Source organism: Arthrobacter sp. BI5 (assembly GCF_056680065.1).
In genome coordinates this window covers 1,418,084-2,332,832 of sequence record NZ_CM155264.1, presented here as the reverse complement: position 1 = coordinate 2,332,832, position 914,749 = coordinate 1,418,084, and the positions used below count along the sequence as shown (strand labels likewise).

The window sequence follows — 914,749 nt, the reverse complement described above, 5'->3', positions numbered from 1 at the left end:
ACGCCCGCGACTGGTCCATCAGCCGCAACCGCTACTGGGGCAGTCCCATACCGGTATGGCAGTCCAGCGACCCGGACTACCCGCGCACCGACGTCTACGGCTCACTGGCCGAGATCGAAGCCGACTTCGGCCGGCTCCCGCTGAACAAGGCCGGCCAGGTGGACCTGCACCGGCCGTTCATCGACGAACTCACCCGCCCCAACCCGGACGACCCCCGCACCCCGGAGGAGGGCCAGTCCGTGATGCGGCGCGTCGAGGACGTGCTGGACGTCTGGTTCGACTCCGGCTCCATGCCGTACGGCCAGGTGCACTACCCGTTCCAGAACGAGGAATGGTTCGATACCCACAACCCGGCGGACTTCATCGTCGAGTACATCGGCCAGACCCGCGGCTGGTTCTACATGCTGCACATCCTCTCCACCGCGCTGTTCGACCGGCCGGCGTTCCGCAACGTCATCAGCCACGGCATCGTGCTGGGCTCCGACGGACAGAAGATGTCCAAGAGCCTGCGCAACTACCCGGACGTCTCCGAGGTCCTGGACCGCGACGGCTCCGACGCGATGCGCTGGTTCCTGATGTCCAGCCCGATCCTGCGTGGCGGCAACCTCGTGGTCACCGAACAGGGCATCCGCGACGGTGTACGCCAGGTCATCCTGCCGTTGTGGAACGTCTACAGCTTCTTCACGCTGTACACCAACGCCGCTGACAGCGGTAACGGCTACGACGCGAAGCTGCGCTACGAGGGCTACGCCGACACCTTGGATCAGTACCTGATGGCCAATACCGGGGACCTGGTCCGGAACATGACCGAGCAGCTGGACAGCTATGACATCTCCGGGGCCTGTGACGAACTGCGCGGCTACCTGGACATGCTCACCAACTGGTACGTCCGCCGCAGCCGCCAGCGCTTCTTCGACGAGAACGTCGACGCCTTCGACGCGCTCTACACCGCGCTGGAGACGGTCTGCCGGGTCGCGGCGCCGCTGCTGCCGCTGATCTCGGAGGAAATCTGGCGCGGCCTCACCGGCGGACGCTCCGTGCACCTGGCTGACTGGCCGGATGCCGGACTGTTCCCGGCCAACGCCGGACTCGTCGAGGCGATGGACCGGGTTCAGCAGATCTGCTCCACCGGCTCATCGCTGCGCAAGGCCGCCAACCTCCGCGTGCGCCTGCCACTGCAGGAACTCACGGTCGTGGCACCCGGCGCAGACGCGCTGGAAGGATTTGCCGCCGTCGTCGCCGATGAACTGAACCTGCGCTCGGTCCGCCTGCTCGACGCAGAGAGCGCCTCCCCGGAGGAGTTCGGCATCGAACAGAAGCTCGTGGTGAACGCCCGGGCCGCCGGGCCGCGGCTGGGCAAAAACGTCCAGCAGGCCATCAAGGGCTCCAAGTCCGGTGACTGGTCCGTGGACGATGCCGGGGTGGTCACCGCCGGCGGCCTCGCGCTCGAGCCGCAGGAGTACACCCTGGAGACCGTCGTGGCCGAGGCCGCGCAGGGCGAGGGCTCGCGTGCGGCGGCGGTGCTGCCTGGCGGCGGCTTCGTGGTGCTCAACACCGAGGTCACCCCGGCGCTGGAGGCCGAAGGCACCGCGCGTGACCTGGTCCGTGCCATCCAGCAGGCCCGCAAGGACGCCGGGCTGAATGTCAGCGACCGGATCCGCACGACCGTCACCGCGGCGCAGGACACCGTCGAGGCGCTGCTGGCCCACGCCGATCTGGTCAAGACCGAGACCCTGACACTGCAGCTGGACACCGTTCCGGCCGAGGTCAAGGAACCTCAGGTCAGCGTCGAAAAAGTAACCGTTGAAGTAGGGGCATAATCCATGACCGACGAATTTTCCGTAGAGAGCGTCTACGCCGAGCTGCTGGGCCGGGCGCCGGAAAACAAGATGGAGCCGCGGCTGGCGCCGCTGCACCGGGCCATGGACATCCTGGGGGAGCCGAACAAGGCGTTCCCGATCATCCACATCACCGGCACCAACGGCAAGACCTCCACGGCCCGGATGATCGAGGCCGGCCTGCGCGCCCACGGGCTGAGCACCGGCCGGTATACGAGCCCGCACCTGTCCAAGGTCACCGAGCGGATCAGCATCGACGGCGAACCGGTGCCGGATGAGACCTTCGTCCGGATCTGGGACGAGATCCGCCCGTACCTGGAAATCGTGGACAGCGAACTCGTCGCCGAAGGCCAGCCCCGGCTGACCTACTTCGAGTGCCTGACCATCCTGGGCTTCGCGATTTTCGCGGACCAGCCGGTCAACGTTGCCGTGATCGAGGTAGGCCTGGGCGGCATCACCGACGCGACCAACGTCGGCGACGGCCAGGTCGCCGTGGTCACCCCGATCTCGCTGGACCACACGGAGCTGCTTGGCGAGACCACCGAGGATATCGCCTACGAAAAGGCCGGCATCATCAAGCCCGGCGGTTTCCTGATCAGCGCCGCCCAGCCCGTCGACGCGGCCCAGGTGCTGCTGGAAAAGGCCAAGGAAGTGAACGTGCCGTTCCGCTTCGAGGGCGTGGAGTTCGGCGTCGAATCCCGCACCGTCGCCGTCGGCGGCCAGATGGTGAACATCCAGGGCATCGCGGGACGCTACGAGGACCTGCTGCTGCCCCTGCACGGCGCACATCAGGCGGAGAACGCCGCCGTCGCGGTCGCTGCCCTGGAAGCCTTCTTCGGCGCCGAAAAGCCGCTCGACGCCGAGGTGCTGCAGGAAGCTTTCGCGTCCGTCAGCTCGCCGGGCCGGCTGGAGGTGCTCCGGACCGCGCCGACCATCATCGTGGACGCCGCGCACAACCCGGAGGGCGTCCGGGTCTCCGCCGAGGCCATCCACGAGGCGTTCAGCTTCAGCAAGCTGGTGGTGGTGGTGGGTGTCCTGAAGGAAAAGGACGCCGAGGAAATCCTCCGCCAGCTCAAGGAGTCCCTGGGCGATCTCGCCTCGGACTACTGCTTCACCCAGTCCAACTCGCCCCGCGCCGTTCCGGCCGAGGACCTGGCGGAACTTGCCTTGGACCTGGGCTTCGGCGAGGACAACATCCACGTCGCTGAGAAACTCGACGACGCCCTCGAGTGGGCCGTGGAGCGGGCCGAGTCCAACGACGACCTGGCCGGCGGGATCCTCGTCACCGGGTCCATCACGCTCGTGGCCGAGGCCCGGATCCTGCTCGGAAAGACCGAGGCGTAACCGATGGCTAAACTCACCAAGGCCCAGCGCGAATGGCGCCCGGGCATGCCCAAAAAGCGCCGTTCCACCAAGGTCATGTTCGCCTCCACGGTGTTGCTGCTGGAGGCCTTCGTGGCGCTCTTCGGCACCCTGGCGGTCTTTGGCCTCCGCCGCGGGGAGCTGCCGCCGCTGCTGGTTTTCGGCGTCGGCATCGGCCTGAGCGTGGTGCTCGCGCTGACCTGCGCCGTCCTGACGAAGCCGTGGGGTGTGGCCCTGGGCTGGATCCTGCAGCTGCTGCTGATCCTCACCGGCTTTGTGGAGCCCACGATGTTCGTGGTGGGCGGCCTGTTCGCAATCACCTGGTGGTACGGCATTCGTACCGGCATCCGGATCGACCGGGAGTCGGCCCAGCGCGAACGCGAGCAGGCGGCCTGGGAAGCCGCGAACCCCGAAGGCCAGAGCAACTAGACTTGTCCCGAACCCCAACCAACACATTGGAGCACTTGTGAGCACTGAGCGCACCCTAGTCCTGATCAAGCCTGACGGCGTCGCCCGCAACCTGACCGGCAGCATCATCGCCCGGATCGAAGCCAAGGGCTACACCCTGGCCGAGTTGAAGAAGGTCAACGCCACCCGCGAGCTCCTCGAGCAGCACTACGAAGAGCACGTCGGCAAGCCGTTCTACGAGCCGCTGGTCGAGTTCATGCTCAGCGGCCCGGTCGTTGCGGCGATCTTCGAAGGCCACCGCGTGATCGAGGGTTTCCGCTCGCTCGCCGGCACCACCGACCCGACGACGGCGGCCCCCGGCACCATCCGCGGTGACTTTGGCCGCGACTGGGGCGTCAAGGTCCAGCAGAACCTGGTCCACGGCTCCGACTCGGCCGAGTCCGCCGAACGCGAGATCAGCATCTGGTTCTAACCCGCCCGGCGCCCTCACCGAGGTGACAGATAAGGCCAATGTTCGCGACGAACATTGGCCTTAGCTGTCACCTCGCGGCGGTTAACCGGGGTCTGCCGGCTCAGTAGCCGGAGGTTCCGATGAACACCTGGATGAAGGCGAAGAAGATGGTGGCGACGACGGCGACGTAGAGCAGCGCGGTCAGGATCCAGCCGGAGTCGGCCAGGATGCGGGTGGCCGCGGCGGGCATCCGGATGACGCCGTGGCTGACGTTGCGGACGGTCACCCAGACGAACAGCGGGATCATGGCGGCCCAGACGATCATGCAGAACGGGCAGAGAATGTGGATGGAGTACAGCGCCTGGGACCAGAGCCACACGACAAACGCGAAGCCCAACGTCACACCGGCCTGCAGCCCGAGCCAGTACCAGCGGGCAAAGCTGGCCCCGGCAAGGATGCCCATCGCCGTGGTGATGACGACGGCGAACGCGACGATCCCGATGAACATGTTGGGGAATCCAAAGACCGAGCTCTGCCAGGTCTGCATCACCTGCCCGCAGGAAATCCACGGGTTCACATCACAGACCGTGACGTGGCTGGGATCCTTCAGGACCTCCAGCTTCTCCAGCACCAGCGTGCCGGACGCGAGCCAGCCGACCACGCCGGTGATCAGCAGCAGCCAGGCAAACGGCCGGTCACGCGTCATCAGCGGCAGCGGGCGCTCCGCAGCGGCCGCGCCGGCGCCGCGCTCGTGGGCGGTCACGTCGTCGGGGGCGTGGGAGATGCTGGGCATGGGATTTCAGTCCTTTGCGTCGGGGTGCTCTTGGGCCGATTCTATCGCCGGAGGCTGGATGTACCCGGGTAGGCCTCAAGCCGTCACAAGTGATTCGGTCCACGACGCGGACCGGATGACCTGCTTAGCCCTGCTTTCGCGGCTCCTGTGAGACAATGAACCTGGCTGGGACGCGATCCACATTCGGGTTTCAGTCCGGCGACTTTGTTTTCAAGACCGCCAATGATGAGCAGGGCATACTTCGGATCCCTCGATCCGGCCTATCCCGCAATGCCATTGGACGGCACCTGGTTGTGACATATGGGATCAACGGGTTCAAGACAAGCTTGCCGGCCTTCCAGGGCTGCCGCACCCCACTGCCGGTGCGAACCTGGAGGTATTCAATTGACTTCTGTCAATGCCCGCGGGTGTTGACAAATATTTGCCCCCACGGGTGCCGGATGTGGCGGTACATCAGGGGCAGGAGTGTCGCCACATATGGATAATGACCAGCTAGCAGCCGGTAACAACGAAGCACTCGTTACCGAGGAAGCACCGGAAACCGCCGCCGCAACGGAGGCTCCCAAGAAAGCCACCAGGACCCGCCGCAAGGCGGCCCCCAAGGCGGAAGCCGCAGAGACGGCAGCCACGTTCGACGTCGTCACTGAAGCCGGCTCCGTCACGGACGGCACCGACGCCGCCCCGGAAGCCAAGGCCCCGGCCCGCCGGAGCCGGTCGCGCAAGAAGACCGACGACGACGTCCCCGCCGCAACCGGGGAAACCACCTCGGACATTGCGGCCGCCGAGAATGCGCCTGTTGAGGCGCCCGCGGAGCCGGCGGCAGCGGAAGCCGCACCGGAAAAGCCGGTCCGCCGCCGCGCGTCCCGCGCCAAAGCTGCCCCGGCAGCTGTGCAGAACGAAGAAGCTGTGCAGGCCGAAAAGGCTGTGCAGCACGAAGCCGCACCCGCCGCCGAAGCAGTCGCCCCAGCCGCCGCAGCCGCGCCGGCCGCCGCCGAATCCCCGGCAGCAGAGTCCGATGAAACCGCGGCCGAGGCCGGCGCGGAAGCCCCCGCGCTGTTCCTCGCACCCGGCGCTGTCACCTCGATGATCTTCCAGGCCCCGGACCTGAGCACCGTCGTGCGCCCGGCCCCGGTGGTGGCCGAGGAAACCGAAGAAGAAGACGAAGAGGAAGCCGAGGGCGACGACGCCGGAAGCCGCCGTCGCCGCCGCAGCCGGGGACGCCGCGGCCGCAGCCGCACCGGCGAAGCTGATACCGACACCGAAGGCGCTGACGAGAGCACCGAGGAACCCGGCGAGGATGCCGAAGGCACCCTCGAAGCGGGCGTGACCTCGCGCCGGCGCCGCCGTCGCCGCCGTGGCGACCAGGACCTTGAACTGACCGGCGGCGGGGACGACGATCCGCCCAACACGGTGACGCGCGTCCGGGCCCCGCGCGCGGCCAGCGAGGCCCCGGTCAACAACCGTGTCACCTCCGTCAAGGGCTCCACCCGCCTGGAGGCCAAGAAGCAGCGCCGCCGCGAGTCCCGCGACACCGGCCGCCGCCGCACCGTCATCACCGAGGCCGAGTTCCTGGCCCGCCGCGAGTCCGTGGACCGCCAGATGATCGTCAGGCAGCGCGACGACAGAATCCAGATCGGCGTCCTGGAAGACGGTGTGCTGGCCGAGCATTTCGTCTCCAAGACCCAGCAGGATTCCCTGATCGGCAACGTCTACCTGGGCAAGGTCCAGAACGTGCTGCCCTCCATGGAAGCCGCATTCGTCGACATCGGACGCGGCCGCAACGCCGTGCTGTACGCCGGCGAAGTCAACTGGGACGCCGTCAACCTCGAAGGCAAGCAGCGCCGGATCGAAAACGCGCTCAAATCCGGTGACTCCGTGCTCGTCCAGGTCACCAAGGACCCGGTCGGCCACAAGGGTGCCCGGCTGACCAGCCAGATCTCGCTGCCCGGCCGCTACCTCGTGTACGTGCCCGGGGGTTCCATGACCGGCATCTCCCGCAAGCTGCCCGACGTCGAGCGCAACCGTCTCAAGCGGATCCTCAAGGACCGCCTGCCGGAGGACGCCGGCGTGATCGTCCGCACCGCGGCCGAGGGCGCCTCGGAGGAGGAACTGACGCATGACATCAACCGTCTGCGCGCGCAGTGGGAAGGCATCGAGAGCCAGTCCACGTCCACCAAGATCCTCGCCCCGGAGCTGCTCTACGGCGAACCGGACCTGACCATCAAGGTGGTCCGCGACGTCTTCAACGAGGACTTCTCCAAGCTGATCGTCTCCGGTGAGGAAGCCTGGGACACCATCGAGGCCTACGTCACCTATGTGGCTCCGGACCTGGTGGGCCGGCTCGAGAAGTGGACCAAGGACACGGACATCTTCGCTGCCTGGCGCATCGACGAGCAGATCCACAAGGCCCTGGACCGCAAGGTCTTCCTGCCCTCCGGCGGCTCCCTCGTGATTGACCGCACCGAAGCCATGACCGTGGTGGACGTCAACACCGGCAAGTTCACCGGCAGCGGCGGCAACCTCGAGGAAACCGTCACCAAGAACAACCTGGAAGCGGCCGAGGAAGTCGTCCGGCAGCTGCGGTTGCGCGACATCGGCGGCATCATCGTGATCGACTTCATCGACATGGTGCTGGAATCCAACCGCGACCTCGTGCTGCGCCGCATGGTGGAGTGCCTGGGCCGGGACCGGACCAAGCACCAGGTCGCCGAGGTGACCTCGCTGGGGCTCGTGCAGATGACCCGCAAGCGGATGGGCACCGGGCTTCTGGAGGTCTTCGGCGAACAGTGCGAGGCCTGCGCCGGCCGCGGCATCGTCACCCACGACGAGCCGGTCGAACACCGCCGCGCCAACACCGTCGCCGCGGAACACCACGTCCCGCGGACCGAGCACCAGCCCGCCGCCCGCACTGAGCGCAAGCGCCGCCGCGGCAAGGGCGGCCAGGGAGCCGGCGAGTCCATGCCGGCCGCACCCGCCCCGGCGCACGCCGAGCCCACCGAGGCTGAGCGCCACGCCAAGGCAGAAGCGACCCGCGCCGCGCTGGCCAACATCGCCGCCGCCGCGCACGCCGCCCACCTGCACGACGGCGACGCGACAGCAGCGCCCGACGCCGAAACCCGGCAGGCCGCCCTCGATGCGGCCGTGGAGCTGGCTTCGACGGAGGAGGCAGCCGGGCGTCCCGCCGCAGTGCTGACCTTCGGCGGCGAGCAGGTAGCCCTGCCGTTCGTCGAGCACGCGGAGGAGACCCCGCAGCCCGCGCTGACCCTGGACCTGCTCACCGAGGCATTCGCCAACCTGGGCGACGCCGAGGCCGGCAAGCCTGCCGCAGCGGCCCCGGCCGCTGCGGACACCGTAGTGGCGGAAACCGTAGCGCCGGAACCGGCTGCACGGGCCGCGGAGCTCCCGGCGGCGGAACCCGCCGCACCGGTTGCAGCGGCACCGCCCCGCGCCACCCGCGGCCGTGGCCGTGCCCAGACGGCACGGATCCAGCCGCCGAGTGTCCGGAACCGGGAGGCGCAGGCCACCTTCCGGCAGGAAGCGCCCAAGGCACCCGCGGCTCAGGCCCAGGCACCACAGGCACCCGTCCGCCGGGAAGCTGCCAAGGCACCCGCGGCGCAGGCACCCGCAGCACAGGCTCCCGCAGCACCGGCCCGCCAGGCTGCGGCAGTGGAGAGCTCCGCACCCCGCCGGGTGCGCCGGAACCGAAGCGCCAGCCGCGCCCAGGGAGCCGCCAATGAGACGTCCGTGCAGCAGCGCGCGGCCACTCCGTCGGCAGCAGCCGGATCCGTCCATGAAGCCAAGGCCCCGGAGCCGGCGAAGGAAGCCGCGAAGCCCGCGGCCAACGAGCCGGTCATCCTCGGCGTCGGCGTCCCGGCGTCGGAGCTCTAAGACCCAGCAGACACCACGGCCCGCGGGTATCGTGCGGAATCGACGTAACATCGGTCGGTCCGGGCGGTACCCGCGAGCCCGTTAACGGGCGTCCGCCAGGGGGCGCCGTCACGGAAGGTGCGGACGGGGGAGTTGCCGGCGGGGAACGCTAGGCTGGGGGACTGACACGGGGTGCCGCGCATCGAGCCGGCTGAGATCCAGACCCGTTGAACCTGTCCGGTTAGCACCGGCGAAGGGATGTCTCTTGTCTTCATCGACCCAGCCTGCATCTACCCAGCCACTATCAACCCAGCCGCAACCCACCCGGCCGGCCGCAACCCGCCCGGCATCCATCCTGCAGTCCGCCTTCCCGGACACAGGGCGCACCGACCCCGCCGCGGCCACACTGCCGCGGATTCCGCGGGTGCTGGCGATCGCTGGTTCGGACCCCTCCGGCGGCGCCGGCATCCAGGCGGATTTGAAGAGCATCGCCGCGAACGGCGGCTACGGGATGGCCGCCATCACGGCGCTGACGGCCCAGAACACCCGGGGCGTCCGCTCCGTCCACGTGCCGCCGGCATCGTTCCTGACCGCCCAGCTGGAGGCGGTCAGCGACGACATCACCATCGACGCGGTCAAGATCGGCATGCTCGGCGACGCTGCGGTGATCGAGGCCGTCCGGGCGTGGCTCCAGAAGGCCCGTCCCGCCGTCGTGGTCCTGGACCCCGTGATGGTGGCCACCAGCGGCGACCGGCTGCTGCAGGAATCCGCCGAGGCGGCCCTGCGCTCCCTGCTCCCGCTGGCCGACCTCATCACCCCGAACCTGGCCGAACTGGCCATGCTGCTGGACGAACCGCCCGCCGCGGACTGGGCCGGGGCGCTGGAACAAGGCAAGCGGCTTGCCGCCCTGGCCGGCACCACGGTGCTGGTCAAGGGCGGCCACCTCGGCGACATCAACCAGGACAGCGAAGAAGGCAGCCATGACGACGGCGGCGGCTGTCCGGACGCGCTGGTGAACACCGGGGGACTGCTCGGGCAGGAAACGGTGGTCGTGCCGGGCGAGCGGATCGCCACCCGCAACAGCCACGGCACCGGCTGCTCCCTGTCCTCGGCGCTGGCCACGGTGCAGGCGCGTGCGGGGGACTGGGAGGCGGCGCTGCGTGAGGTCAAGCCCTGGCTGCTGGGTGCGCTGCGGGAAGCCGGCCGCCTCGACGTCGGATCCGGCAACGGTCCCGTGCACCATTTCCACCACCTGCAGCCGGCCGCACCGGCCCCGACACAACTGCCCGACGAGGGTGGCTTTGCAGCGGCCCTCGCCGGGCACGCGGCGGCCGGACTGGACGCGATCTACAGCCTGGACTTCATCCGCAGGCTTGCCGACGGCAGTTTGCCGGAGCAGGAGTTCGCCTATTACCTCAGCCAGGACGCCCTCTACCTGAACGGCTACTCCCGGGTGCTGTCCCGCGCCGCCGCCCTCGCGCCGTCGGAAGCCGAACAGCTCTTCTGGTCCCGTTCGGCGCAGCAGTGCCTCGAAGTCGAATCCGAACTGCACCGGAACTGGCTGGCCGGCCGCGCAGCCGCAACCCGGCCGGGACCGGTCACCAAGGCCTACGTGGACCACCTCCACGCGGCGTCGCTCGCCGGCAGCTACGGCGTGCTGGTCGCGGCGGCGCTGCCGTGTTTCTGGCTCTACGCCGAGGTCGGCGCCACGCTGCATGGCGAATTCCTCGCTGCGGGCGCCCCGACGGCGCATCCCTACGCGGAGTGGCTGCGCACCTACGCGGACGAGGCCTTCGCGGAGGCGACCCGGCAGGCGATCAGGTACACCGACGCGGCGGGCCGCGGGGCCTCCGAGGCGGAGCGACGCGCCATGGCAGAAGCCTTCGAGCACTCCTGCCGGTATGAGGTGGAATTCTTCGACGCGCCGAGGCTGCACGCCTGAGCCGGCCCGGGCGATGCAGCCGGTAACATGATGGGGCGCGGTTCCGGAAGGTCGCTGCGGCACCACCTCCTGGGCCCCCTGGCCCACGGTGTGGTGCCTGTCACGCACTACTCGCCGGGACCAGCCTCGTTTGCGACCGAAGGCAAAATTAGCGTAGTCTAGATCTTCGGTGCTTACGCCAACACTTGGGTTATGACCCTGAGGAACAGTTCACCCGCCCTGCGGGCAGGACTTTCCACGGGATAGCTCATGGGTTCCCCCGGGGAATCCACCGGCGTTGAGGCACAGCGTGAGCCGGTCCGAACACTTCGGCCCCAGGTTCCGCACGCAAATCTAGTAATAAACGTCGAGAGAAGTGAGTTCCCCAGTGGTGTACGCGATTGTCCGCGCAGGCGGCCGCCAAGAGAAGGTTTCCGTTGGAGACTTCGTTACCCTGAACCGCGTCCCCGGTGGAGCCGGCAGCACCTTTGAGCTGCCCGCACTGCTCCTGGTGGACGGTGACAAGGTCACGTCTGCAGCCAAGGACCTGGCCAAGGTAACGGTTACGGCTGAGATCCTCGAAGACCTCCGTGGTCCGAAGATCGTCATCCAGAAGTTCAAGAACAAGACCGGTTACAAGAAGCGCCAGGGTCACCGTCAGGAACTGACCAAGGTCAAGATCACCGGTATCAAGTAACTCTTCGTTACTGATCTGGTTCCAACAGTTTCCCCAGAATTTTTGAAAGCAGGCATTTCAAATGGCACATAAAAAAGGCGCGAGCTCCACTCGCAACGGTCGTGACTCCAACGCCCAGTACCTTGGCGTCAAGCGCTTCGGCGGCCAGGTAGTTTCCGCAGGCGAGATCATCGTCCGCCAGCGTGGCACCCACTTCCACCCGGGCGCCGGCGTTGGCCGCGGCGGCGACGACACCCTGTTCGCACTGACCCCCGGTGCCGTCGAGTTCGGCACCCGCCGTGGTCGTCGCGTTGTGAACATCGTGGCTGCTGCAGCTGCAGAGTAACAACAAGTTCTAAATCGGTGGGGCGGGCCAATAGGTCCGCTCCACCGGTGTTTTAACCGCATTACAATCATCTTGGGCCCCCTGCGGACCCGAGGAACAGCACTGAGGAGATCCACGTGGCGAGCTTTGTAGACCGGGTAGTACTGCATGTATCCGGCGGTACCGGCGGCCACGGCTGTGTCTCCGTCCACCGCGAGAAGTTCAAGCCCCTCGGCGGTCCCGACGGCGGCAACGGCGGCAACGGCGGCGACGTCATCCTGCGCGTGGATCCCCAGACCACCACGCTGCTCGACTACCACCACGCCCCGCACCGGCACGCCACCAACGGCGGCCCCGGCATGGGCGACTGGCGCGGCGGCAAAAACGGCGAGACCCTGGTCCTTCCGGTTCCCGAGGGCACCGTCGTCAAGAGCAAGGACGGCACGGTCCTCGCCGACATGGTGGGCGAAGGCACCGAGTTCATCGCCGCGGCCGGCGGCCTGGGCGGCCTCGGCAACGCCGCCCTGTCCTCGCAGAAGCGCCGCGCCCCCGGCTTCGCGCTGCTCGGCATCGAGGGCGACTCCAGCGACATCGTCCTGGAACTGAAGTCCATCGCGGATATCGCCCTGGTCGGCTTCCCCTCCGCCGGCAAATCCAGCCTGATCGCGGCGATGTCGGCCGCGCGCCCCAAGATCGCCGACTATCCCTTCACCACCCTGATCCCCAACCTCGGCGTCGTGCAGGCCGGCGACGTCCGGTTCACCATCGCCGACGTCCCGGGCCTGATCGAAGGCGCCAGCGAGGGCAAGGGCCTGGGCCACCACTTCCTGCGCCACGTCGAACGCTGCGCCGCGCTGGTGCACGTGCTGGACTGCGGCACGCTGGAATCGGACCGCGACCCGCTCTCCGACCTGGCCGTGATCGAGGCCGAGCTCGAAAAGTACGCCGTGGACATGAGCTACGCCGGCTCCGACGGCGAAGTCGTGCCGCTGAACCACCGCCCGCGCCTCATCGCCCTGAACAAGGTCGACCTGCCGGACGGCAAGGACATGGCCGAATTCGTCCGCCCGGAACTGGAAAAGCGCGGCTACAAGGTCTTCGAAATCTCCGCGACCAGCCACGAGGGACTCCGTCAGCTGGGCTTCGCCATGGCCGAGATCGTCAAGGCCGCCCGCGACGCGGTGGCCGCGACGCCGCCCAAGGTCCAGGCCCCCGTGCTGCGTCCGCGCGCCGTCAACGAGAGCGGCTTCACGATCCGCCGCGAAGAGAAAAACCTGGAGCCGCTGTTCCGCGTCCTCGGCGACAAGCCCGTGCGCTGGGTCAAGCAGACCGACTTCACCAACGAGGAAGCCATCGGCTACCTCGCCGACCGCCTGGCCAAGCTGGGCGTCGAAAACGAACTGTTCAAACAGGGCGCCAAGCCCGGCGACACGGTCGTCATCGGCGAGGACGACGGCGTCGTCTTCGACTGGGAGCCGACCATGATGGCCGGCGCCGAGCTGCTGGCCTCCCCGCGCGGCACCGACGTGCGCTTCGCCGACATCGGCGACCGCCCCACGCGCGGCCAGAAGCGCGAGGACCAGCAGGAACGCCGCGACGCCAAGGCCGCGGCCCGGGCCGAGCTGGAGGCCGAGCGCAAGGCCGGCATCTGGACCGAATCGGTCAGTGCCCGCCGCGCCGCGCAGCCGCTCAAGGAGAGTGGACTCGGCGAAGCCGATGACGAGTAACGCCGTCGTCGACCCCGGAGCCGCAGCCGCGCCCAGTCGCGCCCTGCTCTCCGGCGCCCGCCGGATCGTGGTCAAGGTGGGGTCCTCCTCGCTGACGTCCATCAAGGGCGGCATCGCCGAGGAAGCCCTCACCGACCTCGCCGACGCCCTCGCGCACAAGCGCAACGAGGGCACCGAGATTATCCTCGTCTCCTCCGGGGCCATCGCCGCCGGGCTGGCCCCGCTGGGTCTGGACAAACGCCCCCGCGACCTCGCCACCCAGCAGGCGGCCGCGAGCGTCGGCCAGGGGCTGCTGATGGCCCGCTACACCCACGCGTTCGGCGCGCACGGCGTCACGGTGAGCCAGGTGCTGCTGACCGCGGACGACTTCATGCGCCGCAGCCAGCACACCAACGCCTTCCGCGCACTGGACCGGCTGCTGAACCTCGGCGTGGTCCCGGTGGTCAATGAAAACGACACCGTCGCGACCCACGAGATCCGCTTCGGCGACAACGACCGGCTCGCGGCCCTGGTGGCGCACCTGGTCCGCGCCGACGCCCTCGTCCTGCTGTCCGACGTCGATTCGCTCTACGACGGGCCGCCCTCGCACGGGGCCAAGCGGATCCCGCACGTCGCCGGCCCGCAGGACCTCGACGGCGTCTCGATCGGCAGTACCGGCAAGGCCGGGGTGGGCACCGGCGGCATGGTTACCAAGGTCGAGGCCGCGTCCATCGCCGCCGGATCCGGGATCCACGCCCTCGTGACCTCCACCGCGAACGCCGCCGCAGCGCTGGCGGGGGAGGACGTGGGAACCTGGTTCTCCGTCAACGGCTCCCGCAAACCGATCCGGCTGCTTTGGCTCGCTCACCTGGCGTCCGTCCAGGGAACGCTGGTGCTCGACGACGGCGCCGTCCGCGCCGTGCGGGACCGCCACACCTCGCTGCTGCCCGCCGGGATTTCCGCGGTGCACGGCGACTTCGAAGCCGGCGACGCCGTCGAGATGGTTGGCACCGACGGGACCGTGATTGCCCGCGGCCTGGTGAACTACGGCGCCGCCGAACTGCCGCAGATGCTGGGCCGTTCCACCCGCGAACTGGGCAAGGCGCTGGGCCGCGGCTATGACCGTGAAGTTGTTCATGTTGACGACCTGGTGCTGGTCTAAGCCCTTCACTCGCCTAAACTTGGAGCATGACTGAGGCCCTGATTTCGCACCCCGACCTGCCGGTTTCCGACGCCCCCGCCGCGGGCGGCCTGCCGCCGGCCGCGACGGACACCGAAGCCGCCGTGCATGCCATCGCCGACCGGTCCCGGACCGCGTCGCGTCGGATGGCCCGCGCCAACCGGGCCTGGAAGGACCGCGGACTGCGCGCCGTCGGCGCCGCCCTGCTGGAGCACCAGGACCGGATCCTGGCCGCCAACGCCAAGGACGTCGACGCCGGCCGCGCCAACGGCACCTCGGCGGCGCTGCTGGACCGCCTCACCCTCACCGAAGCCCGCGTGCAAGCCTTGGCCGCCGCGCTGGAAAACCTTGCCAACCTGCCGGACCCGGTAGGCAACGTGGTCCGCGGCCAGACCCTCCCGAACGGGCTGCGGCTGCGCCAGGTCAACGTGCCGATGGGCGTGGTCGCAGCGATCTACGAGGCGCGCCCCAACGTCACCGTGGACATCGCCGGACTGGCCCTCAAGAGCGGCAACGCCGTGATCCTGCGCGGCGGAAGCGCCGCCGCCGCCACCAACGAGGCACTTGTCGGCATCCTGCGCGACGCCCTGGACTCCGTCGGCCTGCCCGCCGACGCCGTGCAGAGCGTGGACGAGTACGGCCGTGACGGTGCGAACGTCCTGATGCGTGCCCGGGGCCGCGTCGACGTCCTGATTCCGCGCGGCGGACGCGAGTTGATCCAGACCGTGGTCACGAACTCCTCGGTGCCGGTCATCGAAACCGGGGAGGGCAACGTGCACATCTTCCTCGACGCCTCGGCGGACGAAGAGATGGCCGTCGAGATCCTGCTCAATGCCAAAACCCAGCGCCCCAGCGTCTGCAACACCGTGGAGACGTTGCTGGTCCATTCCGGATCCACCGTACTGCCTGCTGTCGCCGCCGCCCTGCGCGCCGCCGGCGTCACCCTGCACACGGACGAGCGGATCCGCGCCGCGCTGCCGGCCGCCGTGGACTCGGTGCCCGCCACCGAGGCGGACTGGGCCACCGAATACATGGACCTGGACCTGGCGGTCGCCATGGTGGACAGCCTCGACGAGGCCGTCCAGCACATCCGCACCTGGTCCACCGGGCACACCGAGGCCATCCTGACCAACGACCTGGCCAACGCGGAGCGTTTCATCGCGGAGGTGGACTCGGCCGCCGTGATCGTGAACGCCTCCACGCGCTTCACTGACGGCGGGGAGTTGGGCCTCGGCGCCGAGGTAGGGATTTCGACCCAGAAGCTGCACGCCCGGGGCCCGATGGGGTTGACCGAGCTCACCACCACGAAGTGGATCGTGCAGGGCGAAGGCCAGGTTCGGGCCTAGCAACGCGGTAACATGGAACGGAAGCCAGGAACGGCGGGTACCCCCGCCGTCGTAAATTTTTGAACTCACTAGGGGAGAACATGCTGTTTCAGCAGATCGCCACATCCATTGCCACAGCCGGCGAACACGAGGAACTCGCGCCGCTCATTGCGCCGCCGTTCGTTATTGGCGGCTCCATGTTCGTGATCCTGCTGGTCCTGATGTTCATCACGCTCTCCTACGGCAACCTCGGCAAGCGCCACGAGGCCGTCGAGGAGCACGCGGACCCGCACCGCCAGCACCCGAACAAGCACGACCACGGCCAAGGCCACTAATATTTCCGCCACAGTGAAGCAGCACGGCGCGAAGCGCCGCCTGCGGCTGGGTGTGATGGGCGGCACCTTTGATCCGATTCATCACGGCCACCTCGTCGCGGCCAGTGAGGTCGCGGCGAAGTTCGGCCTTGACGAAGTGGTGTTCGTTCCCACCGGGCAGCCCTGGCAGAAGAGCAGCCGTAAGGTCAGCGAGGCCGAGCACCGCTACCTCATGACCGTCATCGCCACCGCATCGAATCCGCGCTTCACCGTGAGCCGGGTCGACGTCGACCGTCCCGGCCCCACCTACACCATCGACACCCTCCGGGACCTGCGTACCCTGCGGCCGGAAGCCGACCTGTTCTTCATCACCGGCGCCGACGCGCTCGCGCAGATTCTGTCCTGGAAGGACATCGACGAGCTGTGGTCGCTGGCGCACTTTGTCGGCGTGACCCGTCCCGGGCATGTCCTGGACGGCATGGGCAGGGATGACGTGAGCCTGCTTGAGGTCCCCGCCATGGCCATTTCGTCCACCGATTGCCGGGCCCGCGTCGCCGCCGGAAACCCCGTCTGGTATCTCGTGCCCGACGGCGTGGTCCAGTACATCGCCAAGTACGACCTCTATGACGGCCAGCCCGATCCCGCGGCGGACTACCAGGGGTCACGGCCCGCCCTCGAGACAAACCAAACCGCCAGCACCGAATGAGCCTTCAATGAGTCAGGAACAGCCTCCCATCCGCAGCCGCCGCGAATTGCGTCAGGCCAGAGATGAACGCCAGCAAGTGACGCCGGACGCCGGCACCACAGGTGCCGGCGCAGGTCAGGCTGCCCGCGCCCAGGACGGCCCGGCTCCCGGCTCCCGGCCGGCCGGCGCGGATCCCGCCACGTCCGGGCGTCCGGAGGAACCGACCGAGGCCGAGACCACCGGCCGGCGCCGCATCCCGGGTCCGGTGGACACTGTCCGGACCACGTCCGCCGCCGAACGGTCCTCCCAGATCCGGGCCCGCGACCGCGCCGCCCTGCGCACCATCAAAGAACTCGCGGAAAAAGAAGGCCAGCTTTCACCCGGCGGAGCGCCCACGCGCCGCCAGCTCCGGCTACAGCAGCTGGCCGAAGAGACCGCGCCCGCCACCTCGGCCAATCCGATCGTGCCGATGCCGTCGCCGCGGACCCGCTCTCACCCGGTGGTAGGGACAGCGGCCAAGCGGCCCGCCGGCCAGGACAGCCCGGCAGGGGCAGCCGCCACCGCGGAGACGGAGGAAGCGCCGCCCCAGGGCGTCAGCGCGCCGGGCCCGGGCGGCAAACTGCCGGAGGGGATGAGCGTCGAGCAGGCCCTCGCCGCGCGCGAGCTCCTCGCCGAGCAGGCCCGCAACCAGGTCGCGAAGATGGAACACATCGCCGCCACGGACCCGGACGCCGTCAACCCGGAAATACTGGCCGAGCAGATTGCCCTGGCCGAACGCGCCGCCGTCCTGAACCGGCGGGCGGCCGCGAAGCAAAAGCTGGCGGCGCAGAACAGCCAGCCGTCCCAGCCCCGCAGCGAACCCCAGAAGAACGCCCCCTCGACCGCCAGCAACCTGGCCATGGTCACCCCGCTGGAATTTGTCGAGGTCCCCGGCGTGGAGCGGCCGGTCATGAAGCGCCCTGCCACGTCGTACGTCCCGCTGGTGACCAACTCCAGCCCCAAGGTCCAGCCGCCGCGCACCCCGCGCCGTCCAGGCCCGTCCCGGAAGCGGGACGCCGGTCCGGAGGGCAGTCGCGCCGGTGTGCTGGCCCGAGCCGAGGCGGCCGCGCAGGCCGCAACGGTCCGCCGCCCGGCCGCGGCAGCCGGCCCGGAAAACGCCGGGTCCGCCGTGGCGGAGGAGGACTTCGCCGCACGTCCGCCGGTCGCTGCCAACTCCGCGTACGGGTTGGATCCGCTGGACGCCGCTACTGCGGGCCTCGGCCGGGCGCGGCGCCTGCGCGCCCTCCAGCTCGGTGTCCTGGCCCTCGGAGTCCTTGCGCTCATTGCCGGCATCATCCTGATCATCACGGGGTTGGCCAACTAGCCCCTGCGCTGCAGCCGCCAGCGGGCCACCCGGCCGCCGGGGCCGCGTCCCGGCGGAACAGCCTTCCCGACCACACAGCTTTTCCAGACCAACAACTTTTACTTTCAACAGTTTTCACTTTCAACAAGGAGTCCCGTGACTGCAACCGATTCATCCATCGCCACAGCCCGCCACGCAGCCCGCGCTGCCGCGGAAAAACTGGCCGACGACATTGTGGCCCTCGACGTGAGCGAGCGGCTTGCCCTGGCGGACGTCTTCCTGATCGCCTCCGCGCCGTCCGAGCGCCAGGTGAACGCCATCGTCGACGGCATCGAGGATGAACTCTCCAAGTTCGACCTCAAGCCCGTACGCCGCGAAGGCCGCTCCGGCGGACGCTGGGTGCTGCTGGACTACGCCGACGTCGTCATCCACGTCCAGCACGAGGAAGACCGCGTGTTCTACGCCCTGGAGCGCCTCTGGAAGGACTGCCCCGTGGTGGACCTGCAGCTTGGCGACGACGCCTCGGCCAAGGCAACCGCCGCCACCGACACCGAGTAGGCGGCGCGGCTCCAGCCGGCGCAAAACCCTGAATATGCCCGATTTGGAATTTTCAGAAGTGCTGATCTAAGATATTTGAGTTGCTTCGGAGAGAACGAGTTCGGAGCAGCGAAAATTCGGGGCTGTGGCGCAGCTGGTAGCGCACCTGCATGGCATGCAGGGGGTCAGGGGTTCGAGTCCCCTCAGCTCCACCGGAGAATCCGCCGGAATCGCAAGATTCCGGCGGATTCTTTTATTCCCCTCCGCGGCAGTACCCCGCCCCTGAAGGGCCGGAGCGACACACCGCGCGCCGATTAGCGTCGGCGGCAAATGTAGATTAAGCTAATCAGGTTGCTTGATCGAACCGGCATTCCAAGGGTTTGATCAACGACAGTCTGGGGCTGTGGCGCAGCTGGTAGCGCACCTGCATGGCATGCAGGGGGTCAGGGGTTCGAGTCCCCTCAGCTCCACCGGACGAGGTCCCGCTCACTGAGCGGGGCCTCGCTTTGTTTCCGCTGAATGAGGATGGACGCCGTGAACGAGACCTTGCGGCCAGCTCTGCGGTTCGCCGACGTCGTGGTCATCGGCGCCGGACAGGCCGGACTTTCCGCCGCCTACCATCTGCAGCGCCGCGGGTTCGTCCCGGCGGGGACGAACAGCGGTCCGGCCAGCGCCGCTGTGACCGGCGCCGACGCTCCGCTGACTTACGTGGTGCTCGACGCCGAGGACGGACCCGGAGGTGCCTGGCGGCACCGCTGGAAAAGCCTCCTGATGGCCACCGTCAACGGCATCAGCGACCTGCCGGGCATCCCGCAGCCGGAGGGCGACCCTGAGGAGGCCAGCTCGAGCTTCCTGAGCCGGTACTTTGCCGGCTACGAAGCCCGGCTGGGCCTGGCCGTCGAACGGCCGGTGAAAGTCCGCTCCGTCAACCGGGAGGACAACAACCCGGCCGGACGCCTCCGCGTCGCCACCTCCCGCGGCGCCTGGTCCGCCCGGGCCGTGATCAACGCGACCGGTACCTGGACGCGCCCCTTCTGGCCCATCTACCCCGGGCAGACCAGCTTCCGCGGCCGGCAACTGCACGTGGCGGACTACGTCTCCGCGGAGGAATTCCGCGGGCAGCACGTGATCGTGGTGGGCGGCGGCATTTCTGCCGTGGGCCTGCTGGACGAAATCTCCAAGGTCACCAGCACCACCTGGTTCACCCGCCGGGAACCGCTCTGGCGCGACGCCCCCTTCGACCGGCAGGCCGGCCACGACGCCGTCGCCCTCGTCGAGGAACGGGTGCGGCAGGGGCTGCCGCCGCAGAGCGTCGTCGCCGTGACGGGACTGATCCGGACGCCGGCCCTGCGCGCTGCCGCCGCGCGCGGCGTGCTCCAGCGCCACCCGATGTTCACCGGCATTGAACCCGGGGGAGTGCGGCTGGCGGACGGCAGTTTCCTGGCCGCCGACGTCATCCTCTGGGCCACCGGCTTCCGGGCGGAGCTGGAGCACCTCGCGCCGCTGCATCTCCGCGGTCCAGGCGGCGGCATCGCCATGGACGGCACCCGCGTCGCCGCGGAGCCGCGGGTCCACCTCGTGGGCTATGGCCCGTCGTCATCCACCATCGGGGCCAACCGGGCGGGCCGGGCCGCCGTCGCCGGGATCGTCCAACTGCTGGCCGGTCCGGGATAACGTAAAGCGGTGCACCAATCCCCGGGCCCGCTCAGTGACGGCCCGACAAGAACCCGACGAGAAAGGGCGGCAACCCGCGCGTGGCGGACAACAAGCTCGAATCCCTCTTTTCCCGGCTCCGCAGATTCCCCGACGTCGAGGCGGCCAACCTGCAGGCCTGGGACGCCACCGACCGGTTGTTGCTGGACACCGCTGCCGAGCTGCGCTCCGCCGGCCGGCTGGCGCCCGCCGGACGGACCGCCGTCGTGGGCGACCGCTACGGCGCCCTGACCCTCGGCATGCTCGCGCTCGGGTGGCAGGGCGCCGGCGCTGAGGGCGGCCCGGTGCGGGTGCATGAGGACCTGATTACCGGCGAACGCGCGCTGCGCAATAACGCCGAGGCCACCGGGTTGAACGCCGGATTCGAACAGCTCCCGCTGGCCGAAGCCCTCGACGGTGCGTCCCTCGTCCTGCTCCAGCTGCCCCGGTCACTCGCCGAGCTGGAAGAGATCGCCGACGCCGTCGCCCGGCGCGCCGCACCGGACGTCGTTCTGCTGGCCGGCGGCAGGGTCAAACACATGAGCCTGGGGATGAACGCCATGCTGGAGCGGCACTTCGGCGAGGTGCAACCCCAGCTGGCCCGGCAAAAGTCACGCATCCTGCTGGCCCGGGCCGCGAAACCGGCGGCCGGCGCCCCGCCGTTCCCGGTCACGGAGTGGAACGCCGGGCTGGGGCTGACGGTCTGCGCGCGGGGAGCCGTGTTTGCCGGCACCGGGCTGGACATCGGAACCCGGTTCCTGCTGGACTTCCTGCCGGAGATACCCAGCGTCGGGCACGCCGTCGACCTCGGGTGCGGCACCGGGATCCTGGCCGCGCTCTACGCCCGCAGCCACCCGAACGCCCGGGTCACGGCCACCGACAGGTCCGCGGCCGCCGTCGAGTCCGCCGCGGCCACGGCCCGCGCCAATGGCCTCAAGGGGCAAATCGAGGTCCTGCACGACGACGCCATGAGCACCCTGCCGGACGCCAGCGCCGAACTGGTCCTGCTCAACCCGCCCTTCCACCTCGGGGCCGCGGTGCACGCCGGGGCCGGAATCAAACTGATCGAAGCAGCGGCCAGGGTCCTGGCCCCGGGCGGCGAACTCTGGACGGTGTTCAACAGCCACCTGCAGTACCGGCCCGCACTGGAACGGCTGGTCGGCCCCACCCCTGAGGTGGGCCGCAACCCCAAATTCACCGTCACCGCGAGTGTCCGCCAGCCGCGGCGCTCAGCCCCGCAAAGCTAGGCCGGGGCAGGCCGGGTCCGGCTGTAGGCCACCCGGGCGAAATCTATCCGACTATGACGGCGGAGGGTGGGTGCTGGCGGCCGCGCGTAACGTACCATTTCTGACATCAGCAGTGCTTAGCCGAAGACGTTTAGAGGTATCAGTGACTGAGATCCGCACACCCTCGCCGCGGCGCGGCACAAACCTCCCACGGATGGGGGATTTCAACCTCACGGTCATCCTGGACGCGATCCGGCGCGCCCCGGGCGGGCTCAGCCGGGTGGAACTCGCGCAGCTCGTCGGGCTCTCGCCGCAGACCATCTCCAATATTTCCCGCCGGCTACTGGACCAGAACCTGATCGTCGAGGCGGGCAAAGAGGGCAGCGGACCCGGTAAGCCGCGCACCATGCTCCGGCTCAACCCGGCCGGGATGTACGCCGTCGGCGTCCACCTCGATCCCGCCGTCCTCACGTTCGTCCTGCTGGACCTCGTCGGCGCCGTCGTCAAGCACTCACGGCTCAAGACGCCCTCGGGCACGGACCCGGGCTCCATCATTGACACGATCGCTGCGGAGATCAAGCAGCTGATAGAGGACTCCGGGGTGGACCGTGCCAAGGTCGCAGGGCTGGGCATTGCCTCGCCGGGGCCGATCGACCTGGAGGAAGGCGCCGTGGTGGACCCGCCGCTGCTGCCGGGCTGGGAACGCGTTCCGCTGCGCGACGCCCTCGCCGAGGCCACCGGGCTGTCCACGCTCCTGGACAAGGACGTCACGGCCGCCGCCGTCGCCGAAACCTGGGCCGGCGGCCCCAGCGGCGCCGGCAGCTTCGTCTTTATGTACATGGGCACCGGGATCGGCTGCGGGGTGGTCCTCAACGACGAGGTGGTCCGCGGCACCTCCGGCAATGCCGGGGAAATCGGGCATATCATCGTGGACCCCGACGGGCTGCCCTGCGACTGCGGCCAGCGCGGCTGCGTCAAGTCCTCGGCCATCCCGAAGGTCCTCGTAGCGCAGGCCGAGGCTGCCGGCGTGCTGGACGGCTCCCGCGCGGATCGGAGCGCCCCCGCGGTGCAGGAGAGCTTCGCGGAACTCTGCGCACTGGCATACGGTGGCAGCGAGGAGGCGCTGGATATCCTCCGCAAATCCGCCGTGCTGGTCAGCCGGGCCATCTCCGCCGTTACCAACGTCCTGGATGTGGACCGCATCGTCTTCGGCGGTCCGTTCTGGACCTGCCTCGCGCCGGCCTACCTCGAACAGATTCCCGGCCTGGTCCGGGACAACAGCGCCACCCGGAAAATCCACGGCATCGAGGTAGTGGGCACCGGCGTGGGCGAGGACGTCGGCGCCGTCGGGGCCGCCTGCCTGGTCCTGGAGCACACGCTGGCGCCCCGCTCCCAGCGCCTCCTGCTGGAGGGCTAGCTAACCGCCACCGGCGTCAGTCGATGTCCTCAATGACGGTCCCGAACGGGATGGTGTCATCCAAATGGGCCTGGTGGTCGTGCGGGTGGACCACCACGCGGACCCCGTGCAATTTGTCCGCGGCCGACTGCATCAGGATGGGCCGGACGGTGTTGATGACGCTCTCGCTCTTGCCCGCGAGATACTCCTGGTAACTGGCTGGAAGCTGGATCATGCCCTCAGGATAGACCTGCGGCAGGGACAAAAGGGAGGCCCCATTTTGTCGAAGAATCTTCTGCAACAGGGCTTTCGGCGGTGTAAAGGCGCGTCTTAATTCGACAGATAACTTGAATGCCGCTCCGGGGGCCCCTAGAGTCGTAGACAAGTTACTCCGGTAACGTGTCAGCGATCCTCCGCTGCAGGCCGGCCAAAGGAATAATTTCACCGAAATATTCCCCTGGCCGCCAAGGAGGGTGTGGGTGCCCCCATGTGGGCCTGACATTTGCTCACGGACAGCTTCGAAGCACGCGTAACAGTCGCGACTGCGTCCTGCTGAAGTTCCCTCCGTGTTCCCCAAACTCAACTCATTGGCGGCAGCGCCGGCCGGTTTCCGGCCCGCTGGCGGCAATGGCTCACAGCCAAGGACGCAAATGTCTCCACCAAGCCTTATTGACGCACATCCAAATCTCGCCGGCGCGGCCCCCGTCGCCCTGTCCTACGAGCTTTTCCCGCCGCGCTCGCCCGCTGCCGCGGAGTCGCTCTGGACCACGATCGGCGAGCTGGAAGCCACCAGCCCCGACTACGTCTCCGTGACGTACGGTGCGAGCGGCTCCAACCGCAGCACCGCCGTCGAACTCATCAACCGGCTGGTGCAGGAAACCCAGCTGCGCCCGCTGGCGCACCTGACCTGCGTCGGCAACACCCCGCAGGAACTCGCCGAGGTGATCGGCGAACTGCTCGACGTCGGGGTGCGCGGCATCCTGGCCCTGCGCGGTGACCAGCCCAGGGACGGAGGCGTCCCGGCGGAAGGTTCCCTGCGCTACGCGCAGGACCTGATCGAACTCATCCGCCGCGTTGAACAGCGCCGCTCGGCGCTGCTGTGCGCCGGTAAAGTCGCCGTCGGCGTCGCCGCCTACCCCACCCGGCACCCCGAGTCGCCGAGTGAGGCGCATGACATCGAGGTGCTGCTCGCCAAGCAGCGCTCCGGCGCCGACTTTGCCATCACCCAGGTGTTTTTCCACACCGGGCAGTACGCGCGGCTGTTGAGCCAGGCGCGCCGGGCGGGCGTCACCATCCCGATCATCCCGGGGGTCATGCCGCTCACCAGCGTCCGCCGGCTCACCCGGCTGGGCGAACTGACCGGCGTCGAACCGGCCCCCGAGCTGATGGAACGGCTCGCCGCCGCGGACACCGACGCCGAACGCAACCGGATCGGGGTCAGGGCCACCGTGGACCTCGCCACCGCTGCCCTGGACGCCGGCGCGCCCGGCCTCCACCTGTACACCTTCAATGAGCACGCCAGTGCCCTGGATGTGCTGGACAAGCTCGCCCTGCCGCGGCCGCGGAGCGGCAGCCGGCACGGGAGCTACCAGCGCCCGGCCGCCCGCCGGCAGCTCGCCAGCTGACACCGGCGCCAACACGACTTTCCTGCACACTGCACCACCAACTCTTAGGACTTCCCATGACTGAACAGAACACCGCTGTGCCCACTCCGTTCCCGGCCGCCTCGATCCTCGGCTACCCGCGCATCGGCCGCCGCCGCGAACTCAAGAAGGCCGTCGAGGCCTACTGGGCCGGCACGATCGACGCCGCCGCCCTGGAATCCGCCGCCAAGGAGATCCAGCTCGGCACGGCCAAGCGGCTCCAGGGCCTCGGCCTGACCGACGCCGCCGCCGTTCCCGGTACCTTCTCCTTCTACGACCAGGTGCTCGACGCCGCCGCCCACCTCGGCGCCGTACCGGCCCGCTTCGGCAACCTCCTCAACGCCGACGGCAAGCTCGACATCGACGGGTACTTCACCCTGGCCCGCGGCACCACGGACCAGCAGCCGCTGGAAATGACCAAGTGGTTCGACACCAACTACCACTACCTCGTCCCGGAGATCGGCCCGGAGACCAGCTTCGCGCTGACGTCCACCCGGATCGTCGAGGAATTCGAGTACGCCCTGGCCAACGGGGTGGAGACCCGCCCGTACATCGTTGGCCCGGTGACGTTCCTGCTGCTGAGCAAGGCCTCCGACGACGCCCCGGCCGGCTTCAGCCCGCTGTCCCGCCTCGAGGACATCCTGCCCGTCTACACTGCGCTGCTGCAGAGGCTGGCCGCCGCCGGGGCCAGCTGGGTCCAGCTCGACGAGCCCGCCCTCGTGGTGGATCAGGACACCCCGGCCGTGGAAATCCAGGCGGCCGTCGCCCGCGCCTACGGGGAGCTCTCTGCCGCCGCGGACCGCCCGCAGCTGTTCGTCTCCACCCCGTACGGCGCGCTGGACGGCCAGCTCGGGACCCTCGCCGCCACCGGAATCGACGCCCTGCACCTGGACGTCTTCAAGGGCGGGGTCCCGTCCGCCGCGGCCCTCGCCGCGCTGGGCAACAAGACCCTGGTTGCCGGCGTCGTGGACGGCCACAACATCTGGCGCAACGACCTGGCCGCCTCGGCGGCGAAGATCTCCGAACTGAAGAAATCCGTCGCCAGCCTTGCCGTCAGCACCTCCACCTCCACGCAGCACGTCCCGCACGACGCCGAGGAGGAAGTCCAGCTCCCGGCCCAGCTGCGCAGCTGGCTCGCCTTCGCCGACCAGAAGGTCACCGAGGTTGTCACCCTCGCCGGTCTGCTGACCGACCCGGCAGCCGTCCGGCCGGCCATCGAGGAGGCCACCCGCATCATCGCCTCCCGAGCCGGGGCCGACGGCGTCCGCCGCGCCGAGGTCCGCGCCCGCACCGCGGCCCTGACCGCCGCCGACTTCAGCCGCTCCGCCTACGCGGTCCGCGAGGCCGCGCAGGCCGGGGCGCTGCAGCTGCCGCCGCTGCCCACCACCACCATCGGCTCCTTCCCGCAGACCGCCGAGATCCGCACCGCCCGGGCCCGCGCCAACAAGGGCGAGCTCAGCACCGAACAGTACGAACAGCTGATGAAGGACGAGATCAAGCGCGTCGTGGAGCTGCAGGAGGAGCTCGGCTTCGACGTGCTGGTCCACGGCGAGCCCGAGCGCAACGACATGGTGCAGTACTTCGCCGAAAACCTGGAAGGCTTCGACGTCACCGTGCACGGCTGGGTCCAGTCCTACGGCTCGCGCTGCACCCGGCCCTCCATCCTGTGGGGCGACGTCACGCGCAGCGCCCCGATCACGGTGGAATGGGCCAAGTACGCGCAGTCGCTGACCAGCAAGCCGATGAAGGGCATGCTCACCGGGCCGGTCACCATCCTGGCGTGGTCCTTCGTCCGCGACGACCAGCCCCTCGGCGAGACCGCCAACCAGGTAGCCCTGGCACTCCGCGACGAAATCGCGGAGCTGGAAGCCGCCGGCATCAAGATCATCCAGGTCGACGAGCCCGCCCTGCGCGAACTGCTGCCGCTGCGCCGGGCCGACCAGGCCGCCTACCTGGACTGGTCCGTAAAGTCCTTCCGGCTCGCCACCGCCGGCGCCGCCGACTCCACCCAGGTCCACACCCACCTGTGCTACTCGGAGTTCGGCGCCATCATCGACGCGATCGACGGCCTCGACGCCGACGTGACCTCGATCGAGGCAGCCCGCTCCCGGATGGAAGTGGTACACGACCTCGAGTCCCACGGCTTCGGCCGCGGCGTGGGCCCGGGCGTCTACGACATCCACTCGCCGCGCGTCCCGGGCGAGCAGGAAGTCACCGAACTGCTCAGCACCGCGGTCAGGCACGTCCCGTCCCGCCAGCTCTGGGTCAACCCGGACTGCGGCCTGAAGACCCGCGGCTACGCCGAGACCGAGGAGTCCCTGCGCAACCTCGTCACAGCCACCAGGACGGTCCGCGCCGGACTGCTCGAAGCGGCCCGGTAGCACCGGCTGAACAGTAGTACCGCCCGAACTAACGACGCCGGCCGGCCACCTCGCAAGGTGACCGGCCGGCGTCGTACTTGCTGCGTGTCCCAGGAACGCAGTCGATCAGGATTCCCAGAGGATTTCGTCGTCGACGACGCCGTCCTCGTCCGCGGACGCCACCAGGACCTCGTCGGTGAAGTGCGCGCCCAGGGTGAAGTCGAGCACGAAGTAGCGCTCCGGCTGGCCCGGGTAAATGCCCACGTGGCCGAGCTTCAGCGCCTTGAGGAAAACCTGGTGGGTCAACTGGGCCTTGTCCGTGACGCCAAAAACCTGCTGCAGGTGCTCGGGCTTGATGGCGTTGCAGTGGAAGCGGAGGTACTCCTGCGGGCTGGTGCCGTCCTGCTCCAGTTCCTCGGCGATCATTTCGCGGACCTGGTCCACGAGTTCGGGCAGGAAGCGCAGCCGGTAGTCAACCTTGTGCATGGCCGCCTCGTCAAAGTGGTCATGCGCGTTGACATTCAGGTCAAGCTCCAGGGGCTGACCCGCCAGTTCATGCTTGGCGGCGAAATTATGGTCACGCCCGTGGTTGAGCTCGATCTCTCCAAAGTGCTGGCTCGCTACCTTGCTCATGTCTTCAACATAGTCCTGAATAGTGGTCCGTTCCAGCATCGCCGGGGATTTATCCGATACCGGGCCGGCTGTGGAGCGGGGGACCGGTACATTGATCGGATGCAAACAGTTGCCGCCACCGTCGCCCGTGCCCGTGAAGTTTTTGACAGCGGAACCACCCGTCCGCTGGCGTGGCGGCTGGAGCAACTGCGCAGCCTGCGGCGGATGCTCATCGAGCGGCGGCGGGAGTTCGCCGCCGCGCTGGCGGACGACCTGGGCAAACATGAAACCGAGGCGCAGCTGACGGAAATCGGTTTTGTCACGGCCGAAGCGGCGCACCTGGAGAAGCACCTCGAAGGCTGGCTGCGGCCGCGCCCGGTGTCCGTTCCGGTGGCTGTCCAGCCGGCCAAGGCCTGGACCGAGCTCACCCCGCTGGGAGTGGTGCTGGTGATCGGGCCCTGGAACTACCCGCTGCAGCTGCTGCTCGCACCGCTGGCCGGCGCGCTCGCCGCCGGCAACACCGTGGTGCTCAAGCCCAGCGAACACGCCCCGGCCACCTCCGCCGCCCTGGCCCGCTGGATTCCGGAGTACCTGCCCGGCGCGGCCGAGGTTGTTGAAGGCGGGATCCCCGAGACCACGGCGCTGCTGGGCCTGCGCTTCGACCACATCTTCTTCACCGGCGGCGAGGCGGCCGCCAAGGTGGTGCTCCGCGCCGCGGCCGAGCACCTGACGCCGGTGACCCTGGAGCTGGGCGGCAAGTCCCCGGCCTACGTGGACTCCTCCACGGACCTGGCCAAGGCCGCCAAACGGATCGCCTGGGGCAGGTTTATGAACGCCGGGCAGACCTGTGTGGCACCGGATTACATCCTCGCCACGGAGGAGGTCCTGGTACCGCTGGAACGCGAGCTGGTCAAGGCCATCGCGGCGCTGTTCGGAAGCGACTCGGCGCAGAGTGCGTCTTACGGACGGATCGTCAACGACCGGCACTTCGACCGGGTCGCCGCGCTCGCGGACGGCAGCACCGTGGTCCACGGCGGCGAGCGCGACGCCGCCAGCCGGCACTTTGCCCCGACGCTGCTGCGGCCCGCGCCGGGGGACGCGGTGATGGGGGAGGAGATCTTCGGCCCGCTGCTGCCGCTGGTGCCGGTCAGCGGCAGGGATGAGGCAATCCGGACCATCAACGCCGGTGGCAAGCCGCTGGCGTTGTACGTGTTCAGCAACGACGCCGGGACGCGCCGGGCGTTCTCCGAACAGACCTCCTCGGGGGCGCTGTGCTTCGACGTCCCGGCCGCGCACCTGAGCGTCCCCGGCCTGCCGTTTGGCGGGGTCGGCAACAGCGGCATGGGCGCTTACCACGGCGAGCACTCGCTGCGGACCTTCTCGCACGAACGCTCCACCCTGTCCAAGCCGCACTGGCCGGACACCCTGGAATTGATCTACCCGCCCTACACCAAGGCCAAGCACCGGATCATCAGCGCCCTGGTGGCACCGGCCGGGAAGCTCGCCGGCAGGAAGAACCGGAAGAAGCGCGGCGAGGCCTAAGGCTCAGTCCGGGCGCGGGGTGCCGAGCTTGTGCAGCGTGTCCGCCAGCAGCTCCACGAACAGCTGGACCTGCGCCGTCTGTTGCTCCTTGGGCAGCAGGGCGAAGACGTTGCGGGCCAGCCGGATCTCGGGGACATCCAGCACCACCACGCCGGCGGGCCGGTGCAGCAGGGCCAGCTCCGGGACCAGCGCCGCACCCAGCCCGGCAGCGGCCATCTCCAGGCTGGCGTGGAAATCGTCGCTGTAGGCCACCACCCGCGGGTGCAGGTTGCAGCTGGCGAAGAGCCGCTCAATCACCGTGGCGTCACTGGTGCCGGGGTGGTGCATGATCCACGGCATGTCGGACAGGTGGTCCGCCGCCACCTGGGAGCCCGGGCCAATACCCCAGGCCGCGGGCAGCACCACCCGGAAGTCGTCGTCGCCGATCCACTGCCGGTTCACCGTGTGCGGCCACGCGAGGCCGGACTGGCCCACCTGGTAGACCAGCGCGACGTCGAGTTCGCCGCCGGTGCGCAGACCCTGGATGGTCTGGCCCGGCTCGGCCACCCAGACCCGCAGCTCGATGCCCAGGTTCTTCCACGCCGGGTTCTGCAGGATCCGGGGGAGGACGTAGGTGGCCAGGCTCGGGAAGATGCCCAGCCGGAGCTCCTGGCTGGCACTGTCATGGGTCCGGGCGGCCGCCGCCATCAGCGCGTCAATGTCGGTGAGGACCTTGGCCGCGTGCCGGGTCATCACGACGGCGGCTTCCGTGGGATGGACGCTGCGGGCAGACCGCTGGAACAGGTCCACCCCGGTGTCGCGCTCCAGCGCCGACATCTGCTGCGACACCGCCGAGGCCGTGTAGCCCAACCGGGTGGCGGCCGCCGCGAACGAGCCCAGCCGGACCACTTCCACGAGCGTTCGCAGATGCACGGGGTTGATCACGGGGTTGCCCTTCGGTGGTTACGGTGAGGCGGGACCGAAATCCCGCTTCATTCTGGCACATTGGGTTCCAGGCAACGGCTGGGAAATCGCACTCATCCGGTTGCCCCGCGGTTACGAATTGCCCATAAGACGATCCACCAGGACGATTCAGGCGAAGCAACAGGAGCAGACCAGTGCAGCAAGCAGCAAGCATCCCGGACGGGCGGCGTGTCGCCGTGATCGGCAGCGGGGTGGCCGGCCTGACCGCCGCCTACGTCCTGAACCAGCGGGACCAGGTGACTGTCTTCGAGGCGGACGAGCGGCTCGGCGGGCACGCCCACACGCACGACGTCCGCCAGGGCGACGGCTCCACGCTGGGCATCGACACCGGCTTCATCGTCCACAACAACCGCACCTATCCCACCTTGCTGCGGCTCTTCAACGAACTGGGCGTGCAGACCCAGGACTCGGAAATGAGCATGTCCATCCGCTGCGACGGCTGCGGACTCGAGTATGCGGGCGCCCGGGCCGGCGCGCGGGGCATCATCCCGAGGCCCTCCACCCTGCTGCGCGGCCGCTACCTGCTGATGCTGCTGGAGGTCACCCGCTTTTACCGCCGGGCCCGCGCCCTGCTCGCCGAGGCGGAAGCGGCGGAGGCCGGTGCCGGCGACGGCGCCGATACGGCCGAGCTGACCCTTGGCGAGTTCCTGGACCGGGAGAAGTTCAGCAGTTACTTCATCGTGCACTTCATGACCCCGGTGGTCAGCGCCGTCTGGTCCTGCGACCCGACCACCGCGCTGGCCTACCCGGCCCGCTACCTCTTCACCTTCCTCGGCCACCACGGGCTCCTCGGCGTCAAGGGCTCCCCGCAGTGGCGCACCGTCACAGGCGGCTCACGCAGTTACGTGGACAAGCTCGCCGCGACGCTGCCGGACATCCGCCTGTCCAGCCCGGTCACCGGGGTCCGCCGCCACGCCGGCGGGGTGGAGGTCAGCGCCGGGGAGCGCACTGAGCAGTTCGACGCCGTCGTGATCGCCACCCACCCGGCGCAGGCGCTGCAGATGCTCCAGGACGCCTCGGCCGCCGAACGGGAGGCCCTGGCAGGCATGCCTTACTCGGTCAACCACACGGTCTTCCACCGCGACGACGCCGTGCTGCCGGCCAGCGACAACGCCAAGGCCTCCTGGAACTACCGGCTGCCCTCCTGCGACGCCCGCCCGGACCGGGTCCTGGTCAGCTATGACATGACCCGGCTGCAGCGGCTGGAACCGGCGGACGGCAAGCGCTACATTGTCAGCCTCGGCGAATCCGAACTGATTGGGGACGGGACCGTGCTGGAACAGATGGTGTACGAGCACCCGCAGTACACCCCGGACTCGCTGCGCGCCCAGCAGCAGATCCTGGGCCTTGGCGACGGCAGCCTCGCCTTTGCCGGTGCCTACCACGGCTGGGGTTTCCATGAGGACGGCGCCCTGTCCGGCGTCCGCGCCGCGGCCAGGCTGGGACGCGAGTGGGAACCGGCCAGTGCGCCGCGGCAGCAGGCGACGGAACTACAGGCGTCCCTGGAGGGTGCATGAGCAGCGGCGCAGCCATCTACCGCACCTCGATAGCCCACGTGCGGCGCACCCCGCTGCACAACGCCTTCACCTACCGCAGTTACAGCTGGTACGTCGACGTCGATGCCCTGCCGCAGCTGCCGCGCTGGCTTGCCCCGTTGGCCGGCTTCTCCGCGGCTGACCATCTGGGCGAACCGGATAGCACGCTGCGCAGCAACGTGGAGCGCTACCTCGCCACCCACGGCATCGCGCTCGACGGCGGCCGGATCACCATGCTCGCCAGCGCGCGTGTGCTGGGCCACGTCTTCAACCCGCTCAGCCTGTTCTGGTGCCACGATGCCGCCGGCGGGCTGCGCTGCGTCGTCGCCGAGGTCCACAACACCTACGGCGAACGGCACTGCTACCTGCTGGAGACCGATAACGCCGGCCGGGCCACCGTGCCCAAGGCGTTCTACGTCTCGCCGTTCAACGACGTCGACGGCCAGTACCGGATGAAACTCCCCGAACCCGCCGACCGGCTCGCCGTCTCGATTGTCCTGGAGCGGGAGGGGCAGAAGCCCTTCATCGCCACCATGGACGGCGTCCGCCGCGAAGCCACCGTGCCGAACATCCTGGCCGCGGCGCTCGCCGTCCCGCTGGCGCCGCTGCGGGTCGCCGCACAGATCCGCTGGCAGGGCATCAAACTTTGGGCACGCCGTTTGCCCGTCATCAAAAGACCACACCACCCCTCACAGGAGGCAGTCCAGTGACCATGACCGAAGCCACCGGATCACAGGCTGCGCAGACGAACACCGCGCAGACGAACCCGGCACCCGCGAACCAGGCACCCACGCATCCGGCCGTACCGTACACGGTTCCGCAGCCGCCCGCAGTCATCGATGCCACGGTGTGGCCCAGCATCGCCACCGTGCCCTCAAGCCTCAAGGCCAGGCTCGCGGGGAAAGCCGCGGACACGATCTTCCGTACCGCCGTGCGCAGCCTCCCGTTGGAGGTCCGCTACCCCGACGGCACCGTGCTGGGGAAGGCCGCGTCCGGCCCGGCCGACGCCGGCCAGGCGTTTCCGGTGATGACAATGAACCGTCCGGAAGCCTTCGCCGCCCGGCTCGGCGACGGCGGCCTGATCGGCCTGGGGGAGTCCTACATGGCCGGCGACTGGGACGCGGACGATCTGACCGCGGTCATGGAGGTCTTCGCCGCCCGGGTGGGAACGCTGGTGCCCGAGCCGCTGCAGAAACTGCGCGGCCTCTACCTGCCCCGCACGCCGCGCACCGAACGGAACACAGAGCAGAACACGCGCTCCAACATCTCGCGGCACTACGACTTGTCCAACGAGCTCTTCGCGACCTTCCTGGACAGCACCATGACCTACTCCAGCGCCCTCTTCCCGGAGAGCGGCGACGCCCTGCGCCACGTCGCCTGGGACGGGCTGGCAGCAGCCCAGCAGGCCAAAATCGACCGGCTGCTGGACAAGGCCGGCGTCACGGCGGGAACCCGGGTGCTGGAAATCGGCACCGGCTGGGGTGAGCTTGCCCTCCGTGCCGCGGCCCGCGGTGCCACCGTCTACTCGGTGACGCTGTCCAGCGAGCAGCAGGAGCTGGCCCGGCAGCGGGTGGCCGAGGCAGGCTACGCCGACGCCGTGACCATCGAACTGAAGGACTACCGGGCGGTGGAGGGCGAGTTCGACGCCGTCGTCTCGGTCGAGATGATCGAAGCGGTCGGCTACGAGTACTGGGCCACCTACTTCCAGACGATCGAGCGGGTCCTGGCCCCCGGCGGGAAGGTTGCCATCCAGGCGATCACGATCGGCCACGACCGGCTGATCGCCACCCGGACCAGCTACACCTGGGTACACAAGTACATCTTCCCGGGCGGCGTCATCCCCTCGGTCCGGGCGATCGAGGAGATCACCGAGAAGCAGACGGGACTGCGCGTCCGCGAACGCCTGGCCATGGGCGAGCACTATGCCCAGACCCTACGCCTCTGGGAGGAGCGTTTTATGGCCCGCGCGGCAGAGGTGCGCGGCCTCGGATTCGACGAGGTCTTCCAGCGGATGTGGCTGTTCTACCTGTGCTACTCCCGGGCGGGCTTCGAGACCGGCTACCTGGACGTGCAGCAGATCGTGCTGGACAAAGCATCCACCAAGGCAGCAGGCAGGGCATCCAGCAAGGCTTCCAGCGGGCGGAGCGCAGCATGACGGCGGCTCTGGCACCCACCATCGCGGAGGTCCTGCGACCGGTGGTCGGCGGGGAGCTCCCCGTCCGGCTGGTCGCCTGGGACGGCAGCGAAGCCGGTCCGGCCGGCGCCCCCGTGGTGCGGCTCAACTCGCCGGACGCCATCCGCCGGCTGCTCTGGGCACCGGGGGAGCTGGGCGCCGCGCAGGCGTACGTTACCGGCGAGCTGGACGTCGACGGCGACCTCAACTCCGCGCTCGAGCACCTCTGGAAGGTGGTCCGGGACCGCGGACTGTCCGGCATCCGTCCCACCCCGGCCGTGCTGGCCGGCGTCGCCCGGATCGCCAAGGCCGCCGGAGCCCTGGGCGCGCCGCCCGAACCCCCCGCCAGCCAGGCCCGGGTGAAGGGACGGCTCCATAGCCTGGTCCGCGACCGCGCCGCCATCAGCCACCACTACGACCTCAGTAACGATTTCTACGCGCTGATCCTTGACCCGCAGATGGCGTATTCCAGCGGCTACTGGACAAATGAGACAGAAAACGGCGGCGCCACCGAAGGCTACGGCCTCGAGGACGCCCAGCGGGACAAACTGGACCTCGTCTGCCGCAAGATCGGGCTGAAGCCCGGGATGCGGCTCCTCGACGTCGGCTGCGGCTGGGGCTCGCTGAGCCTGCACGCGGCCCAGTATTACGGCGTCGACGTCGTCGGCGTGACCCTCTCCGTCGAGCAGAAGGCGTTCATCGACGCCCGGATCAAGGAACGCGGCCTCGAGGGCCGGGTTGAAATCCGGGTCCAGGACTACCGCGAAATCCCGGACGGGCCGTTTGACGCCGTGGCCTCCCTCGAAATGGGCGAGCACGTGGGACAGCGCAACTACCCCGTCTACGCCGCCGCCCTATTCCACAACGTGGTCCCCGGCGGGAGCGTCCTGGTGCAGCAAATGTCCCGGCGCGGCAAGCACCCCGGGGGAGGCCCGTTCATCGAGTCGTTTATCGCCCCGGACATGCACATGCGTCCGGTGGGGCAGACGCTGGGGTTCCTGGAGGATGCGGGCCTGGAAGTCGAGGCGGTCGAGGCGATGCGGCGGCATTACGTCCGCACCTTGGAGGCCTGGTACGACCGGTTCGAGCAGAACCACGACGCCGCCGTCGGGATGATGGGCGAGGAAATTGCCCGCGTCTGGCGGCTGTACCTGGTCGGTGCCCTGCGCAGTTTCGCCGAGGGCCGGATGGGAGTGGAACAAATCCTCTGTAGCCGCCCCGGGTAACAGCTCAGCCGGTGAAGGACTTGCCGAGGACCTTCGCGAACATCCCGCGCTGCTGGGTCACGCCGCTGCAGCCGCTGGACGCGTTGCTGCCCGGTTCGGGCCGGCTGGATGGGCCGCAGGGGGTGTCCCGGTTCAGCGACCACATGGACATCCGTCCGATGCCCCTCTGCGCGGCGAAGCTATTCAGTCCTGCCGCGTCCTCGAGGGTGAAGACCTGGCCTTTCACGTCGTTCACCCCGATCATGGGGGTCAGTCCGATCCGGTTCCACGCGGCCGCGTCGTCGAGGGGCTTCCCGGCCTTCCCGTACAGCGACCGCAGCGTCAGCTGGGTGGACTCGGCCGCGCTCTTGGCCGCGGTGAGCATGGTTTGGCCCGGCCCCAGCGGCTCGAAGTCCATCACCATGATGTTGACCCCGGCGAGGTCGACTCCGCCGTCCAGCATGGCCGTCACCGCCGCTTCGCCGTCCGGCGTCAGCCCCTGCATCGACACCGGAAGGGTCATCCACACCTTCAACGGGTTACCGGCCGGACGTGCCGCCTGAAGCCGCGCGACGGCGGCGGCACGCCGCTGTGCGGCCGACCGGTCCGCGAGGCCCTCGCCTTCGACGTCGAAGTCCACGACGTCCAGGCCGTACCTGGTGATCACCGAGGTGTAAGCCTTCAGCAGCGACGCACCGTCGGTGCAGACCCCGGCCAGCTCCTTGCCCAGCTGTCCTCCGAAGGAAACGGCGACGTCGTTGCCGGCCTTGCGGTACGAGCCAATCTGCCCGTCTACCCCCAGCCTCGCCCCGGCCTGGTCAAGGGTGTGGACGCCGTCCCAGGACGGTTCGCAGGGTTGCTGCGGGTGGGCGCCGATGAAGGACAGCATGGTGGTGACGGTGCCGTGCGGCGGCAGGTCCTTCAGCCGCACGGCCGGGGTCAGCGTGACATCGAGGTATCCGCCGAACCACGGCGGGTTGGGGACGGTCTTGCTCATCCCTTCCTCCTGGCCGTAGTCGCCCGGCGGCGGGGCGGTGCAGGAGGCCACAGCCATGACGACGGCAGCGGCCGCCAGGAACCCGGCCCAGCGTCCGGCCGCGCGCGGATCCAGATGTCGATGTCGCATAAATGCTTATTATGTCTGCCGGCCGGGAGGGCCGCCATGGCTTGGGCGGATCCTCCCGGCCGCAAGGCCGCGGGTCACAAGTGCGCCAATTGATCCGCCGTCGCCGGGGCGAGAACGGGCGCCAGCTGCGGGCGGCCCGCCGGCAGCAGGACACTGTTGGTGCGTTCGGGCCGGTACCAGCCGACGGCGGTGCCGCGCAGGGCCAGGATCGCGGACCCGAACACGACGTACGCGCGCAGCGGCTCGTAGATGAGCCGGTAGATGGGAACCATCAACAGGTGCATGGGGCTCTCCCGGACCATCACGATCGCCACAACCGAGATGATCATGTGGGTCCCGGCGACGAACGCCGAGAACAGCGCCACCGCCTGCCATTCCCCGTGGGCCAGGCTGTTGACGGCGACGATTACCGTCAGGGGCATAAAGACCAGCGGCACAACGACTGAGATCAGGGCGTACGGCATGGTGAGCAGGCCGAGGGCTCCGTACCGGGGGTTGAAGAGCATGGACCGGTGCTTGTAAAGCGTCTGGATGTTGCCGTACGTCCAGCGGAGCCGCTGCTTGAACAAACCCCGGAGGGTCATGGGCGCTTCGGTCCAGGCCACGGCGGAATTCTCCTGGACGATGCTGTAGCCGAGTTTTTGCAGCGACAGCGTCAGGTCCGCGTCCTCAGCGAGGGTGTCGTGGGAGTAGCCGCCGGCCTCCAGGAGTGCTTCCCGCCGCCACGCCGCGCAGGCGCCAGGGACGATTGAGATGGCCCCCATCAGGCCCTCCGCCATCCGGGTGACACAGATGCCGGAGAGGTACTCCAGACTTTGCCAGGCCGTCAGCAGGTTGCGGCGGTTCCCGACTTTCACGTGCCCCGCGACAGCACCGACGATCTTGCCGTGCCTTGGTGCCAGGAAGTGGCGGGCAAACATCTTGATCGTTTGCGGTTCGAAGAGCGTGTCGCCGTCAAGGGTGACCACGATTTCGCCGCGCGACTGGGCAATTCCGTGGTTACTCGCGGCCGACTTTCCGCCGTTGGGCTGGTCGATGACGCGCAGGTCCGACCAAGTCTTGGCGTATTCGGTAAGGACCGCCAGGGTGCCGTCGGTGGAACCGTCATTGACGGCGACCACTTCCATGCGCGGATAGTCGCTGGCCCTGAGTGCGTCCAATGTTTTGGCCACCACCAGTTCCTCATTGAAGACCGGCAGGACCACGCTGACAAAGGGCCAGTCTTCCTCCTTGACCTCGGCCCAGAGGCGTTTCTTCTGGCGGTTGTTGTTGATCACAGCCAGCACCACATACAGGAAGGTGAGGATGGTCAGCGAGCCGATGCCGAACCAGAACAGCCACGTGAGCACCACGTTTGGCGTGACCAGATAGGAAGTCATCGCAGCCAGGGTCGCATCGTCTTCGACGGCGTCCTTGACGTTGTTCTGGGGGACGTATTCCGGCGGCAGCAGAGGCTGGACCGTGGTGAAGGTGTAACCCTGCGCCTTTGCCATCGGGATAAAGGTCTTCAGCATTTCAATGGTGGCGCTGCGGTCACCGCCGCCGTCGTGCACCAGAACGATGTGTCCCTGGCCGTCCAGTTTCTGCGCCTTGATCGGAACGCCGGGGGCGTAGGACCAGTCCCGGGTATCAAAGTCCATATTGATGTGCAGGAATCCCAGCTGCTGGGACTGCAACAGGGCCAACGAGTTGTTTCCGGGGTCTCCAGTGGGAATCCGGAACAACCGGGTCGCGTAACTGTCCGAAGCGCGCATGACCCGGTCTGCGCCGATGATCTGCTGGCGGTTGAACAGGTCATCGTGGGCCCAGAAATCAATGTGCGACATGGTGTGGTTTCCGACCATATGACCTTCCTTGGTCATGCGGCGGAAAATATCCGGGTATTTGACGATGTTGTCGCCGACGGTGAAGAACGTCGCCGGCACGCCTTCCTTGGACAGCAGGTCCAGGATTTGCGGCGTGTTGCGCGGGTCGGGCCCGTCATCAAAGGTCAGCATCAGGGTGTGGTCAGCCGGTTTCCCAAACGTTTCCATGGCGTACGGGCTATTGCCGATCAGCTCAATTTCCTCCGGAGTTGCTTCCCTCCAGATGGTGCTGCTGAAGGGATCCTTGAGCAGAACTTTGCCGTTCCGGCGTTCAATGACGGCGATCCGGTCGAAGGCGAAGCCCCCTTCAGGTCCGATTCTGGGAATGTTCCGCAGGTCCTGGGAGGACAACAGCTTGCGCGGGTATTCCACGGCCTGGTTTTCCGGGGCTTTCCACACCGGAGCGCTGGCCGCCGGCAGGATCCAAACGACCGACAGGACAATTAACAGAATGGCGGCCACAATGGCCACGAGGATTCTGCGCCAACGTTTTCCACTTGGGTCAAAGAAGACCGGTGCAGTGCCGGAAAGGGGGGATGATTTAGTCATGGATTGCCTCGCCAGGGAATCGTGTATCTGAAGTCCTGACGGGAGTCAGGGCGAGAGCGCCAACGCTGTTTTCCGGGGCTCGAGGCCGGAACTGGCGGTCGATTCGCAGGAGGAGAAACCGGCGCTCATCTGATCCCGCCCCCTGAAGCCGCACGAGCCGCCGGACTCCGGCGTACCCCTTATGTCTTTCGAGGTTAGGAGCGGCGGATGGGGTCACACACGCGTAGAAAACACCCCGTTTTTCGGGTGGTTCTACTTGCTTTGCCGGGTCAACTACCACGTGCGACGGCCGCTCGTGCGAGTACGGCCGGGAGGGGCCGGGGCCGCGTTCGTTACCGCGGGGCCGCTTAGCCGGGCGGGAATCTGAAACCCGTTCAACGTGCCGCTATCGCGCCGGCCGGGGCCAAGGGTAGCGTTCAGGTACAGGGGCCGAATCAGCGGAGGCGGATAGAGAATGCGCAGACAACTCGGAGTGGCCGCGGGCCTGCTGTCGGTCCTCCTGGCTGCCGCCGCCTGCGAAGCTGCGCCGCCCGCGCCGGATCCTTTGCCCTCGGAGCGGGCAGCTGCCCCGGACACGTACGTCACCGCCTACACGTGGTACGACAACACCCCCGAGGGCTCCCCGGACATCAGCCACCCGGTGCTGCACAAGCGTGCCGGCGGGGCCGGAACCTATGCCGATCCGGTGACGATAGCGGTCGGGCATTCCTTGGAGACCGGCAAGGACGTCCTTGATTTCCCGGCGGGCACCCGGATCTACCTGCCGGACGTCCGGCGCTACTTCATCGTGGAGGACACCTGCGGGGACGGTCCTGCCCCGGAGGAGGGACCGTGCCACGCGCAGGCGGCCAGGCATGGCGGTGCGTCCACCTGGCTGGACATCTGGATCGGCGGGGAGGGGGAGGACGAGTCGTTCGCCCGGCGCTGCGCGGAGCAGGTCACCGGCGTGCGGGCGGCCATTTTCCACCCGGCCGACAACTACGTCGTCGCCTCCGGTTATGGCGTGATCCACGACGGCAGGTGTGACAGCGGTTACGGCAACCAGCTCCACACCGCCTCGCCGGAGCCCTAGCAGCCGTCGGGGCAGGGCCGCTGGGTGGATTCTCCAGCGTCTTGAATTCTTTTGGACAGTGGCGACTCGCCGGTAATTGGCCTCTTGTAATACTGCGAGGTAACGTTTAGGTCACCGGTTGGCGCACACGCCCAAATGGATCGTTTCAAACGTTCTTGCGTGTGGTAAGCCCCCAGGCCGGAGCGCCCTGCGTTCCGCATACCGTGACCAACTCCGGGCAGGGTACGTCCCTACGGGTCTGCCCGTTTCCGCACTCCCACGAATAGGCTTTATTTTCCATGCGCAGAAACAGTCTGCTGGCCGCCGGCATGCTCTCGGTCCTCCTCGCCACGTCGGCGTGTGGCGCCGGTACCGGCGCCACGAACTCATCCGCACAGTCTTCAGGCACTGCCGGCGCCGGCGTTGAGGCCAGCACCGGGCTCGACACGTCTGCCGAGATCGGCACCTCGCAGCGGGCAGCGGCAGAGAAGGCAAAGGCCGCAGCCGTGGCCGCCAAGAAGGCGAAGGCCGACGCCACGGCGAAGGCCGCCGCGAAGGCGAAAGCCGCAGCCGCAGCAGCCGCCAAGAAGGCTGCCGCCGCCAAGGCGCCGGCAGCGCCCCAGGTGCCGGTGGCTGTCCCCGCACCCGCGGCGCCGACGAAGGCTCCCGCGCTTCCCGCCGCCCCGAAGCCGGCCCCGGCGCCGGTGGTGCCGGCGTCGTCCTCCGAGCGGATCGTCCACACCGTCTACACGACGGCCTACACCTGGTACGACAACACCCCGGCCGGCTCAACCACCATCAGCCATCCGGTGCTGCACAAGACTGCCGGCGGAACCGGTACCTACAATGACCCGATCACCATCGCGGTAGGCCATTCCCTCGCCACCGGCAAGGACGTGCTGGACTTCCCGGCCGGCACGCGGATCTACCTTCCGGATGTGCGCCGCTACTTCATCGTCGAGGACAGCTGCGGCGACGGCGACGATCCCCAGGGCGGCCCGTGCCACCAGGGTACGAATGTGTTCGGCACCAGCTCCACCGTCTGGATCGACATGTGGATCGGCGGCCAGAGCACCACCGCTGACGGTGCCGACAGCTGCGCCAGCAAGGTGACCAGCATGCGCACCGCAGTCTTCAACCCGGCCAGCAACTACGTTGTGGCACCGGGCGCAGGCGTCATCCATGACGGCAAGTGCGACGCCGGTTACGGCAACACGCTCCTGAAGAACTAGGGAACGCGCGGCCGGCTTCCGGCTGCAATCGGAAGCCCTGCGGGGGCTGGCGGAACAGCGCCGGCCCCCGTTTTGCGTCCCCGGGCGCCGGCCCCGTCCGGCGCCGGAGGCCCAAAGACCCTGTTCTCCGGGCAGGGACGAAGCAGAATTGGACGGAGTAGTTGCACCCACAAGGGGAGGGCGCCATGCGTCGCACAGGACCATCCGTCAGGGCAGTCTCGGCAGTGTTTTGCGTCGCCACTGCGCTGGCCGCTTGCTCCGCGCCAAGCAACCCCACCGCCAGTTCCGGGACGGCCGGGCCGACGTCCACGCCGGCCGCCTCGGCCGTCAAATCAACGGCAGGCTTGAAACCTGCCGCCCAGGCGTCGGCCAGACCGCCCGCGCAGGCGGACTGGAAGACCTACACGACGCCGGACGGTAAGTTCATGTTCGACTACCCGCCGGACTGGACGGTGAAGGACCGGGCCCGTGAGGCAGCGCCCGGGGGAGTCTTTATTGAAGTCCTCACCGGCGCCGGAAAGTCGGTCGCAACCCTGCGGACCAACATTGTGACCAAGCCGAACTGCACCCAGAAGTTTCCGTATTCCCTGATGGACTCGCAGGAGCTGCCGGCTCTTGCCCAGAACGGGGTGAAACCGCGGTTTGTTTTTGAGGGCCGGGACGACCATGAGTCCTACCCCTCCAGGCCAGCACCGCTGTCCTACGGCATCACCTCGGCGCCCCTGCCCACCGGACCCAGCGCCTGCCCCATCTTCCAGTTCTTCAACTGGCCGCCGGGCGTGGCGTCCTTCAGCGGCGTGCACACGCCACTGATCACGGCACCCGGTGACACGCCCGACGTCGACACCCCGGAGTCCTATTCGGGAACCGACGAGTACGAGGAGATCCGGCAGACGATCACCTCGCTCCGCCCGGCGGACTGACTGCCCCCCCCACGTCCGGCTGCCTTGGCGCGTCTGACCCCGCCCCACGCTGGGGCGCCTGGCCCATCCTCACTCTTGACTTGCCGCCTGCCCGCCGCTGTGCCATCGCCCACTACATGTAGTGCTTCGCGCCACCCCGTGCCCCCTGGGGAGGGAACCGCGACACGCCGTCCAGAACGCGACACGCGGGGCGGTTAATTGTGGCTAACTACTCCACAGGGTGTGGATTTCGTCCGCGAAAACGGCTGAAATCCGGACATTTTGAAGGCCCCCGGCTGTGGATTAAAGGTGGGTTAAATGACATACTTGTAATACATCATCTTGGGGTCCGCACGGGACTCTTGCACTACATGTAGTATCGACATACAGTTCGAGCGGAGCGGTTGCAGATCGCAGGGCGAGGCCAGTAACGGATAAGGATTCCTGTTCCGCGTAGGCCCCACCGGACACGAACCACAGACTTCAACTAAGGGGACTCAGGACATGACCGTTACGGTTTACACGAAGCCGGCTTGCGTGCAGTGCAACGCCACCTACCGCGCTCTCGACAAGAAGGGCATCGCCTACCAGAGCGTCGACATCTCCCAGGATGCCGAGGCCCTTGAGCGCCTCAAGTCCCTGGGCTACATGCAGGCCCCGGTCGTCGTCACCGACCAGGACCACTGGTCCGGGTTCCGCCCGGACAAGATCGAAGAACTGGCACAGGCCGCCGCCGTCGCGGTTGCCTGAAACGCTCCACAAGGCACCACCACGTCGGATGAGGTGACTCCCATGGCACTGGCAACCGCCAGCCCGCCGCCGGCCGCAGATCCCGGGAACCGGGATGACCGGACGGCAGACGCCGTCCGGACCACGGCCAGCCACCTCATCTACTTCTCCTCCACCTCCGAGAACACCAAACGCTTCGTCGCGAAGCTGGGTCTCGACGCCGACCGCATCCCCCTCCACGCGAGGGAACCGGCGCTGCTGGCGACCGAGCCCTACGTGCTGGTGCTTCCCACCTACGGCGGGACCGGGGGAGAGGGATCCGTTCCGAAGCAGGTCATCCGCTTTCTGAACGATCCGAGGAACCGGCAACAGCTCCGTGGAGTGATCGGGGCGGGCAACACGAACTTTGGGGACAACTACTGCATGGCCGGCGACATCGTCGCCGCCAAATGCCAGGTCCCGCACCTATATCGTTTCGAACTCATGGGGACGCCGGAAGACGTCAGCCGAGTACAACAAGGATTGGAAGAATTTTGGACACGACTGTCGCAGACACCGAAGTGACCGGGGCGGGCTCAGCCGCCGCCGGGAACATCGCCGGGAACACCGCCGTCGAGAAGCACACCGTCCCCGGCGAGAAGCCGGCCATGCCGGCCGCCTACCAGGGCCTGGGCTACCACGAGCTCAACGCCATGCTGAACCTCTACGGCCCCAACGGCGAGATCCAGTTCGAGGCCGACCGCGAGGCTGCCCACCAGTACTTCCTGCAGCACGTGAACAACAACACCGTGTTCTTCCACGACCTCGAGGAAAAACTCGACTACCTCGTCAAGAACGAGTACTACGAGCGCGAAACCCTCGACCAGTACACGATGAACTTCATCCGCGAGCTCTTCAACCGCGCGTACAAGAAGAAGTTCCGCTTCGAGACCTTCCTTGGCGCGTTCAAGTTCTACACCTCTTACACGCTCAAGACGTTCGACGGAAAGCGCTTCCTGGAACGCTACGAGGACCGCGTCTGCATGGTGGCCCTGCACCTGGCCCGCGGCGACGAGCAGCTCGCCACCGCGATGGTGGACGAGATCATCGAAGGCCGCTTCCAGCCGGCCACCCCGACGTTCCTGAACGCCGGCAAGAAGCAGCGCGGCGAGCTGGTCTCCTGCTTCCTGCTCCGCATCGAAGACAACATGGAGTCGATCGGCCGGTCCATCAACTCCGCCCTGCAGCTGTCCAAGCGCGGCGGCGGCGTGGCGTTCGCGCTGACCAACATCCGCGAAGTCGGCGCGCCGATCAAGCAGATCGAGAACCAGTCCTCCGGCGTCATCCCCGTGATGAAGCTCCTCGAGGACAGCTTCTCCTACGCCAACCAGCTCGGCGCCCGCCAGGGTGCCGGTGCGGTGTACCTGCACGCGCACCACCCGGACATCTACCGCTTCCTGGACACCAAGCGCGAGAACGCGGACGAGAAGATCCGCATCAAGACCCTCTCGCTCGGCGTCGTCATCCCGGACATCACCTTCGAGCTCGCCAAGAAGGACGAGGACATGTACCTGTTCTCGCCGTACGACGTCGAAAAGGTCTACGGCATGCCGTTCTCCGACGTCTCGGTCACCGAGAAGTACTACGAGATGGTGGACGATTCCCGGATCAAGAAGACCAAGATCAAGGCGCGCGAGTTCTTCCAGACCCTCGCCGAGATCCAGTTCGAATCCGGCTACCCGTACATCATGTTCGAGGACACCGTAAACCGGGAAAACCCGATCGACGGCAAGATCATCATGTCCAACCTGTGCTCCGAGATCCTCCAGGTCTCCCAGCCCACGACGTACCACGATGACCTGTCCTACGACACCACCGGCAAGGACATCTCCTGCAACCTGGGCTCGCTGAACATCGCGAAGGCCATGGACTCGCCGGACTTCGGCCTGACCATCGAGACGGCCATCCGTTCGCTCTCGGCCGTGTCCGACATGTCCAACATCACCTCGGTTCCCTCGATCGCCCGCGGCAACGACCAGAGCCACGCGATCGGCCTGGGCCAGATGAACCTGCACGGCTACCTGGCCCGCGAGAGGGTCCACTACGGTTCCGAAGAGGGCCTGGACTTCACCAACATCTACTTCTACACGGTGGTGTTCCACGCGGTCCGGGCCTCCAACAAGCTGGCCATCCAGACCGGCCAGACCTTCGGCGGCTTCGAGAAGTCCAAGTACGCGTCCGGTGAGTTCTTCGACAAGTACACGGACCGGGAATGGGTCCCGCAGACGGCCAAGGTCGCGGAGCTGTTCAAGAACATCCACATCCCCACCCAGGATGACTGGCGCGAGCTGAAGGCCTCCGTCATGGAGCACGGCATCTACAACCAGAACCTGCAGGCCGTCCCGCCGACCGGCTCGATCTCCTACATCAACAACTCCACCTCCTCGATCCACCCGGTGGCGTCCAAGATTGAGATCCGCAAGGAAGGCAAGCTGGGCCGCGTCTACTACCCGGCGCCGTACCTGACCAACGACAACCTGGAGTACTACCAGGACGCGTACGAGATCGGCTACGAGAAGATCATCGACACCTACGCCGCTGCCACGCAGCACGTGGACCAGGGCCTGTCCCTGACGCTGTTCTTCAAGGACACCGCCACCACGCGTGACATCAACAAGGCTCAGATCTACGCCTGGCGCAAGGGCATCAAGACCATCTACTACATCCGTCTCCGCCAGCTCGCGCTGGAAGGGACCGAGGTGGACAACTGCGTTTCATGCATGCTGTAACCAGCTCCTGAAGGCTTGAGTACGACGGCGGGCGCCCGCCCGCCGTCGTACGCTTTAACTTAGAGAACTACCCAACATTGAGGGGATGACATGACCGAAAAGGTCAAGCTGCTGAGCCACGTCGAGGCGATCAACTGGAACCGGATCCAGGACGAGAAGGACGTTGACGTCTGGAACCGCCTGGTCAACAACTTCTGGCTGCCGGAGAAGGTGCCGCTGTCCAATGACGTGCAGTCGTGGGCGACGCTGACTCCGGACGAGCAGCAGCTCACCATGCGCGTGTTCACCGGCCTGACCCTGCTGGACACCATCCAGGGCACCGTCGGCGCCGTCTCGCTGATCCCGGACGCCGTCACCCCGCACGAAGAGGCCGTCTACACGAACATCGCGTTCATGGAGTCCGTGCACGCCAAGAGCTACTCCTCCATCTTCTCCACGCTGGCCTCCACCAAGGAGATCGACGAGGCGTTCCGCTGGTCCACCGAGAACGAGAACCTTCAGAAGAAGGCCCAGATCGTCATGGACTACTACCAGGGCGACGACCCTCTGAAGCGCAAGGTGGCCTCCACGCTGCTCGAGAGTTTCCTCTTCTACTCCGGCTTCTACCTGCCGATGTACTGGTCCTCGCGGGCCAAGCTGACGAACACGGCCGACCTGATCCGCCTGATCATCCGCGACGAGGCCGTGCACGGCTACTACATCGGCTACAAGTTCCAGAAGGGCCTGGAGAAGGTCTCCGAGGAAAAGCGCCAGGAGATCAAGGACTACACCTTCGAGCTGCTCTTCGAGCTGTACGAAAACGAAGTCCAGTACACGCACGACCTCTACGACTCCGTCGGCCTGGCCGAGGACGTCAAGAAGTTCCTGCACTACAACGCCAACAAGGCGCTGATGAACCTGGGCTACGAGGCCATGTTCCCGGCCTCCGTCACCGACGTGAACCCGGCGATCCTCTCGGCCCTGTCGCCGAACGCGGACGAGAACCACGACTTCTTCTCGGGGTCGGGTTCGTCGTATGTGATTGGCAAGGCTGTTAACACTGAGGATGACGACTGGGATTTCTAATTCCCTGTGAGACGTAAAGCGGGCCCTGCACGGTAAATCGTGCAGGGCCCGATTTGTGAGCACTCAGCAGCCCGTGGCTCGACGACGACCGCGCAGGGAGTTGCGTTCAGCGGCGTTTTAGAAGCGCATGCATCGGGCACGCCGGTCGAGCGGTTCTATGCCGACAACGGGCGATGCCATACGGACGGCAGCCAACAAGGGACCCCGGCACAACCACCGCCCATGCTGGTGTCTGGTTCTCCGCGCCGCCCGTGGCTGGCCTAGGATGACGGCTAGGCGGTGCTGCTCGAGCAAGCCGTGATGAAGGAGTCGAGATTCTTGGTAGTTCCGCAGCCCGGAGCCAAACCGTTGACGTCGCTCCCGGGCGTGTCCCTGCGGCGCGTGGGCCCCACGGTGATCATTATCCTCGCGGTGGCCTACGCCCTGTATTGGCTCCTGGTCCGTCCCGCGGGGGAACCTGCCGCCGGATACGTCGGCCAGCTCTTCGGCGGGGAGTCGATCCTGCTGCTCTCGATCGCCTTGGTCCTGATCAGCACCCTTCCGCAGGTGGAGCAGGTGTTCGGCGGGATTGACCACGCCGCCATCTGGCACCGGCGTGCCGCGATCACCGGGACTGTCCTCCTGCTTCCGCACATCGAGCTGGCGGCCAACCCGGAGGCGACCAGCGTGGGGAAGACCCTTGCCGTCATCGGGATCTCCGGGCTCGCGGCCCTGGTGGCCTGGGCCATCCTGCCGCGCTGGCGAACCATGGTCCCCGCGCGGGTGCGTGACCTGGTCCTTGGCCTCGGAAGCGCCCGGCCGGTCCGCCTGGTGGGCCGCCTGCTGGGTGGTTACGAGCGCTGGCGTGGCTTCCACCGGTTGACGGGAATATTCGTTGCGGCCGGGTTCTTCCACGGACTGCTGGACGCCAGCGCGTTCGACGCCGCCCCCGGGCTACGGTGGAGTTTCGTGGCCATCGGCGGCATCGGGCTGGCGTTCTACGGCTACCGGGAGCTCCTGGCGCGCCGCTTCCTGCCGCACCACGACTACCAGGTGGACCAAGTCAAAACGGTGGCCCCGGATCTGGTGGAGTTGAGCCTTGCGCCGCTCGGCAAGCCGCTGGACTTCCGGCCCGGCCAGTTCGCCATGATCTACCTGGAAACCAAGCAGGGCTGGCAACGCCATCCCTTTTCCATGTCCGGTTCGGCCCGGGACCAGCACCTGCGTATCACCGTCAAGGCGCTTGGGGACCACACAACAAGGCTTCCTGACGTGGTGCAGCCCGGAATGCCGGCGGTGGTGGGCGGCCCCTATGGCCGGTTCGACAGGCACAAGGGAACGGAACACCAGGTCTGGATTGCCGCCGGTGTGGGAATCACACCGTTCCTGAGCTGGCTGCGGTCCTTGGAGGGGGACCTGCGGGAGTCAGTCCACTTTTTTGTCACGTCGGCAGGGCCATCCCCGTTCGCCGCGGAAATCACATCCATCGCGAAAGAGTACCCGAGCCTGACCGTGCACCTGGTGGACACCGCCGTCGACGGCCGGTTGACGCCCGAGCAGGTGCTTGCCGCCGTAGACACCCCGCTCCGGAAGCTCTCGGTCTTCATGGGTGGGCCGGATCCCATGCTCCGGCAGTTCCGGAGGGCCTTCCGTTCTGCAGGAGTCCGCACAGTCAACATCCACCGCGAGTACTTCCGGTGGCGCTGAGTTGGTCCGCCCGGACGAATGGGGTTGTCTGCCCATTCAGCGGCGACGGGTCACCTCACGCCGTCGCTGCTCAGTATCCGGCGACCGCGTGCGGGACGTAGGGGCTTTCCAGTTCCGCCTTTTCCTCGGTGGTGAGCGTCAGTTCCAGGGAGGCGACGGCATCGGTAAGATGTGCCGGCTTGCTCGCGCCGACAATCGGCGCGCTGACCACACTGTTGGAGCGGACCCAGGCCAGGGCGACTTGGGCGCGGGGCACGCCGCGGCGTTCGGCAATGACGCGCACGGCTTCGGCCACTGCCCTGTCGCTTTCCTCCGTGGTGTAAAGCGTCTTGCCGAACTCGTCCTTCTCCGAGCGGTTGGTTTTCTCGTCCCAGTCCCGTGTGAGCTTCCCCCGCGCTAGCGGACTCCACGGCAGCACCCCGACCTTCTGGTCCGCGCAGAGGGGGAACATTTCGCGTTCCTCCTCCCGATAGACCAGGTTGTAGTGGTCCTGCATGGTGACGAAACGGGTCCATCCGTTTAATTGCTGAAGGTAGAGCGCTTTGCTGAACTGCCAGGCGGCCATCGAGGATGCTCCGATATAGCGGACTTTGCCAGCTTTGACGAGGTCGTGAAGGGCTTCCAGAGTCTCCTCGATCGGCGTGGCGGGATCCCAACGGTGAATCTGGTACAGGTCCACGTAGTCCGTTGCCAGCCGGGTCAGGCTGGCATCGAGTTCAGCGAAGATGGCCTTGCGGGACAGGCCCCGCCCATTGGGTCCCTGCCGCATCGTGCCGTGCACCTTCGTGGCGATAACGGTTTCATCCCGGCGGGTGAAATCGGCCAGGGCCCGGCCTATGATTTCCTCGCTGGAACCGTTGGAGTACACGTTGGCAGTGTCAAAAAAATTGATGCCCGCCTCCACGGCCTGGCGGATCAGCGGCCGGCTCTGGTCCTCCGGCAGCGTCCAGGGATGCGGGCCCCGGCCAGGGTCCCCGTAGGTCATGCATCCCAGTGCCAGCGGGGAGATGTCCATGCCGGTGTTGCCGAGTTTGATGTATTCCATGTTCGTCCTCCGTCAAACAGTCCCGGGCCCGGCTGCGGCCCTTGCCCCCACGCTATGTGAAGAACGGCCAACTGTGTGCACGCATGGAGTCCCGGCCGATCCCACCGCAGCTTGATTCGGTCCGCCGGCCCTTGTCTAAGCAGATCGGAATCTCACACTGGTGCCGGTGGTCCGGTGGCCTACTTCCGGGGCACGCCGGCGGCGGACTCCGCTGCCGCCAGGGCCGAGCCGAACGCCGCCACGGCGGACCGGTACTCCACTGTGTTGCCTCCGGTCTTCGCCTGTTCGGCCTTCCGTCTCGCCCGGATCATGGCCGCAGTGGCAGGCAGCGCAGGATCTGACATCGCGGGAAAATCGAACTGCAGTTTCGGGTCCACCTCATACGCCAGCCACCGGTTGTCGAGAAGTTTGTGCTGTTCAGCAACGGAGCTGAAGGCCCGTGAGTCAACCAGCGACAGCCTGGACAGGCTCCCGGAGGCCAAACCAGCTGCCTCCTCCGCCTGCCAGGTGCCCTCACGCTGGCGTTGCAGTGCCTGGGCGGCACCCAGCCCCCGGGGGTCCTTGAGACGGTGCTTTAGCACCATGTTGTTCTCGTAAATCCGGATTTCCTCCGGGGTCATGCTGTCGAGCTCCAAGGCACTTATGCTGACCACATCGGCCGGGCCTCTCCGACTGGCGATACTGCTAACCGGGATGGGAAACAGGAACTTGCCCAGCAGAAAGCCTGCGACCAGCATTCCTACGACAGCCCAGTCCGGCGTTGCTGAGCCTGCGGACCCGGCAATGAAGAAGGCGCTCAAGTTGGTTATGGCCTGGCCTGTGGTGAATGTCAGCCGCGTTTTTCCGAGGCGCCGCACCCTTCGGTGCGTGGTGAGCTGCCGGTAGTGAAACGATCGGGCCTTGTCGATCCAACCGCGTGTTCGGGTCACCAGCTGTGGGCTTTCAGTCATGCCCAGAGAATACAGTGGAGCCCAGACGTCACCAGCCGCCACGCGTCGGCGAATGTCCTTTCCGGGCATCCTCTGGCATGGCCATTTCGGCCCGCAGCCCCAGGAGTCGGATGGGACGGCCCGCTTCGATTGCGGCTGCGAGGTCCAGGGCCCGCGCGAGGACTTCGTCCTGGTCGGATGTTTCGGGAATCTTCCTTGCGTGGGTCTTAGTCAGGAACGGCGCGAACCGAACCTTCAGGGTCAACCCAATGACGGGTCGTCCTTCGGCCGCAACATCCTCGAGGACACGCGCTGTCAGTTCCCTGACGGCGTCGTCCACCTCGGCCGGCTCGGTCAGGTCGCGCTGGAAGGTGGTTTCCCGGCTGTGCCCGCGGGCAACCCACGGGGTGTCGTCCACAACGCTGGCGCCGTCGCCGCGTCCGAGCTCCGCGTACCAGGGCCCCATTCGGGGGCCGAACTCGGGGACCAGGTCCCGGGGGTCGCAGGCGGCAAGTTCGGCAACTGTGTCAATGCCGAGTTTGGCCAGCCGGGCCGACACTTTGGTTCCGATGCCCCACAGCTCCTTGGTGGGCCGGTTGCCCATGACCTCGAGCCAGTTCGCGGCCGTGAGACGGAAGACGCCGGCCGGCTTGCCGAAACCGGTGGCGACCTTGGCCCGGACCAGGGTGTCGCCGATGCCCACGCTGCAATGCAGCTGCGTTCGCTCCAGGACAGCGGCCTGCACCTGCCGGGCGTAGGTTTCTGGATCCTCTGACTCAATGCCGACAAAGGCTTCGTCCCAACCGAGCACCTGTACGGTGGCGCCGGGCTGCGCGTGCAGGGTAGTCATCACGGTTTCCGACGCCGCGAGGTAAGCCTCCTGATCGACGGGCAGGATCACGGCGTCGGGCACTTTCCGGGCTGCGACGCGTAAGGGCATTCCGGAACCCACACCGAACGCCCGGGCCTCATACGATGCGGTGGACACCACAGCCCGTTCCGTTGGGTCGCCCCGACCGCCGACAATGATCGGTTTGCCCGCAAGTTCCGGCCGCCGGAGCACTTCGACCGCCGCGATGAATTGGTCGAGATCAACATGCAGCACCCACCGGATTCCGCTCACGCCACCAGTCTGCCCTAAACCTCCCGGACAGGCATCGGTTCTCCACCGGCAGAGCCCGCCGGCGAGGCAGCGTTTTCCCTGTCATTGCGCTCCCGGCGGGCGTAGCATCGGCCTGTGTCGGCCCTGTCCGCGGGACCCGTCCGCCCGGCTGGCCACCGCAACTCAAGGAGTCCGCCATGTCCGTCCTGGTCAATAGCATTGTGACCGGCCTGACCCGGGAACAATACGCAGAAATCGCTGCCGCCCTCAGCGACAGGCTCAAGGCAGCCCCCGGATTCAGAGCCCACTACGCCTGGGAGAACGAGGGAGGGATGACCGTCGTGGAGTTCTGGGACAGCGCCTCCCAGCACGATGACTGGTTCGACAACAACGTCAGGCCGCACCTGCCCATGGAGGTCCACCCGGAGAAACACGAACTGGTGAACAAGGTGACGGCGTAGGGACCGTCAACTGTGGGGGAGCTGCGGGACGACGGCGGGCTAGCATGGGTCCCACTACGTCCCACCAGGAGGGTGAATGCCGTACGTCGTTGACTTTGAGAATGTTTCCACTGTCGGCGTGGAATCGTCGCAATTTGCCGAGGCTCTCGCCGGGCTGCGGGCAAATGAAGCACGCTATTACCGGAACAAGTACGGCCACGTCTTCACCGTTAGCCCGGCGAGCGAGGCCCAGGACGTCGTCGACCGGGTCAGCCGCATCCTCCGGGAGGAGCGTGACATCGTCATTGGCTCCCGGCCGCTGGAGGTGACGGCGTTCGAGGTGGACGAGCTGCAGATGGCCTACGTGTTTTACGAATCGGGGCTGGCCATCAACGTGATGTATGGACCCGCAAGCGGGAAGCGGGCTGTCGGCTTCAAGCTGTCCGAAGGCATGGACATTCCGGAAGAACTCGCGGAGCGCTTCAAGTTCGCGCGCCAAAAATCCAAGCTGGCGGGCGTAATCCGGGGGTCCTACTTCGTGATCAAAGGCGAGTACTGACGGCGGGGCCCATCGGCCCTATCCTCACCCCTCCATCAGTCCCTAGCGTGGATCGCGCCGGTACCGCCGTCGAGGCGGGCCGCCGGCGCTTTCGAAAGAGCTGGGGAACCATGTGCGCTGAACGGATATATGCCCCTCGAAGAAGCCTTGCACTTTCTGCGGCGCTTGCACTTCTCCTCGGCGGCTGCGCGCCGGGGGGTGCGTCGCCGTCAGCCCAGTCGTCGTCGCCGACGCCAGGGTCGGGCAATCCGGCCTGTGACCTCATCACGCCGGAGATAGCGGCCACAGTGGATCCGAGCCTTGCCGGCTCCGGGCAGGTCCAGGCAGGCAACCTGGCAGCGAAGCCCGCATACCAGTGTGGCTACATGAGCAAGTCCGAGAAGGGCCTGGCCGCCCTCACCGCCACGCTGACCTCACCCGCATCGGCTGCCGACCTCGCCGAGACGAAGAATTCCCCGGACTGCTCGCCAGTTGAGGGTATTGGCGACTTCGCGTGCTTCCAGTGGACCGGGTGGTTCCGCGGCGAGGCTGGCGGGGCATCGGCCAACACGGTCCTCAAGGCGGTCCGCGGCAACGAGTCCCTCGACCTGCGCATTGTGGCCATGCCGCCGCTGTCTTCCGAAATCCCCGTCCCGGATGGCAATGCCGCTGCCCGCGCGCTCGCCCATGCGGCCGTCGACGCCGGGTGGGGCAACGGCAGCCCGCTCACCGTTCCGTCCGCGCCGCGCGTCGGCCCCCAGACCACCACCAACAACCCGGCCTGCGCCCTGGTCAGCGCGGAAGAGGTCAGGCAGGCGTTCGGCGCGAGGACCCAGGCGAAGGTCCTTCCGGGCGAGGGCAACTGCCGGTACACCTTCGGCGCCCTGGGCACGCCCGGACCGGACTCGCTGATCTTCTCCACCGAAATCCATCCGGGCGGCGCGTCATCGATGTTCGGGCTGCCGGGCGGCGAGGAGATCCAGGATGTCGGGGACAGAGCAGTCTTCATCGTCCGGTCGGAGCCTGCCGGACCGAAGTCCCTCCGGCCCGCCGGGGATGTACCGATCACGATCATGTCCCTGATGGTGGCCCGTGGCCGGAACATGGCGATCTTCACCGCGCAGATCCTGCTGTCCCCGACCGGCGCCACAGCCGGGCAGACCAAAGACAAGTTCGTTGCCCTCGTCAAACAGGCCGATTTCTGAGCTGTGACCCGGCGGACCTGTGATCCCGCACGGGTGACCCACGGCCCGCGATCGGCCTCCCTCAGCGAACTGCTGTCCGCGGCCCTGCCGGAACCCGGGACAGGAAGCCCTCAACCACCTCGGCGAACTTGTCGGGACGTTCAATCTGCGGCATGTGCCCCGTCTTCGCAAAGACATGCGCCTCGGCATGGGGCAACGCCGCCGTCGCCGCCGCCAGATGGCTGTGCGGGAGGATGTGGTCGTGGTCGCCCCAGACCACCAGCGTGGGGATGCCCATCTGCCCCACGGCCCCGAGGAGGCTGCTGCGCCATTCGGCCCTGACACCGGAAATAGTGCCCAGGTCGCGGGCGACGTCAACGAGCGTTTGCCGGTGGGCGGCCCGTTGCGACAAGGCAAAGGCATGGCCTATGCGAGCGTCGGTCACCAGAGTTTTATCGTAGAAGAGCGACTGGACGGTGCGGCGGGATGCCGTCGGATCCGGGCGCAGGAGCAGTGCCGCCAGCGGCCTGACCGCGAGCAGGCGCAGCACCAGCGCAACCTCTTTGCCGAACCCGGCGCTGTTGGCCAGAACCAGCGCGGAGACGCGGTGCGGGTGATCGGCGGCGAGCTTCATGGCGACGGCGCCGCCGAGCGAATTGCCCATCACGGGAAGCGGCCCGTGTACCCCCACGGCGTCGAGGAAGGCGGGTAGCGTTCCCGCCAGCGCGGCCAGCGTCGTCGGCCCGGTGAGCCGGTCCGAGTACGCGAAGCCGGGCAGGTCCACGCTGATGACGGTGTACCGTGCCGCGAGCCGCTCATGCTGCTCGTTCCAGTCCTCGAGGCTCTGGCCGATGCCGTGCAGGAGCAGTACCGGCTCTCCGTTGCCGGTCTTCCGGTAGCGCAGGCGCGTGCCGCCGACGTCGACGTGCCCGGAGCCGGGAAGCGCGAGCGGGTCCGGAGCCGCCGCCGTCGTATCCCGTCCGGACGCCCGCACCTGCTGCCCGCGCCGCCCGAACCGGACGTGGTCGGTGAGCCGGCCGGCCCTGAGCAGGGCGAAGTCGCGCAGGTAGTTCTGGTGCAGCCGCCAGGGCGAGCCGGCGCCCTGTCGGGGCAGCCGGTCGGCGTCGCGCAGGATGTAGCCGGCCTTCAGATCGATCAGGGACGTCAGTTCGGCGTCCGCGACGCCGGCGGGAGCTTTTGGCGCTACCCACTGCAGGTTCCGGCGGTCCAGGTGCTTCAGCAGCCGGCAGATGTAGCCCGCCACCAGATCCGCCTTCAGGGTCCAGGAAGCGTTGGTGTAGCCAATCGTGAGCGCAAAGTTGGGCACGCCGTCGAGCATCATTCCTTTGTATGTAAGGGTCTTGCCGACGTCCACGGGCTCGCCGTCCACGGTGAGGCTCATTCCGCCGATCACGAGCAGGTTCAGTCCGGTTGCCGTGACGATCACGTCGGCCGGGATCGATGTGCCCGAGGCCAGGTCAATGCCGTGCGGGGTGATCCGCGAGATGGTGTCGGTCACGATGTCGGCAGTGCCTGCGCTGATGGCGCGGTAAAGGTCCCCGTTGGGGATCGCGCAGAGCCGCTGGTCCCAGGGTTCATAGGACGGTGCCAGGTGCGTGTCCACCGCGAAGCCCGCCGGCAGTTTGGCGACGGCTGACTTGCGGAGGATGGCCTTCATGGTTTCCGGCCGGCGCCGGCTGAGCTGGTAGGTAAACATCGAGAAGAGGATGTTCTTTGCCCGGACGACGTCGTATGCCAGTTGCGCGGGCAGCTTGCCACGGAGCCGGTCGGCCAGGTGGTCCCGGGATGGCACCGGGGCGATGTAGGTGGGGGAGCGCTGGAGCATGGTGACCTTGGCCGCCGACGTTGCCATGGAGGGCACGAGGGTCACTGCGGTGGCCCCGCTGCCGACGACGACCACCTGTTTCCCCTCGTAATCGAGGTCGGCGGGCCAGTGCTGCGGGTGGACGATCGTTCCGGCGAAGCTGCCGGCCCCTTCGATGGCCGGGGTGAACCCCTCGTCGTAGCGGTAGTAGCCGGAGCACACCGACAGGAACGAGCAGGTAAAGGTCACCGTCGCATCCGGACCGGATACCGCAGCGTCCTGCCGGTATTCGCCGTCGGCGGTGGTGACGGCCGTAACCGTCCACAGCGCAGTGTCGCTGGACCAGTCGGCCGAGATCACCCGGTGGTGCAGCCGGATCCGCGGCGCGAGGCCCTCGTCCGCGACGGTCGCCTCGACGTATTCGCGGATCGAATCGCCGTCGGCGATGGCCTTGGCGCCGGCCCAGGGCCGGAACGAGTAGCCGAGCGTGTACATGTCGCTGTCGGAGCGGATGCCCGGGTACCGGAAGAGATCCCAAGTGCCTCCGACCGCCCCGCGGGACTCCAGGATCGTAAAACTCTTTCCGGGGAGTTCGCGCTGCAGCCGGGCCGCAAAACCGACGCCGCTCAGCCCTGCTCCGACAATCAACACATCCACGTGTTCGCTCATGTGGCCAAACTATCGACTTAAAGTTGAGAGAGTCAACACGGTGTTGAGAAAGCGGGCTAGGATGGGGGCATGGCTCAAAGGGGACGACGCACCGCAAGGGTTTCGGGGGATGAACGCCAGGACGCGATCCTCATTACCGCCGGGGCCCTCCTCGGCGAGCGGGCCTTCGACGAGATCTCCATTGAGGAGCTGGCCCGCGGCGCGGGCATCTCGCGCCCCACCTTTTATTTCTACTTCTCCTCCAAGGATGACGTGCTGCTGGCCCTGCTGGACCGGGTGATCACCGAGGTGGAGCACCGGGTCGGTGAGCTGCCGCGGGACTTCGAAAGTGACCCCGTGGAGGCCTGGACCCGGTCTATCGGAGTGTTCGTCGACGTGTTCGTCGCCCACCGCGGCGTCGCCACCGCCGCCATCGCGGCGCAGGCCCGCAACAATGAGGTGCGCGCGCTCTGGTCCAAGTCAATGGAGTCATGGGTCGACTTCTCCAGCGACGTGATCCGCGCCGAACAGGCCCGGGGGGCCGCCCCGGAGGGGATCGACGCCCACGACCTGGCGGTGAGCCTCAACCTGATGAACGAGCGGGTGATCACCGCGGTCCTGAACCAGGAGAGTCCTGCCATCGCGGAGTCCCGCGCCCTGGACGTGTTGTCAACCATCTGGATCCGCAGCATCTACGGGTCCGTCAACCCCGGCCGCGGGTAACGCCCGCGCGCCCAAAGGAAGGACTCCCATGCCCGCAATCAAGACGGTGACCGTGCTCGGCACCGGAGTGCTTGGCTCGCAGATCGCCTACCAGGCCGCCTTCCACGGCTTCGCTGTCACCGCCTATGACCTCGACGACGACGCCCTTGAGCAGGCGCGGGACCGGTTCGCCAAGCTCGCCGGCATCTACCGGGCGGCGAACATCGCCGGCGCCACGGACGGCAAAGCCGAGTCCGCCCTCGGCAACCTCCGCCTGACCGACGACCTCGCGGACGCCGTCGCCGACGCCGACCTGGTGATCGAGGCCGTTCCCGAACTGCTGCAGCTCAAGCGCGACCTTTACCGCAAGCTCGCGGAGCTGGCCCCGGCCAGGACCATTTTCGCCACCAACTCGTCCACGTTGCTGCCGAGCGACCTCAAGGAGTCCACCGGACGTCCCGACCGCTTCCTCGCCATCCATTACGCCAACAACATCTGGGCGCAGAACATCGCCGAGGTGATGGGCACCGGCGACACCGACGCGCAAGTGTTCGACGCCGTCGTCGAGTTCGCGCGGAACAGCGGGCTGGAGCCGATCGAAATCAAGAAGGAGAAGGCCGGCTACGTCCTGAACTCCCTGCTGGTCCCGTTGCTGAACGCGGCCGCCGGGCTCCTGCTGCAGGGCGTTGCCAGCCCGGAAACAATCGACAAGACGTGGCGCATCGCCACCGGAGCGCCCAGCGGGCCGTTCCAAATATTCGACGTCGTTGGCCTGGCCACCGCGTACAACATCGCTGCGTCCTCGCCGGATGCCGGCTCGCAGGCGTTCGCCGGGTACCTGAAGGAGCACTACATCGACAAGGGCAAGCTCGGCGTCGCCACCGGCGAGGGCTTCTACACGTACTGAGTCCCGGCGCGCTGCCCAGGTGTCAGCCGCGGCCGTCCGTGTCCAGGACCGTGACCTCGAGGGGCATGCGGCTCGCCCGGCGGAGCCGGCCGGCCAGCACGTTGCGCACCCCACGGGTCACCATGGTGGTCTTCGTCAGATACCGGAACTCGGCAGCGTCCGATGTTACGAGATCCAGGAGCGGGCGTGCGGCGTCGTCGGCGGTCTGCCCCCATAATCCGACGACCACCTGCAACGCGCCCAGCCGATGGTCGTACCCGGGCTGGGACGTGATGTGACCCAGCAGGTCCGTCATCACCAGGCCCGGATTCATTCCGTGCACCCGGACCCCGGTGCCTTTGGTCTCAAGCCGCAGCGTCTCGGTGAACTGCCGGACCCAGCGCTTGCTCGACGCGTAAGCATTCTGCAGTGCGACCGGACCATTGTCGCCTTGGCCATAGACGTTCACCAGGTCGCCGTGGCCTTGGCCGAGAAACACTGGCAACGCGACTCTGGAACCGTGAAACGTGCCGAATATGTTTGTACGCACAACGCGCGTGAAGTCGTCCACGGGCGTTGATGCTGTGGGTCCGAAGACCCCGGAGATTCCGGCGTTATTGACCCAGATGTCGAGCGAACCGCGGCTTAGGGCCTCGTCGCGGAGGGCCTCGACATCGGCCAGCTCGGCGGTGTCGCAGCGGCGTCCGGACGCTGCGATCCCTTGCCCGCGCAACCGCTCGACGGCAGCGTCCACATCGTCGCCGGATCTGGACGCCAGGACCACGGTCACCCCCTGCATCCCCAACGCCCTGGCCATGGCAAACCCGAGCCCGCGTGTCGAACCGGTCACGACCGCGATGCGCCCGCGCAGAGCCTCCCGTTGTGAAGTCCTGGTCACGGCTTGGGCGGCTTCGTCATGGCCTTGGGCGGCGGCGGAAAAGGTGCGGCAGGGTAGAGCCGGGCCACCTGCTGCATGTACTTCGCCCACTGCGGGCCGGCCAGCATGTAACCGTCGATGTTCCGATAGAACTTGCCGTTGATGGTGACGTTCTGGCCTGGCCGCTTCTGTCCGCCCAAAGTGTCGCCGAAGAAGGAGGCGGTGGCAACGCCGGTGGTGTAGCCGACCACCCAGGTCGCCCCGTTGTTGTTGGAGGTGCCCGTCTTGGCCGCCACTGGCACCCGGTCCTGGACCTTGGGTTCGATGTAGATCCCGGACCCGCGTTCCAGCACGTCCTGGAGCACGGCGTTCACACCGCGGGCGACCTGGGGCTTGACCGCGCTGCGGCAATTGGCGGCCTGGGCCGGCAGCTCCCGTCCGGCCGCATCGGTCACGGCCGTGATGGCAATCGGGGCGCAATACTTGCCGTCCGCCGCGAAGGTGGCAAACGCGTTGGCCAGGTGCAGCGGGGCCACACCGATGGCACCGAGCAGGTTGCCCAGCTGGTGCATGTTCACCCGGGCGTTGTCCACACCGCTGTGGAGGCCCACTGCGTCCACCATCTTCTGGATCCCGCAGAAGTCCAGCAGGGCGGCCTCAGCGAAGGTCGCCGTGTTGATGGAGTTGTAGAGCCCGTAGTTGACAGGCATCTTGCGGTAGTAGCCCAGATCGTTGTTCTGCAGGTCGTCAGCGGCGCCGAGGGCCCTCTCCGCCGAGTTGTAGGCCCCAAGGATCTTGCCGCAGCTGGACTTCCACGGGAAGTCCAGCGGGTATTTCCGCCGGGAAGCGTCCACCTCGGCGACCATGGACTTGCCCTCATTGAGCCACTCCGCGAACGTGAACGGTTTCATCGTGGACCCTGGCTGGAACCCGCCGGCGCCGTTCAGGTCCTTGCCGTTGGCGTCCTTGGCGTCGACGTTGAAGTTCAGCTGGGTGTCGAACTTCCCGCGGGCGGGAAGGAACACGGTGTTTTGCGCCATGGCGAGGATCCGGCCCGAGCCCGGCCGGATGGTTACCAGCGATGCACCCCACTTGTCCGGGTTGGCGCCCGCCGTGGCGTTGACCTGTTCCTGCGCGGCCGCCTGCAGCCTGCTGTCCAGGGTGGTGGTGATGGTCAGGCCGCCGCGGTACAGCCTTCTTTCCCGGTCCATGGCGTCGGCACCGTACGCCGCGTTGTTGAGGATCAGGTGGGAGACGTAGTCGCAGAAGTACGGCGCCATCTCCGCCACGGAGCAGCCCTGCTTTGCAGTCGCGATTTTTAGCTTGACGCCGCTGGCGACGGCGGCGTCGTGGGCAGCTTTGGTGATCTTTTTCTCGCTGAGCATCTTGTCCAGGACCTGGTTGCGGCGCGCGGTGGAGTTGTCCGGGTGGACGGCGGGGTCGTAGAAGCTGGGGCTGTTGACCAGCCCGGCGAGCAGGGCGGCCTGCGGCAGGGTGAGGTTTTTGGCGGTGGTGCTGAAGAAGTGCCGGGCCGCGGCCTCAATGCCGTACGCGTCCCGGTTGAAGAACACGATGTTGAGGTAGCCCTCAAGGATCTGGTCCTTGGTGTACTTTTTCTCCAGCTCGAGGGCGAGCTTCATCTCGCGCACCTTGTCGCCGATGCTCTTCTGCCCGCTGAGGACGACCTGGTTGCTCCGGTCCGCCGACAACAGGGACTCATTGATCACGTTCGTAACGTACTGCTGGGTCAGGGTGGAGGCGCCTTGCCTGCCGCCGCCGGTCAGGTTGGAGGTGAGGGCCCGGAGAATCCCTTGCGGGTCGACGCCGGCATGCCCGTAAAAGCGGCTGTCCTCGATGGCGACGATCGCGTCCTTGATGTACGGAGACATCTGGTCCAGCGGGACCCTGACCCGGTTCTCCGCGAAGAAGGTGGCGATCAGTTTCCCGTCGGCGCTCAGCAATTTTGTTGACTGCGACGGCGGATTAACAGCCAGTTCGCCCGGGAGGTTGTTGAAGAAGGTGATTGATCTGCTGACGGCAACGCCCGCGGCCGCGACGCCGGGGACCAACAGACTGGCGGCCAGAACACCGCAGAGGGCGCTCACTGTCAAGAACCCGAGGACCCTACGAAAGGCCGCGGCCAGCCGAAATCCGATTCTTCTTTTCGTCGCCATTTTCTGTCCAGCTATCAGGCCCAAAAACTGAGCCCAGAATATGCCGGGACTCCGCCGAAGGACCAGTGCCGGAGTGCCCTGCTGAGCTTGCCCGCTGCGGGGCCCAGCTGAGAGGCCCGGCTGGGAGGCCCGGCTGGGAGGCTCAGAGATGCGTAGCCTTCGCCGGCGGGCCCCTGCCGCTTCCGGGTATTGGTTCCTTGTGAGAGTGTGAGTTCTGATGAAACGGATCGGTTTTCTCTCCTTCGGCCACTGGGGTGACGTCCCCGGCTCCCGCGTACGCACCGCACGGGAGGCCCTTCTGCAGGCGATCGACCTGGCCGTGGCCGCGGAGGAAGTCGGCGTCGACGGAGCGTTCTTCCGCGTCCACCACTTTGCCGAGCAGCAGGCGTCCCCGTTCCCGCTGCTCGCCGCGATTGCCGCCCGCACATCCCGCATCGAGCTTGGCACCGGTGTCATCGATATGCGGTATGAAAACCCGCTCTATATGGCTGAGCAGGCGGCCGCCGTCGACCTCATCAGTGGCGGCCGGCTGCAGTTGGGGATCAGCCGTGGTTCGCCCGAATCGGTGCTGGCCGGGTACGAGGCGTTCGGTTACCGTCCGGCCCAGGGCGAGTCCGACGCGGACCTGGCCCGGCGGCACACGGAGCGCTTCCGGACCGCCATCTCCGGCGCCGGCCTTGCCCGCCCCAATCCGCAGTTTGGTGGGAACGCCGGGCCGGTCCCGATCCAGCCGCGCTCGGCAACGCTCCCGGAGCGGATCTGGTGGGGCGCGGGAAGCCGGGCCACCGCGCGGTGGACAGGACAGCAGGGCATGAACCTGATGTCTTCCACCCTATTGACGGAGGACACCGGCATTCCCTTCGACCAGCTCCAAGCGGAGCAGATTGCCGGCTTCCGGGAGGCGTGGACGGCGGCCGGCCACGCGCACACCCCGCGGGTGTCCGTGTCACGCAGCATCATTCCCTTGACCGACGACGAATCGCGGCACTACTTCGGGCTGCGTGCCCAGGCGGATGCCCGGGATCAGGTGGGGTACCTCGACGGCGGGTTGGCCAGGTTCGGGCGCAGCTACATCGGCGAACCAGGACAGCTGGTGCAGGAGCTCGCCCGGGACGCTGCCGTGGCCGCGGCGGATACCCTGCTCGTCACCGTCCCGAACCAGCTTGGCGTGGACTTCAATGTCCGGCTGCTCGAGGCGATCTCCCGCGAGCTGCGCCCCGCCCTGGGCTGGGACTGACGCGCACCTCCGGCTGACACGGGCATTTATCCATGCAAGGATCGGCTATGCCCCAGCGCCTGATGCTGCTAGATACCGCGTCGTTGTATTTCCGTGCCTTTTACGGCGTCCCGGACACGATCCGCCGCGCCGACGGCACGCCGGTGAACGCCGTTCGCGGCCTGCTCGACATGATCGCGCGGCTCACCACCGACTACCACGCGACGCATCTCATCGCGTGCTGGGACGATGACTGGCGTCCGCAATGGCGGGTCGAGCGGCTTCCGGGCTATAAGTTGCATCGGGTCGCCGAGGCCGTAGCGGGCGGCCCCGACGTCGAAGTGGTGCCGGATGCGCTGACCGCACAGATCCCCATGATCCGCAGGGTGCTCGGTCTTGCGGGCATCGCCGTCGTCGGAGCTGCCGAACACGAGGCCGACGACGTCGTCGGCACCTACGCCAGCCACGCCGGGCACCCGGTGGACGTGGTGACGGGGGACCGCGACCTCTTCCAGGTCGTCGACGACGCCCGGCAGGTGCGGGTGATCTACACCGCGCGCGGCATGAGGAACCTCGAGGTGGTGACCGAAGCGGTCATTGTCGGCAAGTACCGGGTGCTGCCGGAGCAGTACGCCGATTACGCGACGCTTCGCGGTGATAGCTCCGACGGGCTGCCCGGAGTGGCCGGTATTGGCGACAAGACCGCCGCATCGCTGCTTGCCGAATACGGCACGCTTGGCGGCCTGCTCACCGCAGCGACTGACGCGGGCAACGCGCTGTCATCGTCCGTCCGTGCCAAGCTCGAGGCAGCCGCGGACTATCTCTCGGTCGCGCCCGACGTCGTCAAGGTCGTCCGGGACCTCAAATTGCCGACGCTCGAAGAGGCGGGTGCGGAGCTGCAGCCCGTCACTGGCGATGCCCGGGCCGAGCTCGAAGCTCTTGCCGCCGAGTGGAACCTGGGCAGCTCGGCTAGACGACTCCTCGAAGCGTTCGAGCTGCACGGCTAAGTTTTCCTCACGGGGATGTGGCTCGGTGGCTTTTATTTTCCCGGCCACTGTCCGCGTGCATCAGCTTGCCTGCACCGCGGCGAGGTTGGCTGTCCCAGATGGCGAAGGCGAGGAAGCCTTCGCAGCCCGGGTGGCTGCCGGCGCCGTTACGCCGCCGCGACCACGTCCCAGTCCGGAAAGGGAACTACGGTTGGTTCGTCCCGGGCGGTGAAGTGGTACCAGTCCGGGAATGGGTCCGGGGGCAGTTCCGTGTCAAGGTACCCGCCGGCATCCGGAAGGCCCGGGTCGGGATACACGCCGGCGTCCGGAAGGCCCGGGTCGGGATACGGGTCGGGATGCGGGTCGGGGTAGCCGCCGGGGTCCGGCGACAGGACTTGGTTCAGCTCAACTGGGGCCGTGGTGTTGCCCGGCGGCGGAATGTTGTCGGTGAGGGGGAAGTCAGCGGGCCAGTGGGGTGGTTCCCAGTCTTGTTGTTCGCTGGCGTAGGTGCGGCCTGTGGGTGAGACCCAGCCCGGCGGTTTGGTGGTGGTGGCGGGGGTGGGGGTCCAGGCGGTGGTGTGTTTGAGGCCGTGGTGTTTGCGGCAGTGCTGGCCCAGGTTGCTGATCCCGGTGGCCCCGCCGTCGGCCCAGGCCAGGAGGTGGTCCGCTTCGTTATCCAGCGACGGGTTGTTGCAGCCCGGGAACGAGCACTTCCCGTCCCGCAGCCGTAACCATTGCCGCATCGCTTTGGGGAGCCGGTAGCTGGTCCGGCCGATCTCCAGCGGCGCCCCGTTGCGCGGGTCGGTCAGGACCCGGTAGAACGACCCGTCCCCCTCGGCGACCAGGCGCCGGGCCATCGAGGGCGGGATCGGCCCGTACCCGTCCAGCACCGCCGGCTCCTCGGTCACACCCAGCAGGGACAGCACCGGGACGGTGATGAGGACCTGCGCCCGCGGAACCGGCACACACCCGGACAAGCCAACACCCACGCCGCCGATGGCGTCCGCGTCGGCGTCGGCGCCGGCGCCCGTGGTGGTTGCCCCGTCGCCGGAGCCGGTGACGGCGGCGCTGCCGGTGCCAGCGCCCTTGCCGGTGCCGTCCCCGCCGGTATTGTCCTCGTCGCCGCGGGTGCTGGTGGCGGGGAGGTTGTTGGTCAGGAGCAGGGCCGCGGCGACGTCGGCGCGGAGCTGGGCCAGGGTCCGGGTCTCGGCCGGGCCCTGCAGCGCCCGGGCCGCCGTCGTGGCCCGTTCCCAGATTCCCGCGGCCGTGTGCGCGGGCAGGTACGCGTGGAACCAGGCCATGCCGTCCCGGTCCGGGCAGAACTCGAGCCGCCGGTCCGCCGCGCCTTTCACGTGCCGTGCTTCGATGCTGACCGGGTGGTGGCGTTCGCGCCAGGTGCGCGCTTTCGCCCGGAACCGGCCCGGCACCAGTTCCCCTGCCGGGCAGCCGCGGGCCGGGTTTGGCGCGTCCGGGTCCAGGAAATGCGCTTCCAGCGCCGCGGCCCCGGCCGCATCCAGGTTCGCGGCCTCATCGACCATGATCCGGGCGTGCTGCCACGACAGCTCACCGCCCTGCAAGGCCGCCAGGGTCAGCGGCAGCACCTCCGTCAGGGCCAGGGAATCGCAGATCAGCGCCCCCGCGCTGCGTTCGCTGACCGTGAGGACGCAGGCGATTTCCGCGACCGTGGACATCTCCTGGACAGTGGCGTCCTGCAGGTTCGCCGCCGGCCGCGCCAGGGCCTCGGAGGAGCGCACGTAGCCGGCGGTCAGCAAACCCTTCAACGCCGCGAGCCGGGACTCAGCGCGGGCCACCTCCGCCAACCCGTCCAGGCACGCCTCCGACACCTCACGCAACGGATCGGCCCCATCACCGGTACCGATGCCCTCCATCAGGGCAGCCAACGCAGCAGAAGACGCCGCGACGGCCGCCGCCGCCGCACCGATCTCCGCACTCAAAGCCGCCCCGCTTTTCATACCCACAGCCTAAATGAGGCCACCGACAGAAAAGCGAACCAACCCCGGCGGTGCCGGGCGCACCCACAAGCACCGTAAACACGGTAAACACTGCGCAACCAACAAGCAGGAACAGCGCGGGCGCGGGCAAGGAGAGCCAGTGGAGCGCGGGGAGCAGCGCCGGACACGGCAGCGCCGGACACGGCAGCGCCGTCGGCCGCCACCGCCGCCGCGCCGATGTCCGCACCCCTCCCCGCACCCGTCCCCGCACGCAATGCCACTCCGCTTTTCATAACCCAAGACTAGAAGCGGCCACCGACATTTATTGCGGTGCTGAAACCCAGCAGGCAAACCTGTCCGGGGCCGTGGGTTTTCCGCTCGCTAGTGCGGCCGGTTCCATCAATTTCCGCGGCCGCGAAATCAGTCGGCCCATTCTTATACTCACGACTGCGTCCAACGGATCTTCCGTGCTCGGGGGCACAACTGGTAAGCCGTAATTCACATCGTGATTGGTTCGAACCTTCCGGGAGCCCCCCTCATGGCCGAGACGTGCATTGGCACCGACCGCGGGAACATGCCTGTTTACCTCGCCATCCCGGCCGGCGCCGGGCCCTGGCCGGGCGTCGTCGTCATCCATGACGCGCTTGGCTTGAGCCGGGACACTCGGGAACAGGCCGAATGGCTGGCCGGCGAAGGGTTTCTCGCGGTGGCACCGGATTTGTTCTACTGGGGCAGCAGGTCGGCCTGCCTGTGGTCCCTCATTCGGGGCTGGCGGCCGCTGGGCGACCTTGATCTCGCCAGGGCATGGCTGGCGGCACGTGGCGACTGCACGGGCCGGGTCGGAGTGATCGGCTTCTGCATGGGCGGAGGCCTTGCCCTTATGCTCGCCCCGGATCATGACTTCGCTGCGGCCAGCGTGAACTACGGCGGACTCGACGACGCAACTGCGAGAGCGATGCCGCGTGCGTGTCCGATCGTTGCGAGCTATGGCGCCGAGGACCGCTGGCCGGGAGTGCGGAAAGTGCCGGCACGGCTGGAACCGTTGCTGACTGCCGCCGGCATAGACCATGACATCAAGGCCTACCCAGGGGCGGGACACGGATTCCTGAATCAGCACCGAGAATCGGATCTGACATTCGGAGACAGGCTGCTCGCGAAACTGGCCGCGGCGGGCTATCACGAGCCCTCGGCCCAGGACGCCCGCCGACGGATCCTTGCGTTCTTTCGGAAGCACCTCAGTCCTGAAGGGGAGAACCAACAATGAAAAACCGTACATCGAGGCGACTTGCCATGGCCGGGGGAGCTGCCGCCGGTATCACCGCCTACCTGGCGTTTGCGCGGCCGCGCTTGCTGCGTGCCGGCGCTACGGACGACGAAGTTCAGGGACCTTATTCGGGTTCCGGAGTCATTCCGGACGGTATCCGTAGCGCGACCATGGCTGTGACGATTGATGCACCCCGCTCACGGGTGTGGCCTTGGCTGGTACAGATGGGAACCGACCGGGCCGGCTGGTACAGCTGGGATCGTCTGGATAACTTCGGGCGCCGCAGCGCAAGGACAATTCATCCGGAATGGCAGGAAATCGCCGTCGGGGACCGGCTTGCGGCCAAACCGGACGGCAGCCAGTGGTGGGAAATCGCGGCGCTGGATCACGAGCGGTTTCTGGGTCTACGCATGTCACTGGATCTGCGCGGGCGTCCGTTCGACCCGGCAGGAACAAGGCCGCGGCACTTCACCGACTCGCTCTGGGGCTTTGAGCTCAAAGACACCGCTGACGGGCGCAGCCGGGTGGTCGTCAGCGGGTACTGGTCGTTCCGGCCGAAATGGCTTCAGCCGCTGCTAAGTGTGCTCCTGCTGGAGCCCTCGCACGGGGTCATGCAGACCCGCCAATTCTCAAATCTGAAACGCCTCGCCTTATGAGAAAGCGACTGAGCCGCCTCCGCCAACGGCTTCTCCGCCCCCGGAGCTGCCTCCGCCGGCCGGCCCGGCTCCTCCGAAGCCGCCCCCACCGCCCCCACCGCCCCCACCGCCGGAGCCGAAACCAGCGCCGCCCCCGCCGCTGCCGAGTAAACTCCGGGTTAGCGCCTCGCCGTCGGCCATCAGGTCCGCCACGGCAGCCAAGAGGTGGCCGTCCGCGACGGGCACGCCCTCCAGGGCGGCGGCGACGACGGCGCGCCGGATCAGTTCGCGGGCGAACGATGCGGTGGTGCCCTCGGTACGGCCCGCTGCCTCCTCAAGTGCAGCCGTTCCGAAGGGAATCCCGCGCGAATACAGCTCGAGCAGCGCCACCCGCTCCGCCTGCGCGGGCAGCGGAATCTCCACCGCCAGGTCAACCCGCCCTGGGCGCTGCGCGAGCGCGCGCTCCAGCATGTCCACCCGGTTGGTGGTGAGGACGAACGCGACGTCCGCGTCACTGGCCAGGCCGTCCATCGCGTCGAGCACCTCGAAGAGCAGCGGCTGCGGGCCGTGGCCGAAGCTCCGGTCCTCGGCAATGAGATCACAGTCCTCCAGCACGACGATGGACGGCTGCAGCGCCCTCGCCATGGTGGCCGCCTCGGAGATCCGGGCAAGCGACCCGCCGGACAACAGGATGGCGGTGGCACCGTCGCTGCGGCTCAGCAGATAACGCACGGTGTGGGTTTTTCCGGTGCCGGGCGGCCCGTACAGCAGGATCCCGCGCTTGAGGTGCTGCCCGTACCGGTTGAGGGTGTCCCGGTGCTCCGCAATGCCAAGGGCGTGGTCCGACACCTTCTGCAGCAGGCCTTCCGGCAGGATGACCTCGGACGCGGCCAGCGCCGGCCGGGCGTGGAAGGTCACGCCCGCCGCACTGGGGCCGTACTCGCCCATGACCAGGGAGATCACCTGCCCCTTCAAGATGCTGTGGTGCTGCATCCGGCGCCGGAACTCGGCGAGGAAGTTGGCAGCAGCCTCCGTGTCACCGGCCAGGACTTCCAGGGACGCTGTTTGCCGGCCGTAGCGCGGGTTGGCGTCGCGCTGCAGCACCGCGATCGGACGGCCGCCGTGGTGGAACAGCCACAGCCCCAGCGCCACGGCCTGCCGCAGCTCATCCGGGCCTACGGCCAGGTTGGCGTAGTCGGGCTGGGCAAGCGGGAACTGTGGAAAGACCTGCGCCTGCTGCAGCATGTCACTCAGGGAATGATGGTGGCGCTGGTCGCCGCCGCCGATGCCCACCAGCCGGTGCTCCGGGTCCTCGCCCGCGAGTCCCGCCATCTGGATGTCGGCATCCACGAACCGGTGCGGCGGGATCTGCTCCACCACTACGGCCACCGTCCCGGCCGGCACGCCGAGGTGGTCACTCAGCGTCGTCAGCAGCTGTGTCCCGGATGGCACCCGGTGCTGCCCTGCCTGGGCCAGCTGCACCAGCTGTGCGAAATCATCGATGAACTTCCCCAAATTTTCATCCATGCGCAGACCCTACCAGCCCGCCGGAGACCCGCCCCCGGCTACCGGCCGTTGCGGTCGATCGCCTGGCCCAGGATGCGTGCCCCCGCCGGGAAGGACCCCGGGTTGGGCCCGGCGTAATTGAGCCGGATGAAGGGCCCGGCGGGTTCGGCGGGAAACCATTCCGTACCGGCGGCAATCAGCAACCCTGCGCGCTCGCAGTCGGCGCTGAGCTGCTCGACGTCGGTCCCGTCGGGCAGGCGGGCCCAGAGGTTCAGGCCGCCCTTGGGCACCAGCGTCAGGTGGGCCTGCGGGGCGTGCTCGCGCAGGCTCGTGATCAGCAGGTCGCGGCGGGACTGGAGCTGGTGCCGGACGCTGCGCAGGTGCGTCTGCCAGGCGGGCTGGGTGACGACATCCAGTGCCGCGGCCTGCAGCAGGCCGCTGACGTACATTGACTCCGCCCCGCGGTCCGCGAGGATGCGTTCCCTCGCCGGACCGCGCGCGATCACCGCGGCAACCCGGATGGCCGGCGACACGCTCTTCGTCAGGGTCCGCAGGTACACCACATGGCCGGAATCGTCCCGGGCGGCGACGGGGGAGGGGTCCGAGGTGATGCCGAAGTCATGGGCCCAGTCATCCTCCACGAGGAACGCACCGTGCCGGCGCACAATCTCCAGGACCTCTGCGCCGCGCCGGGGCGTCCACTGCGCCCCGGTGGGGTTGGCGTAGTTGGCCTGCGCGTAGAACAGCCGCGCCCCGGTTTCCTCGAAGGCGCGGTCCAACTCGTCCGGGTCCGGGCCGTCCGGGCCGCTCGGAACGGGGACCACGCGCACGCCCGCCTGGGCGGCGGCGAGAATGGCGCCCCAATAGCTGGGGGACTCCATCAGCAGCGGCTGACCGCTGCCCACCAGCGCCCGGAAGATCGAGCTGAGCCCGCTTTGGCTTCCCGGCAGTACGACGACGTCGCTCGCTGCCGGCGCGGTGACGCCGGCGGCCGTCGAGGTGCCCAACTCGTGCGCGAACCAGGATTGCAGCTCCGGGAGCCCTGCTCCCGGAGCGCGGGACAGTGCCGCCTCGCCTCTCGCCGCCCTGGTCAGGGCGGCCCGGACCAGCCGCTCGGGCAACAGCTCGCGGGCAGGGTAGCCGGAGTGCAGGGCGATCACGTCGTTCGAGGCGCTGCGCATGGCGGTCGACGCCGAACGCAGCGGTGCGTGCGGCGTCCGAAGGGCCGCTGTCTGCCAGCCGTAGTCCGAGGGCCGCGCCGTCGGAACGGCCCGCACGAAGGTCCCGACGCCGGGCCGGCTCTCGATGAGCCCCTGCGTGGTGAGAGCCTGCAGGGCCTTTTGTACCGTAACGGGACTGGCCTGGTGCTCGGCCACCAGCGACCGCGTGGACGGCAGCTGCGATCCGGGGGCGGCCCGTGCAATCCAGTCCCACAACTGCTCGACGATCCGCGAACTGCTATCGTTGTTCATGAGAGACAATAATAGCGCTACTGTGATTTTCCGCCCGGTGATACCGCCCCGCCTCGCCGCGGACGTACCCGGCGACCGACCCGGCGACCGACCCGGTGGCAGGCCCGGTGGCCTTTCCGGCCGGCCGGCCGGCGGCCTCTGGTGGGGCCTGGCCGGCGTCGCGGCCTTCTCCTTCACCGTTCCCTTCACCCGGGTCGCCGTAGCCGGGCTGTCGCCGCTGTTCATCGGCTCCGGCCGGGCGGTCGTGGCCGCAGTCCTCGCGGCCCTCGCCCTCACGCTCACCCGGCAGCGCTTCCCGGTGGGGCCGCAATGGGCGCGGCTCGCCGTGGTCGCCGGCGGCATCGTCGTTGGCTTTCCGCTGCTCACCTCCTTCGCCCTCACCAGCGCTCCCGCCAGCCACGGGGCCGTTGTAATTGCCCTGCTCCCGGCGGCTACCGCAACCGCCGCCGTTCTGCGCGGCCATGAGCGTCCGCCCAGGGCTTTCTGGCTCGCCTCGGCTGCCGGCGCAGCCGCAGCCGTCGGGTTCGCCTTTGCGCGGCCGGGAGGTTTCGGGCAGCCGCAGTGGGCGGATCTGCTGCTCCTCGGCGCCGTCGCCGCCGCAGCCATCGGCTACGCCGAGGGCGGCCTGCTCGCCCGCGAGCTGGGCGCCTGGCAGACCGTGTCCTGGGCACTGGTTATCGCGGCGCCGCTGATGTTCGTCCTGGCCGGCGTAGCGGTGGCCCAGCAGCCGCCGTCGGGCACGCCGGCGCAGTGGGCCGCTTTCGCCTATCTCGGCGTCATCAGCATGTTCTTCGGATTCTTCGCCTGGTACCGTGGGCTCGCCATCGGCCCCATGACCCGGGTCAGCCAGATCCAGCTCATCCAGCCCGTGCTGAGCATCGCCTGGGCGGCGCTGCTCCTGGGCGAGCCGCTGACGCAGACCACCCTGCTGGGCGGCGCCGCGGTCATCGCCTGCGCCGGCCTCGCGGTCCGCACCCGGCTGCGGCCGCCGCCGGCACAGCCTTGACGCTTCCAGCTCCCTCCACTTCCCGCACCTCACCGCACTGCCCATCCATGAAAAAAGGACCACCCCATGTACATCCCAGCGCACTTCGCGGCCGGCCCCGGCGCCGTCCAGGACCTCCTGGCCGCCCCGGCGGCCGCGAACCTGGTCACGATGACCGCGAACGGCATGCTCGCGACCCTGCTGCCGCTGCTCTACGACCCGTCCGGCGGCGGGCACGGCACACTGCAGGGCCACCTGGCGCGGAACAACACGCAGTGGTCCGAACCCGCGATCGGCGAGGCGCTGGCCATCGTGCAGGGCGCCGATGCGTATATTTCCCCGTCCTGGTACGCCTCCAAGGCCGAACACGGACGCGTCGTCCCTACCTGGAACTACTCCACGGCGCATGTCTACGGCACGCTGGTGATCCACGACGACCCGGCCTGGCTCGCCGGCCATGTCAGGCGGCTGACGGACCTCAACGAACGCCGTTCGGAGCAGCCCTGGTCCGTGGATGATGCGCCGGAGCGCTACATCGCTGGCCAGTTGCGCGCCATCGTCGGCGTCGAACTGCGGATCAGCAGGATCGAAGCGAAAACCAAACTCAGCCAAAACCGCCCGGACCGGGACATCGACGGCGTCGTGGCCGGGCTCGCGGCGAGCGGGCAACAAGCCAGTGCGGACGACGTCGAACGCGCCCGCCCGGGGCGGTGCCCGGCCACGGGACAGTAGGCCGGGGCAGTAGGCCGGGCCAGCAGGCGGCAGTCTGCGTCAGCGGGCAGTCCGGCGCCGATCCCGTTAGCGGGCGTCGCTGGGATAGCTGAGCCCGATTTGGCTTCGGACTGCGTCCAGCGCCGCCATGACCTGGACACTCTCGCGCGGGGAGAGGATGTCGTTGGCGACGGCACCGGCGGCAATGAGCCGCTCGGTTTCCCACGCCTGGTACTGCATGCCGCGGCCGGTGACCGGCTCGTCAAACCGCTCGAGGACGTTGCCGCCGTCGTCGTAGCGGGTGAAGCCGGTGGGCGTGTACCAGACCGGGTCGATTTCGATGCTGCCTTCGGTCCCGATCACCGCGGCGCGGTTAGGCCCGGCGGTGTCCAGGGCGCAGTGCAGCACTGCCTGCTCGCCGTCACCGTATTCGAAGATCATGGCGGTCTGGCGGTCGACGCCGGTGGCCGTCATGCTGGCGGCGGCCTGGATCCGCACCGGCGCCCCGAACACGTCGAAGGCGAAAGACACGGGGTAGATCCCCAGGTCCAGGAGGGCGCCGCCGCCCAGCGCGGGGTCGTTAAGCCGGTGTTCCGGGTCTTTGGGCAGGTTCTGGTTGTGGTCCGCGATCACGGTCCGGACCTCGCCCAGGGCGCCCGCAGCAATCAGTTCCCGGATCCGGACCATGTGCGGCAGGTAGCGCGTCCACATCGCCTCGAGGGCCACCAGGCCCTTGGAAGCGGCGAGGTCCACGATGTCCTGCGCCTGCCAGGCGTTCATGGCGAACGGCTTCTCCACCAGCACGTGCTTGCCGGCGTTCAGGGCCAGCAGCGCGTTCTCATAGTGGAAGGGGTGCGGTGAGGAGATGTAGACCACATCGACGTCGGGGTCGGCCACCAGCGCTTCGTAGCTGCCGTGGGCTGCGGGCAGTTGGAACTTCCGGGCGAATTCGCGGGCCGTTGCGAGGTCCCGGGAGCCCACCGCCTGGACGGTAAAGCCGTGCTCCAGCAGGTCCGACGTCTGCAGTCCGGCAATAAAGCCGGTGCCGAGGATTCCCCAGCGGATGCCGCTTCCCGGGCCCTCGGGGCAATCGGGGGAGGCGGTGGTGGGGGTGTCTGACATCGTGGGTTCCCTTCGGCCAAGCGCAGATGGTGTGAGCCGACGGCAGCGGCGCTTGTCCCAGGGACGTCGCAGGTTACTGCCGGCGTGTTGTCGACCGTACCGTATGGGCGCCGGTTTGGTGCAGAGCGTCTCCACCGGAGTAACCGGCTCCGCGGGCCGGCGGGAAAAGCGGCCGGCAGGTGGGGCAGGAAACGGCGCCGAACGGCGCGCCGTCGTCGGGAGCCAGGGCTGCCCGTTCAAGATCCAGACGCAATCGCAGCGCCCAGCCCAGCAACGCGAGGGAGGCGAGTGAGACGGCCGGCTGGATCACGGTGCCCAGCACCGCAGGGGCCGCCCAGCTGAACAGGTAGGCGAGGAGGCTGTCCGGGCCGGGGGAGGTGCCCAGGGCCAGCCCGGCGAGTCCGAGTACCGGCCACCGGGTAACACACAGCGTGGCCTCTGCGCCGATCGGGGCCCGGACATAGCTGCCGACGAGGAGGCCGGCCAGCAGCGACCCCGCGGCGATGGCTGGGACGGACCACCAGGCGGCCCAAGGCGTACCGGCCCAGGCCGCGCCTGCCCCGGCCGCGCCGTTCGCGGCGACGAGGGCAGCCGCGGCGGCAACGGCGGTGATCCCGGCAGCCACCATTCGTGGGCGCTGCCAGCCGCGCAGCGAACGCCAGTCGCGGCGCAGCCACGCCAGCCTGGCCGGGCGTCCCAGCCGGCCCGCGCCGGCCGGCTGGTCCTCAGCCCTGGTGTGCCGCGGCATGCTGGTCCGCCTTTCCCCGCGTCCGGAGTGCTGTCCAGCCGATGACGACGGCAACCAGCGCGATGGCCAGGAAGCCGAGCCCGGAATAGCCGGCCGCGGCAAGGACCGGACCCGCAAGGGCGCCGCCGAGGGCCCCGGCGGCGTTCATGCCCAGGTCGGACATGCCCTGGATGGCCGGCCGCTCCTGCCCGGAGACGGACTCGGCCACCATGGCGGAGCCCGCGACCACCGAGGCGGACCAGCCCAGGCCCAACAGGATGAGGCTGACCGTCACGGCCGTGCGGGAATCCGCGGCGAAACCGGCGATCAGGAGGGAGGCCAGCAGCATCGCCTGGCCCAGCAGCACCACGGGCAGCCGTCCGGCCTTGTCGGCTAGCCAGCCGAAGACGGGGGAGAGGGCGTACATTCCGGCGATGTGCAGGCTGATGGTGAAGCCCACGATCGTCAGGCTTGCGCCGTGCTCGCGCAGATGGATCGGGGTCATGGACATCAGCGCCACCATCGTGGCGTGGCTAAGTGCCACCACGACGACGGCGTACCGGGCCCGGGCGTTGCGGCGAAGGATCCGCAGTCCGGACTGCGGAGGGGCGGTTTCCCCTGGCCGGTCCCCGCTTTTCAGCGCCTCCAGCAACGGGTCCGGCCGGAGTCCGGCCAGATATACGGCGGCGGCGGCCAGCTGGGCGGCCACCGAAAAAGCAAAAGCCCCGGTCATGGGCGGCAGGCCGAGGGCGGCGCCGACGGTTTCCCCGGGGCCGAAGAGATTGGGGCCCAGCACGGCCCCGATGGTGGTGGACCAGACGACCACGGAGAGGTCGCGGGCCCGGGAACCGGGCCGGGCAAGGTCAGTGGCGGCAAAGCGGGCCTGCAGGTTGACGGCGGAACCCGAGCCCAGCAGCATCAACCCCAGCAGGAGCAGCGGGAAGACCGCGAGCGCCGCGGAACTGATCGCGATGACCGCGCCGGCACCGGCGATGAGGGCACCGGTGGATAGCGACACCCGGCGTCCCCGGGCGAGCGCCAGCCGGGCCAGCGGTATCGCGGCGAGGGCCGCGCCGAGGGTGCTCATGGTTGCGGCCGTGCCGGCCCAGGCCGGCGAGCCGGACAGCTGGGCCGCCAGCAGCGAACCAAGGGACAGGGTTGCGCCCATGCCGATGCCGCCCAGTATCTGGCCGCCGACCAGCACGGAGAGCACCTTCCGCTGCGAAGCGCGGTCAGGAAGGTGCTCCCGTACGGGAGCGGGCCTGAGCGGCATCATCGCCCGGCGGGGCGCAGGCACTGCGGCACCCCGGCCGGTCGAGGAGGGATCACTTGCAGGTGCAGCGCTGTTCGGCGGGCACGTTGGCCATGACGGACTCTACGTGCTCGCCGCAGCCGGCCCAGGTGATCTTTCCACAGCTATTGCAACGAACGGAACTGCACATTGTTTTCTCCTTTGGTGGGTACTGCTGGTCGGGTAGTGCTGGTACTGCCGGGGTGGTCTGTGACGGTCAGGACGCGGGGGCGGCGGCCATCTTGGCCCGCACGTCTTCCATGTCCAGGCCCTTGACGGCGGTGATGAGTTCATCGAGTCCGCTGGCGTTCATGGCGCCGGGCTGGGAGAAGACGAGGATACCCTCGCGGAAAGCCATCAGGGTAGGGATCGAGGTGATGCGTGCCGCCGCGGAGAGCCCGGGCTCGGCCTCCGTGTCCACCTTCGCGAAGACTACGTCGGGGTGGGCCTCGGACGCCTTGCTGAACGTGGGGGCAAACATGCGGCAAGGACCGCACCAGGCTGCCCAGAAGTCCACCAGCACGATGTCGTTGCCGGAAATGGTGTCGTTGAAGGTCTTTTCAGAAATGTCGATGGTTGCCATGCATCGAATATATACCCCCGGGGGTATTGCGTGCAAGCGTGACTGCCGGGCCGGGCCGGCAAGGGGTTGGGCTTGCAAAAATACCCGGGGGGGTATCATGATGAAAGGGTCAAGTTTCCGCCCGGAGCTCCCGGCAGCCTGAAAGGAAAGCAGTATGAAAAGCATTTCTGTTGATGACCTGGCGGCACTCGTGCCCGGTGTTCCCATCATCGACGTGCGGGAAGCCGAGGAGTATGCCGAGGCCAGCGTTCCCGGCACGAAGAACCTCCCGCTGTCGGCGCTGCCGCAGACCCTTGGCGACGTTCCGATCGGCCGCACCGTCTACGTCATGTGCGCCTCCGGCGGACGCAGCGTCCGGGCCACCGCCTTCCTGGCGGAGCAGGGCTACGACGCAGTCAATGTCATGGGAGGCATCACGGAGTGGTACCGCAACGGCCATCCGGTCACCTACAGCGGCGGGGGCAACTGAGCATGTCGTCCGCCATTAGCCTGCCCGGGGTAAAGCCGGGCCCCGACGCCGCGATGCGCCGCACCATCAACCGGCTCAAGCGAGCCCAGGGTCAACTCGGCGCGCTGATCGCCGCCGTCGAATCCGGATCCGACTGCCGGAGTGTCGTCACACAGCTTTCGGCTGTCCGCGGCGCCCTGGATAAGGCCGGTTTCGAACTGATCTCCTCCGCCATGCGCGAGTGCATCGCCGACGTGCCGGAGGGCATGGAGGGCGCGGCTGCCGATGACGCGGCCGGCCAGAAGCTCACCCTGGAAGAAATCCGGGGCCTCTTCCTGCGCCTGACCTGACGCCCCGTGGCCTGCGCGGCGACCGAGCCGCTCAAGGCTCAGGGGCGCCCCGGCGCATCACCGCCAATTTGAACCTTAATACCCCTGGGGGTATATTAGTAGTGGCTGGATCGGCCACATGCCCCCACCGAACGCCTCCCGAAAGGTGCACACCCATGGACATTACCGCCCAGGAGCTCAACGAACAGCTCAAGAACGGCAGCAACGCCCAGATCGTGGACGTTCGCGAATCCGCCGAAGTCGCCGACGTCATGATCGCGGGCGCGCAGCACATCCCGCTGGGCGAACTGCCCGCACGGTTGGGCGAACTGGACAAGACCCGTCCCGTCGTCGCCGTCTGCCGCAGCGGCCGCCGCAGCGCGGCCGCCGCCGACCAGCTCGCTTCGGCCGGCTTCACCTCCTACACGATGACCGGCGGAATGCTCGACTGGTCCGCCGCCGGGCTTCCCGCCGGCTGACACTCCCATAAACTGCCCGGGCGGCGCCTCCCCCCACTGTGCCGCCCGGGCCTCCACCTGTCCTGATTGCGCCCTTAAAGGGCTCCAGGCAGGTGGTCGGCGGCTTCCCGCACCCGCGCGCTGCCGCCAGAACTGCCCAAGCTATACCGAAAGAGACTATGACTACCTCAAACAAGACCACTACGGTCGAGTCCGCACCCCAGTCCATTGACGCCTCCACCCTGAAAGCCTGGGAGGACAACCACGATGACCTGATGGTGATTGACGTACGCAGCGGTGCCGAGTTTGATTCGATGCACATCAAGGGCTCGTACCATGTCCCGCTCTCCATGCTGAGCGAACACACCGAGGAATTTGCCGCCAAGATGGGCACCCGCGTTGTTCTGGTGTGCCAGTCCGGAAACCGGGCCGAGCAGGCCCGGAAGTACCTGGACGCAGTCGGCCTGGGCAGCGCGAGCGTGCTGGCCGGAGGCGTTCCCGCCTACGCCGCCGCCGGCGGCAACGTGGTGAAGGGCCGCAACACCTGGGCCCTGGAACGCCAGGTCCGCATGACGGCCGGATCCTTGGTCCTGGCCGGCGTCGTCGGAAGCAAGCTGCTCTCGCCGAAACTGGGTCTGCTTGCCGGCGGCATCGGAGCCGGCCTGACCTTCTCGGCTGCGACGAACAGCTGCGCCATGGGCCAGATGCTCTCCAAGATGCCTTGGAACCGTTCCGCCAACGAGCCCACCGCCCACCAGGCGCTGCAGAACCTGGGCTCCAAGGCATGATCCTCACCGCGGCGGCGTTCGGGCTGATCGTCGGCGGCCTGCTGGGCCTGGTTGGAGGCGGCGGGTCCATTCTCGCCGTCCCCGCCCTCGTCTATGGGGTGGGGCTCCCGCTGGCTGCGGCGATCCCGACGTCGCTGGTCGTTGTCGGTGCCTCGTCCGCCGTCGCGGTGCTGCCCCGCCTGCGGGGCGGAGTGAACTGGCGGCTTGCCCTCATCATTGGCGCCGCCGGCACGGCAACCGCCTACTTGGGCGCGTACGTGAACCGGCTGCTCGACCCGAAAGTGCTGCTGCTGGCGTTTGCCGCCATCATGGTCTTCGCCGGCATCCGGATGATGCTTCCGTCCAAGGCATCCGGCGGGTCCTGCGCCCTGCCCGGCGGCGGCGTCAACTGGCGCAGCTGCCTGCCCAAGGCCATTGCGACCGGCGCCGTCGTGGGCTTCCTGACCGGGCTCCTCGGCGTCGGCGGCGGCTTCCTGATCGTCCCGGCTCTGACCCTGGTCCTGGGCCTGCCGATGGCGGTGACCGTCGGTACCTCGCTGGTCATCATCGTGATCAACTCGATTGCCGGCTTCGCCGCGCACCTCGGTGATCTGCAGATCGACTGGGCCGTCACGGCAGCGTTCGCGGGGGCAGCCATGGTTGCCTCCCTGGTCGCGGGCCGGCTCGGCACCAGGATCCCGGACAAGGTGCTCAAACGCGGTTTCGGCGTCCTGGTCCTGCTGGTCGCCGCCTATGTGACGGTGCAGGCACTCCTCTCCTAAGCAGGGGACGGCCGGAATGGAAAAGCACGGACAAAAAGCGCCGGAGGACATGTCCTCCGGCGCTTTTCCGTGGCCCGGGTCCCGGTCACCCCGGCCGGGAAGGGTATCTTGGGGACCTAGGGGGAGCGCATGGAAGAGATCCTGATCGCAGACGGAAAAGCGAGGCTCGCATTGTGCGGGTCCTACTTTCACTTGGCCTGGACACCGGGGGCGCAGGTGGACGCCGGAGACGCTGCCGAGTCCATTGAAGCGATGCGGGGCCTCAGCGGCGGCAGGGAGCTACCGCTGCTGGTTGAGATCGCCGGTGTGACCATGAGTGCTGCGGCGAGGGGTGCGTACGAACGAGCCGAGGCCGTGTCCGCGGTGGCCCTGCTGGGCTCCAGCGTGGTGGACACCGTCGTGGCGGCGGCACTGCGCCCCCACGACTTTTGCCCGCACGCGTATTTCACCTCACGCACAGAGGCCCTGGCATGGCTGGAGGCCTTCCAGGTTCCGGAGTTGGCCGCGGGGGAGGAACCGGGCCTGCGCCACGCGTAGCCTGGCTGCCCCTGCCCCTGCCCCTGCTCCTGCCCTCTGCACCCTGCACCCTGCCCCCTGCGCCCTGCACCGGACGCGCCGGCCACGGTACAAGGACCCTTGATTGACCCGGCCGCCGGGAGGATCGTGGGGCGTGTGGCACAACGCCGTGCCCGGAAGACGCAGGTACGGAGGCGCGATGGCAGCCGCAGCAACGTTTCGAATCGTAGTCGGAGTGGACGGCTCGGACTCCTCGCTCGCAGCCCTTGACTGGGCCCTCGAGGAGGCGCGCCTGCGGTCCGGCCAGGTCCACCTGGTGAGCGCCTGGCATTATCCCGTCATCGGGGACGCAGCCGGCCGGGGGCCGGACCGGGACGCCTTCGGCGAGCACGCGCGGCAGGCCCACACAGACGCGCTGCGGCACGCGGCCGGTGCCGGCGTCGACGTCAACGGCGAGGTGACTGAAGGCCATCCTGCGGACGTGCTGCTCCGGGCCGCCGCCGGCGCCGACCTCCTGGTGGTTGGATCGCGCGGCCATGGCGGCTTCACCGGAATGTTGCTTGGCTCGGTATCAAACCATGCCGTCCACCACGCCCCGTGCCCGGTGCTGGTGGTCCGCACGGATGCGGGTCCGGCGCAAGGCTGAAAAAACGTGGCCGCGCCGCAGGGGCTGTCCACCGCACAGGCAGCCCGGTTGCTGGAGACTGCCGGCCCCAACACCGTCCCGCTGCAGCGGACGGGGCTGGCGCTGCGGCTGCTGCGGAAACTATGGGCGCCCGTCCCGTGGATGCTGGAGGCAACCATTGTCCTGGAGTTCGTGCTGGGCAAATGGCTGGACGCGCTGATCATCCTGATGGTCCTGAGCCTGAACACGGCGCTGGGCATCGTCCAGGAGCGCCGCGCGGAGGCTGCCGTCGAGCTGCTGCGCAGCCGGCTGGAGATCAATGCGCGGGTGCTGCGGGACGGGGCCTGGACTGTGATCCCGGCATCCCGCCTGGTCCCCGGCGACGCTGTCCACCTCCGGGTCGGCGATTTCGTGCCCGCCGACGTCGTGGTCCAGGACGGCACCATGACGGTGGACCAGTCCACCCTCACCGGCGAGTCCGTTCCCGTTACCCGGGACCCGGGCAGCACCGTCTACGCCGGCGCCACGGTGGTCCGCGGAGAAGCCAGCGGCACCGTGGCCGCGACCGGCGCCGCCACCTACTTCGGCAAAACCGCGGAGCTGGTGGGCGGCTCCGCGCCCGCCGCCCACCTGGAATACGTGGTGTTGCGGATTGTGCGGGTGTTCATTGCCGTGGACCTGGTCCTGGCCGTGGCGGGCACCGCCGGGCTGGCCGCCGCCGGCTCCACCAGCACAGACGTGATCTCCTACGCGGTAATACTGCTGCTGGCGTCGGTGCCGGTGGCCATGCCGGCCGCCTTCGCCCTGGCCGGCGCCCTCGGCGCGAAGCACCTTGCGTCGCTGGGGATCCTGACGACCCGGCTCACGGCCCTGCAGGACGCCGCGTCGATGAGCGTCCTGTGCATCGACAAAACGGGCACGCTGACCGAAAACAAGCTCGCGGTCGCCGCCGTCGCACCCAGCGGGGCGGTCGGCCGGGACGAGCTCCTGCAGTGGGCTGCCGCGGTCTCCGACGCCGCCACGCAGGACCCCCTGGACCTGGCGATCCTCGCGGCGGCCGGTGAATCCGTGCGGGCCGGTGAACCCGCGGGGGCGGGTGAACCCGCGGGGGCCGGGGACAGGCTGAGCTTCACCCCGTTCGACCCCGCGACCAAGCGTTCCCAGGCAACGGTGGCCAGGGACGGCAGGACCGTCCGGGTCACCAAGGGTGCCCCGCACGTCATCGCGGCCATGGCCGGGACCCGGCCGCCGGCGGAACTGGAGGCCCTGGCCTCCGGCGGCGCCCGGGTCCTCGCCGTCGCTCTCTACGACGGGACCTGGCGCCTGCTCGGGCTCATTGCCCTCGCCGACCGGGTGCGGCCTGAAGCCGCCGGTCTCCTGGCCGGCTCGCCGGACTCGGAATCCGGGTCATCATGGTCACCGGGGACAGCGCTGCCACAGCCGCCGCCGTCGCCGCGGACGTGGGGCTCAACGGCGACGTGGTCCGGGCGGAGGACCTCGCGGCGCTGGGCCGCGAAGATGGAGGGCCGGCTGTTATTGCCCAGGTCCTGCCCCAGGACAAGCACCGGATCGTGCAGCTGCTCCAGCAGGCGGGCCACGTGGTGGGCATGACCGGGGACGGTGTCAATGATGCCCCGGCGCTGCGCCAGGCCGAGGTGGGGATCGCCATGGAAGCCGCGACGGACGTGGCAAAGTCCGCGGCCGGGGTGGTCCTGGTCCGCGGGGGATTGAACGACATTGTGGGTTTGGTCGAGGAAAGCAGGAGGATCCACCAGCGCTCGCTGACCTACGCCCTGAACGTCAGCGTGAAGAAACTGGAGGTGCCTTTGTTGCTGACCGCCGGGGTGCTCTCCTTCGGCCAGCTCGTGTTCACGCCGTTGCTGATGGCGCTGCTGCTGCTCGCCAATGACGTGGTGAGCATGATGCTCACCACGGACAACGCCCGCTTCTCGCAGCGCCCTGACACGTGGCACGTGGGCCGGACCATCGCCGGCGCCCTGGTCGTCGCCGTGCCCATGCTCGGCGCGTCGCTGGCCTTGCTCTGGGCGTCCGGGCAGCTTTGGCCCGGGGGCGGCATCGACCAGGTCCGGACCGTCATCTTCCTGACCCTGGTCTTCAGCAGCCAGGTCACCAGCTACGTTGTGCGCACGGCGCTCCCGGCGTGGAAAGACCGGCCCTCCGGGCTGCTGCTGGCGGCGTCGGTGCTGGACGTGGCCGGCGCCTCTGCGCTGGCGCTGTGGGGTGTGCTGATGGCGCCGGTTCCAGGCGCCCTGCTGTTGCTCATCGCTGCGGCGACGTTCACCGGCGGATTCATCGCCGACCGTCTCAAGGTGCCGGCCTTCCGGAGGTTGCGGCTGCACACCGGAGGGGCCGGCTGAACGCTGCCATTGCAGGCTCCCGGGGGCACAACAGTGGCGGCGGGCCGGGGTGTTTCCCTGCCCGCCGCCACGTGTTGTTGCTGCGGTTACTGCGTTAGTGCGGTTTTTGCGTTGTGTCCGCGGCTGGTGGTGTTAGCTGGCCGGGACGGTTTCCTTGGCCTGCTGGGCCGACTGCTGTTGTGCGTTCCACGCGGCGTAGCTGCCGTCGAGTTCGACGACGTCGTAGCCGGCGCGGCGCAGGGCGCTGGCCGCGACGGAGTTCCGGACGCCGCTTTGGCAGTAGGACACGATGGTGCCCTCGGCGGGGAGTTCGTCCAGGTGCCACATGACGCGGCCGCCGCTGAGCTGGTAGGAGCCGGGGATGTGGCCGGCGGAGTGCTCGGTGCGGTTGCGGACGTCCAGGACCATCGCGGCGTCGAAACCGTCGAGTTCCTCGGGCTGGATCAGCTTCGGCACGGAGACGGGCAGGCCTTCGAGGCCGGTGACGTAGCCGGCGACCTTGTCGATGCCGACGCGGACCAGGTGGTCCCACATTTCCTGCGCGGCGGCCTGGTCCGGGGCCAGGAGCACCAGCGGGTTGGTGTCGGTTTCCGGGTTCACGACCCAGGCGCCGAAGCTGGCGGTGGATTTGCCGGCCGGGACGTTCACGGAGCCGGTGACGGTGCCTTCGTGGACCTCGTTGTTCGGGCGGGTGTCCACGAAGATGACCTTGTCCGCGGCGAGGTCGGCGGCGACGTCGGCGGTGGCGAGTTCGGCCAGGGGTGCGCGTTCGCCCATCACGGCCGGGCCTTCCCGGTTTTCACGCTTCATCCGGGCGAAGTAGGCGTGCGCGTCGGGCTGGCCGTCGAGGAGTTCATCGATGAAGCCCTGCTCGTCGTTCGCGGCCAGGTACGGACCCCACCAGGCGTAGAGGCGTTCGTAGCCGACCGTGGAGGACGGGATCGCGCCCAGGGCCTTGCCGCAGGCGCTGCCGGCGCCGTGGCCGGGGTGGACCTGGACGTGGTCCGGCAGGGTCAGGAACTTATCGCGCAGGCTCGCGAAGAGCTGCTTCGCACCGGCGAACCGGGTATCAACCCCGCCGGCAGCCTCATCCAGCAGGTCCGGGCGGCCCAGGTCGCCGGAGAAGACGAAGTCACCCGAAAGCAGGTAGCCGGGGGCGTCGGCGAACGCGCCGTCGGTGATCAAAAAGGACAGGTGCTCCGGGGTGTGCCCGGGAGTGTGGAGGGCCTTGACCGTGATGTTGCCCAGCTTGATCTCATCGTTGTCGTTCAGCCGCCCGGCGTCGAACCCGTACTGCCAGTCCGCTCCGCCCTCGCCCGAAACATACGCGGCAGCGCCCGTCGCGGCGGCCAGTTCCCGGGTCCCGGACAGGAAGTCCGCGTGGATGTGCGTCTCGGTCACCGCGACGATCTTCATCCCGTTCGCGGCAGCAAGATCCCGGTACACGGCAATATCACGCCGGGGATCAACCACCAGCGCCTCGCCCTTGGCCTGGCAACCAATGAAATAGCTCGCCTGGGCAAGGTCTTCGTCGTAAATGCGCTCAATAAGCATTCGGGGAACTCCTTCTTGCGGTGGACGGGGAAGGGATTCCTTCCTCCTCTGCACTCAACAATAATACCCCCGGGGGTATCTTGCAAACGGGACGGGGGGACTCCCGGCCAGGAACAAATACGGTGCGAAAATTTGGCTTGCCCGGCCCTCAGTTCCTCATCCGGAGCTGCTGGCTCCGCCGTCGTCTGCCGCCTCGCGCAGCCCGCCGTCCTCTGCCGCCTCGCGCAGCCCGCCGTCGTCTGCCGCCTCGCGCAGCCCGCCCAGGCGGCCAAGCTGGAGCGGGGTCGAATCATTGCCCGGCAGCGGGTCGCCGTGCCGGTGGATGATCTTCCAGTCCCCGTCCTCGCGCCGGAAGATCGTGGTGACCCGGAGTTCGTAGGGCAGCGGAGCGGCTCCGCCGACCGAGGCGGTGGTGTGCTCGATTCCCACCAGGTACGCCAGATCGCCGCTGGTTCCGGCGGACAGAATCTCGTAGTCCCAGAAGGCGCAGTTCGAAAAACGCGAGGCCAGGGCGTCGAAGGCCGCCGCCGCGGCGTCCGGGCCGATCCTGGTCGCCACCGCGCCGAAGAGGGTCACCGGCTCATGCTGCGACCAGAGGGCTTTGCGGGGTGCGGCGTCGCCGTTGTGCAGGGCCGTTTCGGCCGCCTTCAAACCCGGCAGCACGGCCGCCAGGAACGCGTTGACATCATCCACGGTGAGCCCTCCATCCGTCCCGGAGTCAATTATCGAACGACCCGATCTGCCGGGCAATGGCCCGCGGGTAGCCCGCGGGTGGCACGCTACGGCGGCCAGGCCGCACGGCAATGCAAGTAGTCATCCAGACCGGCCCAAGTAGCACCCAAGTAGAACCGCGGAGAAAGCGGGCACCCCCCTCCAGAAGTCGGGTAGGCCCCACTCGCGCGCTCGTCCTGAAGCGCTTCTAGGCTCCTCAGTACTGGGACGGGAACGTCAGCTAAAAGGTCAGAAATGGGTCTCAACCATGCGCGAAAAAGCAGAATCTCGGGTTTTGTCCGGCCATTTTCCGCGGCGTCGCCATGGACTAACAGCAGGGTTGCCGTACCGCCGGCCACAAGGTGCGGCAGGAAGCGGCGACGCTGACTCCCGGCGGGGCCCGTGGGTTCAACGCGCGGGCGCTGCCCTGCTCTCGACGGCGCTCACCTTTGCCGGCCTGTCCCTGGGCGGTGCCGCCGCAGCCGACGTCGGGACGATCGCCCACGATGTGTTCCGGACCGGATGGGACAACAATGAGACGGCTCTTACGCCGTCCTCGGTCGCGTCGTCGAACTTTGGAAAACTCTTCTCCACCGCCGTCGACGGGCAGGTCTACGCCCAGCCGCTCGTGGTGGGCGGCACTGTGATCGCCGCGACGGAGAACAACAACGTATACGGGTTGAACGGCTCTACCGGCGCGGTGAATTGGCAGCGCAATCTCGGACCGGCCTGGCCGGCGTCGACGCTCAGCTGCGGTGACCTTACGCCCAACATCGGCATCACCTCCACTCCGGTCTTCGACCCGGCAACCAACAGCGTCTTCCTGCTCGCGAAGAAGAACGACGGAACGAGTGCCCGGCTGCCGCATTGGTACATGCACTCACTGGACCGGGTCACGGGCGCCGAACGTCCCGGATTCCCCGTCCTGATCAGCGGAGCGCCGACGAACGACCCGACCCGACCCTTCAACGCCATGACCGCCATGCAGCGCCCGGGGCTGCTGCTGATGAACGGCGTGGTGTACGCGGGCTTCGCCAGCCACTGCGACTACGCGCCCTTCGTCGGCTACGTCGTCGGTGTGTCCACGGCCGGCCGGCAGACCACCATGTGGGCCACTGAATCCGGTAACAGCAACGCCGAGGGCGGGATCTGGCAGTCCGGCGGAGGCCTGGTCTCGGACGGGGCCGGGCAGATCCTGTTTGCCACCGGCAACGGCATTTCGCCCAAACCCGGACCGGGCAAGTCGCCGCCTGCCACCCTCGCCGAGTCGGTGGTCAGGCTGACGGTCGGAACCGACGGAAACCTCAAGCCCACCGACTTCTTCAGCCCCGCCAACAACGCAAAGCTGGACCAGGACGATGCCGACCTGGGGTCCGGCGCACCCATCGCCATCCCCAACGGCTACGGGACGACGGCGCACCCGCGCCTGCTGGTCCACGCGGGCAAGGACGGGCGCGTGTACCTGATGGACCGGGACAACCTGGGCGGCATGGGGCAGGGACCCGGCGGCGGGGACGCCGTCCTGGACGAAGCAGGCCCATACAGCGGCGTCTGGGGGAGGCCCGCGTTCCTGGGTACCACCAACGGCGGGTACATCTACACCGTTGAGAACAAGGGCTACCTCCGCGCACACAAGCTGCTGCCCACCAGCACCGGAGGCATGCAGCTCGCTTCCGTAGGCACGTCCGTCGGCACCTTCGGGTACACCTCCGGTGCTCCTTCAGTGACCTCCAACGGCACGAACGCGTCCTCGGCGCTCGTCTGGGTGGTGTATTCCACCGGCCCCACCGGCGTCGGCGCTGAGCTCCGCGCCTACCGGGCCCTCCCGGACAGCAACGGGAAGCTCCAGCAGGTGTTCACCGCGCCGCTGGGTACCGCGTCCAAGTTCTCTTCGGTGGCCACTGACAACGGCCGGGTCTACGTGGGAACGCGGGACGGGCACGTGCTTGGCTTCGGCGCGCCGACCACCTCCGCCGTCGGGGCGACCAACACCGACCTGGGCACAGCCGCGGTCGGGGCCACGGGCAAGGGCACCGTGACGATCACCGCGACCAGGGCCGTGACCATTAGCACCATCACCAGCGCCGCACCGTTCGGGATCGGAACCCTCACCCTGCCGCGGGCGCTGGCCAAAGGTGCCAGCATGACCGTCCCTGTGACCTTTTCGCCCACGGCGCCGGGCCAGGTTGACGGCGCGCTGACCGTGAAAACATCCGACGGCGAGACGGACCTCCTCGGTATCCACGGCGTCGGCACCAAGGACGGCCTGGGAGCGACGCCGGCCACGATCGCCTTCACCGACGTCCCCACCCAGACCAGCAGCCGCCAGACGGTCAACGTCGTCAACACCGGCACAACCGTCGTCACGGTCACCGGCGTCACGCTGCCGGCCAACGCCGCTCTCAAGGTCGACCCGACGACGGTGCCGGCCGTGGGACAGAAGATCCAGCCCCTCACCTCGGTGCCGGTGTCCATTACCTTCAGCCCGACGACGGCGAGCCCGGTCACCGATAGGCTGCTCGTCTCCAGTGACCGCGGGTCCCTCACCGTGCCGCTCACGGCAACGGCAGTTTCGGGCGCGGCGCACCTGCAACTGCCGCCATCGCTGGACTTTGGCGACGTCGCGGTGGGCGCGTCAGCCACCTGGGACTTCACGATCGTCAACTCCGGCAATATCCCGATGACCATCACCAAGGCCAAGGCTCCGCAGGGGGTCTTCTCCACCACCACGCCGATCTCCGAGGGCCTGGTCATCCCACCGGGTGAATCCGCGTACCAGAGCGTCACGTTCAAGCCGACCGCGGCCGGACAGGCCGGAACCGTGGACACCTACTACCTGCTCACGGCGAACGACGGCCAGGGCGAACAGAAGGTGATGCTCACCGGCAGGGGAGTGGACGACCCGATTGGGCTCAAGGCCTACCAGCTCAACGCCGGAGACCCGCGGTCGGTCCTGGGCAGGTCACTCACCCTTGAGTACCCGGTAGCCGGAGGCAAGTGCCAGGACTACGTCCGCGGAGTGATCTGCTGGTCGCCGGCAACCGGAGCCCACGTGGTCACGGGCGGAATCTACGACCGCTACAAGGCCCTGGGCGGCGCCGCCGGAGTCCTACGCTTCCCGACGACCGACGAAAAGGTCACCCCCGACACCGTGGGGCGGTACAACCACTTCTCCGGCGGCGGCGGAGGCGGCAGCTCGATCTACTGGTCGCCGAAGACCGGGGCGCACGCGGTCATGGGCGGCATCCGGTCCCGGTGGGCAGCCCTGGGCTGGGAGAAGGGGAAGCTGGGCTACCCGGTCACGGACGAGATGGTCACCCCTGACAGGATAGGGCGGTACAACCACTTCTCCGGCGGCGGCGGAAGCGGCAGTTCAATCTACTGGTCGCCGAAGACCGGGGCGCACGCCGTGATGGGCGGGATCCGTGCCAAGTGGGCCGCCCAGGGCTGGGAGAGAGGGAAGCTGGGCTACCCGGTCACGGACGAGCTGGTCACCCCTGACAAGGTGGGGCGGTACAACCACTTCTCCGGCGGCGGCGGAAGCGGCAGTTCGATCTACTGGTCGCCCGCCACGGGGGCGCACTCGGTGATGGGAGCGATCCGGTCCCGGTGGGCGTCGCTGGGCTGGGAGCGGGGACGGCTGGGCTACCCGATCTCGGACGAGTACTGGGTGAGCGTGGGCCGGGCCTCGAACTTCCAGCGCGGGAAGCTGACCTGGTATTCGGCCACCGGCGCGGTGATCGGCTAACACCGAAGCTGCCGCCGGAGGGCACGGCGGCGCCGGCGGGGACGGCGACGCCGGATCGGCGGCTTAGGCGGGAGTGGCCGGCGCAGGTCAGAATGGAGCCATGAGCGAGGCCGGTGACTTCATTGATGCGGCGCTGCAGCGTGAAAGTTCCTGGCAGCGGGCCGAGGAGGCCCAGGCCCGTTACGGTCCGGAGCTGGGGAGCTACGGAGCCTCCGTCGGTGCTGTCCGCGGCACCGTCCGGGATGCGCTCCGCCGCTACCGGCGCCTGGGCCATGACGACGTCACCGCGCTCAGCTCGGAATTGTGGGCGGTGCCCGTCTTCGAGCGCCGGCTCGCCGCCGTCGTCCTGCTGCAGTCGTCCCTGGCACTGCTGGACAACTCCGACCTGACCCGGATCGAGGGTTTCCTGCGGACGGCGCGCCTGCGCGAGCTGGCCGATCCGCTGGCCATCGACGTCGTCGGGCCGCTGGTAGCGCGGCTGGACCGTCAACACCGCGACCGCGCAGAGGCCGTGATGGGTCGCTGGCTGAGGGACCCGGATGAATGGCTGCGGCGGGCCGCCGTGCTGGCCCCGTTGCGCGGACTGCGGTCCGGCGACGGCGACTGGGACCGCTTTCTCCGGCACGCCGGGACCTCCCTGGCCGACCGTTCGGGAGGCACGAAGGGCAGCTCCGGCAGCAGCCCGGACGGCGCCAGCGGACTGGTCGGGGAGGCATTGTCCCGCGTGCTCGCCGAAGCGCGCTCGCCGAAGCAGGCAGGTCCCGAGCGGTGGTTTTAGCTAAACGGGTCGTAGGCCTCTCACCGGCAGCCTCGGCGCACGCCAAGCTGGGGCGGTGAACAGCTTCCTCGGAGCCGCCAGGGCCTCGCATCTGCGTTTCGTTATCGCCGCAGGGCTTATGCTCGCCGGCTGCGCGGGAGGGCAGGGCGCAGGGCCGGACGGCCCCCCGGCTTCTTCAGCCCCGCGCTCGTCCCCGAGCGGGGCCGGGTCCCCGACGGCGGCCGAGAGCCGGAACTACTCGGACGCACAGCTGCAGTCGCTGCTCAAAGGTGTGAAGCACCCCAGCGGCGCGCAGCTGCAGGTCGAGGATCCTCGCGCCTTGGTGTCCGGGGCAAAGGGTGACTACCAGGACGCGTCGGACCCTAAACGCCGAATTACCCCGCGCGAGTGCGAACTCTTCGACAGCTACCGCATGCTCAATGCGGCCACTGGCACGCTGGCTGGCGGAATGCTGATTCCGGTCAGCCGGGCAGACCAAGAGGCCATGATGACGACTGGCGCCTTCCGCTACCTCGACGTCATCCATCCCGCATCCCAAACCGACCGGTCAGAGTTCCGGCAGCGGCTCGAGGCCTACAGCTCCTGCAACACTGTGAGGGAAATCTCCTTGCTGCCCGGCAAGCTGCAGATGGCCATTGTCCGGCTTCCCGCGAAGGTCAACGCGGACCGGGGGTTCGCGGTGTCGCAGCTCACCTCCGACGGGGCGCGGATTGGCATGATCTGCGTCGGCGGCACCAAAGCGGGGGTGGACGTCATCTACCGCCAGACCGTCAACGGCAACGCCGCGGACTCGCTCGACTTCAACGCCGCCGCCCGGGAAGGCGCCGACGTCGTCAACCAGGTGCTGGGCAAACTGCCCTAAGGCTCCGGCCTGCGTTCCACGACGGCATACGCCTTGCCGTCGAGGAACTGCCAGTCGGTCACCACCATAAAACCAAGCGCGTCCACGCGGTCGTTCAGGACGTGGATGTCGAAACCTCCGTCGCGCGGTTCGGCATCCCACGTCGCCACATGGATTTCCTTCCCCTCGAGGACCAGCAGCTCCGTATTGACATCGAAATCCTCCTGCGGCTGATCACTTAGCTGGCAGATGGCGACACAGTGGCTGTTCATGGTGGGGCCTCCGTTGGGATCGCTGGATGCCTTCATCCTATGCGTGGCAGCCAGAAGGACCCTACCGGTTTTTTGCCGCCGGCAGCAGCCCCCCGTTATCTGAATGTGACATTCCTGCCCGCTGCCGTTACGGTGGATAGGTGCCTGTTTGTATCCGATACGGGCGCTCCCGAGCCGATTTGCCTAACTCTGCCGCGGCCCGGGATCCGAATGCAACCATCTGGCAGAGACGGGGAAACCACATTTGACCTGCACTTTCCGCAGGTCTTGGGGTGAAGCCGCGCAGCGCCCGCTTTGACGGGCCCGCGGCCGGGTGCCTCCCATCCGAATCCGACAGCTCACCTCGCAGGCATTGGGAGAGGCTACATCCATGACTTCAAGCATTACTTCTGCGCGCCATCGGTCCGACGCAACCGCCGGACGGAGCTCAGCATTTTCGGTCAAGTCGGGCACCATCGGCCGCCAGGCCGCCGTTCTTTTTGCCGCCTCCGGCCTTGTCCTCACGAGCGGCATGGCAGCCAACGCCGCCGTTGCGCCGGTCGAGCGCGACTCCGCACCGGCCTCCTCGGTTGACGTTGGGAGCAAGGTATCGACGCCCGTCACCGCTGATTCCGCCGTTCAGATCAGCTTTGACCGCCCGGCAGTCGCGACCACCCCGGCGCCCGTGATCGAGCAGCCCAAGCCCGTCGCCGCACCGGCAGTTGCCGCGCCGGCCGTCGCCGCGGCGCCCGCCGCAGCGCAGCCCGCCGTTGCGCAGCCTGCCGTTGCGCCGGCACCGGCAGCTCCCACCATCACCGTTCAGGCGAAGTCTGCCGCGGCACCTGCCCCGGCAGCCGGCGGAGTCAACGCCACGATGCTCTCGGCCGCCTACAGCCAGATCGGCATCACGCAGGACTGCACCGCCATGGTTGAGAAGGCCCTCGGCGCAGCCGGCATCCGCGTGGGCGACCTCGGTCCCCAGCAGTTCATGAACTACGGCAAGGTTGTGGGCACCCCGCAGCCCGGCGACATGGTCGTCCAGTCCGGCCACGTCGCCATCTACGCCGGCGGTGGCCAGGTCATCAGCGGTGGCATGAACGGCAGCAACCAGACGATCAAGCACCCGCTGTCCTGGCTGACGGCCACCGGCGGCGTGACCTTCGTCCGCGCCGGCGCGTAACACCCGCCTCAGCACCTCTTCCGAAAGCCGGCGACCGGCTGCCACCAGGGCAGCCGGTCGCCGGCTTTTGCATGTCGGCGACGGGCCCGGCCGTCTTAACGCCTGCTGCTGCGCCCTAGCCGGTGTAGCGCAGCAGGACCACGCCGTTGCCGAACGCCCGGGTTTCCGCGAGCGTGAGCCGGGTCCTGTCCTCCGACGGCTTGAACAGCGGCTTGCCGTGACCGATCAGGACGGGGTGGATGTAGATCCAGTATTCGTCGATGAGCCCAAGCCGGCGGAAGGTATCGGCCAGCTCGGCCCCGCCCAGTGCCAGGTCGCCGCCGGGCTGCGCCTTCAGCGCCCGAACGTCTTCCGCGACGACGTCGCGTACCACCGTGGTGTTCCAGTCGGCCCGCTCCAGTGTCCTGGAATAAACGATTTTCGGCATGTCCCGCCAGATTTTGGCAAATTCCACCATGGCCGGCGTGCTGGACGGATCCTGGTCGGCTGTCGGCCAGAAGCCGGCCATCAGGTCGTAGGTGACCCGGCCGTCCAGGAAAGCCCCCATGGAGGCGAGCTGCTCGTTGAAGTGGCTGTGCAGTTCTTCGTCCACCAGGTGCCAGTCAATCTCGCCGTTCGGGCCCTCGAAGAAGCCATCGAGGGACACCTGCAGGGCCAGGATGATCTTCCGCATGGCCAGAGCGTACGCCGGGCGGTCCACCGCGGGGTAGTGCTCTCCGTGGTCCGGGGGGGTGGGGCAGGCGGTCACCGGCAGCATCCTGCCGTTTGGGGCGGTCACGCTCGCGGCGGGGGAACGACCGAAGCATTTCGGCAGGATCTTGCCGAATTGAGTCCAATGCTGCATGATGGGGAGAGTTCCGCAGGCCAACCGGCAAGATGATGCCGGTATTGCAGGAGCATAACGGAGAGAAAGGACGCCGGATGGGCGACGTGGCGGCAATTGCCGAGGGAATCCGACGGGCCCGGAAGGATGCCGGACTGACCCAGGAGCAGTTGGCGCAACTGGCCGGCACGTCCGAGCGCACAGTCCGCGCCATTGAAACGGGAACCGGCAACCCCTCGCTGCAGTCCGTCGTGGCGATCGCCAACGTGCTGGGCCTGAAACTCGCGGTCGGCTAATGCCCGCCGAACTCCAGGACCTGAGGTTCGTCCGGGCGGCGGACGTCTACAAGGACGGTCACCTGGCCGGCCACCTCGCACGGACCGGCACCGGGGGAGTGCGGTTCAGCTACCGGCCCGACTATCTCGCCGGCGGGCGCCCCGCCGTCGCCATTTCCCTGCCGCCGTCCGAGGCAGCGGTGGAAACGCCCGCTGGGGCGCTGCCCGCCTTCTTCGCCGGCCTCCTCCCCGAGGGGCACCGGCTCACCGTGCTGAAGACCGCCACGAAGACCAGTTTCAACGACGAACTGACCCTGCTCCTGGCGGTCGGGGCCGATGTACCCGGGGACGTCCAGGTTGTTCCGGCCGGCGAGCCCCCGGCCGAGCCCGCGGCCCTGGCCGACACCTCACGGCCGGAGGAACTGGATTTCTCGCTCCTGGCCAACACCGTCGACCTGCACGGCATCCCGGGGGTCCAGCGGAAGACCAGCGCTTCGATGCTGACCACGCCGCTGGCCCTGCGCGGGCACCGCTACCTGCTCAAGCTTGATCCGCCGGAACATCCGCACCTGGTCGAAAACGAGGCGGCCCACCTGAAAGGTGCGAAGGCGCTGAAGATCCCCGTCGCGAAAAGCTCCGTCATCGCCGACCGGAACGGCCTGCCCGGGCTCCTGGTCGAACGCTTCGACCGGGTCAAAACGGCCGACGGCGCCTGGCGCCGGCTGCCGCTCGAAGACGGCACCCAGGTGCTGGGCCTTCCGCCGGCCTCCAAGTACGGGGTGGGCTCCGAGGAGGTGGCTACTGCCCTGGCCGGGATGTGCAAGGCTCCGGTGGTTGCCAGCCGCAACCTGTATCTGCAGTTCGTGTTCGCGTGGCTGACCGGAAACGGCGACCTGCACGCCAAGAACCTGGCTATCCTGGGCGGTGCCGACGGATTCGTGATGGCCCCGGTCTATGACGTCCCGTGCACCTTGCTCTACGGCGACGAGACCCTGGCCCTGCCCGTCGCCGGCAAGACCAGGAACCTCAAGGCCAGGCACTGGGCGGAGTTCGCGGACAGCCTCGGGCTGCCGCAGCGGGCCGCGGCAGCAGCCAACCGGACCGCATTGGCGGCAGCCGGTGCGATCGAGCTCGAAAAGCTGCCGTTCTCCGGCTCCCCGCTGCGCGGGGCACAACGGGAACTGCGGTTCAGGCGCCAGGAACTGGGCGCCTGAGCGTCGCTGTCTCCTCGGATCCAGCCAAGGCGGCCTGCTATTCCGGGGCCTTGGCGAAGGAAGCCGCACTAAGGAATTCGACTCCGACGAAAGGCTCTCCGCCCTCTACCCAGGCGTCGTGTCCCGGCGGGATGGTGTAGGAATCGCCGGCGGCAATATCGATGCGGCCGCCGTCGGTGGTTTCCACCGTCAGCTTGCCGGACACGCAGAATCCGACGTGGTTGTTCTGGCAGGAATCCGTCCGCACCACGGGTTTGATGCAGTCGGACCAGCGCCAGCCCGGCTCGAAGCTGAACCGGCCGATGGTGTAGTCGCCGACAGACACGATGTCGATCTCGCTCTTGTCCGGACGGCGCTTCTCATCCGGCGTGTTGTGGGACTTCACCTGCAGCTGGGTAACAAGGTTGGTGGCCATTGCACTCCCTCTTTTCGATCAGGGAATTTAACTGCTTACGCGGCTAAGCCTCCTCGCATGGTCCGCGGTTGTCGATACACATTTCCTAGAAGCTGGACGAGCTGCCCGAGCCGGAAAAGCTGCCGCCGCTGCCGCCGTATCCCGTTGTGCTGCCGCCCCGGGCGGTGCTGACGCTGCCGACGCCGCTGGTGAAACCGGTGTTGAACGTGGGGACGGAGAAAAAGTAGTAGGAGGGATACACCGTGCCCAGGATGCTGGGCTCGTAGCTGCGCCGCTGCTTCTTTCCGGCCCCGGACTGGGCGTCCTCCATCCCTTTGCGCATGAGCTTGGCTTCGCGCTCGTTGCGGGCGTAGCCGGCGATCACCGTGTCCGCGTGGCTCTTGAGCAGCTCGGAGAGTTCGGTCCGGGCGTCGCGCAGCCGGTCCAGGGCGGTCTCCGGGCTGATGCTGCCCTCGGACAGTTCAGCGGTCCAGCGTTCGATGTCCCGCTGGCTGCGGTCCCGGAAAGCCCGCAGCGACGCCGCTGTCGCGGAACCGCCTTCGCCGTGGCTCTTTCCGAGCATGCCTTCGATGCCGGCCAGGTCGTTGCGGAAGGGCGCGAGCTGCCGGTCCCACGCCGTCGCCCAGATGGACCCGCGGTTCAGCAGCGCATTCGTGTCCGAGATGACATCGTCGAGGGCGTCGAGCTCGGCGGCGGCGTCGGCGTACTTGCGGGCCAGCGCCAGGCTGGACCGGCGGCCCAGCTGGCGCCGTGTCAAGGCATGCACCTGGTTGGAGAGCTCCGTCGCGGCGTTGTAGCGGCTCAGGAAAGTCCGGTGCTTTTCCAGCACCGTGCTGCCGTAGCGCGAGGACTCCGGGATGGTGCCGGCATTGAGTTCGGTGACCTGCAGGTCCATGCTCACGTTGGCGTAGTTTGCGTCCCCGCGGGCGATCTCCCGGCGGGCGCCGACCCGGGTCCGCCAGCGCACGAGCAGCCAGCCGCCCACACCGGCCACAGCGGCCCCTGCGGCGCTCCAGGCAGTGACGAGGAACGCGGTGGAGCGGTACCAGGGCTGGTTGATCAGCTCGGCGCCGCGGCGGATGCCGGCAATCGTCCCGTCCGTCCACTGGGCATCGCGCAACAGTTCCTTGGCGGCGTCCTGGATGTCGGCGCGCTGTTCGAGGGACACCTTCCGGTCCTCGCCCATGTACGTTCCGACGTGCCGGCCCACCGGGTCCAGCGCAAAGATGAACAGGCCGTCCGCCCACTTCTGCCCGTCCTGGCTGATCCAGTCCGGGTGCTCCGCGCGGGCGAAGCGCAGTACCTCTTCATTGAGGTTGTCGGCCGCGTTGCCGTTGTACGTATAGACGGCCACCCTGGTGGGCTGGTAGAAATCGATGTTTTCGACGGCGGGGAGCAGGGTGTTGCGGTCCAGGACCCCGGCCCGGTCCTCCACGACGACGGCGGCCGGCGGGACGGCGAGCGCCGCCGGCGCGCCGGCCAGCAGGAGGCCCGCCAGGCCGAGCAACAGCAGCAGGGTGCCCGCCAGTTTGGGGCCGATATTTGTGTGCATGGTGCCCATCGTCTGAGAGTAACGTCTGTTGCCAGCGTGCAAGACCCACGGAACTGCTGAAAGGGCCTAAAGACACCATGACGGCCCGGTGCGGCCCGGCCATACTGACGGCATGAGGCATCCGCCGAAGGACCCCGGACCGCCGGCAGCGGCCCACGACGGTGCCCCGGCTGGGCAGGGGCCAGAGCCGGTTCCGGCGGCAGAGCCGGGCCCCGGACGGCGGCGGCCGGACCGGGTCCTGCTGGGCATCGTGGCGGCGATCGCGGTGTTGGTGGTCGTGGCGCTTAGCGTGGTGTTCCTCCGCGGCGAACCGCAACCCCTGGATGAGTCTTCCCCGGCCGGAGTGGTGCAGCGCTACAGCAGGGCGTTCATCGACTCGGACACCGCCGCTGCGGAAGCCTACCTCACCGAAAACGCCCGCTCCCGGTGCGCCAATTACTATGGCAACCCCGAGGCCAGCCGGGTGGTCCTGGTCTCCACGACCGAGCGGGACGATACCGCCACGGTCCGGATCTCCATAGTGCACGCTGCGCCGGACGGGCCTTTCGGACCCACCGAATACAGTGAGGAGGCCGTCATCGGACTCGTAAAGGTCAACGGCCAATGGCTGATCAACGAGCTGCCGTACAACCTGCAGACGTGCACCGGCGGGGTGCTGAAGAAGTGAGCAATACCGCAGTGCACGCCGGCCCGGTGACCGGGTCCGCTCAGGCGAAGGTCCGCCGCCTGATTGTCTTCGTCCTGCTTTTCGCCCTGGTGATGATCGCCGCCAACGGCCTCAGCGGGCTGGTAGAGCGGCTTTTGCGCGCCGGCCAGGTGCTCGCCGGTGAGGGCATCGCGGGACTGGCACTGTCGCTGGCGTTCACCCTGATCGGCGGTCCGCTCGCGGCGCTGCTCTGGTGGCTTGTCTGGCGCCGGCTGGACGAGCCGGCTGAACGCGCGGCCCCGTCGTGGGGTCTTTACGTCGCGGCGGTCTATACGTATTCCGTCATTATGTCCGTCACTGCCCTGCTGGCGGTCGTGGCGTCGTTCGTCGGCCGGGGAGATCCGGAATGGCGTTCGCCGCTGGCCGTCGGGCTGGTCTGGGCGCTGGTCTGGATCTGGCACCGCTGGATGTGGCGCCACCCGGTGCGGGGCCCGCTCGAGCTCGCGAACGTGCCGGCCGTGATCGGCACCTACTTCGGGCTGGGCCTTGGCGTGGGCGCCGCGGTCACGGCGCTGGGGGGCCTGCTCGACATCGCGATCCGCGGTTCCCAGGAGTTCACCTCGGTCCTCGATCCGTGGTGGCAGTCCACGGTGCGGGACCTGATGTGGGCGGCCGGGGGAGCCCTGGTCTGGTGGTGGCACTGGTTCCACGGGGGTGCACGCAGGCTGCGGGGCGGGTTCGCGGACGTGGGGTTGATCGTCGTCGGGGTGCTGGCGGCCGGTTTGTTGGCCCTGGGCGGGGCCGGCACGGTCCTGTTCGTGCTGCTCAGGCTGGCTTTTGACCGGCAGGACCCGCTGACCGAACTGCTCGCCCCGCTGGGTGCCGCCATGGCCGCAGCCGCCATCGGCTCGCTGGTCTGGCGCTATTACCGCACGGCCGCGGTGGGTCGTTCCGAACGGACCCGGCAGGCGGGCGTGCTGGTGACATCGGGCGTGGCGCTGGCAGCGGCCGCCAGCGGCGTTGGCGTGATCGTGAATGCGGCGCTGTCCATTGCGGTGTCGCCGCTGGCCGGCGGGAACGCCCGGACCCTGCTGCTCGGCGGCATCAGTTCCCTCGCCGTGGGCGGCTGCGTCTGGTGGCTGGCGTGGCGGCCGGCACGGCAGCACCGGCAGGAGGCCGCAGTCCCGACGGGGCGGCGCGTTTACCTCATCGCGGTCTTTGGCCTCAGCGCTGTGGTGGCCCTGGTGGCATTGCTGGTGATCGGTTACCGGTTGTTCGAGTTCTTCCTGGGCGACGTGACGGGCGGCAGCCTGGTGGACCGGATCCGAGCGCCGCTCGGCCTGCTGGTGGCCACGGGCCTGGCCGCCGGGTACCACTTCGCCGTCTGGCGGCAGGACCGGTCCCGGCAACCTGCCGTCATTGGCCGGAAACGCACGATCGGGCACGTGATCCTGGTGGCCGGCTCCGACCCGGAACCGCTGCGCCGGAGAATCGAGGAACTGACCGGCGCCGGGGTCACCGTCTGGAGCCGGGCCGACGTCGGCCTCCCCGTGCCGGCGGGTAGTGTGCCCGCCGCCCCTGCCGCGACCGCTGCCGCTGCCGGGGCCGTGCCCGCGGCCGCGGCCGGGCTGGATCCGGCGGGCCGCTTGGCCGATGCCCTGTCCGGTGTGGCCGGCAAACGCGTCCTCGTCATCACCGGACCGGACGACAGCGTGGAGGTCATTCCACTCCGCGGCTGAGTCGTCTCCTCCTGGGCGGCGAGACCGCCCAGCACGCGAGATGACAGCTCGCGCCGGTGTTTCCAGCAAACATCGGCGTGAACTGTCATCTGGGCACACACTTCGGTCAGGACAGGCCGAATTCCCGGCGGTAGGAGCGGACGGCGCTGTGCACGGTGGGAAAGAAGTGGTCCGGGCCGAACCGGCTGCTGACGCCGAAGCGGATCAGCCGGTCCTTGATGGGCCCCTTCATCTCGGCGAAGACCAGGCTGATGCCTTTCCGGGCGAGTTCGTCATCGAGTTCCACGAGGTCATCGAGGGCAGTGGTGTCGAGATCTGTAATGGCCTCCGAGGCCACTACCACCCACCGCACCGGAGCGGGGGCCCGCGCCACGAGCGTGCGGATGTGCTCGGCAAACACGGCTCCGTTGGCGAAAAACAGCGGGGCGTCGAAACGGGCAATGACGAGGCCCGGCACCCGGTGGCCTTCCGGGTGACGGTTGAGGTCGTGGTACCCGGGCATGTCGTCGACGCTGGCCAGTTCCGTGCGGTACGGGTCCCAGGCCCGCAGGACGAAGGCGATCAGGGACAGGGCGATCGCGACCACCACACCCTCCAGGACGCCGACGAAGGCGACGCCGAGGAAGGTTGCGAGGAGCAGCCCGGCTTCGGTCCGGCTCATCCGGATGAGCCGGAGGAGCGTCCGGACGTCAACGATCGAGAACGCGGCAACAATAACCACGGCGGCCAGGGTGCTGGAGGGCAGGAACGCCGTGACCCCGGGCGCGGCGAGCATGAACAGCACCACCAGGGCAGCCGCGATCACGCCGCTGAGGGGGCTCCGCGCCCCGGCTTCGAGCGCGATGGGGGTGCGGGAAGTGCTGCCGGAGACCGGAAAACCGCCGAACAGTCCGCAGGCCGCGTTGGCGAAGCCGAGCGCACCCATTTCCTGGTCTCCTGCGACGTGGGCGCCGCGCCGGCGCGCGAGGCTGGTCGAGAGCACCGAGGTGTCCGCGAAGGCGATCAACGCGATGCCGGCCGCCGGGCCCAGCAAGGCCAGGATTTCCTCCGGCCGGACGCTGCCCAGGGCGGCTGCCGGGGGTCCGGCCGGGAGCGCGCCCACCACCGGAACGGCCGCGCTCAGCCCGGCCGCCGCGGTGGCGGCCATGGACGCGAGCACGGCCAGCAGCACGCCGGGCACCTTCCACGGCAGGGCCCGGCAGGCGAGGATGACCGCGACGGTGCCGGCGCCGAACAGCAGTGCCACCGGATTCGCGGTGCCCTGGAGCAGTGACCGCGCTGCTCCGGCGAGGCTGCCGGCGAGTGAACCGGCGTCGGCCGGAATGCCAAGCAGCTTGGGCAACTGGCTGGCGATCACCACTAGAGCGATGCCGTTGAGATAGCCGACCCGGATGGGCTTAGACAGCAGGCCGGTGACAAAACCGAGTTTGAGGAACCGGCCAACGATCAGCATCGCCCCGATGAGCAGGGACAGCACCCCGGCCAGGGCCACGGCGTGACCGGGGTTCCCGGCAGCCAGGGGCACGATCGCCGCCGCGATCATCGGCGCCAGGGACGAGTCCGGGCCCACGATCAACACCCGTGACGGTCCGAAGACGGCGTACACCAGCAGGGGGATCACCGAGGCGTACAGGCCGGTGACGGCCGGCAGGCCGGATGCTTCGGCGTAGGCCATACCGGCCGGGATCAGGGCGGCGCTCAGGGCAGCCCCCGCGGCCAGGTCGGACTTCAGCCAGGAACGCCGGTAGCCAAGGACAATCCTGAGCCCGGGTGGGATGCTTCCGCTCCAGCGGCGGCGCACGGAGCCCCGCTCAATTCCGGGTTGCCGGCGGGCTGGCGGGTTCCATGCTCGATTCTACGTCCGCCGGCCGGATGGACTCCCGCCTAGAGGCAAGCGGGCTGGTAGGCAGGGTCCGCCGGCTGGCCGGCAGGTCGCCCCAGCGCATTGGAGACGAGGCGCTGAACCACCGGGTCGTTGGGCGCCTGGTCGTGCTCGATCAGGTCGGCGGGGCACTTGTCCTGGACGGTGATGTTGGTGACCTGCTGCGCAGGCCCTGCCAGGAACTGGCTCTGGTACGGCGTCACCACCTCGTCATGCGTGGTTGAGATGACCGTGTAGGCCGGGCCCGCCACGGTGTCGCCGATGGAGTTGAGCGTGGCCAGGAACGCTGAGCCCGCCTGCTGGTCCGCACAGGCCTGGCAGTTGGAGCCGCCCAGTGAGGTGGCCGGCGGCACGGAGTCCGGCGCCGGGGTAATCAGCCCGGCCGTGCCGTGGTTGGACGGGGCGATGCCGACCAGATGGTTGACTTTGTCCTCGCCGTTCAGGAAGCCCAGGTAGTACCGCGGCATCATGCCGCCCTGGCTGTGTCCCACCAGGTCTGCTTTGGGCGCGCCGGTCGCGGCCAGCACGGCGTCGACGAAAGGGGCGAGTTCCGCAGCGGAATCGGCGATCGGGCCGGTAGCGTCGATGCCGTTCGTGGAACCGTAGTTCAGGGCGTAGACGCAGTAGCCCTCACTCTTGAGGACTGGCGCCAGGCTCGCCCAGTTTTTGGCCATACTCTCGAAGGTCCCCGGGACCAGAATCACCGGGAAAGGGTGCGCCGTCGTGGGCTTGCATGACCAGTCGTTGGCTCCGGGAGGGGACACATCGACGGTGTCGGCGTTGGCCGTGGGCGAAGCCGCCAGGGAGCCGCAAAGGAGGGCAATCGCGCCCACCGCCGCGGAGGCGGCGCGCTTGGTGCGGGCTGATGTGTTGTGCTGGGACACGGAAATACCTCTTCGGTCGGGCCCCTCGCCACTGAGGGGTCGGTGTGGACGAACGTGGGTAAGGGATCCGTTCCCCACTGTGATCCGGCTCACGTTCTTCATTTCACGCTAGGGAAGTTTTCCCTGTGGGCGGATAGTTCTGCACGTTTGTGCAGGCGTTTCTGGGCGCGCGGGGCTACTTCCCGGTAACCCGTGGGGCAAAGTTGCACGGATTCGCGTTTCCGGAGCGCCCGGTAGGCGGGTTCAGCGTTTGGCGTTGCCGGAGTCCGGCGGTCGGGCGAACGACTTGGCGGCCCGCGATCCGGCGACCGCGCTGGCGGCCATGGTGACCAGCGCCCCCAAGAGCAGGGCGGCGTCTTCTCCCGGCAGCAGCACGTGGAGTTGCGTGCCGATGCTGGCAGCTGCCACCGGCACGCCGAGCTGCGCTGCCGAGAGGACCCCCAGGGGCAGGGGGAGGCCCACTGCCCGCAGGCCGGCGTGGAGCAGGACTGCACCGATCCCCAGCGACAGCCCCAGCACCACCATGTCCGGGTGGCCGGCGAGGTCGCGCAGGTTCAGGGACGCGCCCAGCCAGACAAAGAAGACCGGACCGAGGAAGCCGTCGCTGACGGCGAAGAGTTGGCGGGCCAGGCGTCTCGGTTCGCCGACGGCAGCCACCACCAGGCCGAACGAGAAGCCGGCCAACATGACAGAAACGTGGCCAAAGTTGGCCAGCGCCGCCAGCGCGAAGAGCAGGGCCAGCTGGATCCGCAGCTCGAGGGCGAATTTCCGTTGCTCGGAGAGACGGTGCATGCGCTGGCGGGTGCCGCTGCGTTCCAGCGAGCGTAGCGCGAAGAAGAGCGCGACGGCGACTGTCCCTACCGCGAGCGCCCCGACGGCGGCGCGGCCGGCATTCGGCGGGTCCACGGCCAGTGGCAACGCGACGATGCAGGCGATGTCGGCGATGGCCACCTGTGCCGTCATGGCGGTCACCTGGGGTCCGCCCAGGCGCAACGAGTCGACAATCGGAAGGACCAGCGCTGCGGAGGAGGAAGCCAGCAGCACCACGTAGAGCGGGGCATGGCCGGTGCCGAGTGCCAGGCCCATGCCGGTTCCAACCACCACGGCCGCGCCGGCCGCCAGCGCTGCCCGGGTCAGGCCCTTCCCCAGCGCGGTGCGGATCAAGGAGTCCCTCACGGGCACATGCGTCCCGGCGACGAACATCACCAGCGCGAAGCCGATGTTCGCCAGCAGGGTGAAGGTGTGGTCATCCGGATCGACCCATGCGAACCCCGTCCGCCCGATCACCACGCCCGCCAGCAATTCGCCCAGGACCACCGGCAGGCGCCAGCGCACCGGCAGGGCGAGCAGGGGGCCGGCCAGGGCGACGACGGCGATCAGTGCCAGGGACAGGAAGCTCACCGCGCGCCGGTCCCGGCCGCGGGCAGGATGATCCGCATGAGCGTTCCTTCGGCGCCGGTCCGGGCCACTTCCACCGTGCCGCCCGCGGCCATGGCGATTTCGCGCACCAGGGACAGCCCGATGCCGAAGCTCCGCTCACCCTTGGCCCCGTCCGGGCCGGCGGTCCTGACGAACCGGTCGAAGATCCGGTCCTGGTCCACGCCGGTGATCCCGGGACCGGTATCCGCGACGCTGATGACGGCCTGGTGCTCCTGCGCAGCCGTGGAAATCGTGACGCGGCCGCCGGGCGGCGTGTGGGCCAGCGCGTTGTCCGCCAGCGCCAGCACCGCCCGGCGCAGGGCGTTCGGCTCAATCCTGGCCCGCGGCCGGGCCGTGGCGGCAAAGTCCAGCACGACGTCGTTAGCGGACGCCAGTTGCTGCAGGCTCTCGGCGACGGACGCTGCGATGTCGGCCAGCTCCACTGGCTCGGCCCCGGCATCCGGGCCGGCCGCGGTCGCGGCCAGCAACAGTTCGTTCACGATTCCGGTCAGCGTGGCCGCATCCTCGCGGATCCTGGCCAGGTTGCGGCCCGACGCGGAGTCCGGGACGACGTCGCGCTGCGCAAGCTGAATCCGGGTGTCCAGGATGGCCAGCGGCGTGCGCAGCTCATGGCTGGCATCCTGGACAAACCGGCGCTGCCGGGCCAGCGCCTCTCCCAGCGGGCGGATGGCGCTGCGGGCGCTGAGCCAGCCGACGAGGCCGGCCAATGCGATGCCTGCCGCTCCGGCAATAATCATTGCCTCCAGCAGATCCTTGGAATCCAGGTAGGCGTAGGTCCCGGCGGCTGCGGGGGGCGGCAACTCCGGCTGGGCTAGTTTGTTCATCAGGTAGCCGGCGGCGACGGCGAGCAGGCAGAGCACCATCACCGCGCACGCGGCGGTGACGCGCACCGCCACTTTCAGCGAGGCCGACCGGAGGGTGGACTGATCCGGCGTGCCGCCCGGCAGCGATTCCTTAGTCATGGGCTCCCTTAGTCACGCGCGTCACCGATCTGGTAGCCGACGCCGTGGACGGTGCGGATCACCGACCTGGAAATTTTCCGGCGCAGGTGGTGGACGTAAGTATCGATCACGCCGGGCTGGTCCGTGGGCTGGAAGAAGCCGGCGAGCAGTTCGTCGCGGGTGAAGACCCGGCCGGGGTCCGCGGCGAGGGCAGCAAGCAGGTCGGCCTCTTTCGCCGTCAGGGACACCAGGGCGCCGTAAACGGAGCGGACCGAACGCGACGCCGGGTCCAGCTCCCAGTCGCCGAGGCTCACGGTCGCGGCGGGCGCGGGGTAGGTGCGGGTCAGGGCGCGCAACCGCGCGGCCAGTTCGCCGGCGTCGAACGGCTTGGTCACATAGTCATTGGCGCCCGCGTCCAGTCCGCGTACTTTCTCGTCCGGGGCGCCCAGCGCCGTCAGGACCAGGATTGGGGTGAAGATGCCCCTGGACCGCAGGGCGGCGATCAGGGCAATCCCGTCCAGCACGGGCAGCCCGCGGTCGATCACCATCACGTCCCAGGCCCCGGTCAGCCCCAGGTGGAGCCCGTCCTGCCCGTTCGCGACCAGCCGGACCCGGTAGTCCGGCTCCAGCAGGTCGGCGATGAGCGGGCCCAGGACGGGGTCGTCTTCGACGAGCAGCAGGGACGGCCGGTCAGCGGGTGTCATGCCGCCTATTCTTCCGCGGCTGGTTCCCCGGCCGGTATGCGGCGGGCCGTGTCGTGGCCGGTTCCGTCGGCGTCGGCCCCGGCCCCGGCCCGGTTGCTGCGCCGGCGCCTGAGGAATTGGATCACGCCGGGCACGACGGAGACGAGGACCATCACCACGGCGATGACGTCGATGTTTCTGGCGATGATCTCGTAGTGTCCCAGCCAGGTGCCCAGCAGCACGACGGAGGTCGCCCAGGCCAGGGCGCCGACGATGTTCCAGAGGGTGAACGACCGGTAGCCGTAGCGGCCGATGCCGGCGGTCAGCGGCGCAAACGTCCTGACCATCGGCACGAAGCGGGCCAGCACAACCGCGGCGCCGCCGTGGCGGCGGAAGAAGTCCTCTGTGGTGGCCAGGTGGGCCGTCTTGAGCACCCTGGCATCGTCTTTGAACCAGCGCCGGCCGAACGTGCGTCCCAGCATGTAGCCAACCTGGTCCCCGGCGATAGCGGCCGCGGTGACGACGCCGATCAGTACCGGCAGCGTCAGCTGCAGCTGCTGGTGCAGGAGCCCGGCCGTAAAGAGCAACGAATCGCCCGGCAGGAACGGGAACAGGACCCCGGATTCGACGAACACCATGGCGGCGATGACGCCCAGCGCGGCCGGACCGAGGCCCGCGAGCAGGCTGGCCGGATCCAGCAGGGAGGGGGTTCCGGCCGCGGCCGCCAGGGCCGGGACCAGTCCCGAAGACAGGATGCTGTGCACGGTCATTTCCTTAGGGTTGGCTCGAACGTAGGAGTGCGCCGGCAGGCAGGCGTTCCACCAGCCGGGGCGCGAAACGGTTCCACGCTCCGGCGAGCAGGACCACCGCGGCACCCGCGGCCAGGAAGCTGGCCGCGACGTCGGTGGGGTAGTGGACGCCGACATAGAGCCTCGACCAGGCCACGACCAGCGCCATGGCCGCCCCGGCGACGGCGGCTGCCTTGGACCAGCGGGTTCCCCGGGCCAGGAAATACAGCGCGAAGGCGAGGGCCACGGCGAAGGAGACGTGGCCCGAGGGGAAACTGTTGGAGCCGGTCTCCGGGGCGAGCGGATCGAAGAGCAGTTTCGGGTCCGGCCGTTGCCGGCCGATCAGGAGCTTGAAGGCTTCACTGGCCACCCAGCCGGAGCAGGCCGCCAAACCGAAAGCCACGGCCGTGACCAGGTCGCTGCGGACCAGCCAGAGGTAGAGGGCGACGGCACCGACCAGCACCAACCCGGCCACCGGGCCAAAGAGCACGTTAATGCCCATCGCCACGGCCGTCAGCGCCGCGGCGTGCTGCCGGCTCAGGCTCTGGTCCACGCCCAGCTCGGCCGCGGTATCGTCGGGTACCAGCTGCACCGTCAGGCCCAGCACGATGACGGCGGCGCAGAGCAGGACCCCGGCTAGCAGCCAGTGTCTCGGCTGGGGGAGGGGCCGGAAGCGTGGCGGGGCGGCAGGGCGCGCCCCGCCACGGCGGGATGCTGCACTGCGGTGGTCAGGGGCGGGTCCAGCCAATGGAATCCTTCGGCGTCGGGTGGTGACGCGGAAACGCGTCCTCACCCACTCTTCCCGGGGCCCGTTAAGAAACGCTTAAGAACCGGCCCGTTCGACGGGCGGCGGAGAGCAGCCAGGCAACATACCCAGCCAGGCGGCGGTCAGGCCGGCGCTGCCTCGCCCGGCATCCCCGGGGCGTCCTGGCCGTACTCCGCGGTGATGAGGATGGGGAGGTGGTCGGAGGCGCCGCGCGGCAGCGTCTCGACCTTTTCGATCATCAGGCCCTGGGACGTGGCGAAGTCGAAGTGGCCCTTGAAGACCTTGTACCGGGTGTAGGTCCGCCGGTCGCTGAGCGAGAGCTCGTAGCCGGCGTCCTTCATCTGCTCGGTGAGGTACTTGGTGAAGAACGGGTAGTTGAAGTCGCCCACCATCAGCGTCATCAGCCCGCCGCCCATGCTCAGCAGTTCGGCGTGCGCGGCGTGGATCTGGTTCCGGCGTAGAGAGTTCGACGCCGTCAGGGGCGCCGCGTGGAAAGACGCGATGACCAGGTCGTGGTCCGTCTCGTTGTCGACCACGCGGGTGCCGATGAGGCGCTCATGGGCCGGTGCGAGCACCCGGTCGTGCAGGGACTTCTTCAGCGCAAAGGTCTTGGTCTCGTACGCGGTGAAACGGTCCTTGCGGTAGTAAATTGCCAGGCCGAGCCGGTTGCCCCGCGTGGCGTCGGCGAGGTGAAGGTCGCCGATGCTGTCGGGCAGGTCTTCCGTATCGCACTCCTGGAGGCAGAGCGCATCAATCCCGTAGCCGCTGGCCAAAGCCTCCAGTTCGCCGCTGGCCTTGTGTTTGCGGAGGTTGTAGCTGATAACTCGGATCAGGGGGAGCACCTCTTCGCGCAATAGTCGGGGTAAAGCTGCTCCCGAGTCTACCCAGTCCGGCGGATCGGACGGGAACAATGCGGGCCGGGAAGTGCCCGCGCCGCGGCCGGCGGCCCCGCCGCAACCGCAGGCTGAAGCGGCGGCGGCCGCAGGCGATAGGGTAAGTGGGATTCTCTGAACGATGCGGCGAAAGGGTCGACGTTGACTGCTGAACTACCGGTGCTGGCCGAAGGCGATTTCTACTACCAGGTGCTGGGGGAGGGACGGTTCCGCTCCACCATCCACGCCCAGGGCGCCTGGAACGCGCACGAGCAGCATATGGCGCCGGCGTCGGGCATCATGGCTGACTGCCTGGCCCGGCACGAGCCGCGGGAGGACATGCGGATGGCGCGGATCAGCTACGAGATCCTCGGTCTTATCCCCGGCGGCGAGTTCGAAGTCATCACCACCACGCTGCGCCCCGGACGGACCATCGAACTGCTGCAGGCCGAACTCGTCGCCGGCGGCCGCGTGGCGATCCGGGCGACGGCCTGGCGGATGATCACCTCCGACACCTCCGCCGTGGCCGCCTTCGAAGACCCCCGCATCCCCGCGCCGGAGGACTGCGAGCCGTACGACGCCGCCACCGTCTGGCCGGGCGGGTACATCGCGTCGCTCACCATGCGGATCGCCGAGGGCCACCGCGCCGGCTCCGGCACCGTCTGGCTGCACACCGACCACCCGCTCACGGACCGGGCGGACAGCGGCGACCTGGCCCGGCTGATCGGCCTGGTGGATACGGCCAATGGGATTGCCGCGCGGGTTCCGCCGGGCAAGGACAGCTACGCCTTCCCCAACCTGGACCTGCAGATCCACATGTACCGGCGGCCGGAGGGGGAATGGCTGGGCCTGGACAACGAGGTCTCGTTCGGCACGGACGGCATCGGCCTGACCTCCACGGTGCTGCACGACCTGCAGGGTCCCTTTGGGCGGGCCGAGCAGATCCTGACGCTGCGCAAGAGCTAATAGCCGGTCGGCGCAGAGGCCGGACGGTCCGGCGGGTCAGTGGAAGACGAGCCAGCCGACGGTCGTGGCCAGGCCGGTCAGGAACGCGCCCCACGCGATGTCCGCCACGACGATCGCCAGCGGCCAGTTCTTCAGCGTGGCGGCGTTGGTGAGGTCGTAAGTGGCGTACGCGAACCCGCCGAGTGCGGCGCCGTAGCCCAGCGCGGTGAGCCAGCTGCCGCCGTCGAGCGCAGGGCGGAGCGCGAAAAAGACAATCCCGGCGATGTACAGCACGTAGAACACCACGGCGTACCCTAGATGGGGCTTGTCCGCCATCAGGTGGCCCAGGTGCCGGCGGTAGAACTTGTTCATCGACTTGAGCCAGACGGCGTCGATGGCGGCGAAAGCAGCGGCTACCACCAGGAATTGCAGAATGAGCATAAGGGAGCATAACAACATGCAGCAGGCCGCGGCCGGACCCCGGACCTTGACGGTGTTCCGGCAGGAGCACTCGCTCGGCGCCGCGGCGGACCTGGACCTCGCCCTGGCGCTGCTGCAGCGGGTGAAGACCGGAGCGTTGGGGCCCATGCTGCGGCTCTACCGGCCCGCGCCGACCGTGGCGTTCGGCCAGCGCGACACGCACCTGCCCGGTTTCGACGCCGCGGCGCAGGCCTGCCGGGAGCTGGGTTTCGAGCCGCTGGTCCGGAAGGCCGGCGGCCGGGCCGCGGCGTACCACGAGGGGACCCTGGTGATCGACCATCTGGAGCCGCACGCGGACGCGATCGCGGGCGCGAAGGGACGGTTCTCCTTCTTCGGCGAGCTGCTGGCGCAGGCACTGCGCGACGCCGGCGTGGACGCGGCCGCCGGGGAGATCCCCGGCGAGTACTGCCCGGGGGAGTTCAGCGTTCACGGGCAGGATCCGCGGGTACCGCAGCATCGGATCAAACTCATCGGCACCGCCCAGCGCGTGGTCTCTGGCGGCTGGCTGTTCAGTTCGGTGATCATCGTGGAGAACTCCGCGCCGATCAGGGCCGTGCTCAAGGCCAGCTACGCGGCCCTGGGCCTGGAGTGGGACCCGGCGACGGCGGGGGCCGCCGATGACCTGGTGCCGGGCATGGATGTAGCGGCTGTCGAAGCGGCCGTGCTGGGCGCCTACGGCCGGTACGCCTCTCTCAGCGAGGGCGACTTCGCAGCCCTGCAGGCCTAGCCGGGGAGTCAGCCGGCGGCACGCGCAGCGAAGATCTGCTCGCGCAGGATGTCGGCGTGCCCGCAGTGCTGGGCGAGTTCCCGCAGCATGTGCAGGTAGACCCATCTCAGTGGCAGCGGTCCGCGGCGGTTGCCGGTGACCAGGTCGTCCACTCGCAGCAACGCGGTCCGGCCGCGTGACTCCGCGCAGGCCTGCCGGTACGCGGCCTGGACGCTTGCGATGGTGTCCCCGTAGTCCAGGACGAAGGACTCGTCCGGGGTCGCCGGTATGCCGATCTCCTGCCGGCTCCGGCGCGTGACGGCTTCGTCGAACCAGACTTTTTCCACGAACGTGGCGTGTTTGACCAGTCCCAGCAGCGTCGTGCGCGAGGGGACCAGCGAGGCCCGGGCCTCCTGCTCGCTCAGCCCGTCAAGGCAGCCGTGCAGGGCGGCCCGGTGCTCGTCGAGGAAGGCCTCGAACTGCGCCTTCAGGTCTGCCGCGAAGATGCCGGGATTCATGCTGGGGAAAGCGCTCATGGGCCCACAGCCTAATACGGGGGAGCCGGAAGCCTGCCGTTTCGCGCCGGGCAGGCCGGCCCCGCCGACGGCTGGCCCCGTCCGCAACTCCGGACGGGGCCAGCAACAAGGGGCAGGGATGGCCGGGCGGCCCCGGTGGTTAGTGTCCCCGAGTGATCCATTCCTGCAGCTGCGGCGCCTCGGCGCCGATCGTCGTCGAATCACCGTGGCCGGTGCGCACCACCGTGTCTGCGGGCAGCGTCAGCAGCCGGGACTTGATGGATTCGATGATGGTCGGGAAGTCGCTGAAGGACCGGCCGGTGGCGCCCGGGCCGCCCTGGAACAGCGTGTCGCCGGTGAAGACGGTGCCTTCACTCTCCAGCTGGAAGCTGACGGAGCCGGGGGAGTGGCCCGGCGTGTGGAGGGCCACCAGCCGCCCGCCGGCGACGTCGAACGTATCGCCGTCGGCGATGTCGTGGTCCGGCTCGGTGCCCGGGAAGACGCGCTCCCACAGCATCCAGTCCTCCCGGTTCAGGTAGACCGGGGCGTTGACCAGGCCGCGGAATTCGCCCACCGCGGCAATGTGGTCGTCATGGCCGTGGGTGAGCAGGATGGCGGTGACTTTCCGGCCGGCGACGGCGGCCGCGATGGCGGCGGCGTCGTGGGCCGGATCGATCACCACGCATTCGGAGTCATTGCCGACGATCCAGACGTTGTTGTCCACGTCCCAAGTGCCGCCGTCGAGCGAGAACGTGCCCGAGGTGACCAGCTGCTCGACCCGCAGGCCGGTGCCGGAACCGCCGCTCACAGCTCGACCACCGAGCGGAGCACGGCGCCGGAGTGCATCTTCCCGAACGCTTCCTCGATCTGGTCGATCGTGATCCGTTCCGTGACGAAGGCGTCCAAGTCCAGCCGGCCCTGCCGGTAGAGGTCGATCAGCATGGGGAAGTCGCGGGACGGCAGGCAGTCGCCGTACCAGGAGGACTTCAGCGAGCCGCCGCGGCCAAACACGTCCAGCAGCGGCAGTTCCAGGGTCATCTCCGGGCTGGGGACGCCCACCAGCACCACGGTGCCGGCAAGGTCGCGGGCGTAGAACGCCTGCTTGTACGTCTCCGGCCGGCCCACGGCGTCGATCACGACGTCGGCGCCGAAGCCGCCGGTCAGCTCGCGGATCGCTTCCACCGGGTCGACGGCGGAGGAGTCCACTGTGTGCGTGGCGCCGAGTTCCTTGGCGCGTTCGAGCTTCTTCGCGTCGATGTCCACCGCGATCACGGTGGTGGCGCCGGCGAGCGCCGCACCGGCCACGGCCGCCACACCCACGCCGCCGCAGCCGATCACGGCGACGGAATCGCCGCGCTGAACGTCACCGGTATTGATGGCGGCGCCGAGTCCCGCCATAACGCCGCAGCCGAGCAGGCCGATTGCGGCAGGGTCGGCGTCGGGGTCGACTTTGGTGCACTGGCCGGCGGCGACGAGGGTCTTTTCGGCGAACGCGCCGATGCCGAGCGCGGCGGTGAGTTCGGTGCCGTCCGCCAGCGTCATCTTCTGCGTGGCGTTGTGCGTGTTGAAGCAGTACTGCGGCTCGCCGCGGCGGCAGGCCCGGCACTCGCCGCAGACGGCGCGCCAGTTCAGCACCACCCGGTCCCCGGGGGCCACCTCGGTGACGTCGGGGCCGACGGCGCTGACCACGCCGGTCGCCTCGTGGCCCAGCAGGAACGGGAAGTCGTCGTTGATGGCGCCCTGCTTGTAGTGCAGGTCGGTGTGGCAGACGCCGCAGGTGAGGATATCCACCAGGGCCTCGCCGGGTCCGGGGTCCGGGACCAGGATGGTTTCCAGGGTGACGGGTGCGTCCTTGGAACGGACTACTGCGCCTTTGACTTCGTGGACCATGGGGGTGGCTCCTTTCATCACCGCTGCCTGGCGGAAGCGGCACGGCGCGGGCTCCTGGGGTTAGCCGGGAGTCCGCGCCGCAAGTGGTGTGGGGGTGTCCTGAAAAGGTGGCTTAGGCCGCGAGGCGGCTCTTGACCTCGGCCGCGGAAGGGTTGGTGGCGGCGGTGCCGTCCGGGAAGAGCACGGTGGGGACCGTGCGGTTGCCTCCGTTGAGCTGCTCCACGAGTTCGGCGGTGCCTTCGACTTCCTCGATGTTGATCTCGGTGTAGCCGATGCCCTGGGCGTCCAGCTGCTTCTTCAGCCGGTTGCAGTAGCCGCACCAGGTGGTCGAGAACATGGTGATGGTGCCGGAATCGGGGGTGAAATCCACGAAGGTCTCCTCAAAGCTGGTTGACGGCGCTGGTTGACGGTGATGGGTGGCAGCGCCGGTTGCCGATATAAGTCGTACGTCACTGTCAATAACCGTAACCCGAAGCCCGCTATTCCCGCAGGGTCCCGGGGCGCGGGGCTGTTTAATGGCCCTGCTCATCGGCGCTATTCCCTGCCGCTGCCTCCTGGCGCTATTCCCGGTGGACGGCCTCCGGTGGCATGCTGGTGCCATGTGTGGACGCTACGTGATGGCCCGGGCCGTCGGGGACCTGCTGGCCGAGTTCGATGCCGAACTGGAAGAAGAGATCGTGATTCCGCCCTCTTGGAACGTCGCGCCGACCGCCGACGTGCCGATCCTGCTGGAGCGGCTGGTGGATGGCGAGCCCGTGCGGCAGCTTCACGTTGCCCGCTGGGGACTGGTGCCATCCTGGGCCAAGGACCCCGGCATCGGCTCGAAAATGATCAACGCGCGCAGCGAGAGCGTGCTGGAGAAGCCGGCCTTCCGCAAGGCTACCCGCGCCCGGCGCTGCGCCGTGCCGGCGGACGGCTACTACGAGTGGAAGGGCGAGGGCCGCGGCAAGCAGCCGTACTACGTGCACCCGAAGGACGGCAGCCCGGTGGTCTTTGCGGGGCTCTACGAATGGTGGAAGGACCCGTCCAAGGCCGAGGGGGACCCGGAGCGCTGGCTGCTCTCGACGTCGATCCTCACCACCGACTCGCCGCCGGAGGGCTACGCGGACGGCATGCTGGCGGAACTGACGGCCCTGCACGACCGCGTCCCGCTCCCGATGGACCGCAGGACCATGGAGACCTGGCTGGACCCGCAGGCCGACGACGCTGCCGCCCTCGTGGGGCTGGTCCGGGCAGGCGCGCACGACGTCGCCGAGGGCTGGCGGATCGACGCCGTCGGCACCGCCGTCGGGAATGTCAGGAACGATTCCCCGGAGCTGATCGAACCGGTCGGCAGCCTCTTCTAGGGGAAGCGCGCGGAGCGTGACCCGAGGGAAAGCGTCTGCCTAGACCGTGACCTTGCCGCCGGCGTCGACCGTCCAGGTGGGGTTGAAGGCGACCTCCCAGCGGAAGCCGTCCGGATCGGCGAAGTAGCCGGTGTACCCGCCCCAGGGTTGGGTCTTGGGCGCGGCCACGACGGCGGCCCCGGCGGCCTCCGCCTGCCCCATGACCGCGTCCACCGCGTCGGCGCTGCCCACGTTGTGGCTGAGCGTAATGCAGGGAACGCCGGCGGGGGCGTCAGTGGCCGCCTCGGCCTGCATCTGCCCGGCGTCCCAGAGCGAGAGGATGAGGCCGTGGTTGGCCTGCAGGAAGATGACCTCGCCGGGAACCTCGCGGTGGACCGGCCAGCCGAGGCCCTGAACGTAGAAGCGGCGCGAGGCGTCAACACTGCGGACACCCAAGGAGATGAAGTCGACTCGTGGTTGCATCTTTCGATACTGTCATGGACATGTCCACACATCACCGTGACGCCAAAGACGCCCAGGCCGACAAGGAACAGCTCGCCGCCGTGCGGGTGGCCGTCGACGAGGTGGATGAGCAGATTGTCGCGCTGATCGGCCGCCGTGAACGGCTGATCCGCATCGCCGGAACGCTCAAGGCGGACAGCGCCGAGGTCCGCGCTCCCGGCCGTGTGGAGCGGGTCCTGGAGCACGTCAAGGCGACGGCGGAGCAGAAGGACATCGACACCGACATCGTCGAACAGACCTACAAGGCCATGATCGACGCGTTCATCAGGCTCGAGTTGGATGTGTACAAGGCCACCAGCTAGGGCTGGGCTTCACAGCTAATCCGCTAGAGCGACTCTTCGACCGGCACATTGGCCTGGTAGTCCCGGCCCTCGCAGTCGCTGTATGCCGTCATCAGATGGCCCTTGGTCAACCCCATTACAGTGCTGAGTGGAAAGTTACCGGTGATGGTGTTGCCGGAGTGCTCCACACCCTTGAGGTCAAAGTTCTCCTCCGTGCCGTCATGGCTGAAGCAGAAAAAGGACACGGCCTCGCCGTTCATGAACTCGATTTCCATCCGGCGCTGGTGCGAGTGGTCCGGAGTGGCCGCCACGAGGCCCACCACGTAGGCACCGGAACTCGGAATATTCCCGTCTATATCGAACTTCGCCACCAAGGTTGAATCCTTGGCGGCGATGCTTACGTGCTTCAGGAGTGCGCTGTGGGAGCTCATAGCTCAATCCTGCTACCTGTGCCTGCGTCCGTCCACCCCCATCTAGGTTTTGTCCCGGGCCCGGCGTAGACTTGAATTGTTCGAAGATATATTCGAATATCCACCAGGAACCTTCCTTCAAGAAGCACAAGGTCCTTGGTTCGGATCAGCGCGTACGGGAGGCAGCATGGGGATGTTCAGCGAGTCGGTGGACGTCGCCTGCGCCCCGGAAGGCCAGCCGCAGTCCCTGGACTGGGCCGGGCGGCACTACGACGTCTGCGCAGAACCGCTCCGCTGGTTTGAACGGCGCCAGTGGTGGGCCGAGGAACAGCGGGCGCCGCTGGGCGGCGGCGCCGGGCTGGTGGACCACGAGATCTGGCGGGTCCAGGTCCGGGACGAACGCAACCCTGAGCGGACACTCACCCTTGACCTGAGCCGGCATCTGGTCAGCGGCCGCTGGCGGCTGTTGCGGATCCATGACGCCCTGCACCCCCTCCGGAAGCCTGAATCGGCATGAGCTTTACCCATCTGCACGTATCCACGGCGTTCAGCGCCCACTACGGGGTGTCCTGGCCGGAGGAACTGGCCGCTGCCGCCGCCGCGGACGGGGCCACGGCGCTCGCCTGCACGGACCGCGACGGGCTTTACGGCACGGTCAAGCACCTGTTGGCCTGCATGGCGGCCGGGCTGGACCCGGTCGTGGGGGTGGACCTGGCGGTCTTTGACGACGACGGCGACCACCGCACCCAGCTCGGCGGGCGCGTCGTGGTGCTGGCTCACGGGCAGAACCGCGGCGCCGGCTACCGGGCGCTCTGCCGGCTGGTCTCCGATGCCCACGCCCGCACCACGGGCAAGGCCGGCGGAACGGTGCCAGTCGCCGTGACCAGGGCGGAACTGGCCTCCCGCGCCCTCGATCCCCAGACCCTGGAACCGGTCCTGACCGTGCTGATCGGCCCGGACTCCGACGTCGGCCGGTCCATGGGCGGCCGGCGTTACCTCCGCCCCCGCACGCTCTTCAAACGCTGGCTGGACGCCATGCCGGCCGGGACCCTGGCCGCCGAGGTCGTCTCCCAGCTCAGCCCGCCCGGCGAACCGCTGAGCACGGCCCACGCGGTGCGGATGCTCAAACTTGCCGCCGAACACGCAGTCCCCGCAGTGCTGAGCAACGCCGTGCGGTATTGCGCCGAGGACGGGGCCGCGACGGCGGATGTGCTGGACTCTGCCCGGACGCTGAAATCCCTGCCGGAGCTCTCAGCCGCACCGCTGCTGCAACCCAACGGGCAGGGCTGGCTGAAATCCGCCGCGCAGATGCAGCGGCTAGGCCAGGAAATCATGCACGCCGCCGGCTACGGCGCCGCGGACCTCAAAAGCCTGCTGGCACACACCGAGGCGCTCGCGGACCGCTGCCGGATGGACCCGGTCGCGGACATGGGCTGGAAGCAGCCGGTGGTGCCGGAAGCCGCGGTGATCGGGATCGCGGGGGACCCGCTGGTGGAGCTCACGCAGCGCTGCGAGGCCGGCATCAACCGGCGCTTCCCCGGGATCAGCGGGAAGCCCGCCGAAGAACTGCGCGCCCGGCTGGAGCACGAACTGCGGATCATCGACAGCCTGGGTTTCGCCTCCTATTTCCTCACCGTCGCCGAGGTGTCCCGGATGATCCTGGACATGGGGGTCCGGGCGGCCGCCCGCGGCTCGGGCGCCTCCAGCCTGGTCAATTACCTGATCGATGTCAGCCAGGTCAACCCCTTGCAGCACGACCTGATCTTCGAACGCTTCCTCTCCCGGGACCGGGCCACCCTGCCGGACATCGACATCGACGTCGAAAGCGCCGAACGGCACAACGTCTACCGGAAGATTTTTGAGCGCTTCGGCTCCGAACGCGTCACCCTGATGAGCATGCAGAACGGCTATCGGGCCCGCGGCGCGGTCCGCGACGCCGGCCTGGCCCTGGGCATGGACGGCGGCGACATCGACGAGATCGCCAAGCAGCTGTGGCGGTTTTCAGCCCGGAACTTCCGCGAGGCCCTGGTGGAGAAACCCGAGTTGAAGGAGTTCGCCGGCCGGGTGGAGCAGCGGGACTTCACCGAAAACCAGCAGCTGGACCTGCTGGTGGACCTGACCGAGCGGCTGGACCGGCTGCCGCGCCACATCTCGATGCACCCCTGCGGGGTCATCCTGGGCGATGCGACCCTGCTGGACCGCACCCCCGTGCAGCCCAGCGGCCTGGGCCTGCCGATGAGCCAGTTCGACAAGCACGACATGGATCCGATGGGCATGCTCAAACTCGACGTCCTGGGCGTGCGCATGCAAAGCGCCATGGCCTTCGCCGTCCGCGAGGTGATCCGGCTGCATCCGTCCAAGGCCGAGGTGGTGGCGGCCGGCCGGCACCCTGGAGGTCCGGACGGCTCCGGACCGGACTACATCGCCGCGGACGGGACGATCGACCTTAATGCCGTCCCGCTCGACGACGAACCCACCTATGAGCTGATCCGCAGCACCCACACCCTGGGCTGCTTCCAGATCGAGTCCCCGGGCCAGCGGGAACTGATCGGCAAGCTGGCGCCCCGGGAATTCAACGACCTCATCATCGACATCTCGCTGTTCCGGCCCGGGCCGATGAAGTCGGACATGGTCCGGCCCTTCCTAGAACACCGGCACGGCTTCGCGCCGGAGGTCTACCCGCACCCGGACCTCAAACCGGTACTCCAGGAGACCCACGGCGTCACCGTCTTCCACGAGCAGATCCTCAAGACCTTCGACGTGATGACCGGTTGCGGGCTGGCCCGGGCCGACGAATTCCGGCGTGCCCTCGGCAACGAGGTACTGGAAGGCAAGGTGGAGGAATTCTTCCGCCGCGAGGCCAAGGCCCGGAACTACACGCCCGGGGTGGTGGACAAGGTTTGGGGAACCCTGAAGGCCTTCGGCAGCTTCGGCTTCTGCAAGGCCCACGGTGCCGCCTTCGCCGTGCCCACGTACCAGTCGGCCTGGCTCAAGACCCACCACCCCGAAGCCTTCCTGGCCGGACTCTGGGAACACGACCCCGGCATGTACCCCAAGCGGCTGCTGGTGGCCGAGGCCCGGCGGCTGGGGATCCCCATCCTGCCGCTGGACATCAACCGCAGCCAGGCCGAGTACCGGGTGGAACGCGTGGAGACCGGCCCGGACCGGGGCAAGCTGGGCATCCGGCTGAGCGTCAACGGGATCTTCGGGCTCTCCGGCGCCGAGCTGAAGCGGATCGTCGCCGGCCAGCCCTACGACTCGCTCGCGGACCTCCGGGCCCGCGCCCGGCTCAGCAAGCCGAGCATCCAGCGGCTCGCCCAACTGGGCGCCTTCGATTCGCTGCACCGGGCCTCCGGAGGGACCGCCAACCGGGCCGACCTGGTCCAGCACCTGCAGCAGTTGCAGGCCAGGCCGCAGCGCAAGGGTGCCGAGGTCATCGAGGGACAGCTGGCCTTGCCGCTGGGCGACGTCGAGCTCAAAAACCTCAAGGGCGGGCTGCCGGCCCCCACCCTTGTGGAAACCGTCCGCGCTGAACTGGACCTGATGGCTCTGGACGTCAGCGGGCACCTGATGGCCAGCCACCGGCCCCTGCTGGAGCGGCTGGGGGTCACGACGGCGGACAAGCTGCTGGGACTGCGCAACGGCACCGAAGTGCTGGTCGCCGGGGTGCGGGTGGCTACCCAGACACCGCCGATGCGCGGCGGCCGCCGGGTGGTGTTCATCAGCATCGATGACGGCACCGGCTGCGTGGACTCGGTCTTCTTCCATGAGGCCCAGGAACAGTCCGGGCCGCTGCTGTTCGGTACCAGGCTGCTGCTGATCCGCGGAACCACCCGGCGGACCGGCCCGCGGGGCATCAGCATCAGCGCCTCGATGGCCTGGGACCTCAGCCGCACCGGGACGCTGCCTTTCCCCGCGCCCGCCGCCGGGACGGCGGCTGCTGCCGGGGCGGCCGCCGGCGAAGCTGCAGCCCCCGCCCCGGCCGGGCCGGAGCTTCCGGTCCCGGGTCCGCTGGACGGGATCCGCCGGACCCTGGCCATCACCGGGTTCTCCGGCTGAACGCCGGCAAAACGGCGACAAAACGGTGGCTGAACGGCAGCAAAGGGGCGGCTGCGCGGCGGCGGGTTGCGTTGGTTGGCCTCTCCGGAACCCGATAGCATGGATGAGGCTGGCTGTGGTCCCCGTACGCCACAAGCTACGAAGCCTTAACTTTGAATAGGAGACACCCGTGTCAGATGCCCAGCAGATCACCCTTCTCGTCGACGGCGAAGAGACCAAGGTGACTACCGGGACCACCGGCGCGGAACTCTTTTTTGAGCGCCGCGACGTCGTGGTGGCCCGCGTCAACGGCGAGCTGAAAGACCTGGACCAGCCGCTGCCCGAGGGTGCCACGATTGAAGGCGTCACCATCGGCTCACCGGACGGCCTGAACGTGCTGCGCCACTCCACCGCCCACGTGATGGCCCAGGCCGTGCAGCAGCTGCGCCCCGACGCCAAGCTCGGCATCGGCCCGTACATCACCGACGGTTTCTACTTCGACTTCGACGTCGAGGAGCCGTTCACCCCGGAAGACCTGCGCCAGCTGGAAAAGATGATGCAAAAGATCATCAACCAGAACCAGAAGTTCGTCCGCCGGGTGGTCTCCGAGGACGAGGCGCGCCAGGCCATGAAGGACGAGCCGTACAAGCTGGAACTGATCGGGCTCAAGGGCGCCGGTTCCGACGCGGACGGCTCCAGCGTTGAGGTGGGCGGCGGCGAGCTGAGCATCTACGACAACGTGGAGCGCAAGGAAGGCACCGTCCTCTGGTGCGACCTGTGCCGTGGTCCGCACCTGCCCAACACCAAGCTGATCTCCAACGCCTTCGCCCTGACCCGCTCCTCGGCGGCCTACTGGCGCGGCAGCGAGAAGAACAAGCAGTTGCAGCGCATCTACGGCACCGCCTGGCCCACCAAGGAAGCCCTCAAGGCCTACCAGGAGCGGATCGCCGAGGCCGAGCGCCGCGACCACCGCAAGCTCGGGGCCGAGCTGGACCTCTTCTCCTTCCCGGACGAGCTGGGCTCCGGCCTGCCGGTGTTCCACCCCAAGGGCGGCATCATCCGCAAGGCCATGGAGGACTACTCCCGCCAGCGCCACGTCGACGCGGGCTACGAATTCGTCTACACCCCCCACATCACCAAGGGCCACCTCTACGAGGTCTCCGGCCACCTGGACTGGTACCGCGACGGCATGTTCCCGCCGATGCACATCGACGCGGAGTTGAACGAGGACGGCACCGTGCGCAAGCCCGGCCAGGATTACTACCTGAAGCCGATGAACTGCCCGATGCACAACCTGATCTTCCGCTCCCGGGGGCGCTCCTACCGGGAACTGCCGCTGCGTCTCTTCGAATTCGGCTCGGTGTACCGCTACGAGAAGTCCGGCGTGGTGCACGGCCTCACCCGCGTCCGGGGCATGACCCAGGACGACGCCCACATCTACTGCACCCGCGAGCAGATGAAGGACGAGCTGACCAAGACCCTCAACTTCGTCCTCGGACTCCTCAAGGACTACGGGCTGGAGGACTTCTACCTGGAACTGTCCACCAAGGACCCGGAGAAGTTTGTGGGTTCGGACGAGGTCTGGGAGGAAGCCACCCAGACCCTCGCCGAGGTTGCCCAGGAATCCGGCCTGGAGCTGGTCCCGGACCCGGGTGGAGCCGCGTTCTACGGCCCCAAGATCTCGGTCCAGGCCCGCGACGCCATCGGCCGGACCTGGCAGATGTCCACGATCCAGCTGGACTTCAACCTGCCGGAACGCTTCGAGCTTGAGTTCCAGGCCGCGGACGGCACCCGCCAGCGCCCGGTCATGATCCACCGTGCGCTCTTCGGCTCGATCGAACGCTTCATGGGCGTCCTGACCGAGCACTACGCCGGGGCCTTCCCGGCCTGGCTCGCCCCGGTCCAGGTGGTCGGGATCCCCGTGGCCGAGGCGTTCAACGACTACATGTTCGACGTCGTCGACCAGCTCAAGGCCGCCGGGATCCGCGCGGAGGTGGACATCTCCTCGGACCGCTTCCCGAAGAAGATCCGCACCGCCAGCAAGGACAAGATCCCGTTCGTGCTGATCGCCGGCGGGGACGACGCCGAGGCCGGCGCCGTGTCCTTCCGCTTCCGTGACGGCAGCCAGGACAACGGCGTGCCCGTTGCCGAGGCTGTCCGGCGGATCGTCGACGCCGTCCGCAACCGGGCCAGCTAGGGGAGCAGCACGTGCAGGAGACCACAGGCGCTGTCCCGGGATACCCGGGCGATGACGGCGTAACCGACGACTTTGGCCTGGCCGGGGTGCCGGACGCCTTCCAGCGCCTGTGGACTCCGCACCGCATGGCGTACATCAAGGGCGGCCAGCACCAGTTCAAGAACCCGGATGACTGCCCGTTCTGCGTCGCGCCCGAACGGGAGGACGACGATTCGCTGATCGTCTACCGCGGACGGTTCTGCTACGTCGTGCTCAACCTCTTCCCTTACAACCCGGGCCACCTCCTGGTCTGCCCCTACCGGCACATCCCGGACTACACCGACCTGACCGTCGAGGAGACCGCGGAGTTCGCCGAGCTGACCCAGACGGCCATGCGGGTGCTGCGCAAGGTCGCCAACCCCACCGGCTTCAACTTGGGCATGAACCAGGGCGTCACCGGCGGGGCCGGCATCGCGGGCCACCTGCACCAGCATGTGGTGCCGCGCTGGGGCGGGGACGGGAACTTCTTCCCGATCATCGCGCAGACCAAGGCGATCACCCAGACCCTCGGCGAGGTCCGCCAGCAGGTCGCCGAGGCGTGGCCCCAGGGCAACGGCCAGGGCGGCGGCGCGGCCGACACCACGGGAACCATGGCGTCCGGGGCAGCGGATGCTGAATAAGCACGCCCGCGGTTTCTTCACCGCCTTGTTTTCGCCGCTTGCCCGCTGGCTGCTGCGGGTGGGTGTCTCGCCCGACGCCGTCACCATCATCGGTACCGCCGGGGTGGTGGTCGGCGCCCTCGTGTTCTACCCCCTGGGCCAGCTCTGGTGGGGAACGCTGTTCATCACCGCGTTCATCTTCTCCGACGTCATCGACGGCATCATGGCCCGGATGCAGGAACGCGGCGGGCGCTGGGGCAACTTCCTGGACTCCACCCTGGACCGGGTCGCCGACGGCGCCCTGTTCGCCGGCGTCGCCATCTGGTTCTTCACCGGCGGCGCCGATACCCCCATTGCAATCGCCGCCGTCGTCTGCCTGGTCCTGGGCATGGTGGTGTCCTACGCGCGGGCCAAGGCCGAGGCGCTCGGCTACCACGCGAACGTGGGCATCGCCGAGCGCGCCGAACGGCTGGTGTCCGTCCTGGTGGTCACCGGCTTCACCGGGCTCGGACTGCCGACCGTGGTGCTGTTCGCGACCCTCTGCCTGCTCGCGCTGGCCAGCTTCGTGACGGTCGTGCAGCGCATCGCCTCAGTGCACCGCCAGTCCCTGGAAGAGACCGCGGGCAGTCCCGCCGAGCCGGCTGCCTGAGCGGTGTAACCGGAATTCAACCGGGCCGCAGCGGGGGACTAGTATTAGCTTTACCGGCCAATGGTTCCCGGTAATCCGGTGTGTGCGGGCCGCTGCATGCGAGATTGTCAGCTGCGTGCCGTCCGCGCCCCGGTGAGGTCATCTATCTACCCATAGGGGTTTTTGTGTCTACACCTGATGTAAGCAGCGAAGCCGGCGCGTCCGCCAAGAACGTAACGGGCAGCAGCCGCGTCAAGCGCGGCATGGCGGAGATGCTCAAGGGCGGCGTCATCATGGACGTCGTCAACGTCGAGCAGGCCCGCATCGCCGAGGATGCCGGTGCCGTGGCCGTGATGGCGCTGGAACGCGTTCCCGCCGACATCCGCGCCCAGGGCGGCGTGTCCCGGATGAGCGACCCGGACATGATCGACAAGATCATCGACGCCGTCTCCGTGCCGGTCATGGCGAAGGCCCGGATCGGCCACTTCGTCGAGGCGCAGGTCCTGCAGTCCCTCGGCGTAGACTACATCGACGAGTCCGAGGTCCTGACCCCGGCCGACTACACCAACCACATCGACAAGTGGAACTTCACGGTTCCGTTCGTCTGCGGTGCCACCAACCTCGGCGAAGCGCTGCGCCGCATCAACGAGGGCGCGGCCATGATCCGCTCCAAGGGTGAGGCCGGCACCGGCGACGTCTCGAACGCCACCACCCACATGCGCCAGATCCGGGCCGAAATCCTGAAGCTGGCCTCCCTGCCCGAGGACGAGCTCTACGTCGCCGCCAAGGAACTGCAGGCCCCGTACGAACTGGTCAAGGAAGTTGCCTCCACCGGCAAGCTCCCGGTGGTGCTGTTCACCGCCGGCGGCATCGCCACCCCGGCGGACGCCGCGATGATGATGCAGCTCGGCGCCGACGGCGTCTTTGTCGGCTCCGGCATCTTCAAGTCCGGCAACCCGGCGCAGCGCGCCGCCGCCGTCGTGAAGGCCACCACCTTCTTCGACGACCCGGACGTCATCGCCAAGGCCTCCCGCGGCCTGGGCGAAGCCATGGTCGGCATCAACGTGGATGAGATCCCGCAGCCGCACCGCCTCGCCGAGCGCGGCTGGTAACCTTCGCGCCCTGGGGGCACAGGACGGCGCTGATCCTCCGCGTGCTATTCCCCGCGCCCTGTTGGCAGCCGAGCTGCTGGTCGGGGCGCGGGGCCCCTTTTACGCACGCTGCCGGATCACACCGCCCCGCGCCTTGCGCTTCTGATTGAACGACGGCGGCGAGTCACCCTTCCTGGGTGACTCGCCGCCGTCGTTTGCGTTCTGCTGGTTTTACTCGAGGCCGCGGCGCTTGAGCAGTGGTTCGAGTTCGGCGTCGCGGCCTCGGAAGGCGCGGAAGGACGCGAGCGGGTCGCGGCTGTTGCCCCGGGAGAGCAGCTCGGCGCGGAAGAAGTCGCCGTTGGCCCGGGTCAGGCCGCCGTTTTCCTTGAACCATTCCACCGTTTCGGCGTCGAGCACCTCGCTCCAGATGTAGGAATAGTAGCCCGCGGCATACCAGCCGCCGGCGAAGATGTGCTGGAAGTAGCCGGTGCGGTAGCGCGGCGGGATCAGGCTGTGCGCCACCCCCGCCGCTGCCAGGGCCTTGGCCTCGAACTCCAGCACGTCCTCGGGGATTTCCGAGCCGTCGAGGACATGCCAGGCGAGGTCCAGCAGTGCCGCGCCAAGGTACTCGGTGGTGCCGAAGCCCTCGCCCCAGAGCGCTGCGTCGTTGAGCTTGTCCACGGCTTCCTGCGGCAGCGGTTCTCCGGTGGCGTGGTGCTTGGCGTAGTTCGCCAGCACTTCCGGCCACATGATCCACATCTCGTTGACCTGCGAGGGGTACTCGACGAAGTCGCGGGGCACGGAGGTGCCGGCGAACCGCGGGTAGGTGACCGAGGAGAAGAGGCCGTGCAGGGCGTGGCCGAATTCGTGGAACGTGGTCCGCAGTTCGTCCAGGGTCAGCAGTGTGGGCTCACCGGCGGGCGGCTTGGAGATGTTGAGGTTGTTGATCACTACAGGCCGGGTGTTCAACAGTCCGGACTGCTCCACGAGGGAATTCATCCACGCCCCGCCGCGCTTTGAGTCCCGGGTGTAGTAGTCGCCCAGGAACAGGCCCAGGTCCGTGCCGTCGGAGTTCTTGACCTCCCAGACCCGGACGTCCGGGTGGTAGCCGGCCAGATCGGTGCGCTCATGGAACGTGATCCCGTACAGGGCGGTGGCGGCGAAGAAGACGCCGTCCTTCAGGACCCGGTCCAGCTCGAAGTAGGGCCGCAGTGCCTGCTCGTCTACGGAATACCGCTCACGCTTCACCTTGGCCGAGTAGTAGGCCCAGTCCCAGGCCTCCAGCGGGTGGCCGGCCACCTCCGCCAGCGCCTCGGCCTCGGCGTCGGCATTCCGGACGGCGGCCGGCGCGAGCCGGTTCATCATGGCCTGCACGGCCTCGAAGTCGGGGGCGGTCTGCTGGTCCACGCTGAGCTCGGCGAAGTTGGCGAAGCCCAGCAGGCCGGCCTTCTCGGCGCGGAGCCGGACCATGTCCTTGACCAGGTCCAGCACGTCGAGGCTGCCGCCGCCGCTGCCGCGGCCGATCGAGGCCTCGTAGAGCCGCCGCCGCACCTCCCGGTTCTCCAGGGCGGCCATGGCGGGCTGGTTGCTGGGCTGGATCAGGGTGAGCAGGTACTTGCCGTCATGCCCGGCGGTGCGCGCGGCTTCGGCGGCGCTGGCGACGTCGTCCGCGGGCAGGCCCGCGAGCTCGGCGGCGTCGTCCAGCAGCAGTGACGCGGACTTCATGCCCTCCTTGACCCGCTGGCCGAACTCGGTACCCAGCGTGGAGAGTTCGGCGTTGATAGCTTTGAGCCGCTCCTGGCCGGCCTCGTCGAGCTGGATGCCGGACTGGCGGAACTCCTTGAGGTATTCCTCCACCAGTCGGGCGGATTCCGCGTCGAGCCGGTCGGTGTTGATGGCGGCGAAGCGCTCGAACAAGCCCCGGTTCAGGTACACGGCATCCTGGTGGGCCGAGAAAGCGGGGGAGAGCCGGGTCTCCAGCTCACGGATGGCGTCCGAGGCGTCCGCGGAGACCAGGGTAAAGAACGACGCCGCGGCCCGCTGCAGCAGCTGACCTGAGCGTTCCATCGCCAGCGCCGTGTTTTCGAAGGTCGCCGGCTCCGGGTCCGCCACAATCGCCTGGATCTCGGCCAGGTGCTCGGCGAGGCCGGCCTCTACGGCTTCGGAGTAGTGCTGGACTTCGATGTCCGCGAAAGGCGGCAGTCCGTATGGCAGGGTGCTGGGGCTCAAGAGGGGATTGGTCATGAAACAACTCTTTCATGCAATAGGCCGGTTCTCAATGAACTGCTAAGCGTGTTGTGATCCCCGCCACCGTAAGATTACGGGATGCGAACCATTCATCCCGCGCTGCGCGGACGGCTGCTCGCCGGGTCAGCCGCGGTTTTCCTCGCCGCTTCCGTGGTCTCCTGCGGCGTCGGCGCCGGCCCGGACAGCAACGCCGGGGCTTCCTCGGCGTCGGCGGGCACTTCTGCCGGGTCCACCGCCGGCAGCAGCGCCGGGTCCACGGCGGGGAACCCGGGGGCCACTCCGGACACGTCGCCCTCCGCCACCCCCACCCCGACGCCGACGCCGGGGAAGGGCCCCGCCTGCAAGGAAGTCCGCTGCACCTCGGTGCTGGTCACCGGGGACATGCTGGTCCACGCCCAGCTCTGGGAGCAGGCCCGCGCCGACGCCCTCGCCACCGGCGCCAAGGGGCTGGACTTCGAGCCGCTGCTGGCGGGCCAGCGCAAGTACATCGAAAAGAGCGACCTCGCGGTCTGCCACCAGGAAACGCCGGTATCCGGACCGACCGGCCCGTTCTCCGCCTACCCGTCGTTCAACGTGCCGCCGCAGATCATCACCGCTGCCCAGCAGGTCGGCTACCAGGCGTGCACCACCGCCAGTAACCACACCATTGACCAAGGCACCGCGGGGCTGGTCCGCACCCTGGACGCACTCGATGCGGCCGGACTGCAGCACACCGGCTCCTATCGCAGCGAAGCCGACTCCCGCGGGGTGATGATCCTGAATACCGCCGCCGCGAAGGTCGCCGTGATCGAGGGCGCCTACGGTTTGAACGGGCAGGCCCCGGAACACGCCTGGCAGGTGGACATGCTCGATCCTGCCGCGATGATTGCCAAGGCCCGCAAGGCGAGGGCGCTCGGCGCGGACATCGTGCTGGGCGTGATGCATGCCGGCGACGAGTACGCCAGCGCGCCGAACGAGCAGCAGCGCAGCGTGGCGCATGCGCTGGTGGACAGCGGCCAGTTCACCATGATCTATGGCCACCACACCCACTCGGTGCTCCCGATCGAACGCTACAAGGGGACCTGGATCGTGTACGGGCTGGGCAACGGCGTCACCGAACTCTCGCCCTGGTACGTGGTGAACAACGAGGGGCTGCTGGTCCGGGCGCAGTTCAGCCAGGACGCTGCAGGCAAGTGGTCCGCCTCGGACCTGGCCTGGGCGCCGTCCGTCATTGTGCGCGACCCCTACCGGTGGTGCTCGGTCGCCTCTGACGCGCCGCAGGGACCCTGCGCCGGTGCCGCCGCGGACGCCGCCACCCGGCTGCGGACGCGGACCGTGGTGGAATCGATGGGCGCCGCCGCGGCGGGCGCCCACGAACTGCTGATCACGAAGGAGCGGTAGCCCTGGACACGCTGAGCGAACGACGGCGGAGCCTCGCCGTGCGCGGCGCCGAACTGGCCGTCTTTGAATACGGCCGGCAGCCCGGCCCGGACGTGCCGACGCTGCTGCTGGTACACGGTTATCCCGACGACCACCGGGTGTTCCTGCCCGTCATCCGGGAGCTGGCGGCGACGCATCACATGGTCGCCTATGACACGCGGAACGCGGGCGCGTCCGCCGTCGTCGGAAGTCCCGGCGACTTCACCCTGGCCACACTGGTGGACGACCTCTTTGCGGTGCTGGCGGCGGCCGGAGCCGCCGGGGTGCATCTGGTGGGCCACGACTGGGGGTCCATCCAGGGCTGGGCCGCCGTGCAGGACCCGCGCGCCGCGGGAATGATCCGCCGCTACACCAGCGTCTCCGGGCCGGACCTGGGGCATTTCTCGCGCTGGGTGCGCTCCCGGCTCCGCAACCCCCGGTCCTGGCGGCAACTGGCCGGGCAGCTGCTGCGCAGCTGGTACATCGCGGCGTTCCTGGTCCCGGTGCTGCCCGAGGCTGCCTGGCGGCTGTTCCTGACCCGGCGTTACGAACGGGGCGCAAAGCGCAGCGTCGGCAACGACCCCATCCGCGGGCTGGCCCTCTACCGCAGCAACTTCCGCGGCCGACGGGACCGGCCAGCACCGCGGACCGCACGGGTGCGGGTCACCATGCCGGTGCTGGTGGTGGTCCCGGTGCGGGACCCCTTCCTGTCCCCGCACCTGGTGGACGGGCTCGAGGCGTGGGTGGATGACCTGAGCGTGGTGCGAGTGGACGGCGGCCACTGGTGGCCGGCGACGCGCCGGGCGGAGTTCGCCGAGCTGCTCCGGAAGAGCGAGGCCGGCGCATGACGACGGCGGCGCCCACCGTCCACCTGTTCTCAGTCCGGCAGGCCGTCCGAAAGGCTGCGGGCCATAAACACGCTGTTGGGATCCGGCTGGTAGCCGGCAAAAGGCGGGCACGGGACGAATCCGTGCCGGGCGTAGAGGCGCCGCGCCGGGGCGAAAAACTCCTGCGATCCGGTTTCCAGGCACACGCGTCCGTAGGCGCGGTGCCGGGCCTCGTCCAGGATCCCGGCCAGCAGGAGCGCGGCGACGCCCCGGCCGCGGGCGTGCTGCGCGGTGCGCATCGACTTGATTTCGCCCTCGCCATCGCCGAGGTCCTTCAGCGCCCCGCAGCCCAGCAGCACCCCGGTGTCGAGCCCAGCAGCGCCCGGCGCAGCGCTGTCGCGGGCGGTCCAGAAAGTGATCTCCGGTCCGGCCAGCGCGTCCGGGTCCAGGGCGTGCACGCTCTCGGCCGGTGAGGTCGCGAACATGTCCGCGAGGTGTTCGTCCAGCAGGCGCCGGACGTCCGGGCGGGCGGGGTTGTCGCGGGCAATGACGATCATGGAATCATCCGAGAGCATGTAGCAGCGGGTCAGCGGGGACGGCGGGCCGCGTGCTCGCGGGCCAGGACGGCGTAGGAGTCATCCGGGGTGCCGGGTGAGAAGCTGCCGTACTTGCGCTCTACGGCGGTCTTGATCAGGAAGTCCGCCAGCGCCGGGTTTTTCGGCAGCAGCGAGCCGTGCAGGTAGCTGGCCACGATGTTGCGGTAGCGGGCACCTTCCTGGCCATCGGTGCTGTTGTTGCCGGTGCCCTTCGCCGTCGTACCCAGCGGTGCGACGCCGGGGCCCAGGGTGGTCTGGCCGCTGTGGTTTTCGTAACCGAGCACCGTGCCGAACTCGGGGGAGGACACCGAGACGTTGCCGATCAGCCGTTCGTCCGTGCCGTGTGTCTCCACGTCCAAGATGCCGATGCCCGGGATGACGGAGCCGGTCCTGGTCTTGAAGAATTTGCCGAACAGCTGGTACAGCCCGCAGATCACCAGCATCGGCGTGCCGTCCTCGGCGAGCTCCTTGAGGACAGTTTCGCGGGAGAGCAGGTCATCCTGGATCACCAACTGGCCGCTGTCCTGGCCGCCGCCGCCCACGATCAAGTCAACGTCGGCGGGGAACTCGTCGCCGACGTTGTATTCAAGCAGTTCCGAGGTGTAGCCGTGCCAGCGCAGGCGCTGGGCCAGGACCAGGGCGTTGCCCCAGTCGCCGTAGATGTTCATGTCCCGCGGGTAGAGCTGGACCACGCGGATGGTGCCCTTGCCGGGGTCGGCGGACCCCTCGGGCGGCAGTTCGTGCCCGAAGGAGAGCCCGTGCGGGGTTTCGGGGGATGCCGGAGTCATGAGACCACCTCCACTGTGGTGATTTTGGACAGCTCGCGGCGGATGGCCAGCATGGCCGTGTAGGTGCAGAAAATCCGCTTCGGCTTGTCCTTGGCCCCGCGGATAAAGGCGGCCAGGGCCGGGGCGATGTCCGTGTCGACAGCGCCGATTGCGACGTCGTCGTACTGCAGCCGCAGTGCCATGTCGTAGGCACGCGAACCGGAGAGCTGGTCCACGCCGCCGTCACGGAGGGTGTCGAATTCGACGTCCCAGAGCCAGGACATGTCCCGGCCGTCGGCGTAGTTGTCGTTGATGGCGATCATCGTGGCGTAGCCGGCGGCCGGGAAGGACTTCAGGCCCAGCCGGAAGCCGCTGGGGTTTTTGACCAGGACCAGTTCCAGCGGAAGCCCGTCGACTACAAGGCTCTCGCCGCGGCCGAACGCCGGGGCCACGTTGGCCAGGGCCTTGAGCAGGCCGGCGTGGTCGGTGCCCGTACCGCGGGCGCCCGTGATGGCGCGGGCCAGGGTCAGCGCCGCCGCCGCGTTGAAGATGTTGTAGACGCCGCGGAGTTTCATCCCGGTGCCAACCGTGGCGCCGTCGTACTCAAAGTCGGCGTCGTCCGCGCCCACCCGACGCAGGACGACGTCGGCCGCCGGTTTGGCCGGTGCCGGAGGCACCGGACTGCCCGGCGCGGCGCGCATCTCGTCGTCGTTGGGGAACGTGCTGAGCAGCGAATCGTCGAGGCCGAAATAGCGGACCTCGGGGCCGCCGGCCGTGGCTGTTTCGAGCGTGTCCGCGATGCGGGCGACGCGCGGGTCCTCGCGGTTCAGGACGACGGTCCCGGTGGTCTTGGCGGCGATGTGCTGCAGCAGTTCGGCGGTCTTGTCGATCTCGCCGAAGCGGTCCAGCTGGTCGCGCAGCACGTTCAGCAGCAGGCAGTAGCGCGGCGGGACCTTGTTGACGAAGTGCACCGCGTGCGCCTCGTCCAGTTCCAGGACAGCGACGTCGGCATCGAGCCGGCCCCGCCAGTCCACCTCGCCGAGCAGCGCGGCGGCCACGCCCCGGGTGAAGTTGCTGCCGGTGCGGTTGGTGAAGACCTTCAGGCCCTGGCTTTCCAGCAGCTCCACCACCATCTTCGTGGTGGTCGTCTTGCCGTTCGTGCCGCTGACGACGGCGACGCCCAGCGGCAGCGTGGACAGCGTCCGTTGCATAAAGCCGGGGTCTAATTTTTCGACCACCAGGCCGGGGAGCGCAGAGCCTCCGCCCCGGAGCCGGGAGACCCGGCGGACGAACTTGCCGAGCGGAACGCTGAAGTAGAGCATGCTTTGTAATATATCCCAGCGGCGGCATGGAACCCGGCCCGGCGGCACTCCCCGGTGCGGCCCCCGGCAGCCCGGCGCATTATGCTGGCGGGATGACCACCCCCCTTTCTTTGCCTGGCTCCCGCGTGGGATCCGGCCTCCGGATCGGCGTCCTGGCACTCCAGGGCGACTTCCGTGAACACCTGCACGTAGTGGAGGCCGCCGGCGCCGCCGGCATCGGCGTCCGCCGCCCCGCCGAGCTGGACGGCCTGAACGGGCTCATCATCCCGGGCGGGGAGTCGACGACGATCGACAAGCTCGCCAGGATCTTCGAGCTCCGCGACCCGCTGCGCGAGAGCATCCGCGCCGGGCTGCCCGTCTACGGTTCCTGCGCCGGCATGATCCTGCTGGCCAACGAGATCGCCGACCCCGCCACCGACCTGGCCGGGAACCCGCAGCAGACCTTCGGCGGCCTCGACATCACGGTCCGCCGCAACGCTTTCGGCCGGCAGCGCGAATCGTTCGAAACCGACCTTGATTTCAAGGGCCTGGAGTTCAGCGCGGGCGAGTCCGGCGTCGACCCGGTCCACGCTGTGTTCATCCGCGGACCGTGGGTGGAACGCGTCGGCGCGGGCATCGAAGTCCTGGCAAAGGTGGAACCATCCAGGGCCGGCCACCCGGAATCCCTCGACGGGACGGCTAGAATTGTTGCTGTGCGTTCCGGCAAGCTGCTGGCCACCTCCTTCCACCCGGAAGTAACGGGGGAGAAGCGCGTGCATGAACTGTTTATTCGAATGATCAGAGGAGAAGCGTAAAGCATGTCAGGCCACTCCAAATGGGCGACGACCAAGCATAAAAAGGCCATCCTGGACAGCCGCCGGGCCAAGTCGTTCGCCAAGCTGATCAAGAACATCGAAGTTGCCGCGCGCATGGGCGGCCCCGACCTCGCCGGTAACCCGAGCCTCGAACTCGCCGTCACCAAGGCCAAAAAGACCTCGGTCCCCGCCGACAACATCGACCGCGCCATCAAGCGCGGCGCCGGCCTCACCGGCGAAGTCGTGGACTACACCGAGATCATGTACGAGTGCCGCGGCCCGCAGGGCTCGGCCCTCCTGATCGAGTGCCTCACGGACAACAAGAACCGCGCCGCCTCCGAGGTCCGGCTCGCTATCTCCCGCAACGGCGGCACCATCGCCGATCCCGGTTCGGTCAGCTACCTCTTCTCCCGCAAGGGCGTCGTGTCGCTGCCGAAGAACGGCCTGACCGAGGACGATGTGCTGATGGCGGTCCTCGACGCCGGCGCCGAGGAAGTCAAGGACAACGGCGAGAGCTTCGAGATCCACTCCGAACCGACCGACCTGCAGGCCATCCGGGATGCGCTCAAGGAAGCCGGAATCGACTACGACACCGACGAGGCCGAGTTCGTGCCCTCCATGCAGGTGCCGCTGGACCTCGACGCCGCCAAGAAGTTCATGAAGCTCGTGGATGCCCTCGAAGAGCTCGACGACGTGCAGAACGTCTACAGCAACGCCGACCTCAGCGACGAAGTGCAGGCCGCACTGGAAGCCGAGTGACCCTTCGCGTCCTCGGCGTCGATCCGGGCCTCACCCGCTGCGGGATCGGCGTCGTGGACGTCGAGAAGAACCGGCGCGCCACCATGGTGGCCTTCGGCGTGGTCGGTACCTCTCCGGAGGAGAGCCTGGACCAGCGGCTGCTCGTCATTGCCACCTCGATCGATGACTGGCTGGACCGGTACAACCCGCAGGTCCTCGCAGTCGAACGCGTCTTCTCCCAGCTCAACGTCAGCACGGTCATGGGCGTCGCCCAGGCCTCCGGCGTGGTGATCGCCGCAGCCGCGCGGCGCGGCATCCCGGTGGCGTTGCACACGCCGTCGGAGGTCAAAGCCGCCGTGACCGGCAGCGGCACGTCCAACAAGGACGCCGTCACGAAGCTCGTCACCAAGATCCTGCGCCTGGACGCACCGCCGCGGCCCGCCGACGCCGCCGATGCGCTGGCCCTGGCCATCACGCACGCGTGGCGGGCCGGCAGTGGTGCCGCGGTGGCCACCACAGGGCCGGGCAGCCAATCCCTCACCCCGGCCCAGCGCGCCTGGGCCGACGCGGAGGCCAAAGCGCGCCGCGCGCGCTGAATGTCCGGGGCGCTTGCTAGGGTATTCGTAGATATGTTCGGATAGCCGGCTGCAAACCCAGCCGTAAACCCAGGAGCCAGGCCTTGATCAGTTTTCTCCGCGGAACCGTAGCGCATGTTGGCCTGTCCTCGGCAGTGATCGACCTCAACGGCGCCGGTATGAGCGTCAACGCGACGCCGCAGACCCTCAGCAAACTCCGCGTCGGGGATGAAGGCAAGCTCTTCACTTCCCTGATCGTGCGCGAAGACTCGCTGACCCTCTTCGGCTTCTCCAGCGACGACGAACGCGAGGTCTTTGACGTGCTGCTCAGCGTCAGCGGCGTCGGTCCGCGTCTGGCGCTGGCGGTCCTGGCCGTCCACGAACCCGAAGCGATCCGCGTCGCCGCGCACTCGGGCGACGGCAAGGCCTTCACCAAGGTGCCCGGCATTGGACCCAAGGTGGCCGGCCGGATCGTGCTGGAACTGGCCGGAAAGCTGGTCCCGCGCGGCACCCCCGCAGGTTCCGCGCCGGCCGTGTCCGCCGAAGCCGTGTGGAAGCCGCAGGTGGTTGCCGCCATGACCAGCCTGGGCTGGTCCGAGAAGGACGCCACCGCCAGCATCGACAAGTCGCTGGCCGATTCGCCCGAACTGGCCGAGCAGGGTAACGTCGCGGAAATCCTGCGCGCCACACTCCGCTGGCTGGGCCAGGACGGCGCCCGCGCCGGAAACCGGGTAGGCGCCCGTGGCTGAGCCGTCCCTGGTGGCCGGGGGAGAGGAGCCCGAGGAGCGGGTGATCGAGGCCGCCCTCCGGCCGAAGAACCTGCACGATTTCGTGGGCCAGCACCGGGTCCGCAAGCAGCTCTCGCTGGTGCTGGAGGCGTCCCGGATGCGCGGCCGCAGCGCGGACCACGTGCTGCTGTCCGGCCCGCCCGGCCTGGGCAAGACCACGCTGTCCATGATTATTGCCGCCGAAATGAACGCCCCGCTGCGGATCAGCAGCGGCCCGGCGATCCAGCACGCCGGGGACCTGGCCGCCATCCTGTCCTCGTTGTCCGAGGGCGAGGTCCTCTTCCTCGACGAGATCCACCGGATGTCGCGGCCCGCCGAAGAAATGCTTTACATGGCGATGGAGGACTTCCGCGTCGACATCGTCGTCGGCAAGGGCGCCGGGGCCACCGCGATCCCGCTGGAGCTGCCGCCGTTCACCCTGGTCGGCGCCACCACCCGCGCCGGGCTGCTGCCCGGGCCGCTGCGGGACAGGTTCGGCTTCACCGGGCACCTCGAGTTCTACTCCGTCGAGGAGCTCGAGCTGGTGCTGCGCCGCTCGGCGGGGCTGCTGGACCTGAAGGTCAACTCGGCCGGGTTCAGTGAGATTGCCGGCCGCTCCCGGGGCACGCCCCGCATCGCGAACCGCCTGTTGCGCCGTGTCCGGGACTGGGCGCTGGTGCACGGCGTCGAACAGATCGACGCGCGGGCGGCCTCGGCGGCGCTCGACATGTACGAGGTGGACAAGCGCGGCCTCGACCGCCTGGACCGCGCCGTCCTTGAAGCGTTGATCACCAAGTTCGGCGGCGGACCGGTGGGCCTGTCCACCCTGGCGATCGCCGTCGGCGAGGAAACCGAAACGGTGGAAACCGTCGCCGAACCCTACCTGGTCCGGGAGGGCCTGCTGGGCCGGACGCCCCGCGGCCGGATCGCCCTCGCCCCGGCCTGGACGCATCTGGGCTTCGCGGTGCCAGCCGGGGTATTCGGCCAGGATCCGCTGGACCTGTTCCAGGCCGGCGCTGCCGACGGCGGACCGGCCGGCTTCGGTGCGGAGGCTGAGGGCGAAGTCGATCCGGAATGGATCCGTAATAGTCAATAGCACTCGCTAGTGACCTTTTCCCTTTAGACTGGTATGACGCTCGGCACGTTCGGGCCTTTGTTTCCGTGTGCGGCTACCGCTAGCCGCTGCTGGCCGGGCATGATTTTCTGCCAGGTTTACTGCCGGGGTCCACACCAGGCGGCCCCGGAACGGAACGGACGTTGCTGTGAAACCAGCTTGCAAGTACAGAACGGAACTTTCCCCTTGGATCCAATGACTATTCTCCTGTTCGTCATGCTCGGCGTGTTCGTCTTCATGATGTTCCGCCGCAACAAGAAGACGCAGCAGCAGCAGGCGGAGCTCCAGTCGAAGTTCGGCACCGGCGTTGACGTTATGACCAGCTTTGGCCTCTTCGGCCGCATCGTTGAGATCGACGAGGCCGAGAACAAGGTTGTCCTGGAACTCTCCCCGGGCAACACCGCCACCGTGCACCGCCAGGCCGTCACCAAGATCGTCGAGCCGGTTGTCGCCGCCGAAGAGCCCACGGTGGTTCCCGACGACGCCTCCTCGCTGACCCTCGGCAAGAGCGATGCCACCGTCGACGGCGTCGACCGCACCGCCACCGCCGGTGACGTGCAGCGCACCGAAACGCCGGACGAAACCCTGCGCCGCCTGAACGACGAGGGCAAGAAAGACAGCTAGTCTGCCTCCTGAGCTATCCCGCGAAGCTACGGTGCGCGGGCATCCGCCGGTGCAGGCCTGACAGGCTGCACCGGCGGTTCCTCCGTCAACAATAGAAAGATCGACAATGGCACGAACTGGCCCCAAAAACTCAGCCCTCAGGGTGCTGGTCTGGCTTGGCGTTATTCTCGCCGTCCTGACGGCCGTCCTCGCGGGCGGCACGATGGCCGGGCAGGCGAGCTGGGCTCCGAAGCTTGCCCTGGACCTTGAAGGCGGCACCCAGATGATCCTGGCGCCCAAGGTGGCGGGCGGTTCGGACATTAACGAAGAACAGCTCAACCAGGCCGTGGCGATCATCCGCCAGCGCGTGGACGGCTCCGGCGTCGCGGAAGCCGAGATCAGCACGCAGTCCGGCCGCAACGTCGTCGTCAGCCTCCCGGGAACTCCGTCCAAGGAGACGCGCAAGCTGATCCAGGCGTCCGCCGACATGAACTTCCGCCCGGTCATCCAGGCCGGCGCCGGCGCGGCTGTCCCGGTCGCGTCCCGGACCCCTGAGGCGAAGCTGCCCAAGCCGACCGCCGCGCCGAAGAACAGCAGCGATGAGAACTGGGTTACCGCGGACGTCTACAAGAAGTTCGAGGCGCTGGACTGCGACAACCCGTCCCAGGACAAGCAGGAACGCTCCGATCCGGCCAAGCCGCTGGTGACCTGCGAGCCCGCCGCCGACGGCCGTCCCGCGATCAAGTACATCCTCGGGCCGGTGGAGGTCAAGGGTTCCAACATCAAGTCCTCCTCCTTCCAGCTGCAGCGCGGTGCGCAAGGCGCGGTGACCAATGAGTGGGCCGTTGACATCCAGTTCGACGAGGAGGGAACCGCCAAGTTCAAGACGATCACCGAACGGCTGAACAAGTTCTACGTCGACGCCGGGGGCGAGACCGGATCGGACCCCAAGGCGCAGTTCGCCATTGTGCTCGATGACCAGGTCATCTCCGCGCCGCGGTCCCAGGCTGTCATCACCGACGGCCGTCCGCAGATCACCGGCGGTTTCACCGAGCAGTCCGCGAAGGCGCTCTCCGACCAGCTGCGCTTCGGTGCGCTGCCGATCAGCTTCGACATCCAGAGCGAACAGCAAATCTCGGCGACCCTCGGCGGCGAGCAGCTCCGGATGGGCATGCTGGCCGGCCTGATCGGCCTGCTGCTGGTGGTGGTCTACTCGCTGTTCCAGTACCGCGCCCTCGGCTTCGTCACCGTCGCCTCGCTTGTCGTCGCCGGTGCGCTGACCTACCTGGCCATCGCGATCCTGGGCTGGACGGAAAACTACCGTCTCTCGCTGGCCGGCGTGGCCGGCATCATCGTGGCCATCGGCCAGACGGCGGACTCGTTCATCGTCTACTTCGAACGCATCCGTGACGAACTCCGGGAGGGCCGCGGCCTGGTCTCGGCCGTGGAGAACGGCTGGAAGCGCGCCAAGCGGACCGTCCTGGCCTCCAAGGCCGTCAACCTGCTGGCCGCGCTGGTGCTCTACTTCGTAGCGGTGGGCAACGTCCGCGGCTTCGCGTTCACCCTGGGCCTGACCGCGATCGCCGACTTGATCGTCGTGTTTATGTTCACCCATCCGACCCTGCAGCTGCTGGCCCGCACCAAGTTCTTCGGTGAAGGCCACAAGTTCTCGGGCCTGGACCCGAAGCGGCTCGGTGCCGTGCCCCTGTACCGGGGTGCCGGACGGATCCGCACCCCGGAGGACAAGCCGGTGGTGGCCCCCCGCGCCAAGAACACCGGCGCCGCGGCCGAGGCCGAACGCCGCATGACCATTGCAGAACGACGCCTCGCGGAAAGGCAGGAACAGCTTGCCGGTTCCTCCAAGAGCACGTCCAAGGAGGGCAAGTAAATGGCCAGCTTCGCTACGTTCGGTAACGAGCTTTACACGGGCAAGCGCTCATACGACTTCGTCGGATCCAAGAAGATCTGGTTCCTGATCGCCGCTGTCGCTGTTGCGCTGTCCATCCTGCTGCCGGTCGCCAAGGGCGGCTTCAACCTGGGCATCGAGTTCCGCGGCGGGTCCGAGTTCACGGTGTCCAACGTCAAGGACCGCGACGCCGCCCTCGGTGAAAAGGCCGTCGATAACGTCGTCCCCGGCAGCCTGCCGCGCGTCGCCAACGTCGCCGGCAACACCATGCGCATCCAGACGGACAAGCTCAGCGACGATGAGACGCTCCGGATCAAGGAAGGCCTCACCAAGGCCTACGGCGTGACCGATAACGAGGTGACGTCCACCTTCGTGGGCCCGACCTGGGGCGCGGACGTGACCAAGCAGGCGCTGCTCGGCCTGGCGATCTTCGTCGGCCTCGCCGCGGTGCTGATGGCGCTGTACTTCCGGACCTGGAAGATGTCGCTGTCCGCCCTGGCCGGCATGGTGGTGACAATGTTCATCACCGCCGGGGTGTACTCGCTGAGCGACTTCGAGGTGACCCCCTCGGCCATCATCGGCTTCCTCACGGTGCTCAGCTACTCGCTGTACGACACCGTGGTGGTCTTCGACAAGATCCGGGAAAACACCGCGGACCTGCAGGCCTCCACCCGGCGCACCTTCGCCGAGGAGGTCAACCTCGCCGTCAACCAGACCCTGGTGCGTTCCATCAACACCATGATGGTGGCCATCCTGCCGGTCGGCGCCATCCTCTTCATCGGGGCCGGCCTGCTCGGCGCGGGAACGCTGCGCGACCTCTCGCTGGCGTTGTTCGTGGGCATCCTGATCGGTACCGCCGCGACCATCTTCGTGGCGGCCCCGCTCTATGCCTGGTTGCGCCAGGGTGAGCCGGACTTGATCAAGCAGGCCAAGCGTGTGCAGCAGCGCCGCTCGGAGAATACCGCCAAGGCGGCACCCGCCACGGCCTAGCCGAAGAGGCCCCGCCGCAGCCGCCCGACGGGCCGGCGAACGTCCCTGCGACGTTCGCCGGCCCGTCGGACGTTGGCCGCCGGTTATCGAAGTATCCGGCTCCGGGAATAGACTTGAATAATTAACGGGTTTGAGAGGTGCTTCATTGGAAGAACGTTCGACGCCGGTGCCTGCAGCCCCGGCGGATAAGGCTACCGCCCAGGGGTCACAGACTGGTGTGGTGGCTGCCGGACGCCCGGACGCCGCAGTGCCCGTCGATAACTCCGGAACCCGGCCCACCTTTCCGGGACGCCGCGAACGCACCCGCTCCCGGCTGGCGCGGCTGACGGGCCGCGGAACGCCGGCCTATTCGCCCATCCTGGAGCCGCTGCTGCGCACCGTGCGCGCCAACAACCCCAAGGATGACTTCGAACTGATCCAGCGGGCGTTCGTCGTCGCCGAACGCTGCCACCGCGGACAAAAGCGCAAGAGCGGCGACCCCTACATCACGCACCCCGTGGCCGTGGCCACCATCCTCGCCGAGCTGGGACTGAGCGGGACGACCCTGGCGGCCGCGCTGCTGCACGATACCGTCGAGGACACCTCGTACACGCTGGAGGATCTCAAGGGCGAATTCGGGCCCGAAGTCGCCATGCTGGTCGACGGCGTGACCAAGCTGGACAAGGTCAGCTTCGGCGAAGCCGCCCAGTCCGAGACCGTGCGCAAAATGGTCGTCGCTATGGCCAAAGACATCCGCGTCCTGATGATCAAGCTCGCCGACCGGCTGCACAACGCCCGCACCTGGCGTTTCGTCTCGGCCGAGTCCTCGGCCCGCAAGGCCCGGGAAACCCTGGAAATCTTCGCGCCGCTGGCCCACCGGCTCGGCATGAACACGATCAAATGGGAACTCGAGGACCTCTCCTTCGCAGCGCTGTATCCCAAGGTCTACGAGGAAATCGTCCGGATGGTGGGGGACCGGACCCCCGAGCGGGAGAAGAACCTCGCCGTGATCCGCAACCAGATCACCGAGGATCTGCGCGCGGCCAAGATCAAGGCCACCATCACCGGCCGACCCAAGCACTACTACTCCATCTACCAGAAGATGATCGTCCGGGATAAGGACTTCGACGACATCAACGACCTGATGGGTGTCCGTGTGCTCGTCGACTCGGTGCGGGACTGTTACGCCGCCCTCGGTGCCATGCACTCGCGCTGGAACCCGCTTCCCGGCCGGTTCAAGGACTACATCGCGATGCCCAAGTTCAACATGTATCAGTCGCTGCACACCACGGTGATCGGCCCGGGCGGCAAGCCGGTGGAGATCCAGATCAGGACCCACGAGATGCACCGGCGCGCCGAATACGGCGTCGCGGCGCACTGGAAGTACAAGGACCAGCCCAACCGCACCGCGGCAGGGCCGGGCAGCCCGCGGGACGGCGACATGGGCTGGCTCCGCTCCCTCGTGGACTGGCAGCAGGAGACCTCTGATCCTGGTGAGTTCCTCGACTCGCTGCGCTTCGAGATCAATGCCCGCGAGGTGTTCGTGTTCACGCCCAAGGGCGAGGTCATGGCCCTGCCGGCAGGTTCGACGCCGGTGGACTTCGCCTACGCGGTGCACACCGAGGTGGGTCACCGGACCATCGGTGCGCGCGTCAACGGCAAACTGGTCCCGCTAAACAGTGAACTGAACCACGGCGACTGGGTTGAGATCTTCACCTCCAAGGCCGAAGGCGCCGGCCCTAGCCAGGACTGGCAGCACTTCGTCAAGAGCGCCCGGGCGCGCAACAAGATCCGGCAGTGGTTCAGCAAGGAACGCCGCGAAGAAGCGATCGACCGCGGCAAGGAGCTGCTGACCAAGGCGATGCGCAAGCAGAACCTTCCGCTGCAGCGCCTGATGACACACGACGCCCTCGCCGCGATCGCCGAGGACTTCAAGTACACGGACATTTCCGGGCTCTACGCGGGCGTGGGCGACGGCCACACGTCGGCACAGTCCGTGATGGAGCGGCTGGTCGAAAGCCTCGGCGGCAACGACACCCCCGAGGATGACCTCACCGAGGTTTCCATCCCGGCCCAGGTCAGCAAAGCCCGGTACTCCGACTCGGGAGTTGTGGTCCGCGGCGTCGACGACGTCTGGGTGAAACTGGCTCGCTGCTGCACCCCGGTGCCGCCGGATCCCATCCTGGGCTTCGTCACACGGGGCTCCGGCGTCTCGGTACACCGGACCGACTGCACCAACGTGTCCGGCCTGATGGACCAGCCGGACCGGATTGTCGACGTCGAGTGGGCGCCGACCCAGTCCAGCGTGTTCCTGGTCGAAATCCAGGTCGAGGCGCTGGACCGGAAGTCGTTGCTCTCCGACGTCACCCGTGTCCTGTCCGAGAACCACGTCAACATCCTGGCCGCCAGCGTGCACACCTCCACCGACCGGGTGGCGATCTCCAAGTTCGCCTTCGAGATGGGCGATCCGAAGTATCTGAGTCACGTGCTCAGCGCCGTCCGGCGGATCGACGGTGTCTTCGACGTGTACCGCACCACCGGGAACCGCCGCCGCAACTAGCCCTCGGGCCCAGGCAACCCTGCCGTGCGCCGCCGGCATTCGTGCCCCGTGCCCGATCCGGGCCCGTCCAGCAGGGCAGCCAGTTTGGCGAGGGCTGACCTCTTGTGCGGCATCCGAGGCGTCGCGTCGACCGCGCGGATGAGCAGCCGCAGCCGGACGTCCAGTTCCGGTGCGGCCAGGAGGGCTGCCAGCGCCGGCAGGGCACGGTCGGGCTCCACGTGGAGGGCGATGTCGACCGCTGTCCGCAGCGGACTGGAAACCATCAGCCCGCCCAGACTGACGACGTCGAACGGGCCCAGCCGCACCTCGTGGAAACTGCAGCCGCGGACGGCGCGGAGGCTCGAAATCCGCCGGCTGGCATCCACCAGCAGGGCCATCCGGTCCGGCTCGCCGGCGCAGCCGTAGATCCAGGCGGCTGTCATCCGTCCCGCCACCACGCGTTGCCGGAGGGGCGACGGAAGGGTGCACGCCGCCGCGCGCGCCCGCAGCTGCGGCGTGGACGCGGCGCCGGGAGGCAGGTACGCGCGCTGCGAGAGCTGCGTCAGCACGCCGTCGGACGCCATGGCCTGCAGCTCCGGCCAGGAGAAGAGCGACCCCGGAGAGTACAGCACGGGCGCGCCGCCGTGCCCGCCGGGAGGGGGACCAACGCTCGGCGGAATGACGCTCGGTGGCCCGTTGGGCGGGGGACTGGCGGTTGGGGGACTGGCAGCGGGGTGGCCTGGGGGCAGGGTCATTCAGCCATCGTGCCGCCCGGCCCCGGACACGGAACAGGCCCCGCACCGGTCATGTGGATAACCGGGTCGGGGCCTGTTCTGGGATGCGGCGGTTAGGAGAGTTCGCTGGCGGAACGCTCCAGCTGCTCCAGCCATGCCTGGCGAGCCTCCAGGGCTTCCTGGGCGGCCTTGATCTTGCGCTCGTCGCCGGCTTTCTCCGCCTTGGCGAGGTCTTCCTTGAGGCCGGCGATGGCCGCTTCCAGCTGCGTCAGGGCGCTGTTGGTGCGGGCCTTGGTTTCCGGGTTGGAGCGCTTCCAGTTTTCGTCCTCGGCGTGGCGGACGGCGTCCTCCACCTTCCGCAGACCGGCTTCGATCCGCCCCATGTCCGCCCGGGGAACCTTGCCGGCTTCCTCCCAGCGGTCCCGGATGGACTGCAGTGCCTTCTTGGCCGCTGTGAGGTCCTTGATCGGAAGCAGCTCGTTGGCCTCTACCAGCAGCGCCTCCTTGACCTTGAGGTTGGCGCCGTACTCCTGGTCGATCTCCTCGTTGGCCGCCTGGCGGTTCGTGAAGAAAACATCCTGCGCGGCCCGGAAACGTGCCCACAGGGCGTCGTCATCCTTGCGGCTGGCACGCGGCGAGGCTTTCCACTGGTCCATCAGGCGGCGGTACTCGCCGGCGGCGAAGCCCCAGTCGGTCGACGAGGACAGTGCCTCCGCCTCGCTGATCAGCTTCTCTTTGGCGGCCTTGGCGGCCGAGTTGTTGCTGTCCAGCTGGGAGAAGTAGGCCCGGCGGTGGCGGTCAAAGACGGTGCGGGCGGCGCGGAACCGCTTCCAGAGCGCGTCCTCGTTGCTCCGGCCGAGCCGGACACCGCTCTTCTGTGCGGTCTTCCAGCTCTCGAAGAGCTCGTTCATCCGCGCGCTGGAAGTCTTCCACTGGATCTGCGCCGGGTCGTGGCCGGCGATTTCCTCGGCCTCGGCCACGATCGCTTCGCGGGCAGCGAGTTCGGCGGCGCGGACGGCGTCGTGCTCGGCCTTCTCCGTCTTCTCCAGCTCGGTGATCTGGCCGGACAGCGTGTCCAGGCGTCCCTCGGCGGCGCGGAGGTCGCCCACCATGTTCCGCTCGGCCAGCACTTCACGCAGGTGCGTGACGGTCTTCTGCATATCCGTGGCCGGAGCCTTGGAAGCGACGCGCTGCTCAAGCAGCACGATCTGGGCAACGACGTCGTCGTACTTGCGGGCGAAGTAGCCCAACGCCTCGTCGTCGCTGACACCGGGGTACTGGCCGACAGGGTGTTCCCCGCCGTCGATGGTCAGGAACACGTGGCCGTCGCCCTCGACGCGGCCCCAGCGTGCTGCCTCGGCGAGCGAGGTAGCGCTGGAAGCCGTGGCGGCGGCCGGCGCGGCAACGGACGGTGACGCCTTGGGGCGTGCGGCGAAGGCGGCGGGCGACGGGGCCGGGCGTGGTGCGGGTGCAGCAGCCGGCGCCGGGGCCGGCGCCGGCTCGGCCTCAGCTGCCGGGGCGGCGGCAGGTTCGTCGGTCGCCTGGGGTTCCGCCTCAGCCTCCGGGCTGGCGTCGGCCGGCGCAGCGGTGGGCTCGCTCGCCGCGCCGTTCACCGTAACCTCGGCTTCGGTCTCGTTGGCAGCTGCTGCCACTGTTTCGTCGGATTTCTGACTGTCTGTCACCGCTAGAAGTCTTTCGCTTGGAGGGAAATACCGGCACCGCGGCCGCGAGGGCCCCGGCTGGTTACTTCAGAGAGAACGAGTCTATCGTGACTGGTTCCACAGGTGCGCCGTCGGTGGCGCTGGCGCCGGGTTTGACACCGGCCGCCGCAATCTTGCTGACCACATCCAGCCCGGACGTGACCTTGCCGACCACTGTGTAGCCGCCGGCAGCGTCCGCCGGGATCACCGTGTCCTTGTAGACGATGAAGAACTGTGTCCCGTTGCCGTACGCGTTGCCGCCGGTCCGTGCCACGGCGATGGTTCCGGCCGGGTACTTGTTGTCAGCCGGGGTGTTCTCCAGCGGGCCCCAGGTATATGCGGGATCGCCGGTGCCGTCCCCGTTCTTGGAACCGCACTGCAGCACGCCGAAGGACTCGGCGGTGGTGAGCCGGTGGCAGGTGAGGCCCTTGTAGAAGTTCTGGTCCGCGAGCGATTTGAAGACGGCGGCCGCCTGCGGCGCCTTGCTGCCGTCGAGTTCGACGCCCAGGCTGCCGCGGTTCAGGGCCAGGGTGCCCTTGAAGGTCTTGCCCGCCGCGGTTTCAGGCTTGGGGATGTTCGCCCCGTTGGTTTCGGCGGGGGCTGGCGTGGCGGAAGCCGACGGGCTCTCCAGCCCGGCCTCCGCGGCCTTAAATTCGTCCTCGCTCGGGTTGCTGGAAAACACCGTCAGCTGCAATATAACGGCGAGGACCAGGGCGGCCGCACCACCGGCGGTCGCGAGGATATTGTCGCGCTTGCGGCGTTTGTCCTGCTCCCGGCGGAGCTCACGCTTTGCCTCCATTTGCTGGACGCGCCGCTTGGCTTCGCGGGCGCTCCGTGAACTGGCCGCCAAAAGTCCTCCTGGTTGTAGGGCCGCAGACCGGGCCGCGGCATCGCCGCCGGACCGGGTGCAACACGCAAGCTGCCGGCAGCTCCGCCCGCCGCGCGCATTACAGATGCACGCGGCAAAAAGCATAAACTGGCTGCCGCACACAGTTTATGCACGACTGGCCGGTCTGCGCGCGACGCCGCGGCCGTTGTACCGCCGTCGTTATCAGAGGAGAAAATTCCACCATGGCACGCACCGCCTCCCTGTCCGGATTCCCCGAGTGGCTTCCCGAAGAGCGGCTGGTGGAGCTGCATGTGCTGGACACGCTGCGGCGCACCTTTGAACTGCACGGCTTCTCCTCGATCGAAACCCGTGCCGTGGAAACCGTGGGCCAGCTGCTCCGCAAGGGCGAAATCGACAAAGAGGTCTACGGCCTCAGCCGGCTGCAGGACGACGACGACGCCGGCGCGGCCGCGACTAACACCGCCGCCTCGCACAAGGCCGATCCGCACGCCCTGGCCCTGCACTTCGACCTCACCGTGCCCTTTGCCCGCTATGTGGTGGAGAACGCCGGCTACCTGGCGTTCCCGTTCCGCCGCTACCAGATCCAGAAGGTCTGGCGCGGAGAGCGTCCGCAGGAGGGCCGGGCCCGCGAATTCACGCAGGCGGACATCGACATCGTCGGCGACGGCGAACTGCCGTTCCGCTACGACGTCGAAATCGCGCTGGTGATCGCAGAGGCGCTGGGCGCCCTGCCGATTCCGGACTTCCTGCTCCGGGTCAACAACCGCAAGCTGGCCGAGGGTTTCTACAACGGCATCGGCCTGACCGACACCGCCGGGGTGCTGCGCAGCATCGACAAGCTGGAGAAGATCGGCCCGGCCCGGGTGGCCGAGCTGCTCAAGTCCGAGCTCGGCGCCACCGAGGAACAGGCCCAGGCTGCCCTCAAGCTGGCCGGAATCCGCACCGGGGACACCTCGTTTGTGCAGCAGGTCCGGGCGCTGGGCGTGAGCAACGAGCTGCTGGAGGAAGGCTTGAACGAGCTGGAGCAGGTCATCGCCGCCGCCGTCCAGCGCGCCCCGGGCAAGGTGGTTGCGGACCTCAGCATCGCCCGCGGCCTGGACTACTACACCGGGACCGTTGTCGAAACCGTCCTGGTAGGCCACGAGCAGCTCGGCTCGATCTGCTCCGGCGGCCGCTACGACGCGCTGGCCAGCAAGGGCAACCGGAAGTTCCCCGGCGTCGGGCTCTCGATCGGCGTCACCCGGCTGGTGTCCCGGATCCTCAGCCAGGAGCTGGCCAAGGCATCCCGGGCGGTGCCGACCGCGGTGCTGGTGGCGCTCACCAACGACGAGAGCTGGGGCGCGGCGCAGGACGTCGCCGCGCAGCTGCGCGCGCGCGGGATCGCCACCGAGGTGGCGGCGAAGGCCGAGAAGTTCGGCAAGCAGATCAAGTTCGCGGACCGCCGCGGCATCCCGTTCGTCTGGTTCACCGACGACGACGGCAAACACCAGGTCAAGGACATCCGCACCGGCGAACAGGCCGACGCCGATCCGGCCAGCTGGTCGCCGGCCGAAGAGGACCTGCACGTGCGGGTCATCCGGGCCTGAGCGGGCTCTGCTTCAGCCCCGGCCGGACCTTGTTACGCCGGCGTCGCTAGGCCGGCGTCTGATGGGATTTCCGGCGCCGCAGGACCAGGAAGCGCCCGGCGATCCCGGCTACGAGCACGGCCGCCATGCCCAGCACCGAGGCGGGCGGCAGTGTGAGGGCCAGGACCACGCAGCCGGCAAAGCCGAGGGCATTGAGCCAGCGCGGCGCCAGCCGGCGGCGGCCGGTCAGGGTGAAGGCCGCGGCATTCGCCACGGCGTAGTAGACCAATACGCCGAAGCTGGAGAAACCCACCACCGTCAGCACGTTCGTGGTCAGCAGCAGCACGATCACGGCGGCCGCGACGGTCAGCTCGGCCACGTACGGGACGGTGTGCGCCCCGCCGACCCGGGCCAGCGGAGCGGGCAGGTCGCGCTCCCGTGCCATCGCCATGGTGGTCCGGCCCACGCCGGTAATCAGCGCCAGCAGCGCGCCGAGGCAAGCGGCGGCTGATCCCGCCTGCACCACCGGGCTGCCGGCCTGCAGCGCCGAGTTGGTCACCGTGTCCAGCAGCGGCGCGGAGGAACCGGCCAGCAGGCCGGCCGGCAGGTGCCACTGCAGCAGGGCCGCGAGTCCGAGGTAGATCACGAAGGACCCGCCGAGAGCGGCCAGGATGGCCCGCGGGATGGTGGTGGCGGGGTCCTTGACCTCCTCGCCCAGGGTGGCGATCCGGGCGTACCCGGCGAAGGCAAAGAACATCAGCCCGGCCGCGGGCAGCACGCCCCAGGCGTTTCCGGTGCCACCCGGAATCGCTCCGAACGCCCCGCCCATTGCCGCGGGGGCGCCTGCCGGGTGCGGGCCGATGAGCGAGGCTGCCGCTACAAACGCGAGGGTGGCCAGCACCACGGCAAGCAGGATCCTGGTCAGCAGGGCCGTCCGGGTGATACCGAGCAGGTTCACGCCGGTCAACACCACGACGGCGGCCACCGCCACCGGGGTGGCGAAGCCCGGCGCGACGTAGTGCCCGAAGGTCAGTGCCATCGCCGCGCAGGAGGCCGTTTTGCCCGTCACGAACCCCCAACCGGCGATGAACCCCGGCCATTCGCCCAGTTGCCGGCGGCCGTACACGTAGGTGCCGCCGCTGGAGGGATACCGGGAAGCCAGCTGCGCCGAGGCCACGGCATTGCAGTAGGCCACCAGGCCGGCCACGGCCACCGCGACGGTCAGCAGCGGCCCGGCGAGGGCCGCGGCGGGGGAGAAGACCACGAACACGCCCGCACCCAGCATCGAGCCCAGGCCGATCGCGGTGGAATCAAGGACGCCCAGGCGGCGCTGCAGCTGCTTGGGGGTCGGCGGAGGGCTTGCCATGGCGGGTGGGGCCTTTCCAACGGGTAAACTCGAACGGGACCGTTCCCGTAGCGGTCCTATTTAACACCACCCTGTTTTCCTTCTGAAAGGCGAGCTGTGCTGCGCACACACGACCTCGGATCCCTTCGCTCCGAGCACATTGGACAAACCGTAACCCTCGCCGGCTGGGTCGGCCGGCGTCGTGACCACGGTGGTGTCGCATTCGTGGACCTGCGCGACGCTTCGGGCGTCGCCCAGGTGGTTGTCCGCGAAGAAGAGGTCTTTCACGGCCTGCGCAACGAGTTCGTGCTGCAGGTGATCGGCACCGTCTCCAAGCGGCCCGAGGGCAATGAGAACCCGGCGCTGGCCACCGGCGAGATCGAGGTCATGGCCGAGAAGGTCACCATCCTCAACACCTCCGACCCGCTGCCGTTCCAGATTGACGAGCACGTTGAAGTCGGCGAGGAAGCCCGCCTCAAGCACCGCTACCTGGACCTGCGCCGCCCCGGCCCCGCCCGCAACCTGCGCCTGCGCTCCGAGGCCAACCGGGTGGCCCGCGAGCTGCTGCACCAGGACGGCTACGTCGAGATCGAGACGCCCACGCTGACCCGTTCGACGCCGGAAGGCGCCCGCGACTTCGTCGTCCCCGCGCGCCTCGCGCCGGGTTCCTGGTACGCGCTGCCGCAGTCGCCGCAGCTGTTCAAGCAGCTCCTGCAGGTCGGCGGCTTCGAGAAGTACTACCAGATCGCCCGCTGCTACCGTGACGAGGACTTCCGCGCGGACCGCCAGCCGGAGTTCACCCAGCTCGACATCGAAGCCAGCTTCGTGGAGCAGGATGACATCATCGGCCTCGGCGAGAGCATCGTGAAGGCGCTGTGGAAGCTGATCGACGTCGAGATCCCCACCCCGATCCAGCGCATCACCTACAACGACGCGATGGCCCGCTACGGCTCGGACAAGCCGGACCTGCGCTTCGGCCTGGAGCTGACCGAGCTCACCGAGTTCTTCAAGGACACCAACTTCGGCGTCTTCAAGGCCCCCTACGTCGGCGCCGTGGTGATGCCCGGCGGCGCCTCGCAGGCCCGCCGGGCCCTCGACGCCTGGCAGGAATGGGCGAAGCAGCGCGGTGCCAAGGGCCTGGCCTACGTCCTGTTCAAGGAGGACGGCGAACTTGCCGGGCCCGTGGCCAAGAATCTGACCGAGACTGAACGCGCCGGCCTCGCCGACGCCGTCGGCGCCAAGCCGGGCGACTGCATCTTCTTCGCCGCCGGCGAGAAGACCCCGTCCCGTGCCCTGCTCGGCGCCGCCCGGGTTGAGATCGGCCACCGCACCGGCCTGATCAACCCGAGTGACTGGGCGTTCTGCTGGGTGGTTGACGCGCCGATGTTCGAACCGGCGGCAGCGGCCGTCGCGTCCGGCGACGTCACTGTCGGCGGCGGCAAGTGGACGGCCGTGCACCACGCCTTCACCTCGCCCAAGCCGGAATTCATGGACAGCTTCGACACCGATCCGGAAACGGCGCTGGCCTACGCCTACGACATTGTCTGCAACGGCAACGAAATCGGCGGCGGCTCCATCCGTATCCACCAGGGCGACATCCAGGAGCGCGTCTTCAAGGTCATGGGCCTCTCCCACGAGGATGCCCAGGAGAAGTTCGGCTTCCTGCTGGAGGGCTTCAAGTTCGGCGCGCCCCCGCACGGCGGCATCGCGTTCGGCTGGGACCGTGTGGTCTCGCTGCTCGCCGGCGTGGACTCGATCCGCGACGTCATCGCGTTCCCGAAGTCCGGCGGCGGCTACGACCCGCTGACCCAGGCGCCCGCGCCCATCACCGCGCAGCAGCGCAAGGAAGCCGGCGTCGACTTCAAGCCGCAGGACAAGAAGGACGACGGCACCAAGTAGCCTGAGGTGATCAGGAGCAGCGGCTCTCCGGGAAACCGGGGGGCCGTTGCTGTCGGCTGAAGACCTCGTGATCCGTGGCAGGAAGGTATACCCCCGTTGGAACCGCAATCCGGGCCCGCGTTGGAGGCGCAGATGGATACCGCGTGGCCCGCCGCCGAACGTGAGGACTCCGGCGGCTGGGTGCTCCGCGCCGCCTCGGGCGTGACGCAGCGCGCCAACTCCGTCTGGCCCTTGGAGCCGGGAGCCGACGGCCCCGCACAGCTCGCTGCGCTCCGGCACGCCCGGCTCTGGTACCAGGCCCGACGGCTGCCGCTGATCTTCCAGGTCTTCGACGACCATCGCTCTGCGCCGCTGAACGCAGTGCTCGACGCCGAGGGGTTCACCCGCCAGTCGGAGACCCTGATCATGGCCCGGGACGGCGGAGGTTCTGCAGCTCGTCCCCGCGGCGTCGAGATCTCGACGGAGCCCTCGCCGGAGTGGCTTCGGCTCTGGTGGAGCGTTGACGGCCGCGGCGACGACGCCGCCCTCGCGGTGGCCCGCGGCATCCTGACGGGCTGCCCCTCGCTGTACGCCCTGGTGCGGGACGACGACGGCGTCGCGGCCGCCGTCGGACGGCTAGCCTTGCCTGTCTCGGAACCTGGCGGCCCCCAGTGGGGCGGACTGTACTGCATGGCGACCCGTCCCGACGCCCGGCGGCGCGGCCATGCCAGCGCGGTGCTGCAGGCGCTGCTGGACGAGGGGACACGCCGGGGCCTTGCCGGGTACTGGCTGCTCGTCACGGCGGGCAACACCGGGGCGCAGGAACTCTACGCCCGCGCCGGCTTCGAGGAGTCCGGCCGCTACCTGTACCGGCAGGAGCGGCCCAAGCGGCACCTGACCGGCTGCTGAGCGCGCGAGAGGATTCAGCGCCAAGCTCTTACGCCGGCGGGTCCGTGACCACGATCCGCACCGCGCACAGGTCCCACGCGGCCTTCTTGAGCACTGCCGCGCGCGGGTCGGGGACGTCCAGGAACGGCAGCCGGACCAGGGCCGCGTAGCGCTTGAGCACCGGTTCGGCCAGCACCTGCCCGGCCAGCGTGCGGTCCCCGCCCGGGACGAGATATTCGACACCCTGGTCCTCGAAGATACGGGCGGCATGGTCGGCCACGGCTTCCACCAGGGCATCGGCCTGGTTGGCGCGGCGCCGGGCAAAGCGCTGCTGCGACCAGCCGCCGGCGGCGGTCCGGGACTGCACGTGCCGCGTGCCGGTCTTGGAAGCCAGGACCCGTCCCTCGGACACCACCGCCACCGAGTACCCGCCGCGGCGCACCAGGACCACGCCAACCCGGCGCGGCTGCGACGCCAGCGACGCCAGCCGGGCCACGGAATCATCGCCGCGGCCCGGGCGTCCGCCGTCCGGCCACGGCGGCTGCAGCAGCGCCGCGGCGCCATCGACGGCCAGCAGGCGCAGGCCGTCGTCGTCCGGTTCTTCCCGCAGCTCCCCGTGGCTCGCCCGGAACCGTTCCACCCAGCCCGGCAGGCGGTCGCCGGAGACGAACGCCACACGGGTGTCGGGGCTGGCCATGGCAGGGATCTCCGTTGTGAGGTTCAGGGGGAGCGCCGCCGTGTCAGGACGGGCAGGAACTAGAAGTAGCCTATCTATGTGGATGATCTCTTTGGCGCAGGGCAGGACAACGCGTCCGCAAACAACGACGTCGACGCCGAAGAGTCCGGCGGCGGCAGCTCCTCGAGCGGCACACCGGGCCGCTCCGCGCCGCGCAGTCCACTGGCCGTCCGGATGCGGCCGCGCAGCCTGGACGACGTGGTGGGCCAGCAGCACCTCCTGGGCCACGGCTCGCCGCTGCGGCAGCTCGCGGCCGGCAGCGACGCCACCGGACCGGCCGGGCCAAGCTCCCTGATTCTCTGGGGACCCCCCGGCACCGGCAAGACCACCCTCGCGCACGTCATCGCCAAGGGCCCGGGCCGGAAGTTCGTTGAGCTCTCCGCCATCACCGCCGGCGTGAAGGACGTCCGGCGCGTCATGGACGAGGCGCTTACCGCGCGTGACCTGTACAAGACCACCACCGTGCTGTTCCTGGACGAAATCCACCGCTTCAACAAGGCCCAGCAGGACGCGCTGCTGCCGGGCGTCGAGAACCGCTGGGTGGTCCTGGTCGCGGCCACCACGGAAAACCCTTCGTTCTCGGTGGTGTCGCCGCTGCTGTCCCGTTCGCTGCTGCTGACGCTCAAGCCGCTCACCGACGCCGACGTCGAGGGGCTGCTGCGGCGGGCCGCCGAGGACGCCCGCGGCCTGGGCGGCAAAGTGGAGCTCAACGAGGAAGCACTCGCCCACCTGGTCCGGCTTTCCGGCGGGGACGCGCGCCGTGCCCTGACGGCGCTGGAGGCGGCGGCCGGCGTCGCGTTCGGGGACGCGGACGACGGGCCCGCAGGGGACGCTCCCGTCACGATCGAACTCAAACACACCGAACGGGCCCTCGACGTCGCCTCGGTACGCTACGACCGCGCCGGCGACCAGCACTACGACGTCGCCAGCGCCTTCATCAAGTCCATTCGCGGCTCCGACGTCGACGCCGCGCTGCACTATCTGGCCCGGATGCTGGAGGCGGGGGAGGACCCCCGGTTCGTAGCACGGAGGATCGTTATCTCCGCCGCCGAGGACGTCGGCATGGCCGACCCGACCGCACTGCAGACCGCGGTGGCCGCCGCCCAGGCGGTGCAGCTGATCGGCATGCCCGAGGGCCGCATCATCCTGGCCGAGGCTGTAGTCCACCTCGCCACCGCACCGAAGTCCAACGCAGCGTATATGGGGATCAACCAGGCGATCGCCGACGTCCGCGCCGGCCTCGGCAACGGCATCCCGGCGCACCTGCGGGACGCGCACTACCCCGGGTCCAAGCAGCTGGGCCACGGCAAGGGCTACAAGTACGCGCACGACGCGCCCCATGCGGTGGCCACCCAGCAGTACCCGCCGGACGACCTCGTCGGCCGGAACTACTACGAACCCACCGGCAACGGCGCCGAACGCGACATCTCCACCCGGCTGGAACGGCTGCGGAAGATCATCCGGGGCAAGTGATCCTCTGGTAGGATGGATCGTTGTCTGGCAAGGCACGGACGCACAATCCACCAGTTCCCAGCGGTTCACGCTGATTTGATGGGTTCGCCCTGTGCCCAGTAGCAAAAGGCAGCGGTTGGCCGATGCTCTCCATCGTGGAGGCCAGTAACACTGACACACCGCAGATATTGGAAGGACACAAGTGGCTAACAACACTCGTGCTCGCCGTACCGCACGCCTCTCGCGTGCACTCGGCATCGCTCTGACCCCCAAGGCCGCCAAGTACATGGAGCGCCGCCCGTACGGCCCCGGTGAGCATGGCCGTGCCCGCAAGAAGCAGGACTCCGACTACGCCGTACGTCTGCGCGAAAAGCAGCGTCTGCGCGCCCAGTACGGCATCCGCGAAGCCCAGATGACCCGTGCCTTCGAAGAAGCACGCCGCACCAAGGGCCTGACCGGTGAAAACCTGATCGAACTGCTCGAAATGCGTCTCGACGCCCTCGTGCTGCGTGCCGGCTTCGCCCGCACCATCGCCCAGGCCCGCCAGTTGGTTGTGCACCGCCACATCCTGGTTGACGGCATCCGCGTTGACCGCCCGTCTTTCCGCGTCGGTGAGGGCCAGCTGGTCCACGTCCACAGCCGCAGCGAGACCATGCCTCCGTTCCAGGTGGCAGCAGCCGGCGCGCACCGCGACGTGCTGCCGATGGTTCCGGCCTACCTGGACGTCAAGCTTGACGCCCTGCAGGCCCGCCTGGTCCGTCGCCCCAAGCGCTCCGAGATCCCCGTGACCTGCGAAGAGCAGCTCGTCGTGGAATTCTACGCACGCTAGATCCAGAGCGACACCTTACAAAGAAGCCCGTGGCAAGCGCCGCGGGCTTCTTTGTATGTAAGGTACTTGGGGGAGTTCTCCGCGTGCCGCGCCTGCGGCCGGAGAACCATGCAGGAATCCACGTAGTTTCAAGGAGATGAACGTCTATGTCTGGTGGCGATATTGCCGGCCTGATCGCGGCCGGAGTGTTTGCACTCCTGGTCCTGCTACTCGCCGTACCGATCCTCAAGCTCGGCGGTGTTTTCGACGAGGTCCGCAGCACCATCCGCTCGATCAGCGACGGCGCCACCCCGCTCATGGATGAGGTCACCGCCACCGTCTCCACCACCAACCAGCAGCTGAAGAAGGTCGACGGGATCGCCTCCAACGTCTCGGACGCCTCCGCCAACATCTCGGCGCTGTCTTCGCTGGTTGCCGCCACCGTCGGCTCCCCGCTGATCAAGGTCGCCGCGTTCAGCTACGGCGTGCGGTCCGCCTTCTCGGCCCGCAAAAAGCCCGCCACCGGCCGCCGCAGCCGCTGAACCAACTGAGCACGCTGACAGGAGCTGACATGAACAGAATCATCTGGATGGGCATCGGCGTCGCGATCGGCGTCATCGCCTTCCGCAAACTCACCGAGGCGCAGTCAAACCTGGGCCCCGAGGGCCTGAACCGTGCCGTCGGCCGGCTCGCCGACGGCGTCTACGACTTCGCCGACGCCGTCCGCGTGGGCATGCACGAGCGGGAATCCGAACTCCGCTCTGCCCTCGGGGTGGACGCCGGCGTCGAGACGGGCCTCGCCGGCCGGGGTGTAGTCCGGCGCTAGCCGGGAGAGAATTAGTAGATGGCGGTGCCCATGACGGCCCGCCGGCACGGCCGCAGGCCGGAACCAGACCGTTCCGCGGACCAGACGCGCGAACCACATACGCAGTGAATATTGAAGGGTAAGAAACCAGGTTATGAAGTCGCAGGAGATCACCAAGCGCTGGATCGACTTTTTCGTCAGCAAGGGCCACACGGCGGTTCCGTCCGCCTCCCTGGTCTCCAGCGACCCGTCCCTGCTGTTCACAGTGGCCGGCATGGTGCCCTTCATCCCGTACCTGACCGCGCGGGAGGAGGCCCCCTACTCCCGGGCCACCAGCGTGCAGAAGTGCATCCGCACGGGCGACATCGAGGAAGTCGGCAAGACCGCCCGGCACGGCACCTTCTTCCAGATGTGCGGCAACTTCTCCTTTGGCGACTACTTCAAAGAAGACGCCATCAAGTTCGCCTGGGAGCTGCTCACCACCGGCGTCGACGACGGCGGCTACGGCCTGCCGCCCGAACGGCTCTGGGTCACCGTCTATGAAGAGGACGACGAGGCCAAGGAACTCTGGCTGAAGAACACCGGCGTCCCGGCCGAGCGGATCCAGCGGATGGGCAAAGCGGACAACTACTGGTCCACCGGACAGCCCGGCCCCGCCGGCCCCTGCTCCGAGATCTACTACGACCGCGGCCCGGCCTACGGCATTGAAGGCGGCCCGCTGGCCGACGAGACCCGGTACATCGAAATCTGGAACCTCGTGTTCATGCAGTACCAGATCGACAACGTCCGCTCCAAGGTGGACTTCGACATCACCGGCGAGCTGCCGAAGAAGAACATCGACACCGGCCTCGGCATGGAGCGCCTCGCGATGATCCTGCAGGGCGTCGAAAACATGTACGAGACGGACCAGGTCCGCCCGGTGATCGACAAGGCCGCCGCGCTTTCCGGCAAGGAATACACCTCCGCGGAAACCCCGGAGGACCCGCACCACACGGACGACGTCCGGATGCGCGTGGTGGCCGACCACATCCGTTCGGCCCTGATGCTGATCGCCGACGGCGTCACCCCCTCCAACGAAGGCCGCGGCTACGTGCTGCGCCGCCTGATCCGCCGGGCCGTGCGCTCGATGCGCCTGCTCGGCGTCGAGAAAGCCTGCCTGCCCGAACTGCTGCCCGCCTCCCGCGACGCCATGAAGGGTGTCTACCCGGTCGTGGAGACCGACTTCGACCGGATCAGCCGGATCGCCTACGCCGAAGAAAAGGCCTTCCTGCGCACCATCGCCTCCGGCACCGCACGGCTCGAGGACGCCGTGAAGGAATCCAAGGCCGCAGGCCAGCCGCTCTCCGGCGCGGACGCCTTCGCCCTGCACGACACCTACGGCTTCCCGATCGACCTCACCCTGGAAATGGCCGAGGAAGCCGGACTCAAGGTCGACGAGCCCGAATTCCGCAAGCTCATGCTGGAACAGCGCCAGCGCGCCCAGGCCGACGCCAAGGGCAAAAAGGGCGCCCACGCGGACCTCTCCGCCTTCCAGGAGCTGCTGGCCGCGGGGGAGACCGTCTTCACCGGCTACACCGAGCTCGCCGGCGAATCGAAGGTGCGCGGCATCCTCGCCGGCGGCCGGAAGGTTTCCCAGGCGTCCACCGGCGAGGAAATCGAACTCGTGCTGGCAGAGACGCCGTTCTACGCCGAAGCAGGCGGCCAGGCAGCGGACACCGGGCTCATCACCGGTGACGGCTTCGTCGTCGAAGTCCTGGACGTGCAGCGCCCGATCAAGGGCCTGAGCGTGCACAAGGCAATCGTCCGCGAAGGTGAAATCGGCGCCGACTCCCTGGTCCAGGCTGCCGTGGACCGGGAACGCCGCCACGCCGCCGAGCAGGCGCACACCGGCACGCACATTGTGCACGCGGCACTGCACCAGATCCTTGGCCCGGAGGCGCTGCAGCGCGGCTCGTTCAACAAGGCCGGCTACCTCCGCTTCGACTTCGCCTGGGGCGAAGGCCTCAGCGCCGCGACGCGCTCCGAAATCGAGGAAGTTTCCAACATCGCGATCCGGAACAACTTCCAGGTCGAGACCAAGGTCATGGGCCTCGCCGAAGCCAAGGCCCTCGGTGCGATGGCCCTGTTCGGTGAGAACTACGGCAACGAGGTGCGCGTCGTCGAGATCGACGGCGCCTGGTCCCGTGAGCTCTGCGGCGGCACGCACGTGTCCAACACCTCCCTGATCGGGAGCCTGTCCCTGCTGGGCGAGCAGTCCGTGGGTTCGGGAAACCGCCGCGTGGAGGCCTTCGTCGGCATGGACGCGTTCCGCCACCTTGCCGCCGAGCGCGCCCTGGTGACCGAACTCACCGAGATGCTTAAGGTCCCCTCCGGCCTGCTGACCGAACGGATCGCCAGCACGCTGAACAAGCTGAAGACGGCCGAGAAGGAACTCGAGCGGCTGCGCAAGGAGCAGCTCACGGCTGCCGCCGCGCAGCTAGTGGGCACCGCCAAGGACGCCGCCGGCGTCAAGGTCATCGCCCACGACGCCGGCATGGTCAGCGGCGCCGACGACCTCCGCGGCCTCGCCCTGGACCTGCGGACCCGCCTCGGTTCCGAGCCGGCAGCCGTCGCTGTCGCCGGGGTCAGCAATGACCGCCCGGTCATCCTGATCGCCACCAACGACGCTGCCCGCGCGGCCGGCGTCAAAGCCGGGGCACTGGTCCGGCTCGCGGCCGGTATCCTCGGCGGCGGCGGCGGCGGCAAGGACGACGTTGCCCAGGGCGGCGGCACGGACGCCGCGAAGGTCGGCGCGGCGCTCTCCGCCGTCGTGGACGCCATTACGAGGCGTTAGACCGGAACCACGGATGACTGAATCGGCCGTGCCCGGCGTCTACCCCCAGGGCGTAAAACTCGGGGTAGACGTCGGCACCGTCCGGGTGGGCGTCGCGGTCTGTGACCGTGACGGCATCCTGGCCACGCCGCTGCGGACGCTGGACCGGAACGTGAAGAAGAACACCGACGTCCGCGTCCTCGCGAAACTCGCGGCCGAACTCGACGTGGTGGAAATTTTTGTCGGCCTGCCGCGCACCATGAAAGGCGAGGAGCACGCTTCCGCTCGAATGGCCACCGAGTATGCAAAGCTACTGGTCAGTACACTATTGGAGGCCGGATCCGGCATTCCGGTCAGGTTGGTTGACGAGCGGCTGAGCACGGTGACAGCCCACCGCAACCTGCATCAGGCTGGCATGAGCAGCAGGGACCACCGTAAAGTAGTGGATCAGGTTGCGGCCGCAGGTATCCTGCAGCACGCGATCGACATGCAAAAGGCCAGGGGAACGGATGTAGGAAGCCGCGTCAGCGCGGACCTCCCTCCGGGGCCACCCGGCAACGGCGCTCAGGCCGTTCCGGAAGTACACACGCATTCTGCACAACGCATTCTGCCCAAAATGGAAGGCTACAGTGAGCCCGGTCAACAATGACGACTCCTCTGGTGTTGCCAATAGCGGCGCTGGCCGACCGCTGACGCGCAAAGAGATCCGGGCCCAGGAAAAGTTCCTGGCCACCCAGGGTCACGACATAATCCCGCCGCAGGCCTTCGAGACCGGCCAGGAGGTCCCGGCCGCGCCGGAGGCACCCCGCGAGCCCGCTGACGCCGCGCCGGAAGCGCCCCGCGAACCCGCTGACGCCGCCCCGGCGCAGCCGCGGACCGCGCCGACTGTGCATGAAGATCCCGTTCACGCAGCACCTGTCCACGCAGACCCCGTTCGCCCGGCGGCGCAGCACGAGGAACCGGTGGTTGAACACCCGGTCCACGAGGAGCCGGTTCATCAGGAACCCGCCCAGGAAGAGCCGGTCCACGGACACCCCCTGCACGACGGACCGGTCCACGAGTACGCCGGCGGGATGTCCCGCGAGGAGACCCTGCGGCGCGCCGACGAGCTGCAGTACGGCCGGCGCCTTCAGGACGGGGCGGATTTCCACCCGGGCTACGCGTCCCACCCCGACGATGATGCCCACGATGGCTACGACGACGAGCCCGGGCGTGACCTGATCGCCGGCGCCGCCGCCCTCCCCACCACCAAGGGCCCATCCAAGAAGGTCCGCCGGCGCCGCCGTTTCCTCGCCCTCGTTCTGACGCTGGCCGTTTTTGTGGTCGCCATCGTCGTTGGCGCCCAGGTGATTAAGCCGCTGCTCGGCGGCGACAAGATGGCCGATTACCCCGGGCCGGGAACCGGGTCCGTGACGATCACCGTTCCGCCCGGCGCGGGTCCCCGGTCCGTTGCCGCCGACATGGAGGCCCAGAAAGTCATTGCGAACGCGGACTCGTTCGTCAAGCAGTTCGCCGCCTCGGGCGGAGCCCTGAGCCCGGGAACCTTTACGCTGCGCAAGGAAATGAACAACGCGGATGCCGTGGCTGTCCTGTTGAACAAGGACCAGGACAAGGTCATGTACTTCGCCCTGAGCGCAGGCCTGAGGATCGGTGAATCCCTCCAGGCCATTTCCGAGGGCACCGGAATCCCGGTGGCCGACCTGAAGAAGCTCAGCGACTCCCCGAAGCAGTTCGGCGTGCCGGCCAAGGCCAAAAACCTGGAAGGGTTCCTGTTCCCGGGCGAATACCGCTTCCCGCTCGGGACGTCCGGCAAAGACATCCTGGCGAAACTCGTCGGCACCACGCTGGAGGAACTCAAGGCACAGGGCGTTACGGATCCCGGCAAGCAGTACGACGCCCTCACGGTCGCCAGCATCGTCCAGGCCGAAGGCGGCCAGGCCGAATACGGAGACGTGGCCGGCGCCATCTACAACCGGCTCAAGCCCAACAACACCGAGACCAACGGCCTGATCCAGTCCGACGCCACGGTGACCTACGGGCTGGGGATCCGCAGCTTCCACATTGACGAGGACCAAAAAGCGGACAAGTCGAACCGGTACAACACCTACGCCAACCCCGGATTGCCGGCCGGGCCCATCGGGTCCCCGGGCAAACGGGCCATCGACGCCGCCGCCAAGCCCAAGAAGAATGACTACCTGTACTGGGTCACCATCAACCTGGACACCAAGGAGACGAAGTTCTCCAAGACCCTGGCGGAGCACAACGGCTACGTGGCCAAGTACAACGCCTGGTGTGAGGCCAACCCCGGACGATGCGTGTGACGCTGCGGGCCGCCGTGCTCGGGCATCCCATCAGCCACTCGAAGTCCCCGGCACTGCACCGCGCCGCCTATGCGCAGCTCGGCATCGAACTGGCCTATGAGGCCATCGACGTGACCGAGGCCGCGCTGCCGGCGTTCATGGCCGGGGTGCGTCGCGATGCCAGCTGGCGCGGCCTGTCCGTGACGATGCCGCTCAAGGCCGCGATGGCCGCCGAGATGGACGAAGTCCGCGGCGTCGCCCGGCAGTTGGGCGTCATCAACACCGTGGCCTTCGAACGGCCGGGCGCCGCCGCCGGTGCGCCGGTCCGCCTGGTCGGCTACAACACCGACGTCGCCGGGATCGTCAACGCGCTCCGGTACGCCGGCGCCGTTTCCGAACCATCCGCCGTCATCCTCGGCGGCGGCGGGACGGCCGCGGCCGCTGTTGCCGCGCTCAAGGAACTCGGTGCCTCCGATGCCGCCGTTTACGTCCGCGACGTCGGCCGCGCCGCCGAAGCCCGGGCGGCGGCCGCCGCCGTGGGTCTTGCCCTGCAGGTCCTGCCGCTGGCGGCGGCAGCACCGGCGGTAACCACCGCCGACGTCGTAATCTCCACCCTGCCGCCGCGCGCCGCCGACGGCCTCGCGGAGGAACTCGCCGCAGCAGTGGGGCCGTACGGCGGCACAGTCGCCGGGGTGCTCCTGGACGTAGCCTACGATCCCTGGCCGAGCCGGATCGCCGCCGTCTGGACGGACGCGGGCGGCCGGGTGGTCCCCGGCCTCGAAATGCTGCTCTACCAGGCGGTCGAGCAGGTACGCCATTTCACCGGCCTCAAAGGCCCCGTGCCGGCGGAGGTCATAGATGTGATGTGTGACGCAGTCGGGGCGCCCCGACGGGTGTTCTAAGGGCCTTGCATGGCAGGATGGATTTTATGTTGCGTTGGTTGACTGCCGGAGAATCCCATGGTCCGGCCTTGGTCGGAATTATCGAAGGCGTCCCCGCCGGTGTTGAGCTCACCAGCGACCGGATCGTCGAGGCACTGGCACGCCGGCGCCTCGGCTACGGCCGCGGTGCGCGGATGAAGTTCGAACAGGACGCGGTAACGGTCCTGGGCGGCGTCCGCCACGGACTGACCCAGGGCGGCCCGGTCGCCATCCAGGTCGGGAACACCGAATGGCCCAAGTGGGAGCAGATCATGTCCGCTGACCCGGTGGCCCCTGAAGTACTGGCCGACCAGGCCCGCAACGCACCCCTCACCCGGCCGCGGCCGGGCCATGCCGACTTCACCGGCATGCAGAAGTACGGCTTCGACGAAGCGCGGCCGGTCCTGGAGCGCGCCAGCGCCCGCGAGACCGCCACCCGGGTGGCCCTGGGCGCCGTCGCCGCCGCATTCCTGAAGCAACTCGGAATCGAACTGGTCTCGCACACCGTCTCGATCGCCAGCGTTGCCGTCCCGGAAGGCCGGCCGCTGCCGGTGCCGGAGAACGTGCTGGCCCTCGACGCCGACCCGCTGCGCTGCTTCGACCGCGAAACCTCCGACGCCATGGTCGCCGAGGTGGACGCCGCGCACAAGGAAGGCGAAACCCTCGGGGGCGTCGTCGAAGTCCTCGCCTACGGCCTGCCGCCGGGGCTGGGCAGCTACGTACACTGGGACCGGCGCCTCGACTCGCGCCTCGCCGCCGCCCTGATGGGCATCCAGGCGATCAAGGGCGTCGAGGTCGGCGACGGCTTCCTGACCGCCGCGCGCCGCGGCTCGGCCGCCCACGACGAAATCGTCAAGGACGCGGACGGCCGGATCATCCGCACGTCCAACCGCGCCGGCGGCATCGAAGGCGGCATGAGCATCGGCGACGTGCTCCGGGTCCGGGCGGCCATGAAGCCGATCGCGACCGTCCCGCGCGCGCTCAAGACCGTCGACGTCAGCACCGGCGAGGCCGCGAAGGCCCACCACCAGCGCTCGGACGTCTGTGCGGTCCCGGCCGCCGGCGTCGTGGCCGAGGCGATGGTGGCCCTGGTCCTCGCCGAGGCGGTCACGGAAAAGTTCGGCGGCGACTCGGTCGAGGAAACCGCCCGCAATATCAAGGGTTACCTGGACAATATTCCGGCGTCCCTGGACTCGATCGGCCACTAGTGCCGGCCCCTACTCCACCGCGTAAGGAAGCGCGCCCATCTTTGCGTAAAACACTGCGTAAAACACTGCCCGGGACACCCAGCCGGCCGGTCGCGCTGATCGGTCCGATGGCGGTCGGCAAGTCCGCGATCGGGCAGCAGCTCGCCCAGCAGCTCGGCGCCCGCTTCGTCGACACCGACGTCGAAGTGGTCGCCCAGCACGGCACCATCGCGGACATCTTCGCGGGCCGGGGAGAGTGCGCATTCCGCGAACTCGAAGCCCGCGCCGTCGCGCAGGCCATCGAAGAGGCTGCCGCCGGCACCGCCGCGGGCTCCCGCACGGTCATCTCCCTTGGCGGCGGCGCCGTGCTGGACTCCGGAACCCAGCAACTGCTGGCCGAGTGCACCGTGGTCTACCTTGAATGCGACGCCAGCACCGTGGCCGAGCGCATCGCCCGAAACTCCGGTCGGCCGCTCCTGGCCGGCGACGCCATGGAACGCTGGCGGACCCTGTTCGCTACCCGGCAGCCGGTCTATGAACGGCTCGCCGACCTGGTCCTCGACGTCCGGAGCGGTTCCGTCCCGGAACTCGCGCGCCGGCTTGAAGATGCGCTGGAACAGCTCGCCGCCACCCAACCCGCGGCCACCCCCGCCCCCAGCAGCGACAAGGAAAGTTGAAAAGTGAGCACCGAATCAACCGTCATTAAAGTCACCGGCAAGGCTCCGGGGGACAACTACGACGTCGTCGTCGGCCGCGGACTGCTGGCCAACCTGCCGGGCCTGCTGGGGGAGCGCGTCAAGCGCGTCCTCGTCGTCCACCCGCGTGCCCTGCGCCTCACCGGCGACGCCGTCCGGGAGGAGCTGGCCACCGCTGGCTTCACCGCGCTGACGGCCGAGATCCCGGACGCCGAGGAAGGCAAGCACATCGAGGTGGCCTCGTTCTGCTGGCAGGTGCTGGGCCAGAACGACTTCACCCGCTCGGACGCGATCGTCGCCGTCGGCGGGGGAGCGGTGACCGACCTCGCCGGCTTCGTCGCTGCCACCTGGCTGCGTGGTGTCAAGGTCATCCACATGCCGACCAGCCTGCTGGGCATGGTGGACGCGGCCGTCGGCGGCAAGACCGGCATCAACACCGCCGAAGGCAAGAACCTGGTGGGCGTGTTCCACCCGCCGGCCGGCGTTCTCGCTGACCTGGACACGCTGGACACGCTGCCGAAGAACGAAATGATCTCCGGCATGGCCGAGGTCATCAAGTGCGGCTTCATCGCCGACCCGGCCATCCTTGACCTGATTGAAAAGGACCCCGCCGCGGTGTCCGACCCCCGGTCCGGGGCGGTGCGCGAACTGATCGAACGCGCCATCGCGGTCAAGGCCCGGGTTGTCTCCGAGGACCTCAAGGAAACCGGGCAGCGCGAGATCCTCAACTACGGCCACACCCTGGGCCACGCGATTGAACTCGCCGAACGCTACTCCTGGCGGCACGGCGCCGCGGTTTCGGTGGGCATGATGTTTGCCGCGGAACTGGCCCGCAGCGTCGGACGGCTCAGCGACGCCGACGCCGACCGGCACCGGAGCATCCTCGAAAGCCTCGGCCTGCCCATCACCTACCGGCGCGACCGCTGGCAGGCCCTGCTGGACGGCATGCGGCGGGACAAGAAGTCCCGCGGCGACCTGCTGCGCTTCGTGGTGCTCGACGGCGTTGGACGCCCCGGCATCCTGGACGTCCCGGACACTTCGCTGCTCTTCGCGGCGTACCAGGAGATCGCGTCCTGATGATCAGTGACAGCGGCGGCACCAGCGAGTGGCCGGACGCCGGATTCCCCGGCATCCGGATCAACCCGCAAACCCTCATGCCGCAGGTGGTCAACGGGGAGGCGTGCGCCGAGGCGTTGGCCTCCTCGACGGACCCCACCGACCTGATCTTTGTCCGCCTCGTGGAAGGCCACCCGGGCGAGGCCGCAGAACTGCTCGCCGAGGCCCGGTACAAAGACCCGGACTCGTTCCGGCTGCGGATGTTCGAGGCCGAGGTGCTGCGGGTCTCGCACCGCTTCGACCGCGCCGTGGAACTCTACCGCCAGCTCCTCGCCGACGCGCAGGGCACCCCCGAGGAGGCCGTGGTCCGGCAGCACCTGGGCCGGTCCCACTTTGCGGCCGGCAACATTGCCGCCGCCGTCGAATCTTTCGCCAAGGCCCTGGACCTGCGCGTGGCCGGCTCCGCGGATGCGGCCCTGATCTACTCGTCGACGGTGGCCCTGCAGCGTGCACGGGACGTGCTGGACCTGGCCAGCTAAGGGGCCGTCCGGCAGCGGCCCGGCAAAACCGGTAGAATGGTTTTTGGATTTTTGATAAATACGCGCTGGCGGGCCGGATCGGCATGCCTGCCTGGCATAAGCGGCTGGCGGCTAGTACCAGTCAACTTGAGAAACCTGAGGATATTGTGGCAACCACTAACGACATCAAGAACGGAACCGTGCTGAAGCTTGAGGGCCAGCTTTGGAACATCATCGAGTTCCAGCACGTCAAGCCCGGCAAGGGCGGCGCGTTCGTCCGCACCAAGATGCGCAACGTGATGTCCGGCAAGGTCGTCGACAAGACCTTCAACGCCGGACTCAAAATCGAGACCGCCACGGTTGACCGCCGCGACTACCAGTACCTGTACCAGGACGGCGCCGACTTCGTGTTCATGGACACCTCGGACTTCGACCAGCTGACCGTGTCCGCCGCCACCGTCGGCGACGCCACCAACTTCATGCTCGAAAACCAGATGGTTAACATCGCCATCCACGAAGGCAACCCGCTCTACATCGAACTGCCGCCGAGCGTCGTGCTGGAAATCACCTACACCGAGCCGGGCCTGCAGGGCGACCGCTCCTCCGCGGGCACCAAGCCGGCCACCCTTGAGACCGGCTACGAAATCCAGGTGCCGCTGTTCGTCGAGAACAACACCAAGGTCAAGGTCGACACCCGCGACGGCAGCTACCTTGGCCGGGTCAACGACTAGTGAGCGCACGCGGTAAGGCCCGTAACCGGGCCCTGGATGTTCTCTTCGAGGCGGAGCAACGCTCCACCTCCGCATTCGATGTGCTGCGTTACCGTCGTGAACAGACGGATCAGATCATCAACCCGTACACCCTGGAAATCGTCGAGGGGGTCGTCTCCCACCAGGCCGCGATCGACGAATTCCTCGAAACCTACTCGCAGGGCTGGTCGCTGGAGCGGATGCCCTCCGTGGACCGCATCATCCTGCGGATCGGCACCTGGGAACTGCTCTACAACGACGACGTCCCCGACGGCGTCGCCGTGAGCGAGGCCGTCGCCCTGGCCAAGACGCTCTCCACGGACGAGTCGCCGTCGTTCATCAACGGCCTGCTGGGCCGGCTGCAGCAACTGAAGCCGTCGCTGCTGGCCTAACAACCGGGCGAGCCGGGACAACAACCACAAGGGCCGGTGCCCGCCGCGAGGCGGACACCGGCCCTTGTTGTCGCTGCACTGCGGCCCACGCCCGGGGGTCAGCGCAGCACGGCGTCGCGCAGCGCAACAATCTCAGCGAGCTGCCGCTGCTCGTCGAGCTGGTGCGCCGGCACGTCCCGGCCGCTGAGGATCCGCTGCCGGGTGAAAGCCAGCCGGGTGGCGGCGTGCAGGAATGCCCGCATCTGCGGACCCCGTCCGATCGACCTGGCCCAGCGCAGGGCCGAGCGGCGCCCGGCGGGGGTCGCCAGCATGGCCACCTCCTGGCCAGTGAACCAGCCGGCAGCTGCGTACTCCTGCAGCCGCTGCCGGGTCAGCCGGCGTTCCGCGACGCGCAGGAGCACCACCACGAGGACGGCGAGCAGGAAGAGCGGCACCTGGACCAGGATGTACTGCGCCAGGAAATCCTGGCCCATCGAGTTCCAGCCGCTGTGCAGGGCCATGGCGGGGACCAGGCCCACCGGGAATGCCAGGAGCGTCAGGCCGGAGTGCCAGCGGCGCGCCGCGAAACCCAGGATGAGCCCGGTTGTCCCGGTGAAAATGGCATGCGCGAACGGGGACATCACCCCGCGCAGGAAGAACACCACGGCCAGGTCCGTGCCCGGGGTGCTGGACTCGGCGATCGCGCGGCCGAAGTACAGGATGTTCTCGGTGAAAGCGAAACCGCCGGCAATCGTGAACGCGAAAACGACTCCGTCGACCGGACCGTCGAACTGCCTGCGGGCGAAAAGCAGCAGCAGCAGCAGGCCCAGCGACTTGGCGAATTCCTCCACCACCGGCGCCTGGACCGTGACCGCGAACGTCCGGTAATCCAGCCCCGACGCCGGACCTGCGGCGAGCGAAAAGAACGGCTGGATGAGCATCGTCACCGAAATCGACACGAGCGCGCCCCAGGCGAACGCGAAGAGCAGCAGCCGCTTCGGTTCGGGCTCCCAGCGGTCGATGTAGCGGACCGCCAGCAGGACCGAGCCAAGCGGCAGCAGCGAGGCGATGAAGCCCACGACGAAGCCGCCCGGCCCGGTATTTTCCAGCAAGAACGGGAGCACCAGGAACAGACTCACAAAGGCGAGCACCCCGCCGCCCAGCACCAGCGCCGTCATACCCGCCGAGGCCCGCGGCGGCGGCACCGCCGTGTACGCGGCCCGGTACGCCCCGCCATGCACCGTCCCGGGTCCCGTCCCGTAGCCGGGAGCCGGCCGGTAGTCCTGCGGCCGGACCTGTCCCATCCAGCTGGGGTTAGCCTGCTGCGGTGTCTGGCCGGCCGTCGGCTGCCGGCCCGGGGTGCGGGCGTCCGGCGGAGGATCAAAGCTCGTCATGCCACGAGCCTAAGCTGAAGGCGCCGGGCAGCCGAATATGGACCCACCGGGCAGGGCCGCCGTGTGACGCACACCGCCTTTCCCGGGGCGGGGCGGCGGTGGCCCGTGTGGTAATTTGAAAGGGCAAATGATCCTTTTTTAATTCCGTCCCGTGAGGCGGGGAAAGGGGAGACGAGCGTTGACTTCTGTTCCAGAAGCACCGGTTCCGGCCAAGGTCCAACTCAGCAGGGTTGTCCTCAACCAAGCTGACATCGACCGTGCACTCACTCGTATCGCCCATGAGATTCTCGAGTCCAACAAGGGCTCCCAGGACCTGGTCCTGCTGGGCATCCCGCGGCGGGGCTACCCGCTCGCCGTCCGGCTCGCCGCGAAGATCGCCGCCGCCGACCCCGGCGTGGACCCTGCCGCTATTGTCGGCCAGCTGGATGTGACCATGTTCCGCGACGACCTTTCGCACCAGCCGACCAGGCCGCCGTATCCCACCCAGTTACCCCGCACCGGGATCGACAACAAAGTAGTGGTGCTCATTGACGACGTGCTCTACTCCGGCCGCACCATCCGCGCCGCGCTGGACGCGATCATTGACTTGGGCCGCCCCCGGATCGTCCGGCTGGCCGTCCTGATCGATCGGGGCCACCGGGAGCTGCCCATCCGCGCGGACCATGTCGGCAAGAACCTCCCCACCTCTTCCGCGGAGAAAGTCCGCGTCCGGCTCGAGGAAACCGATTCCGCCGGCGGCGAAGCCGTGAACGAAGTCGTCATCGAGGCCACCGCATGAAGCACCTGCTCTCCACCGAGGACCTCAGCTACGCCAACGCCATCCGCATCCTCGACACCGCCGAAGAGATGGCCGCGGTGGGGGAGCGCGAGGTCAAGAAGCTCCCGGCACTGCGCGGCCGCACCGTGGTCAACCTCTTCTTCGAGGACTCCACCCGCACCCGCATCTCCTTCGAGGCGGCCGCCAAGCGGCTCTCCGCGGACGTGATCAACTTTGCCGCGAAAGGTTCCTCCGTCTCCAAGGGCGAATCCCTCAAGGACACGGCCCAGACGCTTGCCGCCATGGGCGCCGACGCCGTCGTCATCCGGCACTGGGCCTCCGGCGCCCCGCACCGGCTGGCGGCGACCGACTGGATCGACGCCGCCGTCATCAACGCCGGCGACGGCACCCACGAACACCCCACCCAGGCTCTGCTGGACGCGTTCACGATGCGCCGGCACTGGTCACAGCTCGCCGGCACGCCCTCCGCCGGGGCGGACCTGCGGGGCATGCGCGTCGCGATCGCCGGCGACGTACTGCACTCCCGGGTGGCCCGCTCCAACGTCTGGCTGCTGCGCACCCTCGGGGCGGAAGTCACCCTCGTGGCGCCGCCCACGCTGCTGCCGGTCGGCGTCGAGGCCTGGCCCTGCACGGTCAGTTACGACCTTGACGAGACCCTGGCCCGGGGCGTGGACGCGATGATGATGCTCCGCGTGCAGGGCGAGCGGATGAACGCCTCGTTCTTCCCCACCACCCGCGAATACTCACGCCGCTGGGGCTTCGACGACAACCGCCTCCGCGCCCTCGACAGCCTGGGCCTGAAGGACACCATCATCATGCACCCGGGCCCGATGAACCGCGGGCTGGAAATTTCCTCGGCCGCCGCCGACTCGCCCCGCTCCACCGTGCTCGCACAGGTGCGCAACGGCGTGTCCATCCGGATGGCCGCCCTCTACCTGCTGCTCTCGGGGGACACCCGCGAACCAGCAAACTCCACCGCCGCCTACTCCAAGGAGAGCCACTGATGGCATCACAACAACAGGACACAGGCAGCGCCGGCGCCTACCTCATCCGGGGTGCTGCCATCCTCGGCGGACCCGCTGAAGATCTGCTGATCCGCGACGGCGTCATCGCCGAACGCGGCCAGGACCTCGACGGCAAGGACGCAACGGTCATCGACGCGGCGGGCCTCGTCGCCCTGCCCGGCATGGTCGATATCCACACCCACCTGCGCGAACCCGGCCGCGAAGATGCCGAAACCGTCGAGACCGGCACCCGCGCCGCGGCCCTGGGCGGCTACACCGCCGTGCACGCGATGGCCAACAGCACCCCCGTCGCGGACACCGCCGGCGTCGTCGAACAGGTCTTCAGCCTGGGCCGCACGGCCGGCTGGGTGGACGTGCGTCCGGTCGGCGCCGTCACCGTCGGCCTGGCCGGGGAGCAACTCGCCGAACTCGGCGCCATGGCGGACTCCCGCGCCCGGGTCCGGGTCTTCTCCGACGACGGCGTCTGCGTCAGCGACCCCGTGCTGATGCGCCGTGCCCTGGAATACGTCAAGGCGTTCGACGGCGTCGTCGCCCAGCACGCGCAGGAGCCCCGGCTCACCGCCGGCGCGCAGATGAACGAGGGAGAGGTCTCCGCCGTGCTCGGCCTCGCCGGCTGGCCGGCCGTCGCCGAGGAAAGCATCATTGCCCGCGACGTGCTGCTCGCCCAGCACGTCGGATCCCGGCTGCACGTCTGCCACGTGTCCACCGCGGGCTCCGTGGAGATCGTGCGCTGGGCCAAGTCGCGCGGCATCAACGTCACCGCTGAGGTCACGCCGCACCACCTCTGGCTGACCGACGAGCTGGTCCGCAGCTACGACCCGGTCTACAAGGTCAACCCGCCGCTGCGCACCGACGAGGACGTCCAGGCCCTGCGCGCCGCGTTGGCGGACGGCACGATCGACGTCGTCGGTACCGACCACGCCCCGCACCCCAGCGAACACAAGGAATGCGAGTGGGCGCAGGCGGCCATGGGCATGACCGGTCTGGAAACGGCCCTGTCGGTGGTGCAGCACACCATGATCGAAACCGGCCTGATGGACTGGGCCGACTTTGCCCGCGTTACCTCCACCACGCCCGCCGCGATCGGCCGGTTGGCGGACCAGGGCCGGCCGCTCGAGGCCGGCGAACCCGCCAACGTCACACTCGTGGACCCGGCTGCACGCTGGAGAGTGGATCCTTCTAAGATGGCAACCATGGGCCGTAACTCTCCGTTTGCCGGCCGGGAACTCCCGGGCAAGGTGGTGGCCACCTTCTTCAAGGGTCACCCGACCGTCCTGAACGGGGAACTCAACACCCCGTACCGGTGGCTCCCCGATGCCCCCGATACGGCTGCGGCGGTCCGGCACTGATGGTCAAGGAACTCTCCCTGCTGTTGACGCTGGTCCTGATTGGGGTCGCGCTGGTCCTGATCTGGATCGGCTGGCGCAACCGGCTGCGCCGGCAGGCCGGTGTCGAGCCGCTCCCGGCCGTCCCCGCAGAACTCGGGGGACCGCTGGCCGCCGCAGACGGCCAGTACGTCGCCTCCACCACCGCCGGGGACTGGCTGGACCGGATCGCCGTCCACCAACTGGGCCTGCGCACCAACGCCGAACTCAGCGTCCACCCCGAAGGCGTGCTGTTTGACCGCTCCGGCGCCGCACCCGTGTTTATCCCGGCCGCCAGCCTCACCGGCGTCCGGCAGGAAAGCGGCATGGCCGGGAAGTTCGTCGAAAAGGACGGACTCCTGGTGCTCAGCTGGATGCTCGGCGCCAAGGAGCTGGACACCGGCTTCCGCACCCGCCGTGCCGGGGACAAGGCCCTGCTCCTGTCCACCCTCAACGATTTGATCTCCGCAGCCCCTCAGGCAGAAGCCGATAGTGGAAAGTAACAACGTGACTGACCCCCAACTGACAGCCTCCACCCCCGCCGTGCTCGTGCTCGAGGACGGCCGGATCTTCCGCGGCCGCAGCTACGGCGCCACCGGCACAGCCCTCGGCGAAGCAGTCTTCGCGACCGGCATGACCGGCTACCAGGAGACCATCACCGACCCGTCCTACGCCCGGCAGCTCGTGGTGCAGACCGCGCCGCACATCGGCAACACCGGCGTGAACAAGGACGACGCCGAGTCCCGCCGGATCTGGGTGGCCGGCTACATCGTCCGCGACGCCGCCCGCCGCGCATCCAACTGGCGCTCGGAACGGACCCTGGACGAGGAACTGACCGACCAGGGCATCGTCGGAATCCAGGGCGTCGACACCCGCGCCATCACCCGGCACCTCCGCGAGCACAAAACCATGCGCGCCGGGATCTTCTCCGGCGACGCCGCCGGCGCCACGGACAAGGAACTCGTTGACGCCGTGCTGGCCAGCGCACCGATGGAAGGCTCCCGGCTCGCCGAGGAAGTCAGCGTCGAGACGGCGTACACGGTCGAGCCCGCCGACTGGGGCTGGGACGGCGAGCCGCGGTTCAGCATCGCCGCCATCGACCTTGGCATCAAGCGGATGACCCCGATCCGCTTCGCCGAACGCGGCGTCCGGGTCCACGTGCTGCCCGCCACCGCCACCCTCGAGGACATCAAGGCCGTCAACCCGGACGGCGTGTTCATGTCCAACGGCCCCGGCGACCCCGCCACCGCCGACAGTCAGGTGAACCTGCTGCGCTCCGTGCTGGACGCCAAGCTGCCCTACTTCGGCATCTGCTTCGGCAACCAGATCCTGGGCCGCGCCCTCGGCTTCGGCACCTACAAGCTCCGCTACGGCCACCGCGGCATCAACCAGCCCGTCATGGACCGCCGCACCGGCAAGGTCGAAATCACCTCGCAAAACCACGGCTTCGCCGTCGACGCCCCGCTCGAAGGCGCCACCCAGGCCCCGGAAGAGCGCTTCGGCCGCGTCGAGGTCAGCCACATCAGCCTCAACGACGACGTCGTCGAGGGCCTGTCCTGCCTCGACATTCCCGCCTTCTCCGTGCAGTACCACCCGGAAGCGGCCTCCGGCCCGCACGACGCCGCGTACCTCTTCGACCGCTTCATCGAACTGATGGCGGACACCAAGAACGCTGACACCAAGACTGCCACCGACTCCAAGACTGAGGACAAGAAGTAATGCCCAAGAGAACTGACCTTAAGAGCGTCCTGGTCATCGGTTCCGGCCCGATCGTGATCGGCCAGGCGGCCGAATTCGACTACTCCGGCACCCAGGCACTGCGCGTCCTCAAGGACGAAGGCCTGCGCGTCATCCTCGTCAACTCCAACCCGGCCACCATCATGACCGACCCGGAGTTCGCCGACGCCACCTACATCGAACCGATCACCCCCGAGGTCGTCGAGAAGATCATCGCCAAGGAACGCCCCGACGCGATCCTGCCCACCCTGGGCGGCCAGACGGCGCTCAACACCGCCATCGCGCTGGACAAGAACGGTGTGCTGGAGAAGTACAACGTGGAACTGATCGGCGCCAATATCGCCGCGATCGAGCTCGGCGAGGACCGCGAGAAGTTCAAGGGCGTCGTGGAGCGGTGCGGCGCCGAATCCGCGCGCAGCCACATCATCCACACCATGGACGAGGCCCTCACCGCCGCCCAGGACCTGGGCTACCCGATGGTGGTCCGGCCCTCCTTCACCATGGGCGGACTCGGCTCCGGCCTGGCCTACAACGAGAATGACCTGCGCCGGATCGTCGGCCAGGGCCTGCAGTACAGCCCCACGTCCGAGGTGCTGCTCGAAGAGAGCATCCTCGGCTGGAAAGAATACGAACTCGAAATGATGCGGGACAAAAACGACAACGTCGTGGTGGTCTGCTCCATCGAGAACTTCGACCCGGTGGGCGTGCACACCGGCGACTCCATCACCGTCGCCCCGGCCCTGACCCTGACGGACCGCGAGTACCAGCGGCTGCGGGACATCTCGATCGCCGTCATCCGCGAAGTCGGCGTCGACACCGGCGGCTGCAACATCCAGTTCGCCGTGGAGCCGGACACCGGCCGTGTGGTGGTGATCGAGATGAACCCCCGCGTCTCCCGCTCCTCGGCCCTGGCGTCCAAGGCCACCGGCTTCGCGATCGCCAAGATCGCCACCAAGCTCTCGCTCGGCTACACCCTGGACGAGATCCCGAACGACATCACGCAGAAGACGCCGGCCTCCTTCGAGCCGACCCTGGACTACGTCGTCGTCAAGGTCCCGCGCTTCGCCTTCGAGAAGTTCCCCGCCGCGGACTCCACCCTGACCACCACCATGAAGTCGGTGGGCGAGGCCATGGCCATGGGCCGGAACTTCACCGAGGCGCTGCAGAAGGCGCTGCGGTCCCTGGAACAGAAGGGTTCCCAGCTGGACTTCGGTCCGGTCCCGGAATGGGAAGTCGCCGAACTGATCGAGAAGGCCAAGCGCCCCAGCACCGAACGCCTGCACCAGGTCCAGCGCGCGCTGCTCGGCGGCGCCACCGTGGAACAGCTGTTCGAGGCCACCAAGATCGACCCCTGGTACCTGGACCAGCTCCAGCTCCTGAACGAGATCTCGCAGGAAATCCGGCACTCCACCGCCCTGACCCAGGAGATGCTGCAGCGGGCCAAGCGGCACGGCTTCTCCGACGCGCAGATCGGCGCGCTGACGCACAACTCCGAGGACGTCGTCCGCGGCGTCCGGCAGGCCCTCGGCATCCGCCCGGTCTACAAGACGGTGGACACCTGCGCCGCCGAATTCGCCGCGTACACGCCCTACCACTACTCCTCCTATGACGAGGAGGACGAGGTGGCGCTGCACGCCAAGCCGTCCATCATCATCCTCGGCTCCGGGCCGAACCGGATCGGCCAGGGCATTGAATTCGACTACTCCTGCGTGCACGCCTCGATGGCGCTGCGCAAGGCCGGCTACGAGACCGTGATGGTCAACTGCAACCCGGAGACCGTCTCCACCGACTACGACGTCTCCACCCGGCTCTACTTCGAACCGCTCACCCTCGAGGACGTCCTCGAGGTCATCGCCGCCGAAGAGCGCACCGGCGGGGTAATGGGCGTGTTCGTCCAGCTCGGCGGCCAGACCCCGCTCAAGCTCGCCCAGCAGCTCGCCGACGCCGGCGTGCCGATCCTTGGCACCTCCCCGGAGGCCATCGACCTGGCCGAGCACCGCGGCGCCTTCTCCCGGGTGCTCGACGAGGCCGGGCTGATCTCACCGAAGAACGGCACCGCCGTCTCCTTCGAGGACGCGAAGAAGATCGCGGACGAGATCGGCTACCCGGTCCTGGTCCGCCCCTCCTACGTGCTCGGCGGGCGCGGCATGGAAATCGTCTACGACGAGCCGAACCTCTCCCGCTACATCGCCAACGCCACCGAAATCACCCCGGACCACCCGGTGCTGATCGACCGCTTCCTCGAGGACGCCGTCGAGATCGACGTCGACGCCCTCTTCGACGGCAAGGACATGTACCTCGGCGGCATCATGGAGCACATCGAGGAAGCCGGCATCCACTCCGGCGACTCCGCCTGCGTGCTGCCGCCCATCACGCTGGGCAACAACGTGATCGACCGGGTCCGGACCGCCACCCGGGCCATCGCCGAAGGCGTCGGCGTCCGCGGCCTGATCAACATCCAGTTCGCCCTCGCCTCCGACGTGCTCTACGTCCTCGAAGCCAACCCCCGCGCTTCCCGCACCGTGCCGTTCGTCTCCAAGGCCACCGGCGTGCAGATGGCCAAGGCCGCGGCCCTGATCGGCACCGGCGTCACCATCAACCAGCTGCGCACCGCCTACAAGATGCTGCCCGAGTCCGGCGACGGTTCCACGCTGCCGCTGGATGCCCCGGTGGCGGTCAAGGAAGCGGTGCTGCCGTTCAGCCGCTTCCGCACCCTGGAGGGCAAGGTTGTGGACTCCCTGCTGGGCCCGGAAATGCGCTCCACCGGCGAGGTGATGGGCATCGACAAGCACTTCGACACGGCGTTCGCCAAGAGCCAGGCCGCGGCCAACAACGCGCTGCCTACCGAGGGCAAGGTGTTCGTCTCCGTGGCCAACCGGGACAAGCGCGCGGTCATCATGGCCGTCAAGCGCCTCTCGGACCTCGGCTTCGAAATCGTCTCCACCGGCGGCACCGCCGACGTGCTGCGCCGCAACGGCCTGCAGGCCACCACGGTCCGCAAGGTCGCCGAGGGCTCCAGTGCCGAGGGCGAGGGCACGATTGCGGACCTGATCGTCGCCGGCGAAATCGACATGGTCTTCAACACCCCCTCCGGCGGGGAGGCCCGCGGTGACGGCTACGAGATCCGCGCCGCCGCCACGTCGATCGGCATTCCGTGCATCACCACGGTGGCCGAGTTCAACGCCGCCGTCCAGGCCATCGAGGCGATGCGGACCTACGAGTGGTCCGTCACCAGCCTGCAGGAGCACGCCGCGGCCCTCGCGGAGTCGCAGCAGCGCGTCGCCCAGGAGCGCGCCACGCAGGTTGCCGCCGCGACGACGGTGTCCCAGCATGCCTGAGGCTGCCGCCGCTGATACGCCCGGCCGGGAGTCATTCGGCTCCCGGCTGGGCCGCGCCATGGCGGAGCGCGGACCGCTCTGCGTCGGCATCGACCCGCACCCGTCGCTGCTGCAGCGCTGGGGCCTGGACGACGACGTCGCCGGGCTGGAGCGCTTCTCGCTCACCGTGCTGGAGGCCGTGGCGTCGCTCGCTGCCGCGGTGAAGCCGCAGGTGGCGCTCTATGAGCGCCACGGCTCGGCCGGCATGGCCGTGCTGGAACGCACCCTCGCGGCGGCCGCTGAGGCGGGCGTGCTCAGCATCGCGGACGCCAAACGCGGCGACATCGGCTCCACCATGGCCGCGTACGCCGACGCCTGGCTGCGCGACGGCTCGGCGCTGGCCGCGGACTCGGTGACGCTGAGCCCGTACCTGGGCTTTGAGTCGCTCCGGCCGGCCTTGGACCTCGCGGCGCAGTCCGGCCGCGGCGTCTTCGTCCTGGCCCTCACCTCCAACCCCGAGGGAGCCTCCGTGCAGCACGTCGGGGGAGCGGACTCCGTAGCCCGGCGGATTGTCCGTGCCGCCGCCGCGGAGAACGCACGGTATGCCGGGGACCTCGGCTCCGTCGGGCTCGTCGTCGGCGCCACTGTCGGCACCGCGCTGACCGACCTGGACCTGGACCTCGCGGCGGTCCGCGGCCCCATCCTCGCACCGGGCCTGGGGGCCCAGGGAGCGACGGCTGCGGACCTGCGCCGCACCTTCGGCGGAGCCTACGGCCAGGTGCTGGGCACCTCGAGCCGGGACATCCTGGCAGCCGGTCCGCAGCCGGCCGCCCTGCGCGACGCCGCCCGGCGCACACTGGACGACCTCCGCGCGGCATAGGTGGTCCGCCCTGGCCATCCACCTCGGCGGAAAGGCGCTTGTGGGCCGGCATTGCGGGTTTGCTGCGTCGTTTGGTCAGAGAAGGCCGCTACGGACCGGGTATTGCGGCCATCTCTGGCAAACCGATGGCGCCGGCTGTCCCGTCAGGCCGCGCTGGGGAACGTCCGCGGCCCCAGCTGCGCTGATTCGTCGCAGATGGCCGCCAACGACTCGGTATTGCGGCCATCTCTGGCGAACGGTTGGCGCCGCGTAGGGGCTGGCCCGTTGCCTTGGCTCTGCCGATTGGTCGCAGAAGGCCGCTATGGACTTGGCATTCCGGCCATTTGTGGCAAACGGCCGGCGCCACACCGCCAATCCGCCCCGCAGCCACACGACCGACACCGTGGGGCCGCCCCGCAACCCCACGTCCACCGCTTGGCCAAAAAAGCGTCAGCATTAGGTTTTGCGCCGGAGGCGATCCATTGCTTTCCGCCGACTTCAGACTGTAAGTTCAGGACAAGTCCGCGGTACCAGCCGGGGTGCTGTGTGCGGCCCGTCTCACGGTCACGTCTGACCAGGCCGCTTGCGTGGTCTCGGCTGACAATGCAGGGAGGACCTCAGTGAGCTTGCGACCCCTCACGCCGCAGGAGCGTGCCGACGCCCTGCACAAGGCCGCCGCGGCCCGGGTGGCCAGGGCAGGGGCCAAGGAGAAGCTGAAGTCGGGGCAACTGACCATCGCGGAGCTGCTCAGCGCCGGGGAGAGGGACGAGGCGATCGCCCGGATGCGGGTGGTCGAGCTGCTGGAGGCGCTGCCGGGGATCGGGCACGTGCGGGCCGCGGCCATCATGGAGCGGCTCGGCATCGCCGCGTCCCGGCGGGTGCGGGGACTGGGAATCCACCAGCGCCGGGCGCTGGTAGATTTTATAGACAAGAAATAGCTTGGCCCGCCGAGCTTCCACCACCGCCCAAAGGAATACGTGAGCAAGAAACCCGGACTGACAGTCCTCGCCGGTCCGACGGCTGTCGGCAAAGGCACCGTGTCCACCTATATTCGGGACAACTATCCCGAAGTCTGGCTTTCGGTATCGGCAACCACCCGCCCGCCGCGGCCTGGTGAGATCGATGGGGTGCACTACTACTTCAAATCCAAGGAAGAGTTCGAGGCCCTCATCGCAGCAGGGGAACTGCTGGAATGGGCCGTGGTACACGGGCAGAATACGTACGGCACCCTCAAGAGCACAGTGGACGCGGCCATTGCCGAGGGCCGCTCGGTACTTTTGGAAATCGATCTGCAGGGCGCACGCCAGGTGAAACAAGCCGTTCCGGACGCGCAGTTCGTCTTCCTCGCCCCGCCAAGCTGGGAAGAATTGGTCCGCCGCTTGGTGGGCCGCGGCACGGAATCCGCCGAGGAACAGCAGCGGCGGCTGGAAACCGGTAAAGTAGAACTAGCCGCTGAACCGGAGTTCGATCACACAGTCATCAATGATGACGTACGTCGGGCAGCGGATGAGCTTGTTTCACTCATGGGGCTAACGCCGCACCCGCACTAACCGCAGGGTCGGATTGGCCCGTTAGAATTTGGAGAATTCGTGTCCACGAACCTTGAAGGCATCATCAACCCGCCGATCGACGAGCTGCTGAAGGCTGCCGATTCGAAGTACGGACTGGTGATTTTCGGTGCCAAGCGCGCCCGGCAGATCAACGCTTACTACGCCCAGCTGCACGAGGGCCTGTTCGAGTACGTCGGCCCGCTGGTTGACACCAAGCTGAACGAAAAGTCGCTTTCCATCGCCCTGCGCGAAATCAACGAAGGCAAGCTCGTTTCCACGCCGATCGAAGCCGCCGCAGAGTAATAACTCTGCTGCCTGACGGAGGTCACGTGCGCATAGTCCTCGGAGTCGGGGGAGGGATTGCCGCCTACAAGGTGGCATCACTCCTCCGGCTTTTTACTGAAGCCGGCCATGACGTCACCGTCATTCCCACCGAGGCCGCCACCCGGTTCGTCGGCGTGGCCACCTGGGAGGCCCTCTCCGGGCACCCGGTGAGCAATAGCGTTTTCGATGAGGTGCACACTGTCAACCACGTCCGGCTCGGCCACGAGGCGGAACTGATCGTAGTGGCCCCGGCCACGGCGGACCTGCTGGCCCGTGCCGCCACCGGCCAGGCCAACGATCTGCTGACCAACACGCTGCTGATGGCAGGCGGCCCGGTGCTGATGGCCCCGGCGATGCACACGGAAATGTGGCGCCACCCGGCAACCCAGGCCAACGTGGAAACCTTGCGCAGCCGCGGCGTCACCGTGCTCGAACCTGCCACCGGCCGCTTGACCGGTGCGGACTCCGGTCCGGGCCGGCTGCCCGAACCCGAGGCTATTTTTGCCGCCGCGCTGGCCTTGGCCGGCGCCCCCGCGGTGCCCAACACCCCCGACCTGTCGGCGTCGGACGCGGAACTTCCGGCTGCGGCCGCGCACCGGCCGCTGGCCGGCCTCACCGTGACCATCAGCGCCGGCGGCACCCGCGAACCCCTGGACCCGGTCCGTTTCCTGGGCAACCGGTCCTCCGGCAAGCAGGGCGTGGCGCTGGCCGAAGCGGCCCGCGAGGCCGGCGCCTGGGTCCGGCTGCTGGCAGCGCACATGGACGTACCGGCGCCCGCCGGCGTCGAGGTGGTCCGGGTTGAGACCGCGCTGGAACTGCGCAAGGCGGCGCTGCACGCCGCAGCCGATTCCGACGTCGTCATCATGGCCGCCGCCGTGGCCGACTTCCGTCCGGCCGACGTGTCCGGGACCAAGATTAAAAAACGCGACGACGTCGCCGACCCGGTGATTTCACTGGTCCGCAATCCCGACATTCTGCGCGAACTCGTCGAAATCCGTGACGCCGCCTCCCGGAACCAGCTGATTGTCGGCTTCGCGGCCGAGACCGGCGACGCCGACGGGGACGTCCTGGAATACGCCGCGGCCAAGCTGCGCCGCAAGGCCTGCGACCTGCTGGTGGTCAACCAGGTGGGACAGGACCAGGTCTTTGGCCAGGACAGCAACTCCGTAGTCATCCTTGCGCGGTCCGGCTCCGAACCCCAAGAGGCGTCGGGTTCCAAATCCGACGTCGCGGCTGCCGTCATTGACCGCATCAGCGCCGAGTTGAGCCGGGTTGTTCCGCCCGCTTGAGCGCTGGCGTAATCAAGGTCTCCTTCGCAGGGGGACACACGCCGCAGGACGCCCGTTTCCCAACCAGTAAGGTAGTTGAGTGACTTTACCGCTGCACATCCCAGACTTCCACGGGTCCACGCCCGCCTCGCTCCGGCTTTTCACGTCCGAGTCGGTGACCGAAGGACACCCCGACAAGATCTGTGACCAGATCAGCGATTCGATCCTTGACGCCCTGCTCACCAAGGACCCGGAGTCCCGCGTCGCCGTCGAGACCCTGGCCACCACCGGCCTGGTCCACGTGGCCGGCGAAGTCACCACGGACGCCTACGTCGAAATCCCGCAGATTGTCCGCGAGACCATCCTCGGAATCGGCTACGACTCGTCCGCGAACGGTTTCGACGGCGCCCGCTGCGGCGTGTCCGTCTCTATCGGCCAGCAGTCCAACGACATCGCCGGGGGAGTCTTCAACTCCCTCGAAGCGCGCGAAGGCCGCCAGGAAGACGACTACGACCTCCAGGGCGCCGGCGACCAGGGCATCATGTTCGGCTACGCCAGCGACGAAACCCCCTCCTACATGCCGGTCCCGATCTGGCTGGCGCACCGGCTCTCCGAGCGCCTCACCGAGGTGCGCAAGTCCGGCCAGCTCGGCTACCTGCGCCCCGACGGCAAGACACAGGTCACCGTGGGCTACGACGGCGACCGCCCGGTCTCGGTCGAGACCGTCGTGATCTCCAGCCAGCACGCCGAAGGCGCCAGCCTCGACCAGCTCCGCGCCGACCTCGCCGAGCACGTCGTGAACCCGGTGATGGCGCTGTCCAACCTGGACACCTCCCGGTCACGGAACATCCTCAACCCGGCCGGCGCCTTCGTGATCGGCGGCCCGGTGGGTGACGCCGGCCTGACCGGCCGCAAGATCATTGTCGACACCTACGGCGGGATGGCCCGGCACGGCGGCGGCGCCTTCTCCGGCAAGGATCCGTCCAAGGTGGACCGTTCGGCCGCCTACGCGATGCGCTGGGTGGCGAAGAACGTGGTGGCCGCAGGCCTCGCGAAGCGCGCCGAAATCCAGATCGCGTACGCGATCGGCCAGGCCCGCCCGGTGGGGACCTACGTGGAAACGTTCGGCACCGAGACCGTGGACCCGGCCCGGATCAGCGACGCGATCGCCGAGATCTTTGACCTGCGCCCGCGCGCCATCATCGACGCGCTTGACCTCAAGCGCCCGATCTACGCCAAGACCGCCGCGCACGGCCACTTCGGCCGCGAGGAACCGGACTTCACCTGGGAGCGCCTGGACCGGGTGGACGAGCTGAAGGCCTTCTTCAACGCCTAGGAACCGGCCCTGCCGCTGAAGATCCTGGCTCCTGAAGGTCACAGCTCTTGAATGTCCGAGCTCCTGAATGTCACACCTCTGTGATGTGCTGTAGCCAGGCCGCCGAACGGCGGCCTGGCTACAGTCTTTAAGGCGATTGCTTCAGTCGGCTGCTGTTAAGCGGCTGCCGGCCGGATTGCCGTTGTTTTGTTTGACCCGACCAGCCGCTGAAGGAGGCGATCGCCGTGAGCCCAGTCCGTAACGGTGCCGCCGTGCCGGACGAGCCGCTCCAGCTCTCGCTGCTGCAGGGTTTCCCTGCTGCTGCGGCTGCCGCGGGGCCGGCCCTTGCCTCGGAGTTGCCGGTGGCGCGGGTGCTGCTGGAGTCGTCGCTCCCGCACCTGGACCGGCCGTTCGACTACAGCGTTCCGGCGGACCTCGATGCTGCGGCCCGCCCCGGCGTGCGGGTCAAGGTGAAATTCAGCGGCCAGGAACTCGGCGGATTCCTGCTCGAACGCACGGCCGCGTCCGACGCCGGCCACCCGCTGGTCCCGTTGTACAAGGTGGTGTCGCCGGTTCCGGTACTCACCTCCGAAGTGGCCGAACTGGCCGGGCGGGTGGCGGCGCGCTACGCCGGAACCGTCAGCGACGTCTTGCGCGTCGCCGTCCCGCCACGCATGGCCAAAATGGAAAAGGAGTTCGCGCCGGCCGGCCGGCTCGACGCTGCCCTGTTCGCCGCCGACGGCGACGCCGGGGCAGAGCTGCCTGCTGCCCCTCCGTCCGGCTGGGCGGAGTATCACAACGGCCCGGCTTTCCTGCAGCACCTGGGCGGTGGCGAATCGCCGCACGCCGTGCTGAGCGCGTTGCAGGGTTTCGGCCCCGGCAGCTGGCCCCGGATGATTGCCGAGGCCGTAGCCGCCGTCCGCCGCTCCGGCCGTGGCGCCGTCGTCGTCGTTCCGGACTACCGCGACCTGGACCGGGTAGAGGCGGCCCTGCTGGAGCTCCTGCCGGCCGGGGACGTGGCCCGGCTCACCGCCGATGACGGCCCCACCCCGCGGTACCGCAGCTTCCTGCGGGTCCTCAGCGGCGCCGCCGGAGTCGCTGTCGGCACCCGTTCCGCCGCTTACGCGCCGGTGCAGAAGCTGGGGCTGGTGGTGTGCTGGGACGACGGCGACGATCTGCACATCGAGCAGCGTTCACCGTACGCCCACGCCCGTGAGGTCCTGTTGCTCCGGGCGGCGCACGAGGGGGCTGCCTGCCTGCTCGCCGGACACAGCCGCAGCACGGAGACGCAGCGGCTGGTGGAGTCCGGCTGGGCCCGGCCGGTCGAAGCGCAGCGCGCCGTGATGCGCCGCACTGTCCCGCGCGTGCTCAACACCGCGGACAGTTACGAGCAGGAGCGCGACCCGCTGGCCCGGATCGCACGGCTTCCCGGCGCCGCGTGGCGGGCGGCGAAGGAGGGCCTCGAGCGGGGCCCGGTCCTGGTGCAGGTGGCGCGCGCCGGGTACGCGCCGTCGCTGGCCTGCGAACGCTGCCGCGAACCGGCACGCTGCACCGCGTGCAACGGTCCGCTGGCGATCACGGGGCCTGCCGGCAGCGCGGCGGTGCCGGTCTGCCGGTGGTGTTCCGCGGCCGCTCCGGACTGGCGCTGTGTGCACTGTGATGGGGTCCGGCTTCGGCGGGGTGCCACCGGGGCGCTGCGGACCGCCGAGGAATTGGGCCGGGCGTTTCCGGGCAAGCCGGTGGTCACCTCTTCCGGTGACCGGGTTCTGGCCACGGTGCCGGACGCTAAAGCCCTCGTCGTGGCGACCGTCGGCGCCGAGCCGGTGGCAGCGGGCGGGTACGCCGCGGCGCTGCTGCTCGACGGCGACACCCTGCTGCGCCGCGAAAACCTTCGGGCCGGTGAGGACGCCGTGCGGCGCTGGTTCAATGCGGCCGCCCTGGTCCGTCCCGCGGCCGAGGGCGGCCTGGTCGTCATCACCGCGGAGGACACCGCCGGCGTCGGTGCGCTGCTGCGGTGGGACCCCGCCGGGTACGCCGGCCGCGAGCTTGCCCTGCGGCAGGAGCTGTCGCTGCCGCCGGCCGTCCGGATCGCGTCCGTCACGGGCGGCAGGACCGCCGTCGGGCACTTTACCCAGGCCGTCGAGCAGGCACTGGCGAAACAAGGCATTGTGCTGCGGCAGGCGGGACCTGCGCCGTTGCCGGGCGCCGGCGGGGCCGGGGCTGGCGCCGTGCCGTCGGCGGCGGCGTCTGCTTCGGCTGCGGAGCGGCGCGGTGGCGAGGACGTCCGGACGCTGCTGTTCATTCCGTACGCCCAGGCCACCGACGCGACGAAAGCGATGCGTGCGGTCAAGGCCGCGGCTGCCGCAAAGCGCACCGACGATCCGGTGCAGGTGCGGCTCGACGGCGTCGACGTGCTCTAGCGGCGCTTGCGCGCGCGCAGCGCCAGGGCCTCCTCGGCGGCGGCCAGCAACCTGCGTGCGGAGGCGTCCCAGCTGAACTCGGCGGCGCGCTGCACGGAACGGCTGGAGCGGTTCTTCCAGAGTTCCGGCTCCTCCAGTTCGCGTACCGCGGCGGCAAACGCGGACGGGGAGTCCGGATCGACGTAGCTGACCGCGTCACCGCCCACCTCGCGGAAAATCGGAATGTCGCTGGCGATCACCGGCGTGCCGTGCGACATCGCCTCCACCAGGGGCAGGCCGTAGCCCTCCGCCTTGGAAAGGCTGACCAGGGCGGTGGTGCGCGCCAGCAACTCCTCGTACTCGGCGTCCGTCACGCCGTTGTGGAACACGATGCTGGCGCCCGCCGGGGCCAGCGCCTCCAGCTCGGCCCGGCGTTCGGGCGTGATCCGGCTCAGCAGGTGCAGGGTCATCCCCGGCAGGCCGGCCATACCCCGGACCATCGTTTCGACATTCTTGTAGGGCATGAAGGAACCCATGTAAAGGAGCGTCTTGTCGGCGCCGGCACCCGGGTCCCGCGGCGTGAGCCCGGGCTGCGGGGCGTTCCCGACAATCCGGACCGGTCGCTTCGTCAGGCGGTACTTCGCCATCAGGGCCTCGGTGGTGGAGCTGATGGTCGCGACGACGTCGGCCCGGTTCAGCAGCACCCGCTGCGGCCAGAACGCCTTGTGGTAGAGCCGCCAGAGGACCCGGACCGGGGCCGGGAGGAATCCGGGAGGTGCCGGGTGTTCGTAGTAGATCAGGTCGTGCAGGGTCAGGACCAGGGCGTACTTCCGGCCCCAGCTGCCCATCGTCTGCATCGGGCACACCACGACGTCGGCCCCCAGCGGGTTGACCTTGGCCGCCACGAACAACTCGGCCGGTGAGAGCGGGCTGTTGATCAGGGTGTACGGTACGTCCGGCAGCAGGGCCAGCTGGCGGGTGTCGCTGATCAGCATCGAGACGTCCGCGATCTTGGCGGTGGCGGCGATGAGGCTGGCGCCGTAGCGGCTGATGCCGTCGTGGTGGTCAAGCCTGGTGAAGCGGGCGTCAATGAGGATTTTCACGCGGCGTGGTCCTTCAGGAAGCGGCGGATGAAGCCCGCGGCGGGTTCCGGGGTTTCGTAATGGATGAGGTGCCCGACGCCGGGAATGACTTCGAGGGTTCCGTCCGGCAGCAGCGGGAGCAGCTTGTGCTGGTCGGGGAGGGTGGCGATCTCGTCTTTCTCGCCGGCGACGAGCAATACCGGCAGGGCAAGCCGCGGAGCCACCTCCGCGACGTTGCTGCTGACCGAGGCCTTGAAGGCTTCCAGGAGGCTGTCACGGTCGGCGAAAGCGGAGAAGTAGGCGCTGTGCTGGGCGTGGACGAACCGCCGCAGCGCCTTGTCCTTGGTCTTGGCCATGGTCTCGCTCATCACCCGGACGATCAGTTGGTTGCGCAGCAGCGCGTTTCCGAGTCCGCGGGGGAGCCGGGCGGCCGCCTCGTAGTACAGCACAGCCGCTTTGGTCATGAGCCCTTTGGGCCCTTCCAGCGCCGGCGCGGCGATGGGGTTGATCAGTACCAGTTCGGCGACGGCGCCGGGGTGGTCCGCGACGAAATGGCTGGCGATGATCGATCCGAAGGAGTGCCCCAGTAAAACGGTTTCCGGGCCCAGTCCGAGGGCCGCCATGAAGTCCCTGATGAAGCGGCCGTAGCCGCCGACGCTGTGCCCGCCGGCGGGGAACGCGGCGGAGACGCCGAATCCCGGGAGGTCAGGCATGATGAGGCGCATTTCGGGTAATTGGTCCACCACTCGGAGCAGGCCGTGGTGGTCGCCGCGGAAGCCGTGGATCACGAGGATCGTCCGGGTCGCGGCGGTTTCACGGACCGGTTCGTAGCTCCAGTAAGCGATCCGGGTGCCGTTCAGGTCCACCACGGAAGCGCTGCTGCGGGTGTCGAGTTCGACGCTGAGCAGCGGAGACGGGGGAGAGGGCTCGGTGGCCACGTGTTCCATTCGTTATGGGTCCTAGTTGACGTCGTCGGGGTTGGATCCGGTGCGGACCCCCCGGTCCAGGCCGGTGAGGGCTTCAAGGTCCGCGGAGCCGAGGCTGAACCCGAAGATGTCGTGGTTTTCGCGGATCCGGGCGTACGAGCTGGCCTTGGGGATCACCACGTTGCCCAGTTCCAGGTGCCAGCGCAGGATCACCTGCGCTGCGGTGCGGCGGTGGGCCGCGGCGAGCTCCAGCACTACCGGATCCTGCAGGACCTGGCCCCGCCCCAACGGGCTCCAGGCCTCGGTGGTGATGCCCAGTGAGGCGTGCAGGGACCGCAGTTCGGCCTGCTGCAGCCAGGGATGCAGCTCGATCTGGTTGACCGCGGGCACTACCTCCGCGGTCTGCAGCAGCCGGTCCAGATGGGCGGGCTGGAAGTTGGACACCCCGATGGCGCGGACCTTTCCCTCCCGGTACAGCGTCTCTAGGGCGCGATAGCTCTCCGGGAAGAGCCCGCGCCGGGCGCACGGCCAGTGGATCAGGTAGAGATCCACGTACTCCAGTCCCAGCTTGGCGATGGAGGTGTCGAAGGCCCGCAGCGTCGCATCGTAGCCCTGGTCGTCATTCCAGAGCTTGGTGGTCACGAAGATGTCCTGCCGGGCAAGGGCGGGGTGCAGCTCGCCGGAGCCGCCGGCGGAGCCGTCGAAGGCGGACAGCGCGCCGATCGCGCGTCCCACGCCCGGTTCGTTCCCGTACATCGCGGCAGTGTCGAAGTGCCGGTAACCGGCCTCCAGCGCCATCGTCACGAGCCCGGCGGCGTCGGCGGGCGGAACCTTGTAGAGCCCGAACCCGAGGCGGTCCATCATCACACCGTTGTTCAGGGTCACCCGGGGGGAGAGTCTCATAGCAACGACTCTACCCATTCCGGCGTCCCGGGCGGTGGCGCCCGGCCGTTAGGACAGGCCCTCGGAACTGACCAGACGCCGCGCGCTGGCTTCGTCGAGGATGAGGTCGGTGGCCAGGCCAGCGGCCAGCGCGCCGCGAAGCCCGTTGATCTTGGACGCGCCGGAGACCACGCAGATCCGGCGCCGGACCTGTCGGAGCTGTGCCAGATCCGGGCCGGTGGAGCGTTCATTGAGCGTGATGCCGTCGGAGGAACCGTCGGCGCGGAAGAACACGGTGGCCACGTCGCCGACGACGTCGGACTCCGCCAGCACACTCAGGTCGTCCTCGTCCAGATAGCCGCCGGCGTAGACGTGGCTGGGGTAGTCGGCGTCGACCGATCCCACCCCGAAAATGGCGATGCTCATCCGGGACTGCAGCTGCAGGATGCGTTGAACACTGCGTTCATTCCACATGGCCTTCTTGGTCGCGGCGTGGTCGAAGAACGCAGGGACCGGGAACTGTTCCACCCGGGCGCCATAGGCGCTGCCGAACCGGCGCATGATGTCCGAGGCGTAGGTAATGCCCGTAGTCTGCATGTTTCCGGCGCCGTTGAGCTGGACGATGATGCTGTCGTGCGTGATCTTCCGGGTCAGGTGCCGGCTGACCGCGCTCAGGGTGGAACCCCACGCCACCCCGATGATGGCGTTCGAGTCCACGAGGGGGCCGATGGTGCGCGCCGCCTGCATCGCCACCCGGTCCAGCGTCTCCGCCTCATTGAGGGTGTCCACGACCGGAACGACGTGAACGTCGACCTTGTATTGGGCGCGGATCATGCTGGCGAGCTCGGGTCCGGTGTCCAGCGGGCTGCGGATCTGGATCTGCACCAGGCCGGATTCGCGGGCAGCCGAGAGCAGCCGGGAGACGGTCGAGCGGGAGGTGCGGAGCTCCCGGGCGATGGCGTCCATCGTCAGGTCCTGCAAGTAATACAACTGGGCGGCGCGGAGGGCGTCGGACGGGCGGGTTGGTGACATTCCAGATCCGTTCTGCACGTTTGTGCATAGTGCTTGACTCCATTTTCCATTAGTCCAAAGAATAGTGTTGAACGGCGGCGGGCCCGGTGGGCGCGCCGCACAGCACCAAGCCCCAAGGAGCAGTTTTGGGAAACAAGGCAACACCGGTCAACCCGGCGTCGAGCACTCAGCGCACTTCCGTGCAGCAGCTGCGGAACCGGCCTCACGCGCAGGTGCTTATTATCGGCGGCGGTATCAACGGAGTCGGAACCTTCCGCGACCTTGCCTTGCAGGGCGTCGACGTCGCCCTCGTCGAACGCGGCGACTTCTGCCAGGGCGCCAGCGGCGCCTCCTCGCACATGATCCACGGCGGCATCCGGTACCTGGAAAACGGCGAATTCCGCCTGGTCCAGGAGTCGGTCGTCGAACGCAACCGGCTTCTGCGCATCGCGCCGCACTACGTGAAGCCGCTGCAGACCACCATCCCCATCTTCAGCACGTTCTCGGGCATCCTCGCCGCGCCGCTGCGGTTCCTGACCCACAAGCAGGGCAAGCACACTGAACGCGGTGCCTTCCTGATCAAGCTCGGCCTGAGCATGTACGACTTCTTCTCCCGCGACGGCGGCACCGTGCCGCGCCACCAGTTCCGCGGCCGCAAGCGCGCGCTGGCCGAACTGCCCCGCCTGCACCCGGGCATCAAATACGCCGCGACCTACTTCGACGCCTCGGTCCACAACCCGGAACGGCTCACCCTGGACGTGCTCCAGGACGGTGAGAAAGCCGGCGAAACCGGCGGCAACGGTGCCCGTGCGTCCAACTACCTCTCCCTGGTGTCGATGGGCGGCGGGGCTGCCGGGAACGGGAAGTCCGGCACGGTCCAGCTCCGCGACGAACTCACCGGCGACGTCTTCGACTTCAGCGCCGACGTCGTCGTCAACACCACCGGTGCCTGGGTGGACCTGACCAACCAGGCCATGGGCGCCGAGTCGGCCTTCATGGGCGGGACGAAGGGCTCCCACATTGTGCTGGACCACCCCGGGCTGCTCGAGGCCTGCCAGGGCCGGGAGATCTTCTTCGAGCACACCGACGGCAGGATCGTGCTGATCTACCCGATGGGCGACCGCGTGCTGGTCGGCACCACCGACGTCGACGCCGACCTGTCCGAGGACACCGTCTGCACCGACGCCGAGATCGAGTACTTCTTCGACCTCATCGGACACGTCTTCCCGGACGTCGCGGTGGACCGCGAGCAGATCGTCTACACCTTCTCCGGCGTCCGTCCGCTGCCCCGGCACGACGCCACCCAGCCTGGCTTCGTCAGCCGCGACTACCGGATCGAACGCCGCGGCCCCGCCCGCGGCAGCGGGCAGGGGAATGCCGGTGCAAACGGGCAGCGCGGCGCCGTCGTGCTCAGCCTGGTGGGCGGCAAGTGGACCACCTTCCGGGCCCTCGCCGAACACCTCAGCAACGACGTCCTCGCCGAACTCGGCCTCGAACGCAAGGTCTCCACCGCCAAGCTCGCCATCGGCGGCGGCGCCGGCTTCCCGGACACCGAGGACGGCATCCAGCGCTGGATCAAGGCCCACATGGGGGCCGGCCGCGACGCGGACCGCACCGCGGGCCTGCTGACCCGCTACGGCACCCGTGCGGTGGACGTGATGGCCTACCTCGACGCCGGACCCGACCGGCTGCTGCACTCCACCCGGGAACTGAGCGTGCGGGAGCTGGAATTCATGGCAGCCAACGAGCAGCTTGGACACCTTGTGGACGTGCTGATCCGCCGCACCTCGCTCGCGTTCCGCGGACTCGTCACCGGTGAACTGCTGAACGAGGTTGCCGAGATCCTGTCCGGGCCGCTGGGCTGGGACGCTGCAACCCGGACCGCCGAGATCAACCACGCCCAGGAGGTGCTCCACCGGTTCCACGGCGTCCAGGTGCACAGCCTGGTCGCCTAACAACTTGCGTGTCCGGAGGCTGGACCTCCCGGACACAAGGGCTGCGGGGTTCCTCCCAGGGGAACCCCGCAGTGGCCGGCCGGCAGCGCGAAACCGCTGCCGGCCCAACGGCCCTTCAAACTCGCGAAGGGCTGACAACAGAAAATAGAGGAGTCAAAGATGTCTCTTGGAATAGTTTTCCTGTCCGAAGTATTCGGCACCGCAATGCTGACCCTGCTGGGTTGCGGCGTTGTGGCCAACGTCGCGCTGAAAGGCACGAAGGGCAACAACGGCGGGTTCCTGATGGTCACCTGGGGTTGGGGCATTGCCGTCTTCGCCGGTGTCTTCGTTGCAGCCAAGTCCGGGGCGCACCTGAATCCGGCCGTCACCTTCGGCCTGCTGCTCAACGGTAAGAAGGAGTACGCCCCCGGTGTCGCGGTCGACTTCGGCTCCACCCTGACCTACTTCGGCGGTGAACTGCTGGGCGCCTTCCTCGGCGCCGTCGTGATGTGGCTGGCCCACAAGCAGCACTTCGATGTCGAACCCGAGCCCGCCAGCAAGCTGGGCGTATTCTCCACCGGCCCCGCCATCCGCTCCACCCCGTGGAACCTGATCACGGAAATCATCGGCACCTTCGTGCTCGTCTTTGTCATCCTGACCTTCGGCGGGACGCCCTCGGGTCTTGGCCCGCTCGCTGTGGCGCTGCTGGTTGTCGGCATCGGTGTTTCCCTCGGCGGCCCCACCGGCTACGCCATCAACCCCGCACGTGACCTTGGCCCGCGCATCGCCCACGCCCTGCTGCCCATCAAGGGCAAGGGGTCCTCGGACTGGAGCTACTCGTGGATCCCGGTCGTCGGTCCGCTGGTCGGCGGCGGACTCGCCGGCATCGTCGCGGCCGTGGTGCCGATCATCGCCACCGCCGCAGCCTGATCCTGCAACAGAGAACCCCTGAACAACACCCGTTCGAACCACATCACTTCCACCGCCAGGCCCAACAGACAAGGACGTCAACGTGAACCAGTATGTAATCGCCATTGACCAGGGAACCACCAGCACCCGCGCCATCGTGTTCGACCACAGCGGCAACATCGTTTCATCCGGCCAGATGGAACACGAGCAGATCTTCCCGCAAGCCGGCTGGGTGGAGCACGACCCCGCCGAGATCTGGAACAACACCCGGGAGGTTATCGCCTCTGCGCTGTCCAAGGCCAACCTGACCCGCCACGACATTGCCGCCGTCGGCATCACCAACCAGCGTGAAACCGCGGTGGTCTGGGACAAGACCACGGGCAAGGCCGTCTACAACGCGATTGTCTGGCAGGACACCCGCACCCAGCCGATCGTCGACGAACTGGCCAAGGACGGCGGCCTGGAGCGTTTCAAGCAGAAGGTCGGCCTGCCGCTGGCGACCTACTTCTCCGGCACTAAGACCAAGTGGATCCTCGACAATGTCGAAGGCGCCCGGGCCAAGGCAGAGGCCGGCGACCTGGTCTTCGGCAACACCGACAGCTGGGTGCTGTGGAACCTTACCGGCGGCACCGACGGCGGCGTCCACGTCACCGACGTGACCAACGCGTCCCGGACCATGTTCATGGACCTCGAGACGCTGTCCTGGGACCAGGAAATCCTCGACGCGTTCGGGGTCCCGGCCTCCATGATGCCCGCCATCAAGTCCTCCTCCGAGGTCTACGGCACCGTCCACACCTCGCAGCTGCTGCGTGAAGTGCCGGTTGCCGGCATCCTCGGCGACCAGCAGGCGGCAACCTTCGGCCAGGCCGCGTTCGATACCGGCGAGGCCAAGAACACCTACGGGACGGGCTGCTTCCTCATCTTCAACACCGGCGAGGAAATCGTCCATTCCAAGAACGGGCTGCTGACCACGGTCGGCTACAAGCTCGGCGACGCCAAACCGCACTACGCGCTGGAAGGCTCCATCGCCGTGACCGGCTCGCTGGTGCAGTGGCTGCGTGACAACCTGGGCATGATCAGCAGCGCCCCGGAGGTCGAGACGCTGGCGGCCGCGGTCAAGGACAACGGCGGCGTGTACATCGTGCCGGCGTTCTCCGGCCTGTTCGCACCGTACTGGCGCTCGGACGCCCGCGGCGCGATCGTCGGCCTGACCCGGTTCGTGAACAAGAACCACATCGCCCGCGCCGCGCTGGAGGCCACCGCGTTCCAGACCCGTGAAGTGCTCGACGCCGTCAACGCCGACTCGGGTGTGCCGCTGACGGAACTGAAGGTCGACGGCGGCATGGTCGCCAACGACGCCCTGATGCAGTTCCAGGCCGACATCCTGGGTGTCCCGGTGATCCGGCCGAAGGTCGTCGAGACCACCTCGCTCGGTGCCGCCTACGCCGCCGGCCTCGCCGTCGGCTTCTGGAAGGACCTGGGCGAGTGCTCCGCCAACTGGTCCGAGGACAAGCGCTGGGAGCCGCAGATGGACCAGGCCGAGCGCGAGCGCCAGATGCGGCTCTGGAAGAAGGCCGTCACCAAGTCCATGGACTGGGTCGACGAGGACGTGAAGTAACTTTCCGAGCCCCGAAAAGGGGCCGGTGACTCCCGCCCGCCCGCTTCGCGGTGCCCACCACACCATGGCGGGGAGCCACCGGCCCCTTTTCATTGCGTCCATACTTCAGCCGCTCGTGGCGACTTACGTGGGTTAGATAGAGGGTGCGCTAAAGTAGTCGTATGCGTGCGATCCTCCTGCTTAGTTAGCCGCGCGGCATCCCGGCGAAAACCCGGATTGCCGAGCGGCAGCCCCTCCGTGTCGAGGGGCTTTTGTGTGTCCGGGACAGTTACCGGACCTCAGCAGGGGACCAAGGGATCAGGCGGGACAGTCCTGATCCGACAAGATCGAAAGAACAGAAGAGGCCAGCAGTGAGCGTTCAGCCGGAGACAGAGACCGGAACAGCAGCAGCCGTCGCGAGCGAAGGCCCCGAAGAGGGCGCCTACAGCTTCGCCGCCATGGAGGCCAAATGGCCGCAGGTCTGGGAGGACCTCAAGGTCTTCACGCCCCTGGATGACGGTTCGAAGGAACGCCGCTACGTGCTGGACATGTTCCCGTACCCGTCCGGGGACCTGCACATGGGCCACGCCGAAGCATTCGCGATGGGCGACGTCGTCGCCCGCTACCTGCGCCAGCAGGGCTACGACGTGCTGCACCCGATCGGCTGGGACTCCTTCGGACTGCCGGCGGAAAACGCCGCGATCAAGCGCAACGCCCACCCCAGCGAGTGGACCTACGCCAACATCGACACCCAGGCGGCGTCCTTCAAGCGCTACGCGATCTCCGCCGACTGGTCCCGCCGGCTGCACACCTCCGATCCGGAGTACTACCGCTGGACCCAGTGGCTGTTCAAGCGCTTCTACGAGCGCGGGCTGGCCTACCGGAAGAATTCGCCGGTGAACTGGTGCCCCAAGGACCAGACTGTGCTGGCCAACGAACAGGTCGTCAACGGCGCCTGCGAACGCTGCGGCACCGCCGTGACGAAGAAGTCCCTGAACCAGTGGTACTTCAAGATCACCGACTACGCCGACCGGCTGCTGGACGACATGGACGAGCTGCGCGGGCACTGGCCCGAGCGGGTCCTCGCCATGCAGAAAAACTGGATCGGCCGCTCCGAAGGCGCCCACGTCACCTTCGTGGTCGAGGCCGACGGCGGCAAGCCCGCCAAGGACGTCACCGTCTTCACCACCCGCCCGGACACCCTGTACGGCGCGACGTTCTTCGTGGTCGCCGCCGACGCGCCGATCGCCGTCGAACTGGTCACCGATGAACACGCCGCTGCCCTGGACGCCTACCGCGAGCAGGTCAAGGCGCTGTCGGAGATTGAGCGCCAGTCCACCGAGCGGGAGAAGACCGGCGTCTTCACCGGCCGCTACGCGGTCAACCCGCTCAACGGGGAGAAGCTGCCGGTCTGGGCTGCCGACTACGTGCTGGCCGACTACGGCACCGGCGCCATCATGGCCGTCCCCGCCCACGACCAGCGGGACCTGGACTTCGCCAAGACCTTCGACCTGCCCGTCCGGGCAGTGCTGGACACCGGCGAGGAAGACCCTGCCGTGTCCGGCACGGCGACTACCGGCGAGGGAACCCTGACCAACTCCGGCGCCCTGGACGGGCTGCCCAAGGCGGAGGCCATCCCGGCAGCCATCACGATCCTGGAGCAGCAGGGTACGGGGGAGAAGTTCGTGAACTTCCGCCTGCGTGACTGGCTGCTGAGCCGCCAGCGCTTCTGGGGCACCCCGATCCCGATCATCCACTGCCCGGCCTGCGGCGAAGTCCCGGTCCCGGACGACCAGCTGCCCGTGACACTCCCGGAGAACCTGCGCGGCGAGGATCTGTCCCCGAAGGGCACCTCCCCGCTGGCCGCCGCGGAAGCCTGGGTCAACGTCGAATGCCCCAGCTGCCACGGCCCGGCCAAGCGGGACACGGACACCATGGACACCTTTGTGGACTCGTCCTGGTACTTCCTGCGCTTCGTCTCGCCGCAGTACACCGAGGGCCCGTTCGATCCGGCCAAGATCAATGACTGGATGCCGGTGGGCCAGTACGTCGGCGGCGTCGAGCACGCCATCCTGCACCTGCTGTATGCCCGGTTCTTCACCAAGGTCATCCATGACCTGGGCCTGATCGAGGCCGACGAACCGTTCCGGGCGCTGCTGAACCAGGGCCAGGTGCTCAACGGCGGCAAGGCGATGAGCAAGTCCCTCGGCAACGGCGTGGACCTGGGCGAGCAGCTGGACAAGTACGGCGTGGACGCCGTGCGGCTGACCATGATCTTCGCCTCCCCGCCGGAGGACGACGTCGACTGGGCGGACGTGTCGCCGTCGGGCTCCGCGAAGTTCCTGGCCCGCGCCTGGCGGCTCGGCCAGGACGTCAGCAGCGAACCCGGCGTCGACTTCGCCGCCGGCGACCGTGCCCTGCGCACCGTCACCCACCGCACCATCGCCGACGCGCAGGCCCTGCTGGATTCGAACAAGTTCAACGTAGTCGTGGCAAAGCTGATGGAGCTGGTCAACGCGACCCGTAAGACCATTGACGCCGCCGGGGGCGCCGGCGGTGCGGACCCGGCCGTCCGCGAGGCCGTGGAGGCCGTTGCGGTCATCCTGAGCCTGTTCGCGCCGTACACCGCCGAGGACCTGTGGAACGTGCTGGGACACCCGGCGTCCGTGGCCAACGCTGGCTGGCCCACGCACGACGAGGCCCTGCTGGTCCAGGACACGGTCACCGCCGTCGTCCAGGTCCAGGGCAAGGTGCGCGACCGGCTGGAGGTGTCCCCGGGAATCTCCGAGGACGAGCTGCGCGAACTGGCGCTGGCCTCGGAGAACGTCCAGCGCGCGCTGGATGGCCGGGGGATCCGCACCGTGATCGTGCGGGCCCCTAAACTGGTCAACATCGTCCCGGCGTAGCCGGGCAGGCCGTTCGTGAACCGGCCGCCGGCAGTTGCCGGCGGCCGGAACTCTTTCCAGGAGGTGCTTCGTGCCGGACCGTGAGCCCCCGGGCTGGCTGTGGCTGCGCGAGCGCCTGGTCCGGCTTCGCCAGGCCGCCCGGCCCGGCGCGGCGCCCGAACCGGTACCCGCCGTCGCCGTCCGCACAGCGGTCGTCACGGACTCCGCTGCGGCGCTGCCGGCGGCGTGGGTGCGCGACTTCAGCGCCGACGGCCGCCTGAGTGTGGTGCCGATGCCCGTCATGGTGGGCGACGAGATCTACGGCGAGGGCGAGGACGACATCGCCGACACCATCGCCGTAGCCCTGGCCAGCGGCGTCCCGGTCCGGACCTCCAGGCCCTCGCCCGGGCAGTTCGAACAGGCCTACCTGGCAGCGGCGGCGCGCGGCTTCGAATGCGTGGTCTCGATCCACATTTCCGGCGAGCTCTCCGGCACCGCGGACTCCGCCCGGCTCGCTGCGGCCAAAGTGGGGATCCCGGTGGTGGTCATGGATTCCCGCACGGTGGGGATGGCGCAGGGCATGGGCGTGCAAAGCGCCGTCGTGGCGGCCGCCGATGGCCGGGGCGCGGACGAGGTCAGGGCCTTCGCGGAGGAACGGCTGGCGCGCACCAAGGTCTACTTCTATGTGCCGAGCCTGGAGCAGCTGCGCCGCGGAGGCCGGATCGGCGCGGCCGCCTCGCTCTGGGGCACTATGTTCTCGATCAAACCGATCCTTGCGGTCGACGGCGGCAAGGTCGTCCCGGTGGAGAAAGTCCGTTCTGCGCCCCGCGCCATCGCCCGGCTGGAGGAAATCGCCGCCGCTGATGCGCTGTCCCGCCCGCGCGGCGAGGCACGGATCGCCGTGCACCACTTCGGCAACCAGGCCGAGGCGGAGCAGCTGGCGTCCCGGCTGGCCGGGCTGTTGCCCGAGTGCCCGCCGGCGCAGATCAGTTCGCTTCCGGCCGTGCTGGCTGCCCACGCGGGGCTGGGGGTGCTGGCCGTAATTGTGGGGGAGAGCAGCACCCCGATGCCCGGGGCCGGCCTGACTCCCGGGACTGCCGGGGCGCCCGGCGCACTTTCCACATAGCCGTTCCACCGCCTGCCGCCCGGCACGGTCCGGCGCCTAGGCTGGCTGCATGTCGCGCCGATATCCGGGAGCCGGTGCCCGTAGCGGACCCCGCAAGAAGCCGGGCCTGGCCCGGCACCGGTGGACCGCCAGCCTTGGCCCGGTGCCGGACGAGGCGCTGCTCGACCTTTCGGCGGCCGATCTTCCCGGTACCGAGACACTCACCTCTGGCGCTCCGGCGGTCCCGGTATTCCGGTGGCGCACCGGGCGGCGCGCCGCGGCGCTGATCGCGGTGGTCTCCGTGTTGCTGGGCGGCTGGTTCTGGTGGCAGGCGGCCGACGGCGCACCCCGGGTGCAAGCTCTGGGCGAAGCGCAGGGGTGGGACGCCACGGGCAGCTCGGATTCTGCCGGTGCTCCGGCCGATGAGGCGGATTCCGGCGGGGCAGCTGCCGCTGACGGCCCGGCCGACGGAGACCCACCCGGCCCCACGGCGCCGGCCACCATCGTTGTCCACGTCGCCGGCGCCGTTGCCAGAGCCGGCGTGGTGGAACTGCCGCGCGGAAGCCGTGTCAACGAAGCCATCCAGGCAGCCGGCGGAAGCACCCGCGCGGCAGACCTGGACCGGCTTAACCTGGCCGCCGTCGTCGAGGACGGCCAAAAAATCCTCGTCCCGGAGCGCGGCAGCCCTGACCCGGCCGGGCCTGTCCCCGGCCCCTCCGCCGATGGCGCCGGAACGGGAACCTCGGGCGGCACGGGGACGTCCGGCGGGATGGCACCCCCGGCCGGGAAAATCAACCTGAACTCCGCCGGGCTTGAAGAGCTGGCCACGCTGCCGCGCGTCGGGCCGGTGCTGGCCCAGCGCATTCTGGACTGGCGGAAGCAGCACGGCAGCTTCGGCAGCGTTGAGGAACTCGACGCCGTGGAGGGAATCGGTCCCAAGTTGCTCGACGCCCTGCGGCCGCTGGTGAGGGTCTGACGTGGCCACCGGGCGTCTGACGTGACCAGCGGGCGTCTGACGTGACCAGCGGGCAGCAGCCTCGCTGGCAGGCGTTCCGGGACGCCGCAGCCGCCGCCGTTGCCCGGAGCCACGAGCCACTCGCTCCGGCCGCGGCGCAGGCCCCGTCCCCGGCCGCCCCGGAGTCCCAAGCACCTTCGGCACCCCGGGTGGGCGCACCGGAACGGTCCGCCCTGGGCGTTCTGGAGCACCGGGTCCGGGAAGCGCTGCACCGCCACAGCGCCGGTGCGCGGCCGGCCGCCGACCCCTCCGGCCCGCAGGGTCGGCGTCGCCGGTACGACGTCCGGCTCGTGCCTGCCGCCTTGCTGGTGTGGGCGGTGGCTGTGGCCGGCGCCTGGCTGGACCCTGCCGCGCTTGGCGCCCTCTGCGCCGGACTTACGGCTGCGGCGGCGGCCCTGCTGCTGGGTCCGCCTCGCCGGCGCCGGACAGCTGCGCCCCGAAGTTTCCGGGCCACCGCGGCCTTGGCACTACTGCTCTCTTGCACCGCCGGCGCGCACTCCGCGGTTGCGTCTGCGCAGCGGAACGACGGCGCGGTGGCGCGGGCCGTCGCCAACCGTGCGGCAGTGGTGGCGGAGCTGGAGGTGGCCGGGGAGCCGCGGCAGCTCGCCGCCCCGGGTCGCTCGGGGCTTTCCGACCGTTGGGCGGTGCCCGCGACCCTGCGTGTTGTCGTCTTTGACGGCATCCGGGTGGACGTCCGCGCAAAGATGCTCGTCCTAGGCGGGGACGGCTGGGAGCACGCCGAGCGAGGCCAGCGGATGCGCGTCACCGGCCGGCTGCAACCGGCCGGAGCAGGCGAAGCAGAAGCCGGCTTGCTCTCTGCTTCCTCCGCCCCGGTCCGGCTGGGAACTTCCGGCGGTTGGGAACGCGGTCCGGCAGGGCTGCGGGCAAGCTTCCGCACGGCCTCCGCCGGGTTGTCCGGCGACGCCCGCGGTCTCCTGCCCGGAATGGTGACGGGCGACACCGGGGCGCTGGACCCCGGGCTTGCCGTTGCCATGAAGACGGTCGGGATGACCCATCTGACGGCCGTGAGCGGAGCCAACTGCAGCCTGGTCCTCGGGGCCCTGCTGCTGGCGGCGCGCGGCCTGAGGTTCCCCCGCCCGGTGGCCGCTTCGCTCGCCTTCGCCGGGCTGGGCCTGTTCGTGCTGATGGTCGGACCCGATGCCAGCGTGCTTCGGGCCGCGCTGATGGGAACGGTGGGGCTGTGGGCGCTTGCCTTTGGCCGTGCAGGCCGCGGACTCAGCCTGCTGTGCGTGGCCTCGACCGGGCTGTTGCTGGCAGACCCGGCGCTGGCGACCGACTTCGGGTTTCTGCTCTCCGTCCTCGCCACGCTCGGCATCATCGTGGCGGGCAGGCCGGTGATGGGCTGGCTGCCCGCCCTTGTGCCACGCTGGGCGGCGGCCGGCGTCGCGGTTCCGCTGGCGGCCCAACTGTTCTGCGGCCCCGTGATCGTGCTGCTCCAGCCGCAGTTCTCCAGCTACGCGCTGCCCGCGAATCTGGCGGCCGCCGTTCTGGTGCCGCCGGTGACCCTGGCCGGCACGGCAGCCGTCCCGCTCGTGCCTGTGGTCCCTGAGCTCGCGGCACTGCCCATCACCGTCGCCGGTTTTTTCGCCGCCGGCGTGGCCGGAGTCGCCCGCTGCTTCGCGGGGCTCCCGGGGGCGGCGTTGCCCTGGCCGGAGGGCGCCTTCGGCTCGGGCACCATGGCCCTGCTGTCCGCGCTGTCCCTGGCGGGCGTCTGGCTCGCTACCCACCCCGCCGCGGCCGGCCGGCTGGTGCGGAATATGCACGAACAGACCGTGCTGTTCCTCACGGAAATCCTTGACCGAAAAGCCCTGGTGCCCGGCGGCGGCCGGGCCCGGAACCGGCCCGGCCGCCGCCGCTTGGTGGACCGACCCCGCCGTGGCAGGCTTAGAGTCTGCAAACCAACTTTCCGGAGGAACCACGAGTGGCTGCTGCCCAGACCCAACGCACCAGGACCACGGCGACGAAGACCGCCACCTGGCGCGACGTGACGCCGGCGCCGGTGGTGCTGGTCGGCGGGCCGGAGGACTACCTTGGGTCCCGGGCCATGGACCGGATCCGCTCACAGGTCCGCGCCGCCGCCCCCGACGTCGAAGTCACCCGGCTCAACGCCGGCAGCTACGAACCCGGCACACTGGCCATGAACGTGAGCCCGTCCCTCTTCGGCGAGCAGAAGCTGATCGAGGTGGAGGGCCTCGAAGCGATGAATGATGCCTTCCTTGCCGACGGCCTGAAATACCTTGCCCAACCCGAGCCGGACGCAGTCCTCGTGCTGCGCCACGGCGGGGGAGTGCGGGGCAAAAAGCTCCTTGATGCCATCAAGGCCGGCGGCTGGCCCGTGGTCGACTGCCAGCCGCTGAAGAAAGACGCGGACAAGGTGGCCTTTGTCACGACGGAATTCAAAGCCGCTTCCCGCCGGATTGAGCCCGAGGCCGTCCACGCCCTGGTCAACGCGGTCGGTGCCAACCTGGCCGAACTGGCGGCCGCCTGCAGCCAGTTGATCGCCGACGCCACCACGGGTGTGGATTCGGAGATGGTCGACCGCTACTACGGCGGGAGGGTGGAGGCCACGGCCTTCAAGGTCGCCGATGCGGCTATGGCCGGCAACGCTCCGCTGGCCCTCTCCACCCTCCGTCACGCCCTGGATACCGGCGCCGACCCGGTCCCGATCGTGGCGGCCCTCGCCGCGAAGCTGCGCTCCCTGGCCAAGGTGGCGGGGGCGCAGGGCTCGTCGGCGCAGATCGCCAAGCAGCTGGGCATGCAGCCGTGGCTGGTGGAACAGGCCCAGCGTGACGTCCGGCGCTGGACACCGGAAGGCCTGGTCCGGTCCATCCAGGTCACGGCCGAGGCCGACGCCCAGGTCAAGGGGCTTTCCCGCGACCCGGTCTACGCCGTCGAGCACGCCGTCACCGTGATAGCGGGCGCGGTCCGCCGCTAGCGAAGAGGGCACCGCCCGGGCAGGTGCTTCGCCGGGGCGCCGTCGGCGTCCATCGCCCGCCTTGCCCCGTTAACTGGCTGTGGCCGGCACCCAGGGGGTGCCGGCCACAATCATCAGTTCAGTTGAACTGGAAAACCTTAGAGTGCGTTGACCTTCTTGGAGATCGCGGACTTGCGGTTTGCAGCGTTGTTCTTGTGAAGAACACCCTTGCTGACAGCCTTGTCGAGCTTCCGGCTGGCAGTAACCAGTGCAGCAGCAGCGGCATCCTTGTCGGTGGACTCAACGGCGGTGTTGACGGCGCGGATGGCCGTCTTCAGCTCGGACTTGACTGCGTTGTTGCGCAGGCGAGCCTTTTCGTTGGTCAGGATGCGCTTCTTCTGGGACTTGATATTAGCCACGTGTGAACTCTCTTTTTCAATGCGGAAAATGGTCTAGAGGGCTTTCAGATTGGCCATTGACTGAGCGGCGTGGGGATACCTATGGCGACCAACCATCTGTGGCCGTCGACCTGCACGGACACACAGCTGTCAATAGTAGCAGAGACGCGCAGCCGGTGGTGATTTCCGTCAGTTCAGGACCAGCCGTGGCGGGCGCGCAACGCCGAGGAGATGTCCCGGAAGCGGCCGGCGTCGAGAATCGCGCCCTCGCGCCGGACGTCCCCGGGATTGATTTGCAGGATCCGGTCCAGCCGGGCCTCGCTGGGGCGCCACTGCCGGTCCCAGGGCCCGGTGCCGATGTCGACGTAATCGTCGGAGCGGCGCTCGTCGCCGTCGTGGTCCTTGCTGGTGAGCATCAGTCCCAGCAGGTAGCGGCCGTGGCTCCCCACCAGCAGCACCGGGCGGTCCTTGCCGCGGGTGTGGTCTTCTTCGAACGGCACCCAGGTCCAGACGATCTCACCCGGTTCCGGCCGGCCGTTGGGGCTGGGGCTGTACTGCACTTTTGCTGTGCCCCGGAAGTCGCCCGGGTAGGTGCCGGTAAGGCCGCCGGGGACGCGGGCCGGCTGCCGGGCAGGAGCCTTGCCGCGGGACTTGCCGGGAGCCTTGCCGGCAGGGCGGCGGGCGGCGGGCGGTGCGCCGCCGCCAAGCCGGTCCAGGAAGCGCAGGGTGCCGCGGAGGGCGTTGCCGAGGGAACGAAGATTCAGGGCCATGGGGAAACCCTACCGGCCGCCCGGCGCCGTCGAACCCTACCGGCCGCCCGGTGCAGGCCGACGCTGCCAGGCAGTGCCCGGGCCGGTGGCGTACCGGTGACGGTGACCCAGTGTCCCGGGCGGAGGCCGCGGCCGTGCCTGCGCTGATGCAGTGCCACGGGCCGGGACGTGGGAGACTATAAGGAACGAGAAAAGCGGCGTGCCGCAGCGAGGCTGAACGCCGGCTGCGCCCGTCCGTGGAACAGCCCAGCTGTACGGCCCGCCAGTACAGTCCCCACGTATTGCCAAGAGTAAGGACCCTGCGTGTCTCCCATGGCCCGCACCGCCCCGGTGCCTGCCGCAACAGATCCGGCCCTCATCCGGAACTTCTGCATCATTGCGCATATTGACCACGGCAAGTCCACGCTGGCCGACCGGATGCTCCAGTACACCGGAGTCGTCCAGTCCCGCGACATGAAGGCCCAGTACCTGGACCGGATGGACATTGAGCGCGAACGCGGCATCACCATCAAATCCCAGGCCGTCCGGATGCCGTGGGAGCTCGACGGCACCAGCTACGCGCTGAACATGATCGACACCCCCGGCCACGTTGACTTCACCTATGAGGTCTCCCGGTCCCTCGCCGCCTGCGAAGGCGCCGTGCTGCTGGTGGATGCGGCCCAGGGCATCGAGGCCCAGACCCTCGCCAACCTCTACCTGGCGATGGAGAACAACCTCACCATCATCCCGGTCCTGAACAAGATCGACCTCCCGGCGGCCCAGCCGGAGAAGTACGCCGAGGAACTGGCCAACCTGATCGGCGGCGACCCGGACGAGGTGCTGCGCGTCTCCGGCAAGACCGGCGCCGGCGTCGAGGTCCTGCTGGACAAGATCGTCCGTGACCTCCCCGCCCCGGTCGGCGACGCGGACGCCCCCGCCCGGGCCATGATCTTCGACTCGGTCTACGACACCTACCGCGGCGTCGTCACCTACGTCCGCGTCGTCGACGGCATGCTGCACCCGCGTGAACGCATCCAGATGATGTCCACCCGCGCCACCCACGAATTGCTCGAAATCGGTGTCAGCTCCCCGGAACCCACCCCGTCCAAGGGCCTGGGCGTCGGCGAGGTCGGCTACCTGATCACCGGCGTGAAAGACGTCCGCCAGTCCAAGGTCGGCGACACCGTCACCAACCTGGCCAAGCCTGCCACCGACTCCCTGCCCGGCTACGCCGACGCCAAGCCGATGGTCTTCTCCGGCCTGTATCCGCTGGACGGCACCGATTACCCGGTGCTGCGCGATGCGCTGGAGAAGCTGATGCTTAACGACGCCGCGCTGGTCTACGAGCCGGAAACCTCGGCCGCGTTGGGCTTCGGCTTCCGCGTCGGTTTCCTGGGCCTGCTGCACCTGGAAATCACCCGGGAGCGGCTCGAGCGCGAGTACAACCTGGACCTGATCTCCACAGCCCCGAACGTTGAGTACGAGGTGACCCTCGAGGACAAGAAGGTCGTCCACGTCACCAACCCCAGCGAGTACCCCACCGGCAAGGTTGCGGAGGTGCGCGAACCGATGGTCTCCGCCACCATCCTGGCCCCCAACGAGTTCGTCGGCGCCATCATGGAGCTGTGCCAGAGCCGCCGCGGCGTCATGGGCGGCATGGACTACCTCTCCGAGGACCGGGTGGAAATCCGGTACCGGCTGCCGCTGGCGGAGATCGTGTTCGACTTCTTCGACATCCTCAAGTCCAGGACCCGCGGCTACGGTTCGCTGGACTGGAAGGCCGACGGCGACCAGGTCGCCGACCTCGTCAAGGTCGACATCATGCTCCAGGGCGAACAGGTGGACGCGTTCAGCGCCATTACCCACCGCGACAAGGCCTACGCCTACGGCGTGATGATGACCGGCAAGCTGCGCGAACTCATCCCGCGCCAGCAGTTCGAGGTGCCGATCCAGGCCGCCATCGGATCCCGGATCATCGCCCGCGAAAGCATCCGCGCAATCCGTAAGGACGTCCTCGCCAAGTGCTACGGCGGTGACATCACCCGTAAGCGCAAGCTGCTGGAGAAGCAGAAGGAAGGCAAGAAGCGCATGAAGATGGTGGGCCGGGTCGAGGTCCCGCAGGAAGCCTTCATCGCCGCCCTCACCACGGAAGAGTCCAAGGACAAGGCCAAGAAGTAACCATGCCCAGCGTGCTTCCCCTCGGTGACCCGGCGCCGTCGGACGGGCTCCTGCCCGGCCAGGCGCGGGAGGGCGCCGCGGACCGGGCCTTCGGGCTCTATGTCCACATCCCGTTCTGCGCCGTGCGGTGCGGTTACTGCGACTTCAACACCTATACCGCCACGGAGCTCGGCGGCGGTGCCTCGCAGGACGCGTACGCCGGCACCGCCGTGGCGGAAGTCGATTTCGCCGGGCAGGTGCTGGCGGCCTCCGGTCTGCCGGAGCGCCGGCTCAGCACGGTGTTCTTCGGCGGCGGGACGCCCACGCTCCTCCCGGCTGGCGACCTGGCCCGCATCCTGAGCGCCGCGGTCAGAACCTGGGGCCTGGAGCCCGGCGCCGAGGTCACCACGGAAGCCAACCCGGACTCGGTCACGCCCGAATCGCTGCAGCTGCTGGCCGACGCCGGGTTCACCCGTGTCTCTTTCGGTATGCAGTCGGCCGTCCCGCACGTGCTCAAGGTCCTGGACCGCACCCACACGCCCAGCCGGGTGCCGCAGGCGGTGCAGTGGGCGCGCGAGGCCGGCCTGGCGGTCAGCCTGGACCTGATTTACGGCACCCCGGGGGAGTCGATGGAGGACTGGCGGTTCTCGCTGGAGACGGCGTTGTCCTACGGTCCGGACCACATCAGCGCCTACGCGCTGATCGTCGAGGACGGCACCAAGCTCGCCGCCCAGATCCGCCGCGGCGAAGTGCCCGGGATCGACGACGACGACCATGCCGCCAAGTACGAACTGGCCGACGAATTGATCTCCGCGGCGGGCCTGGCCTGGTACGAGGTCAGCAACTGGGCCCGGACGCCGGAGCAGGCCTGCCGGCACAACCTCGCCTACTGGCGCGGGGATGACTGGTGGGGGATAGGCCCCGGCGCGCATTCACACGTCGGCGGGGTCCGCTGGTGGAACGTCAAGCACCCGACCGCCTATGCGGGCCGCTTGGGGTCCGGAGCCTCGCCCGCCGCCGGCCGGGAGACGCTCGACGCCGATACCCGCAACGTCGAGCGCGTCATGCTGGAGGCCCGGCTTGCTACCGGCCTGTCGATCGCCAGCCTGGGCGGCCTCGGGGACACGGGCCGCCATGCGGTGGCAGGGCTGATTGCGGACGGCCTCGTGGATCCGGCAGCAGCATTCAAGGGCCAGCTGGTGCTCACGCTCAAGGGCCGGCTGCTTGCCGACGCGGTGGTCCGAAGGATCCTGCCGGACTAGGCGGGCGGGCCTTAACTGTCCGTTCGCGCGGGCCTTAAGTGGCCGTTCGCGCGGGCCTTAAGTGTCCGTTCGCGCTACTTGATCCAGCGGAGGTTGTACTCGTAGCGGTGCGGCTGGCCGCGGTTGACGTGGATGCCGGCGGCCACCGAGAAGCACGCGAGGGCAATCCAGATGGCGGTGGCCAGCACGGCGAACAGGTTGCCCACTACCGGGACAAAGACCAGCAGGTTCGCCACGACCGCGGCGATCGTGGGCGGCAGCGTAAAGTTCAGCGCTTCCTTCGATTCCTGCGCGGTGAACGGGCCGCGGTCCTTGAAGATCAGGTAGATCAGCAGGGACGGAACGCAGCCCAGGATGCCGCCAAAATGCGCCAGCGTGGCCCACTGCCGGTCCTCGCTCGCCGTCAGCGGCAGAGCATTTGCCGGAACACCATGGTACTGGGGCTGGTCATGGCCGGCCTGGTGGTCCGTGTGTTCGCGTGCGTCTTCTGCCACGTTTCGTCCTTTGGATTGCGGTGGAGCGTTGGTACCTGTACGAGCCGCGGCCGCAACAATGTGCAGCGGCCGCCGGTTCAAGAATACTTGCTCGGATCGCGAAACGTGGCAGGGGGAACGGCTAGGGGACCGTGAGGAAGTCGATGACTTCTTCGACCCGGCCCAGCAGGGAGGGCTCCAGGTCCGCGTAGCTGCGGACCGCGCCGAGGAGTTTCTGCCAGCCCAGGCCGATGTCTTCCTTGGTGCTGTGCGGCCAGCCGAAGGCCGTCAGGATGCCGGTTTTCCAGTCCACGCCGCGCGGAATCACCGGCCACCGCTCAATGCCCAGGACCGCGGGGCGGATCGCCTGCCAGACATCGACGTAGGGGTGTCCGACGATCAGCACATTGCCGGCCGCGCCCGGGGAAGCCATCACGGCGTCGGCGATCCGGGATTCCTTCGAGTCGGGCACCAGGTGGTCCACCAGCACGCCGAGCCGGCGGCCGGGGCCGGGGCGGAACTCCGTGACGGCGGCGGCGAGGTCGTCGATGCCGTGCAGGGGTTCGACGACGATGCCCTCCACGCGGAGGTCGTCACCCCAGACTTTTTCGACGAGCTCGGCGTCGTGCTTGCCTTCCACCCAGATCCGGCTGGCCTTCGCTACCTGGGCCCGCTGTCCGGCGACCCGGACGGAGCCGGAGGCGGTCCGGGTGCCGGCGGCGTTGGCCGCGGCGGCAGCCCGCGGGGCGGGCGGCATGAGCTTGATGGGCCGGCCTTCGAGCAGGAACCCGAAGCCGAGGCGGAAGGAGCGTGACTTCCCGCGCCGGTCCTCGAGGGCCACAACGTGCATGCCGCCGGACTTCTCCACCCGGGTCACGGCACCGACCCAGCCGGACTGCACATCCTCGAGCACCATGCCCCGTTCCACCGGGATTTCGGGCAGCTGGGCCTTGGCGGGGGCGGAAAGGTCCTGCGGGCCCCAATTCTGGTAAGACATCTGCTACACACTGCTTTGCACTCGGGAATTTGGGCGGAGGAACGGCGGCGCGGCTCGTGGTGTGCCCGGAAACACCCGTCCCGGGGGTCACGCCCGCAGCGAATCCAATGCTAACAACGGCGCGACTCATATTAGACTGGTTAGCACTTAGGCATGTCGAGTGCTAACCGCGGGTTTCCCGGGCGGGTCTTTCCGCGCGGCCGGCGCCGGCTAACTGATACGGGTCGATTGGAGGTGGAGCGTGAGCGAGCCACGCAAACTCGAAGTGTTACGCGCCATCGTGGAGGATTACGTCCATTCCCGCGAGCCCGTGGGATCCAAGGCGCTGGTGGAGCGGCACCACCTGGGTGTGTCCAGCGCCACGATCCGCAATGACATGGCTGCGCTGGAAGACGAGGGCCTGATCACGGCGCCGCACACGAGTGCCGGCCGGATTCCCACGGACAAGGGCTACCGCCTGTTCGTGGACCAGATTTCGGCCGTCAAGCCGTTGTCCCCGGCGGAGCGGCGCGCCATCCAGGCGCTGCTGGAGGGTTCCGAGGATCTCGACGACGTCCTGGACCGGACCGTCCGGCTGCTGTCGCAGCTGACCAACCAGGTCGCCGTCGTGCAGTACCCGCTTTTGAGCCGGGCCCGCGTCCGGCACATCGAATTCGTGCTCCTGGCGCCCCGCAAGGTGCTCACGGTGTTGATTGCGGACACCGGCAAGGTGGAGCAGCGGGTGATCGACGTCGGCCAGGACCTCGGCGACGACGCCCTCTCCGAGCTCCGGACCCTGTTCCTGGCCAAACTCTCCAGTACCCCGCTGGGGCTGCTGCCACAGTCGTTGCAGGCCGTGGTGGAGAACTGCCCGCCGGTGCGGCGCGGCCCCGCCCAGGCCCTGTCCCGGGGACTGGAGTCGCTGGCGGCGAGCAGCCGCGAGGAGCGGATGGTCATGGCCGGGACCGCCAACCTGGCCCGCTCCAACGTGGATTTCCCGCTGAGCATCGGCCCCGTGCTGGAGGCACTCGAAGAGCAGGTGGTGATGCTCCGCCTGCTCAGCGACATGGCGCAAGATCCGCGCGGCGTCACCGTCAGCATCGGCCGGGAGAACCCCTACGACGGGCTTTCCGAAGCCTCCGTGGTGGCCACCGGCTACGGGCCGGACGCCACGGCCAAGGTTGGCGTCCTGGGGCCCACCCGGATGGACTATCCCACCACCATGGCCGCCGTCCGTGCGGTCGCCCGCTACCTTTCCCGGATCCTCGGGCCCTGACGGGCCGGATCCTGCACCGGACTTCTTGCCCACTACAGGCAGTGCCCCACTGGCAGTACAAAAAGGAAGAGATACACACTTTGAGCAGCCACTATGACGTTCTTGGAGTCTCCCGTGAAGCGACGGGGGAAGAGATCAAGAAGGCCTACCGCAAGCTTGCGCGGACCCTCCACCCGGACGTGAACCCCGGGGACGACGCCTCCGAACGCTTCAAGGCGGTCACCCACGCCTACGAGGTGCTGTCAGACCCGCAGAAGCGCCGCGTCTATGACACCACGGGCAACGAGAACGGCACCGACAACGGCTTCGGCGGCGGCTATGCCGGCCAGGGCTTCGCCTTCCAGGACATCTTTGAGACCTTCTTCGGCGGCGCCGGCGGCCAGGGCGGCCCCGCGTCCCGGGTGCGCCGCGGCCAGGACGCGCTGATCAGCGTCCGGATCGACCTCCGCGACGCCGTCTTCGGCGTGAACAAGAAGCTTGAAGTGGACACCGCCGTCACCTGCCCCACCTGCGAGGGCTCCTGCTGCCGCCCCGGCAGCCGCCCCGAACGCTGCGACATCTGCGGCGGCAGCGGGCAGGTCCAGCGGGCCGTGCGCTCGATCCTCGGCCAGGTCATGACCACGGCCCCGTGCGGCAGCTGCGAGGGCTTCGGCACCGTCATCAAGGACCCGTGCAACGAGTGCGCCGGCCAGGGCCGCATCCGCAGCCGCCGCACGCTCACCGTGAAGGTTCCGGCCGGCGTCGCCACCGGCACCCGCATCCAGCTCTCCGGCCAGGGCGAGGCCGGTCCGGCCGGCGGGCCGTCCGGTGACCTTTACGTCGAGATCCGGGTCAACAACGACGCCACCTATGTGCGCGAAGGCGACGACCTGCACGCCAGCCTGAACATTCCGATGACCGCCGCGGCGCTGGGCACGGAACTGACCCTGGACACGTTCGACGGGCAGCAGGAAATCGACGTCAAGGCCGGCACCCAGTCCGGCGAGATCATCACGCTCCGCGGCCTGGGTGTGACGCACCTGCGCGGCTACGGCCGCGGAGACCTCAAGGTCCACCTGCAGGTGGACACCCCGGCCAAGCTCGACGCCGCCCAGGAGGACCTGCTCCGGCAGCTCGCCAAACTCCGCGGCGAGCAGTTCACCGAGGGGAAGCTTGCTGCCAGCGGCGGCGTCTTCGCCAAGCTGCGGGACCGGCTCGGTAACCTGTAGCGGTGAGTAACCCGGTCTTCTTCACCCCCGCAGGCTCCCTGGACCAGCAGGTCCCCGGCGCGACGTTCGTCCTCGAGGGCGCCGAGGCGCGCCACGCGGTGACGGTCAAGCGCCTGGCGGTGGGGGAGGCCGTCGACATTGCCGACGGCGCCGGAAAGCGCATCACCGGCACGGTGACTGCCGCCGCGCCCCAGGAGCTGACCGTTGAGTGCAGTGAGGTCAGCACCGAGCCGCTGCCCGACGTCCGGCTGGTGCTGGTGCAGGCGCTGGCAAAGGGGGACCGGGACGAACTGGCTGCCGAAACCGCGACGGAACTGGGGATCGACGCCGTCGTCCCCTGGCAGGCGGAACGGTCGATTGTCCGCTGGAAACCTGAGCGCGCCGCGAAGGCGCACGCCAAATGGCAGTCGGTGGTGGCGGCGGCCGCCAAGCAGGCGCGCCGGGCCTGGATTCCGGAAGTCCGCCCCGCCCTCGACGGCAACGGACTGCAGGCGGCCGTGGCCGCTGCGGACCTTGCCGTGATCCTGCACGAGGACGCGGTGCGGCCCCTGCGCCAGGTGCTGGAAGCCTGGCACCGGGAGGCGGCCGACGGCGTCCCCCGCGAGGTGCTGTTGATCGTGGGACCCGAAGGCGGAATCAGCCCGCGCGAGGTGACCCGGCTCTGCGACGCCGGCGCGGTCACCGCCCTGCTGGGCCACCACGTGCTGCGCTCGTCCACCGCCGGGCCCGCCGCCACGGTGCTGGCCAGCGACATTCTGGGACGCTGGTAACCGCCGGCCGAAGACTGTTGAGGTCCGGCGGGCTCCCCGCGGCGCCGAAGGGCAACGACCGTCAGGCCGGTGCCGGTCTTAGCGGACGGTGAACCCGCGGGTATCGACGTTCAGGTCCTTGACCTTGCCGGCCGGGTCCACCTGGGAGACCCGGACCTCGTAGTTGCCCGGACCGAGGTTCAGGGCGAGGTTGAACAACCCGGACTTGTCGGCGTCGGCGGAGGCGGTGATGTCGCCGTTCAAATACGGGGTCTTGCTGGTCCCGTCGACCCGCAGGAGCTCCCAATGAAGTTTTCCGCCCGGGACCGTGCTGCGGCCCGAAATTTTGACCGCACCGTCCGCCACCTCGGTGCCTTCCTGCGGATCGATGATCCATACCGGCGCCACCATCCCGGCGCTGCGCGACGTTGGCGAACCGAGCCGGACCCGGTTGAAGGCGACATAGTCGGTGTGCCCGTCGACGAGGACCACCACCTGGATCTGCTGGCCGGTATCGGTCAGCCCGGCGCTGGCGCCCGCGGCCGTGGCGGTGTAAACAAGCTGCTGGATGGCGCGTTCGGCCATGTCGGCGTCGACGTTGCTGTTGAACGCGTCCGCTGACACATCCACCGTGATGACGTTCTTGCCCGAAATCGAGGTGGCGAGCATCTTGGGGTTCTGCCAGGGTGTGAAGAAGTCCGGATCCAGCGGCTTTTGCGACATCATCACCCGCAGGGCGCGCGTGATCGGGTTGTCCTCCTCGGACACGTCCCGGAACTCGCGGTAGAGGAAAACGTTGTCGTTGCTGCGTCCGATCCAGTAGACCGGGGCCTTGTTGGAGGCCTGCGTGGACTCCAGCGGTGCGCTGGTGGTGGCCACCCCGGCGGCCGGACCGGGGACCGTGTGCGAGGGCGTATCGGCATTGGTGATCCCCGGCTGGGGCGTTGCGACGCAGCCGGACAGGGCGAGGGCGGCGGGTAGCACAAGGAACAGCACGCTGCGGCGCATGCGCCGCCCGGCTGCTGTCTTGTTCACTCCACGCTGGCTGATTGCCCCTGTCCCTTCGCTGTGTTACTCGCTCCCTGGGCCCGGCAGGGCCGAATCCAGCATTACACAGGCCGCCCGCGCTCCGGCCGGGATTCCGGGCTGTCCGCCGAACTGCAACGGGAACGATATGAGGACGATATGAAGTTGATACCTAATGTCGCGGCGAACGTGTTGGCCGCGCTGCCGCGGGGCCGCGCTGGCGTAAGATGGAAGGACCCGCTGCAGCCCGGCGCGGACGGCCCGGAAGACCGTCGGCCCGCGTCTGGAGCGGTAAGACCATTTCCGAACTGGAGGGGACCAGAGGCCCACGGGCCAACACCATGACTGAAGCAGCCAACGGCAAGGCCCGGATCAGCGCGGGCGACCGCACCGCAGGGGAATTCCCCCACTCCCTCCCAGGCCTGCGGACGGAGGTGGTCTTGTTCGACAATTCCGACCAGATGGTGCAGTCCCTGGGCAGCCATGACGAAGCGTTGCGCTTCATCGAAACCCAGTTCCCCGACGTGGACTTCCATGTCCGCGGCAACGAGCTTTCCATCAACGGACCGGCCGCGGACGTCCCCAGGATCATGCGGCTGCTCAACGAGGTCCGCGGCCTCGTGGCGCGCGGCACCGTGATCACTCCCGCGGTGCTGCAGCAGCTCGTCTCGCTGCTGCGCAGCCAGTCGCTGCAGAACCCGGTCGACGTCCTGACCCACAACATCCTCTCCAGCCGCGGCAAGACCATCCGGCCCAAGACCCTGAACCAGAAGAACTACGTGGATGCGATCGACGCGAACACGGTGATCTTCGGCATCGGACCGGCCGGCACCGGCAAGACCTACCTGGCCATGGCAAAGGCGGTCCAGGCGCTGCAGCAAAAGGAGGTCAGCCGGATCATCCTGACCCGGCCGGCCGTCGAGGCGGGGGAGCGGCTCGGGTTCCTGCCCGGCACCCTCAGCGACAAGATTGACCCCTACCTGCGCCCGCTCTACGACGCCCTGCACGACATGATGGACCCGGAGTCGATCCCGCGGCTGATGGCCGCCGGCACCATCGAAGTGGCCCCGCTGGCGTACATGCGCGGCCGCACGCTGAACGACGCGTTCATCATCCTGGACGAAGCCCAGAACACCACGCCCGAGCAGATGAAGATGTTCCTCACCCGGCTGGGCTTCGGCTCGAAGATGGTCGTCACCGGCGACGTGACCCAGGTGGACCTGCCGTTCGGCACCCGCTCCGGGCTGCGGATCGTCGAGGACATCCTGCAGGGGATCGAGGACGTGAACTTTTCCGTGCTGGACGCCTCCGACGTCGTCCGGCACCGGCTGGTGGGCGACATCGTCAACGCCTACAGCGTCTGGGACGAGGCACAAAGGAACCGGGTCAAGCATTCCGTCGCCCGGGAGAACCGGGGAGAACACGCATGAGCATCGAGGTCAACAACGAGTCCGGCGTCACCGTGGACGAAGCCGAACTGGTGGCCCTGGCCCGGTTCGTCTTCGAACGGCTCTTCATCCACCCGCAGGCGGAGCTGTCCATCCTGCTGGTCGACGAACCCGCCATGGAGAAGCTGCACATCGAACTGATGGACGAGCCCGGATCCACCGATGTGCTGTCCGTGCCGATGGACGAACTCACCCCCGGCACCCCGGACAAGCCCACCCCGCAGGGGATGCTCGGCGACATCGCGATCTGCCCCCAGGTGGCTGAGGTCCAGGCTAAAAACGCCGGGCACTCCACCCAGGACGAGATGCTGCTGCTGACAACGCACGGCATCCTGCACCTGCTGGGCTTCGACCACGCGGAACCGGAGGAGAAGGAAGAGATGTTCGGGCTGCAGCGCGAGCTGCTCTCCGGCTTCACCGGCAAGGACGCCCCGGCAGAGACGATTCAGTGACCCCACTGATCCTGGCCGGCATGGCGCTGGTCTTCCTCAGTTTTGCCGCCGTGCTCACCGCGGCGGAGGCCGCCTTCAACTACCTTCCCCGGCACGACGCCGAACATGCGATCCTGCAGAGCCGCGGCGGCGCGCTGAAACGGATCATGGCCCAGCCCGTGGCCCACATGCGCGCCCTGAGGTTCTGGCGGATCTGGTTCGAGATGGCCTCTGCGGTGGCCGTAACCGTGCTGCTGCACAGCCTGCTCGACAATGTGTGGCTCGCCGGGCTGGCCGCCACCGGCATCATGGCCCTGGTGGGCTTCGTGATCGTCGGCGTATCCCCGCGCCAGCTGGGCCGGGTGCACTCCGCCGGTATGGTCCGCTTCTCAGCCCCGCTGATCCGCTGGCTCTGCTGGGTGCTCGGCCCGATACCGGGCTGGCTGGTCACCCTGGGCAGCGCCGTGGCCCCCGGTGCCCCCGCCGACAACGAGGCCTTCTTCAGCGAAGAGGAGTTCCGCGAACTGGTCGAACGTGCCAGCGAATCGGACGTGATCGAGGACAACGAAGCCGAGCTGATCCAGTCCGTCTTCGACTTCGGCGACACGCTGGTCCGCTCCGTGATGGTGCCCCGGACCGACATCCTCAGCATCGACTCCGGCTCCAGCCTGCACCGCGCCATGTCGCTGTTCCTCCGCTCCGGATACTCCCGGATCCCGGTCATCGGCGAGAACACGGACCAGATCCTCGGCATCGTCTACCTCAAGGACGCCGCCGCCGTGATCCACAACCTGGCCCCCGGCGAGGAGCCGCCCGTCGTCGACGACCTGGCCCGCGAGGTCCGCTACGTACCCGACTCCAAACCGGTCAGCGAGCTGCTGCGCGAACTCCAGAAGGAATCCACGCACGTGGCGATCGTGATCGACGAATACGGCGGAACCGCCGGGCTGGTCACGCTCGAGGACCTGATCGAGGAACTCGTCGGCGAGATCGTGGACGAATACGACACCGAGGCCGCCGAAGCCGTGGAGCTGGGCGACGGCAGCTACCGGGTCAGCGCCCGGATGAGCATCGATGACCTCGGCGAACTCTTCGACCTGGAGCTCGACGACGACGAAGTGGACACCGTGGGCGGCCTGCTCGCCAAAGCGCTCGGCCGGGTGCCGATCGTTGGCAGCACGGTCAGCGTCGACGGCGTCAGCCTCCGGGCCGACCGGCTGGAAGGGCGCCGGAACCGCGTCAGCCATATCATTGCGGCTGCCGTTCCAAAGGAAGAAACTGACCTTGAAGACCTACTCGACGAGGCCGAATCAACGCAACAGGGAGTTCCACGTGAGCAAGCAGAATAAGTCCGACGGCGAAGCGCCCTTCGGCGGGTACCGGGCCGGGTTCGCGGTGCTGGTGGGACGGCCCAACGCGGGAAAATCCACCCTTACCAACGCGCTGGTCGGCCAAAAGGTCGCCATTACCTCGGCCAAGCCGCAGACCACCCGCCACACCATCCGGGGCATCGTGCACCGTGACGACGCGCAGCTGATCATGGTCGACACCCCGGGGCTGCACCGGCCGCGGACCCTGCTGGGCAAGCGCCTCAACGAACTTGTCGCGGACACCCTCGCGGAGGTCGACGCCATTGGCTTCTGCCTGCCCGCCAACGAGAAGATCGGTCCCGGCGACAAGTTCATTGCCGCCCAGCTTGCCGCCATCGGGAACAAGCCGGTCATCGCGATCGTGACGAAGGCCGACACGGTGGACCGGCAGGCGCTGACCGAGCAACTGCTCGCCGTCGCCGCGCTGGGCCGCGAGGTGCTGGGGGAGGACGGCTGGAAAGACATCGTCCCCGTTTCGGCCACGGACGGGTTCCAGGTCGGCACGGTCGCCGATGTGCTGATCAGCCACATGCCGCCGTCGCCTCCGCTGTACCCGGACGGCCACCTCACCGACGAGCCCGAAGCAGTGATGATCGCCGAGCTCATCCGCGAGGCCGCCCTCGAGGGCGTCCGCGATGAACTTCCTCACTCGCTGGCCGTGGTGGTCGACGAGATCGTCCCGCGCGAGGACCGGCCCGAGGACCGTCCGTTCCTGGATGTCCGGGTCAACCTCTACGTCGAACGGCCCTCACAGAAGGCCATCATCATCGGCAAGGGCGGAGCACGACTCCGCGAGGTCGGCACCACGGCGCGGAAGGCCATCGAGGCGCTGCTTGGCGCCCGCATCTACCTGGACCTGCACGTCAAGGTCGCGAAGGACTGGCAGCGGGATCCGAAGCAGCTGGTGAAACTCGGCTTCTAGGCCGGACGAAACCGGCCCTGGCAACCCGCCGGGCCGGGCCCCGCTAAAAAGCCGGGGCCCGGACCGGGCATGCCCATCGGGGTTTTCCCAGTTTCGGCCTCTAAAATAGGGAATTCCCGCTCGCTAAGGAAGGCACCACCCGTGGTTCGACCCCGTGACAACCGTGCAGACGGAACCGGCCCCCCGGTTCGGTCAAACGCGGCATCCCGGCACGCGGACGACGCGTCCGTCGGCCCGGCCCGCCACCTGGGCACCGTCCGGCGGATTCCCGGATGGCTGAAAGCCACCACGATCATTCTCTCGGTCCTGCTCGTGGGGGTTATCGCCTTCGGCGCCTACTGGGTCTTCCGGCTGCAGGGAAACATCACCACGCAGGCCCTCGGCGCGGGCAACAGCCGGACCGAGAGCGCCCCGGACGACGCCACCGGGCGGATGCAGATCCTGATCCTGGGCACCGACACCCGCGACGGCAAGAACTCGCAGTACGGCAGCAAGGATGACTCGTCCGGATACGGCCACTCCGACGTCATGATGCTGATGGACATCTCCGCGGACAACAAACGCGTCAGCGTGATCAGCTTCCCGCGCGACCTCCTGGTCGACCTTCCCAAGTGCAAGGATCCGAAAACCAACAAGCAGTACCCGGCCCAGGACGGCGTCATGATCAATGCCGCGATGACCGAGGCGGGCATCGGCTGCGCCGTGGACACCGTTAACAAGCTCACCGGCTTGGAGATCGACCACTTTATGATGGCTGACTTCAACGCCGTCAAGGAACTCTCCAACGCCGTCGGCGGCGTGGACGTCTGCATCAGCGACGCGGTCTTCGACCCGGACTCCGGCCTGCGGCTGCCCAAGGGTACCTCCAAGGTCAAGGGCGAGCAGGCGCTTTCCTTTGTCCGCACGCGGCATGCCTTCGGCGACGGCAGTGACCTGGGCCGGATCAAGGCCCAGCAGGGGTTCCTCTCGTCACTGGTCCGCAAGATCAAGGACGACGGCACCCTGTCCAACCCGGCGCGGATGCTGACCATCGCGGACGCGATTACCAAGAACCTGACCATCGACGACGGCCTGGCCTCGGTGCCGACGCTGCTGACGGTCGGGAACCGGTTGAAGAACATCGACGTCGGCAAGGTGGCGTTCGTAGCCGCGCCGACCGAACCGGCCGTGTCGGACGAGAACCGCCTGCAGCTGGCCGAACCCGCCGCCTCCCAGCTGTTCGCGGCGCTGCGCAAGGACATCGACCTGACCGACCCGACCGCAAAACCGTCGGCCACCCCGGCCGCGACCGCCGGCGCGTCGGCCAGTGCCACGCCGACTGCCAGCACCGCGCCGCCCGCCCCGGCGTACGACAAGGCGCTGCAGCCCGTTGCCGTGGCCAACGGCTCGGGCAACCCCGCGCGGTCCCAGGAAGTCCTGACAGCTCTCAAGGCCGGCGGCTTCACCCAGACCAGCGCGTTCGATGCTGCGGCGGTGGCGTCCACGGCTGTCTACTATGGCGCGGATTCCGCCGACGTCGCGGCCGACGTCGCCGCGCTGCTGGGTATCCCGGCGAAGCAGGTGCTCCCGGCCGCTGGCGTCACCGGCGTCCAGGTGTATTTGGGCAGCGACTACAAGTCCGGCGCCAAGCAGGCCGACGCTCCGGTGTCGCTGCCGCCGGACATCGTCAACCAGACTGCCGGCGACACCGTCTGCCAGCAGGCGAACCCGGCGCTGGTCGTGCCCTAGGACGACCGGGGCAGACGCGAGGGGCTGGCCGGAAGGCCGGCCCCTCGCGTTGTTTAGCCGCTGCGGCGCGGAGTTGTCTTATACCCCCGGGGGTATTATTGTTGGAGGTAGGCGAGGGAGGATGACCTCCCGGCGCACCACGCCCGTCCAACGAATGAGAGCCCCATGCTTATTGAGCGCATTTACGACGAAGACCTTGCCCAGGCGAGCTATTTCATTGGTTGCCAGGCCAAGGGCGAGGCGCTGGTGGTTGATCCCCGGCGTGATATTGCCGTGTACCGGGATCTTGCTGCCGCGAACGGGATGAAGATCGTCGCGGTGACCGAGACGCACATCCACGCGGACTTCCTGTCCGGGACCCGGGAACTGGCTGCCGCGACCGGCGCTGCGGCGTATGTTTCGGGCGAGGGCGGAGCGGACTGGCAGTACGGGTTCGACGCCGGGCGGCTGAACGACAACGATGAGATCAAGCTGGGCAACATCACGGTCAAGGCCCTCCACACTCCCGGGCACACCCCGGAGCACCTGTCCTTTTTGATCACCGACGGCGCGTTCGCCGACGCCCCGGGCTACCTGCTTTCGGGCGACTTCGTCTTCTCCGGCGACCTGGGCCGCCCGGACCTGCTGGACGAGGCTGCCGGCGGGGTTGATACCCGTTTCGCCGGCGCGAAGCAGCTCTTCGCGAGCCTGCGCGATAAGTTCCTGACCCTGCCGGACCACGTCCAGGTCCACCCCGGCCACGGCGCCGGCAGCGCCTGCGGCAAGGCCCTGGGCGCGATCCCGTCCTCCACGGTCGGCTACGAACGCCTCTACGCCTGGTGGGGCCCGTACCTGGCCGCGAACGACGAGCAGGGCTTCATCGATGAACTCCTCGACGGCCAGCCCGACGCGCACGCCTACTTCGCCCGGATGAAGCGTGAAAACCGGGAGGGCCCGGCCGTGATGGGCGAACGCGCACCCCTGGCCGAACTCGCCAGCGCCGACGTCGCCGCCGACCTCGCCGCGGACAAGGTCATCTTCGTGGACACCCGCCCGAACAACGAGGTCCACGAAGGCACCGTCACCGGCTCCGTGAACGTCCCGGCCGGCAAATCCACCGCCAGCTTCGGCGCCTGGGTCGTGAACCCGGAAACCGACACCAACCCGCTGGTGCTCCTGGCCCCGGACCAGGCCGCCGCGCAGGACATGTGGGACCACCTGGTCCGCGTCGGCATCGACAAGGTCGCCGGCTACGTCACCGGCCTCGAAGGCCTGCCCGTCTCAGTGCCGAAGCTGATCCAGCCCGAGGAACTCGACGGTTTCGACGCAGCGATCGTCCTGGACGTCCGCAACCGCACCGAGCACTCCGCCGGGCACATCCCCGGCTCCTACCAGCTCAGCGGCGGCCGCGTCATGTGGCACCTGGACGAACTCCCCGCCGAGGGCACCATCGTGTCCTACTGCCAAAGCGGCGTCCGGAACTCCGTCGCGGCCAGCGCCCTGCGCCGCGCCGGCTACGACGTCGTCGAACTCGACGGCAGCTACGCCGCGTGGAACGCACAACAGCAGTCGGCCCAGCAGGCCAAGGAAACCGTCCCGGCCAGCTAACACCGGCAAATATCCACAACAGCGGCGGGCCGGGGGAATTGAACTGCTCCCCGAAAGTTGAACTGAGAATTCAGTTCTGACTTTCGGGGAGCAGTTTTATGCATGGAAGAAGTTCGTTGTCCGAGGGGCAGCGCGAGGCCGCGGTAGCGTTGTTTGAGGCAGGCTGGGGAGACAGGGCTGTGGCGAACTGGCTCGGGGTTAGCAGAAAGCCGATCGGTCGTTTGCTTGACCGTTGGCGAGTGCGTGGAGGATCGACACTGGTGTATAAACCAACGAAGCGAGTGTTTACGTTCGAGTTCAAGCTCGATGTTGTTCGGCGGGATCTTGCCGGCGAGAACCGGGTGGCTCTCGCGAAGGAATTGGGGTTGTCTTCCCCGGTGCTGATTCGTAGGTGGACGCAGCTTTACCGGGAGCAGGGCGAAGACGGGCTTCGTCCGAGGGCCAAGGGCCGCCCGAAGGGAAGTCCGGGCACTGCCGGCACGCCCGAATCAGAGCTCCAGCGCCTGCGCCGTGAGAACGAGCGCCTGCGCGCCGAGGTTGCCTTCCTGGGAAAAGTGCAGGCCTTGAGAAACGAGGAACGGCGGTAATCGTCCGCGCCGTTATCGCTCTCAAGGCTGACCACCGCCTCGAGCTGCTCCTGGACGTTGCCGGGTTGGCCCGGTCGACGTTCTTCTATCACCAGGCACGTCTGCAAGAACCTGATCCTCAGGAGCTCCTCAAGGCCGAGGTCACTGACATCTTCGAGAAGAACCATGGCCGATATGGGCACCGCCGCATCCACAGTGAGCTGCTCAAGCAAGGGTGGACGGTTGCGAAGAAGACCGTGTTGAAGGTGATGCGCGTCCTCGGGCTGGTCTGCAAGGTCCGGCGGAAGAAGCGCTACAACTCCTACAAAGGTGAACAGGGCCGGGTTGCCCCTAATCTCCTGAACCGCGAGTTTGACGCCACAGCCCCGAACCAGAAGTGGGTGACTGATGTGACCGAATTCAGCGTCGGTGACCAGAAGCTCTACCTTTCCCCGGTCATGGACCTCTTTGATCGGCAGATCATCTCCTACACCATTGGCACATCCCCCAACCTGGCGCTCACCAACACTTCTCTGCAGCAAGCCCTGACCTGTCTTCACCCTGGCCAGCAACCGCTGGTGCATTCGGATCAGGGATTCCAATACCAGCACATCTCCTGGCGTGGGCTCCTTGAGGGCGCTGGCGCCGTGCAGTCAATGTCCCGCAAGGCCAACTGCTACGACAACGCGGTAATGGAGAATTTCTTCGGCCATCTCAAGGAAGAACTCTTCCACCGGGTCCGGTTCCTCAGCACTGATGCACTGGCAACGGCCCTGCACGAGTACCTCCGCTGGTACAACAACGACCGAATCTCGACAAAGCTAAAGGGCCTGAGCCCGGTGCAATACCGAGCCCAGGCCCTCGCGGCTTAGGATCTTACTTGGCCAGTCCAACTTTCGGGGACCAGTTCAAATCACCCCCGGCCCGCCGCTGTGGTGTGTGGTCCCGGTTACCGCCGCCAGGTGTTGGGCGGCACCCGCGCACCGGCTACCAGATGCTGACGCGTTCCTCCGGCGCGAGCCACATCCCGTCCTGCTCCGCGGTTCCGAAGGCCGTATGGAAGGCGTCGAGGTTTTTGGCGATGGTGTTGGTCCGGAACTCGTTGGGGGAGTGCGGATCCGTGGCGAGCCGGCGGATGGCCTCCTCGCTGCGGATGACCTGCCGCCAGCTCGCGGCCCAGGAGGCGAAGAAGCGCTGGGCGCCGGTGAGTCCGTCCAGGACCGGCGGCTCCTGCCCGCCGAGGCTGATCAGGTACGCCTTGTAGGCAATGGTCAGGCCGCCGAGGTCGCCGATGTTCTCACCGAGGGTCAGCTTGCCGTTGACGTGGTGGCCGGCGGCTTCGGCCGGGGAGAGGGCGTCGAACTGGGCCACCAGCTTGGAGGTCAGTGCCTCGAACGCGGTCCGGTCCGCCTCGGTCCACCAGTTCCGGAGCAGGCCGCTGCCGTCGTACTGGGAGCCCTGGTCATCGAAGCCGTGGCCGATCTCGTGGCCGATCACGGCGCCGATGCCGCCGTAGTTCACGGCGTCGTCGGCGTCGGCGGTGAAGAACGGCGGCTGCAGGATGGCGGCCGGGAACACAATCTCGTTCAGCAGCGGGTGGTAGTAGGCGTTCACCGTCTGCGGCGTCATCAGCCACTTCTCCCGGTCCACGGGCTTGCCCACCTCGTCCAGGTGCCGGTCGACGTCGGCGCTGTGCGCGCGCTCCACGTTCCCCAGCAGGTCCGCCTCGTCGATCACCACCGCGGAGTAGTCGATCCACTTGTCCGGGTAGCCGATCTTGGCCCGGAAGGAATCCAGCTTCTTCAAGGCCTCCACCTTGGTCTCTTCGCCCATCCAGGCCAGCCCGGTGATGGATTCGCGGTACGCCTCAATCAGGTTGCCGACCAGCGAACGCATGTGCTCCTTGTGGCTTTCCGGGAAGTGCCGGGCGACGTAGATCTGCCCCACTGCCTCGCCGAGGGCCGCTTCGACGACGGCGACGCCGCGCTTCCAGCGGTCCCGGTTGCGGGGCGTGCCGCTCAGGGTGGTGCCGTAGAAGGCGAAATTGGCGTCCACGAACGTGGCCGACAGGTACGGTGCGGCCGCGCTGACCACCCGCATGGCGAGCCATTCCTGCCAGGTGGCCAGCGGCAGGGACTCCAGCAGTGCCGCTGCGCCGGCGAAGAAGTCCGGGGTGCTGACGACCAGTTCGGCGCGCTTCTCCGGCGCGATGGCGGCGGCATCGAACCAGTCCGGGAGCAGCGGGAACAGCTCCGAGACTTCCCCGGCTGATTTCAGGTTGTACGTCTTCTGCGGATTCCGCAGCGTGACCTTGTCCCAGTGGTGTGAGGCAAGGGAGGTCTCCAGGTCCACCACCCGGCCGGCCGCGGCCTCCGCGTCGGCGACGCCGGCCAGGCCGAACATGGTGCGGACATGCTCACGGTAGGCCTGGACCATTGGCGCGAACTTCTCGTCCCGGTAGTAGGACTCATCCGGCAGGCCCAGGCCCCCTTGGCCGGTGTAGAGCAGGATCCGGTCCGGGTTGCCCGCATCCGGGGCCGGATAAATATAGAAGAGCCCGGAGACGTCCGCGCGGAACAGCCGTCCGGCCAGGCGGACCAGCTCGGCCGCGGATCCGGTGGCGAACACCTCGGCCAGCCGCTCCCGGATCGGCTCCGCGCCCTTGGCCTGCACGGCCGCCTCGTCCATGAAGCTGTTGTACAGGTCGCCGATCTTGCGTTCGATGCCGGTGGCTGCCTCGCCGCGGCCGGCATCCAGGATGATCTCCTTGACCGCCAGTTCCGAACCGTCGCGCAGCGCCGTGAAAGTGCCCTCCAGGGGCCGGTCGTCCGGGATGGCCGTGCTCTTCAGCCAGCCGCCGTTGAAGTGCCGGTACAGGTCGTCCTGGGGGCGGACGCCGTCGTCAATGGTGGACTTGTCGATCCCGGAAAGCGGCACTGATGCTCCTTTGAGTGGGGAGGCTGGACCGGGCCTGGTGCCGGTACAGCGTCTGCATGGTGGACGTTACGGAGGTATGGCTCCTTCATCTTACGCACCCGTGTTACTGTGAAAATGTGCGCGCAGAACTGCTTCTTCTTAGCTGCCGCGGCGGGGCCTCAGACGCGATCTAGCGCAAGGCCAAACCTCGCTGCGGAGTTTGTGTTGCCCGGCCACCCTTTCACCAGGAATCACAGAAAAGGCCCCGATAGTAATGCGAAACGCACAGCAGCCCTCAGGAATGCCCGTCCACCGCTACGTCCCGTTCCAGGACCTGATCACGGTCGAACTGCCGGACCGCACCTGGCCTGACAAGGTCATCACCAAGGCCCCGCGCTGGTGCGCGGTTGACCTGCGTGACGGCAACCAGGCCCTGATCGACCCGATGAGCCCGGCCCGCAAGATGAAGATGTTCGATCTGCTGGTCCGGATGGGCTACAAGGAGATCGAGGTCGGCTTCCCCTCCGCCTCGCAGACCGACTTCGACTTCGTCCGCCAGCTGATCGAGGGCAACCACATTCCGGACGACGTCACGATCCAGGTCCTGACCCAGGCCCGGGAGCACCTGATCGAGCGGACCTACGAGTCCCTGGTCGGCGCCAAGCAGGCCATCGTGCACCTGTACAACTCGACGTCGGTCCTGCAGCGCCGTGTGGTGTTCAACCAGGACGAGGACGGCATCCTCGACATCGCCCTGCAGGGCGCCCGGCTGTGCAAGAAGTACGAGGAAACCCTCGAGGACACTCACATCACCTACGAGTACTCACCGGAGTCCTTCACCGGCACCGAACTCGCCTACGCCGTGCGCGTCTGCAACGCCGTCGCGGACGTCTTCGAGGCCTCCGCCGACCGCCAGGTGATCATCAACCTGCCGGCCACGGTCGAGATGGCCACCCCCAATGTGTACGCCGATTCCATCGAGTGGATGAGCCGGCACCTGCACCCGCGGGAGGGCATCATCCTCTCGCTGCACCCGCACAACGACCGCGGCACCGGCGTGGCGGCCGCCGAACTGGGTTACCTGGCCGGGGCGGACCGGATCGAAGGCTGCCTGTTCGGCAACGGCGAGCGGACCGGCAACGTCGACCTGGTCACCCTTGGCCTGAACATGTTCGTGCAGGGCATCGATCCGATGATCGACTTTTCCGACATCGACGACGTCCGCCGCACGGTCGAGTACTGCAACCAGTTGCCCGTCGCCGAGCGTTCACCTTACGGCGGGGACCTCGTGTTCACGGCCTTCTCCGGTTCGCACCAGGACGCCATCAAGAAGGGCCTGGAGGCGCTGGAGAAGGACGCCGCGGCCGCCGGCAAGGACGTGGCCGACTACGCCTGGCAGGTCCCCTACCTGCCGGTCGATCCCAAGGACCTCGGCCGCAGCTACGAAGCCGTCATCCGGGTCAACTCGCAGTCCGGCAAGGGCGGGGTTGCCTACCTGCTCAAGAACGAGCACAACCTGGACCTGCCGCGCCGCGCGCAGATCGAGTTCTCCGGCGTCATCCAGCGCCGCACGGACATGGTGGGCGGCGAAGTCAGCGGCGCCCAGCTGTGGCAGCTGTTCCAGGACGAGTACCTGCCTTCCGCCGCTGCCGAAGCCCAGTGGGGCCGCTACGCACTCGGTGCGGTCAGCACCGAATCGGACGAGGACGGGACCATGACGCTCACCGCGGCACTCAAGGTGGACGGCAAGCCGTTGCGCCGCACCGGAACCGGAAACGGCCCGATCGCGGCCCTGCTGAGCATCCTGCGGGAGGACGGTGTCGACGTCCGCGTGCTGGACTACAGCGAGCACGCCCTGTCCGAGGGCGGCAGCGCGCAGGCCGCGGCCTACGTCGAATGCGCCGTGGGCGAGCGGGTCCTGTGGGGCGTCGGGATCGACGCCAACACGTCCATGGCCTCGCTGAAGGCCGTCATTTCCGCCGTCAACCGCGCCATCCGGGACGCCCGCGCCATCCGGGACGCCCGCGCCTAAGCGGCGCCCAACGGCAGACGCCGCGCCGCCGGGGTTTTCCGGCGGCGCGGCGGTGTCTGCCGGCCGTACTGGTTTTCCCAATGGCGGCTGTTGCCCAAAGTCAGTGCGAAGATTAACTGTGGCCCAACCTTCCTCCTTTGCTGCGCGTGCGTACCGCGACGACGCCGTGGTCCTGCGCACCCACAAGCTGGGCGAGGCGGACCGCATCATCACCTTGCTGACCAAGCACCACGGCCAGGTCCGTGCCGTCGCCAAGGGCGTCCGCCGCACGTCCAGCCGGTTTGGTGCGCGGCTGGAGCCGTTTATGGTCGCGGACCTGCAGCTCATCTCGGGGCGCACCCTGGACGTGGTGACACAGGCCGTCGCCAAGGGCGCCTACGGCTCCAGCATCGCCGCCGACTACGGCCGCTACACCGTCGCCGCCGCGATGACCGAAACCGCCGAGAAGCTCACCGACGTCGACGGCGAGGCGGGAACCGCGCAGTACAACCTGCTGGTCGGGGCGCTGGCCTCGCTGAGCCGCGGCGATCACGCCCCCGAACTCATCCTGGATTCCTACCTGCTGCGGGCGCTGTCCACCGGCGGCTGGGCACCCAGCTTCACCGACTGCGCCCGCTGCGGCGCGCCGGGGCCGCACACCGCGTTTTCCGCCCCGCTGGGCGGCATGGTCTGCGCGCAGTGCCGGCCGCCGGGTTCGCCGGCTCCGGCCGGGGAGACCGTGTTGCTGCTGGGGGCGCTGTTGACCGGTGACTGGGGGGCGGCGGACGCCTCCGCCCCGGTCCATCGCCGTGAGGCTGCCGGCATGGTGGCCAGCTACCTGCAGTGGCATCTGGAACGTGTCCTGAAATCCCTCAAACATGTGGAGCGAACCTGACCGTGGCCCTAGGCAAAAAGACCCCAGCCAAGAATCCGGTGCGCCGGCGCAGCGCCGACGTGGTCGCGCCGTATCCGCACCCCTCCGGGGCGGTGCCGCCCGCGATCCCGGCGGAGTTCATTCCCCGGCACGTCGCGATCGTGATGGACGGCAACGGCCGCTGGGCCAACCAGCGGGGCCTGCCGCGGATCGAGGGCCACAAGGCGGGGGAGCCGGCGCTGCTGGATGTGATGGCCGGGGCCATTGAACTCGGCATCGAGCACGTGAGCGTCTACGCCTTCTCCACCGAAAACTGGCGCCGCTCGCCCGAGGAAGTCCGCTTCCTGATGGGATTTAACAAGGATGTGCTGCGCCGGCAGCGGAACCAGCTCGACGAGTGGGGCGTCAGGATCCGCTGGTCCGGCCGGCGGCCCAAACTCTGGGGCTCGGTGATCCGGGAACTCGAAGAGGCCGAGGAATACACCCGCGGTAACAGCACCTGCACCCTGAACATGTGTGTTAACTACGGCGGGCGGGCGGAAATCACCGACGCCGTCTCCGCCATCGCCGAGGAAGTGGCCGCAGGCCGGCTCAAGCCCGGTGCCATCACCGAACGCACCATCCAGAAGTACCTGGACGAGCCGGACCTGCCCGACGTCGACCTGTTCCTGCGCAGCTCCGGGGAGCAGCGGCTGTCCAACTTCATGCTCTGGCAGTCCGCCTACGCAGAGTTTGTCTTCCTCGACACGCTGTGGCCCGACGTGGACCGGCGCACATTGTGGGACGCCGTCGAGATCTATGCCCAGCGGGACCGCCGTTACGGCGGTGCGGTGGACGCGGCTGCTCCCGCCGGCGGCGCCTGACTCACCGCCCGCCCGGCACGGGCAGCTTTCGCCTGGGGGGTCAGCCGGGGTAGAGGCTCAACCAGAGCAGAAGATCGTGGTAGGCCTCCTGCCGTACCGCGGGCCGGGAGAGGAAAACGTCGTGGATGGCCCCCGGGTAGCGGAAGACGGCAGCCCGGCGGCCCAGCCCCAGCGCCCGCCGCGCAGTTTCCTCGACGTCGATCACGGCGTCGACGTCCGTGAGCGCCTCCGAGAATTCGGCCTGGATGTGGGTGCGGCCGGACAGCATCACCAGCACCGGCGAGGTAATGTCCAGCCGCCGCTGGACGGCCGCGTGGCCGGCCAGGACCGCCTTCGTCCAGCCCGGCCGAATCGGGAACGACGCCCGGGGCCGCCATTGCGGATCCACGTCCCATTCGCCGTGCGCGGAGCCGCTCACACTGTCCCAGTAGCCGGGCATGCTGGGCAGCAGCAGCGGCCGCCGCGGGTCGGTGCGGGCCAGCGGTTCTACCAACTGCATGGCGATGTTCCGGATCAGGCTGCTGCCCTGCAGTTCCAGCCACGGTGCGTTCAGCACCAGCGTGCCCAGTGCTCCCGGGTTCCGGTCCGCCCACAGGGCCGCGACGAGGCCGCCGAGGGAGTGCGCGAGCAGGTGCACCGTGGGCGTCCCGGCGCTGCCCGTCCGGGACGCCACATCGGACCTAACAGCGGCAAACGCGGCGGCGAGGTCCTCGTCATAGACCGCCAGGTCGGTGGTGTAACCGGGGGTCTGCCAGCTGCGCAGGCTGCGCCCGAACTTCCGCAGGTCCAGGGCGTAGAAATGGAAGCCGGCGGCCGCGATCTGCTCGGCGAGTTCGGCCTGCAGGAAATAATCGGCCCAGCCGTGCAGGTAGAGGACCACTTTCTCCGGCGCCCGGCTCCCGAAAGTGTCCGGGGCCTCTGCAGCGGCACCGTCCGGCGGGCCGGACTCCGTACAGCCCGCCGGACCGGCCGCTGCGGCGTGCCGGACCAGGGTGGCAACGACGGGTCCTTCATCGTCCGGCAGCAGCGGCAGCTCCAGGGACTCGAACCGGCGCCCCAGCACATCCGGGCGCCACCGCAGTGTCTCCGCCGGAAGCATCACGCGGAACCGCCGTCGTCCAGGACGTAGGCCCGGATCCAGCGGGCCAGCCGGGCATAGGCGTCCGCGCGGACCCGCGGCGCGGACAGGAAAACGTCGTGCAGGGCGCCGTCGATCCGCTCCAGCGTCACCGTGCGCCCCAGGCTCAGGGCGCGCAACGCAATCGTGTTCACATCGAGCACCGCGTCGGTGCGCCGCATGGACTCCTTCCAGAACATGCCGTTGGCGCTGGCACCGGAAATCATCACCAGGATGGGCACGTCGATGTTGAGCCCCCGGGCCACCCGGGACTGGCCGGCAAGCACGGCGCTGAGCCAGCCTGCCCGCACCGGGAAGGCCCGCGGCGGCCGGTAGTTGTCGTCCAGGACCCATTCGCCTTCGGCGGCGCTGCTGATGCTGCGCCAGTAGAAGGCACGCTCCGGCAGCCGGATCACGGACTCGGGCCGGAAGCGGGCCAGCGGCTCCACCATGGTCCGCGCGGCCCGGCGGACCGCCGGGCTGCCGTGCATCTCCAGCCAGGGGCTGTCGAGGACCAGCGACGCGGCGGCCCGCGGGTGCCGGCTCGCCCACAGGGCCGCGATGAGGCCGCCGGTGGAATGTCCCATCAGCGTCACCGGCGGGGGAGGGGACCCCTGGGGGCCCAGGGACTCGATGATGCCGATCGCAGCGGTGATCTCGGCGTCGTAGTCGGCCAGGTCCGCCACGTAGCCGCCGTGTGTGCCGGGCCGCAGGCTCCTGCCGTGGTTGTGCATGTCCAGGGCGAAAAAGCCGAAACCCTGGCCGGTCCAGAACTCCGCGAGCTCCTCGTTGAAGAAGTAGTCGCTCCAGCCGTGCAGGAAGAGCACTGCCCGCCGCGGAGCCGGGCCGGAGCCGGCTGAAGGGAGGTGCCGGACCAGGGTCGCGGTCCGCTCCACCCCGTCCGGGCCGGCGGCCTGGAACGCGCAGGCCGCGAAGTCCTGGCCCAGGATGTCGGTCTGCCAGTCCATCTGGTCCCTCCCGTTCTCTCGGTTCATCCGCCGGTTCATTGGTTGGCCCCGCCGGTTACAGGGCCGAAGCGGCGGCGCGGCCGGCCGTGCGCCCCGAGAACAGGCACCCGCCCAGGAAGGTGCCTTCCAGGGCGCGGTAGCCGTGGATGCCGCCGCCGCCGAATCCGGCCGCTTCACCGGCGGCATACAGCCCGGCCACCGGAGAGCCGGCGTCGTCCAGGACCCGGGAGTGCAGGTCGGTCTGGATCCCGCCGAGGCTCTTGCGGGTCAGCACGGAGAGCCGCACCGCCAGCAGCGGCCCGTGCCGGGGGTCCAGCATCCGGTGCGGCGGGGCTACCCGCATGATTTTGTCCGTGGCGAAGCGGCGGGCGGCGCGGATGGCCGCGAGCTGCGGGTCCTTGCCCAGCCCGCTCGCGAACTGGCGGTCCCGGGACCGGATCAGCCGGTCCAGCTCGGCGGCGTCGATCAGCGGCGTGCCGGCAAGCGCGTTCATCTTCGCGGCCAGCTCCGTGGGGCTGCCGGCCTGCAGGAAGTCCACGCCCCGGTCCAGGAAGCGCTGCAGCGGGCTGTCCCCGGACCGCTTGAGGCGGCCGGCGAGCAGGCGGACGTCCTTGCCGGTCAGGTCCGGGTTCTGCTCGGAGCCGGAGAGCGCGAACTCCTTCAGCGCGATGGCCTTGTTCAGCACAAACCAGGAGTGGGTGTGGCCGGTGCCAAGGATGTGCCGCAGCGCGCCGAGCGAGTCGAAGCCCGGGAACAACGGTGCCGGGAGCATCCTGCCGGTGGCGTCGAGCCAGAGCGCCGAGGGCCCGGGCAGGATCCGGATGCCGTGCTGCGGCCAGACCGGATCGTAGTTGTGGATGCCTTCCGGGTAGTGCCACATCCGGTCGCCGTTGATCAGCCGGCCGCCGGCGCGGTCCACCGCGGCGAGGAATTCCCCATCCACAGAGGCCGGCACACCGCTCAGCATGGCCGCGGGGGCGCCGCCGCCGGGCCACTGCCGCCGCACCGCGCCGTGGTTGCCGCCGATCCCGCCACTGGTGACCACGACGGACCCGGCGACCGCTTCAAAGGAGCCGGTGACGCTCCGGGCTGACTGCTCGCCGCGGCCGGCGGCGCTGGGTTCCAAAACCTCGCCGCGGACGCCGCTGAGCCGGCCCGCCGTCGTCGCCAATTCGGTCGCCCGGTGCCGGAAGTGGAAGGAAACCCGCCCGGCGGCCACACCCTCGCGCAGCTTCGCGAGAAACGGAGCCACGAGTGCAGGGCCGGTGCCCCAGACGACGTGGAAGCGCGGCACCGTGTTGCCGTGGCCGTCAGGGCCGTAGCCGCCCCGTTCGGCCCATTGCACCAGTGGAAACAGCCCGACGCCGAGCGAGGCGAGCCAGGCGCGTTTCTCGCCGGCGGCGAAATCCACGTAGGCCTCAGCCCACCGGCGGGCAAGGTCGTCCTCCGGGCGGTCGAAGGCGGCGGAGGACAGCCAGTCGGCGAGGGCCAGGTCCGCACTGTCCCGGACGCCCAGCCGGCGCTGCTCCGGGGTGTTAACCAGGAACAGGCCACCGAAGGACCAGTGCGCCTGGCCGCCGGCCGAAGCCTCCGGCTCCTGCTCCAGCAACGCCACCCGCCGGCCCGCCGTGTAGGCCTCCGCCGCGGCCACTAGCCCGGCGAGTCCGGCGCCGACCACCACGACGTCGGCCTCGATCCGGGCGCCGGGCGCCGCGCCGGAGCCCCCGCCGGGCACGCTGCTGTGGACTGCATCCTCGCTGGTCATGGCTTCATGCTAGCGCCCGGCGGGGTGCGGTTTTGTCCGGTGCGGTTCCCCTGTTTTGGTTTGCGCGGCCGGAACCGGAAAACTAGGGGCATGCGCGTATATCCCACCTTCTTCCGGCTCGCCTTCTCCTGGATGGACGCCGAGCGCGCCCACAAGATCGGCTTCCTGGGCATCCGGCTGGCCAACCGCTGCGGCGCCGGACGGGCCCTGCAGCGCTTCACCGCCCCCGCGGCGTCGCTGCGGACCGAGGCCTTCGGCCTGACCTTTCCCTCGCCGTTCGGGCTCGCCGCCGGCTTCGACAAGGAAGGCCACGGCATCGAAGCACTGACCGACCTCGGCTTCGGCCACGTCGAGGTGGGCACCATCACCGGCCAGGCCCAGCCCGGCAACCCGGCACCGCGGCTGTTCCGCCTGATCGCGGACCGCGCCGTGATCAACCGGATGGGCTTCAACAACGACGGCGCCGCCGCGGTGGCGCCCCGGCTCCGCTCCGCCCGGGCAGCCCTGCAACGCCGCTACCCGGGCGTCCGCCCGGTCATCGGCGTCAATATCGGCAAGAGCAAGGTCGTGGAGCTCGAGGACGCGGTGGCGGACTACCTGATCAGCGCCCGCAGCCTGGCCCCCGCCGCCGACTACCTGGTGGTCAACGTCAGTTCCCCGAACACCCCGGGGCTGCGCCTGCTGCAGGACGTCGACACGCTGCGGCCGCTGCTGGCCGCCGTGGGGGAGGCGGCGGACAGCGCGGCCGGCCGGCACGTGCCGCTGCTGGTCAAGATCGCCCCGGACCTCAGCGACGAGGACATCGACGACGTCGCCCGGCTGGCCTTGGACCTCAAGCTGGACGGCATCATCGCCACCAACACCACCATTGCCCGCACCGGCCTGGTCTCCAGCCCGGAACAGGTCGAAGCCTGCGGCGCCGGCGGACTCTCCGGTGCGCCGCTGCGCAAACGCTCGCTGGAAGTGCTGGCCCGGCTCAAGGCCGCCACGGGCGGTGCGATCACGCTGGTCTCGGTGGGCGGGGTCGAATCCGGCCAGGACGTCCGGGACCGGCTCGAGGCCGGCGCCACCCTGGTGCAGGGCTACACCGCGTTCCTCTACGAGGGCCCCTTCTGGGCGGCGCGGATCAACCGCGAGCTGGCGAATCGGCCCGTCCGGCCCTGACCGGAACTTCCGCGCGCGGCGGACCGGCCGGTCCGGACGGCGCGCACAGGTCCCGGACGCGCAAAAGCCCCGGCAGTCCAACTGCCGGGGGCTTTTTGCTGGCCGGATTCAGGCGGGGAATTCGCCGCGCTTGACCTGCGGCTTGGGCAGGCGGAGGCGGCGGAACTGCAGGGAGCGCATCGAGCCATACCAGACCGTGCCACGCTCGACCTCGCCGAACTTCTCCGCAAGGCGCTTCTTGAGCTTCCGGGACAGAATGAACACGTCCACGAAGACGGCCAGGAACATCACCCAGAAACCACCCAGGACATAAATCATCTGTTCGCTGCTCGCCGGGACCAGCAGGGAGATCACAACGAAAACGAGGGCGCCGAACATCAGGTACTCGCCGAGGCTGAACCGGGCGTCCACATAGTCGCGGGCGAAGCGCTTCTGCGGGCCCTTGTCCCGCAGCGGCAGGAACTTCTCGTCACCGGTATCCATGGCCTGGCGCATCTTGAGCCGCTGGTCCGCGATGGCGGTGCGCTCGGCGGCCCTGGAGGCCTTGCGGTCCTCCGGCACCAGGGGCCGCTTGCGGGCCGCCACCTGCGCGCTGCGCTTGGGCGTGGGTGCGCCCTTGCCGATTGCGGCGTCCCGGGCTGCTGCCTCGGCCACCTGCTGGTCAACTACGTCCTGCGCCGAGGGCGCTTCCTTTTTACGTCCAAACACCCCTACAGAATACCTTGCGGCAGGTGGCCCGAGACCCAGCCCACACCGGGGCCCTAGAGCCGCTGTGGCGCTGTTTGTAGTGATGCCGGACACGGGTAGTGTTTTGGCCATGACTTCATCACCCGCGGGGATCCCGCAGCCCTCCGCCGTCGGCTCCATCGATCCCGGCGCCCTCCGCCAGGCCGTCAACGACTCCTTCGACGCCACCGTCCGGCAATTGAAGGAGCTCGTGGCGATTCCCGGCATCGCCTGGCCGAGCTTCGATCCTGCCCCGCTGAACGCCAGCGCCGACGCCGTCGCCGAACTGGTCCGCGCCAGCGGCTTCGACGACGTCCGGATCCTGCGCTGCGACAAGGAGGACGGCAGCCCCGGCGGCCCGGCCGTCGTCGCGCGCCGCCCCGCCGCGGCCGGCAAGCCAACCATCCTGCTCTACGCCCACCACGACGTCCAGCCGACCGGCGACCTCGCGCTCTGGGAGACCGAGCCGTTCACCGCCGTCGAACGCGACGGCCGCCTCTACGGCCGCGGCGCCGCAGACGACAAGGCCGGCATCCTGGCCCACGTCGCCGCCTACTCCGCCGTGACCCGCGTGCTGGGGGAGGAGCTCGGCCTGGGCGTAACCTTCTTCTTCGAAGGTGAGGAGGAAGCCGGTTCACCCACCTTCCGTTCCTTCCTGGAGACCCACCAGGAACTGCTGCGCTCGGACGTGATCGTCGTCGCCGACTCCTCCAACTGGAAGGTCGGCATCCCGGCCCTCACCACCAGCCTGCGCGGCCTGGTGGACGGCACCATCGAGGTCAAGGTCCTGGACCACGCCGTCCATTCCGGCATGTTCGGCGGCCCCGTGCTGGACGCCCCGACCCTGCTGGCGCGGTTGATCGCCACCCTGCACGACGACGAGGGCAGCGTCGCGATCGAGGGCCTCGTCAGCCGCGACGACGCCGCCGTCGACCTCACCGAAGAGGAATACCGCAACGACGCCTCGGTGCTCGACGGCGTGAAGCTCGCCGGCACCGGCTCCATCGCCTCGCGCATGTGGACCAAACCCGCCCTGTCCATCATCGGCTTCGACGCGCCCGCCGTGGACGTCGCCTCCAACACCCTGCTGCCGCGGGCCCGTGCGAAGTTCAGCCTGCGGCTGGCCCCCGGCCAGGACCCGGCCGAGGCCATGGAGGCGGTCCGCCGGCACGTCGAATCGCACGCGCCCTTCGGCGCCCAGGTGGTCTTCACCCCGGGGGAGAGCGGGAACGCCTTCCTGACGGACACCTCCTCGCCGGCCGCCCGCCTGGCGATGTGGGCGCTCGGTGAGGCCTGGGGGGTCCCGGCCGTTGAAACCGGCATCGGCGGTTCCATCCCGTTCATCGCCGACCTCACCGAGCTGTACCCGGACGTGCAGATCCTGGTCACGGGAGTGGAAGATCCCGATTCCCGCGCCCACAGCGCCAACGAATCGCTGCACCTGGAGGACTTCAGGAACGCGATCGTGGCAGAGGCGCTGCTGCTGGCCCGGCTGAACGCCGAGGGCCTCGCCTGAGGCCCTGACTTCCCGGCGTTCCCGGGGAACATCCAGCCGGTGCTGACGGTTACGCCAGGAGTTAGAGCTAGCGGGCTGATCGACGTAGCATGTAGCTATAGCCCATACCGTTTAAGTAGGGGCGGGCACCGCGCAGGCGGAGCCGCCACCACCGTCGTAAGAAGGTAGGCCATGAGCACTACAACCAATGAAAACAGCGCCGACACCACCGTCCAGGCGGACCAGGAGCTGGCCAGCCACGAGGTCCAGCTGACCGACGTCGCTGCCGGCAAGGTCCGCAGCCTGCTGGAACAGGAAGGCCGCACTGATCTTCGGCTCCGCGTTGCCGTGCAGCCGGGCGGTTGTTCCGGACTGATCTACCAGCTCTACTTCGACGAGCGCCTCCTCGAGGGCGACGCCGTCCGGGATTACGACGGTGTCGAAGTCGTCGTCGACAAGATGAGCGTCCCCTACCTGAGCGGTGCCAGCATCGACTTCGAGGACACCATCTCGAAGCAGGGCTTCACCATTGATAACCCGAATGCGGGCGGATCCTGCGCCTGCGGAGACTCCTTCCACTAAGGCCTAAGGCCGGGCAACCAGCCCGGCCTTAGTGCCGTCCTGGGGGCGGTTGCCGGAAGCGTCGAAAACTCCACCGACGCACGGCGCGGACATGTGGGCGAAAACTCGTGGGGAGCGGTAAGCTCTACATCGAGTAGTAAAACTTTTAGTGTGCCCGGAACGCCATCGGCGGCCGGGCGACAGCAACAAGTAGGAAGGGCCGTCTGTGAGTTCGCAGAACCGAACCGGCAGCCGACGCAAACAGATCACTACGATCACTGGCTTGGCACTAGCCGGCGCGTTGGCTTTGACTGGATGTTCACCAGAGGTACAGAAAGGGTGGCTGCCCACTGAGCGTGGCACCACCAACCACACTGACCGCATCATGGACCTCTGGGTCAACTCATGGATTGCCGCGCTGGTCGTCGGCATCATTACCTGGGGCTTGATGATTTGGGTCATCGTCGCGTACCGGCGGCGGAAGGGCACCGTCGGCTTCCCGCGCCAGAACAGCTTCAACCTGCCCCTCGAGGTCTTCTACCTGACGATCCCGCTGTTTATGGTCCTGGTGTTCTTCTACTTCACCGACCGCGACCAGCAGGCGATTGACAACCGCTCCCAGCCGGCCGACGTCGTCGTCGACGTCCGCGGCAAGCAGTGGGCCTGGGACTTCAACTACAAGAAGGGCGACGTCATCACCGACGACGTCCACGAGGCAGGCGTCCAGGCGCACCTCGCCGGCAACAACGTGGACAAGGAAAAGCTGCCCACCCTGTACCTGCCGGTCAACAAGTCGGTTGACCTCGAGCTCAACGCCCGCGACGTCATCCACTCCTTCTGGGTTCCCGCCTTCCTGCAGAAGCGCGACATGATCCCGGGCAAGACCAACTACATCCGGTTCACCCCCACTAAAGAGGGAACCTACGACGGCAAGTGCGCCGAACTCTGTGGCGAGTACCACTCCGAAATGCTGTTCCGCGTAAAGGTTGTCTCCGAGTCGGAGTTCAAGTCCCACCTGGACCAGCTCCGCCAGGACGGCAACACCGGGCTGCTCGGCGAAGAGTACGACCGCCTCCCGGCCAAGACCGAGAACAAGTAAGGGGAGCGCGAAGTGGCAACGACCTACTCTCAGCCCTCCGGGATCCTTGAGGCTCCCGTAGTACCCAAATCCAAGGGACGCATCGTCGTCAACTGGATCACCTCCACCGACCACAAGACCATCGGGTACATGTACCTGATCGCGTCCTTTGTGTTCTTCTGCTTCGGCGGCGTGATGGCGCTGCTGATCCGCGCCGAACTGTTCGAACCGGGCATGCAGATCCTGCAGACCAAGGAGCAGTACAACCAGCTCTTCACCATGCACGGCACCGTGATGCTGCTGATGTTCGCGACCCCGCTGTTCGCCGGCTTCGCCAACGTCATTATGCCGCTGCAGATCGGAGCCCCCGACGTCGCCTTCCCGCGGCTGAACGCGCTGGCCTTCTGGTTCTTCCTGTTTGGTTCCACGATCGCCGTCTCCGGCTTCATCACCCCGCAGGGTGCCGCGTCGTTCGGCTGGTTCGCTTACGCGCCGCTGTCCAACACGACCTTCAGCCCCGGCGTGGGCGGTGACCTCTGGGTCTTCGGCCTGGCGCTCTCCGGCTTCGGCACCATTCTGGGTGCGGTCAACTTCATCACCACGATCATCTGCATGCGCGCCCCGGGCATGACCATGTGGCGGATGCCGATCTTCACCTGGAACACCCTGGTCACCGCCATCCTGGTGCTCATGGCATTCCCCCCGCTGGCCGCCGCCCTGTTCGCCCTCGGCGCGGATCGCCGCTTCGGTGCCCACATCTTCGATCCGGAAAACGGCGGCGCCGTTCTCTGGCAGCACCTGTTCTGGTTCTTCGGCCACCCCGAGGTGTACATCATCGCGCTGCCGTTCTTCGGCATCGTCTCGGAGATCTTCCCGGTTTTCAGCCGCAAGCCGATCTTCGGCTACAAGGGCCTGGTCTACGCCACGATCTCGATCGCCGCCCTGTCCGTGACCGTGTGGGCACACCACATGTACGTCACCGGCTCGGTACTGCTGCCGTTCTTCTCCTTCATGACGATGCTGATCGCGGTTCCCACCGGCGTGAAGTTCTTCAACTGGATCGGCACCATGTGGCGGGGATCCATCACCTTCGAAACCCCCATGCTCTGGAGCATCGGCTTCCTGGCCACGTTCCTCTTCGGCGGCCTGACCGGCATCATCCTGGCCTCACCGCCGCTGGACTTCCACGTCTCCGACTCCTACTTCGTGGTGGCGCACTTCCACTATGTGGTGTTCGGCACCGTGGTGTTCGCGATGTTCGCAGGCTTCTACTTCTGGTGGCCGAAGTGGACCGGCAAGATGCTCAACGAGCGTCTCGGCAAGATCCACTTCTGGATGCTCTTCCTGGGCTTCCACGGCACCTTCCTCATCCAGCACTGGCTCGGCGTCGAGGGTATGCCGCGCCGTTACGCGGACTACATGCCGCAGGACAACTTCACCTGGATGAACCAGTTCTCCACCTACTCGTCCTTCCTCCTCGGCGCCTCGCTGATCCCGTTCTTCTGGAACGTCTACATCACCTGGCGCAGCAACGAGAAGGTCACGGTCGATGACCCCTGGGGCTTCGGCGCCTCGCTCGAATGGGCGACATCCTGCCCGCCGCCGCGTCACAACTTCACTTCGCTGCCGCGGATCCGTTCGGAGCGTCCTGCCCTGGACCTGCACCACCCCGAGCTTTCCCAGAACTACACCGTCGACTCTCCTGCCCCGGCAGCAGCGGCGCTCGGTAACGCCGACCAGAAGGACACCGCCCAGTGAAGATCGAATCAAGGATTTTTGGACTCGGAGTCTTCTTCTTCGTCCCGGTCTCGGTGATTTACGGCTTCCTGACCGGCTGGTCGGAGTGGGTCGGGATCCTCGGTATCCTGCTGCTTGGCGGACTGGCGGGCATGATCGGCGCCTACCTGGGCTTCACCGGCAAGCGCGTCGGGATGCGTCCCGAGGACCGCAGCGATGCTGAGATCCACGAAGGCGCCGGCGAGCAGGGCCACTTCAGCCCCTGGAGCTGGTGGCCGTTGGTCTTGGGACTGTCCTGCGCGGGCGGTTTCCTCGGCCTGGCCGTGGGCTTCTGGATCACGTTCATTGCCGGCGGCCTGGCCGTGGTGGCGCTCGTGGGCTGGGTCTACGAGTACAGCCGCGGTGACCACGCGCACTAGCGCCTGGCACTGAGCGACAACGACGGCGGGCCCTACCATTCTGAACTGCTCCCCGAAAGTTGAACTGAGAATTCAGTTCTGACTTTCGGGGAGCAGTTTTATGCATGGAAGAAGTTCGTTGTCCGAGGGGCAGCGCGAGGCCGCGGTAGCGTTGTTTGAGGCAGGCTGGGGAGACAGGGCTGTGGCGAACCGGCTCGGGGTTAGCAGAAAGCCGATCGGTCGTTTGCTTGACCGTTGGCGAGTGCGTGGAGGATCGACACTGGTGTATAAACCAACGAAGCGAGTGTTTACGTTCGAGTTCAAGCTCGATGTTGTTCGGCGGGATCTTGCCGGCGAGAACCGGGTGGCTCTCGCGAAGGAATTGGGGTTGTCTTCCCCGGTGCTGATTCGTAGGTGGACGCAGCTTTACCGGGAGCAGGGCGAAGACGGGCTTCGTCCGAGGGCCAAGGGCCGCCCGAAGGGAAGTCCGGGCACTGCCGGCAAGCCCGAATCAGAGCTCCAGCGCCTGCGCCGTGAGAACGAGCGCCTGCGCGCCGAGGTTGCCTTCCTGGGAAAAGTGCAGGCCTTGAGAAACGAGGAACGGCGGTAATCGTCCGCGCCGTTATCGCTCTCAAGGCTGACCACCGCCTCGAGCTGCTCCTGGACGTTGCCGGGTTGGCCCGGTCGACGTTCTTCTATCACCAGGCACGTCTGCAAGAACCTGATCCTCAGGAGCTCCTCAAGGCCGAGGTCACTGACATCTTCGAGAAGAACCATGGCCGATATGGGCACCGCCGCATCCACAGTGAGCTGCTCAAGCAAGGGTGGACGGTTGCGAAGAAGACCGTGTTGAAGGTGATGCGCGTCCTCGGGCTGGTCTGCAAGGTCCGGCGGAAGAAGCGCTACAACTCCTACAAAGGTGAACAGGGCAGGGTTGCCCCTAATCTCCTGAACCGCGAGTTTGACGCCACAGCCCCGAACCAGAAGTGGGTGACTGATGTGACCGAATTCAGCGTCGGTGACCAGAAGCTCTACCTTTCCCCGGTCATGGACCTCTTTGATCGGCAGATCATCTCCTACACCATTGGCACATCCCCCAACCTGGCGCTCACCAACACTTCTCTGCAGCAAGCCCTGACCTGTCTTCACCCTGGCCAGCAACCGCTGGTGCATTCGGATCAGGGATTCCAATACCAGCACATCTCCTGGCGTGGGCTCCTTGAGGGCGCTGGCGCCGTGCAGTCAATGTCCCGCAAGGCCAACTGCTACGACAACGCGGTAATGGAGAATTTCTTCGGCCATCTCAAGGAAGAACTCTTCCACCGGGTCCGGTTCCTCAGCACTGATGCACTGGCAACGGCCCTGCACGAGTACCTCCGCTGGTACAACAACGACCGAATCTCGACAAAGCTAAAGGGCCTGAGCCCGGTGCAATACCGAGCCCAGGCCCTCGCGGCTTAGGATCTTACTTGGCCAGTCCAACTTTCGGGGACCAGTTCATTCTGGTGGGGCCCGCCGTCGTTTGTGTGTGCCCGGGGCGTTATGCGGGTGGCCGGGGCGGGCTTGCCGGGCGGTCAGCCGGCCTGCGACTCCAGCAGGGCGCACAGCTCGGCGAGGGCGTGTTCGGCGTCGGCGAGGCTTGATTCCGCCGGGACCGAGTCGGCCCGGACAGCCAGTTCCACCTCACAGCCGCAGGGGAAGTCCTCGGTCATGACTTCCAGGAGCGACCGGGCATCCACCCCGGGCCTGCCGTCCCTGCTGATCGTGACAGCGAACCCGGTCTGCGTTACGGCGCGGACGAAGGCTGCCGCCGGTCGGGCGTGTAGCCCGATGGACGCGTGGACGACCGCCTTGCGTGCTGGCAATGGAGCTCCTTCAACGTGATGGTGCCCGGCGGTACCGGGAGGGCTACGGGGGCCCGGCGCGCCGGATCAGGCACTGCCGTCCGGCGGCGGGCATATCCAGCGTAGCCGGGGGAGAAGCCGCGGGCGAACCCGCACCGCAGGTGGTCTAGACCTGCCGGCGATGTGCCCTACCCTTGAAGTATGAACTATTGCAGCGGGTCCCGCCGTGGGCTCTAACGCGGCACGGATGACCGGCGAGATTGACCGGAACAGCGGCACCCCCATCTACGTCCAGCTCCGCGAGATCCTCCGCGCCCACATCATCAGTTCCTGCCCGCCGGGATCGGCGCTACCCTCCGAACGGGACCTTTCGGAACGGTTCGGTCTGGCCAGGATGACCGTGCGTCAGGCCATCGACGCGCTGGTGGGCGAAGAGGTGATTGAGCGCGTCGTCGGGCTCGGCACCTTCGTCCGCAAGCCCAAGCTGGACCTCCAGGTGAAGCTGACCTCGTACAGCGAGGAGATGCAGCGCCGCGGTATGGTTCCGGCGGCCAAGGTGCTCAGCTTCGAGCAGATCAACGCCAGTGCCTTCCTGGCCCGGGAGCTCCAACTGGAGGAGGGGACGCCGCTGGTGCGGTTCCGGCGGCTCCTGCTGGCCGACAGCGAGCCCATGAGCGTCGATGAGAACTTCATCCCGGCGCACCGTGTGCCGGGACTGCTCGACGGCGAACCGCCGACGTCGCTCTACAACGTGCTGAGTGAGCGCTACGGCCTGGTGATGGAGTGGGGCGAGGACATGATCGAGGCGACCGCCGCGTCGCCGTCCACGGCGCGCCTGCTCAATGTGGAGGTCGGTACACCGCTGTTGAAAATTCAGCGGCACGCCTTCGTCGCGCGGGCCATGGTCGACTACTCCGTTTCGTACTACCGGGCGGACCGGTACAAGCTCTGGGTTCCGCTGCAGCGCCCCGGCGTCCGGCCGACCCGGAACTACGCTTCCGGCTACCGCCCCTGATCTCCGACGCGGGGTCAGTCAGCGCCTGCGATTGTTCGCCGGGTAGGCGCGACGTGACCCCGCGTTGCTGTTTGTTCCAGGGGACGCAGAAAGGCCCGGTCCGCGTGGACCGGGCCTTTCTGCTGGCTAGCGTCGTGCCTTAGTGGCTGAGGCTCTTCTGCTCAGCAGCCGCTTCGACCGACTCGTGGGCACCGTGGTGGCCATGGGCCGCCGCGAGCTCTGCCGGGGTGGCCGGGGCTACCCGGTCCTCGAAGAACCACTTGGAGAGCAGCGCACGCCGCTTTTCCTTGCGGTCCACAACGCCGTGGCTGTTCGGCTGTGCCGGGAGCGGCGACGGGGACTCGAAGCCGACCAGCTTGTAGCGCTTGTACTCATCCAGCGGGGCGTGGACCTCGATGAACTCGCCGTGCGGCAACCGCACGATGCGGCCGGTTTCGCGGCCGTGCAGGGCGATTTCGCGGTCCTTGCGCTGCAGGGCCAGGGCGACGCGCTTCGTAACGATGAAGGCGAGGACCGGGCCGATGAAGAACAGGGCCCGCAGCCAGTAGGTGACATCGTTCAGGGCCACGTGGAAGTGCGTGGCGATCAGGTCGGAACCTGCTGCTGCCCACATCACGCAGTACCAGACGAAGCCGGCCATGCCGATCGCAGTACGGGTCGGAGCGTTGCGGGGACGATCCAGGACGTGGTGCTCGCGGTCGTCCTTGGTGATCCAGCGTTCGATCCACGGGTAGGCGAACATCACGGTGAAGAGGATCCCGGCCGGGACCAGGGCCGGCAGCAGCACGTTGAACGTGAAGACGTGGCCGAACCAGACCTGCTCGATGTGCCAGTCACCGAAGGTGCCCGGCATCAGGCGCAGGGCGCCGTCCACGAAACCGATGTACCAGTCAGGCTGTGTGCCGGCCGACACGGGGGAGGGGTCGTACGGGCCGTAGTTCCAGATCGGGTTGATGGTGAAGAACCCTGCCATCAGGGCGACGACGCCGAACACGATGAAGAAGAAGCCGCCGGCTTTTGCCGCGTAGACCGGGCCGAGGGGGTAGCCGACGACGTTGCCGTCGTTGCGTCCCGGGCCGGGGTACTGGGTGTGCTTGTGCACGACCACCATAAAGAGGTGAACGGCGATCATCAGCAGGATGAGGGCGGGCACCAGCAGGATGTGGAGCATGTACAAGCGGCCGATGATGGCGGTGCCGGGGAATTCCCCGCCGAAGAGGAAGAACGAGATGTACGTGCCGATCACCGGGATGGACTTGATCACGCCGTCGATGATGCGCAGGCCGTTGCCGGAGAGCAGGTCATCGGGGAGCGAGTAGCCCGTGAAGCCGGCAGCCATGGCCAGGATGAGCAGGACGCTGCCCACCACCCAGTTCATTTCGCGGGGCTTGCGGAAGGCGCCGGTGAAGAAGACGCGGAGCATGTGCACGGAGACCGAGGCCACGAACAGCAGTGCGGACCAGTGGTGGACCTGACGCATGAACAGACCGCCGCGCACATCGAAGGAGATGTTCAGCGAGGAGTTGTAGGCCACCGACATTTCGACGTTCTTCAGCGGCAGGTAGGAACCCTGGTAGTGGGTTTCCGCCATCGACGGGTCGAAGAAGAAGGTCAGGAAGGTGCCTGAAAGCAGCAGGATAACGAAGGAGTACAGGGCCACTTCGCCGAACATAAAGGACCAGTGGTCCGGGAAGACCTTCCGGCCGAATTCCCGGAGCATTCCGGAACCGCCCACGCGCTGGTCGACAAAATCGGTGATGCGGCCGCCCTTGGTCTTGGCGACGAAGGTGGGGGTGTCAGCTGTTGATGTTGCGCTCATGCTCATCACGCTCCCAGTAGCTAGGTCCAACAGGTTCTTTGAAGTCGCTCGTAGCGTAGAGGTAGCCCTCGTCGTCTACGGCGATGGGCAGCTGCGGGAGCGGCCGGCTGGCCGGGCCAAAGATAACCTTGCATTCCTGGGTCAGGTCGAAGGTGGACTGGTGGCACGGGCACAGCAGGTGGTGGGTCTGCTGCTCGTACAGAGCAACAGGGCAACCAACGTGGGTGCAGATCTTGGAGTATGCAACGATGCCGTTGTAGCTCCAGTCCTCGCGGCCCGGGGAGGGCTTGAGGGATTCCGGGTTGAGGCGCATGAGCAGGACGACGGCCTTGGCCTTTTCGTTCAGCTTGCCCTCGTGGAGCTCGTTCAGGCCCTCCGGGATGACGTGGAAGGCGGAGCCGATGGTGACGTCCGCGGCCTTGATGGGGGTGCCATCGGGGTCGCGGGTGAGGCGCTTGGTCTTGCCGTCCACCGGGGCCCACATGGTGTGGGCCAGCTTGTTGTCCGGACGCGGACCAAGGTCACCGAAGATGGCCAGGGCCGGCAGCGGAGCGAGCGCGACGGCGCCGAGGAGGGTGTTGCGGATCAGCGGGCGGCGCTTGATGCCGGTTTCCTCGACGATGTCGTCGACGATCCGGACGGCGGCCAGCCGGTCCTCTTCGGTGCGGATGGCGTGGCGCTCTTCCGAGACCTCGTGGTCCGGCATCAGGGCCTTGGCCCAGTGCACGATACCGGTGCCGATGCCCAGCATGGCAAAGGCGGTGCCGATGCCCAGCAGGGTGTTCTGCAGCCGGATGGTAGCGATCGAGGAGTCAGCTCCAAGATCGATGGCGAAGTACGCCACCAGGAATATCAGGGTGCCCACGACCGAGGCGCCGAACAGAATGGCCACCTGCCGTTCCGCTCGCTTGGCGGCCCTCGGGTCCGTGTCAGCCAGGCGCAAACGATGCGGAGGAATTCCAGGATCCTGGAACTTCTCCACCTCATTCTGACCAGCCGTAGCTACGGTGCCCGAGTGGTTCGGACTGCCGTCACTATGGTTGCCCATAATTCGCCTCATCCTTCTCTCGTCTCGACCTATGTCGAGTTAGTTTTCAATTCAAACTGCTGACGGATCAGCAGAAAATTCTTACAGGTGCCGCGGGGCGCCTAGGACGTCCGCGAAGTCAGCCAGATGGTGAAGGCGATGATGACGCCCAGGCCGGCGATCCAGACGAACAGGCCCTCGGATACCGGACCCAGTGCGCCCAGGTCGTTGCCGCCGGGGGAGCCGTTGGCCTCGATCTGCTTCAGGAAGGTGATGATGTCACGCTTGCCCTCGGGGGAGACGTTGGCATCGCTGAATACCGGCATGTTCTGCGGGCCGGTAACCATGGCTTCGTAGATGTGCTTGCCGGAGACGTCGGCGAGAGCCGGCGCGAACTTGCCCCGGGTCAGGGCGCCGCCTGCGGCAGCAGCGTTGTGGCACATGGCGCAGTTGGTGCGGAACAGTTCGCCACCCTTGGCGGCGTCGCCCTTTTCGTCGAGGACACCTGCCTCCGGGATGGACGGGCCGGGGCCGAGCGAAGCAACGTACGCCGCCAGCTGGTGGGTCTGCTCTTCGTTGAACTGGGCGGGCTTCTTGTAAGCCTGCGGGCCGTTCATCTGCATGGGCATACGGCCGGTGCCAACCTGGAAGTCAACGGCGGCGGCGCCGACGCCAACAAGCGACGGTCCGGCCTGCGAGCCGCTGGCACCCATGCCGTGGCAGGTGGCGCAGTTGGCGGCGAACAGCTTGCTGCCTTCTTCTGCGTCGCTTGCACTGAAGCTCGTGGTGTCGGCCTTGGCCTGGTTGACGGTGGTGGCGACGGCGTACAGCCCACCAGTGATGAGGAGGCCCATCAGCAACAGTGCAACTGCTGCCAGTGGGTGACGTCGCTTCTGCGAGAGTGCCTTCACGTGGTGGTTCCTTTATTCGATGCTGCGTTGGCTCCGTGAGCCGCTTCTTGAAATTCTGCCTCTTGTAGAAAAAGAGTCAAGTCGTGGCTACTTGAGGACGTAGATGACCAGGAAGAGGCCGATCCACACGACGTCAACGAAGTGCCAGTAGTACGAGGTGACGATCGCGGACGTTGCCTCGAAGTGTCCGAACTTCTTCGCCGCGAATGAGCGTCCGATGATGAGCAGGAAGGCAACCAGGCCGCCGATAACGTGCAGGCCATGGAACCCGGTGGTCATGTAGAACGCTGAACCGTAGGCATTGGAAGAGAGCGAGACGTGCTCGGAGACGAGCATGGCGTACTCGGTCGCCTGGCCGGCCACGAAGAACGCACCCATGATGAACGTGAGCGTGAACCACTCATTCATTCCCCAGCGGGTGAAGCTCAGGGGCCCGCCGAGCCTGCGCGGCTGGAGCCGTTCGGCGGCGAAGACGCCCATCTGGCAAGTGAAGGAACTGGCCACGAGGACGATGGTGTTTACGAGCGCAAAGGGGAAGTTGAGCTTGGCTGTCTCTTCGGCCCACATCTGTCCGGACGTCGAACGGAGTGTGAAGTACATGGCAAAGAGACCGGCGAAGAACATCAACTCACTGGACAGCCAGACGACGGTTCCAACGGAAACCATGTTCGGGCGATTCAGCGTCGGGTGCGCCGGGGTACTGGGGGCATGGGTCGCAGATGTCACATAGACATTATGTCTGTAAAACTCCGTCCTGCCCAACGCAAACCGCGTTTTGGGAGGACTTTTTCTACAAAGACGCGAAATCGCGCGGAAAAGTTCCGGGGCCCCTCCGCATTGGGCATTGCGCCCCCCGGCTCGATAGCATCAGATCGTGACTTCTCAGGCATCTGCACAGGCGGTAGGCAAGACTTGGCCGCGCCTTATTGGCGCCCTCATCAACGGCACCCACCTCACCGCCGGCGACACTGAGTGGGCTATGACTTCCATCATGTCCGGCGAGGCGACGCCCGCCCAGGTGGCCGGCTTCCTGGTGGCGCTGCGCGCCAAGGGCGAGACGGTGGAAGAACTCACCGGCCTCGTGGAGGCGATGATCGACTCCGCCAACCCGATTGAGATCGCGGGTGAAAAGCTGGACATCGTCGGCACCGGCGGCGACCAGCTGAACACCGTCAACATCTCCACCATGGCCGCCCTTGTTTCTGCCGGGGCCGGCGCTAAGGTCGTCAAGCACGGCGGCCGGGCTTCCTCCTCGACGTCGGGTTCGGCCGACGTGCTTGAGGCGCTCGGGGTCCGGCTTGACCTGCCCATTCCGCGGGTGGCCCGGAACGCCGAGGAAGCCGGCATCACCTTCTGCTTTGCCCAAGTGTTCCACCCCTCGATGCGGCATGCCGCGGTTGCGCGCCGCGAACTGGGCGTCCCCACAGCTTTCAATTTCCTGGGGCCGATGACCAACCCCGCGCACGTGCAGGCGTCCGCCGTCGGCGTCGCGAATGAGCGGATGGCGCCCCTGGTGGCGGGCGTGCTCGCCAAGCGCGGCAGCCGCGGCCTGGTGTTCCGGGGCGACGACGGGCTGGACGAACTGACCACCACGGGTCCGTCCCGGATCTGGGAAATCCGCGACGGCGCAGTGGCTCAGGAAGTCTTCGACCCGCGCGACCTGGGTATCCGCCAGGCAACCGTCGAGGAGCTGCGCGGGGGCGACGCCGCCGCCAATGCCGCCGTCGTCCGTTCTGTGCTGGCCGGAAAGCCTGGCCCGGCACGGGACGCCACTTTGCTTAATGCCGCGGCGGGCCTGGTGTCCTTCGACCTGGATGCTTCGGGCCCGCTGACCGAACGGATGTCGGCCGCGATGAAGCGGGCCGAGGAATCCATCGATTCCGGCGCGGCCGCCGCGGTGCTGGACCGCTGGGTCGCCCTGTCCCGCGGCTGAGGCCGCCCCTATAGGTAGGTCGGCTTACTGTTCGAACCCCAACGCGAACGCTGCATCCAGGTCGTGCTGGGAGTAGGCGCGGAACGCGATGTGGGTGGTGGTGTGCACCACGGCGGGCACCTTGGAGAGCTTGTCCGCAATGACATCCGCGAGATCCTCGTGCTTGGCGACGCGTGCGATCGCGATCAGGTCCCATTCACCCGTCACCGAGTAGACCTCGCTGATGCCGGGAATCGCAGAGATTTTTTCAGCCGTCTCCGGGATGGCGGAAGCGTCTGTCTTGATCAGGACGAAAGCGGTGATCACGTGGGGACCTTTCGGATCTGGTGCGCCGTTGCTGGCTCGTTGAATGGCCCTAAGGAGGCCGTGCCATCTGCTTGCAAGCCTAGTGCATCAGGCCCGCTGGCGCCGTGCCTTCAAACGCCGTGCACCCGCGGCCAGGAGGCGGTAGCCGAGCAGGAAAACGGCCAGGCTGAGCAGCGCCACGATCACAAACGGCAACACCACAACCTGCCCGGTGAGGGCCCGGAGCAGCATGCCGACCCCCACCGTGCCGAGCCAGACGGCGACGCCGGCGGGCCACACCGCCAAGGGGCCGCGCCACAGACGCAGGGCGAGCCACGCGGCGGCCGCGCCGGCGAGGAAGGGCCAGGCCGTCGCCAGGACCCCGGTGATGATCTCGCCGCGCTGGTGGGCGTCGCGTCCGATCGCCGCGAAGAGCAGGATCAGGGCCGCGTCAGCGGCGGCGGCCAGCAGGGCGGTGCGCGTGATCGACGACGGGCGGGTCGGCTTGGGAGTGTTCGATGGCATGCTCCCAGCCTAGCTGCGCCCGAACGCTGTATTGGATGTCGGCGGTGCGGCCTAGCATGGTGCAGGAGAGGCCGGGGATTCGAGTAGGGGAGATGGTTATGACAACGCTGTCCGGTAGGCCCCACACCGCGCTGATGGTGATCGACGTGCAAAAGGGCGTGGTCGAAGGCATCTATCAGCGCGACGCCGTAATCGCGAATATCGCAACGCTAGTGGACAAGGCCCGCGGCGCGGCGGTCCCGATTGTCTGGGTCCAGCATTCCGACGCCCAGCTGGAACGGGGGAGTGAGGCCTGGCAGTACGTCCCCGAGTTGTCCCGGCAGGGTGAGGAAGTGCTGGTGCACAAGTCCTACGGCGATTCCTTCGAGGGCACCGATCTTGAAGAGCTCCTCGCCGCCGCCAGCGTGGGGCACCTGCTGGTAGCCGGGGCGCAGACGGACGAATGCATCAGGTCTACCATCCACGGAGCGTTTGTCCGCGGTTACGACGTCACCCTCGTGGCCGACGCCCACAGTACCGAGGACCTGACGGCCTGGGGAGCACCCCCTCCGGAGCTGGTGATTGCGCACACGAACCTTTACTGGCAGAACCAGGCGGCTCCCGGCCGCGCTGCGGGTGTCGCGCAGACTGCCGACGTGACGTTTGAGGGGAAGGGCGCGGCGCCGCACTAAGATTCCTGGCCGGGCTGTAAGACCTGACGGTGTCCGGGAAACCTTATGTGTAGCGGGACGTTCAGCCCGCCATTACACATATTGGGGGTTACACACCATGATTTCGAACCGCACCGGATTTTTCACGACCGTCACAACGGCGGGGCTTGCCGCCAGCCTTTTACTTGGCGGCTGCGGCCCTCAGCCAGGGACTGCTCCTGCGGCCGGCTCGAACGTCCCCGTGAGCAGCACGGCCAACCGCACGTCGACACTGACCGGCCCGCCGGCATCCACGCCCGCGCCGGCTGCCTCCGCACCCTCGCGGAAGCCGGCACCACGCGGGCTGAAGACCTACACCTTCCCGGACGGCCACATTTCCTTTGCCTACCCGGCGGCGTGGACCGTGCGGACGGCGCACCCGCCCGCCGGTCTCCCGGGTATTGAAGTCACTGTTGCCGACGCTGACGGCAACGATCTGCTCTTCCTCGGTAACGGCGTCACCGCCGGCTGCGCTGGCGGTCCCGTGTCACGCGAAGTACTGGACCACCAGACGGTTCCGGGCATGACGTCGCCGGACGGCACTGTGCCTGTCTTCGGGTTCGCCGTCGAGTCCCGGGCGGGGGCAGACGCCTACGTCATGGGGCTGGCCGATCCGCGATCCCTGACATCCGGCGATGGGGTTGCATCGTGGTGCAATCTCGTCCCAACGGCTAACGGCGGATTGTTCACCCGTGTCATTTTTGATGGTGCCGGGTTCCCCAACAGGGGAGGAGCCAAGGCATGGATGGCAACCGACCAATACGACGAGCTCAAAGCGCTGCTGCTCAGCCTTAATTATTCATGATCCAGCTGTCGGGCGACTGGTAGCCGAACGGCGGGGCGCCCGTAGCTGTATTGAGTGAATGCCGTTGATGTGACAGGAAGGCCCGCCGGGGGACCGGCGGGCCTTCCTGCGCAGCTCATGTGCTCACAACATTCGGGCGGATCGTCCTTCATTGGCCTCCGGAAGAAGGCGGTGACTGCCACTTCCAGAGTCCGCCCTATGATGAAGTCCATGGAACCCGAGTCGACCGAGGGCGGGCCGGATCGTATGAACTTGCGCACGAGCGGGGGTGGGATGCCACCCGCGCGCGAACGTCGTGCGCTGGGTGACGGTTCATCTGGTGAGTTCCACAATGCCTTGTTCCTCAGGGATACGTGATGATTCCCGGATCGCTGGCTTCCCCTGGGAAGTGGCATCGTGAGGGGCGCGGTCTAACGTCTGAGATCGAAAGTCTCACGGCGGACACGATGGAGCGCGCGATCTGCGCACTGCCGGAAGAGTGGGCGCCTTACCGCCTTCTGGCTGCTACCAAGTTGAAACAGGGCAAGCACTACGTCGACGCTATTGAGGTCACTAAGACTGGCCTGCTGGATGAGAGAAGAACTAAAGATGGCCAGTGGGACTACTTTCTATGGAGTCCGTCGCTTACGCCAGGACTGATCGAGCCATTGGAGTCGGAATACGTTGACCCGCGGGCTACGGACGTGCTGTCACTACGAGAAGGTCTATCGATCACTCCTTCGTACTCCGAAAGGCCCGGGAATAGAGATCATCTATCAAGATGTGGCAGGACCGGAGCTCTGACGAGGGCTCCTTGCCTGCGAGGCTGAATCGACCGCGGGGTGGGCGGCAATGGTTCTCCCGCTGAGTTACGAAGTCTTCTACTTTACATAATGTAGATTATCGGCGTTAGAGTGGGACGAGTAGAAGTAGATGAGAGGACTCGTCCTACATTGCTTTTTGGTGTTCATGCAGGTCAGACGAATGCAGTGAGGCCCCGAAGCCGATGGGCATGAACGAGTGGCTTCGCGTGATGGCGCGGGCTAGCGGCGTAATCGCTCATTAGATGAGAGATTTTCGCGTACAGTTTGGTCTGTGAGTATCGAACCTGGGCGGATTCCGGCCTTTCTGACCGATGTGAATGTCGGGTTGCTGCGTGCCGAGGATCGTGTTTTCGAGGCGATGTTGGATGGCTGGCGTGCTCAGATGCTGGCGCGTGGCCTGTCGACGTCGTACATCAAGAGCTCGTGCGGAACGATCCAGCGGTTCCAGGAGCACGCGAATGAGTATCCGTGGACGTGGTCGGCGCATCACTTGGACGAGTTCCTGGCTGACCGGCGAAGCTCCGAGAAGGGCTTGGCGCTATCAACCCTGAGGGCCAATTCCGGGGCCATCAGGGCGTTCTGTTCCTATCTGACGGACGGGCGCTATGGCTGGGCGTCATTCTGCGAACGGGTCTTTTCCGACATCCCGGTACAGGTGGTCTTCGAGTGGAACTCACCCCGGCACACGACCGATGATGCTGTGCCGGCACGCCGCCGGGCGTTCACACGGACCGAACTGCAGTCGTTCTTTGACGCCGCGGACGACCTGGTCGACACCGAGTTCGCCAAGGGTTCAAAGCGCTGGCTGCCGGCGCTGAGGGACTCGACGGCGTTCAAGGTCGCCTATGCCTACGGGCTGCGTCGGCGTGAACTGGTGATGCTTGAGTACGTCGATTTCGGCCCCAACCCGCACGTTGAACAGTTCGGCCGCTTCGGAGCGCTCCAGGTGCGCTGGGCAAAGGGCACCAAGGGTTCAGGGCCCCGCCGCCGGACCGTGCTCACCGTCCCGGAGTTCGATTGGGTGGTGGGACTCCTTGAGTACTGGCTCTCCCCTGACGGCCGCAAAAGATTCCCTACCGCGGACAGGTCCGCCAGCCTGTGGCCATCGGAGCGCTCCGGCTCGACTGTTCACCGCAACTTCGACCGTTCATTCCAGCGGGTAAGGAAAATCGCGGGGCTCCCGGAAGAACTGACCCTTCACACGCTGAGGCACTCGTACGTGACGCATCTGATCGAAGCCGGCTACGACCCTCTGTTTATCCAGCAGCAGGTCGGGCACAGCTACTCCTCCACCACGGCCCTCTATACTTCCGTGTCGGCGGACTTCAAACAGAAGATCATCCAGAAAATGATCGCCCAGCGACTACGCAGCGGCGATGGCGAGGGGAACAGCCATGGCTGAACAGCGACGGATCGGCTACCGCTGGAACCTCCGGCAACTGATGGCCCAACGCAACCTCTGGAAGACCACCGAGCTGCTCCCCCTGCTCAAAGCCCGGGGCATCAACCTCTCCAACGCCCAAGTCCACCGCCTGGTCACCGGAACACCCGAACGCATTCCCGCACAGACCTTCGCAGCACTCTGTGACATCCTCGAATGCACGCCGAACGACCTCTTCGAGCCCTACGTGCAGATGCGCGCCGCTAAGACCGCCAACGCCCCGAAGAGGCCAGAAGACCTGGGCATCACTCCCGGGGCGCCGATTGCCCGCCGGATCCGGGTGCTGCCGCCGGACGAAGATGACTAGGCCCCGGAAAGCCGGCGACCCTGCGAAATGGCCGGAAGCCTGCGCCCGCTGCGCAGAACACCACAAAATCGCGGTCCGTTGGCCCGACGGCGGAATCTGCGGCTACTGCTACCAGCAAGCCAAAAGAACCCGCGGAGTCTGCGCCTGCGGCCACGAAGGGGTCTTGCCCGGTCGCGTCGGCACCCTGTCGGCCTGCCGGAAGTGCTCGGGCGTCCGCCTCAACGTCGACTGCATCGCGTGCGGCAAAGAAGACGAGCTCCACTCAGGCAATCGATGCTGGTCATGCATCCTTGCCATGACCGTCAACCGGATCCTCAGCCCGCCGGACAACCAGCCGCCCTCCCCCGAGCTCCGGGCAGTCGCCACCGCGCTGAAGTCCATGAAACGCGCCAACAGCGGTCTCACCTGGATCCAGCAGCCACACGTCACCGAGTTCCTCCAACAACTCGCCACCGAGCCTGTGATCACCCATGCCCGCCTCGACGAACTACCGGCATCGCGCACCCGCGAATACGTCCGCGGACTACTTGTCGAACACAATGCGCTGCCGCGACGCGATGAACTCAGCGCAAGGTTCAGCGACTGGGCCGAGCAGGCCCTCGACCGGATCACCAGTCCGGCCCACCGCGACATCACCCGCCGATACATTCGCTGGCACCACCTGCGCCGCATGAACCAGATGGACGAGGTCACCCGAGGAACGTTCCTGCAGGCCAAACAGGCAGTCACCGTCGCCATCGAACTGCAGAACTGGCTCAGCGAACAGGGCAACGAACTCGCCGAAGTGAACCAGGCGCACTTGGACCGATGGCAGGCAGAAGGCCCCACAACACGTGGTATCGCTTCACGCTTTCTCGACTGGGCAATCAGGACCAACCTCATCGACCCTTCCCTGAAACTGCAGCCTCACCGCCGCGGCACCAGTCCGCGCCTCGACGCGGCCGCTCAAACCGAGATCGTTGCCAACCTCAGCCACACGACTGACATGAACCCGAGAGACCGCGCGGCAGCCATCCTCATCCTGGTCTTCGGCCAGCAGGTCTCCGACATCGTCCAACTAACCTGGGACAACGTCACAGTGACAGAGGAACTCGTCACCATCACCCTCGGAACCGTCGAAATCGCACTTACACCACCGCTCGATGAGCCCTGGCGAGACCTCACGGCCACGCCAACCCATCACCAGACAGCAGCGCACCCCAACAGCAAGTGGGTATTCCGAGGCGGCTCACCCGGCCAGCACATCCAAGCCTCAACCCTCACTCAACGACTCAGCACGGCCTTCAGTAGTCGGGCAGCCAGGCTCGGAACACTTCACGAACTCACCAAACTCGCCCCCGTTGCCATCATCGCCGAAGCACTTGGCTACTCCGCGGCTACAATCGATCGCCACGCCATCGACTCGTCAGCCAACTATGCGCAATACGTCTCTGCTTTGAAATCAGCCATCTCGAGATAGAAAGCAACCGTGACAGCACCCAGGGTTGGTGAAGATAGTGAGGGCGAACTCAGACTCGCCCGCGTAGGATGGGGCCACTACGCTGAACTCGCGCTGAGAGTCTCCTTACCAAGGTGAACAGCAAGGTGACCAGAGAGGTCGACATGGCGGACGAACGAGGCTTTCGAAAGCTGATTCTTCTCTGTATTGCTGGCTTAGTCGCTGGCCTTGTCGTGACATTTATTCTCCGGGCGATTTTTCCAGAAGCAGAGATTTTATACATGACAGCTGGAGCGGCAGTCACCGCCGTGGTTGCGGTGCCGCCCCTGGCCAGATACTTCCAAAAGCGGATGTGAAGAGCGGAAGCTACACGCACAGCCCAAATTCCACAGACTTCGGTGGCGGCATCGGAAGGATCCGCGTCACCCCGCAACTGAAGGCCGCCTATCAAACACAATCGCGCCGACTGGTCCCACATCAACACGTCTCGCTGCCAGTCGGCTGACGGGCTGGAAGGGGCTGCCTGGGCGCAGGGTTTGCTGCTGCTTTAGGAGCCGTCGGTTTCGTCAGTTCAAGGGCGTGCCGCTGGCGCACATCTGTCGCGTGGAGGCAGCCGGGGCGACGGCGACGGCATCCTGTTTGAACCTGAGTCAGAATGCGCCACGGAAATCGGATCTGGGTGGCTTTGGGGTTGCGCTGGCTACAAATGGCACAATTCTCGAAGTTGCCGGCCAGATGTTAGCTAAACCGTGGCAGTTCATGCGGCCTGGCGCTTTGGGCGGGATTCGGGGCTAGTATTGCGGCGCGGATAGCCACCGTCGGAATTCAGCCGTGCTGCACTCGACGATTCCTCCGGAGCCTGCGGCCTTGTCCGGATCGGCCTTCCTGGGCGTTTAGCCGCCGTTTTGACCCGGGGCCGCGACATGCCCACGCGGGCCGGTCAAGCTGCCGACAACCAGTGGAGTCCGGCCTGTTGCGACCACTCCCCTGCGCATTTTTTTCGAAAATTCGAATGCAATATAGCAAGTTAATATTGCTTGTCAACGAGTACGACATATCGAATTTGACCCCCTAAGAAGTCCCAATACTGCGGGCTTCCCGTATATCATGCCAAATACCAACCGGGAAACCTGCATTGGTCCCCCGCTCATTTGTTGACTCGAGCAGTCCTTGGTTTCAAGGACCGACGTAGGCCGCCAGATGCTCCCCGGTCAGCGTGGACTTCGCGGCAACCAGCTCGGCGGGCGTGCCCTCATAGACGATCCGGCCGCCGTCGTGCCCTGCGCCGGGGCCCAGGTCGATGATCCAGTCGGCGTGCGCCATGACCGCCTGGTGGTGCTCGATAACAATCACCGACTTGCCTGAATCGACCAGCCGGTCCAGCAGTCCGAGCAGGTTCCGGACGTCGGCCAGGTGCAGGCCCGTGGTCGGTTCGTCGAGGACGTAGACGTCCCCCTTCTCCGCCATCTGGGTGGCCAGTTTGAGCCGCTGCCGCTCGCCGCCGGAGAGCGTGGTGAGCGGCTGGCCCAGGCTGAGGTAGCCGAGGCCAACGTCCACGAGCCGGTCGAGGATTTTGTGCGCGGCCGGCGTGCGGGCCTCCCCGTCGCCGAAGAACAGCTCGGCCTCGGTCATCGACATCGCCAGGACCTCGGCGATGTTGCGGCCGGCCAGCTTGTATTCCAGCACTGACGCCAGAAACCTCCGTCCCTCGCAGTCCTCGCAGGTTGACTCGACCGTGGCCATCACGCCGAGCTCGGTGAAGATGACACCGGCGCCGTTGCAGGTGGGACAGGCGCCCTCGGAGTTGGAGCTGAACAGCGCCGGTTTGACGCCGTTGGCCTTCGCAAACGCCTTCCGGATCGGCTCAAGCAGGCCCGTGTACGTCGCCGGGTTGCTGCGCCGTGAACCCTTGATGGCGCCCTGGTCGATCAGCACCACGCCGTCCCGGCCGGCCACCGAGCCCTGGACCAGCGAACTCTTGCCGGACCCGGCGACGCCGGTGAGCACACACAGCACCCCGAGCGGGATATCGACGTCGACGTCCCGGAGGTTGTTTGTCGACGCGCCGCGCACTTCAAGCGAGCCCGACGGCGTACGCGCCGTTTCCTTGACTGCCGCCCGGTCGTCGAGGTGGTGGCCGGTGATGGTGTCACTGCCCCGCAGGCCCTCCACGCTTCCCTCGAAGCAGACACTGCCGCCCCCGGTGCCCGCGCCGGGGCCAAGGTCAACAACGTGGTCAGCGATCGCGATGGTCTCGGGTTTGTGCTCGACGACGAGCACGGTATTGCCCTTGTCCCGGAGCTGCAGCAGCAGCTGGTTCATCCGCTCGATGTCATGCGGGTGCAGGCCGATCGTCGGCTCGTCGAAGACGTAGGTGATGTCGGTCAGGGACGACCCGAGATGCCGGATCATCTTGGTCCGCTGCGCCTCTCCCCCGGACAGCGTCCCCGCCGGCCGGTCCAGCGAAAGGTAGCCCAGCCCGATGTCGGCAAACGAATCGAGCAGGTGCCGCAGGCCTTTCAGGAGCGGCTCGACCGGGGGCTCGTCGAGCTCACGGACCCAAAGGGCCAGGTCACTGATTTGCATCCCGCACAGTTCGGCGATGTTCTTCCCCCGGATCTTCGAGGACCGCGCCTCCTTGCTGAGCCGGGTGCCGTTGCACTCGGGGCAGGCCTGGAAGGTAATGGCCCGGTCGACGAAGGCCCGGATGTGCGGCTGCATCGCCTCGACATCCTTGGAAAGCATCGATTTCTGGATCTTCGGGACCAGGCCCTCGTAGGTGAGGTTGATGCCCTCGACCTTGATCTTCGTCGGCTCCTTGTAGAGCAGGTCGTTCATTTCCTTTTTGGTGTACTTCGCGATCGGCTTGTCCATATCGAAGCCGGCGCCGCTGAAGATGCGGCCGTACCAGCCGTCCATGCTGTATCCCGGGACCGTCAGGGCACCCTCGGCGAGGGACTTGCTGTCGTCATAAAGCGCCGTCAGGTCAAAGTCGGAGACCGAGCCCATCCCCTCGCACCGGGGGCACATGCCACCCAGGTACACCGCGCCTTGCACCACACTCTTCTCCACCCGGCCGCCGGCCTTCTCCGTGCTCATCACCCCGCTGGCCTTCCGGGTCGGGACGTTGAAGGAGAAGGCCGTGGGCGGTCCCACATGCGGCGCCCCGAGCCGGCTGAAGAGAATGCGGAGCATGGCGTTGGCGTCGGTGGCGGTGCCAACGGTGGACCGCGGGTTTGCGCCCATCCGTTCCTGGTCCACGATGATCGCCGTCGTCAGCCCCTCCAGGAAGTCGACGTCGGGCCGGGCCAGGTTGGGCATAAAGCCCTGCACGAAGGCGCTGTAGGTCTCGTTGATCATCCGCTGCGACTCCGCAGCGATCGTGGCGAAGACCAGCGAACTCTTCCCCGAGCCGGAGACGCCGGTGAACACCGTCAACCTGCGCTTCGGGATTTCAACGCTGATGTCCTTGAGGTTGTTCTCCCGCGCGCCCTGCACGCGGATCAGGTCGTGGGTGTCGGCAACGTGCGGCGAAGCGTGCTGGGTGTCCGTCTGCGTCCCGGTGGCTGCGCTCATCGTGTCTCCCTCTGCTCGGCGGGGCCGCCCCGGCGGTGTCCGACGGCGTCGCCTGGCCCGATGGGAACAGCTTAGAACAGTCGGTGGTCTTATCCTTAGCCGGGCTGCCCGGCAGGCGGACCGGCGTCGACACTCCATTGTCATATCCGCGGGCCTCACTGAGAATGAACCATGACGGTCTACCTGAGGTCCCTGGAAACTGCTGTCCCGCCCACCGTATTAATCCAATCCGAAGCCCGCGATGTGTTCGCCGCGCAGCCGGGACTCAGCCGCCTCGGCTCCCGGCTCGTGAGCACCTGCTTTGACTCCGCCGCCATCGACACCCGCTACACCGCTCTGGCCGAGCTGACCACACGCAGCCGGGCGGAGAACCCGCAGTTCTTCGACCCAGCCACCGGCCTGCTGCTCAGCCCCAGCACCAAGGTCAGGAACGACATCTTCGCCACCGAGGCCACCAAGCTGTTCATCGAGGCGGCCGAAAAGGCGGTGTCCGCCGCGCCCGGCGTCGACCGCAGTGACATCACGCATCTCGTCACGGTCTCCTGCACCGGCTTCTTCAACCCTGGTCCCGACTACAAGATTGTCCGCGCGCTCGGGCTGAATCCCGCAGTCCAGCGCTACCATCTCGGTTTTATGGGCTGCTACGCCGCCTTCCCGGCGCTGCGGGCCGCTAAATCGTTTTGCGACGCGGACCCGGAAGCCGTGGTGCTGGTGGTCTGCGCAGAACTCTGCTCCCTGCACGTCCGGACCTCCAACGACCCGGACACCATCATGGGATCGGCATTATTCGCCGACGGCGCGGCGGCCGCCGTCATCAGCGCCCACGACATCCCTGACCAGCCCGCGCTGCTCACCCTGGATAGTTTTGAAACGGTCCTGACTCCGGTGGGCGAGGAAGCCATGGCCTGGAACATCGGCGACGAAGGATTCGAGATGGTCCTCGGCAGCTACGTCCCACACATCATCGACGACCACATCATCGGCGCGCTCGAGCCTCTCCTGTCCCGGGACGGGTCGCTCCTGGGCCGCCCGTACCGGGACATCATGCACTGGGCCATCCACCCCGGCGGCCGCAGCATCCTGGACAAGGTGCAGTCCAGGCTCGAGCTCAGCGACGAGCAACTGGTTCCGGCCCGGGAAACCCTGCGCAATTACGGCAACATGAGCAGCGCCACGGTGTTGTTCGTGATCCGGCACATCCTCGACCTCCCCGCAGACGGGGACGACCCGGGCACCGCGGCGCCCGGGGACGGCGAACGCATCTGCTCGATGGCGTTCGGCCCTGGCCTGACAGTCGAAACCGCGCTCTTCACCAAAATCACCGCGCCACAGGCCGCCGGGACCGCCGATGCCAACCCAGGACAGCGCGGTGCACCCCGGCCGGCAGCCGCGCTGGCCTGAGCGCCGGCACCATGGCACCGCTGCGCACCCGCGCCCTGGACGCCGTCGAGGAGATGGACCGGCCTGATTGCGACCCGACCCGCCTGGACCGGACCTACGCCCAGTTCGCCCTCGTCAACCGTGCCGTGTCCGGCTGGAGGGGGATTTACCGGCAGCAGCTGCGGCCGCTGCTCTCCGCGGCGTCCACCATCACGTTGCTGGACATCGGCTGCGGCGGCGGCGACGTACCGGTACTGCTGTCCCGCTGGGCGGCGCGCGACGGGCTGCGCTTGGAGATCACCGCAATCGACCCTGACCGGCGGGCGGCCGCGTTCACCGCGCGCCACCGGACCCGCGCCGGTGTCACGTTCCGGCGGCAGGCTGCCGCGGAGCTGCTCGACGAAGGTGCGCGCTTCGACGTCGTGGTGTCCAACCACGTGCTGCACCACCTGGACGCTGGCGAGCTGGCCCGGTTCCTTGCGGAATCGGCCGCGCTGAGCACCCGGCGGGTCATCCACAACGATCTCCGGCGCAGCCCGGCTGCGTACGCGCTGTTCTCCGCCGGGGCCCTGGTCTTTTCGGGCTCCTACATCCGGCAGGACGGGCTGACCTCGATCCGGCGCAGCTATACCGCGGCGGAGCTGCGCGGCGCCGCTCCCCCAGGCTGGACCGTGCTGCCCCGCTCCCCCTTCCGCAACCTGCTGATCCTGGATCAGGCACCAGCCATCAGCGCCGGCGGCGGCCCGTGACCGACGTCGTTATCGTCGGCGGCGGCCCGGTGGGGCTGTTCATGGCCACCCTGCTGCTGCAGCAGGGGCTCGAGGTTACGGTCCTCGAACAACGGACGGCGCCGGAACCGCACTCGCGGGCCATCGGCATCCATCCGCCGGCGCTCGACGCGCTCGGGCAGATCGGGGTGGACCAGGAACTCGTCCGCCGCGGCGTCCCGATCCGCCGCGGCCTGGCCCTCAACGGGGGCAGGACGCTGGCCGAAATGTCCTTCGCCCGGGTGTCCGCAAGGTTCCCGTTCGTCCTGTCCCTGCCGCAGGGTTGCACCGAAGCCGTGCTGGAGCAGCGGCTGCGGGAACTCGACCCGGCGGCACTGCACCGCGGCGTGCGGGTCACCGGGCTGTGGGACGACGGCCGGCAGGTCGAGGTCCAGGCGTGCGACGGCGGGCGTTCGGCCAGCTTCGCGGCGCCCCTCCTGATCGCCGCGGACGGGGTCCGGTCCCCCGCCCGGGCCGCCCTCGGCGTGCCGGTGCGGCACCGGGACTACCCCGACCGCTACCTGATGGGCGACTTTGCCGACGGCACCGGCTTCGGCGCGGATGCGGCCCTGTTCCTTGCCGGCGACGGCATCGTCGAATCGTTCCCGCTGCCAGGGAAACTGCGCCGCTGGGTGGTCCGCCTGGGCCCGGACGGGGCCGCTGCCGGGACGCCGGACACCAGCCCGGCCAACGGCCCCGACGCCGGTTGGCTGGCCCGGGAGGTCCGGCGGCGGACCGGCATCGACGTCGACGCCGGCAGCAACAGTATGCTCAGCGGCTTCGGCGTGCGCTCCCGCCTGGCCCACCGGATGGCCGCGGGCCGGGGCATCCTGATCGGCGACGCCGCCCACGAGATCAGCCCGATCGGCGGCCAAGGCATGAGCCTGGGCTGGCTCGACGCACTGGCGCTGGCACCGCTGGTGCCGGCGCTCCTGGCCGGCCGCCGCACCGGGCTGGCGGATTTCGAACAGAACCGGATGCGCGAGGCGGTGCGCGCGGCTCGGCAGTCCGAGATCAACATGGCGCTGGGCCGGCCCCTGCGCAGAGGGCTGCTGTCCGCCCGCAACGGGGCCATTGCCGCCGCGGCCGCGGTTCCCGCCGTCAATCGGCGTGTCGCCCGGCGCTTCACCATGCAGTAGCCGGGGACGCCGCGCTATGCCTGGCGCGGCGGGTAGTAGCAGTCGTAGCTGTGCTGGCGCACGATCCGGCCCTCCAGCACCTCAAACACCGATGCGGTCCGGGCCCGGATCGTTTCGCCCTTGTCCCAGTACGGCAGATCCATCTGCGCGGTCGCAGACCATTCGGCCTCCACGACCACCCGGCCGCCCTCGCTGGTGGTGCGCTGCACCTCGAAGCGCTGGCCGGACACGACCTCGCCGCTTTGCTCTGCGCCGGCCAGGACCTGGTCCCGGGTGCGGGTGGATCCCTCCGGTCCGAGCAGATGCGGCGCCTCGGTCAGGATGTAGTCCTCGGCCAGGAACGGGCGGAGCGCCTCGGCGCCGCCGCCGGCCTCAAGGACCCGGAGCAGGCCCAGCACGCAGTCAAGGGGTGTCGCAGGAGTCATGGACCTCAGGCTAGCCGATGGGTCCGGCGGCCCTCCCCTGCCCCGCCGTGAGGTTACGCCCGCCTCATGCCGCCCCCGCTGTGATGTCCGGCGCCGCCTGCTGACCGTCGCCGGCCGGCGGCCTAAACTGACCGCATGGGCAGCCCCTCCCTGATGATCCGCCGCTCCGCCGCGGCCCTGGTCCTGCTCGCGGCCGTCTCCTGCAGCCCGGACACAGGCCCAGCCGTGTCCCTCAGCGGCCCGTCGCTGGAGTCCGCCGTGACCGGGCCGCTGACTGCGGAGCTTAGCCAGTTTCGCGACAACTACAGCAGGCAGATCATCGAAATCCAGCTGACCAACACCACCGGCGCCGCTGTCACGGTGCTCGCGGCCAGGCTGCAGAGCCCGCTCTTTGCCTCCGGACTCGGCTGGACGCCCGCCGGGGCGGGAACCGAGCTGCCGCCGGGCCAGACGAAGAGCCTGCCGGCCCGGCTGCCGGCAGCTTCCTGTCCCGGCCCGGCAGAGCCCTCCAGCCCATCCCCGGAGCCGTCCGCCGTCGTCGAGGTCCGGCTTGAGAAGGCAGCCGGGGCTCCGGCCAAAGAGTTCACGCTGCCGGCAAACGATCCCTTCGGCGTCCTGGTCCGGAACAACGCCGAGATGTGCGTGGCCCAGGCCGCCGACGCGGTTGCCGGCTTCCGGTTCAGTCCCGACCTTCGGTTGTCCGCCGACGCCCGGTCCGCGGTGGTGCGCCTGGTCATCACCCCGCGAAAGGCGACCGACGCTATTGGTGGCGGCGGGACGCTGACCATCAACAGCATCGGCGGGACCACCTTGCTGGACGAGGACCCGAGTGCTCCGTGGCCGCGCGGGCTCCGGGTGGACGCGGCCGGGCCGGTGCGCGAACTGTCGCTGGGTATCCGGCCGGCACGGTGCGATCCGCACGCCGTGGCGGAGGACAAGGTCGGCACGCTGATCCCGCTCCGGGTTACGGTCGCCGGCCGGGAAGGCGTGCTGAAGATCGACGCCGGCGCACTGCTGCGCGGACGCATCTACGATTTCGTCACCGCAGCGTGCGGACGCCAGTAGTCTGTTGCCATGTCTTCAGACGCGAGCAACGACGCAAACATCGACGCCCCCCACTCGCACGCCAGCGCCGAGAGCATCCGGGAAGCCGTGGACGAGGTCCTGAACGCCGGGGTGCTGCCGCCCATCGTCCAGGTGGGCCACCCGGTGCTCCGGCAGCAGGCCGTGCCCTTCACCGGCCAGCTCGACGAAGCGGAGCTGGGCCGGCTGATCGACCTGATGCGCCGGGTCATGCACAAAGCCCCGGGAGTGGGCCTTGCCGCGCCGCAGCTGGGGATCCCCCTGCAACTTGCCGTCTTGGAGGACCGGTTCGACGTCGACTCGGACGTCGCCGCGGCCCGGGGCCGGGAGCCGCTGCCGTTCTTCGCCATGCTGAACCCCCGCTACGAGCCGATCGGCACAGCCGGGAAGGCCTTCTACGAGGGCTGCCTGTCGTTGAACGGGCTGCAGGCCGCCGTGCTGCGGCCGGAATCGGTGCGGCTGGAGTTCACGGCGCAGGACGGCACGCCGCAGCAGCGCGACTTCACCGGCTGGCAGGCCCGCATCGTCCAGCACGAGACCGACCATCTGCACGGAATCCTCTACCTGGACCGGGCCGAGCTGCGCTCGCTCAGCAGCAACGCCGAATACTCCGCCCGCTGGGCCCAGCCGGACATCGACCACGCCCGGCAGGAACTGGGGTTCCTGCCGGGCGGGGCCGCCGCTCAGCCGGGAGTTTAGCCCGGCGTTTTAGCCTGCCAGTTGCGCCGCTGCCTGGCCGTCCGGGGCGGGGTTGGCCGCCGTTGGAAGATGCCGTGACCACCACTGCAGGATTTGGTCGAAGCGCTGCCGGCGGTGGTGCGGGGTTCCGGACCGCGACAGTTCGTGGTTCTCGCCCGGGAAGACCAGGAAGGCAGCCTCGACGCCCAGTTGCTTGAGGGCGGTGAAGTAGCGCTGGCCCTGCTCCACGGGGCAACGCAGGTCCTCCTCGCTGTGGATGACCAGGGTGGGCGTCCGTACCTGTTCCACCCGCGCCATCGGGCTCTGCGCTGCCATTTGCTCCGGGGTGCGGCCGGTGTATTCGCCGCCGAAGAACCAGCCGATGTCCGAGGAGCCGGTGAAGCTCACCGGATCCAGGAAGCCGCGCTCCACGATCGAGGCCTTGAAGCGGTGGTCGTGGCTGATGGTCCAGGCCGTCAGATAGCCGCCGTAGGATCCGCCCATGATGCCCAGGGCGTCCGCGTCGAGCTCTTCAAACTTCGCCAGCGCCCCGTCCAGGAAGGCCAGGACGTCCTGCATGTCCACCGTTCCCATGCGTTCCTTGATGGAGCGGCCGTGGGCCTGGCCGTAACCGGCAGAGCCGCGCGGGTTGCACATAAGCACCGCGTAGCCGGCCGCCGCGTACACCTGGGCCTCGTCGAACAGCGCGCCGGTGAACTGGGCGAAGGGGCCGCCGTGGATGTTCAGCAGCACCGGGTGCGGTCCGTCGCCCGCCGGTCTGACCAGCCAGCCGTGCACCGGATAACCGTCCCCGGACGCGAAGGTGAGTTCCTGCGGGGTGATGATCCCCGCTTCGGCCCGCAGCGGGGCCGAGAAGTCACTGAGGACCCGGAGCCGGCCGCCCTCGAGGACTGCGACGTCACCGGCGGTCTCCGCATCGCTGTAGCTCAGCAGCAACGCGCCCCCGGCCTCGGCCGCGCCGGTGACCACGTGCCCGCCGTCGAGCAGCACGTTGCGTTGGCCCTCGGGCCCGAATTCCAGAAGTTGCACGGTGCCACGGGAGTTGTTCAGCACCAGGACGCCGTCCGTACCGCGAAGCTCCAGGGTGCCGCCAAGGTCCATCGTCTCCGCGTCGCTCAGCGCGACGGCATCCCCGCCGCCCGCAGGCATGACGTACAGCGCCGTGTTGCGGGCCACGAAGTCCTTACCCTCGGTGCCCAGGTCCTGAGCCGCGAAGTAGAGCCATCTGCCGTCCCGGCTCTGCCGGACGGCCGCGACGGACAGCCCGCCGGTGTTGCCGGTGTTGGCGGGGACCACGGCCTCGGGGCCGTCGCCGGCCGCCCCGGCAGCAACCGGAACCCGGTAGATCCCGCTGACCAGGTCGTTGTCGCTGTCCTCGTGCAGGGCGGCGGTGAAGAACACGGCGCTGCCGTCGGCGCTGTAGCTGGCACCGTTGTGGTCGGTCGCGGCCGTGGTCAGCTGGCGCGCCTCCGGCAGGCTCCGGTCGCCCTTGCCGCCGTCGGCTGCGTCGGCGGCCGTGGCGGCCTTGGCTGCCTTGAGCGCCCGGCCGGCGGGAGGTACCGGTGGTTCCTCGTCCAGGTCGGGGACCGCGACGACGAAGAGCTGCAGCGGTTTGTCCGCGGTGTAGCCGACGCCGTTCATCCGGTATTGATAATCAGTTATCAGGCGGGCATCCTCGGCTCCGGCGGAGACACCGTCAACCGTGCCGTAGCGGCCCTCCTCGGGAGTCCTGGCGCTGAAGACGATGCCGCGCGAATCCGGGGACCAGGCAAAGGCACTGACACCCAGCGGCGCATCCGTCAGCGGCACCGGTTCCCCGCCGGAGGCCTCGACCAAATGCAGCTGCGGTTTGCCGCCGGCGGCGGCGCGGAGGAATCCGAGCACCTGGCCGTCCGGGGAAAACTCCGGTGCGGTGTCGCGGAAGCCGCGGGTCAGCCGGCGCGGCCGCAGTGCCGGGTCCAGCGGCACGCTCCACAACTGGCCCACATAGGCGTCGGCGTCGAAATCGGGGCGGACCACGGACACGACGGCCCGGGAGCCGTCCGGGTGCACGGCGGGCGCGGAAACGGACTTGAGCAGGGGCAAATGTTCGGATTTCACGATTGCGAGCCTAGCCCTTGCCGCCACCGAGGTGAAATACCTCACACCGGCACGGCGCGGCCCGCGGATCACGGTGCCCGGGAAAACGTCCCGGCCCTACGATGGACTCTATGCCCGCTGCTCCGCTCGCCGCCCTCGTGTGCCCCGTCTGCCGGAGCCCCTTCGCGGCAGGCAGCGGCGGCCGCTCGCTGGTATGCCCCGCCGGGCACAGCTTCGACGCCGCCAGGCAGGGGTACTTCAACTTCCTGACCGGCAAAGGCACCGTCTTCGAAGCGGATACCGCGGACATGGTCGCGGCCCGCTTCGACTTCCTGTCCGCCGGGCACTACCGCGAACTGGCCGAGGCTGTCGCCGAGCTTGCCGCGCCGCTCCTCACCTTCGACGACGCCGCAGTCCTGGATGCCGGCACCGGCACCGGGCACTACCTGCGCGCCGTGCTGGACCGCGTCCCGGCCGCGGCCGTCGGCGTGGACATCTCCAAGTTCGCGTTGCGCCGGGCGGCCCGGCTGAACCCGGAGGCGGTTAACCTCGTCGCCGATGTGTGGCAACCGCTTCCGCTGGCGGACGGGTCCGTCGACGTCGTCACCGTGGTCTTCGCGCCGCGCAATGCCGCCGAGTTCGCCCGTGTAATCCGCCCGGGCGGGCGGCTGATCGTCGTCACGCCCAGGCCCGGGCACCTGGCCGAGATTGCCGGGCAAACCGGAATGCTGGGCATCGAACCGGCCAAGGAAGAACGCCTCGCCGCGTCGCTGGCCGGGCATTTCGTGGCCTGCGAGGTCCGGGAACTGGACCTGATGCTGGCCCTGGCGCCAGCCGACGTCGCGAGCCTCGCCCTGATGGGGCCTGCCGGGCACCACCTGGACCGCGAAGCCCTCGCGGCCAGGGTGACCGGCCTGCCGTCCCGCTCCGCCGTGTCCGCCCGGTTCCGGATCAGCGTCTTCGAACCGCGTCCCGTGGGGGCCGGATCCGCATAACGAGTTGGCCACGTTAGGCCGCTGATGCCGGCAGCCTGTCCCCCTCCCGGCCGTCCGGCTTAGGATGGAACCAGCTTACGGAGGGTCTGCGCTCGCAGCTCCCGGGCGGAGCTAAGGGGGAACGATGTTCGAATGGCTGGCTGAAAACTGGTGGGCACTGTGGCTCACAGTCTTCCTGGTGTTTGCCGTGGTGGAAATGCTCACCCTCGACCTCTTCTTCATCATGCTCGGCGGCGGTGCCCTTGCCGGGTTGGTCGCCGCCTTCGCCGGCGCCGACTTCTGGCTGCAGATTGTCGTCTTCAGCGTCGTCTCCCTGCTGATGATCGGTTTTGTGCGGCCCGTGGCCCTCAAGCACCTGCGCAGCAGCCCGGCAGACCAGCGCAGCAACGTCGAACGCCTGATCGGTGAATCCGCCCTCGTTGTTGAGTCCGTCAGCGCCAACGGGGGCCTGGTCAAGATCGGCGGCGATGTCTGGAGCGCCCGTTACGAATCCGGCGTCATCGCCCCCGGGCAGCACGCCGTCGTCCGTGCCATCGACGGCGCCACCGCCGTCGTCATCCCGCAGCCGGACCAGGCCGGGAAGTAACAACCCGGCCCCTTGGAGAACCTGCCCGTCCGGGACACGATCTTCCTGCAGCCGCCACCGGCCGCAGGACCAGCGGCAGCCAGGCTGCCGCCCAACAAAGCAGAACCACATAACTGGGGAAAAGGTGATGTATGGATATCGCAGTCGCAATAGTGCTGCTGGTACTCGTTGCGTTCGTAATAATCGTGCTGGTGCGCTCGGTGCGGATCGTGCCGCAGGCGCGTGCCGGCGTCGTGGAGCGCCTGGGCAAGTACCAGCGGACGCTGAACCCGGGCCTGACCATCCTGATTCCTTTCGTTGACCGGCTGTTGCCCCTGCTCGACCTGCGCGAACAGGTGGTCTCCTTCCCGCCGCAGCCGGTGATCACCGAGGACAACCTTGTGGTGTCCATCGACACGGTCGTTTACTTCCAGGTCACCGATGCGCGGGCAGCCACCTACGAGATCGCCAACTACATCCAGGCCGTCGAACAGCTCACCACCACCACGCTGCGCAACGTGGTGGGCGGGCTGAACCTCGAGGAGGCGCTGACCTCCCGCGACCAGATCAACGGACAGCTGCGCGGCGTGCTGGACGAGGCGACCGGCCGCTGGGGTATCCGTGTCTCCCGGGTGGAGCTCAAGGCCATTGATCCGCCCCACTCCATCCAGGACTCGATGGAGAAGCAGATGCGCGCCGAGCGGGACCGCCGCGCCGCGATCCTGACCGCCGAGGGCACCAAGCAGTCCGCGATCCTGACTGCCGAAGGCCAGCGGCAGTCCTCCATCCTGAAAGCCGAAGGTGACGCCCAGGCGGCAATCCTGCGGGCCGACGGCGAGGCCCAGGCCATCCAGAAGGTCTTCGACGCCATCCACAAGGGCAACCCGGACCAGAAGCTCCTGGCCTACCAGTACCTGCAGACGCTGCCGAAGCTGGCCGAAGGCACCTCCAACAAGCTGTGGATCATTCCCAGCGAGGTCGGCGAGGCGCTTAAGGGCATCGGCAGCGTCCTGGGCGGTACCAACCCGGACCCGCGTGCGGAGGCTCCCGCCGGAATGTCCGGCACGCCGTCGCCGGCAGCTTCGACCGGCTCGACGCCGGAGCCCTGAGCCGGGCGGGCAGCGGCACCAAAGCTGCGGATGACCAGGGAGGCACCCGCCGGGCGGGTGCCTCCCTGCGCGGTCCGGCTTTACCCGTAGCGGCTCTCCCGCGTATAGTGGGTTATTTGTCCGGACGGTTCAGCCTGCCGGAACAATTACGCTTCGCGGCGCGTTATATCTACTGACGATTTCGGCAGTGGTGAACGCCACGCAAAACGCATGCAAAAGTAGTCCGGCGTGGTCCTGGTGGCCCCCGGCTAGCGCAGGGCTTGGCCCTGCGAACCGATCATAAGGGAGAAAAGATGAGCGATCGCAGCCTGCGGGGTATGCGCCTTGGCGCACAGAGCATGGAGACCGAATCCGGTGTCGAGCCGGCTCCGCGCCAGCGCGTTGAGTACCGCTGCGAGGACGGCGAGCAGGTGTTCGTGACCTTCTCCTCCGAAGCGGAGATTCCCCCGGTCTGGGTTTCGAAGACCGGCAAGGAAGCGCTGCTGGTCGACGGCGAACGTCCCGTTAACAGCAACGAGAAGGCCGTGCGCACGCACTGGGACATGCTGCTGGAACGGCGCTCCCTGCCGGAGCTTGAGCAGATCCTGGAAGACCGTCTCACCATCCTGCGTGAACGCCGCGGCGAACGGCGTTCTGCCTAGACAGCCGTCCCCGCGTCAAAAGGCCGGGCCGGCACCTCTTGGCTTCTAGCGGTCGTTGCAACACCCAGAACTTTTGGGAGTTGCAACGACCGTGTCGTCGTTAACGGGGAAACCACGAGCCAGCAAGAAATACACGCAGGACCAGAAGGATCAGTTCTTCATCGTGTTCGACCGGCTTAGGAGCACGCGGGCAGCGGCCAGGGAACTCGGATTCAGTCCCGACACCTGCGCCGCCTGGGTCCGTAAAGCCGGCTTGAAAAGTCATGGGAAACCGGGGGCTTCTCCTCACCCGGGGCGGGATGAGTACTTCCGGCTGCGCGGTACCGGCGTGAACCGGCGGGAGGCGGCCTCGGCGGTAGGCGTGCATCCTAAGACCGCGGCGGAGTGGGACCTCGGGATCCGTAAGTCCAACGGTCGACGCATTTACTCGGATGGGCGCCTAGTCGATTACAAACAAGGTGTGACCACAATGACCACGCCCGCTGCTGCGCCCGGAATGGTGCCCGTTCCTCCGATGCCGGTGTCGGCGCTGGAGAAGCCCATCGATCCGCGGTTCCTGAATGTGCAGGAGCGGGAACTGATCAGGGATCTGCAGGCCGCAGGGTCCTCGATCAGGGCAATCGCACTAACTCTGGGCCGTGCACCGTCATCGATCAGCCGCGAGCTGCGCCGGAACACCGACGCGGTGATGGGCTACCTGCCCCACGGGGCTCACCGGAAAGCCGCTGCCCGGCGGGCACGGCCGAAAACAGCCAAACTCTCCGTCGACTCGGACCTGCGCGACTACGTGAAGGGCAAACTGCTCATACGCTGGTCACCGGAACAAATCAGCCGCACGCTGGTCGAAGAGTTCCCCGACAACCCGGAGATGCGCGTGAGCCCAGAGACGATTTATCAGGCCCTCTACATCCAGGCGCGAGGAGGGCTCAAACGTGAGGTGCAGGCAGCGCTCCGCACCGGCCGGACCCGCCGCAAACCTCAGAAAAGCGGTGAGCAGCGAACCCCGAGGTTTGTGGACCCGATGGTCATGATTTCCGAGCGCCCGCCGGAAATTGAGGACCGCGCCATCCCAGGCCACTGGGAAGGAGACCTCATCACCGGCGCTCACAACCAGTCAGCGATCGCGACCCTGGTCGAACGCACCACCCGCTACGTGATGCTCGTTCACCTCCCGAATGACCACACCGCCGAGACAGTCCGCGACGGACTAATCAAGACCATGGCTACCTTGCCCGAGCACCTGCGCGGCTCTCTGACCTGGGACCAGGGGGCCGAAATGGCAGGACACAAATCCTTCACCATGGCCACCGACATGCAGGTCTACTTCTGCGACCCCGCAAGCCCATGGCAACGAGGCTCCAACGAGAACACCAACGGGCTGCTGCGCCAGTACTTCCCCAAAGGCACTGATCTCTCCGTTTACGGACCCGAAGACCTCGAACACGTCGCCCAGGAACTCAACGGCCGCCCACGCAAAACGCTCGGCTGGAAAACTCCAGCCGAGCGTTTGCGTGATTTACTACTAACCACCTAACCAACAGGTGTTGCAACGACCCCTAGAAAGCGCCCCTCAACGAGGTGCCGGCCCGGCCTTTTTGGTGTCGGCTGGTCCTACTTGCGGCCGAGCTTCCGGCTGAGCGTGTTCCAGCGGGCAGTGAGGCCCCATTTGGTGACGTTGATCATGGCCTCGACCACGATGTTGCCGCTCATCTTCGAGGCGCCCAGCTCGCGCTCCACAAACGTAATGGGCCGTTCAACGATATTCAGGCCCAGCTTGGCCACCCGCCAGGCCAGATCCACCTGGAAGCCGTAGCCAACCGAGTCCACTGAATCCAGGTTGAGCTTTTCCAGGGTGGTCCGGCGGAACGCGCGGAAACCGCCGGTGACGTCCTTGATTTTCACGCCCAGCATGATCCGCGCGTAGGTGCTGCCGACCCGGGAGATGGCCTGCCGGTACAGCGGCCAGTTCACGACGCTGCCGCCCGGGACCCAGCGTGAACCCATGGCGAGGTCCGCGCCCTGCTCCACGGCCTCGATCAGCTGGGGCAGCTGCTCGGGCTTGTGCGATCCGTCGGCATCCATCTCCACGAGGATGTCGTAGCCGGCGTCCAAGCCCCATTTGAAACCGGCGATGTACGCCGCCCCGAGGCCGGCCTTGCCTTCACGGTGCAGGACGTGGACCTGGCTGTCCTCGGCCGCGATGCTGTCCGCCAGTTGGCCCGTGCCGTCGGGGCTGTTGTCGTCAACGACCAGGACGTCGGAGGCCGGCACGGCAGTGCGGAGACGCCCAAGGGTCTTGGGCAACGATTCCAGCTCGTTGTAGGTCGGGATGATCGTGAGGACGCGCACAGCGGGGCCTTTCCTTGAAGGGAGCGGTCGGTAGGCCGGAACGGCCGGTTATTAGCCGACGACGGGCACAGCTTCCCATTATAGACAGCCGCCGGGCGGCTGCCCGTGTTCGGCCCGGGTGGCGCGGGGCACACCCGGCGGGCGGCTTAGCGTCCGAGCGAGCCGTTGTTGAAGAGCTCGACGCCGTCCCGCACGGTCTGCAGGCAGACCGGGTCGTTGCCGGTGTCCAGGGCGGGCAGCAGCGGTGTCCGGGCGCGCGGGTCCGTGCTCCAGGACTGGACCCGGCCGTCGGCCACCTGGACCATCAGCTCTTCGACTTCCCAGACCGCGAAGCTGGCCGGGGCGCCGGGGACGAGTTGGCCGGCCATCGGGTTCCGGTAGCGGGCTGCCCGCCAGCCGGCCCGGGTGTGGCCCAGGAAGGCGGCGCGGGCCGAGATCCGCTCGTCGGCGTTGTGGTGTTCCAGGCAGGCGCGAACGCTGGACCAGGGCCGCAGCGCGGTGACGGGACTGTCACTGCCGAAGCAAACCGGAACCCCGGCGGAGTAGAAGGAGCCGAACGGGTTCATGGCCGTGTGGCGGGAGCCGAGCCGCTGGGCGTAGAGGCTCTCCTCCCCGCCCCAGAGGGCGTCGAAGCCGGGCTGCGCGCTCACCGTGACCGAATACCTGGCCAGCCTCGCGACGGCGGCCGGGTCGGCGATTTCGACGTGCTCGAGACGGTGGCCGGCGGCGCGGACGCGCTGTTCCCCAACTTCGGCGGCCGCCTGGTCCAGAGCATCGAGCGCGGCGTCGAGCCCGGCGTCGCCGATCACGTGGAAACCCGCCTGGATCCCCAACACCGAGCACGCGGCAAGATGCGCCGCCGCTTCGTCAACGGACAGGTAACGGGTGCCCCGCTCCCCCGGCGCGTCGCTGTAGTCGCTGCGCAACGCGGCGGTGCGGGAACCGATCGAGCCGTCCATGTTCAAGTCTCCGGCCAGGCCCAGGACCGGCACGCCCAGGCTGTCCAGGATGGACCGGGCCTGTTCCACCGAGCCGGCCAGTTGGCCCCAGTAGGGCAGGACTTCGGGAACAGCGCCGCCGGTCCGGTCCACGTCATTCCAGCTGGCGGCGAGCTGCAGGTCCTCGACGCTGCCGATGTGCGGGGCGGCCATCTCCGCCAGGGCCACGTAGCCGTTGGCGGCCGCCTCGGCCAGGGCGGCCTGTTGGTAGCCGCGCAAGGCGCCGGCCGGGAGTTGCCGGGCGGCCAGCCGCGCGGCGGTGTGGGCGGCGCGTTTGACCTGCCCGTCGGCGGCATAGCCGTCAAGGGACTCCAGGCCGGAGGCGGTCGCCAGGGAGGCGGAGACCAGTGCCGAGTGCACATCCACCCGTGAGAGGTACACCTGCCGGCCGCCGGCGGCGCGTTCGAGTTCTTCGCGGCTGGGCAGGGTGGGATCGTCCCAGAGCGTCTCGTCCCAGCCATGCCCCAGCACCGTGCCGCCGGCACTGGACGCGGAGACGCAGAAGCCTGCGACGGCGTCGAGCAGCTGGGCCGCGGAGCGGACGCCGCCCAGCTGCAGCGAGTCCAGCGCGATCCCGGTCTCGGTCAGATGCACGTGCGAGTCCACAAAGCCCGGGGCCAGGAGGGCGCCCTGGAGGTCGATGACCTCCATCGAGGCGTCGGCGATGGACGTGGCAGCTTGTTCCGAACCGACCCAGGCGACGGTGTCCCCGTCGACCAGCATGGCCGTGGCGAAGGGATCCGCGGCGGTGTAGACGGAGCCGTTGCGGTACAGCGTCACCTTGCGCGGTGCCTGGGTAGCCTCGGACGGTGAAGCGGTCATGGTGTGGAACTCCTTGTAGCTGGGGGCCGGGCCGGTGGCATCGGGCAGGGTGAAGGGAAGGCTGCGTTGGCTTTCAGGGGGCGGTCAGGCGACGGCCGAGTAGGCGACGACGCCGCGTTTGACCAGGGTGATCGCATCAGCGCATAGCCGCGCCACGCGCGGTTCCAGGCCTGGGATCTTGGCCAGCTGGTCCAGCAGGTCGATGACCTGTTTGACCCAGCGGACGAAGTCGCCCGCGGCCAGGTCCGTGCCGCTAAGCACCTCCTGGAGGTGCCGGCCCTTGGCCCACTTGAAGATCGGCCAGACGAGGCCGAGTTCCGGCTCGCCGGTCAGCGGCAGCTTGCTGGCTTCCTCGACGTCCTCCAGCGCCGACCATTCGCGGACCACGATGTCGACGGCGGACTCCAGCGAGACGCTCGGCATTTTGGGCCGGAGGCCCCGGTCCTCGCGTTTGGCCTGGTACACCAGGACGCTGGCGAGGGCGGCTATTTCGGCGGCGTCGAGGTCGCTGAAGGCACCCAGCCGGAGGGCCTGCGAAATCAGCAGGTCTTTCTCCCCGTAGATCCGGCGCAGCCGCTGGCCGTCCGGGCTGATCGAAAGCACCCCGGCGTCCGAAGTTTCCAGGTAGCCATAGCTGGAGAGGACCCCGCAGACCCGGTCGAAGGTTTTGGCGATGGTGTTGGTGCGGCCCTGGATCTGCCGGATCAGGCCGTCGGTTTCCTGGCGAAGCTTCCACCAGCGCTCGGACCAGCGGGCGTGGTCCTCGCGTTCGCTGCAGCCGTGGCAGGGGTGGGCTCTCAGCTCGCGGCGCAGTTCCGCGATCTTCTTCTCCATGTTCGGCAGGGCGGCGGCGCGGCCGAAGTCCTCATTCCGGTTCGGCGGTGCCGGCGGGCGGCTCTCCCGGATGGCGTTGCGGACCGAGGAGGCCAGATCGCGCCGGGACTTCGGCACCTTGGCGTTGAACGACTTGGGGATCCTGACCCGGGTGATCGGGGCCAGCGGGCCCTCTACATCGTGCAGGCCGATCCGGCGAAGCTGGTTGTCCAGGGTCATTACCGCCGGCCGCGGCTCGCGGGAGTGGTGGTCCGAGCTGAGCACGACGGCGAGGCCTGGCGCCCGGCCGGACGGCACGTCAACGACGTCGCCGGGCAGCAGCCGGCTCAGGGAGTCCTCGGTGAGCGACTTCCGGGCCCGCGAGGTGCCCTTCGACGCGGTGTTCTCCGCGTCGGAGAGTGCCCGGCGCAGCCGGGAGTATTCGGTGAAATCGCCCAGGTGGCACGTCATCGCTTTGCTGAACCCGGCCAGGGATTCTTCCCGCCTGCGGACCTGCTTGGCCAGTCCGACCACGGACCGGTCCGCCTGGAACTGGGCGAAGGAGGACTCGAGGATTTCGCGGGCGCGGGGCCGGCCGAACTGGGCCACGAGGTTAATGGACATGTTGTAGGTGGGCCGGAAGCTGGAGTTCAGCGGGTAGGTCCGGCGCGAGGCGAGACCCGCGACGGCTGCCGGATCAGTGCCCGGCTGCCACAGCACGACGGCGTGGCCCTCGACGTCGATCCCGCGGCGGCCCGCCCGCCCGGTCAGCTGGGTGTACTCCCCCGCAGTGATGTTGACGTGCGCCTCGCCGTTGAACTTGTCGAGCTTCTCCAGCACTACGCAGCGCGCGGGCATGTTGACGCCCAGCGCGAGGGTCTCGGTGGCGAACACGGCTTTGACCAGCCCGTCCACGAACAGTTTCTCCACGACTTCCTTGAACGTGGGCAGCATGCCGGCGTGGTGTGCGGCGAGGCCGCGGAGCAGCCCGTCGCGCCAGCTCCAGAAGCCCAGGACGTCCAGGTCGTCGGCGGGGATGTCCTGGGCCGCCTCGTCAACCCGCCGGGCAATGATGAGCTGTTCCTGCTCCGTGGTCAGCCAGAGCCCGGCGGAGACGCACTGCGCCACGGCGGCGTCGCAGCCGGCGCGCGAAAAGATGAAGGTGATGGCCGGCAGCAGGTCCATCCGGTCCAGGCTGGCGATGACCTGCGGGCGGCTGGCTTTCCGGACGGGGCTGCGCGGGCCGCCCTGCGGAGCCTCCTCCCGCTGGCCGCGCCGGTTGCGCTGGTTCCGCCCGCCGTGGCCGAAGCGGCCGCGGAAGTTCATCTGGCTCTCGGCTCGCGCCATCGAAAGGAGTTCCGGGTTGACCTCGTAGCCGGCGCGCTCGGTAATGGCCGTGCCCCCGCCTGCACTTGCGGGTTCCGCGGTGGCGGCGACGTTGTCCTCGCCCGCGGGCGCGATCTCATCGAAGCTGGTGTCGCCGGCAAACAAGTCAACGATCTTGCGCCCCACCATGACGTGCTGCCACAGCGGGACGGGGCGGTGTTCGGAGACGATCACGTCGGTCTGGCCGCGGACGGTGTCCAGCCAGGCGCCGAATTCCTCGGCATTGGAGACCGTGGCGCTGAGCGAGGCGACCTGGACCTCGCTGGGCAGGTGGATAATGACTTCCTCCCACACGGCGCCGCGGAACCGGTCGGCGAGGTAATGCACTTCATCCATCACCACGTAGCCGAGGTCGTCCAGGGTGTCCGAGTCGGCGTAGAGCATGTTGCGGAGCACTTCGGTGGTCATGACCACCACCGGAGCTTCGCCGTTGATGCTGGTGTCGCCGGTCAGCAGGCCCACCTGCGACGCGCCGTACTTCTCCGCCAGCTCGGTGTACTTCTGGTTGCTCAGTGCCTTGATCGGCGTTGTATAGAACGCCTTCAGGCCCCGCTGGAGTGCCAGGTAGATCGCGAACTCGCCCACGATCGTTTTTCCGGCGCCGGTCGGTGCCGCCACCAGTACCCCGCGGCCCGCCTGCAGGGACAGGCACGCCTCACGCTGGAAGGGATCAAGATCGAACGCGAGCGAACGGGTGAATCCGCCCAGGTAGGTTTTGGCTTCTGCGGCCCGCTCGGCGCTGGCACGGTAGCGCTCGGACGGGGACTCCGGCCCGGGTAGTGAGGACATGCATCCAGCCTAGTGTGCTGAGCGCTAGAGATTCTCCAGCTCGGAGCTGGGAGTCGCCTGGTCCGCAGTGGCTTCGGTCTCGGCGGCAACCTTGGCGGCGCGCTTCTCCCGCCGGCGGTCGTTGAGCAGGCAGAGACCGATCGCGGTGAAGAACAGGATCAGCATGGGCACGGCAAGGTAGAACATGCTCATCGCATCGGCGCCCGGGGCGGCCATGGCCGCGAAGAGGCAGACCAGGAACACGGTGATTCGCCAGCTCCTGAGCAGCTGCCGGCCCTTGACCAGCCCGGCCAGGTTCAGCCCGAACAGGACCACCGGGAGCAGGAAGGCGATTCCGAAGGCGAGCAGCAGGCGCAGTACAAAGGACAGGTAGACCTGGGCGCTGATGAAGTTGGAGCCGCCGGAGGGGGTGAACTCGGTGAGCACCCGCACCGCGTTGGGCAGCACCAGCCAGGCCAGCAGCACGCCGCCGACAAACAGGGGCACGGCCGCGGCCACGAACGACAGCGCCAGCCGCCGTTCCTTCTTGTGCAGTCCGGGCACGATGAAAGCCCAGAGCTGGTAAAGCCAGACGGGGCTGGCGACGATCAGGCCCAGGAACACGGAGACCTGGATCATCAGGTCGAACGAACTCGCGACGCCGTCGAAGTTCAGTGACGCCTGCCGGCCCTCGTGCTCGTTCAGGTCGCGGATCGGCTTGATCAGCGCCGCGAGCATCGGCTGGTATACGAGGAAGCCGACGACGGTCCCCAGCACGACGGCGATCGCCGACTTGAAGAGCCGGTTCCGCAGCTCTTTGAGGTGATCGAGAAGGGCCATCCGGCCCTCGGGGTTCGATCGGCGGCTCATGGTTACTGCCATGTGGTTCTAGGCGCGGTTCGGCGGCGGAACGTCGGTTCCCTCGCCCGGGCGGCTCTCGGTGCCGGTGGACCGGGGGTGGTTCACGACTTTGCCTTCAACGGCGTCGGAGTCGGCCTGCGCCTCGGGCGTGCCGTCCTTCTTCATTTCGCGGACCTCGGATTTGAAGATCCGCATCGACTGGCCCAGGCTGCGGGCCATGCCCGGCAGCTTAGGTGCTGCGAAAAGCACCAGTGCCAGGACGATGATGATGATGAGATGCCAGCCTTCAAGCCTCATGCCGGGTGGTCCTTTCGTTTGAATACATCCTATGTCTAACGGAGTTCGATGTCGCGCAGCGCCTGGGGCTGGCCACGTTCCGTTTTACGCCGGATCCGGCGCAACCGCCGAGCTTCCTGACGGGCAACTTTGGATGCATGGTAATCATGTCGCATCGACGCGGGCGGGGCAAAAACAGCCGAACCCGGAACCGCGGACGGTCCGGATCCTTCCCCCGCGTCGTCGCCGTCCGAGCCTACGACGCCGACATGAACAGCGGCTGAACCGGAGGTAAGCGGCGGGGACCCGACGGCCGAGAAGCGCTCCCCCGCCTCGCCGAGCTCCTTGACCGTGGCCATGAACTGCCGGTACAGCCGCACGCCGAGCACGCCGAAGAACAACAGGGACAGCGCAACGAGCGCTATCCAGATTACGATCCAGGACCACCAAGGCATGCTGATCAGTCTAGCTGGCGTGCCGGGTGGTCCTCGTACCGGGCCAGGGCGGCGTCAAGCCAGTCCCTGGTGGCAGCCGCGAGCCCGGGCGGCTGCAGGATGCGGACGGCCCCGCCGTGCTGGGCGACGAACATCGGCAGCCAGCCGGCGCTGCCGAAACGGATTTCCGCGAGGATGTGGCCGTCGGGAAGCGCCGCCGTCCGCTCGGCGTAGTAGTCGTCAGCGAGCCCGGCGCCCTGCCTGGTCAGTTCGACGACCACCACGGCGTCGTCGTCGTTGGGGGTGAAAAGCTTGACCGGGAAACCTTCGGCAGGGGCGGCGGTCGAGGACACCAGGTGTCCGTTGGGCTGCAGGCTCTGGATGCGGTCCAGCCGGAAATTGCGCAGGCCCTGTGCGGAGTGGCAGTACGCCTCGAGGTACCAGGTGCTGTCCAGCGAGTAGAGCCGTTGCGGGTCGATGTCGCGTTCGGTGACGGCGTCCCGCTGCGGCGAGAGATAGCTCAGCCGCAACTGCGCGCCGGCGGTGATTGCCTGGCGTGCGGTCTCGAGTGTGCCTGAGTCCTCCGGCGCCACCTCCGGGCCGGACAAGGCAGCGGCCTTGAGGCCCTCCTCGCCGGCGGCGGCCATGAGCTTCAGGGTGACGGACTCCAGGGTGCCGCCTTCGGCGAGTCCGGGCAGGCCGTTGAGGGCCTCCAGCCCGGTGAGCAGGGCGCACGCCTCGTCGACGCTGAACCGGACCGGGCGTTTCAGGTCGAGGTCCTCGAAGATGTAGACGTGGTCGTCGTCCCACCGGATGTCCAGCAGATCGTCCGGGTAGCCCTCGGGCAGGCCGGAGCAGATCAGGATGCGCAGGTCGTCTTCGAGTTCCTTGCGGGTGATGCCGAACCGCGCAGCGACCTCGCTGATATGCAGGCCCTGGTTGTGCACCAGGAACGGGACCAGCTGCAGCATCCGTTTGAGCTGGTCTTCGGAGGTGCGTTTCCGCGGACGCTTGGCCGGCCCCGCGCTGGGGAACTCGACCGGCGGCACCGGTGCCGCGGCGAAGGCGGCTGCGGCCGCCAGCCGCCTCCGGACGGCGGCGTGCAGCCCGGAGGGTGCGACGACGACGGCTTTAGCGCCGTAGGAGGCCAGCTCCTCGGCCAGGGTCTCCGCGTCGCGGTAGGGCACGCTGAGCCGGTCGAAGCCGGCGCACGCCGGTGCTGCTGCGGCCGCTGTGGTGCCGTCGCCGCCGTTGGCCGCGGCGCCGGGCGTCCCGCCGTCGTCGTCCCCGCGCCCGTCGTCCCCGGTGTAGGGCTCGGCACGCTTGCGCAGGCCCAGCAGCGCACCGTGGGCGACGTCGATGATCGCGTGCCGGACCGGCAGTTCGGGCAGCGCGGCGAGCTGCTCACGTACATTGAAGGACGACGGCGGGGTGAAAGTCTCCTGGTCCAGCACGGTGACGGCGGAGGTGAACCGGGACAGCCGGAAGAACCGCTTGTCACTGCGGGCGCGGTCGTGGCCGACGAGGTACCACTGCCCGAAGCGGCTGCCCAGCCCCCAGGGTTCGACCGTCCGCGTCTGCTCCTGGCCGGTGCTGCCGGCCAGGTAGCTGAAGCTGACCGGGTGTTGGGCGTGGATGGCGGAGACGAGATCCTCGAAGGCCTGACCGGCCGGCCGGATGCGCGGCTGGACGCCCGCGGGGAGCTCCGCGTCCTGCAGGCCGCCGGCGGCCTGCAGCTTGCGGACGGCGTCACGGGCGGCGGACCCGAGGGCGGCCCGTTCCCAGAGCTGCGCCGCGAGGATCAGGACGGTGCACTCGGCCGGGGTGAGGCTGACGTCCGGGAGCCGGTTGGATTCCTTGCCGATCCGGTACCTGGTGGTGGCCGGATCGTCGGAGCCCCAGCCCTTGTCCGTGACGGTCTCCACGTCGAAGCCGAAGCGGCGGAGCTCACCCTTGTCCCGCTCGAACATGCGGCCGAAGGCTGCCTCTGAGCTGGTGGTGTCATGGTAAACGTTGTGGCGCAGTTCGCTGCGGCGCAGACCGTACTTGGTGTTGAGCAGCGCGATGAGCAGGTTCAGGAGTCGTTCAGTACGTGAGGCGGACACTCCGCAAGGGTACTAAAGTCCCCGCCGCCAAAACGGAGAAAGCGCGGTAACAGCCGGAAGAACTTTCCGATTGTTACCGCGCTTTCGACTGCTATGCAGGGAGCAGGTGGGTGGGTGGGCCCACGCCGGCGAGGGCCCCGGCCCGAGCTTGCGAGGGCAGGGAGCCGGTGGGGACTAGCGGACGGCGACGAGGTCGACGACGAAGATCAGGGCCTCGTTGGGGCCGATCGCTCCGCCGGCGCCGCGGGCGCCGTAGGCCATCTCGGAGGGGATCTCCAGCCGGCGGCGGCCGCCGACCTTCATGCCCAGCAGACCCTGGTCCCAGCCCTGGATAACCTGGCCGACGCCGACCCGGAAGTCCAGGGGTGCGCCCCGGCCCCAGGAGGCGTCGAACTCTTCGCCGGTGGACCAGGCCACGCCGACGTAGTGGGTGGAGACGGTGTCGCCGGCCTTGGCCTCGGCGCCGTCGCCCTCGATCAGGTCGGTGATGACGAGTTCGGTGGGTACGTCGCCCTCGGGGAAGTCAATTTCCGGCTTCTGGCGGTCGAGGTTGCGCTGTCCAAATGACATGGTTGCTCCTTCTTGGGTGGCTTGCTGAAACTGCAGGTGGTTACTTGACGCCGAGGATGTCGACGACGAAGACGAGGTCGCCCTTGGCATCGCCCTGGCCCTTGTCGCCATAGGCGAGGTCCTTGGGGATGACCAGGAGGACGCGGGAGCCGACGGTCTTACCGGCGAGGCCCTGGGTCCAGCCCTTGATCACGCCGTTGAGCGGGAACGTGGCCTTCTTGCCGCTGTCGAAGCTGGAATCGAAGACCTTGCCGCCGGCCAGCGTGACGCCGACATAGTTGACGGTGACGGTGTCGGTTTCCTTGACCGCCTGGCCCTTGCCCTTGATCAGGTCCTGGGAGATGAGTGCCTTGGGCGCGGCGACGCCCTTGACCGAGATGACCGGAACGCCCTTGTCGTTTTCGGTCACGGTGGGCAGGCCGGCCGGCGGGGTCACGGCGTCGCCTTCGGGCTTGTCCAGGACCTTGGGGGCGTCCTTGGCGGCGAGGATCTTGATGACCAGCAACTGCGCGGGCTGGGCGGCGCCGCCCTCGGCGCTGGCGGCCTTGCCGGGGACGGCCAGGGCCAGCTGGGAGCCCACCTTGGCGCCGACGAAGGCGTTGTAGATGACGGCGCTGCCGGTCTTGAGCTCATCGTTCAGTTCAAGCTTCTCGGGGTCCTTCGCGAAGGTGTCTTCGAGGGTGGAGCCGTCCTTGCCGTTGAAGGCGACGATGGAGATGTCCGCGACCTGGTTGGCTTTGACGCGGTCGCCGTTGCCTTCCGTGACGACCTTGATGGTGGGGTCTTTGACCTCAAGCGGCTTGGTGAACTCAACGCCGGGCGCCTTCTTGTCGCCGTTCTCGGTCAGTTTCAGGGAGTCCAGCTTCGCGGTCTCACCGGCGGACTGGCTGGTGGGCTCCGGGGCGGCAGGCTCGCCGCCACCACAAGCGGTGAGCAGCAGCAGTCCAGGGAGGAGAATTGCTAATAGTCGGCGCACGTAAGAACTTTCGTCGGGGCAGGATGGACGCTTCGCCGGACGGTAGCCAGCGGCAAAGCACGCGGTGGCCGTGAAAGGGCACCTCTCCCAGAATAACGCGGAAAGCTGGGTATCAGCCCATAGAGTCCAGCAGGGCGTCCACCCGGTCGTCCACACTCCGGAAGGGATCCTTGCACAGGATGGTCTGGTGCGCGCGGTCGTTGAGCTTCAGATGCACCCAGTCAACGGTGTAGTCCCGGCCCAGTTCCTGGGCCCGCCGGACAAAGTCGCCGCGCAGTTTGGCCCGGGTGGTCTGCGGCGGGGCGTCGACGGCGTCCTTGACGGCGGTGTCGTCGACGACGCGCCGGGCCGCCCCGCGGGACTGCAGCAGGTAGAAGAGGCCGCGGCTGCGTGAAATGTCGTGGTAGGTGAGGTCCAGCTGGGCGATCCGCGGGGCATCCAGTTCCAGGCCGTGCCGCGCACGGTAGTTGTCCATCAGCTTCTTCTTGATGGCCCAGTCCACCTCGGTGTCGATGGTGGCGGTGTTGCCGCTTTCAATCGCGTCCAGGGTGCGTTCCCAGAGGTCCAGGATGAGCGGCACGTGCGCGTTGTGGGCTCCGCGGTCGGCTACGAATTCGGTGACCTTGTTCAGGTACTCGCGCTGGATCTCCAGGGCGGTGAGCTGCCGGCCGTTGGCGAGGCGCACCAGCGCGCGGCCGCTGAGGTCGTGGGAGATCTCGCGGATGCTGCGGATCGGGTTTTCCATCCGCATGTCGCGCATGATCACACCGGCCTCGATCATCCGCAGGATCAGGTCCACCGTCCCGATCTTGAGCAGCGCCGTGGTCTCGGACATGTTCGAGTCCCCGACGATCACGTGCAGGCGGCGGTAGAACTCGGCGTCGGCGTGCGGCTCGTCGCGGGTGTTGATGATGGGCCGGGACCGGGTCGTGGCGGAGGAGACTCCCTCCCAGATATGGTCCGCGCGCTGGGAGAACGCGAAGGTGGCACCGTGCGGGGTCTTCAGGATCTTTCCCGCCCCGGCGATCAACTGGCGGGTCACCAGGAACGGGATCAGGATTTCAGCCAGCCGGGAGAACTCCCCGCGGCGGGGTATCAGGTAGTTCTCGTGGCTGCCGTAGGAGTTGCCCGCCGAGTCGGTGTTGTTCTTGAACAGGTACACGGTGCCGTTGAAGCCTTCGGCCGCGAGGCGTTCCTGCGCCTCGTCCACGAGGTCGTCCAGGATGAGTTCACCGGCCCGGTCGTGGGCGATCAGCTGCGCGAGGTCATCGCACTCGGCGGTGGCGTACTCGGGGTGCGAACCGACGTCGAGGTAGAGCCGGGATCCGTTGGTGAGAAACACGTTGGAGGACCTCCCCCAGCTGACCACCTTGCGGAAGAGGTAGCGGGCCACCTCCTCCGGCGCCAGCGGGCGGGATTCCGGGCTGGAATAGGAGATTCCGAACTCGGTTTCGATTCCGAAGATGCGCTTGTCCATGTCAGTTCTCCTCAGCCAGCAGTGCCTCGACGTCGGCGTCGTCGAGGCGGCGGAAAGCGCGGCGGGTGCCGCGGCTGCTTTCGGAGCCGCGGTCCAGCACGGCGACCTCCACGGCCGACGCCGGCAGCGCGGCGGCTTCCTTGTCCGCTATCAGTCCGGCCAGGGCCAGCCGGATGGCCCCGGCGAAGTCGAGTTCGCCGCGCCAGCCTGCCGCGACCGCTTCGGACACCCTGTCCGCCTGGCCGCCCATCACGATGAACCCGTGCTCGTCGGCGATCGACCCGTCGAAGGTCAGCCGGTACAGGTGGTCCGATTCCTGGCCGGGCCCCACTTCGGCCACCGCCAGCTCCACTTCGAAGGGTTTCTGCTCGGCCGTGAACACCGCACCGAGGCTTTGCGCGTAGACGCTGGCCAGCCCGCGGGCCGTGACGTCCTCGCGGTCGTAGGAGTAGCCGCGGACGTCGGCGTACCGCACCCCGGCCTGGCGCAGGCTCTCGAACTCGTTGTATTTGCCGACCGCGGCGAAGGCGATCTTGTCGTAAATCTCGCCGATCTTGTGCAGCGACGGCGACGGGTTCTCCGCCACCAGCGCAATACCGTCCCGGCAGCTGATGACCACCACAGAACGCCCCCGCGCGATGCCTTTCCGGGCGAAGTCCGCCCGGTCCTTCATCAGCTGTTCCGGGGAGACATAGAACTGCTGGGTCATCTCAGGCCTCCCGCTGGGCCACGGCCCGGGACTCGATGATGGCGCCGGCAACCGCGGCGAGTTCGCGCTCCGGGACCCGGATGGCACCGGAGCGGCTCACGGTGTAGACCACCGGCCACAGCTGCCGGACCGGGTCCGGTCCGCCCGTGGCGGAGTCGTCGTCGGCCGCGTCATAGAGCGCTTCCACGGCCACCTGGACGGCGTCCGCCTCGGAGAGGTTGGGCCGCCAGAGCTTCTTCAGCGCGCCGCGGGCAAACATGGACCCCGAACCCACGGTGTGGTGTTCCTGCTCCTCGTAGCGGCCGCCGGTCACATCGTAGGAGAACAGCCGGCCGACGCCGGCGGGCCGGTCGAATCCGGCGAACAGCGGGATGACCGCGAGGCCCTGCATTGCCATCGGCAGGTTTCCGCGGATCATGGCGCCGAGCCGGTTGGCCTTGCCGTCCAGGCTCAGCTGGGTGCCTTCGATTTTTTCGTAGTGCTCGAGTTCCACCTGGAACAGCCGGGTGATGTCCAGCGCGATGCCTGCGGTTCCGGCAATGCCGAGGACGGAGTACTGGTCAGCGGGAAACACCTTCTCGATGTGCCGGCTGGCGATCACGTTGCCCATGGTCGCGCGGCGGTCCCCCGCCATCAGCACTCCCCCGGCGTAGGTCATAGCCACGATGGTGGTCGCGTGCGGGGTCTGGAGCGGCGCGGCGGGGCCGGAGGGCAAGCCGTGCGGGAGGGCGTTGTACGGCAGCAGTTCGGGCCGTGAACGCTGCAGGTGCTCGGTGAATGAGGACGTCGCGTTCGCTGCTACCTGGTTGGCTGATGATTCCTGCACTGGTGCACTCCCTCAACGTAGTGGATCAACGACTTCCGGTATTCAGCCCTGTATATGCGCAGTTCCGGTCCTCCCTCGCTGGCGGCCGCGCCCGGGCGGGCTACTGGCCACCCTTCTGGACGAAAGCCCGGACGAACTCCTCGGCGTTGGACTCCAGCACGCCGTCAATCTCATCGAGCAGGTCGTCCACGCCCTGGGTCGCGGCCGAGGCCTGCGCTTCGGGTGCCGCGGGAGGCGCGGGGATGTCTTCCTCGACCTCGGTGTCGCGGGACTGCGGCTGCTGCTGCTCCTGGCCTGCCATTGTTTTCTCCTTCTATCCCACTGTTTAATCGCACTGGCTGTCCCCTCCTGCACAGGACATCCTGTAAGCCATATTGCCACGCCCGGACCCCGTACGGGGGGTCTTTGGGCCTACGAACCGGGCGGCAGCCCCAGCAGCTCCGCCAGGAGCGGGCCGGCCTCCCGGTGCCGGGCGAACAGGCCCCCGGTCAGGGCCTCCGTCCCGCGCAGCGGTTCGCGGGTCGGCACCCGCTGCAGCTTGCCGCGGCCGGGCAGGTCAAAGATCACCGAATCCCAGCTCGCCCCCACAAGATCGGTGCCGAAGCGACTGACGCAGCGGCCGCGGAAGAACGCCCTGGTGTCCGACGGCGGTTCGGTGACCGCCCGGGCGATCGCTTCGTCGTCGACGATCCGCTGCATCCGGTCGCGGGCCAGCAGCCGGTGATAGAGGCCCTTCTCGGGGCGGATGTCGGCCCATTGCAGGTCCACCAGCCCCAGCCGCGCATCGGACCAGTCCAGCCCGTCGCGCTGGCGGTAGCCCTCGAGCAGGGAGAGCTTGGCCAGCCATTCCACGGTCGACGCGGCGGCCGCCCGGTCGCTGTCCAGTTCGGTCAAGGTCGCGGACCAGCGCTCCAGCACCGCATGGGTATGCCCGTCGCCGTCGACGGCGTCCGCCACGCCGGTGTCCTGCGCGAGCTTGGCGGCGGCCTCGAAGTACATCCACTGCAGGTCCAGGGCGGTGACGCGGCGCCCGTCGAGCAGCCGCAGCGTCGCGGTGAGCGAGGTGTCGTGGCTGACCGCCTGCAGGGCGGCCACCGGCTCGTGGACCTCGACGCGGGGCGCCAGGCCCGCCTCGATCAGGCTCAGGACCATGGCGGTGCTGCCGAACTTCAGGAAGTTCGCGCCCTGGCTGAGGTTCGCGTCGCCGATGATGACGTGCAACCGGCGGTACTTGTCAGCCGTGGCGTGCGGTTCGTCCCGGGTGTTGATGATGGGGCGCCGGATGGTCGTTTCGAGTCCCACCTCGGTTTCGAAGAAGTCGGCCCGCTGGCTGATCTGGTAGCCGGGCCGTGAACTGTCCTGGCCCAGGCCGACGCGGCCGGCGCCGCACATGATCTGGCGGGTGATGAAAAACGGTGTCAGCCCCCGGGCTATGTCACCGAACGGGACCGAGCGGGGCATCAGGTAGTTCTCGTGCGAGCCGTAGGAAACCGACTTGTTGTCCGTGTTGTTCTTATACAGGTTGATCGGCGGGAGGTCCGGGTCAGCGGCCAGCCGGCGGACCGCGGCCAGCGCCACGAGGTCCCCCGCGGCGTCCCAGGTCACGGCGTCGCGCGGGTTGGTCACTTCCGGGCTGGAATATTCGGGGTGCGCGTGGTCCACATAAAGCCGGGCGCCGTTGCCCAGCACCATGTTCATCAGCAGCGAGCCGGACTCGTCCTCGCCGTCGTGGTCCAGTTCGGCACGGCCGTAGGCGAGGGCGATCGCTTCCGCGTCCAGCGCCGGCGGCCGGTCGGTGAGCTGTTCCGGTTCGGCTGCGCTCCGCTCAAGGGTCCAGCCCCGGGCGTCGTGCAGCGGCTCCTCGTCGGTGTAGTCCCACCGGGTCTCGGCGCCTCCGGCGGCGCGCTGCCGCGTCACCTGGGCGTACGCCTGGATCACCCGGGCCGACATCATGGTGGCGTTCGCTCCCGGGGCGGAGGGCGCGTGGATGCCGTATTCGGTCTCCGAGCCCATCACCCGCATGGCGCCGCCGACGGGCAGGCCTCCGGACACCGCTGCGGGCCCCCCGGTCACAGGTACTGGCCCGTGCTGGGCATCGTCTCGATGGACTTCCCGGGTTCCTGGCCGGCCTTGCCTTGGACGATGGTGCGGATGTAAGTGATGCGTTCGCCCTTCTTGCCCGAAATCCGGGCCCAGTCGTCCGGGTTGGTGGTGTTGGGCATGTCCTCGTGCTCCCGGAACTCGTCGATCACGGCCCGGAGCAGGTGGTCGATGCGCAGGCCCTTCTGCCCGCTGGTAAGGAGGTCCTTGATGGCGGACTTCTTGGCGCGGTCCACCACGTTCTGCACCACGGCGCCGGAGTTGAAGTCCTTGAAGTAGAGCATCTCGGTGTCGCCGTTGGCGTAGGTGACCTCAAGGTACTCGTTGGACTTCTCGGTGGAGTACATGGCTTCCACGGTGCGCTGGATCATGGCGTCCACCGTCGCCTGGATGTCGCCGTTGTGCTCGGCCAGGTCCTGCTCGTGGAAGGGCAGGTCCGTGGTGATGTACTTGTTGAAGATGTCCGCCGCGGCTTCAGCGTCGGGGCGCTGGATTTTAACCTTCACGTCCAGCCGGCCCGGCCGCAGGATGGCCGGATCGATCATGTCCTCACGGTTGGAGGCGCCGATCACGATCACGTTGTCCAGCCGCTCCACACCGTCGATCTCGCTGAGCAGCTGCGGCACGATGGTGGTCTCGACGTCGGAGGAGATGCCGGTGCCGCGGGTGCGGAACAGCGAGTCCATCTCGTCGAAGAACACCACCACCGGGCTGCCCTCGGAGGCCTTTTCACGGGCCCGGGCGAAGATCAGCCGGATGTGCCGTTCGGTTTCCCCCACATATTTGTCCAGGAGCTCGGGCCCCTTGATGTTCAGGAAGTAGCTCTTCATGTCCGTCTTGCCGGCGCGCTCGGCAGCCCGCGCCGCAAGCGAGTTGGCCACCGCCTTGGCGATGAGCGTCTTGCCGCAGCCCGGCGGGCCGTAAAGCAGGATGCCCTTGGGCGCCTTGAGACCGTGTTCCCGGTACAGGTCCGGGTGCAGGAACGGCAGTTCGACGGCGTCACGGATCTGCTCGATTTGCGGTCCCAGGCCGCCGATGTCCTGGTAGGTGATGTCCGGGACTTCTTCGAGGACAAGGTTCTCGACTTCGGACCGCGGGATCTTCTCCAGCGCGTAGCCCGTGCGGCTATCGATCGAGAGCGCGTCCCCTACCCGCAGTTTCTGCGCCAGGAGTGCGCCGGAGAGCCGGATGACCCGCTCCTCATCGGCGCGGCCCACCACCAGGGCGCGGTCGGATCCCAGCATTTCCTTGAGCGTGACCAGGTCGCCGGCGCGTTCGTAGCCGAGGCCGGCCACCACCAGCAGGGCCTCGTTGAGCAGGACTTCCTGCCCGACGGCGAGCTGGTTGATGTTCACCAGCGGGCTGATGCCCACCCGCATTTTGCGTCCGGCGTTGAAGATGTCCACGGACTCTTCGGTGGCGGCCTGGCCGCTGCTGCCCGGTTCCGGGTGGCGCTTCGGGTTCAGCTGCAGGATGGTGCCGAAGCTGTACGGCGGCTGGCCTTCCTGGTCCAGGGCGTTTTTCAGCCGCAGGATCTCGGCCTTGGCCGTTTCCAGCATGCCGACCAGCTTCGAGTTGTTCTGCGTGGCCGCGGCCAGCTGGCGGTCGATATGGCGGAGCTTGTCGCGCAGGATATTCACCTGGCGCTCGGCGACGGACAACTCATTGGCGGCGTAGCCGTCGACGTCAGCTGCCCCCGCGCGTTCCGCCCGTGCGGCAGCGGCAGCCGCCTGGGCCTCGTCCTCCGCCGGCGTCCGGCCGTGGTCGGTGTTCGGAGTCTCCATCATGCATCAGCCCCTTCAGTACTTCTGTTAAGACCATAGCCCCAAGTCGGCGGGTGCTGCCGAAGACTTCCGAAATACGGACTAGTTCGTAACCTCGGGGTCGTCCCTGACGTTGGTTCCGGCGATCGCGTCGCGGGCGGCCCGGCGCAGCTTCTTGTCCGAGACCGCCCGCTCCCCGACGGCGCCGGGGGTCCAGGCGTTGACGTCTTCGGCGTCGAATTCGGTCTTGGACGGCCGGCGCTTCACGGAGATGCCGGTCACGCCGTCGGCCAGCCGGCGGGTGACCAGCAGGAATCCGGTGTGCGCAACCATCCGGTGGTCCGGGCGGACGGCGAGCCCCTCGAGGTGCCAGCCGCGGACCATGGATTCCCACGCGTCCGGTTCGGTAAAGCGGCCGTCGGCGCGGATGGCCTCCGCGGTGCGGGACAGCTGGGTGACGGTCGCGACGTAGTTGATCCACACGCCGCCCGGGGCCAGCACGGTTGCGACGGCGTCGAGGCATTCCCAGGGCGCGAGCATGTCCAGGACCACCCGGTCCACGGAGCCGGGAGCCTCGGTGCGCACGACCTCGTCCTGGAAATCGCCCAGGCTGATCTGCCACGCCGGGTGCGGGCCGCCGAAGATCGTCTCGACGTTGCCGCGGGCGATGTCGGCGAATTCCTCCCGCCGTTCGAACGAGTGCAGGTAGCCGTTGTCCCCCACGGCGCGCAGCAGCGAAATGGACAACGCACCGGAACCGACGCCGGCTTCGACCACCCGGGCGCCCGGGAAGATGTCCGCCATGGTGACGATCTGGCCGGCGTCCTTGGGGTACACCACGGCGGCGCCGCGCGGCATCGAGAGCACGAAGTCGGAGAGCAGCGGGCGCAGGGTCTGGTACTGCTGGCCGACGTTGTTGACCACCACGGAGCCGTCCGGCTTGCCGATGATTTCGTCGTGGTTGAGGAAACCGCGGTGCGTGTGGAACGCCCCGCCGGCCTCAAGGCTGATGGTGTTCATCCGGCCGCGTTCGTCCGTGAGCTGCACCCGCTCGCCTTCACGGAACGGCCCGCGGCGCCGGTTCGCGCCGGTTGGCGCGTTGGCTGGCGCAGCGCCTGCTGCCGGGCCTGTGGCAGTGGCTGGCGCCGGGGTGCTGTTCGCGGCTGTGCTCGCCGCGGCTGTGCTGGCCCCGTTGGGGGTGCCGCTTGCGGCAGTGTCGCTGCTCATGAGATGTTTCCTCGCTCCTGTAAAGCTTTGGTGGCCGCGGATGTGGCGGCTGGCACCGGCCCGCGTCGTTGGGCCGGGAAATTCACGACCGGCAGGTAACTCTACCGGTTCTAGTCCTGATCACGGCCCTCGCCGCCGGCCTGTGAACCGGCGGCCTGTGAACCGGCGGCCTGTGAACCGGCGGCACTTGGCGGCTGCTTGCCGGTCAAGGCGTTGAGGACGGTCAGCTGGCGCAGCAGGCCCGTGACGGTTCCGCCGTCGTTGACCACCGCGTAGTCCGATCCTTCGAGCTGGGCGAGGTAGGCAAGCAGTTCGGCGCCGCGGTCGGCTTCCTTGACGTAGGCGCCCGCGGCCAGCGGATAGGACACAGCGGTCGCCGGGGTGGCGGCGGCCAGTGCGGCGGGAACGTCCGCCGCGGCGGCTTCGTCGACGACGGCGGACGGCCGTTGATCCGGGCCGTAGAGTACGACGGCGGGAACCCCGCGCGGCGAGTGCCGCAGCACGTCCAGGACGGTGGCGGTGTCCGGCAGGCCCACCGCCGGCTCGGCGAGGGCGGCGGCGTCTACCAGGTGCAGCCGGCTCCGGTAGCGGGCCTGCTGGATCGAGGCGCTGGCACCCATCCAGAGGAAGCTGCCCACCAGGAGGGTGATCAGCATCAGCGAGGTGTCCGGCCGGTTGCCGCTGAGCAGGGGCAGGACCACGAACCAGACGGCGAGGGCGATCACGATGATCCTGCCGGCCCAGCCTGCCGCGATGGTGCCCTTCTCGTGACTGCCGGTGGCCTTCCAAACCGCGGATTCCACCAGCCGGCCGCCGTCCAGCGGCAGCCCGGGCAGCACGTTGAAGATGCCGATCAGCAGGTTGGCCCAGACGAAGATGTTTGCCAGGGTGTCCGCCACACCCTCCAGTTGCCCGCCGGAGACCAGCAGCCAGCCGCCCGCCGCGAGGATCAGGTTGGCGGCGGGACCGGCCATGGCAACCAGTACGGACCGGCCCGGCGAGGCGGTGAACTCTTCGAACTGGGTGTGGCCGCCCCACAGGTTAAGGACGATCTTCTGGGTGGGCCAGTGGTAGAGCCGGGCGGTGAGCGCGTGGGCAAGTTCATGGACCAGGACGGAGATCAGCAGCAGCACCGAATAAGCGAACGCCACGAGGTAGGCGGTGGCGCCCAGCCGGGGGTCGTTGTGTGCCAGCACCGGGCCGTAGGCAATCACTGTGAAGGCCGCGATGGCGAACCATGAGTAGGCCAGCACCACGGGGATTCCGCCGATCCGGCCCAGAGGAATCCCGCCGCGAAGCGAAAAGGGACGTTCCTCCGGCTGCTGCTTCGGCCGCGGCGCCGAGGGTTCAGTCAAGGCCCCGCCCTCCGGTGCCGGCGGCCTGTGCCAGGCCTGCGCCGGCAGCTTGATGCCGGAGCGCGATGAGTTCTTCAAGATCCGCGACGGTGCGCCCGGCCAGGGTCTCCCAGGTCGCTCGCCGCGGATCGTCCGGCAGCGGGACGATGTGCGGGATGGCGACGGTGAGGATGCCGGAGGCCACGGCCGCGGCAACCCCGGGGGCGGAGTCTTCCAGTGCCACACAGTGCCGGTGGTCCAGGTCGGGGTCCTCCTGTTGCAGGAGTTCCACGGCCTTCAGGTAGGCCTCGGGGTGCGGCTTGCCCTGCGTGACCGTGTCCCCGGTCACCAGGAACTCGAAATAGGGTTTGGGCAGGCTGGCAACGATCTCCCGGGCCAGGGGCGCCTCGGACATGGTGACCAGGGCGCAGCGGACGCCTGCCGTATGCAGCTCGTCCAACAGCTCGCGTGCGCCGGGACGCCACGGCACGGACTCCCGGACCAGGCTGACGACATGCCCGGTGAGGGTGTCAATGATGTCGCGCACTTCCAGGGCCACGCCGGCGTCCTGCAGGATGCCGGCCGAGTAGACCAGCGACTGGCCCACGAGTTGCATGGCCTTCTCATGCGACCACTGTCCGCCGTGCGCGGCCACGAGGGCGTGTTCGGCTTCAATCCAGTACCGTTCGGTGTCCACGATGGTGCCGTCCATGTCCCATAACGCGGCTTTGAGCAGGGGCTGGGAGGCTGTGGATCGCATGTCCCTCAGTCTACGGTGCGGGCCCGGCGCGGCATCCAACGCTACGCCGATGGCGAATTTCGGGGTACTCGGGACGGGTGCCTTCCTGCGCGCGCCCGGGACTTGGACGTAGGGTGAACACATGAATAGCTTCGAGCCAGACACCACGGAAACGGGCGTCACGCCCGAGCCGGAGCGGCTGCTGCAGCCCGTGCCCGAGGGCCAGCGCATCACCGTAATGCTTGCGGCCTTCGAAGGCTGGAACGACGCCGGCGAAGCCGCGAGCGATGCGCTGCGCTACCTGAACAAGCTTTGGGGCGGCAAGAAGGTGGGCTCAATTGACGCTGACGAGTACTACGACTTCCAGTTCACCCGCCCCACGATCCGCCGCACCGCATCCGGTGAACGGAAGATCAAGTGGCCGTCCACCCGGATTTTCAAGGCCAGCGTGCCCGGTTCCAACGTGGATGTCATCTTTGTCCAGGGCACCGAGCCGTCCTACAAGTGGCGCGCCTACACGGCCGAACTGCTGGTGCACGCCGAAGCGTTGAAGGTGGACTACGTGATCCTGGTCGGGGCGTTGCTGGCGGATGTGCCGCACAGCCGCCCCATCCCGGTCAGCGCCTCGACTGACGACGCAGCGCTGCGGGAGCGGATGGACCTGGAGGCATCCCAGTACGAGGGCCCCGTGGGGATTGTCGGGGTCCTCGCGGAGGTGGCCCTGCTGGCCGGGCTGCCCACGGTCTCGCTCTGGGCCGCCGTCCCGCACTACGTGGCCCAGGCGCCCTCGCCCAAGGCCCAGCTGGCCCTGCTGAACCGGATCGAAGAGCTCCTGCAGGTCCCGTTGGACACGCAGGAACTGGTGGAGGACGCGGACGCGTGGGAACGCGGTGTGGACGAACTCGCCACCGAGGACCCGGAGATCGCCGCCTACGTCCGCCAGCTCGAGGAAGCCAAGGACACCGCGGACCTGCCCGAGGCCAGCGGCGAGTCGATCGCCCGCGAGTTTGAGCGCTACCTTAAGCGCCGCGGCAAGGACAAACCCTAGGGCTGCCGCCCGGGGAGGCGCATGCTGCCCGGCGCGACGCAAAAGCGCTGGCGACACCGGAAATCCGGGTGTCGCCAGCGCTTTTTCGTGTCGCCCGTCTGCTGGCGGGCCGCCGGGCTGTGACTAGAGTTCGACGCCGAGCAGCGCGTCGACGGCGTCGCTCACCAGTGCCGCGTCGGCCGCCGAAGCGGTACTCGCTGCTGGGCCGTCCGCCAGCGCTGCCGCGGCCCAGGCGTCTACGGCTGCGAGGGCGCGCGGGGCGTTGAGGTCGTCCGAAAGCGCAGCCCGCAGTTCTGCGACGAGCGGTCCGGCCGAGCCTACCGGGGCGGCCTGGAGGGCGGCCCGCCAGGTGCGGAGCCGGTCTTTAGCCTCGGCGAAGCCCTCCTCGGTCCAGGACCAGTCGCTGCGGTAGTGGTGGGCCAGGATTGCCAGCCGGATCGCGCCGGGTTCTTCGCCGGCGGCACGGAGCTTGGAGACGAGGACGAGGTTGCCCTTGGACTTGCTCATCTTTTCGCCCTCAAGGCCCACCATGCCGGCGTGCGCGAAATGCTTGGCCAGCGGAACGCCGGTCAGCGAGTACGCGTGCCCTGCACCCATCTCGTGGTGCGGGAAGACCAGGTCCGACCCGCCGCCCTGCACGGTAAACGGTGCGGGCAGGTATTTTTGCGCGATCACGGTGCATTCGATGTGCCAGCCGGGGCGCCCCTCCCCCAGTTCCCCGCCGGGCCAGCTGGGCTCGCCCTCCCGGGCCACCCGCCAGAGCAGCGGGTCCAGGGCCTGGCGCTTCCCGGCCCGGCCGGGGTCGCCGCCGCGCTCGGCAAACAGTTCCAGCATTTCGGCATCCGAGAGCCCGGAGATGGAACCCAGCGTCCAGGCGTCCCGCGCCTCGGCGGAATGCTTTCCGGCCGCCTCGACGTCGTAGTAGACATCGCCGTCGGGTTCGCCAGCGGTGCCGGACACCCGGTAGGCCAGCCCCCGCTTCAGGAGGGATTCGATCGCCGGCACAATCAGCGGCACGGCCTCGACGGCGCCCACGTAGTTGTCCGGGGCCAGCACGTTGAGCGCTTCCATGTCGGTCTGGAACAGCTCGATCTGGCTCGCGGCGAGTTCACGCCAGTCCACGCCGGTCGCCGTCGCACGCTCCAGCAGGGGATCATCGACGTCGGTCACGTTCTGCACGTAGGCGACCCGCTGGCGCCCGTCGCGCCAGGCCCGGTTGAGCAGGTCAAAGGCGACGTAGCTGGCCGCGTGGCCCATGTGCGTGGCGTCGTACGGAGTGATGCCGCATACGTACATGGACTGCTCCCCCGTCGCTTCGAGGGTGACGAGGCCGCCCTTGGCGGTGTCAAAAAGGCGAAGCGCGGGCATGCTGCCCGGGAGCTGGGGAACAGGGCGGGAGATCCAGGATTTCACAACCCAAGCCTAGTGCTAGGCGCTGATGACATTGAAACCGAGCAGCAGGTACAGCGCCAGGCCCAGGAAGATGCGGTACCAGACGAAGAGCCGGTAGCTGCGGGTGGAGACGTACTTGAGGAACCAGCCGATGATGAGGTAGCCCACCACGAAGGCAATGGCGGTGGCCAGGCCGGTCTCGGGCAGGCCGTAGGGTCCGGTGATCCCGTCCTTGGAGACCACCTTGTAGAGCTGGTACAGGCCACTGCCGAACACGGCAGGGATCGCGAGCAGGAACGAGTAGCGGGCGGCGGCCTCGCGGGTGTATCCCATCAGCAGGCCGGCGGTGATGGTGCCGCCCGAGCGGGACACCCCGGGGATAAGGGCCATCGCCTGGGCGAGCCCGTAGAGGATGCCGTGCTTGTAGCTGAGTTTGGTCAGGTCACGTTCCTGGCGGCCGACGGCGTCGGCGACGGCGAGGATCATGCCGAAGACGATCAGGGTGGTGGCGACGATCCACAGGCTGCGGAGGACCGACTCGATCTGATCCTGGAAAAGCAGGCCCAGGACGATGATCGGCAGGCTGCCCAGAATCACGAGCCAGCCCATCCGTGCGTCCGGATCCTGCCGGGACACCTTGCCGGTCAGCGAGCCGAACCAGGCCCGGACGATCCGCACGATGTCGCGCCAGAAGTAGACAATCACCGCAGTTTCCGTACCCAGCTGGGTGATGGCGGTGAAGGCGGCCCCGGGGTCGGCTGCGTTCGGCAGGAACGCCCCCACGATCCGCAGATGGGCGCTAGAGGAAATCGGGAGGAATTCTGTCAGTCCCTGCACAAGGCCCAGAAAGGCCGCTTCTAACCAGTTCACGTTTATAGACCCTACGTTATGGAGGTTCCGAAGCATCGTAAGCTTGCAGGCATGCATCAGCGTTATGTCGGCAACAGTGGGTTGCGTGTCTCGTCCCTTTCCCTTGGCACCATGTCGTGGGCCGGTGAGACCGATGAACAGGATGCCGCCGGGCTGCTCCGGGCTTTTGTCGACGGGGGCGGCACGCTGATTGATACCGCGGCGTCCTACGCCGGCGGCGGGGCCGAGGTCATGCTCGGCGGAATGCTCGGCGACGTCGTCGCCCGCTCCGAAGTGGTGATCTCCACGAAGGCCGGCCTGACGACGTCGGGCGGGCGGCGCAGCGTCGACACCTCCCGCAACGGGATGCTCTCCGGCCTGGACGCCAGCCTGGCCCGGCTCGGCACCGACTACGTGGACCTCTGGTTCGCCCAGGCCTGGGATCCGAACGTGCCGCTGGAAGAAACTCTCTCCGCCCTGGACTTCGCTGTCCGCTCCGGCCGGGCGCGCTACGCCGGAGTCTCCAACTTCAACGGCTGGCAGACGGCCAAGGCCGCCGCCGTGGCGGGCTTCCCGCTGGTGGCCTGCCAGGCCGAGTACTCCTTGCTGCAGCGCAAGGCCGAGGACGAGCTGATCCCGGCCATCGAAGATGCGGGGCTGGGCCTGATGGCGTGGGGCCCGCTGGGACGCGGCGTCCTGACGGGCAAGTACCGGGGCCATATTCCGGCCGATTCCCGGGCCGCGCAGCAAAAACTGGCCGGCTACGTGGAGCCCTATCTCGAAGGGGCCGCCTCCAGCGTGGTAGAGGCGGTGGCGATGGCGGCCAAGGGACTGGGACGCACCGCGCTGGACGTCTCGCTGAGCTGGCTGCTGTCCCAGCACGGGGTCGCTACAGCCGTGGTGGGCGCCCGGACGCCGGTCCAGTTGAAGGAAATCATGGACGCGGTGCTGGCGCCGCTGCCGCCCGAAATCGCCACCGCACTGGAGGATGTCTCGAGCCCGTCCTGATCGGGGCCAATCTTTCTGCCGTTTCCGGGCGGACTCCCGGGTAGCGGTCCTAATCTGGGGCAATGAACCTGCAGAACCTTGCGATCACAACCGGCGTCGTGCCCGTGGTCCTCTACCTTCTGGCGGCGGCGGCCCTGGCCTGGCTGGTCTGGGGCCGCCGACGGCATCTGAGGAGACGGGTTCCGGCCGCGGCCGTGGCCGCAGTGGTTCTCAGCGGCCTCGCCTGGCTGTTAACCGAGCGGGTGTGGAACCTCTGGGGCGCGCCCTTGCCGAAACGTGTCTACGTCTACGCCGGCCTCGGCATCCTGGCATTGCTCCTGGTGGTGCCGAAGATCCAGGACCTGCGCCGGCTGACGGCGCGCGTCGCCGTGCTGCCCGCAGCGCTCGTCGTCGTCCTGGCCTCAGGGTCGCTGATTAACCAGAACTTCGAGTACTACCCCACCCTGGGTTCCGTTTTCGGGGATACGGGCGTCAAGATTGAAACCCTGGACCAGTTCAAGAGCCAGGAAAGGGGGGACCCGCAGCCGCGCCAGGGACAACCACCGACCACGCTGTCGAACTGGACGGCGCCGGCGGGCATGCCGGGTTCGGGGACCGTGGTCCGAGCGTTGATCCCGGCGCCGCTCTCCCACCAGGTGTCCTCCGCAGCCTTTGTGTATCTCCCCCCGGCATACCTGGCCACCCCCCGGGCCGACCTGCCGGTCCTGGTCCTCATCCACGGCGTCCCGGGTGAACCCTCCAACTGGCTGCGCAACGGCCGGATCGCCCAGTTCATGGACGATTATGCGTCCTCGCACAAGGGGCTGGCGCCGATCGTGGTGATGCCCGACGCCGGCGGGAAGGGAGCCAATTACCCGCCGCTGTGCCTGAACAGCAAGCAGGGGCAGGCCGGAACGTACCTGAGCCAGGACGTGCCGAACTGGGTCAAGGCGACGTTCGGGGCCGGCCGGCACTCCAGCAGCCAGTGGGCGGTAGGGGGGTTCTCGTACGGCGGGACCTGCGCGATGCAGCTGGCCATCAACTACCCGGGGGTGTACCCCACCTTCATCGACAGTTCCGGCGAAAACCAGCCGACCATCAGGCAGGGACACCAGGTGCTCCTGCAGGAATACTTTGGCGGCAGCGTCGCCGAATTCAAGAAGCAGAACGCGCTCGACGTCATCAAGACCCGCGCGTATCCGGGCACCGCCGGGATCATCTCCGTCGGCGCCGCGGATCCTTTCTACCGGCCCCAGGGCGTTCAGGTCTACCAGGCCATGAGGAGCGCAGGCATCAACGTCCAGTTCCAGGAAGCACCCGGCGGACATGCCTGGACAGCCTGGAAATACGGCGTCGAGAAGAACATGGACTGGCTGATGGGCCGTCTGGGCGTCACCGGCTAAACTGCCGCCGCGGGACCGCAGGACCCGGCGCCGGCGGCAGCCACCCCTCCTGCGGTAACGGCGGCCGTCACCCGATGACTCCGCGGACCAGCCTGGCGGTGTGCCGGAGGGACATGGTGGGCATGTATGCCTGTGTGAGCGCCCGGCCGATGACCGGGAGCGCCAGCGGGTCGTGGTACATCATGTAGAGGGTCCGGTGCCGGGGGTGGAAGCGCTGTTTGAACGCCGCCAGCGACCGGAAACCGTACACCGGTTCCAGCACCGCGCCCAGCCAGTCAAGGAAGCGGCCGACCGCGGCGCCGTCGGTGGATTCGGGTGCCGCGTCACCGCCGTGGGCCGGCGCCAGCGGCGAGCCGGACAAGGAAATCTGGTCCATGGTTCCGTCGAAATGCAGCACGGCGGAGGCAATCAGGAATTCCATTACGCCCTTGAAGCCGTCCGGGCTCCGGCGCATGAAATCGAGCGTCCGGCCGGCGACGGCTCCGTCCTTGAACACCGGCAGCCAACTGGTCACACCGTGGACTTTGCCCGCCGAATCCACCGCCAGGCACAGCACCACGTTCTCGTCCTTGAGTTCCTCGAGGCCGCCCAGGGTGAACCCCATCTCCGGCAGGGTTTTCTCGGAGACCCACGCCTCGGAGATTTCGTGGACCTGGGTCCGCAGCGAACCGGTGAGCTCGGCGTAGGTACACCACCTGGCCTCAACAGAGAGCTTCCTGGCTTTGTTCAGGGCCGTGCGGACTCCCTGCCACTGACTGCCTTTGAACTCGATCGTGTCCAGCGGCAGCAGGGTTTCCTCAGCCACCCTCACCCGGCTGAACCCGAGGTCCCGGAGCTGCGGCCAGTGTTCGTCCGTAACCGAGTACCAGCACGGCGCGAGCGACTGTTCGGCACAGAACGCCGTGAACACCTCAACGGCCGGTTCGAAGTCGGCGGGTTTGCCGAAGGGCCCGCCGACGGTCAGCGCCACGTTGTAGTGGATCTGGTAGGCGATGCCCACCGTCTCGGCGTCGTTGAACCAGTATCGGTTGTTGGGCCAGAGCGCCATCCAGGACAGCGAGCCGCCGCCCTGGCGTACCAGCCGCCGGGCCAGCGAGATGCCGCTGTCCGCACGGAGGTCCCGGAGTTTCCGGCTGACGAACATGGCGAGGATGCTGACCAGACAGATGAACCAGAACACGGCGCCGCCATAACTGAAGATCAGCGGCGACCACACTCCGTGCGGGTAGACCGAGACCGAGTACCGGAACGAGAACGGATACGGCAGGAACATCCGCGGCAGGGTGGCCAGGAGGGCCAACAGCCCGGCCCGGTGGTAGTAGTTGTCCTCGGCGAACCACGCCACCACGTATCCCGTGACGAACAGGGCGAAAACGCCAGCCAGCAGGATCAGCGAACGGCGGCCCAGGACCGGGTCGGCGTCGACGTTGAAGTGCCTCCGGGCGGCGAACAGCGCCGCCGCTATCAGCAACGGCACCAGCACTACGGGGAGGACCTCCGCAACGCCCGAATCCACCGAGAGCACCCGTGACCCGCTCCGCACGGACCGTCCGAACTGGGCGAAAAGCTGCAGGTAGATGGCGGAGAGGACACCAATGACCAACTGGACGGAAATCGTCACCCACAGGGCGGCGCGGTTTCCCCGGCGCAGCCCCTCCGCGCAGACCAGCAGGAGCACCAAGGGAACCAGGGCCAGGGCCTCCCCGCCCGGGCCGCGCAGCCCCGGGCTGTGGATGATCTGAAGGCAGGAAAGGTCGACCGCGGCCGAGCAGCTGGCCTGCAGATCGTTGATAGTGGGGAGCGGGTTGACAATCAGGTTCCTGAGCACGGCCAGTGGCCCCGAGGGTGCCTTCGCCAGACTGGCCAGCACCGGTCCGGCCGCGAAAACTGCCACCACCATGGACAGCAGTGCCCTGACTTCCCGGCTGGTGGAATGGGTCAAGCGGCCGCCGCCGTGCCTGCCGCCCATCACCACACCGATGCCGAGCCCGGAGACCACACCCAGCAGGGTGTGGAGGTTTTGCGGATGCCCGATATAGAGCAGGAGCATCACCGTCACAGCGATGCCCACCGACCGGAATCTTCGGCGCCAGAGGGCGCTGATCCGCGGGCTAGCGGCCATCACGGAGGCCAGGGACGCGGCGAACGGCCCCATCGGCCCGGGATGGCGCAAAGCGGACAGCCATTCGCTGCCGACGGCAGCCCCGAGATCGGCCACCGCGAAATACAGGAGCAGTGCCCCGAGGTGTCCAGCGAGGAAGGCGAGGGCGGCCCGGCCGATTCCCAAGGTTGTTTCGGCCAGGCCGACGCACCCCAGGATGACGGCTGTCGCCAGGACATAGGAGGCGAACGGTCCGGGAAAGAGCGCGGAGGTGAACACTGGCCACCATGGGCCGCGCACCAGCAAGTCCGGGTCCGCGGTCACTGCGGTCCGGAGCCCGGCCGGAGGCCCGGAGATCACGGAGCCGGTGAAAATTCCAACTGCCCACAGCAGCACCACCAAGGACAGCGCCAACGGGATCCTGCGGATACTCCGGCCCAAACGCCTGAGCAGCCGGACCGGCCGGCTATCCCGAAAGGCGTTGCCGGGCGCAGGCACCGCAGCCGGGGCCTCCGCGGCAACAGAATTCACCGCCGGGGCGGTTTCGCTGACGCCTGCCCCGGGCAGGCTGGCACGGCGCCATGATGCAGCCAACGACAACCTCCGAACCTCTCCGAAACCCGGCAGTTGGCAGGAAGCCTGGCGGCGTCCCGCAGCAACCGTGGTCAGGATACGCCCGGAAGCTGGGGAGTTCCTTAGTTGTCCTGGAGCAGTTCGAGGTCTTCCTCGTCGTCGACGTCTTCGCTATCGTCGTCGTCATCTTCTTCATCGATGACCTCAAGCGGGGTCACCTCGCCATACGCTTCATAAAGCGAGTCATCGTAGACTTCAAAGGCATCGGCGACGGCGAAAAACGCCGCTTCGACCGCGGGATCCCCATCCCCGCGCCGCGCCGCAGCAGCGGCCAGATGTTCTTCCAGGGCGGAGGTAAGGGACTGAAGCGCGACACGCGGATCGATGCTCATGACTTCACGTTAGCCCGAAAAAGACGAAAATGGAGAGCAATGAAGGAACAATTTCTGAGCAGCTCGGTCCGTCGGGAACGGGACTACGCACGTCAGTACGAGTACCTCGTGCTGACGGTCAGTCCTGAAGATTCGCTGCCCGAGGCGCGCCGCCTCCTCGCCGCGCACTCGGAGTACGGCAAGTGGGAACTTGAACGCAGTGTCCTCTACGTGGGCGGTGGGCGGCGCTTCTGGCTCCGCCGGAAAGTCATCCAGGTCCAGCGGACCGTTTAGGACTCCAGCGGGCCGAGCCAGGCATTGGCGACCGTGTTGTGCGCCGATTCGTCGTCGGAGGGATGGAACATGCCGGCCAACACGTCCCGGTAGAGGCGTTCGAGTTCGGAACCGCGGAAATAGCTGGACCCGCCGGAGACCCTGATCGCCAGGTCGACCACCCTGCGCGCCGTTTCGGTGGCGTTCACCTTCACCCCGACCAGCTTAGGAAACCACTGCCCGCCGTGCTCGGCGAGGGCATCGACGTCGGCCGCTACCGCGGCGAGCTGCGGGTAGAGCGCGTCCATCGCCATGGCCGCTTCTGCGACTTTCCAGCGGATGTCCGGGTCCTGTGCGTAGCTGCGTCCGCCGTTCTTGAACGAGGTGCGGCGCTTGACCGCTTCGACGCCGAGCTGCAGCGCCCGTTCTCCGATCCCCGTGTATACAGCGGCCAGCAGCGTCTCGAAGCAGGCGAAGATGGCGAAAATCAGCGGGTCCGCGTTGGGGCCGACGGGAAGTTTGCGGAAGATCCGCTCCGGCGGCACCACGGCCCCTTCCAGGACCGTGGTGTTCGACTGGCTGGCCCGCATGCCCAGGGTGTCCCAGTCGGACAGGATTTCGTAGCCGGGAGTCTCGCGGTCGATGAAGCCGTGCACCAGTTCGCCGTCGCCGTCCCGGGCCGCTGCGTCCTTGCCGAAAATGCCCAGCCGCGTCCAGGCCGGCGAGAGGCTGGTGAAGATCTTCCGGCCGGTGAATCCATAGCTTCCGTCCGGCAGGGGTGTCGCCTCGGTCCGCGAGTCGAAGAGCACGGAATCGTTGCCCGCCTCGGAGTTGCCGAACGCGAAAATCTCACCCTGCGCCGCCTCCTTCAGGACGAAGTCCAGCGAGGAGTCGCCCCGGGCGGCGAGCACGTGTGCGACGCCGGTCCAGACCAGGTGCATGTTGATCGCCAGCGCGGTGGCCGGGGCCGCCGTCGCCAGCCGCCGCTGCAACTGCGCGGCACCGGCGAGTCCCAGGCCCAGGCCGCCCTCGGACACCGGGACGAAGATCTTCAGGTATCCGGCGGCGGTGAGGTCCCGGAGGTCCTCGGTGAAGAACGCGTTGTCGCGGTCGTAGCCGGCTGCTCGGCCGCGGATCCGCTCCAGCAGCGCGTCGGGCAGGATGTCGTCGGGCGTCATGTCGTTGGGGGCCATTCCTCGTAGGTGCCGCTCAGTAGTTGCTCAGCAGGGTGTTCAGCACGCGTGCGCCGAACTTCAGAGAGTCGGCCGGCACCCGCTCGTCCACTCCGTGGAACATGCCGGTGAAGTCCAGCTCGTCCGGGAGCATCAGCGGGGCGAAGCCGTAGCCGGTGATGCCGAGCCGGCTCAGGGCTTTGTTGTCCGTGCCGCCGGAGAGCGTGTAGGGCAGGACCTTCGCGCCGGGATCCTCGGAGTGGAGCGCGTCGATCATGGAGTCCACAAGGTTGCCGGCGAACGGGACTTCGAGCGAGACGTCCTGGTGGACGTAGCTGACGTCCACGCCGGTGCCGGCCAGTTCCCGGACGATCTCGAGGACCTGCTCCTGCTGTCCCGGCAGCGTGCGGCAGTCCACCAGGGCCTCGGCCGATTCCGGGATCACGTTGTGCTTGTAGCCGCCCTTGAGCAGGGTGGGATTGGTGGTGTTCTGCAAGGTGGCGCCGACGAAGCGGGCCACGGTGCCGAGTTCCTTGAGGATCTTGTCGGGGTCGTCCGGGTCGAATTCGACGCCGGTGAGTTCGGTGACGCCGTCCAGGAACTGCCGGGTGGTCGGCGTCAGCTCAACCGGCCACCGGTATTCGCCGATCCTCGAGACGGCGCTGGCCAGCCGGGTCACCGCGTTGTCGGTGTTGATCTGGGAGCCGTGGCCTGCGCGGCCGTGGGCCACCAGCCGGAGCCAGGACAGCCCCTTCTCGGCCGTCTGCAGCAGGTAGGTGCGCTGGCCGCCGATGGTGGCAGAGAATCCGCCCACCTCGGAGATCGCCTCGGTGGCGCCATCGAAGAGTTCGCGACGGTGTTCGACGGCGTACCCGGCGCCGTACTTGCCGCCGGCCTCCTCGTCGGCGAAGAAGGCGAAGATCAGGTCACGCTTGGGTTTACGGCCCGTGCGCGCGAAGTCCCGCAGGACCGAGAGGATCATGGCGTCCATGTCCTTCATGTCCACGGCGCCGCGGCCCCAGATCAGGCCGTCCTTGAGTTCGGCCCCGAAGGGGTCCACGGACCACTGCTCGCGCAGCGCAGGGACGACGTCGAGGTGGCCGTGGACCACGAGGGCGCTGGCCGATGGGTCCTCACCGGCGAGCCGGGTGACAACATTGGCACGGCCCGGCGCTGACTCGAAGATCTCGGCGTCCAGCCCGACCTCCGTGATGAGGCTGGCGGTGTATTCGGCGGCAGCCCGCTCCCCCGGCCCGGAACCGTCACCGTAGTTGGACGTGTCGATCCGGATCAGTTCCTGGCAGATCCGGACAACCTCATCTTCGGGCCGAACGTCAGTCATATCGCTCCTCGTGGCAGTGGCTCAGTGCTGGCTTCAGCCTACCCACTGGCCCCGATTATTTGTTTCCGGAATCTTCGTGCTAGAGTCTTTCTCGCTGCTTCCGAGAAAAGCAAAACGCTGAAAGGCGAAATTCTTCCCGGAAATACCACCTGCGCGGGTGGCGGAATGGCAGACGCGCTAGCTTGAGGTGCTAGTCCTCGAAAGGGGGTGGGGGTTCAAGTCCCCCTCCGCGCACAACAGGAAATGCCCTGGAATCCTTCATGGATTCCGGGGCATTTTTGTTTTCTCGCCGGGCGGGTCAGGTGATGCCCGCCTTTCACCTCGCTCCCGGCCTATCAATCGCCGGGTAGCGCTTGCGGCGTTGACACCCAGCCGCACTCGGGACCAATCTGTAACAGGGGGCTGAGGCCAGGAGGCACCATGGATCAGTCCGGCAAAGACTCCGCTACGAAGGCTGCTTGGATCACCGGCGGCTTTGCCCTTGTTGGCACTGTGCTGACTTTGATTTTCGCCGGTCCGAAGATTGTGGGCGATGGTGGTAACCCGTCCGGGTCATCTCAGGCTCCACTGTCATCGTCCGCGGTGGCCCCCGTGCCCCCGGTCCCGCCATCGCAGTCGCCGACGTCGATGTTGCCGGACGGCTTGGAAGGTTCCTGGATTGGCGGGGTGGGCAAAGATTCAAGCCGCCACCTGATGCTGACGAAGGAGGCGGGCTACGTCTTGTGGGACACGGCCCGTGAGGGCGCGCCCATCTATAAAGGAAAAGCCGCCTTCAACGGCTCCACCGCGACGTTCTTCGGCGAGGACAAGTCCATCCAGTCCTTTTCGTGGTACCTGGAAGAAACGCCCGTCGGCGACATACTTCACCTCTCAGAGCAAAGCTACCGGCGCGAGTAAGCGCCGGATGTGTCCACACCTGGAGTCCGGCCTTTCGTGACCGTTGAAACCAGCTTGCCGCCGGAACAGCAGGCCTTACTGGCCGCTGGAGCTGGGCTCCGGCCGTTTCCACAAGCCGGCCGGGAGAACCTAAACGGCGAGCAGCCCGGCGGGCATGTGGCCGGCCAGCGAGGACAGCGCGCGGGGCCGCAGGACCGGCCACTCCTCGGTCAGCAGCGACAAGATGACGAAGTCGCGCCAGAGGCCGTCGGCGTTCCGGGAGGACCGGCGCCGGGTTCCCTCGGCCGTGAATCCGAAGCGCGCCAGCGAGGACAGCGACCGCTGGTTGCGGGCATCCACATCGCATTCGATCCGGCCGGCCCCGCAGGAGAACAACCAGTCAAGCAGGCTGATTTTCACCTCGTGGTTCACCTTCGCCCCCCAGAAGTCCGGGTCCAGCACGGTGCGGCCGATCTTCACCCGCTCGGTCCCGTCGTCGTGTTCGGTGATACCAGTGGTACCGATGAAGCGGGACTGTCCCAGCGGGAGCTTCTGGTACACCGAGAAGACCTGCAGCCCTGCGAAGCGCCGCTCCACGAACGCCGTCAGGTCCGCCTCGCCGGCAGGCCGGCCCTCACTGTCGCTGAAGCCCTGGGACCAGATTTCGTCGCGGCCCAGCAGCCGGGCCAGCGGCTCGACGTCGAGCGGCGTGAATGGTGCCAGGACAAACCTGCCGGTGACCGTTTGAAGGGTCGGCAAAGTGTCGGGAAGGAGCAGCGCCATTGCGGCCTTTCTGGTGCGCGGGGATGCGTCGGAGCGGGGAAATCCGGGAGCCGTCGTTGTCCGCAAATATGCGGCGGCAACAGAAATTATCACCCCGGTGCCCCACCCCGCAACGACACGCTGGCGGGCGGCACCACGGGGGTCCACGCCGAGGGCGTAAGGCCGTGTCGGGGCCCCGCGGCGGTTTCCGAAAAACGCTGCGGAATCGGACCGACGCATCCCGGGCCCAAGGTGCGTCCGCCCGGAACCGGCGCGGAAATCGCGTCAGCGAGATTCCAGCCCACGGATGTCCTCCTCGCCGAACCCGCAAGGCCGGTTTGAGACCATCCGCTAAATGTAGGGGACACGCTGGATCTGGAGTACTTCAGAGCCGGAAACGACGTTGAGGCGAACCCATTCGTTAGCGGTGGAAGCACCCTCGATGGTCACCCGGCTCAGGTTCGAGACAGTGCCCGAGGGACCGTAGAACGACTTCCATTTCGAGGCGCGGCCGGGGACCGGGAAGAAGACCGAACGGACAGGGGCAAGCCGCTCCAGCGCGTTCCCCCTGCCGGGTTGAGCCGTAGGGAACGCCGCCGATCACCGCGAGGCTATAACTCGTCGCCGCGCCCGCCGTTCCCGTGACGGCGCCGGATATTCCCCGCGCCGGTGCCGCCCCGGCCATCCTCGGGGCTCGCCTCATCAGCTTCCTCCGTCCGGGCACCGCGGTGCAGGGCCTGCTGAACGGTGCCGAGGAGGGAATGGAACCTGGCGTTGTCCGGCAGCTCCTCGATGAGGACGACGCCGTCCGGCCCGGCGAGCGGTATGCACCAGTTGGGGTATTCGGTGCTGGTGCCCGGCTGGTTCTGGGTGCGGGTCTCCCCCACAGCATCCACCAGCGCTACTCCCAGCAGGGACGACGGCGTAAGGGCCGTGAACTCGTACAGCGCCTCCACTGTGGCCTGCTCCCCTGCGGCTCCCGCCGCCGGCAGCAGTCCGTGTTGCCGCACCAGCGCCAGCACCGCGTCCTGGTCCGCGGCGTCGGCGGCACGTTCTTCTGCCACCGGACGCCGCAGCAATCCGAGGGACTCCCGCAGGGTTACATGTGCGCCGGCCAGATAGCCCGCGGTGGGCGGCAGGTCATGGGTATTGACGCTGGTCAGGCATTGTTGCCGGTAGCGTTCCGGCGCCAGCGGGCCGTCGTCGTCGTGTTCGAACCAGAGGATCGAGGTGCCGAAGATCCCGCGTTCCGCCAGGTAGTCCCGGACCCAGGGCTCGAAGACGCCGAGGTCTTCGCCGATGACAATGGCACCGGCGCGCTGTGCTTCGAGGGCCAGGATGCCGACCAAGGCTTCGTGGTCGTAGTACACGTAGGTGCCCTCGCCCGGCCCGGCGCCTTCCGGAATCCACCAGAGCCGGAACAGGCCCAGGACGTGGTCCACCCGGATTCCGCCGGCATGGCGCAGTACGGTCCGCAGCATGTCCCGGTAGGCGGCGTAGCCGGACTCGGCCAGCTTCCCCGGGTGCCACGGAGGCTGTGTCCAGTTCTGGCCCTGCTGGTTGAACATGTCCGGCGGCGCGCCCACCGTCACGCCCTGCGCGAGGACGCCGCCGAGCGCCCAGGCGTCGGCGCCGCCGAGCTTCACACCGACCGCCAGATCGTGCACGATCCCGATGTCCATGCCGGACCGCCGAGCCGCGTCCTGTGCCGATTCGAGTTGTTGGTCGCAGATCCACTGCAGCCAGCGGTGGAACTCGATGCGGTCCGCGAGCGCCGCCCGTTGCTCCGTGGCGTACCCGGTGTCCGGTGAGGACGCGACGTCGTCCCAGTCGCGGGCCGACGGGCCGAGGGACTCCGCGAGAGCCGACCACAGGGCGAAGTCGTCGAGCCCCTGCCCCTGGTCACGGCAGAAATCGCTGAAGCGGCGTGAGCGCGCCGGGCCCCGACGGACCCGGAACACGAGCTCGAGCGCGTCCAGCTTCGCCTGATAACTGGAGTTGCGGTCCAGCAGCGCCGACTCCCGGTTGGCGGCGTGCAGGCGGGACGCTAGCCGCTCGGTTTCGGACAGGGCCTGCGGGGCCAGGTAGGCGTACTCCGGGATCTCCTCCACCCGGATGTACAACGGGTTGAAGAAGCGCCTGGTGGTGGGCAGGTACGGCGAGTCCTCCACCGGCGGTCGGGGCTCTGCGGCGTGCAGCGGATTGACTAGGACGAAGCCCGCCCCCTCGGCTCCTGCCACCGCGGCGAGGTCGGCCAGATCGGCGAAGTCGCCAATCCCCCAGGACCGCGCGGACCTGACGGAGTAGAGCTGGGCCGTGAGTCCCCAGCCGCGGCGGCCCGCCAACGCCTCGGTGGTCCGCAGCCGCTGCGGGGTGACCACAAGGGGACACTCGGCGCGGGTGCCGGACCCGTCGGCCAGGATGGTGTGCCAGCCCAGCGCCAGACCGTCCGGGATACCGAAGCTCGCCCGCCCGGTGAGGACACCGTCGACGTCGCGGGGCGCCTCCCAGTTCTCCAGTTGCCGGGTCTCGCGCCGCGTTCCGTCCTCCGTGACGACCCATACGCTGACGTGGCTGCCATGCGGCACGTGGACGTGGAAAGCGGCCGCGGACCCCTCACGTGCCACCACAATGGGCGGCAGGAGCCGCCGCCAGGGAGCCACTTCAGCCTCGGCCAGGGAAGCCCGCAGCTGCCCCGCGCCATCGGTGGCTATGCCCAGGGCAGTGAGGACCCGGCGCAGGGTGCTGCCGGCCACCGCGCGTTCCACCCCGTCCCAGCCCCAGTAAGAGGTCCCCACCCCGTGGGCCGCCGCCAGTTCGCGCAACAGGGCGTCGGCGTCGTCCGCCGGTCCCGGTCCGGCGTTGCGCGGCTCGCTGCCGTCCGTCATGGGCGCGCCGAGCCGTCGACCGGGCGTGCCGGCGGCTCGGCGCTGTGCTGGATGGCGTGGACGTGGGCCTCTCCCACCAGTTCGTGCAGCCCGGCGACGGACCCGGCCAGGCTGAGCCCGGGCGACGCCACGATGAACGGCATCAAGAGGCGGTTCTCCTTGTCCAGGTGCAGGGTGAACACCTCGCCGATCGCGCCGGCGGCGACGGCGGCGTCGACCCCCTGCGCGGCCCGGAGGCGTTCGACGAGCCCAACGATCACCTGGTGTTCAGCGAGCATCCCCGCTACCAGCAGCCGGCCCTCCGGGGCGTCACCGGCGCCGCCGTACAGCGGCCCCTCCTCGGCGAGCGCGTGCGGGACCAGTTCGGTCTCGCACCATTCGACCAGCACCTCGTGAGCGTCGTGCTCCGCTACGGCATCATCTGCCCGCACCGCATGGGTGAGCGCGGTGACCAGCGCATCAAGCCGTTTGAGCATCCCCGCGTGGTGGGTCTGTACGGCAGCGAGCGCCCGGGCTTCGTCCTCGGCGTTCTTGGGAACCGGCGTCTGCATGGCATCTCCCTGGCTGGGCGGGATTCTGGTCCCACTGTACGTCCGGTCCGGCTCCCGGCAACAGGCCTTTCGGCCCGGCGCACGCTCTCCCGGTCCGTGCCGCGATGCTCGGCGGCCGGGAGCGTTTCGCCGCCGCACAGCCCGCCGCGCTAGCCTTGTATCTTATGGTTGACGTCGAACGTTTCCGGGTCCTCCTCACCGAGGAGCGCGACCGGAAACTTGCCCTGCTGCCCGCCCTCCGCAAGGACATCACCTCAGTGAACGCCGCGCGGCAGGACTCCAACGTCGACGACGAACACGATCCGGAGGGCGCGACGATCGCCTTCGAACTCTCCCAGGCGACCGCGCTGCTGGAACAGAGCAGGGCGGGGCTCACCCACATCGAGGCGGCGCTGGCCCGCATCGACGCCGGCAGCTACGGGATCTGCGAAGTCTGCGGCGAGCCCATCGCCGAGGGCCGGCTGGAAGCCAGGCCGTGGACGCCCTACTGCATCCGGCACAGCGCCGGGCGCGCCTGACCGGGAAGGCGTCGCAGTCCCCCATGAGCATTGACGCAACAACCCTTGCCGCCAACGACCTCGCCGGCACGTGGTGGCAGCGGATCGTGGCCGGGTTCAGCCACGCCCCCGCTCCGGTGGTGACCGGTACCGAGCTTCTGCTGGTGGTCGCCGTCGCCGTCGTGCTGTCCTTGCCGCGCGCCAGCTGGCGGTACTTTGGCCTGCTCGCCACCGTGACCCACGAGCTGGGCCACGCGTTCGCCGCCCTGATGACGGGGCAGCGGCTTGGCGGCATCCGGCTGGGCCTGGACCATTCCGGCACCACCACCAGCTACAGCCGCCGCCCGCTGGCCGCGGTTTGGTCGACGTTCTGGGGCTACCCGGTCCCCGCCGTGGTGGGCGCCGCGATGGTCTGGTCCGGCTTCAATGGCTGGGGCCCGGCGGCGATGTCGGCCGGCACCCTCCTGCTGCTGCTGTCCTTTGCCTTCCTGCGCAACGGCGCCGGTGTACTGATCACGGCCGCGGCGGTGATCGCCGCGGTGCTGCTAGTGCTGTTCGTCCCGGCGGTGTTTATTGGCCACGTGATGATCGGCCTGGGCCTCGCGCTGCTGGTGGCCGCCGTCCGGGACCTTGGCAAGCTAGCGGCGGTGCACACCAGACACCGGAACCGGCTCTCGACGTCGGACGCGTACCTGTTGTCCCGGTCCACGCCGCTGCCGGCGTTCGCCTGGATTGGACTGTTCGCGCTGGTGGTGGCAGCGGCCTGGTGGGCCGCCTGGCAGCCGATGGCACCCGTCCTCGCCGGCCTGCTGCCCTAGGCACGCCCCCAGCATGCGCCCGCCAGGCACTGCACATAGGCTGGGAGCATGAGTGAGACAACCACAAGCACGGAATTCAGCACCAGGGGCGCCTATGTCACCGGCGGCGCGGAGTTCAACCGGGACACCAACTACATCGAGGACCGGATCACCCGCGACGGCGCCCCAGGTGCCAACGGCGAGCCCGGCTGGCCCGTTGAGCCCGGACGCTACCGGCTGGTCGCTGCCCGGGCCTGCCCCTGGGCCAACCGCACCGTGATTGTGCGGCGGCTGCTGGGACTGGAAGACGTGATCTCCCTTGGCCAGCCCGGACCCACCCACGATGCCCGGTCCTGGACCTTCGACCTTGACCCCGGCGGCAAGGACCCCGTCCTCGGCATTGAGCGGATCCAGGAGGCCTATTTCCGCCGCTTCCCGGACTACCCGCGCGGCATCACGGTCCCGGCCATCGTTGACATCCCCAGCGGCGCGGTGGTGACCAACAACTTCCCGCAGATCACCCTCGACTTCTCCACCGAATGGACCGAGTTCCACCGTGCCGGCGCCCCGGACCTCTACCCCGAGGCCCTTCGCGAAGAGATCGACGCCGTCAACAAGCGCGTCTTCACCGAGGTGAACAACGGCGTCTACCGCTGCGGCTTTGCCGGCTCCCAGGACGCCTACGACGCCGCCTACGACCGCCTGTGGACGGCGCTGGACTGGCTGGAGGATCGGCTTACCAGCCAGCGCTACCTTGTGGGCGACACGATCACCGAAGCGGACGTCCGGCTGTTCACCACGCTGGCACGCTTCGACGCCGTCTACCACGGGCACTTCAAGTGCAACCGGCAGAAGCTCAGCGAAATGCCTGCGCTGTGGGGCTACGCCCGCGATCTGTTCCAGACCCCCGGTTTCGGCGACACCACGGATTTCGTGCAGATCAAGCAGCACTATTACATCGTCCATGAGGACATCAACCCCACCGGGGTCGTCCCGAAGGGCCCGGCGCTGGGCAACTGGCTCACGGCGCATGGCCGGGAAGCCCTCGGCGGCAGGCCCTTCGGCGACGGTACGCCGCCCGGCCCCGTCCGGGCCGGCGAGGAAGTCACCGCCGGACACGGCGCTGCCTAAGCTCCGGCGGCGCCGGGCAGCGGGCGGGCGGCGCTAGGGTGGGGCCATGAAACTCTCCCCCACCCCGGCCGCGCAGCCCCTGGCTCCGTCACTCTCGGCCGGAACCGCCGCCCCGGAGTTTGCGGCCGTCCGTGAACTCTTTGACACGTTCCTGGCCCAGGACCCCGAGTACAGTGCGCAGCTGGCGGTGTACCGCGGAGGCGCCAAGGTCCTTGACCTCAGCGGCGGTCCCGGCCTGGGCCCGGGTGACATCACCGGAACCTACTCCTGCTCGAAAGGCGCCGCGGCCTTCGTCATCGCCCTGCTGGTGCAGGACGGGCTGCTGGACCTGGACGCCACCGTGGCGTCCTACTGGCCCGAATTCGGCGCCCGCGGCAAGGACCGGCTCACCGTCCGGCAGGCCCTCTCCCACCAGGCGGGCCTGCCGGGTATCCCTGGCGGCTTCTCGCTCGAGGAGTTCACGACGCCGGAAGCCGCCCGCCGCTTGGCCGACGCCGCGCCGCTGTGGCGTCCGGGACACATCTTCGGCTACCACGCGCTGACCATCGGCATTTTGATGGAGGAACTCTGCAGGAGGACCGCGGGCGCGCCGCTGCAGGAACTCTACGATGAGCGGCTCCGCCGTCCGTTCGGCATCGACTTCTTCCTGGGCCTGCCCGCCGGGGAGGAGCCGCGCTTCCGGGAGGTGCTCTACACGGATGACCCGGCCGCGGAGTGGCTGGACCCGCTCGGCTATGCCGGCCTGAACAGCAACGCTCCGGTCAGCGGCATCATGGAGCTGCCCAACCACCGCGGCGTCCGTGCCGCCGGCATGAGCAGCGCCGGGGGGATCGGCTCGGCGGAAGGGCTCGCCCGGCTCTATGCCGCGGCCACCACGGGCGTCGACGGCGGTCCCGGTTTCCTGGCGCCCGCGACCATCGGGCTGATGGCCGAAGAGCAGGTCTGGGGCCTGGACCGTTCCTCGGGACAGGACAATGCGTTCGCCGTGGTGTTTACGAAGCCGCAGCCCGGCCGGGACTTCGGCAGCCACCTCGCCTTCGGCCACGAGGGCGCCAACGCCGCGCTGGGCTTCGCCGACCCGGGCTACGGGATCGGCTTCGGCTACGTCCCCCGGCGCAGTGAGCAAGGCCGCACCGGCGGCAAGGCCCACCGGCTCTCCGCCGCGGTCCGGCAAGCCTGCCACGCCTGCGCCTGACGCCATCAGCGGCGCCGGCGGAGTTCGTCCAGTTGTCGCAGCAACGACGCGGCCCTAGGGTGAGCCGGGATGGCACACGAAAAAGAACACGTCGACGGAGCACACCCCTCGCGAATCCGCCGGCTGGGCCGCGCCGCGGCCGGGAGTGTGTCCGCTGCCCTGCTGTGGCCGCGCCTGCAACTGGCCACGAAGGCGGCGATTGCCGCCGGCCTGGCGTTTTTCATTGCCCCGTTTATGCCCGGATCCGCGGCGGACTACCCGTACTACGCCCCGCTCGGCGCGCTGGTCGCGATGTACGAAAATGTTTCCGGTTCCATGCGCCAGGGCTTCCAGACCCTCGTCGGCCTGGCCATCGGGATCGGCCTGGCCTTTGTGCTGTTCAGCCTCGGCGACCCGAGTCCCGTCACCGTCGCCATCGTGATGGGACTCGGCGTCATCCTCGCCGGGCTGCCCCGGATCGGCTCGGGCAGCGACTGGATCCCGACGGCGGCGCTGCTGGTGCTGCTGGTCGGCGGGCACAACCCGGACAAGTTCTCCTTCGGCTATCTCTTCCAGATGGGCGTCGGCGTCAGCGTCGGCATCGTGGTGAACCTGCTCGTCTTCCCGCCGCTGCACTTCAAGGCCGCCGCACTCAGCCTGGCCGAGCTGCGGCTGGCGCTGGCGCAGCAGCTCTGGGACATGGGCAAGGCCCTGCGTGAGAACTGGCCGCCGGAACATGAGGACTGGTCGCGCCGCTCCGAGGCGCTCGCCGGGCGCGCGCGGTCCGTGCGGGCCGCCGTGCAGAAAGCGGACGCGAGCCGCCAAGCCAATCCGCGGCGCCGGTTGCATCCCCGCGACGTGGAGGCGGACTACCGCGACCTGCGCGATCTGGAACGGCTAACCTTCCACATCCAGGATGTGACGCAGGTGCTCTCGGACGTCATCTGGGCGACGGACACCCCTTTTGTGATCCCGGACGGGTACGCCGAGCCGCTTGCCGAGGCCATGACCCTGGTGGGCGACGTCCTGCGCGCCGCCGAGGAGGAGGAACCACAGCGGCAGGCCGAACTCATTGAGGAAGCCGACTCCGCGGTCAAGGCCTTTACCGCCCGGGTCGCGGCCGAGGACCACTCCGTCGGCGCCCCCAGCGCCGTCGAGTCGATCCTGCTGAGCCTGCACCGGATGTTGCGCGTGGCGAAATCCGGCGGTGGGAAATCAGGCGGTGGAAACCGCGAAGCGGATGCCGCGCCCGCGGGCCCCAGCTAGCCGCCACACAGCCAGCCGCCGCCGTCGTTGCGCAGGGTGCGGGCTATTTCAGCGACGCCACCGCTCCGCTGAAGTGTTTGCGCCCCGAATGCGGGCTCCACGCCACATACTCGGAGCGTACCCACCCGCCGTCGTCCGACTGCACGGTACTGATGTCCAGCGCCACCCTGGCCGGCAGGAATACCGGCGCCTCGAACGCCACGTCCCAGCTGAAAGCGTCGCCCTTCGCGGCGCCGACGTCGGCCAGCGCCCTCGAGGCAAGGTACATGCCGTGCGCGATGGAGCGCCGCATGCCCAGGGCCTTGGCGCTGAGAACACTGAGGTGGATCGGGTTGAAGTCACCCGAAACGGCGGCGTACGCCCGGCCGGTGTCAACGCCGAGCTGCCACAACGCCGTCGGATCCGGCGCGCGGAACCCCCCGTCCGCGGCGGCCGCGGACGGCTTGTCGATTCCCGGCAGGAACACACCCTTCGCCAGGTAGGTGGACACGCCGCGCCAGCGGACGAAGTCCTCCCCGGCCCCGCGCACCACCGCCACCACGTCCAGTTGGGTGCCGGACCGGTGCCCTCGCAGGTTTTCCGCCCAGGCCCGGATGTCCAGCGCTTCGGTAAACAGCACCGGGGCGGACTGGACCACCTTGTTAGTGAGGTGGATCATCCCCAGCAGCGGCAACGGGAAGTCGTCCCGGTTCATCACGGACATGGACAGCGGGAACGTCAGGGCGTGGATGAATCCGGCCGGCAGCACATCGCTGGCGGTTTCGCCGATCAGGTGCTGGTAGGCCGTCAGGTTCGTGACTCCGGCTTTGACACCGCGGACCTCGTGGCTGACACCGGGAAGCTGCGTGCCGGCGTGCGCCCCCAGAAGCCGGCGGCGCGCCGCGGTGGCGGCGGCGTTGACGTACAGCTTGGAGAGCGACGGCATCTCGGCCAGGATCACGGGCTGACTCCCGGTCATGCGCCCACCAGGTTCTGCCCGCAAACGCGCAGCACCTCGCCGGAGATCCCGCCGGCCGCGTCGCTGGCCAGGAACGCGATGGCCTCCGCCACGTCTCCGGGCTGGCCGCCCTGCTGCAGTGAATTGAGCCGCCGGGCTACCTCGCGGGTGGCGAACGGGATCCGGGCCGTCATCTCGGTCTCAATGAAACCGGGCGCGACGGCGTTGATCGAGCCGCCGTGCGCGGCGAGCAGCGGCGCCGTGGCACGGACCATGCCCATCACGCCGCCCTTGGACGCGGCGTAGTTGGTCTGCCCGCGGTTCCCGGCGATGCCGCTGGTGGAGGCAACCGAGACAATCCGCGGCGAGTTCCGGAAGTGCTCCGAGGCCAGCAGCGCCTCGTTGATCCGCAGCTGGGCGGCGATATTCACGGCAATCACCGAGCTCCAGCGGGACTGGTCCATGTTGGCCAGCAGTTTGTCCCGCGTGATGCCGGCGTTGTGGATCACGATGTCCAGCCCGCCGTGGCGCTCCACGGCGTGGTCGATGATGCGCTGTCCCGCGTCGTCCCGGCTGATGTCCAGCTGCAGGGCGGTACCGTGCACCTCATTGGCGACCTTGGCGAGGTGGTCCCCGGCGGCCGGGACGTCGACGGCGACGACGGTGGCGCCGTCGCGGTACAGCGTGCGGGCAATCGCCGCGCCGATTCCGCGGGCGGCTCCGGTCACAACCGCGACCTTACCCGCCAGCGGCTTCTCGGCGTCGACCGGCAGCTGACCAGCCCCGGAGGAGACGGTGAGGAACTGGCCGTCCACAAAAGCGGAACGCCCGGAGAGGAAGAACCGGAGCGCACCCAGGGCGCTGGGGCTCGTAGTCCGCGCGTCGTCGGCCAGCAGGATGCCGTTGCCGGTGGCGCCGGCGCGCAGTTCCTTGGCCAGGGAGCGCAACAACCCGTCGATGCCCTGCCGGGCCGCCGCAGCGGCCGGATCCGCGGTGCCCGCGGCGGCGCGGGAGACAGTCACCACGCGGGCGTTCGCGGCGAGGTCCCGGAGCGAGGCCGCGGCGCTGAGCACGGGCTTTTCCAGGTCTTCGGGCCGGGCCGCCTCGTCCAGCACCAGGATGATCGCGCCGAGCTTCTCGCGCGGCACGGCGTGGCGGCGGACGTCGAGATCCCAGGAAAGCAGCGCGGCGGCGAGTTCATCGGCCCCACTGCCGGTGCCCTGTACCAGCACGGGTCCCTGGACCAGCGGCTGGCCGGGCTGGTGCCGCCGGAGCGCTACGGGCTGCGGCAGGCCGAGCTTCCGGGCGATGTCCTTGCCGAGGCCCTTGCTCACAAACTGGGTGTATTTGTCAGTCATTCGGTTCCCCTAGTGTGCTTCGAGAATAGCGACGACGCCCTGGCCGCCGGCGGCGCAGATGGAGATCAGGCCGCGTGCTGGCCGGCCGTCGACCTGCCCCTTGGCGTGCAGCATCTTCGCCAGCGAGGCGACGATCCGTCCGCCGGTGGCGGCGAAGGGGTGCCCCGCGGCGAGGGAGGAGCCGTTGACGTTGAGCCGGGCCCGGTCGATGCTGCCGAGCGCGCCGTCGAGGCCGAGCCGGGTGCGGCAGAACTCCTCGTCCTCCCACGCGGCCAGGGTGCTCAGCACGGTGCCGGCGAACGCCTCATGGATTTCGAAGAAGTCGATGTCCGCGAAGCTCAGGCCGTGGCGGACCAGCAGGCGCGGGACGGCGAACGCCGGCGCCATCAGCAGCCCGTCCTTGCCGTGGACAAAGTCGACGGCGGCGGCCTCGCCGTCGAGGACGGTGGCCAGTTTCGGCAGGTCGTGCGCGTCGGCCCATTCCTCGGTGGCGAGCAGCACGGTGGAAGCGCCGTCGGTGAGCGGGGTGGAATTGCCGGCCGTCATGGTCGCTTCAGCGCCGAGGTTCTTGCCGAAGACCGGCTTCAGGCCCGCGAGCTTCTCGAGCGTGGTGTCCGGGCGCAGGTTGGAGTCCTTGCTGAGCCCGCGGTACGGGGTGAGGAGGTCATCGAAGAAACCGGCGTCGTAGGCCGCTGCCAGGTTGCGGTGGCTGTTGTACGCCAGTTCGTCCTGGGCCTCCCGGGTGATCTTCCACTGCGCGGTGGTGAGCGCCTGGTGTTCGCCCATGGACAGTCCGGTCCGCGGCTCGCCGGTGTTCGGGGCGTCCGGGGCGAGGTCCTTGGGCCGGAGCCGGCTGAGTACCTGCAGCCGCTGCGGCAGTGTTTTGGCACGGCTCAGGTCCAACAGGATTTCGCGCAGCCCTTCGCTGACGGCGATCGGGGCGTCCGAGGCGGAGTCGACGCCGCCGGCAATGGCGGACTCGATCTGGCCCAGTTTGATCTTGTTGGCCAGGCCCAGCACGGTCTCAAGGCCGGTGGCGCAGGCCTGCTGCAGGTCGTACGCGGGGGTCTCGGCGGACAGCGCCGAGCCGAGCACAGCCTCGCGGGTGAGGTTGAAGTCGCGGGAATGCTTCAGGACCGCCCCGGCAGCAACCTCGCCGATCCGCTCGTCCTGCAGGCCGAACCGGGCAATGAGCCCGTCCAGTGCAGCGGTGAGCATGTCCTGGTTGGAGGACTTGGTGTAGGCGCCGCCGGTCCGGGCAAAGGGGATGCGGTTGCCGCCGACCACCACGGCCTTGCGGAGCTGCGGGGCCGCGGCTGCTGCTGCGGCGGCAGGCGCCGTGCTGTCCTTCGGTCCGGTCGTGGACGTTCCGTTTTCAGGCATGTGCTGTCTCCTTTGATCAAAGCGGATTACTGATACCCAGCGTACCTGATACGCTGGGTATCGTGAACATCCTCCAGGCTGAACCCCCCGCTCCGGGCGGCCCCGTCGACGGCCGCGCCTCCCGCTGGCAGTCCCACCGCGAGGAGCGGCGCCGCGAACTGATCAAGTCGGCGCGCAAGGCGGTGCACGCGCTGGGCAGCGAAGCCTCAATGGAGGACATCGCCGCGGCGGCCGGGACGTCCAAGTCCGTCTTCTACCGCTATTTTGGCGACAAGGCCGGCCTCCAGCAGGCCGTGGGCGAGGTGGTGCTGAACCAGATGCAGCGGCGCATCCAGGAAGCCGCCCAGGCCGCCCAGACCCCGCGCGAAGGGCTGTACGCCATGGTCTCCGCCTACCTGCAAATGGCCGAGACCAGCCCGAACGTCTATACCTTTGTCACCCGTTACGCACCCGGCGACGCCGAGAGCCACTCAGGTTCCCTCGCCGCGGCCGGGGCGCTGGGCCACTTCTTCGCTGCGATCAGCGAGATGATCGCCCTGCCCATGCGGAACCAGCTGCGCGCCGTTCCGGGCAAGGAAGCCGTGATCGGCTACTGGCCGAACGCCGCGATCGGCCTGGTCCGGAACGCGGGCGAACAGTGGCTGGCCAGCCCGGCCTCCCCGGCCAGGCCGGGCCAGGAAGCGATGGCCCGCCAGATCACCGACTGGCTCTGTTTCGGCATCGCGCCCGAACTGCAGGACCCGCCGGGCCCCGCACCGGACACCCGGCCCTAGACCACCACTGCCCGAACCTCTTACTGCCAACCATCAATCGCCAAAGCGGCAAATTGCCAGCACCGCAACTTGCCAGCAACCGCAATGTCAGTGCCAACGAAGGAATCGACATGACTGAACTAGCCGACCGCGCCGCGGGCCGCCTCACTCCCCCGGCCACCGGAACCAGGACCTCGCCGGCCGCCTCCGCCACCGGAACCCATGCCGCCGGGACCCCCGCCGTCGACGTCGCCGCGCTCGGCGAGCAGCTGCTGGGCAAGTGGGCGGCGGTCCGCCGGCAGGCCCGCGAGCTGGCCGGCCGGCCGGAACTGCACAAGACCGAGGGGCTGACCCACACCGAACACCGGCAGCGGGTCTTCGGCCAGCTGAAGATCCTGGTGGACAACGGCGCCGTGCACCGCGCCTTCCCGGCGGAGGTCGGCGGCGCGGACGAGCACGGCGGCAACGTGGCGGGCTTCCAGGAGCTGGTCATTGCCGACCCCTCGCTGCAGATCAAGGCCGGCGTGCAGTGGGGGCTCTTCGGCTCCGCCGTGAACCACCTCGGCACCGAGGAACACCACAAGAAGTGGCTGCCGGGCATCATGAGCCTGGAGATCCCGGGCTGCTTCGCCATGACCGAGACCGGCCACGGCTCGGACGTCGCCAGCATCGCCACCACCGCCACCTACGACCCGGCCGCCGGCGAATTCGTGGTGCACACACCGTTCCGCGCGGCCTGGAAGGACTACATCGGCAACGCGGCCACCGACGGCCTCGCCGCCGTCGTCTTCGCCCAGCTGGTGACCAACGGCATCAACCATGGCGTGCACGCGTTCTACATGGACCTGCGCGACCCGCAGACCAAGGAATTCCTTCCCGGCATCGGCGGCGAGGACGACGGGGTCAAAGGCGGCCTGAACGGCATCGACAACGGCCGGCTGCACTTCAACCAGGTACGGATCCCGCGGACGAACCTGCTCAACCGATACGGCAACGTCGACGCCGACGGCACCTACAGCTCGACCATCGCCAGCCCGGGGCGCCGCTTCTTCACGATGCTGGGGACCCTGGTCCAGGGCCGGGTGTCGCTGGACGGCGCCGCCGTGACCGCCTCGAAATTGGCCCTCAAGACTGCCATCCAGTACGCCTCCGAGCGCCGCCAGTTCAACGCCTCCTCCGCCACGGACGAGGAGGTGCTGCTGGACTACCAGCGGCACCAGCGCCGGCTGTTCACCCGGCTTGCCACCACCTATGCGGCAAGCTTCGCCAGCGAGCAGCTGCTGCAGAAGTTCGACGACGTGTTCTCCGGCCGGAACGACACCGACGAGGACCGCCAGGACCTCGAAACCCTGGCCGCGGCGCTGAAACCGCTCAGCACCTGGCACGCCCTCGACACCTTGCAGGAGTGCCGCGAAGCCTGCGGCGGCGCCGGCTTCCTGATCGAGAACCGGTTCGCCTCGCTGCGCGCCGACCTGGACGTCTACGCCACCTTCGAAGGCGACAACACCGTGCTGCTGCAGCTAGTCGCGAAGCGCCTGCTGGCCGACTACGCCAAGGAATTCCGGAACGTCGACTTCGGCGTGCTGGCCCGCTACGTCGTAGGCCAGGCCACCGGCGCGGCCATCCACCGGACCGGGCTGCGCGGCGTCGCCCAGTTTGTGGCGGACTCCGGTTCGGTCCAGAAAGCCGCCAGCGCCATCAAGGACGAGGCGGGCCAGCGGGCCCTGCTGACTGAGCGGGTCCAGGCCATGGTCGCCGACGTCGGTTCCGCGCTGAAGGGGGCGAACAAGCTGCCGCAACAACAGGCCGCGGCGCTGTTCAACAGCCACCAGAACGAGCTCATCGAGGCGGCCCAGGCGCACGCCGAACTGCTGCAGTGGGAGGCCTTCACCGAGGCACTGGGCCACGTCACGGACCCCGGCACCAAGGCGGTCCTGACCTGGCTGCGCGACCTGTTCGGCCTGTCCCTGATCGAGAAAAACCTGTCCTGGTACCTGATGAACGGCCGGCTCTCGATGCAGCGCGCCCGCACCGTGGGCGAGTACATCAACCGGCTCCTCGTCAAGCTCCGCCCGCACGCCCTGGACCTGGTGGACGCCTTCGATTTCGGCCCGGAGCACCTCCGCGCCGCGATCGCCACCGGGGCGGAGAAAACCCGCCAGGACGAGGCCCGGGAATTCTTCCGGCAGCAGCGCGCCAGCGGCCAGGCGCCGCTGGATGAGAAGATCCTGCTGGCCCGCACAGCGCGGGAAGGCAAGGCCCCCGGAAAGGCCCGGGCCGGGAAGCCCGCTTCCGGCAAGGCACAGCGCACTAAATAACAGCGCGGCGAACTAACAGCACCTTACGACGACGGCGCCGCCCCTTGGCCGGGGCGGCGCCGTCGTCGTTGTTCCCTTCGCTTCCTGGTTTCCTACTGCGGGAGGACCGACCGGTAGACCTCAAGGGTGGTCTCCGTGATGGACTCCCAGGAGAAGTGCTCCTCGGCCCGGCGGCGGCCGGCCTGGCCCATCGCGCGGGCGCGGGCCGGGTCGGAGACCACCTCGGTCAGGGCCGCGGCGAACTCCGTCACGAACTTTTCCGGATCCAGCGGGGTGCCGGTGCCGTCGGTGACCTGCTCAAGCTGCACCAGCAAACCGGTCTCGCCGTGCTGGACCACCTCGGGGATGCCACCGGTGGCGCTGGCCACCACCGCGGCGCCGCAGGCCATCGCCTCCAGGTTCACGATCCCGAGCGGCTCATAGATGGACGGGCAGGCAAACGCGGTGGCGTGGCTGAGGACCTGGACCAGTTCGTTGCGCGGCAGCATCCGCTCCACGAGGATCACGCCGCTGCGCTGGCCCTGCAGTTCCTCGATCAGCCGGGCGGTCTCCGCGGCGAGTTCCGGCGTGTCCGCGGCGCCGAGGCACAGCACCAGCTGGACGTCGGCGGGCAGCTTCGCAGCGGCCCGCAGCAGGTACGGGACGCCCTTCTGCCGGGTGTTGCGGCCCACGAAGACGACGCTGGGCCGCGCCGGGTCAATGCCCAGGGCACGGACCACGTCGTCGTTCTCGTCACGGTTCCAGAGGCTGACGTCGATGCCGTTGTGGACCACGCGGACCTTCGCCGGGTCCACCTCGGGGTAGCTGCGCAGGATGTCCTGCCGCATGCCTTCGGACACGGCGATGATCGCGGCGGCGGACTCGTAGGCGGTTTTCTCCACCCAGGAGGAGAGGGCGTAGCCGCCGCCGAGCTGCTCTGCCTTCCAGGGCCGCAGCGGCTCCAGGCTGTGCGCGCTGAGCACGTGCGGGATGCCGTGCAGCAGCGAGGCGATGTGCCCGGCCATGTTGGCGTACCAGGTGTGCGAGTGCACGAGGTCCGCGCCGGCGACGTCCGGAACGATCCGCAGGTCCACGCCGAGGGTCTGCACCGCCGCGTTGGCGCCGGCCAGATCCTCCGGCACGGCGTAGGACGTTACGGTCGCCCCGTGGTAGTCCGGGGTGCGCGGCGCACCGAAGGCCCGCACCTGCAGATCCACCCTCTGGGCCAGCACCCGGCTGAGTTCGGCCACGTGGACGCCGGCGCCCCCATAGATTTCGGGCGGGAATTCCTTGGTCACAATGTCTATTCGCACAAACCCCAAGGTAGTCCTTCCGGCTGATCTGTTCTAGTGTGAAGAGGTCCGGGCACACCGGACAGTTTTGGGGAGCAGACGAAGGCGTTCAGGAGCGATCACCATGCCGCAGCAGAAGAAAGTCTTGGCCATTGTCCTCGCAGGTGGCGAGGGAAATAGGCTGATGCCGTTGACGGCCGACCGGGCCAAGCCGGCCGTTCCGTTCGCCGGAAGTTACCGGCTGATTGATTTTGCCCTTTCCAACCTGGTCAATTCCCGGTATTTGCAGATTGTTGTCCTCACGCAATACAAATCCCACAGCCTTGACCGGCATATTTCCGAGACCTGGCGTATGTCCACGCAGCTCGGCAATTACATCGCCTCCGTGCCCGCCCAGCAGCGGGTCGGCAAGAGCTGGTTCCTGGGCAGCGCCAACGCCATCTACCAGTCCCTGAACCTGATCCACGACGCCAACCCCGACATCGTCGTCGTGGTCGGTGCGGACCACGTGTACCGCATGGATTTCGCGCAGATGGTCGCCCAGCACGTCGCCAGCGGCGCGAAGGCAACGGTGGCCGCCGTGCGCCAGCCCCTGCACATGGCCGACCAGTTCGGCGTGATCGAAGTGGACCAGGAGAACCCGGAGAAGATTGCGGCCTTCGTGGAGAAGCCGTCCTCGACGCCCGGCCTCGCCGCGGATCCCAGCCAGTTCCTGGCCTCCATGGGCAACTACGTCTTCAACGCCGACGCCCTCGTGGAGGCGCTGCACGTCGACGCGGAGCGGCTCGACACCAAGCACGACATGGGCGGGGACATCATTCCCTACTTCGTCGACCAGGGCGAGGCCGGGGTCTATGACTTCACCCTCAACGACATCCCCGGCTCCACCGAACGCGACCGCACCTACTGGCGCGACGTCGGCACCATCGATTCGTTCTACGACGCCCACATGGACCTGATCTCCCCTGTGCCGGTGTTCAACCTGTATAACTCGGAATGGCCGATCTACACCCGCCAGAGCATCTCCCCGCCGGCGAAATTTGTCCGCGGCGAGGGCGGCACCGTGGGCACGGCCCTGGATTCGATCGTGGCCAGCGGCGTCGTGATCTCCGGCGGCATCGTGGAAGGTTCGGTGCTTTCCAACGACGTCTACGTCGGCACCGCCAGCCGGGTCCTTGACTCGGTGCTGATGGACAAGGTGCAGGTCGGGGCCGGCGCCGTCGTCAAGCGCGCCATCGTGGACAAGAACGTCCGGATCCCGGCCGGTGCCGCGATCGGGCTGGACCCCGAACTGGACCGGGCCCGCGGCTTCAAGGTCACCGATTCCGGCATCACGGTCCTGTCCAAGGGCCAGGAGGTGCCCGAACCCGGCGACGCCGAACGCTCCCTGTCCGCGGCCAACCTGTACCTGGTGCCCGACGCCGTGAAGACGGCCACCGAGAACTGGCCGGCCGGACGCGAGTCCGTGGAAAAGGTCGGCGAGGTGCACGCCGCCGCAGTCGGCGTCGAGCCTCCGGGGAAGACCTCGACGAAGGCGTACTGAGCCGCGGGCCTGAGCCGGGGCCGCCAATCGGCGCCCCCGGTTCCGGGCCAGCAATATCCGGCGTCGGGTCGGGGCCGTGACAGGCTGTAAAATTGGCCCAATGAGCTCTCCCGATCTGCCCCCCGTGCCGGCCAGCGATTCACCGGCCCCGGTTGACCTGACCCCCGCGGAAATCGCGGCCTGCCTCAAGGTGCTCAACAGCATCCACGTCTACGACGAAGAGCACCCGGACTACGTCTCGATCCGCCGTGCGACCGGCAAGATGTTCAAGGCGGTCAAGCGCCACCGCCGGACCACCAAGCGGGACCTCATCGCCGAGGCGGACCGCGCCGTGATCGCCCAGACCGCGACGGCGGCCCCGGACCGGATCGACGACGAGACGCGCGGGAACAAGCTGGCGCCCTCTGCCACCGGCGAGGTCGCCGGGCACCTGATCCGCTCGCGGCCCTGCTACATCTGCAAGCAGCACTACACGCAGGTGGACGCCTTCTACCACCAGCTCTGCCCCGAATGCGCCCTCTTCAGCCACAGCAAGCGCGATGCGCGGACCGACCTGAGCGGCCGCCGCGCACTGTTGACCGGCGGCCGGGCCAAGATCGGCATGTACATCGCCCTACGGCTGCTCCGCGACGGCGCCCACACCACCATCACCACCCGCTTCCCCAAGGACGCCGCCCGGCGCTTCGCCGCGATGGAGGACAGCGCGGACTGGCTGCACCGGCTGCGGATCGTGGGCATCGACCTGCGTGATCCCTCCCAGGTGATGGCGCTGACGGACTCTCTCGATGCCGCCGGCCCGCTGGACATCATCATCAACAACGCGGCCCAGACGGTCCGGCGCTCGGGCAACGCCTACAAGCCGCTCGTCGACGCCGAGGACGAGCCGCTGCCGGCGGAGCTGCAGGCGGCCAACGGCGGCCCCGAACTGGTCACCTTTGGCCACGCCCACGACAAGCACCCGCTCGCCCTGGCCAGCTCGGTCCTGGAGCACCCCGTGCTGGCCGGCGACGCCATCACCTCGCTGGCGCTGTCCACCGGTTCCGCCTCACTGGAGCGGATCGCCGCGGGCACCGCGATCGACGCCGGCGGCCTGGTCCCGGACCTCGCCAGCATCAACAGCTGGACCCAGGTGGTGGACGAAGTGGATCCCCTGGAGATGCTCGAAGTGCAGCTCTGCAACGTCACCGCGCCGTTCCTGCTGGTCAGCCGGCTGCGCGGGGCGATGAAGCGCTCCACGGCGCGGCGGAAGTACATCGTGAACGTCAGCGCCATGGAGGGCCAGTTCTCCCGCGCCTACAAGGGCCCCGGGCACCCGCACACCAACATGGCCAAGGCCGCGCTGAACATGATGACGCGCACGTCCGCCAAGGAAATGCTGGACTCCGACGGCATTCTGATGACCGCCGTCGACACCGGCTGGATCACCGACGAACGTCCCCACTACACGAAGGTTCGGCTGATGGAGGAAGGCTTCCACGCCCCGCTGGACCTTGTCGACGGCGCGGCCCGGGTCTACGACCCGATCGTTATGGGCGAGTCGGGCGAGGACCAGTACGGCGTGTTCCTCAAGGACTACAAGCCCAGCCCCTGGTAGGCCCCGGCCCGTGCGGTGTTCTAGCAGCGCCGCGGTGGCGGCGCCACGGGCCTTATGGCCCTAATGGGCCCCAAGGGCTGTCCGTAACGTGGAGCTGTGAATACGACGACGCCACCGCCAAATTTCCAGTTGTCCATCGACCAGTGCTGGGTGCTGCTCGACAGCGAAGTGGTCGGGCGGATTGCCTTGATCGTGGACGGCCATCCGGAGGTTTTCCCGGTGAACTTTGTCCTGCAGCGCCGCTCGATCGTGTTCCGCACCGCCGGCGGGACAAAGCTCTGGGGCGCCATCACCTCCAAGCCGGTGGCGTTTGAAATCGACGGGTACGACGCCCACGAGCAGACGGCCTGGAGCGTCGTTGCCCGCGGCGAGGCCGAACTGATCGAAGACCAGGCGGACAAAGACGCGGTGGACGAGCTGCTGCTGGAGCCCTGGCAGCCTGGTGAGAAGAACTACTACGTCCGGCTGGCGCCGAAGGCCCTCACCGGTCGCCGTTTCAAGGTCAACAACCCGGATGTGTGGCGCACACGACTTGCGGACCCGCGCCGGGCCGCTTTTGAGTAGTCCGGAGCCGTGAATGCTTCCCGGGGCTGATCCGTCCCGGAGCCGGCCCGGCTAGCGCTTTTCCGGCGCGTGCACCACCAGGACGGGGCAGTGTGCGTGCGCCACGAGCGCGGAGCTCACCGAGCCGAGCAGCAGGCCGCCGAAGCCGCCATGTCCGCGCCGGCCCAGCACCAGCAGGTCCGCGTTGCGGCTTTCCTCGAGCAGCATCCGGCGCGGATGCCCCTGGACCAGCCGGGTTTCCACGTTGGCAGGAAGGGTGTCGCCGAAGGCCTTCACCACTGTTTCCTGCAGGATTTCACCGGCGCGCACGTCAAAGTCATTGATCCCCATGGCCACGTAGCCGTCGTACACCGGCGGCACGTCCCAGCAGGCCAGCGCAACGATGTTGGCGGACAACGGAAGCGCCAGGCCCTGGGCCTGGCGCAGCGCCTCCACCGAGGCCTCCGATCCGTCGACGCCGACCAGGATGGTCCGAATGCCCGTAGCCTCGCTCATGACTGGTCCCTTCGTCGTGCCCCCGCGGCGCGTAGCTCCAAGGATTCCGCCGCCCGCGTAGCCCGGGCTAGGGCCGAAAGTCACGGCCCCGAACCGGCCCACGGGCCGCCGTGGGCCGAACGGCCCTTGCCCGGGACCGGCGGCCGGCCGGAGACTGGCTGTGCGGGGCGAAGAAATATTCGGGCCCCGCGACCATTGGCGGCCTCTGGAGGTCACAATGGAAGGTACGACTCCACCACAACTCAGGATCCAGCGGTTAGGGTTCCGCACAAGATGGACGGGCGAAGTCTGTTACGCACCTGCGACGCGAGCTGGGGAGCTCCGCGGGAAGCGTGGCAGCAACGGCGCCCTGACGGGAGAAACATGATTGCCTGGGCAGATGCCGGTCTCACTGCAGCCGAGGGCCATCCGGCTGTCATCCGTGTGTTCATCCTCGACGACCACGAACTGGTCCGCCGCGGCCTGCAGGAACTGCTAGAGGGCGAGGGCTTCCTCGTGGTCGGCAGCTCCGGATCTGCGGTGGAGGCGACCCGCCGGATCCCGGCGCTACACCCCGACGTCTGTGTCCTGGACGCCCGGCTGCCCGACGGCACCGGAATCGAGGTCTGCCGGGACGTGCGCTCCATCGATCCCTCGCTGAACTGCATCATCCTCACCAGTTTTGACGACGAGCAGGCCCTGCGCGGTGCCGTCCTCGCCGGGGCCTCCGGTTACGTCCTCAAGGAGATCGGCGGCACCGACCTGATCGGTGCGCTGCGCCGCGCCGCGGCCGGCGAATCCCTCTTCGAGGATGGCGTCGCTGCCGGGATCGTTGAGAGCCTGGTGGAAACCGAGGAGGTCGATCCGCGCACCGCTGCCCTCACGCCGCAGGAGCGCAGGGTGCTGGAGCTGGTCGGCGGCGGCCTGACGAACCGCCAGATCGCGGCCGAGATGTTCCTGGCCGAAAAGACCGTGAAAAATTACGTCTCGTCCCTGCTGGCCAAACTGGGCTTCGAGCGCCGGACCCAGGCGGCGGTCTTCATCGCCAGCCCGGCCGGCGCCCCGGCGGGCACACCTGCCGACGCTGCCCGGCAGCACAGCGTGCGCTGACGGCTCCGGCGGACAGGCCACGCCGGGAGCGGGGCCGATAGCCGCTAGAGCGGGACGGACCATTCAACGCTGGTGCCGGCGTCCGGCGCCGTCGTAATGGTGCACTGGCCGTCCAGCATCCGTGCCCGGTCTTCCAGGTTGGCCAGGCCGTTGCGTTCCTGGCTGTCGTTGAACCCGGAGCCGTTGTCCGTGATGACCACCGTGACCTGGCCCTTGATGACGGCGACGGAGACCGAGATGGCATCCGCGCCGGAATGCCGGACGGCGTTGCTCAGCCCTTCGGAGACCACCGCCACTACGTTGTCCGCCTTGTCCGGCGTGACCGCGTCCACCGGCCCGGTCAGCGTGAGCCGGGGCGTGAAGGGCATGGATTTGGCCGAACTGCGGGTCACGCGCCGGATCCTGCCGCTGAGCAGTTCGGTCTCCCCGCTGCTGCTCTTGAGCGAGTAGATGGTGTCCCGCAGGCTGCGGATCGCCTCGTCCAGTTCGCCGGTGATGTTGCGGATCCGTTCCGTTGCCAGTTCGTCCTTGGTGAACCGGGTCAGGCTCTGGACGCTCAGCCCGGCGGCGAACAAGCGCTGGATGACCAGGTCGTGCAGGTCCCGGGCGATCCGGTCCCGGTCGGTGAAGACCAGCAGTTCCTCGCGGAGCCGGTGCACCCGGGCGAGTTCCAGGGCCAGGGCCACATGCGAGCCGAAGACGGCCCCCATCTCGATGTCGGTGCGCGCGTACCGCAGCGATTCCTGTTTGCGGGCCAGCAGCAGCAGCCCGTGGTGGGCGCCCTGGGTGCTGAGGGCGACCGCGAGCAGCGGGCCCAGGCAGCCGCCGTCGGTGCCTTCCAGCATCCCGTCCGTGTGCTCGAAGATGACCGGTTCGCCGCCGTTAAGCACGTCCTGCAGCTCGGGTGCGTCAAGGGTCAAGGATTTGCCGGCGAAGTTCTTCGCCCGCTCCCCCGCGGCACCGGCCACGATGTAACCGGGGCCGGACACATCCGGTGCCACAATCAGGGCCAGCTGGGAGTCGGACTCCTGCAGCGCCCGGGCCGCGATGGGATCGAGGCCACCCGAGGTGTAGTCCCGGTCGCTGCCGAGCATCAGCCCGGACACGTCCATGCACGCTTCCAGCCAACGGGCACGGCGCCGGGAGTCGTCGTAAAGTTTCGCGTTCTCGATCGCGACGCCGGCGGCGGCGGCCAGCGCCACCGCAAGCGCCTCATCTTCCGCGGTGAAGTCCCCGCCGCCTTCCTTCTCGGTCAGGTAAAGGTTGCCGAACACGGTGTCCCGGACCCGGACCGGGACGCCGAGGAAGGACTGCATGGGCGGATGGTGCTCCGGGAAACCGTAGGCCTCCGGATGTTTGCGCAGGTCATGGAGCCGCAGCGGCCTGGGATCGCTGATCAGCAGGCCCAGCACCCCGTGCCCGGTGGGCAGCGGGCCGATCTGCCGGGCGAGTTCGCCGTCGATTCCGACGGTGATGAAGTGGCTGAGCGCATGGTCATCGCCGATCACGCCGAGGGCGCCGTAGCGGGCATGCAAGAGTCGGCACGCGGACTGCACCACACGTTCCAGCACGGCATCCAAACTGAGGTCCTCGGCCACGGCGACGACGGCTTCGAGCAGGCCGGCCATGCGCTCCTGAGACTGAAGCAGCTCTCCGGCGCGGGAGACAAAGTCCTTGAGCAGGTCCTCGATCCGGGGGTTGCCGGAGGAGACGATGTCCGGGCTGTTACCAGGTGCATGCATCTTCATTGGCCCCAATTCTCACGACGTACATCCGCGCCGATGACGTGTTGCCAGAATACCCCCATCCGCAGCGCCGGGACCTAAAAGGGGCTGAGGTTTATTACGCCGCCGGGCCGTTATGCCCTAGCCCCGACGCCGCCGGCCGACGTAGGCTCGGCGCCATGAGCACTGATCCGAAAGCTGCCGCCGGCCAGCCCCACGACGTCGAAAACCTGGAGAACCACGAGTGCTGGAGGCTGTTGCGCAGCGTCACGGTGGGCCGGATGGCCGTCTGGGTGGACGACCACCCGGACATCTTCCCGATCAACTACAAGGTGGACCACGGAACCCTCGTGTTCCGCACGGCGGAGGGCACCAAGCTGCAGGCCGCCACCGGAGACACCCCGGTGGCCGTCGAGGCCGACGGCGTGGACGCGGACAGCGGGATCGCCTGGAGCGTCGTCATCAAGGGCCAGGCCGCCGCGGTGAAGAACCAGGAGGAGGTCCTGGACACCGTGGGCCTGCTGCTGTTCCCCTGGCAGGCAGGCAAGAAGGAGCACTTCGTCCGGATCACGCCGGACTCCGTCACCGGACGGCGTTTCAAGATCGTGCCCCCGCTGACCTGGTGGACGCCGCTGGATGACGCGACCCGCTCCGGTTTCGAATAACCCCCAGCCCGAACAACCCCCAGCCACGTCGGATGCGGGTGGGGGGCGCGGTTTAGGCCAATCGGGTGATTTCCACCGTCACGGCCAGGGCGGAGCCCCCGCCGCCGGAGAGGATGCCCTTCAGCGGCGGCACATCCCGGTAGTCCCGGCCGCGCGCCACGGTCACGTGGAAGTCCCCGGCCGGCTTGTGGTTGGTCGGATCCCAGCTGCGCCACTCGCCGTCCCACCACTCCAGCCACGCATGGGACTGACCGGCGACCGTCTCGCCGAGCTCCGCCGTCGAACGCGGGTGCAGGTAGCCGGAGACGTACCGGGCTGGGATCCCGCAGCTGCGCAGCGCCCCGATGGCCAGGTGCGCGAGGTCCTGGCAGACGCCCTGGCGCTGGTTCCACGCCTCTTCGGCGTTCGTAGTGACGCCGGTGGAGCCTTTCATGTAGGTCATCTCGCCGCGCATCCATTCGAAGACGGCCATGGCCGCCTCATGCGGGTTCCGTCCCTCGACGACGCCGGGGACGATCGCGAGGACCTCGGCGCCCGGGCCGGTCAGCTGCGACTGCGGGATCCAGTCGCTGAACTGGTTGAGCGTCTCCGGCGCGGCGAGTACGTCCCAGCCCACAATGTCCGCCTCGGCCGGGATCCGCTCCACGCGGTGGACCTCCACCGTGGTGGTGGAGAGAACCTCGAGGTGGTCGTGCGGCATCTGCATGTCGAACGCCGTCACGCGGGTGCCCCAGTAGTCGCGGTAGCTGCTGAGCGCCGCCTGCGACGGCGAGACCTTCATCGAGGACTCCAGCACCACCTGCTGGGGGTCCGTCAGCGGCGTCATCCGTGCCTCGTTGTACGAGAGCGTGACCCGCTTGTTGTACTTGTACGCGGTCTTGTGGGTGATGCTGAGCCGGGTCATGAAACTTCTCCCACCCAGGCCAGTTCGTCTGCCTGATTGAAGTACTTACGGGAAATGGCGTCCGAGGCCTGCGACACGGCCTTCTGCACACGCTCCATGTGTTCGGGCAGTTCGGACATCAGGTCATCGGTGCGGTGGAACTCCAGGAACGTCCGGGCCTGGCCCACGATCCGGCGGGCGTCGTTGATGAAGCCGACCCGCTGGGCCGACGGATCCAGCTTGGCGAGGCAGTCGTCGGCGTCGCGCAGGGCGTAGACGATGGACCGCGGGAACAGCCGGTCCAGCAGCAGGAACTCGGCCGCGTGCTGGTCACCGAAGGCGGCGCGCCGGGTCCGCAGGAACGACTCGTACGCGCCGGCGCAGCGGAGCATGTTCACCCAGGACATGCCGGCCGAGAGCACGTCCCGGGTGGAGAGCATCCGTGCGGTCATGTCGGCGCGCTCCAGCGAACGGCCCAGCACCAGGAACAGCCAGCTTTCGTCGTGGCTGACCGTGGTGTCCGCGAGGCCGCTGACCATGGCGGTGCGTTCCAGTACCCAGTTGCAGAAGCGGTACGTGCCCACCACGTCCTTCCGATGCTGGTTCAGCCCGTAATAGGTGGTGTTCAGGCTTTCCCAGAGCCCGGAAGACACGGTTTCCCTGGCCCGCCGGGCGTTCTCACGCGCGGCGCCGAGGGACCCGGCGATCGAGGTGGCGCTGTGCTTGTCGTAGGCCAGGGCGTGCAGCAGCTCATCGAGGCCGAACTCCTCGGACTGCGGCCGCGCACCCATCACGGCGAGGAGTTCCTGCGCGACGCTGCGCTGCTCCTCCATCGGCAAGTGGTTCAGCCGTTCCAGGTGGACGTCCAGGATGCGGGCGGTGCCGTCGGCACGTTCCACATAACGGCCGATCCAAAACAGTGACTCGGCGATACGGCTAAGCATTCGCGGCTACCTCCTGCGCCTCGGACATCTGCTGCTGTTGCTGTTCCTTCTGGCTGTCGCGCCAGTTGCTCTCCACCGGCCAGACCGACACCCGCTCGCGGACCGCGATGGCTGGCCGCGGGATGACCTCGACCGGGACCTGCGGGGAATCCGCCAGCACCCAGGTGTCCTTGGAGCCGCCGCCCTGGCTGGAGTTCACGATCAGGGAGCCCTCCTTGAGCGCCACCCGGGTGAGGCCGCCGGGCAGGACCCAGACGTCGTCGCCGTCGTTCACCGCGAAGGGCCGCAGGTCCACGTGCCGCGGGCCGAACTTGTCGCCACTGAGTGTGGGCACGGTGGAGAGCTGCAGCACCGGCTGCGCGATCCAGCCGCGCGGGTCGGCGATGATGCGCTTGCGCAGGGCCTCGAGCTCGTCCTTGGACGCGTCGGGGCCGATCACGAGGCCCTTGCCGCCGGAGCCGTCCACCGGCTTGACCACCAGCTCGTCGAGCCGGTCCAGCACATGCTCGCGGGCTTCCTTCTCTTCGAGCCGGAAGGTGTCCACGTTGGCGATCACGGGTTCCTCGCTGAGGTAGTACCGGATCAGGTCCGGCACGTAGCTGTAGACCAGCTTGTCGTCCGCGACGCCGTTGCCCACCGCGTTGGCGATCGTGACGCCGCCGGCGCGGGCGGCGTTGACCAGTCCCGGGCAGCCGAGCATGGAGTCGGAGCGGAACTGCAGCGGGTCGAGGAACTCGTCGTCGATCCGCTTGTAGATCACGTCCACGCGCTGTTCACCGGCGGTGGTGCGCATGTAGACCCGGTTGCCGCGGCAGATCAGGTCCCGGCCCTCGACCAGCTCGACGCCCATCAGGCCCGCCAGCAGGGTGTGCTCGAAGTAGGCGCTGTTGAACACGCCGGGGGTCAGGACCACCACGGTGGGGTCGTCGACGCCGGACGGCGCCGTTTTGCGCAGCGCGGACAGCAGCCGGCGCGGGTATTCCTCCACCGGGCGGATGAGCTGCTGGCCGAACGCCTCCGGCAGGCCCTTGGCCATGGCACGGCGGTTCTCCAGGACGTAGCTGACACCGGAGGGGACCCGGACGTTGTCTTCGAGCACCCGGAAGGTTCCCGCCGCGTCGCGGACGACGTCGATGCCGGAAATGTGGACGCGGACGCCGCCGGCCGGTTCGAAGCCGTGGACCTGGCGGTGGAAATGCGCGCTGGTGGTCACCAGCTGCCGCGGAATGACGCCGTCGGAGACCACCGTCATCTTGTCGTACACGTCGTTGAGGAACGCCTCAAGCGCCCGGACACGCTGGGCGACGCCGCGTTCCAGGACCGTCCACTCATCGGCCGGGATCACCCGGGGCACAATGTCCAGCGGGAAGGGCCGCTCCTCCCCCGCGAAGTCGAAAGTCACGCCGCGGTCCAGGAAGGTCCGCGCCATGGAGTCGGCGCGGGCGGTGACGTCGGCCAGCGACAGTTCCTGCAGTGCCCCGGCCACCTGCCCGTAGGAGCGCCGGGCCTGCTGGTCCGGGGTGAACATCTCGTCGTAGGCGCCGCTGCGGCCGGCGGCCTCGGAGTAATCCTGGAATAGGTCAGACATGCCCACTAGCCAACCACCTTTTCGTTACGAAATCATTTCGGCGCAGGCCCGCGGGGCGTGTTGCGGCCCACGCTGCGATATTTAGCCGGCGGTTGCGGCAAGGTGGGGTGCGTGCCTTTGATCCGCCCCTCCTTTCCGCACCGCCGCCCGGGCCGCCTGCAGCCGCTGGTGCCCGGCCTGCTGGCCTGCGCTGCTGCCGTCGCCGCCGCCCTCGCCGTCCACCTGGCGCTGCCCGCGCTGCCGGCCATGACCGTGGCCGTGCTGCTGGGGCTGCTCGCCGCGAACCTTCCCGGCGTGTCCGGCTGGAGCGCCGGGGCCGGCCGGCCTGGACTGGACTTCGCCGGCAAGCACCTGATGCGCAGCGGGATCGTGGTGCTGGGGCTCAAGGTCAGTGTGGTGGACGTGCTGGGCCTGGGCGTGCCCGCGCTGTTAGTGATCACCGGGGTGGTGCTGGCGGCGTTCGCCGGCACCTACGGCATCGGCCGGCTGTTCCGGCTGCCGCCGGCGGTGTCGCTGCTGCTCGCGACCGGATTCGCCATCTGCGGCGCCTCCGCGATCGGCGCGATGGCCGCCGTGCGCCGCATCCGGCAGCAGGACACCGTGCTGCCGATCGCGCTGGTCACGCTCTGCGGCACACTCGCGATCGGCGTCCTGCCGCTGCTGATCGGGCCGCTGGGGCTGGGCCCGGAGGCTTTCGGGGCCTGGGCGGGCGCGTCGGTGCACGACGTCGGGCAGGTCGTCGCCACCGCGCAGACTGCCGGCGCCTCGGCGCTCGCCGTCGCCGTCATCGTCAAGCTCACCCGGGTACTGCTGCTCGCACCCATGGTCGCCGCGGCCGGGATCCACCACCGGCTCGGGTCCGACGACGGCGGGAAGCTTCCCCCGGTCGTGCCGCTGTTCGTCGTGGGGTTCATCGCCATGGCCGCCCTGCGGTCCGCCGGCTGGCTCTCCCCGGGGGTACTCGGGGCGGCCGCGGTGCTGCAGGACGTGCTGCTGGGCATGGCGCTCTTCGGCCTCGGGTCGGCCGTCCGGGTCGGGCACCTGTTGCGGACCGGTACCCCCGCCCTGTTGGCCGCGCTGGCGTCGTGGCTGCTGATCGCCGCGCTGGGACTGGCCGCCGCCGTCGTCCTTATCCCCGGCCGCTGACCGACCGCCCCGCCGATTCCCGGCCGCTGACCGACCGCCCCCCCGGCACCGCCCGTGATTAGATAGCGGAGTGTCGAACCAGAACCTGAGCCGTGACGAAGCGGCAACCCGCTCAGCCCTGATCACCACCCACAGCTACGACGTCTCCCTCGACGTCCGCCAGGCGGCGGATCCCGCGGTTGCGGGCTACACCAGCCGCAGTGTCATCACCTTCTCCGCCAGCGAACCCGGCGCGTCCACCTTCCTGGACTTCATCAGCAGTTCGGTGCACAGCGTCTTCCTCAACGGCAAGGGCCTGCCCGTGGCCGATGTCGTGGACGGCTCACGGATCCGCCTGGACAACCTGCAGGCCGAGAACCAGGTCACGGTCACCGGCACCGCCCGGTTCAGCACCTCCGGCGAGGGCATGCACCGCTTCTTCGACCCCGCCGACGGCCAGTGCTACCTCTACACCCAGTACGAACCGGCCGACGCGCGGCGCGTATTCGCGAATTTCGAACAACCCGACCTCAAGGCCGAGTTCACCTTCCACGTGATGGCCCCGTCCGAGTGGCAGGTGTCCTCCAACGGCGCCGAAACCCTCCGCACCCAGCTGACCAGCGATCCGGCAACAAGCCGCTGGGACTTCGCCCCCACCAAGCCGATGTCCACCTACATCACCACCGTGCTCGCCGGCCCCTACTTCAAGGCCGAGGACACCTGGCACGGGAACCTCGCGGATGGAACCGCCCTTGACGTGCCGCTGGGGCTCTACTGCCGCGCCTCCATGGCACCGTCCTTCGACGCGGCAGAACTGTTCCTGCTGACCCGGAACGGCCTGGACTTCTTCAACGACCTCTTCGACTACCCCTACCCCTGGGGCAAATACGAGCAGGCCTTCGTGCCCGAGTACAACCTCGGCGCCATGGAGAACCCGGGCCTGGTCACGTTCACCGAAAGCTACGTCTTCACCTCCCGGGCCGCCGACTCGCAGTACCAGGGCCGTGCCAACACGCTGCTGCACGAGATGGCGCACATGTGGTTCGGAGACCTCGTCACGATGCGGTGGTGGGACGATCTGTGGCTCAAGGAGTCCTTCGCCGACTACATGGGCACCCTCGGTGTGGACCGGACCACGGACTGGGCGACTGCGTGGGTCAACTTCGCCAACAACCGCAAGGCCTGGGCCTACGTCCAGGACCAGCTGCCCACCACGCACCCGATCGTCGCGGACATCCCGGACCTCGAGGCCGCGAAGCAGAACTTCGACGGCATCACCTACGCCAAGGGCGCCTCGGTGCTCAAGCAGCTGGTGGCCTACGTGGGCTTCGACGCGTTCATCGCCGGCTCCCGCCAGTACTTCCGCGACCATGCCTACGGCAACACGACCCTGGCGGACCTGCTGGCCGCGCTCAGCGCCGCCTCCGGCCGGGACCTCGCCACGTGGGCCCGGCAATGGCTGCAGACCTCCGGCATCTCGACCCTCATCACCGAGATCGAAGAGCACGACGGCGTCCTGGGCGCCGTGTCCCTGCTCCAGCACGCCGAAGACCCGATCACCGGCCGCCAGGAGCCGCGCCCGCACCGGCTGCGGATCGGCCTGTACAACCCCGACGCCACCGGAGCCCTGGTCCGCACCGACAGTGTGGAGACCGACGTCGACGGCGAACGCACCCTGGTGGGCCAGCTCGCCGGCATGGCCCGCCCGGCGCTGCTGCTGGTCAACGACGAGGACCTCAGCTACGCCAAAGTCCGGCTGGATCCGCACTCGGAGGCCACCGTGCGCAGTTCGCTGGGCTCGATCGGCGATCCGATGGCACGGGCCCTGTGCTGGACCGCGTTGTGGGACTCAGCCCGGGACGCCGTCACGCCCGCGGCCCGCTACGTCGAGGCTGTGCAGCGCTTCGGCCCCGCCGAGACCGGCATCGGTGTGCTCCTGAATGTCCTGGGCAACGCCGGAACGGCAATCGAACGCTACGTGCCCGCCGCCACGCGGAGCACCGTCCGCAGCGCCTTCCTCAGCGCAGCGGCCGCGGAGCTGCGGAACGCGGCGCCCGGCTCCGACCAACAGCTGGCCTGGGCGCGCACCGTGGCCGCCACGAGCCGCTACGACGCGGGAGAGCTGGACCTGGTCAGGGGCCTGCTGGACGGCAGCACCGTCATCGAAGGCCTTTCCGTCGACGCGGAGCTCCGCTGGAACCTCTGGCACGCCCTCGCGGCCAACGGGCAGGCGGACCCGGCGCAGCTGGACGCCGAACTGGACCGGGACAACACCGCCTCGGGCAAGTCCGGTCACGCCACGGCCCTCGCGGCCCGGCCCGACCCGGCGGTCAAGGATGCCGCCTGGGACGCCGCGGTCCACGGCACGGAACTGTCCAACCAGCTACTCAGTGCCACCATCGCGGGCTTCAACACGGCGCCGGCCACCCTGCTGGATAACTACGTGGAACCCTACTTCGAGTGCCTCGAACGGGTCTGGGCGGACCGCAGCATCGAGATCGCCAGCCGGATCGTCCGCGGGCTCTACCCGGCCGGCCAGGACCTCGGCCGGGGCGGCGGCGCCCCGGCCGGGCACCCGGTGATCGCCCGGACGGACCAGTGGCTGGCCGAACATCCGGACGCGCCGCGGGCACTGCGCCGGATCATCATCGAACAGCGCAGCCAGTTGCTCCGCGCGCTCACCGCGCAGGCGGCGGCCTAGCAACCCCGCCCCGCGGCCGCTACGGGACCCGGTGCAGCCACTCCGTGGTGCCGAACTTGGTCTCCACCCGGCGGCGGGCGGCGTCGAGTTCGGCCTCGGTGAGTTCCGCCGGCGTCGCCGCGTACCGTTCAGTGAAGACCTCGATCATGGCGGCGACGATCTCGGCGCGGGCCAGCCCGGTCTGCCGCCGCAGCGGGTCGACGCGTTTCTTGGCGCTGGTGGTGCCCTTGTCGGAGAGCTTCTCCTTGCCGATCCGCAACACGTCCACCATCTTGTCGGCGTCGATGTCGTAGCTCATGGTGACGTGGTGCAGCATGCCGCCGTTGGCAAGTCGCTTCTGCGCGGCACCGCCGATCTTGCCCTGGTCGGTGGCAATGTCATTCAGCGGCACGTAGAAGGCGTTGATGCCGACTTTTTCCAGCGCGGCCATGACCCAGGCGTCCAGGAAAGCGTACGAGTCCGCGAAGCTGATGCCATCTACGAGGGTTTGCGGCAGGTAGAGCGAGTAGGTGATGCAGTTGCCGGCCTCCATGAACATGGCTCCGCCGCCGCTGATCCGGCGGACCACGCTGATGCCGTGCCGGCTGACGCCGTCGGGGTGGACCTCGTTGCGGACGGACTGGAAACTGCCGATCACAACCGACGGTTCCTCCCAATCCCAGAACCGCAGCGTCGGGTTGCGGCGCCCGGCACCGACCTCCTCGGTGAGGACCTCGTCGAGGGCCACGTTCACGTGCGTCGGCAGCACGGACGGGCCGATGATGTTCCAGTGGTGGTCGCCCCAGCCGGTGGCCTTGGCCAGGGCCCGGCGGACCGCGATGGCGACCGCTTCGGCGGAGAAGCCGAAGAGCACGGCGTCCTCCGGCAGGGCCTCGGTCACGGCTGCGGCCAGATCCGCCGCGCTGGCGTCCACCGGCAGGCCGGTGAGGCTGCGGTTGATGTCCAGGAGCGCCTCGTCGGGTTCGAGGAAGAAGTCCCCGCTGATCGAGACGTGGGCCAGGACGCCGTCGACGACGTCGAGATCGGCCACCACCAGCTTGCCGCCGGGAACCTTGTACTCTCCGTGGCGCCGGCCGCCGTCGTCCTCGGTGCTGGGCGCTGCGGGGGAAGGGAAGGAAGTCATACCCTCAATCCTGCCCCACTGCCCGGCCGAAACAGAACCCGGCCGCGAACCGCAGCGGCCCCGCACCCGGCCGGCCCCGGGACGCAAAAAGCCCGCACCGTTGCCGGTGCGGGCTTTTCCAAAAGACCTTGGGGTGAAGAAAGTTACTTCTTGCCGCCGAAGCCCTTGAAGCGAGCGTTGAAGCGCTCGACGCGGCCTGCAGAGTCCATGATGCGCTGCTTGCCCGTGTAGAACGGGTGGGACTCGGAGGAGATTTCGACGTCGATGACCGGGTAGGTGTTTCCGTCTTCCCACTCGATGGTCTTCGAGGAAGACACGGTGGACTTGGTCAGGAACTTGACGCCGGAAGCCAGGTCGTTGAAAACAACAGCTTCGTACTTCGGGTGGATATCAGACTGCATAATTGGACCTTTGTTCACGCAACTGGATTTTGCCAGCTGCCAGGTATGAGTGGGAGTGGCTGCCCGGCGCCGAAAGGCGCAGCACGGCCAGCTATCAATAATAGCCCAGATCCCCCTACCGGACGAACCGGCCCGCGGGCGGACTCCCGGGATCCTGCCAACGGCAGTGGCGGCCCGGATGGCGCATCAGTCGCGGGGCCGCAGTTCCCAGAACGCGACGGCGGACGCGGCAGCGACGTTGAGCGAATCGACGCCGGCGCGCATCGGGATTTTCACGGCAAGGTCGACGGCGGCGAGGGTTGCCCCGCTCATCCCGGCGCCTTCGGTGCCGAGCACCAGGGCCAGCCGCTCGGGGTTCCGGGCAGCGAGGACGTCGACATCCACGGCGTCCGGCGTCAGTTCCATCGCAGCGACCAGGAACCCGTGTTCCTTGAGTACTGCCAGCTCCCCCGGCCAGTCTTCGAGCCGAGCCCACGGGACCTGGAACACGGTGCCCATGCTCACGCGGACGCTGCGCCGGTAGAGCGGGTCCCCGCAGCGCGGGGAGACCAGTACGGCGTCGAGCCCCAGGGCGGCCGCGGAGCGGAAGATCGCGCCGACATTCGTGTGGTCCACGATGTCCTCCAGGACCGCGATCCGGCGGGCACCGGCGAGCAGTTCGGGCAGCGGCACGGGAGCCGGGCGGTGCATGGCCGCCATAGCGCCGCGGTGCAGGTGGAAGCCGGTGATTTCCTCCAGCAGCGCGGCCGAGCCGATGTACGCCGGCACGTCCGGGTAGGCCTCAAACACGTCGGCGAGGTCCTCGAGCCATTTCTCCGCGAGGAAGAATGAGCGCGGCCGGTGCCCGGCGGCGAGGGCGCGGCGCAGCACCCGGGAGGACTCCGCGATGTACATGCCCTCGGCGGGTTCGCGGACTTTGCGCAGGTGCACGTCGGTCAGCTGGGTGTAGTCGGCGACCCGGGGGTCGTCGGCGGATTCGAGGTGGTGGAAGCTCATGGACCGCTCAATTCACCAGCTTCGCGATCATGAAGCCCAGGGCCACGGTTCCCAGGATGAAGATGACGCCGCGCAGCACCGGCGGCGACAGGCGGCGGCCCACCTTGGCACCGACCAGGCCGCCGACCAGCGAACTGACGGCAATCAGCCCGACCGCGGGCCAGCTGATCCGGTCGAAGGCGAACAGCAGGTAGGACGCTGCGGCGACGAGGTTCACGCCGAGGACCAGGATGTTCTTCATGGCGTTGGCGTTCTGCATGGTTCCGGCCATGAATACGCCGAGGATGCCGACCAGCAGGATGCCCTGCGCCGCCACGAAGTACCCTCCGTAGACGCCCGCGAGGTAGACCAGTACCACCAACAGGAAGCCGTGCCGCTTGTCCCGGATGGCGTGTTCCGGGTTCTCTTCGCGGTTCTGCACCCAACGCTGCAGCCTGGGCTGGAACACCACCATCAGCAGGGCCACCACGATCAGGGCGGGCGCAGCGTAGTGGAAAACCTGCTCCGGCAGGTGCAGCAGCAGGTAGGCGCCGGTGATTCCGCCCAGCAGCGAGGCGGGCAGCAGCCGCAGGAGTTGGTTGCGCCGGCCGGCGAGCTCCTTGCGGTACCCCCAGGCCCCGGCCGCGCTGCCGGCCACCAGGCCCATGGCGTTGCTGATCGAGGCGGTCACCGGGGCGAAGCCAAGGGCGATCAGCACCGGGAACGTCACCAGGGTGCCGGAACCCACCACGCTGTTGATGGTGCCGGCCCAGAGGCCGGCGAAGAAAATGAAGACGCTACTGAGGAACTCCACGCGCTGTCAGCGGGCCGTTCAGCGGCGGGCGGTGGCGGTGTACCGGCCGCCGGTCTCGCTGACGTCGAGGTCGACGCCGAAGGTCTTGCTGAGGTTTTCCGCGGTCAGCACGTCTGCCAGCGGGCCGGAGGCGACCACACCGCCGTCGCGCATCAGCAGGGCGTGCGTGAACCCGGGGGGCACTTCTTCGAGGTGGTGCGTGACCAGCACGATCGCCGGGGCGGCTTCGTCCCGGGCCAGCTCGCTGAGCCGGTGGACGAGGTCTTCGCGGCCGCCCAGGTCCAGGCCGGCGGCGGGCTCATCGAGCAGCAGCAGCTCCGGATCCGTCATGAGCGCGCGGGCAATCTGCACACGCTTGCGTTCGCCCTCGGAGAGTGACGCGAAAGGGCGGTTGAGCAGCGGGCCCATCCCCCACTCATTGAGCAGGGCGAAGGCGCGGCGTTCGTCGTCCTTTTCGTAGCCCTCGCGCCAGCGGCCGGTGACGCCGTACGCGGCGGTCACCACGACGTTGAGGACCTTTTCGTGCTCGGGGATCTGGTTGGCGAGGGCGGCGGAAGACAGGCCGATCCGCGGGCGGAGTTCGAAGACGTCCACGGCGCCGAGGATCTCTTCGAGGATCCCGGCCATACCGCTGGTCGGGTGGAGGCGGGCGGCGGCCACCTGCAACAGAGTGGTTTTGCCGGCGCCGTTGGGGCCCAGGATCACCCAACGCTCGCCTTCCTTGACCTGCCAGTCAACCTTGTCCAGGAGCGTTTTTGCCCCACGTACAACGCTGACGGCGGCCATTTCAAGAACATCACTCATAGGAGTAGACACTAGGACAAAAAAGCGGACGACTGATAACCGGGGCGGCGGGCCCGCAGTGGCGCCCCCGGGGTGCGTCACCGGCGCGAAACGAATTCAGGGCGGCTGCGGCCCGCTCGCTAGGATTGAGGCCATGAGTTCGAACGTGACCGCGGTCAGCTACGGCGTCAAATTGTCCCTTCCCGAAGTAGCGCAGCTGCGCCGGTCGCTGGCCGGAGCGGGGTTGTCCATCGGCGCCGAAAGCACCGCCGGCGACGGCCGCTTCTCGGTTTACTCCGCCGACTGCACTATGCCGGACGCCCCCACGGCGGCCGGGCTGGACGGGCTCCGCCGGAGCATCGCCGCGGCGCGGATTGACGGCGTCGACACGGCCATTGTCCCCGCCGCCCTGCGGGAGGCCCCGCGGAAGTTCCTGATCATGGACGTGGACTCCACGCTGATCCGGCAGGAAGTCATTGAGCTCCTGGCGGCCTACGCCGGCAAGCGCGAGGAAGTGACGGCCGTGACGGAGGCGGCCATGCGCGGCGAACTGGACTTCGCGCAGAGCCTGCACGCCCGGGTGGCGGTGCTCGCCGGGCTGCCGGCCGACGTCGTCGAGTCCGTCCGCGCGGAGGTGACCCTGAGCGACGGCGCGGCCGAGCTGGTGGTGGCGTTCAAGGCGGCCGGGCACGCCGTCGCGGTGGTGTCGGGCGGCTTCAACCAGATCCTGCGGCCGATTGCCGAGGACCTGGGGCTGGACTACTGGATTGCCAACGAACTGGAAATTGTGGACGGCGCGCTGACCGGGAAAGTACTCGGCGACGTGGTGGACCGCGCCGCCAAGGAAAAGTACCTGCGGGAGTGGGCCGCGGCCGAGGGCATCCCGATGGAGCACACCATCGCGGTGGGCGACGGCGCCAACGACCTGGACATGCTGGGCGCCGCGGGCATCGGGGTCGCGTTCAACGCCAAGCCGGCAGTCCGCGCCGTGGCGGACGCAGCCGTGAACATGCCGTACCTCGACGCCGTCCGGCACATCGCCGGCGTGTAGGGCCCGGCCTGGCGTCGGCCCGGTGTTAACGCCAGATGGCACTTGGCGGCAGTGTTCTTGAAAAACACTGCCGCCAAGTGCCATCTCGGCGGTTACTAGTTGCCCGCGTCGCTGGACTTGTCGAAGTAGTCGGCGCCGCCGACGTATTCGGTGTGGCCGGTCTCGACGTCGGCGGTGGCCATCCTGGCGACCTCGGCGGCAAATTCCTTCACTGAGTACAGCTTGCCGGCCTCGGCGCGGCGGGCCTCGATGGCGCCCGGGTTGGAGCGGTCCAGGAGCGTGGCGGTGACGGTGCCTTCGATCATGTCGCCGGAGACCACCACCAGGGAGATGCCCTTGTCGGCGAGGCTCGGAACGAGCTCCCGGAGCGCGTCTTCACCGGCGCGCTTGCTGCGGGCGACGGGCTCATACTCGGGCATGGTGGGCACGGTCTCGATGAAGTGGGCCTGGTGGCTGGTCACAAAGACCACCCGCGACCCTTCGGACATCAGCGGCACGGCGGCGTTGAGCATGTTCACCTGGGCGTCGCGGTTGAGCTTGAGCGCGTAGCCCTCTTCCATGCCGGACTCCATGCCGCCGGAGGCGTTAAGGACCAGCAGATCCAGCGAGCCAAAGTTCTCCATCGCTGCGCTGGCGAGTGCCTGGACGCCTTCCTGCGTGGTGAGGTCAGCGCCTACGGCTGCGGCCCGGCCGCCCGCTGCCTCGATTTCCGCGACCACCTTGTTGGCGCGCGGCGCCTTCTGGCGGTAGTTCACCACGACGGCGGCTCCCTCGGCGGCGAGGAACTTGGCCACCTCTGCGCCAATGCCGCGCGACGAACCGGTAACGATCGCGGTCTTGTTGTCCAGCAGTCCCATTCGAGCTCCTTTGTTCCAAACGTCCAAATACTGTGGGGTCTGCTGTCCATCATGCCAGCGGTCCGCAGCAATTCGATTGTCCGGGATCCACAAAGAAGCCGCGCAGGCCTAGTTCCGGTGGCCGCGTGGTTCGGGTCGCGGCAGGCTCCGCGGGACATGCCCTCCGGGAGAGTCGAGCACCGGACATAGTGCCCATATGCCCACCCGCCGCGACGAAGACTGGACATGTCCCCCTGGTGGAAGCGGGTGCGAGTGGCTGCGGGGACCGGTGGCGGCGCGCGCTCCGCGGGACATGCCCTCCGCGTGCGTCGGGCACTGGACATAGTGCCCATATGCCCACTCGCCGCGACGAAGACTGGACATGTCCCCCTGGTGGAAGACGGTGCGAGTGGCTGCGGGGACCGGTGGCGCCAGGCGCTCCGCGGGACATGCCCTCCGCGTGCGTCCGGCACTGGACATAGTACCCATAAGCCCACCCGCCGCGACGAAGACTGGACATGTCCCCCTGGTGGAAGCGGGCGCGAGTGGCTGCGGGGACCGGTGGCGGCGTAGGCTCGCGGCCATGGGGAGCCAAGGCACCGAGTCCACACCGGAGGAAGTCTTTTACGGGTCGCCCCGGGGCCTTGCCTTGTACCGCGTCGTGGAACGGATGCTTACCGGACCCGCGCCGGTCGCAGCAGGCCGGCTTTCAGCTGGTCCGCCTGCAGTCGGCCCGGACGCCGTCGATCCGCCTGAAATCAGGGCAACCAAAAGCCAGGTCGCCTTCCGCGGGCGGCGCCGCGGCTTCGCCTACGTCTGGTGGCCCGGGCGCTACGTGCGCTCCGACGTGCCGGCCGTGCTCTCGATTGCCGCGGGCAGCCGGATCGACTCGCCCCGGTTCAAGTCGGTGGTGCACCCGTCACCCGGACTATGGATGCATCATCTGGAGCTTCGTTCCGTGGAGGACCTCGACGCCGAGGTGGCGGGCTGGCTGCGGCAGGCCCGGGACGAAGCCGACTGAAGTCCGGTCCGGCGCTCGACTCGCCTGCCGCAGCCAACCGGCTGGCTCCCCCAAGACCTGCGGCGAGGTGCCGGCCGGCGGTGAGACCTGCCTGCGTCAGCCCCGGTCGACCCTGATCTTCTTGGTCGTCTCGCCCGGCGACGTGACGGGGGCGGGGGCGCGCACTTCCAGGACGCCGTCCTTGTAGCTGGCGGTGATGTCTTCTTCCTTGGCCCCGGCCGGCAGGGCGATGCTGCGCAGGAAGGAGCCGTAGCGGAACTCTGAACGGTAGCCCGTCTTGCTCTTGTGCTCGGTCTTTTCCTCACGTTCGGCCCTGATATGCAGCATGCCTTCGCTGACCGACACGTCGACGTCCTTGTCGGGATCGATGCCGGGAACCTCCGCCCGCACCACCAGGGTGTTTCCGTCCTGGAACTGCTCGACCTTGATGGTCGAGGCCATCGTCAGGTCGCCGTCGAGGAAGCGGCGGACGGGCTCCAACATGTCCGAGGGTGCCCACTTGCTGAGATCAGCCATAATAATCCTCCTGGGTCCACGCCCCTGCCTTGGCGCGGTCAGGGGCTGTACGACCCATTACACGCCCCCGGCTGCTGCGCCGCCTAGGGCCAAAGGCCCGGCCCCGGGCGGAACCCGCGGCGCCGAGACCGGGCCGCAGCCGCCGTCGTCCGCGGGCCCGGCAGCCGCCGTCGTCCGCGGGGACGGCAAACGCAACCGGCCCAGCCGGCCCAGCCGGCCCGGGCCTAGTGGCCCATGCCGAGGCCGCCGTCGACCGGGATAACCGCGCCGGAGATGTAGGCCGCCTCATCGCTGGCGATCCAGCGCACGACGTCGGCGACTTCCGACGCTTCGGCGAAGCGGCCGGCGGGAACCTTGGACAGGTAGTCCTTCTGCGTGGCTTCCGGCAGTTCGGCGGTCATGTCCGTGTTGATGAAGCCGGGCGCCACCACGTTGGCGGTGATGCCGCGTGCCCCGAGCTCGCGGGTAAGTGAGCGGGCGATGCCGACCAGGCCGGCCTTGGACGCGGAGTAGTTGATCTGGCCGGGGGCGCCGTAGAGGCCGGACACGGAGGAAATGAGCACCACGCGGCCCTTGCGGGCCCGGATCATGCCCTTGGAAGCGCGCTTGATGACGCGGAAGGCGCCGGTGAGGTTCGTGTCGATCACCGAGGTGAAATCGTCCTCACTCATCCGCATCAGGAGTGTGTCCTTGGTGATGCCGGCGTTGGCGACGAGGACCTCCACCGGCCCGTGCGCCGCCTCGACCTCGGCGAACGCGGCGTCCACGGAGGCCTCGTCCGTGACGTCGGCTTTGACCCCGAGGATGCCGGCCGGGAGCGTCGTCTCGCTGCGGTAGGTCACAGCGACCTTGTCGCCGTTGGCCAGGAAGGACTCGGCGATGGCGAGGCCAATGCCCCGGTTGCCGCCGGTGATGAGGACGCTGCGGCTGGTCGAGGTTGCTTCAGACATATTGGGCTCCGGGATTCTGCGGCTCACTGGCACCGCGTCGGGTGGGCTGGATTTTCCTGCCTCCGATCTTAGCCTCCGGCGCGAACGTTCCGGCCCGGGGCCGGCAGCTGTTTGGGTGCCCCCGCCGATGGTGAGAGAATCGAAGTAAGCCTATGGAGCGTGATCTGACAGCCGTGACAAACAAGAACCGACCCGGTGAGCGGTCGTCCGGGGAGTACTCCGGTGACACCGAGGTCCATAGCATTACCGACGCCGCCGCCGCCCACTCGGAAGAGATGCGCCAGCGGATGGTCAAATATGCCGTGGCCATGGGCATCCGCATGATCTGCCTGGTCCTCGTGTTCGTGGTGGACGGCTGGTTCAAGGTCATCCCCATCATCGGAGCCGTCTTCCTGCCCTGGTTTGCGGTGGTGATCGCCAACGGCAGCGACCGCGCCGAAGTCCACAGCGAGTCCCTGATCGACTACGTCCCGATGGGCGAACTCGACGCGCCCCGCCCGGCGGAGACTCCCGGCCAGCGCCCCCCGGCGGCGGACGACGCCCCCATCACGCTGCTCCAAGGCGAGCTGATTGACGACGACGACGAGGACCACAGGCGGGCTGCTTCATGAACATTTTTGATCTGGCCGACCCCGCTGCCGCGCCTGCAACGGCGATGTGCTCGCGCAAGGCCTGCCGCGCCGACGCCGCCTGGCAGCTGCTCTGGAACAACCCGAAGATCCACACCCCGGAGCGCCGCAAAACCTGGCTCGCCTGCCCGGAACACCGTGCCTGGCTGGAGGATTATCTGCAGACGCGCGGGCTCTGGAAGGCAACCGTCCCGCTGGACGACGCTGCCGGCAACGGCGCGGAATCCCCCATTGTCCCGGGCAGGGCCGGCTGAATGTACCGCTTCCTTTTCTCCAGCAAGTGGCTGGGTTACCTGCTGCTGGCCGCCATTTTTGCCACCGCGTGCGTGTTCCTGGGCCGCTGGCAGATGGACCGCCGGGCCGAGACCCTCGCCGAGATCAACCGCGTCGTCTCGAACTACTCCGCGACCCCGATTCCCTTCGCGGACGCCCGGGACCAGTTCATCAAGCTCGACGCTGACCGGGAATGGACGCAGGTAGAACTCCGCGGCCGCTACGACGAGGCCGGGCAGCGGATTGTCCGCAACCGCCCGCTCAACGGACAACCCGGCTATGAGGTGGTGGTGCCGTTCAAGCTGGAGTCCGGCGAAACGGTGGTGATCGACCGCGGCTGGCTTCCCATCGGCAATAAGACTCCCGGGAGCCCGGATTCGGTCCCGGCTCCGCCGGCCGGCAACGTCACCGTGGTGGCCCGGCTCAAGCCGGCCGAGCCGGCGCTGCAGCGCGGCGCCCCGGACGGGCAGCTCGCGTCGATCGACCTGGCAACCTACTCCTCCCAGCTTGGATACCCGCTGCTCACCGGCGCCTACGGCCAACTGGCTTCGGAGACCCCGCCGGCCGCAGACATGCCCGTCGGCTTCCCCAAGCCCTCCACCGAGGAAGGCACCCACCTGTCCTATTCGCTGCAGTGGTTTGCCTTCGGCGTCCTCATGTTCGTCGGCTTCGGTTACGCTGCCCGCCAACAGGCCCGGAACGCCGCTATTGATGCGGAGGACGCTGAGGACCAGGACGCCGGGGACGGGTACCTGCACGCGAGCAATCCGTCCCCGCACCGTCGGACGGTCCCCCGGAAGCGCAAGACTGCCACGGCCGAGGAAGAGGAAGACGCAATCCTGGACGCCCAGGGATTCTGAGGGAGCACCGGATGGACCCCGACGCCGTCGCCAGCGTCCGGCGCGCGCTCCTCGCGGCCGGCGCCACGGATACCGTGGCCATCTTTGAGTCCCCGGTGCCGACGGCGGCGGCAGCCGCCGCTGCTTTGGCCTGCGACGTCGCGGCGATCACGAACAGCCTCATCTTCGACCTGGACGGCGCTCCCCTGCTGATCCTTGCCAGCGGCGCAGCCAAAGTGGACGTCCGCAAGGTTGAAGCCCTTCTCGGCTCCGGGAAGATCCGCCGCGCCTCCCCCGACTTCGTCCTGCACCACACGGGCCAACGCGTAGGCGGAGTGGCCCCGCTCGGCCATCCGGCGAAAATCAGAACCCTCCTCGACGAATCCCTGAAGAACCACGAACCGCTCTGGGCCGGCGCCGGAGACCACAACTCCATGTTCTCCATCAGCTACCAAGAACTCCACCGCATCACCGCCGCGGAAGAACTCCAGGTACGTTAGCTTCCGCAGTGGCGACATGACCGCCAGCGGAGCGACATCCGTGAGAGCGCTGAGCGCGATGATGACGATGCACTAGCGCAACGGTGCGGCTGATTTGCGTAGCGTGCGTCTAAGCGGGGGCCCACGCCGTCCGGGTTCCCTGGCCGAGCTTGCGAGGTTAGGGGGACGGTGGGGAGTACGAGCGAGCACGCGGCAAATCGGGCGTGCCGGGGCGCGGAGGTGACCAGAAGGGACCGCCCGAACGAGGATTACGCCAGCGTGATCAAATCCAGGTAGTCCTCGTTCCAGAGATCCTCGACCCCGTCAGGCAGCAGCACGACGCGCTCCGGGTTGAGTGCCTCGACGGCGCCCTCGTCGTGGCTCACCAGCACGACCGCGCCGGTATAGTTGCGCAGCGCGCCCAGGATCTCGGAGCGGCTGGCGGGGTCGAGGTTGTTGGTGGGCTCGTCAAGGAGCAGCACGTTGGCGCTCGACGCGACAATCGTGGCCAGCGCCAGCCGGGTTTTCTCACCGCCGGAGAGCACCCCGGCGGGCTTGTCGACGTCGTCGCCGGAGAACAGGAACGAGCCCAGGATGCCGCGGACCTCGGAGTCGTTCATGTCCGGCGCGGCCGAGCGCATGTTCTGCAGCACGGTGCGGTCGACGTCGAGCGTCTCATGCTCCTGCGCGTAGTAGCCCACCTTGAGGCCGTGGCCGGGGATGACTTCGCCGGTGTCGGGCTTGTCGACGCCGGCGAGCATGCGCAGCAGTGTCGTTTTGCCGGCGCCGTTGAGGCCCAGGATAACCACCTTGGAGCCGCGGTCGATCGCGAGGTCGACGTCGGTAAAGATTTCCAGCGACCCGTAGGACTTGCTGAGGCCGTCGGCGGTGAGCGGGGTCTTGCCGCAGGGCGAGGGGTCCGGGAAGCGCAGGGCGGCCACGCGGTCGTTCTCGCGCACCGCTTCCAGGCCGCCGAGCAGCCGCTCCGCGCGCTTGGCCATGTTCTGCGCTGCGACGGCCTTGGTGGCCTTGGCGCGCATCTTGTTGGCCTGGTCCATCAGGACCTGGGCCTTCTTCTCGGCGTTGGCGCGTTCGCGCTTGCGGGCGCGCTCGTCGGTTTCGCGCTGCGTCAGGTAGCGCTTCCAGTCCATGTTGTAGAAGTCGATCTGCGCGCGGTTGGCGTCCAGCAGGAAGACCTTGTTGACCGTCGCCTCGAGCAGTTCGGTGTCGTGGCTGATCACGATCAGGCCGCCCTGGTGGTTCTTGAGGAACTCGCGCAGCCAGGCAATGGAGTCGGCGTCGAGGTGGTTGGTGGGCTCATCGAGCAGCATCGTCTCGGCGTCGGAGTAGAGGATGCGGGCGAGCTCCACACGGCGGCGCTGGCCGCCGGAGAGGGTCTTCAGTGGCTGGTTCAGCAGCCGGTCCGGCAGGGCGAGGTTCGAACAGATCGCGGCGGCCTCAGCCTCGGCAGCGTAGCCGCCGGCGGCGAGGAACTCGGATTCCAGCCGGTCGTAGCGGTTCATGGCCTTGCGCTGGACGGTGGCGTCCTCGCTGGCCATCTCCTCGTGCGCGACCCGGAGCTTGCCGACCGCGATGTCGAGGCCGCGGGCGGACAGGATCCGGTCCCGGGCCAGCTGCTCCATGTCCGGCGTGCGGGGGTCCTGCGGCAGGTAGCCGATCTCGCCGCTGCGGGTCACCTTCCCGGCGGCGGGGAGGCCTTCACCGGCCAGCACCCGGGTCAGCGTGGTCTTGCCTGCACCGTTACGGCCAACGAGGCCGATCTTGTCTCCCTTGTCGATCCGGAAGCTCACCTGGTCCATAAGCAGACGGGCGCCGGCGCGCAGTTCGAGATCCTGGACGGTAATCAATGCAGCTAAGGCCTTTCACAACAGGGAACGCCGCGGCACAACGGATGAAGTCTGGACGGGGCCGGGGCAGTGTGGCCAAGAGTTCGGCCTCTACCAGTCTACCGGCACCTCCCCTGACGGGTGACATCGGGGAACGCCGCGGACGACGGCGGCCGGCGCCCGCCGTCGTTGACCGCCGCTTCGCCGGATTGGCGGAGTGGTCCAGCGAGCGGGCCCGCGCTTAGTGGAAGGCCTACAAAATGGCGGCGTGGCCGCGGCCGTATCGTCGGAAGTAGATCCCCGGACCCACCACGCGACAGGAAACATCATGAGCAATGCCGAGAATGCCGTCACCGATGCCGGCACCACCAACCCCACCGCTTCCAGTGCCGCGACGCCGCGCGGAAGCCGGCGCAACCGCTGGGATGCTACCGACCTGGGACTGATCGCCGTCTTCGCCGCACTCGTCGCGGCGTCGGCGCTCGTGGCGGCCATCCCGGTCGCCGGCCTGGGTGTGCCGATCACGTTGCAGACCCTCGCTGTGATGCTCACCGGGCTCGCGCTGGGCGCGGGCCGCGCCTTCGCCGCCGTCGGGCTCTACCTGCTCCTGGGCTTCGCCGGACTGCCGATCTTCAGCGGCGGGCGCAGCGGCCTGGGTGTCCTGGCCGGACCGTCGGCGGGCTACATCATCGGCTTCCTGCTGGCGGCCACCGCCGTCGGCGCCCTGACCGCCGTCGTGTTGCGCCGCACGGCGGGCCGCTCCGGGAAGCTCCGGGCCGTGCTGCTCTTCTGCGCCGCCATGGTCAGCAGCATCGTCTTTGTCCACGGGCTGGGCATCCTCGGCATGGTGGTCAACGCGAAACTCAGTTTCTCCGCAGCTTTCGTGGCCGACCTCGCGTTCTACCCGGGCGACATCATTAAGAACGTCCTTGCGGTCACGGTCGCCCTCGCCCTGCACAAGGCCTTCCCTGACCTGCTGGTGCGCCGCATCCGGCGCGCAGACGGACGCGCATGAGCATTGTCCTGGACCGCGCGGAGGTGCGGGTCGCCGTTGACGGCTCGGCGGAGCCCAAGACCTTGCTCCACGCCACGTCCCTGGACCTGACCGAGCGGCGGATCGGCGTGATCGGCGCCAACGGCTCCGGGAAGTCGACGCTGCTGCGGCTGCTGAACGGCCTGGTCGCGCCGAGCTCCGGCAGTGTCACGGTCGCCGGTGCGGACACGGTCCGGGAGGTGCGGGCCGTGCGCCGCCGGGTCGGCTTTGTCTTCACCGATCCGCTCTCGCAGCTGGTAATGCCCACGGGCCGGGAGGACGTGGAATTGTCCCTGCGCCGTTCGGAGCGGAACGCCGGCCGACGACGTGCCCTGGCTGAAGCGGCGCTGGAGCGTTTCGGGCTGCTGGCGCTGGCGGACCAGAGTGTCTACGAGCTCTCCGGCGGCGAACGGCAGCTGGTGGCCCTCGCCGCCGTGCTGGCCGTCAAACCGGACGTCCTGGTGCTGGACGAGCCGTCCACCCTGCTGGACCTGCGGAACCGCGAACTCCTGCGCCGCACCCTGGCCGGGCTGGAACAGCAGGTCATCCTGTCCACGCACGACCTGGACCTTGCCCTCGATCTGGACCGGGTGCTCGTGGTGGACGCCGGGAAGGTAGTGTTCGACGGCGGCGCGGCCGCCGCCGTCGCGCAGTACCGGCAGCTGTGCGCGGCGGATCCCGCTGCCGTGCCGCCCGCCCGCGGGGAGACGGCGGGGCCATGAGGGGGCACGGCTTCCTGCTGGCCAATTACGTGCCGGGGAGTTCCCCGGTGCACCGCGCGCCGCTGTGGCTGAAGTTCCTTCTGGTGCTCGCGTGTGGGATGGGCTCATTTTTGGTGGCGGACTGGGCCGCGGCTGCAGCGGGGCTAGTGCTGCTGTGCGGGGTGTTCCTGCTCAGCGGCGCCGGTGCCGGCAGGCTGCTCCGGGCCGTCCGGCCGGTCCTGCCCGTGCTGGCCATGATCGGGCTGTTCCAGTGGTGGCAGCTTGGCGGCCCCGTTGCGGCACGGATTGTACTGAACGTCCTGGTCTGTGTGGTGGCGGCGTCGATCCTCACCGCCACCACCCCGGTCCAGACCCTGTTGGACGGTGTGGCCTCGCTGGCCCGGCCGTTCCGCCGGTTCGGCGCCGATCCCGAGCGGTTCGCGCTGACGATCGCCGTGATGCTGCGCAGCATCCCCTTCATCGCCGGAGCCTATGCCGATGTCCGTGATTCGGCCCGCGCCCGTGGCCTGGAGCGGAACCCCCGCGCCTTGGTACTGCCGGTGTTCATCACCACGGTGGCCTTTGCCCGGCAGACCGGCGAGGCCCTGGCGGCCCGCGGGTTGGCCGAGGCGGAGGATTGGGAGGACTGAGCCCGGCCACCCGGGACATGCCCACCCTAGGCCGCCGGGCGTGGACATACGGCCCCTATGTCCAATCCCGGGCCCGAAGAATGAGCATGTCCCCCGGGTTGGCGCACTGGACATGCCCGGTCCCTGGGGCACCTGAGGAGCATGCCCTCCCTTGGCCGCGGGGCGTGCACATACGGCCCCTATGTCCAACCCCGGGCCCGAAGAATGAGCATGTCCCCCGGGTTGGCGCACCGGACATGCCCGATCCCTGGGGCACCTGAGGAGCATGCCCACCCTAGGCCGCCGGGCGTGCACATACGGCCACTATGTCCAATCCCGGGTTCGAAGAATGAGCATGTCCCCCGGGTCGGCGCACCGGACATGCCCGATCCCTGGGGCACCTGAGGAGCATGCCCTCCCTAGGCCGCCGGGCGTGGACATACGGCCCCTATGTCCACGCCCGGGCCCGAAGAATGAGCATGTCCCCTGGGGTTAGAGGAGCGTCCTGTACTCGAACAGCGCAGCCGTCCCCATCCCGCCGGCGATGCTGATCATGGCCAGGGCCAGCGTGCCATCCACCTGATACCGACGGGCCTGGGCCAGCAGCCGCGTCACGAGGACGGCGCCGGATGCTCCGTAGGCGTGGCCCAGGGCGAGGGCTCCGCCGTCGAGGTTGGCGCGGCGCGGTTCGATGCCCAGCTGGTCGAGGCACGCCAGCGTCTGCGAGGCGAAGGCCTCGTTGAACTCGATCAGCCCGAGGTCCCGGGCCGCAATGGAAGAACCCGCGAGCAGGCGTGCCGCAGCTGCCGCCGCGCCCATCCCCAGCAGCGCTGGTTCCACGCCCGCGGTGTTCGTCCCGAGCACCAGCAGGCCGTCGCGGGCGCCGAGTTCGCGTGCACGGGCCAGCGAGGTGACCACCACGGCGGCGGCCCCGTCCGCGTCGAAGCAGGAATTTCCGGCGGTCACGCTCCCGCCGGGAACAAACGCCGCCGGGAACCGGGCCAGCACCGCAGGGGTCAGGGAGCGGCGCGGCCCGTCGTCGGAGCGGACAGGACCCTCTGGCCCGGACAGCGCCACAACTTCCCCGTCGAAGGCGCCGGCTGCGGCGGCGTCGAGGGCCCGCTGGTGGCTGCGCAGCGCGAACTCGTCCTGCCGCTGCCGCGAAATACCGAAACGCACAGCCACGTTTTCCGCGGCCACCCCCATGTCAGGGTCGCCGTAGCCCGCCGGGGCGAACCGGGCCCGGCGGTAGAACTGCGGCTCGCCACCGGCGCCGGGACGGGCACGGAGCGGCGCCGTGCTGATGCTCTCGACTCCGCCGGCCAGGTAAACGCCGCCGGGGCCACTCCCGAAACCACCCCCGGCGGCAACCAGCCGGGATGCCAGCACAATCGCGTCCAGCCCGGAACCGCACTGCCGGTCCACGGTCAGCCCGGGAACGCTCACCGGCAGGCCGGCCTCCAGGGCCGCCAGCCGGGCAACGTTGCCGCCGCCGCCCACCGCGTTACCAATCACCACGTCCTGGACCTGGTCAGCCGCGGCGCCCGTGTCTTCCAGCAGGCGGCGCAGCACCGGCGCCAGCAGCTCCTCGGGCTGCAGGGCTTTCAAGGCACCGTGGGCCCGGCAGACCGGGGTCCGCCGCGCGGCGATGATGACGGGTTGCCCGTCGGCCGGCAGCGGATCCTCAGCCAAGGCGCCGGATCCGCGGGTCGTTGCGGGCGATCCACTCGAGCAGCAGCGGACGGCTGGGCTTGCCTCGGTCGGTGAGGGGCAGCTCGGACAGCAGGTAATAGTCCAGTGGCCGCTTGTTATGGGCCAGGACGTCCTCGACGCCGGCTCTCAGTTGGGTGCCGGTCAGGCCGCCGTGCGCGGGCAGCACCGCTGCCACGACGCGCTGGCCACGCAGGTCGTCCGCCTGCCCGGCGGCCACGGCGGCGGCGACTCCCGGGACCGATGCGAGGGCCAGCTCCACCTCGTGCGGGTACACGTTGGTGCCCGACGTGACAATCATGTCCGAGCGGCGGCCCAGCAGGTGCAGGATCCCGCCGGACAGGTAGCCCTGGTCCCCCACGGTGTACCAGCCGTCAAAGCACCGCAGTGCCTCGCCGTCGTCGCCCCAGAGGTAGCCGTCGCTGGCCATGCCGCTGCGCACGCAGACGTTGCCGTCGTGCCCGTCCGGCACCGGGGCTCCGCCGTCGTCCAGGATCCTCACCTCGACGCCGGGAAACGGCCCGCCGATCCCGGTTCCCAGGCCCGGCTCCCCTGCTGTTGCTGCCTCACCGGGCCGCAGGCCCTCGCCGGCGACGAAACTGAGCTCCGCGGCGCCGTAGTATTCGAAGATGGTCGCGTTCGGCGCCCAGCGGCGCGCGGCCTCCAGGGTCCGCGCGTCGAGCTTGGAACCGGCGCAGATGATGCTCCGCAGCCCGGAGCCGTCCACACCGCCGGCCAGCCCGCGCTCGCTCAGCAGCCGGAGCATCGTGGGCACCAGCACCAGCCGGGTGATGCCGTCGTGGCTGACCGCGGTGTGCGCGTCCCCGACGTCGAAATGGTCGAGGGTATGGAATGCGGAGCCGGCATACAGGCATTCGGCGAGGGCATAGAGGTTGAGGCTGGCGGCCAGGGGCCCGGGCGCGAGCGTCCTGTCGTCCGGGCCCAGGCCGAAGAACTCGACAGAGGACTCGAAGGACAGCTGCCAGGACCGCCGCGACCGGCTGAACGCCTTCGGCACCGCCGTGGTCCCGGACGTGAGCCCGATCAGGAACGGCGAGTCGGGCGGGCCGTCAGCGAGGTCGCCGCCCATGGCGCCGCCCTCGCCTGTGCCGCCCCCGGCGGACCCATCCAGGCTGGCCCCGCCCCCGGGCACGGTGTCCGCGATCCGCGCGGTCAGGCTGTCGAGCAGCTGTTGCGGCCAAGTGGGGTCCAGCACGGCGCAGCGGCGGCTACCGGCGACCGCCGCCGCGAAGGCAGCGGCAAAATCCGTGGAGTTGCGCTCGGCCAGGACCGTGACGCTCGGCGTCAGCGGGACGAGCGCGGCCGCGGCATCCCGCAGTTCGGAGAAACTCAGGCGTTGCCCGGCCACGACGACGGCGGTGCCGTCGGGGCGCTCGTCGGCCCAGCGCTGGAGTCTGTCGAGAAAAGGCATCGGACCAACTTTACCGGGCAACGAAGCCCGGACAGCCGGGAGAGGATATTGTTTCAGCATGAGTTTCAATGACAACGTGCAACTGGACCCGTCGCAGGTCCAGAGCCGCGGCGGCATGGGCCGCGGCACCAAAATCGGCGGCGGAATCGGCGGCGGCATTGTGCTGCTCCTGGCCGCGCTGTTCGGCATCAACCCGCAACTGCTGGAGGGTCTGGCCGGCAGCACCCAGGACCAGCAGTCGCAGGGCCAGAGCACCGCACCGGCGTGCAAGACCGGCGCCGACGCCGATGCCAGCCTGGAGTGCCGGATCGTGGGCACAGTCAACAGCCTGAATGCGTTCTGGCCGGACTACCTGGCGCAGTACAACAAGAAGTACCCGCAACCGGACACGGTCCTGTTCCGCGGGGCAACCAGCACCGGCTGCGGCTCCGCCACCTCGGAGGTCGGCCCGTTCTACTGCCCGGCCGACCAGACGGCGTACTTCGATCCGGGCTTCTTCCAGGAACTCGTGGACCGCTTCGGCTCCTCGGGCGGCCCGCTGGCGCAGGAGTACGTGGTGGCCCACGAGTTCGGCCACCATATCCAGAATGTCCTCGGCACCATCGATCGTGCCCAGCAGGATCCGCAGGGTCCGGAGTCCGGCGCGGTGCGGGTGGAGCTCCAGGCCGACTGCTACGCCGGCCTCTGGGTCCGCTACGCCACCACCACCAAGGATCCGAAGAGCGGCCAGCCGTTCCTGGAACCGCTCAAGACGCAGGACCTGCAGGACGCCCTGTCCGCCGCGTCGTCGGTGGGCGATGACCGGATCCAGAAGGCCGCCACCGGCCGGGTCTCGCCCGAATCCTGGACCCACGGCTCCAGCGCGCAGCGGCAGAAGTGGTTCTACCAGGGTTACAAGACCGGCGACATCAACCAGTGCGACACTTTCAAGGTCGCCACCCCGTAGCCCGACCCCCCAGACGACGACGGCGGGCCCACCTCTTGGAGGTGGGCCCGCCGTCGTCGTTAATTCCGTCTCGGCGGAAGCGGGGGACCTAGATGTTGAAGCCCAGGGCGCGCATCTGGTCGCGGCCGTCTTCGGTGATCCGCTCCGGACCCCACGGCGGCATCCATACCCAGTTCAGTCGCCAGTCGTCCACAATGCCGTCCAGGGCCTTGCCCACCTGCTCCTCGATCACGTCGGTGAGCGGGCACGCGGCCGTGGTCAGCGTCATGTCGATCAGCAGGGCACCGTCGTCGTCGGAGTACTTCAGGCCGTAGAGCAGGCCCAGGTCAACGATGTTCACGCCCAGTTCCGGGTCGATCACATCCTTGAGTGCCTCTTCGACATCCTCGAGGCCCGTCCGGGCCATATTGATTTCGGTCATGGCGTAGTCCTAACTAGGCCTGTGCTGCGGCGTCGGCGGCAGCGATGGTGGCGGCTCCGGCGCCCGGGAGGTAGCGGTCGTAGCCTTCTTCTTCGAGGCGGTCGGCCAGCTCCGGGCCGCCTTCTTCGACAACCTTGCCGTCCACGAACACGTGCACGAATTCCGGCTTGATGTAGCGCAGGATCCGGGTGTAGTGGGTGATCAGCAGGGTGCCCATGTTGCCCTCGGCGTGCGCGCGGTTGACGCCCTCGGAGACAACCTTCAGCGCGTCGACGTCCAGGCCCGAGTCGGTCTCGTCGAGGATGGCGAACTTGGGCTTGAAGAGCTCCAGCTGGAGGATCTCCACGCGCTTCTTCTCGCCGCCGGAGAAGCCCTCGTTGACGTTGCGCTGGGAAAAGTCGGCGTCGATGCGCAGCTGCGCCATGGCGGCCTTGACGTCCTTGGTCCAGGTGCGCAGCTTCGGGGCTTCGCCATCGATCGCGGTCTTGGCGGTGCGCAGGAAGTTGGTCATGCTGACGCCGGGAACCTCGACCGGGTACTGCATGGCCAGGAACAGGCCGGCGCGGGCGCGCTCGTCGACGCTCATCGCGAGCACGTCTTCGCCGTCGAGCGTGATGGTACCGCTCGTGACGTTGTAGCGCGGGTGGCCGGCGATCGTTGACGCCAGGGTGGACTTGCCCGAGCCGTTGGGGCCCATGATCGCGTGGGTCTGGCCGGTCTTGATGGTCAGGCTGACGCCCTTAAGGATTTCCTTGGTGCCCTGCTCGGTGTCAATGCTGACGTGCAGGTCCTTGATCTCAAGAGTGGACATGTGTCTTGTTCTCCTCTGCACCGCCACCTCGGCGGTGGTGCGTTTTCTCGTCGATAAGATTTGGTTGTTGCTGGCTGCCGGCCGGCGGGGGGCAAGCGTGGCTTGCCCCCCGCGGTCAGCTGAAGTTCGGAGCCTCGGCGCCGTTCAGGATGGTGCTGACGTCTACATAGACGTCGTCATCCTGGATGGTGACGGCAAAGACCGGCACGGGATCGTAGGCGGGCAGCTGGAGCGGCTGGCCGCTGCGCAGGTCGAACTGGGAGCCGTGGCCCCAGCACTCGATCTTGCAGCCTTCCACCTCGCCCTCGGAGAGTGAGATGTCCGCGTGCGAGCACGTGTCACCGATGGCGTGGATCTCCCCCATCGAGTCCTTGACGACCGCTACCGGGTAGTCGTCGATCAGGATCCGCAGCGCCTGCTTGACCTGGATCTCGCTCGCGCTGCAGACCAGCTCGCCTTTTGGCTGTTCCGTCATGTCTTCCGTCCCGTACTTCTCTAGTGGTCCGTGGCGGCGAGCTCGCGCTCGACGGCGGCCGTGAGGCGATCCTCGATGACAGGAACCTTGATCTGCTGGATGATCTCGTTCAGGAATCCGCGGACCACCAGGCGGCGGGCCACCTTTTCCGGAATGCCGCGGGCCATCAGGTAGAACAGGTGCTCGTCGTCGAAACGGCCGGTGGCGCTGGCGTGGCCGGCGCCGTCGATCAGGCCGGTCTCGATCTCGAGGTTGGGCACGGAATCCGCGCGGGCGCCGTCGGTGAGGACCAGGTTGCGGTTGGCCTCGTACGTGTCGGTGCCTTCGGCTTCCTTGCGGATCAGGACGTCACCCACCCAGACGGTGTGCGCGTTCCGGCCCTGCAGGGCGCCCTTGTAGAGCACGTTGGACTTGCAGTTGGCGACGGCGTGGTCCACGAAGAGGCGCTGCTCGAGGTGCTGTCCGGCGTCGGCGAAGTACAGGCCGAACATTTCCGCTTCGGCACCTGGCGCGGTAAAGCGGGCCGACGGCGTCACCCGGACCAGGTCGCCGCCAAGGCTGACGACGATGTGCTTGAACTTGGCGTCGCGGCCCAGCTTCGCCTGCTGGGAGGAGGCGTGCACGGCGTCGTCGTTCCATTCCTGCAGCGAGATGACGGTGAGCTGCGCGCCTTCCTCGACCAGGATTTCGATGTTTTCCGAGACGACGGCGGAGCCCTGGTGGTCCAGCACAACAACGGCCTTGGAGAACTTCTCCGCGATGATCACGATGTGCTGAGCGGACGCCGCGTCGCCCTGGCCGGTCAGCACCACGCTGACCTCGCCGACGGCCTGGACTTCGGCGGGCACCGTGATGACGGTGGCCTCGGTGAAGTTCTCCCAGGCGTTGGCCGAAACCCTGTCCTCCGGGATGGCTGCGGAGCCGATGCGGGCATCGTCGCGGCCGACGGTTTCAACCCGGACGCTCTCCGGGCCGGTGACGGCCACGGACGGCGCGGCGCCGTTCAGGACCTCGGTGTGCAGGCCGCGGAGCCGCTTGAGCGGGGTGAACCGCCAGTCTTCCTCCATGCCGGTCAGCGGCTTGAAGTCCGCCAGCTTGTAGGAGGTCAGGCGGCCGGCGCGCGAGCTGTCCGGGACGCCGACGCCGCCGCCGTGCGAGTGCGCCTTGACGGCCTCGCCGGCCAGCGGGGCCTTCGACTCGGCGGAGTTCAGCGGCGAGAGGCTTTCGCCTTCCTCGGTGAACCCGTCAATGAACGGCTTCGATGAGGGCGCGCCGATGCGGGCCTTTTCAGTAGTGATGTCAGTCATTAACCGACCGATCCTTCCATCTGCAGTTCAATCAGGCGGTTCAGCTCAAGGGCGTATTCCATCGGCAGTTCACGGGCGATCGGCTCGATGAAGCCGCGCACGATCATCGCCATGGCCTCGTCTTCGCGCATGCCGCGGGACATCAGGTAGAACAGCTGCTCTTCGCTGACGCGCGAGACCGTGGCCTCGTGCCCCATGGTGACGTCGTCCTCGCGGATGTCGATGTACGGGTAGGTGTCCGAACGGCTGATGGTGTCCACCAGCAGCGCGTCACAGCGGACCGTGTTGGCGGAGTGCTTGGCGCCTTCGCGGACTTGGACCAGACCGCGGTAGGCGGCGCGGCCGCCGCCGCGGGCCACGGACTTGGAGATGATCGAGCTCTTCGTGTTCGGAGCGATGTGCACCATCTTTGAACCGGTGTCCTGGTGCTGGCCTTCGCCGGCGAACGCGATCGAAAGGGTCTCGCCCTTGGCGCCCTCACCGACGAGGTAAACGGCCGGGTACTTCATGGTGACCTTGGATCCGATGTTGCCGTCGATCCACTCCATCGTGGCGCCCTCTTCGCAGATGGCGCGCTTGGTGACCAGGTTGTACACGTTGTTGGACCAGTTCTGGATGGTCGTGTAACGGACGCGGGCGCCCTTCTTCACGATGATCTCCACGACGGCGGAGTGCAGCGAATCCGAGGTGTAGATCGGTGCGGTGCAGCCCTCGATGTAGTGGACGTAGGAGTCCTCGTCCGCGATGATCAGGGTCCGCTCGAACTGGCCCATGTTTTCGGTGTTGATGCGGAAGTAGGCCTGCAGCGGGATGTCCACGTGGACGCCCTTGGGCACGTACACGAAGGACCCGCCGGACCACACGGCCGTGTTCAGCGAGGCGAACTTGTTGTCGCCCACCGGGATGATGGTGCCGAAGTACTCCTGGAAGATCTCCGGGTGCTCACGCAGCGCGGTGTCCGTGTCCAGGAAGATGACGCCCTGGGCTTCCAGGTCCTCGCGGATCTGGTGGTAGACAACCTCGGACTCGTACTGGGCAGCGACGCCGGAGACGAGGCGGCTGCGCTCGGCTTCCGGGATGCCCAGCTTCTCGTAGGTGTTCCGGATGTCCTCGGGCAGGTCCTCCCAGGTGGCGGCCTGCTTCTCGGTCGAGCGCACGAAGTACTTGATGTTGTCGAAGTCGATGCCGGACAGGTCCGCGCCCCAGGTGGGCATGGGCTTGCGGTCGAAGTACTTCAGGCCCTTGAGGCGAAGGTCGAGCATCCATTCCGGCTCGTTCTTCTTGGCCGAGATGTCACGCACGACGTCCTCATCGATACCACGGCGGGCGTTCGCGCCGACGTCGTTCTTGTCGGCCCAGCCGTATTCGTAGGTGCCGATTCCGTGGAGCTCGGGATTCTTTTCCAGAATCTCCGAGATCACAGTGGATTCAGCAACCTTCTTCTCTGATAGTTGGTCCGTCATCACGGCCTTTCTTGCAGATGGTTGGATACTTCGTCCGGGTTGCCCGGGCCCGCGGGGCTGGGAGCCCCGACGGCGGCCGGACGGCCCGTAGGTATGTGGGTGGTGCAGACGTGGCCGCCGCGCGCCAGGGTGGAGAGCCGGCGCACGTCGACGCCGACCAGCCGGGAAAACAGCTCGGTCTCCACATCGCAGAACACCGGGAACTGGGCGGCGAGCTGCTGGATGGGGCAGTGCCCCTGGCAGAGCTGGACGCTGGAGAGTGCCGCCGGAAGCGGGGCCTTGGCCTCGATTGACTGCGCCGAGGCGACAAACCCGTCGCGGCTCAGGGCCTCCGACAGCGCCTGGGCGCGGGCGGTGATGTCGGTCCCCGCCTGTTCGATTTCCGGCGCGTAGCGGCGTTCCATCTCGGCGAAGCGCTCCACGGCGAACTCCCGCACGGCGTCGGAGCCTGCGGTTTCGCCGAGCCGTCGCAGCGCGGAGCTGGCGATATCGAGGTAGTCGTTCCCGAGCGTGGACTGGCCCTGGGAGCTGAGCACGTAGCGGCGCGCCGGCCGGCCGGCGCCGGCACCCGCGCGGGCCACCCGCTTGACCTCGATCACGCCATGGCGTGACAGGTGGTCCAAGTGGCGGCGGACCGCGGCGGGGGTGAATCCCAGCAGCTCACCGAGCTCGGCGGCGCTGATCGGGCCGTGTTCCAGCACTGCGGCGAGCACGCGGTCCCGGGTGCGTTCCTCGGCGTCCGCGGCGTGTGCCGACGGCACTGCAACGGACACTGCCGGCGGCACCGCAACAGGCACTGCCGCGGGCCCGGCAGCCTCACGTGACCCCGCGCGCACGGCAGGCACGGCGGAAGTAGTTGGGCTCATGGAATACACAACACAATCATGTCGTAATTTAGTCCCCCGATCCAGTAAGGCATGGCTTTCCTGGCGCCCGCCGAAGATCGGGGCCGGGCCTACTACATCGCGTAGAATGCTGTGGTGCGATCTCCCGAATCCCCCGCCCTGGCCATCAGCGGGCTCATCAAGGATGTAGGTCCCCTGCCAAGCCTTGACGGCAAAATGCTGCGGGTGGTCAGCGGGCTCTCCCTCGTGGCCGAACGCGGCCAGGTCACCGCCCTGCTGGGCGCCAACGGCGCCGGCAAGACCACCACCATCGAATGCGCGCAGGGCCTGCAGAAACGCACCGGCGGCAGCATCAGCCTGCTTGGCCAGGATCCGGACACAGCCGGGGCGGAGCTGCGCGCCCGCGTCGGCGTGATGCTCCAGGACGGCGGGCTGCCGCCGTCGGCCCGGCCCATCCCGCTGCTCAGGCACATCGCCGGCATGTACCAGGACCCGTGGCCGGTGGACGAGCTGGTGGAGCGGCTGGGCATCGACGCGTTCAGCCGCACCTCCGTGCGGCGCCTCTCCGGCGGCCAGAAGCAGCGGCTGGCCCTTGCCGCAGCCCTGGTGGGCCGTCCCGAGGTGCTCTTCCTCGACGAGCCGAGCGCCGGCCTGGACCCGCAGTCCCGCCAGCTGGTCTTCGAACTGGTCGGCGAGCTGCGGGACCGCGGAATGGGCATTGTCCTCACGACGCACCTGATGGACGATGCGCAGCGCCTGGCCGACTACGTCTACATCATCGACGCCGGCCGGAACGTCGCCGAAGGCACCGTCGCGCAGCTGCTGAACCACGAGCTGGCGACTGAAGGCGAACAGCATATCCGGACACTGCTCTTCGAGGCGGCCCCCGGGCTGGACCTGGCCGGCGTCCTGCCCGCCGACGTCGAGATCCGCGAGACGCGGGCCGGCAGCTACAGCGCCACCGGCGCGCTGACCCCGGCCGACCTCGCCGCCGTCGCGGCCTGGTGGGCCGAACGGGGCATCATGCCCGCCTCCATGAGCCTGGCCGCCCGCAGCCTCGAGGACGTCTTCCTCGACATCTCCGGAAGGGAGATCCGATGAGCTCCACGCCCGCCGGCACAACCGCCCGCACCCCGCTGGGAAGTGCCCCCGCTCCGCTGCTCCGCCGGATCCTGCTGCAGGGCGGGTACGAGACTGTCACCATGCTCCGCAACGGCGAGCAGCTGATCCTCGCGGTCATCCTGCCGCTGCTGGCGCTGATCGGGCTGACGGTCACGCCGCTGCTGGACGGTCTCGGCTCCAGCCGGGTCAACATCGCCGTGCCGGGCATCCTGGCCCTGTGCGCCATGTCCACGGCCTTCACCGGGCAGGGCATCTCCACCGGCTTCGACCGCCGGTACGGGGTGCTGCGCTTCCTCTCCACCACCCCGCTGGGCCGGGCCGGGCTGATCCTGGGCAAGGTACTGGCGGTACTCGCCGTCCTGCTGCTGCAGGTGCTGGTGGTGACCGCCGTCGCCCTACCGCTGGGCTGGCAGCCCTCCACGCCGGGGATCCTCCCCGGTCTGGCGCTGCTGGTGCTCGGCGCCGCGGCGTTCACCGCCCTGGGCCTGTTGGTCGCGGGCACGGTGCGTCCGGAGGCCACCCTGGCGATCACCAACCTGCTGTGGATCCTGCTCGGTGCGCTCGGCGGCATTGTCATTCCGGCCGAACGCCTCCCCGCCCTCGCCCAGGCGATAGTGCATTTCCTTCCCTCCGGCGCGCTGGGCCAGGCGCTGCGGGATGCTTTCCTGCACGGCAGCGTCAACCTGGCCGCCGTGTTTGTCCTGCTGCTCTGGACGGCGATCGCCGGCGCCGCAGCAACCCGTTGGTTCAAGTGGAATTGAGAAAACTGTGAGTACGGCGTCCCGCCCTTCCCGGATCGTGTCCCGGATTTCCTCCCGGCTGCCCGGCACCGTCGACAAGACGGTCCGCCGGCTGGCCGTGCTGTCCCTGGTCGGCCAGACCGTGCTGGTGGTCACCGGCGGCGCCGTCCGCCTCACCGCCTCCGGCCTGGGCTGCCCCACCTGGCCGCGCTGCACCGACAGTTCGCTGGTGAACACGCCGGAGATGGGCATCCACGGCATCATCGAGTTCGGCAACCGGCTCCTGACCTTCGCGCTGGCCGCCGTCGCGGTGATGATGCTGGTGTACCTGTGGAACCTGCGCCGCGAACGCCGCGACCTGTTCCTGCTGGCGCTTGGCCTGCTGGCGAGCATTCCGGCCCAGGCCGTCATCGGCGGCATCACCGTCCTGACCCGGCTGAACCCGTGGGTAGTGGGGCTGCACTTCCTTGTCTCCATGGCCCTCGTGGTGGTCGCGACGCTGCTCGTCAACCGCGCCTACGGACGGACCGGCGCCTTCCGCACCCGTGATCTCCCCGCCCTGCCGGGCGCCGCACGGCCGGTGCTGGGCGCCGTCGCCGTGTTCTCCGCCGTCGCCGTCTGCCTCGGCGTTGTGGTGACCGGCGCGGGCCCGCACGCCGGCGACGCGAACGCCCCGCGCAACAACCTGGACTGGGACCTCTTCTCACACATTCACGCCGTCCCGGCGTACCTCGTCACGGCAGGGGCCTTGTTCGGTGTGTTCCTGGTGCTCCGCGGCCGCATCTCCGGCCCGTTCCGCACCGCCGTGTTCGCACTGCTGGGCGTCACCGTGCTGCAGGCCGCGATCGGCTTCACGCAGTACTACAACGGCATCCCGGCGCTGCTCGTCGGCGCACACATGCTCGGTGCGGCGCTGCTGATGATCGCGTCCACCAACGCCGCGGACATCGCCCGCAGCAGCCCGGTCAACTAGCCACACACAACAACGCGGGGTCAGATAGAGTCCATACCGGCCGTCCGGATGGGCTGTATCTGACCCCGCGTTCGTTGTTGGTTCGGGGGGCGCTGCTTAGCCGCCGACGAGGGCGGACCCGATGAAGGGGTCGACGGCCAGCGCGAGGAAGAGCAGGGTGAGGTAGCTGATGGAGCCGTGGAAGACCTTCATGGCGCCCTTGTTGGAGACGTCCCCGCCCTGGGCCCGGTTGTAGAGGGCGTGCGATTCGTACAGGAACCAGGCGCCTGCGGCGACGGCAGTGACGGTGTAGACCCAGCCGGCCCCGCCTACCGGGATCAGCAGCAGCGAGCAAGCGACCATGGCCCAGGCGTACAGGACGACCTGCACGGACACGACCTTGGCGCCGGCGATCGCGCCGAGCATCGGCACGTTGGCGTTGCGGTAGTCCTCGCCGTAGCGCATGGACAGCGGCCAGTAGTGCGGCGGGGTCCAGAGGAAGATCACCATAAAGAGTACGACGGCGGGCCACTCCACCGTGTTGGTCACCGCGGCCCAGGCAATCAGCACCGGGAAGCAGCCGGCGGCGCCGCCCCAGACGATGTTCTGCGCGGTGCGGCGCTTGAGGATCATGGTGTAGATCACGACGTAGAACACGATGGCGCCGAGCCCCAGCCAGGCCGAGAGCGGGTTGGCGCCAAACCAGAGGATCGCGATGGCGGCGGCGCCGAGGAGCCAGGAGAACACCAGCGCTTCCCGCGGCGTCACCTCGCCCGTGACCAGCGGCCGGTTCTCCGTCCGGTGCATGAGCTTGTCGATGTCCCGGTCGATATAGCAGTTGAAGGAGCCTGCGCTGCCGGCGGCGAAGGCGCCGCCTACGAGTGTTGCCAGGATCAGGCCCAGGGACGGGAAGCCGCGCTCGGCGTAGATCATGGTGGGCAGGGTGCTGACCAGCAGGAGTTCGATCACCCGGGGTTTCGTGAGCGCCAGGTAGGCCTTGGCTTTGCGGGCGAAGCCGATCCGGCCTGGGGCCTGGGCGGCATTAAGCGGCGTATCTGTTGTGCTCACGGTGGCAGTCACTCTGTTCTGTCTGGCTGTTCAGTCCGGCTGGTCATCGCAGTGCGTGCTAAATCCGCCGCACTGCATTCGGAGGGGGTCCACGCGCGGCGCACAGGCATGTCCTCTCCCCCATTGGTAGCCACGCACCATCATACCGTGGCGGCACCGGCGTCCCGGTTCCGCAGCGGCCGCCGGGAATTCCGGCAGATTAACGCCGCCTCACCGCCGCGGCGGCCCGCGGTGATTCATATAAGCCGAAATCCGGCCCAATTCGTGAGATGTACGCTGCCCGGCAGGTGGAATGGGGCTAAGCTGTCTGACAGATCAGCACGCACCGGCGGACGCCCCAAACGGCGTTCCCTGCCCTACGCATGCGACTGAATGATAGATCAACGTTTCGATGGTGAACGGCTGGTACGAACCGCAGCGGGCACCGACCTGTGCCCCGGCGGGAAAGCTCCCCGAGGGAATCCGCCCGGAGGGAATCGTACCGCCGGCCGTCAGCACAGAGAGGGGCCCGGTTTTCGTGCCACATTTGGAAGAGCAAGAACTGTCATGGACTGATCTGGACCAGCGTGCCGTGGATACCGTCCGGGTGCTCGCGGCGGATGCGGTGGAGAAGGTCGGCAACGGCCACCCCGGCACGGCCATGAGCCTGGCGCCGGCCGCGTACCTGCTCTTCCAGAAACTGATGCGGCATGATCCGGCGAACCCGGACTGGCTGGGCCGTGACAAATTCGTCCTGTCCCCGGGCCACACGTCCCTGACGCTGTACATCCAGCTGTTCCTCTCCGGCTACGGCCTGGAGCTGAAGGACCTCGAGGCGCTGCGGACCTGGGGTTCGCTGACCCCGGGCCACCCGGAGTACAAGCACACGGCCGGTGTGGAGATCACCACCGGCCCGCTCGGCCAGGGCCTGGCATCCGCCGTCGGCTTCGCCTACTCCCAGCGCCGGATGCGCGGACTGTTCGACGCCGACGCCCCCGCCGGCACCAGCCCGTTCGACCACACCGTCTGGGTGATCGCCTCCGACGGCGACCTGCAGGAAGGCGTCACCTCCGAGGCCTCCTCGCTCGCCGGCCACCAGGAACTGGGCAACCTCGTAGTGATCTACGACGAGAACCACATCAGCATCGAGGACGACACCGACGTCGCGTTCACCGAGGACGTGCTGGCCCGCTACAAGGCTTACGGCTGGCACACCCAGCGGGTCGACTGGACCCGGACCGGCGAGTACAAGGAAGACGTGGCGGAACTGCACGCCGCCCTGCTCGCTGCGAAGGCCGAGACGGGCAAACCCTCGATCATCTCGCTGCGGACCATCATCGGTTGGCCCGCGCCCAAGAAGCAGAACACCGGCAAGATCCACGGCTCGGCCCTGGGCGCCGAGGAAGTCGCCGGCCTGAAGAAGGTCCTGGGCTTCGACCCGGAACGCTCTTTCCAGGTTGATGACGAGATCCTGGCCCACACCCGCGAGGCGCAGGCCCGCGGCGCCGCTGCCCGGAGCGCGTGGCAGGACTCCTTCGAGGCCTGGCAGTCCGCCAACCCGGAGGCGGCCGCCCTGCTCGAACGGGTCGAGGCCCGCAAGCTCCCGGCCGAACTCGACGCCGCCCTGCCGGTCTTCGAAGCCGGCAAGGATGTTTCCACCCGCGCCGCCTCCGGCAAGGTCCTGAACGCGATCGGTCCGGTCCTGCCCGAACTGTGGGGCGGCTCCGCGGACCTCGCCGAGTCGAACAACACCACCATCGAAGGCTCGCCGTCGTTCATTCCGGCCTCCCGGCAGACCGAGGCGTGGAAGGGCAACCCCTACGGCCGGGTGCTGCACTTCGGCATCCGCGAACACGCCGCGGCGTCGATCGTGAACGGGATCAGCCTGGCCGGCCCGACCCGCGCGTTCTCCGGCACGTTCCTGATCTTCTCCGACTACCAGCGCCCGGCGATCCGGCTCGGCGCCCTGATGGGCGTCCCGTCGCTGTACGTCTGGACGCACGACTCGATCGGTCTCGGCGAGGACGGCCCGACCCACCAGCCGGTTGAGCAGCTCGCCTCGCTCCGCGCGATCCCGGGCCTGGACGTCGTCCGCCCGGGAGACGCGAACGAGGTCGCGGCGGCCTGGAAGGTCATGCTCGAGAACCACGGGAATCCGGCCGGCATTGTGCTGACCCGGCAGAACATCCCCACGTACGCCCGCGGCACCGGCGACGCCGACGCCGACACGTTCGCCTCGACCGCGGGGGTCGCCAAGGGCGGCTACGTGCTGGCCGAAGCCTCCGCCAACGGCCGGACCACCGGGGCGCAGGTCATCCTGATCGCCACCGGCTCCGAGGTCCAGCTGGCCGTGGAGGCCCGCGAAGCCCTGCAGGCCGACGGCATCCCCACCCGGGTCGTGTCCATGCCGTGCGTGGAATGGTTCAACAAGCAGGACCCCGCCTACCGCGAGGCTGTGCTTCCCGCGTCCGTCAAGGCCCGCGTCTCCGTTGAAGCCGGCCTCGCGCTGGGCTGGAAGGAATTTGTCGGCGACGCCGGCCGTTCCATCAGCCTGGAGCATTTCGGCGCCTCGGCCGACTACAAGCGCCTGTTCCAGGAATTCGGCATCACCGCCGAGGCTGTGACCGCCGCCGCGAATGAATCCCTCGCGGGCCTCACCGCCTGAGCCCAACTTCACGCTTTCCGGGCCGCCGCCGCCCACCTGACGGCGGCGGCCCCAGACTTCAGGAGTTACCCATGAACACCACCCCCAGCTCTACCCCCACGCAACAGCTGTCCGACGCCGGCGTTTCCATCTGGCTCGATGACCTCTCCCGCGGCCGCCTCGCCACCGGCACGCTGCGCAAGCTGATTGAAGAGAAGAACGTCGTTGGTGTCACCACCAACCCGAGCATCTTCCACGCCGCGATCACCACCGGCACCGACTACGACGGCAAGATCAAGGAAATGGCAGCCGCCGGCGCCAGCGTCGAGGAGACCGTCTTCGCCATCACCACCACCGATGTCGCCGACGCCTGCGACCTGTTCGCCCCCGTCGCCGCCGCGACCAACGGCGTCGACGGCCGCGTCTCAATCGAGGTGGATCCCCGCCTTGCCTGGGACACCGCCGGCACCATCACCGAGGCGAAGGAACTCTTTGGCCAGGTCAACAAGGACAACGTCCTGATCAAGATCCCCGCCACGCTCGAAGGCCTCGAGGCAATCACCGCTACCCTGGCCAGCGGCATCAGCGTCAACGTGACCCTGATCTTCTCGCTCGAGCGCTACCGCGCCGTCATCAACGCTTTCCAGAGCGGACTCGAGCAGGCCAAGGAAAACGGCCACGACCTGTCCAAGATCCACTCCGTGGCGTCGTTCTTCGTCTCCCGCGTGGACTCCGAAATCGACAAGCGCCTCGACGCGATCGGCACGCCGGAAGCCAAAGCGCTCAAGGGCAAGGCCGGCCTCGCCAACGCCCGCCTGGCGTACCAGGTCTACGAGGAGCTCTTCTCCACCGAGCGCTGGGCGCTGCTCGCCGAGTCCGGCGCGCGTCCGCAGCGGCCGCTCTGGGCGTCCACCGGCGTCAAGGATCCGGCCTACCCGGACACCCTGTACGTGACCGAACTCGTGGCCCCCGGCGTGGTCAACACGATGCCGGAAAAGACCCTGGACGCCACCTACGACCACGGCGCCATCACCGGCGACACGGTCACCCGCGGCTACGATGACGCGAACGCGACCCTGAACGCGCTCGACGCCCTCGGCATCTCCTACAACGAGGTCGTCGCCGTGCTCGAGTCGGAGGGGCTCGACAAGTTTGTGGCCAGCTGGAAGGAACTGCTGGCCGACGTCGAGGGCGCCCTCGCCGCTGCACGGAAGGACGCGTAGTCCCCCATGACCACTCTCAGCTACGACGCCACTGGCGCTGCCCGCCAGGCCCATGAACAGCACCTGCCCGCGCTGCTGGAGGAACGGGTTGCCACCCGGATCTTCGCCAAGGACGCCACCCTGTGGGGTCCCGACGCCGAAGCCGAGGCCGCGGTCCGGCTCGGCTGGGTGGAGGCCGCCACCATCTCCCAGCCGCTCGTGGCGGACGTCCTGGCGCTCCGCGACGCGCTCCGCGCCGAGGGCGTAACCCGGATCGTCCTATGCGGCATGGGCGGTTCCTCCCTCGCCCCCGAGGTCATCGCCGGAACCGCCGGCGTCGAGCTGACGGTGCTGGACAGCACCGACCCCGAGCAGGTCGCCGCTGCCCTCGCGGACCGGCTGGCGGAGACCGCCATCGTGGTCTCCTCCAAGTCGGGCTCGACCCTGGAGACCGACTCGCAGCGCCGCGTCTTCGAGGACGCCTTCACCGAAGCCGGGCTCGACGCGAAGAGCCGGATCATCATCGTCACGGACCCGGGGTCCCCCCTGGACAAGTCCGCGCGTGAGGCCGGCTACCGTGCCGTCTTCAACGCCGACCCCAACGTCGGCGGCCGCTACTCGGCGCTGACCGCCTTCGGGCTGGTGCCGTGCGGCCTGGCCGGCGTGGACATCCAGGCCTTCCTTGACGAAGCCGAAGAAACCGCCGAAATCCTCAACGACGACAGCGAAGAGAACATCGGCCTTGCACTCGGCGCCGCGCTGGGCGGCACCAACCCGCTGCGCGACAAGATTGTCATCGCCGAGGACGGTTCCGGGATTGCCGGGTTCGCCGACTGGGCCGAACAGCTCATCGCCGAGTCCACCGGCAAGCTCGGCACCGGCGTGTTGCCGGTGGTCGCCGGACCGGAAGCGCCCGAGGTGAAGACCGGCGCCGCGGATGTGCTGGTGATCCGGCTGGTGGCCGCCGACGCCGACGTCGAACTGGGCGCCAACGAGGCCGCAATTGCCGGCGGCCTCGCCGCGCAGATGATGACCTGGGAGTTCGCCACCGCCGTCGCGGGGCGGCTGCTCGGCATCAACCCCTTCGACCAGCCCGACGTCGAGGCCGCCAAGGTGGCCGCCCGCGGCCTGCTGGACGCGCAGCCGGAACCGACGCCGGCCAACTTCACCGACGGCGCCATCGAGGTCCGCGGCGGCGACTGGCTGGGCCAGGCCGGCACCGCGGCCGAGGCGGTCAGCGCGCTGCTGGGCCAGCTCGGGACGGACGGTTACCTCAGCGTCCAGGCCTACTTCGACCGGCTCAGCTACGCACCGCTTGAGGGCATCCGGGACGAGCTGGCAGCACTGAGCGGCCGGCCCGTCACGTTCGGCTGGGGACCCAGGTTCCTGCACTCCACCGGCCAGTTCCACAAGGGCGGCCCGGCGGTCGGCGTGTTCCTCCAGGTCACGGCGGCGTCCGCGACGGACCTCGCCATCCCGGAACGTCCCTTCAGCTTCGGCGAACTGATCTCCGCCCAGGCCGCCGGCGACGCGCAGGTCCTCGGGGACCACGGGCGGCCCGTGCTCCGGCTCCACCTCACGGACCGTGCCGCCGGCGTCCGCCAGCTGCAGCAGCTCGTCTCCTCGCTGGCCGGCACGCCAATTGCCGGCCGCCCAGCGTCCTCCACCGAAAGCTAAGGCACCACAGCAACCATGCCACTCTCGCAAAACGGCGGCCTCAAGCCCGCGGGCCGGGGGCGCAATCCGCTCCGGGACCCGCGGGACCGCCGCCTGAACCGCATCGCCGGCCCCTCATCCCTGGTCCTCTTCGGCGTTACCGGTGACCTCGCCCGCAAGAAACTCATGCCGGCCGTCTACGACCTCGCCAACCGCGGGCTGCTGCCGCCGAGCTTCGCCCTCGTCGGGTTCGCCCGGCGGCAGTGGGAGAACGAGGACTTCGCCGCCGAGGTCAAGGAATCGGTCAAAAGCTACGCCCGCACACCGTTCGACGAGACGGTCTGGAAGCAGCTCTCCGAGGGCATCCGCTTCGTGCAGGGCGAGTTCGACGACGACGACGCCTTCGAAAGGCTCAGCGAAACGATCGACGAACTGGACGAACAGCGCGGCACCCGCGGCAACCACGCCTTCTACCTGTCCATCCCGCCGAAGGCCTTCGAACTGGTCTGCCGGCAGCTCTCCAAGCACGGCCTCGCCCAGGCCGAGGGGGACAAGTGGCGCCGCGTCGTGATCGAGAAGCCCTTCGGGCACGACCTCGAATCGGCCCGGCAGCTCAACGACATTGTGGAATCCGTCTTCCCGCCCGACGCGGTCTTCCGGATCGACCACTACCTCGGCAAGGAGACGGTCCAAAACATCCTGGCCCTGCGCTTCGCCAACCAGCTGTTCGAACCCCTGTGGAACGCCAACTACGTGGACCACGTCCAGATCACCATGGCCGAGGACATCGGCACGGGCGGCCGCGCCGGCTACTACGACGGCGTGGGCGCGGCCCGCGATGTGATCCAGAACCACCTGCTGCAGCTGCTGGCCCTGACCGCCATGGAGGAACCCATCTCCTTCAACGCGGACGACCTCCGCGCCGAGAAGGAAAAAGTCCTCGCAGCCGTGCGACTGCCGGACGACCTCTCCACGCACTCCGCCCGCGGCCAGTTCGCCGGCGGCTGGCAGGGCGGCGAACAGGTTCTGGGCTACCTCGAGGAGGAGGGCATCCCCGCCGACTCCACCACCGAGACGTTCGCGGCGATCCGAGTGGACATCAACACCCGGCGCTGGAGCGGTGTGCCGTTCTACCTGCGGGCCGGCAAGCGGCTGGGGCGCCGGGTGACGGAGATCGCCGTCGTGTTTAAGCGCGCTCCCAACCTGCTGTTCCGCGACCACGGGGAGGACGACTTCGGCCAGAACGCCGTGGTGATCCGGGTGCAGCCCGATGAGGGCGCCACGATCCGTTTCGGTTCCAAGGTCCCGGGCACCCAGATGGAAGTCCGCGACGTCACCATGGACTTCGGCTACGGCCACTCCTTCACGGAGTCGAGCCCGGAGGCGTACGAACGGCTCATCCTGGATGTGCTGCTCGGCGAGCCGCCGCTGTTCCCGCGGCACCAGGAGGTGGAACTGTCCTGGAAGATCCTGGACCCGTTCGAGGACTACTGGGCGTCCCTGAAGGAACAGCCGGAGCCCTACGCCCCCGGAAGCTGGGGCCCCGCCTCCGCCGATGAACTGCTCGCCCGCGACGGACGGACCTGGAGAAGGCCATGATCGTAGATCTTCCCGACACAACAACCTCCAAGATCTCCAAGAAGATCATGGCGCTGCGCGAACAGGGCGGCGTGATCGCCCTGGGCCGCGTGCTGACCCTGGTGGTGGTGACCAAGTCCGGGCTCGAAGAGGAAGCCATCGAGGCCGCCAACGAGGCCAGCCGGGAGCACCCGTGCCGCATCATCGTCCTGGCCGACGCCGGCGCCTCCGCGCCCACCCGGCTGGACGCCCAGATCCGGGTGGGCGGCGACGCCGGCGCTTCCGAGGTCATCCTGCTCCGCGGCTACGGCGAACTTGCGGAGGAAAGCGAATCCCTGGTGGCCGCGCTGCTGCTCCCGGATGCCCCGATTGTGGCCTGGTGGCCGCACGGCGCGCCGCGGAACGCCTGCGAGACGTCGATCGGCCGGATCGCGCACCGCCGTATCACGGACTCCGCGAACGAGCCGGACCCACTGGCGGCGCTGGACAATCTGCGCACCACCTACAAGGCCGGTGACACCGATCTTGCCTGGACCCGCCTGACCAACTGGCGGATCCAGTTGGCGGCCGTCCTGGACCAGGTCGACTCCTCGCCGGTCACAGCCGTCGCCGTCGAAGGCGCCTCGGACTCCCCCAGCACCATGCTGCTGGCGGCATGGCTCACCCTGGCGCTGGATGCCCCGGTGACCATCGTGGCCGATCCGGCCGGCACCGGAATCCGGCGGGTGCGGTTGACCCGTACCGGTGGTGACGTGCAGCTGTTCCGGCCCGGGCTCACGGTGGCGGAGCTGACCCAGCCAGGCCAGCCGGCGCAGCGGATCTCGTTGCCGCGCCGCAGCCTCAAGGACTGCCTGGCCGAGGAACTCCGCCGCCTGGACCCGGACGAAGTCTTCGGCGAAGTGATTACTATGGGACTGCCCCGTACCAACCTAAGGAGTGTCCGTCCCAGTGAGCGCTGATCCCAGAGTAAGCATCCATCCAGACTCGACCGTCCTGATGGCCGCGATCGCGGCACGCCTGATCACCAAGCTGGTGGACATCCAGGATAAACACGGCGAGGCGACGGTGGTGTTGACCGGCGGTACGATGGGCATCGGCTCGCTCAAGGCCGTCGCTGAGTCGCCGGCCGCGCCGGCGGTGGACTGGTCGAAGGTGAACTTCTGGTGGGGCGACGAACGCTTCGTCGGCGGCGACGACGCCGACCGGAACGCCCGCCAGGCGCACGAGGCCCTGCTCTCGCACATCGAGGTGGACCCGGCGCGCGTCCACGTACCCGGCTCCACGGACGACTTCGGCACCCCCGAGGAGGCCGCCGCCGACTACGCCCGGCGGCTCGCCGAGGCTGCGGCGGCCGAGCACGCCGCCGACATGTCCGATGACCGCCCGGAAGAGCCCGGCAGCCTGCCGCGGCTGGACATCGTGCTGCTGGGCGTCGGCCCGGACGCCCACGTGGCTTCGCTGTTCCCGGAGCAGGCAGGCATCCGGGAGAAGGACCTGACCGTCGTCGGTGTCCGTAACTCCCCCAAGCCGCCGCCCGCCCGGCTCTCGCTTACGCTGCCGACGATCAACACCGCGAACGAGGTGTGGATGGTGGTGGCCGGCGATGACAAGGCCGGCGCCGTGGGCCTGGCCCTCGCCGGAGCCAACCCGGTGCAGGTGCCGGCGTCAGGGCCGCGCGGGCGCTTCCAGACACTGTGGTTGATTGACGAGGACGCGGCCTCACGCGTCCCCGAGCAGCTCGTCCGGAAGGGCGCGTCGGGCGCGTAACCTTTCCAGCGCTCCGGCCAGCACGTCTTCGGCGTCCTGGCTGGAGCGCCGCTCTTTAACGTATTCGAGGTGGCTCTTGTACCCCTCGGCGGCCTCGTCCTCCAGGGCGAAGCGGGCCTCGTCGCGGGTGGCCGCGGCGCCGCAGCGGCGGCAGTCCCACACCCCGGGGATCTGCTCCTCCGGGAGCTTGGCGAACACCAGGGAGGTCTCGTGGCCCTTGGCGCACCGGTAGGTAACGCAGATCCGGGGTTGGCCCGCTCCGCCGTCGAGCGGTTCGTGGCGCGCCGAGGCTCCGGCGATGGCGCCCACGCGGATGCCCCTGAATCCGGAGGCAGAATGCAGCATCGGGAACTCCTGGCTACTCAGCTGGTGGATTGGTGCTTGCCAGCGACAGTGTAGTCCGGGAATTCCCGATGCCGGGAGGGCCGCAAGGCCCCTTATGCAGTTTTGCGGAAGCGGGTATTAGGAGTCGGCGCCGGTGCTGAAGCGCATCAGCAGGCCGAGGGCGATGATCACAACGCCCCAGGTGACTCCGAGGATGACCGTGAAGCGGTTCAGGTTCCGCTCGGCCACGCCGGAAGAGCTGAGGCCGGAGCTCATGCCGCCGCCGAACATGTCGGACATACCGCCGCCACGTCCCTTGTGCAGCAGGATGAGCAAGGTCAGCAGGAGGCTGGTGATGCCCAGCAGCACCTGCAGAATGACATGAAGAACGTCCACGACGGCCTTTCAGAAGAGGGGGATTGCGGGGGCCAACAGCTGTGTCCGGACTAATCCGTCAGCAGGTGACTCTCGAACCTGACAATATTAGCAAACTCGGCGGCGTCCAGGCTGGCACCGCCGACCAGCAGCCCGTCCACGTCGCGTTCCTTCAGGATCGAGGCGGCGTTGTTGGCCTTGACCGAGCCGCCGTAGAGCAGGCGCGTCTTGGCGGCAACCGGGGCGTCGAAGAGGGTGGACAGCTCGGCGCGGATCGCGGCACACATTTCCTGGGCGTCCTCCGGTCCGGCAACCTCGCCGGTGCCGATGGCCCAGACCGGCTCGTACGCGACCACGAGCTCGGCGGCCTGTTCCGCGCCGAGGCCTTCGACGCCGGCCCGGAGCTGGGCCAGGGTGTGCTCCACGTGTGTTCCGGCCTGGCGGACCTCGAGGCCCTCGCCGACGCAGAGCACCGGGGTGATGCCGTGCCGGAAGGCCGCCTTGGTCTTGGCGTTGAGGACCTCGTCGGACTCATTGTGGATGGTGCGGCGTTCGCTGTGGCCCACCAGGACGTAGCGGCAGCCGAGCTTGGCGAGGAACTGCCCGGAGATGTCCCCGGTGTAGGCGCCGGAGTCGAACTGCGAGAGGTCCTGGCCGCCGTAGGCGACGTCCAGTTCGTCGCCCTGGACGAGGGTCTGGACGCCGCGGAGATCCGTGAACGGCGGGAACACGGCGACCTCCACCCGGCTGTAGTCGTGCTTGGCGTCGGACAGGGTCCAAGCCAGCTTCTGCAGGAGGGTGATGCCCTGGACGTGGTCCATATTCATCTTCCAGTTGCCCGCGATGAAGGGCTTGCGGTCGAACTTGCCGTTGGTTGACGTTGTCACGTGATCTCCAAAAGATTCGTTGCAGTGAAAGAACCGGCCGGGTCCCCGCAGTGCGGAACGGGGACCCGGCCGGCCGGGAGTTCTAGCGGTCCAGCACGCTAAGGCCGGGAAGTTCCTTGCCTTCAAGGTATTCCAGGCTGGCACCGCCGCCGGTCGAAATGTGGCCGAACTGGTCATCGGCGAAGCCGAGGGTCCGCACCGCGGCGGCGGAGTCGCCACCGCCCACCACCGTGAACGCGGCAGTCTCCGTCAGCGCCTGGGCGACGGCCCGGGTGCCGGCGGCGAAGGCGGGGAATTCGAAGACGCCCATCGGGCCGTTCCAGAACACCGTCTTGGCGCCCTTGATCCGTTCCGCGAACGCGGCGGAAGAGTCCGGTCCGATGTCCAAGCCAATTCCGGAGGTGCCGAAGCGGCTGGACTCAATAGCGTCCGCGGATACCGTTTCGTGGTCGGCGTCGGCGGCGAACTTGGCAGCCACCACCACGTCGGTGGGGACCACAAATTCGGTGCCGGCGTCCGCGGCCCGCTTGAGGTAGTCCTGCACGACCGGGATCTGGTCCTCTTCCAGCAGGCTGCCCGCGACCTTGTGGCCGGCGGCGGCGAGGAAGGTGAACAACATGCCGCCACCCACCAGGATGGTGTCTGCCTTGCCGATCAGGTTGGCGATCACGGCGAGTTTGTCCGAGACTTTGGACCCGCCGAGCACCACGACGTAGGGCCGCTGGGTGTCGGTGGTCAGCTTGCGCAGCACCTCGACTTCGGTGCGGACCAGGTCGCCCTGGTACGACGGCAGCCGGGTGGCGACGTCGTAGACGGATGCGTGCTTGCGGTGCACGGCACCGAAGGCATCATCAACGAAGGCGCCGTTGTCGCCGGTGAGGGCCACCAGCTCGTCTGCGAACGCGCCGCGCTCGGCGTCGTCCTTGGAGGTCTCACGGGCGTCAAAGCGCACGTTTTCGAGGACCAGGGCTTCGCCGTCCTGCAACGCGGCTGCGGCAGCCGTGGCGGCTTCGCCCACGGTGTCACCGGCAAGGGTTACCTTGAAGGACGCGAGCCCGGCCAGGCGCGCCACAGCGGGCTTGAGCGAGTACTTCTCCTCCGGGGCGTCCTTGGGGCGGCCGAGGTGTGCCGTGACCAGCACGCGGGCACCGGCGTCCGTGAGCTTCGACAGCACTGGCAGGGAGGCCTTGATCCGGCCGTCGTCAGTGACTGTAGAGCCGTCGAGCGGCACGTTCAGGTCACTTCTGACCAGAACGTACCGCCCGCGGACACCATCAGCGATCAGTTCGTCGAGGGTGTGGAATGTCATGGGTCTTACCCTAGCCCAGCTTCGACGCGACGAGCTCCGTGAGGTCGACGAGGCGGTTGGAGTAGCCCCACTCGTTGTCATACCAGGAAACAACCTTGACCTGGTTGCCGATCACCTTGGTCAGGCCGGAGTCGAAGATGGACGACGCCGGGTCCCCGACGATGTCCGAGGAGACGATCGGCTCGTCGGTGTAGGTCAGCAGGCCCTTGAGCTCTTCGGTCTCGGACGCGGCCTTGAGCGCGGCGTTGACTTCCTCGACAGTGGTCTCGCGGGAAACGGTCACGGTGAGGTCGGTGGCGGAGCCGGTGGGGACCGGGACGCGGATGGCGTAGCCGTCCAGCTTGCCCTTGAGCTCCGGCAGGACCAGGCCGATCGCCTTGGCGGCTCCCGTCGAGGTGGGAACCATGTTGATGGCCGCGGCGCGGGCCCGGCGGAGGTCCTTGTGCGGGCCGTCCTGCAGGTTCTGGTCGGCGGTGTAGGCGTGGATGGTGGTCATCAGGCCGCGCTCGATGCCGAACGAGTCGTTGATGACCTTGGCCAGCGGGCCCAGGCAGTTGGTGGTGCAGGAGGCATTGGAGATGATGTTGTGCGTGGCGTTGTCGTAGAGGCCGTCGTTGACGCCCATCACGATCGTGATGTCCTCGTCCGAGGCGGGCGCGGAGATCAGGACCTTCTTGGCGCCGGCGTCGATGTGCTTCTGCGCATCGGCGGCCTTGGTGAAGAAGCCGGTGGATTCGATCACGATGTCGACCCCCAGCTCGCCCCAGGGGAGGTTGGCCGGGTCGCGCTCGGCGAGAACCTTGACAGTCTTGCCGTCGACGACGATGTTGCCGTCCTTGACCTCGATGGTTTCGGCCAGGCGGCCGCCGACGGAGTCGTACTTGAAGAGGTGTGCGAGGGCTTCCGGGCTGGTGAGGTCGTTGACTGCAACGATCTCGAGGTCCGCTCCCTGCGCCAGGGCGGCGCGGAAGTAGTTGCGGCCGATGCGGCCGAAGCCGTTGATACCAATACGTGTCGTCACGTTTTCAGTCTCCTTGGTGCTCTATCAAGCACGACTAGTTGAGTAGGCGTTCAAGCCAACTAACAGATCCCGCACGCCATTGGGCAGAGATGATTACCAGATCGGAGGGCGACCAGCCACGTTGCTGAAGGCTAACCGCCTTCCGTGATCCATCTTACGTTTAAGTGGGCCCGCCCCCGCAAGTGCGGGGGCGGGCCGTCCACAATTCGGGCCCAACGGTCCGAAATGTGAGCTTTGTTACAGCCACATTTCGGCTGGGCGCCGGTTCGGCGGGACCGCCCCTAGAGGGTGACCAGGCCGGTGGCGTTCTTGCGTGCAGCGTCGAAGCGCTTGGCGACGTCGGCCCAGTTCACAATGTTCCAGAACGCCTTGACGTAGTCGGCCTTGACGTTGACGTAGTCCAGGTAGAAGGCGTGCTCCCACATGTCCAGCATCAGCAGCGGCGTGGTGCCCAGTGCGACGTTGCCCTGCTGGTCGTAGAGCTGCTCGATGACGAGGTTGCCGCCGATCGGTTCGTAGGCGAGGAAGCCCCAGCCGGAACCCTGCAGGCCCAGCGCCGCGGCGCTGAACTGGGCGCGGAAGGCGTCGAAAGAGCCGAAGGCGTCGTCGATGGCCGCCGCGAGCTCACCCTCGGGCTTGTCGCCGCCGTCCGGGGAGAGGTTCTTCCAGAACACGGAGTGGTTGATGTGTCCGCCGGTGTGGAACGCGAGGTCCTTGGAGAGGCGGTTGATGTTGGCGAAGTCGCCCTTCTCGCGTGCCTCGGCCAGCTGGGCCAGCGCGTTGTTGGCGCCGGCAACGTAGGTGGCGTGGTGCTTGCTGTGGTGCAGCTCCATGATTTTCGCGGAGATGTGGGGCTCCAGCGCGGCGTAATCGTAGTCAAGTTCGGGCAGTACGTACTCGGTCACAAAATCCTCCAATGTCGTGGACGGGTTCGTCCGGTTTTGCTAACTCTCGGATTGTGCATCCGGATGGTTGGACACCCGGAAGTCTATGGATGTGGATCCAGTGGGCATAGCCTCCGCTCCCGCTGAGGTATTCCCGGCTGCTGGATCCGATTCTGGCCCTGGAGCCGGCCGGTGGCTACTCGTCCAGCATTTCCGGGGTCACATTCGCCTCGGTGCCGGGGATGCCCAGGTCCTGTGCCCGTTTGTCCGCCATGGCCAGGAGGCGGCGGATCCGGCCGGCGATGGCGTCCTTGGTCATCACCGGGTCGGCCAGCCGGCCCAGCTCGTCCAGGCTGGCCTGCTTGTGCGCCACACGGAGTTCGCCGGCGTATTTGAGGTGGTCCGGGACGTCGTCGCCGAGGATCTCCAGGGCCCGTTCAACCCGGGCTCCGGCCGCGACGGCGGCCTGCGCCGAGCGGCGCAGGTTGGCGTCGTCGAAGTTGGCCAGCCGGTTCGCTGTGGCGCGGACTTCCTTGCGCATCCGCCGTTCCTCCCAGACCATCAGCGCGTCGTGCGCGCCCATCCGGGTCAGCAGCGCGGCGATGGTGTCGCCGTCGCGGATCACGACGCGGTCCACTCCCCTGACTTCGCGCGCCTTGGCCTGGATGCCGAGGCGGCGGGCGGCGCCGACGAGGGCGAGGGCGGATTCGGGGCCGGGACAGGTGACTTCCATCGCCGAGGAACGGCCGGGTTCGGTGAGCGAACCGTGGGCCAGGAACGCCCCGCGCCAGACCGCCTCGGCGTCGGCTGCGGAGCCGTTCACCACCACCGAGGGGAGGCCGCGGACGGGCCGGCCGCGGGCGTCCAGCAGGCCGGTCTGGCGGGCCAGGGCCTCGCCGTCGCGGACCACGCGGACCACGTAGCGGCTGCCGCGGCGCAGGCCGCCGCCGGAGACGACGATGATCTCGCTCTGGTGTCCGTAGACTTCGGCGATCGCGGCACGCAGCCGGCGCGCGGTGGAGGCCAGATCCACTTCGGCCTCGATCACGATCCGGCCGGAGATGATGTGCAGTCCGCCCGCGAAACGGAGCATGGCGGACACTTCAGCCTTGCGGACCGAGGACTTCTTGATGTCCAGCCGGGAAAGTTCTTCCTTGACTGATGCTGTCAGTGCCATGGCACCTTTCCTACCTGTTCCCGAAAATGTCGTAGTACGCCGTTGCCAGACGCAGCGGGTCGTGGATCGGCCGGCGGCTCGACGCCCCTACTTTACCCAAGACCACCTCAGCACCCAGCATCCCGGCGGCCCGCTCGAAGTCCGGGAGGTCCGGCACCGAGGCGGGGTCGGCCAGCACGACGTCGACGCTGAACTCCGGCGCGTAGTCCCGCAGCACGCGCAGGTGGTCCGCGGCGGTCATCCCGAGGGTCTCCTTGGTGTCCGTGGCGAGGTTCATCGTCAGGCAGCGCCGCGCCTCCGTCTTGCACAGCGCGTCGCGCATTTCCGGCAGCAGCAGATGCGGCAGCACCGAGGTGTACCAGGAGCCGGGGCCCAGGACCACCCAGTCGGCGAGCTCGATCGCGGTCAGCGCCTCCACGCAGGCCGGAGCGGACTCCGGCAGCAGCCGGACGGCCTCGAGGGAGCCGGCGACGGCGCACTTGGCCTGCCCGCTGACGGTCTGCAGGACCGAACTGCCGTCGGGCCGGGTGACCCGGACCTCGCCTTCGATGGTGAGCGGTGTGGTGGACATCGGCAGGACCTGTCCCCGGGCGCCGAGCAGCGCTCCGGCCCATTGCAGTCCTACGACGGCGTCGCCCAGCAGTTCCCAGAGCGTAACGATCAGCAGGTTGCCCATGGCGTGCTCGTCAAGCGAGCCGCCGCGGCCCTTGCCGGGCTTGAACCGGTGCTGCATGACGTCGCGCCAGGTCCGGCCCCAGTCGGTGTCGTCGCACAGCGCGGACAGCGCCATCCGGAGGTCGCCCGGCGGCAGCACGCCGTACTCGTCGCGCAGCCGCCCGGAGGACCCGCCGTCGTCCGCGACCGTCACGATGGCGGTCAGCTCGGAGGTGAGCAGGCGCAGGGCTGAGAGGGAGGCGGAGAGGCCGTGGCCGCCGCCGAGGGCGACCACGGAGGGGCCTTTGTCCTGCTGGCCGGCGGAGGCCGCGCTGGCGGCCGGAACCAGGGGCAGCGGCCCGGTGAGGAGCGCCATTACTCGCGGCCCAGATCCCGGTGGGTGGTGGTGACGGTGACCCGGGGGTACTGCGCCAGCCGCCGTGAGAGTTCCACGGCGACGGCGACCGAGCGGTGCTTGCCGCCGGTGCAGCCCACGGCGATGGTCGCGTAGTGCTTGTTCTCGCGCCGGTAGCCGTCCAGGACGGGTTCCAGCGCCAGCACGTAGCGTTCCACGAAGTTGCCCACACCCTCGGCGTCGAGGACATAGTCGCTGACGTCCTTGTCCAGGCCGGTGTGCGGGCGCAGTTGCGGCACCCAGTGCGGGTTGGGGATAAAGCGGGCGTCGGCGACGAAGTTGGCGTCCACCGGCAGCCCGTATTTGAAGCCGAAACTCATGACGTTCAGGCGCAGCGCCACGGGGCCCGTTTCGCTGAACAGTTCGGTGATGGCGGTCGCGAGGCCGTGTACGTTCAGCGTCGAGGTATCCAGCACAATGTCCGCCGAGTCACGGAGCTCCTGCAGCAGTTCGCGTTCCGCTGCGATGCCGTCGAGGATCCTGCCGCCGCCCTGCAGCGGGTGCGGGCGCCGGCCTTGTTCGAAACGGCGCACCAGGACGTCGTCGCTAGCGTCCAGGAAGAGCACCCGGAAGGTGACGCCGCTGGCCTCGAGGTTGCGCAGCGCGGTACGGATGTCCGCGAACAGGTCCTTGCTGCGCACGTCGACGACGACGGCGAGTTTGGAGATGGAGCCGGGCGCGTGGGAGACGAGCTCCGCGAGCGTTCCGAGCATCTGCGGCGGAAGGTTGTCCACGACGTACCAGCCGTGGTCCTCGAGGGCATCCGACGCGGTGCTCCGGCCGGCCCCCGACATCCCCGTCACCACGAGCAGCTCGGCCTCAATCGGCTTGACGGGGGTCAAGCCGTCCGCCTCCACGCCGGATCCTGCCGTTGACTCTGCCATCAGTCGTGCCCCATCTCTGCTGTCTGCTCTGCCATGCGCCCGCGGGCCGGGGGCAGTTGCCTGCCGCCCGCGCGCCATACCTCAGCTCCTTACCCTAGCTAAGATTGCCGGTGCTAGCTAAGTTTCGAGGATTTCGCCCGTTGTCATGTTTACGGCCGGGGCAACAGGCCCGTCCGCGCCGTCGTCCGCGTTGAAATGCCGCACGATCGCGCCGGCGAGGGCGGGCCCGATCCCCTTGGCCGCCGTCAGCTCCTCGATGCTGGCGGCCTTGATGCTTTTTACCGAGCCGAACTGGTTCAGCAGGGCCTTGCGCTTGGAGTCGCCAAGGCCGGGCACGCCGTCGAGGGCGGAGACCGTCATGGCCTTGCCGCGCTTTTGCCGGTGGAAGGAGATGGCGAAGCGGTGCGCCTCGTCCCGGATCCGCTGCAGCAGGTACAGGCCGGCGGACGCGCGGGGCAGGATGACCGGGAAGTCGCTGTCCGGCAGCCAGACCTCCTCGAGCCGCTTGGCGAGCCCGACGACGTAGACGTCGTCGATGCCGAGTTCGGCCAGGGCCTTCGCCGCGGCGTTCACCTGGGGCTTGCCGCCGTCGACGACGACGAGGTTGGGCGGGTAAGCGAACTTGGTCCGGGGCGCCGGCGTCGTCGTGTCGGTGAGCGGGGCGTCGGCCACTGCGGCGGCCTGGGCGGCGGCCAGCGGTCCGGAACCTTCGGCCGTCTTGTCGGCTTGTTCCTGCAGGTAGTTCCGGAAGCGGCGCGTCAGGACGTCGTGCATTGCCGCCGTGTCGTCGTTGGCCGCGGCTCCGGTGACCGAGAATTTCCGGTAGTCGGATTTCTTGGGCAGCCCGTCCTCGACCACGACCATGGAACCAACCACGTTGGTGCCCTGGATGTGTGAGATGTCGAAGCATTCGATCCGCATCAGCGCGCCCGGCAGGTCCAGCGCCTCCTGCAGTTCCTGCAGCGCCTGGGAGCGCATGGTCAGGTCGCCGGCACGCCGGGACTTGTGCAGCTTGAGCGCGTGTTCGGCGTTGTCCCGGACGGTGGAGAGCAGCGTGGCCTTGTCGCCGCGCTGCGGGACGCGGATGTCCACCCGGGCCCCGCGCAGCCCGCTGAGCCATTGGGCCAGTTCGGCGGCGTTGCTGGGCTCGGCCGGGACGAGCACCTCCCGGGGCATCCTGCCCTGGCTTTCGCCTTCCTCGCCGTAGACCTGCTGCAGCAGGTGCTCCACGAGGTCAGGGGTGGTGGAGTCCTCGACCTTTTCCACCACCCAGCCGCGCTGGCCGCGGATCCGGCCGCCCCGGACGTGGAAGACCTGGACCGCGGCCTCAAGCTCGTCCTCGTGCAGCGCGAACACGTCGGCGTCGGTGTCCTCGGCCAGGACCACGGCGTTGCGTTCGAAGACCTTTTTCAGCGCGATGATGTCATCGCGCACCCGGGCGGCCCGTTCGTAATCCAGCTCCGCGACGGCCGCGGCCATGTCCTTCTCCAGCCGCGAGACAAAGCGTTTCGCCTCGCCGCCCATGAAGGCGCAGAAATCCTCCGCCAGGGCGCGGTGGTCCTCGGCCGAGATCCGGCCGACGCAGGGTGCGGCGCACTTGTCGATGTAACCGAGCAGGCAGGGCCGCCCGCTGGCTTCGGCGCGTTTCAGGACGCCGGCGCTGCAGCTGCGGACCGGGAAGACCCGCAGCAGGGTGTCCATAGTGTCGCGGATCGCGCCGGCCGTGTAAGGGCCGAAATAGCGGGTTCCCTTGCGCCGTTCGCCGCGCAGGACCTGTACCCGGGGGTACTTCTCCCCCATCGTGACGGCCAGGTACGGATAGGACTTGTCGTCGCGGAACATGACATTGAACCGCGGCTTGAATTCCTTGATCCAGGTGTACTCCAGCTGCAGGGATTCCAGCTCGCTGCCGACGACGGTCCACTCCACGCTGCTGGCGGTGTGCACCATGGCGTGGGTCTTGGGCATCAGGCCCGCGGGGTTCGCGAAGTAGGAGTTCAGCCGGGAGCGGAGGTTCTTGGCCTTGCCGACGTAGATGACCCGGCCGTGCGGGTCCCGAAAGCGGTAAACGCCCGGGTTGGTCGGGATCTCCCCCGTCTGGGGGCGGTAACTAGCTGGATTTGCCACCAGTCCATTCTACTGAGCCGGCCGGCACGCAGCCGACCGCGCCCCTCCGCACGAGGTGCACCCGCCCGGTGGAGCGGCTAGTCGACGCTCTTGCTCTGGTTGTAGGTGGTGGCCCGTTGCTGCCCGCTCAGTTCCGCGATCGCGTCCATGATCCGGTCCGTGACCTGGCGCCGCGCCGGCAGGGAGTGGTCCGGACCGGTCTTGTCGAAATAGAGCGGCTCACCCACCTTCATGGTGAAGTGCTGCGGGGCGACCTTGTTGCTGTCCGCCGGCTGCAGGTTCTCCGTGCCGATCAACCCGACCGGGATCACCGGGGCGCCCGTGGTGAGGGCGAGCCAGCCGACGCCGGTGCGGCCCCGGTAGAGGATTCCGTCGCGGGAGCGGGTGCCCTCCGGGTAGATTCCAACGCCCTTGCCGGCGTCGAGGATGTCCAGCAGCGTCTTCAGCGCCTGGACACTGGCGGCCTGTTCGCCGCGTTCCACCGGGATGGAGCCGACAGCCTCGAAGAAGGACTTCATCACCTTGCCCCTGACGCCGCCGGTGGTGAAATATTCCGCCTTGGCGAAGAAAGCGACGGGGCGGGGCATCAGTGCCTGGACGATCACGCTGTCCAGAAAGGACAGGTGGTTCGGCGCCACGATGAACGGGCCCTCTTTTGGCACGTTCTCGAGTCCGACGACGGTGGGCCGGCACGTGGAGGAAATGAGCCCGCGCGTGGTCCAGCGGATCGCGTCAAACATTGCCAATGGTGTGCACCTCATTCAGCTGCAGGGCGGCGGTCCGGACGGGGTCCAGCCTGGAAATGGTCTCGTAAAGGTCGGAGGTGCTGTGCACGACCGCCGCTGCGCCCGCCTCACGGAGTTCGCCGTCGAGCGCAAAGCCCCAGCCTACCCCGATGCATTCCAGGCCGTTGGCAGCCGCTCCGGCCACATCCTGGGCGCGGTCCCCCACCATGACCGCGTGCCCGGTACCGAGGTCCGCCAGGGCGGCGGCAACGATGCCGGCCTTTCCGGCCGGGCCGTGGGCGGTCGTCGATTCGTCCGCTGCGGAGCCGCGGACGGACCGGAACAGGCCGGCGATGCCGTGGTGCTCCAGGACCATGCGGGCCAGGTGTTCGGGTTTTTGGGTGGCGACAGCGGTTGGCCGTCCGGCGTCGGCGTATGATTCCAGCAGCTCACGGATGCCGGCGTAGAGCCGGCTCTGCGCAATGCCGCTGAACAGGTAGTGCCGCCGGTAGATCCGGATGGCCTCGTCCAGTTGTTCCGCAGGCACGCCGGCAATGTCCAGGAGCGAATGGCTGAGTTTCGGGCCGATCATCGCGTCCAGCCTGTCCGGTCCCGGGACGGGAAGTCCAAGCTCGCTGAGGGCGGCGGAGATACCGGCCGTGATTCCCCCGGCCGGATCAACAAGGGTGCCGTCCAGGTCGAAGATCACGGGCACGGAGGTAGGCATCACGGGCCTTAGTTTCTCACGACCGCGGGGATGCCTGAAATTCGCATACCGCTGCGGGTATGCGTCAGGGCGGGCCCGCGACACGCGGATGCCCTGCCGCCCCTGGAATTCCGGCGGCGGCAGGGCAGCTGCATGTCAGGTCAGTGCGGGCTTCGGACTAGTTGAGGATCTCGGCCAGGAAAGCCGCGGTGTGGCTGTCCTTGGACTTCGCGACATGCTCCGGTGTACCCGATGCGACCACCCGGCCGCCGCCGGAACCGCCGTCCGGCCCCAGGTCGACGATCCAGTCCGCGCTCTTGATGACGTCGAGGTTGTGCTCGATCGTGATCACGGTGTTGCCCTTTTCGACCAGGCCCTGCAGCACCATCAGGAGCTTGCGGATGTCCTCGAAATGCAGTCCGGTGGTGGGCTCGTCGAGCACGTAGACGCTGCGGCCATTCGAGCGTTTCTGCAGTTCCGCGGCAAGCTTCACGCGCTGCGCCTCGCCGCCGGAGAGCGTCGTGGCGGGCTGGCCGAGCCGCACGTAGCCGAGGCCGACGTCGACGAGCGTCCGCAGGTGCCGGGCGATCGGCGAGAACGCGGCGAAGAACTCGGCGCCCTCCTCGATCGGCATGTTCAGCACGTCCGCGATGGTTTTGCCCTTGTAGTGCACCTCAAGCGTCTCGCGGTTGTAGCGGGCGCCGTGGCACACCTCGCACGGGACGTAGACGTCCGGCAGGAAGTTCATCTCGATCTTCAGCGTGCCGTCGCCGGAGCAGGCCTCGCAGCGTCCGCCCTTGACGTTGAAGGAGAACCGGCCCGGCTGGTAGCCCCGGACCTTAGCCTCGTTGGTCTCCGCGAACAGCTTCCGGATGTGGTCGAACACGCCCGTGTAGGTGGCCGGGTTGGACCGCGGGGTGCGGCCGATGGGGCTCTGGTCAACGTGCACCACCTTGTCCAGGTGCTCGAGGCCTTGGACCGTCTTGTGCCGCCCGGCGACCTGCTTGGCGCCGTTGAGCTTGTTGGCGAGCACCTTGTAGAGAATCTCGTTGACCAGGGTGGACTTGCCGGAACCGCTGACGCCGGTGACGGCCGTGAACAGGCCCAGCGGGAAGGCGGCGTCCACGTTGAGCAGGTTGTTTTCCTTGGCGCCGACGACCTTGAGCTCGCGCTTCTTGTCGTACTTGCGCCGCTTCTTCGGCACCTCGATGGACTTCCGCCCGGAGAGGTAGTCGCCGGTCAGGGACTCGGTGTTTTTCAACAGGTCCTGGTAGGAGCCGGAGTGGACGACCATGCCGCCGTGCTCGCCGGCGCCCGGTCCGATGTCCACCACCCAGTCTGCCTCGTGGATGGTGTCCTCGTCGTGTTCGACCACGATCAGGGTGTTGCCCAGGTCCCGGAGCCGGGTGAGGGTTTCGATCAGGCGGCGGTTGTCGCGCTGGTGCAGCCCGATGGACGGCTCGTCGAGGACGTACAGCACGCCGACCAGGCCGGAACCGATCTGGGTGGCGAGGCGGATGCGCTGCGCCTCGCCGCCGGACAGCGTGCCGGAGGGCCGCTCCAGGTTCAGGTACTCGAGGCCGACGTCGAGCAGGAAGGTCAGGCGGGCCTGGATCTCCTTGAGGACCTGGTGCGCGATCTGGGCCTCGCGGCCGCTGAGGACCAGGGTGTCCAGGAAGTGCGCGCACTCGCGCATGGGCAGCGCGGCGACCTCGGCGATCGACTTGCCGTTGATCAGGACCGAGAGCGACGCCGGGTTCAGCCGGGCGCCGTTGCAGGCCGGGCACGGGACCTGGCGCATGTACTCCTCGTAGCGGTCCCGCGCCGAGTCGGAATCCGTTTCCGTGTGCTTGCGGTGCACGTACTGGACGACGCCTTCGAAGCCGGTGCTGTACTTGCGTTCCCGGCCGAAGCGGTTGCGGTATTGCACCACGACCTTGTGGTCCTTGCCGTGCAGCACGGTCTGCCGGGCCTCGGTGGAGAGCTTCTCCCACGGCGTGGTCATCTTGAAGCCGATTTCCTTGGCCAGGCCGCCAAGGAGCCGGTTCCAGTACTCGGTGGTGGCGGTACCGAGAGACCACGGCGCGATGGCCCCCTCGGAGAGGGAGAGCTCCGGGTTGGGGATCAGGAGTTCCTCGTCGACCTCCAGCTTGGTGCCGATACCGCTGCAGGCGGAGCAAGCGCCGAACGGGTTGTTGAAGGAGAACGAGCGGGGTTCGATCTCATCGATGGCGAGGGGGTGCTCGTTGGGGCAGGCGAGGTGCTCGGAGAAGGCGCGGATCCGTTCCGGATCGTCGGCGTCAAGGTCAACGAATTCGGCCAGCACCCGGCCCTCGGCCAGGCCCAGCGCGGTTTCCACCGAGTCGGTGAGGCGCTGGCTGATGCCCTCCTTCACGACCAGGCGGTCCACCACCACTTCAATGGTGTGCTTGAACTGCTTGCCCAGCTTGGGCGGATCGCTGAGCTGGATCAGTTTGTCGTCCACCCGGGCCCGGGAGTAGCCCTTCGCGGTGAGCTCCTTGAACAGTTCAACAAACTCGCCCTTGCGGCCGCGGACCACGGGCGCCAGGACCTGGAACCGGGTGCCCTCGGGCAGTTCCAGAAGCTGGTCGACGATCTGCTGCGGGGTCTGCTTGGTGACCGGCTCGCCGCAGACGGGGCAATGCGGGCGCCCCACCCGGGCCCAGAGCAGGCGCATGTAGTCGTAGATCTCGGTGATCGTGCCCACAGTGGAACGCGGGTTCTTGCTCGTGGACTTCTGGTCGATCGACACCGCCGGGGAGAGCCCCTCGATGAAGTCGACGTCGGGCTTGTCCACCTGGCCCAGGAACTGGCGCGCGTACGCGGAGAGTGATTCCACGTAGCGCCGCTGGCCCTCGGCGAAAATGGTGTCGAAGGCGAGCGAGGACTTGCCGGAGCCGGAGAGGCCGGTGAAGACGATCATCGCGTCGCGCGGCAGGTCGAGGTCGACGTTGCGCAGGTTGTGCTCGCGTGCGCCCTTGACGACGAGGCGGGACAAGTCGGGGCGGGCCAGTTCCGCACCCGCCGACGCCGGGCTGGACGGCTGCGGGCTGGCCGCTTTCCCGGACTTCACCGGTGCGGCAGCGGACTGGACATCGACGGCGGGTTCTTCAGCTAAGGCTTTAGGCACGCCTCCAATGCTAATCGAAAACTTCTTCGAATATCTATTCGGGCGGAGGTTGTGCTAGTAGAAGATGCGCTAGTGCCGGTCGTACGCGGCGGCCAACAGCTGAACGGCCTCGGCGAAGCTGGCACCCTGGGCTTTAGCCGCCGCCGCGAACTCCGCCGCGGCGGCCGTGAGCGACCCCCAGGCCTCGTCGCGGGCACAGACAACCGTGCCGTTCCTGCCCTGCGTCGCCACGACGCCGGCGGCCTCAAGTTCCTTGTAGGCGCGCGCCACGGTGTGCGGTGCCACGCCAAGTTCGCCCGCCAGGCTGCGCACGGCCGGGAGCCGGGTGCCGGGGGCCAGGGAGCCGTTGTTGGCTTGCTCGATGATGTTCAGCCTGAGCTGCTCGAAGAGCGGCACCGAACTGCCGGCATTGGGCTTCCAGCTGCCGGGGAATCGGCCCGCCGTCCGCTCGCCGGAACTCACAGTTCCGGCTCCAGGACATCCCCGGCCCGTTCGCTGCCGGCGAACTGGGCGCGGTACAGCGAGCTGTACAGTCCGCCCCCCGCTATCAGGTCCTGGTGGTTCCCCTGTTCAACTATCCGTCCGTGGTCCATGACCAGAATTAGATCAGCGTCCCGGACGGTGGACAAGCGGTGGGCAATCACGAAGCTGGTCCGGCCCTGCCGGAGCCGCGCCATGGCCTGCCGGATCTGCACCTCCGTGCGGCTGTCCACCGAGCTGGTCGCCTCATCGAGGATCAGGATGCTGCGGCCGGACAGCTCCGCCCGGGCAATCGAGATCAGCTGCCGCTGGCCGCGGCTGAGGGAATCGCCGTCGTTGCCGAGCATGGTGGCGTAGCCGGCCGGCAGGGCGCGGACGAACTGGTCCACGTGGCTCGCCTGCGCGGCGGCGAGAATCTCCTCGTCGCTGGCGCCGGGCCGGCCGTACTCGATGTTGTCCCGGATGCTGCCGGTGAACAGCCACGCGTCCTGCAGCACGGTGCCGAAGGCGGACCGCAGCACGTCACAGGGCAGTTCGGCGATGTCCGCGCCGTCCACCGTGATCCGGCCCGAATCGAGCTCGTAGAACCGCATCAGGAGGTTGACCACCGTGGTCTTGCCCGCCCCGGTGTGCCCCACGATCGCGACGGTCTGGCCCGGCTCGACGGCGAAGGACAAGCCCCGGACCACCGGGGAACCCGGCGTATAGCCAAATGTGGCGTTTTCGAAGGTGACCCTCCCGGACGGCGGGGCGTCCCCGCCGTCGGCGGCGCGCAGGGCTGCGGCCCGGGCGGCGCCGGCGGCCGGCCCAGCCGGGTCCGCGGGTATTTCCGGGGCGTCCAGCAGTGCGAAGACGCGTTCGGCCGAGGCCACGCAGGACTGCATCAGGGTGAGCATGCCGCCGATCTGGCCCATCGGCTGGCTGAAGAGCCGGCTGAACTGGATGAAGGCCTGGATACCGCCGACCGTCATGGTGCCGGCGGCCACCTGCAGCGCTCCGATCACGGCAACCGCGATGTAGTTGAGGTTGGAGACGAAGATCATCAGGGGCTGCACGACGCCGGACAGGTACTGCGCGCTGGAGGCGGACCGGAAGAGCCGGTCATTGCTCTGCCTGAAGGTGGCCGCCGCAGCGTCCTGCCGGCCGAAGGCCTTCACGACCTCGTGCCCGGTGAAGAACTCCTCCAGGTGCGCGTGCAGTTCGCCGGTGCTGCCCCACTGCGCGGTGAAGTGCGCCTGCGATTTGCGCGCCACGGCCACCGTGATCAGGGTGGAGACGGGAACCGAGGCGAGAGCGATCAACGCCAGCAGCGGCGACAGCCAAAACATCATGGCCAGGGCCCCGGAGAGCATCAACACCGACATGATCAGCTGGTTGAGCAGCTGGTTGAGCGACTGCGAGACGTTGTCGACGTCGTTGGTGGCCCGGCTGAGCACGTCGCCGCGGTGCTGGTCGTCGAAATGGCTGGAGGGCAGCAGGTGCAGCTTGTGTTCCACGGATGAACGGAGACCGTAGCTCAGCCGCTGCACCGCCGTTGCCGTCAGGGCACCCTGGATCCAGCTGAAGAGCGAGGCGCCAAGGTACATCAGTGCCACCGCGAGCAGCAGCCGGCCAAGCCGCTTCTCGTCGAAGACTCCGCCGACCACGCCGCGGACCACGACGTCGGTGGCGTCGCCGAGGTATTTGGGCGCCGCCACGTTCAGTGCCGCAAAACAGCACGTCGCGGCGATGACGCCGGCCATGCGAAGGCGTACCGGCTTCAGCAGCCCCAGCAGCCGGCCGGCGGTCCGCCATTTGGCCGCGGGCGTTCCGGCCCGCACCGGGGTGCCGGCGCTCACAGGGTTTCCTCGAGGACCAGCTGGGAGGCGGCGATCTCCTGGTAGGTCCGGGATGACTCCAGCAGCCCGTGATGGGTGCCCTGCGCCACCAGACGGCCGTCCTCGAGCACGAGGATCAGGTCCGCGTCCTCGATGGTGGAGAGTCGTTCGGCCACGATCAGCACGGTGGCCGTCCGCAGGAGCGGCTCCAGCGCAGCGCGGAGACGGATGTCGGTGCCGTAGTCGAGGGCGGAGAAACTGTCGTCGAACAGGTAGACGGGGGCCGGCCGGAGCAAGGCGCGGGCAATGCACAGGCGCTGGCGCTGGCCGCCGGAAAAGTTGGTGCCGCCCTGGCTGACCGGGGCGTCGAGGCCGCCGGGGAGGTCCCGGACGAAGTCCGCGGCCTGGGCGGTTTCCAGCGCCTGCCACAGCTGCGCCTCGTCCGCCGCCGGCCCGCCCATCCGCAGGTTCTGGGCGAGGGTGCCGGAGAAGAGGTAGGAGTGCTGCGGCACCAGCGCCATCATTCGGCGCAGCGACGCCAGCGGCAGCGAGCGGATCCCGCGGCCGCCGATGCTGATGCTGCCTGCCGTCGGGTCAAGGAAGCGCGGCAGCAGGTTCAGCAGGGTGCTCTTGCCGCTGCCCGTGGCGCCGACGATCGCCGTCGTCGTCCCGGGAACGGCGGTGAAGCTGACCCCGGCCAGCACCGGCGCTTCCGCCCCGGGGTAGGCGAAGGCAACCTCGCGGAACTCGACGGTGCCATCGGCCACCGGCGGCCCAGGTTCCGGCTCAGTTTCTGGCTCCGGGCTCGCCGCGGAGGCCGGTGCTGAGTCGGCTGCCGCGTCCGGCCAGTTCTCCGGCGCGGGAGAGCCGATGGACGGCTCGGTGTCGAGGACCGCCTGGATGCGCTCGGCGCAGGCCGCCGCGCGCGGGGCTGTCGTAAAGACGTACATCGCCGTCATGATGGCGATCAGGATCTGCAGGATGTAGGCGATGAACGCGGTCAGGGCGCCGAGGCGCATCTGTCCGGCTTCGATCCGGTGGCCGCCGAACCAGACAACGGCGACCGAAGACAGGTTGACCACCACCATGATCACCGGGTTCATGCCGGCCACCAGCAGCGCGGAGTCCAGGTTGTTGCGAGTGAGGTCACGGTTGGCGGTGTCGAAGCGGCGGATCTCATGGTCCTGCCGGACGAAGCCGCGGATGACGTTGGCGCCGATGATCTGTTCCCGCAGCACCCGGCTGATCCGGTCGATAAGTTCCTGGCCGCGCCGGTAGAGCGGGATCAGCCTGCGCACGATCAGCAGCATCAGCCCGGCCAGCACCGGGATGACGGCCACCACAATGCCGGAGAGCGCCAGGTCCTGGTGCACTGCGAGGGCGACGCCGCCGATGAAGCTGGCGGGGGCCGTGACGAGCATGGTGAATACGAGGACGGTGAGGTTCTGGACCTGCGCGACGTCATTGGTGGCCCGGGTGACGAGGCTGGGGGCACCGAACGCGCCCACCTCCTGCGAGGAAAAGGTCTGGACCTTGGCAAACAGTTCCTCGCGCAGCCCGCGTCCCACCCGCATGGCCACGACGGCGCCGAGATAGCCGGCGGCGACGGCGGCACCGACCTGGACGGCTGCGATCCCCGCCATCGCGCCGCCCAGACGGAGGATCACGGGCGTGTCGCCGGCGACGATGCCGTCGTCGATGATGGCGGCGTTAAGCGTGGGGAGCAGGAGGTTCGCGGTGGTCTGCACGAGCTGCAGGCAGATGATGGCCAGGACGGTCCCCCTGTGGGCGGCGAGCAGCCGCCGCATCAGGCTAAATAGCACCGAACCTCCATCGCTAGAACAGGGCGAGGATACGGACCAGAGGGCGGCCGCCCCCAGACCGCTTTGTCATTGTAAGCCCCATCACATGGCAAGAGTTGTCACACGGCGTGTCATATCCGTAAACGCGGCCCCGTTCGTGCCTCGGTTTCCCCGCCGCAGCGGTTTGTCGACGGCGCCGGCCGGGGCAGCCTTCACCGTCTGCGGGCCACCGCGAAGACCCGCCGGAACGGGAACACCGTTCCGTGGGTGCCGGGCGGATAGGCCTCGTTCAAGATCCGCGCGTAGTCGGCCTCGAAGCGGGCGCCCTCCTCCGCCGTGAGCGCGGCAAGCACCGGGCGGAGCCCGGTCCCGCGGACCCATTCCAGCACCGGGTTGGCCCCCGGCAGGACCTGCAGGTAGGTCGTCTCCCAGGCGTCCGCGTCGCAGCCGGCGTCGAGCATCAACTCAAGGTAGTCGTCCGGTCCGCCCACCACGTCGTCGTGCCGCAGCACGCCCGCAAGGCGTCCGGACCATTCGTCCGACGCGGCAAGCCCGCGCATAAGGGTGTGCGAGGGCGCGTCGAAGTTGCCTGGCACCTGCAGCGCGAACCACGCCCCGGGGCGCAGCGCCTCAAGCCAGCGGGGCAGCAATTCCCGGTGCCCCGGCACCCACTGCAGGGCGGCGTTGCTGACAACGACGTCGGTGTCCGGCCCCGGCATCCACGCGGCGATGTCCCCCTGGCTAAACGACAGGTTGCCGGCCGCGGCCGCCACAGCGCCGGCCTTGGCAAGCATCTCCCCCGAGGAATCCAGCCCCTCCACCGCGGCGCCGGGCCAGCGGGCCGCCAGCGCCGCCGTCAGGTTTCCCGGCCCGCAGCCAAGGTCGACGACGTGCCGTGGCCCGTCCGCCTGGATGCGCGCGGTCAAGTCGAAGAAGGGCCGGTCCCGATAGTCCCCGAACTGGACGTACTTGGCTGGATCCCATTTCATGCATTCCTCCGCTTCACCGCTGGTTCTGTCAGCCGAAGCCTAACCCCGTGGGTCGGCCGGGGGCTGGATGCATCGGTGGCTGCGCGCCGCCGGCCGCGCCGCTGGCCACTAAGCTGGAAGGCAATGAAACTCGTTGATCAGCTCCCCGCCCCGGCCGCCCGAGTTCCCGGCCGGACCGGCCTCGATCCGGACGAGCTCTACACCCGGTTCGTCGAATGGACGGAGAGCCGCGGGCTCGCCCTCTACACCGCCCAGGACGAGGCTGTAATGGAGCTCGCCGCCGGGTCCAACGTCATCCTGGCGACCCCCACCGGCTCCGGAAAATCGCTGGTGGCCATCGCGGCGCATTTCCAGGCGATGGCCCGTGGGGAGCGCAGCTACTACACCGCCCCCATCAAGGCCCTCGTGTCGGAGAAGTTCTTCGCGCTCTGCGAGATCTTCGGCGCCGAGAACGTCGGCATGATCACCGGCGACTCCGGCGTCAACCAGGACGCGCCCATCATCTGCTGCACCGCGGAGATCCTGGCGAACATCGCCCTGCGCGAGGGTTCCGCCGCAGAGCTTGGTGCGGTCATCATGGATGAGTTCCACTTCTACGCGGATCCGCAGCGCGGCTGGGCCTGGCAGGTGCCGCTGCTGGAACTCCCGCAGGCCCAGTTCCTGCTGATGTCCGCCACGCTCGGCGACGTCACCCGCTTCGAGGAGGGCATCACCGAACTGACCGGCCGGCCGACGACCACGGTCAGTTCCGCCGAACGGCCCATCCCCCTGCATTTCTACTACCAGCAGACCCCGGTGCACGAGACGCTCGAGGAGCTGCTCTCCACGAAACAGGTGCCGGTCTACGTTGTGCACTTCAGCCAGCTTGAGGCGATCGACCGGGCCCAGAACCTGATGAGCATCAACGTCTGCACCCGCGAGGAAAAGGACAAGATCGCCGAGCTGATCGCCGGCTTCCGCTTCGCCGCCGGCTTCGGCAAGACGCTGAACCGGCTGGTCCGGCACGGCATCGGCGTGCATCACGCCGGCATGCTGCCCAAGTACCGCCGGCTCGTCGAGCAACTGGCCCAGGCCGGCCTGCTCAAGGTCATCTGCGGCACCGACACGCTGGGCGTCGGCATCAACGTCCCCATCCGCACCGTGCTCCTGACGGCCCTGAGCAAGTACGACGGCACGCGCACACGCCTGCTGAATTCCCGCGAGTTCCACCAGATCGCCGGCCGGGCGGGGCGTGCCGGCTACGACACCGCCGGGACCGTGGTGGTCCAGGCGCCCGAGCACGTGATCGAGAACGTGAAGGCGATGGCCAAGGCCACGGCGAAGTTCGGCGACGACCAGAAGAAGCTGCGCCAGGTGGTGAAAAAGAAGCCGCCGGAGGGCTTTGTGTCCTGGGGCGAGCCCACCTACAAGCGGCTGGTGGAGTCCGTGCCGGACCCGCTGGGCTCCAGCTTCACCGTCACTCACGCGATGCTGATGAACCTGATGGAACGCCCGGGCGATCCGTTCAAGGCCGCGCGCCGCCTGCTGACCGAAAACCACGAGCCGCGCGCCGCGCAGCTCCAGCTGATGAAGAAGGCCCTCGGCATTTACCGCGAACTGCTGGCCGCCGGCGTCGTCGAACGCATCCCGCCCGCCGAGCAGGGCCCGGACGGCCGCAGCGTGCGGCTCACCGTGCACCTGCAGGCGAACTTCGCCCTGAACCAGCCGCTCTCCCCCTTCGCCCTGGCGGCCCTGGAGCTGCTGGATCCGGAGTCGCCGTCGTACGCCCTCGACGTCGTGTCGGTGATCGAGTCGACGCTGGAGAAGCCGCGGCAGATTTTGTCCGCGCAGCAGAAGAAGGCGCGCGGCGAGGCGATCGCCGCGATGAAGGCCGACGGGATCGACTATGACCAGCGGATGGCCATGCTGGAGGAGGTCAGCTACCCCCAGCCGCTCGCGGAGATCCTCGGCGAGGCCTTCGATGTGTACCGGAAGGCCGCGCCGTGGATCGGCGACTTTGAGCTCGCGCCCAAGTCCGTGATCCGGGACATGTACGAACGGGCCATGAACTTCGGTGAATTCGTGCAGTTCTACGGCCTGGCCCGGTCCGAGGGCATTGTGCTGCGGTACCTGGCCGACGGATTCAAGGCCCTCCGGCAGACCGTGCCGCAGGATGCGCTGCGCGAGGACCTCGAGGACCTCATCGCCTGGCTCGGCGAGCTGGTCCGGCAGGTGGACTCCAGCCTGCTGGACGAATGGGAGGAACTCACCTCGGGCGCCGTCCCGACCCCGCACGACGCCCCGCCGCCCCCGCCGCCGTCGCTGACCTCCAACGTCCGGGCGTTCCGGGTGATGGTCCGCAACGAGATGTTCCGCCGGGTGGAACTGTTCGCTGACGAGGCCGCCACCGCGCTGGGCGAGCTCGACGGCGGCTCCGGCTGGGACGCGGAACGCTGGGAGGATGCGCTGGACGACTACTTCGAGGAGCACGGGGACATCGGGACCGGCCCGGACGCACGCGGGCCCGGCCTGCTGATCATCACCGAGGAACCGGGCGTCTGGAAGGTGCGGCAGATCTTCGACGACCCGGCCGGCAACCACGACTGGGGCATCTCCGCCGAGGTGGACCTGCCCGCCTCGGACGAGACCGGCACCGCCGTCGTGCGCGTAACCGACGTGAACCGCCTGTAGCCGCTAGTAAACTGGCGGGCATGAGTGTAATCCGCCCGGCCACCGCCCACGACGTCCCCGCCATCCTGCAGATGATCCACGACCTGGCCATCTACGAGAAGGAGCCGGACGCCGTCCGGAACACCCCGGAAATGCTTACGGAGGTGCTGTTCGGCGAGAACCCGCGTGTATACGCGACCATGGCGGAGAACGAAGCCGGCGACGTCCAGGGCTTCGCGCTGTGGTTCCTGAACTACTCCACCTGGGAAGGCGTGCACGGCATCTACCTCGAGGACCTGTACGTGATGCCCGAGGCCCGCGGCGCCGGCCACGGCAAGGCGCTGCTGCAGCACCTCGCCGCGACCGCCGTCGACCGCGGCTACGCGCGGGTGGAGTGGAGCGTGCTGGACTGGAACGAACCCTCGATCGCGTTCTACAAGAACCTCGGCGCCGCTCCGATGGACGAATGGTCCACCTTCCGGCTCACCGGCGAAGCCCTGGACGCGTTCGCCGGCGCCCGGACGGCCGACGCGCGTGGCTGACACTGTTTCGGCGACGACAGCTTCCGTCCCGCACATCGTCAAGGCCCGGCACGCCTACCGCGGCATGCGCACCGCCGAGCACTACTTCGAGGTTCCGCTGGACCACTTCGGCGCCGGCGGCGAAACGATCACGGTCTTTGCCCGCGAATACGTCTCCGCCGACCACAGCGAGGAGGCCGCCGCGGAACTGCCGTGGCTGCTGTACCTGCAGGGCGGTCCCGGCGGCCGCGGCAACCGGTTCCCCGCCCTGGGCGGCTGGAGCAAGGCCGCGGCGAAGGACTTCCGGATCCTGATGCTGGACCAGCGCGGCACCGGCCTGTCCACCCCCGTCGACCGCAACACCCTTCCGCTGCGCGGGAACGAGCGGGACCAGGCGCACTACCTGGAGCACTTCCGGGCCGACTCGATCGTGGCCGACGCCGAAGCCATCCGCCGGACCCTGGGCGCCGCGCCGTGGACCATCTACGGGCAGAGCTACGGCGGTTTCTGCGCGCTCAGTTACCTGTCCTTCGCCCCGGAGGGGCTCCGCGAGGCGCTGATCACCGGCGGCCTTGCGCCCCTGGCCGGTCCGGCGGACCGGGTCTACCAGGCAACCTTCCGCCGGGTGGCTGCGCGGAACGCCGAGTACTTCGGCTGGTACCCGCAGGACCGGGAGCTGGTCAGCCGGATCGCCCGGCACCTCCGCGTGTCCGAGGAGTTCCTGCCCGACGGCAGCCCGCTCACGGTGGAGCGGTTCCAGATGGTGGGCTCCTACCTCGGCGGCAACACCCGGGTGGACGGCCTGCACCACCTGCTGGAGGATGCCTTCGTCAGTACCCCCGACGGCGACCGCCTCTCCGACGGCTTCCTGGAACAGGTCCGGGGCCTCGTTTCCCGCGCGGCGAACCCGCTGTACGCCCTGATGCACGAATCCATCTACGGCCAGGGCGAGGCCACCGACTGGGCTGCGCTGCGGGTGCTCCAGGACTTCCCGGAGTTCCGCCCCGACGCCGCCGACCCGCTGCTGACCGGTGAGATGGTCTACCCCTGGTACTTCGAGCAGGACCCGGCGCTGCGTCCGCTACGGACGGTGGCGCAGCTGCTCGCCGAGAAGAACGACTGGAAACCGCTTTACGACCCGGAGCGGCTTGCCCTCAACAACGTACCGGTGACGGCCGCCGTGTACAGCGATGACATCTACGTGGACCGGGGCCTGTCGCTTGAAACCGCCGCGGCGGTGCGCCGGCTGCAGGTGTGGGAGACCGACGAGTTCCACCACGACGGCATCGCCGACGACGGCGAGGCCATCTTCGGCCGGCTGCTCGGCATGGCCCGCGCGGGCAGGGCCTGAGCCGTCCCGACGCGGTACCGGCGGGGGCTCATCCCCCGGCCGGAACAGCAGTGCGGCGGTGGCCCGCCGACACGACCACTGCCAGCACCGCGGCGGCCACCACGGCCGCAACGAGGTTCAGGCCCTGGTAACCGACCCCGCTCATCACGAGCCCGGCGAACCCCGATCCCACGGCTCCCGCGACCCCCATCAGGGTGTCCGAGACGCCCTGGACGAGGACCCGGTCCCCGGCCGCGACGCTCTCCGCGAGCAGGGTGGACCCTGCGATGGTGGCCGCGGACCAGCCCAGGCCCAGCAGCACGAGTCCGGTCGTGACCAGCGCCGGCTGGGCCTGGCCGAACCCCGCGACGCAGGCGGCGAGCAGGATCAGGCCGTGGCCCAGCAGGATCACCGGCAGCCGGCCGAACGTGTCGGTGAGCCAGCCCATCACCGGGGAGAGGGCATACATGCCGGCGATGTGCAGCGAGATCGTGAAGCCGATCAGCACAAAGACGTCGGTGCCCGCAGCGTGCGAATGCCCCGGGTCGTGGCCGGCCAGCGGCCCTTCGGTGAGCAGCTGCAGATGCAGCGGGGTCATGGACATCACAGCGGCCATGCAGCCGTGCGCGGCGACGACGGCGAGCAGTGCCAGCCGGGCGCGGGGCGAGGACCGGGCCGCGCGCAGCCCGTCCCGCAGGGCATGCCTGCGCCGGCGGCTCGCCGTCCCTTTCGCCGGCCCGTCCGGACCGTCCGCAGTCGCCGGCTCCCCTGACCCGCTCCGGATCCGGGCGGCCAGCAGCAGTGGGTCCGGGCGCAGCCCGAGGAACAGCAGCAGCGCCGCGAGGGCGAGTCCCGCCGTCGAAAACACGAAGGGCCCGGAGATCGGCGGCAGGCCGAGCGCCTGCCCCACCACCGCGCCGGGCTGGATCAGGTTCGGTCCGGCCACGGCCCCGACCGTGACCGCCCAGACCACCACCGCGAGCGAGCGTCCCCGGTGTTCCGGCACTGCGAGGTCGACGGCGGCGAAGCGGGCCTGCAGGTTGGCTGCCGTGCCCAGGCCCAGCATGGCGGCGCCCAGCAGCAGTACCGGGAAGAGGCCGGTGACGGTCGCCAGGATCACCAGCAGGGCGCCGGTCATCGCGGAGAGCAACCCGGTCACCAGGGCTGCCCGGCGGCCGCGCCGGCCGGCCAGGCCGGCGAGCGGCAGCGCGGCCACTGCTGCCGCCAGGGTCATGGTGGTGGTGACCGAGCCCGCCCAGGCGTTCGATCCGGAGAGCTGGACGGCCAGCAGCGAGCCGACGGAGAGGCTGGCGCCGCCGCCCACGCCGCTGAGCAGCTGGGCGGCGCTCAGCACCACAACGGTACGGCGCTGCACCCGTGGCGGGTGCAGCGCCGTACCGGCCGCCGTCGCGGCGTCAAAGATTTTCACGCTCCGAGCTTAGCCCGTGGCGGGCCCGCCCGGAGGCGCTACTCGGCGTCGGTGAGGCTCTTGCGGGAGTCCTCTTCGAGCCGGGCGTCCAGCTTGGCCTTCGAGGCCTTAGAGCTGACCAGGCTGGCGACGACCGCGATGACGATGGTGCCGATGATCACTCCGAGCGACACGTAGGTCGGGATCTCCGGGGCCCATTCGATGTGCTTGCCGCCGTTGATGAAGGGCAGTTCGTTGACGTGCATGGCGTGCAGCACCAGCTTGACGCCGATGAAGGCGAGGATGACGGACAGCGCATGCTTGAGGTAGATCAGCCGGTTCATCAGGCCGCCGAGCAGGAAGTACAGCTGGCGCAGACCCATCAGGGCGAAGATGTTGGCGGTGAAGACGATGAACGCGCTCTGGGTCAGGCCGAAGATGGCCGGGATGGAGTCCACGGCGAAGAGCAGGTCGGTCATGCCGATGGTCACAAAAACGATCAGCATCGGGGTGAAGACCTTTTTGCCGTCGACCTCGGTGCGCAGCTTGCCGCCGTCGAACTTCTCCGACATCGGCAGGATCCGGCGGATCCGGGCAATCAGCGGGTTTTCCTTGTCTTCCTCGTCCTCGCCCTCGTCCTGCGCCTGCTTCCAGGCGGTCCAGAGCAGGAACGCGCCGAAGATGTAGAAGACCCAGCTGAACTGTTCAATCACGATCGCGCCGAGCAGGATGAAGATTCCGCGCAGGATCAGGGCGATGATGATGCCCACCATGAGCACTTCCTGCTGGTACTTACGGGGTACCGAGAAGCGAGCCATGATGATGATGAAGACGAACAGGTTGTCGATGCTGAGGCTGTACTCCGTCACCCAGCCGGCGATGAACTGCCCGCCGTACTCCGGGCCGGTGAACAGGAACATGGCTCCGGCGAAGACGAGCGCCAGTGCGATGTAGAAGGAGACCCAGAGGCCCGCTTCCTTCATGGACGGCTCGTGCGGGCGCTTCAGCACCAGGAGCAGGTCGATGGCGAGGATGATGCCGAGAACGACGAAGGAGCCGATCTCGAACCAGACGGGAAGTTCGGGCACAAAGATACCTTTCGCAGGGTACAACTAAGCGGTGTAAGTCTCTCCGGCTAGCTGCCGCACCGGGGCCGTTGCCCTCCGGTGCCGATTCGCTGCCCGCTACGCCCGGCAGGGCATCTGTGCCGTGCGTGTTGACGATCGTAGCGCTTGGGATACTCCCCTACGTCAGTCCCACTTTACCCTAGGCGTGCCCGGCCGACTGCATCTGGCGCAACTCCTTCTTGAGCTCCCCGACCTCGTCCCGGAGCCGGGCGGCGAGCTCGAACTGCAGCTCGCCGGCTGCGGCGTGCATCTGCTCGGTCAACTGTTCGATCAGGCCCACCAGGTCCTCCGCCGGGGCGGCGGCGAGGCCGTCGGCGCGGACCTTGGAGCTGCCCTTGCCCTTGCCGCGGGCCTTGCCCGCGCTGGCCAGCAGCTCGCGGGTGTCCGCGTCCTCCTTGTTGATCTGGTCCGTGATGTCGGCGATCTTCTTCCGGAGCGGCTGCGGGTCGATGCCCTTTTCCGTGTTGTAGGCCACCTGGATGGCGCGGCGCCGGTTCGTTTCGTCGATGGCGTGGGCCATCGAGTCAGTGATTCTGTCCGCATACATGTGGACCTGGCCGGAGACATTGCGGGCGGCACGCCCGATGGTCTGGATCAGCGACGTGGAGGAGCGCAGGAAGCCTTCCTTGTCGGCGTCGAGGATGCTGACCAGCGAGACCTCCGGGAGGTCAAGGCCTTCCCGGAGCAGGTTGATGCCGACCAGGACGTCGAAGACCCCCATCCGCAGTTCGCGGAGCAGCTCCACGCGGCGCAGCGTGTCGACGTCGGAGTGTAGGTATTCGACCTTCACCCCGTGGCCCAGCAGATAGTCGGTGAGGTCCTCGGCCATCCGCTTGGTCAGCGTGGTGACGAGGACGCGTTCGTTCTTCGCCGTGCGGGTGCGGATTTCGCCCAGCAGGTCGTCGATCTGGCCCTTGGTGGGCTTGACGATGACCTCGGGGTCGATCAGGCCGGTGGGCCGGATGATCTGCTGGACGAAGCCGTCCGCCTTGCCGAGCTCGAACTTGCCCGGCGTCGCGGACAGGTAGACGGTCTGGCCGATGCGTTCCTGGAACTCGTCCCACTTGAGCGGTCGGTTGTCCATCGCCGAGGGCAGCCGGAAGCCGAAGTCCACGAGGTTCCGCTTGCGGGACATGTCGCCCTCGTACATGGCGCCGATCTGCGGCACGGTGACGTGGGATTCATCGATCACCAGGAGGAAATCGTCCGGGAAGTAGTCGAGGAGGCAGTGCGGCGCGGTCCCCGGGGCGCGGCCGTCAATGTGCGAGGAGTAGTTCTCGATGCCGTTGCAGAATCCCATCTGCTGCATCATTTCCAGGTCGTAGGTGGTGCGCATCCGGAGACGCTGGGCCTCGACCAGCTTGTTCTGGCTCTCCAGGACCTTGAGCCGGTCGGCGAGCTCGTCCTCGATCCGCTTGATCGCGCGGGCCATCCGTTCCGGACCGGCCACGTAGTGCGAAGCCGGGAAGACGTACATCTCGGTCTCGTCCCGGAGCACCTCGCCGGTCAGCGGGTGCAGCGTGTAGATGTTCTCGATCTCGTCGCCGAAGAACTCGATCCGGATGGCCAGTTCCTCATACATCGGGATGATTTCCACGGTGTCCCCGCGGACCCGGAACGTGCCGCGGTGGAAGTCCATGTCGTTGCGCGTGTACTGCATGGAGACGAACTTCCGGAGCAGGTCGTCGCGGTTCATCTCGGCGCCCTTGCGGAGCGTCACCATGCCGGCGATGTACTCTTCCGGGGTGCCGAGGCCGTAGATGCAGGACACCGTGGCCACGACGATTACGTCGCGGCGGGTCAGCAGCGCGTTGGTGGCCGAGTGCCGGAGCCGTTCGACTTCCTCGTTGACGGAGGAGTCCTTCTCGATGAAGGTGTCCGTCTGCGCCACGTAGGCCTCGGGCTGGTAGTAGTCGTAGTAAGAGACGAAGTACTCCACGGCGTTGTTCGGGAGCAGCTCACGGAATTCGTTCGCGAGCTGCGCGGCGAGGGTCTTGTTCTGCACCATCACCAGGGTGGGCCGCTGGACCTGCTCGATCAGCCACGCCGTCGTCGCGCTCTTACCGGTACCGGTGGCGCCGAGCAGCACCACATCCTTCTCACCGTTCTTGATGCGCTCGGTCAGTTCGGCGATCGCAGCGGGCTGGTCACCGGCGGGCTTGAACTCGCTGATGACCTCGAAGGGCGCCACAACACGGTTGATTTCCTGGGCAAGGCTCATGGTACTAATCTACCGCCGCCCTCCGACAGGGTTCCCCTGATTCAGCTTTGGGCTGTACCGCCCGGTCCGGCGCCGGCGTACGACGGCGGCTGCCAGCCGGTGCGCCGGGCCCAGTCGTCCATCCGCGGGGCGGCGTAGGCCGTGAACCACTCCTCCTTGTCCGCGGCGTAGGCCGCGGTGGACTTGTCCACGCCGTGCCGCCGCGCCGCGCGCCGCTTTTCCGCCAGGTAGTCCGCGCGGGCCGCGGCGTCGTCGCGCAGCCAGTCGCGGAAGCACAACGCGTACCGCCAGCCCGGGGATCCCGCGGCCCGGACGTGCAGGTTCACGGGACGGCCGGGGTCCGCGCTGCCGTGCACCCGCTTGTCCCAGTCGGCCGGGTCGGGGTGCGCGGGCTTGGGGTTGTCGGCGCCGATTCCCGGCCAGCGCGGGAACCCTGCCTCGGCCAGCAGCGGCTCCAGGCGGTCCGCCGTCGCCAGGTCCCGGACGGTGAGCTGGAGGTCCAGCACATCTTTCGCGGCGAGGCCCGGGACGGCCGTGGATCCGATGTGGTCCACCGCAAGGATGTCCCGCGGCGCCACGGCCTGCAGCCGGCCAGCCAGGCGCGAGGCCTGGGCAGGCCAGTCGGGGTCCGCGGGGCTGAGCACCGGCCCGCCGGTGCGCGGGGCCATCCGGTGCTTGGCCAGGTTGTCCGCAAACGGCAGCAGCCGTCGCTGCCAGAGCCGGTCCACTGCGTCCCGGAGTTCCTCCTTGGAGCCGGAGTTGTCCAGCACGACGTCGGCCGCGGCCAGCCGGGCTTCCCTCGTTGCTTGGGCGGCCATCCGGGAGTGTGCCTCTTCGACGGTCATTTTGCGGTGCTCCACCATCCGCCGGACCCTGAGGTCCTCCGGGGCGTCCACGACCACCACAAGGTGGAAGTTGGCGCCCTGGCCGGTCTCGACCAGGAGCGGGATGTCCTGGACCACAACGGCCCCCTTCGGGGCGGCCGCGGCGAGAGCGGCGGCACGTTCCCTGACGAGGGGGTGGATGATGCCGTTCAGCACGGCGAGCCGTTCCGGGTTGCCGAAAACCACGGCGCCGAGGCGGGTGCGGTCCAGGGCGCCGTCCGGGCCGAGGATGGCGGAGCTGAAGGCTTCCACCACGCGCGCCAGTCCGGGCGTACCCGGCTCCACCGCCTCGCGGGCCAGCGCGTCGGCGTCGACCAGCACCGCGCCCAGCTCGCGCAGCCGCGACGCCACCACTGACTTCCCTGAGGCGATGCCGCCCGTCAAACCAATCTTCAGCACCCCACCAGACTAAACTGAAGCCGTGCCAGTCGACGCGGTTTCTCCGGAAAGCAGGGCCACTGCGTACACCACCCTCGCGGGCGGCGGCGGCTTCCGCCACGAGCTGGAGATCAAGCGGTCCCGCTTCATCACGGTGCTGCAGCGCACCGCCGACGAGGACAGCGCCCGGTCGCTGGTGAACGGGCTGCGCCGGGAATTCCACGACGCGCGGCACCACTGCTCGGCCTTCGTGCTTGGCCCGGACCGCGGGGTGCAGCGCTCCAGCGACGACGGCGAACCCTCCGGCACGGCGGGCATCCCGATGCTGGACGCACTGCTGAAACGCGAAACCGCACCCGGCGTGACCGACCTCAGCGACGTGACCGCCGTCGTCGTCCGCTATTTCGGCGGCATCCTGCTCGGTGCCGGCGGACTGGTCCGGGCCTATTCCGAATCCGTGTCCGCCGCGCTGGAACTCGCGCCGCTGGTGCGGCGGCAGCGGCTGCGGATCTGCGCCGTGCCGGTGCCGCACGCGTCCGCCGGCAGGCTCGAAAATGAACTGCGCTCGGCCGGTTATGTGATGGCCGGCACCAGCTATGATGCGCAGACGACGGTTCTTCGGCTGGCGCTGCCGGACGACCCGGCTGGGCTGGCGCAGGCCGCTGATCGCCTCGCGGCCCTCACGGCTGGAACCGCCGTGCTGCAGCCCGGAGAAACGGAGTGGATCGATGTTGCCATCAACTGAGCCGGTGCCCGCGGTGGCGCTGGTCGACGTGACGGAGCCGGTGCTGGAGCGGCTGCTGTCGGTCGCGCTGCACGACGCCGACGCCGAGGAAGTCACTCCGCCGCTGGGGACCGCCGAGGGGTGGAACACCGAACGGATCAGCTGGTTCCGCGACTACCACCACGCCGCCGCGGCAGGGCTGGACGGTCCGGCACGGCAGAAAACCTGGGCCATCACGGCCGACGGCGAGCTGGCCGGTTCCATCCGGCTCCTGCGCGTCCCGGCTGACCGGCCCGGGACGGCCGTGCCGGGTGGCGGGGCCCTGGAGACCGGGCTCTGGCTCGGCCGCAGCTTCCGCGGGCGCGGCATTGGCCGAGAGGCACTGCGGCTGGTCAAGGCCGAAGCCGCAGCGGCCGGGGCGGACCTGCTGGTGGCCGAAACAACCACGGGCAACGGCGCCGCGCAGGCCCTGCTTCGTTCCGCCGGCGCCGAGATGGCAACGGACGGCCACCGGGTGGGTGCGCGCCTCAAACTCGGCTAGCCGGCGGTGCCCGGTGCCGAATCCCCAAGGGGACATGCCCCACGCCCGCGCCGACTGATGAGCATAACGCCACTGTGCCCACCGTCTTCACCCAAGGATGGACATGCCCCTCCCCCAGGCAACTTAGGGGACATGCCCCACGCCCGCGCGGACCGATGAACATAACGCCACTATGCCCACCGGCTGCGCCCAAGGATGGACATGCTCCTCCCCCAGGCAACTTAGGGGACATGCCCCACGCCCGCGCGGCCCGATGCGCATAACGCCACTGTGCCCACCGTCTGCGCCTAAGGATGGACATGCCCCTCCCCCAGGTAACTCTTCGGGACATGCCCCACGCCCGCGCTGACCGATGGACATAATGCCACTATGCCCACCAGCTGCGCCCAAGGATGGACATGCTCCTCCCTGCGAGGCAGGAACAGTGGTTGGATGAAGGAAAGGTCCCGGCGAGCGAACCAGGAGAACAGACGTGGACGACCCCTTCAACCTCGAGCGCTTTGCGGAAGCACAGGACGCGGCCGGCACCTACCAGCGGGCTCTCTCGGAGCTTCGCGCCGGTGCGAAGCGAAGCCACTGGATGTGGTTCGTCTTCCCGCAGATCGCTGGCCTCGGACTAAGCCCGACCTCGCGGAAGTATGCCATTTCTTCCTTGGATGAAGCGCGTGCCTATCTGGACCATCCGCTTCTGGGCGGCCGTATCAGGGAGTGTGCCCGGGCGGTCCTCGCCGTCGAAAATCGCAGCGCAGACCAGATTTTCGGCGGCATCGACGCACGCAAGCTGCATTCGTCGTCGACCTTGTTCCTCCGGGCGGCACCCGACGAACTGGTGTTCCGGGAAGTCCTGGACAAATACTTCGGCGGACTCCCCGACGAGGCCACGGACCGGCTCCTGTCCGCATCCGCCTAGTGCCTCCTGCCTCGCCGGCCTAGGGACATGCCCCGCGGCGGCGTCGAAGAGTGGACATAACACCACTATGTCCACTCCTGGGCGCTAAGACTGGGCATGTCCCCACGCCCGAGCAACCCCGCACAGTCCGAAGGCTGCCTGCCGCAAGGGACATGCGCCGCGGCGGCGTCGAAGAGTGGACATAACACCACTATGTCCACTCCTGGGCGCTAAGACTGGGCATGTCCCCACGCCCACGCGGCACCGCGGCCCGGCTTAACCCAAAGCGGGCCCCTGCACGTGGCAGGGACCCGCTTGGCTGGCCCGGAGCAACCCGGGCCGGTGGCAATTAGTTGCCGGTCAGCTTCTCACGCAGAGCGGCAAGCGCTTCGTCCGATGCAAGCGTGCCTGCACCGGTCTCGGCTGCGGCCGGCTCGGAGGAGTAGCTGGTGGTGCCGGAGTCGCTCTCGCCGGACGTTGCAGCGGCAGCGTCGTCGGCAGCGTGCTGGGCAACCTGCTTCTTGTGGGCTTCCCAGCGGGTCTGGGCGTCAGCGTACTGCTGCTCCCAGGCGGCGCGCTGCGTCTCGTAGCCTTCAAGCCACTCGTTGGACTCCGGATCGAAGCCCTCCGGGTACTTGTAGTTGCCCTCTTCGTCGTACTCAGCGGCCATGCCGTAGAGAGCCGGATCGAATTCGGTGGATTCGGCGTCGACGCCCTCGTTGGCCTGCTTGAGGGACAGCGAGATGCGGCGGCGTTCGAGGTCGATGTCGATGACCTTGACGAACAGCTCGTCGCCAACGGAGACAACCTGCTCGGCCAGCTCAACGTGGCGGACGGCGAGCTCGGAGATGTGGACCAGGCCTTCGATGCCGTCTTCAACGCGGACGAACGCGCCGAACGGAACCAGCTTGGTGACCTTACCCGGAACAACCTGGCCGAGGGCGTGGGTGCGGGCGAAGGTCTGCCACGGATCTTCCTGCGTAGCCTTGAGCGACAGGGAAACACGCTCGCGGTCCAGGTCGACCTCGAGAACCTCGACGGTGACTTCCTGGCCAACTTCGACAACCTCGGACGGGTGGTCGATGTGCTTCCAGGACAGCTCGGAAACGTGAACCAGGCCGTCTACGCCGCCCAGGTCCACGAAGGCACCGAAGTTGACGATGGAGGAAACGACGCCCGGACGAACCTGGCCCTTTTCCAGCTTGTTGAGGAACGTGGAGCGGACCTCGGACTGGGTCTGCTCGAGCCATGCACGGCGGGACAGCACAACGTTGTTGCGGTTCTTGTCCAGCTCGATGATCTTGGCTTCGATCTGCTGACCGATGTACGGAGCAAGGTCGCGCACACGGCGCATCTCGACGAGGGATGCCGGCAGGAAGCCGCGCAGGCCGATGTCGAGGATAAGACCACCCTTGACAACCTCGATGACGGTACCGGTGACGACGCCGTCTTCTTCCTTGACCTTCTCGATGTCGCCCCAGGCACGCTCGTACTGAGCACGCTTCTTGGAGAGGATCAGACGGCCTTCTTTGTCTTCCTTGGTGAGCACCAGGGCTTCGACCTGATCGCCAACGGAGACGACGTCTCCGGGATCAACGTCGTGCTTGATGGAAAGCTCGCGGGAGGGAATGACACCTTCGGTCTTGTAACCGATGTCGAGCAGAACTTCGTCGCGGTCGACCTTGACGACGGTACCTTCGACGAGGTCCCCGTCGTTGAAGTACTTGATGGTCGCGTCGACTGCTGCGAGGAAGTCCTCAGCGGTACCGATGTCGTTAATGGCGACTACGGGGGTACCGGGCTTCTCGGTGGAGGTGATGGTCATGTAGTAGGGGCTCCGTTGTGGATAGTTAGTCGGTCAGGCAGACCGTCGCGCCCGCGTCGGCGACACGGGCAAAGAACACGGCACATCAAAGGCGATCCGCCGGGTCATCCTGATTCTGTGGATTTGGTTGCGCACACGTAGTACACGCCCGTTTAGTCTAGTCGTTTACAGCAACGCCGGTCAAAGCGCAACGGTGCCCGCGGCCGCCGCCTAGAAGTGCGTGAGGCAGTGCGGCGGGCGTTCGACGGCGAACATGCGGGCAGCGAGGAACGCCGCTCCCGGCGTTTGTTCGCGGATCCGCCCCGAGGCGGCCAGCGTGACGGGGTGCACTCCCCCAAGGTAGATCGAGGACAACGCCGCTACGTCCAGTTCGAGGTCGACGCCGGCGCCGTCCGCTTCCGTGACGACCGCTGCGCCCTGGTTGACGTCCAGGGCGAACGTCCCGCCGGTCAGGCCGAGCGGATCAGCCACCTTCAGCACCAGCTTGCCGTCGGCCGGGTAGTGGCGGGCCGCCAGTGCCTTGGGCACATCGAGTATCCGCAGCCAAAGCATGTCACGGGCCTCTGAGGCGTCAACGCAGCGCGGATCCCCGAGGGCCCAAGGCAACGGATCGTCAACCGGCGCCTCGTCCCAGGTCACGCGTTCGACCAGGTCAATGGCGCCAAGATATTGCCACAATTCCAGGTAGGCGTGCCGGGTGGCCGCCACCAGGTCGACGACCTCCATCGTGTACGGGGTGCTGGCCCAGCCACCGAACTTGTAGGACACGTAGCCGTCCACCTCGCCGTCGGGGCCGTAGTGCAGCGCGACCTTGACCTTGGGGTCCTCTCCGTCGTCCCGGCTGATGGAGCCCGAGGCGAACTGCCGGTAGAACTCGTGCCGGTCAATGGAGCCCGGGGTGAGGCGGTGCAGGCGGTCGAAGATCACCGGAGCCAGTTCGAGGAGGACCTTGGGGTCGGCCACCTCGACGCTGCCGGCCGGGGTGTGGTTCAGGACGAAGCGGGCACCGGTGTCGACCTTGATCGACTGTTCCGACGTCGCGACTCCGTATCCAAAGCGGCCGTAGATGGACGCTTCCGAGGCGGTCAGGGCGGCCATCGCCAAGCCCTCCCGCTGTGCGAGCCCGAGTTCCTCGGCCATCATGCGGCGCAGCAGTCCGCGGCGGCGGTGCGAGGTCCGCACGGTCACGGCAGTCACGAGCCGGGTGTCCAGGAGCCGCCCAAAGCCAATGTTGAGCGTCTTGGTCATCGTGCCGAACGTCGCCACCGGCACGTCGGGACCGAGTGCGTGGTCGGCGACGGGCCCGGTTTGATAGACCCCGGTCATGACGCGCCCGTCGGTGCGCTGCATCTCGATGCCCTTATCGACCCGTTCGTCGCTACGGCGGGCGTCGTGGAAACCGAAGGCTACCGCCCGCATCCACGCGACGGACTCCGGGTACGCCGGGTCGTCCTTGGCCGCGGGCTGGAATCGCCTGATCTCATACTGCTCTGCCACGTGCTTTTCCCCCTGGAATCCCTGCAAACTTGAACGGGCCTAGTGCCCTGCCTCGAACCAGCTGGACCCGATGCCGATCTGGACTTCGAGCGGCACCGATAGCTGCGCCGCGGCGCCCATCTGCTCCGTCACGAGCTTCTCGACCGCGTCGCGTTCGCCCTCGGCGACTTCGAGCACCAGTTCATCATGGACCTGCAGCAGCATGCGCGATTTCAGGCCCTGCTCGGCCAGCGCGCCGGAGACGCCCAGCATGGCCCGCTTGATGATGTCGGCCGCGGAGCCCTGGATCGGCGAGTTGAGCGCGATCCGTTCGGCGTTCTCGCGCAGCTGGCGGTCGGTGCTGGTCAGGTCCGGGAGGTACCGGCGGCGGCCCTCGATGGTGGCGGTGTACCCGTCGATCCTGGCCTGGTCGACGACGCCGCGCAGGTAGTCGCGGACGGCGCCGAACCGGTCGAAGTAGTCCTTCATGAGGGTCCGTGCCTCGTCGACGGAAATCTCCAGTTGCTTGGACAGGCCGAACGACGTCAGACCGTACGCCAGGCCGTAGGACATCGCCTTGACCTTGGATCGCATCGCGCTGGTGACCTGGTCCGTGGGCACATGGAAGATGTTGGACCCCACGAACCGGTGCAGGTCTTCGCCGTCCTTGTACGCCTGGATCAGTCCGGCGTCACCCGAGAGGTGCGCCATAATACGCATTTCGATCTGCGAGTAGTCCGCCGACAGCAGGCACTCATAACCGTCGCTGACCACAAAGATGCCGCGGACGCGGCGGCCCTCCTCGCTCCGGATCGGGATGTTCTGCAGGTTCGGGTTGTTGGATGAGATCCGGCCTGTGGCGGCGACGTTCTGCGCGTAGGTGGTGTGGATCCGGCCGTCTTCCGCGACGGATTTCTTCAGCGATTCCAGCATCTGGCGCAGCTTCGAGGACTCCCGGTGCGCCATCAGCTGCACCAAAAATTCGTGCCCGGTCTTTTCCAGCAGGTTCTTGAGCGAGGCGGCGTCGGTCGTGTAGCCGGACTTGATTTTCTTGGTCTTCGGCAGGCCCAGCTCGTCGAACAGGACGGTCTGGAGCTGCTTGGGCGAGCCGAGGTTGACCTCATGGCCGATGGCCGCGAACGCCTGCTCCTGGGCGTTGTCGATCACCTTGGCGAGGTCCGCCAGCTGCTCGTCCATGCGCGGCATATCGATGGCGATGCCCGCGAGTTCCATGTCGGCGAGGACCCGGCTGACCGGCAGCTCCAGGGTCATCAGCAGGTCCTGGGCCTTGCGCTCCTTCAGCTCTGCTTCGAAGTACCGGCTCAGGGCCTGGACGACGGCGGCGACGTGCACCAGCGCCCCGGCGGCGGCGGTGTCGCCGTCGAACGCCAGCTCAAGCTGGCCTTCCTTGGCAGCTTCCGGGGAGACCGCGATGTTGAGGTGGTGCTGGGCCAGCTCGGCGAGCTCATAGCTGCGGCGGTCAGGCTGGATGAGGTAGCCGGAGATGGAGGTGTCGTCCACCACGCCCCCAAGTTCCAGGCCGCGGGCGGTCAGCGCCTTCAGGGCGGCCTTAAACCCGTGCATCACCTTGGGTGCCTGCTCGTCGCGCAGCCATGCTGCGAGGACATTTTCGGTGGCGGCGTCCAGGCGGGTGAGGTCGAGGTAGGCGGCGGCGCCGTCGCGGACGATCGCCAGCGCGGCGGCGTCCTCGCCGATCCGGCCGGGCATCAGGTCGACCGCCAGGGCTGAGCGTGTCCCCGCGCCGGCTGCGAGGAAGGCGTTCAGCTCGGCGGCGTCGGCCGGGATAACAAAGTCCGGAGTGTCGAGGCTCTCCCGCTCGGCCTCGGTCACTTCACTGCCGTAGAGGGCGAAAAGCCGGGTGCGGATGGTCTTGAATTCGAGGGCGTCGAACAGCTCCTCGAGCGCGGCCTGGTCCGGCCGCGGGTCCGCGAGGTCCTCCAGCGTGACGGGCAGTTCGAGATCGGTGCGGAGCCGGTTGAGCCGCCGGTTGCGCTTGACGTCCTCCACGTTTTCGCGGAGCGCGTCCCCCACTTTCCCGCCGATCGCGTCGAGGTTCTCCAGGACTCCCTCGAGGCCACCGTAGAGGTTGATCCATTTGGCTGCCGTCTTGGGTCCGACGCCGGGGACGCCGGGCAGGTTGTCCGCGCTCTCGCCCACCAGGGCGGCGAGGTCCGAGTACTGCGCCGGGCTGACGAAATACTTCTCCTGGATGGCGTCCGCGTCCATCCGGGGAATATCGCTGACGCCCTTCTTGGGGTACAGCACAAACACGTTGTCGGTAATGAGCTGGAAGGCGTCCCGGTCGCCGGAGACCAGCAGCACCTCGTAGCCTGCCTTCTCCCCCATCGCGGCGAGCGTGGCCAGGATGTCGTCGGCTTCCCAGCCGGGCATCTTGATGGTCTTGATGCCCCACGCGCCCATGACCTTGTCGATCAGGTCGATCTGGCCGCTCATTTCCCGCGGGGTCTCATTGCGGCCGCCCTTGTAGCCGTCATACTCGGCCTTGCGGTGGGTGGTGTCATCGGAGACGTCGAAGGCCACGGCCACGTGGGTCGGCTTCTGCGCTTTGATCAGGTTGATCAGCATCGAGGTAAAGCCGTGCACGGCGTTGGTGTGCTGCCCGGTGGAGGTAGAGAACTTGTCCGCCGGCAGGGCGAAGAAGGCCCGGAACGCCATCGAGTGTCCGTCCAGCACCAGGAGCCGGGGCTGGTCCGTGATCGGGATGACCGGCGCTTCGGTGGCGGAGACCTCCGGGGTGCTGCGGCGGGGCTTCTTCGCCGGTTCGGCCACGAGCACGGAACCGCCGGCCGCGCCAGCGTTGTCGGTCATGCTGTCAGTTGTGGTGCCTGCGGCAGAAGGGGAAGGGGCCGGTTTGGTAGTTTCGCTCACAGGTGCCAGCCTAGTTCCCATGATCGACAATTTCACGCCCGCCCCGTTCGCCGCTGAACTGGAAGCCGCCGGCGTTCCCGCCGAACTGCACGACTGGCTGGGCCGGATGGGTGTGGGCGCCCTGGTGGTCAAGATGGGGATCCACTTCCTGGAAATGAGTCCGGAACGCACGGTGGCAACGATGCCGGTGGAGGGCAACACCCAGGTGGCAGGCATCCTGCACGGCGGCGCGCACGTGGTACTGGCCGAAACGCTGGGTTCGTTCGCCGCCGGCATGCATGCCGGGCCGGGCCGGCAGGCCCTGGGGATCGACGTCGGCGCGACGCACCACCGCGCGGTCTCCTCCGGCACCGTCACCGGGACCTGCACGGCGATCCACCTGGGCCGCACGCTCACGACGCACGAGATTGTGATGACCGATGAGCAGGGCCGCCGGCTTTCCACCGCGCGGATCACGAACCTGCTCCGCGATATCGCCGGATAAGCAAACGGCCGGCCTGCACCGGGTGAGTCGCCGCCGGCCTGGCCGGCCGGTAGCCGGGCGGCGTGCGAATCAGGCGCCCCCGCCGAGGCGGTAGCGAAGTTCGACGATGCCACGGCCCATAGTCCGCGACGAACGCAGTTCCAGCGGAGCTGTCGGGCGGGCCAGCGGAAGCAGCGGCTTCCCGCCGCCCAGCACCACCGGGATGACCGAGAGGATCAGCTCGTCCAGCAGGCCGGCGTCGGCAAATTGAGCGGCGAGCACCCCGCCGCCAACCACCCAGACGTTGCGGCCCGCGGCGGCGTCTTTCAGGTCCCCGGCGAATTCGGTGACGGGTCCGCGGACGAAGGTGATGTCCGTGCTTTTCGGGGCCGCCAGTTCGTGGTGCGTGAACACCCAGCAGGGGGTGCCGGGGTACGGCCAGGTATCAGGTTCGTGTTCCCGCAGCCAGGCAAAGGTCTCCCCGCCCATCACGATGCACCCGACGTCGGACATAAACGCGTCGTAGCTTTCCTTGCCGCCGGCGAAACCGTCGAACTGAAGCAACCAGTCAAGGTTGTCGTCCGCGGTGGCGATGAAGCCGTCCAGGGAGGCCGCTACGAAGTACTGGAAACCCGGCATGGGCCCAGCGTAGCCATCCGCGGTGGCTTTTCCCAGAGCCCGGGCTTTCCCGGAGCGGGTTTCCAGCACGGCTTAGCGGCCTGGGGCCGCCGGGGCCAACGTCTGCGGGCTACTTGCTGAAGTACGGAATGATCAGGTACAGCCCGAAGAGCACGGCGAGGCCGCAAAGGCCGAAGCACACGTACGAGAGCGGCCGGATCCAGCCGGGCTGGGTGGTCCGCACGTCCCCGGCGATGGCCGTCAGCCGGACGCCCAGCGCGTAGAGGACGGTCACGGTCACGGCGGCTGCGAGGGTGGCCCCCGCTACCTGGACGAGTTCAAGCCACTTCATTTCAGGCCACCCTTGGAGTTGTTGCCGCGGCTGACCGCAGCCGCCTTCTTCTTAGCGAAGCGGATGGCCTGGCCGGCCTCTTCGACCTCGACGGCGTTGTGGTGGCCGACGTGGGATTTCCGCGACGCGATGAACATGTAAATCACGGCTGCCGTGCCGGCGACCGCGGCGATGATGAACCCGACCGTGCCGGTGTGCACCAGCATGGCGGTCAGGGCCCCGACGATCCCGGCGGCCGGGAGGGTGAAGAGCCAGCCGAGGACGATCTTCCCGGCGGTTCCCCAGCGCACCGTGGTGCCGCGCCGGCCCATTCCCGAGCCGATGACCGAACCCGAGGCCACGTGCGTGGTGGACAGGGCAAAACCCAGGTGCGAGGAGGCCAGGATGGCAGCGGCGGTGCTGGTTTCGGCGGCGAAGCCCTGGGCGGGCTTGACGTCGGTGAGGCCGGAGCCCATGGTCCGGATGATCCGCCAGCCGCCGGAGTACGTGCCGATGGCAATGGCCAGGGCGCAGGCTGCGATAACCCAGAGCTGCGGGCCGGAGCCGGGGGCCTGGCTGCCGGCCGAAATCAGGACCAGGGTGATGATGCCCATCGTCTTCTGCGCGTCGTTCGTGCCGTGCGCGAGGGCCACCAGGCTGGACGTGAAGATCTGCCCGGTGCGGAACCCGCCTCGCTTCTGCGTGAGCTTGCTGCCGGTCTCCGGATCGTGCCGCGCGGTCAGGGCGTAGGCGAGCCGGGTGCAGACGTAGGCCACGACAGCCGCGATCACCGGGGCGAAAACCGCGGGCAGGAGGACCTTCTGGAGCACCGAGGCGAAGTTCACCGAGTTCAGACCGATGCCGGCGATGGCGGCACCGATGAGGCCGCCGAAGAGGGCATGCGAGGAACTGGAGGGCAGGCCCTTGAGCCAGGTGATCATGTTCCAGAGAATCGCGCCCATCAGGCCGGCGAAAATGATGTCCGGGGTGATCTGGATGCCGTCGGAGCCTTCGCGGATGATGCCGCCGGACACCGTCTTCGCCACTTCGGTGGACAGGAAAGCGCCCACGAGGTTCAGCACGGCTGCGAGGGCGACGGCGGTCTTGGGCTTGATGGCGCCGGTCGCGATGGGCGTGGCCATCGCGTTGGCGGTGTCGTGAAATCCGTTAGTGAAGTCGAAGAACAGCGCCAGCGTTATGACTAGCGCCACCATTACGGTGATTTCCACCTGTTGCCCAATCTGCAGAGTCGACGGTCAGCAGTTTCATTCCCCGTGGCGGCCTGGTCGGGTCGATGTTCACCGGCTGTTTGGCCGGAGTCACTTGCGCAGTTCACCAAAGCTGTCTTGAAACCTTATAGATCGTACGTGCGAATGGGTGCGGGGCAAAACACGGGCTGTGGGCCGCTCCCGGAGCCGGACCGGCGGCAGGAAGGCCCCCTCCAGATGAAGGGGGCCTCGCCGGCAATTGGTCCGTTGACGGGGTCAGTCCTCGTGCTTGACCTTGTGCACCCGCGTCACCACGGTGGGGCACGGCACGTTCAGCAGCACCGCGTGGGCGGTGGAGCCGAGCACCAGCCGGGAGAAACCGCCGCGGCCGCGGCTGCCGACCACCAGCAGGCGCGCCTCCCGGGCGATGTCTACGAGTGCCTTCGCCGGCTCGGTGTCGGTTTCGAGGCGTTGGTGAACCACCAGGTCGGGGTATTTGTCCCCGAGGCCGGCCACGGATTCGGCGAGGACCACCCGGTCCTCCTCGACGATCGTCTCCGCGAGTCCGCTTTCGGGCAGCTGGTGCTCAACCCAGCGGGCCGGGCTGCGGAAGGCCAGGACCACGGTCAGTTCGTCGCCGCCGCGATCGGCCTCGGCAGCGGCAAACGCCACGGCCTGGAGGGACTCTTCGGACCCGTCCACGCCGACCACCACGCCGCGCTTGCCGGTGCTGCGGGCGCTGGGGATGACGGCCACCGGACTGTCCGAGGCGGAAACGATCTGGAGTGCGCGGTCCGTCATGGGCCCGCCGTCCATCCAGTGCTTGTCGTGGCACCCAACCACCACCATCGAGGCGTCCTTGGACGCCTCCCGCAGTGCCGAGCCGGGGCTGCCGTGCCGGAGCTGGACATCCACGTCCACGTCCGGGGCCTGGTTTTTCGCGTTGGCCTTGGCCTTCTCCAGCAGTTCCATCCCCGACTCGCGGATGAGCTCGTGGTACTGGAAGTCCGGTGACATCCAGCGGTCATCCACGGCGTGGACGCCCAGGACCTGGAGTTTGTGCTGGGCAGCGCGCTCCAGCGCCCACGCAAGCGCGGCTTCGCTGCCCGCCGAGCCGTTGATGCCGACGACAATTGGTTTACTCATGCTGAATCCTGCTCTTTTCCATAGCGTGAACGTGTACGCGACCCCTACGGTGGCCCCCGCAGCGCACCGTCCTGTGACCACTGCTGAGACCGCGGCGGAGACCGCTGTTGGCGGCCGCTGCTGTTGGCATGAATCGCCGGCAGCACCGAGGCTCTGCCGACACTTCAGTGTGCCCCGGCACCCGCCCGCCGGTTAGGGCCTTAAGCCCCGCACGGGGAGGCCCTAGAATCCGGTCGGTTCGGTCTCGAACTCCGGCTCCCGGGGCGGCCCTTCGTGGTGCACCGGGCGCAGCGCGGCCGTCTGCTCGAGCCAGATCAGGGCGTCGTAGCGCTCGCCCATCCGGGTCGGCACGTAGTTCCCCTGCTCCCGCTCCGGGTGGTAGACCACCCCGATCGCGCGGTGCCCGAGCCAAGTGGAAAGCCACGGGCCGGTGCGGTCGTCGCCGAAGTCCAGCACCGCCGGCACGCCCAGGGCCTCGTGCAGGAAATCCTCGTGGCTGCCCGGCCGCGCCGCGGGCACGGGCAGGATCCGCTCCGGCGTCCCCCAGGCATCCGCGGCGATGACCGTTCCCCGGTGGGCGGCGAAGCCCACCAGCACGACCCCCTCCGGGGCGTGCCGCTCGCGCAGCAGCTGGCCCACGTTGACCAGGCCGTCCTGCGCCATGTCCGTGGCCCGGGCATCCCCCACATGCGTGTTGTGCTCCCAGATGATGCCCTTGGAGCCGGTCCCCAGGTGCCGGCTCAGCCGGTCGATTGTGTCCGCCATGTGGTGGTCCCGGACGTTCCAGGATTGCCGGTCGCCGCGGACCATGATGCGGTAGTAATGCTCGGCGTTAGCCGCCACCTCCGCGTTTTGGACGGCGTCGAATGCCTCCTCGTCGTGATCGCCCGGACTGAAGACCCGGCTCCGCACCTCGCTGAGCAGGGCCACGACGTCGGCCTCGCAGGAGTTCGGGACCAGCCGTGTACTCCACGCGTACTGGTGCGGGTCCTCATGGTGCGGCAGGAAGCACTGCCAGGCCCGCATGGCGGCGGGCACGGCGGCGGGCTGGTTCTCCTGGAGCCAGGCGATGATCTCGCGCAGCGAATCCCAGAGCGAGTAGACGTCCAGGCCGTAGAAGCCGACCCGTTCCGGCAGCGGCCGGCGCGAATTCCAGGTCCGCAACCAGTCCAGGAACCCGGCGACTTCCTCGTTCGCCCACATCCAAGTGGGCCAGCGCTGGAACCCCGCAAGCAGCGCATGGACGCCCTGGTCCTGCCCGGCCTGGCCGCGGACCCACTGGTTGATCCGCCAGCAGTCGGGCCAGTCACCTTCCACGCCGATCCAGGTGTAGCCCTGTTCCTCGATCAGCCGGCGGCTGAGCGTGGCACGCCAGGTGTAGAACTCGTGGGTTCCGTGCGAGGCTTCCCCGATCGCGGTGAAGCGGCACTCCCCGGCCCGGCGGACCAGCCCGTCGAGGTCCCGGTCGCTGCGGAGCTGCCGCGCGAGGGAATGGATCTCGCCCAGCACTGCAGCCTTGGTGACGCTGCCGGGTTTCACCGCGGGTCCCCGATGTCGATCCGTTCCAGATGTTCCGGCACCCTGGCCCGCCAGCCCAGTTCGCGTTTGATCCGGATCCGCAGCGCGTCCGCGGCGTCCGGCTCGCCGTGCGTAATGTAGGTCATCCGCGGCGCCTGCGGTGCGGCCTTCATCCAGTTGAGGATGCCGTCCGCGTCGGCGTGCGCGGACAGGTTCTCCAGCTGGATGACTTCGGCCCGGATCATCACGTCCTCGCCGTAAATCCGGACCTCACGCTCCCCCGCGGCGAGTGCGGCGCCGCGGGTGCCGCCGGCCTGGTAGCCGCTGAGGATGAGGGCGTTTTTGGGGTCGGTGCCGTACGCGGCGAGGTGGTGCAGGATCCTGCCGCCGGTGAGCATGCCGCTGGCCGAGATGATGATCATCGGTCCGCCGCGCAGGTTCAGCAGCTTGGAGTCGTCCACGCTGCGGGTGAGCTTGGCGATGCTGTACATGTGCTCGTATTCGTCCCGTTTGAGCCGGTGCTCCTCGGGATGCCGCTGGTACATGTCCGAGGCGTCGATGGCCATCGGGCTGTTGAGGTACACCGGAATGTCCGGGATCGCGTTCTTGCGGCGGAGCCGGGACAGGTAAAGCATGAGAGTCTCGGCCCGTCCGACGGCGAAGGCGGCGAACATCACCACCCCGCCGCGCTTGGCGACCCGGGTAATGATCTCCCCGAGCTGCTTCTCGGGATCCAGGGTGGAGTGTGCGCGGTTGCCATAAGTCGATTCCGTGACGAGCACGTCGACGGGACCCAGCGGCCGTGGCGGGAACATGAACGGATCATCGGAACGGCCCAGGTCGCCGGTGAAGTGCACCGACCGGGAGCCGAACCTGACGTGGACCTGCGCGGCCCCCAGGATGTGGCCGGCCGGCACGAAAGTCATTTCCATGCCCCCGCCAAGATCCAGCGGGTCGTCGAAATCGCGGATCTTGAAGCTGTTCAGCGACCTGACGGCGTCCGCGGCGGTGTACAGCGGCAGCGCCGGGCTGTGCCGGGTGGATCCGCGGTGCGTCGCATACCGGGCCTCTTCTTCCTGCAGGTAGCCGCTGTCCGGAAGGATCAGCTTGCACAGCTCGGTGGTCCCGTCGGTGGCGTAAACCGGCCCGGCGAAGCCGTCCCGGACCAGCGCGGGCACGTAGCCGGTGTGGTCCAGGTGGGCGTGGGTGAGGACGACGGCGTCGATCGAGCGGGGCGGCACCGGGAAGGGCATGCGGTTCCGCTCGCGGCTGCGTTTGTAGCCCTGGAACAACCCGCAGTCAACCAGGACCCGGCGTCCGCCGGCTTCGAGCAAGTAGCGGGAGCCGGTCACGGTGTCCGTTGCACCGAAGAACCGGAGGGTCGGCTGCTCGTGTTTCATGGTGCTTCCGTTCCCGAATCCGTCAAACCCACCTTCCGCGCAATGCGGGCCCCCACCTAGGGCCGAAAGTCACGGCACGCGCCGGCAGCGGGCGGCACGGGCCCCGGCGTCGGCACCGGTAGGCTTTTTGGGGCAGGCTCTCCGGGCAGGCTCTCGGGCCGGAAGGGAAACCGGCTCCGCTATTCCCAGTGGCAAGGACAACGGCATGAACAAGAGATCTTCCCGCGGCGCCCCGGTTTCAGGTCTCCCCTGGGCGGACCGTCCCTGGACCAGGCACTACAGTCCGGGAGTCCCCGCCGACCTCAAGCTGCCCGCGGGCTCCCTCGTGGACCTGATGGATTCCTCCGTCCGGCGCTTCGGCGCCAAGCCGGCGCTGGAATTCTTCGGCGCCCGGACCAGCTACCGGGAACTCGGGGCCCTGATCAGCCGGGCGGCTGCCGGACTGAAGAAACTTGGTGTGAAGCGCGGCGACCGGGTGGCACTGGTCCTCCCGAACTGCCCGCAGCACCTGGTTGCCTTCCACGCCGCGCTGCGCCTGGGCGCGGTTGTGGTGGAACACAACCCGCTCTACACGGACCGGGAGCTGCGCCACCAGTTCGAGGACCACGGCGCCACAGTCGCCGTCGTCTGGGACAAGGCAGTGGATCGGGTGCTGCAGCTGCCGGACGACGTCGGGCTGCGCAGCGTTGTGTCGGTGGATCTGACCGCGGCGATGCCGCTGGGCAAACGGCTCGCGCTGCGGCTGCCGCTTCCGGCGGCCCGCAAGGCGCGGGCCGCGCTCGCCGCCGGCAAGCCCGCGCCCCGGACCCGTGGTGGGGTGCAGCGCACCGTGCTGCCCTGGCGGGACCTCCTCGACGCCGGGGAACTGAAGAAGCGCCACCCGCGGCCCGCCCCGGAAGACCTGGCGGTGCTGCAGTACACGAGCGGCACCACCGGCGAGCCCAAGGGTGCCATGCTGACGCACGCGAACCTGCAGGCAAACGCCGCGCAGGGCCGCGCCTGGGTTCCAGGGCTCAAGGACGGGAGCGAAACCGTGTACGCGGTGCTGCCCATGTTCCACGCCTACGGCCTGACCCTGTGCATGACCTTCGCGCTGAGCATCGGCGCCCGGCTGGTGCTCTTTCCCAAGTTCGACGTCGACCTGGTGCTCAAGGCGTACCGGAAGTCCCCCGCGACCTTCCTCCCCGCGGTGCCGCCGATCTATGACCGGATCGCTGCCGCGGCGGCCCGGCAGGGCATCAGCCTCAAGGGCATCCGCTTCTCCATTTCCGGGGCCATGAACCTGCCGGCCGCGACTGTGGAGACCTGGGAGAAGGCCACCGGAGGCTACCTGATCGAGGGTTACGGCCTGACCGAAACCTCCCCCATCTCCGTGGGCAACCCGTTTGGCCCCAGCCGCAAACCTGGCACGGTGGGCGTCCCGTTCCCGCTGACCGACATCCGCGTGGTGGATCCGCAGAACGTCCGGATCGACCGCGCCCCGGGCGAAGCGGGCGAGCTGCTGATCCGCGGGCCGCAGGTCTTTACCGGCTACTGGAACCGGCCGAAGGAGACCGAGGAGGCCCTGCTGGAGGGCGGCTGGTTCCGTACCGGCGACATTGTCTCGGTGGACAAGGACTACTTCGTCACGATCCGGGACCGGATCAAGGAACTGATCATCACCGGCGGCTTCAACGTCTCGCCCACCGAGGTGGAGGACGTCCTGGCCGGATACCCCGGCATCGCCGAGGTCTCGGTGGTGGGGCTCCCCCGGCCCGGCGGCGGGGAGGACGTCGTCGCGGCGGTCGTGGCGGCCCCGGGAAGCACCGTCGACCCGGCGGCCCTGCTGGCGTTTGCGCGCCGGGAGCTGGCGGCCTACAAGGTCCCCCGCCGCGTGGTGGTGATGGACGTGCTGCCGCGCTCGCTGATCGGGAAGGTGCTGCGCCGGGAGATCCGGGACATGCTGGTGGCCGGCCGCCGGGACGACGCTGCCGGCCGCTGACCTGCGCTGACGGTGGCAGGGCCGGCTGCCGGGTCGCTGGGAACCCGGCAGCCAGCGGTCCCATCACATGCTTCCGGGACGCGGCCCTGGCTGTTGTTCCGCGGCGGGACGGCGGCGGTCCGGTGACGGGCCTCCGCCTGAAGAAGTTGATGGTGGTGCAAGGATGCGGGACGGACCTTGGGAAAATCTGGATCGCCGCCCGCCGTCGGCGCCGTCCTTTTGCTTGCGGCGCTCCGGGCAAGCTGATAGGCCTGTCATAAGAGGACAGGTAGGGTGCCTAGAGGTAGTTGTGCCCGCCGCCGGGTTACCGGCGGCGACTGCAGAAGGGAAGTTGTCGTGACTCGTAAGACTCCGCACGTTGAAGAAACGAACGAAAAAGACCTGGAGGTCGGCGACGGGCCGAAGCACTGGGCCGCCGGCGTCCCGGGCGTCTACCACTCCATGAAGCCTGCCATCGAGCAGATGGGGCTGAACCGCACGCGCAAGACTGTCATGTCGATGAACCAGAAGGACGGTTTCGACTGCCCCAGCTGCGCCTGGCCGGACCCGCACCACCGGAAAGCCTTCGAGTTCTGCGAGAACGGTGCCAAGGCCGTCACCTGGGAAGCGACGCCGGTGGTCATCGCGTCCGAGTTCTGGGCGGAGCACTCCGTGAGTGAGCTCCGCAACCACTCGGATTACTGGCTGGGCATGCAGGGCCGGCTGACCGAGCCGGTCTACAAGCCCGCCGGCGAGGACCACTACAAGCCGGTCAGCTGGGATGACGCGATCCGGATCATCACGGACAAGCTCAAGGGCCTCGCATCCCCCGACGAGGCGTCGTTCTACACCAGCGGGCGCACCTCCAACGAGGCCGCCTTCCTCTACCAACTGCTGGTCCGCGGCTACGGCACCAACAACCTGCCGGACTGCTCCAACATGTGCCACGAGTCCTCCGGTTGGGCCATGGGCCAGACCATCGGCATCGGCAAGGCAACCGTCAATTTCGACGACTACGCGGATGCCGACCTGATCATCATCATGGGCCAGAATCCCGGCACCAACCATCCGCGGATGCTCACCGAACTGGAAAACTGCAAGGAGAACGGCGGCGAAATTGTCGCCGTCAACCCGCTCCCGGAGGCGGGCCTGCACCGGTACAAGAACCCGCAGAAGGTCAAGGGCATCATCGGCCGCGGCACCCCGATCGCCGACCAGTTCCTGCACATCCGGATCGGCGGGGACATGGCGCTGCTGCAGGCCGTCTCCAAGCGCGTGCTCGACGCCGAGGCCAAAAACCCCGGCACCGTGCTGGACCACGACTTCCTTGCCGAGCACTGCGAAGGCCTCGAGGAGCTCAAGGAGCACCTGGCCCTGCTGGACGAGGCCGCGGTGCTGGAAGCGACCGGGCTGCGCACGGAGGAGATCGACGAGCTTGCCGCCCGTTACTTGAAGGCCGACAAGGTCATCATCACCTGGGCCATGGGTATCACGCAGCAGAAAAAGGGCGTGGCAACCATCAAGGAGATCATCAACCTGCTCCTGCTGCGCGGCAACATGGGCAAGCCCGGCGCGGGCGCGTCGCCGATCCGCGGGCACAGCAACGTGCAGGGCGACCGCACCATGGGCATCTGGGAACAGATGCCGCAGTCCTTTATGGAAGCCCTCGGCGAGGAGTTCGACTTCGAACCGCCCCGCGAGCACGGCGTGGACGCGGTCGAGACGATCAACAGGATGCAGGAAGGCGAGATTAAGGTGTTCATGGCCGTCGGAGGCAACTTCGTCGGCGCCATCTCGGACACCAACGCCGCGGAGGCGGCCGTGGCGGGGACCGAAATGTCCATCCAGGTCTCCACCAAACTGAACCGCTCCCATGTGGTCACCGGCGCGGAGGCCCTGATCCTGCCGACCATGGGCCGGTCCGAGATCGACATCCAGGAATCCGGCGAGCAGTTCGTCTCGGTGGAAGACACCGTCTGCGCGGTGCACCCCTCATGGGGCAGCGTGGAGCCCGTGTCGCACCACTTGCTCTCCGAACCCGCCATCCTGAGCCGCCTGGGCAAGGCCCTCGTGGGCGACAAGATCAGGGCCGACTGGGACGGCTACGAGAAGAACTACGACCTGATCCGGGACCACATCTCACGGGTTGTGGGCGGCTGCAAGGACTACAACACACGGATCCGCCAGGAAGGCGGCTTCATCCTCGAAAACGGTCCGCGTGATTCCCGGACTTTCCCGACGCCGACTGGCAAGGCCGTGCTCACCGTGAACGAGCTCGAACACGTGGAGCGTCCGGAAGGCACCCTGATCCTGCAGAGCATGCGCTCGCACGACCAGTTCAACACCACCATCTACGGCCACAACGACCGCTACCGGGGCATCAAGAAGGGCCGCCACGTGGTGTTCGTGAATCCGGACGACCTCACCGAACTGGGCCTCGCGGACGGACTCTTCGTGGACATCCACGGCGAGTACCAGGACGGCGTCGAGCGCGTGCTGCGCAAGTTCCGCGTGGTCTCCTACCCGACGGCGCGCGGCTGCGCGGCCGCCTACTATCCGGAGGCCAACGTGCTGGTGCCGCTGAACCACACGGCCGAGGGCAGCAACACCCCGATCTCCAAGGCCGTGATTGTCCGGCTTGAGCCCAGCCTGGACCAGTCTCCGGACAGCCCGGCCCGGCTCCATGCAGCCCCGGGAGTCACGTTGCCGGCCTAAACCACCGCGCCAAACCGGACACAGGAAGGCCGCGCCCCCAACGGGGACGCGGCCTTCCTGCTGACCGGCGGTGGTGCCTTCCGGGTGCTACTGGGCGCGCTTGGCCCAGCCCTTTTCGTCCGGGCCGCCGGCCTCGCCGTGTTCGCACAGTTCGAGGACCTTGTTCGACGCGGCGTGCACCGCTTCGTCGGTGCTCTTGCGGCCGTTGGTGGACGCCGTTCCGGCGGCGTAGCCGACGATGAACGCGCTGATGGCATCGGCGTGCGGTCCGACGGCCTTCAGGGATTCGTCGGCCACCTGGACGATTTTCTCGTGGTCCACTTCCAGGTCCAGGATCTGCAGGGCCTGGATCAAGCGGGCGCTCCAGTGCCGCAGCGAGCTGTCTTCGTCTCGGGGCAAAGTCATGTGCTACTCCTCATCGTCGGGTGCTTCGGTGGATCGGCTATCCCTCAAGGGGTAGCACCGATTCCGGCCAATGTGCAACGCGACACAAGGAACCCCGCCAATAACCTGCGGCCAGCCGGGTCAGCTCCACAGGGCGACGTGGAACTTTGAGCCGCGGCGCTCCAGCCCTCGTGAACCGCCGTGGGCGACCATCGCCGCCGTGGCATCGGCAGTGCCGACGAACCGCTGCAGGGTGTGGGCCATGGTCGTGGTCCTGTGCTGGCCCAGCGTGCTGGCCCACCACAGGCCGGCGACCGGGGTTCCGGCCACGGGCAGCCGCACCAGCGCGCCGCGGTGGACCTCGGCCCGGACGATGTGCGCCAGGGCCAGCATGGTCCCCTCCCCTGCCCGCACGGCAGCAAGGGCCTCTGTCTCGCTGCTGAGCCGAATGATTTCCGGCGCCACGTCTAGCGACGCGAGCCAGCGGCCCTCCTCCGAACCCGGCAGGATTCCCGCCGGCCCGGCGAACCACGGCCGGCCCAGCAGGCGCCGGATGGCGATCGGGCCGTGCAGCCGGCCAAGGGGGTCGGCCGCGGCCGCAACAAAGACCCGCTGGTAGCGCAGGAAAGGGACCGATTCCAGGCCGGATTCGGCGGCCGGGACACCCGCAGGCGCCGGCGGCCGGGCGCCAAGGGCAATGTCGTAGGCCCGCTCCAGCAGAAGCCCGGCCAGATCCTCGGCGGCTTCGGCGACCACGTCCACCGAGGCGCCGGGGACGCGTTTGGTGAACAGGTCCAGCAGCCGGCCGGCCGCGTGCTCGGCAAACGGCGCGGTGGCGGCGATCTTGAGCCGCCCGGCGTCGTTCTTGGCGTTACCGACCTCCCAGCGGGCCTGGTCCGCGAGCCCGACAATGTCCTGCGCATAGTCCGCCAGGGCCCGGCCGCCGGGCGTCAGGGTGATCCCGCCGGCAGCCCGCGTAAACAAGGGATCGCCCAGGTCCTGCCGGAGCGCCGCCAAGGCCGCGGACACCGCGGGTTCGCTGACGCCCAGGGTAGCCGCGGCCGCATGGAGGGAGCCCAGGCGCGCCACCAGCGCGAACGTCCGCAACTGGCTCAACGTCATCGGCACGGCTTCATAACCTTTCGCTTATGACGATGTTGACACCCCCGCCGGGGCGGGGCAACACTTGCGTTAAATCGGCGCCGGGCGACGTTGCCCGCGCCTTGGAGTGAGGTGGGACCATGCAGATTCCGGCTCCATTCGACTACGTTCGGGCCACCACGGTGGAGAACGCGCTCGAGCTTCTGGCACGCCACGGACCTGAGTCCCGGGTCGTCGCCGGCGGCCACAGCCTGCTTCCGATGATGAAGCTCCGGCTCTCGCGGCCCGAATGGCTGATCGACATCAACGACCTCTTCGAACTGGACTTCATCCTGCGCGACGGCGGGGAATTGCGCATCGGCGCCCTGACCCGCCACAGCACGCTGCTGGAATCGGAGGAGATCGCCGGGCTGTTCCCGATTGTCCGGGACGCCGAACAGGTGATCGCCGACCCGGTGGTTCGCAACCGCGGGACCATCGGCGGCTCACTCTGCCAGGCCGACCCGGCCGAAGACCTCTCCACGGTGTGCGACGTCCTCGGTGCCCAGGCCGTGATCCGCGGCCCCGGCGGCGAGCGCACGCTGGCGATGCGCGACTTCCACCGCGGCCCGTACCAGACCGCCGTCGGCCAGGACGAACTGCTGTGCGAGGTCCGCCTGCCGATCCGGCCCCGCTCGTCCAGCGCGTACGAGAAGGTGGAGCGGCGCGTGGGCGACTGGGCCGTGGGGGCCGCTGGCGCGGCGGTGACGCTCGAGGAGGACGGCCGCATTGCCGACGCCGCCGTCGGGCTGACCGCCCTGGGCCTGGACCACACCGTCGCGGAAGCCGCCGCGGCACTGCGCGGCAAGCACCCCTCCGAGGAACTGTTCGCCGACGCCGGGCGGCTGGCCGCCGCAGCCTGCGACCCGGTAGCGGACCAGCGCGGACCGGTCGACTACAAACGGCACCTCGCCGACGAACTCACCCGGCGGGTCCTGCGGCAGGCCTGCGCCCGCGCCGCCCGGACAGCCGCCCAGACGCAGGAAGGCTGAAGCGCATGCAGATCAGCATGACCGTGAACGGCAACGAAGTCAGCAGCGAAATTGAGCCGCGGGTGCTCCTGGTCCACTACCTCCGCGAGGTGCTGGGGCTGACCGGCACCCACTGGGGCTGCGACACCAGCAACTGCGGGACCTGCGTGGTCCTGATGGACGGCCAGCCGGTAAAGTCCTGCACCGTCCTCGCGGCGATGGCCGCCGGGCACGACATCCGCACCGTCGAGGGACTCGCCACCGGGGCCACGCTTGACCCGGTGCAGCAGGGTTTCATGGAGGAACACGGGCTGCAGTGCGGTTTCTGCACGCCGGGCATGATGCTCACCGCCCGGGCCCTGCTGGACAAGAACCCGCACCCGGACGACGGCGAGATCCGGCAGGCCATCTCCGGGCAGATCTGCCGGTGCACCGGCTACGCGACAATCGTCCGCTCGGTGCAGTGGGCCGCCGCCCATCCGGCGTCCGCCGCCGGCGGGGCCGAGGGAGCCGACGAAGTCCTCGACGGGACCGACACCGTGGTGGCGGACGTCGCCACGGAAACCCAGGACGCAGAGGTGAAGGCATGACTGTCATCCACGAGCGGGAGAGCAACCCCGCCGCCGGCGACGCGGACCGGCCGATCGGTTACGGCCGCATCCAGCGCAAGGAGGATCCCCGCTTCGTCCGCGGCAAGGGCCACTACCTCGACGACCTGGTGCTGCCCGGCATGCTGCACGGCGCGATCCTGCGCGCCCCGGTGGCGCACGCCCGTCTGGTGTCGATCGACACCACCAACGCCCTGGCGCACCCCAAGGTCCTCGCCGTCATCACCGGCAAGGACCTGGAGGGCCTCAAGCTGGCCTGGGCGCCGACACTCTCCGCCGACGTGCAGGCGGTGCTGGTCACGGACAAGGTCCGGTTCCAGGGGCAGGAGGTCGCGTTCGTCGTGGCCGAGGACCGCTACGCCGCCCGCGACGCGCTGGAACTGATCGACGTCGAATACGACGTGCTGCCGCCGCTGGTCGACGCGCGCAGGGCCCTCGACGCCGACGCGCCCCTCATCCGGGACGAAATCGAGGGCCGGACGGACAACAAGATCTTCGACTGGGAAATGGGCAGCGCGGCGGAGACGGATGCGGTGTTCGCGGGCGCCGACGTCGTGGTCAGCCAGGAGATGGTGTACCCGCGGGTGCACCCGGCCCCGATGGAGACCTGCGGCGCCGTCGCCGATTTCGACCCCATAGACGGCAAGCTCACGCTCTACGAGACCACCCAGGCCCCGCACGCGCACCGGACCCTCTTCGCGATCGTGGCCGGCATCCCGGAGCACAAGATCCGGATCGTCTCCCCGGACATCGGCGGCGGCTTCGGTAACAAGGTCGGCATCTACCCGGGCTACATCCTGGCCGTCGTCGGTTCCATCGTCACCGGCAAGCCGGTCAAGTGGATGGAGGACCGCTCCGAGAACCTGATGTCCACCTCCTTCGCCCGCGACTACATCATGAAGGGCGAGATCGCCGCGACGAAGGACGGGAAGATCCTGGCGCTGCGCACCGACGTGCTGGCCGACCATGGCGCGTTCAACGCCACCGCCCAGCCCACCAAGAACCCTGCCGGTTTCTTCTCCATTTTCACCGGCAGCTACGACCTGCAGGCCGCCTACTGCAAGGTGACCGGCGTCTACACCAACAAGGCGCCCGGCGGGGTGGCCTACGCCTGCTCCTTCCGCGTCACCGAGGCCGTGTACCTGGTGGAGCGGATGGTGGACATTCTGGCCCGGAAGCTGGAGATGGACCCCGCGGAGCTGCGGCTGAAGAACTTCATCAAGCCCGAACAGTTCCCCTACGCCAACAAAACCGGCTGGGTCTACGACTCGGGCAACTACGAGGCGGCCATGCGGCTGTCCATGCAGCTGGCCGGCTACGAGGACCTGCGGCGCGAACAAAAGGAGAAGCGCGCCAGGGGCGAGCTGATGGGCATCGGAATCTCCTTCTTCACCGAAGTCGTCGGCGCCGGGCCCCGAAAGCACTTCGACATCGTCGGCCTGGGCATGGCCGACGGCGCCGAACTGCGGGTGCACCCCACCGGCAAGGCCGTCGTGCGGCTGTCGGTGCAAAGCCAGGGGCAGGGCCACGAAACCACTTTCGCCCAGATCGTTGCGGAGGAACTCGGCATCCCGCCGGAGAACATCGACGTCGTCCACGGCGACACGGACCAGACGCCGTTCGGCCTGGGCACCTACGGGAGCCGCTCGACGCCGGTCAGCGGCGGCGCCGTGGCGCTCGTGGCGCGCAAGGTGCGGGAAAAGGCGAAGCTGATTGCCGCGGCCATGCTGGAGACCCGCCCGGAGGACCTGGAATGGGAAAAGGGCCGCTGGTTCGTCAAGGGCGACCCCAGCGCGGGGAAGACCATCGAGGACATCGCGATGGCCGCCCACGGGACCATGACGCTGCCCGAAGGCGTCGACGGGAACCTCGACGCGGAAGTCACTTACGACCCGCCCAACCTGACCTTCCCCTTCGGCGCCTACATCTGCGTCGTCGACGTTGACCCCGGCACCGGCCACGTCAAGGTGCGGCGCTTCATCGCGGTGGACGACTGCGGGACCCGGATCAACCCGATGATCATCGAGGGCCAGGTCCACGGCGGGCTGACCGACGGCGTCGGGATGGCCCTGATGGAGATCATCGAGTTCGACGCGGACGGCAACAACCTGGGCGGCTCCTTTATGGACTACCTGATCCCCACGGCCATGGAAGTCCCGGACTGGGAGACCGGCTTCACGGTCACGCCCTCCCCGCACCACCCGATCGGCGCCAAAGGGATCGGTGAGTCCGCCACGGTCGGCTCCCCGCCGGCGATCGTGAACGCGGTGGTTGACGCGCTGGCGCCGTTCGGGGTTACCCACATGGACATGCCGTGCACACCGGCCAGGGTCTGGGCGGCCATGCAGGGCCGGGCAAGGCCACCGATCTGAGATGACCACCGCCGCAGAATCCCTTGCCGCCCGGGCCGGCGAGCTCGCCGCCCGCCGCGAGCCGTTCGTGCACGCCACGGTGGTCCGCGCCCAGCATCCCACCAGCGCGCGCGCCGGGGACACCGCCCTGGTGCTGCCCGGCGGCGACATCCAGGGCTTCGTCGGCGGGAACTGCGTCGAATCCTCGGTCCGGGAGTACGGCCTGCAGGTGCTGACCTCCGGGGAACCCCTGCTGCTGCGGGTGCTGCCCGGGGAACCGTCCCGCCGCGCCCAGGAGGGCGCCGTCGAGGTGTCCAACCCGTGCCTGAGCGGCGGCGCGATCGAAATCTTCCTGCAGCCGCGCCTGCCCGCGCCGCGGGTTGTGGTCGTGGGGACGACGCCGGTGGCGCAGGCCCTCGCCGCGCTGGGGTCCGGGGTGGGTTTCGACGTCGAGCTCGCCGACGGCGGGGCCGCCGAACCCCGCCCGGACGACGCCGCCCTGGTCGTTGCCTCGCACGGCAAGGCCGAGGAGGGTGCCCTCGAAGCCGCCCTGCGGGCCGGCGTGCCCTACGTGGCGCTGGTGGCCAGCGAATCGCGCGGCGCCGTCGTACTGGACTCGCTCGACGTCGACGACGCGCTGCGCGCCCGGGTGTTCACCCCGGCGGGCCTGCAGCTGGGCGCCCGCACCCCGGCTGAAATCGCGCTCTCCATCCTCGCCCAGCTGGTCCAGGAGCGGTCCGCGGCACGGGCCGGCGCTCAGAACGGCGCGCAGAACAGCGCGCGGGCCGGCGGGGTTCCGGCGCCGTCCGCGCCGCAGCCGGAGACCGCGGTGGACCCCGTGTGCGGGATGTCCGTGCCGGTGGCCGAATCCTCGCTGCAGCTCGAGCATAACGGCGCTACCGTGTACTTCTGCTCCCCCGGCTGCCGCGCCGCCTTCCGCAAGGATCCGGAGCGCTATGCCCCCAGCATGTGAATTCCCCTCCAATGCCGTCACCGCGGCTGTCATCCTGGCGGCCGGGGCGTCCAAGCGCCTGGGCCGGCCCAAACAGCTGCTGCCCTACGGCGACGGCGTGCTGCTGGACGCTGTGCTCGCGACGGCCCGGCGCTGCGGGTTTGCGCAGACCGTGCTGGCGCTGGGCGGATCGGCCCGGGAGGTCCTCGGCGCCGTGGACACCACGGGCTGCGAGGTGGCGCTCAACCCGGACTACGGCCAGGGATGCTCGTCGTCGATCGCCGCGGCGATGGCGGTGCTGCGGCCGGACACCGAAGCGGTAGTGCTGCTGCTGGGTGACCAGCCGGGCATCCGGTCCGAGAGTGTGGCCCCGTTGCTGCGGGCGCTGGCCGGGCCGGACGGTCCCGGGGCGGCGGTGTGCCGCTACGACGACGGCCCCGGCCATCCTCTCGCGTTCAGCCGGCGGCTGCTGCCCGACCTGGCGTCGCTGCACGGGGACAAGGCGGTGTGGAAGCTGCTGGAGCAGCGGGCGGCGGACGTCGTCGAGGTCCCGACGCCGGGCAACGTCCCTCTCGACGTCGACACCGAGGAGGACTACCGGCGGGTGCTGGCCGAGCTGCAGGGGGCAGGGTGAACACGGCGGCCCGGACCGGGGCGGAGGAAGAGGTGCGGCGGAGGATCCCGGACGTGGCCTCGCTGATGGCGGCCCTGGACAAACACGACTATCTGGCCGACATCGGGCTCGCCACCGCCCTGTTCCTCGCGGTGCGGCTGCCGCAGCCTATCCTGCTCGAGGGCGAGGCCGGAGTGGGCAAAACCGAGGCCGCCAAGACACTGGCGGAGCTGCTGGACACCCCGCTGTACCGGCTGCAGTGCTACGAGGGGATCGACGCCGGCGAAGCGCTTTACGAGTGGAACCACCAGCGCCAGCTGCTGGGGATCCGGCTGGCCGAAGCCCGCGACGCCGACGTCAGCGAGGCCGAGCTGTTCGGCCCCCAGTACCTGCTGCGCCGGCCGCTGCTGCAGGCCATCGAACACCCGGGACCGCGGCCGGCCGTGCTGCTGCTGGACGAGATCGACCGGGCCGACGCCGAGTTTGAGGCGTTCACCTTTGAGCTGCTCGCCGAGGCCTCGGTCACCATCCCGGAACTGGGCACCATCCGCGCCACGCATCCTCCGATCGTCGTGCTGACCTCCAACCGCACCCGGGACCTGCACGACGCGCTGACCCGGCGCTGCCTCTACCACTGGATCGATTATCCCGGGCCGGCCCGGATCGCCGAGATTGTGCGCCGCCGGGTGCCCGCCAGCAGCGGCCCGCTGGCGCTGCAGGCCGCCGCGGTGATCACCCGGCTGCGGACCCTCGACCTGGCCAAGCCGCCCGGGATCTCCGAGGCCATCGACTGGGTCTCCGCGCTCGCGGTGCTCGGCATTGAGCGGATCGACGCCGCGACGGCGGAACAGACCTGGGGTTCGATCGTGAAGAACCGCGACGACCTGGAGCTGGTGGGCTCCCGTGGCGCGGCCTGGCTGGTGGGCGGCACCGATGACTGAATCGGCGCCTCCGCCCTCTTCGCCAACCGTCGAGGCCGCCGCCCTGGCCGCGGCCTTCATCACGGCCCTGCGCGGCGCCGGCCTTTCCTGCTCGCCGGACCGGGCCGCCCGGCTGGCTGAGGCGCTCGCGCTGGTCCCGCCCACCGACCTGGAGCGGCTCTACTGGGCGCTGCGGATAGTGCTTGTCTCGGGCCACGAGCAGTTGCCGGTCTTCGACGCCGTCTTCGGCGCCGTGTTCCAGGGCGGTTTCGATCCCGCCGCCTCGCTGGAACGCCGCGCCGGGGAACCCGTCCCTGTCCCGGCTCCGCCGCCGCCCGCGGACGGGTCGCGCACCCGGCCCGCCAAGCAGAGCGGCCGCCCCGCCGAGCCCGGCAGCACCGCCCTACGGCCGCCCGCGCTGACCGCCGGCAGCGACGACGCCGGCAACCGGCCGGAGTCCGTGCGGGAGGCCGTCCTGGCGATGGCGTCCACGGAAGAGCACCTGCACGGGATGGACTTTGCCGCTCTGTCCGACGTGGAAGCCGCGGAGATCCGCCGGCTGGCTGCCAGGATCCTGCTGGCCACACCCGAGCGCCTGAGCCGGCGCACTCGCAAATCCCCGCACAGCAGCGCACGCCTGGACATCAGGGCCACCGTGCGGGCCGCCCGCCGCTCCGGCGCCGACTCCCCCCGTCTCCTGTACGCCCGGCGCCGCCGGCTGAGGCGCAAGCTGGTGCTGCTGTGCGACGTTTCCGGATCGATGGAGCCGTACTCCCGGATCTTCCTGGCCCTGCTGCAGGGCGCCGTCGCCACCGCCGGAGCGGAAGCCTTTGTGTTCTCCACCCGGCTGACACGCCTGACCCGGCAGCTGGCCCACCGCGACCCGGACCTGGCCCTGGCGCAAGCCGCCGCGACCGCACCGGACTGGGCCAGCGGCACCCGGCTCGCCGAGAGTCTCCGCCGGTTCTTGGACGAACACGGCCGCCGCGGACTCGCCCGGGGCGCCGTGGTGGTGGTCTTCTCCGACGGCTGGGCGCAGGAGGATCCGGAGCAGGTCGCGACCCAGATGGCCCGGCTGCGCAGGCTCGCGCACCGGGTGGTCTGGGTGAACCCGCGGAAAGCAGCGCCGCAGTATCAGCCGCTGGCGGGCGGGATTGCCGCCGCGTTGCCCTACTGCGACGCCTTCGTCAGCGGGCACAGCTACACGGCGCTGGCGGAGGTGGCGGCCGCCATCCGCGGCGATGGCCCCTCCGCACCCGGAGGACACACAGGTGGAAGTCAAGGGATCGCAAATCAAGGGAGCAGCTAATGCAGATAGACAGCAGTTTCGCGGTGGTGGCACCGATCGGCAAGGTCTGGGACACCCTGATGGATTTTGAACGGGTGGCAGGCTGCCTCCCTGGCGCCCAGATCCTGAACAAGCTCTCCGATGACGCCTACCAGGTGGGTATGACCGTGAAGCTGGGTCCGGTAAACATGCAGTACCGGGGCCTGCTCAATGTCCTGGAGCGGAACGCCGCCGAGCACCGGGCCGTGCTCGGCGGCAAGGCACAGGAAACCCGGGGCCAGGGCACCGCCGAAGCTACGGTGACACTGGCGCTGACCGAAGAGGGGACCACAACGCACGGGACAGTCAGTGCCGATCTGGCGCTCTCCGGCAAGGCCGCGGCCATGGGCAAGAGCGTGATCGGCAGCGTCACCGAACAGATGATGGGGCTCTTCGCCGGCAACCTGCAGACCATGCTGGCCGAGCAGGAGCCGGCAACCGCCGCCGCGGCCCCGGCGGCGGCCGAACAGGTGCCGACCGCCGCCCACGCGCCGGCCGCCCCCTCCCCTGCGGGCCCCGGAACGCCGCCCACGCCGACGGCGCCGCCCGCGCCGACCGCGCCGCCCGCGCCGCCGTCGGGCAGCTTGGACGCCTTCAGCCTCGCCAAGGGCATCGCCGCCGACCAGCTCTCCAGCCCCGGCAAGGCCCTCGGCCTGCTCGCGGCGGTCGCCTGCCTGGCTTACTGGGCCGGACGCCGGTCGGCGTTCCGGATGCTCCGGCTCTGCGGACGGCTTTAGGAGCACTCCATGCGGGACGTGCTGGCAGCCATCATGCCGGACTGGCGGCAGGGCAGAACCGCGGGGCTGGCGACGGTGGTGGACACGTTCAAGTCCGCCCCGCGGCTTCCGGGCGCGTCCATGCTGGTCACGGCCGGCGGCGCCGCCGTCGGGTCGGTGTCCGGCGGCTGCGTCGAGGGCGCGGTGTTCGAACTGGCCAGCCAGGTCCGGGACGACGGGGTCCCCGTGCTGGTGCGGTACGGGATCAGCGACGACGACGCGTTCGCCGTCGGCCTCACCTGCGGCGGCATCATCGACATCTTCGTTGAGCCGGTCTCGGCGCAGCGCTTCGCGGAGCTCGACGGCGTGCGGCAGGACATCGAGGACGAAAAGCGGGTGGGGGTGGCCACAGTCATCGAGCACCCGGACAGCACCTGGCTGGGGCGGCATTTGGTGGTGCGGACGGACGGCTTCGAGGGAAACCTGGGCTCGGAGCGCGCAAACCTCGCCGTGGGCGACGACTGCCAGGGTTATCTAGCCGCGGGCCGGACCGGCATCCTGAGCTACGGCCCGGACGGCGAGCGGCTGGACAGCGGGATGCGGATCTTCTTCACCAGCTACGCCCCGCCGCCACGGATGCTCGTTTTCGGGGCCATCGACTTCGCCGCGGCGCTCGCCCGGCTCGGCACGTTCCTGGGGTACCGGGTGAGCGTCTGCGACGCCCGTGCCGTCTTCGCCACTCCGGCCAGGTTTCCCGAGGCTGCCGAGGTGATCAACGAGTGGCCGCACCGCTACTTGGCCGGGCAGCAAGACCGGGGGCTGGTCGACGAACGGACCGTCATCTGCGTCCTCACGCATGATCCGAAGTTCGACATTCCTCTGCTCGAGGTGGCCCTGCGCGGCGGCCCGGTCGCCTTTATCGGTGCCATGGGGTCGCGGCGCACCCACCAGGACCGGCTCCGGCGGCTGGGCGAGGCGGGACTGGGCGGGACCGAACTGTCCCGGCTGCACAGCCCCGTGGGCCTGGACCTCGGCGCCCGGACCCCGGAGGAGACGGCGGTGTCCATCGCCGCGGAGATCATCGCCACGCAGTGGAGCGGCAGCGGCGAACCGCTGCGGCAGCTGGACGAACGGATCCACCACGACGAGCAGCATCACGGGCAGCAGGCCTAGCGGCGGGACGACCGGCGTCGGGCGTAAGCTCGTGCCATGGCGAGATATTTCGATGTGCACCCCGACAACCCCCAGCCGCGATCCATCACCCAGGTGGTGGACATGGTGAAGTCCGGCGGCCTGATCGCCTATCCGACCGACTCCTGCTACGCGCTGGGCGCACAGCTGGGGAACCGGGACGCGCTGGACCGGATCCGCGCCATCCGGCACCTCGATGACAAGCACCACTTCACGCTGGTCTGCAAGGACTTCGCCCAGCTGGGGCAGTTTGTCCAGATCGACAACGACGTTTTCCGCAGCATCAAGGCCGTGACGCCGGGCAGCTACACGTTCATCCTGCCGGCCACCAAGGAGGTGCCGAAGCGGTTGCTGCACCCCAAGAAGAAGACCGTCGGCGTGCGAATCCCGGACAACAAGGTGGTCCAGGCTCTGCTGGCCGAACTCGGCGAGCCGCTGCTCTCCAGCACGCTGCTGCTCCCGGACGAGGAAGAGCCCCTGACCCAGGGCTGGGAAATCAAGGAGCGGCTGGATCACGTGGTGGACGCCGTGATCGATTCCGGCGACTGCGGGGCGGAGCCGACGACGGTCGTTGACTTCTCCAGCGGTGTCGCCGAGGTTGTCCGCCACGGTATGGGCGACCCGTCGCGGTTTGAATAGTCGGGCCCCCGCCCCTGGGATACGATCCTGGGATGCCCCGCCTCACTCTGCCTGACGTCAGCTTCCACTCCTCCTGGCTGGAAGGTTCCGCCGAATTTGAGGGCGCGCGCCGGGACGGCGGGGGCGCGGAGGACTGGCCTCTGGAAGAACTCCGGGACGCCGGGTCGTTCCGTCGTTTTGTCGATGTCCTACTCAAGGACGCTCTACCGGAGACCCCGCGGAGACCGGGTTACGTGCCCTGCACGTATTTGTGGATCGTGGAGGGTGGCACGTTCCTGGGCTCACTTGCCATCCGGCACGAGCTGAACGACTTCCTGCTCAATGAGGGCGGCCACATCGGCTACAGCGTGCGACCCTCCGCCAGGCGCCGCGGCCATGCGGCGAAAGCGCTGGCTGACGCCCTGCCGCTGGCGCGGGAGCTGGGAATCCCCCGGGTCCTCCTCACCTGCGATGAGGACAACGCCGGATCCCGGGCGACCATCGAAAAGAACGGCGGCGTCTACGAGGACACCCGCAACGGCAAGCGGCGCTACTGGATCGATACCGTTCGGCCGGAGGCACCCTAAACGCTCAGCGCTAGGACGCGGAGCCTGATCCGGCGGGAAAGGTGCCAAGCACTTCACTCGCGTCGAAGGTTCGCGACACGGCCAACAACCAGTTGTGTTCGGACCCTCGACGGCGGCACTCGTGTCCTACGGTAGTCCTAAACCACGAGAGGGGACTCCCACATGGCCTGTGACGGCTGCACCACATCTTCAAAACTTGACTTCGATTTCAGCATGGCCTTCCAGCCGATCTATGACGCCGTTGCCGGCCGCGTGTGGGGCTACGAGGCGCTGGTCAGGGGCTTGTCAGGCGAGGGCGCTTACGAAGTTTTGTCAAAGGTGTCGCCGGAGCAGAAGTACCGTTTCGACCAGGACTGCCGCGTCAAGGCAATCGAGCTGGCATCGCGGCTGTTTCCGGCGGGTGAGGAGTTGATGTTGTCGATCAACTTCATGCCGAACGCGGTTTACGAACCGGCCGCCTGCCTACGCGCGACACTGCTCGCAGCCAGCCGGTGCAGTTTTCCGACCTCGTCGATCATGTTCGAGTTCACGGAAAATGAGGAGGTCTCGGATACCGCCCACCTTACGAACATCATCACCGAATACCGCAAGCATGGTTTTACCACCGCCATCGACGACTTCGGCGCCGGTCATGCGGGTCTGGGCCTCCTTGTCGATTTCCAGCCGGACCTGATGAAGATTGACATGAAGCTCATCCGCGGGATCGACACCAGCCCGGCCCGCCAGGCCGTCGTCGCCGGCATCGTCGATATCGCCCGGGAGCTCAACATCACGGTGCTCGCAGAAGGCATCGAGACCGAGGCGGAGTTCCTGGAACTGAAGGGTACGGGCATCCGGCTGTTCCAGGGATACTGGCTGGGCAAGCCCGCCTTCGAGAAGCTTCCACAGGTAAATGTGGATGCCGGCTCCGGTCTCGGCGTCACCGCTTTCGCGTAGCCGCAGCGGAGCCCGCCGCGGCTGCCAACCGGGGCCGGTTGAACGCGGCACATGCGCTCCCATCGACTAGCATAAGTGCATAACCATGCACGTATGCACTTGAGGGGTTTCGCTGATGTTGTCAGTTCTGAAGAACGTGCCGTACCGACGGCTGTTCGCAGCCCAGATCGTGGCCTTGATCGGCACCGGGCTGCTCACCGTCGCGCTGGGGCTCCTGGCCTACGACCTGGCCGGTACCAACGCCGGAGCGGTGCTTGGCACCGCACTGACGATCAAGATGCTGGCCTATGTGGGCCTGGCTCCGGTGATCAACGCCCTGGCCGCGCGATGGCCAAAGAAACGGGTCCTAATCGGGGCGGACCTGATCCGGGCCGCGATGGCCCTATGCCTTCCGTTCATTACCGACGTTTGGCAGATCTACATCGTGATCTTCCTGCTGCAGAGTGCGTCCGCGACGTTCACCCCGGCGTTCCAGTCCCTGATCCCCACCATCCTGACCCAGGAAAAGGACTACACCCGGGCACTGTCGCTGTCCCGGCTGGCTTACGACATGGAAGCCCTGGTCAGCCCGGCCGTTGCTGCACTGCTGCTGACCGCACTCAGCTACAACAATCTCTTCCTCGGGACCGTCGCCGGGTTCCTCTTTTCGGCGCTCATGGTCGCCATCACCGTCCTGCCGCGGGTCTCCGCCTCCGCGGCGCCGCAGACTTCGCTATGGCACCGGACCACCCTGGGAGCCAGGATTTTCTGGCGGAACCGTCGACTGCGGTCCCTGCTGGCGCTGAACCTCGTGGTCGCTGCCCCGACGGCGCTGGTGCTGGTCAACACAGTGGTCTACGTGCGGGATGTCCTGCACCGGCCGGACACCGACCTGGCGCTGGCGTTGGCCTGCTTCGGGGTCGGGTCGATGATCGTGGCCCTGTCTGCGCCACGGGTCCTGGACCGGTTCGGGGACCGTGCCGTGATGCTCTCCGGCGCCGCCGCCATTCCGCTGGTCCTGGCCGCTACGGCGGCACTGACCTTGCTGGGTGCCCCAGGGTCGGGCTGGTGGCTGCTGCTGGGTCTATGGTTCCTGCTGGGCGCCGCGAACTCCACCATCCTCACCCCTTCTTCACGGCTGCTGCGGGATGCGTCTACCGAAGAGACCCGGCCGTACGTGTTCACGGCCCAGTTCTCCCTCTCCCACGCCTGTTACATCGTGACGTATCCGCTGGCCGGATGGGTTGGGGCCATGGCCGGTTTGGGCTGGGCTGCCATGGCGCTGACAATTATTGCGATGATAGGCAGTGCAGGTGCATTCGTGTCCTGGCCCCGGCACCACGCCGCAGCAGCCAAGGAACCAGCGGAGAAGGAGCAGAGCGTTGAGCAGTCAACCCGACAGCGCGCCGGATCACGCCCCTGACGCTCCGTCCCTGGCCCACCCAGTCACCCCGGGACCGCAGCTGTTGGAGACTGCCGCCGGCACGTTGCGAATGCTCGCCGAACCGACCCGCCTGCACCTGCTCTGGCAGCTCGCCGACGGACCCAAAACCGTCACCGAGCTCACCGCCGCCGCCGGGGTGCCGCGGACAGTGACCAGCCAGCACCTGGCCAAACTCCGCCTCAGCGGACTCGTGGACACCCGCAAAGACGGCCGACACGTCATCTATTCCCTCCACGACGGACACCTCATCCGGCTGATCCGCGAAACCATCAACCACGCCGATCACCGGGTCACCGGCGAGCCGACGCACGACTGAATTCCACGCTGCCTGCTGACGTGCTGCCGCAGGCGGCCACACCTACACCAGCCGTGGCACTGGGAAGCTGCTGCCGCTGTCCCGTCGGTGTCCACCATTTGCCGGTTATGGGTTACGACATGGCTTAGTCAGCGTCCTGCGGGCGAATCCGACCCTTTGAATCCCTCCCGGCTCGAACGCATCCTGCATCGAATGAAACCTCATGAGGAGGTCAAATGTCAGCCCCGGGCGCTACACTTTAATTCGAACATATATTCGAAAAAGGGTGTGTTGTGGGCGTAATCATCGGGCCCCGCGTGATAGATGCGGGCTCTTCCCTCCTGTCGGTCCTCATCTCGCCGGTGCCCGTCGCTGCCGGCTATCCGTCGCCGGCGCAGGACTATTTTGACGGCCGAATCGACCTCAACGAGCACCTGATCAAGGACATCACCAGCACCTACGTCGTCAGGGTCTCAGGGGACTCCATGGAGGGCGCCGGCATCAGCGACGGGGATGAGTTGATCGTCAACCGGGCGCTCGAGCCGCGCGACGGGTGCGTCGTCGTCGCCGTCCTCGACGGCGAGCTCACCGTCAAGCGCCTCCGGGTCACCGCGTCCGGGGTGGTCCTGCAGGCAGATAACCCGCGCTATCCGGACATCCGGGTACCGGCCCTCTCCGACCTCGTCATCTGGGGCGTCGCCACCCGGTGCCTGCACCATGTCTAGGCCCGGGTCCGAGCCGCGGCCCGGCGGCAGTATTGCCCTCGTGGACGTGAACTGCTTTTACGCCAGCGCCGAACGGGCGTTCGATCCCTCGCTGGAGGGCAGGCCGGTGGTGGTGCTGTCCAACAACGACGGCTGCGCCGTCACCCGCTCGCCGGAAGCGAAGGCCCTGGGCATCCCCCTCGGCGAGCCCTGGTTCAAACTTGCCCCGCGGGCCAGGGAATGGGGGCTGGTGGCCAGGTCCAGCAACTACGAGCTCTACGGGGACATCAGCGCCCGGGTGATGGAACTCCTGGGCCGGTATTCGGCGTGGCTGGAGGTCTACAGCATCGACGAAGCGTTCCTTGGCGTCCGCGGCAGCCCGGGAGAATTGCTGCGGCTCGGGCAGGCCATGAAGACGTCGGTCCGCCGGAATGTCGGCGTTCCGGTGTGCGTCGGGATCGCCGGCACCAAGACCCTGGCAAAGTTGGCGAACAAGTGGGCCAAGCACAACCCGGCGTTCGACGGCGTCTGCCACTGGGACGCCGTTCCCGCCGAGCGCCAGGAGCAACTGATGGCCGGCCTGTCCGTCATCGAGCTCTGGGGCGTCTCCACGCGGCTGACCAAACGCCTGAACGGGCTGGGGATCCGGAGCGTGCTTGACCTGGCCCGGGCGGACCCGGTCACCATCAGGGACCGCTTCTCGGTGGTGCTGATGCGCACGGTCCTGGAATTGCGGGGCACGCCGTGCATCCCGCTCGAAGAGGAACGCGTCGGCCGCGACCAGCTGATTTTCAGCCGGTCCTTCGCCACCCCCATCAGCACTGCGGCCGCGATGCGCCAGGTCCTCGGGATCTACGCGCAGCAGGCCAGCGCCCGGCTCGCCCGGCACGGCCTGCAGGCCAAAGTCCTGACGGCTTTCGCCGCCACATCCCACTACAACCCGCGGGACAGCTCGCACCCCTCGGCGTGCGTTTCGCTGCCAATGCCTACCGCGGACCCGCTGCTGCTGGCCAAAGCCGCCTGCGCCCTGCTCCCCCGGATCGTCGACGGCGTCAACTACGCGCGGGCCGGCGTCATGGTCACGGACCTGCGTCCGACAGCCAACCAGGCTCCGCTGGCCGTGTTTGAGAACCCGCACGAGGAACGGGGCATCGGCCCGCTGCTGGAGGAGGTCAGCCGCAAGTACGGCAAGGGTTCCATCGGCCTGGGGTCCGCAGGGATCCGCGGCGGCCCTGACTGGACGATGAAGCGCGACATGCTGTCCCCGCGCTACACGACCCACTGGGACGAACTGCCCGTGGTCAAGGCCGCCTGACCAGTCCCCCACAGGATCGGGCGGCCGGCACCGGCACGATACCCAAAAGAGGTCACCATGCTTACTATTGAGGCTCCGGCTGCTGGCACCCCGTGTGCCGCTGGAACCGGCCGATCCGAGGAGCGCCAATGCCGCTAAGCAAGGGAACACCCGTCGAGTGGAACACGCCCCAGGGCCCCACCCACGGCACAGTTGTGCAGAAAAAGGTCAGTGACTTCGAGCTGGACGGACACACCCACCGGGCCAGTGCGGACGAGCCGATGTATGTCGTGGAGTCGGCCGGAACAGGTGCCCGGGCTGCTCACAAAGCCTCCGCCCTGACAGTGCACGAGTAACGCCGTGGCCGGCCAGAAGCACGACGTCCTCATCATCGGCGGCGGTAATGCCGGTGTCTCCCTCGCCGCACGCCTGCATCGCTACGGCATCAAGGATGTGGCCGTGGTGGAGCCCGGAGAGCAGCACTTCTACCAGCCGTTGTTCTCCCACATCGCCGGCGGAAGGGCAAAGGCCGTCGAAGCCGTCCGGACCCAGAGCTCCGTCATGCCACCTGGCGTGGAATGGATCCGGGACAGCGCAGTGGACGTCGACCCGGCGGCCAACATGGTGACGTTGGCCTCCGGCCGCCGGCTGGGCTTTGGCCACCTGGTGGTCTGCCCGGGCCTGCAGCTGGACTGGGCCGGTATCCCGGGCCTGGCCGAGGCCGTCCATTCCGCCGCGGGTGCGTCCCACTACGACTTCGGCCTGGCAGCGAAATCCTGGGCGCTGCTGAGCGGCCTCACGGCCGGCACCGCCGTCTTCACGATGCCCTCAGGCCCCATCAAGTGCGGCGGCGCCTCACAGAAGCCCATGTACCTGGCCTGCGATTACTGGCGCCGGCAGGGAGTCCTCCAGGACATTCGCGTCGTCATGGTGCAGCCCTACCCCACCGTGTTCGGCGTGCCCGGGGTGGACGAGGAGCTGCGTCGCAAGATCGCCGAGTACGGCATTGAACTGCGCCTGGACAGTGAACTGGTTGCGGTGGAGGCGGCGGCCCAAAACGCGGTGATCAGGGACAATACAACCGGATCCACCGAGCAGCTGCACTACGACGTCCTCAACGCCGTGCCGCCGCAGTCGGCCCCGGACTGGCTCAAGGCCACCGAACTGCCCGCCCCGGGCGACTCCGGCGGGTTCGTGGACGTGGACCCGCAGACCCTCCGGCACACCCGGTTCCCGAACATCTGGTCCTTGGGTGATGCCGCGGCGACCACCAACTCCAAGTCCGGCGGTGCGTTGCGGAAGCAGACGAAGGTACTGGCCAAGAACCTCGTCGCGGCCCGCGAGGGAAAGCCGCTGCCGGAGAAGTACGACGGATACTCGGTGTGCCCCTTCACGGTGTCCCGCTCGACGGTTGTCTTCGCCGAGTTCGATGACCACTACAGGCCCATGCCCTCGGTCCCCAAGGTTCCGACGTGGAAAGAGAGCCGCGCGTCGTGGGTTGTGGACCGGGACATTTTCCCGCAGGTGTACTGGAACCTGATCCTCAAGGGCCGCGCCTAGGTTTGCAGAATGCGCGTGTGGGTAACCGTCAGACCGCGGTCCGGACGCGCTGGAGGAAAGAGTCCAGGATCCTTCCGGCGTTCTCCCGGAGACGGTCATCGGCCGCCGTGCCCTTCGGCCCCGGTGCGTGCAGCTTTTCGTCGAGGAGCAGCAGGGCCGCCAGTACTTCGGAGAGCTCCGTATTTTCTTCAGCGCGCTGCCGCAGCAGCCTCAAATGCGCGGCTTGGAGGGCCGGTCCCGGCGGGCAGGCCAGCGCGCGGTCAAAAAGTCGGCGGCAACGCTCATACGCAGACAGGCCCTCTACCGGCAGGCCGGCATGTTCAAAGGCCGTCACCAACACCGTCCAGGCCCGCTCGTTCAGCGGCTCGGACCGGACGGCTGACTGCGCCCAGCGAACAGCTTCGTCGTGCCGCCCGAGGGACAGTGCCGCGTCCGCGGCCGCGATCTTTGCGGCAACGCGATCGGCGGCGTTCCGGGCGCGGGCCGCGTCCGCCCAGTCGGCGACGAGTTCGAAGCCGAGGAGTGGTTCGGCGGAGAGCTCCAGCGCCTCGACCAGGAGCGCGTACGCCTCGGCCGGCGCGGCGCAGCCCGCAGCGAGCAGCAGGCCGTGGAAGCGCGTGAGGTCCAGGTCCACCAGCCGGGGCTCCAGGACGTATCCGCTGTTGGCCGTCCTGAGAGGACCCGTTTTGGTCTGTCCCGGCTGGATCGCCCGCCGGATGCCGCTGACGTAGCTCTCCAGCGTGGCTACGGCTCCGTCGCTGGCGTGGGGCCCCCAAAGAATTTCGATCAGCCGCGTCTTTGACACCGGTGTGCCCAGGTTCAGCAGGAGAAGTTCAAGAATATGCCGTGGCTTGCTCCCGCCCAGATCCGCGGCAGTGAGGGACACGCCGTCGCGGCGGATTTCCAAAGGTCCGAAAAGTTGAACCGATATGGGCGGTGGTGCTCCCGGCGGTGTGGGCACGATGTTCTCCGATTCCCCAGGCAACGAATTCAAATCGCGTGGAACAGGGCGGGAAGAGGTGCCGAATTCGGCGGACTGGCCCCGTTTTCCACTCCTGCCCCCGGAGCCACGGTTACACGACCCTCCGGGGGCGGCAAGCGCGGGAACTACCCGATTTGGTGAACGGCAAAAGTCGGGTACGGCGACCGGGAACGTCGAGTACGGTGCCGCGAAGAAAAGCAGGTAGCCGGGGTTACGGCCAAGTAGATCGCGGCGGCAAGCAAGGGGCCGTCACCTAGCGTGGCAACCTCACGCGCGGCGCTGGCCTACCCGCCGGACGGCCCGCGGCCGGAGTTTCCGCGGCGCGGTCCCTGGCTGTCCGGCTTCCTCCGGCGGACACCTCTGGCGATGAACCAGACCAGCAGGGCCGCGCAGGCCGCGTACACGGCGTAATTGAGATAGCGCGAGTACTGGTCGATCAGTTCGTACCGGGCCCCGAGGACCGCGCCCAGTCCGATCAGGATCCCGTTCCACAGGCCGCTTCCCGCGAGGGTGAAGGCACTGAAGCTGAGCATGTTCATTTTCTGGGCCCCCGCCGGCAGACTGATGAGGCTCCGCACGCCCGGAATCAGCCGGCCAAAAAAGATCGCCGGCCTGCCGTGCCGGTCGAACCAGTCAGCGGCCTTCTCAAAATCGCCCCGGTCCACCAACGGCAGGCGGGACAGCCAGCGGATGGACCGTTCCAGACCCAGACGGGCGCCCAGCCAGTACAGCACCAGCGCCCCCAGGTAGGCGCCCAGGGTGCTGGTCAGTAAGACGAGCACCAGGTTCATGGACCCCTGCCGGGTGAGGAATCCGGCCAGTGGCAGGATGACCTCGCTCGGGATGGGCGGGAAGACCGTTTCGGCCAGCGTGAAGAGCCCCACACCCCATTCCCCCAGCGCATCGATGGACCGCGCGGCGAAACCGACAATCCCGGTCAGGTCCTGCGTTGCGGAGGCTGCGGTCAGCATGGCTGGCACGGTCATCGATCGGACTCCTTGGCGGCACGGCGGGACTCGGGCACTCTCCACCCTGCCATACCGTCCCGGTCCGCGGCGCGGACGCGACCCGGGCAGCCTCCCGGCGGCGACTCCGCCGGAAGCCCGAACCAGAAGCCCGGTGCGGGGGGCAACATCATTTGAAAACCGGCAGATTTGCCGGCGCCACAGGAGCGGAACGGGAGCACAATTTAAGCAGGCAACTTCACTGTTATCGCAAGATCCAGATGGGGAGGTAGTCGGCTATGAACACCGGAAACGCGCGCGCCACGCTGCTGCTGGCGGTGATCCTGCTGGGTGCCACAGGATGCGCCCCGGGCGGCGGGACTACGACCGCGCCGACTGCCTCCGCGCCGACTGCCACCGCGCCGGCGGCCACCGCGTCCGCGACCGGGAGCACGGAGAGCGGCGCGGCCGGCACGCCCTCCGCCGGATCAGCCCCGGCAACTTCCGCAGCAGTGATCACGATTCGGGACTTCGCTTACGGCCCGCCGCTGGTGGTGGCCGCCGGTGCGGTCGTGACCGTAACCAACATGGATGGTGCCGAGCACACGGTTACGGCCGACGACGGACCGGCGTTCGACGTCGACGTCAAGGGCAGCGGCGGCACGGCCAGCTTCACGGCCCCGTCAACTCCGGGAACGTACGCTTTCCACTGCACCTTCCACCCGGGCATGCACGGAACGCTGACGGTCAAGTGAGCGTGCCGGTCCGCGGGTTCGCACCCGGCCGGGCACCTTGGTTCTACTCCGGCTGGCCAGGGGCCGGCGCCGTAACCGCTGACACCTTCAATAGCCCTTCGCCCGGTGCTACGTTGCAGTGATGGACACTCCAACCGAATCAATCCCGGTGCTGGACCTGACTGAGGCGAGAAGCGAGGACGGGTCCTTTAACCCCGCTTTCGTCGCGGCCCTCCGCGACGCCAGCCACCGGGTGGGCTTCTTCCAGTTGACCGGCTACGGCGCCACCGCCGCCCAGGTCGCTGAGCTCTTCGAGGTCACCCGACGGTTCTTCGCCTTGCCGGAAGCGGAGCGGCTGGCCCTGGACAACCGCAAGTCGCCGCATTTCCGCGGCTACACGAGGCTTGGCCACGAAGTGACCCAGGGGCGGCCGGACGCCCGCGAGCAACTTGATTTCGGACCGGACCGGCCCGCCCTGCGCGGCTACCCGGCGGATCAGCCGTACTGGCTGATCCAGGGCCCCAACCTCTGGCCGGACGCGGCCCTCCCGGAGCTGCGCACCGTCGCCATGGCCTGGGCCGAACACATGTGCCGGGTCGGCGCGGAATTGCTGGCCTCGATCGCGGTGTCGCTGGAACTGCCCGAAGACTACTTCGCCGCCGCCTTCCAGGGGACACCGGCGTGGATGGCCAAACTCACGCACTACGTCGGCGGCGTGGTTCAGGCCGCGGGGAACCAGGGCGTTGGCGCGCACGCGGATTACGGCTTCGTCACCCTCCTGCTGCAGGACCGGGTGGGCGGACTGGAGGTCCGGCCGCACGGCAGCGATGTCTGGATTCCTGTGCCGCCGATCGAGGGTGCCCTGGTGGTGAATCTCGGCGAGATGCTTGAAGTGGCGACCCAGGGGTACCTCTCGGCGACGGTCCACCGGGTGCAGGCGCCGCCGCCCGGCGTCGACCGCTACACGGTCCCGTTCTTCTGGTCGCCCCGGCTGGACGCCGTCATCGATCCGGTTCCGCTGCCGCCGGCGCTGGCGGCACAGTCGCGCGGGCTTTCAGACGATCCCGCCAACCCGATGCTCGCCTCCTACGGGGCGAATGTGCTCAAGGGCTGGCTCCGCGCCCACCCCGAGGTTGCCCGGCTGCACCACCCCGAGCTGGTCCAATAAAACGGGCCGGACCTAGTCCTTGCTCCGGGCCCGGCTGGGCTGCACCCGCGGCGGTTCGCCGGGCATTTTCGGGAAGTCCGGCGGGAAGGGGAGCTCGCCCAGACCGGCGGCCAGATCCCGCTCCCACCACCCGAGTAGGGCCTGGATGGAGCCGGGGCTGGCATGCATGCCGGCCCAGGGATCCCCGGTGGCCTTGAGGCGGCCGGGAACGGTCGCGACGGTGAAGTCCCTGGGGTCCGCGCCCTCCAGCTCTTCCCACTCCAGCGGGCAGGACACGGTGGCGGCGGGCAGGGCGCGGGGGCTGTAGGCCCCTGCCATCGTGCGGTCACGGTTGGCTTGGTTGAAGTCGATGAAGACCCGGGTGCCGCGTTCCTCCTTCCACCAGGCGGTGGTGACCTGCTCCGGCATCCGGCGTTCAAGTTCGCGCGCGGCGGCAATGACGGCGTGCCGCACCTCAAGGAACTCATGCGCGGGCTCGATCGGCGCGAAGACGTGGAGTCCGCGGTTGCCGGAGGTCTTGATGAAGGCGGTCAGCCCCGCCTCGGCCAGCACGGTGCGCAGTTCCCGGGCGGCCGGCACGGCGTCCCGGAACCCGGTGCCGGGCTGCGGGTCAAGGTCGATCCGCAGCTGGTCCGGGTTGTCCGGGTTCGCCGCCCGCGACGCCCAGGGGTGGAAGACCACCGTGTTCATCTGCACCGCCCAGACCGCTGCGGCGATCTCGTCGATCACCAGCTGGGGGTGGGACCGGCCGCTGGGATAGACCACGTCCACGGCCCCTACGAAGTCCGGCGCGCCCTTGGGCGGGTTCTTCGAGAAGAACTGGTCGCCGTCGACGTCGCCGGAGAACCGCTGCAGCGTGATGGGGCGGCCGCCGTTGGCGGCCAGGAACGCGTCTCCGACGGAGACCATGTAGTGGGCGAGGTCCAGCTTGCTCAGGCCCGCTTCGGGCCAGAGTAGCCTGCTGGGACTGGAGATCCTGACGTCCCTGCTGCCGTCGGGTCCCTCGACGGAGACCGTGGTTTCTTCCCGAGCCATGAGGATCAAGCTACCCCGGGGCGCTGTCCAAGGAAAGCACGCAGCGTCAGGAGCGGCGGACGGTCTTGTAAATTTCGAACCAGGCCACTCCGGCGGCCCCGGCGACGACGGCCAGCCCCCAGTCCCCTGGCGCCAGCGGCCCCAGGTCGAAGGCGCCGCGCAGTGAGGGCACGTTCAGCAGCACCACGAGGAACAGTGCCGCGCCGCCGACCACCCATTTCAGCGTCCGGTTCCGGCGCTCGCGGAAGGTCCGCCAGACCGGCAGCCGCCAGGACCGGTTCACCAGGATCAGTGACAGGTTGCCGATCACCAGGGTGGCGAAGGCCAGCGACCGGACGACGTCGTCCGCCTTGCCGTTGCCGATGCTCCAGAGGTAGACGCCGACGACGGCGGCCAGCACGGAGAGCCCCTGGCAGGCGGCGATGGCCAGCACCCGGCGGCCAAAGATGCCCTGACCCACCCGGCGCGGCGGCTGGTCCATGATCGCCGGATCGATTTCCTCGGCTTCGAAGACCACGGAGCAGGCCGGGTCGATGATGAGCTCCAGGAACGCGATCTGGACCGGCAGCAGCACCAGCGGCCACCCGCTGACGAAGACCGGCAGAAGGGACATGCCGACGATCGGGACGTGCACGGCGATGGTGTACGCCAGAGCCTTGCGCAGGTTGTCGAAGATGCCGCGGCCCTGCCGGATGCCGCCGGCAATCGAGCTGAAGTCGTCGTCGGTGATGACCAGGTCGGCGGATTCCCGGGCCACGTCGGTGCCGCGCGCGCCCATGGCGATGCCGATGTCCGCGGCGCGCAGCGCGGGGGCGTCGTTGACGCCGTCGCCGGTCATGCCGACCACGTCACCGTTGACCTTGAGGGCGCGGATGAGCCGGAGTTTCTGCTCCGGCACCATCCGGGCGAACACGCGGACGGTGCGGATCCGCCGGGCCAGTTCATCGTCCGTCATGGCCTCCAGCTGCGGACCGGTAATGACGCCGGCGCCGTGGTCCAGCCCGATCTCGCGGGCGATCGCCAGCGCGGTTCCGGGATAGTCCCCCGTGATCATGACGGTGCGGACCCCTGCCCGGGCGCATGCCGCGACGGAGTCTGCCGCGCCGGGCCGCAGTGGATCGTGCAGGCCGACCAGGCCGAGGTACTCGAACCCGAAGTCCGCCTGGCGGTCCGGCAGGCTCCCGTTCCGGTCGAAGGAGGCGCGCGCCACCGCGAGGACCCGCTGGCCGCCGGCCGTGGCCGTCTCCACGTCCGCCATCAGGACCGCGAGTCGGGCAGGGTCCAGGCGGCACAGCCGGGCGATCGCCTCCGGGGCGCCCTTGGCGGCCACCACGTAGTGGCTGCCGTCGGGCGCGCGCCACACGTGCGAGAGGGCGAGCAGGCCTTCGGAGAGCGGGTATTCGCGGACCAGTTCCCAGTCGGCGTGCAGGTGTCCGGTCTCGCCGAGGTACTTCCCGCCCACCGCTTTGAAGGCCTTGTCCATCGGGTCGAAGGGGTCCACCGGGGAGGCCAGCACGCCATACTCGGCGATCGTGTGGAAAGCCTCCGGCAGCGGCCCTTCGTCGATGGTGTGGCTCTGGGTCCCCACCACCAGCTGGCGGACGGTCATGCTGTTCAGGGTCAGGGTGCCGGTCTTGTCCACGCAGATGACGGTCGCCGAGCCAAGGGCTTCGATCACCGGCGCGCGCCGGGTCAGCACGTGCTTTTGCGACATCCGCCAGGCCCCGAGGGCAAGGAACACGGTCAACACCACCGGGAACTCTTCGGGGAGCATCGCCATCGCGGTGGCGATCCCGGCCAGCAGGCCCTGCAGCCAGTTGCCGCGGGTCAGCCCGTACACCACCACCACGACGGCGGCGGCCGCCAGGCCGAAGGCGGCCAGGTACCGGACCAGCCGGTCGATTTCCCGTTGCAGCGGGGTGGGTTCCTGTTCGATGGACCGCAGGGCCGAGCCGATCCGGCCCAGCTCCGTACCGGCCCCGGTTTGCTTGACCAGCGCCAGGCCGTGGCCCTTGACCACCAGGGTGCCGGAGAAGATCCAGGGCGTCGCGTCCCCGCCGGGCCGTCCCATGGCTTCGGACGCGGTACCGGCCGGGCCCGGCGCCTTGCGCACCGGCACGGATTCGCCCGTCAGCGCGGATTCGTCGGCCGAAAAGTTGCGGGCCTCCAGCAGGACCGCGTCCGCCGGCACCCGGTCCCCCTCGGCCAGCACGGCGAGGTCCCCGCGCACCACCTCGCGGCCGGGGATGCGTAGCTGGTCCCCGTCGCGGATCACGAGCGCGCGCGGGGAGGACAGATCCCGGAGGGCTGCGAGGGCGTTCTCGGTCTTTCGCTCCTGGTAGATGGAAATACCGATCACCACGACGACGAAGGACATCAGCAGCACGCCGTCCAGCAGTTCAGCCAGCAGGAAGTTCACGGTCCCGGCGACCAGCAGCAGGAGCAGCATGGGCTGGCGGATCACGGCCCAGCTCTGCTGCAGGATGTTCCGCGGCTTCGCCGTCGGCAGTTCGTTCGGACCGTCGGCCGCCAGCCGCCGGGCCGCCTCCGCCGAGGCGAGCCCCTCCGCGACGGCGGCGGCCGGTCCGGGTTTCATCAGAGCCAGGCGGTCCGGCGCAGCGGGGGTTCGGAGCCGCCGGCGCGCTGCACCAGGACCTGGTTCACCCCGGTGGTTCCGGCCTCGAATCCCAACGCACTGGCGGCCATGTAGAGCCGCCACACCCGGGCCCGGCCCGGGCTGCTGGCCCGCACGGCCTCGTCCCAGTGGCGTTCCAGGTTTTGCACCCAGGCCCGCAGGGTCAGTGCGTAGTGCGGGCGCAGCGCCTCGACGTCGAGCACCTCCAGGCCGCCGCCCTCCAGCGCGCCGATCATCTCGGCCAGGCTGAGCATCTCCCCGTCCGGGAAGACGTAGCGCGGAATGAACGAATCGGGATCCGGGTTGGTGGGGCCGGCGTTCCAGGAAATGGCGTGGTTCAGCAGCCGGCCGCCGGGGCGCAGCAGCGCGTGCAGCCGGGAGACGTAGTGGCCGAGCTGTTCGCGGCCCACATGCTCGGACATGCCGATGGAGCTGATCGCATCGAAGGGACCGTCGTCCACGTCGCGGTAGTCCTGGATCCGGATCTCGACCCGGTCCGTCAGCCCCGCGTCCGCCACCCGCTTCCGGGCCAGTTCCGCCTGCTCGGCGGACAGGGTGACGCCCACGACGTCGGCCCCGTAGCGTTCGGCGGCGTGGATGGCGAAGCTGCCCCAGCCGCAGCCGACGTCCAGCACCCGCATCCCGGGCCGGAGGCCGAGCTTGCGGCAGACCAGGTCGAGTTTGGCTTCCTGCGCCGCGTCCAGGCCCGTCTCCGGGGTTTCCCAGACAGCGCAGGAGTAGACCAGGGACGGGCCGAGCACGAGGGCGTAGAAGGTGTTCCCGACGTCGTAGTGGTGCGAGATGGCGGCGGCGTCGCGCTTCCTTGAATGCCGCCGGCCCTTGCGCGCCACCTGGGCCTCCTCCGGGGGCGGGGCGGGGTTCGGCCCGAGCGCGCCGAGCCGCACCGCGGCCGCGGCCAGGGTCCCCAGTTCCCGGACCGTGGGCCGCCGGAACGGCCCGGGCTCGGCGAACTTTCCCGCCGAGCTGAGCGCGCCGAAGCTGGCAAAAATGTCACCGGGCGCCTCAATCTCGCCGGCGACGTAGGCCCGGCTCAGGCCCAGCTGGCCGGGCGAGAAGAGTATCCGCCGCAGCGCCCGGCGCGAGTGGAAGACCAGCAGCGGGGCGCCCTCCGGTCCGGCTTCCGAGCCGTCCCAGGCGCGCAGCCGCAGCGGGATGTCCTTGGTACCGAGCACGATGGCCAGCGCCCCGGCCAGCCGCGACGCGGCTCCAGCAGTGGTCGACATGGTTCTTTCCTCTCAGCCGGTGGCTTGCCCCAGCCCCAATCTATTGGCCGCCGGCGCGGCGGAACAGGGGCCGGACGTCCCGGAAGCGCACTCTTCGGGGACGTCCGGCGGGCCGCTCTGGTGATCCCCGCGGCCGCTGATTAGGGTGGCTGACATGTCTGAGGCATTTTCCGCTGAGCTTCCGTTGGCCATCGACGTCGACGGCACTGAGGTTTCCGGGGTGTACGCGCGGCCCGCGAGCCCCGCCGCGACCCTTGTCGTGGCCCACGGCGCCGGCGCCGGGATGGAGCACCCGTTCCTGCGCGGTTTCACCGCCGCCCTGAACGACGCCGGCGTCGCCACCCTGCGGTTCAACTTCCCGTACCGCGAGGCGGGCCGGAAGTTCCCGGACCGGCCCCCGGCGGCCATCGCGGCGTGGCGGGCCGCGATGGAGGCGGCCGCGGCCCGCTCGGAGGGCGAACCGCTGTGGGCCGCCGGGAAGTCCTTCGGCGGCCGGATGGCGTCCATGGCGGTCGCGGAGGGCATGCCGGCGGCGGGCCTGGTGTATCTCGGTTATCCGCTGCATCCGCCGGGCAAGCCGGAGAAGCTGCGCGACGAGCATCTCTACGGACTTACCGTGCCGATGCTCTTCCTCCAGGGCACCAGGGATACCTTCGCCACCCGCGGGCTGCTGGAGTCCGTGGTGGCGCGCATCGGCCCGGCCGCGACGCTGCAGTGGCGCGAGGGCGGCGACCATTCCTTTGCCGTGGCCGGGACGAAGCGGACACCGGAAGAAACCGGGGCCAGCCTCGCGGCGGCCGTGGCGGAGTTCATCGGGCTGCACAGCCAGGACCGGGCGGCGGACGGCGGCCGCTCGGAGGGCGCCCGGCCGAAGGATCCCCGGTGACGGGGCCGCGCACCGGCTCGGCGGCAGCACTCACGGACGACGACGTCCCGGCCTGGTGGCACCAGCTGGGGCTGCCGGGACTGGTCGACATCCACACGCATTTCCTCCCCGAGCGGATGTTGCGGCGGGTCTGGGCACATTTCGATGCGGCCGGACCGCTGGTGGGCAGGCCCTGGCCGATTACCTACCGTACGGACCAGGAGAGCAGGCTGGCCCGGCTCAGGCAGCTGGGGGTCCGCCGCTTCACCGCGCTCACCTACGCGCACAAGCCCGGGATGGCGGCCGACCTGACCGATTTCGCCCTGGACCTCGCCGCGGCCGAGCCGGACTGCGTCCCCAGCGCCACGTTCTATCCGGAGGAGGGCGTGCTGGGGCAGGTCGAGTCGGCCCTCAACCGGGGCGCGCGGGTCTTCAAGATCCACGCCCAGGTGGGCGGGTTCGACTTGCGCGAGCCGGTCCTGGACCCGGTGTGGGGCCTCCTTGCCGACGCGGCCGTTCCCGTGGTGGTGCACGTGGGCAGCGGCCCGGTACCGAGGGCCGGGTTCACCGGCCCGGACAAGCTTGAGGGTGTGCTGCGCCGGTATCCGGAGCTCACCGCCGTCGTCGCGCATCTGGGCACGCCGGAGTACGGCGAGTTCCTGGGCCTTGCCGAAAGGTACCCCCGGGTCCATCTGGACACCACCATGGCGTTCACCGACTTCTTCGAAGACGTCGCCCCGTTCCCCGCCGGGTTGTTGCCCAGGCTGGTGGAGTTTGCGGACCGGATTGTGCTCGGCAGCGACTTCCCCAATATCCCGTACCCCTACGCGCACCAGCTCGAGGCGCTCGAACGGCTCCGCGACAAGGAGCCGCGGCTCGACGACGACTGGCTGCGCACGGTCTGCTGGTCCAACGGCGAACGGCTGGTGGGAAGCTAAGCTAGCCGCTCCCATCGCGGGCGGTTGTTCCCATAACGGCGCCCAGGCTGAAAGATGGTGCCCATGAGCAAACCATACGAAGCATCCCGCCCCGTTGAATCCGACAACCCCGAAGCAGTAGTAACAGCGGTCCGCGAGGCCACCAGCGAACTCCGCGACGAGCTTCAGCGCAACGGGATCGAGGTCAGCTTCCAGGACCTGGCCCTGCTGGGCCATTCGGAATCCTGGGACGGCGAAGGCCAGCGCTGGGTCCACGTTGCCTGGGAGGGCGCGGAGGCCGGGTAGCACCTGCCCCGTGGGTGGCGCCGCCCCGCCGCGCGGCCGTCACATCCGGCTTTTGACCCTGGCCGTCGCCGGCGCCGTCCACGGATCCTCCGGCCAGGGATGCTTCGGGTAGCGGCCGCGCATCTCCGCCCGGACCTGCGCGTAGGGGCCCGACCAGAAGGATGCCAGGTCGTCGGTCACGGCGAGCGGCCGCCGGGCCGGGGAGAGCAGGTGGAACAGCACCGGAACCCGGCCTGCCACCAGCCGCGGCGTCTGGTCCCAGCCGAAGCACTCCTGCAGCTTGACCGCGACCACCGGCCGGCCGTCGTCGTCCCCCACCTCGGGGTAATCGATCCGTACCCGGGAGCCGCTGGGCACCTCCAGCGTCTCCGGAACCAGCTCCCCCAGCCGGGCCGCGTCCGGCCAGGGCAGCAGCCGCCGCAGCGGTTCGGCCAGGTTGATGCCGCTGGTCGGGGCACCGGCAGCCAAGGCCTCGAGTTCCGGCGCGAGCCACTCGTCCAGGCGGCCCAGCAGGGCGGCCTCGGACACCTCCGGCCACGGCGCACCCAGTTCCCGGTGCAGCAGGGCCAGCCGCCGGCGCAGGGCGTCCGCCGCCGTGGACCAGCCAATCGTCGCCAGCCCGGATTGCGCCAGGGCGCGGGCCACCGCGGCGCGGCCCTCCGCCGGGGCCGGCCGCACCGGCGTCGAGGAGAGCACAATCGCACCGAGGCGGCGTTCCCGGCGCGCGGTGACCCGGCCCTGGCCGAAGGCAGCCTCCACCGTGTCACTGAGCAGCTGCCGCGCGGCGGTCTCCGCGGCCTCCGCCGCCAGCGGCGCGGCTGACCGGATGACGGCACCGGTGCCGGCCGCGTCCCGCCCTTCGGCCCGCGATACCTCCGCAACGGCGAGCCACTCGTGGCCGGCCAGGCGGCTGCCGGCCGGGAGCCCGGCCCGGGTGCCGGAGGACAGCAGATACCGTTCCCCCGGCCCCGGGACCCGGCGCGCCACCCGGTCCGGGAAGGCGAGGGCGACGACGAAGCCGGTGCCTTCCGCCCCGGCTGCGCGTCCCCCCGGCGCTGCGGGTCCCGCCGGCGCTGCGGGTCCCGCCGGCGCTGCGGGCGGGGACGCTTCGCTGCCGGTCCGGGCCTGGCGCGCGATCGCCTCCATCCGCCGGACGTCGTCGGCCCAGCGCCGGGACCCGGGATCAGTGCCGGACCGCAGGGCCTTCAGGAGCCCGGGCAGATCGGCGCCGGGGACCCGCTGTCCGCCGGCGACGACGGCGACGGCCTCCGCCGCGGCGCGGTGCCCGACGGCGGCCGCGCCGTCCAGCAGGGCGCGGGCCAGCCGCGGATCCGCCGGGATCCGGGCCAGCGTCTTGCCCAGGTCCGTCGCGAGGCCGCCGGGGCCCACCGCGCCGAGTTCCCGCAGGACTTCGACGGCCTCGTCCATCGCCGCCCGGGGCGGGGCGTCCGGCAGGGCCAGCCCGCGGCCGCCCGGTGAGCCCCAGCAGGCCAGCACCAGGGCCGCGCCCGTCAGGTCGGCGACGGCGATCTCCGGAGTTTGATGGGCCGGGGCGGCTCCGTAGCTTTGCTGGTCATAGCAGCGGACCACCCGTCCGGGGCCCAGGCGGGCGGCACGTCCGGCGCGCTGTTCCGCGGAGGCCCGGGAGCAGGACACAGTCACCAGGCCCGTCATGCCGCGCCCCGCGTCCCGCCGCGGCTCACGGGCGAGGCCGGAATCGATCACCAGGCGGACCCCCGGCACCGTCAGGGAGGACTCGGCGAGCGCAGTGGAAACGATGATCCGTGCGCGTTCGCCCGGACGGCGGCCGGACACCGCCCGGTCCTGCACGGCGGGGGTGACCTGGCCGTGCAGCTCCAGCACCTCAGCCCCCGTCCGGCCGCGCAACCGGGCCGCAACCTCCGAGACTTCCCGGGCACCCGGCAGGAAGACCAGGGCGTCGATGTCCTCCCCGGCGGCGAGCGCTGCGGCGTGGGCTTCCGCTGCTGTGTCCGCGACGTGGCCAAGGAAGGCCCGAGTCACGCCCCGCTCGTCCAGGCGGGGTCCCGCCGCCGGTGCCCATTGAACCGCCAGCGGATACAGCGCCGACGGGCAGCCGACGACGGGAGCCGCGCCGCCGCCGCCGTCCGGGGCCCGCCCCGGCGTCTCCCCCGGCGGGGTGTCCGCGAGCAGGGCGGCAAACCGGGGCGCGTCCAGGGTGGCCGACATGGCGACCAGGGTCAGGTCGCCGCGGAGTTGGCGGACCTCGGCGAGCATGCCGAGCAGCAGGTCGGTCTCCAGGCCCCGTTCGTGGACTTCATCGAGCACCACCGCGCCGGTGCCCTCCAGCCCGGGATCGGCCAGCAGGCGGCGCAGCAGGATGCCGGGCGTCACGAATTCGACCCAGGTGCCCGGCCCGGCTTGGCGGTCGCCGCGGACGGTGTAGCCGACGCGTCCGCCCAGCGGGCTGCCGTCCAGGGCGGCGAGCCGCCGGGCCGCGGACCGTGCGGCGACGCGGCGCGGCTGGGTGACCACAATGCGCGGGGTCCGGCCGGCGGCGCCCTGCAGGGCCAGATTGGCCAGCAGCGGCGGCACCAGCGTGGTCTTGCCCGTGCCCGGCGGCGCCTCGACTACCGCGGCACCGGCCGGGCCCTCCGCGCGGAGCGCCGCCGCGAGCTGGTCCAGCGATCCTGCGAAGACCAGGCCGGCGCCAAGGGCGGCGAGATCGAACGGCCGGGATTCCGGGCTCTGCGCGGTCGGCGAAAAAGTCACGCCTCCATTGTCCCCCGCCGCTCCCGCCGGCGGTCCCGCCCGCCCCCGCCATTGCTTCGTCGGGCCCGCTGCGTCGCGGAGGTGGTGGAAACTACGGAAGACTGGGACTACCCAATCGCAAAGGTGGAATCCCCCTTGATCAATCTGCAGCAGGACGCCGAAGGCTTCATCCGGATGAACCGTCACTTCCCCGCCAGCACACCCGTCACCATCACCTTCGCCGACGGTTCCACCGAGGAAGTCACCGGCCGGCAGCTGAACGCCGCCTACGACGACGCGCTCGCCGAGTACCGGGCGCAGAACCACCTGGACGCCAAGGGGTTTTCCCGGGCCCCCAGGAAGCGGGTCGACCCGGGCAACAAGATCGAATTCGTGCGTGTCCACCCCGGCATGGCCGGCTAACAGCGCCGGGGAGGGAGGCCCTGCCGGTACCTGTACCAGCAGGGTCTCCCCCGCCGCCGCAACAGGCACTTGAATAGAACCATGAGCCCGCGCCCCGCCGCCGGAGCACTCCCATCCGGGCCTGTGACGAACGCTGGACCAGAAAAAGTGTCCCGCTGCGGAACAATCCACCCCGGCAGGGTGTTGGCTCATACTGTGGCCCGGGCGGCATGCCGTCCGGCCACCGCGCCATCGTGGGCCGACAGGTTCCGAGGCGCCCCCCAAGCCCCTGGACCCGATCCTCTCCCCCGCGATCGCGACTTTCGTACCGACTCTTACTGGAGAAGAATGCTTACCGTAAACGCTTACGCTGCCCCGTCCGCCACCGAGGACCTTGTCCCCACCACCATCGAGCGCCGCGACGTTGGCCCGCACGACGTCCTGATCGAGATCAAGTTCGCCGGGATCTGCCACTCGGACATCCACACGGTCCGCGGCGACTGGGGACCGCAGTCCTACCCGCTCGCTCCCGGCCACGAGATCGCCGGCATCGTTACCGAGGTCGGCTCGGCCGTCACCAAGCACGCCGTCGGTGACCGCGTCGGCGTCGGCTGCATGGTGAACTCCTGCGGCGAGTGCCCCAATTGCCAGGCCGGCGAGGAACAGTACTGCCTCAAGGGCAACACCGGCACCTACGGCGCCGTGGACCGCGACGGCACCATCACCCAGGGCGGCTACTCCACCCACGTCGTCGTCACCGAAGACTTCGTGGTGCGTATCCCCGAGGGCATCGAGCTCGACGTCGCCGCACCCCTGCTCTGCGCCGGCATCACCACCTACTCGCCGCTGCGCCACTGGAACGCCGGCCCCGGCAAGAAGGTCGCCGTCGTCGGACTCGGCGGACTGGGCCACATGGCCGTCAAGATCGCCCACGCCATGGGCGCCGAGGTCACGGTCCTCTCCCAGTCGCTCAAGAAGCAGGAAGACGGCCTGCGCCTCGGCGCGGACCACTACTTCGCCACGAGCGACGAGAACACCTTCACCGAACTCGCGGGCACGTTCGACCTGATCATCAACACCGTCAGCGCCTCGATCGACATCAGCTCCTACCTGCAGCTGCTGCGCCTCGACGGCACCATGGTCAACGTCGGCGCCCCGGCCGAGCCGCTGCCGGTCAACGCGTTCGCCCTGATCGGCGGCCGGCGCTCCTTCGCCGGCTCGATGATCGGCGGCATCCGCCAGACCCAGGAAATGCTGGACTTCTGCGCCGAACACCACCTCGGTGCCGAAATCGAGGTCATCCCGGCCGAGAAGATCAATGAGGCGTACGAGCGCGTGCTGGCCTCCGACGTCCGCTACCGGTTCGTGATCGACACCGCGACCCTGGTCTAGCCTCCGCAGCCGCCGTTCCGCGCGGCGGTTCCGGACGGACGACGCGCAAACGGTCCGGCGCTACGGGAATCCTGTAGCGCCGGGCCGTTTCCGTATCCCGGGACCGAAACAGCCGCGGAAACTTTGCTCCCGGCACGGCCCGACGGCGGCGGGGCGCGCCCGCCGGCTTCGTCACCGCCGTCGCCGGCCGGTCATGACATCCCCGGGAAAGACAGCGTTCATCTTCCGCTGGCCGTCCCGACGCCTGGATATCACCATCCGGAAACGCCGCCGCAACACAGCGGGTGCAAGCTGGAAGGGACGCCCGAAGGTGTCGTCGCTGCAAGAGAGAGCAGGGTTGCTATGAATCCCTTGATCATCCTGACCGCAGTCACCGGCCCCAGCGATGGCGGCCGTCCGGGCACCGCCATCCGGCCCATCCAGGCCGCCGACGTCCCCGAGCTCTCCGAGATGTACCGGGATTCCTACGCCGACAGCCTGCCGCAGCCTCCCGACCGCACCGCCGGCTGGATCGACACCCTGCTCGCCGGTGCCCGGGGCCGGCACGTTCCCGAAGCCTCCGCGGTCAAGGCGGCCCCCGACGGGCAGCTGGCAGCCGCCATCATCGTCACGGACCCGGCCCCGGGGATCGAAAGCGACTGGGACAGCGTGATCGCGGAACTGTTCACCCACCCCGACCACCGCCGGCAGGGGCTGGCCGAAGAACTGCTGGGCCACTGCCTGCACGTGCTGCACACCCTGGGCCGGAAACGGGTCGCCGTGATCGTGGACAGCGGAAACTCGGCCGCGCTGGCGCTCTACCTGTCGCGCGATTTCCGCCGGCTGTCCGACGACGACGAGGGCGACTAGGGGCGCCGGCGCTCCCTTCCCCGGCCGGCGCCGCCGGTGCTAGCTTGTCCGGATGGACGTCCTCGACTGGCTGCTCGACTCCGACCCCGCGATCCGCTGGCAGGTCCTGCGTGACCTCACGGACGCGCCGCCGGAGGAGCTGGCCGCCGAACGTGGCCGGGTCGCCGAGCAGGGCTGGGGCGCCCGACTGCTGGCACTGCAGGGCCGTGACGGGCAGTGGGACGGCGGCACCTACTTCCCGGCCCCGTTCGACGGCTCGGAGCCCGGCCAGCCCTGGACCGCGACCGCCTATACCCTGCTGCTGCTGCGCGAGTTCGGGCTTGACCCGCAGAGCGGTCCGGCACGCACCGCCGTCGAACGCGTCCGGAACAACAGCCGCTGGGAAGAGGGCGGCCAGCCGTTCTTCGAGGGCGAGGTGGAACCCTGCATCAACGGCATGGCCGTCGCGCTTGGGGCGTACTTCGGCGAGAACGTCGACGGCATCGTCGCGCGGCTGCTCGACGAACAGCTCGACGACGGCGGCTGGAACTGCGACGCAGACCGGGGCTCGACCCGGTCCTCCTTCGCCACCACCATCAACGTCCTGGAGGGGCTGCTGGAGTACGGGAAGGCGACAGGCGGCACTCCCGAGATAGCCGCGGCGCGGCAGCGCGGCGAGGAGTATCTGCTCGAACGCAGCCTCCTGCGCCGCAAGAGTACCGGGGACGTGGTCAACCCGGCCTGGCTCCAGTTCTCCTACCCGGTCCGCTGGCACTACGACGTGCTGCGCGGCCTGGAATATTTCCGGGCCGCCGGTGCCGCGCCGGACAGCCGGATCGGGGAAGCCCTGGCGCTGGTGGAGTCAAAGCGCCGGCCGGACGGCACCTGGCCGTTGGAGAACAGCCATCCGGGCCGGATCCACTTCCCGCTGGACGACGGGGACGGCCGTCCGAGCCGCTGGAACACAATGCGCGCGCTGCGCGTGCTGCAGTGGTCGGAACGCTCCTAGGAGTTTGTAACTTCGATGGAAATATGGCTACATTGACCTTGACGCAACGCATCAAAGCTTTTTGGGGGAAACATGAACAAGGCGCAACGACGCGCGCATATGGAGCCGCCGTGTCCGGCGTGCGGCTCACGGGTAGTGCCGACCTGGAAAGACGAGCGCTCCCTGGCGGCACGCCAGCCCGACTGGCAGGTCAGCGCGCGGCAGTGCAGCAGCCAGGCCTGCACCATGAACGACCCGGAGAACTGGTAGCACCGCCACGCAGCGGGCCGGGTGCCCGTGGAACGGAGTCCGCATGAGCGTCCGCAGCGCAGGCCTCCTGTTGTACCGGCGGGGAGCGCAGTCGCAGCCGGAATTCTGGATCGCCCACATGGGCGGTCCGTTCTGGGCCCGCAAGGACGCGGCCGCCTGGTCCATCCCGAAGGGCGAGTACACCGCGGACGAGGATGCCCTGGCGGCCGCGCGGCGCGAGTTTACCGAGGAAATGGGCACGGCGCCGCCCGACGCCGGCTACTTCCCGCTGGGCAGTTTCCGGCAAGCCTCCGGCAAGGTCGTCACAGTCTTCGCCGCCGAAGCCGATTTCCGGCCGGAACGGGTGGTGAGCAACACCTTTGAGCTGGAATGGCCGAAGGGCTCCGGCGTGGTCCGCAGCTACCCCGAGATTGACGACGCCGCCTGGTTCGAGGAGGCGGAGGCGCGGCGCAAACTGGTGCGCGGCCAACTCCCGGTCCTCGACGCCCTCCTGGCACACCTCCGGGACGCCGGCTGGGCAGCCCCATCACAAATGTGACACCTTCTTTTATTGCAATGTCACAAAGCGCCCGGTTAGTGTGACAGGAACTGTCAGATACTTACGGCCCTAGCCCGGAAGCGAGCATATGCAACATGTAGGCCGTCGGCTGTCCGCCGTCACGGCGGCACTGGCCTTGAGCGTGGCAGGCGGCTCCATTGCCAGCCCCGCGTTCGCTGATCCCCGCGAGACCCAAAAGACCCCCACGGCCAGCGGCTACGGCGGCGCCGTGAGCACGGTGGATCCGGAGGCCTCGGCCGCGGCACTTGAGGTGCTCCGCAAGGGCGGCAACGCCGCGGACGCCGCCGTGGCCGCGGCCGCGACCCTCGGCGTCACCGAACCCTACAGCGCCGGAATCGGCGGCGGCGGCTACTTCGTCTACTACGACGCCAAATCCGGCCAGGTCGGCACGGTCGACGGGCGCGAAACCGCGCCGGCCGCGATGCCGCACGATGCGTTCATCGATCCGGCAACCGGGAAGCCCTACCGTTTCACCCCCGACCTTGTCACGAGCGGGGTAGCCGTGGGCGTCCCGGGCACCCCGGCCACCTGGCAACGGGCCCTCAAGCGCTGGGGAAGCCTGAGCCTGGGCGAGGCCCTGAAGCCGGCCATCAAGGTCGCCACCCGCGGCTTCGTGGTGGACAATACGTTCCGCCAGCAGACGCTCGACAACAAGGCCCGCTTCGCGGCGTTCCCCGCGACCAGCAGCCTGTTCCTGCCCGGCGGCGACGCCCCCGCCGTCGGCAGTATTTTCCAGAACCATGACCTGGCCGCCACGTACCGGCTCCTCGCGCAGCAGGGGACGGACGGCTTCTACACCGGCCCGCTCGCGGCCGAGATCGCCGCCGCCGTGCAGGCACCGCTGAAGGCCGCCGGCACGGGGCTGCCCGTCCCGGCCGGGTTTATGACCACGGCCGACCTCGCCGCCTACCGCGCGGTGGACCAGGCCCCCACCCACGTGAACTACCGCGGCCTGGACGTCTACGGCATGGCGCCCTCCAGCAGCGGCGGCACCACGGTGGGCGAGGCGTTGAACATCCTGGACCCGGCCAATCTCTCCGGAATGTCCCGGGCCGGCGCCCTGCACCACTACCTGGAAGCCAGTGCCCTGGCGTTCGCCGACCGGGGCAAGTACGTGGGCGACCCGGCGCAGGTGGACGTGCCGACAGCCGCCCTCACCGACCCGCTCTTCGGCAAGGAACGCGCCTGCCAGATCGACCCGCAGCACGCCGCGGCCAAGCCGGTCGCACCGGGGAATGTGGCCGCGTTCGACGGCGTGTGCCCGGCGTCGACCGTGGCGCCCGCCGAGGAGAAGGACACCGAGAACATCTCCACGACCAACCTGACGATCGCGGACCGGTGGGGCAACGTGGCCGAGTACACGCTGACCATCGAGCAGACCGGCGGCTCCGGCATGGTGGTACCCGGCCGCGAGTTCCTGCTCAACAACGAACTGACCGACTTCTCCACCGTGTACGACCCGAAGGATCCGAACCGGATCGAGCCCAACAAGCGGCCGCGCTCCTCGATGGCGCCGACCATCATCCTGAAGGACGGGGCCCCGTTCGTTGCGCTCGGCTCGCCGGGCGGGTCGACGATCATCACGACGGTGCTGCAGACCATCCTGAACCGGGTGGACCTGGGCATGACCATCTCCGAGGCGATCGCCGCACCCCGCGCCTCGCAGCGGAACACGGCCAAGGTCACAGCGGAGCCGTCGTTCATCGCCGCGTACGGCAGCGAGCTGACGCCGTTCGGCCATCAGTTCACACCGTCCGGGGATGCGTTCACGTCGGCGGCGGAGATCGGCGCAGCAACCGCGATCGAGTTCGGTCCGGGCGGCAGGATGGTGGCCGCGGCGGAGCCGGTCCGGCGCGGCGGCGGCTCGGCGATGGTGCTCAACCGGTCACGGTAGCCGCGCCGGCACCCTTCACGTAGGCGGCCTGCCCCGCGTGCTGGAGGCAGTCGGCCAGGATGCTGACCAACCGCACCCCGAGCGTGACCGGCGGCTTCCAGCGGGTGTCGACGACGCGGTCCAGGTCCTCGTCGCTGAGGGAAGCCAGGAATTCGACGGTCTGCCGGTGGACGGCGTCGTAGTAGGCGAGCAGCAGCTCGGGAGGGGCCTGCACGGCGTCGACCTGGCTCCGGGTGTGGCCGTAGCCGGTGTCCTGGTCCGGGAGTGGGAGATCAAAACGTCCGGCGAACCCCTGCGACGTCCACACCTGTTCCAGGCCGGCAACCGCCGCGACCTGCGCATCCTCCCCGCGGCCGAGGTGCCAGACCAGCCAGGCGATCGGGTTGGTGTGATCTCCCAGCCTCCGCGCCAGCGCCTCCGGGTCGATGCCTTCAAGCGTTGTGGCCACGATTTCGCGGATCCTGCCAAAACCGTCAAGCAGCAGTTCGTTGGCTTTCATTGCAGTGCCTCCGATGGATAGTCGCTGCGCCCCATGCTGGCACGGACGGAACCGGTTGCGCTATCACTTCGGGCCGTTCCGGGCGTCGCAGAGGGACCATAAGTGATAGAGCAACCCCTACACCTTCCGGTGGATCGACTTGTAGCTGAGGTAGGCGTTCAGGCCCTCGATGCCATACTCGGTGCCGAGGCCGGAATCGTGCCGGCCGCCAAAGGGCGCCGCGTGGTTGGATGCGAAGAAATTAATGCCCACCGAACCGGTGTCCATCCGATCCGCCACCGCAAACGCGGTCCCGGCGTCGGAGCCGAACACCAGTCCGCCCAGGCCGAACTCGGTGTTGTTGGCCAACGCCACCGCTTCCTCGGCGCTGCCTCCCGCGTCGTTGTACTTCAGGATGCAGATGACCGGGCCGAAGATCTCCTCGCGCGCGATCCGCATTTCAGGGGTGACGTCGGCGAACACGGTCGGCTCGACAAAGTAGCCGCCTTCCAGCCCGCCGCTCAGGGACGCCGCGCGCCCGCCGGTCGTGGCACGGGCGCCTTCTGCCAGGCCGGACTCCACGTATTCCAGCACGGTCCGGTACTGGGACTCCGTGGCGCACGGGCCAAACACCGTGTCAGGCTCCAGCGGGTCGCCCTGCTTGGCCGCCGCAATCGTGGCGGTGACCATGTCCACGACTTCCTCGTACCTGCTGGCGGGGGCCAGGATCCGGGTCGAGATGTAGCAGGTCTGCCCGGTGTTGCGCAGGCAGGAGCGGATCAGCACCTTGGACATTGCGTCCAGGTCTGCGTCCGGCAGCACAATCGCACTGGATTTTCCGCCGAGTTCCAGGGTGACAGGGCGCAACAGCTCTCCGCAGGCCGCCGCGATCTTCCGGCCAACCGGTGTGGAACCCGTGAACGCCACCTTGTCCACGCCGGGGTGCTTCACCAGCTCGTCCCCCAGCCGGCCGGATCCGGTGACAAGGTTGACGACGCCGGCCGGGACTCCGGCCGCGGCCACCGCGTCGATGACCACCCGGAGGGACAGCGGGGTGGGCGACGCCGGCTTGATCACCACGGTGCAGCCGGCCAGCAGCGCGGGGGCGAGCTTGATGACCACGAGGTTGATCGGGAAGTTCCACGGTGCGATCAGGGCGCACACGCCCACCGGTTCGCGCCGAACGACAGATTCCCCGCCGCCATTGGGGAAGGCCCGTACGTCCTCCCGCTCCAGGTATTCGGCCAGGGTGGCGAAGTAGCGGAGAATCCCAGCGGCGTTGGCGGCAGCCCCGGCGGACTCAGACACCGGCGAGCCATTCTCGCGGGTGTTCGTCAGGGACAGCTCCCCGGCCCGCTTCTCGACTTCGTCGGCGATGCGCAGCAGGTATGCGGCGCGGACCGACGGCGCCAGCCGCGGCCAGTCGCCGGCGTCGAAAGCCCGGCGTCCGGAGGCGACGGCGGCGTCGACGTCTTCGGCGGTGCCGTCCGGCACGGAGCCCCAGACTTCGCCGGTGGCGGGGTCCGTCACCGGGTTCCGTCCGCTGCCGCGTGCCGGGATCCAGGCGCCGTCGATGAAGAGGTCGTCCACGTGGGTGTAGGGCAGGTTGAGCGCGGCGCGGGCGGCCAGGGCGTGGGCCTCGTGCGTGGCGGCGGTCATCGGATGACCGCCGTCTTGAGCAGGGCGGTGGAGCGGTCCAGATCGGCGGTGGCCATGTCGAACGCGGCCTGGGTGATGAGCTCGGGCACGATTTCCGAGGTCAGCCGCTCGGTGTAGGTGGCCGGGTCCATCTTGAACCAGGAGGAGGCCAGGGCGATCCCTGCCTGGTCGAAGCGCCACAGCCGGTCGGCGTCGCGCATCAGCGCATCCTCCAGCGAATAGGCCACGGGGCGGGTGTCATGCCCGTCAATGATCGCGCAGACGCGCTCGATGAAGTCGGCGTGGTAGCCCAGGTCCGGCAACACCCGGCGGGCGACGTCGCAGCCCTGCTTTTCGTGTTCGTACCGGATGGCGGCCTTGCGCCAGTCCCCGGCGAAGCCTTCGGAGATGATCCGGGATTCGTCCACGTGGGCCCAGCCGGTATCGTGCAGCACGGTGGCCACCCGGACCAGTTCGGCGTCCGCTTCCGGATAGGCCCGGCAGAGCCGCTCCGCGAAGGCGAGCGAGATCGGCAGGTGAATGTCGTTGCCGCGGGTGCGTGTCTCGTGCACTACTGCCCGCCAGAGTCCGTTCAGTTCCTCGAGGGCCGCGGGGGTGGTGGCGATTGGGGCCGTGTCCACCGGTCCCGGGGCCGGAATCGGCCGGACCGGGTAGGCGGCGGCGAAGTCCGTAGCCGCGGCGTCGGAAACCGGATTCGCATTGGCGGCGTCGGCAACCGGGGTCTTGGGGGTGGTCATAGTGCTCCTTCGGGTGGGGCCAGCCGCAGGCGGCTAGTTGTCCGTGGTGATCGTTTTGAGGGGTGTGGCCGGGTCCGCGGCGGCGTCGGCGGGGATGTTCAGGCCTTTGGCGAGGGCGTTCTTGACCGCCATGAAGTCGAGCGGGGCGTTGACGCAGTCCGCGGCGATGATCCGGCCCTGCCGGTAGTAGAGCACGCTGAACTTGCCTCGTTCCTGGTCCTGCCGCAGCACCGTCTGGTCGTAGCCGCTGCAGAGTCCAGCGATCTGGAGTTTGAGGTCGGCCTGGTTGGACCAGAACCAGGGGATGCCGGCGTATTCCTCGTGCCGCCCGGTGAGCGAGTAGGCGGCCACCTTGGCGTGCTCGATCGCGTTGTTGACGCTCTCGAGCCGGATCCGCTCCCCCGGCTCCGAGCCGGGGACCGGGTTGGGCATGTTGGCGCAGTCGCCGATGGCCACCGTGGTCCCGTCCGAGGCCAGCGCGAAGCGGTCCACGACAATCCCGTTGTCCACGGCCAGGCCAAGCTGTTCGGCCAGCTGGGTGTTGGGGATGACGCCGATGCCGACCAGCACGATCTGCGCCGGAAGCACCGTGCCGTCCTGGAGTTCGACGCCGGCGACGGCCCTGCGACCGTCGGCCGCGGCGTTGTCACCGGCGGCGCCGCCTGCGGTGAACCGTTTGGCACTCGTGTTCAGCCGGATGTCCAGGCCCCGTGCACGGTGGGCCTGCAGGAAGTACTCGGCGGTTTCCTCGCCGACGGCGCGGCCCACCAACCGTGGACCGAATTCGAGAACGGTGACGTTCTTGCCCATCTTTTGCAGGCTGGACGCGGCTTCGAGGCCGATGAATCCGCCGCCGATCACCACCACGTCGCTGGCATCCCCCACCCGGGCCTTGAGCGCCAGGGCGTCGTCGGCGTTGCGCAGGTAGAGCACCCCGTCGAGGTCCCCGCCCTCAATCTCCAGTTTTCGGGCGCGGGCGCCTACGGTGAGGGCGAGCCGCGCGAAGGGGAACTGCCGGCCGGAGGAGGAATGGGCCACCCCCGACCCGTCCGCGTCCTTCTCGATCCGGACGATGTATTCGCCCTTGACCAGCTCCACATTGTGCTCGGCCCAGTACTCGTTGGAGCGGAAGATCAGGGATTCGCTCTCCACCGTGCCCTGCAGGAACTCCTTGGACAGGGCCGGGCGCTGGTAGGGCCGGTGGTCCTCGTCGCCGAGCAGGGTGATGTGCTCGTCGAACCCGAGCGCGCGCAGCGACACCGCGAGCTGGACGCCGGACTGGCTGGCGCCGATGATCAGCAGGCCGGTGCGGGTGGGGCTTGCAGTGTCGGGACCGGCTGCGCCGGCCGTTTCGGCGGACGGCTGCTGCGCCGCGGCAACGTGGGTTTCCACGGCTACACCTGGGTTTCCGGGGTGGTGACGAACAGTTCGAGCTCGTCCGTCAGGCGCAGCTGGCAGGACAGCCGCGAGTTGTCCTCGCGGTCCACGGCCGTGCCGTAGAGCATCTCGTCCTCCATGTCCTCCATCGGTGGAAGCTCCGCGAGGCAGTCCTCGCGGACAAAGACGTGGCAGGTGGCGCAGGACAGCGAGCCGCCGCATTCGGCCACGATGCCGGAGACGCCGTTGCGCACCGCGGTCTCCATGACGGAATCCCCGGGGTTGCCCTGCACGTCGCGGACGGCGCCGTCGGCGTCGGTGAAATGAACCGTTGGCATTGGTCCTCCTTGGGTAGAAAGTCGCTTGGAAAGTTGGAGCCGGCGCTCAGATGAACTGGCGGCCGCCGTCGACCACCATGGTCTGGCCGGTGTAGTAGGAACTGTCCGGGCCGGCCAGGAAAAGCGCCGCACCCACGATGTCCTCCGGCTGGCTGGCCCGCTTGATGGCACCCCGGTCCACGCCGTAGTTCTCGGCGTTCTCCATCAGCCCGTAGCTGGCTTCGGTGAGGGTGAAGCCGGGGGCGATCGCGTTGACGGTAATCCCCCGGCGGCCCAGTTCCTTGGCGAGCACCCGGGTCAGGGCCACCACACCGCCTTTCGAGGCGACGTAGTGCAGCCACTGCTCCGAGCCGCTGAAGATCGTGGCGCTGGAGAGGTTGATGACGCGCCCGCCCTCGGGCAGGTACGGGCTCGCCGCGCGGGTGACGAGCCAGGGGCCCTTGAGGTTGACGTTCATCACCAGGTCCCATTCGGCCGGGTCGATGTCCTCGAACGGGCTCCGGGTCACCCCGGCGTACACCGCCGCGTTGTTGAGCACGACGTCGATGCTTCCGCCGCCGAAGTCCGCGCAGCTTTTCGCGAGGGCCTCGGTGGAGTCGAGGCTGGTGACGTCCGCGTGGAAGGCGGCAGCTTCGGCCCCGGTGTCCAGGACCAGCTTGGCCGTTTCCTCCGCACCGGCCAGGTTCACGTCGGCCAGCGCCACGCGGTAGCCGCGGCGGGCGAAGCCGAGCGCGAACGCCCGGCCCAGCCCGCCGGCGGCACCGGTGATCAGGACGGTGCGGGCCGGCTGGCGCCCGCTCCCGTTTTCTGCCGGGGTCATCGTCGGATCAGACATGGCTGTGGCTGTGCGCCCCGGGCCCGGCGACGACCAGTTGGTCTTCGGTGTCGAGGATCTGGACGGTCCCCTTGGTGCCGTCCACCCGCAGCCGCTGCCCGGTCTTGATCGTGGTGGACGCGGAGCCGGTCCCGGTTACGGCCGGGAGCCCGTATTCCCGGCAGACGATCGCCGCGTGGCTCATCATGCCGCCGATGTCAGTGACCGTTGCCTTGATCTTGCCGAAGATCGGGCCCCAGGACGGTGCCGTGACGGTCGCGACCAGGATTTCGCCCTGCTGCACTTCGGAGAGCTGGTCGGCGTCCGTGACGACGCGGGCCAGCCCCTCCACGATGCCCGGTGATGCCGCCATACCGCGCAGGCCGCCGCCCTCCACCGCTTCGCCGGCACCCAGCCACTGCTGGACCTGCTCGGTGGTGATGCCCCAGAGCATCCGGGTGAACGGTTCGGTGATGATCTCCGGCGGGGTGTTCAGCGCGGGCGCCGGCCGCGCCGTCTTCAGCGCGTCCACGATCCCGCGGCGGCGTTCGATCTCCTCCGGCCAGTAGTCCGGGCCGATCGGCTTCGCGCCGACGCCCCAGCCGGTGACGAGGTCGAAGAGCGCATCGCGGACCTCGTTGCGGCCCAGGTACAGGAGATCGTCGGGTTCGGTCCAGAACCCCTCGGCCTGCATCATCCGGCTGAGCTCGCGGATTTTGCGCCAGAAGACGCCCATGGTCCAGTGCTCGATGTAGAAGTTGTGGTTCTCCACGTACGGGTAGGCGGTGCCGGCGAGCCGGCGCTTGGCGTCGAAGAGCGACTGGTTCTCGCCCTCCAGCAGTTCCCGGTATTCCTCGATGATGCGGTCGCGTTCGATGATCAGGGCCTCGATCGGGCGCATGATTTCCTGGCCCTCGTCCACCCGCCGGATGTAGTCCGCGATGTAGCCGAGCGGGATTTCCTGGTGTTCGTTCCAGTACTTGTCGTGGCCGTAGAAGCCATTGCCTACGGTGAAGTTGAACCACGGGTCCTTGGCGGCCTCGTACTGGGCAATCCAGCGGTCCCCGTCGGGGGCGGCGGCGATCGCAGCCAGGGTGGCCTCGACGTCGTCGGTGTTGCCGAAGCGGGACTGCAGCCCGAGTTCGACGGCGAGCTTGGCGAGCTGCTTGAGCTCATCATCCGGACGGAACAGCTCCATGTCCACGCCCTGCACCATGGTGGCGATCGACTGGTCGGGGATGTTGGGGAAGACCTGCTTGCAGAAGTTGAAGAAGTCCAGGTAGGCGATGTAGCCGAGGTTGAGGAACTCGAAGTGGTACTGCCAGTTCTGGTAGGCCAGCTGGATCAGCCGGTCGTAGCTTTCCAGCAGCTTTTCGGAGCCGTCCTTGCCCTTGCCGGAGAGGATATCCTCCATCGGGACAACGTCCGGGAGCTTGGGGAAGGAGATGGTTTCCATCTCGTCGATGGTGCCCTTGACCTTGACGTGCCACTGCTTGAGCAACTGGTCCCAGTTCTGGAAGTAGTGGCCCACGCGCTGCTCGAACAGGGGGACCCGCGCGGCGATCTGGTCCTCGGGGACCGGGATGGGCGACATGTACAGGTAGCCCAGGTGCACCCGGAATTCGATGCCGTTGGCGTTCGGGATCATCAGATGCCGGGCGTTGTACTGGCCCAGGCACTTGACCGCGAATTCGCCGCCGATGGTCTCGAAGGGCTTGAACACTGTGGGCCAGTGCTGGCTGTCGCAGAACCAGAACTTGGCGTCCTCCTGCTCTTTGAGCTTGTCCTGGAAGACCAGGTAATACGGGTAGATCTTTTCCCAGCCCTCGGCGCCGGCGGGGACCGCAAGCTCGGAGGGTTTGGGGAAGGACTTCAGGGACATGGCGGTCCTTTCAAGGCGGGCTCATCGTCGAGCCGTGGTGGGAGGGCGGAACGGGGGGGGGCATTAGCGGGTACTAGGCGGACGCCTTGGGCGTCCAGGCGCTGAATCCGCTGAAGAAGCCTCCAGCGACCACCGGTTGCGGGGCCGTGACGACGGCGGGCTTGGAGGAGTGCACGGTCTCCGGGCGGGACTGCAGCAGGAGCAGGTTCGCACCGTCCGGCAGGTCCGTGTCAAGGGCCCACTCGATGTCCTGAGGGCACTTGTAGTGTTTCTCCGCGCGCTTGGCCATCAGCGCCACGGCGCTGAGTTCAGCGTCGCTGAGGCTGCGCCGGCCGCGGCGTTCGGCGTCGACTTCCCGCTCCACCAGGCGGCCGGCAACGGCGTCCGGGACGAGTTCGGCGTGCTTGTCGCCTAGGTGTTCGGAGATGACCGCCAAGGTGACCTTGTCCAGCATGATGTTGTCCGGGGTGACCTGGCCTGAGACCACCATCTCGCCGACGCCGTAGGAGGAGTCGATGGTGATCTTGGAGCGGTCGCCGTTGGTGGGGTCCATGGTGATCGCGACGCCGGAGACGCGGGCGTTGACCATCTTCTGCACCACGACGGCCATCGAGAGGCCCTCGTTGGGGATGTTGTTCTTCAGCCGGTAAATGATGGCGCGGGAGGTGAACAGCGATGCCCAGCACTGCCGGATGTGATCCGTGACGGCCTTGACGCCGTTCAGCCAGAGGTAGGTGTCCTGCTGGCCGGCGAAGGAGGCGTCCGGGAGGTCCTCGGCGGTGGCGCTGGAGCGCACGGCCACCGGCACGGGCGCCTTGAAACGGGACATCAGGGCCTCGTAGGCGCCGACGGTGAGCTCGCGCAGGGCTTGCGGCACCGGGCGGGAGCAGATGTCCTCGCGGATGGCGGCCGAGACCTTATCCACCTGGCCCATGTCCTCGGGGTCGAGGTCGGCCAAGAGCTGGTGAATATGCCGGGTGATGCCTGCTTCCTGCATAAAGGCATCAAACTGCGCGGTGGTGACCACGAAGCCCGGCGGGACGGGCATGCCGGCGGCAGTCATGGTGACCAGGGACGCGCCCTTGCCGCCGAGGTTCTCGAGCTTCGGTTCAATGCCGCCGTCGAAGAACTGGATGTATTCGTTGCTTTGCATATTCCTTAGGCCTTCCAGCTGACAGGGACGGTCTCGGGGACGCGGAAGGAGAGGTTTTCGCGGAAGGTGATGGCTTCCGGATTCTCCAGCTGCAGTTCCGGGGCGAGCCGGGCCACTTCCTCAAGGGCGATCTTGGCCTGGAGCTTGGCGAGCATGTTGCCCAGGCAGTAGTGGATGCCGAACCCGAAGGAGAGGTGCTCGCGGGCGTTGGGGCGGCTGATGTCGAAGTCCTCGCCGGCGTCGAACTTGTTCTCGTCACGGTTGGCAGAGCCCATCAGGAGCAGCAGATGCGCGCCTTCCTCGATCGGGACCCCGCCGACTTCGGTGTCTTTGAGCGCCTTGCGCCGCCAGCCGACGATCGAGCCGGCGTAGCGGAGCACCTCGTCGATGGCGGCCGGAATCTTCTTGGGGTCCTCGACCAGTTGCTTCCACTGGCCGGGGCGGGCCAGGAGCTCACGGAGGGCGTTGGAGATCAGCGTGGTGGTAGTCTCGTGGCCGGCGAAAAGCAGGCTGTACAGGACGGAGGCGATCTCGTGGTCGGAGATCTCGGCACCCTCCTGCTGCGCCTTCACCAGGTCCGCGGTGAGGTTGTCGCCGCCCTCCTCGTGGGCCACCTTCACCAGGCGGAGGCATTCCTGCCAGTACTCCACCAGGTTGTGGGCGTGCGGGATCTGCTCCTCGTCGCTGAGGTCGCCCCAGGTCATCGCCGCGCGGGAATCGCTCCAGCGCTTGAAGGTGTCCACCTGGGAGACATCCGCGCCGATCAGGGTGAGGATGGTGATGGTGGGGACGTCGTACGCGAGGTCCTTGACCATGTCGCCGCGGTGTTCCGGGTGGGCCAGCATCTTCTCCAGCAGGTCGACGACGTTCTGCCGGATGAACGGTTCCAGCGCCTTGTAGCGGCGCGGCGTGAAGGGTTTCTGGACCACGGCGCGGATGCGGGTGTGCTCCGGCGGGCGCCGCGCCGACAGGCCCGAGTAGGCGGTGAACCCGCCCTCTTCCATGATCTTCTTCGCCGCAGCGCCGCGCTCGCGGACCGGGGCCTGGGCATTTTCGCTGGAGAAGGTCTCCCAATCCTCAAAGACGGCCTTGATGTCGTCATAGCGGGAGACGACGTAGAGGCCCACCCGCTCGTCGAACATCACGGGCTGCTCGGTCCGGAGTTCAGCGTAGGCGGGAAACGGATCCTTCATCTGGAACGGCTCATAGCCGTGGTGCCCTGCGGGGGCTTCGGCGCCGTGGCCAAAGGGACAGCGGCCGGCCGTTTCCGTCGAGGGTGACATCTAAGCTCCTTGGTTTTCGGTCCCGCCGGCAGCGCCAGTGCATGCCGGGGTTCTTATCTCCCAGTGTGGCCCGCGTCACTCCCGTCGGACAGTGTCTGCTTCCACTGGGCGGAAGGCAGTTGGTTTCACGCCCGGTTAACGCGCTCCGCCTGGGCAGGGTCCGGCCCGGGTGCTGCCAGCGGTCCGGGGGCACTTCGACACGGACACGCCGCCAAACTAGCCGCCGACGTCGAACATTGCCGCCAAAGGGCCCCCGGACGGACCCTCCCGGACCGGCTCAGCCCGGACTCCGCTCAGTTGGTGCCGGCGACGTGGCTTCCCAGCAGCGTTTCGAGCGGGATCCGCGCGGTGGCGCGCTCAATCTGGGCGGCGATGCCCCGCAGGACGGGGAGGTGCCGGGTCATGGTGGCGGCCTGGCTGGTGGGAAGTACCAGGCCGATGGAGGCGCCGATCCTGCCGGTGTGGAAAACCGGGACCGCGATCGAGCAGGAGCCCAGCCGGACTTCCTCCAGCGTGGTGGCGTACCCCTGCTCCCGGATCTGGGCCAGTTCCGCCGCCAGCTTTTTGGGGTCCACATGGGTGTGGGCGGTGTGCCGCTCCAGCTGCCGGTTCAGGTACGCGTCGCGGACCCAGTCCTGCTCGTACGCCAGGATCACCTTGCCGACGGCGGTCGCGTGCATGGGCAACCGGCCGCCGACCCGGGAGGCCCGCGGCACCCGTTTTGAACCGTAAACGCGGTCGATGTAAAGGACCTCGTGTCCGGCCCGGACCGCCAGGTGCGCGGTTTCCCCCGTGAGTGAGAACAAGTCCTGCACGTAGGGCCGGGCCGCGTCACGCAACTGCCTCCCCGTGTTCTGCGCCAGCTCCCACAGCCGGATACCGAGCTGGTAGCGCCCGTTCGGCTCCCGGGACAGGAGTCCCCACGCGGTGAGTTCGGTGACCAGCCGGTGGGCCGTACTCAGCGGCAGCCCCGATTTCTCTGCAATCCCGGTCAGGCTGAGGGCACCTCGGGACGTCTCGAAGGCTTCCAGGATGGAGAGCACTTTCGAGGTCACGGACCTGCCGGGTTCGCTGCTGCCGCCAGCCATCCTGACCTCCTTGTCGAAGGCTCATCCGGCCCGGGCCCGGCCGCCGGTCGGCCGGCGTCCGTCCGGCCCCCTGTCGGCCGTGCACCAAAATGAAGCGAGTCTAGTCCGGACCGGGTTGGTCCGGTGCTCCGAACACGCAACGCGGGGTCACGTAGCGTCCATCCGGGGCTCCGGAATGGGCGCTAGGTGACCCCGCGTCGGGGTTTGCCTAGGCGGAGATACGGTCCGTCAGGCGGGATTGGGCCTCGCGGACCGCGGGCACGCCGTCGCCGTCCTGGCCGTACAGCCAGTCGTTGTACTGGAAGTCGTTGTCCTTCCGGCTCTTGAAGAGCAGGTTGCGCAGCGTCCGGGCCAGTCCGGAGACGTGCCAGGATTCGCCCCAGACGCGGGCAGTGCGCTGGACCCGGGCGGTGCGGCCGGCGCGGATGGTGTTGAACTCCCGGATCGCGCCGTCCCAGGCCTCGGGGTTGGCACCGTCCTCGGTGAAGACGGTGCCCAGGCTCGCGTCCTGCAGCGCGGCGGCGTCCTCCAGCGCCTGGCAGGCGCCCTGGGCGAGGTACTGGAGCATGGGGTGGGCGGCGTCGCCCATCAGCACCATGCGGCCGGCAACCCAGTTTTCGATCGGGTCACGGTCGTACATGGGCCAGCGGATGCCGGTGGCCAGGTTCTTCAGCGCTTCCTGGACGGCCGGGACGCAGTCCTTGTAGGCAGCCTCGAGCTCGTCCACACCCCCGTACTGTTCCTCGCCGCGCTCGAAGGACGGCGACTTGAAGACGGCCACGGTGTTCAGCAGCTCGCCCTTGCGCAGCGGGTACTGCACCAGGTGGCAGTCCGGGCCGAGGTAGACGATGACGTCCTCGAGGTCGGCCTTGGGGGTGTCCTCGGTGATCGGGACGGTGCCGCGGTAGGCGACGTAGGCCGAGGAGACGGGCTCGTCGTTGGTCACGAGCGGGCGCAAGGTGGAGCGGAGCCCGTCGGCGCCGATCACGACGTCGGCCGCGTAGTCCACTCCCGCGGCGGTGTGGGCCACGCCGCGGCCGTTGACGGTTTCAACGCTCTCGACCATCACGTCGTTGACCAGCTTGACGCCGGCGGCCTCGCAGCCTTCGAGCAGGACGCGGTGCAGGTCGCTGCGGTGGATCACGACGTAGGGTGCGCCGTAGCGGTCCGCGAACTCCCCGCCGAGACTCTGGCGGGTGAGTTCCTCGCCGGTGACGGCATCGCGGAAGACCAGGTGCTTGGGCTGGACACCGATTTCCAGTGCCTTCTCCAGCAGGCCCCAGCGCTTCAGGACGCGGGAGGCATTGGGGGCCATCTGCAGCCCCGCGCCGACCTCGCCGAATTCGGGGGCCCGTTCCACGAGGGTGACGTTGGCGCCGTTTTCACGCAGCGCGAGGGCTCCGGCCAGTCCGGCCATTCCCCCTCCGATGACCAGGACATCGGTGGACGTGGCGTGCTCAGACATTGCTTGCTCCTTGCGGGATAGAGATTTTCGATTTGAGTTGGAGGCCGACGACGACGAGCAGGACCGCGGCGATGGCGGCCGCGCCGGCGAAGGCGAGGAAATTGGAGTTGACGCCGAGCCCGGCGGCCAGCAGGAGGCCCCCGACCTGCGGTGCGGCGACGGCGCCGATCCTGCCCGTCCCCAACGCCCAGCCCAGCGCGGTGCCGCGCAGGTGTCCGGGATAGTGGCTGGCGACGGCGGCGATGATCAGGCACTGCGTGCCGTGGGTTCCGACGCCGGCCAGGACCAGCATGAGGTAGACGACGGTGACGGACGGGCCGGTTACGAGGACCATGAGCGCAACGGCGGCGACGGCGGCAGCGGCGATCGCCGTCGGGATCGGACCGAACCGCGTCCCGGCCCAGGCCGTGAGGACCGAGCCGGCCACCGCCCCGAGGTTCAGGGCCAGGGCGAAGGTCAGGGCGGAGCCCAGGTTGTAGCCGGCCAGCTGCATCAGGTTCGGCAGCCAGGTGCCCAGCCCGTACCAGGCGAAGAGCGTGGCGATCGTGGCCAGCGCGAACAGCATGCTGATCCCCAGGTACGGGGCGCGGAGCAGGGACGAGAACCCGGCCGGTTCCTTGAGCGTACGGCCCCGGCGGGCCGCTATCTCGGCCGGGGTGGCCGGGGTGAGGGTCTCCGGCAGGTATTTCAGTCCCAGCGGGACGACGACGAGCAGGGCCAGTGCGGCGACCAGGAACATCGATTCCCAGCCGAACGCGGGGATCAGCTGGATCCCGACGAGGGCGGCGATGGATCCGCCGATCGGCACGCCGGACATCATCAGCGTCGCGATGGTGGACCGCCACTTGGTGGGGACCAGTTCGGCCACGAGGGCGTTGGCCGAAGGCACCAGCCCGCCCAGGCCGATGCCGGCCAGGAGCCGGAGGGCGCCGAAGACCGGGGCGTTGGGGGCGAACGCGCAGAGGATGGTGAAGACCGAGAAGACGATGGCGCAGCCAAGGATGGTGCGGCGGCGGCCCCAGGAATCGGCCATCCGGCCGGCGAAGATCGCGCCGATCATCATGCCGACGAAGGCCATCGAACCGATGGTCCCGGCGGTGGCCTTGCTCAGGCCCCAGCCGGTCTCGGAGATCAGGGAGGACTGGACGGTGCCGTAGACGATCAGGTCGTAGCCGTCGAAGACGACGAGGAGCCAGCAGACGAGCACAGCCGCCGCTGATGCCTTGGAAAATCGGGAGGCAGGACCGTCAGCGGCGGTGGGGCCGGGAGACTCCGGCGCGGACCGTTGCGGCGCTGCAACAGAGGGTGTGTGATTCATGCCACTACTGTCCTAGCCACGCTAAGTGAACCACAATACAATTCTGATGTGCAGAACAAGCCATCACCTCCCTCCGCCCGGAAGCCCGTGCAGAAGCGGCCCACCTATTCCATCGAGGCGGTCGACAACGCCTTGCAGCTGCTGCAGCTGCTGCGCGACGGCGGGGCGTTGCGGCTCAAGGACGCCGCCGCGGAGCTCGGCGTCGCCCCGTCCACCGCCCACCGGCTGCTGGCCATGCTGGTGTACCGGGGGTTCGCCGTGCAGGATGAAACCCGCCGCTACGTCCCGGGGCCGGCGATGGGCGTCGGGCCGGCCGGGCTGGCGTGGACCAGGCTGCTGCGCACGCTCGCGCAGCCGCACATGGAACTGCTCTCGGCGCGGCTGGACGAAACCGTGAACCTGATGGTGCGGGTGGGCACCAAAGTCCGCTTTCTTGCCACGGTGGAGGGAAACAGCGTCCTGCGGGTTGGTGACCGGCAGGGGACGGTGATGCCGGCCAACAGGACCTCCGGCGGCAAGGCCATGCTCGCAGAACTGGAGCCGGCCATGATCGAGCAGTTGTTCCGCAGCAGCAACGCCGAGATCGGCGGGGACAACATTCCGGCAGCGGAGTATCCGGCCTTCCTGCGCGAGCTGGAATCCATCCGCAGCAACGGCTTCGCCGCCAACTTCGAGGGCACCGAGGAAGGAGTGAGCGCGCTCGGAATGGCCCTGCACAACCGGCACGGGCACGTCGTCGGCGCGCTCAGCGTCGCTACTCCCGCAACCCGGTTCCGCCGGGTGTTCGACGCCGGACTGGTCCAGGCCCTGCGGGAGACCTGCCGGCAGCTGGAGATCGACATCGCGGCCAATCCCGCCGAGCCGGACTGAGCACCCGGCACGGTCCCGGCGCGGGGCAGGGCTGGGCGCCCGGCAGGGCAGCCTAGGCGGGACTCGGCTGCAATTCTGACCAGCAGAATATGTTGGAGGTCACACTGCCGGCTCCGTATGGTCGAACTACGCCAAAGAACTGTCCTGACCTACCGAGGAGGCCCAAGTGTCCATCAGCGCTGAGAACACGACCCACGAATCAGTGGCCGCAGCCCACACCGCTCCGGAGCCCACGCCCGAAGAGGCTGCCCAGCTGCAGGAGCTGTACCGCGACTTTGACCGCGAGAACCTGATCCCGCTCTGGACCGAGATCGCGGACCTGATGCCGATGGTCCCCAGCCCGAAGGCGGTCCCCCACGTGTGGCGGTGGAGCGACCTGTACCCGCTGGCCGCCCGCGCCGGCGACCTGGTCCCGGTGGGCCGCGGCGGTGAACGCCGCGCCATCGCGCTGGCGAACCCGGGCCTGGCAGGCACCCCGTACGCCACCCCCACGCTGTGGGCAGCCATTCAGTACCTCGGTGCCCGGGAGACCGCCCCGGAGCACCGCCACTCGCAGAACGCGTTCCGCTTCGTCGTCGAGGGCGAAGGCGTCTGGACCGTCGTCAACGGTGACCCGGTCCGGATGTCGCGCGGCGACTTCCTGCTGACCCCGGGCTGGAACTTTCACGGCCACCACAACGACACCGATGAGCCGATGGCCTGGATCGACGGCCTGGACATCCCGTTCGTGCACTACGCTGACGCCGGCTTCTTCGAGTTCGGCACCGAACGCGTCACGGACGAGGCCACCCCGGACATCTCCCGCTCCGAGCGGCTCTGGGCCCACCCGGGCCTGCGCCCGCTCTCCGGACTGGACGACACGACCAGCTCCCCCATCGCCGCCTACCGCTGGGAATACACAGACCGCGCGCTGCGCGAGCAGCTGCTGCTCGAGGACGAGGGCCACCCCGCCACCGTCTCCCAGGGCCACGCCGCCGTCCGCTTCACCAACCCCACCACCGGCGGGGACGTCATGCCCACCATCCGGGCCGAATTCCACCGCCTCCGCGCCGGCGCCACCACCGAAACCCTGCACGAAGTGGGCTCGAGCGTCTGGCAGGTCTTCGAAGGATCCGGCTCCGTGGTCCTCAACGGAGAAACCCGGATCCTCGCGAAGGGCGACCTGTTCGTTGTCCCGTCCTGGGCGGCGTGGTCGCTGCAGGCGGACACCGAATTTGATCTCTTCCGCTTCAGCGATGCCCCCATTTTCGAACGACTGAACTTCAACCGCACCTACACCGAAGGACGCAAGAACGCATGAGACTCCTCACCCTCCGCACCGAAAACGGCACCGGCGCTGCCACCGGCACTTCCACCGTGGCTGTGCGCCAGGACGGCGACACCCTGACCGAGATAGACGGCTTCGCCAACGTCGGCGAGCTGCTCCGCTCCGCTGACTGGGAAGCGATCGCGCAGAACGCGGCCGGCGCCACCCACCCGCTCGAGGGCGCCGACCTCGACGCCGTCGTCCCCGCGCCGGGGAAGATCATCTGCGTGGGCCACAACTACCGCAACCACATCAAGGAAATGGGGCGGGAAGTCCCCGAGTTCCCCACCTTGTTCGCCAAGTACGCGGAATCCCTGATCGGCCCGAACGATGACCTGGCCCTCCCGCAGGAATCCGACGCCGTCGACTGGGAAGCCGAACTCGCCGTCGTGATCGGCAAAGCCGGCCGCCGGATTCCGGAAGCCGACGCGAAAGACCACATCGCCGGCTACGCCGTGCTGAACGACGTCTCCATGCGCGACTACCAGTTCCGCACCATCCAGTGGCTGCAGGGCAAGACCTGGGAAAAGTCCACCCCGTTCGGCCCCGCCCTGGTCACCACGGACGAATTCAGCGCCGGCCCGCTGATGACCTCCGAGGTCGACGGCGAGGTTCAGCAGCAGACCCCCACCGGCGACCTGGTCTTCACGCCGGAGTTCCTGGTCTCCTACATCTCCACCATCATCACGCTGAACCCCGGCGACGTCATTGCCACCGGCACGCCGGGCGGGGTGGGCCACGCCCAGGACCCGAAGCGCTACCTGCAGGAGGGCCAGCTCCTGGTCACCACCATCGAGGGCTTGGGGCAGCTGAAGAACCGCGTGGTCAAGGAAGCCTGATGGTTGCCCGCCACGACCAGACGACGGACCCGGAGCTGCTGGCAGCTTTGCTGCAGGCCCGCCGGGGCACGGCGTTCTTCGCCCGCAAGCTCAACGAGCTCTCCGACGCGGAGCTCGACGGCGACTCGCTGCTGCCGGGCTGGACCCGCCGCCACATCACGGCGCACATCGGTTACAACGCCCGCGCCATCGCCCGGCTCGTGGAATGGGCCGGCACCGGAGTGGAAACCCCGATGTACCCCTCCACCGAGGTCCGCGACCACGAGATCAACTTCGGCGCCACGCTGAGCCCGATCGCGCTGCGGCACCTGTTCGACCACTCGGCCGTGCACCTGAACGTCGAATGGCGGGACCTCCCCGAGGATGCCTGGCACCACAAAGTCCGCACCATCCAGGGCCGGGAAGTCCCCGCCACGGAAACGGTCTGGATGCGCAGCCGGGAAGTCTGGATGCACGCCGTGGACCTGGACAACGGGGCCGTCTTCCGGGACATTCCCGTTCCTGTCCTGGAGCGGCTGCTCAACGACATCACCGGCGCCTGGAAGACCCGCGGCACCGACAAGGACCTGGTGCTCAAGGTCACCGACCGCGATCTCACCCTCGGCGACACCGCGGCGGCGTCCCCCACCGTGGTCTCCGGACCGCTGCCCGCCGTCGTCGAATGGTCCGCCGGCCGCGGCACCAGCGGCGTCACGGCAGTGGGACCCCGTACAACGAATGGGACGGTTCCTGCCGCGCCCAAGTGGATCTGAGGCTAGCTAAACGATCGACCCAGCGTGAGGCCCCTTCGCCTGAACAATTCAGGCGAAGGGGCCTCCCGCTTTCGTGCCTGGTTGCCTCCGTCCGGGGGCACTTTGAGGGTGATGTTCGACGACGGTTCCCTGGCCGACGGCGTGTCCGCGCCGAAGTGCCCCCGGACCGCAGCGCCGGCTACATGGGAGTCATCATGGGCCGCCGAGCGGCGCTTGGCCGCCGCTGTGCAGAGGCCGGTTCAGCCCTCGTCGCAGAGCAGGTGGTACCAATTGTCGGCCAGGACCTCAAGGGCGTGTTCCCGGTTGGGTTCAAACTTGCGCCGCGTCCAGAGGGTGGCCACGTAGTCCAGGGACGTGAAGGCGAGGGTTCCCCGGATGTGGTGCGTCTCCTCCGAGAAGCGTCCGGCCAGCTGCATTCCGCGGACCAGATCCGAGATGACCTCCTCATGCCACTGCTCGACCATGGTGCGGACCTCACGGTCCACGGCGGCGGCCTCATCGAGGACGTCAAGGTAGGGCCGGAAGACCGGCCAGAGCGCCGCCCGGGACTCCAGCCAGGCGAGTATGCCAGACAGTTCACCTGCCCGCACCACATCAACAAGGTCGGGCGCAGTGGAACCGCTCTCCGGGCCGTCGGCACGGTCCAGTACCGCGTTTACCCGCGCCATGAAGTCCCGCATCAAGTCGGCGCGGGAGGGGTAGTAGGCGTAGAAGGTCACCCGGGTGGTGCCGGCCGCGGCGGCGATCTCGTCGATGGTGGTGGGGGCGTAGCCCTTCTCGGTGAAGAGCTCAAGCGCGCGCTCCACAATCATGTCGCGGGTGAGCTTCTTCTGGGCTTCTCGCAACGACGACATGGATCAATCCTAACGGTGCTGTGCGGCGTCAAACCGGGGCCGGCGCCGCCGGGCGCGGCGCGACCGCTCCGGCGCCGGCCGGACCCGCGGCAGGGACGCCCGTCGGACCGGCGTCGGCCAGCAGGCGCAGTTTGGGGACCGTGATCCGGTAGTTGACCGCGACTGCGGTCCCGGAACCGTCCGGGTTGGCCCAGCGCAGCAGCGCCGACCCGTCCTCCGTGCCCGGTTCGTTGTAGTCGGGGTCGCCTGCCACCGGGGTAAAGCCGACGGCTTTGAGCGCCAGCCCGAAGCCTTCCGTCCAGAAGTACGGCTGGAACTTGAATACGGGTGCGGAGTCGCCCTGCAGCAGGCCGACGGCGGCCACCTTGGCCTGGTCGATCGCACTCGTCCACAGCGGAACCCGCTGCACACCGCGAGCGGTGGGGAAAAACGCCACGTCGCCGGCGGCCACGATCTCCGGCCGCAGCCGGCCGCGCGAGTCGACACGCAGCGACCCGTCGCTGAGGAGGCCTGAGCCGGCCAGCCAGCGGATGTTCGGCTCATCGCCGACGGCGGTGACCACAAGATCCGCCTCCAGCACGGTCCCGTCGGCCAGGGCCACTGTGGCCCCGCCGCCGTGATCGCCCAGGCTCGCCTTTCCGCCTACCACCACCCGGAGCCCGCGCCGGATCGCGGCGCTGGTAAACATGTCGGCCAGGTAGCCGCCCAGCTGCCGCGACAAGGGCTTGGCGTCGGCGACGAGGGTGACCTCGCAGCCCTGGTACAGGCAACCGGACGCGACCTCCATGCCGAGCGGCCCTCCCCCGATCACGATGACCGAGGGACGGGACGCGACGCGCTCCTTGAGGCGGACCGCGTCCTCGATGGTGCGCAGGGTGATCTCTTGGGACTCGCCGTCCAGGCCCGTTCCTGCTGCTCCGGGCCCGGCGGCGAGCCGCCTGGCCCGGGAACCGGAGGCGATGACGAGGCCGTCATACGGCAGCTCGCCGCCACCGTCCAGGTAAACCAGCCGGGCGTCGACGTCCAGGCCCGCGGCGCTCACGCCGAGCATCTCGGTTGCTTCATGGGACGGCGCCGGAAGCTCGTGCGCGCGGAGCGCGTCACCGCTTCTGCCGTCGGAACCGCCCCCATCAACACCGTGCAGCAGCGCCTTGGACAGGGCGGGGCGGCTGTAGGGATGGTGGCGCTCGGCGCCCACGACAGTGAGCTCACCGTCGAAGCCGGCGGCGCGGAGCGAGTCGCAGGCCGTGAGCCCGGCGATGCCGTTGCCGACGACCACTATCCTGCGCATCATCAGGCGGCGGCCAAGCGCAGCGCGGCCACCGGGCAGACCCGGACAGCCGCCTTGGCGGCGTCGAGGTCGGCCCCGTCCACCTCAGGGACATCGATCACCAGCTCGCCGTCGTCGTCGAGGTGCATCAGCTTCGGGGCGGCTTCCTCGCAGAGGCCGTGTCCTTCACAGCGCGGCCGGTCCAGTTCGATCCTCATGCTGCCACCACCTTTTCGACCTGAAGCAGGTCGAGGCTGCGGGTGATATTGCTCGGCTCACGAACTTCGTCGGAGACCGTCAATGTTTTCACCCTCCGGGCAAGTGCCTCGATGATCGCGTGTGCTTCAAGTTTCGCCAGCCCTTGGCCGGCGCAGCCGTGCGGGCCGTAGCCGAAGGAGAGGTGGTCCACCGGGTTGCGGGCCACGTCGAAGACATCGGGATTCCCGTAGTGCCCGGGGTCCCGGTTGCCGGCGCCAAAGAGGATGCCTACCTGGGCGCCGGCGGGAATGGTGACGCCGTCGATTTCCACGTCGCGGGTCGCCTTGCGGCCCCAGATGTGGACCGGCGCCCAGTAGCGCAGCACCTCGGCGAACGCTGCCGGGACCAGTTCCGGATTCTGCCGGACCAGCTCGAACTGTTCGGGGTGGTGGCCGAACAACGCAACAATGTTGCCGATCGACGCGATGGTCGTGTCGACACCCGCTCCCAGGTACTGGTGGATGATGTGCCCCGCAGAACCCTGCGGGATGTCCCCGCGCGTCTCGGCGTCGAAGATTCCGCGGCCGATTGACCCGGGCGTGAGGTCCTCGGCGGTAACCGAGGAGCACCAGCCGTAGAGCTCGCCGGCAATCGGGAAGCTCTCTTGCGTGCGCTGGTTCAGCGGGCCGATGACCTGCATCGCGGCCTGGCCCCAGCGCAGCATGTTGTCCTTGACGTGGCCCCTGAAGCCGATCAGGTCGGCGACGATTTCGATCGGGAAGGCCCGGGCCAGTGCATCGATGGCTTCGAAGCTGCCGCTGTTGGCGAGTTCGGCGACGAGTTTGTCCGCCTTCTCGTCGATGACGACTTTCAGGCCGCGGAGGGCGCGGGGGGTGAGGTTCTGGGACAGCGTGGCCCGCAGCTGGGTGTGGACGGGCGGGTCCGAGGCAAGCGAGGTGCCCTGCAGCGCCTCGTTCACCATGGGGTTGAAGCCGATGCTGCTGGACGAAAAGGTTTCCGGATCGCCGAGTGCGTCGCGGATGGCGTCGTAGCGGGTCAGGACGTACAGCTCGTTCTTGGGCAGGTGGACCACTGCTCCCTGCTCACGGAGGGAGGCGTAGGTGGGGTATGGGTCGACCAGGATGTCGTCGTCCCAGATGTCGATGTCGGATTCGATGGGTGCAGTCACGGTGTTCTCCCAGTGAGGTGTTGGTTGGTAGGGAAGGCCAGGGGCGTGCGGTCTTACACCGCTGCCTCGGCGCTGGCCTCGGCGTTGGCTTCGGTGGTCTCCGCGACCGCGTCCGGCGTGGGCGCCGAGGAACGAGCGGAGATGAAAAGGGTCAGGAGGGCGGAAAGGGCCGCCGCGATGCCTGCGACGAGGTACACAGCCTGGAACCCCTGACCGAGGGACGTCCCGGCCACGCCCTGGATCTGCTGCTGCGCGGAGCCGAGGGCTTTGACCATGCCGTCGACGGCCTGGGCGGGTGCGCCGGACGCCGCTGCCTGGCCGGAGAACTGCGCGATCACGCCGTCCCAGCCGGAGAGGAAGCCGAGCGGCGGCACGTTCGAGAGCCCGGCTACGGCGTCAGCGGGCAGCCCGGCGCCGCCGAGGATGCCCGCGAGGGGTCCGGCGAAGACGCTGGCTCCGACGCCGAACGCGATGGCGGAGCCGATCACGGGGCCCAGGGCGAAACCAAGGTCGCGCAGCAGGTTGGTGGTGGCGGAGGCCATGCCGATGTGCTGCGGCTGGACGGTGTTGATGGCGACGGCGGTGATGGAGCCGACCGTGAGAGCGAAGCCGATGCCGAGCAGCAGCAGCGGCGTAATGAACGCCGTCCACGGCGTTCCGCCGAAGGCCTCCGGCGTGCCCAGTGCGAACGTCGAGAGCCAGAAGGCGGAAACGGCCATAAAGCCGAAGCCGGCAGTGAGCACCCAGCGCGGGGCCACGTGGTGGATCAGCCAGCCCACCACCGGGATGAATGCGAAGGCCGGTCCCTGGATGAAGACGAACAACACGCCGACCTTCCAGGCTTCGGCGAGGGCGAGTCCGCCGACGGCGACGCTGGTGCTGAAGCAGACTGCGAGGAAGGCGAACATGCCGGTGACCGCAACAATGCCGGTGATGGAGTAGGCGCTGTTGCGGAACAGGGACAGGTGGATCAGCGGCTGGCTGGTGCGCAGTTCGATGACGACGAAGGCAACCAGGAGGAGCCCGCCGAGCACGTAGCTAAAGATCACCTCGGCGCTGCCGAAGCCGGCGTCGACGGCCTGCACGGTGGCGAAAAGGACAGCGATCAGGCCGAGCGCGAGCGTCACCTGGCCGGGCAGGTCCAGCTTGCGGCCCTCGGCGGCTGCGGAATCCTTTGCCCGGACCGCAATGATGAGGACCGCGACGGCGATCGCGGCGGCGACGTAGTAGGCAACGCGCCAGCCGCTAAAGGCGTTGGGCGCGCCTGCCCCGGCACCCGGAACGGTGAACGCCGCAGCCGTCAGGCCCGCCAGCGTCGGAGAGATGACCGCACCCAGCGAGAGGAACCCGGCCCAGGTGGCGATGACTTTCGCCCGCGCGCGGTGGTCCGGGGTGATGGCCGCGATCATGGACAGCGAAATCGGGAACAGAATGCCGGCTCCGATGCCGCCGACCGCCTGCGCCGCGATCATCATTTCGGTGGTGGACGCCAGTGCTGCGAGGACCGAGCCGACGACGCTGACCACGGCGCCGGCGTACAGCAGCTTCTTGCGGCCGAACATGTCGCCCAGGAGCCCCCAGCTGAGCTCAAACACCACGATGCCCATCATGAACATGCCGGCGATCCAGGTCAGCCCGGCGCCGGAGGTGCGGAATTCCACGGCGAAGGTGCCGTTGAGGGCGCCCGGCAGGGCGTTGGTGATCTGGGCCAGGGTGACCGCACTGTAGGCGGCGACGAACGTGGCCCGTACCGAGCCCGGGCTCGCTACCAAAGTGGTTTGACTCATCGATGAAACTCCTTTGTTTCCGGTCGATACACCGGCGCTACGCCGGGACTGGCGTTCTGCCGGGAGGGAGGCCGGCCTGGGCCGGAAGTAGATGTGGCGCTCCCCACATCTTGGAGCCTTGCTTTACATGATGTCAAGACGTCTTACGCAACGTTGGTTACATGAACAAGGCGAACATATACGCGCCGGATGTTTCCTTGACACAATGTAAAGCGTTATGTGATGCTGGCTACACCGCAACGGAGCGACGGCGTGGCCAGACTCCGCGGCGCTCCTGGATACAGCACCCGAACTTCAAGGGAGAAGCCACGTGAGTTACCCCACACCCCCCGGCACCGGCGCCGCCTTTGACGCCTCCGCCGGACCCACCGTCAACACGGTCCTGGGCCCCGTCCCCGCTTCCGACCTGGGCGTTGTCGCGGTCCATGAGTCCCTGTTGTCGGTACTCCCCGGCGCCCTGTACGCCCCGGACATCTCCATGGACCGGGCCGAAATCTTTGAGACCCTGGCCGGCAAGCTCACCGACTTCCGGGCCCACGGCGGCGGCACCATCGTCGACAGCACCGGCATGTTCCACGGCCGCGACCTCAAGCTGTACGAGGCGCTGTCCCGCTCCACCGGCGTCCACATCGTCGCCTCCACCGGGCTGGGCCCGGAGGAAGAACTCGGCGGATATTTCCTGACCCCGCAGACCAACCCGCCCACCCCGTGGCCTGCCGAAAAGTTCAGCGAACTCTTCGGCAAGGAAGTCAGCGAAGGGATGGTGGTCCCCCGCGTCGAACGCCGCGCCGCCGCCGGCGTCGTTGCCACCATGGCGGACCGCGCGGGCATGACCCCCACCGAGGAAAGCCTGTTCCGCGGCTCCGCCCGCGCCGCAAAGAACACCGGCATCGCGGTGTCCCTGCGCTTCGGCGCCGACGCCCTGCACGACCTGGACATTGTCCTGGACGAGCAGCTCGAGGCCGACCGGGTGCTCGTCGGTGACCTGGACCGCAGTGACGCAAAGGGTGCCGCCGTCGAGGTCGCCGGCCGCGGAGCCTTCGTCGGCCTCGACCACGTCGGCCTCAACGACCACCCGGACTACCTCTCAGACCACCAGCGCGCCGAACTGGTCCTCGAGCTCGTCAGGGCCGGCCATGCGGACAAGATCATCCTTTCGGGCAACTCGATCGGCGTGGCAAAGGGCCTGCCGGAGTACAACCTGCCGTACAGCCACGTGCTGACCACGTTCGTGCCGTTCCTCAAGTCCCGCGGCCTGAGCGAAGCCGACGCCCGGCGGATCCTCGTGGACAACCCGCACCAGCTGCTGACCGTGCGCTAAGCACGCGTCCGCTCACAGACAACAACCTTTCGAACCCCTGAGGTGAACGCATGACCAAGGTCAACACAGTGCTGGGAACCATCCCGGCCGAAGAACTGGAAATCGTGGCCGTCCACGAACACATCGGCTACGGCATGCCCGGCTCCGAACTGGACACCAAGTGGTGGAAGTCGCCGGAACAGGCCTACGAGGAAACAGTGCCGAAGCTGCGGAAGTTCCGCGAATACGGCGGCGGCACCTTCGTGGACGCCACGGGCATCTGCAACGGCCGCGACGTCGACTACTACCAGCCCCTGTCGCAGAAGACGGGTGTGCACATTGTCGCCTGCACCGGCTTCGTCGGCGGCGACACCGCCCTGCCGCATTTCTCCCGCGCCAGCGTGGACTACCTCGCCAAGGTCTTCATCCATGAGATCACCGTCGGCATCGGCAACACCGGCGCCAAGGCCGGAGTCATCAAGGTCGGCGTCAGCCGCGGCGGCCGCATGACGGACCTGGACAAGCGCATCTACCGGGCCGCGGCCCGCGCCGCCGTCGTCACCGGAGCGCCGATCCTGACCCACCTGGCCATTGACCCCGAACCTGCCGTGACCATCTTCAACGAAGAGGGCCTGCCGCTGGACCGGGTGCTGTTCGGCCACGCCGACGACGGCCTGAACGCTCCGATCACTCCGCACGACTGGATCTACCAGCAGGGCGGCCGGATCGGCTTCGACACCTTCGGCTACGACCTGGAACTGCCGGACCCGCCGTTTTGGGGCCGCAAGCGCGCCGAACGCATGCAGCACTTCGTCAACCTCGTGGAGAAGGGGTACGCGGACAAGCTCCTGGTTTCGGCGGACGCCAACTGCAGCCCGCTGGGCTGGCCAGGCGTGAAGGGCCACACCATCAACTACATCTTCGAGGACATGATCCCCGACATGCGGGCGGCCGGCATCGACGACGCCACGCTCAAGCTCCTGCTCGAGGACAACCCGGCCGACTTCCTGTCCCTGCACGCCTGAGCCACACACAGGCCACCACACCATACCCGTTCCAGCAGGCATGGCCCGGGCCACGAAAAAGCTTTAGAAAGAGATGAAACCATGAAGGCTGAAGACATCACGAACCTCAAGATCGCCATCATCGGCGCAGGCTACGGCGGCGCCGCCGCGGCCAAGGCGCTGAGCCTGCTCGGCGCAGACGTCACGGTCTACGAGCAGGCTCCCCAGATGGGAGAAGTTGGCGCCGGCATCGGCCTGCGCCCCGCCACGATGGCCCGGTTCCGCCAGTGGGGGATCTTCGACACGGTCGCCAAAGTGAGCTCGGCAAGCGACTACTTCGAAATCCTCAGCGCCACCGGCGAACCGATCATGAAGGACAGCTGGCCGGAGTTCGGCGACGAGAAGCACACCTACCTCATCCACCGCTGCGACTTCATCGAGGCCCTGCTCGGCGTGCTTCCCGAGGGCATGGTGCAGCTCGGCCACCGGCTGGAGACCATCGAGGACAAGGGCGGCCGCTCCGTCCTGACCTTTGCCAACGGCAAGAGCGTCGAAGCCGACCTGGTGGTCGGTGCAGACGGCATCAAGTCTGCCGTCCGCGAGCAGCTCTTTTCCGACAAGGGCCCGGTGTTCTCCGGCGAGCACGCCTACCGGGTGGTGATCTCCGCCGACGACGCCCACGGCATGGTGACCGACGACAACCTGCGGATGTACATCGGCAAGGGCACCAAGGTCTACCTGCTGCCGCTGCGCCACCGCAACCAGCTGTCCTTCGACATCACAGCCCTGAACCCGGACGGCACCTGGGCACCCACCATCACCAAAGAAGACCTCCTAAAGACGGTGGAAGGCTTCGACGAGCGGATCGTGGCGATTGCCCGCGGCCTGGACATGGACACCGTCAACATCCGCGCGGTCTACGACATCGACCCGGTGGACACCTGGCACACCGACTCCGTGGTCCTGATGGGCGACGCGGCCCACTCCATGCTGCACCACCAGGGCCAAGGCGCGAACTCGGCCATCGAGGACGCCGGAGCGCTGGCCGACGCACTGGCCCAGGCCGGCTCGGTCAAGGAGGCGCTGGCCCTGTTCCAGGCGACCCGCAAGCCGGTGACCGATGAACTGCAGCGGATCTCCCGCCAGGGCTGGAGCGAGGAAGAGGTCAACGACGTCTTTCCCGGCCAGAAACCCGCGTCGCAGCAGCCCGCCACCGCGGCAGCACCGGCAAAGGCCTGAACGCCATGACCATTCATCCCGAAATTGCCAAAATCCTGAGCACCCTGCCGGCACCCGACGGTTCGCCCCTGGACCCCCGCGCCATGCGCGCCGGCGAGGCCGCGCAGGTCCCGCGGATCGAAGACCGGCTGCCGCTGCGCAACGTCGAGGACACGACGGCGGTGACGGAGTCGGGCGAGGTGCCCGTCCGGATCTACACGCCGGCGGAGGCGGACGCCTACGGCATCCTGGTCTACTTCCACGGCGGCGCGTTCTTCCTGGGCAGCCTGGACACGCACGACCACGTCGCACGGTCCCTGGCCAAGGAATCCGGCTACAAGGTCATCTCGGTCGGCTACCGGCTGGCCCCCGAGGCCGCGTTCCCGGCCGGGCTCCAGGACTGCTACGGCGTCGTCCGGTGGGCGGCCGGGCAGGGCGAAAGCCTCAACTGGGACGGGAAGAACCTCGCCATCGCGGGCGACAGCTCGGGCGGCAACTTCGTCGCCGCCGTCGCGGCGATGGCCCACGACGACGGTTTCGGCGCCATCACACACCAGGTCCTGTTCTACCCGTCGCTGGACCTGGACTTCGACGTCGACCGTTACGCGTCGCTGCGGGAGAACGCCGAAGGCTACGGGCTGGAAACGGCCGGCCTCAAACCGTTCAACGCGTTTTACCTCGACAGCGGCGCGGACCCGGCGGACCCGCTGGTCTCCCCCATCAAACGCCGGGATCTCGCGGGCCTGCCGGCTGCTCTGGTCATCACCGCCGAACACGATCCGCTGCGCGACGAGGGCGAGCTCTACGGCCGGCGCCTGAGGGAGGCCGGGGTGGACGCGGCAGTGAGCCGCTACGCGGGGGCCAACCACGGCTTCGTCCAGAACTTTTCCTGGATCCCGGAGTTCTACGGGGTCTTCGAAGAGACCGCCGCCTTCCTGCGCGGGACCCGGAGATCGGACGGGAGCCGGGGCGTGGCGGGGGCACAGCGCAATGACTGAACCGGTTGCCATCCATCCCCTGGTCTCCCCATGGGGGCGGTTCGGTCTCTACAGCTTTTACATCGACGCCCCGGAGCCGGCGATCGTGGACACGGGAATCGCGTCATCGCCCGCCGACGGCATGGTGCCGGCCCTTGCGGCGATCGGTCGCCGGATCGAGGACGTCCGCTGGATCCTGCTGACCCACGGACATATCGACCACATCGGCGGCGCGCACGCCCTGTGGGAGCTCACCGGGCGGCGGGCCCGGGTGGTCATCCACGAGGCCGACGCCCCGTTCCTGCGCTCGCGCCGCACCCACGTGGACGAATACCTGTCCGGACGGGGGCAGTACCTGCACGACCCGGACGGCGAGGCGAAGCTGACGGCGGCCACGAACGCCGTGATTTCGGGCGAGCTGGAGCCGGACCTGCTGGTGCGGGGCGGGGAGACCCTTTCCCTTGGCGGCGACGTCACGGTCTCGGTCCACTCGATTCCGGGCCACACCCGCGGCTCGGTCGCCTATGTCCTTGACGGCCAAAACGACGTGTTCGTCGGGGACGCCGTCCAGGTCCACGGTGCCGCCAACGGATTCCCCGGCTTCGTGGACCCGGCCGGCTACCGCTCCAGCCTGCAGTACCTGAGCGAGGAAATCCGTCCGCGGCACCTCTATCTGGGGCATCCGTACCGCCGTGCGGACGGCACACCGTACGGCGTGGAGCTCGACGCCGGTCAGGCCCGCGAAGCGCTGGAGCGGAGCCTGGCCGTGGAGTCCCGGGTCCGGGAGGCGGCCTGCGGCTGCCTGGCTGCCGGACTCCAGGAGACGGACTCGCCCTACTCCCCGTTCGCCCGGGCAGCGGCGGACCTTGGGTACGCCGGGGATCCCGCTCTGGAGCCGTCCCCGTTCTTCACCACGCTGCACGGCTACCGCACGGCGTCGGACCATTCGACAGAAGATGAGGAGATCAGCACTCATGGATGACTTCCAGCTACTGAACGCCGGCGGCGAAAAAATCGCCGTCCGCAAGGACCTGCGGGTTCCCATGCGCGACGGCGTCGAGCTCGCCGCGGACGCTTATCAGGGTCCCGAGGACAAGCCGCGGCCCGCGCTGGTGGCTTTGAGCCCCTACGGCAAGGAACTGCAGGCCCTGGCCCTGACCACCCCGCCGCAGCGGCGCCCCAGCCCGATGTGGGACGGCTGCATCGAGGCCGGTGACATCGCCCGCATCGTCAAAGAGGACTACGTCCACGTCATCGGCGACCTGCGCGGCTCCGGGCACTCCGGCGGCGAACACATCGGCAACTACAACGCCGGCGGCGTGTCACTGGGCGAGGATGCCTATGACTTCATCGAATGGGTCGCCGCGCAGCCATGGTGCGACGGCAATGTCGGCATGGTGGGCATCTCCTACTTCGGGTCCATGCAGGTGCTGGCCGCGGCCGAGCGGCCGCCGCACCTGAAGGCGATCTTCGTCTCCGGCGGACACTACGATTTCTACGAGACCACGTACCACGGCGGCATCATGTGGTTCATGCCGCGCGCCGCCCGCGAGGGCCGCGGCGGCGATTCGGGCTGGGCGTTCACCGACAACGTCAAGTCCCGCATGGTCGAGAAGTACTCCCCCGCGGAGCTCAAAGATCTTGTCGCCAAGCGCCTTGAGGATCCCGACGTCGCCGCCTGGCCCAACCTCGTCCACGTGCTGCACTACCCGAAGAACCACGAAACCTGGTTCGACATCGTCATGAACGAACTGGACGGCGACTGGTACGAGGAGCGCAACCCCATCACGCTCGCCCCGAACATCGACATCCCGGTCTGGCTGCAGATTGACCAGGGCCGCGGCTGGACCATGGACGGCACGATCGAGCTGTTCAAGGAGCTGAAGGGGCCCAAGAAGCTGGACATCGGCCCCTACCCTCCAATGCAGTCGCGGCCCTTCATCGAGGAACACGACAAGATGTTCCGGTGGTACGACTACTGGATCAAGGGCATCGACAACGGTGTCATGGACGAGCCGGCCGTGAGCGTCTTCGTGGAAGGTTCGCGCGAGCTGGTGACCGCTGATCAGTGGCCGCCCAAAGACGTCGAGTACAAGCCGCTCTACCTGCGCCCGCGGCGCAAGCTGTCGGCCGAGCCTGAAACGATGGGGTCCGAATACGCCGCGCCGGATGGCTTTTACCAGGCGCCGCTGACCGTGACGGACAAGGTGGAGATCCTCAGCTGGTCCACCCCGCCCTTCGAGGAGGACACCGAAATGATCGGCACCGGCGCCGCGCACATCTTCGCGGAGATTGACCAGCCGGACACCAACTTCATCCTGCGGCTCTGGGACTACGCGCCCAACGGCAAGCGCCAGCTCATCACGAGCGGGTACCTCAAGGCCTCACACCGCGAGCTCGACGAACGCAGCACCGAGGGCAGCCCGGTCCACCCGCACACCCGCTCCGTTCCGGTGGAACCCGGGGTGATTGAGGAATACGTGTTGCGTCTCTACCCGTTCGCCAACACGTTCAAGCCCGGCCACACCCTCACCGTGGAGCTCTCCAATGATGAGCCGCTGGCCGACGAGCACAACGCACTGCTGCCGCCGGACGCGTTCCACCTGCCGGTGGGCCGGCCCGTCACGCACAAGATCTACCGCGACGCGGCCCACCCGTCCCGGCTGGTCCTGCCGTTCACCACACGCCAGCCGGCGGCGGGCTGAGCCTCCCCGCGGCCGTCTGGTGCTTCCTGCTTGCATACTCGGCGAACTACTCGGCGAGCAGGAAGCACCAGTTCTCCACCATCAGCTCCAGCGAGGCATCCCGGTCCACGGTCCAGCCCAGCCGCATCCAGCGCCGGGAAAAGAACTCCAACTCCCCGAAGGCCAGGGCGCACCGCACCCGGCGGCTGGCGGGGTCAAACCGTCCGGCACGGTCAAGGCCGGCCACCATGTCATCGATCGCCGTGTCGAACCACTGATCCAGGGCCGCCTGGATGTCCGGTTCGCTGGCCGCGGCCTGGTGTGCCGCCACCACGTAGGGGCGGATCTCGGCCCACTGGTCAAATTTGCGGGCGAGCCAGGCGCGGATCAGCTCGCGGTCCCCGGATTCCACCACCGACTGCAACGGCGGGACGTCGCCCTGCGTCAGCATCTCGTTGGTCCGCTCGACGAGGGACCGCATGAGCCGGGCCTTTGACGGGAAGTGCGAGTAGAAGGTGGCCCGGGTGGTGCCGACGGCCGCGGCGATGTCGTCCACCGTGGTGGCGGCATACCCTTTTTCCTCGAAGAGCTCCAAGCCCTTTTCCAGCAACAGCCGGCGGGTCAGCTCCTTCTGCGCTTCTCGAATGCTTGCCACTCCCCCAGATTAGTGCCATCAGGCTTCCCCGCCGGCGCGCTCCCGCCCGGCTGTGGCCGGCTGCGGGCGGCTTCCGGCGCGCTCCCGCCCGGTTTTAGGCGGAAACTACGACGCCGGGCCGGAGACACGCCGGGCCGTTCCGCGCGTCGGGGCTAACAACCGGGCAGGAGCGCGCGGGGATGCGGCCCCCGGCCCGGATCCGGCACCGGCGGCTGTGCTAGATTTCGGCCCATGACCTTGCAACCGCCCAGCCACCATGCCGACGCGCCCGCCGCGGCCGCGATCGGCCTCTTGGCGCGGCACGGCTTTGACGCAACGTCCGTGGATGACCTGGCGGACGCGGCCGGCATGAGCCGCAGCACCTTCTTTCGGAAGTTCGGCTCCAAGGAGGACGTGGTTTTCGCCGACCACGAGCGGATCCTGCGGCAGGTGACCGACAGCCTGGCGGAAACGATGCAGGAACCGCTGGCCGCGATCGTGGACGCTGCGCTGCTGGTGTTCAACCACCACCTGCGGAACCCGGAGACGTCCCGCGCGCGCTACGAGCTGATGCAGGCCGTGCCGGCGCTCCGCGACCGCGAACTGGTTACCTCCCACCGGTACGAGAGGGCCTTCCTGCAGCACCTGCTGGAAACGCTGCCCGACGTCGAACACCGCGAATACCAGGCCGTGTCCTTCGCCGCGGCGGTGGTCGCCGTCCACAATGCGTTCCTCCGCCGCTGGCTCCGCACACCAGCCGGCAGCTCTGAGGAAACCGGGGACCGGGGCACATCCACGGCGCTCGCCGACGAACTGCGCGCCCTCTCCGATATCTTCCGGCCGGCGCTACTCGGTGCTGCCGCGGCGCCGGCGGCGCCGGCCGTGGTCGTGACCGTCCTGACGGCGGGAGCGGACCGGGAGGCCGTGGTCCAGGCCGTCCGCGACGCGCTGCCCTGACCGGGGCCGCGCACACCGGACACCGGCGCCTCTGACACCCAGTTTCTTGACGTGGGACTAAGTTTCACTGCATCCTTAGTCGATGTGGCCTAAGCCACAGCATGCGGGCGGAGAACCCGCCGCCAAGACAGAGGACCAACACATGACGACGACGTCGCCCGGTACCGGGCTTAGCGCCCCCGGCGCCGCCGCCCATTTTCCGGCCGGAACAATGGAACCCGCCTATGTCCTGACCGAGGCCCTGGGCACCGACCCGGCCTCCGTATTCGCCGGCATCAGTGACGAGGACCGCAGCTACTGGGACCGCGCCCGGCGCTTCGTCCAGGACGAGGTCCTTCCCGTGATCGACGGCTACTGGGAACGCGCCGACTACCCCGTGCACCTGCTGCGGCGCCTCGGTGAGCTGGACCTGCTGCGGGACGGCGTTCCGGTGGACGGCTTCGCCCCGATGAGCAGGATGGCAGCCGGCCTGGTGAACATGGAAATCAGCCGCGGCGACGGGTCCGTGGCAACCATGATCGCGGTCCAGGGCGGACTGGCCCTGCGTTCCATCGCGGAGTGCGGGTCTGCCGCACAGCAGGAGCAGTGGCTCCCCGCGGTCGCCGCCGGCAAGGAGTTCGCCGCGTTCGCGTTGACGGAGCCCACGCACGGCTCGGACTCGGTGGCCCTCGAATCCACGGCCACCGGCACGGACGGCGGCTTCCTGCTCAACGGCGAGAAGAAGTGGATCGGCAACGGCTCGGTCGGCGGCGTCAGCGTGGTGTGGGCCCGGGGCGAGGACGGCCAGGTGCACGGTTACCTGGTACCGCAGGACTCCCCCGGCTACGCCGCGACGAAAATTGAGGGCAAACTGGCCCTGCGCGCCATCTGGCAGGCCCACATCCGGCTGGAGAACGTCTTTGTCCCGCAGCACAACGTGCTGCCGGGGGCCCGGTCCTTCAAGGACACCGCCCGGGTGCTGCTGGCCACCAGGCTGGGAGTCGCCTGGTCCGCCGTCGGCCACGCCACCGCCTGCTATGAGACCGCGGTCCAGTACGCCAAGCAGCGCCAGCAGTTCGGCCGGCCGCTGGCCGCCTCCCAGATTGTGCAGGAGAGACTGGCGCGGATGCTCAGCGAACTGGCAACCATGCAGCTGATGGTCGTCCAGATGACCCGTCTCGATGAGCAAGGCTCGCTCACCCCGGAGCAAGCCTCGCTCGCCAAGTACACCTGCACCCGCACCGCCCGCGAAATTGCCTCCAACGCCCGGGACCTCCTAGGCGGCAACGGCATCCTGCTGGCAAACCGCGTCGCCCGGCACCTTGCCGACATCGAGGCCATCCACACCTACGAGGGCACCGAAACGATGCAGGCCCTCATCATCGGGCGCGGGATCACCGGCACCTCCGCCTTCGCCTGACCTGCGCCAAACCTGTCCACCCGAAAGGACTCCCGTGAACCAGAACGTGAACCAGAACGCCAACATCCCCGTCATCCTGGGCGGCGCCCGGACCCCCTTCGGCCGCTTCCGCGGCGGCCTGACACCCTTCTCCTCCAGCGAGCTGGGCGCCCACGCCATCAGGGCCGCCCTGGAACGGTCCGGCGTCGGCCCCGAACAGATCGAAGCTGTCATCGTCGGCCAGGTCATCCAGGCCGGAGCCGGCCAGGGCCCCGCGCGCCAGGCCAGCCTGGCTGCCGGGATCGGTTGGGACGTGCCCACCGTCACGATCAACAAACTCTGCCTGTCCGGGCTCACGGCCGTGATCGACGCGGCCCGGATGATCCGCGCCGGCGAAGCCGACTTCATCGTCGCGGCCGGCCAGGAATCCATGACCAACGCCCCGCACCTGGTGCCCGGGCTCCGCGCAGGCGTCGTCATCGGTGACGCACCCATGCTCGACTCCCTGAACCACGACGGGCTGCAGGATCCGGTCAGCGGCCAGTTGATGGGCGAGGCCACGGACGCGGGCAACGCCGGGCGCGGGATCACCCGGGCCGAGCAGGACACCGTCGCGGCCCGGTCCCACCAGCGCGCCGAAGCGGCACGCGCCGCCGGCATCTACGCCGAGGAAATCGCCCCGATCGAGGTCCCCCAGCGCAAGGGGGCCGCCCTGACGCTCACCCATGACGAGGGGATCCGCCCGGAGACCACCGCCGAATCCCTGGCCCAGCTGCGCCCGGCCTTCTCCAAGGATGCAGCGGCCACCATTACCGCCGGGTCCTCCTCCCCGCTCTCCGACGGCGCGGCAGCCCTGGTGATCGCCAGCAAGGCGGCTGCGGAGGCTGCCGGGCTGGAGTGGATCGCCGAAATCGGCGCGCACGGCCAGACCGCGGGGCCGGACGGATCCCTGCATTCCCAACCCTCCCGCGCCGTTGAACTCGCGCTCAAGCGCGAGGGCCTCTCCGTGCAGGACCTCGACCTGGTCGAGATCAACGAAGCCTTCGCCTCCGTGCTCATCCAGTCCGCCAAAGACCTGGGCATCGACCCCGAAGACGTCAACGCCGACGGCGGCGCGATAGCGCTCGGCCACCCGGTGGGCGCCTCGGGCGCACGCCTGGTCCTGCACCAGGCGCTTGCCCTCAAACGCCGCGGCGGCGGCACCGGCGTCGTCGCCCTGTGCGGCGGCGGCGGCCAGGGCGACGCGCTGATCCTCAAAGCATGACCATCCCAACGAAGAAGCAGGCCATGAACACCACCAATCCCGAAGAAGGTTTCGGCACCATTTCCGTCGCGGCCATCCTGGCCGAATCCGCCCGCAGGAGTCCGGACAGCATCGCGCTGATCGTCGGTGCGGACGAAACCAGCTACGGCGAACTCTGGCGCGGCACCCGCGCCTACGCCGGGGCGCTCCGGGCACGCGGCATCGGACCCGGAGACGCGGTCGCGGTCCTGATTCCCAACGTCCCGGACTTCGCGCGGGTCTATTACGCCATCCTGTCACTGGGAGCCATCGTGGTTCCGGTGCACGCCCTGCTCAAGGCGCGCGAAATCGAATACGTCCTCCAGGACAGCGGCGCCAGGATGCTGATCTGCGCCGCCGCACTGCTGAAGGAGGGAGCCGCCGGCGCCGCCGCCACCGGCGTCGAAGTCCTCACGGTGATGGCGCCCGACGACGGGCTGCCGCGGCTCGAAGCCGAGGCGGCCGCGGCCGAACCCATCCGCAGCTACGTGCCCTGCCGGCCGTCGGACACCGCCACGATCCTGTACACCTCCGGCACCACCGGTAAACCGAAGGGCGCCCTCGGCACACATTTCGCGCTGGTGGAACAGACGTCCGTGCTGCTGACGAGCGTTATGGACTTCAAACAGGGCGACGTCCTCTTCGGCGGCCTGCCGCTCTTCCACACCTTCGGCCAGACCGTCGTCCTCAACGCCGGACTCCGCGCCGGCGCAACGATCGTGATGATGCCCCGGTTCAGCGGCGAGGGAGCGCTTGAGCTGATGACCCGGCACAAGGTCAACATCTTCGTCGGGGTGCCGACCATGTATGTGGCATTGCTGGAAGCGGCCAAGACCGGCGCCGCACTGCCGCCGGCGCTCCGCTACGGGATTTCCGGCGGGGCGTCCCTCCCCCTGGCTGTGATGGACAAGTTCCGCGACGTGTTCGGGATCGACATCCACGAAGGCTACGGCCTCACCGAGACGTCCCCCGTCGCCGCGTTCAACCACGTCGGCACGCCGCCCCGGCCCGGCACCATCGGCGTCCCGATCTGGGGCGTCGACATCGAAATCGCCCGCGCCGAGACGGTTGAAAGCATCGAACTGCTGCCGGCCGGGGAACTCGGCGAGCTGGTCATCCGCGGACACCTGCTGATGAAGGGCTACCTCAACCGGCCGGAGGCGACGGCAGAAGCGATCGTCGACGGCTGGTTCCGCACCGGGGACCTTGGCACCAAGGACGAGGACGGGTACCTGCGGATCGTGGACCGCAAGAAGGACATGATCATCCGCAACGGCTACAACGTCTATCCCCGCGAGGTCGAGGAAATCCTGCTGACCCACCCGCAGGTGGTCAGCGCCGCCGTCTACGGCATCCCGCACGATGTCCACGGCCAGGAGATCGCGGCCGCGATCGTGCTCGACGCGGGATCCACCGCCACCGAGGCCGAGCTGATCGAGTTCGCGAGCGCCCAGCTTGCCGCGTACAAATACCCGCGCGTGGTCAGGCTGCTCGCGGAGCTCCCGCTCGGTCCCAGCGGGAAAATCCTCAAACGAAACCTGGCCACCGAGTCCGCCGGAGTTCAGTAGGGCCGGGCTGCGCGGGCCCGGCAGCGCCGGGGCCAGCAGGCCGGGGCGGGTCGGGGCCATCCGGCGACGGCGGTCCACACCCCGGCCCGCCCGGCATTGACCCGCATCGATAAACTGGCGGTGAGTGTCGCACCCTCGCGGGGCAAGTCCCCGTCCCGGGCCGGCGTCGGCATCAACGAGCCAAGGGAGAACGCCAATGCCTGCTGTCCGGGTCTTCCAGTCGCGAGGCCGCCGCGGCTCCACGTACTGCTGCCGGGTTCCGGCGTGAAGTTTCTCCAGGACGCGCCCCGGTTCCTGTTCTTCACCGGCAAGGGCGGCGTGGGGAAGACGTCCATAGCGTGCGCAACCGCGCTGTCCCTGGCGAGGGCGGGCAGGAAGATCCTGCTGGTCAGCACCGACCCTGCCTCCAATGTGGGCCAGGTCTTCGGCGTCAGTATCGGGAACACCCTGACGGCCATCCCGGAGGTGCCGGGCCTTTCCGCCCTCGAAATCGACTCGGAGCAGGCCGTCGAGGCCTACCGCGAGCGGATCCTCGCACCCGTCCGGGGAGTCCTGCCGGCGGCTGAACTGGCCGGCATCGCCGAAAGCCTCTCCGGTTCCTGCACCACGGAGATCGCCTCCTTCGACGAGTTCACCAACCTGCTCGCCGACGAAGGCTCCTACGGGGAGTATGACCACATCGTCTTCGACACCGCCCCGACCGGCCACACGCTGCGCCTGCTGCAGCTGCCTGGCTCCTGGACCGACTTCCTGGCGGCCGGCAAGGGTGACCCGTCCTGCCTGGGCCCGCTGTCGGGGCTCGAGAAGCACAAACAGGTGTATGCCAAGGCAGTCGAGGCCCTCACCGATCCGGCGAGGACCCGGCTCGTCCTGGTCAGCCGCGCGCAGACCTCGGCGCTGGCCGAGATTGAGCGGACCTATTTCGAACTCAACCAGCTCGGCATCGGCGGCGTGTACGTCGTGGTCAACGGCGTCCTGCCGGAAGCTGCCGGCGGCGAGGATCTCGCGCGTGCGCTGCGCGCCCGGGAGGCCGCCGCCGTCGCAGCCATTCCGGCGGCGGTCGCCGGGCTACCCCGCGATGTCCTGGAACTAAAGCCGGGCAACATGGTCGGCATCCCGGCGCTGGAGACCCTGTTCGCGCGCACGTCCGACGCCGGCGGCGCGGCGGACGCGGGGCTGGTCCCCGCAGCCGAAGACGCCGGGATCCAGGACGCTCCGCTGGGCGCGCTGGTGAACGAGATGGAATCCGGCGGCCACGGGCTCGTGCTGTGCATGGGCAAGGGCGGGGTTGGGAAGACGACGGTCGCCGCCGCGATCGCCGTCGCCCTGGCCAAGCGCGGCCACGCGGTGCACCTCACCACGACTGATCCCGCGGCGCACCTCACCGAGACGCTCCACGGTTCCGTGGACGGCCTGACCGTTTCCCGGATTGATCCGGAGGCGGCCATCCAGGAATACCGCAGCCACGTGATGGCGACCAAGGGCCGGAGTCTGGACGAGGAAGGACGCGCGGCGCTGGCCGAGGACCTGCTGTCCCCGTGCACCGACGAGGTGGCCGTGTTCCGGCAGTTCTCCCGGGTGGTGCAGGAGTCCCGCCGGCACTTCGTGGTGATTGACACGGCACCCACCGGCCACACGCTGCTGCTCCTGGATGCCACCGGTTCCTACCACCGCGAAATCGCCCGCCAGGTGGGCGACACCATGGGTTTCGTGACGCCGCTGATGCGGCTCCAGGATCCGGCGCAGACCAAGGTTGTCCTGGTCACGCTGGCTGAGCCGACCCCGGTGCTCGAAGCGGAAGAACTGCAGGCCGACCTGGAGAGGGCCGGGATCCACCCGTGGGCCTGGGTGATCAACAACTCGATCGCCGCCGCGCACCCCCGGACGCCGTTCCTGCGGGCTCGCGCCGCGGGAGAACTGGAGCACATCACGAAGGTGCATGCCCTGGCGGACCGGGTTGCCCTCATTCCGCTGCTGCCCGAAGAGCCCATCGGCGAAGACAAGCTCACGGCACTGACGGCCCTCAGCTCGCAGCCGGCCTGACGCGGGCCCACGGAAAGGGTGCTGCCCGGGCGGTGTGTGGTTACCCGCCCGGGCGCTGGGCCAGCAGCGCCTCGAGGTCCCGGGCGGTGGCATCCAGCCTGGCGATCGTGTCGCGCTGGATCCCCCGCAGGTATTCGGCGTCGGACTCCCCGTCCTGCACCCAGTTCTCGTCCCCCGGTGAGTCCATCATCTGGCGCGTGTTCGCGGTTGCGGTCCTGACGTTCTCCAGCATCGCCCGCAGCCGGTCCTCAGGTGCAGGGGTTGCGGCATTCATGGTGTCCTCCTTGCGTACGGCGGCAATAGTAGCTCCCAGGGCCTAGCCTTGCTGCCGGCGCACGGAGGGCACAAGACCTAAAGGACCTGTGTACGCCGTTCGATCAGGACGGTGTCCCGCCATTGTCCGGCCGCTGGCCCGTGCGCCATCCGGGCGATTTTTTCCCGGTGTCCCACCACCCTGAAGCCGTGGGCGAGGTGGAGTCTCAGACTCGGCCCGTTCTCCGGAAAGACATTCGCCTGGATGGTCCAGATGCCGGCCTGTTCGGTCGCGGCAATCAGGGACTGGAGGAGGATAGCCCCGATCCGCCGGCCGCGCGCCGCCTCGGAAACATAAATGGAGTGTTCAACGACGCCGGCGTACGCCGGGCGGGCGGAGACCGCGGAGACAGCCGCCCAGCCGAGGATCCCGGCGTCGTGCCCCTCCGCCACGAGGCGGTGCGACGCCAGCCGCGTAGCGTCGAAACGTTGCCAGTCCGGCGCCTCGACCTCAAACGTGGCCTGCCCGGTGGCGATCCCCTCCTGGTAGATCCGCCGGACCTCGGGCCAGTCGGATTCCTGCATCGGCCGGACGGTGTATTCGGCGGTGGCGCCGGCCGCGGTGCCGGCCATGGTTCCGCCGCTCACAGCGACGCCAGGAGCCCGGCCGTCTGCTCGATCGCGCCGGGCACCAGCGAGTAGTACGCCCAGGTGCCGCGCTTTTCGCGGTGCAGCAGGCCTGCGTCAACCAGGATTTTGAGGTGGTGCGACACGGTGGGCTGGCCCAGGTCCAGCGGCTCGGTCAAATCGCAGACACAGGCTTCCCCGTCCCCGGCGCCCTTCACGATCGAGAGCAGCCGCAGCCTGTTCGGGTCGGACAGGGCCTTGAACACGAGCGCCTTGCGCTGGGCATCCTCGGCGCTGAGGACCGCCTGGCCGGACGGCGCGCAGCAGGACGCGTCGAGAACCGGTTCGAGGGTTTCCAAAGAGTTCATGCCTCCATTATGCACATGGATTGACAATCATCGATATAGTTGGAACCATCTCATATCGACAAGCATCAATATTTTCCGAGCAGCTTCACCAGAGCAGCGCCAACGCAGCACAGGAGTCCCGTGAGCATCCAGACTGACCCGTCCCCCGGCCTTGAAAGCGACGCTGTCGTCACCGGCAAGCTGTCCACCCTGGACCGCTTCCTGCCGGTCTGGATCATCGCCGCCATGGCGGCCGGCCTGCTGCTGGGCAGCTTCATCCCGGGCCTGGACACCGCACTGGAGGCCGTCAAGGTCGGAGAAGTTTCGCTGCCGATCGCCGTCGGCCTGCTGGTCATGATGTACCCGGTGCTAGCCAAGGTCCGCTACGACCAGACGCACCGGGTGATCGGCGACCGCAGGCTGATGGTCACCTCGCTGGTGCTGAACTGGGTGCTGGCGCCGGCGTTTATGTTCGCCCTTGCCTGGATCTTCATCCCCGACCTGCCGGAGTACCGCACCGGCCTGATCATCGTGGGGCTGGCCCGGTGCATCGCCATGGTGATGATCTGGAACGACCTCGCCTGCGGCGACCGGGAAGCCGCCGCCGTGCTGGTCGCCATCAATTCCGCCTTCCAGGTCGTCGCGTTCGGTGCCCTCGGCTGGTTCTACCTGCAGCTGCTGCCGTCCTGGCTGGGCCTGCCGACTACCAGCGCGGACTTCTCCTTCTGGTCCATCACCGCGTCCGTGCTGGTGTTCCTGGGAATCCCGCTGCTGGCCGGTTTCCTCACCCGCACGCTCGGCGAAAAAGCCAAGGGACGCGACTGGTACGAAGCGAGGTTCCTCCCCCGGCTCGGCCCGTGGGCCCTGTACGGCCTGCTCTTCACCATCACGCTGCTCTTCGCCCTGCAGGGCGGCACCATCACGTCCCGGCCGCTGGACGTGGCCCGGATTGCGCTGCCTCTGCTGGTCTACTTCCTGGTCGTCTTCGGCGCCGGCATGCTGATCGGCAAGTGGCTGGGCATCGGCTACGCCAAGACCACCACCCTGGCGTTCACCGCCGCAGGCAACAACTTCGAACTCGCCATCGCCGTGGCGATCGGCACCTTCGGCGTCACCTCCGGGCAGGCCCTGGCCGGCGTCGTCGGCCCCTTGATCGAAGTCCCGGTCCTTGTTGGACTGGTTTACGTGGCCCTCTGGGCCCGCAAACGCTGCTTCGCCGCCAGCCCCCTTTCCGCCTAACCCCCAGAAACTTCAGGAGAACACCATGAGCACCGACACCGCCAAGAAGCCCTCCGTCCTTTTCGTCTGCGTCCACAACGCCGGCCGGTCCCAGATGGCGGCCGCCTTCCTCACCACCCTGGGCAAGGGTGAGATTGAGGTGCGCTCGGCCGGCTCCCAGCCCGCCGAGAAAGTCAACCCGGCCGCCGTCGAGGCCATGGCCGAGCTGGGCATCGACATGTCCGCCGAAATCCCCAAGGTCCTGACCACCGAGGCCGTCAAGGAGTCCGACGTCGTGATCACCATGGGCTGCGGCGACACCTGCCCGATCTTCCCCGGGAAGCGCTACGAGGACTGGGAACTTGAAGACCCGGCCGGCCAAGGCGTCGACGCCGTCCGTCCCATCCGCGACGAGATTAAGTCCCGCATCGAGGACCTCATCGCCTCCCTCGCCCCCGCCGCCAAGTAACCAGGACCAGGAGCCTCTCATGAGCACCCAACAACTGATCATCATCGGATCCGGCCCCGCCGGCTACACCGCCGCGATCTACGCCGCCCGGGCCGGGCTGGAACCGCTCGTCATCGCCGGCGCCGTCACCGCCGGAGGCGCCCTGATGAACACGACCGAGGTGGAGAACTTCCCCGGTTTCCCCTCCGGCGTCCAGGGCCCGGAGCTGATGGACGGTCTCCAGCAGCAGGCCGAGAAGTTCGGCGCCCAGGTGGTGTTCGACGACGTCACCGACGTCCAGCTCACCGGCCACCTCAAGCGGGTCGTCACCGGAGCCGGCGAGACCCACGAGGCGCCCGCCGTGATCCTCGCCACCGGGTCCGCCTACAAGGAGCTCGGCCTGCCGGAGGAGAAGAAGTTCAGCGGCCACGGCGTCTCCTGGTGCGCCACCTGCGACGGCTTCTTCTTCCGCGACCAGGACATCATCGTGGTCGGCGGCGGTGACTCCGCGATGGAGGAAGCGACCTTCCTGACCCGCTTCGGCAAGACCGTGACCGTCGTCGTGCGCAAAAACGAACTGCGGGCCTCCCGGATCATGGCCCAGCGCGCCAAGGACAACCCCAAGATCCGCTTCGCCTGGAACTCGGCCGTCACCAAGATCCACGGCGAATCCAAGGTCACCGGCGTCACCCTGACGGACACCATCACCGGGGAAACCCGCGAACACGCCGCCACAGGCATCTTCGTCGCGATCGGCCACGTGCCGCGCACCGAACTGCTGACCGGCCAGGTGGAGCTTGACGCCGAGGGGTACATCAAGGTCGACTCCCCCACCACCGTCACCAACCTCAGCGGCGTCTTCGCCTGCGGGGACGCCGTGGACCACCGCTACCGGCAGGCCATCACCGCCGCCGGCACCGGTTGCGCCGCCGCCCTCGACGCCGAACGCTACCTCGCCGCCCTCGACGACGCGGACAGCATCGCCACGGCCCTGGTCGAGGACCCCACCCACGCCTGACCGACGCGTCCCCGCCCGGCCGGTCCCACAAGGACCGGCCGGGCGGGGCAGCAAATGACCCGCCACCCCACCGGATGAAACAGAGGACACCATGGCTGTACCCAACACCCGTCCCGTTGCTGTCATCGGAGCCGGCCCCATCGGCCTCGCCGCGGCTGCACACTTGCTTGAACGCGGCCTGGAGCCGCTGATCCTCGAGGCAGGCCCGGCCCCGGCCGCGGCGATCGAACAGTGGCGCCACATCCGGCTGTTCTCCCCGTGGCAGTACAACACCGACGCCGCCGCCGTCCGCCTGCTCGCCGCGACCGGCTGGAAAGCACCGGAACCGTCGGAGCTGCCCACCGGAGGCGAGCTTATCGACCAGTACCTCACCCCGCTCGCGTCGCTGCCCGTGATCGCGTCCCGCCTGCACACCGGCGCCCGCGTCATCGCGGTGACCCGCCTCGGGATGGACAAAACCCACTCACGGAACCGCGGCACCACCCCCTTCGTGGTCCGGGTCGAACACGCCGACGGCGAAGTCCGCGACTACCAGGCCGCAGCCGTCATTGACGCCTCCGGCACGTGGTCCACCCGCAACCCGCTCGGAACCTCGGGCCTGCCTGCCGTCGGCGAAACCGCCGCGGCGGCCCACATCTCCTCTCCGCTGCCGGACGTGCTGGGACGCGACCGTGCAGCGTTTGCCGGCCGTACCGCCGTCGTGGTCGGTGCGGGCCACTCAGCCGCCAACACCCTGATCAACCTCTCCGAACTCGCGGCCCAGGTGCCCGGAACGAAGATCATCTGGGCGATCCGCGGCGCTTCGGCCGCCAAGGTCTACGGCGGCGGCGACGCCGACGGCCTCGCCGCCCGCGGCCAGCTCGGCAGCCGGCTCCGCTCGCTCGTTGAGCACGGCCCCGTGGAACTGCACACCGGTTTCGGGATCGCCGGCCTCGCCGCGGAGGGGGGCGCCGTTACGCTGACCGCCACCGACGGCCGCACCCTCGGCGCCGACGTCGTGGTTCCGGCCACCGGGTTCCGCCCGAACCTGGACATGCTGCGGGAACTCCGGCTGGAACTCGACCCGGGTGTCGAGGCGCCGCGGGAACTCGGGCCGCTGATTGACCCCGAGTTCCACTCCTGCGGCACCGTGGAGCCGCACGGTGCCCGGATGCTGGCCCACCCGGAGCAGGACTTCTACATTGTCGGCATGAAGTCCTACGGCCGGGCCCCCACCTTCCTGCTCGCCACCGGCTACGAACAGGTCCGCTCCGTCACAGCCGCCCTGGCCGGAGACCGTGAGGCCGCCGACACCGTCCAGCTGGAGCTGCCGGAAACCGGCGTCTGCTCCTCGGACATCGGCACCAGCTGCGACGTTCCTGCCGTGGCCGCCGCGGGGTTCGTGGCGGAAACCTCCGGCGGCTGCTGCGGAGCGCCAGAACCCGTGCTGGTGGGATTCCCCACCGGGCTGGCCCACGGCCGCTCCGGCGGGAACTGACCACCCGGACCGGGACCTTCCCTGTGCCTACGCACGCTCCCACCCGGATCCTCGCCGCGGAGGGTGCACCGCGCGGCGGCCTGGCCGCGCTGTGCATCACCCAGATGACCGGGTGGGGCGTGCTTTATTACGCGCTGATCGCGGCGGTCCGGCCCATCAGCGAGGACACTGGCTGGGAGCCGGCCCTGGTGACGGGAGCCTTCTCCGCCGGGCTGCTGATCTCCGCGGTGGCTGGCATCTTCGTCGGCAGGATCCTCGACCGGACCGGGCCGCGCACACTGATGATCGGCGGGTCCCTCCTCGGAGTGCTGGCCCTGGTCCTGGTGGCGGTGGCGCCGAACCTGCCCCTGTTCTTCGCGGCCTGGCTGCTGGCCGGCAGTGCGCAGGCCGCAGTGCTGTACCAGCCGGCTTTCACGGTGATCAGCCGCTGGTACGGACCGGCCCGGCTGCGGCCCCTCACCATCCTGACCCTCGCCGGCGGATTCGCGTCCACCATCTTCGCCCCCGCCACCGCCGCCCTGGCCGCCCAATTCGGCTGGCGGACCGCCTTTGTCATCCTCGCCGGGATCATGGCACTCATCACCGTTCCGCTGCATGCCCGCTTCCTGAACCGGAGCTGGTCCCCGTCTGCCGGCGGCAGCAATGCCGGGGGCAAATCCGGCGGCACCAACGCCCGGGAGCACCGCGCGCTGGCGCGGGCCGTGCGGCGAAGCCCGGAGTTCCTTGGCCTGCAGGCGCTCATGGTCCTCCTTGGCTTGGGCCTGTACACCGTGACGCTGAACATCATTCCGCTGCTGCTCGAGAAAGGCGCCGACTACACCACGGCCGCGCTGGGGCTTGGCCTGGTGGGCGCCGGCCAGGTCGGCGGCCGGCTGCTGTTCGCCGCCATCCCGTCCGCTGCCCGGCTGCCGGTCATTACCGGAACGGCGGCGGCTGCCCTGCTGACCCTGGCGGCCCTGCCGGGTCCGGTGCCGGTGCTGGTCGCGGCGGGGATGCTCGCCGGCGCGGTCCGCGGGTGCCAGACCCTGCTGCAGGCCACGATTGTGGCCGACCGCTGGGGCACCCGGAACCTGGGCACACTGCAGGGGATCTTCTCGGCCCCGCTGACAGCGGTCACCGCCGTGGCCCCGGCTGCAGGCCCCGTGCTGGCGGCCTGGCTCGGGACCTATACGGCCATGACGTACGCCATGACCGCCGCGGCCGGAACCGCGGCCGTACTCGCCGCCGTCGCGGGCCTGCGCGCCGCGCGGCCAGATCCGGTCGGCTGAGCGCCGACCTGTCACCGGCGCTTCCAGCCGCAATCCCGCGCCTTCAGCCGCAATCCGGAGCCGCCAGCCGCGATAATGAGGGCATGGACATTCGCCTGCTGACCATCCCCGGTTGCCCCCACGGCGCCTCCGCCCGGGAACTCTTCGCCAGGGCCCTGGAACAGGAGGGCCTCGATCCGGCGCTGCTCACAGCCACAGACATCACCACGCAGCCCGAAGCGGCAGCAGCGTCCTTCCACGGATCGCCCTCGTTCATCATTGACGGCGTCGATCTCTTCCCGTCCAGCGCGGCCCCGGCGGTCAGCTGCCGGGTGTACCGGGGCCGGGACGGGCTGTCCGGCCAGCCGGACCTGGACTCCCTCCGCACCGCGATCCGCGAGCGCGGGCGCCTCGGACGGCGAGGGACCTGAGCCATGGCAGAGCACCCCGTCGCACCGACAAAGGACGAGATCACCGCCGGGTACCGCCGCGCCATCCGCGACCTGGACACCTGGCTGGAGAGCGCCACACCCGCGGAACTCGACCGGACCAGTAACGGCACACGCTGGACCAACGAGCAGCTGCTGTTCCACATGGTGTTCGGCTACATGGTCGTCCGCGCCCTGCTGCCCCTGGTGCGGACCGTCAGCCGCCTCCCCGCCCGCGCCGGAACCGCCTTTGCCGCCGGACTGAACGCCGCTACCGGCCCCTTCGACGCGGTGAACTACTGGGGTTCGCGCGCCGCCGCCCTCGTCTACAACAGGCACAGGATGGCCAGGAAACTGGACAAGACCATCACTGCGCTGACCCGGCGGCTGGAACGCGAGAGCCCCGCCTCCCTGGCCAGGTCCATGCCGTTCCCGGACAGGTGGGATCCGTTCTTCAAGCCGGTCATGACGCTCAACGACGTCTACGCCTACCCCACCCTGCACTTTGATTTCCACGCCGCGCAGCTGGAACTCCCGACGCCGGAGTGACTGCTTGAGGACCTGAAAGCCGGCATCGGGTGATGGCTGGCAGACTGGGGCAGGAGACTAACGTCCGGAAGCAGGAGGATCCATGACCACCGCAAAGCCAGTCATCGTCTTTGATGTCAACGAGACTCTTTCCGATATGTCCCCGATGGGTGACCGTTTCAGCGAGGTCGGAGCGCCGGCCGCGCTGGCCAAGCTCTGGTTCGCGTCGCTGTTGCGCGATGGTTTTGCGCTCACCGCCAGCCGGGACAACCCATCGTTCGCTGCTATCGGGTCAGAGCTGCTCCGGGGCCTGCTGGCCACCGTGGACCTCAACCGCCCGATTAGCGCCGCGGTGGACCACGTCATGTCAGGACTCAGCGCACTCGGAGTGCACCCGGACGTCCCAGAGGGCATCAAGGCCCTCGGGGACGCCGGCTACCGGCTCATCACGCTCAGCAACGGCTCGGCCGGGATCGCCGCGAAACTGTTCAGCCAAGCCGGGATCCGCGATCAGTTCGAGTCGCTGCTCTCGGTCGAAGACGCGCCCGCCTGGAAGCCCGCCCCTGCGGCTTACAACTACGCCGCCGCTGCGTCCGGGGCAGAGCCGGCCGGCATGCTGCTGGTCGCCGTCCATCCATGGGACATCCACGGTGCCGCCCGCGCCGGGCTGCGTACAGCCTGGGTGAACCGGACCGGCGGAAGCTACCCCGGGCACTTCGAGGCACCCGAGTTCACGGTCACCGCACTGACAGAACTCCCCGCAGCGCTGGCAGCCGCCTGATCTGGCTCCCGGCCGAGTCCCCGATCAGGGCACTGGCGGCCCCCGTTGCTTTTGACGGATTGCCGGCGCCCGGGCCCTGACGGTGTTACAAGAGGCTGGCGAGGGCCAGGCCGGCGGCCGCAGCACCGACCGCGGCCGCCGCGGTCCCGATGCCGTTCAGCAGGGCCAGCCCGGTGCGGCCCGACTGGATGAGCCGGACGGTCTCGAAACTGGCGGTGCTGAAGGTGGTGTAGCCGCCCAGGAAGCCGGTGCCGGCGATGGCCTGCAGCTCGGCGGGGGCCGCGTGGACGATGACCGCTCCGGCAACCAGCCCCAGCAGGAAGGACCCGGTGATGTTGATGGCGATGGTGCCCACCGGCAGGGCGGTCCGGAGTTTGGAACGGACCAGCCCGTCCACCACAAAACGGGTCCCGGCGCCCAGCCCGCCGGCGAGGCCGAGCAGCACAATGGTCAGGACGTTCACCGCTGGCCCTCCTGCCGGTCACGCCCGGGGGCTGATTGCCGACGTCGGGCCGTGAACCGGGAGTGCTGGGCCGCGGCGGACCGGATCCCCGCGACGGTGGCCACGGCTCCGCCGATCAGCGTGGCGGCGAGATAAACCAGCGCGTCGCTGGTCCGGCCCGCCCCGAGCAGGTTGTTGGCCTCCAGGGCCAGGGTGCTGTAGGTGGTGAACGCACCCATAAATCCGGTGCCGGCGAGCAGGCGGACGATCCTCAGCCGCCCGGCGTCGGGGCCGCGGCGGACCAGTGCCTCGAGCAGGACGCCGAGCAGGAACGCTCCGGCCAGGTTGATGACCAGGGTGGGCAGCGGCCAGCCTCCGGGGGACGGCAGCACGGTGCTCAGACCGTACCGGGCCAGCGCCCCGACAATTCCGCCGGCAACCACAACGAGCACGAACCCGGGGTGCAGGTGGACCGGGCGGTGGGCACGGACCTCCCCCAGGATCCCTTCGTCAACGTCGCCGGGCGGAGCCGTTGCTGCGGTGTCGGGGGTGGCCGGTTCCGTCACTGGCCCACCTTCGGATGATGTTTGGCCTGCGGGGCGAGCGGGACAACCAGGACGGGCCGGTGCTGGCGGTGGGTCAGATGGACGGCGACGGAACCGACCAGCAGCTCCTCGAAGCGGGCTCCGAGGCCGCGCTCGCGGGTGCCGACGACGATCACGGACGCATCCGTGGACTCGGCCAGCCGCCCCAGCGCCCGGGCGGGATCCCCTGCGAGGGTCACGAAGGACCAGCGCACCCCGCTCGCGTCCAGCGCTTCCCGGAGGTGTTCCCGGATCCCGGCGCTGATCCCTTCGATGTCATCGTCGATCCCGTCCGGATCGATGGGCCGCGCTTCGGCCCGCCCGTCCGGTTCTTCGGCGAGGTAGGTCGTCACGTCCACATAGGCGCAGACCAGCTTGACGTCCAGGCTGAACGCCAGTTCAGCGGCCCGGTGTGCCACCGCCAGCGGCTGGCCGGGTACGACGCCCATCAGCACGGGTCCGGTGATCCGGCGCGGGCTATAAGCCGCGGGCACGGCAGCTGGGCGGCTTTCGTTGCCTGGTTCGTTCATGGGCGCTCCTGTCGGTCCCGGTGGGATCCATCACCGTCATGACAAGGCTAAACCCGCCGGGCAGCTTCACGTTCCACGGCTGGCTGCCCAAAGTCGACGACGGCGGGGTCCCGCTGTCGTCCGCCGCGCTTTTACGTGCGCGGGACCGCTCCCCTACTGACGTCGCGACGGGTGTCGGCTAAAATCAGGCTCCCCGGGTCAACTGATCCGAGGCCCCGGCGGTGCGGCCAGGCTGCACGGCCGGGCTGAGCAGAGAGGCCAGTCATGGACTTCGCCGCAGCCAGTGAACATCCGCTCGATCCGTTTCCCTCCTACGAAAGAATGCGGGAGGCCGCACCGGTCTTCCACGACGAGCAATCGGGGAGCTGGCACGTCTTCCGCTATGACGACGTTCAGCGGGTCCTTTCCGAACACGAGAGGTTTTCCTCCCGGATGCGCGGCGACGATCCCTCCGAGGCCGGCCATCTGTTCTCGTCCAGCCTGATCACCACAGACCCGCCGCGGCACCGCCAACTCCGCTCCCTGGTCACCCAGGCCTTCACGCCCAAAGCGGTGGACGCCCTCGCTCCCCGCATCGCCGAACTCACCGACGAACTGCTGGAGGGGATCGCCGCGCTCGGCACAGCAGACCTGATCGAGGCCCTGGCGTACCCGCTGCCCGTCATCGTGATCTCCGAACTCATGGGCATCCCGGCCGAAGACCGTGAGCGTTTCAAGCAGTGGTCCGACGTGATCGTCAGCCAGACGCGGACCGGCGCACCAACACAGGAGCACCAGGCCGCGAACCAGGAAATGATGCAGTACTTCCTGAACCTGATCGAACAGCGCCGGAGCCGGCCCGGCAACGACCTGATCAGCAGCCTGCTCGCCGCCGAAATCGACGGGCAAAAACTGGGCGTGGGCGAACTGCTGGGTTTCTGCAGTTTGCTGCTGGTCGCCGGCAATGAAACAACCACCAACCTGATAGGCAACGCGGTCCTTTGCTTCACCGAACTGCCCGGCACCATCGAGAGGCTGCGGCGCGAACCGGCACTGCTTCCCCAGGCCATCGAAGAAGTGCTCCGCTTCCGCTCCCCCGTCCAGTCCATGTACCGGATCGCGGTTGCCGACACCACCCTGGGCGGCGTCCGGATCCCGGCCGGCGCCCCGCTGGTGGCCTGGATCGGCTCGGCGAACCGCGACGACCGGCAATTCCAGCGCGCCGCCGAATTCGACATCGACCGGGACCAGCTCCGGCATCTGGCGTTCGGCCACGGCATCCACTTCTGCCTGGGCGCCCCGCTGGCGCGCCTTGAAGCAAGGACAGCGCTGCAGGCCATCTTGTCCCGGCTGCCGGGCCTGGCCCTGGCCCCGGGGGCGGACCTCCAACGCATGGACAGCACCATCGTTTACGGCCTGAAGTCGCTCCCGGTCAGCTGGCAGGCAGCCTGACTTGCCTGTGCCAGCAGACGGCGCAGCGGCTCTGGCCGGGATGTGGGATCGTTGCTAGCGTGGCGGAATGAACCCGTCGAAGACCCCCGCGGAGATCCTCACTATTGCCGGGAACGAGGTTCGCATCTCGAGCCCGGACAAAGTGGTCTTCCCTGAGCCGGGGCTGACCAAGCTCGACGTGGTCCGCTACTACCTCGCCGTCGCCGATGGGGCGCTGCGGGGAGCCGGCGGACGGCCCATGGTGCTCAAGCGCTTCCCCAAAGGGATCGACGCCGAGCCGTTCTTCCAGAAGCGCGTGCCGGAAAACCACCCGGACTTCATCGACACGACGACGCTGCATTACGCGTCGGGGACCTCAGCCGAAGAAGCCGTCATCCGGGATGCCGCGGGGCTGGCTTGGGTGGTGAACCTCGGGTGCCTGGACCTCAACCCGCACCCGGTGCGCGCCGGGGACCTGGAACACCCCGACGAGCTGAGGGTGGACCTGGACCCCATGCCGGGAGTCGGCTGGCCCCAAATCGTCGACGTCGCCTATGTCGCGCGGGAGGTGCTCGACGACGTCGGGCTGGTGGGCTGGCCGAAGACCAGCGGTTCGCGGGGCCTCCACATCCTGGTGCGCATCGCGCCCCGGTGGTCTTACCGCGACGTGCGGCTCGCCGCGGAGACCCTCGCCCGCGAGGTCGGGAACCGCGCGCCGGGCCTCGCCACGGCGCGGTGGTGGAAGGAGGAGCGCGGGGAGAGCGTGTTTGTCGACTTCAACCAGAACGCCAAGGACCGCACCGTGGCGTCGGCGTACTCCATCCGGCCGGTGCCGGACGCGCGGGTCTCGGCGCCGCTGACCTGGGAGGAGGTCCGCTCGACCCGGCCCGAACACTTCACGGTGCTGACGGTTCCCGGGCGGTTCGCCGACGTCGGAGACCCCCATGAAGGCATCGACGACGCGGTCGGCTCACTCGACGGACTCCTGGCCCTCGCCGCCGAGCTCGGCCCCGCCGAGAAGCCGCCCCGCGGCGTCGACGGCTCCGGCCGCCGTCAGTCGGTCATGCCGCTGATCGAAGTGGCGCGCACCAAAACCAAACCGGAGGCGCTGGCGGCGGTTGATGAATGGAAGACCCGGCACGCGGACCTCGTCCCGGACCTGCATCCGGCCGACATTCTGGTCGACGGAATGCGCGGTTCGAGTTCGCTCTGGTACCGGGTGCGGGTGAACCTCCAGCACGTCCCGGAAAGCAAACGGCCGCCGCAGGAGCTCATCGCGGACTACGACCCCTGGGCGGGCAAAGAGTGGCCGAGGCGGCCCGGGCCCTGAGGCATCCGGAGCCGGCAAGGGAACCGGGCTGCCTACCGAGGTGGCGGCGTCGAACCGATTTCAAAGCGGTCGCCGTAGACGGACCAGCTGAACGGCGGAACAAGCTCCAGGTTGCCGGCCTCCAGAAGGCTCCTGTGGATGTCCTGGCGCCCATGGCGCTGGTAGTCGCCCCAGGCCTTGAGGACCTTCACCCGGGCCTCCACCACGGCGGCGAGGTACGTCGACTCGTCCCCGCCCCGGGCCGGGGGGTGGTGCGCCTTCCGGGCCGCCGCCAAAATGCCGCCGAACGATTCGTCGTCGTCCCCTGGCCCGTGATTGACCGACACGTCGTAGTAAATCGCAAGCCCCAGCGGCCCGACCCCGTCCCGGACGGCTTCCTGCAGCGCCGGCCCCCAGTAGACGCGGTCCCGTTCCTCCTGCTGGGCCCGCTGGAAAGCAGGGTCATCCGCCGCCCTCTTCCAGTCCGCCGGAAAGGACGGATCAAGGAGCCGGTGGCTCAGCGCAGGGCGGTCCTTGTAGGGGGCGTCCATTATCTGCTCCAGCTGCTGCAGGTACTGGGCCAACGGATTTCCCGGGGCGGCATGGGTGTAGGCCTGGACGAGCTCGAGCATGTCGCCGGTGCCGCTGCACCAGCCCACGAGGCCGCCGGTGTAGCCCCGCCCGTCATCGATGTCCTCGATGTAGCCGAACGAGGTGGTCCAGTCAGGCGTGGAGTTCTCGGCGGTGGACGTCAGCTGGAGCGCAATCTCCTTGAATGCCGGGTCGGCAATGTCGCCCCGGGGCCGGGCCCGGGCCTCAGGGCTGTCCTGCCCGCCGAGCAGTCCCCGCAGTCGATCCCACATCAGGCCTCCCGAACTCGTCGTGACCCCGAGACTAACAGCCCGCCAGCCACCGGAACAGGGACCGTCCGGCACTGGTCAGCGCAGTTAAACTAATGGGGAATCCACCATTTGGCCGGCAGGGACGGGAATATCAATGGCTACTTTTCGGGAACTCCACCACATGACGGAGCCACTCCTGCTGCCCAATGCGTGGGACGTCGGATCCGCTCTGGCCTTTGCGACGGCGGGATTCCCGGCCGTCGGCACCACCAGCTTCGGCATCGCGGCAAGTGCCGGCCTGCCGGACGGCGGCCGGTCCAGCAAGGCGGTCACCGCCGCACTGGCGGCGCAGCTGTGCCGCCTGCCCGTCCACATCACCGCGGACATCGAGGACGGTTACTCCGATGACCCCGCCGAGGTTGCCGACCTCGTCGCCCGGCTGGCCAGTGTGGGCGTTGCCGGGGTCAACCTGGAGGACAGCACGGACGGGCACCTGGTGGACCCGGCGGCCTTCGCCGGCAAGGTGGCCGCCGTCAAACGGCGCAGCCCGGCCATCTTCCTCAACGCCCGGGTGGACAATATCTGGTTCGGCGAAGAGGCCACGGTGGATGCCGTCCTGCACCGTGCCGGCGTGTACGCCGACGCCGGCGCGGACGGGATCTTCGTCCCCGGCCTCGTGGTTCCGGAGGACATCCGGGCCGTCACCGCCGGCATCGGGCTGCCGGTCAACCTGCTGGCACATCCCACCCTGAGTGTTGTCGAGCTGGGTGACCTGGGGGTCCGGCGGGTGAGTTCAGGCTCGCTGCCGTACCGCGCAGCCGTTGACGCGGCGGTGAATGTGGCCACCGCCCTGCGCGACGGCAAGCAGGCGCCAGCCGCCACCCCCTACTGGGAGATGCAGGCGCGTCTGGTCGCGTTCAGCCAGCGCCAAACGGACTGACCGCCGGCCCGCGGGCGTGGCTGGCACCGCCGGGCCCGGGTGTCAATGGCCCGGCTGTCAACTGCCGGCTACGGCGCGGATTTCGTCCGCGATGGCCCTGCCCAGCAGTTCTGTGCTGCCGCTGCCGCCCAGGTCGGGGGTGAGGGATTCCCCTCCCCTGGCCAGGACGTTCTCGAAGGCCCGCACAACTGTGGCAGCGGCGGCATCTTCGCCCAGGTGCTGCAGCATCATCGCTGCGCTCCAGATCTGGCCCACGGGATTGGCGATGCCCTGGCCGGCGATGTCGGGGGCTGATCCGTGGACCGGTTCGAAGAGGCTGGGGAACCGGCGTTCGGGGTTGATGTTGCCGCTGGGCGCGATGCCGATGGTGCCCGTACAGGCGGGTCCCAGGTCGGAGAGGATGTCGCCGAAAAGGTTGCTGGCGACGACGACGTCGAACCGTTCGGGATGCAGGACGAAGTTCGCTGTCAGGATGTCGATGTGGTAGTTGTCGGTCCTGACGTCGCTGAAGTTTTGCGCCATTAGTTCGACCCGCTCGTCCCAGTACGGCATGGTGATCGAGATCCCGTTGCTTTTGGTGGCCGAGGTCAGGTGCTTCTTGGGACGGCTGTCGGCGAGGGTGAACGCATATTTCAGGATGCGGTCCACTCCCGTCCTGGTCATGACTGTTTCCTGGATGACTGTTTCCCTGTCGGTCCCCTCGAACATCCGGCCGCCGATGCTGGAGTATTCACCCTCGGTGTTCTCCCGGACCACGTAGAAGTCGATGTCCCCGGGAACCCGGTCCGCGAGGGGGCTCTTGACGCCGGCCAGCAGCTTCACCGGCCGCAGGTTGACGTACTGATCAAAATGGCGCCGGAACTGGAGCAGGCTTCCCCACAGCGATATGTGGTCCGGCACCGTTTCCGGGGCGCCGACAGCGCCGAAGAAGATGGCGTCGAAGCCGCTGAGCTGATCGAACCAGTTGTCCGGCAGCATCGTGCCGTGCTTGAGGTAGTAGTCGGCGTTGGCAAAGTCGAAGTCCGTGGTCTGCACCTTAAAGTCGAAGGCCTCTGCCGCCGCTTTCAGGGCCCGGATGCCCTCCGGGACAACCTCCTGCCCAATGCCGTCTCCGGCAATGACGGCAATCTTGTGCGTCCGGGTCATCGGGTTACCTCCCCTCGGGGCATGGCGCCCCGGCCAGAATCGTCGTGCGAACCAGGGTCCTGCTCAGTGCTGGCGAAGTACGCGGCGGCCATGTCCTGCTTGGCACGGCCTTGCGCGGCGACCCGCTCCAGACGCGCGGCAGAGGCCTCGGCGCCGTCAAGGCGAAGACCGAGTCCGCGGGCGGCGTCGAGGATCAGGCGGGCATCTTTCAGCGAGGTGTCGACCGCGAAGGACGCCGGTTCCAGCCGGTCATCTAGGATCAGGCCCGCCTTGGTCCGCAGGAACGGCAGGTCGAGGCCGCCGCCGTCGATCAGGTCAAAGAACTGGCGGGGGTCCACCCCGAGGGCTTCGGCCAGGGCGAGGATCTCCCCGGCAGCGTTTGAGGCGGCAATGACCCAGCTGTTCACCACAAGTTTGAGCCGGGTGGCCGAGCCCCCAGCCGGGTCTTCCCCGGTCCAGATCGTGCGCGCGCCGATGGCGTCCAGAACCGGCGCCACTCGCTCGCGGACGGCTTCCGGTCCCGCCGCGATCACCAGCAGCTGGCCGGCTTCTGCGGGCTCGCGGGTCCCGGACACAGGCGCTTCGACCAGGTCCAGGCCGACCTCGCCGGCCAGGTCCGCGAGGGCCGCTGCGTCGTGCACACCGACGGTCGTGGACTGCACCCACGCGGTGCCTGGCCGGATACCCGTGGCTGCCTGCCGGACTACCTCGGTCACTGCGGCAGCATTAAAGAGCATGGTCAGCACCACATCCGCACCCGCGACCGCCTGGGCCGGGGACGAAGCCACCTGCGCACCCGCTTCGGCAAGCGCGACGGTCTTGGCCTGGTCGCGGTTCCAGACGTGGACTTCATGTCCGGCCCGGAGCAGATTGCGGGCCATCGCGGCCCCCATGATGCCGGTGCCCAGCACCGCCACCGTGCGTTTCGTGTCCATTCTGTCGTCCTCTCGATCGTGATCCGGCCTGGATGACCAGGTGCCGGGCTAGGCGAGGTTCAGCTCCTCCGATATGGCCCGGGCGGCCTCCTGCAGGAGGGGAACTGCGCGGTCAGCGAAAGCCTGGTCGACGCGGGAGACGGGGCCGGAGACTGAGATTGCCATCGGCGTGGGCGCGTTGGCCACGGCGGTGGCGAAGCACCGGACGCCGATCTCCTGTTCCTCTTCATCGATCGAGTAGCCCCGCTCGCGGATCATGTCCAGATCCTTGAGGAGCGTGTCGATATCCCCGATGCTCTTGCTGGTCGGCGTCGGCATTCCGGTGCGGGAGACGATCCCGCGCACCGCTGCGTCGTCCAGCTGGGCCAGGATCGCCTTGCCGACGCCGGTGGAATGCAGGTGTGCGCGCCGCCCCACTTCGGTGAACATGCGCATCGAATGCCGGGACGGCACCTGGGCGACGTAGATGATCATGTCCCCGTCCAGCACGGCAACATTCGAGGTCTCCCCCAGCCGGTCCACCAGCGATTTGAGCTGGGGCCGGGCCAGGACTCCGAGTTGCTTGGTGGCGCTTTCGCCCAGGCGGATCAGCCGGGGTCCCAGCGAGTACCGCCGGTTCGGCAACTGCCGCACATAGCCCAGCGTGACCATGGTCCGGAGGAGCCGGTGGATGGTGGGAAGCGGCAGGGAGGTGGACGACGACAGCTCGCTGAGCATGACCTCGCCCCCGGCGTCGGCAATCAGTTCCAGCAGCTCGAAGACCCGCTCGACTGACTGGACGCCTCCCGGGGCTCGTTCTGCCATGGCACGATCTCCTGAAATCCCTGCCGACAACTAATATCCGCATCGTGAAATATTCTCTGGCTTCCCAACATACAGCACCGCTGCCCTGCGGTTTCCGGAGTGCACCGCGGCGCCGGATGGGCGCCGCGGTGCAAGGTCCCGGGCAGCAGCGTCGTCGGCTAGATGCCCTTGCCGGGGTTGAGGATTCCGAGCGGATCGAACACACCCTTGATCGCGTGCTGCAGTTCCAGGGACTCGCTGCCGAGTTCGTCGACCAGCCAGTCCCGCTTGAGGATTCCGACACCGTGTTCGCCGGTGAGGGTGCCGCCCAGGCTGCGGGCCAGTTCGAACATCTGGCCAAGCGCGGCTTTCGCCGGTCCTTCAGTCGACGGCTGGCCTTCATCCAGCACGATCATGGGATGCAGGTTGCCATCGGCGGCGTGCGCGACCGTGAAGATGCGGACACCGGTGCGGCGGGAGATTTCCTCAATGCCGGTCACCATTTCGGCGAGGCGTCCGCGCGGCACACCGACATCGCCGATGCAGACGTTGCCCAGCAGTTCCAGCGACGGGATCGCCTCGCGGCGCGCCCGCAGCAGTTCGGCGGTGCGCTCGGGGTCCGTGGCCTTCTCATAGGACGTGGCGAGGGGTTCGATTGCCTGAATCAGCACGTCCTGTTCCAGGAAGGCTCCGTACCCGTCCGTCTGGGCGAGCAGGAACGCCCCGCCGCGGCTCCGGTAGTCGGTGCCCAGGGCGGCATCGACGGCGGCCAGGGTGGGTCCGTCCATGAGCTCCAGCACGGACGGCGTGATGCGGGAGGCGATGATGGCGGAGGCGGCCTGGGCGGCGGTGACAATGTCCGGGAAGAACGCCGCCACCGTCGCGGTCGAGACCGGAAGCGGCCGGAGGCGCAGCGTCGCTTCGACCACCACGCCCAGCGTCCCCTCCGAGCCGATGAAGAGGGCGTTCAAGTCGTACCCGGTGACGCCCTTGATGGTTTCGCGGCCGGTCACCAGGACCCGGCCGTCCGGCAGGACCACCTTCAGCGCCAGCACGGACTCGCGGGTGACGCCGTATTTGGCGCACCGCATGCCGCCGGCGTTGGTGGCAATGTTTCCGCCGATGGAGCAGATGGCGGTACTGGCAGGATCCGGGGCGTAAAAGAGGCCGTGCTCTCCGGCGGCGGCGTTGACTTCGGCATTAAGCACGCCGGGTTCGACGACGATGAGCTGCTCGAGCGGGTCGACGCGCAGCACCCGGTTCATGCCCGACAGGTCGAGGACGATCTCGCCGGCCTGGGCTGCCGAACCGGCAGCCAGGCCGGTTCCGGCGCCCCTGGCCACGATGGGGATGCGCCCCGCCGTCGCACGGACCATGGTCTCGACGACGTCGTCGATACTGGTCGCATAGACGACGCCGTCCGGCAGCGTCGCGGGCGTGTATCCGGACCGGTCGGTATTGACGTTCATGCGGTCGGTTACGTCAGAGGAACCGTGCCGGGCCGCGGCGACGAGCGCCGCCCCGGCCTGTGTGTTGATCTGGTTAGCGGTAGTGCTCACAAGGTCTGCTCTCTATCGGTGTCTTGAACGTTTTCCGTCCGGCCGTGCCGGACAGGTCGGCGCCGGAGCCCTGTGGTACCGGGCCCCGGCCGTTGCCTAGGGGACCATCCAGCCCAGGACTGGTGTGGACTGCAGGACGATCAGGACGGTGATGAAGGCCAGCAGCCCCAGGCTCCAGCCCAGCAGCTTGCGGAACAGGACACTTTCCGCCCCGTCGAGGCCGACGGCGGCGGACGCCACCGCCAGGTTTTGCAGGGAGAGCATCTTGCCCAACACACCCGCCGAGGAGTTCGAAGCCGCCATCAGCGTCGGCGAAAGCCCGGTCTGCTGCGCGGCGGTGACCTGCAGCTGCCCGAAGAGCGAGTTGGACGAGGTGTCCGAGCCGGTGAGCGCCACGCCGATCCAGCCGAGCAGCGGCGACAGGAAGGCGAAGAATCCTCCTGCGGAGGCCAGGGCGATGCCCAGTGAGTTCGTCTGCCCGGAGACGTTCATAACGAACGCCAGCGCCAGGACGGACGTGACCGACACGATGGTCCAGCGGAGCTGGAAAAGGGTGTTGCGGTAGATCCGCACTCCCGCCAGGGGCTTGAGCTTGTACAGCGCCATGGTGATGATTCCCGAGATCAGGAGCAGCGTGCCGGTGGCTTTGAGGTGGTCAAGCTTGAATTTGTGCGCGGCAACCTGGTGTCCGGCGGGATCCACGGCATCAATCCCGGGCCATTCGAAGGTGACGGAGCCGACGGCAGTAAGCCAATTTTTCACGCCCGGGAGCTGGGCAATCGAGAAGACGGCCATGATGATCAGATACGGTGCAACAGCCATCCATACGTCGCGGTTGGGCGGCCTGACCGCGGCGCCGGCGGACCCTGCCGGCGCTCCGGTATCCACCGGGGCACCGTTACGGCTGACACCGCCCAGGCCGGAGGACGTTCCGTAGCCGGTGCGGGCCGGAGCGCCGGCGTTGACCAGTTCCGCTTCGGCGGCGTCGCTGCCCCCGACGTCGTGCATCCCGACAATTTCCGCCGGCTGCCAGAACCTGAGCATGAGCAGGACCGCCGCGACCGTTGCGATGGCGGCAATGACATCGGTGAGTTCGACGACGAGGAAGTTGGAGGCCAGGAACTGCGCCACGCCGAAGACGATGCCGGAGACCAGGGCCACCGGCCAGGTCTGCCGCAGGCCGCGCTTGCCGTCGACGATGAAAACGAGGATAAGCGGGATCAGGACGGCCACGAAGGGGGTCTGGCGCCCCGCCATGGAGCTGAGGTCATGCAGCGGGATGTTGGTCACGCCGTTCAGGGCAATGATCGGAGCGGCCATCGCTCCGAAAGCGACCGGGGCGGTGTTGGCCAGCAGCGCAACGATGGCTGATTTCAGGGGCTTCATTCCGGCAGCCATGAGCATGGCGCCGGAGATCGCCACCGGTGCGCCGAAGCCCGCCAGCGCCTCGAGCAGCGCGCCGAAACAGAACGCGACCAGGATAGCCAGGATGCGCAGGTCGTTGGAGATGGACCTGATGGTCCGGCCCAGGACCTCGAACCACGGTGTCGCGACCGTGAGTTTGTAGACCCACAAGGCGTTGATGAGGATCCAGAGGATCGGGAAGACGGCGTAGAAGGCGCCTTGCGCGGTGGCGCTGAGGACCTGGACGAACGGCATCCGCCAGCCCACGATGGCCAGGACGATCGAGAGCAGCAGGCTGGCAATGGCTGCCTTGGGTGCCTTGACCCGGAAGACGCCGAGCAGAATGAAAAGAAGCAGCAGCGGGAGCGCGGCAACCACCGCCGAGAGGGCCAGGGACCCGGCGATCGGATCGATAATCTGCTGGAAAGGCTCAAGCCTTGGACTCACAAAAACTCCTTTGTTTTGTCGAGCATTGGTGGGCCAAGAGCCCGCGGCGAGATTTTAGCGGCGCGAAATTTCCGCATGGTGAAATTAATCTCTTGTTCAGTGGATAGACCATATGTGCGATCCAGATCACAGTCAACAGCGGCCGGGCGGGTCGTGCAGGGTCGGGGCCGGTCATGGAACGCCGTTGACAGCCAGGGCAAGGGTGGCTAGCTTTTATAGATCGATATTTTTATTCCGCAATACGAAATTGAACGGAGCGTGACCGGGATGCCGAATCATCTGGAGACGAACGGACTCCACGTCGCGGAGGAGCTCTACGCCTTCGTCCGGGACGAGGCGTTGCCGGGTACCGGACTCGAGGCCGAGCAGTTCTGGGCCGGCGCTGCCGCCCTGGTGGCTGACTTCTCGCCGCGCGTGCGGGAACTGTTGGACGTCCGCGAGCTGATGCAGCAGCACATTGACGACTACCACCGCTCCCAGGGTACGACGCCCCTGGACCCGGCGGCATACGAGGAGTTCCTCCGGTCGATCGGTTACCTGGTCGAGGAACCCGGCGAGTTTACGATCAGTACGGACCGCGTCGATACCGAGATCGCCACCGTGTCCGGGCCGCAACTGGTGGTCCCGCTGCTGAATGCGCGCTTCGCCGCCAACGCGGCCAACGCCCGGTGGGGCTCGCTGTACGACGCGCTGTACGGCACCGACGCTATCGACGACGCCGAGGGGCGCGGGCAGACGGACGGCTACAACCCGGTCCGCGGTGCCGCCGTCGTGGCGTTCGGCCGCCGCTTCCTGGACGAGCACACTCCCCTGGCCGGCGGGTCCCACACCGCCGTCACCGCGTACAGGATCGCGGACGGCACGCTCGTCGCCGAAACACCGGACGGTGAAACCGGGCTGGCAGACCCGGCCCAGTTCGCCGGTTTCCGCGGAGAAGCCGAACAGCCGGAATCCGTGCTGCTCGTGCACCACGGCCTGCACGTGGAAATCCAGATCGACCGCAACCATTCCATCGGCTCCGGCGACCAGGCCGGGGTCAAGGACATTGTCCTCGAATCCGCCCTGACGACGATCATGGACCTCGAGGATTCGGTCGCCGCCGTCGATGGCGGGGACAAGGTTGACGGCTACCGGAACTGGCTGCAGCTGATGCAGGGCACCCTGACCGCTGACGTGACGAAGGGCGGACGCACCCACACCCGCCGGCTCAACCCCGACCGCGTCTACACCGCACCGGATGGCTCGGAGCTGACGCTGCCCGGCCGTTCGCTGCTGCTCATTCGCCAGGTGGGCCACCTGATGACCAGCGATGCCGTGCTCGATGCCTCCGGCGCCCCGGTGCCTGAGGAGATCCTCGATGCCTTGTTCACCGGACTGGGCTCAGTCCACGACCTGCGCGGGCCGCATGCCGGCCACAACTCGCGGACCGGGTCGGTCTATGTGGTCAAGCCCAAGATGCACGGACCCGCCGAAGTCGCGGTCGCCTGCGCGCTGCTGGCCGGCGTCGAGGCGGTGCTGGGCCTGGATCCGCTCACGCTGAAAATCGGGATCATGGACGAGGAACGCCGGACCTCGGCAAACCTGAAGGCCTGCATCCGGGAGGCCCGGGAACGGGTCGCTTTCATCAACACCGGCTTCCTGGACCGCACTGGCGACGAAATCCACACCTCCATGCAGGCCGGCCCCATGGTCCGCAAAGCCGACATGCGGAACTCGAGCTGGATCAAGGCGTACGAGGATGCCAACGTCGACATCGGGCTCGAATGCGGCTTCAGCGGGCGCGCCCAAATCGGCAAGGGCATGTGGGCTGCTCCGGACAACATGGCGGACATGCTGGCCCAGAAAGGCAACCACCCGCTCGCCGGCGCTGACTGCGCCTGGGTCCCCTCGCCGACGGCCGCCACCCTCCACGCCATCCACTACCACCAGGTAGACGTCGATGCCCGGCAGGCCGAGCTCGCCGGAAAGCGCCGCTCCACCCTGCGGCAGCTGCTCACCATCCCGGTGGGCGACCCCGCGGACTGGTCCGAAGAAGACCGGCGCAACGAGTTGGATAACAACATCCAGAGCACGCTGGGCTACGTGGTGCGCTGGGTGAACGACGGCGTCGGATGCTCCAAGGTGCCCGACATCCACGGCACAGCCCTGATGGAGGACCGTGCCACCTGCCGCATCAGCTCCCAGCACGTCGCTAACTGGGTTCTGCACGGCGTCGTGACCCGGGAGGAAGTGGAGGCATCACTGCGGCGGATGGCCGCCGTCGTCGACGACCAGAACTCCTCGGACCCCGGTTACACGCCGATGTCCCCCGCATTCGACGGCGAGGCGTTCCTCGCCGCCCGCGAACTAGTCCTCGAGGGCGCCACCCAGCCCTCCGGCTACACCGAGCCCGTCCTGCACCGCCGCCGGGCCGCGCACAAACACACCGACGATCTGGCAAGGAACGCCTCATGAACCTGACCCTTGAGTCCGCACGGACCATCATCGACGAAGCCCTCGCCGCGGGCCGGCAGCGTGAGTTCAAACCACTCACCGTCGTCGTCCTTGACGCCGGCGGCCACGTCATCGCCGCCGCACGCGAGGACGGCGCCTCAAACAACCGCTTTGAGATCGCCCAGGGCAAGGCCTACGGCGCGCTGGCCCTCGGCATGGGCTCGCGCGCCATCATGGAACGCGCCGAGCAGCAGGCGTATTTCATCTCAGCAGCGACCGCCGCCCTGGGCGGCCGGCTCATCCCGGTTCCCGGCGGCGTACTGGTACGGGACCAGGACGGCACCGTCGTGGGTGCCGTCGGGATCACCGGCGACAGTTCGGACAATGACGAGACCGCCGCCACGACGGCGGTTAAGGCTGCCGGCCTGACGCCGCAGGCGGACTGACGGTCCGGCACCGATCCGCTGAACACAGTCCGCAAGGACGGCGGGGCCCATGTCGGGACAGGCATGGGCCCCGCCTGTTTCTGGGCGGGCATGGAACAGGCGCACGTCTCTCACGCTCCGTCCATCCGGCCATTGGTTTCGCGTATATCGGAATGTATCGTTAAGTATCGTTAGCGATCCATTAAGGAGACCAGCATGCGTAATTCATACCCGGCCGGCGGCTTCGGCACCCCCAACATTGACGGCATGTGGCAGGCCGTTGAAGAGCTGCGGTCAAGATTTGAGAAGCGCGCCGGCAGCCGCGCGGGACGCGGCGAGGTGCGGTCCGCGGTGCTTGCCCTGCTCGCGGAACGGCCGATGCACGGCTACCAGATCATCCGTGAAATCGAGGAGCGCAGCAGCGGCAGCTGGAAGCCGAGCGCCGGTTCCGTTTACCCCACGTTGCAGCTCCTGGCCGATGAGGGGCTGATCCGGGCCGAGGAGTCCAACGGCCGCAAGATCTACTCGCTGACCGAGGCGGGCCGGGAGGTTGTAGCGGGTGCCGACACCTCGGCACCGTGGGAGTCCACAGGCCAGGCAACCGGCCCCGGGTTCGCGGCACTGCCGAAGGCCGGCGTCGAACTGGCGCAGGCCGCGGCGCAGGTGGGTCGCACCGGCTCGCCGGAGCAGGTGAAGCAGGCCGTTACGGTGCTCGACGAGGCACGTCGCCGGCTGTATTCGATCCTCGCCCAGGACTGACGCGGGTGGCATCGGTTCGTCGGGACCGGACAAATCCGGTACCCGGCGCCGGGGACACCCGCGCCCGCTACCGCCGCATCCTGCGCTTCGCTGCGTGGCATCTCGCGGTGACCTGGTGGTTCGAGCTGTTCCTCCCCCGCATCGGGCTGGGCGGCAGTGCCGGGCGCACCCGGACGAAGCGGATGCGGCGGTTCGCACAGCGCTTCCACGTGCTTGCGGTGGAGCTGGGCGGCCTCATGATCAAGGTGGGCCAGTTCCTGTCCTCCAGGCTGGACGTGCTTCCGCCCGAGATCACCAAGGAGCTCGAGGGACTGCAGGACGAGGTGCCTCCGGTCCCGTTCGCCGCCATCCGGGCACTTGCCGAGACGGAACTGGGCATGCCGCTGGACCAGGTTTTCGCCTCCGTCGATCAGACGCCGATCGCCGCCGCGTCGCTGGGACAGGCCCACCGCGCGCAGCTCCTTCCCGTCAACGCCGCCGAGGCCGGGATGCGCAGCGTGGTGTTGAAGGTGCAGCGGCCGGGCATCGACGCGATCGTCGACGTCGACCTGGCGGCGCTGCGCAAGGTGGGCGGCTGGCTCAGCCGGGTGCGTTTGGTTGCCGACCGGGCGGACATGCCCGCCCTGGTGGAGGAGTTCGCGCAGATCAGCCTTGAGGAGATCGACTACCTGCATGAGGCAGCGAACGCAGAGCGCTTCGCAGCCGACTTCGCCGACGACGACCGGGTGGCTGTGCCACGCGTCGCCTGGGAGTGGAGCACCCGCCGGGTACTGACCCTCGAAGACGTTACGGCGATCAAGATCACGGATTCGGAGGCACTGCTGGCGGCAGGCATCGATCCCGCGCAGGTTGCCCCGGTGTTCGCGTCGGTCATGTTCGAGCAGATGTTCACCAGCGGCTTTTTCCATGCCGATCCGCACCCCGGGAACATCTTTGTCACTCCCGCTATTGATTCTTCCGCAGGGCGTCCCTGGAAGCTGACGTTCATCGATTTCGGCATGATGGGCGAGGTCCCTCCCACGACCCGCAGCGGCTTGCGGAAACTTCTCATCGCGGCCGCATCGCGTGACGGCAAAGGCCTGGTAAGCGCGGTCAGGGATGTGGGGGTGCTGCTGCCGACGGCCGACACGGCCGAGCTTGAGCGGGCCATGACGCACCTCTTTGCCCGGTTCGGCGGGATGGGCTTCGCCGAGCTCCGTGAGGTGGACCCGCGGGAATTCCTTGATTTTGCGGTGGAGTTCGGCGACCTGGTCCGCTCGCTGCCCTTCCAGTTGCCGGAGAACTTCCTCCTCATCATCCGGGCGATGTCACTGACCTCGGGGGTGTCCAGCTCGCTCGATGCCCGGTTCAATCTGTGGGACGCGGTGGAACCCTATGCCGCGCAGCTGCTGCGCGACGAGCGTGGCAACATCGTCCAGGACGTGGCCCAGCAGGCGCTCGACGCCGCCGGGCTGGCGCTGGGTCTGCCGAAGCGCCTGGACCGGCTGCTCACCCGGATCGAGGACGGCTCGCTGTCGGTGGCTAACCCGCGTCTGGAACGGCAGCTGGCACGGCTGGACCGCACGGCGCAGCGAACGGCATCGGCCCTGGTTTTCGGCGCCCTGCTCATTGCCGGTTCCGTCGTGCGGGCGGACGACGCAGTGCTCGGCAGCGTACTGATGATCGCGTCGGTGGTTCCGCTGCTGCACGGGCTCTGGACGGGGCGCCGCGGCCTCTAAGTACAGCGGAGTGGGATCCGCGGTTGCCGCTGCTTCCGCAGGCCGCTTAGGCCAGGCGCGCCCGGACGATCTCGCTGACGGTCTTGCCGTCAAAACGGCCGGCGACCTTGGCGGTGACCGGCTTCATCACGGCGCCGATGGAGCGCATGGAGAGCTCCTGGCCGTCGGCCTTCAGCGCGGCGATTGCCTCATCGACGATCGCTTCGACCTCCGCACGGGTCAGGGCCTTCGGCAGGTACGCCTCGATGATGTCCGCCTCCGCGGACTCGGCAGCGGCGCGGTCGGGTTCGCCGGCTTCGGTGTAGATGCGGGCGGTGTCACGGCGCTTGGCGGCTTCCTTCTGCAGCAGCGACGTCACCTGGGCGTCATCGAGCTCGACCGGGGTCTTGCCTGACTTTTCGCGGGTGCTGATTTCGCCCAGCACATTCCGGACGGTCGTAAGTGCGGTCTTATTGCCGGTCTTCATGTGGGCGACAACGTCGTTTTTCAGTTGATCCTTGAGCGTCATGGTCTTCCTCTTCTTCATCGGTGGTGCGCGGCGGCCTACTAGCCAGTCTCCCCCAGCCTGGCGCGGATAGCGTCGTCGGGCGTTTCCTGCGCTGGATTCACGGTGGCGTTCGGGCGGAAGGTGGCACGATGGGAACATGACTCCCGCTCACGGTTTTTCCGGCTTCGGCCGTCGTCCCCAACCCATCAAACCCGCAGCCGGCCAGGAATCCGTGTGGGACTACCCGCGGCCGCCCAGGGTGGAGCCGCGGTCCGAACGGGTGACGGTGCGGCTCGGCGGCCAGGTGATTGCCGACACCACCGATGCCGTGCGCGTGCTGGAGACAAGCCATCCCCCGGTGTACTACTTGCCGCTGGGCTCATTCCCCGCCGGTGTTCTGGTCCCGGTCGGGGGCACCAGCTTCTGCGAGTTCAAGGGCGAAGCGCACTACTTCGACGTCGTCGCCGGCGGAGTCGTCGTTCCCCGCGGCGCGTGGACCTACCCGGAACCCGCCCGCGGTTTCGAGGCGCTCAGCACCCGGGTGGCCCTCTACCCGGGCCACATGGACTCCTGCGAGGTCAACGGCGAGCGGGTGACCTCCCAGGAAGGCGACTTTTACGGCGGCTGGATCACCAGGAACATTGTGGGTCCGTTCAAGGGCGGCCCGGGCACGTCCGGGTGGTGAGGATCCGGCTCCCGCGCTGAACCGGCGGGTTGGTCCTCCCGGCTCACCGGGACCGGGCCAACCAGAAGTGCCTAATCCTGTGCAGATGCCTTACTGGCTTCGGCGGCCGCCGCAGGCCCGGTGGTCGCCGGTGCGGTGCTCTTGGTGTCCGTGGCGGGCATCGCGATCACGGCGACGACGGTGAGGATGGCCCCGGCCAGCACGGCCAGGAAAACAGCCCCGGACGCCGAGACGACGGTGTGCGGATCTGTGTGGCCGCCCGGAGCGCCTGCGTAGATCGCGTTGGCGACGGCGCCGAACACCGCCACACCGATGGAACTGCCGATCGACCGGGCGAAAAGATTGGTGCCGGTGACTACTCCGCGCTCATTCCAGTCGACGCTGGACTGGGCGGCGATGAGGCTGGGGGTGGCCACCAGCCCGAGTCCGAGCCCCACGATGAAGCAACTCGCCGCGACCAGGAGGACGTTGGGTGTGGCGGCGGTGAGGGCAAGCACTGCCGTACCGATGACCGTGATCGTGATGCCGATCAGCGCCGTCTTCCGGAACCCCAGCCGGAGATAGAACCGGCCCGATTGGGAGGCGCTGATCGGCCAGCCGATCGTCAATGCTGCCAGTGCGAGCCCGGCCAGGATCGGCGAGGTTGAGAGGGCTCCTTCAAGGAACGTGGGAACGTACGAGGTGAGGCCCAGCATGACCGCGCCCACGCCGAAGGAGATCAACGCCGTCGTCGCCAGCAGCCGCCGGGAGACCACCCACGGCGGCAGGACCGGCTCGGCAGCCCTCCGCTCGACCAGGATGAACGCGGCGAACAGGAGCGCTCCGCTGACGAACACCGCAATGCTGATGGCGGAGGTCCAGCCCCATGCCTGGCCGCCCTCGAGGGCCCCAAGAATAATCAGGGTCAGCGCGACAGTCAGCAGGCCCGCCCCCAGGTAATCGACCCGGTGCTTGGTGCGCTCGACATTCTCGTGGAACGTCCGGAGCAGCATCCACCCCGCCAGGAGGCACAGCGGGATGTTCACGAAGAAGATCCCGCGCCAGAAGCCCAGGGCCGAAAACACGCCGCCGAGAGTCGGGCCAACCACGGAGGACACCGCCCACACGCTCGCGAGGTAGCCTTGCACCTTCGCGCGCTCGGTCAGCGTATAGATATCGCCGGCGATCGTGATCGCCACGGGCTGGACTGCACCGGCACCCAGGCCCTGCAACACCCGGAACGCGATGAGGGCCGGCATGCTCCATGCCACTCCGCAGAGGATCGAACCTAGAAGGAACAACCCGATGCCGATCAGGATGATCGGTTTACGGCCGACGACGTCGGAGAGCTTGGCGTAGACGGGCACGGACACGGCCTGCGCGAGCAGGTAGGCGGAGAAGAGCCACGGAAAGGATGCGAACCCGCCGATGTCCTGCACGATCGACGGCACGGCGGTCGCGACGATGGTCGAATCGATCGCCACCAGCCCCGTCGAAAGCATCAGGGCAATGAGGATTGGTCCCCGTTTCGAGCGGAAGCCGACTCCCTCGGCTGAATTCGTCACTTAATCTCGTTCCCGTCGTCGTCCGCGGCGCGCAGCACCTGAAACCGGTCCGGTTCCGAGGGTACAACCGCGCCTGGTGCGGAATTAGTCCCGGGATGCCAAACCGGCGGGCGCCGCCGTCGGCTCCGTCTACCGGGCCGTGCGGCGGGTGAAGACCAGGTGGGTAATTCCGGAGGGAGAAGGGGTCGCTTCGATGTCGAAGCGTTGTTCCAGCTCTTCGAGACCGTCCCAGAGCCGCTCGCCCCGGCCCAGGACAATGGGCACGAGGACAAGGTGCATGTGATCGATCAGGTCGGCCTCAAGGAACTGCCGCACGGTGCTCACTCCCCCGCCGATCCGGACGTCCAGGTCGCCGGCCAGCTCGCGGGCCTGCTTGAGCGCATCCGCCGGGCTGGCATCGACGAAATGGAAGGTTGTCCCGCCTTCCATCTCGAGTACCGGCCGGGGGTGGTGGGTCAGGACAACGACGGGCGTGTGGAAGACAGGGTTCTCCCCCCACCAGCCCTTCCATTCCTCGTCCTGCCAGGGACCGCGCTGCGGACCGAACTTGTTGCGTCCCATGATCTCCACTCCGACTCCCGGCCCCCAGGTCCCGGCGAAGGCCTCATCGACGCCGAAGGAACCTTCCGTTTCCCCGTGAAGGCCCATCGCGCGGAAGGTGCGCGTTTCGAACGCCCACTCCATCAGCCTGGTGCCCGCGTGGCCGAACGGCGCGTCGAGCCGCTGGCCCTCGCCGGTACCGTAGCCGTCAAGGGAGATGGAGAAGTTGTGCACGCGGACGAGGGACATGTCAGCTCCTGGGGTGCTCGTGGGTCGGACTTACTCTAGGGTGAGCGTCCCAGGAGCTCAAGACACCGGGCCAGAAAATGCCTGCCGCCAGGCGCAGGTTCACCCGGCGGCGGCCGCCTTGGCGGCGTAGGCAGTGGCTTGGGTGCGCACCCGGCGAATGTAGGGATCGGACTGGTTGTAGGCGTAGATAGCGTCGGTCCACCCCTGCGAGGTGGTGAGATCCCGGCCGTGGCCGCAGAGATAATCCGCCGCGCTGAGGGCAGCGTCATCGATATTGAAGGGGTCCGCTGTTCCGTCCCGGTTTCCGTCCCGAGCTACCAGCCGCCAGGTGGAGGGAATGAACTGCATGGGCCCGACGGCGTGGTCCCAGTGTGCGTCGCCGTCCAGGGTTCCGCCGTCGGTGTCCGGGATCGCGGCGAAACCGGCGCCGTTAAGGCTTGGGCCCACGATCGGCCCGCTCGAGTGCCCCGCTGCGTCGAGGCTGCCGCCGCCGTACGTCCCGTGCGCCGATTCGACGAAGCCGATGGCCGCCACCGTATTCCAGCTGATCCCGCAGTCCGGGATGGAAGCGCTGGTCGTGGCGGCAGCCGAAACGTAGGCCCGGAGCGCACGGGCAGGTATCCCGGTCTGCGCCGCGGCCCGGGCGAGCCACTGTGCGTCCGGGTTGCGGGTGACGTTTACGGCCGTGGTGATGCCTGCGGCTTCGAGTTTCGCGCCCGCCCGGGGAGGAGCAGACAGGGCCACGCGGGCGTCCGCGCCGGGCTGCCGGATTACCCAGAAGGAGAATGCGGTGATGACGCAGAGCGCGAACAGGCTGAAAACCACAAGGCGTTTAAGACGGAGCACCGACTAATCAAACCATCCGGTGGAGACACCGGCGGACGAAGACGATCAAGCTTCGTCCGGGCCAGCCGGATCCGCGCCGGCGTGCGCGTCACGGGGTCGGCCGGGCCATACCCGTTCGGCGAGGGCGAGGACCGGCGGGAGCGCAGGGTTGCCCGAGTCCCCGGCCTGCACACCCGGGAGCATGTCATGGCGGTTGCAGTCATTTTGGAGGTCGACGGAACGACAATCGAGCAGTACGACGAGATCAACATGCTGATGGGGCTTACGCCGGGCGGACCGGGCCCCGACGGATCTATTTCCCACTGGGCCACGATGACGGACAGGGGTCTGCAAGTTACGGATGTCTGGAAGAGCCGGGAGCAGTTCGATGCCTTCGCGCAAGAAAAGATCATGCCCCTCAGCGTGAAAGCCGGCTTCGCGGGGCCTCCGAAGCCGATCTTTCACGAAGTGCACAACTACTGCACCCCGGGGAAGGGAGCCTAAGCCCCCGTGGACTCCTTCACGTGCGTTTCCAGGACATCGCGGACCGAGGTCCATTCGTGCGGGCCGTAGCGGTCGTTGTCGACGTGATGAAGTTCGGCCTCGCCACTGAACATGCTGACGAAGTACTGCATACCCTGCCAAGCGGGGAATGCTTTGTCCGTGTCTTTCGACAAGCGACGGCCGATCCGGCTCATCGCCGACAGAATGCCGGTGGTACCGGCCCATTGCAAGGCAAAAGGTGTTCCGGTGAGTTCGGTCATCGCCCGGGCGATAGTCCGCGCAGTGACGCGGTCACCGGCGATTTCGACGACTCGGGGCGCGTCCTCGTCGAGGGCGACAAGCGCGACGACGCGCGCGACGTCGTCCTTGGTGGTGAAGTCGAGAATCTGGTCTGGTGAGGACCAGAACATGACCCGGTGGCGCGTGAACAGGATCATGGGCGCCTGTCCGGTGAGCATGTCGGCGAACGCCCCGTTCAGCACGGAAGTCACACGAATGGAGGCGGCATCAAGTTCCGCGGCGAACTCGCGACGGAGCTCGAAGTTGCGATTGCTGCCGGGAGTGATCCGACGGTAATCCGCAGAGTAATCCGACGGGATGAACCGTGCTACACCGGCGTCGACGGCGGCGGCGAGGAGCGCCCGTTGCGCGTCAACGATCACAGGGCGCGCGCCGCTGACGGCCGAGATCACGGTATCGACGCCCGACAACGCTGAGACCAGGCCGGCCCGGTCCGTGTAGGCGGCCTCGTGGATCTTCACACGGTCCTCATCGCCGAAGATGCCGTGGGCCCTCCCGCTGCCCGGGCGGGTCAGCACCCGGACGAGGGTGTCGTGGCGGAGGAGTTCGCGAACGATGCGGCGGCCGAGGTCACCGGTGGCTCCGGCGACGAGGACGGTGCTGGTCATAGTGTGCTCTTCTCGGTCGGGGATTCGAAGTATCGGCGGGAGGATCGGTGGGCTTCGTGCTGGGTTGCCCGCTCCAGCGGCGGTCTCGAGCAGCGACGCTCCCACTCCGAGACGGTCCGACCATTCTCCGGCTTCAGCCAAACAACCGCCTAATTCCGGTCAAAGCGGAGACGAGGAAACAGCGCCTCGGCGTTGCCGCGGTCAATCGCCGCGCGCAGTACGGGATCCAGCGGATACTTCTCATACTGCATGGTCAGGAAATCGATGGCCGCGGAGGGAGCGAACGGGAAGTCAGTGCCGTACGTGATACGGCCCGGGTCAGCTACCTCGAGCAGGCTGGGCAACGCCGCCGGGCTGGCAGACAGGGCGACGTCGTAGTAAAAGCGTCGCAAGATGGACAGCTTCTTATCTCCCAGGGCCGCCAGTGCGCTGAGGGCGTGGTCCTTGTCGAGGAGCATCGTCAGCAGGATCCTGTAGGCGATGAAGGGCACGAATCCGCCCGCGTGCGCCAGGACGAATTTGATCCCGGAGAACTTCTCCATCGCACCGGACAGGACAAGGCTGATAGCGGTGCGGGTAGTGTCGAGCAAGAAATCTGCGGCAAAGGAGGGTACGCCGGGCACGGCAGGCGCCGGGAGGTCACCGGGGTGGATGAAGACCACGGCCCGGCGGCGGTGCAGGAACTCCAGCAGAGGTTCAAAACCCGGATCTCCCAGGTAGCGGCCGTCATTGTTGGCCAGCAACACGACCCCGTCCGCCAAAAGGGTGTCCAGGGCATACCGGGCCTCCGCAAGGGCGCCTTCCACGTCCGGCAGTGTGAGCGTCGCAAAGAACCCGAACCGATCCGGCCGGGCGGCCACCACCTCCGCACAGAACTCGTTAACCTCCCGCGCTTTCAACCGAGCTTCCATCGCATCCCCGAAGTAGACACCGGGCGTGGACAGGGAGAGGATGCCGGTCTGCACGTCGTGCCTGTCCATGAACTTCAACGCGGAGCGCTCGGACCACGACGGCAGACCAATCCCACCGGGGTCTATCCCCTTGTCACGCATCCACCGCGCATACCCCGGCGGAACGATGTGCTGGTGCGTGTCGATACGGTACGGCGGGCCCATCCGAATCACCTGCCAACAGGTTCATTTCAGTCTGGTTGAGCGGGGCAACTGCTCAGGTTCCGCAGAACGTGCGGTACGCGCCGAAGTCATCCGGCGCGCCAAGTGCGTATCGCTCGAGCCCGGGGCGTTCGTTATACGGGTCGGTGACCGCATCCAGAAGCCGGAACAGCGGCCCCAGGTCGCCACCGGTGGCAGCGGCCAAGGCTTCCTCCACCAAATGGTTGCGGGGAATGTACGCCGGATTAACCCGGTCCATCATGTCGGCGTACGGGTTCAAGGCACGCCAGCGAGCAGCCCAGTCATCAAACGCCGTCCCATCCGGAATGAGCTGCCGGGCTGGCTCAGGGCGGCCACGGGCCGCATTGCCGAGGCTGCGGAAGAACGAGGTGTAGTCCACGCGTCCCTGCTGCAGGAGGGTCAACAGCTCCTCGACGAGGGGCGACGTCACCTCATCCCCGAGCCCCGGACGGAATCCAAGCTTCCTATTCATGCCCGCCGCCCAGGCAGCACTGTACTGATGGCGGAAATCGTCCAGTGATTCCACCGCAAGCTGGATGGCTGCCTCCTGGTCCTCATGCAGCAGGGGCAGCAGCGACTCGGCGAGACGGGCGAGGTTCCATTCCGCCACCACTGGCTGATTCCGATAGGCGTAGCGCCCTGTTTCGTCGATCGAACTGTAGACGGCGGCGGGGTCGAACGCGTCGATGAAAGCACACGGGCCGTAATCGATGGTCTCGCCTGAGATCGTCATGTTGTCGGTGTTCATCACCCCGTGGACGAATCCCACCAGCATCCAGCGGGCCACCAGCGACGCCTGCGCAGCAACCACCGCTTGGAAGAGGGCGAGGTAGGGGTTTTCGGCTTGCGCCGCCGCCGGATAGTGCAGGGAGATCGCATAGTCGGCGAGGCGGCGAACGAGACCGGCGTCCCCCGTGGCCGCGGCGTACTGGAAACTGCCCACGCGCATATGACTCATGGCGACGCGGGTGAGCACGGCTCCCGGCAACACAGTGTCGCGCTGCACGGGACGCCCCGTTGCCACCACGGCGAGGGACCGTGTGGTGGCAACGCCTAACGCGTGCATGGCTTCACTGACGAGATATTCGCGCAGCATCGGCCCGACGACGGCCAGCCCGTCTCCCCCGCGGGCGAACGGTGTACGTCCGGAACCCTTGAGGTGCACGTCCCGCGGCGTGCCGTCGGCGTGCGTGATCTCGCCGAGCAAGAGGGCGCGCCCGTCGCCGAGCCGGGGGGCGTACCAGCCAAACTGGTGGCCCGCGTAAGCCTGCGCGACCGGAGTGGCATCAACGGGGAGCCGATGCCCGGTCAGCAGGCCCACCCCTTCGGCACTTCGTAAGAAGTCAACGTCCAAGCCCAATTCGGTTGCCAGCCGGTCGTTGAGCACCAGCAATTGAGGGTCAGCGATGTCCTCTGCCCGCCAAGCAATGGCCATCTCCGGAAAGTCCCGGGCGAAGTGGCCGCTCAACGTGACGGCTGACAGGGACATGGCATCCATGCATCCAGAATAGCCGTCACACGATGAACCGTGACGGCTCACGTATCGTCCCGCAGCAAACCGGCCTACATGGAGCATCCGCCGGGGACCTGCATTTGTGCGACATCCGAATCATCGGCTGCGCGGTGACGGTATACGTATCCCGGCCCAAATGCTCTATCAGCAAGGACCCATGAGGTCCACGCTGTCTTCAGGGCGAAAGGGTGGACCCGATGAGGATCCTGGGACTTGAAGGCTGGCGCGCGTGGACGTGGCTTTCCTGGCTCGTGGCGGCAATGTTGTCGTTGGCCTTCCGTGACCTGACGGTGTTTGGAATAGCGGTCCCCGCCTCGGCGCTTCTTTTGGCTGCTCTGACCGGTCCGGTGGGCTGGCGGCGCGGGCGCGTTGACAGATTGGATCTGGCGGTGGTGGCAGCACTTTACATTGCCGTCGTGGCGCTGTTCCGCGTAGCCTTCACCGTCTTCACGACCGCCAACGTTCTCGGCCTTTTCCTCTGCTTTGGTGCGGGCTTGGTCCTGGGGGTCGCAGGGCCGGTTTTCTACACGGTTAGGCGGGGGCGTCCGCTGTCCGATCTGGGCCTGGGACTGGGCAACTGGAAGCAGGCGACAGTCCTTGGACTCATCCTTTCCCTTATCCAGTTTGCCATCACGCTGCTCGGCTACCGGCTGCCTGCACCTGTTGGCTGGGTTCCGTTGCTTGTTATGTCTTTGACGGTAGGTGCTTTCGAGACCGTGTTTTTCCGTGGCTTCGTCCAGATGCGCCTGAGCGCGAGTTTCGGTCAAGCTCCCGGCATAGCAATCGCGGCTGGCCTGTACGCGGTTTACCACGTCGGTTACGGGATGGGCGGTGATGGAATGGTCTTTCTGTTTGGGCTTGGGGTGCTCTACGCGGTCGCGTTCGCTTTGGTGCGCAACGTCCTTGTGCTGTGGCCGTTGCTCACGCCGCTGGGTTCATTCTTTAACAACCTCAGCGGCGGTGACATCGAGCTGCCGTGGGAGGCGACCCTGGGATTCGCCGACGTCCTGGGCCTCATGGTCGCTGCAGTGTGGCTGGGCCACCGCCGGCTACAGCGGAAGGACCCGCCGGCAACTACGCCGGCTCTAGGAAAAGATCGGTGACGGCGGCCTTAAGCGCCCTCCTCGCTGCCGTTCGCTCAGCCGGACTCCGTGCCGGAGAGGGAACCCTTCTCTACGAGATGCTCGAGTCGCGGCGGATCAGTCCGGTGATCGCAGGCCGGCTCCGCGGCGGATCGAGTCTCTTGCTGCTGCTCTTGTCGGCCGCATGCTCGAACAGAACGACGCCACTCCACCGGGGGTCCCGCTGCCAGTTAAAACGTTCCGCCTTTGTGCGTAAACTCAGCTTCATGGAGAAACCCGGGACGCTTTTCGGATGGGCCTTTGGCGACGCCGCCCGCGCAGATGAACCCGGATACCTGGATGAGCTCCGCCGAGAGGCCCTGGAAAACGCAATCCAAGACGCCGACAGGCGGGGATTCAAGGTGGAGGCCGGCGAAGAAACCTATGCGGTCGTACAAGCCGGAGAAACGCTGGTTGACGTCGAAAACGCCCCGGACCGGCTTGTTGTCCGGTGCACCGTTAGGCTCACCGGTCCGGGGTCTGAAAGCGTTCATGCCGTGGGACCCATGAATGGCTAGAGGCATCAATAATTGACTGGAAGCCCCACGGCAAGTGGTCCATTCGGAACTGCCCCGAGCGCTACGCACCGGCACCGAAATCTGATAGACACAGTACGCAAGCGGGACCCGGCCCACACTTGCGGCCACCAACTAAAAAGGCCCCCGCAGGGGCCCATCAGTGAACAATTTGTCCACTCCCAGAGGCCCACAAGCCCCTGAACAGGGAAACACTGTGCCCGAGGTGGGACTCGAACCGGGTTCCGGCCCCTGAATATCCGCCACTCCCCCGAAAACCTCCGTAATCCGGCCCGGTCCGGCCGATATACGACCCGATCCGAAGCCGCGGGTGTGCACATTGTGCACACCTTTTCTTTTCTCGGTTCGGCACCAGCCGGGCTGCTCAGACGGCGGTGACTAGGGCAGTTTGATTGGGGATCGGTTTTGCAGTCTGAGTTGGGCCCACTTCGCGCCCCGCCGGTTGATGAATCGCAGCTTCAGTTGCGCCCACCCCACGGTAGATTCCATCGGAGCTTTTCCCAACGGTGTAAGGCAGTGATGGAGTCGAGAGTGGAGCTATTCGCGAGGATCCGCCGGGATGCCAGGGTCAAGGGCTCCTCGATCCGCTGCCTCGCACGGGAGCACCGGGTCTCCCGGAGAACGGTCCGGCAGGCACTGGCCGCTGCGGAACCACCGGTGCGCAGGGTTCCTGCCCGGGGGGCACCGAAGCTGGGCGGCGATCCCGTGTCCGGGATGACACGCCGCAGTGCGGCTGGACGATCCGCGGATCAGCGATTAAAGTCTTTCGGTATCGAATGCAGTCAGACGGACACGAAGTCCGGGAAGGGGGCGCACATCACCGCTGACCAACACCACCAACCCACTGCTTCATCCGTGAAAGCCCCTCCGTCGAGGGGCTTTCTTATGTGCCGGGAGCCTGCGGTCCGAGGCGGCGTTCACGGGCCGCCTGACCCCGTCCCTTCCCCAGAAACAGGGACACGAAAGTACTCAGCGCGATGATGCGGTCGCGGTCAGCCCCGTGAAGACTCGCTGGGTGGACGCTCATCGTCGTCTGCGGGCTTCTGCATCCCGAGGATGAGCAACGTGATGCCCATCGTGAAGAACGCCATCCAGGCCGTGGTTCCCAGAAACATCATTGCGATCGCAACCGCAACGAAAACGATCCCAATCGGCAGGAAAGCCGCGCCCCTGCTTCTCTTCGCTCGGCCGTTCGACGCCGACATGGGCTTTCCTTCGCCGTTCACCTGGCCGAGGCTACGTCGGCGAAAGGAGACCCGCAACGTTCCCGCGAGGACAATTTGCCGCGTCTCATTACCTCGACAGTCCTGACCCGCCCTGAAAACCACCCGACGGTCTCAGTAATCGATCGTTTGTGAGACCGATCCCGCCGTGCCCTATTCCTTGCGCATCCCGCCGGTGGAGGTTTGCGTAGCTGGCTGTTTGCTTTGGGGGCTTGCCTCGGGAGTGGCCGCTTGGGTGGTTTCCTTTTGGCGGCCGGCGTTGATGATCAGCGCGGTGATAAGTGCCGATGCCGCGAGAAGGATGGCCGCGATGAAAAGCGCCGTCGTGTAGCCACTCGTGAGTGCAGCGCTGGCTGTTGCGTGCTGCAGCGTCTCTAGAGGCGCGTGAGGTGTACAGCGCTGTCAGTGCGTCGGGGAGCCTGTATTCGGTGATGCTTACGGAGATTGTGGTGAGCACTGCAACGCCAAGGGCGACGCCGATCTGCTGGGCGGAGTTCAGTTGCGCTGACGCGATGCCGGATTCCTGGGCTGGGATGCCGGGCAAGCTTGTTGCCTTCACTCACTTTTCCCGCGACAGGAGGTTGGGAAGGCTTAGAGGGACGTGGCCACGGAGGACCGGAACCGGTCGATGGCCGCCTCGTTGCGGGCGAAGTACGTCCACTGTCCAATGCGGGTGGTCTGCACGAGGTCCGCGTCTGCGAGGGTAGCCATGAACTGCGAGGCGGTGGACTGGGAGACCTCGCAACGCTTCCTGATGCTTGAGACGCACACCCCGTAGCGTGTGGCGTCGACTTTCTGTTCTTCGAAATTCTTCACGGGGTCGCGGAGCCACTGCAGGATCGCCAGGCGGTGTGGGTTGGAGAGCGCGCGCAGTGCTGCAAGCAGCTCATCCTGCTGGAGCTGGGTTCCGGGGTTCTCATGTGTAGGCACTCCATAAGGCTACCTCAAAATCGTTATATCGCAATTTACCGATGAACGTGCTAGAACTTAAACCACCCCCTCGAAAGGAACGAACATGCCTATCACCACAGAAGTTTCCACCGCTGTTCAGGACTGGAGCTCCAGCCTGGCCGCCCTTCCCCCCTTGCTCCGCGGAGAACCGTCGGACACGACCCTCGATGAACTGCGCACCGCATACGACGAGATGCTGGCCGCCCATCCCACCCCGGAAGGGGTCACCATCGAAGAGGTGGACATGGGCGGGATCCCGGGAATCGTGGTGACGCCCGAGACGGTGGAGGACAACCGGGCCCTTTTCTACATCCACGGAGGCGCTTACATAGTCGGCAGCCCCGCGGGCTACCACGGCCTCGCCGGAAACTTCGCCCAGCGCCTAAAGGCCCGGGTGTTCCTGCCGCACTACCGGCTCGCTCCTGAACACCCCTTCCCCACGCCGATCAACGACACCGTCGACGCGTACCGTTGGCTGCTGGAGCAGGGTCAGGATCCGGAGCGTCTGATGGTCGCAGGTGATTCGGCCGGCGGCGCCATGACAGTCACGGTGATGATCAAGGCCCGGAACCTGGGGCTGCGGCTGCCGGCAGCCGGGGTTGCCCTGTCACCCTGGGCGAACCTGGAACACACAGGCGCGTCGATGACCAACCGGGAAGGCCTCGACCCGCTCAACAGCAAGGCCGTCCTGGACCTGCTGGCACGCAGCTTCCTAGGCGGGGCACTGCCGAATGACCCGGACGCATCCCCGGTCTTCGCCGACGTCCGCGGACTGCCCCCGATCCTAGTCACAATCGGGGAGAATGAACTCATGCTCAGCGACGCAGTCCGGCTCGCCGGGCACCTGGCCGAGAACCGCGTGCGAGTGCGCCTGGACGTCTGGCCCGAGATGTTCCACGTCTGGCACATGCACCAGGACCGACTCCCCGAGGGGGGCAAGGCCCTCGACGACGCGGCCCGGTTCCTGCTCGAGGCGCTGCCCGCCCGGTAGGGACATCATCGGGGCGCCGTTAAGGCGCCCCGCAAGATGAGCAACCCCAGATCGTCAGCCCGATCCAATATAGGGTCGGGCTGACGTGTTCGACGTCGTGAGCGACGACGGGTCCCACCTGCCCATGCAGGAATGAAAAGCAACACGATGTCCACGCCACCAAGATCGACCAACTACCGGCCTTCCAGCGTGCCGACCGGGCACGCGCCGGGGCTCAAGAAAAGGTTAGCGCCTGACCGCCAACAAACCCCACCAAGCCATTCACTTATTTGGCAACGTCACCATGAACAGTCATGGAATCCCAGCAAAGGCGTCGACGCTCCCCCGGACAGCGCCAGTCATGCGGTTCCAGGCGTACCCGGTCATGAACGAGTAAGCAGCGCCACCGCTGCCCGAAACCACGAGAAGGAGCCGCCGGCCACAGTAACGGCCAGGCAACAAAAAGGCCCCCGAAGGGGCCCATCAGAGAAAATTGTCCAGGCTCAGAGGCCTCCAAGACCCTGAACAGGAAACACTGTGCCCGAGGTGGGACTCGAACCCACACACCTTTCGATACCGCATTTTGAGTGCGGCGCGTCTGCCAATTCCGCCACTCGGGCGCGGAGTACACCGGTTGTCATATTCGCCTGCTCCATGGTGCTGTGAGCAACGCGATCGCTTCCGGTGCGCGAAATTACTCTACATGCAGATAGGCTGAATTCCAGAATCGCGCCAGTGACGCCGCATCGATCCCAACCGGCCCCCAGTACACCAGCGGACTTGCCTCAGATGGTTCAGTTCCCGCCGTACCTTTCCAAGGAGTACCCGTGTCAGAACAGACGGAGTCAACCCCCACCTCCCAGCCGGCGCGCCGTGTCGTGGTCGCCGAGGATGAGACCCTCATCCGCCTGGACATCATCGAGATCCTGCGCGGCGAAGGCTACGACGTCGTCGGCGAAGCGGACAACGGCGAGAAGGCCGTGCAGCTCGCGGAAGAGCTGAAGCCGGACCTCGTCCTGATGGACGTCAAGATGCCCGTCATGGACGGCATCTCCGCCGCCGAAAAGATCGTCAAGGCCCGCATCGCCCCGGTGGTGCTGCTGACCGCGTTCAGCCAGAAGGAACTCGTCGAGCGCGCCCGCGACGCCGGCGCCATGGCCTACGTGGTCAAGCCGTTCACCCCCGCGGACCTGATCCCCGCCCTGGAGATCGCCCTGTCCCGGCACGAGGAGATCAAGGCCCTCGAAAGCGAAGTCAGCGACCTGCAGGAGCAGTTCGCCACCCGCAAGCTCGTGGAGCGCGCCAAAAGCCTGCTGACCACCAAGATGGGCCTCACGGAGCCGGAAGCCTTCCGCTGGATCCAGAAGACCTCGATGGACCGCCGCCTGAGCATGCGCGAGGTTGCCGAGACCATCATCAACCAGGTCAACTAGCGCGCCGCCAACCCGGCCAGCACACAGAAAAACAAAGGGAGGGTCCCCGCCGCTGAATACCAGCGGCGGGGACCCTCCCTTTGTATTGCCTGAAGAACTAGACCTTGGTGTTCTTCTTCTTCTTTTCCGGCCAGGGGCCGAGCTTGTCCTTGGTGACGGCCTCGCCGTGGCTGCCGGCGTCGGCCAGGTCGCCCACCTTGTGGACCTTCAGCATGTTGGTGGACCCGGCCTTTCCGGGAGGCGAACCGGCCGCAATGACCACCATGTCGCCGTCCTCGACGAGGTCCATCTCCAGCAGGTTGCGGTCCACCTGGGCGGTCATCTCATCGGTGTGGCCCACCATCGGGACCAGTACCGGCTGGATGCCCCAGGTCAGCGCCAGCTGGTTCCAGACGTGCTCCACCGGGGTGAAAGCGAAAACCGGGCGGATCGGGCGCAGCCGCGAGAGGCGGCGTGCCGAGTCGCCGGACTGGGTGAAGGTACAGATGTACTTCGCTTCCAGCTGGTCGGCGATTTCGACGGCGGCCCGGGTGATGGCGCCGCCGCGGGTCTTGGGCTTGGTGCCCAGCGGGGGGACGCGCTCCAAGCCGTGGACCTCGGTGGATTCGATGATCCGGGCCATGGTCTTGACGGTTTCGATCGGGAACTTGCCCACGCTGGTCTCGCCGGAGAGCATCACGGCGTCCGCGCCGTCGAGCACGGCGTTGGCGCAGTCGGAGGCCTCGGCGCGGGTCGGGCGCGGGTTGTCGATCATGGATTCGAGCACCTGCGTGGCCACGATGACGGGCTTGGCCCAGCGGCGGGCCAGCTCGACGGCGCGCTTCTGCACGATCGGCACTTCCTCGAGCGGAAGCTCCACACCGAGGTCGCCGCGGGCCACCATGATGGCGTCGAAGGCGTCGATGATTTCGGGGAGCTGCTCCACAGCCTGCGGCTTCTCGATCTTGGCGATGACCGGCACGCGGCGGCCCTCTTCGTCCATGATTTCGTGGACGCGCTTGATGTCCGAGGCGTCACGGACGAAGGAGAGCGCCACCATGTCCACGCCGCGGCGCATGGCCCAGCGCAGGTCGTCCTCGTCCTTTTCGCTCAGGGCGGGGACGTTGACGGCGACGCCGGGCAGGTTGATGCCCTTGTTGTTGGACACGTAGCCGCCGACGACCACCTGGGCGACGACCTTGACGTCGTCGACCTCGATGGCGCGCAGGGCAACCTTGCCGTCGTCGATCAGCAGCGAATCGCCGGGGTTGACGTCCTCGGTGAGGCTCTTGAGCGTTGTGGAGCAGATGTCCTTGGTGCCCGGCACGTCCTCGGTGGTGATCGTGAAGGTGTCACCGACGGCGAGCAGGTGCGGTCCGTCGACGAAACGGCCGAGGCGGATCTTCGGACCCTGCAGGTCGGCCATTATGGCGACGGCCTTGCCGAGCTGCCCGGCGGCCTTGCGGACGTTGTCGTAGGTGTTGTCGTGCACGGAGTAGTCTCCGTGGCTCATGTTCATGCGGGCCACGTCGACCCCGGCTTCCAGCACGGCGAGCGTGTTCTCGAAGCTCGCGATCGCCGGTCCGAAGGTGGCCACAATTTTAGCGCGTCTCATATACCTACCCTAGTTGTCTCTTGGTTGTTTTAAGTTCTCGCGGGGATGAACGGCCGGTGTCCGGCCCGCAAGGGGCCGGGCCGGACTACAGGACGGCGATCGCGCGGTCGGTCGGCGCTACCGGCGCCGGGAGAACGGTGCTGCCCATCAGGAACTTGTCCACCGCGGCGGCGCAGGCGCGGCCTTCGGCGATCGCCCAGACGATCAGGGACTGGCCGCGACCGGCGTCGCCGGCGACGAAGACGCCTTCGGTGTTGGTCATGTAGTAGCCGTCCCGGGCCACATTGCCGCGGCCGTCGAATTCGGCGTGCACCTGGTCGGTGATTCCGGCCGGTTCGGCGCCGGTGAAGCCCAGCGACAGGAAGACCAGGTCCGCCGGGATGATCCGTTCGGTGCCGGCCTTGGGCAGCCGCTTGCCGTCGACGAATTCGGTCTCGGCGACCTTGACGCCGGTCAGCTTGCCGTTCTCGCCGACGAATTCGACGGTGGACGCCAGGTAGGTGCGCTCACCGCCTTCCTCGTGGGCGCTGGCCACCTCGAACAGGGTGGGGAACGTCGGCCAGGGCTGGTGCGCGGCCCGCTCCGCGGACGGCTGCTTGCCGATCGCCAAGGTGGTCACGGACGCGGCCTGGTGCCGGTGCGCGGTGCCGAGGCAGTCGGCGCCGGTGTCGCCGCCGCCGAGGATGACCACGTGCTTGCCGGCGGCGTTGATCTGGTTTTCCACCGTCTCGCCGGCCACCACGCGGTTGGCCGGGACGAGGTAGTCCATCGCAAAGTGCACACCTTCGAGCTCGCGGCCCGGGATCGGCAGGTCCCGCGGGACGGTGGCGCCGGTGGCGACCACGACGGCGTCGTAGCGCCGGCGCAGCTGCTCCCAGGTCACGTCGGTGCCGACGGCGACGCCGGTCCGGAAGCGCGTGCCCTCGGCCTTCATCTGGTCCAGGCGGCGGTCCACATGCTCTTTTTCCATCTTGAAGTCGGGGATGCCGTACCGCAGCAGGCCCCCGATCTTGTCGTCGCGCTCGTACACGGCGACGGTGTGGCCCACCCGGGTCAGCTGCTGCGCGACGGCGAGCCCGGCGGGGCCGGAGCCGACGACGGCGACCGTCTTGCCGGAGAGGCGCGCCGGCGGCAGCGGGGTGACCCAGCCGTTGTCGAAGGCCTGGTCCACGATGGAGACCTCAACCTGCTTGATGGTCACGGCAGGCTGGTTGATCCCCAGCACGCAGGACGCCTCGCAGGGCGCCGGGCAGAGCCGGCCGGTGAACTCGGGGAAGTTGTTGGTGGCGTGCAGCCGTTCCATCGCTTCCTCGCCCTTGTCCCGCCAGACGAGGTCGTTCCACTCCGGGATGAGGTTGCCCAGCGGGCAGCCCTGGTGGCAGAACGGGACGCCGCAGTCCATGCACCGGCCGGCCTGGCTTTTCAGGACACCCTTTTCCTGGGCTTCGTAGACCTCTTTCCAGTCCATGATGCGGACCGGAACGGGACGGCGCGGCTGCGTTTCACGCTGGCGTACTTTCAGAAATCCGCGTGGATCAGCCACCGGTCACCTCCAGGATTCGAGACCAAACTTCTTCGCCGTCGGGGTCCAGGCCCTCTTCGATGGCGTCAAGACGGGTTTGCAGCACCGCCGCGTAGTCGCGCGGCAGCACCTTGGTAATGCGGGCGGCAGTGTCGTCGAAGTTCTCGAGCAACCGGGCCGCGTGCAGCGACTCGGTTTCCTCGAGATGCTTGACCAGCAGCCCGTGGACAATTTCGCGGTCCTCGGCGTCCAGTTCGCGCAGCTGCAGCTCGCCGGCGTCGAGGGCCTGCTTGTTGACCCGTTCGGTCTGCAGGTCCAGGACGTAGGCGGTGCCGCCGGACATGCCGGCGCCGAAGTTGCGGCCGGTGCGCCCAATGATCACCGCCTGGCCTCCGGTCATGTACTCGCAGCCGTGGTCGCCGATGCCTTCGACCACCGCGGTGGCGCCGGAGTTGCGCACCATAAAGCGCTCCCCCACCTGGCCGCGCAGGAACAGCTCGCCGCTGGTGGCGCCGTAGCCGATCACGTTGCCCGCGATCACGTTCCGCTCCGCGGCGAAGACGTTGGTGCGGTCCGGGCGGACGATGATGCGGCCGCCGGAGAGTCCCTTGCCGACGTAGTCGTTGGAGTCGCCGAACATCCGCAGCGTGATGCCGGCCGGCAGGAACGCGCCGAGGGACTGGCCGGCGGTGCCGGTCAGCGTGATGTCGATGGTGTCCGTGGCCAGCACGTCGGTGCTGAAGGTCTTGGTGACCACGTGGCCGAGCATGGTGCCCACGGACCGGTCCGTGTTGATCACGTCGACGGCGATCTTCACCGGGGTGCGGTCGCTCAAGGCTTCCGCGGCCATGGCGATCAGCCGCTGGTCGAAGTGCTTGTCCAGCTCGTGGTTCTGGCCGGTGAGGTTGCGCAGCGGTGCGTCGTCGTCGAACTCCAGTCCGTGCAGGATGGGGTCCAGGTCCAGCCCTTCGGCCTTCCAGTGGCTGATGGCCTCGCGGGTGTCGAGCATTTCGGCGTGGCCGATCGCCTCTTCCAGGCTCCGGAAGCCGAGCTCGGCGAGGATCTCACGGACTTCCTCGGCCAGGAATTCGAAGAAGTTGACCACGAATTCGGGCTTGCCGTTGAAGCGTGAACGCAGCTCCGGGTTCTGCGTCGCGACGCCCACCGGGCAGGTGTCCAGGTGGCAGACGCGCATCATGATGCAGCCTGAGACCACCAGCGGGGCGGTGGCGAAACCGAACTCCTCGCCGCCGAGCAGCGCGGCGATCACCACGTCGCGGCCGGTCTTCAGCTGGCCGTCCACCTGCACGACCACGCGGTCGCGCAGGCCGTTGAGCATCAGCGTCTGCTGGGTTTCGGCGAGGCCGAGTTCCCAGGGCACGCCGGCGTGCTTGAGCGAATTCAGCGGCGAAGCGCCGGTGCCGCCGTCGTGCCCGGAGACCAGTACGACGTCGGCCTTGGCCTTGGTGACGCCGGCGGCGACCGTGCCGATGCCGACCTCGGAAACCAGTTTGACGTGCACCCGCGCCGAGGGGTTGGCGCGCTTGGCGTCATAAATCAGCTGCGCGAGGTCCTCGATCGAGTAGATGTCGTGGTGCGGGGGCGGGGAGATGAGTCCGACGCCGGGCGTAGAGTGCCGGGTCCGGGCCACCCAGGGGTAGACCTTCTGGGCCATCAACTGGCCGCCCTCGCCGGGCTTCGCGCCCTGCGCCATCTTGATCTGGATGTCGTCCGCGTTGGTCAGGTACAGGCTGGTGACACCGAAGCGGCCCGAGGCGATCTGCTTGACCGCCGAGCGCCGGGTCGGGTCCAGCAACCGGTCCACGTCCTCGCCGCCTTCACCGGTGTTGGACTTGCCGCCCAGCCGGTTCATGGCGATCGCGAGGGTCTCGTGGGCCTCCTGCGAGATGGAGCCGTAGCTCATCGCGCCGGTGGAGAAACGCTTGACGATGCTGGAGACGGGCTCCACTTCCTCAAGCGGGACCGCCGGGCGCAGTCCGCCCTTGAACTTCAGCAGCCCGCGCAGGGTCATCAGGTTCTGCGACTGGTCGTCCACGCCCCGGGTGTAGGCCTTGAAGATGTCGTAGCGGCGTTCACGCGTGGCGTGCTGCAGCCGGAACACCGTTTCCGGGTTGAACAGGTGCGGTTCGCCGTCGCGGCGCCACTGGTACTCGCCGCCGCCCAGCAGCGGCTGGTGCGGCAGTTCGATGCCGCTCTCCGGGTAGGCCATCCGGTGCCGCGCCGCGACCTCGGCGGCAATGACGTCCAGGCCCACGCCGCCCAGCTGGGAGTGCGTGCCGGCGAAGTATTCGTCCACTAGCTCCTGGCCCAGGCCCAGCGCCTCGAAGGTCTGGGCGCCGGTGTAGGAGGCGACCGTGGAGATGCCCATCTTGGACATGATCTTCAGGACGCCCTTGCCGAGGCCCTTGATCAGGTTGTAGACGCCGTCCTGCGCGGTGACGCCGGTGACGTCGCCGGAGGAGATCAGCTGCTCCACGGATTCCATCGCCAGGTACGGGTTGACCGCGGACGCGCCGTAGCCGATCAGCACGGCGACGTGGTGCGTCTCTCGGACGTCGCCGGCCTCAACCACCAGCGCGGTCTTGGTGCGGTTGGCGCTGCGCAGCAGGTGGTGGTGCACGGCGCTGACCAGCAGCAGCGACGGGATCGGAGCCCACTGGGCGTTCGAGTCGCGGTCCGAGAGCACCACGTACTGGACGCCGCGGTTGATGGCGCCGGAGACCTGCTCGCAGATTTCGGTCAGCCGGGCGCGCAGCGCGTTTTCGCCGCCGTCGGGACGGTACAGGCCGCGCACCTTCATGGCGACCCGGTCGCCGTCGGCGTTTTCAATGTTGGCGATCTTGGCCAGCTGGTCGTTGTTGATCACCGGGAACGGCAGCGAGACCTGCGGCTGGCGGACCTGCTTGGTGTCCAGCAGGTTGCCGTTGGGGCCGATCGCGCAGGTCAGGGAGGTGACCAGTTCCTCACGGATGGCGTCCAGCGGCGGGTTGGTGACCTGTGCGAAGGACTGCACGAAGTAGTCGAAAAGCAGCCGGGGCCGCTTGGAGAGCACGGCCACCGGGGTGTCCGAGCCCATCGCGCCGAGGGGTTCGGCGCCGGTGCGGGCCATCGGGCCGAGCAGGATCTTCAGTTCCTCGGTGGTGTAGCCGAAGGTGCGCTGGCGGATGTTGACCGAGGCTGCGGTGTGCACCACGTGCTCGCGTTCGGGCAGGTCCGCCAGGTCGATCAGGTTGTCCTTGACCCACTCGGCCCAGGGGTTCGCCGCGGCGACCTCGGCCTTGACCTCGGCGTCGTCGATGATCCGGCCCGCCTCGGTGTCGACGAGGAACATTTTGCCGGGCGAGACGCGGCCCTTCTTGACCACCTTGGAGGGTTCGACGTCGATCACGCCCACCTCGGAGGCGAAGACGACCAGGCCGTCCTCGGTGATCCAGTACCGGCCCGGGCGCAGCCCGTTGCGGTCCAGGGTGGCGCCGACGAGGTTGCCGTCGGTGAAGGACACGGCGGCGGGGCCGTCCCACGGCTCCATCAGCAGCGAGTGGTACTCGTAGAACGCGCGCCGGGCGGGGTCCATCGTGGCGTGGTTTTCCCAGGCCTCGGGGATCATCATCATGATCGAGTGCGTGATGGGCCGGCCGGAGAGCCAGAGCAGTTCCGCAACCTCATCGAAGGAGGCCGAGTCCGAGGCGCCCGGGGTGCAGATCGGGTAGAGCTCTTCGGGACTGTCCCCCAGCAGCGGGTTGGCCAGCTGCGACTGGCGGGCACGCATCCAGTTCCGGTTGCCCTTGACCGTGTTGATCTCGCCGTTGTGCGCGATGGTGCGGAATGGCTGGGCCAGCGGCCAGGACGGGAAGGTATTGGTGGAGAAGCGCGAGTGGACGATCGCGAGCTTGGTCTTGAAACGCTTGTCCGAGAGGTCCGGGTAGAACGGTTCGAGCTGCGCCGTGGTCAACATGCCCTTGTAGACGATGGTCCGGGAGGACAGCGAGGGGAAGTACACGCCGAACTTGTTCTGGGCGCGCTTGCGGATCCGCCAGGCCCGGGAGTCGAGTTCGTTCCGGGAAAGGGTCTCCCCGGTGCTGGAGGCGAAGAACGGCTGCGCGAAGTACGGCATGCAGGCCCTGGCCATGGCGCCGACCAGGTCGGCCACAATCGGGACCTCACGCCAGCCCAGGACGGTGAGCCCCTCGTCGGCTGCGAGGCCTTCGATGCCGGCCTTGGCGGCGTCGGATTCGCGCTGTTCGGCCGGCAGGAACGCGGTACCCACCACGTACTGGCCGGCGGCGGGCAGTTCGAAGTCGGTGACCGCGCGGAAGAACTCGTCCGGGACCTGCATGAGGAGGCCGGCGCCGTCGCCGGTTCCCTCATCGGCGCCGACGGCACCGCGGTGCTCGAGGTTGCGCAGGGCGGTCAGTGCGGCGTCAACAATGTCGTAGCCGGGTTCGCCGCGCAGGGTGGCGATGATGGCCAGGCCGCAGGCGTCCTTCTCCTGCTCCGGGTTGTACAGTCCGGCGGCGTCGGGCAGTGCCGCGAAACGCTTGAACGGTGAGATAGCCGTGGCGGGCTGGTCCGGACCGGACCAGCTGGGGCTGTGCAGGGTTTGGGTCATGGGAGACGTCCTTCCTCCTGATCGTGCGTATGGGAGGGACAACATTGGCCCGTATCGGTGCGCCGGTGTGACGGGCACAACAACGTGTTTTTCCTACTCGAATTGTAGGCCAGCGCCGCTTGCTGTACGAACAGTTACGCGGGCCGCCGGCCCGGGCTTGCATAGCGTGCAGCTGTCTGCTGCCTGCCGTCCCATGCAAACCATCTCGCCACGACGCTGTGGACTCGGGCCCCGGCGGGCGTTCGCCCTGCAGCCCGATTGCCGGTGCTGAGCTACTTGGTGCTGTCAGCTTCCGGCGCGGTTCCGGCGGCACTGCCGCCGGTTGGACCAGGGGCAGCTTCTCCGCTGGCGGGTTTGGTACCGCCGGTGGATTCGCCGCGCGCCTCGGCTGGGGCCGAAGCCCGGTCCGGACCGCTCTGGTTACCCGGGACATTATCACGCGATTCAGTATCTGAGACAGCAGTGTCCGAATGGCGGATAGTCGCGGTGGTGGCCGGCACCGTGGCCGGCACCGCGTCGGCGTCGTCCGCCTCAGCGTCGTCCTTGGCGGCTGCGTCGGAGGTTGTTGCGTCGGCAGCCTCCCCCGTCACGGCGGCCTCCGGTTCGCGACCCGGCAGGTAGGGGGTGTCAGGGACCTCGCGCTTGCGCAGGCCCAGGACGATGAAGACCGCCAGCGCAGCGATGAGCACGAAGATGCTGGTCCAGACGTTGAGCCTGGTGGTGATGCCGAAGAGGGTGATCTGCTCGGCGTCGTCGATCCGCATGGCTTCGATCCAGACGCGGCCCAGCGTGTAGTAGATGGCGTAGAGCCAGAACAACCGGGCGCGGCGGAAGGAGAACCGACGGTCCAGGGCGAGCAGCACCACCACTCCCACGAGGTTCCATAGCGATTCGTAGAGGAACGTGGGGTGGAACAGTGTGTCAGCCGGCATGCCGGCCGGGAAGTTGGGGTTGTCGGCGTCGACCTGCAGGCCCCACGGCAGGGTGGTGGGGCCGCCGAAGAGTTCCTGGTTGAAGTAGTTGCCCCAGCGGCCGATCGCCTGGGCGAGCAGCAGGCCGGGGGCGGCGGCGTCCATGAAGGCGCTGAGCTTGACGCCGGCGCGGCGGCAGCCGATCCAGGCGCCGACGGCGCCGAGCACCACGGCCCCCCAGATCCCGAGGCCGCCGCGCTGGATCTGCGGGATCAGGGACAGGTCCCCGGTGCCGTCGAAGCCGGGGCCGAAGTAGGCGTCCGGGGAGGACACCACATGGTAGAGCCGGCCGCCGATGATGCCGAACGGGATGGCCCAGATGGCGATGTCCCAGACGCTGCCCTCAGGCGCGCCGCGGCGTGCCCAGCGCACGGACGTAAGCCAGAGGCCGGCGATAATGCCGGCCAGGATGCACAGCGCGTAGGCGTGGATCCGCAGGGTCCCCCAGGGCAGCGGGATATCGAAGCCGGACCAGTCCGGGCTCGGAATGCTCGCGGGAACCATCGCTGCCGCGTGGAGGATTGACTGCATTGCTTACGCTTCTTCCCTGGTGAGGCCGGTGCTGAGCTCTTTCGTCAAGGACGCTACAGCATCGACGCCGCCCTCACCGATCGCCGCGACGAGGGCCGTGCCGACGATGACGCCGTCGGCGTAGGCGGCGATTTCGCGGACGTGGCCGGCGTTGGAGACGCCGAGGCCGACGCAGACGCGGTCAGCGCCCGCGGCGCGGGCTGCGGCGACGACGTCCTTGGCCGCGGAGCTGACGGAGGTGCGGGCGCCGGTGACGCCCATGATGGAGACGGCGTACACAAACCCGCGGCTCGCGTCGACGGTGCGCTTCATCCGTTCCGGTGAGGACGACGGTGCCACCAGGAACACCCGGTCCAGGCCGTACTTGTCCGAGGCGGCCATCCATTCCCCGGCCTCGTCCGGAATCAGGTCCGGCGTGATGAGCCCGGCTCCCCCGGCGTCGGCCAGGCGGCGGGAGAACTCGTCCACGCCCATCCGGACCACGGGGTTCCAGTAGGTCATGACCAGGACGGCAGCCTCGGTTTTGCTCGTGATGCCGCGGACGACGTCGAAGACCTCGCTGACGTGGAAGCCTTTGGCGAGGGCCTCGGTGGTGGCGGCCTGGATGACCTGGCCGTCCATCACCGGGTCCGAATACGGGATGCCGATCTCGATCAGGTCGGCGCCGTTTTCGGCCAGCGCGATGCCGGCGGCGATGGTGTCCTCAACGCTCGGGTAGCCGGCGGGCAGGTATCCGATCAGGGCGGCCCGGCCCTGGGCCCTGGCCCGGTCAATGGCCGCCGCGGACTTGCTGGCGGGCTGCACGTTGCCGTCCGCGCGGCCGTCGCTCTGGCCTTCGGTGCTGTTGTCGGCGTGGCTCACAGCTGCTCCCCCTCCTGGGCGATCTCGTGCTCGGGTGAATCCTTGTCGAGCAGGTCGAACCATTCCGCGGCGGTGGCCACGTCCTTGTCGCCGCGGCCGGACAGGTTTACGAGCACGATCTTGTCTGAGGCGCCGCCGGGGGTGTCTCCGGCGTCGGCGGCCAGGCGCTGGCCGACCTTGATGGCGCCGGCCAGGGCGTGCGCGGACTCGATGGCCGGGATGATGCCCTCGGTGCGGCAGAGCAGCCGGAAGGCTTCCATGGCCTCGCTGTCCGTGATCGGCTCGTAGCTGACCCGGCCGATGTCGGCGAGGTAGGAGTGCTCGGGTCCGACGCCCGGGTAGTCCAGGCCGGCGGAGATGGAGTGTGACTCGATGGTCTGGCCGTCGTCGTCCTGCATCAGGTAGGAGCGGGCACCGTGCAGCACGCCGGGCTTGCCCAGCGTGATGGTCGCCGCGTGGCGTCCGGTTTCGACGCCCTCACCGCCGGCTTCGAAGCCGTAGATCTTCACCGAAGGATCATCCAGGAAGCCGTGGAAGATGCCGATCGCGTTGGAGCCGCCGCCGATGCAGGCGCAGACGGCGTCCGGCAGCCGGCCGGTCTGTTCCAGGATCTGGGCGCGGGCTTCCTCGCCGATGACTTCGTGGAAGTACCGGACCATGGCCGGGAACGGGTGCGCTCCGGCGGCGGTGCCCAGCAGGTAGTGGGTGTTGTCCACGTTGGCGACCCAGTCGCGGAGCGCCTCGTTGATGGCGTCCTTGAGCGTCTGGGAGCCGTTGGTCACCGGGATGACGGTGGCCCCGAGGAGCTCCATCCGGGCCACGTTGAGGGCCTGCCGGCGGCAGTCCTCGGCGCCCATGTAGACCACGCACTCCAGGCCCAGCAGGGCCGCGGCGGTGGCGCTGGCGACGCCGTGCTGGCCGGCCCCGGTCTCGGCGATCACGCGGGTCTTGCCCATCCGCTTGGCGAGCAGCGCCTGGCCCAGCACATTGTTGATCTTGTGCGAGCCGGTGTGGTTCAGGTCCTCGCGCTTGAGGAAGATCCGCACTCCCCCGGCGTGCTCGGCGAAGCGCTTGGCTTCGGTGAGCAGCGAGGGGCGTCCGGAGTAGTTCTTGTTCAGTTCCGCGATCTGCGCGGTGAACTCGGGATCGGCCTTGGCCTTCTCGAAGGTGTCCTCGAGCTCGTCCAGGGCGGCGATGAGGGACTCGGGCATCCAGCGGCCGCCGTAGGAGCCGAAGTAGGGTCCCGGGTTGTGGCGCAGGGAGGGTGCGCCCTGCGGTCCGTCTTCATCCGGCCGGCTGCCTTCCAGGAACGCATCCACGGGGCTGTCCTCTGAGCCGGCTGTTGGCGCATCGACCATCAGTCTCACCATCCTGTTCCACTGCTAACTAGATCTTCGGTGCCGCACGGAAGCGCCGCGGAGTCCGGCCGGGAATCCGGCCGGGCGCGGTCAGGAACGTGCAGCGATTTCTTCGGCTCCGGCGGCCATGAACTCGGCGATCCGCTCGCGCGGGGTCGCATCGCTGACCAGCGCCTCGCCGACCAGGACCGCGTCGGCGCCGCTGGCCGCGTAGTGCCGGACGTCGTCGACGCCGCGTACACCGGATTCGCCCACCACAAGTGACCCGGCCGGGATGCCGGCGGCGAGTTCGGCGAAGACGGAACGGTCGACGTCGAGCGTCTTGAGGTTACGGACGTTCACGCCGATGATCCGGGCCCCCGCGGCGTCGGCGCGCTCAACTTCACCGGCCGTGTGGGTCTCCACGAGGACGTTCATGCCCAGCTCGTGGCTGAGCGCGCTGTACTCGCGCAGCTGCATGTCGGACAGGGAGGCGACGATCAGCAGGATCAGGTCGGCGCCGTGGGCACGGGCCTCCCAGATCTGGTACTCGTCGATCATGAAGTCCTTGCGCAGCAGCGGGATGTCCACCGCGGCCCGGACGGTGTCCAGGTCCGCGAGCGAGCCGTTGAAGCGACGCTGTTCGGTGAGGACGCTGATCACGGCCGCGCCGCCGTCGGCGTACTGCACCGCCAGCGAGGCCGGGTCCGCGATGCTCGCCAGGTCGCCCTTGGAGGGGCTGCGCCGCTTGATTTCGGCGATCACCTTGAGCTGCGACCGGTCCGTTGGCCCGCCGAGGGCGGCCCAGGCGTCGCGTGCCGGGGCCGCCGCCGCGGCACGCTCCTTCAGCTCGGCGAGCGTGACGAGGCGCTGGCGTGCCTCCATATCCTCCCTGACACCGGCATTGATGTCATCGAGAACAGTCACTCTTAGTGGCCGGAGTTCTTCAGCTTGCTGCCGCCGACGCCGTATCCGGCTTTGCGCATAACAAAGCCCACCACGAGGCCGATCAGCATGACGGCCGCGCCCGCGATGAAGATCGGGGTGTTGGCGATCACGAAGGCGATGGCTGCGATGAGGGCGCCGATCAGCATCACGATCACGGTGGTCCAGGCCGCCGGGCTGTTGCCGTGGCCGGTCGGCTCGCTGTGGTCGACGCCGTCGTAGACGCCGGTGCCGGCGGCGGGCTTGGGTGCAGAAACAGGGGCTTTGCTCATGGAAATCTCCTCAGGATCAATACTGCTTACATTCTGCCATTTATTGGCGGCGCCGTTGGCCGCGTTGCTGGCTTTGTGACCGGCCGCGGCCGCAGGGGCACCCACGGCGCCGGCTCAGGTGGGGTCGTCGCCGCGGGAGAGCCGGTCCCAGCTGTCGATCTCGTCGGTCGGCCCGGCGGGGTCCGAGGGGCCGCCGGTGGCGGCGGCATCGTACTTGGTGCGGCTCTTCCAGTACCGTCCGGCGGGCACGATCGCCAGGGCGCTGAGCCCCAGCAGGGAACCGGCGACGACGGCGAGGACGGGAAAGGCGGTGGTCGCCACCTGGACGTTGCTGCCGCTGATGCCGGTGGCGGCGGCGATGGAACCCTGCGCCGCGGCCAGCGGGTCGGCCAACACGGTCGCCGCGGCGGCAACGATCCCGGCGGCGGCGAGCAGGATGATCGCGGTGATGACCCAACGGGCGATGCGTCCGGCGATCGACGCGGCGAGGCCGCCGGCCAGCGCAACCAGGGCCAGCGCCGTCACCGTGGTGGCAGCCTTACTCCCCTGGACCTGCAGTCCGTCCTGGCTGCTGACGCCCTGGCCGAGCTGGCTGGGGTCCAGCTGGACCGTCAGCCAAGTCTGGGTGGTGGTGCCGAAGACCGCCAGCGCCAGCGCGGCGACGACCAGGACCAGGGTGGACTTCCGGGCCCAGCGCGGGACGGCCGGGCTGGTGCTCTTGATCGTTCCCGCGGGGCCGGTCATGGCTGCTCCGTCCCGGCGTCGGGCACCGTGTCGGCCGTGATGTTGCGCAGCGACTGGGCCGTATGGACCGCGCGCATGGGGGCGGCGGCCTTGTTGATGGTTTCGATCGCCTCGGTGGCGTTGACGGAGTCGGCCACGATCCCGCCGCCGGCCTGCACGTAGGCACGGCCTTCGCGGAGCAGCGCGGAGCGGATGGCGATCGCCATGTCCAGGTCGCCGGCGAAGTCCAGGTAGCCCACGACGCCGCCGTAGATGCCGCGGCGGTGCGGTTCCAGCTCGTCCAGCAGCCGCAGCGCCCGGGGTTTGGGCGCGCCGGAGAGGGTGCCGGCCGGGAAGGTGGCCTTGAGCACGTCGTACGCGGTGGCGGACGGGGCGAGTTTGCCCACCACCGTGGACACCAGGTGCATGATGTGGCTGAACCGCTCCACCTCCATGAACTGGGTGACGTCCACGGTACCGGCCATACAGACCTTGGAGAGATCGTTGCGGGAGAGGTCCACGAGCATGAGGTGTTCGGCGCGTTCCTTCTCGTCGGCGAGCAGTTCCTCGGCGAGGGCCTTGTCAGCTTCGATGGTCTTGCCGCGCGGCCGGGATCCGGCGATCGGGTGGGTGATGACGTCCTCACCGGTTACCGTGACCAGGGCTTCCGGGGAGGAGCCCACAATCGAATACTGGCGGCCGGCGGCGTCCTCGAGGCTGAAAATGTACATGTAGGGGCTGGGGTTGGTGTTCCGCAGCACCCGGTAGACGTCCAGCGGGTCGGCTCCGCATTCCATCTCGAAGCGCCGGGAGATCACCACCTGGAAGACCTCGCCGTCGACGATTGCCTCCTTGCCGCGGTCCAGGGCGGCGAGGTAGTCGTTCTCGTCCCAGCGCTCCTGGACGCTGGAGGCGAAGTCGACGGCGGCGGGCTGCAGCACCGAGATGGGCTGTTCCGTGGGGGCGCTGACCTTGGCCAGCAGGTTTTTCACCCGGGCGACGGCGTCGTGCCAGGCCTCGTCGACGCGTTCGGAGCTGTTGTCGAAGTTGATCGCGTTGGCGATCAGCAGCACGGTGCCGTCCATGTTGTCGTGCACAGCCATGTCCGTTACAAGGTTCAGCGCCATTTCCGGCAGCTGCAGGTCATCCTCCGGCGGGCTGGTGAGTTTCTCCCAATGCCGGACCGTTTCCCAGCCGAGGAAGCCGACCAGGCCGGAGGTGAAGGGCGGCAGGCCCTCGAAGCGGTCGGTGTGCAGGGCGCGGAGGGTGTCGCGGATGGCGTCGACCGGGCTGCCCTCCAGCGGCACGCCCACGGGCGGCTCGCCGAGCCAGTGTGCCTGCCCGTCCTTCGTGGTCAGGGTGGCGCGGGACCGCGCGCCGATGAAGGAGTAGCGGGACCAGGCGCCGCCCACCGCGGCGGACTCCAGCAGGAATGTTCCCGGCTGGCCCTGGGCGAGTTTGCGGTACAACCCGATCGGCGTTTCGGCGTCAGCCAGCACCTTCAGCCGGACGGGGATGACACGGCTGTGGCCGGCGAGTTCCCGGAACTCGTCCAGGCTGGGGCTGATGATTCCAAGGTCCTGCATGGCTGCGTTTTTCTGCCTGTTCTCTTGCTCTGTTGCTGGTGGGAAGCCGCGCTGCGCGCCGCGGTGGGGTGCGGCTGTGCGCGCGGGGTCAGTCGGCGTAGCCGACGACGGCGTCCAGCCCGCGTCCGTCGAAGCACGTCCGGGTGCCCGTGTGGCAGGCCGCGCCGACTTGGTCGACGCGGACCAGCAGCGCGTCGCCGTCGCAGTCGATCGCCAGGGACTTGACCCACTGGACGTGGCCGGAAGTGTCGCCCTTGCGCCAGTATTCCTGCCGGGAGCGGGAGTAGAAGGTGACGCGTCCGGTGGTCATGGTGCGGTGCAGCGCCTCGTCGTCCATCCAGCCGAGCATCAGCACCTCGTTGGTGTCATACTGCTGGACGATCGCCGCCACCAGGCCGGCACTGTCCCGTTTCAAGGACGCGGCCAGGCCGGCAGGGAGCGGAGTTTCGCTGACGGGGGCGGGGGCGGGCTGCTCAGACATCAGCTCAAGTCTAGTGCCTCGGGGCCGGCCGCCGCCCGGCGCCGGCGGCCCCGCGCTTAACATGGCCGCCAAAAGGCCGCCGCCGCCAAAATCACGGCACCCGCGGTGCACACGCACCGGCGTCTCGTGCTAGTTTCACAAGTGATGCATTTCGTCGATCCATCCCGAGAAGTTCTGGCCGAAACCTTGCTGGCGGCCGGTCCTGACTCCCCCACGCTCTGCAAGGGCTGGCAGACCCGGGATCTTGCTGCCCACCTGTACCTTCGCGAGCGGAAAGCCCGCGTTGGACTGGGCCTGCTGATCAAGCGTTTGTCCAAGGCCTCGGACGAAGCTACGGCCGAACTCGCCGCCAAAGTCCGGACGCCGGACGCCTACGCGCGGCTGGTCAACACCTTCCGCGCTGGTCCGCCCGCGCTCTCCCCCATGCGGATCAAGGCCCTGGACGAAAGCTCCAACCTGATCGAATATTTCGTGCACACCGAGGATGTCCGCCGGGCGGTGGACCGCTGGGCCCCGCGCGCCCTGGACGAGGCCTACTCCGACGCTCTCTGGGATGAACTGATCAAGCGTGCCGCCATCCTGTACCGCGGCGTGGACCTGGGCATCGTCCTGGTTCGCCCGTCCGGTCCCCGGCACGTGGCCAAGCGCGCGCCCGTCTCGGTCGCGATCGTCGGCGAACCGGGCGAACTCCTGATGCACGCGCATGGCCGGACCCGGCACGCGCTGGTGACCTTCGAGGGCCAGCCGGACGCCGTCGCGCTCCTGCAGTCCGCCGAAGTCGGCCTCTAAGCTCGCACTAAACCAACAACGCGGGGTCACTTAGCGCCGATATTCCCCTTCGGGATGGGCGCTGAGGCACCCCGCGTTGCTTTTAATCGGCTGGTGGTCAGCGGACTTCGAAGCCGGCCTCGCGGATGGCGGTTTTAACCTGGGCGATCATGTCCAGCGGGCCGAAGTGGAACACCGAGGCTGCCAGTACGGCGTCGGCGCCCGCGGCCACCGCCGGCGGGAAGTGCTCGGGCTTGCCGGCGCCGCCGGAGGCAATCAGCGGCACCTTCACGCTGGCGCGGGCCAGCCGGATCAGTTCCAGGTCGAAGCCGTCCTTGGTGCCGTCGGCGTCGATCGAGTTGAGCAGGATCTCGCCGACGCCGCGGTCGGCGGCCTCCCGGGCCCAGGCGAGGGCGTCGATGCCGGTGCCCTGGCGGCCGCCGTGGGTGGTGACCTCGAACCCGGACGGGGTCGGCTGCGAGCCGGGCCGGGTGCGCCGGGCGTCGAGGGAAAGCACCAGGACCTGCGAACCGAAGTGCCGGGTGATCTCGTCGATCACGTCGGGCCGGTCGACGGCCGCGGTGTTGATGGCCGCCTTGTCCGCGCCGAAGCGCAGCAGTTTGTCCACCTCGGCGACGCCGCGGACGCCGCCGCCGACGGTCAGCGGGATAAAGACTTCCTCAGCGGTGCGGCGGACGACGTCGAAGGTGGTTTCGCGGTTGCCGGAGGACGCGGTGACGTCCAGGAAGGTCAGCTCATCGGCGCCGCCGTTGTCGTAGCGGTGCGCCAGCTCGACCGGGTCGCCGGCGTCGCGCAGGCCTTCGAAGTTGATCCCCTTGACCACGCGGCCGGCGTCGACGTCCAGGCACGGGATAACGCGGACGGCTACGGACATGGCTGCTCCTGGAATTTGCTCACGGCTGAGGGCTTCACGGACTGGGACGCTAGATCCGGCAGGCGTGGATGCTGCTGACCAGGATGGCGCGGGCACCGAGGTCGTAGAGCTCGTCCATGATCCGGTTGGTTTCCTTCTTGGGCACCATGGACCGGACGGCCACCCAGTCCGAATCGCGCAGCGGCGAGACGGTGGGCGACTCCAGGCCCGGGGTGAGGGCCGCGGCCTGCTCAACGAGCTCCTTGCGGATGTCGTAGTCCATCAGCACGTACTGTCGGGCGACGAGGACACCCTGAAGGCGGCGGATCAGCACCTCGGTGGCCGGGTTCTGCTCGCCCTTGCGGCCGATCAGCACCGATTCGGAGTTCAGGATCGGCTCGCCGAAGATTTCCATCCCGGCGGCCTTGAGGGTGGTGCCGGTTTCGACGACGTCGGCGATCGCGTCCGCGACGCCGAGCCGGACGGAGGATTCGACGGCGCCGTCGAGCCGGACGACCTTGGCGTTGATGCCGCGCTGGGCGAGGTAGCCGCGGAGCAGCCCGTCGTAGCTGGTGGCGAGGCGCTTGCCCTCAAGCTGGTCAATGGAGCTGAAGTCCCCGACCGGGCCGGCGAACCGGAACGTGGAGGCGGCGAAGCCCAGCGGCAGCAGTTCCTCGGCCTCCACCTCGGCGTCGAGCAGCAGGTCGCGGCCGGTGATGCCGACGTCCAGCGTGCCCTGGCCGACGTACACGGCGATGTCGCGCGGGCGGAGGAAGAAGAATTCAATGTCGTTGTCCGGGTCCACCATGACCAGTTCGCGGCTGTCGCGGCGCTGGCGGTAACCGGCCTCGGCGAGCATGGCGGAGGCGGCTTCGGACAGGGATCCCTTGTTCGGGACGGCAACTCTCAGCATGGGAAGTTCTTTCTGGTTAGGAAGTCATCGGGTGCAGGCACAACGGGCCACGTGGTGCGCCGGGCTGCGCGGACTTCAGTCCGCGCAGCCCGGCGCGACGTGGCTAGAGATGCTTGTAGACGTCTTCCAGGCTGAGTCCTTTGGCGAGCATCAGAACCTGCAGGTGATAGAGCAGCTGCGAAATTTCTTCCGCCGCGGCCTCATCGGATTCGTACTCGGCAGCCATCCAGACTTCGGCTGCTTCTTCCACGACTTTCTTGCCGATGCCGTGGACTCCGGAATCCAGTTCGGCGACGGTGCGGGAGCCCTCCGGGCGGACGGCTGCCTTCTCACTCAGTTCTGCGAACAGCGATTCGAAATTCTTCACACCGTCCAGCCTACTTGTTCACGGCCGGGCCACGCCTGCCGGGCCCCAGCATGACGCCCCGGATGTGAGGGAATACACAGCCTACGAGTACTGCTTGAGCGTGACGGCGGTGGCGAGGGCCGCGGTGACGGCTTCGTGGCCCTTGTCCTCGGTGGAGCCCGGCAGGCCAGCCCGGTCGATGCCCTGCTGTTCGGTATCGCAGGTCAGCACCCCGAAGCCCACCGGCACCCCGGTGCGGACGCTGACCTCGGTCAGGCCGAGGGTGGCGGCTTCGCAGACGTACTCGAAGTGCGGGGTTCCGCCGCGGATCACCACGCCCAGCGCCACGACGGCGTCGAAGTGCGGGGCCAGCCGGGCCGCCGCCACCGGCAGTTCAAAGGTCCCGGGGACGCGCAGGACGCTCGGTTCGGCGATGCCGGCGTCCTTGGCGGCGCGCAGCGCGCCGTCGAGCAGGCCGTCCATGATTTGGGTGTGCCAGCTGGCGGCCACAATGGCCAGTTTCAGCCGGGAGGTCTCGTCGGGCTGGAAGGTGGTGAGGTCGATCTGGGGTGCGCCGTGGCCGCTCATGCAGGTTCCTATGCTGTGGGAGGTGGGGGTCTGGTGGTGGGCTGTTAGCCCTGTTCGTGCTCGAAGCCGAGTTGTCCCGCGGCGGGGGCGGCGGGCTCCATGTCGAGGACCAGGCGGTGGTCCATCCGGTCCTTTTTGGTCTGCAGGTAACGCAGGTTCTGCTCGCGGGAGGGCACCTCGGTGGGTACCATCTCAACGACCTTGACTCCGGCCTGGGCCAGGCGGTCCTGCTTGTCCGGGTTGTTGCTCAGCAGGCGGATCTCGTGCAGGCCCATCTCGGCGAGGATCTGCGCCGCGGCGTTGTAGCAGCGGGCGTCCACCGGCAGGCCCAGCTGCTCGTTGGCCTCGACGGTGTCGAACCCGGCCTCCTGCAGGGCGTAGGCCTTGATCTTGTTGGCCAGGCCGATGCCGCGGCCTTCCTGGCCGCGCAGGTAGAGCAGGGTGCCGCCGAATTCGTGGATTATTTCCAGGGCGTAGGCGAGCTGTTCGCCGCAGTCGCAGCGGTACGAACCAAACACGTCCCCGGTGAGGCATTCGGAATGCAGGCGCACCAGGGGTGCCTGGCCGTCCGTGGCCGGCAGCGGGGAGCTGACGGCGAGGTGCTCGGCGCCGGTGTCCAGATCGGTCCAGGCCTGGGCCACGAAGTCACCGTACGCGGTGGGCAACTGGACGATCGGTCCGCCGCTGACCGGATGCGGCTGCTGTCCCGGGGTGGCCGGCTGCGCTTCAGAAGTCGTCATTGTCTCTCCTCAATCAGGGTGTCAGGCGGATTCCGCTGCGTGGCCGCCGGTGTTGCCGGCCTCAAGGTACGCCACCAGGTCGGCAATCGAAATCAGCGGGCAGCCGTGTTCGAGCGCGAAGCCGCGAAGTCCGTCCAGCCGCATCATTTCTCCGTCGTCGTGCACCAGTTCTGCGATAACGCCCACGGGTTCCAGCCCGGCCAGCCGGCACAGCTCGACAGCCGCTTCGGTGTGGCCGGGACGCTCCCGCACACCCCCCTTAACGGCGCGAAGTGGGAAAACATGCCCGGGACGGGTCAAAGAATTCGGCTGGCTGGTCGGATCGGCCAGGATCCGGGCCGTCAGGGCGCGGTCGGTGGCGGAGATTCCGGTGCTCACGCCCACGGCCGCGTCGCAGGACACCGTGTACGCGGTGCCCTTGGAGTCCTGGTTGATGGTCACCATCGGCGGCAACGCCAGTGCGTCCGCCCGGTCGCCGGGCAGCGGCACGCAGATGACGCCGGAGCTATACCGGATGGTCCAGCCCATCAGCGCCGGGGTCGCGTGCTGCGCGGCGAAGATGATGTCGCCCTCGTTCTCGCGGTCCTCGTTGTCCACCACCAGCACCGGACGGCCGGCGGCCATGGCACGGATGGCGTCCTCGATCGGGTCCAGCGCCGACGGCGTGTCGACGGCGACACCGCGGTCCTCCTGCAATTTGCTCATGATGCTGCCTCCTGGCCATGCACGGCCGGCGCGAACGCGAGCAGCCGCTCGGTGTACTTAGCCAGCACATCCACTTCGAGGTTGACGCGCGCGCCGATGGACTTGGCGCCGAGGCCGGTTTCGGCCAGGGTGGTCGGGATCAGGCCGACTTCGAACCACGGGGCCGGCTCGGGCGCCGGGCTCACGGCCGTGACGGTCAGGGAGACGCCGTCGACGGCGATTGAGCCTTTCTCCGCGATGTAGCGGGCCAGCGCGGCCGGCACCCCGAAGCGCAGCCGGTCCCAGTTGCCGAGCGCCTCGCGTTCCAGCAGCTCGCCGACGCCGTCGACGTGCCCCTGCACCACATGGCCGTCGAGCCGTCCGCCGGCCGGGACGCAGCGCTCGAGGTTGACCGGATCGCCTGCGGCCAGTCCGCCGATGGTGCTGCGGACCAGGGTCTCGCCCATCACGTCAACGCTGAAGTCCGTGCCGTCGATGTCCGTGGCGGTCAGGCAGACCCCGTTGACGGCGATCGATCCGCCGTGGGCCAGGCCCTCGGTGCTGCCGGGGGCGTGCAGGCGCAGTGTGGCGCTGGTGTCGCCGTCGCGCTCGACGGACAGCACCTTCCCCTGTTCGGCGATAATTCCGGTAAACATCAGTAGCCTCCTGCGGCGGTGTCCGCGTCGGTGCGCGGGGTGGAATCGGATGAAGTGTCGGTGGCGGGGCGCAGGTGCAGCCGCAGGTCGCGGCCCAGTGTCCGGACGGCGCCGCCGGAAGCGTGGTCCCAGTCCCAGTGCTGGGCGTCGGCGAGGGTGCCGATGCCGAGGTCATCCAGGGCTGGGGTGCCGGAGCCGAGCAGCGTCGGAGCCAGGTAGACGATCAGCTCGTCGACGAGGCCGGCGGCCAGGAACGCGCTCAGGATCCGCGAGCCGCCCTCCACCATGAGTTGCCGGACGCCGGCGTTGAACAGTTGGTCCAACGCCTCGCGCGGCTGCCGGGTGGGCAGGTGCAGCACCTTGCCGTCGCCGCCGTTGACCGCGGCGTCCTCGGGGATCCCGCGCAGGCCCATCACCGCGCGCAGCGGCTGCTTGTCCGCGGGTGCGCCGTCGGGGGTGCGGGCGGTCAGCCGCGGGTTGTCCACCAGGACGGTCTGCGTGCCGACCAGGATCGCGTCGATCCGGCCCCGCAGCGCGTGGTTGTCGGCGAGCGATTCGGGGCTGGAAATCCACTGGCTGGTGCCGTCACTGGCCGCGATCCGGCTGTCCAGGGTCTGGGCGATGTGCAGGGTGACGAACGGCCGTTTGGCGGCGACGGCGTCGAACCAGCGCCGGTTGAGCTCCAGGGCAGCCACGGCGCCGAGTCCGGAACGGACCCGGACCCCGGCAGCGCGGAGGGTGGCCGCTCCCCCGGCGGCCGGATCGTGCGGGTCATCGACCGCGTAGACGACGTCGGCGACCCCCGCTTCGATGATCGCCTGGGCGCACGGGCCGGTGCGGCCGCAGTGGTTGCATGGTTCGAGCGTGACCACCATGGTGGTGCCGGTCAGGTCCAGCCCGGCGGCCGCGGCCTGCGCGATCGCGTCGGCCTCCGCGTGCGGGGTGCCGGCGCCGCGGTGGTAGCCGGTGACCAGGGGCGCGCCGTCGGGGCCGATGACAACGGCGCCCACCAGCGGGTTCGCGCCGCGCGGACCCTGCGCCGCCGCAGCGAGGGCCGTGTCCATGGCGGCCGTCTCGGCGGCGCTGAAACCGGCAGCGGCCGCGAAATCCGCCCTGCCCGTTTCATCGATATCCTGCGGCCCGGCGGCCGGCTGCTGAACGCTCATTTGCCGTCCGCCCGCTCCCGTGGGACCGCGGAGTCGGCGAAGAGCCATCGCAAGGGGTTCATGTCTGTCGTTCCTTCCCTCAAGAACCGCGATGGCTCCGGGGGTATACGACAGCGCAATTCCGCGGCGCCGTGGGGGCGCCGCAGTAACAGCTGTACGTGCTTCTCTCATCCAGACTTTAACTGTCGGTACCGGAGTTCCACCGGTTCAACCGTCCGCCGTCGGCCTCCCCCAGAGGGAAAGTGACGGCTCGCGGGTCGCGGACTATGACCGCCGGTTCGGACTTACACCGACCCCGGAGCACGTATGTGTGTAGCTATTCTGACACAACCGCCGGTGCCGTCCCGCTATTCCCCGCGGACGGGCGGTACAACCTTCGTCATGTTCGCGTCAGCGGCTGCCGGCAGCCCGGAGCCGCGCGATCGCGTCCGCCGGGTCATCGGCGCCGTACACCGCGGATCCGGCCACAAAGACGTCCGCGCCTGCCTCGGCGGCACGCCAGATGGTCTTCTCGGTGATGCCGCCGTCCACCTGGAGCTTGATATCCAGGCCGGAAGCGTCGATCGCCGCGCGGGCCCGGCGGATCTTGGGCAGCGTAAGGTCCAGGAATTCCTGGCCGCCAAAACCGGGCTCCACCGTCATGATGAGGATCATGTCCAGCTCGCCGAGCATGTCCAGGAACGGCTCCACGCCGCTGCCGGGCCGGAGCGCCAGGCCCGCCTTGGCGCCGCGGGCGCGCAGCTCACGGGCCAGCTTCACCGGCGCGATCGACGCCTCCGCGTGGAACGTCACCGAAGCCAACCCGGCGTCGGCGTAGGCCGGCGCCCAGCGGTCTGCGTGATCGATCATGAGGTGCGCGTCCAGCGGGATCGGGCTGACTTCCTGCAGCCGCTGGACCACCGGAAGGCCGAGCGAGAGGTTGGGCACGAAGTGGTTGTCCATCACGTCCACGTGCACGGCGTCCGCGGTCCTGATCTTGTGGAGCTCGGACTGCAGGTTTGCGAAGTCCGCCGACAGGATGCTGGGGTGGATGCAGCAGTGGGCCATGGATTTCCTTGTCGTTGTGCTGGTCGGAAAGGTCGGGTAGCTGGTGCCAGTATGGCCCGGGTCTCAGGCTTTTTTGTGGATGAGCGCCAGGAACATGGCGTCCGTCCGGTGCCGGTGCGGCCAGAGCTGGGCGGTGAGGTCGTGGCCTGCCTCGAGGTGGCCGCTGAGGCTGACCGCGTCCAGGGCGGCGCCGGCGTCGAGCAGTTCGAGGTCGTCGCGTTTGCGCAGCGCATCGCTGACGACGGCGGTGGTCTCGGCCGGGTGCGGCGAGCAGGTCACGTACGCTACGACGCCGCCGGGCTTGACCGCGTCCAGGGCGGATTTGAGCAGTTCGCGCTGCAGCGGGCCGAGGTCCACCAGGTCCTTGGGGGTGCGCCGCCAGCGGGATTCCGGCCTCCGGCGCAGCGCGCCCAGCCCGGTGCAGGGCACGTCCACGAGCACCCGGTCGAAGCTTTCCGCCTGCTCGGATCCGACCTCGCGGCCGTCGCCGGTCCGGACATGCCACACCTCGTGCGGGACGGCAGCCAGCGCCTGCCGGACCAGTTTCGCGCGGTGCGGCGCCGGCTCGTTGGCGAGCAGGGTGGCGCCGTGCTGCCGGGCCAGCGCGCCGAGCAGGGCGGCCTTGCCGCCCGGGCCGGCGCAGAGATCAAGCCAGCGTTCGCCGCCGTCGGCGCCCGCCTGGCTGCCAGCGGCGGCCTGGCTGCCCGCGGCGGTTCCCGCGGAAAGGTCCACCGATGCCAGGGCGCGGGCCACCAGCTGGGAGCCGACGTCCTGGACCCGGGTGCTGCCGTCCCGCACGGAGGCGAGCCGGCCCAGGTCACCGCCGCTGGACAGCGCCGATCCTTCCACAAGCTCGCCGGGGGTGGCGCCGCTTTCCAGGGCCTCGTCCAGGCTGCCCAGGCCGGGAAGGGCCACCAGGTTCACCACGGGGGCGGCGTTGTCCGCCTCCAGGAGCTCGTTGATTTCCGTGACCGGGCGGCCGTGCGCCACGAGCGATTGCCGGAAGGCGCGCACGATCCACTCCGGGTGGGCGTACCGGACCGAGGCGACCTTGGTTTCATCCTGCTCGTCGCTGAGCAGCAGTTCCAGCCACTCGTCGAGGGTGTGCGCAGAGACCTTGCGGAGCACCGCGTTGATCAGGCCGGACGGGCCGGCGCCGATGACGGCGCGGGCCAGGCCCACGGTTTCGTCGAGGGCGGCGTGGGCCGGGACCCGCATGGCGAGGAGCTGGTGGGCGCCGATCCGCAACGCGTCGAGGATGGCCGGGTCCAGCTGGTCCAACGGGCGGTCCACGCAGCGGGCGAGGATGGCGTCGTAGGTGCCCTGGCCGCGGAGCGCGCCGTAGCTGAGCTCGGTGGCGAACCCGGCGTCGCGCTTGTCCAGTCCGTGGTGCCGGATCCGGGCCGGCAGCACCAGGTTCGCGTAGGCGTCCTCGGCGGCCACCGCGCGCAGCACTTCGAAGGCCACCAGCCGGGCGGGGTCGGCGCGCCGGGTGCGCTGGGAGGGGGCGTTCTCGGTGAAGCCGCGCTGCGGTCCGCGGTTCCGTTCGCGTCCCTGCGCGTTCCGCTTGACGCCGCCGCGGGGGCCCTGGCCGCCGCCGCCGCCCTGGCCGGACTTGCCGGAGGACGGGCCTCCGGCGGCAGCGCCGCGTCCCCGGCCGTTGCCATTGGATCCGGATTCGCTCATTCGAAGACCACGCTTTCCAGTGTTGCCTGTCCGCGCGCCCAATCAGCGGCGGTCATCATTTTTTTGCCTGCAGGCTGGACCCGGGTGAGCTCAACGGGGTGCGAACCAGTCCCGACGAGGACCGCCTTCCCGTCGAGGGCCAGTTGCCCCGGGCGCAGGGCCGGGGCCGCCGGGCGGAGCAGCACCGGTTCGAGTTTGACGCGTTGACCCTCGAGTGTGGTCCAGGCGCCGGGTTCCGGCGTCACTCCGCGGGAGCGGCGGCCGATCGCCAGCGCCGGCTGGTGCCAGTCGAGCCTGCCGTCGTCGAGGTTGAGTTTGGGGGCCAGGCTGACGTCCCCCTGCTGCGGGACGGCGGTGGCTTTGCCGGCGTCGACGGCGGACAGGGTCTGGGTCAGCAGCACGGCGCCGCTGTGGGACAGGCGCTCCAACAGCTCGCCGGCAGTGTCAGCCGGCCGGACGGCCTCGGTCAGCGTGCCGTACACCGGTCCGGTGTCCAGGCCCTCTTCGAGCCGGAACGTCACGGCGCCGGTGATGTCGTCCCCGGCGATCAGGGCGCGCTGGACCGGCGCTGCGCCGCGCCAGGCCGGCAACAGCGAGAAGTGCAGGTTGATCCAGCCGTGCCGGGGAATGTCCAGGGCCGCCCGCGGAATGAGGCCGCCGTAGGCCACGATCGCTGCGGCATCCGGTGCGGCGGCCTCGATCCTGGCCGTCACACCGGCGTCGACCTTGGCGGCGTGGATGACGTCGATGCCGAGCTCCGCGGCGCGGGCGGCGACCGGCGAGGGTGTGAGGACCCGTTTGCGTCCCAGCGGTGCGTCCGGCCGGGTCAGCACGGCGACGACGTCGAACCCGGCGGCGACGAGGGCATCCAGCGACGGAACGGCGACGGCAGGGGTGCCCGCGAAGAGGACCCTCACTGGCCGGTTCCGAAGGCGGAACCCGCGCCGAAGCTAGAGCCGACGGTCTTGGCCCGCTTCGACGTCGTCTGCTCGGTGATGGAGTCGTAGTTGGCGTTGCGGATGGCGCGCAGGGCGGCCTTGCGGTCCTCGCCGTCGAGCCGGTCGGTGAAGAGGATCCCGTCCAGGTGGTCGGTCTCGTGCTGGAAGACCCGGGCGAGCATGCCTTCGCCTTCGAGCACCACCGGGTTGCCGTGCACGTCGACGCCGGTGACGCGGGTGCTGCGGTGCCGGCGGACCGGGAACCCGAGCCCGGGAATGGACAGGCAGCCTTCCACCTCGTCCGGCTGGAAGTCATCGCTGTTTTCCAGCACCGGGTTGATGATGTGGCCCTCAACCCCGCGGATCCGGTAGGTGAAGACCCGCTGGCTGATCCCGACCTGCGGGGCTGCCAGTCCGGCGCCCTCCACGTCCTCCATGGTTTCGGTCATATCGGCGACGAGCTTTTCCAGCTCAGGCCCGAATTCCGTCACGGGATCGGCAACTGTGCGCAGCACAGGGTCCCCAATGATGCGGATATTCAAGATGGCCATGGGCGGTGTGTCCTCACGGTGGGCGGCTTCGGGATCCCGTCCAGTTTAGTGGGTGGCGCGGGTTTCCGGCTCAGCGGGCAGCGGGCGGCGCGATCGGCAGCAGGGCCGGTCCGGCGGCCAGGGTGTCCGCAGACATTTCCCAGACGCGCCGCAGCGCGCAGAACTTCCACCAGTGATGCTTGAGCACGTCCGGGTTGGCCCGCTGCGGCCGCACCTCCGTCTCGCCGATGGCCACCGCGAGCAGGATCGGAGAGTCACCGTGCTGCCACGCTTCCCACTCCCCTGCCACCGGGTCCACCAGGCTTTCTTCGGCCTTCATACCCGCCACCAGCTGCATCACCACCTTGTCATCGAGCGGCTTGACGGTGCCGTCCCGGCTGGTCCCCTTGGTCTTGTAGTCGATGAGGCAGGTACGGCCGTTGATTTTCGCCACCAGGTCCAGGGTGCCGGCGTAGCCCACCGTCTTGTTCCAGACCGTGATCTCCGGAGCGACCGGCTCCACCTGGAACAGCTCCCACCACTCGTCAAAGCGCGCGGCGAACGCTTCCTCGCCGTTGGCGGCCAGCGCCTCACGGGCTTCCTTCATCTGGTGCGGGCGGCCGAGCGCCCGCAGGGCCACCTGTTCGCAGTAGTTGTGGACGCGGTCGCCGCGCTTGGCGGCGTCGTCCCGGTGCGTTTCGGCTGCCTTGGCGGCCCGGCTGACCGCCTGCCGAATCTTGGCCGGGCTGCCCAGTATGGCCGGCAGCGTTGGATCCGCGGCGAGGCTGTTCGCGCCCATGTAGCCGAACCAGCCGTCCAGGCCGTGGGGCTGCTGGCCGATCACCGTGGTGATGGACGGGACAGAGAACTGCTCCGACGTGGAACGGGCATACATCCGGCCGTATTCGGTGGCATGGGCGAGGAGCGGGGCGGTCATAGAAAAACTCTTTCACAGGGGTCGGACACTGCAGGAAAACAGGCCGCGGGAAAACAAAATGGCCCGCCCCGCTCGGTGAGCGGAACGGACCATCTTTCGGGTGGGCGATACTGGGTTCGAACCAGTGACCTCTTCGGTGTGAACGAAGCGCGCTACCACTGCGCCAATCGCCCCGGTGCCATTGAATGCTAGCCCACCCCGGCGGAATTTAGAAATCGGGACTTCCCGCGGCGGCGCCGCCTTGCCTGGGACCGGCCTCGCTGCGACCGTTGGACGAAGATGGCCGCTTTGAGGGAAACATAGCGGCCACCATTGGCGAATCGCGGGAGCGGCCCGTTCCCACAGCTTCAAATCCAGCTCCGACGCCGCACACCGTCCGCCGCCGTCGTCACCCCACCGCTCAGGCGCCCGCCCCCAACGCCGCCAGAACCGGCGCGAATTACACGTCTGTAATTAGCAAAATCCGCTAGATTGCAGGGAAAGACGGGGGTCAAGCGGCGGGGAACGCGCCCCGATTTGTAAGTTCCCTGAACCTCCTATAGAGTTCTTACTCGTTGGAACGCGAGGAAATGCCGATTACGGCAGTGAATCGCTGGCAACAATGCGGACGTAGCTCAGCTGGTAGAGCACCACCTTGCCAAGGTGGATGTCGCGAGTTCGAATCTCGTCGTCCGCTCGCAGGACACTGTCACGGATATGGTTCTTCTGGAACCGTGTCTACACGGTGGGTTGGCCGAGAGGCGAGGCAGCGGCCTGCAAAGCCGTATACACGGGTTCGAATCCCGTACCCACCTCGGTGAAAACCCTGGTTTCCGGTTCCGGCCGGTTACGAAGGGGCGATTGGCGCAGCGGTAGCGCGCTTCCCTGACACGGAAGAGGTCACTGGTTCGATCCCAGTATCGCCCACCAAAGCAAGGCAACTTGCTTGATCCAGTACCACCGGCCCAGCCGGAACGGACTAAAAATGCGGACGTAGCTCAGCTGGTAGAGCACCACCTTGCCAAGGTGGATGTCGCGAGTTCGAATCTCGTCGTCCGCTCTCTTGTTTCAAAGCTTCACAACTCCACTCCGGATCCTTCCGGTTGCGGGCGATTGGCGCAGCGGTAGCGCGCTTCCCTGACACGGAAGAGGTCACTGGTTCGATCCCAGTATCGCCCACCACAAAAGCGGCTCCTTTGGGGCTGCTTTTTTCATTGCCCTCTCCGATCCCCCGCCCAGGGTCTTTCTCCTCTGGGCGTACACCCTTGGCACGTCTTCACCCGGCGGTTAGGATCGAAAGCGCTAGGAGCGATCTGGCTCCGCGACTGAAGGGAGGTGCCCGTGGGTTTAATTGACGATCTAAAGGGCAAGGCTCAGCATCTGATTGGTGGCAACGAACAGGCCATCAAGGACGGCATCGAAAAGGCGGGTGATTTCGTCGATTCGAAGACCGGCGGAAAATACGCCGACAAAGTAGATTCCGCCCAGCGAGGCGCCTCCGGCTTCGTGGACAACGCGGACGGCCGGCCGGCAACGGCCCCCGTCGCAGAGCCGCACGTCGCGGGTGAGCCACCCGTCGCCGGGGAACCCCGGCCGCAGGGCCTCTGACCCAAATACGTCAGCGAGGTGCCGGTCCCGCCGAGAGGCGGCGCCGGCACCTTCGTCGTTTAACGACCGACGCGGGGTAACTTTTGGCCTATCCGGAGACTCCGAATCGGCCAAAAGCGACCCCGCGTTGCAGTTACGGGCTAGGACGGCTCGTGGTTCTGGCCCTCCCGGGCCAAGGCGGTGAGCCGGGAGACGGCGCGGAAGTACTTCTTCATGTACCCGCCGGTCATCATTTCCTCGGTGAAGAGCTGGTCGAACGGCACGCCGCTGGCCAGGATCGGGACGTCCTTGTCGTACAGCCGGTCCGCCAGGACCACGAAGCGCAGCGCGACGGCCTGCTCGGTGATGGTCTCGACGTTGCGCCACACCACGCCGTCGATACCGTCGATCAGCTGCCGGTACCGGCTCGGGTGCACACCGGCCAGGTGGTTGATCAGGGTGCTGAATTCGTCCTTGGCCACCGTCCGGCCGTCGAACTCCGCCTTCATGTGGTGCGTCAGCTCGTCGTTGCGCAGCGGCGCTGGTGCCTTGGGCAGGCCGCGGTGGCGGAAGTCCTCGCCGTCGATCCGGACGACGTCGAACTGGTCGGCGAGGACCTGGATCTCGCGCTGGAAGTCGACGGCGGCAAAGCGGCCGTCGCCCAGGGAACCGGGCAGGGTGTTGGATGTGGCGGCGAGCTTGACCCCGGCGTCGGCGAGTTCGCGCATCAGCCGGGACATCAGGACCGTGTCGCCCGGATCGTCGAGCTCGAACTCATCGATGCAGACCAGCTTGTAGTGGCTGAGCGCCTCCACGGTCTTGCGGAAGGACAACGCCCCCACCAGGTTGGTGTACTCCACGAAGGTGCCGAAGGCCTTGGGCCCCGGGGCTGCGTGCCACAGCGAGGCGAGCAGGTGGGTCTTACCCACGCCAAAGCCGCCGTCGAGGTAGATGCCCGCGCGGGAGGTGTCTTTCTTGCCGAAGAGACGTTTGAACAGGCCGTCACCGTCCCGGGAGCCGACGCCGGCAGCGAAGCTTTGCAGCGCATGGACCGCATGGGCCTGGCTGGGCTGGGCCGGGTCCGGCCGGTAGCTGGCAAAGGACACCTCACCGAAGCGCGGCGACGGATAAAACCCGTTGAGGAGTTCATCCACGGAAACCGCCGGCGTTCTGGCGGCGAGCTGTTCGATCTGTACCAAGGTGGTCCGTTCTGCTGGTCTCGTGTCCCCAGAAAGAATACCGGCAACGGCGGGTTTCCTTTCCGGGCGCGGCAGCGGACGTGACGAAGGCCATATTTCCGCGCAGGCAGGCCCGGGAAGCAATCCCGCCGGAGCGTGGTTACTGTGGGTAGCAGGCCCGGCGCCGCGCACCACCCTTGGCCCGGCCCCCACGACCGCCCAGTGAAAGGCCATCACCATGCCCTACCCCGTTGAGCAGAACGACAAATTCGCCGCCTACGCCCACCCCGAACGCCTGGTTTCCACCGAGTGGCTCGCGGCGGCAATCGAAGACGGTGCGCTCGACGGCGGCAAACTGGTGGTCGTCGAATCGGACGAGGACGTACTGCTGTACGAAACGGGCCACATCCCCGGCGCGGTAAAGATCGACTGGCACACCGACCTGAACGACGAGGTCACCCGCGACTACGTCAACGGTGAAGCGTTTGCCGCGCTGGCCGCCGCCAAGGGGATCTCGCGCGACAGCACCGTGGTCATCTACGGCGACAAATCGAACTGGTGGGCCGCCTACGCGCTCTGGGTCTTCACGCTCTTCGGCCACGAGGACGTCCGGCTGCTCGACGGCGGCCGCGACAAGTGGATCGCGGAGGGCCGCCCGATGACCACGGACCGGACGGTCCCCGCGCCCGGTGACTACCCGGTGGTCGAGCGCAACGACGCCCCGATCCGCGCCTTCAAGGACGACGTGCTGGCGCACTTCGGCAAGCCGCTGATCGACGTCCGCTCGGCCGAGGAGTACACCGGCCAGCGCACGCACATGCCGGCCTACCCGGAAGAGGGCGCCCTGCGCGGCGGCCACATCCCCACCGCAGCGTCCATCCCCTGGGCCCGCGCCGCCGCCGAGGACGGGACATACCGCAGCCGTCCCGAACTGGAGGCCCTGTACCTGGACGAGGCCGGACTCACGGCGGGCGACGACGTCGTGGCCTACTGCCGGATCGGTGAGCGGTCCAGCCACACCTGGTTCGCGCTCAAGTACCTGCTGGGCTTCGACACCGTCCGCAACTACGATGGGTCCTGGACCGAATGGGGCAACGCCGTACGGGTCCCCATCGTCAAGGGCACCGAACGCGGCACCGTGCCGGCAGGAAAGTAAACTGGAACTGATGAATACCTCTGCCCTCCCCGCCGCCCTCGCGGACATTGTTGACGACTTCCAGGCCCTCGAAGAAGCCGAGCGGCTCCAGCTGCTGCTCGAGTTTTCGCGTGAGCTGCCGGATCCGCCGGCGCGCCTGCAGGACCATCCGGAGCTGATGGAGCAGGTGGTGGAATGCCAGTCGCCGCTGTTCCTGACGATCGAAACCGAGCCGGCCGGCGACGGGCAGTCCGGCGGCGCGCCCGAGCGGGTGCGACTGTTCTTCAAGGCCCCGCCGGAGGCGCCCACAACGCGCGGATTCGCCGGCGTGCTGCACGAGGGACTGGACGGGCTCAGCCCGGCCGAGATCCTCGCCGTTCCGGACGACATGCCCGAACTCCTGGGTCTCACCCGGGCCATCACTCCGCTGCGGATGCGCGGCATGACGGCGATGCTCGGCCGGATCAAGCGCAAGGTCGCCGCCCTGCCGCAGCAGGCCTGATCCGCACCATGGCCCGCAAACAGGCGTCCCAGGGAACCCCGGCCACCGCGGTACTCGCGGCGGCCGGGGTTTCCTTCGTTGCGCACCCCTACAGCCATGACCCGGCGGCGGCCAGCTACGGCCTGGAAGCCGCGGAGGTGCTGGGCATCGACCCCGCACGGGTGTTCAAAACACTGATGGTCGACGTCGACGGGCGGCTCGCCGTCGGCGTCGTGCCGGTGAGCGGCAGCCTGGACCTGAAGGCGATGGCCGCAGCCCTGGGCGGCAAGAAGGCGGCGATGGCGGACCCGGCGACGGCGGAGCGCCGCACCGGCTACGTGCTCGGCGGCATCTCGCCGCTGGGGCAGCGCCAGCCCTCCCCCACGGTGGTCGACGAGAGCGCGCTGGAGATGGAGACCCTCCTGGTTTCGGGCGGGCGCCGCGGCCTGGACCTGGAACTCAGCCCGGCCGAACTGATCCGGCTGACCGGCGCCCGCACGGCCCGGATCGGCTCACCCCGGAGCTGAAGCGCGAACGTACACTTGGGGCCCTCTTTTGCGCCCGCGCGGGGCCGCAAATGTACGTTCGCGCTCCTGGACGGGGCCGCAAGTGTACGCTCGCGCTCTGGGGACAAGCGGGGGTTAGCCGGCCGGGGAAGGCCGGGGCGCCAGTTGCTGCCGCAGCCAGGCCGTGACCAGCGACTCCCAGCGCTCCGGATCGACGTTCCATTCCTTGGTGTGCCTCGCCGTGCTGAACGCTTCGAAGGTCACCATCTCCGGGTTCTTCTCCGCGAGGTCCGCGGACGGGCCGTAGGGGACGTATTCGTCGTCGACGGAGTGCAGGATCAGCGTCGGCGTCCGGAGCTCGACGGCGCGGGACACCCAGTCCATCGCCTTCAGGTCCACCGGGGCGGCCAGCCCGGTCAGCCGCCGGCCCAGCGGGTGGCTCATCATCAGCTGCCCGTAACGTCCGACGGCGGACGGGATCCGGTTCAGCTCGGCGTGGTGCGCCAGGACGTTGACCCAGTTGATCACCGGGGCGTCCAGCACCATCGCCCGGATCAGGTGGTGGTAACGGGACAGGTCAGCGGTCTGCAGGCAGATCGCGCCGCCCATCGACCAGCCGAAGAGCACCACCTCGTGGGCGCCCTGTTCCAGCGCGTAGGCGATCGCGGCCTCCACATCGCGCCACTCGGTGGACCCGAGGCCGTAGCGGCCGTCCTCGGCCGAGGGCGCCAGCCCATCGTTGCGGTAGGAAATCAGCAGGCTGGACAGGCCCAGCTGTCGGGCCACCCGGACGGCCCGCAGGCCCTCCTGCCGCGAGGCGCCGCGCCCGTGCACCATGATTGCCCACGTGTCCGACGCCGGAGCATCGGCCGCCGGGGCGGCCCGGACCAGCCACGCCGGCGCTGTTCCGCCGTCGACCTCGATCTGCACGTCTTCGAACGGCAGCCCGATGGCCGCGGGATCCGGATGGACTGCCCCGCTCCAGTAGCCGCGGCGCGCCGTCGCCAGGTCCCCGCTGTAGACGGTCTCAACGTCGCGCAGGACGGTCTGCTCGGCCGGGGAGTAGGACAGGATCCGGCCCAGCCGGGCGTGCCCGCGGCCTCCGTCGAAAAAGAAACCGTAAACGCCCTCCACGGTGGAATCCGGGGTCGCCTTGAGGATGATCTGCTGCCCGCGGCCCTCCCGGATCACCGCCAACACCTCCTGGTCCTCCTCGCGGACCCGGACCGGGGTGATGACCCGCCGGGCAAAGTACAGGGCCAGCGCCGATGACCCCGCGGCGAGAAGGCCCGCCGCGGCACCTCCGCCGATGATGCCGCCCACCGCCCACTTGGCGCTCCCCGGGACAGCCGTATCCGCAATGGGGGTGTCCGGCAGCCCCGCCTGCGGGCCGCGGGAGGCCCCGCGGGCAGTCGGGGTCCGGGGCTTTTGCGGGACGAGGCGCAGGGTGGATGCCATGGCACCATTCTTACCGAACTCCCGGCCAAGCCCGGCATCCGGCGCACCGCGGCCCATTCCGTGCCGGGGCGGCGGCCCCCGGCGCATTAACGGCTAGGCTGGGGGCATGAGCGACCCAATCGTCATCCTGACAGAAGAGCCCCTCGGCGCGGACGACCGCGTCAACATCGAAACCCTCGTGGCCGGCGGCGATTCGCCGCTGGTGGTCCTGGTCCCGGCGAACACCGAGCGTCACCTGCTGGTGGACTTCCTGGAGAACCTGTCCATGTTGGAGATCGCCAAGGCGTTCCGGGACTTGACCGCCAAGCAGCCGGATCCGGCCGTGGAACGGACGGCTGCCGCGGAAACCCTGGCTACCTCGCTTACCGCGCTGGGCGGCCTGGGCGGCGGCGTGACCGGTGAAGTCGTCGAGGGCCGGGCCGTGGACGGCCTGGTCGCCAAAGTCAAGGAACTGAACGCCGGACAGGCTGTGGTCATCACCCGTCCGCACGCCGTCGCGGACACCTTCCACACCGACTGGGCCAACGAGGCACAGGACAAGCTGGGCCTTCCGGTGCTGCATTTGTACGCCGGATCGGGATTTATCGGCGACTCCTGAGCGTTATTGACGTCATGAGCATCTTCAGCAACAAGCCCAAAGTCTCGCCCGTCAGCTCCCCCGCGGGTGATGCCGCCGGCAACCCGCCGGCGGCCGGACCGGCACCGGTTGAAAAAACGGACCAGCAATGGCGCGAGGAGCTGAGCCCGGAGGAATACCGCGTGCTGCGCCAGGCCGGAACGGAACGGCCGTACACCGGCGAGTACTGGGACACCCATACCGAGGGCGTGTACCAGTGCCGGGCCTGCGGCGCTGAGCTCTTCACAAGCCGGGAAAAGTTCGACTCGCACTGCGGCTGGCCCTCGTTCTTTGCGCCGCTGGCGGACGGCACCGTGCGCTACATCCATGACCGCACCATGGGGATGGACCGTATTGAGGTGCGGTGCGCGGCCTGCGATTCACACCTGGGCCACGTCTTTGAAGGCGAGGGGTACGGCACGCCCACAGACCAGCGCTACTGCATTAACTCGGTATCGCTGAAGCTGGTCCCGGCGGCCGGCACGGCCGCCGCCGGCCCGGAGTCCTAGGCACCCCCGTCCCGGCTGGAGCTGGGAGGCTTCCGGGCACCCCCATGACTCAGAGTTCCTTATGCTCGACCGGTTTTTGGGTTAGAGCTGCTGTTTGCTTGCTACGCTCGCCGTAGACGTTCCAAGCAACCAGAAAGGCGACCGACGATGACCATGACGGCCCTCACCGCCCCTGCCCCGATCACCGCCGAATCCCCCGAGTGGCGGCGGCTCAAGGCCGCTGCCACGGCCCTGCAGGCGCTCCAGATCCAGGACGGCTCCGTGCCGGAGCCCGCCGACCACGAGACCGCGGCCGGGCACGTCGCCACCATCACGACGGCTGTCGCCGCGCTCGCCCCGGCGTTCCCGCATGACGAGCGCTACCTGGACCTCCTGGTTGCCGACTTCCAGCGTTGGGCCGACGGCGGCTTCGGCGTTCCAGACTTCCTCGACTCGCTCCAGGCATTCCAGCCGCAGCAGCACCGCGTCAACGGCCTGCAGCACCTCGTGGTCTTCCCGATGTACACGCAGAACGGCAGCAGCAACCGCCTGGTCGAGGCCGTGCTGATCGAGGTCATCTGGCCCGAGTTCATCGCCGGACTGGAAGCGGGCGACTACTCCAACAAGCTCTTTGTCCCGATCCGTTTCCTCGACTTCACCCCGGGCTACGACACCAACTCCGCGGTGCTGTTCCCGGAGACGGTGGCCGTCCGTGAGACCCCCACCTTCACCTGGGGCGCCATCTTCGCCGACCGTGAGGCCGCCCGTTTCCGCCGCGTCCTGCGGGCCGCCGCGGACATCACCTCGCTGCAACTGCCCGAGGACGCCGCCGGCCTGCTCGCGGACCAGGAACTGACGCAGGAGACCTTCGTCATGTGGGACCTGATCCACGACCGCACGCACATGCGCGGGGACCTGCCGTTCGACCCGTTTATGATCAAACAGCGCATGCCGTTCTTCCTGTACTCGCTCGAGGAACTCCGCTGCGACCTCACCGCCTTCCGCGAATCGGTGAAGATCGAAAAGGACGAGGAAGCGGACCCGGAAGCCCGCCGGCACGCCAAGCTGGTCCAGTACGCCGTCATTTTCGACCGCATCTTCCGGTTCGCCATCACCGGCAGCCGCGTCCGCAACTACGACGGCCTTGGCGGGCAGCTGCTCTTCGCCTGGATGCACCAGCACCACGTGCTGCACTGGACCGACAGCAAGCTCAGCATCGACTGGGACGAAGTGGCCGACGTCGTCGTGGAACTCGGCGCCCGGATCGAGGAACTCTACTGGCGCTCGATCGACCGGCCCAAGATAACCCACTGGCTCGCCGCCTACGAGCTCATCTCCGGCACCGTCACGCCCAACCCGGCCTCGGTCTGGGCCAAGGGGCCAGGCGCCCTGCCGCTGGACGGCCCGCCGCGCGGCCTCACCGACCAGGTGCTCGACGACGAGTTCCCGCTCTCCATGTTCTACGAGGCGCTGGAAAAGAAGATGCGGACCGTGATCGAATCGACCGCCGGCATCACGGGGTCGACAGACACCCACCCGGACACGGCCGCCAGCCCCGCCACCCAGGCCATCAACGCCGGATGAGCAGCGGACGCACGCTCAACATCCTGGTGGCCGGCGGCAGCAGCCCGTCCGGAATCGCCGTGGCCCGCGCCCTCCGCGGCGCGGGGCACACGGTGTTCACCGTCGGCACCGATGCCCCCCGCATCTACGCCGCCGCCGCCGACGCCGGCAGCGGCGTGGTGCCGCTTGCCTGCGACCTTGCCGATCCGGCGGCGGTCCGGGACCTCCACGCAGAGCTGACGGCACGGGCCGGACACATCGACGGCGTGATCCACCTGGTGGGCGGCTGGCGCGGCGCGAAGGGCATCACCGACCAGAGCGACGAGGACTGGGAGTACCTGGAACGCAACGCCGTCACCACGCTCCGCAACGTCAGCCGGACCTTCTACGACGAGCTCGCCGCCTCGGACACCGGGCGGCTGGCCATCGTCTCCTCCAGCGCGGTGGCCAGCCCGACGGCGGGCGGCGCCAGCTACGTGGCGGCCAAGGCCGCCGCGGAAGCCTGGACCCTCGCCGTGGCGGACGGCTTCCGGCGCGACCAGGCCCGAAAGTCCGGCAACCCAACCGACGCAGCGAATGCTGCAAACCCAGCCGCCTCCGGAACGGCAGCAGGCCCGGAACAGCAGCACAGCGCCGCCGTCGTTTTCGTGGTGAAAGCCCTCGTCGATCCGGCCATGCGCGCGGCCTCCCCCGAACGTAAATTCCCCGGCTTTACCGACGTCGAGGAGCTGGCGGCGGCCGCCGTCGAGCTTTTCCGGACCCCCGCCGCAGAACTCAACGGCCGGCGGCTGCCCCTTAACCGGTAAGCCGGCACCCCTAGACTGAAAGCGTGAGCAAAGAGATGACCAGCACGGTCGAAACAAACCCGGTCGAAACCACCACCCCTGACGCTGCCCCAGCGGACACCGCGGCGCGGCTCCACGACCCCTCCGTCCGAGGCTTCGCCTCGGACAACTACTCCGGCGTGCACCCCGAGGTCCTCGCCGCCCTGGCCGCAGCCAACGAGGGCCACCAGGTGTCCTACGGCGAGGACGACTACACCGCCCGCCTGCAGGAACTGATGGAACAGCACTTCGGCGCGGGCATCGAGTGCTTCCCCGTCTTCAACGGAACCGGCGCCAACGTCCTGGCGCTGCAGTCGCTGCTCCCCCGCTGGGGCGCCGTCATCTGCGCCTCCACCGCCCACATCAACATGGATGAGAACGGCGCGCCGGAGCGGATCGGCGGCATCAAGCTGCTGCAGGTCCCGACGCCGGACGGCAAGCTCACGCCCGCCCTGATCGACCAGGAAGCCTGGGGCTGGGGCGACGAGCACCGGGCCCAGCCGCTGGCCGTCTCCATCACGCAGACCACCGAGCTGGGCACCTGCTACACCCCCGAAGAGGTCCGCGCCATCGCGGAGCATGTCCACTCCAAGGGCATGAAACTGCACATGGACGGCGCCCGGCTGGCCAACGCCGCGGCCCACCTGAATGTGCCGCTGCGGGCCTTCACCCGCGACGCCGGCGTGGACATCCTTTCCTTCGGCGGCACCAAGAACGGCCTGCTTTTTGGCGAGGTGGTGATCGCGCTGAACCCCGAGGCCGCCCACGGCCTGGTCTACCTTCGCAAGATGAACATGCAGCTGGCCTCCAAGATGCGCTTTATGTCCGCCCAGTTCATCGCCTTGCTTGAGGGCGACCTGTGGCTGCGCTCGGCCGCGCACGCCAATGCGATGGCTGCCCGGCTGCGCGCCGGCGTCGAGTCGATCCCGGGCGTCGAACTGAGCCAGAAGACCGAGTCCAACGGCGTCTTCGCCGTCCTCCCCGCCGGGGCGGCGGACCGGCTGCGGAAGTCCTTCCGCTTTTACGACTGGAACGAGGCGGCACGTGAGGTGCGCTGGATGTGCTCCTTCGACACCACCGAGGAAGACGTTGATTCCTTTATCGCCGCGATCAAGCGCGAGCTCGCGGGCGGCTAGCAGCTCACCGGTTCCGGCCCGGCGGCGAGCCTGCCGGGCCGGGACGGGCCCGGTGCATAATCTTTCACTGTGAACCCACTCGACCAGGTTCCGGCGGATTTTCTCTTCGCCCTGGGGACGCTTCGAAAAGCACGGTGCCGCAGCGAGCTGCGCCTGGATGAGATCCCGGCTCCCGGCCGGCTCGCTCCCTACGCGGTGGCGCTCGGCGCGGAAGTGGTCGTCCCCGGCGACGCGGCACCGGGCGCGGTCCATGGCCCGGCGGCCGCCGCGCTGGCGCCGGCGTCCGGCAGCGACGACGTCGAACTCGCCACCGGCCGCTTTATCCTGCTGCACGACCCCGACGGCTCCGCCGTCTGGGACGGCGAATTCCGGATTGTCACTTACATCCGGGCCCAGCTGGAGCCGGACATGGGCAATGACGAGATGCTGGGCTCCGTTGCCTGGACCTGGCTCGTGGAAGCACTGGAAAACCACCAGGCGGAGTACCGTTCGGCTGGCGGCACTGCAACCCGGGTGCTCTCCGAGAGCTTCGGCACGCTCGCCGACCGGCCCGGAACCATCGACATTGAACTCCGCGCCTCCTGGACCCCGGCCGGCCGGGACATCACCGCCCACCTGGAGGCATGGTCGGACATGGTCTGCACCTTTGCCGGCCTGCCGCCGCTGCCCGAGGGCGTCTCCGCGCTGCCCCGACGGCGTCCGCGGCGGGCATGATCACGCCCGGAGGGCCGCAGCCTCGGCCGGCAAGGACAGGGTTGTCGGTAAACTGGAGTCATCATGACCCCTCATAATCCGGAAATCAGCACCGCGGGCACCGCCACAAACACCGCCACGAACTCAGCCGCAGGCACAGTCCCCAGCCCGACTGACGCCGCGGACACGGCAGCCCACATCACGGTCGAAGGCTTCGACAGCCTGGTCCCCGAGGTCATTGACCTCGACGCGCCCCGCGACGGCGTCCCCCTCGTCATTGAGACCCGGGCAGGACTGGAACGCTGCGCCGCCGCCCTGGCCGCCGGCCACGGACCTGCGGGAGTTGATGCGGAACGCGCCTCGGGATTCCGTTACGGCCAGCGTGCCTTCCTCGTGCAGATCCGCCGCGAGGGCGCCGGCACCTGGCTGATCGACCCGGAGCCCTTCGGGGACCTGCGCATCATCAACGAGGCACTGCGCGGCGTTGAATGGATCCTGCATGCGGCCAGCCAGGACCTCCCCTGCCTGTCCGAACTCGGTATGTGGCCGGACAAGCTCTTCGACACCGAACTCGCCGCCCGGCTGGCCGGGCTGCCGCGGGTGGGCCTTGCCGCCGTGATCGAACAGCTCCTGGGCTTCGGCTTGGCCAAGGAACACTCCGCCGCCGACTGGTCCACCCGGCCACTGCCGGAACCCTGGCTGCGCTACGCCGCGCTCGACGTCGAGGTCCTCACCGAACTGCGCGAAGAGCTGATCGAACTGCTCACCGCGGACGGCAAACTGGACTACGCCGAGCAGGAATTCGCCGCGATCCTCGAGGCCGGCCAGGCCCCGCCGCGCGTCGACCCCTGGCGCAAGACTTCCGGGCTGCACCAGATCCGCGACCGGCGCCAGCTCGCCGCGGTCCGCGAACTCTGGCTGGAGCGCGACTCACTGGCGCAAAAGCGCGACGTCGCCCCGGGCCGGCTGATCCCCGATTCGTCCCTCGTGGCCGCCGCCAAGGCCATGCCGAGCACCGTCCCGCAGCTGCTCGGCACCAAGGGCTTCCATGGCCGGGCCGCGCAGCGCGAGGCCCCGCGCTGGCTGCGCTGCATCAGCACCGCCCGGAGCCTTGAGGAGCTCCCGCCGCTGCACCTGCCCACCAATGCTCCCCCGCCGCCGCGCGTCTGGGCCGACCGGGATCCCGAGGCCGCCGCTCGGCTCGCCACCGCCCGGCCGAAGCTGCAGGCCCGGGCCGAAGAGCTGAACCTGCCGGTCGAAAACCTGCTGACACCGGACTACCTGCGCCGCGTGGCGTGGCGGCCGCCGGCCGAGATCAGCGAGGAAGGCATTGCCGAGGAGCTGCAGAACCTCGGCGCCCGCCAATGGCAGATCCAGCTCACCGCCCCGCTGATCGCCGACGCCTTCCTCAACCCGCAGCCGTTGCCCCCGAAGGAAGCCAAAGCAGCCCCGGTGGAACCGGCAGCACCGACCGACGCCGTTTCCTGACGCCCGGCCCACCAACTCCTTGCCAGCTATGTTACTGATGAGTAACATAATTAGGGATGCCGCCTGATCAGGCCCGTCCATCCGAGCCCCCAACCGGCGGACGGAGATCCGGCACCCATGTCTCAATGAGGAGTAATACGTGAGCCAAGCCAGCAACGGAACCGACAGCGGCGCAAAGCCCAGCACCGGAAGACGCAACACCGTCCGCGACGTTGTCTTCGTCGACGGCGTCCGCACCCCCTTCGGCCGCGCCGGCGAGAAGGGCATTTACGCCGGAACCCGCGCCGATGACCTCGTGGTCAAGTGCATCCGCGAACTGATGCGCCGCAACCCGTCCCTGCCGGCCGAACGGATCGACGAGGTGGCCATTGCCGCCACGACCCAGACCGGAGACCAGGGCCTGACCATCGGCCGCACCGCCGCCCTGCTGGCTGGTCTGCCGCGGACCGTTCCCGGTTTCGCAATCGACCGGATGTGCGCCGGCGCGATGACCGCGGTGACGACGACGGCCAGCGGCATCGGCTTCGGCGCCTACGACGTGGTGATCGCCGGCGGCGTGGAGCACATGGGCAACCACCCGATGGGCGCCGGCGCGGACCCCAACCCGCGCTTTATGTCCGAACGGATCGTGGACCCGGCCGCCCTGAACATGGGCAACACCGCGGAAAACCTGCACGACCGCTTCCCCGCCATCACCAAGGAACGCACGGACGCCTACGCCGTCGCCTCCCAGGACAAGCTGGCCGCGGCCTACGCCAAGGAACAGATCCAGCCGGACCTGGTCCCGGTGGCCACCATGAAGCCGGGCCAGGGCTGGACCGTCAACACCGTGGATGAGCCGCCGCGCCCGGGCACCTCGGTCGAGGACCTCGCTGCGCTGCGCACCCCGTTCCGCGCGCATGGCCGCGTCACCGCCGGCAACGCCGCCGGCCTCAACGACGGCGCCACCGCGGCCCTGCTCGCCTCCGCCGACGCCGCCGAAGAACTGGGCCTGCCGGTCAAGATGCGGCTGGTCAGTTACGCCTTCGCCGGCGTCGAACCGGAGGTCATGGGCATCGGCCCGGTGCCCGCCACCGAAAAGGCGCTCAAAAACGCCGGTCTCGGCATCGAGGACATCGGCCTGTTCGAAATCAACGAGGCCTTCGCCGTGCAGGTCCTCAGCTTCCTGGACCACTTCGGCATCGCCGACGACGACCCCCGGGTGAACCGCTACGGCGGCGCGATCGCCGTCGGGCACCCGCTCGCCTCCTCCGGCGTCCGGCTGATGAACCAGCTGGCCCGCCAGTTCGAGGAAGACCCCGGCGTCCGCTTCGGCATGACAACCATGTGCATTGGCCTGGGCATGGGCGCCACCGTCATCTGGGAGAACCCGCACCACGCCGACTACGGCACCGAATACACCCCCACCGAGACTGGAGCCGCAGCATGAGCGCCGCCGATTTCCACAAGCTTGCCGAACTGTTTCCCAACGAGACCGTGACGCACTCCTACGTCCAGGACATCCAGCTCCCCGCCATCGACGGCAAGAGCCCCGGCACCTTCGCCCTCGTCACCCTGGACAACGGCCTGGACCACTCCAAGCCCACCACCCTGGGCCCGAACACCCTGATCGAGCTCGGCACCGTGCTGGAAGGGCTGCGGGACCGTGCCGCGCGCGGCGAGATAGTCGGCGTCGGCGTCACCGGCAAGCCCTACTTCCTGGTCGCCGGCGCGGACCTGTCCACGGTCAAGTCGGTCAGCGGCCGTGAACAGGGCCTCTGGATGGCCCAGCTCGGCCACGACGTTTACGCCACGCTGGCGAACCTCGGCGTGCCCAGCTTCGCGTTCATCAACGGCCTGGCCCTGGGCGGCGGGCTGGAGATCGCCCTGCAGTCCACCTACCGCACCGTCTCCACCGGGGCGGGTGCGCTGGCCCTGCCGGAAGCGTTCATCGGGCTGATCCCGGGCTGGGGCGGGGTGTACATCCTGCCGCGGCTGATCGGCCCGGAGAACGCGGTCAAGGTGATGATCGAGAACCCGCTGAGCAACAACCGCACGCTGACCGGCCCGCAGGCCTACGAGCTCGGCGTCGCGGACGCCATCTTCGAGCCGGCCGACTTCGTCGAGCAGTCCGTGGCCTGGGCCGCGCAGGTGATCGCCGGCGCCACCGTCCCCGCGCGTACCAATGCCGTCGACCCCTCCGCCCCGGAGGTTGCCGAGCGCTGGGCCGCGTCTGTCGCCGCCGGCCGGGCGTTCGTGGAGGCGAAGACCTCCAATGCCTCCCCGGCACCGGCCAAGGTGCTGGATGTGCTGGAAGCCAACCGCACCCTGACGCAGGCCGAATCGGCGGAGCTGGAATGCCAGACCCTCGCGGACCTAATGCAGACGGACGAATTCCGCTCCACGGTGTATGCCTTCCTGGACCTTGTGCAGCGCCGTTCCAAGCGTCCCGCCGGCGCCCCGGACCGCAAGCTCGCCCGCCCGGTGACGAAGATCGGCGTCGTCGGCGCAGGCCTGATGGCCAGCCAGCTGGCGCTGCTCTTCGCCCGCCAGCTCAAGGTGCCCGTGGTGATGACGGACATCGACCAGGCCCGCGTGGACAAGGGCGTGGACTACGTCCACGCCGAGGTGGACAAGCTGTTGGCCAAGAAGCGGATCAGCGCGGACGCCGCCAACCGGACCAAGGCCCTGGTCAGCGGCTCCGTGTCCAAGGAAGCCTTCGCCGACGCCGACTTCGTGATCGAGGCGGTCTTCGAGGAGCTCAACGTCAAGAAGCAGGTGTTCAAGGAGGTCGAGGCGATCGTTTCGCCGGAGTGCATCCTGGCGACCAACACCTCCTCGCTGTCCGTCACCGCCATGGCGGAGGACCTGCAGTATCCCGAACGGCTGGTGGGCTTCCACTTCTTCAACCCGGTGGCCGTGATGCCGCTGCTGGAGATCGTCCGCGCGCCGAAGACCGACGACGCCGTGCTGGCCACCGCGTTCGAGCTGGCCAAGGGCCTGAAGAAGTCCGCGGTGCTGGTCAAGGATGCCGCCGCGTTTGTGGTCAACCGGCTGCTGCTGCGGCTGATGGGCGAAGTGACGGCTGCCTTCGATGAGGGCACCCCGGCCGAGGTGGCGGACAACGCGCTGCGCCCGATGGGCCTGCCGATGACGCCGTTCACGCTCGGCGCCATGGTGGGGCTGCCGGTCGCGCAGCACGTCCAGGAATCCCTGCACGCCGCTTTCGGGGACCGTTTCACGGTGTCTAAAAACCTGCAGGTCCTGATCGACAACGGGGTCAAATCCCTCTGGGACCCGTCCTCGGTGAAGGCCGGAAAGCCAGTGATCCCGGCGGAGACCCTGGCCCTGATGTCGTTCGGCGATTCGCCCTCCACCGCCGAGGAAGTGCTGCGCCGCACGCAGGACGCCCTGGCTGAGGAAATCGGCCTGATGCTGGCCGAAGGCGTGGTGGCCGGACCGGAGGACATCGACCTCTGCATGATCCTCGGCGCGGGCTGGCCGATGTTCCTGGGCGGCATCACCCCCTACCTGGACCGGGTGGGCGCCTCCGAGCGGGTCAACGGCAAGAAATTCCTGGCACCGGGCGTGGCCTCGGAACCTGCCGCCTAGCAGCCGAAGACGAAGGCGCCGCCGCCCGTGCCGTGATGGCGGGGCGGCGGCGCCTTTGTTCGTTCGGCCGGCCCGGCAGGGGCGGCCGCTGCCGTTAGCACTCGCAGATCATCAGCACGTTGCCATCCGGGTCCTTGAAGTTGAACCACTGGCCGTCCCGGATCTCCGTGACCTCCGCACCGGCGTCCTGCACATGGGCGTGCGCGGCCTGGATGTCGGAGGTGTTGAGATGGAACGCGGGCACCCGGAAGACCGCGTCAGCGGAGTAGATCTTGCTGTCCAGGACCAGGCCGGCCCCGTTCATCGGCAGCACATAGAGATGACCGAAGAGAATCTCGCCGTCCGCCGGGGCACCGAGCAGGGAGCAGTACCAGTCCCGGGCCTTGGCGATATCGCTGACCGGGACGAAGACCGTCCCGATCTCCGGGGCTATAGCGTTTGTCAACGGTTCCTCCTGGTCAACGGTTCCTCCTGGTCAACGGTTCCTCCTAGTCAGGGGCAGGCCCGCTCCGACGCGGGAAAACTCCAAGAAATATACAGTGCCGGGCGGCAGTTGGTTCGTAACCGGCGCTCGTCAGATTTCCCGCAGGCTGCCGCCGTCGAGAACCAGGACGCGGTGGGCGTTGGCGCTCGCGTAGGCGAGGTCGTGCGTGACCAGTACGACGCCGGCGCCGCGAGCCGCCTCCGCGGCAACGGCGTGCTGGAGCCGCTCAAGGCCGTGCCGGTCCAGTCCCACGGTCGGCTCGTCCAGCGCGATGACCGCCGGCCTGCGGGCCAGTACCGTAGCCAAGGCCAGGAGCCGCTGCCGGGACGAGGGCAACTCGGCCGGGTGCGCCTGCGCATCGGCCGCGAGCCCGACGGTGGCCAGCGCCTCCTGCGCCCGCCGGCCCGCCGCGTCCGTGCCGAGCAGCCGGCGCAGCCCGAAGCCGACTTCCCGCAGCACCGTCCGTTCAAAGAGCTGGTCACGCGGCTGCTGGAACAACAGACCGACCGAGGTGGCAACGCGGCCGGTCGGGATCCCGTGGATGCTTCTTCCGCCCACGAGCACCTCCCCGGTGTGCGGCCGCAGCAGCCCGTTCAGGAGGCGGAGCAGCGTGGATTTGCCGGTGCCGTTGGGACCGGTGATGGCGACAATTTCACCGGGCCGGACCGTCAGGTCCAGATCGCGCAGCAGGTCTGCTGCGGGCACGACCCCGGCCGGCCCCCTTGCGGATCTCGCGCCGCGCATCTTGCCTGAGCCGTAGCCGAAGCTGATGCCCCGCAGTTCAAGCACCGGGGCCGCGGCGGCGGCCGCGGCGGTCAGCTGCGCGGGGGTCTGGGCGCTGCCGGACTCCGTCACGACGCCGGCGTCGCTGAGCACGGGCCCGGCAGCCAGCCCGGCCGGCGGGCCTTCCGCGGTTGCCGTGCCGGCATCCAGGACAAGCCAATGCCCGGCACGGCGGGCCAGCGCGTCGGCCCGCTGGCTCAGGAGCACGACGGCGGTGCCGGCGTCGAGCAGGGACTGCACCAGCTCCGCCACCTGGCTGGTCCCTGCCGCGTCCAGGGAGGCCAGCGGGTCATCGAGGACCAGCACGTCGGGCCCGGCGATCACCGCGCAGGCGACCGCCAGCCGGCGCAGTTCGCCGCCGGAGAGCTCCGCAGGGTTCCGCTCCAGCAGTCCGCTCAGGCCGGTCTGTTCGGCGCTCCGGGCCACCTGCCGGATCATCTCCGGGCGGGGCACGCCGCGGTTTTCCAGCCCGAAGGCCAGCTCCTCGGCCACGGTGGAGCGCACCGAGGACAGCATGGCGCCGGCGTCCTGCGGCACGTAGCCCACTCGGCCGGACCAGGCGGCGGGGTTGATCCGGGGGTCGCCGGCGCCGCCGCGGAAGTCCAGGCGGTCCGCGCCGAGGGCCAGGCTGCCGAGCAGGGAGCCGGAGTGGCCGGCCCGGACCCAGCCGGCGAGCAGTTTGCCGAGGGTGGTCTTGCCGCTCCCGGAACCGCCCAGCACTGCGGTCAGGGATCCGGGCAGGACGGAGAGTTGCACGTCACGCAGCACCGCGCCGGTGTCCCCGTGGTAGCTAAAACTGGTGATCCGGGCAGCGGCCGCCGGCAGCGCGGCGGTGGCGGACTGCCCAACTCCTGCGGCTTGCCCGGCCGGCCCGTTACCGGTCACGAGGGCACTCCCGCCGGCCAGGCCGTGATCAGCCGCAGCACCACGGCGGCCGCGGCCAGCAGCAGCGCCGCGGCCCGGAAGATCCGCTGCCCGGGCGGGTCCTCCAGCTGCCGGTAGCTGGTCCGCGGACCGGGGGCGCCGAAACCCCGCGCGTCCAGGGCCTGCGCCCGGAGCCCGGCGTCCTCCACCAGGCCCAGGACCAACGGAACCGCCTGCAGCCGCGCGGCCGCGAGCCGGGACAGCAGCCCGCGCCGGACCACGAGGCCGCGCGCCTCCTGGGCGTGCCGGATCCGGGCCAGCCGGGCCGCCATGGCGGGAACCAGCGTGAGCGTGGAGGCCAGCACAAAGCTGAACTGCGGCGGGAGGCGCCGCGCGGCCAACGCCGCCGTGAGGTCCGGGACGTTGACGGTGAAGGAGAAAAGCAGGAGCAGCAGGACACACGCGGCCGTCCGCGAGGCCAGCTCCAGGGCGAAGTTGAGTCCTTCGGCGGTCACGCGGGCCGGCCCCCACTGCGCCAGCACCGTATGCCCTTCCGGGAAGAACAAACCGTGCAGTACCAGCAGGGACAGGAACAACGGTCCGAGGATGACCCCGGCAGCCCAGAGCACCCGGCCGGCCACGCCTGCGCGTGCGGCGAGCAGCACTGCGGCGAGGGCCACGCCGACGGAGAACGGCCAGCTGCCGGCCGCCGTCGTCATGACCGCGGCGCAGCAGGCCGCGGTCAAGGCCGTGAGCGGGTGCAGGGGCATGGCCTAGGCTGCGGGGTCCGCCGGGACCTTGCCGGCGAGCACCCGGAAGCGGCGGACAAAGGCGAACTGGAACGTGGTGCGCCGCGGCAGGGCGTAGGCCAGCAGTGCGGCGATCGTGAAGACGATCGCCTTGTCCATCGGGTCGGAGATGAGGGCCTGCTTTGTGATCGCGGCCAGCAGCGTGTCGCCCATGGCCCGGAACGCGCTGACGATGGCGCCGGTGCCCAGTCCCGCGGTTCCGCCGTAGACAAACGCCGCGATCGGGGCGGAGACGACGCCGGCGAGGATGCCGGTGAGGAAGCCGGCCACGGGGGCGAAGTAGAAGCGGCGGAAGAGTCCGGCGCGGGCGGCCAGCCCGGCGAGGAAGCCGATCAGCGCCGCTCCGGCGGCGAAGGGCAGCACGGTGGGGTTGAAGAAGGACCAGACGATGCTGCCGAGCACTCCGGTGGCGGCGCCGGCGGCAGGTCCGGCGAGGACGGCGATCAGGACCGTGCCGATCGCGTCGAGATAGAAGGGCAGTCCGGTACTGCCCATCAGCTGGCCGAGGACCACGTTGAGCACGATCGCTACCGGCATGAGCACCAGGGTGGAGGTGGGCAGCACGGGCAGCACCGCCAGGAGCAGCAGCACCGCGCCAAGCAGGAAGCCGCCGAGGGCCACCAGGGCGGAGAAACTGGCGGGTCCGGTGGCGATGTCCGCAGGCTGGCTGAAGACCAGGAAAACGTAGGTGGCCGCGATGGCCGCGGCACCGGCAAGTTCGAGCAGCCGGCGGCGGCCGGGGGCCGTCCCGGCGCGGGCGTCGGCGTCGGGCAGGGTCAGGGGTTGCGGTGACATGGGAAAAGTCCTTCGGCTGGGGTTTGCTTCGTCCGCCTCATGTCACCTCGGCGCAGCTATCATCTTAGCGATCCGGCAGCCAACGAGCGCGCCAGCGCGCCAACGGAGGAGATCAGCTCGTCGAAGCATTGCCCCGGATCGTTGCCGGTGACGATCCTGGCGTTCGGCGGCAGTCCCCAGAGGCCGCGGAAGTCGGCCACCGTGGTGCCGGCCAGCAGCGGGGACTCCGTCTCGACGTCGACCGTCGCCAGCCGGGTGCTGACGGGGGTGCGACCGACGGCAGCGCAGGCGGCAAACGCGTCGTGCATGTGTGCCACATAGCCCTGGTCGTAGAGCCGGTGGAACTCCATGTAGAAGCGGATCGCGTCCGACAGGCATGCCACCAGCGGGCTGCTGGAGCTGCTGCGCAGTCCTTCGGGCTGCTCCGGGAGCACCAGTTCGGGTTCCGGCGCGCCGGCGGCCTCGCCGAGCCGCCGCAGGTGCTCCGGCAGCATCTCGATCCGCTCCGTGGTTTCCAGCGCGCAGACCACCGGGAGCTTCTCCTCGGGCAGCCCGCGGTAGGCCGCGTAGACCTCCTTGGCGGCGTGCGGGTCCACCGCGGTGTTCCACTCCGCCGTCGGCGTCGTGTTGCCCTGGTAGTAGAAGCTGCCGCCCATGATTACCAGGCCCTTGAGCAGCCTGGGGAGCTCCGGTTCGCGGCGCAGGGCCAGGGCAAAGTTGGTCAGCGGTCCGGTGATCAGCCCGGTGATCTCCCCCGGGTGCGCCCTGGCTTCCTCCACCCAGACGTCCACGGCGTGCCGTGCCGAGATGGCCTGGGCGGGGGCCGGCAACTCGGCATAGCCGATCCCCTGCGGGCCGTGGGTCTCCTCGGTGGTAACGAGCGGAATCTGCAGCGGAACCTCGGCTCCGACCGCCACCTCAATCCCCGACCGGCCGCACAGCTCCAGCAGGGACAGGCTGTTCAGCGCCACCTGGCGTGCCCCGACATTGCCGGCGGTGCAGGTGATCGCCTGCAACCGGACCTCAGGCCGGGACAGCAGGTAGACGATGGCCAGGGCGTCGTCGATCCCGGTATCGACGTCCATCAGGACCCGGTGTCTGGCGGCGCTCCCTCCAGGCGGTGAAGCGTTCAACACGGTAGGGCTCAGAGCAGGGAGGCTCAGAACAGGGCAATCTTCGGCGTGCGCGGGAAGATCTCGTCGAGTTCTGCCAGCTCTGCGGCGTCCGGCACCCAGGCCACGGCGGCGGCGTTCTGGCGGACCTGGTCGGGACGGGTGGCGCCGGCGATCACGCTGCTGACGGATGGCTGGGCGGCGAGCCAGGAGAACGCGACCTGGATCTCGGTCAGGTTCCGCTCGGCGGCGAAGGCGGAGAACGCGCCCAGCTGTTTCCAGTCGGCGTCGTGGACGAGGTTGGTGCGGGTGTGGCTCAGCCGCGATCCTTCGGGTGCCTCCCCCTCGGAGTACTTGCCGGTGAGCAGGCCGTTGGCCAGCGGGAAGTAGGGCAGCACGCCCAGGCCGTACGCTTCGGCGGCCGGGGTGACCTCCAGCTCGGCGCGGCGGTCCAGCAGGTTGTAGTGGTTTTGGCTTGAGATGAAGCGTGCTCCGCCGCGGCTGCGGGCCACGAATTCGGCCTCCGCAATCTGCCAGCCGGCCCGGTTGGAGTGGCCGATGTAACGGACCTTTCCGCTGGTGACGAGCTCGTCGAGAGCCGCGAGGGTCTCATCGATCGGCGTCAGCGGATCCGGCGTGTGGAACTGGTAGAGGTCGATCCAGTCCGTTCCCAGCCGGCGCAGGGAGGCCTCGGCCGCCTTGATGATGTAGCGGCGCGAGCCGCGGGCACCGAAGTCGTTGCCGTTGGTGCCGCGCATGTCCAAGCCGAACTTGGTGCCGATCACGGCGTCGTCCCGGCGGCCGCCGAGGGCCTTGCCCAGCATGGTTTCGCTGAGCCCGGGCTCCCGGCCATAGGCGTCGGCGACGTCGAAGAAGGTGATCCCGTTGTCCAGGGCCGCATGCACGACGGCGTCGGTCCCCTCCTGCGTCTCGGTGGCCGTGTTTGCCCGGCCCAGATTGTTGCAGCCAAGTCCCACCACGGAGACGGTCAGTCCGGAATTTCCTACGCGTCGGTATTCAGTCATGGGATTCAGCCTATAACGGCCGAGGGCGGGTCCCGGGCAGGCTCCCGGGCGGCCTCCCGGGCGGCCTCCCGGGCGGCCTCCCGGGCAGGCTACCCCGCGGGCAGTTCCAGCCCGTGTTCGTCCATGGCGTCCTGGAGTTGCGCGAGGGTGCGCGGGCAGATGCCCGGCATCCCAGCCAGCCTCCGGCGGCCCAGCAGCACCAGGTGTTCCAGGGTTTCCACTCCCGCGTGCGCCAGGGACTTGCGCGCCGGCGCCGCCAGCCCTGCCGGTAACGGAGTGCTGCCTGGTCGAGGGGATTTGCGCGTCATTGCCGTACCTTCCAGTCGCTTGCCCCCAAAACTGATGTGAGCCGTGCCCGGCTCCTAACAGGTGGTGCCCGGAGTGCGTGGTGGCTGCCGGTGGTGCCTAGAGTGTGAAGCTGTTGGCCGGTTTGGCCGAGTGCTTGAGCTTGAACTCGGTGCTGCCGAACGGGGCGGCGCCGATGCTCAGCTTGGTGAAGTCCAGGTCCTCGCCGCGGATGCAGACCTTGATCGCGTTGACGGTCTTGTTGACGTCCGGGGTGAGGCAGAAGATGTTGAGCTTGGCGTCGGCGAACTCGGAGCGGTCCACCACGCCGAGGCCGCGCCAGGCGAGGTGGCTGATCAGGGCGTCCTTGGCTTTTTCCTCAAGGTAGCGGTCGCGGCTAGTGCCGTCCTTGGTCTTCAGCGCGTATTGCGCCACCACCCAGAACTGTTCCTCGTCCGGGATTTCCGCGTAGCCGTCCTCCGCGCACTGCGCCGCGAAGGCCGCCATCAGTCCCTCGCCCGCGGCGGCGTCGGCAGCCTCGGTTTCCTCGGTCTTGCTCTGGTGCCCGACGACGCCGTGGTTCATCACGAACTCGTGGTATTCCTCGTCGATCCAGGCTTCCCGGAAGTGCAGGACTCCTTCTTCGTCGCGTTTGTAGACCCGGATGATGCCGCTCATGGTAAGTCCCTTCGTATACCGTCCGCGGTCTTTGCCGTCGAAGGGTGCTTGCTGTGCCTTGACGGCCTGGTAAAGCTGGTGGGGCGCGGGGTCGCGCTCACAGGATCGGCAGGCTGCCGGTGCTGGGGTGCTGTTGGCCGGGCAGCGGCCGCGCGAACGGGACCTTGGTTCCGAGGACCTGCGCGACGACGTCGTGGGTGATTTGCTGGGCGGTCAGTCCGACGCGCTCCAGGACCTGGCTGCGGCTCCCGTGGTCGAGGAACTCCACTGGCAGTCCCACCTCGTTGAGCGCGGTGTCCACCCCGGCGGCCCGCATTTCCTGCCGGATCCGGGAACCGACGCCGCCGGCCCGGACGCCGTCTTCGATGCAGATGACCAGCCGGTGGTGCGAGGCGAGGGCGATCACGGAGTTGGGCACCGGGAGGACCCAGCGCGGATCCACGACCGTGGAGCTGATGCCTTGGGCGCCGAGCCGGTTGGAGACGTCCAGCGCGAGTTCGGACATGGCGCCGACGCTGACGATCAGCACGTCGTTGTCGCTGGAGCCGGCCGGGCGGCGGGCCAGCACGTCCACGCCGTCGTTGAGCCGTTCGAGGGCTTCGACTTCGGCGCCGACGGTGCCCTTGGAGTAGCGGATCACGGTGGGGGCGTCTTCGACGGCGACGGCCTCGCGCAGTTCCTCGCGCAGCCGGGAGGCGTCGCGCGGCGCGGCGAGGTGCAGGCCGGGCACGATCTGGACCATCGCCATGTCCCACATGCCGTGGTGGCTGGCGCCGTCAGGCCCGGTGACCCCGGCCCGGTCCAGCACCACGGTGACGCCGGCCTTGTGCAGGGCGACGTCCATCAGCAACTGGTCGAAGGCGCGGTTCAGGAAGGTCGCGTAGACGGCCACCACCGGGTGCAGTCCGCCGAACGCCATGCCGGCCGCGGAGGTGAGGGCGTGCTGTTCGGCGATGCCGACGTCGAACACGCGCTCCGGGTGGCGGGCGGCGAACTTGTGCAGCCCCACCGGGATCAGCATGGCCCCGGTGATGCCGACGATGTCCTTGCGTTCGTCGGCGATGTCGGCGATCTCGTCCGCAAAGACCGAGGTCCAGGACTTCGCGCCGCCGGCTTCGGTGGGCTCGCCGGTTTCCGGATCGATGATCCCGACGGCGTGGAACTGGTCCGCTTCATGGGCGCGGGCCGGGGCGTAGCCGTGGCCCTTTTCGGTCATGGCATGCACGATTACCGGTCCGGCGTAGTTCTTGGCCGTGGCCAGCGCGTTTTCCATGGCCTGGAGGTTGTGGCCGTCCACCGGGCCGATGTACTTCATGCCCAGGTCCTCGAACATGCCCTGGGGCGCCCACCAGTCCTTGATGCCCTTCTTCATGGCGTGCAGGCTCTTGTAGGTGAACTGCCCGGCGGGGCCGCCGCTCTGCAGCCGCTTCTTCCACCAGTCCAGGGCGCCTTCGTAAGCCGGCGCGGCCCGGAGCGAATCGATGGTGGGGCGCAGTGAGGCGAGGTAGTCGGCGACGCCGCCGACCGTGGGGGCGTAGGAACGGCCGTTGTCGTTCACGACGATCACGACGCGGCGCTTCTTGTCCGCGGCGATGTTGTTGATGGCTTCCCAGGCCATGCCGCCGGTCAGGGCGCCGTCCCCGACGACGGCGATCACGTAGCGGTCCCCGTCGCCGGTCAGCTGCCGGGCGCGGGAGATGCCGTCGGCCCAGGACAGCGAGGAGGAGGCGTGCGAGCTTTCGACGATGTCGTGTTCGGATTCAGCCCGGTCCGGGTAGCCGGACAGGCCGCCCTGCTGGCGGAGCGTGCTGAAATCCTGCCGCCCGGTGAGAAGTTTGTGCACGTACGACTGGTGGCCAGTATCGAAGACGATGCTGTCGCGGGGGGAATCGAAGATCCGGTGCACCGCAATGGTGAGTTCAACGACGCCGAGGTTCGGCCCGAGGTGCCCTCCCGTCTGGGAGACGTTGCCGATCAGGAACTCCCTGACCTCGTTAGCCAGCTGGTCCAGCTGCGCCTGGGACAACTTGCTCAGGTCCTGCGGATTCCGGATGGTCTCCAAGATTCCCAACGGCCCCTCCTTGCGGGTAGTAGACATGCCTTTTAACTCTAACGCCTCTTCGGCGGGCCCGGCGCCCGGCGGGTGCCGGAACGGGAAAGCCCCGGTCCGTCAGGGACGGACCGGGGCTTTCCCGTTTGGCTGCTTAGACCGCGCTAGTTAGCGGAGATCTGGCGCAGCACGTACTGCAGGATGCCGCCGTTGCGGTAGTAGTCGGCTTCGCCCGGGGTATCGATGCGCAGGACCGCATCGAAGGACGTGACGGTGCCGTCTTCGGCCGTGGCGGTGACCTTGAGGGTCTTCGGCGTGGTGCCTTCGTTGAGGGCGGTGACACCCTCAACCGCGAAGGTTTCCGTGCCGGTCAGGCCCAGGCTGGCGGCGTTCTGGCCGGCCGGGTACTGCAGCGGCAGGACGCCCATGCCGATCAGGTTGGAGCGGTGGATGCGCTCGTAGCTTTCCGCGATGACAGCCTTGACACCCAGCAGTGCGGTGCCCTTGGCGGCCCAGTCACGGGACGAGCCGGAGCCGTACTCCTTGCCGGCCAGGACGACCAGCGGGGTGCCGGCGGCCTGGTAGTTCTGCGCGGCGTCGTAGACGTAGGCCTGCGGGCCGTCGGCCTGGGTGAAGTCGCGGGTGAAGCCGCCCTCGACGCCGTCGAGGAGCTGGTTCTTGATCCGGATGTTGGCGAAGGTGCCGCGGATCATGACTTCGTGGTTGCCACGGCGCGAGCCGTAGGAGTTGAAGTCCTTGCGCTCCACGCCGTTGGCCAGCAGGTACTGGCCGGCGGGGGTGTCCGACTTGAAGGAACCGGCCGGGGAGATGTGGTCCGTGGTGACCGAATCACCGAGCTTGAGCAGTACGCGCGCCCCGGTGATGTCCTGGACGGGCTCCGGCTGGGCCTTCATGCCCTCGAAGTAGGGGGGCTTCCGGACGTAGGTGGACTTCTCGTCCCAGGCGAAGGTGTCACCGGCCGGGGTGTCGAGCGCCTTCCAGCGGTCGTCGCCCTCGAAGACACCCTCGTAGCCGCGGGCGAACATGCCCTTGTCAATCGAGGAGTCGATGACCTGCTGGACCTCGACCGGGTTCGGCCAGATGTCCTTCAGGAAGACGTCGTTGCCGGCTTCGTCCTGGCCCAGGGCGTCGTTCTCGAAGTCGAAGTCCATGGTGCCGGCCAGGGCGTACGCGATGACCAGCGGCGGGGAAGCCAGGTAGTTCATCTTGACGTCCGGGTTGATCCGGCCTTCGAAGTTGCGGTTGCCGGAAAGCACGGCGGTGACGGAAAGGTCGTTGGCCTGGATGGCCTCCGAGATTTCGGCGTCGAGCGGACCGGAGTTGCCGATGCAGGTGGCGCAGCCGTAGCCGACGATGTAGAAGCCGAGCTTCTCCAGGTACGGGGTCAGGCCCGACTTGTTGTAGTAGTCGGTGACGACCTTGGAGCCCGGAGCCACGGAGGTCTTGACCCACGGCTTCGAGGTGAGGCCCTTGTCCACGGCGTTGCGGGCCAGCAGCGCGGCGGCCAGCATCACGGACGGGTTGGACGTGTTGGTGCAGGAAGTGATCGAGGCGATCGACACCGCGCCGTGGTCCAGCTCGAACTCGCGGCCGTCGGCGGTCTTGACGGCCACCGTCTTGGTCGGACGTCCGTTGGACTTCGGACCGTGCCCGTGCGGCGCTTGCTCCGTGAGGTGCGTCGCCGAGGCGGTGAACGACGGCGAGTCGGACGCCGGGAAGCTCTCGTCGATCGCTTCGTCCAGGCTGCCGTCCGGGAGTTCTTCCTTCACGTAGTTGCGCAGGTCCTCGCGGAACTGGGCCTTGGACTCGGTGAGGATGATACGGTCCTGCGGGCGCTTCGGGCCGGAGATCGACGGGACAACCGTCGACAGATCCAGCTCGAGGTACTCGGAGAACTTGATCTCGCGGGAGGGATCGTGCCAGAGGCCCTGTTCCTTCGCGTAGGCCTCCACGAGGGCCACGTTCTCGTCGGAGCGGCCGGTGAGGCGCAGGTAGTCGAGGGTGACGTCGTCGATCGGGAACATCGCGGCGGTGGACCCGAACTCGGGGCTCATGTTGCCGATCGTGGCGCGGTTCGCCAGCGGCACGGCCGCGACGCCTTCGCCGTAGAATTCCACGAACTTACCGACCACGCCGTGCTGGCGCAGCTGCTCGGTGATGGTGAGCACGACGTCGGTGGCGGTGGCGCCGGCCGGGATGGACCCGGTCAGCTTGAAGCCGACGACGCGCGGGATCAGCATGGAGACGGGCTGGCCGAGCATGGCCGCCTCGGCTTCGATGCCGCCGACGCCCCAGCCGAGCACGCCCAGGCCGTTGACCATGGTGGTGTGCGAGTCGGTCCCGACGCAGGTGTCCGGGTAGGCGCGGAGCGCGCCGTCAACTTCGCGGGTCATGACAGTGCGGGCCAGGTATTCGATGTTGACCTGGTGCACAATGCCGGTGCCCGGCGGGACGACCTTGAAGTCGTCGAACGCGGTCTGGCCCCAACGCAGGAACTGGTACCGCTCGCCGTTGCGCTGGTACTCGATCTCCATGTTGCGCTCCAGCGCGCCGGAGTTACCGAAAGCGTCGATCTGGACGGAGTGGTCAATGACCATTTCCGCCGGCGCCAGCGGGTTGACCCGCTTGGGGTCGCCGCCGAGTTCCTTGACGGCCTCACGCATGGTGGCGAGGTCGACAACGCAGGGCACGCCAGTGAAGTCCTGCATGATCACGCGCGCCGGCGTGAACTGGATTTCAGTGTCGGGCTCGGCGTTGGGATCCCAACCGGCCAGTGCGCGGACGTGATCGGCCGTGATGTTGGCGCCGTCCTCGGTCCTCAACAAGTTTTCAAGCAATACCTTGAGGCTGAACGGAAGGTTTTCTGCACCTTCAACGGAGTTCAACCGGAAAATTTCGTATTCGGTACCGGCTACATTAAGTTTGCCTTTTGAACCGAAGCTGTCCACAATGCTCATCGCAGGACTCCTCTCGCAACAGTTTCATCTTTGTCGCGCCGCAGACCCCTTGCTAGTTAGGTCATCCTAACTAGAGCTTTTCCTTGTTTGCACAAGGATCGGCGCTTGGGTGCAGGAGGTCAGCCGTGATTACGGAGCGCGACGTCGGACTACTCCGCCCATCCTAGTGGCCTCAGCCTCTGGGAGTCAGTAACGCCACAGTCTCCATGTGGTGGGTGTGCGGGTACAGGTCGAAGGCACGCAGTTCCTGAAGCCCCCAGCCGGCCTGCTGGAAGTAGCCCACGTCGCGGGCGAAGGACGCCGGATCGCAGGAAACGTAGGCCACCGCCCGGGGCCCGGCCGCGACCAGCTGGTTCACGACCGCCTTGCCGGCGCCGGCCCGGGGCGGATCCAGGATCAGGGCGTCGAAATCGCGCGGCTTCTGCCGCAGCACCCGCTCCACTTTCCCCTGGATGATTTCGACCTGGGTGGCGCCGTGCAGGTTCTTGCGCGCATCCCGGCTGGTGCCCGGCGCCCCTTCTACGGACAGCACCGACCCGGTGACGCCGACGGCGTCGGCGAGCGGCGCGGTGAAGAGTCCGGCGCCGGCGTAGAGGTCTGCCACCACGGAGCCGGCGCCAAGGTAGCCGCCGTCGTGCAGGAAGCCGGTCACGGCCCCCACCAGGGTGTCCGGGGCGTCGCGGTGGATCTGCCAGAAACCGTCGCCGGTGACGCGGTAGTCGTGGCCGGCCGCGGTTTCCTGCACCCAGGTGCGGCCGCGCAGCTGGGTCACGGCGCCGGTGCCGGGGTCCACCTGCGCCACGGAGACGTCGGCGGGCAGTTGGGCGACGATGGAGCTGAGCCGCTTGGCGCGGGTGCCGGCGGCCGGGACCAGGAGCACCAGCGGCCGCGAACCGTTGGCGGGAGCTGCCACCTCAACCCGTTCGATCCCCTGCAGGTCGATGTCCCAGAGCCTGAGGGCGTTGATGCCCTCGACGGCCAGCGGCATCTCGCGGACCGGGAAGACGGCGTCGGAGCGGTGCGCGTGCATGCCCAGCTTGCCGCCGGGCGTCACGGCGAAGCCCGCGCGGGTCCGCCAGGCAAGGCCCGTGGGGGTGCCACCTGCGGCCTCCCCCACAGCTTCGACCGTGACAGGCACGTCGACGCCGGCCAACCGGTGCAGCTGTTCGGCCAGGACGTCGGCTTTGAGTCCGCGCTGGCGCTCCAGCGTCATGTGGCCCAGTTCGGCGCCGCCCACGGGCGGATGGCCGTGCGACCAGGACCGCTGCGCGTCGGCCGCATGCCAGAAGTGGTCCACCCGGTCCGGGGAGGGTTCCAGCACCTCGACGACGTCGGCGCGCCAGAACTTGGCGGAGTCGCCGTCGTCGGTGAGCCGGATCCGGACCTTTTCGCCGGGGATTCCGTGCCGGACAAAGATCACCCTGCCCTCGTGCCGGGCCACGCAGTGGCCGCCGTGCGCGACGGGGCCGACGTCGACGACGAGCTCGGTACGGGCGGGGGTCCGGGTGTCGGTGCTCATTGGATATCCTGCAGTTTCTTGGCTTCTTCGGACGATTTCAGCTGCCACGGCACGCTGGCGACCATCACGCCGGGCTCAAAGTGCAGCCGTGTCTTGATCCGCAGCGCCGTCTGGTTGTGGACCAGCTGCTCCCACCATTTGCCGACGACGTATTCGGGGATGTACACCACGATCAGGTCCCGCGGTGAGTCGCGCCGCATGTTCTTGATGTACTCCATGATCGGCGTGACCGTCTCACGGAACGGACTGGCCAGCACCGTCAGCGGCACCGGGATCTCCAGTTTTTCCCAGTCCGCCAGCGTCTGCTCGGTCTCTTCCGGGCTGATGTCCACGGTGATGGCGTCCAGCCGCGAAGGCCGGGAGGCGCGGGCGTAGGCCAGTGCCCGGAGCACCGGTTTGCGCACGTGCGAGACGAGCAGCACGGCGTGGACCCGGGTGGGCAGCGCGCGGGGCGAAGAGTCCTCGTCGACGGCGAGTTCCTTGGCCACGTTGTCGTAGTGCGCGCGGATGCTCCACATGATCAGGAAGAGGATGAACATGGCCAGCAGCGCGATCCAGGCGCCCTGCTCGAACTTGGTGATCAGCACGATCACCAGGACCAGGGCCGTCATGCCGAAGCCGATCGTGTTGATGGTGCGCGACTTGATCATCCGCAGTTTCGCGGCCGGGTCCTTGGCGAGCTTCAGTTCGCGGCCCCAGTGCCGGATCATGCCGAGCTGGCTGAGGGTGAAGGAGATGAAGACACCCACGATGTAGAGCTGGATGAGCTTGGTGACGTCGGCGTCGAACGCGATGATCAGGACCAGTGCGCCGGCGGCCAGCGCCAGCACGCCGTTGCTGAAGGCGAGCCGGTCGCCGCGGGTGCGGAGCTGGCGCGGCAGGTAACCGTCCTGGGCGAGGATCGAGCCGAGGACCGGGAAGCCGTTGAAGGCGGTGTTGGAGGCGAACACCAGGATCACGCCGGTAGCGGCGACCACGATATAGAACGGGATGGAACCGGCGCCGAAGACCGTCTGCGCGATCTGGCTGATGGCCGGGTTCTGGATGTAGCCCTCGTCCAGCGGTTTGCCGTTGAGCAGGAACTCCGTCGCCGGGTCCAGCACAATGTGCACTTTGGTGGCATTGGCGAGGTAGATGATCCCGGCGAGCATGGCGGCGGCGATCGCGCCGAGCAGCAGCAGCGTGGTAGCGGCGTTCTTGCTCTTGGGCTTCTGGAAGTTCGGCACGCCGTTGCTGATAGCTTCGACGCCGGTCAGGGCGGCGGCGCCGGAGGAGAATGCGCGCAGCAGCAGGAATGCGCCCGCCAGCCCCACCAGCCCCTCGTCGAAACCGGCAGCCGGGACGATCTCGAACGCCGCCGAGGGCGCCTGGCCGAGCTGGCCGGTGGCGGCCTGGAAGATGCCTACGGCGGTCATGCCGAGGATCGAGAACATAAAGATATAGGTGGGGACCGCGAAGACGCTGCCGGCTTCGCGGATGCCGCGCAGGTTCACGAGGGCCAGGATGACGACGCCGATCGTGGCGATCGCGGCCTGCTGGCCGTGCAGGGACGGGACGGCGGTGGTGAGGTACGCGGCGGCCGAGGACATCGACACCGCGACGGTGAGCACATAGTCCACCAGCAGGGCCGAGGCGACCGTGAGGCCGGCGTACTTGCCCAGGTTGACGTTAGCGATCTCGTAGTCGCCGCCGCCGGAGGGGTAGGCATGGACGTTCTGGCGGTAGGACGCCACCACGGTAAGCAGCACCACCATCACGGCGAGCCCCACCCAGGGCGAGAAGGCCACAGCGCTGACGCCGGCCAGCGCCAGGGTCAGCAGGATTTCATCGGGTGCGTACGCCACCGAGGAGAGCGCATCGGAGGCGAAAATGGGCAGCGCAATCCGCTTGGGCAGCAGGGTGTGGGCCAGACGGTCGTTCCGGAAGGGCCTGCCTACCAGCACCCGCTTCACGGCGTTGAAAATTGTCAGCACCAGACAAAGCTAGTCTGATTCGGACGCGATGTCATGACGGCGGAACCTGCCTGACGGCCGCCGGCTTGCCGCACCGCCGCCGGACCGGCTCCGGGGTCCGGGTGGCCGGTAGAGTTTTACGCAGCATCAGACACAGAAAGCTTGAGGAGGCACGGGTGGCGCACTTCGTGATCATGGGTTGTGGCCGTGTTGGGGCAACCCTGGCGCACACACTGGAGGACGCCGGCCATTCGGTCGCGATCATCGACCAGGACGACCGTGCTTTCCGGCGGCTACGGACCGGTTTCACCGGCCGTAAGGTCACCGGCGTCGGCTTCGACCGGGAGACGCTCAAGCAGGCCGGAGTCGAGGAGGCCTACGCCTTCGCCGCCGTGTCCAGCGGCGACAACTCCAACATCCTGGCCACCCGGGTGGCCCGTGAGACCTTCCACGTGCCGCATGTCGTGGCGCGGATCTATGATCCGGGCCGCGCCGAGATCTACCAGCGCCTGGGCATCCCCACGGTCGCGGCGGTGCGCTGGAGCGCGGACCAGGTGCTGCGCAGGATCCTTCCCGAGCAGCACCTCGCCGGCGACTTCCGTGATCCTTCCGGCCGGCTGGTGCTGGCCGAGGTGGACGTGGAATCCGGCTGGATCGGGCACCCGGTCACCGCGCTCGAGAAGGCCGCCGACATCCGCGTCGCCTACCTCACCCGTTTCGGCGAGGGCATCCTCCCCGGGCCCGGAACCCTGTACCAGGACGGCGATACCGTCCACGCCATGCTCAGCGTGGACCGCACCACCGAGGTCGCCCACATTCTCGCCAAGTCCCCCGCCAAGGAGTCCTAAGTGAAAGTAGTTATCGTCGGGGCGGGCAGCGTCGGTTCCTCTATTGCCCGTGAGCTGCTGGCCCACAAACACGAAATCCTGCTGATCGACCTCAAGCCCGAGGTGATCGGCCGCAGCGGGCTGCGCGGCGCGCACTGGCTGGTCGGCGACGCCTGCGAACTCAGCACGCTCAAGGACGCCCGGCTGGAGGACGCCGACGTCGTGGTGTCCGCCACCGGCGACGACAAGGTGAACCTGGTGGTCTCGCTGCTGGCCAAGACCGAGTTCGGCGTCGGACGGACCGTGGGCCGGGTCAACAACCCGAAGAACGACTGGATGTTCGACGATTCCTGGGGCGTCGACGTCGCGGTGAACACCCCGCAGCTGATGACCGCCCTGGTGGAGGAAGCCGTGGAGATCGGCGACCTGGTCCGGTTGCTGACCTTGCAGACCGGGGTGTCCTCGCTGGTGGAGTTCACCGTGCCGCATGATTCGCACGTGATCGGCCTGACCGTGGGTGATATCGAGTGGCCGGAGGACGCGACGCTGGTGGCGATCCTGCGGGACCAGGCGCCCATCACGCCCAGCCGGGACGACGTGATCGACGGTGGCGACGAGCTGTTCTTCGTCACCACGATCGCGGCGGAGGACGGGCTGCGGGCACTGCTGTCGGCGCCGGAGTCCGCCGACGACGCAGCCGGCCAGGCTTCCGGGAGCGGCCAGCGGGCCGGCACGGACCAGCACGGCCGCGAGACCCAGCCCGCCGGCGACGACGGTTTCGACGGCTGACCCGGGCGCTCAAAACGACACGCGACACGTTCCGGAAGGAAGCAGCCTGGCAACGCGACGAGTCAATGGGCTGATTTACGTTCCTTGTCCCGGGTGCGGGCGCAGGCTCGGATCCTTCACCGCTCCCAGTACGACTCACGGATGAGTGCTGCGGCTTTAGTCGTGTTCAGGGTGCAGGGTTGCATCTGCATCGGTCTCAACCCATCGGGTGAAGGTGGTCGTGAGGTTAGCCCGAGTGGGCGAGGCACAAAATGGGCCGACCTCGGCACTTACTGTTTCATCCAGAGGAGCAACGCGGACGAGCCGGAAAGGCTCATCCCCGGCGCGGGCCCTGATGGTGACGGCGTTACCGGCCCTGCTCAGCCGCACTGTGATTTCCCGATTGATCCACTCAGGGACAGGTGCCACCGACCAGTCGGAGACCCCATGTGTTACGACGGCCCCAACCTGTGGGACTCCGTCGGACACCTCCACACCGGCCTTGATCCAAGAAAGTTCCGAAACGTGAAGATAGATCCCCGCCTGGTCGAACTGCTCGGTGTAATTCAGAAGGAATGAAACCTCCACCGCCCCCTCAGCGGGCAGCGGTGCCAACAGGGCATGCGCGCTGTCATGGACGAAGCCGTACGAGGTGTGCCTCCAGGCGTCACTGTTCTCGGCTGCGGTTACCCGCAGAGTCCGACCATCCGCGACGACACGCACGGGCGGGTTGCGCCACCTTCCCCGGTCCCAGGAATCGTGTGCTTCCTTTATCACTTGTGTCACGTCAGATCCCTTAAGTCGATCGTTCAGTCGGTAAGTCCTATTCAAGCAGTGGCACATCCAACACAACGGCGATTGCCCGTTGACCGATCGGCTAACGGGAACCTCTTGGCCGGGTGTCTGCGGAGTATTATTCCTCTGATTTCGCCCGCCCCTAGGCTGGGCTCATGGCTATTGTTCATAGAGCTACTCTGAGTCCATCGAAAATGGAGCTCCTCGAACAGTGGCTCCACCTGCTTGACAAACATAGAAGCGTCAAGAACTGCGAGTTAGTTGGGTCCGGCCGACCCGTCAACGGGGGCCGGGGCCGGGCGGGTGAGAAGCCACGCCACCCACATGCCCAGGATGTACAGCGGCGCGCCCATGATGAGCCGGGTGGTTGCGAGGCCCGCGAGGCCCTGCTCCCCCATCAGGTACAGCGGGACCTGGACCAGCAGGCGCAGAACGAGGACCGCGATGATCACCCAGGTGCCGATCCGGTACGCCTTTACCCGGGACGGGTGCTTGCGCCAGTCCAGGCCTTCGTTCCGGATAAAACCGAACAACAGCCCGGCGAAAGGCCAGCGCACGGCGATCGAAAGGGACATCGCGAGGATGTACCCGAGGTTGGTGAAGAATCCCAGGACGTAGAAGTCCTCCGCCTTGCCGGTGGAGTTCGCCAGCCAGGCTGACAGCCCGACGCCGACTATACCGGCCAGCGCCTGCGTCAGCGGCTTGCGCTGGACCAGCCGCGCGACGGTGAACACCGCGGCCACGGCCAGCGCGCCGATCAGGGCCAGCGGGAGTTCCCGGGTCACCGTGAACGCGATCAGAAAGACCAGTCCGGGCAGGACACTTTCGGCGATGCCCTGGACACCGCCGGCGCTCTTGAGTACGTCGATATTGCCGTTGCTGGAGCGGTGCAGGCCCGCTTTGGCCGCGTAGCCTTCGGCGAGCTGGGCCACGGTGGGCTGCGGGTCTTCGGGCGTGCTCATTGCTCCTCCTTGCGGGAGAGTATTTCGTAGCGCGGATTAAACATGGTGGGCAGCCCGTCCCGGACCGTGACCATGCCCTCGAGCCGGAGCTCCAGGCCGGCCTGGACGCCGGGGATGCGGCGCCGTCCCAGCCAGACCACCCGGAGACGGTCAGCGGCCACGGCGGGCCGCTTGCGGCCGACGCCCTGCTGGGCGGGCCGGGCGGCCTGGACGGACGACGCCGGCGGCCGCGCCTTGGCCGCCGGGGCGTCGTGGTCGGTGACGATCGCGGTGAAGGCGGCCACCTCGCTGGCCGGTGCGTACGTCACGGATTCAATGAAGCCGCGGCACAGCACCCGTCCGCGCTCAGGCAGCCCCCGCACGGGGACGGCGTCGGCGGGTTTCCTGCCGGGGGCATCAACCAATCTGGGTAATCTCCGGTCCGCGCTCGGGCTGTTCAAACTCCGGGGCGCCGTGCGGCGCCGAAACGCCGGAGTCACGGGGAAGGCGGAGCTGGAGCAGGTCGCGCGGCGGCATGGGGTTCTCGCCCCGCACCACAACGATCTGGCGGAACAGCTCTTCGAGTCCGGCGGCGGCGGCGCGGTCAAGTGCCGCTTCGCCGCCGAGCACACCGCGGAGGAACCAGCGGGGACCGTCGACGCCGATGAAGCGGGCCACCCGGTAGCCGTCACTGCCGTCACCGGCGGGGAGCTTGGCGACGAGCTCGATGCCGAAGTGGCCCTCGATCTCTTCGACCTGGCCACCCTGGCTGCCGACGGACTGGCCGATCTGCTCACGGATTTCGTCCCAGAGGCCCTCGGAGCGGGGCGCCGCGAACGCCTGCAGCTGAAGGCTTGAGCTGTCCAGGTCCATGGTGACGGCCACCACGCGCTGGGTGGCTTCCTCGACCTCCAGCCGGAGCTGCAGCCCTTCGCGCGGGGCAATCAGCAGGGCGCCAAGGTCCACGTAGCCGTCCTGGTTTTCAATTTCCGAGACGTCGTAGGGACCGGCGCTGCGCGCGCCGTCGCTGGCCTCGGCCGGCGCGACGGTTCCCGCAACTGCGTCCTCCGGGGTCTCGCCGGCGTCCGTCGTCTGCTCCTGCTTGGCTTTTCTGCCACGCCCAAAAACCATGGGGTTTGTCTCCTTAGTTGTGATCCTGCGCGAGGGCCCGACGGCCGCACAGGGAAGAGCTGCGTCTATCGGGCCGGTTTAGGCCCCTGGGGCGCCAAAGCCGCCGGTGGAGCCGAAACCGCCGGCGCCGCGGACTGAATCGCTGAGCTCCTGGACGGGCACGAACTCCGCGTACTCCACTCGCTGGATGACCATTTGTGCAATTCTATCGCCGCGGCGCAATTCAATCGCCTCGTCGCGGTCGGTATTGAGTAGCGTCACGGCAATCTCCCCGCGGTACCCCGCGTCCACCGTGCCGGGCGCGTTGACCACGGTCAGTCCGTGCTTGGTGGCGAGGCCGGAGCGCGGGTGGATGAGGGCGACAAAGCCGTTGGGCAGGGCGATGGACACACCGGTCGGCACCAGCCGCCGCTCCCCCGGCCCGAGCACCACGTCCTCGCGGGCGCGCAGGTCCGCGCCGGCGTCGCCCGGGTGGGCATACGACGGCGGTTGCAGACCGTCGTCGAGCATTTTCAGCTGCACGGTCAGGGTGGGGGCTCCGTACGCGGAAGGGCCGCCGGCTGCGGGCTCTGCCGGCGGGGTGTTCACGGCAGTGGTTTCTTCAGTCACAGTTCCCCACTGTAACGCCCGCGGGGAGGATAGGCCTACCGTGGGCTGCTCCCCCGGGGCTCCCCGGCGGGCCGGGCGACGGCGGGCCCGGCTACGCGGGACGGCCAAGGTGAAATGGCCCGGGAAAAGTGGAAAGCTGGGCTCATGCCCGAATCCAGTGCAGCCGTGCCTGCCTCCAACAGCACCCCCGACGACGCCACCGTCCTGTTCAGCGAAAAACTGTGGCCGAATTTCTGGATCTGGCTGGTGGCTGCCGGGCTGGCCGGGGCCGGGATCCTGGTGTTCGCACCGATCAGCATCGCCGCGGGGATCACCGCGGCCGTGGTGCTCTTCGCGATTCTGGCGGTGTTGCTGGTGCTGTCCACGCCGTCCATCTCGGTCACGGCCGCCACCTTGCGCGTAGGGCGGGCGACGATTGAGCGCCGCTTCGTCGGCACCGTCCAGGCTTTCCGCGGCGCCGAGGCGACGGCGGAGCGCGGCACCCGGCTCAACGGGCTCGCCTTTATGTGCATCCGCGGCTGGATCGACCCGGTGGTCCGGATAGAGATCACCGACCCCTCGGACCGCACGCCCTACTGGCTGGCGTCCACACGGCACCCGGATGAGCTCGTCGCCGCCCTGTCCCGCTGAGTGCTGAGCCGCCGCATGCCGCCAGTCCCTGCCGGGCCCGGAGCCCCCGCGGTGCTCTTTGCCCCCGCAGTCCTTTAGCCCTCGCAGTCCTTGCAGTACTTCAGGCCGTCCTTTTCGCGGGCGATCTGCGAACGGTGGCGGACCAGGAAGCAGGAGGCACAGGTGAATTCGTCTGCCTGGGCGGGCAGCACCCGCACCAGCAGCTCCTCGCCGGACAGGTCGGCGCCCGGGAGTTCGTAGCCTTCAGCAAGGTCGGTCTCGTCTTCATCAACCACCGCGGAGGGCTTGTCCGTACGCCGCGACTTCAGCTCCTCGATGGAATCCTCGTTGAGGTCTTCCTCGGTCTTGCGCGGCGCATCGTAGTCTGTCGCCATTAGTAGTTGCTCACACTCCGCAGTCGTTTGGTTGGATCGCCGCGTCCGCACCGGCGGGGCTGGTAGCCCCGGTACGGCCCGGGTTTGGTTCACCGATGTCAACGCCGGACAAACGCTTTTTGTGCCCGATGTCGGGTCATTTTTGCGCACATCCCCTGCCAAACACCAGAGGCCAGTGGTCCGGCCGCAGCTCCGCCGGACCGGGACGGGCCAAATGGGCCGGAAAGTCGCGGAAAATCACGGCGCGCCCTCCCTCCTACCCCGAATTGCGGCCAAACGGTGGCAGAGTTTCGAATGTTAGTAATGCCAGGGTGGAGGATTTGTATGCAGGATCTACGGCTTGTAGGCGTCCACGACGACGGGGAGCATCTCCTGTTGAGTGGCACCGGCGGCGAGATGTTCCAGCTGCCGATCGATGAGGCACTTCGGGCGGCAGCCAGCCGGACGCCCGCGAGGGCCGCTTCCGGCGTGGGCGCCGAGCCCATTGCCATGTCCCCCCGCGATATCCAGGCCAGGATCCGCAGCGGTGCCACCGCGGCGGAGGTGGCGGAGCTCTCCGGCATTCCGCTGGCCAAGGTGCAGCGCTACGAAGGCCCAGTGCTGGCCGAGCGCGAGTACGTGGCCCAGCAGGCCCGCAAGGTCGAGGTGGCTACCCCGTCCGCGGGACATGACAGCTACCGCTCCTTCTTCGGCGACCAGCCTGCAAGCTTGGATGACATGGTCATGCACCGGCTTCGGGCGCACGGGATCGAGCCTTCCTCGGTGGAATGGGACTCCTGGCGCCGGCCGGATGGAAGCTGGAATGTGGTGGCGCGGTTCGAAACGCAGCCCGGCGCCCATGCAGCCATCGGTGAAGAGCCGCCGGCCATGTGGACGTTCAGCCCGGCGCGCAAGTCGCTGCAAAACGCCAACCGCTGGGCGCAACAGCTCAGCGAACTGGAACCGATGGACGGCCCGGTCCCGGCCCGCCGCCTCTCCGCCGTTTCGGACCGGCCCTTTGATTTTGAAACCGACGCGGAAGCAGCCGCGCGCGGCGCGACCGCGCAACTCAGCGTCGTCCAGCAAAACAGCACCCAGCAGGAAAAGGATGCCGACGGACTGCTGGACATGCTCCGCACCCGCCGCGGCCAGCGCCTCGGCCTGGATGAGGACGCCGACGACGCCCTGGCGCTGCTGCTGACCAACGGAGTGCCCGCAGCCCACCCGCGCCCTTCCGAAGTCCCGTCGCTTGAAGACGCAGAAGACGACGCGGCGGAAGTTGAGGCGCCCGCGGAGGACGCCGAGGCCGTGGAAGAGACCCCGCCCGCGGCGTCAGCCGAACCGCATTCGGTTCCCAACCCCGACGTCCTCTCCCGCCGCAGGGATGCACGGCCGTCCATGCTGTCCCGCCTGAGCCTGGCGCCGCGGCACCAGGACAGCACCGACGACGACGCGCTGAAGCTCCACGACGGGGTCAGCACCGAAACCCGGGAAATCACCATTGCCGCCTCACAATTGCGGCCGGTGCGGTCCGGACCCTCGTCGAGCCCCGGACTGGATGAGCTCGTAGGCGGCGGGCCGTCGCGGCGCGCGCAGCACGACTCCCCTGCGGTTCCCCGCCCGGATGCATCCCGCACCGACACACCACGCGCCGAGCGGGAGCCCGAGACCCCGGAACGCCAGCCTTCCAAGCCCAAGCGCTCCAGTGTGCCCAGCTGGGATGAAATCGTCTTCGGGACCCGCAGCGACTAGGGCTGCGGCCAGCCGGAGCGTTCCGGCTTAGCGGCGCGAAGCCTTCCCTGGGGCTTTTGCGCCGGCGGCCCTGGCGCCTGCTTTTCCTTCGGCCGCGAAGCACAACAGCGGCACCTCACGCTCCGCCTTGGTCAGCGAGCCGTGCTGCCCCACCACCTCGAGCGCCCGGGCCTGGACGCGGCGGGTGTCGTAGAAGGCCAGCGCGTCGCGCGCGGCGATCATCACGTCGCCGATCCGCGGTCCGACCCCGGCCCGGACCTCGCCGAACAGCCCGGCAGCCACGGCCTCTTCCCGGGTGAAGGCCCAGATCCGGTCACCGAACCGCGACCGCCATGCGTCCAGCAGCCGCCGCCGGCCGGCGTCGTCCGCTTCGTCGTCGAGGTAGAGGTGCACCATGCGGGGCTCCCCCGCCGTGTGCCGGACTCCGGCGATCAGCTCCGCCTCGGCGGAATAGTCGATCCGCTGCGATGCCGGCACGTCCAACATGCCGTGGTCTCCGGTGACCAGCACGGTGGTGCCGGCCGGAAGGGTGGCATTGAGTCGGCGCACGGTGGCGTCGAGCTCTTCGAGCTGGTGCTCCCATTGCGGCGACTGGCAACCGTACCGGTGCCCGGCCTTGTCCAGTTCGTGGACGTAGAAGTACATCAGCGAACTGTCCGCGCCGGCCATGGCCTCAGCGGCCGCCGCCGTCCGGGCGTGCGAGGTGGTCCCGGCCAGGAACCGGCCGCCCCGCAGCGCGGCCCGGGTCATGGCCGAATCACTGAACCGCGGCAGCGCGACCGTAGTCACGTCCACGTGCCCGGCGGCCCGCTCGAAGACGGTGGGCAGGGGCTGCCACTGCAGCGGGTCCACGCCGTCGTCCCAATTGCCCAGCATGTTGACCACCCGGTCCTGGTCCGGGTCCAGGACGTCGTAGCCGACCATCCCGTGCTGCCCGGCGGGCTGCCCGGTCCCGAAGCTGGCGAGCGACGCGGCGGTGGTGGAGGGGAAGGCCGCATCGAGCCACACCGGCACGGCGCCCTGGCCGGCCTGCAGCACCGAGCGCAGGAACGGCGTGTGCGCGGTCTTCTGCTTGAGCAGCTGGCGGCCCAGGCCGTCGGCCAGCACGACGCAGACGTGCTTCGCGGCGGGAAGGTTCAACCGGTTGCCGAATCCGGGGACACCGAGGCTGGCCGCGGCACTGCTGAGCACCTCGGCAATGGAACGTTCCCCGTAGGCCGGGGGCGAGGGCAGCCCGGCGGGCCCGCCGGCCGGCGCTGACCCCGGGGCGTCCGGCTGCGGGGAGGCTACCGGGGACGCGGCGGCTCGGTCCGGCCCCATCTCAGCGCTGGTGGCCGCGGCTGAGGCGGTTGCCGAAGACGCCGCTGCGGGAGCGCTGCGGAAGGGCGGAAAGCCCGTGCGGGGCGGCCGCGGTCGACCCGGTGTTCACGGCCCGGAGCGCCCGGGCGAAGAGCTTGGCGTCCTGGACGGCCTGCAGGCCGTCCGCTTCGGCGCTGATCCGCAGAACGATGTCCTCCTGCGCGATCGTGCCGCTGTAGCCGTGGTCCGCCTCGCACTGCGGGTCGCCGCAGCTGGCGGGGCCCATGTCGAGGCGCTGCCCGCCGGACCAGGCGATCGAGAGGGTCAGCTCACGCACCGGGTCCGAGGGCTTGTAGTCCTGCGGCTGGGCGTAGACGTAGCTGAGCACCACGGAGCGGATCTGCGTCACGGGGACGGATTCGGTGGAGACCTGGGCGACGATCTGCTCGCCGGCTTCGTCGAGCTGCTGGTCGTCGACGTGGGTGATGACCAGCATGTCCTCGGTCAGCACCAGCACGGTGATGTGCCGGCGCACCTCGGCCCGGTCGAAGTGGGTCTCCAGGTGGACCAGATGGGCCACGCAGTCGCGGCCGTCCAACGCGTCGGCGACGACGTCGGCCACCAGACGGGGGTAGAAGCCTGCCTGCTGGAGGGCGCCTTCCAGGCTCTGGCCCTGCGCGCTGTGGTCGTGCAGGCCGTGGTGCGGCGAGCCGTGGCGGCCGGGGACGGACACCTGGGGCTTGGATGCTGGAGGCTGGGAACTCATGGCTTCCATTTTCACAGATCGGCTGGGGACATGCTAACTGCGGCGCTAGCTGCGCATCGCGCGGCGAGCCGTGTCCGTGCGCTGGGCAGCGTTGGCAATCCGGACGTCGGCGGCCAGGATGACCGCGCCGTCGGGACCGGCCAGGACCGGGTTGAACTCGACCAGCACGATCTCCGGGTGGTTGTCCTTGAGCCGGGTCAGCCGGGCCGCGACGTCCTCGAGCGCGGCGGCATCGACGGCGGGCAGGCCCTGGTAGCCGAAGAGTTTGCGGGAGGCACGGGGCGCGCGGATGAAGTCGTGGACGTCGGAGCCGTAGAGCGGCGGGACCCGGTGCGCCCAGTCGTCCAGCAGGTTGACGGCGTCGCCGGCCAGCCCGAACGACACCACCGGGCCCAGCAGCGGGTCCTCGATAGCGCGGAAGGTGCAGGCCTGACCCACCGGGGCCATGGACTGGACCTCCAGCGACGGCGAGCCGTAGCGCTGCAGCGACTTGCGCATCTGGGCGATGTTGCGGCGCAGCGAGTCGGCGTCCTGGATGTCCAGGCGCACCCCGCCGAGGTCCAGCCGGTGCCGCAGCGCCGGGTCCGTGGTCTTGAGCGCCACCGGCCAGCCGAGCCGGTCCGCTGCCGCGACGGCGTCGTCCTCGCCTTCGAAGCCTTCGGAGGGCAGCACGCGGATGCCGTAGCGGCCCAGCAGCTTCGCGGCGGAGGCCGGGTCCAGCCGGACCAGCTGTTCGCCGCCCACGGGCCGGAGCAGCTCTTCCAGGTCTTCGTGGGCGGCCTCCGGGTCGCAGCCCTCGGGCTCCACAAAGAGCCCCTGGTCGCGGACCACCCACTGGGCGTAGCGGACTACGGCCGCGAGGGCGGCCACGGCGGCCCCCGGGTTGGAGTAGCAGGGCACGCCGGGAGCGGCCTCAGGCGCAGCGTCGTCGGCGGCTGCCCCGACCATGCCCTCCACGTAGATTGACGGGTCAAGGAGGCCGGTGAACGCCGCGACCACCGGTTTCCCGGCCGCCGCCGAACACTCGGCCAGCACCGCGCCGATCTTCTCGACCGTGAGTCCGCGGGCCGGCAGCAGGGCCACCACCACGGCGTGCACCGAGTCGAGGGTCAGCGTCTCCTGCAGGCTGCGCCGCAGCGCGGGCAGCGCCCGGGACATGCCGGTGTCCAGGTCGACGTCGGCGACGATGCGTTCCACGCCGAGTCCGGCTGCGGCGGCGCTGTCCGCCACCACCTTGCCGAGCGCACGGGAGTTGCTGAAAACGGCCACACCGGGGCCCTGGGGCAGCGGCTGGCTGGAGACGATCTGTGCCACGTCCATGAGCTGTTCGATCGTTTCCACCCGGATCACCCCGGCCTGGCGCATCATGGCGTCCAGGGCTTCGGGCGGCGCCTGTGTGGTGCGCACGGCGTGGCCGGGCGGCAGGTTCAGGCCCATGGCGTCCGACTTGGCCACGATTACCGGTTTGGTCCGCGCCAGCCGCCGCGCCAGGCGGGAGAACTTGCGCGGGTTGCCGATGGATTCGAGGTACAGCCCGACGGCGTTGGTGTCGGCGTCGTCCTCCCAGAACTGCATCATGTCGTTGCCGGACACGTCGGCGCGGTTGCCGGCGGAGAGGAAGGTGGAGAGGCCCACCCGGCGGCGGCTGGAGGCGGCGTAGAGCGAGACGCCGATCGCCGCGGACTGGCTGAACAGGCCGAGGCCGCCGCGGCGCGCCAGCGACGGCGCCATCGAGGCGTTGAGGGACACGGCGGGGTTGGTGTTGACGATGCCCAGCGAGGCCGGGCCGATCACGCGCATGCCGTTGGCGCGGGCCTGGCGGACCAGGTCACGCTGCCGGGCGAGCCCGCGTTCGCCGTCGTCCGCGAAGCCGGCAGTGGCCACCACAATTCCCTTGACCCCGGCGTCCCCGCACTCCTGCACCACCTTGGGCACCTCGTCATACGGGACCGCGATGATGGCGAGCTTGACCGGGCCGGGGACCTCGGAGAGCTTGGCGAAGGACAGCATGCCGGCGAGCTCCAGGGCCTCCGGGTTGATGGCGTAGACCGGGCCGGTGAAGCCGCCCTCGATGATGTGTTCCAGCAGCTGGTACCCGACGGTGCCCCATTTGCGGCTGGCGCCGATCACCGCCACGGAGGACGGGGCGAGCAGTTCCTGGATGCTGCGGGCCTCGGCGCGGTGTTCGCGGGACTCCATCACGGCACGGGACTTGTCCGTGGGGTCGATGTTGAACTCAAGGCTGACGACGCCGTCGTCAAAGTGCCGCTTGACGTCGTAGCCGGCATCGGAGAAGACCATCAGCATCTTGCGGTTCTCCGGCAGCACCTCGGCGCTGAACTTGCGGATGCCGTTTTCGCGGGCCGCCGCGGCGAGGTGTTCGAGCAGGATCGAGCCGATGCCGCGCCCCTGGTGCGCGTCGGCGATGTTGAAGGCGACCTCCGCCTCTTCCGGGTCGTCGAGCCGGTCATACCGGCCGATGCCCATGATTTCGCCGCCGATGGTGATCACCAGGGCCACCCGGTCCTTGTAGTCGACCTCTGTGAAGCGCTTGAGTTCCTTGGCGGAGAGCTTGGACTTGAACGCGAAGAAGCGCATGTAGATGGACTTCTGCGACTGGCCCACGTGGAAGGCCTGTACCGCGTCGGAGTCGGCGGGGTGGATGGGGCGCAGGTGGGCTGTCCCGCCGTCGCGCAGCACGACATCGGCTTCCCAATGTTCCGGATATACGCCGTCCGCGGGCTGATCCACCATAGGCTTAGCCTAGCCATAAACTTGAGCTGCCCGCCGTCATCGCGCCTCAACAGCCACGCACCATCAACTGAGTAACCCGTCGAAGGACCCACCAGCCCCATGGCACGCCGCCAAACCACGCCCCCGGCAGGGGAAGCCAGCCCGGATTTCACCGAGAACATCGTCGACATTGACGTCACTTCCGAAATGGAAGGCTCGTTCCTGGAGTACGCCTACTCGGTGATCTACTCCCGTGCCCTGCCCGATGCCCGCGACGGCCTCAAGCCCGTGCAGCGGCGCATCCTGTACATGATGAGCGAGATGGGCCTCCGCCCGGACCGCGGCCACGTCAAGAGCGCGCGTGTGGTGGGCGAAGTGATGGGCAAGCTGCACCCGCACGGCGACACGGCGATCTACGACGCCATGGTCCGGATGGCACAGGACTTCTCGCTGCGGCTGCCGCTGATCGACGGCCACGGTAACTTCGGCTCGCTCGACGACGGTCCGGCCGCCCCGCGGTACACCGAGGCCCGGCTGGCGGCGGCGGCGCTGACCCTGACGGACCACCTCGACGAAGACGTGGTGGACTTCGTCCCGAACTACGACAACCAGCTCACCCAGCCGGATGTGCTCCCGGCCGCGTTCCCGAACCTGTTGGTCAACGGCGCCACCGGCATCGCCGTCGGCATGGCCACCAACATGGCCCCGCACAACCTCGGCGAGGTGGTGGCGGCGGCGCGGCACCTGATCGCGCACCCGGACGCCTCCCTCGAGGACATCATGAAGTTCGTCCCCGGCCCGGACCTGCCCACCGGCGGCCGGATCGTGGGCCTGGACGGCATCCGCGACGCGTACGCCACCGGCCGCGGCTCCTTCAAGACGCGGGCCAAGGTGGAAGTCGAACAGCTTTCGGCGCGCCGCACCGGCCTGGTGGTCACGGAACTGCCGTACATGGTGGGCCCGGAGAAGGTGATCGAGAAGATCAAGGATGCGGTCAACGGCAAGAAGCTGACCGGCATCAGCGACATCGTGGACCTCACCGACCGCAAGCACGGACTGCGGCTGGTGATCGAGCTGAAGAACGGCTTCAACCCGAACGCCGTGCTCCAGCAGCTTTACCGCTTCACGCCGATGGAGGACTCCTTCGGCATCAACAACGTCACGCTCGTCGACGGGCAGCCGCAGACCCTGGGGCTGCTGGAACTGCTCTCTGTCTACGTCAACCACCGCATCAACGTGGTGCGCCGCCGCACCTCGTTCCGCCTGGGCAAGAAGAAGGACCGCCTGCACCTGGTGGAGGGCATGCTCATCGCGATCGTGGACATCGACGAGGTGATCCAGATCATCCGGTCCTCGGACGAGGCCGCCGCGGCCCGCACCCGGCTGATGTCCATCTACGACCTGTCCGAGATCCAGGCCAACTACATCCTGGAACTCCGGCTGCGGCAGCTGACCAAGTACTCCCGGATCGAGCTGGAGAAGGAACAGGACGAGCTGCGGCGCGAGATCGCCGAACTCCAGGCCATCCTGGACTCCCCCGAGCTGCTGCGCGGGCTGGTCTCCGACGAACTCGGCGAGCTCGCGGACAAATACGGCACCCCGCGCCGGACCGTGCTGCTCGAATCCGAGGCCGTCTCCCCCACGGTCGCCGCGGCCCTCACCGCCGCACCCGGCGCCAAGGGCAAGGCGGCGCCGCTGGCCCTGGAGATCGCGGACGACCCCTGCTGGGCGATCCTGACGGCGTCCGGGCAGATCGCGCGCACGGCCAACCAGGACAGCCTCGCCGAATCAGGCCCGCGGACCAAGCACGACGTCTTCCGCTCAGTGGTCAAGACCTCGGCGCGCGGCGAGATTGCCGCGGTCACGTCCCAGGGCCGGATGCTGCGGCTCCAGGTGATGGACATGCCGGTGCTTCCGCCCACGTCCGGGACGCCCAACATGGCCGGCGGCGTGCCGGCCAAGGACTTCATCACGCTGCTCAAGGGCGAGTCCCTCGTGGCGTTCGCACCCCTGGACCAGGTCCTCGCGATCGGGACCGCGCAGGGCGTGGTCAAGCGAGTCCAGCCGGACTACCCGTTGAACCGCGAGGAGTGGGAAGTGATCGCGCTCAAGGACAAGGACACCGTGGTGGGCGTCGAGCCCGCCGCCGCGGACGACGTCGAGCTGGTCTTCGTCACCCGGCAGGCCCAGCTGCTGCACTTCAGTGCCTCGGCGGTCCGGCCGCAGGGCCGCACCGCGGGCGGCATGGTCGGGATCAAGCTGGCCGCCGGTGACCGGGTGCTGCACTTCGGCACTGCCCGCTCCTCCGACGACGCCGCCGTGGTGGTCACCATCGCCGGCACCGAGGGGGCGCTGCCCGGCACCGCCCCGGGCGCGGCCAAGGTCACGGCGTTGGCTGAATACCCGGCCAAGGGCCGCGGCACGGCCGGCGTCCGCGCGCACCGTTTCCTCAAGGGCGAGGACACCCTGCTGCTCGCCTGGGCCGGCCACGGCCCGGCGAAGGCGTCCTCGCTGGCCGGCGTGGCGCGGTCGCTGCCGGGCGAGCACGGCCGCCGCGACGGTTCCGGCATTCCGCTCTCCCAGGCCGTCGACGCGATCGGCCCGAGCATGGCGTGGGCCGCGGAGGACGCCGCGGAGGGCTAGCGGCCCGCGGCTGACCCAGGGCCGCCGCCGTGCGCGGCCGCCCAGGATCAACCCGGGGTCAACCGGCGGGCTTACATCCCCGAGTTGATGTTGAGGATGTTGCCTTCGCTGTCCAGGAACCAGGCGGCAGTGCTGCCATCCGGGAGGGTCGCAATGCCGTCCTCGGTCTTCAGGCCCGGGAAATCGTACTCCTCGAAGACGACCCCCGCCGCGCGCAGTTCGGCGACGGCGGCCGGAACGTCCGGAACCATCCAGCCCATCTGGGTGTTTTTGGCCGATCCGGCGTTGGGCGTCAGGTACACGAGAAATCTGCTGCCGGAGCCGCAGGTGTATTGCAGGTTGTCCTCGGCACCCGGGTTATCCGGTTCGAGTCCGAGTTTGTCGCGGTAGAAATCGCGCGCGCGGGCGATGTCGGCGGCCGGCAAGACGGCGCCGACCAGCTGGTCCTTGAGCATGGCAATGTCCCTTTCCAGGCCCTTCCCCCGGAACGGATTTTACTCCTTCGCCTAGACTGCTCCCATGCCTATCGTTCCCGATCAAAAGGACTGGACCTGGGTGCTGTCACGGCCGTGCCCCGAGTGCGGTTTCGACATCTCTGCCTGCACCCCCGCCACGGCGCCGGGACGGGTGGCCAGTATGCTGCCGCGCTGGCGCGCCGTGCTGCGGCGCCCGGATGCCGCCGTCCGCCCGGACGGGAACACCTGGTCGGCGCTGGAGTACGCCTGCCACGTCCGGGACGTCTTTACCCTTTTCGACCACCGCCTCAACCTGATGCTGACCCAGGACGACGCCCGCTTCGAGGACTGGGACCAGGACCGGACCGCGGTGGAGCAGGACTACGCGGGAGCCGACCCCGCCGAGGTGAGCGCCGAGCTGACGGCCGAAGGCGAGCAAATCGCCGCGTCCTTCGGCCGCGTCCCGGAGCAGGACTGGGGCCGCAAGGGCACCCGCAGCAACGGCTCGGAATTCACGGTGCTGAGCTTCGCGCAGTATTTCCTGCACGACGTCGTTCACCACCTCCACGATGTGGATGGATAGCGTGTGGATGGCTGACGTGCCGGGGACCGTCTAGAGTTCCTTGTCCCAGGCCATGCTGCGGTTGACCGTGCGGTATCCCATCTTGGTGTAGAGCGCCAGGGCTCCCGTGGGGTTCTCCGAGTCGACATCGAGCGAGGCCTTGTCCATTCCCGCCGCGGCAAAGCGGCGCATCGCGTCGGCCAGCAGCGCCTGGGCGACGCCCCGTCCGCGGAACTCGCGGCGCACTCCGAGCAGGTCGGTGTAGCCCTCCTTGAAGCCGCGGTCCGCCGCGCCCTCGGCATCGTGGCTGGCGAGCTGGTAGCCGGCCACCCGGCCGCTGGCCTTCTCCACGACGACGGCGCTGAGGTCAGGCCGCGCCTGCGGATCGTTCACCACAAAACCCCAAGCCTCTTCGTCGCGGGGTTCGCTGCCCCAGTGGTCCCGGAAGGCGTCATTGTGGGCCTGACGCACGGCCTCGTGCAGCCCCGGCCCAAAACCCACCAGTTCCAGGCCGCCGTCCAGGACAGCCTCGGGAATGGCCTGGTCCAGCGGCCGGTGCATTTCGTTGTAGTAGCGGACAACCCGGTAGCCGCAGCCGCCTAAGAGCGCCGCCTGATGGGCATGCTTCTCTTCCATGTAGAGGCGCAGTTTTGGCACGGCCGCCCGGGCCGCCGGGTCCCCGGAGTCCGCAGCCCCTTTCGAGTCTTCGGCGAACCGCTGCCGGGTTCGCGCTTCCAGCCAGGCCAGCAGCCCGGTTCCGACGCCGCTGCCCTGCCACCCGGGGTCCACGCAGCCGTAGCCGACGGCCTTGTCCCCGTCCGCGTTTTTCGTGAGCCTGGCGTAGGCCCGTGCGACCCCCCGGCCGTCGAAGCCGAGGATGCTGTTCGTGGCCGCCGGGTTCGTCCGGGAGTCCAGGATCTGGGCCAGGTCCGCGCGCCGCTCGAACCAGACCGGCCGCTCGACGGCGGCCGTCCGGGCAATCAGGGCGGCCCAGTCGTCAAGCTCGGCGGCGCCGGCCGGCCGCCACGTCAGGCGGCGGTCCAGGCCGGCCTGCGGGTCGGTGCGTCCGTTCATGGCTTACAGGCTAGTGGCGGCCCTACCCCCGCGCCAGCACCGGCGCGGCCGGCCGGAGACCGGCCACGTCCAGGTCCAGCCGGTTATCCTCCGGGCTGATGTCCTCCGGGTTGTGCGTCACCAGGACCACGGTGCGGCCGGCCAGCCCGCGCCGCAACTCGGCCAGCATGCTTCGGCCAGCTTCCGCGTCCAGATGGGCCGTGGGTTCGTCGAGCAGGATCACGTCGGCGCCGGTCAGCAGCGTGCGGGCCACCGCCAGGCGCTGCCGCTCGCCGCCGCTGAGGAACGCCCCGCCGGGCCCGATGGGCGTGTCCAGGCCCCGGTCGAGCCGCTGCAGCAGCGGTTCCAGGCCGACGGCGGACAACGCAGCGGCCAGTTGCCGGTCAAGCCCGGCGGCCGCGGCCGGATCGGTTGCTCCGTCCGTGGGACGCTCCCGCTCTGGCAGGCCCAGCATCAGGTTGCCGCGGATGGTGGAGTCGAAGAGGTGCGCCTCCTGCGGGCACCAGGCGGCACGGCCGGTCAGGAACAGCTTGCCTGACGCAACCGGCAGGAAGCCGAGCATCACGGCCAGCAGGGTGGACTTGCCGGACCCGGAGGCTCCGGTCACGGCCAGCCAGCGGCCCGGTTCGGCGCTGCCGGTCAGCCCGGTGAAGACTTCCGTGCCGCCCGGCCACGCCGCTGCCAGGTTGTCCATTTCCACGCCGGGCCGTCCGCCGGGCCGCCCCGCCACCGGCACGGGCGCGCCGGTTTCGTCCAGCGCGGCCGGCGTGAGGACCCCGGACGCGTTGATCCGCCGCAGCACGGAGCGCAGCGCCGGGTACTGGCGGACCGCCGTCGTGATCGCCGAATAGGGCTCCACGAGCGCCAGCTGCAGCAGCACTACGACGGCGACCGTCGCCGGCTCGGCAGCGCCGCTGAGGGCAAGCGGGGCAGCCAGCACCGCGCTGGCCAGGGCGGCGGACCCGCAGGCCAGGACGGTGAGCGCCTGGCCGAGCCCCTCGGCCAGGGCCGAACGCTGCGACGCGGCTGTCGCGGCCCGGTCGGCCTCGTGGATGCCGGCAAGGACCGGGGAGCCTACGCCGTTGGCGTGCAGTTCGGCGCGGGCGTCCAGGGCCGCCGCGACCCGGCGCAGCACACCGGAGCGCAGCCGCTGCTCGGTTCCGGCGGACATCCGGTCCGCGAACAGTGCCAGGGCGGGCGCGGCGGCGAGGCTGACGATCGCGGCGGCGATCACGGCCGGCAGCGCCGCCGGGAGCAGCAGCCCGATGCCGGCCACGGCCGCCGCGCCCACGGCCACGGCGGTCAGCGGCGGCAGCACGACGCGCGGCAGCAGCTCGCGGACGGTGTCGACGTCGTCCACCACGGCGCCCAGGACGTTGCCGCCCTGCAGGAGCCGCCGCAGCGACAGTGCCCGCTGGCTCAGCGACTCCCACAGCTGGCCGCGGAGCCGCGTCAGCGCGGTGAAAATGGCGTCGTGCAGAAGCAGCCGTTCGGTGTACCGCAGGGCGGCGCGGCCCACACCGAAGAAGCGCACGCCCACGATTGCGGTGAGCAGGTACAGGATGGGCGGCTGCTCGCTGGCGCGGATGATGAGCCAGCCGGACAGCCCGGACAGGGCGACGGCGAACAGCGCGGCCAGGACCCCGACCGCGCCGGCCGCGGCAAACTTCCCGGCGACGGGCGCCAGTAGCCGCCGCAACAGGGCGGCCGTCGCTCCGAAACGGACAACGCCAGCCCTGTCCGCACCGGCGCCTGCAGCACTTTCCGCGGAGTCTGCGGCGGCCCCTGCGGCGGCCCTGGACCCGCCGGTTGCTGCCGGCTGGAGGGCTTCCCGGTCCGCGGTGCGGTGGCTGGCAGTCGACGCCGGCGCGGCGCCGGACACGCTTTCCGGCACGGCCGCGGCGACGGTGGCGCCGGACACGCTTGCCGGCACGGCCGCGGCGACGGTGGCGTCGGTGCGTCTGCCGACGGTCACCAGCCGGTCCGCGAGTTCGCGGGTCTGCCGGTCGTGGGCAACCAGCAGCACGGTGACCTTGCCCCGGAGGCCGGCGATGGTGCGGCTGACTGCGTCCGCGGATATCCGGTCCAGGTGCGCGGTGGGCTCGTCCAGCAGCAGCAGCGTGGCGCCGGCGGCGATCCGGGCCAGCCCGCGGGCGACGGCCACCCGGCGCAGCTCCCCCGGGCTGAGCTCGGCAGGGTGTTTCCCGGCGAGGTGTTCGGCGGCGCAGGCGGCGAGGCACCGCCGGGCCTCGGCAGTGTCTTTGGTGCTGGCCTGCGCCGGGGACCGGTCCGGGGAGGTGCCCAGGTACAGCAGGACTTCCCCGAGCACCGTGGGTTCGACCAGCACGGGGTGCTGCGGCACCCAGGCGAGGTCAGTCCTGGTGAACCCCGCCAGCCGCCCGGTAAGCTCCGTGCCGGCGCCGGCGCCGATGGTGCCGGCCAGCACGCCCAGCACGGTGCTCTTGCCGGCCCCGCTGGGGCCGTCCAGGGCAGTGACCTGCCCGGGGGCGGCGGTGAAGCTCAGCGGGCCGACGGCGGGCTCCGCGCGGCCGGCGTAGCGCACGGCCAGGCCGTGGACCGTGACGGCCGGCGGACTAGCGGCGGACCGGCCGGCGGGGGCGAGCGGCACGGCCTGGGCGGCGTCAAGGACGTCCGTGGTGTCCGCGAGCGCGGCACGGCCTTCGTCGCTGGCGTGGTGGGCGGTGCCGAGTTCGCGCAGCGGAAGGTAGCAGTCAGGCGCAAGGATCAGGGCCAGGAGTCCCGCCTCGAGGGCCATGTCTCCGTGCACCAGCCGGACGCCGATGAAGACGGCGACCACGGCGACCGAGATCGTGGCGATGAGCTCCAGGGCCAGGGCGGAAAGGAAGGCGGTGCGCAGGGTCCCCATGGTCTTGGCCCGGTATTCCTCCGAGATGTCCTCGAGGGCTTTGCGCTGGGCGGCGGCGCGGCCCAGGCCCACCAGCACGGGCAGGCCCTTGGCGAGTTCCAGCATGTGCCCGGAGAGCCGGGACAGCGCCGACTGGGCTTCCCGGACCCGGTCCTCGGTGTAGCGGCCGATCAGGACCATGAACAGCGGCACCAGCGGGACGGTCAGGACGATCACCACGGCGCTGATCCAGTCCGCGAAGAGGATCCTGGCCCCCAGCAGCAACGGGATGGCGGCGCAGTTCACCAGTGCGGGCAGGAACTGGGTGTAGTAGTTGTCCAGGGCGTCCAGTCCCCGCGTCGCCAGGACCGCGAGTCCGCCGTCGGCCGGCCCGGCCGTGCGGGTGCCGGTGTGCAGTGCCCGATCAAGCAGCCGTGAGCGCAGCTCCTCCTTGACCCCCAGCGCGGCGCGGCGGGATGCCACGGCCTGCGCCCACACGGTGAGCGAGCGCAGCACCACCCCGGACAGGCCCCAGCCGAGCTGCTCGGCCCAGGCGGGGTTGTGCCCCATCAGCCCGGCCAGCATGGCGGCGACAGCCTGCCCCATCAGCACGAGGGACAGCGCCTTGAGGGCAGCCAGCAGCCCCAGCAGGTAGAGCGCCGAGCGGGTGGCCGGTCCAGTCGGGAACTGCGGTCTCATGGCCGGTTAATCCTTCGGGGCCAGGGCCTTGGCGGCAATCGCGGGCAGGAAGCTGTGCGCCTCGGGGATGTGGGCGGCGCTGACCCGGCGCCGGAACACCCAGTAGGTCCAGGCCTGGTAGGCGAGGACGAGCGGGAGCCCGATGCAGGCCACGACCGTCATCAGGCCCAAGGTGTAGTCCGAGGATGAGGCGTTGGTGACGGTCAGGCTGAAGTCCGGGTTAAGGGTCGAGGGCAGCACCACGGGGAACGCGGCGCCGAAGATCGAGGCGCTGCCCAGCAGCAGGAAGACGCCCAGTGACAGGAAGGCCCTGCCTTCCGCGCCGCCGCGGGCAAAGTTCCAGGCCAGGGCGGCGGCCACCACGGCGGCGACGACGGCGGCCCAGGTCCACGCCTTCCCGCTCTGCAGCTGCAGCACAATCGCCCAGCCGGCGATCGGCAGGAGCAGCGCCGGCAGCAGCCGGACGAACCACTGCCGCGCGCGGTGCCGGACCTCGCCGTCGGTCTTCAGGGCCAGGAACGCCAGCGCGTGCAGCAGCGAGAAGCCGACGACGGCGAGGCCGCCGAGCACGGCGTAGGCGCTGAACCAGGCGAACGGGCCGCCTTCGCGGTCACCGTTGGCGTTCAGCGGAAGCCCGGTGGTGGTCAGTGCCAGGGCCGCGCCGACGCCGAACGCGGCGACGAGGGAGCCCAGCGCGATGGCCCAGTCCCAGCGCGCACGCCATTGCGGGGTGTCCACCTTGCCCCGGTATTCGAACGCCACCGCGCGGAAGATCAGCGCCACCAGGACCAGCAGCAGCGGCAGGTAGAGGGCGGAGAACAGGGAGGCGTACCAGAGCGGGAACGCCGCGAAGGTGGCGCCGCCCGCGGTGAGCAGCCACACCTCATTGCCGTCCCAGACCGGGCCGATCGTGTTGAGCAGGACCCGGCGTTCGGTGTTGTTCCTGGCGAAGCCCTTCATGAGCATGCCGACGCCGAGATCGAAGCCCTCCAGGAAGAGGTAGCCCGTCCACAGCACCGCGATGGCAATGAACCAGATGGTGGGTAGCAGTTCCATGCTGAATATCCTCTGCAGCTTGTTTTCGGGGCCGTTAGTAGGCGAAGGCCAGGACGTCGTCGGCTTCGGGCTTGCCGCCGGTACCGCCGGGCGGGGTCTGGTCCTCGTTTTCGTCCGCCGGGGCGTGGGCCAGCTCGGGCATCGCGGACACGACGCCGCCGCGGATGTACTTCACCAGCAGCTTCACCTCGACCACCAGCAGCACCGCGTACACGGCGGTCAGCACCACCAGCGAGGTCAGCAGCTCCCCGGCGGAGACCCCCGGGGATACCGCGGCGGCGGTGAACATAAAGACCTGGTCGATGCCGCTGGGATCCGGATTGGGGGCCACCACGAAAGGCTGTCGGCCCATTTCGGTGAAGATCCAGCCGGCGGCGTTCGCGCCGAAGGGGGCCAGGATCCCGAAGACGGCGAGCCGCATCAGGCCGCGGGAGGCCGGGACGGTGCCCTTGCGGGTGATCCAGAGTGCCACGAGGGCGGCGAGGGCCGCCAGACCGCCGAAGCCGATCATCATCCGGAAACCCCAGTAGGTGACTTCCATGACCGGGACGTACTGGATTTCCTGGCCGGCACGGTCCCCGTAGATCGGGTTGTCCGGCAGGTGCGTGCCGTAATCGGCCTTGTACTGATCCAGCAGGCTGTTGACGCCCTTGACCTCAGTGGTGAAGTCGCCCTTGGCCAGGAAGGACAGAATGCCGGGAACCTCGATCACGGCAACGACGTCGTCACAGTTCTTGGAGCCGACGTTGCCCACGCTCAGGATGGAGAAGCCGGTGCCGTCGTGGCAGGCGGCCTCGGCGGCGGCCATCTTCATGGGCTGCTGTACGAACATGAGTTTGCCCTGCAGGTCGCCCGTGATGGCGGTGCCGGCGAAGGAGATCATTGCGACGACGGCGCCGATCCGCAGCGAGCGGATCCAGACGGCGTGGTCGGCACGGTCGCGGCCGGGAATCCGGGACTCGCCGGGAACAACCTTGCCGTCCGCCCCCACGGTGTCGATGCCGTCGTGGCGGCGGCGCCACAGGTGGTACCAGGCGATGCCGAGGAGGAAGGAGCCGGCGACGGCGAGGGCGCCAAAGAGAGTGTGCGGCACGGCCACGAGGGCGGTGTTGTTGGTGAAGACGGCCCAGGCGTCGGTCATCACCGGCCGCCCGTCAATCATCTCGACGCCCACCGGGTGCTGCATCCAGCTGTTGGCCACGATGATGAAGTAGGCGGAGAAGACCGAGCCGATCACGGCAATCCAGAGGCAGGCCAGGTGCACTCCGCGCTTGAGCTGCTTCCAGCCGAAGATCCAGAGGCCCAGGAAGGTGGACTCCACGAAGAAGGCCAGCAGTGCCTCCATGGCGAGGGGGGCACCGAAGACGTCGCCGACGAACCGGCTGTACTCGCTCCAGGCCATGCCGAACTGGAACTCCTGCACAATGCCGGTGGCGACGCCCATGATGAAGTTGATCAGGAAGAGCTTGCCCCAGAACTTGGTCATCCGGAGATACTCCGGCTTGCCGGTGCGGTACCAGAGCGTCTGGATCACCGCCACCACCAGGCCGAGGCCGATGGTGAGCGGCACCATCATGAAGTGGTAGACGGTGGTGATACCGAATTGCCAGCGTGCGATTTCCAAGGCGTCCAAGGCAGTCCCTTTGGCTAGGTTCCCGAGAGTTTTCTACGATGCGTAGAAATAGTACTTCTACAGAGTGTAGAACACGTCCGCACCCTCCCGCACCCAGCGTGGCACGGCACGCCGCACCCCGCAATGGAGCGGCCGCCCGCCGCCGCGCCGACCGCACGCCCCGCAGGTCCGCCGCCGCGCCGACCGCACGCCCCGCACGCCCGCTGCGGCCGACACGCCGCGGCGGCCCTGTTCTACCTCATGTAGAAACTGCGCGTAAAACACGGTAAATTTAAAGCTGAAGTATCGGCACACCATCCGGGGCGGAACCAACTCCCCAGGGCGGCACTCAAGAAGGACGTACGGAATGGCAAGTCTCGGCGAACTGGAACGGGCAGTGATGGACCTGCTCTGGGCAGGCCAGGAGGCTGCGACCGCGAACACCCTGCGGGACCTGCTCGCGCAAAGCACCCGTGCGGCGGGCGGCACGGCCGGCCACGAGGGCAAGGACCTGGCCGTCACCACGGTGCTGACCGTCCTGTCCCGGCTTGAGCGCAAGGGCCTCGTGGAGCGTGAACGCGGCACCCGTCCGCACCGCTACCAGGCCGTCTCCAGCCGCGCGGACCACACCGCGGAACTGATGCACGAGGTGCTCGGCTCCGCGCCCGACCGCGAGGCCGTGCTGGCCCGCTTCATTGGCTCCGTCTCCGCCACCGAGGCGGAGACGCTGCGCAAACTGCTGGGCCACAGCTAACACCGGTGTTCTGGACCTCATATTTTCTGGCGGTCCTGGCGATAGCACTGGCCTGGCCGGTGCCTATCCTTCTTTCGCGCGCCCAATGGCCGGCCCGCTCCCCCTTTACGGCGATGCTGCTCTGGCAGGCGATCGCCCTTGCCGGCGGCCTGTCCATGATCGGGGCCATGCTGGTCTACGGCCTGGAGCCGGTCGGGGACAACCTCCTGGCGGGCCTGCGGTCCCTGGCCGGGATGGTTTTCCGCAATGAGCCCACTACGGCGCTGGGCTTCTGGCATATCTTCGCGCTCTCGGCCGCGGCGCTGCTGAGCGCCCACCTGGTCTTCACCCTGTTGCTCACCTACTACAAGATCCAGCGCCAGCGGCGGCGGCACCGAGAGCTGCTCGCCCTGCTCGCCTCCCCCTCGGCCGACGGCCCCCGGACCATGGTGATCAGCCATGACTCGCCCGTGGCCTACTGCCTGCCCGGTGGCGCCCGCTCAGTCACTGTGCTCTCGGACGGACTGATGGCGGCGCTGGAGCCGGACGAGCTGCGCGCGGTGCTCATCCACGAAAACGCCCACCTGAGCCAGCGCCACCACCTGCTGCTCTGGGCGTTCGCGGCCTGGCGGCAGGCCCTGCCCTGGCTGCCCACCACCCGGCTGGCGCAGGAAGCGGTGAATTCGCTGATCGAAATGCTGGCCGACGACGTCGCCCTCAAGACCGAGAGCAAGGCCACCTTGATCAAGGCCATCGCGATCGTCGCCAGCGGGTCCGCCGGGGCCCCGCGCGCCCGGATGGCCTTCGGCGAGCCGGGCGGTGAGGCCGACGCCGGCCAGCCCGGAGCCACCGGCGGCGCCGGTTCGGCCGTCACCACAGTGTCCCGGGTCAGCCGGCTGCTCTCACCCCAGCCGCCGCTGCCGGAGGCCCTGCGCTACGCGGTCCTGGGTGCCTGCCTGCTGCTGCTGGCGGTGCCCACGGCGCTGCTGATCGTGCCCGGATTGCTCGGCTGAGCCGCTCGAACCGGCTGAGCCGGCTTACCCGCTAGGCTCGGCGAGCCCGGCACTCAGTCCCGGCGCCCAGTTCCGGAAACCGGGCCCGGTCAGGCGTCGATGCGCTCCCGGTCCAGGCTTGCGGCCCCGGCGATGATGAAGTCCTTGCGCGGGGCGACGTCGGAGCCCATCAGCAGGTCGAAGGTCTCCTCGGCCTGCTTCGCATTTTCGATCCCGACCTTACGCAGGGTGCGGTGCCTCGGGTCCATCGTGGTCTCCGCGAGCTGCTCCGCATCCATTTCACCCAGGCCCTTGTAGCGCTGGATCGGCTCCTTGTACCGCTTGCCTTCCTTGGCGAGGCGGTCCAGCAGCACGTGCAGCTCCGCCTCCGAGTATGTATAGATCATCTCGTTGGCCTTCTGCCCCGCGTTGATGACCTCCACTCGGTGCAGCGGCGGGACGGCGGCAAAGACGCGGCCCTCGTCGATCATCGGGCGCATGTAGCGGAAGAACAGCGTCAGCAGCAGGGTCCGGATGTGGGCGCCGTCGACGTCGGCGTCGGTCATCAGGATCACCTTGCCGTAGCGGGCGGCGCTGATGTCGAAGCTGCGGCCTGAGCCGGCGCCGACGACCTGGATCAGGGCAGCGCATTCGGCGTTGGAGAGCATGTCCCCCACCGAAGCCTTCTGGACGTTCAGGATCTTGCCGCGGATCGGCAGCAGCGCCTGGAAGTCCGAGGAACGGGCCAGCTTGGCGGTACCGAGGGCGGAGTCGCCTTCCACGATGAACAGTTCGGAACGCGCGACGTCGTCTGTGCGGCAATCCGCCAGCTTGGTGGGCATCGAGGAAGTCTCCAGGGCGTTCTTGCGCCGCTGGGTCTCCTTGTGGACGCGCGCCGAGATGCGCGACTTCATCTCACTGACGACCTTTTCCAGCAGCAGCGCCGACTGGGCCTTGTCGTTCCGGTTGGCAGAGGTGAGCTTGGCGTTGATCTCCCGCTCGACCACTTTCGCCACGATGGCGCGGACGGCGGAGGTGCCCAGGATTTCCTTGGTCTGGCCCTCGAACTGCGGCTCGGCGAGGCGGACCGTCAGCACAGCCGTGAGCCCGGCGAAGATGTCGTCCTTTTCGATCTTGTCGTTGCCGGCCTTGAGCTTGCGGGCGTTGGTTTCCACGGCCTTGCGGAACGTCTTGACCAGGGCCTGTTCGAAGCCGGACTGGTGCGTCCCGCCCTTGGGGGTGGAGATGATGTTGACGAAGCTGCGCACGGTGCTGTCGTAGCCGATGCCCCAGCGCAGGGCGACGTCCACCTCGCAGTCGCGCTCCACTTCGGCCAGCTGGCTGTGGCCGCGCTCGTCCAGGACCGGGACCGTCTCCTTGAACTTGCCTGCGCCGTGCAGCCGCCAGACGTCGGTGACGGCCGGATCGGCGGCGAGGAACTCGACGAACTCGGAGATGCCGCCGTCGTGGTGGAAGACCTCTTCGTGCGGGCCCAGCTCCCCCGGGGTGCCGGCAACCCGGCGTTCGTCCCGAACGGTGAGTTTCAGCCCGGGGACCAGGAAGGACGTCTGCCGGGCGCGGGCGGCGAGCTCGTCATACGAGAACTTCGCGTCCGGGGTGAAGATCTGCCGGTCGGCCCAGTAGCGGATCCGGGTGCCGGTGACGCCGCGCTTGGCCTTGCCGACGACGTCGAGCACGGAGCCGTCGACAAAGGGCTCGAACACGGCGGCCGGGTCGGGTTTGGTGCCGGGGTCCTTGAAGCGGCCGGGTTCGCCGCGGCGGAAGGACATCTTGTACGTCTTGCCGCCGCGGTCCACCTCCACGTCCAGCCGGGAGGACAGGGCGTTCACCACGGAGGCGCCGACGCCGTGCAGGCCGCCCGAGGCCGTGTAGGAGCCGCCGCCGAACTTGCCGCCGGCGTGCAGCTTGGTGAACACCACCTCGACGCCGGTCAGCCCGGTCTTGGGTTCGACGTCGATCGGGATGCCGCGGCCGTCGTCGTGGATCTCGACCGAATTATCCGCGTGCAGGATGATCTTGATGTCGTGGCCGAATCCGGCGAGGGCCTCGTCCACGGAGTTGTCGATGATCTCCCAGAGGCAGTGCATCAGACCGCGGGAGTCGGTGGATCCGATGTACATGCCCGGGCGCTTGCGGACGGCCTCGAGGCCTTCCAGCACGGAGAGATGCCGGGCGGTGTAATCAGAACTTGGTGCCACGGGTCGGAAACTCCTTCAGGGATGGAACGTGCAGACGCTCTTCCTAGGTTAGTCGGCCCGCCGCCGTAAGCCGGGTTGCCACTCCCCTGGAGGGACAACACTACGGAGAGGAGCTGTCCGCCGTTACTGAGCCGTGATACGCGGACAGCGAAAGTGTCCCATCCTTGCCATGGAACGGCCGCGAATGCTGGTTATATAGATGTATCGATCTACCAAGGAGGCCGAACATGACAACAGCAGTTGCGGACCGCACACTCACCACCGTTGACCGGTGCGACCGTTGCGGAGCTCAGGCATACGTCCGGGTTGTTCTCGGAGCCTCCGGCGGTGAGCTTCTGTTCTGCGCTCACCACGCACGCGCCGTAGAGCCGAACCTTCGCCCGCTCAGTTCCGACTGGCACGACGAGACGGGCCGCCTCCACGAGAAGGCACCGGTTCCGGTCGACTAGACGTACTCAGGGATCCCCAGGGATCCGCCCGTAGGGCCCCTCCGTTACGGAGGGGCCCTACTGCTTTAACATCCCCGACGGGCAATCACGACGTTCAAGCCGCCGCTTAAGACAAACAACGCGGGGCCACGTCGCGCCCGTGGATCCGAAGATCATGGGCGGGACGTGACCCCGCGTTGGCTGAACCGGCGCCCGGTCCGGGGAGCTTAGTCCAGGTAGTCGCGCAGGACCTGGGAGCGGGACGGGTGGCGCAGTTTGGACATCGTCTTCGATTCGATCTGGCGGATGCGTTCGCGGGTCACGCCGTAGACCTTTCCGATTTCGTCTAAAGTCTTCGGCTGTCCGTCGGTCAGGCCGAAGCGCATCGCCACGACTCCGGCCTCGCGCTCGGAGAGCGTGTCCAGGACCGAGTGGAGCTGTTCCTGGAGCAGCGTGAAGCTCACCGCGTCAGCCGGAACCACCGCTTCGGAGTCCTCGATCAGGTCGCCGAACTCGGAGTCGCCGTCCTCGCCGAGCGGGGTGTGCAGCGAGATCGGTTCGCGGCCGTACTTCTGGACCTCGACGACCTTTTCCGGAGTCATGTCCAGCTCGAGGGCCAGCTCTTCCGGGGTGGGTTCGCGGCCGAGGTCCTGCAGCATCTGGCGCTGGACGCGGGCCAGCTTGTTGATGACTTCCACCATGTGCACCGGGATGCGGATGGTGCGGGCCTGGTCGGCCATGGCGCGGGTGATGGCCTGGCGGATCCACCAGGTGGCGTAGGTGGAGAACTTGAAGCCCTTGGTGTAGTCGAACTTCTCGACCGCACGGATCAGGCCCAGGTTGCCTTCCTGGATGAGGTCCAGGAACAGCATGCCGCGGCCGGTGTAGCGCTTGGCCAGCGAGACGACGAGGCGGAGGTTTGCCTCCAGCAGGTGGTTCTTGGCGCGTTTGCCGTCGTGGATCACGAACTCGAGCTCGCGCTTGAGCTTGGGATCCATGGAGCCGTCGTCCGCCGCGATTTTCTCCTCGGCGAACAGCCCGGCCTCGATCCGCAGGGCCAGGTCAACTTCCTGCTCGGCGTTCAGCAGCGCGACCTTGCCGATCTGCTTCAGGTAGTCCTTGACCGGGTCGGCGGTGGCGCCGGCGGACATGACCTGCTGCACGGGCGCGTCATCGTCGTCGGCGTCGGAGTAGACGAAGCCGGAGCCGGTGGTGGCTGCTGCCGCCTTGCCGGCTACCTCTTCGCCGTCTTCACCGAGCTCGACGGCGTCGGGGGTCACCTCATCGAGGTCCTCTTCGACCTCGACATCGTCGGAATCTTCGTCCCGGGACTTGCTTGCGGCTTCGGCCGCGGCTTTGGCGCCGGGCTTGGGCCCGCGCTTCTTGGGCTCAGGCTTGGCGACTGCCGAGGCGGTGTCATCACCCGAAGCGGCGTCTTTTGCAGCCTTGTTGGCTGCACGCGTGGCGGCACGCTTGGCGTTTGCCGCCGCCTTCTTCTCCTCGGGGGACAATACGGCCTGGTCGGCGGGTTCCTTCTTCGCGGAAGACGGGGTCACAGAAAACCTTTCTAGCGGCGGTCTGTGGAATCACCATACGGGCAACACCACTATGACCCTGTCAAGTCCGTGTTTCACATCAGGCGCAATCACGTCCAGCAGAGCCACTTAGTAGAACTGCCGGGGCGACCGTAATGTTCCCTGTTTCCAAGGTTCGCTACACGCACTCGATACACGGACCCAACCGGGTCTCGCCAACCATTGTCTCACGATTTTTGCGGATCGGGGCCCCGGAGCCCGCGCCTCCGCGCAATGTGGCGGCCCGCGCCGCCGGGGCTCAGGCTGCATCCGGGTCGAACTTTTGCCAGGCGGCCTCCTTCCGGCGAGCCCAGCCGCAGAGTGTTCCGCGGCGGCCCAGCTCGGCCAGCAGCTCCGCGAGCCGGTAGCCGGGTTGTTCCGTTGTGGCGGCGGCGAACAAGGCGTCGGCAAACGAGCCGCGGCCACGGCACCATTCGATCCAGCCCCGGGCTGTGAGGGCCGCGGCCCGGGCTTCGCCGCCGCCGCAGTTGCCCAGCTGGATAAGGACCCGGTCGAGTCGCGCCAGGCGCATCCAGTTGGGCGTAGGCGGCTCAAGGCCCAGCAGAACGTCCCCGTAGCCGGGGGTGCCGCCGGCTACGGGGACGTTGGACCCGGTCGCTAGAGCTGGCGCGGCCACCGGCTGCCGCCGCGCTCGAGGCTCAGCTGCCGCCGCCGTTTCCGATGCCGCGGCCGGGACTCCCTCGAGGTCCGGCAGCGGCGCGGGCCTTCCCGGGCCGCCGTCGAACATGCCAAAGTCTTCGGCACCGGCGACGGCTGCGTCCCGACCGGCGGCCGCCATCACGAGAACCGCGTCCCGCCAGGCCGCGACGCACAACGTGGCACGCAGGTAACCAGCAAGTCCTACCGGCAGGGCGGCAGGCCCCGGCTCTGCAGCGGAAACCGCCCCACTCGGCGGACGTGGTGCCGGGGGCCCGCCTGCCGCGGGCGGGGCGGGCGCAAGCACGCGCTCCCAGATGTCCAGCACCGCGCCGAACTGTGCCCGGTCCCGCCACCGGCCGGAGAACTCCCGGGCCCAGGTTTGCTGGGCTTCCAGGACGCCCGGCTCCGGCTGGTCCGGCAGCACGGCCAATGCGGAGTCTGGCGGGGCGGCGCCCACGCTGCTGCCGCGGAAGACAAGCTCGGCATTCAGGCGGCTGTTCCTGATCTCTTCGATCGGCCGGCCGGGCGGGGTGCAGCACGCGGGGTTCAGGCAGTGGGCGTTGCGCCAGTACCGCTCACCGACCAGCCAGGCGTCCCGCACCGGCAGGCCCGCTTCGCCGAGGGTACGCTCCAGCTGCTGCAGCAGCCTGGCCAGCGCGGCGGCATCCGGGTTGCCCTCATCCGCAACGCCGTCGTCCGCACCGCCAGGGTCAAAGTCGCCAGGGTCAAAGCCGACCTCTGCCGTGTCTCCGGCGGAATCTTCCGCCGGAGGCCCGGCGAAAAGGGCGAGCAGGGTGCCGTCCGCCTCCGCATCTGCCTTGAGGTAGTCGCGGACGGTCCGGGCGAAGGCCTTCAGCCCGGAACCGCGGCAGCGGGAGGCGTCCGGGAGGTCGACGCGCAGGGTGGCTCCGAGCCGCTTCCCCTGCATGGTCATGGCTACCAGGCTGTTGGCCGGCCAATAGCCGAGCGAATGCGGGATGAAGCCGAGGATGTCTTCAGGGCCGGTGATTTTCAGGTGGTCGGGAGCTGTCATGGTGCCAGCTTCGTCGGTGCCGGCACAGGGAGTCAGCCCCGATGTTTCCTATGTGGATAAGTCCGTCAGGTGGATAAGTCCGTCAGGGCGTACGGCGGCGCTGCGCGACGACCCGGCGCTGCTGGGCGAGGGCTTTGAGCAGCGGCGGCACCACAACGCCCTGCGCCGCCATCTGCCGGCGCACCTTCCGCCGGGTGATAAGGATGGCGGCGGCGCCGAAGGCCAGCAGCAGGAACTGCACGCTCAGCGCGATCCGGAAAGCGCCGAGGCTGTACAGCCCGCCCGGCGAGGCCCCGGCCAGATGCAGCGCGTCCAGGGCCAATCCGATCAGGTAGATGGACAACAGCGCGGCGATGAAGCCGCCGACATTAACGATGCCGGTAGCCGTCCCGATCCGGTGGGCCGGGTTGAAGGTCCGGGCGAAGTCGAAGCCGATCATCGAGCCGGGGCCGCCGATCGCCAGGACCACCACGAGTCCGGCCAGCAGCCAGAGCGGCGACCGGCCAGGCTGGAGCAGCACCGCGGCCCAAGCTGCTGCCGTGGCCCCGGAGATCAGCAGCACCATGGTGGACCGGCGCAGGGGGTGGCGGGCCACGAAGCTGCCCATCAGCGGACCGGCGGCGATCGCGGCTGCCACGTAGAGGGCCATCAGGGCGGACACGGTCCCGGCGTCCAGCCCCTGGGCCGAGATCAGGAACGGGTACCCCCAGGTCATCGCGAAGACCGTCCCGCTGAACTGCACGGTGAAGTGGCTCCACAGCCCCAGCCGGGTGCCCGGCTGCTGCCAGGCCCGGGAGAGTGAAACGCCGGTGGCGCGCAACCCCTGGGACGGCTCCGGCGCGGGGTGGCCCGGCGGCAGGTCCTGCAATAGCAGCACCGTCAGCACGACGGCGAGCCCGGACATGCCGGCCAGGGTCAGGAACGCCGGGGTCCAGCCGGCAGAGTGCAGGATCATGGCGAACGGCACCACGGAAAAGAGCTGGCCCAGCTGGCCGGACATGCCGGTTAGCTGGGTCAGCAGCGGCACCCGGGACGGGGCAAACCACAGCGGGATCAGCCGGATCACGGAGATAAAGGTCATGGCGTCGCCGGCCCCCACGAGCACGCGGCCCAGGACACCGCCCGGGATGCTGTCGGCGAACGCGAGCTGGAGCTGGCCCAAACCCATCAGCAGGGCGCCGCCGGCAATCATGGCCCGCGAGCCGAAGCGGTCCACGAGGACCCCGACAGGGATCTGCAGGCCCGCGTAGACCAGCAGCTGCAGCACGGTAAAGAAGGAGATTTCCGCGGCGCTGGCGTGGAACCTCGCGGTGGCTTCGAGCCCCACGACGCCGAAGGAGGTGCGCTGGCTGACCGCCACCAGGTACGCGAAGATCCCGATGATCCAAATCAGCCAGGCACGGGGGGAGGTCACTCCCCCATTATGCCCCGGCCGTCATAAATAGTATTTATTCGCCGGGTTCTTTACGGGCAAGATAAGCCTCGACGGCGGCGCCGAGCGCGTCCGCGTTCGGCAGCTGGTCGTTCTCATCGGCGAGCAGCGAGCGGCGCACCGTCCCCTCGGCCTTCTCGTCGTACCGCGTTTCGAGCCGGGAGACGACCTGCTGGACCTCCTCGGAGGCATCGATCTGCTCGGCGATCTGCCTGCCCACCTCCCGGCCGGCCTCGCGGAGCCGGTCCGTGGGCAGCATCAGCGAGGTGGCCGCGCCCAGGTACTCCAGCCCCGCGACGGCGGCCGTCGGGTATTCGGCTTCGGCCAGGTAGTGCGGGACGTGGATCACGTACCCGGCGATGTTCCGGCCGGCCTCGCTGAGGCGGAGTTCCAGGATGTGGCCGACGGCGGCGGGTACCTCCACGGTGGGCTTCCAGACGGAGATTCCCTCGATCAGCTCCGGCCGGTTGCCGTGCACGGTGACTCCGACCGGCCGGGTGTGCGGCACCGGCATCGGAATGGAGTGGATCCAGGCGGCCAGGTTGACGTCCAGTTCCGCCACGATGCCCACCACGGCGCGGGCGAACCGCTCCCATTGCAGGTCCGGCTCAAAGCCGGCCAGCAGCAGGAACGGGTTCCCCAGTCCGTCGATGAGCCGGTAGAGGGCCAGGCGCGGGGCCTGGTAGTCCTGCAGGTGGTCCTCGACGAAGCTCACCTGCGGGCGCCGGGAGCGGTAGTCGATCAACTGGTCGGCGTCGAACTCGGCAACCAGCTCATGGTCCAAGGTGTCGAGCAGTTCGGTGGTGATCTGCTTGACGACGTGGCCGGCGTCGGCGAACCCGGTGAAGCCCATCAACAGGTTCAGCCCGCGCAGCTCAGCACTGCGGAACAGCGCGTCATCACGGACGTAAAGCGTTTCGGGGTCCAGCAAGGAGCCGGAAATCCGTTCCATCACGGCATGTTCCTTTCGCAGTAGCAGGACGGGTGGGGCGGCGGCGCCCGCGGCGGCCAACCCAGGGCGCCGGAGTGCCGATACCTGCTACAACGCGCCGCCGTCCGGGGTAATTCCTGCCCCGGGTGTGTGCCAGCTCTCATTAAATTGAACTCCGGCACCGGGGAGAGACTACGATCGGAACTGGCCTTATCGATGGCCTTGCAGACACTGAGGTTGCGTGCAATACCGATGGTGGCTCAGGTACCCATGGCAGGGCGCCGAACATGCAGTTCCTGCCGACAAATCACAGAGAATTGAGGATTGTCCTCGTGGTCAAGAATACCGAAGTCAAACTGAGTGCGGTCGCCGGAGACTTGAAGAAGTCCCCGTCCGACGCCCTCGTCGTGGGCGTGGGACAGGGCACCGACGGCCCCGTGCTGCTGGAGAACCCGCTGACGGCCAAGGCGGCCGAGGCGCTGGCCGAGTCACTGGGCGTTCTGGGCCTCACCGGCGCCGCAGACCAGGCGCACCGCCTTCCCGGCCTGCCCGAGGCCGGCGCCTCCGTCCTGGTCCTCGCCGGCGTCGGAAAGATTACCCCGGGCGCCCCGCTCTCCGAGGAGGCACTGCGCCGCGCGGCCGGCTCGGCCGTCCGCCAGTTGGCCGGGGTCACCACCGTCACCCTCGCGCTCCCGACGCCGGACCTCGCCGCCGTTGCTGCCGTCGCCGAGGGCGCCGCGATGGGCGCCTACTCCTTCAACGAGTACCGCTCCGCCAAGGACGGGCTCAAGGACCCGGTGAAGAACGTCCGCATCCTCACCGACTTCGCGGCGGACAAGGCGCTGGCGCCCGTGCTGGAGCGCGCCGCCCTGATCGGCAAGGCCGTCAACGCCACCCGCACGCTGGTCAACCAGCCGCCGAGCCACCTCTACCCCGAAACGTTCGCCGACGCCGCCAAGGACCTGGCCAAGGGCCTGCCGGTCAAGGTGACCGTCTGGGACGAGAAGCGCCTGGAGAAGGACGGTTTCGGCGGCATCCTCGGCGTCGGCAAGGGCTCCACCCGGCAGCCGCGCCTGGTCAAGGTCGAATACGCCCCCGCGAAGGCCACCGCCAAGATCGCCCTCGTCGGCAAGGGCATCACCTTTGACACCGGCGGAATCTCGCTCAAGCCGCACCTCGGCATGGGCGAGATGAAGTCCGACATGGCCGGCGCCGCCGTCGTCCTTAACACCGTGCTTGCCCTCGCCGAGCTGGGCCTGCCGGTCAAGGCGACCGCCTGGCTGTGCATCGCGGAGAACATGCCCTCCGGTGCCGCCCAGCGGCCCGCCGACGTGCTCACCATCTTCGGCGGCAAGACCGTCGAGGTCCTGAACACCGACGCCGAGGGCCGCCTGGTCATGGCCGACGGCATCGTTGCCGCGAGCCAGGAGTACCCGGACGCGATCATCGACGTCGCCACCCTCACCGGCGCCCAGCTGATCGCCCTTGGCGACCGGACCGCCGGCGTGATGGGCTCCGACTCCGTCACCGGAGCGCTCAAGGCCGCGGCGGACCGTGCCGGCGAACTCGTCTGGCCGATGCCGCTGCCCGAGGAACTGCGCCCCAGCCTGGACTCACAGGTCGCGGATATCGCTAACATCGGCGAACGCCACGGCGGCATGATGACGGCGGCCGTCTTCCTGCGCGAGTTCGTGGGCAAGGGCAAGGACGGCGAGCAGATCCCCTGGGCCCACATCGACATCGCCGGCCCGTCCTTTAACAACGGCAGCCCCTACGGCTACAACCACAAGCAGGGCACCGGCTGCACCGTGCGCACCCTGGTGTCCTACGTCGAGGACATCCTCGCCAAAGCCGTCTGAACAAGCACGCCTTCAGCACCGGCTGAGGCACCGTCCGGTGCGGCGCGGCCTTGCGGCCCGGGGCTGATACCCCGGCCACAAGGCCGCGTGACACTGGACACAAGCGCTCCACAAACGCCACGGCAAGGTGGAGCATGTATTAGTGGTTCGCTAAGGTGAACCGTAGTTTCAAAGCAAACAGCTTCACAGAAGTAATTCCAAACGAAAGGGAACCGGCCTGCTGGCATAATCACGGCAGACAGTTCCAAGACCAGATGATGCGTACTCTCGTGTCATCGTTCACGCGAGGGAGCGTTTTAGTGGCCGATCAGGCAACTGCGCAAGAATTCGACATCCTGGTACTCGGCGGCGGCAGCGGCGGCTACGCAACTGCGCTCCGCGCCGTCCAGCTTGGCCTTACCGTCGGCCTCATCGAAAAGGGAAAGCTCGGCGGCACCTGCCTGCACAACGGCTGCATCCCCACCAAGGCCCTGCTGCACTCGGCCGAACTGGCCGACCACGCCCGGGACTCCGCGAAGTACGGCGTCAACGTGACCCTGGACGGCATCGACATCAACGCCGTCAACGCCTACAAGGACGGCATCATTGCCGGCAAGTTCAAGGGCCTCCAGGGACTCATCAAGGGCAAGAAGGGCATCACCGTCATCGAGGGTGAGGGCAAGCTCCAGGGCACCGACACCGTCGTCGTCAACGGCACCGCCTATAAGGGCAAGAACATTGTCCTCGCGACCGGTTCCTACTCCCGCACCCTGCCGGGCCTGGAAATCGGCGGCAAGGTCATCACCTCCGACGAAGCCCTCACCATGGATTTCATCCCCAAGAGCGCGATCATCCTCGGCGGCGGCGTCATCGGCGTCGAGTTCGCCTCGGTCTGGAAGTCCTTCGGCGTCGACGTCACCATCATCGAGGGCCTGCCCTCGCTCGTCCCGAACGAGGACGCGACCATCGTCAAGGCCTTCGAGCGTGCCTTCAAGAAGCGCGGCATCAAGTTCTCCACCGGCACCTTCTTCCAGGGCGTTGAGCAGAACAACGACGGCGTCAAGGTCACCCTTGTCGACGGCAAGACCTTCGAGGCCGACCTCATGCTGGTCGCCGTCGGCCGCGGCCCGGTCACGGCGAACCTTGGCTACGAGGAAGCCGGCCTGACGATCGACCGCGGCTTCGTCATCACCAACGAGCGCCTCCACACCGGCGTCGGCAACATCTACGCCGTAGGCGACATTGTCCCCGGCGTCCAGCTCGCACACCGCGGCTACCAGCAGGGCATCTTCGTGGCCGAGGAAATCGCCGGCCTCAAGCCGGTCGTCGTCGAAGACGTCAACATCCCCAAGGTCACCTACTCCGAGCCGGAAATCGCGACCGTCGGCTACTCGGAGAAGGCCGCCAAGGCCAAGTTCGGTGACGACCAGATCGAAACCCAGGAATACAACCTCGCCGGCAACGGCAAGAGCTCCATCCTGGGAACCAGCGGCCTGGTCAAGCTGGTCCGCCAGAAGGACGGCCCCGTCGTCGGCGTCCACATGATCGGCGCCCGCATGGGCGAGCAGATCGGCGAGGCCCAGCTGATCGTGAACTGGGAAGCCTACCCGGAGGACGTGGCCCAGCTGGTCCACGCGCACCCGACGCAGAACGAGTCCCTGGGCGAAGCGCACCTCGCCCTCGCGGGGAAGCCCCTGCACGGCTAACAGCCCCGCACCACCGCAAGAACTCCGTGCTTAGTGCGCCCGGCCCGAAATGCCGGGTGCACTAAGCTCGAACAAGGCAGCAACCATCCGCACTAAAGATCAATAAGGAGAACGGGGACGACATGTCTGAATCCGTTAACTTGCCCGCCCTCGGTGAGAGCGTCACCGAAGGAACCGTCACCCGCTGGCTCAAGCAGGTAGGTGACCGGGTAGAGGTGGACGAGCCCCTGCTCGAAGTTTCCACCGACAAAGTAGACACCGAGATCCCCTCTCCGATCGCCGGCGTGATCGAGGAAATCCTCGTCGCCGAAGACGAGACCGCTGAGGTCGGCGCCCCGCTGGTCCGCATCGGCGACGGCTCCGGTTCCGCTGAGGCTGCCGCCCCGGCCGCCGAGGAAGCCCCCGCCCAGGAGGCGCCCGCCGAGTCGCCGTCCGGTGCCGAGGCTCCGGCTCCCGAAGCTGAAACCCCCGCCGCTGAGCCGGCCGCCCCGGCCCCCGCCGCCGAGGCTGCCCCTGCCGGTGAAGGCCATGAGGTCACCCTCCCCGCCCTGGGCGAGAGCGTCACCGAGGGCACCGTCACCCGCTGGCTGAAGAGCATCGGTGACACCGTCGAGGTGGACGAGCCGCTGCTGGAAGTCTCCACCGACAAGGTCGACACCGAGATTCCCTCCCCGGTTGCCGGCACGCTGCAGGAAATCCGCGTCGCCGAGGACGAAACGGCCGAGGTGGGCTCTGTCCTCGCCGTGATCGGCTCCGGCGCGGCCGCCCCTGCCGCCGCTCCCGCCCCCGAGGCTCCGAAGCAGGAAGCTCCCAAGCAGGAAGCGCCGAAGCAGGAGGCCCCCGCTCCGGCTGCGGCTCCCCAGCAGGAAGCCCCGAAGCAGGAGGCACCCGCTCCGGCCGAAGCCTCGAAGCAGGAAGCCCCGAAGCAGGAAGCTCCCAAGCAGGAAGCTGCCCCGGCCGAGTCCGGCTACGTCACTCCCCTGGTCCGCAAGCTCGCCAACCAGCAGGGTGTGGACATCTCCTCGCTGACCGGCACCGGCGTCGGCGGCCGGATCCGCAAGCAGGACGTGCTGGCCGCGGCTGAGGCCAAGGCAGCCCCGGCCGCCGCACCGGCAGCGTCCTCCGCCCCGGCAGCTGCTCCGGCAGCGCGCCCGTCCGCTGATCAGTCCTCGCTGCGCGGCACCGTGCAGAAGGCTCCGCGGATCCGCCAGGTCATTGCCCGCCGGATGCGTGAGTCGCTGGACATCTCCACCCAGCTGACCCAGGTGCACGAGGTGGACATGACCAAGGTCGCCAAGCTCCGCGCCAAGGCCAAGAACTCCTTCCAGGCGCAGAACGGCTCCAAGCTGACCTTCCTGCCCTTCATCGCCAAGGCTGTTGCCGAGGCCCTGAAGCAGCACCCGAAGGTCAACGCCTCCTACGACGAGGACAAGCAGGAGATCACCTACCACAACGCCGAGCACCTGGCGATTGCGGTGGACACCGACAAGGGCCTGCTGGTTCCGGTCATCGCCGACGCCGGCAACCTGAACCTGGCCGGCCTGGCCGGCAAGATCGCCGACGTTGCCGACCGCACCCGCAACGGCAAGATCGGTCCGGACGAACTGTCGGGCGGAACCTTCAGCATCACCAACATCGGTTCCGTGGGCGCCCTCTTCGACACTCCGATCATCAACCAGCCGCAGGTCGCCATCCTCGGCACCGGCGCCATCGTCAAGCGCGCCGTGGTGGTCTCGGACGAAAACGGCGACGACTCGATCGCGATCCGTTCGATGATGTACCTGTCGCTGACGTACGACCACCGCCTGGTGGACGGCGCCGACGCAGGACGCTTCCTGCAGACGCTCAAGGCACGCCTCGAAGAAGGCGCGTTCGAGGCAGACCTCGGCCTCTAGCCGCTAGCTCATCCGATCGGGTGAGAGAAGGGCACCTCCCCGTAAGGGAAGGTGCCCTTCGCTCTTTATGGACACTTTGTCGCTAAGCTAGGTCCCATGAACATCGTCTATAACATCATGGTTTTCCTGCACATCATCGGCGCCGCCATGATCGTGGGCATCTGGATTGTCCAGATGAAGCAGCCCACCGTCCACCCCCGCCAGTTCGACGGCGCTGCCCTGCAGCTCATCACCGGCATCGTGATGATGGGCCTGATTCCGGCTCTCGACATGGACGCCAACTACGCCAAGCTCGGCATCAAGTTCGCGATCGCCGCGGTTGTCGCCGTGCTCGCGTTTATCGGCAGCCGCAAGTACAAGAAGGACCAGCCGGTCAGCAAGGGCCTCGCCCACGCCGTAGGCGGCCTCGCGCTGCTCAACGTGGCCATCGCCACCCTCTGGCAGTAGGCCCCGGCCACCACGACGGCGACGCACCCCGCGCGGGTGCGTCGCCGTCGTCGTTAACCCCGGGGCTCCGCGCCGGGCCGCCGCTGGGCGCTCAGCCGGGAGGCGGCGGAGCCGGCGGATGTCCAGACAATCCTCTGAGAGCGGACACCGCGTGCAGCGGTCGGACCGAGTCCCTAGGATGGGACACGGCAGGATCCGCTTACCTGACCGGATCGCTGACTCAACGACGCTGAGGAGTGGACATGGCAACAACACGCACCGCACACACTGTATGGAACGGCGACCTGATGTCGGGGGCCGGCAACACCAGCCTGGACAGCTCCGGGCTCGGCAACTTCGACGTCACCTGGAAGGCCCGCGCCGAAGCGGCCGAGGGCAAGACCAGCCCGGAAGAACTGATCGCCGCCGCGCACTCGGCATGTTTCTCGATGGCCTTCAGCCACGCCCTGGCTCAGGCCGGCCACACGCCGGAGGAAGTCAACACCAAGGCCGACGTCACCTTCGAGCCCGGCACCGGCATCACCGGCAGCCACCTCACCCTGAACGCCCGGGTGCCCGGTATCTCCGAAGAGGATTTCCAGCGCATCGCCGAGGAAGCCAAGACCGGCTGCCCGGTCTCCGCGGCCCTGACCGGCATCAAGATCACCCTGGACGCCACCCTGGCCGCCTAGCAGCCGGCAAGCAGCCGGCAAGCGCAGATACACGAAGGCCCCCGCCCCCGGATTTTCCCGGGGCGGGGGCCTTCCGCGTGGGCGCTAGTTGCCCGGCCGGCGGGCGGGCAGCGGGGCGGGCCGCACCTTGCGGTAGCCCTCGCGCAGCGGCGGGCGGTCGGTGGGGAGCTCCTGGATCATTTCCTTGAGCGCTCCGATGCCGTATTCCAGCTGCGGGTCTGCCCCGGCCGCGTAGGCGTGCGGCGGGAAGGCCACCTCGATGTCGGGGGCAACACCATAGTTTTCGACGCCCCAGCCCACGCCGCCGGTGAACCAGGTGGCGTAGCGGGGCTGGGTGACGCCGGTGCCGTCCGCCAGGGCGAACCGGTTGTCGATGCCGACGACGCCGCCCCAGGTCCGGGTGCCGATGACCGGCCCGATCCCGCGCAACTTGGAAACCTGGGTGATGATGTCGCCGTCGGAGCCGGCAAATTCATCGGTAAGGATGATGACCGGCCCGCGCGGCGCGTGGTGCGGATAGGTGCGCGGACGCTCGCCCCGCGGCATGCTCCAGCCGGTCACCTTGCGGCCGATCAGCTCCGCCACGAGTTGCGAGGTATGGCCGCCGCGGTTGCGTCGGACGTCCACGATCAGGCCGTCCAGGGAGGTCTCGGTATCCAGGTCGCGGTGCAGCTGCGCCCAGCCGTTGGCCATCATGTCCGGGATGTGCAGGTAACCGAAGGTCCCCTGCGAGGCTTCCCGCACGGTGCGGCGGTTCGACGCGACCCATTCCTGGTAGCGCAGCCGTTCCTCGTCCTTGACCGGCACGACGGCGACGCGGCGCTGCTTCCCGGCGGCGGCGCCGTGCCCGGCGCCGTTGCGCAGGGTCAGCTCGACGGCGCGGCCCGCGGCTCCGGCCAGCTGCACCGCCGGGGTCAGCGACGCCGAGAGTTCGACGCCGTCGACTGCCAGCAGCACGTCGCCCGGCCGGGCGTCCACGCCGGGCCGGGTCAGCGGCGAGGTGGCGAGCGGGTCGGAGGATTCCCCAGCCAAGATGCGGGTGATTTCCCAACCCTCACCGGTGAACGCGAGGTCGGCGCCGAGGCGTCCCTGGCCGTTGCTGCCATTCTCCGTCACCATGGCGGGGCGGACATAGGCGTGCGAGGTTCCCAGCTCGCCGTGGAGTTCCCAGAGCAGGTCCACGAGGTCGTCGTGAGAGCCGAGCCGGTCCACGATCGGCCGGTACCGGGCATGCACGGAATCCCAGTCCTGGCCGGCCATGTCCGCGGTCCAGAAGAAGTCGCGCTGCAGGCGCCAGGCTTCGTCGAAGGCCTGGCCCCAGACGCTGACCGGATCCAGCCGGACCCGGATGCGGTTCAGGTCCACTTTTACCAGCTGCCCGGATTCCTCGTCGGCCTTCGACGCGGCGGGCGAGACGCGGATCTGCTTGTCCTGGAGCAGGACCACCTTTTCGCCGTCGCCGGTGAGCCGGTAGCTGTCCAGCGCGTCAACAATGGTGGTGGCGCGGCGCTTGGCCAGGTCGAAGCGGACCAGGCTCGGGGCCGCGTTCTTGTCCTCCAGGCTGGCCCGGCCGTCGCCGGTCACCCCGGCCAGCTCGTGGTCGAGCCAGAGCAGGGCGCCGGCGGTGGCGGCCAGGTGCGAGTAGTTGCCCTGCGGGACCGGGACGCTGATGACCCGGTGTGCCAGGCCCTCGGCGTCGACTTTGACCGTCACGGCGGTTTCGGTGCCCTCACCCTCCCCGGCGGCGGCGGCAGCGCTGTCTTCGGGGAGCGCGACGCTGGGGCCGAACGGGGACGGCGTGTCCGCGGCCAGGGCCACGAGGTAGGGCTTGATCGGACTCGGGAAGGACAGGTCGAAGGAGTGTCCGTCATAGACCGGGTCGAAGCTGCGGTTGGACAGGAAGGCCAGGAATTTACCGTCCGGGGTGAACGCGGGCGAATCGTCCCGGAAGCGGCCGTCGGTGACGTCAATGATCGCGGCCCCGCCGTCCCGGTCCGAAGCCGGGGTTTCCGCGGCTGCTCCGGCCGCAGAGATCCGGGCCAGCCGCAGCCGGGTGCGGGAACCGAAGGAGGTGACCGGCTCAGCCCAGCCCAGCCAGGCCGAGTCGGGCGACCAGGTGAAGCCGTCGATGCTGCCCTCGCCGATGCTGCTTAGCAGGGTCAGGGTGCCGGTTCGGGTGTCGGCGAGATAGATATCGCCGAACGAGGTGCCGATGGCCAGCCAGTTGCCGTCCGGGCTGGCTTCCATGGCGCTGGCACGGCTCGGCTTCGGGAACTCGATCCGGGCCGTGTCCTTGGCGTCGGGGCGTTCCGGTGCGGGGCCGGCAGCCGACGAACTGTTGTCTGCACCTTCGCCGGCGCCGGGCGCGGCATCCGCGGCGACGACGGCGGCCGGCGCGGGAACGGGGGCAGAGGCGGTGTCCGGCCGGGTCAGGGCGGCTGCCGAGACGGGGCTGGGCAGCGGCGTTCCGCCGTCGGGGTCCTGCGGGGCCTTACTGTTTGCCGGGGCGGCAGCTGCCGCAGCAGCTGCCGGTCCGGCGCTGTGCGGCTGGCCGGACCCGTGGCCGCCGTCGCCGTGCAGCGGCGCGGCGATGGACTTCAGGTAGAGCGCCTCGGCGCCCTCGTGGTCCGCGATGTAGGCGATCCGGCCGGCGCCGAAGGGGCGCGGCAGGCGTGCCCGGACGCCCGGGGTCGCCTCGAGGATGCGGGACGGTCCGTCCTTGTGCCTCAGCCAGTGCAGGGTGCCGTGGGCCTCCACGGCGCTGGAGTCGCCAGTGTGGTCCGGGATGACGTCGCCGAGGTGGCGGGAGGGCTTCAGCGCGGACGAACGCCGGGCCTGCGAGGCGGAACCCAGCGTGATGTCGAGTTTGACCGCGTCGGCGTCCAGCCCGGCGAGGAGCCAGAGTTCACCGGCGGATTCGAAGACCACCCGTTCGCCGTCGGTGGCCGCGTGCCGGACGTAGAAGTCCTCGTGGTCCGTGTGGCGGCGGAGGTCCGTGCCGTTGGGCAGCACGGAATAGAGGTTGCCGTAGCCCTCGTGGTCGGAGAGGAACGCGATCCGGCCCTGGACCCACATGGGGTCGGTGAGGTTGCCGTCGAGTTCGGGCGCGAGCCGCTCGAACTCACCGTTGCCGTCCGCGTCGATCCACAGCTTGCCGGCAGTGCCGCCGCGGTAGCGCTTCCACCAGGCCGGTTCGCGGGAGAGCACACTGGCCAGGACCACGGGGCGTTCGTCCCCGACGACGGTTCCGTAGGCCACGGACTCGACCGGACCGAACGGAAGTTCCTCGGCCCAGCCGCCGTCGACCGGGAGGCTGTAACCGTGCGTGAGGCGGCTGTCCGCCTGCCGGAAGGCGCTCGTGACAACCACGTCGCCGTCCGGGGTGAAGCCCTTGACGCGGGTGGAGCTGTGGCCGAAGTAGCTGAGCTGGCGGTACCCGCCGCCGTCGACGTCCGCGGTGACGACCTCCGGCGCCGTGCCCTGGATGACCGTCCAGACCAGGCGCTGCCCGTCGGGGGTGAAACGGGGGTTGCGGGCGGGCAACTGCAGCGAGGAAACCCGCCAGGCGCGGCCGCCGGCGAGGGGCGCAATCCAGACGTCGTCCTCGGCCACAAAGGTGACCAGATCGCCGTGCAGATGCGGGAAACGGAGGTAACTCGAAGAGGTCATCGTTTGATCATAGTCAAAACCGTCCCGGCGCCGGGGAGGTTTCCCTGCCGTGCCGGGCATGGTGAGATGGATCATGCGAATCCTTATTGCCGGCGCCTCCGGGCTGATCGGAACCGCTGTTTCCGGCGCGCTGCGTGGCAGCGGCCACGACGTCGCCAGCCTGGTCCGGCGGCCTCCCGCCTCCGCCGCCGAGTTCCGCTGGGACCCCGCCGAGGGGCGCATCGACGACACGGCTCTCAAGGGCGCCGACGCCGTCATCAACCTTTCCGGTGCAGGGATCGGCGACCGGCCCTGGACGCTGCGCCGAATCAACGAGCTTAGTGCTTCGCGGCTGGGCCCGACGCGGACCCTGACGGCGGCGATGGCCCGGATGGACACCCCGCCTTCGGTCTTCCTGAGCCAGTCCGCCTCCGGTTACTACGGCAACGCCGGACCTGCTGTGCTGCAGGAGAGCGCCCCGGCCGGCAGCGGTGTCCTGGCCCGGATCTGCATCGACTGGGAAGCCGCCGCCCACGAGGCGCCGACCGGGGTCCGCGTGGTCACCGCCCGCACGGGCGTCGTCCTGAGCCGCACCGGTGGTGCCCTCGGCCGGCTGCTGCCGCTGCTACGCCTGGGCATTGGCGGTCCGCTGGGCAACGGCCGGCAGTATTGGCCGTGGATCACGCTGCCGGACGTGGCGGGCGCGTTCGAGTTCCTGCTGACCGCACCGCTGGCCGGCCCGGTCAATGTCTGCGCCCCGGAAAGCGCGGACGTGAACTCGCTGATCGCCCGGCTGGCCGAGGCGCTCCACCGGCCGGCCGTGCTGCGGGTACCTGCTCCCGTGCTGCGCCTGGTGATGGGGCAACTCGCCAACGAACTGCTGCTCGCCAGCCAGCGGATGGAGCCCGCCGCCCTGGCCGGGGCCGGGTTCCAGTGGCAGCACCCCTCGCTGGCCCAGGCAGCGGCCTGGGTCGCGGACCGCAGCTAAGCGGTAAACCCGGCTAAGCGGTACCGCTGCTAAGCAGCGCCGCGGCTAAGCGGTACCGCGGGACGCCGTCGGGCTAGCTCCCGGCGGCGGGCAGGATCTCCTGGATCCGCCATTTGCCGTCCACCGGCACCAGCACCAGGCGAAGCGGCTGCTCGCCGACGGCGGTCGCCTCGGCGACCACTGTTCCCGTGGCGTCCCGTTCCCGGTAGGGCGGTGAGGCCACCCTGACCGAGACGACTGCCCGCGACGCGGTGCTCTCGGGACGGCGCTGCACCAGGCTCAGGCGCGTTTCGAAGCCGTCCAGCACATGCCCGGTCTCCGCCAGCCGGGCACCGACGCCGGCGTCCGCGGCGGCCGCCGGCGACGCCGGGGCGTTGACCTGGTCGAGCAGCCCAAGGTTCCCCGTGGAGAGCGCGTAGGAACGCAACCCCGCGAGCCCCCGGACGGCGTCTTCCGGCTTCGCTGCGGCGAGCAGCTCCTGCAGTCCAGCCGGCACGGCCCGGGCCGTGGCGGGAACCGGCGTCGTGCCGGGAACCGGCGTCGTGCCGGGAACCGGCGTCGTGTTGTGCCGGGCCGACGGTACGGACGACGGCCGGACCTCCGGCGCCCATTCACCGGCAGCCAGCCTCCCGGCCAGCAGCAACGTCCCGAAGACACCCGCCGCCGCGACGCACACGGCCGTGACGAACGCAGCGGTTGCCCGCCGGAGGCCCGGGCCACGGCGGACCGGGTCTGGGCGGCCCGGGCCGCGGCGGATCCTGGCGCTCTGGTTCAGGCCGCGGAGGCGGCCCGCGGCGTGCCGCGCCCTGCGTCCCGCCGGGACCTGATCCGCCGGGCCCGGGGGTGCACTCCGGCGCTTCCGGTCCCGGAGCCGTGCCGCCCGGCGTTCCCGCGCGCTGGCAGGAACAGAGCGCCGCGTCAGGAGCTGCGGCACGACGGTCGGATGCACCGAGACCGAGAGGTCGACGGGCGCCGGCGGCACGCTGCGGAATATTGCGGCGGCGAGCTCCGCCGCGGAGGGCCGCTGGCGGCGGTCGGCACGCAGTCCCGCTTCGAGCGCGTCGGCCAGGCCGGCCGGAACCGTCGGGACCAGCAGCGGCAGGGGCGGACGCTGCGGCTCCGGCTCGGGCGCCCGGCCGGTGAGGCAAAACCAGCCCAGCGCGGCCAGCGAGTAGACGTCGCGTTCGGGCTGGAGTCCGGCGCGGACCGCATCAACCGGGGCCGGGTCATGAAACCCGTCCGTGCCGGCACGGCCGGACTCCTGCGGGTCTGCCAGCATCCGAGCCACGCCCAGGTCTGCCAGCAGCGGCTTGCCCTGGGCAGTGAACAGCACGTTTCCCGGTGACACATCGCCGTGCGTGAAACCCTTGGCGTGCAGGTAGGCCAGGGCCTGCGCGATCGGGGTCAGGATGGTGACGGCCTCCCCCGCCGCCAGGCTGCCGCGGGCCGAGAGGAGCTGCCCCAGCGATCCCCCGGCGGCATAGTCCAGCACGAGGCCCAGCCCGCCCCCGCCGTTTGCGTAACCTACCCGCAGCACGGCGTGCGCCTTAACGAGATGCTCATGGTCGAGGGCGGAGAGGATCAGCACCTCGCGCCGCACCGATTCCTCGGCATCCGCGGCCCGTCCCGGACCCGGCGGCGCCTGCCCCGGCGGCCCGACGAAACACTTCAACGCGACGTCACACCGCGTCATCCGGTCAGTGGCGAGCCAGACGCCGGCGGTGCCGCCGCGTCCCAGCAGCCGTCCGACGTCGTAACCGGCAACCTCCGGAACCGGTGCGGGATCAGCTGCGGAGTCAGGTGGCGCGGACCGTTCGAAATCATCCATGGTTCAGGAATAGCGGATCTTCGGCATCCCTGCAGAAGTTATCCACAGGCGTGAGAGGTTCGCCACAGAATCGGTGGGCGGGACGGCCGAGGACTAAGCTGGATGCCATGACTCTTGAGTTCACCCGGCTGGGTCTCGCTCCGGACTTCGTCGACTACACCCGCGGCTGGGACATCCAGCGCGAACTCCACGGGAAAGTCCTCGCCGGAACCGCCCCCAGCACCGTCCTGCTGCTCGAACATTCCCCGGTCTACACCGCAGGTAAACGCACCGAGGACCACGAACGTCCCTTCGACGGGACCCCCGTGGTGCCCGTGGACCGCGGCGGAAAGCTGACCTGGCACGGCCCCGGACAGCTGGTGGGCTATCCCATCATCAAACTGAAGAACCCGGCCGGCATCCGCGACTACGTGGAGCGCCTCGAAGCGGTCATCATCGCCGTCCTCGCCGACTACGGCATCGACGCCGTCCGGATCAAGGGCCGCGCCGGCGTCTGGATCGAACAGGATGAGAAAGGCCCGGCGCGCAAAATCGCCGCCATCGGCATCCGGGTCCACGAAGGCGTGACCATGCACGGCTTTGCGATCAACTGCAACAACGATCTGGCCCCCTATGGCCAGATCATTGCCTGCGGCATCACCGACGCCGGCGTCACCACGATCGCGCAGGAGACCGGCCGGAACGTCACCCCGGCGGACCTCGTGTCGCGGATCACTGAGGAACTGCGCCACAATGAAGAAGCCCTAGTTGCAACCCATGAAGGAGCCCTACTGTGACACTGGCACCAGAAGGCCGGAAGATGCTGCGCATTGAGCAGCGAAATGCGGCCACCCCGGTGGAACGTAAGCCCGAATGGATCAAAGCCAAAGTCCAGATGGGCCCGGAGTTCGTCCAGCTCAAGAACCTGGTGAAGAAGGAAGGCCTGCACACGGTGTGTGAAGAGGCCGGCTGCCCCAACATCTTCGAATGCTGGGAAGACAAGGAAGCCACCTTCCTGATCGGCGGCTCCGAATGCACCCGGCGCTGCGACTTCTGCCAGATCGACACTGGCAAGCCCTCCCCAGTGGACATGTTTGAGCCCACCAAGGTGGCCCGCTCGGTCCAGGCCATGCAACTGCGCTACGCTACCGTCACCGGCGTGGCCCGCGACGACCTCGCCGACGAGGGCGTCTGGCTCTACGCCGAGACGGTCCGCAAGATCCACGAACTGAACCCGGGTACCGGCGTCGAACTCCTGATCCCGGATTTCTCCGGCAAACCCGAGCACATCGCCGCAATCTGCGACTCCAAGCCAGAGGTCTTCGCGCACAACGTCGAGACGGTGCCCCGGATTTTCAAGCGCATCCGCCCCGCGTTCCGCTACGAGCGCTCCCTGGACGTCATCACGCAGGGCCGCAAGCTCGGCATGGTCACCAAGTCCAACCTGATCCTGGGCATGGGCGAGACCCGCGAGGAGATCTCCGAGGCGCTGCGTGACCTGCACGAGGCCGGCTGCGACCTGATCACCATCACCCAGTACCTGCGCCCGTCCGAACGCCACCTCCCGGTGGACCGCTGGGTCAAGCCGCAGGAATTCGTGGACCTGCAGCAGGAAGCCGATGAGATCGGTTTCCTCGGCGTGATGTCCGGACCGCTGGTGCGCTCCTCCTACCGCGCCGGCCGGCTCTGGGCCACCGCGATGCGGAAGAAGGGCTGGGAAATCCCCGCCGCCCTCGCGCACATCGAAAGCTCCGGCAGCACCCGACAGGAAGCCAGCTCACTGCTCGCAGCGCACTCCTGAACCACCCGCACCCCCTTGCCGCCCAGGGCCGGCTCCGGAGCAATCCGGTGTCCGGCCCTGAGCCGTGCATCACGTAGAATTAAGGCACTATGGCGAATTCCCCTGACCCCCGCATGCCCAGCTCTTCAGCCCACGGCTCTTCTGCCGTTGAGCCGAAGCGTGGCCTTTTCTCCCGCAAGCCCAAGGAAGCAAAGGTCAAGAAGCCGAGCCGGCTGAAGCAGATCCGCGACGTCTTCCAGATGACCCGCCGGCACGATCCGATGGTGCCGTGGCTGATGCTGCTGGCCTTCCTCGGCGTCGTCGCGGTCAGCTTCCTGGTCGGCTTCCTGCTGGATAACTGGATCACCGGCCTGATCATCGGCATTCCGCTGGGCATCCTGGCCGCCACCCTGATCCTGTCCCGCCGCGCCGAGCGCGCCGCGTTCGCGCAGATCGAAAACCAGCCGGGCGCCTCGGGCGCCGCGCTGGGCACGCTGCGCCGCGGCTGGATCACCGAGGACCAGCCGGTCGCCGTGAACCCGCGCACCCAGGACGCCGTCTTCCGCGCCATCGGACGCCCCGGCGTCGTCCTGGTCAGCGAGGGCCCCAGCCACCGGGTCAAGCCGCTGCTCGACGGCGAACGCAAGCGCCTCGCCCGAATCCTGCCCAACGTCACCATCCACGTGATCGAGAGCGGCCGGGGCGAGGGCCAGGTGCCGATCAGCCAGGTCGCCAAGAAGATGGGCAAGATGAAGAACGAACTGACCAAGACCGAGGTCAGCACCGTTTCGAAGCGCATTTCCTCGCTCGGCAACCGCCTGCCGATCCCCAAGGGCATCGACCCGTACAAGGCCCGCCCGGACCGCAAGGCGGCGCGCGGCCGCTAGGTGCGGACCTCGGCAAAGAGTTTTCCGGGACGCCCCGGTTACCGGCACCACGCCGGCAGCCGGGGCGTCCCGCTTTAACCCGCGCCGCCCCCAGCGATCCGACTAACGACGCCGACGCCGTGCGCCGGCGTCCGCGCACGACGCCCTGACGACCCACACCCACGACCCACCCCGACGATCCACAGCAGAGGACTGCCCCTCATGAAATTTCCCCCGACGACCGCCGTGATCAGGATTTTCCGGACGCTTGCCGTAGCCGAAGCCTTCAGTTGGGCGGCGCTGCTGGTGGGGATGTTCCTCAAGTGGGTGCTCCGGACCACCGAACTGGGCGTCGAAATTGCCGGACCGGTGCACGGGGCGTTCTTCATCGGCTACGGCCTGGCCGCCCTGTCGCTGTGGCGGCTGCAGCGCTGGCCGTTCCGGGTGGCGTTCCTCGCCGGGCTCGCCGCGGTCCTGCCGTTCGCCACGATTTGGTTTGAACGATGGGCCGGACGCCGCGGGCACCTCAGTGTCCGCACCGGCACGGCAGAGCCGACCCCGGTTCCCGAGCAGGCGCGGGTCTAGGTCCGCAGCCTCGTCGATTAGCCACAAATGGCCGCCACGCGGTGTGGGATACCGGCCATCTCCGGCAATCGCCGAAGGTTCGGTGCTGGGCGACCGTTACATCCGGACGAGGACGGTATTCATGGCCTTGTCGTGCAGGCCGCGGTGGTCCGGATCGAAGATGACGGCGGGGACCACCAGGCAAAGCAGGACGCTGCGGACCAGCGCCGGGAGCGGTCCTGCGGGACCGCCGTCGAGCCGGACGACGTGGATGCCCACGATGCGGTGGCCGATGCTGTAGCCCAGCGTTCCAACCAGCAGGGCCTGTTCGACGGCGAAGACCGCCAGGTTCGCCCAGGGGTTTCCGGCGAAGGCGAAGTTGCTGATCAGCAGGGCGATCCCCCAGTCGATGCAGATGGCCAGGATCCGGCGGCCCGCGCGGGCGATGGAGCCCGGTCCTGACTCAGGCAGGCCCAGCCGCTCCCCCGGGTACTTGGAGATGCCGGACGTGTCCGGCCCGCTGAGCCAGGAGCCTATATCTTTGCGATCAACCACCCCTCAAGCCTATCGGCTCCGGGGCAGGGCAACGGGCTGTTCACAATATGGACGCTTCCCGGCCACAGAGCGGACCCGGATAGGCCACACTGTGGACAGCGACTAGCTTTAACACGTCAGCGCATTCTGTAACCTGCCCGAAACAAAGCGGACACCGTGGGGAAATCCCGTGTCCTTAGGGTGGTAACAGTTGCTAGCGGCATCGTAGGCGGGGTGGACACTGCGTTTTCCCCGCCATTGGACTGCGCTGGACCACACGGCCTGACGGCCAGATCTTTCATATGCGTAAGGAGCATAGATGTTCAAGACTGCGGACGAAGTCCTCAAGTTCATCAAAGACGAAGACATCAAATTCGTTGATATCCGCTTCACCGACCTCCCGGGCGTTCAGCAGCACTTCAACGTGCCCGCCAAGAGCGTTGACGCGGACTTCTTCGTCAACGGCCAACTCTTCGACGGATCGTCGATCCGCGGCTTCCAGGGCATCGCCGAGTCGGACATGCAGCTCATCCCGGACGTCACGACGGCGTTCGTTGACACCTTCCGCATCGAGAAGACGCTCGCGCTGAACTTCTCCATCGTGAACCCCCGCACGGGTGACCCGTACCACCGCGATCCCCGCGGCGTGGCCGAGAAGGCCGAGGCCTACCTGGCTTCCACCGGCATCGCCGACACCGCGTTCTTTGCCCCCGAGGCCGAGTTCTTCGTCTTCGATAACGTCCAGTACCAGTCCTCCCCGCAGGGCAGCTTCTACAAGATCGACTCCGAGGAAGCCCACTGGAACACCGGCCGCGAGGAAGAGGGCGGCAACCTCGGCTACAAGACCCCCGTCAAGGGCGGTTACTTCCCGGTCTCCCCGACGGACAAGCAGGCCGACCTGCGCGACGCCATGTGCATCGCCCTGGACGAGGCCGGCCTTGAGGTCGAGCGCAGCCACCACGAGGTCGGTTCCGCCGGCCAGGCTGAGATCAACTACAAGTTCACCACGCTGACCCACGCGGCCGATGACCTGCAGAAGTTCAAGTACGTCATCAAGAACACCGCGGATGCCTGGGGCAAGTCGGTCACCTTCATGCCGAAGCCGGTCTTCGGTGACAATGGCTCGGGCATGCACTGCCACCAGTCGCTGTGGAACGGCGGCGAGCCGCTGTTCTACGACGAGAAGGGCTACGCCGGCCTGTCCGACACCGCCCGCTGGTACATCGGCGGCCTGCTGAAGCACTCCTCCGCCGTGCTGGCCTTCACCAACCCGACGGTGAACTCCTACCGCCGCCTGGTCAAGGGCTTCGAGGCTCCGGTCAACATGGTCTACTCGCAGGGCAACCGCTCCGCTGGTATCCGTATCCCGATCACGGGATCCAACCCTAAGGCCAAGCGCATCGAGTTCCGCGCGCCGGACCCCTCCTCCAACCCGTACCTGGCGTTCGCTGCCCAGCTGATGGCCGGCATCGACGGCATCCGCAACCGCATCGAACCGCCGGCTCCGATCGACAAGGACCTCTACGAGCTCCCCGCCGAGGAAGCCAAGGACATCCCCAAGGCTCCGGGCACGCTCGAGGAAGCCCTGGAAGCCCTGGCCGAGGACAACGAGTTCCTGCAGGCCGGCGGCGTCTTCACCCAGGACCTGATCGACACCTGGATCGAGTACAAGTACGAGAACGAGATCCGTCCGCTCTCGCTGCGCCCGAACCCGTACGAGTTCGAGCTCTACTACGGCGTCTAGTTCATAGGCACAACGAAAGGCCGGCCCGAGGTTTCAAACCTCGGGCCGGCCTTTCGTTGTGTCACGAGCAGCTTTGCCGCGCTTCCCAGTCAGCGAGTTCAGCCGCCCGTATGCATGCGCCCGCGATTCCAGTGTTAGCCCTGTGGTTATACTCATGCTTGGGGGCGCCTTAGACGGTGTATGTCGGAAGCGTTCAGCAGCCTAAGTTCTATCTGCCAACCACCGACAGGAGGTGCGGGGAACCGTGCCAGCATTGAAACGATTGATATTCCGCAAAGCGGCAGCCGCCGCCGTCCTTTCCGTTGCAATGGGCGCCGGAGGACTCATCACCGCGGCCCCTGCCAGCGCCGCTGTGTGCCCGCCGGGCCAGCAGTGCCTAGTCGGAAAGTCCACAGTGTACGTGTCGGCTGGGACCGTTCTGCGCGCAAACAACTACGGCTGGCCCAAGGGCGCAAACCTGAGGTACCGCTGGTACCAGAACGGCCACTACGTCGCCGGCGGCTGGAACAGTACCCACGCAGCATGGGGTCCTAAAGGTACAAAATGGGTTGTCCGCGTCCATAACACCAAGGACGACCCAACAATCTTCAAGATCAGCCGGACGTTCATCGTCCGCTAACTTCCGCACGCAGACGCCACCGCCAGTCGTTGCGTCAGCCGTTCCTAACGGTTCCGGAACCAGCGACGGCTGGATAAATCTGGCCAACCGCGCCCGACCACAATTCCGCGGAAACTTGGCGATTCCAGCCGTCGCCCGCGTTCTCCCGTCAAGCCGCTCGGTGCCGCACCTGGAGATAATTAGCCCTCCGTCTCCCGCGTTCGAGGCTACGCTTGGTCTTAGGAACTACATCGAGGAGCGGTGATGTCCCGGTTCCGAAGCTTTATACGCCACCACCTTGTGGCCGACGACCCGGCACCCGGTTACTCGCGCCTGGACCGCTTCGATGGCCTGGGAGCATCATCGAGCGGTCAGTCCGCGCCGGGCGGAGAAGCAGAAGCAATCCCGTCCAGCCAAGCGGCCTCCCGGGACGCGGCTCTCGCCGCCATCGAGGAACGACTCACGGCTGACGAAAACGAATTTGCCGGCGGTGTGGCCGACCAGTCCGCCCGGGACCGGCGCTACCTCCTCGCCCTCGTCCAGGAGCGGCAGTCCCAGATTGAGCGGGTGGAGGACCTGGCGTCCTACCTGGACCGCCTCGCTCCCCATGACAGGCACTACTCCCGGCTCATCCGGACGGCCCTCACCCCAGCGGACGAGAATCGGCCCGAAGGTGGCGAAACCGCCCACCAGGCGTAGCGGCATGGCAGAATCCGAGGTGTGGATATTGTGGAGTTCCTGGAAGCTCGGATCGACGAAGAAGAAGCAGAGCTCCGGCACGCCCCCGTTACCGAGCACCCAGCGGCTCCCCCGCTCGCCGCGCCCATGCGCGCAGAATGTGCCCAAAAGCGGGAAATCCTGGCGCGCTATAAGCGGGCCGCAGCGGGCACCGTTGACAGCGCGGACGCCCAGAGCGAGCTGGCGATGGCCCGCCGCGCCATGCTCAACATCCTCGCCGCAGGCTACGAGGACCACCCGGACTTCGATCCGGAGTGGGCCGCGAGCCTAAAGTAAGGGACGCCCGCTCCCCACGTGCGTCCCGCCCGCAACACCCCGGGCGGACTGTTCCGTGCGCTGGTCAGAACTCGCGGTACATGATCCGCTGCGGCCCGGCGTCCCCGCCCAGGTATTGCCCGCGGTCCTCGAAGCCGGCTTTGCGGTAGGCCGCCTGTCCGGCGGGATTGGCTTCGTTGACGGACAGGACGACGCCGCGCTGCTCCCCGCCGAGCGCGGCCGTCAACCGGGCGGCTTCCCGCACGGCCGCTGCCGCCGCGGCGGCGCCGAATCCCTTGCCCTGCTGCCTCCGGTCGACGAGGAAGCCACGGAGCAACCAGACGGAGTCGTCGTCGGCCCAGCCGGCGGCGCGTGCGGCCCCGGACTGCAACGTGGCGACGCCAACGGCCGCGCCGTTGGCGTCCATCACGTAGGGGAACCGGGAGTCCTCTTCGAGGCCCATCAGCATCATCCGCAGCGGATCACCGACGAACATCCGCTGCCCCCCGCCCAGCTCCAGCCCGGCGACCTCCCCCAGCTTGATGGCGCGGGCATCGTCGTCGAGGTTCTTCAAGGCGATCAGCCACACGTGTTCAGACATGTCAGAAGCGTATCCAACGCCGGGCCGCCCCGCCGTCGGGCCAGCCCGGCGGCAAGAGCCTAGAGCACCTTGGACAGGAACTCCCGGGTCCGGGGCTGCTGGGGGTTGCCGAACAGCTCCTCCGGGGCGCCCTGCTCGCAGATCACGCCGTCAGCCATGAACAGCACCCGGTCAGCCACTTCACGGGCGAAGCCCATCTCGTGGGTCACCAGCACCATGGTCATGCCCTCGCGCGCCAGGTCCTTGATTACCTGCAGCACCTCGCCCACCATTTCCGGGTCCAGCGCGGATGTGGCCTCGTCGAAAAGCATGATGTCCGGGTTCATTGCCAGCGCCCGGGCAATGGCCACGCGCTGCTTCTGCCCGCCGGAGAGCGACGCCGGCCGGGCGTCCGCCTTCTCGGCGAGTCCGACCCGGTCCAGCAGCTTCAGGGCGCTGGCCCGTGCTTCGTCCTTGCCCTGTTTCTTGGACTCCACCGGTGCCAGCATGATGTTCTCGATCACGGACATGTGCGGGAACAGGTTGAAGTGCTGGAAGACCATGCCGATGTGCCGGCGGACCTCGTTGATGTCCACCTTGGGGTCGGTCACGTCGAAACCGTCCACCGTGACGTGGCCGGCGGTGATGTCCTCGAGCTTGTTCAGGCAGCGCAGGAAAGTGGATTTGCCGGAGCCCGAGGGCCCGATCACGCACACCACCTCGCCTTCGGCGACTTCGGCGTTAATGCCTTTGAGGACCTCGTTGGAGCCGAAGGACTTCTTCAGTTCCCGGACGGAAATCTTGCTCGGTGCAGTGACTGCCGTGCTCATTTGTTGAACCTCTTATCCGCGAAGTTGGCCAGCTTGGTCAGCAGCATGATCACCACGAAGTACAGCACCGCCACGATCAGCAGGGTCTCGGTGATCCGGAAGTTTCCGGCGTAGATCTGCTGGCCCTGGTAGAGCAGTTCGGCGAAGCCGATGGCGAGCAGCAGCGAGCTGTCCTTGAGCATGATGATCAGCTGGTTGATAAGGGACGGCGTCATGATCTTGAACGCCTGCGGGACCACGACTTTTTGCATGGACTTGGAGTAGCCCAGGCCCAGGCTGCGGCTGGCTTCGAGCTGGCCCGGGTCCACGGACTGGATGGAGCCCCGGACGATTTCGGTGATGTACGCCGCGGAATTCAGGCTCAGTGTCAGCACTGCGGCCACCCAGATGTCGATCGGCTGGCCGGTCAGCTGCGGGATGCCGAAGTAGAAGAAGAAAGCCCAGACCAGTAGCGGCGTGCCGCGGAAGATGTTGACGAAGGTGGTGGCGATTCCGCGCAGGATGACGGACGTGGAAATCTTGAAGAACCCCATGAACAGGCCAATCAGCATGGCGAGGGCGAAGGAGATCGCGGTGACCAGCACGGTGTTCCCGAGGCCCTTCATCAGGGCGGGGAAGCTGTTGGCCAGCAGGTCCCAGAAGCTGGACGTGGCGGCCTGCGTGGGGTCCTTGAGGTACTTGTCCAGGATTTCCTGGTACTTGCCGCTGGACTTCAGCTCCGCCAGGCCGGTGTTGAACGCCTTGAGCAATTCGGGGTTCTTGCCCTTGTTGACGGCGAAGCCGTAGGAGCCGCCCTTTTCCTTCTCGGACACGGCCTTGAGGCCGTTGTTCTGGCTGATGCCGTAGGCCAGCACCGGGTAGTCGTCAAAGACGGCGACGGCGTTCCCGGACTTGACCAGTTCGTACATGGTGGCGGACTGGTCCAGGGACTTGACCGTGAAGCCGTACTTGCCGGCAATCGACTTGGCGAACGTTTCGCCCTCGCTGCCGGTCTTGGCTGTGACGGTCTTGCCGCGCAGGTCCTCGTAGCCCTTGATCTCCGTGTTGGACTTGGCGACGGCCATCTGGACGCCCGACTCGAAGTAGGGGTCGGAGAAGTCGTAGATCTTCTTGCGTGGTTCCGTGATGGACATGCCGGCGATCACGCCGTCCACCTGGTTGGAGGACAGCGCCTGCAGGGCCGCGTTGAAGCCGAGCGACTTGATCTCGACGGCGAAGCCCTGGTTCTTGGCGATCTCGCGGATCAGGTCCATGTCGATGCCGGTCAGCTCGCCGCCTGCGTCACGGAACTCGAACGGGGCGAACGTGGTGTCCGTGCCGATGACGAAGGTTTTTCCGGACAGGCTCGACGGCGCGGCGGCCGGCAGCGCTGTACCGGCGGACCGGAGCGTCCCGCCTGCGGCGGGGCGCGCGTCCGCGGGGGCCGCGGCGGCGCCTGAGGCACCGAGGAGCATAGCGGCGAAGGCCAGCAACGCTCCGATGACCGTGGCCGTCCGCGGCCGGGCGGCCCCGGTCTGCTGGAGTCTGGGCAAGGTAAACAACCCCTAGGTAAGTGCGGGAGCCGGCCTCAAGGACCGGCAAAGTACCCCTCGAGGCTACCCGCATTTGCCCGCTGGCACCCGGCGAGGCCGGACAGGGCCGGCTATTGGCCGTAAAAGACGCGCTCGAAGACGGCGCGGGCCCGCCGGCTGAGCCGCAGGTAGTCCTCCTCGAGCTCGGCCGCATTCCCGTGGCCGTAACCGCACCAGCGGGCCACGGCTTCCAGGTCGCGGCGCGAGGAGGGCAGCAGGTCCGAGGCGCGCCCGGTCCAGATCACGTTGGCCGAGCGGATCCTGCTCGCGAGCCGCCAGGCCCGCAGCAGCAGCACCACTTCCCCGGCCTCCAGCAGTTCCAGGCCGGCCGCCGCTTCAAGGGCCTGGACAGTGGAGGTGGTCCGCAGTTCCGGATGCCGGCCAGCGTGCCGCAGCTGCAGCAGCTGGGCGAGCCATTCGACGTCGCTCAGGCCGCCGCGGCCCAGTTTCAGGTGCCGTGCCGGGTCCGCGCCGCGGGGCAGCCGCTCGGATTCCATCCGGGCCTTGATGCGCCTGACCTCGCGGACATCCTGGTCCGCCACGGAGTCGGGATAGCGGATCGGATCGATCAGTGCCAGGAAGTCGGCGGCGAGTTCGTCGTCACCGGCCATCGGCCGGGCCCGCAGCAGCGCCTGGGCCTCCCAGATCAGGGACCAGCGGCGGTAGTACTCGGCGTAGGACTCCAGCGACCGTACCATCGGCCCGTTTTTGCCCTCCGGGCGCAGATCGGCGTCCACCGTAAGAACCCGTTCGGCGAGGATCGCCGGTTTCAGCGGCTGGGTCAGCAGGCTGGAGAGTTTGCCGACGATCCGGGCGGCCTGCTGCTGGGCCTCGTCCTCCGGCACCCCGGGCAGGCCGCGGTGCACGTACATGACGTCGGCGTCGGAGCCGTAGCCGATCTCCCGGCCGCCCTGCCGTCCCATCGCCACCACCAGGACCTTGGTTTTGAGCGGCTCCCGGGCCGTGACCACCGTCTCGGCCACCCGGAGCGCACCGAGCATGGCGGCGCGGTCCGTGTCGGCCAGGGCGGCCCCCACCTGATCCTGGTCCAGCAGTCCGGCGCTGTCCGCGATGGCGATCCGCAGGATCTCGCGCCGCCGGATCAGCCGGATCAGGCGCATGGCGCTCTCCGGGTCCGCGTGCCGGGACATCTTGGAGGTGATTTCCAGCCACTGTGCCTCATAGCTGAGCGGGACCAGGTCCTTGTCCGAGCCAAGCCAGGCCACCGATTCCGGCGAGACCTCCAGCAGGTCCGAGATGAGCCGGGAATTGGAGAGCACGTGGCAGAGCCGTTCGGCTGCCGCCGTCGAATCCCGCAGCAGGCCGAGGTACCAGTGCGTCGTGCCCAGCGCCTCGCTGACCCGGCGGAACGCGAGAAGGCCGCCGTCGGGGTCCACCCCGTCGGCGAGCCAGCCGAGCAGGATCGGCAGCAGCTGGCGCTGCAGCGCGGCACGGCGGCTGACCCCGCCGGTAAGCGACTCGATGTGCCGCATGGCGCCGCGCGGATCGAGGTAGCCGAGCGCGGCGAGCCGGCCCTGCGCGGCTTCGGGCGTGAGCTTGGCTTCCTCGCTGCTCAGCGCGGCGGCGGTGTTCAGCAGCGGCCGGTAGAAGATGCGTTCGTGGAGTTCCCGTACCGAGCGCTTGGTTTTCCGCCACGCCGCCAGCAGCGCGTCGGGGTGTGGGCGTTCGTCAGAGAACGGGCCCAGCACGGCTTTGGCGAGGGAGCGCAGCGAGGCTTCCTTGACCGGCATGAGATGGGTGCGGCGTAGCTGGAAGAGCTGGATGCGGTGCTCGAGCAGGCGCAGGTAGCGGTAGTCGCGGTCGAATTCCTTGGCATCGGAGCGTCCGATGTAGCCGCCGGCGGAGAGGGCCGCGATGGCCGAGGTGGTGTCCCGGCAGCGCAGGGTTTCGTCCGATTTGCCGTGCACCAGCTGGAGCAGCTGGACGGTGAATTCGACGTCGCGCAGGCCGCCGCGGCCCAGTTTGATCTGCCGCTGCTCCTCCTCGGCCGGGATGTGTTCGGTGACCCGGCGGCGCATCGAGCGCACCGATTCGACGAAGCCTTCGCGGCCCGCGGAGGACCAGATCAGCGGCGCGACGGCGGCCTCGTAGCGTGCGCCGAGCGCGGCGTCACCGGCGATGGTGCGGGCCTTCAGCAGCGCCTGGAATTCCCAGCTCTCGGCCCAGCGCGCATAGTAGCTCTCGTGCGAGGCCAGGGTACGCACCAGCGGCCCGGACTTCCCCTCGGGCCGGAGGTTCGCGTCCACCTCCCACAGCCCGGGCTCACGGCTGGTGGACATGATGGCGCGCGAAATCCCCGAGGCCAGGGCGGTGCCGATGGTGTTCGCCCGGGAGTCCTCCAGCGCGCCGGGGTCGATCACGTAGATCACGTCGACGTCGGAGATGTAGTTCAGCTCGCGGGCACCGCATTTGCCCATCCCGATCACGGCCAGTCCGACGTCGGCGACATCCGCGGCGCTGAACTGCTCCGCCGCTTCGGCCCGGGACACCGCGAGGGCGGCTTCGATCGCGGCCCCGGCCAGGTCCGCCAGTTCGGCCCCGACGGCGGGCATGAAGTCCAGCGGGTCGGCGGCGCAGAGGTCCTTGACGGCAAGCTCCACCAGGCCCCGCCGGTACGCGGTGCGCAGCGCCGCGTAGCCCTCCTGCCCGGTGAGGGCGGCGACCGGCCGTGCGGCCTTCGGGTCGGCGCGGACGGACTGCAGCAGCCGGGTGCGCAGCTCACCGGCGTCGGCGGCCTGCGGCTCCGGGCTGGCGGTCGTGTGGAAGGCGTCCAGGTGTTCGGGGTGCCGGATGAGGAATTCGCCCAGCGCCTCGGACGCGCCCAGCACCCGGTACAGCGGTTCGCTCCGGTCCGGTTCGGCCGCGGCCAGCTTCCGCAGGTCCGGGTGCTTCTCAATCAGCCGGACCAGGGACTGCAGCGCCGTGTCCGGGTTGGCGGCCAGCTGCAGCCCGGCGAACAGGGCGTCCTCATCCAGGCCCGCCAGTTCCGGGGCAGCCAGGAACCGCTCGCCCTTCTCCAGGTCGTTGAAACCTGCGGCGATGAGGCGCCGTGCCAGGCTCACCGCAGCCGCCTAAAGGATGGCCAGGTTGCGCTGCAGCTCGTAGGGCGTCACCTGGAGGCGGTAATCCTGCCACTCGGCACGCTTGTTGCGCAGGAAGTGCTCGAAGACCTGCTCGCCCAAGATCTGCGGCATCAGCTCGGAATCCTCCATGGTGCGGATCGCATCGTGCAGGCTGGCCGGCAGCGGGTCGTGGCCCATGGCGCGGCGCTCGGCCGAGCTCAGCGACCAGATGTCGTCCTCGGCGGCGGCGGGAAGCTGGTAGCCCTCCTCGATGCCCTTCAGCCCGGCGCCCAGCAGCACGGCGTAAGCGAGGTACGGGTTGGCGGCGGAGTCGATGCCACGGTACTCGATCCGCGCGGACTGGCCCTTGCCGGGCTTGTAGAGCGGAACCCGGACCAGGGCCGAGCGGTTGTTGTGGCCCCAGCTCAGGTAGCTGGGGGCTTCTCCCCCGCCCCAGAGGCGCTTGTAGGAGTTCACGAACTGGTTGGTCACGGCGGTGAACTCGGGGGCGTGCTTGAGGATGCCGGCGATGAACTGCCGCGCGGTTTCGGAGAGCTGGAACTCCGCTCCCGCCTCGTAGAAGGCGTTGGTGTCGCCCTCGAACAGCGAGAAGTGGGTGTGCATGCCGGAGCCGGGGTGCGCGGTGAACGGCTTCGGCATAAAGGTCGCGTAAGTCCCCTGCTGCAGCGCGACCTCTTTGATCACGGTGCGGAAGGTCATGATGTTGTCCGCGGTCTGCAGGGCGTCCGCGTAGCGCAGGTCGATCTCGTTCTGGCCGGGGCCGGCCTCGTGGTGGCTGAACTCGACCGAGATGCCCACGGATTCCAGCATGGTCACGGCGGTCCGCCGGAAGTCCTGCGCCACGCCGCCGGGCACGTGGTCGAAGTAGCCGCCTTCATCCACCGGAACCGGCGCACCGTCCGGGCCGGGCTGCTGGGACTTGAGCAGGTAGAACTCGATTTCGGGGTGGGTGTAGCAGGTGAAGCCCATGTCCGCGGCCTTGGCGAGGTTGCGCTTGAGGACGTTGCGCGGATCCGCCGCGGAGGGTTCGCCGTCGGGGGTCAGGATGTCGCAGAACATCCGCGAGGTCGCTTCCGTCTCGCCGCGCCACGGCAGGATCTGGAAGGTGGAGGGGTCCGGCTGGGCCAGCATGTCGGATTCGAAGACGCGGGCCAGGCCCTCGATCGAGGAGCCGTCGAAGCCCAGCCCCTCCTCGAAGGCGCCTTCCACTTCGGCGGGCGCGAGCGCCACAGACTTCAGCGATCCCACGACGTCGGTGAACCACAGGCGCACAAAGCGCACGTCACGCTCTTCGATCGTCCGCAGGACAAACTCTTGCTGGCGGTCCATGGTGCCTCTTTCCGGGTTTACGTCCGTGCCCCGGACCCGTCCCGACTACTCGTCCTGGCTGGCGCCCGCAGCTGCTCTCGAATCACTCTACTAAGCATTTGAGGCGATTGCTGGCGTAGCGCACCGGCGTAACACGCCGTTAACACAATGTCCGCCGAACCGGCGTCCCGGCGGCCCCCGGCCATGCCAGGGGGCCTTGTTTGTGACGGCCTTCACCGGACCGCCGGGGCCGCCCGGTAGCTAGGACCCCGGGTATCGCACTACGCTCGTGGCATGGCCCCCAGCAACAGCCCCGAATCCAGCATGTCCGCAGAACTCGCCGCCCCCTACGGCAACGGCCCCGCATCCGGCGTCCCGGCGGAGTCCGGCGCAGCCGCGGTTCCGGCGTCGGGCAGCGCCGCCAAGCCCGTTGCCCGGATCCGCACGCACCACCTGCGGCAGGCCAAACTCAACGGTGAACGCTTCGCCATGCTGACGGCCTACGACCAGTACACCGCGGAGATCTTCGACGCGGCCGGCATCGAGGTGCTGCTGGTGGGAGACTCCGCCTCCAATAACGTGTTCGGCAACGAAACCAGCCTGCCCGTCACCGTTGACGAACTGATCCCGCTGTGCCGGGCGGTGACGCGGTCCGCGCGGCGCGCGCTGGTGGTGGCCGACCTGCCGTTCGGCAGCTACGAGGTGTCCGCGCAGCAGGCGGTCGCCACGGGCGTGCGGTTCCTCAAGGAGGGGCTCGCGCACGCGGTCAAGATTGAGGGCGGCAAGTTCTACGCCGAGACCGTCCGGGCCATGGTCCAGGCCGGCATCCCGGTGATGGCGCACATCGGCTTCACCCCGCAAAGCGAACACGCCCTCGGCGGCTACCGGGTCCAGGGCCGCGGCGACGACGCACAGCGGCTAATCGACGACGCCGTCGCCCTCGCCGACGCCGGTGCGTTCTGCGTGCTGATGGAGATGGTTCCGGCGCCGACGGCGGCTGCCGTGGACGCCGCCGTCAAGGTCCCCACCATCGGCATCGGCGCCGGCAATGCGACCACCGGCCAGGTGCTGGTCTGGCAGGACATGGCTGGCCTGCGCGGCGGGAAGATGGCCAAGTTCGTCAAGCAGTACGCGGACCTGCGGACCACCCTAAGCGACGCCGCGAAAGCCTACGGCGACGACGTCCGCTCGGGCCATTTCCCCGGCCCGGAGCACTCTTTCTAGCCGGAGTCTCCGCTAGTCCTCGTCGCCCTTTTCCCAGGCCTCGTTGCGGGCCTTGACCTTTTCGAGGGCGTGTTCGGCTTCCTCGCGCGTCTTGTAGGGGCCGATCAGCTGGCTCCAGTCGGACATCGCGTCTTCCTCGATCTCGTGGGTGTTGACGTTGTACCAGTATTCGGTCATCGGTGATCCTTTCGGGTGTGCCCGGGCCACGGCAGTAGCTTCCGCCGGCTCCCGCGCATTTTCCGGCTGCATTTTCCGGGCTGCATTTTCCGGCCTTCGGCCGGGTGCTTATAGAATCAATCTATGCCTTCCCTCACCTCGACTGCACCCATCGGCACCCTTGTCCCGGGAACAGTCAGCCCCCAGCTTGCCGTGCCGGCGTCCATCCCGCGCCCCGAATACGTCGGCAAGCCCGCACCGGCCAAGTTCACCGGCTCAGAGGTCAAGTCCGCAGAGACCATCGAGAAGATCCGGATCGCCTCGCGGATCGCAGCCCAGGCAATCATCGAGGTCGGCAAGCACATTGCACCCGGCGTGACCACGGACCAGCTGGACAAAGTGGGGCACGAGTTCCTGCTCGACCACCAGGCGTACCCGTCCACCCTGGGCTACCGCGGCTTCCCCAAATCCCTGTGCTCCTCGCTCAACGAAGTCATCTGCCACGGCATCCCGGACAGCACCGTGGTCCAGGACGGCGACATCCTGAACATCGACATCACGGCCTTCATCGGCGGCGTGCACGGCGACACCAACTACACGTTCCTGGTGGGCGACGTCGACGAGGAGTCCCGGCTGCTGGTCGAACGCACCGAAGAGTCGCTGCGCCGTGCCATCCGGGCGGTGGCCCCGGGCCGCGAAATCAACGTCATCGGCCGGACCATCGAGTCCTACGCCAAGCGCTTCGGCTACGGCGTCGTTCGGGACTTCACCGGCCACGGCGTTGGCGAGGCCTTCCACACCGGGCTGATCATTCCGCACTACGACGCCGCACCGGCCTACAACACCATCATTGAGGCCGGTATGGTCTTCACGATCGAGCCCATGCTGACACTGGGCACGGTCGAGTGGGACATGTGGGCCGACGACTGGACCGTCGTCACGCGTGACCGCAAACGGACCGCGCAGTTCGAGCACACGCTGCTGGTCACGGAGTCCGGCGCTGAGGTCCTGACCCTCCCCTGACGCAGCAACAACCCGCAACACCCCCCGAAGACCCACCCCGCCCCTGCCACGAACGGAAGCCCATTGGCCAAGAAGGACGAGAAGTCGAAGAAGAACGCACCGCTGATCGGCATCGACATCGGTGGCACCGGCATCAAGGGCGGAATCGTTGACCTGAAAAAGGGCAAACTGGTGGGCGATCGGCTCCGCGTGCCCACCCCGCAGCCTTCCACCCCGGAAGCCGTCGCCGAAGTTGTCGCACAGGTCGTCACGGAGCTCTCCAAGCGTCCCGACGCCCCGGCGCCCGACTCCCCGGTCGGTGTGACCTTCCCGGGCATCATCCAGCACGGCGTCGTGCACTCGACGGCGAACGTGGACAACTCCTGGCTGAACCTGGACATCGATGCCCTGCTGACCGCGCGCCTCGGCCGCCCGGTTGAGGTTATCAACGACGCCGACGCCGCTGGCCTGGCCGAAGCCCGCTACGGTGCCGGCGAAGGGATCTCCGGCACCGTCCTGGTCATCACGCTGGGCACCGGCATCGGCTCCGCCTTCATCTTCGACGGCAAGCTCGTCCCGAACGCCGAACTGGGCCACCTCGAAATCGACGGCTTCGACGCCGAAAGCAAGGCCTCCGCCGTCGCCCGTGAGCGGGACGGGCTGAGCTGGGCCGAATACAGCGTGCTGCTGCAGCGCTACTTTTCCCACGTCGAGTTCCTCTTCTCCCCGGAACTGTTCATCGTGGGCGGCGGCATCTCCAAGCGCGCCGACGAGTACCTTCCGCACATGTCACTTCGCACACCCATCGTTCCGGCCGAGCTGAAGAACGACGCCGGCATCGTGGGTGCGGCGATCGAGGTCGCCCTGACGCACAAACTGGCCAAGTAGCCCCGCACGCGATACCGAAACTTGGAGCCGGTGGTGGCCGCGGCTTCCCCTCCGCCGCCACCACCGGAGCTTGGCTGAGCCTAGAGCGGGCTCTTCTGCGAGTTCTTGCCTTCGCGCCCCTTGGACTCCGCCTCGTGGCGGAGCAGGGCGATGGCGGACTCGAAGTCTTCCAGCGATTCGAAGGCCTGGTACACGCTGGCGAAGCGGAGGTAGGCCACCTCATCGAGGCGCTGGAGGGGGTTGAGGATGGCGAGGCCCACCTCGTGGGCGTCGATCTCGGCGGCGCCGGAGGCGCGGATGGTCTCTTCGACCTCCTGCGCCAGCATGGCCAGGTCGTCTTCCGTGACGGGACGGCCCTGGCAGGCTTTCCGCACGCCGTTGATGACCTTGCTGCGGCTGAACGGCTCGCCGACGCCGGAGCGCTTGATGACGGTGAGGCTGGTGGTTTCCACGGTGGTGAACCGGCGCCCGCATTCGGGGCACTGCCGGCGGCGCCGGATGGCGGAACCGTCGTCGGCGATGCGGCTGTCCACCACGCGCGAATCAGGGTTACGACAGAACGGGCAATACACGTCGGTTCCTCCCTGCCGCAAGCCTGGACACCATCACAGCGCCGGAGCACCGTGATGGCGCTTCCCGGATCAGTTTACGACTAGATGTTGCTGAATAACAAGCCTGTAATTACTACATGTTGTGGTCGGGCGCGGTCCCGGCCGGGCGGCCAACGCCCGGTTTATGCACCCGCGGCGAACCGTGCCGTCACGGCCTCGCCGTGCGCCGGCAGGTCCTCGGCGCCGGAGAGGCTGACAATGTGCCCGCTGACCTCCTCCAGCGCGCTCCGGCTGTAGTTGATCACCTGGATGGCGCGGAGGAAGGTGGTCACGTTTAACCCGGAGGAGAACGCGGCCGTCCCGCTGGTGGGCAGCACGTGGTTGGAGCCCGCGCAGTAGTCCCCCAGGCTGACCGGGGTGTAGTCGCCCACGAAGATGGCGCCGGCGTTCCGGATCCGTGCGGCCACTCCGGCGGCGTCCGCGGTCATGATCTCCAGGTGCTCAGCGGCGTAGGCGTCGCAGGCGGCGATGCCCTGCTCAAGGTCCTCGACCAGGACGACGCCGGACTGCGGACCGGACAGGGCCTGGCACACGCGGGCGCTGTGCTTGGTCGCGGCGGCCTGGACGCCGAGTTCGCGGCGGACGGCGGCGGCCAGCTCCTCGGAGTCGGTGATCAGCACGGACGCGGCCTGCGGATCGTGCTCGGCCTGGCTGATCAGGTCGGCTGCGACCAGCCCGGGCCGGGCCGTGGCGTCGGCCAGGATGGCAATCTCGGTGGTCCCGGCCTCGGAGTCGATGCCCACGACGCCCTTGACCAGCCGCTTGGCAGTGGCCACGAAGATGTTTCCGGGCCCGGTGACGACGTCGACCGGGTCGATGCCGGCCTCGATGCCGGCCTCGACGCCGGCGTCGGTGTTACCGGTGCCGGCGGGGATGCCGTAGGCGAACGCGGCGATGGCTTGGGCGCCGCCGATTGCGTAAACCTCCTCGATACCCAGCAGGCACGCGGCCGCCAGGATCGTGGGGTGCGGCAGTCCGTCGAAGTCTTTCTGCGGCGGCGAGGCCAGCGCGATCGACTCCACGCCGGCGGCCAGCGCCGGGACGACGTTCATGATGACGGACGACGGATAGACCGCCAGGCCGCCTGGGACGTACAGCCCGACGCGGGCCACCGGGACCCACTTCTGGCTGACCACCGCGCCTTTGCCGAGTTCGACGTCGGTGTCTGCCGGCCGCTGCGCATCGGCGAAGCGGCGCGCCCGGCTGATGGACTCCTCCAGGGCGGCGCGCACGGCCGGGTCCAGCCCGTCCAGCGCGGCCTTGAGGGCCCCGGCGGGGACACGCGGGTGGGCCTGGTCGGCGCCGTCGAAGTTCAGTGCCAGCTCTCGCAGCGCCTCGAAGCCGCGGGTCCGGACCGCTGAAATAATGTCCAGGACCTTTTCCTCGGCGTCGGCCACGGTGCCGTGCTGCGCCCGCGGGACGGCGGCGCGGAGCCCGGCGAGGGACAGCCGCTGCCCGCGCACGTCGACGGTGCGGAAGTCGAGGGTGGCGGGCGTTGTGGGCAGGGAGGCGGAAGGGACGGGGCTGTCAGCAGTGGGGGTCACGCCTCCATTTTACGCGCCGGCCGGGCCGGGCCCGGCCGCTGTTACGCGGCACCCCGCCCGGAGCGTCCCGGGCGCCCCGGAGGGCGCTGCGTCAGGCCTGCGGCCCGGGCGCCTGGTCCGGCTCGGAGTGGCCGAAAACGGTGGCAAGGAAGATCGCCAGCGCGACGGCGGCCGGCCAGATGGCCAGCATGGCGTAAGCGCGCAGCGAAAACGCGATGCTGGCGCTGGCCGAGGTGTCCTCCGCGGCGCCCCACACACTGCCGGCGAACACCCCGGTCCCCCAGGCCAGCAAGGCACCCGCTGCAGCCGCGGCAACGGCCAGGACCACCGTCGCGGTTGCCAGCCGCGCGGGCCGGTTCCCGGCAATAAGCACCCCGGACAGGCAGCCGGCCAGCAGGAACAACCCGGCCAGGACGAGATCGCGGGGCAGCCAGGTTTCGGGGTTGCTGCCGGCGGCGAGGGCGGGGTCCCGGGTGAGGAGGTTCAGGCCGGTCGGCGCCAGGAGCCACCACAGCAGGCCGACCGGGAGGCCTGCCGCGGCGATCACGGCCAGCCCCGTCCACGGCACGCTGCGCCCGGGCCGCCGGGGTGCAGCGTGCGCGGGGGCGCCGTCGTAGTCGTCAACGGGCACGTGCACCGCGGGTTGTGTCATGCAACAAACCTTAACAAAGGATCCGGCGGCGGACGGACATGACGCCGCCGCACGGCACGTGACGCCCGGACGCCTCCTGGGCGCCGGCCGAATACCGCGGGCGGCGCCGGCAGGAATACGCTGGCAGTGAGCACCAGTCGCAGAACAGCAGGGAGATGAACCACAGTGGCCTCAGCCGAAGAAGCTTTCGAAGGGACATTCAAGGAAATGTTCCGCCGCCACGCGGCCGGAGTCGCCATCATCACCGTGAACTACGACGGCGTGCCCTACGGTTTCACCGCCACCTCGGTGGCGTCCCTCTCGGCCAAGCCGCCGCGGTTCACCTTCAACATGGCCCGGACCTCCCGCTCTTGGCCCGCCGTCGCAAATTCCGCCTACATCGGAGTGCATATGCTCGGGCTGGAGAACCAGGAGCTCGCCGACCGGTTTGCCCGCACCCGCGACCGGTTCGAGGGCGACCACTGGGCGCTGGGCCCGCACGAGGTCCCCATCCTCAAGGACGTTACCGGCTGGCTGATCGGCAAGATCCAGATGCGGCTCTCCTTCGAGAACAACGCCGTGGTGGTCGTCGAGGTGGTCGACGGCGCGCTCGGCGGCGACAGCGCACCGCTGCTTTACCACGGTGGCAGCTACAGCCAGCCGGTGCCGCTGGACTACGAAATCTAGGCTGCGGACTCAGCTGACCAGGCGGGCTCAGCTGTCCAGGCAGGTCGGGCCGAGCAGCACCTTCAGGTCGCCGAACAGGGACGGGCTGGGGTTGACGCGCAGATGCACGGGCAGCCCCATGACCTCCACCCGGGAGTCGCCGTGCAGGTGCAGCCGGACCTCGGACTTGCCGCGGTGCGTCCGGAGCACCTCACCGAGCTCGTTCACCACGGCCTCGGTGGCCTTGTGCGTCGGCATGGTGATCACCAGCGGCCCGTCGAGTCCTTCGCTGAGGTCCGGTACCGACAGTTCCATGCAGTTCAGGGCCACCGCGCCGTCGTCGCGCCGCTGCAGCCGGCCCTTGACCACAACGATCAGGTCCTCGGCCAGCACGGAGGCGATCGGGCCGTAGACCTGCCCGAAGAACATCACTTCCACCGAGCCGCCCAGGTCCTCGATCTCTGCGCGCGCGTACGCGTTGCCGCTGGCCTTGGCGATCCGCCGGCTGAGCGAGGTGATCATGCCGGCGATGGTGATGATGGCGCCGTCGTGCGGCCCGTCCTCGGCGATGATCGAGGTGATGGACTGGTCGGCGTGCTGGCTCAGCAGCCCCTCGAGGCCCTGCAGCGGGTGGTCCGAGACGTAGAGGCCCAGCATGTCGCGTTCGAAGGAGAGCTTGTCCTTTTTCTCCCACTCGGGCAGCTCGGGGATCTCGATGCTCAACGAGGATTCCGACTCGGTGTCGTCGATGCCGGCGAACAGGTCGAACTGGCCGATCGCCTCGTTGCGCTTGAGCGTGATAACCGAGTCGATGGCTTCTTCGTGGATCATGGCCAGGGCCCGGCGGTGGTGGCCGAGGGAGTCGAAGGCGCCGGCCTTGATCAGGGATTCGATGGTGCGCTTGTTGCAGACCACCGCCGGGACCTTCATCAGGTAGTCCTTGAAGGAGGTGTAGGCGCCTTCGCGTTCCCGTGCGGCCACCATCGCGTCGACGGCGTTGGCGCCGACGTTGCGGATCGCCCCCATGCCGAAGCGGATGTCATTGCCCACCGGGGTGAAGTTGAGCGCTGATTCGTTGACATCCGGCGGCAACACCGTGATGCCCATGCGCCGGCACTCGTTGAGGTAGATCGCCGACTTGTCCTTGTCGTCGCCGACGCTGGTGAGCAGGGCCGCCATGTACTCCGGCGCGTAGTGCGCCTTGAGGTAGGCGGTCCAGTAGGAGATCACGCCGTACGCCGCCGAGTGCGCCTTGTTGAAGGCGTAGTCGGAGAAGGGCAGCAGGATGTCCCAGAGGGTCTTCACCGCGGCCATCGAGTAGCCGTTGTCCTGCATGCCCTGGGAGAAGCCGGCGAACTGCTTGTCCAGCTCGGATTTCTTCTTCTTGCCCATGGCACGGCGCAGGATGTCGGCCTGGCCCAGGGTGTAGCCGGCGAGCTTCTGCGCCACCGCCATAACCTGCTCCTGGTACACGATCAGGCCGTAGGTGCCGCCGAGGATCTCGGCCAGCGGCTCCTCGAGTTCGGGGTGGATCGGGATGACTTCCTGGATGCCGTTCTTGCGCAGCGCGTAGTCGGTGTGCGCGTTGGCACCCATCGGTCCCGGCCGGTAGAGCGCCAGCACGGCGGAGATGTCTTCGAAGTTGTCGGGCTTCATCAGCTTGAGCAGCGACCGCATGGGGCCGCCGTCGAGCTGGAAGACGCCGAGCGTGTCGCCCCGGGCCAGCAGCTCGTAGGAGGCGGCGTCGTCCAGGGCCAGGGACTCGAGGTCCAGGTCGACGCCGCGGTTCATTTTGATGTTTTCCAGGGCGTCGGAAATGATCGTCAGGTTCCGCAGGCCCAGGAAGTCCATCTTGATCAGGCCGAGGCCCTCGGAGGTCGGGTAGTCGAACTGCGTGATGACCTGGCCGTCCTGGAAACGGCGCATGATCGGGATGACGTCGATGATCGGGTCCGAGGACATGATGACGCCGGCGGCGTGGACGCCCCATTGCCGCTTCAGGCCTTCAATGCCCAGGGCGGTTTCGAAGACCTTCGCGGCTTCGGGATCTGTGGCAATCAGCTGGCGGAAGTCCCCGGCCTCGCCGTAGCGCTTGGACTCGGGGTTCTGGATGTCCGCCAGCGGGATGTCCTTGGCCATCACGGCCGGCGGCAGCGCCTTGGTCAGCTGCTCGCCCATGCTGAAGGGGTAGCCCAGCACGCGGGAGGAGTCCTTGAGCGCCTGCTTGGTCTTGATCGTGCCGTAGGTGACGATCATGGCGACGCGCTCGTCGCCGTACTTGCGTGTCACATAGTCGATCACTTCCGAGCGGCGCCGGTCATCGAAGTCGACGTCGAAGTCGGGCATGGAGACGCGGTCCGGGTTCAGGAAGCGTTCAAAGATCAGTCCGTGGTGCAGCGGGTCCAGGTCGGTGATGCGCATGGCGTACGCCACCATGGAGCCGGCACCGGAGCCACGTCCGGGACCCACCCGGATGCCGTTGTTCTTGGCCCAGTTGATGAAGTCGGCCACCACTAGGAAGTAGCCCGGGAAGCCCATCGAGGTGATGACTTCCAGCTCGTAGTCGGCCTGCTGGCGGACCTTGTCCGGGATGCCCTGCGGGTACCTATAGTGGAGTCCCTTGTCCACTTCCTTGACCAGCCAGGACGTTTCGTCCTCCCCCTCCGGGCAGGGGAACCGGGGCATGTAGTTGGCGCCCGTGTTGAAGGACACCTCGCAGCGTTCGGCGATCAGCAGTGTGTTGTCGCAGGCGTCTGGGTGGTCGCGGAACAGTTCCCGCATTTCCTGCGGGGACTTCAGGTAATAGCCGCTGCCGGAGAAGGCGAAGCGTGAACCGCCGTTGTCATACGTGGGCTCCAGCAGGGTCGAGCCGGACTGGATGGCCAGCAGCGCCTCATGCGCCTTGGCGTCGTGCTCGTGGGTATAGTGCAGGTCGTTGGTGGCCACCAGCGGCAGGTTCAGTTCCTTGGCCAGGCGCAGCAGGTCGCCGGTGACGCGGCGTTCGATGTCCAGGCCGTGGTCCATGAGTTCGCAGAAGTAGTTCTCGGCACCGAAGATGTCGCGGAACTCGGCCGCGGCTTCGAGGGCCTCGCGGTACTGCCCGAGCCGCAGCCTCGTCTGGACCTCGCCGGAGGGGCAGCCGGTGGTGGCGATGAGCCCTTCGGAGTAGGTGTTCAGCAGCTCGCGGTCCAGCCGCGGCCACTTGCCGAAGACCGAGTCCAGGGAGGCGATCGAGGAGGCACGGAACAGGTTGCGCATGCCCACGTTGTTGTAGCTGAGCAGGGTCATGTGCGTGTAGGAGCCGCCGCCGGAGATGTCGTCCTTGCGCTGGTTCTCTTCGCCCCAGCGCACCCTGGTCTTGTCGGTGCGCGCGGTGCCCGGCGTGACATAGGCCTCGACGCCGATGATCGGCTTGATGCCCTTGTCCGTGGCCCGCTTCCAGAAGTCGAACGCTCCGAAGAGGTAGCCGTGGTCCGTGGTGGCCAGCGCCGGCATGCCCAGCCGCTCGGTCTCATCGAAGAGTTCTCCGAGGCGCGCCGCACCGTCCAACATGGAGTATTCGGTGTGGTTGTGGAGGTGGACGAACGAGTTGTTGCTGGAAGTCACCGAATCATTCTAGTGCCGGGCACGGACACTGACGTGCCCGGCACGACGGCGGGGCGGACCGCCGCCTAGGTGCTGCCTTAGGCGTTGCCGGACTCCAGCACTTCGAGGGCGTACTTGAGGTCCTGCGGGTATTCGCTGGTCACGGTGACCCGTTCCCCCGTCCGCGGGTGGTCGAAGGACAACTGCCGGGCGTGCAGCCACTGCCGGGTCAGGCCCAGGGTGGCGGCCAGCCGGGGATCGGCCCCGTAGGTCAGGTCGCCGGCGCAGGGGTGGCGCAGGGCGGAGAAATGCACCCGGATCTGGTGGGTGCGGCCGGTTTCCAGGTGCACCTCCACGAGCGAGGCCTTCCCGAAGGCTTCGAGCACCTCGTAGTGGGTCACCGAGTCGCGGCCGTCCTCGATCACGGCGAAGCGCCAGTCGTGGCCGGGATGCCGGCCGATGGGTGCATCGATGGTGCCGGCCAGCGGGTCCGGCAGGCCCTGCACGACGGCGTGGTACACCTTGTCCACGGTGCGTTCCTTGAAGGCCCGTTTGAGCGCCGTGTAGGCGTTCTCGGTCTTGGCCACCACCATCACACCGGAGGTGCCGACGTCGAGCCGGTGCACAATGCCGGCGCGTTCGGGCGACCCCGAGGTGGAGATCCGGTAGCCGGCACCGGCGAGGCCGCCGACGACGGTGGGCCCGACCCAGCCCGGCGACGGGTGGGCGGCCACCCCGACGGGTTTGTCGACGACGACGAACTCGTCGTCGTCCAGCAGGATCTTCAGACCTTCCACAACTTCCTCCACAACTTCCAGCGGGTCCCGGCGTTCCGGGAGGACGACGTCGAGCTCGCCGCCGGCGCTGAGCTTGAGGGACTTCCCCACCGGCTTGCCGTGGCTGCTGACATGGCCTTCGGCGATCAGCGTGGCGGCCTGGGAGCGGGAGATCTCCATCAGTTTCGCCAGCCCCGCGTCCACCCGGGTGCCGGCGAGTTCGGCCGGGACGTTGAAGTGCCGGCGGCCCTGCTCCCCCGCCGGACCGGGCTCAGACATTGTGGCCGTTCCCGGTATGGTCCGGTGTGGTGGGTTCCGGCGCGGCCGCGCCGGTGGTTGCCTTGTCCTGGTGCTGGTTGAGGCGGGAGCCGTCGAGGGCGACGCCGCGCAGCGTGAGCAGGCAGATGATCACCACCGCGGACACCACGGCCGAATCGGCGATGTTGAAGATCGCGAAGTTGGGCAGCTGGATGAAGTCCACCACGTGGCCCATCGCGAACGAGGGCTCACGGAACAGCCGGTCGGTCAGGTTGCCCAGTGCGCCGCCGAGCAGCAGCCCCAGCGCCAGCGCCCACCAGGCGGAGCCGAGCTTGCGCAGCTGCAGCAGGATCGCGATGGAAACGGCCGCCATGATGATGGTGAACACCCAGGTGACGTTCTCGCCGATCGAGAAGGCGGCGCCGGAGTTCCGGATGTAGTACCAGTGCAGCAGCGGCGGGAGCACCGGGATGCGTTCGCCCTCGGTCATGGTGTTCGTGACCCAGAGTTTGGTCAGCTGGTCGAACACGTAGGCGAACACCGCGAATCCGGCGAACAGGGTCAGCAGCAGGGCGCGCCGCGGTTTGCGCGCCGGCGGCTGCACGGCATCCGCGGGCTGGGCGGCGTCTGGGGTTGGTGCGTCAGTCATAGTGCTTTCGTCCGGGTTAATGCCAAAAGCCGGTGGCCGAGGAGTCCTCAGCCACCGGCTTTCAGAATACGTGTAAAACGTCCTAGCTGGCTTCGACCTCGGGGGCCGCGACCGAACCACGGGCATCCAGGTCACGCAGCTGGCCTTCGATGTAGGCCTTCAGGCGGGACCGGTAATCGCGCTCGAAGCCGCGCAGCTGCTCGACCTTGCGCTCCAGCACCGAGCGCTGCTGCTCGAGGGCGCCGAGGATCTTGCGGGACTTTTCCTGCGCGTCGTTGACCAGGCTGCTGGCTTCGATCTGCGCCTCGGCGATGATCTTGTCGCGCTGCTGTTCGCCGTCGGCGACGTGCTTGTCGTGCATCTGCTGCGCCATGGCCAGCAGACCGGCGGCGGACTCGGCGGACGCCGACGCGGCAACGGGTGCGGGGGCAGGCGCCGGAGCGGGAGCCTTCTCGGCTTCCTTCTTCTTGGCAGCTTCGGCGGCTTCGGCGGCCTTGGCCTCGGCTTCTGCCTTGGCGCGGTCTTCCTTCTCGGCCTTGACGGGTGCAGGCACCTTCTCCACGACGGGAGCGCCAGCAGCGGAGCTGGCGGCCGTGCCGGAACCGGCTTCGGCGAGCTTCTTGCGCAGCTCGTCGTTCTCCTGGTTCAGGCGTCGCAGTTCGACGACGATCTCGTCCAGGAAGTCATCAACCTCGTCCTGGTCGTAGCCTTCGCGGAACTTGGTCGGCTGAAAGCGCTTGTTGACAACGTCTTCTGGCGTCAAAGCCATCTGGTCACCTCGTTGGTCTAGTTAGTCAGGAGGCCTTCCGGCCGTCAAAACTACGGTACCTAAATATGGTCTGGTTCCTCTAATTCAACACCGCAGTGTCAAACCGGAGTTTTATCTTTTTGGCGGCGGACTGGTCCGGCCGCTCAGGTTATGCGGCGATCGGCTGCGCGTAGGTGAAGTACCGGGCAACGCTCATGGCCACCGAGACGGCGATGAACAGCACCAGGAACGCGAGGTCCAGCGAAATTCCGCCGAGCCGCAGCGGCGGAAGGACCCGGCCGAGCAGCTTGAGGGGCTTGTCTGTGACGGAGTACACAGCGTGCGCGGTGACGAGCGCCACGCCGTGGGGACGCCAGCTGCGCGCGAACATCTGCACCCAGTCGAAGATCAGGCGGATGATCAGGGCGACAAAAAAGAGCAGCAGGGCGATATAGACAAGTCCGAAAACAATTCCCATGAGTTAACTCATATCTCCATGATCATTCCGGATACCGCAGTAGCCTGGCAGGTGGTCGCATGTATTCCGACACGTCTATTCCAACACGGATCGCGCAGCACGGATGCCAGGCAGGTATTCCTGCCTGGCATCCGGACGGAATCCTGGACTAGCTCTGGTTGAAGAAGCTGGCCTGCGTCTCGCTGACCTTCTTGTCGTCGCCGATCACTTCGACATACGACGGCGAGAGCAGGAACACCTTGTTGGTCACCCGTTCGATGCTGCCGCGCAGGCCGAACACCAGGCCGGCGGAGAAGTCGACCAGGCGCTTGGCGTCCGCTTCGCCCATGTCGGTGACGTTCATGATGACGGGGATGCCGTCACGGAAGCTTTCACCGATGAGCTTGGCATCGTTGTAGGACCGCGGGTGGATCGTCGTGATCTGCCGCAGGCCTGTGGTCTCTTCGCGGCTCGCGGCCGCTCGCTTGATGGGTGTCACGGGTGCGCGGTATTCCTCTTCAGCGGCGTAGGGCTCTTCCCTGGGGACTTCGCGGACGGGCGCCGGCGCACGGCGCTCCTCGCGGTCGTGCTCCATGGATTCGTCCTCATCCTTGTGCGGGGTGTGATGCTCGGACTCGTAGTGTTCGTCGCCGTCAGCGAGCCCAAGATAGATCATTGTCTTGCGCAGAGCGCCAGCCATGGTCGACTCCTAATCGTGTCCGTTTGCGGGCCGCTCAGTGACGTGACCGTGTTGGAGTCACTGCTTGAATTCACTGCATTGGAATCCCCGCCATTACCTTCCAATACGTTGAACCTACCGCAACGCCGGGCGCGGACCGAGAATATCGGAGCCAATTCGAAGGTGTGTCGCCCCGAACCGGATGGCCGCTTCCAGGTCCTGGCTCATTCCGGCGGAAATGCCGGTGGCCTGCGGGTGCTCGGCGCGGAGCCGGGCGGAGATCTCCGCCAGTTTTTGGAACGCCGCCTCCGGTGCTGCGCCAAGGGGCGCCACGGCCATCACGCCCGCCAGCCGGAGTCCGGCGGCGGCCGCGAGCTGCGCGGCCAGCTCCGGGACGTCCGCCGGCAGGGCGCCGCCGCGGTGGCCGTCGGCGTCGTCGTCCAGGCTGACCTGGATGAAGCAGTCGAGGTCTCCGCGGCCGGTGCGTTCCTGCTCCGCGCGGAGCGCCTTGGCCAGGGCAGCGACCAGCTGGGGCCGGTCCACGGAGTGCACCGCGTGGGCGTATTTGACGACGGATTTGGCTTTGTTGCTTTGCAGTTGGCCGATGAAATGCCAGCGCAGGTCCAGCTCCTGCAGCGCTGCGGCTTTCCCGGACGCTTCCTGGTCCCGGTTTTCGCCGACATCGGTGACGCCGAGTGAGGCCAGCCGCGCGACGTCCTCGGCCGGGTGGAATTTGGTGACCACGATCAGCTCCGGGGTGGACTGGCGCCCGGCGGCGGCCACGGCGTCGTCGATCCGCTGCCGGACCACGTCAAGGCGTTCGCGCAGCTGGGCCAATCTTGGGTCCGCCGGAGCAGCGTCCGCTGCCGGCACCGTCACGTGAGGGCCCCGGTGGGCGTGGCGGCGGGCGTGGCGGTCCAGACCAGGCCCGCGAACCGGCCGGTGCGCCCGTCACGCCGGTATGAGTACAGCCCTGCGTCTTCCCGGGTGCAACCGCCGGAGTACTCGACGGCGACGCCCTCCGCCGCAAGCTGGCGGCGGACACCGGCCGGCAGATCCAGTCCGGGCGTGCCCTGGGCCGTGGTGCACCAGGCCGCTGGAACGGACTCTGCAACCTCCGCGCGCATGCTGTCCGGCACCTCGTAGCACTGCCCGCAGATGGACGGGCCGATCCACGCGCTGATTCCGGTGGCGCCGTGCTCACGCAGCTGCGCCACCGCGGCGGGGACCACCCCGGCGGCCAGGCCCGGACGGCCGGCGTGGACGACGCCGAACACGGGCGGCGCGTCACTGCCCGCCGCGCGCTCCCCCAGCAGGACGATCGGCACGCAGTCCGCCACCATAACCGCCAGCGGGCCGCCGGCGGACACCATGGCGTCGGCGGTGGGGGCGTCGGCGGTAGGAGCATCCGCAGCCGGCGTGCCAGGCTCCCCGGCCGGGGCGCCTCCGCCAACGACTGCTACTTCCTTGCCGTGCACCTGGTTCATGAACTGGAAGCGGCGGGGGCTGAGCCCGGCGGCTTGTTCGAGCAGTTCCCGGCGGCGGTGCACCTGCGCCGGGTCGTCGCCGACATGGAGCGCCAGGTTGCCCGCCGCTACGTTGGTGAACGCCACCCAGATGCCGGGCCGCACCTCAGCTCGCCAGGAAAACACTCAGCACACCGCCACTTCCGGAACCGCAAACAATAAAAAACACATCTGGACTACCGTAACCCCGCCAAAGCACCATGGCACTGCCGTCAGGGCAGTGCCATGGTGCTTTGGCGGTGTGTGAAAGCGACGGCTTACTTCAGGAAGTCCGGCACGTCGAGGTCATCCGAGTGGCGGCCGGAGAGATCCGGCTCGACGACGGACGGAAGGTCCACGTCAAAGCCCGAGTCGGCCGGCACGGCCGAGGGGCGCTGCTGGCCCCAGTTGCTCAGCCCGGACGCGCCGACGCCGGCGTGCAGCGGCTGGACCGGCGCCGAGGCGGGAGCCTGGGCCGGAGCAGGTGCGGGCGCTGCGGGACGGGCCGGGACCGGCTGGGACTGGTCCATCGAGGGCGAAGTGGCCTTGACGTCGTCGAACCCGGCAGCGATCACCGTTACGCGGGCTTCATCCCCGAGCGCGTCGTCAATCACGGCACCGAAGATGATGTTGGCTTCGGGGTGCGCCACTTCCTGCACCAGGCGGGCGGCCTCGTTGATTTCGAAGAGTCCGAGGTCCGAGCCGCCCTGGATGGAAAGCAGGACGCCATGGGCGCCGTCGATGGAGGCTTCCAGCAGCGGTGAGGCGATGGCCAGCTCCGCAGCCTTGACGGCGCGGTCTTCACCGCGGGCCGAGCCGATACCCATCAGCGCCGAGCCGGCGCCCTGCATCACGGACTTGACGTCCGCGAAGTCGAGGTTGATCAGGCCCGGCGTGGTGATCAGGTCGGTGATGCCCTGGACACCGGACAGCAGCACCTGGTCGGCGGAGCGGAACGCGTCCAGCACGGAGACGTTGCGGTCGCTGATGGACAGCAGCCGGTCGTTCGGGATCACGATCAGGGTGTCGACCTCGTCGCGCAGGGCGTCGATGCCGGCTTCGGCGGAGCCGGCGCGGCGGCGTCCCTCGAAGGTGAACGGGCGGGTGACCACGCCGATGGTCAGCGCACCCAGCGAGCGGGCAATGCGGGCCACAACGGGCGCGCCGCCGGTGCCGGTGCCGCCGCCTTCGCCGGCGGTGACGAAGACCATGTCTGCGCCACGGATGACCTCTTCGATCTCGTCGGCGTGGTCCTCGGCTGCCTGCCGGCCGACCTCAGGATTCGCACCGGCTCCCAGGCCGCGGGTCAGCTCACGTCCGACGTCGAGCTTGACGTCCGCATCGGACATCAACAGCGCCTGGGCGTCCGTATTGATGGCGATGAATTCGACGCCGCGAAGACCCACCTCGATCATGCGGTTGACTGCGTTCACGCCACCGCCGCCGATGCCGACGACCTTGATGACGGCCAAGTAATTCTGCGGAGCTGCCACGTTACGTGTCCCTTGTTCGTGTTCTATTGCGAAAACTGATGGAGTCGAGCTTGAAGCTTTGAACCTTAACCTTCCAGTTGAAGGTTATAGTTATGTCAAGTAACTCATGTCTGTGACGCTATTTCCTATGCAGAGGACATTCAATAACCGGCTCCGCGTGTCGCGGGAATACCGGGAAAATGCCCTCTGTTTCTGCATTTTTGCCGCTGATGGGCGCCGCCGCGTCCCCGCGGCGGCGCCATTGTGTCTATACCCCGGCCGCGGGCCGGGGTAAGTGACGGAGAGCTATCGGGTGACCGGATGGCGCGGCACGCTCACGTCGTAGACCGCGACCGGATTTTTCGGATCAACCGGGGCTTTCAGCAGGGCCGAGAGCACCCTGGCTTTGAGTTCCTTGTCCCCCGCGTTGCCCCAGATGATCGTCCTGCCGTCCACCAGCTTGAGTTCGACGGCGTCCGCGGACTTGGCCGAGGCATCGGAAAGCCGGGCCAGGACATCCGGCGGGAGCGCACCGAGCACCGCGGTGACGGCGTGGAACAGGTCCTTGGGCAGCGCGCCCCGGCCGCCGTCGATCACCGGAAGTTTGATCGATGCGGGATCCTTCGTTGTGCCCAGCTGGACGCCGTCGACGTCCACCAGCTGGTAGAGCGCTCCCTGCTTGACCAGCGCCACGGGCACGCGCTCGGTGATCCGCACCTGCAGCGTCGAGGGCGGCCGGGCCTGCGTGGTGACCGCCTTGACCTGGACCAGCGGCCGCAACAGCCGGCCCACCTCGTCATCGCTGATCTGCGGCAGGGGCTTGCCCTGCAGCGGCGCCAGGGCCGCCTTGACCTGATCCGCGGTGAGCATCCGGGTGCCCTGCACGGTAACCGTCTGGACGGCCAGCCACGGCGAGTAGATGGCCGCCGCCACGATCGCCGCGGCCAGCACTGCGATCGCCGCGACCGTGCTGAGGATGATCCGGCGGCGCCGCTTCGCCTTCGGTTCCGGGAAGGCGAGCACGTTGCCGCGTTGCGTCTCTGTTCCCCCGGCCCCGGCCGGATTGACGACTGAGGGTGCCGGGCCGGACGGCTTGGGGGCTAACGGATCCCCCGCTGCCGGGTCTGCCTTGGACGCCGAGATGACGTCCTCCTGCCCTGCTGCCGGCCGGCCGGAAGCGGAGCCGCGCGGCCCGGACGGGTAGGCGGGCCGGCGCGTGCTAGGCATCCGGCGCCCCGAGGGTCAGTGCGTCGACGATGCGCGGGCCGTAGGCGGTCACGTCGCCCGCGCCGGCTGTGAGCACAATGTCCCCCGGCGCGGCGGCCTTGAGCACGGCCCGGACGGCCTCCTCGCCGGGACCGACCAGCCGTCCGCCGGGGCCGAGGTGGTCGGCGATGAGCTGGCTGGTGACACCGGGAATGGGATCCTCGCGGGCCGGGTAGATGTCGAGCAACAGGGCGGTGTCCGCGGCGTTCAAGGCGTCGGCGAACTCGTGTGCGAATTCCCGGGTGCGGGAAAACAGGTGCGGCTGGAACAGCACGTGGACCCGGTGATCGCCGGCCACCGAGCGGGCCGCGGCGAGGGCCGCCCGCACCTCGGTGGGGTGGTGGGCGTAGTCGTCGTAGACCCGCACACCACGGCCGGCGCCCTTGAATTCAAAGCGGCGCGAGGCGCCGGAGAAGTTGGCCAGCGCACCGGCGGCCGTTTCAGGGGCAACGCCCAGCTCCAGAGCCACCGCAAACGCCGCGGCGGCATTCAGGGCGTTGTGCCGGCCCGGGACCTGGAGTTCCACGGCGAATTTCCCCGCCGCGGTGGAGATCCAGACGTCGCCCGGGCCGCCGTCATGCAGCACCACATCGGCGTCCGCCGCCGTGCCGTACAGGACCACCCGGGTGTTGCCGCGGCCCCGGGTGCGCAGCGCCAGGGCGCGGGCGCCGTCGTCGTCGGCGCAGGCGACCAGCAAGCCGTCCGCCGGGAGGAGTTCGGTGAAGCGGTCGAAGGAGGCGTAGACCGCCTCGGCCGTGCCGTAGAAGTCCAGGTGGTCCGGCTCGACGTTGGTGACGACCGCGATCTGCGGCCGGTAGTTCAGGAAGGAGCCGTCCGATTCATCGGCTTCAGCGATGAAGACCGGGGATGCTCCGGAGGCCGCATTGACGCCCAGGGCGGGGACGTTGGCGCCGATGGCGAAGGACGGGTCCAGGCCGGCGCCCTGCAGGAGCACCGTGATCATCGACGTCGTGGTGGACTTGCCGTGCGTCCCCGCGACCGTGACGGCCGTGTCCTGCGCCATGGTTGCGGCCAGGGCCTCGGAGCGGTGCAGCACCGGCAGCCCGGCGGAGCGCGCCGCGGCCAGCTCGGGGTTGTCCGGGCGGATGGCTGAGCCGGCGACGACGGTCTGGGCGTCGCCCAGGTTCGCCGCGTCGTAGCCGACCGCGATCCGTGCGCCGGCCGCGGCGAGCTCGGCCATGACCGGCAGGTCCTTGGCGTCCGAACCGCTCACCGTTATGCCGCGGGCCACCATGATGCGGGCCACGGCGGACATCCCCACCCCGCCGATGCCGATGAAGTGCACGCGGCCCAGGGAGTCCTGGGTGCGGGCCGCCGGCGGTGTGCCGTTCTGGGCCTGGGTCATTGCTTTACCGCTTCCTGCCTGCTGTTCACTGTCGCTGCCGTTGAATGTCGCTGCCGGGTCGTTGCCCGGGATTTTGCCGTCCTGGTCGTGGTTGCCTGGTCATAACTGTCTGGTCATGACTGCCCGGCGGTGCGGCGGGGCGTGGACTGCGCGGCTTCCAGGACGAGGGCGGCCATCCGCCGGTCCGCGTCCCGGATGCCGAGCTGCTCGGCGGCCGCGGCCATCGCCTCCAGCCGCGGGCGGTCGCCCAGCAACGCGGTGATGTGCCCGCTGATCCAGGCAGCGTCGAAGGCGCTGTCCTCAACCAGGAGGGCGGCGCCGGCGTTGACCAGGCCGGCGGCGTTGAGCGCCTGTTCACCGTTGCCGATCGGGAGCGGGACGAAGACGGCCGGAACGCCGACGGCGGCGACCTCGCAGACGGTCGCGGCGCCGGAGCGGGCCAGCAGCAGGTCGCCGGCGGCGTAGGCCAGTTCCATCCCGTCCACGTACTCAACCTGGCGGTAGCCGGGCGCTGCCAGCGGTTTGCCCTGGGCGTCGTGGACGGTCTTGCCGCGCCCGGTGATGTGCAGCGTCTGGATGCCGGCGTCGGCCAGGGCGTCGACTGAGGCGGCGATGGCGCGGTTGATGCTCTGTGCCCCGGAGGAGCCGCCGGTGACGATCAGGGTTGGTTTGTCCTGGTCCAGGCCGAGCGCGGTGCGCGCGGCGGACCGGGCAGCGGCCCGGTCCAGGCCGGAGATCTCGCGGCGCATCGGCATGCCGACGTGCCGTGCCCCGCGCAGCCTGGTCTCAGCGAACGCGACGGCCACGTGGCGGCTCAGCCGGGCTCCGACGCGGTTGGCGAGCCCGGGCCGGGTGTTGGCCTCGTGCACGACGATCGGAATCTTGCGGCGCCACGCGGCAAGGTACAGCGGGGTGCAGACGTAGCCGCCGACGCCGACGAGCACGTCAGCCCGGGCGTCGTCGAGGATGGATCCGGCCTGCCGGACGGCGGCGGCGAGCTTGCCCGGGAGCCGCACCAGCTCCATTGACGGCTTGCGCGGAAACGGGACCCGGCTGACCGTGGCCAGTTCCAGCCCGGCGGCGGGCACCAGCCGGGCCTCCATCCCCCCCGGGGTGCCGACGGCGAGAAGCTGGGCGCCGGGGTTGACCTCACGCAGGGCGTTGGCGATGGAAAGCAGCGGGCTGATGTGCCCGGCGGTGCCACCGCCGGCAAGGACGACGGACAGGGGCGACTCGGTCTTCATGGGGGCTAGGTACGCTTTCGTGCGGGGTTCTTGGGAGCGGGCGTCCGGGTGCCGGGCCGCCGGACGGCAGTGCTGCCGACCGGGGGCCGGGCCGCAGCGCCCGGGGCCTTGGTTGACTGGGTCTTGGTTGTCGGGGCTTTGGTTGTCTGGGCTTTGGGCGCGGTGGCGTTCGGGGCTTGGGTGCGGGTACCGGCCGGACGCTTGGCGTCCCGCCGCGCGGCCGCCTGCTTGCGGAGTACTTTGGCGAAGCCGGCGGGCCCGAACTTGAACATTCCCTTCGGCTGCATGTCCGGTTCCATTTGGGCCCGGGCCAGGGACAACACTACGCCGATGGCACAGAGCGACATGAGCAAGGCCGAGCCGCCGTAGGAAATGAACGGCAGCGGGATGCCGACCACGGGGAGCAGGCCGGTGACGACGGCCATGTTGACGGAGGCCTGGCCGAGCAGCCACACCATGATGGCGCCGGCGAGGACCCGGTGGAACAGGCCCTGCTGCGCCACCACAACGCGGTAGATGGCCGTGCCCAGGATCGCGAACAGGATCAGGACCACGATGGTGCCGATCAGGCCGAGTTCCTCGCCGATGATGGCGAAAATGAAGTCGTTGTGGGCTTCCGGGATCCAGCTGTATTTTTGCCGGCTCTGGCCCAGTCCCACGCCGAACCAGCCGCCGGAGGCCAGGGCGTAGAGACCGTTGGTGGACTGGTAGTTCACGTCCGAGCCGTCCGCGCAGGTCTGGCCGGTCCAGGACAGGATGCGGCAGACCCGGTTGGGGCTGGTGATGGCGAGCACCGCGGTGCCGACGGCCAGGACCACTCCGGCGATGCCGAACAGGTAGAGCCGCACCCCGGCGAAGTAGAGCGCGGCGGCTGTGATCAGCATGACGATCATCGCCGTGCCAAGGTCGTTCCCCATCAGGATCAGGCCGATGACCCCGGCCGCTCCCGGGAGCACCACCGGGATCAAGGCGTGTTTGGCCTGGTGCAGGAGCTTGGCCTTGGCATTCAGCACCGTCGCCATCCAGAGGGCGAGGGCCAGCTTGGCCGCCTCGGAAGGCTGGAAGGTGAAGGGTCCGACGTCGATCCAGTTCTGGTTGCCGAGCGCGCTGCGGCCCACCAGGAGCACCAGGACCAGCAAGACGAAGGCGGCCAGGATGGCGGCCCAGGCGCCGCGTTTGAGCCAGACGACGTTGACGCGGGAGAGCACGAACATGCAGAACAGGCCGATCGCGGCGAAGAGGCTCTGCTTGCCGGCTGCGGTGTAGGCCGACTCCCCCGCCGCGATCGCCTCCACGCTCGATGCGGACAGCACCATCAGGATGCCGATCGCGGTCAAGGCGAGGGTGGAGCCCAGGATGAGGTAATAGGTGGAGCCGTTACGAGACTTGCCGGTGCCTTCCAGTGCCGCCCAGAAGCCGCGGTACCAGCCGCGGACCCTGGCAACGGGCGTGGGACGGGGCCCCGCATCGGCCGCCGCGCCGGCGGCGGTGCTGCCTGCTTTCCCGGCTGGTTGCCCGGCTGGTTTTCCACCTGCGGTGGAGGCCGTCCGTGCCGCGGCGGGACGGGTGGGCGTGCTGACCATTGCTACTCCTCGGTGGTCTGAGCCTGCCCTTCCACGAGCTCGCGGACAGCTTCGATGAAGGCGTCGCCACGGTGAGCATAGGAAGAGAACTGATCCATGGATGCAGCTGCCGGGGCCAGCAGCACAGTGTCCCCCGGGGCGGCCAGCTGCGCCGCCGATGCTACGGCCCGTGCCATCACAGTCTCACCGAAGATCGGTGAGGGGGCTGCGTGGGCGTGGGCCGGTTCGGCAGTCTGCACGTCTTCAGTCTCGCCCTTGGCCTGGCCGATCACGGGGACATCCGGCGCGTGTCGCTGGAGCGAGGCCAGCAGGTCCGACGAGTCCGCGCCGATCAGCACCACGGCCTTGAGTCGGGCGGCGTTGTCCCGGACCAGTGAGTCGTAATTCACACCCTTGGACAGTCCTCCGGCGATCCAGACCACGTCCTGGAACGCGGACAGCGAGGCCGCCGCTGCGTGCGGGTTGGTGGCCTTGGAGTCGTTGATCCAGAGCACACCCTCGTGCCGGGCGACGGGCTGGATGCGGTGGTCCCCCGGCAGGTAGTTCTGCAGCCCCTGGCGGACGGCCGACGGTTCGACGCCGTAGGCCCGGACGAGGGCGGCCGCGGCCAGGGCGTTGGCCACCATGTGCCGGGGCGCCACCGGACCCAGATCGGACATCGCGGCCAGCTCGGCGGCGCTGTCCTTGCGCTCCGGGATGAACGCACGGTCCACCAGCAGGCCTTCGACGACGCCGAGCATGCTGATCGCCGGCGTGAGAGTGGTGAAGCCTACCGCGCGGCAGCCCTCCACCACGTCGGCGTCTTCGACCATCCGCTCGGTTTCGATCTGCTCGGCGTTGTAAACACATGCCTTTTGCGTGCGCTCGTAGACCTTGGCCTTGTCCGCCAGGTAGGAGTCGTAGGAGCCGTGCCAGTCCACGTGGTCTTCGGCGACGTTGAGGCAGACGCTCGCGACCGGCGACACGGAGTGGCTCCAGTGCAGCTGGAAGCTGGAGAGTTCAACAGCGAAGACGTCATAGTCCACCGGGTCGCGGAGGGCGTCCAGGATCGGCGTGCCCACGTTGCCGACCGCGATCGCCTTCAGGCCCGCGGCCTGCAGCATCGATTCGGTTAGGCCGACGGTGGTGGTCTTGCCGTTGGTGCCGGTGATCGTTAGCCAGTCCGCGGTCTTGCGGCCCTGGCGCTCGCGCACCCGCCAGGCGAGTTCGACGTCGCCCCAGACCGGGATGTGCGCCCGGGCGGCAGCGGCGAGCAGGGCCTGGTCGGGCCGCCAGCCGGGTGAGGTGACGATCAGTTCGGGCTTTTCGCCGTCGACCCTGGGCACCGTATCCACGGCGTCCTCGCCGAGAAGCACGTCGGCGGCGCCGACAATCCGGAGGGTGTCCGCCTGGGCGCGCGCCTTGGCGCTGTCCGCGGCATCCACCACAACCACGCGGGCGCCGAGTTCGATCAGGGTGTCCGCGGCGGCGAAGCCGGAAATACCAATCCCGGTGACGACCACGCGGAGCCCGGCCCAGTCCGAGTCCCAGCTCGTCAGGTGCTCCAGCCGCGGCGAGCTGGACAGCGGTTCAGGAATAATGCCGCTCACAGCAGCACCACCCATTCGGCGTAGAAGATGCCCAGGCCGGCCGCGACGAAGAGCCCGCAAAGGATCCAGAACCGGACCACAACGGTGACTTCCGCCCAGCCTTTGAGTTCGAAGTGGTGCTGCAACGGGGCCATCTTGAAGAAGCGCTTTCCCTTGGTGATCTTGAAGTAGCCGACCTGGATGATCACCGAGAGGGTGATCAGCACGAAGAGGCCGCCGATGAAGGCGAGCAGCAGTTCGGTGCGGGACAGGATCGCGAAGCCGGCGACGGCGCCGCCGATCGCCAGCGACCCGGTGTCGCCCATAAAGATCTTCGCCGGGGAGGTGTTCCACCAGAGGAAGCCGACCAGCGCGGCGCTGAGGATGGCCGCGAGCAGGGCGAGGTCGAGCGGATCGCGGACGGTGTAGCAGCCGGCGCCGGCCTGGCGGGGAGAGCCGCAGGCCTGGTTGCTCTGCCAAATCCCGATGATCGTATAGGCACCGAACACCATGACGGACGCGCCGGCGGCCAGTCCGTCGAGGCCGTCGGTGAGGTTCACCCCGTTGGTGGCGGCGGTGACGATCAGGTTGGACCAGAGCACGAACAGGATGGCGCCCAGCACGGTGCCGCCGAACGCCAGGTTCAGCCACGGGATATCGCGGACCAGGGAGATCTGGTATGACGCCGGCGTGACATTGTTCTCGTCCGGGAAGTTCAGCGCGAGGATCGCGAAGATGATGCCGACCGCGGCCTGCAGGATCAGCTTGGCCTTGGCGTTCAGGCCCAGGCTGCGCTGCGCGGAAATCTTGATGAAGTCGTCCAGGAACCCCACAAGACCCATTCCTACCATCAGGAAGAGCAGCAGCAGGGCGGAGGCCGACGGGCCCGGCGAGCGGGGGTTCATCATCCACATCACGAGGTGCGTGATGCCGTAGCTGACCAGCACCGCCACCACGACGACGGTGCCGCCCATCGTGGGGGTGCCGCGCTTGGTGTGGTGCGAGGTGGGTCCGTCGTCCCGGATGAACTGTCCGTAGCTCTTGTGGACGAGGAAGCGGATAAAGAGCGGGGTGCCCAGGAAGGAGAGCAGCAGGGCCAGGCCGGAGCCCATCAGCAGTGCAATCACGGCAGCGTGCTCCCTTCGGCGGTGGTCCCCGCGGTGGATTCAGCAGGGTTCCCGGCGGGATCCCCGGCGGCCTCATCCGGCGCCAGTGGGGGTAATGCTATCCGATCCCCCAGGTGGCGCAGTCCGATGCTGTTGGAGGACTTGAAGAGGACCAGGTCACCGGGCTCGAGCTCGGAACGCAGAATCCCGTAGGCCTCGTCCACGGTTTCGGCGAACAGGCATTCGTCGCCCCAGGAGCCCTCATTGACCGCGGAGACGTAGAGGGCGCGGGCCTGGCGTCCGATCACCAGCAGCCGGGAGATATTGAGCCGGACCACCTGGGTGCCGACGGCAGTGTGCTCGCGGATGGAGTCTTCGCCGAGTTCCAGCATGGCGCCGAGCACGGCCCAGGTCCGGCGGCCGCGGCCCAGGTCCGCGAGCGTGCGCAGGGCGGCTCGCATGGACTCGGGGTTGGCGTTGTAGGCGTCGTTGATGATGGTCACACCGTCGGGCCGCTCGGTGCGTTCCATCCGCCAGCGGCTTGCCGCTGTCTGGGCGCTCAGCGAGGCGGCGATCTGCGCGCCGGGGATCCCCGCGGCGTGAGCCGCGCCGGCCGCGGCCAGCAGGTTGCCCACGTGGTGGGCGCCGATCAGCTTGGCCGAGACGTGGTGGCGGGCGCTGTCGCCCGGAAGCAGGAGGTCGAATTCCGGGTTGCCCGCGGCGTTCAACTCGACGTCCTCGGCCTGGACGGCGGCACCCTGGCCCTCCCGCGCGGGCTGCGCGGAGAAGCCGAGCACCGTTGCGGACGTCCGGGCGGCCATGGCGGCCACCCGGGCATCGTCCAGGTTCAGCACGGCCGTGCCGTCGGCGGGCAGGGCTTCGACCAGTTCGCCCTTGGCCAGGGCGATGTTCTCGACCCCGCCGAATTCGCCGGCGTGGGCGGTGCCGACGCCGAGCACGACGCCGATCTCCGGGCGGACCATGTCCGCGAGGTAGCGGATGTGGCCGATGCCGGTGGCGCCCATCTCGATCACGAGGTAGCGGGTCTCGAATCCGGCCTTGAAGACGGTCAGCGGGACGCCGACTTCGCCATTGTAGGAGCCCTGCGGCGCGACCGTTTCGCCGTCTTCGGCGAGGATTCCGGCCAGCAGGTCCTTGGTGGTGGTCTTGCCCGCGGACCCGGTGATACCAATCACAGTGAATGCCGCTCCCCCGGCCGCGCGGCGGGCGCGGATCCGGCGGACCGCCTCGGCGGCGAGGGCGCCCATGGCCAGCACGGAGTCTTCGACGACGACGGCGGGGTAGTTGCGCCCGTCGGCGTCGGCGACGTCCCGCTGGACGAGGGCCAGGACAGCTCCGCGGTCGAACGCTGCGGCCACGAAATCGTGCCCGTCGGCGGCTTCGCCCGGCTTGGCCACATAGAGGGAACCCGCCGTGGCTTCGCGGGAGTCGGTCACCACAGAGCCGGGCGTGATGCCCGGTTCGGCGGCCAGCCGGCCGTTGGTTATTTCGGCGATCTCCGCCGCGGTAAATGCAATCATCTCGGTTTAGGACTCTATCCGCTGGTCATCGAGAACGGTGAATCCTCGTGCTGTCAAGGAGGAGCGCAGCTCCACCCGGTCATCGAGCGCCAGGTTGACGCCCTTTACCTCCTGCCAGACCTCGTGGCCGCGGCCGGCGACCAGGATGGTGTCCTCCGGGGTGGCGAGTTCCACCGCTTTGCGGATGGCTGCGTCGCGAGGGAATACCTCCAGGACGGTGCAGTCACCGTGTTCGCGGGCCTTGGCGTCGAGGGCTCCGGCCAGCACGTCGGCGCGGATGGCTGCCGCGTCCTCGTCGTGCGGGTCGTCGTCGCTGACGATCACAATGTCCGCGAGCCGGGCGGCGATGGCCCCCATCGCGGGCCGTTTGCCCTGGTCGCGCTGGCCGGTGGCGCCAAAGACGATGATCACCCTGGAGCCCGGCTGCGGTGAGCGCACGGCCTCCAGGGCGCGGGCGAGGGCGTCCGGGTTGTGCGCGAAGTCGACCACGGCGGCCGGGGCCGTTGCCACGAGCTGCATGCGGCCGGGGACGGCCACGGTGAAGGGGTCCGCGCTGTCGAGGGCGGCCTGCACCTGGGCCGGGGAGGCTCCTCCGGCCAGGACCATGGCCGTGGCCAGGGCGGCGTTGGCGACGTTGAAGCTTCCGGGCAGGCCGGTGTGCACGCGGATCTCGGTGCCGTCCCGGTGCCGCAGGCCGAACTCGGTGCCGAGTCCGCGCGGCTGCGGGTCCACGACCCTCCAGTCCGCTGCCGGACCGTCTGCGTCGCCGTCACCTGCGCCGGTGTTCGCGTCGGGATTCGTGGAGAGCGTGGTGACCGGGATGCCTGCGCCGTCGGCGAGCTTCCGGCCCCATTCGTCGTCGATCGTTACGACGGCGGCGCGGGCGCGCTGCGCCGTGAAGAGCCGGGCTTTGGTCTCGAAATACTCGTCCATGGTCCCGTGCAGGTCCAGATGGTCCTGCGTCAGGTTGGTGAAACCAGCGACGTCGAAGACCACGCCGTCGACCCGGTGGAAGGAGATGGCGTGCGAGGACACCTCCATCGACGCCGCATCGAGGCCGCGTTCGCGCATGAGCGCCAGCAGGGCGTGCACGTCGGTCGACTCGGGGGTGGTGAGCAGGCTGGGGATCGCTTCGCCGCCGGCCAGAATCTCGATGGTTCCGATCAGCCCGGTTTTCTGGCCCAGCGCCTGCAGCAGGGAGTTGATGAAGTAGGTGGTGGTGGTCTTGCCGTTGGTCCCGGTGACCCCGTACAGGGCCGGCGACGCACCGTTCTCCGGCCGGCTCCGGTAGATCAGTGCGGAGAGGCGCCCCACCAGGCTGCGTGGCTCTGCGGCCAGCAGCACCGGCACCGAGATGTCGTTGGAGAGCGCCAGCAGGCGTGCCCCGGCGTCGTCGGTCAACACCGCGACGGCGCCGGCGTCCACCGCCTGGGAGACGAAGTCCGCGCCGTGCCGGGTGGCGCCGGGGAGCGCTACGTACAGGTCCCCCGGCAGGACCGCCCGGGAGTTCAGCGAGATACCGGTCACCGGGACGGCGGCGGAGGCTCCGGGAACGACGACGCCGATCCACTCACCGATGGTTTCGAGCGGCACCGCGGTGACCGCCGTGGGCCGGAACGCCGACGTGGATTCCTGGCCGGACGGCGCGGCTGCCGCGTCCTGGGCATTGAGCTCTGACAAGGGGATCTCCGTTGCGGTGCTGGGGCGTCGGGCGCCGCGCGCGGAGAAAGGCTCCGCACGCAGGCCGTGCTGCGTGGAACTGGTTGGTGCTGCTGACTCGTGGTGCTGGATGCTACTTGGCGTACTGGGGCAGCCTGACCGGCTTCCCGGTGGACGGCTCGACGTTGTACGTGCGCAGCGTCTGGCTCATCACCGAACGGAAGACGGGCCCGTTGGTGATTCCGTAGATGCTGCCCTTGGGCCGTTGCAGGACCACTTCAACAATAAACCGCGGATCGTCCATCGGCGCCATCCCCACCATCGAGGCGGTGTAGCCGCAGAAACCGGACTTGCCGTCATCGCAGGGTGACTCGGAGGTGCCGGTCTTGGCCCCCACGCGGTACCCGTCAATCGCGGCGTCCTTGATTTCGCCCTCGGTGACTGCGCTTTCCAGGATGTCGCGCACCTGCCGGGCGGTGTCCTTGGACACGACCTGCCGGCTGGGCTTGGCCGGGACCTTCTCCTCGGTACCGTCGGGGCTGATGTAGCTGTCGATCAGGCGCGGCTGGAGCATCACGCCGCCGTTGGCGATGCTCTGGTAGGCGCGGACCGTTTGCAGGGTCGACTGGGCAACGCCCTGGCCGAACAGCACGGTGTACTGCTGGCGGCCGTCCCACTGGTCGGCGGGCGTCAAGATGCCCTTGGCCTCGGCGGGCAGGCCGATGTCCGGCGCCTCGCCGATGCCGAACTTCTGCAGCCAGTCATGGCGCTTCTGCTTGCTGAGCCGCTGGCCCACCATGACCGTGCCGGTGTTCATGGAATAGCCGACGATGCCCGCCAGCGTGCGTTGCTCAGTGCCGTGTTCGAAGGCGTCAGTGAACGTCTGGCCGTCCACGGTGTACGTCGGCGGAATGGTGAATTTGTCCAGCGGGCGCGCGGTGCCCTCCTCGATTGCGGACGCGGCGGTGATCATCTTCTCCACCGAGCCCGGCTCGTAGGCGGCGGTCACCGCCCGGACGCCGCGGTCCTTGGCGGCAACCTTGCCGGGGTCATTGGGGTCCGGCGCGTCGGTGTCCGCCATGGCGATAATGTTGCCGTTCTTGGCGTCGGCGACGACGATGATGCCCCACTCGGCGCTGAGTTTGTCCTTCTGGCTCTGGATGGCCTGCTGGGCGAAGTACTGCAGGTCCGAGTTCAGGGTGAGCTTGATGTCCTTGCCGTTCACGGCCGGCGTGAACTGGTCCACGCCCACCGGGATCCGCAGCCCGTCGGCGCCGATTTCGAAGAGCCGCTTGCCCGCGGTGCCCCGGAGTACCTCGTCCTGGGTTTGTTCGAGGCCGGCTTGGCCGGTGGTGCCGTCCTTGAGGAAGCCCACGATGCCGCCAGCGACGGAGCCGTTGGGGTAGACCCGCTTGCTGGTGCCCTCGGTGACGATGCCGGGGATCTGAAGCTTGGATATGCGGTCCTCGACGTCTGGCCGGATGTCCTTGGCCACAATGTAGTAGCGCGACGTCCCGGTCAGCGCCGCCTTGAGGTCTTCCTTTTTCATGCCCAGCACCGCGGCGAGCTCTTCGATGCCCTGGTCCCGGGAGATCTTCACGACCGTGTCCTTGCCGTCGACCTTCTCAAGCCGCGGGAAGGATTCGGTGTTGGTGTTCACGGTCTGGTCCACCACGACGTTGTAGCGGATCACGCTACTGGCCAGGACCGTGCCCCGGGAGTCAAGGATGCTGCCGCGCTCCGCGGGCAGCTCAATCGGCTTGAGCCGGTTCTGCAGTGCCGCCTCGGCCATGCCGCCGACGTCGAGCCCCTGGACCAGGAAGAGCTTCCCGCCGACCACCAGCAGGAGCGAGAGCATGATCCCCAGCCCGAGCCGCAACCGCCGCGTGGCGCTCGGCGTCTTGCCTATGCGTGCCTTGCCGGTGTTCTGCGCCACGATGTTTCCTTGCTGCTTGCCTGGCTGGTCGGTTGGTCCCGTCCGCTACTTACCGGGGGCCTTCTGCGCGGGGGCGGGGACGGATCCACCGTGCAGGTCTACGGCCGGGGCGGGCGCCTTGACGGCCGGGGCCGGCGCGGCCGGTGCGGGGGCGGTGCTGGGCTCGGCCGGCCTGCGGTTGAGCAGCGGCTCGGCCTCCGACACCGAGGGGACCACGTTGATCTGGCCGGCGACGGCCGGTGCGGCAATAACGGCGCCCGGTGCGTCGCCCTTGACGGCCGCTTTGGCCTTCCCGGTGACGGACAGGGTGGACAGGTCGATCTGCCCCTTGCCGGCGGAGGCCACCATGCCCAGTTCCGTGGCCTTGGCGGCCAGGTTCTGCGGGGCATCGAAATTCTGTACCTGCTGGGTGAGGTCCTGGTTCTGCTTGGTCAGCGTGGTCTGTTTGGCCCGCAGCTGCACCAGCTGGTACTGCGCCGAGGAGACGGAGATGTTCAGGACCAGCACCGCCATCAGCGCCAGCGCCAGGATCCCGAAGCACATCACGACGAACGGTGCCCGCCGTTTGCGCGGAACAGTCCGGACGACGGAGAGCGGGGTGCGGGATTTGCGGATCGGCGCGGCCGGGTGCAGGTCCGGGAGCGCACGGGCCGTGGCAGCGGTGGCAACGGGGAAGCTGTTGACGGCGGCGGTGCTCATGCGACTCTCCTGGCTTTGATGCGTTCCACGGCGCGGAGCCTGGCGGAAGCGGCGCGTGGGTTTTCTGCGATTTCTGCGGCGGTGGGCACCTCGGTGCCTTTCGTCAGGGTCTTAAGTTCGGCCTTGTGTTCCTCGAGCTCCACCGGGAAGCCGAGCGGGGCCGAGGACTTGGAGCCGGCCTGGAAGACCCCCTTGACGATCTTGTCTTCCAGCGAGTGGTAGGACATCACTACGACCCGGCCGCCCAGGGCGATCGCGGCCACGGCTGCCGGGATGGCACGCTCCAGGACTTCGAGTTCCTCGTTGACCTCGATCCGGAGCGCCTGGAAGGTCCGCTTCGCGGGGTGGCCGCCGCTCTTGGCAGCACCAGCGGGCACGACGGCGCGGATGGTCTCAACGAGTTCCCCGGTGGTGGCGAAAGGCTTCTGCCCCCGGGCCGCCACAATCCGGTTGGCGATCCGGCCGGCGAACTTCTCCTCGCCCCACTTCCGGATGATCCGGACGAGGTCCTCTTCGCTGTAGTTGTTGACGACGTCGGCGGCGGTCTGGCCGCGGCTGGTGTCCATCCGCATGTCCAGCGGCGCGTCGAAGGAATACGCGAAGCCGCGTTCCCGCTCATCCAGCTGCAGGGAGGAGACGCCAAGGTCCATCAGGATGCCGTGGACCTCGTTGAAGCCCAGGTCCGCCAGGACCTCGGGGATCTCGTCATACACCGCGTGGACCAGGTCGATCCGGTCGGCGAAAGGCGCCAGGCGTTCCCCGGCCAGGGCGAGCGCCTCCTCGTCACGGTCGATGCCGATCAGGTGCAGGTCCGGGAACCGCTGCAGCATCGCTTCGGAGTGGCCACCCATGCCAAGCGTGGCGTCGACGACGACGGGCGTCTCGCCGCGGCGTCGGGCCGCTTCGAAAGCCGGTGCCAACAAATTGATGCACCGGTCCTTGAGGACCGGTACATGGCGTTCGGACGTAGGCTTCGCCTGGTTGGAGTCGTCACTCATGCCTGCGTCCTTTCGTTGCTCGGAGTGGCTGTCAGGTCCTGCTGGGGATTGTGCTGCTTGGTCCTGCTATGCGGCCTTGCTGCTTCTTGATCCAGATCCCCATCCGCGGCTACCCTGCGGTCCGCCTGGCTCCGGGGAAGTGAGCCAGGTGAACCGCCGGATGGGCGGCTGGAGATCTCGGTCAAGAAACGGGTGGTGCTGGTGGTGCCGGCGCCCGCGGGGCTTTTAGAGAATCCCCGGGATGGCGTCGTCGGTTTCCGAGAAGGCGGTCTCCTTTTCGGCCAGGTACTCATTCCAGGCCTGGGCGTCCCAGATCTCCGCCCGGGTGCCGGCGCCGATGACGGCCAACTCCCTGCCGAGACCTGCGTACTCCCGGAGCGCCGGCGGAATCGTCACGCGCCCCTGCTTGTCAGGTACCTCGTCTGAGGCTCCAGAGAGGAAAACGCGGATGTAGTCGCGAGCCTGCTTGGAGGAGATTGGAGCCTCCCGCATCTGCTCGTGAACCCGGCCGAATTCCGCCTCACTGAAGACGTAGATGCAACGCTCCTGGCCTCGTGTGAGAACCAGGCCGGCGGCAAGTTCCTCGCGGAACTTCGCCGGGAGGATGATGCGACCCTTTTCGTCCAGACGCGGCGAATGTGTGCCGAGAAACACGGCCCACCGCCTGTCTGTTGTAGGAAGTCCAACGTCCCCTGTGCTGCCACTACCCTCTTACGTCCTCCACATTACTCCACTTCGCTCCCCCGTCAACGACATCCGGTGTTTTTTGACCCATTTCCGGCGCTTTTTCGCCCAAATGTTCCTTGGGAATAAAGGGAAGCGGGAAAAGTGGGGCGCAGTGGAGGGACTTGCGCCGCCCCGGCCGCGCGTCGGCTGTTCCCTAACCGCCGTTTAGGCACCCCAAAAGGGCCACACCGGAGCAGCCGATCCAGGTTGCCCCGTGGAAGCGACGGGTTAAACGGCGAAAGACCCGCCGAAGCGGGTCTTTCGTGGTCTACGGAAGTCTTAGTGGTGCGGAATGGAGGATTCGGTGCCGGCCGCGGACGCAGCCCTGCTTCAGGAGTCCCCGCGGTGCCGTTCCTCCCAGCGCTCCTCAAGGTTGCTCATAAAGGAACTGCGCGGTTTGCCGGGCTTTCCGCCGGCGGCGCCCGGCCTGGCCTTGCCGCTTGAGCTGCGCATGGTGGCGAAGTAAACGCCGGCGCCCATCACGACGAAGCCAAGCACGCCCACCAGAATGCTCTGCAACGAGACGCCCAGCAACAGCAGCAGGATGCCCGCGAGGGCGCCGAGGACCCCGATGACCAGGTGACGGGTGGACCAGGAACGACCCGGATCCGAGCCCATCGAACTGGCAAACTTGGGATCGTCCTCGTGCAGCTGCTTCTCAAGTTGCTCCAGCAACTTCTGTTCGTGCTCCGAGAGCGGCATCACGACCTCCTTAAGTCGGCCAACGTCCGGACTTGACGCGGCCTTTGTCCCTAAACCCCTAACGACCGGGCTTCCCGGCTGGTTCCCGCTTTCCGTTCCCATTTCCCGTCATTGGTGAAATGCGGATCCGCGGTTCCCTGTGAGGTGTTTAGTTGGCTGGCCGGCAACCCGAACGTTTGATCCGGTCGTTCTAAAACTACGTATATCTAAGGATAGTTTGTTGCGCCCTGTTCTGAAAGACGCCGGCCCTGCTCCGCGGCGCCGGGAGGGCCCTTGCGCGCAGCCGGATCCGCACCCCGCCCGGGACGGCCTGGTTCCCGCAAAATGTGAGTTCAGCCGGGGCCGGGTCCCGGGTCCAGCAGCCGGGCCGGGAGGACCGATTTGTTGCCGAACTTGCGGGTGACACGGTCCAGCGCCTGCTCGGCCGCGCGCCAGTTGTCATCACGGCGGTCCAGGCTAAGCTGCAGCGGCGCCTGGGCGGCTTCCTCGAGCTGCTCCGCCCGGATTCCGATCAGGCGCACCGTCATGGGCCGCTGGCCCACGGATTCCAGCAATTGCACCGCGACGCCGTAGAGCAACTGGGCGCTGTCGATCGGGGTGCTAACGGTGCGGCTTCGGGTGATCGTGGAGAAATCCGCGTAGCGCAGCTTGAGCGCCACGGTCCGGGCGTGCATGCCGGCACTCCGCAGCCGCTCCGCCGTGCGGTGCGAGAGCCGCAGCAGCTCGCGGTGCAGCTGCGCGTCGTCGGCCGTGTCCACCGCGAACGTCTCTTCCGCCCCGATGCTCTTTTCCAGCCGGACGGGGGTCACCGGCCGGGGATCGATCCCCCAAGACAAGCGGTAGACGTGCTCGCCCGTGGCTCCGAGGATCTTCCGCAGGGACGGCAGCGGCGTCGCAGCCACATCGGCGACGGTCCGGATGCCCATCCGGGCGAGCACCTCCACGGTCTTGGCGCCGACGCCCCAGAGCGCGTTGACCGGCAGGGTGTGCAGGTACGGCACCGTCTCGTCCGGGCCGATCAGCAGCAGGCCGTCCGGCTTGCACCGGGTGGACGCGATCTTGGCGACGAACTTGCTGGCCGCAATTCCCACCGACGCCGTAATGCCCAGCTCACCCTCCACCCTGCGGCGGACCAGTTCGCCGATTTCCCGGGGCGGGCCGAGGCGCCGGATGGCACCGCCGACGTCGAGGAAGGCCTCGTCAACGCTCAGCGGCTCCACAAGGTCGGTGATCGACCCGAAGATGGCCATGATCTGGCCTGAGACCTCGTAGTACAGCTTGTGCCGGGGTTCGATGATGATGGCCGAGGGACACATCCGCGCCGCGACTGCCATCGGCATCGCGGACTTGACGCCGAACTTGCGGGCCTCGTAGGACGCCGACAGCACCACGGACCGGTCCGCGGGGTAGCCGACGATCACGGGCCGGCCCTTCAGCTCCGGCCGGCTGCGGAGCTCCACCGAGACAAAAAAAGCGTCCATGTCCACGTGCAGGATGCTGCTGCGCCGGAGTTCGCGAAGCCTGGCTTCGCTGTTCTGTTCCCCACGCTGATTTTCGCTGTCCGGCCCCACACATCAATCCTAGCCGCAGCGACTGACTAAACTGGAGGCTGAATCCGGCGTCAACACCAGGAGGAATACCCCCGTGAAGGTTATTGGAGAGCGCAACCGCGCCGTGACGGCAGTGGCCGCCGCCGGCGCTTTGCTGGCCCTGGCCGCGTGCACCCCCGCCCCCGGGGCCACGGCGACGTCGTCGCCGACGGCCTCGGAGTCAACGTCCACCGCACAGTCCACCGCCCAGGCCTCCACCACGGCCCCTCCCAGCCCCTCAGCCGAACCCGGCACTTCCGCCACCGTGGGCGCCCTGGTGGAAGGTTTCCCGAAGACCCTGCTCCCGGTGATGCCGGGCGCCCAGGTGGAATCCAGCAGTTTCGACAAGACCGACACCCCGGCCACGGTCGCCCTGGTGGCAAAAATCAGCTCCCCGGCCGCCGGAGTCGTGGCCTTCTACAGCAAGAAGCTGGAGAGCCAGGGGTTCAAGGCCGTCCCCGGCGAGAAAGTCGGGTCGGTGGCCTCCAAGGACTTCCTGCGCGGGGGCAACGAAACGGTGAACCTCGCCGTCGTGGAGACGGCCGGCGTCTCCACTTTCACCATCGGCGCCAACGTCGCCGCGAAGTCCGTCAAGTGAGCCTGGCCGAACAACTCCGGGTGGAGCAGACGGACTTCGTGGCCGCCGTCGCCGGCAAGCTGACCGACTTCCTGACCGCCCGCACCGCCGTCATGTCCGCCATTTCCCCGGACATCGATCCCTTGATGGGCTCCATCTCCAACCTGGTCACCGGCGGCAAGCGCCTCCGCGCCCTGATGTGCTACTGGGGCTGGCGCGGCGCGGGCGGCGACGCCGGGGCCGGCGAAGTGGTCACGGCCGGCTCGGCGCTGGAGCTGTTCCAGGCCGCCGCGCTGATCCACGACGACATCATTGACCGGTCGGACACCCGCCGGGGCGGCCCCAGCGTGCACCGCCGCTTCACCGAGTTGCACGCGAGCCAGGGCTGGGCGCTGGATCCGGAGCGCTTCGGCCACGCCGCCGCCATCCTGACCGGCGACCTCTGCCTGTCCTTCAGCGAGGAATCGTTCACCGAAATCGGCGACCGGGCCGCTTCCGGCAGCCAGGCCCGGCTCATCTTCAACCTGATGCGTGCGGAGGTCATGGCCGGCCAGTACCTGGACATCCTTGAGGAGGTGGCCGGGCCGCGCCGCGACCGCGCCGGCGCCGTCAGCCGGGCCCAGTCGATCATCCGCTTCAAATCGGCCAAGTACTCCACCGAGCACCCGCTCGCACTGGGCGGTGCGCTGGCCGGCGCCTCGGACGAGCTGCTGCGCGGCTACTCGGCCTTCGCACTCCCCCTCGGCGAAGCCTTCCAGCTCCGCGACGACGTGCTGGGAGTCTTCGGCGACCCGGTCACCACCGGCAAACCGGCCGGCGACGACCTCCGGGAGGGCAAGCGCACCGTGCTGGTGGCCTTTGCCCTCGACCAGGCCGCGCCGGCGGAATCGAGCTTCATCGATGCCAAGCTCGGCAGCCCGGACCTGACCGCCGGGGATGTCGAGGAAATTCGCCGGATCATCATCGACTGCGGTGCGCTGCAGGCCACCGAAGTCCTGATCGAGGAATTCGGCCGGGCCGCCTTCGACGCCTTGGACCTGCTGCCGCTGGACGAGCTGCCCAAGACGGCGCTCCGCAAGCTTGCCGAGGCCGCGGTCAGCCGCACCGCTTAGCCAAGCGCTTAGCCGGGCGGCAGGCCAACCCGGGTACAGCAAAGGCCGTGCACAGCGCCAGGCGCCGTGCACGGCCTTTGTGTCAAAGGGAAGGTGGCCTACCAGGCCATGGTCTGGGCGCGGCGGCGGATTTCCGTCTTGCGTCCTTCGCGCAGCGCGTCGATCGGACGCCCGCGCAGGGACTCGTCCGGGGTGAACAGCCAGGTGATGAGTTCTTCGTCCGAATAGCCGGCGTCGGAGAGGACAACGATCGTGCCCTTCAGGCTCTCCACGGCGTGGCCGTCCTGGATGAACGCGGCGGGAACCGAGCGGATCCGGCGGTCACCGATCCGGATCGCCGCCAGCGCGCGTTCGTCCAGCAGGGCATGAACCTTGGTGATGGAAACGTTCAGCAGCTGGGCTACGTCGGGCAGGGGCAGCCATTCGCCTACAAGGCTTTCTACAGTACTCACGGATCAAGATTGCCATGCCGGAGCGGAATGCGCCTAGTCAGCCACGACCCGCCGCCGCGACCTCTTAATACAGTCGTACTTAGTACGTCCCGGCACGGGCCCCTTAGTACTCCGAACCGGCCGACCCTGTGCACCTTCCCCCGCGCCGGTCCGGGCAGGCCGGCAGGTGCCGGCGACACGCGCCGAAGTTGCGTGATTGCAGAATGTCAAACAATTCTTGTGCTAATCCGCAATTCATGAGACATTCGCTTAGATCACATTTGTAACTGCAGTATCTTTAGTCACACTGTTAACACCAGTAACACCGGCCTGAACTGCAGCGTCCGCCGCTGAGAAGAGGATTTTTCCCATGACGACGTCACGTTCGCCAAAAACCAACCCGAGGCCCGGCCTCCCGCTGATTGCGGCGACGACGGCGGCGCTGCCCGCCGTCGTGCTTTCCTCTCTGGCGATCGCCCAGCCGGCCGCTGCGGAATCCCGTCCCCGGGCGATCCCGGCGACGCTGGCAGCCGCCATGAAGGCCCAGGGCGTGGCACCCACCTCGCAGCCGTCCACGCTGATTCCTGCCGGGTCCGTCCCGGCCACGCTCCCCGCCGGACTCCGCCCGGCAAAGGTCTCTGCCCCGGCGCAGTACACGATTGTGCGCGGCGACACCATCAGCGGGATCGCCGCCAGGTACGGCCTGAGCACCCAGTCGGTCCTGACGCTGAACAAGCTGCGCGCCAACTCGGTGATCTACCCCGGCCAGAAAATCCGGCTCACCGGTACGGCCACCGCCCCCGCGAAGGCGGCTCCCGCGAAGCCTGCCCCCGTCCGCGCCAGCGTTAGCGGCGGCAGCGTTTACACCGTCAAGCCCGGCGACACCCTCAGCGGCATCGCTGCCCGCCACGGCGTCAAGCTGTCCGAGGTCTTCAGCCGCAACGGGCTGAACATGCGCTCGGTGATCTACCCCGGCCAGAAGATCAAGATCGGCGCCGGCACGGCCGCACCCGCCCCGGTCCGCACCGCGGCACCGAAGCCCGCGCCGGCCCGGCCCGCGGCACCGAAGCCCGCCAGTTCCGGCTCCTACACGATCAAGTCCGGCGACACCCTCTCGGGCATCGCTGCCCGGCACGGGGTGAAGCTCTCCGCCGTCCTGTCGGCAAACCGGTTGACCATGAGCAGCATCATCTACCCCGGCAACAAGCTCGTCATTCCTGGCGCCAGCACCGGCACGATCACGCCTGCCTCGAGCAAACCGGCCACCCCGGCCACCCCCGCCGCGCCACTGGTACCCAGCTCGTTCCTGGGCTTCAGCTACCCGAAGGCGGTTGTCAGCTCCGCCAACCAGAACAAGGCGCTGCTCAACGCTTCTCCGGTTCCCTCGCGCGAGCAGATGAAGCAGATTGTGGCAGACACGGCGCGCCGGATGGGCGTGGAACCGTCCCTGGCCCTGGCCTTCGCCTACCAGGAATCCGGTTTCAACCACCGCTCGGTGTCACCCGCGAACGCGATCGGCACCATGCAGGTCATCCCGTCCTCCGGCGGGTGGGCCTCTGACCTCGTGGGCCGCAAGCTGAACCTGCTGGACCCGTACGACAACGCCACGGCCGGCGTCGCCATCATCCGCCAGCTGGTCAGCACCAGCAAGAACCTGGACTACGCGATCGCCGGTTACTACCAGGGACAGTACTCGGTGAACACCAGGGGCATGTACGAAGATACGAAGGCCTACGTGGCTTCGATCAAGAGCCTCAAGAAGACGTTCAGCTAGAACCACCGGCGAGGGGCTGAGGCCTCCGCCGCGTAACGATACGGGCCCGGGTTGCATGTCAATCCGGGCCCGTTTCCGTGCAGAGCTTAGGATCAGAGGGTGCAGGAATACACATCGGACGCTCTCGTCGGGACCCTGGTGGACAACCGGTACCTGATTCGCTCAAAGCTGGCCCGCGGCGGGATGTCCACCGTGTACCTCGCCACCGACCGGCGGCTCGAACGGGATGTGGCGCTCAAGGTCCTGCATCCGCACATGGCCGGAGACCCGCAGTTCCTGGACCGGCTGGGCCGCGAAGCCAAGGCGGCGGCCCGGCTCTCGCACCCGCACGTCGTCGGGGTCCTGGACCAGGGTGACGACGGCCCGCTGGCCTACCTGGTGATGGAGTTCATCAAGGGCCACACGCTGCGGGATGTGATCAAGGAAAAGGGTGCCCTCACCCCGCGGCTTGCCCTGGCGCTGATCGATCCCGTTGTCGAAGGCCTGGGAGCCGCCCACGCCGCCGGCCTCATCCACCGGGACGTCAAGCCGGAGAACGTGCTCATCGCCGACGACGGCCGGATCAAGATCGGCGACTTCGGGCTGGCGCGGGCGATCACCACGACCACCAGCACCGGCGCGCTGATCGGGACCGTCGCCTACCTGTCCCCCGAGCTCGTGATGGGCAAGCAGGCCGATGCCCGCAGCGATATCTACTCGCTCGGGATCATGCTCTACGAGATGCTCACCGGACGGCAGCCGTTCGACGGCGAGGTCCCCATCCAGGTTGCGTACCAGCACGTGAACTCCACCGTGGGTCCGCCGTCGGCGCTGGTCCCGGGGCTTGCCGAAGAACTCGACGAGCTGGTGCAGTGGTGCACCGCCAACGACCCGGACAAGCGTCCCGTCGACGGCAACGCCCTGCTCTCGGAACTCCGCCACATCCGGACCAACCTCAGCGACGCCGAACTGGACCTGCGGCCGCCGGCCGCCCTGCCCGCCGCCGCGGCGGCCACCGGATTCGGCCCCGCGCCGGTCCGGCCAGCCCCGCCGGAGCAGCCGACCGCCGGGCAGGCGCACACCGAAGTGCTCGGCGGCTTTCAGCACCCTACCGAAGTCATCAGCCGCCGCAGCAACCCGACCACCGTCTTGTCTGGCACGCCCCGGCCGGGCGCCTACGGCCCGCTCGCTGCCCCGGAGGAACGCGGGTTCGGCGCCTCTGCAGAGGACGTCCCGGCCGGCCGGCCTGAACCCACCAGCAAGCGGGCCCAGCGCAAGCAGGACCGCGACGACGCGTTGGCCCGGCAGCGGGCGGCAGCGACTCCAAGCCGCAGCCTGCGGAGCGGCAACCCGCGGCGCCGGGGACTGGCCTGGATCCTGGTGCTGGTCCTGGTAGCGCTGCTCGCGGCCGGCGCCGGCTGGTTCTTCGGCATGGGTCCGGGGTCCCCGGGAACTATTCCGCAGCTGGCCAACAAGACCGTGGCCGAGGCGCAGCAACTGCTCCGGACGGCCGGGTTCGGGTCGACCACCCGGGATGTCTTCGATGACAACGTGTCGCCCGGGCTCGTGGTGGGCTCGGAGCCGCAGGCCGGTCAGGTGGTCCGCAAGTTCGAGTCCGTCTCGCTCGCCGTGTCCAAGGGCCCGGAACTGTTTCCCCTCCCGGAGCTGACCGGCAAGTCGCTGGATGCGGCAAAGACGGCCCTTAACGGCGCCGGGATGGCGCTGGGCCCCATCACCGAGCGCTACGACGAGAAGGCGAAAGCCGGAACCGTGCTGGCGCAGAAACCCGGGAAGGACACCCCGGCCAAGCACGGAACGCCCGTCGGCCTGACAGTCTCCAAGGGGCCGCAGCCGATCCCGGTGCCCGACGTCCGCGGCCAGGACCAGGAGGCCGCGGTCAAGGCCATCGAGGCCGCCGGGCTCAACGCCGTCGTCGCCCCCGAGCAGGTCTTTGACCGGAACGTGCCCAAGGGGGCCGTCGCCGGCCAGGACCCTGCCACCGGGAACCTGACGAAGGGCGGCGCCGTGACCCTGACGATTTCCAAGGGGCCGAAACTCGTGGACGTCCCCAGCTTCGTAGGCAAGCAAGCCAGCGAAGCCCGCAAGCAACTCGAGGCGCTCGGGTTTGAAGTCCGGATCGAGAACATCTTGGGAGGTTTCTTCGGCACCGTCCGGGAACAGGATCCCAAGGACACCCGCGCCCCCGAGGGCTCCGTTGTGACGCTCAAGGTGGTCTGACCAGCAGTCCGGCCGCGCGGCCGCAGTCCGCAAGTCCTCCAGAAACAGCACCGCCCCGGCTGGATATAGCCGAGGCGGTGCTGTTTGCTTGCTGGCGGCCCGACGCCGGCCGCCGCCTAGCGCTTGGCGAGGGCGCCCGCCACCAGGAACGCCATTTCGAGCGACTGCATGTGGTTCAGCCGCGGATCGCAGACCGACTCGTAGCGATCCAGGAACGCGTCCTGGTCGATCGGGTCGGCGCCGCCAAGGCACTCGGCCACATCGTCGCCGGTCATTTCCACGTGCAGTCCGCCCGGGACGGTGCCGAGGCCGTGGTGCACCTCGAAGAACCCGCGCACCTCGTCAATGACGTCGTCGAAGTTGCGGGTCTTGTAGCCGTTCGGCGAGGTGACCGTGTTGCCGTGCATCGGGTCCGTGACCCAGAGGACCTGCGCGCCGGAGGCGGTGACGCGCTCCACGATGGGCGGCAGCTTCTCCCGGATGTTCCCGGCACCCATCCGGGTGATGAAGGTCAGCCGTCCCGGCTCCCGGTTCGGATCCAGCTTGTCGATCAGGCGCAGGGCGTCCTCGCCCGTGGTTGACGGGCCCAGCTTGACGCCGATCGGGTTTCGGACGCGGGACAGGAAGTCGACGTGTGCGTGGTCCAGTTCCCGGGTGCGCTCCCCGATCCAGAGGAAGTGCGCCGAGGTGTCATACGGCAGGCCGGTCCGCGAGTCGATGCGGGTCAGGGCACGTTCGTAGTCCAGCAGCAGGGCCTCGTGGCTGGCGTAGAACTCCACGCGCTTGAGTGCCTCGAAGTCCGCCCCGCACGAGGCCATGAACTTGATGGCCCGGTCAATGTCGCGCGCCAGCGACTCGTAGCGTGCGTGCGCCGGGTTCTCCGTAAAGCCCTTGTTCCACTGGTGGACGAGTCGCAGGTCGGCGAAGCCGCCCTGCGTAAAGGCACGGATCAGGTTCAGGGTCGACGCCGAGGTGTGGTACGCCTTGAGCATCCGGCTGGCGTCGTGGGCGCGCGACTCCGGGGTGAAGTCGTAGCCGTTGACGATGTCGCCGCGGTAGGCCGGCAGCGTGACGCCTTCGCGCGTTTCGTCGTTGGAGGAGCGGGGCTTGGCGAACTGGCCCGCCATGCGGCCCATCTTGATCACGGGCATCGCCGCGCCGTAGGTCAGGACGACGGCCATCTGCAGGATCGTCTTGACCCGGGCGCTGATCTTGTCCGCCGTCGCCGCTTCAAAGGTTTCCGCGCAGTCTCCGCCCTGGAGCAGGAAGGCCTTGCCCTGCGCCGCAGCGGCGAGCCGTTCCCGCAGGATGTCCACCTCGCCGGCAAACACGAGCGGCGGCAGGACCGAGAGTTCCTTCACCGAGGCTTCAAAGACTGCGGGATCGGACCAGCTGGGCTGTTGCGAGGCGGGGAGCTCCCGCCAGTGGTCCAGCCCCGGATAATTCGCGGCACCGCTCTGGGCCGTGCTGGTCAGCGAGCCCAGGGCGGAGCCGGCCAGCATGGAGTTGTTCAGGGACGTTGAAGGCGCAGATAGCTCAGTCACCCTCTAAGGATAGTTGCCTCCGCAGTGAACGGCGGCCCCCGGCGTCATTGACCGCGGGCGCCCCGTCACACAGTCCCGGGCGTCTCCGGTCCCTGGCCGGCGCCGGCGTCGGGCGACTCGGTGGCTTTCCCGGCGAGCCGCAGTTTGACCACGGCGGCGTACTCGTCGACGTACTCCTGGCCGGAGAGCCGCATCAGTTCGTACATGATTTCATCGGTCACGGAGCGCTGGATCAGGCGGTCGTCCTCCATGCCGTAGTAGCGGCTGAAGTCCAGCGGTTCCCCGAAGATCATCCCGATCCGCCGGATATTCGGCATCCGCTTGCCGATCGGCTGGACCTTGTCGGTGCCGATCATCGCGACCGGGATCACCGGGACCCGGGCCTGCAGGGCAAGCCTGGCGACCCCGACCTTCCCGCGGTAGAGCCGGGAATCGGGGCTGCGGGTGCCCTCGGGGTAAATGCCCAGGAGCGAGCCGTTCTTCAGTACGTCCATCCCGGCGTCGAGCGAGCGGGCGGAGGCCGCTCCCCCGGACCGGTCCATCGGCAGCTGGTTGGTCAGGCGGAAAAAGGCGGCGGTCAGTTTGCCTTTGATTCCCTTTCCGGTGAAGTACTCGGACTTGGCCAGGAACACCACGGGCCGCGGCACCATCAGGGGCATGAAGATGGAGTCGGAGAAAGAGAGGTGGTTGGAGGCAAGGATCGCGGCGCCCTCTGCCGGAACGTTGTCCAGTCCCTTGACCCAGGGCCGGAACAGCGACTTCAGGACCGGCCCAAGAACGAACGTCTTCATGAACCAATAAAACACGTGGTGTACCTCTCCGGCAGGCGTCCGGCCGGCCCTTCCTCGGGCCCGGCCGGGACTTCAATGACACCCTACTCTAGTGAGTTTTGCCGCGAACAGTGACACGATGGGCTCATGAGCGAAAGCAGCACTCCGATGACGCCTGCCGCTTATCGCTACCCCGGCCACGGCGCCAACGCGGACACCGGAGTCGCCATCTGCCACGGCTTCACCGGAAGCCCCCTCAGCATCCTGCCCTGGGCCGAACACCTGGCCTCCCAAGGCTTTGCGGTCTCCGTGCCGCTGCTGCCCGGACACGGCACCGACTGGCGGGATCTCGCGCGGTACGACTGGCAGGACTGGTACGGCGCCTTCGAGGCCGCCTACCTGGAGCTGTCCGCCGGGACCCGGTCGTGCTTTGTGGCCGGCCTCTCCATGGGCGGGACCATCGCGCTGCGCACCGCAGCCCGGCATCGCGTCGCCGGCGTCGCCGTCGTCAACCCCGGGCTCAGCTTCTACGACCGCCGGGTGCGCTACATCGGGCTGCTCAAATACCTGCAGCGCACCACGGTCCCGCTCCAGGAGGCGGAGTCGACGGCGGCAACTACGCAGGACGGCGACTATTCGCTGACCCCGCTCGCGGCCGTCCACCAGCTGCGCAAGCTCTTCACCGCGACCCTGCGCGAGCTGCCCGCCGTCGATGCCCCGGCGCTGGTGTTCAAGTCCGACGCCGACGCGGTGGTGCCGCCGTCCTCGCTGGCGCTGCTGCGCGAACGCCTTGGATCGCGGGAGTTTTCCGTGGTACAGCTGCCGGATAGCGGCCACGTCGCCACCCTCGACGTCGACGCCCCTACGATTTTTGCGCGGTCCGCCGGCTTCTTTCGCGGGCACGCAACCACGTCCGCAACCACGTCCGCCGAACAGTCCACCGTCCCCGCCGGCCGCGCGGCGGAAGACCCGCCACAGCCACGAAACCCGGAGCACCCATGAACGCAGCCCCCGACCACTCGCCGTTCAGCAGCCCGTTCACCGGCTCCGGTCCCCGGACCGGCGTGGTGGTGTCCCACGGTTTCACCGGCAGCCCGCACGGCGTCCGGGCGTGGGCTGAATTCCTGGCCGGGGCCGGCTACGCCGTCCGGATGCCTCTTTTGCCCGGGCACGGCACCAGCTGGCAGGAGCTGGCCCGGACACGCTGGCAGGACTGGCATGCGGGGCTGGACGCGGCGTACCTGGAGCTGGCCGGGGAGTGCGACCACGTGGTGGTGGCCGGGCTCTCCATGGGCGGGGCGCTGGCGCTGCGGCTGGCGGCCACCCGCCCGGTGGCGGGGGCAGTGCTGGTCAACCCCGGCCTGGTGATCGATGATCCCCGTGCCCCGCTGGCCGGAATCCTTAAGTTCGTGCTCAAAAGCACTCCGGCGATCGCCAACGACATCCTCAAGGAGGGCGTGGATGAGGGCGCCTACCCGCGGACCCCGGTCGCGGCGGCCCACGAGTTGAACAAGATGTTCAAGGACACCGTGCGGCTGCTGCCGCGGATCACCGCCCCGGTCCGGGTCTACCGGTCCGCGGTGGACCACGTCGTCTCCGACACCAGCCTGGCGGCCCTGCGCCGCGGACTGAGCAACGCCCCGCTGGAGGTGATCCGGCTGGAGAACAGCTACCACGTGGCTACCATGGACAACGACGCGCCCCGCATCTTCCGCGGCACGGCCGACTTCATCCGGTCGGTGGTGGAAGGCCACAACCCGGGTGCCCCCAGCGCCAGCCAGAAAGAAACGGCAGATGACTAGATCCGATCCCGACTCCCCCGATCCTGATTCCCCGGACCCGGGCGCCAGCCAGGACGACGCCGTCTGGCTGGATCTGGTCGCCAGGCTTGAGGGCACCGATTCCGGACCTGCCGCCGGCCCCGCTGCCGGAGCCCCGGCCGCGCGGTCCTTCCGCGACTTCGACCCGCTGGGCCTCGCGGCGCCGCCGCCGCTGGAGCCCCCGGCCGCGCGGCGGCCGGACTCCCCGGGCATCGTGGACGACGCTCCGGCGGGCCGGGGCACCCTGACCGGCCCGCGGGACTACGAGCCGGATGACGACGACGGCGCGTTCGTCCCCGAGGAACCGCCCAGCCTGGCCGGGTCCGATCCCCTGACGGTGCTGGCCTGGCTGGGGGCCGTCGGCGGCCCTGTCGCGCTGTTGCTCTCCGTCATCTTCTGGCGGTCCGCACCGCTGCTGGCGATCGTCGGCATGGTGGCCGCTTTCGCAGCCTCGGTGGTCTTCCTGATCATGAAGCTGCCGCAGGAAAAGGACGAGGACGACGACGGGGCCCGTGTCTAGCCTTCCTGCTGCCCGGCCGGCGGCGGGCCGGCGCTAGCTGCGCATCCGGCTGCTGACCCGGGAGAGGTCCGCGGCGCCGATCAGTCCGGCGTTCGGCCCCAGGGCCGCAAGTTCGATCCCGGCTGCCGGGCGGAAGCCGCGGCCGGTCAGGTTCCGGGCGAAAGCCTTCCGTGCCGGGGCCACGACTAGTTCGCCGGCGTCGCAGAGTCCACCGCCGATCACAAAGGTGCCCGGGTCCAGGGCCGCTGCCAGGTTCGCGAGCCCAAGCCCCAACCACTCCCCTACCTCTTCGAGCAATTCACGGGCGGTGGGATCGCCGGCCTTGGCGAGCTCCGTCACGATCACGCCCGTGATCCGTTCGGCGTGGCCGTCCACTGCCTTCAGCAGTTCCTGGGCCACCGGCGAGTTCGCCGCGGCCAGTTCCCGGGCCTCCCGTCCGAGCGCGTTGCCTGAGGCGTACTGTTCCCAGCAGCCGCGGTTGCCGCACTCGCAGCGGTGGCCGCCGGGCATGATGATCTGGTGGCCGAATTCGCCGGCGACGCCGAACCGTCCGCGCTCCAGCCGGCCGTCCATCACCATGGCCCCGCCGATGCCGGTGCCGAGGGTGATGCAGACCAGCCGGCTCTCGCCCCGGCCGGCGCCAAAGCGCCACTCCGCCCAGCCGGCGGCGTCGGCGTCGTTGGTCAGCAGCACCGGGCGGCGCAGCAGCCGCTGCAGGTTTTCGCGCAGCGGCTCGTTGCGCCAGGCAAGGTGCGGGCTGAACAGCACGGTGGCGCCGTCCAGGTCCATCCAGCCGGCTGCTCCGATCCCGACCGACCCGATGCGGTGGCCGCGGCCCAGTTCCTCCACGAGTTCCACGATCACCTGCTCCACGGCGCGCGGATCGTTGCCCGGCGTTGACCGCCTCGCCTGGCTGAGGATGCGCCCCTCGGCATCCACCACGCCGGCCGCCACCTTGGTGCCGCCGATGTCGACGCCAATCGCCAGGCCCTTACGTCCGAGCCGCAGGTGTCCGCGGTAGGCGCCCGCCTCCGCCGCGCCGGGAAAGCCCCGCGCCCTGCGCCGCCAGGCGGCCGTCCTGCGCTGCGGTGCGGGCTGTTGCCCGGGTGTTGGTATATGCATCGTGTCCCATTCTAGGGGCCGCAGGAGTAAGCGCAGCCGGGCACCGGCTCTGTCCCGAAGTGGCGCAACCGGGCCCCTGACCGTAAAGTTACTCGCCAGTAGGTGAGGTGGAACACACCCCCGCGGGGGCCACATACTACTGTTAGTCGTACCCCCCTTGCGGGTCAATGGATATCAAAGGAGCTATCGTGCGAGAAATCAGTGTCCCGCCCCTGGTCACCGTCCCACCGGAAACGAACATCACGGACCTGGTGCTGCGCCAAGCCGCCAAGGCGTCCAACCCGGCCCTGTTCTCACGGCTCGACGCCGCAGGCCAGTGGCAGGACGTCCGGGCCACCGATTTCCTCGCCGACGTCTCCCTGCTCGCCAAGGGCCTGATGGCCAGCGGCGTGGGGGCCGGCGACCGCGTCGGCATCATGTCCCGCACCCGGTACGAATGGGCCCTCGTCGACTTCGCGATCTGGTTCGCCGGTGCCGTCTCCGTGCCGATCTACGAGACGTCCTCCCCCTCGCAGGTGGCCTGGAACCTCGGCGACTCGGGCGCCGTCGCCGCCTTCGGCGAATCGGCCCACCACGAGGACATCATCCGGCAGGCAGCGACCTCCGAGGGCCTGACCGGCCTGAGGCACGTCTGGCAGCTCGAAGGGGACGCCCTGGACGAGGTCCGCGCCGCCGGCACCGGCATCAGCGACGAGGAACTGGAAGCCCGCCGCAGCCAGGCCTCCCTGAAGGACCTCGCCACGATCATCTACACCTCAGGCACCACCGGGCGTCCGAAGGGCTGCGAGCTGACCCACGGCAACTTCGTGGAGCTTTCCGACAACGTACTGGCCACGTCGCTGGGCCAGATCGTCCAGGAGCAGGCGCGGACCATCATGTTCCTGCCGCTGGCGCACGTCTTTGCCCGCTTTATCTCGGTGCTGGCGGTGGCGGCCGGCGTCACCGTTGCGCACACTCCCGACATCAAGAACCTGCTGCCGGACCTGCAGAGCTACAAGCCGACCTTCATCCTCGCGGTGCCGCGGGTCTTCGAAAAGGTCTACAACTCCGCCCTGACCAAGGCCGAGGACGCTGGCAAGGGCGCCATCTTCCACCGCGCCGCGGACACCGCCATCGCGTATTCGCGGGCCCGCCAGGCCGGCAAAGTGGGGCTGGGCCTCAAGCTCAAGCACACTTTGTTCGACAAGCTCGTCTACGGCAAGCTCCGCGCCGCCATGGGCGGCCAGGTGGCGCACGCGGTCTCCGGCGGCGGCCCGCTCGGCGCCCGGCTCGGCCACTTCTTCCAGGGCATCGGCCTGCAGATCCTCGAAGGCTACGGCCTGACCGAGACCACCGCACCGGTCACGGTCAACACGCCGTCGCTGATCAAGATCGGCACCGTCGGCGCACCGATCCCAGGCAACGCCGTGAAGATCGCCGACGACGGCGAGATCCTCGCCAAGGGCGTCTGTGTGATGCGGGGCTACTTCAACCGCGAGGACCTCACGGCCGAGACCTTCGAGGACGGCTGGTTCCGCACCGGCGACATCGGCCAGCTGGACGAGCAGGGCTTCCTGACCATCACCGGCCGGAAGAAGGAAATCATCGTTACCGCCGGCGGCAAGAACGTGGTGCCGGCGCTGCTGGAGGACCAGATCCGCGCCGACGCGCTGGTCTCGCAGGTCCTCGTGGTGGGCGACAACCGCCCGTTCATCGGCGCGCTCGTGACGCTCGATGAGGAGGCACTGCCGGGCTGGCTGCAACGCCACGGCCTCCCGGCGTCGACCACCGTCGCCGAGGCCACCGGAAACCCGGCCGTCACCGCGGCGGTCCAGGAGCTCATCAACCGCGCGAACCAGTCCGTATCGCAGGCCGAGGCCATCAAGTCCTTCCGGATTGTGCCCTCCGATTTCACCGAAGCCTCCGGCCACCTGACGCCGTCCATGAAGGTCAAGCGCGCCCAGGTGATGAAGGACTTCGAGAACGTGATCGAGGAGATGTACTCCGCGAAGCGAAGCACCCACGCCTAATACCCCGCACCACGAAGCACCACAGAAAGGGCTCCCCCGGCCGAAGCCGGAGGAGCCCTTCTGCTATGCCGCGGCCGGCTGCGCTATTCGACGACCAGCAGCAGGTCCCCGCCCTGGACCTGCTCGACCGCACCGACGGCGAGCCGCGCCACGGTGCCGGCCACCGGCGTCGTGATGGAGGCTTCCATCTTCATGGCCTCGATGGTCGCGACCGTGTCCCCGGCCTTGACCGCGTCGCCGGCCTTGACGGTCAGGGTGACGGCGCCGGCGAACGGAGCGGCGACCTGGCCCGGCTGGGAGGAGTCGGCCCGCTCGGCGGCCTTGACGTTGCTCACCACGGAACGGTCACGGACCACCACGGGCCGGGACTGTCCGTTGAGCGTGCACATCACGGTGCGCATGCCCTTCTCGTCCGGTTCGGAGACGGCCTCCAGCGAGGCGATCAGCCGGACGCCCTTCTCCAGTTCGATCTCGTGTTCGGCGCCGCGCTGCAGGCCGAAGAGGTAGTCGCGGGTGTCCAGCACAGACAGGTTGCCGTAGGACTCGACGCTCTTCTGGTAGTCCTTGGTGGGCCCGGCGAAGAGCAGGCGGTTGAGGGTCTGCTGGACCGTCCTGGAGTCGCCCTTGAGCGCCGCGCTGTCCTCGGCGCTGAGCTCGACGTCGCGGACCTTGACGCTGCGGCCCTGCAGGGCCTTGGTCCGGAAGGGTTCCGGCCAGCCGCCGGGAGGGTCACCGAGTTCGCCGGAGAGGAAGCCGATCACCGAGTCCGGGATGTCGTACTTCTGCGGGTTCTCGTTGAAGTCCGCCGGGTCGGCGTTGAGGCCCACCAGGTGCAGGGCCAGGTCGCCTACCACCTTGGAGGAGGGCGTGACCTTTACGAGCCGGCCGAGGATCCGGTCCGCTGCGGTGTACATATCCTCGATCGCCTCGAAGCGTTCACCGAGTCCGAGTGCGATCGCCTGCTGGCGCAGGTTGGAGAGCTGGCCGCCCGGGATCTCGTGCTGGTAGACGCGGCCGGTGGGGCCCGGCAGTCCCGATTCGAACGGCGCGTAGACGCGGCGCACCGCTTCCCAGTAGGGCTCCAGGGCGCACACACTGGCCAAATTCAAGCCGGTGTCGCGCGGGGTGTGGGCCAGCGCCGCAACGAGCGCCGACGCGGACGGTTGGCTGGTGGTCCCGGCCAGCGAGGCGGAGGCCACGTCGACGGCGTCCACGCCCGCGTCCACGGCGGCCAGCAGGGTGGCCAGCTGGCCGCCTGCGGTGTCGTGGGTGTGCAGGTGCACCGGCAGGTCGAACTTCTCCCGCAGGGCCGCCACCAGGCGGGCAGCGGCCGCCGGGCGCAGCAGGCCGGCCATGTCCTTGATCGCGAGGATGTGCGCGCCGGCGTCGACGATCTTCTGGGCCAGGTCCAGGTAGTAGTCGAGGGTGTACAGCTTTTCGTCCGGGTCGAGCATGTCCGCGGTGTAGCAGAGGGCCACCTCGGCCACGGCGGTGCCGGTTTCGCGGACGGCGCGGATCGCCGGGGCCATCTGGTTGACGTCGTTGAGGGCGTCGAAGATGCGGAAGATGTCGATGCCGGTCGCGGCGGCCTCGTTGACGAAGGCCACGGTCACCTCTTCCGGGTACGGGGTGTAGCCCACCGTGTTCCGGCCGCGGAGCAGCATCTGCAGGCAGGTGTTCGGCAGCGCCTTGCGCAGCGCGGCCAGGCGGTCCCAGGGGTCCTCGCCGAGGAAGCGCAGGGCGACGTCGTACGTCGCACCGCCCCAGGCCTCGACCGAGAGCAGCTCCGGCAGCAGCCTGGACACGGCCGGCCCGGCCGCCACGAGGTCACGGGTCCGGACCCGGGTGGCCAGCAGGGACTGGTGCGCGTCGCGGAAGGTGGTGTCCGTGACAGCGACGGCATCCTGGCCGCGGAGGGCCTTGGCGAAGCCCTCCGGACCGAGCTCAAGCAGCCGCTGCCGGGACCCGGCGGGCGCCTCACCCTCCGGCAGGGCGGGCAGCTTGTCGGCCGGGTCGGTGTGGACCGTGAGCTCGCCGTTGGGCTTGTTGACCGTGACCTCGGCGAGCCAGGTCAGCAGTTTGGTGCCGCGGTCCGCGGAGACGCGGGCCTTGAGCAGTTCGGGGCGTTCGTCGATGAACGAGGTGGCGACGTCGCCGGCAATGAAGTCCGGATCGTCCAGGACGGCCTGGAGGAAGGAGATGTTGGTGGACACGCCGCGGATCCGGAACTCGGCGAGGGCGCGCCGGGCGCGGGCGACGGCGGTCGGGTAGTCACGGCCGCGGCAGGTCAGCTTGACCAGCATGGAGTCGAAGTGCGGGCTGATCTCGGCGCCGGAGTACACGGTGCCGCCGTCGAGCCGGACACCGGCGCCGCCGGCGGAGCGGTAGCCGGTGATCTTTCCGACGTCGGGCCGGAAACCGTTGGCCGGGTCCTCGGTGGTGATGCGGGACTGCAGTGCGGCGCCGTTGAGCTTGACGGTCTCCTGCGAGAGGCCCAGATCGGCGAGGGTCTCCCCCGAGGCGATGCGCAGCTGCGCCTGGACGAGGTCGACGTCGGTGACTTCCTCGGTGACGGTGTGCTCGACCTGGATGCGCGGGTTCATCTCGATGAAGACGTGCTGGCCGGCCCGCTCGCCCACGGTGTCGACGAGGAACTCCACGGTGCCGGCGTTGACGTAGTTCAGGGCCTTCGCAAATTTCACGGCGTCCCGGTACAGCGCCTGGCGGATGCCCTCGTCGAGGTTCGGCGCGGGGGCGATCTCGATCACCTTCTGGTGGCGGCGCTGGATCGAGCAGTCGCGCTCGAAGAGGTGCATAACATTGCCCTCGGCGTCGGCGAGGATCTGCACTTCGATGTGGCGCGGGCGCAGGACCGCCTGCTCCAGGAACATGGTGGGATCGCCGAAGGCGGCGTCAGCCTCGCGCATGGCGGCCTGCAGGGCCTCGGGCAGCGCCTCCCGGGTGTCCACCCGGCGCATGCCGCGGCCGCCGCCGCCGGCGACAGCCTTCGCGAAGATGGGGAAACCGATCTCGTCCGCCGCGGCGATGAGTTCGTCCAGGTCCTTGGACGGCTGGCTGGACTTGAGCACCGGGACTCCGGCCTTGCGGGCGGCCTCGAGCGCGGCGACCTTGTTTCCGGCGAGCTCCAGGACCTCCGCCGGCGGCCCGACAAAGGTGATGCCGGCCGCGGCGGCAGCGCGGGCCAGGTCGGGGTTCTCAGAGAGGAAGCCGTAGCCGGGGTAGATCGCGTCGGCGCCCGCCTCCTTCGCCACGCGGACAACCTCGTTGACATCGAGGTACGCCCGGACCGGGTGGCCTTCTTCGCCGATCAGATACGCCTCATCCGCCTTCTGGCGGTGGATCGAGTTGCGGTCCTCGGTAGGGAACACTGCAACGGTCTTGGCACCCAGCTCGTAGCTGGCGCGGAAGGCGCGGATGGCGATTTCGCCGCGGTTGGCCACCAGAATCTTGGAAAACATACTTCTCCTGCATCATCGCGGGTGGTTCGGTAAGTCGTCACAGTTTCTAGGACCGGTGTGCGCAAACACAAATCATTGTGGCGCCCGTCACAGCATTATGCGTCATTTCGCCCGCAACAGGCAGATCACCGCGATTGCGGCGGCGCCCCAACGGTCCGGGCGGCCGCCGGGCCGGACGGGACGGCCCGATGAGAAAGGTTTCGGCGGCGCATCAACATATGATGAGTTGGTGGGTGGCGCATGCACGCCCCGGTCCGAAGGAACGCACGGGCCGGCACGACCCAGTCCCGGCAACCGGCGTTAGGTATTGGTTTTTCAAGTGCAAGTAGTCAGCATCAGCAGCCTCAAAGGCGGTGTCGGCAAGACCTCGGTGACAACCGGGCTGGCCTCGGCCGCCCTCGCAGCCGGCATTCCCACCCTCGTGGTCGATCTTGACCCGCACGCGGACGCGAGCACGGCCCTCGGCGTCCGGCCCGGCGACCAGCTGGACATCGGCCGCATGCTCAAGGCCCCGCGCCGGGCCCGCCTGGCCGACAACGTCGTCCCCAGCGGCTGGGTGGAACGCGCCGGCGAAGCGTCCTCCCGCGGTGCCGCGGCGCCGGTGCTGGACGTTGCCATCGGCTCCGCGTACACCGGGATCTACGACCGGCCCGACCTGGGCCGCCGCGACCTGCGCCGGCTCTCCACGGTGCTGGCCGGCGCCGGTCACTACGAGCTCGTGCTGGTGGACTGCCCGCCCTCGCTGAACGGGCTGACCCGGATGGCATGGTCTGCCAGCGACAAGGTGGCCCTGGTTGCCGAGCCGGGGCTGTTCTCCGTCGCGGGCACCGAGCGCACCATGCGGGCAATCCAGCTCTTCCGGCAGGAATTCGCACCCGGCCTTTCGCCTGCGGGCATTGTGGCCAACCGGGTCCGCAGCGGTTCCGCGGAGCACAGCTTCCGCCTGGCCGAGATGCAGTCCATGTTCGGCGAACTGCTGCTGAGCCCGCACATCCCGGAGCAGGCCAACTGGCAGCAGATCCAGGGCGCCGCCCACTCGGTGCATCACTGGCCCGGGGACTCGGCCAAGAACGCCGCCGCGCTGTTCGACTCGCTGCTGGCCAACCTGATGGGGACCGGACGCACCGGGGAGCTGGTGTCCGCCGGGACGGTGCGTGACCGGAGCCAGCGCTAGCACTGCAAACAAAAAGCAACGCGGAGCCACGTCGCGTCTATCCACCACGGTGTGATGGACGCCAAGTGACCCCGCGTTGCTTTGCGGAAGGGGTGGTGCGCCGTGCTATCCGATTTTGCGGGCGGCGCGGCGCTTGCTGAGTTCGTCGTCCGGGAAGGACTGGTCCGCGGCGTGTTCGCTCGGAAGGGACGCGAGGCTTCCTTCCACTTCGCGCCAGACCCGGCCGACGGCGATGCCAAAGACACCCTGCCCGCCCTGGACCAGGTCAATGACCTCATCCGCCGAGGTGCACTCGTAAACGCTGGCGCCGTCGCTCATCAGGGTGATCTGGGCAAGGTCCTCGACCCCGCGCTCCCGGAGGTGCTCCACTGCGGAGCGGATCTGCTGCAACGAGACGCCGGTGTCGAGGAGCCGCTTGACGACCTTGAGGACCAGGATGTCGCGGAAGCCGTAGAGCCGCTGTGAGCCGGAACCGGCAGCGCCGCGCACGGCAGGCTCGACAAGTCCGGTGCGTGCCCAGTAGTCGAGCTGGCGGTAGGTGATCCCGGCCGCCTTGCAGGCCGTCGGGCCGCGGTAGCCCGCGTCTTCGTCCAGGACAGGAAGATCCTCGGTGAAGAGCAGGCCCTGCGCGCCGCTCGCGGGCACGGCAACGCCTGCCGTCGAGGCCTGCTTGAGCTCGCCTGCTTCGCCTTTCGGACTCACGTGGATCCTCCTTGTCATGAGTTCCCGCGGGAACTTGCAGCAACAACACGCGGTCCGGGACCGGTGTCGGACCGACACGGCACGAAAATCATTCGTGTAATTTCGGATCCGGCTGCACTGTCCAGTGTGACTTGCGCTGCTGTTGTATGCAATGGGAACTTGTACCTCCGACGTTAGGCCTGCCGGGGCCCAAGGTCAAAGACGTTGGGGGTATTGCGGGGGCGTGTCGAAACTTTCGACCCCAACTTTAAGCTTGGGCCGGTTTCAGCCGGCAAAATCCTCGGGCTCGACGTCGTCAAGGAACTCCCGGAAACGCCGCAGCTCGCCCTCTTCGTCGACGGCGGGCCCGGGCTGGGCCGCCTCGCCGTCGTCGTGTTCGGTGATCCGCACTCCGGCCTCCTCCATCACCGAATCCGCACACCAGATCCGGCACTTGGCCCGCAGGGCCAGGGCCAGCGCGTCCGAGGCCCGGGAGCTGACGGTGGTGCCGTCCTCGAACTGCAGCTGGCCGTAGAAGATGTTGTCCTCGACGGCCACGATGTTCACGCTGACGATCGTGTGGCCCAGCGCCTCGACCACGTCCACCAGTAAATCGTGAGTCATCGGCCGCGGCGGGACGACGCCCTGCTGGGCCAGGGCGATGGCGCTGGCTTCCGGGGTGCCGATCCAGATCGGGACGTGGCGCTCACCGTGCATCTCCTTGAGCAGGACCAGCGGCTGGTTCGACGGCAGTTCGATCCGTACGCCTACGATCTCCACCTCAATCATCAGCTGTCCATCCTTGAGATGCGGTCCTGGACCAGGGCGCGGTGCAGCGACAGGCAGAGTTCGCTGATTTCACGGGCGGCCTCCGCGGCTCGGGCATGCGAGGCGGCGTCCTTGCGCGAGGTCAGGGTGGCCACCGCGCGTTCCACCAGCCCGAATTCGCGTTCCGCGGCGGCCTGGAAGGGCCGCAGGTGGCGCGGTTCCAGGCCATGGCCCTCCAGCTGGACACAGGCCCGGGCAACCTGCAGCGCGTGTTCGTCGAATTTGCCGTTGACGTGCCCGATCAGGCCGAAGCTCAGCAGGGACTCGAGCAACGGGACGCTGGCCCCGGACTCGGCGCGGAGCTGCTCCTCGCTGAGCAGACGCACCCGGTTGTTCAGTTCGGCGGCAAGCTGGTCCGAGACGATCCGCGGTGAGACCGTGACGCCGGGCGGCAGGTTGTCCGGCCGTTCGCCGCGGTCGATCGCGTCAAGGTAGTCCTTGATGACCTTCAGCGGCAGGTACTGGTCCCGCTGCAGGGCCAGCACGAAGCGGAGCCGTTCGACGTCGCTCTCCGAGTACTGCCGGTAACCCGCGGGGGTCCGTTGCGGGTTGATGAGTCCCTTTTCTTCAAGGAACCTGATTTTCGACGCCGTCATGTTGGGGAAGTCGTCGCTCAGTTGAGCCAGGACCTCCCCGATGTTCAGGACCTGGGGTCCGCGCCGTTCGGCTTGTGCCATGGCCACAGGCAACTACCCCGATATCAGACGTTGCCTGCGGTACGGGCAGGGCTGAGGTAGAAGGTGAGCCGGAACTTGCCGATCTGCACCTCGTTACCGGACTTCAGCTCCACGCTGTCGACACGGTCGTGGTTGACGTAGGTGCCGTTCAGGCTCCCGGTGTCCACAACTTCGAAGCTGCGCGCCGTGCGGCGGAATTCGACGTGGCGGCGCGAGACCGTGACGTCGTCAAGGAAAATGTCGGCGTCGGGGTGGCGGCCCGCCGTCGTGACGTCCGAGTCAAGCAGGAAACGGGCGCCGGAGTTGGGACCGCTGTGAGCCACCAGCAGGGCGGACCCGGCCGGCAGGGATTCGACGGCCGAGCGTTCCTCGGCCGAAACCTTCGGGGTGATGGTGGGCTCATCGCGCACAGGGGTGAGATGGATCGATGTGGTCTCCGAGGCTTTCACTCCACCCGTGCCGTAGTCACCGGTGTCGTTCTGTCCGTGCCGAACCATTGAGTCCTCCTCATTCGTTGCAGGTGTCCCCCCTGCAAACAACGCATGCCGTCCGGAAAAGCCTGGCAGATCCGGTAGTCAGTCCCCCGGCCGGCCACCGGTCCAATCAATTGCTGTGTCCAACAACTGACGTGTCCAGTAACACGGCCCGGAGGCCTTCCCTTTAGCCTACCTGCTGTTCGTACTCCGATGCACTGAGCAATGACTCGACGGCGTCGGCTTCCGCGAGCTTGATTTCGATCAGCCAGCCCTCGCCGTACGGATCGGAGTTGATCAGGGCGGAATCGGTGTCCAGCGCCTCGTTGCGGGCCACCACTTCGCCGCTGACCGGGGCGTAGATGTCGCTGACGCTTTTGGTGGATTCGACCTCCCCGACGACGTCGTTGGCCTTGATGTCGGTGCCGACCTCCGGCATCTGGGCGTAAACGACGTCCCCCAGCGCGTCCTGGGCAAAATCCGTGATCCCTACGCGCACGACGCCGTCGGCATTCGGGGCGGAAACCCATTCGTGTTCGGCGGTGTAGGACAGCTCTTCGGGAATGATGCTCATGGCGGGCCTTTCGTCGGGTCAATCACCAAGGTCGACGGCGGCCGATCGGACGGGCCGCCGCTGAAAGTATAGGCATATCCGGCCGGGCCCGGGAGGACTCTGGCATGATGGGGCCATGGCAGCATGTGCACCCGTTCCGGCCGGATTTGGCCATGCCTGAGCTACCCGAAGTGGCGGCCCTGGCGGACTTCCTGGACACGCGCCTGCGCGGAACAGTCCTGACGAAAGTCCAGATCGTCTCCTTCGCAGTGCTGAAGACGGCGGATCCCCCCATCTCCGAGTTGGAGGGCAGGACCGTGACCGGGGTGCGCCGGCACGGCAAGTTCGTGGATCTGGAGGCCGGCGGGCTGCATCTCATTTTCCACCTGGCCCGGGCGGGCTGGGTCCGGTTCACCGACGCGCCCACCGGCACACCGCTGAAAATGGGCAGCGGCCATCTCGCGGCCCGGCTGTCCTTCTCCAGCGGGGCCGGACCGCTCGACCTGGACTTGACCGAGGCCGGCACGAAGAAGAGCCTGGCGGTTTACCTGGTACGCGGCCCCTCCGACGTCCCGGGGATCGCGGCTCTCGGCCCGGATCCGTTCAGCCCCGGGTTCGACGTCGACGCGCTGGCCGGAATCCTGGCGGCCAGCAACCAGCAGATCAAGGGGGTGCTGCGCAGCCAGGGCGTGATCGCCGGAATCGGGAACGCCTACAGCGATGAGATTCTGCACGCGGCCCGGACGTCCCCGTTCGCCATCGCCAGCTCCCTGGACCGGTCCGCGGTGCAGCGACTGTATGACGCCATCCACGAAGTGCTGGGAACCGCGCTGGCGGAGGCTGGCGGCAAACCGCCCAGCGAACTGAAGGACACGAAGCGGAGACATATGCGGGTGCATGGCCGCGCCGGCGAAGTGTGCCCCGTCTGCGGAGGCACGGTGCGCGAGGTTTCCTTTGCCGACACCGCGCTGCAGTACTGCCCTGCCTGTCAAACGAAAGGCAAGATCCTGGCCGACCGCCGGACGTCGCGCTTTTTGAAGTAGGGGCTTCTAGAGCGGGCGCGTTCTCAATCTTGCGGTTAAATACAGAAAACCCCGCCATTCCGTTGCCGGAATGGCGGGGTGCTTTCTGTTGGTCGGGCTGACAGGATTTGAACCTGCGACCCCTTGACCCCCAGTCAAGTGCGCTACCAAGCTGCGCTACAGCCCGCTGGTTCCGCCGTTCTCCGCTCTTGAAGATCTCCTGTTGTTATCCAAAGGATTTCATCCGAGCAGTCCGGCCGAACCACCTCCAAAAGCTTACACGATTCCGGAGGGTGCCCGTGACACTTTCAGCATGTCACGGGAACTTTTTCCCTCGGCGGGCGCGTGTCGGAATTAACGCTTCTTGCCGCGCTTTTCCCGGACCCGCATGTTGACCTCGATCGGCGTGCCCTCGAAGCCGAAGGTTTCGCGGAGCCGGCGCGTGATGAAGCGGCGGTAGCCGGGGTCCAGGAACCCGGTGGTGAAGAGCACGAACTTCGGCGGCCGGCTCGAGGCCTGGGTGCCGAAAAGGATGCGGGGCTGCTTGCCGCCGCGGACCGGGTGCGGGTGGGCCGCCACCAGTTCGCCGAGGAACGCGTTAAGGCGTCCGGTGGGGATGCGCTTGTCCCAGCTCTCCAGCGCGGTGTCCAGGGCCGGGACCAGCCGGTCCTTGTGCCAGCCGGTCTTGGCCGAGATGTTCACGCGCGGGGCCCACGCCACGTGCGCCAGGTCCTGTTCGATTTCGCGTTCCAGGTAGGTGCGGCGTTCGTCGTCGAGCAGGTCCCACTTGTTGAACGCGAGCACCAGCGCGCGGCCGGACTCGATCGCCAGCTGCAGGATGCGCACGTCCTGCTCGCTGAGCACCTCGTCCACGGCGAGGAGCACGACGGCGACCTCCGCCTTTTCGAGCGCGCTCTGGGTGCGCAGCGAGGCGTAGAAGTCCGCGCCCTGGGCCATGTGCTGGCGGCGGCGGATGCCTGCCGTGTCCACGAAGCGCCAGGTCCGGCCGCCGAGTTCGATGAATTCATCGACCGGGTCGCGGGTGGTGCCGGCAGTGTTGTCCACGACGACGCGTTCGGAGCCGGCCAGCTTGTTCAGCAGCGAGGACTTGCCGACGTTCGGCCGGCCGATCAGCGCGATCCGGCGGGGTCCGCCGCTGCGCTCGAGGCCTTCGATGGTGGAGAATTCCGGCAGCGTGTCCATGACGTGGTCGAGCAGGTCGGCGACGCCGCGGCCGTGCAGCGCCGAGACCGGGTACGGCTCGCCGAAGCCGAGGCCCCAGAGCGCGGCCGAGTCGGCTTCCTGGGCGAAGTCGTCCACCTTGTTGGCCACCATGATGACCGGCTTCTTGGACTTGCGCAGCATCTTCATGACGCCCTCGTCCGTGGCGGTCGCGCCAACGGCGGAGTCCACCACGAACAGCACGGCGTCGGCGAGTTCCACGGCCATCTCGGCCTGCTCGGCGACGCGGGCGTGGATGCCGCGGGCGTCGTGCTCCCAGCCGCCGGTGTCGACGACGGTGAAGTTCCGGCCGTTCCAGTGTGCGGAGTACATCACGCGGTCACGGGTGACGCCGGGGGTGTCTTCGACCACGGCTTCGCGGCGGCCCAGGATGCGGTTGACCAGGGTGGACTTGCCGACGTTGGGGCGGCCGATGATGGCCAGCACCGGGTCAAGCTTGACCGGGCCGTCGAAATCCTCGTCCTCGTAGCGGCCGCTGAGCAGGGCCGCGTCTTCCTCGTCCAGCTCGTAGTCGTCCAGGCCGGCCCGGAGCGAGGCCGCGCGGAGCTCGGCTTCCTCGTCGTCCAGGGCGGCAAGATTCTCCGCCACCTGGTCCGTGCCGGTGGGCGTGTATTCGTCTTCGCCGGCGCCAAAATGGCCGGGGGTTTGAGTCGTATCGCTCATTGCACTTTCCTTTGGTGGTGATCTGCCGGCGTCCCGGCTACTGCTGTCTGTCGTTCTTGCGGGGAATCCGCGTCGGGCAGTCCCTGCCCGCTGTACTGAATTGTGTCCTGGACGTGGCGCGCCAGTGCGGCGCGGATCTCGGTTCCCACCCTGTCCATTGAAGCACGCCCGGTCTCGCCGGGCCTGCGGCTTACGGTGAGGGCACCGCCGAAGCTGACCTGCAGCCGCCGGCCGGGCCGGGGAACGGCGTTGAGGTGCTCGCCGCTGATCCTGGTTCCCAGGATGGCCACCGGGATGACGGTCGCGCCGGAGTTCAGCGCGAGCCAGGCCACGCCGTTGTTGATCGCCGCCGCCTCTCCGCTCCCCCGCGTGCCTTCGGGCAGGATCCCGACGCACCGTCCGGCGTCGAGGACACTTTTAGCCCGTTCCAGCGCCGTCCGGTCCCCCGAGCGGTCCACCGACAGCTGGCCGGAAGCCCTCAGGACCAGGCCGAGGAACCCCTTGAACATCTCCTTCTTGACGAAGATGTGCATGGGCCGCGGCGCGGCGCCGAACATGACCGGGCCGTCGAGGAAACTGATGTGGTTCCCGGCGAAGATCACCGGTCCGGCCGCCGGAACGTTGGCGCGGCCCCTGACGGTGGTCCGGTACACCAGGTGGTCCAGCAGCCAGCCGACCGGACGGCTCCAGGCCATGGTCCCGAAGAGGTACCAGCGGCCGGGAAGCTGCGCCCCGGCTGCGGCCTCAGTCACGGTTGATGGCCGTGTGGTTGATGACGGTGTGGTTGATGATCCGGTGCACGATCCCGAGGGCCGCGTCGACGGTCTGGGCGAAGTCCAGGTCCGAGGAGTCAAGGGTAACCACGCCGTCGGCGGCCTGGGTGAAGTTCACCACGGTGGAATCCTTGGCGTCCCGGGCCGTGACCTGCGCCGCGAGCTGTTCGGCGTTCTGGCTGCCGCCCAGCTGGATGCCGCGGCGGCGAAGCCGGGCCTCCTCGCTGGCGGTGAGCAGCATCCGGACTTCGGCGGACGGCGCGACGACGGTGGTGATGTCGCGTCCCTCCACCACCATGCGCCGGTGGTGCTTTTCGATCAGTTCGCGTTGCCGACGGATCAGCTCGGTCCGGGCGCCGAGGGTGGTGGCGACGGCGCTGACCGCCGCGGAGATGGCCGGTTCACGGATGGCCTCGGTAATATCGGCACCCGCCACCCGGACGTACTCTTCCTGCGGGCTGGTACTGACCTCGAGCTGAAGGGCCTCGGCAGCGGCTTCAATCGCCTCGCCGTCGGCAAGGTCCATTCCGCTGTCGAGGCAGAACCAGGTCAGGGCCCGGTACATCGCTCCGGTGTCGAGGTAGGCCAGCCTGAGCCGGCGTGCCACCTCTTTGCTGACGCTGGATTTGCCGGAGCCGGAGGGGCCGTCGATTGCGACGACAAGGCTTTTGCCGGGGCGGACGACGTCCACCGTTTCAATGAGTTCCTGGGTCATTACTGGAGTACCCGCCATCCACGGTCGTTGAGGGCTTCGATGAGCAGTTCATGCTTGTTGGGCAGCACGGAGATTTCCACCATGCCGACATTCTGTCCTGAAGAGTGGTCCAGGCGGAGGTCCTCGAGGTTCACGCCGATCTCGCCGATCTCCGTCAGGAGTTTGGCGATCTGACCGGGCGTGTCATCCACCAGGACGGTCAGCCAGGAGTAGGCCTGCGGCGGCCCGCCGTGCTTGCCCGGAATCCGGGACTGGCCGGCGTTGCCTTCGCTGATCAGCTGCGCGAGGTCCAGCCGGGCGCCCGGCGCCGTCGGGTCCTCGAGGGTCCCGATCAGCCGGTTAAGGTCATCGCGGACGCCGTAGAGGATCTCGACGACCTTGGCCGCGTTGGCGCCCAGGATCTGCACCCAGAGCGTGGGGTCGCTCGCGGCGATCCTGGTCACGTCCCGCAGTCCGTTGCCGGCAAGCGAAAGGGCGTGCAGCGGCGTTCCCTGCAGCCGGCTGGCCACCAGGGAGGACATGACCTGCGGCAGGTGCGAGACCAGCGCCACGGCTTCGTCGTGTTCCTCGGCCCCGAATTCGGAGACGACGGCGCCCAGGTCCCCGGCCAGCGACCGCGCCGCCTGCAGCGCTTCGGGCCGGCTTTCCGGTGAGGGGCAGAGCACCCACGGCATCGAGGTGAACAGTTCGCCGCGGGCGGCGACCGGGCCGGACTTCTCCCGGCCCGCCATCGGGTGGGTGCCCACATAGCGGCCCAGGTCGGCGCCGCGCGCGCGCAGCTCCGCCTGGATACCGGCCTTGACGCTGGCGATGTCCACCACGACGGCCTGCGGGTAGTCCTCGAGGGCCCGGGCGACGACGTCGGCCGTGACGTCCGGCGGCGCGGCGACCACCACGAGTTCCGGCGTTTCGCCGTCCAGGCGCGACAAGGGCAGGCCTGCGCCGATGTCGACGGCGACGGCCTGGTTGGTGGGCGAGGGATCGGAGAGGAACACGGCGACGCCGCGGCCCCGAAGTCCCAGCCCGATGCTGGTGCCCAGCAGCCCGGTTCCCACGACCACGACCGGCCCGTTCAGGTGGCCGCGGCCGTGGGTGCGAAATGCGGACATGCCTTACAGCCCCACGGATGCCAGCAGGTGGCCGACTTCCTGCTTGCCAAGGTTGCGGATGCTGCCCTGGCGCTGGTCGCCCAGGCCGATGGGGCCGACCTTGACGCGGACCAGGCGCAGCACCGGGAAGCCGACGGCGTCGAAGAGGCGCCGCACGATGCGGTTCTTGCCCGAGTGCAGTACGACCTCGATCAGCACGTGGCCCGGGGTCGAGTCGACGAGCTTGAAGGAGTCCACCGAGGCGATGCCGTCTTCGAGTTCGACGCCGGCCTTGAGCTGCGCGCCGACGCCCTGCGGGAACGGCCCGCGGACCTGGACGAGGTAGGTTTTGGGGACCTCATAGGAGGGGTGCGTCAGCCGGTTGGCGAGTTCGCCGTCGTTGGTCAGCAGCAGCAGGCCCTCGGTGGCGACGTCGAGCCGGCCGACGTGGAAGAGGCGTTCGCCGTGGTGGTTGCGGACGAAGTCGCTGATGCACGGGCGGCCGTCCGGGTCCTCCATCGTGGAGACGACACCCTTGGGCTTGTTGAACACCATGTAGACCATGTTCTCGTCCAGCTGGATGCGCAGGCCGTCCACGTGGATCACCGAGGTCTTGGGGTCGACGCGCACGCCGAGCTCCGTGACGACCTGGCCGTCGACCTCAACGCGGCCTTCGGCGATCATTTCCTCGCAGACGCGCCGCGAGGCGACGCCGGCGGAGGCCATGACCTTCTGCAGCCGGATGCCGTCGGCGTCGTGCAGCTCAGACTGCGGCACCTCGGCGCGCGGGCCGCGCTTGCGGGCGGGCTTGCGGACCGGGCCAAGGTTCTGCCCAAAGCGTTCGCTGCCGAAGGCGCGGGAGCCGGTGGCCTTGGCCGCGCCGGCGCCGATGCGCGGCTTGGGCTTGAGTGCGCCCGGCGTGCCGGGCACCTTGCCGGCGCCGGGCTTGCGGGCCGCCGGCTTGCGTGCGGCCGGCTTGGCGCCCTTCCGGTCACCCTGGTCCGGGGCCGCGCCGCCGGCGGCTCCCGGGTTGAGGTCCGGATCGACGAATGCTTCTTCGCGCGGCTTGGGCCGCTTGAACGGGCGGTCGCCGCCGCCCTTGGTGAAGTCGCGCTGGCCGCGGCCGGCGCCGCCCGCACCCTGGGTGCGTGCTGATTGGTGTCCGGCGCTGGTGCGTCCCGAACCGTTACGTGGTGAACCCTGGCGTCCCGCCTGTGTCATGACCCGTCCTTCGTTTGTTGGCCTGTGGCGGCTGCCCCACGGCAGTCCCCCACCGGCCGGGCAACTGGTTCTGCCCTGGTGGATACTCGTTGCGCAGGCAGCGTTCCTGCCTACATTCTTCCTGCGTCGTAAAACTCTGCTATGCCTTCAAGCCCTGGAAGATGGGGTGAAAGCTGAGGCAACTCAGCCACCGAGCCGATTCCCATGCGTTCAAGGAAATACGACGTCGTGCGGTACAGGATGGCCCCGGATTCGGGATCGTGTCCCGAATCCTCGATCAGTCCGCGCTGGGTCAGCGTCCGCACGACAGAGTCAACATTGACCCCTCGAATTGCGGACACCCGCGCCCTTGATACGGGCTGGCGGTAAGCGATGACGGCGAGCGTTTCGAGCGCCGCCTGCGTCAGCCTGGCTGTCTGTCCTTCCAGCACGAATCCGCCTACGACGTCGGCAAACTCAGCACGGGAATAGATCCGCCAGCCTCCGGCGATATTCCGCAATTCAAAACCCCGGGGGGCGGCACTGAAAGCAGTATTTTCAGGTGTACTGCCGGCGTCGTCCGCATCCGGGGCATTACCAGTATAGCCGTTATACTCCCGTTGCAGTTCCCCGAGCAGGCCCTCGACGACGTCGACGGTCAGGTTCAGGCCGCTGGCCAGCTCCGTGGCCGTCGCCGGTTCGTCGATCACCATCAGCACGGCTTCGAGGGCGGCGCGGGCGCCGCCGGGCAGGTTGGCGACATCCGGCCCGGCGTCCGGCGCGGTCTCAGGCAGTTGGTCCGTCACGGCTGTTCCTCGTATTCTTCGCTGAGATTCTCGCTGCTCCAGTCCGTGCCGTCGGCGGTCCAGTGCACGGACAACTCGCCCAGGGGCAGCAGCTGGTCGAAGGCCACCGCCTTGTCCCGGAACATTTCCAGCAGGGCCAGGAACCGGGCCACCACCACAAGGGTTGACTCGGCGTCGGCGATCAGGGCCCGGAAGGTGAGCGCTTTGCCCAGCCGGAGCCGGTGGCCGATGATTTCCGCCTGTTCCTTCACACTCACCGGTGTCCCGTGCAGGTGCGCGAGTCCTACCTCGGTGGGGGCCGCCGCCTTGGGTTTCAGGGCCGCTTCGGCCAGGGCCGCGAACTGTTGCGGGGTGTGTTTCCAGACCAGTTCCGGCAGCAGTGCCGCGAAGTGGCTTTCCAGCGCGACCTGCCGCGGGTAGCGCCGGCCTTCCAGTTCGAGCGTCGAGCCGATGAGTCCGGCCACCTGCTTGAAGGCCTTGTATTGCAGCAGCCGGGCGAAGAGCAGGTCGCGGGCCTCGAGCAGTGCGATGTCTTCGTCGTCCTCGACCTCGCCGGCGGGCAGCAGCCGCGCCGCTTTGAGGTCCAGCAGGGTGGCGGCAATCACCAGGAACTCGCTGGCCTCATCCAGCGCCCAGTCCTCCCCCGGCCGCTGCAGACCCTTGATGTACTTGATGAACTCGTCGGTGACCGTGGCCAGGGCAACCTCGGTAATGTCCAGCTGGTGCTTGGAGATCAGGCCCAGCAGCAGGTCGAACGGTCCGGTGAAGTTGGCCAGCCGGACCTCGAAGCCGGGCTTTTTCCCAGGCGGCAACACTTCCGCCGTCGGGGTCGCTGTGGCCGTCACAGCCCTGGCTAGGGCGCACCGCCGCGCGAAATCAGCTCTTTGGCCAGGCGGCGGTAGGCGTCGGCGCCGGCGTGGTTGCCGGCGTAGCTGGTAATGGGTTCGGCCGCCACGGTGGCGTCGGCGAACTTGATGGAGCGCTTGATGACGGTCTCGAAGACTTTGTCGCCGAAGGCCTCCACCAGCCGGGCGATGACCTCGCGGCCGTGCAGGGTGCGGGCGTCGTACATCGTGGCGAGCACGCCGTCGACCTGCAGGCGCGGGTTGAGCCGGTCCTGGACCTTGTCAATCGTCTCGACCAGCAGCGCGACCGCGCGGAGGGCGAAGAATTCGCAGATCAGCGGGATGATCACGCCGTGGGCTGCGGTCAGTGCGTTGACCGTGAGCAGGCCGAGCGAAGGCTGGCAGTCGATCAGGACGACGTCGTAGTCATCCTCGACCTTTTTCAGGGCACGGTCCAGGACCTGTTCCCGGGCCACCTCGTTCACCAGCTGGACTTCCGCGGCGGAGAGGTCGATGTTGGCCGGGAGCAGGTCCACGTTCTCGACGCCGGTCTTCTGGATGGCGTCGCGGATGTCGACCTTGCGGTCCATCAGGACGTTGTAGACCGTGAGGTCGAGTTCATGCGGGTTGGTGCCGAGGCCGGCGGAGAGGGCCCCCTGCGGGTCGAAGTCGACCAGCAGCACGCGGCGGCCGTATTCGGCCAGGGCGGCGGCCAGGTTGATGGTGGACGTGGTCTTGCCCACGCCGCCCTTCTGGTTGACCATGGCGATGACCCGGGCCGGGCCGTGGGATGACAGCGGCGCGGGCTCCGGGAAGTCGCGTTGGGGGCGCCCGGTGGGGCCCATGATGGCGTCGTCCAGGTCGAGTTCGGTGCCTTCCAGAGTGGCTGACCCCTGTTCGCTGCTCACGTATCTATCCACACTTTCGATGACGGTGATTTGGTGCTTGATCCGGCTGGCCTGGTGTCGCTGCCTGGAACTGCCGGCTTGATGCTGACTGCTTGATCCTGCTGGCGGCCCGCCAGTCGCGGATCGTCGTTCCTCCCAAGGTTACAGCCCCCGACACGGTATTCGACGGACCTTGACAACCGCCGTTCCGCGCGCCTTTACCCTCTGGTAGAGGTCGAGGGTTGCTCCGGCGGCAGGGTTTCGGAACACACAAAACCGCCCGGACGCGGGGTGCGTGTCCGGGCGGTTTCAGGTCCTTCGGGGTGGTGCTCAGGCGTTGGCGGGCACCGGCTGGCCGGTCTGGACAGCCGGTTCAACGGCGGCCTCGTGACCGGCGTGGCCGGCCATCATCGTCTGCTCGTCGAAGGGCTCGGCGCCGGAGAGGACACGCTCAACCTGTCCGCCGTCGATTTCCTTGACCCAGGTGCCGATCAGGACCGTCGCCACGGCGTTGCCGGTGAAGTTGGTCAGCGCGCGGGCCTCGGACATGAAGCGGTCGATGCCGACGATCATGCCTACGCCGCCGAGCAGTTCCGGGCGGTGGGCCTGCAGGCCCGCAGCCAGGGTGGCGAGGCCGGCGCCGGTGACACCGGCGGCGCCCTTGGAGGCGATGATCATGAAGATCAGCAGTGAGACCTGCGCGCCCAGGTCCAGCGGAGTGCCCATGGCGTTGGCGACGAACAGGGAGGCCATGGTCAGGTAGATGGCCGTGCCGTCGAGGTTGAAGGAGTACCCGGTGGGGACGGTGACGCCGACCACGGGCTTGGACACGCCGAGGTGTTCCATCTTCGCGATCAGGCGGGGCAGGGCCGACTCCGAGGAGGAGGTGGAGAAGATCAGCAGGTATTCGCGGCCGAGGTACTTCATCAGGCGGAAGATGTTGACGCCGGTGACCACCTTGAGCACACCACCCAGGATCACGACGATGAACACGGCGCAGGTGATGTAGAAGGCGACCATCAGGGTGGCCATGCTGATGATGGCCTGGACGCCGGTGGCGCCGACGACGGCGGCGATCGCACCGAAGGCGCCGACCGGGGCGAGCCACATGATCATGATGAGCAGGCGGAACACGAGGACCTGGCCGTGGCCGATGGCCTTCAGGATCGGGGTGCCCTGCGGGCCCATCTTCTGCAGCGCGAAACCAATGAGGATGGCCGCAAAGAGTGTGGGCAGCACGGGGATGTCACCCGGAATGATGCCCAGCAGGAAGTCGACGGTGCTGTCCGTCGCGGCCTTCTTGTTCGGATCGTAGGGGGCGATCTTGAGGCCCTCACCCGGGTGGATCAGGTTGCCGACGACGAGGCCGATGGCCAGGGCGAAGGTCGACATAACGATGAAGTAGCCCAGTGCCAGGCCGCCGACCTTGCCGACCGTGGCCGCCTTGGCGATGGAGCCGATGCCGAGGACGATGGTGCAGAAAATGACGGGGGCGATCAACATCTTGATGAGCTTGATGAAGCCGTCGCCCAGCGGCTTGAGGGACTTGCCGAACTCGGGGAAGATCAACCCGACGAGGGCCCCGAGAACAACAGCGATGATGACGGCCATGTACAGGTAGTGGGACTTGTCCAGCCCCTTGCGCTTCTTGACCGGCGCCGCGGCCTGTGCCGCTGACTCTCCTCTTTGAGAGGCCATGGTGTTCTCCTTGGATAGGCTGGACTTCGATGCGGCTTGGGGTGCGCATCACGTCCGTTCTGCGTGTTCCTCCATCTTTGGGTATGAAGTGACGCGCATCACCGTTGCGTTCATATTGGTCATGGAAGGTGCAGTTGATCCATCACTGGAGCATCGCCCGCAGGCTGTTTGTGTCCCATCTGCTGTTCATGCTGGCCCTGACGGCGATCGTCGGCACGGCCACGTTCGTGGACGCCCGCGACCACGCCTATGAGGAGGCCGGCCGGCGGATGGCCGGGATCGCGACCGCCGTTGCGGACAACCCGCTGGTCCTGCAGGCCGCGAGCGCCCCGGATCCTTCCGCGCAGCTGCAGCCCTACGCCCAAAAGGTGATGCGGGATGCCCAGGCGGACTTCATCACGATCATGGCGCCGGACCGGACCCGGTGGACCCATCCCCGCGCCGAGGAGCTGGGCAAGCCGTACATCGGCTCGATCGACGCCGCCTTGAAGGGCGAGGTTTTCACCGAGATCCAGGCCGGCACCCTCGGCCCCTCGGTGCGCACGATCGCCCCGGTGAAGGACGCGGACGGCAAGGTCCGGGCGCTGGTCGCGGCCGGCGTGACAGTGCGGACGGTGGATGTCGCGTTTTCCGGCCGGCTGCCCGCCCTGCTGGCCATCGCCGTGGCTCTGCTGGCGGCCGGCTCGGCGGCGTCGTGGGTGCTGGGGCGCTATCTCCGCCGGGTGACCCGCGGCTGGGGTCCGGAACAGCTGGCACAGCTGTTCGCCTACTACGAGTCGGTTCTCCACTCGGTCCGCGAGGGTGTGATCCTCATTGACCCGCGCGGCAAGGTGGTGATGTACAACGACCAGGCCGCGGCGCTGCTGGGGGTACCGCCCCGCACGGTCGACGGCGGTTCCTCCGGCGGCCGGGGCGCGGAGCCGCCGTCGCTGGCGGACCTGCCGCTGGCCCCCAGCCTGAAGGAGCTGTTTGAATCCGGCCGGACCGCCCAGGACGAGATCCACTTGACGGGCGCGCGGGTGCTGGTGGTGAACCAGGGCCCCGCCGTGGGTCCCCGCTCCGCTGCGGGCCGCCAGCGGCAGGCGCCGTCCGGCGCGGTCTACGGCACCGTGGCCACCATCCGGGACCGGACCGAGATCGAGTCACTCGGCAGTGAGCTGGAAACCATGCGGACGCTCTCCGACGCGCTCCGGGCCCAGACCCATGAGCACGCCAACCGGCTGCACACGATGGTGTCCCTGATGGAGCTGGGACGCAGCGCCGAGGCGCTGGACTTCGCCACCAAGGACCTGGAGCTGAGCCAGCGGCTCACCGACGACCTGGTCAGCTCGCTCGAGGAGCCGGTGCTCGGCGCCCTGGTGATGGGCAAGGCGGCCGAAGCGCACGAACGCGGCGTCGAACTCATCCTCACCGCGGACGGCTCCACGGCCGTAACCGGGCTGGCCGTCCAGGACCTCGTCACTATCCTGGGGAACCTGCTCGACAACGCAATCGACGCCGCGGCCGACGCGCCACCGCCACGGCTCGTGGAATTGTCTGTCTCCTCAGAGGGCGGAGCCTTGGAGATCACGGTGGAGGACAGCGGCCCCGGAATCGATCCGGAGGCCGTGGATGACGTCTTTCGGCACGGCTTCAGCACCAAGGCGGCAGGGCGCTTCGGGCGCGGACTCGGGCTGGCACTGGTGCGCCAGGCAGTGCAGCGTCTGGGCGGTAGCATGACAATCACCAGCCCGGCCGGGGCACTGTTCCGGGTCACCCTGCCGGCGATTCCGGTGGCAGCGCCAAGCGCGCCGGCAGGCACCGCGGAGGACCCCACAGAAGCCCCCCGGGTAAAACCCGCCCGGACAGCAGAGGAACAGCAATGAGCGACATCCGCGTACTCGTCGTCGAGGACGAGCCGATCGCGGCCGCGGCCCACGCCGCGTACATCGGGCGGCTAGACGGCTTCACCCTGGCCGGCTCCGCCCCGGACGGGCAATCCGCCCTGCGCCTGATGACGGAGCTGTCCGCCGCGGGCCAGCCGGTGGAACTGGTGCTGCTGGACATGAACCTGCCGGACCTGCACGGGCTGGACATCGCCCGCCGGATGCGGGCCGCCGGTCTTTTTGCCGACATCATCGCCATCACGGCCGTGCGCGAACTGAACATTGTCCGCAGCGCCGTGGCCACCGGCGTCGTGCAGTACTTGATCAAACCGTTCACCTACGCGACGTTCGCGGACAAACTGCGCAGCTACCGGCAGTTCCGTGAGCAGCTGGCCTCCCCCGGTGCGGGCGGCACCGGGGCCGGCGCGTCGCAGAGCGATGTGGATCAAGCTTTTGCCAGCTTGCGGGCACCCTCCGAACTGCCGCTGCCGAAGGGCCTGTCCACCTCCACCCTGGACTCGGTGCAGGACTTCATGAAGCTGCAGACCGGGGCGGTGTCGGCCAGCGAGGTGATGGAGGCGCTGGGCATGTCCCGGGTGACGGCGCGGCGCTATCTGGAGTACCTGGCCGATGCCGGCACGGTGACCCGAACCGCCCGCTACGGCGCGCCGGGCCGGCCGGAAAACGAGTACCGCTGGGGCCGGGCAGGGTCCTAGCTCGGCGCCTGGGCCTGCCGCTCCCCCGCGTCCCCCGCTGCACCCCGCCATCACCCCGGCGGCTTCACCCCGCCGAGGTGGCTCCGCCGAGGTGACAGGTCGCGGCAATGTTTCCGCCAAACACTGCCGCGAGGTGTCATCTCGGCGCGGGTTAGGACGGCGTTGGGTCAGGACGGCCCGCGTCCTACGGACCGGGGCGGAGGACGCCCACCAGCTGGTCGATCACCCCGGCGTCCTCGATCGTGGACGGCACCACGTAGTCGTCACCGTCCGCGATCTGGCGCATGGTCTTGCGCAGGATCTTGCCGGACCGGGTCTTGGGCAGCGCGTCCACGACAGTGACGTGCTTGAAGTCCGCCACCGCCCCGATGTCGCGCCGGACCAGGGCGATCAGGTCCTTGACCAGGATCTCCTCCGGCACGTCCACCCCGGATTTGAGGACCACGTAGCCGCTGGGGCGCTGGCCCTTGAGCGGGTCGGCGAGTCCGATTACGGCGCATTCGGCGACGGCCGGGTGCTGGCCGATCACCTGCTCCATGGCGCCGGTGGAGAGACGGTGGCCGGCGACGTTGATGATGTCGTCGGTGCGGCCCATCACAAAGAGGTAGCCATCCTCGTCCCGGTAGCCGGAGTCGCCGGTGGCGTAGCTGCCCTCGAAGGCCTGCAGGTAGGACGAGATGTAGCGCTCGTCGTTGCGCCAGAGCGTGGCCAGGGTTCCGGGCGGCAGCGGCAGGTCCAGGACAATGTTGCCCTCGGTGCCGGGCTCCACTTCGTCGCCCGCGCCGTCGAGGATGCGCAGCTTGAAGCCGGGCATCGGCACACTCGGCGAGCCGGCCTTGATCGGCAGCACATCCAGGCCGCGCGGGTTGGCGCAGATGGCCCAGCCGGTCTCGGTCTGCCACCAGTGGTCCACCACCGGGACGTTCAGAATCCGGGAGGCCCAGTGGAAGGTGTCCGTGTCCAGCCGTTCGCCGGCCGCAAACAGGGCGTGGAGGCTGGAGATGTCGTACTGTTCGAGCAGTTTGGCCTCGGGGTCGGCCTTCCGGATGGCCCGCAGCGCCGTCGGCGCAGTGAACAGCACGTTGACCTTGCGGTCCTGGATGACCCGCCAGAAGGCTCCCGCGTCCGGGGTGCCGACCGGCTTGCCCTCATAGATCACGGTGGTGGCTCCGGCCAGCAGCGGGCCGTACACGATGTAGGAGTGCCCCACCACCCAGCCGACGTCGGACGCGGTCCACATGACGTCGCCGGGGCCGACGTCGTAAATGTTCTCCAGCGTCCAGCGCAGGGCGACGGCGTGGCCGCCGTTGTCCCGCACCACACCTTTGGGCGCCCCGGTGGTTCCCGAGGTGTAAAGGATGTAAAGCGGGTCTGTGGCCTTGACGTCGACGGGCTCGGCCGGCACAGCGGACGCCATGGCCGCGTCCCAGTCCAGCCAGCCGTGGCTGGCCGCGGACGCCGTGAAGCCATCCCGCGCCTTGACCAGCACGGGTGTCTCCGGCGCGCCTGCCAGCTCCAGCGCCTCGGCGACGGCGGGCAGGTACTCGATCCGGCGGGAGGGTTCGATACCGCCGGACGCGGTGACCACCGCGGCGGGCGCGGCGTCCCGGATGCGGGCTGCGAGTTCCTTGGGGGCGAAGCCACCGAACACCACCGAATGGATTGCGCCGAGCCGGGCCGTGGCCAGCATGGCGATGGCGGCCTCCGGGATCATCGGCATGTAGATCACCACGCGGTCGCCCTTGCCCACGCCGTTGCTGCGGAGGACCCCGGCGAAGCGGGCGACGAGGTCGGTGAGCTGGGCATAGCTGAAACGCTGCTGTGTGCCCAGCATGGCGGAGTCGTAGATCAGGGCGTCCTGGTCGCCGCGGCCCTCCGCCACATGGCGGTCCAGGGCGTTGTAGCAGGTGTTCAGCACACCGTCGGGAAACCAGCCGTACAGCGGCGCCCGGCTGGAGTCGAGGGCCCGGCCGGGCGGGGTGGTCCAGGCGACCTTCCCGGCCGCCTCAAGCCAGAAATCCTCCGGCTGCTCAACGCTGCGTTCGTAACTGTCCCGGTAGCTCTTGGTGACCATGAAGTAATCCCGTCCACGACATTGTGATGCAGCTCATGGTAGCCCGCAGCGCGTTCCGCCACAAGGGCTGTGTATACAGCGGACGGTGGAATTTGCCCTTTCTGTCCAATATGCTGGGCTGCACTACCGATTGTGTATACACTGATGAGGTCAGCGAACGAAGGAGTCACGATGCGCGCCAGCGACAAGGCCTATGCGGCCCTGCGCGAGGACATCATCGAATGGCGCCTGCTGCCCGGTACGGTGCTCGCCGAAGTCGAGCAGTCCGAGCGCCTGGGCATCTCACGCACGCCGCTCCGGGAGGCGCTCAGCCGGCTCACCGCGGAGGGGCTGACGACGTCGGCCGGCGGCCGCGGCGTCGTCGTCACCGACATCTCCCTCGAGGACATCGACGAACTGTTCGAACTCCGCGAAACCCTCGAAGGCAAGGCCGCCGCGTTGGCCGCCGAGCGCGGCGACGCCGCGACGTTCGAACAGCTGCGGCGGGAACTCCTGCGAGCGCCGGAGCTCATCAACGGCGCCGACCCGGCCCGGCACGATTACTACAGCCTGGTCGGGCGTCTGGACACGGCCATCGATGCCGCGATCTCCAACTCCTACCTGGCCCAGGCCATGCGCAGCCTGCGCGTTCACCTGGTCCGGGTTCGCCGGCTGGCAGCCGACGACGCCGAGCGCCTCACAGCCGCGGCCACCGAGCACGCGGCTATCGCCGAGGCGATCGCCGCCGGCAACCCGCGGCTGGCCGAGGCCGCCACCACGCTGCATCTGCACCGAAGTCTTTCCCACGTCAAAGCAACCCACGTACCTCACTAAAAGGAGCACCATGGTTAAGGAACACCACGTCCGCGTTTACAAGAGCGAGGAAAACCTGGCCCGCGAGGACCAGCTCGCCTACAAGATCGCCAAGGTGGCCGCGGATCCGGTCCCGGTCTCCGATGAGGTCACCGACATGGTGATCAACCGCGTCATCGACAACGCCTCGGTGGCCATCGCTTCGCTGAACCGCGCCCCCATCGTCGCGGCCCGCGCGCAGGCGCTCACCCACGGCCCCAGCACCGGCGGCAAGGGCTCGAAGGTCTTCGGCATTGAGGAGCGGGTCGCACCGGAGTGGGCGGCCTGGGCCAACGGCGTCGCCGTCCGCGAACTCGACTACCACGACACCTTCCTCGCCGCGGACTACTCCCACCCGGGCGACAACATCCCGCCGATCCTCGCCGTCGCCCAGCACGTCGGCTCCAGTGGCAAGGACCTGATCCGCGGCATCGCGACCGGCTACGAGATCCAGGTCAACCTGGTCAAGGCCATCTGCCTGCACAAGCACAAGATCGACCACGTGGCGCACCTGGGCCCCTCCGCTGCCGCCGGCATCGGCACCCTGCTGGGCCTCGACGTCGAGACCATCTTCCAGTCCGTCGGCCAGGCGCTGCACACCACCACCGCCACCCGCCAGTCCCGCAAGGGCGAAATCTCCACCTGGAAGGCCCACGCCCCCGCGTTCGCCGGCAAGATGGCTGTTGAATCCGCCGACCGGGCCATGCGCGGCCAGACCTCCCCGGTGCCGATCTATGAAGGTGAAGACGGCGTCATCGCCTGGATGCTCGACGGCCCCGATGCCAACTACACGGTGCCGCTGCCCGAGGACGGCGAAGCCAAGCGCGCCATCCTGGACACCTACACCAAGGAGCACTCCGCCGAGTACCAGGCCCAGGCGTGGATTGACCTGGCCCGCAAGCTGCACGGCGAGCACCCCGAGGTCACCGACCCGGTCAACGTCGAATCCGTGCTGATCAAGACCAGCCACCACACGCACTACGTGATCGGCTCCGGCGCCAACGACCCGCAGAAGTACAGCCCCACGGCCAGCCGGGAAACCCTGGACCACTCCATCCCGTACATCTTCACGGTGGCACTGCAGGACGGCGCCTGGCACCACGTCGATTCCTACGCCCCGGAGCGCGCCGGCCGGCCCGATACCGTGGAGCTGTGGCACAAGGTGACCACGGTCGAGGACCCGGAATGGACCCGCCGCTACCACTCGCTGGACATCGCGGAGAAGGCCTTCGGCGGCTCGGTGGAGATTACGCTCAAGGACGGCACCGTCATCACCGACCAGATCGCCGTCGCCGACGCGCACCCGCTCGGCGCCCGGCCGTTCGCGCGCGAGCAGTACGTCAACAAGTTCCGCACCCTCGCCGCCGGCCTCGTGGCCGAGGAGGAGATCGAACGCTTCCTCGACGCCGCCGCACGGCTTCCCGAGCTGGCTGCCGGCGAGCTGGACCAGCTGAACATCAAGGCAGCCGACGGCGTGATCGACCTGGCAGCCGCACCGAAGGGACTCTTCTAATGCTGTATTCGAAGACCACACCGGAGCAGAAGCGGATCCGGTTCCGTGAGCTGCTTGCCTCCGGCAGCATCGCGCAGTTCCCGGGCGCGTTCAACCCGCTCTCGGCCCGGCTGATTGAGGAGAAGGGCTTCGCCGGGGTCTACATCTCCGGCGCCGTCCTCGCCAACGACCTCGGCCTGCCGGACATCGGGTTGACCACGCTCACCGAGGTGGCCACCCGGGCCGGGCAGATCGCCCGGATGACGGACCTGCCCTCGATCGTCGACGCCGACACCGGCTTCGGCGAGCCGATGAATGTGGCGCGCACCGTGCAGGAACTCGAAAACGCCGGCCTGGCCGGCCTGCACATCGAGGACCAGTTCAACCCGAAGCGCTGCGGCCACCTCGACGGCAAGAACGTCGTGGACCTGGAGACCGCCACCAAGCGGATCCGGGCCGCGGCCGACGCACGCCGGGACCCCAACTTCCTGATCATGGCCCGCACCGACATCCGGGCCACGGACGGCCTCGAGGCGGCACAGCAACGCGCCAAGGCCCTCGTGGAAGCGGGCGCGGACGCGATCTTCCCGGAAGCCATGAAGGACCTGTCCGAGTTCCAGGCCATCCGCGACGCGGTCGACGTGCCGATCTTGGCCAACATGACCGAGTTCGGCAAGAGCGCGCTGTTCACGGTAGACGAGCTGGCCGGCGTCGGGGTCAACATGATCATTTACCCGGTGACGCTGCTCCGTAGTGCCATGGGCGCTGCTGAGCGTACTCTGGAATCGATCAAATCCGACGGCACCCAGGAGGCCCAGGTTTCGAGCATGCTGACCCGTGCGCGTCTCTACGACCTCGTCGATTACGAGGCCTATAACCGCTTTGACACCGGGGTCTTCAACTTCCAGATCCCCGGTGTCTGACACCCCACCGGACTGCCGGCCCCGGCCGGTCAACAGGCGTTAGGAACAAAGGAGTTTCAGCATGGCTGAAAATGAGATCAAAAAGGGCCTTGCCGGCGTTGTGGTGGACTACACCGCGGTGTCCAAGGTCAACCCGGACACCAATTCCCTGCTGTACCGCGGCTACCCCGTCCAGGAGCTGGCCGCCAAGTGCAGCTTCGAGGAAGTGGCCTACCTGCTCTGGAACGGTGAGCTGCCCACGGAAGAGCAGCTGGCGGAGTTCACGCGCGCCGAACGCGCCGGCCGCGTCCTGGACCCGGTGGTCAAGCAGGTCATCGACGCACTGCCCGTGACCTCGCACCCAATGGATGTCTGCCGGACCGCGGCTTCGGTGATGGGTGCCCGGCACCCCCTTGCCGAGGATTCCTCGCGGGAGGCCAACATGGCCAAGGCCGTGGACCTGTTCGCCGCGATGCCGGCGGTGGTGGCCTACGACCAGCGCCGGCGGCACGGCCAGGAGCTCGTGGAGCCGCGGGAGGATCTGGGCTATTCGGCGAACTTCCTTTGGATGGCCTTCGGCGAGGAGCAGGTGCCGGAAGTCGTCGAGGCCTTCAACGTCTCGATGATCCTGTACGCCGAGCACTCGTTCAACGCCTCGACCTTCACGGCGCGGGTGATTACCTCGACGCTTTCGGATCTGCACTCGGCCGTGACCGGCGCGATCGGCGCCCTGAAGGGCCCGCTGCACGGCGGCGCGAACGAGGCCGTGATGCACACCTTCGACGAGATCGGCATCCGGCAGGAGGAATCGCTGGAGGAGGCGGCGGTCCGGGCGAAGGCCTGGATGGAAGATGCCCTGGCGCACAAGAAGAAGGTTATGGGCTTCGGCCACCGCGTGTACAAGCACGGCGACTCCCGGGTTCCGACCATGAAGGCCGCCCTGGACAAGATGATTGCGCACTACGGCCGTCCGGAGCTGCTGGGGCTCTACAACGGACTTGAGGCGGCGATGGACGAGGCGAAGGCCATCAAGCCGAACCTTGACTACCCCGCCGGACCCACGTACCACCTGATGGGCTTCGATACCCCCACCTTCACTCCCCTGTTCGTGGCCAGCCGGATCACCGGCTGGACCGCGCACATCATGGAGCAGCTGGACTCGAACTCGCTGATCCGCCCGCTGAGCGAATACAACGGTGTGGAAGAACGGCACCTGCCGTAGTCCCTTCGCGGCAGTAAAAAGCGCGGGCCGGCCACCTCTGAACTGGTCCCCGAAAGTTGGACTGGCCAAGTAAGATCCTAAGCCGCGAGGGCCTGGGCTCGGTATTGCACCGGGCTCAGGCCCTTTAGCTTTGTCGAGATTCGGTCGTTGTTGTACCAGCGGAGGTACTCGTGCAGGGCCGTTGCCAGTGCATCAGTGCTGAGGAACCGGACCCGGTGGAAGAGTTCTTCCTTGAGATGGCCGAAGAAATTCTCCATTACCGCGTTGTCGTAGCAGTTGGCCTTGCGGGACATTGACTGCACGGCGCCAGCGCCCTCAAGGAGCCCACGCCAGGAGATGTGCTGGTATTGGAATCCCTGATCCGAATGCACCAGCGGTTGCTGGCCAGGGTGAAGACAGGTCAGGGCTTGCTGCAGAGAAGTGTTGGTGAGCGCCAGGTTGGGGGATGTGCCAATGGTGTAGGAGATGATCTGCCGATCAAAGAGGTCCATGACCGGGGAAAGGTAGAGCTTCTGGTCACCGACGCTGAATTCGGTCACATCAGTCACCCACTTCTGGTTCGGGGCTGTGGCGTCAAACTCGCGGTTCAGGAGATTAGGGGCAACCCGGCCCTGTTCACCTTTGTAGGAGTTGTAGCGCTTCTTCCGCCGGACCTTGCAGACCAGCCCGAGGACGCGCATCACCTTCAACACGGTCTTCTTCGCAACCGTCCACCCTTGCTTGAGCAGCTCACTGTGGATGCGGCGGTGCCCATATCGGCCATGGTTCTTCTCGAAGATGTCAGTGACCTCGGCCTTGAGGAGCTCCTGAGGATCAGGTTCTTGCAGACGTGCCTGGTGATAGAAGAACGTCGACCGGGCCAACCCGGCAACGTCCAGGAGCAGCTCGAGGCGGTGGTCAGCCTTGAGAGCGATAACGGCGCGGACGATTACCGCCGTTCCTCGTTTCTCAAGGCCTGCACTTTTCCCAGGAAGGCAACCTCGGCGCGCAGGCGCTCGTTCTCACGGCGCAGGCGCTGGAGCTCTGATTCGGGCTTGCCGGCAGTGCCCGGACTTCCCTTCGGGCGGCCCTTGGCCCTCGGACGAAGCCCGTCTTCGCCCTGCTCCCGGTAAAGCTGCGTCCACCTACGAATCAGCACCGGGGAAGACAACCCCAATTCCTTCGCGAGAGCCACCCGGTTCTCGCCGGCAAGATCCCGCCGAACAACATCGAGCTTGAACTCGAACGTAAACACTCGCTTCGTTGGTTTATACACCAGTGTCGATCCTCCACGCACTCGCCAACGGTCAAGCAAACGACCGATCGGCTTTCTGCTAACCCCGAGCCGGTTCGCCACAGCCCTGTCTCCCCAGCCTGCCTCAAACAACGCTACCGCGGCCTCGCGCTGCCCCTCGGACAACGAACTTCTTCCATGCATAAAACTGCTCCCCGAAAGTCAGAACTGAATTCTCAGTTCAACTTTCGGGGAGCAGTTCACTCTTGGAGGTGGCCGGCCCGCGCTTTTTGTTGGTTTGGTTGCTAGTCCCGCATCTGCAGGCGGGTTAGCCGGCGCTGACCTTCAGCGAGGTGATCATGCGTTTCGCGTTCAGGTACTCGGACGTCTGCATGTAGGCCCGCGCAGCGTCCAGGGAGGGGAATGTTTTGGCTCCCTTGTGGTTCAGGGTCTGCTCCGTGCCGCCGGCGTTGACCTGGAAGGCGTCCGCAAACGAAAAGAGCGGCGAATCGGCGGGCCCGTTAACGACGTTGTAGAACATGCAAGTCATGCCGTTCTGCCCGGCCGGGAAGCTGGTCAGGCCGTAGGATGCCGTCACATGGTCGGCCTCCTGCAGGACACGGAAGGTGAACCGTGGGGTGACGGAGCCCTTGGTGGGCTGGTACGGGACGTCGACGTCGACCGAGTCCAGAACGACGTACGACACCGGACTCTGGCAGGCGCCGCCGATCCCGCCGTACGGCCCGGAGTACAGGGAGGCCACCACGATGCCAGCCTCATTGGCGACGTCAACGTCGACGGCTCCGGACCCGGCGGCCCCGGCCGGGGCGGCAACGCTCCAGGCGGCCGGGTAGTCAAAGCTGATTTTCCCGTCCGCACTCGTGAAGGTCCGCCAGGCTCCGGGCGAAGGTGCGGGGGTGGCCGAAGCCGAGGTCGAGGAGGTTGCGGAGGCCGATGGCGTCGCGGATTCCGATGCCGCCACGGTGGACGACGGCGTCGTCGTCAGGGAAGCGGACTCGGTCGGCGCCGCCACTGCGGCCGTCGAGGCCGCTGCGGGGGCGGGGTCTGCGGACCGGAAGTTGCCGGCCACGGCAACACCCCCGGCGACGGCCGCCAGGGCGACGATAACGACGGCAGCAGCCAGCGGCCAGCGACGGCGCGCACCGGGTCCGGGCGGCGGCTCCTCGTCGTATAGGTCCGCGCCCGTATGATCGCGATTACTTGAGTACATGCCGTTCCCCCGAATTGATTCGTGTGCCGCTTGCCGGTGAGCTACCGAAGTGCCCGATCACCGTCGGGCACCGCTCGAAGCCTAGGCTACCGGGCGCGACCCGGCATAGACCGCACCGCCGTTTCGAGTCGCGGAATTATTCGGCGGGAGCGCGGGCTCAGCCCTGGGGCGCGGGCTCAGCCCTTGGTGGAGGGATAGCGGATTGACGCCACAGTCTCGTTGTCCTCATTGAGGACAACGACGACGTCGATCGTTTCGCCTGCCAGCGCCGGCGGAAGCCAGTGCTCAGCGTCCTGCCACATTCGGTGCAGCGGGAGGGCTTCGACGCTGAACCACTCGGGGGTGATTTCCCGGCTCTCAGCCGCTTCGCCGCTCCATTTCCGGGCGGTGAAGAGGCGGCAGGACATGTTCCACTCCGGCCGGGCCGGGAAAATGAATTCGACGACGCCGGCGTGGGCCAGGTCCTCCTGGCTCACCTCCAGGCCGACTTCTTCCCACACCTCGCGGACGACGGCTTCCGCGTCGCTCTCCCCCGGCTCCACGTGACCGCCGATGCCGACGATCTTGCCGATGCCGAAGCCGGTCCGCTTCAGCCCCAGCAGCACTTCGGTGCCGCTGGGGCAGTCGCGGAGCAGGAAACAGAGAGTGACCGGCGTAAGCTGCATGTGCTCCAGCCTATAGCCGGCGCCGGACGCTAGCGGCTACTTGGCTGCCGGGCCGTCGCCGACCAGCTTGGGCCGGAGTTTGACCGGAATTCCTTTGGCTGCAAATTCTTTGTCCATGGCCTGCTGCGCAGTGAGTCCCTGATTGTTCGTCGCCTGGAACTCCCAGTTGAAAACATAGGCCCACTCTTGCCGGACATCACAGAGGAAACGGCCGTTTTGCAGCTTGGCAATCTTGTACCACGCGTTGCCGCCGTCGAGGTGGAGCGCCCGGACGCCATCATCGGAAATGGAGTAGGCCAGCCAACCGTCAGCGCAGCCCAGCACTGTGTAATAAGCCTGCTCGGCGGCGGGTATCGCCGTGATGGCACGGGTCTGGTCATTGCGTTGCTGGTCGATATTGGACAGGGTGCACGCGACGCCGCCAGTGCTCAACGCTGCGGCATTCGTTGGAGCGGGAGCGGCAGTGGACGTGGGCACGGAGGGGCTGGCGGGGCTTGGTGAGGGGCTGGCAGGACCCGGTGAGGGGCTGGTGGAGGCGGTCGTCGTCGGGACGCCGGTCTGCGCAGGGCCGGGCGCCGATTGCGGCATCAGGTTCCCGCCGATAACCACTGCGGCAACGACAGCCGCAGCGGCCATCACCGTTGCCGCCGCGGCCCGGACGGTTTTGCGTCGTGCCGGCGTTCGCCCTGCCGGCGTGCGCTCCGCCAGGTGGACAACGTTCGGATCCGTGGTCGAGACGATCGAGCGGACAGAGTCGCTTTCGGTGGCTGCACCCGGTGCTCCGACCCGTGGCTTGGCATTCTTCATGAGCTCTTCGATGCGGTCCATGGCTAGTCCTTCCGTTCGTTCATGAGATGGGCGGGGGCGGCTTTCGCGAACGCCCGACGCGCCCGGTGGAGGCGGACTGCGGCGGCAGAAGTGGAACATCCGAGCACCTGGGCCAGTTCAGCCGTGGGGAGTTCATCCCAGTAGCTGAGCATGAGGACCTCGCGGTCCCGCTCCCTGAGTTGGACCAGGACGTCCGCCACTGCCGAACGCTCTTCCGTGTCCGGACCGGGGATTTGGCTGCGGGCCTCATCCTGGAGCCGGTCGAGCAGTTCCTGGCGGCGCCGTCGACCTTTGTACTCATTGCCGATCACATTCCGGGCCGTCGCTAACAGCCAGCCAATGCCGGGTGGTTCCGAAAGCTGCTTTTCCCACGCAATCCTGAAAACGTCGGCGGTCAGTTCCTCGGCGCGGTGCCGGTCGCTGATACGGAAGGCAATATAGCGGTATACCTGCGCGGAGTGTTGAGTGTGCAGATCGATAAACGCTTGCTCTTTAGCCGCCAACATGGTACTCCCCCGGACATCGGATGACTTCTTTCTGATCTTCTTCCTGAAGACTAAGTGTCCCGCGAAGGTTGTTTTCTTACACAGACCGACAACAAACTTCCCGGATGCGGGGATTCTGGGAGGAAGTCGTCATGTCCTTCACCTTGCGCTCGGTCCCAGCATCGGGCCGGAAGGCCAGGCGCTCGTGCGCGACCGTCAATTGTTTAGCATCTACGTGGCGGCAGAGTCCTACGGCGCCGGAGTAGGTCAGGCATTGCTTGATGCGACGGCGGGTGATGGTCCAGCCATGCTGTGGGTCGCAAAGGAAAATCCGCGTGCGGTGGCCTTCTACCGGCGCAACGGGTTCAATTTTGATGGAACGGGCCAGACAGACCCCGGCGCACCAATGCTCGTCGACGCCCGCATGGTGCGATAGCCAGTCCTGCCTGGAACATAGGATCCGGCCGCAACCGATCCGACATCGTATGTCTGCAGACGTCATACCCGATGACGTGCTCCCGGCAACCTACGGTCTATTCGGCACCCTGGAGCAGAAGACTCTCGGGTAGGCGGCGCCCTGACGTAGACAGTTGCCAGTCCGGAAACGGATCCGGGGGCATGTCCGGCCAGGCTTTATCGGCCGGGTCTTGGTCGGTTGGTTCGTCTCGGGCGGTGAAGTGGTACCAGTCCGGGAACGGGTCCGTCGGCAGGCCCGGGTCGAGGTAGCCGCCAAGCTCCGGGAACGGGTCCGGGTCGGGATAGCCGCCGGCGTCCGGGAACGGGTCCGCGGGCAGGCCGGGGTCGGGGTAGCCGCCGGGGTCCGGCGACAGGACTTGGTTCAGCTCAACTGGGGCCGTGGTGTTGCCCGGCGGCGGGGTGTTGTCGGTGAGGGGGAAGTCAGCGGGCCAGTGGGGTGGTTCCCAGTCTTGTTGTTCGCTGGCGTAGGTGCGGCCTGTGGGTGAGACCCAGCCGGGCGGTTTGGTGGGGGTGGCGGGGGTGGGGGTCCAGGCGGTGGTGTGTTTGAGGCCGTGGTGTTTGCGGCAGTGCTGGCCCAGGTTGCTGATCCCGGTGGCCCCGCCGTCGGCCCAGGCCAGGAGGTGGTCCGCTTCGTTGTCCAGCGACGGGTTGTTGCAGCCCGGGAACGAGCACTTCCCGTCCCGCAGCCGTAACCATTGCCGCATCGCTTTGGGCAGCCGGTAGCTGGTCCGGCCGATCTCCAGCGGCGCCCCGTCGCGCGGGTCGGTCAGGACCCGGTAGAACGACCCGTCCCCCTCGGCGACCAGGCGCCGGGCCATCGAGGGCGGGATCGGCCCGTACCCGTCCAGCACCGCCGGCTCCTCGGTCACGCCCAGCAGGGACAGCACCGGGACGGTGACGAGGACCTGCGCCCGCGGAACCGGCACACACCCGGACAAGCCCACACCCACGCCGCCGATGGCGTCCGCGTCGGCGTCGGCGTCGGCGCCGGCGCCCGTGGTGGTTGCCCCGCTGCCGGAGCCGGTGACGGCCGCGCTGCCGGTGCCAGCGCCCGTGCCGGGCGCCCCGCCGGCGCCGGGGCTGGTGGCGCCGGTCCTGGTGGGGCTGGTGGTGGCGGGGAGGTTGTTGGTCAGGAGCAGGGCCGCGGCGACGTCGGCGCGGAGCTGGGCCAGGGTCCGGGTCTCGGCCGGGCCCTGCAGCGCCCGGGCCGCCGTCGTGGACCGTTCCCAGATCCCCGCGGCCGTGTGCGCGGGCAGGTACGCGTGCAACCAGGCCATGCCGTCCCGGTCCGGGCAGAACTCGACCCGCCGGTCCGCCGCGCCTTTCACGTGCCGTGCTTCGATGCTGACCGGGTGGTGGCGTTCGCGCCAGGTGCGCGCTTTCGCCCGGAACCGGCCCGGCACCAGTTCCCCGGCCGGGCAGCCCCGGGCCGGGTTCGGCGCGTCCGGGTCCAGGAAATGCCCTTCCAGCGCCGCGGCCCCGGCCGCATCCAGGTTCGCGGCCTCATCGACCATGATCCGGGCGTGCTGCCACGACAGCTCACCGCCCTGCAAGGCTGCCAGGGTCAGCGGCAGCACCTCCGTCAGGGCCAGGGAATCGCAGATCAGCGCCCCGGCGCTGCGTTCGCTGACCGTCAACACACACGCGATCTCCGCGACCGTTGACATCTCCTGGACCGTGGCGTCCCGCAGGTTCGCCGCCGGCCCCGCCAGGGCCCCGGACGAGCGCACGTACCCCGCGGTCAGCAAACCCTTCAACGCCGCGAGCCGGGATTCAGTGCGGGCCACCTCCGCCAACCCGTCCAGGCACGCCACCGACACCTCACACAACGGATCGGCCGCATCACCGGTACCGATGCCCTCCAACAGGGCAGCCAACGCGGCAGAAGACGCCGCGACGGCCGCCGCCGCCGCACCGATCTCCGCACTCAAAGCCGCCCCGCTTTTCATACCACCAGCCTAGACACGGGCACCGACAATAAAGGTGCGATAGCCGCGCTTGACCGGGCTACATGACCGGCCAAAGAAGTGGTGGCGGACGCAGCACCGGGCACGGCATCGGCGGCGACGGCGGCCGCCCCAGCCGCTGCACCTGTCCCCGCACCGGTTCCCGCATTCCAAGCAACGCTTTTCATACCCACATGGCATCACGCACCACCGACAATCTTGATGGTGTCGCCAGGTCGATGAGGTCGCGACGGGGTTGCGTCGGCCGCGGGCCAGCCGCGGGCCCTGCCGCCGGCCCAGCTGCCTCAGCCCAGCGCCCTCGGATGCGCAGCGGCGTAGATCTCGCGCAGGGTATCGGCTGTGACCAGAGTGTAGACCTGCGTGGTGGTTACGGAAGCGTGGCCCAACAGTTCCTGCACCACACGCACATCCGCCCCGCCCTCCAGTAGGTGCGTGGCGAAGGAATGCCTAAGGGTGTGGGGCGAAACGTCTTTGGTGATGTTAGCCTTCTCGGCGGCGGCCTTGAGGATAGTCCAGGCGCTTTGCCGGCTGATCCGGCCGCCCCGCGCGTTCAGGAACAGCGCAGGAGTGCCTTTGCCCTTGGCCGCGAGCAGCGGCCGGCCGCGGACCAGGTAAGCGTCGAGGGCACGGGCCCCATACGATCCCAGCGGCACCAACCGCTCCTTGGACCCCTTGCCGAACAGCCGGACGATCGCCGGACCGGCGGTGCCCGGCCCGGCGGTGCCCGGCACGCCGCCGCCGGGCCCGTCGCCGGACTCGTCGCCCTGCAGCGAGATGTCATCGACGTCGAGGCCCACGGCCTCGCTGATCCGCGCCCCGGTGGAGTAAAGGAACTCAAGCAGGGCACGGTCGCGGAGCCCGGTGGCGGTATCCGTTCCGGCCGCTTCCAGGATGCGGGTCACCTCGTCCACCGAGATGGCCTTGGGTAGCCGCTTTCCGGGCATCGGCGGGTGCACATCACTGGCGGGATCGGTGGGCGTGACGCCTTCCAACGCCCAGAATTTGTGCAGTCCGCGGACCGCCACCACGGTGCGGGCTGCAGAGCGCACGCCCAGCGCAGACCCGCCGTCGGATCCGTCGGAGAGCGCCTGCACGAAGCCTGTCACGTCGCGCCGGGTGATCTCCTCCGGGCGCCGGCGCCCGGCGTTGGCGAGGTGCCGAGCGTAGCGGGCGAGGTCGCGCCGGTACGCGGAGAGGGTGTTGGCGGCAAGTCCGCGCTCCACCCCCATGTGCTGCAGGTAGTCGGTGATGGCCCGGTCGACGGCGGTCAGCGGCCGGGCAGGCTGCTCGGCGCGAGGCTCGACGGCCTGGGCAGGCTCACCGACGGTGCGAGGCTCGACGGCGCGAGGCCCGACCGCGGGGGGCTCAGCGGCGGGTGGTTCGGCCGCCAGCAGTCCGGTCATCAGCGCTGGCTGGGGTGGGCCGGCCACGGCGCGTCGGCCGGGCGGAGCCCCTGGAACCCGTCACCGCGGGCCGCGGCGGCGGCGAGGATCCCGACGACGGCCGAGGGGTTGTGCAGCCGCCCCTCCAGCACCGCCGCGACGGCCGCGTCAAGCGGGATCCAGTGCAGCTCTATTTCCGCTTCCTCGTCGGTGCGGACATGCAGTTCGTGACCGGGAACGTCAGTTAAATCCCGGGCCAGGTAAATGCGGATGGCCTCGCTGGAGGACCCCGGCGAGTTGAAGAAGTCGGCCAGCACGTTCCACTCCCCGGCCACGAGGTCCGCTTCTTCTGCCAGCTCCCGGGCCGCGCCAGCTACGAAGTCCTCGCCCTCGACGTCGAGCAATCCGGCCGGAATCTCCCAGAGGGCCATGCCGACCGGGTGCCGGTACTGCTTGATCAAGAGGATCTCGCCGTCGTCGTTCATCGGCAACACGGCCACGGCCCCGGGGTGGTCGATATAGTCGCGGACCAGAGGCTCGCCGTCGTCGCTCAGTTGGAAACTGTCGCTGACCACATCCCAGATCCGGCCTTCGTAGACCTTCTCGGAAGACAAAAGACGGCGCGGGCTCGGCTCATCCGAAACCTGCCGTGCAGCATTGGGGGTCTCAGACTTACCGGGCATCGCGCCGTCCTTTGATTCAGTTGGGAGTTACTTTGACTCTGCCGGAGTCGACTTGGCAGCAGCCTTGCCGGCGGCTGCGGCCGGCTGGTCCGCGCCGTGCTGGTGCTCCAAGGCAGCCTTGACCAGCCCCGCGAACAGCGGGTGGGGGCGGGTAGGCCGTGAGCTCAGCTCCGGGTGAGCCTGCGTGGCCACGTAGTACGGGTGGACTTCACGCGGAAGCTCCACGTACTCGACCAGCTTGCCGTCCGGCGAGGTACCGGAGAACACCAGGCCCTGGGCGGCGATCTGCTCGCGGTACTTGTTGTTGACCTCGTAGCGGTGCCGGTGGCGTTCGCTGACCGTGGTGGTGCCGTAAGTCTCGGCGACGACCGAACCCTCGTCCAACTTCGCCTCGTAGAGGCCCAGGCGCATGGTGCCGCCCAGGTCGCCCTTGCCCTCGACGATGTCGAGCTGTTCTTCCATCGTGGCGATGACCGGGTACTTGGAGTCCGGTTCAAACTCGGACGAGGACGCACCCTCAAGGCCCACCACGTTGCGGGCGTACTCGATCACCATGCACTGCAGGCCCAGGCACAGGCCCAGGACCGGGAGCTTGGTTTCGCGGGCATACTTCAAGGCGCCGAGCTTGCCCTCGAGGCCGCGGATGCCGAAGCCGCCGGGGACGCAGATCGCGTCCACCCCGGCCAGGGACTTCACGGCGCCCTCGCGGGTGTCGCATTCGTCCGAGGGGACCCAGCGGATCTTGACCTTGGTGTCGTTCGCGAAGCCGCCGGCACGCAGCGCTTCGGTCACGGACAGGTAGGCGTCCGGCAGGTCGATGTACTTGCCGACGAGGGCAATCTCCACCTCGTGCTTGGGGTTGTGGACGGCTTCGAGGAGCTTGTCCCAGCTGGTCCAGTCGACGTCCTTGAACGGCAGGTCCAGGGCGCGGACGATGTAGGAGTCCAGTCCCTGGGAGTGCAGCGTCTTGGGGATGTCATAGATGCTCGGTGCGTCCGGGCAGCCGATGACGGCGTCGATGTCGACGTCGCACATGCGGCCGATCTTGTCCCGCATGGCCTGCGGCACTTCGCGGTCCGAGCGGATCACGATCGCCTCGGGCTGGATGCCGATGGAGCGCAGCGCGGCGACGGAGTGCTGCGTCGGCTTGGTCTTGAGCTCCTGCGACGGCCCGATGTACGGCACCAGGGAGACGTGCAGGAAGAACACGTTGTTCCGGCCGACGTCCTGGCGGACCTGGCGGGCAGATTCGAGGAACGGCTGGGACTCGATGTCGCCGACCGTGCCGCCGATTTCGGTGATGATGACGTCGGGGGCGTTTTTGCCCTCGGCGGGAAGCCGCATGCGCCGCTTAATCTCATCGGTGATGTGCGGGATGACCTGGACGGTGTCACCGAGGTACTCGCCGCGGCGCTCCTTGGCGATGACCGTGGAGTACACCTGGCCGGTCGTGACGTTGGCCGAACCCTCAAGGTTTTCATCGAGGAAGCGCTCGTAGTGGCCGACATCGAGGTCGGTCTCGGCGCCGTCGTCGGTCACGAAGACTTCGCCGTGCTGGAAGGGGTTCATCGTGCCCGGATCCACGTTCAGATAGGGATCGAGCTTTTGCATAGTTACAGACAGGCCGCGTGCCCGCAGGAGGTGACCGAGGCTCGAAGCCGTCAGTCCCTTACCGAGCGAGGACGCCACACCACCGGTTACGAAGATGTGTTTGGTCGTCTTGGACGAGCCCGGGAACCGGGAATTTACACGGGAATTTGATCGCTGCACCACGGAATTTGAGCCTATCATCAATTCGGTCTTCCTAGGGTCGGTAAAACGCCGCTGTGACGGTCATCCCAGTGCCCGGCGCAGGCTGGCCGGTCAGGCCTGCGGCAGCAGCTTGGCGTCGTCCAGCAGCTCCTGGGCGTGTGCCCGGGCCGATTCGGAGTCTTCCTGACCGGCCAGCATACGGGCCAGCTCGCGGACCCGTTCGGCCTCGTCGAGCAGCTGGACGTCGCTGGAGGTGAAGCCGGTCGCCGTCGCGCCGTCGGCCCCGCGCACCGAAGTCTTGGTGACCCGGATGTGCTGGTCGGCGAAGGCGGCCACCTGCGGCAGGTGGGTCACCACGAGGACCTGGACGTGCCGGGCGAGCATGGCCAGCCGGCGGCCGATCTCGACGGCGGCGCGGCCGCCTACGCCGGCGTCGACCTCGTCGAAGACGAAGGTGGGGACAGGGTCGACGGCGGCCAGCACCACCTCGATGGCGAGCATCACACGGGAGAGTTCACCGCCGGAGGCACCCTTGCCCAGCGGCCGGGCCGGTGCGCCGGAGTGCGGCTGCAGCAGGAAGGCAATCTCGTCGGTGCCGAACGGGCCCAGCTGCTCGCCGGGGTCCACGTTGATGACCAGGGTGGCGTCGGCCATGGCCAACGCGGTCAACTCGGCACTGACCCTGGCGGAGAGGTCCTTGGCGGCCTTCTTCCGTGTCTTGCTGATGGCCGCGGCCTGTTTGCGGAGGTCCGTCTCGGCGCGGGCCACTTCGGCGCCCAGCGCCTCGATCCGGGTGGAGTCGTCCTGGAGTTCCTCGTAGCGGGCCCGGGCTTGCTCCGCCCAGAGCAGCACCTCGTCGATGCTGGGCGCGTATTTGCGCACGAGCTTGGCAAGCGCGGCTCGGCGGTCCTCGATCTCTGCGAGCCGTTCCGGGCCCTCGGTGTCGAGGGAGGCCTGGTAGCTGGCCAGATCGCCGGCGATGTCGTTGAGCAGGAAGCCGACTTCGGCCAGCCGGGCAGCGGCGGAGCCCAGTTCGCCGTCGTGTTCGGCGACGTGCTCCAGGGTGCGCTTTGCGGCGTCCACCAGCGTGGTGGCGTCGGCGTCCTCGCCGAAGTCCTCGGAGATCAGGGCCTGATGCGCGGTGCTGGCTGCAATCCGGAGTTCTTCGACGTTGGCCAGCTTGACGGCCTCGGCCTTGAGCGATTCGTCCTCGCCCGGTTGCGGGTCGACGGCGTCAATCTCGGCCAGCGCGGCTTCGAGCGATTCCGCCTCGCGCAACCGTTCGCGGGCAGCGTTGCGGAGTTCGTCCAGCTCGGCCTGGCTGGCCTTCCAGTGCCCGTGCAGCTCCTGGTAGGCGGCCAGCGATCCGGCGAGGGACTCCCCCGCGAACTTGTCCAGGGCTTCGCGTTGCGCGACGGGGCTCTTGAGCCGGATCTGGTCCGACTGTCCGTGGACCACCACCAGCGTCCCGCCAATCTCGGCAAGGACTCCGACCGGCGCGGCGCGGCCGCCGAGGTAGGCGCGGCTGCGCCCGTCGGCACCGACGCTGCGGGCGAGCAGCAGTTCGGCGCCGCCGTCGAACTCCTCCACCTCCGCGCCGGCCTCGCGCGCACGGGTCACCGCGGCGTGCCCGGCGTCGAGCTTCAGCACGGCTTCAGCGGAGGCGCATTTCGCGCCGCTGCGGACGGCGCCGGCGTCAGACCTTGCGCCGAGCAGCAGCCCGACGGCGGTGACCACCATCGTCTTGCCGGCACCGGTCTCGCCGGTCACGACGCTCAGGCCGGGGCCCAGCGGCAGCGTCGCGTCGGTGATGACGCCGAGGTCGCGGATTCTCAGTTCTTCAAGCATGGGTCACTTCGCAGTCGAGGGATCGGTTGGTGCGCCAGGGCCCGCGCCCGGGTCCGCATGGCGCGGCGCGGGCAGCGGTGGCATGGGCCGCGGGGTGCGCACCACCGGCAGGGGCCCGGTGTGGATGGCGTCGGTCTGCGGAACGGGGCCGCGCCAGCCCTGGATGGGGAGTTCGAATTTGCGGACCAGGCGGCCGGAGAAGGGGGTCTGGTGGGTGCGGGCCAGCCGGACCGGGGTGGCCGAGCGGGTGACTTCCACGCGGGCACCGGGCGGCAGGTCCACCGAGCGCCGGCCGTCGCACCACAAAACGCCCTGGGCGTCGGTGCGGTTTAGGATTTCAACGGCCAGCCGGGACCGGGGCGAGACCACGAGCGGCTTGGCGAAGAGCGCGTGGGCGCTGATTGGCACGATCAACAGCGCCTCGACCTCCGGCCAGACCACGGGCCCGCCGGCGGAAAACGCGTAGGCGGTGGAGCCCGTGGGGGTGGCGAGGACGACGCCGTCGCAGCCGAAGGACGTGAGCGGGCGCTCATCGACCTCGGTGACCACCTCGAGCATCCGTTCCCGGTTGCCTTTTTCAATGGCGGCCTCGTTTAACGCCCAGGTGTGCCAGATCTTTTGCCCGCGGACCCACACCTGCACGTCGATGGTCATCCGCTCCTCCACCGTGTACTGGCGGCTGGCGATCCATTCCACGGTCTGGGCAAGGTCCGCCCGCTCGCTCTCGGCGAGGAAGCCGACGTGACCGAGGTTCACGCCGAGCAGCGGCACGTCCACCTCGCGCACCAGCTCCGCGGCGCGCAGGATGGTGCCGTCGCCGCCGAGCACCATGACGAGTTCGACGTCGGGCAGTTTGACGTGGTCGTGCAGAACTTCGACGGGCTGGTCCAGCCGGCCAAAGAACCTGACCATGTCGCTGAGCTCGGACTTCTGCATCACGGCGACAAGGCCGGAGGCGTGCAGCTGGGCGCACGCTTCCCAGGCGGCCTTGAGGGACTCCTCGCGGCCGGTGTGGGCAAGGATGAGGACACGCCTGCTCATCGGTTTCCGCCTTCTAGTGCTTCTCGTGCTGCTTGTGCTTTCAGGGCTACGACCAGATTGTTCCGAGTAGCGCAGCAACCGCTGCGTCCCGCTCCTCGATCTTAGGCAGGTCTGTCCGGATCCCGCGTTTTATCCACAGGAAGTACTCCACGTTTCCGTCCTGGCCGGGTAGCGGGCTCTGCGCGAGGCCGGCCAGGTCCAGGCCTGCGTCCATCGCCGCGGACGCTACCTTGGTGACGGCCAGGCGGCGTTCCCGCTCGGAGGTGACCACGCCGGTGCGGCCCAGCCGGTCTTTGCCGATCTCGAACTGCGGCTTGACCATCAGGACCAGGTCCCCGCCCGGCTCGGTGCACGCCGCCAGCGGCGCCACCACGAGGGTCAGCGAAATGAAGGACAGGTCGGCCACGGTCAGCGCCGCCGGGCCGCCGATCATTTCCGGCGTCATGTAGCGGACGTTGAGCCCTTCATGGACCGAGACCCGGGCGTCGCTGCGGATCTGCGGTACCAGCTGGTCATGCCCGACGTCGACGGCCACGACATGCGCCGCGCCGCGCCGCAGCAGCACCTCGGTGAAGCCTCCGGTGGAGGCCCCGGCGTCGAGGCAGCGTTTACCGGAAACCTCGACGGCGGGAAAGGCGTCCAGGGCACCGGCCAGTTTGTGGGCCGCACGACTGACGTAGTCGTCCTCGGCCCCGGCGGCGACATCCAGGTCCATGCCGTCCTGCACCTGCAGCGAAGCCTTGGCCAGCACCTCGCCCCCGGAACTGACTTTTCCTTCGCCGATCAAGCGCGCGGCATGGGTACGTGACCTCGCCAGCCCGCGGCTGACCAGGGCCTGGTCAAGCCTGGTCATCGTGGCGCGTCTCCCGCAGGCTGCCCGGCCACGTCCTCGTTGAGGGCTGCCGCCAGCTCGTCGTGCAGGCCGGCATAAACCTCGCCGTGGTCCGGGACCGGCAGTTCCGGCAGCGCACCGAGGCGTCCCAGCAGCGCGTCAACGGCAGGGTCGCCAACGGCGGAGTCCCCCGCGGGCTCGGGCCAGTCGAGCCTGGCGGCATCGCTGCCCGGGCGGGCGTCAAGGGAGGGGTTTGGCTCGGTCATGCTCTCCAGTCTAGTGATCCAACCATTCAAGGCCGGGCGCCTGGGCGGTTGCAGTCTCGGGGTTCGCCGCCCACCAGGCGGCGCAGGCCGCCCGCCAAGCGTCGAGGTCCGCAGGGTCTCCGCTGACGCGCACTGTTGTCCCGTCCACGAGTGCGGAGGCGGCGCCGCAGCGGTAGCGTCCCCCGCCGTCGTGCTCCACCGCCGGGTACGGGCGGTAGAGGTCGGTGAGGTCATTGATCAGGAAGGTGGGCCGCTCCAGGGTGCGCGCGGCGAGGATGTATTCCCTCGTATCGACGCCGGTAAGCACCGCCACCGTGGCGAAGCCGGCGTTGTTGCCGCCGAGGATGTCGGTATCCAGCCGGTCGCCGACCACCAGCGGGCGGTCGGCAGCCAGCCGCTTGGCCGCGGCGTGGAACAGCGGCGCTTCCGGCTTGCCCGCGACCTGCGGCTGCCGGCCCGTTGCGGCCGCGACGGCGGCAACGAGGGTGCCGTTGCCGGGAGCCATGCCGCGGGCCTGCGGAATGGACATGTCCGTGTTCGTGGCCACCCACAGGGCACCGGCGGCGACGACGTAGGACGCCTCCGCCAGGTCCTTCCAGCCCAGGTCCGGATGGAACCCCTGCACGACGGCGACGGGGTCCTCGGCTTCGCTGCGGACCGGCACCAGCCCGGCGAGTTCGATTTCGCGGGCCAGCGCGTCGCCGCCGGTGATCAGCACCCGGGCACCGGCAGGCAGCAACGAGGCAAGCAACTCACCGGCGGCCTGGGAGGAGCTCACCACCTGCTGCTCTTCGGCGGGGGCGCCGAGGTCACGCAGGTGCTGCGCCACCTCGGCGGGCGTGCGTGAGGCGTTGTTGGTCACGTAGCCCAGCCCGACGCCGATGCCGGCGAGCCGGCGGAGCGACTCCACCGCGCCGGGGATGGCGTGCGGACCGGCGTAGACGACGCCATCCAGGTCGGCGAGGAGCGCGTCGAACCGGGAAATCAGCTCAGCTTCGGCCATGAGCGACTAGTCCTCGGCGCGTTCCGGACGGTGGGACTCACCGGCGTGGGTGTCCCCGGCTTCGAGGTCGCCGGTTTCTACCCCGTCGCTTTCCAGTTCGTCGGCTTCCACGGAATCCTCGTCCGACTCGGCGTCGTCGGACTCGAAGAAGTCCGGCTCTTCGTCGTCGGAGCCAGCCTCAAGATCACGGGCGGCAGACTGTGCGGCGGACGTTTCCGGGAGGCCGGCGACGGCTTCCGCGCCAGCGGCGCGGGGTGCGGGACCGCCGGTAGCTGCGGCCTGCTGCTCGGACTGCTGCTGCAGGGTCCGGCGGCGCTGCGCTTCCTCGCGAGCTTCTTCTTCCTCGTCCCAGCCGAGGTCAATGATGTCCGGCTCCTCGTCGATGCCCAGGCCCAAGGCCTTCTCGGCGACGGCGGCCTGCCGCTGCCACTTCCCGGCTTCGGCTTCACGGCCGGCTGCGGTCAGGGCATCGGCGTAGGCACGGAAGAGCCGCGGGCTGTAGGAGAAGGCACGGTTGATGTCCAGCTGCGCGATTTCCAACTCGGAGACAGCGGCGTCGAACTGTCCCAGGTCGGTGCGGGCGCCGGCCGCGACGATGGCCAGTTCCACCTTGCCCGGAGCATCGAGGTCCTTGGCTTCTTCGGAGCGGGCCATGTCCAGGGCGCGGTCGGGGCGGCCGAGACCACGCTCGCAGTCGGCCATCACCGGCAGGTGCATGTTGGATCCGCTGATCCGGCGGTAGGTGCGGAATTCACGCAGCGCCTCGCCGTAGTGTCCTGCAGCGTATGCGGTCAGGCCAACGGCTTCGCGGACCGCAGCGAGGCGGCCGCCGCGGCGGCTGGCCGCCAGGGCGTGCTGGAAGGCGAGTTCCGGCTCTTCATCGAGGAGGCGGCCGGCCATCACAAGGTGGCGCGCCACCCACTCGGCGCTGTGGTCCTCGAGGGTTTTGATCTGGTGCTGCGTGGCGCGGTCGAGTTCCTTACCCGTGACGTCCTCATCGATCTGCGGTGAACGCTCGCGGTCCGGACGGTTGGCGCTGCGCAGGTCCCTGGCGTTCGGTTCGCGCACCGGACGATCCTCGGCGCGGTCCCGTCCAAAGGTGCGGGGGCCCGAGTCGCCGCGGTCGAAGCTGCGGGCGGGACGATCGTCCCTGTTGCCGAACGGCTTGCGGTTGTCTCCACCGCTAAACGGCTTACGATCACGATCGCCTCCGAAGCTGCGACGCTCCCCGCCCTCACGCGACGGACGATCACCAAACGGCTTCCGGTCACGGTCGCCGCCACCGCTAAACGGCTTACGGTCACGGTCGGCACCGAAGCTGCGACGCTCCCCGCCCTCACGCGACGGACGATCACCAAACGGCTTCCGGTCACGGTCGCCGCCACCGCTAAACGGCTTACGGTCACGGTCGGCACCGAAGCTGCGACGCTCACCGCCCTCACGCGACGGACGATCACCAAACGGCTTACGATCACGATCGCCACCAAAGCTGCGACGCTCACCGCCCTCACGCGACGGACGATCACCAAACGGCTTACGATCACGGTCACCACCACCGCTAAACGGCTTACGGTCACGATCGCCACCACCGCTAAACGGCTTACGATCACGATCGCCACCACCGCTAAACGGCTTACGATCACGATCGCCACCGAAGCTGCGACGCTCCCCGCCCTCACGCGAAGGACGATCACCAAACGGCTTACGATCATCCTTGGCCCGGAAACCACGGGGGTCTCCCCCGGAGTTGTTCGTGCCGCGGAAGCCGCCGCCTCCAGAATTACGGTCCCCGCCGAAGTTGCCGCGGTCGTTGCCGCGGTTGCCGTCGTTGTGCTCAGCCATGGTGGATTCCTCCTGTTATGAGCTGACCACTGGCGCAATCGCAGCCGCTCTGTTCCGTGTTTCGTTCCCTACGCAACCCGAAATCAAGCGCTTCGAAGTCCGTACATCTCAATCAATTCTAGGCGAGACGCCCCCGCCCGGCTAACGGCAGGGACGCTGCCGGCCGCCGCGGTGGCGAGTCTCACAGGCCGGCCCGGAACGACCTGCGGGAAGCTTCCCGCTTCAGGCGCCTCTAGTACGGGAGCGTCGCGATGACTGGCGGCGGTGCTGCCGGAGGGTTCTCTTTTTAGCAGCCTCTTGTGCGGGAGCGTCGGTGACCTACCGGCAGGATCTGCGGAAGGGTTCTGATTTTGGCAGCCTCTTGTGCGGGAGAGTTGTTGGCTTACCGGCAGGATCTGCGGGAGGGTTCTCATTTTGGGCGCCGGTTGTGCGGGAGAGTTGTTGGCTTACCGGCAGGATCTGCGGGAGGGTTCTGATTTGGGCAGCCTCTTGTGCGGGAGCGTTGTTGGCTTACCGGCAGGATCTGCGGGAGCGTTGTTGGCTTGCCGGCAGGATCTGCGGGAGCGTTTGGGCTTTGGGGGTGTTTTGGGTGTTAAAGGGCTCAGGCCCCGACACGTGGTGTCGGGGCCTGGCTGTAATGGTTGTCCGGCGGTGACCTACTCTCCCACACCCTCCCGGGTGCAGTACCATCGGCGCTGTGGGTCTTAGCTTCCGGGTTCGGAATGGGACCGGGCGTTTCCCCCACGCTATGACCGCCGTAACCCTTGCTCCGCACCCCGGGCCTGTGAAGGCACCCCTGGGTGGGAAATCTGTGGTTACAACATCCTGCCCCTGCGGGCAGTGTGGTGTTGTTATTCAGTTTTGGCTCCCTGCAACGTTTCGTCTGGCGACGGGTTTGTTGTTTGGGAACCACATAGTGGACGCAAGCAGTCTTGTTTCTTTGTACTCCTCCGCTGGTGTGAACGTCTTTTGAATCCGTTCACGAAGAAGAGTGTGTGGTGTAAGTTATCGGCCTATTAGTACCGGTCAGCTTCACGAGTCGTTAGTCCTCGCTTCCACATCCGGCCTATCAACCCAGTGGTCTGGCTGGGGGCCTCTCACACACAAGGTGTATGGAAATCTCATCTCGAAGCGAGCTTCCCGCTTAGATGCTTTCAGCGGTTATCCCATCCGAACGTAGCTAATCAGCGGTGCACTTGGCAGTACAACTGACACACCAGAGGTTCGTCCGTCCCGGTCCTCTCGTACTAAGGACAGCCCTTCTCAAATTTCCTGCGCGCGCAGCGGATAGGGACCGAACTGTCTCACGACGTTCTAAACCCAGCTCGCGTACCGCTTTAATGGGCGAACAGCCCAACCCTTGGGACCTACTCCAGCCCCAGGATGCGACGAGCCGACATCGAGGTGCCAAACCATGCCGTCGATATGGACTCTTGGGCAAGATCAGCCTGTTATCCCCGAGGTACCTTTTATCCGTTGAGCGACGGCCATTCCACAATGTACCGCCGGATCACTAGTCCCGACTTTCGTCCCTGCTCGAGATGTCTCTCTCACAGTCAAGCTCCCTTGTGCACTTACACTCGACACCTGATTGCCAACCAGGCTGAGGGAACCTTTGGGCGCCTCCGTTACTTTTTAGGAGGCAACCGCCCCAGTTAAACTACCCATCAGGCACTGTCCCTGACCCGGATTACGGGCCGAAGTTAGATGTCCAAAGTGACCAGAGTGGTATTTCAACGATGACTCCACCCGAACTGGCGTCCGGGCTTCAACGTCTCCCACCTATCCTACACAAGCCACTCCGAACACCAATACCAAACTATAGTAAAGGTCTCGGGGTCTTTCCGTCCTGCTGCGCGTAACGAGCATCTTTACTCGTACTGCAATTTCGCCGAGTTTATGGTTGAGACAGCGGGGAAGTCGTTACTCCATTCGTGCAGGTCGGAACTTACCCGACAAGGAATTTCGCTACCTTAGGATGGTTATAGTTACCACCGCCGTTTACTGGGGCTTAAATTCTCAGCTTCGCCTTGCGGCTAACCGGTCCTCTTAACCTTCCAGCACCGGGCAGGAGTCAGTCCGTATACATCGTCTTGCGACTTCGCACGGACCTGTGTTTTTAGTAAACAGTCGCTTCCCCCTGGTCTCTGCGGCCCCTGCACGCTCCGGACAGCAAGTGTCCATCACGATAGGGGCCCCCCTTCTCCCGAAGTTACGGGGGCATTTTGCCGAGTTCCTTAACCATAATTCTCTCGATCGCCTTAGTATTCTCTACCTGATCACCTGTGTCGGTTTGGGGTACGGGCGGCTAAAACCTCGCGTCGATGCTTTTCTAGGCAGCATAGGATCACCGAATCCCCCCATACGGGGGTCCCGTCGGGTCTCAGGCATCATGAACGGCGGATTTGCCTACCGTTCGCCCTACATCCTTAGACCGGGACAACCATCGCCCGGCTCGGCTACCTTCCTGCGTCACACCTGTTAATACGCTTGCCTCCCAGGTTTCGGTCCCGCGCTCCACCAAAACCCTTCACCCACAAGGGGTGTCGGGCAGGTCTCGGGCGGTTAGTATCCCCTGTTCAGCATGGGCGGTTTTTCGCCGGTACGGGAATATCAACCCGTTGTCCATCGACTACGCCTGTCGGCCTCGCCTTAGGTCCCGACTTACCCAGGGCAGATTAGCTTGACCCTGGAACCCTTGATCATTCGGCGGACGGGTTTCTCACCCGTCTTTCGCTACTCATGCCTGCATTCTCACTCGTGTAGGCTCCACCGCTGGTTTACACCGCGACTTCACTGCCCACACGACGCTCCCCTACCCATCCAGACGCCTGAACCACAAGGGCTTAGCTAATATCTGAATGCCACAACTTCGGCGGTGTACTTGAGCCCCGCTACATTGTCGGCGCGGAATCACTTGACCAGTGAGCTATTACGCACTCTTTTAAGGATGGCTGCTTCTAAGCCAACCTCCTGGTTGTCTTCGCAACTCCACATCCTTTCCCACTTAGCACACGCTTAGGGGCCTTAGTTGGTGGTCTGGGCTGTTTCCCTCTCGACTATGAAGCTTATCCCCCACAGTCTCACTGCTGCGCTCTCACTTACCGGCATTCGGAGTTTGGCTGACGTCAGTAACCTTGTAGGGCCCATTAGCCATCCAGTAGCTCTACCTCCGGTAAGAAACACGCAACGCTGCACCTAAATGCATTTCGGGGAGAACCAGCTATCACGAAGTTTGATTGGCCTTTCACCCCTACCCACAGCTCATCCCCTCCATTTTCAACTGAAGTGGGTTCGGTCCTCCACGACGTCTTACCGTCGCTTCAACCTGGCCATGGGTAGATCACTTCGCTTCGGGTCTAGATCACGCCACTGCAACGCCCTGTTCAGACTCGCTTTCGCTACGGCTTCCCCACACGGGTTAACCTCGCGACGTAACACTAACTCGCAGGCTCATTCTTCAAAAGGCACGCCGTCACAGCTACAAGGCTGCTCCGACGGATTGTAAGCACACGGTTTCAGGTACTGTTTCACTCCCCTCCCGGGGTACTTTTCACCTTTCCCTCACGGTACTGGTCCGCTATCGGTCATTAGGGAGTATTTAGGCTTATCAGGTGGTCCTGACAGATTCGCACGGGATTTCTCGGGCCCCGTGCTACTTGGGATACTTCCCAGGCGGCACACTACATTTCGGTTACGGGGCTCACACCCTCTCTGGCCGGCCTTTCAAGACCGTTCACCTATGCACATGCTCTCACCCCACTGTCCCGGCAGAGACAGAACGGAAAGTCCCACAACCCCGACCATGCAACGCCCGCCGGCTATCACACATGGAACGGTTTAGCCTGATCCGCGTTCGCTCGCCACTACTAACGGAATCACTATTGTTTTCTCTTCCTGCGGGTACTGAGATGTTTCACTTCCCCGCGTTCCCTCCACGCACCCTATGTGTTCAGATGCGGGTCACCAGATCACTCGCGCGTCTGGCGGGGTTTCCCCATTCGGACACCCTGGGATCACAGTCCGGTTATCGACTCCCCCAGGCTTATCGCAGATTCCTACGTCCTTCTTCGGCTCCTAATGCCAAGGCATCCACCGTGTGCTCTTAAAAACTTGACCACAAAAGATCAAGGAGTAATTTCGAGAGAACCACAGAAACCAACCACACCCAACAACACCACCCAAGGGTGACACCATCACGCGCAGCCAGATCCAGGTTCATATTCTTGGAAATTGCTTCTTATAAAAGATGCTCGCGTCCACTATGTAGTTCTCAAACAACAACCCCATACCACACACCCCACACACCCAAACAGTGCATGTTCGCTGCAGCCGGGAAACCAGAAACACAAGTCCCGGGAACGTTCAATCCCCGGTCCTGTTGTCTCAGGACCCAACAGTGTGCCAAACACTAAACCGCACCAGCCCCGCCCCCGCCGTTCCAGGACACCCTGCTCCACAAGAGAGCAGCACATCCGTACTGGGCAAGGACAAACCATGCGGCCGCTATTTGCTGATATTCCACCCGTGAGCACCCGCCGCAGAACAATCGTCTGCGCAACGGGCGTACTCCTGACAACACCACCACACAGGCATAACGCCCGGCAGGGTTGTTGTAGGTGCTCCTTAGAAAGGAGGTGATCCAGCCGCACCTTCCGGTACGGCTACCTTGTTACGACTTAGTCCCAATCGCCAGTCCCACCTTCGACAGCTCCCTCCCACAAGGGGTTAGGCCACCGGCTTCGGGTGTTACCAACTTTCGTGACTTGACGGGCGGTGTGTACAAGGCCCGGGAACGTATTCACCGCAGCGTTGCTGATCTGCGATTACTAGCGACTCCGACTTCATGGGGTCGAGTTGCAGACCCCAATCCGAACTGAGACCGGCTTTTTGGGATTAGCTCCACCTCACAGTATCGCAACCCTTTGTACCGGCCATTGTAGCATGCGTGAAGCCCAAGACATAAGGGGCATGATGATTTGACGTCGTCCCCACCTTCCTCCGAGTTGACCCCGGCAGTCTCCCATGAGTCCCCGCCATTACGCGCTGGCAACATGGAACGAGGGTTGCGCTCGTTGCGGGACTTAACCCAACATCTCACGACACGAGCTGACGACAACCATGCACCACCTGTGAACCGGCCCCAAAGGGGAAGGACTGTTTCCAGCCCGGTCCGGTCCATGTCAAGCCTTGGTAAGGTTCTTCGCGTTGCATCGAATTAATCCGCATGCTCCGCCGCTTGTGCGGGCCCCCGTCAATTCCTTTGAGTTTTAGCCTTGCGGCCGTACTCCCCAGGCGGGGCACTTAATGCGTTAGCTACGGCGCGGAAAACGTGGAATGTCCCCCACACCTAGTGCCCAACGTTTACGGCATGGACTACCAGGGTATCTAATCCTGTTCGCTCCCCATGCTTTCGCTCCTCAGCGTCAGTTAATGCCCAGAGACCTGCCTTCGCCATCGGTGTTCCTCCTGATATCTGCGCATTTCACCGCTACACCAGGAATTCCAGTCTCCCCTACATCACTCTAGTCTGCCCGTACCCACCGCAGATCCGGAGTTGAGCCCCGGACTTTCACGGCAGACGCGACAAACCGCCTACGAGCTCTTTACGCCCAATAATTCCGGATAACGCTTGCGCCCTACGTATTACCGCGGCTGCTGGCACGTAGTTAGCCGGCGCTTCTTCTGCAGGTACCGTCACTTTCGCTTCTTCCCTACTGAAAGAGGTTTACAACCCGAAGGCCGTCATCCCTCACGCGGCGTCGCTGCATCAGGCTTGCGCCCATTGTGCAATATTCCCCACTGCTGCCTCCCGTAGGAGTCTGGGCCGTGTCTCAGTCCCAGTGTGGCCGGTCACCCTCTCAGGCCGGCTACCCGTCGTCGCCTTGGTGAGCCATTACCTCACCAACAAGCTGATAGGCCGCGAGTCCATCCAAAACCACAATAAAGCTTTCCACCCCCCACCATGCGATGAGGAGTCATATCCGGTATTAGACCCAGTTTCCCAGGCTTATCCCAGAGTTAAGGGCAGGTTACTCACGTGTTACTCACCCGTTCGCCACTAATCCCCGGTGCAAGCACCGGATCATCGTTCGACTTGCATGTGTTAAGCACGCCGCCAGCGTTCATCCTGAGCCAGGATCAAACTCTCCGTTGAAGAAAAACAGACACAACCAACACCCCCGGGAAAACGGGACGTGAAGGCTGCACAAAATTTGAAACCAGCTGTAAAAACCAGACCACACCACGGGGTGGCGGATCCAGTCAATTCAACCAATTCAATACAATAAATTGGTATCAACAAACTTGGCACACTATTGAGTTCTCAAACAACAGACACATTCGAATACTTGTCGAAACAATTCACTCGGTGAATTTATTCATTTCGCTTTTCTTCGCTGCGATGTTTTCAGCTTATTTCATTCTTTTCTACTTTGCAAACCCGGAAATTTTTCCGAAATTCACTCTGTAGCAGAGAATCCGCCCAGCAAAATGCGAAGCAATTTCGATTTCCCGCGTTGTGCGCAGGAAGAATTGCTTCTCTTTGTTGGGGGTTTGTCACCACTCAGCGGCGGCGACTCAGAAAACAATACACGCTCCCCTCCGGCCGTGCAAATCGGACAGTGGGAAGCGTGCAGGGGCACCCGGAGAGTGCCATGGGCGGGCCGGAGCCGGCCCGAAAAAGGAGTGGCGGCTAGGCTCCCGAAACCTCCACTGTTGCAAGGTTCTTCTTGCCGCGGCGCAGCAGCAGGTAGCGCCCATGCAGGAGCTCCCCGGGTGCGATGACGGCCTCAGGATCGGAGACCTTGGTGTTGTTCACGTAGGCACCACCCTCCCCCACGGTCCGCCGGGCCGCAGACTTGCTGTCGGACAACCCGGTCGCCACCAGAAGATCGATGATCCCGAGTCCGGAGCCGTCCACGGTCGCGGAAGGCAGTTCCGCCGTGGCGGCCCGGAGGCTCTCTGCGTCCAGGGCGGCGAGGTCCCCGCCGCCGAACACGGCAGCGGACGCGGCAATGACCTTTTCGGTGGCCTCGACGCCGTGCACCAGTGAGGTGACCTCGTAGGCAAGCTTCCGCTGGCCTTCGCGGGCGAAGGGCCGCTCCGCTACCGAGGCTTCGAGTGCTTCGATCTCTGCACGGCTGAGGAAGGTGAAGACTTTGAGCCGGGCGGCGACGTCGGCGTCGGCGGTGTTGAGCCAGAACTGGTAGAAGGCGTACGGGCTGCACATTTCTGGGTCCAGCCAGATCGCATTGCCCTCGCTCTTGCCGAACTTGGTGCCGTCCGCGTTGGTGATCAGCGGCGTGCCCAGAGCGTGGACGTGTTTGCCCTCCACCTTGCGGATCAGGTCGGTGCCACTGGTGAGGTTGCCCCACTGGTCCGAACCGCCGGTCTGCAGCACGCAGCCGTAGTCGCGGAACAGCTGCAGGTAGTCCATGCCCTGCAGGATCTGGTAGCTGAACTCGGTGTAGCTGATCCCCTCATCCGAGTTAAGGCGGGTGGCAACGATGTCCTTCTTGATCATGGTGCCGACGCGGAAGTGTTTGCCGATGCCGCGCAGGAAGTCGATGGCGCTCAGCGGGGCGGTCCAGTCGAGGTTGTTCACCATCCGGGCCGCGTTGTCCCCTTCAAAGCTGAGGAAGCGCTGGACCTGGCCCTGCAGCCGACCCACCCATTCCGCCACGGTTTCCGGGGTGTTGAGCACCCGTTCCGCGGTCTGCCGGGGGTCACCGATCAATCCGGTGGAGCCGCCCACCAGGCCGAGAGGTTTGTGCCCGGCCAGCTGGAGCCGGCGCATGAGCAGCAGCTGCACGAGGTTGCCCAGGTGCAGGCTGGGCGCGGTGGGATCAAAGCCGCAGTAGTACGTCGCGGGAGCGCCCGCAAGCAATTTCTCCAGCTCCGCCTCATCCGTGGAGACGTGGACAAGGCCGCGCCATTTCAGCTCCTGCCAGATGTTGGCGAAGCCGGGGTCGTTCTGCTGGGACTGAAGATCATTTAGCTGGGACACGGAATCTAAGTTAGCAGGATCGCCGCGGCCGGACCGCCCCGCTGCAGCTCGTGACGGAACGGCACTCGTCGCCGCATCCTCCTGGCGAACCAGTGGAGCGGCGGCAAGACACAGCGGCGGGCAGCCGCCTACTCTTCGATGCCGGCCGGCACGGGGGCGGCCGCGATGAGGCGCAGCCGCTGGGTGGGGCGGGTCATTGCGACGTAGAGATCACCCACCCTGCCGTGCTCGTGGTTGAGCATGGCTGACGGTTCCAGGACGACGACCCCGTCGAACTCCAGCCCCTTGGCCTCACGGGGGCTGATCACCACAATGTCCTGCTCGTAGCTGCCGGCGCCGGTGCCGACCCGGCGGCCGTACGCGGCGCGCAGCGCGGCAGTGGCCTCCGGCAGGAGCCCGCCGTCGGCAATCACGGCCAGCAGGCCGCCGTCGAGCGCGTTGAGTTCCTCCGGGAGGACCTCAAGGAGCCGGCCGACGATCGCGCCGGGCTCGACCCGGTCGATGACCGGCGACCAGCGGCCCTCCCTCACGGCCTTGGGCGCGGAGACGACGAGCCCGGCGGCGTTGGCCATCCGCGCTGCCGCCTCGGCGATCTGCGACGGGGTGCGGTAGTTGACGGTGAGTTCTTCAAGCTGCCAGCGGTCGCCGAACATCGGGGCCAGGGCGCTCTGCCAGGACTTCGCCCCGGCGACCGAGCTGGTCTGGGCGATGTCACCGACGATCGTGAAGGACTTCAGCGGGCAGCGCCGGACCAGCAGCCGCCACTGCATGGGCGAGAGTTCCTGCGCCTCGTCCACCACAATGTGCCCGAAGGCCCAGGTGCGGTCGCTGGTGGCTCGCTCGGCTGCGGTCAGCCGCGCCTCGCGTTCCTGGTTCTGGTCCACCAGTTCTTCGGCCGAGATGAGGACGTCCACACCGGCCGTTTCCATGTTGACGAGGGTTTGTTTGGCGTTGGCCAGGTCGCGGGCGCGGTCGTGCTCCTGCTGGGCCAGCCCCCGGCCGGCGGCCGGATCGAGTTCGCCGAGCAGTTCGGCGGCCTCGTCCAGCAGCGGGACGTCGGCCTCGGTCCACGGCGATCCGGCCGGCCGGAGCAGCAGGGCGCGTTCGGCGTCGCTGAGGTGCGGGGTGCACGCCGCCAGGATGGCGGGCTTGCTCAGCAGCTCCCCCACCAGTTTTTCCGGGGTCATCGGCATCCAGCACAGGTTCAGGGCCACCCGGACGTCACGCGCTGAACGGACGTCTTCGGCAAGGTAGGACCGGTCGGCGTTGTTTCCGATGCTGCCGGCCTCCACCAGTTCGGTCATCTGCTCGGTCAGTTCGCGCAGCAGGATCTTGACGAAGGAGACCCGTGCCTCGTTGTGCGGCTTCCCGGTGGCGCGTGCCTTCTCCCGCGCCCGGCGGACCTGCCGCGGGGTCAGCACAAGCTTGCGGCCATCCACTTCGAGGATGCGGTTCTCGGCCGGGACCCGTTGCCGGTTGGCGACCGCGTTCGCCACCACCTCGGCCATGTCGAGCCGGCCCTTGATGGCCGCCACGTCGGAATCGTCTTCGGCGACGGCGTGGATGCCGGGCATCAGACGGCCCAGGCTGGCCATCACCACACCGGTTTCGCCGAGGGACGGCAGCACCCGTTCGATGTAGTTCATGAACGACGACGACGGCCCCACCAGCAGCACGCCGGCGGTCTTGAGCCGGTCGCGGTGGGTGTAGAGCAGGTAGGCGGCACGGTGCAGGGCGACGGCGGTCTTGCCGGTGCCGGGTCCGCCCTGGACCACAAGCGCTCCCGAGATGGACGAGCGGATGATCCTGTCCTGCTCGGACTGGATGGTGCCGACGATGTCCGACATCCGGCCGGTGCGTTTGGAATTCAGGGCGGCAAGCAGCGCGCCCTCTCCCTGCAGCGAATCGTTGTCGGCCAGCAGGTCGGCGTCGAGCACGTCATCCTCGATCGCCTTGACCTGGCGGCCCTGCAGAATCAGGTGCCGGCGGCGGCGTACGCCCTGCCGGTCGAAGGCGGTGGCCTGGTAGAAGTGACCGGCTTCGGGTGCCCGCCAATCCACCATCAACCGCTGCAGGTCCTCGGTGGTCAGGCCGATGCGGCCGATGTACTGGGCCTCGCCGGAGTCGAGGTCGAGGCGGCCGAACACGAGGCGGTCGTCGACGGCGTCGAGCTGGGCGAGGCGGTCCTCGTAGAGAGCGGCGAACGCGTCCCGCTCGGAGACGTTCTGCATGGTGCCCACGGCACCCGCGCGGCGTACCTGGGCGAGCTGGGCGCGCTTTTCCGCCCGCAGCTCATCCAGCCGGGCATAAAGTCCGGCTACATAGTCGCGTTCATGGGCCAAATCAGCGTCGTGCATCGAACGTTCCCCTATCGAAAAAGACAGACCAACCATTCTACAGCGATTTCGAGCATCGCTCCCCAAATATGTCGGTTTTCTTCAGGCCTCGCTTTTGTCAGGCATTCTACCGAGGTGGCCGCGACCGTCCACCCGGCTGCACAGCCGGCTGTCAGCTCGCTGTCAGCCCGCTGCTCACCGTCCGGCGACGGGGATCCCTACAGGCTCAGCAGCGAGTGGATGCGGTGTCCGCCGAGGGCCGCCCGGCCGTTCAGCTCCTCGAGCTCCATCACCACGCCGACGCCGGCCACCTCGACGCCACAGCGTTCGAACAGCCTGGCGGCTGCGCCCAGGGTGCCGCCGGTGGCGAGGACGTCGTCGAGGATGAGCACCCGGGTGCCCGGCACCAGGTCCGAGCTGTGCAGTTCCAGGGTGGCGGTGCCGTATTCGAGGGAGTAATCCTCGGAGACCACCTCGCGGGGCAGTTTGCCCGCCTTGCGGACTGTCACGACGCCGGTGTCCGTGGCGTAGGCGGCGGCCGCGGCCAGCAGGAAGCCGCGGGCTTCCACCCCGGCGACGGCGTCGAACTGCCCGCGGAAGGGTTCAACCAGCGCATCGACCACGGCCTTGAGCGCAACGCCGTCGGCGAAGACCGGGGTGAGGTCCTTGAAGACAATCCCGGGCTTAGGGTAGTCCAGGACGGTGGCACACAGGCTGGTGATCAGCTCATCCACCGGAATTGCGTTGCTGGTCTGGGGCTGGGCCTGCTCGCTTTGTTTCACCCATCAATCTTACTGGCTGGTACTAGACGGCCGGCCCTGGCCGCCGGCCGGCCCGGGTGGCCCGCCTTCCCCGCCTGCCGTGCGCGGGGATTTCAAGAGGTTATTGGCCATTCCGTACCGGACCAGCTCCAGCGCTGCTGAGAGCGCCCGTTCCGCGTCGAACCGGGCCGCTGCCGCGGCACTCAGGCGGACGGTGTCGTTGGCCCAGGCGGAGCGGTGGAAGCGGTCCGCGTCACCGTGCAAAAGCCGGCCGTACAGAACGTCTTCGAAACGGTCCGGCCCTTCGTCCGGCGCGGGACCTTCACCCGGCCTTTCGTCCGGCGCGGGACCTTCACCCGGCGCAACGTGCTGACGGCCCTGGACCATCTCGGGGGTGAACAGAGCGACGATGCCGTCGGCCCCGTCCGCGAGGTGGCGGTCCGCCGAGTAGTTGCAGAAGCGGAGCGCCCGCACCACGAGCTTGAGCGAGACGTGTTCATCGCGGACGATGAATTTACGCAGCAGCGCCGCCCTGAAGAGCTCAAGCCAGCGCCGGCGCTCCGCCTCGGCCGGGTGCACCGGCGGCTCCGCGTCGAAGAGGGCCACCATCGAAAAGTACTCGGTGGCCAGCTCCTGGAAAATCTCCAGTCTCTCGAGCTCACTGCCCGGTTTCCCGCGTTTGCCTTCGCCCATCAGCTGTCATCTCCTTAAGCCGCCGGTGCCACGCCCTGATGGCCGGCTACGCCGTCCGGACCTTTGCCGCCTTGTAGCGGGAGACGGTCGGGTCGCCGCTGAGCCAGAAACGCCACGGGTACTCGTCGCTGCCGCCGGCGCCGGAGACGCCCACCCTCGGCCCGGAGCTGATCGCCGTCGCGGGCGCGGCAGGGAGCTCGAGCCGGAACGGGGCGCCGAGCGCATCGCGGCCGCTGTCCGCCGTCGTCAGTCCCAGGGCCGTCGCGAAGCGGGCGGGCCCGCTGGCAAGGTCCTTCGGCGCTTTCGACGTCGGCCGCCGGGCGAGGGCCAGTTCCTCTCCGGCGACCACCTCGCCGGCGCGCAGGAGCAGCGCGGAGGCCACTCCCTCGGGGCCGCAGACAATGTTGGCGCAGTGGTGCATGCCGTAAGTGAAGTACACGTAGAGATGCCCGGCGGGGCCGAACATCGGGGCGTTCCGCCGGGTCCGGCCGCGGAACGTGTGCGAGCCGGGATCCGGATGCAGCGAATCCTCCGGCCCCAGGTAGGCCTCGACCTCGGTGATCCGCACGGCGACCGGCCCGCCGTGGCTCTCGTGCGTCAGCACCGCGCCAAGCAGCAGCGGCGCAACGGTGCGCGCATCGGCGGAGAGCAGCCCGCGCAGGGCCTCGGGCGTCACGCTGGAATCCATTCCCCGACTTTAACAAACCCCTTCCTCCCCGGAGTAGCGGCCCTCCACGGCGGTGTCCGATTTCCGCTAGCGGGGGCGGACGCGGGCTGGCAGGATGGAGCCATGGACTTTTGGCAGCGCTACCGGGCAATCGATGCCCGGGACCCCCGTTTCGACGGGCAGTTCTACACCGCTGTCCGCACCACCGGAATCTACTGCCGGCCGTCCTGCCCGGCACGGACCCCCAAAGCCGGCAACGTCACCTTCTACGAGACCTCGGCCGCCGCCCACGACGCCGGCTACCGGGCGTGCAAACGCTGCCTGCCCGAGGCGGTGCCCGGCACCCCGGCATGGAATGTCCGCTCCGACATCGCGGGCCGGGCCATGCGGCTGATCAACGATGGTGTGATTAACCGCGACGGCGTGGAGGGGCTCGCTGCGCGACTGGGCTACTCCTCGCGGCAGCTCAACCGGATCCTCAGCCATGAACTGGGCGCCGGTCCGCTGTCGCTGGCACGGGCCAGCCGGGCCCAGACCGCCCGGACGCTGCTGGTCTCCACCTCAATGAAGGCCGCCGATATCGCGTTCGCCGCGGGCTTCAGCAGCGTCCGCCAGTTCAACGAGACCATCGCCGAGGTCTTCGCCATGACGCCGTCGGCGCTGCGGGCCACGGCGCGGCACCCGCAGTCGCCGGGCCGCACCGCGGTGTCCTCCACGGCCCTGGCCCTGAACCTGCCCTACCGGGAGCCCTTTGATCCGGGGGTGTTCGGCTTCCTGGCCGTGCGCGCCATTCCGGGGATCGAGGAGGGGACGGCCACGTCCTATGCCCGTACCCTGCGGCTGTCCCACGGGGACGCGCGCTTCCGGGTGGACTACGACGTCGATGCGCCGGGACGCCCGTTGAAGCTAAGCATCGGTGCCGTGGACCTGCGGGACCTGGCCTCGCTGCTCAGCAGGGTCCGGCGGCTGTTGGATGTCGACGCCGACCCGGTCGCCATTGACACGTCCCTCGCCGCCGATCCGCGGCTGGCGGCCAGTGTTGCGGCCGCCCCGGGAATGCGGATGCCCGGGGCCGTGGACCCGCAGGAACTGTTGATCCGCGCCATGGTCGGCCAGCAAATCACCGTGGCGGCGGCGCGGACAGCCCTGGTCCAGCTGTCGGCGTGCGGCAGCGAAAGTGCGGTTCCGGCAGACGGCCTGCACCGGATTTTCCCTACGCCGGCTGACATTGCGGACACCGGATTCCAGTTGCTTCGCGGACCACAGCGCCGCATCGATTCGATCCGCGGCGCCGCAACGGCGATGGCGGCGGGCGAGCTGGACTTCGGCTACGGCGACGACCTGGCCGGGCTGCAGGCCAAGCTCCTGCCGCTGGCCGGCGTCGGACCCTGGACCGTGGGATACCTCGCGATGCGGGTGATCGGCGCCCCGGACGTGTTCCTGGCCAACGACGCCGCCGTCCGCAACGGTATCCGCTCGCTGGCGCAGGAATCAGGCAATACCGATAGCGTCGCCGCCGACGAGGCTGGCGACGAGGCGGCTGTCCCGGCCCCGGCCCCGTCGTCCCCCGCTCCCCTGGCCCCCGCTTCGCTCTCTCCCGATTTTCGGGAGGTCAGCCCGTGGCGCTCCTACGCCACCATGCACCTCTGGCGCGCGGCCGCAGCAGCCCAGTCCGCGGCGCGGACAAAATCGGCCCGCACCAAGACAACAGCCCTGAAGAAAGTGACGCAATGAAAGCGCAGCTCCTCACCATGTCCACCCCGGATGGCCCGTTCACCATCATTGCCCGCGACGGCGCCGTCCTGGCCTCGGGCTGGACCGCGGTACCCGGCGAACTCACCGGCCAGATCCATGCCGACTTGCTGCCTGAGGGCTACGAGACGGTCCCGGACCTGGGCAGCATCTCGGCCGCCGTCGAGGACTTTTATGCCGGCGATCCCGGCGCCGTGATGGAGGTGCCGGTGCTGCAGAAATCCGGCCCCTTCCGCAGCCATGCCTGGGACATGCTCCGGACCGTGGCCGCAGGCAGTCCGGTGACCTACACCGAATACGCTGAGCTCTCCGGCAACGCCAAAGCCGTCCGCGCGGCGGCCAGCGCCTGCGCCTTCAACGCGGCCGCCCTGTTCGTGCCCTGTCACCGCGTGATCCGCACCGACGGGAGCCTGGGCGGGTTCCGCTGGGGGCTCGCCATCAAGGAAAGCTTGCTGTCCCGGGAACGCGAGGCGGCGCTGCTCGAAACCGCGCCGAGGTGACATTTGGCGCCAATGTTTCGTCAGAAGATCGGCGTCAAATGTCACCTCGGCGGAAGTGTCAGCGGGTGACGGGCACCCCGGCGGGCCACGGCAGCAGCTCCGGAAGGTCGACGCCGTCGGCCGCTGCGGTGGCGCGCAGGCTTCCCAGGGTGGGGGTCCGGCCGGCCAGCCACGCGGCGATGTCGGTGAGCATGCCGTTAATGGCGGTCGAGCGTCCGCCGGCGGCACCGATCGTGACGGAGGGCAGACCCAGCGGCTGCAGCACGAACCGCTCCCCCTCGGGCACCCGGGCAGCCAGGAAGTCGAAGAGGTGTTCGCAGAACGGTTTGCTCCAGGTTTCGGGGCCGCGGCCGGTGCCGAGGTCGGTGGCGTGGATGGTGAGCTCGCGCCAGAGCGCCAGGCCGCCGTCGAACACCACGCCACCGCGGTAGCTGATGGGTTCCTGCCAACCTGCCGCATCGAGTGCCCCGAACGCCGTGAGTGCGCGCTCGAAGGCGGCGGCCACGGCCGCCCGGTGCTCCTCGGCGCTGTGGCCGGCCGCCAGTTCGATGGCGCGGGTGCGTCCTTCGAAGCCGCCGTCGTAGAGTTCGATGCTTTCGCCGCGGGCGGCGTATTCGGCCTGGCGGGCCATCGCGTTGCCGATTCCGGTGAGGTGGGCCAGCACGTGCCCGCGGGTCCAGCCCGGGAGTTCGGACGGGGCCTGGACATCCTGGTCGCCCAGTTTGACGGCGATTCCGGTCACGACGTCGGCGGCGCAGCGGAGTTCCTCGAGCAGGTTTTCAGGGGTGATTGAGGTCATGGCGCCCATCCTAACGGAGCGTCCGGATTAATCGCGGCTAACTGGGCCGGCCGTCCTGGCCGGGCCCATAACGGTGCCGGATGTGCCGCCGGTCGTGCCGCGCCTGCCAGAATTCGAGTTCGCGGGGCCGGAGCGCGTAGAGCTGCCAGCTGGGGTTCGCGCTGCCGTCGGCGCCGGGCCGATCGTGCCAGTCGACGGCGGAAGCTTCCGCGGAGAGTTCCACGACCTCGCCGGCCACGCGGACCTGGCGGCCCTGCTGCTGCCAGAAGAAGTTCAGCGCGGCGTGCGGGTTATCCGCCAGTTCCCGGCCTTTGCGCGACTGGCGGGACGTCGCGAAGTGCCAGCCGTCGTCGTCGATGTCCTTGAGGATCAGCATCCGCGAGGACGGCCGGCCGAGCGCGTCGGCCGTAGCCAGACTGCAGGCGTTCGGCTGCGGGACGCCTGCCGCCAGGGCCTCCGCGAGCCACTGCCGGAACAGCTCGGCGGGATCCGCGGGCGCCTGCTCCGGGTCGAAGTCCGGGAGCGCGTCGGGGAAGTCGGGCAGGGCGCGCAGGAACTGGCGGAACGATTCGCTCATCCACCCACCTTAAACGCCGCGAGATGACATTTCGCGGCAGTGTTATCGGAAAACATTGCCGCGAAGTGTCATCTCGCGGGTGTCGAAGAGTTAGCCGGCGTAGGCGCGCACGGCCTCGAGCTCTGCCTCAAGTGCCAGCAGCTGGCGCTCGACGGCGGCCGGCGCGGTGCCGCCCTGCGAGTTCCGGCTGTTGAGCGAGCCTTCGGTGGACAGCACGGTGCGGACGTCCGGCGTCAGGTGCTCCGAGATGGCGGCGTATTCCTCGTCCGTCAGGTCCCAGAGTTCGACGTCGCGGCTTTCGGCCTGCTTCACCGCGGCGCCGGAGAGCTCATGCGCCTCGCGGAACGGCACGCCCTGCCGGACCAGCCATTCGGCGATGTCCGTGGCCAGCGCGAAGCCCTGGGGTGCCAGGGATTCCATCCGCTCGGTGTTGAACTTCAGCGTCGCGATCATGCCGGAGACGGCCGGAAGCAGCAGCTCCAGGGTGTCGGCGGCGTCGAAGACCGGTTCCTTGTCCTCCTGCAGGTCGCGGTTGTACGCGAGCGGCAGGCCCTTGAGGGTGGCGAGCAGCCCGGTCAGGTCGCCGATCAGCCGGCCGGCCTTGCCGCGGGCGAGTTCGGCCACGTCCGGGTTCTTCTTCTGCGGCATGATCGAGGAGCCGGTGGAGTAGGAATCGTGCAGGGTCACGAAGGAGAACTCCTTGGTGGCCCACAGGATCACTTCCTCCGATACCCGGGACAGGTCCACGCCGATCATGGCCGAAACCCATGCGAACTCGGCGAAGACGTCGCGGGAGGCGGTGCCGTCGATCGAGTTGTGCGTGGCCGAGTTGAAGCCGAGGTCCGCCGCGACCGCTTCCGGGTCCAGGCCCAGCGAGGATCCGGCGAGGGCGCCGGAGCCGTAGGGCGAGACGCCGGCGCGCTTGTCCCAGTCGGCCAACCGCTGCACATCGCGCAGCAGCGCCCAGGCGTGGGCCAGCAGATGATGGCTGAGCAGCACCGGCTGGGCGTGCTGGAGGTGGGTGCGGCCGGGCATGGCCACCCCGCGGTGCTCCTTGGCCTGACCGACCAGCGCATCGATCGTGGCGAGTACGCCGCGGGCGATGATCCGTGCGTGGTCGCGCAGGAACATCCGGCCCAGCGTGGCCACCTGGTCGTTGCGGGAGCGGCCGGCGCGGAGCTTGCCGCCCAGCTGGGTGCCGGCACGCTCGATCAGGCCGCGTTCCAGCGAACCGTGCACGTCCTCGTCCGATTCGGCCGGGGTGTACGCGCCGGAGGCGACGTCCGCGTCCAGGCGGCCCAGGGCGTCGAGCATGCCTTCCAGCTCGGCGTCGTCCAGCAGCCCGGCCTTGTGCAGCACGCGGGCGTGCGCCTGGGACCCGGCAATGTCGTAGCGGGCCAGCCGCCAGTCAAAGTGCGTGGACTTGCTCAGCGCTGCAAGGGCGTCCGCGGGGCCGCCGGCGAACCGGCCGCCCCAGAGCGCACCTGTGTTCGTCGCCTCGGACTTGGTGGTTTCCGACTCAGCCACGCGGGCTACTTTCCTGCGACGCGGATGTCGCGGCCGGAGGCAACCTTGGCGGACATGCCCCACAGCTCGATGAAGCCGCGCGCCATCGACTGGTCGAAGGTGTCGCCGGTGTCGTAGGTGGCGAGATCGAAGTCGTAGAGCGAGGTCTCGGAGCGGCGCCCGTTGACGATCGCCTGGCCGCCGTGCAGGACCATGCGGATGTCGCCGGAGACGTAGCGCTGGGTGTCTTCGATGAAGGCGTCCAAGGAGCGCTTGAGCGGGGAGAACCACTGGCCGTCGTAGACCAGCTCGGACCAGCGCTGGCCGACCGTGGCCTTGAAGCGGGCCTGCTCGCGCTCGATCGTGATGTCCTCGAGGTGCTTGTGCGCGGTGATCAGCGCCATCGCTCCCGGGGCCTCGTAGATTTCGCGGGACTTGATGCCAACGAGGCGGTCCTCGACGACGTCGATCCGGCCGACGCCCTGGGCGCCGGCGCGGCGGTTCAGTTCCTTGATGGCCTGCAGCGGGGTGACCTTGACGCCGTCGATCGCGACCGGCACGCCGGCTTCGAAGGAGATGGTGACCTCATCCGGGGCCGGCGGGAACTCCGGGGTGGCGGTGTAGTCGTAGATGTCCTTGGTGGGGGCGTTCCAGATGTCCTCGAGATAACCGGTCTCGACGGCGCGGCCCCAGACGTTCTGGTCGATCGAGTACGGGTTCTTCTTGGTGGTCTCGATCGGCAGTCCCTTTTCCTCGGCGAAGGCGATGGCCTTGTCTCGGGTCAGGGCGAGGTCGCGGACCGGGGCGATGCACTTCAGGTCCGGGCCGAGGGTCTGGATGCCGACCTCGAAGCGGACCTGGTCGTTGCCCTTGCCGGTGCAGCCGTGGGCCACCGTGGTGGCGCCGAATTCGCGGGCAGCCTTGACCAGGTGCTTGACGATCACCGGGCGGGAGATCGCGGAAACCAGCGGGTAGTGGCCCTGGTAGAGGGCGTTCGCCTTCAGCGTGGGCATGCAGTATTCGTTCGCGAACTCATCCGACGCGTCGGCCACGTAGGCTTCGACGGCACCGCAGCCGAGGGCACGCTGGCGGATGGTCTCCAGCGACTCGCCGCCCTGTCCGACGTCGACCGCCACGGCAATGACCTCGGCGCCGGTCGCTTCACCGATCCAGCCGATGGCTACGGAAGTATCCAGGCCACCGGAGTAGGCCAGCACAATACGCTCAGTCACTTCAAATGCTCCTTAGTTGTTGGGTTCTTGGGGTCTCTAGTGAAAGTTCACAGATGGGTCTCACTGGCCGGCTTCTTCGGCCAGCTGCAGGAAGCGGGCGGCGACGGCGGCGCCGCCGGCCGGGTCGCGGGTGACCAGCAGCACGGTGTCGTCCCCGGCGATGGTGCCGAGGATCGAGGGCATCACCGAGTGGTCGATGGCGAGGGCCAGGAAGTTCGCGGCGCCCGGCGGGGTCCGGAGCACCACGAGATTCGCGGACGCCTCGGCCGTGACGAGTAGCTCGCCGCAGAGCCGCGCGAGCCGCGCGTCGAGGATTTCCTGGGTCACGCCGCTTTTGGCCGCGCGTTCCCCGCCCTCCCCCGGCACGGCGTACACCAGCACACCCTCCTTGCCGCGGACCCGGACAGCGCCCAGCTCCACGAGGTCGCGGGACAGCGTGGCCTGGGTGACCTGGACGCCGTCGTCCGCGAGCAGGGCCGCCAGCTCGGCCTGCGAGCGGACGGATTCACCGGTGAGGATCGCGGTGATCCGCGCCTGCCGGGCCGTTTTGGTGGCCGGGCTGGCCCCCTGGGCGGCGGGCTGGACGGACATCAGTCCAGCCCGTCCACCGGCGCCAGCCCATCAACCACTGCCAGGCCTGAACGGTGCATGAGCCAGGCCATCAGCGCCTTCTGCGCGTGCAGCCGGTTCTCCGCCTCGTCCCAGACCACGGACTGCGGGCCGTCGATCACGCCGGCGGAGATTTCGTAGCCGCGGTACGCCGGGAGGCAGTGCAGCACGACGGCGTCCGGCGCGGCGAGCTTCATCGCGTCCTCGTCCACGGAGTACTCGCGGAACAGCTGCAGCCGGGCTTCCTTCTCGTCTTCCTGGCCCATCGAGACCCAGGTGTCGGTGGCGACGACGTCGGCTCCGCGGAGCGCCTCTGCGGCGTCAACCGTGACCAGCACGGAGCCGCCGGTTTCCGCGGCGCGCTCTTCCGCGGCGGCGACGATCTCCGCAGCGGGCAGGTAGCCCTCCGGGCCGGAGATGCGCACGTGCATGCCCGCGGTGACGCCGGCCAGCAGGTAGGAGTTGGCCATGTTGTTGGCGGAGTCGCCGAGGTAGCTCATGGTGAGTCCCGCCAGCGTGCCCTTGTGTTCCTTGATGGTCAGCAGGTCGGCAAGGAGCTGGCAGGGGTGGTAGTCATCGCACAGGGCGTTGATCACCGGGACGTGGGCGTTCCCGGCCATTGCGACGAGGCCGGCGTGCGCGCCGGTCCGCCACACGATGGTGGAGACCATGCGTTCGAGCACCTTGGCGGTGTCCTCCACCGACTCCTTGTGCCCGATCTGGGCTTCGCCCGGGTTGATGATCAGGGCGTTGCCGCCCATGTCGGCGATGCCGGTGGCGAAGGAGACCCGGGTGCGGGTGGAGGTCTTGTCGAAGATCACGGCCACGGTCTTGCGGCCGCTGCCTTCCGCGGCGAAGGGCTGGACGCTGTACGGGGCGGCCTTCATCCGGACGGCGAGGTCCAGGACCTCGGCCTGCTCGGCCGGGGTGAGGTCCGTGTCCTTGAGGAAGTGGCGGGTGGGCACGGATGCGGTCATGGAGGCGGTCACTGGGCGTCCTTTGCGGTCTGGAGGAGGGCCGGCAGCGCGGCGAGGAAACGGTCGGCCTGGGCTTCGGTCAGGATCAGCGGCGGCGCGAGGCGGATGGTGTGCGGACCGGGGCTGTTGACGATGAACCCGGCGTCCAGCCCGGCGGCGACGACGGCGGGAGCCACGTCGGCGTCGAGGTCGAAGCCGATCAGCAGGCCTTCGCCGCGAACCTCGGTGACGCCGTCGATCCCGGCGAGGCCGGTGCGCAGGTGCTCCCCCACCTCCCGGACGTGGGCGAGGACCTGCTGGTTCTCCAGCACGTGCAGGGTGGCCAGGGCCGCCGCGGTGGCCACCGGGTTGCCGCCGAATGTCGTGCCGTGCTGGCCGGCGGACAGCAGTGCAGAAACTTCGGGGCCGAAGGTGAGCAGGGCACCGATCGGGAAGCCGCCGCCCAGGCCCTTGGCGAGGGTCACGGCGTCGGGGACGATGCCGGCGTCCTCGCTGGCCAGCCACTTGCCGGTGCGGCCGATGCCGGTCTGGACCTCGTCCAGGATCAGCAGGGCGCCGGCGGCGCTGGTGGCTTCGCGGGCCGCCCGGAGGTAGCCGGCGGGCAGCGGGCGGACGCCTGCTTCGCCCTGGATCGGTTCGAGGAAGACGGCGGCGGTGCTCTCATCAATCGCGGCACGGAGGGCCTCGATGTCGCCGAAAGGCACGTGCACGACGCCGCCGGGCAGCGGTGCGAACGGCGCCCGGTAGGCCTCCTTGGAGGTCAGCGCCAAGGCGCCCATGGTGCGGCCGTGGAAGGCGCCTTCGAGGGCGATGATTTTGGTCCGCGGCGACTCCGGGGACCCGGCATTCCGGCGCGCCAGCTTGAACGCCGCTTCGACGGCCTCGGTACCGGAGTTGGCGAAGAACACCTTGGACCCGGCCGGGGCCTGGGAAATTTCCAGCAGCTTCTCAGCCAAAGCAATCTGGGTGGGGCTGGTGAAGAAGTTGGAGACGTGGCCCAGGGTGGACAGCTGGCTGGAGATCACCGAGGTGACGAAGGGGTGGGCGTGCCCCAGGGCGTTGACCGCGATGCCGCCGAGCAGGTCCAGGTATTCCTTGCCGTCGGCGTCCCAGACGAGGCAGCCGGCGCCGCGGACCAGCACGCGCTGCGGGGTGCCGAAGACGCCGAGCAGCGAGGAGGAGTAGCGCGACAGCCAGTCGGCTCCGCTACTGCTCGGGACAATTGTGGTTGCGGCGGCCTCCGCAGCGATGGGGGCCCCGCCCGCTTCGCGGTGCCCGACCACACCCGGCCCCCCATCGCTGCTGCGGCCTTCAGCGGAATGGCTCAGTTCAGTGCTGCTCACTATGCGTTCACTTCCTCGTCAGGGACGACCTGGGTGCCGATGCCGGCGGTCGTGAAGGTTTCCAGCAGCATCGAGTGCGGCAGCCGGCCGTCCACGATGTGCGCGCGCTCGACGCCGTCGACAACCGCTTTCAGGCAGGCCGCCATCTTCGGGATCATGCCGGACTCCAGCCGCGGCAGCATGTCCCGCAGCTCCGACGCCGTCAGCGAGGAAATCAGCGATGACCGGTCCGGCCAGTTGGCGTAGAGGCCCTCGACATCGGTCAGGATGACCAGTTTGGAGGCCCCCAGGGCGGACGCAACTGCCGCTGCGGCGGTGTCCGCGTTGACGTTGAGCACCTGGCCGGTGGTGGATCCGTCGTCGTGGATTTCCGGCGCGACGGTCGAGATCACCGGGATCCGGCCGGCCGCCACGATGTCCAGGATGCCTTCCGGATTGACGCCCACAACTTCGCCCACCAGGCCCAGGTCCACCTCTTCACCGTCCACGACGGTGCCGGTGCGGACGGCGCGCAGCAGCCCGCCGTCTTCGCCGGACATCCCGACGGCGTAGGGGCCGTGCGAGTTGATCAGGCCGACGAGTTCGCGGCCCACCTGGCCGGTGAGGACCATGCGGACCACGTCCATGGCTTCGGGCGTGGTGACGCGCAGGCCGCCCTTGAACTCGGATTCGATGCCGAGCCGGCTGAGCATGGCGTTGATCTGCGGGCCGCCGCCGTGCACCACGACCGGGTGGATGCCGACGTGGTGCAGGAAGACGACGTCCTCGGCGAAGGCACGGCGGAGTTCGTCGTTGACCATGGCGTTGCCGCCGTACTTGATCACCATGGTGGTGCCGGCGAAGCGCTGGATCCAGGGCAGCGCCTCGATCAGCGTGCCGGCCTTGCTCTGCGCGTCGGCCATGGAAGTGGTCTCGCGGGTCTGGGTGCTCATGGTGTTCGTCTTTCTGTTCGTCCGTTAGCAGACGGCCTAGCTGGAGTAGGCGCTGTTTTCGTGGACGTACTCGTGCGTCAAGTCGTTGGTCCAGATCGTGGCCTCGGCGGCGCCCGCCTGCAGGTCGATCTCGACCAGGACCTCGCGCGGCTCCAGGTCCACGAGGCCGCGGTCCTCGCCGATGCTGCCGTTGCGGCAGATCTGCACGCCGTTCATCGAGACATTCAGCTGGTCCGGTTCGAAGGCCGCGTCGGTGGTGCCCACGGCGGAGAGCACACGGCCCCAGTTGGGGTCCTTGCCGAAGATAGCCGTCTTGAAAAGGTTGGAGCGGGCCACGGCCCGGCTGACCACTTCGGCGTCCTTCTCGCTCGCGGCGTTGAAGGTGCGGATGGCGATGTCGTGGCTGGCGCCCTCGGCGTCGCCGATCAGTTTGCGGGCCAGTTCCGCGCACACCTGGGTGAGGCCCTTGCCGAAGTCGACGGCGGACGGCACGGCGCCCGAGGCGCCGGAAGCGAGCAGCACCACGGTGTCGTTGGTGGACATGCAGCCGTCCGAATCGGCCCGGTCGAAGGTCACGCGGGTGGCGTCGCGGAGTGCGACGTCGAGCAGTTCGGGCTGGACCTCCGCGTCCGTGGTGAGGACCACGAGCATGGTGGCCAGGCCCGGGGCGAGCATGCCGGCGCCCTTGGCCATCCCGCCGATGGTGAACTCCTTGCCCTCGGCGTCAGTGCCCGTGAAGACCGCCTGCTTGGAGACCGAGTCGGTGGTCATGATTGCGGTGGCCGCTGCCGGGCCGCCGTCGGCGTCCAACGCCGCGGCCGCGGCGCCGATCGCCGGGACCAGCTTGTCCATCGGCAGCTGTTCGCCGATCAACCCGGTGGAGCAGACGAAGATGTCCGTCGCGGAGGCGCCGAGTGCTTCCGCGGTCTTTTCCGCGGTGGTGTGGGTGTTCTGGAAACCCTGCGGCCCGGTGCAGGCGTTGGCGCCGCCGGAGTTGAGGATCACGGCGTCCACGCGGCCGTCTTTGATGATCTCGCGGGACCAGTGCACCGGGGCTGCGGCCACCCGGTTGGAGGTGAAGACGGCGGCGGCTGCCTTGTTGGGCCCGTCGTTGACAACGAGGGCCAGGTCAGGGTTTCCGGAGGCCTTGAGGCCGGCCTTGACGCCGGCAGCCCGGAATCCCTGGGGTGCGGTGATGCTCACGGAGCGACTCCCTGCAGGTTGAGGCCGGCGGTTTCCGCCAGGCCGAGGGCAATGTTCATGGACTGCACGGCGCCGCCGGCGGTCCCCTTGGTGAGGTTGTCGATGGCACAGCTGACGATCACGCGGCCGGTGTGCCCGTCCAGGGCCAGCTGCATGACGGCGTGGTTGGAGCCCTGCACGGACTTGGTGGAGGGCCACTGGCCTTCCGGGAGCAGGTGGACGAACGGCTCCTCGTCGTAGGCCTCCGCCCAGGCTCGGCGCAGTTCTCCGGCAGTGACACCCGGACGGACTTTCGCGGTGGCCGTGGTGAGGATGCCGCGGCTCATCGGGGCCAGTGTGGGGGTGAAGGACACGGTGACCGGTGCGTTCAGGGCCTTGGACAGTCCCTGCTCGATCTCCGGGGTGTGCCGGTGTCCGCCGCCGACGCCGTACGGGCTCATCGAGCCCATCACTTCGGCGCCGATCAGGTTCACCTTCGCGGCCTTGCCGGCTCCGGAAGTACCGGAAGCGGAGACGATCACGACGTCGTCGGCCTGGAGCAGGTGGTTGCTGAAGCCCGGGGTGAGGGCCAGCAGGGCCGACGTCGGGTAGCAGCCGGGGACGGCGATCCGGGTGGCGCCGCGGAGGGCCTCGCGCTGGCCCGGGAGCTCGGGCAGGCCGTAGGGCCAGGTGCCGGCGTGCGGCGAGCCGTAGAACTTCTCCCAGGCCGCGGCGTCCTCCAGCCGGTGGTCCGCGCCGGCGTCGATCACGACCGTGCCGGCGGGCAGCTGCGCGGCGATCTCCGCGGATGCCCCGTGCGGCAGGGCGAGGAACACGACGTCGTGCCCGGCGAGGTTCTCCACGGTGGTGTCTTCAAGAATGCGTCCGGCCAGGCCATGGAGATGCGGCTGCAATTCGCCTAGTCTGGAACCGGCGTTGCTGTGGGCGGTGATGGCGCCGATGGTGACGTCAGGATGACCGGCCAGGAGCCTCAGTACCTCGCCGCCGGCGTAGCCGCTTGCGCCGGAGACGGCAACAGAAATAGTCATAGCACCGAGTATACAGCAAGACTATGCATAGAACCCGATATTTATGCATGCAGGTGGCCGTGTCCGGATGCTGCCGGCGGCGTCAGCGTATGCTGGATAGAGGGTGATCCAGACCGTGCCGCTGCAAATGCCAGCTGCAACGTTGCCCGTAACAGTTACGAGGCATGCGTTTCATGACCCCCACCACCACACTTTCCGCGGAAACGCCGGCGCGCCCGCAACCGCGCGTCCGTCAGCCCAACGCCGTCGTCCTGAGCTATTCGGAGCTGCTGAAGAGCGTCAAGGCAGCGGGCCTGCTGGAACGCCGCACCGGGTTCTACATCACGGTGTTCTCCGTCCTGGTCCTGCTGATGGCCGCCGCCTGGTTCGGTTTCGCGCTGATCGGTGACAGCTGGTTCCAGCTCCTGATCGCGGCCGCCATTGGCATCCTGTGCACGCAGCTGAGCTTCCTCGCCCACGAGGCCGGACACCGCCAGATCTTCGCCTCGCGCCGCGCCAACGACTGGGCCGCGCGGCTGCTCGCCACCTCCGTGGCCGGCATCAGCTACTCCTGGTGGGAGCAAAAGCACGGTGCGCACCACAACCACCCGAACGTGATCTCCAAGGACCCGGACATCGCCACCGGCGCGATTGCCTTCCACCCCGAGGGCGCCGCCACGCGGCAGGGGCGGTTCTCCTTCCTGACCCGCAAGCAGGGCTGGTTCTTTTTCCCGCTGCTGTTCCTGGTGGGCCTGGGCCTGCAGATCGATTCGGTCAAGTTCATCTTCCAGCGCGCCAAGGTCACACACCGCTGGGTGGAAATCCCGATCCTGGTGGTCCGCCTCAGCCTGCTTCCGGTGCTCGCCTTCACGTTCCTGCCCTGGGGCATGGCGCTGGCGTTCATCGGCGTCCAGCTCGCCGTCTTTGGTTTCTACATGGGCGCCTCGTTCGCGCCGAACCACAAGGGCATGCCCGTCCTGCCGGCGGACAGCCGGGTGGACTTCTTCAGCCGCCAGGTCCTAACCTCGCGGAACATCTCCGGCGGCCGCTTTATGGACATCCTGCTCGGCGGCCTCAACCGCCAGGCCGAGCACCACCTCTTCCCGGACATGGCCCGGCCCCAGCTGGACAAGGCCGCCGTGATCGTCCGCGAGTTCTGCGCCAAGCACCAGGTTCCCTACACGGAAACCACCCTGCTGCAGTCCTACGGCATCATCGTGCGCTACCTCAACGACGTCGGTCTCGCCGCGGGCCGCCACTTCGAATGCCCGATGGCCACCGTAACCCGGCGTTACTAGCGGCACTACCGACCCGGAGGCTGGCTTCATGCAGGCAGAACAGTGCACCGATCCCGTCGCGTACCACGGCGAAGGTCCGGTCTGGTCCCCTGCCTGGGGCGGTCTGCGCTGGGTGGACATGCTCGCCGGCGACATACTGTCCCTCACGGCATCCGGGTCCGTCACCCGCCGCCACGTCGGCACGATTGCCGCCGCCTTGCGGCCCCGTCAGGGCGGCGGCGCGGTGATCGGCGTCGAGCGCGGTTTTTGCCTTGAAGAGGCGGACGGGACGCTCACCCGGCTGGGTGATGTGTGGACCGACGCCGGCGTCCGGATGAATGAAGGTGCCTGCGACCCGGACGGCCGGTTCTACTGCGGTTCGATGGCCTACGACCAGCGCCCCGGCGCCGCCGCGCTGTACAGGCTCGACCCGGACCGCTCAGTTCACCAAGCAGTGCACGGCGTCAGCATTTCCAACGGATTGGACTGGAGCCCGGACGGTTCCCTCGCCTACTACAACGACACGGCAACCCACTCCGTCGCCGTTTTTGACTACGACCGCGACGCCGGCCTGACCGGGCGGCGCACCTTCCTTCGCCTGCCGGACGACGAGCAGCCCGACGGCCTCACGGTCGACGCAGAGGGCGGCGTCTGGGTGGCCGTCAACGGCGCAGGCGAGGTCCGGCGATATTCCCCCGAAGGCCGTCCCGACGGACTCGTGCAGGTGGCGGCGCGCCAGGTGACCGCCTGCACGTTCGGCGGGCCCGACCTGAACCAGCTGTACATCACGACCTCCCGCGAGAATCTTCAACCCGGGGACGACCCGCTGGCGGGATCCCTTTTCCGGGCCGACCTCGAGGTGGCCGGGCAGGCGGTCCGCGGGTTCGCCGGCTGAGTTCCTGCGGTGCAGATGGAGAGCAAGGTCTTCGATGCCGGCTCAAGGGTGCCTAGGATGGGTGGGGAATCCGGGCCAGGAATTCTCCTCCCCGGAGCGGAGACCTTTCAGAAGGAGACACATGACGCACGCAATTCTCGCCCGTCAGTCCGGCGGGCCCGAGGTCCTCGAACTCGCCGAAGTTGACCGGCCGGTCCCGGGTCCCGGCCAGCTGCTGATCAAGGTCGCCGCCGTCGGCGTGAACTTCATTGACACCTACAAGCGCAGCGGCGTCTACAAGGTGCAGTACCCGTTCACCCCGGGCTCGGAGGCCTCCGGAATTGTGGAAGAGCTCGGTGGCGGCGTGACCGGTTTCGCCGCCGGGGACCGCGTCGCCACCGCCGAGGGCGTCAACTGCTACGCCGGCTACGCCCTCGTGGACGCGGACAAGGCCCTGCCGGTGCCCCGCGGCGTCGACGACTTCACCGCGGCCGCGCTCCCCCTGCAGGGCATCACCGCGCACTACCTAATCAACTCTTCCTTCAAGGTGGAGCCGGGCCAGACCGTGCTGCTGCACGCCGGCGCCGGCGGGGTGGGCCTGCTGCTGATCCAGCTGCTCAAGGCCAGGGGCGCGCACGTCATCACCACCGTCTCCACCGACGAAAAAGAGGCGCTGGCCCGCGGCGCCGGCGCCGACCACGTGCTGCGCTACGACGGCTTCGCCGCGAAGGTGCGCGAACTGACCGACGGCGCGGGCGCGCACGTGGTGTACGACGGCGTCGGGAAGGACACCTTCGACGGTTCGCTGGCCGCGCTCCGGATCCGCGGCACCCTGGTGCTTTTCGGCGCCGCGTCCGGTCCGGTGCCGCCGTTCGATCCGCAGCGGCTCAACGCCGGCGGCTCGCTTTACCTGACCCGGCCGACCATCAACCACTTCCTCCGGGATGCACAGGAACGCCGCTGGCGCTCCGACGAACTCTTCGCCGCCGTGGCGGACGGCAGCCTGAAGGTCCGGATTGGGGCCCGCTACGACCTTGCCGACGCCGCCGCGGCCCACACCGACCTGGAGCAGCGCCGCACCACGGGCAAGGTCATCCTGGTCCCCTGATCCGCACGGGAGCGGCACCGGCGTCTTCCGTTCATCTGCCGCGAGGAGAATCACCCTGTGATTGAGCAGCAACCGCCGGCTGGCGGCGTTTCTTTGGGCGGCAGTGCGCCGGCAGGTTCCACCCCCGCGGCAGGTTCCGCGGCCGGTTCCGCCTCCGGTCCCGCCTATCAGCCGCAGCTGCCCGGCGCCTCCGCCGCGCCGCCGGAGCGGACACTGATCGAGGTCCTGCAGGACACCGCGGCCCGCTTCCCGGACGCCTCCGCTCTCGACGACGGCCACCAATCGCTCAGCTACGCCCAGCTGATGGACGAGGTCCGCGCCGCCGCCCGGAAGCTGCACCTGGCCGGGCTGGGAGCCGGGGACAAAATCGGCGTCCGGATCCCCTCGGGAACCAACGAACTGTACATCGCGATCCTGGCCGTGCTGCTGGTCGGGGCCGCCTACGTGCCGGTCGACGCGGATGACCCGGACGAGCGGGCCAAACTGGTGTTCAGCGAGGCCCGGGTTTCCGGGATCCTGCGCGCGGGCGGCACCATCGTCACGGATTCCGGCAGGCCCCGGCCCTTCCCGGCCGCCAGGCCGCCGGTCCCCGGCGACGACGCCTGGGTCATCTTCACCTCCGGCTCCACCGGCACGCCCAAGGGCGTCGCGGTACGGCACAGCTCGGCCGCAGCCTTCGTCGACGCCGAGGCGCGGATCTTCCTCCAGGCCGAGCCCGTCGGTCCGCAGGACCGCGTGCTGGCCGGACTCTCGGTCGCCTTCGACGCGTCCTGCGAGGAAATGTGGCTGGCCTGGCGGCACGGGGCGTGCCTGGTCCCGGCGCCCCGTGCCCTGGTCCGGACCGGCATGGACCTGGGGCCCTGGCTCATCAACCACGGCATCACGGTGGTCTCCACGGTGCCCACCCTCGCCGCGCTGTGGCCCGTCGAGTCGCTGGAAAGCGTCCGGCTGCTCATCTTCGGCGGCGAGGCCTGCCCGCCCGAACTGGCCGAACGCCTCGCCGTCGACGGACGCGAAGTCTGGAACACCTACGGCCCCACCGAGGCCACCGTCGTGGCCTGCGCGGCGCGGCTGGGCGGCGCGGGACCGGTCCGGATCGGACTGCCGCTGGACGGCTGGGACCTCGCCGTCGTGGACTCCGACGGCGTGCCGGTCGCCGAGGGCGGAATCGGGGAACTGATCATCGGCGGGGTCGGGCTCGCCCGCTACCTCGATCCGGCCAAGGACGCGGAAAAGTACGCTCCGCTGCCGGCGCTGGGCTGGCAGCGCGCCTACCGCTCCGGGGACCTGGTCCGCTACGAGCGGGCCGGCCTGCTCTTTGTCGGCCGCGCTGACGAACAGGTCAAACTGGGTGGGCGCCGGATCGAACTCGGCGAAATCGACGCCGCCCTCCAGTCGCTGCCCGACGTCGCCGGGGCGGCGGCAGCGGTGCGGACGACGGCGGCCGGGAACCAGGTGCTGGTTGGCTACCTCGCGCCGGCCGACGGCAGGACGCTGGACCTGGCGGCGGCGCGGGCCTTGCTCGCTTCGAGCCTGCCCGCGCCGCTGATTCCGCTGCTGACCGTGGTGGACGCCCTGCCGACGAAGACCAGCGGCAAGGTGGACCGGCACGCACTGCCGTGGCCGCTGGCCGGGGCGGCCGCCGCCGATGCCGCGGCGGCGCCGTTGAACCTGCCCGATGATGCCCGCTGGATCGTGGAACAGTGGAGTGCGGTGCTCGGCGGCACCGTGGCGGACCTCGACGCCGACTTCTTTGCCTTCGGCGGCGGCTCGCTGGCCGCGGCCCAGCTGGTCTCCGCCCTGCGGGTCCGCTACCCCACGATCACGGTGGCGGACATCTATGCCACGCCCCGGATCGGGGCCTTGATCGATACGGCGCGCCAGTCGCTGCCGGACGGCGCGGCCCCCGCGGCCGGCGAGCGTTCCGTGCGCCCCACCTCCCGCCGGGCCCAGTGGGTGCAGACGCTGCTGGGCGTCCCGCTGCACATCCTCGTCGGGATGCGCTGGCTGACCTACCTGATGGCGGCGAACAACGTGCTCGCCTCCCTCGCGGGTTTCAGCGCGGCACCAACGCTGTCCTGGTGGTGGGTGGGGGCGTCCTGGCTGGTGTTCGTCAGCCCGGCCGGCCGGATGGCGATCTCCGTGGCCGCTGCGCGGTTCCTGCTGCGCAACGTGGGGCCGGGAAGCTATCCGCGCTCCGGCCGGGTGCATCTGCGGCTGTGGCTGGCCGAGCAGATCCAGGATCTGGCCGGTGCCGTCAGCCTCGCCAGTGCCCCCTGGGTGCCGTACTACGCCAGGGCCCTGGGCGCCAGGATCGGCCACAACGTCCAACTCCACTCGCTGCCGCCGGTCACCGGGCTGCTCTCGCTCGGCAACGGCTGCAACATCGAACCTGAGGTGGATCTTTCCGGCTGGTGGATCGATGGCGACGCCGTCCACATCGGCGCCATCCACATCGGCGCCGGGGCCGTCGTCGGCGCCCGCAGCACACTCATGCCCGGGGCCAGCATCGGCGCCGGCGCGCAGGTGGAACCGGGCTCCGCCGTGCTCGGACGGGTCAAAGCCGGCCATCTGGTGGCCGGTTCCCCGGCCGAACGGCGGGGGAAGGCCAAACACGGCTGGCCGGACACCCCGCCGGAGCACCACCTGATTGGCCGGTTGTGGTTTGCCGGTTTCGCCTCGGCCTCGGCCGTCCTGGCCCTGATCCCCTACCTGTCCGCCGCGGCGGCGGCCCTGGTGATCTTCCTCTTCATCCAGGGACACGACTCACTGCTCGACGCCCTGCCGCAGCTGGCCGCCGCGCTCCCGCTGGCAGCGCTCGCGTGGTTCGGCACCAACCTGCTGCTCATCCTCGGCACCACGCGTTTGCTCGGCCTAGGGCTGCGCGCCGGCTACTACCGGGTGCGCAGCCGGATCGGCTGGCAGGTCTGGGCCACCGAGCGGGTCCTCGACATGGCCCGCGACCTGCTTTTCCCGGTCTACGCCAGCCTCTTCACCCCCGTCTGGCTGCGCCTGCTCGGCGCCCGGATCGGCCGGAACGTGGAGGCGTCCACGGTGCTGCTGATCCCGAAAATGACGACCGTGGGCGAGGGCGCCTTCCTGGCCGACGACACCATGATCGCCTCCTACGAACTCGGCGGCGGCTGGATGCGGATCGCGCCGGCCAAGGTGGGCAAGCGCTCCTTCCTGGGCAACTCCGGCATGACCGCCGCGGGCCGGAGTGTGCCCAAGAACTCCCTGGTGGCCGTGCTGTCCGCGACCCCCGCCAAGGCGAAGGCGGGTACCTCCTGGCTGGGCAGCCCGCCGGTGCGGCTGCGCCGGACCGCCATCGCCTCCGATGACAGCCGGACCTTCCAGCCGCCGCTGCGGCTCAAGCTGGCCCGGGCGCTGTGGGAGCTTTGCCGCTTCGTGCCGGTGGTGCTGACCGTGGCCGTAGCCGCCGGCGTGCTGGTGGCGCTCGACTGGCTGGCAGGCAGCTTCAGCTACGCGGTGGCGGCCCTGGCGTGCGGCGTCGTGGTCCTGCTGGCCGGGGCGGTCGCCGCCGGCAGCGCCGTCGTCGCGAAGTGGTTGCTGGTGGGACGCATCCGCCCGGGTGAGCACCCGCTCTGGAGCTCCTTCATCTGGCGGAACGAGGTGGTGGACACCTTCATCGAAATGGTCAGCGCCCCCTGGTTCGCGCGCGCGGCGTCCGGCACCCCGGCCCTCGTCTGGTGGCTGCGCGCCCTGGGGGCCAGGATCGGGGCCGGAACCTGGTGCGAAAGCTACTGGCTGCCGGAGGCGGACCTCGTTACCCTGGGCCGCAGCGCCACGGTCAACCGCGGCTGCGTGGTCCAGACCCATCTGTTCCACGACCGGGTGATGAGCATCGACACTGTTACGCTCGAGGACGGGGCCACGATGGGCCCGCACGGGGTCATCCTGCCGCGGGCCCGGATCGGCAACGGGGGCACGGTGGGGCCGGCATCACTCGTGATGAGGGGTGAAACCGTTCCCGCCGCGACGTACTGGATGGGAAATCCGGTCAGCCCGTGGGGCGGCCCGGATGTTCCCGCGCCCAAGCCGAAGTAGTCCCGCACCGTCCGTGTACCGTCCGGAAGGCGCCCCACGCCGACCGCAACCACCGAAGGCCATCCCATGACTCCCACCGCACCAGCCGCCGGGAAATTTCCCGCTGAGCTGCCTGCCGAAGCGCCCGCGGCTGCCCCGGATCCCTACATGCCCGGCCACGGCACCGACGTCTACCGCGTCACCCGCTACGAGCTGGAGCTCGACTACCGGATCAACAGCAACCACTTGAGCGGACGGGCCACACTGCACGCGGTCGCCCGGCGGCAGAGTTCCGCCATTGTCCTGGACCTGACCGGGCTGCGGGCCACCAAGGTGCTGATGCCCGGGAAGAAAGTGCGCAAATTCAACCAGCGGGCGGAGCGGCTGGTGGTTGTCCCGGACACGGCTCTGCTGCCCGGCGACGAGTTCACCCTGGACATCCGCTACGAAGGCAATCCGGCTCCCCGCCGCGGGCTCTGGGGCGAGGTGGGCTGGGAGGAGCTGAGCGACGGCGTCCTGGTCGCCGGGCAGCCCAACGGTGCGGCATCGTGGTTCCCCTGCAACGACCATCCGCGGGACAAGGCCAGCTACCGCATTGCGGTCACCACGGACGCCAACTACCGGGCTGTCTGCAACGGTGTACTGGTCTCGCACCAGGCCCGCTCCAGCCGCGAAACCTGGGTCTACGAGCAGGCCGAGCCGATGGCCAGCTACCTCGCCACGGTCCAGATCGGCCGGTACGAGCTGCTGCAGCTCAATCCGGACCGGGCGCCCGGCGACGTCGCCCAGACCGCCGCGGTTCCGGCCGAGCTGGCAGCCGAGGCCCGGGCCGGGCTCGCCCGCCAGCCGGAGATGATGCGCGCCTTCACCAGCTGCTTCGGGGCCTACCCGTTCGACGATTACACCGTGGTGGTGACGGAGGACGCCCTGGAGATCCCGCTGGAGGCCCAGTCCCTGTCCATTTTCGGCCGCAACCACCTGGCGCATGACTGGGAATCGCAGCGGCTGATCGCGCACGAACTGTCCCACCAGTGGTTCGGTAATTCGCTGACGGCAGCGTCGTGGAAGGACATCTGGCTGCACGAGGGCTTCGCCTGCTACGCGGAGTGGATCTGGTCCGAGGAGGCCGGCATCATGAGTGTGGCCGACCGCGCCCGGGCGGCCTGGCGGATGCTCAACCGCGCGGGCCAGGACCTGCTGGTCGGTGACCCGGGACCGGAATTGATGTTCGATGACCGGGTCTACAAACGCGGCGCCCTGGCCCTGCACGCCGTCCGCGTGCACTGCGGCGATCTCGCGTTCTTCGCCCTCCTGCATGACTGGACCGGCAGCCACCGGCACGGCTCCGTCACCACGGAGGACTTCATCCTGGCAGCGGCCCGGGTGACCGGGACCGACGCCGACGCCGTGCTGCACCCCTGGCTCTACGAAGAGGCGCTGCCGCCGCTGCCAGCCGGCTGACCGCCTGTGAAGTTGGCCCGGAAACCCCGCTGGCCCCCTCCGGGAGCCCGGCCAGGGCGACGGCGGCAGCGAACTGCGCGGGCAGTCCGGATTCATCCGGTGCCAGATCCCGGACGCCGGGCCGGTGCAGCACGTCCACGCTGGCCGGCGCGGTGCGCAGTCCGGTACCGCACAGCTTGAACCAGGCCTCCTTGCGGGCCCAGAGCCGGGCCCGTCCTGTCAGCAGCGCGCCGCCGGAGAGCCCGCGCAGACTGTCTCGCTCCGCCGGGCCCAGCGCAATGTCGTCAAAGCCGTCAAAATCGGCACCCGCCGGGTCCTGGACGTCGACGCCGAGGCTGAGTCCCGGTTCGGGATCACGCACGGCTGCCAGCAGCACCCAGCCCGCGCTGCGGGACAGGCTGAGCAGCAGCGGCACCGGCACACCGTCCAGCGTGTAGCCGGGCCGGCCGTGCGGGCCGCCGGGACCGCACTGCGGGCAGTCGTAGGCGGCGGTGAGCTCCGACGCCGGCACGCCCAGCAGTTCCGCCGCGAAGCGCCGCTGGGCCAGCCGGCCGGCCAGGAAGTCCTCCCGGGGTCCGGGTTGCAGGCTCTGGGCGCGCCCGAGTTCGACGTCGTCCAGCAGCTCACGGGCGGCGCCCAAGGTCGCGGCGGCGCCAGGGGTCCCGTTGGGTGCGCCGGGGAGGCGAAAGGGCGGGACCGACCGCACTATTAGCTGCGATGCCATGGTCCCGCCCTCCTGTATTTCCTTCCGGGGCCTTCCTGGACGCTAGCGCTGCACGGCGCCGAAACGCTCGTGGGCGGCGGCGACCGCGCTGTCGCGGGCGGCCGAGGCCTCATCCGCGGTCAGCGTCCGGTCATCGGCGCGGAAGCGCAGGTTGAACGCGAGCGACTTCTTGCCGTCCTCGATGCCCTTGCCGGCGTAGACGTCGAACAGGGACACCTCCTCGAGGAGCTCCCCCGCACCGTCGCGCAGCGCACCCAGCACCGCGTCCGCCGGAACATCGGCCGCCACCACGAGGGCAACGTCCTGGGTTGCCACGGGGTAGCTGGAGATGCTCCGGGCAACGATCACGTCGGCGGCGGCGTCGAAGAGGGCATCGGCGTTCAGTTCCAGCGCCACCGAACGGGCGGGCATGTCATGCGCCGCGAGCAGCTTCGGGTGCAGTTCGCCCGCGTGGCCCACGACCTCGCCGGTGCGCAGCGCCAGCTGGGCGGCCCGGCCCGGATGGAACGCCTGGTGCTGGCCCTGGCTGACCACGAGCTCGACGCCGAGGACGTCGCCGGCGAGCCGGGCGATGTCCAGCGCGTCGGCCCAGTCCCAGGGGCGCGGCGCGTGCGCCGGTGCGGCCGGGGAATCATGGCCGGTCAGCACGGCGGCGAGGTGCAGCGGCTGGTCCGGGACGCCGTCGTACAGGCCGTCCAGCACCTCATCGGAGGGCTTGGCGCCCAGCGGCGGAATCGAGGCGGTGCCCAGCGTGTCGCCGGGCAGGAAGACCAGCCCGGACTCGAAGAGCGCGAGGTCGCGGAAGCCGCGGGAGTGGTTGCGCTTGGCGACCTCGATCAGCCCCGGCAGGATGGAGGTCCGCAGGTAGCCGTGTTCTTCGCTGATCGGGTTGGCCAGCTTGAGCGCCGTCCGTTCCGCGCCGGCCGCGGGGACCCCGAAGGTGTCGTTGGCGGCCTTGGAGACGAACGGGTACGCCATCACCTCGGTCAGGCCGGCGTCGGCCAGGGCCTGCACGAGCCGGCGGCGCTGCTGCTGGACGCGGGTCAGCCCGCGGCCCGGGGGCGCCACGGGCAGGGTCGCGGGGATCTTGTCGTACCCGACCAGCCGGGCGATTTCCTCGGTGAGGTCTTCCTTCGTTTCCAGGTCGTTGCGCCAGCTCGGGGCCGTGACACTGTAGCCGGTGCCGGTCTTTTCGACGGCGGCGCCGAGGTCCTGCAGCGAGGTCAGGATCTGTTCCTCGGTGAAGTCGATGCCGATCCGCTCGGCGGCGAAGACGGCGGGCAGCTGCACGGTTACCGGCGCCGGCGCGGTGCCGACGTCGGTGCCCTCGGCGGCGGCGGTGCCGCCGGCGAGTTCAACGAGGAGGTCGACGGCGCGCTGGGCGGCCACGTGGGCAACGTGCCAGTCCACGCCGCGCTCGAAGCGCTTGGACGCCTCGGAGGGCAGCTTGTGGCGGCGGCGCGAACGGGCAATCGAGACTTCCTCGAAGTGCGCCGCCTCGATCAGGATGGTCGACGTCGCGTCGCTGACTTCGGTGGCGGCGCCGCCCATCACACCGGCGACGCCGATCGGGCCGGAGCCGTCGGTGATCAGGAGGTCCTCGGCGTCGAGCGCGCGGTCCTTCCCGTCCAGGGTCTTGAGCTTTTCACCGGCGACGGCGCGGCGGACCACGATCCCGCCGGTGAGCTTGTCCTGGTCGTAGAAGTGCAGCGGCTGGCCGAGTTCCAGCATGACGTAGTTGGAGATGTCCACCGGCAGCGAGATGGAGCGGATGCCGGCGAGCCGGAGCCGGGCGGACATCCACGGCGGGGTGGGGCGGGTGGCGTCCACGCCGTGTACGGTGCGGGCCACGAAGCGGTCGCAGCCCGGCTTGCCGTAGATCGGCGCGTCGTCGTTGAGCTTGACCGGGTAGCCGCCGGCCAGCGCGTCGGGGGCTTGGACCTTGGACGCCGGGTCGGTGAAGGGCGTGCCGGTGGCGTGCGCGTATTCGCGGGCCACGCCGCGGATCGAGAAGCAGTAGCTGCGGTCCGGGGTGACGTTGATTTCCGCGGCCTGGTCGTAAAGGCCCAGCAGTTCCATGGCGTCGGTGCCGATTTCCGGGTCGAGGCCGATCCGGGACAGCACCAGGATGCCGTCGTGGTCCTCGCCGATGCCAAGTTCGCGGACGGAGGCGATCATGCCGGCGGACAGGTGCCCGTAAGTCTTGCGGGCGGAGATCCGGAAGTCGCCGGGCAGCACGGCGCCGGGAAGCGTGACCACCACCTTGTCGCCTTCCACGAAGTTGTGCGCGCCGCAGATGATGCCCTGCACACCGGAGGGGTCGATGCCGTCGCCGGTGAGGGTCTGTTGCCGGCCTTCGGGGACCACCCGGACCTGGCACCAGTTGATGGTCTTGCCGTTGGACTGCGGTTCCTTGACCAGGCTCAGGACCTGGCCCACCACGATCGGGCCCTGGAGCGCGTCGGTGGGGCGGTGGACCGCTTCCTCTTCGAGGCCGACCTTGACCAGTTCGGCCATCACGTCTTCGGCCGTTGCTCCGGCCGGTACCGCTGCGAATTCACGCAGCCAGGAAAGTGGGATACGCACTGTTAGATCTCCATCCCGAAGTGCTCGCTGAAACGTACATCGCCTTCGATCATGTCGCGCATGTCGCCGACCTCATTGCGGAACATGAGGGTGCGTTCAATGCCCATGCCGAAGGCAAAACCTGAATAGACGTCCGGATCGATGCCGGCGGCGCGGAGCACGTTGGGGTTGACCATGCCGCAGCCGCCCCACTCGATCCAGCTCGGGCCGCCCTTGGCTCCCGGGTGCCAGATGTCCAGCTCCGCGGACGGCTCGGTGAACGGGAAGTAGTTGGGGCGCAACCGGATCTGGGCCTCTTCGCCGAACATCTGGCGGGCGAAGTGCTCCAGGGTGCCGCGCAGGTCCGCCATGGACAGGCCCTTGTCGATGGCGAGGCCTTCGAACTGGTGGAAGACCGGGGTGTGCGTGGCGTCCAGCTCGTCGGTGCGGAACACCTTGCCCGGGCACAGCACGTAGATCGGCACCTCGCGTTCCAGCATGGAGCGGACCTGCACCGGGGAGGTGTGGGTGCGCATCAGCAGGTGGGCCTCGGGCGGCTCCACGAAGAAGGTGTCCTGCATTTCACGGGCCGGGTGATCCGGTTTGAAGTTCAGCGCATCGAAGTTGAACCACTCCGACTCGACCTCGGGGCCCTCGGCGATTTCCCAGCCCATGCCGACGAAGATGTCCGCGACGCGGTCCTGCAGCGTGGACAGCGGGTGGCGGGCACCGGCACGACGGCGGCGCGGGGCGGCCGTGACGTCGACGGTCTCCTCGACCAGGATGCGCGCGTCGTTCTCCGCTTCGAGCTCGGCGGTGCGGTCCGCGAGCGCCTTGTTGACCCGGCCGCGGGATGCGCCCATGAGCTTTCCGGCGGCGGCCTTCTGGTCCTTGGGCAGCGCGCCGATTTCACGGTTGGCCAGGCTGAGCGCGGATTTTTCCCCGGTGTGGGCCAGCCGCACGGCCTTGAGTTCATCGAGCGTCGACGCGGCGGCAATGGCGGCGACGGCCTGGTCTACGGCGGCGGTGATGGCGGCTTCATCCAGAGGGTTCGGGACGGCGGCGCCCGGCAAAGTTTCAGTCATCTACTGTTCTTAGCTACGAGTCGGGTCATGCCAACGCACGCAGGGCCTCCAACGGGTGCAGGGACCGGCGCGTTGACAAAGGGCAGGGCTCGCCAAAATGGCTCCGGCGGGCACTCCCGTCCAGTCTAGTTGAACCCGTCCGGCCGCCCGAACGTGACGGACGGGGCCGGTGCCGGGCAGGGCCGGTGCCGGGCGGTGCCGGGCAGGGCCGGTGCCGGGCGGTGCCGGGCAGGGCCGGTGCCGGGCGGGGCCGGTGCCGGGCGGCACGGCTCACCGCTAGCATGGCCTCATGACGTCCGGACAGCGGCTGCGGCAACTCGCCAACGTAGTGAATGCCTCAACCCCGCTGGGGTTGCTGTTGGCTGTCTGTGCCCGGGCCAGGATCCGACGCGGCCCCCGGGGCCTGATCCTCGCCACCGGCTACCGCTGGCGCCTGCCGTGGGCCGCGGCATTCACCGTAGGCAACGTGGTGCTGTTCCGCGCCGGTCCGGCGGAGGCCCTGGGCAACCCGGTACTGCTGGGGCACGAGGAGCGGCACAGCACGCAGTACGCCTGGTGCCTGGGTGTGCCGTTCCTGCCGCTGTACTTCCTGGCAGCCGGCTGGTCCCAGTGGCGCACGGGCAACCCCGGATCGGCCAATCCCTTTGAACGCCACGCCGGGCTCCAGGCCGGCGGCTACCCGCCGGCCCGCGCCAAGACCGTTACCCGGCCCCTTCCCGGGAACTCCCCATCCAAAACGGCAGGCACGGCCCCCAACCGGAACGAGGCATGACATGACGGAACATCCCAGGTCGATCGCGGTCAGCGGATCCGGAACCGCCGAAGCGGCGCCGGACCTGCTGACACTCAGCATCGGCGTCGAATGCCGGCGCGCCGGCGTGGAGGCGGCGTACGGGGATGCTGCCCGCGCCTCGTCCGCGGTCACGGAGGTGCTGCGCGGGCACGGCGTGGCGAACGCGGACATCACCACCTCAGGGCTGAACATCCGGGCGGAGGTCAGCTGGCAGGAGGGCCGCGGGCAACTTGTCTCCGGTTATCTGGCGTCCAGCACGCTGCGGGTCCGGCTCCGTGACCTGGCCGCGTCCTCCGGCCTGATCGCCGCCGCGGTCGCGGCCGGCGGGGACGATGTGCGCCTCAACGGCCTGGAGCTGGGCTTCGCGGACCCCGCCGCGGTCGAGGCCGCCGCCCGGGAGGCGGCATGGAACGATGCCCGCGGCACGGCCGAGCACTTCGCCTCACTGGCCGGCGCCCGGCTGGGCAAGACCCTCTCGGTCACCCGGCGGCCGGGATCCGCCGCGCCCATCCCGCTGGCCGGCATGCAGCGCGTGGCGGCGTCCGAGCCGCTGACCGTCGAAGCCGGCAGCTCCAGCGTCAGCGCGGACGTGGACGTGGTCTGGGAACTGCTCGACTGACCCTGCCTGCGCGGGGCCTCGCGACCATGGTCCGGGCGTACGTCGTGGCAGTCGCTAGTGCGTGGCGCCGGCGGCGAGCTTGAGGTCCGCCGTCGTCGCCTGCGCGGTCCGGACGACGACGGCGAGCGCTTCCGTCATCTGTTCCAGCGGCAGCGAGGCGAGCCCGCTTCCCGTCGGAACCTGGTCCGGCCCGTACGGGACGTGGACAAAGCCGCCCCGCACCCCGGGACTGTCCCGCAAGGCGTGCATCAGGCCGTAGAAGACGTGGTTGCACACGTAGGTCCCGGCCGTCTGGGACACTTCGACGGGGATCCCGGCAGCTCCCAGCGCCGCCAGTGCCGCCTTGACCGGCAAGGTGCTGAAATAGGCGGCCGGAGCGCCGGGAACCACGGGCTCATCAACAGGGGTGTTGCCGGCATTGTCCGGAATCCGCGCGTCATCGCAGTTGATGGCAATCCGCTCCAGCGAGACAGCACTCCTGCCGCCGGCCTGGCCCGCACAGACCACCAGCTCCGGGCGGTGCTCTGCCAGCGCCGCACGCAGCACCCGGATGGCGTCGCCAAAGACGCAGGGCAACTCAACGGCGGCCACTTCGTGCCCCTCCGCCGTCAGCACGGCCGCGGCCCCGCGCGCCGCGGTCCAGGACGGATTGGTGCTTTCGCCGCCAAACGGTTCGAAGCCGGTCAGGAGAATCATGGGCCCAGCCTAGCAACGCCGCTTTTCTACTCCGGCACCGTGTCGCTGACCTGCGGTCCTTGACTTAAGGTCGAACATATATTCGAATGTAGCCATGAGGTGGGACGCGCAAGCACTCAGGCCAAACGCCGAAACTCTCCCTGCCGGTGCGCCCGCCGCGGGGCCCGCTTCTCCGGCCCTGCTGCCGCTGGCGGGCCTGGTGCGGTCCGTCTCCACCCCGGAGTTTGCCGGCGTCACCTTCCACGAGGTCACCGCCAAATCGGTGCTCAACAAGGTGGTTGCCGGGTCCCGCATGCCGTTCGACTGGACCGTCAATCCCTACCGCGGCTGCAGCCACGCGTGCGTTTACTGCTTTGCCCGCAAAAGTCACACCTACCTGGACTTCGACGCCGGCCTGGACTTTGACAGCCAAGTGGTGGTCAAGATCAATGCCGCCGAGGTGCTGCGCAAAGAGCTGGCCAAAGCCTCCTGGCGGCGCCAGCACGTCGCCCTGGGCACCAACACGGACCCTTACCAGCGCGCGGAGGGCCGGTACCAGTTGATGCCCGGCATCATCGGCGCCCTGGCCGACTCCGGCACTCCCCTGTCCATCCTGACCAAGGGCACGCTGCTGGCCCGGGACATCCCGCTGCTTAAGCACGCCGCCGCCCAGGTCCCGGTAGGCGTGGGGATCTCCCTGGCCATGACGGACGAGCGGCTCTCCGAGGCTGTCGAGCCGGGTACCCCCGGCCCGCGGGCCCGGCTCAAACTGGTATCCCGGCTGCGCGAGGCGGGGCTGCCCTGCGGTGTGATGGCGATGCCCATCCTGCCTTGGCTCTCCGACTCCGACGAAGCCCTGGATTCCCTGTTCGGCTCGCTCGCGGCGGCCGGCGCCACCGGTGTCACCGCCGGAGCGCTCTACCTCAAGCCGGGCACCCGTGAATGGTTCATGCAATGGATCGCCAAGGAGCATCCCCAGCTTGCCGGCAAGTACCGCCGGCTGTACGGGAGCGGCTCCTACGCCTCCAAGGAATACCGGGCCTGGCTGGCCGGCCGGATCCGGTACTTCAAGTCCCGGCACGGTTTCCTCGGCTCCTCGGGCTTCAGCCACCGTGACCTCAACGACGACCCGCGGGAAGAGGAAGCCCAGTACCCTGCGGGCAGCATCCCCGGGCCGGCTGCCCAGCGCGCTGCCGCTGCCGCTGCCGGTACCGGTGCCGGTACCGGTGCCGCCCAGCCCACGTTGTTCTGAACGTCGCTGTTCCCGAAGCCTAGAGAATCTTGACGGCGCCGAGGACCTTGGAGAGCGAATCCTTGGCGTCGCCAAAGAGCAGGGTGGTCTTGGGATCGTGCAGGAGTTCGTTCTCGATGCCGGCGAAGCCCGGACGCATCGAGCGCTTCAGGAAGACCACCTGCTGGGCCTGGACCACCTCAAGGATCGGCATCCCGTAGATCGGCGACCCCGGGGACGACTTTGCCGCCGGGTTGACGACGTCGTTCGCCCCCACCACCAAGGCGATGTCCGTGTTGGCGAATTCCGGGTTGACCTCTTCGAGTTCGCGCAGCGATTCATACGGCACGTTCGCCTCCGCCAGCAGCACATTCATGTGGCCGGGCATCCGTCCGGCGACCGGGTGGATGGCGAACACGACCTCGACTCCCCTGGCGGTGAGGGCGGTGGCGAGCTCGGCCACGGTGTGCTGGCCCTGGGCGACAGCGAGGCCGTAGCCGGGCACGATCACCACGCGCTGGGCGTAGCCGAGCTGGACGGCGACGTCCTCGGCCGAGGATGAGCGCACCGGCCGGTCGCTGAGCGTGGTCGAACCGGCGGTGGACCCGCCCCGGAAGGCGCCGAACATGATGCCGGCCACGCCGCGGCCCATCGCGGAGGCCATCACCTTGGTCAGGATGGTGCCGCTGGCCCCCACCAGCGTCCCCGCGACGAGCAGCAGCACGTTGCCCAGCACGATCCCGGACGCCGCCACGGCGAGGCCTGTGAACGCGTTCAGCAGCGAAATCACGATCGGCACGTCCGCGCCGCCGACCGGGAGCACCAGCAGCAGCCCGGCGGCCAGGCCCAACACCAGCAGCGCCCCGGCCCAGGCCGGCGACCCCGTCAGCACCACGAGCCCGCCGGCGGTGAGCGCGCCAGCCAGGACCAGCACCATCACCACCGGCATACCCGGGAACAACAACGGGCGGGTGCTGATCAGCTCCTGCAGTTTCCCCACCGTGACGGCAGACCCGGCAAAAGACACCGCGCCAACCAGCATGGTGAACACGACGGCCAGCCGGACCCAGGGCTCCGCGCTGTGGCCGAGTTCCAGCACCGCGACCAGGGCGGCCGCGCCACCGCCGACGCCGTTGAACAGGGCGACTAGTTGCGGCATCTGGGTCATCTGCACCCGCCGGGCCACCGGAACTGCGAGGGCCGTACCGACGGCGATCGCGGCGAGGATCAGCGGTATGTTCTCCAGCCGGGCGGAGAGGAACACGGTCAGCACCGCCACTGCGGCTCCGGCGGCGCCGATGGCGTTGCCGCGCCGGGCGGTCCGGGGCGAGCTGAGGCCCTTCAGCGCGAGGATGAAGCAGACGGCCGCCACGAGGTAGAACAGCGCGGTCCAGGCCGGGGCGAGAATGCTCATGGACGCTCCTCGCCTGCGTTGCCAAGGCCGTGGCCGTCGCCCGGCGGGACACCCGCGACACCCGCGGTGCTCGGAGGGGCGGCCTTGCGCGGGCCGAACATCTCCAGCATCCGGTCGGTGACGACGAACCCGCCGACCAGGTTGACCGTCGCGAGGACCACCGCGAGCAGGGCAACGGCGAGCAGCCAGGGGTCGCCGGCCTGTCCCGCCACAATCACCGCTCCGACCAGGATGATGCCGTGGATGGCGTTGGCGCCGGACATCAGCGGGGTGTGCAGTTTGCTGGTGACCTTGGAGACGACTTCGAAGCCGACGAAGACGGCGAGCACCACCACCGTGAGTAACGTGACAGCATCCATCAGTTGTGGGCCTCCATAGCTGCCGCAGTGCCGGCGTGCCGGACGGCGCCGTCGTGGGTCAGGCACGCTCCGGCGACGACGTCGTCCGCAAAGTCCGGGGCCACCGTGCCGTCCGTGGTCATTAGGGCGAGCAGGTTGGCGACGTTCTTCGCGTACAGGCGGGACGCGTCGGAGGCAAGGGCCGAGGCCGCGTCCTGCATCCCGACCAGCGTCACGGCGCCGCCCGGGACCGGGACCAGGATGTCCCGCCCGGCAATGACGCCCTCGACGTTGCCGCCGGACTCCGCGGCGAGGTCCACCACGACGGACCCGGCCCGCATCCCGGCCACCATTTCGGCGGTGACCAGCAGCGGGGCGGCGCGGCCCGGGATCGCCGCCGTCGTGATGAGCACGTCCGCCGCGGCGACGTGCGGCGCCAGCAGGGCACGCTGCCGGGCCGCGCGGTCCTCGCCGAGCTCGCGGGCGTAGCCGCCGCTGCCCTCAGCGGACGAGTCCGCTGCCCGGGCGTCGAGTTCCAGGTTGATGAAGGTGCCGCCCATTGAGGCAACCTCGTCGGCGGAGGCAACGCGGATGTCGTTGGCCGAGACCCGGGCACCGAGCCGTTTCGCGGTACCGATGGCCTGCAGTCCCGCGACCCCGGCGCCGAGAACCAGCACCCGGGCCGGCGGGATGGTCCCCGCAGCGGTCATGTACAGCGGGAAGAACCTCGGGTAGCGCAGGGCCGCCTCCAGCACGGCGCGGTAGCCGGCGACGAGGGACTGCGAGCTCAGCGCATCCATGGACTGTGCACGGGAGATGCGGGGTACGAGTTCCAGCGCGAAGGATGTCACGCCCGCGGCGGCGAGGGCCCCGACGGCGGCCAGTTCCGAGGCTGGCGAGGCGAAGCCGATGGTGATGGTGCCCGGCCGCAGCGCGGCGGCCGTCTCCGGCGTGAGCGGGCGGACGTGCAGCAGGACATCCAGGGCGTCCAGCGGCAGTTCCGGGGTAAGTCCGGCGCCGGCTGCCGCATAGTCGGCGTCCGGGTAGCCGGATTCGACGCCGGCACCGGATTGGACCAGCAGCGACAGGCCAAGACCCGTCAGCTGCCGCACTGTCTCGGGGGTGGCCGCGACCCGGCGCTCCCCCGCACGCTCTTCCCGCCTGACCCCGACCTGCACGCCCAGCTCCTCCCGGTTGGCCCCAGCGTAGCCACACCGGGCTCAGTTTGGCGAGGGTTCCGCCGCGACAGCCGCCAGGAGCGCTTCAACGATCGGCAGGTCCGCCGGGATCCACGGCAGCCCCAGGAGGTCGGCCGGGTCCGCCAGTGCCACCCAGCGCAGTTCATCATGGTCTTCCAGCGGCTGCGGCGTGCCGGCGGCCAGCTCGGCGAACCAGACCCGCATCGCGGCGCGGTCGTTGAGCGGCCAGCCGGACGCTGCCGCCGCGGGCAGTTCGGGCCCCAGCCGGACCTCCACTCCGAGTTCCTCCAGCAGTTCACGGTGCAGGGCGCGTTCCGGGGTCTCGCCGGGATCCACCTTGCCGCCGGGGAACTCCCACATGCCGGCAAACTGCGGCGGCGCCGTCCGCCTCGCCACCAGGAGGGACCGGGGGTCGGCCAGGGAATCCACTACTGCGCCGCCGACGACGTTGATGAGTTCAGTCACGTCACCAGTCTAGAGGCGCCCGGTGCCGCGCTGCCGGGGGACAATGATGAAGATGACAACCACCAAAGACGCGCCCGCGACGCCGAAAACCGGCTCCCGCCACCTTGCCCTCGCCATCATGTCCCTGGCCATGGGCGGGTTCGGCATCGGCACCACGGAATTCACCATGATGGGCCTGCTCAAGGAGGTGGAGCAGGGCCTGGGCGTCAGCACCCCGGAGGCCGGGCACCTGATCTCCGCCTACGCCTTGGGGGTGGTGGTGGGCGCGCCGGCGCTGGCCGCCGTCGGGGCCAAACTGCCGCGCAAGTACCTCGCGCTCGGACTCATGCTGTTCTTCAGCCTCGCCAACCTCAGCTCCTTCATCGCCCCCGACTACGGCACCATGCTGGTCTCCCGCTTTGCCGCGGGGCTGCCGCACGGCGCCTTCTTCGGCGTTGCCGCCGTCATTGCCTCCTCCCTGGTCGCGCCCACCAAACGCGGCTGGGCGATCTCGATGGTGATGGCCGGGCTGACGGTCGCCAATGTCATCGGGGTGCCGTTCGGGACCTGGCTGGGCCAGGCCTTCGGCTGGCGGCTGCTCTTCCTGCTGGTCGGCCTGATCGGGATAGCCACCATGGTGATGCTCTGGAAGTTCGTGCCGTTCCAGAAACCTCATGCGGACGCCAGCATCCGTCGTGAACTCGGCGCGCTGAAGCGGCTGCAGGTCTGGCTGGCCGTCCTGATCGGCGTGGTCGGTTTCGGCGGGTTCTTCGCCACGTACACGTACATCGCGCACACTATGACCTCGGTGGCCGGCATCGCCTCGGAGTGGCTGCCGCTCGTCGTCGCCCTGTACGGCGTGGGGATGGTGGTCGGCAACATTGTCGGCGGACGGATCGCGGACAGGTCCGTGATGGGCACCATTTACTGGGTGCTGCCCGGGGTTGCCGTGGCGCTGGTGGTCTACGCGGTGGCCGTGCACTGGCCGTGGTCGGCCTACGTGATGGTCTTCGTGGTGGGCGCGGCCGGGTCCATGCTGGTCCCGGCGCTGCAGACCCGGCTCCTCGACGCCTCCCCCGACGCGCCGTCGCTCGCGTCCTCGCTGAACCATGCGGCCCTCAACGTGGCGAACGCCCTTGGCGCGTTCCTCGGCGGCCTTGTCATCGCCTGGGGCTGGGGCTACGTGGCACCTGCCCTGGTGGGGGCGGTGCTGGCCCTCCTGGGCCTTGGCGTCGCAGCCCTGAGCGGTGCGGTGGAACGCCGGAGGCCGCTGGTCCGGTAGCCGCGCGATGCGGTACCGGTCCGGCGGCCTCCGGCGGATCGTCTTCTTTAGCGGGCGCTGACGCGCTGCACGTCCGGTTCGAGGTAGATGACGCGCGCGGTCGGTACCGCCTCCCGGATGCGGACCTCGGCGGAGTCAATGGCCGCCGCGATGTCCCGGCCCGAATCGGCCGCGCCGATGCTGATCTTGGCTGCCACCAGCAGTTCCTCCGGACCAAGGTGCATGGTCTTGATGTGGATGATGCTGGTGCCGTCGGCCTCGATGGCGGCGCGGATTTTCGCGGCGTCGGCCTTGGTGGCGGACTCGCCCAACAGCAGGGACTTGGTTTCCACGGCCAGGATGGCAGCGATTGCCACCAGCAGCAGGCCGATCATGGCGGTTCCGAGGGCATCCCAGATGCCGTTGCCGGTGACCAGCGTCAAGCTGACGCCAAAGAGTGCGAAGAGCAGGCCCAGCAGGGCGCCGAAGTCCTCCAGCAGGATGACGGGCAGCTCGGGCTGCTTGGCGTTGCGGATGAAGTGGACCCAGCTCTGCTTGCCGCGTAGCGGGTTGGACTCGCGGATGGCGGTCCGGAAGGAGAAGGACTCGGCGATGATGGCGCCGGCCAGCACTGCCAGCGGAACCCACCAGAAGTCCCCTTCAATGCCGTGCGGGTGCTGGATTTTTCCCCAGGCCTCGTAGAGGGCGAACAGGCCGCCGACGGAGAAGAGCACGATCGAGACGATGAAGGCGTAGATGTAGCGTTCCCGGCCGTAGCCGAAGGGGTGTTCCGGGCTCGCCTCCTTCTTGGCCCGCTTGCCGCCGACCAGCAGGAGCAGCTGGTTCCCTGAATCCGCGAGCGAGTGGATGGCCTCCGCGAGCATCGACGAGGAGAGCGTCAGGATGAACGCGACGAACTTGAGGACTGCGATCGTCAGGTTGGCGGCCAACGCCGCGACGATCGCCTTGGTACCGCCGTTTGCAGCCAAGAGAGCTTCTCCTTTGGAGGTTTATCTTCGGTGGACGCGGAAACCGCCGGGGGCCCGAGTCCGCAAGGAACACCGTACCTGCTGGGGGCCCGCTCCCGCACCGCGGCAGGGCCGCAGGAGGTACGTAACGATTGAGTGTGATGTTGCTGACACGGGCAGACGCCTGTGTTAGCTTGAAGCCATAATCGGGATTCCTAAGGTGAATGCCGACGAATATGTAGGAGGAGACATGGGCTTTCTAGGCTGGATCATTCTCGGACTCATTGTAGGTGCAATCGTTAAGGCAATCATGCCTGGCAGGGTCGGCGGCGGCTGGGTCACCAGCCTCGTGCTCGGCGTCGTCGGAGCCATTGTCGGCGGCTGGATCGGCGACCTGCTGTTCGGCGGCGGCAAGATGGAATTCTGGAACCTTGGTTCCTGGATTTTGGCCATTGTCGGCGGCCTCGTTGTGGCCGGCATTTACGGCGCCATCACCGGACGCAACCGGACCACTTAATTCTCTCAAGTCAGCGCCCCGGCAGCCCTGCCGCAGCGCTGAAAGAACGACGGCGGGGGCTCACCGAATGGTGGGCCCCCGCCGTCGTTGGTTGTCCGGGAGGTGCTGCAGCCTAGGCGCCGCGCTGCTGCGACCGTGCGCTCGCGTACAGGCAGACCGTCGCCGCGGTGCCGAGGTTGAGGCTCTCCGCCGCGCCGTAGACCGGGACGGCGACCCGGTGGTCGGCCAGGGCCAGTTCGTCCTCGGATAGCCCCTGGGCCTCGTTGCCGAACAGCCAGGCCGTAGGGCTCTCCAGCGCATAGTCCGATTCGCCGGCGGACGCCCCCAGCCGGCGGGCCGCATTCTCGTCCTGCAGCCGGTCCAGGTTCAGCTGGCCCTGGCCGTCCGCAGCCAGGATTCCAATGCCGCGTTCCTTGCAGCGGGCCACCAGGTCCCCGACGTCGGCGCCGAGCACCACCGGCAGGTGGAAGAGCGACCCGGCCGTGGACCGTACGGCTTTGGGGTTGTAAATATCGACACTCGACGCGGTCAGGACGACGGCGTCCGCGCCGGCCGCGTCTGCTGCCCGAAGCACGGTTCCGGCGTTCCCGGGGTCGCGGACCTGGCACAGGACCGCGATCAGCTGCGGACCCGCGTCCAGGACGTGGTCGAGGCCGACGTCCAGGAAGCCGCAGACCGCCAGGATGCCCTGCGGGGTGACGGTGTCCGCCATCGCGGCCAGTACTTCGTCAGTAGCGAGGTAGGCGGCGGTGCCTTCGGCGAGGGCCTCCAGGTCCGGGTGCCGGTCGAGGCAGGCCTGGCTGGCGTAGACCTCGTAGACGATGCCGGGCTCCCCCGCTGCAATCCTCTTCCGGTGCAGGATTAAGGCTTCCCGGACGGCCTGCGGGCCCTCGGCCAGGAACTCGCTGCGCCTTAAACGGGCCGGGCGCCCGGCAAGCTGTGCCACCTTCCTTACTCGATCTGCTCGAGGGTTGGAAAGTGGAAAGTCTTGCGGGCGCCCGGTTTCGTTCATATAAGAACCTTAGTTGCTCTTGCGAGCAGTTCTTGAACGACGCTGTCTCTCGACGGCGGGAGGAACTACTTTGCGGCCTCGGCGTCAGCCTTCTTGGCAGCAGGCTTCTTCGCGGCAGGCTTCTTCGCGGCCTTCGGAGCCGCTGCGGCCTCGACCTGGACGGCCGGAGCGGACGTGTCGGCGGGCAGCGAGTCCTTGGCGACCTTGACCAGCGCGGCGAAGGCGTTGGCATCGGAGACGGCCAGCTCGGCCAGCATACGGCGGTCAACCTCGACCTCAGCGGCCTTGAGGCCCTGGATCAGACGGTTGTAGGTGAGGCCGTTGGCGCGGGAGGCAGCGTTGATGCGCTGGATCCAGAGGCGGCGGAAGTCGCCCTTCTTCTTCTTGCGGTCGCCGTAGCTGTACACAAACGAGTGCAGCAGCTGCTCTTTGGCCTTGCGGTACAGGCGTGAACGCTGTCCACGGTAGCCCTTTGCGCGTTCGAGGATAACCCTGCGCTTCTTGTGGGCGTTGACCGCCCTCTTCACACGTGCCACGTGCGTACTCCTTCGAAAATTCTGATCCCAAGCGTCTACTGCCGGAAACCCGGCCGGCCTGAGAAGCCTTTTTGGTAGTGGACCGCCGCCAGGTGGCTATCGGTCCGTGAACTTGGAACTTAGATGCCGAGCATCTTCCGGATGACCTTGGCGTCGCCCTTGAAGACGATCTTGTCGCCGGCGAGGCGGCGGGTCAGCCTGGAGGACTTGTGCTCGAGGTAGTGACGGCGGTTGGCCTGCTGGCGGCGCAGCTTGCCGCTACCGGTCAGCTTGAAGCGCTTCTTAGCACCGCTGTGGGTCTTCATCTTCGGCATGGGAACCGATCTCCTTACGTATCCGCAGACGGGTCTGCAGTCTTTCGTGCAGCCACCCCTGCGGGCGGCGTGCTGGTTGCCTGCTGCCGGACATTGCGGTCCGGCAGCCGTGAACTAGTTGGTCTTCTTGCTGCCCGGCTTGGCGGCGGCCTTGGGAGCCGCCGGCCGTGCGGCAGGCTTCGGCGCCGCTGGACGCGGAACCGGCTTCGGAGCAGCAACGGGCTTCGGTGCCGCGGCAGGGGCGGCCTTGTCAGCCTCGGGGGCCTTAGCGGCAACCGGGGCCTTCTCAGCGGCCTTCGGCGCTGCGGGCGCCTTGGCTGCTGCCGGCTTGGCAGGGGCCTTGGGAGCCTCAGCCTTGGGGGCTTCACGCTTCGGGGCGGCCTTGGGCGCCTTGGCGGCCTCCTGCTTCGGCGCTTCCTGGGCGGGAGCCTTCGCAGCCGGCGCTTCCTCGGTCTGAGCCTCGGCGGCCGGGGCCTCCGTGGCTGCTGCTGCTTCGGCCGGAGCTTCCGTCGCCGGTGCCTCGGCCGCGGGGGCCTCGGTCCGGACCTGGTAGCCCTCCGGAAGAAGATCGGCGAGCGACTGCGTCAGGGGCGCCTCGGGGCCGGACGTGTCAACGCGGCCACCACCTGTTGCCTTGGCTTCGTTCTCGGCCTTGGCTTCTGCGCGCTGCGTTGCACGGCGGGCCTCTGCCTTGGCTTCTGCCTTGTTCTTCAGCGGTCCGACCACCATGACCATGTTGCGGCCGTCGATGCGCGGGCTGGACTCCACAACGCCCACTTCGGCGACGTCGTCAGCGAAGCGCTGGAGCAGGCGGATGCCCATCTCGGGGCGCTGCTGCTCACGGCCGCGGAACTGGATCATGGCCTTGACCTTGTCACCGGCGCCGAGGAAGCGGAGCGCGTGGCCGCGCTTCGTCTCGTAGTCGTGGGTGTCGATCTTCAGGCGGAAGCGGATTTCCTTCAGGACCGTGTTGGTCTGGTTCTTCCGGGCTTCGCGTGCCTTGACGGCCGCTTCGTACTTGTACTTGCCGAAGTCCATCAGCTTGCACACCGGAGGCTTGGCCTGCGGTGCAACTTCAACGAGATCAAGGTCGGACTCGGCAGCCAAACGCAGGGCATCCTCAATACGGACAACGCCTACTTGTTCGCCTGCAGGGCCGACCAGCCGCACCTCGGGGACGCGGATACGCTCATTGATTCTTGGCTCGCTAATGTTAAAGCTCCTGTGTTCGTGAGGGGTATTCCACCGGAAATAAGAGAAGGCCTCCCATTGCCGGAGCAATCGAAGGCCTCGAAGATCGGAGCTGCCCGCCTCTGATGAGAGACGGCATACACCCTGCCGGGCTGGCGCCCGGGAAGAATGCCCGACCAGGTACCCGGCAACCTTGCTTCTTGCGAAGCTTCCCGAAGGAGAGCGGCTGACGCGGGTGGGAGAGAACTCCGCTTGCAAACTGAAAGCCAATTCTACAGAAAGATACCCGTTCAGCGCACGCAGGCGCTGGCGGGTCTCTGCCTTGTTTCTCAACATCTGCAGAAATAACGACATTCAGTCGGTCTGTGACAAGCTTACCAGCATGAGCACTTCAGACAGTAATTCACACGTTTACCAGCCGGCGGACGCGCAGGGCGATGTCTCCCAGCAGATCCGCGACATCTCCGAGGTCCCCGCGATCGAGGTCATTACCACCGCCGCCGTTCACCTCATGAGCGCCGCCGCCGTGAAGCTTGGCCTGGCCGCCGAGGACAACGCCGAAGAGCTCAAGGACCTGGACGAGGCACGCAAACTGATCACGGCCCTGGCCGGGCTGGTCACCGCCGCGGCCCCGGAGATCGGCTCCCAGCACGCCGGACCGTTGCGCGACGGACTGCGTTCCCTGCAGCTGGCCTTCCGCGAGGAATCCGCTATCCCGGATGCGCCGGGCAAGGGCCCGGGCGAGAAGTACACCGGCGCGGTTAATTAGTCGCCGGCGCCTGCCCTGCAGGGTAGCGCGGCAGCAGCCAACGACGACGGCGACGGCCGGACCACAGCGGTCCGGCCGTCGTCGTCGTTAAGACGTTTCCCCGGCGGGGGCGCTGCCGGCGAAGCCCAAGGCCCGCTAGGCTGCGGCGAGCCGGCGCCGGCGGCGGTGCTGCAGGACCAGGCCGACGACGCACAGCACCACGCCGGCCAGCCCCACGGAAATGAATCCCGCGCCCGGTCCCACGCCGTCGATGAAGAGCCCGGCCAGCGGGGCGCCGAGGGCCACGCCGCCGGTGAGCGCCGAGCCGTACCAGCCCATGGCCTCGCCGCGGCGGCCCTCCTCCACCAATTCCGCCACCTTCTCCGACGCGGCTGAGAGCACCGGGGCGCAGAGCAGGCCCGGCAGCAGCGACAGCAGGGCCAGCGTCCAGGTGTCCTGCGCGAACGCCATGGGAAGGGTCAGCGCAGACATCCCCAACAACAGCAGGACGGGCGACACGGGCCGGTGCATGGCGCCGTAGACCAGGCCGCCCAGCACCGAGGCCGCGCACCAGAACAGGAAGACGATGCCGATTTCGGCCTGGTGGCCGCCCGTCTGCAGGGCGGCGACGATTCCGACGTCGGTGCCGCTGAGCACCATGCCGGCACCGGCGGCGACGGCGAAGACCGCCGCCACGGCGGCCGTGAACCAGGCGAAGTTGTGGCGGACCTTGTGCCGCAGGCCGGATCCGCCCTGCCGCCGCTGCTCCGCGGCCGCCAACGGCGCCAGCTCGGCCGCGGCCTCCTGCAAGTGGGCGGGCGCCGCGGCGACCAGGGCGGTCCCGGCCCCCTCCTGCTGGCATGCCTCGAACGCCGGATCCGGGGCCAGGCCGGACACGGCGCTGCGGGTGGGCGGGTTGATCCACATCAGGAACAGGCCGGAGAGCGAGGTGGCGACGCCCACTACTGTGAGGCCAAGCACGGAGTAACCCGCGGTGGCGACCAGGGCGCCGGCGGCGGGGCCGATCATAAAGACCAGTTCGGTGCTGATTGCATCCAGGGCGAACGCCGTCCGGCGCCGCTCACCGGTGGCGAGAATGCCCAGCGACTGGCGCACCACACTGAAAATCGGCAGCGTGAGCAGGCCGCCCACGAAGACCAGCGGCAGCAGCAATTGGTAGCTGACGTGCGGCACGATGGACCAGATGACCGTCTCGGAGACGACGGACGGGATCAGCGCCCGGCGCAGGCCGACCGTGTCCACGCGGCGCCCGCGCCACGGGGCGCCCACGGCGATGCCGATTGTCATGACCGCGGCGGCCGCCCCTGCGGCGGCGTAGCCCTGCCCCAGGCTCAGGACAATGTGCAGGGTCAGCAGCACCCCGGCGGCGGAGTGCGGGATGCGGGCAACCATGCCCACGAGCAGGAGGTTCCTGATGGGCCTCACGGCCAGCAGATCCCGGTAAAGCGCGAAGTTCACGAAACTGCATTCCTTTGTGTACTGCCCTCGGCAGCACCGGAATGTCTCCGCGCCGGTTCCCGGCTACTGTGCTGCGCGCTGCAACTTGATTTCGATCGAGTCGACCCGTTCGGCAAACGTGTCATTCCGGGCCCAGGCGTCGTTGAGTCCGGCGACGATGGACTGTACCGCGACGGGGTCGAGCCCGTCTTCAAGGTACAGCACCACGCGGAGCTCCGGGCCCGCGCCACCGCCGGGAAGCTGCCGGCCGCCGGCCTGCGCCGAGGCAACGCCGCCGCCGGGATGGATTTCCACCCGGCGCAGCGCGAGAACGCCGGCCGCGGCAGCGCCCACTGCCTCCGCCACCGCCGGGTCGCTGTAGCTGGGTAGCCAGGCGTGCTGCCGGGCCAGCGCCCAGACGGCGGGACGGCGCACCACGAAGGTGGTTGCCGAGCCTGGATCCAGCACCAGCAGTTCGGCGCCCTCGGCGACGGCGGACAGGGCGGCGCGGGCGGCGTATACCGCCACGGGCCGGGCCGCGGCGTGCCAGGCGGCGAGGGCCTCGGCCGAGGTGAAGACCGGCAGGGCTGTCCGGCCGTCCGGCGCCTTGAGGGTCACCAGGGCCATGTCAGCCTGCTTGTCGCCGTGCACTTCGCCGCCGTGCGCGCCTGCCACGGCGTCGCCTTCTTCGGCGAGGCTGGCGAGGATGGGCACAAAGACGCGGGCGGACGCCAAGGACGCCACCACGGCCGCCTCGTCTCCTGCGCCGGACGCGAGGTCCGCCAGCGCCGCGAGGTAGCCGGCGTCGGCGGCGCCGTCGTCGTCCTCGAAGTTGTGGATCCTGGCGTCCTCACCGCTGAGGCTGCGCCCGGCCCAGGGCTGCCCGGCGGAGTCCGTCGCTCCGCCGGCGCCGGCGAGGGCGGCAGCGATGTGGCCGGGCAGGGGGCGGCCGCCGGGCTCGGTGGTGTGCTCCATGGCCGGGGCGTGCCTAGCGGCGGCCGGCGGCGTCGAGGGCTTCGGGCAGCGTGAAGTTGCCGTTGTAGAGGGCCTTGCCGACGATGGCGCCCTCGACGCCGAGCGGCACGAGGGAGCGTAGGACTTTGAGGTCTTCGAGGCTCGAGATGCCGCCCGAGGCCACGACGGGCTTACCGGTCTTCTCCACCATCTGGCGCAGCAGCTCGACGTTGGGGCCCTGCAGGGTGCCGTCCTTAGTGACGTCGGTGACGACGTAGCGGGCGCAGCCGGCTTCTTCGAGGCGGCCCAGGACCTCCCAGAGATCGCCGCCTTCCTTGGTCCAGCCGCGGCCGGCGAGGGTGGTGCCGCGGACGTCGAGGCCGACGGCGATCTTGTCGCCGAAGCGCTCGATTACCCGCTGCGTCCATTCGGGGTTCTCCAGCGCCGCGGTGCCCAGGTTCACCCTGGCGACGCCAAGGTCCAAGGCCTTTTCGAGGGATTCGTCGTCGCGCAGCCCCCCGGAGAGCTCAACCTTGATGTCCAGCCGGCCGACGACCTCGCGCAGCAGTTCGGCGTTGGACCCGCGGCCGAAGGCGGCGTCGAGGTCGACGAGGTGGACCCATTCGGCGCCCTGTTCCTGCCAATTCAGCGCGGCTTCCAGCGGCGTGCCGTAGCTGGTTTCGCTGCCGGCCTCGCCCTGGACCAGGCGCACGGCCTGGCCGTTGACGACGTCGACGGCGGGGAGCAGCTCGAGTACCGGCAGTGGGGTTTCGGTGGTCATCGGAAGGTCCTCACGGAGTTGGGGCGGCGGGTCGGGGAAAGGGTGCGCGTTTTGCGGGCGGTCAGTTGCACGGCAGGGTCAGTTCCCACAGCGGGGTCAGTTTCCCGGCAGGGTCAAGAGCCAGGCAGCCAGCAGCGCCATGCCGGCCAGGACGTAGAACACGACCTGGACCCACAGCGGACTTTTCTGCTGCCGGAAGGACAAGGCACCGCCAACCAGCAGGCCGGCGAGGCCCATCAGCACGATGGACCACATCTAGGCGGTCTGTTCCGGTGTAGCGGTCTGTTCCGGTGCGGCCGTCTGGCCGGCACCGGCCTTGGGGCCGCCGCGGAGGCTGTCCACCCAGTTGCGGAGCAGGCGGGCACCTGCGTCGCCGGACTTTTCCGGGTGGAACTGGGTGGCGCACAACGGGCCGTTTTCGACCGCGGCGATGAACGGCGCGCCGTGCTCGGACCAGGTCACCAGCGGGGCGGCCATCCGCGGCTGGATCACGTCGAAGTCCCAGTGCTGGACACCATAAGAGTGCACGAAGTAGAAGCGTTCGTTTTCGACGCCGGCGAAGAGCCGGGAGCCCTCCGGCACGGTGACCGTGTTCCAGCCCATGTGCGGCACGACCTCGGCCGGCAGGAGCTCGACCTTGCCCGGCCACTCCCCCATGCCCTCGGCCACAGTGCCGTGTTCCACGCCGGCTTCGAACAGGACCTGCAGTCCGACGCAGATTGCGAGCACGGGCCGGCCGCCAGCGACGCGGCGGCCGATCATGCGGACGGCGTCGACGGCCTTGAGCTCGTTCATGACAGTTTCGAACGCACCGACGCCGGGAACGACAAGCCCGTCCGCGTTGAGCACATCCTCGGGCTTGGAGCTGAGGATGACCTCGGCCCCGGCGCGTTCGAGGGCGCGGACGGCGGAGCGGACGTTGCCGGAACCGTAGTCGAGCACGGTAACGGTGGGCTTGCCCTCGGGCGAGACCGGCTTCCTGGCGGCGTCCGGGTTGATGATGGCCCCGTCCCGGAGCACCTTGCCGGTCACAGCGCACCCTTGGTGGAGGGGATGCCCTCGACCCGCGGGTCCGGCTCCACGGCGGCGCGCAGTGCACGGGCGAAGGCCTTGAACTGGGCCTCGACGATGTGGTGCGGGTCCCGGCCGGCAGTGACGTTCATGTGCAGGCAGATCCCGGCGTGCAGGGTGATGGCCTCGAAGACATGCCGGGTCAGGGATCCGGTGAAGTGTCCGCCGATGAGGTGGTACTCCTGACCGGCCGGTTCGCCGGCGTGCACCAGGTAGGGACGGCCGGAAACGTCGACGACGGCCTGGGCCAGCGCCTCGTCGAGCGGGACCGTGGCCTCGCCGAAGCGGCGGATGCCGGCCTTGTTGCCCAGCGCCGTGCGAAGGACCTCGCCGAAGGTGATGGCGACGTCTTCCACGGTGTGGTGGACGTCGATGTGGATGTCGCCGGTGGCCTTGACCGTCATGTCGATCAGGGAGTGCTTGCTCAGCGCGGTCAGCATGTGGTCGTAGAACGGCACGGAGGTGCTGATGTCCGAGACGCCGGTGCCGTCCAGGTTGATCTCGACCAGGACGGAGGATTCACTGGTGGTCCGCTCCAGGCGTGCGGTCCGGGCAGCGGCTGATCCGGTGTTGCTCATGTGGGGTGTCCTTTGGATGAGGCGGGCGCCCGGCGAACGGGGCGGTGTGCGTGGGTCCTGGCTTAAGTCTAGGCGGACTGCACTTCGTGGCCGGCCAGGATCCGTTCGAGGGCTTCCAGAAACGCTGTGGTTTCCGTCTCAGTTCCGGCGGTCACGCGCAGGTGGCCGGGGATGCCGACGTCGCGGATGAGCACGCCGGCGTCCAACAGCCCCTGCCAGGTCTCGTGCGGGTTCTCGAGGCCGCCGAAGAAGACGTAGTTCGAGTCGGAGGCGGCGGGCTTGAGGCCCATCCGGGTCAGCTCCGTCACGATCCGGTCGCGCTGGCGCTTGATGTCCTCGACGTCGGCCATCAGTGCCACCCGGTGGCGAAGGGCGGCCAGCGCCGTCGCCTGGGTGATGGCGGAGAGGTGGTACGGGAGCCGGACCAGGCGCAGCGCATCGGTGACCTCCGGGGCCGCTGCCATGTAGCCGAGCCGGGCCCCGGCCAGGGCGAAGGCCTTGCTCATGGTGCGCGAGACGATGAGCCGCTCGCGGCCGGGCAGCAGGGTCAGGGCGCTGGGCGTGCCGTCGTGGGCGAACTCGTGATAGGCCTCGTCGACGATCACGATGGTCTGGCTGGCTTCGCCGGCTTCGTAAACGGCCTCGACGACGTCGAGCCCCAGGCCGGTGCCGGTGGGGTTGTTCGGTGAGCAGAGGAAGACGACGTTGGGCTTCAGCTCCCGGACCTGGCGGGCTGCCGATTCCGCGCTGAGCCCGTAGTCCTCGGCGCGGACCCCGACGATGTATTCGGTGTCCGTGCCGGCGGCGAGCAGGGGGTACATCGAGTACGTGGGCGGGAAGCCGAGCGCGGTGCGGCCCGGGCCGCCGAAGGCCTGGAGGATTTGCTGCAGGACCTCGTTCGAACCGTTGGCTGCCCAGATGTTGCCGGCGTCCAGGCCGTGGCCGAGGTACTCGGCGAGGGCTTCGCGCAGTTCGGTGAACTCGCGGTCCGGGTATCGGTTCAGTCCCGCCGCGGCCTCCGTCACGGCCTCGGCGATGGCCGCGCGGACGTCGGCCGGGACGCCATGGGTGTTCTCGTTGACGTTCAGCAGGATGGGGACATCCAACTGGGGCGCACCGTAGGGGCGCAGTCCCCGCAGATTGGTCCGGAGGGGCAGTCGGTTGAGGCGCTCTAGCTGGTCAGTCACCTGCCCAGTTTAAGTGAGACCGGCCCCGGCCCCGAAACTGTGACCGTCCGGGGCCCTCCCGGGCGGCCGACGGCAGTCTTCCAGGGGTGGTCTATTTGGCGGGTACGTAGAGCTGCTGGCCGGGGATGACCCGCGCGGCTTCGAGGTTGTTCAGCTGCACGATGTCGGCAACAACGTCGCGGGGGTCCCGCTCCGGGGCGACTTCACCGGCGATGGCCCAGAGCGACTCCCCCGGCTGGACCGTCACGGTGACGGTCGGTGTGAGCGAGAGCTCCGCGGCCGAGTCGGCGGCCTTGGCCGGGGCGTTCAGGAACCCGGCCAGGGAGAGGACCAGGGCGGCCAACAGGATCAGCGGCAGGCCGAAGAAGACGAAGCGTCCTCGGCGGGTCAGCCTCAGCGGAGCCTGCCGGGAGGCAGCAGCGGGTGCCGCCTCCTGAGCGGGAGCGGAAACCGACGAACCGGAAATAGCGCTTACTGCTGACATGAGCTGAGCCCTCCTGGACTTATCTGTGCCGCCCGGCGTACTCCACGTACCTGCCGCCAACCGGCCGAACCATCGAACGCATTACCTTCGATCGCGAACCCTCGAACACGAAACTTCGAACACACCGCCGAATCCTAAGAACCGGCAAGGCCTCGAAACTTCGAACACATATTCGAACTTCGCTGTTTCTGTTTTAGCACTTATGAACGAACATTGTCGAGACTCGCTAGAACAAATGTTTGAAAAACCCTGGCGGCTGCCCTACTTTTGAATCACAGGACAACCACTTGGGTTGGTCAGCAACAGTTGATCAGCGGGGTCTGACATTGTTCGGACCGAACGGTCCCGGCAGCCACGGCAGCCGGGCGGAATGGAAAGGCATGGCGAACATGGCAGCACAAGCCGCCGGCGGGAGGGCCGCGCAGCGGAGCCCCCAGACCGGTCGGGCGCCGAAGAGCCTTACCGTCCGTCAGAAGAAGATCCTGGAGACCATCCAGCGTTCCGTGACAGACAACGGCTACCCGCCCTCCATGCGCGAGATCGGCGACACCGTCGGGCTGGCCAGCCTTTCCAGCGTCACCCACCAGCTCTCGCAGCTGGAAAAGCTCGGCTACCTGCGGCGTGACCCCAAACGTCCCCGCGCCATGGAAGTGCTGATGCCGCTGACCCTGGACGAGGGTGCCACCACGATCTCCGGCGTGGAGAAGTCCAGCGGCCTGCGCGCCGTCGGCGGCCAGGCAGTCGCGGAACTCGCCAGCGCCACGGACACCGCGATGGTCCCGTTTGTCGGCCGTATCGCCGCAGGCGGCCCGATCCTGGCAGACCAGGTGGTGGAGGACGTGATGCCGCTGCCGCGCCAGCTGGTGGGCCACGGTGAACTGTTTATGCTCCGGGTGGCCGGTGATTCGATGATCGACGCCGCCATCTGCGACGGCGACTGGGTCGTCGTCCGGCGCCAGAACGATGCCGTCAACGGCGACATCGTTGCCGCCCTGCTCGATGACGAGGCCACGGTCAAAACCTTCCGCCAGCGCGACGGCCACACCTGGCTGCTCCCGCAAAACACCCAGTACGAGCCGATCCTCGGCGACCATGCCGTCATTATGGGCAAGGTCGTCTCGGTGCTGCGCTCCCTGTAGTCTCCCGCGCCGGCTTCCCTGCCACACCCCTGCCAGCCAGATCCCACCGGCAGCTCGAAGGCCCCGTCCGCAGTTCCGGACGGGGCCTCCTTGCGTTCCCGCCCGGTTGTTGGCACCGCGACGGCGCGCGGGGCCGCCGCAGCCGCGGGAACCCGGCCCCGCCGGCCCCGGGGCGTGGAAGAACCGGGCGGGAACGCCAGCGCCGGCCTCGGGTACTCTCGTCGGCGCGGCCTCCGGCTACTTGGCGGGTTGCTGAGCCTGTACCTTTGCCGGGGTCGCCTTGCTGAGGCGCTCGAGGGCTGCCAGCGCCACCGACGGGTCGGTGGTGGGCCAGAACGGCGGCAGCGCGGCCCGCAGGAACGCGCCGTACCGTTCGGTGGACAGCCGGGAATCGAGGACCGCCACCACGCCCTTGTCCGACGTCGAGCGGATCAGCCGTCCGGCTCCCTGGGCGAGGCGGATCGCTGCGTGCGTCGCCGAGACGCTCATAAACCCGTTGCCACCGGACTGGGCCACCGCCCGGGAGCGGGCCGTCATCAGCGGATCATCGGGCCGCGGGAACGGGATCCGGTCGATCACCACGAGGCGGCAGGAGTTTCCGGGCACGTCGACGCCCTGCCAGAGCGACATGGTGCCGAAGAGGCAGGTGTCCGGCTCATCGGCGAACTGCTTCACCAGCGCGGTCATAGTCGATTCGCCCTGGCAGAGTATGCTCAGCCCCAGCCGGGGCCGCATCGCCTCGGCCGCCTCCTCGGCGGCGCGCCGCGACGAGAAGAGGCACAGGGCTCCGCCGCCGGAGGCGCGGATCAGCTTCTCAAGCTCGTCGAGGGCTTCCGGAGAGGTCCCCCGGCCCGGCTTGGGCAGGTGCTTGGCGACGTAAAGGATGCCTTGTTTGGGATATTCGAAGGGGGATCCGACGTCGACGCCGGTCCAGCTGGGTGCGCCGGGGCCCACCAAGCCGAGGCCTCCGGCTGCCGGTTCGAAGGCCGAACCGATGGCCAGGGTTGCCGAGGTGAGCACGACGGTGTGGTCGGCGAACAAACCTTCGCGCAGCCGCCCGGCAACGCTGAGCGGAGCAACGTTGATCAGGGCGGGCGCGGACTCATCCGGCTGCGAGTAGCCCTGTTGCGGGTCAAAGCTGCTGTTGCGGGAGAACCAGACCACTTCCCGGTTCTCCTTGGCGGCCAGGAGCCGTTCGCAGAGCTCCAGGATCACCATCAGCCGGGACCGCGCGAGCTGCCGGCCGCCGTCGGCGGTGTTGGCGCTGTCGCCCTTGGAGTCCGAGAGCGCGGCGCGGCAGGCGTCTCGCAGCTGGTCGACGCAGTCGAGTTGTTCGCTGTTCAAGCCGTTGGGCATGAGTCCGCTGGGAACCCCCTCGATGGCGAGTTCGAGGTTGGACGCAGCGTTGTTGAGCGCGTCCACGGTGATCCCGGTGTGTTTGCGGGCCCCGGAGGCGGCGGCGTGCACCATGGCCACGGACAGTTGGCCGGACACGGCACCGGTGACCCGGTCCTGGAGTTCGTGCGCCTCGTCGACCACCACTACGTCGTATTCGGGCAGCACGGCGAGGCCCTCGAAGGCGCTGACGGCCAGCATGGCGTGGTTGGTGACCACCACGTCGGCGTCGGCGGCGTTTTGCCGGGCCAGTTCGGAAAAGCATTCGGCGGCGAGCGGGCATTTCTGCGCGCCCAGGCACTCCATCGAGGTGACGGAGACCTGCCGCCAGGCGCGGTCGGTCACGCCCGGCATCAGCTCGTCGCGGTCCCCCGCCTGCGTCTCCTCGGCCCATTCGCGGAGCCGGACGACCTCCTTGCCGAGCTGCGAGGAGGGGCCGCCCATCGCGGCGGCGAAGTGCGGCACGGAGGTGTCCTCGCCGAGGGAGAACAGCTGGCCCTCGGACGGTTCCTCGGACGGGAAACCGCCTTCGAGTTTGTGGCGGCAGACATAGTTTGAGCGGCCCTTGACCAGCGCCACCTTCACCGGCCGCTCCAAGGCCGGGGTGATGGTCTTGAGCAACCGGGGCAGGTCCCTGCCGACAATCTGGGTCTGCAGTGCCAGGGTTGCGGTGGAGACCAGGGTGGGCTTGTCGCTGACCAGTGAATGCGCGATCAGCGGAATCAGGTAGGCCAGCGACTTGCCGGTGCCGGTGCCGGCCTGGACCAGCAGGTGGTCGCCGGTGTCGATCGCGCGCGCCACTTGCCGGGCCATTTCGTGCTGGCCGTTGCGGCTCTGGCCGCCCATCCCGGCGACCGCCCGGTCGAGCAGTTCAACTACGAACTGCTCGCCGGACGTGCCGTTTTTCGGCTTGCTTCTGGACGGGCTGCTCTTGGACGGGCCGCTCTCCGACGGCGCGGCCGCCCCCTCGGCCACCGCTGGTTCAGTCATTGCTGACGAAGGCATCCAGTTCGGCCGCGAGCCCCTCGCGCACCATCACCACGGCGCGGGTGCCGGTCTCCTCGTGGTCGAGGCTGATGATCTCGGCATCGGTCTCGTGCAGTTTGCTGAGCAGGTCCCCGCGGTTGTACGGAATCTTCAGTTCCAGCTTCACGCTGGGCCGCGGGATGCCCTCGCTGATGGCCTTGAGCAGCTCCGGGATGCCTTCCCCGGTGCGGGCGGAGACGACAACGTGGCGCGGTTCGCGCTGCTTGAGCCGTTCGATCACGAACGGGTCGGCGGCATCGGCCTTGTTCAGGACGATGATCTCCGGCACCTTGCGGGCGTCGACTTCGCTGAACACGGTGCGGACGGCCGCGATCTGGCCCTCCGGGTCGGGGTGCGAGACGTCGACGACGTGCAGGATCAGGTCTGAATCGGCAACCTCCTCCAGGGTGGAGCGGAACGCCTCCACCAGCTGGGTCGGCAGCGAACGGACGAAACCCACGGTGTCGGCGAGAGTGTAGCCCAGCCCGTCCGAGGTTTCAGCCTTGCGGACGGTCGGGTCCAGCGTGGCGAACAGGGCGTTCTCCACCAGGACACCGGCGTCGGTCAGACGGTTCAGCAGCGAGGACTTACCTGCGTTGGTGTAGCCGGCGATCGCCACCGACGGCACGGCGTTACGACGGCGGTTGGCCCGCTTGGTTTCCCGCGCCGGCTTCATCGCGGCAATTTCGCGCCGCAGCTTGGCCATCCGGGTGCGGATCCGGCGGCGGTCCAGCTCGATTTTGGTCTCACCGGGGCCGCGCGAACCCATGCCTGCTCCGGCGCCGCCCACCTGGCCACCGGCCTGCCGGGACATCGATTCACCCCAGCCGCGCAGGCGCGGGAGCAGATATTCAAGCTGCGCCAGTTCCACCTGGGCCTTGCCTTCGCGGCTCTTGGCGTGCTGGGCGAAGATGTCCAGGATCAGTGCCGTGCGGTCGATGACTTTGACCTTGACGATGTCTTCGAGGCCGCGCCGCTGGGACGGGGCAAGCTCGGCGTCGACCACCACGGTGTCGGCACCGGTCGACATCACGATGTCCTTGAGCTCCTGGGCCTTGCCGGAGCCCAGGAAGGTGCCCGGGTCCGGCTTGGCGCGGCGCTGGACGAGCCCGTCAAGCACCTCGGACCCGGCGGTTTCCGCCAGGGCTGCCAGTTCGCGCAGGGAGTTCTCGGCGTCGGCCAGGGTGCCTTCGGTCCAGAGCCCGGCGAGCACCACGCGCTCGAGGCGCAACTGCCGGTATTCGACTTCGGTGACGTCCTCGAGTTCGGTCGACAGGCCCGCGGTACGGCGCAGGGCATGGCGTTCCTCGAGGTCCTGCTGGTCGCCGTCGTAGCTGCTGTGTTCCTCGTCCAGCCGCGAAATCGCCTGGGCCTTGCCGAACACGGCCCTGGACTCACCGGCGGCCCCGGTGCCGGCACTGTGTCCGGCCTTCGGGGCGGGGGCGTCTTTGGAGAGGATCCGGTCGATGACTGCCTGGATTTCCGCAGGGCTCATGTCCTGCGCGGCTGAATCGGGTCCGGTGTTGGGCTGACTGGTCATGGTCTCCTTTGAAGGGTCTACAACTTCAGAATAGTGCTGTTCGGTGTTTCGTGGCGCGGTATTCGCGCTGGGCTGACGACTGGTGGTCATCCGTGCCTCCTGGAATGCCTGGCGGCTGCGTCGCCGCGGGCAGGACGGGCTCCGTGCCGGAGCGGTAAATGAGGAAGGGATCCGGCGTGATAACGCCGGGTGGCGGGGAGGTACGTTCCGTTCGGCGCTCCCGGGTCGACTGCTGCCGGGCACTGCCTGGTCATAAGCCCTGCGGCTTCAAGGCCTGACTTCAAGTGGATCTGGCGCCGACGGGTGATGCACAGCATCATCGAGGGGCGCACTGAGCGGAAGGTAACAACCTGCGTCGCTGCGGGGACGGGCCTGCGGTAAGGAAGCGAAAGCCCGTGCCGGCTACTTGAAGTTCAAGATCATGTCTTTAAGACTAGCAGACCGTCCCTGCGCTCCGGCGCTGCCCGGCGGCGCCGGTTGCGGGCGCGGCGGGGACCGGTTTCCCGGCCGGTTTCCCATAGCGCCGGGGCGCCAACTAATCTGGCCAGTTATGGAGTCTGCACACTATTTCAGCGCCCAGCCCGCCGGGCCGTTCACCCGCAAGCCGCTGACCGTGGAGCTTGCCGGCGAACGCCGGCAGCTGCAGACGTCCTCCGGAATTTTCAGCCCGGACGGGATCGACAAGGGAACCGCGGTGCTGCTGGCCGACGTCCCTGCCCCGACGCCGCAGGGGAACCTGCTGGACATCGGGTGCGGCTGGGGGCCGATCGCGCTGACCATGGCCCTGCGGGCCCCGCACGCCCGGGTCTTCGCCGTGGATGTCAATGAGCGCTGCGTGGCGCTGACGAACGAGAATGCCGCCCTGCTGGGGCTGGAGAATGTCACCGCCAGCACCCCCGGCGAGGTCGATCCGGAGCTGCGCTTCGACACGATCTGGTCCAACCCGCCCATCCGGATCGGCAAGGACGAACTCCACGCCCTGCTGCTGCTCTGGCTGCCCCGGCTTGCCCCGGGCGGATCGGCCTGGCTGGTGGTGCAGAAGAACCTTGGTTCGGATTCGCTTCAGCGCTGGCTCGCGGCGGAGCTGGACGGCAGCTTTACCGTCACACGCGAGAGCACCTCGAAGTCGTTCCGGATCCTGAAAGTCAGGAAAGCGTCCCGCTAGCGACGATCACAGCAGGTCCGCTGAGCTCCACGTGCTCGTGGCCGTCCGGTGACAGGAAGAACTTCACGCCGACGACGCCGCCCGGCACCGTGACGTTCCAGGCGTCCGGCGCGCCCTGGCCGGCCCAGTGCCGGATCGCGACGGCGGCGGCACAGGCGCCGGTCCCGCAGGACAGCGTCTCCCCCACTCCCCTCTCGTGCACGCGCATGGTGATGGTGCCGACGCCGTCGTGAACGAGCGGCTCGGACGGCACGACGAACTCGACGTTGGTACCGTGCGGCGGTGTCGGGTCGACCCGGGGCGCCTTGAACAGCTGCGTGGCGTCAAGTTCCGCGAGTTCGGCCAAAGCGACGACAGTGTGCGGGTTGCCCATGCTGACGGACAGCGCCGGCCTGGCCACCTCCAGCCCTTCGGCGCTGACCAGTGAATCCATGGCACGCGCGGTGGCCTCGCCCGGGAAGATGAACTCCCACGGCCCCATGTCCACGGCGTAGCCGCCCGCGGTGCGGACGACGGTCATCATGCCGCCGCGGGTTCCGATGCTTAGCGACTCGCCGGCCGGCAGGTCGACGAGTCCCTCATTGATGAGGAAGTGGACAAAGACGCGGACGCCGTTGCCGCACATCTCCGACAGCGAGCCGTCAGCGTTGTGGTAATCCATAAACCACTCGGCCGCGGGGTGCTCGGCGAGCAGCTCCCGGCCCTCCGGGAGCAGCCGCGAGGGTACGGCGCGGATGAGTCCGTCGCCGCCGATGCCGCGGTGCCGGTCGCAGAGGGCCGCGACCTGTTCCGGGGTGACGGAGAGCGCGCCGTGGGGGTCCGCGATCAGGACAAAGTCGTTGCCGGTTCCGTGGCCCTTCGAGAACTTCAGGCCGGCGAGGGCGCCGGTGTCTGACGCGGGGTGGTCAACGGCTGCGGCAAGGGTTTCATCCATGCACCAAGGTTACCGTTCCGGCCGGGCCGGGACGGAACCCGCTGCCCGGAGGTAGCGGGGGTTCAACGGCGGGAGGCCGTGAGCGGCGGCTGTCAGCGGCGGAGCTCAGCGGCGGATCTCAGCCGCAGAGAGCCGTGGCCTTGGCCGCCAGCCCGGGGTCCTGCCAGTCGAGCCAGTTGATCCGGGGGTCGGCGCGGAACCAGGTGAGCTGGCGGCGGGCGAACTGCCGGGTCGCGACAATGGTCTCTTCGGCGGCCTGCGCCAGGTCCGACTCCCCGTCGACGACCCTGAGGAACTGCGCGTAGCCCAGGGCCCGGGAGGCGGTCCTGCCGCGGCGAAGCCCCAGGGCGTCGAGGCGCCGCACCTCCGCCAGCAGTCCCTGGTCCACCATCGTGTGGACACGGGCGGCGAGCCGCTCGCGCAACTGGTCGCGGTCCACGTCGAGGCCAATCTGCACGGCCGGCTGGAAGTACTCGCGGGTGGGCATAAAGGAGCTGAAGGGACGTCCCGTCAGCTCGAAGACTTCCAGGGCGCGGATGACGCGGCGGGCGTCGCCCAGGCGCCCCGCGGAGACCGGGTCCACGAGTTCCAGCCGTGCCCGCAGGGGCGCGAGGCCGGCCGCTTCCTCCTCGGCTTCGAGACGGCGCCGGATGGCGGGGTCGGTGCCGGGGAATTCGAGCACGTCCAGGGCGGCCCGCACGTACAGGCCTGAACCGCCGGCGAGGATGGCCCGCTTGCCCCGGGCATGGATGTCCGCGATCACGGCACGCGCCTGCTGCTGGAAGTCCGAGACGCTGGCTTCCTCGGTCACGTCGAGGATGTCCAGGAGGTGGTGGGGCACTCCCCTGCGCTCGGCCTGAGTGATCTTGGCCGTGCCGATGTCCATGCCGCGGTAGAACTGCATGGCGTCGGCGTTGACGACCTCACCGTCGAGGGCCAATGCGAGCGAGACGGCCAGATCGGACTTTCCGGATCCCGTGGGCCCGACGACGGCAATGACCTCCGGGGCGGATCCGGATGCGTTGGGATGAACCGGCGCGGCGGAACCGTCGGGTACGCCGGCGGTGTCGGAGCTGTCGTGTGGAGCGGAGTCGGCCACGGGCTAGCGGGCGCGGACTGGAAGGGTCGGCATGCCGAGCGAGACACCGGACGAGCCGCCGTTCCCGGCCGGGGCGGGGGCGCCGCAGGAATCGGCTTGGGAACGATCCCAGGCATCGCCGGCGCGGGAGCGGCGCAGGCTGTAATCGTCCGCAGTCGCCGGGTCCGCGACGAGGTGGAACGCTGCGGCTTCCGTGATGGTCACGGTGACGAGGTCTCCGGGGCGGGGCGTTTCGGCGCCGTCGGGCACGGAGAAGTGCACCAGTCGCTGGTCCTGGGCGCGGCCGGAGAGGCGGTGGGTTTCCCCGGCTTTCCTGCCCGGCTGCGCGGTAACCATGACCTCGACGCGGCGGCCGAGCTGGCGGGCGTTCTCCTCGGCAGCGATCCGGTCCTGCAGGGCGGTGAGCCGTTCGAAGCGTTCCTGGACCACTGCTTTGGGCAGCTGGTCCTCAAGCTCCGCGGCCGGGGTGCCGGGCCGCTTCGAGTACTGGAAGGTGAAGGCGGTCGCGAAGCGGGACTTTTCCACGACGTCGAGCGTGGCCTGGAAGTCTTCCTCGGTCTCGCCGGGGAAGCCGACAATGATGTCGGTGGAGATAGCGGCGTGCGGGATCTTCTGCCGGACCTTGTCCAGGATCCCGAGGAACTTGGTGGAACGGTAGGACCGTTTCATCTCCCGGAGGACCTTGTCCGAGCCGGACTGCAGCGGCATGTGCAGCTGCGGCATCACGTTGGGGGTCTCGGCCATGGCATCGATAACGTCGTCGGTGAAGGCGGCCGGGTGCGGGCTGGTGAACCGGACGCGCTCCAGGCCGGGGATGTCGCCGCAGGCGCGCAGCAGTTTGGAGAAGGCCTGCCGGTCGCCGAACTCCACGCCGTAGGAGTTCACGTTCTGGCCCAGCAGGGTGACCTCGATGGCGCCGTCGTCGACGAGGGCCTGGATTTCGGCCAGGATGTCGCCGGGCCGGCGGTCCTTTTCCTTGCCGCGCAGCGCGGGAACGATGCAGAACGTGCAGGTGTTGTTGCAACCGACCGAGATGGAGACCCAGCCGGAGTAGACGGAGTCCCGTTTGGTGGGCAGCGTCGAGGGGAACACGTCAAGCGATTCAAGGATTTCCAGTTGCGCCTCGTCGTTGTGGCGTGCGCGGTCCAGCAGGGCGGGCAGGGCGCCGACGTTGTGGGTTCCAAACACGGCATCAACCCAGGGTGCCTTCTTGAGGATGGTCTCGCGGTCCTTCTGCGCCAGGCAGCCGCCGACGGCGATCTGCATGCCCGGATAGGCTTCCTTCACCGGACGGAGGATGCCGAGGTTGCCGTAGAGCTTGTTGTCTGCATTTTCCCGGACGGCGCAGGTGTTGAAGACGACGACGTCGGCCAGTTCACCTTCGGAGCGGACGTAACCGGCGGCTTCAAGCATGCCGGACATCCGCTCGGAGTCGTGCACGTTCATCTGGCAGCCGAAGGTCCGTACCTGGTAGGTACGGACCGTGGCAGTCTCATCCGGCAAAGGGGCTCCGCCGGCGGCGGGGGAAGGAATGGTCAAACTCACCTGTTAAGGGTACCGGTTCGGCGCGGCCGCGTTCGCGGAGGCAGCTTTTCCGCAACCGCGGGAGGTCCCGGGTCAGGCGTCGCTGTCCTGCTCTTCGAGGGCAGCGTCCAAGACCTCGCCGACAATGCGGAAGGCCTGTGAGGGCTGGTAGCCCTTGCGGGCGAGCATGGACGCGAGCCGGCGGACCATTTTGTCCCGCTCGGCGCGGTCCTCGAGCCCCCGCGCGTTCCGCAGCTTGCGTTCCACGAGTTCCCGGGCGGCCGATTCCTCATCCTCGTCGCTGAGCTGGTCGAGGGCGACGGCTGCGGTCTCCTGGTCGATGCCCTTCTCGGCGAGTTCCCGGCGGAGGGCGCCCTTCGCCAGTTTCCGGGTCTGGGACCGGCTCCGAACCCATAGCTCGGCGAACTCGGCGTCGTCGATGAGGCGGACCTCTTCGAAGCGGTCGAGGACGGCCTCGGCAACGTCGTCCGGAATGTTGCGCTCGGCCAGTTTGCGGGACAGCTGCAGCCGGCTCTTGGGTGAGTTGGTCAGTTGCCGCAGCACCACGGCCCTTGCGACGGCGGCGGGATCAGCCTCGGGGTCCTGCTCCGGTGCCGGCGGCGCGGACCGGCCGGGACCTCCGGGGTCGCCAACGACGCCGGGGCCAGGATTCCGGGACGGGAATCCTGACCCCTTGCGGCCCCGCGCGGCGGAGGCCCGGCTGTTAGAAGCCGTCAACGGCCTTCAGCTTCGGTGATTCCTCCGGGTCCGCTGCCTTGACGCCGACGCCGAGCTTTTCCTTGATCAGGCGCTCGAGTTCGGCGGCGAGTTCGGGGTTGTCGCGCAGGAAGCGGCGGGAATTCTCCATGCCCTGGCCCAGCTGGTCGCCGTCGTAGGTGAACCACGAGCCGGACTTCTTGATCAGGCCGTGCTCGACACCCATGTCGATGATGCCGCCTTCGCGGGAGATGCCCTGGCCGTAGATGATGTCGAATTCGGCGATCTTGAACGGCGGGGCCATCTTGTTTTTGACGATCTTCGCCTTGGTCCGGTTGCCGACGGAGTCTGCACCCTCCTTGAGGGTCTGGATACGGCGGACGTCGATGCGGATCGAGGCGTAGAACTTCAGCGCCTTACCACCGGTGGTGGTTTCCGGGGAGCCGAAGAACACACCGATCTTTTCGCGCAGCTGGTTGATGAAGATGGCGGTGGTCTTGGTCTGGCTCAGCCGGCCGGTGATCTTACGCAGCGCCTGGCTCATCAGCCGGGCCTGCAGGCCGACGTGGCTGTCGCCCATGTCGCCTTCGATTTCGGCGCGGGGCACGAGGGCGGCAACGGAGTCGATGACGATGACGTCCAGCGAACCGGAGCCGATCAGCATGTCCATGATTTCGAGCGCCTGCTCGCCGGTGTCCGGCTGGGAGACCAGGAGCGCGTCGGTGTCAACGCCAAGCTTGGCAGCGTACTCGGGGTCGAGGGCGTGCTCGGCGTCGATGAAGGCGGCGATGCCGCCCTGGCGCTGGGCGTTGGCGACAGCGTGGAGCGCGACCGTGGTCTTACCGGAGGATTCAGGGCCGTAGATCTCAACCACGCGGCCGCGGGGCAGGCCGCCAATGCCGAGAGCCACGTCCAGCGCGATGGAGCCGGTCGGGATGACCTCGATGGGCGCGCGGACTTCGTCGCCCAGGCGCATGACGGAGCCTTTGCCGAACTGCTTGTCAATCTGGGCAAGCGCTGCGTCGAGCGCCTTCTGGCGATCCGGGGCTGCGGCCATGATTCACACCTCTAATACTTTCTCGCTGGAGAGTGGCCGTCACGGCCGTTGTTATGTCATCACTGACGCTAGTGGCAGCCACTGACAAAGTTGCCGCCGCCGTCGCGTATGTGGAAAACGCTCTGAAAAAAGCATAGCCGGACCCGAACAGATATTCGAACAATTGGACGGCGTGTCAGTCCCCCGATGCCTGCGGACCGGGGCCGTAGCGCCAACGGCCGTACCGTCAGCGGGGTTTGACGTCGCGGCCGAGCCGCCGTTCGGCAGGGACATCCTGGACATCGCAGAGGGCCAGCCAGACCTGTTTCGGTGGCACTCCCGCGGAGAGGGCCTGGTCCGCGGTGCGGCCGCCCACGCCCGCCAGCACCAGGGAGCTGCTGAGCACCCGAGAGTATCCCGCGCCGAACTCGTCGTCCATAAGCCGCCAAAAGTCGCTGATTCTCACCGATAAAGTCTCTCACGGGCACGGCCCCTAGAATGGTTGCTATGAGCAACCCACGCGACGCCGCCCCGGATCCGGCGCCAGTTTCCGGGACCTGCGACCCGTCCGCGGAGGAGGCGCTGGCCGCCGTCGAGCGCCAGCTGAGCCTGCTCTGGCGGCGGGCCCGCTCCATGTCGCAGCAGTTATCCCGCCAGGTCCATCCCGAGATGGAGCCTGCCGCCTACGGGCTGCTGTCCGTGGTCCGGGCCAAGGGGCCCATCCGGCTGACCGAACTGGCCTCCTGCATCGGCGTCGGCAAGCCCTCGGTGAGCCGCCAGATCGCGTTCCTTGAAGGCCTGGGGCTGGTAGCGAAGGAGGCCGACCCGCTGGACGGCCGGGCGCAGGCCATCAGCCTGACGGCCAAGGGCGAGGAGAAGATGCACCTGGTCCAGGATGCGCGGCGCGAGGTCTTCCGCGAACGGCTGGCGCAGTGGCCGGCCGCGGAGCTGGAAGCCTTCGCCGGCTACATGGCGAAGCTCAACGCCACCTACGAACGCGACGGTTTTCCCCGGGACGAAGGCCTCTAGGCCCACCCGGGCACGGAAAAGGTCCCCGGCACTGCCGGGGACCAATTCGTTAATCTGAAGAGCTTTGGGCCTAGCGCGCGCCGGAGAGCAGGCCGGTGGCCAGCTCATCGTTCAGCTCGGTGTTGAGCTCACGGTCAAGGTCACGAGCGTAGCGCTGGGCGAATTCCTGGGGGACGGTGTCCGGTACCGCAACGCCCTCGGCCACGGCGACGCGGTCGCTGACTTCGCGGAGCATGCTGGACAACGGGACGTCAAGGGCCGAGCAGATCGAGGAGAGCAGCTCCGAGGAGGCTTCCTTCTGGCCGCGTTCCACTTCACTCAGGTAGCCCAGGGATACACGGGCACTGTGCGAGACTTCGCGGAGGGTACGGCCTTGGCGTTGGCGGACATCGCGCAGGACATCACCGATTTCGTGACGAAGTACAACCATCTTGCGCTCCTTCTGTTCGCTCTTTGCCTGATCGGCGAGGCCCACATCCTTCCAGCGGACAACGCCGTTTACGGATACGGGCTGCTTTACCATCTGTATCGCCTTGCTCCCTCGTATGTCTAGTTCGCGGTGGACTGCGAACGTTGTGATGATTTCATCCTAGGCGCCGCCCTTATTCCGGGGCGACACAATGTAACAACTATTCGGAATCAACTTTTGTTCCCGGCAACTTTACCCGCGGTAGCTTGTCGCGGACAGGGCTTCGAGCAGCCGTTCCAGGGCCGCGCCGCAGGCCAGCGCCCGGATCTCCTGGCGGCTGCCGTCGAAGTGGTACGCGAACGATGTCGCGCCTTCCGCCGTGGCGAGGCCGATGTAGACCGTGCCCACCGCCTTGCCGTCATGCGGCTCCGGGCCCGCCACCCCGGTGGTGGCGACGCCGACGGCGGCACCGCACGCTGCGCGCGCCCCGGAGGCCATGGCCGCGGCGACCTGTCCGTCCACCGAACCCACGGCGTCGAGGACGTCCCGGGACACGCCCAGGATGTCGGCCTTGACCGTGTTCGAGTAGGCGACCACGCCGCCCTGCAGCATGGCGGACGCGCCGGGGGTGTCGGCCAGCACGGCCGCCACCATCCCGGCGGTGAGGGACTCCGCGGTGGCGACGGTCAGTCCGTGCTCGATGGCGCGGCCCACGGCCTGCTCGGCGAGGCGGTGCAGATTCGGGTGCAGCCCCGGGTGGGTGGTGGGGTGGAGATTGCTCATGGCGTTCCCTCCTGGACCTGCTGTTTCCTTGCCCGGATGCCGCTGGCGCGCAGCTTGAGGGCCTCAACGACATATTCGACGCCGGTCCAGACCGTGATCGCCAGGGCGGCCATCATGACAACAAAGGCCAGGAACCCGAGCCACGGGGCGATCGAGGCGAGCGGCATCACGTAGAGGAAGATCGCCGCGGTCTGCACTACGGTCTTGAGCTTGCCGCCGCGTGACGCGGGGATCACGCCGTAGCGGATCACGAAGAAGCGGAGCGCCGTGACGCCCCACTCGCGGACCAGGATCAGGACGGTGACCCACCACGGCAGTTCGCCGAGCAGCGAGAGCATGACCAGGGCGGAGCCGATCAGCAGCTTGTCCGCGATCGGGTCCGCGATCTTGCCGAAGTCGGTGATGAGTCCGCGGCTGCGGGCGATGTCGCCGTCGAGCTTGTCCGTGTAGATCGCCACCGCGAAGACGACGACGGCGGCCCAGCGCCAGGGGCCGTTCTGCGCGTCCAGGCCCGGGGCGTCGGCGACGAGGCACCAAACGAAAAAGGGCACCAGCGCGATCCGCAGCATCGTGAGGATGTTGGGCAGGTTCCAGATCCGCGGGGCGGACCCGGCGTTGGTTTCGGCGCTAGTCACCTTCCTAGGCTACCGTCTCGCCGCCGGCTACCGTCCGGTCAGCGACCAGGCGTCCTCGGAGCCGTCCTCGTCGTCCGAGCCGCCGTCGGCGCCGTCGTGGTACTCGATGGCCTGGGTGCGGTTGTCGAGGTCGGCGGCCACCAGGTCCTCGGCGTAGCCGCCCTGGGCGATGTTGGCGTTGGCATTGTCGCTGAGCGCGGCCGTCTGCGAATCCGCGGCGACCGGCCCGTCCTGGCCCTTCATGGCGGCCAGCACCGCGGCCAGGTCGTCCGGCTTGACCAGCACGTCGCGGGCCTTGGAGCCCTCGGACGGGCCCACCACTCCCCTGGACTCGAGCAGGTCCATCAGCCGGCCGGCCTTGGCGAAGCCGACCCGCAGTTTGCGCTGCAGCATCGAGGTGGAGCCGAACTGCGTGGTGACCACCAGTTCGGTGGCCTGCAGCAGGACCTCGAGGTCGTCTCCGATGTCGTCGTCGATCTGCTTCTTCTGCGTCTCGGGGGCGACGTCGTCCCGGTAGACGGCCTTGAGCTGGCCCTTGACGTGTTCTACGACCTTGTGGATCTCGGACTCGGTGACCCAGGCGCCCTGGACGCGCATCGCCTTGGAGGCGCCCATTGGCAGGAAGAGCGCGTCGCCCTGGCCGATCAGCTTCTCGGCGCCCGGCTGGTCGAGGACCACACGGGAGTCGGTCACCGAGGACGTCGCGAACGCCATCCGGGAGGGAACGTTGGCCTTGATCAGGCCGGTGACGACGTCGACGGAGGGCCGCTGCGTGGCGAGCACCAGGTGGATGCCGGCCGCGCGGGCCAGCTGGGTGATGCGGACGATCGAGTCTTCGACGTCGCGCGGCGCCACCATCATGAGGTCGGCGAGTTCGTCCACGATCACCAGCAGGTACGGGTACGGGCGGATGACGCGCTTGGAATCGACGGGCGGGTGGACCTTGCCGGCCCGGACGGCTTTGTTGAAGTCGTCGATGTGCTTGAAGCCGTAGTTCGCGAGGTCGTCGTAGCGGGCGTCCATCTCGCGGACCACCCATTGCAGTGCCTCGGCGGCCTTTTTGGGGTTGGTGATGATCGGGGTGATCAGGTGCGGGACACCTTCGTAGGCGGTGAGTTCCACCCGCTTGGGGTCCACCATGACCATCCGGACCTCGTCCGGGGTGGCGCGCATCAGGATCGAGGTGATCATCGAGTTCACGAAGGAGGACTTGCCGGCGCCGGTGGCGCCGGCAACGAGCAGGTGCGGCATCTTGGCGAGGTTGGCCACGACGTAGCCGCCTTCGACGTCCTTGCCCACGCCCATGACCATAGGGTGGTCGGTGCGGCGGGCGTTCTGGCTTCGCAGCACGTCGCCGAGCGAGACGGTTTCACGGTCCGTGTTGGGGATTTCGATGCCGATGGCCGACTTGCCCGGGATGGGGCTCAGGATGCGCACATCGGAGCTCGCGACGGCGTAGGAGATGTTCTTGGACAGGGCGGTGACGCGCTCCACCTTGGTGCCCGGGGACAGCTCGATCTCGTAGCGGGTCACGGTGGGTCCGCGGCTGAACCCGGTGACCTGCGCGTCCACGTTGAACTGGGTCAGCGTCTCAGTCAGCGAGGCGACGATCGCGTCATTGGCCTCGGTGCGTTCCTTGGGGATGGAACCGGGGGTGAGCATGTCCGAGGACGGCAGCGTGTAGGTGACATCGCCGGCGAGGGACAGCTGTTCGGTGCGCTGCGGGATCGGCGTGGGCAGCGGCGCCGGGGCGACCGGGTTCGCGGGGACCTTGGGGGCGGCCGCACCGCTGCCGGCACCTGGGATCGGGTTCAGCGACCCGGCGGCGACCATGCCCGGGGAGACGAGCGGGATCGCCTCGGTGGCGTTCTCCGCCGCGGCCCCGGCCGTGCTGCTGCCCAGCCCCTGGGCGGCTTTGATCTTCTCGACGGCGATTTCGGCCTGGGTGGGCCGCCGCACGCCGGGCGCCACGGCTTTGGAACCCCTGCCGGCTCCCCGTGCGCCCGCAGCGCCGGCGGCTGTTTCGTCATCGTCGTCGACGACGGCGTGCTCGAAGGCCTCGTCGCCGACGTAGCCTTCCAGCCGGGCGTCGGCGTCGTCGTCCTTGCCGAAGAGGCGCTTGCGCTTCTTCTTCGGGGCGGGGCCGTCGTTCTCGTACAGGTAGCTGCGGTCGTGGGAGTCCTGGCCGGCCTGGTTGTCGCGGTCCTGCAGGTCGATGCCCATCAGGTGCTCGTAGGCGCCGCGCAGCCGGGACGGGATCGCGCCGAAGGGGGTGGCCGTGACAATGAGCAGCGAGGTGAAGGCCAGCAGGCTGTAGAGGGCGATCGGAACGGCGGCGTGGATGGTTGCCAGCGGCGCGGCGGCGAGGTAGCCGAGCATTCCGCCGGCGTGGCGGAGCCCGTCGAAGCCGTCGGCGACGGTGGGCTGGCCGCCGATGATGTGGGCAAGGCCGCAGCCGGCGAAGGTCATGATCAGGAAGCCGATGCCGATGCGGTTGTTGCCGCGGCCGTCCACCGGCTGGCGGAACAGCCGGAAGGCGCAGACGAACAGAATGAGCGGCAGCAGCAGGGACATCCAGCCGAAGGTGCCGTTGACGATTGCGAAGACCATGTCCGGGAACCAGCCTTGGAAGCCCCACCAGGCGAACGTGGCGATGAAGACCCCGAGCGCGAGGTTGAACAGGGCGGCTCCGTCGCGGCGGTCTGCCGGGTCGAGGTCGCTGACGTCATGGCCGATCCGGCGGACGCCGGCGCCCACCACGTGGCCGATGCCCAGCCACGCGCCGGCCACCACCCGCACCAGCCAGGGCTGGCGGGGTTCGACGGCGGGCAGCTGGCGGGTGCGCGCCGTTCCCTGGGAGCGGCCGGTCTTGGACGCAGCTGCGCCGGAGCCCCTGCCGGAAGAGCTGCCGGTGTTGCCCTTTGAGCTGCCGCTTGAGTTGCCTCTAGGCGCGGAGGAGGTGCGTGTCGCCATACCCGCAACGGTACCCGACGCCGGGCCGAAAACCGCGGATTTCCGGGCCGGGCGGGGATCATGTTGGGCGGCGGCGGCCGCCCGCGTACGGCGTGGGCGGCCGGATTCGGGCTGCCCGGCGGGGTCTTTGAGGGAACGGAAACGGCCTCCCCCGCCGGCCGCCGCCTGGAGGCGGTGCCGGCGCGGAAGGCCGTTTCAGTGCAGCTGTTGCGCTGGCCCGTGACCGGGCGTGCTGCCCGGTTGCGGGGCCTAGGCTTCCAGGACCACCGGGATGATCATGGGCTTGCGGCGCAGCTTGCGGTTGACCCAGGTACCGACGACGCGGCGGACAACCTGCTGGAGCTGCTGCGAGGTGTGGTCCCGGTTCTGCACGGCTTCCTCGAGCGCGGCGTTGATCTTGGGGATGATCTCGTCGAAGACCGAATCGTCCTCGGCCACGCCGCGGGCGTGGATTTCCGGCCCGGAAACCACCTTGCCGGTGGCGCGGTGGATGACCGTGATGATCGAGATGAAACCCTCGTCGCCAAGGGTCTGGCGGTCCTTGAGGTCGGCTTCGGTGACTTCGCCGACGCTGGAGCCGTCCACATAGACAAACCCGACCTCGACCTGGCCCACAACGTCCGCCTGGTGGTCGCGGAGGTCGATGACGGTTCCGTTGTCCGCCAGCAGGATGCTCTCCTCGGGAACGCCCGATTCGAGGGCGATCTTGCCGTTGGCAATGAGGTGGCGCGTCTCGCCGTGCACCGGCATGGCATTGAGCGGCTCGAGGATGTTGTAGCAGTAGAGGAGCTCGCCGGCGGCCGCGTGGCCGGAGACGTGGACCTTGGCGTTGCCCTTGTGGATGACGTCGGCGCCGAGCTTGAGCAGGCCGTTGATGATCCGGAAGACGGCGTTCTCGTTGCCCGGGATCAGGCTTGAGGCGAGGATCACGGTGTCCCCCTGACCGACGACGACGCGGTGGTCGCCGTTGGCCATGCGGGACAGTGCCGCCATCGGCTCGCCCTGGGAGCCGGTGGACATCAGGACCACGCGGTTGTCCGGCAGGTTGTCGATGTTCTTGATGTCGACGAGGATGCCCGCCGGCACTTCGAGGTAGCCGAGCTTCGCGGCGATGGCCATATTGCGGACCATCGAGCGGCCGACGAAGGCTACCTTGCGGTTGTGGTTCGCGGCGGCGTCGAGGACCTGCTGGACGCGGTGCACGTGCGAGGAGAACGAGGCCACGATGATGCGCTTGGACGCCTGGCCGAAGAGCCGGTCCAGGGTGGGGCCGATTTCCTTTTCCGCGGTGGTGAAGCCGGGGACGTCGGCGTTCGTGGAGTCGGACATGAACAGATCCACGCCTTCTTCGCCGAGCTTGGCGAAGTGGCGCAGGTCGGTGATCCGGCCGTCGAGGGGAAGCTGGTCCATCTTGAAGTCGCCGGTGTGCAGCACGGTGCCACCCGAGGTGCGCAGGAATACGGCCAAGGCATCGGGGATCGAGTGGTTGACGGCCACGAATTCGCATTCGAAGGGGCCGAGCTTCTGGACCTGGCCCTCGCTGACGATCTGGGTGTTCGGCTTGATCCGGTGCTCCTGGAGCTTCGCTTCGATCAGGGCCAGCGTCAGCTGGGAGCCGACGATGGGGATATCGTTGCGCAGGCGCAGCAGGTACGGGACGGCACCGATGTGATCCTCGTGGCCGTGCGTGAGGATGACGGCGACGATGTCATCCATGCGGTTCTCGATGTAGGAGAAATCGGGCAGGATCAGGTCGACGCCGGGCTGGGTCTCTTCCGGGAAGAGGACGCCGCAGTCAACGATAAGCAGCTTGCCGTCGATTTCGAAGACCGTCATGTTGCGGCCGATCTCCCCGAGGCCGCCGAGCGGAACGATCCGCAGCGTGTTCTTGGGCAGTTTCGGCGGCGTGACGAGGCCGGGAAGGGCGGTTTGGGTCATAGTGCACTACTTTCCAGGCGGAGCAGGAGGGGTGTTCTCTTCGATCAGGCAGGGCCGGATCAGGAGAAGACGATTCCTGCTTCCGCCAAGTCCTCGCGGATCGTTTCGATCTCGGCTTCGCCCGGCTCCACGAGGGGCAAACGGACAACCGAGTTGGGCAGGACTCCCTGCCACTTAAGAACTTGCTTCGCAGCAACAGCACCCTGGATGTGGGTCATCACTGCACGGACCACCGGGTCCAGTTCGAAATGTATGGTGCGGGCGGTGGCAAAATCGCCTGCAAGTGCGGCATCGATCATCGCACGGTACTGCTTGCTGGCCACGTGTGCCGAGACGCTGACCAGCCCGACGGCGCCGGCCGCCATCCACGGCAGAGTCAGTCCGTCGTCCCCGGAGTAGACATCCAGGTCCGTGTTCGCCATGACGCGGGTGACGGCGGCGAAGTCTGCCTTGGCGTCCTTGAGGGCGATCACGCGGGGGTGGTCCGCGAGCCGGATCATGGTTTCGGGCAGGATCGGAACACCCGCGCGGCCGGGGATGTCGTAGACCATGACGGGCAGGTCCGCGGCGTCGGCAACGGCCTCTATGTGGGCCTGGATTCCGGCCTGGCTCGGCTTGTTGTAGTACGGGGTGACGATCAGCTGGCCGTGGGCGCCTGCCTTGGCGGCGCGCTTCGCCATCTCGATCGAGTGCGAGGTGTGGTTGGTGCCGGTCCCCGCGATGACCTTGGCCCGGTCCCCCACGGCCTCGACGATCACACGGAAAAGCTTTTCCTTTTCGTCGTCTTCCAGCGTGGACGTTTCACCGGTGGTGCCGGAGATAACGAGGGCGTCGTTGCCGTCGTCGACGAGCTTGTTGGCCAGCTCTGCGGACTGCTGATAGTCGACCTCACCGTCGTTGGTGAACGGAGTGACCATGGCGGTCACAAGGGTTCCAAACGTGTAAGAGCGAATGTCAGAGTCAGCCATAGGAAAAACGTTACCCTGTCCCCGGCTTGTTAGGACAATGGCGAGGCAGTGATGCGCGTCAAATTCGGCCCTCCTGCGTGGTGTCGGCCGGCGCTCCGGGGCGTGCCGGCGGCCCGGCACAGTAACGGCCCAGGGCGTCCTCCCGCAGCCCCTCCGCCCACGCGGACAACCGCTGCGCGGCACGCACGTAGTGGAACAGCTCGGTGGGGGTGAGCGCCTCGAGGTCGGTCTCCGCGAGCCGGCGGGCCAGCTCGGCGCCGGGCGCCTGGGCGGACAATGAGGTGCCCTCCTGGTGCCATTGGACGTCCTCCGCCGACTCTCCGGCGACCAGCCGCCGGAAGAGGAAGTCCACCACACCCGGGCTCATGGCCTTCAGGACACCGGCCGGGGTGAGCGCAGCGGCCGACCGGCCGCCGGCCGTACCGGCAGGAAGGGAAGAAGCGGCCCGGGCCGGGTCTGATGCGTTGTTCATGCCGTTCATGATATTCGAACATATATTCGAATACAAGGCCTTGGGCTGGACCCGTGGACACGCCGGTCGGCACCAGCCCTGGGGCGGTCCGGGGCCGGCCGGACGTGAGACGATCGGAGAATGACCTCGCGCGGTATGGCAACGACTTCAAAAACCGCCAGGGCCAAGGCGGCGGCGCCCCGGCTGACCGGCGTAGACGCGGCCCGCGGGCTGGCGCTGCTGGGCATGATGGCAACCCATGTGCTCCCGACCTTTGGATCGGACGCGCAGCTCACCCCCACCTGGGTCGGTCTGGCCTTCTCCGGCCGCGCGGCCGCACTCTTTGCTGTGCTTGCGGGGATCGGGTTGGCGCTGTCCACCGGAAAGGAGCGGCCGCTGGAGGGTCCGGAATTGTGGGCGGCCCGCCGGGGCATCGCCCTCCGGGCACTGGTGGTGGCCGCGGTGGGCCTCACCCTCGGCGGCCTGGAAGTCAACATCGCGGTCATCCTGGTCCACTACGCCTTGTTGTTCCTTTGTGTACTGCCGTTCCTGGGCCTGCCCTCGAAACGCCTCTGGGGACTGGCGGCGGCGTGGCTGCTGGCCTCCCCGGTCCTGGCCTATCTCCTGCGGCCGTGGCTGCTGGCGGCGGATCCGCCGCTCCGGCTCCGCCACAACCCCGGCTGGGAGGACCTGACCACGCCGGCCCGGCTGCTCGGCGATGTATTCCTGACGGGTTATTACCCAGTGCTGCAATGGCTCGCCTACCTGCTCATCGGCCTGGCGATCGGCCGGCTGGCGCTGTCCACGGCGGCTGTTCCGTTGCTGTTGCTGGCGGCCGGAAGCATCGCCGCGGTGCTCGCCAAGTGGCTGAGCCAGGTGCTGATGGAGGACTGGGGCGGCCGCGCAGCGCTGCAGCAGCAACTGGGCGACCCGGCGTACCCCTTGGCGAGCCTGCTGCAGGTAAACCTCGCGGGCATCGACCAGTCTGGTTCCGCGTGGTGGCTGGCGTCAAGCGCCCCGCATTCTGGCACCACGCTGGACCTGCTGCACACCTCGGGGGTCGCGGCCGCGGTGGTGGGTCTCTGCCTGCTGCTGGGACGGCTCGCCGACTGGGTGCAGCTGGACCTGTTGCTCCCGTTGCGCGGCGCCGGGGCGCTGACCCTGAGCTTGTATACGGCGCACGTGTGGTTGATGGCGTCCCTGTACGGCCGGCCGCTCCCCGCCGGCTGGAGCGTGGAGGGCCTGTACTGGGCGCAGGCCATGGCCGCGCTGGTCATCGGCGGTGTCTTCGCGGCACTGTCCTGGCGCGGGCCCCTGGAGTGGGTCGGCCACGGCGCTAACCAGCTGGGCCGCGGCCTGCGGTCCGGAAACCGCTAAACGAGGAACCGCTAAACAACGAACCGCCGGGCGCTAGGCGCCGGGCGACCCGGCGCGGAACAGCCGGACGGCGTCGCGCATCGAGGCGCGGGCCCGCTTGCGGTCCCCGGCGGCGTCGTAGGCGCAGCTGAGCCGGAACCAGGACCGCCAGTCCCCGGGGGCGGCCTCGGCTTCAGCCCGGTATTTCTCAAACTCCAGATCCGCGGCGTCGCGGATGATCCGGCCGGCGGGGGTGCGCGGCAGGGTATCCTCCGGCAGGCCGCCTTCGGCTTCCAGGATCTTCGCCAGCCGTTCGGTCCGGGCGCCGAACAAGAGCTCCCGCACCAGCGCCCAGGCCCCCACCACCGGCAGCACCAGGTAGGCCAGGCCAAGGGCCTTGGCCACTGGGTTGGGATCGGAGAGCAGCAGCACCGAACGCTGCAGGGACACCACCAGGTAGAACACCAGCAGCAGCGTCACGGCCGCCACCCAGATCTTGGTGCGGTTGGCCTTGAAGGACGCCAGGACGCTGGCCATCAGAGGCCCAGGTCCAGGTAGCCGTCCAGGCCCACAGTGAGTCCGGGATGCGCGGCGACGTTGCGCACGCCCAGCAGCACGCCGGGCATAAAGGAAGCGCGGTCGAAGGAATCGTGGCGGAAGGTCAGCTGCTCCCCCGGCCCGCCCAGCAGGACCTCCTGGTGCGCCACAAGGCCGCGGAGCCGGACGCTGTGGACACGGACGCCGTCGACCTCGCAGCCGCGCGCTCCGGGGCGTTCGCTGCTGGTTGCATCCGGGCTGGCCGCGACGCCGGCGCCGGCGCGCTCCGCAGCGATCAGCTGTGCGGTGCGCACCGCGGTTCCGGAGGGAGCGTCCACTTTTTCCGGGTGGTGCAGCTCGATGATTTCGACCGATTCGAAGTAGCGGGACGCCTTCGCGGCAAAGGCCGATGCCAGGACCGAGCCGAGGGCGAAGTTGGGGGCGATGAGGACGCCGACGCCGGGCTGGCCGGCGAGCTGCGCCTCGAGCCGTTCCAGCCGTTCAGCGTCCCAGCCGGTGGTGCCGACGACGGCGTGCATGCCGTGCTCAACGGCGAAGCGGACATTCGCTTCGGTGCTGTCGGGCACCGTCAGGTCCACGACGATGCGGGCGCCGGAATCCACCAGGGTATCGAGGGAATCGCCCCGGCCCAGGGCCGCGACGAGCTTCAGGTCTTTGGCGTCTTCCACGGCTTTGACGGCCTCGGCGCCCATGCGCCCGTTGGCGCCCAGAACGGCGACGGCGAGTTGTTCGGTCATGGCATCAACCCTACCGCCGGGGCGCGGCCCGGCTGGAACCGGGTCCCTTGCGTTACCCTGCCGCCGGAGCAGTGGCTACTCCCCCGCACCGACCCACTCGACGGTACCGTCGGTGAAGAACTGTTCCTTCCAGATCGGAACCTGCTCCTTGATCCGGTCCACCAGCTCGGAGCACACCGCGAAGGCCTGCCCGCGGTGCGCCGCCGACACCGCACAGACCAGGGCGGGATCGCCGATCTCCAGCGGCCCGGTCCGGTGCGCAGCCCAGATCCGCACCGGCTGGCCCGGCCGGCCCGCTCCGGATGCCCCGGCCGCCGACTGCTCGGCGACCAGTTGCGCGACGACGTCGGCCAGCACCTGGTGCGCCGTGGGGTGTGCGCTGTAGCTGAGCCGCTGCACCGGTTTGCCGCCGTCGTGGTTGCGAACGACGCCGCTGAAGCTCACCACGGCGCCGGCGGTGTCCGATTCGACCGCGGCGATGGCCTGCTCCACCGAGATGGGCTCGGCGCTGAGGACGGCGTGCACGACTTCGAAGGCTGATTCAGTGTCCATGGCTGCCTTCCAGCTGGTCGCAGAGGTGTCCGATGATCGGGTCCAGCACGCCCAGGCCGTCCATGACGCCCTTCGGGGAGCCGGGGAGGTTGACGATGAAGGTGCTGCCGGCGGCGCCGGCGTGGCCGCGGCTCAGCATCGCCGTCGGGGTCTTGGCCGTGCCCGCGCTGCGCAGGCCTTCCATGATGCCGGGGATTTCGCGGTCCAGCAGCGGCAGCGTCTGTTCGGGGGTGGCGTCGGTGGGGCTGAGGCCGGTGCCGCCGCTGGTGATGATCACGGCGGGGTGCTGGGTCAGCAGCGCGCGCAGGGCGGCGCCGACGGGCTCGCCGTCGGGAACCACCAGGGCGGGGAACGGCTCGAATCCGTGCTCGGTCAGCCAGTCTGCGATGACGGGACCGGTGAGGTCTTCATAGACCCCGGCCGCGGCGCGGGTAGAGGCGATCACGATGCCGGCCTTCCGGCCGGTGGCGTCGCCGTGGCGGTGCGGTTCGATGCTGCTCACAGTGTCCAGTCCCCGCTCTTGCCGCCGCTTTTGGCGAGCACCTTGATGTCCGTCAACACCGCGTGCTTGTCCACGGCCTTGATCATGTCGTACACACTCAGGGCGGCAACGGACGCCGCGGTGAGCGCCTCCATCTCCACCCCGGTCACGCCGCGGGTTTTGACCGTGGCGAAGACGGTCACGGACTCGGCGTCGAGCTCGAAGTCGACGGTGACCTTGGTGATCGGCAGCGGGTGGCAGAGCGGAATGAGGTCCGGTGTTTTCTTGGCGGCCAGGATCCCGGCCACCCGTGCGACGGCCAGCGCATCGCCCTTGGGCAGTTCGCCGGATCCGAGCAGGGCCAGGACCTCAGCGGTGCTGTTCACGGTGGCGGTGGCGGTGGCTTCCCGCGTGGTCTCGGCTTTGTTGGACACGTCGACCATCTGCGCGGTGCCGTCCTGCCGGAGATGGGTCAGCGCGGGCTTGTCCGGGTGCTCTGGTGTGTTGTTCTCTGCTGCGTTCACAGGATCCATACTTCCACCTCGTCGCCCCCGGCGAGCGCCGCTGTTCCCGCCGGGACGTGCACAAGGGCGTTGGAGTGCGCCAGGGCGTGCATCAGGTGTGATCCCGCGCCGCCTTCCAGCCGGACCGTTCCGTCCGGGCCGAGCGTGCCGCGCCGGACCTGGTGTTTGGCTTCCGGGGAGGCCAGGGCTTCGGCCAGCCGGGCGCGGATCACGGTGCGCGGCGCCGGCGAGCCGAACAGGTCCGCCAGCACCGGCCGGAGGAACATTTCGAAGGAGATGAGGCAGCTGACCGGGTTGCCGGGGAAGCCGAGGACCGGGACGCCGTCGAAGGTTCCGATGCCCTGCGGGCCGCCCGGCTGCATGGCCACCGGGCCGAACTCGACGTCGTGGTCCGCCAGTGCCTGCCGGACCACCTCGTAGGCGCCCTTGCTGACTCCCCCGGTGGTGACGATCAGGTCCACGCCGGGCGCGTGGCGGCGCAGCAGCTCCTCCAGTTCCCCGGGGTTGTCGGCGGAGATGCCGGTGCGGGTGACGTGGAGGCCTGCCTGGCGCAGGGCGGAGTCGAGCAGGGTGCCGTTCGCGTCGTAGATCTTGCCTGGCTGCAGCGGGCTGCCGGGTTCCACCACCTCGTCCCCGGTGGTAACCAGCAGGACCCTCGGCACAGAGTGCACCGGTACCTGACTCAGGCCCAGCGCGGCCAGCAGCCCCAGCTGGCCGGGTCCCAGGAAGGTGCCGGCGGCGAGGGCAGTTTCCCCGGCGGCAATGTCGCTGCCGGCCGCCCGCACGTAGTTCCCCGCCGGGGCGGCGGGGAGGCGGACGGTGGCGGTTTCCCCGGGGGCGGGGAAGGAATCCGGAACGGCCTGCTCGATGGGGACGACGGCGTCGGCGCCGGCCGGGATCATGGCGCCGGTCATGATGGGCGCGGCGGTGCCGGGAGCAAGTTCGGCGGGCTCGGCGCCGGCCGGAACGGGCGCGGCGACGCGGAGCTCGGCGCCGCCGTCGGGCACCTCGGCGCTGCGGATCGCGAAACCGTCCATTTGCGAGTTGGCGAAGGGCGGGAGGTCCAGCGGGGCCAGGACGTCGGAGGCCAGGCCGCGGCCGAGGGCGTCCCCGAGCGGCACCGTGTCGATGCGGGCGGCGAGCGGTGCCAGCAGGGCCCGGACTTTGTCCCGGTGCGCTTCCACGGTGACGGGCCTGTTCGCGGTGCGGTGCATACGTTGTTGACCTTCGGCTCGGCGGGCTAGGACTTCACGTCCACTGTAACTGTGTGGTAGCCGGTGGCCCCGCTGGGCGCCGCCGGGGCGCGGTCCTCCACTTGCGGGACGCCGGCGAGGTCGGTGGCACGGACCTGGACCTCGTACTGTCCCGGGTCCAGCGGTAGGGTGAGCTTCCACTGGCGCCAGGTGTCCGTGGAGATCGCCGGTGCCAGCTCGGCCTGTTTCCAGTCGCCGCGGTTGACGCGCACTTCCACTGTGCCGATGCCGCGGTGCTGGGCCCAGGCCACGCCGCCAAAGTCCACCTGCCCCGCGTTCACGCTCCGGCCGGCCCGCGGCACGTCGATCCGCGACGACGTCTTGATGGGTCCGCGCTCGCTCCAGCCCCGGGGAGTCCAGTAGGCGACGTCGTCGGCGAACCGGGTGACCTTCAGTTCGGTGACCCATTTGGTCGCCGAGACGTACCCGTAAAGTCCCGGCACGACGAGCCGGACGGGGAAACCATGCTCGAGCGGCAGCGGCTCCCCGTTCATGCCCACCGCCAGCAGGGCGTCGCGGGTGTCCGTGAGCACCTCCAGCGGTGTCCCTGCGGTCCAACCGTCGGCGCTGCGCGAGAGCACCATGTCCGCTCCCGGTTGCGGGCCGGCTTGGGCCAGCAGCCCGCGGACCGGCCAGCCGAGCCAGCGGGCGTTGCCGATCAGGTCGCCGCCCACCTCGTTGGAGACGCAGGCGATGGTGATGTACCGCTCGGTGAGGGGCTTGGCCAGCAGGGCGTCGAAGTCGAGTTCGAGCTCGCGGTCCACCAGGCCGGTGACCTTGAGCCGCCATTCGCGGGGATCCACCAGCGGGACACGCAGGGCGGTGTCTATCCGGTAGAAGTCCTTATTCGGAGTGACCAGGGGGTCCAGTCCCGCCAGGGACAGCTCGGCCCCGGCGGGTATCGCCGGGGCGCGCGAGGCCGGGACGGGCAACGCGAGCTTGCTGCGCAGCCCGGTGACGGCCGCGGCGGCGCCGCGCAGGATGGACGCAAGGACCCCGCCGGCGGCGGCGATGACCGTGGTCACCGCCAGGGCCTGCAGGAAGCCGCGGCGGGCGGGGCGGGATGCGGGTTGGCCCTCGGGGTCCCTGTCTGCGGGTGCCTGACCGGCGGGTGCCGGCGCGGCGGGTGCCTGGCCGGCGGGGTCCCCATCGGCGTCGGACCACTCGGTGAGCCGGCGGACCAGCCAGCGCAGCAGCACCACGCCCAGGGCGGCGGCCAGCAACGGCCCCGGGACGGCAGTGGCACCCGCCTCCGCCCGGGTCAGCACGGCCGCGACTCCCACCAGCCCGAAGACGGCGATCACGGCCAGCCCGGCGAAGCGGCGGCGCCATTCGAGCACTCCGGCCAGTGCGGCCAGCACCGCGATCACCAGCGCCATCCCGCCGAGCAGGGCCAGTTTGTCCGCCGTGCCGAAAAGCGAAATCACCCAGTCTTTGACGCCCGGCGGGACGGCGTCGATCACCGCGCCGCCGACGGCCGTCACCGGCGAGACCGAAGGACTCAGCAGCCCGGCAGCAAGTTCGCCGACGGCGACGCCGGCACCCACCGCCACCACGCCGGCCGCGGCGGCCCACCGCACCGGGCGCCGCGGAACGGGCTGCGGTTCTCCGCCGGTAGCCGCTGCCGGAGCGGTCGGAGACGTGTTCACGCCTCCAGCATAAGTTCGTTGGCGCCAGTTCGTTCTCGCCGGGGCGTGATGCCCGGCCCGCAGTGGCGTAGCCTGACATTATGAGTGTTCAGCTTGGCATGCCCCAGCCCCGCGCGGAAAGCGGCCCCGTCGCGGGCGTCCCGGCGCCACAGCCGGCCGGACGCCCGGCCGGAATGCCTGCCGGACTGGTGGACCGCTACGGCCGCCGGGCCACCGACATGCGGCTCTCCCTGACCGACAAGTGCAACCTGCGCTGCACCTACTGCATGCCTGCCGAAGGCCTCGAGTGGCTGGCCAAGCAGGCCGTCATGTCCGCGGAGGAAATCGTACGGATCGTCCGGATCGGCGTCGAACAACTGGGTGTCCGCGAACTCCGGCTCACCGGCGGCGAACCGCTGGTGCGGGCCGACCTGCTGGACATCATCTCCGCCCTCCGCCAGGCCCACCCGGACCTGCCGATCTCGATGACGACCAACGCCGTCGGCCTGGATAAAAAGGCGGCCGGCCTGAAGGCCGCCGGCCTCACCCGGATCAACGTCTCGCTGGATTCGCTGCACGAGGAAACCTTCACCAAGCTGACCCGGCGCCCGTTCCTGGACCGCGTCCTCGCCGGCGTGGACGCCGCCTGGGCCGCCGGACTGGGGCCCGTGAAGCTGAACGCGGTGCTGATGCGCGGCATCAACGACGCCGAGTCCCCCTCACTGCTGGCCTGGGCCCTGGACCGCGGTTACGAACTGCGCTTCATCGAACAGATGCCGCTCGACGCCGACCATGGCTGGACCCGCCGGAACATGATCACGGCCGCGGAGATCCGGGGCCTGCTCTCCGTCGACTACGTGCTCAGCGCCGATCCGCGGGAACGTGACGGCGCCCCGGCCGAGCGTTTCGAGGTCCGCGCCCGGGTGCCTGGCACGGACCAGGCTACCGGCCCCGTGCTGGGCACGGTGGGGATCATCGCCTCGGTCACCGAACCGTTCTGCGCGGACTGCCGCCGGACCCGGATCACCGCGGAAGGCAAGATCATGAGCTGCCTGTTCTCCCACGAGGAGACCGACCTGCTGGGGCTGCTGCGCGGCGGCGCCAGCGACGAACAACTCGCCGAGCGCTGGCAGGACGCCATGTGGCTCAAGCCCAAGGCGCACGGCATGGACCACGTCGGACTGGACGCCCCGGACTTCGTCCAGCCGGACCGCAGCATGAGCGCCATCGGAGGCTGAACCACCCGTGAACGTACGTTACTTCGCTGCCGCGCGCGCTGCCGCCGGTATGGACGAGGAAAAGTTCGAGCTGCCCGACGGCGCCAGGCTCGCCGAGCTGCTGGAGGCGATTCTCGCCGTCGAACGCCCCGAGCCGCCGGCCGGCACCCCGCCGCTGGCCCGCATCCTGTCCCGCTCCAGCTTCCTGCTCAACGAGGTGGCGGTGCGGAACTCGTCGCCGGTGCTGGGTCCGGACGACGTCGTCGACGTGCTGCCGCCGTTTGCCGGCGGCTAGCCACACCTCACCTGGTCCTCACTGTCCGTCAGATGCTGCGGCGGCCGGAGCCGACACGGCCGCGGCTCCAAGGGCCAGGCCCAGCAGCGCAGCCCGGCTCCGCACACCGCAGGCCACGAAGAGTGCCTTGAATAAGTCCTGCACGGTGTAGGGGCGGATCTGCAGGGCAGCTGCCAGCTCAGAGTTGCTGAGGCCGCCGGCGGAGAGCCCCAGCAGCCGGTGCTGCTGCGGCGTCAGCGCAAAGCAGCGCGCGAACGCTTCCAGCCGGTCCGCCGCCGGGCAGTCCTGGATGGTCACCGCGAGCGAAGGCGTTGCCCCCGTCCCGGGGTCCATCCGGGTGGAGCGCAAAAGAGCCCAGCCACCGCGCCCCACCGGCACTCGGGACATCGCCGGGTGGGCGTCCACTCCGGCTTCCTCCGCGAGGAGTTGGGCGGCGACATTCAGGACCTCAGCGTGGATCCCTTCGTAGGGCCGGGGCCCGCGCTGCAGCAGCCCCAGCCAGTCGGCGGCCGATGCGGTCTGGCCCGTCACGGCGAGCCGCTCGTCGAGGACCAGCACGGCCTGCGGCGGCAAGGACTTGCCGCCGCCCGCCCGGACCGCGGCACCGACGTCGACACCCTGCCGCCATTGTGCCGCCCGGCTCCGCCGCAGGCCGGCTGCCACCAGCGGGGCCGCCGTGGCCAGGAAATCGGTCTCCGGTTCGGAAAATGTGCCTTCGTCTCCGCCACGCCACACGTCGAGCCAGCCCCAGCACCCGTGTTTATCGGCGAAGACCACGGACAGCACGTCCGTCACCCCGTAGCGGCTCAGCAGCCCGTTCCAGAGCCGGCTCCGCGCCGGCTGCCCGCCGGTGGCCACCAGCAGGGTCGTCGCCGGCCGGCGCTGGCCCATCAGGGAGGTCCAGCGGGCATCCGCCGTCAGGTACTTAAGCCGGATCAGTTCAGGCAGCTCCTCCGGACAGGGAATCCTGGCCATCGGCGAGATACCGGTGGCCGATTCCGGGTCTGTCAACGGCCAGGCATAAGCGCTGAAGGGCACCATCCTTCCGAGTTCAGCCAGTAATCCCCGGCGCAGCTCATGGTCATCCAGCACGTCGCGGCAGAGGTTCCCGATGCGTTCCAGACTCCGGCTCAGCGCCCAGCTGGTGGTCATGACATCAGTATGTACCTTGGGCATGGCCTTCTGAATCGACCGGCTCACGGGCGCTCCGGACCCGTCCCGGGGCGGGCCGCCCTCCCAGATATCTGGGATACCGCGGGCCGCCCCGCCGCCCTACCGTGGAACATCGCGCAGCCACATAACAGACGTAAGGAGGGCTCGTGATGTACACCTTGCAGATTGAGCACAAGATCAGGGATTTCGACCTGTGGAAGACAGCGTTGGACCGTGACCCCGTCAACCGTGCGGCGTCGGGGGTTACCGCGCACCGCATCAGCCGACCGGTGGACGATCCGCACTACGTAGTGGTGGAACTCGAGTTCGAGCAGCAGGCCCAGGCGGAAGCCCTGCTGGCAAAGCTTCGGGCAAACGTTTGGAATTCGCCCGCTGCGGCCCCCGCACTCCAGGGCGCTCCGACAACCCGGATCCTCGCGTCCGCCGGCTGAGGCCCCGTGCCGCCCGGCGTCAGTGACGTCCGGGCTGAGCGCGGCCCTCCCTCAACTGCCTGCCAGGGCCTCCCGCACACTGTCGGCCACGGCGCCGGCACCGGCCTCACCCATCACGATCGTGTAGTGGTTCACGTCCGGCACCTCACGGACCCGCAGGGACGGGAGTTTCGCGGCCCAGTCGTCCAGGTAGCCGGGCGCGTAGAGGGCGGACGGCTCGTTAAGCAGCCCTCGCGGCGCCCGGAGGACCACGGTGTCCACGGCGAGCTCGTCCAGCGCTTTCAGCAGCGAAGCACCGCGGTGCAGCTCGGCGGTGTCCTCGGCCATGGCCTGGTACCGCGTGGCGGGCCGCAATTCAGGCTCCTCGCCGGTCAGGTCATAGTCCACGTATGCCTCCACGAGCGGTCCCCAGTCACCGCTGAACGCCGGGTGCTGCCGCCAGAAGGAGCGGTACACCTCACGGCTGGGGAAGGTGGCGTTGAGCCGCTCGGCGGCCGGGCCGAGCACCGAGGAGATGAGCTGTTCGTCGGAGATTCCCTCCGGGACCTGGAGCGGCAGTCCGCCGTCCACCAGCACCAGCGAGCGGACGCGCTCCGGGAACAGGTTCGCCAGGACGACCGAAGCGAAGCCGCCCATGGAGTGTCCCACCACGACGACGGGCCCCGGGGCCAGCTCCGCCAGTACGGCCGCGAGATCCTCCGCATGCGAGGGCATCCCGTACGGGGCAGGCAGGTTGTTGCTGCGGCCGCGGCCGCGCAGGTCCGGGGCGATGATCCGGACATCCGGCAGCGCCTCGGCCAGGTACGGCCAGGCCTTGTGCGAGGCGGTGACCCCGTGGACGGCCAGGATGGTCGGGGCGCCGGGGTCGTCCGGGCCCCAGATCGCGGTGTGCAGCGTGCCGCCGCGGACCTCCACTTCGGCGGTGCGGTACGTGTCCTTGCTGGCTGTCTGGGTCATGGGGCTGTCCCTTCCTGGGGCGGGGTGGGGTTCGCGGTGGTTGCCGGGGCGGAGCCGGGGGCGGGCGCAAGCGCCCGTTCGATGAACTGCATCATTTCCTCAAAGACTTCTTCGGGCACATCGGGCCGGGCTCCGGCGGCGGGTTCGGCGCCTTCCTCGTCCCAGAGGACCCAGCGCATGCCGATCAGCTCGCCGATGCCCATCAGGGCCCAGGCCGCCACGGTAGGGTCCATCTCCCGGACCTCGCCGCTGAGCTGGGCCGCCTTCAGGCCTTCGATGTAGCCGTTGACGATCCGGGTGTAGTGCAGCCGCAGGGCGCCGGGCGAGACGAACTCGGCCTGTCGGATAATCCGGTACAGGGCCGGGTGCTCGGCGGTGAAGCGGAAGAAGGCCCGGAAGCCGGCCCGTTCCGCCTCGAGCCGGGTGCCGGCGCTCCGGGCGGCGTCGGTCATGGCGTGCCGTACGCGCCGGTTCAGGTCCTCAACCACTTCGTCGAAGATGGCCTGCTTGCCGTCGAAGTACAGGTAGAAGGTGCCGAGGCCAACACCGGCCGCTTCGGTGATTTTGACGATCGAGGCCTCGTGGTAGCCCACCGAGGCGAAGACCGATTCCGCGGCCTCGAGCAGCTTGGCCCGGGTGCGTGTTCCCCGGGCGGTGCGCGGTGCGGCGCTCATGCCCGGCCCCCTGCCGCGGGGGCACCTGCCGGGGCCGGCCGCGCGGCCAGTTCCTGGCGCAGCTTGGCGCGAAGCACCTTGTTCAGTGCCGTGCGGGGCAGCGCCGCGACCATTTCGACCCGGGCCGGGACCTTGAAGCGGGCCAGCTGGGAGGCGCAGTGCTCCAGCAGCTCCTGTTCGTCCGTGGCCATGCCGGGACGGACCACCACGAACGCCAGCCCGCTTTCGCCCCAGCGAACGTCCTCCACCCCGACGACGGCGGCCTGCGCCACCGCGGGATGGGCCAGCAGCGCGGCCTCCACCTCGGCCGGTGCCACGTTTTCGCCGCCGGAGATGTAAATGTCCTTGAGCCGGTCCACCACCTTGATATACCCGTCGGCGTCGCGCTCCACGAGATCGCCGGTGCGCAGCCAGCCGCCGGCGAGGACGGCCGCCGTGGCGGCCGGGTCGCGGAAGTAGCCGGCAAACACGCCCGGGCCGCAGACCAGCAGTTCGCCGCTGGCGGCGCCGTCGAGGATTTCACCGGTGACGGGGTCCGCCACCGCGACGGCGACGTGCGGGTAGGGCTTGCCGGAATAGCCCACCATCCGTTCGGCGTCCTCGTTCGGCAGGCACAGCACGTTCGGTGAGGCCTCGGTCAGGCCGTACCCCTGGCTCAGCGCGACTCCCCGGCGGTGCCAGATCCGCAGCAGGGGCGCCGGCATCGGCGCCCCGCCGACCACGGCGTGGCGCAGGCTGCCGAGCTCGGCGTGGGCAAAATCGGGGTGTTCGGCCAGCATCAGGTACTGGGTGGGGACGCCCATCAGCATGGTCACGCCGCGCTCGGCAATGAGCTGCAGGACGCGGCCCGGATCGAAACCGCGCTCCAGGACCACGGTGGCCCCCACCCACCAGGCCAGCAGCGGCTGGATGTTCCAGCCGCCCACGTGGAACTGCGGCAGCACGGCCAGCACCACGTCGTTGCTGCCCATGTCCAGGGTGCGCGAGAGCGAGAGGTTGTTCCAGAAGCAGTTGGCGTGGGTCAGGACGGCGGCTTTGCTGGCGCCCTCGGTGCCGGAGGTGAAAATCATCAGCAGGGCATCGTCGTCGCGCACTTCCCGGCGGGGTGTGCCGGCGTCGGTGGGCGCCGCCGGGCGCACGTGCGTGGGCGGCGGTACCGACTTTTCGACGCCGCCGGGGCCGAGGGCGGCGGTCCGCGGCCGGTGCGGCAGCAGGGCGCACGCCGCGGCCGCAAGGGCGTCGAGGTCGCCTTCCACCAGCAGCAGCTGCGGCTCGGCGAGCTCCAGCTGGGCCGCGAGCTCCTTGGGCGAGAGCCGCCAGGACAGCGGCACCAGGACCAGCCCGGCCTTGGCGCAGGCGAAGAACGCCACCACGTGGTCCGAGCTGTTGCCGGTCAGGCTCGCGATCCGGTCCCCGGTCCCGTAGCCCGCGGCACGGAACCCGTCGGCCAGGGCGGAGGCGCGGCGTTCCAGCTCGCTGTAGAGCAGGGTGCAGCCGCGGTCGTCGATGGCGACCCGGTGCGGGGTGGTCAGGCTGCGGTCGGTGGTCCAGCGGCCCAGGGTGTGCAGGCCATCGGCCCGGTTGGGGCCAGTCGGGTTGCTCATGCGGCGTCCTCCAGGATGTCTTGGGGCGTCTCGTTACCGCCGCTGCCGGCACGGGCGCCCCGGCGGCGCTGTCCCAGCCGCTCTGCGGTCCCGGCGAGGCCGCCGGGCAGGAAGAGCACCACCAGGATGAAGAGCGTGCCGAGGATGAACAACGGTTCTGACAACGGTACCCGCAGGATGTCCGGCAGGGACTTCACGGCCTCGGAGTTGGCCAGTGTCGTAAGCCGCTGGTCGAGGATGGTGTAAAACACGCCGCCGACCACAGCGCCCCAGCGCGAGCCCACCCCGCCCAGGACCACCATCACCAGCAGCATGATCGTGAGGTCCGAGGAGATGGCCCGCGGCACGGCTCCGCTCTGCAGCAGCAGGAAGACCATCCCGATCACGGAAACCAGGATCGCGGAGAGAACAAAGATCAGCAGCTTGACGAGGTAGGGCTGCAGGCCCAGGACCCGGACGCGCAGTTCGTTTTCGCGCACGGCGGCCGCAGCGTGCCCGGCCCGGGAGGACTGCACCCAGGTGACGATGACGAATACGCCCACCAGCACGGCCAGTGCCAGCCAGTACAGGTTGCGGGTGTTGACCACCCCGACCAGAAAGTCCGGCAGGTTGTCGGTGCGCAGCGTCATACCCTCGTCGCCGCCGGTCCTGCCGTCAGGGTTACGGCCCACGATCACGGACCCGGCCTGGGCGAACGCGAGCGTAACCATGGCGAAGGGGATGCCGCTGACGCGCAGGCTGATGCTGCCCACCACGTGGGCCAGCACGATCACGATCAGCAGGGTCAGGCCCATCGCCGGCAGCAGCGGGATGTCAAGGTTCTGCAGAATGATCGCCAGCCCGTAGACGCCGGCACCGAAGTAGAGCGCATGCCCGAAGGACAGCAGCCCGGCAACACCGAGGAGCAGGTGGTAGGTCAGGGCCGCGGCCGCCATCAGCATGGACATGGCCAGCAGCTGCAGGGATCCGGGCGTGTAGCTGGGGCCAGGCAGCACTCCCGGTAGCGAGATATTCAGCAGCGGAAGCAGGACCAGGAGCAGGACGCCCGCCGCGCCCGCGGCCCACGCCGCGAGAGTGCGGCCCGCCGGGCCGCGGCGCGCTCCGCCGGGAGCGACGCCGGATCCTCCCCCGACCCCGGCTTTCCGGCCCCGGCGGGCTGCGCCGCCGTCGGCCGCCGGCTGTGCTGTGTTGGCGTCGGCGTTGGTGCCGTCGGTGTTGGAGGTGTCGGTTTCGGTGCTCATGCGGTTCTCCCAAGCAGGCCGGTGGGACGAAACAGCAGCACGAGCGCCAGTGCAAGCACGACGACGAAATCGCCGGTGCCGCCGAGGTAGAAGTTCGCGAACTGCTGCAGGACGGCGACCGCGACGGCGGCGATGGCCGCTCCGGTCAGCGAGCCGAGCCCGCCGATTACCGTGACGATGAAGGCGAAGATCAGCAGCGAGCCGCCGAGCATCGGTGAGACGTAGCCGAAGTAGTGCGAGGCGAGAACGCCGCCGAGGCCGGCCGCCGCCCCGCCGATGGTGAAGACGAGGGTGAAGGCCTTACGGACGTCGATGCCGAGGGCGGTGACCATGGACCGGTTTTCCACGCCGGCGCGGATGATCATGCCGTAGCGGGTCTTCTTGAGGAAGAACACCAGCGCCAGCAGCACCAACAGGGCGGCGATGATGCAGACGAAGCGGTCGTTCGGAACCCGGGCACCGAGGATGTCGGTAGTCTCCTTGAACCACGCCGGGCCCTGGATGTACACCGGGTCGGTTCCCCACGTCCCGTCGAACAGCGCGACGGCGGCGAGGGAAAGGCCCAGCGTGACGAGCACCTGTTCGATGTGGCGCTGGTAGAGCCGGCGGATCAGGACGAATTCGGTGAACGCGGCAAAGGCGGCGCCGGCAGCGGCCCCAATGACGAGTGAGAGCAGGAAGACTCCCCAGTTGTCAGAGCCGGCGCGGCGGGCCATCTCCCAGCCGGTGAAGGCCCCCAGGGTCAGGAAGGCACCGTGCGCGAAGTTCAGCACCCCCATCAGCCCGTAGATCAGGGACAGCCCGGCGGCCACGAGGAAGTACAGTGCGCCCAGGCCGAGGCCGGTGAACAGCAGCAGGACGAGGGTGCTCACAGGGCAGCGCCTTTCTGGGCTGGTTCCGCGGCGGGATCTCCGTGGGAAGCGGCATCGCTGGAGACACCCAGATGCCGTTGGATCAGGCCGGCGTCATCGAGGAAATCGAGGGCACGGCCGGTGTGGACCACGCGCCCGCCGGAGAGTACGACGGCGCCCTCCGCAAGCTGGCGGACGACGTGCAGGTTCTGCTCGACCAGCAAAATGGGGACAGTCTTGGCCGCTTCGGCCAGCGTTTCCGCCACTTCACCGACGATCTTCGGCGCGAGGCCCTTGGTGGGCTCGTCGACCAGGAGGATCTTGTTGGTGTTCAACAGGGCCCGTGCCAGCGAGACCATCTGCTGCTGGCCGCCGGACAGCGTTCCGGCCATCTGGCCCGAGCGCGCCAGCAGGTCCGGGAAAAGCTCGTCCACCAGTTGCCTGCGCGGGGCGGCATCGCGTTCGGCAAGCCTGAGATTCTCCGCGACAGTCAGCCCGGAAAAGACCTCACGGTCCTCCGGGACGTAACCAACACCGCGCTGGATGATCTTGAAGGTGGCTTCCTTCTCGATCCGTTCGCCGGCCAGTTCGACAATTCCCGCGTGGTCGATCAGGCCGATGATGGCCTTGATGGTGCTGGTTTTCCCGACGCCGTTGCGGCCCAGCAGTGCGGTGATTCCGGTTGCGGGGACGGTGAAGGACACATCCTCCACCACCTGCTGCCCGGCTATCCTGGCGTTGAGGCCCTCGACCCGCAGGATGGGGCGGGCTTCGGTGGCGCGGTTGTCCGCTGCGGTGCTCATACAGGTTCTCCGAGGTAGGCGCTTTGCACGGTGGGATCGGCCATCACGGCGTCCGGGCTGTCCAGGGCCAGCAGGCTGCCGTGGTGCATCACGGCTACCCGGTCGACCAGGCCCAGGACGACGTCCATGTGGTGCTCCACCATCAGGACGGTGCAGCCGCGGTCCCGGTGCATACTGCGGATGATGGAAGTGAGGGACGGGACGTCCCCCGACGCCACCCCGGCCATCGGTTCGTCGAGCAGTACGACGGCGGGATCCGTCGCCAGCAGCACGGCGATCTCCACCTTGCGCTTCTCGCCATGCGACAGGTCCCCCGCAGCCGTCGTGAGTTTACCGGTGAGGCCGACCTCCGCGATGGTGCCCCGTGCGGTCTGGGTGGCTTCGTCCGAGGCAGACGGAAAGCGCAGAACGCTGAAGCTGCCTCCGAGTTTCGCCTGGGCGGCGAGCCGGACGTTCTCCAGCACGCTGAGCCGGGGAAACAAGTTGGAGGTCTGGAAAGTCCGTCCCAGCCCTGCCTTCGCCCGCCGGTGGATGGGCGCGGCCGTGATCTCCCTGCCGTTCAGGGTGATGCTGCCCGCGGAGGGCCGCATCACGCCGGAGATCAGGTTGAACAAGGTGGTCTTGCCGGCCCCGTTGGGGCCGATAACGCCGATCATTTCGCCGGCGCCGACGGCGAAGCTCACATCCTGAAGGATGCGCGCACCGCCAATCTGCAGTCCAAGGCCATCCACCGCGAGGGCGGGCAGAGCTGGGGTTGTCATACGGTTCCTTTGTTCTAGCTCGCTGGTCCGGGTAGCGTGCCGGGCGCCGAAGCGCCTGGCGGCTACTTCTTTTCCGGCGGGGCGACGGTGTCGCCGGGAATCACCTTGACGAGCTCGGGAGCCCAGGCATCACCCTTCTGGACCAGCTTGGCCTGGTACATGTCCTGGATCAGGGCGTGGTCCGAAGCGCGGACGGTTTGCTTGCCCTTGGGGCCATCGAAGCTGAAGCCTTCAAGGGCCTTGACCATGGCGTCAGGGTCCGTCCCGCCGCCTTCCTTGATTGCCTGGGCAATCAGCTGGCCGAGGACAAAGCCGTCCGGGGTGAACAGGTCTGCCTTGTGGCCGGCCTTCTCGACGGAGGAGATCATCTTCTTTTCCACCTCGGTGCCTGAGGCACCCGGGAAGTAGTGGCTGAGGAAGCTGATCTTGGAGCTCGCGGGGCCGTAGGCGCCGAAGCTGGACGCGTCACCGAGGCCGGTCACGACGGGGGCGGCGTCAAACACTCCCTGCTGGCTGAGCGCCTGCCACATGCTGCCCGTGGTTGCCCCGGCCCAGGCCACGAAAACCATATCCGGCTTGGTGTCGAGCAGCTGACGCGCAAACGGGGTCAGTTCCTGGTTTTCCGGGACCAGCACGGAGTCCACGGTGGCGCCCTTGGCTCCCAGGACAGCCTTGACGGCGGCGACGTTGCCCTGCCCGAACGCGTTGTCCTGTGCGAAGACGACGACCTTCTTGCCCTTGGTGTCGATGAAGGTGCCGGCGGTGGCGACGTCCTGCAGGCTTTGCCGGCCGGAACGGAAAGTGTACTTGTTAACGCCCTGGATCGCGTCGGTGGCCGCTGCCCCGGAAATGTACAGCACCTTGTTCTGCTGCGCCTGCTCCGCAAGCTTCACGGCGATACCCGACGACGCCGTGCCGCCAATAATCTTGTAGCCCTTGCCGATCATGTCCTTGGCGGCGGTGACGGCTTTGTCCGGGTCGCCGGCGTCGTCCGCGTAGGTCAGGTTGATCTTGGCACCGTTGATTTCGCCGGTGCCGCCGGTGGCGTAGTCAATACCGGCCTGGAGGCCCTCATAGTAGGTGGCGCCGTAGGCCGCGAGGGGCCCGGTCTTGGAATAGATGATGCCGACGTTGACGGGCTCGGCGGCTTTGCCGGCACCGCCGGAGCCCGCCGGTGCGGCCGACCCGGCGGTGGGGGCGCAGGCGCTGAGGGCGAGCCCGGTGGCCATCACGGCGGCCATCAGGAACTTCTTTGTATCCTTCACGGGATGCCTTTCGTTGAGAATCCGCGGATCCCGGGCGGGAGATCCGGCAGGAGGTCTGACAAGGGATTGCAGCTGAACCTGAAAGGTGATTCAGATTACGGCAAATCTATGGTGCAGCTCACACGGTGTCAACGGGATTCTGAGTCCGCACGGTAACGAAACGGCAACTTTCCGGCGCTGCGTACGTCTGCGACCCTCCCTCAAAACCGGAGCGAGAACAGTCAGCCCTCCCTCAGAACCGGCGCGCAAACATCCAACCCTCCCTCAGAACCGGCGCGCAAACATCCAACCCTCCCTCAGAACCGGCGCGACACCAACCAGCCCTCCCTCAGAACCGGCGCGCAAACATCCAACCCTCCCTCAGAACCGGCGCGACACCAACCAGCCCTCCCTCAGAACCGGCGCGCAAACATCCAACCCTCCCTCAGAACCGGCGCGCAAACATCCAGCCCTCCCTCAGAACCGGCGCGCAAACATCCAACCCTCCCTCAGATCCACCCGGGACCCATCCTTTACAGCCGCGGGACACAGCGTGATGATGGTGGCGGGGCCAGACGGAGGGAATCCCACTCGGAGGAAGCATGGATCGACCGCTGCCAGGCAGCGCAAACGAGGCCCTTGAGTCATTTCTGGGGCAATGGAGCGGTACCACCCAATGGGAAGCCACCGCGTGGGGCCCGGCCCGTTCCGCCGCGGCCGAGGTCGCTTTCGCCCGCGCCGCAGCCGGTTTGGCGGTGACCATGCGCTACCGCCACACCGACGCCGACGGTGCCAAGACGGAGAGCGTCGGCGTCTTCACCATGGACCCGGACCATCCCGACACTCTCTGGTACCACGTCAACAGCATGGGCTTTCCCCCGGAGGCGCCCGCCCGGGCCAACTGGCACGACGGCACCCTGACCATCGAACGGCGCAGCGACCGCGGTACCGCCCGGCACACCCTACGGGTTCAAGACGGCCAACTGACCCACGCCGCCGGGCTGCGGCTTGGGGGCGCGAGCGAGTTCAGCCCTTTCATGACCACCGTGTGCCGCCGTGTCCCCGAGCCCGCGCCCGTCCCCGCCTGACCTGAGGGAGGACCGGCGGCTTCCACACCGGATCTGAGGGAGGACCGGCGGCTTCCACACCGGATCTGAGGGAGGACCGGCGGTTTCCACACCGGATCTGAGGGAGGACCGGCGGTTTCCACACCGGATCTGAGGGAGGACCGGCGGTTTCCACGCCGGATCTGAGGGGGGGTCGGCGGTTTCCACACCGGACCTGAGGGAGGACCGGCGGTTTCCACACCGGATCTGAAGGAGGGTCGGCGGTCTACACACCGGATCTGAGGGAGGGTCGGCGGATTCCACACCGGATCTGAAGGAGGGTCGGCGGATGCCACACCGGACCTGAGGGAGGGTCGGCGGATGCCACACCGGACCTGAGGGAGGGTCGGCGGATGCCACACCGGATCTGAGGGAGGATCCGGATCAGAGCCCGAACGTCTCGGTTTCCTCGAACGGACCTACCACGGTGACAGTCCGCGGGGCGGCCGCAAGTTCGCGCGCCAGCTCCTGAACTTCAGCCGCGGTGACGGCCTTGATCTGCCGCAGCGTCTCATCGATGTCCTGGTATTCGCCGGACACCAGCTCGGCGCGGCCCAGCCGGGACATCCGCGAACCGGTGTCCTCGAGCGCCAGGACAATGCCGCCGCTGAGCTGGCCCACGGCCTTGCGCAGTTCCTCCTCGGAAATGCCGCCCTCGGCAAGCTTGTCCAGCTCGGCGCCCAGGAGGTCCAGGACCTGCCGGACCTTCGACGGCGTGCAGCCGGCGTACATGCCGAAGTACCCGGCATCGGCATAGGAGGAGGCGAAGGAGTAGGTCGAGTACACCAGGCCGCGCTTCTCGCGGACCTCTTGGAACAGCCGGGAGGACATGCCACCGCCCAGGACGGCGTTCAGCACGCTCATCACGAAGCGTCGGTCATCGGTGGCGACCAGGGACGGGCAGCCCATGATGATGTTGGCCTGTTCCACCGGACGCTTGACCACGTGTAGCCCGGCAGTGCCGGTGATGGCGGCGCGTTCGGTGGAGCGGCGCTGCACCGGGGCGGCGTCGTGCTCCAGCTCCCAGCCGGCGGAGTGCAGGGCACCCACGACAAGCTCGCAGACGACGTCGTGGTCCAGTCCCCCGGCGGCGGTGATGACGAGCTCGTCCGGGCGGTAGTAGCGGCGGTAGTGGTCCCAGACCGAGTCCCGGGCGACGGCGCGGATGGCATCCGGCGTGCCGCCGATCGGGCGGCCCAGCGGGTGCGTGCCCAGCACGGCGGCAACAAAGTGTTCGTGGGCGACATCGGTGGGGTCATCGCTGTCCATGGCGATTTCCTCGAGGATGACGTCGCGCTCCTGCTCCATCTCCTGCGGGTCCAGCACGGCGCCGGTGATCATGTCCGCAATGACGTCGATCGCCATCGGCAGGTCCGTGTCCAGCACCCGGGCGAAGTAGCAGGTACTCTCCTTGGCGGTGGCGGCGTTCGACTCACCGCCCACCTCATCAAAGGCGGACGCGATTTCCAGCGCGGTGCGCCGCTTGGTGCCCTTGAACAGCAGGTGCTCCAGGAAGTGGGTGGAGCCGTGCTGCCCCGGGGCCTCGTCACGCGAGCCAACGCCGACCCAGAAGCCGATGGTCGCGGAGCGCTGCCCCGGCATCGCCTCGGTCAGCACCCGGACACCGCCGGGCAGCACCGAGCGCCGCACCTGCGAGCCGCCGTCGGCGCCGTGGATGAGGGTGTCAGCGTGCTGGTTCTGCTCAAGCGGCAGGGGGACGACAGTCATTAAGGCCTTTCAATAAAACCGTCACGGGAAACGTGCCAAATCTGCCTGCAATCCTACCTGCCTTTAACGGCAGCGGGGCCGGTGGACGAATCCACCGGCCCCGCTGCGCGAGTCAGGAAAGACTACTCTGCGGACTCCACGGAGACCTCAGTGTTGGCAGCGTCCGCAGACCCTTCCTCGTCGGCCACAACGGGCGAGAGGGAGAGCTTGCCGCGGTCGTCGATCTTGGTGATTTCCACCTGGATCTTCTGGCCAACGGAAACAACGTCCTCGACGTTGTCCACGCGCTTGCCGCCGGCGATCTTGCGCAGCTCGGAAATGTGCAGCAGACCGTCCTTGCCCGGGGTCAGCGAAACGAAGGCGCCGAAGGTCGTGGTCTTGACGACCGTGCCCAGGTAGCGCTCGCCGATTTCCGGCACCTGCGGGTTGGCAATGGCGTTGATCGCGGACCGTGCTGCGTCGGCAGACGGGCCGTTAGTGGCGCCAATGTAGACGGTTCCGTCGTCCTCGATCGAGATGTCGGCTCCGGTGTCTTCCTGGATCTGGTTGATCATCTTGCCCTTCGGGCCGATGACCTCGCCGATCTTGTCTACCGGGATCTTGACCGCGATGACGCGCGGCGCGAACTCGGAGAGCTCGTCCGGGGTGTCGATCGCGGAGTTCAGCACGTCCAGGATGTGCAGGCGGGCTTCGCGGGCCTGCTTCAGGGCGGCAGCCAGGACCGAGGCCGGGATACCGTCGAGCTTGGTGTCCAGCTGGATGGCCGTGACGAACTCGGAGGTACCGGCAACCTTGAAGTCCATGTCGCCGAAGGCATCTTCGGCGCCGAGGATGTCGGTCAGCGCGGCGTAGCGGGTCTGGCCGTCAACCTGGTCGGAGACCAGGCCCATGGCGATACCGGCAACAGCGGCCTTCAGCGGCACGCCTGCGTTCAGCAGGGACAGCGTGGAGGCGCAGACGGAACCCATCGACGTCGAACCGTTGGAGCTGAGGGCCTCAGACACCTGGCGGATGGCGTAGGGGAATTCCTCGCGGGACGGCAGCACCGGCATGATGGCGCGCTCTGCGAGGGCGCCGTGGCCGATTTCGCGGCGCTTCGGGGAACCGACGCGGCCGGTCTCGCCGGTGGAGTACGGCGGGAAGTTGTAGTTGTGCATGTAGCGCTTGCGCGTCACCGGAGACAGCGAGTCGATTTGCTGTTCCATCTTGAGCATGTTCAGCGTGGTGACACCCATGATCTGGGTCTCGCCGCGTTCGAAGATGGCCGAGCCGTGGACGCGGGGCAGAACCTCAACCTCGGCGGTGAGCTGGCGGATGTCCGTCAGGCCACGGCCGTCGATGCGGATCTGGTCCTTGAGGATGCGCTGGCGCACGACCTGCTTGGTGACGGAGCGGAAGGCTGCGGACAGTTCCTTCTCGCGGCCTTCGAACTGGCCGGCCAGGGAGGAGATGACCTCGTCCTTGAGCTCGTCGGAGGCGGTGTCGCGCTCCTGCTTGTCGGCGATCTGGAAGACAGCGGCCAGCTTCTCGGCGGCAGCGGACTCCACAGCGGCGTAGACGTCGTCCTGGTAATCCAGGAAGACCGGGAACTCGATGGTCGGCTTGGCGGCGCGGGCTGCCAGGTCGGACTGTGCTTCGCAAAGGGCCTTGATGAACGGCTTGGCAGCCTCGAGGCCCTCGGAAACGATCTCTTCGGTCGGGGCGGTGGCGCCCTGTTCCTTGATCAGGTTCCAGGAGTTGTCCGTGGCTTCGGCTTCAACCATCATGATGGCGACGTCGTCACCGGCGATACGGCCGGCCACAACCATGTTGAAGACGGCGTTCTCCAGCTGGGAGTGCTTCGGGAATGCCACCCACTGCGAGCCGTTCTCGTCGGCGACGAGGGCAACGCGGACGCCGCCGATCGGGCCGGAGAAGGGCAGGCCGGAGAGCTGGGTGGACATCGAGGACGCGTTGATCGCGACGACGTCGTACAGTTCGTCCGGGTTGATGGACAGCACGGTGACGACGATCTGGACCTCGTTGCGGAGGCCCTTCACGAACGCGGGGCGCAGCGGGCGGTCCATCAGGCGGCAGGCCAGGATGGCTTCCGTCGAGGGGCGGCCTTCGCGGCGGAAGAATGAGCCCGGGATGCGGCCCGCGGCGTACATGCGCTCTTCGACGTCGACGGTCAGCGGGAAGAAGTCAAAACCTTCGCGCGGGTGCTTGCCGGCGGTGGTTGCGGACAGCAGCGCGGTCTCTTCATCGATGTAGACCATGGCTGCGCCGGCTGCCTGCTTGGCAAGGCGGCCGGTTTCAAAGCGGATAACCCGCTTGCCGAAGCGGCCATTGTCAATGACGGCTTCTGAGAACTGGATTTCGGGACCCTCCAAGAGAGTCACCTCCGTTTCTTGATTTACGGAGTCCAGCCGCATCAACCCAGTCCAGCATCTGTCTACTGGCCTGCACTGCACCCGGTCATCGATCGAGATCCACGGGCTAAAGCCACAGTTCCTTGTGGCCGTTCCCGGAGATCACTACCGAGGACCGCGAATGCGTGATGCGGTTGATCCTCCTGTTGAGTTTTTTTGAAGAAGGCGGCCCCTTCCCGATGGAAGGGGCCGCCCCTTAGAGCTGACTAGCGGCGCAGGCCGAGGCGCTCGATGAGCGCACGGTAGCGGTTGATGTCAGTGTTCTTGAGGTAGGTGAGCATACGCTTGCGACGACCAACCATGGCCAGCAGACCGCGCTGGGTGTGGTAATCGTGCTTGTGTTCCTTCATGTGCTCAGTCAGATCCTTGATCCGCTGGGTCAGGACTGCAACCTGGACCTCCGGCGAACCGGTGTCGCCCTCGGACGTTGCGAAATCCTTCATGATGGACTGCTTTACAGCGGCTTCAAGTGCCACGATAACTCCTAGAGATGTGCCGTGAGGCCCGAAACAGTAATTCACTGCCGGGGGTGCCGCGCCGGAATCCTTATCCCCTTGGGACGGGATTCCTACACAACAAGAGCCAGCCGCCACGGACTGCAGCCGGATCCAACGTTTAGTTTACTGGCACGCCGCCGAAGTTGTCTAAACCGCCCGGCGCGGCGCCCGGAGCGGTGGCTGGCGCGCCGCCCGCTTATCCGGCGTCGGCCAGCAGCCCGCGGATCGCCGCGACGCCCCGGTGCAGCTCGGCGAACGAGGTGCTCAGCGGCGACAGGCCGATCCGGATGCCCTGCGGCGCCCGGAAGTCCGGGATCACGTCCTGCTCCCACAGGGCCGCCGTCATTTCGCGGAACGCCGGGTGGTCCACCGTGATGTGGCTGCCGCGCCGCTCCGGGTCGCGCGGCGTTGCCAGCAGCACCCCGGCCGGTTCCAGCCAGGCGTCATGGAGTTCGACGGCGAACGCGGTCAGCAGGCGGGACTTCTCCCGGACGGCGGCCATCCCTACTTCCTCCAGCAGGTCCAGGGTGCCGCGCATGGCGAGCATGCCGAAGACGGCGGGGGTGCCGCTGAGGAACCCGCGGATGCCGGGCGCCGGCTCGTAGCCTGGCCCCATTTCGAAGGCGTCCTTGCGCCCCATCCAGCCCCAGATCGGCTGCTGCAGGCCGGGCAGGTGCCGGGCGTTGACGTAGGCGAACGCGGGTGAGCCCGGTCCCCCGTTCAGGTATTTGTAGGTGCAGCCGGCGGCGAAGTCGACGCCGGCAGCGTCCAGGCCGATTTCCACCGAACCGGCAGAGTGGCACAGGTCCCACACCACCAGGGCGCCGGCGTCGTGCACGGCGGCGGTGATAGCGGGCAGGTCCGCGAGGAAACCGGAGCGGTAGGCAATCTGGCTCAGGACCACGACGGCGGTGGCCGGGCCGGTGGCGGCGCGCACCTGTTCCACGGTGACGCCGGAGGCCGGGTCGGCCTCGATCCAGCGCAGCGTGAGGCCCTCTTCGCGGGCGATGCCCTCGACGAGGTAGCGGTCGGTCGGGAAGTTGTCGGTATCCAGCACGATCTCGGTGCGTTCCGGGTCCGTGACGGCGGCCAGGGCGGCGCGGATCAACTTGTAGAGCACCACGGTGGTGGAGTCCGCGATGATGGTCTGGCCCGGGGCGGCGCCGAGCACGGCGCGGCCCAACTGGTCCCCGATGGCCTGCGGGAGTTCCAGCCATTCCTCGTCCCAGCCGCGGATCAGGCGCCCGCCCCAGCTGTCCTGGATGAAGCTGCTGATGTCCGTGACGGTGCGCTTCAGCGGCCGGCCCAGCGAATTGCCGTCGAGGTAGGACAGGTCCGTGTCGGTGCCGACGAAGTGGCCGCGGTAGGAGGCGAGTGGGTCCGCGGCGTCGAGGTCGAGGGCCCGCTGCCACAGGGCGTCGGCGGCCTGGCCGGCCGGTTCGGCGCTCACTGCCCGATCTCCGTGCGGACGGCGAACAGTTCGGGGAAGAAGGTCAGTTCGAGCGCTTTTTGCAGGAAGGCGGCGCCGCTGGAGCCACCGGTGCCGGCCTTCATGCCGATGGTGCGCTGCACGGTCCGCAGGTGCCGGAAGCGCCAGAGCTGGAAGTTGTCCTCCAGGTCCACGAGTTCCTCGCAGGCCTCGTAGGCGCCCCAGTTGCTGGCCGCGTTTTCGTAGATGTACTTGAAGACCGGGACCAGTTCCGGGCAGAACTCGTGGGCCCGGCTCACATCCCGGTTGAGTACCGAGTCCGGCACGTCGAAACCCTGGCGCTTGAGGTAGGCGAGGAAGTCGTCATAGATGCTCGGGGATTCGAGCAGTTCCAACAGCATGCCGTGGGCTTCGGGGTCCGACTCGAACACCGGAAGCATCTTGCGGTTCTTGTTGCCGAGCAGGAATTCCACCGCGCGGTACTGGCTGGACTGGAAGCCTGAGGAATTGCCGAGGAAGCCGCGGAACTGGGAGTACTCGGTGGGCGTCAGGGTGGCCAGCACGGACCACTGCTCGGTCAGGGTCTTCTGGATGTGCTTGACCCGGGCGATGGCCTTAAGGGCGGAGCCGAGGTCGTCGGTACGGAGCCAGGCCGCGGCGCTGAGGAGTTCGTGCAGCACGAGCTTGAGCCAGAGTTCCGTGGTCTGGTGCTGGATGATGAACAGCATCTCGTCGTGGTGCTCCGGCTCGCTGACCGGCTGCTGGGCGCTGAGCAGGGTCGGCAACTGCAGGTACGAGGCGTAGCTCATCCGGGAGCTGAAGTCGCGGACAATATCCTTGTCCAACTCCCGCGTGTTCTTCTCAATCGTCACTACTGGCCTTCCATGCCGAACGGGGCGCGCTAACCGGCGAACAGGATGTCATGCGCCTGGACGACGTCCAGCCGCATCTGCTCAACCAGCGCTTCAGGGCCACGGTACGCGACCATACCGCGCAACCGGGCCACGAATTCGACCACGACTGTCTGGCCGTACAGATCGAAGTCTTCGACCGCCTCCTCCGGGCGGTCGATTACGTGCGCTTCGACCTGCCGGCTGACGCCGTCGAAGGTCGGGTTGGAGCCGACGGAGATGGCGGCCGGCCAGCGCGTGCCGGCCTGGTCTACGAGCCAGCCGGCGTAGATGCCGTCCGCAGGGATGTAGCCGCTGGCGTCGGAGGAGAGATTGGCCGTGGGGAAACCGAGATCGCGGCCGCGGGCGGCCCCGTGAACCACCTCTCCGCGCATCCGGTGCGGCCGGCCCAGGACGGCGGCGGCGGTGGCGACGTCGCCCTCCCGCAGGGCTTCGCGAACCCAGGTCGAGGAGCAGCGCCGGTCCCCGGCGCCGTCGTCGTCGGTGTCATCGCTGCGGTGCACCGGATAGCCCTCTGAACCAAACTCGCTGATGACCTGGACCTCGAAGCCGAGCTTCTCCCCCAGCTCCTTCATGGTGTCCAGGTCTCCGGAGTTGCCGCGGCCGAAGCGGGCGTCATGGCCGATCACGACATGGCTGGCCTTGAGCGCGTCGACGAGCACGGAGGAAACAAATTCCTCGGGCGTGAGGCTGGCCAATTCCAGCGAATACTTCATCACCAGGACGGCATCCAGGCCCACCTCGCCGAGGGCAACGAGCTTGTCCTCCAAGCCCATGATGAGCTCGGGGGCGGATTCGGGGCGGTGCACCTGCGCCGGGTGCGGGTCAAAGGTGATGGCGACAGCGCGGGCGTGGTTCAGGCGGGCGGTGCGGATGAGCTGCGAGAGCACCTGCTGGTGGCCGCGGTGCACGCCGTCGAAGTTGCCGAACGTCACCACGGAGGGGCCGAAGTCCGCGGGGACTTCGGACGGATCGTTCCAGATGTGGACCATCTACCTCGCCTTTTGCTGCCTGCCATGAACTTCTCCGGAGGGTTGGGCCGGCTCCGGAACTCTCTAAGATTACCCGCAATCGCCCCGGTTCCCGGACGGCACCCGCGGCGTCGGCGGCCGCCTTTCCGCCCTCCCGGGCCCGGGCTACGATGCAAGGGCACCAGTTCGGCGACGGCCATGCGGCCGCCGCCGCCATCAATGCACGCGGCGCGTCCCGCGGCTGAAGGAGAACGCCATGACTGAGCTTCAGGACATCCTCGGGCAGATCCCGGTAGACCAGATCGCCGACATGCTCGGGACCGACCGGCAAACCGCCCAGACAGCAGTGGAGGCCGCCGTCCCCACACTCCTCGCCGGGCTGCACAGCAACGCACAGGCTCCGGAGGGCGCGGCCTCGCTGGAATCCGCCCTGAGCCAGCACCACGACGGGCTGGTCGACGGCGGTGTGGATGCCGCGCAGGTAGATACTGCCGACGGCGAAAAGATCGTGAACCATGTGTTCGGCGGCCGGCAGGACCAGGTCGCGAACCAGCTGGCGGGCACCGCGCAGCTGGGCGGAGTGGGCGGGGACCTGGTTCGCAAGCTCCTCCCCTTGCTGGCGCCGATCGTGATGTCCTACCTCGCCAACAAGGTCCTGGGCGGACGCGGCCAGGCGGGCGGCGGCGCCCTTGGGGGCGGCGCCGGCGGCGGCCAGGACTCCGGTGCCGGTGCCGGGGGCATCGACCTGGGCGGCATCCTGGGCGGAATTCTTGGCGGTGCGGGCGGCGCCGGCGGCGGCCTGGGCGAGATCCTCGGCGGCATCCTGGGCGGCGGGCAGCAGCGCACGGCCAATGAGGCAGTAGCCCCCGACGCCGGCGGCCCGAACAACGCGGCCGAGCCCGAGCTGCAGCCCCAGGCTGTCCCGCAGGGCCAGCCGTCCGGCAACGAACCCCGCCCGGGCGAGCTGATCGACATCGACCTCCCCGGACAGCGGGAAGACGCGCCGCACGACACGCAGGGCGACACCCGGAAGAACGACGGCGGCCTCGGCGGCCTGCTGGGCGGACTGTTCGGGAAGAAATAGCGTCCGCGCACCCGCGGGGGCGGCCCGTACCGGGCAGGGCCCTTGCCGGACCCGGCGTCGGGCCATTGACGACGCCGGGGCCGTCCGCCGTCGACCGGCGGGTGCGCCAATCCGCTGGTGCGGGCCGGCGTCGTCCAGAGGTGCGCGGCGGCCCTAACGGGCCGGTTGCTGGTCCCCTTCCGGGAGGCCCTGGAGCCACGCCTCGAGTTCGCGGGGGTGGCGGAAGATGAGGACCTCCGCGGTGCCCGGAGAGCTCTCCAGTTCCCGCATAACCCGCCGTTTGCGGTTGAACGAGCGGAAATGCCAGCCGATGATCGAATCGGGCGCGAGGAGGCGGCCGAAAGTTTCCCGGTTTCCGTTGCAGGCTTCTTCCCGCGCGATGACCCGGCGAAGTGAGCGCCGGACCAACCGGAGCAGTGAAAGCCACCGCGGATAGTCCAGGCCCACGATCAGTTCCGCGCGCGGGACAACCAGGTCACGCCAGACTCCGTAGGCACTGTCGATGACCCACTGGTCCTGGCCGGCGATGCGCGCCGCGAGCACCCGCTGCCTGTCCGTGTCCGGCTGGCGCCAGCCCGGAAGCCAGCCGATGTCGTCGTCGGCAGAGAACTCGGGCAGTCCGGTCCGGTCCGCGTAGGCGCGGGCCGCCGAGGACTTGCCGCTTCCGGTGACACCGTAGAAGAGGACCCGCGACGGAGCGGCAATTGGGTTTCGGGGATGCACGAACATCAGCATGCCACACTGGTCCAATGCCCCAGCTCTCTGTCACTGCCAACGCCGAGGTGTCCGACAGCGAGGTCGTGGCCCTCTATGAATCGGTCGGGTGGGCCGCCTACACCCGGGACCCCGAACTGCTGGTGCGGGCCATCCATAACTCGTCGTTCGTGGTCACCGCACGCGGTGCCGGCGGTGAACTTGTTGGCCTTGCCCGGGCCGTCTCGGACGACGCGATGATCTGTTATCTGCAGGACATCCTCGTGGCTCCGGAGTTCCAGGGAAACGGGGTGGGACGGCAGCTGGTGACAGCCGTGCAGGCCCGCTACGGGCACGTCCGGCAGACTGTCCTGCTCACCGACGACGAACCGGGCCAGCGCGCCTTCTACGAGGCCCTTGGTTTCAGGGAAGGCGCCGACTTCAGCTCCGGGCCCCTGCGGGTTTTCGCGCAGTTCCGCTGACGCGCGCCGGCCCGGCGGCGGCTCCCCGTAGACCTTTTTCCCGACGGCGGTTATGGTCTGAGCATGCGCAGAATGGCGGGGGCAGCGATCATCGTCGTCCTCTCGGGAGTGCTGCTCTGCGGTTGCTGGCTCGTGCCGGTCACCCGCACGGACGTCTGCGTCGACTGGGTCCGCTTCGGGACGATGCAGCAGCGTTTCGACCACGCCGGCGCGGTTCTGGTCGGCAAGCCACTGCAGCGGGACGGCGACGTCCGAATCTACGGTTATCAGGCCAACGTCCACGTGGTGGAAGTAGAGAAGGTGCTCAAGGGCAGTGTTGCCCAAGTTACCGTCCGGATCGCGGCCATGCCCGTTACGTGCGGAAAGACTTACCCCGACGGCGACCCCCTGGACGCCGGGGACAGGCTGCTTTTTTTCGTGACGGAACAGAACGGCCAGTGGTTCACGATGACCCCGGAGCAGGGCGCCGTCCCGTTCCCGGCGGGCACACCGCTTCCGTTCAAGACCGGGTGATCGGTGCTTCAGGGTGCAGTAAGCCGGTACACCGACACGTGGCTGCGCGATTCGCCGGTGAATTCGCTGCCGTCCCAGTCCGACCACCTGGATTCCAGCTCAAATCCGGCCAGCCGCGCCATCAGATGGAACCCAGCAATCCTGACGGCGCCGTGGTCGTGACTGGCCGCGGCACTCCTGGACGACTCCCCCTCGTGACCGTGCGGATTCCCGTCGTGAGGGTGCGTGGTTCAGCATCTGAAGTAGTGGTTTCTTCGGGGTGTTTGGCGGGGGTCGAGGTGGGGTGGCGGGATGAACCAGGGGATTCCGGTGCGGAGTTGGATGGTCCATTGTTCTTTGTGGATCAGGTGGTGGTGGTGGGAGCAGAGGAGGACGCCGTTGTCGGTGCTGGTGGTGCCGCCGCGGGACCAGTAGGTGATGTGGTGGGCTTCGCACCAGGTGGCGGGCATGGTGCAGTTGGGGAAGGCGCAGCCTTGGTCGCGGGCGGTGATGGCTTTGCGGATGTGGGGCGGGAAGATCCGGGTGGTGCGGCCGATGTCGAGGATGCGGCCCTGGCTGCCGAGCAGGACGGGGATGATGTCGGCGTCGCAGGCGATTTTGCGGATGGTCGCGGCGGTGACGGGGCCGGTGAAGGCCAGGGTCCCGGTGCCGGTGAACCCCATCGGGCCTGTGCCGCGTCCGCCGGCGTCCCCGGTGCCGGTGGCAGGGTCAGCGTTGGTGTTGGTGACGTGTTGGAGGCGTTCGAGGAGGTCGCGGTGGTCGATGGTGACCATGATCTGGGGCCGGTGTCCGCCGGTGGCGGGCAGCCCGCCGGACGCGAGGGCTATTTTGCAGCCGCCGACCAGGCCGTCGAGGTATTTCTGCGGTCGGGACCGCCAGTCCAGCCCGCCCGGCACGAACCCCTCCGCCCCGGTAACCTCCCCGGCCACGCCCACCTTCCCGCCGCCGTCCGCCCCGGTCACCACGCCGCCGTTGGCCCCGCCACTGTCCGCCCCGGCGGCCGGGCTGCTGTCGGTGCCTGTGCGGGCGGGGGTGGTGCGGGGGTTGGTGGCGGTGTTCATCACGGTGAGGAGGGTCTCGAATTGTTCGGTGGTGGCGAAGATTTCCAGGTGGTGCAGGCCGTGGCGGGGTTTACGGATGAACGCGCCCTGTAACTGGCGCAGGACCTCCTCGGAAGGTTCGGCGCCGTCCTGGTCGATGGCGTCCAGCCAGCGCCGGGTGACCCGGGCCAGGAAGTCCGGGTCGTGCTCGGCCGCGGTGGCCGTGAGGGAGTGTTCCATCCGGGCGGTCGTGGCCGGGTCGCACAGGGGCCGGACCCGGTCCAGGGCCTGGGCGATGATGGTCGCGGACCGGGACGGCACGGTCCCGGCGGCCACGGCGGCGGCGAGTTCCTCATGCAGGGGCGGGAGGATCTGCCCGGTGATCCCGGTACGGGGCAGGACCGCGGCGGTCAGGGACAGGCGGCGGTGCGCTTCGGTGCCGGTGATCTGCAACCGGTCCCGCAGGAAGTCCCCGCTCTTGCGGTAACCGTCATCCAGGACCGGGGAGTTCGCGGCGGCGGCTTCCTTCCGGGTCCGGTCCACCGCGGCCGCGCCGACAAGCTGCAGGAACTCCAGCCCCCGGGCGAGTTCCTCGACCCCGGCGGCGTACTCCGCCGCCTCCGCGAACCCGAACAGCGCCGCGTCCCCGATCGCCGTCGCGCACAACTCCCGCACCTGCCCCAGAATGTTCCCGAGCGACGGAACCCCGCACGCAGCACCACCGGCCCGGGAGGCCGGAGAAACGCTGAGAGCTGCGCTGGATCCCATGAATCAATCCTGCCAGCGACCTACGACACTAAGAGCGGCACCACTGCCCGCCCCAGAGCACGCGACGGAACGGCCGGCACCATCGCCGTACCGGAGTAGCAGACCCCGCACCAGCCGCCGCGCAGCATCCCCGGGCCGACTGGCCGGAGGAATGGCGAGAGCTGCACTGGTTCCCATAAACCCATCCAACCAGGGACCTACGACAGTAATAGTGGCAACAGAACAGCCCGCAAGGCAGCCGTACCGGAGCAGCACACCCCGCGCCACCGGCACCCGGCACCCGGCACCCGACAAGCAGCTTCCCCGGCACAGGCGGCCGGAGACAAGGCGAGAGCAGGATTGGTTCCCATGAACCCATCAAACCAAGAGCCTAAGACAATTCTGGGAACAGCTAGACCAGCCCCAGGATCCCCGTCGACGGCATGACAGACTATCCAGATGGACAGCTCAGTCTCCCCGCAGCCGGCTCGAAACAACCCCGCTGAAGATCCGACGAACGCAGCTTCAAAGCCAGAAGAGCAGGAAGCCGCGCCTCGGAACCCGTATCACGATCCGCGCCGCCCGCTCGGGCCTCGCGACCCCGGCGATGCATGGGTGGAGGGCGAGCATGGCCGCTTCTGGGGACGCTTCGGTTCCGCGGGCCTGCTCGTGCATGATGCGGAAAAGGGCGTCCTGCTGCAGCACCGCGCCACTTGGAGCGACCATGGCGGAACCTGGGGACTCCCCGGCGGCGCCCTGCATCAAGGCGAAGACGCCGTCAACGGCGCGCTCCGGGAGGCCAAGGAAGAGGCCGCCGTCCCGCCCGGATCCGTCCGCATACTCTTCACCACGGTGTTCGACGTCGGGTATTGGTCCTATACGACGGTCGCCGCGCAAGTCGTGGAGCCCTTCGAACCCGCCATCAGTGATCCGGAAAGTCTCGAGCTGCAGTGGGTCAGCCTTGAGGGCGTCGGTGACAAGGAGTTGCATCCGGGCTTCGCGGCTGCCTGGCCGGCCCTCCGTCGCAGGCTTCAAGCCCCCGAGGTACGGCACGGCAACGGCAAATAGCGGCTACGACGGCGGCGACCGGGCTGAATAACGACGACGACTGCGGCCGGGCCGAATAACGTCGACGGCGGAACCCATAAGTAGCGACGACGACTGCGGCCGGGCCGGATAGCCCCAAGCGACGGCGACCTCGTGAGATCGCGCCGCTGCCGCCGTCGTGCGGTCCGCGTTCGTAAACGCAGGACGTCCGCCCGCTAAGGAAAGAGCCGCGGCGCCGGGCGGACCCCGTCATGACCCGCTGGTCAGGAGCTTCCCGGGACCTCGAAAGCGGCCAGGATCCTGGCCAAGTCCTGTTGCAGGTGGGTCCAGCCTTCCAAGTCCTCGGGCAGCGCGTTGCGTTCGATCTCGTGCGCCGTTGCTAGGGCCGCGCTGCCGGAAGCCGTCAGGGCCACGGAAAACTGCCGCCGGTCACGCTCGTCCTTGGTTCGCGTGACAAGGCCAGACTCTTCGAGCCGGCCCAAGACTTTCCCCAGGGATTGGCTCTGCACCGCGATCCGGCGCGCGAGCTGCTCTTGGTTCAGTGGCCCGGCGGCAAGCCCCTGCAGGGCGATCACGCCGGCGTGGGTCAGGCCCAAGGCAGCCAACGCTTGGTCCTTGCGGCGCTCGACCACTCGAGCGGCCATGGACAAAAGCTGATCCGTCCGCCACTTCTTTGTTTCCCGGCCGAGGCTCATCCGCGGCACCCGCATCGGCGCCCATCGCCTGCTGTTTTCGGTTCCCATGTTGCTCGGGGAACGGCGTTCACAATGCTCATGATGCCTCCCTCGCTCCGGTGGACAAACGTGGGGTGCAGGCTGTCACTGTCCGCACCCAGATACTACAATAAGCATGCTTACTATAGATTTGGCAAGTTTGCTTACTATTAGTCGTGGCAACGGCACGCCAAAAGGCCCCGTCGGCGGCTCAGAAGAGACGCACGCAGACGGGGCCGGGCTGATGGGTGGGGCGGCGGAGTCAGGCCCGCCGGGGCGCCGGGCGTCGGCGGTACAGCCAGATCAGGCCCAGGATCGGCAGCAACAGCGGGATGAAGCCGTAGCCACGTCCAAACAGGGACCAGACCGTCTCGTGCGGGAAGTTGACCGCGTCGAAGAGGCTGAGCGCGCCGACCACCAGAACGCCGACCAACTCGACCAGGACCGCCGTCACTGACACCTTGAACCAGGTGCGGCCGGCCTTCGCGAGCGAGACGGTCGCCACGATGTAGACGACGGCGGCGAAAGCGGAGAGCAGGTAGGCGAGCGGCGCCTCAGAGAACTTGGTGAGGATCTGGTACCCGGCCCGGGCGGTGGCCGAGAGCGCGAACACCGCGTAGACGGCAATCAGCAGCCGGCCGGGACCGGTGTTGCGGGTGTCCTTCGCCGCCGCGCCGCCCTGCCCCGCGGTCCCTGCCGCGCCGCCCTGCCCCGCGAGCCCAGCGGCGTCGCCGGTGTCCTGCTGTGAAGCCGTCATGTTCTTCTTTGCCTCTTCCACGTCAGTACCAGATCTGGTTCATTCGGGCCGCCATCACCAGCGCGGTGACGCCGACGGCCGCCAGCACGAAATTGCTCCACCGGGTGCGTTCCAGGATGGCCCAGTACACGGCACCCACCGGCAGCATCAGCGCCGTGACGAGGTAGCCCCAAAACTCCCAGGGCTCCCCCGCGATCTGCTCCCCCGACGCGACCCGGACGATGGATCCGACGAGGTAGACCAGCAGGGACAGCTCGACGGCGGCTACCGACAGGATGGTGGCATCGTTCGGCGCCTTCTTCAGGACGCCGGCGCCAACGCAAAGGAAGGTTGAGAGCAGCCCCACCACCAGGATGATGTAGAAATACGCGTCCACGGCTAGCCTTCCGGCTCTGCGGCGGCGGGCTCTGCGGCGGCGGGCTCTGCGGCGGCTGGCCCAGCGACGGCCGGCTCCGCGACGGCGGGCTCTGCGGCGGCCTTCCCGGCAGCAGGCTTTTCATTGTCCGGCGCGAAGACCAGTACCGGCTTGGCGTAGCTCCCGGCGTCGGCCAGCAGTGCCACCAGCGAGCCGTCCGGCGCGAAGGCTGCCGCGGGCTTCTCCGCCGTCGCCGCATCCGGCGTGCCGGCGGCGGCACCGGCCACGATCCGTCGTCCGAAGGACAGTTCCGTGGTCTCCTCCGCAGTGAGCTCACGGTTGGGCATCAGCGCCCGGGCGGCCTGCGACATCTCCAGGACCTCGAGCTCGTCGGCCAACTGCTCCAGGGTGCGTGCCTGGTCCAGTGTGTAGGGCCCCACCTGGGTCCGGCGCAGCGCAGTCAGGTGGCCGCCCACCCCCAGGGCGTCGCCGAGATCGCGGGCAAGGGCCCGGATGTACGTGCCGGAGGAGCACTCCACGGTCACGTCCAGGTCCAGGGCCTCGCCGTCCCGCGAGCGGCGGAGTTCGTGGACGTCGAAGCGGTGGATCGTCACCGTCCTGGCGGCAAGTTTGACCTCCTCGCCGGAACGGACCCGGGCGTAGGCACGCTCGCCGTTGACCTTGATGGCGCTGACGCTGCTGGGCACCTGCTGGATCTCGCCGGTCAGGGCGGCGACGCCGGCCCGCACGCCGTCTTCGGTGACCGCGGCGGCACTGCGGGTGGCAGTGACCTCCCCCTCGGCGTCGTCCGTGACGGTCGACTCGCCAAGGCGGATGGTGGCGGTGTAGGTCTTGGAGGTCCCCACAATATAGGTCAACAGGCGGGTGGCCTTGTTGATACCGAGCACCAGCACCCCCGTAGCCATGGGGTCCAGGGTGCCGGCGTGGCCCACCTTTCGGGTACCGGCGATCCGCCGCATCCGTCCAACCACATCGTGGCTGGTCCAGCCTTGCGGCTTGTCCACTATCACCAGTCCAGAAAGCACGCCTCCCAGTATATCCGCGCCGCGACTGGCCCCGGCGCGGACGCCCGGGCCCGGATGCCGCCGGCGGCTAGGATGGCAGACATGCCTGAGCTCGCCGCCCACGTCCGCAACGTTCCCGTCAACCAGATCCGCGAGATCACCGAAGCCGCTTGGCACACCCCCGGCGCGATCGTGTTGAGCATCGGCGAGCCGGGCTTCGCCCTCCCCCGCCACATCCTCGAGGCGGGAATGGCGTGCCTGGACCGGGACGAGACCAATTACACCCCCAACGCCGGCATCCCGGCGCTGCGGGAAGCCTTCGCGGCCAGGTTCCGGGAGCACAACGCGACGCCGGTGGGCGCCGACCGCGTGTACGTCGTCGACGGCGCCCAGCAGGGTTTGCACTTCGCGATGACCCTGCTGCTCTCCCCCGGCGACGAGATCCTGATCCCCAATCCCGGCTACCCGACGTTTGCGATGACCAGCCGCCTGCTGCACGCCGTGCCCGTCGAGTACCCGCTTTACCCGGGCCACGACTTCCAGCCGCGGATCCAGGACATCGAGGCGCTGATCACGCCGCGGACCAAGGTCCTGATGCTTAACTCCCCGTCCAACCCGCTGGGCGCCGTGCTGGGCGAAGAACTGACCCGCAGCCTCGTGGAACTGGCACGGCAGCACGACCTGTGGATCATCTCGGACGAATGCTACGAGGCTTTCACCTACGACGTCCCGCACATCAGCGCGGCCCGCTTCGATAGCGATGTCCCCGGCGAGGCCCGCGTGTTCACCTCGCTGACCCTGTCCAAGACCTACGGGCTCACGGGGCTGCGGATCGGGGCGCTGATTTGCCCGCCAGGCCTCGAGCAGCAGATGAACAACGTGATGGAGGCGATTGTTTCCTGCGTCGCGTCGCCCTCGCAGTACGCCGCCCTGGCAGCCCTGACCGGCCCGCAGGACTACGTCAGCCATGCCCACGCCCACTACCGCGCCAACCGGGACGCCGCCTCCGCCGTGTTGGAATCCAAGGGCATCCCTTTCCTCACCGCGCAGGGCGCCTTCTACCTCTGGGCGGACGTCTCGCACGTCAGCGGCGGCGACGTCCGCGCCTGGGTGCGGCGCTTCCTCGCCGACTCCGGGGTGTCCTTCGCCCCGGGCACCGCCTTCGGCTCGATCGGCGAAGGCTGGATCCGGATTGCCCTGTGCGGCAGCCAATCGGACCTCGTGGAAGGCCTGGGCCGGCTTCCCGCCCGCGCCGCGGACCTTTAGTCCTACCGCCCGGACGCACCAGGCAGTAGCCTGACCGGACGCGGGTGCGGGCGGATTCACGGCGGGTGCGCGGTCGGCCTGGGAGGAGGACCTCATGTGGTGGCAGGACTTGTTGTGGGGCATCTGGAACGGGCTCACGGCCTGGATTGTGCTGATCGCGCACGTCTTTGGAGCCTGGCGGGAGTTCCCGTTCTACAACACGGGACGCGCCGGCAACTGGTATGACTTTGGCTTCCTGCTGGGGATGGGTTCCCCGCTGCTGGGTGGCCTGGGCGCCCGACGGCGACGCTAGCCAGCGGGTCGGCGCAACGTCCTGAGTCCGGCGGCGCCCCGGGCCGGCGGACCGGTTTGGCAAACAGGGTTCAGAGCTGGATTTCGTGCTCCGGCGGCATCGGCTGCGACGCCGGCGCGGTGAAGGACATCTTGACGATAAAGTGCCCTTCGGAACAGTTCCTCGCGATGATGGCACCGGCTTCCCCGGCCAACTTCACGCCGAACTGGAGTTCCAAATGTTCGGGAGCCAGTTCCCGCATCACCTCGGCGGCGGCCCTGGCGGCCGGCCGCACGGCGGCAAGCGCGTCCTCCAGCCGTCGCCCCGCGTCGAGGATTCCCAGCTCATTTCGCGCCGGACGTTCGACGCCGAAGCTGCCTTCGTCGACCTCCACCAGAACCGTGCCGGACCCCACCTCGTAGCGCAGGATTTCAGTCATGGCGCGCCCCTCCGGGCCGGACTGCCAGCGCACCGTCCAGCCAGCTGCGCAGGGCTGCGGCCGGCGGGGCTCCTGCCTGCCGCGCCACCACTGTGCCGTTCGAGATCACCAGCATCGTGGGAATCGCCTGCACATCGAAGCGCCGGGACAGGGCCGGCGACTTGTCCACGTCCACCTTGACGAGCTTGACCTGGGCCGCGCGTTCCTGCGCCAGTTTGTCCAGCACCGGGCTGACCATCCGACACGGACCGCACCACGCCGCCCAGAAGTCGACCAGGGCGGGAACCGGGGACTGCTCCGCGACAGCGGCGAAATCGGCGTCGCTGGCCTCCACAATCCACGGCAGATCCCGGCGGCATTTGCCGCAGCGCGGGTGCCCGGCCGCCGCGGCCGGAATCCGGTTGGTGGTACCGCACTGCGGGCACTTCATCAGTGCAGTGGTCACGGCCGTTCGCCGCCGTTCCGCTCGCCCGCAGTCATGCCTCCATACGACGCTCCAGAGCCTTGCGGGCATAGAGTCCAAAGTCCCCGGAGCCCATAGACAAAACTGGCCGGACCCTTCTCCGGGTCCGGCCAGTGCTGCGGGAAGCTTATTTGTTGCGGTCCTCGTCGATGTCGTTGTCGGCCCGGAGGTCCTTGTTTTCTTCGTCAAAGTCGTCTTCGTCGAAGTCCTCTTCGTCGAGCTCGACATCCTCGGGGATGTCGCTCTTGTACGGATCGGCGTCACCGGCGTGTTTGGCGCTAGCGGCAAGGGCTGCCACTTCAGCGTCGCGCTTCTTGGCCTCGCGCAGGAGCTCCTCAAGGTTCGAGGCAACCACGGGGATCTGGTCGGCGACGAATTCCAGCGTCGGCGTCAGCCGGACGGTGATGTTGCGGCCGACTTCCTGGCGCAGCACGCCCTTGGCTTTCTCCAGCCCCTTGGCCGCGTCGGCCTGGGCTACCTCATCGCCGAAGACGGTGTAGTAGACCGTGGCATGCTGCAGGTCATTGGTCACCCGAGCGTCGGTCACGGTCACGCCTTCCAACCGGGGATCCTTCACCCTCCGGCCCAAAGCCTCAGCAACGACAACCTTAATCCGCTGCGCCAACTTGGCAGCCCGTGCGGGATCAGCCATTTCCACTCCTAAAAAATTTGGATGTACGACGACGCCGAAGCACAAGCCGCACACTGGTGAGTTTGGTGCCACGCGCCTAAGGCAAGCCTACGACGGACTCCCGTTGGATTTTTCCGGCGGCCTGGGAGTGGCATCGGGCCTGCCGGAGCTGGGCGGCCGACGTCGTCAGACGTTGGCCGCCCAGCGCAGGGGCGGGGCCGCCGGAAAAATCCAACGGCCCCGCACCTTCGTAACGCTAGCTCAGACTAGACGCGCGGCTTTTCGCGCATCTCGAAGGTCTCGATGATGTCACCTTCGTTGATGTCGTTGTACGAGCCAAGACCGATACCGCACTCGAAGTCCGTGCGGACCTCGGTGGCGTCGTCCTTGAAGCGCTTGAGCGTCTCAACGGAGAGGTTGTCGCCGATGACCTTGCCGTCGCGGCTGATGCGGGCCTTCGCGTTGCGCCGGATAACACCGGAGCGGACGATCGAGCCTGCAATGTTGCCGAACTTGGAAGAACGGAACACTTCGCGGACCTCGGCGGTACCAAGCTGGACCTCTTCGTACTCCGGCTTGAGCATGCCCTTGAGGGCTGCTTCGATGTCATCGATTGCTGCGTAGATGACGGAGTAGAAGCGCATGTCCACGCCTTCGCGGTCTGCCAGTTCGGCAACCCGCTCGGCGGGCTTGACGTTGAAGCCGATGATGACGGCGGAGTCGACCGTTGCCAGGTTGACGTCGTTCTGCGTAATCGCACCGACACCGCGGTGGATAACACGGAGCTGGACGCCTTCGCCGACATCGATCTTGAGCAGCGCGTCTTCAAGGGCTTCCACGGCACCGGAAACGTCACCCTTGAGGATGAGGTTGAGGGTGTCGATCTTGCCTTCGGCGACGGCCTGGTCGAAGTCTTCCAGGCTGATGCGCTTGCGGCGCTTGGCCAGGGCGGCGTTGCGGTCCGCGGCTTCACGCTTCTCGGCGATCTGGCGGGCGGTGCGCTCGTCAGCGGTCACGAAGAAGGTGTCACCGGCGCGCGGGACGTTGGACAGACCCAGCACCTGCACGGGGCGGGACGGGCCGGCCTCGGTCAGCGCGCTGCCGTCGTCGTCGAACATGGCGCGGACGCGGCCGTGGGCCGTGCCTGCCACGATCGTGTCGCCGACGTGCAGCGTACCGGACTGGACCAGGACGGTGGCAACCGCGCCGCGGCCCTTGTCCAGGTTGGCTTCGATCGCGATACCGCGGGCGTCCTTGTTCGGGTTGGCGCGCATGTCCAGGGCAGCGTCTGCGGTGAGCAGGACTGCCTCGAGCAGCTCGTCGATGTTGAGGTTCTGGCGGGCAGAGACCTCCACGAACATGGTGTCGCCACCGTACTCTTCCGGAACCAGGCCGTACTCGGTCAGCTGGCCGCGGACCTTGTCCGGGTTGGCGCCTTCCTTGTCGATCTTGTTCACGGCCACGACGATCGGCACGTTGGCCGCCTGGGCGTGGTTGAGGGCTTCAATGGTCTGCGGCATGACGCCGTCGTCCGCTGCCACCACGAGGATGGCGATGTCGGTGACCTTCGCACCACGGGCACGCATGGCGGTGAACGCCTCGTGGCCCGGGGTATCGATGAAGGTGATCTTGCGATCGGTGCCCTCGTGGTTGTGCGTGACCTGGTACGCACCGATGTGCTGCGTGATGCCGCCGTGCTCGCCCGCCATAACGTCGGACTTGCGGATGGCATCGAGCAGCCGGGTCTTACCGTGGTCAACGTGACCCATGACGGTGACTACCGGAGGACGCGCCTCAAGCTCTTCGTCGCCTTCGGCTTCCAGCTCTGCTTCGAAGTCAATGTCGAAGCCGGAGAGGAGCTCGCGCTCCTCGTCCTCCGGCGAGACGACCTGGAGCTTGTAGCCAAGCTCCTCCCCCAGCAGGGCAAAGGTTTCCTCGTCCAGCGACTGCGTGGCCGTGGCCATTTCGCCGAGGTGGAACAGGACCGTCACCAGTGCTGCGGGGTTTGCCTCGATCTTGTCGGCGAAGTCCGTGATGGACGAGCCGCGGCGGAGCCGGACGATGGTGTTGCCGTCGCCGCGGGGTACGCTCACGCCACCCAGCGACGGGGCACTCATCTGCTCGAGTTCCTGGCGCTTGGCACGCTTCGACTTGCGCTGCTTGCCACGGCCTGCGCCGCCCTTGCCGAAAGCACCCTGGGTGCCACCGCGACCGCGGCCACCCTTGCCGAAGCCACCGCCGGCCGGAGCGCCGCCGCCGGCGCCGGGACCACCGGTGCCGGGAGCGCCACCCGGGCGTCCCGGGCCACGGCCGCCGCCACCGGGACGGCCTGCACCAGCGGGTGCGGGACGTTCGGTGCGGTTGGGCATCATGCCGGGAGTCGGACGGTTTCCGCCGGCTCCGGGACGGGCGCCGGGAGCGCCGGCCGGACGCGGAGCGCCCGGACGTGCACCGGCTGCGCCTGCCGGACGCGGTGCGCCCGGACGAGGACCGCCGGCGCCGGCTGCGGGACGGGGGCCGCCGGGGCGTTCACCCTCGGTGCGGCTTCCACCCGGACGCGGCATGCCCTGGGAAGGAGCGAACGGGTTGTTACCCGGACGGGAGGTGCGCTCATTGTCGCCGCCGCGGCCGCGGGGCATGCCCTGGGACGTGGCGAACGGGTTGTTGCCGGGACGGGGACCGCCCGGACGGGGGGCCGAGCCGCCCTGGCGTGCCGGAGCGGCCGGGGCTTCAGCCTTCGGTGCCGGACGCGCGCCGGGCTTGGCGCCGGCGGACGGAGCCGCCGGGGCCTCGGCAGCCGGAGCGGGAGCCGGTGCGGCGGATGCCTGCGCGGCGGCAGGGGCCGGAGCCGACGGAGCCGGAGCTTCAGTCTTGGTTTCGGCGGCCTTCGGCGCAGCCGGAGCCGGCGCGGGCGCCGGACGGGTCGCTGCGGGGCTGGCCTTGGGGGCGGACGCGGGCGCTTCGGACTTCGAAGCGGCAGGCGCGTCGGGGTAGGCGTTGCGGAGTTTCCGCACAACGGGGGCCTCAATGGTGGAAGAGGCGGAGCGAACGAATTCGCCCAGTTCCTGCAGTTTGGTTACTGCATCTTTGGAAGTAATACCGAGCTCTTTAGCAAGCTCATGTACGCGGACCTTGGCCACATTTCTCCTGTCTCGGTCCGCACCGAGCCAGGCACGAACCGTCTACTTCTTACTGCGGGCCTCCGCCGCGAGTGCAGCTGAAAGGCCCATTGCAGAGCGCAACAAAGTTGTCATCGTTGCGCACTCATCGCTGGGAACTCATCGGGTTTCCATCAGTTTTCTGACCCGCTTTCAGGTTGGACGGTTGTTGCTGCGGCCACCGGGGCGCCCGCTGCTTGCGTGCCTGCCGTGATCCGGCGTTCGACGTCGGCGGTTCCGGCAGCGCCGTTGAGGGCGCGTCCGAACGCTCGACGTTTGACCGCCAGTGCCAGGCACTTTTCGCTGGGGTGCAGCCATGCTCCCCGGCCAGCCATCCGGCGTCGTTCATCCACTACGACAACGGATGAACCGCTGGCGTCGGCGACGAGCCGGAGTAGCTCCGACCGCGGACCCTTTTTCCGGCACCCGATGCAGGTGCGTTGCGGTTGATCCCCGAGGTGTTGCACTTCTGCCACTACGAGTTTCTTCCTGCCAGTTCGCATCTGCGGGCTCCTTGGCGTCCGGCGCAAAAACCGGACGTGTCGGGGGCACGCGGATACCGGCCGTTAGGCGCGGTCATGTCTATTCTAGCCCCTCCGGCGCCCGGCACCCGAAACGTGGTGAGAATCGGAGAGCCGGACGGACCGGGGCGCGGGCCGCGCGGGCCTGGCCCGCGACGAGGCTATTTGTCGCGGTTTTCCGCGGCGTCGGAGACGATATCGATCCGCCAGCCGGTGAGCTTGGCGGCGAGGCGCGCGTTCTGGCCTTCCTTGCCGATCGCGAGGGACAGCTGGTAGTCCGGCACCACCACGCGGGCGGACCGGGTGGCCTCGTCCGTGATGGTGACTGAATTCACGCGCGACGGCGAGAGTGCGCTGGCGATGAAGGTAGCCGGATCGTCGCTGTAGTCGACAATGTCGATCTTTTCGTCGTTAAGCTCGGTCATCACGGCGCGGACGCGCGAACCCATTTCACCGATGCAGGCGCCCTTGGCGTTGATGCCGGGGGTGTTTGCCTTCACCGCGATCTTGGTACGGTGGCCGGCCTCGCGGGCCAGCGCCACAATCTCGACCGAACGGTCCGCGATCTCCGGGACCTCCAGTTCGAACAGCTTCCGGACGAGCCCCGGGTGGGACCGGGACAGCGTGATGGACGGACCCTTGGTGCCGCGGTGTACGTCGATCACGAACGCGCGCAGCCGGTTGCCGTGGGTGTACTTCTCGCCGGGAACCTGCTCGGGCGGCGGCAGCAGTGCCTCCACCGTTCCGAGGTTGACCTGGATCATGTGCGGGTTGTTGCCCTGCTGGATGGTGCCCGCCACGAGTTCGCCCTCGCGGCCCTTGAACTGGCCCAGCACGTTGTCATCCTCGGCGTCGCGGAGACGCTGCAGGATGATCTGCCGCGCAGTGCTCGCCGCGATGCGTCCGAAGCCGGCCGGGGTGTCCTCGAACTCGCCGACGGGCGCGCCGTCGTCGTCGATTTCGGTGGCCCAGATGGTCACGTGGCCGCTCTTGCGGTCCAGCTCCGCGCGGGCCTTTTCGAAGGCCCCCGGCGTCTTGTGGTAGGCCACCAGCAGTGCCTGCTCGATGGTCGGAATCAGGAGATCCAGCGGGATTTCGCGCTCACGCTCCAGGAGTCTCAGTGCGCTCATGTCAATATCCATTAGGCCTCCTCGGAAGGTCCATTGTCGTTCTCCAGACCGGCCTCTTCGAGGTGGCTGAACTCTATCTCGACTTTTCCACTACGGATCCTGTCGAAAGGAAGTTTCACGGGGTCGCCCTGCTTGGGCTTCATTCCCTTTTTGACCGCCAGCTCCGGGACCAGGGTCACGCCGCCGTCGTCCACGGACTGGATGCGGCCGGTGATGTTGTCGCCTTGGATCACGTTGACCGTAACGAGGCGTCCGCGGGCGCGGTGCCAGTGCCGTTCTTCGGTGAGCGGCCGCCCGACGCCGGGCGAGGAGACCTCAAGGTCGTACGGGCGTGAGTCGGTGCTGGGATCGTTGTCCAGAATGTCCGAGAGGGTCTTGGAAATTTCGGCGATGACGTCAAGGCTGACGCCGCCGGTCTCCTCCTGCGGCAGGTCCACCACTACGTGGACCACCCGGTTCGCGCCGGCAATGTGGATGGAAACGTCCTCCAGGTACAGCCGGTTCGCCAGGACTGCAGGCTCAAGGAGCGCGTGCAGGCGCTCTGCCTCCAGGTTGTGCGCGGGAGCGGCGTCAGCCTTCCCCGTCCCGGTCCGGTCTGTCGAAGTCGTGGCTTCTGCGTTGGTCATGATGCCGCCCGCCTCCCGCTAGATGATGTTGTGTGTACTAGCCTAGCGATATTCCCGGCGGCGTGGTGCACTCTTGTTCCCGGCCGGCAGGCCAACCATGACAACATGGTCTGTTGTGAAAGACGACAGCGGGGAAGAACGGCGGCGGGTCCGGGTTCCCCGGCACCTTCCCCGGCTCGCCCTCCTCGTCTGCCTGGCCCTCGTGGTGGTGAGCCTGGGCATCGTGTTTAAGCCCGGGGCCCCGCCGAAACCGCCGGAACCGCCCTTTTCCGAGCAGGCCCGCGCCGCAGCCCTGGCCGCTGCCCTGCAATTGCGGACCGCCGGCGAACAGCTTGACGCCGCCCCCTCCGGCACCGCAGGGCCCGCCGCAACAGCCGCCGTCCGGCCCGCCGTGACCCGTACTGTGAGTTTGCTGACAACTCAGGCCCGGGCCCTGCTGCGCCCGGGCCAAACGCCGGCAGCCACGCCGTCACCAACGGGTTCTCCGGTCCGCCCTTTCGTCCCGGGCACCGCCGCCGGGCTGGCTGCGGACCTCGCAACGAGCGGACGGCAGCGGCTTGCCGATGCCGCCGCGGCCGACGGCGGGATGGCCAGGCTGCTGGCCGCCGTCGGGACCGCCCAGCTGCTTCAGTCGTCCTCCCTCGCCGCCGCCGCCGGCGCCCCGGATCCTGCCGCGGCGCGGCTTGGCCCGGTCCCGGCGGTCCAGTCCCCCGCAGCCGGATCCTGTCCCGCCGGGACCGCGTCGCCGTCGGCTGCTCCCTTCCGCAGCAGTGAATCCGCCGCGGCGGACTCCGGCCTGCCGGACTCCGGCCTGCCGGGCGCCGACCTGCCGGACGCCCTGGCCGCCCTGGTCCGCACCGAGCTGGAGACTGTCTACGGCTATCAGGTGGCGCTGACCCGCCTGGACGACGCAGCAGCTAAATCCGCCGCCGCCCAGCTGGCGCGGCACGAAGCCCTTGTCACGGCAGCGGAAGCCCTCAGCCGGTTGCACTGCGCCCCCGCGCCGCCCCGGGAACCCGGGTACGCCCTGGACCCTTCCTTCCTGGCCGCCCCGGGGCCCGGCCTGGGTGCGCTGGAGGCCGCGTCGTTGCCCGCGTACGGCGATCTTGTGGCGCTCAGCGACGGCGAGACCCGGAAGTGGGCCATCTCGGGGCTGCTCGGCGCCGCCCGCCGGACCGTCCTCTGGGGCGCGGCGCCGGGTCCGGTGCCCGGGCTGGACGCCGATCCGGCTTCGTTCCCCACCCTGCCCGCGGATTGACACCGGACTGACACCGGCCGTCCCCGGCGGCCTAAGCAAGCCCCGACTTACCTTGCTTAGCCTTCCAATACTGGCCACCCGGGGCCGCCGGTGATTTGCTGTAGGCATGGAAACCAGCAGCGCAGCAGCCCTTCATGACAACGAGCCCCACCGCAACGACATTGCGCACCGCCTCAACTGGCTCCGCGCCGGCGTTCTGGGCGCGAACGACGGCATCGTCTCGGTCGCCGCGATCGTGGTCGGCGTCGCCGGTGTCACGACGGATTCGGGGCCGATCCTCATCGCGGGCGCCGCTGGCGTTGTGGGCGGCGCCATCTCCATGGCCCTGGGCGAGTACGTCTCGGTCAGCAGCCAGAAGGACAGCCAGGAGGCGCTGATCGAAAAGGAACGCCGCGAACTGGCCGAACAGCCCGAGGAGGAACTGGCTGAACTCGCCGCCATCTACCAGGGCAAGGGGCTCAGCGCGGATACCGCCCACCGGGTCGCCACCGAGCTGACCGCCCATGACGCCCTGGGCGCGCACCTGTCCGCCGAGCTGCACATTGACGAGACGGACATTGTCAGCCCCTGGCACGCCGCGTTCGCCTCCGCCATCGCTTTCCTGATCGGCGCCATCCTGCCGATGCTGGCCATCCTGCTGCCACCGGAAAACATCCGCGTCCCGCTGACCTTCGTGGCCGTGCTCGTGGCGCTGGCGGCGACCGGAGCCATCGGCGCCTGGATTGGCGGCGGCTCGAAGACCAAGGCTGCAGTCCGGGTGGTCATTGGCGGCGCCGCGGCGCTCGTGGCGACCTTCCTGATCGGCAGCTGGCTGGGCGCCAGCGGCATCACCGCCTAAGCTTCGGCAACTACGCTGGAGGCGATGAGAATCCCGCCAGCCGTCCCGATTCCGCCCTCGCTCACCCGCCGCTATGGCAGCAGCAGCGAGGGCCGGGCCTGGTTGGCGTCACTCCCCCGGCTGATTGAGCAGTCCCTACACCGCTGGCAAGTCCGGCCCGACCTAGCTCCCGGAGCGCTGCCCTGGAACGGCCACGGCGCCATCGTGATCCCGGTCCGGCGGGCCGCCCGTCCCGGCCCGGGGGAAGCCACCGGGTTTGGCCCCGGGGAAACTGCCGTCCTCAAAATTGCCTACCCGCACGACGAAGCGCTATTCGAACCGCAAGCCCTTGCCCTTTGGGAGGGGAACGGGGCGGTGCGGTTGCTGGCAAACGACCCCGACTCCGGTTCGCTGCTGCTGGAGCGCCTGGACGCCGAACGTTCCTTGCAGGACGAACCCCTGGACGTGGCGGTGCCGGTGTGGGGCGGCGTGGTCCGCCGGCTGTCCCTCCCGCCGGACGGCCGGCCGGAGTGGCACAAGTTCGAACACATCGCGGCCCGTGCCGAGCAGTGGAGCGACGAACTGCCGGAGAGCTGGGAACGGCTGGGCCGGCCGTTCCCGCGCTGGCTGTTGGAGGCGGCCCTGGAGGTCTGCCAGACCCGCGGCGCCGTCGGCCGGCGGTCCGGCACGGACGTGCTGGTCCACACCGATCTGCACTTCCTGAACATCCTCGCCCGGGACGACGCTCCGGCGCTGCCCGGTCCCGGCGGCGTCACGGCAGGCGACTTCAAGGCGATCGACCCGCAGCCCATGGTCGGCGAAGCGGAGTTCGCGGTGGCCCCGCTGCTCTGGAACCGGCTGGCCGAGCTCCCCCGCGCAAGCCCCGGCGAGGCCCTGCTGGAGCGCTGCTTCGACTTCAGCGCCGCTGCCGGGCTCGACGGCGAGATCGCCCGGCAATGGGCCGTGGCCCGCGAGGTGGAGAACGCGCTCTGGTACGCGGCCAAGCCCAGCCACGGCGGCGACGTCGCCCGCTCGCTCTGGGTTGCCAGCACCCTCGCCGGGACCACCCTCCCTGGGCTGCCGGCCCCGCAGGAGCTGCCCGCGCCCGGGCAGGCCGTCAGCCACCCAGGCTAGCCCTACCCGTGGGTCCGGACTGCTGCGACTGCGTCCCGCACGGCGTCGACGGCGGCCGCCACGTCGGCGTCGTCCGTGCTCCAGTTGCTCACCGAGATCCGCAGGATGTCCCGGCCCTGCCAGCGTGATCCGGACATCCAGACGCGTCCGTCGGCGATGACCCGTGCCGTCACCGCCCGGGTGGTGGCATCGTCGCCGAAGGCCAGCGAGACCTGGGTGTAGTCGACGTCGTTGAGCACCTCCACGCCGTCGAGTGTGGACAGCCGTTCCGCCAGTTGCTTGGCGTTCAGCACCAGCCCCCGGACCTGAGCGGCGACCCCTTCGCGGCCGAGCGATTTCAGCGCGGCCCAGACGGGCACCCCGCGGGCCCGGCGGGACAGCTCCGGAACCGTCTCGAAGGGATCGGCCGCGCCGTCCGCGGCCTGGATCAGGTAGCTGGTGTGCACGCCCATGGCCGAGCGCAGCGCCTGGGTATCCCGGACCACCGCGATCCCGCAGTCGTAGGGCACGTTGAGGGTTTTGTGCGCGTCGGTGCCCCAGGAGTCGGCGCCCGCCACGCCGGCGGTCAGGGCGGCGAGCTCCGGCACCGCGGCGGCCCAGAGTCCGAAGGCGCCGTCCACATGGACCCAGGCGCCATGGGCTTTTGCGACGGCGATGGCCTCCTTGAAGGGATCAAACGCGCCGGAGTGCAGGTTCCCGGCCTGCAGGCAGACCAGCAGCGGGGCGCGGCGCGCCGCGGGGGCGCCGGCGCTGCGGTCGGTGGCGGCGGCGCTGCGGTCGGTGGCGGCGGCGCTGCGGTCGGTGGCGGCGGCGTCCGCGCCGGAGGCGCCGGCCAGGGCGCGGTCGAGGGCGCAGTCGAGCTCGGCCGGGTCAATCCGGCCCTGCCGGTCCGCGGGAACCACCGTGGGCCGGCCCAGCCCCAGGTAGCGCAGGCCGAGGTCAATCGTGTCGTGCCGCTCCTGGCCCACGAAGCACTGGATGCGGGGTGCGCCGGCGAGGCCCTCGGCGTCGAGGTCCCAGCCGGCGTCGCTCATCAGCCGCCACCGGGCGGCGGCCAGGCCGGTGAAGTTGGCCATCGTGGCCCCGGTGGCGAAGCCAACGTCAGCGTCTTTCGGCAGGCCCAGCAGTTCGAGCAACCATCGGCCGGCGGCTTCCTCGATGGCCGCCGTGGCGGGGGTGGCGAACCGCAGCCCGGCGTTCTGGTCCCAGGCGCTGACCAGCCAGTCCGCGGCCAGCGCGGCCGGCAGGGTCCCGCCGATCACCCAGCCGAAGAACCGTCCGGAGGGCATCGCCATCAGCCCGGGCTCGGCCTTGGCCGCCAGATAATCCACCACGTCGGCGGCCGGCGCTCCCGCCTCCGGCAGCGGGCCGCCGAAGTCGGCGGCAAGGTCGGCAGCGGTCAGCCGGGGGCCGACCTGCCGTGTTTGCTGGCTCTCCAGCCACCGGCGGGCGTGCCGGGACGCGGCTGCCAGGGCATCACCGTAGCGTTCAACAGGTGCTGACATAGCTGCATGCTACGCCGGTGGCCAACGGACCGGGAGTCCTCCCGGGCGGTATCCGGCGGACCGTATCCTGCGGCCGGGCGCGCTAGGCGAACGCGTCGTGCCAGACGTCGGAACCAAGCTTGATGATCAGCGCCCCCACCACCACGAGGAACACGATCCGGATGAACTTGCTACCCCGGCTGACGGCGGTCCGTGCCCCGAGGTAACCGCCGGCCATGTTCGCGGCACCGAGGACCAGACCGAGGCCCCACAGCAGCGAGCCGTGCGGCAGGAAGAACAGCAGGGCGCCGGCGTTGGTGGCCATGTTGACGATCTTGGCCTTGGCGCTGGCTTCCAGGAAGGCGTAGCCCATTGCGGACACCATCGCGATGATCAGGAAGGAGCCTGTGCCCGGACCGATCATGCCGTCGTAGAACCCGATCACGGCCCCGATCACGCAGGCTACGACGTAGTGCCGGTGCCCGTCGTGCCGGAGGTTGGTCAGGTCCCCCACGTTGGGACGGAACGCGGTGAACAGCGCGACGGCCACCAGCGCCGCCACGATGATGGGCTTGAACGCGCTGGCCGGCAGGGATGCTGCCAGCACCGCCCCGCCGAAGCTGCCGGCCAGCGCGATCACCGCCATCGGCACCGCGGTACGCAGGTCCGGGCGGACCCGGCGGTAGAAGGTGACGGCGCTGGTAGTGGTGCCGAAGATGGAACCCATCTTGTTCGTCGCCAGCGCCTGCACCGGGCTGATCCCGGGGATGAGCAGCATGACCGGCAGCTGGATCAGGCCGCCGCCGCCCACTACGGCGTCCACCCAGCCGGCGGCGAAACCGGCCACCACCACCAGGATCAGCGTGGCGAGCTGGATCGATTCAAGTCCGGAGACCATTTCCTGCAGCGCCGGCCGCGGTCAGTTGTTGCGGACGGCGTTGACCACGTAATCAACAGCCTTGTCCACGGCCACGTTCTCGGCATTGCCGCTGCGGCGGTCCTTGATCTCCACGACGCCGTCCACCAGTCCGCGCCCGACGGCGAGGATGGTGGGGACGCCCACGAGCTCGGCGTCGCCGAACTTGACGCCCGGGGACACCTTGGGGCGGTCGTCGTAGATGACCTCGAGGCCTGCGGCCTCCAGGTCCAGGGACAGTTGCTCGGCGGCGGCGAAGATCTCTTCGCCGCGGCCGACCGCGACGACGTGGACGTCCGCCGGCGCGACGGCGCGCGGCCAGACCAGGCCCTTGTTGTCATGGTTGGATTCGGCCAGGGCGGCCACCGCGCGGGTGACGCCGACGCCGTAGGAGCCCATGGTCACGACGACCTGCTTGCCGTTCTGGTCCAGGACCTTGAGGTCCAGTGCCTCGGCGTACTTGCGGCCCAGCTGGAAGATGTGTCCCATCTCGATGCCGCGGGCGGTTTCCAGCGGGCCGGAACCGTCCGGGGCCTCGTCGCCGGCGCGCACCTCGGTGCACTCGATCACGCCGTCCCAGCCGAAGTCGCGGCCGGCGACCAGGCCGAAGACGTGCTTGCCGGCCTCGTTGGCGCCGGTGACCCAGGCGGTGCCGCGGACCACGCGGGGATCGACAAGGTAGAGCAGCTTCGAGGCGGCCTCGGCGCCGAGCAGCGGCGCGTCCAGGGACAGGCCGGGGCCGATGTAGCCCTTGACCAGGAGGGCCTGCTTCTTGAGGTCTTCCTCATTGGCTGCCTCAAGCGTGATTTCGCCGCCGATGGGCAGGAAGGCGCCGATGTTCGCTTCGACGCGCTTGAGGTCCACACCGCGGTCGCCGGGCACGCCGATGACCACGAGCTGGCGTTCGCCGGTAGGCAGGGTGACGGCGAGGACCACATTCTTGAGCGTGTCCGCGGCGGTCCAGGCGCCGCCGTCGGCCTCGCTGCGGGGCGCCAGGGCGTTGGCGGCGTCGACGAGCGTTTCGATCGTGGGCGTGTCCGGGGTGTCGCGCACCTCCGCGGCCGGAGCGTTGGAAAAGTCGATGTCCGCGGGCACCACCGTGGTGACGGCCTCGACGTTGGCCGCGTAGCCGCCGGCCGAGCGTACGAAGGTGTCCTCGCCGATCTCGGTCGGGTGCAGGAATTCCTCGCTCTTGGACCCGCCCATGGCGCCGGCCGTCGCCGTGACCGGGACGACTTCGAGGCCGAGGCGCTCGAAAATCTTCAGGTACGCGCTGCGGTGCGCGGCGTAGCTGGCGTCCAGGCCGGCGTCGTCGACGTCGAAGGAGTAGGAGTCCTTCATGATGAATTCACGGCCGCGCAGCAGGCCGGCCCGGGGACGGGCCTCGTCGCGGTACTTGTTCTGGATCTGGTAGATGCTTAGCGGCAGGTCCTTGTACGAGGAGTACAGGTCCTTGACCAGGAGGGTGAACATTTCCTCGTGCGTGGGGGCCAGCAGGTAGTCGTTGCCCTTGCGGTCCTTGAGCCGGAAGATGCCCTCGCCGTACTCGGTCCAGCGGTTGGTCGCCTCGTAGGGTTCCTTGGGCAGCAGCGCCGGGAAGTGGACCTCTTGGGCGCCGATCGCGGTCATTTCCTCGCGGATGATCTGCTCCACCCGGCGCAGCACGCTCAGCCCCAGCGGCAGCCAGGTGTAGATGCCCGGGGCCGCGCGGCGGATGTAGCCGGCCCGGACCAGCAGCCGGTGGCTGGCGACCTCGGCGTCGGCGGGGTCTTCACGCAGGGTGCGCAGGAACAGCTTGGAAAGTCGAAGGACCACTGGAAGGTATCCGTTTCTGAGGAAGTGCGGTGCGAACTGGGCATTGACGAAAAATGTCCAGACACTAATCTACCGTCAAGCCGCGCGCCGGGTTCCCGGCCGGCAGGGGAAGAGCCACGCCATGACACGGAAGCCCCTGGCCGTTTCCGGCTGGTCATCCTGTGATGGCGTGGCCCCTGCGACCCCAGTGCCGCTAAATCCAAGGCTGCTGGTGTACCTGATCCTGCCCTTTCGGGCGGCACCTGCAGCCACTGGTTGGTTCATCCCTGAGACCGCTCGCGCCTGCTCGGCGCGGCTAGCTAGAACCTATGTGATGCACGTCGCCAAAACAAGAGTTTGCACCCAGATTTTTGTCAAAGGCGCGTGTCAAGATCGTGTCTAGAAGAGAACGGTCGCGAAAGTTCCCACCTGGTGGAAGCCGACCCGCTCATAGCTGGCGCGGGCACGGGTGTTGAAGTCGTTCACGTACAGGCTGGTGACCGGCGCCAGGGTTTGGGCATGGACCACGACGGCGGCCATGTACCCGGCGCTTAGGCCCAGGCCGCGGTACGCGGGATTCATCCAAACCCCCTGCACCTGGGTCACGTCCGGGGTCACCGCCCCGAGCTCGGCTTTGAACACCACCTCGCCGTCCGTGCCCAGATGGACCAGCGAGTGGCCGGCCCGGATCAGTCCCTTAACCCGGCGGCTGTAGTAGTCACGGCCGCCGAGGTACGGCGAATAGCCGACTTCTTCCTCGAACATGGCCGCGCAGGCGGGGAGGATCCGGTCGAAGTCCGCGAGCTGGCCGAAGCCGAGGGCCGGGTTGGGCTCTATGTCGGGCGGACCGTCGATGGTCAGGAGCGGCTGGTCCGCGCGGATCTCCTGGGCAGAGTGGCCCAGGCGCTCCAGCGCTGCATGGAGCGCCAGGACCGTCCCGGACGGTCCGAAGATCGAAGCGTAGCGGCGCCCTGACCGGTGCGCTGCGCCGGCCACGACGGACGCCAGGTCCGGGTCCAGCTGCACAGGCACCAGGTTGGCTCCCGCCCAGCACGCGCCCAGCAGCGCATCGCCGTCGAACACTCCGAAAATGCTGGCGCCGCCCGCGGTGGGCGACGCCGTGCCGGCGGACTCAAGGTGGGACAGAATAAAGACATTGGCGACGGCGTCCTGCCGCGCCAGGTCCAGCAGGGCGCCGGTGTCCGAACCCGTGAGGACCCGGACGGTCGTGCCGGCTGCGGCGCCGGCGCCGTCCCTACGAGACGCTAACCACGGGGCTACCCGGGACAGCATCTTCGCCATCGGACTCCCCCATCTCTTCAGCGAGACGCATGGCCTCTTCGATCAGTGTCTCAACAATCTGGTCTTCCGGGACAGTCTTGATGACCTCGCCCTTGACGAAGATCTGGCCCTTGCCGTTGCCGGAGGCCACACCGAGGTCCGCTTCCCGCGCCTCGCCGGGGCCGTTCACCACGCAGCCCATCACGGCCACGCGCAGCGGAACCTCCATGCCCTCAAGGCCCGCGGTGACCTGCTCGGCCAGCGTGTAGACGTCCACCTGGGCGCGGCCGCAGGACGGGCAGGAGACAATCTCGAGCTTGCGCGGGCGCAGGTTCAGCGACTGCAGGATCTGGTTGCCCACCTTGATCTCCTCCACCGGCGGGGCGGAGAGGGAGACCCGGATGGTGTCGCCGATGCCGCGGGAAAGCAGCGCGCCGAAGGCGGTGGCGGACTTTATGGTGCCCTGGAACGCCGGACCCGCCTCGGTCACGCCGAGGTGCAGCGGCCAGTCACCCTTTTCGGCCAGCATCTCGTAGGCAGCCACCATGATGACGGGGTCGTTGTGCTTGACCGAGATCTTGAAGTCGTGGAAGCCGTGCTCTTCGAACAGCGAGGCTTCCCAGACGGCGGATTCCACCAGGGCTTCCGGGGTGGCCTTGCCGTACTTCTTCAGGATGCCCGGCTCCAGCGACCCGGCGTTGACGCCGATCCGGATCGAGGTGCCGTGGTCCTTGGCCGCGCGGGCAATTTCCTTGACCTGGTCGTCGAACTTGCGGATGTTGCCCGGGTTCACGCGGACCGCCGCGCAGCCGGCCTCGATCGCTGCGAAGACGTACTTCGGCTGGAAGTGGATGTCCGCGATCACCGGGATCTGGGACTTCCTGGCGATGATCGGCAGGGCCTCGGCGTCGTCGGCGGAGGGGCACGCGACCCGGACAATGTCGCAGCCGGAGGCCGTCAGTTCGGCGATCTGCTGCAGGGTCGCGTTGATGTCCGTGGTCGGAGTCGTGGTCATCGACTGCACGCTGATCGGCGAGTCGGAGCCGACCCCAACCGAGCCGACCTTGATCTGGCGGGTCTTCCGGCGCGGGGCAAGAACGGGGGGCGGTGCCGACGGCATTCCCAGGCTGACCGAGGTCACGTGGACTCCTCTGTGTGTCGAATTCTAGGTCGAACGATCGATGGCGGGCAGGCGGTGCAGGCTAGGCGGAGTGCCCGGCCAGCAGGCCGGTCAGCGGCGCCCACACCATCGTGCGGGTGCCCGAGATGGCGCCGGCATCGGCGAAGGGGTCCTGCTTGAGGAGGTCGTTCAGGGCTTGCTCGTCGGCGGCCTTGAAGATGAGGAGGGCGCCGGCGCCGTCCGTGTAGGGGCCGCTGGCAAGGAGCGTGCCATCCTGCGCAAGTTCCGCGGTCCATTCGCGGTGGGCCGGGCGGGCGGCGTCGCGGGTTTCGGCGGATTCGGCGTCGTAAACGTACTCAACAGCAAAAACAGTCATACGGATACCCTATCGCCTGTCCGGCGCGTCAGCCGAGCAGGAGCACCTTGACCAGGGCCGCCACCCCGGCCGCCCACAGCATCGAGGTGAGGGTGCCGATGATGAACCGCTCCGCGGCCACCGGTGTTTCCTTCAGTTCGGCGAAGCGTCCGAGGCCTTTGATGGCGACGACATAGGCGATGGCCACGGGCTGGCCGGTCAGGATGGCCAGGCAAACGGCCAGCCGTTCGAGCACCCCGATGATCGCGCCGCCGCGGAGGATGCGGGTGCCGGCTTCCGGCGCGGCCGGACCCTGCCCCGGCCCGCCGGCAACGGCTTCAGCGGGCGTCGCCGGCCGGGTGATTTCGCCGTCGACCGTCCCGTCCGCCGTACCGTCCGCGCTACCGGCGGGGCCGGCGGCAGGGTCGTCGGCGTTACCGGCTCCGCCGGCCGCGGGGTCGTCGGCGTTACCGGCTCCGGCGGCGGCAGCGGCGCGGGTGTCCGAGCGGTCATCGATGGTCCGGGCCAGCCGGAACACCAGGGCGGTGACCGGCCAGCCGGCGAACCCTGCAGCCAGCAGGGCCAGCGTGATCCAGAGGGCGTTCACCGGTCTCCTTCGTTACGTGTCTGCCGGGCGGCGTTGTCCGTCCCGGCCGCATTGTCCGGCCCGACGGCCAGGCCGTGGGCCAGGTCAAGCAGCATCTGGGCCGCGGGCCTCGCCGCCCATTCTTCCTGCCAGCCCGAGCGAAGCAGCGCACGGCTCACCGATTGTTCGGTGATTCCCAGTTGCCGTGCGGCGATCTTCTGCGTCCCGTGGGCTGCGGCGTGCCCTTGGCGGATGCCGCGCAGCGCGTCGACCACCTTCCACTGCGCAGCTGTCCGGTCCTGGACCAGGCGTCCGAGCAACCGCAGCACCGCTTCGGCGGCGGAACATTCCCGGCTTCCCGGCGGACCCCCGGCCGGGCTGTCATCCGGGTTGGCGGCCGTGTTCGCGGCCGGGGCGCCGGCACCCGGGCGCCGCTGCCCGTCTGCAACGACGACCGCGAGCGGCACGTGCGGTGCGGCGGATTTGGCCCTTTCCACCGCGAGGCGGGCCGCAACGAAGGCTGCTCCCGATCCCTCCCGCGGGCTGGCCGGCAGCGGCAGGTCGACCGGGCCCACACCGATACCCACGTACCAGCGGCCGCTGCGGAGGGCATGCAGGGCAATCTCCACGACGTCTTCCGGGCGCTCCGGCACGCCCTGGACCTCGTCGCCCACGGAACGCTCGAAGCGCGCTCCGGGGCACAGCTGCTCCAGTTCGGCCAGGAGGGCCGGGACGCGGTCGACGTCGGCGGTGCTGCCGCGCTGGTCCATGGTCATCACGTACATAGCCCAACCCTAGGCGGCTGATTCCGTAACATCAACCATTTACAACTGATTATCTAGAATCAGCCGAAATAAGCTGATCATCGATAAACAACCGGCGGCGGCTAACGGATCTGTTTCCGGCGTTGTAGCGGGGCGGCGCTCCAGCCCAGTTGTTGCGGGCCTGCACGCCCGGCGCCCGCGGAATGCCGCGGCCCAAGGACGCTGATCCGGCGTCCTGCCGCGTAGAACCGGGCGGGAACGTCTGCAACTCCTCCGCACGGCCGGACACGGACACCGATGTCGTCCGTGACCACAGCGGTCCCGGGCGGCGCAGGGCTAGCCGAAGAGGTTGACCGGCTTGACGATGTCCGCGTAGATCAGCAAGGCGCCCATCCCCATCAGCAGCGCGGCCACGACGTAGGTCACCGGCAGCAGCTTGGCGATGTCGAACGCACCGGGGTCCGGGCGGCCGAGCAGCCGGGCAATTTGGCGGCGGGCCCCCTCGTAGAGCGCCCCGGCAACGTGGCCGCCGTCGAGGGGCAACAGCGGGACGAGGTTGAACACGGCCAGCGCGAAGTTGAGCCCGGCGAGCAGCCCGACCAGTGCGGCCAGCCGGCTCTGCAGCGGAACCTGTTCCATGGCGGCGACTTCGCCCGCTACCCGGCCCACCCCGACGACGCTGATGGGGCCGTTGGGGTCGCGGGGCTCTTCGCTGAAGGCGGCCTGCGCCACCCCGGCCACGCGGGCCGGGAGGTTCAGGACGACGCCGGCGATCTGCTGGATGTTCTCGCCGGCCATGGGCAGCACGGCCGACGCCGGCTGCTGCACCAGGGCGGTCTGGGCGCCGATGCCGAGGAATCCGACGTCCTGGTACTGGAGCTTGCCGTCGGCGTCCTTGGCCTGCCGGCCGTCCGCACCGACAACCGGGCGCGCGGACAGGACCGGGGTGACCGTGGTGGTGACCGGGGAGCCGTCGCGCTCCACCGTGATGCTGACCTGCCGGCCCGCGGAGGCACGGATCCAGCCGGTAAGTTCTTCCCAGTTGGTGACCGCCTTGCCGTCGAAGGAGGTGATGCGGTCGTTGGGTTTGAGCCCGGCTGCGGCTGCAGGGGTGGGCTTGCAGTCAGCCGAGTTGGGATCCACGGTCTCGCCTGCCTTGACCTGGCACTTGGAGACATCGGCGATGGTGGTGGTGGAGGCGGACACGCCGAACCCCATCAGCAGCACGGCCGTCAGGACGACGCCGATCAGCAGGTTCATCGCGGGACCGCCGAGCATGATGATGATCTTCTTCCAGACCGGGAGCCGGTAGAAGACCCGGTTCCCATCGTCGGGGCCGATTTCCTCATGCGCCAGGGAGCGGGCGTCGGCCGCGAGCGACTGGAACATCCCGGTACTGGAGGGGCGGACGCTGCCGTCCGTCTTGTTCGGCGGGTACATGCCGATCATGGACACGAAGCCGCCCAGCGGGATCGCCTTGAGGCCGTACTCGGTCTCGCCCCGGCGCTTGGACCAGAGGGTGGGGCCAAAGCCGATCATGTACTTGGTGACGCGCACCTTGAAGAGCTTGGCCGGGACCAGGTGCCCCACCTCGTGCAGGGCGATGGACACGGCGATGCCGATCACGACGAAGACGACGCCGAGGATAAAGAGGACAACGGGGCTCATGCTGGGTTTTGCTACTTCCTGGGCATTGGTCGGCTACTTCTTAGGCACTTCCCACGGCCAAACGCTCGAGGGTCCGCGCGCGTGCCCACTGTTCAGCATCCAGCACGGATTCGACCGTCAACCCGGAGGATCCTGAGTGCTCGCTGATGACGGCTTCGATGGTATCGACAATATCGGTGAAGCGGATCCGGCCGGCGTGGAAGGCTGTCACGGCTTCCTCGTTGGCGGCGTTGAAGACCGCCGGGAAGGTGCTCCCCCGCCGGGCCGCTTCCTTGGCCAGGCCGACGGCGGGGAACGCCCGGGTGTCCAGCGGCTCGAAGGTCCAGCTGGTGGCCTGGCTCCAGTCGCAGGGCCGGGCAGCCCCGGCCACCCGGTCCGGCCAGCCCAGGCCCAGGGCGATGGGCAGGCGCATGTCCGGCGGCGAGGCCTGCGCGATGGTGGACCCGTCCACGAACTGGACCATGGAGTGCACCACCGACTGCGGGTGGACCACCACGTCGATCCGCTCCAGCGGGATGTCGAAGAGCAGGTGGGCCTCGATGACTTCCAGGCCCTTGTTGACCAGGCTCGCGGAGTTGGTGGTGACCATCAGACCCATGTCCCAGGTGGGGTGCGCCAGGGCATCGCGGGGCGTAACGTCGTGCAGCTGTTCCCGCGTCATGCCGCGGAACGGGCCGCCGGAAGCGGTCAGCACCAGCCTGTCCACTTCGGCGGCGGAGCCGGAACGCAGGCACTGGGCGATGGCGGAATGTTCGGAGTCGACCGGGACGATCTGGCCTTCGCGGGCGGCCGCCTTGACCAGGGCGCCGCCCACGATCAGGGACTCCTTGTTTGCCAGGGCCAGCGTGGCGCCGGACTTGAGCGCGGCCAGCGTAGGGGCGAGTCCGATCGAGCCGGTGATGCCGTTGAGCACGACGTCGGCGGGGATTTCCGCGATCCGGGTGGAGGCATCCGGACCGGTGATGATCTCCGGACGGTAGCCGGAGACGCCGGCCGCGCGGGCGGCGTCGTCGATCAACGCTTGGAGGACCGCGGCGTCCCCGCTGGCGACGCCGATGGCCCGGGCCCGGGTGTGCACGGCCTGCCGGGCGAGGAGTTCGAGGTTGCCGCCGCCGGCGCTGAGGGCCACGATCTCGAACAGGTGCGGGGCGCCGTCGACGACGTCGATGGCCTGGGTTCCGATGGACCCGGTGGATCCGAGAAGGACGATTGTGCGCGGCTGCATGATTCCAGTATCCCGCACCGGTCCGGCAGCCCGGGTCCACCCGGGCCTGAAGCGCGAAACGGCAGATCACGGCAGTGTTTCCGAAGAACACTGCCGTGATCTGTCACCTCGGCGATTACACGGAGACCGGCGGGGTCATGCCGGCTTCAGCTCGTAGCGTCGTTCCGGGCGGCCGGCGCCGTACTTGAGGCGGACCTCTACCCGCGCCTCGTCGTGGAGGTATTCGAGATAACGGCGTGCGCTGACCCGGGACGTGCCCAGCAGGTCCGCGACTTCCGCCGCTGACAGATCCGATTCGGCAGTCTGGAGCACATCCACCACCAGTCGGAGGGTCTCGGCGCTGCAGCCCTTGGGGAGGCGGATTTCCGCCCGTTCGGCGCGATCCGTGCGTTCCAGTCCAAAGACCCGGTTCACGTCCGATTGTTCGGCCACGTCCTTGGCCAGGTCCAGGCCCTGGTAAGCGTTGCGGTAGTGCTCCAACCGCTCCTGCAGGTCCGACTGCGAAAACGGCTTGATCAGGTAGTGGACAATTCCGCCGCGCAGGGCCCGGCGGACGGTCTCGACCTCGCGGGCCGCGCTGATCACCAGTACGTCCAGTTGGGGCGCTGTCTCCCGCAGCCTGGCCATCAGGTCCAGTCCGTTGATGTCGGGGAGGTGAATGTCCAGCAGGACCAGGTCGGGCTGCAGCCGGGCGGTTTCCGCCAGCGCCTGGGCTCCCGTATGCGCGAGGCCGACGACGGCGAAGCCCGGCGTGCGCTGAATAAAACCGGAGTGGACTTTCGCCACCATGAAGTCGTCGTCGACGATCAGAACGTTAATCACAGCCGGCCCACCTTTCCTTTCCCGTGCGCCCGCTTGGCCGGCGCCCTTTTCAGCCGGGCCGTAAAGACCGCCCCGCCGTCGTTGACTACCGCGAGGGCTCCGCCGCTGCGCTGGCAGACCACGCGCGAAAGTGCCAGGCCGAAGCCCCGGCCGCCACCGGGGCCAGGTTGTTTGGTACTGAACCCCTGGCGGAAAATTTCCTCGGCCGCCGCGCCGTCAATGCCCGGGCCGGTGTCCCGGACGGTCACAACAACTTCCCCGCGGCTGTCCTCGACGAGGACCCGGACGGAAGCCTCCGCCGCGCCCGTGACGGCGTCGAGGGCGTTGTCCACGAGGTTGCCCACAACGGTGGTCAGATCCCGGGAAAGTTCGTCCTCCACCCGCGACAGTGACGAAGCGGGGTCCAGCTGCAGCAGCACCCCCCGCTCCACGGCGAGGCTCGATTTGGCAATGAGCAAAGCGGCGAGCGCCGGGTCCTGGATGCGGCTGGTCACGTCGTCGTTGAGCCGCGTGCGGTCGACGGTAACGCCGTTGACGAACTGCACCACGGACTCGTACTCGCCAATCTGGATCAGCCCCGAAATGACATGCAGCTGGTTGGCGAACTCGTGGGCCTGCGCCCTGAGGGTGTCAGTGGCCGTTCGCGTTGCACCCAGTTCGCGCTCAAGCGACGAGAGCTCAGTCCGGTCACGCAGGGTGGCAACGGAACCCATGACCCGACCCTTGGACCGAATAGGCACCCGGTTCATTACCACCAGGCGCTCCCCCACCAGGACCAGCTGGTCCTGCCCGGGTTGTTCGCCTGTCATCACTTCCTTGAGCGCCGGTTCAACCGGCAGTCCGGCCAGATCCTTTCCCACGCAATCCGCCGGCAGGCCCAGCAGCGCCCGGGCACTGTCATTCGCCACGGTAATCCGACCGCGGAGGTCCAGGGCCACCACGCCCTCTTTGAGCCCGTAAAGCATCGCCTCGCGGTTCTCCACCAAGCCGGAGATTTCGCTCGGCTCCATGCCGAGGGTCTGCCGCTTCACCCTGCGGGAGAGCAGGAGGGAACCGGCCACTCCCAGGACGCTGGCCACTCCCAGATAGGTCAACAGGTTCGGGACGGCGTCCCCCAGCCGCTCCCACGTGGATGGGTAGTTCCGGCTGATCGACGCAATACCGATCATGGTGCCGGAATCGTCCAGGACCGGGACGTGGGCCGAAAGCACCGGGATGGCTGTTCCGCCCACCACCCCCGTCCAGGCCCGGCCTTCCATCACCCGGCTCGCACCAAGCTCCAAGGGCCGGCGCAGCAGTCCGGGGTCGCTCGACGCCACCACGGTGCGGTCGATCCGGGCAAGGGCCACCCGCGCGGACCCGGAGACAGTGCGCACCGACTCGGCGACGGCAGACAGCGCCGCGCTGCCCCGGGGCTCCGCCGAGGGCAGCAACGCACGCACGGTGGGATTGTTGCCCAGCGCTTCGGCCGCGGACAGGGCCCGTCGCCCCTCGACTCGCTCAAACGCGGCCGCCGACTGGGCCAGGGAGATGGCCACGACGCCGACCAGGACCGCCAGGACGATCAGCAGCTGCAGGACCAGGTACTGCCCGGCGAGGGACATTCCTCTTCGTCGAGTCACGAGCCGTTCTTCCCAATTCTTTGTTGTGGTTCCGCGGGCTTCCTCGAAGCGGAGGCACCGGGTGCGTCCGCGAAGGTCCCAAGCTCCGGCGGTGGGGTGAACTATACCCCACCGCCGGCTAACGTTTCCGCCGCGAATTTAGGCATGGTTGGGAGCCTGAAACGTGAACGAAATGAACTTAACTTTCTCTGCTTACACAAGAGTGATGCCCGTCACTTCGCCGCCTAACATCAAAGCACCAGTCAGTTTTGCTGACCAGTTTCACCGAGAACTTTACTGAGAAGAGGAACACCATGCGCCAAGTCCGCGCATTGCGAATTGCCGCCGTCGCTGCCGGCATCGCCCTGATGGCCACCGGTTGCGGGGCCACCGCAAAGAGCTCACCGAGCGGCAGCTCCAGCGCTTCCGCCGGCCCCGTCACCGGGCTCCAGATCCTGGTCCCCAACACGGCCGGGGGCGGCTACGACACCACCGCACGGGCGGCAGCGAAGGTTCTCGACGACGAGAAGATCGCCACCAACACCGAGGTCTTCAACCTCGCCGGCGCCGGCGGAACCGTTGGCCTGGCCCGCGTGGTCAACGAAAAGGGCAACGGCGACCTCGCCATGCTGATGGGCCTGGGCGTCGTCGGCGCCAGCTACACCAACAAGTCCACGGCCAAGCTGACGGACACCACGCCGCTGGCCAGGCTGATTGAAGAGCCCGGTGCCATCATGGTTGGCAAGGATTCGCCCTTCAAGACCATTGATGACCTGGTGAAGGCGTGGAAGGCCAACCCGGGTTCCATTGCGGTCGGCGGCGGGTCCTCGCCGGGCGGCCCCGACCACCTGCTTCCCATGCAGCTCGCCGGAGCCGTGGGAATCGACGCCACCAAGGTCAACTTTGTCTCCTACGACGGCGGCGGCGACCTGCTCCCGGCCATCCTGGGCAACAAGCTCGGCTTCGCGGCCTCCGGCGCGGGCGAATACCTCAAGCAGATCGAATCGGGCGAGGTCCGCGTCCTGGCTACCAGCGGCGCCGAGCGGCTGGACGGCGTTGACGCTCCCACGCTCAAGGAATCCAACATCGACCTGGTGTTCACGAACTGGCGCGGCGTCGTCGCCCCTCCGGGGATCAGCGACGCCGACAAGGCAAGCCTGATCGCAGCCCTCGAGAAGATGCACGGCACCGCGGCCTGGAAAGAAGCGCTGAAGACGCACAGCTGGACCGATGCTTTTGTCACCGGTGACGAGTTCAAGACGTTCCTGACGGAGCAGGACAAGCGGGTGGCGGACGTCCTCACGAAGCTTGGTTTGGCGTGAGTTCTGCACCAACGGCGGCCTCACGGCTCACCGGCCGCCCCGAGCTGGGGGTCGCCCTCCTGCTCGGGGCGGCCGGCGTGGTGGTCTTTCTCGACGCCAACGGCCTGGCGACGCCGTACTCGCAGTCGGATCCGGTGGGCCCGAAAACGGTCCCCTTCATCGTGGCCGGCCTGCTCATCGTCTGCGCCCTGCTGCTGGCCGTGGACGTATTGCGGGGCGGCAAGGGCGAAGCCGAAGGCGGCGAGGATATTGACCTGGCGCATCCCGTGGACTGGAAGACCGTGCTGCCCCTCGTGGGCGCCTTCGTGGCCAACATTCTGCTCATCGACTGGGCCGGTTGGGTGATTTCGGGAACAATTCTGTTCTGGGGCAGCGTCTGGGCCCTCGGCGGGCGGCACTTCGTCCGTGACGGCCTCATTTCCCTGGCCTTGTCTGTCCTGACCTTTTATGGCTTCTACCTGGGCCTCGGCATCGCCCTGCCTGCCGGTTTGCTGGAGGGGGTTCTCTGATGGATGTCTTCTCCTCGCTCATGGACGGTTTCGCCACCGCCCTTACCCCCATGAACCTGCTGTACGCGGTGATCGGCGTGGTCCTCGGCACCGCCGTGGGCGTCCTGCCGGGCCTGGGCCCGGCCATGACCGTGGCCTTGTTGCTCCCTGTCACCTACGCCCTGGAACCGACCAGCGCGTTCATCATGTTCGCCGGCATCTACTACGGCGGCATGTACGGCGGCTCCACGACGTCCATCCTGCTCAACACCCCCGGCGAGTCCTCCTCGGTGGTCACGGCCATCGAAGGCAACAAGATGGCAAAGGCCGGAAGGGCGGCTCAGGCTTTGGCCACCGCAGCCATCGGTTCGTTCGTTGCCGGAACCATCGGCACCACACTGCTGGCAGTGTGCGCGCCGATCGTGGTCCAGTTCGCCGTCAGCCTGGGCTCGCCCAGTTACTTCGCGATCATGGTGCTCGCTCTGCTGGCGGTCACAGCCGTACTGGGTTCCTCCCGGCTGCGTGGATTCGCGTCGCTGGGCCTGGGCCTGGCAATCGGACTCGTTGGCATCGACTCCGTCACCGGCCAGCAACGCCTCACCTTCGGTCTGCCGCTGCTGGCCGACGGCCTGGACATCGTGGTGGTGGCGGTGGCCATCTTCGCCGTCGGCGAGGCACTGTGGGTTGCCGCGCACCTGCGTCGCAGTCCCCTGCACATCATCCCGGTGGGCCGTCCGTGGATGGGCAAGCAGGACTGGAAGCGGTCCTGGAAGCCCTGGCTCCGCGGCACTGCCTTCGGATTCCCCTTCGGAGCCCTTCCGGCAGGCGGCGCGGAGATCCCAACCTTCCTGTCCTACGTGACCGAGAAGAGGCTCTCCAAGCACCCCGAGGAATTCGGCCACGGCGCCATCGAAGGCGTTGCCGGCCCGGAAGCCGCCAACAATGCCGCAGCTGCGGGCACGCTGACGCCCATGCTGGCACTGGGCCTGCCCACCAACGCCACGGCCGCCGTCATGCTGGCAGCCTTCACGTCCTACGGCATCCAGCCCGGCCCGCAGCTGTTCTCCAGCGAGGGGCCGCTGGTCTGGGCGCTGATTGCCAGCCTCTTCATCGGCAACCTGCTGCTCCTGATCATCAACCTTCCGCTGGCACCGGTCTGGGCGAAGCTCCTGCAGCTCCCCCGCCCGTACCTCTACGCCGGGATCCTGTTCTTCGCCACGCTGGGCGCCTATTCGGTGAACCTGCAGGCATTCGACCTGGTGATGCTGCTGGTCCTTGGTGCGCTGGGGTTCATGATGCGGCGCTTCGGGCTTCCCGTCCTGCCGTTGGTCCTGGGCGTAATCCTGGGGCCGCGCCTCGAGGGGCAGTTGCGCAAGACGCTCCAGCTCTCCGCCGGCGATCCGGCCGGTCTGTGGAGCGAGCCGATCGCCGTCGGGGTCTACGTCATCGTGGCTATCATCCTGCTGTGGCCGTTCGCGTCCAAGCTGATCCGCCGCAACCGCCCGGAGCGCGGCTCACTGCTTCCAGCCAATTCCGGCGCAGCCGACTACAGCGACTGAGTAGGCGCTCCCGCGCCTTTCGCCAAACCCATCTACCCACATTCAGCAGAATCAAGGAGCTACCATGACGATCGTGGTGGGATACGTCCCGACACCCGAGGGCGAAGCAGCACTGGCCCAGGCCATTGGTGAGGCGCGGAAAAGCAGCAAGAGGCTGCTGGTCATCAACTCCTCCAAGGGTGATGCGCTGGTGGATAACCGGTACGCGCAGGAGCCAGAGATCCAAAGCATCGAAGACCGGCTCGCTGCTCAGGGAATTGACCACGTGATCAAGCAGCCGGTCCGTGGACATGATGCGGCCGCGGAGGTACTGGATGCCGCAGAGGAGCACAATGCTGATCTGATTGTGATCGGTCTGCGCCGCCGCACCCCCGTGGGCAAGCTGATCTTGGGCAGCACGTCCCAACGGATATTGCTTGAGGCGGAGTGCCCGGTGCTGGCAGTAAAGGCCGGCCCCCAGCCCTAATCGACGGGAGCCTGCGGACGCGTCGGCATATAAGAAGCCGCAAAACATGAAGCACGGGCCGGGAGTCGTCAGACTCCCGGCCCGTGCTTTCGTTTTCTACTGGTAGCTGCGGCGCTGCTGAGCCCGAGATGACACTTCGCGGCAGTGCCAGAGTGAAACACTGCCGCGACCTGCCATCTCGCGGACGCCGGGGTCAGGGGCGGCCTGCGCGGCGCAGTGTGGCCTCGGCGTGCCTGAGGATGGGCCCGTCGATCATCTTTCCCTGGTACTGGAACACCCCGGAGCCGGCGGCAGCGGCGGCGTCGAGTAGCTCCTTGGCCGCGGCTACCTCCGCCTCGGACGGGGCGTAGGCTTCGCGGACGACGGCGACCTGGTTCGGGTGGATGCAGGCCTTGGAGCCGAACCCGGAGGCGACGGCGTCCCGGGCCTCGGCGGCGAGGCCTTCCAGATCCGGGATGTTGACGTAAACGGAGTCGATTGCGTCCTTGCCGGACGCCCGGGCGGCCAGCAGCACGGTGGAGCGCGCGTGCAGCGCCACGGCGCGGTAGCCGCCGTCGTCATTCCGGCTGGAGGTGCCGCCGAGCGAGGCGAGCAGGTCCTCGGCGCCCCACATCAGGCCCACCACATTGGGCTCCGCGGCGATGGCGGCGGCGTTGACGATGCCGGCGGCCGTCTCGCACAGGGCAATCACGCTGTAGCCCTCAAGCTCCCTGAGCTGGGCGGCGCTCTCTGCCTTGGCGAGCATCACGTGCCGGTACGGGGTGTGCTTCAGGCAGTGCAGGTCCTTTTCGAACTCTTCCGTGCCGGCCGGGTTGATCCGGATGATCGTGCGGCTGGGGTCCAGTTCAGGGACGTCCCCGGCGGAGCCCAGCTGGGCGAGGATCGCGCCGCGGGCGCGCTGCTTGTCCGCGGGTGCGACGGCGTCCTCGAGGTCCACGATCACAGCGTCGGAACGCTCGGCAGCCTTCTGGTAGCGCTCGGGGCGGTCGGCGGGGCAAAACAGCAGGGCGGGGCCCATCAGGAAACTCATGGCTCTATTCTGCCCTTCTGTGGGCGTTCTGGGTCTCGGCATGCGCCTCCCGCATCCACATCAGGCAACTGCGGGTGGCGAGAGCCACCACGGTGCCGTCCTGGTTCCGACCGGTGTGCTGCATGGTCACGATGCCCTGGCCCGGCCGGGAGGAGGAGGGCCGTTTACCGGTCACCACGGTCTCCGTGTAGAGCGTGTCCCCGTGGTACAGCGGGTGCGGGAAAGACACGTCCGTCAGCCCCAGCTGCGCAATGATGGTGCCCTGGGTCAGCTGCGCGACGGATTGGCCCACCAAGGTGGCGAGGGTGAACATGGAGTTCATCAGCCGCTGGCCGAACGGCTGCCCGGCGCTCCACGCCGCGTCCAGGTGCAGCGCCTGGGTGTTCATGGTCATGGTGGTGAACAGGACGTTATCGGTCTCCGTCACGGTCCGGCCGGGACGGTGCGCGTAAACGACGTCCTCTTCGAGTTCGTCGAAGTAGAGGCCGCGCTGTTCGATGACCCGGCGGCCGGCTCCGGACCCGGGCGTGGCGTTAGTGGTCATACGGTGAGTTCCTGGTCTTCCTCGAAGAGTTCGGCGCCGGTGGCCGCGGCCACGTCCTCTGCGGTGACGTTGGGCGCCAGTTCCCGCAGCACCAGCCGGGACGTACCGCCGTCGGTCACGACGTCGATCACGGCAAGGTCGGTGATGATCCGGTCCACGCAGCCCTTGCCGGTGAGCGGCAGCGTGCAGCGCTCCACGATTTTGGGGTTGCCGTTGCGGTCCACGTGCTCCATCATCACGATGACCTTCTTGGCGCCGAAGACCAGGTCCATCGCCCCGCCCATGCCCTTGACCATCTTGCCGGGGATCATCCAGTTGGCGAGGTCCCCGTTTTGCGCCACTTCCATGGCACCGAGCACCGCCACGTCGACGTGGCCGCCGCGGATCATGCCGAAGGAGGCTGCGGAGTCGAAGAACGCGGCCCCCTTGTTGACCGTGACGGTCTCCTTGCCCGCGTTGATCAGGTCCGGGTCCACCTGGTCCTCGGCCGGGTAGGGCCCGACGCCGAGGATGCCGTTCTCCGAGTGCAGCACCACCTCAACGCCGGCCGGAATATAGTTGGGGATCAGCGTCGGCATCCCGATGCCCAGGTTGACGTACTGGCCGTTGTGCAGCTCCTGCGCCACCCGGGCGGCCAGCTCGTTGCGCGTCCAGCCCTTGCTCTCCACCCCGGCGGGGTGCTCGACGGCGGGACGCCGGTATTCGTGGCGGACCGCTTCGGGCCGGGGCGGGGCTCCCTGCGAGTTGTTCGTCTCCACGGCTAGGCTCCTGGCTGCTGGGTGGTTGTGGATGGCACCGCGACGGTGCGCTTTTCGATCCGTTTTTCCGCCTGCGGTGCGAGGACCACCCGCTGGACGAAGATCCCGGGGACGTGGACGTGCTCCGGGTCCAGCTCGCCCGGCTCCACCAGCTCCTCGACCTCGGCGATGGTGATCCTGCCGGCCATGGCGCAGAGCGGGTTGAAGTTCATCGCGGTGGCGTGGAAAACGAGGTTGCCGTGCCGGTCGCCCTTCCAGGCGTGGACCAGGCCGAAGTCCGGAGTCAGTGCCTCCTCCAACACATAGTCGGTGCCGTGGAAGCTGCGGACCTCCTTGGCCGCGGAGGCGACCGCGACGTTCCCGTCGGCGTCGTACTTCTGCGGCAGGCCGCCGTCGGAGACCTGGGTGCCGACGCCGGCGGGCGTGTAGAACGCGGGGATGCCGGCCCCGCCGGCCCGCAGTTTCTCGGCCAGCGTGCCTTGCGGCGTGAGGACCACCTCGAGTTCCCCGGCCAGATACTGGCGGGCGAATTCCTTGTTCTCCCCCACGTAGGAGCTGATGGTGCGGCGGATCCGGCCGTCCTTGAGCAGGATGCCGAGTCCCCAGTCGTCCACGCCGCAGTTGTTGCTCACGGTCTCCAGGTCCGTCGCGCCGCCCGCGTGCAGGGCGTCGATCAGGGCCACCGGGATGCCGCACAGCCCGAAGCCGCCGACGGCGAGCGAGGCGCCGTCGTGGATGTCCGCGACGGCCTCGGCGGCGCTGGCAACAACTTTGTTGATCATCGCAGGATCCTTCCGGCCGGCTACAGTCCCAGTTCGCGGGCGATCAGCATCAACTGGACCTCCGTGGTGCCCTCGCCGACTTCGAGGATCTTGGAGTCGCGGTAGTGGCGCGCCACGGTGAATTCGTTGATGAAGCCATAGCCGCCGAACACCTGGGTGGCGTCCCGCGCGTTGTCCATGGCTGCCTCGCCTGCGACCATCTTAGCGATGGCGGCCTGCGTCTTGAACGGCTTGCCGGCGAGCATCCGGGCGGCCGCGTCGTAGTACGCCAGCCGGGCCGTGTGGGCGCGTGCTTCCATCCGGGCGATCTTGAACGCGATGGCCTGGTACTTGCCGATGTTCTGGCCGAAGGCGCTGCGCTCCTTGGCGTATTTCACGGCCTGATCCACGCAGCCCTGGGCGGCGCCGACGGCCAGCGCAGCGATCGCAATGCGGCCCTCGTCAAGGATGGAGAGGAAGTTCGCGTAGCCGCGGCCACGGGTGCCGAGCAGGTTCGCTTCCGGAACGCGGACGTCCGTGAGAGTCAGCGGGTGGGTGTCCGAGGCGTTCCAGCCGACCTTGTTGTAGGCCTTCTCCGCCGTGAAGCCGGGCGTGCTGGTGGGCACCAGGATGGTGGAGATTTCCTTCTTGACGCTGCCGTCCGGGCGGTCCTCCTGGCCGGTGACCGCGGTGACCGTGACGAGTTTGGTGATGTTGGTGCCGGAGTTGGTGATGAACTCCTTGTTGCCGTTGATGACCCACTCCCCACCTTCGAGGCGCGCGGTGGTCTTGGTGCCGCCGGCGTCGGAGCCAGCCTCGGGCTCGGTCAGTCCGAAGCCTGCGAGCGCCTTGCCGGAGGCCAGCAGCGGCAGCCATTCCTGCTTCTGCGCGTCGCTGCCGAAGCGGTGGATCGGCATGGCGCCGAGCGAGACACCGGCCTCGAGGGTGATGGCGACCGACTGGTCCACCCGGCCGAGCTGTTCGAGCGCCAGGGCCAGGGCGAAGTAGTCCCCGCCCATGCCGCCGAACTCTTCCGGGAACGGCAGGCCGAACAGGCCCATGTCCGCCATCTGGGAGACGACCTCGTAGGGGAAGCTGTGCTCTTCGTCGTGCTTGGCGGAAACCGGGGCCACCACCTGGTCGGCGAATTCGCGGACGGTGTCGCTGAGGTCCTGGTAGTCCTCGCTGAGTTCAAAGTCTGGCATGGGGGTGACTCCTGTGTCTGGGGTGGCTGTGGGGTGGTGCTGAAGTTATCGGGGTGCTAGTCCGCGGCGCCCATCGCGATGACGGCTTCCTCGACGGTGTCCTCCGCCGTTGATGGTGCCGAGGGTTCGTGCGGGTGGATGGTGGCGAGGACTTGGTCGGCCTTGACGAGGTCTCCGGCGCCGGCACTGAGATGCACGGTTCCGTCCAGCGGCGCCACCAGTTGGTGCTCCATCTTCATGGCCTCCACCGCGAGCAGGACCTGCCCGGCCTCCACGGTGTCGCCGTTGCCGACCGAGACGGACACCACGGTGCCGGGCATCGGCGAGCGCACCGCCGGGTCGGCGGCACCTTCCTCGCGTTCGACGGCGGCGAGCACCCGGGCGAGCCGGGTCTCCCTGGTGAGCACCTCGAGCCGGCAGGACCAGCCGTCGTGGCCGAGGAAGAGTTCCGTCGGCGCCCCGGGGGCCGGGTTGTCCCAGCTCGGAATGACCGGGCCGGTGTACACCGGCGCGAACGCGAAGGCCGTGCTGTCGCCGTCGAGGTCCAGTTCCCCCTCGCAGCGGCTGGTGGGCCGCCACAGCGCCTTCCGCTGTGGACCACCGTCAACGGACACCCGGACGAATTCTGCCGCCGGGTGGTCTGCAACGGACACCGCAGCGACGCCGCCGTCCGGCGTCCCGAGGCTGATCCGCAGCGGCACCCGGGCACCGAGCCGCCAGCCGTCCCGGCGCTGCCATGGCCCGCCTGCGGGCTCGGACTGATACTGCTGCTCGGTCTGCGCCAGCGCGAAGAGGGCAGCGGCAACCAATTCGGCCTCGCCCACGCGCCGGAAGCTGAAGTCCGGCATCTTGCGCTCGATCAGGCCGGTATCAAGCCGGCCGGCGCGGACGTCGGCGTCGTTGATCAGCAGGCGGAGGTACTCGACGTTGGTGTCGATGCCCAGCGCCGTGTACTCGGCGAGCGCCTCGTTCAGGGTGTCCAGGGCCGCGGTGCGGTCCCGCCCCCAGGCGATCACCTTGGAGATCATCGGGTCGTAGCTCGAAGAGATCTCCAGGCCCTGGACCAGCGCCGAGTCCACCCGGACGCGGCCATGGGCCGTTTCAACGTCGTTGCGGGCAGCCGCACTGGGCCGCTGTGCGGGGCCGGGGATTTCATCGAGCAGCAGCACCGTCCCCGTGGACGGCAGGAAGTTCTTCTCCGGCACCTCGGCGTACACCCGGGCCTCCACCGAGTGGCCGGTGAGCACGACGTCGTCCTGGCGGATGGTGAGTTCTTCGCCGGCGGCGATGCGGACCTGCCATTCGACCAGGTCCACGCCGGTGACCATCTCGGTGACCGGGTGTTCGACCTGCAGACGGGTGTTCATCTCCATAAAGAAGAACTCGTCCGGGGCGTTGTCCGAGACGAGGAACTCCACGGTGCCGGCGCCGGAGTAGTTGACGCTGCGCGCGGCCTGGCAGGCGGCCTCGCCCAGACGGGCCCGGATGTCCGCGCCATCGGGCAGGGATTCGAGCAGCGGGGACGGGGCTTCCTCGATGACCTTCTGGTGGCGGCGCTGCAGCGAGCACTCGCGCTCGCCGAGGTGGATGACGTTGCCGTGGTTGTCCGCCAGCACCTGGACCTCGATGTGCCGCGGCGTCGTGACGAGCCGTTCCAGGAACAGGGTGTCGTCGCCGAAGGCGCTCGCCGCGACCCGCCGGGCGGTGGCCAGGGTGGCTTCCAGGTCCTCGGGGCGTTCGACGACGTGCATGCCCTTGCCGCCGCCGCCGGCCGAGGGCTTGATCAGCAGCGGGAAACCGACGCCGGCCGCCGCCTCGATCAACTGCTCGTCGCTCATTCCGGGTTCCGCGATGCCAGGGACGACCGGGACGCCGTAGCCGGTAACGTGGTTCTTGGAGCGGATCTTGTCGCCCATGACGTTGAGTGATTCGATGCCGGGGCCGATGAAGGTGATCCCCGCCTTTTCCAGGGCGCGGGCGAAGTCGACGTTTTCGCTCAGGAAGCCGTACCCGGGGTGCACGGCTTCGGCGCCGGTGTCGCGGCAGGCCTGGACGATGGCGTCGATCTTCAGGTAGCTCTCGGTAGCGGCCGCGGGACCGATCCGGACGGCGACGTCGGCTTCACGCACATGGCGGGCGCCGGCGTCGGCGTCGGAATAGACCGCCACCGAACGGATGCCGAGGGCGCGCAGGGTGCGGATCACGCGGCAGGCGATCTCGCCGCGGTTGGCGACCAGGACGGTGCCGAAGAGCGGCTTCGTGGGGGTTAAGGTAACAGTCACAGGTGGCTCACATCCGGAACAGGCCGAAGGAGGTCTCCGGCAGCGGGGTGCGGGAGACGACGTCGAGCGCCAGTCCCAGGACGGTGCGGGTGTCCGCGGGGTCGATCACGCCGTCGTCCCAGAGGCGGGCGGTGGAGTAGTAGGGGCTGCCCTGGTCCTCGTATTGGGCCTTGATGGGGGCCTTGAAGGCTTCCTCGTCCGCGGCGGACCATTCCTCGCCGCGGGCCTCGTACTGGTCCCGCTTGACGGTGGCGAGCACGCTGGAGGCCTGGTTGCCGCCCATCACGGAGATCCGGGACGCCGGCCACATCCAGAGGAAGCGCGGCGAGTACGCGCGGCCGCACATCGAGTAGTTGCCGGCACCGAAGGACCCGCCGATCACCACGGTCAGCTTGGGCACCCGGGCGGTGGCGACGGCGGTGACCATCTTGGCGCCGTTCTTGGCGATGCCGCCCTGTTCGTAGTCCTTGCCGACCATGAAGCCGGAGAGGTTCTGCAGGAAGATCAGCGGGATGCCGCGCTGGTCGCAGAGTTCGATGAAGTGCGCGCCCTTGAGCGACGATTCACTGAACAGCACGCCGTTATTCGCGACGATGCCCACCGGGTGGCCGTGCAGCTTCGCGAAGCCTGTGACCAGGGTGGTGCCGTAGTTCTTCTTGAATTCGTGGAAGCGGCTGCCGTCCACCAGCCGGGCGATGACCTCGCGCACGTCGTACTGGGCGTTGACGTCGGTGGGCACCGCGCCATAGAGCTCGTCCGGGTCGGCAACGGGTTCGACGGCGGTGTCCACCTCCCAGACGGGGGCCGCCGGCTTCGGCAGGGTGGAAACGATGTCCCGGACAACCTGCAGGGCGTGCTCATCGTTCTCGGCCAGGTGGTCGGTGACGCCGGAAATCTTGGAGTGCACCTCGCCGCCGCCGAGTTCCTCGGCCGTGACAATCTCCCCGATCGCCGCTTTCACCAGGGGCGGACCGCCCAGGAAGATGGTCCCCTGGTTGCGAACGATCACGGTCTCGTCGCTCATCGCCGGGACGTAGGCGCCGCCGGCGGTGCAGGACCCCATCACGGAGGCGATCTGCGGGATCTTCGCCGCGGACATTTTCGCCTGGTTGAAGAAGATCCGGCCGAAATGCTCCTTGTCCGGGAAGACCTCGTCCTGTTTGGGCAGGAACGCCCCGCCGGAGTCCACGAGGTAGATGCAGGGCAGCCGGTTCTCCAACGCGATTTCCTGCGCCCGGAGGTGCTTCTTCACGGTCATCGGGTAATAGGTGCCGCCCTTGACCGTGGCGTCGTTGGAGATGACCAGCACCTGGCGGCCGTGGACCAGGCCGATCCCGGCAATCACGCCGGCACCGGGCGAATCGCCGTCGTACATGCCGTCCGCGGCCAGCGGGGCGATCTCCAGGAAGGGGCTGCCATCGTCGAGCAGCCGGTCGATCCGTTCGCGCGGCAGGAGCTTGCCGCGCGCCACGTGCCGTTCCCGGGACTTTTCCGGGCCGCCCAGCGCGGCCGCGGCGAGGCGTTCCTTCAGCTCCCGGGCCAGCCCAAGCTGCGCCTCGCGGTTCGCGGCGAAGCCTGGGCTGCCGGCATCCACCTGGCTGGCGATTGTCTCCATTGACTGCTTCCGTCCTCGGCCGTACGGCGTTCACCCCAGCGGGGCGTCCCGACCATTTCGGTTAGTAACGCATAACTGAGATTTAGGTTAGTCTCTATTAACTGTGATGTCCAACACAGGACAGTTTCCCGCAGGACAGTCGAGAAGGGGACGCGCCGGTGACCGAGTCCAGCCAGACCACCCAGCGAAGCCAGGCCAAGCAGAACCGCCGGAAGGCGCTGCTTACTGCGGCCGCCGCCCTTTTCGCCGCCGACGGGTTCAACCGTGTCTCACTAGAGGACCTGGGCGCCGCAGCCGGGGTCAGCGGCCCCGCCGTTTACCGCCACTTCGCCGGCAAGCAGGCGGTCCTCGGTGCCTTGCTGCTCAGTGTCAGCCAGGACCTGCTGGAGGGCGGCCGCGCCGTGGTGGCGGGGTCCGACGGCGCGGCCGCGGCCCTCGCCGGCCTGGTCGAGTTCCACGTGGACTTCGCCCTGAGCAACGCGGATGTCATCCGAGTCCAGGATCAGGACTTCAGCAACCTCGACGACGACGACGAGGCCGAGGTCCGGACACTGCAGCGCAGCTACGTTGAGCTCTGGGTGGACGTCCTGGCCGTCCTGCATCCGGACACGGACCCGGCCGAGCTGCGGATGCGGGCCCACGCCACTTTCGGCCTGATTAACTCCACGCCGCACTCGGTGCGGAACCACGGGCGCCGGATGGCCCTCAAGCGCGCCCGGCCGCTGCTGGAAAGCATGGCCCTGGCCGCCCTGACGGCACCGGCAACTCCCCCGCCCCTCGGCTGACGGCCGGCTCTCCCGCCCACGGCGCATAAACCGGCCGCGCTCCGGGGGCACTTTGGCGCGGACACGCCGACATCCGGGGCCCCGCCGTCGAAAATTGCCCTCAAAGTGCCCCCGGACGGCAAAAGACCGGGCACCCACGACGTGGATGCCCGGCCTTCTTTTTCGAAACGGCTAGATCATCGCCAGGGCCATGCCGGGGTCGGCGAGGATGGCGCCCAGGTCCTGGAGGAAGCGGGAACCCTGTTCGCCGTCGACCAGCCGGTGGTCGAAGGACAGGCTCAGCGTCATGACCTGGCGCAGCGCCACCTCGTCCTGGTATTCCCACGGCATCTTCCGCACCGCGCCGAGCGCCAGGATGGCGGCCTCGCCCGGGTTGAGAATGGGCGTGCCGGCGTCGATGCCGAACACACCGATGTTCGTGATGGAGATCGTCCCGCCGGAAAGGTCCGCCGGGGCGGTCTTCCCGGCCCGCGCGGTCTCGGTCAGTTCGGTCAGCGCCGTGGAAAGCTCCAGCAGCGACATCCGGTCCGCGTCCTTGATGTTCGGCACGGTCAGTCCCCGGGGCGTGGCGGCCGCGATGCCGAGGTTGACGTAGTTGAACTGGACGATCTCCTGGTTGACGTCGTCCCAGCGGGCGTTGAGCGTCGGGTGGTTGCGCAGCGCAATCAGCACCGCCTTCGACACCAGCGTCAACGGCGTGAGCTTGTAGCCGGCGAAAGCGCGGCTGGCCTTCAGCCGGCCCAGCAGTTCCATGGTGGGCGTGACGTCGAGCGTGAGGAACTCGGTGACGTGCGGGGCCGTGAAGGCGCTGGACACCATGGCCGCAGCGGTGAATTTCCGCACGCCCTTGATCGGGGTCCGGGTTTCCCGCGCGCCCTGTGCCGGTGCCGGCGCGACGGCCTGGCCGCCGGCCAGTTCCCGGGGTGCGACCGGAAGGTCGCCGCCGCCGACGAAGTTCCGCACGTCATCGCGGGTGATGAGCCCGCGCTCCCCCGTGCCGGTGATGGCGGTGAGGTCGACGCCGAGGTCCTTGGCCAGTTTGCGCACCGGCGGCGTGGAGCGCGGACGCTCGGCCGGGTGGGCGCCGGCGGTCACTGGCGCAGCCGGGGTTTCGGCAGGGGCCACTTCCGGGGCCGGGGCCTGGGCCCGCTCGACGGCGGGTGCGCCGGCGGGTGCGCCGGCGGGTGCGACAGCCGTCGCTTCGGCGGCTGCCGGGGCTGCCGCGGCGGCGAAGCTGCGGGCGCGTCGGGCCGGACGGCCGGAGCCTTCCAGCACCGCGCCGTAGCCGACCAGGTTCGGTTCGCGCTTGGCGGGGGCATCGCCGGCATCAGCGGCGCCGCCGTCGCCCTCGATCTCGAAGGAGACGATCGGCTTGCCGACCTCCACCACGGTGCCCGGCTGCTCATGCAGTGCCGTCACGACGCCGGCGAACGGTGAGGGCAGTTCCACGACGGCCTTGGCGGTTTCCACCTCGGCGATGATCTGGTTGAGCGTGACGGTATCCCCGACGCCGACCTTCCAGGCGACGATTTCTGATTCCGTCAGGCCTTCGCCGAGGTCCGGGAGCCGGAATTCCTTAATCATGGTGGCGCTCATCCTTCCAGCCCGCTCAGGGAGTTGGGGCGGCCCAGGGCCCGGTCGACGCCGTCGAGGATCCTGTCCAGGCCCGGCAGATGGTGCATTTCAAGCTTTGAGTACGGGTACGGGACGTCGAATCCGGTCACCCGCACGGGTGCGGCTTCGAGGTGGTAGAAGCAACGCTCGGTGATGCTGGCGGCCACCTCCGCGCCAAGGCCGCCGGTCTGGCTGGCCTCGTGCGTGATGACGAGCCGGCCGGTTTTGCGGACCGACGCTTCCAGGGTGGCGAAGTCCAGCGGGGCCAGCGAGCGCAGGTCGATCACCTCGATGGAGACGCCTTCATCAGCAGCCGCGAGGGCGGCATCGCGCGCGGTTTTGACCAGCGGGCCGTAGGCGACCAGCGTCACGTCGGTGCCTTCAGTGACAACGCGCGCCTTCTCCATGGACAGGGCGGTGGAGAGGTCGAGCGACTCGTCCACTTCCCCCTTGTCGTGGTACCGGCGCTTCGGTTCAAAGTAGAGCACCGGATCGTCCGAGGCGATGGCCTGCTGGATCATGGTGTGGGCGTCCTGCGGGTTGGACACGCTGACCACCCGCAGGCCCGAGGTGTGGGTGAAGTAGGCCTCGGGCGATTCGGAGTGGTGTTCCGGCGAGCCGATGCCGCCGCCGAAGGGGACGCGGATGGTGATGGGCATCTTGACCGCGCCCTGGGTGCGGTAGTGCATCTTGGCGACCTGGCTGACGATCTGGTCGAACGCCGGGTAGATGAAGCCGTCGAACTGGATCTCCACCACCGGGCGGTAGCCGCGGTAGGCGAGGCCGACGGCGGTGCCGAGGATGCCGGATTCGGCGAGCGGCGTGTCCACCACGCGGTGCTTGCCGAAGTCTTTTTGCAGGCCGTCGGTGACGCGGAAGACGCCGCCGAGGGTACCGATGTCCTCGCCCATCAGGATTACCTTGGGATCGTTTTCGAGGGACTTGCGCAGGCCCGAGTTAATGGCTCGGGCAAAGGTCATCTGCGTCATCAGCGTGCACCTTCTTCGGAAGCGGCTTCTGCGGGATCGCCGAAGGAAGCCAGGTAACGGGTGTAGTGGTCCTGCTGGCGCTCCAGCGAGGAGTTGGGCGTGCTGTAGATGTGCTTGAAGATGTCCAGCGGCTGGGGTTCCGGCATGTTGATGGTGCCGGAGCGCAGTTCCTTGGCCACGGCGTCTGCCTTGGCGGCGACGGCGGCGTCCAGCTCTGCGGTCAGCAGGCCCTTGCGGTCGAGCAGGGTCTTGAGCCTGGCGATCGGGTCCTTGGCGGCCCAGTCCTCGAGCTCGTTGGCGTCCCGGTAGCGGGTGGGGTCGTCCGCCGTCGTGTGCGGGCCCATCCGGTAGGTGACGGCCTCGATGAAGGTGGGTCCGCCGCCGTGGCGGGCCCGGTCGAGGGCGATCCGGGTGGCGGCCATGACCGCCAGCACGTCGTTGCCGTCCACGCGCATGCTCGGAATGCCGAAGCCGGAGGCGCGGTCGGCGATCTGGATGTGGGACTGCAGCATCACCGGTTCGGAGATGGCCCAATGGTTGTTCTGGCAGACGAACACCACCGGGGCCTGGAAACTCGCCGCGAAGACCATGGCTTCGTTGACGTCGCCCTCGCTGGTGGCGCCGTCGCCGAAGTAGGCCACGGCCACCGAGTCGGCGCCGTCGTTCTGGATTCCCATTGCGTACCCGGTGGCGTGCAGCGACTGCGCGCCGATAATGATCTGCTGCGTCGCCACGTTCACCGTGTAGGGATCCCAGCCGGCCAGGGCGTTGCCGCGCCAGGCCTTCACGATGTCCGCCGGCTGCACACCCCGGACGTAGGCGACGCCGTTGTCCCGGTAGCTGGGGAAAACGAAGTCGTCGTCGCGGAGCGCGCGCGCCGAGCCGATCTGCGACGCTTCCTGGCCGAGCAGCGGGGGCCAGAGTGCCAGTTCGCCCTGGCGCTGCAGGGCGGTGGCCTCGGCGTCGATCCGGCGGATGGCGACCATGTCCTCGTAGAGCGAGGCGAGCTGTTCATCGCTGACGTCCTGGACCCAGGCGTCGAACTCCGGATGGCTTATGCGTTCACCTCCCGGGGTGATGAGCTGGACGAGATCGCCGCCCGAGCGCCTGTTTGATCCTGCACTGTTCCCGGGGCCGCCGGCGGCAATGCCGCCCTTGCCCGCGTCGTCGGTAAACACAGTTTGTCCGCAACCTTCTGACGTCGTCTGACCCTGCCCGCGGAACTCGTGATCCCTACGCGCGACGGCCACCCGGGCGCCGTTGCCCCGGATAATTGTGACCCTACTCACAACTGGCATTGGGTACAACCACCCTCAAAAAAATTGAGCATTCTGCCCTGTGTCGGGATCTGCGACCGTGCTAACCTTGCGCATTATGCAAGCTCTGGATGGCACTGACACCCGCCTGCTTTCGGCCATGGCGCGGGATCCCCGCCGCACCGTCGTGGCGCTGGCCCAGAAGCTGGGCTTGTCCCGGAATACCGTGCAGGCCCGGATGGCCCAGCTGGAGAAAAAGCACGTCTTCCTCTCCTTTGAACGCCGCATCAACCCGGCCGCCCTGGGCTATCCCCTGATGGCCTTCATCTCCGTCCACGTTCAGCAGCAGAAGCTGGGCCAGTTGGCGGTGGAGCTGGCCGGCATCCCGGAAATCCTGGAGGGCTACGGCCTCACCGGTTCGGCGGACCTGCTGCTCCGCGTGGTCGCCCTCGACGCCGAGGACCTGTTCCGGATCAACGGCAAGATCCTCGCCTGCGACGGCGTGGACCGCACCGATACCGCCCTGGCCATGGGCGAATTGATCCCGTTCCGGATCCAGCCGCTGCTGGAACGCGGCGCCGCGGAGTCGTAAGCAGCGGAGGCGACGACGCGGCCCCGCTGAGTCTTGAGCAGCTGACGCGGCAACCCCCGCCACACAAAGAGGAACCCCCGTGCTGATGCACAGGGGTTCCTCTTCGTTAGTTGCGGCCGCCCGGGCCGGCAGGGTTGTCGTTCCCTGCCGGCCCTTGCCCGGCCGGCGTGCGGTTAGTGGTTGGTGGCCTTTTCGGCGCCCACGCCGGTCAGGGAGCGGACCTCCATCTCGGCCTGCTTCGTGGTGTCTTCGAGCTTCTTGTCCAGGACCGTGCCCAGCCAGCCCAGGAAGAAGGCGAGCGGGATGGAGACGATGCCGGGGTTGCTCAGCGGGAAGATCGCGAAGTTAGCTCCCGGGATCATCGACGTCTTGGCGCCGGAGACCACCGGGGAGAGCGCGATCAGGATGATGGCGGAGCCGAGGCCGCCGTACATGCTCCAGATGGCGCCTTGGGTGGTGAACTTCCGCCAGAACAGCGAGTAGATGATGGTCGGAAGGTTGGCCGAGGCCGCCACGGCAAAGGCCAGGGCCACGAGGAAGGCCACGTTCTGGCCGTTGGCGAAGATACCGCCGATGATGGCGAGCAGACCGATCACGACGACCGTGCGGCGGGCAACCTTCACCTCGGTATCGGCGTCGGCCTTGCCCTTCGCAATGACGCTGGCATAAATGTCATGCGCGAAGGACGCCGCCGCGGTAATCGTGAGACCGGCTACCACGGCGAGGATCGTGGCGAACGCCACCGCGGAGATGAAGCCGAGGAGCAGCGGTCCGCCCAGGTGGAAGGCCAGCAGCGGTGCTGCCGAGTTCACCCCGCCCGGGGCGCCCTTGATCGTGTCGGCACCAACCAGCGCCGCGGCGCCGTAGCCCAGGACCAGGGTGAACAGGTAGAAGATACCGATCAGCCAGATGGACCACACCACGGATTTGCGGGCTTCCTTGGCGGTCGGAACCGTATAGAAGCGCATCAGCACGTGCGGCAGGGCCGCGGTGCCCAGCACCAGGGCCAGGCCCAGGGACATGAAGTCGAGCTTGGAGGTCTCGGTCTTGCCATACTGCAGGCCCGGGTTGAGCACGGCCGGGTTTTTCGAGGTTTCAACCGCGCCGCCGAGCAGATCGGAGAGGTTGAAGCCGTAGATCGCCAGGACCCAGAAGGTCATAACGGCCGCGCCGGCAATGAGAAGCATGGCCTTGATGATCTGCACCCACGTGGTGCCCTTCATGCCGCCGATCAGCACATACATGATCATCAGGGCGCCGACGACGATGATCACGAGCGCCTGTCCGCCCCAGTCGCTGATGCCCAGCAGCAGCGAGATCAGGCTGCCGGCTCCGGCCATCTGGGCCAGCAGGTAGAAGAAGCAAACAGCCAGAGTCGAGATGGCCGCAGCGATGCGGACAGGTCGCTGCTTGAGCCGGAACGACAGGACGTCGGCCATGGTGAACTTGCCGGTGTTACGGAGCAGTTCAGCCACCAGGAGCAGCGCAACGAGCCAGGCCACCAGGAAGCCGATGGAGTACATAAAGCCGTCGTAGCCGTTAATGGCGATGGCGCCGGTGATGCCGAGGAACGAAGCCGCGGAAAGATAGTCGCCGGCAATCGCGGTGCCGTTTTGCGGGCCCGTGAAGGACCGGCCCGCAGCGTAGTAGTCCGCCGCGGTCTTATTGTTCCGGCTGGCCCTGATGACGATCACCATGGTGATCGCGACGAACAAGGCGAAAATGCCCATGTTCAGCAGGGTGGTGTCTTTGAGATCCGCAACGTTGACCGCGGGAACCATAAAACTCATTTCGCTTCTCCGCTCACTCGGTTGCCGTGCTTGTCGAACTCGTGGCCTTCGATTCCGTGACGGATCTCGGCGGCGATCGGGTCAAGTTTCCGGTTCGAGTAGCTGACGTACCAGCCGGTGATGGCGAACGTGGAGACGAACTGCAGCAGGCCCAGGATCAAGCCGATGTTGATATTGCCCCAGACCTTGGTGGACATGAAGCCCACCGCGTAGTCGGCCAGCAGGACGTAGGCGAAGTACCACAGCAGGAATGCGATGGCCATCGGGAAGACAAAGCTGCGGTGACGTTTGCGCAGTTCTTGGAACTGCTCCGTGGATTGGACTTCCTTGAAGTCCACGAACGCCGGTGCGTCCGTTTCTTGGGCTTCGTGACCCATCGTTCCTCCTCATTGAGACTGGCGAGCCACCGCCCGTTACCCCGGCGTCCGGTGAATACCCGAGCTCCGGTAGACATACTTCCGGCGCGTGTGACTGCAATCACTGTGCACCGTGATGCGAGTTACATTCCAGCACCGCCGTGTTTCCTGTCGCTCAACGGTCGAAACGCTGCGCCCAACGGCACCTTGCGGCCGTCCGCCGCGGCTGCCCGGCCCGACGGCGGCCTGCCGCGCTACGCTGGCAGCATGCCGGACTCTCCCCTGTTCACCGCCGCGGCGATCGCCGTGATCGCCTTGGCGATCGCCGTCGTCGTGGCCGTTGGCCTCAAGGTTCTGCGCTCCTTCCGCGAGCTGGGCACCGACGTCGAACGCGCCACGTACAAGACGCTGCACGCTGCCTCGCGTGCCGGCCAGTATCTGCGCACCGGCCTCAACCCGGCCGGGGCGGCCAAGGCGAGCCGGCAGCTGCGCAGCCTGCTGGGCTGCGACGCCCTGGCGATCACCGACACCACCGGTGTACTGGCCTGGGACGGTGCTGCGGAAGAGTTGAAGCCGGCCCTCATGGGCCTTGCCGCCAAAGTGCTGGAGGGCGGCCACACCGCCGTAATCCCGGCCGGAGAACTGCAACTGCTCGCCAACGGCAACGCCTCCGCGCCGCTGGCCCCCGGTGTGGAACGGGCCGTGGTGATCGCCCCGATCAAGGCCGGCACCCGGGTGGTGGGCGTGGTGGCGGCCTTCGCCCCGGCGGCCGGGGCGGGGCTGGTCCGGGCCACCAGCGAAGTCGCCGACTGGGTGGCGACGCAGGTGGAACTAGCCGAGCTGGACGCCTCCCGGACACTGCTGATGGAGGCAGAAGTCCGTGCGCTCCGGGCGCAAATCAGCCCGCACTTCATCTACAACTCGCTCAACGCGATCGCCTCGTTCATTAACACCGACCCGGTCCGGGCCCGCGAACTGGTGGTGGAGTTCGCCGACTTCACCCGCTACTCCTTCCGCCGGCACGGGGATTTCACCACGCTGGCCGAGGAACTGCGCTGCATCGACCGGTACCTGCTCCTGGAGCGGGCGCGTTTCGGCGACCGGGTGCAGGTGAGCCTGCGGATCGCGCCGGAGGTGCTCAGCACGGTCATCCCGTTCCTGAGCCTGCAGCCGCTGGTGGAGAACGCGGTCCGGCACGGGCTGGAGGCCAAGGAGGGGCCGGGGCACATCAGCATCACCGCCAACGATTCCGGCGCCTTCGCCGAGGTGACGATCGAGGACGACGGCGTGGGCATGGATCCGGAGAAACTGCGCGCCGTCCTGGCCGGGCACAGCGACGGCGAGCACGTCGGCCTGCACAACGTCGACGCCCGGCTGCGGCAGGTCTACGGCGAGGACAACGGCCTGGTCATCGAGACGGCCCCCGGCGAGGGCACCCTAATCACCATGCGGGTACCCAAGTCCCAGCCGCGGCATGACGCCTGAGACCGGCGCGGCGGATGGACCCTGCGGCGCCGCAGTACGCTAGAACCATGATTAACGTCCTCGTCGCCGATGACGAGCTGCCCGCTGTCGAGGAGTTGGCCTTCCTGCTCGGCCGGGACGAACGGATCGGGGCCATCCACCGCGCGTCCTCCGGTGCCGAGGCTTTACGCGCCCTGGAGGCCGAGGAGGTCGACGCCGTCTTCCTGGACATCCACATGCCGGCCCTCTCCGGGCTGGACATCGCCCGGGTCATCTCCCGCAGCGCCAAGCCCCCCGCCGTCGTCTTTGTCACCGCCGACGAGGACTGCGCGCTGGAAGCGTTCGAGCTGGCCGCCGTCGACTACCTGCTCAAGCCCGTCCGCGCCGAGCGACTGGCCCGGTCGATCGGTCGGATCAGCGAGCTGATCCGGGAGGGTGCCCCGGCGCCGGAGATGATCACGGTGGATCTGGGCGGGACCACCAAGATGATCCGGCGCGAGGACGTCACCTACGTCCAGGCGCAGGGCGACTATGCCCGGCTGCACACCGCGGACGCGAGCTACCTCATACGGGTGCCGCTGGCGGACCTGGAGCAGCAGTGGGCCGATGCCGGTTTCCTCCGCATCCACCGTTCCTACCTGATCGCGCTGAACCACGTCAGCCACCTGAAGCTGGCCGCGGCCCGCCCCAGCGTAACCGTGGCGGGCGCCGAACTGCCGATCAGCCGCCGGCACCTGCCGCCGGTCCGGGAGAAACTCGAGGCGACCCGGATCCGGCCGCAGGCATGACCCGGGTCCGTGTCACCGCCCCGCGCAGCGTCAGGGCTGGCAGCGCGGCCGCCGGACGTTCAGCCGCCGACACCCGCGAGGCCGCCGAGGAGTCCGACGCCGGGCAGGTGTTCGTCCGCTCGCTGATCCGGTCCCAGCTGCGGCTCGGCATTGTGGTGGCCGCCGGGTTTCTGCTGATCCTGCTCGCCTTCGCCCTCATGCTCGGGCTGGTGCCGGGCCTGGCCGAGCTGCGGATCGCCGGATTGCCCTTCGACTGGGTGCTGCTGGGCGCCGGGATTTACCCGGTGATCGGCCTGAGTGCCTGGCTGTACGTCCGGACGGCGGCACGGAACGAGTCCCGTTACCGCGACCTGGCCGGGGACAAGTGAGGCGCGGGTGAATCCGGTGGTGGGGGTCGCGGCCTTCGCGGCCGTCTCGCTGGCCACCGCCGTGATCGGTTTCTACGGGCTGCGGGTTTCTCGCACCACCGGGGATTTCTACGTCGCCTCCCGCACGGTGCGGCCCTGGTGGAACGCCTCGGCGATCGGCGGGGAGTACCTCTCGGCCGCCAGTTTCCTGGGCGTCGCCGGGCTGATCCTGCTCTCCGGCACCGACGCCCTGTGGTATCCGGTCGGCTACACGGCCGGGTATTTGATGCTGTTGTTGTTTGTCGCCGCCCCGCTGCGGCGCTCCGGCGCCTATACGATTCCCGACTTCACCGAAGCCCGGCTGGATTCCCGGGCGGTGCGCCGGGTCACGAGCTTCGTGGTGGTGGTGGTCGGCTGGCTTTACATCGTGCCGCAGCTCCACGGCGCGGCGCTGGCCATCCGGATCACCACCGGCCTGCCGGCCTGGGTGGGACAGGTGGCCGTGGTCGCCGTCGTCTGTGTGACTGTGGTGTCCGGCGGGATGCGGTCCATCACCTTCGTCCAGGCCTTCCAGTACTGGCTGAAACTGACCGCCCTGGCCGTGCCCGCCCTGTTCATCCTGTTCGTCCTGGCCGGCACCGGGTCCCCCGCCGTCGCCGAGGCGGCCGTGAACCCGACGGCGCTGGCCCCGGCGGGCCCGTACCAGAACATCTCCCTGCTGGTGGCGCTGTTGTTCGGGACGCTGGGGCTGCCGCATGTGCTGGTGCGCTTCTACACCAACCCGGACGGACAGTCGGCGCGCCGGACCACACTGATTGTGCTGGGACTGCTCTCGGTGTTCTACCTCTTCCCCACCGCCTACGGCCTGATCGGGCGGACCTTTGCCCCCGGCCTGGCGAAGAGCGGCCAGGCCGACGCCCTGGTGCTGCTGCTGCCGGGGCGGATGATCGGCGGAACCGCCGGGGACCTGCTCTCCGCCCTGGTGGTGGCGGGCGCTTTCGCGGCCTTCCTGTCGACCACCTCAGGGCTGGTGGTGTCTCTGGCGGGCGTGATCAGCCAGGACGTCCTGGGCGGCAGCGTCCGCGGCTTCCGGCTCGCCGCCGTGATTTCGGCGGTGGTGCCGCTGGGGATTGCGACCATGACGGACTCCACGGCGTTGGCCGGGAGCGTGGGCCTGGTGTTCGCCTTTACGGCCTCAACCATCTGCCCGGTGCTGCTGCTGGGCATCTGGTGGCGCGGACTGACGGATGCCGGCGCTATCGCCGGGATGCTCACCGGGGCGGTGTTTTGCGGCGGTTCCATGATGGCCGGCGCGGTGCTGGGCGCCGCCGGCACACCGCCGTGGCTCGCGCAGCCCGCCGCGTGGACGGTCCCGGCCGCCTTCACGGTGATGGTGCTGGTGTCCCGGGCCACCCAAGGCCGCGTTCCGCGGACGATCACCCGGCTGATGACCAGGCTGCACACCCCGGAGCGGCCGCTCGCCACCGAACGGTGACGCGTCCGACGCCGCAGGCGTCGCAGGCGTTGGGTACGGGCGTGTGGCGCGTCAGTCGATGGCGGCCATGAGTTCGACGACCCGGTCCAGGAACGCGTCGACCTGGCTTTCCTCGTAGCCGTCGCGCCCGACGGCCGGGCGGAAGACGGCGCGGCGGATGTTGTCCACGCTGAGCGGCTGGTCCTCCTCGAGGTAGCCGATCAGCTCGTGGCACAGATCGTCGACGTCGGCGGTGTTGTAACTGCGCACTTTTGCCTTGGCAGGGCGGCGGAAGCGCTCCCCGTCGGGGCGGTGCAGGCGGCCCCGGAGCAGGCCGGCGAGCCGGCCGATCTCCCGCAGCCAGGCTTCCTCGCCGCGCTCCCCGATCAGTTCGTCGCGTTCCCGCCGGGCCAGGGCGTCCTCGAGGCGGTCCAGGGCCGCGTCCACGCCGGCGGCCGAGTAGCCGCCCTTGACCGGGTCGAAGGAGACGGCCCGGACATCGGCACTCTTGACCGACCGTCCCGCGGCGTCGGGCGACTCGAAGGACACCCGCGCACGCTGCAGGAACTGATCCACCTGCTTGGCGTTGTAGCCGTACTGGTTCCGCTCCACGCGGTCAAAGGAGGCCGGAATCTGCCGTTGAATGTCCACTGTAACTATGTTTCCTTCGATGCCGTTCGGCTCTGGTTGCGCCGACTTCAGGCGTAGTTGCCCGGCACCATTCTAGGCACCGAGGGGGCGGGGCACTGGGTTAGCCGGCAGCGCCGGCGGAGAAGATCATAAAGGCCACCGGGGACGCGAACACGATGGAGTCCAGGCGGTCCATCACTCCCCCGTGGCCGGGCAGGATGCTGCTCATGTCCTTGATGCCAAGTTCCCGTTTGACCATGGATTCGGCCAGGTCGCCGGCGGTGGCCGCGGCGACCATGCCCACAGCGAGGGCGGCGCCGAACCACCAGGGTTCGCCCAGCACGTAGATGCTGGCGAGCACCCCGACCAGCACGGCCCCCGCGATCGACCCGCCGAAGCCCTCCCAGGACTTCTTCGGGCTGATCTTCGGGGCCATCGGATGTTTGCCCAGGGAGGCACCCACGAGGTAGCCGAAGGTGTCATTGGAAACCACCAGCAGCAGCAGGGTGCCGATCTGCCAAGCCCCGATCGGCACGACCCCGCCGGGCCACGGGCCGATCGGGGTGACGCCGCCGGAGGCGTGCAGCGGCAGCACGGCGAAGCTGATCAGGAACGGCACCCAGGCCATGGTGAAGACGCCGGCGAAGATGCTGCGCGCGGATCCGGCCGCGCCTTCCAGGGAGCGCCACAGCAGGACCGCGACGCTGCTCAGCAGCAGGGCGAACAGCAGGCTCTCAGGGCCGCCGAAGTAGGCCGCAAGCGGCATCGCCACGGTGCCCGTCATCGCGGGGATGATCGGCAGCCGGGTGCCCGAGGCCTCCAGCGCACGGAAGACCTCCCAGACGCCGAAAACGGCGAAGGCGGTGACGATCAGTACAAAGGCCAGGGGCAGGAACAGCAGGCCGCCCAGCACCGCGAAGAGCATGGCAAGGCCAACCGCCGTGGCGGCAGGAAGGTTCCTGCCGGCTTTGGGCGTCGTGTTTTTCCGCTCTTTCCCCCGCACCCGGACACGCGGTCCGGGGGCCTGCTGTTCGTCCCCCATCAGACCTCGAGCAGCTCGGCTTCCTTGCGCTTGAGCAGCTCGTCGATGCCGTCGACGTGGGCCTTGGTGAGGGCGTCCAGTTCCTTTTCGCCGCGGGTTCCCTCGTCCTCGCCGGCTTCGCCGTCCTTGACCAGCTTGTCCAGGGTTTCCTTGGCCTTGCGGCGGATGTTGCGGATGGACACCTTGGCGTCCTCGCCCTTGGCTTTGACGATCTTGACGTATTCCTTGCGGCGTTCCTTGGTCAGCTCAGGGATGGTGATCCGGATGACGTTGCCGTCGTTGGAGGGGTTCGCACCCACCTCGGAGTCGCTCAGGGCCCGTTCGATATCCCGCAGGGCGGTCTTGTCGAAGGGGGTGATGAGGATGGTCCGGGCGTCCGGCACAGCGAAGGAGGCCAGCTGCTGGAGCGGCGTCGGCGAACCGTAGTAGTCCACCAGGACCTTGTTGTACAGGCCGGGGGTGGCGCGTCCGGTACGGATCGAGGCGAAGTCTTCCTTGGCTACCTCAACCGCCTTGTCCATCTTGTCTCCGGCTTCGAGCAAGGTTTCTTCGATCACGTTCTCTCCTCAGAAATTGGTGCGCGCCCCATGACCCGGGGAGCGGAACTGTCCTAAAAAATATCCTAGCCGCAGCTAAGGGGTGACCACGGTGCCGAGGTCCTCGCCGCGGATGGCCCGGGTGACGTTGCCTTCGCCCTCCATGCCGAATACCACCATGGTGAGGTTGTTGTCCTTGCACATGGTCATGGCCGTCTGGTCCATGACGCGGATATCGCGGCGCAGCGCCTCGTCGTAGCTGAGCCGGTGCAGCTTCTCGGCGGAGGGGTCCTTCTTCGGGTCGGCGGTGTAGACGCCGTCGACCCCGCTCTTGGCCATCAGGACGACGTCGGCGTGCACCTCCATGGCGCGCTGGGCGGCGACGGTGTCGGTGGAGAAGTACGGCAGTCCGGCGCCGGCGCCGAAAATCACCACGCGGCCCTTCTCCATGTGGCGGATGGCGCGGCGCGGGATGTAGGCCTCCGCGACCTGGCCCATGGTGATGGCGCTCTGGACCCGCGTCTCCACGCCGGCCTGCTCCAGGAAGTCCTGGAGGGCCAGGCAGTTCATCACGGTGCCGAGCATGCCCATGTAGTCGGCGCGGGAGCGGTCCATGCCGCTCTGCGAGAGTTCAGCACCGCGGAAGAAGTTGCCGCCGCCAACGACGATGGCGACCTCGACGTCGGGGACGGCGGCCGCGATCTGCTTGGCTACCCCGCGGACGGTGTCAGGGTCAACGCCCAGTTTGCCGCCGCCGAAGACCTCGCCGGAAAGTTTCAGGAGTACGCGGCGCCTGGTCTTCTTTGGCTGGGCTGAATTGTTGACGGTATCCATGGTGCCTTCCCGTTGGTGAGCTCTGAAAAAGGGTATCGTGCCGGGGGCGAAAGGATGCATTCCGCCCCGGAGCCCGCGTCCTGCGGGTGCATGCAAAAGGGGTGGCCACCGCAGTGACCACCCCCTCAGCGTGACTTACTTAGGAACCGACGCGGAAACGCGTGAAAGCGGTTGCCTTGACGCCGGCCTCTTCGAGGACCTGCGCCACGGACTTCTTGGCATCCTTGGCGAACGCCTGGTCAACGAGGACCTCGCCCTTGTAGAAGCCGGTAACGCGGCCTTCCACGATCTTGGTCATCGCTGCCTCGGGCTTGCCCTCGGCCTTGGCGGTCTCCTCGGCGATGCGGCGCTCGGACTCGACCAGCTCGGACGGAACGTCCTCGCGGGTCAGGTAGTTCGGGGCCATCGCGGCAATGTGCACGGCGACGTCGTGGGCGGCGGTGGCAGCAGCGTCGCCTTCGCCGTCAACGGCGAACAGCACGCCGACCTGGGCCGGGAGGTCCTTGGAGGTCTTGTGCAGGTACGCGTCGACCGTCGGGGCCTCGATGCGGGCAATGCGGCGGACGACGACCTTCTCGCCCAGGATGGCGCCTTCTTCGACGACAACCTCGGAGAGCGGCTTGCCGTCGACGTCGGTCGCCAGCAGGGTGTCGAGGTCGGCAGCGCCGGACTCAACAGCAACAGCAAGCACCTTGTCGGCGAGCTGGATGAACTTGTCAGCCTTGGCGACGAAGTCGGTCTCGCAGTTGACCTCAATCATCACGCCGACGCCACCGTCGACCTTGGCAGCAACCAGGCCTTCCGCGGTGGAGCGGCCTTCACGCTTGGTAGCGCCCTTGAGGCCCTTGATGCGGATGATTTCGATGGCCTTCTCGGCGTCACCGTTGGCTTCGTCAAGAGCCTTCTTGACATCCATCATGCCGGCGCCGGTACGCTCGCGCAGAGCCTTGATATCAGCGGCAGTGTAGTTCGCCATGTGAACCCCTCTGTCTAGAAATTTGTGTGGTGTACGGACCGACAGGACGGCTGCTCACTTGCAGTGAGCGGCCATCCTGTCGGTACCCCTTACGCAGCGGACTGCGCGCGGGGAGATCCAGATTTACTTGTCTGACTACTTGGCTTCGTCGGCAGCCGGAGCAGCTTCGGCAGCGTCAGCGGCCGGGGCGGCTTCAGCGGCCGGGGCCTCTGCGGCTTCCGGAGCAGCAGCTTCGGCGGCGGCCGGAGCGGCAGCCTCTTCAGCCTTGCTGCCTTCGAGGAGCTCGCGCTCCCACTCGGCCAGCGGCTCTTCCGGAGCTTCGGTGGTGCCGGTGGCGCGCTGGTTGCGGGCGATCAGGCCCTCAGCAACGGCGTCGGCAACAACGCGGGTCAGCAGGTTGACGGAGCGGATGGCGTCGTCGTTGCCCGGGATCGGGAAGTCGACTTCGTCCGGATCGCAGTTGGTGTCCAGGATGGCCACAACCGGGATGTTCAGCTTCTTGGCCTCGTCAACGGCGAGGTGTTCCTTCTTGGTGTCGACAACCCAGAGGAGCGAAGGCGCCTTGGTCAGGTTGCGGATACCGCCGAGGTTGGTCTCCAACTTGGTCAGCTCGCGGCGAAGGAGCAGCAGTTCCTTCTTGGTGTAAGCGGAACCGGCGACGTCGTCGAAGTCGATCTCTTCGAGTTCCTTCATGCGCTGAATGCGCTTGGAAACCGTCTGGAAGTTGGTCAGCATGCCGCCGAGCCAACGCTGGTTGACGTAGGGCTGGCCGACGCGGGTGGCCTGCTCGGCAATGGCTTCCTGTGCCTGCTTCTTGGTGCCGACGAAGAGGACGGTGCCGCCGTGTGCAACGGTGGCCTTCACGAACTCGTAGGCACGGTCGATGTAGGACAGCGACTGCTGCAGGTCGATGATGTAGATGCCGTTGCGCTCCGTGAAGATGAAACGCTTCATCTTCGGGTTCCAACGACGGGTCTGGTGTCCAAAGTGGACGCCGCTGTCAAGCAGCTGGCGCATAGTTACGACGGGCATGCCGACGCTCCTTCCGGCAGGTCATTCATGAGAGAGCCCTGGGCTCTCTTACCCTGCCAATAGTTGACGGTTGTTTAGCAACACCCAGGCGGGTGTTCCTCCTGGTATCCACCGCACCCCTCATCCGGACCCTGGGGCCGGACCGTAAGAGGCGCAGTCCTCCGCACCCGGAAGCCGGGCTTCGGACAGGGAGGTCTGGATACGCGTAGTCAGCCACTGCTCCCGCACTCCTGAATGAGACGTGCTGCCTCTCCAAATCAATGGAAGGAGGCATGAGGGCACAGCAAACTGCTCCACCAAGTGTACTACAGCGGACCCGCCGGAATGGACCTGTCACGGGCAGGCATCCTGACCTTAATCCGGGGGGACTCCGGGCGGAAAGCCGGGCAAGAACCCCGCCTGGAATCCGGGGCGGATATCCACATAGCCGCCCCGGGGACTTCCCCGGCCAGGTAGGCCACGGCAGGCTGGCGGCATGAAGGTTTCCGATGCGCCGGCCGCGCAGTTGATGGCACTGCTGATCACCCTGGCCCCGCTTTCGGGGGCGGCTCCGCCGGCGGCTGCCGGCAGTTGGAGCTGGCCATTCTCCCCCAGGCCGGCCGTGCTGCGCGTTTTCGACCCGCCGGACCGGCCTTGGCTCAGCGGCCACCGCGGTGTGGACCTCCGCGCTGCGTACGACGGCGCGCCGGTCACGGCGCCGGCTGCGGGCAAGGTCAGTTTCGTGGGCTTTGTGGTGGACCGTCCGGTGGTCACCATCGATCACGGCAACGGTCTGCGGAGCAGCTTCGAGCCTGTCGAGAGCACGCTGCGGACCGGCAGTGCCGTCGGTGAGGGGTCGGTGCTGGGACGGGCGCTGCCCGGCCACTGCGGCCGGACGCCGTGCAT

The 914,749-nt window shown here is 68.4% G+C and carries 821 protein-coding genes, 11 tRNA genes, 3 rRNA genes, 1 pseudogene and 3 riboswitches (2 of these 839 cut by a window edge); of the genes and pseudogenes, 381 read left to right on the top strand and 455 right to left on the bottom strand.

Features of this window, described 5'->3' with window-relative positions; all coding sequences use genetic code 11:
* The 4 genes in view from ileS to ndk are tightly spaced (at most 37 nt apart) and all read left to right on the top strand, a layout consistent with a single transcriptional unit that may run on beyond the window.
* Window positions 1-1,820, top strand: partial view of an isoleucine--tRNA ligase gene (gene ileS, locus AC1MED_RS10575; RefSeq protein ID WP_479783248.1) — the 3' portion only. It extends 1,555 nt beyond the left edge of the window; the window shows 1,820 of its 3,375 coding nt (coding positions 1,556-3,375); the start codon falls outside the window, past its left edge; it ends in the stop codon at window positions 1,818-1,820.
* Window positions 1,821-1,823: 3 nt separating this feature from the next.
* A complete protein-coding gene (locus AC1MED_RS10570; RefSeq protein WP_346960281.1) occupies window positions 1,824-3,182 on the top strand; it encodes a bifunctional folylpolyglutamate synthase/dihydrofolate synthase in 1,359 nt (452 codons plus the stop codon).
* 3 nt (window positions 3,183-3,185) lie between these two features.
* Complete coding sequence (locus AC1MED_RS10565; protein WP_346960282.1) at window positions 3,186-3,629, top strand: DUF4233 domain-containing protein; 444 nt, start codon at window positions 3,186-3,188, stop codon at window positions 3,627-3,629.
* 37 nt (window positions 3,630-3,666) lie between these two features.
* Window positions 3,667-4,080 (top strand): nucleoside-diphosphate kinase, encoded by a 414-nt coding sequence (ndk, locus tag AC1MED_RS10560; protein WP_346960283.1) that lies wholly within the window; start codon window positions 3,667-3,669, stop codon window positions 4,078-4,080.
* 100 nt (window positions 4,081-4,180) lie between these two features.
* Here the strand turns inward: ndk and AC1MED_RS10555 are convergent, their stop codons facing one another.
* On the bottom strand, window positions 4,181-4,852 hold the full coding sequence (locus tag AC1MED_RS10555) for a vitamin K epoxide reductase family protein (RefSeq protein ID WP_346960284.1): 672 nt from the start codon (window positions 4,850-4,852) through the stop codon (window positions 4,181-4,183).
* 477 nt (window positions 4,853-5,329) lie between these two features.
* Between AC1MED_RS10555 and AC1MED_RS10550 the strand changes: the two genes are divergently transcribed.
* The 16 genes from AC1MED_RS10550 to AC1MED_RS10475 all read left to right on the top strand — a co-directional run bounded on the left by AC1MED_RS10550 (window position 5,330) and on the right by AC1MED_RS10475 (window position 23,065).
* On the top strand, window positions 5,330-8,740 hold the full coding sequence (locus tag AC1MED_RS10550; RefSeq protein WP_479783247.1) for an Rne/Rng family ribonuclease: 3,411 nt from the start codon (window positions 5,330-5,332) through the stop codon (window positions 8,738-8,740).
* Window positions 8,741-8,897: 157 nt separating this feature from the next.
* A riboswitch (TPP riboswitch) is annotated at window positions 8,898-8,995 on the top strand.
* A gap of 79 nt (window positions 8,996-9,074) precedes the next feature.
* Window positions 9,075-10,661 (top strand): bifunctional hydroxymethylpyrimidine kinase/phosphomethylpyrimidine kinase, encoded by a 1,587-nt coding sequence (locus tag AC1MED_RS10545; RefSeq protein ID WP_479786654.1) that lies wholly within the window; start codon window positions 9,075-9,077, stop codon window positions 10,659-10,661.
* 367 nt (window positions 10,662-11,028) lie between these two features.
* On the top strand, window positions 11,029-11,337 hold the full coding sequence (gene rplU, locus AC1MED_RS10540) for a 50S ribosomal protein L21 (protein WP_175321083.1): 309 nt from the start codon (window positions 11,029-11,031) through the stop codon (window positions 11,335-11,337).
* Window positions 11,338-11,398: 61 nt separating this feature from the next.
* Entirely contained in the window at window positions 11,399-11,662 is a 264-nt protein-coding gene (rpmA, locus tag AC1MED_RS10535) for a 50S ribosomal protein L27 (protein ID WP_009372867.1), read from the top strand.
* 116 nt (window positions 11,663-11,778) lie between these two features.
* Complete coding sequence (gene obgE / locus AC1MED_RS10530) at window positions 11,779-13,368, top strand: GTPase ObgE (RefSeq protein WP_346960286.1); 1,590 nt, start codon at window positions 11,779-11,781, stop codon at window positions 13,366-13,368.
* Window positions 13,358-14,509 carry a glutamate 5-kinase gene (gene proB / locus AC1MED_RS10525; protein WP_479786652.1) on the top strand — a complete coding sequence of 384 codons (1,152 nt, stop codon included), beginning with the start codon at window positions 13,358-13,360 and terminating at the stop codon, window positions 14,507-14,509. Before obgE ends, proB begins: the two co-directional genes overlap by 11 nt.
* A gap of 26 nt (window positions 14,510-14,535) precedes the next feature.
* Window positions 14,536-15,873, top strand: a complete 1,338-nt coding sequence (locus AC1MED_RS10520; protein WP_479783246.1) for a glutamate-5-semialdehyde dehydrogenase — start codon at window positions 14,536-14,538, stop codon at window positions 15,871-15,873.
* Window positions 15,874-15,953: 80 nt separating this feature from the next.
* The gene (locus tag AC1MED_RS10515; protein WP_479783245.1) at window positions 15,954-16,187 is read left to right on the top strand and encodes a hypothetical protein; all 234 of its coding nucleotides are present in this window, start codon (window positions 15,954-15,956) and stop codon (window positions 16,185-16,187) included.
* A gap of 55 nt (window positions 16,188-16,242) precedes the next feature.
* Window positions 16,243-16,872 (top strand): nicotinate-nucleotide adenylyltransferase, encoded by a 630-nt coding sequence (gene nadD / locus AC1MED_RS10510; RefSeq protein ID WP_479786651.1) that lies wholly within the window; start codon window positions 16,243-16,245, stop codon window positions 16,870-16,872.
* Between the two features lie 7 nt (window positions 16,873-16,879).
* Window positions 16,880-18,214: a hypothetical protein gene (locus AC1MED_RS10505; protein WP_479783244.1), complete on the top strand. Its 1,335-nt coding sequence runs from the start codon at window positions 16,880-16,882 to the stop codon at window positions 18,212-18,214.
* Between the two features lie 135 nt (window positions 18,215-18,349).
* Window positions 18,350-18,751, top strand: a complete 402-nt coding sequence (gene rsfS / locus AC1MED_RS10500; RefSeq protein WP_346960292.1) for a ribosome silencing factor — start codon at window positions 18,350-18,352, stop codon at window positions 18,749-18,751.
* A gap of 118 nt (window positions 18,752-18,869) precedes the next feature.
* Window positions 18,870-18,942, top strand: a tRNA-Ala gene (locus AC1MED_RS10495).
* Window positions 18,943-19,127: 185 nt separating this feature from the next.
* Window positions 19,128-19,200: transfer RNA gene (locus AC1MED_RS10490), tRNA-Ala, on the top strand.
* A 64-nt stretch (window positions 19,201-19,264) separates the two neighbouring features.
* Complete coding sequence (locus AC1MED_RS10485) at window positions 19,265-20,404, top strand: NAD(P)-binding domain-containing protein (protein WP_479783243.1); 1,140 nt, start codon at window positions 19,265-19,267, stop codon at window positions 20,402-20,404.
* Between the two features lie 80 nt (window positions 20,405-20,484).
* Window positions 20,485-21,669 carry a class I SAM-dependent methyltransferase gene (locus AC1MED_RS10480; RefSeq protein ID WP_479783242.1) on the top strand — a complete coding sequence of 395 codons (1,185 nt, stop codon included), beginning with the start codon at window positions 20,485-20,487 and terminating at the stop codon, window positions 21,667-21,669.
* Between the two features lie 193 nt (window positions 21,670-21,862).
* Window positions 21,863-23,065, top strand: coding sequence for an ROK family transcriptional regulator (locus AC1MED_RS10475; RefSeq protein ID WP_479783241.1), 1,203 nt, complete (start codon window positions 21,863-21,865; stop codon window positions 23,063-23,065).
* Between the two features lie 16 nt (window positions 23,066-23,081).
* On the opposite strand, the gene AC1MED_RS10470 is transcribed toward AC1MED_RS10475, so the two are convergent.
* Entirely contained in the window at window positions 23,082-23,279 is a 198-nt protein-coding gene (locus AC1MED_RS10470; RefSeq protein WP_249777074.1) for a hypothetical protein, read from the bottom strand.
* Between the two features lie 415 nt (window positions 23,280-23,694).
* Between AC1MED_RS10470 and AC1MED_RS10465 the strand changes: the two genes are divergently transcribed.
* Complete coding sequence (locus tag AC1MED_RS10465; RefSeq protein WP_479783240.1) at window positions 23,695-24,669, top strand: methylenetetrahydrofolate reductase; 975 nt, start codon at window positions 23,695-23,697, stop codon at window positions 24,667-24,669.
* 56 nt (window positions 24,670-24,725) lie between these two features.
* Complete coding sequence (metE, locus tag AC1MED_RS10460) at window positions 24,726-27,068, top strand: 5-methyltetrahydropteroyltriglutamate--homocysteine S-methyltransferase (protein WP_479783239.1); 2,343 nt, start codon at window positions 24,726-24,728, stop codon at window positions 27,066-27,068.
* Between the two features lie 105 nt (window positions 27,069-27,173).
* On the opposite strand, the gene AC1MED_RS10455 is transcribed toward metE, so the two are convergent.
* A complete protein-coding gene (locus tag AC1MED_RS10455) occupies window positions 27,174-27,680 on the bottom strand; it encodes a DUF2004 domain-containing protein (protein ID WP_346960297.1) in 507 nt (168 codons plus the stop codon).
* Window positions 27,681-27,779: 99 nt separating this feature from the next.
* Here AC1MED_RS10455 and AC1MED_RS10450 point away from each other — a divergent pair, with 99 nt between their 5' ends.
* Window positions 27,780-29,201 carry an aldehyde dehydrogenase family protein gene (locus AC1MED_RS10450; protein ID WP_479783236.1) on the top strand — a complete coding sequence of 474 codons (1,422 nt, stop codon included), beginning with the start codon at window positions 27,780-27,782 and terminating at the stop codon, window positions 29,199-29,201.
* A 3-nt stretch (window positions 29,202-29,204) separates the two neighbouring features.
* Here the strand turns inward: AC1MED_RS10450 and AC1MED_RS10445 are convergent, their stop codons facing one another.
* Window positions 29,205-30,125, bottom strand: a complete 921-nt coding sequence (locus tag AC1MED_RS10445) for a LysR family transcriptional regulator (protein ID WP_346960299.1) — start codon at window positions 30,123-30,125, stop codon at window positions 29,205-29,207.
* A 173-nt stretch (window positions 30,126-30,298) separates the two neighbouring features.
* Here AC1MED_RS10445 and AC1MED_RS10440 point away from each other — a divergent pair, with 173 nt between their 5' ends.
* Genes AC1MED_RS10440 through AC1MED_RS10425 form a run of 4 tightly spaced genes read left to right on the top strand, consistent with a single transcriptional unit; the run spans window position 30,299 to window position 35,098 of the window.
* Entirely contained in the window at window positions 30,299-31,681 is a 1,383-nt protein-coding gene (locus tag AC1MED_RS10440) for an NAD(P)/FAD-dependent oxidoreductase (RefSeq protein WP_479783233.1), read from the top strand.
* Complete coding sequence (locus AC1MED_RS10435; protein WP_479783231.1) at window positions 31,678-32,409, top strand: DUF1365 domain-containing protein; 732 nt, start codon at window positions 31,678-31,680, stop codon at window positions 32,407-32,409. Before AC1MED_RS10440 ends, AC1MED_RS10435 begins: the two co-directional genes overlap by 4 nt.
* Complete coding sequence (locus AC1MED_RS10430) at window positions 32,406-33,854, top strand: class I SAM-dependent methyltransferase (RefSeq protein WP_479783230.1); 1,449 nt, start codon at window positions 32,406-32,408, stop codon at window positions 33,852-33,854. Before AC1MED_RS10435 ends, AC1MED_RS10430 begins: the two co-directional genes overlap by 4 nt.
* On the top strand, window positions 33,851-35,098 hold the full coding sequence (locus tag AC1MED_RS10425; RefSeq protein ID WP_479783229.1) for a class I SAM-dependent methyltransferase: 1,248 nt from the start codon (window positions 33,851-33,853) through the stop codon (window positions 35,096-35,098). Before AC1MED_RS10430 ends, AC1MED_RS10425 begins: the two co-directional genes overlap by 4 nt.
* 4 nt (window positions 35,099-35,102) lie before the next feature.
* Here AC1MED_RS10425 and AC1MED_RS10420 read toward each other — a convergent pair whose 3' ends face one another.
* Window positions 35,103-36,203, bottom strand: a complete 1,101-nt coding sequence (locus tag AC1MED_RS10420; protein ID WP_479783228.1) for a chitinase — start codon at window positions 36,201-36,203, stop codon at window positions 35,103-35,105.
* 74 nt (window positions 36,204-36,277) lie between these two features.
* Window positions 36,278-38,617, bottom strand: coding sequence for a bifunctional polysaccharide deacetylase/glycosyltransferase family 2 protein (locus tag AC1MED_RS10415; RefSeq protein WP_479783227.1), 2,340 nt, complete (start codon window positions 38,615-38,617; stop codon window positions 36,278-36,280).
* 454 nt (window positions 38,618-39,071) lie between these two features.
* Here AC1MED_RS10415 and AC1MED_RS10410 point away from each other — a divergent pair, with 454 nt between their 5' ends.
* The 8 genes from AC1MED_RS10410 to AC1MED_RS10375 all read left to right on the top strand — a co-directional run bounded on the left by AC1MED_RS10410 (window position 39,072) and on the right by AC1MED_RS10375 (window position 48,050).
* Window positions 39,072-39,689 (top strand): hypothetical protein, encoded by a 618-nt coding sequence (locus AC1MED_RS10410; RefSeq protein WP_479783226.1) that lies wholly within the window; start codon window positions 39,072-39,074, stop codon window positions 39,687-39,689.
* Between the two features lie 278 nt (window positions 39,690-39,967).
* Window positions 39,968-40,900 carry a hypothetical protein gene (locus AC1MED_RS10405; RefSeq protein ID WP_479783225.1) on the top strand — a complete coding sequence of 311 codons (933 nt, stop codon included), beginning with the start codon at window positions 39,968-39,970 and terminating at the stop codon, window positions 40,898-40,900.
* 344 nt (window positions 40,901-41,244) lie between these two features.
* Entirely contained in the window at window positions 41,245-41,823 is a 579-nt protein-coding gene (locus AC1MED_RS10400) for a hypothetical protein (protein ID WP_479783224.1), read from the top strand.
* Between the two features lie 483 nt (window positions 41,824-42,306).
* On the top strand, window positions 42,307-42,552 hold the full coding sequence (nrdH, locus tag AC1MED_RS10395) for a glutaredoxin-like protein NrdH (protein ID WP_018773329.1): 246 nt from the start codon (window positions 42,307-42,309) through the stop codon (window positions 42,550-42,552).
* Window positions 42,553-42,585: 33 nt separating this feature from the next.
* Window positions 42,586-43,095, top strand: coding sequence for a class Ib ribonucleoside-diphosphate reductase assembly flavoprotein NrdI (gene nrdI / locus AC1MED_RS10390; RefSeq protein WP_479783222.1), 510 nt, complete (start codon window positions 42,586-42,588; stop codon window positions 43,093-43,095).
* 83 nt (window positions 43,096-43,178) lie between these two features.
* On the top strand, window positions 43,179-45,299 hold the full coding sequence (gene nrdE / locus AC1MED_RS10385; protein ID WP_479786649.1) for a class 1b ribonucleoside-diphosphate reductase subunit alpha: 2,121 nt from the start codon (window positions 43,179-43,181) through the stop codon (window positions 45,297-45,299).
* Window positions 45,300-45,389: 90 nt separating this feature from the next.
* Complete coding sequence (gene nrdF, locus AC1MED_RS10380; protein WP_479783221.1) at window positions 45,390-46,364, top strand: class 1b ribonucleoside-diphosphate reductase subunit beta; 975 nt, start codon at window positions 45,390-45,392, stop codon at window positions 46,362-46,364.
* Between the two features lie 279 nt (window positions 46,365-46,643).
* On the top strand, window positions 46,644-48,050 hold the full coding sequence (locus tag AC1MED_RS10375) for a ferredoxin reductase family protein (protein ID WP_479783220.1): 1,407 nt from the start codon (window positions 46,644-46,646) through the stop codon (window positions 48,048-48,050).
* A gap of 70 nt (window positions 48,051-48,120) precedes the next feature.
* Here AC1MED_RS10375 and AC1MED_RS10370 read toward each other — a convergent pair whose 3' ends face one another.
* From AC1MED_RS10370 to AC1MED_RS10360, 3 genes are all read right to left on the bottom strand, one after another.
* Window positions 48,121-49,095, bottom strand: coding sequence for an aldo/keto reductase (locus tag AC1MED_RS10370; protein ID WP_479783219.1), 975 nt, complete (start codon window positions 49,093-49,095; stop codon window positions 48,121-48,123).
* Window positions 49,096-49,274: 179 nt separating this feature from the next.
* Window positions 49,275-50,087 carry a hypothetical protein gene (locus AC1MED_RS10365; RefSeq protein ID WP_479783218.1) on the bottom strand — a complete coding sequence of 271 codons (813 nt, stop codon included), beginning with the start codon at window positions 50,085-50,087 and terminating at the stop codon, window positions 49,275-49,277.
* Complete coding sequence (locus AC1MED_RS10360; protein WP_479783217.1) at window positions 50,074-51,147, bottom strand: DNA polymerase IV; 1,074 nt, start codon at window positions 51,145-51,147, stop codon at window positions 50,074-50,076. The genes AC1MED_RS10365 and AC1MED_RS10360 overlap by 14 nt, the downstream gene beginning before the upstream one ends.
* Before the next feature lie 176 nt (window positions 51,148-51,323).
* Between AC1MED_RS10360 and AC1MED_RS10355 the strand changes: the two genes are divergently transcribed.
* The 3 genes from AC1MED_RS10355 to AC1MED_RS10345 all read left to right on the top strand — a co-directional run bounded on the left by AC1MED_RS10355 (window position 51,324) and on the right by AC1MED_RS10345 (window position 53,309).
* Window positions 51,324-51,587: an antibiotic biosynthesis monooxygenase gene (locus tag AC1MED_RS10355; protein WP_479783216.1), complete on the top strand. Its 264-nt coding sequence runs from the start codon at window positions 51,324-51,326 to the stop codon at window positions 51,585-51,587.
* A gap of 76 nt (window positions 51,588-51,663) precedes the next feature.
* On the top strand, window positions 51,664-52,125 hold the full coding sequence (locus tag AC1MED_RS10350) for a phage tail protein (protein ID WP_479783215.1): 462 nt from the start codon (window positions 51,664-51,666) through the stop codon (window positions 52,123-52,125).
* 365 nt (window positions 52,126-52,490) lie between these two features.
* The gene (locus AC1MED_RS10345; protein ID WP_479783214.1) at window positions 52,491-53,309 is read left to right on the top strand and encodes a hypothetical protein; all 819 of its coding nucleotides are present in this window, start codon (window positions 52,491-52,493) and stop codon (window positions 53,307-53,309) included.
* Between the two features lie 61 nt (window positions 53,310-53,370).
* Here AC1MED_RS10345 and AC1MED_RS10340 read toward each other — a convergent pair whose 3' ends face one another.
* Entirely contained in the window at window positions 53,371-55,782 is a 2,412-nt protein-coding gene (locus AC1MED_RS10340; protein ID WP_479783213.1) for an alpha/beta fold hydrolase, read from the bottom strand.
* A 69-nt stretch (window positions 55,783-55,851) separates the two neighbouring features.
* On the opposite strand from AC1MED_RS10340, the gene AC1MED_RS10335 reads away from it, so the two are divergent.
* Both AC1MED_RS10335 and AC1MED_RS10330 read left to right on the top strand, forming a co-directional pair.
* Window positions 55,852-56,484, top strand: a complete 633-nt coding sequence (locus AC1MED_RS10335) for a TetR/AcrR family transcriptional regulator (RefSeq protein WP_479783212.1) — start codon at window positions 55,852-55,854, stop codon at window positions 56,482-56,484.
* A gap of 28 nt (window positions 56,485-56,512) precedes the next feature.
* Window positions 56,513-57,370, top strand: a complete 858-nt coding sequence (locus AC1MED_RS10330; protein ID WP_479783211.1) for a 3-hydroxyacyl-CoA dehydrogenase — start codon at window positions 56,513-56,515, stop codon at window positions 57,368-57,370.
* A gap of 22 nt (window positions 57,371-57,392) precedes the next feature.
* Here the strand turns inward: AC1MED_RS10330 and AC1MED_RS10325 are convergent, their stop codons facing one another.
* Window positions 57,393-58,247 carry an SDR family oxidoreductase gene (locus tag AC1MED_RS10325; protein WP_479783210.1) on the bottom strand — a complete coding sequence of 285 codons (855 nt, stop codon included), beginning with the start codon at window positions 58,245-58,247 and terminating at the stop codon, window positions 57,393-57,395.
* A complete protein-coding gene (locus AC1MED_RS10320) occupies window positions 58,244-60,400 on the bottom strand; it encodes a transglycosylase domain-containing protein (protein WP_479783209.1) in 2,157 nt (718 codons plus the stop codon). Before AC1MED_RS10320 ends, AC1MED_RS10325 begins: the two co-directional genes overlap by 4 nt.
* A gap of 217 nt (window positions 60,401-60,617) precedes the next feature.
* On the opposite strand from AC1MED_RS10320, the gene AC1MED_RS10315 reads away from it, so the two are divergent.
* Together AC1MED_RS10315 and AC1MED_RS10310 are read left to right on the top strand one after the other, a co-directional pair.
* Window positions 60,618-61,637: an LLM class flavin-dependent oxidoreductase gene (locus AC1MED_RS10315; RefSeq protein ID WP_479783208.1), complete on the top strand. Its 1,020-nt coding sequence runs from the start codon at window positions 60,618-60,620 to the stop codon at window positions 61,635-61,637.
* A gap of 47 nt (window positions 61,638-61,684) precedes the next feature.
* Window positions 61,685-62,623, top strand: coding sequence for a 5'-3' exonuclease (locus AC1MED_RS10310; RefSeq protein WP_479783207.1), 939 nt, complete (start codon window positions 61,685-61,687; stop codon window positions 62,621-62,623).
* A gap of 146 nt (window positions 62,624-62,769) precedes the next feature.
* Here AC1MED_RS10310 and AC1MED_RS10305 read toward each other — a convergent pair whose 3' ends face one another.
* Window positions 62,770-64,575 (bottom strand): HNH endonuclease signature motif containing protein, encoded by a 1,806-nt coding sequence (locus tag AC1MED_RS10305; protein ID WP_479783206.1) that lies wholly within the window; start codon window positions 64,573-64,575, stop codon window positions 62,770-62,772.
* A 553-nt stretch (window positions 64,576-65,128) separates the two neighbouring features.
* On the opposite strand from AC1MED_RS10305, the gene AC1MED_RS10300 reads away from it, so the two are divergent.
* Both AC1MED_RS10300 and AC1MED_RS10295 read left to right on the top strand, forming a co-directional pair.
* On the top strand, window positions 65,129-65,818 hold the full coding sequence (locus AC1MED_RS10300) for a dienelactone hydrolase family protein (protein WP_479783205.1): 690 nt from the start codon (window positions 65,129-65,131) through the stop codon (window positions 65,816-65,818).
* Window positions 65,815-66,474, top strand: a complete 660-nt coding sequence (locus AC1MED_RS10295; protein WP_479783204.1) for a hypothetical protein — start codon at window positions 65,815-65,817, stop codon at window positions 66,472-66,474. Before AC1MED_RS10300 ends, AC1MED_RS10295 begins: the two co-directional genes overlap by 4 nt.
* Here the strand turns inward: AC1MED_RS10295 and AC1MED_RS10290 are convergent.
* The gene (locus tag AC1MED_RS10290; protein WP_479783203.1) at window positions 66,469-67,980 is read right to left on the bottom strand and encodes an AAA family ATPase; all 1,512 of its coding nucleotides are present in this window, start codon (window positions 67,978-67,980) and stop codon (window positions 66,469-66,471) included. The two genes, AC1MED_RS10295 and AC1MED_RS10290, sit on opposite strands and share 6 nt — an antisense overlap.
* 38 nt (window positions 67,981-68,018) lie before the next feature.
* On the bottom strand, window positions 68,019-69,431 hold the full coding sequence (locus AC1MED_RS10285) for an aminotransferase-like domain-containing protein (RefSeq protein WP_479783202.1): 1,413 nt from the start codon (window positions 69,429-69,431) through the stop codon (window positions 68,019-68,021).
* Between AC1MED_RS10285 and AC1MED_RS10280 the strand changes: the two genes are divergently transcribed.
* Both AC1MED_RS10280 and AC1MED_RS10275 read left to right on the top strand, forming a co-directional pair.
* Window positions 69,430-70,437, top strand: coding sequence for a DMT family transporter (locus AC1MED_RS10280; protein WP_479783201.1), 1,008 nt, complete (start codon window positions 69,430-69,432; stop codon window positions 70,435-70,437). The two genes, AC1MED_RS10285 and AC1MED_RS10280, sit on opposite strands and share 2 nt — an antisense overlap.
* A gap of 66 nt (window positions 70,438-70,503) precedes the next feature.
* Window positions 70,504-71,148, top strand: coding sequence for an FMN-binding negative transcriptional regulator (locus AC1MED_RS10275; RefSeq protein WP_479783200.1), 645 nt, complete (start codon window positions 70,504-70,506; stop codon window positions 71,146-71,148).
* Window positions 71,149-71,214: 66 nt separating this feature from the next.
* Here AC1MED_RS10275 and AC1MED_RS10270 read toward each other — a convergent pair whose 3' ends face one another.
* The 4 genes from AC1MED_RS10270 to trxA (AC1MED_RS10255) form a co-directional block, all read right to left on the bottom strand.
* Entirely contained in the window at window positions 71,215-72,249 is a 1,035-nt protein-coding gene (locus AC1MED_RS10270; RefSeq protein WP_479783199.1) for a Gfo/Idh/MocA family protein, read from the bottom strand.
* 73 nt (window positions 72,250-72,322) lie between these two features.
* Window positions 72,323-72,997: a hypothetical protein gene (locus AC1MED_RS10265; RefSeq protein ID WP_479783198.1), complete on the bottom strand. Its 675-nt coding sequence runs from the start codon at window positions 72,995-72,997 to the stop codon at window positions 72,323-72,325.
* Window positions 72,975-74,273 carry an MFS transporter gene (locus tag AC1MED_RS10260; RefSeq protein WP_479783196.1) on the bottom strand — a complete coding sequence of 433 codons (1,299 nt, stop codon included), beginning with the start codon at window positions 74,271-74,273 and terminating at the stop codon, window positions 72,975-72,977. The genes AC1MED_RS10265 and AC1MED_RS10260 overlap by 23 nt, the downstream gene beginning before the upstream one ends.
* Before the next feature lie 211 nt (window positions 74,274-74,484).
* Entirely contained in the window at window positions 74,485-74,850 is a 366-nt protein-coding gene (gene trxA, locus AC1MED_RS10255; RefSeq protein WP_346960875.1) for a thioredoxin, read from the bottom strand.
* A 154-nt stretch (window positions 74,851-75,004) separates the two neighbouring features.
* Between trxA (AC1MED_RS10255) and AC1MED_RS10250 the strand changes: the two genes are divergently transcribed.
* From AC1MED_RS10250 to AC1MED_RS10210, 9 genes and pseudogenes are all read left to right on the top strand, one after another.
* Window positions 75,005-75,319, top strand: coding sequence for a rhodanese-like domain-containing protein (locus AC1MED_RS10250; protein WP_346960874.1), 315 nt, complete (start codon window positions 75,005-75,007; stop codon window positions 75,317-75,319).
* A gap of 2 nt (window positions 75,320-75,321) precedes the next feature.
* Complete coding sequence (locus AC1MED_RS10245; protein WP_346960873.1) at window positions 75,322-75,648, top strand: metal-sensitive transcriptional regulator; 327 nt, start codon at window positions 75,322-75,324, stop codon at window positions 75,646-75,648.
* 155 nt (window positions 75,649-75,803) lie between these two features.
* The gene (locus AC1MED_RS10240; protein ID WP_479783195.1) at window positions 75,804-76,106 is read left to right on the top strand and encodes a rhodanese-like domain-containing protein; all 303 of its coding nucleotides are present in this window, start codon (window positions 75,804-75,806) and stop codon (window positions 76,104-76,106) included.
* A 158-nt stretch (window positions 76,107-76,264) separates the two neighbouring features.
* On the top strand, window positions 76,265-76,873 hold the full coding sequence (locus tag AC1MED_RS10235; protein WP_479783194.1) for a rhodanese-like domain-containing protein: 609 nt from the start codon (window positions 76,265-76,267) through the stop codon (window positions 76,871-76,873).
* Window positions 76,870-77,634: a sulfite exporter TauE/SafE family protein gene (locus AC1MED_RS10230; protein WP_346960870.1), complete on the top strand. Its 765-nt coding sequence runs from the start codon at window positions 76,870-76,872 to the stop codon at window positions 77,632-77,634. The genes AC1MED_RS10235 and AC1MED_RS10230 overlap by 4 nt, the downstream gene beginning before the upstream one ends.
* 129 nt (window positions 77,635-77,763) lie before the next feature.
* Entirely contained in the window at window positions 77,764-78,171 is a 408-nt protein-coding gene (locus AC1MED_RS10225; RefSeq protein ID WP_479783193.1) for a DUF7793 family protein, read from the top strand.
* 178 nt (window positions 78,172-78,349) lie between these two features.
* Window positions 78,350-78,796 (top strand): universal stress protein, encoded by a 447-nt coding sequence (locus tag AC1MED_RS10220; protein WP_479783192.1) that lies wholly within the window; start codon window positions 78,350-78,352, stop codon window positions 78,794-78,796.
* 6 nt (window positions 78,797-78,802) lie between these two features.
* Window positions 78,803-79,684: pseudogene (locus tag AC1MED_RS10215) on the top strand (HAD-IC family P-type ATPase); the annotation flags it as partial.
* A gap of 503 nt (window positions 79,685-80,187) precedes the next feature.
* Window positions 80,188-81,153 (top strand): HAD-IC family P-type ATPase, encoded by a 966-nt coding sequence (locus AC1MED_RS10210; RefSeq protein WP_479783191.1) that lies wholly within the window; start codon window positions 80,188-80,190, stop codon window positions 81,151-81,153.
* Window positions 81,154-81,285: 132 nt separating this feature from the next.
* Here the strand turns inward: AC1MED_RS10210 and AC1MED_RS10205 are convergent, their stop codons facing one another.
* Together AC1MED_RS10205 and AC1MED_RS10200 are read right to left on the bottom strand one after the other, a co-directional pair.
* Complete coding sequence (locus AC1MED_RS10205; protein ID WP_346960207.1) at window positions 81,286-82,707, bottom strand: MBL fold metallo-hydrolase; 1,422 nt, start codon at window positions 82,705-82,707, stop codon at window positions 81,286-81,288.
* A gap of 156 nt (window positions 82,708-82,863) precedes the next feature.
* Window positions 82,864-83,400, bottom strand: a complete 537-nt coding sequence (locus tag AC1MED_RS10200) for a nuclear transport factor 2 family protein (RefSeq protein WP_479783190.1) — start codon at window positions 83,398-83,400, stop codon at window positions 82,864-82,866.
* 358 nt (window positions 83,401-83,758) lie between these two features.
* On the opposite strand from AC1MED_RS10200, the gene AC1MED_RS10195 reads away from it, so the two are divergent.
* From AC1MED_RS10195 to AC1MED_RS10185, 3 genes are all read left to right on the top strand, one after another.
* The gene (locus AC1MED_RS10195) at window positions 83,759-87,166 is read left to right on the top strand and encodes a choice-of-anchor D domain-containing protein (RefSeq protein ID WP_479783189.1); all 3,408 of its coding nucleotides are present in this window, start codon (window positions 83,759-83,761) and stop codon (window positions 87,164-87,166) included.
* Between the two features lie 100 nt (window positions 87,167-87,266).
* Window positions 87,267-87,944: a DNA alkylation repair protein gene (locus AC1MED_RS10190; RefSeq protein WP_479783188.1), complete on the top strand. Its 678-nt coding sequence runs from the start codon at window positions 87,267-87,269 to the stop codon at window positions 87,942-87,944.
* 55 nt (window positions 87,945-87,999) lie between these two features.
* Window positions 88,000-88,806: a hypothetical protein gene (locus tag AC1MED_RS10185; RefSeq protein WP_346960737.1), complete on the top strand. Its 807-nt coding sequence runs from the start codon at window positions 88,000-88,002 to the stop codon at window positions 88,804-88,806.
* On the opposite strand, the gene AC1MED_RS10180 is transcribed toward AC1MED_RS10185, so the two are convergent.
* Window positions 88,803-89,057: a hypothetical protein gene (locus AC1MED_RS10180; RefSeq protein WP_346960736.1), complete on the bottom strand. Its 255-nt coding sequence runs from the start codon at window positions 89,055-89,057 to the stop codon at window positions 88,803-88,805. The two genes, AC1MED_RS10185 and AC1MED_RS10180, sit on opposite strands and share 4 nt — an antisense overlap.
* 173 nt (window positions 89,058-89,230) lie before the next feature.
* Window positions 89,231-89,423, top strand: a riboswitch (cyclic di-AMP (ydaO/yuaA leader).
* 4 nt (window positions 89,424-89,427) lie between these two features.
* Here AC1MED_RS10180 and AC1MED_RS10175 point away from each other — a divergent pair.
* On the top strand, window positions 89,428-90,216 hold the full coding sequence (locus AC1MED_RS10175) for an NlpC/P60 family protein (protein ID WP_346960735.1): 789 nt from the start codon (window positions 89,428-89,430) through the stop codon (window positions 90,214-90,216).
* 115 nt (window positions 90,217-90,331) lie between these two features.
* Here AC1MED_RS10175 and AC1MED_RS10170 read toward each other — a convergent pair whose 3' ends face one another.
* A complete protein-coding gene (locus tag AC1MED_RS10170; RefSeq protein ID WP_479783187.1) occupies window positions 90,332-90,994 on the bottom strand; it encodes a dihydrofolate reductase family protein in 663 nt (220 codons plus the stop codon).
* A 110-nt stretch (window positions 90,995-91,104) separates the two neighbouring features.
* Between AC1MED_RS10170 and AC1MED_RS10165 the strand changes: the two genes are divergently transcribed.
* Entirely contained in the window at window positions 91,105-91,335 is a 231-nt protein-coding gene (locus AC1MED_RS10165) for a helix-turn-helix transcriptional regulator (protein WP_479783186.1), read from the top strand.
* The gene (locus AC1MED_RS10160) at window positions 91,335-92,528 is read left to right on the top strand and encodes a type II toxin-antitoxin system HipA family toxin (protein ID WP_479783185.1); all 1,194 of its coding nucleotides are present in this window, start codon (window positions 91,335-91,337) and stop codon (window positions 92,526-92,528) included. The genes AC1MED_RS10165 and AC1MED_RS10160 overlap by 1 nt, the downstream gene beginning before the upstream one ends.
* Window positions 92,529-92,565: 37 nt before the next feature.
* Here the strand turns inward: AC1MED_RS10160 and AC1MED_RS10155 are convergent, their stop codons facing one another.
* Window positions 92,566-92,943 carry a cupin domain-containing protein gene (locus AC1MED_RS10155; protein ID WP_479783184.1) on the bottom strand — a complete coding sequence of 126 codons (378 nt, stop codon included), beginning with the start codon at window positions 92,941-92,943 and terminating at the stop codon, window positions 92,566-92,568.
* An 85-nt stretch (window positions 92,944-93,028) separates the two neighbouring features.
* Window positions 93,029-94,504, bottom strand: coding sequence for a DUF5129 domain-containing protein (locus AC1MED_RS10150; RefSeq protein WP_479783183.1), 1,476 nt, complete (start codon window positions 94,502-94,504; stop codon window positions 93,029-93,031).
* Between the two features lie 103 nt (window positions 94,505-94,607).
* Between AC1MED_RS10150 and AC1MED_RS10145 the strand changes: the two genes are divergently transcribed.
* Window positions 94,608-95,162: an LpqB family beta-propeller domain-containing protein gene (locus AC1MED_RS10145; RefSeq protein WP_479783182.1), complete on the top strand. Its 555-nt coding sequence runs from the start codon at window positions 94,608-94,610 to the stop codon at window positions 95,160-95,162.
* Entirely contained in the window at window positions 95,159-96,880 is a 1,722-nt protein-coding gene (locus AC1MED_RS10140; RefSeq protein WP_479783181.1) for a DUF5671 domain-containing protein, read from the top strand. Before AC1MED_RS10145 ends, AC1MED_RS10140 begins: the two co-directional genes overlap by 4 nt.
* A gap of 106 nt (window positions 96,881-96,986) precedes the next feature.
* Here AC1MED_RS10140 and AC1MED_RS10135 read toward each other — a convergent pair whose 3' ends face one another.
* From AC1MED_RS10135 to AC1MED_RS10100, 8 genes are all read right to left on the bottom strand, one after another.
* Window positions 96,987-98,681: a SulP family inorganic anion transporter gene (locus AC1MED_RS10135; protein ID WP_479783180.1), complete on the bottom strand. Its 1,695-nt coding sequence runs from the start codon at window positions 98,679-98,681 to the stop codon at window positions 96,987-96,989.
* Window positions 98,682-98,764: 83 nt separating this feature from the next.
* Window positions 98,765-99,646: an esterase/lipase family protein gene (locus AC1MED_RS10130; RefSeq protein WP_479783179.1), complete on the bottom strand. Its 882-nt coding sequence runs from the start codon at window positions 99,644-99,646 to the stop codon at window positions 98,765-98,767.
* A 243-nt stretch (window positions 99,647-99,889) separates the two neighbouring features.
* Window positions 99,890-101,047 carry a cation:proton antiporter gene (locus tag AC1MED_RS10125; RefSeq protein ID WP_479783178.1) on the bottom strand — a complete coding sequence of 386 codons (1,158 nt, stop codon included), beginning with the start codon at window positions 101,045-101,047 and terminating at the stop codon, window positions 99,890-99,892.
* Window positions 101,044-102,048 carry a sensor histidine kinase gene (locus tag AC1MED_RS10120; protein WP_346960724.1) on the bottom strand — a complete coding sequence of 335 codons (1,005 nt, stop codon included), beginning with the start codon at window positions 102,046-102,048 and terminating at the stop codon, window positions 101,044-101,046. The genes AC1MED_RS10125 and AC1MED_RS10120 overlap by 4 nt, the downstream gene beginning before the upstream one ends.
* An 8-nt stretch (window positions 102,049-102,056) precedes the next feature.
* Window positions 102,057-102,731: a response regulator transcription factor gene (locus AC1MED_RS10115; RefSeq protein WP_479783177.1), complete on the bottom strand. Its 675-nt coding sequence runs from the start codon at window positions 102,729-102,731 to the stop codon at window positions 102,057-102,059.
* A gap of 5 nt (window positions 102,732-102,736) precedes the next feature.
* Window positions 102,737-103,480, bottom strand: coding sequence for a VTT domain-containing protein (locus tag AC1MED_RS10110; RefSeq protein WP_346960722.1), 744 nt, complete (start codon window positions 103,478-103,480; stop codon window positions 102,737-102,739).
* A gap of 4 nt (window positions 103,481-103,484) precedes the next feature.
* The gene (locus tag AC1MED_RS10105) at window positions 103,485-104,246 is read right to left on the bottom strand and encodes a phosphatase PAP2 family protein (RefSeq protein WP_479783176.1); all 762 of its coding nucleotides are present in this window, start codon (window positions 104,244-104,246) and stop codon (window positions 103,485-103,487) included.
* Between the two features lie 140 nt (window positions 104,247-104,386).
* Window positions 104,387-105,094, bottom strand: coding sequence for an endonuclease/exonuclease/phosphatase family protein (locus AC1MED_RS10100; RefSeq protein ID WP_346960742.1), 708 nt, complete (start codon window positions 105,092-105,094; stop codon window positions 104,387-104,389).
* 204 nt (window positions 105,095-105,298) lie between these two features.
* Between AC1MED_RS10100 and AC1MED_RS10095 the strand changes: the two genes are divergently transcribed.
* Entirely contained in the window at window positions 105,299-106,102 is an 804-nt protein-coding gene (locus AC1MED_RS10095; RefSeq protein ID WP_346960720.1) for a thioesterase family protein, read from the top strand.
* A gap of 36 nt (window positions 106,103-106,138) precedes the next feature.
* On the opposite strand, the gene AC1MED_RS10090 is transcribed toward AC1MED_RS10095, so the two are convergent.
* Window positions 106,139-106,522, bottom strand: coding sequence for a DUF2177 family protein (locus AC1MED_RS10090; RefSeq protein ID WP_346960719.1), 384 nt, complete (start codon window positions 106,520-106,522; stop codon window positions 106,139-106,141).
* 16 nt (window positions 106,523-106,538) lie between these two features.
* Between AC1MED_RS10090 and AC1MED_RS10085 the strand changes: the two genes are divergently transcribed.
* Window positions 106,539-107,288, top strand: coding sequence for a lipoate--protein ligase family protein (locus tag AC1MED_RS10085; RefSeq protein WP_479786647.1), 750 nt, complete (start codon window positions 106,539-106,541; stop codon window positions 107,286-107,288).
* Window positions 107,289-107,296: 8 nt separating this feature from the next.
* Here the strand turns inward: AC1MED_RS10085 and AC1MED_RS10080 are convergent, their stop codons facing one another.
* The 4 genes from AC1MED_RS10080 to AC1MED_RS10065 form a co-directional block, all read right to left on the bottom strand.
* Window positions 107,297-107,803, bottom strand: a complete 507-nt coding sequence (locus AC1MED_RS10080; RefSeq protein ID WP_479783175.1) for a DinB family protein — start codon at window positions 107,801-107,803, stop codon at window positions 107,297-107,299.
* Window positions 107,804-107,942: 139 nt separating this feature from the next.
* Window positions 107,943-108,590 (bottom strand): MBL fold metallo-hydrolase, encoded by a 648-nt coding sequence (locus AC1MED_RS10075; RefSeq protein WP_346960717.1) that lies wholly within the window; start codon window positions 108,588-108,590, stop codon window positions 107,943-107,945.
* Window positions 108,587-109,672, bottom strand: a complete 1,086-nt coding sequence (locus AC1MED_RS10070; RefSeq protein ID WP_346960716.1) for an S-(hydroxymethyl)mycothiol dehydrogenase — start codon at window positions 109,670-109,672, stop codon at window positions 108,587-108,589. Before AC1MED_RS10070 ends, AC1MED_RS10075 begins: the two co-directional genes overlap by 4 nt.
* 112 nt (window positions 109,673-109,784) lie before the next feature.
* Window positions 109,785-110,042 (bottom strand): mycoredoxin, encoded by a 258-nt coding sequence (locus AC1MED_RS10065; protein ID WP_056739948.1) that lies wholly within the window; start codon window positions 110,040-110,042, stop codon window positions 109,785-109,787.
* A gap of 247 nt (window positions 110,043-110,289) precedes the next feature.
* Here AC1MED_RS10065 and AC1MED_RS10060 point away from each other — a divergent pair, with 247 nt between their 5' ends.
* A complete protein-coding gene (locus tag AC1MED_RS10060) occupies window positions 110,290-111,018 on the top strand; it encodes an SOS response-associated peptidase (RefSeq protein WP_479786646.1) in 729 nt (242 codons plus the stop codon).
* 39 nt (window positions 111,019-111,057) lie between these two features.
* On the opposite strand, the gene AC1MED_RS10055 is transcribed toward AC1MED_RS10060, so the two are convergent.
* The gene (locus AC1MED_RS10055; protein ID WP_479783174.1) at window positions 111,058-111,480 is read right to left on the bottom strand and encodes a VOC family protein; all 423 of its coding nucleotides are present in this window, start codon (window positions 111,478-111,480) and stop codon (window positions 111,058-111,060) included.
* Window positions 111,481-111,494: 14 nt separating this feature from the next.
* On the opposite strand from AC1MED_RS10055, the gene AC1MED_RS10050 reads away from it, so the two are divergent.
* Window positions 111,495-111,821: a chorismate mutase gene (locus AC1MED_RS10050; protein WP_346960713.1), complete on the top strand. Its 327-nt coding sequence runs from the start codon at window positions 111,495-111,497 to the stop codon at window positions 111,819-111,821.
* Between the two features lie 23 nt (window positions 111,822-111,844).
* On the opposite strand, the gene AC1MED_RS10045 is transcribed toward AC1MED_RS10050, so the two are convergent.
* Window positions 111,845-112,231 (bottom strand): hypothetical protein, encoded by a 387-nt coding sequence (locus tag AC1MED_RS10045; protein ID WP_346960712.1) that lies wholly within the window; start codon window positions 112,229-112,231, stop codon window positions 111,845-111,847.
* Window positions 112,232-112,397: 166 nt separating this feature from the next.
* On the opposite strand from AC1MED_RS10045, the gene AC1MED_RS10040 reads away from it, so the two are divergent.
* The 6 genes from AC1MED_RS10040 (at window position 112,398) to pdxS (ending at window position 120,823) form a co-directional block, all read left to right on the top strand.
* A complete protein-coding gene (locus AC1MED_RS10040; protein ID WP_346960711.1) occupies window positions 112,398-112,727 on the top strand; it encodes a DUF6504 family protein in 330 nt (109 codons plus the stop codon).
* A complete protein-coding gene (locus AC1MED_RS10035) occupies window positions 112,724-116,269 on the top strand; it encodes a DNA polymerase III subunit alpha (protein WP_479783173.1) in 3,546 nt (1,181 codons plus the stop codon). The genes AC1MED_RS10040 and AC1MED_RS10035 overlap by 4 nt, the downstream gene beginning before the upstream one ends.
* A gap of 169 nt (window positions 116,270-116,438) precedes the next feature.
* The gene (thrS, locus tag AC1MED_RS10030) at window positions 116,439-118,445 is read left to right on the top strand and encodes a threonine--tRNA ligase (RefSeq protein ID WP_479783172.1); all 2,007 of its coding nucleotides are present in this window, start codon (window positions 116,439-116,441) and stop codon (window positions 118,443-118,445) included.
* A gap of 11 nt (window positions 118,446-118,456) precedes the next feature.
* Window positions 118,457-119,104 (top strand): HIT family protein, encoded by a 648-nt coding sequence (locus AC1MED_RS10025; RefSeq protein ID WP_479783171.1) that lies wholly within the window; start codon window positions 118,457-118,459, stop codon window positions 119,102-119,104.
* A complete protein-coding gene (gene pgsA, locus AC1MED_RS10020; protein WP_346960707.1) occupies window positions 119,094-119,732 on the top strand; it encodes a phosphatidylinositol phosphate synthase in 639 nt (212 codons plus the stop codon). Before AC1MED_RS10025 ends, pgsA begins: the two co-directional genes overlap by 11 nt.
* A gap of 164 nt (window positions 119,733-119,896) precedes the next feature.
* A complete protein-coding gene (gene pdxS, locus AC1MED_RS10015) occupies window positions 119,897-120,823 on the top strand; it encodes a pyridoxal 5'-phosphate synthase lyase subunit PdxS (RefSeq protein WP_479780426.1) in 927 nt (308 codons plus the stop codon).
* 210 nt (window positions 120,824-121,033) lie between these two features.
* On the opposite strand, the gene AC1MED_RS10010 is transcribed toward pdxS, so the two are convergent.
* Complete coding sequence (locus AC1MED_RS10010) at window positions 121,034-123,046, bottom strand: M3 family metallopeptidase (protein ID WP_479783170.1); 2,013 nt, start codon at window positions 123,044-123,046, stop codon at window positions 121,034-121,036.
* 81 nt (window positions 123,047-123,127) lie between these two features.
* Between AC1MED_RS10010 and AC1MED_RS10005 the strand changes: the two genes are divergently transcribed.
* On the top strand, window positions 123,128-124,429 hold the full coding sequence (locus AC1MED_RS10005) for a CapA family protein (protein ID WP_479783169.1): 1,302 nt from the start codon (window positions 123,128-123,130) through the stop codon (window positions 124,427-124,429).
* Between the two features lie 38 nt (window positions 124,430-124,467).
* A complete protein-coding gene (locus tag AC1MED_RS10000; protein ID WP_479783168.1) occupies window positions 124,468-125,295 on the top strand; it encodes an alpha/beta fold hydrolase in 828 nt (275 codons plus the stop codon).
* A 29-nt stretch (window positions 125,296-125,324) separates the two neighbouring features.
* On the opposite strand, the gene AC1MED_RS09995 is transcribed toward AC1MED_RS10000, so the two are convergent.
* The 3 genes from AC1MED_RS09995 to AC1MED_RS09985 form a co-directional block, all read right to left on the bottom strand.
* Window positions 125,325-125,831, bottom strand: coding sequence for a GNAT family N-acetyltransferase (locus tag AC1MED_RS09995; RefSeq protein WP_479783167.1), 507 nt, complete (start codon window positions 125,829-125,831; stop codon window positions 125,325-125,327).
* Window positions 125,832-125,860: 29 nt separating this feature from the next.
* Window positions 125,861-126,538 carry a type 1 glutamine amidotransferase gene (locus AC1MED_RS09990; RefSeq protein WP_479786645.1) on the bottom strand — a complete coding sequence of 226 codons (678 nt, stop codon included), beginning with the start codon at window positions 126,536-126,538 and terminating at the stop codon, window positions 125,861-125,863.
* Between the two features lie 116 nt (window positions 126,539-126,654).
* Window positions 126,655-127,959 carry a MurT ligase domain-containing protein gene (locus AC1MED_RS09985; protein ID WP_479783166.1) on the bottom strand — a complete coding sequence of 435 codons (1,305 nt, stop codon included), beginning with the start codon at window positions 127,957-127,959 and terminating at the stop codon, window positions 126,655-126,657.
* A 92-nt stretch (window positions 127,960-128,051) separates the two neighbouring features.
* Between AC1MED_RS09985 and pdxT the strand changes: the two genes are divergently transcribed.
* The 9 genes from pdxT to AC1MED_RS09940 all read left to right on the top strand — a co-directional run bounded on the left by pdxT (window position 128,052) and on the right by AC1MED_RS09940 (window position 137,985).
* On the top strand, window positions 128,052-128,753 hold the full coding sequence (pdxT, locus tag AC1MED_RS09980) for a pyridoxal 5'-phosphate synthase glutaminase subunit PdxT (protein WP_479783165.1): 702 nt from the start codon (window positions 128,052-128,054) through the stop codon (window positions 128,751-128,753).
* Between the two features lie 3 nt (window positions 128,754-128,756).
* Window positions 128,757-129,512, top strand: coding sequence for a YebC/PmpR family DNA-binding transcriptional regulator (locus AC1MED_RS09975; protein WP_146337452.1), 756 nt, complete (start codon window positions 128,757-128,759; stop codon window positions 129,510-129,512).
* Complete coding sequence (gene ruvC / locus AC1MED_RS09970) at window positions 129,509-130,087, top strand: crossover junction endodeoxyribonuclease RuvC (RefSeq protein WP_479783163.1); 579 nt, start codon at window positions 129,509-129,511, stop codon at window positions 130,085-130,087. The genes AC1MED_RS09975 and ruvC overlap by 4 nt, the downstream gene beginning before the upstream one ends.
* A gap of 83 nt (window positions 130,088-130,170) precedes the next feature.
* A complete protein-coding gene (gene ruvA, locus AC1MED_RS09965; protein ID WP_479783162.1) occupies window positions 130,171-130,815 on the top strand; it encodes a Holliday junction branch migration protein RuvA in 645 nt (214 codons plus the stop codon).
* Complete coding sequence (gene ruvB, locus AC1MED_RS09960; protein WP_479783161.1) at window positions 130,808-131,929, top strand: Holliday junction branch migration DNA helicase RuvB; 1,122 nt, start codon at window positions 130,808-130,810, stop codon at window positions 131,927-131,929. The genes ruvA and ruvB overlap by 8 nt, the downstream gene beginning before the upstream one ends.
* Window positions 131,930-132,142: 213 nt before the next feature.
* Window positions 132,143-132,571: a preprotein translocase subunit YajC gene (gene yajC / locus AC1MED_RS09955; protein WP_346960888.1), complete on the top strand. Its 429-nt coding sequence runs from the start codon at window positions 132,143-132,145 to the stop codon at window positions 132,569-132,571.
* Window positions 132,572-132,677: 106 nt separating this feature from the next.
* On the top strand, window positions 132,678-134,438 hold the full coding sequence (gene secD, locus AC1MED_RS09950; RefSeq protein ID WP_346960887.1) for a protein translocase subunit SecD: 1,761 nt from the start codon (window positions 132,678-132,680) through the stop codon (window positions 134,436-134,438).
* A complete protein-coding gene (secF, locus tag AC1MED_RS09945) occupies window positions 134,439-135,446 on the top strand; it encodes a protein translocase subunit SecF (RefSeq protein WP_346960886.1) in 1,008 nt (335 codons plus the stop codon).
* A gap of 145 nt (window positions 135,447-135,591) precedes the next feature.
* Window positions 135,592-137,985, top strand: coding sequence for a RelA/SpoT family protein (locus AC1MED_RS09940; protein WP_479783160.1), 2,394 nt, complete (start codon window positions 135,592-135,594; stop codon window positions 137,983-137,985).
* Here AC1MED_RS09940 and AC1MED_RS09935 read toward each other — a convergent pair.
* From AC1MED_RS09935 to AC1MED_RS09925, 3 genes are all read right to left on the bottom strand, one after another.
* Complete coding sequence (locus AC1MED_RS09935) at window positions 137,982-138,596, bottom strand: hypothetical protein (RefSeq protein ID WP_479783159.1); 615 nt, start codon at window positions 138,594-138,596, stop codon at window positions 137,982-137,984. The genes AC1MED_RS09940 and AC1MED_RS09935 overlap by 4 nt on opposite strands.
* A 215-nt stretch (window positions 138,597-138,811) precedes the next feature.
* Window positions 138,812-140,380: a DUF349 domain-containing protein gene (locus AC1MED_RS09930; protein ID WP_479783158.1), complete on the bottom strand. Its 1,569-nt coding sequence runs from the start codon at window positions 140,378-140,380 to the stop codon at window positions 138,812-138,814.
* Between the two features lie 61 nt (window positions 140,381-140,441).
* Entirely contained in the window at window positions 140,442-141,248 is an 807-nt protein-coding gene (locus AC1MED_RS09925; protein ID WP_479783157.1) for a peptidylprolyl isomerase, read from the bottom strand.
* Between the two features lie 221 nt (window positions 141,249-141,469).
* Between AC1MED_RS09925 and hisS the strand changes: the two genes are divergently transcribed.
* Complete coding sequence (gene hisS, locus AC1MED_RS09920) at window positions 141,470-142,834, top strand: histidine--tRNA ligase (RefSeq protein WP_479783156.1); 1,365 nt, start codon at window positions 141,470-141,472, stop codon at window positions 142,832-142,834.
* A 46-nt stretch (window positions 142,835-142,880) separates the two neighbouring features.
* Here the strand turns inward: hisS and AC1MED_RS09915 are convergent, their stop codons facing one another.
* A complete protein-coding gene (locus AC1MED_RS09915) occupies window positions 142,881-144,179 on the bottom strand; it encodes an APC family permease (protein ID WP_479783155.1) in 1,299 nt (432 codons plus the stop codon).
* 96 nt (window positions 144,180-144,275) lie between these two features.
* Here AC1MED_RS09915 and aspS point away from each other — a divergent pair, with 96 nt between their 5' ends.
* The gene (aspS, locus tag AC1MED_RS09910) at window positions 144,276-146,057 is read left to right on the top strand and encodes an aspartate--tRNA ligase (protein ID WP_479783154.1); all 1,782 of its coding nucleotides are present in this window, start codon (window positions 144,276-144,278) and stop codon (window positions 146,055-146,057) included.
* A 132-nt stretch (window positions 146,058-146,189) separates the two neighbouring features.
* Window positions 146,190-146,945 carry a GNAT family N-acetyltransferase gene (locus AC1MED_RS09905; RefSeq protein WP_479783153.1) on the top strand — a complete coding sequence of 252 codons (756 nt, stop codon included), beginning with the start codon at window positions 146,190-146,192 and terminating at the stop codon, window positions 146,943-146,945.
* A gap of 28 nt (window positions 146,946-146,973) precedes the next feature.
* On the opposite strand, the gene AC1MED_RS09900 is transcribed toward AC1MED_RS09905, so the two are convergent.
* Window positions 146,974-147,621: an acVLRF1 family peptidyl-tRNA hydrolase gene (locus AC1MED_RS09900; protein ID WP_479783152.1), complete on the bottom strand. Its 648-nt coding sequence runs from the start codon at window positions 147,619-147,621 to the stop codon at window positions 146,974-146,976.
* Between the two features lie 78 nt (window positions 147,622-147,699).
* On the opposite strand from AC1MED_RS09900, the gene AC1MED_RS09895 reads away from it, so the two are divergent.
* The 14 genes from AC1MED_RS09895 (at window position 147,700) to nusB (ending at window position 161,354) form a co-directional block, all read left to right on the top strand.
* Complete coding sequence (locus tag AC1MED_RS09895; RefSeq protein ID WP_346960161.1) at window positions 147,700-149,133, top strand: replication-associated recombination protein A; 1,434 nt, start codon at window positions 147,700-147,702, stop codon at window positions 149,131-149,133.
* 181 nt (window positions 149,134-149,314) lie between these two features.
* Window positions 149,315-149,941 (top strand): 30S ribosomal protein S4, encoded by a 627-nt coding sequence (rpsD, locus tag AC1MED_RS09890; RefSeq protein ID WP_091251848.1) that lies wholly within the window; start codon window positions 149,315-149,317, stop codon window positions 149,939-149,941.
* A 146-nt stretch (window positions 149,942-150,087) separates the two neighbouring features.
* The gene (locus tag AC1MED_RS09885; RefSeq protein ID WP_175321020.1) at window positions 150,088-150,462 is read left to right on the top strand and encodes a DUF948 domain-containing protein; all 375 of its coding nucleotides are present in this window, start codon (window positions 150,088-150,090) and stop codon (window positions 150,460-150,462) included.
* A gap of 29 nt (window positions 150,463-150,491) precedes the next feature.
* Entirely contained in the window at window positions 150,492-150,746 is a 255-nt protein-coding gene (locus tag AC1MED_RS09880; RefSeq protein WP_479783151.1) for a DUF6167 family protein, read from the top strand.
* A gap of 133 nt (window positions 150,747-150,879) precedes the next feature.
* Window positions 150,880-153,558, top strand: a complete 2,679-nt coding sequence (gene alaS / locus AC1MED_RS09875; RefSeq protein ID WP_479780385.1) for an alanine--tRNA ligase — start codon at window positions 150,880-150,882, stop codon at window positions 153,556-153,558.
* Between the two features lie 13 nt (window positions 153,559-153,571).
* Window positions 153,572-154,186: a Holliday junction resolvase RuvX gene (ruvX, locus tag AC1MED_RS09870; protein WP_479783150.1), complete on the top strand. Its 615-nt coding sequence runs from the start codon at window positions 153,572-153,574 to the stop codon at window positions 154,184-154,186.
* Window positions 154,167-155,858 carry an endolytic transglycosylase MltG gene (gene mltG / locus AC1MED_RS09865; protein WP_479783149.1) on the top strand — a complete coding sequence of 564 codons (1,692 nt, stop codon included), beginning with the start codon at window positions 154,167-154,169 and terminating at the stop codon, window positions 155,856-155,858. Before ruvX ends, mltG begins: the two co-directional genes overlap by 20 nt.
* Window positions 155,855-156,739, top strand: a complete 885-nt coding sequence (locus AC1MED_RS09860) for a shikimate dehydrogenase (RefSeq protein ID WP_479786643.1) — start codon at window positions 155,855-155,857, stop codon at window positions 156,737-156,739. Before mltG ends, AC1MED_RS09860 begins: the two co-directional genes overlap by 4 nt.
* Before the next feature lie 26 nt (window positions 156,740-156,765).
* Window positions 156,766-157,965: a chorismate synthase gene (gene aroC, locus AC1MED_RS09855; protein ID WP_346960167.1), complete on the top strand. Its 1,200-nt coding sequence runs from the start codon at window positions 156,766-156,768 to the stop codon at window positions 157,963-157,965.
* 107 nt (window positions 157,966-158,072) lie between these two features.
* Window positions 158,073-158,621 (top strand): shikimate kinase, encoded by a 549-nt coding sequence (locus tag AC1MED_RS09850; RefSeq protein WP_479786642.1) that lies wholly within the window; start codon window positions 158,073-158,075, stop codon window positions 158,619-158,621.
* 3 nt (window positions 158,622-158,624) lie between these two features.
* The gene (gene aroB, locus AC1MED_RS09845; protein WP_479783148.1) at window positions 158,625-159,716 is read left to right on the top strand and encodes a 3-dehydroquinate synthase; all 1,092 of its coding nucleotides are present in this window, start codon (window positions 158,625-158,627) and stop codon (window positions 159,714-159,716) included.
* The gene (locus tag AC1MED_RS09840) at window positions 159,716-160,234 is read left to right on the top strand and encodes a tetratricopeptide repeat protein (RefSeq protein ID WP_346960170.1); all 519 of its coding nucleotides are present in this window, start codon (window positions 159,716-159,718) and stop codon (window positions 160,232-160,234) included. Before aroB ends, AC1MED_RS09840 begins: the two co-directional genes overlap by 1 nt.
* Window positions 160,235-160,380: 146 nt before the next feature.
* The gene (efp, locus tag AC1MED_RS09835) at window positions 160,381-160,944 is read left to right on the top strand and encodes an elongation factor P (RefSeq protein WP_018773146.1); all 564 of its coding nucleotides are present in this window, start codon (window positions 160,381-160,383) and stop codon (window positions 160,942-160,944) included.
* Window positions 160,944-161,354 (top strand): transcription antitermination factor NusB, encoded by a 411-nt coding sequence (nusB, locus tag AC1MED_RS09830; RefSeq protein WP_479783147.1) that lies wholly within the window; start codon window positions 160,944-160,946, stop codon window positions 161,352-161,354. The genes efp and nusB overlap by 1 nt, the downstream gene beginning before the upstream one ends.
* Window positions 161,355-161,452: 98 nt before the next feature.
* On the opposite strand, the gene AC1MED_RS09825 is transcribed toward nusB, so the two are convergent.
* On the bottom strand, window positions 161,453-162,727 hold the full coding sequence (locus AC1MED_RS09825) for a PrsW family intramembrane metalloprotease (RefSeq protein WP_479783146.1): 1,275 nt from the start codon (window positions 162,725-162,727) through the stop codon (window positions 161,453-161,455).
* A 178-nt stretch (window positions 162,728-162,905) separates the two neighbouring features.
* On the opposite strand from AC1MED_RS09825, the gene pyrR reads away from it, so the two are divergent.
* From pyrR to AC1MED_RS09760, 13 genes are all read left to right on the top strand, one after another.
* The gene (pyrR, locus tag AC1MED_RS09820) at window positions 162,906-163,505 is read left to right on the top strand and encodes a bifunctional pyr operon transcriptional regulator/uracil phosphoribosyltransferase PyrR (RefSeq protein ID WP_479783145.1); all 600 of its coding nucleotides are present in this window, start codon (window positions 162,906-162,908) and stop codon (window positions 163,503-163,505) included.
* Window positions 163,502-164,509 carry an aspartate carbamoyltransferase catalytic subunit gene (locus tag AC1MED_RS09815; RefSeq protein WP_479783144.1) on the top strand — a complete coding sequence of 336 codons (1,008 nt, stop codon included), beginning with the start codon at window positions 163,502-163,504 and terminating at the stop codon, window positions 164,507-164,509. The genes pyrR and AC1MED_RS09815 overlap by 4 nt, the downstream gene beginning before the upstream one ends.
* The gene (locus AC1MED_RS09810; RefSeq protein WP_479783142.1) at window positions 164,509-165,879 is read left to right on the top strand and encodes a dihydroorotase; all 1,371 of its coding nucleotides are present in this window, start codon (window positions 164,509-164,511) and stop codon (window positions 165,877-165,879) included. Before AC1MED_RS09815 ends, AC1MED_RS09810 begins: the two co-directional genes overlap by 1 nt.
* Window positions 165,879-166,397 (top strand): PH-like domain-containing protein, encoded by a 519-nt coding sequence (locus AC1MED_RS09805; RefSeq protein WP_346960174.1) that lies wholly within the window; start codon window positions 165,879-165,881, stop codon window positions 166,395-166,397. The genes AC1MED_RS09810 and AC1MED_RS09805 overlap by 1 nt, the downstream gene beginning before the upstream one ends.
* A gap of 4 nt (window positions 166,398-166,401) precedes the next feature.
* The gene (carA, locus tag AC1MED_RS09800; RefSeq protein ID WP_479783141.1) at window positions 166,402-167,613 is read left to right on the top strand and encodes a glutamine-hydrolyzing carbamoyl-phosphate synthase small subunit; all 1,212 of its coding nucleotides are present in this window, start codon (window positions 166,402-166,404) and stop codon (window positions 167,611-167,613) included.
* Window positions 167,613-170,969 (top strand): carbamoyl-phosphate synthase large subunit, encoded by a 3,357-nt coding sequence (carB, locus tag AC1MED_RS09795; protein WP_479783140.1) that lies wholly within the window; start codon window positions 167,613-167,615, stop codon window positions 170,967-170,969. Before carA ends, carB begins: the two co-directional genes overlap by 1 nt.
* Entirely contained in the window at window positions 170,962-171,828 is an 867-nt protein-coding gene (gene pyrF / locus AC1MED_RS09790) for an orotidine-5'-phosphate decarboxylase (RefSeq protein ID WP_479783139.1), read from the top strand. The genes carB and pyrF overlap by 8 nt, the downstream gene beginning before the upstream one ends.
* A gap of 599 nt (window positions 171,829-172,427) precedes the next feature.
* Window positions 172,428-172,745, top strand: a complete 318-nt coding sequence (mihF, locus tag AC1MED_RS09785) for an integration host factor, actinobacterial type (protein ID WP_346960178.1) — start codon at window positions 172,428-172,430, stop codon at window positions 172,743-172,745.
* Between the two features lie 39 nt (window positions 172,746-172,784).
* Window positions 172,785-173,357 carry a guanylate kinase gene (gene gmk, locus AC1MED_RS09780; protein WP_346960179.1) on the top strand — a complete coding sequence of 191 codons (573 nt, stop codon included), beginning with the start codon at window positions 172,785-172,787 and terminating at the stop codon, window positions 173,355-173,357.
* A 39-nt stretch (window positions 173,358-173,396) separates the two neighbouring features.
* Window positions 173,397-173,660 (top strand): DNA-directed RNA polymerase subunit omega, encoded by a 264-nt coding sequence (rpoZ, locus tag AC1MED_RS09775; RefSeq protein WP_138769242.1) that lies wholly within the window; start codon window positions 173,397-173,399, stop codon window positions 173,658-173,660.
* Between the two features lie 26 nt (window positions 173,661-173,686).
* On the top strand, window positions 173,687-174,970 hold the full coding sequence (locus AC1MED_RS09770) for a bifunctional phosphopantothenoylcysteine decarboxylase/phosphopantothenate synthase (protein ID WP_479783138.1): 1,284 nt from the start codon (window positions 173,687-173,689) through the stop codon (window positions 174,968-174,970).
* A gap of 79 nt (window positions 174,971-175,049) precedes the next feature.
* A complete protein-coding gene (gene metK / locus AC1MED_RS09765; protein ID WP_346960181.1) occupies window positions 175,050-176,285 on the top strand; it encodes a methionine adenosyltransferase in 1,236 nt (411 codons plus the stop codon).
* A gap of 224 nt (window positions 176,286-176,509) precedes the next feature.
* The gene (locus AC1MED_RS09760; protein WP_479783137.1) at window positions 176,510-178,684 is read left to right on the top strand and encodes a primosomal protein N'; all 2,175 of its coding nucleotides are present in this window, start codon (window positions 176,510-176,512) and stop codon (window positions 178,682-178,684) included.
* Here AC1MED_RS09760 and AC1MED_RS09755 read toward each other — a convergent pair.
* The 4 genes from AC1MED_RS09755 to AC1MED_RS09740 are packed head-to-tail and all read right to left on the bottom strand — an operon-like array spanning window position 178,681 to window position 182,585.
* On the bottom strand, window positions 178,681-179,766 hold the full coding sequence (locus AC1MED_RS09755; RefSeq protein WP_346960183.1) for a glycosyltransferase family 4 protein: 1,086 nt from the start codon (window positions 179,764-179,766) through the stop codon (window positions 178,681-178,683). The genes AC1MED_RS09760 and AC1MED_RS09755 overlap by 4 nt on opposite strands.
* The gene (locus tag AC1MED_RS09750; protein WP_479783136.1) at window positions 179,763-180,692 is read right to left on the bottom strand and encodes an alpha/beta fold hydrolase; all 930 of its coding nucleotides are present in this window, start codon (window positions 180,690-180,692) and stop codon (window positions 179,763-179,765) included. Before AC1MED_RS09750 ends, AC1MED_RS09755 begins: the two co-directional genes overlap by 4 nt.
* Before the next feature lie 12 nt (window positions 180,693-180,704).
* The gene (locus AC1MED_RS09745; RefSeq protein ID WP_479783135.1) at window positions 180,705-181,574 is read right to left on the bottom strand and encodes an aldo/keto reductase; all 870 of its coding nucleotides are present in this window, start codon (window positions 181,572-181,574) and stop codon (window positions 180,705-180,707) included.
* 48 nt (window positions 181,575-181,622) lie between these two features.
* Window positions 181,623-182,585 carry a sugar-binding transcriptional regulator gene (locus tag AC1MED_RS09740; protein WP_346960186.1) on the bottom strand — a complete coding sequence of 321 codons (963 nt, stop codon included), beginning with the start codon at window positions 182,583-182,585 and terminating at the stop codon, window positions 181,623-181,625.
* 125 nt (window positions 182,586-182,710) lie between these two features.
* Between AC1MED_RS09740 and AC1MED_RS09735 the strand changes: the two genes are divergently transcribed.
* From AC1MED_RS09735 to holA, 8 genes are all read left to right on the top strand, one after another.
* Complete coding sequence (locus AC1MED_RS09735) at window positions 182,711-184,519, top strand: glycerol-3-phosphate dehydrogenase/oxidase (RefSeq protein WP_479783134.1); 1,809 nt, start codon at window positions 182,711-182,713, stop codon at window positions 184,517-184,519.
* Between the two features lie 159 nt (window positions 184,520-184,678).
* The gene (locus AC1MED_RS09730; protein ID WP_346960188.1) at window positions 184,679-185,428 is read left to right on the top strand and encodes an MIP/aquaporin family protein; all 750 of its coding nucleotides are present in this window, start codon (window positions 184,679-184,681) and stop codon (window positions 185,426-185,428) included.
* Between the two features lie 82 nt (window positions 185,429-185,510).
* Complete coding sequence (gene glpK / locus AC1MED_RS09725) at window positions 185,511-187,025, top strand: glycerol kinase GlpK (RefSeq protein WP_479783133.1); 1,515 nt, start codon at window positions 185,511-185,513, stop codon at window positions 187,023-187,025.
* A 350-nt stretch (window positions 187,026-187,375) separates the two neighbouring features.
* On the top strand, window positions 187,376-189,910 hold the full coding sequence (leuS, locus tag AC1MED_RS09720; RefSeq protein ID WP_479783132.1) for a leucine--tRNA ligase: 2,535 nt from the start codon (window positions 187,376-187,378) through the stop codon (window positions 189,908-189,910).
* Window positions 189,911-189,980: 70 nt separating this feature from the next.
* The gene (locus AC1MED_RS09715; RefSeq protein ID WP_479783131.1) at window positions 189,981-191,015 is read left to right on the top strand and encodes a DegV family protein; all 1,035 of its coding nucleotides are present in this window, start codon (window positions 189,981-189,983) and stop codon (window positions 191,013-191,015) included.
* A 49-nt stretch (window positions 191,016-191,064) separates the two neighbouring features.
* Window positions 191,065-191,970 carry a helix-hairpin-helix domain-containing protein gene (locus tag AC1MED_RS09710; RefSeq protein WP_479783130.1) on the top strand — a complete coding sequence of 302 codons (906 nt, stop codon included), beginning with the start codon at window positions 191,065-191,067 and terminating at the stop codon, window positions 191,968-191,970.
* 41 nt (window positions 191,971-192,011) lie between these two features.
* Window positions 192,012-194,018 carry a ComEC/Rec2 family competence protein gene (locus tag AC1MED_RS09705; protein WP_479783129.1) on the top strand — a complete coding sequence of 669 codons (2,007 nt, stop codon included), beginning with the start codon at window positions 192,012-192,014 and terminating at the stop codon, window positions 194,016-194,018.
* Window positions 193,952-194,965, top strand: a complete 1,014-nt coding sequence (gene holA, locus AC1MED_RS09700; protein WP_479783128.1) for a DNA polymerase III subunit delta — start codon at window positions 193,952-193,954, stop codon at window positions 194,963-194,965. Before AC1MED_RS09705 ends, holA begins: the two co-directional genes overlap by 67 nt.
* Window positions 194,966-195,102: 137 nt before the next feature.
* On the opposite strand, the gene rpsT is transcribed toward holA, so the two are convergent.
* Together rpsT and AC1MED_RS09690 are read right to left on the bottom strand one after the other, a co-directional pair.
* Entirely contained in the window at window positions 195,103-195,363 is a 261-nt protein-coding gene (gene rpsT, locus AC1MED_RS09695) for a 30S ribosomal protein S20 (protein WP_056739236.1), read from the bottom strand.
* 173 nt (window positions 195,364-195,536) lie between these two features.
* On the bottom strand, window positions 195,537-196,112 hold the full coding sequence (locus tag AC1MED_RS09690; RefSeq protein WP_479783127.1) for a type II toxin-antitoxin system PemK/MazF family toxin: 576 nt from the start codon (window positions 196,110-196,112) through the stop codon (window positions 195,537-195,539).
* A gap of 303 nt (window positions 196,113-196,415) precedes the next feature.
* Here AC1MED_RS09690 and lepA point away from each other — a divergent pair, with 303 nt between their 5' ends.
* On the top strand, window positions 196,416-198,269 hold the full coding sequence (gene lepA / locus AC1MED_RS09685) for a translation elongation factor 4 (protein ID WP_346960195.1): 1,854 nt from the start codon (window positions 196,416-196,418) through the stop codon (window positions 198,267-198,269).
* 2 nt (window positions 198,270-198,271) lie between these two features.
* Window positions 198,272-199,510: a radical SAM family heme chaperone HemW gene (gene hemW / locus AC1MED_RS09680; protein WP_479783126.1), complete on the top strand. Its 1,239-nt coding sequence runs from the start codon at window positions 198,272-198,274 to the stop codon at window positions 199,508-199,510.
* Between the two features lie 74 nt (window positions 199,511-199,584).
* Here the strand turns inward: hemW and AC1MED_RS09675 are convergent, their stop codons facing one another.
* Together AC1MED_RS09675 and AC1MED_RS09670 are read right to left on the bottom strand one after the other, a co-directional pair.
* A complete protein-coding gene (locus AC1MED_RS09675) occupies window positions 199,585-200,004 on the bottom strand; it encodes a DUF4870 domain-containing protein (RefSeq protein WP_346960197.1) in 420 nt (139 codons plus the stop codon).
* Window positions 200,005-200,125: 121 nt separating this feature from the next.
* Window positions 200,126-200,980, bottom strand: coding sequence for a DUF3097 domain-containing protein (locus tag AC1MED_RS09670; RefSeq protein ID WP_479783125.1), 855 nt, complete (start codon window positions 200,978-200,980; stop codon window positions 200,126-200,128).
* Between the two features lie 241 nt (window positions 200,981-201,221).
* Between AC1MED_RS09670 and hrcA the strand changes: the two genes are divergently transcribed.
* From hrcA to AC1MED_RS09655, 3 genes are all read left to right on the top strand, one after another.
* Window positions 201,222-202,235 (top strand): heat-inducible transcriptional repressor HrcA, encoded by a 1,014-nt coding sequence (hrcA, locus tag AC1MED_RS09665; RefSeq protein ID WP_479783124.1) that lies wholly within the window; start codon window positions 201,222-201,224, stop codon window positions 202,233-202,235.
* Between the two features lie 80 nt (window positions 202,236-202,315).
* Complete coding sequence (dnaJ, locus tag AC1MED_RS09660; RefSeq protein WP_479783123.1) at window positions 202,316-203,443, top strand: molecular chaperone DnaJ; 1,128 nt, start codon at window positions 202,316-202,318, stop codon at window positions 203,441-203,443.
* A 2-nt stretch (window positions 203,444-203,445) separates the two neighbouring features.
* Entirely contained in the window at window positions 203,446-204,213 is a 768-nt protein-coding gene (locus AC1MED_RS09655) for a 16S rRNA (uracil(1498)-N(3))-methyltransferase (protein WP_479783122.1), read from the top strand.
* 78 nt (window positions 204,214-204,291) lie between these two features.
* On the opposite strand, the gene AC1MED_RS09650 is transcribed toward AC1MED_RS09655, so the two are convergent.
* Window positions 204,292-205,200, bottom strand: coding sequence for a GerMN domain-containing protein (locus AC1MED_RS09650; protein ID WP_479786641.1), 909 nt, complete (start codon window positions 205,198-205,200; stop codon window positions 204,292-204,294).
* 359 nt (window positions 205,201-205,559) lie between these two features.
* On the opposite strand from AC1MED_RS09650, the gene AC1MED_RS09645 reads away from it, so the two are divergent.
* From AC1MED_RS09645 to AC1MED_RS09610, 8 genes are all read left to right on the top strand, one after another.
* Window positions 205,560-206,648, top strand: coding sequence for a PhoH family protein (locus AC1MED_RS09645; protein ID WP_479783121.1), 1,089 nt, complete (start codon window positions 205,560-205,562; stop codon window positions 206,646-206,648).
* Entirely contained in the window at window positions 206,645-207,118 is a 474-nt protein-coding gene (gene ybeY, locus AC1MED_RS09640; RefSeq protein ID WP_175321062.1) for an rRNA maturation RNase YbeY, read from the top strand. Before AC1MED_RS09645 ends, ybeY begins: the two co-directional genes overlap by 4 nt.
* A complete protein-coding gene (locus tag AC1MED_RS09635) occupies window positions 207,115-208,446 on the top strand; it encodes a hemolysin family protein (protein WP_479783120.1) in 1,332 nt (443 codons plus the stop codon). The genes ybeY and AC1MED_RS09635 overlap by 4 nt, the downstream gene beginning before the upstream one ends.
* Window positions 208,430-209,389 carry a GTPase Era gene (era, locus tag AC1MED_RS09630; protein ID WP_346960205.1) on the top strand — a complete coding sequence of 320 codons (960 nt, stop codon included), beginning with the start codon at window positions 208,430-208,432 and terminating at the stop codon, window positions 209,387-209,389. Before AC1MED_RS09635 ends, era begins: the two co-directional genes overlap by 17 nt.
* A 141-nt stretch (window positions 209,390-209,530) precedes the next feature.
* A complete protein-coding gene (locus tag AC1MED_RS09625) occupies window positions 209,531-211,117 on the top strand; it encodes an LCP family protein (protein ID WP_479783119.1) in 1,587 nt (528 codons plus the stop codon).
* A gap of 165 nt (window positions 211,118-211,282) precedes the next feature.
* Window positions 211,283-212,704: an MBL fold metallo-hydrolase gene (locus tag AC1MED_RS09620; RefSeq protein WP_479783118.1), complete on the top strand. Its 1,422-nt coding sequence runs from the start codon at window positions 211,283-211,285 to the stop codon at window positions 212,702-212,704.
* Window positions 212,705-212,964: 260 nt separating this feature from the next.
* Window positions 212,965-213,291, top strand: a complete 327-nt coding sequence (locus AC1MED_RS09615; RefSeq protein WP_479783117.1) for a helix-turn-helix domain-containing protein — start codon at window positions 212,965-212,967, stop codon at window positions 213,289-213,291.
* On the top strand, window positions 213,291-214,142 hold the full coding sequence (locus AC1MED_RS09610; RefSeq protein WP_479786536.1) for an IS3 family transposase: 852 nt from the start codon (window positions 213,291-213,293) through the stop codon (window positions 214,140-214,142). Before AC1MED_RS09615 ends, AC1MED_RS09610 begins: the two co-directional genes overlap by 1 nt.
* A gap of 115 nt (window positions 214,143-214,257) precedes the next feature.
* Here AC1MED_RS09610 and AC1MED_RS09605 read toward each other — a convergent pair whose 3' ends face one another.
* Window positions 214,258-216,207 carry a M13 family metallopeptidase gene (locus tag AC1MED_RS09605; RefSeq protein WP_479783116.1) on the bottom strand — a complete coding sequence of 650 codons (1,950 nt, stop codon included), beginning with the start codon at window positions 216,205-216,207 and terminating at the stop codon, window positions 214,258-214,260.
* 253 nt (window positions 216,208-216,460) lie between these two features.
* Between AC1MED_RS09605 and leuA the strand changes: the two genes are divergently transcribed.
* From leuA to AC1MED_RS09590, 3 genes are all read left to right on the top strand, one after another.
* Window positions 216,461-218,218: a 2-isopropylmalate synthase gene (gene leuA, locus AC1MED_RS09600; RefSeq protein WP_479783115.1), complete on the top strand. Its 1,758-nt coding sequence runs from the start codon at window positions 216,461-216,463 to the stop codon at window positions 218,216-218,218.
* Between the two features lie 118 nt (window positions 218,219-218,336).
* Window positions 218,337-219,092, top strand: a complete 756-nt coding sequence (gene recO, locus AC1MED_RS09595) for a DNA repair protein RecO (RefSeq protein WP_479783114.1) — start codon at window positions 218,337-218,339, stop codon at window positions 219,090-219,092.
* 2 nt (window positions 219,093-219,094) lie between these two features.
* Window positions 219,095-219,934, top strand: coding sequence for an isoprenyl transferase (locus AC1MED_RS09590; RefSeq protein WP_346958042.1), 840 nt, complete (start codon window positions 219,095-219,097; stop codon window positions 219,932-219,934).
* Between the two features lie 40 nt (window positions 219,935-219,974).
* Here the strand turns inward: AC1MED_RS09590 and AC1MED_RS09585 are convergent, their stop codons facing one another.
* Genes AC1MED_RS09585 through AC1MED_RS09575 form a run of 3 tightly spaced genes read right to left on the bottom strand, consistent with a single transcriptional unit; the run spans window position 219,975 to window position 223,784 of the window.
* Window positions 219,975-221,033 (bottom strand): alpha/beta hydrolase, encoded by a 1,059-nt coding sequence (locus AC1MED_RS09585; protein WP_479786640.1) that lies wholly within the window; start codon window positions 221,031-221,033, stop codon window positions 219,975-219,977.
* On the bottom strand, window positions 221,033-222,019 hold the full coding sequence (locus AC1MED_RS09580; protein WP_346958331.1) for an alpha/beta hydrolase: 987 nt from the start codon (window positions 222,017-222,019) through the stop codon (window positions 221,033-221,035). The genes AC1MED_RS09585 and AC1MED_RS09580 overlap by 1 nt, the downstream gene beginning before the upstream one ends.
* 55 nt (window positions 222,020-222,074) lie before the next feature.
* Window positions 222,075-223,784: an FAD-binding dehydrogenase gene (locus AC1MED_RS09575; RefSeq protein WP_479783112.1), complete on the bottom strand. Its 1,710-nt coding sequence runs from the start codon at window positions 223,782-223,784 to the stop codon at window positions 222,075-222,077.
* Between the two features lie 90 nt (window positions 223,785-223,874).
* Here AC1MED_RS09575 and AC1MED_RS09570 point away from each other — a divergent pair, with 90 nt between their 5' ends.
* A complete protein-coding gene (locus AC1MED_RS09570) occupies window positions 223,875-224,948 on the top strand; it encodes a quinone-dependent dihydroorotate dehydrogenase (RefSeq protein WP_479783111.1) in 1,074 nt (357 codons plus the stop codon).
* Window positions 224,949-225,056: 108 nt separating this feature from the next.
* Here the strand turns inward: AC1MED_RS09570 and AC1MED_RS09565 are convergent, their stop codons facing one another.
* Window positions 225,057-225,656, bottom strand: coding sequence for a DUF3043 domain-containing protein (locus AC1MED_RS09565; RefSeq protein WP_346958045.1), 600 nt, complete (start codon window positions 225,654-225,656; stop codon window positions 225,057-225,059).
* A gap of 109 nt (window positions 225,657-225,765) precedes the next feature.
* Here AC1MED_RS09565 and AC1MED_RS09560 point away from each other — a divergent pair, with 109 nt between their 5' ends.
* From AC1MED_RS09560 to AC1MED_RS09530, 7 genes are all read left to right on the top strand, one after another.
* On the top strand, window positions 225,766-227,190 hold the full coding sequence (locus AC1MED_RS09560; RefSeq protein ID WP_479783109.1) for a M20/M25/M40 family metallo-hydrolase: 1,425 nt from the start codon (window positions 225,766-225,768) through the stop codon (window positions 227,188-227,190).
* A 171-nt stretch (window positions 227,191-227,361) separates the two neighbouring features.
* Window positions 227,362-227,751, top strand: a complete 390-nt coding sequence (locus AC1MED_RS09555) for a HesB/IscA family protein (protein ID WP_138769282.1) — start codon at window positions 227,362-227,364, stop codon at window positions 227,749-227,751.
* Window positions 227,752-227,956: 205 nt separating this feature from the next.
* Complete coding sequence (gene ctaC, locus AC1MED_RS09550; RefSeq protein WP_479783108.1) at window positions 227,957-228,829, top strand: aa3-type cytochrome oxidase subunit II; 873 nt, start codon at window positions 227,957-227,959, stop codon at window positions 228,827-228,829.
* Window positions 228,830-228,841: 12 nt separating this feature from the next.
* Window positions 228,842-230,566: an aa3-type cytochrome oxidase subunit I gene (gene ctaD, locus AC1MED_RS09545; protein ID WP_479780301.1), complete on the top strand. Its 1,725-nt coding sequence runs from the start codon at window positions 228,842-228,844 to the stop codon at window positions 230,564-230,566.
* Complete coding sequence (locus AC1MED_RS09540; protein WP_479783106.1) at window positions 230,563-230,964, top strand: cytochrome c oxidase subunit 4; 402 nt, start codon at window positions 230,563-230,565, stop codon at window positions 230,962-230,964. The genes ctaD and AC1MED_RS09540 overlap by 4 nt, the downstream gene beginning before the upstream one ends.
* A 262-nt stretch (window positions 230,965-231,226) precedes the next feature.
* A complete protein-coding gene (locus tag AC1MED_RS09535) occupies window positions 231,227-231,553 on the top strand; it encodes a helix-turn-helix domain-containing protein (RefSeq protein WP_479783105.1) in 327 nt (108 codons plus the stop codon).
* A complete protein-coding gene (locus AC1MED_RS09530) occupies window positions 231,553-232,404 on the top strand; it encodes an IS3 family transposase (protein WP_479786536.1) in 852 nt (283 codons plus the stop codon). Before AC1MED_RS09535 ends, AC1MED_RS09530 begins: the two co-directional genes overlap by 1 nt.
* 113 nt (window positions 232,405-232,517) lie before the next feature.
* Here AC1MED_RS09530 and AC1MED_RS09525 read toward each other — a convergent pair whose 3' ends face one another.
* Window positions 232,518-232,808, bottom strand: coding sequence for an HPr family phosphocarrier protein (locus AC1MED_RS09525; protein WP_479783103.1), 291 nt, complete (start codon window positions 232,806-232,808; stop codon window positions 232,518-232,520).
* A 226-nt stretch (window positions 232,809-233,034) separates the two neighbouring features.
* Here AC1MED_RS09525 and AC1MED_RS09520 point away from each other — a divergent pair, with 226 nt between their 5' ends.
* Window positions 233,035-233,802: a GntR family transcriptional regulator gene (locus AC1MED_RS09520; protein WP_479783102.1), complete on the top strand. Its 768-nt coding sequence runs from the start codon at window positions 233,035-233,037 to the stop codon at window positions 233,800-233,802.
* 139 nt (window positions 233,803-233,941) lie between these two features.
* On the opposite strand, the gene qcrB is transcribed toward AC1MED_RS09520, so the two are convergent.
* The 4 genes from qcrB to ctaE form a co-directional block, all read right to left on the bottom strand.
* Complete coding sequence (gene qcrB, locus AC1MED_RS09515) at window positions 233,942-235,621, bottom strand: cytochrome bc1 complex cytochrome b subunit (protein ID WP_479783101.1); 1,680 nt, start codon at window positions 235,619-235,621, stop codon at window positions 233,942-233,944.
* Window positions 235,599-236,669: a cytochrome bc1 complex Rieske iron-sulfur subunit gene (gene qcrA / locus AC1MED_RS09510; protein WP_479783100.1), complete on the bottom strand. Its 1,071-nt coding sequence runs from the start codon at window positions 236,667-236,669 to the stop codon at window positions 235,599-235,601. The genes qcrB and qcrA overlap by 23 nt, the downstream gene beginning before the upstream one ends.
* A 101-nt stretch (window positions 236,670-236,770) precedes the next feature.
* A complete protein-coding gene (gene qcrC, locus AC1MED_RS09505) occupies window positions 236,771-237,559 on the bottom strand; it encodes a cytochrome bc1 complex diheme cytochrome c subunit (protein WP_479783099.1) in 789 nt (262 codons plus the stop codon).
* A gap of 87 nt (window positions 237,560-237,646) precedes the next feature.
* Window positions 237,647-238,321 (bottom strand): aa3-type cytochrome oxidase subunit III, encoded by a 675-nt coding sequence (gene ctaE / locus AC1MED_RS09500; RefSeq protein WP_479783098.1) that lies wholly within the window; start codon window positions 238,319-238,321, stop codon window positions 237,647-237,649.
* Window positions 238,322-238,433: 112 nt separating this feature from the next.
* Here ctaE and trpD point away from each other — a divergent pair, with 112 nt between their 5' ends.
* Window positions 238,434-239,492 (top strand): anthranilate phosphoribosyltransferase, encoded by a 1,059-nt coding sequence (gene trpD / locus AC1MED_RS09495; RefSeq protein WP_479783097.1) that lies wholly within the window; start codon window positions 238,434-238,436, stop codon window positions 239,490-239,492.
* A 24-nt stretch (window positions 239,493-239,516) separates the two neighbouring features.
* Here trpD and AC1MED_RS09490 read toward each other — a convergent pair whose 3' ends face one another.
* The gene (locus AC1MED_RS09490) at window positions 239,517-239,798 is read right to left on the bottom strand and encodes an Lrp/AsnC family transcriptional regulator (RefSeq protein WP_138769293.1); all 282 of its coding nucleotides are present in this window, start codon (window positions 239,796-239,798) and stop codon (window positions 239,517-239,519) included.
* 87 nt (window positions 239,799-239,885) lie between these two features.
* A complete protein-coding gene (locus AC1MED_RS09485; RefSeq protein WP_479783096.1) occupies window positions 239,886-240,302 on the bottom strand; it encodes a DUF3054 domain-containing protein in 417 nt (138 codons plus the stop codon).
* Window positions 240,303-240,400: 98 nt separating this feature from the next.
* Between AC1MED_RS09485 and AC1MED_RS09480 the strand changes: the two genes are divergently transcribed.
* The 6 genes from AC1MED_RS09480 (at window position 240,401) to AC1MED_RS09455 (ending at window position 246,141) form a co-directional block, all read left to right on the top strand.
* Window positions 240,401-240,973 carry a cysteine hydrolase family protein gene (locus AC1MED_RS09480; RefSeq protein ID WP_479783095.1) on the top strand — a complete coding sequence of 191 codons (573 nt, stop codon included), beginning with the start codon at window positions 240,401-240,403 and terminating at the stop codon, window positions 240,971-240,973.
* A gap of 97 nt (window positions 240,974-241,070) precedes the next feature.
* On the top strand, window positions 241,071-241,796 hold the full coding sequence (locus AC1MED_RS09475; RefSeq protein WP_479783094.1) for a hypothetical protein: 726 nt from the start codon (window positions 241,071-241,073) through the stop codon (window positions 241,794-241,796).
* Window positions 241,797-242,870: 1,074 nt separating this feature from the next.
* On the top strand, window positions 242,871-244,001 hold the full coding sequence (locus tag AC1MED_RS09470; RefSeq protein ID WP_479783093.1) for a tyrosine-type recombinase/integrase: 1,131 nt from the start codon (window positions 242,871-242,873) through the stop codon (window positions 243,999-244,001).
* The gene (locus AC1MED_RS09465) at window positions 243,994-244,347 is read left to right on the top strand and encodes a helix-turn-helix domain-containing protein (RefSeq protein ID WP_014923526.1); all 354 of its coding nucleotides are present in this window, start codon (window positions 243,994-243,996) and stop codon (window positions 244,345-244,347) included. Before AC1MED_RS09470 ends, AC1MED_RS09465 begins: the two co-directional genes overlap by 8 nt.
* Window positions 244,348-244,642: 295 nt before the next feature.
* The gene (locus tag AC1MED_RS09460; RefSeq protein ID WP_318255064.1) at window positions 244,643-245,806 is read left to right on the top strand and encodes a Fis family transcriptional regulator; all 1,164 of its coding nucleotides are present in this window, start codon (window positions 244,643-244,645) and stop codon (window positions 245,804-245,806) included.
* Window positions 245,807-245,919: 113 nt separating this feature from the next.
* Entirely contained in the window at window positions 245,920-246,141 is a 222-nt protein-coding gene (locus tag AC1MED_RS09455; RefSeq protein WP_069696870.1) for a hypothetical protein, read from the top strand.
* Window positions 246,142-246,961: 820 nt separating this feature from the next.
* Here the strand turns inward: AC1MED_RS09455 and AC1MED_RS09450 are convergent.
* Window positions 246,962-249,361 (bottom strand): ATP-binding cassette domain-containing protein, encoded by a 2,400-nt coding sequence (locus tag AC1MED_RS09450; protein ID WP_479783092.1) that lies wholly within the window; start codon window positions 249,359-249,361, stop codon window positions 246,962-246,964.
* A 171-nt stretch (window positions 249,362-249,532) separates the two neighbouring features.
* On the opposite strand from AC1MED_RS09450, the gene AC1MED_RS09445 reads away from it, so the two are divergent.
* The 3 genes from AC1MED_RS09445 to AC1MED_RS09435 are packed head-to-tail and all read left to right on the top strand — an operon-like array spanning window position 249,533 to window position 252,647.
* A complete protein-coding gene (locus AC1MED_RS09445; RefSeq protein WP_479783091.1) occupies window positions 249,533-250,762 on the top strand; it encodes a type III polyketide synthase in 1,230 nt (409 codons plus the stop codon).
* Window positions 250,763-250,773: 11 nt separating this feature from the next.
* Window positions 250,774-251,490, top strand: a complete 717-nt coding sequence (locus tag AC1MED_RS09440) for a class I SAM-dependent methyltransferase (protein ID WP_479783090.1) — start codon at window positions 250,774-250,776, stop codon at window positions 251,488-251,490.
* Window positions 251,487-252,647 (top strand): FAD-dependent oxidoreductase, encoded by a 1,161-nt coding sequence (locus AC1MED_RS09435; protein WP_479783089.1) that lies wholly within the window; start codon window positions 251,487-251,489, stop codon window positions 252,645-252,647. Before AC1MED_RS09440 ends, AC1MED_RS09435 begins: the two co-directional genes overlap by 4 nt.
* A 14-nt stretch (window positions 252,648-252,661) precedes the next feature.
* Here AC1MED_RS09435 and AC1MED_RS09430 read toward each other — a convergent pair whose 3' ends face one another.
* Complete coding sequence (locus AC1MED_RS09430; protein ID WP_479783088.1) at window positions 252,662-253,072, bottom strand: nuclear transport factor 2 family protein; 411 nt, start codon at window positions 253,070-253,072, stop codon at window positions 252,662-252,664.
* A 135-nt stretch (window positions 253,073-253,207) separates the two neighbouring features.
* On the opposite strand from AC1MED_RS09430, the gene AC1MED_RS09425 reads away from it, so the two are divergent.
* A complete protein-coding gene (locus AC1MED_RS09425) occupies window positions 253,208-254,137 on the top strand; it encodes a hypothetical protein (protein ID WP_479783087.1) in 930 nt (309 codons plus the stop codon).
* Window positions 254,138-254,146: 9 nt separating this feature from the next.
* On the top strand, window positions 254,147-254,854 hold the full coding sequence (locus AC1MED_RS09420) for a peptide deformylase (protein ID WP_479783086.1): 708 nt from the start codon (window positions 254,147-254,149) through the stop codon (window positions 254,852-254,854).
* Window positions 254,855-254,863: 9 nt separating this feature from the next.
* Here AC1MED_RS09420 and AC1MED_RS09415 read toward each other — a convergent pair whose 3' ends face one another.
* Entirely contained in the window at window positions 254,864-256,954 is a 2,091-nt protein-coding gene (locus AC1MED_RS09415; protein WP_479783085.1) for a S9 family peptidase, read from the bottom strand.
* Between the two features lie 110 nt (window positions 256,955-257,064).
* Here AC1MED_RS09415 and AC1MED_RS09410 point away from each other — a divergent pair, with 110 nt between their 5' ends.
* The 5 genes from AC1MED_RS09410 (at window position 257,065) to AC1MED_RS09390 (ending at window position 261,777) form a co-directional block, all read left to right on the top strand.
* On the top strand, window positions 257,065-257,928 hold the full coding sequence (locus AC1MED_RS09410) for a methyltransferase domain-containing protein (RefSeq protein ID WP_479783084.1): 864 nt from the start codon (window positions 257,065-257,067) through the stop codon (window positions 257,926-257,928).
* A 124-nt stretch (window positions 257,929-258,052) separates the two neighbouring features.
* Window positions 258,053-258,514: an NfeD family protein gene (locus AC1MED_RS09405; RefSeq protein ID WP_479783083.1), complete on the top strand. Its 462-nt coding sequence runs from the start codon at window positions 258,053-258,055 to the stop codon at window positions 258,512-258,514.
* A 131-nt stretch (window positions 258,515-258,645) separates the two neighbouring features.
* The gene (locus tag AC1MED_RS09400; RefSeq protein WP_346958069.1) at window positions 258,646-259,602 is read left to right on the top strand and encodes an SPFH domain-containing protein; all 957 of its coding nucleotides are present in this window, start codon (window positions 258,646-258,648) and stop codon (window positions 259,600-259,602) included.
* Between the two features lie 293 nt (window positions 259,603-259,895).
* Window positions 259,896-260,243, top strand: coding sequence for an RNA polymerase-binding protein RbpA (locus tag AC1MED_RS09395; RefSeq protein WP_026266329.1), 348 nt, complete (start codon window positions 259,896-259,898; stop codon window positions 260,241-260,243).
* Between the two features lie 328 nt (window positions 260,244-260,571).
* Window positions 260,572-261,777 carry an IS30 family transposase gene (locus AC1MED_RS09390; protein WP_479786569.1) on the top strand — a complete coding sequence of 402 codons (1,206 nt, stop codon included), beginning with the start codon at window positions 260,572-260,574 and terminating at the stop codon, window positions 261,775-261,777.
* Between the two features lie 77 nt (window positions 261,778-261,854).
* Here AC1MED_RS09390 and AC1MED_RS09385 read toward each other — a convergent pair whose 3' ends face one another.
* The 18 genes from AC1MED_RS09385 to AC1MED_RS09300 form a co-directional block, all read right to left on the bottom strand.
* On the bottom strand, window positions 261,855-262,592 hold the full coding sequence (locus tag AC1MED_RS09385; protein WP_346958070.1) for a polyprenol monophosphomannose synthase: 738 nt from the start codon (window positions 262,590-262,592) through the stop codon (window positions 261,855-261,857).
* A gap of 146 nt (window positions 262,593-262,738) precedes the next feature.
* Window positions 262,739-264,412: an amidohydrolase gene (locus tag AC1MED_RS09380; RefSeq protein ID WP_479783081.1), complete on the bottom strand. Its 1,674-nt coding sequence runs from the start codon at window positions 264,410-264,412 to the stop codon at window positions 262,739-262,741.
* Between the two features lie 84 nt (window positions 264,413-264,496).
* On the bottom strand, window positions 264,497-267,400 hold the full coding sequence (locus AC1MED_RS09375; protein WP_479783080.1) for a DEAD/DEAH box helicase: 2,904 nt from the start codon (window positions 267,398-267,400) through the stop codon (window positions 264,497-264,499).
* 24 nt (window positions 267,401-267,424) lie between these two features.
* Window positions 267,425-268,219, bottom strand: a complete 795-nt coding sequence (gene tatC, locus AC1MED_RS09370; RefSeq protein ID WP_346958333.1) for a twin-arginine translocase subunit TatC — start codon at window positions 268,217-268,219, stop codon at window positions 267,425-267,427.
* Window positions 268,220-268,267: 48 nt separating this feature from the next.
* Window positions 268,268-268,537 (bottom strand): Sec-independent protein translocase subunit TatA, encoded by a 270-nt coding sequence (tatA, locus tag AC1MED_RS09365; RefSeq protein ID WP_346958073.1) that lies wholly within the window; start codon window positions 268,535-268,537, stop codon window positions 268,268-268,270.
* Between the two features lie 35 nt (window positions 268,538-268,572).
* On the bottom strand, window positions 268,573-268,971 hold the full coding sequence (locus AC1MED_RS09360; RefSeq protein WP_479783079.1) for a hypothetical protein: 399 nt from the start codon (window positions 268,969-268,971) through the stop codon (window positions 268,573-268,575).
* Between the two features lie 5 nt (window positions 268,972-268,976).
* Entirely contained in the window at window positions 268,977-271,055 is a 2,079-nt protein-coding gene (locus AC1MED_RS09355; protein WP_479783078.1) for a helix-turn-helix transcriptional regulator, read from the bottom strand.
* A 174-nt stretch (window positions 271,056-271,229) separates the two neighbouring features.
* Window positions 271,230-271,625, bottom strand: a complete 396-nt coding sequence (locus AC1MED_RS09350; protein ID WP_175323652.1) for an FKBP-type peptidyl-prolyl cis-trans isomerase — start codon at window positions 271,623-271,625, stop codon at window positions 271,230-271,232.
* A gap of 40 nt (window positions 271,626-271,665) precedes the next feature.
* Entirely contained in the window at window positions 271,666-272,601 is a 936-nt protein-coding gene (locus tag AC1MED_RS09345) for an FKBP-type peptidyl-prolyl cis-trans isomerase (RefSeq protein WP_346958076.1), read from the bottom strand.
* Window positions 272,602-272,713: 112 nt separating this feature from the next.
* Window positions 272,714-274,078: a Pup--protein ligase gene (gene pafA / locus AC1MED_RS09340; RefSeq protein WP_479783076.1), complete on the bottom strand. Its 1,365-nt coding sequence runs from the start codon at window positions 274,076-274,078 to the stop codon at window positions 272,714-272,716.
* 1 nt (window position 274,079) lies between these two features.
* On the bottom strand, window positions 274,080-274,787 hold the full coding sequence (prcA, locus tag AC1MED_RS09335; RefSeq protein WP_479783075.1) for a proteasome subunit alpha: 708 nt from the start codon (window positions 274,785-274,787) through the stop codon (window positions 274,080-274,082).
* Between the two features lies 1 nt (window position 274,788).
* Window positions 274,789-275,613, bottom strand: a complete 825-nt coding sequence (gene prcB / locus AC1MED_RS09330) for a proteasome subunit beta (RefSeq protein ID WP_479783074.1) — start codon at window positions 275,611-275,613, stop codon at window positions 274,789-274,791.
* Window positions 275,614-275,713: 100 nt separating this feature from the next.
* The gene (locus tag AC1MED_RS09325) at window positions 275,714-275,914 is read right to left on the bottom strand and encodes a ubiquitin-like protein Pup (protein WP_146337557.1); all 201 of its coding nucleotides are present in this window, start codon (window positions 275,912-275,914) and stop codon (window positions 275,714-275,716) included.
* Between the two features lie 110 nt (window positions 275,915-276,024).
* Window positions 276,025-277,635, bottom strand: a complete 1,611-nt coding sequence (gene dop / locus AC1MED_RS09320) for a depupylase/deamidase Dop (RefSeq protein ID WP_479786638.1) — start codon at window positions 277,633-277,635, stop codon at window positions 276,025-276,027.
* 47 nt (window positions 277,636-277,682) lie between these two features.
* Entirely contained in the window at window positions 277,683-279,497 is a 1,815-nt protein-coding gene (gene arc, locus AC1MED_RS09315) for a proteasome ATPase (protein WP_346958335.1), read from the bottom strand.
* A gap of 81 nt (window positions 279,498-279,578) precedes the next feature.
* A complete protein-coding gene (locus AC1MED_RS09310; protein WP_479783073.1) occupies window positions 279,579-280,703 on the bottom strand; it encodes a tRNA (adenine-N1)-methyltransferase in 1,125 nt (374 codons plus the stop codon).
* A 110-nt stretch (window positions 280,704-280,813) separates the two neighbouring features.
* Entirely contained in the window at window positions 280,814-282,058 is a 1,245-nt protein-coding gene (locus AC1MED_RS09305; protein WP_479783072.1) for a site-2 protease family protein, read from the bottom strand.
* Window positions 282,051-282,797 (bottom strand): HAD family hydrolase, encoded by a 747-nt coding sequence (locus tag AC1MED_RS09300; protein ID WP_479783071.1) that lies wholly within the window; start codon window positions 282,795-282,797, stop codon window positions 282,051-282,053. The genes AC1MED_RS09305 and AC1MED_RS09300 overlap by 8 nt, the downstream gene beginning before the upstream one ends.
* 121 nt (window positions 282,798-282,918) lie before the next feature.
* Between AC1MED_RS09300 and AC1MED_RS09295 the strand changes: the two genes are divergently transcribed.
* Window positions 282,919-283,824, top strand: a complete 906-nt coding sequence (locus tag AC1MED_RS09295) for a PAC2 family protein (protein WP_346958083.1) — start codon at window positions 282,919-282,921, stop codon at window positions 283,822-283,824.
* Window positions 283,825-283,947: 123 nt separating this feature from the next.
* Here the strand turns inward: AC1MED_RS09295 and mshC are convergent, their stop codons facing one another.
* Window positions 283,948-285,237 carry a cysteine--1-D-myo-inosityl 2-amino-2-deoxy-alpha-D-glucopyranoside ligase gene (gene mshC / locus AC1MED_RS09290; RefSeq protein WP_479783070.1) on the bottom strand — a complete coding sequence of 430 codons (1,290 nt, stop codon included), beginning with the start codon at window positions 285,235-285,237 and terminating at the stop codon, window positions 283,948-283,950.
* Window positions 285,238-285,252: 15 nt separating this feature from the next.
* On the bottom strand, window positions 285,253-286,086 hold the full coding sequence (locus AC1MED_RS09285; RefSeq protein ID WP_346958085.1) for an undecaprenyl-diphosphate phosphatase: 834 nt from the start codon (window positions 286,084-286,086) through the stop codon (window positions 285,253-285,255).
* A 51-nt stretch (window positions 286,087-286,137) separates the two neighbouring features.
* Between AC1MED_RS09285 and AC1MED_RS09280 the strand changes: the two genes are divergently transcribed.
* Together AC1MED_RS09280 and AC1MED_RS09275 are read left to right on the top strand one after the other, a co-directional pair.
* Window positions 286,138-287,073, top strand: coding sequence for an aldo/keto reductase (locus AC1MED_RS09280; protein WP_479783069.1), 936 nt, complete (start codon window positions 286,138-286,140; stop codon window positions 287,071-287,073).
* A gap of 62 nt (window positions 287,074-287,135) precedes the next feature.
* On the top strand, window positions 287,136-288,455 hold the full coding sequence (locus AC1MED_RS09275; RefSeq protein ID WP_479783068.1) for an alpha/beta hydrolase: 1,320 nt from the start codon (window positions 287,136-287,138) through the stop codon (window positions 288,453-288,455).
* Between the two features lie 67 nt (window positions 288,456-288,522).
* Here AC1MED_RS09275 and AC1MED_RS09270 read toward each other — a convergent pair whose 3' ends face one another.
* Together AC1MED_RS09270 and AC1MED_RS09265 are read right to left on the bottom strand one after the other, a co-directional pair.
* On the bottom strand, window positions 288,523-290,970 hold the full coding sequence (locus AC1MED_RS09270) for a bifunctional lysylphosphatidylglycerol flippase/synthetase MprF (protein WP_479783067.1): 2,448 nt from the start codon (window positions 290,968-290,970) through the stop codon (window positions 288,523-288,525).
* A 281-nt stretch (window positions 290,971-291,251) separates the two neighbouring features.
* Window positions 291,252-291,521 (bottom strand): hypothetical protein, encoded by a 270-nt coding sequence (locus AC1MED_RS09265; protein ID WP_346958089.1) that lies wholly within the window; start codon window positions 291,519-291,521, stop codon window positions 291,252-291,254.
* Between the two features lie 39 nt (window positions 291,522-291,560).
* Between AC1MED_RS09265 and AC1MED_RS09260 the strand changes: the two genes are divergently transcribed.
* On the top strand, window positions 291,561-291,794 hold the full coding sequence (locus AC1MED_RS09260) for a DUF5703 family protein (RefSeq protein ID WP_346958090.1): 234 nt from the start codon (window positions 291,561-291,563) through the stop codon (window positions 291,792-291,794).
* Here the strand turns inward: AC1MED_RS09260 and AC1MED_RS09255 are convergent.
* Together AC1MED_RS09255 and AC1MED_RS09250 are read right to left on the bottom strand one after the other, a co-directional pair.
* Entirely contained in the window at window positions 291,791-292,951 is a 1,161-nt protein-coding gene (locus tag AC1MED_RS09255; protein WP_479786635.1) for an acyl-CoA dehydrogenase family protein, read from the bottom strand. The two genes, AC1MED_RS09260 and AC1MED_RS09255, sit on opposite strands and share 4 nt — an antisense overlap.
* A 31-nt stretch (window positions 292,952-292,982) precedes the next feature.
* Window positions 292,983-294,287, bottom strand: a complete 1,305-nt coding sequence (locus AC1MED_RS09250) for a M20/M25/M40 family metallo-hydrolase (RefSeq protein WP_479783066.1) — start codon at window positions 294,285-294,287, stop codon at window positions 292,983-292,985.
* Window positions 294,288-294,438: 151 nt separating this feature from the next.
* Between AC1MED_RS09250 and AC1MED_RS09245 the strand changes: the two genes are divergently transcribed.
* Together AC1MED_RS09245 and AC1MED_RS09240 are read left to right on the top strand one after the other, a co-directional pair.
* Window positions 294,439-294,521, top strand: a tRNA-Leu gene (locus tag AC1MED_RS09245).
* Between the two features lie 186 nt (window positions 294,522-294,707).
* Window positions 294,708-295,184 carry a hypothetical protein gene (locus AC1MED_RS09240; protein WP_479783065.1) on the top strand — a complete coding sequence of 159 codons (477 nt, stop codon included), beginning with the start codon at window positions 294,708-294,710 and terminating at the stop codon, window positions 295,182-295,184.
* A gap of 129 nt (window positions 295,185-295,313) precedes the next feature.
* Here the strand turns inward: AC1MED_RS09240 and AC1MED_RS09235 are convergent, their stop codons facing one another.
* The 3 genes from AC1MED_RS09235 to AC1MED_RS09225 all read right to left on the bottom strand — a co-directional run bounded on the left by AC1MED_RS09235 (window position 295,314) and on the right by AC1MED_RS09225 (window position 299,364).
* Entirely contained in the window at window positions 295,314-295,946 is a 633-nt protein-coding gene (locus tag AC1MED_RS09235) for a GNAT family N-acetyltransferase (RefSeq protein WP_479783064.1), read from the bottom strand.
* A 590-nt stretch (window positions 295,947-296,536) separates the two neighbouring features.
* Entirely contained in the window at window positions 296,537-298,813 is a 2,277-nt protein-coding gene (malQ, locus tag AC1MED_RS09230) for a 4-alpha-glucanotransferase (RefSeq protein WP_479783063.1), read from the bottom strand.
* Window positions 298,810-299,364 (bottom strand): hemerythrin domain-containing protein, encoded by a 555-nt coding sequence (locus AC1MED_RS09225; RefSeq protein ID WP_479783062.1) that lies wholly within the window; start codon window positions 299,362-299,364, stop codon window positions 298,810-298,812. Before AC1MED_RS09225 ends, malQ begins: the two co-directional genes overlap by 4 nt.
* A 164-nt stretch (window positions 299,365-299,528) precedes the next feature.
* Here AC1MED_RS09225 and AC1MED_RS09220 point away from each other — a divergent pair, with 164 nt between their 5' ends.
* The 5 genes from AC1MED_RS09220 (at window position 299,529) to AC1MED_RS09200 (ending at window position 304,229) form a co-directional block, all read left to right on the top strand.
* Window positions 299,529-299,882, top strand: coding sequence for a TraR/DksA family transcriptional regulator (locus AC1MED_RS09220; protein WP_346958096.1), 354 nt, complete (start codon window positions 299,529-299,531; stop codon window positions 299,880-299,882).
* 23 nt (window positions 299,883-299,905) lie between these two features.
* Window positions 299,906-300,679 carry a M50 family metallopeptidase gene (locus AC1MED_RS09215; RefSeq protein ID WP_479783061.1) on the top strand — a complete coding sequence of 258 codons (774 nt, stop codon included), beginning with the start codon at window positions 299,906-299,908 and terminating at the stop codon, window positions 300,677-300,679.
* A gap of 48 nt (window positions 300,680-300,727) precedes the next feature.
* Window positions 300,728-301,789, top strand: a complete 1,062-nt coding sequence (locus AC1MED_RS09210; protein WP_479783060.1) for a glutathione S-transferase family protein — start codon at window positions 300,728-300,730, stop codon at window positions 301,787-301,789.
* Between the two features lie 46 nt (window positions 301,790-301,835).
* Complete coding sequence (locus AC1MED_RS09205) at window positions 301,836-302,984, top strand: serine hydrolase domain-containing protein (protein ID WP_479783059.1); 1,149 nt, start codon at window positions 301,836-301,838, stop codon at window positions 302,982-302,984.
* Between the two features lie 69 nt (window positions 302,985-303,053).
* Window positions 303,054-304,229 (top strand): FUSC family protein, encoded by a 1,176-nt coding sequence (locus AC1MED_RS09200; protein ID WP_479783058.1) that lies wholly within the window; start codon window positions 303,054-303,056, stop codon window positions 304,227-304,229.
* A 43-nt stretch (window positions 304,230-304,272) separates the two neighbouring features.
* On the opposite strand, the gene AC1MED_RS09195 is transcribed toward AC1MED_RS09200, so the two are convergent.
* Genes AC1MED_RS09195 through AC1MED_RS09185 form a run of 3 tightly spaced genes read right to left on the bottom strand, consistent with a single transcriptional unit; the run spans window position 304,273 to window position 307,907 of the window.
* Window positions 304,273-305,187: a MaoC family dehydratase gene (locus AC1MED_RS09195; protein ID WP_479783057.1), complete on the bottom strand. Its 915-nt coding sequence runs from the start codon at window positions 305,185-305,187 to the stop codon at window positions 304,273-304,275.
* Window positions 305,184-306,524 carry a 3-oxoacyl-ACP reductase gene (locus AC1MED_RS09190; RefSeq protein ID WP_479783056.1) on the bottom strand — a complete coding sequence of 447 codons (1,341 nt, stop codon included), beginning with the start codon at window positions 306,522-306,524 and terminating at the stop codon, window positions 305,184-305,186. Before AC1MED_RS09190 ends, AC1MED_RS09195 begins: the two co-directional genes overlap by 4 nt.
* 9 nt (window positions 306,525-306,533) lie before the next feature.
* Window positions 306,534-307,907 (bottom strand): acetyl-CoA C-acetyltransferase, encoded by a 1,374-nt coding sequence (locus AC1MED_RS09185; RefSeq protein ID WP_479783055.1) that lies wholly within the window; start codon window positions 307,905-307,907, stop codon window positions 306,534-306,536.
* Window positions 307,908-307,969: 62 nt separating this feature from the next.
* Here AC1MED_RS09185 and AC1MED_RS09180 point away from each other — a divergent pair, with 62 nt between their 5' ends.
* The gene (locus AC1MED_RS09180; RefSeq protein ID WP_479783054.1) at window positions 307,970-308,680 is read left to right on the top strand and encodes a TetR family transcriptional regulator; all 711 of its coding nucleotides are present in this window, start codon (window positions 307,970-307,972) and stop codon (window positions 308,678-308,680) included.
* 110 nt (window positions 308,681-308,790) lie between these two features.
* Window positions 308,791-310,977: an acyl-CoA dehydrogenase family protein gene (locus AC1MED_RS09175; protein ID WP_479783053.1), complete on the top strand. Its 2,187-nt coding sequence runs from the start codon at window positions 308,791-308,793 to the stop codon at window positions 310,975-310,977.
* Between the two features lie 92 nt (window positions 310,978-311,069).
* Here AC1MED_RS09175 and glgA read toward each other — a convergent pair whose 3' ends face one another.
* Window positions 311,070-312,269 (bottom strand): glycogen synthase, encoded by a 1,200-nt coding sequence (gene glgA, locus AC1MED_RS09170; protein ID WP_479783052.1) that lies wholly within the window; start codon window positions 312,267-312,269, stop codon window positions 311,070-311,072.
* 103 nt (window positions 312,270-312,372) lie between these two features.
* Between glgA and glgC the strand changes: the two genes are divergently transcribed.
* The 3 genes from glgC (at window position 312,373) to AC1MED_RS09155 (ending at window position 315,949) form a co-directional block, all read left to right on the top strand.
* Complete coding sequence (glgC, locus tag AC1MED_RS09165; protein ID WP_479783050.1) at window positions 312,373-313,791, top strand: glucose-1-phosphate adenylyltransferase; 1,419 nt, start codon at window positions 312,373-312,375, stop codon at window positions 313,789-313,791.
* 100 nt (window positions 313,792-313,891) lie between these two features.
* Window positions 313,892-315,385, top strand: coding sequence for an SDR family NAD(P)-dependent oxidoreductase (locus AC1MED_RS09160; protein WP_479783049.1), 1,494 nt, complete (start codon window positions 313,892-313,894; stop codon window positions 315,383-315,385).
* Between the two features lie 96 nt (window positions 315,386-315,481).
* The gene (locus AC1MED_RS09155) at window positions 315,482-315,949 is read left to right on the top strand and encodes a pyridoxamine 5'-phosphate oxidase family protein (protein ID WP_479783048.1); all 468 of its coding nucleotides are present in this window, start codon (window positions 315,482-315,484) and stop codon (window positions 315,947-315,949) included.
* A gap of 51 nt (window positions 315,950-316,000) precedes the next feature.
* Here AC1MED_RS09155 and AC1MED_RS09150 read toward each other — a convergent pair whose 3' ends face one another.
* Window positions 316,001-316,444, bottom strand: a complete 444-nt coding sequence (locus tag AC1MED_RS09150; protein ID WP_479783047.1) for a universal stress protein — start codon at window positions 316,442-316,444, stop codon at window positions 316,001-316,003.
* Window positions 316,445-316,807: 363 nt separating this feature from the next.
* On the opposite strand from AC1MED_RS09150, the gene AC1MED_RS09145 reads away from it, so the two are divergent.
* On the top strand, window positions 316,808-317,533 hold the full coding sequence (locus AC1MED_RS09145; protein ID WP_346958111.1) for a response regulator transcription factor: 726 nt from the start codon (window positions 316,808-316,810) through the stop codon (window positions 317,531-317,533).
* Window positions 317,534-317,577: 44 nt separating this feature from the next.
* On the opposite strand, the gene AC1MED_RS09140 is transcribed toward AC1MED_RS09145, so the two are convergent.
* The gene (locus AC1MED_RS09140) at window positions 317,578-319,275 is read right to left on the bottom strand and encodes a GAF domain-containing sensor histidine kinase (protein WP_479786634.1); all 1,698 of its coding nucleotides are present in this window, start codon (window positions 319,273-319,275) and stop codon (window positions 317,578-317,580) included.
* 161 nt (window positions 319,276-319,436) lie between these two features.
* On the opposite strand from AC1MED_RS09140, the gene AC1MED_RS09135 reads away from it, so the two are divergent.
* Window positions 319,437-319,922, top strand: a complete 486-nt coding sequence (locus AC1MED_RS09135) for a pyridoxamine 5'-phosphate oxidase family protein (RefSeq protein WP_346958112.1) — start codon at window positions 319,437-319,439, stop codon at window positions 319,920-319,922.
* 52 nt (window positions 319,923-319,974) lie between these two features.
* Here AC1MED_RS09135 and AC1MED_RS09130 read toward each other — a convergent pair whose 3' ends face one another.
* Genes AC1MED_RS09130 through AC1MED_RS09120 form a run of 3 tightly spaced genes read right to left on the bottom strand, consistent with a single transcriptional unit; the run spans window position 319,975 to window position 323,337 of the window.
* Window positions 319,975-320,826 carry a transglutaminase family protein gene (locus tag AC1MED_RS09130; protein WP_479783046.1) on the bottom strand — a complete coding sequence of 284 codons (852 nt, stop codon included), beginning with the start codon at window positions 320,824-320,826 and terminating at the stop codon, window positions 319,975-319,977.
* A complete protein-coding gene (locus AC1MED_RS09125; protein WP_056739454.1) occupies window positions 320,823-321,749 on the bottom strand; it encodes an alpha-E domain-containing protein in 927 nt (308 codons plus the stop codon). Before AC1MED_RS09125 ends, AC1MED_RS09130 begins: the two co-directional genes overlap by 4 nt.
* On the bottom strand, window positions 321,742-323,337 hold the full coding sequence (locus tag AC1MED_RS09120; protein WP_346958114.1) for a circularly permuted type 2 ATP-grasp protein: 1,596 nt from the start codon (window positions 323,335-323,337) through the stop codon (window positions 321,742-321,744). The genes AC1MED_RS09125 and AC1MED_RS09120 overlap by 8 nt, the downstream gene beginning before the upstream one ends.
* Window positions 323,338-323,448: 111 nt before the next feature.
* On the opposite strand from AC1MED_RS09120, the gene AC1MED_RS09115 reads away from it, so the two are divergent.
* Window positions 323,449-324,483, top strand: a complete 1,035-nt coding sequence (locus AC1MED_RS09115) for a YeiH family protein (protein WP_479783045.1) — start codon at window positions 323,449-323,451, stop codon at window positions 324,481-324,483.
* A 70-nt stretch (window positions 324,484-324,553) separates the two neighbouring features.
* Window positions 324,554-327,163 carry an aminopeptidase N gene (gene pepN, locus AC1MED_RS09110; RefSeq protein WP_479783044.1) on the top strand — a complete coding sequence of 870 codons (2,610 nt, stop codon included), beginning with the start codon at window positions 324,554-324,556 and terminating at the stop codon, window positions 327,161-327,163.
* Between the two features lie 19 nt (window positions 327,164-327,182).
* Here pepN and lplAB read toward each other — a convergent pair whose 3' ends face one another.
* The 5 genes from lplAB to AC1MED_RS09085 form a co-directional block, all read right to left on the bottom strand.
* Window positions 327,183-328,286, bottom strand: coding sequence for a lipoate-protein ligase LplAB (gene lplAB / locus AC1MED_RS09105; protein WP_479783043.1), 1,104 nt, complete (start codon window positions 328,284-328,286; stop codon window positions 327,183-327,185).
* A gap of 143 nt (window positions 328,287-328,429) precedes the next feature.
* The gene (locus AC1MED_RS09100; RefSeq protein ID WP_056739465.1) at window positions 328,430-328,687 is read right to left on the bottom strand and encodes a type B 50S ribosomal protein L31; all 258 of its coding nucleotides are present in this window, start codon (window positions 328,685-328,687) and stop codon (window positions 328,430-328,432) included.
* Window positions 328,688-328,873: 186 nt separating this feature from the next.
* A complete protein-coding gene (locus tag AC1MED_RS09095; protein ID WP_479783042.1) occupies window positions 328,874-329,683 on the bottom strand; it encodes a TrmH family RNA methyltransferase in 810 nt (269 codons plus the stop codon).
* 7 nt (window positions 329,684-329,690) lie between these two features.
* Window positions 329,691-330,476 carry a sulfite exporter TauE/SafE family protein gene (locus AC1MED_RS09090; RefSeq protein ID WP_479783041.1) on the bottom strand — a complete coding sequence of 262 codons (786 nt, stop codon included), beginning with the start codon at window positions 330,474-330,476 and terminating at the stop codon, window positions 329,691-329,693.
* Between the two features lie 18 nt (window positions 330,477-330,494).
* Window positions 330,495-331,280, bottom strand: a complete 786-nt coding sequence (locus AC1MED_RS09085) for an ABC transporter ATP-binding protein (protein ID WP_479783040.1) — start codon at window positions 331,278-331,280, stop codon at window positions 330,495-330,497.
* 133 nt (window positions 331,281-331,413) lie between these two features.
* On the opposite strand from AC1MED_RS09085, the gene serB reads away from it, so the two are divergent.
* Complete coding sequence (gene serB, locus AC1MED_RS09080; protein ID WP_479783039.1) at window positions 331,414-332,310, top strand: phosphoserine phosphatase SerB; 897 nt, start codon at window positions 331,414-331,416, stop codon at window positions 332,308-332,310.
* 95 nt (window positions 332,311-332,405) lie between these two features.
* Here the strand turns inward: serB and AC1MED_RS09075 are convergent, their stop codons facing one another.
* Complete coding sequence (locus AC1MED_RS09075) at window positions 332,406-333,167, bottom strand: SDR family oxidoreductase (RefSeq protein ID WP_479783038.1); 762 nt, start codon at window positions 333,165-333,167, stop codon at window positions 332,406-332,408.
* Window positions 333,168-333,729: 562 nt separating this feature from the next.
* On the opposite strand from AC1MED_RS09075, the gene AC1MED_RS09070 reads away from it, so the two are divergent.
* Window positions 333,730-334,167, top strand: a complete 438-nt coding sequence (locus tag AC1MED_RS09070) for a DUF5655 domain-containing protein (protein WP_479783037.1) — start codon at window positions 333,730-333,732, stop codon at window positions 334,165-334,167.
* A gap of 96 nt (window positions 334,168-334,263) precedes the next feature.
* Here the strand turns inward: AC1MED_RS09070 and AC1MED_RS09065 are convergent, their stop codons facing one another.
* Together AC1MED_RS09065 and fabG are read right to left on the bottom strand one after the other, a co-directional pair.
* Window positions 334,264-334,683, bottom strand: coding sequence for an Hsp20/alpha crystallin family protein (locus AC1MED_RS09065; RefSeq protein WP_479783036.1), 420 nt, complete (start codon window positions 334,681-334,683; stop codon window positions 334,264-334,266).
* A 224-nt stretch (window positions 334,684-334,907) separates the two neighbouring features.
* Window positions 334,908-335,633, bottom strand: a complete 726-nt coding sequence (fabG, locus tag AC1MED_RS09060; protein ID WP_346958125.1) for a 3-oxoacyl-ACP reductase FabG — start codon at window positions 335,631-335,633, stop codon at window positions 334,908-334,910.
* A gap of 152 nt (window positions 335,634-335,785) precedes the next feature.
* Between fabG and AC1MED_RS09055 the strand changes: the two genes are divergently transcribed.
* Genes AC1MED_RS09055 through AC1MED_RS09040 form a run of 4 tightly spaced genes read left to right on the top strand, consistent with a single transcriptional unit; the run spans window position 335,786 to window position 337,874 of the window.
* A complete protein-coding gene (locus AC1MED_RS09055; RefSeq protein ID WP_346958126.1) occupies window positions 335,786-336,244 on the top strand; it encodes a DUF3099 domain-containing protein in 459 nt (152 codons plus the stop codon).
* Window positions 336,241-336,516: a hypothetical protein gene (locus AC1MED_RS09050; protein ID WP_346958127.1), complete on the top strand. Its 276-nt coding sequence runs from the start codon at window positions 336,241-336,243 to the stop codon at window positions 336,514-336,516. The genes AC1MED_RS09055 and AC1MED_RS09050 overlap by 4 nt, the downstream gene beginning before the upstream one ends.
* Window positions 336,517-337,395, top strand: a complete 879-nt coding sequence (locus AC1MED_RS09045; RefSeq protein WP_479783035.1) for an SURF1 family cytochrome oxidase biogenesis protein — start codon at window positions 336,517-336,519, stop codon at window positions 337,393-337,395.
* An 11-nt stretch (window positions 337,396-337,406) separates the two neighbouring features.
* Window positions 337,407-337,874: a YbaK/EbsC family protein gene (locus AC1MED_RS09040; RefSeq protein WP_479783034.1), complete on the top strand. Its 468-nt coding sequence runs from the start codon at window positions 337,407-337,409 to the stop codon at window positions 337,872-337,874.
* 248 nt (window positions 337,875-338,122) lie between these two features.
* Here the strand turns inward: AC1MED_RS09040 and AC1MED_RS09035 are convergent, their stop codons facing one another.
* On the bottom strand, window positions 338,123-339,721 hold the full coding sequence (locus AC1MED_RS09035) for an ABC-F family ATP-binding cassette domain-containing protein (protein WP_479783033.1): 1,599 nt from the start codon (window positions 339,719-339,721) through the stop codon (window positions 338,123-338,125).
* A 307-nt stretch (window positions 339,722-340,028) separates the two neighbouring features.
* Here AC1MED_RS09035 and AC1MED_RS09030 point away from each other — a divergent pair, with 307 nt between their 5' ends.
* Genes AC1MED_RS09030 through AC1MED_RS09020 form a run of 3 tightly spaced genes read left to right on the top strand, consistent with a single transcriptional unit; the run spans window position 340,029 to window position 342,084 of the window.
* On the top strand, window positions 340,029-340,715 hold the full coding sequence (locus AC1MED_RS09030) for a biotin transporter BioY (RefSeq protein ID WP_479783032.1): 687 nt from the start codon (window positions 340,029-340,031) through the stop codon (window positions 340,713-340,715).
* Window positions 340,712-341,455, top strand: coding sequence for an energy-coupling factor ABC transporter ATP-binding protein (locus AC1MED_RS09025; protein ID WP_479783030.1), 744 nt, complete (start codon window positions 340,712-340,714; stop codon window positions 341,453-341,455). Before AC1MED_RS09030 ends, AC1MED_RS09025 begins: the two co-directional genes overlap by 4 nt.
* On the top strand, window positions 341,452-342,084 hold the full coding sequence (locus AC1MED_RS09020; RefSeq protein WP_479783029.1) for an energy-coupling factor transporter transmembrane component T family protein: 633 nt from the start codon (window positions 341,452-341,454) through the stop codon (window positions 342,082-342,084). Before AC1MED_RS09025 ends, AC1MED_RS09020 begins: the two co-directional genes overlap by 4 nt.
* Before the next feature lie 471 nt (window positions 342,085-342,555).
* On the opposite strand, the gene AC1MED_RS09015 is transcribed toward AC1MED_RS09020, so the two are convergent.
* Entirely contained in the window at window positions 342,556-343,755 is a 1,200-nt protein-coding gene (locus tag AC1MED_RS09015) for a thiolase family protein (protein WP_479783027.1), read from the bottom strand.
* Window positions 343,748-345,205, bottom strand: coding sequence for a class I adenylate-forming enzyme family protein (locus AC1MED_RS09010; protein WP_479783026.1), 1,458 nt, complete (start codon window positions 345,203-345,205; stop codon window positions 343,748-343,750). Before AC1MED_RS09010 ends, AC1MED_RS09015 begins: the two co-directional genes overlap by 8 nt.
* Window positions 345,206-345,263: 58 nt before the next feature.
* Between AC1MED_RS09010 and ypfJ the strand changes: the two genes are divergently transcribed.
* Window positions 345,264-346,151, top strand: a complete 888-nt coding sequence (ypfJ, locus tag AC1MED_RS09005) for a KPN_02809 family neutral zinc metallopeptidase (RefSeq protein ID WP_479783024.1) — start codon at window positions 345,264-345,266, stop codon at window positions 346,149-346,151.
* 88 nt (window positions 346,152-346,239) lie between these two features.
* Here the strand turns inward: ypfJ and AC1MED_RS09000 are convergent, their stop codons facing one another.
* The 6 genes from AC1MED_RS09000 to AC1MED_RS08975 all read right to left on the bottom strand — a co-directional run bounded on the left by AC1MED_RS09000 (window position 346,240) and on the right by AC1MED_RS08975 (window position 351,503).
* Complete coding sequence (locus AC1MED_RS09000) at window positions 346,240-346,572, bottom strand: metal-sulfur cluster assembly factor (RefSeq protein WP_138769377.1); 333 nt, start codon at window positions 346,570-346,572, stop codon at window positions 346,240-346,242.
* Between the two features lie 13 nt (window positions 346,573-346,585).
* Window positions 346,586-347,383 carry a Fe-S cluster assembly ATPase SufC gene (sufC, locus tag AC1MED_RS08995; protein ID WP_479783022.1) on the bottom strand — a complete coding sequence of 266 codons (798 nt, stop codon included), beginning with the start codon at window positions 347,381-347,383 and terminating at the stop codon, window positions 346,586-346,588.
* 115 nt (window positions 347,384-347,498) lie between these two features.
* The gene (locus AC1MED_RS08990) at window positions 347,499-347,858 is read right to left on the bottom strand and encodes a non-heme iron oxygenase ferredoxin subunit (protein WP_175323329.1); all 360 of its coding nucleotides are present in this window, start codon (window positions 347,856-347,858) and stop codon (window positions 347,499-347,501) included.
* Window positions 347,859-347,878: 20 nt separating this feature from the next.
* Window positions 347,879-349,165: a Fe-S cluster assembly protein SufD gene (gene sufD / locus AC1MED_RS08985; RefSeq protein WP_479783021.1), complete on the bottom strand. Its 1,287-nt coding sequence runs from the start codon at window positions 349,163-349,165 to the stop codon at window positions 347,879-347,881.
* On the bottom strand, window positions 349,165-350,628 hold the full coding sequence (gene sufB, locus AC1MED_RS08980) for a Fe-S cluster assembly protein SufB (protein ID WP_346958139.1): 1,464 nt from the start codon (window positions 350,626-350,628) through the stop codon (window positions 349,165-349,167). The genes sufD and sufB overlap by 1 nt, the downstream gene beginning before the upstream one ends.
* On the bottom strand, window positions 350,628-351,503 hold the full coding sequence (locus AC1MED_RS08975) for a helix-turn-helix transcriptional regulator (RefSeq protein WP_479783020.1): 876 nt from the start codon (window positions 351,501-351,503) through the stop codon (window positions 350,628-350,630). Before AC1MED_RS08975 ends, sufB begins: the two co-directional genes overlap by 1 nt.
* 105 nt (window positions 351,504-351,608) lie before the next feature.
* Between AC1MED_RS08975 and AC1MED_RS08970 the strand changes: the two genes are divergently transcribed.
* The 3 genes from AC1MED_RS08970 to AC1MED_RS08960 are packed head-to-tail and all read left to right on the top strand — an operon-like array spanning window position 351,609 to window position 354,308.
* Window positions 351,609-352,574, top strand: coding sequence for an ABC transporter ATP-binding protein (locus AC1MED_RS08970; protein WP_479783018.1), 966 nt, complete (start codon window positions 351,609-351,611; stop codon window positions 352,572-352,574).
* Window positions 352,571-353,356, top strand: a complete 786-nt coding sequence (locus AC1MED_RS08965; RefSeq protein ID WP_346958142.1) for an ABC transporter permease — start codon at window positions 352,571-352,573, stop codon at window positions 353,354-353,356. Before AC1MED_RS08970 ends, AC1MED_RS08965 begins: the two co-directional genes overlap by 4 nt.
* Before the next feature lie 7 nt (window positions 353,357-353,363).
* Window positions 353,364-354,308 (top strand): COX15/CtaA family protein, encoded by a 945-nt coding sequence (locus AC1MED_RS08960; protein WP_346958143.1) that lies wholly within the window; start codon window positions 353,364-353,366, stop codon window positions 354,306-354,308.
* Window positions 354,309-354,404: 96 nt separating this feature from the next.
* Here the strand turns inward: AC1MED_RS08960 and AC1MED_RS08955 are convergent, their stop codons facing one another.
* The gene (locus AC1MED_RS08955; RefSeq protein ID WP_346958144.1) at window positions 354,405-355,367 is read right to left on the bottom strand and encodes a heme o synthase; all 963 of its coding nucleotides are present in this window, start codon (window positions 355,365-355,367) and stop codon (window positions 354,405-354,407) included.
* 514 nt (window positions 355,368-355,881) lie between these two features.
* Here AC1MED_RS08955 and tkt point away from each other — a divergent pair.
* The 6 genes from tkt (at window position 355,882) to pgl (ending at window position 364,181) form a co-directional block, all read left to right on the top strand.
* Window positions 355,882-357,999 carry a transketolase gene (gene tkt / locus AC1MED_RS08950; RefSeq protein ID WP_479786633.1) on the top strand — a complete coding sequence of 706 codons (2,118 nt, stop codon included), beginning with the start codon at window positions 355,882-355,884 and terminating at the stop codon, window positions 357,997-357,999.
* A 71-nt stretch (window positions 358,000-358,070) separates the two neighbouring features.
* Window positions 358,071-359,201, top strand: coding sequence for a transaldolase (tal, locus tag AC1MED_RS08945; protein WP_479783016.1), 1,131 nt, complete (start codon window positions 358,071-358,073; stop codon window positions 359,199-359,201).
* 6 nt (window positions 359,202-359,207) lie between these two features.
* Window positions 359,208-360,857, top strand: a complete 1,650-nt coding sequence (locus AC1MED_RS08940) for a glucose-6-phosphate isomerase (RefSeq protein ID WP_479783015.1) — start codon at window positions 359,208-359,210, stop codon at window positions 360,855-360,857.
* A 15-nt stretch (window positions 360,858-360,872) separates the two neighbouring features.
* Window positions 360,873-362,435 carry a glucose-6-phosphate dehydrogenase gene (zwf, locus tag AC1MED_RS08935; protein WP_346958147.1) on the top strand — a complete coding sequence of 521 codons (1,563 nt, stop codon included), beginning with the start codon at window positions 360,873-360,875 and terminating at the stop codon, window positions 362,433-362,435.
* Entirely contained in the window at window positions 362,432-363,373 is a 942-nt protein-coding gene (locus tag AC1MED_RS08930) for a glucose-6-phosphate dehydrogenase assembly protein OpcA (RefSeq protein ID WP_346958148.1), read from the top strand. Before zwf ends, AC1MED_RS08930 begins: the two co-directional genes overlap by 4 nt.
* Window positions 363,374-363,410: 37 nt before the next feature.
* On the top strand, window positions 363,411-364,181 hold the full coding sequence (gene pgl, locus AC1MED_RS08925) for a 6-phosphogluconolactonase (RefSeq protein WP_479786632.1): 771 nt from the start codon (window positions 363,411-363,413) through the stop codon (window positions 364,179-364,181).
* On the opposite strand, the gene AC1MED_RS08920 is transcribed toward pgl, so the two are convergent.
* The 17 genes from AC1MED_RS08920 to AC1MED_RS08840 all read right to left on the bottom strand — a co-directional run bounded on the left by AC1MED_RS08920 (window position 364,134) and on the right by AC1MED_RS08840 (window position 383,908).
* The gene (locus AC1MED_RS08920; RefSeq protein WP_346958150.1) at window positions 364,134-364,526 is read right to left on the bottom strand and encodes an RNA polymerase-binding protein RbpA; all 393 of its coding nucleotides are present in this window, start codon (window positions 364,524-364,526) and stop codon (window positions 364,134-364,136) included. The genes pgl and AC1MED_RS08920 overlap by 48 nt on opposite strands.
* 117 nt (window positions 364,527-364,643) lie before the next feature.
* On the bottom strand, window positions 364,644-364,901 hold the full coding sequence (secG, locus tag AC1MED_RS08915) for a preprotein translocase subunit SecG (protein WP_346958151.1): 258 nt from the start codon (window positions 364,899-364,901) through the stop codon (window positions 364,644-364,646).
* Window positions 364,902-364,951: 50 nt separating this feature from the next.
* Window positions 364,952-365,767 (bottom strand): triose-phosphate isomerase, encoded by an 816-nt coding sequence (gene tpiA / locus AC1MED_RS08910; protein WP_479783014.1) that lies wholly within the window; start codon window positions 365,765-365,767, stop codon window positions 364,952-364,954.
* Between the two features lie 82 nt (window positions 365,768-365,849).
* Window positions 365,850-367,076: a phosphoglycerate kinase gene (locus AC1MED_RS08905; protein WP_479783013.1), complete on the bottom strand. Its 1,227-nt coding sequence runs from the start codon at window positions 367,074-367,076 to the stop codon at window positions 365,850-365,852.
* Window positions 367,077-367,086: 10 nt separating this feature from the next.
* The gene (gap, locus tag AC1MED_RS08900; RefSeq protein WP_346958154.1) at window positions 367,087-368,097 is read right to left on the bottom strand and encodes a type I glyceraldehyde-3-phosphate dehydrogenase; all 1,011 of its coding nucleotides are present in this window, start codon (window positions 368,095-368,097) and stop codon (window positions 367,087-367,089) included.
* A 281-nt stretch (window positions 368,098-368,378) separates the two neighbouring features.
* Window positions 368,379-369,002 (bottom strand): superoxide dismutase, encoded by a 624-nt coding sequence (locus AC1MED_RS08895; RefSeq protein ID WP_479783012.1) that lies wholly within the window; start codon window positions 369,000-369,002, stop codon window positions 368,379-368,381.
* A 175-nt stretch (window positions 369,003-369,177) separates the two neighbouring features.
* Window positions 369,178-370,158 (bottom strand): DNA-binding protein WhiA, encoded by a 981-nt coding sequence (gene whiA, locus AC1MED_RS08890; protein WP_346958156.1) that lies wholly within the window; start codon window positions 370,156-370,158, stop codon window positions 369,178-369,180.
* A 10-nt stretch (window positions 370,159-370,168) separates the two neighbouring features.
* Window positions 370,169-371,188 (bottom strand): gluconeogenesis factor YvcK family protein, encoded by a 1,020-nt coding sequence (locus AC1MED_RS08885; RefSeq protein ID WP_479783011.1) that lies wholly within the window; start codon window positions 371,186-371,188, stop codon window positions 370,169-370,171.
* Window positions 371,188-372,111, bottom strand: a complete 924-nt coding sequence (gene rapZ / locus AC1MED_RS08880; protein WP_346958158.1) for an RNase adapter RapZ — start codon at window positions 372,109-372,111, stop codon at window positions 371,188-371,190. The genes AC1MED_RS08885 and rapZ overlap by 1 nt, the downstream gene beginning before the upstream one ends.
* Before the next feature lie 117 nt (window positions 372,112-372,228).
* A complete protein-coding gene (uvrC, locus tag AC1MED_RS08875) occupies window positions 372,229-374,238 on the bottom strand; it encodes an excinuclease ABC subunit UvrC (protein ID WP_479783010.1) in 2,010 nt (669 codons plus the stop codon).
* 77 nt (window positions 374,239-374,315) lie between these two features.
* A complete protein-coding gene (locus AC1MED_RS08870) occupies window positions 374,316-374,984 on the bottom strand; it encodes a lysophospholipid acyltransferase family protein (RefSeq protein ID WP_479783009.1) in 669 nt (222 codons plus the stop codon).
* The gene (locus AC1MED_RS08865; protein ID WP_479786631.1) at window positions 374,971-375,690 is read right to left on the bottom strand and encodes an HAD hydrolase-like protein; all 720 of its coding nucleotides are present in this window, start codon (window positions 375,688-375,690) and stop codon (window positions 374,971-374,973) included. Before AC1MED_RS08865 ends, AC1MED_RS08870 begins: the two co-directional genes overlap by 14 nt.
* Before the next feature lie 157 nt (window positions 375,691-375,847).
* Window positions 375,848-378,703: an excinuclease ABC subunit UvrA gene (gene uvrA, locus AC1MED_RS08860; protein ID WP_346958340.1), complete on the bottom strand. Its 2,856-nt coding sequence runs from the start codon at window positions 378,701-378,703 to the stop codon at window positions 375,848-375,850.
* A 186-nt stretch (window positions 378,704-378,889) separates the two neighbouring features.
* Window positions 378,890-379,282 (bottom strand): GntR family transcriptional regulator, encoded by a 393-nt coding sequence (locus tag AC1MED_RS08855; RefSeq protein ID WP_346958161.1) that lies wholly within the window; start codon window positions 379,280-379,282, stop codon window positions 378,890-378,892.
* Window positions 379,279-381,042, bottom strand: coding sequence for an ABC transporter ATP-binding protein (locus tag AC1MED_RS08850; protein WP_479786629.1), 1,764 nt, complete (start codon window positions 381,040-381,042; stop codon window positions 379,279-379,281). The genes AC1MED_RS08855 and AC1MED_RS08850 overlap by 4 nt, the downstream gene beginning before the upstream one ends.
* A gap of 92 nt (window positions 381,043-381,134) precedes the next feature.
* A complete protein-coding gene (locus AC1MED_RS08845) occupies window positions 381,135-382,925 on the bottom strand; it encodes an ABC transporter ATP-binding protein (protein ID WP_479783008.1) in 1,791 nt (596 codons plus the stop codon).
* 206 nt (window positions 382,926-383,131) lie between these two features.
* Complete coding sequence (locus AC1MED_RS08840; protein ID WP_479783007.1) at window positions 383,132-383,908, bottom strand: trans-aconitate 2-methyltransferase; 777 nt, start codon at window positions 383,906-383,908, stop codon at window positions 383,132-383,134.
* 123 nt (window positions 383,909-384,031) lie between these two features.
* Between AC1MED_RS08840 and AC1MED_RS08835 the strand changes: the two genes are divergently transcribed.
* From AC1MED_RS08835 to AC1MED_RS08825, 3 genes are all read left to right on the top strand, one after another.
* Entirely contained in the window at window positions 384,032-386,578 is a 2,547-nt protein-coding gene (locus tag AC1MED_RS08835; RefSeq protein ID WP_479783006.1) for a DEAD/DEAH box helicase, read from the top strand.
* Window positions 386,579-386,598: 20 nt separating this feature from the next.
* On the top strand, window positions 386,599-387,099 hold the full coding sequence (locus AC1MED_RS08830) for a GNAT family N-acetyltransferase (RefSeq protein ID WP_346958164.1): 501 nt from the start codon (window positions 386,599-386,601) through the stop codon (window positions 387,097-387,099).
* A gap of 64 nt (window positions 387,100-387,163) precedes the next feature.
* Window positions 387,164-388,429 (top strand): alpha/beta fold hydrolase, encoded by a 1,266-nt coding sequence (locus AC1MED_RS08825; RefSeq protein WP_479786627.1) that lies wholly within the window; start codon window positions 387,164-387,166, stop codon window positions 388,427-388,429.
* 28 nt (window positions 388,430-388,457) lie between these two features.
* Here the strand turns inward: AC1MED_RS08825 and AC1MED_RS08820 are convergent, their stop codons facing one another.
* The 4 genes from AC1MED_RS08820 to coaE form a co-directional block, all read right to left on the bottom strand.
* Window positions 388,458-389,837: an MFS transporter gene (locus AC1MED_RS08820; RefSeq protein WP_479783005.1), complete on the bottom strand. Its 1,380-nt coding sequence runs from the start codon at window positions 389,835-389,837 to the stop codon at window positions 388,458-388,460.
* A gap of 38 nt (window positions 389,838-389,875) precedes the next feature.
* The gene (locus AC1MED_RS08815) at window positions 389,876-390,904 is read right to left on the bottom strand and encodes a TerC family protein (protein WP_479783004.1); all 1,029 of its coding nucleotides are present in this window, start codon (window positions 390,902-390,904) and stop codon (window positions 389,876-389,878) included.
* Window positions 390,905-391,082: 178 nt separating this feature from the next.
* A complete protein-coding gene (gene uvrB / locus AC1MED_RS08810; RefSeq protein ID WP_479783003.1) occupies window positions 391,083-393,164 on the bottom strand; it encodes an excinuclease ABC subunit UvrB in 2,082 nt (693 codons plus the stop codon).
* Between the two features lie 41 nt (window positions 393,165-393,205).
* Window positions 393,206-394,447 carry a dephospho-CoA kinase gene (gene coaE / locus AC1MED_RS08805; RefSeq protein ID WP_479783002.1) on the bottom strand — a complete coding sequence of 414 codons (1,242 nt, stop codon included), beginning with the start codon at window positions 394,445-394,447 and terminating at the stop codon, window positions 393,206-393,208.
* A 22-nt stretch (window positions 394,448-394,469) separates the two neighbouring features.
* On the opposite strand from coaE, the gene AC1MED_RS08800 reads away from it, so the two are divergent.
* The 3 genes from AC1MED_RS08800 (at window position 394,470) to AC1MED_RS08790 (ending at window position 396,601) form a co-directional block, all read left to right on the top strand.
* Window positions 394,470-395,171: an IMPACT family protein gene (locus tag AC1MED_RS08800; protein WP_479783001.1), complete on the top strand. Its 702-nt coding sequence runs from the start codon at window positions 394,470-394,472 to the stop codon at window positions 395,169-395,171.
* A complete protein-coding gene (locus AC1MED_RS08795; RefSeq protein WP_479783000.1) occupies window positions 395,155-395,691 on the top strand; it encodes a GNAT family N-acetyltransferase in 537 nt (178 codons plus the stop codon). Before AC1MED_RS08800 ends, AC1MED_RS08795 begins: the two co-directional genes overlap by 17 nt.
* A 472-nt stretch (window positions 395,692-396,163) precedes the next feature.
* Window positions 396,164-396,601, top strand: coding sequence for a DUF1810 domain-containing protein (locus tag AC1MED_RS08790; protein WP_479782998.1), 438 nt, complete (start codon window positions 396,164-396,166; stop codon window positions 396,599-396,601).
* 328 nt (window positions 396,602-396,929) lie between these two features.
* Here AC1MED_RS08790 and rpsA read toward each other — a convergent pair whose 3' ends face one another.
* From rpsA to polA, 3 genes are all read right to left on the bottom strand, one after another.
* Window positions 396,930-398,405, bottom strand: a complete 1,476-nt coding sequence (gene rpsA / locus AC1MED_RS08785) for a 30S ribosomal protein S1 (RefSeq protein ID WP_346958172.1) — start codon at window positions 398,403-398,405, stop codon at window positions 396,930-396,932.
* 210 nt (window positions 398,406-398,615) lie between these two features.
* Entirely contained in the window at window positions 398,616-399,902 is a 1,287-nt protein-coding gene (locus tag AC1MED_RS08780; RefSeq protein WP_479782997.1) for a GNAT family N-acetyltransferase, read from the bottom strand.
* A 39-nt stretch (window positions 399,903-399,941) separates the two neighbouring features.
* Window positions 399,942-402,578: a DNA polymerase I gene (gene polA / locus AC1MED_RS08775; RefSeq protein ID WP_479786625.1), complete on the bottom strand. Its 2,637-nt coding sequence runs from the start codon at window positions 402,576-402,578 to the stop codon at window positions 399,942-399,944.
* A 232-nt stretch (window positions 402,579-402,810) separates the two neighbouring features.
* Here polA and AC1MED_RS08770 point away from each other — a divergent pair, with 232 nt between their 5' ends.
* On the top strand, window positions 402,811-403,275 hold the full coding sequence (locus tag AC1MED_RS08770; RefSeq protein WP_479782996.1) for a hotdog fold thioesterase: 465 nt from the start codon (window positions 402,811-402,813) through the stop codon (window positions 403,273-403,275).
* Between the two features lie 69 nt (window positions 403,276-403,344).
* Here AC1MED_RS08770 and AC1MED_RS08765 read toward each other — a convergent pair whose 3' ends face one another.
* From AC1MED_RS08765 to AC1MED_RS08740, 6 genes are all read right to left on the bottom strand, one after another.
* Entirely contained in the window at window positions 403,345-403,893 is a 549-nt protein-coding gene (locus tag AC1MED_RS08765) for a dihydrofolate reductase family protein (protein WP_479782995.1), read from the bottom strand.
* A 109-nt stretch (window positions 403,894-404,002) separates the two neighbouring features.
* Entirely contained in the window at window positions 404,003-404,224 is a 222-nt protein-coding gene (locus AC1MED_RS08760; RefSeq protein ID WP_346958177.1) for a hypothetical protein, read from the bottom strand.
* A complete protein-coding gene (locus AC1MED_RS08755; protein WP_479782994.1) occupies window positions 404,221-405,432 on the bottom strand; it encodes an inorganic phosphate transporter in 1,212 nt (403 codons plus the stop codon). The genes AC1MED_RS08760 and AC1MED_RS08755 overlap by 4 nt, the downstream gene beginning before the upstream one ends.
* Window positions 405,433-405,687: 255 nt before the next feature.
* Window positions 405,688-406,557, bottom strand: coding sequence for a universal stress protein (locus tag AC1MED_RS08750; RefSeq protein ID WP_346958179.1), 870 nt, complete (start codon window positions 406,555-406,557; stop codon window positions 405,688-405,690).
* A gap of 222 nt (window positions 406,558-406,779) precedes the next feature.
* The gene (locus AC1MED_RS08745; protein WP_479782993.1) at window positions 406,780-408,096 is read right to left on the bottom strand and encodes an erythromycin esterase family protein; all 1,317 of its coding nucleotides are present in this window, start codon (window positions 408,094-408,096) and stop codon (window positions 406,780-406,782) included.
* Window positions 408,093-409,475 (bottom strand): MBL fold metallo-hydrolase, encoded by a 1,383-nt coding sequence (locus AC1MED_RS08740; protein WP_479782992.1) that lies wholly within the window; start codon window positions 409,473-409,475, stop codon window positions 408,093-408,095. Before AC1MED_RS08740 ends, AC1MED_RS08745 begins: the two co-directional genes overlap by 4 nt.
* 205 nt (window positions 409,476-409,680) lie before the next feature.
* Here AC1MED_RS08740 and AC1MED_RS08735 point away from each other — a divergent pair, with 205 nt between their 5' ends.
* Both AC1MED_RS08735 and AC1MED_RS08730 read left to right on the top strand, forming a co-directional pair.
* On the top strand, window positions 409,681-411,456 hold the full coding sequence (locus AC1MED_RS08735; RefSeq protein ID WP_479782991.1) for a long-chain-fatty-acid--CoA ligase: 1,776 nt from the start codon (window positions 409,681-409,683) through the stop codon (window positions 411,454-411,456).
* A gap of 336 nt (window positions 411,457-411,792) precedes the next feature.
* Window positions 411,793-414,150, top strand: a complete 2,358-nt coding sequence (locus AC1MED_RS08730) for an FdhF/YdeP family oxidoreductase (protein WP_346958183.1) — start codon at window positions 411,793-411,795, stop codon at window positions 414,148-414,150.
* 87 nt (window positions 414,151-414,237) lie between these two features.
* Here the strand turns inward: AC1MED_RS08730 and AC1MED_RS08725 are convergent, their stop codons facing one another.
* Entirely contained in the window at window positions 414,238-414,555 is a 318-nt protein-coding gene (locus tag AC1MED_RS08725) for a DUF6457 domain-containing protein (protein WP_479782990.1), read from the bottom strand.
* 120 nt (window positions 414,556-414,675) lie between these two features.
* Window positions 414,676-415,656 carry a LysR family transcriptional regulator gene (locus tag AC1MED_RS08720; RefSeq protein WP_479786623.1) on the bottom strand — a complete coding sequence of 327 codons (981 nt, stop codon included), beginning with the start codon at window positions 415,654-415,656 and terminating at the stop codon, window positions 414,676-414,678.
* Window positions 415,657-415,775: 119 nt separating this feature from the next.
* Here AC1MED_RS08720 and AC1MED_RS08715 point away from each other — a divergent pair, with 119 nt between their 5' ends.
* The 18 genes from AC1MED_RS08715 to AC1MED_RS08630 all read left to right on the top strand — a co-directional run bounded on the left by AC1MED_RS08715 (window position 415,776) and on the right by AC1MED_RS08630 (window position 432,740).
* Window positions 415,776-416,666, top strand: a complete 891-nt coding sequence (locus tag AC1MED_RS08715) for an FAD binding domain-containing protein (protein WP_479782989.1) — start codon at window positions 415,776-415,778, stop codon at window positions 416,664-416,666.
* Between the two features lie 5 nt (window positions 416,667-416,671).
* A complete protein-coding gene (locus tag AC1MED_RS08710; RefSeq protein WP_346958186.1) occupies window positions 416,672-417,235 on the top strand; it encodes a (2Fe-2S)-binding protein in 564 nt (187 codons plus the stop codon).
* Window positions 417,232-419,625, top strand: coding sequence for an aerobic carbon-monoxide dehydrogenase large subunit (locus AC1MED_RS08705; RefSeq protein WP_479780040.1), 2,394 nt, complete (start codon window positions 417,232-417,234; stop codon window positions 419,623-419,625). The genes AC1MED_RS08710 and AC1MED_RS08705 overlap by 4 nt, the downstream gene beginning before the upstream one ends.
* A 1-nt stretch (window position 419,626) precedes the next feature.
* On the top strand, window positions 419,627-420,577 hold the full coding sequence (locus AC1MED_RS08700) for an XdhC family protein (protein ID WP_479782987.1): 951 nt from the start codon (window positions 419,627-419,629) through the stop codon (window positions 420,575-420,577).
* Window positions 420,561-421,190: a nucleotidyltransferase family protein gene (locus AC1MED_RS08695; protein ID WP_479782986.1), complete on the top strand. Its 630-nt coding sequence runs from the start codon at window positions 420,561-420,563 to the stop codon at window positions 421,188-421,190. Before AC1MED_RS08700 ends, AC1MED_RS08695 begins: the two co-directional genes overlap by 17 nt.
* Window positions 421,187-422,110 (top strand): AAA family ATPase, encoded by a 924-nt coding sequence (locus tag AC1MED_RS08690; RefSeq protein ID WP_479782985.1) that lies wholly within the window; start codon window positions 421,187-421,189, stop codon window positions 422,108-422,110. Before AC1MED_RS08695 ends, AC1MED_RS08690 begins: the two co-directional genes overlap by 4 nt.
* Window positions 422,103-423,398: a vWA domain-containing protein gene (locus AC1MED_RS08685; protein ID WP_479782983.1), complete on the top strand. Its 1,296-nt coding sequence runs from the start codon at window positions 422,103-422,105 to the stop codon at window positions 423,396-423,398. Before AC1MED_RS08690 ends, AC1MED_RS08685 begins: the two co-directional genes overlap by 8 nt.
* Window positions 423,398-424,153 (top strand): SRPBCC family protein, encoded by a 756-nt coding sequence (locus AC1MED_RS08680; protein ID WP_479782982.1) that lies wholly within the window; start codon window positions 423,398-423,400, stop codon window positions 424,151-424,153. The genes AC1MED_RS08685 and AC1MED_RS08680 overlap by 1 nt, the downstream gene beginning before the upstream one ends.
* 9 nt (window positions 424,154-424,162) lie before the next feature.
* Entirely contained in the window at window positions 424,163-425,305 is a 1,143-nt protein-coding gene (locus AC1MED_RS08675; RefSeq protein ID WP_479782981.1) for an XdhC family protein, read from the top strand.
* 36 nt (window positions 425,306-425,341) lie between these two features.
* Window positions 425,342-425,962 carry an L-threonylcarbamoyladenylate synthase gene (locus tag AC1MED_RS08670; RefSeq protein WP_479786531.1) on the top strand — a complete coding sequence of 207 codons (621 nt, stop codon included), beginning with the start codon at window positions 425,342-425,344 and terminating at the stop codon, window positions 425,960-425,962.
* A gap of 32 nt (window positions 425,963-425,994) precedes the next feature.
* Window positions 425,995-426,528, top strand: coding sequence for a GNAT family N-acetyltransferase (locus AC1MED_RS08665; protein WP_479786530.1), 534 nt, complete (start codon window positions 425,995-425,997; stop codon window positions 426,526-426,528).
* 162 nt (window positions 426,529-426,690) lie between these two features.
* On the top strand, window positions 426,691-427,464 hold the full coding sequence (locus AC1MED_RS08660) for an EAL domain-containing protein (RefSeq protein WP_479786529.1): 774 nt from the start codon (window positions 426,691-426,693) through the stop codon (window positions 427,462-427,464).
* Between the two features lie 115 nt (window positions 427,465-427,579).
* On the top strand, window positions 427,580-428,866 hold the full coding sequence (locus AC1MED_RS08655; RefSeq protein WP_479786528.1) for an MFS transporter: 1,287 nt from the start codon (window positions 427,580-427,582) through the stop codon (window positions 428,864-428,866).
* Window positions 428,826-429,203 carry an ArsR/SmtB family transcription factor gene (locus AC1MED_RS08650; protein ID WP_479786526.1) on the top strand — a complete coding sequence of 126 codons (378 nt, stop codon included), beginning with the start codon at window positions 428,826-428,828 and terminating at the stop codon, window positions 429,201-429,203. The genes AC1MED_RS08655 and AC1MED_RS08650 overlap by 41 nt, the downstream gene beginning before the upstream one ends.
* A 272-nt stretch (window positions 429,204-429,475) precedes the next feature.
* Complete coding sequence (locus AC1MED_RS08645; protein ID WP_346958199.1) at window positions 429,476-429,907, top strand: LexA family protein; 432 nt, start codon at window positions 429,476-429,478, stop codon at window positions 429,905-429,907.
* Window positions 429,900-431,201, top strand: coding sequence for a Y-family DNA polymerase (locus tag AC1MED_RS08640; RefSeq protein WP_479786524.1), 1,302 nt, complete (start codon window positions 429,900-429,902; stop codon window positions 431,199-431,201). The genes AC1MED_RS08645 and AC1MED_RS08640 overlap by 8 nt, the downstream gene beginning before the upstream one ends.
* Before the next feature lie 128 nt (window positions 431,202-431,329).
* On the top strand, window positions 431,330-431,536 hold the full coding sequence (locus AC1MED_RS08635; RefSeq protein ID WP_479786522.1) for a hypervirulence associated TUDOR domain-containing protein: 207 nt from the start codon (window positions 431,330-431,332) through the stop codon (window positions 431,534-431,536).
* Window positions 431,537-431,540: 4 nt separating this feature from the next.
* Entirely contained in the window at window positions 431,541-432,740 is a 1,200-nt protein-coding gene (locus AC1MED_RS08630; protein ID WP_479786520.1) for an NAD(P)/FAD-dependent oxidoreductase, read from the top strand.
* Between the two features lie 28 nt (window positions 432,741-432,768).
* Here the strand turns inward: AC1MED_RS08630 and AC1MED_RS08625 are convergent, their stop codons facing one another.
* On the bottom strand, window positions 432,769-433,647 hold the full coding sequence (locus tag AC1MED_RS08625; protein ID WP_479786518.1) for an AfsR/SARP family transcriptional regulator: 879 nt from the start codon (window positions 433,645-433,647) through the stop codon (window positions 432,769-432,771).
* Window positions 433,648-434,006: 359 nt separating this feature from the next.
* On the bottom strand, window positions 434,007-434,708 hold the full coding sequence (locus tag AC1MED_RS08620; RefSeq protein WP_479786515.1) for a DedA family protein: 702 nt from the start codon (window positions 434,706-434,708) through the stop codon (window positions 434,007-434,009).
* 257 nt (window positions 434,709-434,965) lie between these two features.
* On the opposite strand from AC1MED_RS08620, the gene AC1MED_RS08615 reads away from it, so the two are divergent.
* Together AC1MED_RS08615 and AC1MED_RS08610 are read left to right on the top strand one after the other, a co-directional pair.
* Window positions 434,966-435,421, top strand: coding sequence for a cupredoxin domain-containing protein (locus AC1MED_RS08615; protein WP_479786512.1), 456 nt, complete (start codon window positions 434,966-434,968; stop codon window positions 435,419-435,421).
* 121 nt (window positions 435,422-435,542) lie between these two features.
* The gene (locus AC1MED_RS08610) at window positions 435,543-436,568 is read left to right on the top strand and encodes an isopenicillin N synthase family dioxygenase (RefSeq protein ID WP_479786511.1); all 1,026 of its coding nucleotides are present in this window, start codon (window positions 435,543-435,545) and stop codon (window positions 436,566-436,568) included.
* 12 nt (window positions 436,569-436,580) lie between these two features.
* Here AC1MED_RS08610 and ligD (AC1MED_RS08605) read toward each other — a convergent pair whose 3' ends face one another.
* Genes ligD (AC1MED_RS08605) through AC1MED_RS08595 form a run of 3 tightly spaced genes read right to left on the bottom strand, consistent with a single transcriptional unit; the run spans window position 436,581 to window position 441,482 of the window.
* Complete coding sequence (gene ligD, locus AC1MED_RS08605; RefSeq protein WP_479786509.1) at window positions 436,581-437,603, bottom strand: non-homologous end-joining DNA ligase; 1,023 nt, start codon at window positions 437,601-437,603, stop codon at window positions 436,581-436,583.
* Between the two features lie 46 nt (window positions 437,604-437,649).
* Window positions 437,650-440,199 carry a cation-translocating P-type ATPase gene (locus AC1MED_RS08600; RefSeq protein ID WP_479786507.1) on the bottom strand — a complete coding sequence of 850 codons (2,550 nt, stop codon included), beginning with the start codon at window positions 440,197-440,199 and terminating at the stop codon, window positions 437,650-437,652.
* Window positions 440,199-441,482 (bottom strand): class I SAM-dependent methyltransferase, encoded by a 1,284-nt coding sequence (locus AC1MED_RS08595; RefSeq protein WP_479786505.1) that lies wholly within the window; start codon window positions 441,480-441,482, stop codon window positions 440,199-440,201. Before AC1MED_RS08595 ends, AC1MED_RS08600 begins: the two co-directional genes overlap by 1 nt.
* A 154-nt stretch (window positions 441,483-441,636) precedes the next feature.
* Here AC1MED_RS08595 and AC1MED_RS08590 point away from each other — a divergent pair, with 154 nt between their 5' ends.
* The 3 genes from AC1MED_RS08590 (at window position 441,637) to AC1MED_RS08580 (ending at window position 443,570) form a co-directional block, all read left to right on the top strand.
* Window positions 441,637-442,368: an alpha/beta hydrolase family protein gene (locus AC1MED_RS08590; protein ID WP_479786502.1), complete on the top strand. Its 732-nt coding sequence runs from the start codon at window positions 441,637-441,639 to the stop codon at window positions 442,366-442,368.
* Entirely contained in the window at window positions 442,365-443,285 is a 921-nt protein-coding gene (locus AC1MED_RS08585; protein WP_479786500.1) for an amidohydrolase family protein, read from the top strand. Before AC1MED_RS08590 ends, AC1MED_RS08585 begins: the two co-directional genes overlap by 4 nt.
* A gap of 63 nt (window positions 443,286-443,348) precedes the next feature.
* The gene (locus AC1MED_RS08580) at window positions 443,349-443,570 is read left to right on the top strand and encodes a hypothetical protein (RefSeq protein ID WP_346958212.1); all 222 of its coding nucleotides are present in this window, start codon (window positions 443,349-443,351) and stop codon (window positions 443,568-443,570) included.
* A 39-nt stretch (window positions 443,571-443,609) separates the two neighbouring features.
* On the opposite strand, the gene hrpB is transcribed toward AC1MED_RS08580, so the two are convergent.
* Window positions 443,610-446,321, bottom strand: coding sequence for an ATP-dependent helicase HrpB (hrpB, locus tag AC1MED_RS08575; RefSeq protein WP_479786498.1), 2,712 nt, complete (start codon window positions 446,319-446,321; stop codon window positions 443,610-443,612).
* Between the two features lie 135 nt (window positions 446,322-446,456).
* On the opposite strand from hrpB, the gene AC1MED_RS08570 reads away from it, so the two are divergent.
* The 7 genes from AC1MED_RS08570 (at window position 446,457) to ggt (ending at window position 452,633) form a co-directional block, all read left to right on the top strand.
* On the top strand, window positions 446,457-446,723 hold the full coding sequence (locus tag AC1MED_RS08570; RefSeq protein WP_346958214.1) for a hypothetical protein: 267 nt from the start codon (window positions 446,457-446,459) through the stop codon (window positions 446,721-446,723).
* Between the two features lie 327 nt (window positions 446,724-447,050).
* Window positions 447,051-448,094 (top strand): NAD(P)-dependent alcohol dehydrogenase, encoded by a 1,044-nt coding sequence (locus AC1MED_RS08565; RefSeq protein WP_479786496.1) that lies wholly within the window; start codon window positions 447,051-447,053, stop codon window positions 448,092-448,094.
* Window positions 448,095-448,436: 342 nt separating this feature from the next.
* Entirely contained in the window at window positions 448,437-448,943 is a 507-nt protein-coding gene (locus tag AC1MED_RS08560) for an N-acetyltransferase family protein (protein WP_479786494.1), read from the top strand.
* 52 nt (window positions 448,944-448,995) lie between these two features.
* Window positions 448,996-449,931, top strand: a complete 936-nt coding sequence (locus AC1MED_RS08555) for a prenyltransferase/squalene oxidase repeat-containing protein (RefSeq protein ID WP_479786492.1) — start codon at window positions 448,996-448,998, stop codon at window positions 449,929-449,931.
* A gap of 135 nt (window positions 449,932-450,066) precedes the next feature.
* Window positions 450,067-450,180 (top strand): hypothetical protein, encoded by a 114-nt coding sequence (locus AC1MED_RS08550; RefSeq protein WP_479786490.1) that lies wholly within the window; start codon window positions 450,067-450,069, stop codon window positions 450,178-450,180.
* Between the two features lie 43 nt (window positions 450,181-450,223).
* Window positions 450,224-450,718 (top strand): NUDIX hydrolase, encoded by a 495-nt coding sequence (locus AC1MED_RS08545; protein ID WP_479786488.1) that lies wholly within the window; start codon window positions 450,224-450,226, stop codon window positions 450,716-450,718.
* A gap of 88 nt (window positions 450,719-450,806) precedes the next feature.
* Window positions 450,807-452,633, top strand: coding sequence for a gamma-glutamyltransferase (gene ggt / locus AC1MED_RS08540; RefSeq protein ID WP_479786486.1), 1,827 nt, complete (start codon window positions 450,807-450,809; stop codon window positions 452,631-452,633).
* Here ggt and AC1MED_RS08535 read toward each other — a convergent pair.
* The 12 genes from AC1MED_RS08535 to AC1MED_RS08480 form a co-directional block, all read right to left on the bottom strand.
* Window positions 452,617-453,132, bottom strand: a complete 516-nt coding sequence (locus AC1MED_RS08535; protein WP_479786484.1) for a mycothiol transferase — start codon at window positions 453,130-453,132, stop codon at window positions 452,617-452,619. The genes ggt and AC1MED_RS08535 overlap by 17 nt on opposite strands.
* Window positions 453,133-453,249: 117 nt before the next feature.
* The gene (locus AC1MED_RS08530) at window positions 453,250-454,770 is read right to left on the bottom strand and encodes an aldehyde dehydrogenase family protein (protein ID WP_479786482.1); all 1,521 of its coding nucleotides are present in this window, start codon (window positions 454,768-454,770) and stop codon (window positions 453,250-453,252) included.
* Window positions 454,767-455,507, bottom strand: coding sequence for an HD domain-containing protein (locus AC1MED_RS08525; RefSeq protein ID WP_479786480.1), 741 nt, complete (start codon window positions 455,505-455,507; stop codon window positions 454,767-454,769). The genes AC1MED_RS08530 and AC1MED_RS08525 overlap by 4 nt, the downstream gene beginning before the upstream one ends.
* A 33-nt stretch (window positions 455,508-455,540) precedes the next feature.
* Window positions 455,541-456,899, bottom strand: a complete 1,359-nt coding sequence (locus AC1MED_RS08520; protein ID WP_479786477.1) for an NAD(P)/FAD-dependent oxidoreductase — start codon at window positions 456,897-456,899, stop codon at window positions 455,541-455,543.
* Between the two features lie 2 nt (window positions 456,900-456,901).
* A complete protein-coding gene (locus AC1MED_RS08515) occupies window positions 456,902-457,222 on the bottom strand; it encodes a 2Fe-2S iron-sulfur cluster-binding protein (protein WP_479786474.1) in 321 nt (106 codons plus the stop codon).
* Window positions 457,223-457,268: 46 nt separating this feature from the next.
* Window positions 457,269-458,057 carry an SDR family NAD(P)-dependent oxidoreductase gene (locus AC1MED_RS08510; protein WP_479786473.1) on the bottom strand — a complete coding sequence of 263 codons (789 nt, stop codon included), beginning with the start codon at window positions 458,055-458,057 and terminating at the stop codon, window positions 457,269-457,271.
* Complete coding sequence (locus AC1MED_RS08505) at window positions 458,050-459,918, bottom strand: PEP-utilizing enzyme (RefSeq protein ID WP_346958226.1); 1,869 nt, start codon at window positions 459,916-459,918, stop codon at window positions 458,050-458,052. Before AC1MED_RS08505 ends, AC1MED_RS08510 begins: the two co-directional genes overlap by 8 nt.
* A 73-nt stretch (window positions 459,919-459,991) precedes the next feature.
* The gene (locus tag AC1MED_RS08500) at window positions 459,992-461,071 is read right to left on the bottom strand and encodes a PEP/pyruvate-binding domain-containing protein (RefSeq protein ID WP_479786470.1); all 1,080 of its coding nucleotides are present in this window, start codon (window positions 461,069-461,071) and stop codon (window positions 459,992-459,994) included.
* A 5-nt stretch (window positions 461,072-461,076) separates the two neighbouring features.
* A complete protein-coding gene (locus tag AC1MED_RS08495) occupies window positions 461,077-462,354 on the bottom strand; it encodes a cytochrome P450 (protein ID WP_479786468.1) in 1,278 nt (425 codons plus the stop codon).
* A gap of 293 nt (window positions 462,355-462,647) precedes the next feature.
* A complete protein-coding gene (locus AC1MED_RS08490) occupies window positions 462,648-463,442 on the bottom strand; it encodes an IclR family transcriptional regulator (RefSeq protein ID WP_479786467.1) in 795 nt (264 codons plus the stop codon).
* A gap of 208 nt (window positions 463,443-463,650) precedes the next feature.
* Complete coding sequence (locus tag AC1MED_RS08485; RefSeq protein WP_479786466.1) at window positions 463,651-464,907, bottom strand: FAD-dependent oxidoreductase; 1,257 nt, start codon at window positions 464,905-464,907, stop codon at window positions 463,651-463,653.
* Window positions 464,900-466,225, bottom strand: coding sequence for an MFS transporter (locus AC1MED_RS08480; protein ID WP_479786465.1), 1,326 nt, complete (start codon window positions 466,223-466,225; stop codon window positions 464,900-464,902). Before AC1MED_RS08480 ends, AC1MED_RS08485 begins: the two co-directional genes overlap by 8 nt.
* A gap of 48 nt (window positions 466,226-466,273) precedes the next feature.
* On the opposite strand from AC1MED_RS08480, the gene AC1MED_RS08475 reads away from it, so the two are divergent.
* The 4 genes from AC1MED_RS08475 to AC1MED_RS08460 all read left to right on the top strand — a co-directional run bounded on the left by AC1MED_RS08475 (window position 466,274) and on the right by AC1MED_RS08460 (window position 469,992).
* Window positions 466,274-467,095: an IclR family transcriptional regulator gene (locus AC1MED_RS08475; protein WP_479786464.1), complete on the top strand. Its 822-nt coding sequence runs from the start codon at window positions 466,274-466,276 to the stop codon at window positions 467,093-467,095.
* A 166-nt stretch (window positions 467,096-467,261) separates the two neighbouring features.
* Window positions 467,262-468,395, top strand: a complete 1,134-nt coding sequence (locus AC1MED_RS08470; RefSeq protein WP_479786462.1) for a cupin domain-containing protein — start codon at window positions 467,262-467,264, stop codon at window positions 468,393-468,395.
* Complete coding sequence (locus AC1MED_RS08465) at window positions 468,392-469,240, top strand: fumarylacetoacetate hydrolase family protein (RefSeq protein WP_479786460.1); 849 nt, start codon at window positions 468,392-468,394, stop codon at window positions 469,238-469,240. The genes AC1MED_RS08470 and AC1MED_RS08465 overlap by 4 nt, the downstream gene beginning before the upstream one ends.
* Window positions 469,240-469,992, top strand: a complete 753-nt coding sequence (locus AC1MED_RS08460) for a maleylpyruvate isomerase family mycothiol-dependent enzyme (protein WP_479786459.1) — start codon at window positions 469,240-469,242, stop codon at window positions 469,990-469,992. Before AC1MED_RS08465 ends, AC1MED_RS08460 begins: the two co-directional genes overlap by 1 nt.
* Window positions 469,993-470,231: 239 nt before the next feature.
* On the opposite strand, the gene AC1MED_RS08455 is transcribed toward AC1MED_RS08460, so the two are convergent.
* The 5 genes from AC1MED_RS08455 to AC1MED_RS08435 are packed head-to-tail and all read right to left on the bottom strand — an operon-like array spanning window position 470,232 to window position 475,290.
* Window positions 470,232-470,846 (bottom strand): TetR/AcrR family transcriptional regulator, encoded by a 615-nt coding sequence (locus AC1MED_RS08455; RefSeq protein WP_346958236.1) that lies wholly within the window; start codon window positions 470,844-470,846, stop codon window positions 470,232-470,234.
* Between the two features lie 28 nt (window positions 470,847-470,874).
* The gene (locus AC1MED_RS08450) at window positions 470,875-472,140 is read right to left on the bottom strand and encodes an NAD(P)/FAD-dependent oxidoreductase (RefSeq protein WP_479786458.1); all 1,266 of its coding nucleotides are present in this window, start codon (window positions 472,138-472,140) and stop codon (window positions 470,875-470,877) included.
* A complete protein-coding gene (locus tag AC1MED_RS08445; RefSeq protein WP_340534395.1) occupies window positions 472,140-472,334 on the bottom strand; it encodes a ferredoxin in 195 nt (64 codons plus the stop codon). Before AC1MED_RS08445 ends, AC1MED_RS08450 begins: the two co-directional genes overlap by 1 nt.
* A complete protein-coding gene (locus AC1MED_RS08440) occupies window positions 472,331-473,503 on the bottom strand; it encodes a cytochrome P450 (RefSeq protein WP_479786456.1) in 1,173 nt (390 codons plus the stop codon). The genes AC1MED_RS08445 and AC1MED_RS08440 overlap by 4 nt, the downstream gene beginning before the upstream one ends.
* A gap of 53 nt (window positions 473,504-473,556) precedes the next feature.
* Window positions 473,557-475,290 carry an MFS transporter gene (locus AC1MED_RS08435; protein WP_479786455.1) on the bottom strand — a complete coding sequence of 578 codons (1,734 nt, stop codon included), beginning with the start codon at window positions 475,288-475,290 and terminating at the stop codon, window positions 473,557-473,559.
* 310 nt (window positions 475,291-475,600) lie between these two features.
* Here AC1MED_RS08435 and AC1MED_RS08430 point away from each other — a divergent pair, with 310 nt between their 5' ends.
* The 6 genes from AC1MED_RS08430 to AC1MED_RS08405 all read left to right on the top strand — a co-directional run bounded on the left by AC1MED_RS08430 (window position 475,601) and on the right by AC1MED_RS08405 (window position 482,494).
* Window positions 475,601-476,611, top strand: a complete 1,011-nt coding sequence (locus AC1MED_RS08430; RefSeq protein WP_479786453.1) for a phosphotriesterase family protein — start codon at window positions 475,601-475,603, stop codon at window positions 476,609-476,611.
* A gap of 50 nt (window positions 476,612-476,661) precedes the next feature.
* Window positions 476,662-477,615 (top strand): phosphotriesterase family protein, encoded by a 954-nt coding sequence (locus AC1MED_RS08425; protein WP_479786451.1) that lies wholly within the window; start codon window positions 476,662-476,664, stop codon window positions 477,613-477,615.
* Window positions 477,616-477,696: 81 nt separating this feature from the next.
* Window positions 477,697-478,833, top strand: a complete 1,137-nt coding sequence (locus AC1MED_RS08420) for an FAD-dependent oxidoreductase (RefSeq protein WP_479786449.1) — start codon at window positions 477,697-477,699, stop codon at window positions 478,831-478,833.
* Window positions 478,834-478,838: 5 nt separating this feature from the next.
* The gene (locus AC1MED_RS08415; RefSeq protein WP_346958243.1) at window positions 478,839-479,810 is read left to right on the top strand and encodes an alpha/beta hydrolase; all 972 of its coding nucleotides are present in this window, start codon (window positions 478,839-478,841) and stop codon (window positions 479,808-479,810) included.
* Window positions 479,803-480,771, top strand: coding sequence for an MBL fold metallo-hydrolase (locus tag AC1MED_RS08410; RefSeq protein ID WP_479786446.1), 969 nt, complete (start codon window positions 479,803-479,805; stop codon window positions 480,769-480,771). Before AC1MED_RS08415 ends, AC1MED_RS08410 begins: the two co-directional genes overlap by 8 nt.
* Window positions 480,764-482,494, top strand: coding sequence for a CocE/NonD family hydrolase (locus AC1MED_RS08405; protein ID WP_346958245.1), 1,731 nt, complete (start codon window positions 480,764-480,766; stop codon window positions 482,492-482,494). Before AC1MED_RS08410 ends, AC1MED_RS08405 begins: the two co-directional genes overlap by 8 nt.
* 46 nt (window positions 482,495-482,540) lie before the next feature.
* On the opposite strand, the gene AC1MED_RS08400 is transcribed toward AC1MED_RS08405, so the two are convergent.
* Window positions 482,541-483,128, bottom strand: coding sequence for a TetR/AcrR family transcriptional regulator (locus tag AC1MED_RS08400; protein WP_346958246.1), 588 nt, complete (start codon window positions 483,126-483,128; stop codon window positions 482,541-482,543).
* 231 nt (window positions 483,129-483,359) lie between these two features.
* On the opposite strand from AC1MED_RS08400, the gene AC1MED_RS08395 reads away from it, so the two are divergent.
* The 5 genes from AC1MED_RS08395 to arsA all read left to right on the top strand — a co-directional run bounded on the left by AC1MED_RS08395 (window position 483,360) and on the right by arsA (window position 490,335).
* On the top strand, window positions 483,360-484,064 hold the full coding sequence (locus AC1MED_RS08395) for a TetR family transcriptional regulator (RefSeq protein WP_479786443.1): 705 nt from the start codon (window positions 483,360-483,362) through the stop codon (window positions 484,062-484,064).
* Window positions 484,065-484,206: 142 nt separating this feature from the next.
* On the top strand, window positions 484,207-485,463 hold the full coding sequence (locus AC1MED_RS08390) for an acyl-CoA dehydrogenase family protein (protein ID WP_346958248.1): 1,257 nt from the start codon (window positions 484,207-484,209) through the stop codon (window positions 485,461-485,463).
* Between the two features lie 46 nt (window positions 485,464-485,509).
* The gene (locus AC1MED_RS08385; protein ID WP_479786622.1) at window positions 485,510-486,706 is read left to right on the top strand and encodes an acetyl-CoA C-acetyltransferase; all 1,197 of its coding nucleotides are present in this window, start codon (window positions 485,510-485,512) and stop codon (window positions 486,704-486,706) included.
* Window positions 486,703-488,292, top strand: coding sequence for a long-chain-fatty-acid--CoA ligase (locus AC1MED_RS08380; RefSeq protein ID WP_479786441.1), 1,590 nt, complete (start codon window positions 486,703-486,705; stop codon window positions 488,290-488,292). The genes AC1MED_RS08385 and AC1MED_RS08380 overlap by 4 nt, the downstream gene beginning before the upstream one ends.
* Before the next feature lie 264 nt (window positions 488,293-488,556).
* Window positions 488,557-490,335, top strand: coding sequence for an arsenical pump-driving ATPase (gene arsA, locus AC1MED_RS08375; RefSeq protein ID WP_479786439.1), 1,779 nt, complete (start codon window positions 488,557-488,559; stop codon window positions 490,333-490,335).
* A 40-nt stretch (window positions 490,336-490,375) separates the two neighbouring features.
* Here arsA and AC1MED_RS08370 read toward each other — a convergent pair whose 3' ends face one another.
* The 3 genes from AC1MED_RS08370 to AC1MED_RS08360 form a co-directional block, all read right to left on the bottom strand.
* A complete protein-coding gene (locus AC1MED_RS08370; protein WP_479786438.1) occupies window positions 490,376-490,609 on the bottom strand; it encodes a hypothetical protein in 234 nt (77 codons plus the stop codon).
* Window positions 490,610-490,686: 77 nt separating this feature from the next.
* The gene (locus AC1MED_RS08365) at window positions 490,687-491,172 is read right to left on the bottom strand and encodes an N-acetyltransferase family protein (protein WP_479786619.1); all 486 of its coding nucleotides are present in this window, start codon (window positions 491,170-491,172) and stop codon (window positions 490,687-490,689) included.
* 59 nt (window positions 491,173-491,231) lie between these two features.
* Entirely contained in the window at window positions 491,232-491,582 is a 351-nt protein-coding gene (locus AC1MED_RS08360) for an ArsR/SmtB family transcription factor (protein WP_479786437.1), read from the bottom strand.
* A gap of 225 nt (window positions 491,583-491,807) precedes the next feature.
* On the opposite strand from AC1MED_RS08360, the gene arsB reads away from it, so the two are divergent.
* The 8 genes from arsB to AC1MED_RS08320 all read left to right on the top strand — a co-directional run bounded on the left by arsB (window position 491,808) and on the right by AC1MED_RS08320 (window position 498,706).
* The gene (arsB, locus tag AC1MED_RS08355; RefSeq protein WP_479786617.1) at window positions 491,808-492,800 is read left to right on the top strand and encodes an ACR3 family arsenite efflux transporter; all 993 of its coding nucleotides are present in this window, start codon (window positions 491,808-491,810) and stop codon (window positions 492,798-492,800) included.
* A 25-nt stretch (window positions 492,801-492,825) separates the two neighbouring features.
* Entirely contained in the window at window positions 492,826-493,248 is a 423-nt protein-coding gene (locus AC1MED_RS08350; RefSeq protein WP_479786436.1) for an arsenate reductase ArsC, read from the top strand.
* 19 nt (window positions 493,249-493,267) lie between these two features.
* Window positions 493,268-494,245: a thioredoxin-disulfide reductase gene (gene trxB / locus AC1MED_RS08345; protein ID WP_479786434.1), complete on the top strand. Its 978-nt coding sequence runs from the start codon at window positions 493,268-493,270 to the stop codon at window positions 494,243-494,245.
* 91 nt (window positions 494,246-494,336) lie between these two features.
* Complete coding sequence (locus AC1MED_RS08340; RefSeq protein ID WP_479786433.1) at window positions 494,337-495,722, top strand: FAD-dependent oxidoreductase; 1,386 nt, start codon at window positions 494,337-494,339, stop codon at window positions 495,720-495,722.
* Window positions 495,723-495,745: 23 nt separating this feature from the next.
* Window positions 495,746-496,990: an MFS transporter gene (locus AC1MED_RS08335; protein ID WP_479786431.1), complete on the top strand. Its 1,245-nt coding sequence runs from the start codon at window positions 495,746-495,748 to the stop codon at window positions 496,988-496,990.
* 83 nt (window positions 496,991-497,073) lie between these two features.
* Window positions 497,074-497,400 carry a thioredoxin domain-containing protein gene (locus AC1MED_RS08330; RefSeq protein WP_479786429.1) on the top strand — a complete coding sequence of 109 codons (327 nt, stop codon included), beginning with the start codon at window positions 497,074-497,076 and terminating at the stop codon, window positions 497,398-497,400.
* A gap of 3 nt (window positions 497,401-497,403) precedes the next feature.
* On the top strand, window positions 497,404-497,946 hold the full coding sequence (locus AC1MED_RS08325) for a DinB family protein (protein ID WP_479786427.1): 543 nt from the start codon (window positions 497,404-497,406) through the stop codon (window positions 497,944-497,946).
* 82 nt (window positions 497,947-498,028) lie between these two features.
* A complete protein-coding gene (locus AC1MED_RS08320; RefSeq protein ID WP_479786425.1) occupies window positions 498,029-498,706 on the top strand; it encodes a haloacid dehalogenase type II in 678 nt (225 codons plus the stop codon).
* A gap of 85 nt (window positions 498,707-498,791) precedes the next feature.
* Here AC1MED_RS08320 and crcB read toward each other — a convergent pair whose 3' ends face one another.
* Genes crcB through AC1MED_RS08305 form a run of 3 tightly spaced genes read right to left on the bottom strand, consistent with a single transcriptional unit; the run spans window position 498,792 to window position 500,262 of the window.
* Window positions 498,792-499,160: a fluoride efflux transporter CrcB gene (gene crcB, locus AC1MED_RS08315; RefSeq protein WP_479786615.1), complete on the bottom strand. Its 369-nt coding sequence runs from the start codon at window positions 499,158-499,160 to the stop codon at window positions 498,792-498,794.
* A 5-nt stretch (window positions 499,161-499,165) separates the two neighbouring features.
* A complete protein-coding gene (locus AC1MED_RS08310) occupies window positions 499,166-499,714 on the bottom strand; it encodes a fluoride efflux transporter FluC (RefSeq protein WP_479786423.1) in 549 nt (182 codons plus the stop codon).
* Window positions 499,711-500,262 (bottom strand): universal stress protein, encoded by a 552-nt coding sequence (locus tag AC1MED_RS08305; protein WP_479786420.1) that lies wholly within the window; start codon window positions 500,260-500,262, stop codon window positions 499,711-499,713. Before AC1MED_RS08305 ends, AC1MED_RS08310 begins: the two co-directional genes overlap by 4 nt.
* 264 nt (window positions 500,263-500,526) lie before the next feature.
* On the opposite strand from AC1MED_RS08305, the gene AC1MED_RS08300 reads away from it, so the two are divergent.
* Window positions 500,527-501,693, top strand: coding sequence for a cytochrome P450 (locus AC1MED_RS08300; RefSeq protein ID WP_346958262.1), 1,167 nt, complete (start codon window positions 500,527-500,529; stop codon window positions 501,691-501,693).
* Between the two features lie 67 nt (window positions 501,694-501,760).
* Window positions 501,761-503,002 carry a non-homologous end-joining DNA ligase gene (gene ligD, locus AC1MED_RS08295; RefSeq protein WP_479786418.1) on the top strand — a complete coding sequence of 414 codons (1,242 nt, stop codon included), beginning with the start codon at window positions 501,761-501,763 and terminating at the stop codon, window positions 503,000-503,002.
* A 32-nt stretch (window positions 503,003-503,034) separates the two neighbouring features.
* On the opposite strand, the gene AC1MED_RS08290 is transcribed toward ligD (AC1MED_RS08295), so the two are convergent.
* Window positions 503,035-503,844, bottom strand: a complete 810-nt coding sequence (locus AC1MED_RS08290) for a chitosanase (protein ID WP_479786415.1) — start codon at window positions 503,842-503,844, stop codon at window positions 503,035-503,037.
* Window positions 503,845-504,004: 160 nt separating this feature from the next.
* Here AC1MED_RS08290 and AC1MED_RS08285 point away from each other — a divergent pair, with 160 nt between their 5' ends.
* Entirely contained in the window at window positions 504,005-504,763 is a 759-nt protein-coding gene (locus AC1MED_RS08285; RefSeq protein ID WP_479786413.1) for an isocitrate lyase/PEP mutase family protein, read from the top strand.
* A gap of 57 nt (window positions 504,764-504,820) precedes the next feature.
* Here the strand turns inward: AC1MED_RS08285 and AC1MED_RS08280 are convergent, their stop codons facing one another.
* The 5 genes from AC1MED_RS08280 to AC1MED_RS08260 all read right to left on the bottom strand — a co-directional run bounded on the left by AC1MED_RS08280 (window position 504,821) and on the right by AC1MED_RS08260 (window position 511,037).
* Complete coding sequence (locus AC1MED_RS08280) at window positions 504,821-505,909, bottom strand: tartrate dehydrogenase (RefSeq protein WP_479786410.1); 1,089 nt, start codon at window positions 505,907-505,909, stop codon at window positions 504,821-504,823.
* Complete coding sequence (locus AC1MED_RS08275; RefSeq protein WP_479786408.1) at window positions 505,906-506,844, bottom strand: NAD(P)-dependent oxidoreductase; 939 nt, start codon at window positions 506,842-506,844, stop codon at window positions 505,906-505,908. Before AC1MED_RS08275 ends, AC1MED_RS08280 begins: the two co-directional genes overlap by 4 nt.
* A gap of 48 nt (window positions 506,845-506,892) precedes the next feature.
* Window positions 506,893-507,648 carry an IclR family transcriptional regulator gene (locus AC1MED_RS08270; protein ID WP_479779937.1) on the bottom strand — a complete coding sequence of 252 codons (756 nt, stop codon included), beginning with the start codon at window positions 507,646-507,648 and terminating at the stop codon, window positions 506,893-506,895.
* A 158-nt stretch (window positions 507,649-507,806) separates the two neighbouring features.
* The gene (locus tag AC1MED_RS08265; RefSeq protein ID WP_479782691.1) at window positions 507,807-509,096 is read right to left on the bottom strand and encodes an FAD-binding oxidoreductase; all 1,290 of its coding nucleotides are present in this window, start codon (window positions 509,094-509,096) and stop codon (window positions 507,807-507,809) included.
* A gap of 186 nt (window positions 509,097-509,282) precedes the next feature.
* Window positions 509,283-511,037, bottom strand: a complete 1,755-nt coding sequence (locus tag AC1MED_RS08260) for an L-lactate permease (RefSeq protein WP_479786406.1) — start codon at window positions 511,035-511,037, stop codon at window positions 509,283-509,285.
* Between the two features lie 267 nt (window positions 511,038-511,304).
* Between AC1MED_RS08260 and AC1MED_RS08255 the strand changes: the two genes are divergently transcribed.
* From AC1MED_RS08255 to AC1MED_RS08240, 4 genes are all read left to right on the top strand, one after another.
* On the top strand, window positions 511,305-513,491 hold the full coding sequence (locus AC1MED_RS08255) for a malate synthase G (protein ID WP_479786404.1): 2,187 nt from the start codon (window positions 511,305-511,307) through the stop codon (window positions 513,489-513,491).
* Window positions 513,488-513,916 (top strand): GlcG/HbpS family heme-binding protein, encoded by a 429-nt coding sequence (locus AC1MED_RS08250; RefSeq protein ID WP_479786402.1) that lies wholly within the window; start codon window positions 513,488-513,490, stop codon window positions 513,914-513,916. Before AC1MED_RS08255 ends, AC1MED_RS08250 begins: the two co-directional genes overlap by 4 nt.
* A gap of 195 nt (window positions 513,917-514,111) precedes the next feature.
* A complete protein-coding gene (locus AC1MED_RS08245; RefSeq protein ID WP_479779932.1) occupies window positions 514,112-514,654 on the top strand; it encodes a PadR family transcriptional regulator in 543 nt (180 codons plus the stop codon).
* 5 nt (window positions 514,655-514,659) lie between these two features.
* Window positions 514,660-516,372 (top strand): ABC1 kinase family protein, encoded by a 1,713-nt coding sequence (locus AC1MED_RS08240; protein ID WP_479786400.1) that lies wholly within the window; start codon window positions 514,660-514,662, stop codon window positions 516,370-516,372.
* Window positions 516,373-516,418: 46 nt separating this feature from the next.
* Here AC1MED_RS08240 and AC1MED_RS08235 read toward each other — a convergent pair whose 3' ends face one another.
* Window positions 516,419-516,880, bottom strand: coding sequence for a GatB/YqeY domain-containing protein (locus AC1MED_RS08235; protein ID WP_479786398.1), 462 nt, complete (start codon window positions 516,878-516,880; stop codon window positions 516,419-516,421).
* Between the two features lie 136 nt (window positions 516,881-517,016).
* On the opposite strand from AC1MED_RS08235, the gene AC1MED_RS08230 reads away from it, so the two are divergent.
* Window positions 517,017-517,544 (top strand): DUF427 domain-containing protein, encoded by a 528-nt coding sequence (locus AC1MED_RS08230; RefSeq protein WP_479786396.1) that lies wholly within the window; start codon window positions 517,017-517,019, stop codon window positions 517,542-517,544.
* A 71-nt stretch (window positions 517,545-517,615) separates the two neighbouring features.
* Here AC1MED_RS08230 and AC1MED_RS08225 read toward each other — a convergent pair whose 3' ends face one another.
* The 3 genes from AC1MED_RS08225 to AC1MED_RS08215 form a co-directional block, all read right to left on the bottom strand.
* Complete coding sequence (locus AC1MED_RS08225) at window positions 517,616-519,025, bottom strand: MFS transporter (protein ID WP_346958349.1); 1,410 nt, start codon at window positions 519,023-519,025, stop codon at window positions 517,616-517,618.
* Between the two features lie 192 nt (window positions 519,026-519,217).
* Window positions 519,218-519,877: a dihydrofolate reductase family protein gene (locus tag AC1MED_RS08220; protein WP_346958277.1), complete on the bottom strand. Its 660-nt coding sequence runs from the start codon at window positions 519,875-519,877 to the stop codon at window positions 519,218-519,220.
* A 99-nt stretch (window positions 519,878-519,976) separates the two neighbouring features.
* The gene (locus AC1MED_RS08215; RefSeq protein ID WP_479786393.1) at window positions 519,977-520,723 is read right to left on the bottom strand and encodes a lytic transglycosylase domain-containing protein; all 747 of its coding nucleotides are present in this window, start codon (window positions 520,721-520,723) and stop codon (window positions 519,977-519,979) included.
* Window positions 520,724-520,909: 186 nt separating this feature from the next.
* Between AC1MED_RS08215 and AC1MED_RS08210 the strand changes: the two genes are divergently transcribed.
* A complete protein-coding gene (locus AC1MED_RS08210) occupies window positions 520,910-521,206 on the top strand; it encodes a hypothetical protein (RefSeq protein WP_479786391.1) in 297 nt (98 codons plus the stop codon).
* Here the strand turns inward: AC1MED_RS08210 and AC1MED_RS08205 are convergent.
* The 3 genes from AC1MED_RS08205 to AC1MED_RS08195 form a co-directional block, all read right to left on the bottom strand.
* Window positions 521,203-522,114, bottom strand: coding sequence for an NmrA family NAD(P)-binding protein (locus tag AC1MED_RS08205; RefSeq protein WP_479786388.1), 912 nt, complete (start codon window positions 522,112-522,114; stop codon window positions 521,203-521,205). The two genes, AC1MED_RS08210 and AC1MED_RS08205, sit on opposite strands and share 4 nt — an antisense overlap.
* 149 nt (window positions 522,115-522,263) lie before the next feature.
* Window positions 522,264-523,229 (bottom strand): amidohydrolase family protein, encoded by a 966-nt coding sequence (locus AC1MED_RS08200; RefSeq protein ID WP_479786386.1) that lies wholly within the window; start codon window positions 523,227-523,229, stop codon window positions 522,264-522,266.
* 52 nt (window positions 523,230-523,281) lie between these two features.
* Window positions 523,282-524,745 (bottom strand): protein adenylyltransferase SelO, encoded by a 1,464-nt coding sequence (locus tag AC1MED_RS08195; protein WP_479786384.1) that lies wholly within the window; start codon window positions 524,743-524,745, stop codon window positions 523,282-523,284.
* Between the two features lie 212 nt (window positions 524,746-524,957).
* On the opposite strand from AC1MED_RS08195, the gene AC1MED_RS08190 reads away from it, so the two are divergent.
* Together AC1MED_RS08190 and AC1MED_RS08185 are read left to right on the top strand one after the other, a co-directional pair.
* Window positions 524,958-525,863, top strand: coding sequence for a CPBP family intramembrane glutamic endopeptidase (locus tag AC1MED_RS08190; protein ID WP_479786382.1), 906 nt, complete (start codon window positions 524,958-524,960; stop codon window positions 525,861-525,863).
* Window positions 525,864-526,108: 245 nt separating this feature from the next.
* Entirely contained in the window at window positions 526,109-526,399 is a 291-nt protein-coding gene (locus AC1MED_RS08185) for a hypothetical protein (protein ID WP_479786380.1), read from the top strand.
* A 1,010-nt stretch (window positions 526,400-527,409) separates the two neighbouring features.
* On the opposite strand, the gene AC1MED_RS08180 is transcribed toward AC1MED_RS08185, so the two are convergent.
* Window positions 527,410-527,622, bottom strand: a complete 213-nt coding sequence (locus AC1MED_RS08180; RefSeq protein WP_479786378.1) for a hypothetical protein — start codon at window positions 527,620-527,622, stop codon at window positions 527,410-527,412.
* Between the two features lie 609 nt (window positions 527,623-528,231).
* A complete protein-coding gene (locus AC1MED_RS08175) occupies window positions 528,232-528,570 on the bottom strand; it encodes an ArsR/SmtB family transcription factor (RefSeq protein WP_479786375.1) in 339 nt (112 codons plus the stop codon).
* Window positions 528,571-528,655: 85 nt separating this feature from the next.
* On the opposite strand from AC1MED_RS08175, the gene AC1MED_RS08170 reads away from it, so the two are divergent.
* Window positions 528,656-529,582 (top strand): alpha/beta hydrolase, encoded by a 927-nt coding sequence (locus tag AC1MED_RS08170; protein ID WP_479786373.1) that lies wholly within the window; start codon window positions 528,656-528,658, stop codon window positions 529,580-529,582.
* A 517-nt stretch (window positions 529,583-530,099) separates the two neighbouring features.
* Here AC1MED_RS08170 and AC1MED_RS08165 read toward each other — a convergent pair.
* Window positions 530,100-530,181: transfer RNA gene (locus AC1MED_RS08165), tRNA-Leu, on the bottom strand.
* 207 nt (window positions 530,182-530,388) lie between these two features.
* Between AC1MED_RS08165 and AC1MED_RS08160 the strand changes: the two genes are divergently transcribed.
* Entirely contained in the window at window positions 530,389-530,994 is a 606-nt protein-coding gene (locus AC1MED_RS08160) for an ANTAR domain-containing response regulator (protein ID WP_056739732.1), read from the top strand.
* A gap of 97 nt (window positions 530,995-531,091) precedes the next feature.
* On the opposite strand, the gene pyk is transcribed toward AC1MED_RS08160, so the two are convergent.
* The 11 genes from pyk to hisI all read right to left on the bottom strand — a co-directional run bounded on the left by pyk (window position 531,092) and on the right by hisI (window position 546,447).
* Window positions 531,092-532,588 carry a pyruvate kinase gene (gene pyk, locus AC1MED_RS08155; RefSeq protein WP_346958945.1) on the bottom strand — a complete coding sequence of 499 codons (1,497 nt, stop codon included), beginning with the start codon at window positions 532,586-532,588 and terminating at the stop codon, window positions 531,092-531,094.
* An 85-nt stretch (window positions 532,589-532,673) separates the two neighbouring features.
* On the bottom strand, window positions 532,674-534,131 hold the full coding sequence (locus AC1MED_RS08150) for a glutamate synthase subunit beta (protein ID WP_346958946.1): 1,458 nt from the start codon (window positions 534,129-534,131) through the stop codon (window positions 532,674-532,676).
* Window positions 534,124-538,740 (bottom strand): glutamate synthase large subunit, encoded by a 4,617-nt coding sequence (gltB, locus tag AC1MED_RS08145; RefSeq protein WP_479786367.1) that lies wholly within the window; start codon window positions 538,738-538,740, stop codon window positions 534,124-534,126. Before gltB ends, AC1MED_RS08150 begins: the two co-directional genes overlap by 8 nt.
* Before the next feature lie 272 nt (window positions 538,741-539,012).
* On the bottom strand, window positions 539,013-540,242 hold the full coding sequence (gene lgt / locus AC1MED_RS08140; RefSeq protein ID WP_479786365.1) for a prolipoprotein diacylglyceryl transferase: 1,230 nt from the start codon (window positions 540,240-540,242) through the stop codon (window positions 539,013-539,015).
* 3 nt (window positions 540,243-540,245) lie between these two features.
* Window positions 540,246-541,046: a tryptophan synthase subunit alpha gene (gene trpA, locus AC1MED_RS08135; protein WP_479786611.1), complete on the bottom strand. Its 801-nt coding sequence runs from the start codon at window positions 541,044-541,046 to the stop codon at window positions 540,246-540,248.
* 53 nt (window positions 541,047-541,099) lie between these two features.
* The gene (trpB, locus tag AC1MED_RS08130) at window positions 541,100-542,461 is read right to left on the bottom strand and encodes a tryptophan synthase subunit beta (protein WP_479786364.1); all 1,362 of its coding nucleotides are present in this window, start codon (window positions 542,459-542,461) and stop codon (window positions 541,100-541,102) included.
* Between the two features lie 90 nt (window positions 542,462-542,551).
* Window positions 542,552-543,367 (bottom strand): indole-3-glycerol phosphate synthase TrpC, encoded by an 816-nt coding sequence (trpC, locus tag AC1MED_RS08125; protein ID WP_479786362.1) that lies wholly within the window; start codon window positions 543,365-543,367, stop codon window positions 542,552-542,554.
* 2 nt (window positions 543,368-543,369) lie between these two features.
* Complete coding sequence (locus tag AC1MED_RS08120; protein WP_346958951.1) at window positions 543,370-543,657, bottom strand: HGxxPAAW family protein; 288 nt, start codon at window positions 543,655-543,657, stop codon at window positions 543,370-543,372.
* Window positions 543,658-543,771: 114 nt separating this feature from the next.
* Entirely contained in the window at window positions 543,772-544,401 is a 630-nt protein-coding gene (locus tag AC1MED_RS08115; protein WP_479786360.1) for a Trp biosynthesis-associated membrane protein, read from the bottom strand.
* Window positions 544,398-545,966, bottom strand: a complete 1,569-nt coding sequence (locus AC1MED_RS08110; RefSeq protein WP_479786358.1) for an anthranilate synthase component I — start codon at window positions 545,964-545,966, stop codon at window positions 544,398-544,400. The genes AC1MED_RS08115 and AC1MED_RS08110 overlap by 4 nt, the downstream gene beginning before the upstream one ends.
* Window positions 545,967-546,054: 88 nt before the next feature.
* The gene (gene hisI / locus AC1MED_RS08105; protein ID WP_479786357.1) at window positions 546,055-546,447 is read right to left on the bottom strand and encodes a phosphoribosyl-AMP cyclohydrolase; all 393 of its coding nucleotides are present in this window, start codon (window positions 546,445-546,447) and stop codon (window positions 546,055-546,057) included.
* Between the two features lie 144 nt (window positions 546,448-546,591).
* Between hisI and AC1MED_RS08100 the strand changes: the two genes are divergently transcribed.
* Window positions 546,592-547,236, top strand: coding sequence for a TIGR03085 family metal-binding protein (locus AC1MED_RS08100; protein WP_346958955.1), 645 nt, complete (start codon window positions 546,592-546,594; stop codon window positions 547,234-547,236).
* Window positions 547,237-547,333: 97 nt separating this feature from the next.
* Here AC1MED_RS08100 and hisF read toward each other — a convergent pair whose 3' ends face one another.
* The 14 genes from hisF to AC1MED_RS08030 all read right to left on the bottom strand — a co-directional run bounded on the left by hisF (window position 547,334) and on the right by AC1MED_RS08030 (window position 558,493).
* Entirely contained in the window at window positions 547,334-548,110 is a 777-nt protein-coding gene (hisF, locus tag AC1MED_RS08095) for an imidazole glycerol phosphate synthase subunit HisF (protein ID WP_479786356.1), read from the bottom strand.
* 49 nt (window positions 548,111-548,159) lie between these two features.
* Window positions 548,160-549,002 carry an ATP phosphoribosyltransferase gene (gene hisG / locus AC1MED_RS08090; protein WP_138769531.1) on the bottom strand — a complete coding sequence of 281 codons (843 nt, stop codon included), beginning with the start codon at window positions 549,000-549,002 and terminating at the stop codon, window positions 548,160-548,162.
* A gap of 103 nt (window positions 549,003-549,105) precedes the next feature.
* Window positions 549,106-549,369 (bottom strand): phosphoribosyl-ATP diphosphatase, encoded by a 264-nt coding sequence (locus tag AC1MED_RS08085; RefSeq protein ID WP_024367461.1) that lies wholly within the window; start codon window positions 549,367-549,369, stop codon window positions 549,106-549,108.
* Between the two features lie 81 nt (window positions 549,370-549,450).
* Window positions 549,451-549,936, bottom strand: coding sequence for a 6,7-dimethyl-8-ribityllumazine synthase (ribH, locus tag AC1MED_RS08080; RefSeq protein ID WP_479786355.1), 486 nt, complete (start codon window positions 549,934-549,936; stop codon window positions 549,451-549,453).
* A gap of 44 nt (window positions 549,937-549,980) precedes the next feature.
* Window positions 549,981-550,676: a GTP cyclohydrolase II gene (ribA, locus tag AC1MED_RS08075; protein WP_479786353.1), complete on the bottom strand. Its 696-nt coding sequence runs from the start codon at window positions 550,674-550,676 to the stop codon at window positions 549,981-549,983.
* A gap of 21 nt (window positions 550,677-550,697) precedes the next feature.
* Window positions 550,698-551,381: a 3,4-dihydroxy-2-butanone-4-phosphate synthase gene (gene ribB, locus AC1MED_RS08070; RefSeq protein WP_479786352.1), complete on the bottom strand. Its 684-nt coding sequence runs from the start codon at window positions 551,379-551,381 to the stop codon at window positions 550,698-550,700.
* Window positions 551,378-552,016, bottom strand: a complete 639-nt coding sequence (locus AC1MED_RS08065) for a riboflavin synthase (RefSeq protein ID WP_346958972.1) — start codon at window positions 552,014-552,016, stop codon at window positions 551,378-551,380. The genes ribB and AC1MED_RS08065 overlap by 4 nt, the downstream gene beginning before the upstream one ends.
* Window positions 552,016-553,182, bottom strand: a complete 1,167-nt coding sequence (ribD, locus tag AC1MED_RS08060) for a bifunctional diaminohydroxyphosphoribosylaminopyrimidine deaminase/5-amino-6-(5-phosphoribosylamino)uracil reductase RibD (RefSeq protein WP_479786349.1) — start codon at window positions 553,180-553,182, stop codon at window positions 552,016-552,018. Before ribD ends, AC1MED_RS08065 begins: the two co-directional genes overlap by 1 nt.
* A gap of 154 nt (window positions 553,183-553,336) precedes the next feature.
* Window positions 553,337-553,490, bottom strand: a riboswitch (FMN riboswitch).
* Window positions 553,491-553,572: 82 nt separating this feature from the next.
* Window positions 553,573-554,229 carry a ribulose-phosphate 3-epimerase gene (rpe, locus tag AC1MED_RS08055; RefSeq protein WP_346958973.1) on the bottom strand — a complete coding sequence of 219 codons (657 nt, stop codon included), beginning with the start codon at window positions 554,227-554,229 and terminating at the stop codon, window positions 553,573-553,575.
* 63 nt (window positions 554,230-554,292) lie between these two features.
* Window positions 554,293-555,915, bottom strand: coding sequence for an RsmB/NOP family class I SAM-dependent RNA methyltransferase (locus AC1MED_RS08050; RefSeq protein ID WP_479786343.1), 1,623 nt, complete (start codon window positions 555,913-555,915; stop codon window positions 554,293-554,295).
* A complete protein-coding gene (gene fmt, locus AC1MED_RS08045) occupies window positions 555,912-556,832 on the bottom strand; it encodes a methionyl-tRNA formyltransferase (RefSeq protein WP_479786341.1) in 921 nt (306 codons plus the stop codon). The genes AC1MED_RS08050 and fmt overlap by 4 nt, the downstream gene beginning before the upstream one ends.
* Complete coding sequence (gene def, locus AC1MED_RS08040) at window positions 556,829-557,404, bottom strand: peptide deformylase (protein ID WP_346958976.1); 576 nt, start codon at window positions 557,402-557,404, stop codon at window positions 556,829-556,831. Before def ends, fmt begins: the two co-directional genes overlap by 4 nt.
* Window positions 557,405-557,474: 70 nt before the next feature.
* The gene (locus AC1MED_RS08035; RefSeq protein ID WP_479786339.1) at window positions 557,475-558,320 is read right to left on the bottom strand and encodes a cytochrome; all 846 of its coding nucleotides are present in this window, start codon (window positions 558,318-558,320) and stop codon (window positions 557,475-557,477) included.
* A 101-nt stretch (window positions 558,321-558,421) separates the two neighbouring features.
* Window positions 558,422-558,493, bottom strand: a tRNA-Val gene (locus tag AC1MED_RS08030).
* 430 nt (window positions 558,494-558,923) lie between these two features.
* On the opposite strand from AC1MED_RS08030, the gene AC1MED_RS08025 reads away from it, so the two are divergent.
* The 6 genes from AC1MED_RS08025 (at window position 558,924) to AC1MED_RS08000 (ending at window position 559,907) form a co-directional block, all read left to right on the top strand.
* Window positions 558,924-558,996, top strand: a tRNA-Gly gene (locus AC1MED_RS08025).
* 47 nt (window positions 558,997-559,043) lie between these two features.
* Window positions 559,044-559,114 (top strand) — tRNA-Cys (locus AC1MED_RS08020).
* A 40-nt stretch (window positions 559,115-559,154) separates the two neighbouring features.
* A tRNA-Val gene (locus AC1MED_RS08015) sits at window positions 559,155-559,229 on the top strand.
* Between the two features lie 57 nt (window positions 559,230-559,286).
* Window positions 559,287-559,359: transfer RNA gene (locus AC1MED_RS08010), tRNA-Gly, on the top strand.
* Window positions 559,360-559,406: 47 nt separating this feature from the next.
* Window positions 559,407-559,481 (top strand) — tRNA-Val (locus AC1MED_RS08005).
* Window positions 559,482-559,640: 159 nt separating this feature from the next.
* Window positions 559,641-559,907, top strand: a complete 267-nt coding sequence (locus AC1MED_RS08000) for an antitoxin (RefSeq protein ID WP_479786336.1) — start codon at window positions 559,641-559,643, stop codon at window positions 559,905-559,907.
* A gap of 140 nt (window positions 559,908-560,047) precedes the next feature.
* Here AC1MED_RS08000 and zapE read toward each other — a convergent pair whose 3' ends face one another.
* Window positions 560,048-561,085 carry a cell division protein ZapE gene (zapE, locus tag AC1MED_RS07995; protein ID WP_346958979.1) on the bottom strand — a complete coding sequence of 346 codons (1,038 nt, stop codon included), beginning with the start codon at window positions 561,083-561,085 and terminating at the stop codon, window positions 560,048-560,050.
* 217 nt (window positions 561,086-561,302) lie between these two features.
* On the opposite strand from zapE, the gene AC1MED_RS07990 reads away from it, so the two are divergent.
* From AC1MED_RS07990 to ybaK, 3 genes are read left to right on the top strand one after another with little or no spacing between them, the layout of a single operon-like run.
* The gene (locus AC1MED_RS07990) at window positions 561,303-562,220 is read left to right on the top strand and encodes a sulfurtransferase (RefSeq protein ID WP_479786333.1); all 918 of its coding nucleotides are present in this window, start codon (window positions 561,303-561,305) and stop codon (window positions 562,218-562,220) included.
* A 10-nt stretch (window positions 562,221-562,230) separates the two neighbouring features.
* Window positions 562,231-562,701 carry a SufE family protein gene (locus AC1MED_RS07985; protein ID WP_479786331.1) on the top strand — a complete coding sequence of 157 codons (471 nt, stop codon included), beginning with the start codon at window positions 562,231-562,233 and terminating at the stop codon, window positions 562,699-562,701.
* 8 nt (window positions 562,702-562,709) lie between these two features.
* Window positions 562,710-563,207 (top strand): Cys-tRNA(Pro) deacylase, encoded by a 498-nt coding sequence (gene ybaK, locus AC1MED_RS07980; RefSeq protein ID WP_479786329.1) that lies wholly within the window; start codon window positions 562,710-562,712, stop codon window positions 563,205-563,207.
* A 114-nt stretch (window positions 563,208-563,321) separates the two neighbouring features.
* Here the strand turns inward: ybaK and AC1MED_RS07975 are convergent, their stop codons facing one another.
* Complete coding sequence (locus tag AC1MED_RS07975) at window positions 563,322-564,644, bottom strand: alpha/beta hydrolase family protein (RefSeq protein ID WP_479786326.1); 1,323 nt, start codon at window positions 564,642-564,644, stop codon at window positions 563,322-563,324.
* A gap of 106 nt (window positions 564,645-564,750) precedes the next feature.
* On the opposite strand from AC1MED_RS07975, the gene AC1MED_RS07970 reads away from it, so the two are divergent.
* From AC1MED_RS07970 to AC1MED_RS07930, 9 genes are all read left to right on the top strand, one after another.
* Complete coding sequence (locus AC1MED_RS07970; protein ID WP_346958985.1) at window positions 564,751-565,242, top strand: hypothetical protein; 492 nt, start codon at window positions 564,751-564,753, stop codon at window positions 565,240-565,242.
* 14 nt (window positions 565,243-565,256) lie between these two features.
* Entirely contained in the window at window positions 565,257-565,769 is a 513-nt protein-coding gene (gene msrB / locus AC1MED_RS07965) for a peptide-methionine (R)-S-oxide reductase MsrB (RefSeq protein WP_479786323.1), read from the top strand.
* A 147-nt stretch (window positions 565,770-565,916) separates the two neighbouring features.
* A complete protein-coding gene (locus AC1MED_RS07960; protein ID WP_479786321.1) occupies window positions 565,917-567,332 on the top strand; it encodes a DUF6421 family protein in 1,416 nt (471 codons plus the stop codon).
* Window positions 567,329-568,117 (top strand): SDR family oxidoreductase, encoded by a 789-nt coding sequence (locus AC1MED_RS07955; RefSeq protein ID WP_479786319.1) that lies wholly within the window; start codon window positions 567,329-567,331, stop codon window positions 568,115-568,117. The genes AC1MED_RS07960 and AC1MED_RS07955 overlap by 4 nt, the downstream gene beginning before the upstream one ends.
* 23 nt (window positions 568,118-568,140) lie before the next feature.
* On the top strand, window positions 568,141-569,271 hold the full coding sequence (locus tag AC1MED_RS07950; RefSeq protein WP_479786316.1) for a threonine aldolase family protein: 1,131 nt from the start codon (window positions 568,141-568,143) through the stop codon (window positions 569,269-569,271).
* Window positions 569,272-569,340: 69 nt separating this feature from the next.
* The gene (locus tag AC1MED_RS07945) at window positions 569,341-569,985 is read left to right on the top strand and encodes a DUF3000 domain-containing protein (protein WP_346958989.1); all 645 of its coding nucleotides are present in this window, start codon (window positions 569,341-569,343) and stop codon (window positions 569,983-569,985) included.
* A gap of 63 nt (window positions 569,986-570,048) precedes the next feature.
* Window positions 570,049-571,452, top strand: coding sequence for an HRDC domain-containing protein (locus AC1MED_RS07940; RefSeq protein ID WP_479786312.1), 1,404 nt, complete (start codon window positions 570,049-570,051; stop codon window positions 571,450-571,452).
* Between the two features lie 139 nt (window positions 571,453-571,591).
* The gene (locus AC1MED_RS07935) at window positions 571,592-572,881 is read left to right on the top strand and encodes a thiolase family protein (RefSeq protein ID WP_479786310.1); all 1,290 of its coding nucleotides are present in this window, start codon (window positions 571,592-571,594) and stop codon (window positions 572,879-572,881) included.
* Window positions 572,878-575,043, top strand: a complete 2,166-nt coding sequence (locus AC1MED_RS07930; protein ID WP_479786308.1) for a 3-hydroxyacyl-CoA dehydrogenase NAD-binding domain-containing protein — start codon at window positions 572,878-572,880, stop codon at window positions 575,041-575,043. Before AC1MED_RS07935 ends, AC1MED_RS07930 begins: the two co-directional genes overlap by 4 nt.
* Before the next feature lie 94 nt (window positions 575,044-575,137).
* Here the strand turns inward: AC1MED_RS07930 and AC1MED_RS07925 are convergent, their stop codons facing one another.
* The 12 genes from AC1MED_RS07925 to AC1MED_RS07870 form a co-directional block, all read right to left on the bottom strand.
* Window positions 575,138-575,488 carry a VOC family protein gene (locus tag AC1MED_RS07925; protein ID WP_346958992.1) on the bottom strand — a complete coding sequence of 117 codons (351 nt, stop codon included), beginning with the start codon at window positions 575,486-575,488 and terminating at the stop codon, window positions 575,138-575,140.
* Window positions 575,489-575,617: 129 nt separating this feature from the next.
* Entirely contained in the window at window positions 575,618-577,195 is a 1,578-nt protein-coding gene (locus AC1MED_RS07920; RefSeq protein ID WP_479786306.1) for an ABC transporter ATP-binding protein, read from the bottom strand.
* Window positions 577,192-577,944: an energy-coupling factor transporter transmembrane component T gene (locus AC1MED_RS07915; RefSeq protein WP_479786304.1), complete on the bottom strand. Its 753-nt coding sequence runs from the start codon at window positions 577,942-577,944 to the stop codon at window positions 577,192-577,194. The genes AC1MED_RS07920 and AC1MED_RS07915 overlap by 4 nt, the downstream gene beginning before the upstream one ends.
* 3 nt (window positions 577,945-577,947) lie before the next feature.
* Window positions 577,948-578,778, bottom strand: coding sequence for an ECF transporter S component (locus AC1MED_RS07910; protein WP_479786302.1), 831 nt, complete (start codon window positions 578,776-578,778; stop codon window positions 577,948-577,950).
* A 59-nt stretch (window positions 578,779-578,837) separates the two neighbouring features.
* Window positions 578,838-579,863: a nucleoside hydrolase gene (locus AC1MED_RS07905; protein ID WP_479786300.1), complete on the bottom strand. Its 1,026-nt coding sequence runs from the start codon at window positions 579,861-579,863 to the stop codon at window positions 578,838-578,840.
* A 74-nt stretch (window positions 579,864-579,937) separates the two neighbouring features.
* Complete coding sequence (locus AC1MED_RS07900) at window positions 579,938-580,915, bottom strand: aldo/keto reductase (protein WP_346958996.1); 978 nt, start codon at window positions 580,913-580,915, stop codon at window positions 579,938-579,940.
* Between the two features lie 89 nt (window positions 580,916-581,004).
* Window positions 581,005-581,223 (bottom strand): helix-hairpin-helix domain-containing protein, encoded by a 219-nt coding sequence (locus tag AC1MED_RS07895; RefSeq protein ID WP_346958997.1) that lies wholly within the window; start codon window positions 581,221-581,223, stop codon window positions 581,005-581,007.
* A gap of 97 nt (window positions 581,224-581,320) precedes the next feature.
* Window positions 581,321-581,878: a hypothetical protein gene (locus AC1MED_RS07890; protein ID WP_479786297.1), complete on the bottom strand. Its 558-nt coding sequence runs from the start codon at window positions 581,876-581,878 to the stop codon at window positions 581,321-581,323.
* Between the two features lie 97 nt (window positions 581,879-581,975).
* Window positions 581,976-583,949, bottom strand: a complete 1,974-nt coding sequence (gene dxs, locus AC1MED_RS07885; protein ID WP_479786295.1) for a 1-deoxy-D-xylulose-5-phosphate synthase — start codon at window positions 583,947-583,949, stop codon at window positions 581,976-581,978.
* Between the two features lie 143 nt (window positions 583,950-584,092).
* Window positions 584,093-586,906: an aconitate hydratase gene (locus AC1MED_RS07880; protein WP_346959000.1), complete on the bottom strand. Its 2,814-nt coding sequence runs from the start codon at window positions 586,904-586,906 to the stop codon at window positions 584,093-584,095.
* A 172-nt stretch (window positions 586,907-587,078) separates the two neighbouring features.
* Window positions 587,079-588,425: a class I SAM-dependent RNA methyltransferase gene (locus AC1MED_RS07875; RefSeq protein ID WP_479786294.1), complete on the bottom strand. Its 1,347-nt coding sequence runs from the start codon at window positions 588,423-588,425 to the stop codon at window positions 587,079-587,081.
* Window positions 588,422-590,398 (bottom strand): APC family permease, encoded by a 1,977-nt coding sequence (locus tag AC1MED_RS07870; protein WP_346959002.1) that lies wholly within the window; start codon window positions 590,396-590,398, stop codon window positions 588,422-588,424. The genes AC1MED_RS07875 and AC1MED_RS07870 overlap by 4 nt, the downstream gene beginning before the upstream one ends.
* A 155-nt stretch (window positions 590,399-590,553) precedes the next feature.
* Here AC1MED_RS07870 and AC1MED_RS07865 point away from each other — a divergent pair, with 155 nt between their 5' ends.
* Together AC1MED_RS07865 and AC1MED_RS07860 are read left to right on the top strand one after the other, a co-directional pair.
* Window positions 590,554-591,225: a potassium channel family protein gene (locus tag AC1MED_RS07865; RefSeq protein WP_346959003.1), complete on the top strand. Its 672-nt coding sequence runs from the start codon at window positions 590,554-590,556 to the stop codon at window positions 591,223-591,225.
* Complete coding sequence (locus AC1MED_RS07860) at window positions 591,226-591,993, top strand: potassium channel family protein (RefSeq protein ID WP_346959004.1); 768 nt, start codon at window positions 591,226-591,228, stop codon at window positions 591,991-591,993.
* Between the two features lie 156 nt (window positions 591,994-592,149).
* Here AC1MED_RS07860 and AC1MED_RS07855 read toward each other — a convergent pair whose 3' ends face one another.
* From AC1MED_RS07855 to dut, 5 genes are all read right to left on the bottom strand, one after another.
* A complete protein-coding gene (locus tag AC1MED_RS07855; protein WP_479786293.1) occupies window positions 592,150-592,758 on the bottom strand; it encodes a DUF1349 domain-containing protein in 609 nt (202 codons plus the stop codon).
* Between the two features lie 266 nt (window positions 592,759-593,024).
* Window positions 593,025-593,729 (bottom strand): DUF3159 domain-containing protein, encoded by a 705-nt coding sequence (locus tag AC1MED_RS07850; protein WP_479786292.1) that lies wholly within the window; start codon window positions 593,727-593,729, stop codon window positions 593,025-593,027.
* The gene (locus tag AC1MED_RS07845; protein ID WP_479786291.1) at window positions 593,726-594,133 is read right to left on the bottom strand and encodes a hypothetical protein; all 408 of its coding nucleotides are present in this window, start codon (window positions 594,131-594,133) and stop codon (window positions 593,726-593,728) included. Before AC1MED_RS07845 ends, AC1MED_RS07850 begins: the two co-directional genes overlap by 4 nt.
* Window positions 594,126-594,839, bottom strand: coding sequence for a DUF3710 domain-containing protein (locus AC1MED_RS07840; RefSeq protein ID WP_479786290.1), 714 nt, complete (start codon window positions 594,837-594,839; stop codon window positions 594,126-594,128). The genes AC1MED_RS07845 and AC1MED_RS07840 overlap by 8 nt, the downstream gene beginning before the upstream one ends.
* A gap of 78 nt (window positions 594,840-594,917) precedes the next feature.
* Window positions 594,918-595,448, bottom strand: coding sequence for a dUTP diphosphatase (gene dut, locus AC1MED_RS07835; protein WP_479786289.1), 531 nt, complete (start codon window positions 595,446-595,448; stop codon window positions 594,918-594,920).
* Between the two features lie 144 nt (window positions 595,449-595,592).
* On the opposite strand from dut, the gene AC1MED_RS07830 reads away from it, so the two are divergent.
* A complete protein-coding gene (locus AC1MED_RS07830; RefSeq protein WP_346959009.1) occupies window positions 595,593-596,078 on the top strand; it encodes a DUF3093 domain-containing protein in 486 nt (161 codons plus the stop codon).
* Window positions 596,079-596,152: 74 nt separating this feature from the next.
* Here AC1MED_RS07830 and AC1MED_RS07825 read toward each other — a convergent pair whose 3' ends face one another.
* Entirely contained in the window at window positions 596,153-596,452 is a 300-nt protein-coding gene (locus AC1MED_RS07825; RefSeq protein ID WP_138769577.1) for a DUF4193 domain-containing protein, read from the bottom strand.
* A gap of 324 nt (window positions 596,453-596,776) precedes the next feature.
* On the opposite strand from AC1MED_RS07825, the gene sepH reads away from it, so the two are divergent.
* Entirely contained in the window at window positions 596,777-598,183 is a 1,407-nt protein-coding gene (gene sepH / locus AC1MED_RS07820; RefSeq protein WP_479786288.1) for a septation protein SepH, read from the top strand.
* A gap of 27 nt (window positions 598,184-598,210) precedes the next feature.
* On the opposite strand, the gene AC1MED_RS07815 is transcribed toward sepH, so the two are convergent.
* The 3 genes from AC1MED_RS07815 to AC1MED_RS07805 are packed head-to-tail and all read right to left on the bottom strand — an operon-like array spanning window position 598,211 to window position 603,002.
* A complete protein-coding gene (locus tag AC1MED_RS07815) occupies window positions 598,211-599,503 on the bottom strand; it encodes an alkaline phosphatase family protein (RefSeq protein ID WP_479786287.1) in 1,293 nt (430 codons plus the stop codon).
* A gap of 1 nt (window position 599,504) precedes the next feature.
* Window positions 599,505-600,248: a DUF5998 family protein gene (locus AC1MED_RS07810; RefSeq protein ID WP_479786286.1), complete on the bottom strand. Its 744-nt coding sequence runs from the start codon at window positions 600,246-600,248 to the stop codon at window positions 599,505-599,507.
* Between the two features lie 45 nt (window positions 600,249-600,293).
* Window positions 600,294-603,002, bottom strand: coding sequence for a bifunctional acetate--CoA ligase family protein/GNAT family N-acetyltransferase (locus AC1MED_RS07805; protein WP_479786285.1), 2,709 nt, complete (start codon window positions 603,000-603,002; stop codon window positions 600,294-600,296).
* A gap of 99 nt (window positions 603,003-603,101) precedes the next feature.
* Here AC1MED_RS07805 and AC1MED_RS07800 point away from each other — a divergent pair, with 99 nt between their 5' ends.
* Window positions 603,102-605,624: a DNA gyrase/topoisomerase IV subunit A gene (locus AC1MED_RS07800; protein ID WP_479786284.1), complete on the top strand. Its 2,523-nt coding sequence runs from the start codon at window positions 603,102-603,104 to the stop codon at window positions 605,622-605,624.
* A gap of 71 nt (window positions 605,625-605,695) precedes the next feature.
* Here the strand turns inward: AC1MED_RS07800 and AC1MED_RS07795 are convergent, their stop codons facing one another.
* Window positions 605,696-606,079 (bottom strand): VOC family protein, encoded by a 384-nt coding sequence (locus tag AC1MED_RS07795; RefSeq protein ID WP_479786283.1) that lies wholly within the window; start codon window positions 606,077-606,079, stop codon window positions 605,696-605,698.
* Window positions 606,080-606,143: 64 nt separating this feature from the next.
* Here AC1MED_RS07795 and AC1MED_RS07790 point away from each other — a divergent pair, with 64 nt between their 5' ends.
* Entirely contained in the window at window positions 606,144-606,662 is a 519-nt protein-coding gene (locus tag AC1MED_RS07790; protein ID WP_479786282.1) for a DinB family protein, read from the top strand.
* 30 nt (window positions 606,663-606,692) lie between these two features.
* Here AC1MED_RS07790 and AC1MED_RS07785 read toward each other — a convergent pair whose 3' ends face one another.
* From AC1MED_RS07785 to AC1MED_RS07770, 4 genes are read right to left on the bottom strand one after another with little or no spacing between them, the layout of a single operon-like run.
* Window positions 606,693-607,715, bottom strand: coding sequence for a GNAT family N-acetyltransferase (locus tag AC1MED_RS07785; protein ID WP_479786281.1), 1,023 nt, complete (start codon window positions 607,713-607,715; stop codon window positions 606,693-606,695).
* 22 nt (window positions 607,716-607,737) lie between these two features.
* Window positions 607,738-611,280: a thiol reductant ABC exporter subunit CydD gene (cydD, locus tag AC1MED_RS07780; protein ID WP_479786280.1), complete on the bottom strand. Its 3,543-nt coding sequence runs from the start codon at window positions 611,278-611,280 to the stop codon at window positions 607,738-607,740.
* Between the two features lie 6 nt (window positions 611,281-611,286).
* Window positions 611,287-612,336, bottom strand: coding sequence for a cytochrome d ubiquinol oxidase subunit II (gene cydB / locus AC1MED_RS07775; RefSeq protein WP_479786279.1), 1,050 nt, complete (start codon window positions 612,334-612,336; stop codon window positions 611,287-611,289).
* A 34-nt stretch (window positions 612,337-612,370) separates the two neighbouring features.
* Complete coding sequence (locus tag AC1MED_RS07770; RefSeq protein ID WP_479786278.1) at window positions 612,371-613,969, bottom strand: cytochrome ubiquinol oxidase subunit I; 1,599 nt, start codon at window positions 613,967-613,969, stop codon at window positions 612,371-612,373.
* Between the two features lie 346 nt (window positions 613,970-614,315).
* Here AC1MED_RS07770 and AC1MED_RS07765 point away from each other — a divergent pair, with 346 nt between their 5' ends.
* Together AC1MED_RS07765 and AC1MED_RS07760 are read left to right on the top strand one after the other, a co-directional pair.
* Window positions 614,316-614,702, top strand: a complete 387-nt coding sequence (locus AC1MED_RS07765) for a BlaI/MecI/CopY family transcriptional regulator (protein WP_346959021.1) — start codon at window positions 614,316-614,318, stop codon at window positions 614,700-614,702.
* A 5-nt stretch (window positions 614,703-614,707) separates the two neighbouring features.
* Window positions 614,708-615,694, top strand: coding sequence for a M56 family metallopeptidase (locus AC1MED_RS07760; RefSeq protein ID WP_479786277.1), 987 nt, complete (start codon window positions 614,708-614,710; stop codon window positions 615,692-615,694).
* An 89-nt stretch (window positions 615,695-615,783) separates the two neighbouring features.
* On the opposite strand, the gene AC1MED_RS07755 is transcribed toward AC1MED_RS07760, so the two are convergent.
* The gene (locus AC1MED_RS07755) at window positions 615,784-617,892 is read right to left on the bottom strand and encodes a DNA gyrase/topoisomerase IV subunit B (protein WP_479786276.1); all 2,109 of its coding nucleotides are present in this window, start codon (window positions 617,890-617,892) and stop codon (window positions 615,784-615,786) included.
* Window positions 617,893-618,119: 227 nt separating this feature from the next.
* On the opposite strand from AC1MED_RS07755, the gene AC1MED_RS07750 reads away from it, so the two are divergent.
* A complete protein-coding gene (locus AC1MED_RS07750; protein ID WP_175321658.1) occupies window positions 618,120-618,341 on the top strand; it encodes a DUF7455 domain-containing protein in 222 nt (73 codons plus the stop codon).
* A gap of 206 nt (window positions 618,342-618,547) precedes the next feature.
* Here the strand turns inward: AC1MED_RS07750 and AC1MED_RS07745 are convergent, their stop codons facing one another.
* From AC1MED_RS07745 to AC1MED_RS07730, 4 genes are all read right to left on the bottom strand, one after another.
* Complete coding sequence (locus AC1MED_RS07745) at window positions 618,548-619,876, bottom strand: RNA polymerase sigma factor (protein ID WP_346959024.1); 1,329 nt, start codon at window positions 619,874-619,876, stop codon at window positions 618,548-618,550.
* Window positions 619,877-620,153: 277 nt separating this feature from the next.
* Entirely contained in the window at window positions 620,154-621,587 is a 1,434-nt protein-coding gene (locus AC1MED_RS07740) for a DUF4192 family protein (protein WP_479786275.1), read from the bottom strand.
* 82 nt (window positions 621,588-621,669) lie between these two features.
* Window positions 621,670-623,001 carry an MFS transporter gene (locus AC1MED_RS07735; RefSeq protein WP_479786274.1) on the bottom strand — a complete coding sequence of 444 codons (1,332 nt, stop codon included), beginning with the start codon at window positions 622,999-623,001 and terminating at the stop codon, window positions 621,670-621,672.
* Window positions 623,002-623,035: 34 nt separating this feature from the next.
* Window positions 623,036-623,974: a proteasome assembly chaperone family protein gene (locus tag AC1MED_RS07730; protein ID WP_479786273.1), complete on the bottom strand. Its 939-nt coding sequence runs from the start codon at window positions 623,972-623,974 to the stop codon at window positions 623,036-623,038.
* Between the two features lie 308 nt (window positions 623,975-624,282).
* Here AC1MED_RS07730 and AC1MED_RS07725 point away from each other — a divergent pair, with 308 nt between their 5' ends.
* The 5 genes from AC1MED_RS07725 to AC1MED_RS07705 all read left to right on the top strand — a co-directional run bounded on the left by AC1MED_RS07725 (window position 624,283) and on the right by AC1MED_RS07705 (window position 630,507).
* The gene (locus AC1MED_RS07725) at window positions 624,283-625,809 is read left to right on the top strand and encodes a leucyl aminopeptidase (RefSeq protein WP_479786272.1); all 1,527 of its coding nucleotides are present in this window, start codon (window positions 624,283-624,285) and stop codon (window positions 625,807-625,809) included.
* A 299-nt stretch (window positions 625,810-626,108) separates the two neighbouring features.
* Complete coding sequence (gene lpdA / locus AC1MED_RS07720; protein ID WP_346959029.1) at window positions 626,109-627,494, top strand: dihydrolipoyl dehydrogenase; 1,386 nt, start codon at window positions 626,109-626,111, stop codon at window positions 627,492-627,494.
* A 122-nt stretch (window positions 627,495-627,616) separates the two neighbouring features.
* Window positions 627,617-629,389 carry a 2-oxoglutarate dehydrogenase, E2 component, dihydrolipoamide succinyltransferase gene (gene sucB / locus AC1MED_RS07715; protein WP_479786271.1) on the top strand — a complete coding sequence of 591 codons (1,773 nt, stop codon included), beginning with the start codon at window positions 627,617-627,619 and terminating at the stop codon, window positions 629,387-629,389.
* A gap of 96 nt (window positions 629,390-629,485) precedes the next feature.
* Entirely contained in the window at window positions 629,486-629,836 is a 351-nt protein-coding gene (locus AC1MED_RS07710; RefSeq protein WP_479779764.1) for a hypothetical protein, read from the top strand.
* Between the two features lie 242 nt (window positions 629,837-630,078).
* Entirely contained in the window at window positions 630,079-630,507 is a 429-nt protein-coding gene (locus AC1MED_RS07705; RefSeq protein WP_056739892.1) for an OsmC family protein, read from the top strand.
* An 84-nt stretch (window positions 630,508-630,591) separates the two neighbouring features.
* Here the strand turns inward: AC1MED_RS07705 and AC1MED_RS07700 are convergent, their stop codons facing one another.
* On the bottom strand, window positions 630,592-634,176 hold the full coding sequence (locus tag AC1MED_RS07700) for a S41 family peptidase (RefSeq protein ID WP_479786270.1): 3,585 nt from the start codon (window positions 634,174-634,176) through the stop codon (window positions 630,592-630,594).
* 73 nt (window positions 634,177-634,249) lie between these two features.
* Between AC1MED_RS07700 and AC1MED_RS07695 the strand changes: the two genes are divergently transcribed.
* A complete protein-coding gene (locus AC1MED_RS07695) occupies window positions 634,250-635,143 on the top strand; it encodes a TIGR01777 family oxidoreductase (protein WP_479786269.1) in 894 nt (297 codons plus the stop codon).
* 73 nt (window positions 635,144-635,216) lie between these two features.
* Here AC1MED_RS07695 and AC1MED_RS07690 read toward each other — a convergent pair whose 3' ends face one another.
* The gene (locus AC1MED_RS07690; protein WP_479786268.1) at window positions 635,217-636,971 is read right to left on the bottom strand and encodes a serine/threonine-protein kinase; all 1,755 of its coding nucleotides are present in this window, start codon (window positions 636,969-636,971) and stop codon (window positions 635,217-635,219) included.
* 107 nt (window positions 636,972-637,078) lie between these two features.
* Here AC1MED_RS07690 and lipB point away from each other — a divergent pair, with 107 nt between their 5' ends.
* The 4 genes from lipB (at window position 637,079) to AC1MED_RS07670 (ending at window position 640,181) form a co-directional block, all read left to right on the top strand.
* The gene (gene lipB, locus AC1MED_RS07685) at window positions 637,079-637,747 is read left to right on the top strand and encodes a lipoyl(octanoyl) transferase LipB (RefSeq protein ID WP_479786267.1); all 669 of its coding nucleotides are present in this window, start codon (window positions 637,079-637,081) and stop codon (window positions 637,745-637,747) included.
* A complete protein-coding gene (lipA, locus tag AC1MED_RS07680; protein ID WP_346959036.1) occupies window positions 637,744-638,751 on the top strand; it encodes a lipoyl synthase in 1,008 nt (335 codons plus the stop codon). The genes lipB and lipA overlap by 4 nt, the downstream gene beginning before the upstream one ends.
* A gap of 89 nt (window positions 638,752-638,840) precedes the next feature.
* Complete coding sequence (locus AC1MED_RS07675) at window positions 638,841-639,617, top strand: DUF4191 domain-containing protein (RefSeq protein ID WP_346959037.1); 777 nt, start codon at window positions 638,841-638,843, stop codon at window positions 639,615-639,617.
* Between the two features lie 201 nt (window positions 639,618-639,818).
* Entirely contained in the window at window positions 639,819-640,181 is a 363-nt protein-coding gene (locus tag AC1MED_RS07670) for a DUF3817 domain-containing protein (RefSeq protein WP_346959038.1), read from the top strand.
* 96 nt (window positions 640,182-640,277) lie between these two features.
* On the opposite strand, the gene AC1MED_RS07665 is transcribed toward AC1MED_RS07670, so the two are convergent.
* On the bottom strand, window positions 640,278-640,715 hold the full coding sequence (locus tag AC1MED_RS07665) for an RDD family protein (protein WP_346959039.1): 438 nt from the start codon (window positions 640,713-640,715) through the stop codon (window positions 640,278-640,280).
* A 298-nt stretch (window positions 640,716-641,013) separates the two neighbouring features.
* On the opposite strand from AC1MED_RS07665, the gene glnA (AC1MED_RS07660) reads away from it, so the two are divergent.
* The 3 genes from glnA (AC1MED_RS07660) (at window position 641,014) to AC1MED_RS07650 (ending at window position 644,050) form a co-directional block, all read left to right on the top strand.
* The gene (gene glnA / locus AC1MED_RS07660) at window positions 641,014-642,438 is read left to right on the top strand and encodes a type I glutamate--ammonia ligase (protein WP_138769611.1); all 1,425 of its coding nucleotides are present in this window, start codon (window positions 641,014-641,016) and stop codon (window positions 642,436-642,438) included.
* An 898-nt stretch (window positions 642,439-643,336) separates the two neighbouring features.
* Complete coding sequence (locus AC1MED_RS07655; RefSeq protein ID WP_479786266.1) at window positions 643,337-643,735, top strand: hypothetical protein; 399 nt, start codon at window positions 643,337-643,339, stop codon at window positions 643,733-643,735.
* Between the two features lie 21 nt (window positions 643,736-643,756).
* Window positions 643,757-644,050: a DUF6221 family protein gene (locus AC1MED_RS07650; RefSeq protein WP_479786265.1), complete on the top strand. Its 294-nt coding sequence runs from the start codon at window positions 643,757-643,759 to the stop codon at window positions 644,048-644,050.
* A gap of 64 nt (window positions 644,051-644,114) precedes the next feature.
* Here AC1MED_RS07650 and AC1MED_RS07645 read toward each other — a convergent pair whose 3' ends face one another.
* The 5 genes from AC1MED_RS07645 to glnA (AC1MED_RS07625) form a co-directional block, all read right to left on the bottom strand.
* Window positions 644,115-644,630, bottom strand: a complete 516-nt coding sequence (locus AC1MED_RS07645; RefSeq protein ID WP_346959043.1) for a GNAT family N-acetyltransferase — start codon at window positions 644,628-644,630, stop codon at window positions 644,115-644,117.
* Between the two features lie 59 nt (window positions 644,631-644,689).
* Window positions 644,690-645,439, bottom strand: a complete 750-nt coding sequence (locus AC1MED_RS07640) for an amino acid ABC transporter ATP-binding protein (protein ID WP_479779743.1) — start codon at window positions 645,437-645,439, stop codon at window positions 644,690-644,692.
* The gene (locus tag AC1MED_RS07635) at window positions 645,436-646,893 is read right to left on the bottom strand and encodes an amino acid ABC transporter substrate-binding protein/permease (RefSeq protein ID WP_479786608.1); all 1,458 of its coding nucleotides are present in this window, start codon (window positions 646,891-646,893) and stop codon (window positions 645,436-645,438) included. The genes AC1MED_RS07640 and AC1MED_RS07635 overlap by 4 nt, the downstream gene beginning before the upstream one ends.
* A gap of 188 nt (window positions 646,894-647,081) precedes the next feature.
* Entirely contained in the window at window positions 647,082-650,093 is a 3,012-nt protein-coding gene (locus tag AC1MED_RS07630) for a bifunctional [glutamine synthetase] adenylyltransferase/[glutamine synthetase]-adenylyl-L-tyrosine phosphorylase (RefSeq protein ID WP_479786264.1), read from the bottom strand.
* 9 nt (window positions 650,094-650,102) lie between these two features.
* The gene (glnA, locus tag AC1MED_RS07625) at window positions 650,103-651,443 is read right to left on the bottom strand and encodes a type I glutamate--ammonia ligase (protein WP_138769615.1); all 1,341 of its coding nucleotides are present in this window, start codon (window positions 651,441-651,443) and stop codon (window positions 650,103-650,105) included.
* Between the two features lie 273 nt (window positions 651,444-651,716).
* On the opposite strand from glnA (AC1MED_RS07625), the gene panB reads away from it, so the two are divergent.
* Window positions 651,717-652,646 (top strand): 3-methyl-2-oxobutanoate hydroxymethyltransferase, encoded by a 930-nt coding sequence (gene panB / locus AC1MED_RS07620; RefSeq protein ID WP_479786263.1) that lies wholly within the window; start codon window positions 651,717-651,719, stop codon window positions 652,644-652,646.
* Between the two features lie 12 nt (window positions 652,647-652,658).
* Here panB and AC1MED_RS07615 read toward each other — a convergent pair whose 3' ends face one another.
* On the bottom strand, window positions 652,659-652,823 hold the full coding sequence (locus AC1MED_RS07615; RefSeq protein ID WP_346959047.1) for an SPOR domain-containing protein: 165 nt from the start codon (window positions 652,821-652,823) through the stop codon (window positions 652,659-652,661).
* 123 nt (window positions 652,824-652,946) lie between these two features.
* Between AC1MED_RS07615 and map the strand changes: the two genes are divergently transcribed.
* Entirely contained in the window at window positions 652,947-653,825 is an 879-nt protein-coding gene (map, locus tag AC1MED_RS07610) for a type I methionyl aminopeptidase (RefSeq protein ID WP_479786262.1), read from the top strand.
* A gap of 63 nt (window positions 653,826-653,888) precedes the next feature.
* Window positions 653,889-654,692 (top strand): polyphosphate--glucose phosphotransferase, encoded by an 804-nt coding sequence (gene ppgK / locus AC1MED_RS07605; protein ID WP_346959049.1) that lies wholly within the window; start codon window positions 653,889-653,891, stop codon window positions 654,690-654,692.
* An 80-nt stretch (window positions 654,693-654,772) separates the two neighbouring features.
* Here ppgK and nrdR read toward each other — a convergent pair whose 3' ends face one another.
* From nrdR to AC1MED_RS07590, 3 genes are all read right to left on the bottom strand, one after another.
* Window positions 654,773-655,264 (bottom strand): transcriptional regulator NrdR, encoded by a 492-nt coding sequence (gene nrdR / locus AC1MED_RS07600; RefSeq protein ID WP_346959050.1) that lies wholly within the window; start codon window positions 655,262-655,264, stop codon window positions 654,773-654,775.
* Window positions 655,265-655,425: 161 nt separating this feature from the next.
* Entirely contained in the window at window positions 655,426-656,847 is a 1,422-nt protein-coding gene (gene hisD / locus AC1MED_RS07595; RefSeq protein WP_479786261.1) for a histidinol dehydrogenase, read from the bottom strand.
* A 91-nt stretch (window positions 656,848-656,938) separates the two neighbouring features.
* A complete protein-coding gene (locus AC1MED_RS07590; RefSeq protein ID WP_479786260.1) occupies window positions 656,939-657,499 on the bottom strand; it encodes a hypothetical protein in 561 nt (186 codons plus the stop codon).
* A 207-nt stretch (window positions 657,500-657,706) separates the two neighbouring features.
* Here AC1MED_RS07590 and AC1MED_RS07585 point away from each other — a divergent pair, with 207 nt between their 5' ends.
* Complete coding sequence (locus AC1MED_RS07585) at window positions 657,707-658,165, top strand: flavin reductase family protein (protein WP_479786607.1); 459 nt, start codon at window positions 657,707-657,709, stop codon at window positions 658,163-658,165.
* Window positions 658,166-658,192: 27 nt separating this feature from the next.
* Here the strand turns inward: AC1MED_RS07585 and dnaE are convergent, their stop codons facing one another.
* The 23 genes from dnaE to dinB form a co-directional block, all read right to left on the bottom strand.
* Window positions 658,193-661,750 carry a DNA polymerase III subunit alpha gene (gene dnaE, locus AC1MED_RS07580; RefSeq protein ID WP_346959053.1) on the bottom strand — a complete coding sequence of 1,186 codons (3,558 nt, stop codon included), beginning with the start codon at window positions 661,748-661,750 and terminating at the stop codon, window positions 658,193-658,195.
* Between the two features lie 77 nt (window positions 661,751-661,827).
* A complete protein-coding gene (locus AC1MED_RS07575; RefSeq protein ID WP_346959054.1) occupies window positions 661,828-662,784 on the bottom strand; it encodes an RluA family pseudouridine synthase in 957 nt (318 codons plus the stop codon).
* The gene (lspA, locus tag AC1MED_RS07570; RefSeq protein WP_346959055.1) at window positions 662,777-663,412 is read right to left on the bottom strand and encodes a signal peptidase II; all 636 of its coding nucleotides are present in this window, start codon (window positions 663,410-663,412) and stop codon (window positions 662,777-662,779) included. The genes AC1MED_RS07575 and lspA overlap by 8 nt, the downstream gene beginning before the upstream one ends.
* An 82-nt stretch (window positions 663,413-663,494) precedes the next feature.
* A complete protein-coding gene (locus AC1MED_RS07565; RefSeq protein ID WP_346959056.1) occupies window positions 663,495-664,181 on the bottom strand; it encodes a DivIVA domain-containing protein in 687 nt (228 codons plus the stop codon).
* A gap of 148 nt (window positions 664,182-664,329) precedes the next feature.
* The gene (locus AC1MED_RS07560; protein WP_346959057.1) at window positions 664,330-664,638 is read right to left on the bottom strand and encodes a YggT family protein; all 309 of its coding nucleotides are present in this window, start codon (window positions 664,636-664,638) and stop codon (window positions 664,330-664,332) included.
* 148 nt (window positions 664,639-664,786) lie between these two features.
* A complete protein-coding gene (locus tag AC1MED_RS07555) occupies window positions 664,787-665,317 on the bottom strand; it encodes a cell division protein SepF (protein WP_479786259.1) in 531 nt (176 codons plus the stop codon).
* 114 nt (window positions 665,318-665,431) lie between these two features.
* Window positions 665,432-666,133 carry a YggS family pyridoxal phosphate-dependent enzyme gene (locus tag AC1MED_RS07550; protein WP_479786258.1) on the bottom strand — a complete coding sequence of 234 codons (702 nt, stop codon included), beginning with the start codon at window positions 666,131-666,133 and terminating at the stop codon, window positions 665,432-665,434.
* Window positions 666,134-666,171: 38 nt separating this feature from the next.
* The gene (locus tag AC1MED_RS07545) at window positions 666,172-666,948 is read right to left on the bottom strand and encodes a purine nucleoside phosphorylase YfiH/LACC1 family protein (RefSeq protein ID WP_479786257.1); all 777 of its coding nucleotides are present in this window, start codon (window positions 666,946-666,948) and stop codon (window positions 666,172-666,174) included.
* 131 nt (window positions 666,949-667,079) lie between these two features.
* Window positions 667,080-668,294 carry a cell division protein FtsZ gene (ftsZ, locus tag AC1MED_RS07540; protein ID WP_346959061.1) on the bottom strand — a complete coding sequence of 405 codons (1,215 nt, stop codon included), beginning with the start codon at window positions 668,292-668,294 and terminating at the stop codon, window positions 667,080-667,082.
* A 285-nt stretch (window positions 668,295-668,579) separates the two neighbouring features.
* Window positions 668,580-669,500, bottom strand: a complete 921-nt coding sequence (locus AC1MED_RS07535; protein ID WP_479786256.1) for a cell division protein FtsQ/DivIB — start codon at window positions 669,498-669,500, stop codon at window positions 668,580-668,582.
* Window positions 669,493-670,905, bottom strand: coding sequence for a UDP-N-acetylmuramate--L-alanine ligase (murC, locus tag AC1MED_RS07530; protein WP_479786255.1), 1,413 nt, complete (start codon window positions 670,903-670,905; stop codon window positions 669,493-669,495). Before murC ends, AC1MED_RS07535 begins: the two co-directional genes overlap by 8 nt.
* 113 nt (window positions 670,906-671,018) lie before the next feature.
* The gene (gene murG, locus AC1MED_RS07525) at window positions 671,019-672,149 is read right to left on the bottom strand and encodes an undecaprenyldiphospho-muramoylpentapeptide beta-N-acetylglucosaminyltransferase (RefSeq protein WP_479786254.1); all 1,131 of its coding nucleotides are present in this window, start codon (window positions 672,147-672,149) and stop codon (window positions 671,019-671,021) included.
* A gap of 5 nt (window positions 672,150-672,154) precedes the next feature.
* Window positions 672,155-673,732 carry a putative lipid II flippase FtsW gene (gene ftsW, locus AC1MED_RS07520; RefSeq protein ID WP_479786253.1) on the bottom strand — a complete coding sequence of 526 codons (1,578 nt, stop codon included), beginning with the start codon at window positions 673,730-673,732 and terminating at the stop codon, window positions 672,155-672,157.
* Window positions 673,733-673,734: 2 nt separating this feature from the next.
* On the bottom strand, window positions 673,735-675,336 hold the full coding sequence (murD, locus tag AC1MED_RS07515; protein WP_479786252.1) for a UDP-N-acetylmuramoyl-L-alanine--D-glutamate ligase: 1,602 nt from the start codon (window positions 675,334-675,336) through the stop codon (window positions 673,735-673,737).
* Window positions 675,318-676,427: a phospho-N-acetylmuramoyl-pentapeptide-transferase gene (gene mraY, locus AC1MED_RS07510; RefSeq protein WP_479786251.1), complete on the bottom strand. Its 1,110-nt coding sequence runs from the start codon at window positions 676,425-676,427 to the stop codon at window positions 675,318-675,320. The genes murD and mraY overlap by 19 nt, the downstream gene beginning before the upstream one ends.
* Window positions 676,424-677,947, bottom strand: a complete 1,524-nt coding sequence (locus tag AC1MED_RS07505; RefSeq protein ID WP_479786250.1) for a UDP-N-acetylmuramoyl-tripeptide--D-alanyl-D-alanine ligase — start codon at window positions 677,945-677,947, stop codon at window positions 676,424-676,426. Before AC1MED_RS07505 ends, mraY begins: the two co-directional genes overlap by 4 nt.
* Window positions 677,948-677,953: 6 nt before the next feature.
* A complete protein-coding gene (locus AC1MED_RS07500) occupies window positions 677,954-679,627 on the bottom strand; it encodes a UDP-N-acetylmuramoyl-L-alanyl-D-glutamate--2,6-diaminopimelate ligase (protein WP_479786249.1) in 1,674 nt (557 codons plus the stop codon).
* Between the two features lie 112 nt (window positions 679,628-679,739).
* Window positions 679,740-681,542: a peptidoglycan D,D-transpeptidase FtsI family protein gene (locus AC1MED_RS07495; protein ID WP_479786248.1), complete on the bottom strand. Its 1,803-nt coding sequence runs from the start codon at window positions 681,540-681,542 to the stop codon at window positions 679,740-679,742.
* A 45-nt stretch (window positions 681,543-681,587) separates the two neighbouring features.
* Window positions 681,588-682,241: a cell division protein FtsL gene (gene ftsL / locus AC1MED_RS07490; protein WP_479786247.1), complete on the bottom strand. Its 654-nt coding sequence runs from the start codon at window positions 682,239-682,241 to the stop codon at window positions 681,588-681,590.
* A complete protein-coding gene (gene rsmH / locus AC1MED_RS07485) occupies window positions 682,238-683,239 on the bottom strand; it encodes a 16S rRNA (cytosine(1402)-N(4))-methyltransferase RsmH (protein ID WP_479786246.1) in 1,002 nt (333 codons plus the stop codon). The genes ftsL and rsmH overlap by 4 nt, the downstream gene beginning before the upstream one ends.
* Before the next feature lie 225 nt (window positions 683,240-683,464).
* Window positions 683,465-683,893, bottom strand: coding sequence for a division/cell wall cluster transcriptional repressor MraZ (gene mraZ / locus AC1MED_RS07480; protein ID WP_056740915.1), 429 nt, complete (start codon window positions 683,891-683,893; stop codon window positions 683,465-683,467).
* A gap of 402 nt (window positions 683,894-684,295) precedes the next feature.
* A complete protein-coding gene (locus tag AC1MED_RS07475; RefSeq protein WP_479786245.1) occupies window positions 684,296-684,667 on the bottom strand; it encodes a DUF3040 domain-containing protein in 372 nt (123 codons plus the stop codon).
* 332 nt (window positions 684,668-684,999) lie between these two features.
* Window positions 685,000-686,238 carry a DNA polymerase IV gene (gene dinB / locus AC1MED_RS07470; RefSeq protein WP_479786244.1) on the bottom strand — a complete coding sequence of 413 codons (1,239 nt, stop codon included), beginning with the start codon at window positions 686,236-686,238 and terminating at the stop codon, window positions 685,000-685,002.
* A gap of 73 nt (window positions 686,239-686,311) precedes the next feature.
* Here dinB and AC1MED_RS07465 point away from each other — a divergent pair, with 73 nt between their 5' ends.
* Together AC1MED_RS07465 and AC1MED_RS07460 are read left to right on the top strand one after the other, a co-directional pair.
* The gene (locus AC1MED_RS07465) at window positions 686,312-686,854 is read left to right on the top strand and encodes a hypothetical protein (RefSeq protein ID WP_479786243.1); all 543 of its coding nucleotides are present in this window, start codon (window positions 686,312-686,314) and stop codon (window positions 686,852-686,854) included.
* On the top strand, window positions 686,851-687,945 hold the full coding sequence (locus AC1MED_RS07460; RefSeq protein WP_479786242.1) for a polyprenyl synthetase family protein: 1,095 nt from the start codon (window positions 686,851-686,853) through the stop codon (window positions 687,943-687,945). Before AC1MED_RS07465 ends, AC1MED_RS07460 begins: the two co-directional genes overlap by 4 nt.
* 98 nt (window positions 687,946-688,043) lie before the next feature.
* Here the strand turns inward: AC1MED_RS07460 and AC1MED_RS07455 are convergent, their stop codons facing one another.
* Window positions 688,044-688,397 (bottom strand): Rv2175c family DNA-binding protein, encoded by a 354-nt coding sequence (locus tag AC1MED_RS07455; RefSeq protein WP_346959077.1) that lies wholly within the window; start codon window positions 688,395-688,397, stop codon window positions 688,044-688,046.
* A 349-nt stretch (window positions 688,398-688,746) separates the two neighbouring features.
* Here AC1MED_RS07455 and AC1MED_RS07450 point away from each other — a divergent pair, with 349 nt between their 5' ends.
* Together AC1MED_RS07450 and AC1MED_RS07445 are read left to right on the top strand one after the other, a co-directional pair.
* Entirely contained in the window at window positions 688,747-690,150 is a 1,404-nt protein-coding gene (locus AC1MED_RS07450; protein ID WP_479786241.1) for a lytic transglycosylase, read from the top strand.
* 99 nt (window positions 690,151-690,249) lie between these two features.
* A complete protein-coding gene (locus AC1MED_RS07445) occupies window positions 690,250-692,367 on the top strand; it encodes a Stk1 family PASTA domain-containing Ser/Thr kinase (RefSeq protein ID WP_479786240.1) in 2,118 nt (705 codons plus the stop codon).
* 116 nt (window positions 692,368-692,483) lie between these two features.
* On the opposite strand, the gene AC1MED_RS07440 is transcribed toward AC1MED_RS07445, so the two are convergent.
* On the bottom strand, window positions 692,484-693,869 hold the full coding sequence (locus AC1MED_RS07440) for a class II 3-deoxy-7-phosphoheptulonate synthase (protein ID WP_479786605.1): 1,386 nt from the start codon (window positions 693,867-693,869) through the stop codon (window positions 692,484-692,486).
* A gap of 107 nt (window positions 693,870-693,976) precedes the next feature.
* A complete protein-coding gene (locus tag AC1MED_RS07435; RefSeq protein WP_346959080.1) occupies window positions 693,977-694,717 on the bottom strand; it encodes a lysophospholipid acyltransferase family protein in 741 nt (246 codons plus the stop codon).
* Window positions 694,718-694,828: 111 nt separating this feature from the next.
* On the opposite strand from AC1MED_RS07435, the gene AC1MED_RS07430 reads away from it, so the two are divergent.
* Genes AC1MED_RS07430 through AC1MED_RS07420 form a run of 3 tightly spaced genes read left to right on the top strand, consistent with a single transcriptional unit; the run spans window position 694,829 to window position 697,021 of the window.
* Window positions 694,829-695,683, top strand: coding sequence for an alpha/beta hydrolase (locus AC1MED_RS07430; RefSeq protein WP_479786239.1), 855 nt, complete (start codon window positions 694,829-694,831; stop codon window positions 695,681-695,683).
* Window positions 695,680-696,483, top strand: coding sequence for an alpha/beta hydrolase (locus AC1MED_RS07425; protein ID WP_479786238.1), 804 nt, complete (start codon window positions 695,680-695,682; stop codon window positions 696,481-696,483). The genes AC1MED_RS07430 and AC1MED_RS07425 overlap by 4 nt, the downstream gene beginning before the upstream one ends.
* Window positions 696,476-697,021 carry a hypothetical protein gene (locus AC1MED_RS07420; protein ID WP_479786237.1) on the top strand — a complete coding sequence of 182 codons (546 nt, stop codon included), beginning with the start codon at window positions 696,476-696,478 and terminating at the stop codon, window positions 697,019-697,021. Before AC1MED_RS07425 ends, AC1MED_RS07420 begins: the two co-directional genes overlap by 8 nt.
* 33 nt (window positions 697,022-697,054) lie before the next feature.
* On the opposite strand, the gene AC1MED_RS07415 is transcribed toward AC1MED_RS07420, so the two are convergent.
* Complete coding sequence (locus AC1MED_RS07415; protein WP_479786236.1) at window positions 697,055-698,143, bottom strand: ROK family glucokinase; 1,089 nt, start codon at window positions 698,141-698,143, stop codon at window positions 697,055-697,057.
* 188 nt (window positions 698,144-698,331) lie between these two features.
* Between AC1MED_RS07415 and AC1MED_RS07410 the strand changes: the two genes are divergently transcribed.
* Window positions 698,332-700,152 carry an AMP-dependent synthetase/ligase gene (locus AC1MED_RS07410; protein WP_479786235.1) on the top strand — a complete coding sequence of 607 codons (1,821 nt, stop codon included), beginning with the start codon at window positions 698,332-698,334 and terminating at the stop codon, window positions 700,150-700,152.
* A gap of 83 nt (window positions 700,153-700,235) precedes the next feature.
* Here AC1MED_RS07410 and AC1MED_RS07405 read toward each other — a convergent pair whose 3' ends face one another.
* Window positions 700,236-703,631 (bottom strand): pyruvate carboxylase, encoded by a 3,396-nt coding sequence (locus tag AC1MED_RS07405; RefSeq protein WP_479786234.1) that lies wholly within the window; start codon window positions 703,629-703,631, stop codon window positions 700,236-700,238.
* A gap of 319 nt (window positions 703,632-703,950) precedes the next feature.
* On the opposite strand from AC1MED_RS07405, the gene AC1MED_RS07400 reads away from it, so the two are divergent.
* Complete coding sequence (locus AC1MED_RS07400) at window positions 703,951-704,805, top strand: ParA family protein (RefSeq protein ID WP_479786233.1); 855 nt, start codon at window positions 703,951-703,953, stop codon at window positions 704,803-704,805.
* 105 nt (window positions 704,806-704,910) lie between these two features.
* On the opposite strand, the gene AC1MED_RS07395 is transcribed toward AC1MED_RS07400, so the two are convergent.
* The 5 genes from AC1MED_RS07395 to gcvH form a co-directional block, all read right to left on the bottom strand.
* On the bottom strand, window positions 704,911-705,507 hold the full coding sequence (locus AC1MED_RS07395; RefSeq protein WP_346959088.1) for a MerR family transcriptional regulator: 597 nt from the start codon (window positions 705,505-705,507) through the stop codon (window positions 704,911-704,913).
* Window positions 705,508-705,771: 264 nt separating this feature from the next.
* On the bottom strand, window positions 705,772-706,275 hold the full coding sequence (locus AC1MED_RS07390; protein WP_346959089.1) for a bifunctional nuclease family protein: 504 nt from the start codon (window positions 706,273-706,275) through the stop codon (window positions 705,772-705,774).
* Window positions 706,275-706,991: a transcriptional regulator FtsR gene (gene ftsR, locus AC1MED_RS07385; RefSeq protein WP_346959090.1), complete on the bottom strand. Its 717-nt coding sequence runs from the start codon at window positions 706,989-706,991 to the stop codon at window positions 706,275-706,277. Before ftsR ends, AC1MED_RS07390 begins: the two co-directional genes overlap by 1 nt.
* Before the next feature lie 23 nt (window positions 706,992-707,014).
* Window positions 707,015-707,488 carry an FHA domain-containing protein gene (locus AC1MED_RS07380; RefSeq protein WP_479786232.1) on the bottom strand — a complete coding sequence of 158 codons (474 nt, stop codon included), beginning with the start codon at window positions 707,486-707,488 and terminating at the stop codon, window positions 707,015-707,017.
* A gap of 163 nt (window positions 707,489-707,651) precedes the next feature.
* On the bottom strand, window positions 707,652-708,038 hold the full coding sequence (gene gcvH / locus AC1MED_RS07375; protein ID WP_138769663.1) for a glycine cleavage system protein GcvH: 387 nt from the start codon (window positions 708,036-708,038) through the stop codon (window positions 707,652-707,654).
* 152 nt (window positions 708,039-708,190) lie between these two features.
* On the opposite strand from gcvH, the gene AC1MED_RS07370 reads away from it, so the two are divergent.
* The gene (locus AC1MED_RS07370) at window positions 708,191-709,060 is read left to right on the top strand and encodes an Fpg/Nei family DNA glycosylase (RefSeq protein ID WP_479786231.1); all 870 of its coding nucleotides are present in this window, start codon (window positions 708,191-708,193) and stop codon (window positions 709,058-709,060) included.
* An 89-nt stretch (window positions 709,061-709,149) separates the two neighbouring features.
* Here AC1MED_RS07370 and AC1MED_RS07365 read toward each other — a convergent pair.
* The 10 genes from AC1MED_RS07365 to AC1MED_RS07320 all read right to left on the bottom strand — a co-directional run bounded on the left by AC1MED_RS07365 (window position 709,150) and on the right by AC1MED_RS07320 (window position 718,956).
* Window positions 709,150-709,226: transfer RNA gene (locus AC1MED_RS07365), tRNA-Pro, on the bottom strand.
* Window positions 709,227-709,393: 167 nt separating this feature from the next.
* The gene (gene der, locus AC1MED_RS07360) at window positions 709,394-710,944 is read right to left on the bottom strand and encodes a ribosome biogenesis GTPase Der (RefSeq protein ID WP_346959094.1); all 1,551 of its coding nucleotides are present in this window, start codon (window positions 710,942-710,944) and stop codon (window positions 709,394-709,396) included.
* Complete coding sequence (locus AC1MED_RS07355; RefSeq protein WP_479786603.1) at window positions 710,941-711,639, bottom strand: lysophospholipid acyltransferase family protein; 699 nt, start codon at window positions 711,637-711,639, stop codon at window positions 710,941-710,943. Before AC1MED_RS07355 ends, der begins: the two co-directional genes overlap by 4 nt.
* A gap of 49 nt (window positions 711,640-711,688) precedes the next feature.
* Window positions 711,689-712,432: a (d)CMP kinase gene (gene cmk / locus AC1MED_RS07350; RefSeq protein ID WP_479786230.1), complete on the bottom strand. Its 744-nt coding sequence runs from the start codon at window positions 712,430-712,432 to the stop codon at window positions 711,689-711,691.
* Complete coding sequence (locus AC1MED_RS07345) at window positions 712,432-713,541, bottom strand: prephenate dehydrogenase (RefSeq protein WP_479786229.1); 1,110 nt, start codon at window positions 713,539-713,541, stop codon at window positions 712,432-712,434. The genes cmk and AC1MED_RS07345 overlap by 1 nt, the downstream gene beginning before the upstream one ends.
* Before the next feature lie 3 nt (window positions 713,542-713,544).
* Window positions 713,545-714,741, bottom strand: a complete 1,197-nt coding sequence (locus AC1MED_RS07340) for a pseudouridine synthase (RefSeq protein WP_479786228.1) — start codon at window positions 714,739-714,741, stop codon at window positions 713,545-713,547.
* A gap of 110 nt (window positions 714,742-714,851) precedes the next feature.
* A complete protein-coding gene (scpB, locus tag AC1MED_RS07335; RefSeq protein ID WP_346959139.1) occupies window positions 714,852-715,433 on the bottom strand; it encodes an SMC-Scp complex subunit ScpB in 582 nt (193 codons plus the stop codon).
* Between the two features lie 89 nt (window positions 715,434-715,522).
* Window positions 715,523-716,371, bottom strand: a complete 849-nt coding sequence (locus AC1MED_RS07330; protein ID WP_479786227.1) for a segregation and condensation protein A — start codon at window positions 716,369-716,371, stop codon at window positions 715,523-715,525.
* 8 nt (window positions 716,372-716,379) lie between these two features.
* Window positions 716,380-717,279, bottom strand: a complete 900-nt coding sequence (locus AC1MED_RS07325; protein WP_346959099.1) for a ParA family protein — start codon at window positions 717,277-717,279, stop codon at window positions 716,380-716,382.
* Between the two features lie 309 nt (window positions 717,280-717,588).
* Window positions 717,589-718,956, bottom strand: a complete 1,368-nt coding sequence (locus AC1MED_RS07320) for a cation:dicarboxylate symporter family transporter (RefSeq protein ID WP_346959100.1) — start codon at window positions 718,954-718,956, stop codon at window positions 717,589-717,591.
* A 134-nt stretch (window positions 718,957-719,090) separates the two neighbouring features.
* Here AC1MED_RS07320 and AC1MED_RS07315 point away from each other — a divergent pair, with 134 nt between their 5' ends.
* Window positions 719,091-720,821 (top strand): sensor histidine kinase, encoded by a 1,731-nt coding sequence (locus AC1MED_RS07315; RefSeq protein WP_479786226.1) that lies wholly within the window; start codon window positions 719,091-719,093, stop codon window positions 720,819-720,821.
* Window positions 720,818-721,537, top strand: coding sequence for a response regulator (locus AC1MED_RS07310; RefSeq protein ID WP_479786225.1), 720 nt, complete (start codon window positions 720,818-720,820; stop codon window positions 721,535-721,537). Before AC1MED_RS07315 ends, AC1MED_RS07310 begins: the two co-directional genes overlap by 4 nt.
* A gap of 184 nt (window positions 721,538-721,721) precedes the next feature.
* Here AC1MED_RS07310 and AC1MED_RS07305 read toward each other — a convergent pair whose 3' ends face one another.
* Window positions 721,722-723,611 carry an AMP-binding protein gene (locus AC1MED_RS07305; RefSeq protein WP_479786224.1) on the bottom strand — a complete coding sequence of 630 codons (1,890 nt, stop codon included), beginning with the start codon at window positions 723,609-723,611 and terminating at the stop codon, window positions 721,722-721,724.
* Between the two features lie 171 nt (window positions 723,612-723,782).
* On the opposite strand from AC1MED_RS07305, the gene AC1MED_RS07300 reads away from it, so the two are divergent.
* From AC1MED_RS07300 to AC1MED_RS07285, 4 genes are all read left to right on the top strand, one after another.
* Window positions 723,783-724,424: a GntR family transcriptional regulator gene (locus AC1MED_RS07300; RefSeq protein ID WP_479786223.1), complete on the top strand. Its 642-nt coding sequence runs from the start codon at window positions 723,783-723,785 to the stop codon at window positions 724,422-724,424.
* A 10-nt stretch (window positions 724,425-724,434) separates the two neighbouring features.
* Entirely contained in the window at window positions 724,435-725,955 is a 1,521-nt protein-coding gene (locus AC1MED_RS07295; RefSeq protein ID WP_479786222.1) for an MmgE/PrpD family protein, read from the top strand.
* Window positions 725,955-726,857: a methylisocitrate lyase gene (gene prpB / locus AC1MED_RS07290; protein ID WP_479786221.1), complete on the top strand. Its 903-nt coding sequence runs from the start codon at window positions 725,955-725,957 to the stop codon at window positions 726,855-726,857. Before AC1MED_RS07295 ends, prpB begins: the two co-directional genes overlap by 1 nt.
* A 61-nt stretch (window positions 726,858-726,918) precedes the next feature.
* Complete coding sequence (locus tag AC1MED_RS07285) at window positions 726,919-728,058, top strand: bifunctional 2-methylcitrate synthase/citrate synthase (protein WP_479786220.1); 1,140 nt, start codon at window positions 726,919-726,921, stop codon at window positions 728,056-728,058.
* Between the two features lie 77 nt (window positions 728,059-728,135).
* On the opposite strand, the gene AC1MED_RS07280 is transcribed toward AC1MED_RS07285, so the two are convergent.
* From AC1MED_RS07280 to AC1MED_RS07255, 6 genes are all read right to left on the bottom strand, one after another.
* A complete protein-coding gene (locus AC1MED_RS07280) occupies window positions 728,136-728,936 on the bottom strand; it encodes an IS3 family transposase (RefSeq protein ID WP_479786601.1) in 801 nt (266 codons plus the stop codon).
* A 50-nt stretch (window positions 728,937-728,986) separates the two neighbouring features.
* Entirely contained in the window at window positions 728,987-729,313 is a 327-nt protein-coding gene (locus AC1MED_RS07275) for a helix-turn-helix domain-containing protein (protein WP_479783105.1), read from the bottom strand.
* A 286-nt stretch (window positions 729,314-729,599) separates the two neighbouring features.
* Complete coding sequence (locus AC1MED_RS07270; RefSeq protein WP_479786219.1) at window positions 729,600-730,502, bottom strand: hypothetical protein; 903 nt, start codon at window positions 730,500-730,502, stop codon at window positions 729,600-729,602.
* Between the two features lie 176 nt (window positions 730,503-730,678).
* Entirely contained in the window at window positions 730,679-731,167 is a 489-nt protein-coding gene (locus tag AC1MED_RS07265; RefSeq protein WP_479786218.1) for an 8-oxo-dGTP diphosphatase, read from the bottom strand.
* Between the two features lie 36 nt (window positions 731,168-731,203).
* Window positions 731,204-731,995, bottom strand: coding sequence for a hypothetical protein (locus AC1MED_RS07260; RefSeq protein ID WP_479786217.1), 792 nt, complete (start codon window positions 731,993-731,995; stop codon window positions 731,204-731,206).
* 2 nt (window positions 731,996-731,997) lie between these two features.
* Complete coding sequence (locus AC1MED_RS07255; RefSeq protein WP_346959114.1) at window positions 731,998-732,501, bottom strand: RNA polymerase sigma factor; 504 nt, start codon at window positions 732,499-732,501, stop codon at window positions 731,998-732,000.
* On the opposite strand from AC1MED_RS07255, the gene AC1MED_RS07250 reads away from it, so the two are divergent.
* Window positions 732,500-732,916: a GNAT family N-acetyltransferase gene (locus AC1MED_RS07250; protein ID WP_479786216.1), complete on the top strand. Its 417-nt coding sequence runs from the start codon at window positions 732,500-732,502 to the stop codon at window positions 732,914-732,916. The genes AC1MED_RS07255 and AC1MED_RS07250 overlap by 2 nt on opposite strands.
* 97 nt (window positions 732,917-733,013) lie before the next feature.
* On the opposite strand, the gene AC1MED_RS07245 is transcribed toward AC1MED_RS07250, so the two are convergent.
* The 18 genes from AC1MED_RS07245 to AC1MED_RS07160 all read right to left on the bottom strand — a co-directional run bounded on the left by AC1MED_RS07245 (window position 733,014) and on the right by AC1MED_RS07160 (window position 758,059).
* Window positions 733,014-734,906, bottom strand: a complete 1,893-nt coding sequence (locus tag AC1MED_RS07245) for an HNH endonuclease signature motif containing protein (protein ID WP_479786215.1) — start codon at window positions 734,904-734,906, stop codon at window positions 733,014-733,016.
* A gap of 302 nt (window positions 734,907-735,208) precedes the next feature.
* Window positions 735,209-736,327, bottom strand: a complete 1,119-nt coding sequence (xerD, locus tag AC1MED_RS07240) for a site-specific tyrosine recombinase XerD (protein WP_479786214.1) — start codon at window positions 736,325-736,327, stop codon at window positions 735,209-735,211.
* On the bottom strand, window positions 736,327-736,989 hold the full coding sequence (locus tag AC1MED_RS07235; protein WP_479786213.1) for an NUDIX domain-containing protein: 663 nt from the start codon (window positions 736,987-736,989) through the stop codon (window positions 736,327-736,329). Before AC1MED_RS07235 ends, xerD begins: the two co-directional genes overlap by 1 nt.
* 27 nt (window positions 736,990-737,016) lie before the next feature.
* Window positions 737,017-738,780 (bottom strand): CTP synthase, encoded by a 1,764-nt coding sequence (locus AC1MED_RS07230; protein ID WP_479786599.1) that lies wholly within the window; start codon window positions 738,778-738,780, stop codon window positions 737,017-737,019.
* A gap of 72 nt (window positions 738,781-738,852) precedes the next feature.
* Complete coding sequence (recN, locus tag AC1MED_RS07225) at window positions 738,853-740,589, bottom strand: DNA repair protein RecN (RefSeq protein ID WP_479786212.1); 1,737 nt, start codon at window positions 740,587-740,589, stop codon at window positions 738,853-738,855.
* Window positions 740,590-740,592: 3 nt separating this feature from the next.
* Window positions 740,593-741,630 carry an NAD kinase gene (locus AC1MED_RS07220; RefSeq protein WP_346959119.1) on the bottom strand — a complete coding sequence of 346 codons (1,038 nt, stop codon included), beginning with the start codon at window positions 741,628-741,630 and terminating at the stop codon, window positions 740,593-740,595.
* A 46-nt stretch (window positions 741,631-741,676) separates the two neighbouring features.
* The gene (locus AC1MED_RS07215) at window positions 741,677-742,483 is read right to left on the bottom strand and encodes a TlyA family RNA methyltransferase (protein WP_479786211.1); all 807 of its coding nucleotides are present in this window, start codon (window positions 742,481-742,483) and stop codon (window positions 741,677-741,679) included.
* Window positions 742,480-742,728: a hypothetical protein gene (locus AC1MED_RS07210; protein WP_479786210.1), complete on the bottom strand. Its 249-nt coding sequence runs from the start codon at window positions 742,726-742,728 to the stop codon at window positions 742,480-742,482. The genes AC1MED_RS07215 and AC1MED_RS07210 overlap by 4 nt, the downstream gene beginning before the upstream one ends.
* Before the next feature lie 10 nt (window positions 742,729-742,738).
* On the bottom strand, window positions 742,739-743,731 hold the full coding sequence (locus tag AC1MED_RS07205) for an HAD-IIA family hydrolase (protein WP_479786209.1): 993 nt from the start codon (window positions 743,729-743,731) through the stop codon (window positions 742,739-742,741).
* Between the two features lie 6 nt (window positions 743,732-743,737).
* Complete coding sequence (locus AC1MED_RS07200) at window positions 743,738-745,573, bottom strand: tetratricopeptide repeat protein (RefSeq protein WP_479786208.1); 1,836 nt, start codon at window positions 745,571-745,573, stop codon at window positions 743,738-743,740.
* Between the two features lie 643 nt (window positions 745,574-746,216).
* Window positions 746,217-746,333: ribosomal RNA gene (gene rrf, locus AC1MED_RS07195) — 5S ribosomal RNA — on the bottom strand.
* A 235-nt stretch (window positions 746,334-746,568) separates the two neighbouring features.
* Window positions 746,569-749,692, bottom strand: a 23S ribosomal RNA gene (locus tag AC1MED_RS07190).
* Between the two features lie 511 nt (window positions 749,693-750,203).
* Window positions 750,204-751,730 (bottom strand): 16S ribosomal RNA (locus AC1MED_RS07185).
* Together the 16S, 23S and 5S rRNA genes form the textbook arrangement of a ribosomal RNA operon.
* A 537-nt stretch (window positions 751,731-752,267) precedes the next feature.
* Window positions 752,268-753,581, bottom strand: coding sequence for a tyrosine--tRNA ligase (gene tyrS, locus AC1MED_RS07180; RefSeq protein ID WP_479786207.1), 1,314 nt, complete (start codon window positions 753,579-753,581; stop codon window positions 752,268-752,270).
* Window positions 753,582-753,709: 128 nt separating this feature from the next.
* Window positions 753,710-755,938, bottom strand: a complete 2,229-nt coding sequence (locus AC1MED_RS07175) for a HelD family protein (RefSeq protein ID WP_479786206.1) — start codon at window positions 755,936-755,938, stop codon at window positions 753,710-753,712.
* Between the two features lie 197 nt (window positions 755,939-756,135).
* The gene (locus AC1MED_RS07170; RefSeq protein ID WP_479786205.1) at window positions 756,136-756,699 is read right to left on the bottom strand and encodes an adenine phosphoribosyltransferase; all 564 of its coding nucleotides are present in this window, start codon (window positions 756,697-756,699) and stop codon (window positions 756,136-756,138) included.
* Between the two features lie 9 nt (window positions 756,700-756,708).
* A complete protein-coding gene (locus AC1MED_RS07165) occupies window positions 756,709-757,371 on the bottom strand; it encodes a hypothetical protein (RefSeq protein ID WP_479786204.1) in 663 nt (220 codons plus the stop codon).
* 46 nt (window positions 757,372-757,417) lie between these two features.
* Complete coding sequence (locus AC1MED_RS07160) at window positions 757,418-758,059, bottom strand: DNA-3-methyladenine glycosylase (protein ID WP_479786203.1); 642 nt, start codon at window positions 758,057-758,059, stop codon at window positions 757,418-757,420.
* A 102-nt stretch (window positions 758,060-758,161) separates the two neighbouring features.
* Between AC1MED_RS07160 and AC1MED_RS07155 the strand changes: the two genes are divergently transcribed.
* Both AC1MED_RS07155 and AC1MED_RS07150 read left to right on the top strand, forming a co-directional pair.
* Window positions 758,162-759,772 (top strand): DNA-3-methyladenine glycosylase 2 family protein, encoded by a 1,611-nt coding sequence (locus tag AC1MED_RS07155; RefSeq protein ID WP_479786202.1) that lies wholly within the window; start codon window positions 758,162-758,164, stop codon window positions 759,770-759,772.
* On the top strand, window positions 759,769-760,290 hold the full coding sequence (locus tag AC1MED_RS07150; protein WP_479786201.1) for a methylated-DNA--[protein]-cysteine S-methyltransferase: 522 nt from the start codon (window positions 759,769-759,771) through the stop codon (window positions 760,288-760,290). The genes AC1MED_RS07155 and AC1MED_RS07150 overlap by 4 nt, the downstream gene beginning before the upstream one ends.
* Window positions 760,291-760,348: 58 nt before the next feature.
* On the opposite strand, the gene AC1MED_RS07145 is transcribed toward AC1MED_RS07150, so the two are convergent.
* From AC1MED_RS07145 to argC, 10 genes are all read right to left on the bottom strand, one after another.
* The gene (locus AC1MED_RS07145; RefSeq protein ID WP_479786200.1) at window positions 760,349-761,089 is read right to left on the bottom strand and encodes a maleylpyruvate isomerase family mycothiol-dependent enzyme; all 741 of its coding nucleotides are present in this window, start codon (window positions 761,087-761,089) and stop codon (window positions 760,349-760,351) included.
* Window positions 761,090-761,126: 37 nt separating this feature from the next.
* A complete protein-coding gene (locus AC1MED_RS07140) occupies window positions 761,127-761,666 on the bottom strand; it encodes a pyridoxine/pyridoxamine 5'-phosphate oxidase (protein ID WP_479786199.1) in 540 nt (179 codons plus the stop codon).
* A 90-nt stretch (window positions 761,667-761,756) separates the two neighbouring features.
* Entirely contained in the window at window positions 761,757-763,193 is a 1,437-nt protein-coding gene (gene argH, locus AC1MED_RS07135; RefSeq protein ID WP_346959740.1) for an argininosuccinate lyase, read from the bottom strand.
* 5 nt (window positions 763,194-763,198) lie between these two features.
* Window positions 763,199-764,404 carry an argininosuccinate synthase gene (locus AC1MED_RS07130; RefSeq protein ID WP_175323273.1) on the bottom strand — a complete coding sequence of 402 codons (1,206 nt, stop codon included), beginning with the start codon at window positions 764,402-764,404 and terminating at the stop codon, window positions 763,199-763,201.
* A gap of 60 nt (window positions 764,405-764,464) precedes the next feature.
* Entirely contained in the window at window positions 764,465-764,995 is a 531-nt protein-coding gene (locus tag AC1MED_RS07125) for an arginine repressor (protein WP_175323272.1), read from the bottom strand.
* Window positions 764,995-765,990, bottom strand: a complete 996-nt coding sequence (argF, locus tag AC1MED_RS07120) for an ornithine carbamoyltransferase (protein ID WP_479786598.1) — start codon at window positions 765,988-765,990, stop codon at window positions 764,995-764,997. Before argF ends, AC1MED_RS07125 begins: the two co-directional genes overlap by 1 nt.
* 8 nt (window positions 765,991-765,998) lie before the next feature.
* On the bottom strand, window positions 765,999-767,240 hold the full coding sequence (locus tag AC1MED_RS07115) for an acetylornithine transaminase (RefSeq protein ID WP_479786596.1): 1,242 nt from the start codon (window positions 767,238-767,240) through the stop codon (window positions 765,999-766,001).
* A 92-nt stretch (window positions 767,241-767,332) separates the two neighbouring features.
* Window positions 767,333-768,265: an acetylglutamate kinase gene (gene argB, locus AC1MED_RS07110; RefSeq protein ID WP_479786198.1), complete on the bottom strand. Its 933-nt coding sequence runs from the start codon at window positions 768,263-768,265 to the stop codon at window positions 767,333-767,335.
* Between the two features lie 36 nt (window positions 768,266-768,301).
* Entirely contained in the window at window positions 768,302-769,468 is a 1,167-nt protein-coding gene (argJ, locus tag AC1MED_RS07105; protein ID WP_479786197.1) for a bifunctional glutamate N-acetyltransferase/amino-acid acetyltransferase ArgJ, read from the bottom strand.
* Window positions 769,465-770,496: an N-acetyl-gamma-glutamyl-phosphate reductase gene (argC, locus tag AC1MED_RS07100; protein ID WP_479786196.1), complete on the bottom strand. Its 1,032-nt coding sequence runs from the start codon at window positions 770,494-770,496 to the stop codon at window positions 769,465-769,467. The genes argJ and argC overlap by 4 nt, the downstream gene beginning before the upstream one ends.
* A 173-nt stretch (window positions 770,497-770,669) precedes the next feature.
* Between argC and AC1MED_RS07095 the strand changes: the two genes are divergently transcribed.
* From AC1MED_RS07095 to AC1MED_RS07075, 5 genes are all read left to right on the top strand, one after another.
* On the top strand, window positions 770,670-771,773 hold the full coding sequence (locus AC1MED_RS07095; protein ID WP_346959812.1) for a fatty acid desaturase family protein: 1,104 nt from the start codon (window positions 770,670-770,672) through the stop codon (window positions 771,771-771,773).
* Between the two features lie 28 nt (window positions 771,774-771,801).
* Complete coding sequence (locus tag AC1MED_RS07090; protein ID WP_479786195.1) at window positions 771,802-772,647, top strand: SMP-30/gluconolactonase/LRE family protein; 846 nt, start codon at window positions 771,802-771,804, stop codon at window positions 772,645-772,647.
* Between the two features lie 121 nt (window positions 772,648-772,768).
* Window positions 772,769-773,734 carry a quinone oxidoreductase family protein gene (locus tag AC1MED_RS07085; RefSeq protein ID WP_479786194.1) on the top strand — a complete coding sequence of 322 codons (966 nt, stop codon included), beginning with the start codon at window positions 772,769-772,771 and terminating at the stop codon, window positions 773,732-773,734.
* Window positions 773,735-773,911: 177 nt separating this feature from the next.
* A complete protein-coding gene (locus tag AC1MED_RS07080; protein ID WP_479786594.1) occupies window positions 773,912-777,802 on the top strand; it encodes a Pls/PosA family non-ribosomal peptide synthetase in 3,891 nt (1,296 codons plus the stop codon).
* A 66-nt stretch (window positions 777,803-777,868) separates the two neighbouring features.
* Entirely contained in the window at window positions 777,869-779,242 is a 1,374-nt protein-coding gene (locus AC1MED_RS07075; protein ID WP_479786193.1) for a M1 family metallopeptidase, read from the top strand.
* Here the strand turns inward: AC1MED_RS07075 and AC1MED_RS07070 are convergent.
* The 3 genes from AC1MED_RS07070 to pheS are packed head-to-tail and all read right to left on the bottom strand — an operon-like array spanning window position 779,145 to window position 783,616.
* Window positions 779,145-779,966, bottom strand: a complete 822-nt coding sequence (locus AC1MED_RS07070) for a 4'-phosphopantetheinyl transferase family protein (RefSeq protein WP_479786192.1) — start codon at window positions 779,964-779,966, stop codon at window positions 779,145-779,147. The two genes, AC1MED_RS07075 and AC1MED_RS07070, sit on opposite strands and share 98 nt — an antisense overlap.
* Window positions 779,967-780,008: 42 nt before the next feature.
* Window positions 780,009-782,552: a phenylalanine--tRNA ligase subunit beta gene (gene pheT, locus AC1MED_RS07065; protein ID WP_479786191.1), complete on the bottom strand. Its 2,544-nt coding sequence runs from the start codon at window positions 782,550-782,552 to the stop codon at window positions 780,009-780,011.
* Window positions 782,553-782,554: 2 nt separating this feature from the next.
* Window positions 782,555-783,616, bottom strand: coding sequence for a phenylalanine--tRNA ligase subunit alpha (gene pheS / locus AC1MED_RS07060; protein WP_346959750.1), 1,062 nt, complete (start codon window positions 783,614-783,616; stop codon window positions 782,555-782,557).
* 289 nt (window positions 783,617-783,905) lie between these two features.
* On the opposite strand from pheS, the gene AC1MED_RS07055 reads away from it, so the two are divergent.
* A complete protein-coding gene (locus AC1MED_RS07055) occupies window positions 783,906-784,388 on the top strand; it encodes a hypothetical protein (protein WP_479786190.1) in 483 nt (160 codons plus the stop codon).
* Between the two features lies 1 nt (window position 784,389).
* Window positions 784,390-785,028, top strand: coding sequence for an SIMPL domain-containing protein (locus AC1MED_RS07050; protein ID WP_479786189.1), 639 nt, complete (start codon window positions 784,390-784,392; stop codon window positions 785,026-785,028).
* A gap of 54 nt (window positions 785,029-785,082) precedes the next feature.
* Here AC1MED_RS07050 and pcp read toward each other — a convergent pair whose 3' ends face one another.
* Window positions 785,083-785,724 carry a pyroglutamyl-peptidase I gene (gene pcp, locus AC1MED_RS07045; protein ID WP_479786188.1) on the bottom strand — a complete coding sequence of 214 codons (642 nt, stop codon included), beginning with the start codon at window positions 785,722-785,724 and terminating at the stop codon, window positions 785,083-785,085.
* A 94-nt stretch (window positions 785,725-785,818) separates the two neighbouring features.
* On the opposite strand from pcp, the gene AC1MED_RS07040 reads away from it, so the two are divergent.
* Window positions 785,819-786,955 (top strand): Rv2578c family radical SAM protein, encoded by a 1,137-nt coding sequence (locus AC1MED_RS07040; RefSeq protein WP_479786187.1) that lies wholly within the window; start codon window positions 785,819-785,821, stop codon window positions 786,953-786,955.
* 19 nt (window positions 786,956-786,974) lie between these two features.
* Here the strand turns inward: AC1MED_RS07040 and AC1MED_RS07035 are convergent, their stop codons facing one another.
* From AC1MED_RS07035 to AC1MED_RS07020, 4 genes are read right to left on the bottom strand one after another with little or no spacing between them, the layout of a single operon-like run.
* Complete coding sequence (locus tag AC1MED_RS07035; RefSeq protein WP_479786186.1) at window positions 786,975-788,348, bottom strand: NAD(P)(+) transhydrogenase (Re/Si-specific) subunit beta; 1,374 nt, start codon at window positions 788,346-788,348, stop codon at window positions 786,975-786,977.
* Window positions 788,345-788,707, bottom strand: a complete 363-nt coding sequence (locus AC1MED_RS07030; RefSeq protein ID WP_479786185.1) for an NAD(P) transhydrogenase subunit alpha part 2 — start codon at window positions 788,705-788,707, stop codon at window positions 788,345-788,347. Before AC1MED_RS07030 ends, AC1MED_RS07035 begins: the two co-directional genes overlap by 4 nt.
* Window positions 788,707-789,864 carry a Rossmann-fold NAD(P)-binding domain-containing protein gene (locus AC1MED_RS07025; protein ID WP_479786184.1) on the bottom strand — a complete coding sequence of 386 codons (1,158 nt, stop codon included), beginning with the start codon at window positions 789,862-789,864 and terminating at the stop codon, window positions 788,707-788,709. The genes AC1MED_RS07030 and AC1MED_RS07025 overlap by 1 nt, the downstream gene beginning before the upstream one ends.
* A 42-nt stretch (window positions 789,865-789,906) precedes the next feature.
* Window positions 789,907-790,350: a (deoxy)nucleoside triphosphate pyrophosphohydrolase gene (locus AC1MED_RS07020; protein WP_479786183.1), complete on the bottom strand. Its 444-nt coding sequence runs from the start codon at window positions 790,348-790,350 to the stop codon at window positions 789,907-789,909.
* A 52-nt stretch (window positions 790,351-790,402) separates the two neighbouring features.
* Between AC1MED_RS07020 and AC1MED_RS07015 the strand changes: the two genes are divergently transcribed.
* Window positions 790,403-791,611, top strand: a complete 1,209-nt coding sequence (locus AC1MED_RS07015; protein WP_479786182.1) for an MFS transporter — start codon at window positions 790,403-790,405, stop codon at window positions 791,609-791,611.
* 47 nt (window positions 791,612-791,658) lie between these two features.
* On the opposite strand, the gene AC1MED_RS07010 is transcribed toward AC1MED_RS07015, so the two are convergent.
* Entirely contained in the window at window positions 791,659-792,579 is a 921-nt protein-coding gene (locus AC1MED_RS07010; protein ID WP_479786181.1) for a cation diffusion facilitator family transporter, read from the bottom strand.
* A 229-nt stretch (window positions 792,580-792,808) separates the two neighbouring features.
* On the opposite strand from AC1MED_RS07010, the gene AC1MED_RS07005 reads away from it, so the two are divergent.
* Window positions 792,809-793,075 (top strand): GlsB/YeaQ/YmgE family stress response membrane protein, encoded by a 267-nt coding sequence (locus AC1MED_RS07005; protein ID WP_056740672.1) that lies wholly within the window; start codon window positions 792,809-792,811, stop codon window positions 793,073-793,075.
* A gap of 112 nt (window positions 793,076-793,187) precedes the next feature.
* Here the strand turns inward: AC1MED_RS07005 and AC1MED_RS07000 are convergent, their stop codons facing one another.
* The 4 genes from AC1MED_RS07000 to infC all read right to left on the bottom strand — a co-directional run bounded on the left by AC1MED_RS07000 (window position 793,188) and on the right by infC (window position 796,107).
* On the bottom strand, window positions 793,188-794,087 hold the full coding sequence (locus tag AC1MED_RS07000; RefSeq protein ID WP_479786180.1) for a TrmH family RNA methyltransferase: 900 nt from the start codon (window positions 794,085-794,087) through the stop codon (window positions 793,188-793,190).
* A gap of 65 nt (window positions 794,088-794,152) precedes the next feature.
* The gene (gene rplT / locus AC1MED_RS06995) at window positions 794,153-794,623 is read right to left on the bottom strand and encodes a 50S ribosomal protein L20 (RefSeq protein WP_175323251.1); all 471 of its coding nucleotides are present in this window, start codon (window positions 794,621-794,623) and stop codon (window positions 794,153-794,155) included.
* A 119-nt stretch (window positions 794,624-794,742) separates the two neighbouring features.
* Window positions 794,743-794,937, bottom strand: a complete 195-nt coding sequence (gene rpmI, locus AC1MED_RS06990) for a 50S ribosomal protein L35 (RefSeq protein ID WP_009358635.1) — start codon at window positions 794,935-794,937, stop codon at window positions 794,743-794,745.
* 114 nt (window positions 794,938-795,051) lie between these two features.
* On the bottom strand, window positions 795,052-796,107 hold the full coding sequence (infC, locus tag AC1MED_RS06985) for a translation initiation factor IF-3 (RefSeq protein ID WP_479786179.1): 1,056 nt from the start codon (window positions 796,105-796,107) through the stop codon (window positions 795,052-795,054).
* Window positions 796,108-796,510: 403 nt separating this feature from the next.
* Between infC and AC1MED_RS06980 the strand changes: the two genes are divergently transcribed.
* Window positions 796,511-796,897 (top strand): DUF1844 domain-containing protein, encoded by a 387-nt coding sequence (locus AC1MED_RS06980; protein ID WP_346959763.1) that lies wholly within the window; start codon window positions 796,511-796,513, stop codon window positions 796,895-796,897.
* A gap of 135 nt (window positions 796,898-797,032) precedes the next feature.
* Here AC1MED_RS06980 and AC1MED_RS06975 read toward each other — a convergent pair whose 3' ends face one another.
* From AC1MED_RS06975 to AC1MED_RS06940, 8 genes are all read right to left on the bottom strand, one after another.
* Entirely contained in the window at window positions 797,033-798,355 is a 1,323-nt protein-coding gene (locus AC1MED_RS06975; protein WP_479786178.1) for an MFS transporter, read from the bottom strand.
* Window positions 798,356-798,418: 63 nt separating this feature from the next.
* Window positions 798,419-799,309 (bottom strand): SseB family protein, encoded by an 891-nt coding sequence (locus AC1MED_RS06970; protein WP_479786177.1) that lies wholly within the window; start codon window positions 799,307-799,309, stop codon window positions 798,419-798,421.
* Window positions 799,310-799,322: 13 nt separating this feature from the next.
* Window positions 799,323-800,069, bottom strand: coding sequence for a bifunctional 1-(5-phosphoribosyl)-5-((5-phosphoribosylamino)methylideneamino)imidazole-4-carboxamide isomerase/phosphoribosylanthranilate isomerase PriA (priA, locus tag AC1MED_RS06965; protein ID WP_346959766.1), 747 nt, complete (start codon window positions 800,067-800,069; stop codon window positions 799,323-799,325).
* A 96-nt stretch (window positions 800,070-800,165) separates the two neighbouring features.
* Window positions 800,166-800,324 carry a hypothetical protein gene (locus AC1MED_RS06960; RefSeq protein WP_346959767.1) on the bottom strand — a complete coding sequence of 53 codons (159 nt, stop codon included), beginning with the start codon at window positions 800,322-800,324 and terminating at the stop codon, window positions 800,166-800,168.
* Window positions 800,325-801,101, bottom strand: coding sequence for an imidazole glycerol phosphate synthase subunit HisH (hisH, locus tag AC1MED_RS06955; RefSeq protein ID WP_479786176.1), 777 nt, complete (start codon window positions 801,099-801,101; stop codon window positions 800,325-800,327).
* The gene (hisB, locus tag AC1MED_RS06950) at window positions 801,098-801,718 is read right to left on the bottom strand and encodes an imidazoleglycerol-phosphate dehydratase HisB (RefSeq protein WP_346959769.1); all 621 of its coding nucleotides are present in this window, start codon (window positions 801,716-801,718) and stop codon (window positions 801,098-801,100) included. Before hisB ends, hisH begins: the two co-directional genes overlap by 4 nt.
* A gap of 68 nt (window positions 801,719-801,786) precedes the next feature.
* Window positions 801,787-802,905 carry a histidinol-phosphate transaminase gene (locus AC1MED_RS06945; protein ID WP_479779544.1) on the bottom strand — a complete coding sequence of 373 codons (1,119 nt, stop codon included), beginning with the start codon at window positions 802,903-802,905 and terminating at the stop codon, window positions 801,787-801,789.
* A 91-nt stretch (window positions 802,906-802,996) separates the two neighbouring features.
* Window positions 802,997-803,389, bottom strand: a complete 393-nt coding sequence (locus tag AC1MED_RS06940; RefSeq protein WP_346959771.1) for a LysM peptidoglycan-binding domain-containing protein — start codon at window positions 803,387-803,389, stop codon at window positions 802,997-802,999.
* Window positions 803,390-803,778: 389 nt separating this feature from the next.
* Here AC1MED_RS06940 and lexA point away from each other — a divergent pair, with 389 nt between their 5' ends.
* A complete protein-coding gene (lexA, locus tag AC1MED_RS06935; RefSeq protein ID WP_346959772.1) occupies window positions 803,779-804,528 on the top strand; it encodes a transcriptional repressor LexA in 750 nt (249 codons plus the stop codon).
* Window positions 804,529-804,765: 237 nt separating this feature from the next.
* On the opposite strand, the gene AC1MED_RS06930 is transcribed toward lexA, so the two are convergent.
* Complete coding sequence (locus AC1MED_RS06930) at window positions 804,766-806,913, bottom strand: ATP-dependent DNA helicase (RefSeq protein ID WP_479786175.1); 2,148 nt, start codon at window positions 806,911-806,913, stop codon at window positions 804,766-804,768.
* Window positions 806,906-808,489 carry a GTPase HflX gene (gene hflX / locus AC1MED_RS06925; protein WP_479786174.1) on the bottom strand — a complete coding sequence of 528 codons (1,584 nt, stop codon included), beginning with the start codon at window positions 808,487-808,489 and terminating at the stop codon, window positions 806,906-806,908. The genes AC1MED_RS06930 and hflX overlap by 8 nt, the downstream gene beginning before the upstream one ends.
* A 550-nt stretch (window positions 808,490-809,039) precedes the next feature.
* Between hflX and AC1MED_RS06920 the strand changes: the two genes are divergently transcribed.
* Window positions 809,040-809,654: a class I SAM-dependent methyltransferase gene (locus tag AC1MED_RS06920; protein ID WP_479786173.1), complete on the top strand. Its 615-nt coding sequence runs from the start codon at window positions 809,040-809,042 to the stop codon at window positions 809,652-809,654.
* Here AC1MED_RS06920 and dapF read toward each other — a convergent pair.
* The 6 genes from dapF to AC1MED_RS06890 all read right to left on the bottom strand — a co-directional run bounded on the left by dapF (window position 809,635) and on the right by AC1MED_RS06890 (window position 815,430).
* On the bottom strand, window positions 809,635-810,588 hold the full coding sequence (gene dapF / locus AC1MED_RS06915) for a diaminopimelate epimerase (RefSeq protein WP_479786172.1): 954 nt from the start codon (window positions 810,586-810,588) through the stop codon (window positions 809,635-809,637). The two genes, AC1MED_RS06920 and dapF, sit on opposite strands and share 20 nt — an antisense overlap.
* 118 nt (window positions 810,589-810,706) lie before the next feature.
* Complete coding sequence (gene miaA / locus AC1MED_RS06910; protein ID WP_479786592.1) at window positions 810,707-811,585, bottom strand: tRNA (adenosine(37)-N6)-dimethylallyltransferase MiaA; 879 nt, start codon at window positions 811,583-811,585, stop codon at window positions 810,707-810,709.
* 105 nt (window positions 811,586-811,690) lie between these two features.
* Window positions 811,691-813,232, bottom strand: a complete 1,542-nt coding sequence (gene miaB / locus AC1MED_RS06905) for a tRNA (N6-isopentenyl adenosine(37)-C2)-methylthiotransferase MiaB (protein ID WP_479786171.1) — start codon at window positions 813,230-813,232, stop codon at window positions 811,691-811,693.
* Window positions 813,233-813,304: 72 nt separating this feature from the next.
* Entirely contained in the window at window positions 813,305-813,778 is a 474-nt protein-coding gene (locus tag AC1MED_RS06900) for a regulatory protein RecX (RefSeq protein WP_346959816.1), read from the bottom strand.
* A 157-nt stretch (window positions 813,779-813,935) separates the two neighbouring features.
* Window positions 813,936-814,985, bottom strand: a complete 1,050-nt coding sequence (gene recA, locus AC1MED_RS06895) for a recombinase RecA (protein WP_138769744.1) — start codon at window positions 814,983-814,985, stop codon at window positions 813,936-813,938.
* Between the two features lie 226 nt (window positions 814,986-815,211).
* Complete coding sequence (locus tag AC1MED_RS06890) at window positions 815,212-815,430, bottom strand: DUF3046 domain-containing protein (protein ID WP_056740635.1); 219 nt, start codon at window positions 815,428-815,430, stop codon at window positions 815,212-815,214.
* A gap of 41 nt (window positions 815,431-815,471) precedes the next feature.
* On the opposite strand from AC1MED_RS06890, the gene AC1MED_RS06885 reads away from it, so the two are divergent.
* Window positions 815,472-815,993, top strand: coding sequence for a MarR family winged helix-turn-helix transcriptional regulator (locus AC1MED_RS06885; protein WP_479786170.1), 522 nt, complete (start codon window positions 815,472-815,474; stop codon window positions 815,991-815,993).
* Window positions 815,994-816,063: 70 nt separating this feature from the next.
* Here the strand turns inward: AC1MED_RS06885 and AC1MED_RS06880 are convergent, their stop codons facing one another.
* From AC1MED_RS06880 to AC1MED_RS06850, 7 genes are all read right to left on the bottom strand, one after another.
* The gene (locus tag AC1MED_RS06880) at window positions 816,064-816,516 is read right to left on the bottom strand and encodes a helix-turn-helix domain-containing protein (protein WP_479786167.1); all 453 of its coding nucleotides are present in this window, start codon (window positions 816,514-816,516) and stop codon (window positions 816,064-816,066) included.
* 138 nt (window positions 816,517-816,654) lie between these two features.
* Complete coding sequence (locus AC1MED_RS06875) at window positions 816,655-817,185, bottom strand: CinA family protein (RefSeq protein ID WP_479786165.1); 531 nt, start codon at window positions 817,183-817,185, stop codon at window positions 816,655-816,657.
* A complete protein-coding gene (locus AC1MED_RS06870) occupies window positions 817,182-817,754 on the bottom strand; it encodes a CDP-alcohol phosphatidyltransferase family protein (RefSeq protein WP_479786589.1) in 573 nt (190 codons plus the stop codon). The genes AC1MED_RS06875 and AC1MED_RS06870 overlap by 4 nt, the downstream gene beginning before the upstream one ends.
* A gap of 93 nt (window positions 817,755-817,847) precedes the next feature.
* Window positions 817,848-820,793, bottom strand: a complete 2,946-nt coding sequence (locus tag AC1MED_RS06865) for an FtsK/SpoIIIE family DNA translocase (protein WP_479786164.1) — start codon at window positions 820,791-820,793, stop codon at window positions 817,848-817,850.
* A gap of 249 nt (window positions 820,794-821,042) precedes the next feature.
* On the bottom strand, window positions 821,043-822,731 hold the full coding sequence (locus tag AC1MED_RS06860) for a ribonuclease J (RefSeq protein ID WP_175323229.1): 1,689 nt from the start codon (window positions 822,729-822,731) through the stop codon (window positions 821,043-821,045).
* A gap of 59 nt (window positions 822,732-822,790) precedes the next feature.
* The gene (gene dapA, locus AC1MED_RS06855) at window positions 822,791-823,699 is read right to left on the bottom strand and encodes a 4-hydroxy-tetrahydrodipicolinate synthase (protein WP_346959781.1); all 909 of its coding nucleotides are present in this window, start codon (window positions 823,697-823,699) and stop codon (window positions 822,791-822,793) included.
* A 58-nt stretch (window positions 823,700-823,757) separates the two neighbouring features.
* Window positions 823,758-824,171 (bottom strand): hypothetical protein, encoded by a 414-nt coding sequence (locus AC1MED_RS06850; protein WP_346959782.1) that lies wholly within the window; start codon window positions 824,169-824,171, stop codon window positions 823,758-823,760.
* A gap of 120 nt (window positions 824,172-824,291) precedes the next feature.
* On the opposite strand from AC1MED_RS06850, the gene AC1MED_RS06845 reads away from it, so the two are divergent.
* Window positions 824,292-825,527 (top strand): heparan-alpha-glucosaminide N-acetyltransferase domain-containing protein, encoded by a 1,236-nt coding sequence (locus AC1MED_RS06845; RefSeq protein ID WP_479786161.1) that lies wholly within the window; start codon window positions 824,292-824,294, stop codon window positions 825,525-825,527.
* Between the two features lie 33 nt (window positions 825,528-825,560).
* Here AC1MED_RS06845 and AC1MED_RS06840 read toward each other — a convergent pair whose 3' ends face one another.
* The 7 genes from AC1MED_RS06840 to AC1MED_RS06810 form a co-directional block, all read right to left on the bottom strand.
* Window positions 825,561-826,043, bottom strand: coding sequence for a hypothetical protein (locus AC1MED_RS06840; RefSeq protein WP_479786160.1), 483 nt, complete (start codon window positions 826,041-826,043; stop codon window positions 825,561-825,563).
* A complete protein-coding gene (dapB, locus tag AC1MED_RS06835) occupies window positions 826,043-826,801 on the bottom strand; it encodes a 4-hydroxy-tetrahydrodipicolinate reductase (protein ID WP_346959785.1) in 759 nt (252 codons plus the stop codon). The genes AC1MED_RS06840 and dapB overlap by 1 nt, the downstream gene beginning before the upstream one ends.
* Window positions 826,802-826,876: 75 nt before the next feature.
* Window positions 826,877-827,353 (bottom strand): molybdenum cofactor biosynthesis protein MoaE, encoded by a 477-nt coding sequence (locus tag AC1MED_RS06830; protein WP_479786157.1) that lies wholly within the window; start codon window positions 827,351-827,353, stop codon window positions 826,877-826,879.
* Window positions 827,343-827,855 carry a MogA/MoaB family molybdenum cofactor biosynthesis protein gene (locus tag AC1MED_RS06825; protein ID WP_346959787.1) on the bottom strand — a complete coding sequence of 171 codons (513 nt, stop codon included), beginning with the start codon at window positions 827,853-827,855 and terminating at the stop codon, window positions 827,343-827,345. The genes AC1MED_RS06830 and AC1MED_RS06825 overlap by 11 nt, the downstream gene beginning before the upstream one ends.
* Window positions 827,852-828,367: a cyclic pyranopterin monophosphate synthase MoaC gene (gene moaC, locus AC1MED_RS06820; RefSeq protein WP_346959788.1), complete on the bottom strand. Its 516-nt coding sequence runs from the start codon at window positions 828,365-828,367 to the stop codon at window positions 827,852-827,854. Before moaC ends, AC1MED_RS06825 begins: the two co-directional genes overlap by 4 nt.
* Window positions 828,355-829,572, bottom strand: a complete 1,218-nt coding sequence (locus AC1MED_RS06815) for a molybdopterin molybdotransferase MoeA (protein WP_479786155.1) — start codon at window positions 829,570-829,572, stop codon at window positions 828,355-828,357. Before AC1MED_RS06815 ends, moaC begins: the two co-directional genes overlap by 13 nt.
* Before the next feature lie 26 nt (window positions 829,573-829,598).
* The gene (locus tag AC1MED_RS06810; RefSeq protein WP_479786587.1) at window positions 829,599-831,191 is read right to left on the bottom strand and encodes a molybdopterin-dependent oxidoreductase; all 1,593 of its coding nucleotides are present in this window, start codon (window positions 831,189-831,191) and stop codon (window positions 829,599-829,601) included.
* Between the two features lie 149 nt (window positions 831,192-831,340).
* On the opposite strand from AC1MED_RS06810, the gene moaA reads away from it, so the two are divergent.
* On the top strand, window positions 831,341-832,477 hold the full coding sequence (gene moaA / locus AC1MED_RS06805; protein WP_479786153.1) for a GTP 3',8-cyclase MoaA: 1,137 nt from the start codon (window positions 831,341-831,343) through the stop codon (window positions 832,475-832,477).
* A 7-nt stretch (window positions 832,478-832,484) separates the two neighbouring features.
* Window positions 832,485-832,751: a MoaD/ThiS family protein gene (locus AC1MED_RS06800; protein WP_479779506.1), complete on the top strand. Its 267-nt coding sequence runs from the start codon at window positions 832,485-832,487 to the stop codon at window positions 832,749-832,751.
* Window positions 832,752-832,769: 18 nt separating this feature from the next.
* Here AC1MED_RS06800 and AC1MED_RS06795 read toward each other — a convergent pair whose 3' ends face one another.
* Entirely contained in the window at window positions 832,770-833,903 is a 1,134-nt protein-coding gene (locus AC1MED_RS06795; RefSeq protein ID WP_479786151.1) for a helix-turn-helix transcriptional regulator, read from the bottom strand.
* 170 nt (window positions 833,904-834,073) lie between these two features.
* Here AC1MED_RS06795 and AC1MED_RS06790 point away from each other — a divergent pair, with 170 nt between their 5' ends.
* Window positions 834,074-834,355, top strand: coding sequence for a hypothetical protein (locus AC1MED_RS06790; protein ID WP_479786585.1), 282 nt, complete (start codon window positions 834,074-834,076; stop codon window positions 834,353-834,355).
* Between the two features lie 51 nt (window positions 834,356-834,406).
* Here the strand turns inward: AC1MED_RS06790 and AC1MED_RS06785 are convergent, their stop codons facing one another.
* The 8 genes from AC1MED_RS06785 to AC1MED_RS06750 form a co-directional block, all read right to left on the bottom strand.
* Complete coding sequence (locus AC1MED_RS06785; RefSeq protein WP_346959793.1) at window positions 834,407-835,312, bottom strand: alpha/beta hydrolase; 906 nt, start codon at window positions 835,310-835,312, stop codon at window positions 834,407-834,409.
* Complete coding sequence (locus AC1MED_RS06780) at window positions 835,309-835,986, bottom strand: TetR/AcrR family transcriptional regulator (RefSeq protein WP_479786149.1); 678 nt, start codon at window positions 835,984-835,986, stop codon at window positions 835,309-835,311. The genes AC1MED_RS06785 and AC1MED_RS06780 overlap by 4 nt, the downstream gene beginning before the upstream one ends.
* A complete protein-coding gene (locus AC1MED_RS06775) occupies window positions 835,983-837,590 on the bottom strand; it encodes a class I adenylate-forming enzyme family protein (RefSeq protein WP_479786148.1) in 1,608 nt (535 codons plus the stop codon). The genes AC1MED_RS06780 and AC1MED_RS06775 overlap by 4 nt, the downstream gene beginning before the upstream one ends.
* A complete protein-coding gene (locus tag AC1MED_RS06770) occupies window positions 837,587-838,831 on the bottom strand; it encodes a branched-chain amino acid ABC transporter permease (RefSeq protein ID WP_479786147.1) in 1,245 nt (414 codons plus the stop codon). The genes AC1MED_RS06775 and AC1MED_RS06770 overlap by 4 nt, the downstream gene beginning before the upstream one ends.
* Window positions 838,828-839,703, bottom strand: a complete 876-nt coding sequence (locus tag AC1MED_RS06765) for a branched-chain amino acid ABC transporter permease (RefSeq protein WP_346959797.1) — start codon at window positions 839,701-839,703, stop codon at window positions 838,828-838,830. Before AC1MED_RS06765 ends, AC1MED_RS06770 begins: the two co-directional genes overlap by 4 nt.
* The gene (locus AC1MED_RS06760) at window positions 839,700-840,485 is read right to left on the bottom strand and encodes an ABC transporter ATP-binding protein (protein ID WP_479786145.1); all 786 of its coding nucleotides are present in this window, start codon (window positions 840,483-840,485) and stop codon (window positions 839,700-839,702) included. Before AC1MED_RS06760 ends, AC1MED_RS06765 begins: the two co-directional genes overlap by 4 nt.
* Window positions 840,482-841,246 carry an ABC transporter ATP-binding protein gene (locus AC1MED_RS06755; protein ID WP_479786143.1) on the bottom strand — a complete coding sequence of 255 codons (765 nt, stop codon included), beginning with the start codon at window positions 841,244-841,246 and terminating at the stop codon, window positions 840,482-840,484. The genes AC1MED_RS06760 and AC1MED_RS06755 overlap by 4 nt, the downstream gene beginning before the upstream one ends.
* Window positions 841,247-841,308: 62 nt before the next feature.
* Entirely contained in the window at window positions 841,309-842,511 is a 1,203-nt protein-coding gene (locus AC1MED_RS06750) for a substrate-binding domain-containing protein (protein ID WP_479786141.1), read from the bottom strand.
* Window positions 842,512-843,092: 581 nt separating this feature from the next.
* Here AC1MED_RS06750 and AC1MED_RS06745 point away from each other — a divergent pair.
* On the top strand, window positions 843,093-843,578 hold the full coding sequence (locus AC1MED_RS06745) for a DUF1579 domain-containing protein (RefSeq protein WP_479786140.1): 486 nt from the start codon (window positions 843,093-843,095) through the stop codon (window positions 843,576-843,578).
* A gap of 402 nt (window positions 843,579-843,980) precedes the next feature.
* Here the strand turns inward: AC1MED_RS06745 and AC1MED_RS06740 are convergent, their stop codons facing one another.
* The 6 genes from AC1MED_RS06740 to AC1MED_RS06715 form a co-directional block, all read right to left on the bottom strand.
* Window positions 843,981-845,324 (bottom strand): M16 family metallopeptidase, encoded by a 1,344-nt coding sequence (locus tag AC1MED_RS06740; RefSeq protein WP_346959802.1) that lies wholly within the window; start codon window positions 845,322-845,324, stop codon window positions 843,981-843,983.
* Between the two features lie 122 nt (window positions 845,325-845,446).
* Entirely contained in the window at window positions 845,447-847,696 is a 2,250-nt protein-coding gene (locus AC1MED_RS06735) for a polyribonucleotide nucleotidyltransferase (protein WP_479786583.1), read from the bottom strand.
* 245 nt (window positions 847,697-847,941) lie between these two features.
* Window positions 847,942-848,211, bottom strand: coding sequence for a 30S ribosomal protein S15 (rpsO, locus tag AC1MED_RS06730; RefSeq protein WP_138769772.1), 270 nt, complete (start codon window positions 848,209-848,211; stop codon window positions 847,942-847,944).
* A 217-nt stretch (window positions 848,212-848,428) separates the two neighbouring features.
* Entirely contained in the window at window positions 848,429-849,682 is a 1,254-nt protein-coding gene (gene kynU, locus AC1MED_RS06725) for a kynureninase (protein ID WP_479786139.1), read from the bottom strand.
* Window positions 849,679-850,533, bottom strand: coding sequence for a tryptophan 2,3-dioxygenase (gene kynA / locus AC1MED_RS06720; protein ID WP_479786138.1), 855 nt, complete (start codon window positions 850,531-850,533; stop codon window positions 849,679-849,681). Before kynA ends, kynU begins: the two co-directional genes overlap by 4 nt.
* A 29-nt stretch (window positions 850,534-850,562) precedes the next feature.
* Window positions 850,563-851,564 carry a bifunctional riboflavin kinase/FAD synthetase gene (locus tag AC1MED_RS06715; protein ID WP_479786137.1) on the bottom strand — a complete coding sequence of 334 codons (1,002 nt, stop codon included), beginning with the start codon at window positions 851,562-851,564 and terminating at the stop codon, window positions 850,563-850,565.
* A 235-nt stretch (window positions 851,565-851,799) separates the two neighbouring features.
* Here AC1MED_RS06715 and AC1MED_RS06710 point away from each other — a divergent pair, with 235 nt between their 5' ends.
* Window positions 851,800-852,627, top strand: a complete 828-nt coding sequence (locus tag AC1MED_RS06710) for a DUF937 domain-containing protein (protein WP_479786135.1) — start codon at window positions 851,800-851,802, stop codon at window positions 852,625-852,627.
* Window positions 852,628-852,780: 153 nt separating this feature from the next.
* Here AC1MED_RS06710 and AC1MED_RS06705 read toward each other — a convergent pair whose 3' ends face one another.
* Complete coding sequence (locus AC1MED_RS06705) at window positions 852,781-853,350, bottom strand: P-loop NTPase family protein (RefSeq protein ID WP_479786134.1); 570 nt, start codon at window positions 853,348-853,350, stop codon at window positions 852,781-852,783.
* 26 nt (window positions 853,351-853,376) lie between these two features.
* Here AC1MED_RS06705 and AC1MED_RS06700 point away from each other — a divergent pair, with 26 nt between their 5' ends.
* Window positions 853,377-853,802 (top strand): GNAT family N-acetyltransferase, encoded by a 426-nt coding sequence (locus AC1MED_RS06700; RefSeq protein WP_479786132.1) that lies wholly within the window; start codon window positions 853,377-853,379, stop codon window positions 853,800-853,802.
* A 63-nt stretch (window positions 853,803-853,865) separates the two neighbouring features.
* The gene (locus AC1MED_RS06695; RefSeq protein ID WP_479786130.1) at window positions 853,866-854,315 is read left to right on the top strand and encodes a hypothetical protein; all 450 of its coding nucleotides are present in this window, start codon (window positions 853,866-853,868) and stop codon (window positions 854,313-854,315) included.
* Window positions 854,316-854,545: 230 nt separating this feature from the next.
* On the opposite strand, the gene AC1MED_RS06690 is transcribed toward AC1MED_RS06695, so the two are convergent.
* On the bottom strand, window positions 854,546-856,123 hold the full coding sequence (locus tag AC1MED_RS06690; protein WP_479786129.1) for an HNH endonuclease signature motif containing protein: 1,578 nt from the start codon (window positions 856,121-856,123) through the stop codon (window positions 854,546-854,548).
* A gap of 438 nt (window positions 856,124-856,561) precedes the next feature.
* Here AC1MED_RS06690 and AC1MED_RS06685 point away from each other — a divergent pair, with 438 nt between their 5' ends.
* Window positions 856,562-857,170 carry an NUDIX domain-containing protein gene (locus AC1MED_RS06685; protein ID WP_479786128.1) on the top strand — a complete coding sequence of 203 codons (609 nt, stop codon included), beginning with the start codon at window positions 856,562-856,564 and terminating at the stop codon, window positions 857,168-857,170.
* Window positions 857,171-857,412: 242 nt separating this feature from the next.
* Here AC1MED_RS06685 and AC1MED_RS06680 read toward each other — a convergent pair whose 3' ends face one another.
* The 4 genes from AC1MED_RS06680 to truB all read right to left on the bottom strand — a co-directional run bounded on the left by AC1MED_RS06680 (window position 857,413) and on the right by truB (window position 860,020).
* Complete coding sequence (locus AC1MED_RS06680; RefSeq protein ID WP_346959311.1) at window positions 857,413-857,793, bottom strand: MarR family transcriptional regulator; 381 nt, start codon at window positions 857,791-857,793, stop codon at window positions 857,413-857,415.
* A 331-nt stretch (window positions 857,794-858,124) separates the two neighbouring features.
* Window positions 858,125-858,619: a hypothetical protein gene (locus AC1MED_RS06675; protein WP_479786127.1), complete on the bottom strand. Its 495-nt coding sequence runs from the start codon at window positions 858,617-858,619 to the stop codon at window positions 858,125-858,127.
* Window positions 858,620-858,641: 22 nt separating this feature from the next.
* Window positions 858,642-858,995 (bottom strand): hypothetical protein, encoded by a 354-nt coding sequence (locus AC1MED_RS06670; RefSeq protein ID WP_479779466.1) that lies wholly within the window; start codon window positions 858,993-858,995, stop codon window positions 858,642-858,644.
* 2 nt (window positions 858,996-858,997) lie between these two features.
* A complete protein-coding gene (gene truB / locus AC1MED_RS06665) occupies window positions 858,998-860,020 on the bottom strand; it encodes a tRNA pseudouridine(55) synthase TruB (RefSeq protein ID WP_479786126.1) in 1,023 nt (340 codons plus the stop codon).
* Window positions 860,021-860,101: 81 nt separating this feature from the next.
* On the opposite strand from truB, the gene AC1MED_RS06660 reads away from it, so the two are divergent.
* Together AC1MED_RS06660 and AC1MED_RS06655 are read left to right on the top strand one after the other, a co-directional pair.
* Window positions 860,102-861,265 carry a pyridoxal phosphate-dependent aminotransferase gene (locus AC1MED_RS06660; RefSeq protein WP_479786125.1) on the top strand — a complete coding sequence of 388 codons (1,164 nt, stop codon included), beginning with the start codon at window positions 860,102-860,104 and terminating at the stop codon, window positions 861,263-861,265.
* A 94-nt stretch (window positions 861,266-861,359) separates the two neighbouring features.
* Window positions 861,360-861,557, top strand: a complete 198-nt coding sequence (locus AC1MED_RS06655) for a hypothetical protein (RefSeq protein ID WP_346959306.1) — start codon at window positions 861,360-861,362, stop codon at window positions 861,555-861,557.
* A 70-nt stretch (window positions 861,558-861,627) separates the two neighbouring features.
* On the opposite strand, the gene AC1MED_RS06650 is transcribed toward AC1MED_RS06655, so the two are convergent.
* From AC1MED_RS06650 to AC1MED_RS06620, 7 genes are all read right to left on the bottom strand, one after another.
* On the bottom strand, window positions 861,628-861,975 hold the full coding sequence (locus AC1MED_RS06650; protein WP_346959305.1) for a CU044_2847 family protein: 348 nt from the start codon (window positions 861,973-861,975) through the stop codon (window positions 861,628-861,630).
* Window positions 861,968-862,405 (bottom strand): thioredoxin, encoded by a 438-nt coding sequence (gene trxA / locus AC1MED_RS06645; protein WP_479786581.1) that lies wholly within the window; start codon window positions 862,403-862,405, stop codon window positions 861,968-861,970. The genes AC1MED_RS06650 and trxA (AC1MED_RS06645) overlap by 8 nt, the downstream gene beginning before the upstream one ends.
* A gap of 160 nt (window positions 862,406-862,565) precedes the next feature.
* A complete protein-coding gene (gene rbfA, locus AC1MED_RS06640; protein ID WP_346959303.1) occupies window positions 862,566-863,090 on the bottom strand; it encodes a 30S ribosome-binding factor RbfA in 525 nt (174 codons plus the stop codon).
* A gap of 245 nt (window positions 863,091-863,335) precedes the next feature.
* Window positions 863,336-866,209, bottom strand: coding sequence for a translation initiation factor IF-2 (infB, locus tag AC1MED_RS06635; RefSeq protein ID WP_479786123.1), 2,874 nt, complete (start codon window positions 866,207-866,209; stop codon window positions 863,336-863,338).
* Window positions 866,210-866,361: 152 nt separating this feature from the next.
* Entirely contained in the window at window positions 866,362-866,730 is a 369-nt protein-coding gene (locus AC1MED_RS06630; RefSeq protein ID WP_479786122.1) for a YlxR family protein, read from the bottom strand.
* A gap of 179 nt (window positions 866,731-866,909) precedes the next feature.
* On the bottom strand, window positions 866,910-867,890 hold the full coding sequence (gene nusA / locus AC1MED_RS06625) for a transcription termination factor NusA (protein ID WP_479786121.1): 981 nt from the start codon (window positions 867,888-867,890) through the stop codon (window positions 866,910-866,912).
* A complete protein-coding gene (locus tag AC1MED_RS06620; RefSeq protein WP_346959299.1) occupies window positions 867,890-868,504 on the bottom strand; it encodes a ribosome maturation factor RimP in 615 nt (204 codons plus the stop codon). Before AC1MED_RS06620 ends, nusA begins: the two co-directional genes overlap by 1 nt.
* Before the next feature lie 115 nt (window positions 868,505-868,619).
* Here AC1MED_RS06620 and AC1MED_RS06615 point away from each other — a divergent pair, with 115 nt between their 5' ends.
* From AC1MED_RS06615 to AC1MED_RS06605, 3 genes are all read left to right on the top strand, one after another.
* Window positions 868,620-869,762 carry a DUF4439 domain-containing protein gene (locus AC1MED_RS06615; RefSeq protein ID WP_479786119.1) on the top strand — a complete coding sequence of 381 codons (1,143 nt, stop codon included), beginning with the start codon at window positions 868,620-868,622 and terminating at the stop codon, window positions 869,760-869,762.
* Window positions 869,763-869,868: 106 nt separating this feature from the next.
* Entirely contained in the window at window positions 869,869-870,600 is a 732-nt protein-coding gene (locus tag AC1MED_RS06610; protein WP_479786117.1) for a VIT1/CCC1 transporter family protein, read from the top strand.
* A gap of 24 nt (window positions 870,601-870,624) precedes the next feature.
* Window positions 870,625-871,713, top strand: a complete 1,089-nt coding sequence (locus tag AC1MED_RS06605; RefSeq protein ID WP_479786115.1) for an aminoglycoside phosphotransferase family protein — start codon at window positions 870,625-870,627, stop codon at window positions 871,711-871,713.
* 2 nt (window positions 871,714-871,715) lie between these two features.
* On the opposite strand, the gene AC1MED_RS06600 is transcribed toward AC1MED_RS06605, so the two are convergent.
* The 12 genes from AC1MED_RS06600 to AC1MED_RS06545 form a co-directional block, all read right to left on the bottom strand.
* Window positions 871,716-873,218: a pyridoxal phosphate-dependent decarboxylase family protein gene (locus AC1MED_RS06600; protein WP_479786114.1), complete on the bottom strand. Its 1,503-nt coding sequence runs from the start codon at window positions 873,216-873,218 to the stop codon at window positions 871,716-871,718.
* A gap of 82 nt (window positions 873,219-873,300) precedes the next feature.
* Window positions 873,301-874,095, bottom strand: coding sequence for a sulfite exporter TauE/SafE family protein (locus AC1MED_RS06595; RefSeq protein WP_479786113.1), 795 nt, complete (start codon window positions 874,093-874,095; stop codon window positions 873,301-873,303).
* A 21-nt stretch (window positions 874,096-874,116) separates the two neighbouring features.
* Complete coding sequence (locus AC1MED_RS06590; RefSeq protein WP_479786112.1) at window positions 874,117-875,928, bottom strand: proline--tRNA ligase; 1,812 nt, start codon at window positions 875,926-875,928, stop codon at window positions 874,117-874,119.
* Between the two features lie 378 nt (window positions 875,929-876,306).
* Window positions 876,307-877,200, bottom strand: a complete 894-nt coding sequence (locus AC1MED_RS06585) for a GNAT family N-acetyltransferase (protein ID WP_479786580.1) — start codon at window positions 877,198-877,200, stop codon at window positions 876,307-876,309.
* Window positions 877,163-878,329 (bottom strand): flavodoxin-dependent (E)-4-hydroxy-3-methylbut-2-enyl-diphosphate synthase, encoded by a 1,167-nt coding sequence (ispG, locus tag AC1MED_RS06580; RefSeq protein WP_346959291.1) that lies wholly within the window; start codon window positions 878,327-878,329, stop codon window positions 877,163-877,165. The genes AC1MED_RS06585 and ispG overlap by 38 nt, the downstream gene beginning before the upstream one ends.
* 61 nt (window positions 878,330-878,390) lie before the next feature.
* The gene (locus AC1MED_RS06575; protein WP_346959290.1) at window positions 878,391-878,684 is read right to left on the bottom strand and encodes a YciI family protein; all 294 of its coding nucleotides are present in this window, start codon (window positions 878,682-878,684) and stop codon (window positions 878,391-878,393) included.
* A 28-nt stretch (window positions 878,685-878,712) separates the two neighbouring features.
* Window positions 878,713-879,270, bottom strand: a complete 558-nt coding sequence (locus tag AC1MED_RS06570; RefSeq protein WP_479786109.1) for a hypothetical protein — start codon at window positions 879,268-879,270, stop codon at window positions 878,713-878,715.
* On the bottom strand, window positions 879,267-880,034 hold the full coding sequence (locus tag AC1MED_RS06565) for a MarR family transcriptional regulator (RefSeq protein WP_479786107.1): 768 nt from the start codon (window positions 880,032-880,034) through the stop codon (window positions 879,267-879,269). Before AC1MED_RS06565 ends, AC1MED_RS06570 begins: the two co-directional genes overlap by 4 nt.
* A 315-nt stretch (window positions 880,035-880,349) precedes the next feature.
* Window positions 880,350-881,681, bottom strand: coding sequence for a M50 family metallopeptidase (locus tag AC1MED_RS06560; protein ID WP_479786105.1), 1,332 nt, complete (start codon window positions 881,679-881,681; stop codon window positions 880,350-880,352).
* Between the two features lie 40 nt (window positions 881,682-881,721).
* Window positions 881,722-882,906, bottom strand: coding sequence for a 1-deoxy-D-xylulose-5-phosphate reductoisomerase (dxr, locus tag AC1MED_RS06555; protein WP_346959286.1), 1,185 nt, complete (start codon window positions 882,904-882,906; stop codon window positions 881,722-881,724).
* Window positions 882,907-883,041: 135 nt separating this feature from the next.
* On the bottom strand, window positions 883,042-883,728 hold the full coding sequence (locus tag AC1MED_RS06550; RefSeq protein WP_479786102.1) for a response regulator: 687 nt from the start codon (window positions 883,726-883,728) through the stop codon (window positions 883,042-883,044).
* Window positions 883,725-885,332, bottom strand: a complete 1,608-nt coding sequence (locus AC1MED_RS06545; RefSeq protein WP_346959322.1) for a sensor histidine kinase — start codon at window positions 885,330-885,332, stop codon at window positions 883,725-883,727. Before AC1MED_RS06545 ends, AC1MED_RS06550 begins: the two co-directional genes overlap by 4 nt.
* A 311-nt stretch (window positions 885,333-885,643) precedes the next feature.
* Here AC1MED_RS06545 and AC1MED_RS06540 point away from each other — a divergent pair, with 311 nt between their 5' ends.
* The 4 genes from AC1MED_RS06540 to AC1MED_RS06525 all read left to right on the top strand — a co-directional run bounded on the left by AC1MED_RS06540 (window position 885,644) and on the right by AC1MED_RS06525 (window position 889,164).
* Complete coding sequence (locus tag AC1MED_RS06540; protein ID WP_479786100.1) at window positions 885,644-886,651, top strand: Bug family tripartite tricarboxylate transporter substrate binding protein; 1,008 nt, start codon at window positions 885,644-885,646, stop codon at window positions 886,649-886,651.
* The gene (locus AC1MED_RS06535; RefSeq protein ID WP_479786098.1) at window positions 886,648-887,160 is read left to right on the top strand and encodes a tripartite tricarboxylate transporter TctB family protein; all 513 of its coding nucleotides are present in this window, start codon (window positions 886,648-886,650) and stop codon (window positions 887,158-887,160) included. Before AC1MED_RS06540 ends, AC1MED_RS06535 begins: the two co-directional genes overlap by 4 nt.
* Window positions 887,160-888,698, top strand: a complete 1,539-nt coding sequence (locus AC1MED_RS06530; RefSeq protein WP_346959282.1) for a tripartite tricarboxylate transporter permease — start codon at window positions 887,160-887,162, stop codon at window positions 888,696-888,698. The genes AC1MED_RS06535 and AC1MED_RS06530 overlap by 1 nt, the downstream gene beginning before the upstream one ends.
* A 64-nt stretch (window positions 888,699-888,762) precedes the next feature.
* Complete coding sequence (locus tag AC1MED_RS06525; RefSeq protein ID WP_346959281.1) at window positions 888,763-889,164, top strand: universal stress protein; 402 nt, start codon at window positions 888,763-888,765, stop codon at window positions 889,162-889,164.
* Between the two features lie 193 nt (window positions 889,165-889,357).
* Here AC1MED_RS06525 and AC1MED_RS06520 read toward each other — a convergent pair whose 3' ends face one another.
* The 7 genes from AC1MED_RS06520 to AC1MED_RS06490 are packed head-to-tail and all read right to left on the bottom strand — an operon-like array spanning window position 889,358 to window position 897,359.
* Window positions 889,358-890,194, bottom strand: a complete 837-nt coding sequence (locus AC1MED_RS06520; RefSeq protein ID WP_479786097.1) for an HpcH/HpaI aldolase/citrate lyase family protein — start codon at window positions 890,192-890,194, stop codon at window positions 889,358-889,360.
* A 4-nt stretch (window positions 890,195-890,198) separates the two neighbouring features.
* Entirely contained in the window at window positions 890,199-890,738 is a 540-nt protein-coding gene (locus AC1MED_RS06515; protein WP_479786096.1) for a MaoC family dehydratase, read from the bottom strand.
* Window positions 890,735-891,496 (bottom strand): CoA transferase subunit B, encoded by a 762-nt coding sequence (locus AC1MED_RS06510; protein ID WP_479786094.1) that lies wholly within the window; start codon window positions 891,494-891,496, stop codon window positions 890,735-890,737. The genes AC1MED_RS06515 and AC1MED_RS06510 overlap by 4 nt, the downstream gene beginning before the upstream one ends.
* Window positions 891,497-891,498: 2 nt before the next feature.
* On the bottom strand, window positions 891,499-892,278 hold the full coding sequence (locus AC1MED_RS06505) for a CoA transferase subunit A (protein ID WP_479786092.1): 780 nt from the start codon (window positions 892,276-892,278) through the stop codon (window positions 891,499-891,501).
* A gap of 20 nt (window positions 892,279-892,298) precedes the next feature.
* Window positions 892,299-893,462, bottom strand: a complete 1,164-nt coding sequence (locus tag AC1MED_RS06500; RefSeq protein ID WP_479786090.1) for an acyl-CoA dehydrogenase family protein — start codon at window positions 893,460-893,462, stop codon at window positions 892,299-892,301.
* A 56-nt stretch (window positions 893,463-893,518) separates the two neighbouring features.
* Entirely contained in the window at window positions 893,519-895,744 is a 2,226-nt protein-coding gene (locus AC1MED_RS06495; protein WP_479786088.1) for an acetyl/propionyl/methylcrotonyl-CoA carboxylase subunit alpha, read from the bottom strand.
* A gap of 7 nt (window positions 895,745-895,751) precedes the next feature.
* Window positions 895,752-897,359, bottom strand: a complete 1,608-nt coding sequence (locus tag AC1MED_RS06490; protein WP_479786087.1) for a carboxyl transferase domain-containing protein — start codon at window positions 897,357-897,359, stop codon at window positions 895,752-895,754.
* A gap of 158 nt (window positions 897,360-897,517) precedes the next feature.
* On the opposite strand from AC1MED_RS06490, the gene AC1MED_RS06485 reads away from it, so the two are divergent.
* Window positions 897,518-898,144, top strand: coding sequence for an SACE_7040 family transcriptional regulator (locus tag AC1MED_RS06485; protein ID WP_479786085.1), 627 nt, complete (start codon window positions 897,518-897,520; stop codon window positions 898,142-898,144).
* Between the two features lie 171 nt (window positions 898,145-898,315).
* Here AC1MED_RS06485 and AC1MED_RS06480 read toward each other — a convergent pair whose 3' ends face one another.
* The 3 genes from AC1MED_RS06480 to pdhA are packed head-to-tail and all read right to left on the bottom strand — an operon-like array spanning window position 898,316 to window position 901,925.
* Entirely contained in the window at window positions 898,316-899,740 is a 1,425-nt protein-coding gene (locus tag AC1MED_RS06480) for a dihydrolipoamide acetyltransferase family protein (RefSeq protein ID WP_479786084.1), read from the bottom strand.
* Window positions 899,737-900,747: an alpha-ketoacid dehydrogenase subunit beta gene (locus tag AC1MED_RS06475; protein WP_479786083.1), complete on the bottom strand. Its 1,011-nt coding sequence runs from the start codon at window positions 900,745-900,747 to the stop codon at window positions 899,737-899,739. Before AC1MED_RS06475 ends, AC1MED_RS06480 begins: the two co-directional genes overlap by 4 nt.
* Window positions 900,747-901,925 carry a pyruvate dehydrogenase (acetyl-transferring) E1 component subunit alpha gene (gene pdhA / locus AC1MED_RS06470; RefSeq protein ID WP_479786082.1) on the bottom strand — a complete coding sequence of 393 codons (1,179 nt, stop codon included), beginning with the start codon at window positions 901,923-901,925 and terminating at the stop codon, window positions 900,747-900,749. Before pdhA ends, AC1MED_RS06475 begins: the two co-directional genes overlap by 1 nt.
* A gap of 196 nt (window positions 901,926-902,121) precedes the next feature.
* Between pdhA and AC1MED_RS06465 the strand changes: the two genes are divergently transcribed.
* A complete protein-coding gene (locus AC1MED_RS06465; protein WP_346959269.1) occupies window positions 902,122-902,595 on the top strand; it encodes an Lrp/AsnC family transcriptional regulator in 474 nt (157 codons plus the stop codon).
* A 173-nt stretch (window positions 902,596-902,768) separates the two neighbouring features.
* Here AC1MED_RS06465 and AC1MED_RS06460 read toward each other — a convergent pair whose 3' ends face one another.
* Window positions 902,769-904,385 carry a solute symporter family protein gene (locus AC1MED_RS06460; protein WP_346959268.1) on the bottom strand — a complete coding sequence of 539 codons (1,617 nt, stop codon included), beginning with the start codon at window positions 904,383-904,385 and terminating at the stop codon, window positions 902,769-902,771.
* Window positions 904,382-904,762 carry a DUF485 domain-containing protein gene (locus AC1MED_RS06455; RefSeq protein WP_346959267.1) on the bottom strand — a complete coding sequence of 127 codons (381 nt, stop codon included), beginning with the start codon at window positions 904,760-904,762 and terminating at the stop codon, window positions 904,382-904,384. Before AC1MED_RS06455 ends, AC1MED_RS06460 begins: the two co-directional genes overlap by 4 nt.
* Window positions 904,763-905,008: 246 nt before the next feature.
* Between AC1MED_RS06455 and AC1MED_RS06450 the strand changes: the two genes are divergently transcribed.
* Genes AC1MED_RS06450 through AC1MED_RS06435 form a run of 4 tightly spaced genes read left to right on the top strand, consistent with a single transcriptional unit; the run spans window position 905,009 to window position 908,835 of the window.
* A complete protein-coding gene (locus AC1MED_RS06450) occupies window positions 905,009-906,226 on the top strand; it encodes a sensor histidine kinase (protein ID WP_346959266.1) in 1,218 nt (405 codons plus the stop codon).
* A 47-nt stretch (window positions 906,227-906,273) separates the two neighbouring features.
* Window positions 906,274-906,993, top strand: coding sequence for a LytR/AlgR family response regulator transcription factor (locus AC1MED_RS06445; protein WP_346959265.1), 720 nt, complete (start codon window positions 906,274-906,276; stop codon window positions 906,991-906,993).
* Window positions 906,990-907,361 carry a hypothetical protein gene (locus AC1MED_RS06440; protein ID WP_346959264.1) on the top strand — a complete coding sequence of 124 codons (372 nt, stop codon included), beginning with the start codon at window positions 906,990-906,992 and terminating at the stop codon, window positions 907,359-907,361. The genes AC1MED_RS06445 and AC1MED_RS06440 overlap by 4 nt, the downstream gene beginning before the upstream one ends.
* A 7-nt stretch (window positions 907,362-907,368) precedes the next feature.
* Complete coding sequence (locus AC1MED_RS06435) at window positions 907,369-908,835, top strand: sodium/solute symporter (protein WP_479786081.1); 1,467 nt, start codon at window positions 907,369-907,371, stop codon at window positions 908,833-908,835.
* Window positions 908,836-908,886: 51 nt separating this feature from the next.
* Here AC1MED_RS06435 and AC1MED_RS06430 read toward each other — a convergent pair whose 3' ends face one another.
* The 6 genes from AC1MED_RS06430 to rpsB all read right to left on the bottom strand — a co-directional run bounded on the left by AC1MED_RS06430 (window position 908,887) and on the right by rpsB (window position 913,864).
* Window positions 908,887-909,465 carry a DivIVA domain-containing protein gene (locus tag AC1MED_RS06430; protein WP_346959262.1) on the bottom strand — a complete coding sequence of 193 codons (579 nt, stop codon included), beginning with the start codon at window positions 909,463-909,465 and terminating at the stop codon, window positions 908,887-908,889.
* A gap of 100 nt (window positions 909,466-909,565) precedes the next feature.
* A complete protein-coding gene (locus AC1MED_RS06425; RefSeq protein ID WP_479786080.1) occupies window positions 909,566-910,486 on the bottom strand; it encodes a phosphatidate cytidylyltransferase in 921 nt (306 codons plus the stop codon).
* On the bottom strand, window positions 910,486-911,043 hold the full coding sequence (gene frr / locus AC1MED_RS06420; protein WP_346959260.1) for a ribosome recycling factor: 558 nt from the start codon (window positions 911,041-911,043) through the stop codon (window positions 910,486-910,488). Before frr ends, AC1MED_RS06425 begins: the two co-directional genes overlap by 1 nt.
* A gap of 75 nt (window positions 911,044-911,118) precedes the next feature.
* The gene (gene pyrH / locus AC1MED_RS06415; protein WP_146335261.1) at window positions 911,119-911,856 is read right to left on the bottom strand and encodes a UMP kinase; all 738 of its coding nucleotides are present in this window, start codon (window positions 911,854-911,856) and stop codon (window positions 911,119-911,121) included.
* A 139-nt stretch (window positions 911,857-911,995) separates the two neighbouring features.
* The gene (tsf, locus tag AC1MED_RS06410) at window positions 911,996-912,832 is read right to left on the bottom strand and encodes a translation elongation factor Ts (protein WP_346959259.1); all 837 of its coding nucleotides are present in this window, start codon (window positions 912,830-912,832) and stop codon (window positions 911,996-911,998) included.
* 135 nt (window positions 912,833-912,967) lie between these two features.
* Window positions 912,968-913,864: a 30S ribosomal protein S2 gene (rpsB, locus tag AC1MED_RS06405; protein ID WP_346959258.1), complete on the bottom strand. Its 897-nt coding sequence runs from the start codon at window positions 913,862-913,864 to the stop codon at window positions 912,968-912,970.
* Between the two features lie 475 nt (window positions 913,865-914,339).
* Here rpsB and AC1MED_RS06400 point away from each other — a divergent pair, with 475 nt between their 5' ends.
* Window positions 914,340-914,749, top strand: the 5' portion of a protein-coding gene (locus tag AC1MED_RS06400; protein WP_479786079.1) for a M23 family metallopeptidase. The gene runs 121 nt beyond the window's last position; only the first 410 of its 531 coding nucleotides appear in the window; it begins with the start codon at window positions 914,340-914,342; its stop codon lies off the right edge, out of view.

Excerpts from the sequence above, each read along its gene's own strand:
- AC1MED_RS07640 (WP_479779743.1), bottom strand. The coding sequence starts at position 645,439 with ATGAGCACGGCAGTCACTGCACCGAGCAAGATTTCCGTCCGGGAACTG.
- AC1MED_RS07300 (WP_479786223.1), top strand. The coding sequence starts at position 723,783 with ATGCGCGCCAGCGACAAGGCCTATGCGGCCCTGCGCGAGGACATCATC.
- AC1MED_RS10415 (WP_479783227.1), bottom strand. The coding sequence starts at position 38,617 with ATGACTAAATCATCCCCCCTTTCCGGCACTGCACCGGTCTTCTTTGAC.
- AC1MED_RS06875 (WP_479786165.1), bottom strand. The coding sequence starts at position 817,185 with ATGAGCAATCTCCACCCCACCACCCACCCGGGGCTGCACCCGAATCTG.
- AC1MED_RS07030 (WP_479786185.1), bottom strand. The coding sequence starts at position 788,707 with ATGGATGCTGTCACGTTACTCACGGTGGTGGTGCTCGCCGTCTTCGTC.
- AC1MED_RS09485 (WP_479783096.1), bottom strand. The coding sequence starts at position 240,302 with ATGCCATCGAACACTCCCAAGCCGACCCGCCCGTCGTCGATCACGCGC.
- AC1MED_RS09650 (WP_479786641.1), bottom strand. The coding sequence starts at position 205,200 with ATGCGCCGCAGCGTGCTGTTCCTTGTGCTACCCGCCGCCCTCGCCCTG.
- AC1MED_RS09145 (WP_346958111.1), top strand. The coding sequence starts at position 316,808 with ATGATTGCCTGGGCAGATGCCGGTCTCACTGCAGCCGAGGGCCATCCG.
- zwf (WP_346958147.1), top strand. The coding sequence starts at position 360,873 with ATGCCACTCTCGCAAAACGGCGGCCTCAAGCCCGCGGGCCGGGGGCGC.
- AC1MED_RS06980 (WP_346959763.1), top strand. The coding sequence starts at position 796,511 with ATGAGCACTTCAGACAGTAATTCACACGTTTACCAGCCGGCGGACGCG.
- AC1MED_RS07345 (WP_479786229.1), bottom strand. The coding sequence starts at position 713,541 with ATGTCCGCATTTCGCACCCACGGCCGCGGCCACCTGAACGGGCCGGTC.
- AC1MED_RS08225 (WP_346958349.1), bottom strand. The coding sequence starts at position 519,025 with ATGCTTTCGACGGGGCTGGTGGCGATCGATTCGACCATCGTCGCGACC.
- AC1MED_RS07810 (WP_479786286.1), bottom strand. The coding sequence starts at position 600,248 with ATGAGTTCCCAGCCTCCAGCATCCAAGCCCCAGGTGTCCGTCCCCGGC.
- rpsB (WP_346959258.1), bottom strand. The coding sequence starts at position 913,864 with ATGCCCGTCGTAACTATGCGCCAGCTGCTTGACAGCGGCGTCCACTTT.
- AC1MED_RS07785 (WP_479786281.1), bottom strand. The coding sequence starts at position 607,715 with ATGAACGGACGCACCGACCCGCAGGCCGGCCTGGACCGCCGCCTGACG.
- AC1MED_RS07555 (WP_479786259.1), bottom strand. The coding sequence starts at position 665,317 with ATGGCTGGCGCTCTGCGCAAGACAATGATCTATCTTGGGCTCGCTGAC.
- AC1MED_RS07795 (WP_479786283.1), bottom strand. The coding sequence starts at position 606,079 with ATGCTCAAGGACCAGCTGGTCGGCGCCGTCTTGCCGGCCGCCGACATC.
- AC1MED_RS06515 (WP_479786096.1), bottom strand. The coding sequence starts at position 890,738 with ATGACCACTAACGCCACGCCCGGGTCCGGAGCCGGCCGCCGGGTCATC.
- AC1MED_RS09220 (WP_346958096.1), top strand. The coding sequence starts at position 299,529 with ATGGTTGACGTCGAACGTTTCCGGGTCCTCCTCACCGAGGAGCGCGAC.
- aroC (WP_346960167.1), top strand. The coding sequence starts at position 156,766 with ATGTTGCGTTGGTTGACTGCCGGAGAATCCCATGGTCCGGCCTTGGTC.
- der (WP_346959094.1), bottom strand. The coding sequence starts at position 710,944 with ATGAGCGATACGACTCAAACCCCCGGCCATTTTGGCGCCGGCGAAGAC.
- AC1MED_RS09475 (WP_479783094.1), top strand. The coding sequence starts at position 241,071 with ATGATTTCGAACCGCACCGGATTTTTCACGACCGTCACAACGGCGGGG.
- AC1MED_RS07095 (WP_346959812.1), top strand. The coding sequence starts at position 770,670 with ATGACCCCCACCACCACACTTTCCGCGGAAACGCCGGCGCGCCCGCAA.
- AC1MED_RS10340 (WP_479783213.1), bottom strand. The coding sequence starts at position 55,782 with ATGAGCGAACACGTGGATGTGTTGATTGTCGGAGCAGGGCTGAGCGGC.
- AC1MED_RS06845 (WP_479786161.1), top strand. The coding sequence starts at position 824,292 with ATGACCTCGCGCGGTATGGCAACGACTTCAAAAACCGCCAGGGCCAAG.
- AC1MED_RS06880 (WP_479786167.1), bottom strand. The coding sequence starts at position 816,516 with ATGGTAAAGCAGCCCGTATCCGTAAACGGCGTTGTCCGCTGGAAGGAT.
- AC1MED_RS09840 (WP_346960170.1), top strand. The coding sequence starts at position 159,716 with ATGATCAGTGACAGCGGCGGCACCAGCGAGTGGCCGGACGCCGGATTC.
- AC1MED_RS08830 (WP_346958164.1), top strand. The coding sequence starts at position 386,599 with ATGAGTGTAATCCGCCCGGCCACCGCCCACGACGTCCCCGCCATCCTG.
- dxr (WP_346959286.1), bottom strand. The coding sequence starts at position 882,906 with ATGCAGCCGCGCACAATCGTCCTTCTCGGATCCACCGGGTCCATCGGA.
- AC1MED_RS10450 (WP_479783236.1), top strand. The coding sequence starts at position 27,780 with ATGCAAACAGTTGCCGCCACCGTCGCCCGTGCCCGTGAAGTTTTTGAC.
- moaC (WP_346959788.1), bottom strand. The coding sequence starts at position 828,367 with ATGGATCCTGTGAACGCAGCAGAGAACAACACACCAGAGCACCCGGAC.
- leuA (WP_479783115.1), top strand. The coding sequence starts at position 216,461 with ATGCGAAACGCACAGCAGCCCTCAGGAATGCCCGTCCACCGCTACGTC.
- AC1MED_RS10300 (WP_479783205.1), top strand. The coding sequence starts at position 65,129 with ATGCCTGTTTACCTCGCCATCCCGGCCGGCGCCGGGCCCTGGCCGGGC.
- AC1MED_RS07415 (WP_479786236.1), bottom strand. The coding sequence starts at position 698,143 with ATGCATATACCAACACCCGGGCAACAGCCCGCACCGCAGCGCAGGACG.
- AC1MED_RS09990 (WP_479786645.1), bottom strand. The coding sequence starts at position 126,538 with ATGAACATCTACGGCGACTGGGGCAACGCCCTGGTCCTGGCCCAGCGC.
- nrdH (WP_018773329.1), top strand. The coding sequence starts at position 42,307 with ATGACCGTTACGGTTTACACGAAGCCGGCTTGCGTGCAGTGCAACGCC.
- AC1MED_RS08595 (WP_479786505.1), bottom strand. The coding sequence starts at position 441,482 with ATGTCGACCACTGCTGGAGCCGCGTCGCGGCTGGCCGGGGCGCTGGCC.
- panB (WP_479786263.1), top strand. The coding sequence starts at position 651,717 with ATGGCCCCCAGCAACAGCCCCGAATCCAGCATGTCCGCAGAACTCGCC.
- AC1MED_RS07035 (WP_479786186.1), bottom strand. The coding sequence starts at position 788,348 with ATGAGCATTCTCGCCCCGGCCTGGACCGCGCTGTTCTACCTCGTGGCG.
- pyrF (WP_479783139.1), top strand. The coding sequence starts at position 170,962 with ATGCCTGAGGCTGCCGCCGCTGATACGCCCGGCCGGGAGTCATTCGGC.
- AC1MED_RS09310 (WP_479783073.1), bottom strand. The coding sequence starts at position 280,703 with ATGAGCAGCGACACTGCCGCAAGCGGCACCCCCAACGGGGCCAGCACA.
- AC1MED_RS07740 (WP_479786275.1), bottom strand. The coding sequence starts at position 621,587 with ATGACAGCTCCCGACCACCTGAAAATCACCGGCCCTGAAGACATCCTC.
- AC1MED_RS07235 (WP_479786213.1), bottom strand. The coding sequence starts at position 736,989 with ATGCCCGGTAAGTCTGAGACCCCCAATGCTGCACGGCAGGTTTCGGAT.
- AC1MED_RS08195 (WP_479786384.1), bottom strand. The coding sequence starts at position 524,745 with ATGGATGCCATGTCCCTGTCAGCCGTCACGTTGAGCGGCCACTTCGCC.
- AC1MED_RS08845 (WP_479783008.1), bottom strand. The coding sequence starts at position 382,925 with ATGCGGCGGCTGCTCGCCGCCCACAGGGGGACCGTCCTGGCCATCATC.
- AC1MED_RS07830 (WP_346959009.1), top strand. The coding sequence starts at position 595,593 with ATGCCCGAATCCAGTGCAGCCGTGCCTGCCTCCAACAGCACCCCCGAC.
- AC1MED_RS09085 (WP_479783040.1), bottom strand. The coding sequence starts at position 331,280 with ATGAGTGATGTTCTTGAAATGGCCGCCGTCAGCGTTGTACGTGGGGCA.
- AC1MED_RS07700 (WP_479786270.1), bottom strand. The coding sequence starts at position 634,176 with ATGACCTCTTCGAGTTACCTCCGTTTCCCGCATCTGCACGGCGATCTG.
- AC1MED_RS09020 (WP_479783029.1), top strand. The coding sequence starts at position 341,452 with ATGAGGGGGCACGGCTTCCTGCTGGCCAATTACGTGCCGGGGAGTTCC.
- AC1MED_RS09010 (WP_479783026.1), bottom strand. The coding sequence starts at position 345,205 with ATGCCTTTTCTCGACAGACTCCAGCGCTGGGCCGACGAGCGCCCCGAC.
- AC1MED_RS08620 (WP_479786515.1), bottom strand. The coding sequence starts at position 434,708 with ATGACCGTGCCAGCCATGCTGACCGCAGCCTCCGCAACGCAGGACCTG.
- AC1MED_RS06740 (WP_346959802.1), bottom strand. The coding sequence starts at position 845,324 with ATGACTGTCGTCCCCCTGCCGCTTGAGCAGAACCAGCACGCTGACACC.
- AC1MED_RS08705 (WP_479780040.1), top strand. The coding sequence starts at position 417,232 with ATGACTGTCATCCACGAGCGGGAGAGCAACCCCGCCGCCGGCGACGCG.
- rapZ (WP_346958158.1), bottom strand. The coding sequence starts at position 372,111 with ATGGCAGAGTCAACGGCAGGATCCGGCGTGGAGGCGGACGGCTTGACC.
- AC1MED_RS08275 (WP_479786408.1), bottom strand. The coding sequence starts at position 506,844 with ATGGACACGAAACGCACGGTGGCGGTGCTGGGCACCGGCATCATGGGG.
- serB (WP_479783039.1), top strand. The coding sequence starts at position 331,414 with ATGAGTTCGAACGTGACCGCGGTCAGCTACGGCGTCAAATTGTCCCTT.
- AC1MED_RS07425 (WP_479786238.1), top strand. The coding sequence starts at position 695,680 with ATGAACGCAGCCCCCGACCACTCGCCGTTCAGCAGCCCGTTCACCGGC.
- nrdF (WP_479783221.1), top strand. The coding sequence starts at position 45,390 with ATGACCGAAAAGGTCAAGCTGCTGAGCCACGTCGAGGCGATCAACTGG.
- AC1MED_RS09975 (WP_146337452.1), top strand. The coding sequence starts at position 128,757 with ATGTCAGGCCACTCCAAATGGGCGACGACCAAGCATAAAAAGGCCATC.
- AC1MED_RS08200 (WP_479786386.1), bottom strand. The coding sequence starts at position 523,229 with ATGGGCCCGCCGTACCGTATCGACACGCACCAGCACATCGTTCCGCCG.
- AC1MED_RS08560 (WP_479786494.1), top strand. The coding sequence starts at position 448,437 with ATGAATCCCTTGATCATCCTGACCGCAGTCACCGGCCCCAGCGATGGC.
- AC1MED_RS07535 (WP_479786256.1), bottom strand. The coding sequence starts at position 669,500 with ATGCCTAGCACGCGCCGGCCCGCCTACCCGTCCGGGCCGCGCGGCTCC.
- AC1MED_RS06860 (WP_175323229.1), bottom strand. The coding sequence starts at position 822,731 with ATGACCCAAACCGCCCTTCCCGGCCTCGTCACGCCGCCGAAACTGCCC.
- sufC (WP_479783022.1), bottom strand. The coding sequence starts at position 347,383 with ATGTCCACTCTTGAGATCAAGGACCTGCACGTCAGCATTGACACCGAG.
- argF (WP_479786598.1), bottom strand. The coding sequence starts at position 765,990 with ATGACCGCATCCGTGCCCACCCGCCACTTCCTCAAGGACACGGACCTC.
- AC1MED_RS06480 (WP_479786084.1), bottom strand. The coding sequence starts at position 899,740 with ATGAGCGCCACCATGATTAAGGAATTCCGGCTCCCGGACCTCGGCGAA.
- cydD (WP_479786280.1), bottom strand. The coding sequence starts at position 611,280 with ATGAGACCGCAGTTCCCGACTGGACCGGCCACCCGCTCGGCGCTCTAC.
- AC1MED_RS10265 (WP_479783198.1), bottom strand. The coding sequence starts at position 72,997 with ATGCCGCGGCACACCAGGGCTGAGGACCAGCCGGCCGGCGCGGGCCGG.
- trxB (WP_479786434.1), top strand. The coding sequence starts at position 493,268 with ATGAGCACCCAACAACTGATCATCATCGGATCCGGCCCCGCCGGCTAC.
- AC1MED_RS07590 (WP_479786260.1), bottom strand. The coding sequence starts at position 657,499 with ATGACACAACCCGCGGTGCACGTGCCCGTTGACGACTACGACGGCGCC.
- AC1MED_RS08245 (WP_479779932.1), top strand. The coding sequence starts at position 514,112 with ATGCGTAATTCATACCCGGCCGGCGGCTTCGGCACCCCCAACATTGAC.
- AC1MED_RS10190 (WP_479783188.1), top strand. The coding sequence starts at position 87,267 with ATGAGCGAGGCCGGTGACTTCATTGATGCGGCGCTGCAGCGTGAAAGT.
- AC1MED_RS08580 (WP_346958212.1), top strand. The coding sequence starts at position 443,349 with ATGAGCAAACCATACGAAGCATCCCGCCCCGTTGAATCCGACAACCCC.
- trxA (WP_479786581.1), bottom strand. The coding sequence starts at position 862,405 with ATGAAGTGCCCGCAGTGCGGTACCACCAACCGGATTCCGGCCGCGGCG.
- dapA (WP_346959781.1), bottom strand. The coding sequence starts at position 823,699 with ATGGCTGACTCTGACATTCGCTCTTACACGTTTGGAACCCTTGTGACC.
- AC1MED_RS07260 (WP_479786217.1), bottom strand. The coding sequence starts at position 731,995 with ATGGACCGCATCGAAGAGCTCATGAAGAATGCCAAGCCACGGGTCGGA.
- recA (WP_138769744.1), bottom strand. The coding sequence starts at position 814,985 with ATGGCCGCAGCCCCGGATCGCCAGAAGGCGCTCGACGCAGCGCTTGCC.
- AC1MED_RS09125 (WP_056739454.1), bottom strand. The coding sequence starts at position 321,749 with ATGCTTAGCCGTATCGCCGAGTCACTGTTTTGGATCGGCCGTTATGTG.
- lplAB (WP_479783043.1), bottom strand. The coding sequence starts at position 328,286 with ATGACTTCCTTCCCTTCCCCCGCAGCGCCCAGCACCGAGGACGACGGC.
- AC1MED_RS09175 (WP_479783053.1), top strand. The coding sequence starts at position 308,791 with ATGACTGAACTAGCCGACCGCGCCGCGGGCCGCCTCACTCCCCCGGCC.
- AC1MED_RS07245 (WP_479786215.1), bottom strand. The coding sequence starts at position 734,906 with ATGAAAAGCGGGGCGGCTTTGAGTGCGGAGATCGGTGCGGCGGCGGCG.
- malQ (WP_479783063.1), bottom strand. The coding sequence starts at position 298,813 with ATGACGGACGGCAGCGAGCCGCGCAACGCCGGACCGGGACCGGCGGAC.
- AC1MED_RS06690 (WP_479786129.1), bottom strand. The coding sequence starts at position 856,123 with ATGGGATCCAGCGCAGCTCTCAGCGTTTCTCCGGCCTCCCGGGCCGGT.
- dop (WP_479786638.1), bottom strand. The coding sequence starts at position 277,635 with ATGCGGGTGATGGGCTCGGAGACCGAATACGGCATCCACGCGCCCTCC.
- AC1MED_RS09425 (WP_479783087.1), top strand. The coding sequence starts at position 253,208 with ATGGGCAGCCCCTCCCTGATGATCCGCCGCTCCGCCGCGGCCCTGGTC.
- nadD (WP_479786651.1), top strand. The coding sequence starts at position 16,243 with ATGGGCGGCACCTTTGATCCGATTCATCACGGCCACCTCGTCGCGGCC.
- AC1MED_RS10070 (WP_346960716.1), bottom strand. The coding sequence starts at position 109,672 with ATGGTCCACGAAGTCAAAGGCGCAGTAGTCCGTTCCAAGGACGCACCC.
- AC1MED_RS10335 (WP_479783212.1), top strand. The coding sequence starts at position 55,852 with ATGGCTCAAAGGGGACGACGCACCGCAAGGGTTTCGGGGGATGAACGC.
- AC1MED_RS09040 (WP_479783034.1), top strand. The coding sequence starts at position 337,407 with ATGGACCCCGACGCCGTCGCCAGCGTCCGGCGCGCGCTCCTCGCGGCC.
- AC1MED_RS09730 (WP_346960188.1), top strand. The coding sequence starts at position 184,679 with ATGTCTCTTGGAATAGTTTTCCTGTCCGAAGTATTCGGCACCGCAATG.
- AC1MED_RS06600 (WP_479786114.1), bottom strand. The coding sequence starts at position 873,218 with ATGTCAGCACCTGTTGAACGCTACGGTGATGCCCTGGCAGCCGCGTCC.
- AC1MED_RS08435 (WP_479786455.1), bottom strand. The coding sequence starts at position 475,290 with ATGAGTCAAACCACTTTGGTAGCGAGCCCGGGCTCGGTACGGGCCACG.
- hisB (WP_346959769.1), bottom strand. The coding sequence starts at position 801,718 with ATGAGCAACACCGGATCAGCCGCTGCCCGGACCGCACGCCTGGAGCGG.
- AC1MED_RS10345 (WP_479783214.1), top strand. The coding sequence starts at position 52,491 with ATGAGCAAGTCCGAGAAGGGCCTGGCCGCCCTCACCGCCACGCTGACC.
- AC1MED_RS06560 (WP_479786105.1), bottom strand. The coding sequence starts at position 881,681 with ATGAGCCCCGTTGTCCTCTTTATCCTCGGCGTCGTCTTCGTCGTGATC.
- AC1MED_RS08185 (WP_479786380.1), top strand. The coding sequence starts at position 526,109 with ATGGAGAAACCCGGGACGCTTTTCGGATGGGCCTTTGGCGACGCCGCC.
- AC1MED_RS06920 (WP_479786173.1), top strand. The coding sequence starts at position 809,040 with ATGGAGTCTGCACACTATTTCAGCGCCCAGCCCGCCGGGCCGTTCACC.
- AC1MED_RS07710 (WP_479779764.1), top strand. The coding sequence starts at position 629,486 with ATGAACATCGTCTATAACATCATGGTTTTCCTGCACATCATCGGCGCC.
- AC1MED_RS10465 (WP_479783240.1), top strand. The coding sequence starts at position 23,695 with ATGTCTCCACCAAGCCTTATTGACGCACATCCAAATCTCGCCGGCGCG.
- AC1MED_RS07505 (WP_479786250.1), bottom strand. The coding sequence starts at position 677,947 with ATGATTGCATTTACCGCGGCGGAGATCGCCGAAATAACCAACGGCCGG.
- AC1MED_RS08100 (WP_346958955.1), top strand. The coding sequence starts at position 546,592 with ATGCATTTCGTCGATCCATCCCGAGAAGTTCTGGCCGAAACCTTGCTG.
- AC1MED_RS07165 (WP_479786204.1), bottom strand. The coding sequence starts at position 757,371 with ATGGGCGAAGGCAAACGCGGGAAACCGGGCAGTGAGCTCGAGAGACTG.
- AC1MED_RS08525 (WP_479786480.1), bottom strand. The coding sequence starts at position 455,507 with ATGACCACCCCCAAGACCCCGGTTGCCGACGCCGCCAATGCGAATCCG.
- AC1MED_RS10175 (WP_346960735.1), top strand. The coding sequence starts at position 89,428 with ATGACTTCAAGCATTACTTCTGCGCGCCATCGGTCCGACGCAACCGCC.
- AC1MED_RS10295 (WP_479783204.1), top strand. The coding sequence starts at position 65,815 with ATGAAAAACCGTACATCGAGGCGACTTGCCATGGCCGGGGGAGCTGCC.
- AC1MED_RS09420 (WP_479783086.1), top strand. The coding sequence starts at position 254,147 with ATGTCTTCAGACGCGAGCAACGACGCAAACATCGACGCCCCCCACTCG.
- AC1MED_RS07565 (WP_346959056.1), bottom strand. The coding sequence starts at position 664,181 with ATGGCTTTGACGCCAGAAGACGTTGTCAACAAGCGCTTTCAGCCGACC.
- AC1MED_RS09410 (WP_479783084.1), top strand. The coding sequence starts at position 257,065 with ATGCCCGCTGCTCCGCTCGCCGCCCTCGTGTGCCCCGTCTGCCGGAGC.
- AC1MED_RS07305 (WP_479786224.1), bottom strand. The coding sequence starts at position 723,611 with ATGGTCACCAAGAGCTACCGGGACAGTTACGAACGCAGCGTTGAGCAG.
- AC1MED_RS06840 (WP_479786160.1), bottom strand. The coding sequence starts at position 826,043 with ATGGCCAGCGTCCTGGCGTCCTTCAAGGCCAACCGCACCAAGATCTGG.
- ybeY (WP_175321062.1), top strand. The coding sequence starts at position 206,645 with ATGAGCATCGAGGTCAACAACGAGTCCGGCGTCACCGTGGACGAAGCC.
- AC1MED_RS09045 (WP_479783035.1), top strand. The coding sequence starts at position 336,517 with ATGTACCGCTTCCTTTTCTCCAGCAAGTGGCTGGGTTACCTGCTGCTG.
- AC1MED_RS08750 (WP_346958179.1), bottom strand. The coding sequence starts at position 406,557 with ATGAGTAAACCAATTGTCGTCGGCATCAACGGCTCGGCGGGCAGCGAA.
- carB (WP_479783140.1), top strand. The coding sequence starts at position 167,613 with ATGCCCAAGAGAACTGACCTTAAGAGCGTCCTGGTCATCGGTTCCGGC.
- AC1MED_RS08795 (WP_479783000.1), top strand. The coding sequence starts at position 395,155 with ATGTTGCCATCAACTGAGCCGGTGCCCGCGGTGGCGCTGGTCGACGTG.
- murC (WP_479786255.1), bottom strand. The coding sequence starts at position 670,905 with ATGACCCAGGCCCAGAACGGCACACCGCCGGCGGCCCGCACCCAGGAC.
- AC1MED_RS09150 (WP_479783047.1), bottom strand. The coding sequence starts at position 316,444 with ATGAGCGAGGCTACGGGCATTCGGACCATCCTGGTCGGCGTCGACGGA.
- AC1MED_RS10225 (WP_479783193.1), top strand. The coding sequence starts at position 77,764 with ATGGAAGAGATCCTGATCGCAGACGGAAAAGCGAGGCTCGCATTGTGC.
- AC1MED_RS08235 (WP_479786398.1), bottom strand. The coding sequence starts at position 516,880 with ATGACGCTCAAGGATCAACTGAAAAACGACGTTGTCGCCCACATGAAG.
- AC1MED_RS10435 (WP_479783231.1), top strand. The coding sequence starts at position 31,678 with ATGAGCAGCGGCGCAGCCATCTACCGCACCTCGATAGCCCACGTGCGG.
- AC1MED_RS09135 (WP_346958112.1), top strand. The coding sequence starts at position 319,437 with ATGAGCACTGATCCGAAAGCTGCCGCCGGCCAGCCCCACGACGTCGAA.
- AC1MED_RS08515 (WP_479786474.1), bottom strand. The coding sequence starts at position 457,222 with ATGCCAACGGTTCATTTCACCGACGCCGACGGCGCCGTCCGCGACGTG.
- sucB (WP_479786271.1), top strand. The coding sequence starts at position 627,617 with ATGTCTGAATCCGTTAACTTGCCCGCCCTCGGTGAGAGCGTCACCGAA.
- AC1MED_RS09850 (WP_479786642.1), top strand. The coding sequence starts at position 158,073 with ATGGCGGTCGGCAAGTCCGCGATCGGGCAGCAGCTCGCCCAGCAGCTC.
- AC1MED_RS08120 (WP_346958951.1), bottom strand. The coding sequence starts at position 543,657 with ATGAGCAAAGCCCCTGTTTCTGCACCCAAGCCCGCCGCCGGCACCGGC.
- pdxT (WP_479783165.1), top strand. The coding sequence starts at position 128,052 with ATGACCACCCCCCTTTCTTTGCCTGGCTCCCGCGTGGGATCCGGCCTC.
- AC1MED_RS07875 (WP_479786294.1), bottom strand. The coding sequence starts at position 588,425 with ATGAGCACCGACACCCGGACCCCCGCCCGTACCGAGCTCGTCGTCGAC.
- AC1MED_RS10180 (WP_346960736.1), bottom strand. The coding sequence starts at position 89,057 with ATGAACAGCCACTGTGTCGCCATCTGCCAGCTAAGTGATCAGCCGCAG.
- def (WP_346958976.1), bottom strand. The coding sequence starts at position 557,404 with ATGGCCATCTTGAATATCCGCATCATTGGGGACCCTGTGCTGCGCACA.
- AC1MED_RS07270 (WP_479786219.1), bottom strand. The coding sequence starts at position 730,502 with ATGTACTCAAGTAATCGCGATCATACGGGCGCGGACCTATACGACGAG.
- AC1MED_RS07090 (WP_479786195.1), top strand. The coding sequence starts at position 771,802 with ATGCAGGCAGAACAGTGCACCGATCCCGTCGCGTACCACGGCGAAGGT.
- dapB (WP_346959785.1), bottom strand. The coding sequence starts at position 826,801 with ATGACCGAACAACTCGCCGTCGCCGTTCTGGGCGCCAACGGGCGCATG.
- AC1MED_RS08770 (WP_479782996.1), top strand. The coding sequence starts at position 402,811 with ATGATCGACAATTTCACGCCCGCCCCGTTCGCCGCTGAACTGGAAGCC.
- AC1MED_RS06465 (WP_346959269.1), top strand. The coding sequence starts at position 902,122 with ATGCAAGCTCTGGATGGCACTGACACCCGCCTGCTTTCGGCCATGGCG.
- AC1MED_RS08885 (WP_479783011.1), bottom strand. The coding sequence starts at position 371,188 with ATGGCGCTCCTCACCGGGCCGCTGCCCCTGGTTCCGGCCGCCAGCGCG.
- AC1MED_RS08735 (WP_479782991.1), top strand. The coding sequence starts at position 409,681 with ATGAACAAGAGATCTTCCCGCGGCGCCCCGGTTTCAGGTCTCCCCTGG.
- AC1MED_RS06850 (WP_346959782.1), bottom strand. The coding sequence starts at position 824,171 with ATGAACAACGCATCAGACCCGGCCCGGGCCGCTTCTTCCCTTCCTGCC.
- ligD (WP_479786418.1), top strand. The coding sequence starts at position 501,761 with ATGAACCCGTCGAAGACCCCCGCGGAGATCCTCACTATTGCCGGGAAC.
- AC1MED_RS07200 (WP_479786208.1), bottom strand. The coding sequence starts at position 745,573 with ATGGCTGAGCACAACGACGGCAACCGCGGCAACGACCGCGGCAACTTC.
- AC1MED_RS08715 (WP_479782989.1), top strand. The coding sequence starts at position 415,776 with ATGCAGATTCCGGCTCCATTCGACTACGTTCGGGCCACCACGGTGGAG.
- AC1MED_RS10370 (WP_479783219.1), bottom strand. The coding sequence starts at position 49,095 with ATGGAATACATCAAACTCGGCAACACCGGCATGGACATCTCCCCGCTG.
- AC1MED_RS09380 (WP_479783081.1), bottom strand. The coding sequence starts at position 264,412 with ATGACCGCTTCACCGTCCGAGGCTACCCAGGCACCGCGCAAGGTGACG.
- AC1MED_RS08500 (WP_479786470.1), bottom strand. The coding sequence starts at position 461,071 with ATGCAAAGCAACGAATACATCCAGTTCTTCGACGGCGGCATTGAACCG.
- AC1MED_RS09575 (WP_479783112.1), bottom strand. The coding sequence starts at position 223,784 with ATGACCAGCGAGGATGCAGTCCACAGCAGCGTGCCCGGCGGGGGCTCC.
- AC1MED_RS08415 (WP_346958243.1), top strand. The coding sequence starts at position 478,839 with ATGACCATTCATCCCGAAATTGCCAAAATCCTGAGCACCCTGCCGGCA.
- AC1MED_RS07210 (WP_479786210.1), bottom strand. The coding sequence starts at position 742,728 with ATGACCGAGCCAAACCCCTCCCTTGACGCCCGCCCGGGCAGCGATGCC.
- recN (WP_479786212.1), bottom strand. The coding sequence starts at position 740,589 with ATGCTTGAAGAACTGAGAATCCGCGACCTCGGCGTCATCACCGACGCG.
- AC1MED_RS09825 (WP_479783146.1), bottom strand. The coding sequence starts at position 162,727 with ATGACGAGCTTTGATCCTCCGCCGGACGCCCGCACCCCGGGCCGGCAG.
- hisG (WP_138769531.1), bottom strand. The coding sequence starts at position 549,002 with ATGCTGAGAGTTGCCGTCCCGAACAAGGGATCCCTGTCCGAAGCCGCC.
- hemW (WP_479783126.1), top strand. The coding sequence starts at position 198,272 with ATGCCCAGCGTGCTTCCCCTCGGTGACCCGGCGCCGTCGGACGGGCTC.
- AC1MED_RS07310 (WP_479786225.1), top strand. The coding sequence starts at position 720,818 with ATGAGCGACATCCGCGTACTCGTCGTCGAGGACGAGCCGATCGCGGCC.
- AC1MED_RS08710 (WP_346958186.1), top strand. The coding sequence starts at position 416,672 with ATGCAGATCAGCATGACCGTGAACGGCAACGAAGTCAGCAGCGAAATT.
- AC1MED_RS09255 (WP_479786635.1), bottom strand. The coding sequence starts at position 292,951 with ATGACGCCCGACGACATCCTGCCCGACGCGCTGCTGGAGCGGATCCGC.
- AC1MED_RS10210 (WP_479783191.1), top strand. The coding sequence starts at position 80,188 with ATGGTCACCGGGGACAGCGCTGCCACAGCCGCCGCCGTCGCCGCGGAC.
- AC1MED_RS10150 (WP_479783183.1), bottom strand. The coding sequence starts at position 94,504 with ATGGGCACCATGCACACAAATATCGGCCCCAAACTGGCGGGCACCCTG.
- AC1MED_RS07475 (WP_479786245.1), bottom strand. The coding sequence starts at position 684,667 with ATGCCGCTCTCGGAGCACGAACAGAAGTTGCTGGAGCAACTTGAGAAG.
- AC1MED_RS07790 (WP_479786282.1), top strand. The coding sequence starts at position 606,144 with ATGCCTATCGTTCCCGATCAAAAGGACTGGACCTGGGTGCTGTCACGG.
- AC1MED_RS10035 (WP_479783173.1), top strand. The coding sequence starts at position 112,724 with ATGAGCTTTACCCATCTGCACGTATCCACGGCGTTCAGCGCCCACTAC.
- nrdE (WP_479786649.1), top strand. The coding sequence starts at position 43,179 with ATGCCGGCCGCCTACCAGGGCCTGGGCTACCACGAGCTCAACGCCATG.
- AC1MED_RS07050 (WP_479786189.1), top strand. The coding sequence starts at position 784,390 with ATGACGGAACATCCCAGGTCGATCGCGGTCAGCGGATCCGGAACCGCC.
- AC1MED_RS09710 (WP_479783130.1), top strand. The coding sequence starts at position 191,065 with ATGTCGCGCCGATATCCGGGAGCCGGTGCCCGTAGCGGACCCCGCAAG.
- AC1MED_RS07125 (WP_175323272.1), bottom strand. The coding sequence starts at position 764,995 with ATGTCCGTCCAGCCCGCCGCCCAGGGGGCCAGCCCGGCCACCAAAACG.
- AC1MED_RS06745 (WP_479786140.1), top strand. The coding sequence starts at position 843,093 with ATGGATCGACCGCTGCCAGGCAGCGCAAACGAGGCCCTTGAGTCATTT.
- trxA (WP_346960875.1), bottom strand. The coding sequence starts at position 74,850 with ATGGCAACCATCGACATTTCTGAAAAGACCTTCAACGACACCATTTCC.
- tatA (WP_346958073.1), bottom strand. The coding sequence starts at position 268,537 with ATGAGGCTTGAAGGCTGGCATCTCATCATCATCATCGTCCTGGCACTG.
- AC1MED_RS08545 (WP_479786488.1), top strand. The coding sequence starts at position 450,224 with ATGAGCGTCCGCAGCGCAGGCCTCCTGTTGTACCGGCGGGGAGCGCAG.
- AC1MED_RS07900 (WP_346958996.1), bottom strand. The coding sequence starts at position 580,915 with ATGACTGAATACCGACGCGTAGGAAATTCCGGACTGACCGTCTCCGTG.
- AC1MED_RS10455 (WP_346960297.1), bottom strand. The coding sequence starts at position 27,680 with ATGAGCAAGGTAGCGAGCCAGCACTTTGGAGAGATCGAGCTCAACCAC.
- AC1MED_RS06710 (WP_479786135.1), top strand. The coding sequence starts at position 851,800 with ATGACTGAGCTTCAGGACATCCTCGGGCAGATCCCGGTAGACCAGATC.
- AC1MED_RS10520 (WP_479783246.1), top strand. The coding sequence starts at position 14,536 with ATGACTGAGGCCCTGATTTCGCACCCCGACCTGCCGGTTTCCGACGCC.
- hisI (WP_479786357.1), bottom strand. The coding sequence starts at position 546,447 with ATGTCTGAGCAGCCCGCCCCCGCCCCCGTCAGCGAAACTCCGCTCCCT.
- AC1MED_RS08205 (WP_479786388.1), bottom strand. The coding sequence starts at position 522,114 with ATGACCAGCACCGTCCTCGTCGCCGGAGCCACCGGTGACCTCGGCCGC.
- AC1MED_RS09070 (WP_479783037.1), top strand. The coding sequence starts at position 333,730 with ATGGGGAGCCAAGGCACCGAGTCCACACCGGAGGAAGTCTTTTACGGG.
- AC1MED_RS10085 (WP_479786647.1), top strand. The coding sequence starts at position 106,539 with ATGCAGCAGGCCGCGGCCGGACCCCGGACCTTGACGGTGTTCCGGCAG.
- AC1MED_RS08420 (WP_479786449.1), top strand. The coding sequence starts at position 477,697 with ATGAAGGCTGAAGACATCACGAACCTCAAGATCGCCATCATCGGCGCA.
- AC1MED_RS07340 (WP_479786228.1), bottom strand. The coding sequence starts at position 714,741 with ATGACACAGGCGGGACGCCAGGGTTCACCACGTAACGGTTCGGGACGC.
- AC1MED_RS06530 (WP_346959282.1), top strand. The coding sequence starts at position 887,160 with ATGGATGTCTTCTCCTCGCTCATGGACGGTTTCGCCACCGCCCTTACC.
- AC1MED_RS10310 (WP_479783207.1), top strand. The coding sequence starts at position 61,685 with ATGCCCCAGCGCCTGATGCTGCTAGATACCGCGTCGTTGTATTTCCGT.
- AC1MED_RS08330 (WP_479786429.1), top strand. The coding sequence starts at position 497,074 with ATGGACATTCGCCTGCTGACCATCCCCGGTTGCCCCCACGGCGCCTCC.
- AC1MED_RS10090 (WP_346960719.1), bottom strand. The coding sequence starts at position 106,522 with ATGCTCATTCTGCAATTCCTGGTGGTAGCCGCTGCTTTCGCCGCCATC.
- AC1MED_RS08655 (WP_479786528.1), top strand. The coding sequence starts at position 427,580 with ATGTTGTCAGTTCTGAAGAACGTGCCGTACCGACGGCTGTTCGCAGCC.
- AC1MED_RS08290 (WP_479786415.1), bottom strand. The coding sequence starts at position 503,844 with ATGTGGGATCGACTGCGGGGACTGCTCGGCGGGCAGGACAGCCCTGAG.
- AC1MED_RS09140 (WP_479786634.1), bottom strand. The coding sequence starts at position 319,275 with ATGCATGCACCTGGTAACAGCCCGGACATCGTCTCCTCCGGCAACCCC.
- AC1MED_RS06450 (WP_346959266.1), top strand. The coding sequence starts at position 905,009 with ATGCCGGACTCTCCCCTGTTCACCGCCGCGGCGATCGCCGTGATCGCC.
- AC1MED_RS08660 (WP_479786529.1), top strand. The coding sequence starts at position 426,691 with ATGGCCTGTGACGGCTGCACCACATCTTCAAAACTTGACTTCGATTTC.
- tsf (WP_346959259.1), bottom strand. The coding sequence starts at position 912,832 with ATGGCGAACTACACTGCCGCTGATATCAAGGCTCTGCGCGAGCGTACC.
- AC1MED_RS10145 (WP_479783182.1), top strand. The coding sequence starts at position 94,608 with ATGAGGCATCCGCCGAAGGACCCCGGACCGCCGGCAGCGGCCCACGAC.
- AC1MED_RS10205 (WP_346960207.1), bottom strand. The coding sequence starts at position 82,707 with ATGCTTATTGAGCGCATTTACGACGAAGACCTTGCCCAGGCGAGCTAT.
- AC1MED_RS08490 (WP_479786467.1), bottom strand. The coding sequence starts at position 463,442 with ATGGCTGGCGGCAGCAGCGAACCCGGCAGGTCCGTGACCTCGAAAGTG.
- prcA (WP_479783075.1), bottom strand. The coding sequence starts at position 274,787 with ATGACCCAGCAGTTCTATGTCTCCCCGGAACAGCTGATGAAGGACCGG.
- AC1MED_RS10160 (WP_479783185.1), top strand. The coding sequence starts at position 91,335 with ATGCCCGCCGAACTCCAGGACCTGAGGTTCGTCCGGGCGGCGGACGTC.
- AC1MED_RS07695 (WP_479786269.1), top strand. The coding sequence starts at position 634,250 with ATGCGAATCCTTATTGCCGGCGCCTCCGGGCTGATCGGAACCGCTGTT.
- AC1MED_RS10425 (WP_479783229.1), top strand. The coding sequence starts at position 33,851 with ATGACGGCGGCTCTGGCACCCACCATCGCGGAGGTCCTGCGACCGGTG.
- AC1MED_RS07220 (WP_346959119.1), bottom strand. The coding sequence starts at position 741,630 with ATGAGCAGGCGTGTCCTCATCCTTGCCCACACCGGCCGCGAGGAGTCC.
- secF (WP_346960886.1), top strand. The coding sequence starts at position 134,439 with ATGGCCAGCTTCGCTACGTTCGGTAACGAGCTTTACACGGGCAAGCGC.
- AC1MED_RS09995 (WP_479783167.1), bottom strand. The coding sequence starts at position 125,831 with ATGATCGTCATTGCCCGCGACAACCCCGCCCGCCCGGACGTCCGGCGC.
- AC1MED_RS08670 (WP_479786531.1), top strand. The coding sequence starts at position 425,342 with ATGGCGAGATATTTCGATGTGCACCCCGACAACCCCCAGCCGCGATCC.
- AC1MED_RS07615 (WP_346959047.1), bottom strand. The coding sequence starts at position 652,823 with ATGACCGAATACTGGTACAACGTCAACACCCACGAGATCGAGGAAGAC.
- AC1MED_RS08850 (WP_479786629.1), bottom strand. The coding sequence starts at position 381,042 with ATGGCCGGCGTCATCGCCGCGACGTGCTGTTTTGCGGCACTGAACGTG.
- pheS (WP_346959750.1), bottom strand. The coding sequence starts at position 783,616 with ATGACTGAAACTTTGCCGGGCGCCGCCGTCCCGAACCCTCTGGATGAA.
- AC1MED_RS06490 (WP_479786087.1), bottom strand. The coding sequence starts at position 897,359 with ATGGAGACAATCGCCAGCCAGGTGGATGCCGGCAGCCCAGGCTTCGCC.
- murD (WP_479786252.1), bottom strand. The coding sequence starts at position 675,336 with ATGGGTGGTGCTGCTGTGAGCGGCATTATTCCTGAACCGCTGTCCAGC.
- AC1MED_RS08365 (WP_479786619.1), bottom strand. The coding sequence starts at position 491,172 with ATGCAGGAATCCGACTGGCCCGAGGTCCGGCGGATCTACCAGGAGGGG.
- AC1MED_RS10005 (WP_479783169.1), top strand. The coding sequence starts at position 123,128 with ATGCGAACCATTCATCCCGCGCTGCGCGGACGGCTGCTCGCCGGGTCA.
- AC1MED_RS07005 (WP_056740672.1), top strand. The coding sequence starts at position 792,809 with ATGGGCTTTCTAGGCTGGATCATTCTCGGACTCATTGTAGGTGCAATC.
- AC1MED_RS07930 (WP_479786308.1), top strand. The coding sequence starts at position 572,878 with ATGAGCGCCGCCGATTTCCACAAGCTTGCCGAACTGTTTCCCAACGAG.
- AC1MED_RS10110 (WP_346960722.1), bottom strand. The coding sequence starts at position 103,480 with ATGACCGTGCACAGCATCCTGTCTTCGGGACTGGTCCCGGCCCTGGCG.
- AC1MED_RS06970 (WP_479786177.1), bottom strand. The coding sequence starts at position 799,309 with ATGGAGCACACCACCGAGCCCGGCGGCCGCCCCCTGCCCGGCCACATC.
- AC1MED_RS09580 (WP_346958331.1), bottom strand. The coding sequence starts at position 222,019 with ATGGACTGGCAGACCGACATCCTGGGCCAGGACTTCGCGGCCTGCGCG.
- ribH (WP_479786355.1), bottom strand. The coding sequence starts at position 549,936 with ATGAGCGGCCACGGCGCACCCCAGATCGACCTCACCACCTTCCAGCCC.
- whiA (WP_346958156.1), bottom strand. The coding sequence starts at position 370,158 with ATGGCACTGACAGCATCAGTCAAGGAAGAACTTTCCCGGCTGGACATC.
- AC1MED_RS08930 (WP_346958148.1), top strand. The coding sequence starts at position 362,432 with ATGATCGTAGATCTTCCCGACACAACAACCTCCAAGATCTCCAAGAAG.
- AC1MED_RS07690 (WP_479786268.1), bottom strand. The coding sequence starts at position 636,971 with ATGGATGATTTCGAACGGTCCGCGCCACCTGACTCCGCAGCTGATCCC.
- AC1MED_RS08370 (WP_479786438.1), bottom strand. The coding sequence starts at position 490,609 with ATGAATGCCGCAACCCCTGCACCTGAGGACCGGCTGCGGGCGATGCTG.
- AC1MED_RS06610 (WP_479786117.1), top strand. The coding sequence starts at position 869,869 with ATGGAAACCAGCAGCGCAGCAGCCCTTCATGACAACGAGCCCCACCGC.
- alaS (WP_479780385.1), top strand. The coding sequence starts at position 150,880 with ATGAAGTCGCAGGAGATCACCAAGCGCTGGATCGACTTTTTCGTCAGC.
- AC1MED_RS09480 (WP_479783095.1), top strand. The coding sequence starts at position 240,401 with ATGACAACGCTGTCCGGTAGGCCCCACACCGCGCTGATGGTGATCGAC.
- cmk (WP_479786230.1), bottom strand. The coding sequence starts at position 712,432 with ATGACCCAGGAACTCATTGAAACGGTGGACGTCGTCCGCCCCGGCAAA.
- AC1MED_RS09280 (WP_479783069.1), top strand. The coding sequence starts at position 286,138 with ATGCATCAGCGTTATGTCGGCAACAGTGGGTTGCGTGTCTCGTCCCTT.
- AC1MED_RS08865 (WP_479786631.1), bottom strand. The coding sequence starts at position 375,690 with ATGCCTACCTCCGTGCCCGTGATCTTCGACCTGGACGGCACCCTTGTT.
- AC1MED_RS07560 (WP_346959057.1), bottom strand. The coding sequence starts at position 664,638 with ATGGGAATTGTTTTCGGACTTGTCTATATCGCCCTGCTGCTCTTTTTT.
- AC1MED_RS09745 (WP_479783135.1), bottom strand. The coding sequence starts at position 181,574 with ATGAGACTCTCCCCCCGGGTGACCCTGAACAACGGTGTGATGATGGAC.
- AC1MED_RS10330 (WP_479783211.1), top strand. The coding sequence starts at position 56,513 with ATGCCCGCAATCAAGACGGTGACCGTGCTCGGCACCGGAGTGCTTGGC.
- AC1MED_RS07805 (WP_479786285.1), bottom strand. The coding sequence starts at position 603,002 with ATGGTGGATCAGCCCGCGGACGGCGTATATCCGGAACATTGGGAAGCC.
- AC1MED_RS06605 (WP_479786115.1), top strand. The coding sequence starts at position 870,625 with ATGAGAATCCCGCCAGCCGTCCCGATTCCGCCCTCGCTCACCCGCCGC.
- AC1MED_RS08675 (WP_479782981.1), top strand. The coding sequence starts at position 424,163 with ATGCGGGACGTGCTGGCAGCCATCATGCCGGACTGGCGGCAGGGCAGA.
- argB (WP_479786198.1), bottom strand. The coding sequence starts at position 768,265 with ATGAGCACCCAGACCCGCGAGACCACTTCCATGGCCGACGCGCAGAGC.
- AC1MED_RS09050 (WP_346958127.1), top strand. The coding sequence starts at position 336,241 with ATGAACATTTTTGATCTGGCCGACCCCGCTGCCGCGCCTGCAACGGCG.
- AC1MED_RS06960 (WP_346959767.1), bottom strand. The coding sequence starts at position 800,324 with ATGTGGTCCATCGTGCTGATGGGCCTCGCCGGCCTGCTGGTTGGCGGT.
- AC1MED_RS08210 (WP_479786391.1), top strand. The coding sequence starts at position 520,910 with ATGGCGGTTGCAGTCATTTTGGAGGTCGACGGAACGACAATCGAGCAG.
- AC1MED_RS06525 (WP_346959281.1), top strand. The coding sequence starts at position 888,763 with ATGACGATCGTGGTGGGATACGTCCCGACACCCGAGGGCGAAGCAGCA.
- gltB (WP_479786367.1), bottom strand. The coding sequence starts at position 538,740 with ATGACCCAAACCCTGCACAGCCCCAGCTGGTCCGGTCCGGACCAGCCC.
- AC1MED_RS10120 (WP_346960724.1), bottom strand. The coding sequence starts at position 102,048 with ATGACTAAGGAATCGCTGCCGGGCGGCACGCCGGATCAGTCCACCCTC.
- AC1MED_RS09120 (WP_346958114.1), bottom strand. The coding sequence starts at position 323,337 with ATGTCTGACCTATTCCAGGATTACTCCGAGGCCGCCGGCCGCAGCGGC.
- AC1MED_RS06650 (WP_346959305.1), bottom strand. The coding sequence starts at position 861,975 with ATGACTGAAATCCTGCGCTACGAGGTGGGGTCCGGCACGGTTCTGGTG.
- AC1MED_RS09250 (WP_479783066.1), bottom strand. The coding sequence starts at position 294,287 with ATGACTGACGTTCGGCCCGAAGATGAGGTTGTCCGGATCTGCCAGGAA.
- AC1MED_RS10250 (WP_346960874.1), top strand. The coding sequence starts at position 75,005 with ATGAAAAGCATTTCTGTTGATGACCTGGCGGCACTCGTGCCCGGTGTT.
- AC1MED_RS08740 (WP_479782992.1), bottom strand. The coding sequence starts at position 409,475 with ATGAAACACGAGCAGCCGACCCTCCGGTTCTTCGGTGCAACGGACACC.
- AC1MED_RS09405 (WP_479783083.1), top strand. The coding sequence starts at position 258,053 with ATGTTCGAATGGCTGGCTGAAAACTGGTGGGCACTGTGGCTCACAGTC.
- rpe (WP_346958973.1), bottom strand. The coding sequence starts at position 554,229 with ATGGCCCACTGCTGCATCCACCCCAGCATCCTGTCGGCGGACTTCGCA.
- hflX (WP_479786174.1), bottom strand. The coding sequence starts at position 808,489 with ATGACCAGTCAGCCCAACACCGGACCCGATTCAGCCGCGCAGGACATG.
- rpsA (WP_346958172.1), bottom strand. The coding sequence starts at position 398,405 with ATGACCATCACCTCCACCGAGAAGCCCGGTACCCCCGTAGTCGCCATT.
- AC1MED_RS08555 (WP_479786492.1), top strand. The coding sequence starts at position 448,996 with ATGGACGTCCTCGACTGGCTGCTCGACTCCGACCCCGCGATCCGCTGG.
- AC1MED_RS09905 (WP_479783153.1), top strand. The coding sequence starts at position 146,190 with ATGGATACCGCGTGGCCCGCCGCCGAACGTGAGGACTCCGGCGGCTGG.
- AC1MED_RS10080 (WP_479783175.1), bottom strand. The coding sequence starts at position 107,803 with ATGAGCGCTTTCCCCAGCATGAATCCCGGCATCTTCGCGGCAGACCTG.
- AC1MED_RS06795 (WP_479786151.1), bottom strand. The coding sequence starts at position 833,903 with ATGACCACCAGCTGGGCGCTGAGCCGGAGTCTGGAACGCATCGGGAAC.
- AC1MED_RS06505 (WP_479786092.1), bottom strand. The coding sequence starts at position 892,278 with ATGATCAACAAAGTTGTTGCCAGCGCCGCCGAGGCCGTCGCGGACATC.
- AC1MED_RS09235 (WP_479783064.1), bottom strand. The coding sequence starts at position 295,946 with ATGGCGCTGCTCCTTCCCGACACTTTGCCGACCCTTCAAACGGTCACC.
- nusA (WP_479786121.1), bottom strand. The coding sequence starts at position 867,890 with ATGGATATTGACATGAGCGCACTGAGACTCCTGGAGCGTGAGCGCGAA.
- rbfA (WP_346959303.1), bottom strand. The coding sequence starts at position 863,090 with ATGGCTGATCCCGCACGGGCTGCCAAGTTGGCGCAGCGGATTAAGGTT.
- AC1MED_RS06455 (WP_346959267.1), bottom strand. The coding sequence starts at position 904,762 with ATGGGTCACGAAGCCCAAGAAACGGACGCACCGGCGTTCGTGGACTTC.
- AC1MED_RS10565 (WP_346960282.1), top strand. The coding sequence starts at position 3,186 with ATGGCTAAACTCACCAAGGCCCAGCGCGAATGGCGCCCGGGCATGCCC.
- AC1MED_RS07285 (WP_479786220.1), top strand. The coding sequence starts at position 726,919 with ATGGCTGAAAATGAGATCAAAAAGGGCCTTGCCGGCGTTGTGGTGGAC.
- AC1MED_RS08050 (WP_479786343.1), bottom strand. The coding sequence starts at position 555,915 with ATGAGCGAATCCGGATCCAATGGCAACGGCCGGGGACGCGGCGCTGCC.
- AC1MED_RS09325 (WP_146337557.1), bottom strand. The coding sequence starts at position 275,914 with ATGGCAGGCCAGGAGCAGCAGCAGCCGCAGTCCCGCGACACCGAGGTC.
- AC1MED_RS08920 (WP_346958150.1), bottom strand. The coding sequence starts at position 364,526 with ATGCTGCATTCTGCCTCCGGATTCAGGGGCATCCGCGTGGGCGCCATC.
- ribB (WP_479786352.1), bottom strand. The coding sequence starts at position 551,381 with ATGAGCAAATTGCAGGAGGACCGCGGTGTCGCCGTCGACACGCCGTCG.
- xerD (WP_479786214.1), bottom strand. The coding sequence starts at position 736,327 with ATGACCGGACTGCTGGCGGCCGAACCACCCGCCGCTGAGCCCCCCGCG.
- pyk (WP_346958945.1), bottom strand. The coding sequence starts at position 532,588 with ATGAGACGCGCTAAAATTGTGGCCACCTTCGGACCGGCGATCGCGAGC.
- AC1MED_RS10570 (WP_346960281.1), top strand. The coding sequence starts at position 1,824 with ATGACCGACGAATTTTCCGTAGAGAGCGTCTACGCCGAGCTGCTGGGC.
- AC1MED_RS08640 (WP_479786524.1), top strand. The coding sequence starts at position 429,900 with ATGTCTAGGCCCGGGTCCGAGCCGCGGCCCGGCGGCAGTATTGCCCTC.
- AC1MED_RS06685 (WP_479786128.1), top strand. The coding sequence starts at position 856,562 with ATGGACAGCTCAGTCTCCCCGCAGCCGGCTCGAAACAACCCCGCTGAA.
- glnA (WP_138769611.1), top strand. The coding sequence starts at position 641,014 with ATGTTCAAGACTGCGGACGAAGTCCTCAAGTTCATCAAAGACGAAGAC.
- ybaK (WP_479786329.1), top strand. The coding sequence starts at position 562,710 with ATGGCCCGCAAACAGGCGTCCCAGGGAACCCCGGCCACCGCGGTACTC.
- AC1MED_RS08380 (WP_479786441.1), top strand. The coding sequence starts at position 486,703 with ATGACCATCCCAACGAAGAAGCAGGCCATGAACACCACCAATCCCGAA.
- yajC (WP_346960888.1), top strand. The coding sequence starts at position 132,143 with ATGACTATTCTCCTGTTCGTCATGCTCGGCGTGTTCGTCTTCATGATG.
- AC1MED_RS09645 (WP_479783121.1), top strand. The coding sequence starts at position 205,560 with ATGACTGAAGCAGCCAACGGCAAGGCCCGGATCAGCGCGGGCGACCGC.
- AC1MED_RS09690 (WP_479783127.1), bottom strand. The coding sequence starts at position 196,112 with ATGGCCCTGAATCTTCGTTCCCTCGGCAACGCCCTCCGCGGCACCCTG.
- AC1MED_RS08600 (WP_479786507.1), bottom strand. The coding sequence starts at position 440,199 with ATGAAACCCGGACCGGCCGCCGCCGTCGCGGAGGGGCTCGCCTCGGCG.
- AC1MED_RS06770 (WP_479786147.1), bottom strand. The coding sequence starts at position 838,831 with ATGAGCACCGAAACCGACACCTCCAACACCGACGGCACCAACGCCGAC.
- AC1MED_RS09620 (WP_479783118.1), top strand. The coding sequence starts at position 211,283 with ATGCTTATTGAGCGCATTTACGACGAAGACCTTGCCCAGGCGAGCTAT.
- uvrB (WP_479783003.1), bottom strand. The coding sequence starts at position 393,164 with ATGAGCCTTGCCCAGGAAATCAACCGTGTTGTGGCGCCCTTCGAGGTC.
- AC1MED_RS08590 (WP_479786502.1), top strand. The coding sequence starts at position 441,637 with ATGTCTGAGGCATTTTCCGCTGAGCTTCCGTTGGCCATCGACGTCGAC.
- AC1MED_RS06520 (WP_479786097.1), bottom strand. The coding sequence starts at position 890,194 with ATGAGTTTCCTGATGGGCCCCGCCCTGCTGTTTTGCCCCGCCGACCGC.
- AC1MED_RS09805 (WP_346960174.1), top strand. The coding sequence starts at position 165,879 with ATGGTCAAGGAACTCTCCCTGCTGTTGACGCTGGTCCTGATTGGGGTC.
- AC1MED_RS10155 (WP_479783184.1), bottom strand. The coding sequence starts at position 92,943 with ATGGCCACCAACCTTGTTACCCAGCTGCAGGTGAAGTCCCACAACACG.
- AC1MED_RS08480 (WP_479786465.1), bottom strand. The coding sequence starts at position 466,225 with ATGAATCACACACCCTCTGTTGCAGCGCCGCAACGGTCCGCGCCGGAG.
- AC1MED_RS09350 (WP_175323652.1), bottom strand. The coding sequence starts at position 271,625 with ATGTCATTTGGACAGCGCAACCTCGACCGCCAGAAGCCGGAAATTGAC.
- AC1MED_RS09200 (WP_479783058.1), top strand. The coding sequence starts at position 303,054 with ATGGCACACGAAAAAGAACACGTCGACGGAGCACACCCCTCGCGAATC.
- AC1MED_RS06675 (WP_479786127.1), bottom strand. The coding sequence starts at position 858,619 with ATGACGGCTTCACAGCAGGACACCGGCGACGCCGCTGGGCTCGCGGGG.
- AC1MED_RS07765 (WP_346959021.1), top strand. The coding sequence starts at position 614,316 with ATGGCAAGTCTCGGCGAACTGGAACGGGCAGTGATGGACCTGCTCTGG.
- AC1MED_RS07575 (WP_346959054.1), bottom strand. The coding sequence starts at position 662,784 with ATGTCTGAGCCCGGTCCGGCGGGGGAGCAGGGCCGCCGGCACTTCAAC.
- AC1MED_RS09900 (WP_479783152.1), bottom strand. The coding sequence starts at position 147,621 with ATGGCCAGCCCCGACACCCGTGTGGCGTTCGTCTCCGGCGACCGCCTG.
- AC1MED_RS08990 (WP_175323329.1), bottom strand. The coding sequence starts at position 347,858 with ATGACGGAACAGCCAAAAGGCGAGCTGGTCTGCAGCGCGAGCGAGATC.
- AC1MED_RS10405 (WP_479783225.1), top strand. The coding sequence starts at position 39,968 with ATGCGCAGAAACAGTCTGCTGGCCGCCGGCATGCTCTCGGTCCTCCTC.
- AC1MED_RS07215 (WP_479786211.1), bottom strand. The coding sequence starts at position 742,483 with ATGACCAGGCTTGACCAGGCCCTGGTCAGCCGCGGGCTGGCGAGGTCA.
- AC1MED_RS07230 (WP_479786599.1), bottom strand. The coding sequence starts at position 738,780 with ATGATAGGCTCAAATTCCGTGGTGCAGCGATCAAATTCCCGTGTAAAT.
- AC1MED_RS10290 (WP_479783203.1), bottom strand. The coding sequence starts at position 67,980 with ATGGATGAAAATTTGGGGAAGTTCATCGATGATTTCGCACAGCTGGTG.
- ftsL (WP_479786247.1), bottom strand. The coding sequence starts at position 682,241 with ATGAGCACCGCCGCCGTCAACAGCTTCCCCGTTGCCACCGCTGCCACG.
- AC1MED_RS08725 (WP_479782990.1), bottom strand. The coding sequence starts at position 414,555 with ATGACTTTGCCCCGAGACGAAGACAGCTCGCTGCGGCACTGGAGCGCC.
- cydB (WP_479786279.1), bottom strand. The coding sequence starts at position 612,336 with ATGGAACTGCTACCCACCATCTGGTTCATTGCCATCGCGGTGCTGTGG.
- AC1MED_RS06655 (WP_346959306.1), top strand. The coding sequence starts at position 861,360 with ATGTGGTGGCAGGACTTGTTGTGGGGCATCTGGAACGGGCTCACGGCC.
- AC1MED_RS07905 (WP_479786300.1), bottom strand. The coding sequence starts at position 579,863 with ATGGACGTCGATACCGGGATCGACGACGCCCTGGCCATCGTCTACCTG.
- AC1MED_RS07840 (WP_479786290.1), bottom strand. The coding sequence starts at position 594,839 with ATGGTTTTTGGGCGTGGCAGAAAAGCCAAGCAGGAGCAGACGACGGAC.
- AC1MED_RS07585 (WP_479786607.1), top strand. The coding sequence starts at position 657,707 with ATGTTCCGCCGCCACGCGGCCGGAGTCGCCATCATCACCGTGAACTAC.
- AC1MED_RS09440 (WP_479783090.1), top strand. The coding sequence starts at position 250,774 with ATGGCACCGCTGCGCACCCGCGCCCTGGACGCCGTCGAGGAGATGGAC.
- AC1MED_RS08665 (WP_479786530.1), top strand. The coding sequence starts at position 425,995 with ATGCCCCGCCTCACTCTGCCTGACGTCAGCTTCCACTCCTCCTGGCTG.
- AC1MED_RS08190 (WP_479786382.1), top strand. The coding sequence starts at position 524,958 with ATGAGGATCCTGGGACTTGAAGGCTGGCGCGCGTGGACGTGGCTTTCC.
- AC1MED_RS08265 (WP_479782691.1), bottom strand. The coding sequence starts at position 509,096 with ATGAACGTCAATACCGACCGGTCCGGATACACGCCCGCGACGCTGCCG.
- AC1MED_RS06700 (WP_479786132.1), top strand. The coding sequence starts at position 853,377 with ATGCCCCAGCTCTCTGTCACTGCCAACGCCGAGGTGTCCGACAGCGAG.
- AC1MED_RS10505 (WP_479783244.1), top strand. The coding sequence starts at position 16,880 with ATGAGTCAGGAACAGCCTCCCATCCGCAGCCGCCGCGAATTGCGTCAG.
- priA (WP_346959766.1), bottom strand. The coding sequence starts at position 800,069 with ATGACCACCGAAACCCCACTGCCGGTACTCGAGCTGCTCCCCGCCGTC.
- arc (WP_346958335.1), bottom strand. The coding sequence starts at position 279,497 with ATGGAGACTCCGAACACCGACCACGGCCGGACGCCGGCGGAGGACGAG.
- AC1MED_RS08940 (WP_479783015.1), top strand. The coding sequence starts at position 359,208 with ATGACCACTCTCAGCTACGACGCCACTGGCGCTGCCCGCCAGGCCCAT.
- rpmI (WP_009358635.1), bottom strand. The coding sequence starts at position 794,937 with ATGCCGAAGATGAAGACCCACAGCGGTGCTAAGAAGCGCTTCAAGCTG.
- AC1MED_RS09740 (WP_346960186.1), bottom strand. The coding sequence starts at position 182,585 with ATGTCACCAACCCGCCCGTCCGACGCCCTCCGCGCCGCCCAGTTGTAT.
- AC1MED_RS09295 (WP_346958083.1), top strand. The coding sequence starts at position 282,919 with ATGAATAGCTTCGAGCCAGACACCACGGAAACGGGCGTCACGCCCGAG.
- AC1MED_RS06755 (WP_479786143.1), bottom strand. The coding sequence starts at position 841,246 with ATGACAACCCCAGCTCTGCCCGCCCTCGCGGTGGATGGCCTTGGACTG.
- AC1MED_RS07295 (WP_479786222.1), top strand. The coding sequence starts at position 724,435 with ATGGTTAAGGAACACCACGTCCGCGTTTACAAGAGCGAGGAAAACCTG.
- AC1MED_RS10060 (WP_479786646.1), top strand. The coding sequence starts at position 110,290 with ATGGCCCGGGCCGTCGGGGACCTGCTGGCCGAGTTCGATGCCGAACTG.
- AC1MED_RS06940 (WP_346959771.1), bottom strand. The coding sequence starts at position 803,389 with ATGTCAGCAGTAAGCGCTATTTCCGGTTCGTCGGTTTCCGCTCCCGCT.
- AC1MED_RS08635 (WP_479786522.1), top strand. The coding sequence starts at position 431,330 with ATGCCGCTAAGCAAGGGAACACCCGTCGAGTGGAACACGCCCCAGGGC.
- AC1MED_RS06540 (WP_479786100.1), top strand. The coding sequence starts at position 885,644 with ATGCGCCAAGTCCGCGCATTGCGAATTGCCGCCGTCGCTGCCGGCATC.
- AC1MED_RS06620 (WP_346959299.1), bottom strand. The coding sequence starts at position 868,504 with ATGACCAACGCAGAAGCCACGACTTCGACAGACCGGACCGGGACGGGG.
- AC1MED_RS08405 (WP_346958245.1), top strand. The coding sequence starts at position 480,764 with ATGGATGACTTCCAGCTACTGAACGCCGGCGGCGAAAAAATCGCCGTC.
- AC1MED_RS06660 (WP_479786125.1), top strand. The coding sequence starts at position 860,102 with ATGCCTGAGCTCGCCGCCCACGTCCGCAACGTTCCCGTCAACCAGATC.
- AC1MED_RS09195 (WP_479783057.1), bottom strand. The coding sequence starts at position 305,187 with ATGACCGGGAGTCAGCCCGTGATCCTGGCCGAGATGCCGTCGCTCTCC.
- rpmA (WP_009372867.1), top strand. The coding sequence starts at position 11,399 with ATGGCACATAAAAAAGGCGCGAGCTCCACTCGCAACGGTCGTGACTCC.
- AC1MED_RS08320 (WP_479786425.1), top strand. The coding sequence starts at position 498,029 with ATGACCACCGCAAAGCCAGTCATCGTCTTTGATGTCAACGAGACTCTT.
- AC1MED_RS08965 (WP_346958142.1), top strand. The coding sequence starts at position 352,571 with ATGAGCTCCACGCCCGCCGGCACAACCGCCCGCACCCCGCTGGGAAGT.
- glnA (WP_138769615.1), bottom strand. The coding sequence starts at position 651,443 with ATGGACCGCCAGCAAGAGTTTGTCCTGCGGACGATCGAAGAGCGTGAC.
- AC1MED_RS06785 (WP_346959793.1), bottom strand. The coding sequence starts at position 835,312 with ATGACCCAGACAGCCAGCAAGGACACGTACCGCACCGCCGAAGTGGAG.
- AC1MED_RS08425 (WP_479786451.1), top strand. The coding sequence starts at position 476,662 with ATGACCAAGGTCAACACAGTGCTGGGAACCATCCCGGCCGAAGAACTG.
- AC1MED_RS08530 (WP_479786482.1), bottom strand. The coding sequence starts at position 454,770 with ATGACCGCCGCCACGCACGAGGCCCACGCCCTGGCCGCCCGCGCCGCG.
- AC1MED_RS10315 (WP_479783208.1), top strand. The coding sequence starts at position 60,618 with ATGAAACGGATCGGTTTTCTCTCCTTCGGCCACTGGGGTGACGTCCCC.
- AC1MED_RS09400 (WP_346958069.1), top strand. The coding sequence starts at position 258,646 with ATGGATATCGCAGTCGCAATAGTGCTGCTGGTACTCGTTGCGTTCGTA.
- rsmH (WP_479786246.1), bottom strand. The coding sequence starts at position 683,239 with ATGAGTGACGACTCCAACCAGGCGAAGCCTACGTCCGAACGCCATGTA.
- AC1MED_RS09445 (WP_479783091.1), top strand. The coding sequence starts at position 249,533 with ATGACGGTCTACCTGAGGTCCCTGGAAACTGCTGTCCCGCCCACCGTA.
- AC1MED_RS07890 (WP_479786297.1), bottom strand. The coding sequence starts at position 581,878 with ATGAGCGGCATCATCCGGGTCTACAAACGCGACGAAGAAGGAGTCCTG.
- AC1MED_RS07250 (WP_479786216.1), top strand. The coding sequence starts at position 732,500 with ATGGTACTCCCCCGGACATCGGATGACTTCTTTCTGATCTTCTTCCTG.
- AC1MED_RS08610 (WP_479786511.1), top strand. The coding sequence starts at position 435,543 with ATGGACACTCCAACCGAATCAATCCCGGTGCTGGACCTGACTGAGGCG.
- AC1MED_RS07800 (WP_479786284.1), top strand. The coding sequence starts at position 603,102 with ATGGCACGCCGCCAAACCACGCCCCCGGCAGGGGAAGCCAGCCCGGAT.
- AC1MED_RS10235 (WP_479783194.1), top strand. The coding sequence starts at position 76,265 with ATGACTACCTCAAACAAGACCACTACGGTCGAGTCCGCACCCCAGTCC.
- AC1MED_RS08510 (WP_479786473.1), bottom strand. The coding sequence starts at position 458,057 with ATGTCTGATCCGACGATGACCCCGGCAGAAAACGGGAGCGGGCGCCAG.
- ribD (WP_479786349.1), bottom strand. The coding sequence starts at position 553,182 with ATGAGCGTTCAGCAGCCGGCCGCCGGGCCGCAGGATATCGATGAAACG.
- AC1MED_RS06815 (WP_479786155.1), bottom strand. The coding sequence starts at position 829,572 with ATGCACCGCACCGCGAACAGGCCCGTCACCGTGGAAGCGCACCGGGAC.
- AC1MED_RS07955 (WP_479786319.1), top strand. The coding sequence starts at position 567,329 with ATGAGCAGCGGACGCACGCTCAACATCCTGGTGGCCGGCGGCAGCAGC.
- AC1MED_RS08445 (WP_340534395.1), bottom strand. The coding sequence starts at position 472,334 with ATGAGGATCGAACTGGACCGGCCGCGCTGTGAAGGACACGGCCTCTGC.
- AC1MED_RS09265 (WP_346958089.1), bottom strand. The coding sequence starts at position 291,521 with ATGAGCATCGATCCGCGTGTCGCGCTTCAGTCCCTTACCTCCGCCCTG.
- glgC (WP_479783050.1), top strand. The coding sequence starts at position 312,373 with ATGCCGCAGCAGAAGAAAGTCTTGGCCATTGTCCTCGCAGGTGGCGAG.
- AC1MED_RS10240 (WP_479783195.1), top strand. The coding sequence starts at position 75,804 with ATGGACATTACCGCCCAGGAGCTCAACGAACAGCTCAAGAACGGCAGC.
- AC1MED_RS09460 (WP_318255064.1), top strand. The coding sequence starts at position 244,643 with ATGACCGTCAACCGGATCCTCAGCCCGCCGGACAACCAGCCGCCCTCC.
- AC1MED_RS08065 (WP_346958972.1), bottom strand. The coding sequence starts at position 552,016 with ATGTTTACCGGAATTATCGCCGAACAGGGGAAGGTGCTGTCCGTCGAG.
- AC1MED_RS07040 (WP_479786187.1), top strand. The coding sequence starts at position 785,819 with ATGAGGTGGGACGCGCAAGCACTCAGGCCAAACGCCGAAACTCTCCCT.
- AC1MED_RS06760 (WP_479786145.1), bottom strand. The coding sequence starts at position 840,485 with ATGAGCACCGCAGCGGACAACCGCGCCACCGAAGCCCGCCCCATCCTG.
- AC1MED_RS07705 (WP_056739892.1), top strand. The coding sequence starts at position 630,079 with ATGGCAACAACACGCACCGCACACACTGTATGGAACGGCGACCTGATG.
- AC1MED_RS07645 (WP_346959043.1), bottom strand. The coding sequence starts at position 644,630 with ATGTCTGAACACGTGTGGCTGATCGCCTTGAAGAACCTCGACGACGAT.
- AC1MED_RS07895 (WP_346958997.1), bottom strand. The coding sequence starts at position 581,223 with ATGACGCGCAAATCCCCTCGACCAGGCAGCACTCCGTTACCGGCAGGG.
- AC1MED_RS09360 (WP_479783079.1), bottom strand. The coding sequence starts at position 268,971 with ATGCCTTGGTGGTCCTGGATCGTAATCTGGATAGCGCTCGTTGCGCTG.
- AC1MED_RS10230 (WP_346960870.1), top strand. The coding sequence starts at position 76,870 with ATGATCCTCACCGCGGCGGCGTTCGGGCTGATCGTCGGCGGCCTGCTG.
- AC1MED_RS07440 (WP_479786605.1), bottom strand. The coding sequence starts at position 693,869 with ATGCTGGCCGGCTCCGCCCTGGGCTCGCTGACCAGCACGGCCCAGAGC.
- AC1MED_RS07405 (WP_479786234.1), bottom strand. The coding sequence starts at position 703,631 with ATGTTTTCCAAGATTCTGGTGGCCAACCGCGGCGAAATCGCCATCCGC.
- sufD (WP_479783021.1), bottom strand. The coding sequence starts at position 349,165 with ATGACTGACATCACTACTGAAAAGGCCCGCATCGGCGCGCCCTCATCG.
- AC1MED_RS06715 (WP_479786137.1), bottom strand. The coding sequence starts at position 851,564 with ATGGTCCACATCTGGAACGATCCGTCCGAAGTCCCCGCGGACTTCGGC.
- AC1MED_RS08685 (WP_479782983.1), top strand. The coding sequence starts at position 422,103 with ATGACTGAATCGGCGCCTCCGCCCTCTTCGCCAACCGTCGAGGCCGCC.
- AC1MED_RS08360 (WP_479786437.1), bottom strand. The coding sequence starts at position 491,582 with ATGAACTCTTTGGAAACCCTCGAACCGGTTCTCGACGCGTCCTGCTGC.
- AC1MED_RS06775 (WP_479786148.1), bottom strand. The coding sequence starts at position 837,590 with ATGAGCAACCCGACTGGCCCCAACCGGGCCGATGGCCTGCACACCCTG.
- AC1MED_RS07175 (WP_479786206.1), bottom strand. The coding sequence starts at position 755,938 with ATGCACGACGCTGATTTGGCCCATGAACGCGACTATGTAGCCGGACTT.
- AC1MED_RS06500 (WP_479786090.1), bottom strand. The coding sequence starts at position 893,462 with ATGCCAGACTTTGAACTCAGCGAGGACTACCAGGACCTCAGCGACACC.
- lgt (WP_479786365.1), bottom strand. The coding sequence starts at position 540,242 with ATGCAGTCAATCCTCCACGCGGCAGCGATGGTTCCCGCGAGCATTCCG.
- AC1MED_RS09055 (WP_346958126.1), top strand. The coding sequence starts at position 335,786 with ATGGAGCGTGATCTGACAGCCGTGACAAACAAGAACCGACCCGGTGAG.
- AC1MED_RS09205 (WP_479783059.1), top strand. The coding sequence starts at position 301,836 with ATGAAACTCTCCCCCACCCCGGCCGCGCAGCCCCTGGCTCCGTCACTC.
- AC1MED_RS08765 (WP_479782995.1), bottom strand. The coding sequence starts at position 403,893 with ATGCCGGGTTTCCAGTACTTCGTAGCGGCCTCCCTGGACGGCTTCATC.
- dapF (WP_479786172.1), bottom strand. The coding sequence starts at position 810,588 with ATGGATGAAACCCTTGCCGCAGCCGTTGACCACCCCGCGTCAGACACC.
- AC1MED_RS07970 (WP_346958985.1), top strand. The coding sequence starts at position 564,751 with ATGAGCGACCCAATCGTCATCCTGACAGAAGAGCCCCTCGGCGCGGAC.
- proB (WP_479786652.1), top strand. The coding sequence starts at position 13,358 with ATGACGAGTAACGCCGTCGTCGACCCCGGAGCCGCAGCCGCGCCCAGT.
- pcp (WP_479786188.1), bottom strand. The coding sequence starts at position 785,724 with ATGATTCTCCTGACCGGCTTCGAACCGTTTGGCGGCGAAAGCACCAAT.
- AC1MED_RS09000 (WP_138769377.1), bottom strand. The coding sequence starts at position 346,572 with ATGACCGAAATCAATATGGCCCGGACGGGCCTCGAGGATGTCGAAGAG.
- qcrB (WP_479783101.1), bottom strand. The coding sequence starts at position 235,621 with ATGAGCGCAACATCAACAGCTGACACCCCCACCTTCGTCGCCAAGACC.
- AC1MED_RS09585 (WP_479786640.1), bottom strand. The coding sequence starts at position 221,033 with ATGCTTCCGGCGGAGACACTGCGGTGGCGCCCGGATGTGCTGGGGCGC.
- AC1MED_RS10305 (WP_479783206.1), bottom strand. The coding sequence starts at position 64,575 with ATGAAAAGCGGGGCGGCTTTGAGTGCGGAGATCGGTGCGGCGGCGGCG.
- AC1MED_RS08325 (WP_479786427.1), top strand. The coding sequence starts at position 497,404 with ATGGCAGAGCACCCCGTCGCACCGACAAAGGACGAGATCACCGCCGGG.
- secD (WP_346960887.1), top strand. The coding sequence starts at position 132,678 with ATGGCACGAACTGGCCCCAAAAACTCAGCCCTCAGGGTGCTGGTCTGG.
- ruvX (WP_479783150.1), top strand. The coding sequence starts at position 153,572 with ATGACTGAATCGGCCGTGCCCGGCGTCTACCCCCAGGGCGTAAAACTC.
- AC1MED_RS06630 (WP_479786122.1), bottom strand. The coding sequence starts at position 866,730 with ATGCGAACTGGCAGGAAGAAACTCGTAGTGGCAGAAGTGCAACACCTC.
- AC1MED_RS06475 (WP_479786083.1), bottom strand. The coding sequence starts at position 900,747 with ATGACGCAGATGACCTTTGCCCGAGCCATTAACTCGGGCCTGCGCAAG.
- AC1MED_RS08035 (WP_479786339.1), bottom strand. The coding sequence starts at position 558,320 with ATGACCGCCCCGCTCCTCGCCCATGCCACCGAATACGGCCGGATGTAT.
- AC1MED_RS09465 (WP_014923526.1), top strand. The coding sequence starts at position 243,994 with ATGGCTGAACAGCGACGGATCGGCTACCGCTGGAACCTCCGGCAACTG.
- AC1MED_RS09880 (WP_479783151.1), top strand. The coding sequence starts at position 150,492 with ATGAACAGAATCATCTGGATGGGCATCGGCGTCGCGATCGGCGTCATC.
- AC1MED_RS06445 (WP_346959265.1), top strand. The coding sequence starts at position 906,274 with ATGATTAACGTCCTCGTCGCCGATGACGAGCTGCCCGCTGTCGAGGAG.
- AC1MED_RS09450 (WP_479783092.1), bottom strand. The coding sequence starts at position 249,361 with ATGAGCGCAGCCACCGGGACGCAGACGGACACCCAGCACGCTTCGCCG.
- AC1MED_RS07750 (WP_175321658.1), top strand. The coding sequence starts at position 618,120 with ATGACAACAGCAGTTGCGGACCGCACACTCACCACCGTTGACCGGTGC.
- AC1MED_RS06440 (WP_346959264.1), top strand. The coding sequence starts at position 906,990 with ATGACCCGGGTCCGTGTCACCGCCCCGCGCAGCGTCAGGGCTGGCAGC.
- AC1MED_RS10555 (WP_346960284.1), bottom strand. The coding sequence starts at position 4,852 with ATGCCCAGCATCTCCCACGCCCCCGACGACGTGACCGCCCACGAGCGC.
- AC1MED_RS06565 (WP_479786107.1), bottom strand. The coding sequence starts at position 880,034 with ATGTACGTGATGACCATGGACCAGCGCGGCAGCACCGCCGACGTCGAC.
- murG (WP_479786254.1), bottom strand. The coding sequence starts at position 672,149 with ATGAAGACCGAGTCGCCCCTGTCCGTCGTCCTTGCCGGCGGTGGCACC.
- AC1MED_RS07850 (WP_479786292.1), bottom strand. The coding sequence starts at position 593,729 with ATGAGCACGCCCGAAGACCCGCAGCCCACCGTGGCCCAGCTCGCCGAA.
- gcvH (WP_138769663.1), bottom strand. The coding sequence starts at position 708,038 with ATGAGCATCATTCCCGAAGAGCTGTCCTACACCGCCGAACACGAATGG.
- AC1MED_RS10045 (WP_346960712.1), bottom strand. The coding sequence starts at position 112,231 with ATGAGCTCCCACAGCGCACTCCTGAAGCACGTAAGCATCGCCGCCAAG.
- AC1MED_RS07320 (WP_346959100.1), bottom strand. The coding sequence starts at position 718,956 with ATGGCCTCTCAAAGAGGAGAGTCAGCGGCACAGGCCGCGGCGCCGGTC.
- argC (WP_479786196.1), bottom strand. The coding sequence starts at position 770,496 with ATGACTATTTCTGTTGCCGTCTCCGGCGCAAGCGGCTACGCCGGCGGC.
- AC1MED_RS09190 (WP_479783056.1), bottom strand. The coding sequence starts at position 306,524 with ATGACTGACAAATACACCCAGTTTGTGAGCAAGGGCCTCGGCAAGGAC.
- AC1MED_RS07940 (WP_479786312.1), top strand. The coding sequence starts at position 570,049 with ATGACCCCTCATAATCCGGAAATCAGCACCGCGGGCACCGCCACAAAC.
- ribA (WP_479786353.1), bottom strand. The coding sequence starts at position 550,676 with ATGACGACTTCTGAAGCGCAGCCGGCCACCCCGGGACAGCAGCCGCAT.
- AC1MED_RS10515 (WP_479783245.1), top strand. The coding sequence starts at position 15,954 with ATGCTGTTTCAGCAGATCGCCACATCCATTGCCACAGCCGGCGAACAC.
- msrB (WP_479786323.1), top strand. The coding sequence starts at position 565,257 with ATGAGCATCTTCAGCAACAAGCCCAAAGTCTCGCCCGTCAGCTCCCCC.
- AC1MED_RS07205 (WP_479786209.1), bottom strand. The coding sequence starts at position 743,731 with ATGGCCGAAGCTGAGCTGATTTCCCGGTTCGACGCGCTCCTCGCCGAC.
- AC1MED_RS09570 (WP_479783111.1), top strand. The coding sequence starts at position 223,875 with ATGCGCGTATATCCCACCTTCTTCCGGCTCGCCTTCTCCTGGATGGAC.
- AC1MED_RS08455 (WP_346958236.1), bottom strand. The coding sequence starts at position 470,846 with ATGTCGTCGTTGCGAGAAGCCCAGAAGAAGCTCACCCGCGACATGATT.
- AC1MED_RS08390 (WP_346958248.1), top strand. The coding sequence starts at position 484,207 with ATGACGACGACGTCGCCCGGTACCGGGCTTAGCGCCCCCGGCGCCGCC.
- AC1MED_RS08280 (WP_479786410.1), bottom strand. The coding sequence starts at position 505,909 with ATGACCCGGACGCACAAGATTGCCGTCATTGCCGGAGACGGCATTGGG.
- AC1MED_RS08465 (WP_479786460.1), top strand. The coding sequence starts at position 468,392 with ATGAGACTCCTCACCCTCCGCACCGAAAACGGCACCGGCGCTGCCACC.
- AC1MED_RS08270 (WP_479779937.1), bottom strand. The coding sequence starts at position 507,648 with ATGGCAGAACGAGCCCCGGGAGGCGTCCAGTCAGTCGAGCGGGTCTTC.
- AC1MED_RS06870 (WP_479786589.1), bottom strand. The coding sequence starts at position 817,754 with ATGCTGCGGATCGCGCTGGTGCCCTTTTTCGTTTGGTGCCTCGTCGCC.
- pafA (WP_479783076.1), bottom strand. The coding sequence starts at position 274,078 with ATGGACAAGCGCATCTTCGGAATCGAAACCGAGTTCGGAATCTCCTAT.
- AC1MED_RS07985 (WP_479786331.1), top strand. The coding sequence starts at position 562,231 with ATGAATACCTCTGCCCTCCCCGCCGCCCTCGCGGACATTGTTGACGAC.
- AC1MED_RS09210 (WP_479783060.1), top strand. The coding sequence starts at position 300,728 with ATGAGTGAGACAACCACAAGCACGGAATTCAGCACCAGGGGCGCCTAT.
- AC1MED_RS07915 (WP_479786304.1), bottom strand. The coding sequence starts at position 577,944 with ATGCCCCTGCACCCGCTCACGGCCTTGACCGCGGCCTGCTGCGCCGCG.
- AC1MED_RS09075 (WP_479783038.1), bottom strand. The coding sequence starts at position 333,167 with ATGGGACTGCTGGACAACAAGACCGCGATCGTTACCGGTTCGTCGCGC.
- AC1MED_RS09985 (WP_479783166.1), bottom strand. The coding sequence starts at position 127,959 with ATGCTCTACTTCAGCGTTCCGCTCGGCAAGTTCGTCCGCCGGGTCTCC.
- AC1MED_RS08250 (WP_479786402.1), top strand. The coding sequence starts at position 513,488 with ATGAACCTGACCCTTGAGTCCGCACGGACCATCATCGACGAAGCCCTC.
- AC1MED_RS07255 (WP_346959114.1), bottom strand. The coding sequence starts at position 732,501 with ATGTTGGCGGCTAAAGAGCAAGCGTTTATCGATCTGCACACTCAACAC.
- AC1MED_RS07960 (WP_479786321.1), top strand. The coding sequence starts at position 565,917 with ATGACCATGACGGCCCTCACCGCCCCTGCCCCGATCACCGCCGAATCC.
- trpB (WP_479786364.1), bottom strand. The coding sequence starts at position 542,461 with ATGGTCGATGCGCCAACAGCCGGCTCAGAGGACAGCCCCGTGGATGCG.
- AC1MED_RS08395 (WP_479786443.1), top strand. The coding sequence starts at position 483,360 with ATGACCTTGCAACCGCCCAGCCACCATGCCGACGCGCCCGCCGCGGCC.
- AC1MED_RS07015 (WP_479786182.1), top strand. The coding sequence starts at position 790,403 with ATGACAACCACCAAAGACGCGCCCGCGACGCCGAAAACCGGCTCCCGC.
- AC1MED_RS07085 (WP_479786194.1), top strand. The coding sequence starts at position 772,769 with ATGACGCACGCAATTCTCGCCCGTCAGTCCGGCGGGCCCGAGGTCCTC.
- AC1MED_RS07825 (WP_138769577.1), bottom strand. The coding sequence starts at position 596,452 with ATGGCGACAGACTACGATGCGCCGCGCAAGACCGAGGAAGACCTCAAC.
- AC1MED_RS08760 (WP_346958177.1), bottom strand. The coding sequence starts at position 404,224 with ATGAAGTGGCTTGAACTCGTCCAGGTAGCGGGGGCCACCCTCGCAGCC.
- lexA (WP_346959772.1), top strand. The coding sequence starts at position 803,779 with ATGGCAGCACAAGCCGCCGGCGGGAGGGCCGCGCAGCGGAGCCCCCAG.
- AC1MED_RS09275 (WP_479783068.1), top strand. The coding sequence starts at position 287,136 with ATGAACCTGCAGAACCTTGCGATCACAACCGGCGTCGTGCCCGTGGTC.
- AC1MED_RS07990 (WP_479786333.1), top strand. The coding sequence starts at position 561,303 with ATGCCCTACCCCGTTGAGCAGAACGACAAATTCGCCGCCTACGCCCAC.
- AC1MED_RS10350 (WP_479783215.1), top strand. The coding sequence starts at position 51,664 with ATGCCGTACGTCGTTGACTTTGAGAATGTTTCCACTGTCGGCGTGGAA.
- AC1MED_RS08110 (WP_479786358.1), bottom strand. The coding sequence starts at position 545,966 with ATGCAGGACCTTGGAATCATCAGCCCCAGCCTGGACGAGTTCCGGGAA.
- AC1MED_RS09375 (WP_479783080.1), bottom strand. The coding sequence starts at position 267,400 with ATGTCCTCACTACCCGGGCCGGAGTCCCCGTCCGAGCGCTACCGTGCC.
- AC1MED_RS07140 (WP_479786199.1), bottom strand. The coding sequence starts at position 761,666 with ATGAGCGAATCGTTCCGCCAGTTCCTGCGCGCCCTGCCCGACTTCCCC.
- sepH (WP_479786288.1), top strand. The coding sequence starts at position 596,777 with ATGCAGGATCTACGGCTTGTAGGCGTCCACGACGACGGGGAGCATCTC.
- AC1MED_RS09160 (WP_479783049.1), top strand. The coding sequence starts at position 313,892 with ATGAGCTCTCCCGATCTGCCCCCCGTGCCGGCCAGCGATTCACCGGCC.
- AC1MED_RS08305 (WP_479786420.1), bottom strand. The coding sequence starts at position 500,262 with ATGAACGAACCAGGCAACGAAAGCCGCCCAGCTGCCGTGCCCGCGGCT.
- AC1MED_RS07675 (WP_346959037.1), top strand. The coding sequence starts at position 638,841 with ATGGCGAATTCCCCTGACCCCCGCATGCCCAGCTCTTCAGCCCACGGC.
- AC1MED_RS06460 (WP_346959268.1), bottom strand. The coding sequence starts at position 904,385 with ATGAGTTTTATGGTTCCCGCGGTCAACGTTGCGGATCTCAAAGACACC.
- AC1MED_RS06695 (WP_479786130.1), top strand. The coding sequence starts at position 853,866 with ATGCGCAGAATGGCGGGGGCAGCGATCATCGTCGTCCTCTCGGGAGTG.
- AC1MED_RS07145 (WP_479786200.1), bottom strand. The coding sequence starts at position 761,089 with ATGACCTCAATCACCCCTGAAAACCTGCTCGAGGAACTCCGCTGCGCC.
- moaA (WP_479786153.1), top strand. The coding sequence starts at position 831,341 with ATGAGTGTTCAGCTTGGCATGCCCCAGCCCCGCGCGGAAAGCGGCCCC.
- AC1MED_RS08220 (WP_346958277.1), bottom strand. The coding sequence starts at position 519,877 with ATGTCCCTCGTCCGCGTGCACAACTTCTCCATCTCCCTTGACGGCTAC.
- AC1MED_RS09225 (WP_479783062.1), bottom strand. The coding sequence starts at position 299,364 with ATGCAGACGCCGGTTCCCAAGAACGCCGAGGACGAAGCCCGGGCGCTC.
- AC1MED_RS08535 (WP_479786484.1), bottom strand. The coding sequence starts at position 453,132 with ATGAAAGCCAACGAACTGCTGCTTGACGGTTTTGGCAGGATCCGCGAA.
- AC1MED_RS06790 (WP_479786585.1), top strand. The coding sequence starts at position 834,074 with ATGTACACCTTGCAGATTGAGCACAAGATCAGGGATTTCGACCTGTGG.
- AC1MED_RS07670 (WP_346959038.1), top strand. The coding sequence starts at position 639,819 with ATGAAATTTCCCCCGACGACCGCCGTGATCAGGATTTTCCGGACGCTT.
- AC1MED_RS10285 (WP_479783202.1), bottom strand. The coding sequence starts at position 69,431 with ATGAACAACGATAGCAGTTCGCGGATCGTCGAGCAGTTGTGGGACTGG.
- AC1MED_RS07055 (WP_479786190.1), top strand. The coding sequence starts at position 783,906 with ATGACGTCCGGACAGCGGCTGCGGCAACTCGCCAACGTAGTGAATGCC.
- pgsA (WP_346960707.1), top strand. The coding sequence starts at position 119,094 with ATGCTGAATAAGCACGCCCGCGGTTTCTTCACCGCCTTGTTTTCGCCG.
- metE (WP_479783239.1), top strand. The coding sequence starts at position 24,726 with ATGACTGAACAGAACACCGCTGTGCCCACTCCGTTCCCGGCCGCCTCG.
- AC1MED_RS06865 (WP_479786164.1), bottom strand. The coding sequence starts at position 820,793 with ATGGCGACACGCACCTCCTCCGCGCCTAGAGGCAACTCAAGCGGCAGC.
- AC1MED_RS07265 (WP_479786218.1), bottom strand. The coding sequence starts at position 731,167 with ATGCAGCTTACGCCGGTCACTCTCTGTTTCCTGCTCCGCGACTGCCCC.
- ftsW (WP_479786253.1), bottom strand. The coding sequence starts at position 673,732 with ATGGTCAGCACGCCCACCCGTCCCGCCGCGGCACGGACGGCCTCCACC.
- AC1MED_RS08905 (WP_479783013.1), bottom strand. The coding sequence starts at position 367,076 with ATGACATTCCACACCCTCGACGAACTGATCGCTGATGGTGTCCGCGGG.
- sufB (WP_346958139.1), bottom strand. The coding sequence starts at position 350,628 with ATGACGGACCAACTATCAGAGAAGAAGGTTGCTGAATCCACTGTGATC.
- AC1MED_RS07880 (WP_346959000.1), bottom strand. The coding sequence starts at position 586,906 with ATGAGCATTGTGGACAGCTTCGGTTCAAAAGGCAAACTTAATGTAGCC.
- AC1MED_RS08825 (WP_479786627.1), top strand. The coding sequence starts at position 387,164 with ATGCGCACCGCCGAGCACTACTTCGAGGTTCCGCTGGACCACTTCGGC.
- AC1MED_RS10245 (WP_346960873.1), top strand. The coding sequence starts at position 75,322 with ATGTCGTCCGCCATTAGCCTGCCCGGGGTAAAGCCGGGCCCCGACGCC.
- AC1MED_RS09185 (WP_479783055.1), bottom strand. The coding sequence starts at position 307,907 with ATGCCTGAAAACGGAACGTCCACGACCGGACCGAAGGACAGCACGGCG.
- map (WP_479786262.1), top strand. The coding sequence starts at position 652,947 with ATGCCTTCCCTCACCTCGACTGCACCCATCGGCACCCTTGTCCCGGGA.
- AC1MED_RS08170 (WP_479786373.1), top strand. The coding sequence starts at position 528,656 with ATGCCTATCACCACAGAAGTTTCCACCGCTGTTCAGGACTGGAGCTCC.
- pyrH (WP_146335261.1), bottom strand. The coding sequence starts at position 911,856 with ATGGATACCGTCAACAATTCAGCCCAGCCAAAGAAGACCAGGCGCCGC.
- AC1MED_RS09750 (WP_479783136.1), bottom strand. The coding sequence starts at position 180,692 with ATGGAACACGTGGCCACCGAGCCCTCTCCCCCGTCTCCGCTGCTCAGC.
- lspA (WP_346959055.1), bottom strand. The coding sequence starts at position 663,412 with ATGACTGACGCACCAACCCCAGACGCCGCCCAGCCCGCGGATGCCGTG.
- AC1MED_RS08255 (WP_479786404.1), top strand. The coding sequence starts at position 511,305 with ATGCCGAATCATCTGGAGACGAACGGACTCCACGTCGCGGAGGAGCTC.
- AC1MED_RS08495 (WP_479786468.1), bottom strand. The coding sequence starts at position 462,354 with ATGTCACCCTCGACGGAAACGGCCGGCCGCTGTCCCTTTGGCCACGGC.
- AC1MED_RS06830 (WP_479786157.1), bottom strand. The coding sequence starts at position 827,353 with ATGGACACTGAATCAGCCTTCGAAGTCGTGCACGCCGTCCTCAGCGCC.
- ftsR (WP_346959090.1), bottom strand. The coding sequence starts at position 706,991 with ATGGCACAAGCCGAACGGCGCGGACCCCAGGTCCTGAACATCGGGGAG.
- AC1MED_RS08700 (WP_479782987.1), top strand. The coding sequence starts at position 419,627 with ATGACCACCGCCGCAGAATCCCTTGCCGCCCGGGCCGGCGAGCTCGCC.
- AC1MED_RS10055 (WP_479783174.1), bottom strand. The coding sequence starts at position 111,480 with ATGCAACCACGAGTCGACTTCATCTCCTTGGGTGTCCGCAGTGTTGAC.
- AC1MED_RS08840 (WP_479783007.1), bottom strand. The coding sequence starts at position 383,908 with ATGAAATGGGATCCAGCCAAGTACGTCCAGTTCGGGGACTATCGGGAC.
- AC1MED_RS09915 (WP_479783155.1), bottom strand. The coding sequence starts at position 144,179 with ATGGCAAGCCCTCCGCCGACCCCCAAGCAGCTGCAGCGCCGCCTGGGC.
- AC1MED_RS09030 (WP_479783032.1), top strand. The coding sequence starts at position 340,029 with ATGAGCAATGCCGAGAATGCCGTCACCGATGCCGGCACCACCAACCCC.
- AC1MED_RS09885 (WP_175321020.1), top strand. The coding sequence starts at position 150,088 with ATGTCTGGTGGCGATATTGCCGGCCTGATCGCGGCCGGAGTGTTTGCA.
- AC1MED_RS09395 (WP_026266329.1), top strand. The coding sequence starts at position 259,896 with ATGAGCGATCGCAGCCTGCGGGGTATGCGCCTTGGCGCACAGAGCATG.
- fabG (WP_346958125.1), bottom strand. The coding sequence starts at position 335,633 with ATGTCTGAAGCAACCTCGACCAGCCGCAGCGTCCTCATCACCGGCGGC.
- AC1MED_RS09215 (WP_479783061.1), top strand. The coding sequence starts at position 299,906 with ATGAGCATTGACGCAACAACCCTTGCCGCCAACGACCTCGCCGGCACG.
- AC1MED_RS08695 (WP_479782986.1), top strand. The coding sequence starts at position 420,561 with ATGCCCCCAGCATGTGAATTCCCCTCCAATGCCGTCACCGCGGCTGTC.
- AC1MED_RS06425 (WP_479786080.1), bottom strand. The coding sequence starts at position 910,486 with ATGGGGGACGAACAGCAGGCCCCCGGACCGCGTGTCCGGGTGCGGGGG.
- AC1MED_RS06930 (WP_479786175.1), bottom strand. The coding sequence starts at position 806,913 with ATGACTGAACCAGCGGTGGCCGAGGGGGCGGCCGCGCCGTCGGAGAGC.
- ggt (WP_479786486.1), top strand. The coding sequence starts at position 450,807 with ATGCAACATGTAGGCCGTCGGCTGTCCGCCGTCACGGCGGCACTGGCC.
- AC1MED_RS10040 (WP_346960711.1), top strand. The coding sequence starts at position 112,398 with ATGGGGATGTTCAGCGAGTCGGTGGACGTCGCCTGCGCCCCGGAAGGC.
- AC1MED_RS09300 (WP_479783071.1), bottom strand. The coding sequence starts at position 282,797 with ATGCGATCCACAGCCTCCCAGCCCCTGCTCAAAGCCGCGTTATGGGAC.
- AC1MED_RS10220 (WP_479783192.1), top strand. The coding sequence starts at position 78,350 with ATGGCAGCCGCAGCAACGTTTCGAATCGTAGTCGGAGTGGACGGCTCG.
- polA (WP_479786625.1), bottom strand. The coding sequence starts at position 402,578 with ATGGCGTTCCGGGCCTTCTTCGCCCTGCCGGCGGACAAGTTCTCTACC.
- AC1MED_RS10280 (WP_479783201.1), top strand. The coding sequence starts at position 69,430 with ATGAGAGACAATAATAGCGCTACTGTGATTTTCCGCCCGGTGATACCG.
- AC1MED_RS07380 (WP_479786232.1), bottom strand. The coding sequence starts at position 707,488 with ATGGTTCGGCACGGACAGAACGACACCGGTGACTACGGCACGGGTGGA.
- AC1MED_RS08680 (WP_479782982.1), top strand. The coding sequence starts at position 423,398 with ATGCAGATAGACAGCAGTTTCGCGGTGGTGGCACCGATCGGCAAGGTC.
- AC1MED_RS10275 (WP_479783200.1), top strand. The coding sequence starts at position 70,504 with ATGTACATCCCAGCGCACTTCGCGGCCGGCCCCGGCGCCGTCCAGGAC.
- AC1MED_RS10355 (WP_479783216.1), top strand. The coding sequence starts at position 51,324 with ATGTCCGTCCTGGTCAATAGCATTGTGACCGGCCTGACCCGGGAACAA.
- AC1MED_RS08180 (WP_479786378.1), bottom strand. The coding sequence starts at position 527,622 with ATGTCGGCGTCGAACGGCCGAGCGAAGAGAAGCAGGGGCGCGGCTTTC.
- AC1MED_RS07975 (WP_479786326.1), bottom strand. The coding sequence starts at position 564,644 with ATGGCATCCACCCTGCGCCTCGTCCCGCAAAAGCCCCGGACCCCGACT.
- AC1MED_RS07075 (WP_479786193.1), top strand. The coding sequence starts at position 777,869 with ATGACTCCCACCGCACCAGCCGCCGGGAAATTTCCCGCTGAGCTGCCT.
- AC1MED_RS10115 (WP_479783177.1), bottom strand. The coding sequence starts at position 102,731 with ATGACACCCGCTGACCGGCCGTCCCTGCTGCTCGTCGAAGACGACCCC.
- lipB (WP_479786267.1), top strand. The coding sequence starts at position 637,079 with ATGACTCTTGAGTTCACCCGGCTGGGTCTCGCTCCGGACTTCGTCGAC.
- AC1MED_RS08285 (WP_479786413.1), top strand. The coding sequence starts at position 504,005 with ATGACGGAGCCACTCCTGCTGCCCAATGCGTGGGACGTCGGATCCGCT.
- AC1MED_RS08460 (WP_479786459.1), top strand. The coding sequence starts at position 469,240 with ATGGTTGCCCGCCACGACCAGACGACGGACCCGGAGCTGCTGGCAGCT.
- AC1MED_RS08350 (WP_479786436.1), top strand. The coding sequence starts at position 492,826 with ATGAGCACCGACACCGCCAAGAAGCCCTCCGTCCTTTTCGTCTGCGTC.
- AC1MED_RS09560 (WP_479783109.1), top strand. The coding sequence starts at position 225,766 with ATGACTTCATCACCCGCGGGGATCCCGCAGCCCTCCGCCGTCGGCTCC.
- AC1MED_RS09430 (WP_479783088.1), bottom strand. The coding sequence starts at position 253,072 with ATGACTCCTGCGACACCCCTTGACTGCGTGCTGGGCCTGCTCCGGGTC.
- AC1MED_RS10410 (WP_479783226.1), top strand. The coding sequence starts at position 39,072 with ATGCGCAGACAACTCGGAGTGGCCGCGGGCCTGCTGTCGGTCCTCCTG.
- AC1MED_RS07150 (WP_479786201.1), top strand. The coding sequence starts at position 759,769 with ATGAAAGCGCAGCTCCTCACCATGTCCACCCCGGATGGCCCGTTCACC.
- arsB (WP_479786617.1), top strand. The coding sequence starts at position 491,808 with ATGGCGGCCGGCCTGCTGCTGGGCAGCTTCATCCCGGGCCTGGACACC.
- AC1MED_RS06545 (WP_346959322.1), bottom strand. The coding sequence starts at position 885,332 with ATGTCCCTCGCCGGGCAGTACCTGGTCCTGCAGCTGCTGATCGTCCTG.
- AC1MED_RS10050 (WP_346960713.1), top strand. The coding sequence starts at position 111,495 with ATGGACATGTCCACACATCACCGTGACGCCAAAGACGCCCAGGCCGAC.
- AC1MED_RS09095 (WP_479783042.1), bottom strand. The coding sequence starts at position 329,683 with ATGAGCTTCCACCACCTCGAATCCGCCGACGACCCCCGGGTCGCCGAC.
- qcrA (WP_479783100.1), bottom strand. The coding sequence starts at position 236,669 with ATGGGCAACCATAGTGACGGCAGTCCGAACCACTCGGGCACCGTAGCT.
- AC1MED_RS09810 (WP_479783142.1), top strand. The coding sequence starts at position 164,509 with ATGGCATCACAACAACAGGACACAGGCAGCGCCGGCGCCTACCTCATC.
- AC1MED_RS07390 (WP_346959089.1), bottom strand. The coding sequence starts at position 706,275 with ATGATTGAGGTGGAGATCGTAGGCGTACGGATCGAACTGCCGTCGAAC.
- AC1MED_RS06780 (WP_479786149.1), bottom strand. The coding sequence starts at position 835,986 with ATGAGCGCCGCACCGCGCACCGCCCGGGGAACACGCACCCGGGCCAAG.
- AC1MED_RS08505 (WP_346958226.1), bottom strand. The coding sequence starts at position 459,918 with ATGTCCCTGAAGTCCTTCCCCAAACCCTCCGAGCTTGCGGTCCCCGCC.
- AC1MED_RS09065 (WP_479783036.1), bottom strand. The coding sequence starts at position 334,683 with ATGGCTGATCTCAGCAAGTGGGCACCCTCGGACATGTTGGAGCCCGTC.
- AC1MED_RS09240 (WP_479783065.1), top strand. The coding sequence starts at position 294,708 with ATGGATCAGTCCGGCAAAGACTCCGCTACGAAGGCTGCTTGGATCACC.
- AC1MED_RS08300 (WP_346958262.1), top strand. The coding sequence starts at position 500,527 with ATGGACTTCGCCGCAGCCAGTGAACATCCGCTCGATCCGTTTCCCTCC.
- AC1MED_RS06575 (WP_346959290.1), bottom strand. The coding sequence starts at position 878,684 with ATGACTGTTTTTGCTGTTGAGTACGTTTACGACGCCGAATCCGCCGAA.
- AC1MED_RS06585 (WP_479786580.1), bottom strand. The coding sequence starts at position 877,200 with ATGCTGTCCCGGGTAGCCCCGTGGTTAGCGTCTCGTAGGGACGGCGCC.
- AC1MED_RS08615 (WP_479786512.1), top strand. The coding sequence starts at position 434,966 with ATGAACACCGGAAACGCGCGCGCCACGCTGCTGCTGGCGGTGATCCTG.
- AC1MED_RS08230 (WP_479786396.1), top strand. The coding sequence starts at position 517,017 with ATGACTCCCGCTCACGGTTTTTCCGGCTTCGGCCGTCGTCCCCAACCC.
- AC1MED_RS08835 (WP_479783006.1), top strand. The coding sequence starts at position 384,032 with ATGAAACTCGTTGATCAGCTCCCCGCCCCGGCCGCCCGAGTTCCCGGC.
- AC1MED_RS07000 (WP_479786180.1), bottom strand. The coding sequence starts at position 794,087 with ATGAACGAAACCGGGCGCCCGCAAGACTTTCCACTTTCCAACCCTCGA.
- AC1MED_RS09130 (WP_479783046.1), bottom strand. The coding sequence starts at position 320,826 with ATGACCCGGCTCAGCATCACCCACAAGACCGCGTACAAGTACAACAAG.
- AC1MED_RS10475 (WP_479783241.1), top strand. The coding sequence starts at position 21,863 with ATGGGGGATTTCAACCTCACGGTCATCCTGGACGCGATCCGGCGCGCC.
- AC1MED_RS10550 (WP_479783247.1), top strand. The coding sequence starts at position 5,330 with ATGGATAATGACCAGCTAGCAGCCGGTAACAACGAAGCACTCGTTACC.
- AC1MED_RS09520 (WP_479783102.1), top strand. The coding sequence starts at position 233,035 with ATGACCGGCGAGATTGACCGGAACAGCGGCACCCCCATCTACGTCCAG.
- AC1MED_RS08115 (WP_479786360.1), bottom strand. The coding sequence starts at position 544,401 with ATGACCGGCCCCGCGGGAACGATCAAGAGCACCAGCCCGGCCGTCCCG.
- hisS (WP_479783156.1), top strand. The coding sequence starts at position 141,470 with ATGGCACGCACCGCCTCCCTGTCCGGATTCCCCGAGTGGCTTCCCGAA.
- AC1MED_RS09025 (WP_479783030.1), top strand. The coding sequence starts at position 340,712 with ATGAGCATTGTCCTGGACCGCGCGGAGGTGCGGGTCGCCGTTGACGGC.
- AC1MED_RS06595 (WP_479786113.1), bottom strand. The coding sequence starts at position 874,095 with ATGGTCTCCGGACTTGAATCGATCCAGCTCGCCACGCTGATCCTGGTG.
- AC1MED_RS07355 (WP_479786603.1), bottom strand. The coding sequence starts at position 711,639 with ATGGCCTGGAGCCGTCCGGTCGGCTGGCTGCTGGACCACCTGGTGTAC.
- AC1MED_RS10320 (WP_479783209.1), bottom strand. The coding sequence starts at position 60,400 with ATGGCGACGAAAAGAAGAATCGGATTTCGGCTGGCCGCGGCCTTTCGT.
- AC1MED_RS07910 (WP_479786302.1), bottom strand. The coding sequence starts at position 578,778 with ATGTCACCGCAACCCCTGACCCTGCCCGACGCCGACGCCCGCGCCGGG.
- AC1MED_RS07450 (WP_479786241.1), top strand. The coding sequence starts at position 688,747 with ATGACGACGTCACGTTCGCCAAAAACCAACCCGAGGCCCGGCCTCCCG.
- AC1MED_RS07370 (WP_479786231.1), top strand. The coding sequence starts at position 708,191 with ATGCCTGAGCTACCCGAAGTGGCGGCCCTGGCGGACTTCCTGGACACG.
- prpB (WP_479786221.1), top strand. The coding sequence starts at position 725,955 with ATGCTGTATTCGAAGACCACACCGGAGCAGAAGCGGATCCGGTTCCGT.
- AC1MED_RS08450 (WP_479786458.1), bottom strand. The coding sequence starts at position 472,140 with ATGATGCGCAGGATAGTGGTCGTCGGCAACGGCATCGCCGGGCTCACG.
- ypfJ (WP_479783024.1), top strand. The coding sequence starts at position 345,264 with ATGAGTTTCAATGACAACGTGCAACTGGACCCGTCGCAGGTCCAGAGC.
- AC1MED_RS10470 (WP_249777074.1), bottom strand. The coding sequence starts at position 23,279 with ATGATCCAGCTTCCAGCCAGTTACCAGGAGTATCTCGCGGGCAAGAGC.
- scpB (WP_346959139.1), bottom strand. The coding sequence starts at position 715,433 with ATGGTGATCGACGAACCGGCGACGGCCACGGAGCTGGCCAGCGGCCTG.
- AC1MED_RS10270 (WP_479783199.1), bottom strand. The coding sequence starts at position 72,249 with ATGTCAGACACCCCCACCACCGCCTCCCCCGATTGCCCCGAGGGCCCG.
- AC1MED_RS10420 (WP_479783228.1), bottom strand. The coding sequence starts at position 36,203 with ATGCGACATCGACATCTGGATCCGCGCGCGGCCGGACGCTGGGCCGGG.
- AC1MED_RS08565 (WP_479786496.1), top strand. The coding sequence starts at position 447,051 with ATGCTTACCGTAAACGCTTACGCTGCCCCGTCCGCCACCGAGGACCTT.
- AC1MED_RS09555 (WP_138769282.1), top strand. The coding sequence starts at position 227,362 with ATGAGCACTACAACCAATGAAAACAGCGCCGACACCACCGTCCAGGCG.
- tal (WP_479783016.1), top strand. The coding sequence starts at position 358,071 with ATGAACACCACCCCCAGCTCTACCCCCACGCAACAGCTGTCCGACGCC.
- AC1MED_RS09670 (WP_479783125.1), bottom strand. The coding sequence starts at position 200,980 with ATGTCTTACCAGAATTGGGGCCCGCAGGACCTTTCCGCCCCCGCCAAG.
- AC1MED_RS08485 (WP_479786466.1), bottom strand. The coding sequence starts at position 464,907 with ATGTCTGAGCACGCCACGTCCACCGATGTCCTGGTCATCGGAGGGGGA.
- AC1MED_RS10010 (WP_479783170.1), bottom strand. The coding sequence starts at position 123,046 with ATGACCAATCCCCTCTTGAGCCCCAGCACCCTGCCATACGGACTGCCG.
- AC1MED_RS09815 (WP_479783144.1), top strand. The coding sequence starts at position 163,502 with ATGAAGCACCTGCTCTCCACCGAGGACCTCAGCTACGCCAACGCCATC.
- pgl (WP_479786632.1), top strand. The coding sequence starts at position 363,411 with ATGGCCGCGATCGCGGCACGCCTGATCACCAAGCTGGTGGACATCCAG.
- AC1MED_RS09100 (WP_056739465.1), bottom strand. The coding sequence starts at position 328,687 with ATGCAGTCTGATATCCACCCGAAGTACGAAGCTGTTGTTTTCAACGAC.
- AC1MED_RS07420 (WP_479786237.1), top strand. The coding sequence starts at position 696,476 with ATGACTAGATCCGATCCCGACTCCCCCGATCCTGATTCCCCGGACCCG.
- AC1MED_RS07070 (WP_479786192.1), bottom strand. The coding sequence starts at position 779,966 with ATGGCATCGCAGCTAATAGTGCGGTCGGTCCCGCCCTTTCGCCTCCCC.
- AC1MED_RS07635 (WP_479786608.1), bottom strand. The coding sequence starts at position 646,893 with ATGCTCCTCGGTGCCTCAGGCGCCGCCGCGGCCCCCGCGGACGCGCGC.
- hisF (WP_479786356.1), bottom strand. The coding sequence starts at position 548,110 with ATGTCCGTAGCCGTCCGCGTTATCCCGTGCCTGGACGTCGACGCCGGC.
- AC1MED_RS07160 (WP_479786203.1), bottom strand. The coding sequence starts at position 758,059 with ATGGATTCCAGCGTGACGCCCGAGGCCCTGCGCGGGCTGCTCTCCGCC.
- AC1MED_RS09260 (WP_346958090.1), top strand. The coding sequence starts at position 291,561 with ATGAAGGAACAATTTCTGAGCAGCTCGGTCCGTCGGGAACGGGACTAC.
- ligD (WP_479786509.1), bottom strand. The coding sequence starts at position 437,603 with ATGGCTCGGGAAGAAACCACGGTCTCCGTCGAGGGACCCGACGGCAGC.
- AC1MED_RS06680 (WP_346959311.1), bottom strand. The coding sequence starts at position 857,793 with ATGGCCGCTCGAGTGGTCGAGCGCCGCAAGGACCAAGCGTTGGCTGCC.
- AC1MED_RS06885 (WP_479786170.1), top strand. The coding sequence starts at position 815,472 with ATGAGCAACCCACGCGACGCCGCCCCGGATCCGGCGCCAGTTTCCGGG.
- AC1MED_RS08340 (WP_479786433.1), top strand. The coding sequence starts at position 494,337 with ATGGCTGTACCCAACACCCGTCCCGTTGCTGTCATCGGAGCCGGCCCC.
- AC1MED_RS08720 (WP_479786623.1), bottom strand. The coding sequence starts at position 415,656 with ATGACGTTGAGCCAGTTGCGGACGTTCGCGCTGGTGGCGCGCCTGGGC.
- AC1MED_RS07430 (WP_479786239.1), top strand. The coding sequence starts at position 694,829 with ATGAGCGAAAGCAGCACTCCGATGACGCCTGCCGCTTATCGCTACCCC.
- AC1MED_RS07155 (WP_479786202.1), top strand. The coding sequence starts at position 758,162 with ATGGACTTTTGGCAGCGCTACCGGGCAATCGATGCCCGGGACCCCCGT.
- tatC (WP_346958333.1), bottom strand. The coding sequence starts at position 268,219 with ATGGCCCTTCTCGATCACCTCAAAGAGCTGCGGAACCGGCTCTTCAAG.
- AC1MED_RS07815 (WP_479786287.1), bottom strand. The coding sequence starts at position 599,503 with ATGGGGCCGGACCGAGCCGCCGCGTCCCCGGTAGCCTCCCCGCAGCCG.
- AC1MED_RS08410 (WP_479786446.1), top strand. The coding sequence starts at position 479,803 with ATGACTGAACCGGTTGCCATCCATCCCCTGGTCTCCCCATGGGGGCGG.